The organism is Halobacillus salinus, from assembly GCF_004684905.1.
Classification (GTDB): domain Bacteria; phylum Bacillota; class Bacilli; order Bacillales; family Halobacillaceae; genus Halobacillus; species Halobacillus salinus.
The window spans coordinates 57,672-975,345 of the sequence record NZ_SRJC01000001.1 but is presented as its reverse complement, the minus strand read 5'-3'; the positions used below and the strand labels follow the sequence as shown (position 1 = coordinate 975,345).

Below are 917,674 nucleotides of genomic sequence, written 5' to 3'. Positions count from 1 at the left end.
AGTGCACTACTCGGCGCACTTATGGCGATAGGGTTTGCCTTCTCTGTGTCATACCACCAAAAGACGTATATGTTTGGTGACTGATCATTCTCCCCCTTTCTTTCACAAGAAAGGGGGAGGTTTTATTTTGGCAGTTCTTTCGTATAGTAAGCGGAGACGATAAACAGTATCCCTAGTATAAGGAACCCAAGCCCTCCAATGCCTTCATACGCATAACTGATCAAAGCTACTACCGGAGCAAGGTGAAGGCAAACAGGCGTAACCCAGCTCTTTTTACTATAGTTACGGTCTGATGCTACCCTTTTCCTAATCGTTAGATAAGCAGAAGCCGAGATGATGATAAGTGTAATAATAACTAGCACACTGAATTTCATAGGTAGTTCGGATCCTTTCTAATAAACTCTTCATCCCTCGAAAGCTTATCTCACTTCTACTGGTTGTGCAACGGTACCCCACGCCAGCGCGCGAGCACCTTTTGGAATTTTTCTTTTTCCTCAATAAACGGGTAGTGATTGCTTTCTTCAAACAACTCAAGCTCTGCTGCGGGAATCGATTGTGCCATTTCTATTGAAAAAAGTGGAGGGCACTGCACGTCATGCCTGCCCCCAATCACTAACGTCCTACACGCTACCTGCTCCAGTTTCCTTGTTACATCAAAAATATGTAATTCCCTACTAAAATAGCTTAATCTTCCAGCAGAAACTTGTTTTTCAATTTTTTGGTCAAAGTATTCATCGTATCTTTCTGGTCTATATAGAGAGAGTTTGGTACGAGCTTGCTTTATGGACATTCGCTCCTTATGTGTTAGATCCTTTCTTTTCAGTGTTTCAAGATAGGCCTGCATCGTATGGAAAGATGGATGGTTCGGATGATAAATACATGCATCTGTATCAGACATGTACTCCCTCGCTGCCCCACTAACAAGAATAAGCTCCCGAATCCTATCAGAGAAATGAACGCCATAAACGACGCCAAGCATGGCACCTGTTGAGTGGCCGGCGAAGCCCCACTGTTTATACCCAAGCTCCTCACGAACGGCTTCCACATCAAAGATCGTTTCAAGCAGACTTAGTTGATACGGCTCTTGTACTCGTTCTGATTCCCCACACTGCCTAAGGTTCAGAAGAATCACTTTATAGTTGCCCACCATACTGTTCGCAAAATAATCTCCTGTCTCATTAAATTCAGAGTATAAATGAGTCACCACAAGAGGCGGCCCTTCTCCTTTTTCAAACAATTCAAATACACCTCTATGGGTTTGAACAATCTTCTTCTTCCAATCCATTTGTTCCTCCCCCTTTATTCAATCTTGTTCAAGATAAAAACTAACAAAACTTGATGCTTGAACCTGTGAAATTTGTTTGTGATAATATGGAAAAGACTACTGATTGATGGGAGGACACATTATATGGAACCATTCATCCGTGCAGAACAATTTCACTATATCGAAAACCAAACTGCCACACTTGTCAACAGTCGTTCATCAACAAATGATAAAGCGGTAAGATCCGCAATGATAGCCATCACCCAAGAAAAAGTGATCGATGCCTTCCACACATTGACAGAAGACCAGAAACAAATGATCTCGCAAATCGACCAAATTAAAGACGAAGGTGATGCACTCTTCTTTCTTTCCCGATTAAAGCAGTATATTATTCCTTTTACAAAACTAACCGAGCAGCAAATAAAGAACATGTTTCCGAAAGTCAAAAAGCTGCAGGTACCTGATTTACAAGCGATTCCATGGCACACACTGACCTATTTGGGCTGGACGGACCATGGTTCAAAACGCAAATACATCATCACCTATCTTGATCAGGAATGGACCGCGTTACAAGGGGAATTCACTCCTTCTCATCACCCCGGTATTTGTTCCATCTGTCACGAAACAGAGGAAGTCGGTCTATTCACCGTCTCTAAACACGATAAATCAACCGGCGAAACAATTTCGCGAGGTAATTATATTTGCCAAGATAGTGAGCGTTGCAATTATAATCTAAAAGATAAAACGTCTTTCCTTCAATTTATTGACCGTTTACAAATGTAACCCCTTCCCTCTGTCTTGCAGAGGGAAGTTCAATGATTTCTGCATAACATAATTACGACCTTCTTTCCTGACAGGGTACATACCTGATTTACGATACAGCCTGTAAGCTCGTTCGTTCGAAGTAGCTACCCTTAAGTGATAGGTATAGGTTCCATGATGAAGAAAGAAGTTTTCTGCCCAGTCGATCATCTCCCTGCCATAACCTTGACCGCGAAATTCCGGAAGTATGTAAAATATATTCACATATCCCGCTCCTTCTCTCCATTCGCACCCAATCTGCCCAATAACACGATTCTCTCGGATAATAAAAACTTGCCCCCCATTCGATTGTTCGATTCTCCTCTCCATCCTACCTAAATAAGCAGCGTAATCATAATCATTGACTTTGCTCCCCGTAATTACCTCTTCTATATCTTTCCTAAATTGCAGAATTGTTTCTTTATCTCTCTCAAATTGTATATCTCTCGTCTCCAAAACGGCACCTCCCTTCACCTACATTTCGACAAATTATATCCATCTCCTTCCAACATGGAGTTATTTATACTTTTAGGAGATCACACGCTCTTGAGCGAGGGATGTAGATAAATGAAGGATGCCAGCAATGCAATAATGCCTCCTATCATAATCGTACCCTCTGTACCGATCCACTCTGTAAACAAACCGGAACAAAGTGCTGCTACCGGCATTAGCAGCCAAGTCATCCATCTACTAGTTGCCTGAACACGACCATGCAAGCGACGGGGCGTAAGTTGTTGTCGTATCGTAACGATAGCTGGACTCTTCATCGATGCCATTCCTGCCCCGATTGCATTCATTAAGGAAAGCATCCAAAAGGAGTCATACAAACTGAACAGAATAATCGAAACAGCTCCCGTCACACCAGCCGAGAACAGGAGGGCTCTCGCTGAAACTCTTGGCTTTACAGCATTTACGGACAAGGCCCCCAGCAAAGCACCCGCCCCTCCAATAGAGACGAACCAGCCGATCTCAATCGACGAGAACGCCAGTAATTTGACATGCACGATCATCATGGTGAGGAATAAAGTTGTTCCGAATATAGAAAAGAACATAGCCAAATTTGTGTAGAAAATAGGTTTCTTCTCTAACACGAATGCCGCTCCTTCTTTAACATCCTCCCATACAGTCGACTCTCTATTCTTTGGAGGTGCATCTTGAGGAATCGTGCGTATTAAGATAAAAGCAATTAAGAAAGTAAGACTATTAATTATCAGCCCTACACCGGGGCTCCAAATGCTGATTAGCAGCCCTGCAAGTCCTGGACCGAGCAACATTGCCGTCTGCAGCATTCCGGTATTCATTGAATTAAATAACGGAAGATGATTTTTATGTACAACTCTCGGAAGTGTTGCAAACTGTGCAGTTTGATAAATTTGAGTCATAATACCGATAAGGAGTGCACCGAAATAGAGGAATGCCATATGCAATAAATCGGTGATTGCCAAAACACCTAGTCCCCCCATGAGAACAAAACGACCTATATCACAACTCCATAACAACGTCCTTCTGTTCATTCGGTCCGTCAGCACACCAGCAAGTGGCTGCAATAGAACTGGGAGCCTTTCTAAAGCAGCTATTATCCCCATTTGCAGTGGCGACCCCGTGAGCGCCAAAACGATAAGAGGGAGTGCAATGACATACATTTGATCTCCAAAGAACGAGATAAAATTACTCCCTATCAACCTGAGACCCTGCCGCTCCTCTGTCCAACTCCGTTCGCATTCTTGTAACTCTTCCATATCAAGGTCACCCCCTAGTTTTCTAGATTCAAAAATTCTAAAAGCTCTACGTGCATCTTATCTAAAACTTGGCGGTTGATTGAATAGGAAGCCCCCTCTTGGTGTACAACCCTTGCTGCCTTCATCAACTTCAAGTGATGGTGGATCGTTGTTTTACCCATTTCCATTTCTTCGGTCAGCTCTTTTAATGACTTAGATTGAGGAGCCATTTTCCTTAGCATTTTCAACCTTGTAGCATCCCCAAGCACCTTAAGTGGTCTAAGGAGATGTTCTTTCGGTTCGTCTTTTTTAGCAGGATCCATACTTTCTTCTGAAACTGGATAATAGATAACTTTCGTATCTGGAAGGTCCGCTTCAACATTCCATGGACGATAGGCTACATGTGGAATTAACAAGACGTGATGAACACTCGGTTCCGGCTTGTAATCCCGCCCAAGTGTAGCCCATTCCACAAATGTTTCTGGGTGCATCTTCTCTTTTTCTTTACATTTCGTCTGGTAATCTCTTTCTAATATCTGGGTCAACCTAGACTTATCTGGTTCGATAACATGATTCCACCAACCTTTCATCACGTTTACCAGATGTTCCTTTAACAACTCTGTATCCACTTCTGCAATGTAACGGATATAGCCGGGATAGAAAGGGTGATCGACTACAAGATCTGTTACTGTACGTAAAGCTTCTTCAGATCCTTTCGCCACTTCTTTAACTTTCTCTTCACTGTGCGAATCGATATAGGGAAGACACTTTTCTTTGAGCTGTATATCCGATAATGATTGAACATACCGCTCCCAGTCTGCCAAATTTCCGGATTGTGAAGCGTGGGTAATCTGCAACAACGATTTCCAAGTATTGTATTTCTTTACATGCTCGAGGGCTTCCTGTAATTGTTCGTCAAAGGTAGAACAAAGAGATTCCCAAGGTTCTTCTAACGTACTAAGCAGTGATTCGTTTGTAGCGGCTGCGATTCCGAGTACTGCTTCCCAAACAAGCGACCTTTCCAACATGACAGAGTAAGTTTCTCTTTTTTGAACATTTGTGTTAATCACTTCCATTTCATCACCTCGACTCTTATTCTATACTCATCGAACAAATAATTCAAATTATTTCGAATGTGCCTTTTTAATTGCAAACCTACTTATCTATGATAAAAATAGGGTATAGAGTAATAGTCTAAGGAGGAAACTAAAGATGCTCTTTCTCATCTTTTTCATAGCAGCGATTGTTGTGGTCATCTCTGCAATTTATTTAAACCGGTTCGGAGATGTCATTAGTAAGAAATCATCTTTGAGTGGCGCCGTAGTCGGAACATTCCTCATCGCCGGCGCTACTTCATTGCCTGAACTGACCACCAGTTTAACCGCCGTGTTCATCGACAACCCGGACATCGCTGTCGGTAACATGATTGGTAGTAATGTCTTTAATCTCTTGATTCTCGCAACTGTTGATATCTTCTATCGCAAACGAAGATTATTCCAACGGATTAACCATAAAGAAAACGTCCCATCCGCCGTCATCGGCCTTGTGTTCCTTACCATACTAATCGTTTCGATGCTAATCCCGGGGACGAGAAGTTTATTTAATATCGGCCTTGAAATGTTCCTGATTGTTGCGATTTATATTGTAGCTGTAAAAATGATGCCTAGTGGGGAAGAAGAGGCGGAAGAAGTATTAGAGAAGGATTACTCTTTGAGAACGGGCGTCATCGGGTTCATCATCGCTGCTGTCATCGTTTTTGTATTCGGCAGTGTGTTATCCATTTCAGGTGACCGTCTTGCTCAAGCGACAGGAATGGATTCTAGTTTTGTGGGAAGCTTCTTAATTGCCGCTTCCACCTCCTTGCCAGAGCTTGTCGCCGTCCTCGCTGCTTTCCGACTTGCCAACTACAATATGGCTATCGGATCTATATTAGGGAGCAACCTCTTTAATATGCAGCTTCTCGTCGTAACGGATGTTCTTTACAGAAAGGGTCCGATCATGGCTTCTATCGGTACGTCCCATATCTTCACAGCAATTCTCGGTGTATTAATGACACTGGTCATTATTTATCTACTCGCGAAACCCAGGACAAGTGTTCAAAGCCAGTGGCGATATGCCGTACCTTCGCTTATCATCACTTTTCTCTATTTCATCATCACAATCGCTATTTATTAAAAAAAGCTCAGGAAAAATTCCTGAGCTTTTTTTCATTCGTTATAGATTTGTAAGGAGGATGTGTGACCAGGCTTTGATCGTGGAGCTTGCATAGATTTTAATGCCAATACACTTTGATGGGCTCCCGTTTCGACATAACCAATGATTTGATCAAGAGTAAATACTCGTAGCGTCTCTGACAGCGACTTTGAATCAAATTGAAAATCTTCTCTCGTTTCTACAAGAAACCGCTCGAGAAGATGCGGTTCTACCTCATCCATTGGCAAGACACCGTGAAGCTCCTGAATCTTCGATAGAAGCGTTTCACGTACACCATAATGTTCGATCAGCTTTCCGTTTAGATGTCTGAAATCCGAGTGATACCTTTGATACAAGTTCTCATCATGATTCATACGGTTTTTGAGCCAACTTAAATAAAACCCCTTCAGCCAAAGTTGGTCCGCAATTAAATGAGTGTAATACCCTTTGATGTAGTCCATGTGCTGATCCGTTTCATATTTTCGTATAAAAGCATGGACATCGACCTGCCTTGAATAATCTTCTACTTCCCCTATATAAAAATGGGAAAGCTCCTTATCGAAAGCGGCATCAGGCGCAAGGGACCCTAGTAGAAAAGCAGTTTTGTCTTCGATCCAACACTGTTCGGTTACTCCATGAGCAATTAGAAGGTGCATCATTCTAGACCCCATGTCATTCTCCTTTCCTACACGAAATCAAAAGAAACAGAGGGATTCGTTGACGTCTATTGAACTCCTCTGGATCTTGGAAATTATCCTCTATCGGTTCAGCTTCTCTCAAATCCTCTAATAAGAAACCGGCGTTCCGCACTAACTTCACGTATTGATCGATAGAACGGTGGTACTTCACTACTTCTTCCCCAATCCAAGGTTCCTTTCGCACGCCTTCACGAAAGTAATCATCTACAATCCAATGACTTCTTTTCCCTGCTTCATGGGCGCTTTTCACTGAAGCAGTGATGACAGGATGTTGTACACTGAATATGAATCGTCCACCACGCCCAAGCGATCTATAAACTTTGGATACCAATGGACTTAGGTCGTCGATATAATGAAGCACCATTCTAGAAACGACTAGATCATACGTCTCTATCGGTCTCCATTCTTCCAGTGTTTGATTGAGAATCGATGCGCTCAAGTCCTTTAGAACGCCCCTTGCCTCTTCAACCATCCTCAAAGATCCTTCAATCCCTGTATAATAAGCCCCTCCGTTTTGGAGTAATTCGACCCCAAAACGGCCGTCCCCGCTACCTAAGTCAAGAACTCTATTCTGATGTGCACTGCCTATCATATCCATAATGGCAGGCCCCTCCATCTTGTTATTCGGGCTTTCCGGACGGTTTCTCCTCGCTTGGAATTTCTGGAAAAATTCTTGTTGATCATATGCTTCAGGACCATGGTACCCCATCTCATCTCTCCTTTCCCGTGCAATTGCAGCAAGACAAGTCGATAACCAGATCAGCCTTTAAAGCTGGTTGACTCGTTTCTAAGTAATGCTCTTCCGCCTTCCAATAGCGTCGTTTGAACTTATCGATCTTTTTTTGGGTTTCGATATTCTCTCTCCTGAACCGTTCGATTCGTGGAACATCCAGATAAATAACTTGATCGAAAAAACCCCGCCATGATGGCCTTTGTAGAAAGACACCTTCTACTATTACGATATCTGCCGCCTCGATCACCAACCTTTCTTTGTAGATGGTCGCGTATTGTTGATCGTATCTCGGAAGTTTTAGTACATTTTCCTTACGCATGGGCTTGAACAATTCTTCTCTTAACAGAGACACATCCCACTGCAACTCATAGTATTCCTTCCATTCTGGGAAAGAGGAACCATACCTTATCTCTTCGGGTGTAATATAATCATCAAGGTGAATCGTGGCGACTCGGAGCCCCTCTTGAAACAACAAAGAAGAAAGTCCTTTGGTGAACGTTGTTTTCCCAGATCTGCTCAGTCCATCCACCCCAATGAGAACGCGGTCTTCCCTTTTTTTTAGCAGTTTGATGTGTTCACTTAGTTCCTCCATCATGTAGAAATCCAAAACCTTTTGACAACGTTCCCGTCCTCTTCAATAAAATCATTATCTTCTCTTCCACCGTTATGTATTATCGTTTTCATAGAACCTATATTGGAACGATCGCATACGACCAGAGCCTCCGGAACCCCTAAATCCTTAGCCTTCTGCAATGATTGTTCTAAGAGAGCCGTTGCATACCCTTTCCTTCTTTCGGACGGACGTACCCCATACCCTATATGACCACCAGCGTTGTATAATAATTCTGTTAAATCATGGCGGATGTTGACGGCACCGACCATCCGTTCTTCTTCGTTAAGGAACCAGAATGTAGAATCCGGAACCCAACCTTTTGGCAGTTCTAAGCCTTCTGCACTTTTTTCCAACGATCGAATCATTTCCTCGAAGTGGGTCGGATCTTTTCCAATGACCCAAGGTACCATGGCTTCTCCAGTCTGCAGCCACTCTTCATAGAAATCCATGTATGCATTCTTCCATTGTAATGATGGAGATACTAATCTTCCCTTCATTTTTCTTCCCCCTCGTCTTGTCCTACTTACCTTCTTTTTATGAAGTTACGATTAAAGCTTTCCCCTTGTCGCGACCGCTTCCGCCTTTCGCTTTAAGTAGAGGGATCTATTTTTCAATAGGTTCTTCATGTACCTCTTCAAAAACAAACGATCTGCTAATACACCTATCACACCGCAGGGCGGCGTATAGGAAAATACATCTGTCATGATCGTCCCTCCACTTCGGGACTTATAAAAATAGTGCTTGTGAGTGAACGACTCAAATACACTTCGGACCATCACATCTTCGAAAAAAGAGTACTTCTCCACTTTTGTAACCTTGGCTGTAAGGTGTTGGCGGATACCGAAGTGCTTTGCTTCCCAAGTGATGACATCATCAAGGCCAAGTAAGCCGGATGTCTTTCCAGCTACAGCATTTTCCTTAGACTTGGCCGTTGATTCTGTGTGGGTCGTTACATCTCTGGCTAAATCGAAACAGACCTCTGGCTGTGCTTTAATCACTTGATGCAACGTTATAGTCGGCATGATGTTCCTCCTTGTTCCGAATCACCAATATAAGTAACGCTTCTTGAAAACATGTATGTACAGTTTAATAGATTTTGTATATCTTTTCCAACGACGAATATACTATAAATAATGAATAGGACCGGTAAATAGTAAGGAGATGCGAACATGTTCCCTTGGAAAGACCGACCTTTAAAAAAGAAACTGAAACAAATGTTGGACCATAAGGACATCCCTACTTTCTCGAGCGAAGAACAGAGCTGGATTGCTGAAATAAGATCCGATGTAAAACTTAAGAACCGAAATAATGTATCGAGGACAGAAGCATACTGGGACTTTTACACAAAACATCCGGAGATGCATTGGGCCTTGCTTGCACACTTAGTATCAAGAAACGCCGGCTGGAATATGACTGATTTGAAGGGAGAGCATTTGTCTCAACTTTTGACGGCACGAGAACAGACAGATTTTTTCCTTTTCCTTGAGAGAGGAAATTGGCTGATCTTCCAAGATGCATACCCCCAGCTACTATTGTTAGACAAAAGTATAAAGCTGAATCGTTCCCTTACACATCTACTGCCTGCATTTGGTGTGTCTTCTTTTATGGTTCCATTATGGGACCATTACATACAATCAGACGATTCCTCCCTCATAACTAGAGCACTGATTGTGAACGAACAACATTACATTGAGAATCGCGTAATACAAAACCCGCATTATAAGAACACAGTTACCGATACCGTTCTATTTAAATTGCAAGACTTGCTGAATATGAATCACATCTTAATTCCTTATACGACACCTTCACTTAAGCAAAGGAAACTGTTCGGACACTCTGTTCATCACTTCTCTTCTTTGGAAGAGCGGATCCGCTTCGGGAAAGAGCTCTACGACCTTCTCTATTCAATCCAAAGTCGACTCAGCCAGGTGCTGGAATGGGCAAAGTACCACCCTCATACCGGGTCCCGGAAAGACTACTGGCCGGCTCTTTACAACGATGTACGCGAAAGGGTCCCTCATAAACTAGAAACACCTTTAGAAAAACCGTGTAACATACACGGTAACGAAGCTCGTTTTTTCAGTCCTACACTTGGTAGAGCTTGGGATGACCAGATTGCAGAACCTGCTGAACAAGAGGACTGGTTCACTCACCTCAAGCAGCTTCATTTCTTGAACGACAACATTAAAAGACAAGATGGTGACATCCTCCCACTTTACTGTGAGTCAATCGAAAAGCTTGAATTCGCGCTAGTAGCGAAAAAAGCGTTAAGAAAAAAGGAAGAGGAGAGTGAGTTGAATTAACCCTCCCCTTCTTTTCCTTCGAAGAATATCAACGTATTATAAAAGGGATCCACTACTTTGAACTCGACTGTCCCCCATGGAGTGTCTTCGAGTGACGGGTTAGAAAAGTGATACTCTTTGTTCTTTAAAGTCGTATGAAATGACTTGATATCCTTCATATCTACTCGAACTGTCGATCCAGGAGCTGCATCTCCATGATGTTCTGACAAATGGATGACGTTATCTTGTAAAGATATTTGAATATACTCAGGCATTTCCTCCCCAAACCGATGAGTCCAATCCACTTGGAATCCTAAAAATGCTTCATAAAAATCCAATGCTTTCTCCACATCGAAGATTCTAAAAACAGGTGTAATCACAATAAACCCCTCCATTTCAAAGCAAGCTGTTCAATTTCACGCACAAGACTGCTTTTGCCATTTATATAGGCTTCTATATCATATGGATATTGAGCAGATAGATTCCCTTTGAGACGGCTATACCGATCGCGGGCACCCTCATGATTCCGTAAATAATCACGAAACGCTAGATGGCGCTCTATCTCTTCACTTCCTTGTTGGTAGAAATGGAGATGGTGGGTTCGATCTTCTTCACCTTTTTGAAAGAATCGTCTACCCTTTATTCCATTTTCCCCATTAGGTACATAACCGATTTGTTTCATAAGAGGATCCCAATCATCCACGCTTTCAAGGTGCTTAACTACGGGTATCATGTCTATCACAGGTTTAGCTGCCATCCCTTCGACTGCTGTACTACCGATATGGTGAACATCTACAATGTTCTCACCAAACAAATCAAAAAGCACCCTTCGTTCCTCAAGAAAGGCACCCCTCCAACGCTTTTGATAAGGTTGAACTTTAACTTGTCGCATTACGGACTCAACTCACTCCACACATCGAAAACATTTCCGCACAAGTCATAAAATACGAAATTGTTCCCCATATGCCCGCGGTCCTCTACATCACCTACGATGACATGCCGTTCTTGAAGGTCGTCTCTTAACTCGTTCAGTTCTTCCATACCGTCCACTTCAAACGTGAGGGAAAACTGCCTTCTTCCCTTTCGGTCCTTGAAATTCGCTGTCGCTCCGCCTTCTGCGAGCATCAAGAAGAAGCTTTGACCTGCCATTTCTACAATCGCTTTATCTTCATCCTTATAGTTCACTCTCGCACCAAGTTTCGCTTCATACCATGCTGCTGCTCTCTCGACATCCTGTACAGGAATATAAGTCGTTCCTACTCGACGCAAATGGGCCATGATGCCACCTCCAGTTGTTTAGTCCATTTTCCTTTTAACTCTCTTTAAACCTAGCAAATCCAAGATGATATACTTCGAGTCTTGCCAGTCATTAAAACAGTTTACCCCTTTTTCCTACACTTTCATACTTCTTAGAAAAAAGACGATAACAAACTAAAACGCGACAAGACAGATCTACCGTTCAGAGGCCAAGTCATGTTCATACAAGGGGTTATATCGTAATTTTCACGGCACGTGTAGCAATCATTGTTTTGATGTATCGATCCACTGTACGGCCACCACCAAAATCATCTTCGTAAAAACCAGAGATGACAAACCCAGCCGCCGTCTGCCCTTGGATCTGATCTTCTAAAGTATGACCGAACTCAAGTGTCTGTCCTTCGATCACTTCCTCTTGTTCTAATGCCGAATACGGAATGCTGTGCTTAATTTCGAGTTTCCCTTGCTGCTCTTTCTCATCGTCAAAAAGGTACAGGACAGGATTCATGAAGCCTGAGATGAGTGTACCCTTTTCCTTCAGCACACGACTTGCTTCATACCAGACCGGCCTCACTTCTTCTACAAACACATTAGCAACTGGATGGACAATCATATCAAAGCTTTCATTCGGAAATACCGAAAGATCCGTCATATCCCCTTTGACAATGCTCAACTGTAAGCCTTCTCGTTCGGCAACCAGCCGATCCTGCTCCAATTGTTTCAGAGAGAGATCAAAGACGGTGACATCCGCTCCCGCAGCGGCAAGCACAGGACCTTGTTGGCCACCACCAGAAGCTAAACAGAGAATTTTCTTTCCTTCTAAGGATGATGGGAACCAATCACGCGGAACTTGCCTTTCAGCTGTAACCCCAATCTGCCAGTCCCCCTCCTTAGCCTGCTTAATAACTCCTGTTTCAATGGGGTTCGTGTAAGCAGAACCTTCCTCTACCTTTTGATCCCATGCATACCCATTATGTTCTGTTGATTTCTTCATGTTCTTTCCCCTTTTATGTATTATTGAACAAACAAAAAGCGAGAGGTTCCCCCATCGCTTACTTCCCTTCCTTTTGATCTGGATATGTTTGTTTTAGAAACGCAATGGAAGACCTGATCATTTCTTTCAATACTTCTGTATCTACGTCATCGATTTTATTGATATACACACATGCCTTGCCAGACTTATGCTTTCCTAACCGTGTCAACACTTCTTCCCGGTCTTCGCCTGTTGCGAAATAGAGACTGAAGTTCGCTTTCCTTGGTGAAAAGCCAACTAACGGCGCGTCACCTTCATGACCGGTGGGATACTTGTAATGGTAAGCCCCGAAACCGATGATACTCTTCCCCCACATTTTCGCTGGGTATCCAGAAGTTTCCGTGAACAGATCGAGTAAGCGGTAAGCATCTTCTTTCTTTTTCGGCTTTTCCACACTTTCTATGAACTCTATGACACTGTTGTCATTCTCCTTTGTCTTCAGCTCATACATCCCTAATCACCTCCATCCACCTATGTATTCGACACTTCCCTACAATCCCCTTCCAAATTATGAATCTTTTAGTCGCTGTACCTCTTCCTCAAGAATCTCTACCTTTTTTCAGTTTCTTGTTCGGCTCTGCAATACGCCTTCCCACCACTCCGCCGCCCTCTGATCTGTTTTCTACACGATGGTTGATCGTTGAGTGTCCTATATAAAAAGCCAGCCCTAAAGTTCATCTGACTTTTGAGCTGACTCTTTTTAACAACTATTTATTTCTTGAACGACTTCCAATCAAGGTCGCTTTCCTTTAGCAATTCCTCGAAACTTTTGTTTTCTTCCTGTCGTTTTCGTTCTTTTATTCGCTCCAAGCGCTCTTTCTCCTGACGCTTTTCTTCTTGCTCTTTCAGTTCTGTTTTTTTGGACTGAAGCTTCGAAAGCAGCTCTTCATTCAGCTGTGCTCCGAGCGTACCTTCCTGTTGCTTTTTATTCTTACTCATACAGTGGCTCCCTCTCTCACGTCCCTTACCGGAATGATAGGATTCAGTACACCTTCCGGACTAGAAAGGCGGAATAAGCCTTTTTTAAAATCCAACTTCATTTCTTTTTTGAAAAAGACTGCTTGTTGTTGATCGATAACGACAGTAAAATCATCATTTTCTACCCGCTCATCTGTACTTCGCTCTTCACTTTCCAGACGAATGGTCGGCAGTCCGTTCACGCCACAACCGCACCCTTCTGTATCATAAAACAGGCGGATAAGCGGGCGTTCTTCTTCTTTCATATACATCAACTGATTTTTAGCTTCTTCTGTCAGTATAAGTTTCATGAGGCATACCTCCTATCATTATTGTAAGAAATACAAGGCACCCGAGCAATTGTTTTGTCTTGATTAAGCGCGGTCCTCCAATTGATCCTTTCCACCCATTTCGTACCTTACATAAATTTCATGTATAAGTAAGGAGCGTTTTTGTGTATAATGGGAACAAACGTTCTGTTTGGAGGAATAGCTAATGGACTACTCACATTACCCACGCCACGATGTTCTTTGTATTGACATGCGAAGTTTCTACGCCAGTGTGGAAATGGCACATCGTGGGCTTGATCCGAAAACCGCGCTGCTCGCTGTCGTCGGGGACCCGAGCCGGAATGGCAGTATCGTGCTTGCTGCGTCCCCCGCTTTGAAGAAGAAGCACGGCATCAGCAATGTGAGCCGTTACTTTGAGCTACCGAACGATCCGGAACTGGTCGTCGCCCCGGCACGAATGGGGGAATATGTCCGTGTCTCTGTAGAAATAGCCAAAATGATGAAGCAGATCGTCCCACCTGAGGCGATCCATATCTATTCCGTGGACGAATTATGGGTGACGGTTGATGGAATGGAAAAACTGTACGGTTCGCCGTATAAGATTGCCCGAATGATCCAAGACCGGATCCTGGAACAATTCGGCGTGGAGTGTGCCATTGGAATCGGGGATAATAAGTTTCTTGCTAAAGTCGTGATGGACATTCACGCCAAAAAAGCGGAAGATGGCATTGCCGAGTGCCGTTACGAAGACGTGGAGCGACTCTTGTGGCCGGTACCAATCGAACATATATGGGGGATTGGGTCCCGTATGACGCGCAACTTCAACCGGCTCGGCATCGTACGATTAGGTCAACTTGCTAAGTATCCCCTTAAATATATGAAAAAACATTACGGAATTATCGGGGAACAACTTCATTGGCACGCCTGGGGGATCGACCTCAGCCCAGTCATCGGGGACTTCACTAAAACAGAGCAGAAAGGCTTCGGACATGGTGTGACACTACTACGGAACTATGCCAAAGAAGAGGTGCCGACTGTGATCCTCGACCTCTGTGAAGAAGCGTGCAGGCGAGCCCGGAAAGCCAAGCAAGCTGGCAGGACTGTCCATTTATCGGTCGGTTATGCGAAAGAAACGGGTGGAGGATTCAGTCGCTCCACCTCGGTTGATTTACCCACAAATATTACGATGGATATGTACCACCTATGCTTGCAACTCTTTTACAAGCACTATGATGGGTACAGCATGGTCCGTCGTATCTCCGTAACCTTAACGAACCTGGATGAAGACATCGCCACACAGCTAACCTTGTTCGACGATCGTCCGAAAAATAAAGATGTCGGGAACGTGATGGATCAGATACGCGATAAATACGGTTCAGCTGCTATTTTAAGAGCGAGCAGCTTCACAAAAGCAGGCATTACACCAGAGCGTAGTAAAAAGATTGGTGGTCATTATGCATAACTTAACACGTATTCCTTTCTATAATTCGTCCACCCTTCCACGATCGGTGAACGTCCTAGTTCACAAAGAAGAGACGGACCTTATCGGTTCGTCTCTTCTTTGAATGATTCGATGGAACTATTGCCTTGTATGAGGCAAAATGAATTTTGTGACGAGAAACGCAGTCAGGACACCTAGTCCGATCGGCAGAATAGAACCGCCCATTTCCAGCGACCTACCCTCGGCCATAGAATATTCATTCCTATAATAAAATTGCAGCCATTCGACATCGAATAAGTAACCGATTGCATAGAAGAAGCAAGTAGCTAAAACAATTACTACATGAAATATAGGCTTGTTCACTCGAATCTCCCCTCACCAAGCTTATATACTTCTTTTACGTTTGATACATGGAATAGGTTCCGTGAACTTAAATGTTTTTCCTTAAAATCTTATCCATCGCTTTCCCCTTGGCTAACTCATCAATCAACTTGTCCATATATCGAATTTCCTGCATCGTTGGTTCTTCGATGTCCTCAACCCGAACACCACAGACCACCCCTTTGATTTTCTTACGAGAAGGATTTAACTGCTGCGCCTCAGCGAAGAAAGTTTCTATGTCTGTTCCCTTCTCAAGGTGTTCTTCTACTTCTTCCTGACTATAACCTGTCAACCAACGGATGATTTCATCGACTTCTCTTTTCGTACGATCCTTTTTTTCTGCTTTCTTCACATAATGGGGATAAACACTAGCGAAACTCATAGTATATATCCTATGTTTAGCCATAGTTAACAACGCCTCCTTATTCATGATTCCCTATGCTCATGTTCACTCTTCTTCATTGACCCCTAATGTCATGCCTCCATCTACAACGATTTCCGCACCTGTAATGTAGGAGCTTTTATCTGATGCTAGGAACGCTACGGTTGTTGCAATTTCGACAGGCTGTCCGATGCGCCCTAGAGGAATCGATGAATAAAAATCGGGGACACCACTACCTTGTGTGGCCATTTCTGTTTCGATGCCACCTGGATGAATCATGTTGACACGTATCCCTTTTTGACCGAGTTCGATAGCAGCTGCCTTAGACATTGCAACGACTGCTGCTTTCGTCCCAGCGTAAGCGGAAGACTTCGCAATAGGTGAGAAGGAAGAAATAGAAACATTATTGATGATAGAACCTTTTTGTTGTTTCTCCATCTGAGCCGTAACGGCCTTCATCCCTCTGAAAACTCCGAGCTGATTTACATTGATCATCTCTTGGTAATCTTCAGCAGTCAAATCCGCAAATGGCTTACGGATAAGAACGCCAGCATTATTAACAAGCACATCAATTCTACCGAAACGGTCGAGTATCTCATTCATTACTCCCTGCCAATGAGACTCATTCGTGACATCGAGCAAAACCGGATAGGCGTTTGCCCCAATCGATTCTGCTACTTCACGCGCCTCTTCATAGTTTCTCGCACCAATAATAACAATGGCTCCCAATGAGGCAAGGTGCTCAGCAATAGCTTGTCCCTGACCACGGTTTCCCCCAGTGATCAAAATAACTTGTTCTTTTAATTCCGCCACATGATCTCTCCTTTACTATAAATTATTCCCTATGAAACAAGTGTACCTTAAGTCGTATACATATTCCTCACGTTAAAAGAGAGCAATTTCCTTATTGGAAGTTACTCTTCAAAGTGTCGAGAAAGTACTATAAGTTCTCCCATGTATGGAAAAGTGGTGTTGGAGAAACGGTCCGCTTTCCGCAGGCGTCCGGTGAGCCTCCTCGCTCCCTCCGGTCTCTGTGGGGTCTCACGCTGTACTTTAAGGAACTGCGCCTGCGTCTTCTCGTATCGCTTCGAAGTAGGCTTTCTCGGCGCAAAGGTGCTAAGGAGATTACTCAAGCTGTACCTTTGCAGGAGTCTCCCCGTTTCTCCGACACCTTTTTAAAATAAGTAGGAACCTCTTATGCTTTCGGACCAAGAGTAGCGGTCTATAATGATCCAAACGTAAGGGGATTTCCACAAGCGTAGGTTTTGTTTCGCACGTACTATTGCTGGAAAACGACGAGACTCCTGTGGTAGCACGGTATAGGCGAGATCCCACAGAGAGCGAGGAAGCTCGACACTCGCCCACAGAAAGCGAGTTGTTTTCCAGACCACGTAACAGTAGACTTTCTAACAAAACCATTTCACTTCAACAATCTGAAGAGCAACTTCCAATAAGGAAGTTGCTCTTCGATTATTTCTGTTCGTTATCAAACATTTTGTTGGTTTTGGAGATGGTTGTTCGTTCCTTCCCGTTTGCAGGCTGAACCGCGTCACGGGATTTTTGTAGATTACGCTTTGATTTTGAATTTTTGCTCATGGTACTTCCCTCCAATAAATTTGAGGTACTTTTATAGCATGAGCGGTTTTGTGCTTTTTATGTAGTGACCAATTCTTCCAATTGCCTCACTACTTCTTCAATCGGAGCGGAGGCATCTATTTCCATTGTAGCCGTTTGGCGAAGGAGAGGTTCTATGTCCTTCAAATGTTGGAGTATAAGACCACGCTCCTCTGGATTCTTTCCATAATCATTGTTCGTCCGATTCGCTATTCGTGGTAGGATTACTTCTGCTGGTGCACTCAGTAATACGACTTGGTCAAAGTATGGATAGAATGTCCCTTGATTAGATTTACATCCTGAAAGAAACAGTGGTTCGCTCCTCTCCTCATCGAGCAATTCCTTCATGGCATCTTCCCGCCATATCCAGTCAGTCGAACCGTCAGTAAGAGAGCTCCACTCACTCCAGTAATCACTGTCTGTATCCACCACCCTATAGCCTCTCGATGCCAACTTCTCCAGTACCGTCGACTTTCCCGTTCCTGACATCCCCGTAATAAAGATAGTCTCACCTTTCGACATTTGTATCCCTCCCGTCGGTTATTTTTTATTGAACTGGCCCTGCATCACTTTTTCCATCAAAGCGGGCGCAATGGAGTAAACTTTACTTCCGGAGTTCATCCAGCTCGGGAGGTTGATTTCTCTTTGTTTTACAAATAACGCGTTCACGACCTCCAGAGCGACTTGGTTGGGGTCGAGCATAATCTGGTCCACAGAGCGCTCATAAGCCCCGGAAGGATCAGCCTGCTTGAAGAAATTTGTTCGCACTGGTCCTAAGTTAACAGAAGTAACAAAAATCCCCTTGTCTTCCACTTCCATACGAAGAGCATTCGTAAAGCCCAGCACCGCATGCTTCGTCGCTGAGTAGACGGCTGATTTAGGCGTCGCAATCTTTCCTGCCTGTGAAGCGATGTTGACAATATGTCCGCTGCCCTGTTGCAGGAAATGGGGGAGCAGCTGGTGAGTCGTACGGAACAATGATTTTACATTGACGGAAATCATCCGATCGATGTCTTTCCATTTTGACTCGGACACCAATTCAAAAACCGCCATTCCAGCATTGTTGATCAGCGCATCAATAGAACCGTGGTCATAACAAATTTGATCAATAATGTCCTTCCAGTCTGCATCATTGGAAAGGTCCGCTTCATACCAACAAGCACGAGTTCCAAACGCGTCCTTGATTTTTTCTGCAATGATCTCCAGCCGGTCCCGCGACCGTGCCACCATGATGGGTATCCCGCCTTGACGTGCAACATGGATGGCCAAGTACTGACCAATCCCACTAGAAGCGCCTGTTATTAAGATCTTCTTCCCTTTGACTCGTTCATTCATGAAAATCACCTGTCTGCTCATAATATTTCTTTTTACCTTTGTAAAAAGTTCGAAGTTGGTCTGTTTCTTCTAAGTAATCGAGCTGACCGATGGTTTCTGACATCGTCAAACCGAACTGGGACTCGATATGCTTCGGAAATAGCTTCGTACAAACCTCATATGCCGTCAAGGGGCCCCCAGCAAACATAAGGCGGACTTTTTCTGCACGTTCTTCCTGTTTCCGTAGTCGTTTTCTGATAAGGTCTTGTGCGCCTTCAAACACCTTTCCATGCCCTGGATACACCTTCCCGATCGAATAGTTCAAGAGCTTCTGCATCGACTCCCGATATTGCAGCAGCGGACGTGGCCGCTCTTCTCCCTCTTTAGCTGGCGGCTCAAGCAAAGGGTTCGACGAGATGTGATGCAATAAGTGATCTCCTACAATCATAGCTCCATCCGACGGACGTAGGAAAGATATATGGTTTTGAGCATGACCAGGGGTCTCGATCGTCTGCCACTCTTCATGACCAGGAATAAGAGATCCTTCTGTCAGTGTGTGATGCAACGTACCTTCTGCAGTCCATTTTAAAGGGCGACGTAGCCCTTTCAGCAATGCATAATATTTCTCCGGTACTCCCGATTCTTCATACATTTCACGGAAGAACTCCTCATAACGCTCAAAGTAAGCCTCTTCCCTCTCTAACCATGGACGGAGCTTCGGATGACCTGCAACAAGAGAGACATTGGGAAAATAGTTTACCAGCCCCATATGATCAGGATGGTGGTGCGTCAGTACAACTTGAGAGATGTCTTCCGGTTCATATCCCACCTCTTTCAATTGCTTCCTAACTGCTTCCCAAGCCTCATCTGTTTTTACACCTGCATCAATCAGTGTTATTTCATCACCAATAAGCAAATACATATGAACGTCTCCCACCGCGTAGGGTGTCGGAACGGTAAGTTGATGGATCGTGTCTTTCAAGGTTTGCATCCTTTTCATCCTCCAAACTGAATGTTCATTCATTTATTTCCATTGTATCACGTTTGTCTGCAAGATTCTCATTTAAAAGCCATATATAGAACACTCCCGTGCCATTCACTACACTTCTGATTCCTATACATGGAAAAGAAGTCCCTCACATAAGAGGCACTTCTCTAATTTAATTTAACTTTTATTAAAAAAATGATGGATCGTCTTAGATAAGATCTTAGGCAATTTTTCAAAGCTATAGGTTAACTCCAGCCTTTCTGTCCATTGGTGTGGATCTCTTCCTAATGGACCAATGTTGATAACGGGCATCGTGATCGCTTCCATAGACTCTACTGGAAGTTCATATCCATGCCCTTGGATCGGCATCTGCTTTAATAAGTCGTCGATAGGTGACGTCATAGCCGTTGGACCAATAAAGCTCAAGTCTGACAGACCTGTAAAGTATTCGACTTCTTCCAGCTCAACGTCATAATCTCTTTTCGCCATATCCACAGCAAGTTTTACCCCTTCTTGCACATAAGAGTCATGATGAGACGAAACGGAGGGATAGAATGGCGGACTGTAAAACAGGACGATCATCGGGCTCAAATCCTTGCACAATGCTGCCAGATTCTGAACGAGTAAAGTCGAAAAGTCCCTGTCTCCTTGACTTTGATCGCGCTGATTGATCAAGCGGTTTAATCGGCGGTCAATTTCCCTTTTCCCATGACGTTCCACCGCTTCTTTATGCAACTGTTCATAAGTCAGTATCTGAATATCCGGTGAAAACGAAGAAGTTTGAGTCCCTTCCAGATAAAAGGATGCCTGATGATGGTAGTGATTGATGATTTTGGCACGCGCACGCTGGGCTGCCTGAAGCAGCTTCTCATTCAAGTCTTGAATGGACTGTTTCATATACAGTACGTTATACATCGCTACGGCAGATTGAGGGGTCTGAACGGAATATTCAAACTTCAAGTCCCTCTGCATCAAGCTGATCGGTGGTGGTGTTCGCTCGCCTCCGACTTTTTCTATAAACGATTCGTTCAGTTCCATCTCTTGAGCGAGATAACTGACCATTAAATTGGCGTTCAGTCCAGCGAAAGGTTCCCCAACATGTGTTTCTTTTCCGTAACACAAAAAACCTGGCAACGTCTTTCCGATTGAGCCTGTGTATAGATAATACGAAGAGTCTCCAGGAAACTTGCTGAACATCGGTTCTCCGTTGAACGCGATCATATAATCAAGGTTTTCCTTCTCTTTCATCTCAGCAAGTGCTGGTACCGCCGTCAACATCCCGGCCGAGTTCATCTCTTCATCCGGCACAACGACTAGCAACAAGTTGCCATCGAACTCCCCGTTCATCGCCCTTTCCAGCATGGATAGGTGAACCGCCAACCCTGCCTTCATGTCCATCGTACCGCGCCCGAACAGCCAATCACCTTGAAGAAGGTCTTGTGCTGCGGTTTTAGGCAGGTCTTCTATATTCTTGTGAAGTTCTACTGTTAATTCAATTGGGTAGAACGCAAGGTTTTCGTAAGAACCATAGTCCTCCACTCCGACAACATCCGCATGGGCAATAAGCACGACCGTCTTTGTGGCGTTTTCTTTTTTAACAAGAGCTGTAAGTAGCTGTCGGCCGTCTTTTAGAGGGTGTAAATTCAAATGATCAGGGTGGTTTTGATAATAATCCCGATCCTCTAAAATATAATATAAGTATTCCATGATTGCGATTTCCGCATTACTTTCTGTGATACTCGGGTATTCAACTAATGCACACAATAAATCAGTCAACTCATCTTTCGTCTGCCAATGGTTCATAGAATGGCCCCCTTGAAACGTTTTTTCTGTATAATAGACAACGATCATTCTAACTAGAGAGGTGAAGATCCTTTGAATAAAACATTGATCTATGCTCACCGTGGCGCGAGTAAATTAGCCCCTGAGAACACAATGCCAGCCTTTGAACTGGCAGCTGCTGCCGGAGCGGAAGGTATCGAAACCGACGTACAGCTAACTAAAGACAATGTCCCTGTGCTGATTCATGATGAAAATTTGCGACGGACGACTAATGGCAAAGGGTTTGTTCAAGACTATACATATGACCAACTGCGCCTCCTTGATGCAGGAAGTTGGTTCTCATCTAAATTTTCTAATGTTGGTATTATATCATTAGACGAGTTTCTGCAGTGGTTTCAAAAGCAAGCTATGGTTCTGAATATCGAGCTTAAAACCAATGTCATCGAGTACAAAAATATCGAGCGGATTGTATATGAAGCGCTAAAGCGTCACCAGGTACTCGACCGCACCGTCATCTCGAGCTTCAATTCAAACAGTATCATTCGTATGCACGAGATAAATCCTGCAGTAAGAACGGCTTTTTTAACTTCTACCAAGCGTCGCGACCTTGTTGAATATGCGAAATCACTCGGGGCGAATGACTTACACATCAAACACCGACTGCTTGATAAGAAATTGGTCAAGCAATGTCACCGTGCTAATATGGATCTACGCATTTACACCGTTAACCGTCCGAATATGATGAAAAAATGTTATAAACTTAAAGTGGACGGAATTTTTACAGATGTTCCGTATGAAGCACTTGAATACCGTGGACTCCACGACAAAAGGAAGGGTTAAGCTCTATGTTTTGGCTGTACGTAGTTTTGGCGGTGTTCTGGGCCGTCATTCTTATCGATTACATGATCGGCTTCAGAAGCATCACAAAACTCGAGAAAGTAGAAAGCGAACGAATCGGAGAGAGGATCTCCGTGATCCTTGCTGCCAAAGACGAAGAAAAAGATATTGCAGCTACGATTCAGTCCCTTCTTGCTCAGCGGAACGTCGACTGCGAAATCATCGCCGTTAATGATAGATCCAATGACAAAACAGGAGACATCATTCAAAAACTTGCTGATGAGCACACAAACGTAACAGGAGTGGACATCTCCACTTTACCTGAGGGGTGGCTTGGAAAGAATCATGCGCTCCACCAGGGATTCCAGCATGCAACCGGCCGCTACATCCTTTTTACGGATGCTGATATACAATTCACTCAAGATGCTATCGCCAAAGCATGCACGGTAATGGAACGAGAATCAGTCGACCATATTACGGCAGCCCCTGAACTGCATGCCAAAACGTTCTGGCTCAGCGGTCTGATCTCCTTCTTCTTACTCGGCTTCGGTTATTTGAAGCGGCCATGGGCAGCCAATAAGGACCAAGCAAAAAGCGGGATGGGAATCGGAGCCTTCAACCTGCTTTCGCGCGACTGTTACGAAAAAATCGGAGGACACGAAGCGATTCGCTTAAGACCAGATGATGACTTGGAACTGGGCAATCGAGTCAAGCGATTAGGATTTAAACAACGCCTTGTAACAGCCCTATATGATTTGTCGGTAGAATGGTACCCTTCGCTTCCCTCAGCACTTCGAGGTTTTGAAAAAAATGCATTTGCAGGGCTTAATTATTCGGTCTTGCTAGCCTTCACCGCAGTCCTAGGTGTCTTCCTCTCGCAAGTGGTCCCCTTCTTATTAATATTTATTTCGCCACTCGAAATTCAAATCATTAGCGCACTTAACATCGTTTTGTTATTTTGTTTATATGCCTTAACTATTCACAACCTCACCCGCTTCTCATTATGGTACATCTTTGGACTTCCTTTATTTGCTATGTTATTTATCTATATGCTCATTAGGGCACTGGTACTCACGTGGGTCCGCGGAGGAATTGAATGGAGAGGCAGCCGTTATTCTCTGAAAGAACTGAAGCGGCATTCCAAGAACTCTGAGGAGGACTAATTCGTGAAGCATAAATTGTTTTCACCTTATACAATTAAGAACGTTACACTAAAAAACCGAATCGTCATGTCACCTATGTGTATGTATTCGTCCTATGACCAGGATGGTATGGTACAACCTTTTCACTTGGCTCATTATGAAAGTCGAGCAGCAGGACAAGTCGGACTTGTGATGACGGAAGCTACTAGTGTACTTCCTGAAGGGCGCATTTCGCATGAAGATCTCGGCATTTGGGACGACTCCCACATCGAAGGTCTGAAGAACATAACAGAAGGCATCCATCGCCACGGTGCAAAAGCAGCGATCCAACTTGCACATGCTGGACGGAAGGCAAATTTAAAAGATGAAATCTTCGCCCCTAGCCCCATAGCGTTCAATGATGCATTCAAAGTCCCGACAGAACTATCAGAAATCGACATCAAGCGTACGATTGATGCTTTTAAAGAAGGAGCAGTAAGAGCCAAGCAAGCAGGTTTCGATATTATCGAGCTACATGGTGCTCATGGGTATCTCATTAACCAGTTCCTCTCCCCTCTTACTAATGAACGAAACGATCCATACGGAGGCAGCAAAGAAAACCGTTATCGATTCTTGAAGGAAACGATTAAAGCCGTGCAGGATGTGTGGGACGGTCCATTGTTCGTCCGGATTTCAGGAGAAGAATACAATGAGAATGGAAATACGATGGATGACCTCATCTATTTCTCTAAAGAAATGAAAGAACAGGGCGTAGACCTCATAGACGTGAGTTCTGGAGGAGTTGTTCCTGCTACAATCGAACCTTACCCTGGTTATCAAGTGACCTATGCAGAACAAGTGAAAAAAGGTGCTCATGTCGATACAGGAGCAGTTGGTTTGATTACGTCCGGTAATCAGGCAGAAGAGATTTTACAAAACGAACGAGCGGATTTGATTTTCTTAGCCCGCGCCTTACTTAGAAATCCATATTGGCCGAAACAGGCAGCTGACGAAGTCGGTTATGAACTTGAAGGTCCTCGTCAGTACACGCGTGCTTGGTAAAATAAAAAGCAGGGAAACTATTAAAGTTTCCCTGCTTCTTTTCTTATCTCTTTATATAAACTGGATGGCTTTACTGCTCCTTAAACCTGTTTAGGATTGTGAAGGTTTCTTTGTTGAAAGCTGGGTTATGCCATAGGCAACGATCGCTACAATAAAGGAATACCAAAAGGAACCCGCTGAAATACCAAAGCTAGTGGAAGAAGACATAGCACTTCCAGCTACAGGATCAGCGTCATAGAACAAGGTCATGCCGAACCCTAACAACCATTGCGACAGCATATATAGAATAAAGAAACTTCCTGCAAAAACAACCAGATTTCTCACCTTATCTCTCCTCTCCCTAGTAGATTTCGCTGTTCACTCCTTAGACTTGGTTTATGTAGTTTTATCTCTCCATTGTTTAAAGTCTACTTCTGCGGGTGACTGCATCGTGATGGTCCCTTGATGGAAAGTCAACTGCCATCGTCCATCTTTCCACGTCCAAATCGAACTTCTAAACGTATTCCGGTCCAACGTCTTGTCTTCTATCATATAAGTTGCCAGCACAATACCCTCCGCCAACAATTGGATGCCGTAATGGTGCAGAGTCATCTCCGTTAATACGACCCCTTCCTCTAAACAATGTTGTTTGTCATAGATCACGCCTGAGCTACCAAATTCCCAGAATTCTTCTGCTAATAGTTGGCCGAGACGATCTGTTTGTGACCGGATGGCAATACTGATGTGTGCCTCCTCTAGCTTCTTGAGAGTTTCCAATAAGTCTTTATCCATCTACGTCACCCCTCTGCATTTGGGGAGCGGACTTTACTAGGAACTGTGACAGAATTTGAGAGTATATATCTGGTTGTTGCACATGCACCAAATGCGACGCAAAAGGAAGCACAGCAACTTGAACTCGTTCTGACTGATTCGGATAGAACGTCGCTCCCTGCACTTCATGTTGGTTTCCTTCTCCGACCATAAACAGAACAGGCGACTTGATGTCACTCAAGTCCTCTGTTTCTTCAAAAGGATACCAACTTTCATCTTTCGCCATATGAATGAAGGCTCTCCAATCGGAATCATGCTGTTGGTCGAGAAACGATACAGCCTCCTCATTTTCAAGCAGCATCGCCTGCATGGTTGAGTCTTGTTTATGCATCTCTTTCCAGTTGTCGGGTTTTCCCGGCATTAGCCCTGAGATCGTTAAGCTATTCACGTATTTCTCATGTTTCCTGGCAAAGAACAGAGCGACGAGTGCGCCTAAAGAACAGCCGACAATATGAGCCCTTGTTACATTTAAGGAATCAAGCGTCTCCTTGAGATCATCGGCACTTTTGTGAAAATAGTCTTCAAAATCATTATGAGAGGAACGACCATGCCCGCGAAGGTCTGGTGCAATCACATCATATTTCGCTGCAAAATAGCTCTGTTGCTCTTCAAAATCGGTTGCACCCGTTTCAAGACCAGTATGTAAAAATACAACCGGCTCCCCTTTTCCTTGACGGTGAGTATGTAAAATCACTACCTTCACTCCTATCTACTATTTTCTTCTTGTTTTTCTATACGAAGAAAAGCCTTATTGGTTTCACAATAATTTCCCCCTTACCTATACAATTTCGAGCGAACCTACGTATTCATGCCGTTTCGAGTGTGGAAATTGTCATCAAGTGGTATGATAAAGTCAGTAGGAGGGTATCTACATGGAACTATATTTTTTAGGAACGGGCTCTGGAGTACCGTCGAAAGAACGCAATGTTTCTTCCCTTGTGTTGCGCATGTTGGAAGAGCGAGGAACAACGTGGGTCTTTGACTGCGGAGAAGGAACCCAACAGCAAATATTAAACACGAATATACGTCCAAGACGTATTGAAGTCATATTCATTACACACTTACACGGTGATCATATATACGGACTGCCTGGCCTGCTCAGCAGTCGATCCTTCCAAGGAGGAGAAACCCCTGTTACCGTATATGGCCCGCGTGGCTTGAAAGAATATATAGAAATCAGCCTTCGTCTAAGCGGAACTCACTTGCGCTACCCTCTCTATATAGAAGAAGTCGATGAAGGTATTTTATTTGAGGATGAACAGTTCGTTGTCGAAGCGATCAAATTAGAGCATGGACTCGACAGTTATGGGTACATACTTAAGGAAAAAGACAAGCTGGGTGAATTGCAGCCTAACAAATTGAAAGAACTTGGCGTCTCTCCAGGACCGATCTATCAAACAATTAAATCACAAGAGCAAACCCGCCTAGAGGATGGTCGCATTATAGCAAGGTCAGATGTTATCGGCCCCCCTAAAAAGGGAAGGAAAGTGGTCATTTTAGGAGATACACGCTACCTGCCTGCGTTGAAGGATCCGCTTCATAAAGCAGACGTACTTGTTCATGAAGGGACATTTTCAGGAGAAGATAAAGAGCTTGCTTATGATTACTTCCATTCTACAGTTAAGCAAGCAGCTCATTTAGCAAAGGAAGCACAGGTAGGAGAATTGATTTTGAACCATCTCTCTTCCCGCTATCAAGGTGAATCGATTAAACAACTAGAAGAAGAGGCACGAACGATTTTCCCGAACACTACAATCGCCTATGATTTCTATCAACACGCCATCGAGCGTAATTAATGAAAGGGGATTTCAGATGCACCCTATTGTCGATCAGCAGAAAGCATGGTTTCAAGAAGGCCACACTAGTAACTATGAATTTCGTAAGGATCAGCTGGAGCGCATGCGGAAAATGCTCGACACGTTCGAGAAGCCTATCCTTGATGCATTAAAATTCGATTTGAATAAATCGGAATATGAAGCATATGCGTCAGAGATTGCATTTTTAAAAAGCGAGATTCGCCACCATTTAAAAGATTTGAAAAAGTGGATGCAGCCTCATAAAGTGAAAGCCCCATTAACTCATACAGGCTCTAAAAATTACATTTATAAAGAACCTTACGGGACGGTCCTTGTCATTGCCCCCTGGAATTATCCGGTTCAACTTGCGCTGGCCCCAGTGATTGGTGCGATTGCTGCTGGAAACACGGTGATCATCAAGCCATCAGAACTGACACCGACCGTATCCTGGGTGATCAAGAAGATGGTCGAGCAGTATTTCTCCCCAGAATACATTGCCGTTATTGAAGGGGATAAAGAAGTCACTAAACAGTTAACCGATTCTCCACTCGACTACATTTTCTTTACAGGAAGTGTACCTGTCGGAAAAATCATTATGGAACAAGCAAGTAAGCGGCTGATTCCGGTAACACTCGAGCTTGGTGGCAAGAGTCCTTCGATTGTTCATAAAGATGCGAATTTGGAACTAGCTGCAAAGCGGATTGTATGGGGCAAATTCACGAACGCAGGTCAAACGTGTATTGCTCCGGACTATTTATTTGTCCATCATGAAGTGAAAGAAGAATTATTGCGAAAGATAGATGAGTACATCACCAAATTCTATGGAGAAGAACCATTAGAAAATCCGGACTATGTAAAGGTTGTGAATGACCAACACTTCCAAAGGATTTCCGACTATTTGAAATCCGGTACTATCCTTACGGGTGGCCAAGTCGATGAAGAAAGACGAAAGATCGAACCTACTATTCTTGATTGCGTTGCGTGGGAAGCTCCCGTTATGCAGGATGAAATCTTCGGCCCGATCCTGCCCGTCCTCTCTTACGAGTCTTTGGACGAAGTAATCCATCAAGTGAACAATCGTCCCAAACCGCTCGCTCTCTATTATTTCGGTGAAAAGGAAGCCGATCAAGAACGGATCATTGAATCTATCGGATTCGGTGGTGGATGCATCAATGACACGCTTTATCACATCATTAACCCTCACTTGCCTTTCGGAGGGGTTGGTGAAAGTGGAATTGGTCAATATCACGGAAAATCCAGTTTCGACACATTTACGCATCACAAGAGTATTACTAAACAAACTACAAAGTTTGATCAGAATTTCCGTTATCCCGGTTCAGAGTTAGGATTTAAGATCATCAAACGAATATTTGGATAATAAAAACACCCCGCATGGCGGGGTGTTTTTATTATCTATGAACATGTTGAAGGAAGAAGATCTTTTTTCAAGAAAGTACTCTTCTCTTTCCTCAGTCTTGTTGTTTCTTCAAAGCTTCCTCGAGAGAAACGTTTTTCAGCTTACGCTTTGATAAAGCAAGAGACATCCAGTAGGTCAGTCCGATGACGACAAATCCTATAACCACCATCCACCATGCAACATCTGTTGGAAAAATGAATCCCGTCTGCTGTACCAGGCTGTTCATCGACTGCTCAAGCACGACACTTGCTAGTGGAATGGAGATAAAGTAAGAAACAAATACAATCGGTGTATAAACGCTCAATACTAGTTTAGAAACCTCTTTGTCGTGATACCCCATCACTTTGAAAAGCGAAATAGAAGGTGAGTTTTCTTCCACAATCAAGTTTGTTAAGAGCGTCAACACGATCACACCGATCAGCACCGCAAAAACAGACATGCCGATTACGGAGTTTCTCGTTGCACCAGAAGTCGATTCAAAGCTGTCGATGACTTTCTGTTTGTCCTCGATCAAGAACACGTTATCCGTTTGAGTAGGTTTCTCATCCTGCCAAACGGATGTGTAAGCATCTTCTGGGTAAGACAAAAAAGCGTTGACTTCTTCATGTGGAAGATAAAGGCTGCTACCTATGAATACGTCCGCTACTCCGGCTATTTCTACCTTTTTTTCGTCATCATTGAATGAATTCGTGAGGGTGATGCTGTCGCCATCCTTGACTCCATGAATAGCTGCAAATGGTCGACTTACCACAGCACCATCATTAAGACGTTCATTCAACAACTCCCCGTCAGATATAAGCTTGAGGAAATCCGTATCAGGTTCCACGCCATAAAGAGATACTTTCTCCCCTTCCACCTTCACCTCAGCCATCGTGTATGGGCTGCCTCCACCACTCGTTGGGTCGGTCTGCAAGGAAGAATAGTGAACCGCATAATCATATGTCTGAATATCCTCATACGTCGTCTCTACTAAGCGGTCCATCGAGTTAAACGTTATCAATCCAAATACTAAAAGTACTGTTGAAAACATGACACCTAGAAAGATATAAAAGCTGCGCGCTTTGCTTCGCACCAGAAGCCTTAGTCGGAACCGCCTAATGAAACCTCCTTTATTGAACCAAGGGAGCTTCTCGAACCACGATTTCTTTCCACTCGATATTTCTTTCGGTCTCAATAACGTCAGAGGCTCCGTTTTCAAGCGTCGGTTAATAACAAATGTCGTCAATATTAAGAGAAGAACCAGTGGGATGATGAAGCCGATTACTAAGACCATCGGATCAAAATCGAATCGGGACAAAGCCGGTAGATTAAAGTAATTGGCATAAAGATCAGACAACGGTAAAGAAAGAGCGGCTCCTACTATAATCCCAAGAATCGTACCCGTCAATCCAATAACATAAGCGTACCCCAAATAATTTCTTCTAAGTTCCGACTTACGGTACCCAAGCGCCATAAGTGTTCCTATCTCTTTTCTTTGGAGTTCTAACCGACGTTTCAGAAGCAACAAAACCATAGCGAGCGAGAGAGCTAGAATGATAAGTGGCAGTGTCGTAATTAAAGACCCAGCACCTTCAATCTCAGACTCCACGAATTCAATCCGGGCATTATCATCATGCCCAACAAATTGTAACAACGTACTACGATTATTAACCTCTGAACGCAACTCGTCTGGTACTTCATTGGATGTATTCCAGCCGAGTGTTTGGTGTTGCTCCGTACCTTTGACCGCTTCTAAAGTTTCACTAGTCGTAACTCCAACCCCAAACTGTGACGGATCGCTCAAGAGGTCCGTCTGCTGTTCAATCATGTAAATATAGTCAGGCAGGAATACGTACCCTGTAACCATTACTTCTGTACCGCCAATAGATATCGTATCTCCAATTGAAATGCCATTTTTATCTCCAAAGGTTTTGGCGATTGCCACCTCCCCTAATTGTTGAGGCATTTCCCCCTCAGAAATGTAAGGAATATTCACTTCTTCTGTTTTATTGAATAACCGGAGAGTCGTCGTATCATCTGTGTTTATATCTTGATACGACCGTTCTTCCAATGTTAGATCATATTTCTTTTCCAGTTCTGACATTTCTGCTCCGGAGAGCGGTTGGCTCGACATCCAATGAAATGTCTCTTGTTTGTAATCCTGCTTGAATGCTACGTTACGCTCTTCAAGGGTAGTAATCGCCATCGATAAGGACACATACAGCATTACCGCAAGCATTAACAGGATGATGACGCCTGCATACTGAAACTTTTTCTCCTTGATGGTTCTTGGGATCGTTTTTCGTAAAATCATGCCCACGTCACCTTCTCTGGTGCGATTGGGTTCTCATTTTCATATGCCTCTACGATTTCACCACTGCTCATGCGAATGACTTTATGGGCCATTTCCCCGATACCCTGATTATGTGTAATGATCAGTACGGTCGTTCCATATGTTTTGTTGACGAACTGAAGAAGTTTCAAAATCTTCTTCCCTGTTTCTTCATCCAGCGCACCTGTTGGTTCATCGCACAATAGAAATTCTGGGTTCTTGATCAATGCCCGTGCAATCGCTACCCTCTGTTGTTCTCCTCCACTAAGCTGGGAAGGAAATTTATCTTTTTTATCCCACATTCCAACTTTCATAAGCATTTCTTTCATATCGAGTGGGTTCTGACTTAGCTCACGCCCCACTTCCACATTTTCTTCTACTGTCAGAGTCGGAATGAGATTATACTGTTGAAAAATAAACCCCGCATGCTTTCGTCGAAACTCCGTTAGTTGGGAGTCTTTCAATGCTTCCAACGTTTCTCCTGCGACCGTGATTGAACCTAGATCATAGCGGTCAATACCACCAATGACGTTCAATAATGTCGACTTACCCGAACCAGATGGGCCAAGAATGGCTACTACCTTATGGTCCGGCACTTCTAATGATGCTTTTCTTAAAGCGAGAATTTGCACTTCTCCGCTTTGGTACACTTTACTCACATCTTGAACAAGAATAGACATTTCATCATCTCCAATGAAAGTTTTGAAATGAATCGCATTAATTATTTCATTTTTAGTGTACTACACTTCTTTTCCAACTACAACGATTTTTTGAAATATACATATGCCTATATTTCATTTTTTATCATACAAAAAAGCCGGAACGGAATATATCCGTCCCGGCTTTTTATTAAAAGGATGGCAGTTGATCCAAGTTATTGGACTTCACGCCATCAGGCTGACTGCGTAAATGTTCATCGCCGTCTTTGCCTCGTATCAGTTGAACATGCTCAATCTCACCGCTTCTGGCAAGTTCGTGCGCTTGTTTATAGTCTACAACGCGTCCTGATGAAAGCTGCATTTCGATAATGCTTCCCGCTTCATTCTTTCGAACAGCTACAATGTGTTCCGGCATCCTTTGAGCACCTCCTCTTATTACATATCATGAGATGATTTTTGTTTATCTCTTGAGTGGTTGGCTTGTTTCACTTTGTGTGAACCATCCATTCCCTCGCCATACCCAGCTTGTGGGGATTTTGGCAAGTGGGGAGCTTTCTGTTGTTTTGGTCCCATGCGTCTTCCCATGGTCATCGCCTCCTAACGTCGTTTCCTGGCAGCTTCCGGTCCTTCCATTGCAGTAGCACCGGGATAGCTCAGGCTCTGGTCGCGGTCTGATTGGACTTTTCCAGAACGTTTCAGCTTTTTCTCTTGACGATCTTTACCCACAAACATCGCCTCCCTTCTCTCTTAGTATGGAGAAAAAGGAGGCGTTTATTCTTTCTTATAATCATCGAGAAAATCTTTTTGGAAGCTCGTAGTAACCTGCGATTCCTTCGGCGTTGACAGCTTTTTAAACGGATTGTGACCGTACTTTTCCGTCAAATCGTCGATAGCTTCAAAAAGTTTTTCTTTTTCTGCGTACTGCTCAAAGCTGAATAAGTCGAGCTGCTGGGTAATCTCCGATTTCTCGGCAAAATCAGAAGCTGTTATTCCGAGAAGCCTTACCGGGACTTGGTTCCAATGATCATCGAACAACTGCATGGCAATCGAAAACAAATCATCCGCTTTTTCTATATAATCCTTCAACTGTCGGCTACGCGTAATGGTTTTTCGGTCATGATACCGAATCATCAGTTGTACATGCTTAGCTAGTACTTCCTTGCTTCTCATTCTTGCTTCCACTTTATTCGCTAACTTGCGAAGTACCGTTCTTACTTCTGTATCATCTGTCGTATCTTCTGCTAGCGTCGTGGAAGTGCCGATGCTTTTAAATTCATGAACAGCATCTGGATCAACAGGACGGTCATCCATACCATTGGCCCTGTTTTGCAGACGTTCCCCGTTAATTCCGAGGAGCCGCTTCAAATCCAGCACAGGTTGTTTTGCCAGATCACCTATTGTTTCGATATCGAGTTTTTTTAATTTCTCTGCCGTCTTCTCTCCTACACCGTGCATTTCCGCAATCGGTAAAGGCCACAATTTAACAGGCAGATCGCGCTTCCGTAGAATCGTTATTCCCATCGGCTTTTTCATATCCGATGCCATCTTAGCCAGGAACTTGTTCGGAGCAATACCTATACTACAAGGCAAGTCCAATTCCTCATAAACCCTCTTTTGTATTCTTTCCGCAATCTCCGGTGGTGCTCCTTGTTCTGCACATCCCGTAACATCCATATAGCCTTCATCGATCGAGACAGGTTGGACTAAATCCGTCACTTCCGCTAAGATCTTAAACATCTCTTTTGAAGCGGTTCGATACCGTTCAAAATTCGGCCGCATCACGATCAAGTCGGGACACAGACGGCGTGCTTCAAACAGCGGCATCGTCGTTTTGACTCCGTACTTGCGGGCTTCATAACTGCTTGTCACGACGATCCCCTTCCGCTCTTCAGGGTTCCCAGCGATGGCTAGCGGCTTCCCTTTCAAGGAAGGATCAAACGCCATTTCCACAGAAGCGTAGAAGCTATTCATATCGACGTGAAAAATAACACGTCCTTTTTTCGGATACCATTTTGACACCGTGATCCGTCCTTTACTCGAACTGTTGTTCTTCTATTATAGCAAAAAGCTCGGACTAGTTGAATTCTTTCGTATTCACAGTAATTTGGGCTTTTTCGGATAAAAAAAGAGCCCCGTGAAAAACACAAGGCTCTTATCATTATTTTGCTACTTCTTGAACGATTGCCGTTACAAGTTCTGCAACTTTTTCAAGTTCTGCAACCGGCATACGTTCATTCGTAGTGTGGATCTCTTCATACCCTACCGCTAAATTGACAGTCGGAATACCGTGTCCCGCAATAATGTTTGCGTCACTTCCTCCACCACTGGTCAACAGTTCGCTTTCACGACCGATCGTTTTAGCAGCGGCACGTGCCACTTCTACAACTTGATCGCCTGCTTGCTGTTTGAAACCTGGGTACATGACCTGCACTTCAATCTCAACAGATCCTCCCATTTCTTCGGCTGTTTCTTCGAAGGCTTGTTTCATCAATTGAACTTGCTCTTCCATCTTCTCAGGAACAAGTGAGCGAGCTTCTGCTAAGATTTCTACGTGGTCACAGACGATGTTCGTCTTTTGACCGCCTTCAAAACGACCGATGTTAGCAGTGGTTTCGTCATCGATGCGACCTAGTGGCATCTTCGCAACAGCCTTGGAAGCTAAAGTGATCGCTGAAACACCTTTTTCAGGAGCTACGCCGGCATGCGCTGTTTTACCTTTAACGACGGCGTTCAATTTCGCTTGGGTAGGAGCAGCTACAATAATGTTACCTACTTTCCCATCACTGTCTAAAGCATAGCCGTACTTCGCATGAAGCATCGAGCTGTCAAGTGCTTTGGCACCAACCAGTCCACTTTCCTCGCCTACTGTAATAACGAACTGAAGATCACCGTGCTCGACATTATTCTCTTTCAGTGAACGAATCGCTTCAAGAATAGCCGCAACCCCTGTCTTGTCATCTGCACCAAGGATAGTCGTGCCATCTGTAATCACATATCCATCCTCAATAGATGGATTTACACCATTACCTGGGACAACTGTATCCATATGGGATGTGAAGTAGATGGGATCTGCACTGTCTTTCGTTCCCTTCAGGTTACAAATCAGGTTGTTCGCTCCATGTCCCGTAACCTCTTTTGCATTATCCTCAAGGACCTCTAGCCCTAGAGATTCGAATTTATCTTTTAATATCTTCGCTATATTCGCTTCATTCTTTGTTTCAGAATCAATTTGAACAAGCTCTAAGAATTCTTCAAGCAAACGTTCTTTATTAATTGCTACCATGCTGATGTCCTCCTTTTATGTAAGCCCTACACTAGTACGTTAGCGGAACTAGGCTTCCATGTCAATTAGAGAGGAATATTCCCGTGCTTTTTGTAAGGCCTGTCTTCCCGCTTGTTTGCAAGCATTTCAAGCGACTGAATGAGTTTCTGCCTCGTTTCTCTAGGATCGATGACATCATCCACCATTCCAAGACCAGCTGCTACATAAGGATTAGCAAATCGTTCCCGGTATTCATTGATTTTTTGCTGACGTGTTTCCTCAGGATTTGAACTTTCCTTAATGTCCTTTGCAAAAATGATATTGGCAGCTCCCTCAGGTCCCATGACCGCTATCTCTGCATTCGGCCATGCATACACTAAATCAGCACCGATCGATTTACTGTTTAGTGCAACATAAGCACCACCATAAGCTTTCCTCGTAATGACGGTTAGTTTCGGTACAGTTGCTTCCGAATAAGCATACAGAATCTTCGCTCCATGTCGTATTATACCGCCATGCTCTTGTTTAATACCCGGGAAGAAGCCTGTCACGTCTTCGAAAGTGATGAGCGGAATGTTGAATGAATCACAGAAACGAATGAACCTTGCCGCTTTGTCACTTGAGTCGATATCAAGGCCACCTGCCATATACTTAGGTTGGTTGCACACTAAACCGACGGTTTTCCCCTTCAATCTTGCGAAACCGACTACTATATTTTTTGCGAAGTCTTTGTGTATTTCAAAGAATGACTCTCGATCAACGACCTCATCTATGATGATTCGAACATCATATGGCCTGATGGGATCAAATGGAATACGGTCGGTTATATCAGGGCGATAGTCCTCTTCTTCATAACTTTCTATTTGCATTGGAGCCTCTTCATTATTTGAAGGGAGGTAGCTAATGAGATTTTTGACTGCATCTAGCGCGCTCGCTTCGTCCGGCGTTTTCAGATGAGCATTTCCACTGAGACTATTGTGGACACCGGCTCCTCCAAGGTCCTCTGCCGAAATTTGCTCCCCTGTAACCGTTTCGATCACCTTTGGACCGGTAATGAACATTTGTGATGTCTGTTCAACCATGATGACAAAATCGGTGATTGCAGGAGAATATACGGCACCGCCTGCGCATGGTCCCATGATGACAGAGATTTGAGGAATGACGCCAGAATAGATAGAATTCCGGTAAAATACTTGCCCATACCCATCTAGTGAAGATACTCCTTCTTGAATCCTGGCACCTCCAGAATCATTCAGTCCTATGAAAGGTGTTCCGTTTTTCGCAGCGAGGTCCATAACCGCGGCAATCTTTTTGGCATGCATCTCACCCAGTGCCCCACCATAAACGGTAAAATCTTGGGCGAAGAGATAAATCGGGCGACCACCGACCTTCCCGTAGCCAGTGACGACCCCCTCCCCTGGAGCTTGTTTACCGTCCATACCGAAAGCGTCATGACGATGTTCGATGAAAGGGTTTAATTCTACAAAGCTACCTTCATCTACAAGATAATCAATTCGCTCTCTAGCAGTCCATTTCCCTTTGTCATGTTGTTTATCGATCCTCTCGTCTCCACCCCCGATTTCAACTTGGCGGCGTTTATCATAAAGTTCACTTATTTTATCAAAGATATCCATTTCATCTTCACTCCTTTGGCTGACATACCTCATAAAGCACACCATTTGCCGCTTTCGGATGTAAGAAAGCGATTTGACTTTCATGAGCGCCTGTTTTTGGCTGTTCGTGAATCAGACGAACTCCTTGTTGTTTATATTGTTCTAGCCTTGCTTGTATATCATCTACTTCTAATGCAATGTGATGTACTCCTGGTCCCTTCTTAGATAGGAATGTCTGGATAGGAGAATCCTCACTTAGAGGCTCAAGTAATTCCAACTTCGTCTCACCAAGAGCAAGGAAAGCGACTTTGACCTGCTCGGATTCTACTTCTTCGACTGCCTCAAGGGAAAGCCCTAGCGAATGTTGATAGAACGGTAGCGCATCATCTATCCTTTCAACAGCAATTCCGATATGGGCGATTTTTTTGGGAGGCTGAACGGTTCCCCCTTCAAATAGCTGTTTGATATAGATAGCGATGGCATCAGTTGGAGAACCGCTTGTAAAGATTTTCTTCACCCCTTGCTGTTCAAGAAAAGGAATGTCCTCTGCAGGAATTACACCGCCTCCTATAACTGGTATATCTTCTGCTTGTTCATCTTTCAGCGCTTGTACCACTTTTGGAAACAAAGACTTATGGGCACCAGACAACGATGAAAGCCCAACTACATCGACATCTTCTTGAACAGCTGCTCGTGCAATTTGCAGAGCGGACTGCCTAAGTCCTGTATAAATGACTTCCATACCATGGTCTCTCAGAGCCTGAGCGATAATCAGCGCCCCTCTGTCATGTCCGTCAAGTCCTGGTTTTGCAATCAGTACACGTATTGGCTTCATGGTCAACATCCTCTCCTACATTCCCGTATATTCACCAAACTCTTCTCTTAATATATTGGCGATCTCCCCGACGGTTGCATACTGTTTCACCGCTTGTACGATATGCGGCATAACATTCTCTGTCGTTTTCGCTGCATTTCTCAAGTTGGACAAAGTTTCCTCGACTGCTGCCTCGTTTCGTCCTTCTCTCACTTGCTTCGTTTTTTCAATTTGAGATCTTTCCAGGGCTTCATCGACACGAAGAAGGTCTGCATGAATTTCTTCATCCACTTTAAATTCATTCAAACCAACAACAATATCTTCTTTAGCTTCCATCCGCTTCTGTGCCTCGTATGCTGCTGAATGAATCTCACGTTGCATGAACCCTTCTTCAACCGCTTGAACGGCGCCTCCCAGTTTTTGAATGCGTTCCAGATAAGCATTCGCTTCTTTTTCAATCTCATCTGTCAGCGCTTCCACGTAATACGATCCTGCTAGAGGATCGATTGTATCGGCTACCCCACTCTCATTTGCGATAATTTGTTGGGTGCGAAGCGCGATCCGGGCTGACTCCTCTGTCGGAAGAGCTAAGGCTTCATCACGTGAATTAGTATGAAGACTTTGAGTACCTCCCATCACGGCAGCTAAAGCCTGTAATGTGACTCGGACAATATTATTATCCGGTTGCTGCGCAGTGAGGGTGCTTCCCCCAGTCTGGGTATGAAACCTCAACTTCCAGCTTTTCGGATTCTCGGCACCATAATGCTCTTTCATGATTTTTGCCCACATCCGGCGTGCTGCTCTGAACTTCGCTGCCTCTTCGAAGAATTGATTATGTGCATTGAAGAAGAAGGCGAGTCTAGGAGCAAATTGGTCCACTTCCAACCCAGCCTCTATTGCTGCATCCACATAAGCCATACCATTTGCTATCGTAAAGGCAACCTCTTGTACTGCTGTCGATCCCGCTTCCCTTATGTGATAGCCCGAAATACTAATTGTGTTGAACTTCGGCAAGTTCTCCTGACAATAAGCGAAAATATCGGTGATTAACCTCATAGAAGGCTTTGGAGGATAAATATAAGTACCTCTTGCAATGTATTCCTTTAAGATATCGTTCTGGATGGTTCCCGTTAACTTAGATGGCGCGACTCCCTGCTTTTCCCCAACGGCTATGTACATAGCAAGCAAAATCGACGCGGGTGCATTGATTGTCATAGATGTACTTACTTTGTCTAGAGGGATTTGATCGAATAACTGTTCCATATCCTTCAAGGAATCAATCGCAACTCCTACTTTCCCTACTTCCCCGTCCGCCATGGGATCATCAGAGTCATATCCAATTTGTGTTGGCAGGTCAAAGGCAACGGAAAGCCCTGTTTGGCCTTGTTCTAACAAGTAACGGAATCGTTCATTTGTTTCTTCTGCAGAACCGAACCCTGCATACTGCCGCATAGTCCAGTACCGACTTCTGTACATCGTCGGTTGGATCCCCCTTGTATAAGGATACTGACCTGGAAATCCTATTTTTTCGTTATAAGTGTCGTTCTCTTTATCTGGTGCGTAAAGTCGGTCGATCAGAAGTTCCGAGCTCGTTTGGAACTTTTCCTTTCGTTCAGGGAATCGTTGCGTCGTTTTCTCGACATCAGCTTCCCAAGTTCTCTTCATCTTTTCGTAATCACTCATTCCCCATGCTCCCTTCTCTTTACCCTTCCTCTCTATCATAACAAAAATAAAGCGCTTACTTATCTTAAAATTACTTCAATTCATAATACTATTGTAATTTATTTTGCTCCCTTGTCCAAATCGAGTTTTTTAGGTAGAATGTTGGATAGGAATGACGAGAAGGAGGTTAAATACCTTGGCAACACAGAAGAAACGATCAAAACGCGAACGCCGAATGAAAGTGGTCATCTATCTAATGATTCTTTCTATGGTACTGTCATCCCTACTAATGGGAGCCACTTATTTCTTATAAAAAAATGAACGTACGAAAAAAGCCGAGGGATGCACCCTCGGCTTTTTTAACAACTATAAATTCATTCATTTAGTTAACGTTTCGCCCCAATTTTTTTCAAGCCATTGGTCATAAACTTCCCCGAACGATTTCTCTTGATTTACGATTACGATCTCAGACCCTTTATCTATCAATTCATAGAGCTTATTGACATCATCATTCTTCAGACGAATACATCCTGCAGAAACGGACTTACCGACAGAGGACGGATTGTTCGTTCCATGGACACCATAGATCCTCCCATCAGTCCCTCTGGCATCAAATCCGATCCAACGACTTCCTAAAGGATTTTTCGCATCACCACCAGGGATGTCTTTTTTACGGTAATAAGGGTCTTTAGCCTTCACTACAATATCAAAGGTTCCCTCTGGTGTCAGATCGTCGGTCTTTCCGATTGCGGCAGCAGCTTGAAATCTTTGCTCACCATTTTCAAACAATGCCACCTCGTGCGTTGCTTTATTCACTATAAGAACAGGCTCTTCTTGAAAACTCCCTGGTACGAAATGTAAAACAAACAAAAGAAGTAAAACACTCATAAGTCACACTCCTTTTTGTTTAGTTTCTCTGCCCAGGACCAAGCTATACATCACTCTTTTTGAAAGAACGTTTAATAATGAGATACTCTTCAATCTGATTCAGTAAGTGGAATAAACTTGCCCTTACTTCGAATTCTTCCCTCGTTTCAGGTAGCTTTCCTTCACGGAATGTATCCTTCATACTCTTCAATTTCTTCAAGTAAATGATGGCTGTATTCCCTGAATGCATCGCATCGGCTAGCTCTTCAAAGAATTCACCGATCGGGACCCCTTGCGTGTAGGAGCTAGAGATTTGACTTACTAGCGGCAACATCCGCTCCAGAAGTTCAAATTGTTTTGTACGCATGTGGAAATAGTGATAATACTGATTATGAGTGCGTAACAAGTGGTTTTCGACATCACGAAAAGCAAGAGATTTGGCTTTCTCTAATACGTCGGCCGTGTTCGTCAATTCTCTTCCAGCCCAGTGGTCGTTTCCACCCTTCAGATAGGACGCAAATTCTTTTAATATGACGGAAAAGTTATGCTCGACTTCTTGTTGGTATTTCTCCAATTTATTCTCTAGACTCGGCATATATAAGTTGAGTAATAAAGCCGTTCCGATTCCCACAATGATGAGAATCAACTCATTCCAAATCACACTCCACCCAATGTTACTGGATCCATATAAATGAAGGATGATGACAGAGCTTGTCACGATACCAGGAGTGATTTTGAGCCATACTGTAATGGGAATAAAAGCAAATAGCATTAACCCGATAGCAATAGGTTGGTAACCAATCAGCTCAAAAAATAGGTAAGAAAGGATCATAGCGATCATACAAGCGGCAAACCGATGCCATGCGGAAAGCAATGATCTCTTCCTCGTTATTTGTATGCATAGGATCGTCAATATACCTGCAGAGGCAAAGTTGTCCAGCTGCAATAGTTGGGCAATCCAAATTGCAAAAGGTGTACCGATTGCCGTTTTTATCGTTCTATATCCAATTTTCAAAACCTACGTCACCTCATCTAATCAAAAAGGGGATCTTTGTAAGTAACAAAGATCCCAATTTCCCTTATACTTCTTCACAATATTCTTCAAACTGACGTTGCAGTTTACCAATGACTTCCATTGGTTCGAAGCCTTCGATATCATGACGTTCTACCATCGATTGAATCTTGCCATCTTTCAGAAGTGCAAAAGATGGAGAAGAAGGAGGATACCCTTCAAAGTATTCACGTGCACGGTTCGTTGCTTCACGATCCTGGCCGGCAAATACTGTTACTAAATGATCAGGGCGCTTATCATAGTGAATGGCATGTGAAGCTGCAGGACGAGCGATACCGCCTGCGCAACCGCATACCGAATTAATCATAACGAGCGTCGTTCCTTTTTGTGTAAGGGCTTGGTCTACGTCTTCTGTTGTCGTAAGCTCCTGATAACCAGCTTTCGTGATTTCATCACGAGCTTGTGTTACCACATCGTTCATATAAATATTGAAATCCATATACATGGCTCCTTTGTTAAGTACTATCAATATTCTACCAAGTTCTCTCAAGCCTTTCAATGAAAACAAGGCTTCGCGACAAATCTTACTTACGTTATTCTTTTTCTAAAAAAATACCCTACTGAAAACACCCTCCTTAAGAAAGGAGGGTGTTTGAATTAATTCAATTAATAGACAGATGTTGTTTCTTCGGACATCTTCTCTAGAATCTCTTTGACACGAGCTAGGAAGTTTCCTGCTACAAGACCATCCAATACACGGTGGTCGAGAGATAGACATAGATTGACCATATCACGCGCACCGAACATGCCGTCTTGATACACAGGCTTTTTAACAATGGACTCTACTTGCAAAATAGCAGCTTGAGGATGGTTGATGACACCCATAGACTGTACAGAACCAAAGGAGCCAGTGTTGTTGACTGTAAATGTTCCGCCTTCCATATCTTTCGATGTCAGCTTACCTTGACGTGCTTTATTCGCAAGATCTGTCACATCTTTGGCAATGCCTTTAATGCTTTTCTCATCAGCATCACGTATTACTGGAACAAATAGCTGATCTTCCTTAGCTACGGCAATGTTCAAGTTAATCGCTTTATGTTGAATGATCTTGTCACCAGCCCAGGAGGAGTTCAACTGAGGATACTCTTTCAACGCTTGCGCCACTGCTTTGACGAAGAAAGCAAAATATGTCAGGCTAAACCCTTCTTGCTGTTTGAATTGGTTCTTCTTCGCATTTCTAAGCTGCACTAAGTTGGTAACATCGACTTCGACCATCATCCAAGCATGTGGAATTTCGGTCTTAGATTTCACCATATTAGAGGCAATCGCCTTACGGACACCTGTCACCGGAATTTCGATATCTCCTTCACCAGCTTGAATATTAGGTGCTGATGGTTGAGAAGGAGCAGCCTGTGGTTGCTTCGCTTCTTCTTGCTGAGGTGCTTCGCTTGCCGTCGGAATTTCTCCGCTCTCAATAATTTTCTCGATATCTTTTCTTGTAATTCGACCGCCCCGGCCGGAGCCATCTACTTGATTCAGATCAATGTCATGTTCTTGCGCAAGTGTCATGACGGCTGGAGAATAACGTTTCTTGCTACCCTTCTCCTTTTTAGCCGGCTTCGTTTCCTGCTTGTCTGCTTTTTCTTCTGATGCAGCTGCTTTCTCTTCTTTCGCTGGAGTGCTGTCCTCTTTAGAGACAGATCCTCCGCCCTCGACTTCCACATAGCACATGAGATCGCCGACTTCGATTGTATCTCCTTCTTGTGCGACGAGCTCTTTAATTGTACCTGTGAATGATGATGGCACCTCTGCATTGACTTTATCTGTCATGACCTCTGCAATCGGGTCGTATTTCTTCACTGCGTCACCAGGCTGGACTAGCCACGTACTGATAGTACCTTCCGTGACACTTTCACCAAGCTGGGGCATATTGATTTTTTCTAAACCCACAGGAATTCCTCCTTCTTAAAATTCTGCGAGCTCACGCATCGCTTTTTCGACTTTATCAGGATTCATCATGAAGTACTTCTCCATCGTTGGTGCATATGGCATAGATGGCACATCAGGTCCTGCAAGACGCTGAACAGGTGCATCCAAATCAAACAGGCAATTTTCGCTGATGATGGCAGATACTTCTGAAATAATGCCACCTTCTTTGTTATCCTCTGTAACAAGCAGGACTTTTCCCGTCTTGGATGCTGCTTCGATAATGGACTCTTTGTCCAGTGGGTAGACGGTACGCAAGTCGAGGATGTGCGCATCGATGCCTTCTTCGGCAAGCTTTTCAGCGGCTTGAAGGGCAAAGTTCACACAAAGTCCGTAAGTAATCACCGTGATATCAGAACCCTCACGTTTTACGTCGGCCTTCCCGATCGGAAGTGTATAATCCTCATCTGGAACCTCACCTTTAATCAAGCGGTAGGCACGCTTGTGTTCAAAGAATAGAACCGGGTCGTTATCACGGATGGAAGCTTTAAGTAGTCCTTTCACATCGTAAGGAGTGGAAGGCATGACAATCTTAAGTCCTGGCTGGTTGGCAAATAAAGCCTCTACAGATTGGGAGTGATACAAAGCACCGTGAACTCCCCCACCGTATGGTGCACGAATCGTAATCGGAGCCTGCCAATCGTTATTGGAACGGTAACGGATTTTTGCCGCTTCTGATACAATCTGGTTGACAGCCGGCATAATAAAATCGGCAAACTGCATTTCTGCAACAGGACGCATGCCGTACATGGCAGCGCCGATACCGACACCTGCAATGGCAGATTCAGCTAGAGGTGTGTCTAGGACACGATCTTCACCAAATTCATCATATAAGCCATCGGTCGCACGGAATACACCGCCACGCTTACCTACGTCTTCCCCTAGTACGAACACCTTCTCATCGCGCTGCATTTCTTCTCTTAATGCTTGAGTTACTGCTTGAATATAAGATAAAACTGGCATCTTTATTCCCCCTCCTTACTCTTCATAGACGTATTTCATAGCTGATTCTGCTTCTGCATAAGCGGCATTCTCAGCGTAATCTGTGGCTTCATTGACAAGATCATCGATTTCTTTGTTCATCGATTCTTCTTTTTCCTCAGTCAGAATACCTTGGTCACGCAAATACTGAGCAAATGTCACAATCGAATCTTTCTTCTTCGCTTCTTCCACTTCTTCCTTCTCACGGTAAGTACGATCATCATCGTCACTGGAGTGAGGTGTCAGACGATACGAGACTGTTTCAATGAGCGTAGGACCCTCACCAGCACGACCTCGGTCAGCTGCAGCTTTAACTGCTTCATAAACAGCCAATGGATCATTCCCATCAACTGTATAGCCAGGCATGCCGTATCCAATGGCACGATCTGACACCTTTTCACAGGCAAGCTGCTTGGCAACTGGAACGGAAATAGCATATTTATTGTTCTCTACCATGAAAATAACCGGAAGTTTATGAACACCTGCAAAGTTTGCACCTTCGTGGAAATCTCCTTGGTTAGAAGAACCTTCTCCAAAGGTTACGATAGAAACGAAATCTTTCTTTTCCATTTTTCCAGCAAGCGCAATACCGACAGCGTGGGGCACTTGTGTTGTAACAGGAGAAGAACCCGTTACGATACGGTTTTTCTTCTGACCAAAGTGACCTGGCATCTGACGTCCGCCGGAGTTTGGATCTTCCGCTTTAGCGAAACCTGAAAGCATCAAATCTTTCGCAGTCATTCCGAACGAAAGCACGACTCCCATGTCACGATAGTATGGAAGCGCATAGTCCTTATCTCTATCAAGCGCATAGGAAGCACCGACTTGTGCAGCCTCTTGGCCCTGACATGAGATAACAAACGGGATTTTACCCGCGCGGTTCAACAACCACATGCGTTCGTCGATTTTTCTGGCAAGAAGCATCGTACGGAACATATCTAATACTTGATCATCACTTAAACCTAATGATTTATGGCGGTTTTCAGCCATGGGATTCCCTCCTCTGATCTTTAACCATGAATTTGATTACCATCAACAGCCATTGCTGCTTCCCCGATCGCTTCCGCAAGCGTTGGGTGTGGGTGAACGCTTTCTGCAATTTCCCATGGTGTGGCATCTAATACTTTAGCTAGTCCTGCCTCCGAAATCATGTCTGTCACATGAGGACCAACCATGTGTACCCCTAGCAAGTCGTCCGTTTCTTTGTCTGCGATTACTTTGACGAAACCGTCTGTCTCACCATAAACAAGAGCTTTTCCAATCGCTTGGAATGGAAACTTGCCAACTTTCACATCATAGCCTTGTTCCTCAGCCTGTTTCTCTGTCAAACCTACACTTGCCACCTCTGGATTCGAGTAGATACACGTTGGGACTTGATCAGCATTTATTGGATGCGGATTCTTGTCAGCCATATGTTCTACTGCGACGATACCTTCATGAGAAGCAACGTGAGCAAGCATCATCCCACCAATGACGTCTCCGATTGCATAGATATGACTTTCCTTCGTTTGATACATATCATTGGTTTGTACAAACCCATTCTCGACTACAATATCTGTATTCTCGAGTCCGATGTTCGTCACATTAGCAGAACGGCCAACAGATACTAGCATCTTATCTGCTTTGTATTTTACTGATTCGCCATCTACTTCTGCTTCAATGGTCACACCGTTTGACTTATCTAATGTATCTGGCATGACTTTGGCATCTGTAACCACGGTCACACCTTTCTTCTTCACTTGCTTGAGCATTTCCTTCGATACATCTTGATCTTCTGTTGGTAAAATTCCGGACATGTATTCAAGTACGGTTACCTCTACTCCGAAGTCAGCCAGCATTGACGCCCACTCAATTCCGATGACGCCCCCACCGACAATGATGATCGATTCAGGCAATTCTTCCATGTGGAGCGCTTCATCTGAAGTCATGACAAGCTCTCCGTCAACCTCTAATCCAGGAAGTGATTTCGGACTGGATCCTGTTGCGATCAGAACATTCTTCGGAATGAGCATTTCATTCTCATCCCCATTGTTCATCTCCACAGAAATAGTTCCAGCTGTAGGGGAAAAGATGGAAGGTCCAAGAATACGTCCAAACCCTTCGTAGACATCAATTTTACCTTTTTTCATCAAGCCTTGAACGCCTTTATGTAGCGTGTCCACAATGGACTGCTTACGCTCTTGGACTTTCACAAAATTGAGGGTCGGTTCTTCAGTTGTTACACCATATTCTGCTGCCTCTTTCGTCTGGCGAAATACTTCCGCACTGCGAAGTAAAGCTTTAGATGGGATGCATCCACGGTGCAGACACGTACCCCCAAGCTCTCTCTTTTCGACTAATGCAACTTTTAATCCAAGTTTTGATGCGCGGATGGCAGCTACATAACCACCAGTCCCTCCACCAAGGACGACTAAATCATACTCCTGTGCCATGGTACCTCTCCTTTCTACTCTGCAAAGTTTGGATACTGCTTAGGTACTTCCTCATTATTCAATACACGTAGGGTTCCTTCTGTCAGGGCTTCCAATTCATTCTCTCCCGGATATACAAGGACATCTGCAATCCAGTGGACGTGTTTACGAATCTCTTCCACAAACCGCTTACCGTAAGCAAGACCACCCGTCAAAGCGATTGCATCTACTTTCCCCTCTAATACGGCACTCATACTGCCTATCTCTTTAGCAATTTGGTAGGCCATCGCTTCGTAGACAAGCTTTGCTTTCTGGTCGCCATGTTCGACCATTTGTTCCACTTCGCGGGCATCATTCGTATCAAGGTAAGCCATAAGGCCACCTTGTCCGACAAGCTTCTTCATTACTTCATCCCGGTAGTACTGCCCTGAATAGCAGATGGAAACGAGATCTCCTGCAGGAACCGTACCTGCGCGCTCTGGTGAGAATGGGCCATCTCCATGTAAACCATTGTTCACATCAATGACACGACCATCTGCATGGGCACCAACTGTGATTCCCCCGCCCATATGTGTCACGATAAGGCGAGCGTCACGATAAGATTTCTCCAAATCTTTAGCAGCTCTTCTCGCTACTGCTTTTTGGTTCAAAGCGTGGAAAATACTTTTCCGTGGAATCTCAGGTACGCCGGAGACTCGTGCTATATCCTGAAGTTCATCGACGACTACAGGGTCAACAATATAAGCTCCGATGTTCAAATTACGAGCAATTTCGTGCGCAATAATTCCTCCTAGATTGGAGGCGTGTTCGCCGTTATACCCATTCCTCAAATCCTCAAGCATCGCTTCGTTGACTTCATACGTCCCGCCTTCAATCGGACGCAGTAAGCCGCCGCGACCACACACGGCACTAAGCTCACTGATATTCACCCCTTCTTCATCAAGGGAGTCTACGATTACTTGCTTACGGAATTCATACTGATCAATGATACGTTTGAATTGATGAACTTCCTCCGGTTTATGCCGGATTGTTTTTTCTAAGACTACTTCTTCATTGTCAAAGACGCCGATCTTAGTTGAAGTGGAGCCTGGATTTATGACTAGTATTCGATGGGTTTGCACTGTCTTTGACCTCCGTTACTTATTTTCTAGATAGAATGTGGTGTCCGTTTTGCAGGAATTGGCTGCGGGAGCGGCGCATACGTTCAATTCTTTCCTCTGCCATACGGTCTGCAGCTTCATATGTCGGAATACCATCACGACGAGAGATTTCAAATACACGAGATACATTATCGTAAATGGTCTCTACACGCTTCATGGCACGTTCCTTATTGTAACCATGCAGCTCATCCGCTACGTTTATAACGCCACCTGCATTAATTACATAGTCCGGTGTGTAGACGATGCCTTTCTCATGCAAAATATCACCGTGCTTCGTATCTTTCAGTTGGTTGTTCGCTGCACCAGCGATCACTTTCGCCTTCAATTGCGGAATCGTGTCATCGTTAATGGTCGCGCCTAGAGCACAAGGAGCATAAATATCACAATCTACACTATAAATATCATCAGGGTCGACTGCCTTGGCACCGAATTCTTCAACAGCACGTTGAACAGCTTCTTTGTTAATATCGGTAACCACTAAGTGAGCTCCTTCTTCGTGAAGGTGACGGCACAAATTGAATGCAACGTTTCCTACACCTTGAACAGCTACTGTCTTACCTTCTAACGAATCGGAACCGAACCCTTCTTTCGCTGCCGCTTTCATCCCTCTGTAAACACCATAAGCCGTTACAGGTGATGGGTTTCCTGAAGAACCGAAAGCAGGGGAGATTCCTGTTACATAGTCTGTTTCCTCATGAATCAAGTCCATGTCCTGAACCGTTGTTCCTACGTCCTCAGCCGTAATATAACGACCGTTTAACCCTTGAATATAACGACCAAATGCACGGAACATTTCCTCGTTTTTATGTTTTTTCGGATCTCCGATGATAACTGTTTTTCCTCCGCCAAGGTTCAGACCAGCTGCTGCGTTCTTATATGTCATGCCTTTCGCAAGACGAAGAGCGTCTTCGATTGCATCGCCTTCTGTTTCATATGTCCACATACGCGTTCCACCTAGCGCTGGTCCCAGTGTCGTATCATGAATCGCGATAATCGCCTTCAGTCCTGATTGTTCATCTTGGCAAAGCACCAATTGTTCATAGTCGTATTCCGTCATATACTTGAAGATTTCCATTATAAATTCCTCCTATTACTTACTTGATTGTAATGCAAGAGCTAATGAGTACACTTTGCTTTCTGCTGTATCGGCACGTGAAGTGAGCACGATCGGAGCTTTTGCCCCACTGATCACAGCTGCCACTTTGGCACCTGCAAAGTACATGAATGATTTATATAATGCATTGGCAACTTCAATCGTCGGAACGAGAAGAATGTCAGCATTACCAGCTACCTCTGAATTAATTCCTTTTTGCTCGGCAGCCTTACGGTTCACCGCATTATCAAATGCTAGTGGACCGTCCACAAGACAATTCTTGATTTGTCCCCGTCGATTCATTTGAGTCAACAGAGCAGCATCCTGGGTTGCCGGCATAGAAGGGTTGACCACTTCTACTGCAGCTATTGGGGCTACTTTAGGTTCACTCCAACCCGCCTGTCGAGCAACATCTACTGCGTTATTTAAGATATGGACTTTTTCTTCCAATGATGGCGCAATATTCATTGCTGAGTCTGTCAGGAAGATCAATCGATCCTGACTAGGTACTTCGAACAAGGCGACGTGTGAGAGCACCCCTTTACCTCGCAATCCATATTGCTTATCAAGAACAGCTTTCAGTAAACTCTTCGTATCCAAGTTTCCCTTCATTACGACATGAGCCTTGTTTTCATGTACAGCCTTCACTGCCTCTTGAGCTGATTGAGATGCATCACAGTCTACTACCTCAATTCCTGGATGCTCTAAACTTAATGAGATGTTTTTCGCTATTTCTTCTATCTGATCCCGCTCACCAACGAGAAGAAAATGCGCTAGTTCTTTTTCCAGAGCACGTTGTACTGCTTTCAAGACTTCTTCATCTGCTGCTTGAGCAACGGAAACCGTCTTTACATTTGTTCGATCAACGCCCTGGACGAGTTCATCTAATGTTTTCATGTTGTCACCTCTCTAGCTAACCAGTTGTCATTGTGCCAACTGTCGAATAATTGAAAACCCTATCATTTTGATATTCAAAATCATGCAAGCTCTTGCAACTATGAAGAATCTTGCATGCTATTTTTATCTAAACCGTACTTTTCTAGCTTATAGTACAGATTGCGGACTGAGATCCCTAAAGCCTTAGCTGTTTGGGTTTTATTAAAGTGATGGGAACGAAAAGCATCAGCTAGAAGTTTCCGTTCAAAATCATCGACAGCTTGTTGTAACGTTTCTCCAAGCCACGTAGCTTGTGGCTCGACCGAATCACTTGGGTCGGGGTGTAGCTGTGGAAGATGATCAGCTTGAATCGTCTCATCAAGGTTATCCATGTAGATAATGGCCCTGCCTATGATGTTTTCAAGCTCTCTGACATTTCCCGGCCACTCATATGATTCCAGTTTCTCCAATGCTTGCTCATCGATTGTACGCACATTTCGACCATAGTCTTCATTCAAGCGTTCTACGAGATGATAGGAAAGCATTTCGATATCTTTTTTCCGCTCTCTGAGCGGTGGAATATATATCGGTAAACGGTTCAAACGATAATACAAATCCTCACGAAATGTTTTTTTCATGATCGCTTTTTCTAAATTGACATTCGTCGCAGCAATTACTCGGACATCAACATGCACCGGCTTCGTACCGCCGATACGAAGTATTTCATTCTCTTGCAGGACTCTGAGGAGCTTTGCTTGCATTGGCAAGGTCAGTTCTCCGATCTCATCCAAGAAAATGCTTCCGTAGTTCGCTTCTTCGAAGAATCCTTTTTTTCCGCCACGTTTGGCCCCAGAGAAAGCGCCATCTTCGTAACCGAAAAGTTCACTTTCTAGTATGGATTCTGCAATTGCCGCACAGTTCACACGAATGAACTTATTATGTCGCCGCTCACTTTCATTATGAATGGCATGAGCGAACAATTCTTTACCTGTCCCAGACTCACCCCTGAGTAATACGGTAGCCGGTGTCTTTGCCCCGACCTTCGCTTGTTCCAGGGCGAGTGTCATCTCGGATGATTCTCCAATAATATCATCAAAGGTGTACTTAGCCTCTAAGCTCCGAATGATCTGCCTAGCTCTTTTGAGTTCACTTGTAAGAGATTGGATTTCTGAAACATCATGAAGTACTCCGACACTACCTTTCAATTCACCATCCACTATAACAGGAGCTACATTCACCAGCACTTCCCGTTTAGATGGTCCGACTCGTAATCGAACTCCCCGAACCGGTTTTCGCGTCTTCAATACTTTCATGTGCATACTCTCTCCCTCTGAGATATCCACAGTAGCGGGCTTTCCGACGATGTCCTCCTCTTTCAGTCCAGTAATCCGAGTATAGGCAGGGTTAATTACTAAACCGTTTCCATTTTCGTCTACGACAGATATTGCCTCGTCCGACGAATGGATAATTGCTTCTAACATCGTCTTAACTTCTTTCAAGTCCGTGATCTCTTCAGCTAAATCTACTACCTCCGTAATATCTTTGAAGACTGCATAAGCACCGATTACGCGGCCATCTTCCCCAATCATAGGAATTCTTGTTGTGATCACTTTCTTCCCATTATCAAGCTCAAGCTTCTGATTGACTTCTTTCTGTGGAGATTGTATTAAATGAGGCAGCCTTGAGCTAGGGATGACATCGGTTACCGGCATACCGATAATCTGATGTCGTTCCTTACCTAAAATCCGTTCTGCACTTTTGTTCATAAATGAAACGTGACCGTTCTCGGAAATGACAATCATCCCGTCGTGTATACTATTTAAAATCAAGTGTTGGTTATCAGTCTGCTGCTTCAGCTTCTGAACGAGGGATTCTTTCTCTTCCAATAATTCCGATGTAATGTAAGCTACCGAACCTGGAATCAAAACCGTCGTTCTCTTTCGCTCAGCGCGGATCTCTTCGAACACTTCATTATCTCCTGTTGCTTCAATCACAATATCAATGTCTTTATGTATCCATTCACGCCAGTTATCTCCTGTCGCAATCCCGAGCTTCTCAGCAAGAGAAAAACCATTCGCATCAGGATCAATGTCTGTTATGGCAATCACTTTCATCCGATCTGTTTCACTTAGTAACTGCAACAGGGCTGTACCGCCTTTTCCTGCACCGACAATTAATACACGTTTCATTTCATCACACCCTGCAATTTTTTGCGCATTTTTATCATACATGAGTCTGCATTTTTTAGCAAGTGTTCTGTTATTCCTTTGAAGGTCCTGATTTGATATACTGTGAATGGATTAAATTAAGGAGTTAACACTATGAGATTAATTGCTTTACTCATTTTAGTAATGCCTGGAATCTTAGCGGTTTATGGCATTAAATTGATCAGGGACGCCCTATTCGGCGAATTTCACCCTGTCTACTTACACATAGGCTTACAAGGCCTTGTCGGACTCGTCTTTGTCGTGGGAGGAATTGCTTTTATCGGAGGGTTCATATTACACCGTGACCGGAAACGCAACCTGACGAAAGGACGCTTTAAGAATGAAGATTGATCCTATTTAAGGGGGTTGCTCTATGCAAGAGTTTGAATTATTCAAGACACAATATCCTTTCGATTTGCTCAATGATGAAGAGTTTGAAGAAATTTTCGGAGAAGCAGTCGTAAAGGAATACAGCAAAAATGAGTTCTTGATCCATGAGGACCAGGAGGATGATACCATTGATATCCACTTTTTAGTTTCTGGTCTTGCGAAGAATATTATGCACCGTTCGAATGGGCGTCAGCTCTCTGTGCGTTTCTATTACCCGGGGGACTTAGTCGGGATTATGATTCTTTTGACTAGTGGTGAAATGAGATTCTCGGTCCAAGCACTAGAACCAGTAAAAACACTCTGTTTCAACCGTGAGTCATTCCTACAAGTAATGTCTAACAATACGAAGTTTTCCAAAGTCGTAATGGATGGCATCAGTCATTTAATGAAAAGTCTTTACGACGAAGTAAAGTACAAAAGCTCAACTACGGATGAACAAGATGACAGGGAACTGTATAAGAAGCGTGCAGAAGCTTATATGGAGACACCCACTTTCATCCATCCGGATGCTTCTATTGAAGAAGCCGCCCGAATGCTTCAGCAGCAGAAAATAGAAGCATTAATCGTAAGTGACGATGGGAAGACCATGCTTGGCATGATTGGGTATGGAGAAATATTGAAAGCATATTTCGAAAACGATCACCTGAACCCGGTAAGTGCCTACATGGCTGAGGAATCCTATGAAATAAACCAGCAGGAGTTCATTTACGATGCACTCAGTTACTTAAAACACCATCCAACCGAAATAATCCCTGTTCTTCACAAGGATAAAGTTGTCGGTGTGCTGAGACAATCCTCGTTCTTCACTATAAAGAATTCGGTTTACTTCGATTTGACCTACAGAATATCGAATGCAACAAGTGTCGAAGAGATAAAACCGCTTTCCCCTATTCTCAATGTAAGATTTCAACAATTCATTCGCAGCTTGATCAAAGAGAAAATGTTTGCTTATGATATAGCGGAACTTATGACTAATTACAATGATAGGATCCATAAGCAAATAGTCCAAATCGCTGAAGATGAGATGATTGCAGAAGGGCACGGTGCACCACCGATCAATTATTGTTTCCTTGTGATGGGAAGCGAAGGAAGGAAAGAACAATCCTTCTCCACCGATCAGGATAATGGCATGATTTTGGCGGATTATGAGAATTCCAAGAACTACAAACAAATTGAAGAATACTTCCAGATTTTCGCAGAAAAAATTAACCGAATGCTGAATGAGTGTGGTTTCCCTTACTGCAAGGGAGGTATTATGGCCAAAGAAGACAAGTGGCGCCAACAAATGTCCAACTGGCATAAAAGCATCGACCGATGGATTGAACAAATGGACGCAGAAGAAATCAGAGACTTCACTATTTTCATGGACTTCAGACCTATCTTCGGTGACTACTCGCTCGCCTACGATTTAAAGAAATACGTTACGGACCGCGTGAGCAAATCATTGAACCTTCACCAACTTCTTATGAAAGATACGTTAAGGTTCCGCGTACCCGTCCAACCGTTCGGTAGAATTTCAGGTGTAGGAAAGAAACGCACCTTGAACTTAAAGAAATCAGCAATCATGCAAATTGTTAATGCCGTTCGTATCTATAGTATGAAGCATGGAATTGAAGCAATAAACACCGTGAACCGATTAGAGGCATTGGCTGAACAAGAACGTTTCCACCCACGCGACGTCGAAAATGCCAAAACGGCCCTTCACCGACTCATGTTGTTTCGATTAGAAGAGAATTTAGCACAGCTTGAAGAAGATGAAACGCTCTCGAACGACTTGAAGTTGACCCAACTGAAAAAAGACCAACGCCGTTCGTTGAGAGAAGCACTGATCATTGCAAAACGTCTCCAACAAGTTCTTGAGCTAAGCTACAATAGGAATCGGGTGGTTTAATGCTTCCCGTTGACTTACAAATTTTGAAATATATTCTTTTTGAAAAACCAATTTACCACTTTAAGATAAAACCATATTTACACTGGAGTCACTATCAAAGCTTAGAGCAGCAACTAGTCGATTACAAAAGGGACCCACGTATGAAGTATAAATCGCTCGAGGAATTAGATTATACGATCTTCGATTTGGAGACCACTGGATTCCTCCCGGAGATCGGGCACGAAATCATTTCCATTGGAGCTATCCGTATCAATGGATTGGACGCGTGTCACAGGAAGACGTTTCACCAAGTGATCCGGCCGATCCGACCCGTCAACAACCAGACGTTGCGGTTAACCGGACTAACGAGAGAAGGTCTGAGGAATGCAAGTCCGTTTATCGATGGGTTCCAAAACTTTCTCGATTACAGTGAAGGATCTGTTCTGGTTGCACACCCAGCCAAGTTTGATATGCGCTTCTTACAGTCCATGTTAAAGCGGTGGAAACTTCCAGTTTATTCCCCGCCCGTCATCGATTCCCATTTGCTCGCCCAGTGGCTATTGCCATCAGACAAGCACCAACTGGATCCATTATTAAAATATTTTGGAATAGAGAAAAGGGATCGTCACCATGCTCTGAATGATGCGATCATGACAGCAGAATTATTTCGGCAACTCTTATATATGACATTAAACCTCCACATTGAAACATTCGGAGAGCTGGAGAAGATTTTGCAAAAACAAAAAAAAGCGAAGCAAGAGGAATAACCTCTCTGCTTCGCTTTTTTATTTTTCACCAAAGAACACTTTATATAGGGCCTGAACTGCTGGCCCTAACCCTTCTGATTTCACTCCAAACATCATGGATACTTCGGATGAGCCTTGGTTAATCATTTCAATGTTGACTCCCGCTTCCTGGAACGCAGAGGTCGCACTGCTTGCAATGCCGATCGTCTGGTTCATCCCTTCCCCTACAATCATGATCATTGCCATATCCCGTTCAATCAAGACCATATCAACTTGAAGTTCGTCATTGATACGCTGCAAGACAATTTCTTCTTTATCTTTTGGTAGGTGATGCTCGCGGATAATGACGGACATATCGTCTATCCCAGATGGAGCATGCTCGAATGATACCCCTTCGTCTTCCAAAATTTGAAGTAACCTGCGTCCGAAACCAATTTCCCGGTTCATTAAGTATTTGCTAACATAAAGGTTCAAAAATCCTTCGTCACTTGCTATTCCAACCACGTGCTCTTCTCTTTCAGGTAGCTCAGCTACAATCATTGTACCCGGAGCAGTAGGATTATTTGTGTTCTTTATACAGACTGGAATTTTCTCTTTGAATGCCGGTATAAGTGCTTCATCATGAAAGACCCCAAAACCAGCATAGGAAAGCTCCCTCATTTCTCTATAAGTAAGAGAAGTTAAAGGACGAGGGTTCTCCACATACATCGGGTTCACACAAAAGACCGAATCTACATCCGTGAAGTTCTCATACAAATCAGCCTTGACCCCCGCGGCAACGATACTCCCCGTTATATCTGAACCACCTCTAGAGAAGGTCACCAACTGATCTTCTTCAGTAAATCCAAAGAAACCAGGAATCACCAGGGTACCTTGCCTCTCTCTTAACTTATACAATCGCTCGAAGCTTTCTTCTAATACAAGTGCCCCACCAGGCTGATCCTTTACTAAGATGCCTGCCTCTTTAGGATTCACATAAGTTCCTTCATGCCCTAACGTTTGCAGGTACGCACTTACCACCAACGCAGAACCGTCCTCACCACAGGCTTTCAAGGCATCGATTCCAGTCGGGTCCTCACTTCGGATCAGCGCGATCGAATCATCAATCTTTCTCTGGACCTCTCTTAGTACAGATTCATCTAGATTTAAGTCCAGCACGATCTCTTCAAACCTGGAAATGACCTGTCTGTATGCCTCTTCATGATCCACCCCTATTTGCAGTGAATCCCCTAATTGAATAAGCAGGTCCGTTACTTTCACATCGTCACTAGAACGTTTTCCTGGTGCAGATACGACAATCACTCGCCGTTTTTCATCTGACGTAATGATACCCGTTATTTTCTTGATCTGATTTCCACTTGCTACTGAACTTCCCCCGAACTTAACCACTTTCATACACACAACACCCCATTAACGACCTAAAGTATTTAATAATTAAGAATTGTATCACAATAAACAGATGGAAATGAAGTCTTATTTAAAAAAAGTTGATGAATTTCTCACAAAATTGACATTAGATGACAAATTCCTTTTCTATTCATGTATAATGATTACAGGTTTACATCTAACGGAAGGAGGACTCCCCTTGTTGATACGCCGCAGAAACGGCTTTGGAGGCTACTCGTACTACCCCTCAGAATGCGACTTCAATTTAGTTTGTACATACCAACATAGTGGTCACCGCTTCGTGATCATTCAATATCCCGAATTGCCGTTCTGCTATCGTCTGTTCAACCGTCTAGGGATCTTCTTACTCGAACCTCCTCTGCAGAAGTTACTTCATCCTTATTTGAAAGCCATTGATAAAGGCTTTTATGATGATCCAGAACTGGCACACCATATACATACATGGATGGAATATAAATAAAAAAGGCCCTGGCAACTTGCCAAGGCCTTTTCCTATAATTAGCTAGCTTTATGCTCCAAACGCAAGCGGTCAGCAACCATTGCGATGAATTCGGAATTGGTCGGCTTCGCTTTTGTATTGGAGATTGTATAACCGAATAAGGACGAAATCGCATCGATATTACCTCTGTTCCAAGCGACTTCAATCGCATGACGGATAGCACGCTCTACTCTAGATGCTGTCGTATTGTACTTCGTTGCAATGTCTGGGTAGAGAACTTTCGTAATAGAGCCAAGGAGTTCCAAATCGCGATACACCATCGTTATAGCTTCACGCAAATACTGGTATCCCTTAATGTGAGCAGGTACTCCCACTTCATGGATGATATGAGTGATGCTTGTATCCAAGTCAGGCTTCTTCTTAGCAGACGTGTATGTGCTGCCTAAAGCTCGGTTGATCGGGTCTCCAGCATGCTTCAATTGGCGGATCTGTTCTCCTAGGTGGTCTAAATCAAACGGTTTCATCATGAAATAAGAAGCTCCCAGTTCAACCGCTTTCTTCGTAACCTCTTCTTGACCAAAAGCAGTCAGCATAATGACATCAGGTTGGTTTTCGAACTCCTTCAATTTGGACAATACAGCCAGTCCATCCAAATGAGGCATGATTATATCTAAAATAAGGACGTCCGGCTTCTTCTCCTCTACCATTTGCAAACAGTCTTTACCGTTGTAAGAAGCACCCACCACGTTAATATCCTGCGTGTCCTCGAAATATTCCTCAAGTAGCTTTACGAGCTCACGATTATCATCTGCCAAACAAACTTGAATCTTCTCCATTTATTTTTCCTCCTTACGAGTATGGTTCTCTCATCCCTTGCATAAGGTATTCGACAACAGGTAACTTAACCCTTTTTTATTATAACAAAAAAATTTCATTATTTGAGATTATCTTCAAAATGCTTAAAAATACTTTAGAATTCGCATGTTTTCGACAAAACACCTCTTAGTATTGTCGAAATTTGTCGAATCAATTTTACGTTGTCATGTATGTAAAAAAGAGCTCATCTAAGAGCTCTTTAACTGGCTTTTGCTGACTTCTCGTAAATTTCAATCCCGGCTTCTTGTAGCATCCACTCAATGTGTACTCCATATCCGCTTGTTGGATCGTTTACGAACACATGAGTTACTGCACCTACAATTTTTCCATTCTGTATGATTGGACTTCCACTCATACCTTGAACAATCCCACCTGTTTTCTCTAATAATTCCTTATCGGTGACTTTTACGATCATTCCTTTTGTCACTGGTGTTTTCTTCGGCATGTTGCTTACGATTTCGATATCGAACGCTTGCAGTTTGTCACCATTCAGAACGGTCAAAATTTTAGCAGGACCTTCTTCTACTTGATCAGAATACCCAACAGGAAGTCCCTCAGGATAGCGATCATTGTTGATGGTGTCATCTAATTCGCCAAAAATGCCAAAAGGCGTGTTTTTCGTAATGGTACCAAGCCTGTCGTCATTCATCGAAAAGCGGGCCCTTTTCTCACCAGGTACTCCTTGGCTGCCTCTTTCGATAGATGTGACATGGGATTCGACGATTGTTCCTTCATGGATTTGAATCGGCTTTTTCGTATCCATATCAGAAATGACATGGCCCAAAGCCCCGTATTTTTTACTATCCGGATGGTAAAACGTCATAGTACCAATTCCAGCTGCTGAATCACGGACGTAAAGACCTACTTGGTATTCCTGGTCTTTCTCGCTGAAAGACGGTTGTAGGGACGTTGTCATTTCTTCATTATTTCGTTGTAACGTTAATTCGATGGTTTCTCCCGATTTTCCGGACTCCTTCACTAAAGAAGACAAATCCTCCATACTATTCAACTCTTGGCCATTCCCTTTTAATAAGATATCTCCAACTTGTACATTGGCATCTTCACCAGGGGAGCCTTTCTTGTCTCCTTTACCTGCTACAAGATGATGCCCGACTACGAGAACACCTTTCGTATGCAGTTCAACACCGACCGACTGACCGCCCGGAACGAGACGAATATCCTTCATCTCCTGAATCTGCGTTTTCTTTAAAGGTACTCCCGCAACTTCATAAAACACTTGATGATCACTAGCTGATGAAAAAGCTGTCAGTGTTTCATTCGAGGAATCGTTCCAGACTGGCTGAACTTCCTCAGAAGCCATCACTTTGACTTCATCCGGAATGGACAGGTACTTCTGAACAGGGCTTAATAAAGGTAAAGCAAGCATGAACAGCAGGAGAATAGAACCACATATATATTTAAATGTTCTTTGATGGATCACAGGTTCTCTCACTCCTCATTCATCCAATGCCAACTGAGGTGGCTTACTACTAATGTGGTCTCTTCAGCCCTTTTTTAAACGAGCATAATCTGCGTAATTATAGTACGCATTCCCACCAAAAGAAACATTGACCAAGTATAAAAAACGATTTACACAAAAAAATAAACGCAGGAACATTTCCTACGTTTATCTTAACCAAATATTTGGATTCTATTGTTTATGCTGTTTGGCCATGACAAGTAATTCCCGAGCATGCTCAAGTGTTGTATTGGTAATTTCTGCACCTGTAATCATTCTTGATAATTCATCTGCCTTTTCTTCATCAGGTAATTCTCTTACCTTCGTATAGGTCCGATCATTGTCGACTTGTTTCTCGATGCGTACATGCGTGTCAGCCATCGCTGCTACTTGTGGTAAGTGAGAAATACATAACACTTGAGAGCCTACGGAAATTCCGTAGATCTTCTCCGCTATCGCTTGTGCAACACGACCGCTGACACCAGTATCCACTTCGTCAAAAATTACACTTGTCACACCTTGATGACGAGAGAAGATTCGTTTCAGCGCAAGCATAATTCGGGACATTTCCCCGCCTGATGCCACTTTATGTATTTCTTTAAGAGGTTCGCCAGGGTTTGTTGTTATAAGAAACTTCACAAGATCAAATCCATTTGGTAATAGTTGAACTGGTTTCCCATCAATCTCTGGGTCGCCTTCCCTGCCGTCCTTCATCTGGATATCAACAGCGAATGCAGCTTTCTCTAAATAAAGGTCCTTCAGTTCCTCATGAATGGATTGGGACAATTCTTCAGACGACTGGATTCGTAAATCATGAATATCCTTGGCTTCCAGCACGGCATCCTGACCAATTTCATGGATCTGGTTCTCAAGTTTTGACAGATGAGAATCTTTGTTTTTAATCTCATCTATTTCCTCTTCGATCTTGGATGCATATTCCATGATTTCTTCAACAGATGCCCCATATTTTTTCTTAAGTCTGTTGAGCTCATTAAGACGAGATTCAATTTGATTTAGTCGTTCCGGATCAAATTCAAGATCTGCCATTTGACTACTGAGCTGGAAAGTAAGCTCTTCGAGTATATAGTAGGAGTTGGATAGCTCCTCTGCCACTTTGCCCATTTGATCATCAAAATCAGCAATGGACTCCATGGAGCTCATCGCATGACCGACCCAATCCAAACCTCTTTGCTCACCATATAAAGCATTATAAGCGTCATGAACCCCTTGATATATCTTCTCATAGTTCATGAGCTTCTTTCGCTCGTCGCTAAGGTCGTCATCTTCATTCGGAACCAGCTCGGCTTCTTGGAGCTCATTCAACTGAAATTCGAGAAGATCCAAGCGTTGAGCCATTTCTTGTTCATTTTCACTAAGCTCTTTATAGCGTTTTGTAAGAGCTCGGTATTTTTCATAAGAAGCTTGGTACTCTTGTTGAGACTGCTGCAATTCAGGAGTAGAAAATAAATCTAATAATTCAATATGTCGCTCCGGATCCATTAAAGACTGCGTCTCGTGTTGGCTGTGAATATCAATCAAGGTCTGACCGAATTCCTTCAAAATGCCAAGCGTAACAAGTTTCCCATTCACCCGGCAGATACTCTTCCCTTGATGTGTAATAGTCCGATGAAGCACTACCATTCCATCCTCATCGATTTCCACACCAAATTCCCTACCCTTATTATAAATAGGGTGGTCCGGTTCGATAGTAAATAAACCTTCGATCTCTGCTTTCTTCGTCCCATGACGAACGAACTCTACAGATCCTCTTCCTCCTGAGAGCAATTGAATCGCATCAATTATTATCGACTTACCAGCACCCGTCTCTCCCGTCAGTACCGTCAAGCCCTCTTTAAAGTTCACTGAAACATGTTCAATGATAGCAAAATCACGAATAGATAATTCAGTAAGCATGAAACGATCCACCTCAGTTATAGCATATTTAGCAATTGTTCACTAATGGTCTCTGTTTGCTCTTCGCTTCTGCAAATGATCAAACAGGTATCGTCACCACAGATGGTCCCCATAATTTCTTCCCACTCGAGATTATCGACTAATGCGCCGACCGCATTCGCATTACCTGGTAATGTTTTTAAAATAATGAAGTGACCAGCACGATCGATACTGACGAAAGCATCCATCATCAGACGTTTTAATTTTTCGAACGGATTGAACCTTTGGTCTGCCGGTAGACTGTATTTGTAGCGTCCATCCATCATAGGTACTTTTACAAGGTGGAGCTCTTTGATATCTCGTGATACAGTCGCTTGCGTAACGTTGTAACCCATGCCTTTCAATCGATCGACTAATTCGTCTTGCGTTTCAATGTCATCATTGGTAATGAGTTCTCGAATTTTTATATGTCGTTGTCCTTTATTCATGACTTTCCTCCATTTCCATTACCATAAACCATTCCCCCGTGATTTTTGGTTGTAGAATGTTTTTCTTATATTTCGTCACAACATAAGAAAAGGGCTGTAAAAAGCCCTTGGATGATCAAACATCTTACTCTGTCTTCCGCTTATGAGCCTGATGCGCTTCCTTGACTACAGATTTCACATCGACACATTCAGCTACGAATCCTTCTTTTTCGCCATTTGAACGTAAATGGACAAGGAATTCAATGTTCCCGTCCCCACCCGTAATCGGAGAAAATGTAAGGTCTTCAACAGAGTAACCCTGTTCAACTGCAAAAGCTATAATCGCTTCACAAACCTCTTGATGAATAGAAGGATCCTTGATAATCCCTTTTCTGCCGACTTGTTCACGACCTGCCTCGAATTGTGGTTTGATTAATGCAGCGACGTCACCGCCAGCAACTAACAGCTGCTTCAAAACAGGTAAAATCAACCGCAACGATATGAACGAGACGTCAATGGATGCGAAGGACGGATCTCCTTCCGTTAAGTCTTCCTTCGTCACATAACGGAAGTTTGTACGTTCCATAACAACTACTTGGGGATGGTTTCTCAGTTTCCAATCGAGCTGGTTGTATCCTACATCGATTGCATAACTCAGCTTAGCACCGTTTTTCAAGGCACAATCTGTGAATCCTCCTGTCGAGGAACCGATATCGACCATGATCTTGTCATTCAAATCGATATCAAAAGTTTTCAAAGCTTTCTCAAGCTTCAATCCGCCGCGGCTGACATAAGGAATAGCGCTTCCTTTTACCGTAATCGGTAAATCTTCACTCACCTTCAAACCCGGCTTGTCTAGTCTGTTTTGTTCAGAGAATACCAATCCAGCCATGATCGTACGCTTCGCTTTTTCTCTGGTTTCGATATATCCTTTTTCTACTAATAAAACATCTAACCTTACTTTTCTAACCATATGTCAAGCCCTTTGCTGTTTACTTGGAATCATTTCTTTTAAATTGGAAGCGATTTGATCAGATGTCAAACCGATCTCTTCCCATAGTTTCTTCACACTTCCGTGTTCGATGAAACGATCAGGAACTCCCATACGCTTCACCCACTGAGACGTATAATTGTTATCTTCTTTGAACTCGAGGACACTCGAGCCGAAGCCACCTTGAAGGACACCCTCTTCTACCGTCAGGATTGGAAGTTCTTCCTTCATAATGTCATGAAGCATTGCCTCATCGAGAGGCTTAATGAAGCGGGCATTGACGACACGAACCGAACGACCTTCCTTCTCCAACTCACGACTTGCTTCTAGCGCCATATCAATCGTCGTACCAAAGGTTAGAATGACCGCGTCCGATCCTTCTTTCAAGACTTCCCAACTACCGATCGGAATCGTCTTCGCATCTTCATCTGTTGCTACGCCTTTTGCATTGCCCCGAGGATATCGGATGGCAATCGGTCCATCGTTATATTCAACGGCTGTATGGACAAGGTGTTGTGCCTCATTCTCATCCTTAGGCATCGTAATGACAACGTTTGGAATAGATCTCATAAAGGCGATGTCAAAAACACCTTGGTGCGTTTCTCCATCAGCACCGACAAGTCCAGCTCGATCTATACCGAAAATGACATTCAGGTTTTGACGGGCAACATCATGAATGACCTGATCGTAGCCACGTTGTAAGAAAGTAGAATAAATCGCAAGGAACGGTTTCATACCTTGTGTAGCTAGTCCAGCAGAAACGGTTGTTGCGTGCTGCTCTGCTATACCTACATCATATAACCGATCCGGGAATTCCTCGCCGAACTTATCCAACTTGGACCCGAGAATCATAGCAGGTGTAATGGCAACGATCCGATTATCCGTCCTTGCTTCCTTAGCAAGTGCATCGCTGACAACCTGACTCCAAGCAGGCGGAGCATCGACTGGTTTGATTTTCTCTCCAGACTCGATCTTGTATGGCCCAACTCCATGCCATTTGTCTTTTACATCCGATTCAGCAGGGTGGTATCCTTTCCCTTTTTGGGTGACGACATGAACAATCACCGGACCGTCCGTTTTCTTAGCGTAATTCAAGCTTTCCAATAAATCATTAAAGTCATGACCATCAACTGGTCCGTAGTAAGTAAAGCCTAATTCTTCGAAGAACATACCAGGGACAACGAAGTACTTCATGCTATCTTTCAAGCGTTCCGCTGCTTTAGCCAACTTCCCTCCAACAGCCGGTACTTTCTTCAGTAACCACTCCAGGTCTTCTTTTGCACGGTTGTATTTACCTGCACTGCGCATTCGGCCCAGTGCTCCGTGCAAAGCCCCTACGTTCTTCGCAATAGACATTTCATTATCATTAAGGATAACGGTTACATTTTTTTTCTCATGTCCGATGTGGTTCAAAGCCTCTAGAGCCATGCCTCCAGTAAGAGCACCATCCCCTATAACAGGGACAATCGAATGGTCCTCATTCTTCAAATCTCTTGCGATCGCCATTCCCATCGCACCAGACAAAGAAGTGGAGCTATGTCCTGTTTCCCAGACATCATGCTCACTTTCATTTCGTTTCGGGAAACCGCATAAGCCTTCGTACTGTCTAAGCGTACTGAACTGGCTTGCTCTTCCAGTAAGAATTTTATGGATATAGGATTGGTGTCCGACGTCCCACAAGAAACGGTCTTCCGGACTTTTGTAAACTTTGTGCAGGGCGAGTGTTAATTCCACTACGCCGAGATTTGCTCCCAAGTGACCGCCCGTATCAGCCAGGTTTGTAATGAGAAACTGACGAATTTCTTCGGACAGCTCCTCTAGTTGGTTGATTGTCATCTCCTTCAGAAATGAAGGGTCTTGAATTTTGTTCAGATCCATCAAAGGACCCCCTTATCGTGATCTTTTTATTTTTTATTGGAGGAAGTTGTTTTGGGTAATACCCTGATCTTAAGCTTTGATTCCATCCACGAAATCAACCGGGCAGCGAAGAAGATGATTTTTGTGGATGAATGAATAGCAAAGAATTTGCCTAAGGCTTTTCCTCCTACAGTGAGTGCTGCTACGATACTTGTCAAGATGACCGAGATAGTAATTTGAACAGTGGACCCTTCGGTGTATCCCATCCCATTCGCGAGTTGAAGGACCACCATACCCGATGCTGTACCACTCACTATACCAGATATATCCCCTATAACGTCGTTACAAAAACTAGCGAATCGATCTGCGTTTCTTACAATGACAATCGCTTCTTTGGCACCTGCCACTTTTTCGGAAGCCATGGCGTGAAACGGTGTTTCTTCTGCCGCCGTAGCTGCTATACCTAGCATATCAAAAAACACGCCGGTAAATACGATGACAAACACAAGAACCAGACCTATAAACCAGATGACTCCACTTAAAACAGAGTTTGATATAACTGAAAAAATAGCCGCTAACACAAAAGTGATAACGGCAATACTTATACTGAATTTGATTGATTTTCTTAATTTGTTATCCATTCTATACCTCTATATTCAGTCTTAAACCTTCGTATGTAGCGAAAGGAATGGTCACAACCCAGGTAAAAATTGCGGCTTAGGTCTAGTAGGTTTTCCCAATCGAATACCGAGTGTCACCACTCTGGCGGTTCCCCTTTAAACTCGATTCAGTACCGTTTCCGAATACTGGACTAGATTGCCACTTAGTCCGCACTATAATTCCTGAATCATGTCCTGAATGTGAACAGCCTAGGGGATTTCCCCGACAGCCTTTAACCGTTCCTTAGCCTCTTTTGCAGTTCTGATTTCATATAGTTCACACATCTAACGCTTGGTGGCCATCCGAAGTGTTTGATGCTCGCCATACTATAATCCCCTCAGAACCACTCAAGGCAGGCTACGCTGCGCATAAAGATATTACTCCTTATGCTGCAGGTTCATACCCCATTTCATAAGGAAATCTAGCTTAGACATCCTTACAAAGATGGGCCTCCGCGGAAGCAGGGTCAACGCCCACATGCCTTTGTGGATCGCCCTGCGACCTTAACTCCCAGCATCGACCCAAGGCTGGGCGCCTCAAGCCAACACAAGGAACTTCATCGATGTGCCCTTTGGCGGATTTTTAGGCCCGCCTTCAGGGACGGAGGGCCGACTAGAATACTGCACCATTCCTTTTCTATTCTTAATATACCACAATCAGTGTCTGTGCTCAATCAAAACCATCAGTGGTCTCGACGGCTTAAATAGTCGATCAGTTCTGACAATACTGACTCGTTGACTCCAGCTTTTTCGAGTGATTGTTCGGCCACACGAACATAATACTCTTTTTGTTCTTTAGCACCATCTAAACCAAGGAGTTTAGGGTATGTGCTCTTGTGATTCCCCTCATCGCTTCCTACAGGTTTTCCGATTTTATCTGCATCGCCCGTGATGTCTAGAATATCGTCTTGAATTTGGAAAATCAGACCTAATGCTTCGCCCATTTTCTCCATTTCAACCATATCCTCAAGGGAGGCATCGCCGATATAGGCCCCAGCCATCACTGCAAAGTTTAAGAGACGCCCAGTTTTATTCCTATGGACATATTCTAATTCTTCCAGAGTAATTTCCCTGTTCTCGCTTTGCATATCGAGCATCTGTCCTTCGACCATTCCACGCGCACCACTTGCTTTGGATAATTCCCTGATCAAATGAATCCGTTGCTCTGCTGTCAACTCTGTATCTTCAGCAATCACTTGAGAACTCAAAGTGAGCAGCGCATCGCCTGCAAGAATTGCAGTTGCCTCATCGAATTTCTTATGGCTCGTCGGCATACCACGTCTCATATCGTCATCATCCATTGAAGGCAAGTCATCATGAATGAGCGAATACGTGTGAATCATTTCTAACCCACTTGCCACAGCCAAAGCTTTCTGTTCATTTGCACCAAACGCCTCCGCCGTTGCCAAAAGAAGGATCGGTCGGAGACGTTTTCCCCCGGCCTCAATGGAATAGTGCATGGCATCTTGCAATCTACCAGGAAATGAATAATCACGAACCAAGGATTGCAGCTGGTGATTGATGAGATTACGTTTTTCAAGAAGGTACTGTTGAAGATCCAACTTACTCGTCCTCCTGAATAGTGAAGGGCTCAAATTCTCCATGCTCATTCATGATTTGCTGCATCTGCTTCTCGACGTTACCCAGTTTTTCGTTACAGACTTTGGATAACTTCATTCCTTCTTGATAGTATTGAATGGCTTTCTCAAGAGGAACGTCACCTGATTCAAGCTTTTCAACCAGTTCCTCCAACTGCTTCATTGCCTCTTCAAAACTCATTTCTTCTTTTTGTTCAGCCATGATCTTCCTCCTTTTTATCCAGCACTTCGACTTCCAACGATCCATCTGCAAGTTTTACTTCTAATTGATTTCCTGTATCTACGTCATTGACACTCCGAAGGACTTCTCCTTCTCTTGTAAATGGAATGGAATAGCCTCGCTTCATAACTTCCAAAGGGTTTAGAAGGGAAAGTTTGTCAATGTTGCTGTTGAAACGATCTTGTTTCCGCATGAAGATTTGATTAAATTGAGCAGAAAGCTGCTTCGTTTCGTTCGTTAATTTAACCCGCAGTTCTTTAACTTTGGTTGCAGGCGCTTGTTGACTAAGACGCTTATTCAAATACCCCCATCGGTCATAGGCTTGTCGATTGGCCAACTTGATCTGCTTTGTCATTTGTTCCATCGTACGATCGAGATCCTGCTCTTTCTGTCTCATCAATTGTTCGGGATATTTAAAAGCGTAAGACTTCTGCAGCCGAGATAACTTCTGCTTTTCTTCCGAGTATTGAACAGACATAGCACGTTTTAAACGCTGTCTTAAATTTTTCGCTTGATCACGCAATTCAACAATGGACGGAACCGCTAGCTCTGCAGCTCCGGTTGGGGTCGCAGCTCTTACATCCGCTACGTAGTCACTAATCGTCGTGTCTGTTTCGTGTCCAACTGCAGAAATGATAGGGACGCGAGAGGCGGAAATTGCCCTTGCCACCCTTTCCTCATTGAACCCCCACAGGTCTTCGATAGAACCTCCGCCTCTTCCAACAATCAGCACATCACAATCCATCTTCTCATTTGCATAGTGTATGGCTTTCGAAACAGAGTCAGCCGTTCGCTCACCTTGGACCATGACAGGTAACACTGTAATCGGCACGATAGGATATCTTCGGTTAATGGTCGTTATAATATCCCTGACAGCCGCTCCAGTAGGAGAAGTGATCACTCCGATGTGATTTGGATATGTAGGGATAGGCTTTTTACTTTCTGCTGAGAAAAGCCCTTCCTTTTCCAACTTTTCTTTAAGTTGCTCAAAAGCCATATAAAGGGCCCCAACACCATCTGGTTGCATCTCCTTGATGTATAGTTGATACTGTCCCATCGGCTCGTACACATTGACTTCGCCTCTGACAAGCACATTCATTCCGTTCTCGGGAACAAACTTCAAACTGCGATTCTGACCAGCAAACATCACAGCCTGAATTCTAGCACTCTCATCCTTTAAGGAAAGGTACATATGCCCCCGGCTATGATGCTTGAAATTAGAAATCTCCGCGCGCAGCCAAACAGTTTTCAGGTGTGGATCACCTGAAAGTTTTCGCTTAATATACTTCGTTAAGGCTGTAACCGTTAAATACTGATCGTTCACAGAAAAAACTCCTTATTGGACGTTGTGAATTTGCTTAGCTGCTTTGATTGTATTATGAAGTAGCATCGTAATGGTCATGGGACCTACACCTTTTGGAACAGGTGTAATATAGGAAGCGACTTCCTTGGCAGAATCAAACTCCACATCTCCTGTCAACTTACCATCTACACGGTTTACGCCGACGTCGATTACGACTGCCCCTTCCTTAACATCCTCACCGGAAAGAAGGTCCGCTTTTCCTGCAGCAACAATTAAGATGTCTGCTTTTTTCGTGTGAGAGCGAAGGTCTTTTGTACGGGAATGGCAATGAGTGACTGTTGCGTTTTCGTTCAAGAGCAATTGCCCGACAGGCTTACCTACTAAGTTACTTCTACCTACAATGACGACGTGTGCGCCTTCAAGTTCTATGTTAGCCCGTTTGAGCATGACTAGAATGCCATAAGGTGTGCATGGATAAAATGTATCTTGTCCAGTCAGCATTTTTCCAACGTTACTAGGGTGGAACCCATCCACGTCTTTCTTAGGATCGATTGCTTCAATCACAGCTTGGTCATCAATATGATCTGGTACCGGAAGCTGAACTAGAATTCCGTGAACCGTATCATCTCCGTTAAGCTTCTCAATCAAAGCAAGCAGCTCATCTTGTGACGTGCTTTCTGGTAATTCAATCAAGTCGGAATCCATTCCAACTTTAGCAGATGCCTTTTGCTTTCCTTTAACGTAGGACATCGAAGCAGGGTCTTCTCCGATAATGACTACTACAAGCTTCGGGTACACATTTTGTTTACTTAACTCTTGTACTTCCTGTTTCATTTCAGAACGCAATTCTTCTGCTAACACATTTCCATAAATGACTTCCGCCGACATTCTAAATCCCCCTCAAAAAAATTGTAATCTATTAAAGCATCTTAGATAGTACACCATTTACAAACTTACCGGAGTCTTCCTCACCGAATATCTTCGCTAGTTCAACCGCTTCGTTGATGGCCACCTGATTTGGGACTTCTTCATTGTGCTTCATCTCATAAGCAGCCATGCGGAGGACGGTCTTCTCCACATAAGGTAGGCGGTCGAAGGACCAATTGTCTAAGTGGTCTGAAATCCAACCATCCAGTTCCATACGGTGTTCGATCACCCCGTGTACGAGGTCATGCAAAAAGTGGTCGACTACCGGATCTTCAACGACATGTTGAATTGCCTCATCTGTATCCATTTCGTTGTTATTCATTTGAAAAAGCGCTTGAAAAGCTTTTTCTCTGGCTGTGCGTCGTTTCATGATCATTTCTCCTTTTTCTCATATCCGTTAGAATAATACCATTTTAGCTTAATAAATGCCATTGAACAAAGGAAGTCTCAGGAATCCGACTACAAACTTCCTCTGTAAAAGGGACAAATAGCAACTTAATGACGAAAGAAAAAAGTCAGAAAGGGCTTCCCCCTCTCTGACTTCTTCCCAATTACATTTCGTCGTCTATTTCCAATTCTCCCTCTTTAGACTCCATTTGGATGCCTACTACATGGACATTAATTTCGTTAATTTCGAGGGCTGTCATGTTCTTCAATGCTTGCCTAGTGTTATCTTGAATCTTTTGAGCCGTATCAGGAATGGAGATTCCATAATCCACGACGACAAATGCGTCGATCAAGATGCCATCTTCTGTCAACTCGACTTTTACACCTTTGCCATGGTTTTTCTTCCCAAGTCGCTCTACAACACCTGAGGCAAAATTACCTCGCATCGAAGCGACTCCTGCTACTTCAGAAACAGCAATCCCTGCAATAACTTCGATGACTTCGGGTGCAATTTCGATATTGCCAAGTGTCGAACCAGCTGTTACATTCAACAATTGCTTTTCACTCATCGTGACCACCCCTTATTAGGATTCATCTTTCATTATAGTATATTTATCCAGAAACTTCGTATTAAAGTCTCCTCCAACAAAAACTTCATGTTCCATCATTCTCTGATGGAAAGGAATCGTTGTGTGGACTCCTTCAATGACGAATTCATCAAGGGCACGTTTCATACGACGGATTGCTTCCTCACGATCACGTCCGTAAGTGATCAATTTCGCAACCATAGAATCGTAATATGGCGGAATCATATAACCAGGATATGCTGCGGAGTCAACTCGGACCCCTAGGCCACCTGGTGGCAGGTACATATCAATTCTTCCTGCTGAAGGCATAAAGTTCTTATGCGGATCCTCCGCGTTAATACGGCATTCTATAGCCCAGCCTTCAAACTCAATTTCTTCCTGTGTGAAAGAAAGTTTCTCATTATTTGCTATCAATAACATTTCCTTAATGAGATCTGTTCCAGTCACCATTTCCGTAACAGGATGCTCTACTTGAATACGTGTATTCATTTCCATAAAGTAGAACGTTTCTTCTTTTTTATCGTAGATGAACTCTACCGTTCCTGCGCCAGAATAATTCACTGCAAGTGCAGCTTTCACGGCTGCATCTCCCATTTTCTCACGCATGGCTGGCCCTATAGCGGGTGAAGGTGTCTCTTCAATCAGCTTTTGCAGTCTACGTTGAATCGTACAGTCACGTTCTCCTAAATGAACAGCGTTTCCGTGGTTATCTGCTAACACTTGAATTTCAACGTGACGGAAGTCTTCGATGAATTTCTCAAGATAAACACCCGGGTTACCGAATGCAGTCTCCGCTTCCTGCTGAGTCATACGGATTCCGTTTTTTAAATCGTCCTCATCACGAGCGACACGGATCCCTTTTCCTCCTCCGCCTGCAGTAGCTTTGATAATGACCGGATAACCGATCTCTTCTGCTATGCGTAGCCCTTCAGCTTCATCCTCAATAATTCCTGTAGACCCTGGTACTACTGGCACACCTGCTTCTCGCATCGTTTCGCGAGCTACGTCTTTTGTTCCCATTTTTTGAATAGCATAAGCAGACGGTCCGATGAACGTAATATTGCACTCTTCACACATCTCAGCGAATTCGGCGTTCTCTGATAAGAAGCCGTATCCTGGGTGAATGGCATCCGTTTCAGTCAACGTTGCAACGCTTAGAATGTTCGTATAGTTCAAATAACTATCCTTACTCAATTTAGGTCCTACACAATAAGCTTCATCTGCTAGTTGAACATGCAAAGCTTCTTTATCCGGTTCTGAATAAACCGCAACCGTTTCAATTCCCATTTCTTTGCATGCACGAATGATACGTACAGCAATTTCTCCTCTGTTCGCAATCAATACTTTCTTAATCATTGTATTCAACACCTTCCGTTATTTAGACTTTACGCGGAATAACGGTTGGCCGTACTCTACTAATTCCCCGTCTTCTACAAGGATCTCTACAATCTCTCCCGATACTTCCGCTTCGATTTCGTTGAAGAGTTTCATTGCTTCTACAATACAAACTACGCTGTCTTCTTTCACTTGGTCGCCTTCTTTCACATAAGCAGGCTGATCAGGTGATGGAGACATATAGAAAGTTCCTACCATTGGAGAAGTAATTTCTTTATCATAGTCGGCAGTATCTTTCGGCTGTTCTTGCTTTGGTTCAGGTGATGGAGCTGTTTCTTCTTTCACAGGTTGAGCAGCTGGTTGTGGAGTCTGCTGTTGTTCTTGGACCGGCTGAGGCTGAACCATTTGAACTGGCTCTGTTACAACTTGTCCTTTCTCTTTCTTCATAGAGACTTTCGTTCCTTCTGTTTCATAACAAAATTCGTCAATGGTTGATTCGTCAATTAGCTTAATGATTTCTCTGATTTCTTGTACCTTTAGCATCTCTGGCACTCCTTTATGTAAATGTGGATTTTATAACTGGTACTAATAACTCCTGATAATATTCTACGACAGATGCCACTTGCCTGCAACTTTCCCCTTGTAAGCGCTACTATAATTTGCAAAATCTGTCCATAACAGGATATTCCCGCACAAAACCTGACCCTGATATAATATTTTTATACTATATTCCGTCCACTTAATTCCATTACACATTCCGCGTCTGATCCTCCCTCATATATTCAATGTAACTGTACAAACAAAAAAGTCCCTCTGACTTTTGTCAGAAGGACTCTCGATTAGCTTTCTGGTTGGAATTGAACTTGTACTTCTTTCTTCCCGAATTCGTCAGAAACCATTTGGATGATTTCGTTTGTTTCTGTTTTAGACAATTCATTCGCTTTGACTGTAACAAAAATGGTATCATCCTCTGCACGAACAAGGACATCCTCATAAGATGCACCAGCGCGAATCGTATTTTCTAGGATCGATTCTTTCGACTGGGTCTCTTTTATAGTTTCCATTCTATTTAGGGCTTCATTCTTCTCTTCTGCTGTGAAGTCACTGGACGTGACGATCTCAGACAGTTGCTCCTGAAGTTGGTCCCGCTTGTTTTGTTGTTCTAAACGGATGGTAGCAAATAGTTCTTCCGTGGACACTTGCGAGATGACAGTATCATTGCCACTAGTTTCTACCCCTTCAGCATTTTGAGCATCATCGGTCATTTCGCTCCAGTCTTCATCTTGAATGAACGCCATTTCTCCATTGTCCGGAGATGTCATGTAATAGACACTCAACACAATCAACAAACTCAACATCGTTAGCAGCCAAACTGTCTGTTTCTTTACCATACAAAAAACCTCCTTATTGTTTAGGCAAAACGGATACACGATGACTTGGAACATCCAACACTCTTGATATGGCTTCTACAACCCAGCTTTTCACTTCCATAGAGTCTACACCTTTCGCTGTTACGAACACCCCACTCACGTCTGGTTTTTCTGTTTTTGTCAGGAGTGGTACTTCTCGATCCCCTTGCCTTACAAGCACTAACTGCTGTTCCCTCGAATAGTCTTCAATTTCTCTTTCTCCTCCATTCTTATCTGTTTCCTTTGTTGTCTGCTTACTTATGATTAAATTTTTGTCATACACTTTTTCATGTGTTGCTGCCAGGTTGATCATTATGTCTACCTCGCTTACTCCATCAATGTTTTCCAATAAGGGCTTCAACTGACTTTCGTATTCCTTTTCCAGTTGAGAGATGGAGTCTGTCCTTTCCCCCACATTGCTGTCACTAGTTTGTGATGTTTGTTCCATGTCGCTTGGCGGGACGGCAGGTGCAGGATCTGACTGGAACCAATTGCTAGTTAAAATGATCAAAACACCAATAATGCCGAGTCCGATGAAATATTTAGGCTTGTTTATTTTCCGCCCCTCTTTAGAAGACAGGGGCTGCATGAGTTTATTCCACCATTTAGACATCCTCTTCCTCCCAGCGGATTTCGATTTGTTCACTTGCCACCCCTAAATAATCCGACAACCATGACCTGAGCTTTTCTGTTTGCTGAGTCGTTACTGGTTCCGGGTGGTCGTCGTCAAAGGAGATTTTCACTTCTTTCACATGGTCCTCTACAGGCTGATGACTGAGTGTGACCATCAGCTTGTCCAAGGATTCCATGTCGTATTTGTCGTCCTGGAATGACAACTCTACGTTCAACAAAGTAACATTCTGCTCTTCTTTTAATGGTGCTTCTAATTCTGCCTTCAGGGACTGGGTTACTTGTTCTAATTTATATGCATCTTGTCCCTCGAGTATTTCACTTTTCTTTTTTTCGATATTTTCATCAAGGGCATACGAATTGACCTCTTTGTTCATTTGCTCACTTGCTACTGTCATCACCTGCTCCGGATCGACCTTCAAGACATTCAACAAGGGACCAAGGAATATCAATAAGAGCAGAATGGACATGACAAGCCTTGCATACCGCTTCATCAACCCTGATGGAAGCAAGGTGTCTGCCACCATGGCTAATAGAAGAAACAAAACGATTTGTGTGATCCAATTAATAAACCATTCCATCCCCGCGCTTCCTCCTTACCTGACCATCATCGTAATGTTGCTGGCTGCTACCATAATGACAATCACTAGAAAGAACATCATAGAAACCATCAACAAGGCAGCAAATACGTACATAATGTGACGACTGACAACGTCCATCGCTTGGATTACTGGCCCATCTCCAAGCGGCTGTAACAAAGCAGCTGCAAGCTTATAAATGATTGCGATAGCGAAGACCTTTATAGCAGGAAAGATTGCAATCCCGAGAAGAACGACGACCCCTGCAAGACCAAGCGTGTTTTTCAACACGAGAGAGGCTCCTAGGATCGTGTCTGTAGCGTCGGTAAAAAGCCTTCCCACAACTGGCACGAAATTCCCCGTAACGAAACGGGCAGTTTTCATCGTCACCCCATCCTGTACAGCGGTGACGGTCCCTTGTACAGAAATAACTCCAAGGAAAATCGTTAAAAATATGCCCATGACTGCAATTCCAGTTTTACGCAACAATTCAGCTAGTTGATCTACTTTATACGTTTCGTTCAATGAACCTACTACTAATAACAGCGCAGATGATGCAAAGAGAGGAATCAGCAAGTATTTAACTAACAAGCCACTCGATTGCACCAGCGCTACAATGATCGGGTGGAAAAATGAAATGGACATCAAGTGACTAAAAGATGCCATAATTCCCAGTAATAAAGGTAAGAGCCCGATCATGAAACTACTCATTCGATCGATTGCGTCCAGAGTGTAATCAATGACTTGATGAAAGCTCTCGAGAGCAAGGGATATTAAGACTAAGTACACCACTAAATACGCAATACGACTGACTGCTGTGTTTTCGAAAGATGACTGGACAGACTGCAATAAAGTGCTGAATAGGGTGAGCAATAATAGAGAGGCAAGCAATTTCCCATTCAACATCAGTTCATGGAATAAGAATCGCAGAATTCCATCGAACCAATCGGTCGTCTTCACCTCACTCTCGTTCTGTATGAACTCACGGAAGTTGTTCAAGTCAAAGGAAGGCATGTACTCTCCGTACTCTTCATTCAGTTCCTTCCAACTGGCATCTAACTCCTCCGTTGATACATGATCTAACAAGGAAGGCATGACATCCTGCGAAGGTTCTGCTGCGACGATCATCGGAAAACAAACAATTAGAAACAGCGTACAGCTTATAATCTGTAATAGTTTCATGAATGACCTCGCGATCTTATCCTAACTGTCCAGGTATGAAGTTCAGAATAGTCTCGATGACGGCGGTAACTATAGGAATCGCAAGCATGAGAATAAATAATTTCCCAGCTAACTCCACTTTGGATGCCAGTGAACCAAGACCAGCGTCTCGGATAAGCTGCGCGCCGAACTCCGCAATATAAGCAATTCCTATTATCTTTAAGATTGTCTTAAAGTACACCGGTTCTACTTGTGCCTGTTCAGCCATGTAGGATAACAATGTAAATATGTGTCTTACTTGATCTAGAATGGATAGAAAAATGATGATCACGGTAAACAAAAGCAGCAAGAAGGCGACAGATGCTTTTTGTTCTTTCAATAAAATAATCAGCAATGCCGCCACTAGCCCCAGGGAAACAATTTGGATAATATCCATTGGCCCTACCCTTGATATAGGAACACCGATTTTATTTGCTGAAATAAATCAGCGAGTCGGTACAAGACGATAAACAGAACAATGATGAAGCCTGTCAACGTTACGACTTGTGCGATTTCCTCTTTTCCCATCTGCTTCAAAATACTATGGATCATGGCGACAATTATCCCAATACCGGCAATTTGAAAAAGAACAGTTGCATCCTGCAGCACAATGCTCGCTTCCCCCTTTAGATAATCAAAATGATTACAAGCAGCCCGCTGAGAACTCCCATACCACGAGCCATTTTTTGATATTTATCACCCGCTTCTATCGCCTCATGAAGTTCACGATCCAAGTGGTGAATAGTCAATTGGATCTGCTTTTGTTGTTGCTCCAAATCATGTTGTCCGAGCGTCCGTCCGAATTGATCAAGAATTTCCCATTCACTCTTACCGAGCGAATTCCAAGGCCAATGCTTCTTCAGTTGGGCAGACCATAATGTTGAGAAGTCGTGAACGGGTTCATCAGTGTCTACTACCCCTTGAAAGAACAAATGGATTGGTTTAGGTAAATGTCTGGAGAGACTCTCACAAACTTCCCAAAGTGAAGCCTGTCCATATACCATTTCTGCTTCAATCATCTGTAGTGCATTCTTCCATTGCCTTATGTGACCTGGCCTTTTTTGGAAACGAGAAGCAATATCAAAACCTGCCCACGTAGTTACTGTCAAGACGATTACGGCTCCGATCCATTCCATCTGATCTCCACCTCCCTCGGTGTACCGCCATTTCTTCCCCATCTCCATTAAGAATCACAGCATTCCCAGTACTACCGGGACGGATTCGCTCTAGCACAATAAAACGCTCGAAAATTTTTCTTTCAATCAGTGATTGAACGGAAGGACGCTTCTGGATGCTTTCGAGACTTCCACCATGAATACTGCATATAACTTCCACTCCTGTAAGCATCGCTTCATTTATGGCCTTAGCATCTTGTTCACTACCAATCTCATCAACAATCAATACATCCGGAGACATAGACCTAATCATCATCATCATTCCTTCTGCCTTTGGACATGCATCCATCACATCGGTGCGCTCTCCAACATCAAGTTGAGGTATTCCCCTCAAGCTCGCAGCAAGTTCCGACCGCTCATCCACAACGGAAACTTTTACAGCTTCATGCATCTTATTAGAGGAGCCTATCGACTTTGATAAACCTCTCAGAAGCGTCGTTTTCCCAGAGTGAGGGGGGCCGATCAATAGAGTGCTGCACCATCTTCCCTGTTGATATAAATAAGGAAGCAACTCCTCTGCTTGTCCCACTGTCGCTCTTGCCACACGGATGTTCATAAAGGAAATGTGCTTTAGAGTATCCACTCCTTCATCAATGGTATTCGCCTTTCCTGCAAGACCGACCCGATGTCCACCTTCGACTGTTATAAATCCTTCTCTTAATTCATCCTTAAATCGATAGAGAGAGAATTGACTGATTTGATTCAACATGTAGGAGAGGTCTTCAGGTCGCAGACGATTCATTCCTAGCGAGCGATAACCATGACGGTCTAAGATTTCGATTGGTTTTTGGACACGAATCCTCAGTTCCTGGACGCTGCTCCAATCCACCTGTTGTTTAAGAATAGGTAGAAATGGCTCTGGAAATAACCGAATGATCTCTTTCATCTCTCTAGCTCCTTTGTTCGGTTTACTTCATATGTATGTTCTCTTTCTCTGCTTATGACAGAAGTAACTAGAAAAGGATGATAGAATTCTAATGAATGATAGAGTGGTTATAGAATGATCTATGTTTAATATTTGCTCATAATTAAAGCCCTGCACAAAGGTGTGCAGGGCTTGACTATTTCATTATTCTATTTAAGCACGGGAAACGTATTTACCGTCCGTCGTGCTGATGACAAGAACTTCTCCTTGGTTGATGAAGAAAGGTACTTGTACAATCAATCCTGTTTCAAGAGTAGCAGGCTTCGTTCCACCGCTCGCAGTATCCCCTTTGATTCCAGGTTCCGTTTCCGTAACCTCAAGTTCAACGTTCTTCGGCAGCTCTACTCCGATCGTTTCGCTTTGATAGGACTGGATTTGAACTTCCATATTCTCTTTAAGGTAGTTCAATTGTTCTTGGATAACCGCTGTTGGAATTTCCACTTGGTCATACGTTTCCATATCCATAAATGCGTGCATATCACCGTTTGCATATAAATACTGCATCTTACGGTTTTCAATGTGGGCGCGTTCTACTTTCTCTCCGCCGCGGAATGTTTTCTCCTGGATATTCCCGTTACGAAGGTTACGTAGTTTAGAGCGGACGAAAGCTGCTCCTTTACCTGGTTTAACGTGTTGGAAATCCATCACTTGCCAGATGTCACCATCCACTTCAATTGTCAATCCTGTTTTAAAATCGTTTACTGAAACCATAGGTTTTCCTCCTTTATTTCTTACAGTGTGATAAGTTCTTTAGAAGACTTACTTAAGCACACATTACCGTCTTTTGTAAGTACGGCGTCATCTTCAATGCGGCAGCCTCCAACATTCGGGACATAAATGCCTGGCTCAACTGTCACAACCATGCCTTCTTCAAGAGTTTTCTCGGAACGGAAAGACAGACCCGGCCCTTCATGAACATCAAGACCGATACCATGACCGGTTGAGTGCCCAAAGTATTCGCCGTATCCTTTTTCTTTGATGTAATCACGAGTCAAAGCGTCCGCTTCTACACCTGTAATACCAGCCTTTAGTCCTTCCATACCCTTTAACTGTGCTTGTAAGACAGTATCATAAATTTCTTTCAATTCATCACTAATTTCCCCGACCGCTACTGTTCGCGTAATATCAGAGCAGTATCCTTTGTAAACAGCTCCAAAGTCAAGTGTCACCAGTTCACCTGATTGGATTTCCTTCTCAGATGCTACACCGTGTGGCAAAGCAGAACGATACCCGGATGCTACGATAATCGGAAAACTAGATGAAGTAGCTCCTTTTTTTCTCATGAAGAACTCCAGCTCGTTGGAAACATCGATTTCTTTAACTCCCGGCTTTATGTAACCAAGGATATGTTCGAAGGCGTCATCCGCTATTTTAACGGCGTCTTTTAATATACTAATCTCATCCTCTGTCTTAATCAAGCGTAATTCTTCTATAAGTCCAGCAGTCGGTACTAATTCAGCATCAAGCGCTTTATCGTATTGTTCATACGCTGTATATGTAACATGATCTTTCTCAAAACCGACTTTCGCAAGGTTCAGTCGCTTTGCTTGATTGTTTACTTCTTCTGGCATAGGCACCTTATGAGTTACGACCTCGAAACCGTCTGTTTGGTCATTCGCTTGCTCTGTATAGCGAAAGTCAGTAATCAAAAGCGCATCGCTTTCTGTAATGAGAAGTGCTCCTGCTGATCCAGTAAAACCTGACACGTATCTTCTGTTTTGAGAGCTCATTACTAATAACCCATCTAATCCATTTTCAGAAATCGCTTTTCTTAAGTTTTCTAGTTTATTCATTATTCCTTCTCCCTTCCTTAATCTTCTCTATTAGTCCCAATGTAGCTAAACGATAGCCATCTACCCCAAATCCGACAATCTGCCCGTCGCATACGGGGGCAGAGAGTGACTCATGGCGAAACGGTTCTCGTCTATGGACATTTGAGATATGCACTTCTATAACAGGCAGTTCAATGGCGCTGATCGCATCCCTAATGGCCACACTCGTGTGTGTATAGGCCGCAGGATTAATAACGATGCCCTCCGCCTTATCTTGAGCTTCTTGTATATAGTCGACGAGATCCCCTTCGTGATTAGATTGATAATGAGCGATCTCGTAACCATATTCCTTGGCCGTTTGCTCGACGAGTTGCACAACGTCCTCCAAGCACGTTCGACCATAAGTATCCGGCTCCCTTTTACCTAGTAGGTTCAAGTTAGGCCCGTTCAAAAGAAATATCTGTTTCGCTGCCATTTGTTCATCCCCACCAATCACGGAAAAGTCACACTATGCTAGTTTATCATACTCCCTGCTCTTTTGAATACGAATTCGACGGCTGATTGAATTCCTGAAATTCATAAGAAATTGAATATCCTATAAACACTCCATATAAAATAAATAAACAGCCTGTTGTCACCCACGTATCACTGGTGAGTTCCATGAAGTTTGGGATAGCTGGAAACAAAGGGGTCAATACAACGAATACCAGTCCCCATAGGATGATTCCGAATACCGCTCCAGGCCATATCCCACTCTGGCGCTTTAATGTAAAGTAATAAAGCATAGCTGTTACAAGTGATAGCAATCCTACTCCAATAATGGCGAGGATCTCTGCAAGCCATGTACCACTCCAGTCATTCTGAAGGTAAGATCTAATTAAAAAGGAAGCAGCTGAGACTTCCGAGAAATGAAAGAAGTAGGTTAACGCTCCGATTCCGCTCCATAAGATTCCGCCTGAGAAACCAATCGTCAACGCTTTAGTGAAAACAGTTTGTGGAGACTCTTTTTGATATTGTTCTTTTGGTTTGTCTGTCACTTTAATCACCTCTATTTTATCCTTTACCATTGGCTATGTTTTCATGCCCACTTTAAAAGAAGAGTAACAAGGACTTGCACATTATTGGGTTTATCGACAAACGAGAAGGGCTAAAGATACATAGGATATAAAAATTATAAACAAAGCAGGAATTGATGCTATAGATATCGAAATCTACAAGTCCCCATGCATAAATTGATTAAGTAGGGAAAGAATAGAAGTAGTGATTATTTTCTCTATTGAACTTGCTGGAAAGATGATAGAAAAGGCTCCAATAGTGGTATATACATGGTAAGAACCTTTTATTAAAATGGAAGAAAGGGGGAAGAACAACTATGCGCAACTGGATGACTCCTATCATATACACGCTTATGGCTCTCGCCGCATTCTTCGTTGCTTTCCAATTGATTACAGACACGACCGGATTTCTGGGCTCTATGATTACGATGGTCGGTGTAGCCGTTCTTATTTACGGGGCCATTTACTTCCTATTCCTTCGTAACAGGGGGGTTAGTGGCGGTAGCGGAAACGAAATGAAGAAATACAAGCAAGCAGTTAAGCAATCCAAACAAAAATATAAACAACCGACACCAACTATAAAGAAATCACCATTATCCAAGGTGGCCTCTAAACCTTCAGCTAATCCGAAACGCAATCGCAAGCGTATGAATGCTCCGCACCTTCGTGTCATCGAAGGAAACAAAAACAAAGACAAAAATCGAGCCTCTTTCTAAGGCTCGATTTTTTTCATTTCTTCCACCGTTCTAAAAACAACTTCGCGTGGTCACGGCCGACCGTCATAATTTTTTCTTTCTCCAAAACACTCATTTCAAAATTTGTCGTATCAATACCTTTTACTGGAATGAAGATAATGTCTTTACTCTTTGAAGGAGAAATGTGTCTTGCATCGTGTGCTTGTTGCATTGTTTTGAATAGTGCATGAAACATTTCAATAGCATTGCGTATCTTCCTCTCTGGTAGTTTGTTAGGAGGATCACTTAATTGCATGCCAATGATTGGCCTTGTTCTGCAACCTTGTTTGTCTTCCCATACCCAAATAGGAAAGTTACTCAGGACTCCACCATCTACAATGACACATTTTCCTTTCTTTCCATGAAGCTTTATCGGAATGAAGAAATACGGTAGACTGCAGCTCATCCGAACGGCTTTAGCTACAGAGAAGGTAGCAGGGTCAATACCATAAACCTTTTTCAAATCGTCCGGTATCACTACCATCCGTCCATTGGTCAAGTCTGAGCATATGATTTTCAAGGAATTTGGCGGAAGGTCTGCAAAAGTACGGACCCCTTTTTGTTCTAACCAACTCTCAAGAGTAGACTCAAGGCGATTCCCTTTATACAAACCAAGCCTGTAATAGAGCAACAACCACTTCATAAAAGGCAGCAACCGATCAGCAACTGGTATATCTACAAGTTTCTCAAATGAAAGAGCATTGATCTTCTCGCGTAATTCCTCTGCGTCATACCCAGCCATTTTCAAGCTGGCTAAGACCGCTCCAGCGGAAGTACCGGCAATCCTTCTGAACTCATACCCTTTCTCTTCCAGTTCCTGCATTGCTCCGATGAAGGCAAGTGCTTTGACACCGCCTCCTGAAAAAACGCCATCTACTTTCATCGGATCACCCCACTCTACTTATTTATAAACATGGGGGCACCTGATTAGAACGCAAAGATTCGACACCACCTCTCAATTGTAATGATAATTGGATAAGAAAAAGCGCTCAGAGCAATGTCTGAGCGCTTCCTTGTTAATCTTCATTTTGAGCTTCATTTTTCTTCTGGACATCTCTAAGAGCTGCCACTCTCTCTTTTTCCTCATCAAAGTACTGAACAAGATCACCGATCCGATCGATGGAGTTCCAGCTGAGATGATGTTCAATCCCTTCGACATCATCATAGATCTTGTCTTCGTCCACTCCTATGATTGCCAGGAACTGCTCCAACAGTTCGTGCCGATACACAAGGCGCTTACCAATCTTCTTACCTTTCGGAGTAAGGATCAGTCCACGGTACTTCTCATAGTTCAAGTACTGGTCACGGTCGAGCTTCTGGACCATCTTCGTAACGGAGGATGGGTGTACTTGCAGATTCTCAGCAATGTCCGAAACTCTGGCATACCCTTTATCTTCTATTAATAAATATATTTGTTCAATGTAATCTTCCATACTTGGTGTCGGCATGTCAAACCTCCATGTGACATTATGTAGGTGTTTCATAAAAAGTTTACACTAGTTTCACCTATGTGACAAGGAAATGGAAAAAGGACATAAAGCATCCGCTTCATGTCCTTTCGGTTTCACCTTCTTACAATCCGCACTTCAACTGTGCATTACAGTTTGTACAAGTATTGCATCCACCGATATCCTCAACTGTACCTTTACGGCAAACTGGACAGGTGTCCCCTACTTCTGATCCGATCGTAACTTTTGTCTTGTCTAATTCGTGAACAGTGTCCATTAAGACGACACGAGGCTTCTTGTCCTCATCGAATTCCATCTCCGTCTGTTCTCCATCAAAGTCATTTTCTTCTGCCTTCAACGTAAGAACCTGACTGTCGCGACTTCCATCTACATATACAGTACCGCCTTTCGCACCACCACGGTATAAGCGCTGATACACTTTCTCAACTTGTTCGACTGCATATCCTCTAGGTGCGTTAACAGTCTTCGAAATGGAGCTGTCAACCCAACGTTGAATCACACACTGTGTATCTGCGTGCGCTTCAGGACTCATCGTCATTGCAGTAATGAACCACTCAGGTAGGTTATCTGCATCCTGGTTCGGATTTTGCTCCAGGTATTCTTTTACAATATCTGCTTTAACCTCAATAAACTTGCCAAGACGTCCGCTGCGGTAGTAAGAGAATGAGAAGTATGGTTCAAGACCTGTACTCACTCCCACCATCGTACCTGTACTTCCAGTAGGTGCAACGGTCAACAAATGCGAGTTGCGGATACCGTGCTTCCTAACACCATCTCGAATATCTTCTGGCATTTGTTTCATATAACCAGTATTGACGAAACGTTCGCGTAACGCACTCGTCTCTTCCTCTGTGTCCCCGATAAGGAACGGGAAGCTTCCTTTTTCTTTTGCTAAGTCGATTGATGCTCGGTAAGCAGTCGTTGCGATTGTTTCAAATATCTCATCGACAAGCTTATTGCCTTGTTCTGATCCATATACAGTCTCACAATAGATGAGCAAGTCGTGAAGACCCATCACACCAAGACCGACCCGTCGCTCCCCTAGTGCTTGCTTCTTGTTTTCTTCCAAGAAATAAGGGGTTGCATCGATTACGTTGTCCTGCATGCGGACACCTGTTTCGACAATCCGTTTCAACTTGTCAAAATTGACTACTTTCTCTTGTTTGTCAGCAACAGATGCTAAATTAACAGCTGCCAAATTACACACAGAATATGGAGCTAGTGGTTGCTCGCCACAAGGGTTGGTTGCAACGACTTTCTGGCCGTATGCAGTGGCATTAGTCTTCTCATTGGCATTATCTATAAAGAAGATACCAGGCTCAGCTGAATACGTAGCACAGATATTGATCAAGTTCCAAAGCTCTTTGGCTTTGACGGTGCGATACGTTCTGATACCGAATCCACGCTTCTCCCACTCTCTTACATCACCGTTTTCCTGCCACTCTTTATTGTATGTGGCCATCTCTTCTTCCGTATAATTCTCTACATCCGGGAAGCGGAGTCTATATTCTTCATCGTTCTCCACGGCTTCCATGAAATCGTTCGTTATACAGACAGAGATGTTCGCTCCGGTCAGGAATTCTGGATTGTGGACAGAATAAGTCCCGCCAGTGTTCAGCTTCTCCTCTGCTTCTAACAGGCTTTTCTCTGTAAAACCACCAAGCCCAGGCATACTCTTATAGTTGACTACACTCTGGTAAAGGTCTTTTTCTGTCTCCGTCAGTGGAGTGAATTTAAGCTTGTCCTTCGCCAATTGTTTGATCTGTTCATCTTCTGTGTTTTCAATTAAGAAACGCAATATTCTCGGGTTCTGCATCTTGGAGATAATAAACTCGACGATGTCAGGGTGCCAGTCTGCCAACATGATCATCTGTGCTCCCCGTCTTGAGCCGCCTTGTTCTACAAGGTGAGTCAATTTTGCTATATCATCCAACCACGACACAGAACCTGAAGATTTACCATTAACCCCTCTAGCTAATGTGTTTCTAGGTCGCAGTGTCGAACCGTTCGTTCCAACACCGCCTCCGCGAGACATTATTTCCATCACTTGTTTACGGTGATCAGAAATACCTTCTCGTGAGTCTTCAATATATGGCATGACATAACAGTTGAAATACGTAACGTCTGTATTCGATCCTGCCCCGTAAAGGACACGTCCTGCGGGAATGAAGTTCAGACTGGAGAGCTCTTCATAAAACTCTTCAAAGCTCTGCTGCTTCCGCTCGGGGTCTGTTTCTACCTCGGCAAGCCCAGTAGCATTCCTAAGAGCTATTTGCTCATAGAACACTTCCAGAGGTTTATCTATGGTATCCAGGTTTCTTGTGATACGCCCCGTACTGCGTTCTTCCTCACGTTCCAGTACATTGACAAATTCGTCCTCTACCTGCACAACTGCCTCGTGCTTCTCCCAATCGATAGAGTGGACAAAGCCGAATCCGCGCGCTGGGAACTTGGGGTCGTCTTTTACTGTAAGTACTACAAAATCTCCTTCTGCGAGGGTGATTTTTTCCGTATCCTTAAAAGCATAGCGATCGAGCATGACAAGTCGCGATACACCATGGTGGGTTATATTCATGTCCGGTTTGACTTCGTGGACTTGTGGGAACTGCCTGATATCTTTATTCAGACGCTCCATATTGATTTTTGCATGCGTCTCACTAGATGTTGTGGTCTGCATTCATCATCTCTCCCTTGCTGTTTCCGTTTCGTACTAGTACCATACCACAAATAGAAAAAGTTAATCAATATATTGTGTTTGGTTTAAAAAAGTTTTCTATATATAGTGTTTTTGAACAAGTTCATCTCGGTTTGTCAATCTAAAAAACGAGCGTAATTCGAGGAAAACGGGAGAAAAATGTTGAAAAAAAGGTGCTATTGTAGACAGACCGCCTTTTTCATATGTTGCAAAATTATCCTATTCCAAATCCGCGCCGCCATCGTTTTGATTTTACATCTCTCTGATAAATTCTTTTGAAAACAAAGCCATTCCCTCCTATAATAGATAGAGGAATAGAAAAATGGGGGGATAAAGTATGGAATTATGGATCTTGATCGCAACGATTGTCGTTATTGCTGCAATCGGATTGTATAGATTCTTCAAAGCTAGAAAAATCATGAACACACTATCTGAAGAAGAATTTCGTCAAGGCTATCGTAAAGCACAACTAATTGATGTTAGAGAACCGAAAGAATTTGATGGGGGACATATTCTAGGGGCCCGCAACATTCCTTTGTCTCAACTGCGAACACGTCTGCAAGAATTGAGAAAGGACAAGCCGGTTTACCTGTACTGTCAAAGTGGTGCCCGGTCTACTCGTGCAGCGATGATGCTTCATAAGAAAGGCTATACAGATTTGTATATGCTTGAAGGTGGATTCAAGAAATGGTCTGGCAAAATCAAATCTAAGAAATAGAACGTATCCGCGCCGAAATATGGCGCGGTATTTTTTTATTTTTAAAAATTGTTTGAAATTTACAATAATTACAGGTATTATATGTCTAACTAACAAGGAGGGAAAATATGGCTAAATACATAGGGATGCGTATTGTTTATTTATTTCTCACATTGTTTATGATTGCCTCTGTAACTTTTTTTCTTATGAAGCTGTTACCGGGGACACCTCTTTCAGCAGCAGATAAACTCTCACCAGAACAACAACAGATTGTGCTAGAGAAATACGACTTAGACAAGCCAATTCCAGTACAGTACTTTAATTACATTACGAACTTGGCTCAGGGAGATCTCGGTGTTTCATTTCAGTTTGACAATCGATCGGTAACAGAAATTATCATCGAACGGATCGGCCCTTCGTTTCAAATCGGTGCCCAAGCCATGGTTATAGGAACACTCGCTGGTATCTTGCTTGGGATATTATCTGCCATCTACCATAATGGTGCGGTAGATACTTCATCGACCATATTCGCCGTTTTAGGACAATCTATACCTGGTTTTATCTTTGCGGGGATTCTACAATTCTTTATTGGAGTGAAACTAGGCTGGTTGCCGGTTGCCTTATGGGGGACATTCGAGCACACAATTATGCCGACCATCGCACTTGCCATCTTCCCTATGGCCATTACAGCTCGTTTCATGCGTACAGAAATGCTAGAAGTTCTAGGTTCTGACTTCATCACTACCGCTAGGGCTAAAGGATTGAGCAAGTCAGTGGTAATATTCAAACATTCGTTGAAAAATTCACTTATTCCAGTCGTCACTGTACTCGGGCCACTGGCGATCGGATTGATGACCGGCACATTCGTCATCGAGACGATTTTTGCCATACCAGGGCTAGGTGAACAGTTTGTTAAATCCATTAATACGAATGATTTCCCTATCATTATGGGAACAACCTTATTTTCTTCCTTTGCGTTTGTTGTGATGATTCTAGTAATCGACCTGCTATACGGTTTGATTGATCCCAGAATTCGTTTAAGCTAAACACCCAAAAAAGCCCCAAGCTCCTCTTTAGAGAGCTTGGGGCCTTTTTTAGGCTTGATACCTTAACACAGGTTTACGTGCTGCTTGAGTTTCATCCATACGACTGACTATAGTAGTATGAGGCGCTTCTTGAACTTTCTCTGGGTCATGCTTTGCTTCTTCTGCAATCTGAATCATAGCATCCACAAAGGCATCCAATGTCTCTTTGGATTCTGTCTCCGTCGGCTCGATCATCAATGCTTCTTCCACATTGATCGGGAAGTAGATAGTCGGCGGATGGTACCCGAAATCTAACAGACGCTTCGCTATGTCTAGTGTCCGTACACCCAGTTTCTTTTGTCGTTTCCCTGACAAAATGAACTCGTGTTTACAATGGTGATCAAACGGAAGTTCATACTCTTTTTGCAATCTACGCATCATGTAATTGGCATTGATGACGGCGTATTCACTTACTTTTTTCAGCCCTTCTGGTCCCATAGTGCGAATGTACGTATAAGCACGAACGTTTATACCGAAGTTACCATAGTAAGGCTTCACACGACCAATCGATTGTGGGCGGTCGTTATCGAACATATACATATCGTTTTCTTTCCGGAGGATTGGTTTCGGTAGGTAAGGTTCTAACTCCGCCGTCACTCCGACCGGTCCAGAGCCTGGTCCACCTCCACCATGAGGTCCTGTGAACGTCTTATGCAAGTTCAAGTGGACTACATCGAATCCCATGTCCCCTGGTCTCGCATAACCAAGAATCGCATTCAAATTGGCGCCGTCGTAGTAGAGCTTCCCGCCTGCTTCATGAATAATAGATGCCATTTCTTCGATATCCTGTTCAAACAATCCAAGTGTATTTGGGTTTGTCAGCATAAGAGCAGCCGTTTGCTCATCCACCACCCGCTTCAAGTCTTCCAAGTCTACAAGTCCTCTTTCATCGGACTTCACTGTCACCGCTTCAAAGCCGGCCACTGTAGCGGAAGCTGGGTTCGTTCCATGTGCAGAGTCCGGTACTATAACCTTTGTCCGGTTATAGTCCCCATTCGCTTCGTGATAGGCACGGATCATCATCAGGCCCGTCCATTCTCCGTGAGCACCTGCCGCAGGCTGAAGCGTTACAGTATCAAGCCCCGTAATCTCCTCCAATGAGACTTGAAGATCATACATGAGTTCCAGTGCTCCCTGAACACTTTCTGTCGGCTGGTAAGGGTGAACGTGACTGAAGCCAGTCAATCTTGCTATATCTTCATTGACTTTAGGGTTGTACTTCATTGTACAAGAACCGAGAGGATAGAAGCCTGAGTCTACACCGTGATTACGTTTAGAAAGAGCTGTATAGTGACGCATGATTTGCAGTTCATCTACTTCCGGAAGATCTGGTTCGCTTTTCCGTACATAGGCATTTCCGATTTGTTCATCAACATCGATTTCTGGCACATCCATGGAAGGCAAGCTAAAACCGGTGCGGCTTTCTTGACTGAGTTCAAAGATTAATGGAAAGTCTTGATTAGCCATGCTGTAGATCCCCCAATTCTTTCACAAATTGATCGATTTCTTCTTTTGTTCGAATTTCCGTACAAGCAATGAGCATATGACCAGTCAATCTGTCATCAACTTGGCCGAGGTCATAGCCTCCTATGAATCCTTTATCTAAGAGTCGGCGGTTAACCTCAGATACATCTCCGGGTAGTTGTACTACGATTTCGTTAAAGAACGCACCGTCGTAAGCCACGGATAGACCCGCTTCTTGAACCTTTTGTTTCAAGTATGCAGTCTTTTGGATGTTCATTTTCGCCATTTTCTTGATTCCTTGTTTTCCTAAGGAGGACATGGCAACAGAGGAAGCAAGAGCATTCAAAGCCTGGTTTGAACAAATATTCGACGTAGCTTTGTCACGTCTGATATGCTGTTCCCTCGCTTGAAGGGTTAAAACAAACCCTCTCCGCCCTTCTTCATCTACCGTTTGTCCGACTAGACGTCCAGGAACCTTCCTCATCAGTTTCTTAGTTGTTGCAAAGTAGCCACAGTGCGGCCCTCCAAATTGGGCAGGAATACCGAACACTTGTGCATCACCAACTACTATATCAGCCCCAAATTCCCCAGGAGGAGTCAAATATCCCAAAGAAAGCGGATTACTGGATGCAATTAACATCGTCTTCTTCTGTTTGTCTACGATAGACCGCACCTGGTCTAATGGTTCAATCTGACCAAAGAAGTTCGGGTACTGCATGACAACACTAGCAGTATCCTCATCAAGTTCTCTTTCCAGTTGATCGAGATCGGTCATTCCATCTTTGTGATCGATTTCAACCACTTCGACTCCTGGACCTTTCACATACGTGTAGATGACTGCTAAGGATTCTGGATGGATGGCTTTTGAAACGAGTACCTTCTTCTTACGTGTTTGACCAGCGGACAAATTCACAGCTTCAGCAAGCGCTGTACCTCCGTCATACATAGAAGAGTTCGCAACGTCCATTCCGGTCAACTCACAGATCATCGTTTGGAATTCAAAGATAGCTTGGAGCTCTCCTTGGGAGATCTCCGGCTGATAAGGAGTATAGGCAGTGTAGAATTCGGATCTAGAAATGACATGATCCACTATAGATGGAATGTAGTGATCATATACACCAGCTCCTAGGAAAGAGGAATGAGACTTCAAGCTGACATTTTTTTCAGACATCTTCGTCAGTTCTTTGGTTAACTCAAACTCGCTTGTCGGTTGCTTGATGTTCAATTCCCCTTTGAAGCGGACGCTTTCCGGGATATCAGAGAACAGCTCATCAGAAGACTGAACTCCAATGGTCTTGAGCATTTCTTTCTTATCTGTTTCGGTCATTGGTAGATAGCGAAACTCCATTAGTACTTCCCCCTTGTCAATTTAGCGTTTATAAAAAGGTGTTGGGACAACTTTCGCCTGCAAACGGCGCTTTCGCACTTGAACAGTGACTTCTGTCCCTTCTTCTGTGTAAGCGGCATCTAATAACGCCAAGCCGACGTTTTTTCCTAAGGTTGGAGACTGTGTTCCAGTCGTTACAAAACCAATCACCTGATCTCCATCCAGGACATCATAATGTGTGCGCGGAATCCCTTTATCCATCATTTCGATGCCGACAAGTTTACGGGAAGGACCCTCTTCTTTTTGCTTCTTAAGTACTTCTTTACCGATGAAGTCTGCATCTTTATTGATTTTGACTGCGAACCCGAGTCCGGCTTCAATCGGAGTAATGTCTTTGGATAATTCTTGTCCGTATAGGGCAAGGTTTGCCTCAAATCGTAGTGTATCTCTTGCTCCTAGTCCGATTGGACGCACACCAAAAGTTTCGCCTGCCTTGAGGATGGCTTGCCACAAATCAGGACCCGCAGATGCCGGAAGATAAATTTCGAACCCATCTTCTCCTGTGTACCCTGTACGGGAGACGAGCGCTGTCTCACTCACTCCTTTGAGCTGGACCTCCTGTTCAAATCGGAAAAACTTGATTTGCGAAAGATCTGTGTCCGTAAGGCTCTGTAGCGCTTCTTCCGCCTTAGGACCTTGCAGGGCCAGTTGTACGTAATCATCCGAAACATCCGATATGCTGACTCCCTCTTCTTGGTGATCTTTCATCCATTGCACATCTTTTTCGCGGTTTGCTGCATTGATGACAAGCAAGTATTTGTTCACTTCCAATTGATACACAATCAAATCATCAACGGTCCCGCCATCTTCATAACACATGATGGTGTATTGTGCTTTATTCGGGACTAATTTAGACACATCATTCGTCAATAGCTTTTGCAAGAATTCAAGACTGTGCTCACCCTCGACAAGTACTTCCCCCATATGAGAGACATCGAACAGCCCAGCTTGCTCACGCGTCGCATGGTGTTCTTCTTTAATGCTTGAGAATTGAACTGGTAGATCCCATCCACCGAAATCGATTGTTTTTGCCCCCAACTTCTTATATTCCTCAAACAAAGGGGTACGCTTTAATTCTGACATCCTTCACCACTCCTTTTTGAATCCATCCATAAAAAAAGAGACTTCTCCGCCTTAAGAGAAGTCTCTGTCTGTTCACCAGAAAGTTTCACGATTCGTTTCACGCTTGTAAACCGCTTGCTTCGTGGGTGGTCTGTCAATTAAATCAACAGACGCTCTCCAGAGCTGCGTCCCACAGAGGTCTTTTTGCCTGAGAGATTCACAAAGTTGTTTGCTCCTTCGGCGCTACGGATGTAGTCTCTCCCCCTGCAGTCGTTCGCTATCGTATTTTATTAGATTGGTATGGACATACTAAATGGTACATAAGCTCATAATTCACGTTTATTATAGCACAGGCATTTACGAAGTGCCTATTCAATTTTACAAATCATTCACAATCTTTTCACGAAAATTTATTACCAGTTATGGGGGCGTCACAATGTTTGAGATTCTTCCGGATAAAACATTCATGAAAGACTTTCAAGAACGATTAAAAAACGTTGAGCAACTCTCCGATTGGAACAGCTTCTCCTTAGCCTATGAAGCAGCTATGTTCAACAAGATTGACCATTTCGATGGGTTACTCTCTCTAGATCACTTACCACATGTAGAATTCTTAGATCACCAAGTGGATGCAGCGAAAAGGGTAGTTCATGAAATGCATGGACGTGCGATTCTTGCAGATGAAGTTGGACTTGGGAAAACGCTTGAAGCAGGGCTGGTCTTAAAGGAGCTCATGATCCGCGGAGTGGCTAAGAAAGTATTGATTCTCACACCTGCATCGCTTGTAAACCAATGGGTACAGGAGCTAAATGAAAAGTTCTTCATTCAAGCATATTCTCCGAGAAAGAAGCAAGCCGCCTGGAAAGATTGGGATATTACGGTTACATCAATAGATATGGCTAAACGTCAAGGGCACTCAGAAACCATATTATCCATTCCGTACGACTTCATCATCATCGATGAGGCACATAAGTTGAAGAATCATCAGACCAAGAACTATCAATTTGTTCAGTCCTTGCAGAAAACCTACTGCTTATTGCTGACAGCAACACCTATACAAAACAAATTGAGTGACCTTTTTAACCTCGTCTCCATTCTGAAACCAGGCTACCTCGGAAACTTGACGGACTTTAAGAAGAAATATCGACAAAATAAATCGGAAATCGATGGCGTCGAGCATATCCACTCTTTAGTAAGTCAATTGATGATTCGAAACCGACGGAAAGACACCGGCCTCAATGAATCGAAACGCGTTGTCGTAAATGAGCGTCTATCATTTACAGAAGACGAAAAAGCATGGTATGACCAATTGACTTCCTTTAAAATGAACCACAATTCGTTTACGTGGCTCACGCTAGCAAAAGAATTCTGTTCTTCCCGAGAAGCATGTTTTATGTCCCTGAAAGAAATGGTCAAAAAGATGAGTCAGGAAGATGCACAGCATTACATCAAGCTTTTAGAAAAGCTTGAGCAGCTCCCCCATCATGCTAAAGCAAAACGGATGGTCGAAATTATCGAAAAATCTGGCGGTAAATTTATTGTATTTACAGAATACCGGGCGACCCAATTCTATTTACAATGGTACCTCCAACAACATGGCATTTCCTCCGTACCGTTCAGTGGAAAATTCAATAAAAGCAAACGCGACTGGATGAAACAGTTGTTTAAACAAAAGGCACAAGTGATGGTCGCAACTGAAGCGGGCGGTGAAGGAATCAACTTGCAGTTCTGTCATCAAATGATCAATTACGACCTACCTTGGAACCCGATGCGTCTCGAACAGCGCATAGGACGTATACACCGATTCGGACAAGACCAAGATGTTAAAATCTATAACTTTGCCATCCAAGATACGATCGAAGATCACATTATGAATATGTTGTACGAAAAAATCGAGATGTTCAAAAACGCTGTAGGTGATTTAGATTTAATTCTTGAGAAATTGCCTGGCGGTTCTTTTGATGAACATGTCAAAACCATCATCAGTGAGTCGGAGAGTCAAGGTGAAATGGATATTAAAATGAATAACTTGGTAAGTTATGTGGAGTATTCTGTAAATGAAGAGAGGGAATCCAGTTGAGAACACCGCAGTACACTTTCGTTCGTGAATTCTTTACTTCAAATGGATGCACCATTTCTGAAGAAGGACCTACGCATATGACCATTCAACTTACTAGTGAAATGGACGAAGAGATTATGAATCGCCCATTCTATTGGCACTACATGAAGAAGATGAATCGAATGGGCGAACCAATGGAACTGACCTTTACGGAAAGCAAGGATATAGAGGGTATCTACTTACACCCTGGTACACCTAAGCTACACACCATCTTCCAAACCGCAATGACCAGAGGGAGAACGGCTCGCCTTTACGAAGTCACTCAAGACAAAGGAGGACTTACACCTTGGCTTGTTATAAATCTGTTTCTTCATTTTAGAGGGAAGCAATCAAAGAATGAGCATCTTTCACTAGGGTTGAACCTACTAAACGGAGCGTTTGTTCAAAACACGATGGAGTTTCTCCGTCAGTATGATTTTGATCAACACGTTTCAGACTACACTTTTCCCATCACACCGATTATTCAACTCCCGAGTGCATACCGGCGGATGGAGGGGTTTGTTGAGCAATACGCTGGATCATTAGACCATCAGTGGGCGAAAGATTCCCGCCAACATTGGGAACAGGAACAATCGTTACTTAATTCATTCTATAAATCAGGAGACCTCTCTGAAGATTATTATACAAATGAAAAAGAACAACTTTCCAAAAGATATCACCCGCGAATTGAAATGGAAGTTGTCAATGGAGGCTTATTCTATTTGTCCCAATCGTCAAACCATAAGATACTCCAACAAGACATATAAAAAAAGCCGCCAACTGCGGCTTTTTTTTAATACACTCACGTGACCAAACGACATTGCACTCTCGCGGGTGCAATCGAAGTATTTGAGATAAAAAGGCAGAAAATCTAATGAATTAATCAGTGATTCGCTTTCCAACGTTTTCGAAACATTTTTATGGCAATTGGGAGAACCCCGAACCAATAGAGCGATGATTTTTTGGATGGTTTCTTAGCCTTCCTGTCTTTTTTCTCTTCTTTTGACATTTGCATGTATTTTACCATTTCTTCTGTCAAAAACTTCACATAATCATTTCGATCCATCTAATCCCCTCTTTATATTAGGCTTATGATTAGTATGGTCGAATACTCATCCATTTAATCTACGGATAATCTCATCTGTTATGACTTCTGGGGATTTATCGTCAACATTCACCACTAAATCCGCTGCCCTCTCGTACAATGCAAGGCGTCCCTGGAACTTTTCTTTCTTATCTTGTTCATTTCCTTTCCATAGAGGTCGTGTGGTGTCATTAGATAAGCGAGAATCTATGGTTTCCCATGACGCTTGAAGATAAATCACTTTTCCCATATGGAGCGCTTCTCGATTATCTTCTCTTTCTACAACACCGCCTCCCGTTGATACAACGGAATCTGCTTTGATGGATTGCAGAAGTTCGGTCTCCTTTTGCCTGAAGTAGCCTTCTCCTTTCCTGGAGAAAATATCCTTAATACTTGTACCTTCTTGTCTCTCGATTTCTTCATCCATTTCTAATAATGGAAGTGCCAACTTTTCACTTAATTGCTGTGCAACTGTAGTTTTCCCACTCCCCATAAACCCAATAAGAAAAATCATCTTACACCCTCCTAGATATATTTTCAGGAAAAAGAAGGAATTTCATCCATCTTGTCGAATAATACTTATGTACCAATAATTGAATTGAGGTGATGGTATTATTGAACTCCGTAGCTGACTTCGCTCGTGAATTATTTGCATCTTCTATTCAACACACCGCATCAGATATCCACTTCTCTCCTTACCAAGAAAAGGCAAATATCTATTTCCGCATCCATGGAGAGCGCATTTTTCACTCTTCCCTACCTTTACCTGACTACAAACGTCTCTTGTCCTATTTCAAATTTACATCAGGAATGGATATCGGGGAAATGAAACGACCTCAAAATGGAACACTCGAACACCGAACAGACCACAAATCGTACGACCTCAGGCTTTCCACACTTCCGATAACAGGCACAGAAAGTTTAGCAATACGGATCCTAACCCCGATGGATCACACCCCTCTTGATAAACTCTTCCTTTTTCCATCTCAGTTGAAACAAATCCAATCTTGGCTCACACACACGAGTGGAATGATTTTATTCACTGGCCCAACAGGATCCGGAAAAACTACCACCTTGTACGCATTGTTACAATCTTTAATGAATAGGCGTTCCTTTCAGGCTATCACCCTCGAAGATCCCATTGAAAAAAACTTACACAACATTATACAAGTACAAGTGAATGAGCGCGCGGGCATCACTTATGACACGGGTTTGAAAGCAGCATTGAGACACGACCCGGATTTACTTATGGTAGGGGAAATACGTGATCAGTCCACTGCTCAGTTCGCCTTTCGAGCTGCCTTAAGTGGCCACTTAGTAATTAGTACGATTCATGCCAAAGATGCTTTTGGAACCATTCGAAGATTGAAGGAGATGAATATCCAGCAAGCTGACCTTGAGCAAACACTCGTAGCTATAGCAGCCCAACAGCTTTTACCACTTTACGGTCACATGCACCTTCCTAAGCGAGCTGCTATCCTCGAGCTCCTTGACGGCTCTCTGCTACAACATGCCACTAGGGACACCCCTCCCTACCAAGCTCCATCCTTTCGCTCATTTTCACAATTGAGGAGGAAAGCATATGCGCTCGGCTATCTCAAGAAGGGCTGACTGGATTATACGAAGACGGGAGCGACTTTCCGTCAAAACACAAATTTTATTTTTCCACCGGATAAGTCACATATTATCCAAAGGTTACCCCTTGTTAGAGGCCATGAAGATTGCAGCATGGGACCCAAAGCTCATCCCCATCACTAGTGAGCTTTCTATTCAATTACAAAGAGGTGCTACACTGGATGAGGCATTCGAAAAAGTAAACTTCTCACCCTTTGTTGTTACGTTTTTATACTTCGGCAAACACCACTTAGACCTATCGGGAACATTCCGTCAATGCGAAAAGATGCTCACTCTGCAATCTACATACAAGCAGAAAGTAATACAAGCCCTAAGGTACCCCCTTTTTCTTCTCTTGTTCATTATTATCGCATTCGGAGTCATTCAACGAAATATTCTACCGAACTTTCTTCTATTATTCGAAAGTGAGAGAACTTTATGGTTAATGAAATTGATAAGCCTCTCCCTCAACCTATTCGGGATAGTAGCGATTCTGCTCACCCTTCTTTCCTTCTTATGGTATCTTTTCAGCCCAAAAGTCGAACTTCCTACTTATCTAAAAATGATCGATCGAATCAAGTTGATCCGAGAGGCGTACTCTCTTGTTCTTTCCTACCTCTTCACAAGCCACATGCAAACATTACTTTCCACTGGTCTTTCCTTAAAGCAATCCCTTGATTTAATTACTCATCAAACCCGGCACCGTATATTAGCCCACTATGGCGAGCGTATTCTGCAAGATCTACAAGACGGAAAAACAATCGGGCAGGCCATTCACCCCTGTTCCCTTCTGCTCGAGGAACTGACAAACCTATTCCACCAAACGCATGATGTTCAGGCACTGACCAGCGAGCTGGAACTATTAGAACATTTCTACCTCAACTATATGGAAACCACCCTTTCTAAATGGGTCCAACGTATTCAACCCACATTTTTTATCCTTATTGCCATTTTAGTCGTCACGATTTATGCATCCATTATGCTGCCTTTATACCAATGGATGGATCAAATGTAACTAAAGGAGCTGTTTATTATGTTTAACGAAAAAGGATTTACCTTAATTGAAATGCTGATTGTTCTGTTAGTAATTTCGGTGCTACTGATCATTACGATTCCTAACTTATCTGCCCAGACGGGATCGATTCGGTCAAAGGGCTGCGAAGCTTTGATTGCAACAGCAGAAGCCCAAACAGAAGCCTATATGTTAGACCATGGTTCTCATCCGGCGAGCATAGATACTTTAATTGATGATGGTTATTTGAAGCAAAAAGAATGCCCAAACGGAGAGGTGTTATCGTATGATACATCAGACCCTAAGAAAATTACGGCTGCCGAACCAGTACCAATTCAACAATAAAGGATTCACCCTCCCAGAAGTTCTAGTTATTCTGACAGTGTGGGCCACCCTCATCCTTATCTTCTCCCCACTTCAACACAGAATGATGGATTCTTTAAAGACAAAACAATTCTTCAGCCAAATGGAATCGGATTTGCTACTTACCCAACAGTTGACGATGCAAAAACATGAAGGCTATTACCTCATGTTTCGTAAATCTAAGAATGACTACATTTTGTACGACCCTGTAAACAAAGAATCACTTCTTCAAAGAACGTTACCAAAAGATTGGAGGTACCAGATGAATACAATGTCATCTACCATCCGGTTCAGACGAGATGGAACCATCAGGCAACCCGGAAGCATGCGGTTCTATGCAGGCAATGAGACCTACAAGGTCACTTTCCCATTCGGAACAAGTAGGATGAGACTAGATGAACTATAGAGGGTTCACCTTAGCAGAGACCATTTTTTCTTTCAGTTTGTTTCTTCTCGTGACCTTGATGATCCTCCCCTTATTAATTCAAGTAAAAGTTGAACAGAAAGAGCTTTCGATAAAGAGACAAGCCATTTCTTCGCTTCACGATCAAATCGTATCGTGGAGAGAACCGCATGATGCACTTCCTTATTCAAGAACCGATCCGGAACATCCCGAGGTGCTCTACACGTTTCAATACGAGAATGGATACATCCAAGGATGCGCTGATTTTAACACTACTAATATGAAAGAAGTATGTCTATATGTACCATCGTGAAATGGGATTTACTCTAATAGAAACTTTAGTCGGGCTTCTCGTCACTCTTATTGTCCTTTCTATGACCTCCCCACTCCTACACTTCATGAATACAAACTCCTACCATTCAGAATTAGAAACGAGACAGTTTTTTCTTTATGTTCAACAAGAAATCAACCGTTCTACCGACCTATTCATCGGCACTTCTTATGTAGAGATGACAGACCCGGACAATCGGATTATCCGAATAGAACTTTTCAAAGACAGTGTACGCAGGCGTGTGGATGGAAAAGGTCATGAAATTCTTCTCACAGCTGTAAACGAAATCAACTTTAAATGGAACTCCAACTCCCTCTCTATAGAAGTGAAAAAGGAAGGAGACACCTATGAGAAACAGATCCACGTCTCTCCTAAACAATGACAGAGGGATGCTTTATCCTTGGGTATTTGTACTAGCCTGCTGTCTAATTGCGGTAACCTTTCACACTATTTACCTTTACCAAAATGAGCTGCAGCATACAAAGTCCTATCAGCTATCCATGATTTCTCAAAACCTTTTAGAGGCTTCTGAACATCAGCTTTGGGAGAGATGGGAAACGAACGGCTATACACATCAAGAAGCTCCTTACACCTTTTCATTTGAGGAAGGTGCAATTGAAGCGGACTGCGATGAAATAGAACCAGATAAGATTTCCTGTCGATGGAGTATTACGAATGTCGAAGGGGATCTCTCGTATAAGCAAACAATCTACAAGAATATTTTTCCACATAAATAACCATCGCTTCCAGCTGCTAAATGGAGGCGATGGCTAAAGTGCTCTGCCAATTCCATATGAGAATGTATTAAGAGATTTTTTCTGTGTATTCCATCTTTTTATTTGTAATTCCTCTCAATCCCTCTACATCGTACCCTACAACGATCTTTTCGCCATTGGTAAGGATTGGACGACGCAACAGCTTAGGCTTCTCCGTTACAAGGTTTAGAAATTCATTCATAGTCAAATCTTCTATATCTATATCTAATGCTTTGAATTCCTTACTACGCTTAGCAAGAATCTCATCGATTCCTTGAGTCGTTAACGTGAGAATATTCCTTAACTCATCAATAGATGGAGTTTCACGGAACAGGTGCTGTTCGTTAAATTCCACCCCTTGACTCTTAAGCCATGACTTCGTGCGCCTGCAAGATGTGCAACTTGGGTACGTGTAGAATTTTAACTGTTCCATAATAACTCTCCTCATGTAGTTTAATTGTACTGGTGTACACTTATTGTATAACCTTTGTACAATAAGTTAAACTCTTTTTCACTATAATTTTTTGAAAATTTGTGAACACCGTGTATAACATCCGTAAAAAAAACAAAGACTTATTACCATAATGAATGTTTTACAATTGAATGAGGGTCGTATATAATAGGTTTGATAGTTTAACGAAGAAAAAGGAGGGGGAAAAAGCATGGATCGTATGTTTCGAGTGCTGGCCTTTTGGACGGGTATATTCACTATCATGTTTTATGCTGGTGATATGATGGAAGCAGCATTACTATCTCTAGTTCAAACGGCTTTTTTCCTTACTATTGGTTACCTTAAACTGTCTGAGCGTATGTATGTCTACATATTTTTCTCATACCTGACAGTTTTCATGATTGGGTTTACGTATTATTCATCCTTTATCTTAGTACCGTCTTTCGGTGGCCACTAAAAGAAAAACCTGTTATCTGCTCAGATAACAGGTTTTTTTTGCATTTAATTAAAAAAAGGATTCTCTTGCTTCTCCTCTTCTATCGTTGTAGCAAGCCCGTGTCCAGGATAAATGCGCATGTCATTCCTCAGACTGAACAATTGTTCTCGAATACTTTCTTCAAGTTGCTCTCGATCTCCACCCGGTAAGTCGGTACGCCCCATCCCTCGTTGGAACAATGTATCACCAGCGATGGTGAAACGTTGATTCCTAAATACAAAAGACATACTTCCTGGTGAATGTCCTGGCGTATGACGAGCTTCAAACGTAAATGGTCCGATCTTCATCTGCCCAGGCTCTAAAGTATAATCAGCAGGCTTTGCTTTGACCTCACCAACAGGGAATAATGCAGAGCCGTTTTGAGCTGGGTCCATCAACCATTCCGCTTCTGCCTCGTGCAAGTACACAGGAGCCTCATAAGCCTCTCTGAGCTCATCGACAGCTCCGATATGGTCAAAGTGAGCATGGGTCAGTAAAATTGCTACTACGTCCAGCTCACGCTCTTTCAGGTAGGATTGCAGTTTATCAAAATCTCCTCCCGGATCAACGACTAATGCTTGTTTGTTTTCATGAATAATGTAAGCGTTTGTAGCCATTGGTCCGAGCGGCATCCGAGAAATTTTAATCAATGGGTAGACACCTCTTCTTTCTTTTATTAAAATACATATAGAATAACTCGACAATTTACCTTTTATGCTATAGAATAAGCTTGAGTGAAATTGGGCTACATATAGTATAACATCCCCTTATTCGGGATGATAATAAAGAAAAGTTCTATAGGGGGTGCTGAAATGGTAACAGCTATTATTCTTCTAATCGTTGCAGTTCTTTGTGTGTTTGCCGTTTTCCGTGAGCTTAAGACGAAAAACTTCTTTGCCGTTCTATTTGCAGGAGCATCAGCATTAATGTTCGGTTGGTTCTCCATCATGACTATTTATGCCAACCTTTTCGCAGGATAAAAAAACGAGCTACCATAGGGTAGCTCGTTTTTTTAATGGGATTGCTGCTGACTTTCGATCTCCTCTTCAGAATCCAAGAGTTGTTTATGCTCATTGAAGAAATAACGATACATCGCGATGGTCACAAACATGGCACTAATGGAAACAGACGAGAAAATGCTTAGTGAAATGACCAGTTGGTACTTGATGGCCATGACCGGTTCTACTCCTCCTAGGATCAATCCTGTCATCATGCCGGGCAACTGGACAAGCCCGATGGTCTTAATACGGTCCACATTGGGAATCAAAGCTGCATTAAGTGTCTTTCTAATGATTAGGTGAGAAGCTTGTTTTGGTTCTGCCCCAAGGGATAATGCAGCAAGGAGTCGTCCATTATTTTGTTTGAACTCACTCTTCATCCTCTCCAGCGAAAGCCCCATGGCAACCATACTGTTTCCTATGACCATCCCGCTCATAGGAATGACCTCTGAAGGCGTGAATTTGACCATGTCAAAAGTAAGCCACATGATCAATACACTTGCCTCTACTACGAATAACCCTGCAAATATCACTGGCAAAATGTGAGGGAGTTCTTTCCCCTTCTGTCTTGCATGAAAAGTGGCTACAATTAACATTATTCCGACCATTAGAGGAATGCCGACTTCAGCAGGTAAATCGAACAACCACGTCAGAACATAACCAATGGCGAACAACTGAACAGTCCCTCTAATCGAAGACCACAGCACGTCTTTACTCAAACCAAGTTGATAAAAGTAGGAAAGACTTAACGGGATAATAACAAATACGACTAGAAATAATAATGATTGATTCGAAATTTCAGGCGACATAACGACACATCCTACTCTTCAAGAAAATTAGATAACGCTTTTGTAGATGGATTGTCCAGCATATCAGGAATCTTTCCGTCTTCCTGTAAGGTACCATCCGAAATGAATAGTCCACGATCTCCTAGACGACGAACTTGTCTCAAATTGTGTGTTACCATAAGCATCGTGAGTTTATGATCTTCAATAAGACATTCCAGTACCTCTTCTATGTCCTCAGCCGTCCTATTGTCCAAAGCACTGGTTGGCTCATCCAACAACAGCATTTCGGGCTTGTTTGCAAGTGTCCTGGCTAAAGAGACTCTCTGTTGTTCCCCACCTGATAACTGGTCTACTTCCCTGTCTAGAAAAGAATTAGGGAGCTGAACATATTCAAGTAACTTCTTCGCTTCCCGCTCATCCCATTCATCAAATAATTCCGGTCCATACCTCAAATTATCTTCCACAGTTCCTGGAAAGAGATTTGGTGATTGCAGAACCAGACCTACTTTCTTCCGTAAAGAAGTGATCGAATAGTCTTCAATAGGTTTATCCTTGTAGTAAATCGCGCCTTCTTCTGGGTCGGTCAATCGGTTGAATAAAAATAATAACGTACTTTTCCCCGCTCCTGAAGGACCAAACAATATCACTTTATCCTGTTCCTCTATGGTAAAGTTCACATTCTTCAGTGGAGGCTGTGACACATTCTCAAATCGAAACATAATCTGCCCACTCTCTTTATAGTATGTACAGTTTTATCCTTACCCTTTTTGAGCAGAAATTATGTGATACTAACACTTCCCATCTTCACATCCATTTCTAAAGTTAAAAAAAGCCACTAGACAATTGTCTAGTGGCTGTTGAATTACTTATTTATTATTAGAGTTCCCGAAGTCGTAGAAACGGAACAAGTCACCATAAATCACATTATCTGAGAGTTTCAATTCCTGGTCGACTTGCTTCTTCACTGGAGCACACGCCTCCGATTGTTCCCCTTCTAAAGGATCGCCTGTTTCACGATCATAACAAACGCCGTCTGTATATATATACTCTTCGTTTACGAAACTACCATTACGGAAGGCGACAAAGTCGTCTTCTTGATCCGCAAACATATTTTCACCGAAGGTCAAATCTTTTTCTTCTTCGATACCGAGTAAGTGTAGAAGCGTCGGTTTCACATCAATCTGTCCGACCACTTTTTCCTTAATTTCTCCACCCTCGTATCCAGGGATGTGCACCATGAAAGGTACACGCTGGAGCTGGACGTGTTCATAACCATCAATTTCTTTTCCTAAGAATTGACTCATTGCCTTATTATGGTACTCACTAATACCGTAGTGGTCTCCCATCAAAACAATAATAGAGTCCTCATATATTCCTGATTGTTTCAGCTGCTCAAAGAACTTCTCTAGAGCTTCGTCTGTGTAACGAGCCGTCTGGAAATAATGGTTGAGCGTATTCGAGCCGGAATCATACAAATCAATGTTCGCTTTCTCTTCCGGTAACTCAAACGGGAAGTGGTGAGTCAGTGTAATGAACTTACTATAGAAAGGCTTATCTTGAGACTGCAGATACTTAATGGATTGCTCGAAGAAAGCTTTGTCTTCAAGCCCCCATCCAAAGGAGTTCTCCGGAGTAACTTGGAAAGACTGCTCTCCGTAGAATTGATCATACCCGATATTGTCATACATCACATCACGATTCCAAAACGTCTTATTATTCGCATGGAATACCGATGTTTGATACCCGTTATTATTCAAGATCTCCGGCAGAGCATTGTATTCATTTTGAGCGTGAGTGAAATATACTGCCCCTCTACCTAATGGATAAAGAGAATTCTCTACAATAAATTCAGAGTCCGAGGTCTTTCCTTGAGCCGTCTGATGATAGAAGTTTTCGAACCAAATCGTGTCCTTACTTTCTTTTAAATCGTTAAGGAAAGGAGTCGTCTCGGTACCATTCACTTCTGAATCAAGGAGGAAATTCTGGAAGGACTCCACACTGACAAATATGACATTCTTGTCTTCAGCAATCCCGAATAAGTCCGCTTCCTCTCCTTTTAAATCAGGGGAGTGTTCGTCTAGATAGGTTTCCACTTCACTGATTTCACTTTCATCCGCCATCACTCGTTGTGCTCTAGTTTTCGTCTGCATCGTCATGTCATACAAATGGTAATTATAAATACCGATATTCTTAACCAAATATTCTCTGTCGAAGGCACGGACAAACAACATCGGACGTTCGACTTCCGCTAGAACTACATTACCAGCTAGAAGCAGGAACGTAACAGCCGTTGCTGCAATTTTCCCACTCCTCGGAAGGGAAACAGACAGATCGAACTTCTGTTTACTTAAATACCAAATGATCGCGACATCAAGGAAGATAATAATGTCTTCCCAATGCAGCAATGTTAGAAAACTACCCGTCAAATCCGCCGCATTGTTACCTTGGAATAAAACTGGAATCGTTATGAAATCAGTAAAATTCCGATAAAAAATAAGGTTCGCAAAGAGAACGAGTGATCCAATCAGTGCTGTCCAGCGCAAGTACTTCATCTGACGCTTTGGATTCAACCATACACTGATGGCAAAAATTAAGTAAGCACTAGCAATGGGGTTCATAAACAGGATAAACTCCTGCATCGCATTTTCAATCGAAAGGTCGAACATAAATCGATAGACAATATACGTTTTCAAACCAAACAATAGGGTTGCTATAACAAATAAAGGCATGCGTAGATGTTTTCGTTGCATGTTGGTTCCTCCTCTAATGACAAACGTATAATCTTTATTTACATACGCTTTACCATCATACATAACTATGTTTACAATTGCCATCTATACTAAAAGTTAAACGCATCTTATAATATGACGTTTATAGTATCACAAAAGTTTCATCGAATTTCGATTATACATTAAATGTAATTGAATTGTTAAGTATCTTCATGCAACCTACATATTTTTGATAAAATCTCTCCTAATTCTGCCAAAAGAAACAAAAAAAGTTGGAGCTATCAGCTCCAACTTTTTTATTGGTTTTTCTTCACAAGGTAAGCTCCGCCGATTACCCCAGCATCGTTTCCGAGTTGTGCTAACCCAAAGCTAGTTGCTTCTGCCGTTCGGGCTAAAGCATACTGTTGATATACTTTCTGCAACGGTTGAAGGAGTTGGTCTCCTGCTTGGGAAACCCCTCCCCCAATCACGATTTTCTCTGGATTCAAAGCAATCGCTAAGTTGGCAATCGCTAATCCAAGCACTTCTGTTACATCAGCAAGAACACTTACAGCAAGCTCATCCGCTGCGGATTCTGCTTCAAATACTTCTTTTGCCGTTAGATGATCCGCTTCAATAGAGGATTTTAAAATCGAATCAGGATAGTCGGACAATGCTAGCTTTGCTTTTCGGACAATACCAGTAGCGGAAGTTTCCGTTTCGAGGCAGCCGCTCTTTCCACAGTTACATGGAGCCCCGCCTTCCTTGACGACCGTCATATGTCCGATCTCAGCAGCTGTACCGTTGGCTCCATTAATAATCTGTCCATTAGAAATGATTCCACCACCAACTCCGGTGCCCAATGTAACGGCGATCAAATTCTTCGCTCCTTTACCAGCACCCAACCAATTCTCTCCTAATGCAGCAAGGTTGGCATCATTATCCACCCAAACCGTAAGTCCGGTTAATTCACTTAAGATATTTCCAAAATCAAAGTCTTTCCAACCTATATTTACTGCTTCATGGATATATCCGGTATCCGTATCCACAAAACCAGGCGCCCCGGCCCCGATCCCTATGACACGGTCTTTCGAAATATGTAATTCCTGAAGTGTCTCTTCGATAGTACGGTGTATGTCCTCTGGTATGGACTCTCCCTGATTACTCGTATTCGTCGGAATCTCCCATTTCTTTTGTATCTCCCCTGCATCATTAATGACAGCAAGCTTTACCGTGGTTCCTCCGATATCTGCACCTAGATATACTCTTTCCATTCTATAAACCATCTCCCTCTAAACGGTCTTTCATGCGTGCAATTTCTCCTCGCAGCAACAAAATAGCCATTTGGTAATCTTCCTTTACAATACACTGAGACTTGTAAAGTTCACGCACTTCCTCTTCCATCAACTCTAAATCAGCGAGTCGATCTCCTACATAGATAAAAGTTCCAAATTTCTTAAGTAATTGTTGAATGTCATAGATTGTTTTCACGTTTCATCACCTTCTCCATTATACCAAGAGCCTTGAAGAAATGAAAACCATTCCATAGTTTACGAAATAGAGAAAAACCCTGTACCTTAACGGTCAGGGTCTTTCGGGTGAAGAAATGCTGGTCTTCTGTTTTTCAGTGGTATAGGAGATCGAACTAGTACATCACGCAAAGCCTTCCATGAAAACGGTAAAAACGGCCAGAAGTAAGGAGTCTTGAAAGTCTGCATTCTAGCCAAGTAAATCAGCCAGACACTTACTCCTACTACATATCCTTTAACTCCAAATAACCCTGTCACAATTAACAGAATGAGTCTTGATATCCTATCAGCCAACCCCAGCTCATAGCTCGGGGTGGCAAAGGTGCCGATGGCAGCAAGTGATAAGTATAACACCACTTCACTCGAAAACAGCCCGACGTCTACTGCAACTTGGCCAATCAGGATGGCTGCTACGAGTCCAAGTGCAGTTCCGAGCGAATTCGGTGTGTGGATAGCTGCCATTCGTAATAGATCTATCCCTATTTCGGCGATTAAGAACTGAATCATCAGCGGGATGACACCTTGGTCTGATGGCCCAATAAAAGCGATGGCCTCTGGAAGAAGATCTGGATTCATCGAGAATAAAAAGTAGAGCGGCAAAATAAAGATAGAGGCAATAAAAGCAAAAAACCGCACCCATCTTAAATAAGCTCCTACAAGCGGCTTTTGACGGTATTCTTCTGCATGCTGCAAGTGGTGCCAGAATGTAGCCGGAGTGATCATGACACTTGGAGAGCCGTCGATGATAATAAGAATGTGCCCCTCATATAGATGAGCTGCCGCTGTGTCAGGCCGCTCTGTATAGCGGATGACTGGATACGGATTCCAATGCTGGCCACTGATATATTCTTCAATAGTCTTTTCCGCCATCGGTAAGGCATCGGTGTCAATTTCGTCTAAGACACGTTGCAAGTGCTCGACACGTTCAGGATCTGCAATGTCTTTTAAATAGCAGATACAAACATCCGTCATGGACCTGCGCCCCACCTGAGTATAGACCATCCTTAAGGATCTGTCTCGGACTCTGCGCCTTGTCAAAGCAGTGTTGAAAACGATGGTTTCTACAAACCCGTCACGAGATCCGCGTACTACTCTCTCCAAGTCAGGCTCAGCCGGCCCTCTCACTGGATATGTACGGGCGTCGATCATGATCACATCTTCACAGCCCTCGACAACTAATGCTGTCGGTCCAGCAAGTACGGTATCCGCTGCCTTATTCAGATCTTTCTCTCTATCTAACTCGACGTAAGGAATATGGGTCTTTAACAATTGCGAAAGAGGATCTGGATCTAACTGATCTGGGTCCAGTTTTGATAGTAGTTTCATCAAATAGTGGAGAATGTCATCTTTGACAAATCCATCAACGAGAAATAATGACATCCCACGCCCTGCATAAACAAGGTCTAGATGAATCATATCGAAACTTTCATCGACTCCAAGACGCTCCCTCATGTATGCCACGTTCTTTTCATATTGATCAAATACAGGCTGCTTTTCTTCGCTCACACGACTCCCTCCTTACCTCTATCTTCTTCTTTTAAAGGAAAAACATACATTTTCTTTTGAATACGAGCATGTATCTCGTCATAGCAATAGAAGTAAGAAGAGTGTCAATACAGTAAGGGGATGGAAGCATGAATCGAATACTAATGTACGGGCTTGTATGCTCATTACTGATTTTTGTTGTATTCTTATATTTCTTACAAGAGACAAAAGAGATGGATGTCATTCAATACTTCCCGATCGATTCTAACAGTAAGTTCACTTCTTACGGGACAAGCTTAAGCTTTGCTGAGCAATCTGACGCTGATGAATATGAAGTCACTTGGAAAATGTCCTCTAAAAGTGATCAGACTCAATATTTACGGCAGGACGTCTCCCTCCTTTATGTAAACGGAAGACTGAAGGGGATTATGAACAAATGGGAAGAAAATGCACAGGAAATTGAAAAGGAAGTAAAAATCCACGGAGAAGATAGTCAAAAATATGAATCGATAACTTTCCACCATGGAGAGATTCATGAGGATGATCTTCCTATCAAGAGTGTCCAGGCAGCATCTACAGATGCGCTCTATGTCATCGACTCCCCCCACAGTACACGCTCTTTCTTCCACAAGCCGAAAACGGCGGAAGAAAAAGAATGGAAAGAGAGGTTAGACCACAGTATCCAGCAACAGGTGCAAGTTCAGTGGAAGGAGCTCTTAGACTATTACCAAGTTCCAAAAGGCCAGTACACAGCAGTGCCGCTTACTGAACTGGCAAAATACAATGACCGTCCTCTTCCTGGCGTACCAGAGGGTGAATCAGAACGAATATACGGTCAATTATGGGAAGGCCTATACAAAAATTACATATTAGGCATAACCGATACCCATTCCAACCACCCTATACAAAGTTATATCCCCATCATCCTGTTCGACAAGAACGGAAAGCACTTAATGGTACTGTTCGAAGATGATACAGGAAAGAAACATCAACTCATCCAATACTACTAAGAAGAGGATAACTCATCAGAAAGATTTTTAAATTGTTGATTATCTGGATTTAATTCTGCAGCTGTTCGTGCATGTTCAGCTGCTTTTTCTTTATTACCTTCCTGGTCGTACAGTATAGCAAGGTTATAATGAGCTTCTGCCATGTCAGGTGCTAATTCGACAACTTCTATAAGATCTTCCTTCGCCTTCTCCTCTTCTCCCAATTGGATATAAGCATAGGAACGATTGAACTTTAAAGGTGCTTCATAATTTCCTCCCTGTTCCATCGCCTCCGTTGTCAGAGCAACCACCTTGTCATACTCTCCATCTTGATTCAGTTGCTGTGATTCCTGCACTTGTGAAATCGTCTGTCCTTCATTAAAGTAGCCTTGAACGCCTAAGATACCCATCGCGGCGATTGCACCTACATAGCCGAATAAGGCAAGAGACTGAATAAATGGCGCCTTTTTCCTCGGAAGGTTGACAAGAGCTGAAGCGATAAACCCTCCGACAAGTCCTCCCATGTGTGCACCGTTATCCACTTGTGGTACCGTTATACCAAAAACAATATTCAACCCAATAACAAATAATAAATTCCAGCCCATTGTTCGGAAAAACAGCTGCTTATGATGAACACCAAAGAATAATAGAGCTCCAAACAAACCAAAGATTGCACCTGATGCTCCTGCTGCCACGAAAGGGTTTAGCATAAAGCTCGCAACGCCTCCGAAAACGCCGGCAAGGAAGTAAATCAAAGTGAACCGCATCGTTCCGTAGATCCTCTCTACAGCCGTGCCTAGATAATAGAGAGCTAACATATTCATCAATAAATGAAGCAACCCTATATGAATGAACATAGAAGAAACGATTCTCCACCATTCTCCTTCTATGATTGCAGGGTTATATTTCGCTCCAAACTCAATGAGGGTTTCCACCGCCGTTGAATCCGCCTTCCATTCCATATAAACAAAAAACAGGATATTGATAGCCAAAAGGACATACGTGATCAATGGCTTTCCAAATTGGAAGAGTGATTCCGCTTCTTTCCTTCGTTTATAATGAGAACCTGCAATTTGTTGTTGTAAATACGGAATCATAGCTTCCTTCTCATCTTGTGAAGGTTCTTGTTCAAATTCAGTTGCATCTAAATCAAAATGATGAAGGAACCGTTCCCTCTCTTCTTGTTTCGTATCATCAGACATATAATATAGATTGAACTGGGAGGAATTTTCGGGAAGTTCATCCAGGACATGTTCCCACTCATCGACTGGCTGGTGTTCTGAAATGTAAATGGTATGAACCGTTACTCGACCACCTCGGAACAACTTTCGGTTCTTCTTCAGTTGCTGCTGAACCATAAACAGTTCCCGCTTCAACTCATTACTCCAATTGACTTGCTTTTGTTTGATTCTAACCACGTTCGTTTTCCATTGATGCTCTTTCTCCAGCCACACTTCTTGATCTTTCGTATGAAGATGAAGAACCTGGAATTCGTGAACCACGACTAGTTCATAGACGAATTTCCAAAAATAATAACTTTGCTCCACAAACACGCCTCTTCCTCCTTTATTCCCCTCATCATAGCATGGGTTAAGGGATGAATTACCCTTTCCTGCTCATTATATTAGCTCAAAAGAAAAGCTGTCATTTTTCAATGACAGCTTTTCTTTTGAGACATTCATAGTACAGGGCTTTTATTACCTTTGAAACATATGCCCTAGTAGTTTTTTTCGTACATAAGGAACGTTCATCGTCAAACGGACCATCAGTTTTCGAATCAAAGGATAAGAGGAAGCGAAATTAATGATTCGATAGCGAAATTGATACACTGAGATCACAGCTGTAACGCAAACAACCACCCACCGGATAGCACTAGACATGGTACCCACCCCGTTTTCTTCTTGATTTGGGATTAGGTTTTGCCTATTATGGGAAGCTTATTCACCTTTGTACTGTTTCAAGACTGGCTTCATTGTTTCTTTCAAAATAGATGCAGAGTCCAGAAACTTACGATTTTCTTCTTCTGTTAAGTGAAGAGGAATGATTTCCCGGATCCCACTTCTATTCACAATGGCGGGGACCCCAATATAAATATCCTCAACCCCGTATATACCGTCTAGATGCGAAGAAACGGTAAGAATGGCATTCTCATTATGCAAGATAGCGCGCGTCAACCTTACTAACCCCATCGCTATTCCGTAATGAGTTGCGCCCTTACGCTTTATGATATGATATGCAGCGTCTCGTACTTGTTCAAAAATATCATCTAAATCCGAAATATTATACTTCTCTGGGCTGTCCTGTATCCTGTCAAAAACAGATTGCCCTCCAATAGTAGTATGACTCCAAACCGGCAGTTCTGAGTCCCCATGCTCTCCAATGATATATCCATGCACGTTCTTAGCACTTACATCAAAATATTCACTAAGCTGATAACGAAGACGAGCCGTATCTAGGATGGTCCCAGAACCAATCACACGGTGTGCTGGAAGTTTGGAAAACTCCCTGGTCATATAAGTGAGAATATCTACTGGGTTTGTAGCCACAACGAAAATTCCATCAAATCCACTGGACATGACAGATTCCACGATCGACTGGAAGACGGCCGTGTTTTTCTCCAACAAGTCGAGTCTGGTCTCTCCAGGCTTCTGGTTCGCACCAGCTGTAATCACGACTATGTCCGCCTTCTGACAATCATTATAGTCTCCAAACCAAATCTTTTTGCTAGACGGGGCAAAGGCAAGACCGTGGTTCAAATCCATGGCATCACCTTCTGATTTGTCTATATTCAAATCAATCATGACGAGTTCGTCCGCAACACCTTGATTCAATAAAGCAAAAGCATAACTAGAGCCAACCGCTCCTGTACCGATCAATGCCACTCTATTCACACGTTCCACAATACCCCTCCAATTATTACTTTGACTGTTTCATTCCTTCTTCCGTCAAAACATACTGAACTGGACGATCGAACGCTTCCACAGGGATGGATTCACACTTTTGTTGCTGGGATGCGACCATGATCGTATTACCTTTAAAATTGGCTAAAAACCGGTCATAATACCCTCCACCAAAGCCGAGTCTGTAGCCGTTAGTATTAAATAACAGCCCCGGAACCAACAAAAGGTCAATCTGATCCGGAGAGACAGCTTCCGTAGCCGATGGTTTTGGTTCCTGAAGTCCGAAATACACAGTCTCCAACTGTTGAAAATCATTTAGCCTATAAAACTGCATACTCTTTTCTTCTGGGTTACACTTTGGAACGACCATCTGTTTTCCTTGTTCCCATCCGCTCTCAATAATATGCTTCGTATCCCACTCGAAACCTCGTGAGATTGTCACTCCTATGGTTTGCGCATCAGACCAAAGCGTGCTCTCAAACAAAGCTTTTGCCTGTTTTTTTTCGATGTTGTGCTTCTCTACTCCTGTAAGGGATTGCAACATGTGCTTCGCTTCCGTACGTAATGCTTTCTTCAACAGTCAGCCCCCTCATTGAATATAAAAAAAACAGTAGGAAAGATCCTACTGTTTTACTTCGTTTCGCGGTGAAGCGTATGCTTCCCTAGGCGTGGGCTGAATTTCTTAAGCTCCAAACGTTCAGGGTTCGTACGCTTGTTTTTTGTAGTAATATAATTGCGGTCACCAGTTTCAGTGCAAGCAAGTGTGATATTTACACGCATTGGTTATCCCTCCAAATCTTGTTCAATTGTTTCACGTCTTTGATTCACATTATCAGACTTAACTATAATAACAAAACCACACGTCTCTTTCAAGTATATTATTGATGTAAAAACCATGCAATCCTCATAGTCACAGTAGAATTTCTATGATATAACTAAACATGAGAAATGTTAGGAGTGAGAAAAACTATGCTAACCGTTATCATCACGTTACTATCCATATCCGTGGTATTATTCATCCTCTCCTTCTTCGCAAATGATCGCATGAAAAAGGTAGAAGACCAGGTTGAACAGCTTTCTATGGAGATGATGCAGTCTAATTATCAATTCGGGCAGAAACTTAAAGTATTGGAAGAAGAGCTTCTCGCAGAAGATTTGACTGGGGAAATTATCAAACAGAACGCCTCTTCTTCGCACTCTAAGATGGACACCATTTATTCCATGTATAGTAAAGGCTTTAAACCCCATTACATAGCTAAACAAACCAATGTCGATGAACAGGATGTCCTCCTCTTCATTCAACAGTGGGATAAGAAAGGTGTCCTTTCATGAAGCATCTTCTCCGTTCATTTTCATTAGGACTGTTTGTAGCTACCCTACTGCTCGGTGGAACTCTCTACCTGCAACCTCAAGAAGCAGAAACATCCTTAGCTAAGAAAGGTGGGGGCACAAAGGACATGATAGCCCACGTCGAAAGCAGTGGCTATCATGTCCTCTCAAACGAAGAATTTGAATCCCTTAACCAGAAAAAGAAAGATAAAGAAGCAGCACCTGATGAGAGCAATATCGAGAAGGTATTCGTCTACTCCCTCGATATAGTATCCGGCACTACTACAGAAGACATCAGCAAAAAACTTGAAGAAGCAGGAGTTATTGACCAAGCAAGCGAGCTGGAACAATACATGTCGCTCAATGATTATAGTCGGTTCATTCAAGTTGGGCAAGCGACTGTAAACTCGGATATGAGCCTGAATGAGATAGCAAAAGCGATCACTTCAAAGTAATGCTTTAGAATAATGATTACACAAAAAATGCAGGAGTCTAAATAGACTCCTGCATTTTTTTAATGACCTTATCCTTATGATACAAAAACCGCAGAGGTGCTCTCTCTGCGGTTCTGTGATTTAACTATTCAAGTCGTACGTCTTCCCTTTAACAAGGTAGAATATATTCTCACCGATATTCGTGATGTGGTCTGCAAACCGTTCAATATAGCGAGCTACATAGGCCATCTGCATAATGTGCTGGATTTGTTCAGGGTTAATAGCTGTCAACTCAAGCATTTGCTTAACAACCATCCCATATTTATTATCCACCACGTCATCCATCTCCGCAAGCTTATTCGCCAGAGTGATGTCCTCATACTCGAAGGCTTTCACAGCGAGATCGACCATATCCATCGCAAGGATGGCCATTTCACGAAGTTCCGGATCAATTTCAATATTGTGATGCTCACCTAAATGAATCGTAGCCTTTGCGATGTTAGTAGAGTGATCCGCCATCCGCTCAAGGTCTGATGAGATTTTGATAGCACTTACTAACCTCCGAAGATCACTTGCTACTGGCTGCTGTTTCGCAATCATGAGGACAGCATTGTCATTAATCCGTTCCTCACGAGCATCCAATTCAGCGTCGTCTTCAATCAACTGTCTAGCCTTTTCTACATCACATTCATACAATAGGTGAATGGCGCTATCAAGTGAATATTTCGCTTCTACCGCCAATTCTTTAATTTGTTGCTTAAGTTGGTCTAGTTCTTCTGAGAATTGAGCACGTGTTGACAAGTCAGTTCCTCCTCCCTAATTATCCGAAGCGTCCAGTAATATAATCCTCTGTTCGCTTATCACGTGGGTTTTGGAACAGGTCATCTGTCTCGGCAAACTCAACTAATTCTCCATTCAAGAAGAATGCCGTTTTATCAGAGATACGGGCAGCTTGTTGCATGTTGTGCGTTACGATGATGATACTATACTTCTTCTTAAGTTCTTGTACTAACTCTTCCACTTTCGCCGTAGAGATTGGGTCAAGAGCAGAAGTTGGCTCGTCCATCAAAATGACATCAGGTTCCACGGCAAGTGCACGTGCAATGCAGACACGTTGTTGTTGACCACCGGACAAGCCATACGCATTCTCGTCTAAACGATCTTTCAATTCGTCCCAGATTGCAGCGCCTTTAAGACTTTTCTCAACGATTTGATCAAGTGTTTTCTTATCTTTGATACCGTGAATACGAGGACCGTATGCTACGTTATCATATACTGATTTAGGGAATGGGTTTGGTTTTTGGAATACCATACCTACTTTTGTACGCAGGTATTCTTGTTGGAAGTTATTCCCGAAAATGTTCTGGTTACGATACTTGATGTCACCGGAAGTTTTTACGATCGGCACCATTTCCACCATTCGGTTTAGTGTTTTCAGGAATGTCGATTTCCCGCACCCTGATGGTCCGATAATCGCAGTAACCTGCTGTTCTGGTACGTTCATAGACACTTCATACAAAGCTTGATCGGAACCATACCAAAGGTTTAGATCCTCTACTTCGAAAACGTGACGTCCTTCTGTATTCTTTTGCTTTTTATCTGTAGATTTACTTTCGATTTTTACATTTGCAGTCTTTTTTTGTTGCTCTATAGTTTCGTTCATTACGAAACCCTCCTCATCCAATTTTAAAGGCGTCGTTGATACTTGTTACGAATAATTACGGCAATGGAGTTCATCAGTAGCAAAATTGCAAGTAGTACAATGATTCCTGCGCCAGCAACATATTGCCATTCTTCCTGTGGACGACCAGTCCAGTTGTAGATCTGGATCGGCATAACCGTGTACTTCGCAAGTAGTGAATCCGGAAGCGTGAAAATGGCTGTCGCAGCACCGACAATAATAAGTGGTGCCGTTTCCCCAATGGCACGAGACAAAGCAATAATTGTACCTGTCAAAATTCCTGGAATAGATGCAGGCAAAATTACACGCGCAATGGTCTGCCATTTTGATGCACCCATACCGTAGGATGCTTCTTTAATTTCAGATGGTACCGAACGAATCGCTTCCTGAGCAGAGACAACTATAACTGGTAAAATTAGGAGCGCCATGGTTAAACCGCCCGCTATTAAGGTATACCCGAAATTAAACATATAAACGAAGAATGTTAAACCTAAGAGACCAAAAACAATTGATGGCACTCCAGCAAGGTTTTGAATGTTCACTCGAATAAAGTCTGTAAATTTATTCTGTTTAGCATATTCTTCTAAATAGATGGCTGTCGAAACACCAACGATGACCGCAAATACTGCAACGATCAACATGAGGAAAATCGATCCCATCACACCAGCCCATAACCCTGCTTTTTCAGGGTACGGAGCAGGGAAGCTAGTAATGAAATTCCAATTCAAATAGCCAATTCCTTGAGTCAATACACGATAAAACAGAAGTACGAGAAAGACAAGGCCAACAGTTGTAGCCAAGAAGAACAAAACCATCAAGATTTTGTTCAGAAGGACTCGTCCCTCCATACGTTTTTTTATTCCTTGTTCGTTCTGTCCAAGCATTAATATTCCTCCCTGAACCTACGTGAAATATACTGTGCGATTAAGTTCATGACCAGGGTGAAGACGAATAGCGTCATACCTACAGCATATAGACTATAGTAGATAGTTGATCCGAATGTCGTATCCCCGGTAGCAGCCTGTACAATAAAGGCTGTCATCGTCTGGATAGAATCTGTCGGATTGAATGTTAAGTTTGGTGTCGCACCGGCAGCAATCGTCACAATCATCGTCTCACCGATTGCACGAGAGATCGCCAATACAATCGAAGCTACGATACCAGAGAATGCAGCTGGCAATACAACTTTGAATACTACTTCAAACTTGGTCGCTCCAAGTCCGTAGGCACCCTCACGTAGAGCGTTAGGAACGGAGTTCATCGCGTCTTCTGATAGAGAAGCGACCATAGGAATGATCATAATTCCTACAACAAAACCACCACTCAATGCGTTGAAAATCCCTAGATCGGGAATGAACGTTTGAAACATAGGAGTAATGAACGTAAGAGCGAAGTACCCGTAAACTACCGTCGGAATTCCAGCAAGGACTTCCAAGATCGGTTTGATGACACGTCTCGCTTTGTCATTCGCATACTCACTCAAGAAAATAGCTGACATAAGACCAAGCGGTACAGCTGTTAGTGTTGCAATTAACGTAATCAAGAGCGTTCCACCGATTAACGGTGCCACCCCGTAATGACCTGTCCATGGGGACCAGTCCGTACCTGTATAGAAATCAATAATCGATACATTTGCGAAGAATCCGATAGACTCTCGCAGTAAAGTGAATAAAATTCCAGCTGTCGTTAACACACTAACGATGGCACAAAGCAACAGAAACCATGGAATGATTTTTTCTATAATTTCTCCAAGGCTTTTCGATCGCTTTTTATCTTCAATCATCTGTTGGACATTTACATTTCCCTCTGATTGCAAACCTTTGTCCATGTTAAAACTCCTTTCATCCATAAGGCAAGGTGAGACTAAGTCAGTCTCACCCACCTCTATTAAAACTTGGAATTCCTGTTACTCAGCCCAGCTTTTAACTGTATCAAGCTGTTCTTGATATTTCTCGTCTGGAAGAGCAACGTAGCCTACTTCTTCAGCTGCTTTACCAGCATTATTTAGAGTGTACTCAACGAAGTCACGTACTTGTGCCTTCTCTTTATAAGCATTTACGTTCACATAAGTGAATAGTGGGCGAGAAAGTGGTGTATATTCACCGCTTTGAATTGTATCTCCACTTGGCTTGACTGCTTCTGCATCTTCACCGTCTTGGATTCCTAGAACTTTAAGCGCATCTTTGTTCTCAGCATAATATGCATAACCGAAGAATCCGATTGCGTTAGGGTCGTTCTCGATACCGCGTACTAGTACGTTGTCATCTTCAGAAAGAGTTGTGTTTTCTCCCTCTTTCATTGGATTTTCTTCAAGAATTACTTCGTTGAAGTAGTCGAAAGTACCGGAATCGTGTCCAGGACTGAAGATCTTGATTGTTTCATCTGGCCATTCTGGATTGATATCAGACCATTTAGTTGCCTCAGAAGAATCAAGGAAGATTTGTTTAAGTTGTTCGATAGAAAGTTGATCAACGAAATCGTTCTCGGCACTTACTACAACAGAAAGACCATCGTAAGCAAGAGTTAGTGGCTCTAGCTGTACGTCGTTTTCTTCCGCTTGTGCCATTTCTTCTTCTTTGATTTCACGGGAAGCGTTAGAAAGATCGATTTCACCTTTAGTGGATTTCTTGAATCCTCCACCTGAGCCTGAGCTGTTAACTGTTGCGTTAACTTCTGGCTGCTCTTGGCTGTAAGTGTAAACAAGGTTTTCCATGATTGGGAAAACTGTTGAAGATCCGTCGATTGCTACTGGACCGGAAACTTCTTCGGATCCGCTATCTCCTGATGATTCTCCACCAGAGTTGTCTGTTGCTTCCTCATCGGAGTTAGATCCTCCACATGCTGCAAGTACACCTACAACTAAGATGAATGCAAGCATTAGTGCTAAACTTTTAAAGTTTTTCATTTCTTTCTCCCCCTATAGGTACAAAGTTTTGTGAGCAACGGCTTGACCAACTCACAATTTATATAATAAAGGTGGAGTTTTAATCACATATAAATGAAACGTAAAGGTTTTGTAAATTGACCGATTTTGTTGAAATTCGTCTTGATAATATTGAAATGGCCCCATCTTATAAGGGAAATACAGTTTTTGATAAAAAAAAGTGATGCGAACGAATTCGCATCACTCTTCTTTATCAGAACTTGTATTGTCTTCTTTTGCACGTTGTTCTTTCAGTTCAAAATAGGCTTGTCCTATTCTCGCCCCGATCTTATTACTGACGTTGAATGTTGATACCGCGTCTTCTCCTACGTGTGGAGTCATAACAGAAAAGGCGATCTCCGGGTCATTAAATGGCGCATAGCCAATCAAGGTTTTGTTCAACAAGTTAGGAATCCTGCGATACTCCCCTTCTACTTCAGTAGGTACCCATTTTTCCGTTTGGGCTGTTCCCGTTTTACCAGCCATGTTGTATTGTGCATAAGGCTGTTTGGAGAAAATAGAACTAGCTGTTCCGCGTGATGTTTGAAAAACTTGTCGGAACCCTTCTTGGACCCTGCCAATGTAGGATGGATCCATTTCTATTTGATTTAAGACGTTCGGAGCGTAATCCTTATAAATCGGACCTAGTTCTTCATTTGTATTAGAAGGGTCATGGATCTCCTTCACCAATCGCAATTGCATCCGGTCCCCACCATTGGCGATTGTGGAAACATACTGATTTAGCTGCATAGGTGTGTAAGAACTATACTGCCCAATTGAATAGTCAAGTAAGTTACCAGGGTTTTCAGGATTGTCTCCTTGAACTCCTGTACTTTCATAAGGGAAGTCGACTCCCGTTTCGACACCTAATCCAAACTGGTTGAAGTTGTACAAGAATTTCTCAAATGTATCATTATCTAGGTTCAATGAATCTTTAACATAACTAGGACTGTAGTCTCCGCCGAGCCGCAAAGCAAGGAAGAACATGTACACGTTGGAAGACTGCTGTAGAGCAGAAATATCATTTACATATCCGATGTTCGGAGTATAAGATCCTTTAGTCTTGTTGGGGAGCTTTAAATCCCTATCATTGATTCCGAACCCAGGGTAAATAGCTTCTTCTTGCAACCCTGTCAAAATCGTAGCACCCTTCACCGTCGAACCTGGAGTATAGGCATTATAAACGGCTTGGTGGGAGACATCTGTGAACCGGCTTTCGCCTGGCTCGATATTACGGTTATATTGTTGACCTGAAATAGCAAGAATTTCGCCAGTTTCAGGGTCCGATACTACCGCAATCGAATTCTCTAAATTTCGGTTATCGTAAGGTGCCGCTTGAATAGCAGCCGCTAACTCTTCCCTGACAATCTGATCGACCTTCTGCTGTAATTCCATATCAATCGTCAAAACCAGGTCTTTCCCGCGTTGTCCTTCGCGAATGACTTTAGAATCCACTACATTATTGTCTTTATCCGTAATGTACTGTACTTTCTCTTTCGTGCCACGCAACACTTCTTCATACTCTTGCTCAAGGCCACTGATTCCGACACGATCGTTACGGCTGTAGTCGAGTGACATATAATAATCCAAGTCGTCTTTAGGGACACCTTGGTTTCTTGAGGTAATGTTCCCGAGATAGTTCTTGAACGTCGTTTCAAACGGGTAGCTTCTCTCCCAGTCGGCCGTTACGTTGACACCAGGAAGGACAGCCAAGTGCTCAGCGACGGTAGAGTACTCCTCTTCTGAAATGTCGACGTTTTTAATTATTTGAGGGGACAAGGCATAGGCTTTGTCCAATTCCTTCTTAATGGCAATAACCTCTTTGATGTCATCTCCATAGTCAGCAATATCTTGTTCAGTAACACTGTCTAGTTGCAATTGATACACGTCACCGTTTTCCATTCCTTCCGTGTCTACATCCGCAATTCTCTCCATGATTTCTTCGCGGTTGTTTAAATAGAAGTACTCTTTTAAGTCTCGTGTCGTCAATTTATTTTCATAAGGCATATCCATATAATCTGCTAACTTATGTGCAAGCTCTAAACGATCTCCCGGCTGAACACCTTTTGGAGGGGTGTATGTAATCGAATAGAGAGGCTGATTGTCCACGACTGGTTTGCCGAATCGGTCATATACCTCTCCACGAGGAACCGGTATATTTGTAGTAGTATTTTCCGTACGATTAATTTCTTCTTGCGCTTCCTCACCGTTCAGAATCTGCACTACCCCTAATTGAAGGATGATAGCTGCAAATAACAAAAATACGACAAAGAAGACAACATTTAATCGGAAAGGAAGATGTGATTTTTTCGTTTGCTGCTTTTTCTTTTTCTTCCCCATGAGATCTCCTCTCCCTTGTTCAAATCAAATTCATCCTATATTATACAATGATTCGTCCTAAAAGCATAGACGATACTATGGGGAAGAAAGTTTCAATTATGTGTCGGTTGCATCGTTTTCGTATCAATTCGTCGGATGAAAAAGTACACAACGAAGTGTCCGCCTCCAACTAGGAGTAAGATGTATGGTATTCCCGATTCTGGTTGGATGAAAGAAATAGCGAGAAGAAAGATTATTATCGACAAGACTCTCCCTGTATTCAAAAAGATTTCCCTAACAACTATATATTCTATTCTCATCTCCCCTGCATTCCATGACTTCCCGATGACGTCATAAGTGAGCGAAAGATACGGGACATAAAACAATGGGAAGAACACTCCTCCGATTGCACCGTACAGAAGTAAAAGTGGCATATTGTAGCTTAGGAGCAGCAAGAAAACATTAATATACAGGATGAAACCCGCTATTAGAATCGCTTTCTTTCTTCTTCTTGGCTTCACAACTCGACTGACCAGGAAATAGAACAAAAATGAAAACCCTGAGTAGACTAAGTTGAATAACCCGATTGACAGTTCGTCTTGCGTCATCAAGAAGATCCATATAGAAACCGCAAATAGAAAAGTCCCCTCTCTAAAGCCCTGGGAAATGTGTGCATTCGTTATCCTTTTCCAGTTTACGTTGTGTTTTCTTTCCACCATAATCCGCTTAAAAGAGAAATGCCCCTTAGCTTTCCTTCTGGATAAACCGAAACTGACGAGAACTGCAACGATGAACAATCCAAACGAGACAGCAAAAATAACCGTGTACCCCGTAAAGTTATTCAACCTAGATATGATAAAGCCAGCTAGTAATGGCCCTGTCATGCCACCCAATGACTGCAGGACTCCTAAAAACCCATTAAAAAAGTCACGTGTGTCCGGCTCCGTAATCTCAAAGGTAAGTACATTATAGGCAAGCCAGTAAAATCCATATCCGATTCCAAGTAGAGAACCAAGCATGACATTAAATGTTGCAGCTCGCTCCCCGACTAAAAGTACTGTTAAAAAGAACAGAGAAAGTACTATGACTCCTGCTCTCAAAACAATCACCCGGTCTACACGCTTGGCACATTTCCCAGCTATGATGAACGTGATCGGTTGTAATATATAGATACTCATGTTGTATAGAGCAATATCAGTATAGCTATTGGATTGCTTCCATAAATAGATATTCACGAACGTACTCGATAAGAAAATGCCAAGGGAGTAAAGGCCTCCAATTAATAGTAGCAATAGCAGATCTTTTGATACATTTTCGCGGTCTAACCACGCACGCAGCTTACTCACCATATACATGTCTCCTTTTCGTTCCCTCTTAGTGTAATCAGAACAAAAAGAGATATACGAACGAATACCGAGTAGATGATTAGCTGCTCTATGTAAGTCATGTAAAAATAAAAAAGAGCACGGCAGATGCCGTGCTCACATACGGATTATTTAGCAGCGTCGAAACGCTTTGCAACTTCATCCCAGTTTACTACGTTCCAGAATGCTGAAACGTAATCAGGACGACGGTTTTGGTAGTTAAGGTAATAAGCGTGCTCCCAAACGTCAAGTCCAAGAATTGGAGTCTTACCTTCCATTAGTGGAGAATCTTGGTTCAGCGTATCGATGACTTCAAGCTCGCCATTGTTTACGACTAGCCAAGCCCAACCAGATCCGAAACGACCTTTGGCAGTTGTTTCGAATTTCTCTTTAAATTGATCAAGACTGCCGAATGTGTCGTTAAGCTTCGTAGCTAGATCGCCAGTTGGCTCTCCGCCACCATTTGGAGACATGATAGTCCAGAATAGACTGTGGTTAGCATGACCGCCACCGTTACGACGTACAGCTGTTTTAATGTCTTCTGGTACTACAGCAAGATTGTCTGCAAGTAGTTCCTCAAGAGACTTATCTTGAAGATCTGCATGACCTTCTAGTGCATTATTCAGCTTAGTCACGTATCCATTATGGTGTTTCGTATGGTGGATGTTCATTGTTTCCTTATCGATAGTTGGTTCTAATGCGTCATACGCATATGGTAGTTCTGGTAGTTCAAATTTAGCCATTGTAAAACTCCTCCTTTAATGTAATATGTAAAACAAGAAGCGCCCTTACACGGTTTCTTAATTTTACATTATCAAACCGAAAAATGACTTGCAACTAATTTGCAACAGGAAGGAGAAAATCAAAAAATCTCCCGATAATATGAATTCCCTTATCTTAGGAATTAAAACGTCCTATTGTCCATTTCCTGTTCCTTCCATAAAAAAAGATACAAAAAAAACAAGCATCTGCTTGTTGAAATGGTGGCTCGGGACGGAATCGAACCGCCGACACACGGATTTTCAGTCCGTTGCTCTACCGACTGAGCTACCGAGCCGTATTTTTTTGAAGGAACTATTTTCGATCCGTATTTCTTCCATATAATATGTATGGCGGAGGAGGAGGGATTCGAACCCCCGCGGGGCGTTAACCCCCTGGCGGTTTTCAAGACCGCTCTCTTCAGCCAAACTTGAGTACTCCTCCGAATTACGATATGGTGGACCCTGCAGGACTCGAACCTGCGACCGATCGGTTATGAGCCGATAGCTCTAACCAGCTGAGCTAAGGGTCCAATGGGGCGGCTGATGGGAATCGAACCCACGAATGCCTGAACCACAATCAGGTGCGTTAACCACTTCGCCACAACCGCCATGGCTTATGTCAATATGTATAATGGTAGCGGCGGAGGGAATCGAACCCACGACCTCACGGGTATGAACCGTACGCTCTAGCCAGCTGAGCTACGCCGCCATTAAGTTGTTGCCGCTTGAAGCGACATTTAATAATTTAACACGGGAACAAAGATTCGTCAATACTTTTTTTGAAAGTATTTAAATGAAAACCTTCGATTTTGTGCGACAAAAATAATATAGCACGTGGGAAATCGAGTTTCAAGGTTTTTTTGTATTTTCCTTCGGATTTTCTTTCATGAAGTACACTTCTCCTCTTCCGATTCACTAATAAAAGTAAATGGGACAGTCAAGAATCCTTGACTGCCCCTTACTGTCTACTTATAAACTTTCTTTCTCACCTAAAACTTCTTCTGCAATATTAACAGCATGGTCCCCAATACGTTCAAGGTTGCTGATCATATCTACGAACACAATACCTGCTTGGCCTGTGCAAAGTCCTTCATTAAGGCGGATGATGTGCTTCTTACGGTAGCTTCGTTCCATACGATCCAATTCGTTCTCTTTTTGAACAACAGCAAGCGCTTCTTCACGATCCATATTCTGAAGTGCTTTTGTCGCTTGCTTAACCGTCATTAGGGCTAGGTCGAACATATCATTTAAGTCCTCAACAGCTTGTTCAGTAAGATTCACTTTGTTGGAGTTCTTATAATCAATTAATTCTATGATGTTTTCGAAGTGGTCTCCGATTCTCTCGAGATCCCGGACAGAATCGAGCAAGGCGGAGTGCTTATGGCTTTCTTCGTCCGTTAAGGAAGCGGATGATAATTGAACCAAATAGTCAGTAATTTTTCGATCTAAGTTGTTCAAAGCCTCTTCAATTTGCATTGCAATTTCTGAGTGTTTTTGTTGCCTGTTGTTCAAATATAAGCTTGCTTCTTCGAGTCCCTTGTATGCATATTCACCCATTCTTACTACTTCTTCTTTTGCCTGGTCTAATGCTAACGCAGGAGACTGTTCAATAAAGATTGCATCTAAGTGTTGAGGTTTGGAGTCCACTAAAGATTCCTCACCCGGCACTAGCTTGATGACAATCCATGCAAGTACGGCAATGAACGGGAATTGAACGATTGTGTTTGCAATGTTAAATGACCCGTGGGCAAATGCTATCGTCATCTGCGGTTCAAGATTGAGTGCTCCCTGGAGCCACTCGACATAGGCCGTATAAGGTTTCAATAATATCAAGAATACTACCGCACCTAACACGTTAAAAATAACGTGTACAAATGCTGCTCTTTTGGCACCGATACTAGCACCGATCGCCGCAATAACTGCCGTGATGGTTGTACCGATATTGTCTCCAAATAAGACTGGGAGACCAGCTTCAAGACTGACTAATCCTTCTCCCATCAGTTCTTGCAATATACCTATTGTCGCACTGGAACTTTGTACGATAACGGTGAATAGTGTTCCGATTACTACTCCTAAAATCGGATTATCACTCATGCTTACCGTCAACTCTTGGAATGCCTCTAAAGAACGGAGTGGCTTCATTCCCCCACTCATTGTTTCGAGTCCGAAGAATAAGGAACCGAGACCGAATACGGTCTGTCCAATATTTGTAACTTTTTTGTTTTTAAAGAAGAAAATCATAAAGGCACCTACTGCTAAAATAGGTAAACCGTATTCCTTAACATCAATACCGATAATAAATGCTGTCATCGTTGTACCGATGTTTGCGCCCATAATGACGCCGATTGCTTGTCTAAATGTCATAAACCCGGCATTAACCAGACCTACCGTCAATACAGTTGTTGTCGAACTACTTTGTACAAGTATTGTCACAACTGCACCTGCAATTACACCCATTAACGGGTTACTAGTAAAGCGATCTAACAACTCGCGTAATCGGTCTCCGGCGACTTTTTGCAATCCATCGCCCATGTACTTAAGACCAAATAGGAAAATACCAAGTCCACCGATGAATTCAAATATCATCTGTTGCACATTTATTTCCAATTCATCTCCATCCCTTCTCATCCAAGTTAATCAATAGTGTCTCTCTTTTTTGTAACACCTACACCATTATTAACGATTACTCCAATACATGCAAAGGGATTTCGACAAAATTTACATTAAATTTACGTTTAGTTCATACCCGCGTAAAATGAGTGTGATGCAATGAAAGACTAGAGGAAATTTTCAATATTTTTTTCAAATCAAAAAGACACTTTCACGAAGAAAGTGTCTTTTCTAGGTTCAGTGAATGACACGCTCTGAAATAGCTTTAATTATGAAGCACGCTGTTGGCCTTCTTCCAAATCCACTCCATGCTCTTGAATTCTATTCTCATGCATGTCTGTTAATTGATTGGAAGCAATTAAACTGGACAGTTCTTCGGTTAAACTTATCAGCTCTCGAGAGAACTCGTCGAAGTGATTCATTCTATGCTGTTGATCCTCAATTGCCTCCATTAAACGACCTGTTGAATCCGTTTGCTTCTGGATCACCAGTTTTGTACCGTTTAATGCTTCTTCCATCTGCGGCATCACGTGTTCTCCATTTTGCAGCCTTTCTTTCGATTCATTCAGGTTTTCATTAAACGAATCCATCCCACCTGAGACTTGTGAGAAAGCATCTTTTGAAATGGTCATTTGGGACTGTTGCAATTGAATTTCATCTTGCAGTTTCGAAAATTGCTCTGAGAAATATTTCCCCATCTCTACAACGTCACGCATCCGTTGATCGATATCCTGGGCCGTTTCACGCGAACGGTCTGCAAGGAGGCGAACCTCTGATGCCACAACAGCAAAACCCTTCCCACTCTCCCCTGCTCGTGCAGCCTCAATAGAAGCATTCAAAGCAAGCATTCTAGTCTGTTCCGCAATATCTTGAATCTTTTCTCCTGAATCCTGGATATTTACCACATAATTTTGGAAAGAGGTGACACGTGAAGTCATTTCCTGTAGTTCGACACGAAAACTATTGAAGGAACCTTCTATTGCGTTCACACCATCTAGGCCTGAAGAAACTGCTTTGTTCATTTCGTTCTGGTTACCGTACATGTTCTTCAAGGAATCACGAAGACTCTCAAATACACTGTGAAGCTCTGCGAAAACACTCCCCTGCATTCCCAGCAGTTCATTCGTTCGTTTACTTCCATCTGCAACAGAGTCCACTTCTCTTCTTAGTTGGTATTGTGACGTTTTCAATTCTGAAGAAGAATCTTCTATTTGCTGACCGCCTCGTTCAAGCTTATCCACAGCTCCTTGCAGAGAGCCTAATAGAGAGACGATCGTCTGAATTAAGTCTTTATAGCTTGTTTTCAGGGAATGAATTTCCGGCAAGCTGGTACGAACAGAGGAAACATCTTCCAGTACCCCTTCTCTTGCCTTCGACATGATAGCTTGCATTTCTTTTAAAGGACGAACGACGCGACCGATTAGTATGTAGACTGTCACTACGACAACAATCAGTGTAACCAACCCTAAAACAATCGTATAAGTGGCAAGTTGGTTAGCTCCTGATAAGAAATCATCCTCTGGGATCCCCAACATATAAACACTCTGTAGCTCCTGTACAGGCGCAAAGGAGAAAACGTACCGCTCCCCATTCCAATCACGGGTAATCGTTCCATTTTCTTTTTTAAGAATCTCCTCTAAGAAGGATGGTGAAACACCATCTACTATCTTTTCTTCAGGATACGAATAAATGCCTTCTTCATTAATTATGTATGCTTCGGATGTTAAGCCATCCTGGACAAGCTGGGCCTGTTGGGATGCAGAGTAAGCCTTCAACCTTTCATCGAACTCCTGTTGATCTCCTATAAAAGCATACATCAACTGTTCTGCAACGTCCTGAGCCATAAACAGCTCGCGCTCTAGCCTGTTCTGTACTAAATCCGTTTGACTGTCTTTTGCTTTGGTATATGAAAAAAAGCCGATAAGACCAATAGTACAAGCAACCATTATGCAAATAATGAAGGATAATCTAGCCTTTAGGGACAAAGTTGAAAACTTTCTTAAAGAAGGTCGCTTAATTTTATGGAAAAAGCGCATTTCCTTAAACTTCCTTATCCGGAATTTCATAAACAAACACTCCATTATCATTTATTTTTGTCTTTCGATTCAAATTATGACAACGGAGTGTTAACCGTTCGTTAAGAGAACGTAAATATTCAGTTATCTCACAACTTCTTTACTAAGATTTTAGTCCCATCTACCGAACTCACCGTGATTTGCTCTCCATTCGATATCCACTGACCATTTGAGACGGCACTAAATTCCTCTCCATCCACTTCAATCGTTCCGACCGGCCTCATGTCCGTAACAGCTTTCCCTTCTCGACCTATTAGTGCTTGGTACGATTCTTTCATAGAATTGTACCCCATCTCCGAAGTCAATTGGTCCACCAGTGTGATTTTCGTCCACATCTTCCTTCTTTTGAATACTTTCAAAAATAAAAGAGATGCCGCTGCGCCTAAGATGACCCCAATCACACTATAAAGACCCGCCACCCAGTTGGGCGCGCTTAGTCCTACGGCCAATATCGTGGTTGCTCCTCCTATCATGGCGAGCGTACCGTCGTTCACGAGTTTTCCATCAATAATCATAAGGATGATGCCTAAGAAATAAACCAGCATCATAACAATAAACATGTCCGTGCTTAAGTACGAGGAAAAATAGACTGTAATAAAACCGAATCCGATCAGCCCGAAGAAACCTTTCATATTTACTAATAACTCACCGATTAAGAACATCGTCCCAAGCAGTGTAATGAATAAAGCGATCCAGTCATAAGAGAGCACTGTCTACACTCCTTCCGAATTAACGTGATACTTTTCATACGAATGAGGGACAAAAAGCGTTTCAATTATTTATCAAATGATTTTTCTATACATGATTTCCGTGATATAATTTGACATGTTTCGAACAGCTAGACGGTCATTTACATCGATTTTACATGTACAATCGGCCGTTTCGAGGTAATTGACTTCTCATTTATGAAAGAAGCCCTTATAATGAAGGTTGGAATGATAGTTTACCTTCTTGTAACTATACAAAGGAGCGATATTAAATGGCCATTACGCACAGAAAAGATACACGCCCGGTCAAAGTCGGAGACGTAACGATTGGTGGATCAGATGAAGTCGTCATCCAATCCATGACAACGACTAAGACCCATGACGTGGAAGCAACTGTAGCAGAAATCAAAAGATTAGAAGAAGCTGGATGTCAAATTGTGCGAGTAGCTTGCCCGGATGACCGAGCAGCCGATGCAATCCCTGAAATCAAAAAGCGCATCAATATCCCACTCGTTGTAGATATCCACTTTGATTATAAAAAAGCTTTGAAAGCGATCGAAGGCGGAGCGGACAAAATCCGTATCAACCCAGGTAACATCGGGAAACGCGAAAAAGTAGAAGCAGTCGTCAAAGCAGCTAAGGAAAAGGGCATTCCGATTCGTATCGGAGTAAACGCTGGTTCTCTTGAAAGACATATCCTTGAAAAGTACGGCTACCCTACTGCAGAAGGTATGGTCGAGAGTGCACTGCACCACATCAAAATTCTAGAAGACCTAGACTTCCACGATATTGTCGTTTCTCTTAAAGCATCTGATGTCAAGTTAGCAATTGATGCATATGAGAAGGCAGCAGCGGCATTTAATTACCCGATCCACCTTGGGATTACTGAATCGGGTACTTTGTTTGCAGGTACTGTAAAAAGTGCTGCCGGACTCGGAGCGATTCTCAGCAAAGGAATCGGAAGTACAGTTCGCATAAGTCTGAGTGCAGATCCAGTAGAAGAAGTAAAAGTCGCGAAAGAATTATTAAAATCATTCGGTCTTGCCGCGAACGCTGCTACACTTATTTCATGCCCTACTTGCGGACGAATTGAAATCGACCTGATTTCTATCGCAAATGAGGTCGAGGAATACATCCAAAGTATCAAAGCTCCAATCAAGGTAGCAGTTCTAGGATGCGCCGTAAACGGTCCTGGTGAAGCTCGTGAAGCAGATATCGGAATTGCCGGTGCTAGAGGCGAAGGATTGCTATTCCGACACGGAGAAATCATTCGTAAGGTACCAGAGGATATTATGGTAGACGAATTGAAAAAAGAAGTCGATAAGTTAGCGGAAGAACATTACGAAAAGCAACGAAAAGAAAAAGAAGAACAAGAACAACAAGCTTAACTACAAAGAAAGTGGACTTCCACAAGAGGAAGTCCACTTTTTTTATGGTTTAGAGTAAATTGATTACAGGAGTGAAGAATAGAGAAAACGCGATAGAAACAATACTAACGATGATCGCCATATTGCCGAGTGTATCCGCACCTCGTCGCTTTCCGATGATTCCGAACACAATCCCCACCACACCTAGGATAAGTGGAGCGAAGAAAAAGGATAAGATGGCAGCCGTTAGACCGATCCATCCCATGCCGACTTTTACGTCGTCCTGCATGTTCGTTTCTTTTTCTTTATTTTCAATCGGTTCATGCACAGGAGCAACAGCTGCTTGCTCGGCATACTCTTCTTCATAGCTTTCCCCGTATACAGGTTGCGTTGGTCCTCGACCGTGATCATCGACTTCCTCTGCTACCTGTTCGCGTTCATCACCGTGTTCTGGCGCACGTTGAGTACCTTCTTCTCTAAGTTCCTCATCGGTTGCCTCGTCGGTCAATGTTTCCTGATTCTCAAGCTCAACAGTATCTTTTGGATCATGCATATCAAACACCCTCACTTTCTGTTTGGAGAATCACGTTTAGTGTATGTATTTATTACGTTATTTTGCGAGGGACTTAATGGAAAACCCCCTCACCAAGAGACGAGGGGGTTTTTAATCAATTCGCAAGAGCTACCGTAGTATGGTTCTCTGCTTTGTTCTGAATTTCTTTTGCATACCAACTTCGTGCATGACCATTTTCTTCTTTAAATTGCTCAAGACCGCCCATTCCTCTATGATATGCGGTTAATGCCTCGTCCCAATTTCCGTATTCTTCATGAAGGAAATCTAAATATACTAAGGATAATTGCATGGAATAATATGGGTCGAATAATAACTCATCTTCATAAGGTAAGCCAGCCATGTCAGCAATCCATGGTGCTGTATTCTTCATAAATTGGCTCATGCCATACGCATGTCCATACTTCGTTTCGGGTCCGACTAGGTCAGGGTCGAATGTGCCACCCGTCTCGACCTTGAGTAATTCATAAGCGAGATAAGGGTCGATCTCATAACGCTTCGACTCTCTAACGAGGTACAATGCCCATGATTTTTTAAATTCACCGTTACTTTCTGTAACCAGCTGCTCCGCTTTCTTTTCCATCTTTGGCCATGTATAGAAACCGTTTTTCTTGGAGACATCCTTTGATGATACGTTTTTCATATAATCATTTGTGGATGATAAAGTTTCATTTTTTGTACGAAGTTTCTCGTTCTTATCTTTTAACTGCTGATTCTCCTCAGCTAATGATTGGGTATGCTGTTTCTGTAAAGTATGCACTGTAACAAATGTTACTGCAACTAGGAGGACTGCAACCCCCACTTGCAACAAAGGTTTTACACCTTTCATAAAGCGTTCACTCCTTTAACTGTTCCATCGCTCTAGTCATTTCGACCAGCATGCTGCCTGGACCCATTGGCATATACTAACCGAAGCACTGATCGAATGCAATTCATTTACCCATAGACATAATTTTTTAAAAACACATTATCTTCCCCCAATTCATAAAGTGTATGGAGTACGAATCGGGAGGGAACGTCTATGAAAAATTGGGCACAACAGTTAGTTACCCAAAAATTAAAGGGGTTAACCGTAAAAGAAGTATTAGAGTATAGTAAAAAGTATGATATTCCCGTCTCCAAACGAGAAGCAGAGGCTATTGTGAAGGCCCTTAAAACCAACAAGGAAAACCCATTTGATCCTAATGGAAGAAAGAAAATGTTCAAAAAACTAGCCGCTCTAACGTCCAAAGACACCGCAAGATCCTTAAACAAATTACTTAACCAATTGGCAAAGGAGTACGGGGTTTCCCATTGGTTGGATTAAAAGATAAAAAATCACCCGCAAGGAGAGACCTCCCGGGTGATTTTTTTACTGTTGCATAATTTTCTCTTTCAATTGTTCGTCAAACGTCCCCGCTTTCACCATGTCGATCTCAAAGCGATAAGGCGGCTTTTTGTTCTTCTTATCTTCGCCTACATAAGGCGTTTCAAGGATTTTCGGAAGGTCTTGTAAACTTGGGTGATGAATGACTTTGTGCAAGGCGTCAAAACCGATGTGCCCGAATCCAATATTCTCGTGTCGGTCTTTCTGTGCACCTTGAATGTTTTTGCTGTCATTAACGTGCACCACCTTCAACCTGTCGATGCCTACAATACGGTCGAACTCCTCTAATACACCATCAAAGTCTTCTACCACATTGTAACCAGCATCATGAATGTGACAAGTATCCATGCAAACAGACAACTTTTCATTTAATGTCACACCATCAATGATTTGGGCAAGCTCATCAAAGCTTCTGCCAATCTCAGAGCCTTTCCCAGCCATCGTTTCCAGCGCTATTTGCACATTTTGGTCTTTATGAAGCACTTCATTAAGACCTTCGATGATTTTTGGCAAACCTTTATCGACTCCCTGACCAACGTGGGATCCTGGATGGAGAACGATCTGGCGCGCTCCTAATGCTTCGGTCCGTTCGATTTCACTACGTAAAAAGTCCACGCCTAATTGGAATGTTTCTGGCTTCGTTGTATTCCCGATATTGATAATATACGGAGCATGAACCACGATATCTTTGATACCATGGTCTTTCATGTGTGCTTCTCCTGCTTCTATATTTAGTTCCTCTATCGGGCGACGGCGCGTGTTTTGCGGGGCACCTGTATAAATCATAAAGGTATTGGAACCGTAGGAGGCTGCCTCTTCACTCGCACCTAGTAGCATTTTCTTGCCTTTCATGGAAACATGAGATCCGATTTTTAACATTCTATCCCTACCTTTTTATTTCTTTTTTCGATATTCGTTTTTCTTTAAATCCTTTAGATTTCGCTCTTTTTGCTTTTTCATTTTCTTCTTGTAACCAGGTTTCACCTTCTTGGGCTTGCGCACCATTTGCTTTGCACGCTTCTCCATATCCGATTCGGGACGCTTTCTCGTTTCGCGTTCCTTATAGGATTTCATTTCTTTCCATTCACCATTTTTCACTTCATAGAAATCAAAAGTAAGCCCCTTGTTTTCTAGCTTCTCAATCAGCTTCAAGTCCTCTTCTTTATAGAGGTTGATCGCTGTTCCTTCAAGTCCTGCTCTCGCTGTTCGTCCAACGCGGTGAACATAGAACTCTTCTTCTTTTGGCATCTGGGCATTGATGACGTGACTAACCCCTTCAATATCAATCCCTCTTGAAGCCAAGTCAGTAGCTACGATGTATTGATAGCGAAGACTTTGAAGCTCTTTCAGCATCCGCTTACGCTCTCGTGGAGATAAACCTCCGTGCAGAACCCCGACTTCGAGTCCTCGATTTAAAAGCTCATCTGCAAGTTCATCTGCATGGTTTTTGCCATTTGTAAAGATAATCGCCAGATAAGGCTGGATCGCTTTGGTAATATCCATGATGACGTCTGCCGGATGTTTATGCCTTAACGGCACCAACCGGTGTTCCATTGATTCAGGAGAAGGTTTATCGTCTTGAATCTCGATGTGTTTCGGGTTGGTTAAATATTTTTTCAAGAATGGCTGTAGTCGTTCTGGGATAGTAGCTGAGAAAACAAGCATCTGCACCTCTTCATCCATCCGAACGAGAATTTGGTCTACATCTTCTATGAAACCTAAATCAAGCATTAGATCTGCTTCATCCAGTACGAATGCTTTTGCCTGATAAAGATCAATCGCTTCTTCTTTGACCATGTCTAATATACGGCCAGGCGTCCCTACCACGATGTGAGGAGGACGAGAAGAGAGCTTATCGACCATTTTCTGCTTGTCCGTTCCCCCGATTAGCAGCTTCGACCTCCAGACTTGATCTTTACCGGCTAATTTGACGGCTTTTTTCACTTCTTCATGAATTTGAATCGCTAATTCTCGTGTTGGTGCCGTCACAACGAACTGTACATGATTACTGTCTTCCTCCATCTTAGAGAGAAGAGAGAGTAAGTAGGCGTGTGTCTTTCCTGATCCTGTGTGCGACTGACCGATGAGGCTTTCCCCTCTTAGAGCAGCAGGTAGAACCTGTTGTTGAATCGGTGTCGGCTTATCAAAGCCCAGTCCTTTAACTATTTGTGTTACCTCTGGACTGATGGCGTATTGCTCAAATGTATGTTGACTCATAATTGTACTCCTTTGAATGTATAATGTCCCTTCTACATTATAATAGACAAGCGCTAGAATTGCACGATTCCTTGACAACTACAGGGGATTCTTTGTCATCTTTCGACTTAGGCTTTATAATATAGGTGGAAGTTATTCGATAAAGAGGAGGACGTCTTGTAATGGAAGTCATCAAAATCGCCCCTCGCGGTTATTGTTATGGAGTGGTGGATGCGATGGTCATCGCGCAAAATGCTGCGAAAGACCCTAACTTACCACGCCCTATTCATATATTAGGAATGATTGTACACAACTCCCACGTTACTGATGCTTTCGAAAAGGAAGGCATTATTACAGTGGATGGTAAAAACCGTTTAGACTTACTTGAAGGTATCACAGAAGGAACCGTCATCTTCACTGCACACGGAGTATCTCCAGAAGTGAAGGAGCGCGCTAAGAAAAAAGGATTGATGACCTTAGATGCGACTTGCCCGGACGTTACTAATACCCATAACCTTATCCGTAAGAAGGTAGAAGAAGGCTATGAGATTATTTACGTCGGTAAGAAAGGGCACCCAGAACCAGAAGGTGCTATGGGAGTTGCTCCTGGAAAAGTCCATCTTGTTCAAACAGAAGAAGATGTCGACGCATTGGAGCTCGATCACGACAAATTGATGATTACAAACCAGACTACGATGAGTCAGTGGGATGTTTACGATGTAATGGAAAGAGCGAAAGAAAAATTCCCGCAACTCGAAAAACAACAAGAGATCTGCATGGCTACACAAGTAAGGCAAGAAGCGGTTTCTGAACAAGCGAAAGAAGCAGGCTTAACATTGGTGGTTGGGGACCCGAAAAGTAATAATTCCAATAGATTAGCACAAGTTTCTCAAGAAAAAGCCGGTACAGTGGCTTACAGAATCGCAGACGTTACAGAAATTGAACTTGAATGGTTAGAAGGCGTTGAAAAAGTAGCCGTTACTGCCGGCGCTTCCACACCTACCCCTATAACAAAAGAGGTAATCAAATTCATCGAACAATTTGACCCAGAAGATGAAGATACCTGGATTCGAGAGTCTAAAGTGGAACAAAAGAAAATTCTACCGAAGATTCATGCGAAAAAGAAAGTCAAAAGATAAAAAGGTGAAGGGCATTTGCCCTTCACCTTTTTTTATTAATCAAATATAAATGGCTCAGTGTGAGAATCAGATTGCAATACCGTCAGTTGATGATTGGTATTACAGTGTTCTTCAATATAAGAAGCTATCTTTGGTACAATCACTTTCTCTGTGTAGTGACCAGGATCGATGATGGCTAACCCCATCGCTTCAGCATCCTGTGTGATATGGAACGTCATATCTCCGGTAATATAGACATCCGCTCCACTCTTCTTCGCTTGGTGAATGTAGTCCTCACCACTTCCCCCTAAAATAGCGACTCTTTTCACTTTTTTCGATGGATCTCCAGCAAATCGAAGTGCTGGTACCTGATACTTCTCTTTAACCAACTCGTTTAGTTCTTTTAACGTCATAGCTTCTTCCAAGTCTCCAACACGACCCACCCCGAGGATTTCCCCTTCGTTGATCAGTGGATATAAGTCATAAGCTACTTCTTCATAAGGGTGGGTACTGTGCATTGCTTGGAGAACAGAATCAAGCTTGGACTTAGGTACAATGGTTTCAATCCTCTTCTCATCTACCTTCTCCAGTTTATTCTGTTCCCCTATATGAGGGTCTGTACCTTCTCTCGGCATAAACGTCCCCCTACCGGAAAGTTCGTACGTACAGTGGCTGTAATTTCCGATATAACCGGCACCAGCTTCACTGATAGCATCTCTCAGTGACTCTGCATTTCCTTCCGGTACAAACACGACCAACTTCACGAGCTCATCTTTAGTATGAGGAATAAGAACCTTCGTGTGTCGAAGCCCGAGCAATTCTGCCATCACATCATTTACACCGCCTTTAGCTACATCGAGGTTGGTATGAGCAGCATAGACTGTAATGTCGTGTTGGATCAGCTTTCTGACAATCCGCCCTTTTGGAGTATCAAAGTTGATCTGCTTCAGCTTTACAAATAGCAAAGGATGATGGGCAATGATTAAATCTACGTTTTTTTCAATCGCTTCATCCACAACGTTCTCCAGGACATCAAGAGTAACCATAACGGTCTCAACAGGCTTGTTTAGCGTACCGACTTGAAGACCGACATTATCCCAATCATATGCGAGGGATTTCGGTGACCAGCTCTCGAATGCACGGATGATTTCTTGTCCCGTCAACGTAGCATTCATTACAATACTACCTCCTTAAGCCACTCAATTTCTTTGTGTAATTGATCGACTTTTGCTTGATTTACTTTCTGAGCTTTTTCTAATTCTCCTAAGATATACTTCTTTGTTTCCAGTTCCTCTTGCCATTTCTTTTGAAACACAGAACTACTTTCTCTTAACAAATAAGGACCAAACCACTGCTCTTTCTCCTGATCTTCTGAATACGGCTTCAGGGGATCTCCTGGTTGTGCAACTAATACTTCATATATGTGACCATTTTCTTCTAAAATTTCCTCTGCAATTAGTTCATAACCGTACTCCACAAACCACTTCCTGATCGACCGTGCATCAATATTCGGTTGGACGATGATACGATTTACGGATGAAAGCTTGTCCTTACCTTCATCAAGAATATCTCGAATTAGCGGTCCGCCCATACCTGCAATGGTTATTTGCTGGACTTCCCCTTCCGTTAAAACAGAGAGTCCACTTCCAAGTCTCGTTTGAATCCGGTCCTCTAGATTATGGGAAGCAACTTCTCTCTTTGCACTATCTAAAGGTCCCTGATTCACTTCACCAGCGATTGCCTTTGCCTCTTTGTCTTTAATGCACACATAACAAGGTAGATAGGCATGGTCTGATCCTATATCAGCGAAGTTTGCCCCTTCCGGTAAATAATCTGCAACCAGTTGCAGGCGCTTCGATAATTGATTGACATTCATATTCTATTTGTTCCCTCTCTTCCACTCCATATAAAAAGAAAAGCTTTCTGAATGAGATCCCCAGAAAGCTTTTCCTGTTCATGCATTATTTTTTCTCTGCTAACCAATCCGCTACAGCTTGTGCTTGCTCACCAGTATAAAGTCCTGGCGGCATGGAGCCACGACCATTCTCAATGATGCCTTTGATTTCTTCAGCAGAGTAGCGACTTCCCACTTCTTGAAGGTTCGGTCCTACACCACCGCTCAGGTCACCACCGTGACAACTTGCACATTTGTTTTGGAAAAGTGCTTCTGGATCTCCACTTTCAGCTTCTCCGCCTGCCTCTTCTTGTTGTTCGCCACCATGTTCTTCTTGGTTCTGAATAGCTTCTCGTTGGTTAATACCGGCAGCTGATACAATAATCATTGCAACAATACCTAGTACAGCAATAACTGCAAATGGAATCACAGGGTTTTTTCTCATGAGTTGATCCTCCTTATGTATTCCCTTACAAAGTATTCGAACGTCTTTTCGACTAATTTTATTCTACTCGAAAAGACAAACTTATGAAAGAGATAGATGTGAAAAATTATGAAACAATAATTACAAGCAATACTATTATACCTATACAACTGGAGATAAGTAAATAGGGGAGCTTTAACCGCCTTCCTATTACAGCCCAAATCGCACAATGGATGGTGATTACTACATAGACGCTCCAATTGTTAGGTACCTGCTCATGGACTAACGATACAGATAACAAGAGACTGATCAATAGACTGATGATGAGCGGTATGTGAAACTGATCCGAAGACTTCTTCTTCAATCTCCTACTGTACACAATCGAAAGGGCTACAAAACTCGACAAAAGCCCTGTTTGCATTATCATGTCCATTTCAGTAAAATAAATGACAAGAAATGAAAGGGGTAACAAAAAAAGGGTAAATGTCATCATTAGAATGTTCCAAGGGATCCGCTTGTTCTTTTTGGAAACCGTTTCATTCTCTAAGGTCTCTTCACCCTCTCCCTCCGTATATAGGGCTAGTAAAAAATCACAATATTCTTTAGGTAGTAGCCTGTTCTTTTTCCAATAGCGTATTTCATTCACAATCGTTTGCTTCCGCTCTTCAGCCATAACATCCCCCTCGGTCCTAAGGTACGTGATGGCACCCCGGTCTGCTTTGACACATGGGTATTGCTTCTCCCTCGATTACAATCGAAAGAGCAAATTCATAAAAAAACAGGGACCACCGAACTTGCAGCCGATGGACCCTTTGGTTAATGCGCTTCTATTCCATGAAGTCTTTCAGACGTTTACTTCGGCTTGGGTGTCGTAATTTACGAAGAGCTTTCGCTTCGATCTGGCGGATACGCTCGCGTGTTACTCCGAAGACTTTCCCTACTTCTTCTAGCGTTCTTGTACGGCCATCGTCCAGGCCAAAACGCAGGCGCAACACGTTTTCCTCACGGTCTGTCAATGTGTCCAACACATCTTCCAGTTGTTCCTTTAACAGTTCATAAGCGGCATGATCTGAAGGAGATGTTGCCTCTTGGTCCTCAATGAAGTCTCCCAAATGAGAGTCGTCTTCTTCCCCAATCGGCGTTTCTAAAGAAACAGGCTCTTGAGCGATTTTCAGAATTTCACGGACTTTGTCAGGAGTAAGCTCCATATCTTGAGCAATTTCTTCTGGAGTTGGTTCACGTCCAAGATCCTGAAGTAGTTGACGCTGAACTCTAATTAGTTTGTTGATCGTTTCTACCATGTGAACCGGAATACGGATTGTACGAGCTTGGTCGGCAATCGCACGGGTGATGGCTTGACGAATCCACCATGTTGCGTAGGTACTGAACTTGTACCCTTTACGGTAATCGAACTTCTCTACAGCTTTGATCAATCCCATGTTCCCTTCTTGAATCAAATCAAGGAACAACATGCCTCGACCAACGTACCGTTTGGCGATACTTACAACTAGACGAAGGTTTGCTTCAGCCAAGTCACGCTTCGCTTCTTCATCTCCGCTTTCAATACGCTGTGCCAAACTAATTTCGTCTTTAGCAGATAGAAGGTTCACACGACCGATTTCTTTTAAGTACATGCGAACCGGGTCGTTGATTTTAACACCAGGAGGAACGCTTAGGTCATTCAAGTCGAACTCTTCTTCTTTATCAAGCTGTTTCATGCTTGGGTCGGTATCAGAGTCACCAATTACTTCGATTCCCTGCTCGTTAAGGTGTTCATAGAACTCGTCCATTTGGTCAGAGTCGAGTTCAAAGTTCGAGAGTTTCTCAGCTACCTCTTCGTAAGCGAGAACCCCTCGCTTTTTACCGATTTCCACAACTTGCTCTTTGGCTTGTTCAAGAGTCAAGTCGCTATTAGTGTTTTCATTTTCTTTAGAACGTGATGGCTGTTGTTTCTTATCTGCCATAAGTCCCCCTCCTTCCAACGTATCTATACAAACTATCTAAGGTGTTTTAATTGTCTCTTCTTCTCATTTGTATGAGTTTCATGGCAATTTCCGCAGCTTTGATATGTTCATCTTGCTGCTCCGCCCTCTTCAACTCATCCTCCAAGGCTTTTATATCCGTACGACCAGAACCTTCTGCCCGAATCTTTGATATATAATCATATATTTCCTGATCCGACACTTCTTCATTCACAGAAGTCATCGCTAATTCGATTACCTTGTTTTTTAACTCAGAGTCATCAAGACGTTCGATAAAATCACTTACATCTGAATCATTACCGTCTTCATAATATGCGTAAAGATACGTAACGATGACCTGATGCTCCGCAATATTGAACGCTCCCCCTAATTCATTTTGAACTTTATCAGCAATAAATGGATCTCTCAACATATAAGCAATCAACATTCTCTCTGCATTGTGAAAGGCAGGTAGAAGTCTCTTCTGCCTGGATGCCTGCTGCTTCGGCCCATCGGAATGTGTGGATGCTCTTTGAGGAACTTGTTTAGGTCCGGACTGTCGCTGTATCCCATGTACTTCTTCCCTAAGAGTCTCTATTGACACTTCAAACTCTTTTGCAAGTTCATTAAGGTAGTAATCTCGTTCGACTGCTCGATCTAACGTGGCAATCTCCTGTACTACCGATTCGATATAAGCGATCCGATCTCCTTCAATTTGAAGGTTATAATCCCTTCTTAAATAACTCATCATAAATGTCATATACGTTTCACTAGTAGCAATGACTTCTTTTTGGAATCGGTCCCCTCCATATTTCTGGATGAAATCATCTGGATCGAGACCATCCGGAACCCTTGCTACAAATGCCTGACAGCCAGTATTTTTCATTAGTTTCGCTGCTTTAGCTGCTGCCTCTACTCCAGGTTGATCTCCGTCATAGCAAATGATGACCTGATCTACATACCTTTTAAGCAGGTTCGCTTGTGTTTGTGAGATCGATGTTCCCATCGTTCCCACGGCATGATTGACACCTGACTGGTCGGCGGAAATCACATCCACATACCCTTCAAACAAAACGACTGATTTCTGCTTACGAATTGCCGATCTTGCTTGGTCAAAGTTATACAATAACTTTCCTTTTTGAAATAGTTCCGTCTCCGGACTGTTCAAATATTTCGGCTCCTGGTTTCCCTGCGCCCTGCCTGCAAATGCGACGGTTTTACCTAGATGATTTCGCAGTGGGAAAATGACCCTCCCACGAAACCTGTCTGCGTATTCGCCTTGGTCGTTGACACTGAGTAAGCCTGCTTTGACCATTGTTTGAGGATGGAATCCTTTCTTTTCTAGAAACGTTACAACGAAATCTTTTGAGTTAGGTGAATAACCGATTTGATATTTTTTAATCGTTTCTTCTGTAAATCCACGATTCAGTAGATATTGATAGGCATCCTGTCCCTCTTTGGAATTCCTTAATAGGTGATGATAAAGCTTGGCAAGCCATTGATGAGCTTCTAGAATAGTTTGACTCTCTTCGCTCTGCTCGCTGGGTTGGTGTTCCTCTGTTATTTCTTCAGGAAGATCAACATTCGTTTGATCAGCCAGATGTCTAACAGCTTGTATGAACCCATAGCCTTCCATCTCCATGAGGAAGGTGTACACATTCCCTCCCTTTCCACATCCAAAGCAATGAAAGATCTGCTTGTCGTCAGAAACGGAAAAAGAAGGAGTGCTTTCTCCATGGAAGGGACATAATCCAAAATAGTTTCTACCTTGTTTCTTCAAATCTACATATTCACCGATGACCTCGACGATGTCTGTTGAGCGACGAATTTCATCTACTTTTTCTTCTGGAATATGTCTAGCCATATACAACCACCATACTATTGAAATATTCGTGCTAAATTATGAAATCCCTTCATCTTCTGACATTAATTTTTCCAATTGCCGACTGAAACGGTGACGATCATCGTTTGTAAAAGCAGAAGGTCCTTTCCACTTTTTCTTCTGTTTCATCGTCTGTTGTCTCAAATGCTTGGAATCCATAATCTGTACAGCGTCATCTTCTGTAACTAGTTTACCTCTAGGTGTCAGTACATAAACCCTTTTGGACGTTAACAACACCGCAAGAGAAAGGTCCTGAGTTACAACAATATCCTTAGGTTTCACACGATTTAAGATATATAGATCGACTGTCTGCGAGCCGTGATCGAGAAACGTCCATTCCTGACCTTCAAGATCAGAACTGAAATGGTTGATCGTGGCGATGAACTGAGGCTGCCATCCATAATTCTCACTGACTTGGACAATTTCTTTTTGGACTGGACAACTATCTGCGTCCACCCAAAGTGTCGGGGTATAATTTGACATAATAACTTTTATTCTACGATAAAATAAAAGAATCCTCCTATTTCTACAATGTTTTATTATTCTGAAAAGTATTCACTTCTTTCAGAACAGCATACCAAGAGGATTTTTTCACAAATAGTTATTATAATACAAACCCTAATGAAATGCCATGTTTAATTTTACCTAATTTCAAGTATTCCCAACAAAAGTCGCGCTTAACCACAGCGCGACTTTTGATAATTTATACTATTCTTGGGAATCTTCTCTTAATTTATTCACAATTAAATTTGCTGTCTCTTCGACTGCTTTATTTGAAACATCAATTACCGGACAACCAATCCGTTCGACAATATTATTAAAATGATCGATTTCCTGTTGAATCCGATTCATATTAGCATAACTCGCCTGCGCTCCCAAACCTAACGACTTGAGTCGCTCTTTACGAATACCATTTAACTTATCAGCGTTGATTTTAAGTCCGATGCACTTATTAGGATTCACGCGAAACAGCTCAGAGGGCGGTTGTACTTCGGGCACGATCGGTACATTAGCAACTTTCAGCCTTTTATGTGCTAAATATTGAGACAATGGTGTCTTAGAAGTTCTTGAGACGCCAATCAAAATGATATCTGCTTTCGATATACCCCGCGGGTCGCGTCCATCGTCATACTTAACGGCAAACTCGATCGCTTCAACGCGCTTGAAGTAGTCTTCATCTAACTTATGGACTAATCCCGGTTCAAGCCTTGGTTCGATATTGAAGTGCTTCTCCATCGATTCCATCATCGGCCCCATAATATCCACGCATTCAACCTCATGCTTATGTGCTTGTTCAAGCAAATGCTTCCTAAAACGTGGGATGACAAATGTAAAGCCTATCATCGCACCATGTTCTTTCGCTTGCAAGACCGCTTCATTAATGGTCCCTTTATCTTCTACATAAGGGATTCGCTGAAGATCAAACGGCCCATCATCAAATTGACTAAGTGCTGCTTTCACGACAAGTTCTGCCGTTTCCCCTACTGAATCTGACAAGACATAAATCAAGGGTTTCTCCAAGCTAACCCCTCCTCATTTTCTGAAACTTACAAGTGTTGATCACGACCAAGCTCTACGAGCGCTTTTGTAATATTGGTTTTTGTTAGTCGTCCGATCACTTTCAATCCGTCACTTTCTCTATTTACGACGGGAAGCCCATCAATCTGCTTCTCAATTAATTTTTGGGCAGCATCAAGAAGTAGATCTTCCGGTTCACATATTGTAATGTTTGGCATCCTAGTCATAATGATGTGTACAGGAACCTGGGAAAGATCCTGATTGCCGATGCTGGCTCTTAATAAGTCTTTTCTTGATACCACACCTACTAATTGCGATTTTTGGTTCGTTACAAATAATGTACCTACATCTTCTAGAAACATTGTGCAAATCGCATCATAAGCAGAGACATCCTCTTCCACTACAATAGGAATGGACTGATATTCTTCAACTTTGAACTTCTTCAACTTTTCGGTAAGTAATTCAGACCCTGTCTTGCCCGTAAAGAAATAGCCAACTCTCGGCCTTGCGTCCAAATATCCTGCCATCGTTAAAATGGCAAGATCAGGACGTAGCGTGGCCCGAGTGAGGCTCAAGCGGTCTGCTATATTTTCACCGGTGATCGGCCCATTATCTTTTACAATTTCGATGATTTGTTCCTGCCGGTTGGAAAGTTCCATTCTTTCACCACCCTGCTCACTGACTGTGACATACTATTTAATCATTATAGCTCATTTTTAACATGGGTAAAAGAACGATGCTTAGAATTGTTGCTTCCATTCAATAGCCGTTAAGTCCGCGAACTCTCTGACATTCATAGAGATTACGTTAAGCAGACTCAAGCGGTTTTGTTTTACCTTTTCGTTTTCTGCCATGACCATCGTATGATCGAAGAACTCATGGATCGGCGAAGCTAAACTGGACAAAGCATCTAATGCTTCTGCCGGTTTATCTTGTTCTAGCGCATCACGATAGGCAGGGACTGTGGTTTGATAGACTTCATATAACTTCGATTCTGTTTCATTTTCAAACAAGTTAGGGTCAACGTTTGTATCCTCCGTCTTTTCCGCGAGCTTCATGACCCTTCCAAGGGCTTCTTGCACCGGCTTGAATGTTTCATCTGTACGCTTGGCAACAAGAACTTGAGCCTTATCTTTAGTAGTGGAATAACGACCGATACCGTTTACTAATACCGCTTCTACGACATCTGGATCAATTCCGTCTCCTCGCAATAAGTAAGCTGCTCTCACTCTAAAGAATTCCTGCAGGTCGGAACTGATTTCTTCTTTACTTCTCGTTGGGAGATCCAATTCCTGATAGAAGTGATGGACAAGTTCAATGAGTTTCTCTACTGACAAGTCCCAACCTTTTTCTTCTAGGGTTTGCAGTATGCCAAGCGCCTGTCTTCTGAGACCATAAGGATCTTGTGAACCAGTAGGAATAATGCCGATGGAAATACTACCAACAATAGTATCCAACTTATCTGCAATACTGACAATAGCACCGATTGTAGACTGAGGGAGTTCTCCATTCGCCTGTCTCGGCATATAGTGTTCGTTTATCGCTACTGCAACTGCTTCTTCCTCACCAAACAGTCGAGCATATTTCTCTCCCATCACACCTTGAAGTTCTGTGAATTCATCCACCATTTGAGTAACAAGATCGAATTTGCAAATTTCAGCTGCACGCTTCGTCAATTGCTGTTCTTTTTCGTCGAGTTCAAGCCACTCCGATAACTTCCCTGATATAGCTACGATGCGGTTAACTTTATCTGCTAAAGTACCGAGTTCTTCTTGATACACCATTCGCTCAAGCTTTGTTAACTTCTCATCAATCGTGCCTTTTTGATCTTCTTCATAGAAGAATTGAGCGTCCTTCAAACGAGCTTTTAACACCTTTTCGTTCCCTCTCGCTACGTTCTCTATATGGTGATCGTTTCCGTTTCTGACTCCTACGAAGAAAGGCAGAAGCTCCCCTTCATGGGATCGAACAGGAAAATAGCGCTGATGTTCTTTCATAGAGGTAACTAAAGCTTCTTCCGGAAGATCTAAGAATTCTTCGTTGAATGCACCACTGAAGGCAGTTGGGTACTCGACTAAATGTGTCACTTCATTCAATAGGTCTTCATCGATTATCAGCTTCCATCCCTTATCCTGCTGCATGGTATCAAGCTGTTCACGAATTAGTTGTTTTCTCTTGTTTACAGAACCTATTACCGATTGCTTATTAAGGGCATCCTCGTACTCATCTGCATTTTGAAGTTCTATTTCAGAACCTAAGAAACGGTGTCCTTTTGTTGTTCTGTATGTGGAGACATTCTCAATTTGAAATGGAATGACTTGATTACCATAAAGGGCAACCATCCACCTTATTGGTCGAGCATAACGTAATTCGTAATCTGCCCAGCGCATGTTTTTCGGGAAGTTAAGACTTAAGAATACGGAACGGAACTCTTCAAGAAGCTTCTCCGTTGCCTCTCCTTCAATGAACTTCGTCACGTGTACATACTCTGTACCTTTAATCTCTTTAAAGTAAATGTCTTCGACGTCTTTGCCTTGACCTTTAGAGAAGCCGATCGCCGCTTTTGTCCATTGGCCATCATCATCTAATGCAATTTTCTTTGCAGGTCCCTTTGCCTCTTCCTCTAGATCTGGCTGTTTATCTGCAACATCAGTGATTTGAACAGCTAGACGTCTCGGAGTGGCAAACCCTTTGATCTCTCCAAAAGGAATTCTTGCATCTTTAAACCATGCCTCTGTTTTTGATTCTAATTGGTTGAGAGCATCGTCAATAAACCGCGCTGGTAATTCCTCTACTCCAAGTTCAAATAACACTGTTTTACTCATTTTGACCAGCCTCCTTCTGTAACATTGGGAATCCTAAACGTTCGCGTTCTTCCACGTACGTCTTGGCAATTTGACGGGCAAGATTACGTACTCGACCGATATAACCCGTTCTTTCTGTTACACTAATGACACCCTTAGCATCCAGCAGATTAAACGTGTGAGAACATTTCAAAACGTAGTCATAAGCAGGAAAGACAAGTCCCTTGTCCATTATGCGCTGTGCTTCTTTCTCATAGGTGGAAAACAAGTTGAACAACATATCTTCATCAGACTCTTCAAAAGTGTACACAGAGTGTTCATACTCAGGCTGAGTATAAATGTCCCCTACGGTTACGCCATTTGTCCACTCCAGCTCAAAGACATTTTCTTTGTCCTGAATGTAAGAGGCTAGGCGTTCGATACCATAGGTGATCTCTGCAGAGACCGGGCGCGCTTCTAGTCCGCCAATTTGCTGGAAATAAGTGAACTGAGTAATCTCCATTCCATCTAACCAAACTTCCCATCCTAGACCAGCTGCTCCAAGTGTCGGGTTCTCCCAGTTGTCTTCTACAAACCGGATATCATGCTTATCAGGATCAATGCCCAACGCTCGTAATGAATCCAAGTAGAGTTCTTGAATGTTGTCTGGTGAAGGTTTCATGATGACTTGGAATTGGTGGTGCTGATACAAACGGTTCGGGTTCTCTCCATACCTTCCATCTGCAGGTCGACGGGACGGTTCTACATATGCGACGTTCCAAGGCTCTGGCCCTAGGCTACGTAATAGCGTCATCGGAGACATCGTGCCCGCTCCTTTTTCGGTATCATAAGCTTGCATTAATAGACATCCTTGGTCCGACCAATGTTTCTGTAAGCTCAATATCATGTCTTGAATATTCATTAATTCTTTCCTCCTTTAAGGTTTCAGAAAGTGACTAAAAACAAAAAAAAACGTCCCTATGTCGAATACGACATAGGGACGGGATTTCCGCGGTTCCACCCTAATTGCTTTCTAAGAAAGCCACTTTTACGTCCAGTTGCTCCAGAACGCCTTCACCAGTCCATCAATGCTTGACTCTCACGATCACAAGCTCGCTATAAATGTGGGTTCTGATTACTACTCTCTTTCAACGCAACACTGATTAAGTAATAGCATCATACTGAATACTGTATGAATTGTCAATTGTTTTTTATTACGAAAATAGATCCAACTGGTTTAAAAACTTCTTAGATTTGATGAAATATCCACCATATCGATCATAGTATTCATCCATGATCTGGCGCAACAATTTTTTATTCTGTTCTTTCATAGAAATCTGCCCCAGTCGTTTGGCATCCATATGTAAAAACAATCGCAGTAATTTAGGTAAAGGGTCTGGTAGACCATAAGCCCCTGGGTCCCTCTGTTTACATCTGTAACAGAGAAGCCCACCCTCATCCATTGAGAACGAAAAAGGGCCGTCTGTACCTCCACAATTTACACACTGGTCAACGATAGGTGCAAACCCAGCCTTCTTGAACATCTTCAACTCATACATCATGGTCAAGATATTCGGATCTTTACCTTCGCTCATCCATTGCAATGTCTGCAGAAACTGTTCATACAAGAAAGGGTCCGGCTGTTTTTCTTCTATGAGCTTATCCGTCAATTCGGCAATGTAGGAGGCATAAGCCGTATTTACGATATCTTCTCTTACGCCTCTTAGGGAAGATATCATCTCCCCTTGGCTCATGGACCCAAGCCCGGACCCTATTTGGATCAGATACATACCGTGAATGAAAGGTTGTGTTACAGATGCCGTTCTACTTTTTGGTTTTTTGGCACCTCTTGCCATTACACCGATTTTTCCTTTTTCCCGTGTGAACAAAGTAACAATCTTATGAGTTTCTCCGTAATCTCGTGTACGGATGACAACTCCTTCGATTTTTTCTAACAAAGCACTCACCTGCTAACGTTAGCCTTTGAGGTTTTCAGAATCCTTTGTCTGATAATCAGCCGAGGAAAGCGATAAATCCGGCTGCTGATCTTGAGCTTCGAGTTCTTTCATTAACAAATAGGTTTCAATGTCCCCGGTTTTCCTGAATACATTCCATGAAAGGTCGTTGAGCACAAGAAACACCTTCTTTCGTTTAATGAAAATCAAAAAAGATTTACATGTATTAGAATGCTTCCCAAGCCTGATTATCATGTGACTTAATTTTTTCCAACCTCTTAATAGTCTTCGCCGTGATAGCCGAAGTCATTTAGCTGAATTTGACGATTACGCCAATCCTTTTGCACTTTTACCCAAAGCTCCAAGTACACTTTACTTCCGAGCAGGGCCTCGATATCTTTTCGAGCTCTCATGCCGATTTCTTTCAGCATACTGCCTTGTTTTCCAATAATGATGCCTTTTTGTGATTTTCTTTCCACAATGACAGCTGCTTGAATATAAACAGCATTGGAATCTTCACGTGGTTCGATCCCCTCGATCACAACTGCGATAGAATGAGGGATTTCTTCACGTGTCAAATGCAGAACCTTCTCGCGGATGAATTCACTAATTACAAAACGTTCTGGGTGATCTGTAATTTGATCTTCCGGATAAAACTGCGGACCTTCCGGAAGCTGTTGTTTGATCACACTCACTAGATGATCTACGTTGTTTCCCTCTAATGCAGAAATCGGGATAATCTCTTCGAAATCCAATTTCTCTTTGTATTGTTCAATCAGTGGGAGCAGACCGTCAGGGTGTACTTTGTCGATTTTATTAATGATGAGATAGACAGGCTGGTTTACGCGTTGAAGGCGGTCGATAATAAATTGGTCTCCACGACCATAGCCTTCCTCTGCATTGATCATAAACAGCACTGCATCCACTTCGTTCAGTGAATTCTCAGCCATATTGACCATGTAATCTCCAAGCTTGTGTTTCGGCTTGTGTATACCAGGAGTATCAATAAAGATGATTTGAGAGTCTTTATCCGTCATTACACCTTGAATTTTATTTCTTGTTGTCTGAGCTTTGTCGCTCATAATCGCGATTTTTTCACCTATAACACGATTCATAAATGTTGATTTTCCGACATTCGGACGACCAACTATCGCCACAAAGCCAGATTTAAATTCTTCTGTCATGTTTGTTCCTCCAAAATAACTTCATCTTCCTACATGTTCTATTCTACTACATTTCACGCTGCGTTTCACTCTACGCCAATAAGAATCAACAATTTCGGAAGCAACAGAATGCAGGCAATGACGAAAGCGCCTATACTGGCAACGAGCACAGCACCTGCCGCTATATCTTTGATTTTCCCGGCGAGTGGATTCCATTCGGGTGCTAAATAATCCAAAATCCTTTCAATGGAGGAGTTCACCATCTCCAAGGCAAGTACAATGGAGCAGGTAAGAATAATCACGGACCATTCTATCGCTTGTAGCCCCAGGATTGCACTACTAATAATAACCAATACTGTAGAGAATAGATGAAGCTTAAAGTTACGTTCGCTCCTTGTAACTTCTTTGATTCCGTTCCATGCGTGACGAAAGCCTATTCTCTTCTTTTTACTCTGATCTTTCGAGCCCAAACTCATGAAGAATCTCCTCTTGGCGACCGAACATTTGCTTTTCTTCTTCTTCATTCATATGGTCATATCCTAACAAGTGTAAAAATCCGTGAAGAGCAAGAAACCCAAGCTCCCTCTCAAGAGAATGATTGTATTCCTCTGCTTGCTCTTTGGCCTTATCGATAGAGATGACGATATCACCGAGCATTTCAGGCATGTCCTCATGAAGAATATTCATTTCCCCTTCTCCTTGCTCTTGCATAGCAAAAGAGATGACATCTGTAGCGTAGTCTTTTTGTCGGTAGTTTCGGTTGATTTCTTGAATTTCTTTGTTGTCGACAAAGCTGATGGAAACCTCTGACTCTGTGCTCACTTTTTCTTTTTCTGCTGCAAACTTAATAATGCGTTGAATCAAATCTACAAATGCCTCATCTACAGAATTTGTTTCATCTTGAAAGTCGATGTGTAACATTATTTTGCCTCCTTAACGATCGTGTCGTTTTCTGGATATTGTATTCTAGAATGATATATGCCATGTAGAGTCTCACATATCGAGTGTTCCATTTCGTTTATTTCTTTAAACGTTAAGTCACTTTCATCAAATTGTCCATCCATGAGGCGGTCTTTGATAATCGAGTGTACGATTTTTTTGATTTTTTCTTCTGTGGGATCGTCTAACGACCTGACAGCCGCTTCGACTGAATCACACACACAGACGACGGCCGCTTCTTTTGATTGAGGTTTAGGCCCAGGATAACGGAACTCCTCTTCACGAACGTCCGAATTCTGTTCAGTTGCCTGATGATAAAAATACTTCAAAAGCGTTGTTCCGTGGTGCTGTCTTGCAATATCTACGATTTCCGCCGGCAACTTCCCTTTATCGAGCATTTCCGCTCCATCGTAAGGATGCTCCAGAATGATAGCTGCACTCTGCTCTGGATCTAAGAAATCATGTGGATTACGCATTTTCATTTGGTTCTCAATGAAGTAATGGGGGTCAATCGTCTTACCCAAATCATGATAGTATGCCCCTACCCGCGCCAGTAAACCATTGGCACCGATCGATTCACAGGCGGCTTCACTCAAGTTCGCCACCATAATGCTATGGTGATAAGTGCCTGGTGCTTCGATCAGCAACTTCCTTAGCAGAGGTTGGTTGGGGTTTGCGAGCGACAGCAACTTGTTATCCGATAATATCCCGAACCATGCCTCAATGAATGGCAGAAGCCCAAGGGTAAGAACTCCAGCAATAAAAGCTCCAGCAAGTCCGTACCCACAATATAGAAAGGCATCCACCCACGTGTACTTTTCAAAAGAAATGAATAAAAAGAAAAGTACGGTGCATATATTAATCAAAGCCACGCCTGAACTTGCCCGTATAATAGCTAACCTCTCTTTTGTATGGGAAAGGAAGAATATCGCTGCAATTTGGGAGAGCATCATGTAAACGCCTGCGGTACCATTTAAAGCTCCCGTCAGCTGACCATTCATAAATACCATAGCCATTAGAGAGTAGATCAAGGACATAACAACAGCCAACCGCTCCTGACCAAGCAGTTTCACTAACATAACCCCTGTTGCTGCCGGCATCAAATAATATAGAGGCTGCCCAACAGTTACATAGAAACTGAATACCTTCATGATGACGATCATTACCAAAGTGACGAATGTCAGCGCATAAATATGCTGTCTATTCAAATTCCCTAAATGTATAGCTCTCACACTTTCAGAATAGAAAAGCATTGAAAGGAGGAGTGCGAACAACGTTAGTCCTGCCATCGGAAGGATGTTTTTCTTCTCGTCTAGAAGTCCGGTCAATTGCAATTCTTCGTAAACACCGGTGGTCACCGTCTCCCCTTTTTCAACGATAACCTCCCCTGATCGAATCATGACAGGATCTACATTGGCTATTGCTTCTTTCCTAGCATCATCTGTTTCTCTAGCGTCATATAGTGCGTTCTCTACCAAACCATATGTACCGATAGCAGCCACTGCATCTTTGATCGAATCTGGAATGCTAGAGTATTCGATTTTCAACTCCAGCGTTCTCTCCTCTGTCTCTAGATCTGAGGTTCGGATTCCGTCCTTGAAAACACTCATTAAAGTATTGACTAATATGCGTTCGGCATCTTCTAAATCCTTATCCTCCGCCTCCAATAATGGCCGGAAGACCTCTACTGGCAGAGACGAAGAAATATCTTCAGACAGCAGTGAATCAAGCTCTGATGCTTGATTCACTTGACCATCCTCTCTTCCGGAATTCTCAATCTCTTCGACCACTTCAAAAACTTCTCTAACTTTCTGGAGTCTTTCGTCTGTGATGGTTTCAGAAATGGAATAGTGATCTTCTACTCCTTGAGTTACTTCTCTAATTTTCTGTTCCGTTTCTTTCTTGTTCTCAATCGTAATTGGTGAATAGATGGTTTCTTCGGCCGTGTCAAACTTTTCTAAACGATAGGTCTTCTTATGTACATTCGAAAAAGAGGCGGCGATGAATACAACCGCTACGAGAAGGGCAGGCAGCGCTAGAGAAAGCCAAAATCGATGCCTTTTCCAAAAGGCTCCATTCTTCTTCATAATTACACCCCATTAAGTTATTTTCCTTAACCAGAGAACTTGTACAACTAGGTCCGCATACTAGAGCAAAGCGAAGTACCTATCTGTCCTGCTGAATAGTCAGCATATCAGGTCTTACACCTATCTACGGAACAATCCCTTAACGAAACAAAAAGGCCCAAATTACTGGGCCTTACTCTCCTCCACCTTCATATGCGTCTATTATCCGTTGCACAAGTGGGTGCCTTACAACATCAGATTGTTCTAAGTGAATAAACTCGGAGCCTTTCACTCTACCTAGTTTTTCTTCCGCTACTTTCAAACCGGATTTGACTCCCTTAGGAAGGTCTACTTGAGTAATATCACCGGTGATAATCATCTTAGATCCAAATCCGAGTCGTGTCAGAAACATCTTCATCTGCTCTGGAGTGGTGTTCTGCGCTTCATCTAGTATAGCAAAAGCATCATCCAGAGTGCGCCCCCTCATATAAGCAAGTGGAGCAATTTCAATGGTTCCTCTATCAATTAATCGCGCCGTGTGCTCCGCACCGAACACGTCATGAAGGGAATCATATAGTGGACGAAGATAAGGGTCGACCTTTTCTTTCAAATCTCCCGGGAGGAAGCCGAGACTTTCTCCTGCTTCAACGGCAGGGCGAGTTAATATGATACGCTTCACTTCACCATTCTTAAGTGCATTGACAGCCATAACAACGGCTAAGTACGTCTTACCTGTACCAGCAGGGCCGATACCGAATACTAAATCATTGTTTTTGATGGCAGAAACATAATTTCTCTGACCGAGCGTCTTCACCCGGATGGACTTGCCTTTTGCATTGCGAGTAATTTCATCCTCGAAAAGCGCTTCGAATTGATTGATTTTTCCTTTTTTAGCAAGCTCTACAGCGTACACGATGTCCCGCTCTGTGATGGTCAATCCTTTTCGGATCAAGTTGAGTACGGACATTAGAATACCTTCGACAAGCTTCACATGTTCCGTCGGTCCAGATACGCGTACATGCTCACCTCTTGAAATGATCGTCACTTTCAACTGCTCTTCAATCTGCTTCAAATTTCTATCTTCTGTCCCGAATAATGCTAACGCTTCGGTCGTATTATCTAATTGGATATCAATGGTCTTCAAGTCTTCAGGCATACTCAATCTCCTTGGCTAATATACTTTGTTTCTGCTATATTTTCATGAACTTTAAATAATAGGATTAATTTTACTTTACCATGCTCCTCACCTAGGTGCAAAACTTTTTCATCCTTAATGGCAGCGTCTTCACCCAACTGTTGCAAAAGGCTTCGTCTTGCCGTTTTTGCGCCTATTTCTTGGAGTTCCTTCTTCGATTGGTTGAAAGAAACACGATCGATTTGGAAAGCTGTTTTCTTCTGCCACTGGATTGGTAATGTCCAATCTCTCACATTCCAATCCGTTACAACTTCCTCTTCTCTGACCTTGCCTTCATCAGACTTCCACCATCCCCAAAGCGGAAGTTTGAATGAGCCAATTTTCAACCCATAACTATAATTAGCTTCTCCACTCGTTAAATCAAGTATGTGCTTTAATGGGAGTTGCTGTTCTGCTTTGTACCAGGTCTCCGCAATCACTTCTCCTTCTGTATGGACAAACACATCACCCTCCTCCACTAATTCCCCTGTCGCCAGTGGTTGTCCTTTTTTCACGATGTCATACACAGAAACGAGCGGTCTACCTTTCTTTATGAAGGAGCGGATCACCATTCCTTTTTTGGTCGCAACTAGATAACTCGGACGGTCATTCTCATCAAGATCCTGCCTGGTTTTCTCAACACCGTATAAGTGATAGCTCGTCCCTTGCTTCTTAACGCCTACCCACAATAAATCCGGAATATCATCGAGGAGTTTGGACTGTATTTCAATCGGGTCATCCATGCCAATTGTAAGCTTTCCTGGATAAACACCATAAGACTTGAGCTTCTTCTCAACACTTGCTTCTAACTCTGGACTCAATCCTTTCACTTCAATGGACCATAATGTGTTAGCAAGAACAAAAATAAAGATAACCGCTGCTATAAATGAAAGAAGAAGAGACGTCTTCTTCACCATTCTCTTAACAAGGAAGGGAACGCCTTTCCCATCGATTATCTCAATCTTACACCTATATTTCTTCCTTAGTTTCCTCATGATCGGCCAGTCGCGCAAACGGATCGTCAAGACGACTTCATCATCACCGATCCTTCTTACACGGCTGAGCTGACAACCTTGCCTTGTACACGCATGAAGGAAAGGTTCAATCAGGCTTCCCTTCAACCTAATATTCATTGTGCCTTGATAGAAGTCGTGCTGGTTCCCCATCATTTCACCTCCTATTGTCCGTCCGGGAGAAATTCAACGGACTTCAGTTCCCCTTCTAGTAGCAATTCTTCCTTCAACATCATCTTTATACCAAGTCCCGAACCCAAAATACGGACTTGACCCTTTTTGTATTGAATCCGGATCTCGTTATCTGAGAAATGCAGAAGTCCGGTATGGTTTTCTATGTACACATGAATGGACCCGATCGTCGTTATTCTAGGAAGATCGAGCATCACGTCAGAAGGTAAATCGAAGTAACGACCGATCCACGCCCGTATGTTTTGCTGCCATTTTGCCATTCGACTTCCCCCTCTCTCTGTATTTATACGAAAAAGGCACGAATTGTATCACTACAATTCGTGCCTTTTGTTATCTTTTTCTCGGATTGGAACTGTGAGGCTTGTGAGCACGGGGAGGGCCAAGGATTTCTGCCATGACCACACCTTCTGCTAATCGCTTACGGTCCCAATCTTTAATATTAAGTTGTGAGACAGGCGACACGGGCTGTGTCTTTTTCCGTTCAGCCTGTAGTTGTTCCTCTTGTTCAAAGGGGTTCGTGTAAATGTCTTGATTAGGTGTCTCATAACTAGATCCACCGCCAATTTCTTGCTCATTCTTGGCCTTTGCTAATGTATCTTTCTTTTTTTCGTAATAATCTCTTAATCGATCTTCCCCTGATGAAGATCGAGGTGGTTGTGATTCAACTTTTTGCGGAGGGGTATCTGCCGGCTGCTGCATGGGACCGGATGGCATTCTCGTAGTTTCCCGTTCGTCATCTCCACCCATCACTCTGCTGAACCAACTGATGATACCGCCGACCACAATAGCGATTATGAAAATATTACCGAATATAAACTCAATCAAGCCTTCCATGAGCATTCTCCTTTATCTGCTTATGGATTATTTATCCTCTTCTTCTTCCGTCTGAGGTTTTCCGATCGTGTTTCTCATATCGGTATCTGCATTGATGTTCTGATAGTTCATATAATCCATGACACCCATTTTTCCTGAACGCAATGCTTCAGCAAGAGCCTGCGGAACTTCTGCTTCCGCTTCCACAACTTTCGCCTGCATTTCTTGTACGCGGGCACGCATTTCTTGTTCTTGTGCGATCGCCATAGCTCGACGCTCTTCGGCTTTCGCTTGTGCAATGTTCTTGTCCGCTTCGGCTTGGTCAGTCTGTAGGATTGCCCCGATGTTTTTGCCGATATCGATGTCTGCAATATCAATAGACAGAATTTCGAAGGCTGTCCCTGCATCCAGACCTTTTCCTAATACATTTTGAGAGATCAAATCAGGGTTTTCAAGTACTTTATTATGGTTTTTACTTGAACCAATCGTAGATACGATTCCTTCACCGACACGAGCAATAACCGTATCCTCACCCGCACCACCGACTAGTCGGTCGATATTTGCGCGAACCGTAATCCTAGCTTTCGCTTTTACTTCAATACCATCCATCGCTACACCGGCAATGAACGGCGTTTCAATTACTTTCGGGTTTACACTCATTTGGACAGCTTCTAGTACGTCACGGCCTGCCAAATCGATAGCGGCACATCGTTCGAAACTCAGCTCAATATTTGCCCGCTGAGCTGCAATCAATGCGTTGACCACTCTGTCTACGTTACCCCCGGCTAAATAGTGACTTTCCAATTGGTTGGTATCTACATTCACTCCTGCTTTATGAGCTTTGATTAACGGGTTGATTACACGGGACGGGATGACTCGTCTAAGACGCATTCCCACCAGTGTGAAAATATTTATGCGTACCCCAGCTGCTAAAGCACTGATCCAGAGCATAACTGGAATAAAAGTAAATAGTACGGCGAGCACAATAATGATAATACCGACAATAATGATTGGCATGAGTTGTTCCAATGTCATTCGACTTCCTCCTTGTCATGGTTCGTTTTCATCTGTCTAACTACAATTCTCGTTCCTTCCGTTTTGACTATTTTGACTCTACTGGAAGGTCCGATAAATCCACCTTCTGATACTACGTCCAAACGCTCGTCATCAAATTCAGCAGTTCCAGCAGGACGCAGCGGCGTAATCGTTGTACCTTCTAATCCGATAAGCTCAAGCCTATTCGCCTGGGACACGTACCCTTTTTCTGTAGAGGTAGAGTCATTCAAAATGATGTGGCGGAAGAACCCTCGTTCTAAGCCCATTGTCTTGAATAGAATAACGGAAATTACAATTGTCACAATCAGAGCAATGCCTATGCTCATAGCCATATGTCCCATATCGGCTGATGAAAGCATAAGGGAAGCAACAATTGCTACAATTCCAGCTATTCCAGCTATCCCACCAGGTAAGAACAGTTCAGCAATAACAAGCCCGATCCCTAATATTAATAGGATGATCGCTTCGTAGCCTGCAAGCCCCGCAACGATATGACCATAGAAGAAGAGCACAAGAGCAAGTAATCCCATAATCCCCGGGATACCGAAACCAGGTGAATACAACTCAACCACTAGTCCCAAGCTTGCAATCGAAAGCAAAATAGGGATGACTACTGGATCTGTCAGGAACCTTGCCAAATTCTCCGCAGCGGTAGGGGACTCTTCTACAATAGTCGCATCGGATAGATTCAGCTCATTAAGTAATTCGGTACGATCTTCGACAACTCCTTCTGCATACCCCACTTCCAACGCATCATTGGGGCCGAGGGTCAAGAAAGCGCCTTTTCCCGCACCATACTCTGGCAAATCAACATCAGGGTCAGCCATCGCCCTTGCATAAACAGGATCACGACCACCCGCCTCCGCAGCTGCAACCATGGAAGAAATCCAAGCCGATTGCGCTTTCTTATCGGCAGCTGTGCCATCAGAATTAATAACACCAGATGCTCCCATTGTTGCTTGAGGCTTCATATAGATTTGATCGGTATTTAATGCGATATAAGACCCTGCAGAAAGAGCCTGGCTTGTGACAAACGCAGTATTGGGAACATCAAGATCCTGAAACAACTCTGCAATTTCACTAGCTGCATCTACTCGACCACCAGGAGTATTCACTTCAAAAATGATGTGGTCTGCTCCATTTTCCATCGCTTCGGTTGTGGTCCGCTCCAAGAACGCTGCTAATCCACGCTCTACTGTATTTTCTACGGGAATGACGTACACACTCTCTCCCTCTCCATCTGCCAGAACTTCTGGTAACAGCTGAAAAATAGAGAGAATAAGGGCTGCTGCCATCATAAGCGTAAAGAATCTCACTCTGAACGCTTTTCTCACATTATGCCACCTCCTTCTTGTAGCTTACCCATGGATTAGTACCTATACGTTTCAAAGCCATGTTTTGTTTCAGAAAAAGCTTAATAATTTTTAAAACGGCTGGATTATGTAATATAAAAAGGCCTCTCTTGTTCAAAAGAGAGGCCTTTAGTTTAAGATAATTGCTGAAGTACGAGCTTGTTCACTTGTGAGCCGTCCGCTTTACCTTTCACTTTCGGCATCACAGCCGTCATGACTTTACCCATGTCGGCCTTCGTAGTAGCGCCTACTTCTTCAATAGTTTCTTGAACGACTTGTTCAAGTTCTTCATTTGTCAGCTGTTTCGGCATATATGCTTGTAAAACTTCAAGTTCGAACTGAAGTCCTTCTACAAGATCGTCACGTCCAGCTTCTTTAAATTCTTGGAGGGAATCTTTCCTCTGCTTTACCTCACGAGATAAAACAGTCATTTCTTCTTCTTCAGATAATGAGTCTTTCCCAAGTTTAATCGCTTCGTTTTGAAACGAAGCACGAACCATACGGATCGTGGAAAGCTTTGCTTTATCGCGAGCTTTCATAGCCGTCTTCATATCTTGGGTGAGACGTTCTGTAATCGTCATCTTGATTCACCCTCTTTAATTACTTACGCTTTCTAGCCGCCTCAGACTTTTTCTTACGGCGTACGCTAGGCTTATCGTAATATTCACGCTTACGATATTCTGCTAATGTACCACTTTTGGATACACTACGCTTAAAGCGACGAAGAGCATCTTCAAGAGACTCGTTTTTACGAACGCGAGTTGTATTTGACATGCAATTTCCCTCCCTCCGAAGCACAAAAACTGTTTCTCTCGTATGGGGACGCCCCATACCTTTGACAATTATATTATAACCTTCTGATATGGTCAACTTTTTTTGTCAGGTTTCGGTTCATTGATTGCTAATTTCTCTGTTGTTTCATCCAGCTTCAGATAGGTGGAGCGCCCGAGATACAGTGGAATATTCAATTTCTTAAAGTCTGGTAGTCCGTTTTGAGCGAAAAAATTTTCTTCATAATGAAAAGTACGGATCTCACCAACCACCCATTCGTGATCTCCTGTAGGTACCATCTGCTTCAGATCACATTCATAAGCTAAATAGGCCCCCTTTAAAAGAGGCAGTGTAGAATCACTACTGTACCAATCCATACGCTCGCCTTTATCTATAGTATAGCCTGATGTAGTACCACTGAACTGAATGGAGTCCGCGTGTTCCCAAGGGAGAAAATTGATTGTGAACCTGCCTGCATCCTTCAACTGGTGATAAGTATAACGTTCTCGTCCGACCGCAACACCATACATGGCAGGTTCCATGGACAAATAAGAGTGCCACCCCGCCGCCATAAAGTTCACCCCGTCTTCGGTATGTACACCAACTACAGCCACCATCCCTGGGTAACTATGCATCTTTATATGATCTTGTCTTTCCATAAAGTCCCCCCTCCCTTCCTTCTTCCATCATCATACCATCAAAAAAGCCCGCTCATCATGTAAGATGATGAGCGGGCTTTCCTATCTTAGTAGTCAGATGTTCCTTGTTCCCCTTTAATGATTGCAATTCCTGAGCTAGCTCCGATACGCGTCGCTCCTGCTTCGATCATTGCTTTGGCACCGTCATAGTCACGAACGCCTCCAGAAGCCTTCACACCCATCTCAGGGCCTACTGTCTTACGCATAAGACTGATGTCTTCAACGGTAGCTCCGCCTCCGTTGAAACCTGTAGATGTCTTAACGAAGTCAGCTCCTGCTGCTTTAGCAAGTTCACAAGCTTTCACTTTTTCTTCTTCGGTAAGAAGTGATGTCTCGATGATCACCTTAACAATGGCTTTACCTTCTGCTTCACGGACAACCGCTTCAATATCTTGCTGAACGACGTCTGTATTTCCAGATTTCAATTCACCGACATTGATAACCATGTCCACTTCTTCTGCACCCTGCTCGATTGCTTGGCGAGTCTCGAATGCCTTTGTTTCTTTTGTAGTCGCACCTAGTGCGAAGCCAATTACTGTACAAACTTTCACATCTGTATCTTTAAGAAGTTCATAAGAAGTTTTCACCCAGTGCGGATTCACGCAGACAGAAGCAAAACTATGCTCTTTTGCCTCTTCACAAATTTGAAGAATTTTTTCTTTTGGAGTATCTGGCTTTAGCTGTGTATGGTCAATCATCTTTGCAAGATTTTGTTCCATGTGTAGATCTTCCCTTCTCTTATCTTTTTAGTTGTCCGTACCTCTTAATCAATCATAGCATGAAAGCGTATAAATTGCGAGTACAATTGGAGGACTTCCGATTAGTCTCCCTCATTTTCTTCGAGTTGATAAGATAAGCTCGACAAAAAGTAAAAAGGAGCCGTTTCCATCCTTAGGATTCTCGGTCCTAGTCTTACGGACAGGAAACCGGACGCACGAAACTGTTGTACTTCGTTCTCCGAAAACCCACCTTCCGGGCCAAACACGACAAGCACTTTATCACCTGTCTTCACCTTTGAAAGCCGAGTCTTGAGAGAAGTTGATGAACGTTGACGCGCTTCGTCAGCATAACCGAAAAAGCACCAATCATAACCCTCTATCTCCATCAATTCTTTGAGAGAGTGTAGAGGAGTGACTTCCGGGATGAAAGAACGTTCTGACTGCTCACTTGCTTCCTTCGAGATCTTTTGTAGACGTTCTACTTTTTTCTTCGCTTTCTTATGGTCCCATTTTGCTACGGACCGATCAGCGGCATATGGAATAAACCGAGCTGCTCCGAGCTCCGTGCCTTTTTGAACGACTAGCTCTAACTTATCCCCTTTGCCAAGACTCTGTGCAACGGTAACATCTACCGGTAACTCGCGATCCTCATCGAGCCACTCGACAATGTTGCAGGAAATGGACTCTTCTGTGATGTTCTCGATCTTGGTTAATGCCGGTCCATCGTGAGGGTGAATACATACAATTGATGAGCCTATCTCCATTCGCATGACTCGAGAAATATGATGAACATCTTTCCCCTTTATCGTCACATAATCTTTATTCCAATGTTCCGCCGGTATAAAATATCGCTGCATCCTCTCACCCTTACTCAGGTTTTTTTGCGATGATGCTGATCCAGTCTTCCATCTTATTAGTCTCTACAATTTCAAAACCAGATTGAATCAGGCTTTCTCGTACATCTTCTTTCTTACCTGAAATAATTCCGCAGGTAATAAAGTAACCTCCAGGTTTGACCCGATTGAAAGCATCATCGGTGAATTGAACAATGATTTCAGCTAAGATATTCGAGACGATTAAATCCGCCTCCATCTCAATACCTTCTAGTAAATTGTTCTTCTTAGATGTTACTTGGTCTTGTACGTTGTTTAGTTCCGCATTAAGACCGGTGCTCTTCACTGCTATATCGTCCAAATCGAACGCATAAGCATGGGATGCTCCCAGTAAAACGGACGCTACGCTCAATATTCCGGACCCAGCACCAACATCAAGGACCTTATCCCCTTTTTCTAAGTATTGCTCTAATGCTTGAATGCTAAGCACTGTCGTCGGGTGGGTACCTGTACCGAAAGCCATCCCTGGATCCATTTCGATAATGATCTCATCACTAGAAACTGGCTCGTATTCTTCCCACGTTGGGATAATCGTGATCTTTTCGGAGATTTTGACAGGCTTGTAGTACTTCTTCCACGCTGTTGCCCAGTCTTCCTCATTGATTTCACTCATCGTCACTTCATTACGCCCAATATCAATCTGGAATGTAGTCAAGTTATTGATGGATTCTTTTATTTCATCAACTGTTTCAGCCAAGAAACTATTGACAGGAAGGTAAGCCTTGACCCTTACCCCTTCCTCAGGGTAATCTTCAGGGTTCAATTCATAAATCTCTCCAAGTGGAGCCTGTTCGCGCTCCAAGTCTCTCGGATCCTCGATGACAACCCCACTGGCACCTGCTTCGTGAAGAATATTGGAGATTGGTTCTACTGCTTCGTTCGTCGTCTGGATACAAAACTCCGACCATTTCATCGTTATCAGCTCACTTTATATAAAATTAAAGAAGTGCCTGCTACACACAAAAACAGGTATAGGTAAAACCTAAAGAACCTTGTCGTAGCAGACACTCATTTCTCAAATTGCTTTAGTCGCCTTTGAATGCTCGCTTCATTCGCTCAAAGAAGTTGCCGTGTTGCTCATCAGTAGCTTCATTACCACTGATATCGTTAAATTCTCTCAGCAAATCTTTTTGGCGATCAGTTAGATTTTTCGGCGTGATGACTTTAGTCTTCACGTGCTGATCCCCTTGCCCACGTCCGTGAACATTCGGAGCACCTTTTTCTTTCAAACGGAACGTTTTTCCTGTTTGGGTACCTGCAGGGACTTTCAACTTCACTTTACCGTGAACGGTTGGCACTTCAATTTCGTCACCAAGTGCTGCTTGTGCGAAAGTAAGTGGCATTTCACAGAAGATATGATCTCCTTCACGTTCAAAGAATTCATGTGGCTGCACGCGAATGACAACGAATAGGTCACCTGCCGGGCCGCCGTTTACACCAGATTCGCCTTTGCCTTGGACACGAATCTGCTGACCGTCATCGATACCTGCTGGGATATCCAGATGAATTGTTTTACGCTTCTGAACACGACCATCTCCACCACAAGTTTGGCATTTGTCTTTCACAATCTGACCGCTTCCTTGACAGTGGTGACAAACACGACGATTTACTACACGGCCAAATGGAGTGTTTTGCTCTTGGTTGATTTGGCCACTTCCTTCACAGTGCGGGCAGGTTTCCGGAGAAGTGCCTGGTTTCGCACCAGAACCATCACAAGTGTCACATTCTTCCTCAGTCGGAATTTCAATATCTGTGCTCTTACCAAAAATGGCTTCCTCAAATTGAAGGTTCATCGTGTACTGAAGGTCTGCACCTTTTCTTGGAGCGTTAGGGTCGCGACGACGTCCTCCGCCTCCGAAGAACATATCGAAAATGTCTCCGAAGCCTCCAAAGTCTTGAGCTCCACCGAAGCCTCCGAATCCTTGGTTCGGATCCTGATGACCGAACTGGTCATATTGCGCACGTTTCTGCTGGTCGCTTAATGTCTCATAGGCTTCTTTTGCTTCTTTAAATTTCTCGGATGCATTTTCTTCTTCACTTACATCTGGGTGGTACTTTCGAGCTAATTTACGATAAGCTTTCTTGATTTCGTCTTTCGACGCGTCTTGTGAAACGCCGAGTACCTCATAATAATCGCGTTTACTCACTTGTCCATCACTCTCCCGGGCGCTATTACATAACGTTTATGTTAACACTGACAAATCCGACAGGCAACTGCCTATCTAAAGAATAGAATGATGATCCCACTTTCGTCTAAAGAAACACAAATAGTAAGTTTCCATACAAAAAGTGAATCACCATTTCTTATACTCAAAAAAAGTCAAAGCCAAGAAGAACCTGACTTTGACTTTTCTTTTCTCTCATGAATGACTTACTTCTTGTCGTCTTCGTCTACTTCTTCGTAGTCCGCATCGACAACATCATCAGAACCGCCAGCTTCTTCACCTTGCTGCGCTTCTGCTTGAGCTTGTGCCTGCTCATACATTTTCACAGAAAGCTGTTGAACTTGTTCTTGAAGTGCTTCTTTCTTCTCCTTGATTACTTCAAGGTCTTCGCCTTCAAGAGCTGTCTGAAGTTCTTCTTTAGCAGATTCTGCTTTCTGCTTTTCTTCTTCACTTACTTGCTCGCCAAGGTCTTTGATCGTCTTGTCTGTAGTGAAGATCAGCTGATCTGCTTCGTTACGAAGTTCAATCGCTTCACGCTTCTTCTTGTCTTCTTCGGCATTCTCTTCTGCCTGACGTACCATATCTTCCACTTCTTCGTCAGAAAGACCTGAGGAAGACTTAATTGTAATGGACTGTTCTTTGTTTGTGCCCATGTCTTTCGCACGTACGTTTACGATACCGTTCGCATCAATATCGAAGGAAACTTCGATTTGTGGAACACCACGTGGTGCTGGTGGAATATCTGTCAGTTGGAAACGGCCAAGCGTCTTGTTATCTTGTGCCATTTCACGCTCACCTTGAAGTACGTGGATATCAACGGCCGTCTGATTGTCAGCAGCTGTTGAGAATACTTGAGAGTGGCTTGTCGGAATCGTTGTATTACGTTCGATAAGCTTCGTTGTTACGCCACCCATAGTTTCGATACCTAGGGAAAGTGGAGTTACGTCAAGAAGTACAACGTCTTTGACGTCACCTTGTAGGACTCCACCCTGGATAGATGCACCTAGTGCAACTACTTCGTCAGGGTTAACACCTTTAGAAGGATCTTTACCGATTTCTTTCTTGATCGCTTCTTGAACTGCAGGGATACGAGTAGATCCACCTACTAGGATGACTTTGTCGATATCACTTGCACTCATGTCCGCATCTTTCAATGCTTGACGTGTTGGCTTCATAGAGCGTTCAACAAGGTCAGATGCAAGCTCTTCGAACTTAGCACGAGTCAAATTCATCTCTAGGTGCAATGGACCTGCTTCACCAGCAGTGATGAATGGAAGTGAGATTTGTGTTTGAGCTACACCAGAAAGATCTTTCTTCGCTTTTTCAGCAGCATCTTTCAGGCGCTGTTTAGCCATTTTATCTTGAGAAAGGTCGATGCCATTCTCTTTTTTGAATTCTGCTACCATGTGGTCGATGATAACTTGGTCGAAGTCATCCCCACCAAGACGGTTGTCACCTGCTGTAGAAACAACTTCAAATGCACCGTCGCCGATGTCAAGGATGGATACGTCAAATGTACCGCCACCAAGGTCATACACTAGGATTGTTTGGTCTTGATCTTCTTTGTCGATACCATATGCAAGCGCAGCTGCTGTAGGCTCGTTGATGATACGCTCTACTTGCAGGCCAGCAATTTTACCAGCATCTTTTGTTGCTTGACGCTCAGCATCGTTGAAGTAAGCTGGTACAGTGATTACCGCTTTATCAACCGTATCTCCTAGATAATCTTCTGCATAGCTCTTGATGTACTGTAGGATAACAGCAGAAATTTCCTGTGGAGTGTATTCTTTACCTTCCACTTCCACTTTGTAATCTGTACCCATATGACGCTTAATGGAAAGGATAGTGTTCGGGTTTGTAATAGCTTGACGCTTCGCAACCTCACCTACTTGACGCTCACCATTTTTGAAAGCAACAGCTGATGGAGTCGTACGGTTACCTTCCGGGTTCGGAATAACCTTCGATTCGCCACCTTCCATTACTGCTACACAAGAGTTTGTTGTACCTAAATCAATACCAATGATCTTACCCATGGTTAATGTCCTCCTTTACAATCTCACATTCATCTATTATTGGTTTACTTTTACCATAGCCGGGCGAATAACCCGATCTTTCAAACGATACCCTTTTTGTAGTTCTTCTACCACAATATTGGAATCGTAATTATCATCTTCAACCTGCATGACTGCTTGGTGAAGGTTCGGATCGAACTCTTCTCCTTGAGCAGGAATCTCTTCAAGCCCTTCTTTATCAAGTGCAGTCTTGAACTGGTCATACACCATCTTCATTCCATCTGCTAACTTCTGTGCAGAATCGGAATCGACTTCTACCTGCAGCGCTCGATTGAAATTGTCCAAGACAGGAATCAATTCCTCGAGTAAACTTTGGGAACGATACTTTCGATCCGCCTCTTTCTCTTTCTGTGTACGGCGGCGGAAGTTATCGTAATCAGCCTGAAGTCTGATCAGACGATTGTTCAGCTCTTCTTTCTCTTGCTTTAGCTGATCGTCTTCTGTTTGTTCTTGCTCTTCTTCAATGATTTCAACTTCTTCTTGTTGTTCCTCATTTTCTTCGAGCACTTCTTCTTTTTTGTTCTCTTCCACGACTTACACCTCCTACTTTCCCTATAGCCGTTACTGACTATAACATGAATGAATGGTTAGAAAAAGCAATAGACAAAAAGAAACGATGGGAAGCTATCTCCCACCTATTTGGTTAGCGAGTAGTTTAATACCACCCTCTGAACGTGCTAGTCATATGCTTCGAAAGTACATTCATCAATGAAAACATCCGATTATACTCCATCCGAGTCGGACCTAAAAGGGCAATGGTCCCGATTTGATCGTTACCTAGACGGTAGCTCGCCGTTATCAAACTGCAATTCTGCATGGCATCAAACGGATTCTCGTGCCCAATCCTTACACGGATCCCCTCATCATCAGACCTCAAAAGGTCAGCCATTTCACTCTCTTTTTCAATGGTTGCATAGAGTGATCTGACTTTATCTAAATCCTTGAACTCTGGTTGCATAAGGATATTAGTCTTTCCACCGATATACAACTTTGTAGGCTGCTCTTCTACCAGAGCAGCTCTTAAGTATGCAAAAGCTTTGTCGTACTGTTCGGTGTGAGCTTTTAATAAATCGCCAATTTCCTTATACAGCTTTTCGTGGAGCTGGATCAACGGTACGCCTTGAAGTCGTGAATTTAAGATATTCACCATCTTCTCAAGATCAGAAGATGAAACTTCAGAGGGTACATTGAAAGCCCGGTGTTCAACATGACCTGTGTTCGTCACAAGAATAGCGATTGCTGACTGTTGGTTCAAGGGAACAATCTGCAATTGCTTCAATTTCGTTTCGAACACTTCAGGTCCGAGGATAATCGAGGTGTAATTAGTCAATTCAGACAAAATGCCTGCAGACTTTTGAACAACTTGTTCAAACTCCATCATCTTATCCGTGAAAGCATCTCGAATAGTGCCCACTTCTTGCTGAGACAACCTTAAAGGGGACAGAAGATGATCAACATAGAAGCGATACCCTTTTTCAGAAGGGATTCGTCCTGAAGAAGAGTGGGTTTTTTCAATAAACCCTAGTTCCTCTAAGTCGGCCATCTCGTTCCTTACAGTCGCTGAACTAAAAGTGATTGCATCCTTCTTCGATATAGACCGCGACCCTACGGGTTGGGCGGTCGTGATGAAATCATCAATAATGACTTGCAATATGAGCAGTTGTCTTTCTGTTAACATCGATGATCACCTCTGTTAGCACTCGTTTACTTTGAGTGCTAAATCTAATAATAAATTATCAAATGGGTTTTAGGTTGTCAACGGTTAACCTCTGAAATCTACTCGTCTAATAAAAATTCCTGGAAAACTTCATTACCGAGAATTCTTCCTCTAGGAGTGAGGGAGAGGAATCCTTTCTCTTCTTGGACGAGTTTACGCTCTTTAAGCTTAGGAATTGCCTGACCGAACACATCCACCATCTCTCTATCATACTTGTGCTTGAATGAAGACAGAGATACGCCTTCCGTCTTTCGCAAACCAAGAAACATCTCTTCTTCCATTTGCTCTTTTAGTCCAACGGGCTCTTCGTGAAGAATCGGCTTTCCATCTGCCATTGCCTGTTTCGTATAAGCTGGCAGTGGGCGAATGTTGATTGTGCGTTTGCCAGGGAGATAACCGTGTGCACCTGCTCCGATACCGAAATAATACTCGTTATTCCAGTATGTCAGATTGTGTTTACTTTCAAACCCAGGCTTTGCAAAGTTACTGATCTCGTATTGATCAACACCTGCTCTTGAGAGCTTTCGCTGAAGAAGTTCATACATCTCTGCCTCGTCTTCTTCAGGTGGCTTAATAAGCGTGCCTTTTTTGTAACGTTGATAAAATATGGTCTTCGGTTCGATTTGAAGCGAATAAGAAGAGTAGTGCGGGAGATCAAACTGCATCGCTTCATCAATCGTTTTCTCGAAGTGTTCAACCGTCTGTCCAGGTAGAGCATACATAAGGTCGATGCTCACATTGGTAAGCCCAGCCTGCACAAGGCGATCAACGTTGGTGTACACATCTTTAACGCGATGAACACGACCGATTTCTTCGAGCATTTGATCATCAAACACTTGGACACCTAAGGAAATCCTGTCTACCCCATATTCCTTCAATAACCGAACTTTTTCCTCATCCAAGTCACCAGGGTTTGCCTCGAAGGTGTATTCTTCGCATGATGCCACATCAAAATGCTCGTCAATCATCTTGAGCAATCTCTTTAATTGGGAGTGGTTCACAGCTGTCGGTGTTCCACCTCCTACAAATATGGTTTTCACTTTAGCTTTTTCCAATGGGATATACGTATGGATTTCGTTCTCGAGCGCCTCCAGATACTCATCAGCTAGTCGCTCATTATAGAAAAACTTCGTAAAATCACAGTAGTGGCAGATCTGCTGGCAGAATGGGATGTGGATATATGCGGATGAAATTGTCATGGTTGTTCCACCTTTCATAAGGAAAACCGCAAGAGGGATTCTCCTGCGGCTTTAGATATCTTGTTCCTGTTCAATTAATCTTCATTCAAATCAAGTACGGACATAAAGGCTTCTTGAGGCACTTCGACAGAACCAACCATCTTCATGCGCTTCTTACCTTCTTTTTGTTTTTCAAGAAGCTTCCGTTTACGTGAGATGTCTCCTCCATAACACTTGGATAAGACATTCTTACGCATCGCTTTGATGGTAGTACGAGCAACTATTTTATTTCCGATTGCAGCTTGGATTGGTACTTCGAACTGCTGTCTCGGAATTAGTTCTTTCAGTTTCTCAGCGATCAGCTTACCACGTTCGTATGCAAAGTCTCTGTGGACGATGAACGACAACGCATCAATCGTATCACCGTTCAAGAGAATATCCATCTTCACAAGGTTGGACGAGCGATACCCGATCAATTCATAATCGAAGGAAGCATACCCTTTAGTCTGTGACTTCAAGGAATCGAAGAAGTCATAAACAATCTCGGATAGAGGGATCTCATAGACGATATTCACACGGTTGTCATCAAGGTACTGCATGTCAAGGAAGTTTCCTCGTTTACGTTGACAGATCTCCATAACAGGACCGACGTAATCGTTTGGTACCATAACCGTCGCTTTAACGAAAGGCTCTTGAACTTCCTCAAGCTTCTGGTTATCTGGCATCATAGACGGGTTATCGACGTCCACTTCTGTACCATCTGTTTGGGTAACTTTATAGATTACGCTAGGTGCGGTCGTGATCAGATCGATTTTGTACTCACGTTCAATACGTTCCTGGATAATTTCCATGTGCAACATTCCTAAGAAGCCACAACGGAACCCAAATCCAAGTGCCTGAGACGTCTCCGCTTCAAATTGCAGAGAGGAATCATTCAGTTCCAAGCGCTCAAGCGCATCTCTTAAGTCGTTATATTTATTAGCATCTACCGGGTACATTCCACAGAACACCATCGGATTCATCCGCTTGTAACCTGGCAGTGGTTCTGCTGCAGGGTTATTGGCAAGCGTAATGGTATCTCCGACACGGGAGTCCCCGATATTCTTGATAGATGCCGTCAAATAACCAACATCCCCTACGTTCAATTCTTTAAGTGGGGTTGGGGTTGGGCGGAATACACCAAGTTCGTTGACTTCGAATTCCTTTCCTGTTGCCATCATGCGGATTTTATCCCCGAGTTTGATGGAACCTTCACGAACACAAGTGTAAGCAACGACTCCTCGATAAGAATCGTAAAGGGAATCAAAGATCAAAGCTTTGGTCGGGTCTTTCGCTTCCCCGGCAGGAGCTGGAATATCCGTCACTATGCGCTCAAGAATTTCATCGATACCAATCCCCTGCTTAGCAGAAGCTAGGATTGCATCAGAAGCGTCGATGCCGATTACATCTTCAATCTCTTGTTTAATACGCTCAGGGTCTGCTCCCGGTAAGTCAATTTTATTAATAACTGGGATGATCTCCAAGTCGTTCTCAAGAGCAAGGTAGACGTTCGCTAACGTCTGGGCTTCAATTCCCTGTGCGGCGTCCACGACAAGGATCGCCCCTTCACATGCAGCTAAACTACGGGACACCTCATATGTAAAATCGACGTGTCCAGGTGTATCGATCAAGTGGAACGTGTATTCTTCTCCATCGTTCGCATCGTAACTCAATTGAACAGCATTTAATTTAATCGTGATGCCACGCTCACGTTCAAGATCCATAGCATCTAAGAATTGTTCTTTCATTTCACGTTGTGTGAGAGCTTTCGTTTTTTCTAAGATTCGGTCAGCTAATGTCGATTTGCCGTGGTCGATATGGGCAATAATCGAGAAGTTGCGAACCCTTTGTTGTTTTGATTGACTAGTCAACTTACATCACTCCTACTAATTTCGGCACAATTAACTAGCCTGATTATAGCAATAGCTGCCGCATTATTCAATGTTTACCCGAAATGACTAATCAATCGGCAACACCTTCAAAAAGAAAACATTTCTGAGAAAACAACCACAATTCCGTTAAATGTTACAGCAATCCCTTCTCCAATCCCCCCTGCTAACCGAGATATCCATGGCACGCTTTCATTGCTTTCAGGTGGGAGGCAATCCTGTTCATCCCTTGTATCAGGAGACGTAACTTCTACGGGTACGTCTCCTGTTTCTTTTTGTTGGTTTTTTTCAATTCCGTACAAGGCCCCTGAAAAGAATAAGGCAACCGCCAATACGACAAGCACTATCCCTTTCATCCCCCTCATTCTCCTGACACCTTCTCATCTTCATACATGTAATCAGCAAACACTTCAGCGAAAATATCGGCTGATCGGTACAGTTCGTCCAGGTTGTTATATACTCCACCGAATTCGATTAAGATCGCATTCGGATTCAAGTCCTGATTGTAAACTCCGTCAACTCCAGAACCTTTCTTCGTTATTACTCCTCGGCTGATACCTGGATACTCTTCTTCCAGTCGCTTATGCATTTCCGATGCAAACGCCAAGTTCTCCTCATAATTCGGATGCTCCGCGCCAATGACAAAAGCAAAACGTGCATAGTCTTTGCCATTAATAGTCGTTGTCGTATGCTTTCTGTCGATACTGTCGCGGTGAAGATCAAAGTAATAAGTAAGAGAGTCGTATTTATTCATCGCTTCCTCAACTACCGGGCGTGCTGCATCGTAAGAACGATAATGCTGCCAGCCGTTCGTACGTAATATATCAGCAAAGTTCGTAGTTTCTACCCTAGTTCCGATTCCTTTATCTTCAAGGCTCTTGCCAAGGCGTTCTCCAACTAGCGTGATGTTTACTTTTCCATCGTAAGCTGTCGACTCATCAGGTAAATGCGGATAAAAAGATTCCTCATTATGCGTATGGTACACATACACCTTGTCTTCCCCGATCGTCGGTTTGTCTTCCTGATCCTTCTTCTCCTCCTCTAACTCCCCAGCTTCCCCTCTCTCGTCAACATTCAATGGAGGCTCTGATTCAATCGGCAGAGTTGTATAATCTGTCCCTTTACCTGCAATGATGATATGACTGTTATACGAGGACAGCCCTGGAATCTCGCGCCCGAGTAAGCTCCTAGGGTCGTTCGGTGTTAAACTCGTCAACAACTGGAACGTCAAGTTTGAAAAAGTAGGAAGCTTCTCTCCATCTGGATGGGCGCTCTTGAAAATCCTGTTTTCCATTTCGAACAAATAAATAAACGATTTGCCTTCTAGTTTAGTCGTAATGTGCTGAATGGTACCTGAATATAAACGGTAAGTGCTCTGTGCTCCTGTTAATAGTCCAATGCCTATAAAAAGAACGAGCAATACAGCTACTCCGGCAGTAAGTAATTTCGTCCATGTTTTCAGAGGACTGTACTTCTTCTTTCCCCATCGTTGAAACCGACGCATAAAAAAATCCTCCCCATACGAACTCTATCTAGTAAATCGTATGAGAGAGGGATATTTAATAGAACTCTATTCTATTTTTTTATCTGGAGTAGGATTGAGCTTCTCCATCTTCAATTCCTGGGTGCAAGGCACCGTTGATACCTGTCGCTATGACGTGAGACATGTCCTTCATGAACCCGTCCACTTCTTTCGGTGTGACCATTAGATTATGTCCTAATGGAGTAAGCACTTCCTTAATCAACTGCTTCTTCTCTGCCCCACTAAGCTGGCCGAACATACCGAGGACTGCCTGACTTTGTTCCTCATTAGGCAAGTCTTCTTCAGTCAGCTCTTTTCTCTCAAATGGATTCATAGCTGGAGATAGAGCGTTAGACGGAGCGTCCTTCTCCCTCCATTCTCTACCAAAATGCTTAAGAACGTAATCAACGGTATCGCTCGTAATCGTTACTGCATCGACAACAGTAGGTACACCAATAGAGATGACAGGTATGCCGTACGTTTCCTTACTAATTTCCTTTCTCTTATTCCCGATTCCCGAGCCAGGATGAATGCCCGTGTCAGACAATTGGATGGTTGCATTGATCCGATCAATCGACCTTGAAGCAAGGGCATCAATGACAATTACGAAATCAGGGTTCACTTCTTTGATAATTCCATGCACCATATCACTTGTCTCCACCCCAGTAGTTCCCATCACACCAGGTGTAACAGCAGAGACTGGTCGGTAACCTTCTGATACCGTTTCCGGGTGAAGCCTGAACAAATGACTAGTGACCAGGACTTTATCTGTAACTAACGGGCCTAGAGAATCAGGTGTAATATGATGGTTGCCTAGACCGACTACTAGCCCACTTTGTTCTTCCGTCACCCCTACATCCTGCAGAAGCTTCCTCAACTGTCCTGAAAGCACCTTAGCAAGATTAGCCTGAAGCTGAGTATCTTGCTTCCTGATGGCTTGGGAGTCCAGCGTAATATAATGACCCGCTTTCTTTCCAATTCGCTCTGCTCCTGTTTCATCTACCGTCACATACGTAATCTTAATATCATCTTTTTGGTTTTCATGCACTTTCACTCCGTCTGAATCTGAAGAAGAGGGGTCATCCCTGACGTCCATTTCTTGAGCTTCCACAGCCAAATCTGTTCGAACGGAATATAAATCCTTCTCTTTCATACCCATTCCTCCTTGATTCCATTTTTTCCTTTTGAGAATAAAACTATGCAAATCTATGCAAGGATGAATATATCTATTGAAAAGGTCTCCGTGCTCTGGTAAAATGTCTCTTGTTCGATATGAATCAGTTTTTTGTTTTTACCTAGGAGGTGAAACTATGCCTAACATTAAATCAGCTAAAAAGCGCGTACGTGTAAACAACGATGCTCGTTCTCTAAACGCAGCATTCAAATCTGACATGCGTACAGCCGTGAAACGTGTTGAAACACTAGTTGCTAACAAAGATGCAGACACTGCTAAAGATGCTCTTCAAACTGCAGTTAAGAAAATTGACAAAGCAGTTCAACGTGGTGCTCTTCACAAAAACAACGGCAACCGCAAAAAATCTCGCCTGACTAAACAAGTTAACGCATTATAATAGTCGGTATTTATGACCAACAAGCGATCCGTCACCTTTTGATTGGGTCGTTTTTCATTTAAAAAAACGCCGTCCCTTTTTGGGACCGGCGTTTTTTTATGCGTGCTTTTTGACTTGTATTAATCGGTATAGTAATAGTTCAAATGCTAGCGACTTTTCCATCTTGCCTTGTTTCAGAACATGGTCCGTCTCAGCTAATTGATCCATTATATGATTCAATTCACCTTGGGTAAAGAACCGCTCTCTTTTCAGAGCCATTTTAATTACATACGGGTGTGCCTTGATATAATTGCGCATTTGGTTTTGAGCATAACCTTTTTGTTTAAGCACTTTCGCTTGGCTTATGATTCGGAACTGGGAAGCAAGCAGCGCTGTTAGTGCAATCGGCTCTTCATTCAACTTTTCTAAATCCTTGTATAATCGAATTGCTCGATTCAAGTCGCGCTCCATCACGGCATCCACCAATTTCAATCCAGATGCTTCTGCGCTATGAGAAAGAAGCTGTTCCGCTAACTCACGAGTAACGACGCCACCTCCCCCTACATTCAGAGCCAATTTCTCCATCTCGCTTCTCAATGCCATAAGGTTTGTACCTATTTCACTTGAGAACAATTCATAAATATCTTCTGGAATGACAATATGTAATTCATCAGCGATGGTTTTGATCCATTTGTCAATGTCCCATTCTTTCACCGGTTGGCAGGATATGACTTCGCCCTGCTTCTTTAACTGCTTAAACATTTTCTTCCGCTCATCTAACTTTTCATACTGTGCAATGATAATAAGAACTGTGTGGCCTGCTGGTTCGTTAACATACTGAAGCAAAGAATCCACATCATGTTCAAAGGAAAGTTTATCTGGTTTCGCTTTAAGGAAAACTGGATTATAAGCAATTACGATTTTTTTCTCGCCTAAAAAAGGGAAGGTTTCCGCATCGGTTACGACATCTTCAATAGGGACTTCTTCCAAGTCGTATTGGGAAATATTGAATTCCTGATCCTCTTTGCTAAGCGTTTTTTCAATGATTTTGTTTTTGTTTTCCTGTATTAGATAAGATTCTTCTCCATATAATAAATATACGTGTGATTTCACTGTTTTGACCCTCTCAAAAAAGAATACGGCGCCCCGGATAATCGGGACGTCAGTGTCACTATTTTATGGTGCCTTTTAGTTTCTGTCAAAGAGTGACACCGATTGAACGCCGTATCCACCATCTATATAAACGCCATACGAGAAGCCCCGGACGCTTCTCGAGAGGACGATGTTTTCCCTCTCGTTCTGTTAGTTTGACCGACAAACGGAGAATTATCTGTGACAAGTCTTGCTAGCAGTGGCAACTCGTTGGGCAGAGAGGAAATTCGAATTCCTTCAAGTTGATTGTAGATTTTTACCGTGTAATCATCTATACTTAAAATTGGATATAGGAGGGGTAACAATGAACGAATTCAAGAAGGATATTCAGTCCAAAACTAATGACGTTATCGACTCTGGGTTAGGGTTTGTATTCTCATTCGTTTTCTTCTTCGTCATTTTCTTTATCGGAGTTGTGTTTTCCGTAATTGGACAATAAGAATACTTAACTAAGAAGGCTGCTGCGGCAGTCTTTTTTATTTTTCCTGTATAGTTATCTGTTTGCATTATACGAAAGGAAGGACGAAAACGTTCCAGATTGCCCAGAAAAAGTATATATTACCGCTCCTTCCCGGCTTGTCTGATAAATAAGAATTCCACGGTCCTCCAACCGGTCCACTACGGCCTGATGAGGATGACCATAACGATTGTTACGACCAGCAGAAATTAATGCAACCTCGGGATTTATCCGGCGGATCCATTCTTCTGACGTCGAAGTATCACTTCCGTGGTGGGCAACTTTCAATACGTCTGCCTCCATTACTTTTTGTTGTTCCATCAGGTCCGCTTCTACGTCTACAGATATATCACCTGTAAACATCCACGACTTTCCTCCGATTTCACTTGATAAAACAATCGAATTATCATTCGGGTTTCCGGCATCAACCTTTGGATGAAGAACCTTCCAAATCTGTCCATTAATTTCTAATTCTTCCCCTGCACTCACTCTTGTCACCTCTACATTTAATTCCGTTACGGGATAATAAGGGTGGACAATCAATTTCTTCACGTTGACATCTCTAATCAGTGAAGGAACGCTTCCATTGTGATCACCATCTTCATGTGTCACAATCACCGCGTCTACACTGGTTATACCTTTCGACTTGAGAAAGGGAAGTATGATTTCATCCGCCGTTTTTGACCGGTTTTCTAGGAACGAAGGTGGCCCACCAGCATCAATCAGGATAACGCCTCTTCTGTAAGGTAATTCAACTACAAACGCATCTCCTTGACCGATATCAAGCATCGTGACAGTCCCTTTAGGCGAAAAATAAGGAAGAGAACTTACCGCCATTAGAAGGGCAACAAACAATGCTCCATTCAACGAAGCCCGCTTAAGCTCTTGTCTACTCCAAGAAGCCATCAAATACATAAAGGAAAGAAACAGCAACATAATCCATATAGGAGGTACTTCCCCGACTACCCATGATAATCGAAAAGGTTGTGCAACAATCTCTGCAAACTCCAATACAAATCCGTGAACACTCCCGAACAGATCGGAAAAAAACAAAGAAGCTCTTGGCCAAACAACAGCCATGAGAACAAGAAGAATGCTTATCGGAATCACAATAAAGGAGAAATAAGGCACAAGAATCAAATTCGCAAGCAATGAAATCGGGTTGAATTCATAAAAGTAATGAAGTTGGAGCGGTAAAATGGAAAGTTGACTAATCAGACTGATTTGCGCAGATTGCAGCCAGACGTTATCCGTTTGCCTGAATATAGGGGCAGACAGGATGAGGCTGAAGGTTACTAAGAAGGAGAACTGAAAACCTATCGAAGAGTAACTATACGGTGAAACGAGCAAAAGCGTGAGAGCAGTAATCGAGAGTATATCTACTATAGGGATTTTGATCTTTAGAAAAACGAGGAAAAGAATTAAAGTGGCCATGATTGAAGCACGCAGGACAGATGGTTCACCACCAGCTATAAAGGCATAAAGAGGAATCAACAGCACCAGAAATATACGAGCTTGTTCTACTGTACCAACCCCGGTCCTGATCATCACCAGATACACTCCCGCTATGAACAATCCGACGTGTAGACCAGAGATAGCTAAGATATGGGACAAATTAAAGTCTCGGAACCATTCTACAGTCCCTTGATCAAGCTGTTTTTGGTCGCCGAACACTAATGCAGCGATCCAAACAAAGGTATCCTCAGAAACTGATCTTTCTACTGTTAGAATCAAATTTTGACGTATTTCATACAAGCGGTTAAAAGGCGATTGCCCATGACATCTGATATGATCTACATTCTCAACGACCAGTTGAGAAAACACACCTTGCGATGCCATATATTTACGAAAATCAAATTGACCAGGATTGGGGGCATAAGGAATTTCACTTTTTTCGTCTTCGATGGAACAAGTAGCCCCGAGCTTCCATGAATCAGGAGCATGATCGAGTTCTTCTGGAAAATAACTAACAAGTGTCTTTAATTTTGTTTCAGGCTCTTGTACAATCATTTCGAAATAATCATCTTGAGACTTTATACTTTGAACGGTAACAGAGGATGAGAAAGTGCTGGAGGATGTGGGTGGAGCAGTTGGAGGTGCTAAATAGTTGTAGCCTAATAGTAGGGACGACGTCAAAGTGAGTAGCAATATACGTTGTTGTCGGAACTTGGCGACCCATATGACCCCTATTACGATCAACAGGATTTGTTCTGTGTCGTTTAGGCGAACTATCCCCCCGCCGATAGCAAAAGCTAGGACAGGGAGGTGAAGTTTGCCTTTCATGTGCGTTGTTCAAGCGGAACTTTAAATAATCGGTTCGCCTTGTTTTTCAGCGCTTCAACATCTGCATCACCATGGGACTCCAGTTGATGGATAAGTTCCTGGACAAGTTGTTGTTGTTCATAGTAAACGGGGTCTACTTGAAGAGCGACTTTCTTCGTTCTTACACCAGCCTGTTGAAGGAGTTCAGTTGCATATGGATCATTTTTGTAGTCTTCGCTATAGTACACTGCTTTGATTCCTGCTTGAATAATCGCTTTCGTACAATGGATACAAGGGAAATGGGTGACATAGATCTCCGCCCCCTCCGTTGCAACGCCGAACTTTGCACATTGTAGCAATGCATTCATCTCGGCATGGATGGTTCTGACACAGTGGCCATCTACTACATGGCACCCTTCGTCGATACAGTGTACTCCCCCTGTCACACTTCCATTATAACCACCAGCAATCATCCGCTTCTCTCGGACAACAACTGCTCCGACAGCTAACCGCTCACAAGTGCTTCTAGACTTCAATAAATAACTTTGTGCCATGAAATATTGGTTCCAAGAAATCCTATCCATTATGTAACCCCCTACGATTTTTCATTCAGTTTACCCCTCGACTCAACATTCGTCAAACTTCACTAAGGTATGCGAACCTCTTCGGCCATCCCCTCTAAAGTCTTTTCCCCGATGCCAGAAACGTCTAGTAACTCTTCGACGGATTGAAAAGGCCCGTTTTCCTCACGATAATCAAGAATGGCTTGTGCTTTGGAGGGACCGATTCCCGGGAGTGTTTGTATTTCATCAAGAGACGCCTGGTTTAATCTTATCTGCTCAGATTGAGGAGCTCCTTGATCACTCTCCTCGTTTTTCTTCATTACTAATACGACCATCTCATCCTGCAGAACTTGAGCTAAATTCACACTTTGAGGATCTGCATTTTCTGTCATACCACCAGCTAAAGTCACGACATCGTTAACTCTCATTCCTTCTTCAACGTCATAAACACCAGGATTAATCACTTCCCCTTTTACATCCACTTTCATATTTTCACTTACCGTATCTACCTTCTCTACCGATTCAGATTCTTGCTTTTGATTCGGAGCATCTGAAACAGCTGTACCCTCAGATTGACTAAAAATAAATACACAAACCAGAACTAACCCTGCAATCCATCCGTATCGTTTAACGATATGCATAGCATGACCTCTTCTCATAATTAGTTGCAAATTGGAATAAGAATATGGGAGTAACCTTCAAAGGAGGGATTCCATTGAAATGGGGAATCATTGGGACGGGAAATATGGGGAGTATGTTAACAACTTCCCTGATTAGGAGTGGAGCTGCTCAAGCCGATGAGATTACCATTTACAACCGTTCATCTAAAAAAACGGCGAAGCTTAAAGAGGCTTTCGAAGATCTGGACGTTGCTAAGACACTACCTGCTCTTTGCAAAGCGTGTGACATAGTATTTATTTGTGTAAAGCCTCATGATTACAAATCCATTATCGAACAAGTAGAAGGAGAATTACACGAACACCATTGTGTCGTTTCGATTACAAGTCCGGTCTCTGTAGAAGAACTGGAAGAAAAACTCTCTTGCCAAGTGGCAAGGGTTGTTCCCTCTATCACAAACCATGCCCTCGCTGGGGTAAGCTTGTTTACATTTGGAAGCAGAATATCAACAGACAATCAAAAGCTCTTAAGAGAAGCCTTTCACCATTTCTCTACACCTGTTGAAGTAGAAGAAGCTCATATCAGAGTATCTTCTGACATTGTTTCTTGTGGGCCGGCATTTGTTAGTTTCTTATTAAAAGAATGGATCTCTGCTGCGAATCGTGTAGCGGGAATTTCTGAAGAAAAGGCTACTCAGTTGACGGAACAGATGATTGTAGGGTTAGGGGAGTTATTTTCACAAGAAATTTTCACGTTGGAAGAGTTGATGGAGAAAGTGACGGTAAAAGGCGGAGTTACTGGTGTCGGGTTACAAGCTTTAGAAGATCACACTGGAGAATTATTCGTAGAAATGTTTAAAGCGACTCAAGCAAAGCACAGAGAAGATAAGCAATCCATCGAGCTATAAATGATTATATTCGACAAAACTGTGTAAAATCCTGCTCAGAAAATGGAACATACTAAAGAATCAAGCATAGCATATTCAAGGAAACAGGCAGAGGCTGGGTATGCCCGGTCTCTGTTAAGTATTGAAAAAACCAGGTCACAAGAATACTCCACATAATTATCGCTCCTTTTACATAAAACGGACATGAAAAAGGAACGAAATCATATTAGATTTCGTTCCTTATGGTTTTTGGCAAACGAAGAAGAGACGATCCCCGTCGGAATGAGGGGCAGTTTGAAAATCAGCAGAAACTTGTTTAATGTTGAAACCGGTTTGTTTCAACCACTGCTTTAAATCCTGCAGGTCATAAACTCTTTGCACGTGTTGCTCATCGAAACGTTCGTATGTTGCTCCCTGCTGTACGAAAAACGTTAAGTCATGAACTACTTTGTTCGGTTGGTCTCCCTCATCACAAAACCAGATGAAGGAGACATCATCGTACACCTCAGCAAATGTCTGCCCAAGCAGATGCTGTTCTACATGTTCTACGGAATGGACATCGAATAAGAACAACCCTTGCGGACGTAACGCTTCAAATGCGTTTGCAAATGCTTGTGTCACTTGTTCAGGATCGACAAGATAATTCAACACGTCACAATAACTTACAACGCAGTCATACCCTGTTAACCCTTCTAAATTCGTAATGTCTTGGTGAAGCCACTGTATGGAAGCTGGGGATTTCTGTTGAGCGATAGTAAGCATATCCGAAGAGAGATCAACTCCAGTAACTCGGAATCCATCCTCATGGAGTCGCCTTGTAATCTCCCCCGTGCCGCAGCCTAGATCTAATATAGACGAAGCACCGGGAAGGTACGCATTGATCATCTCTCGAGTGTACGACTGCCAATGGGCATATGGTGCATCTTCCATCAAACGGTCGTACACATGTGCCATTTGATTGTAACTCACAATCAGCTACCTAATCCTTCTATTTGAACCGTATCAGCATCGCCCCAAAGGCGCTCCAAGTTATAATAGTGACGCTCATCTTTGTGGAAAATGTGGCATACGACCCCATTTAAATCGACAAGGATCCAGCGAGCTTGATCAAAGCCCTCCATACGCTTGACATCAATTCCATGCTCATCTGCTTGTTGTTTCAGTTCTCTTGCAATAGCTTGAACTTGTCGTTCATTAGACCCTTCGCAAATTAAGAAATAATCTGCTATTAGAGATACATCACTCATATCTAGAACAACAATATCATTTGCTCTTTTCTCATCGCACGCTTGTGCAGCTAAATTCACTAATTCTTTACTTTCCATAGTCTTCCTCCCTTATTTCTTTCTGCTATCTCTTTCTTTATTATATGAAATCATTGTAAGCATGAAACGTATCTGGATAAACCGTCCGCCCTTTTTCAACTAAAAAGACAATCGTGTTCTTCAAAGCTAGAGCACACGCTTCATCAAGGCTCGTCTCTGCCAAGCTCCGAACGTCATCTACACCTGGAAAATCTCTGCCTGGTTCGATGTAGTCCGCTAAAAACACCACTTTATCAAGCTTGCTCATGTGCTTCTTACCTGTTGTATGAGAAGTTATTGCACTGACAACAGCAGCATCATTAAGACCGATCTCCATCTCAAGCATAAGAGCACCTACAGGCCCATGCCATAATTCATGGTGATAATCGAGCAAGTCCTTTGGAAGTCTACGGTCTGTTAGAATCCATCTCTTCATCTCTTCTAAAGGCTTGTATTTAGCATAATCATGCAGAGCTGCTGCAATTTCTGCTTGATATACATCTACTTCAAATCTATCGGCTAATTCCACCGCTTGATTGACCACGCGTACTGTATGTTCGTATCTTGACGTTTTCAAATGAGGCTTCACGTATGCCAAAGCGCCTTCACGAGTTAGGTTCATACAGTTGATGCTCCTTTATATAATCGATTACAGCGTCTGGAGTAAGATAACGGACGCTTTCTTGTTTAGCCAGCTTCTCTCGAATCACACTGGACGAGATTTCTATTAGGGGAATGTTCACTTCATGAACGGAATCGCTTTGATCCTGTTCCCATTGAAAACCCGGTCTCTGCATCCCTATGAACTCAACATATTCCTTTAATTCCTCAATCCTATTCCATTTAGGCAGGTGTTCGACCATATCCCCTCCAATAATGAAATAAAATTGGTGACCTTGGTATTCCTCTTTCAAAAGCTTCATCGTATCCACGGTATAGGAAGTGCCTTTTCTAGTCAGCTCTACATCGCAAATGGAGAAATGAGGATTGTTTTCAATCGCTTTTTTAACCATGGCCAGCCTATCCTCTGATGAAACCGTAGCTTTCTGCTTATGAGGAGGGATGTGAGACGGCAAGAACCATACTTCATCAAGTTCCATCCCCTCATAAGCACATTCTGCCATAATCAGATGTCCCAAGTGAGGAGGATCAAATGTCCCTCCAAGAATCCCAATTCGTTTCATGAGAGGTCTCCTTTATGGCAATTCGATTTGCTTATTTTCGACGGACTCTTTATACAAGATAATGGTGTTGCCTATTACCTGCACAATATGAGCATCCGTCGCTTCTGTGATTTGACGGGCCACTTCGTTTTTATCGTCGAAATTATTTTGGAGGATGCTCACCTTGATGATTTCCCTTTTCTCAAGAGCTTCTCCAATTTGTTTTGTCATATTCTCATTCACACCAGCTTTTCCTACTTGGAAAATTGGCTGCACGTCATGTGAGATGCTTCTTAGATGCTTCTTCTGTTTACTAGTTAACATTCTATACCCCTTTCAGTTTTCTTTCGAACGTATCCATTAATGCTGATGCGTCAGGGTTCGTATCCGTCCAAATCTGAAACGCATAAACAGCTTGTTGTAACAGCATTTCATGGCCAAAGTGCAGCTTAGCGCCTTTCGCTTTGGCCTCGGTTAGAAATGTCGTCTCCATCGGTCGATAGACAATATCACTTACGATCGTTCCTTCTTGCAATTGTGTTAAGGAAATAATAGTTTGTCCATCATTTGGGCTCATTCCGACAGTTGTCGTTTGTATGACTACATCATATTCCGCTAAGTGACGTTCTGCACTCTCTAGATCAAATGCACGAGATCTCACTTCTGTTTTATTTTCATTTATGATTGCTTCAGCTCGGGCTACCGTACGGTTTGCTATATCCACTTGTTCTACTTCCGAATTCAGAAGTGCGAAATAAATACCTCTCGCAGCACCGCCACTTCCCAGCAACAGGATTCTTGTTCCAGGCTGGATAACTTCAGGATAGCGATTAGATAACGAGTGGACAAATCCAGTTCCATCTGTATTAAACCCAACCCATCCCTCATCGGTTCGCTTCACTGTATTCACGGCACCAAGAGCTACTGCGCTACTATCCAAATGATCTAAGTGTGGAATGATCTTCTCTTTGTAAGGAACCGTCACATTGAATCCATCCATTGGTTGCTTCAATAGCTCTTCAATTGATTCTTCAAATGCTTCAGGAGCTAAATCAAATAACTCGTAGCTTCCCTCAAGCCCCTGCTGCGCCATCAAGGCGTGGTGGATCCATGGCGACATAGAGTGACCGACTGGATGGCCGATGAGTCCTAATTTCAACAACGTAAATCCCCCTTAAATGAGTGAATCCCTAAGTGATACTTTCACACCTCTAGGTGCATATGCCGTCACCGTAATGCCTCCTTCAGGAATGGTAACCCACCCTAATCCTGAAAAGACCAAATCGGTTTTATTCTCCTTGATTTTAAACGTATGACTCTCAAGTGGAGGTAGCAAATCCAACGTCTCTTCCCCTGGTGGGGACAGCATTCCACCGAGGTGGTCCTCATATAATGAATCTGCTTTCTCCAGTTTAGTACGGTGAATTGTCATGTCATTCGACAGGTAACAAATGAAAGAACTCCTCTCACCACCAACAAAATCCAGGCGAGCTAGTCCACCGAAGAATAATGTTTGCTCTTCATTCAACTGATAAACTTTTGGTTTGATTTCCTTGTTCGGAGTAATGGTTTTCAAATCTTTATCCGAAACATAGTGAGCCATCTGATGGCGTTGTATGACTCCAGGAGTATCATATAACGAGCTCTCGTCATCCAAAGGAATATCAATGAAACCGAGCGTAGTCCCTGGGAAGTAAGAAGTCGTAATAGCGTCCTTCACACCGGATGTATTAGCAATCAACGTGTTAATAAACGTTGATTTACCTACATTGGTAGTACCGACAACATAAACATCTTTTCCATTGCGGTATTCATCAATCGCCTGAGATAACTCTGTAATCCCTTGATTTTTCTCAGCGGAGATCAGAAAGACATCTTTAACAGACAACCCTTGCTCTTTAGCTGCTTTCTTAAGCCACAACTTTACCTTGCCAGGGTTGACTGACTTCGGCAATACATCCATTTTATTTCCTACAAGAATAACAGGATTGCTTCCTGTATGACGTTTTAAACCAGAGATAAAGCTTCCATTGAAATCAAATATATCGACCAGTTGAACCACAAGTCCTTCGTTTTTACTGATTTGATTAAGCATTTCAAGGAAGTCATCATCTTGATAAGGTACATCCTGCACCTCATTATAGTGTTTCAGGCGGAAGCACCGCTTACATATTATATCTTCGCGCTCAAGGGCTGATGAAGGAGCATACCCGGGTTGTTCAGGATTGGTAGTCTGTATCTCGACTCCACATCCTTGACAGTATATAGCTTCCATTAATCATTTCTCCTTTCCCAAGTAATCTTTCCTCGTTTTCTCATCCAATTGAAGATTCTTCTTTCGACCCTGCGATTGATACGTGTGAAGAATCCATCTGTTTCTACGATCGGAACGACTAAGATGGTGTGAAACCCAGCTAAATTTCCTCCTAGAACATCCGTCAGGAGCTGGTCCCCTATGACTACCACCTCATCTTTATTCAAACCCATCTGCTTTCTGGCCTTCTTGAAAGCCTTCGACAATGGTTTACGAGCACTATAAATAAACGATGCATCTAAGGGCTCAGAGAATAATTTCACTCGTGCCTCTTTATTATTCGATGCAATCGTCACTTGAATGCCGTGGTCGTTCATCTTTTTAAACCATTCTTGTATCTCTGCTGTCGCATCTTTCACATCCCACGCGACCAGTGTGTTATCCAAATCTGTTATTACACCTTTTACACCTTTGTTTTTGAGATCAACCGGGTTGATCTCAAAAACATCTTCTACGTGCTCATTCGGTAGAAAATGATTAAACATATTTATTCACTCCATCTCATCAGGGCAAAATCTCCTTAACCATCATATACAAAAACAAGGGATGTTTCAAAACCTCTTTTTACACACCATGCACGGGTTAGAGCAGAAGTACATAATGTATGTATAGGAACTGTCCATGTTACTTCCTCATAAAAGACCAAAAATCGTTCGACAATTACCGACACTACCACCCTGTGGATAACTTTATGCACAATTTCCACATGATACGATGCTTCTATAGCGCTCGATTTTACATTATTATCAAATAGTTATCTACAAAAGCATGTAGATAACTGTGTGATTGTAGCGTCGTACTGGTCGTGGTAAGGTAATACTACCATCAAAAAAACGTCGTGTTTAAGTTCTGAATGAATTGGGAGGTGGCTGTCACATGAGTGACAGAGGCATGAAGCAACTATCTGATTCCCTGCTAATACAATCTTACCACAAAGCAATAGAACTCAATCTTTCCAGCGAATTTATCAGTCAAATAAAGGATGAACTGAGAGAGCGATCTTTACTGAAAGGCATCGAAGAGCAGACATCACAAGTAAGTTGAACCAGACATGGGTTTGACAAGCTTTGACAAACAAATACAAAAAAGGACTCGCCGGAGGATTCTTCGACGAGTTTTTTTATGATTTTTTTTCTTAGGTTTTTATGTGTCTCTACCTATTTAATAGAGCATACTAAAAATATTGCTTCAACCGATTACCTCAGTATATGACAGTTGAATAATCATGCTTTTTTTGATTACAATTAAATGAATAGAACGTTGGTACGAGCTTAATCAAATAGATCAATGTTGAAACTTAGTCAAGGGAGGAGCCACAAATATGATATGGGCCGTTTTTCTGCCTTTTATTTTGGCGGTTTTCATTCCATTTTTTGATAAATGGAGGCAGCGCATCCATACAGGCTTTATTGTAACGGTTGCACCTATACTTATTTTTATTTATTTTGCTAGATTTATCGGGACAAACTTTGAACCGATCACGAGGAGTTATTCATGGATTCCTTCGTTAGACATAAACCTGGTCTTTCATTTAGACGGTTTAAGTCTCTTGTTTGTGCTGTTAATAAGCGGGATTGGCGCCCTAGTTGCCTTTTATTCGATCTACTATCTAGATAAATCGGAGCAACTGGGACATTTTTATGTGTACTTTCTATTATTTATGGGATCGATGCTTGGCGTTGTCTTATCTGACAATGTCTTCGTTCTTTATAGCTTCTGGGAGTTCACTTCTTTATCATCTTTCCTGCTGATTGGATTTTGGAACTTTAAGAAAGAGTCGAGGTACGGCGCTCTTAAATCGATGCTGATTACAGTATTCGGAGGGTTAAGTCTCTTAGGAGCACTTGTCTTCATGACTATCCTTACAGATACAACTAGTATTCAAGAAATGATCAGTCAGCATCAATTGATTTTGAACAGCGAATACTTTCCTATCATTTTAACTCTGCTGTTATTGGGAGCTTTTACAAAGTCAGCACAGTTTCCATTCCACATCTGGCTGCCAGATGCTATGGAAGCACCGACTCCTGTAAGTGCTTATTTACACTCAGCTACCATGGTAAAAGCAGGAATATATTTGATTGCTCGCTATTCCCCAATGATGTCATCCAATGACTGGTTCTTTATCATAGTTTCTTCTGTCGGTATTGTCACACTTTGCTGGGGGTCTTATATGGCCGTCAGACAAACAGACTTAAAAGGAATTCTTGCCTTTTCTACCATCAGTCAACTTGGAATGATTATGTCTATGCTTGGATTTGGAACAAAGGTTGCTGTTTTTGCAGCTGTCTTCCACATCTTGAACCACGCCACCTTTAAAGGGAGTCTGTTCATGGTTGCTGGAATTGTGGACCACGAAACAGGCACTCGCGATATCCGCAAGCTTGGTGGGTTGATGACATTCCTACCTATCACAGCAACACTCGCACTGTTCGGTACGTTTTCGATGGCAGGGGTCCCTTTACCATTTTTAAATGGGTTCTATAGTAAAGAGTTGTTCTTTGATGCTACATTGCACCTTGATGAGATTGCCAACATGGGACTTGTCGGGTTCGTTAAAGCTACTCTTCCTTACCTTGCTGTCTTTGGAAGCATATTTACTTTTGTTTATTCCATGTACTTCTTCTTCGGCACGTTCCGAGGAAAAGCTCACTTGGACTCTCTACCGAAAAAACCTCATGAAGCACCAATAGGGATGTTGATCTCCCCTATTGTATTAGTTCTTGGGGTGATTGTTATTGGATTGTTCCCTAATATGGTAAACGAACCTTTCATCGCTCATGCTGCGTCTGCCATAAAAGGGATGGAAGTAGAAAAACATGTTTCTTTCTGGCACGGTCCGTTATATCCACCGTTAATCATGTCGATTACAGTACTCGTATTCGGTACAGTGTTGTATCTTGCTAGAAAACAATGGGCACCAGCGTATCGTTTCATTCCTGGTGTGCTCAGTATGAACAAAGTGTACGACGGAGCGGTAGACCGCTTAGAGACATACTCTACAAGCATTACAAAGGGCTATATGAACGGTTCTTTAGGTCGCTATGTACGTTTAGTCTTATCTGCCATTCTGATTGTCACATTCGCTTTTATGGCTGTTACAGGCGGCTTCACAATGGACTTCAGTAATTTAGCGCCACTCTCTCTTCCTGAGATCCTTGTCGCGATTACAATGGTCATAGCCGCTGTCGCAACCATTCTAACGAACAATCGCATTACTGCGATTCTCATTTTGGGTGTTGTCGGATACGGTCTTTCCATGCTGTTTGTTCTATTCCGAGCACCGGACTTAGCGTTAACGCAGCTAATTATTGAAACCGTAACAGTAGCTTTGTTCCTTCTGGTCTTCTACCACTTACCGAAACTACGGAAGAAAGAAGAAGCTACCAGCACTCGTGTGTTGAACTTGATTATCTCTATCGGTTTCGGGGCGCTTATGACAATGATCGCGATATCGTCCCACAGCAGTAAATGGTTCGACTCCATTTCGAGTTATTTCCTTGAGAAGTCACACTCATTAGGTGGAGGCGATAACGTTGTCAACGTCATCCTCGTCGACTTCCGTGGATTAGATACGTTATTTGAGATCGTCGTACTTGGAATTGCTGCGATGGCAATTTACGGTTTAATTAAACTACCAGGTAAAAAGGAGGATAACTAACCATGGAAATATTAATGGCGGTTCTCGCTGGTATTCTGTTTACCACGGGAATCTATAACCTCCTCCAAAAACAATTGTTGCGCATCATTATCGGAACCGGCCTCATTTCACATGGGGCCCACCTCTTCATTTTGACTATGGGGGAACTGAAGCGTGGAGCCCCTCCGATCCTGACAGAGGGTGTGGAAGGGTACACAGACCCTCTGCCACAAGCCTTGATCTTAACATCCATCGTCATTAGCTTTGGTGTAACAAGTTTATTGTTGGTACTTGCATACCGTGCTGCGCAGGTTAATGGGACGGATAATATGGAACAATTGAGAGGTAATGATTATGAGTAATTTAGTTGCACTACCCATCATACTGCCACTGATTGCTGGCATACTGATGGCATTCATTCACAAAAGAACAAAAGTAGTCCGCACCTTATCTCAAGTCTTCGCCGTTCTTCACTTTCTGATGGTAGGCTTTATATTTCTACAGGTGAAAAATAACGGTTCTATAATACTTGAGACCGGCGATTGGGCTGCTCCTTATGGAATCATTTTAGTTGGTGATTTATTGTCGATGACGCTCGTCCTTACGACTAGTGTGATCGGTGTTGCGAGTGTGTTTTTCGCTCCACAGTCGCTTTCTAAACAGCAAGAGGAGTTCTACTTCTACAGTTTCTTCTTCCTGCTGATTGCAGGAGTAAGTGGAGCATTCCTCACGGGAGACTTGTTCAACTTATTCGTATTCTTCGAAGTCCTTCTCATGGCTTCTTACGGGTTGATTGTTCTTGGTAATGGTAAGGTACAACTTAGAGAGTCCATCAAGTACGTATTGATCAACTTATTCTCCTCTATGTTGTTTGTTACTACTATTTCTTTCTTATATTCAGTAGTAGGAACAGTGAACATGGCTCAAATCGCTGAGCGCGTTCGGGAAGTTGAACAACAAGGAATCCTGACAACGATCGGTATCATGTTCTTTTTCGTATTTGCTACAAAAGCGGCAGTATTTCCACTTTATTACTGGTTGCCAAGACCGTACATTTCACCGAATCCGGTAGTCAGCGCCCTGTTCGGTGCCCTATTGACGAAAGTCGGTGTGTACTCGATCTTACGCACTTTCACATTAATGTTTAATCAAGATGTACAGCTAACACACACTTTATTCATTTACTTGGCTGCTCTCACGATGCTATTCGGTGTTATCGGTGCCCTTTCTACGAACAACGTTAAGCTGGTTATTGCCTACAACATCATTCCAGCTGTTGGTTTTATGTTGATGGGAATCGGTATTTTTACAGAAACCGCAATCAGTGGAACCATTTATTACTTAGTGCATGACATGATCATTAAAGCTGCACTGTTCTTTCTAGTCGGTGCACTAGTATATGTAGCAGGAACATCCGACCTTCGAAAAATGGGGGGACTGATTCACCACCACCCACTTCTCGCTTGGCTGTTCTTCATCGCCTCATTGGTTCTAGCAGGAATTCCACCATTCAGTGGATTCATTGGAAAGTTACTGCTCTTACAAGGTGGTCTTTCCCAAGATGAATTGATGATCGTTATCGTTGCGCTCATCTCCAGTCTACTCATCTTGTTCTCTATGATTCGCATCTTTATTCGTGGATTCTGGGGAGAGAAGCAAGAAGACCCGCATCCAGAGCGTAAATGGAGAGGTCTTAAGATGACTTTCCCTGCCGGAGTTCTTCTTGCCTTGTCGATTTTACTTGGGGTCGGCGCAGAGTGGTTTTATCCGACGATCCAGTCCATTTCAGAGTATCTTATGGACCCACAACTCTACATTGATTCTGTGTTAAAGGAGTAGAAGCAGATGCCATTACAAATTGTTATCAATATCATTATTGCCATCATGTGGATGTTCCTGAGTGAGAGCTACGAGTTCTCCACCTTCTTTGTAGGTTACTTGCTTGGAATTGGGCTATTGTTTATTCTACAACGTTTCATTCCAGATTCTTTCTACATGAAAAGAGTATGGAAGTTCATCAAACTTATCCTGTTATTTGTGCGGGAACTAGTCCTCTCGAACATCGACATTGTAAAACTGGTTTATAAACCAAAACTAGATATTCAACCCGGCATCTTCACCCTGCCGATCGATCTTCGGAGTAACTTCGAAATCACGTTACTCGCGAACCTTATTACACTAACGCCTGGAACGCTATCGATTGCAGTAAGTGATGATCATACGAAGATCTACATTCATGCTATGGATATACCAGACGTAGAACAATCCATTGCAGACATTAAAGACACATTTGAGAAAGCGATTATGGAGGTGACGCGATAATGGAACATATGCTTGATGTCACTCAGTCGCTCATCGAATATACAACCTTGATCTGTATCACCGGGGTTTCGATCTCTTTGATCATTCTCCTTTACCGTGCCATTAAAGGGCCAAGTAACCCTGACAGAGCCGTTGCTCTAGATATCATCGGTATCAACTTAATGGCTTTAGCGGGATTAATCGCCATCCTGCTTGTCACAACCAAATTTAATGATGTAATCCTACTCATAGGAATTTTACTATTTATCGGAACGGTAGCGTTGGCGAAATTCTTAGAAAAGGGTGTTATCATTGAGCGGGACATGGATTAATTTCGTAATTGATATTACCATCTGTCTTTCACTTCTGATCGGTACTTTTTTCATCGTGTCTGGTTCACTAGGCATATTACGATTTCCTGATGTCTATACGCGTCTTCACGCTGCCACAAAAGCTTCAACACTGGGTGTTGCGGGCGTCATGATTGGTGCTTTCTTGTTTCTATTCATTGAGCACGACATCATAAGTGGAAAATTACTGCTCAGTATCTTCTTTGTTCTGTTGACTGCTCCTGTATCTGGACATATGATTTCTCGGGCAGCTCACAGAAGTGGCGTTCCATTATGGGACCAAAGCATTAAAGACGATTATGAAGAAGTTTTGAAAGAAGAACAAAAACAAAATGAAAGTCATACTTAAAAGCATCCCCTCTTCAGGGGATGCTTTTTTCAGTCTGTAAATAATGTATATGTACCGGTTCTGTTTCTCAAAATGTGCACCAGTTGGAAAATAAGTCGCATTCTATTGCGGATGCCGAGCCTGTTCGAGCTAACGTCTTGAGAGATCTCCCTATTTTCCAATCCACTATATGAAGGTTTGTGAGAAAAGATCCTTACTTCAGACGGTCCTCCCTTCTCTTTTCACAAAAACCTAAAAAGTGAGTCGAAGAAGTTCATGCTTCTTATGGAAAAGGTGTTGAAGTCACCTATACGAGCAGTCCTTCTTCAGTGAATGTTGCTATTCTTATAAGTAAAGAAAGCGGATTCTTGGACTTCAAATTCGTACAAGCTTATTTCTAGATGGTCAAGCACAGCGCCCGTTCTCTGCACATATGTATGTGATAGGCTATTGCCTAATCTATGAGGAGGTGCGCTTCGTATGAGCAGCTTGTTAGCTTCCATTTTATATTTCTTTAAAGAATCCCTGTTCTTCATGTCTTACGTCAAGAACCAGGCGTTCCCAAGCCCCTTGTCACCAGAAGAAGAAGCTAAGCAGTTGAAGTTGATGGCTGAAGGAAGTCAGGAAGCAAGAAATACGTTAATTGAACATAATTTACGTTTGGTTGCTCACATAGTTAAGAAGTTCGAAAATACAAAGGAAGACTTCGAGGATCTCATATCGATTGGAACAATTGGACTCATTAAAGGAATCGAAAGCTACTCCACCGGAAAAGGAACAAAGCTTGCAACATATGCAGCGCGTTGTATCGAAAATGAAATTTTGATGCATTTACGATCTACGAAGAAAACCAACAAAGACGTCTCGCTCCAAGACCCTATCGGTCATGATAAAGAAGGTAATGAGTTAAACTTGTTGGATATTCTACAAGCTGACGTCCAAGATATCGTAGAAGAAATTCAGCTTCATATGGAATTAGAAAAGATCAAAGACTTCATTACCGTGTTAGATGAAAGAGAGAAAGAAGTCATTATCTTCCGTTATGGCCTGAATCAAACGGAGGAAAAAACTCAGCGTGAAATTGCAAAAGAACTCGGCATCAGTAGAAGTTATGTATCTAGAATTGAGAAGAGAGCACTGATGAAAATTTTTCATGAATTTTATAAACAAAGTAAGCAAGGTCAAAATGGATCATAAAAAGCCACCCCATGAAATGGAGTGGCCAGCTTCTCGTCACTTATTTCCCATAAGCTTGCGTTGCCATCGTTTTGTCTTAGCTATCATCACAATGGCTGAGGGAAGTGTTAGTGAGAGTATTGCATATAGGTAGTAATGAAAATTTGTTTGATATTCGTAAATACTGATCAATGTACCGATATATAAATAACTAGATAGAATGAGTAGTGTAACAATGAACCGTTTATAGTCTGAGATTTTCTTCTCCATCCATTCGTTTGACCTCATGGATGCGTCACCTCCTGCTATAACTATCATTCTAACATAATGATTAACGCAGGATGGTGGTAATTTTTTACTTGATATCCTTCACCATTGTCATTATCATCGTTGCGGCATTTTCTGCAGCTTTCGGCAAAAACTGATCAAACGAAACGGATGATTCTTTGCCAGCAATATCCGATAATGCGCGGATGACAACGAATGGCGTTCCGTATTTATGACATACTTGCGCAATTGCGGCGGCTTCCATCTCTGCAGCAATCATCTCAGGGAATTTCCCACGAACAAAATCAACACGTGTCTCATCCTGCATGAAAGAATCTCCTGTAGCGATGATCCCACGGGCTGCTTTCGCATCGGTATTCTCCACCGCTTTCATTGCCTGTTTAATTAAAGTTTCATCCGCTGCATACATGGCAGGCATACCAGGGACTTGTCCGTACTCATATTGGAAGGCGGTAACATCTACGTCATGATGTGTAACAAGTGTCGAAATGACTACATCCCCGACTTCCAAATCCTTCGCAAAGCCACCAGCTGAACCTGTGTTAATTACGGCTTCGATGTCGAATCGTTCATGAAGAATAGTTGTAGACATTGCTGCGTTCACTTTTCCGATTCCTGACTTCAGCAACACGACATCTTTTCCATGCAGCTGGCCTTCGATAAACAGGCTGCCTGCAACCTCTTGCTCTTTCGTATTCTTCATCGTCTGTTTTAAAAGTTCTACTTCTTCATCCATTGCTCCGATAATTCCAATTGTCATGTCCTTCGTCCTTTCTACTTCAACGCGCTATTAATCAGGCAGTTGGTTCAACTCTTCCATTTTCTGAACTTGATAGCCTGTACCATCCAACCATTCTAAATACACTCGATAGATCTCATTCTGATTATCGCGGTTATATACCGTAGCGACGGCTTTATTCGGTGATCCGCCATTACCGATATAATTAGTGATCATATTGGATTCTGTTAAGCCTGTTACTTGTCTGATCGCTTGTAGCATCTCAGCCCAATCCTGGCTCCCTTTATCATAGACTACGCGGTGATCGCCTTCGATCTCCTGCTTCGTCTCAACAGGTTCCCAGTCCTTCTTAATGATCCGCTTGACATTTTCATCGTCACTTTTTTCTTCAACAGTCAACTCTTCTTCAGAAGACTTATCTTCTTTTTTCTCTTCTTGCTCTTCCTCATCTGTTACAGTTTCCTTATCTTCATCACTAGTGGATTCGGTTTCTTCTGTACTTTCCGATGTACCACTAGACTCGTCATCTGACGATGTATTTTCGTCTTCTTTTAGCTTAATTTCTTTTTGAGCGCCAGCCTCTTTCGCTGTTGTATTCTCACCATTTCCTCCGAAGATCAACATGGCAATGACACTGATAACCAAAACACTTGCTACGCTCAAAACCAATGTAATTAACTTTGTACTTTTTCTTTTCTTCTCAAAACGGTTAGACCGTGAGTTTTGATTTTTCATGAAAGGTCTCCTCCTTTGAACTCGATGTTCATTATACCTCATCCAACCTTTAAGACCAATACCTAATTCCGTGTCTAAGACTCATTTCCCAGGCAATAGCTTTCGTTGAATCAATTCCACCTATAATACTAAAAAGAGCCCAGAATAAGCATCTGAGCTCTTCTAAAGACTATTCTACTGTAATGATCTTAACATCAATGTCCCCACCAGGTGTGGTAACAGAGACGCGATCTCCTACGCTATGCCCGATGAGGCTTTGAGCCATTGGAGAATCGTTTGAGATTTTACCTTCGAATGGGTCTGCTTCTGCACTTCCGACGATTGTATATGTCTCTTCATCTCCATCAGGAAGTTCTTGGAACGTAACGGATTTACCCATTGTTACTGTATCCGGATTCTCTCCATCATTTTCAATAATGACAGCGTTACGAATCATATTCTCGACTTGCGTGATGCGTGCTTCTACGAAAGCCTGCTCGTCCTTTGCAGCATCATATTCAGAGTTCTCGGAAAGATCCCCGAAACCTCTAGCAATTTTAATACGCTCTACTACTTCTTTACGTCGCTCTGTTTTTAAGTGGTGAAGTTCTTGTTCTAACTTCTCTTTACCTTCTTCAGTCATGTAATAGCTTTTTTCTTCTGCCATCGTTCTCATACACTCCTTTTGTACATCATCAAGATGTTCCCCAAATATAGGAAATGAGCGGTACGTTTGTACGCTCAATTGTTGTCTATACTTTACCCGGAGACATACCTATTTAGAACTACTATTGTGTACTATGCCAGATTTTTGGTAGTATTTCAACTATTTTATTCGTTTTCCAAATGCCCTTTTTCTTGGAGAACCGTCTGAATTTTCGTTGCCATAAGGTCAATTGCAACGTGGTTTTGACCGCCTTCAGGGATGATAATATCTGAATAGCGTTTGGTCGGCTCTACGAATTGCAAGTGCATTGGGCGTACGACATTAATATATTGTTCGATTACAGAGTCCAATGTACGTCCTCGCTCATTAATATCACGCATCATACGGCGGATGATACGAACGTCAGCATCCGTGTCGACGAACACTTTAATGTCCATTAGGTCGCGTAAACGCTCGTCTTCTAAGACCAAAATCCCTTCGACTATAATGACTTCTTTTGGCTCAACGTGGATGGTTTCATCAGAGCGCGTGTGCATCTTATAATCATAGACAGGTTTTTCGACCGCCTCTTGATCGATGAGCTGCTGCAAATGTTCAATCAGCAAGTCATTATCAAAAGCTAATGGATGGTCATAGTTCGTTTGCAATCTTTCTTCAAAAGGTAGATCGGACTGATCTTTGTAATAGTAATCTTGTTCAATCATCAGGATGGACTTATCGGCGAAGCGCTGAATGATGGAACGGGTTACACTCGTCTTCCCTGATCCTGTTCCGCCAGCAACCCCGATTACTACAGGCTTGTCCTTCATCATGGTGGTTTCTCCTTTCATCCGCTCTATTCTCTTTATTTTTTGGTCGTGATGGCTACTCCATCACCTATAGGTATAATCGTTGTGTGATAATCAGGATGACTTGTCAGCCACTCATTAAAATGCCTGATCTTCTTAGCGATTTTCGCCATCCGCTTCGATGCCTCGGAGTCATCAGCCACGTATCCTTTGAACAACACATTGTCAGAAATGATGATTCCTCGTTCAGACAGTAGCGGCGTATATAAATGAAAGAACTCCTCGTACTTCCCTTTCGCTGCATCGATGAACAGCAGGTCATACGGTGCTTTCTCCGCTACTTTGTCTTTCAGTTCGAGTGCATCTCCAAACAAGACATCGATACGGTCACTTGCTTTAGCTGCCTCGATATTGCGAACAGCTTCTTTATATCTGCCTTCGTCTCTTTCAAGCGTGACAATCTGACTATCAGGTGCTGCTTCGAGCATTCGAAGTGCAGAGTAGCCAATGGCTGCTCCTATCTCTAATACCTTCTCAGGCTTATGAAGACGAATCGTCTGCATGAGAAAGTGTATACCAAGCGGTTCCATAATCGGCACATTCTCTCTTTCCGCATACTCTTCGATATTCTTAATATGATCCGAAGTCTTCGGCAGCAATGATTCTAAATACGCTTCTTGCTCCATCGACGAACATCCCTTCACACGTTTCATTTTTACAACCCTATTATTTTAACACATAAAAAAGAAGGAATGCGAGCATTCCTTCTAAAAAGATTAACTACCTGTAATATGTTCTTTCTTAAGCTTGTTGTGTTCCTTTAATGTCTCAGCGTAATAGATGTTTCCATCCGAATCTGCTAAGAAGTAGAGGAAAGGCACATCAGCTGGGTTTGCGGCGGCTTTCATGGAGTTTGCACCGAAATTGGAAATAGGTCCGACTGGAAGGTCTGGGTATTTGTATGTGTTGTACGGTGAGTCCACTTCCAAGTCTTCATATAAAACGCGGTCTTTATGCTCGCCTAGTGCGTATAAGACCGTAGGGTCGGTCTGCAGTGGCATTTTCTCATCTAGACGATTGAAGAATACCCCCGCTATTTTCTTTCTGTTCTCTTCGGTACGTGCTTCATTCTCTACGAGGGATGCCATGGTAATACCGTCATGGATCGATAGGTTAAGCGCGTCGAGATCATTTTTGTACGGTAGCACAACAGATTCTGTCTTGCGCAGCATCTTCGTCACCACTTGATCGATACTCGGGTCATCCACGTAGAAAGGATACGTAGCCGGGAACAGATACCCTTCCAGTGGATATCGGATACCTTCCTTCATTATCTCATCTGTGAGCAATGCGGAATGCTCAGACATCAATTCTTTTATATATTTCTCATCATTGACCTTATCCATGAACTCTTTCTTAGAGAAATCCAGTTCCTCCGCATAAATCTCTGCCACTTGATCCAAGGACTGACCTTCTGGAACCGTGATATTAAAGACAGGTTCTTTCACCAATCGACCGGTCTTCAACGTCTCGATAATCTCACCTAACTTCATGGACTGAGTGAACTGATAGTCTCCCGCCTGGAAGCCGGTTTCGTTATTGAACTTCGTATAAAACCTGAAGATCAGGTCATTTTTAATGATATCATTCTCTTCTAGTATTGAAGCGATCTGAGAGGTAGAGGAACCAAGTGGGATCTCTACATTCTGCTGACTGTTATCATCGGCATCAACGGGTTCAAGTGCAGATTTGACATAAAGGTAGCCTGAGACGCCACCTACAACAAGTACAACGATAATCGTAGTTAGAATGGTTGCGACAATCTTTCGAACTGTACTCGCCTCTTCCGTTCGTTGTTTTAAGCGATTTTTATATTTATCTTTAAATTTTGAATCAGACAACGGTCTTCCCCCTTCCATCCGGTACATTATACTATAAAGTACCAGAATCTTTCTACAAGTACCCTTAATTTTCTACAAATGTACAAAAAACAACCATACTTTTGTCGATTATTATGATAAAGGTATCCAGAGAATTCATTTTAGAAGGGATTATTAATAGAAAGGATAGCCCAATAAAAAAGGAGAGAAACCGACATCGGCTCCTCTCCATTTCTATTATGCTAAATCTTCGTCTGTCAGTGTGTTCAGCATTTCCTCGACCATTTCCCATTCTTCTTCCGATTCGATCTGGAAAAGTGCCAAGTCGTCTTCTTCGTTGCCTTTCTCTTCATAACGGAAAGCGAATACTTCTACTTCGTCTCCGTCCTTCTGGTCGGCCGGTACGACGGCGATGTAAGACTGCTTCGTCTGTTCAACGTCGAACGTAAATAGGACCTCAAATAAATGCTCTTCTCCGTTTTCATCCGGGATAATGATACGCTCTTCTTTTTCTAATGCCATCGTGTTGTGGCCTCCTTCTTATTATTGTTTTGAATCAAGATAACTTTGTAAAATCATAACCGCTGCCATCTTATCGATGACTTTCTTACGCTTCTTACGACTGACATCGGCATCGATTAAAACTCGTTCTGCTGCCATCGTAGTCAACCGTTCATCCCAGAGATGGGAGGTTATGTTAAAGTTCTTCTCAAGCCAAGAGGCGAACGTTTGGCTCGCCTCTCCCCTTGGTCCGATCGTTCCGTTCATGTTTTTAGGAAAGCCGACAACCGCTTCTGTAATCATATGTTCGTCTATGATCGTCTTAAGCTCTTCTTTCGCTGTGGAATAGTCGTTCTCATCCCACTTGATTGTCGTCAAACCCTGGGCAGTCCAACCAAGGGCGTCTGAAATTGCGACGCCAATGGTCTTTTCACCCACATCTAAGCCTATTTTCTTCATTCCATGCCCTCTTTATTCTTTTCTAGATAAAATTTGACCAACTCTTCGATCAGTTCATCTCGTTCAATCTTGCGAATGAGATTTCTTGCGTCTTGATGTCTCGGGATATAAGCAGGATCACCTGATAACAAATATCCTACGATCTGGTTGATGGGGTTGTACCCTTTTTCTTGAAGGGCCCCGTGTACAGATAGTAATACAGAGCGTACATCCTGATCAAACGGCTCTTCTGAGAAATTGAATCTCATCGTTCTGTCCATCGAACTCATTTCAATCACCTCGCACTTAGTGGTCTTTACTATATTATATACCTGTTAGAGGGTCAGCGAAAACTATGCGTTTTGACTGACGTATTCTTTCGCGTACTCCAGTGCTTCTGGAATCTTAGAAGCATCTTTACCGCCTGCTTGTGCCATGTCGGGACGACCTCCGCCGCCTCCGCCGCACCTGGTAGCTGCTTCTTTGATTAATTGACCGGCATGATAACCTTTTTCGACTAAGTCTTCTGATACTCCTGCAATTAACTGTACTTTATTTCCGTTTGGTGTCGCAAGCAGAATGATTCCAGAACCGACTTTCTGCTTCAAGTCGTCGATCATCGTTCTAAGTGCATTCGCATCCTTGACGTCTACTTGCTTGGCAAGTACTTGTACTCCGTTCACTTCTTCGAACTCATCCAAGATGTTGGAAGCTTCCATGTTCGATAGTTTCTGACTTAAGGAGTCGTTATCACGCTGCAAGTCTTTCATCTCTTTATGAAGCACTTCAATTCGTTCTGGTACCTGCTCTGGCTTCGTCTTCAGAAGTTCCCCTGCCTGTTTCAGTAAGGATTCTTTCTGATTCATATACAAGTAGGCATCCTTAGCGGTAACTGCCTCGATTCGGCGTGTACCAGCTCCGATTCCAGATTCAGATACAATCTTGAACAATCCGATCTCCGCTGTGTTGTGCACGTGACAACCACCACAAAGCTCAAGGCTGTAATCTCCTACTTGTACAACGCGGACCGTATCCCCGTATTTTTCTCCGAACAAAGCCATCGCACCTTTTTCTTTCGCTTCTTCGATGGAGTTGTACTCGATTGATACTGGGATGGACTGCCACACCTTCTCATTCACGATAGATTCGATTTTCTCCATTTCTTCGTTGGAAACAGATCCAAAGTGGGAGAAGTCGAACCTTAGACGATCAGGAGCAACGAAAGAGCCTGCTTGATTCACATGATCACCGAGTACGTCTTTCAGTGCTTGGTGAAGCAAGTGAGTCGCCGTGTGGTTCTTCACAATGAAGGAACGAGACCCTGCGTCAACTTGTGCCTTGACCTGATCCCCTTTTGCAATAGAACCCTCACGTACAACCGCTTCGTGCATGTGCTGGCCATTTGGTGCTTTTTGTACATTCGTCACTTCCAGCTTAGCAGCATCCGCGTGCAAAAATCCTTTGTCCGCAATCTGTCCACCGCTTTCTGCATAGAAAGGTGTTTGATCTAAGAAGAGGTAAACCGTGTCTCCTTCTTCTGCCTGTTCGCTGAAGTCTTTGCCTTTAATAAGTTCGACAATAGTACTTGTCGCCTGGAGGTTATCGTATCCAACGAACTCACTTTCTACGTGAACGTCTCCTAATACACCGTCTTGGATCTGCATGGAATCTGTCTTTTGACGGGCATTACGTGCACGTTCGCGTTGTTTCTCCATTTCTAAACGGAAGCCTTCTTCATCAATGGTAAAGCCGGCATCAGCAATATACTCTTCTGTGAGCTCTTTCGGAAATCCATACGTATCATACAAACGGAAAACTTCTGTTCCTGGGAATACGTTGCTGCCTTTTTCCGTTTCCTGTTTCATAATGGACGAAAGAATAGCTAGACCGTCATTCAACGTTTCGTGGAAACGCTCTTCTTCGGTTTTGATTACGTTTTGGATAAACGCTTCTTTCTCTTTGACTTCCGGATAGAAGTCCACCATGATCTTCGATACTTCTGGAACTAGTTTGTACATAAACGGTTGATCGATTCCGATCTGTTTCGCAAAACGCACCGCACGACGCAACAGGCGGCGAAGCACATAACCGCGGCCTTCGTTAGATGGAAGAGCGCCATCACTGACTGCAAATGTTACCGTACGCATATGGTCGGCAATTACCTTGAAAGCAGAGTCTTCATCGGTGCTGTTTCCATATTTACGCCCGGATATTTGTTCGGCCTTTTCAATGATTGGCATGAACAGATCTGTTTCGAAGTTTGTCTTTGTTCCTTGAATGACACAAACGATTCGTTCAAGTCCCATGCCTGTATCAATGTTTTTCTTCGGAAGTGGTGTGTACGTATCATCCGGGTTATGGTTGAACTGGGAGAATACAAGGTTCCAAATCTCCAAATAACGTTCATTTTCTCCACCAGGGTACAATTCAGGATCTTGTGGGTCATTCCCGAACTCCTCCCCGCGATCATAGAAGATTTCTGTGTTCGGGCCACTTGGACCTTCGCCGATATCCCAGAAGTTCTCTTCGATGCGGATGATTCGCTCTTCATCCAACCCGACTTTATCACGCCAGATTTCATAAGCTTCGTCATCCTGTGGGTGGACAGTTACGGAAAGTTTCTCTGGATCAAAACCGATCCATTTCTCACTAGTGAGAAACTCCCATCCCCATTCAATCGCTTCCTCTTTGAAGTAGTCTCCAATAGAGAAGTTACCAAGCATTTCGAAGAATGTATGGTGTCTTGCTGTGAAGCCTACATTTTCGATATCGTTGGTACGAATCGATTTTTGAGCATTCACGATTCTCGGGTTTTCTGGAGTGACACGACCGTCAAAATATTTTTTAAGAGTGGCAACTCCACTGTTAATCCAAAGAAGGGTTGGATCCTCGTGAGGAACTAACGAAGCACTTGGTTCCACACTGTGTCCTTTCTCTTTGAAAAAGTCTAAAAAGAGTTGACGCACGTCTGCTGATGTTAGTGATTTCAAACTTCTCTACCTCCTTAAATGGTCAAGGACCTTGTCCTATGTAGTAAGATCACTTCTAAAACTGTTCTATACAAACGAAAAAACTCCCGTCCCTGCACAATTGGCAGGGACGGGAGTTTACTCCGCGGTACCACCCTGGTTATAGGCTACTGCCTATCATCTCAGTACGCGTATAACGGGCGTTAACCGGCGGAGATTACCCGCACTCAGGAATAGCTTTCCGTAACCTTACCATAGCACCTTTTACAGCCTGAGAAGGCGCCTCTCTAGGATGGAGTATTACGTACTTATTTCCTTCAACGTATTGATTCGCTCATATAGTGTCGATATGCGCTATTATAGTTAAACGATGTTTATCTGTCAATGTTTATGTGTCCCTCTCTCACTTCTGCTACGATGACTTTTAGACAAGTCAGAACAGGGACCGCCAGAATCAAGCCTGGAATGCCAGCAAGTTCTCCCCCTGCCAAAAGGGCGAAGATGATGAATAAAGGGTGGATATGGACACTTTTCCCCATTATATAAGGCGAAAGTAAATTTCCTTCTGCCACTTGAATGATCAGAATGACCACCAAAGTGAACACCACAACTTTCACAGAAACCGTAAACGCAACAATCAGGGCTGGTACAGCACCGAGCAGCGGACCGAAATATGGGATGATGTTTGTCACCCCTGCTAAAATACCAAGCACGAGTGGATAAGGGAGGTCAATCAGCCAAAACCCAAGCGTCGCTAATAAGCCAACGACTAAACTGATTAAAAGCTGTCCCCGAATATAACCACCCAGTGAGAAATTAAGCTGCTTCGTTAACCGGTGTGCCTCCTGGTGCCAATTGGCAGGGAGCCATTGAAGTAACCAGTGACCAATTTTTTTATGATCTTTTAAAAAATAGAACGTCATAACCGGTATGACGGCTAGTAATATAATCATATCTAGAAGATTACGCATCCCTACTAGTATGGCCATCACTTTCATACTTACCCACTCTTCAAAACTAGAAAGACTCCCATCCACTTTCTCATGTATGCCGTCAGGAAGCCTTTCGGTTTGAGCATAGAAATGCTTTGTCCAGTCCTGATATGTCTCTGTTAATTGTGGTGCTTGTTCACTAAGCAGCTTCAATTGGGTGATTAAGTGTGGATAGCCACGATAGATACCGAAACCTACCAAAGTGAAAAAAGCAGTAAAGATGAGTAGAATCGCCAACGACTTATTGATCCCCGCTTCGTTCATCAAATGAACAAGTGGATGTAACAGTAAGGAAAGCACAAGTGCAATCACAAAGGGCAAGAGGATTCTACCTATCATCACTAATACATGATCATAATAAGGAAACAACCAAGCTAGTAACAGCAAGGATAGTAGGATGATAAAACCGATGATCCATCGTTTGACCCATTTTGAAGTCTGGTCACTCATACTCCTCTACCCTTGCTGATAAAAAATGTCGTTCAAAGAACTCAAACTACCATCTTCTTCGATTTGATGGATATTGACTTTTCCATCTTCCACCCAGAGCTCAAGGCAACAATTCCAGCAGTAAAACTGATAGGTTCCGATTTTACCGAGGTTCTTACTCTCACAATTTGGACAGCGCATAGATCAGTAAACTCCTTTTTACGATCCATTATGGGCGCCACCTTCCATTTTTATACATTATGTAATTAATTGATCCACCCAATCTATTCCTTCTATTATAGATTGGTTAGTAGGATCAGTGTGAGGCGTATGTTCAAAAATGAAGTATTTAGCTTCACCATGAGAAAGCATCTCTATCATCGGTCTCATGTCGTATCCTCCTGACTGATCCGGATGTAACACGCTCCAAAAATATTTGTTTTGCTGATACGTCACGTTATGAAGATGAACGACACGAGTATAAGGCAATAAAGGTTCTATAAAAGTATCCCATTGATCTTTTGCAGCCATTCGGTAATCCCCAATATCTATACATATGGAAAGTCCATACCTCTCCCATATAGCTTTCGGGAACTGGTGCAAGTAATCTATGCCGCATGAAGAACGCCCTTTTCCAAGCTTTGGCTCACAAACAATCGGGATGTTGTATTTCTTCTGCAGCCTGGAGAGAAATACTAATCCTTCTTCAATATGAGGCTCAGTCGGACCATTCACTTGCTCCTTGAAGTATGGGAAGTGGACAAGAACATATTCGGCCCCGACAGATGCCAAATATGCCACTTCCTTTTCAAATTGGTCTCGGGCTGTCTCAACCGGCATACTGACTGGCTCGATCAGATCATATTTGCTCCTTCCCCTAATTAGCGGCGAATGAACACCGAATGTCACATTCTTGCTTCTAGCAATGTTCAAAAAATCCAAAAACGCCTGCTCATCTGGAAACTCCCCTATCTCAACATGGGAACACCCAAACCGAAACAGATGTTCAAAGTGTTCAGGGTTTGACAGGATTGTACTTCCTGATAGGCCAATTCGGTGATTATCCACTTGTCTCCACTCCTCTACATAAAGTCGTACGGAGATAGTTCTTCCTCTTCTTCCTCAACAGGAGCTGGCGGTGCATCTTCTTGAAGCTTCTCTTTCAAATAAGTGTATCTAGTATTCTGATCGGTTGTCTGGACCCCATCAAGGAACGCATTCTGATCTCCACAGATAATTAAAGACTGTTTCGATCTAGTTATCGCCGTATAAAGCAAATTCTTTCGCAACATCCGTTTGTAACTTCTCACAACAGGCAGGATTACAATGGAAAACTCACTTCCCTGCGACTTATGAATGGAAGTGCAGTAAGCGTGCATTAAACTGTTCAGGTCTTTCTTAGGATAAACGACTTCTTTTCCATCATAATCGACCACGACCTGCTCCACGCCGTCGACATTCTCTTCTGCCCGAAAAATCGCGACGATTTCTCCGATATCACCGTTATACACTCCGTCTTCTGGTTGGTTAACCAGTTGAATGACTTTATCGCCTTTTCGGTAAGTGACATCGTGGAAAGTAAGGTCACGCTTTTGTTTACTCTTTGGATTGACGATTTTCTGAATCTCTTCATTCAAGCGGTGTATACCTACATCCGTCCTATACATAGGCGCTAGCACTTGAAGTTCTTTCAGCTCAATCCCTTTATCCACTGCTTTTTTGAAAATGTTTGTTACAAGATCCGTCAGCTGGTGTTCCTTAGCAGGTAGAAAGTTGAAGTCATGTTCCTTCGTGAGTGACTGTGTGGTACATTGGTCATTCTTAATCTCGTGAGCAAGCTGGATAATCTTTGACCCTTCTTTTTGACGGTACACTTCTGTCAGTTGTACAGAGGGTAGTTGCTTGGAAGCTAGCAGGTCAGCAAGTACTTGCCCAGGTCCTACGGATGGCAGTTGATCTTCATCTCCGACAAGCAGCACCTGCATGTCCGAGGGAATTGCTCGAAACAGTTGATTTGCAAGCCATATATCAACCATTGAGAATTCGTCGACAATGAGGAACTTCCCTTCGATTGGATTGTTCTGATTCTTCTCAAACTGTTCCTGTCCGTCCCACCCAAGTAAGCGGTGGATGGTACTTGCAGGGAGACCAGTCGACTCATTCATCCGCTTCGCTGCGCGTCCAGTCGGTGCTGCTAGAACAAAAGGAAACGGCTCATCTGAATCATAGGATTCATAGTCGAGCGACAAGTCGTTCAAAGCACCATACGAATGGATGATGCCTTTGATGACCGTTGTTTTTCCTGTGCCCGGCCCCCCTGTTAATATCATCAACTTCGAAGAGAGAGCTTTCTCGATTGCCTGAAACTGATCCTCACCATAGCTCATAGACTCCTCTTCCTCTATTTCGCCAATAATTTTCAGCAAGTCAGCTTGGGTATATTCGTCTTCTATTTCTTCATCCAATAAGCGGCCGATATGGCTTCTAAACCCGTTTTCAGCAAAATATAGCGATGGTAAATATACCCGATCCTCTTCAATGAAGACATAACGTTCATCAGCTAGATGGATTAGCTGTTCTGATAGAGTATCGAAACTAATTTCAGGATCAAGACCAGCGTTCAGTAGCTGCTCCACCTGTACGAGGCAAGTTTTGGTAGGTAGATAGACGTGGCCATCTGACATGTTTTTTTGCAAAATATATAAACAAGCGGCACGAATCCTCGTCGGGTGGTCATGCGCAAGCTCTTGAGCCCGAGCCATTTCATCCGCTCGGTGGAAGCCGAAACCCTCCACTTTAAAGACAAGTTGATAAGGGTCTTCTTCGATAATGGCGAGTGTTTGATCTTTGAAAACTTCGTAGATCTTCTGTGAGAGCTTCAAACCGAATCCATACTGTGACAAGTGAATCATAACGTGCTCGAAACCTTGATGTTCTTTCAGAGCATTATAGAGGTTCTCTGCTTTTTCTTTGGCTAGTTTCGGAACATCATCCAGTACGTCGCGGTCTTCTAATATTTTGGATACAGCCTGCTCCCCCAAATGGTCAATGATCCGCTCTGCTGTCTTTTTACCTATCCCATGAAACAAGTCGCTTGATAAGTAATGAACAAGCCCTTCTTTTGTCTCTGGTAAGACTCGGTTGTACAATTCGACCACATATTGCTCACCGAATTTCTTGTGCTTTTGAAACTGCCCATGAAAAATGTAGGTCTCCCCTTCTTCTAATGGAGAAAAATGACCTTTGATCACTAATGTCTTCTCATGAAAGTCCTCATTTGTTTCTTTGACGCGTATCGAGGCAATCGAAAAGTGCTCGGATTCATTATGGAAGATCATCCGGCTCAACTCACCTTTGACGTATGGGCGTTCTTCATTCGTTTCCTCAAAAAGCGTTTGTTGTTTCATGTTCATCTTTTCCCTTCAGAATCTACTCGTTCAAGGCTTGTTCTACTTGAGCTTTTGCATGAGAAGCAAGCATGTGCTCGGAGTTGATTTCCAAAGCACGATCGAAGTGCTCAAGTGCTTTATGCGCATCTTCCTTATGAAGAGCTACCACGCCTAGATTATAATGGGCGTCACTGTGTTCTTCTTCCAATTGTAGCACATGATTCATCGTTTTTTCCGCCTCGTCGATTTGCCCATTCTGAGCAAGACAAAGACCATATTGGAACTGAATATCAACGTCGTCCTCAGCCAATTCAGCAGCACGCAGCAAGTATGGTAAAGCTAACTTCGGATATTCTTGATGAACGTATGTCATTCCAAGCATGAAGTGTACATCCGCTTCATCCAATCCATGGTGCACAGCCAAAATGAACTGTTCTTGAGCCTTTGTATATTTCTCTTGTTCATAGTACACGTTCCCTAGTCCGTAATAGGCCGTTGCCGCTTCTTCATCCAATTCAATCGCTCGATTGAAGAAGCGCTGGGCACGTTCGAAATCATTCATGTGGAGCAAGAGATTGCCGAAGTTTATGTACCCGACAGGCTCATTAGGGTTCTCATCAATCGCTTCGGTAAACCACTTCGCTGCCTCTTCGTAATTATGATTCTGCATTTCTTCGATCCCTTTTTGTAACTTATCCATGTAAATCCCTCCGATTTATGTTAATGATGAAAAAGGTCATGTCCGACTCGGGACATGACCTTTTCCTTAACCGACATACGTTACGGCTTCTTCTTCTTTCAACACCGTATCGATTGTCGCACCTCCAAGGCAAACTTGGTCATCATAGAAGACTACCGCTTGTCCAGGTGTAATTGCTCGCTCAGGCTCGTCGAAAGTCACTTTGAAACGGCCGTCTGCAAGTGGTTCCACTGTAACGCCACTATCCTGTTGACGGTAACGGAACTTAGCCGTTGCATGGAACGGTTCTGATGGTGCATTGCCTTTCGTCCAGTTAGCTTCTGAAGCGATCAACCCATCAGAATATAGGGCGTCATGATGGAACCCTTGGCCGACATAAAGAATGTTATCTTCCACATTTTTGCCGACTACAAACCAAGGATCTCCTGCACCGCCAATGCCAAGACCTTGACGTTGACCTAGCGTATAATACATCAAACCGTCATGTTTCCCTTTCACTTCGCCATCTAATGTTTCCATATTCCCCGGTTGGGCAGGAAGATATTCACTTAAGAATTCTTTGAAGTTACGCTCCCCAATAAAGCAGATCCCGGTAGAATCTTTCTTCTTGGCTGTTGCCAGATCGTTCTCTTCAGCGATTTGGCGTACTTCTTTTTTCTCAAGATGACCAAGTGGAAACATCACTTTAGCAAGTACGTCTTGGGAGAGCTGATTCAAAAAGTAAGTTTGATCTTTGTTGTTATCGACTCCGCGGAGCATTTCGTGTACACCGTCATTCTCACGAACTTGTGCGTAATGCCCTGTTGCTAGATAATCAGCGCCTAGACTCATTGCATGATCAAGAAATGCTTTGAACTTGATTTCTTTGTTACACATAACGTCAGGGTTCGGTGTGCGCCCTTTCTTGTATTCCTCTAAGAAGTACGTAAACACTTTATCCCAATATTGCTTTTCAAAATTCACGGCGTAATACGGGATATCAAGCTGGTTACATACACGGATGACATCTTCATAATCTTCCGTTGCCGTACAAACACCGTTCTCATCGGTGTCATCCCAGTTTTTCATAAAAATACCGACCACGTCGTACCCTTGCTGTTTTAGTAGAAGGGCAGCGACGGAGGAATCGACGCCACCACTCATCCCTACTACTACGCGTGTGTCTTTTGGTTCTTTCATTTCTTTCACCTTCCTATTCGCTCAGTCTATCAACAATTTGACTGACTTTTCGTGCTGCTTGTTCAACGTTCTCTTCATTGTTCGCCAATCCAAAACTGAAGCGGATAGAGTTCGTTGTCCGCTCGTCTTCTGATCCGTACATTGCAGATAAGACGTGGGAGGGCTCTACTGACCCCGCCGTACAGGCACTTCCACTCGACGCAGCCACGCCAGATAAATCAAAGTTCGTAAGCATCGTTTCGACATTCGTACCTGGAAAACTAATGTTTACAATCGACTCCATCATCTTATCTTCCGCACCATTCACCGTAAATTGAACCTCTTCTTCCTTAAGTGTGTCTAGGAAAAGTTGTTTATAACGATGATAACTTGCTTTATATTCGTTCCGATTGTCTCGGAGAATCTTGATTGCTTCCTCAAAACCTTTGATCGCCGGGACGTTCTCTGTACCTGCACGCCTCTTGCGCTCTTGCTCTCCTCCATGCTGAAGCGAAGTCAGTTTAGTCCCTTCCCGTACGTATAAAAAGCCGACACCTTTTGGTCCATTTATCTTGTGACCAGAAACAGCTAATAAATCAATTGGAAGTTTCTGCACGTCCACTTCCATTAGTCCATAGGCTTGGACAATATCTGAGTGGAAAGAGGCTTGATGATCTTTCAAGATAGCAGCAATCTCTGCAATAGGTTGAATAATCCCCGTCTCATTATTGACCATCATGATCGAAACAAGAATCGTATCTTCACGAAGTGCCGCTTCAACATCTGACACTTTTACAGCGCCCGTTTCATCTACAGGAAGATACGTTATTTCAAATCCTTCAGCTTCCAAAGATTCGACTGCATGTAATGTAGCATGATGTTCAATCTGAGTGGTAATAATATGCTTACCTTTTCCTTGATTGGCCATAGCTGAACCGATTATTGCAAGGTTATCCGCTTCCGTTCCGCCACTTGTAAAGACAATCTCTTTCTCGTTCGCTCCGATACTTGCCGCCGTCGTTCTTCTAGCCTCATCCAAAATCCTTCTTGCCTTTCGTCCAAATTGATGGACACTTGACGGATTTCCGTACACTTCCTGGTAAACAGGGAGCATCGCCTCTATTACTCCGGGGTGTACGGGTGTTGTCGCCGCGTGATCCAAATAGATCGATTCCATGTCTACCCCTTCTTCCTATTAGATATAGAACATATAAGCATCTTGCGTTTGGTCGTCTACATGATCTTTCAAGTCTTCGAGTGTAGTTGTATCAAGTACATCTTTGACTGCATCACGTACCCGTTTCCATAAAGCTTGTTTTGCTGGTTCTTCATTCTCGATTCCTTCAACAGGTGTAATCGGACCCTCCAACACTCGGATCACATCTCCTGCAGTAATTTCGTGTGGGGCTTTGGTAAGCATATATCCCCCGTATGCGCCACGTACGCTCTTCACAAGTGATGCGTTTCTAAGTGGAGCAATCAGCTGCTCGAGATAGTGTTCCGATAAATCATTATCACGAGCGATTTGTTTTAGCGAAATTGGCCCGTCGCCAAACTTTCTTGCCAGTTCAATCATAATGGTTAGACCGTAACGGCCTTTGGTAGATATCTTCATATAATTCACCTTTCGTTTGTAAGAACTCAAGCCACTTCTTCGCATATGGGAGTGTGAACCCCACGAACGTTCCTAAGAACAAAGCGATAAACACGGTGCCAAGTCCAACAGGACCGCCGAGTAAAAAGCCGAAGACAGCAACTGTTATCTCAATACCATTTCGTACTGTGGATACTTTCCAGCCTGTCGCTTTCGTGATCAAGAGCATCAAACCATCTCTTGGTCCTGCTCCAAGGCCAGGCGCTACATAGATACCGATGCCCACAGCGAGTACAAGCGTCCCAAGACCAAATACGAGAAGCTTGGTCACAAGCATTTCAGGCTCAGGTAACAACCAATTGAAAAAGTCAATAAAAATACCAATTAACACCATATTCAGTACAGTTCCCACTTGGGGAATCTGTTTCTCAAAAATAGAATGAAGTAAAACAATCACTAGTCCAGCAATGATGGACCAAGTGCCTACCGTTAAACCGAATTGCACGAAGAGTCCATAATGAAAGACATCCCATGGCCCGATGCCGAAATCCTTTACCTGCATCGTCATAGCAATGCCTAGCCCGAGGATCATCAATCCGATTGAAAAGAAGCTCCAATTGAGCACACTTTTCCAAAGGTTTTTTCGGTTTTCCATCACCTAAAAACCCTCCCCTCTTTATTATACCAAACGCTATTATAGCATGAATGGCAACCCTCTTGCATTTTAATAGAAATCAGACTAGTGTTTAAACAAGTAGCCTACAATTAGAAGGAGTTGGAACCATGAGTCAACAACCACTCGCTTATAAAATGCGACCATCCAATATAGAGGAAATCATTGGGCAATCTCACCTGGTAGGAGAAGGAAAAACCATCCACCGTATGATCAAGGCAGAACGCCTCGCCTCCATGATTCTATTCGGTCCACCCGGCACAGGGAAAACCTCTATGGCTACAGCACTTGCCAAAAGCCTTGGGATCCCCCATAAAACATTGAATGCTGTTACAGATAAGAAAAAAGACATGGAAATAGCAGTAGAAGAAGCAAAAATGCACGGCCAACTCGTACTAATACTAGATGAGGTACACCGCCTCGATAAGGCAAAGCAGGATTTCCTACTTCCTCATTTGGAGAGCAATCGGTTGACCTTGATTGGATGTACAACAAGTAATCCTTATCATTCTATCAACCCCGCTATAAGGAGCCGTTGCCACCTGTTTGAATTATACCGGCTCACGTCTGAGGAAGTAAAAGAGGCGTTACAGAGAGCCATGAAAGATGAAGAAAAGGGATTAGGGAAGCTGCATTTGGACATAGAGGATGATGCACTTGAGCACTTTGCGCAATCGTCTAATGGCGACTTGCGTGCAGCATTGAACGGCTTAGAATTAGCGGCATTTTCCACTCCCGCTGATTCGAACAACACGGTTCATATCGATTTAAACGTCGCCGAAGAATGTATGCAGAAGAAAAGCTTCTCCCATGACAAGGATGGAGATGCGCATTATGACGTTTTGTCCGCTTTTCAGAAATCGATTAGAGGAAGTGACGTAGATGCCTCCCTCCATTACCTTGGCAGACTAATTGAGGCAGGAGACTTAGACAGCATTGCAAGACGCATGGTCGTCATTGCCTATGAAGATATCGGTCTCGCGAACCCTCAAGCAGGTCCTAGAGCTTTGGCGGCTGTCGAGGCAGCAGAGCGAATCGGATTTCCAGAGGCAAGGATCCCCCTTTCTGTCGCTGTAACAGAATTAGCTCTATCACCTAAATCCAATAGCGCCTACAAGGCATTAGATTCTGCACTAAGTGACATCCGTAACGGAAAGAGCGGGGACGTACCAGTCCACTTGAAAGACTCCCACTACAAGGGCGCATCAGAGCTGGGACGAGGAATCGACTATAAATATCCCCACAATTATGACGGATCTTGGGTCGACCAGCAGTATCTACCAGATACGATCAAGAGTCGTACGTACTATGAACCAAAACAGACAGGGAAATTCGAACAAGCCTTAAGTCAAGTTTGGAAGAAGATAAAAAATCAGAAATCCACCTGAGTATAAACCTCACTCCTATTGGCTACACTACAACTAAATCTGAAAAACTACTTTTCTATAGACGAACAAACCCGACTGTAGAAATCAATAGGAGTGATAGAGCTATGCCTAAAGTTAGACAAGATGCCTGGTCTCATGAAGATGATTTATTACTTGCTGAAACAGTATTAAGACACATTCGTGAAGGAAGCACTCAACTCAGAGCTTTCGATGAAGTCGGTGATGTACTCAATCGTACATCGGCAGCTTGTGGATTCCGCTGGAATGCAGAGGTCCGTCAAAAATACGAACAAGCTGTAGGCCTTGCCAAGAAGCAAAGAAAAGAGAAAAAGAGAGAAGAAGCGAAACAACAGCCTGCCTTCTCTGCTGTAACTAGTAAACCAATAGAAAAAGAAGAAACATACCCTTCTTATACCTATCTGGAGAAAGAGCCGGATTACACTAGCAAGCCTGCAAGGAAAGAAACAAACTTCGATTTGAATCAAGTGATTCAGTATTTGAAAGAATTACAGAACCAGACCTATTCCACTCAAGCGAACATGAAGCAAGTGGAGCAACTCGAAAGTGAAAACGCGAGATTAACAGCCGAAAACGAGCAGTTGAATAGACAGTTAGAATCCATGTCAGAAGACTATCAAGCACTCATCCAGATCATGGACCGTGCACGTAAAATGGTAATGTTTGACGATCAGGATTCTTACAAACCACAGTTTAGGATGGAAAAGAACGGCAACCTTGAAAATGTTGCCCGTTAAGAATGAAAAACCCAAGCAAAGCTTGGGTTTTTCAGGTTGTTGAAGAAGTGTATAGTTTAGTTTTGTTAAGAAGCATAGAGTTTCACAGAAAAGCTTGCTCTATAAAAATTCCATATAAAAAAGAAAACCTCAGGAATGCCCTGAGGTTTTCTTTTTTCGCTATTCGTTATGTAATAAAATAAAAGATCAATCCCAATCGTGCCGTTGTTGTGGTAATGAGTTTTGAACCCGCTCTAGGCAGGTGGGTGCCCTGTTCCGGACTTCTTGCGTCCTCCCATCAGTGATGGTTAAGAGGCGTGCATTCCATCCGGAAACGCCAGGCTCCCGTCTCATAAATGTTCGGTCAAAACGTGCATTGAAACAACGTACACATCAGGATTGATCTCTTTTTACTGTAAGGTCATCATAGCATATTAACATGACCTTATCAAGAATCATATACAGATTTAATCTTGTTCTTTTTTCGACACTGTCTTCAAGTGAAGCTCTTCTAATTGTGCCTCGCTCACACTTCCTGGTGCATTCGTCATCAAGTCTGTCGCAGATGCCGTTTTCGGGAACAGGATTGTGTCACGAAGGTTCGTACGTCCTGCAAGTAGCATGACAAGACGATCTAGTCCGAAGGCAATCCCTCCATGTGGTGGTGTACCGTATTCAAGTGCCTCAAGTAAGAAACCGAACTGTTCTTGTGCTTCTTCTTTACTGAACCCGAGCACTTCGAACATTTGGTTTTGCATTTCTTTTTGGTGAATACGAAGGGATCCCCCGCCTAGCTCATAACCGTTAAGCACAATGTCGTAAGCTTCTGCGAGAACATTCTCAGGTTCGGTCTGCATCTTGTCCATGTCTTCCGCTGCTGGCATCGTGAATGGGTGGTGAGCAGCGTAGAAACGTCCGTCCTCTTCATCGTACTCGAACAATGGCCAGTCTGTTACCCATAGGAAATTGAATTGGTTAGGATCGATCATGTTCAATTCACGCGCAAGCTTTTGGCGGAGTGCTCCTAAGCTATCATGGACAACAGAAGTCTTGTCTGCAACAAACAATAACAGGTCTCCATCTTTAGCAGCAAGCTTCGTCATCAAGGAGGAAGCTTCTTCTTCCGAGAAGAACTTAGCGATTGGTCCGTTGAATTCTCCTTCTTTCACTTTCAGCCAGGCAAGTCCCTTGGCACCATAAACCTTCACATCTTCGGTCATTTTATCGATGTCTTTACGAGAGAAGCGATCCGCTTGGCCTTCGACATTGATTGCACTTACCTGACCACCAGATGCTACGGCGCCATTGAAGACTTTGAAGCCAGAGTCTTTCACGTCTTCTGAAATGTTGACAAGTTCCAAACCATAACGTGTATCCGGCTTATCAGAGCCGAATCGCTCCATTGCTTCATGATACGGCATACGAGGGAATGGTGTTTCGATGTCGATTCCTTTCACTTCTTTCATAACACGCTTCATCATCCGCTCTGTCATCTCAAGAATCTCGTCTGTAGATAAGAAGGACGTTTCGATATCCACTTGCGTGAATTCTGGCTGGCGGTCCGCACGCAAGTCTTCGTCACGGAAACAGCGAGCAATCTGATAGTATTTTTCAAAACCAGATACCATTAGTAACTGTTTGAAAAGTTGAGGAGATTGCGGCAAGGCATAGAATTCTCCTTCATGGACACGGCTAGGTACCAAGTAGTCACGAGCACCTTCTGGAGTACTCTTAGTCAGCATCGGTGTCTCCATTTCCAAAAATTCTTCCTCATTCAAGAACTGACGAATCGACTGTGTGGTAGCATGACGCATCTTGAATGTTTCCTGCATCTCTTGCCGTCTCAGGTCAAGGTAACGATACTTCAGTCTTAGATCCTCGGAAGTTTCCGATTGGTCTTCAATCATGAAAGGAGGGGTTTTGGACTTGTTCAGGACACTTACGCTTTCTGCTGCGATTTCCACTTCTCCTGTACCAAGATTGGCATTTACAGTAGCCTCGTCTCTTGCTACTACTTGCCCTTTCACTTCAAGTACATATTCCGTGCGGACATCCTCAGCAATTTGAAGAGCTTCTTTAGATGTTTCTGGATTGAATACGACTTGGACCATCCCTGAGCGGTCTCTCAAATCGATGAAGATCAGCCCGCCAAGGTCACGGCGTTTCTGCACCCAGCCTTTTAACGTCACTTCTTGCTCTAAGTGTTCTCTACGTATTGTTCCACATTTTGTTCGTTCCATCTTATTCGCCTCCGATCAATTGTTTTTTCATAAAGTCTACAATTTCGTCTAGCGCGACTTCCTGTTGATCTCCAGTCGCCATTGTCTTGACATTAATCACATTATTTTCAAGCTCCTGGTCTCCGAGTACCAATACATACTTGGCACCGATGCGATCCGCTGCTTTGAATTGTGCTTTCATCTTCTTACCTAGGTAGTCTTTATCGACTTGGATCCCTGCCTGACGAAGTTGATAGGTCAATCTTACTGCGGCTTTCTCTGCTTCTTCCCCAAGAGCCACCACGTACGTGTCTAACCCTTCATCAATTGGTAGTTCAATGCCTTCCGCTTCAAGAGCCATAAGAAGACGTTCGATACTCATCGCAAAACCGATACCTGAAGTTTCGGGCCCTCCGACCTCTTGGACAAGTCCAGTGTACCGGCCTCCTCCACTTAATGTCGTAATGGCACCGAACCCTTCCGCTTCACTCATAATTTCAAAGGCTGTGTGGTTGTAATAATCCAGCCCGCGCACGAGGTTAGGATCGATTTCATAAGCAATGCCCATTTCATCCAAGTACTTTTTCACTTCTTCAAAATAGTCCTCTGAGTAATCATTTAAGTAATCTAAAATGGAAGGTGCTGTGCTCATTGCCGGGTGTTCACGATCTTTCTTACAATCTAGAACGCGAAGAGGATTCTGATCCAAACGAACTTGGCAGTCAGCACAAAGTTCTTCACGGTGCGGGTCAAAGTGACGGACAAGCGCGTCTCTGTGTGCTTCACGACTTTCTTTGTCCCCTAGACTGTTCAAGACGAGTTTGAGTGATTTCAACCCGAGCTCTTCGTACGACCCAAGCGCTAAGGCTAACACTTCTGCATCGATTGCTGGGTCATCGCTTCCTAAGGCCTCAATTCCGAACTGTACGAATTGACGCTGACGCCCTTGTTGTGGACGCTCATATCGGAACATCGGTCCCATGTAGAAATATTTTGTCGGCTGATTCGGTAAGCCGTAAACTTTATTCTGCACATAAGAACGGACAACAGAAGCTGTTCCTTCCGGTCTCAATGTGACACTTCGTCCACCACGGTCTTCGAAGGTGTACATTTCCTTCTGCACAATGTCTGTGCTGTCTCCTACGCCTCGTTGGAACAGTTCCGTGTGTTCAAAGATTGGCGTGCGAATTTCTTTATAATTATAACGACGGCACAAATCCGCCAGCTGTCTTTCTACATATTGCCACTTTTCAGAAGTACCCGGTAAAATATCCTGGGTCCCACGTGGAGCATTCATACTCATTTGTCATTCCTCCTCATCGTTTCGAAAACCATTTCTTTCCATATAAAAATCCCGTCCCTTTTCTCTTTGACGAGAAAAGGGACGGGATTAACCGCGTTGCCACCCTAATTGAAGCTTATGCTTCCACTTAAAACAGTTAACGCCTGCATACGGCTGCATCTACTATTGTTCGGTGCAGCACCTAAGAAATGTCTTTCACTCATTCATCATGTAAGAATGCTTTCAGCCAGGGGGCACTCTCTCTCTGTTCATCTGGGGACGAGCTACTTTTTTCCTCAATGGTTTTTGTCGATTCTTTATAGAATTGATTATAATCATATAGCCTGCTTCTATGCTGTGTCAAGCTGTTCTATAAAAAAATCAAATTTATCTTTTAATGAAGAAGGTCTACATTTGATGGATATCGAATAATGAAGCGTAGACGTATAGGAGGTATCTTGATGGGAATTCGATTACGGTCTTTGGTTATCCTACTCGGGATTATATTAATGAGCTCCTCTTCATCCGTTTATGCGGATGAGGTGGTTGTCGAAGTGGATGATCTTAACGTTCGATCTGGTGCCGGGCTCCATTTCGATCAAATCATGCAAGTGGAAAAAGGTCAAGAGTTCAGCATTTTAAAGGAACAGGACGAATGGGTACAAATCGAAGCAGACGGCCAGAAAGGCTGGATTGCTAAATGGCTGACAAAAGAAAAAGAGAGTTTAGACACAAACACAGTCATAGTAAACACAAGCACCCTTAATGTCCGGAGCTACGCTGACACGGATAGTGAAATTGTAGGCTCTTTCCACCGCGATGACACCGTCAAGTACATAACCCAAAAGGACGACTGGTACCAAGTTCAAACGACAAGCGGCCAAGAGGGTTGGATTGCCGGTTGGCTTGTGAAGGAAGTAGAAGGTGAATCTCACACTACAGAGAGCGATGTTGTAAAAAGGGCTAGTCCAGACGGAATTACAGCCGAAAGGATCCAGCTCTTGTATAACCATACTAACCTTCGAAGTAGCCCTTCCACCAAGTCTCGGGTTGTCGGTACAGAAAACGAAGGAGAAACACTACAGGTTGTAGAGAAACAAGGAGACTGGTTCAAAGTTAAGTATAAAGGCAGTTACGCATTTGTAGCAGATTGGATTGTTCTAGAGAAAGAGAGCAATTCCGATCAAGCAGATGGAAACCTGAACGGAAAGAACATATTAATCGATGCTGGCCATGGAGGTCGAGACTCCGGCGCCATTGGGGTAAGCGGAGCTTTTGAGAAAGATTATACCCTAAAGACCGCACTGGCATTGAAGGAAGTGCTAGAAAGTAATGGGGCAAATGTTCAGATGACACGGAAAAGTAATATTTATCTGCCACTCTTCCTTCGTAGCTATTTCTCGAATTCCTCCAGCGCAGATGTCTTTTTGAGCCTTCATTACAACAGTACACCACAAAATACTGCAGCGAGGGGGATCAATACTTATTATTTCCACGAACGAGATCAGAACCTTGCAACCTACGTTCAACGGAATATGATCGAAGCTACAAACTTCCAAGACAGAGGTATTAAACATGGAAACTTCCACGTCATCCGGGAAAACCATAAACCCTCTCTCCTATTAGAATTAGGATTCCTCTCCGATCTTGATGAAGAACATATTATAGAGCAAGAAGAATATCATTCAAGGGTCAGTCAAGGAATCGCTGAAGGGCTAATTGCATATTTTCAGAACTAGAAGAAGCATCTCCACGAAGAAATTCTGGAGATGCTTCTTTCATGAACCGTATCGGAGGATATCACAGGTCCATCGCCTATCTAAAAAGTAAAAAAATCCTGTAAACCTAAGGTTTACAGGATTCTATAATTATCGATCTTTACTTTCAAGGATTAAGGTAACAGGACCGGAATTCGTCAATTGAACATTCATCATAGCACCGAATTCTCCTGTTTCAACCTGAACCCCTTCATTCTTCACCATATCATTAAAAGCTTCATATAACTTCTCAGCCTGAGGAGGTTTAGCAGCTCCCATGAAATTTGGGCGCCTCCCTTTACGGGTATCGCCGTAGAGAGTGAATTGTGAGACCGACAATAACTTACCTCCGATATCAAGTAAAGACAAGTTCATCTTCTGCTCTTCATCTTCAAAGATACGCAAATAAGGGATTTTCTTCGCTAGATAGCGGGCGTCCTCTTCTGTGTCGTCGTGGGTCACCCCAAGAAGGACGACCAGTCCGTGTGCTATTTGGCCCGTTGTATCACCAGCTACTTCCACTGATGCATCAACAGCTCTTTGTACCACAGCCTTCATTCGGTCTTCCTCCTTTGTCGATTACTGCATTACACGTCTAACAGTGTACACTTCTTGAATTTGCTTAATTCGTTCAACAATCTTTCGTAGGTGACTAGTATTTTGAATCAAGATCGTAATATTAATGGTTGCCATCTTATTTCGATCTGATTTGCCCGAAACAGCAGTAATATTAGTCTTCGTTTCGTTGACAGCTTGCAATACCTCATTCAACAATCCTCTGCGGTCATATCCCCAAATCTCAAGGTCCACGTGGTATTGCTTAGAATCAGTTACAGAAGTCTCCCATTTTACAGGAAGAAGTCGCGACTGTGCTTCTTCGGTCTTCACATTCGGGCAGTCCGCACGGTGTACCGAGACACCTCTCCCTTTCGTAATATAACCGACGATGTCGTCCCCAGGAACAGGATTACAACATTTCGACAAGCGCACTAGAAGGTTGTCTACCCCTTCTACACGGACACCGGAGTCTTTCTTGCCGGTCTTCGAAGGCGTTTTGATTTCCGTCGTACTGACGTCAGCAAGCGTCTGTTCAAGGTCTTGCTCTTTCTGTTTCTGTTTACGAAGCTTCTCTGTCAGCCTTGTGGCGATTTGCGCGGCTGTAATTCCTTGGTATCCTACCGCAGCAAACATGTCCTCTTCATTGGAAAAGTTGAACTTTTCAGATACACGGCTAAGGTTATCCTGTGTAAGGACATCTTTCGGTTGGATTCCGAAATTGTGAATTTCCCTCTCCACAAGCTCTTTCCCTTTGACGATATTCTCATCTTTTTGCTGCTTCTTGAAGAACTGTCGGATCTTATTCTTCGCTTGGGACGTTTGAGCAAGCTTGATCCAATCTTTAGACGGACCATAGGAGTGCTTCGATGTCATGACATCTACTATGTCACCAGTGTTGAGCTGGTAATCGAGCGGCTCCATTTTTCCGTTCACTTTCGCACCAATGGTTTTGTTCCCTACTTCAGTATGGATCCTGTAAGCAAAATCGATCGGAACAGAGCCTGAAGGTAATTCGATCACATCTCCCTTTGGTGTAAACACGTACACCATATCGGAGAATAAATCCACCTTCAAGGATTCCATGAACTCCTCTGCATCATGCGTTTCACTTTGCCAATCAAGAATTTCGCGGAACCATGTAAGTTTCTCTTCGAAAGATTGCTCTTGTGCTATTTGTTTGCCTTCTTTATAAGCCCAGTGAGCCGCAATTCCAAACTCGGCAATTTCGTGCATTTCATGCGTACGGATTTGAACTTCTAAAGGATCCCCTTTTGGTCCGATCACGGTAGTATGGAGGGACTGATACAAGTTCGGTTTCGGCATAGCTATATAGTCCTTGAATCGACCAGGCATCGGTTTCCAGCACGTATGAATAATTCCTAAAACAGCGTAACAATCTTTTATGCTGTTCACAGTAATTCTGACGGCTAACAAGTCATAGATTTCATTAAATTGTTTGTTCTGAAGTACCATTTTACGGTAGATGCTGTACAAGTGCTTCGGTCTTCCGTTCAATTCGGCATCGATGTTGACATCCTGCAATTGATCCCGGATCTCATCGATGACTTCCTCGATATAATGTTCCCGCTCATTACGCTTCTGTTTCATTAAATGAACAATCCTGTAATACTGTTGAGGATTCAAGTAACGGAGAGCAGTGTCTTCCAACTCCCATTTAATCGTTGAAATTCCCAAACGATGTGCTAATGGAGAGAAAATCTCCAGTGTTTCATTTGAGATTCTCCGTTGCTTCTCGGCAGGCAGATGCTTCAATGTGCGCATGTTATGGAGGCGATCAGCCAATTTGATTAAGATAACACGTATATCCTTAGCCATTGCAACAAACATCTTCCGGTGGTTCTCTGCTTGCTGCGCCTCTTTCGATTTGTATTTAATTTTCCCGAGCTTAGTAACTCCATCTACGAGCATTGCTACTTCAGGATTGAAAGCCTCTTCAATCTCTTTCAGCGTAATCTCCGTATCTTCCACGACATCATGAAGAAACCCACCAGCGATGGTTTCTGGATCCATTTCTAAATTGACAAGGATTCCAGCCACTTGTATGGGGTGGATTATATACGGCTCTCCAGACTTGCGAAACTGCTGGCTGTGCGCATTTTCAGCAAACTGATAAGCTCGACGTATGAATTCTAAGTCAGACTCGTTCAAGTATCGACTCGCCTGCTCTATGACTTCTTCGGCAGTCAGAACTGTATCTTTAGCCATTCAATCACCCTAGTTTCTTTTAACTTACTAAAAAAAGATAGTTAATTCTCATTATCAAAAAAAGTCGAATAAATGTAAAGGAATATGTGGTCAACTTATGGTAAAACAAAGAGCGCCCACATGTCGGGGCACTCTATGAAATCAACTTAGTATTGCATTAATGTTAATACATCGTAACCATCTAGTTTGTCACGACCATTCAAATAAGTGAGCTCAATAAGGAAAGCACATCCTGCTACTTCCCCACCAAGCTGCTCGACTAAATCAATCGTCGCTTCGATTGTTCCGCCAGTAGCTAATAAATCATCAACAATTAATACGCGCTGACCAGGTTTGATCGCGTCTTTATGAATAGTCAAGATGTCGTTACCGTACTCTAGACCGTAATCTACTTTAATCGTCTCTCTAGGTAGTTTACCTTCTTTCCTCACTGGTGCGAAACCAATTTCAAGAGCGTAAGATACAGGGCATCCTACGATGAAGCCTCGGGCCTCGGGTCCGACTACGATGTCGATATCTTGCTTCTTTGCATATTCTACAATTTCGTCTACAGCTGATTTAAACGCTGGACCATTATCCATTAGAGGTGTAATGTCTTTAAACTGTACACCTTCTTTTGGCCAATCTTCTACGATGGCAATATGCTCTTTATAGTCCATGAAATACTTCCTCCTTGACGATCTTTGACTGCTTCTTTAAATGTTGGTTAAACCAATCCTTCAACTCTTTGTATGTGGAATAATACAAGGTTTGTTCTATACGTAGTTGTTCCTCACGTTGTTGATATAAAACTGATTCCTGCAAATCCTTTTTTGATGGTTGGGAATTGATCGTAACAAGTCCATTCTCTATTTTAACAAAATCGAGTTCAAAAAACACCTGTGAAATGAAATCGACCATGGAGCGGTCCCAACCTTTGCGTTTGGCAAGTTTTTCTGTGTCCACTTTCAGGTTGAAAGAACCACGTTTCACAAGCATACCATAGAACCATTTGAAATGATCACGCGTCGGCCATGTCTTCAAGAATGTACTTTCTTCAACCCGGTAGCAAACATACAATTTGCTAACAGAGACCTCACCTAAAAGATTCTTTAAGTCTTCCATCGTTTCAGGCAGATCTAGAAAAATCAGACCATCAAGGTGCTCACCTTTCAGTTCTTCAGGTCGATGTACTGGCAATTGATGAGGTGCTTCGTTTATCCCTTGGAAAGAAACGGCTTTGAATGTTTCGTTTGCTGGAATATCGATGCTTTTCTCCACGTGCCTTGATCCCCTGAGATCGAAAAGTTGCCAATCCTTTACGCATAAATCTTTAATCATGATTTGCAAATTCTTTCGGCCATTCCATTCGTTGATTCCGAGTTCGCCCACTAAATCCAGCGTATCTGCAGGTGCAAGCTGGGCATACACATCCCCCATACCGAACGCAATGCCATCGACTTTGGCATCGTTTTTTTGGAAATTGAATTTCAAATGATTCTTCTTACTTCCGATTAACCGGATTTCTTTTGGTGCATGTTGAATGTGAAAAAGCGGCTTTGGATTTCCCATACCGAATGGGCGCAATTGATTGACTTCATCGATTTGCTGGAGAGAGATTTCATCCAAAGGTACTGTTGTCTCCACTTCCAGTACTTGCTGGTAATCTTCCGGCTCTAACTTCTCTTCAGCAAGCTTAATCAAATCCTGTCTCAATTCGTCGATCTGGTCTACCTCGAGCGTCATACCTGCAGCTTGAGCATGTCCACCAAAATGGACAAAGCGGTGTCTCACTTCCATGCAATTCGCGAATAGATCAAATGCATCGATACTTCTAGCAGAGCCTTTCGCTTTACCAGTTTCTGAATCGATGCCAAGAACGATTGCAGGACGATCAAAAGTCCGGACGAGTTTGGATGCCACAATCCCAAGTACACCAGGATTCCATCCTTCTTTTGCGACGATGATGACATTCTCTTGATCGGGACCTCTTTCTGCCAACATTTCTTCCGCTTCCTTGGCAATCTGAGCGACGATTTTTTGCCGCTCCTGGTTCAACTGGTCAATGAACTTGGCAATCTCAGAAGCTTCCTCAAATGTTTCAGATAGAAGCAACTCTACTGCCGGCGTCGCGTCTTGTAACCTCCCGACAGCATTCAACCTAGGACCTATTGTGAAACCGATCGTTTCTTCATTCATATCTCCTTCAATGCTGCAAATATCTCTAAAGGCAAGAATACCCGGTCGTTTCGAGCGAGAAATCGCTTGAAGCCCGATAGCAGCTAATACACGATTTTCACCGTGTAGAGGTACCAAGTCTGCAATCGTCCCTATTACTGCCAAATCAAGCAGTTCCTTTGGAAAACGGCCAAGCAAAGCTTGGGCGAACTTGAAAGCAACCCCCACTCCTGCAAGCTCCTGAAAAGGGTAGTCTGTTGACGTCTTCGGATGAATGATAGCATAAGCATTCGGCAACACTTCTTGCACTTCGTGGTGATCGGTAATGATCAAATCAAGACCAAGCTGCTTTGCTACCTCAGCCTCATGCATCGCAGCAATACCTGTATCTACGGTGATAATGACAGAGAATCCAGAGTCTTTTGCAAACTGAAAAGCCCCTTCATTAGGTCCATACCCTTCAGTGAAACGGTTCGGGATATAAAAATCGCAATCCGCTCCCGCTTCCCTTAATGCCTCAATCATTAAAGTGGTTGAGCTGACACCGTCAGCGTCATAATCACCGAAAACAAGGATCGATTCTTGATCTGCAATTGCTTGTTTTACTCGATCGATTGCTTTCTTCATCCCGTCCATAAGAAAGGGATCATGTAACTGGTCAATCGATGGATGCAAAAACTGCTCAATTGCTTCCGGGCTGGTAATATTGCGCTTTGATAATAGTTGTTGAGTAAGCGGCGTTAGCCCATTATGCATAACGTCACTGTTCTCATTACTATATGTAAATTTCCATTTCATTTTACTTTGTAACATACGTTCACCCCTGACCTGTCTATTATACTAGAGCAAACCAGGGGTAGCAAACGCAAGTTATGTGGTTTTGTAAGTTGTGTCTTCTTCCTCCTGCTCCTCTTCCTTAGCAGGTTCATTGATCGCTTCGGGTTCCGCCTGACCCTTCTCTTGAAGCTTCCGGGACAGTGAACGATTCTCCCGTTTCAACTTAAAGTAGCGGACCGCTCCAACAGAAGCTGTTACCAGACCTCCAAGTAATACGGATATTAAAATTACTAATATAAGTGGAGCTTCACCAGAACCAAACAGGAAGTTCACTTGTACAGGATCTACATTGATGACAGCGAAGACTGCGATTACAAGCGCAAATAAAAGAGCCAATATAATATAGGTCTGCCCCTTCATATCATCATCTCCTTTCCAAAATGCTAGTAGTATGAATATACCCCATTGCTGTGATTTTCAACCAAGTGGCAATTTAGACAAAAAAAGCATGGAACCCTTCAAGAGTTCCATGCCTAGGCCCACCTTATACTTGTGGTCCACCACTATTTTTCTTCTTCACAAATTGGATCGGATTATCCTTAATGTTTCGCCCACGCCATACTAACCATAGCTGAGAAGCGATAAACAGGGAGGAGTAAGTCCCTGCAATTAAACCAATCACAAGCGCGAATGAGAAGTTCGTAATCGACGAAGCACCGAAAATGAGGAGCATCAACGCTGCAAAGATGACGGTCAGCACCGTATTGATACTCCGGGCTAACGTCTGCATTAAACTTTCGTTTACTACTTGAGCAAGCTCCTTGAAGCTCTTCACTTTCTTCCTCATCTTCAAGTTTTCACGTATCCGGTCGAAGGTTACAATCGTGTCATTGACAGAGTAACCGACAATCGTAAGGATCGCTGCAATGATCGTAATATCAAACTCTACCCTAGTGATACTGAACAATGCAATGATGAAGAACGCATCATGCAATAGAGCGATGATGGCCGTCAAAGCAAAGAAGATTTCAAATCGGATCGTCACATAAATAATGATTCCGATTGATGCATAGAGAACAGCTAGTGCAGCGTTCTTTGCAAGTTCTTTTGCCACGACTGGTGATACAGTACTTACGTTTGGCGCACTGCCGTATTCGTCTTCATAATACGACTGAATGTCAGATATCGTATCTTTATCCAGTTCCTTGTCGAACCTGGCAATAGCGATCTCACCATTTTCACCTGCGGAGACGACCTGCTCTGGAGTTACGCCAAACTCTTCATCGAGTGTCTGTTCCACTTGTTCAAGGTCAATATTCCCTTGATCAGATAGGATGGATACGCGAGAACCATTCGTAAAGTCGATCCCTAGATTCAACCTGAATAGTGCAAGAGCCAGAATCCCTGCTACAACAAGGACAATAGAAATCGTAAAGAATCGTTTACGAAGGCCGACGAAATCAAATTTACGTCCCATCACTTTCGCTTCTACTTCCTCACCTGCTTCGATATCTTTAATATCTTCAGGCTTCACGCCAAACCATTTCGGACGCTTGTTCAAGAATCTGCTCTTCACCCAAAGCCCCATGAACAATCTTGTTCCGTAAACGGCTGTGATGAAGCTTACTAAGATACTGACAATAAGCATGGTCGCAAACCCTTTTACAGAGCTTGTACCGAAAATGAACAGTACGGTCGCTGCAATCAATGTCGTAATATTGGCATCCATAATGGTAGAAAGGGAACGCTTATTACCCGCTTTATAAGCGGACATTACGGATTTACCAGCTTTTAATTCTTCCTTGACGCGTTCATATGTGATGATGTTCGCATCGACAGCCATACCGACACCAAGTATCAAAGCTGCGATTCCTGGTAGGGTTAAGACCCCGTTCATCCATTCAAAGACGACGAGAATTAAATAAATATAAGTAGATAACGTAACGACTGCGATAACACCAGGGAAACGGTAATACGCCATCATGAACAAGAAAATGATTGCGACTCCGATGAATCCTGCAAGAATCGTTTTGTTCATCGCTTGTTCACCGAACTGTGCTCCGACAGACTCGGAGTAAATTTCGTCCAATTCAGCTGGCAAAGAACCAGCATTCAAAATATCTGCAAGATCCTTGGCCGATTCAACGGTGAAGTTACCGCTGATTTCAACGTTCGTACTCCGGATCGGTCCTTCTCTGAATCCTGGAGCAGAAATATAGGCAGGATCCTCTTTTCCGTATTCTTCAGCGAAAGTCGTATCTTTTTCGCTGTAATCCAGCCAAATGACCATGACATTATCCGGATAAGGCGTAGATGGATCGTCGCCTTTATCGACTATGTCAGAAGAGACATCATACATCTTGCTAGCACTCTTCAGTTCAATCGTTACGACAGGCTCATTGGTCCTTGAATCGAACGACTGTTGAGCACTTCCTTCAACTAGATCCGAACCATCTAAGTATTTCTTGCCGTCTGTACCTCTAAAAGTCAACTCAGCCGTTGTGGAAAGCAGATCACGGGCTTGTTGTTGATCTTCGACACCTGCAAGCTGGACACGAATACGTCCACCGTCTTCGATGTTGATATTCGTTTCACTGATTCCAAGTGCGTTGACTCGATCATCCAGTGCAGCAGCGGTTGCTTCTAATACTTGTTGGTTTACTTCTTGATCTTCATCTACTGGTTGAACCTCGTATAGGATTTCAAATCCACCCTGGAGGTCAAGACCTAATCGTATATCTTTTGTAACGCCTGTTACCGTCATACCGATCGTACCAGCTAGTACAACTAGTATGAGTAAAAAGGCGACAATACGCCCCCGTTTGACCATATTGTAATATCCTCCTTTGAATCGTGACACATCTTATCTTTTTCTATTTTTAAAAGAGATGCTTCCTTCTCATTATTGTTTCCGTAACAATTTTACTACTTTTTAGATATTTGACAACCTATAGTTCTGTCTACGTAAATCGTAAAGATATTTTAAGAACCGCTCTCGGGATGCGTGACGGCTTCTATAGAGGCTAATAAGTCCTCGTCCTGATAAGCATCAGCCGTTAAGTAACTGACATATGTATGGCTGCTCAGATGAAACACATCTTGCACGATTTCATAGAGTCGCTTTTCCGGCTCGCCCTTCCATACTTTCTTGACGAGACATTTCCACACTTCTTCTTTCGTAGCGTTGTCATATCCTAGTAGCCGCAATTCTTCCAACTTACTTGTAAGTACTGGATCAATTTGACCTTTCCATTGATGAACTGTTTTCGCTTCGTACATCGTGGCACTCCTTATCACTCTATTTGATGAAATTCGTATTGCCTGTCATGCCTTGTCCACCTTAGCGCATATACTTCATTGTATCGGAATTTAATAACTTTGAGAAGGCGGATTGTCCTTATGTCAAAACAAACCTTTCTTCAAGGGGCTTTGATTCTTGTTGCTGCAGGACTGATCACAAGGGTGCTTGGCTTTATTAACCGTATCGTCGTCGCCCGTGTGATGGGTGCTGAGGGTGTCGGGCTTTACATGATGGCACTGCCGACTTTGATATTGGCCATGACACTGACTCAGTTCGGGTTACCTGTTGCGATCTCGAAGCGAGTCTCTGAAGCAGATGCTGTCGGAGATGAGAAGAAGATCAAGCAGGTCTTACTTGTCTCCCTTGCTATTACAGGAAGTTTGAGCATCCTTTTTACTGTCGGGATGTTTTTGTTATCTCCCGTTGTCGCCAAATATTTCTTAACAGATCCAAGAGCCCTTTATCCATTGCTTGCCGTTACACCTATCATTCCCATTATCGCTGTATCATCCGTCATTCGGGGCTATTTTCAAGGTCGCCAAAATATGAAACCACAAGCCTTTTCCCAAGTAATCGAGCAAGTCGTCCGAATCGGGTCAGTCTTTTTCTTAACGAAAATGTTCATGCCTTATGGAGTACAGTTTGCGGCAGCTGGAGCTATGTCAGCAGTCGTTCTTGGCGAGTTAGTGTCGCTCGTTTACATGTTGAGACAATTCAAATTGCAGAAACGATTCAAGCTAAGAAGAACCTGGCAACACCATATTGCAGAAGGCAAAAAGACACTGAATGAGCTGATGACGATTGCCCTTCCAACTACCGGCAGTCGTTTCATCGGATCGCTGACGTATTTCTTTGAACCGATACTTGTTGCACAAAGTCTTGCGATAGCTGGCCTAGCTGTTGCTGAATCAACGAGACAATACGGTGAACTTACAGGATATGTTCTCCCGCTCTTGTTTCTTCCCACCTTCTTGACTCATGCCCTGTCCGTATCACTCGTGCCTTCTATAAGTGAGGCAGGTGCAAAAGGACATAAGCAGACCATACACTACCGAATCATGCAGTCGATGAGGCTGTCTCTTGCATCAGGTGGTGTGATCACGATTGTTTTCATGATTTTTCCGGTTGTGATTCTGACAACAGTCTACGGGACGAGCAGTGGGGCATTCATGCTTCAGTTTATGGCACCTTTCTTTTTACTACACTATATCCAGACACCATTGCAAGCAAGTCTTCAAGCACTCGACCTAGCACGACCAGCTATGTGGAACACGCTGATCGGTGCGGTCATCAAATTCGTTGTCCTTGTCGCATTAAGTTCAAGACCTGAGTTTGGTATCCGGGGTGTGGCAGTCGCTATTTCCATCGGAGTCGTGGTCGTTACGCTACTTCACTTAGGAGTACTGATGAAACATAAGGTGGTAACTTTCCCGACATTGTTATTTGGAAAATTCGCCATCATCATGGCAATAACAGGCTGGACCGGCTTTACGATGAAACAGTGGATCAACTTGAACAGCGTCGAGCACCTCCTCATGGTCGCTGCCATGCTGAGCGTTATTTATATAACCCTCCTCTTTGCTTTCAAATTGTTAACCAAAGAGGAATGGAACATGATCCCATGGAACCGTTGGCTCCACAAAAAATAACCGCTCTTAAAGCGGTTATTTTGGTTGTTTGAATGAATATTAATATCTGTTCTGCGATACAAGAAGTGACTACGAACGTTGCTGAAATCCCTTCTTAACAGGAAGCTCAGCGGACGCCCGTGGAAAGCGCACACGAAAATAACCGCTCCTAGAAGCGGTTATTTTTTGTATTCATCTTTCTCATCCATCTGCACTTCTCCTTTGTCATTGATCGTACATAGGGAGACGTCTTTGACGGATTCGAACCCTTGCTTCTTCACTTCTTCCAACAACCAATCTTCACTTTTATCGATGTTCCTAAGACCGCTTTTTTCAATATGTCCATCTGAGATAAGCACCACAGCATAATCGGAAGTCCCATCCTCTTTCTTCTCAAATACAGACAACTTCCCAGAAGGTTCTAAAATGGCATATTCTACGTCCTGGACTTGTTGAATTCCCTGCTCTCGCAGCTGTAATAACAAATCATTGAAATTATATCGTTGGCGGCGCATTTCATACTCATCGACTGCCCCGTGTTTAATAATTACGGTGGGCCTCCCATCAAACCAATTACGGAAGGTTTGGTTTTTCAAAGAGAACCACGCACTGAATAATTGAATGAGAAGCAGGACAACCATTGGCAAAATGGCATGCCAGTATGGGGCGTCCGTATTTTCAATAAGGTAGACGGCGATTTCTGCAAGCATGACAAACACGACTAAGTCCATCACGCTCAGTTCTCCTATCTCCCTTTTCCCCATAAACCGGAACACGAGCAAGATGATGAAATAGGTGAGAATCGTACGTAAAATGATCGAGAGTGCCAACACTTCAGCCACGACCTTTCAAAAGAATTCCTCTTTATAATCTCACCTATTTTTATCATTTTATTAAAGGAAAGGTATCAGGTAGCGGAAAAAGATGTAAACCGACGACATAGCGAGCGAAAGGATCAAGATTGGAATACCGTACATAGAGAAGCGGACAAACGAAATTGGTTGATTGTAACTAGCAGCGAGCCCTGCTACTACAACGTTCGCAGAAGCACCGACCAGTGTTCCGTTGCCTCCGAGACATGCACCTAATGCGAGCGACCACCAAACCGGGTCGACGTTCATCATCCCGTACCCTTGAAGTTCTTGAACGACAGGTATCATCGCGGCTACAAATGGTATGTTATCTACAATCCCTGATAAAATCCCCGAACTCCATAGCATTACCATTGATGTGATCGGCATATCCCCTCCTGAGATCCATACCATCCCTCTTGCCATCTCATCAATTACTCCTACTGTCTCGAGACCTCCTACAAGCATGAATAATCCCATAAAGAAGAATAGTGTCACCCACTCTACTTCCTGGAACACATGCTCTACATCCAGTTCTTTATCCGTCAAGAAAAGTAATAAGAGTGCACCACTAACTGCAATTGTCGTAATATCCATATGAACAAAGGGGTGCATCATGAATCCAATGATCGTAAGGGCTAGTACAGTAAGAGACTGAATGAGAAGTTTGGACACTTTCAAATGCTCAAAGGCATCCATTCTCATGAGTTCTTCTGCAAGCTCTTTGTTGTAGGTCATTTTTTTACGAAATAATGCAACGACTATGGAAACCACGGCAAGGAAGATAAGGGCCACAATCGGACCTAGATGATAAAGGAATGAAACGAAGCTGAAATGTTCTACCGCCTGTCCGATCATTATGTTCGGTGGGTCGCCAATCAACGTCGCTGTTCCTCCTATATTGGAACAGAAAATCGTCATTAGCAGATAAGGAAATGCAGGCAGCTTCAAGCGATCGATCAAGGACAGTAATACAGGTACAAAAAGAAGAACGGTCGTCACATTATCAAGAAAGGCAGATCCAACTGCGGTGAAGGTTGCTGTTACGAGAAGCAACGGAACCGGCCTCCCCTTCACAAGTTGCGCGAGACGAATGGCTACGAACGTAAAAACACCTGTCTTTTTTGTAATCGAGACGAGTACCATCATGGAAAACAGCAGCGCGATCGTCTGCCAGTCGATAAATCCGAAAGCCTCTTCCCATTGATAGACATTCGTAATCAAAAGAAGCACGCCGCCTGCGAGTGCTACAAGAGCTCTATTCCACTTTTCGGTCATAATCAAGACGTAACTTACGATAAAGATGAGTAAGGCCAACATAGTAGACATAGATCTTCCCCTTTTACAGCGACTTTTCTTTATATCTATTCAAGTCATTCGGAAAATATCTACTTCTATCTATGTGGACATCTTGCATATAGTGAAACGACAAACTCTTTTAGAAGAGAGAGGAGGAAACACTGTGAAGAAAATGGTTCAAGGGGTACTTGGCTACGGGGTCGGTTCGATTTTTGTTCTCATGATTATGTTCGCCGTATTCTTAGCTCTACTCTTACGATTCACTTCGATGGATTATCAAACACTCAACCAAATTGCACTCATCTCCGGAATCAGTATTCTGGCATTCGGTGGAATGTTAGCGGCGTATAAAAGTGAAGAAAAAGGCTGGTTATCGGGTGGAATGACAGGGCTGATCTTTGTCATGGCTATGGTACTCTTCCAAGTCATTTTTGAGAATCAATGGGTGTCCTTACCACAGCTGAGCTATTTCGGAGGGTTAGTACTTGCCGCCTGGCTTGGCGGTATGATCGGCGTTAACCTGCCTCGTAGGACCGTGAAGAGGTAACACATAAGAAAACAAAGAAATCCCGTTACAATGTGTAACGGGATTTCAGCATCCTATTAATCTTCATTCAGTTTCTCACGAATCGAAGAGCGATCGAATCTCATTTGTGTACCGTCTTGGACAGTAAGTACAAGTGATCCTTCATCAATAGCATGAATTGTACCATGCATGCCTCCGATTGTTATAATTCTATCCCCTTTTTGCAAATCCGCCTGCATTTGTTGAACCTTCTTCTGTTTCTTTTGCTGTGGACGGATCAATAGGAAATAGAAAATGACAAACATTAGGATAATAGGTAATAGTCCTACTAATGTTTCCATTTAACTTCCCCCCTTCTAAAAGTTCTTTGCGTTCGGTTTATTAAAACCATACTGCTCAAAGAATTCTTCTCTAAAGTCACCGAGTCGATCTTCTCTAATAGCGTCACGCACTTGCCCCATTAATTTTAACAGAAAATATAGGTTATGATAAGTCGTAAGCCTAATGCCGAATGTTTCATTCGCTTTTACCAAGTGACGGATGTATGCGCGACTGTAATTTCGGCATGTGTAGCAGTCACAATTCTCATCAAGCGGACGGAAATCACGCGCGAACTTGGCATTACGTACGACAAGACGACCGTTTGATGTCATACACGTTCCATTACGGGCAATACGTGTCGGTAATACACAGTCAAACATGTCGATTCCTCTAATACTTCCGTCGACTAAGGAGTCAGGAGAGCCGACGCCCATGAGATATCTAGGCTTTTCTGATGGTAGTAATGGAGTTGTAAATTCAAGAACACGGTTCATGACATCTTTAGGCTCACCGACAGAAAGCCCTCCAACAGCATACCCTGGAAAGTCCATCGATGTGAGGTCCTTTGCACTCTGGCGACGCAAGTCTTCGTACTCGCCACCTTGGATAATACCAAACAACCCTTGGTCGTGAGGACGTTGATGCGCTTCAAGGCAACGCTCCGCCCAACGACTCGTGCGTTCTACAGAATCTTTCATATACTTATGCTCTGCAGGATAAGGAGGACATTCATCAAATGCCATCATAATATCCGCCCCTAGGTCGTTCTGAATGCGCATCGCCTTCTCAGGAGAAAGAAACAGCTTCTCTCCACTGATGTGGTTTCGGAAGTGGACGCCTTCTTCTTCAATCTTTCTCAGGTCACTCAAACTGAAAACCTGAAACCCTCCAGAATCGGTCAATATAGACCCGTCCCAGTTCATGAAGTTATGAAGCCCACCAGCTTCTTTAACGATGTCTTCTCCAGGGCGTAGCCACAAGTGGTAGGTGTTCGAAAGAATGATCGGTGCACCCATCCGCTCCAGTTCATCCGGGCTCATCGTTTTCACAGTCGCCAGTGTCCCAACCGGCATGAACATCGGTGTTTCGAATGAGCCATGTGGTGTGTGAACTTTACCATACCGGGCGCCTGTTTGTTTACATGTGTGAATTAATTCGTATGTGATCGCCATAATATTGGATCCTTTCTACTGTTCTCTATTATCATAAAATCAACATTGCATCCCCAAAGCTGAAGAATCGATACCTTTCCTCCACTGCACGGTGATAAGCTTCTAAAATGAAGTCTCGGTCTGCAAAAGCACTCACAAGCATAATCAATGTGGACTTAGGCAAGTGGAAGTTCGTAATCAATCCATCGATTGCCTTCAACTTCTGAGGTGGGTAAATGAAAATATCCGTCCAACCGCTCGCCTCCTGGAAGGTTCCATAATCGCGGATAACCGTTTCCAGTGTGCGAGTCGAAGTGGTCCCTACGGAAATGATCCGCCCCCCGTTTTCGCGGACACGATTCAATTGTGCAGCCGTTTCTTCTGATAACTGATAAAACTCTGCATGCATGTCGTGTTCTTCTACGTTATCGACACTAACCGGCCTGAAGGTTCCGAGCCCAACGTGCAATGTCAGATAGGCAAGCTCGACGCCTTCATCCTTCAGTTCCTGCAAAAGTTCATTCGTGAAGTGCAGCCCTGCGGTCGGAGCAGCAGCCGATCCCTCTTCCTTAGCATAGACAGTCTGATACCGATCCCGGTCAGACAACTGTTCTTTTATATAAGGAGGAAGCGGCATCTCTCCTAGGGATTCCAATACTTCTAGAAAAATGCCCTCATATGAGAAGCGGACTCTACGGCCACCGTGTTCCTGAATGTCAGTACATTCAGCTACAAGCTGACCGTCCCCGAACTCTATACGTGTCCCTTCTTTCACTTTCTTCGCAGGTTTCACTAGGACGTCCCATTCATCTTCTTCCGTCTGGTGAAGAAGCAGAACTTCCACCTTACCACCAGTATCTTCTTTAGCACCGTACAGGCGGGCAGGAAGTACTTTCGTGTCATTCAACACAAGGCAGTCTCCTGGCTGAATGAACTGTTTTATATCAGAAAATTGCTGGTGCTTAATGGTTTGATCTTCCCTGTTCAAAACCATCAGTCTAGAAGAGGTGCGGTCCTCTAATGGAACTTGAGCAATCAATTCTTCTGGCAGTTCAAAGTCATACTGCTTGATATCCATAACAATCCCCTATTCTCACTATCGTATTTTTCCTATGATGTAAAAGATCAAGGAAAGGACAATGCTGACTACGATGGAAGTCATGATCGGAAAATAGACCGTCGTATTTCCACGTCTAAACGTCAGGTCACCGGGAAGTTTCCCGATAAATGTCCAAATCACTCCAATCAAAATAAACACAATCCCTATCACAATAAAGATTTTCCCAAAGCCCGTCAAGAGTTCGGCAACTCCTTATTGAAATGTGCGTACGCTTTAGGGGTCACCACACGCCCTCGTGGCGTTCGTTGAATAAAGCCGATTTGCAAGAGGAACGGTTCATAGACATCTTCAATCGTTTGAGATTCCTCACCGATCGTTGCTGATATAGTATCCAGTCCGACTGGTCCACCTTGGAAGCCATCCATGATCCCGAGCAATAACTTGTGATCGATGAAATCAAGCCCTTCAGCATCCACTTGAAGCATCTCTAACGCTTTTTGAGTCGTTTCCTTTGAAATGACAGCTTCCCCTTTCACTTGAGCAATATCACGGACACGCTTCAGCAAGCGGTTCGCGATACGAGGTGTTCCACGTGAGCGTCGTGCGACTTCAACCGCTGCATTAAAATCGATTTCCACATCGAATATGTCAGCTGTCCGTTCTACGATCGAACATAAAGCTTCCGTATCGTAATACTCCAACCGGCTGTGTACACCGAAACGGTCGCGTAATGGAGCCGATAAGAGCCCAGCCCGTGTTGTAGCACCTACAAGAGTGAATGGAGGAAGATCCAAACGTACAGACCTTGCACTTGGGCCGGTCCCCACTACAATGTCCAAGCAGAAGTCTTCCATTGCAGGATAAAGCACTTCCTCAACAGAGCGGGGCAGCCTGTGTATCTCATCGATAAAGAGAACATCCCCAGGCTCTAGCGATGAAAGAATCGCAGCCAAGTCCCCAGCACGCTCGATAGCGGGACCTGCTGTAGAACGGAATTGAACACCCATCTCATTTGCGATGATCGAGGCAAGCGTCGTCTTCCCAAGTCCAGGTGGCCCATACAGCAACGCATGATCCAGCGGTTCATTTCTCATTTTAGCCGCTTCAATAAAGATGCCCAGATTGTTCTTTACTTGGTCTTGACCAATATATTGCTTTAAGGTTTCAGGGCGTAGACTTAGCTCTAAATCCTGTTCTGTCCCTTGTTGTTCTCCAGAAATCATCCGATCTTCCACGGTGACTCCTCCTTACTTTTTCATTAATAACTGAAGGCCTTGTCTGACAAAGTCATCCACCGTACCCTCTTTTGCTTTCTCAAGCTCTGCGCGGACTAGCTTCACTTCTTTCTCTGTGTACCCGAGAGCCTTAAGGGCCTCTGAAGCGTCTTCGATATGTTCACGTTTCTCTTGAGACGTTAACCCGTCCTGATAGAAAATCGTATCTTCATTCTTCTCATCAGGAAGCCATACAATCAGCTTGCCTTTAAGGTCGAGAATCATTTGTCGAGCTGTCTTCTTTCCTACTCCAGGGAATTTCGTGAGATACTTGTCATCTTCCTGTTCAATCGCCGAGACGAACTCAGGTACGCTGACTGTCCCTAAAATAGCAAGCGCTCCCTTAGGACCTATTCCCGATACATTGAGCAGTTGAGCAAACAATTGCTTATCTTCTTTCTTTTTGAAACCGAACAGCGTCTGTTGGTCTTCCCGCACATAGTGATATGTATGAACTTTAACTTCTTTATTTATAGATTCTTGAAAGCGGAATGGATTGGGGCAAAGAATCTCATAACCGAGCCCTCCAGCTTCAATCAGAATCGATGTATCTTCAATCGTAGTCAATTGTCCTTTAATATATGCAATCATGGTTTGAAATCCTCTCTAGCTATATTCCTTAACTTTCTTATTGTAACATAGAAGCACATGTTCGCCTATTGATTCTATCGTTATGTAAGGGCGAAGCTACAATCAAGTTAAGAAGGTGCATTGCATGTATTTAAACATAAAAAAACAGCCCTTAGACTGTTTTTTAGACTACATCTTGATCAGAATATCTTTCAAGAACTTGTTTGAAATGCGTGTAGCTCTTGATCTTTATCCCCTTCTCAAGTTCTAGCTTCCGCTTAGATTCTAGAGGCTGAACAGGAACCGGTTTGAAGGATTCCATGACTTTGCCTTGGCTTGGTAACCCTTGAAAGACAGCGAGCTCCCCCGCTTCAGTCAGTCCGAAGTATCCTTGTTTCTTTGTAAGCGGAGAAATATCTTCAACCTTTCTACTGAAAACTACTCGATCGACTGCCTGGGACTCCAACGTCCATCCTTCATACTCTGCCCAGAAGTCCATCATAGACCATATCGTTTCGTTTACTTCTGTAGTCTCTGTTACACCATCCAAATAGTATTGATTCAAGACTACCGTAAGTTCAAGCGGTTCTGCTTTCACAAGTGTAGGTGCAGCCTCTGGTTCTCTTAAAGGAACCATTACTTTCTCTACCTTTCCTCTTGATGCCAAAGCTAAATCATGCGCTTCCATCCCTTCTTGACATCCCACCGCCGTCATCAACAAAAGAATGGTAACCACTAACCGCATCATCTTAGGATCCCCTCCTAAACAAAATAACTTCTGTTTCTAGTGTGTCCAGAAACAGAAGTTATTATCATAGATAAAGGGATTTAAGATAACTTTTCTAAAACTTCTTCATCCGCATCTAAGTTGTGGTAGACTTCCGACACGTCATCATTATCTTCTAACATATCGATGAGCTTGAGCATTTTCTCTACTCCTTTTTCATCGAGAGGAGTGTATGTTTCAGGAATCATCGTCACTTCACTTGTTGAGAACGTATAACCATCTTGTTCGAGTGTTTGTTTCACCTCAGAGAAGGCTTCCGGTTCCGTGTAAATCTCAAAATGACTATCTGTCGTTTCCATATCTTCTGCACCAGCTTCAATCGCTTCAAGGAGCATCTCCTCTTCATCCGCCTCGTTCGTTGAGCGATCGATCACTAGGAATCCTCTACGATTGAACATGAAGGATACACAGCCGTTTTCCCCGAGGTTTCCATCATTCTTATTAAAGGCATGACGGACATCTGCTGCTGTTCTGTTCTTGTTATCTGTAAGAACTGTAACCATCACTGCTACGCCACCTGGGCCGTATCCTTCATAAGTGAATTCTTCGTAGTTTACTCCTTCAAGGTCACCAGTCGCCTTTTTGATAGCACGGTCGACGTTGTCGTTCGGCATGTTGTTGGACCTTGCTTTGTCTACAGCTTGACGAAGGTTCGGGTTGGTATCAGGGTCCCCTCCACCTTCTTTCGCTGCCATATAAATTTCACGAGCCAGCTTCATGAAAAGCTTCCCACGTTTTTTGTCTTGTGCGCCTTTACGGTGTTTAATATTACTCCATTTTGAATGACCAGCCATGGACATTCTCCTCTCCAAAGCAAATCTTTTCCTTTACCAATATACCATAGGTAAAGGAAAAGATTAAAGGAATGCGTCAGTCCCTGCCTTGTTTAAAGAACTCTTGGATACGTTCTTTGATATCATCTGGAGCTTTCGAGGATTTCAAACGTGAATTCAAATCTTTCATATTGTCCCAATTGTTATTGTTGATCCAAATAACCGCTTGCTTGTCTGTCACTTCTTTCGCTTTTGCTCGAACACGTGAAGACATCGTATGATCACGATTATCATATGGGTTCACCATCACAGCAATGTAAACTTTATCATCCGTAGTGAAGGCTTGAGTCAATGTCACTTCTTTGAGTTCATTGACCTTCTCGACTACTTCCATGGCGTCTTCATTGTTGAAGGCATTATCTCTCGCTCTGCTGGACTCCTTATACTTTGTATCGCGGAATTCCTTCTCCGCTGTACGTTTAAAATAACTGTCTTTTCCGGTCGGGATCTGTCCTCTTCTTTCAATACCTGCATCTCCACGATATTCCATCGGTTCATATTCTTCTGCATTCTTCTCCGGTTCAAGCGCTTCATCTGCATTACATGCCATCAGCGTCAAACTTGAGATTGCGAGCACCGTGAATAACTTCCACATAAAAACATCCTCCTTTTTCCCTTACTATGGGCTTAGGAGGATGTTTGTAGTCTGTTAATATTCGCCAATCTTATTGGGGCGGAGAAGGCGGCATTTGACGCTTGTGAGCAGAGCGCTTATGCATAGCCTCGATCACTTCACGGTCTTTTTCCGGAATCTCTTCCCCTTTCAAGTGCTTGTCGATCATTTCGTAGCTTGTGCCCATCTCATTTTCGTCAGTCTGACCTTCCCAAAGACCGGCACTAGGCTGTTTATGAACGATTTCATCAGGAACACCAAGGTACTCGGCCATCTCACGTACTTCCCCTTTTGTAAGGTTGGAGATCGGTACAAGATCCACTCCGCCATCTCCATACTTCGTGAAGTAGCCTGTGTACCACTCAGCAGCGTTATCTGTTCCTACAACTAAGTAATTGTAGTTGGTCGCAACCGTGTACAAAGTACTCATTCTCAGACGTGCGCGAAGATTCGCATCCGCAAGCTGTTCATTGCTTTCATTGAAATCACCAGACTGCTGCAATTGGTCTTTAATCGTCCCGAACATTACGTTATGAGTTTCCGTCAAGTCGACTACCATCGATTTGATGTCACAGCCATCGATTACCTTTTGAGCATGTTCCTGGTCATCGGATTGGCTTTTACAAGGCATAATCACACCTAATGAGTTATCAGGAAAAGCTCTCTTGATCAAGTTTGCCACTACAGCGGAATCAATTCCACCACTTATCCCTACAAGGAATCCGTTGGCATTTGCTTCTTCTTTTTTATCGCGTAACCACGATACAATTTGTTCTACCTTTTTCTCCACAGGATTGTTCATCCTTTCACAGAATAGTATGCTTAAATCATAGCATAGAATCTGTAGACTGGACAAACAACTTGCGTTTCTGCCACGCCTTTTCCAATTTTTTTACCTGCTTGGAAAGGGAAAGGTCCTCATGTATGCTCTTCCTATGGGAGAATAACCATTCCCTTAGCAAATCAGCTGGAACGCGCACACCTTGAAGCCACAGCTTGCGGTTCTCAACAAAAGTGAACAAAGAGAATAACTGATCTTTATTCTCATAAAAATGAGGCAGAAAACGTTGACCGAGTTGAATATAGTCATACAAGACAGGACCTGTATGCAGTAGATCGAAATCAATCATTTTCGTCGAGCCACCTGGTTCTACGATAAAATTATGGTGTGCTACGTCTCCGTGGAGCCACTCATGACTATCCCACGCCCTCTCCTCTAACTCCCCCCAAGGGTGATTGGAGAAGACATCCAGCTGTTTCAGCATACAATCCCTAAGCTCATCAAACAACTTGATTCTTCTGTAATCTAAAAAGACATCCCGAGTATCTTCAAACTGCTCCAGACGCCTTTCCCATTTAATATATAGCGGATCTTTAGGAATCGCGAGTACAGCTATTCCTTTAGAGGTCCTATGAAACTGCCTTAGAACATGGATCACACTTTGACAATCCTTCTGCTTCTCGAAGGATGAATGGTGGCCTTCTATCCATTCGAAAAGCCCCCACTCACATCCGAGCTTACTTTTAGTATAGGTGTTTTGGTGAAAAGGAAGAGGGCGAGCTGCCAAATTAGATGCATAATTCCAATGCCGAAAAAATTCTATTTGCTGCTCCAAAACATGAGGTCTGCGATAACCTTTCAAAATCATCGGGGTATCCTGGAAGCGAATTTCATACACTTTAGGCTTAATGGTTCTCGTTAACTTTATAGGCAATTCTTCTTCATACTTCAGCCAATGGAAAAGGCGATCCGTGTATGAATCGCCTTTCCGTTGATTACTCCTCATTTACATCATCGTCCCTCCAAGGACTCCATTGACCCGCTGGGTTCCATGGTTGTTGCGGCATTCCGCCTCCTCCATAAGGACCCCACTGTCCTTGACCATAAGGATTCCATCCGCCTCCTTGAGGCATTTGTCCATATGGGTTTTGACCATAATTCTGCATAAACGGCTGTTGCATCTGTGGCTGCTGGCCATATGGCATCATCTGGCCACCTTGAGGCATCATCGGTCCATACTGTGGCTGACCGCCTCCACAACCACAATCACCGCCAGCTTGTGATCCTGGCATCATGTCAGAACTCTCTTCATATTCTTGACCTGCTACCATCGGACCGTAGCCCGGCATTGGTTGCATTGGCATTTGCTGCATTGGCATCTGGTGCATAGGCATTTGCATAGGATGCATAGGATGAGGAGGACAGCAATAAAAATCAGAATTAATAAGCTGTGGTTGCATGCAAGGCTGTTGCATTGGCATTGCCTCTACACCTTTTACTGCTGGTTTTTCCACCGATTCTGATGATTCCTCTTCTGGCATAGGTTGTGGCTGTGCCATCGGCATTTGCGGTAGATGGAATGTCGTGTAGTAATTCTGCATCTGCTGGTCGATACTCGGCATCTGCATATTCATGTTAATCGGTTGAGGTTGCATTGGCATCATCGGTTTCTGCATGACCCCTTTTACTGGTGCTTCTTTTTCATCTTCCTTGATAACCGGGATCGGTTTTGGTGAAGTGTCTTTATAAGGCGTTTGCGCTTTCGGCATCTCTTTCTTCGCCGGAGCTACTTGACCTTCCTTCTTGACGGGTTTCGTTCCTTGAGGCACTTTGATTTTCATACCCGGCATGATCATATCAGGATTGGAAAGCTGGGTATTCATGGCTTTAACCTCTTCAAAGCTTACCCCATACTTTTTGGCGATGTTCCAGAGTGTATCTCCCTTTTGTACAATGTGAATTCTCACAATTGCATCTCCCTTCCTGTGAATCTGTAAAAGCAATAAGACAATAATAGCTTCATAACACTCTATGCGAAGAGAGGCAAAAGATTGATGAAAAAGCCTAAGATTATATGTAAAAAAACAGAAAAAGACCCTGAGAATCCTTATAAACAAAGGATTTTCAGGGTCTATTTATTTTCTGTCCCATAACGCTGGTCAGGTTCTTTTCACAGGCGTCGGGACATCTATTTGATAACTTGGATAAGTTCCGAGCACTTTCACTTCACAGCCAAGAGCGGCGAGTTCCGCTTGTACTCCAGGGAATAAGACTTGATCGTAAGGCTGGTCTACATCAATGAGGAAGAAGTAATTGCCGAGACCTGTTTTCATCGGTCTTGACTCGATCTTGGATAAGTTCATCTTCCTCCAAGCAAACGCCGCCAATACTTGATGCAGCGCTCCTACATAGTCTTTCGGCAAGGTCACCATTACCGTCGTCTTCTGTTTAGATACCGGATGATCTTTCACTTTCAGCGTTTGAGGGTGCTTCTGCACTACGGCGAAACGGGTATGGTTATTGTCATAATCATGGATGTCCGTGTCCTCGATTCTCATACCATTCTCCTCAGCAGCCAAATGGTTACCGATGGCAGCCACCCCTACACCCTTCTCTGCGACTATTTCAGCAGCCTTCCCTGTTGAAGCCGTATATTCAAGCTCCGCCCAAGGATAGTGTTTATGCAAGTATTGATGGCATTGAGCAATAGCATGACTGTGTGAGTAAATACGCTCAATCGGCTGATCCTTTTGTTCTGGATGAACAAGCAAATGCTGTTTGATCGGAACCGTCAGTTCTGCAATGATCGATTGGTTTACTTGATGAACCAAATAATCAATTGTCAGATGAACAGATCCTTCAATAGCATTTTCCAGTGGGACAACGCCGGTCTCCACTTCTCCACTCTCCACTGCGTCTAAGCAGGCCGGAATACTCTCATAGCTGATGTAAGATCCTCCATCAAATAGAGCATCCACTGCCATTTTCGTGAATGTACCTTTAGGTCCTAAATAGCCAATTTTTTGGTCTCCCATGACGTTCTCTCCCTTTTATGCTCCAGAACTTAATATCTCGACACGATCAACAAAGTCGAGTTTATGAAGTTTTTGCAATAATTGTTCAATTGTACCGGATAAACCAGTCGTGTTCAAGGAAAGTGTCACGTTCGCTTTACCCTGGAGAGGAATCGTCTGGTGGATTGTCAGCACATTACAACCTGAATCAGCTACTGTTTGGAGTAGGTTGGACAAAGTACCCGCTCTGTCCTCCAAGTGGAAGAATAACGTAATCATTTGTTCCTTCACCATCGCTTGAAAAGGAAAGACAGCATCCCGGTACTTATAAAAGGCACTACGGGATAGATCGACTTGCTGGACAGCATCGAAAATGGACTCTACTTTACCACGCTCCAGAAGCTCCTTGGCATCAATCGTCTTTTTCATCGCTTCAGGAAGGATGTCACTACGGACTAAATAAAACTTCTCATTATAATCCGCCATTCACATCTCCTCCTTAATCCACAAATTCGAATTCATACTCGAGTAGTCGAACCGTATCGCCGTTTTTCGCTCCTCGTTTGCGCAATTCTTCGTCCACACCCATGCTACGCATCTGACGCGCAAATCGGTTGATGGATTGATCGGTTGAGAAGTCGGTCCGCTTGAAGAGCGATTCGATTTTCTCGCCATACAGAACATAAGCACCATCATCGTCACGAGTAACATGGAATGGAGCTTCCTCTTTCTCGAATTTATAGATGACGCGCTCTTCTTTCTCTTCCATCGGCTCTTCATTCTTAGGCAGTTGATCCAGCTTATCAGCTACCGCAAACAAAAGCTCGTCCAGCCCTTGTCTTGTCGCCGTTGAAATAGGATAGATTTCAACGTCTTCTTCCAGTTGTTCCTTGAACATTTCCAAGTGGTCCTCTGAGTCTGGAAGATCCATCTTATTTGCCACGATAATCTGTGGACGGTCTTTCAATCTTTCATCATAGGAAGACAATTCGTGGTTAATGGTCACGTAATCCTCATAAGGGTCTCTTCCTTCTAGCCCTGACATATCGATCACATGAAGCAACAGCCTAGTACGCTCTACGTGACGCAGGAACTGGTGTCCGAGTCCTACTCCCTCATGCGCCCCTTCAATTAATCCAGGTAAATCCGCCATGACAAAGCTTCGGTGGTCTTGACTTTCCACTACTCCTAAATTCGGCGCTAGTGTGGTGAAATGATAATCAGCCACCTTAGGTTTTGCTGCGGTTACCGTAGAAAGCAATGTCGACTTCCCTACACTCGGAAAACCAACCAATCCGACGTCGGCAAGCAACTTCAGTTCTACAACGACATCCAGCTCTTCACCCGGTTCTCCGTTTTCGGCAATTTCAGGCGCACGGTTTCTCGCTGTAGCAAAACGAGCGTTCCCACGACCTCCCCGGCCACCTTTTGCAATAACAGCTCGCTGTTTATGTTCCGTTAAATCAGCAATCACACGATTCGTGTCCGCATCTCTTACGGTCGTTCCTGGCGGGACGTTTACGACAAGTGCATCTGAATTCTTCCCATGCTGCTTCTGGTTCATACCGTTCTCACCGCGTTTTGCTTTAAAATGGTGCTGATAACGGAAGTCCATTAACGTATTAAGTCCCTCATCCACTTCAAAGACAACGTCTCCTCCGTTTCCGCCGTCTCCACCAGCGGGGCCACCCATTGGAACATATTTTTCACGTCGGTAAGCAACGAGGCCATTACCGCCATCGCCGCCTTTGACAAATACTTTAACCTGATCGACAAACATATGTTTCACCTCTTCATTCTATCGTCATCTCAACAGAAAGCTCTTGATCTTCAAAAATGGTTGAGATGTATCCTACTTCATCAAGCTTCTTTTTTAATTCGTTTCCATTTCGGAAGGTACCTTCCCATTCCCAGCTCATCCCGATTACTGTAGGCTGATCCCCTTTATAAAGGGTTACGGTTCCCTCGTAAAGTTCCCCGTCTGTTTTGTGGTCTTCCATAAGCTCAAACAGCCTTCTCCCATTTGCTAGTAAATCTAGATCATGACGGGATAAATCAATCTCTTCCTTCAATTCATACCTCAATCTAAACTGATCGACATCATGATTGAACGACAACATCCACAGTGTAAAATGAGGTGCACGGCTGTTCAACAGCCGTCTCTCTTGTTCCGCTTCTTCCTTGATTTGACCGATTTGGTCCATCAATCGTTCCTGCTTTCCAAGAGACGCATACCCTTGAATGAGCTGAATTTGATTCATCCAGTCATGACGCTTATGTCTAAGTAATGCGATGATCTCTTTCTCTCCCACTCCACCAGCTCCTTCGCACCATACATGATAAGAAAAGTATAGCAGAAGTGCCTAGCAAACCAAAATGTTGTAGAAGGGACAGAAAGCAAATAAAAAAGCCGCGCTCATGCATGATGCAGAGCGCGGCTTCTCACGTATGAAACCATACAATATTCGTTTACGCTTCCTGTGCTACAGGATAAACGCTAACTTTTTTGCGGTTACGTCCGTAACGTTCGAATTTAACAACACCGTCTACTTTCGCAAACAATGTGTCATCTCCACCACGGCCAACGTTCGCTCCTGGGTAAACCTTTGTACCGCGTTGACGGTAAAGGATTGAACCAGCAGTCGCTTGCTGTCCGTCTGCACGCTTAGCTCCAAGACGTTTAGACTCAGAGTCACGGCCGTTCTTTGTACTACCTACACCCTTCTTCTGGGCGAAAAACTGCAAATCAAGACGTAGCATGAGTCTTCACCTCCTTATCGATGAGAAATTTTAATATATTGATCGTAATCATACTCAATCGTTTCTAAGGACACCTGCATGCCTTCGAGCAGGACTTGGGCTTTAACATGAACATCATCACGTAAGCCTTCCGGTAAGGTGATCTTCAGATACCCACCATCGCCACCTTGTTCGACATCAGGTTCAATTTCACACAGCTTCATTACAGCATTAACGGACCCGAAGGTAACCGCTGAAACGGCTGAACAAACGAGATCGTGACCGTATGGCCCACTTTCAGCATGTCCAGAAACTTCAAAACCAGTAATGGAACCTTGTGATCGAAACATAGTAACCTCAATCATACGTCCGAAACCTTACGCGTTGATGTCTTCAACGACTAGCTTCGTGTACGGTTGACGGTGACCTTGTTTACGCTTGTAGTTCTTTTTCGGCTTGTATTTGAAGACAGTTAGTTTCTTTTGACGACCTTGTTTTTCAACTTTAGCCGTTACAGAAGCACCATCAACGAATGGAGCGCCTACTTTAGCAGACTCACCACCAACGAAAAGAACGTTGTCGAATGTAACTGTTTCACCAGCTTCTACATCAAGTTTTTCAACGTAGATTTCCTGGCCTTTTTCAACTTTGATTTGTTTACCACCAGTTTCAATAATTGCGTACATACCTGCACCTCCTCATTATACTCAGACTCGCCATTCAGGTACCGAAACATCGGTTTAAAAACCTGTTCTGTGCGGTTGTAGCCACGGAGTGCTACTGAATAACAAAACAATGTTACCACATCTCAAAACAAGTTGTCAACACAGTACTCACGATTCATAATCGCTTCCCGTACCATGTCTTCGGACCCTTCAAGCTCAATTTGATAGTCAAGGATTGCTGCATCCTGCCTAACAAACAGCTCCTGTGGAATTTTACTAGATATCGCTTGAGAAAGCAATCGTTTTTTTGCTTCATATAAATCTGGGTGAACCGCAAGGAGGATTGCCTCAGAGGAAGAAGCCTCCAAACCGAGCAGATCCCGCTCCAATCGGTACACCTTCGTGTCTGTAGTGTAGGTGCGAGATTCGGGCTCTGTTAAAAGGTCCATCACGTTGTTTCGATCTCTTCTTCTTGTCACTTCCATCAAGCCAAGTTTCGTTATACCATAAATAGACGTCTTGACGGGATCACTCGCCACTTGCTTCTTCATATGTTGTACAAGCTTTTTCTCTAAAGACACATCCTGCATCGATATAAAATCAACGACGATGATACCGGATAAGTTACGCAAGCGGATTTGACGTGCTATTTCTACCGCTGCCTGCTTGTTGACTTCATAGGTGTGAGATTTACCCGTCTTATTGCTTTGGTATTCGGCACTGTTCACATCAACAACCGTCATCGCCTCCGTCCGGTCAATGATAAGTTCTCCACCACCGTCTAGTGCAACCCTTCGGCTAGTCAGAGCATCCTGCCACTGGGAAATCGGCAAACTGCCCCCTTGTTTCTTCCATTCTATAAGAGAGGAAGCTCCCGGGAATCTTGCTCTCAATTTATTGGCAACTTGTACATCATCAACGCCGATTTGCTTGATCGTGTGAACAGGAAACTTACGTAGCAGCTGGTCCGGGACGAGTCGGTCTTCCCATACACACTGTGGTTTCTTCGGAACAGGGAGTGTCGTCCATAACTTTTTCAAAGTCTCCATCTCTTCCTGGATGACAGAGACCTCTACTTCGGTTGCAGCAGTCCTGATAATCGCTCCCTCCGTGCCCTCAAGGACTTGTGAAAGCATCTCTTTTAATTGCTTCCCTTGCTCAAGGTCTATTTTCCTCGAGACGGATACGCTTGTTCCGAATGGCTGATAAACAGTGTAAAGACCAGGAATGGTTACGTCGGCACTTACCTGTGCTCCTTTATCATCAAAAGGCTCTTTTAATACTTGAACATAAAGAGATTCGCCTTCTGTCAAACTGCTCTCGATTTTATCTTTAGCCCATGGAACCGCGTCTTTCCTGAGAAAAGCATTTTTTTCATAGCCGATATCTACAAAAGCAGCTTGCATACCAGCATGTACCTTGATCACTTTCCCTTTATATATAGAACCTATCCGAGCGGATTCACCCGGACGGTCGAAAACGACCTCTACCACTTGCCCGTTTTCCTCAACGATGCCGATTTGTTCTGTCGATTGTGTATGTAGCGTTATAGTCCTCATCTTATCCCTCATTGTGAGATATTTGGAATATCACGGAGGCGAAGGTTCGCATCTCCCCTTGTAAAAAAGGCATCGAGACATTCCCGTTCGTCTACTATATAGGAACCTTCTGGTCGTTTCAATACATACACGTGCCGGCAATTCGCGCGGAGGTTCTTCAGCACATCCCGTACCAATAGGTCGTCGCGGACTTTAATAAACTTACTGGGAAGATTGTCTTTGATATTAGAAGAACGATAGAGCAAGTAGCGCATCAGTACGTAGGACCGTCTCCGCCACTCCAGAAACTGTTCGATCAAAAGGAAAGCAGCAAGCCAAATACTCGCGAGCGTCCAGTGGTGATATAGAGTCATCCATCCACTTAAAGAAAGAAATGCACATAAAGAAAACGCAAGCGTGAAGAGCTGCGTATTCCTGAATGTTGCCACCTGAGAGAAAAAGTAAAACACAAGCTTTCCACCATCCAGAGGCCATATTGGTAAAAGATTGAAAAGGAGAATAACCCCATTATAATACACCGCTGTTGAAAGGAGCGGATGCGGTCCAACTGCCCACTCCAAGAAAAAAAGCAAGCCAAAGATCCAGACATGCTGGAGAGGTCCAGCCAGGGTCACTTGTACTTGCTCTTTTATCGGTCGGCTCTGGTGCTCATCACTGACAACCGCTCCACCAAATAGCCATATTTCAATTTTAGATACTCTCCAACCATAATATTTCGCCATGTAAAAGTGGCCGCACTCATGGATCACGACTATAGAAAACAAGACGATGAACGGATAGATCTGCCCCGTCAACAACGCAGAGATTGCAAGAAGGAAGAACAATGGATGTATGTGAATCGTGTTCGTGAACCTAAGAGCTTTCATCAACTTTTATAACCTTTACAGGATCCACGAATTGATTATTTTTTTCAATGCCGAAAAATATCTCTGCCGGCTGTCCCTCTTCTGATTGAGCAGAGCCTAAGACCGATTTGGCGGGCACATCTTCATACAAGTGAACTTGAATATCTGTCAGGAATCCATACGTCGTCTTGCTTCCGTCCTTATGTTGTAGCACGACTGTTTTACCAGTTTCCTCATCGTTCCCTACAAATACAACTGTCCCTGGCTGAACGGATTGCACTGGGGAACCAGCTTCTACAGCCATCCGAATACCCTTGCCGTCATTTTGAAAGGATGTGCTCACAGACCCGCTTACAGGTAATGCTGTTTGTTCAGGTGCTGCCGGAGAATTGTCTCCAATGACCTCAAGAGCGTTGCCGAACCTCTCTGTGTACCAGGCTGACACTTTAGCAAAAGGAAACTCCTCTTGCATTTGACTTGTCACCCATTGCTCTGGTGTGTCCAACAAAGTAAATGATGTATTCTTTCCAATTGCAACAGTAGCAAATAACAGAGCGGCAAAGACAACTTGCAAGGCGAGGTTGCTCGCTTTTTTCTCTTCTTGAGGAGCCTTCTTCCTTATACCATTAGGGGTGATAAGCGGCGGAAAACCGTGCATCTCCTCGTCTTGTGGAGGCTTGTACAATTGGGAGGGTGACGGATTATGACCTTGAACACGCTTCTTTTTCCGATCGACTATATTCTTTCTGACACTATGGATATCCTTCTTCACATGAATCCCCTCTCTTGTCCACCTTTTTCTATCATTCTATGGGAAAGAGCAGAGGGTTATGACCAATAGAACTTTGATATAGAAAAAAGCACTTGAGCTATTGCTCAAGTGCTTTTCCTTAGGAGCGGATTCCAAAGAATCGTTTCACTTTCGTAAACACACCTTTTTCTTCGTCCAGGTTCTGTAACGGGACCGCTTCGCCCAATATTCTGCGGGCGATATTCCGGTACGCGAGAGAAGCCTTCGAATCAGGCTTCATGGCAACAGGCTCTCCACTGTTTGCCGCTTTCAGCACAGAATCGTCATCGATGATGATCCCTAATAAATCAATCGATAGAATGGATACAATCTCATCTACGTCGAGCATGTCTCCATTTTTCATCATGTGATTACGAATCCGGTTAATGACTAGCTTTGGGGATTCGATATCCTCTTGTTCCAGCAAACCGATAATCCGGTCCGCATCACGAACACTTGATTTTTCAGGGGTCGTGACGACGATCGCTTTATCAGCGCCCGCCACAGCATTCTTATACCCTTGCTCTATTCCAGCTGGGCAGTCGATTACGACATAATCATAATCTTGCTTCAGCTCTTCTACAATTGCTTGAATCGCTTCAGGGGTCACTTCCGACTTATCAGACGTCTGTGCAGCTGGTAGGACATGCAGACAGTCGAATCGTTTGTCGGTAATAAGCGCCTGCTTGGTCTTGCAACGTTCTTTGACCACATCGACAATGTCATAAATGATGCGATTCTCAAGGCCCATAACGACATCCAGATTACGCAGCCCAATATCCGTATCAATAAGGCATACTTTTTTATCCTGCAGGGCCAGTGCGGTCCCGAGGTTAGCGGTCGTTGTTGTTTTACCGACCCCTCCTTTTCCGGAAGTCACTACAATCGCTTCACCCATTTAACATTCTCCTTTCAAAACTCACCAAATCCGGGCGCTTCTTAGTTACTTGTTGCAATGTGTCCATACGGATCTTTCCTTCTTGCTCATCTACGTATCCACATTCCATATAGACTCCCTCCGAATCGTAATCCGGAGAGCGGCTGACCTGATCGGAAATTCTAAGTTGGCTCGGTTGCATATAGGAAGCAGCAATCACAGTGCCTTCGTCGCCATCCATACCAGAATGAGCAATACCACGAAGCTTTCCGAGTACGAAAATATGACCTGTTGCCGAGACCTGACCACCAGGGTTTACATCTCCTATGAGAAGCATGTCCCCTTTGACATGAACGACTTGACCTGACCGAATCGTTCTGACAATCGGGGTCAAATCCGTGTTTTCCTTCCAGTTCAGGGCTTCTTGCTTCGTAATCACTTCAGAATCGATCCGGTCGACGACAAGTTTCTGTCTATCACGAATCACCTTTGAGATCTGCTCTTTCTGCTCATCCGTTACATAACGTTTCCCTAGTTGCACAGATACTCGTACCATCGGATCGTCTTCTTCGATTCCGTTCATGGAAAGCTTTTCTTCTAGCTCTTGTAACAACTCGTCAAAACCACATTGATCGTCGAGCCTTAACGTCAATCCGTCACGAGTTCCTTTAATCATGATTTTTTGCATATTCGCCACCAACCCAACCTTCAACGTTTCCTACTCTTACGAATTTGTTAATTCTTCCGACCAGCGTGCCAACCTCGCTCTCACTAATGGATAGAGAATGATAAAGAATATCATATTAGCAGCGAGAGTCGGCAACAGCCGTAATACTGCGTAATTCGCCCACGTCATGTCTGTGACTTGCACAAACGAATAAATAATATAAAGACTTGTATCAGCCAGGGCCACACCAACGATCGTGAGTACAGAAGCACCAAAGAACGTGCTGTGAAGCCATCGGTTCATTCCATGTATAATATAGGCTACCAGTGCATAACTCACCATATATACACCTAAAACTCCCGTGTACACGACATCTGTTAGCAAACCGAAGACAAGTCCGAACCAAACCGCTACATACGTATTGTCACGATCGTAAAAGATCGCCATCAAAAAGATAAAAACTAATACCCAGTGCGGCGTAATCAATACATTTGAATATACTAGGCTGGAAGGAAGCCAGCCCATCGCCATACCCTGCATGACCAAAAGAAATAGACAAAAAAGTGCGATGACATACCGTTTCATTACTCTTCGCCCTCCGTTACCGGAGCATTGTCAATCGACTCCGCTGCTCGGTCAACGACGATGACGTGGTTAATGTCAAACAAGTCCGCAAACGGTTCTACGTAAGCAGTTTTGGTCAAACCAAACTGATCGTTGACGACCTCTTCGACCGTTCCGATCCGTAAATCACTCGGGAATACACCACCAAGTCCTGACGAAATTACGGTATCTCCTTTTTCGACTACTTCATCAAGCTTGATTCCTTCTAGAAGGAGACGTCCAGACTCATCATCATATCCTTCGATTAAACCGAACGCCTCATCTTGGTCTTCCCGGACAATCCAAGAAGAGATTTTATTCGAGCGGTCAAATCCACTCAGTAACTGAACTGTCGAATGGAAAGCTCCTGCGGATTTCACCTTCCCGATCAGACCATCACTCGTCATGACTGCCATATCTTTCTCGACGCCTTGCTCTTCTCCTTTATTGATGGTCATCTGTTTGAACCATCTGTCAGAACTTCTAGCAATCACCGTCGCTTGGATAGGTGAATAATCGCTCAAAGCATCACTCTTATCCAGTGTCTCTCTTAGTTCCTGATTTTCACTCTTCAAGCGCTGGTTGCCTTCGATTACTCCTTTGTATTCGGACAAGCGCGCTTTCAACACCTTATTCTGTTCGTAGACAGCGAACATATCTTGTACGTTCTCCACCGTCGTATCTACAAAACTTACAGGCTTTTGAAAAATCGTCTGCATCCAGCCGACCGTGTCCTGTAAGAATTTCTCAGGTGTACTGAGCGCATCCCGATCCCGAATCGAATAACCAATCAAAGCAACTAGCACGATAAATCCTATTAAGACAACCATCAGCCGTTTTCTGCGAAATAAAGAAGGCATTGCCGATCAACCTTAATCCATTTTCGCTCGAGAAGCCACATTCGGCTGTGAACGGAAGTGTTGAATGTATTCTAATGATTTCCCTGTTCCGATCGCCACGCAATCAAGTGGCTCATCGGCTATAAATACCGGCATGTTTGTTTCTTCGCTGATGACTGTGTCTAGGTTTTTAAGTAAGGCGCCTCCGCCCGTGAGAACAATTCCACGCTCCATGATATCTGCAGACAACTCTGGAGGCGTCTTCTCCAACGTATTCTTGACGGTGTCCATAATCGTATCTACCGTATCTTTAAGCGCTCCGATGATTTCTTCTGATTGGATAGTAATTGTCTTAGGCAGTCCAGATAGTAGATCTCGTCCTCTGATATCCATTTCTTCACCGACATTCACTTCTCCTGCACCACCGAGCTCCATCTTAATTTCTTCTGCAGTGCGTTCCCCAATCATTAAATTGTAACGCTTGCGTACATGTTGGATGATCGCATCATCCATTTCGTCTCCTGCAACGCGGATCGATTGACTTGTAACGATTCCACCAAGTGAAATGATGGCAACTTCTGTTGTACCACCACCAATATCAACCACCATGCTCCCCGTCGGTTCCCATACAGGAAGTCCGGCACCGATAGCTGCAGCAAACGGTTCAGCAATCGGATAAGCTTCTTTTGCTCCAGCTTGTTTTGTTGCATCGAGTACAGCACGTTCTTCCACCATCGTAATACCAGATGGGACACATACCATGACATTCGGCTTACTTGCGAATGAAGAACGATTCTTCAAGGCTTTCTTAATGTAATACTTCATCATCTGAGCAGTGGTATCGTAATCCGCGATTACCCCGTCTTTCATAGGACGGATAACAGATATGTAACCAGGGGTACGGCCGATCATGTTTCTTGCATCGTTACCGACTGCCTCTATTTCGTTCGTCTGAGTATTCTTCGCTACAACAGAGGGTTCTCTTACAATGACCCCTTTATTTTTTAAAAACACTAATGTATTCGCTGTTCCAAGATCAATTCCTAAATCTTGGGAAAATCCAAATAGACCCAATAAAATCTTCCTTTCTAATGGCCCGCTTATAATCACTCGGGTCGAACCTAACAATACAATTTGGACTAGAAGAAGCGCCATGTATAGAATTCTATATATGGCGCTCGATTTCCATTTATTTAATTATACGAAAAAACGCGAAAAATAGATAGTGTTACGGCAAGCAAGTCTCTAGTTTTTTTGTACGAGGTTGCATTTCAGGAATATAAGACTACTGCGACACGGTTTCTACCCTAGGAGGAAGTTCACCCATCCTTTACAAGTATCCCTTTTCTTTCAAAGAGACGAACTTCCTATCCCCTATCACGAGATGGTCTAACACTTCTATCCCTATCATTTTCCCGCATTCCTGGAGTCGTCTTGTGACTTGGATATCTTCTTGGGAGGGACTCGGGTCACCGGAGGGATGGTTGTGAGCACAGATGATCGAAGCGGCTGAACGTTTCACAGCTTCTTTGAACACTTCACGAGGATGAACAATAGAGGCATTTAAACTACCGATGAAAACAGTCTGGCGGTGAAGAACTTGATTCTTCGTGTTGAGGAATAGACAGATGAAATGTTCTTGCTTCAAATCACGCATCTCCTCCATGACGAAATCAGCCCCATCTTCCGGGCTTCTGATCATATAGCGCTCTACCGGCTTCATCTGCTGCATCCTTCTCCCCATCTCGATGGCAGCAAGAATCTGAACCGCTTTGGCAGCCCCGATTCCGCGTATCGAGGTGAGCTCTTCGATCGTTGCTCCCTTTAACAGCAACAGTCCTTCAAAATGGATCAATACGCGCTGGGCAAGATCGGTGACAGATTCCTGTCTCGTCCCGCTACCGATCAAGATTGCAAGCAGCTCTTGATTAGAAAGGTGAGAAGGGCCGATTTCAAGGAGCCTTTCACGAGGTCGCTCTTCTTTTGGAACATCTTTCATCATGACGGTTGTGTCTGTCAATATGCACGCATCCTTTCAACTGAAATTACTCACATAGTTCAGGATGGATACACATCAAAATCCCGCAATGCTCGCACAACTCTGGAAAGCGGTAATCCGACAACGCTATAATAATCCCCTTGGATCTCATCGACGAAGATAGCACCTTTTCCTTGGATTCCATATCCCCCTGCCTTGTCCCAGGCTTCTCCACTTTCGATATAGCGGATTATTTCCTTTTCTTCTAGCGAGAAAAATGTCACTCTGGTCCGAACGGCAAAACTCTTCGCTGTATGAGCATCCCGGAGAGTAACAGCAGTCCAAACGTCATGTTGCTTGCCACTCAGCGAATGGAGATAGTCTCTAGCCTCCTCAAAACTAGAGGGTTTACCTAGTATTTCCTGCCCCTTTGCTACCACAGTGTCCGAAGTGAGCAGAACTTCCTCTTCATTTAAAGAGATGGCTTCACTTTTTCTTTTTGAGAGCATCAGCACCGCGTCTTCAGGGGATATCCCCTCTGGTAACGATTCGTCTACATCAGAAGCACGGATACCGAATTCGTAACCAGCCTTAGTTAACAGTTCCTTCCTCCTAGGTGAGTTGGATCCAAGCACAAGTACAGGCATCACGGAACATCCTTTCTATGTGAGTAATCTTAAGTTTACAGGATTCTTTACAAAATATTGATTCACTAAAAATGTTTTTTCCATCTTACCACACTGGAGAAAAAACAAAAAAAGACCCCTGTTTCAGGTCTTTTCTCATTCGCATCTCTTTAAAAAAGGTTATTTCGTAGTTTCTTCCATTGCTTTTGCTGTAAACAGCCAATTCATACTTTGCCGGTCTGACGTTTCCCAACTTTGGAAAGCAGAAAGGAAGGGAGATTCCGGATCTTCTTTCTGTAATGTCGCAATATACTCCTGTTTTCTTTCTTCACTCAACTGATCAAGGGAGTGCTGTTGGATATATTCCCCCATCTCGCCTGCTATCTCCGCTTCTGCTCCTTTAAGTGAGGTCTCTTCTGTTAGAATGGTCCAAGGTTTCACATACGTTTCTATATCTCTCGTATCGAGATCCGCCGCGATTTGTTCTGCGCCGGATTCCGTTGATGCGCTCCCGACAAACAAGTAATACTGACCGTCCCGTTGCCAGATGATCGATGACACAGAGGAAGCCGTCAACTTCATCTTCCACTCATTCGCCTTGTCCTCCGTCGAGAACACGCCTGCTTGAACGACATATCCTTCCAAAGAGGATGTCCCTACCGTAACGGCCTCAGACCCTTGAGTCTGTTCTGTGGCGGGTACTGCAGATTGCCCTTGTCCTTCTGCTGTCTCATCGGTTAAGGAGACAAACATGCGGAGCAGCATAAACCCCAAACCGAAACTAATCAATAAAGCTGTGATACTCGAAATCATAATCGACTTGATCGGAGAACGACCTCTCGCTTTCTTTTTTATAGGAAGAGTGTACACTTTCGGCTTTTTGGGTCTGTCCCAGTCATTTTCTGATTCTGGTTCAGCTGATGCCGCTTGTTCCTCTTTCCCGCGCTTGAAGGGGTCCTCATTCTTTGCTTTGTCTCTGAAAGATATAGAGATCTTGTTTTTGGAATCCATTCTTATCACTCCCGCCAGGTTTGTCCTAACCCTATCACAGCGATATTGAAAAGAACGATGAAATTTGTCACGACCTCTTCGACAAGTTTTTTATAGTGGCAAGAGCAACGTTTCCCCTTCAAAAACTGTGTTAGATTCGCGCTTATTCGCACTCCGAACCCCTTCTGCGAGTTCCTCATTATAAGTTCCATAGAAGTCATAGATGATTTGATAGAAGGTCTCATCTTCTTGAACGACGTGTTCTTCATAGTCTTCGCTTCCTGACGAAGCAGCAGCGCTCTCATCTCGAGCGCTCAAGTCCGTTTCTCCGTCACCATAAGGAAATGGATTTTGCTTATCCGACTGCCCATCATAGTGGTATTCCGGCATCTCATCTTCCAATTCGAAAAGTCCCGGGTAATAGTAAGCCGACAATGTTACAAAATAATAGAAATAGGTAAGCTCGCCTTCTATAATACGATCATCGTTAAAAGAAACAGAGTCAATCGTGACGACTCTTGAACTATTGGTGACCTCATTTAAAAAGGTCATCAAATCCGTGAAGTCTTGGGATGCTACCGACAAATCGAATGTAACCGGAGTCACTCCGCCTGGAAGGGGATACTCCGTTCTACTTTCTTCTTCAATTGAATCTGGTTCATCCAAGTCTATTGGTGCTTCCGTGTTTTGCTCAGGGGATGGTTGGTCTTCTAGAAACGGCTCGGTGCCTGAACTGATGGAAATACTCTCAATGAAACTACCCGAAACGGATTCTGCCCTTTCAAGTGCGAGTAACATTTGATCAGACGATTTCTTCACAGGTAGCTGACTTTGCAATTCTCGTGAAGTTGTAACGGAAATCGTTTCGGCTTTGTCTGCTTGTTGATCTTTCAACGTTTCTAACAACCGCTCTTCTGTTTGTAGGGTTCCTTGCAGTTGGTCGATTTCCTTCTGATCGGGCTTAATGAGAAATTGATAGAAGATAAACGTACTTACCACCACAACAAAAAGCGTCGCAATCAGGACATACAGTTGACTACGGTTCCATTCGATCCGCACCATCAGCCACCCCCTCTCGAAACAGCTGTTTATCGATCGTGACCGTGTAATTCGCAATATATCTTGGACGATACTCAAATTGATTCAAGCTTTCGTCAGTTTGTTCCGTCAAGACACTGCCCATCTCCACACCGGTAGCATAATTTCTCTCTGACAACGCGTTCGTGTAAGCAGCTACTTCTTGTAGGGAGTCAAATCTTACCTCGATATCAATGAAACCACTATCATCATATGTATAGGATTGAAAATACCCTCGCTCAGGGAGTAAAGCAATTAAATTCTCCACCAGTGCAACCGTTGGGAATACGGTTGCTTGCAATTGTTGCGTCGCCTCCTTAAGTTGTTGACGCTGAGCTTGTTCTTCATTTTGATCTATAGTTTGATAAGCTGTTTGTTCGGTTTTTAAAGCTCCCACTTCTTCGCTTAAAAGCTTCTGCTCCTCTTCAAGTGCCTGATGCTGCCAGAAGAATAGAGCTATGATTAAACATAGAACGAATACCCCTGCTCCAATGATGAGCAAGGGGAGACGATTCGGTTGTTCTTTTTCTTCGAGTAGATTTATATCGATGACCACAACCATCACTCCTGCAACAAACGTCCTTACGTTTTATATATTAATCCTACGGCATCCGTATAACGGTCCGGAAGCGAGAGATCCAATAACTCAAGCGATATCGTATCGACCGGAACCCTTACTCTTTCCGCCAGCTGATCATGGAGCGTTCTACCGTAAGCCCAGTCACCTGCCAGCACAATCCTCGTAATAGCAGCGTTTCCTTTCATAACCGAAAATTGATAGAAATCCAATATACGGCTGATTTCGCCTATCTGATCCGTTACGAATCCTTCTAAATCTTGTATATCTCCTGTCCAGTGAAGGTGTCCTTCTCCGTCAGAGGTGAACATTTTCCATTCCTTCTTGTCGAGTGTCGTCTTCATCTGCCTCGAGAACTGAGGGACTCCCTCGTGAAAAGCCGTTACAGAGATACCATCAATATTCCACTCTACAATCAATAGGTGTTCTCCCTCCGTGGTGAACGAAAGCTGTTCATACACGCGATACACAGAGAGAGACGACAAGTCCGCTGCTTTCGGCTTCAAGTTCGCCACCGTCAAACTCTCTTCCATTTGTTCGATTTTATCTTGCGGGTAAGCAACGAGGAAGATCTCCTTTTCCCTTTTATCGTCCGACATTTTGACAAAATCAAATACCGGTTGATCGAACGGTAGATGGAGACTTTCTCCCAGCTGCTGATACAAATACCCTTTGATTGCCTCATCCTCTACCTCACTAGGTACAGATAGGTGTCTCAAAATAACTGAAGAGTCGGGAACACAGAAATAAAGCGGAGCGTTCTTCAATTGATGCTTCGCAACAATATCCTCTAGCACCATCTCAAAACGTCTAAGGTTTTGGATCACACCGTCCTGAAGTATATCTCCTTGCAGAAACTCCTCCCCATACGCTTCAATTCTTGAAGGATTATGAGCAGCCGCTACCACGTACCGGATGGTATGGTCTTTGATTACAATATGTACACGTTTATCCTTTTTCCAACCAAACACTAGAAGCCCTCCGCATTAGAAGAAAGTTTGTAAGTACCAATCTATTATTATTCTATCAGAAAAAAATGCAAAACTCGCACCAACTACGATAAAAGGCCCAAACGGAATCGGCTTCTTACGCTGGATGATGCCAGCCGCTAGAAGCCCGCCGCTCACCACCGCTCCGATAAGCGTTGAAAGAAAGAACGTAACCAACAACAACTTCCATCCGAGCACGAATCCCAGAAGTCCGAACAGTTTCATATCACCGCCACCCATCCCTCCACGACTGACTAGTATAATGACTGCTGTTACAGTTAAACCGCCAAGCCCCCCTATCAACGAAGACCACCATGGGTCCAGGGGATAAAGGATGCGGTATACAATAAATAAACCGAAGAAGAACAGAAGCAGGTGATCTGGAATGACCATGTAACGAAGGTCGGACACCATGATAATATGAAACATCGACATCAATAGAAGGGCCAAAATCAGCTGAGGTCCTAGACCAAATTGATAGAAACATAGTGCGAAGATCACACCTGTAATGGCCTCCATCGCAGGATAAATCGGTGAAATGCTTTCCCTGCAACCACGACAGCGTCCTTTTTGAAGGATATAGGACAGGATGGGAATGAGCTCGTACCATGCTAATGTTTTCTTGCAGTTCGGGCAGTAGGAGCGGTTTTCGTGCATGAGTCCGCCATTCGGAAGGCGAAGGCCGACGACGTTGTAGAAGGAGCCGAGGATGGTGCCGAGTAGGAAGAAATATAGAGTGAGGAATAATGTCATAAGAACTGTCTCCTATTCTATTAAATTTACACAAGAAAACCCCTCGTGAAGAGGGATTTTCAAAGGAATTTAAGAAGCTTAATTGTCTGAACCTTTAACTTTTTTTCTAACAATCTCACTTTCAGAAACAGTAGAACCTTCATCTTCACCCTCGATTTCATATTCAGTTCCCTTTAAATACACAGCATATGAAAGGGCACCGTCAGCACTTTTAGTTACTACAACTTTACTTGCAGTATCGTAATCAGCTCCAGTAGTGTCTTCAAAGGAATTTATATAACCATTGTCTATTAAACCATATCCATCAGTCGTTGCAGTTGCTTTTTTAAGTGGGATAGTCAAACTACCATCTGTAAAGTTGGGACTTTCGGATGTTACTAATAACCTAGATGCCTCTATCATTTGTTCAGCATTCGCAACCGTTGCATCCTTCTTAGAGTTCTCAATCACATTACCAATACTAGGCACCGCAATCGCCGCAATAATCCCCAAGATCACAATAACAGCCAACAATTCCACCAACGTGAAACCTTCTTCATTTTTGAATCGTTTCTTCAACCAAGCCTTCATTTCCTTCTCCCCTTTTCTTTTTTATAAAAAAGGCCAGAGAACGCCTGAAAGCATGCGTTCTCCGGCCGGTTGCACTACTCGCTAACAGCCATTCAAGTGCCCACATACAAACGACTGATCATCACGTCCAGAAACTAATACATAAGTTCTATTCACATAATACTATAGGATACTTTCATACGCTAGTAAAATATTGCTAATTATGTGCCAATTTTTACTATTGAATATTTTCAAAGATAGAGAACATCGGCACTGCAATCGCAAGTACAATTGAGCCGACAATCATCGCCAAGATAACGATCATGACCGGTTCGATCAACGTTTTGATCCGATCTGTTGCGTGGTCGATGTCTTTCTCATAGAAGTCTGCTGCTTTATTCAACATCTGATCGAGCGCGCCTGTCTTCTCGCCGACGCTGATCATTTGGGTTACAAGACTAGGAAACGCCCAGTGGTCCATCATCGGCTTCGCCATAGACTCACCGCTTTCTAGTGCTTCTCTTGCCTGTTGAAGCTGCCGTTCGATCACTTTGTTTTCGACTACTCGCTCGGTTATTTGCACGGACTCTAACACAGGAACTGAGCTATTGAATAAGGAGCTAAGCGTTCGCGTCATTCTAGCGAGCGCTGCTTTTTGGACCAGCTTTCCGAAGTAGGGCACACGCATCTTCGTGTAATCTACATAATAGGCAAACGTTTGGTTGTTAAGCCCGTACTTGTATAAAACAAATAAAAGGACAGGGAAGAAAACGAACAACCACCAAAAAGCGCCAAAGAAACCACCCAGCCCTAAAATGAAGTTTGTAAATGGTGGTATTTCGCTATCGAATGACCGAAACATGTCCGCAAACCGTGGTACAACGAAGCTGAGCATGAAAATAACGATACTGAATGCAATCATACCGACAACAATCGGATAGGATAGTGCCGACATGATTTTTTGCCGGAGTTCGTACTGCTTCTCGTAGTAAGTCGCCATCCGGTCTAAAATCTCGTCCAAATTACCGCCAACTTCACCTGCTCTCATCATATTGATGAACATAAGCGGGAAAACTTTGCGGTGTTTAGCGGCAGCTTCCGAGAAAGAACGCCCTGCCTCCAAGTCGTCTGCCACGTCCGCCAAAGTATGCTTCAAGCCTCTACTGTCCGTTTGTTCCTGAAGGATGTAGGTAGCTTGAATGATGGAGATCCCAGCGTCAATCAAGGTAGAGAACTGGCGTAAATAAATCACGAAATCCCGGTTTTTAACAGGACGACCGAATTGGATTTCTTTGTAAAGGATTCCTTCCATTTGTTGTACTTGGGAAACCGTAACGCCCTGTTCTTGCAATAGCATGTTCGCTTCCCGTTGGTTATCCGCCTTTACTCGACCTTCTTTGAGACGTCCCCTGCGGTCTCTGCCTTTATATTTGAAATAAGCCATTAGACTCCTCGTCCTTGAAGGTAAGGAGCAGCTGCTTCCTCTGTAATAATGTCTTCTTCCAGCAACGTTTTGACAGACATTTCAAGGGTGTGCATCCCTTCAGACTTAGCGGTTTGAATAACATTTTGAATTTGATGGATCTTTTCATTCCGGATCAGGTTCTTCACCGCAGACGTATTTCTCAAGATTTCGGTCGCAGCTCTTCTTCCGTCTCTGTCTTTCGTTTGGAAAAGTCGCTGGGAGATAATCGACTGCAGTACGCTCGCAAGCTGGATTCGCACTTGCGGTTGCTGCTCTGGCGGGAAGACATCAATAATCCTGTCAATTGTCTGAGCAGCACCGGTTGTATGCAGTGTCCCTAGTACCAAGTGCCCTGTCTCTGCTGCAGTGATAGCGGTCGAAATTGTTTCAAGGTCTCGCATTTCCCCGACTAAGATGACATCTGGGTCTTGCCGCAAACAGGACCTTAATCCATTCTGGAAGTTTTGCGTATCGAACCCGACCTCTCTCTGGTCAATAATGCAATACTGATGAGAGTGTAAGTATTCGATCGGATCTTCTAGAGTAATAATGTGCCTTCTCATATGTCGGTTCATATAATCGATCATCGAGGCAAGCGTCGTACTCTTTCCGCTTCCAGTCGGTCCCGTTACGAGCACCAACCCTTGCTCGGTCTCAGCAATCTTAGACAGTACATCCGGCATATGTAACGATTCCAATGTTGGTATCTCGGTCGGAACCACCCGCACTGCAAGCGAGATACAGTTCCGCTGGTGATAGGCGTTCACACGGAACCTCGACACCCCAGGAATTCCATAAGAAAAGTCGAGCTCTCCTTCTTCTTTCAACTGTTTCCATAATGCTTCCGGTACGATAGCTTTGGCCATCTCTTCTGTGTCCTGTGGCTTGATCACATCTTTCCCGTACTGTTTCAATTCTCCATACAACCTGAAAATAGGCGGTACTCCTACGGTTATATGAATGTCTGATGCTTCTAATTTGAATGCTGCTTTCAATAAATGATCCAGACGTTCCTTCATCACAATCCTCCTAATCATCTAACGCTACGCGCATCACTTCTTCCACCGTTGTTAACCCTTTTTTCACTTTAAGCAGTCCATCATCCACTAGAAAAATCATCCCGTTTCGCCATACATACTGACGAATCTCTGAAATGGATGAATTGTTCATCATCATCTTGCGGATCTCATCATCCATGACTAGCACTTCTTGAATAGCCAGACGTCCTCGATATCCAGTATTTTGGCAATTTCCGCATCCTTTGCCGTAATACACCTCGTTAATCGAAAGACCACGCTTCTCAAACTGTTCTCTTTCCATCTCTGTGGGTTCTTTCTTCACTTTACAATCCCGGCAAATTCTTCTCACTAATCGTTGAGCGACGATGCCAGCCAAACTGGACACGACCAGATAAGGTTCAACGTCCATATCAATCAATCTTGGGATTGTTGCAACAGCACCATTCGTATGCAAAGTCGAGAAGACCAAGTGGCCGGTCAAGGATGCACGGACGGCGATTTCTGCCGTTTCAGAATCCCGGATTTCTCCGACCATCACTATATCAGGGTCTTGGCGCAGCACAGACCGGAGTCCCGTTGTAAACGTTAATCCTGTCTTCTGATTCACTTGCACTTGGTTGATCCCTTCAATCTGATATTCTACGGGATCCTCAATCGTAATGATATTTTTGTCATCCGTATTCAAGTGGTTCAAAGATGCATATAACGTGGATGATTTCCCTGATCCGGTCGGTCCGGTAATTAAAACCATGCCAGAAGGTTGTTCAATCATCTTCATATAGCGTTGATAATTCACCTTGTTGAATCCAAGTTCGGATAACCGGTTCAGCACACTTCCAAGATCGAGAATCCTAATGACAATTTTTTCACCGTACACGGTCGGCAATGTCGATATTCGCAAATCGACCGGAACGGAATTGACATTCGCTTTTATTCTTCCATCTTGAGGTAAACGGGTCTCTGTAATATTCAAGTTCGCCATGATTTTCACACGGGCAATCAAAGAGCTCTGCATGCTTTTTGTAACGGTCCGTTCTGTTCGAAGCAACCCGTCTACTCGGTATCGTACCAATACTTTGCTTTCCTGCGGGTCGATATGGATGTCACTTGCCTTCATTTGTACACCGGTTTGTAAGATTTGATTCATCAACTTGATAGCAGGAGCCTGGTCCCCATCATCTATTTCAGGTGCCGCCTCTTCAGACTCTTTCAAGTTGTAATATTTATTAACAGCCTGAATAATTTCGTCTTTCGTCGCAATAACAGGAGCAATTTGAAAACCTGTCGCAATTTGGAGGTCATCAATGGTGTAATAATCCATTGGGTCATTCATCGCAAGCGTCAGTTCGTTTCCTTCCCTTTTTAAAGGCATGACTATATTTCGCATTGCGAAATCTTTGGAAACGATACTAAGTAAAGCCGTGTCTACCGGGTAGCGATAGAGAGATACGTGAGGAAAACCCAGTTGGAACTCAAGCACCTCAATAAGCTGCTGCTCGGTGATCAAACCTCGTTCTAGCAGGGCATCCCCGAGCTTTTGATCCGTTTTTTTCACGTTCAGCGTTTCCGTAATCTGCTCCTCTGAAACAAGGTCCGCTTCTTTTAAAATATCTCCTAAGCGTTTACGTTCTGCCATGATAAGGTCTCCTTATTTTTCTTTATCTGCTTCATCTTGTTCCCAAATCGGATTAGAAGGATCGACTTCTTTTGCATCATCAGGATTTCCTTCCGTTTCTCCATCTGCATCTGTATCCGTATTGGTATCATCACTAGCGGCATCTTGATCCCTGTCATTGTTATTACCCGTTGAGTCGTCAGCGCTCACGTCGCCGCCAGAGCCGGAAGAGTCATTGTTTTCTTCCCCTTCCACACCATAACGGAGTTCTACTCGGTTAACAGGGGGGTAATAATCTTCCGCGATTTTCTCTCTTATTCCACTTTCGCCACGGGATGAACGGTATACAAAGGCACGTTGTCCTGTTTCACCTTCTTGCTCAACTTGCACGTCTGAAGGATTCACAAAAGAGGAGTACCGGACGATGGTACGCGGTTCGATTGCTTGTACGTCTTCAACCGAGCTGAAGTATTGTTCTACAAACGGATACCCCCGTACTTCAACAATTAAATTCGAACCCTCTAAGGAAAGGGAAATTATATAGTCAGATGAATTAGGGTTATATAAAACGAAGTCATCGTTTTGACTAGGTTTCACACTAGCTTCCCGACCAAGCACAGCGTAATCAGGCAGTTTCTGACTAATATGACGTTGTTGGATTGCGAAGTTCGTATCTAATGCCGCACCAAATATAGTCGTGGCAACAATGCTTAAAGTCTCTTCATTTATACTTACAGGAAGTTCCTCGGCTGCTTCTATCAACGAGAACTCCTGCTCTGATTTCAATGTCAAAGTGTCCATGGAAGACACCAGCTCGGAAAGAAGTGAGGTCTCTTTAACCGAAATCTCGTATTCGGCTACCGTTTCAAGAAGAGGAGACACATCACTAGGTACGAAGTTATAGACTGAATAAACAAGAGGTTCTTCCTCTAAATCAGAAGCCTTTTCTAAAACAGCAGCTGTCCAGTCTTCCCATTCAAAGTTCGTTCTCAATGCGGGTTTCCACTGACTCTCCACTTCGCTCTGATAACTCTCATCTGTACGAACGACAAGATCTTGATCGGTTCCTTCTACGACTTCATCAAGCGTTGCTTCCACATCAAATAGGAAAAAGTCGCTCGAGATCCTTACCTTCTCCGTCTCTGATTCGAGTAAAATATCCCTCTGCCTCTCCCAATCTGAAACGTGACCGGACAATTTGGTTGATGCTTCGCTTTCCGTTAAACCTCCGATGCTGATGCCCGCAACAGAGGTGTTCGGTTCATACACTTTTTCTTCACCTGAAACGAGCTGCCACCCCATCGGACCTACATATGTAAAGAGAAGAAGAAATGCAGTCATCCCGATCAGTAATCCAAACCCTTTGGCATGTTCCATTTATTCACCCCCTTGTTTATAGGAGTCCTCTTCTAAGTCGAGCTCTGGAATTTCAAAGTCATCCATATCGAAATCAATCGAGCGTTCTTCAGGGTTGGACTCTTTCTCTTCTTCACTCACTTCTTGTTCATCAAGTTCTCGTAAATCCTCAAAATTACGATTTGGATCCTCTTCGTAAATCTGTCCTGTATCGTTATCGAGTCTTTCTTCTTCCATAATACTTCTTCGATTGGCCAAGAGTTCGTCTTCAAAGTCCAGTTCGCTTTCTTCAAGGGGAATGGATGGCGCAGGCTGAGCTGTCTCACTAATTGGTTCTAGAGCACCATTATCCTCTTCAAAAGTCTCCACTCTCTCTTCTTGAACTTCCATCCTTTCTTCTATTTCATCGTCTATTTGCTCGCTCTCCATTTCCACTGTACGACCTGGATAAGGATTTGCGTTAACCGACGTATTTCTTTCCTTCCACTCTTCTCCCGCAACCCTTGCATTATCCCCTACATTCTTCTCTTCATCGATCGGAGCCACGAAACGAATATCATCGTATTGGTCGTCTCCCACTTTCGAGAGCCTAGGGAATATAAGTATTGAAATTAATCCTATCACTAACATTACTAGTAATAACGAAACGAATAAACCGAAAGTATAACTAGAAAAGATGGTAATGATTGCAATGGAGACCGCACTTCCAAATAGAATCCACTTACTTTTATTATCGTAATCTGTCTTTACGAAATTCATAGCTATAACTAAAATAATTGCTGCTATTAATAAGAAAACAAGTTGTATAACCACTTTTTACCTCCTAAGGGCAATCCTGTCCGCCAATGGAAAGTCCACTCTGGTCTACTAGGTTCGTCTGCCCTTCAATACAAACACCTTCCACACGGCTCCAAACATCTACATTCTCGAAGAAGGCATCCCCTTGAATAATCAAATAAGAAACCTTACTAGGATTGGCACTAATATAAGCATCTCCTCGAACGATGATTTCCGCTTTGCTTCCATTCATCGTTAAATAACCCGAAGTAAGAAGAAGGAACTTGGTAACCTCAACTTGTTTCTTTCCTCGTATGGTTAGACCATCATTCACCCACAAATCTCCTTCGTACATTTCGGACTTATTAGTGTCTAAACCCCTTGGAAAATAGAAACAAGGAGGTGAACTATTGGTATTGCATTCCTTACTACTCAACTCTTCTTTCTTACGTTCAATAGCTGCCACCCAGCTTTCTTCTGAAGAGGAGAGGGTCAGCTCATTCTCAATAGATTTAGTAGTCCCTTCAGAAGTTCCTGTCACCTTATAGGGTAGAACATATTCCCCTGCACTTTTCTCTAGTATTTGTTTCGTTTCAATCAAGTAGGAATGACTGGAATTCATTTGTTTCAAAAGTATATTTTCATCCCACTTATCTCTAATCATCTGGAGTGGTTGATCAAGATCTGTTAGTTTTTCAACATCTTTGATTAGAAGGTTTTCTCCCATTACGGCTAAACTCTCCGCCTGTACTAATTCTTGGGACTTATTCGCTTGCATTCCTGTCGAATTAATTTGCGTTGCCAATACGGTGCCGAAGATCCCCACTAATACAATCACTAATAGTACTAGTACTAATGCTGCTCCTCTTTCGTTAAAGAGTTTCTTCCGCATCTAGTTCACCTCCGATCCGCTTAGGTATCGATAGGTCTCGGTAATGGTTGTGTTCGTTCCACCACTGTTTTTTCGTAGTACCTCGATTTTTATTGGTATTAATTGCAGGTTCTCTTCTTGTGCCGTTCTTCCTGAACATAGCTTTTTTACAACTGGATAGTACCTTTGATTCTCAGGTGAAGTATAATATAATTGGTTTGACGAATCTAGTCCGAAAGATTCATAGTCTTCTAACGCATTCGTAATATCCATTATTTCATCTGAAGGACCGCAAGCAGTCGGTGCTACACCTGAAGATTCTATGTAATAAGCGACTTCTTCCGCTAAATTTATGCTATCGACTTCGTTCTCTACCCTCTTCGTCATAACCATATAATCACTAAACAAGGAAAGAAACAAGGTTACGACAACACTAAATAGGGCAATAGAGACTAGTATCTCTACAAGCGTTATTCCTTTTTCGTTGTGATACACTTTATCAACCCACTTACATCATAAGGAGTTTATCCTATGAAGAAATATTTTAACAACAAAGGTTTGACATTAGTCGAACTACTAGCTGCTATTGCGCTAATCGGGATCATATCCACTATAGCTGGCAGTCTTGTCACCCAAACCTTTCAATCTAATTCCATAGTCCAAAATGAAATAGACCTAAAGCAACAGACTAACTCCATCATAACAACAATCAGAGAGAAAGTTATACAACAAGATACAACAATCTGCCTTGTCGACCGCGAGACATTGTCTATGGAAAACGAAGACTTATTGACTAAGGAACATATGACTATAAGTGAATTATACATTGAAAACATAAAGAATTCACCTAACTCTAACGACACGTTAGATATTACCAGTGATGAGACCCTGAGTGGGAATGATTGCATCATAACAGATGGATCACCTACGAAGGTTATGTTAAAAACCGACGTTAACGCGGAAGAAAACGATCAGAGTTATCAAACGTCGACCATCATTCAAAAACGTAAAACAGAACCTGAGCTTGCATTACCTGAAGAAGAAAACGATGGGGATGAAGGCGATCCGGAACTCAAATTATTTACAACCTGGGAAGAATTCGAAACGATTGAGCAAGATAGAGAATCCGATTTCAAACAAGATCACCCAAATGGGGATAGAAATTACTGTGAGTTCGACGAAAACATTCTACTTAATGCTTCTCAAGTCTTTGCACCTTCCTGGGGATACAAATGTCATATCACAACTTTCCATCAATCTCTATGGAGCAAAACAAGCATGACATTAAACAGGAATTATAACGATAGGACTCCACTTAAAGTGCTGGTGGGGAACCATTTTTACCTGGATCAATCCGCTAAGTTAGAACAAGACTCTATTCTTGATATATCGGGAAATGGTTTGTTCGAGGGCAACGTAGTTCTGAGCAGCAGCTCCCAAGTTAGAACATTTAACGCTTACTATAAACAAGGCCTCACCTTGCAATCTGATTCTAAAGTTGAAACAAACGGAAGCATCAGAATGGATGAATCTTCAACATTACAAAGTAATAGTCAACTTTTTGTTAAGGGATATGCATTCTTGAGAGATACCTTTACGATGCAATCCAATTCAACGATGAATGTTGATCATAACTTAGATGGAGATAGCTTATTCCTTCAATCTAACTCAAAACTAGATGTGAAGGGGAATATCCAGATCAACGGCAACCTGAAAATGCAGTCTGATTCCCGCTTTTCTATAACCGGCGATACTGCCATAGGAAACGTAGACCAACAATCCAATTCCCGATTGGATGTTGCTGGTGATACTTTAGTAAATGAATCTCTGTATGTACAAAATAATGCTGTATTTAGCAGTGGCTCCTTGACTGTAAATGGCCCGCTTTCTATGCAATCCAATGCCATGGTTTATTCAGAAGGGGATATAGTGCTAAATGGAAAAGTATCAACGCAGAACGGTACCGTCATTTCATCACGAGGAGACATCCATATAAATGATCAGGTTGGGCCGGGGTGGAGCAAGGCAATCATATGTGCTGAGGGAGAAGTTTATGGTGCTGAAAATATAAGTAGTAATCACAAAGTTCGATCCAACCACGGTCATTGCCCTACACCATAAAAAAACAGCAGCGAAGTCACAATGACTCCGCTGCTGTTTTTAATTCCTCATAACACGCCACTCTGTTGCGCCCCTTCTGCTTTGCACCAACATACATAGCCCGATCAGCATGACGAATCAGTTCCAGTGGTTCTTCACAGTCGACAGGGTATGTCGCAACCCCGATCGATGCTGTTATAGAGACCTCTTTCGGTTCGTCATCAGACAGAATATACTGATAGGTACTGAAAGGTTGCTCAGCAATCGAGCGACGAATATCCTCTGCTACCTGATAAGCTTCGTAGTCCTTGTACCTCGGCAGCAGGATGGCGAATTCCTCTCCTCCATAGCGAGCGACGACGCCCGCGTTGCCAACTACATCTTCCAATCTTTCCGCAAACTGACATAGGATTTCATTTCCACTTTCATGTCCATACGTATCGTTAATCGATTTGAAGTGATCGATATCAAGCAATATCAAAGCAATGGATTGGTCCTTGTCTGAGAAAAAAGCTTCGTGAAGCTGATCTTGGAAATAGCGGAAATTATAAAGTCCTGTTAATGCACAACGTTCACTCTCTAATTTCGTCTTCTCATAGTGTCGGGCATTATCGATGGCAACAGCCAAATAACTGCCCAAAATGTTGAGAATCATAAATTGAAATTGTAAAAATGCGTATTTCTGATTGGAGTAAATCGTGATCACTCCGACGATTTCCCCCTTGCGCTCAATAGGTACAGATAAGGCGCTTTCCGCTTCCTTCGGTGTATAGCGGTTTCTCAGATGGTCCCAATCACTCTTTTTGTTATATTTAAAGCTATTTCCTTCCTCCCAAGTATGACCACTTATACTCTCTCCGATATGTAGTTTGATAGAGGGGAAATAGGTGACCCCGGACCGATCGAAATATCGGATCAGGTTCATCTCCCGATCTGATTCGACGTCAAAGATATAAATATAATCTACTGGCAGAAGTTGACTTAAACGGTCGACAAACAAGTCTAAAACATCCTTCACGCCTAAATTACCTGTTAGCTCATGACCGATTCTGCTCGTCCGTTTCAAGTATTGGTTGACGATACTGCTCTTGTGATAAAGCATAAGCATCCCTGAAATCAGTATGAAAGGAATTCCAACATAGAATACAGCGCTCACCCCGAACTCTGCATACATCATGTAGAGCAGAAAGCCGACCGGGAACACAAGTAGACCGGATGTCAAATCCCATAACAATCCGATGTCGAACATTTTGACATGTCGCTTATACAAAAACTTGGCAATAAACTTTATGGTGAGTTGATTAAAGAACAGCTGAAAGAATGCATAAGCTACGATCGGAACAGCATTGCTTACAGAAGAGACAGCTTCCCTTCCATGTTGTCCACCGAGCATATGATAGATGAGGGCCGAAGAAATAGAAATCACTAAAAACATGACGAAGTTCAATGGAAACCGATGAACATTCGACCGCGAAACCCTCAGTTTTAAAAGCAAGAAGATGAGTGCCACTTGTGAAACGATTATTTCTACCGCTAGTCCAAAATATAAAAAAACGGCGAATGTGATACCATGTGTAAAAAATACAGGGTTGTCCCCTATTTGTAAGGGAAACAAAGCAACTATAGAGGCTAGGATGACGAATGCCAAGATATCCATTTGGTTATCAATTAAATCAGGGGGGAAGAATTGAAATACACCAAATAAGCCAGCCGGCCAGACAATTAACCAAACAAGCCAAACCGCTATCTTCTCCTTCCGGCCCATTTCCTCAACCCCTCTTTCGTTCTAAAGAACTAATTTAAGACAAAATTCAGATAATTAGTATATTATCACAAGTTCCACTATCATTCAAAAATTTTCCTGATTTCTGACAGGAAATAGAGCGATCCAGTTACTAATAAAAGTTCATCGTCTTCCATCTGCGACAATGACGTTGATACAGCCTCCTGATAGGAATCGATCGCTTCGGTTCTTTTAACCGGCGATAGTTGCTGCAATTGTTCCGCAGACAAAGCTCTTGGGAAATTAAATGACGTCATGAAAGCACAATCCACTACCTCGGATAGCATCGTTAACATCGCTTGCACCGGCTTATCTTCAAGCGCCGAGTATAGTAGTGTCACTCTTTTATTTGAATAATGTTCTTTAACGGTTTCTACAAGTGCTCTGGTTCCTTCTTCGTTGTGCGCTCCATCCAGAATTACAAGAGGCTCTTCTTGTACTTTCTCAAATCTTGCCGGCCAGTGTGTTGCACGAATGGCAGACCGGTAATACTCCCTCTCAAAAGAGTAGCCTAGACCTTGTAATACTTCCATTGCCTGAATAGCGAGCGCTGCATTGTCCACCTGATGCGCTCCCATCATTCGACTCAATAAAGGTTTGGAAATGAAGCGGTCGTTATGGAATTCAAACACTTCCCCTTCGTCAGAACTCTCTAAGTGAACCGTATGAAAATCTTCCCCGTTTATATAGAAATCGCTCTTCTCTTGAGCTGCCTTTTCTCTAATAATTTGAATGGACTCTTCCTGCTTCGCCGCGGTAATCACTGGAATTCCCGGTTTGATGATGCCTGCCTTTTCCCGGGCAATCTGAGCATAGGTCGACCCTAGGATATTCATATGATCCTTTCCTATGTTCGTAATGATTGTCAAGATAGGACTCAGGATATTGGTTGAATCATACAATCCACCTAAACCAGCCTCATAGATCACAACGTCTAATTCCTTCTCCGCAAAATAGACAAGAGACATTGCTGTAATCACTTCAAATTCAGTAGGTGCCCCGAGTGGAGTATCCGCCAATTCTTCCGCTACCGGTTTGATTCTATTCACGAGATCGGCCAGATCCCCGTCCTCGACCGGTTCTCCATTCACACTGATCCGCTCATTAAAACGAACGATATAGGGGGAAGTGAATGTCCCGACACTTAACCCATGTGCTTGGAGGAGTTCGCGTAGAAAAGAAACCGTAGATCCCTTCCCATTCGTTCCGGCAATATGTACTGCCTGGATGCGTTCTTCCGGATGGTTCAACCGTTCCATCATCCATGTCATACGAGCCAACCCGGGCTTTATTTTAAATTTTTCACGTTGATGTATCCACTGCAGGGCGTCCTGATAATTCTTCACCATGTTTCCCTTCTTTCAAAAAGGGAGAGTATTCCCTCCGAATACCCTCCCCATCAATATATTTATGCTTTCAATTCTTTAATTCGTGCTTCTACACTAGCTCGTTTTTCGAGATAGTCTTGTTCCTTCTTACGCTCTTCTTCTACTACCTGTTCAGGAGCTTTGCTTACAAAGTTCTCGTTGGATAGTTTTTTCTGAACGCGATCTACTTCTTTGTCCCACTTCTTCCATTCATCCTCTAGACGCTTGATTTCGTCTTCGATGTTGATCAGACCAGCAAGCGGCAAGTAGAGCTCTGCACCAGTTACAACAGCGGACATCGCTTTTTCAGGTGCCTGCAAATCTGTTGCAATCGTCAGTTCACTCGGATTACAGAAGCGCTCCAAATAGTTGCGATTCTTCTCAAGTTCTTTAACAACATCTTCGTCCTTCGCCTGGATCATAAGTTGAATTTCTTTGGACATCGGTGTATCCACTTCTGCACGTATGTTTCGTACAGAGCGAATGATGGATACTAAACGGTCCATTTCAGCTGCTGCTTGTTCGTTGTGGAACTCTTCACGAACTGTTGGCCACGCAGCCTGAGTGATTGACTCCCCTTCATGAGGAAGATGCTGCCAAATTTCCTCTGTGATGAACGGCATGAACGGATGTAGCATACGCATGATTTGGTCCAGTGTATAAGCTAAGATCGAGCGGGTAGTATGGATACGCGCTTCGTCTTCACCGTATAGTGGCAGCTTCGCCATTTCAATGTACCAATCACAGAAATCATCCCAGATGAAGTTGTAAAGGTGGCGGCCAGCTTCACCGAACTCATACTTGTCAATGTTTTGCGTTACCGTCTCTATTGTTTGATTCAAACGAGTCAAGATCCATTGGTCGGCTACTGATTTTTCACCAGTGAGGTCGATCTCATTAAACTTCAAGTCTCCCATATTCATCAAAGCAAAACGGGAAGCGTTCCAAATCTTATTAGCGAAGTTCCAAGTAGATTCGACTTTCTCCCAGTGGAAACGCAAGTCTTGACCAGGTGATGAGCCAGTAGATAAGAACCAGCGTAAGGAGTCCGCTCCGTATTTGTCGATAACATCCATTGGATCGACACCGTTACCAAGTGATTTACTCATCTTACGTCCATCTGCATCACGTACAAGACCGTGAATGAGAACATCGTTGAACGGACGCTCACCCGTGAACTCTAGAGATTGGAAAATCATTCGGCTTACCCAGAACCCGATGATGTCATAACCTGTCACGAGCACGTTCGTTGGGAAGTAACGCTTGTAATCTTCACTGTTCTCATCCGGCCAGCCCATCGTAGAAAATGGCCATAGCGCAGAAGAGAACCATGTATCAAGAACATCTTCCTCTTGCGTCCAGTTCTCTTTATCTTTCGGTTCCTCTTTCCCTACATACACTTCACCTGTTTCATTGTGGTACCAGGCTGGAATGCGGTGACCCCACCAAAGCTGACGAGAAATACACCAGTCTCTAGTGTTTTCCATCCAGTGCAAGTATGGTTTCTCGAAACGATCTGGAACAAACTGTACAGCTTCTTCCCCTTTTTGCAGCTTAACCGAAGCATCTGCTAACGGCTGCATATCAACAAACCACTGTGTAGAGAGGTACGGCTCTACTACTGCTCCACTTCGTTCGGAGTGGCCAACAGAGTGCATATGCTCTTCAATCTCGAAAAGCACCCCTTGCTCCTGCAAGTCTTTGACAATCTGCTTACGGCATTCGAAACGATCCATGCCTTTGTATTCACCTGCATTTTCGTTCATAGAACCGTCTTCGTTCATCACAAGTACTCGTTCTAAATTATGACGGTTTCCAATCTCGAAGTCATTCGGGTCGTGAGCTGGCGTAATCTTAACCGCTCCAGAACCGAATTCCATATCTACGTAATCGTCCGCTACAATCTCAATCTCACGACCAACAATAGGCAGGACAGCCTTTTTGCCGATCAGATGCTTATAGCGATCGTCTTCTGGATGGACAGCGATGGCTGTATCCCCAAGCATCGTCTCTGGACGGGTTGTCGCAATTTCAATAGAGCCTTCCTCGTCTTTCAACGGGTAGCGCATATGATAGAAGGCACCTTGGACATCTTTATACTCTACTTCTATGTCTGATAGGGCTGTCTTCGTTTGAGGGTCCCAGTTAATGATGTATTCGCCGCGGTAGATCAAGCCTTTCTCATAAAGCTTGACGAACACTTCTTTTACGGCTTCAGAAAGACCTTCATCCAGCGTAAAACGCTCGCGAGAATAATCGAGACCAAGACCTAACTTTTCCCATTGAGCACGGATGAATTTCGCGTACTCGTCTTTCCATTCCCAAGATTTCTCCAAGAATTTTTCACGGCCAAGGTCATGACGGTTGATGCCTTGCTCGCGCAATTTTGCATCCACTTTAGCCTGTGTTGCGATACCAGCGTGGTCCATTCCTGGAAGCCATAAAACATCGTAGCCTTGCATACGCTTAACACGTGTCAGAATGTCTTGAAGCGTTGTATCCCAAGCGTGACCAAGGTGCAGTTTCCCTGTTACGTTCGGGGGTGGAATGACAATCGTGTATGGCTCTTTGTTCTTATCACCTGTTGCTTCAAAAAATTTCCCATCTACCCAATACTGATAACGATCGTTCTCTACAGATTGCGGATCGTACTTTGTGGGCATCGAAAGATCTGTTTGATTCATATCGATCTTCCTCCTTTTCTTTTATAAAAAAATAAAAAATCCCCTTCATCCAAAAAGGACGAAAGGGATTGCTTTCCGTGGTACCACCTTAATTTACAGGAGACACTCCTGTACACTCGATTCTAATAACGGCTTCTAACCGGCTTCTCCTACTGCGATGTTCAAAGAAGCTGCTTCCGGGGCGACCTTCCATCAACAAGATTCCTGGAAAACTCTCACCAACGTGTTTTCCTCTCTGAAGGAGTTGTTCATGTACTCTTCCCCATCCCTGCATTTCACGCATATTCAATATATATCATATTGTATATAGAAATACAGGTTTTAGTCAACTATTTTCAAAAAAACGGGCTTCGTGAACACGAGAGGAGGGATTTCATTGAGTCGCTTTTACCGTTACAAATTGCCTTCCTGGTGCCGTACTTGGCTTATTGTCATTGAAACTTGGCTGCTTCCTATCCTTGTCTTTCAGGTTATCCGCACCATCTTCTGGCCAACTACGTTCGATATTTTCCTGCTTGGCATCATTGTCGGGTGCTTCCTAGCCTTTAGATATAAATGGATTTAGTTAGGGATGTAGACGATCTCTCCTGGAGACACATCTTCTGCATCCGACCGATTCACGCGTTCTAACTGTTTTACAGAGACATCATACTTCTCTGCAATGGATTGAAGCGTTTCTTGTTCCTGGGCAATATACATCTTCATTTGCGTATAGGTGTCTTCCCGGTTCGGGAAAAGATGCTTGAAGATTTGCTTGATCCCATCCATTCCTGAAGGAGCTTCTTTTTCACTCGACTCATGAGAGGATGATTCAACCTTAGATTCTGATGATGATTCAGGTGTCGATTCCTGGGACGACGAGGAGCTTTCCTCGATACTTACACTTTCTTGAGAGGTGACATCAAAAGTCGCCTCTTCCTGCTTTTCATGGCCGAAAAACTCGGAAAAAGATTGGGACTTCTTATATAACCAGCGGCCGCTTTCCTCTTCTGATTCTGTATTAAGCTGGACCACCGGTGCTTCCCGCTCAGGAAACAGCGGTTCTTGCTTCTTAGTTTCTTTCGGCATGTTATATGGTCCGATGGTAGTGGATTGATCAAACGTCTCATCGTTCGTCGCTTGCTGTTGACTGCTCTGAGGTTCAATTCCGTTGATATTCAATTGTGCATGAAGGCGCAATTGATTGTTAGCGGGAATCTCATAGTCGAATGCCTCAATGTCGACGAACACTTCATCCAGACTCGTGACACGGTCTAGAGGTACGGTGACTTCTACCGGGAAAGCATGGATGAATTGATGTTCACCTTCTTCCCCAATCTCTACATGATCGATGACCCGAACAGAAGAATTAAAGGATTCCTCTTTTTCTTGACTGTCCACAGCCAGGTATTCACCGGCCAGTTGGACCGTCCCTTTCAGGCAAACTTCATTCCCTCGTTCTTCAATCGTAATCTCTGGTTCGAGCGAGATCCCGATCAGCTCACGAACGCCCTGTCCTTCCTTAAACCAAACAGATTCATCTAAATAGAATGAAAATACATTTTCTTGATTTTGCAACGTTCATTCCCCTCCCAAAGACTAATGTGGTCTCTATCACCAACTTATGCACGACCACGGTCAATAGAACCCAAAATCTCATATAGAGAGGGAAAGCTACTGAATCTAGTACTTACAAATAAAAAAGCTCAGAGGAAATCCTCTGAGCTTACTTCTTATAACGATGCAAACACCTTTTCAGCAGCCTGAATAGTATTCTCAATATCTTCGTCACTGTGTTTAACAGATAAGAACAAACCTTCAAATTGAGAAGGCGGTAAATAAATACCTTCTTCAATCATACCCTGATAATAGCGAGTGAACATGTCGAGATCGGAATTACTTGCTGTTTCAAAGTTGATTACCGTCTCATTTGTAAAGAAGAAACCAACCATAGAGCCCGCACGGTTTACGGTCAACGGAATATTGTGTTTTTCCGCTGCCTCCGTGTATCCCTCGATCAAGCGATCTACTTTACGGTTAATTTCTGCATAAGCCTTCTCATCCATGGCAGAAATCGTCTCGAGTCCTGCTTTCATCGCAAGAGGATTACCAGACAGCGTACCGGCTTGGTAAATGTCTCCGACAGGTGCAACTCGCTCCATAATTTCACGCTTTCCGCCATAAGCACCGACTGGCAGACCACCACCGATCACTTTTCCAAGACATGTCATGTCCGGTGTCACACCGAAATGGCCTTGAGCACTATGGAAGCCCACACGGAATCCAGTCATAACCTCGTCGAAAATAAGCACCGTTCCGTTCTCTTCTGTCATTTTGCGAAGTTCCTGTAAAAATCCTTCATTCGGAGGAACGACGCCCATGTTACCAGACACCGGCTCCATGATCACTGCAGCTAGGTCATCTCCATATTGTTCAAATACATATCGAACACTTTCCAGATCATTGTAAGGAACTGTTATCGTATTCTGAGCGATCGAAGCAGGAACACCAGGGGAGTCCGGTAGTCCAAGCGTCGCTACACCAGATCCTGCTTTGATCAACAGAGAATCCCCGTGACCATGATAGTTCCCTTCAAACTTCAAGATCTTATCGCGACCAGTATAGCCACGAGCGACACGTAGTGCACTCATCGTAGCTTCTGTACCTGAGTTGACCATGCGCACCATTTCGATGGAAGGGACACGATCAATAACGAGTTCAGCTAAGTCATTCTCTAAGTGTGTAGGCGTACCAAAGCTCGTACCTAGTTCAGTCACTTTTTTAAGAGACTCGACCACATTCTCATCAGCATGGCCTAAAATGAGCGGACCGTAGCTCAATACATAATCGATATACTCATTTCCATCGATATCGTACAGCTTGGAGCCTTTCCCCTTTTCCATGAAAATCGGGTCCATGCCGACTGATTTAAAAGCACGTACCGGAGAGTTGACGCCTCCTGGCATTAGTTCCTTCGCTTTCTGATAAGCTTCCACAGATTGATCCAAGTTTCTCATCACTAAACACCCTTCCTTACTTGTTTAAATATCTCGCCGCATCTTTGGCGAAGTACGTAATAATCAAGTCAGCACCTGCACGCTTCATCGATGTCAATTTCTCAAGCACGATTTCTTCTTCATTGACCCAGCCGTTCTGAGCTGCAGCTTTGATCATGGAATACTCTCCGCTGACATTGTACGCCACTAGCGGAAGGTTAAAGCGATCCTTCACTTCCCGCATAATATCAAGGTAGGCAAGCGCAGGTTTCACAATAAGGAAATCCGCTCCTTCTTCCACATCAGATTCTGCTTCGCGCAAAGCTTCCAAACGGTTGGCAGGATCCATTTGATAGGCACGACGATCTCCGAATTGAGGGGAACTGTGCGCTGCATCACGGAAAGGACCATAGAAGGAAGAAGCATATTTCACAGCGTATGACATGACTGGAATTTGACTGTAACCAGCTTCATCCAAGCCTTGACGGATGGCTGCTACGAACCCGTCCATCATATTGGAAGGTGCGATGATATCCGCACCAGCCTCTGCCTGAGTAATTGCTGTCTGAGTCAAATAGTGAAGGGACTCATCATTGACAATCTCCCCATCACGTACGACTCCGCAATGACCATGGTCCGTGTACTGGCATAAACAAGTATCCGCAACGACGGTCAAGCTAGGGGTATCTTGTTTGATTTGGCGAATCGCACGCTGCACAATCCCCTCTTGTTGATAGGCTTGGGTGCCAACTTCATCTTTCTCTCCAGGTACTCCGAACACGATGACAGAGCGAATACCTAAATCAACAAGTTCGTTCATTTCTTCTGTCAAGTGATCTAATGAGACTTGGTGGACGCCTGGCATAGAAGCTACTTCGTTTTTTACCTTTTCTCCCTCAACGACGAAGATCGGGAAAATCAAATCCTCTGTACGCAAATGGGTTTCTCTTACTAACGCTCTCATCGAATCGGTGCGGCGCAAACGACGGTGGCGCTTGAACTGTAATTCTGACATACTATCGTTCTCCTTCTTGAAAATACTGAGAGAGACTATCTACCATATGATCGATGGTATAACTCTCTGGTATGAATATATGGCGAAAACCTGCTCCTTCCGCTTCGGAAGCCGTTGTGGGACCGATGCAGAAACAAGGAATAGAGCAAACGTCTTCTATCTCTATCATTTCACTAAATGCTTCTACAGTGGACGGGCTCGTAAACGTCAGTGCATCGATTTCTCCGTTTTCTACAAGCTTTTCGATTTTGTGCTTATCATTCTTCACCAATAGCGTATCATAAGCGGTGATCGTTTGGAAAAAGACTTGCTGTTCTTTGAAGTTATCAACGAGATCATCTCTCGAACGATTCCCTCGGACATATAGAATAGACATAGAAGGTTCGAATCGTTCGAAAAACTCCTTGCCCATCTTCGATCCTTTAAAGGAGGATGGGACAAAATCTGCTTGATAACCGTATTTCTCTAGCGTTCTCTCCGTCTTCTCCCCTACCACTGCAAAGCGTAGGTTCACGGGGACTTCTATATTGATATCGTTAAGTATAGTGAAAAAAAACTTCACGCCATTCGAGCTTGTAAAGAAAACCCAATCGTAGTCGTGAAGTTGTATTAATATCCGTTGATTCTCACTGGTGTTATTCACTTGGAACGTCACAAGGGGGGTGTGAATGACATTTCCCCCTTGGCGTTCAATGGCATGAACCATGCTGGCAGCTTGGGTCTTCCCTCTCGTCACGAGAACCGTTCTGCCCGTTAAGGAAGACATTACTGGTCATACTCCTCTTTCGCTTTGTCGACAATCTCTTGAGCTCCCTGCGCTTTCAAAAGATCCGCCACCTCTTTACCGACAGCTAATGGATCGGTACCTCTCGCTGTTTCATGAAGGATCGTACTGCCATCAGGTGTGCCGACAAGTCCTGTCAAAACAATCTCATCACCTTTACGGTAAGCATATCCTCCGATAGGAACTTGGCATCCCCCGTTCAGATCATGAAGAAATTTACGTTCTGCTTTGACCGTTGTTTCCGTGTATTCATGATTCAATTTCAGAAGGAAATCGCGGAGTTCAGAGTCGTTCTCTCTACATTGAATGGCCAGAGCACCTTGTCCTACTGCTGGGACACACACTTCTGGTTCCAAGTATTCTGTGACGACATCGTCATCCCAGCCCATCCGCTTGAGTCCTGCTGCTGCTAATACAATCGCGTCGTAATTCTCTTCTTTTAACTTTCTTAACCTAGTATCGATATTGCCTCGGATCCATTGAATCTCCACATCAGGACGTACGGCCTTGATTTGTGCACTACGACGGAGACTGCTTGTTCCGACGATAGCACCCTCTGGTAAATCTTTCAGGGCTACATGATCATTCGATACAAAGGCATCTCGGTGGTCTTCCCGAATAGGAATAGAAGCAACCGTCAGTCCATCTGCGACAACCGCAGGCATGTCTTTCATACTGTGAACAGCCATATCAATTTCTCCGTCATACATAGCTTGTTCGATTTCCTTAATGAATAGCCCTTTGCCTCCCACTTTTGACAAGGTGACATCGAGGATACGGTCTCCTTTAGTAGAGATCCTCTTAATTTCAAACTCGTAAGAAGGATCAATCTCCTTAAGTTGTTCAATCACCCATTCTGTCTGCGTGATCGCTAGGTTACTCTTTCTTGAACCGATGACGATTTTTCTCACACTACTTCCTCCTCAAAACTAAAAATGAAAGTTCGATAATGACCCGAATAAAAAGAAATTAATGAGCAGAAATAGGAATGCTGCTGCATTGAAAAGGGAAATCGTCCTCCCTTGATACCCTTTGACGACGCGTAAGAACAAATACGTAATATATACAAGTAGGACCAAGAAGGATCCTAACGTCTTCGAATCGTACCAGTAGAACACGTCTGGGGAAACGTAACCCCACGTTACACCAAGGATGATCGCAATCAGCAAGAGGGGTACACCAAGTATTACGGCGATATAGGAGAAGTGATCGAGCTTTGTTAAATCTCCAAGCCGGAACAACTTCGCATTCCACTTTTTCTGCTTTAACAATCGGTACTGCAATAAATACATAATGGAAAAAATGAAGGATAAGGTGAAAAAGCCATATGATAAAATCGCTAGACTTATATGAACGACCAGCATTTCATTGACAAGATTTACCCCTTGGTCCTGCAAATTGTTCTGGGCTCTAGTAGATAGGTGGATCAACATCACCAAAAAGCCTACAACATTCGTGAAAAAGACTAGGAAATCAACCCTGAACAACCGGTTGATCATCAAAGAAAAGGTCACTAGAATCCATGTATAAAAGTATAGCCCATCATAGACAGTCATAACCGGAAGATTGTCTTCGACTAATATTTGTGTCAATAAAAAAAAGGTTTGTAAAACCCAAACCATACTAAGTAACCAGAAGGCTGTCTTGTTAGCCTTCCGGTTTGTCTGCACAAAATCAATGAAGTATCCAATTATACTTAGTCCATAGAGCAGCAGAATGAGTTCATACACCCATTTAATATCCAACATATGGACATCCCATCCTTAAGAATTCACAATCGGAGGAATGACAGAGAGCGACGGTGCGCTCTTATTGTCAGACTGTCCCGCCGGATTATTTTTCTTCTCCTGCTTCATCATTTCATCTTCTACCTGTTCTTCAATCCCGAAGATTTGCGTGAACAGCTGAAGAGTTTCGTCGGCGTCGGGCTGAGCTGCAAGCTCCTTAGCCTGCAGAATAGGATCTTTAAGCATTTGATTGATAATACTCTTCGTATGCTTACTGATCACTTTCTTCTCACGCTCGCTCATGTCCGGCATTTTTCGCTCGATGCTTTTCATCGTTTCCGCTTGAATAGAGAGTGCCTTAGAACGAAGAGCTGAAATGACTGGTACAACACCAATTGTCTGCAACCACTCTTTGAACTGGATGATCTCTGCTTCAATCATCAGTTCTATCTGTTCCGCTGCTTGTTTTCTCATCTCCAAGTTTGCGTCTACAATTCCTTGCAGATCATCGATATCATAAAGGAAAACGCTCTCTAAGTTCTCCATGGCAGGATCAAGATCACGCGGTACTGCTATATCCACAAAGAACAAAGGCTTCCCTTTTCGTTTCTTGTGGATCGGCTCCATTGCCTCTCGGGTGATTACATAATCCGAAGCTCCTGTAGAACTGATAACAATATCTGCATCCGTAAGAACGGTCTCCAAATCTTCCATCGTATGAGCATAGCCATTGAATTGATCGGCTACAACTTGCGCTTTGGCAAAAGTACGATTAATCACAGATACTTTCTTCACACCAGAACCATGCAGGTTCTTCGCTGCTAGTTCTCCCATCTTTCCAGCACCGACAATGACGATGTGCTTGTGTACTAGGTCACCGAAGATCTTCTTGGCAAGTTCGACCGCAGCGTAACTAACTGACACGGCATTCTCCCCGATCTCTGTATCCTTGTGACCTTTCTTAGACATCGTAATAGCCTGCTTGAAAAGTTGGTTGAAGATAGTCCCTGTAGTACCTGATTCTTGCGCACGTAAGAAAGCTTGTTTCATTTGCCCAAGGATTTGTGTCTCCCCTAGCACCATAGAATCAAGCCCGGATGTTACTCGCAGCAAATGCTCGATAGCACCATCTGTTTCGTAGATAGAAAGGTACGAAGTGAATGCCTCTTTATCCACATCGAACCAATCCGATAAAAATTGTTTAATATAGTAACGGCCCGTATGCAGTTGATCGACAACGGCATAGATTTCCGTGCGGTTGCATGTAGAAATAATCACATTTTCCAGGACACTTTTTCTTCCGTTCAATTCGCGCATCGCTGCTTGCAATTGGTCCTCGGAAAATGTAAGCTTTTCTCGTATTTCCACAGGGGCTGTTTTATAATTTAAACCGACAGCTAGAATGTGCATTACATCTACCCCCATTTAAAAACGTTCGAATTCCATATCTCCAATTATAACATGTTTCTACTGATATTTTTTACTGAAATATGAACAGAGTTTGAATCTCATGTGATAGGATAATGTTACATCAGATAGAAAATTATCACTATTTCATTAGAACAACTCTAAATTATAATCCGTTTGTAATATACCAGAACACGAGCGCTTTCGCAAGGAAACGACATTTCTTCACTATAGCAAAAGGACGTGAATTCCATTGAAAAAACAAAACTCACTTGTCGGCTTTTTACTGGTAGGATTCGGAATATACTTCCTACTGAGGCAGCTCGACCTCCCAGGTTTATCCCCTTATTATGCTTGGCCCACTCTACTTATCATCGTGGGAGTCGCCATTCTTTTACACAGCTACATAAGTAACGAATACTCCAATATCTTCATCGGCGTCCTATTACTCGGTTTGGGCATCCATTTCCATGCTGTTAGTCATTTCCCTTTCTGGACCGATCACTGGGGTATCTATGTACTGATTGTCGGCATAGGCTTTCTGTTAAGGTACCAAAAAGTGAAGGCAGGTCTTATTCCAGCACTTATCTTGATCGGAATCGGTGCGTTTGCACTGTTTACACCTTATACACCAGGGTGGTTCCGATTTCTACAGGATACGGTCCTCTTCATTAAACGATTCTGGCCACTCGCCTTGATTGGACTGGGTGTTTATCTAGTTTATAAAAAATAAATCTTTTCTATTCTATGTTTCCCATAAGTATGATTTTCACACAAGGCAATGATGTCTGATCATTGCCTTTCCTTATAAACAAAAAAGACGGAGAGCACAGCTCCCGTCTTTTTGTTTACAGTATAGAACTTAAGAATTCCTGCGTACGTACCTCTTTCGGGTTTTCGAAAATATCCTTTGGAGCTCCGGTCTCTACTATCTTTCCATCGTGCATATACACAACACGATCCGCCACTTCACGAGCAAAGCCCATTTCGTGCGTTACGACCACCATGGTCATTCCTTCTTGGGCAAGGTCCTTCATCGTTTGGAGCACCTCTCCAACAAGTTCAGGGTCCAATGCAGAAGTCGGTTCATCAAATAGCATGATTTCTGGTTTCATAGCTAGAGCACGCGCAATCGCGACACGCTGTTTCTGACCACCAGAAAGCTTAGAAGGATACACATCTGCTTTGTCCCCCAGCCCTACCTTCTCCAGTAATTCATGGCCCTCTTTCTTGGCTTGGCTTTTTGATATTTTCTTCACTTGAATCGGTGCTTCAATCACATTTTGAAGCACTGTTTTATGAGGGAAAAGGTTGAAATGTTGGAATACCATCCCAACCTGCTGCCTAACCCCATTCAAATCATCTGAATTCGGGTCGATGCTTTCTCCTTTAAGCTTGATTTCCCCACTGTTCTTCATCTCTAAAAAGTTCAAGCAACGGAGCATCGTACTTTTCCCGGAACCACTGGCACCTATCAGGCAAACCACTTCACTCTCGTCCACGTTGAAGTCGATACCTTTCAGTACGTGCAAATCTCCGAAGTATTTATTTAGCTCTTTCACTTCTATCATTTTCTTACTCACTCGTAACGTCCCCTTCCATTAATCACTTACCGCCAATTTCTTCTCAACTAATCCCACAACTAGTGTAAGGATGAAGACAAGAATCAAATACCAGACCGCACAGACGAGCAGCCAAGTCATGTAATCAAAGGTGTTGGCTCCTCTTGTCGTAGCAAGTGCGAAGATTTCCTGTACACCTATGAAGGCAGCTAGTGATGAATCCTTCAAACCAATGATAAACTGGTTTCCGAGTGGTGGCAATGCACGCCTGAAGGCTTGTGGAAGAATAATACGACGCATTGTCACCATTTGGCTCATCCCTAATGAGCGACCAGCCTCGGTCTGACCTTTTCCAATCGATTGAATCGATCCACGGAAAATTTCAGCGATATAGGCTCCGTTGTGGAAGGCGAGTCCGAGCGCAACGGACCAGAAACCACTGATCATCCAAATACTCGTGAGTCCGTAGAAGAATACGAAGATTTGTACAATAAGAGGTGTTCCGCGAACGACATATATATAAGCGTTCGCAATCCACTCAAGTGGTTTGACATTGGAGATTTTAAGAAGTGCAAAAAATAATCCAATAAAGAGTGCTATGAAAATGGAAACAGCCGTAAGAGCCAATGTCACCTGGGCTGCTTTAAAAAATACATCTCGGCTTTCAATCAATGATTGAAAAAAGCCTGACCAAAACGTTACAAAACCTAAATACAAATCGATCCACTCCTATCCATTTAAGCATCGAACTTTGTGTAAGTACGATGAAAAAGAGCACGCTCTGAGGCGCACTCTTTTTCAACTATGATTGACTCAGGTGTTTATTCAGGTACGGAAGTAATGTCATCACCAAAGTACTCGTCACTAATATCAGCTAGCGTGCCGTCTTCACGTAATGTTTCTAAAGCAGCGTTGATATCTTCGAGTAACTTCTCATTTCCTTTGGCAACCGCAATAGCTTGCTCACTTCGCTCGATCATGTCTTTCGCTTCGATTTCAAGGTCTTTCTGCATCGCTTCTTTACCTGTTAAGAAGTCTGTGATTACTGCATCATGACGACCCTTTGCCAAAGATTGAAGTGCAACGACATCACTATCATATGTCTTGATGTTATCAGTAACTTCTTCTGCGAATGCACTATATGTCGACCCTTTGGATACTGCGATTTCCATGCCCTCTAAATCTTCGAGGCTTTGGATGTCGCTATCTGGTCTAGTAAATACTTGTGCTCCAGAGTAATAGTAAGGTGTCGAAAAATCCACTTGCTCGGATCGCTCTGGTGTGATCGTGTGACTTGCTACTGCCGCATCAAAACGACCAGTTTTTACACCTTCTACGATGGAAGCGAATTTCTGTTTCTGTTGATTGGCTTCTAAGCCAAGTTCCTCAGCTACAGCTTTTGCTACATCAATATCAAAACCAGTCATTTCACCACTGGCATTTGTCATACTGAATGGACTGAATTCACCGGATGCTGCATATGTAAACATCCCATCCTCTACTAGATCGTAATCGGAACTAGCTTCGGTGCTTTCTCCTCCATTATCACCTGACGTTTCGCCTCCTGAATCGCTCTCTGTTTCTCCCCCATCTTCACTGCTTCCGCAAGCGGCTGCGAAGATCATTAGAAGTCCCAACGTCAGAACTAATAACCATTTCTTCAAAACTAACTCCCCCTAATCTTTATTTTTTAAGAATTACGACAATTAACATTATACCCTATTAACAAAGAATTCCCAAAATTTAAAATTAGGCATTTGCGGGTAAATCCGCAATTTAGCGCTAAAATTTGCATAAACATCCGCTTTATCCTGCTAAATGCATGAATATACTGTTTTCATGCATACAAATGAGTGAATCTATGAAAAAAACCGCTCCGTAATCGGAGCGGTTTCCACTTATAGCTTTAGATGAGAGAGCATGGTTCTCCAAGCGACGTCTTTCCCTTCACCAGTTTCAGATGAAAAAGGAATTAGATCGTCCTCCTCTTCAATCTCCAGAACTTCTCGGATCATCTTCAATTGTTTGTGTCTTTGGCCTTTTTTAATCTTATCCAGCTTTGTGGCTATGACCATCACTGGTAGGCCGAAATGCTTTAAATAATCATACATTGTTACATCATCTTGCGTGGGCTTGTGACGAACGTCTATGATGAGAGCAGTTGCACGCAACTGCTCCCTCTCAGCAAAGTATTCCTCCATCATCTTCCCCCATTTTGCGCGTTCTTTTTTGGATACTTTCGCATATCCATACCCCGGAACGTCTACAAAATGAAACTGATCATTAATGATGTAAAAGTTCAATGTCTGTGTTTTTCCTGGCTTAGAACTAGTTCTTGCCAAGTTCTTCCGTTGGATCATTTTGTTTATAAAAGATGATTTACCAACATTCGAACGTCCCGCAAGTGCTATTTCTGGGATCGGTTGTTTCGGATACTGCTTCTGACTCGCAGCACTGATTACGATATCTGCTGTATTAACCTTCATTTATTTCCTCCGTTAATGCATGCTCAAGCACTTCATCCAAGTGTTTGACGGGCACAAACGTCAAGCCTTCTTTAATGCTGTCTGGAATGTCTTCTAAATCCTTTTCATTCTCTGAAGGGATGATTACCTTCGTAAGTCCCGCTCTATGAGCACTTAATGATTTCTGTTTCAACCCACCGATAGGAAGCACTCGACCACGGAGTGTAATCTCGCCTGTCATGCCAACTTCTTTTCGCACAGGGCGACCAGTAAGTGCTGAGACTAAGGCGGTGGCCATCGTAATGCCTGCAGATGGACCATCTTTTGGTGTAGCACCTTCCGGGACGTGGATGTGAATGTCATTCTTCTCTAAGAAGTCGACTTCAATATCCAGTTCATCTGCACGTGAACGGATATAGCTGAAGGCTGCTTGAGCTGACTCCTTCATCACATCACCTAGTTTCCCTGTCAGGGTCAGGTTGCCTTTTCCAGGATAGACGGAAACCTCAATAGAGAGTGTGTCTCCACCGGCTGTCGTATAAGCGAGACCGGTCGCCGCTCCAATTTGATCTTCTAGTTCTGCTTGACCGTACCGGAACTTAGGACGTCCTAACAACTCCTCTAGCTGTTTTTCTGTCACTACGACGCGTTGTTTCTCTCCGGCAACAAGGATCTTCGCAGCTTTACGACAAATACTGGCAAGCTCCCGTTCAAGTCCGCGCACTCCCGCTTCACGTGTGTACCTGCGGATGAGCTTCAGTAAAGCTTCTTCTCTGATTTGGATTTGGCTTTTCGTCAGACCATTTTCTTTCACTTGCTTAGGTAATAAGTGTTCTTTTGCAATATGAAGTTTCTCCACTTCTGTATATCCAGCAATCGAGATAACTTCCATGCGATCCCTTAGAGGTCCTGGGATGGCACCAATGTTGTTCGCAGTGGCGACAAACATGACCTTGGACAAATCATATGTTTCTTCAATGAAATGATCACTGAAGTTGAAGTTCTGTTCAGGGTCCAGCACCTCCAGCATTGCAGAAGACGGGTCCCCACGGAAATCGCTTGCCATTTTATCGATCTCATCCAATAAAAACACCGGATTGACTGTTTCCGCACGTTTCATACCTTGGATGATACGTCCTGGCATAGCTCCGATATAAGTACGTCTGTGGCCTCTGATTTCCGCCTCGTCACGAACTCCTCCTAGAGATATACGTACAAATTTCCGATTGATTGCACGTGCAATCGACTTAGCCAAGGACGTCTTACCTACCCCTGGTGGGCCGACTAAGCAAAGAATTGGTCCTTTGATCGATTGAGTCAACTGTTGAACAGCGATATACTCAAGCACACGCTCTTTCACTTTCTCAAGACCGTAGTGATCCTCGTCCAAAATCTTCTCCGCGTTCGTAACATCTAAATTGTCTTCTGTCTCTTTCGTCCATGGAATGGACACGAGCCATTCGATGTAATTACGAATGACAGAGCTTTCAGCTGAACTTTGAGGGACTTTTTCATAGCGCCCAAGCTCCTTGTAAGCTACTTTCTCTACACGCTCTGGCATTTGGGCTTCTTCAATCTTTTCTTTTAACTGGGCTACTTCACCAGACTTCCCATCTTTGTCACCAAGTTCGTTCTGAATGGCTTTCATTTGTTCGCGTAGGTAATATTCTTTTTGCGTCTTCTCCATTGATTTCTTAACGCGTTGACCGATCTTCTGCTCAATCTGAAGAACCTCACGTTCGTTTCCGATCAATTCAATCAGCTTTTGAATACGCTTTTTAACATTCTCTGTCTCAAGAACCTTTTGTTTTTCCTTCAGTTTAATCGGTAGATGAGACGTGACCATGTCGGCAAGATGGCTTGGCTCATCGATGTCTGAAACTGTATTAAAGGTCTCCTGACTCACCTTTTTAGACACTTTAACGTATTGTTCGAACTGATTGATTAACGTACGCATCAGCGCCTCTTCTTCGTTCTTATCTTCATGCTCATCTTCAAGCATTGTGATATTCGCTTTATAGAATTCCTCATCATCTGTAAGGTGATCGATTGTAGCTCGATAAAGTCCTTCAACCAATACACGGTTGGTGCCATTCGGAAGCTTCACCATCTGCTTCACACGTGCTACCGTCCCGACACTGTACATATCCTCAGCACCAGGTTCGTCAATGTTCACTTCCTTCTGTGATACCAAAAAGATTTCGTTGTCGTCCATCATGGCCTGCTCTAGGGCCTGGACGGATTTTTCGCGTCCTACATCTAAGTGCAGCACCATGGAAGGATACACCAACAAACCTCTAAGGGGAAGGAGGGGGATTTGAGTTTTGTGTTTTTCTGTCATTTCTAGCACCTCCGTATAATGCCAATTCGTATTCTAATCATATATAAAAGTAATTGGAAAGTAAATGCAAGTACACCGTAGTATGCCAACACGGAAACCCCCTCACACGAAGCGTGAGGGGACCGTAATAGGTATTCGTATTATGAGCAAACCATCAGGCATTCATCCTTAAAAGGGTCTCGATATACAATTAAGCCGCGCTACCTCTTGTGTAGCGCGGCTTATTTCAAAAGGTATTCCCTATACTAAGAAAGATTAAGCACTCTCTTTAGGTGTTTCTTTATTCTGATCTTCTATGGTTCCGTCCGTCAGGATCAATTTAGGGCGACCGCCGTCTTCCTTAACGGTTTCCTGTGTAATGATACATTTCTCAATATCATCACGGGATGGAAGTTCGTACATAACATCGAGCATGATTCCTTCGATGATGGAACGAAGTCCACGTGCACCAGTCTTACGCTCAATTGCAAGACGAGCGATTTCACGTAAAGCCTCTTCCTCAATCTCAAGCTCCACATGGTCGATCTGGAATAACTTCTGGTACTGCTTCACAAGTGCGTTCTTCGGCTTCGTAAGGATTTCTACAAGAGCATCTTCATCAAGCTGCTCTAGGCTTCCGATAACCGGTAGACGTCCGATGAATTCTGGGATTAACCCATAGCTCAATAGGTCTTCCGGTAGAACTCTTGTAAGCAATTCTTTCTTCTCCGCCTCGTCTGTAACTGCTTCAGAGCCAAATCCGATGACTTTCTTACCTAAACGACGTTTGATGATCTGATCGATCCCGTCGAAGGCACCACCAACGATGAACAATACATTCGTTGTATCGATTTGGATGAATTCTTGATGAGGATGCTTACGTCCACCTTGTGGCGGTACGCTGGCTTGCGTTCCTTCCAAGATTTTAAGCAAGGCCTGCTGTACACCTTCACCTGAAACGTCACGAGTGATAGATGGATTCTCTGATTTCCGAGCGACTTTGTCGATCTCATCAATGTAGATAATGCCTTTTTCGGCTTTCTCGACATCATAGTCAGCCGCTTGAATAAGTTTCAGAAGAATGTTCTCCACATCTTCCCCAACGTAACCAGCTTCCGTAAGGGAAGTCGCATCCGCGATGGCGAATGGTACGTTGAGAATACGCGCTAATGTTTGAGCTAGAAGTGTCTTACCACTACCTGTTGGTCCGAGCATCAGAATGTTACTCTTCGCAAGCTCAACATCATCATTCTTAACACCTGCATTGATACGCTTATAGTGGTTGTAAACCGCTACAGACAAGTTCTTCTTCGCTTGGTCCTGACCAATGACATAATCACTCAAGATTTCACGAATCTCCTGTGGTTTCGGAACTTCTTTGAATTCTACTTCTTCTTCGTTGCCAAGTTCCTCTTCTACGATTTCCGTACATAGTTCAATACATTCATCACAAATATATACGCCAGGTCCTGCGACAAGTTTACGAACTTGATCCTGACTTTTACCGCAGAAAGAACATTTCAGTTGTCCTTTTTCATCGTTGAACTTAAACATTAAATTCACCCCTTAATAAAATGACGCAATCGTTGCGACTGAAGTTTTAAGATATGACTTAAACGATTCAGTGTCTTTTGCCCATCATATCAAATAAACTCCAAACAAAAAAGCAATACCTATTACAGAGGTGTGCGAGCTCTTTTGCACCAACCTCATTATGTAGATAAGTCGTGAATAAGTCAAACAAAAGGATAGTATTACTAGTCTATGTAAAATGAGGTGGATATCATACATCGTATCCAGATAAATTGCTCCTTATACAATCATCGGAAAATATATGAGAAGACAAGGTACGCTCATTCGCACCTTGCCTTCTCCAGTCTTATTATTGAACTTTAGCGTTCGCTACTAGTACATCGATTGCTTTGCGGACTTTAAGATCTTCTCTGATCATATCAGTGTTTCCACCAAGCATTGCTGTCAATTGTTGAACATCTGTTTGATACATAGATGCCATGTTCTCAAGTTCAGCATTTACGTCCTCTTCAGAAGCCTCTACTCTCTCTGCATTAGCGATCGCTTCAAGTGTCAAGTTTGTTTTAACGCGTTTTCCAGCGTCTTCTTTCATTTGTTCACGTAGCGCATCTTCGTCTTGACCAGTGAACTGGAAGTACATATCTTTCGTCATACCTTGCATTTGAAGGCGTTGTTCGAACTCTTGAACCATGCGATCTAGTTCAGTGTTAACCATTGCTTCTGGGATTTCAACAGTTGCGTTATCAGAAGCCTGATTTACAAGGATGTCACGCTTGTGGTTGTCTGCGTCCGTTTTCTTCTGCTCTTCAAGACGCTCGCGAGTTTTCTTCTTAAGTTCATCTAGAGATTCAACTTCGTCGTCTACATCTTTAGCAAATTCGTCATCAAGCTCAGGAAGTTCTTTTCCTTTCACTTCATGGATTTTCACTTTGAAAGTAGCTTCTTGACCAGCAAGGTCTTCTGCATGGTATTCTTCTGGGAATGTAACGACAACGTCCGCTTCTTCTCCAGCTTTCTTACCAACAAGCTGCTCTTCGAAACCTGGGATGAATGAGCCAGATCCTACTTCTAGAGAGTAGTTCTCAGCTTGACCACCTTCGAATGCTTCACCGTCAACGAAACCTTCGAAGTCCATAACGACCGTATCGCCGTCTGCAACTTCTCCGTCTTCTTTGACTACAAGCTCAGCTTGCTTTTCTTGCATTTGTTGAAGTTCGTTCTCTACATCTTCATCCGTTACTTCTGTGCTAAGCTCTTCAACTTCAAGGCCTTTGTACTCGCCAAGTTCTACTTCAGGCTTAACTGTAACTTCTGCTGTAAAGACAACACCTTCGCCTTTTTCAATTTCTTTAACGTCTACTTCTGGCTGATCAACAGGCTCGATTCCTGTTTCTTCTACAGCTTCCGTATAAGCTTTTGGAAGTACGATATCAATTGCATCTTGATAAAGTGACTCCACTCCGAAGCGCTGTTCGAAAAGTTTACGAGGTACTTTCCCTTTACGGAATCCAGGTACCTGTACCTGTTTAACTACTTTTTGGAAGGCTTGGTCAAGTGCTTTGTCGAACTCACTTGCGGATACTTCAACCGTTAATGTACCCTGATTGCCTTCATGCTTTTCCCATTTTGCTGACATAAAAAATTCCCTCCAACATCTATTCATTCAATTTTCGCCGTAATAGGCGATTTTTTAAGTTGATTCTATGACTCTGTTTACATACGAATCTCTTTTGCAACCACTACATTATAACATAAACCTGTATGCTTTCAACATATGTAGACATGGAGCAATCAAATTCTTAAGATTCTCCCACTAACAAAGTATAATGTTGCTCGCACAACTCGATTTCTTGCTTGTATTTCTCCACACCGTCAACAGCCTCATCAAATCTGTAAGGAAGCTGCAAATACTCATGACCAAGCTGCTTTAAGGCTTCGACGATAACGGGAACTTCCTCCTCTTGTGGGAAGATCGGATAACGAACGAAACAATAACGGTAAAGAAGCTGGTTTACCATATCATACATGCTGGGGTTGCTCTGCTCCATATCTCCAAGACGCAATTGAATTTGTTTAATCATATAGTCAGACTGGAACTGGTTCAGCTCAGAGGGTACCAATTCGAACGTCTGGCCGAATTTAGATACAGTAATAGGATTATTAACTTCAGAATCCCTAAACCATTGGATGATGGCGGTTTTGATTATAGGATGAATGCTGGAGTCAACCAACAAACCCTTGAAATCTTCCAAGAATCTCTCTGCAGACTGTTCTTTCAATGTGTCTAGAGCACGCCACTGCCCCGGAGAATCATTCTTATCAAGAGCTTCAAAGAAATTCACTTTCCACTTCTCGCCCTGCTCTTGTTGATGGCCCTCTAGCAATTTTCTGCTCACCTCAAACATCTGCCATAACTGAGTTCGACTTTGGTGAGGGATATCTTCTGATTCAAACACTTCTTCTAACAAGTCTACAATTTCTTGATAACGGTTTCTTTGGAACAAGATTGTTATGTACATATGTAAGTAATGATAGTACTGCTCATCCAGGCTTTCTTTCATTTTTTGTTGACACAATTCCTCTGCGCGATCTAATTCCCCTGTTTCGATCCAACTCATCAATAAGCCAGTCACTACATCTTCACTGGCAACACCATACTCTATGAGCGGGAGTAAGGAATCAACGGCATCTTGGTAGCGCTTCTCCTTAAGAGCTTCCAGACCTATCCTCTCTAGTCTAGACTTCCACTTAGGAAACATGACCACATTTTTGTTTTCATTCTCCATAGAGCACCCTTCCTGTTATGTAAATTTCACACACTTTCCTCTATTCTTTCCTAAAACATATGAACTCAAACGTGCGAATATATTTTTCCATTGCAAAATCATGAAAATCATCCTATTGAACAATAATATAATACACTTTTTCATAAAACAACTTAGCCGGTTTTCATTTCCTTCATGCTGACGCTAATTTTTTCAAAAAAATAAAAAGTTAGATAATTATCGCGACAAACAGTACTTTATCCTCATGTGAAGATGTCCGTATCTGTTAGAATAAGTCATTGTGTAGCAACAACTGAGATTAAACATAAATACATTGACATAACTCATTGAAAAAAGGTAAGGAGATGTAAATATTGTCTATTCTTGACGATCACACTTTAGTGAAGACCTACGAAGAATCCATAAAGCTTGGGCTTGATAAAGAGTTTCTACAACTTCTGACAAAAGAGATGAAAAAACGCCGCTTGATTATACCCTTCAAATTCTAAAAGGTTGCCTCTATAGAGGCAACCTTTTTCTTTTGACATTATTGGTGTTGTGTGGACTGTCCAGGCAATTGATTCGTCATCTTTGCAATCCCTGGTAAAGCATTCTGCAATTGACCACCTTGACCTGTCATCAAGCTGTACGTTGCAGCACCTACACCTACAGATGCAAGGATCGGCAGCCATTGGATGTTTTTCTTCATCGTAATCACTCCCAATAAGTTTGGCCTTTTTAGCCTGTCTTATTATGTGAAGTGAATCGGAAACTAACCAATATAAGTTTTACCAATATAAGTTCCCTTCTACATCAACACGAGAGCTCGGTACATAATATGGAAGAAACTCGTCATAAAAACTCATTTTTCGCTTTTCCTTGTCGAAATTCGCTTCTTTTTCTTCAAAGCTTATGTAATAAGGAACAAGGTCGCAAAAGCAAATATTATAAAACCAATCCAACCAATCACTTCATTTTTCTTCTCATTTTGAGCTCGGAAAACAAAGTTCATCATGATGATCACTACTCCCAATAATGTATGTACTGCCCACTGTAGATAATCGCTATCCCCAAATACATTTCCAATGACTTCATTTACAATGAATAAGAAACTAAGTACAAGAAGCAAGTTGCTTTTTGTTAAGAATTCAAACACCCCCAACTTTGAATTTTCTTATAACCCATAGAAAGAGATAAGAAAAAACGTTGAACTTTTTCACACGAAAAAGTTCAACGTTCTAAATTAGCGTCCCAGGAGAGATTCGAACTCCCGACCCACAGCTTAGAAGGCTGTTGCTCTATCCAGCTGAGCTACTGGGACATAGTATTAGGTTGTGAATGACTGCCCATAATTCCAATGAGCTGTCGTCCCGATTTTCTTGGGTGAGACAATGAAGATAGTAAAATCGGTACGTTGATGTCTAGCTTCGCAGTGGATTCGATCATGCTCTATCCAGCTGAGCTACTGGGACATCATATTTGATTGTTAATATGTATGGAGCGGGTGAAGGGAATCGAACCCTCGTCATCAGCTTGGAAGGCTGAGGTTTTACCATTAAACTACACCCGCAATTAGAAGAATCAATCAGCTCACTGCAAGCAAGTGAAAAGTTGTCTTGTGAAGCGGACAAGAATAATAATATAACGAATCACGTTATATGTCAATGGATTGCAGCAAAGAAATTTAATTCTTTGCTGCTAGGGATGTTTCCATTCTTAAATCAGTCATAGGTTCTCCATCGACGTGATAAAATTGGACGCTTACTTCATCCAAGGTACTCCACTCTAAAATAGCATAGGAGGGCTCTTTATGATCACGTGGAAGTCTTATACTTCCAGGGTTAATGAACAGTTTGTCGTTCACTTTTTCCGCTCCTGCTATATGTGAATGGCCAAAACAGGCTACTTTAGCACTTACTTCTTCCGCACGGTAGGAAAGAGGCATAAGTGTGGATTTGATCTGATATAAATGACCGTGTGTGGCATAAATAGTCAATTCTCCCACAGTTACTACTTGATCATCTACCATTTCCGGTTCGAAATCGCAGTTGCCTTTTGCATAGTAGTACCCTTCAAGTTCTGGAGCATCATACGGAAGTTCTGAGTCACCACAATGGATCATCGCTTCCACTTCTCCTCTGTGGCGAGACTTGATCTCTTCCACCTCATCTGTCAGTCCATGACTATCACTTATAATCAATACTTTCGGCATGTTCATTCACCTCGAGATTTAAGCGTTTTTCAGCCACTCTTCTAACTGGATTATCGCATTATGACGATGGCTGATTGCATTCTTTTCTTCGGACGTGTATTCAGCAAGCGTTCTCTGTGAGCCTTGCGGAATAAATACCGGATCATAGCCGAAGCCATGTTCACCTTGTGGTTCCTCAGCAATATGCCCTTCGCAAGTACCGATTTTCACGAAAGTGTCATGGTCCGGTCTAGCTACGGCAACAGCACAGACAAATCGAGCTGTTCGTTGATCAGTCGGGACGTCTTTCATGTTTTCAAGTACTTTATCCAAGTTCTTTTGGTCATTTTTTTCAAGGCCGGCGTAGCGAGCTGAGTAAACACCAGGAGCACCCTCCAAGGCATCTACTTCAAGCCCGGAGTCGTCCGCCAATACAGGAATGTTGTACTGCTTTGAAATGGCCTCTGCTTTGATGGTGGCATTCTCCGTGAATGTAGTTCCGGTTTCTTCAATATCTTCAATCGGTTCGTCAAACTCTAATAGTGACTTTACCTCAATTCCATATTTCGAAAACATTTCACGGAACTCACGTACTTTACCTTCGTTTTTTGTGGCAATGACCAATTCATTCATTGCTTGCTTTCTCCCTAAGGTTGTCGATTACTTCCGCGTAGCTTCCGATCGCTTCTTTTTGCATTTCAACGAGTTCTTCTACACCTTTTTGCGCAAGAGAAAGCATCGTTTGAAGCTGAGGCATTGTGAAAGTGGCTTCTTCACCTGTGCCTTGAAGCTCGACAAACTCCCCGTCTCCTGTCATGACGACGTTCATGTCTACATGCGCTTTACTATCTTCTTCATAGCAAAGGTCCAGAATCTCTTGACCATCAGGCAGCACACCTACAGATATAGCAGTTAAGTAGTCCGTGATTGGGAGCTTTTTGATTTTTCCAGCGTCTACAAGCTTCCCAAGTGCAAGTACAACGGCAACAAACGCGCCTGTAATGGAAGCGGTACGTGTGCCTCCATCGGCTTGGATGACATCACAGTCCACCCACAATGTACGTTCTCCGATCGAGTCCAAGTCAACGACAGCACGAAGCGCACGGCCGATCAGACGTTGGATTTCCATTGTACGTCCTGAGACTTTCCCTTTAGAGGATTCACGAATATTACGTGATTCTGTTGCACGTGGAAGCATCGCATATTCAGCGGTAATCCACCCTTTTCCTTGTCCGCGTAGAAAAGGAGGTACACGATCCTCTACACTAGCATTACAAATGACTTTCGTATCTCCAAAACTGATGAGAACAGAGCCTTCTGGGTGTTTCACATAGTCAGTTTCAATTGTTACATTTCTTAATTGGTTTACTTCTCTTTGATCACTTCTCAACGTAAATGACCTCCTTCATCATCTCTCTTATCCTTGCCCATCTTAACACAATTTCATATGTGTCGGTAGTAAACCTACACGTTTACGAAACAAAAAAAGAACCCCCGCGAGAGGGTCCTTCCGTTACAATCCTATTGCTTGGTTCACTTCTTGACGTGTGACTGGCTCAACAATTGGTTCACCTAATTCATTGATAACCTGTTCTGAACCTTCCACATTCACCTCGACAGACTCCACTTCCTCAAAATCAGTGAGGCTCATAACCAGACTAGCTAACGCTGCATTGGATAATGTCGGTTGGTCTTGTCCAGTGAGAATCGCTTCATTAAATGATAGGGACAGTACTCCGTCATTCAACTCGGTCTTTAATACTTCTGCTTCATCATTGAAGGGCTGCAAGAGGGATGTTTCAAGTGCGGGCCCTTCCAACAATGCTTGGACGACAGTTGTATAAAGGTCGTCTCCCTTTTGGACCCTGGTCGTTACTGGAACTTGATAGATCTGATCCCCTGACTGGGCTGGGAAGTAAACAGTGACAGCCTCCGTATCGAGAACATCTACATGGTCCGCACCTTGTACGTTAATCCCGTCAGAACGGGAAACCCCTTGAGAAACCGGGGTTCCGTCTACAGGCATCACATTTTGTTCATATCCGTTGATCCATAACTTAATTCGTTTAATTCCATCAAACTGCGTTAGTGTGTAGGTCATCGCTTCAAGAATTTTCTGTTCATCTTTTGCATCGTAATTCTTAAATTCCTCTGACAGATCAACTACCATCGTTCCATCCGCTTCTGGATTAAGCCCTAGAACTTCAGTTCCAGCCGGAAGAACCGCTTGGAATCCATTAGGCAATAAGTTCGTAACAGGACCATCTTTCACTAAGTATTCAATTGCTTGAGAAGCAGCTTCTTGGGATGCAGGCAATTCAATCGTCTGTGGAACAATCATCCCGTTTTCATCCATGAGGTACAATTCTCTTTCAACTGTTTGGGAGGTGGGTTGTTCCTCACCTTCCTGCTCCTCTTCCCCTTCACCACTCGGCTCTTCCCCTTCTGGCGCATCCTCTTCCAATGCTGTATCCGTTGTATTCACAGCTTCATCAGGACTATCCATTTTTTCTAACGTCTGTTCTCCTTCAAACAAGCAGCCAGAGAGCAGCCCTGTCGTTAATAAAAGAATAACCGATATGATCATAGGCTTGAAACCGAGGCTCTTCATACTTTTCCCCTCCTGAGATAGATTGTACTACCATATATACGAGCCCCATCATGGTTTAGACCATCGAATTTTCAGGTAGAGCTGTCAGGAAAAGAGTAGAGAAAGAACTATACAAAAAAAGCTCTGCTTCATTAAGCAGAGCTTCTGGTACCTTCAAGTTCAACAAGTTCGAGGATCCGAACAGGATCTTCAAACCAACTGTTTGCGACAACTCGGAATTTTTCGATATCACCCGTTGTATAAAATTCATGAACAGGTTCTTCATTTGAGGTGTTCAAGGCTTTCTGATAAGCAAGAATCAGGCTTGCTTCTCGGGCCGTTTCTTCGCCAGAACTGATCACTTGGATATGGTCTCCCATCTCTTTCTGGACAAGTTGCCGAATTAACGGATAATGGGTACAACCTAGAATGAGTGTGTCGATATGATTCATTTCCTTCAAAGGTTGAAGCGTTCTTGCAACGACCCCTTCAGCCATTGGTCCAGCTAATATCCCATCTTCCACCATTGGAACAAATGGAGGGCATGCCAGGTCATTGATTCGGATCGAAGCATCTATGGAGCGAAGCGCGTTTGGATAAGCTTTGGAGCTGATCGTTCCTTCAGTCCCTATCACACCGATTCGCTTATTCTGACTGACCTTAATCGCAGCTCTTGCCCCTGGTTCTATAACGCCGATCACCGGAATAGAAAGTTGATTTTGCAATTCCTCTAGCGTATAGGCAGTTGCCGTATTACATGCAATGACAAGCATTTTAATATCTTTATCAAGTAAATAATTCACCATTTGCCAAGTGAATTCCCTTACTTCCTCTTCAGGTCGAGGGCCGTATGGGCATCGTTGTGTATCACCTAAATATATAAAGCGTTCTTTCGGGAGCTGCCTCATTAATTCTCGCGCTACCGTTAATCCACCAACACCCGAATCAATAACTCCTATCGGCTTTCTCACACTACATCCCTCTTTTACTTTTCTTCTACTTGTTGTTCAGTCTGCAACATATTTTCGTGAAGCAAATGTAGAAGACGATTTAATGTATTGACGTCCTCATCTGATACGTCTTTCAAAACGTTCAGAAGGTATTCCTGCCGTTTATCTATCACTTCATGAATGATTTGCTTTCCTTTATCAAGTACTTGAATTCGAACAACACGTCGATCTTTCGGATCACGGATGCGCTCAACAAGTTCATTCTTCTCCATACGATCGACCAAGTCTGTTGTCGTACTACAGGCTAAATGAATAGAATTAGAAAGCTCCCCAATAGTCATATTCCCTTTATCAAGCAACCACTGTAAAGCAACAAACTGTGGAGCCGTAATAGGATAATGGTTTAGAATCACACGCCCTTGCTGTTTTATGATCCCAGCTATGTATCGTAATTCTTTCTCAACATCAGCCACTTTGGTCATCTGTTCCGATTTTGGCACAACCAGCACTCCTTAACGGTTTTGTCTTTAATCTTCATTGTCGTGGTTTACTAAGTAAATTTCAAGGTATAACCATCATATTCGACAAAAAACCCTTCCAGGTACCGCTACACATCAGCACCTGAAAGGACCCCTCTCTCCAAGTTACATTTTCTATGGAAAAGTTATAATTCCAGTTCACCCATTCTAAGCAGCTCTACAACTGCCTGCGAGCGTCCTTTCACACCTAACTTCTGCATAGCGTTCGAAATATGGTTTCGAACGGTTTTCTCAGAGATGAAAAGCTCTTTTGCGATCTCCCTTGTCGTCTTATCTTGCACCAGAAGCTCAAATACTTCTCGCTCCCGCTTGGTAAGAATTTGCGTTGGCCGATAGCCGTCCTCCTTCACAAGCGTACCCCTCCTTGTTCTCTTGAGCTTTATAAGGGGAATTATTTAGTCTTTGTATCGTATGAGCGGAAGGGCGGCTCTGTGCTACAGGTTCATGATTTAGACACAAGCCCGAGTTCTTGTGCTTTGTAAAGCGCTTCTGTTCGTGATCTTACATTCAATTTATTGAAGATACCAGTGAGTGTATACTCCACGCTACGCTGTGACATATGAAGCTCTTGAGCGATTTCTCTGTTCGTTAAACCAGAAGCAACTTCCTTCAGTATGGACTGCTCCTTCTCGTTTAAAGAAATCTCTGACCCACTTGGAGTTTCTGTTGTTTGGCTTACGCTCGCTTCTGATCTTCTCAACTGCTTGAACAGATGAAGCGGAATAACTACTTCGTCACGTAATGCACATTCAATAGCCGTCACCAGCTGTTCACTCGTCGCTGTTTTTGAAACGAAACCATTGACGCTCGCTTCAACCAACATGTTGAAATGAGTACTCAAGTCGAACCCGGTGTAGATCAATATAGTGATATCTGGATATTCTTTCCGAATCGTTTTTGCTAATTCGATTCCGTTCATCCCCGGCATATATAAATCGAGAAGAAGTACATCGTAGTCCTTCTCTTTCAGTAAATGCTGCACTTTACCGCTTTGTTCAATCACATCAACGCTCATTCCTGATTGTCCCTCGAGCATGGACCTCGTCCCTGCTCCGACAGCGGGATGATCGTCTACGATTAATACTGTCGTCATACATGTACCTCCTTAGTTGCGGTACAAGGAAATGTTATCACAGCTTCAAAGCCTTGACCCGGGGCTGTTGATATATCCATACTTCCATTCAATCCGTTTACGCGCTGCTCAATACCGGACAAACCAATATGAGAGAACAAATCCCGTTGAAAGGAGAAATCCATTCCTCGTCCATTATCTGAATAGTGTAATTCCACATTGTCTTTATCATTGGATAGAGATAACTTCACCACTTTTGCACCTGAGTGTTTCACGGCATTGGTGAGAAGTTCCTGCACAATCCTGAATATTGCCAGTACGTGCTCCTGGTCCAATTCTGTAGTAAAGTCTTCTTCCGAGAAGTAAACCGTAAAGTTCGACCTTAGTTGATATTGTTGAATAAGGTTATTAAGAGACTGTACAAGCCCCATTTCCTCGATAAAGGCTGGTCTCAACTCGTTACACGTCTCTCTGATTAGATGGATACTGTCGAGCAGTGACTCTTTATACATCACAAGTTCAGAGTGTAAAGTTTTCGGTAGATCCTTTCTCTGGCGTAACAAGTCATCCATTTTTCTATAGAGAAACAGTTGTTCTTGAAGAACTGTATCGTGTAAATCAATAGACAGCTGCTTCCTCTGGTTCTCTGCAATTGTGAACAGCAACCTGGAAAGCCATGTAGGATACTTCTGGGTTTGGTCATTTCTCAGTCTTCTTAGTTCCTTCACGAGATCTTCAATCAAATTCATATTCTCAATTGCAATGTTGGCATTATGGGAGATGGTTTGTAAATAGGTCTTCTCATCACGGTTTAAAGTAGTAAAGTCACGCTTTCCTTTACACCAAAGCATCGTGATTTTATCTAAAGAAAAGCCGACAATCACACCGAACCCCTTCGAAGACTCAATAATCGAACCAACATCATAATTATTCTTATCCAGCTGTTCGCGAATGTTTTCCATAATGTCATCAGGAATCTGATCATAGACACAATACATATTGCGTTTGATGTGCTTGGAGTAAATGTAAATATCACGTACATTCATGACATTATTCACTTCCCCTCGCATCACCTTCATGAGATCGACCGCATTGGATTGGTCTTTCATATCCTTCGCCATCCGGTGCATACTCTCCTGGAAAGAGTATCTTGCAGAGAATAGATGCCGCTGCAGTCTAAAATCCAATATTTCTTTCATAGAGAGAAAAGAAACCAGCGTGATATAAACAAGAAGAAACACCTGAATATATACCACAGGGGACCGATCGACCTCGACAGCCCAGAATGAAATGAAGGTCAAAAGAATACTCGGAATGACCGACAACAGGGCATAATACCTTACACGATTCATGACAAACGTGATATCAACCAGCTGCTCTCTGGTAATCAAATACATGAACGTAATCGGTAATGCCACTAAGAAGAAAGCTCCAATCTCCAAGGAAATGATCTTCACACCAAAGGTGAGGGCTGGAATTAAATATAAGAAAATATACGGAAAGAAAGCGATGGACACACCTACGCTCATATATTTGAAGATAGACCCGACAGGAGTAGACTTATAAACGTATAAACCCCTGTATATGATCGTAAACAATATGATATAGAGAAGCAGTAACAACCAATGCGGAACCGGATTGAACCACGCCGGATAGTTTTTGGTGACTAAATAATATTTCTCAAGCAAAGATACCATTATTGTTACAAAATATAAGAAATAGATGATTTTCTTCGAGAACCAATACACATTAAGTTCTTGAAAATACTTATAAAGAAAATGAATTAAAATGACGGGAGAGGTGAGAAACATAGAAGTATTAAGAAGTACACTATACAAATCGTCCCGCACTGCACCGCTGTTACTCATATAACCTAACGCCACAGCTAAGAAGTACAGAATAAGCGTCCCCATGGAATATCTTGTAGGCACTCGCTTATGAACTAAATATGAAATACCAAGTACACTTACAAAGAATAATATCGGGATTAAGATATAGAACGCCCAGTGCATCGCACTTGAGTCAGTGATATCATCGTAAACCATCCTGCTTCCGTCGAATTGCACCGTGATACTATCTGCCATTTCCACCTCTGAAAACATTGAAACAGAAGTATGTTCCTCTGGGCTCTCGCCATTCACAGATACCACTTCTGCTCCTATCGGTACAAAGTGGCGGTCTGCCCAACCTTCATTATTTATCTCAGAAATGACGTAATTGCCATCTTTCTCTTCCAAATCTATGCCGATGAATGGTTGATTCATAGATAAAAATGCTATATAACATCCTGATATGATAAAAAATAATAATACAAGTATATGAAACCATTTCATTTTTTTCATGAGATCACCCTAATAAAAATTAACAACCACGTCTATTATACTACTCATTGTTAAGACGGCAAACCATTTAAAAATGCTTTGCTATATGATTCTTTACACACAAGAACTTATCTTAACAAAAATCACTTCCAAAATAAATCCATAAAAAAACCACCGCCCCAAAAGAAAGGCGGTGGTTTCTATTATTAGATACGCTGGTCACTTCCGAAGAAGCTTTTGAAAGATTCAATTGCAGTATCACGGTTCAATGCAGCAATTGATGTTGTCAAAGGAATTCCTTTCGGACAGGATTGCACGCAGTTTTGCGAGTTACCGCAACCCATAAGCCCTTCCTCATCCATAATCGTCTGCAGACGTTCACTCTTATTCAGTTCACCTGTCGGGTGTGAATTGAAAAGGCGAACTTGTGATAAAGGAGCAGGTCCAATGAAATCAGATTTGCTGTTCACGTTTGGACAAGCTTCTAAGCAAACACCACAAGTCATGCATTTCGACAACTCATAAGCCCACTGACGCTTACTCTCAGGCATCCGCGGTCCAGGCCCAAGGTCATAAGTACCGTCAATCGGTACCCAAGCCTTCACCTTTTTCAGTGAATCAAACATACGGCTTCGATCAACTGCAAGGTCACGATTGACTGGGAATGTTGTCATTGGCGCCAAGCGGACCGGCTGTTCCAACTGGTCTACAAGTGCCGTACAAGATTGTCTCGGAGTGCCGTTGATTACCATCGAACAAGCACCACAAACTTCTTCTAAACACCCCATGTCCCAATAGACAGGTGTTGTCTTCTCGCCATTTGCATTGACTGGATTACGACGGATCTCCATCAACCCAGAAATGACGTTCATATTTTCACGATAAGGGATCTCAAATGTTTCCTCATAAGGCTGTTCGTCCGGGTGGTCTTGACGCGTAATTATAAACGTTACGGTTTTATTTTCGCTCATCATCAATGACCTCCTTTATTTACTTTTCGAGTAGTCACGTTTCCGTGGCTCGATGAGTGAAGTATCCACATCTTCATAAGTGAAGACAGGCTTATTGTTCTCTGCGTCATATGAGGCAATGGTTGTCTTCAACCACTCTTCATCATTACGGTCCGGGAATTCCGGTTTGTAGTGTGCTCCTCGGCTTTCGTTACGGTTAAGAGCACCTTGTGTAATAACACGAGCAAGCTGCAGCATATTCCATAATTGACGAGTGAACATTGCCCCTTGGTTACTCCAGCGGGATGTATCGTTAATGTTGATGTTCTTATAACGGTCCATCAGCTCAAGGATTTTTTCATCTGTCTTTTTAAGCTTTTCGTTTTCACGTACAACCGTTACGTTATCGGTCATCCACTCACCAAGTTCTTTATGAATCTGGTAGGCATTCTCCTCGCCGTCCATTTTCATAATTTCATCGAATTTGGCTTGTTCCTCTTTGACTTTCTCTTCGAAAAGAGTTGAGGACATGTCATCTGCAATCTCATCTAGCCCTTCTGTATATTTCACTGCGTTCGGCCCGGCGACCATTCCGCCGTAAATAGAAGAAAGAAGAGAGTTAGCACCAAGACGGTTACCACCGTGTTGTGTATAGTCACATTCTCCGGCAGCGAAGATTCCTGGAATATGTGTCATTTGGTCATAATCGACCCACATGCCACCCATGGAATAGTGGACGGCAGGGAAGATTTTCATTGGAACTTTACGAGGGTCATCCCCAACAAACTTCTCATAAATTTCAATGATTCCGCCCAATTTAACGTCCAATTCTTTCGGATCTTTGTGAGAAAGATCCAGGTACACCATGTTCTCTCCGTTAATGCCGAGTTTCTGGTTCACACACACGTCGAAAATTTCACGTGTTGCAATATCACGAGGCACTAGGTTTCCGTAAGCAGGGTATTTCTCCTCAAGGAAGTACCAAGGCTCCCCGTCTTTATAAGTCCAAACTCGTCCACCTTCTCCACGAGCAGATTCACTCATAAGGCGGAGCTTGTCGTCTCCAGGAATTGCTGTCGGGTGAATTTGGATGAATTCACCGTTTGCGTAGCGGACACCTTGTTGATAAAGAGACCCAGCTGCTGAACCTGTATTGATGACAGAGTTCGTTGACTTACCAAAGATAATACCAGGGCCACCAGTTGCCATAATGACCGCATCAGCAGGAAATGCTTTGATTTCGTGACTGCTTAGGTTCTGACCTACAACTCCACGGCCAACACCCTTATCATCAACGATAGCAGACAAGAATTCCCAGTTCTCATATTTAGTTACCAAACCGTTCACTTCATGACGACGAACCTGCTCGTCAAGAGCATACAATAGTTGTTGCCCTGTCGTTGCACCGGCAAACGCTGTACGGTGGTGCTGCGTGCCTCCGAAGCGTCGGAAGTCAAGGAGTCCTTCCGGCGTACGGTTGAACATAACCCCCATACGATCTAGTAAGTGAATGATTCCAGGTGCTGCATCACACATCGCCTTAACCGGAGGTTGGTTCGCAAGGAAATCCCCACCATAAACGGTATCATCGAAGTGTTCCCAAGGAGAGTCTCCCTCCCCTTTTGTATTGACGGCTCCGTTGATTCCACCTTGTGCACATACAGAGTGAGAGCGTTTAACAGGCACAATTGATAGCAGATCCACGTGAATCCCTTGTTCTGCTGCTTTAATGGTTGCCATCAGACCGGCTAGTCCACCGCCGACGATAACAATATTTTTATTAGACATGATTGAAGCTCACTCCCTTAATTACGATATATCTACGTTAGTTATGCTATGACTGAATTTATGCGCCGTAGGCAAACTGGATCAATGTACGGACGCCAACGTAAGAGATTGCGACAAATACAATGATGCTTGCATACGTCATAATTTTTTGTGAGCGAGGTGATACAGTAATTCCCCAGCTTACACAGAATGACCACAGTCCATTGGAGAAGTGGAACGTAGTTGAAACGACTCCAATTAAATAGAACCAGAAAAAGAATGGGTCAGTAAGTATTCCTTCCATCAACTGATAATTCAATTCCGCTCCGAAGAAGCCCACGGCAATACGGGTTTCCCATACGTGCCATGCGATGAAAATAAGTGTAATGATCCCCGTAATACGCTGGAACATGAACATCCAGTTTCTGAAATATGAAAAGTTCCCTAAATTGCTTTTGGCCGTGAATGCAATATACACCCCATAAATGGAGTGGAATAGTAGTGGTAAGAAAATGATAAAGATCTCAAGCACATAACGATACGGTAGACTCTCCATAAAATGAGCTGCCGCGTTAAATGCTTCTGGACCACGTGTTGCAAAATAGTTCACAGTCAAGTGTTGGATCAAGAAGATCCCGATGGGAATTACCCCTAATAATGAATGTAATCTTCTGTTAACATACCCGCGCGTTCCCGCCATATTTACCCCCCTCAAGATATATAACTCTTTAGAATTTGTGCATTTTTCAGACAGTTAAGCGCTTTTATGAAACGCAAAAAAATAAATCGAAAATCCCCTCTTTTTGTAACATCGTCTGATTCGCACACAATTTGTGACATATTTATTGTACTTCTATCCAGTAATAGCGTCAAGAAAGCAAGCGGATAAATTAGACATTTCGACAGATTGTTACCTAGATGCATAAATACGAGAATAAAGATTGCGTGAGGATGGCTTTCGCGAGATAATGGAGGAAGGGAGAAAGGAATGAGGGTATGAAAGAATCAACGAAACTGACAACATCGAATCTATCATCATTAGTGGGGACAGGCGCTGCCTACGATATTATGCGCTACTATACACTTCCGGATTTTCTTGGGAAAGATGCCCCCTACTTACTCTATTTGATGGGTAAGAACATCGCCCGTCAAAGTGATTTGCATCAATTTGAAGAGGTTTATGAATTTTTCCAATATATTGGATGGGGCGACTTGCAATTAGAGAAAGAAAAGAAGAAAGAATTGGTCTTTCGCCTTTCCGGCCATATTGTCGAGAAGCGACTGCACCAGAGTGTATTCAAAGTCGATTTCCGTGTAGAAAGTGGCTTTCTGGCAGAAGTAACCGGCCAGCTGACGGGTGATACATATGAGTGTTTCGAAGAGATCAACACCAAAGGGAACTACGTGGAATTGACGGCGGTTCGCGCCTAATGTAAAGAGCCAGGGGATTACTCATCCTCTGGCTCTTCTTCTTTTTCCTCATTTAAATGGATCAAAATCGTCTGCGCAACAGGTTCCGGAATGCCTAGTTTGGTCATTGCAGATAGATCAGCCTTCTTGATTTCCTGCACAGACTTGAAATGACGCAACAATAGCCGCCTGCGTTTCTCTCCGACTCCTGGGATTTGATCCAGTTCAGACTGGATAGCCCCTTTACCCCTTAACTGCCTGTGGAAGGAAATAGCGAATCGGTGCACTTCATCCTGAATTCGCTGTACGAGGTAGAATTCCTGGGACTGTCTGTTCAGGTCGACTACGGTAGGAGGGTCGCCATATAACAACTCACTCGTCTTATGTTTGTCATCCTTAGCTAGGCCACATAAAGGAACGTCCAACCCAAGTTCATTTTCTAATACATCTTGAGCAGCAGACATTTGCCCTTTCCCTCCATCCACTACAATCAAGTCTGGTAATGGAAGGTCTTCTTTCAGCACCCGTTTATAACGGCGACGAACCACTTCCCGCATCGTTTCATAATCATCTGGTCCTTCTACGTCGCGTATTTTATATTTGCGATATTCTTTCTTGTTCGGCTTTCCGTCGATAAAGACGACCATAGCAGATACAGGGTCTGCGCCTTGGATATTAGAGTTATCGAACGCTTCGATGCGATGAGGCGTTTCAATGTTCAAATGATCCCCAAGTGTCTCAACCGCTTTAATGGTTCGCTCTTCATCCCTCTCAATAAGCGCAAACTTCTCCTCGAGCGCAATTTGAGCATTCTTCATGGATAATTCCACAAGCTCTTTCTTTCGCCCGCGCATAGGAATCATTACTTTCGGATCAATGATTTCCTCAAGCGCCTCTACGTTTGTCGCCACTGGTACGAGTACTTGTTTTGGATAAGGATGATTCTGATGCAAATAAAAACGACCGATATAACTTAAGAACGTCTCTTCCGGATCGTCAAAAAACGGAAACAGTGAGACGTCACGTTCTATCAGCTTCCCTTGTCGCACAAAGAAAACTTGCACACACATCCAGCCCTTGTCATAGGCATAACCGAAAATGTCACGATCCACTTTATCGTTCATCGACATCTTCTGTTGCTCCATGACAGATTCAATGTGTTCGATTTGGTCGCGCAATTCTTTTGCACGCTCAAAATCCAGCTCTTCTGAAGCTTCATACATTTTATTCTTCAGATCTTTCTTGATCTCCGTATGCCCACCATTAAGGAAGGAGGTAATAGATTGAACGATTTCCTGGTTGGTTTCTTTGGTAACTTTGTATTCACAAGGTCCTAAACATTGGTGCATGTGATAATACAAACAAACGCGATCAGGCATCGTGTTACACTTCCTGAGCGGATAAAGGCGGTCTAATAACTTTTTCGTCTCCCTTGCTGCAATGACGTTGGGGTAAGGACCGAAGTATTTTCCTTTATCCTTTTTCACGTTCCTCGTCACAATCAACCTAGGGTGTCTTTCTCCTGTCACTTTGAGATAGGGATACGTTTTGTCATCTTTAAGGAGAACATTGTACTTCGGATCGTATTTCTTAATTAAATTCATCTCTAGTATGAGAGCTTCAATTTCAGAAGTGGTGACAATATATTCAAAGTCAATGATCTCTCTTACCAAACGTTGTGTTTTGCCGTCATGGGCACCGGTAAAGTAGGAACGAACCCGGTTCTTCAAAACCTTGGACTTCCCGACATAGATGACTGTTCCATGCTTGTCCTTCATCAAGTAACAGCCAGGTTGGTCCGGTAAAACGGCTAATTTTTCTTTTATGTTTTCATTCATGATTGGATCAACTCCGTTATATTGAGAAGGTTATTTATTCAAAAATACCATATAGAAGGGAGATAGAACAGCCATTCGCCTTTTTAAATGCTTTTCAACCTGCACTTTCATTCTTTTCTTTTTTGCTTTATTGTGTGATGTAAGGAATTGGTTAGGAGGTATCACGATTGAGCAAAAAAATGTTTCTGTTTGAGATCATATTCCATTCTCTACTTTTGCTGTTAGCATCCTTCGTGGTCACTGCTTATGTACTTAGCGGAGAGCAAGCATTTTATATCATTATCGGTGTGTTGATTGCCGTCAACAGCCTGATACGTATCATTAGAGCAGTCAACAAACGTTCCAAAAACAACCACTATCAGCCAAACTGACAATTGTATCAATTACAAAAAAACCGCACTGCATATGCAGTGCGGTCCTTTAATGGATTAAGAATGTTTTGTGATCAATTCAGCAAGTGCTTCTTTTGGTTGGAAACCAATTACTTGGTCTACGACTTTACCATCTTTGAATAGAAGCAATGTTGGAATACTCATAACTCCGTATTTACCTGCTGTTTCTTGGTTTTCGTCTACATCCAGCTTGACGATTTTAACCTGATCGCTCATTTCTTCATCAAGTTCTTCAAGAACTGGTGCAATCATTTTACAAGGTCCGCACCAAGGTGCCCAGAAATCGGCAAGTACAAGACCGTCATTAGTTTCTTCTGTAAAGTTTTGATCTGTAGCTTTCACAATAGCCATTTATATATTCCTCCTATGAACAAATCTTGATTACAGTTTATCACTAACTATTTTTAGTGACTACCAATTTGTTTATACCTTATTAAAACACGGAAAAAAGCCGAAGCCAAATAATCGGCTCGGCTTTTTTTGGAAATTTTTATGCGTTCACTTTCATTTGTTTGATTTCATCGACCAGTTTTGGTACGACATCAAACAAGTCACCGACAATACCATAATCCGCCACATTAAAAATGTTTGCTTCCGGATCTTTGTTAATGGCTACAATTACTTTGGAGTTGGACATACCGGCTAAGTGTTGAATGGCACCGGAGATACCACATGCAATGTAAAGGTCCGGTGTAACAACCTTACCTGTCTGGCCGATTTGAAGGGAGTAATCACAGTATCCAGCATCACAAGCTCCACGAGATGCCCCTACCGTACCGCCAAGAACCTCCGCCAAATCATTGAGGGGTTCGAAACCTTCTGCACTCTTCACGCCACGACCACCAGCAACAATAACTTTAGCTTCGGATAAGTCGACACCATCAGAAGATTTTCTGATGACATCTTGGATGATGGTGCGGATGTTTGTGATCGACACTTCTTTTTCTGTTACTTGCCCCGTAAGAGCTTCGTCTCTCTCAAGGGATGGAATGTTGTTAGGACGGATCGTTGCAAAGACAAGTCCGTCTGTAATCTCTTTCTTCTCGAAGGCTTTACCAGAATAGATCGGACGCGTAAATACGATATTCCCACCTTCTGCTACCACTTCTGTAGCATCCGAGATGAGTCCGGATTCCAAACGGCTTGCAAGTTTAGGAGTCAAATCTTTCCCTACTGCTGTATGACCCATGATGATTCCTTCAGGTGATTCATCATTAATTACTTCCATTACTGCCTGAGCATAACCATCAGATGTATACGTTTTCAATTCTGGGTTTGATACAGTGATAACTTTCTCCGCTCCGTAATATACCATTTCCTGTCCAAGTGCACTTAAGTCACCGTCTCCGCACAGTACCCCTACAACTTCTCCACCATCGCTAACAATATTTGCAGCTGCGATCGCTTCGAACGTTACATTACGTAGTGATCCTTCTCTTGCTTCCCCAATTACTAATACTTTTTTACTCATACCGATTCTCCTTTCCCCTTATCGAATTACAGAACTTTGGCTTCCGTTTTTAGTAACGAGACGAGTTCCTTAACTTGATCGTCCGTTTCCCCTTCAAGTACTTTACCTGCTTGTTTTTCTGGTGGTAAGAATATTTCTATTGTTTTCGTCTTCGGTTCTACATCGTCTTCATCTAAATCCAAATCATCGATTTCTAGTTCTTCCAGCGGTTTTTTCTTCGCTTTCATAATTCCAGGAAGTGATGGATAGCGTGGTTCATTCAAGCCTTGTTGGCAAGTTACAAGCAGTGGAAGAGAGGTTTCAACTTTCTCTACATCTCCTTCTACATCGCGTTCGATGTTCGCTTTCTCACCATCAACTTTAATGCTTGTAATAGTGGTAACGCAAGACATGCCAAGACGTTCAGCCAGACGAGGGCCAACTTGACCGCTTGCTTCATCAATCGCTACGTTTCCGGCCAACACTATATCTGCTTCTTTGTCTTCAAAGAAGGCTTCCAGTATTTTCACAGTCGTGAACTGATCTCCTTCTTCCAAGTCATCCTCAGTATTAATTAGAACCGCTTTGTCTGCGCCCATAGCAAGGGCTGTGCGCAACTGCTTCTCTGAATCCTCTTCCCCGATTGTCACGACCGTCACTTCACCGCCGTGCTCATCACGAAGATTGATCGCCTCTTCTACTGCGTATTCATCGTATGGGTTGATGATGTATTCGGCACCATCGTCTTCGATTCTTCCATTTGAAATTGCAATTTTCTCTTCTGTGTCAAACGTTCTTTTTAATAGAACATAAATATTCATATCAGTACCCTCCTAAACTATTGATCCGAAAATTGTGGTTTTCTTTTTTCAATGAAGGCTTGAATGCCTTCTTTGGCATCTTCGTTTCCAAACACTTGCCCAAAGGCAGCAGCCTCTTGTTTTACGCCATCTTGGAGCTGTGACGTGTGAGCATATGGAATCAACTTCATTACATGGTGGATAGTAGGTCCACTCTTCGAAGCGATTGTCTTGGCAAGCTTATCTGCTTCCGGGAATAACTCCTCATCTGAGAAGCTTTGGTTCGCAAGTCCAAACTTGGCTGCTTCCTTGCCAGAGATCGGTACGCCTGTAAGTGTCATCTCATAGGCTTTTGCAGAACCTACGTACCTCGGAAGACGCTGCGTACCTGCAAATCCTGGTATGATTCCAAGGTTCAACTCCGGCAACCCAATCTTGGCATCGTGGGTCACATACCGGATATGACAGGACATCGCAAGTTCCAACCCACCACCAAGTGCCGCTCCGTGAATGGCAGCGATCACCGGTATATGAAAATTCTCTATCCGGTTAAATAACTGCTGCCCCTTACTCGCAAGAGCTTCGTAATCAGAAGCTCCTTGCAAAGAGGTGAACTCTTTGATGTCTGCACCTGCTGAGAAGAACTTCCCTTCTCCTTTCAGCAAAATCGCTTTTATAGAAGAATCTTTTTCTATAGCGTCCAGTTCATTCGACAAATCTTGAAGAATAACACTGGACAATGCATTAGCAGGTGGACTCTCAATAGTAATCGTTGCAACATGATTTTCTTTATGAACCGTGAGCGTTGACAAAAGAATCTCTCCTTTACTGACTGGATCGGGCTAATCCATGAACAATCAAGCTATGGACTTCATGAGCCTGGTCTACTATGTTATAACGCTGTTCCTTCATCACCCAATTCGTCACCGTCTCATCCAATGTCCCAAAAATCATTTGACGAACAAGACGGCGATCTAGGTTCGGACGGAACAGCCCTTCTTCCACACCTTCACTAATGATGGCATCAATTACATTTAAATAAGGTTTTAACACACTGTTTATCTTCTGCCTTAAATCCTTATTGGACTGACGCAGTTCCAACTGTGTCACAATTGCCAAGTGATGATCGGCAGACAACTGTTCAAAGTGTGTTTCAACAAGTTTCAACAACTTCTCTTCAGCTGTCTGACGGGAATTGGTTTCTTGCTCGATCTTCTCAATGAATTGCCCCATCTTCTCCTGAAAGAGGGAAACGAGAATATCTTCCTTATTCTTGAAATAAAGATAAATGGTCCCGTCTGCGACGCCTGCTTTCTTGGCGATCTTCGACACTTGGGAACTATGATAGCCATTCTCGGCAATCACTTCTACAGCTGCATCGATGATTTGCTTATATTTAGGTTTATTCTTTTTCATGATATCTCCTACCTTACCGAAAAATGAATGACTGTTCATTCACCTTCATTCTACAGGCAAGAAAATATTCTGTCAACTTTCTTTCAGGAATTTAAATGACACTTTATTGTACACTCTCAGAACCTTCTAATTTCTCTCTTTCTTCATCGACAAGTTTCCGTCGCAGAATCTTACCAACAGCTGTTTTCGGTAGTTCATCACGGAACTCATAGATTCTTGGTACCTTATACGCTGCCATGTTTTTACGGCAGTATTCGTTCAATTCATCTTCCGTAATATCGCTTCCTTGCTTCTTCACAATGAAAGCTTTGACCGTTTCCCCTCGATAAGGATCAGGCACTCCTACTACCACTGCTTCTTGCACTTCAGAATGCTCATAAAGCACTTCTTCCACTTCTCTTGGATAAATGTTATACCCACCAGCAATAATCATGTCCTTCTTGCGGTCTACGATATAGAAATATCCATCTTCCGTCATATATCCCATATCACCAGTACGGAACCAACCATCTTCGCTTAGGACTTGAGCTGTTTCTTCCGGACGGTTCCAATACCCTTTCATCACTTGAGGTCCTTTAACAGCAATTTCACCTATTTCTCCCGCTTCTGCTTCCTCATCCATATCCATTCTAAATATTTTGGCATCTGTGTCCGGCCAAGGGACTCCGATGCTTCCACTGATTCGTTTGCCCCAAACAAAATTAGAGTGGGTGACAGGAGAGGTCTCTGTCAAACCATACCCTTCAACGAGCTTTCCGCCTGTTACTTCCTCAAATTGTTCCTGTACTTCAACCGGTAGAGGAGCAGAACCACTGATACAAGCCTCGATAGACGATAAATCATATTTCTTTAAGTTCGGGTGGTTCAGAAGAGCAATATAAATGGTTGGTGCTCCAGGGAATAACGTTGGCCTCTGTTTATCTATCACCTTCAGTACATCTTCTGCTTCAAATTTCGGCATCAGAATCATTTTATTCCCCATCATCACGGAGAGGTTCATAACAGAAGTCATTCCGTACACGTGGAAGAATGGAAGAATGGCAAGTACTGTTTCCTCCCCGTCTTTACACTTATACAGCCACTTTTTAGACATTTGTGTATTAACAATCAAATTAAAGTGCGTTAGCATAACGCCTTTAGGAAACCCAGTAGTACCACCAGTATATTGCAATAATGCTAAATCCTCTGAAGGGTCTACGTCTACTGGAGCCACTTTTCCATCCGTCGTTTCCATCATATGCGTCCAGAGGTGTGTATCTGTCGACTGTTCTGGCCTGACAAGTACTTGGTACTGACGCTTCTGAATAAATGGATAGATTTTGTTTTTAGGGAATGGTAAGTAATCCTTTATCCCCGTCACAATGATATGCTCAAGTGGTGTGTTCGGTTTTACATTGGCAGCTTTCGGATAGAGGACATCAAGACAAATAATCATCTTGGCACCAGAGTCTGTTAACTGGTACTCAAGTTCTCTTTCCATATAAAGAGGATTGGTCTGTACTACAATCCCACCTGCCATTAAAACGCCGTAGTAAGCGATGACCGACTGAGGACAGTTCGGCAGCATAATGGAGACGCGATCTCCCTTTTCGAGACCGAGGCTCTGCAAATAACTCGCAACACCTTTGGCCTGTTCATGTACTTCTCGATACGTAAGCTCCTTCCCCATAAAATAAAGCGCTTTCTTTTCTCCGTACAACGATGCACTCTCTTCTAAATACTGATGCAATGGCTTGAGGTCATAATGCAACGTTGCTGGTATTTCAGGTGGATAATGTTCGTGCCAAGGACGTTTGAAATTCGACATACACAACTCCCCCTTTAAGTGCTATATATTCATTATAACGATTTTAATGTTGTATTTGAAATAAAATTTAAAAAATTGCGATTAATTACCATATTTAATTTGTAAAATTTAGTAAAATTGGATAGAAGCAGTTATCTCTTTTGGATAGCTGCTTCTATTGCTGAGGTGGGCTTATTACTGATTCCCTTTTAAGAAAAACACTTTAAATTGCATACTTCTTGCTCAAAAAAAATAACCGTCCAGTAGGGACGGTTATTTCTATAGGATGAAGAATAGGACGCCGACAGCTAGGAATACCGCTGCGACAACCAGAAGTACTTTCGCTAAAGTTTCCATTGCTTTTTCCCCTTAGATGATATTCGCACCGATAACATAAGAGAGCCCCACAGAAATGATGAGCGATATGAAACCGACAGCTCGGTTGTCACTTGCAATCTCTTCATCGATCTTAAAGGATGGCGTTAAAAATTCGTAAATAAAATAACCGGACAACAATAGAAGAAAACCGAACAATCCCCATCCCATCGTTTGGAGTAGAGAGTCGTTGTGTTCTATTGAATATCTAAAAATATTCGCAATCCCAAAGATCTTACCTCCCGTAGCCATAGCAACTGCTATGTTTCCCTGCTTGATTTCCTTCCAATTATTGTAGGAGGTAACCAGCTCGAACACGGCCATGAATAACACGAGGCATAGGATGACCACGCTGTATCTTGCCGCTGTTTCAATTAGTGTATATTCCCAAAAACCGCTCATTTCTGTTTGCTCCCCTTTGAAACGTCGTTTACTTTAATTCTAACACGGTTACGCCGCTTCCGCCTTCATTCATTCCACCGGCGCGATAACCTGAAATACTACGATGGTTTTTAGCATAGTTTTGGACACCTGTTCGCAAAGCCCCCGTCCCTTTTCCGTGAATGATGGAAACGGTCGGATAGCCTGCGAGTACCGCGTCATCTATATATTTCTCAAGACGATTCAAAGCATCTTCATACCGTTCCCCTCTAAGGTCCAGTTCCGGTTTTACATGGAAACCTTTACCTTTGACCTTAGCCATCGGTTTTTCCTTGTATGGAGTTTCTGCTTTGATGAACTCTAAATCTTTTTGTTTAGCTTTTACTTTCATCACACCGACCTGTACCTGGTATTCGTTTTTACCCGTTTGCTCAACAATTGTACCGTTTTGGTTTAGTGTGAGCAGTTTCACTTCATCACCAGGCTTAAGTTCTCGTGTTTCATTCTTCGGCTTAGATGCCTGTTTCTGCTCAGGCTTCTTCTTTGCAAGGTTAGGCTGAGCTTCGTCAAACATTTTTCTTGCTTCAATCCACTCATGTTCTTTCATTCCTGCCCGCGACTTCATATTACGGATTTCACCGACGATGGTTTCAGCTTCTTCTCTTGCCTGCTGGATCGCTTTCTCTGCTTTGTCTTCCGCTTTCTTATATAGTTTCTCACGCTTTTCTTCGAATTGATCCCATTTCACTTGAAGCTCTTGACGAAGCGTTCGGGCTTCTTCCAAAATACGTTCTGCCTCTTCGTAGTCTTGCTCTGCTCCGCGCTTCGACTCTTCTAATGATGCAATCATATTTTCTACGCTCTGAGAATCGACACCCACTTTCTCTTTCGATGACTCGATGATCGACTCATCCAAGCCAAGCCTCCTAGAGATTTCAAAAGCGTTACTGCGCCCTGGTACACCAATCAACAAACGATAGGTCGGCTTCAATGTTTGGATATCAAACTCGACAGACGCATTTACGACACCGGGACGATTGTAACCGTAAGCCTTAAGCTCCGGATAATGTGTTGTTGCTATGACGCGCGCATCTCTGTTGACGACTTCGTCCAGAATCGACATCGCAAGCGCCGCCCCTTCTTGAGGATCCGTACCTGCTCCTAGTTCGTCGAACAATACAAGCGAACGATGATCGACATTCTTTAGAATATCAACAATGTTCGTCATGTGAGACGAGAAGGTCGATAAACTTTGCTCAATAGACTGCTCGTCTCCTATATCTGCATATACCTCATCGAATACGGACAGCTCGCAGCCATCAAGTGCTGGCACTTGCAAGCCGGATTGAGCCATCAAAGTGCAAAGACCAACAAGTTTTAACGTAACCGTCTTACCGCCGGTGTTTGGGCCTGTAATGACAATAGATGTATAGTCTTCTCCTATTTCGATGTCATTTGGAACTACTTCACTCGGATCGATGAGTGGGTGTCTTGCCTGCTGCATCTTAATAATGCCTTTATCATTCATACTTGGCATCGATGCCTTCATCGATTGGCCCAGTTTTGCTCTTGCAAACATGAAATCTATTTTTCCGAGGACAGATACATTGTGGTATAACATGCTGCTTTCCTCTGCAATTTGTTCGGAAAGTTCTTTCAAGATACGCTCCACTTCATGCTTCTCCTTGACGCGAGCTTCTTGAAGCTGGTTATTCACTTCGACCACTGCCTGAGGTTCTATGAACAGTGTTGCCCCTGAAGCCGATTGGTCGTGAACGATTCCACCGATAGACCCACGATACTCCTGCTTAACAGGCAGAACATAGCGATCATTACGAATGGTTACAATCGAATCAGATAACATGCTGGATTTGGAGCGCGTAAGCCCATCCATTTTTTCACGAACTCGGCTTTCGTAAGTTCGAATGCTTGACCTGATGGAACGTAGCTTGTCAGAAGCACCGTCCATTACGGTTCCATGGTCATCGATACAATTCCTGATTTCTTGCTCCAGTTCTTTCATCGGAGCAATTTCGTCAACTAGCTCCCTCAAGATTGGCATTTCCGGCTCTTCCATATCTTGAATGAACCGTCGAAGCATTCGTCCTCCATAAATGGTGCTGGCGACATCTAGCACTTCTAAGGCTGATAATATTCCACCGATTGTCGTTCGTTTCAAGCTCGGTTTAATGTCAAAAATGCCACCTAAAGGTACATGCCCTTTCAGACGAAGTACTTGAGCAGCTTCGTCTGTTTCCCGTTGCAAAGCTTGGACTTCTTCCAAGTCAGAAGAAGGCTTCAAAGCAGCAACCTTTTCCTTACCTAAAGAAGATGCTGCCTGCTCGCTCAGTTGCTCCATAATTTTTTTATATTCTAAAACTTTAAGGATTCGTTGGTTCATCTATGTCCGTCTCCTTTATTGCCTATCGTTTATCAAATTTCTTCATTAATTGTTCTTTGGTCCACGTGTTTAGAACAGTATCTTTCCGAAGCCAGCCTTTTCTCGCTGCCCCTACTCCGACCTCCATGTGTTCGAGCATCGGATAACTGTGCGCATCTGTATTAATAGCAACCGTGACGCCCTCTTCCTGTGCTCTCATCAACCATTGCCAGCTCAAGTCTAGGCGATTTGGGTTGGCATTCAATTCTAAAATAGTACCCGTACGTTTCGCTCCCGCAATAAGTTCCTCCAGATTAATCGCATAGCCTTCTCTTCGGCCAATTAAGCGTCCAGTCGGATGAGCAATCATATCTACATACGGATTTTCCAGTGCTTCCTTCATACGCGCCATGATTTGTTCTTCTGACTGTTGGAAGCTGGAGTGGATGGATGCAATGACAAAGTCCATCTCTTTTAGAAACTCACTGTCAAAATCAAGGGACGCATCTGGTAAGATATCCATTTCGACACCGGCGAAGATATGGAAATTATCCATACTCTGATTCACCTTTTCTATTTCTTCCCGCTGCATTCTCAAACGCTTTTCATTCAAGCCATTGGCAACGCGTAAGAATTTGGAGTGATCCGTAATAGCGATGTAGTCGTACCCTTTTGCCTGAGCTCTTTCAGCCATCTCTTTAATGGACTGTGCGCCATCACTCCACGTCGAGTGCATGTGTAGGTCGCCTCTTATGTCCTTTAACTCTACAAGATCAACAGGTTCTTTGAATCTCTCGACTTCTCCGTAATTCTCCCTCACTTCTGGTGGAATGAAGTGAAGATCGAAGTGTTGGAAGAATGCTTCTTCTGATTCAAATGTCTTTATTTCCCCTGTTTCGGAATGCTCAACACCATATTCATTTATTTTCTCGTCTTGCTCTTTGGCAAGTTGTCTCATTGCAACATTATGGTCTTTAGAACCAGTAAAGTGATGGAGAGTGGTTGCGAACTCATCAGGAGCTACAATCCTGAAGTCGATTCCTATGTCATAGGTTTCACGAACAACGATGGAAACTTTCGTCTCTCCAGAAGCGATAACTTCCTGAATCTCTGGGAAAGACAGCAATTCATCTCTCGTAGCGGCAGGATCTTCCGAAGCTATGATGAAATCAAGGTCTTTGATTGTTTCACGCATACGACGCAAACTCCCTGCTCTTGAAAAGCGTTGAAACGTCGTCGCTTCACTCAAGAACTGTTCAATCTTCTCTGCCAGTGGAATCATTAAAGCAATCGGCAGGCGCTCGGGTCTACTATTAGCATCTTCTAATGACTTCAGCATTTTCTCTGCAGATTTTTTTCCGAAGCCGTCTAATGCTTCTACCTTGCCAGATTCAAGCGCCTCTTTCAGTGATTCCGAATCGGTTACACCGAGCTCTTTGTATAGTTTCGCAAGCTTCTTACCACCTAAGCCTTGTAAATCAAGTAGTGGCACAAGACCTTCCGGCACCTCCGCCTGCAATTGTTTCAACGTATCGGACTCACCATTCTCGATATATTCATCAATAACCGAGGCAGTTCCTTTCCCGATTCCCTTCATCTTGGTAAAATCATCTATTTCACTCAGGGAACGATCATCCCGCTCAAGAGCCTGGGATGCCTTCCGGTAAGCAGATATCTTAAAAGGATTTTCTCCCTTAAGCTCCAAATATACAGCAATCTTTTCAAGTAGTTTAATGACTTGCTTTTTATCAATCGTCATAAGTCGAACATCTCCTTCTATCAATGTGACGAAAAAAGCCGCCATGATCGCAATCATAGCGGCTTTCCTTTACAGCGCCTGCTTCCATCAGCCAGCTACATGTTCTATCCATAGTGTTCTCAATTGTTCTGAAAACACCGGTGTTCGTTCAATGATAAGCTGAGCTAGGAAAGACCCATCTAAAGCATTCTGTACCGGCTCTAATGGAACCAATGCCGCCATATAAAGGATGACGAATAGTATTACATAGGTTTCCACGAATCCTAGCACACCACCGAGTAAACTATTGAAAGAATTCAATATAGGAAGCTCAGAAACAAAGTCGAGCATAGAAGCGATAATATGTAGGACGATTTTCACGCCAAAGAATAATATTGCAAAGGCTACTGCCTTATAGAATGCTTGCTCTAAATCGAACGATTCAGCGAACACTGCCCAAGCTGCATCTTCCGGCAAGGCAGGGTACGGAACCCATAGCGTCAGCTTCGGACTTAGATCATCGTAGTACATAGCTGCAACCACAAAGGCTACGACAAAGCCGAGCAAATGGAACAACTGTAAAATAAATCCTCTTTTTAAACCTGTAAAGATACCCATCAGTAATATAAACAATAGCAATAAGTCAATCATGATTCTTTTTGTCCTCTTCCTCTTTCTTTTCGATATAGTTCATTAACTCTGTACATTCTTCTTTCAGTTTTATATATTCGTTCATTGTGTTCACTGCGGTCAGCACAGCGAGCTTCGCCGTATCCAAACTTGGATTCGCCTCATGTATTTCTCGCATCTTCTGATCGACAAGGCTCGAAACCATGCGGATATGATGGGGCTCTTCATGACCAACTATAGTGTAAGAACGTTTATTGATCTCCACTGTAATTCTTTTTTTCTCTTGGTCCGACTGCGACACATTCATACCCCCTAGTTCTTCAATCCTAAACTTAATATTAACATGAAGGTTTACAATTAGGAAACCAATAAGGATGTTTTTCACAAATGTTCTTTTTCATGGCGCGCTCTGATATAATGATGAACACGTTTAAGTTCAGGTAGAAAGGACCGACTCATGTCACATATCGTTATTAAAGTACCAAAAGCCAAATTAGAAAAGATGAAAAATCATTACCAAAATCAGCTGAAACCGACTCCGAACAATGCCTATTTCCAAGCGAAGACTCCATCCTGCGTCATAACGGCTTACCTTTCCGGGAAGGTTCTCTTCCAGGGCAAGAGCCCGGAAGCGGAATCACAGAAATGGGGAACAGCCGAAGAAAAAGCAGCTAAACCAAAGAAACAGGCACACAATTACCATCCACCAGAGTCTCTATTCACAAGCAGTCATATTGGCTCGGATGAAGCTGGTACTGGTGATTTCTTCGGTCCCATTACCGTTGCAGCAGCCTATGTAAGAGAGCATCAAATCGGTCAACTGAAAGCGATCGGCGTCCGGGATTCGAAGCACTTATCTGATCCGCAAATCACAGACTTGGCGAAACAGATTGTCGAGATGAAAATTCCTTACAGTCTCTTACGTCTCCCGAATAAAAAGTACAACCAGTGGCAGCGGAAAGGCTGGACACAAGGTAAAATGAAAACGTTGCTCCATCATCAAGCAATCGCTAAACTTCTTGAGAAGATAGAACCGGAGACACCGGATGGCATTTTGATAGACCAGTTTGCTCAGCCTAGCGTCTATCAAAAGCATCTCAGAAGCGAGAGACTTTCCCTCCAAGATAATGTCTATTTCATGACGAAAGCGGAAAGTTACTCGATTGCCGTTGCTGTGGGTTCCATCCTTGCCCGATCTGCATTCGTCAAAGCGATGAATAAGCTCGAGATGGACACAGGACTTGATGTCCCGAAAGGAGCATCAGGAAAAGTGGATCGTGCAGCTGCGGAAATGATCCGTCATTACGGAGAAGATAAGCTTGAAGAAGTCGCAAAAGTGCATTTTGCAAATACCGAGAAGGCTAAAAAACTCGTTTAACCACAAAAACCGTCCAGGGCTAAATCCCTGGACGGTTTTTTGCTACATTAGCTTCGAAGTTCCGCTTTGTGTTGTTCTTTAACAGCATTCAGAATGTTCTCATGAGCTGCTTCTACTTCTTCGTCCTTAAGCGTACGATTCGGATCCAAGTAGAGTAAGTTATAAGCAAGGGACTTCTTGCCTTCTTCCATATGCTCCCCTTGATACAGGTCGAAAACTTGAACGTCTTTCACAAGCGGGGCTCCTGCTTCTTCAATAGTTGCAGCGATATCACCTGCAGCAACCGTTTCGTCGACAACGAGTGCGATGTCACGGGAAACGGATGGATAACGAGGGATCGTCTGGAACGCTTCCTCTTTCTCATATTGGCTCATTAGTTCTTCGGCATTCAAATCGAATACGTACGTTTCTTTCAAGCCGAATGCTTTCTGAAGTTTCGGATGAACCTGTCCGATGAAGCCGATTTCTTTGCCACCAGCTTTAATGATAGCTGTACGACCTGGGTGCATGTCCGGAAGTTTTCCTTTTTCATATTCAAACGGAATATCCAGCAGTTCACTCAAACCTTCAACAATACCTTTCACAACAAAGAAGTCCACTTCTTTCTTCTCTTGCTGCCAAGGGTGAGCAAGCCATTGTCCTGTCAAAGCTCCGGAGGCACGTAGAACTTCACGAGGCTGTTTCGTTACGTTCTCTTCTTCACTGATGAATACCGTTCCCACTTCGTAATATGCAAGATCGTTCTGCTTACGCGCTACATTATAGGACAGTGATTGAAGCATTTCAGGCAGCTGGCTTAAGCGCAAGTGACTGTGCTCTTCACTCATCGGCATTGCAAGGCCTACAGGTGACACAGCCTCACGCTCTACTTCTGGACTGACTAACTTGGTAGCCCAATCTTCTTTCGTCAAGGAGTAAGTGATGGTCTCATCAAGTCCGGCACCTTCGAAGTAAGCTTTGATTTTGCGCTTCAACTGTTGATTCAAAGATAGACCACCCGCTTGAGATGCTCCTTGAGGAAGCGTAAATGGCAAGTTGTCATACCCGTAGATACGAGCTACTTCCTCTAACATGTCTTCAAAGCGCTCGATATCACCGCGGCGTGTTGGAGCAGAGATATGGAACACTTCTCCGTCTTGTACGAAAGTGAATTGAAGGCGACGTAGAATTTGACCGATTTCTTCTGGTGAAATTTCCGTCCCCAAACGCTTATTGATGACGCTTGTTTCGATGGTCACTTGTTTTTCAGAGCGATCCAGCTCATCAAAACTCACGACACCTTGTAAAACCGTTCCGCCTGCGTATTTCTGAAGCAGTTCTGCTGCACGCTTTCCTGCACGCTCCACGCGGTTTGGGTCTACGCCTTTCTCAAAACGCGTACTGGATTCACTGCGCAGTCCGTGATCACTTGATGATTGACGGACAACAGACGGACTGAAGTAAGCCGCTTCTAGAAGAATTGTCTTCGTATCATCCTGTACTTCAGACTTCGCACCTCCCATTACTCCAGCAATGGCATGTGCTTCTTCTCCGTTGGTGATGACAAGGTGCTCAGGTGTCAATGTACGTTCTTGGTCATCCAATGTCTTGATGACTTCTCCGTCTTTCGCACGACGAGTCACGATTTGATCTGACCCAAAACGATCGAAGTCAAAAGCGTGAAGCGGCTGTCCGTACTCGAGCAAAACATAGTTGGTAATATCGACAACGTTATTGATCGGACGGATCCCTGATGCTGTCAAACGATTTTGGATCCATAACGGAGAAGGTCCGACCTGAACATCCTGAATGACGAAAGCACCATAGTATGGGTTAGCTTCTGCGTCTTCCACTTGTACCGATACATAATTAGAAGCTGGTTCTTCCACCGTATCGAGTTGCTCTTCTTCCAACGTATAGCTGCCATCAATCGCAGCTGCTACCTCATAGGCAACTCCGGCCATACTCATCGCGTCAGCACGGTTCGGTGTTAATCCAAGTTCGATGATTTTGTCATCTAAGTTCAAGAGTTTAATGGCATCCTGTCCAGGCTCTACATTTTCAGGGAATACGAAGATGCCCTCTTTGTATTCTTCTGGAACGTCTTTCTCATCGACGCCAAGCTCTTGAAGGGAGCAGATCATACCGTTTGATTCTTCCCCACGAAGCTTTGTCTTCTTGATTTTGAAGTTGCCAGGTAGGACAGCTCCTGGTGTTGCGACTGCAACTTTCTGACCTTCTGCAATGTTCGGCGCACCACAGACGATTTGCAGCGTTTCCTCACCAACATCCACTTGGCAAAGAGAAAGTTTGTCTGCGTTAGGGTGCTGGCCGCAAGATTTCACATAACCAACAACAACGCCGGTCGCTGCTTCCGCTACAGGATCGACTCCCTCAACCTCGATTCCGGTTTTCGTAATGATTTCTGCTAACTCTTCTGGTGTATAATCACTAACATCTATAAGTTCATTCAACCAATTTAATGATACGAGCATCTATGATCTCCTCCTTTAGGCTTTATGGTATTGCTTTAAGAATCTGGAATCGTTCGTATAGAAGTGGCGAATGTCATCCACACCATACTTCAGCATTGCGATACGCTCAGGCCCCATTCCGAAAGCAAACCCTGAGTATTCTTCTGGGTCATACCCTGCCATTTCAAGAACGTTCGGGTGAACCATACCGGCCCCGAGTATCTCGATCCAGCCTGTTTGTTTACAGACTGAACAACCTTCGCCACCGCACATTTTACAAGAAATATCCATTTCAACAGAAGGCTCTGTGAATGGGAAGAAACTAGGACGTAGGCGGATATCACGATCTTCCCCGAACATTTGCTTCGCGAATGTATTCAAGACCCCTTTCAAATCACTCATGCGGACATCTTTATCGACCAGAAGTCCTTCCATTTGCGTAAACTGGTGAGAGTGTGTCGCATCATCTGTATCACGACGATACACTTTACCTGGACAAATCATTTTAACAGGCTCTTGTCCATTCTTCTGCCCCATTGTACGTGCTTGAACTGGTGACGTGTGGGTACGCATAAGAAGCTCCTCTGTTACGTAGAAAGAATCCTGCATATCACGTGCAGGGTGACCTTTCGGCAGGTTCAATGCCTCGAAGTTATAATAGTCGGTTTCCACTTCTGGTCCTTCTTTGATTTCAAAGCCCATACCGATGAACAAGTCCTCGATTTCTTCGACAATGCTCGTAAGAAGGTGCGGTCCCCCTACTTGTACAGGACGCCCAGGAAGTGTCACATCAATGCTTTCCTCTTCCAATTGTTTCTCAAGTGCTTCGTCTTCTAAACGAGACTGCTTAGAATCGATTGCTTCAGCAATACTTTCCCGTACTTCATTGGCTAACTGTCCGATGACAGGACGCTCTTCTTTGGACAATTTTCCCATGCCTCGAAGAACCTCGGTGATTGGCCCCTTTTTCCCTAAGTACTCAACTCGTACATCTTTCAAGCCCTGGACATCTGTCGCTTGGTCGACTTTTTGCAGCGCTTCTTGCTTCAACTGCTCTAAACGTTCCTTCATCTGTGTTTTCCTCCTTTAAGAAAAATAAAAAAAGCCCCATCCCTGTAAAAAGGGACGAGACTTGTCATTTCGTTTCGCGGTACCACCCTTGTTGACACACGACACGTGTGTCCACTTTGGTTTGAATAACGGCCAGAAGACCGGATCTGTCAGATCAGCTCCAGAGTGAAATTTCAATCATTGCCACGATGGAAGCACTCCCAGTCTATGATGCTTCCTTCCTGGATCGATGCTGCAACGATTTACTTTGCTCTTTCAAAGCATTTACGTATATGTGTTATAACTCGTTATAAATTATAGTCAAGAACGATTGAATTTGCAAGCCTAGCTTCGCAAATGATACATCAATACAGCTGAAGCAATGGCAACATTCAAGGATTCTGCCTGTCCATATATCGGGATGTACACCCGTTCATCTGCAAGGTCTTCCGCCGCTTCGCTAATGCCTTGTCCTTCATTCCCCACAATGAGTGCCACTTGGTCAGGCGACTTCAATTCTTGGAACGGTGTAGCACCTGTGAGCGTAGAAGCCCAAATGCTCGCTCCGGAACTCTTCAACTGCGCAACATATTCATCCATCTCACCTTGGAAAAAGGGGATATGGAATAGAGAACCTTGGGTCGCTCTGATTACCTTATCGTTATATGGATCAACAGTGCCTTTTCCAAGTATGACAGCATCGAACCCTGCTGCGTCAGCTGTACGAATCATCGTCCCTAAGTTTCCAGGATCCTGTACAGCATCAACAATTAGCGTTCTCTTCCCAGGCTCATAGGGAATAGCCATTTGTTCAACGACAGCTGCCATTCCTTGAGGTGTCTCCGTTTCGGCAATCGCTGCAAATACTTGCTCACTCACTTCCGTCGCCGAAATATTTTCAGGTATCTCTAAATCGGTGCCTTCACGGACAATTAACTCTTTTACTGTAAAGTCACTTTTTAATACTTCTTCCACGAGGTGGTGCCCTTCTACAAGAAAGACGTTTTCCTTGTTTCGGTACTTTCGTTTATGTAGTTTTTTCCATTCTTTCACTTTTTGGTTTTGTACGGATGTAATCATCTCTGTCCCTCATTTTTCATTCATTTCTTATACATCATACATACACGCTAACAGTTTGGTCAAACTAATACAGAATGAAAACATGAACGAGAAAGGAGCGTACAACATGAACTTAAACTTAAGACAAGCAATTTTGCAAAATGTAAGTGGCCATGATGCCCAACAACTACAAGCAACGATTGACGACGCTTTGCAAAAAGGGGAAGAAAAAATGCTTCCAGGTTTAGGAGTCTTCTTCGAACTGCTATGGGAAAATTCTGATGACCAGGAGCACCAAGAGATCCTCGACACTCTTGAAAACAGCCTTAAACAAATGTAAAAAAAGCCAACCCGCATCGTCGGGCTGGCTTTTTTCTTATCAATCAATTGAATGTGATTTCATTTACCTTATCTGCATCTAGTCCTTTGATGACTTCAACGATCAATTGAACCGCATTATCAAAATCATCACGGTGAAGCATCGCTGCGTGAGAGTGGATGTAACGAGTCGCAATCGTAATCGAAAGCGCTGGTACACCATCATGGCTCAAGTGGATAGCACCTGAGTCCGTTCCTCCACCAGCAAGAGAATCGAACTGGTATGGAATCTCTTTCTCATCTGCTGTGTCCGTTACAAAGTCACGAAGACCTTTGTGTGACACCATAGACGCATCGTAAAGGATGATTTGAGGGCCTTTACCCATCTTACTGGAAGCGTCTTTGTCAGAAACGCCCGGTGTATCCCCGGCAATCCCTACGTCAACTCCGAAAGCGATATCCGGGTTGATCATGTTTGCTGCCGTACGCGCACCACGAAGACCCACTTCTTCTTGAACCGTACCTACACCATATACAACGTTCGGGTGCTTCTCGCCTTTCAAGCGTTTCAATACTTCGATCGCAATAGCACAGCCGATACGGTTGTCCCAAGCTTTCGCTAGAAGCATTTTCTCGTTCTTCATTTGAGTGAATTCGAAGTACGGTACTACAGAATCACCTGGTTTCACTCCGAATTCTTCCGCTTCCTCACGACTTGACGCACCGATATCAATGAACATGTCTTTGATTTCAACAGCCTTCTTACGCTGTTCTGGTGGCAAAATGTGCGGTGGCTTGGAACCGATGATTCCAGTAAGATCTCCATTGCGCGTCATAATCGTCACGCGCTGTGCAAGCATAACCTGACTCCACCAGCCGCCTACAGGTTGGAAATAAAGATAGCCATTGTCATCAATACGAGTAACCATAAAGCCTACTTCGTCTAAGTGGCCGGCAACCATGACGCTTGGTCCCTTTTTATTTCCGACTTTCTTAGCAATCAAGCTCCCAAGGTTATCAGTGAACACTTCATCCGCATACGGAGAAATGTACTTTTTCATGACATCACGAGCTTCTTTTTCATTACCCGGTACACCTTTAGCGTCCGTTAAGTCTTTCAGCATCGTTAACGTTTCATCTTTTTTGAACATATGTACTCCATCCTCCTTTTGAAATCCATCTTCTATTATAATATGTTTAAAGCGATTTCACAAAGAAAGGGCTCAGTAGCCCTCCTCCTGACGCTGGTAATTCACTTCATTCTTAGCATAGTAGGCATTCATTATACCTTTTTCTTCAAACCCAAGTGTCTGGCCCAAACGTAGAAAGCTTGTGAACATGGTCTGATAACTAGTTAAATCCTGAGATTTCTGGAACGCATCAATTGCTGCATAAGTTGCGAGGAATCCGGTTGTCAATTGCTCGTAGCTCTCCAACGGTTGAGGTTGATAGCGCATCTCTAGGTCTAAACCTATTGACAGCAAGAAATGGAGACCATCTACGTATTCTTCTAATATCGTCTCCCCATCACTCGGCCCTTTCAGACTCCAAAACTTAAAGCAGCGCGTTTCATTCGCAAGTTCCCCAAGTTCCACTAACAGCGCCAAGGTTTTCTCTTTTACATTTGCCGCCTTCGGGAGATTATGAGTTTCTTCTATATAGTGGTCAAGCTGTTGCTGCATCTCATACAACGTACCCCAGTTCACATCCACCACTCCTTTTAATAAATTTCTTCTATAAATGTATCATTTTTTGAAACAAAACGACACGCTGAAACGTATGTATGCTAATAACCCAGATGTAGGGGGACAAACAGATGATTATCGTATTATTTCGGCTATTACTCCTTATCGCCCTGGCCTTCCTGATCTACACTGCTTATCGGTTCATCGTGAATCCAAAGCGCAAATTAGACGTTGCAAGGGAACAAAAGGAATTTTATTTCCATGACAACAAAGAAAATACGAAACAGAACTTCCTCATGACGTATAAAGGGTATGATTTTGTCGGTGAGAAATACTTAGGGACAACCGATCATGCATTTGAGGTTGTTACCGTTTATGTCAGCGCACAGGACCCACAGCAGCTACAAGGACTAGAGCGGGAGGACTTATATTTCATGGAACAAGAAATACTCATGCGCTACCCTTACACATCCATTGAATGGAAATACCCTATCAACCGCTTAATGATCACTCCAGTGAAAGACGATCATTAAACCCTGTTAAGAATCAGAAAGGAGGGCTTCCCATTCTTTCTGATTTTTTTATGTGCTTTTCCATACAAAAAGCTCCCGCAACAATGCAGGAGCACTTGAACTATCCCTTTTAAGAGGAGGTCGTTTGAAAAAAGTCATTCCAAAGCACGACTTCGTATTTTTTGCGGATCAACACACACAATCCGACCAATCCAGCGGAGAACACGACCATCGCCGGTATGGAAAACAGTGAAATCCATTGGCCTACAGATGTATAGATGACGGCAAGCGGGAAGTTCGCAAACAAGGATGACTTCGTATATTGCTTGAAGTCGGCACTGATCTCTAATAAACAATAGGAAAGTAAATGAAAATGTATGAATGGCACTAAACGCAGAATTGCAACTTGCTGGACTGAGAGTCGAGCATGCTTATTCAACCATTTCTCCTTTAACCCTCTCAAACGTTCGAAACCTGACGGAAGTATGCGAATCGTCCGGTAAAAAAGCAGACTCGATAACATCGTTCCGACGACGGAATAAGCGGTTCCTGCGATTGGACCAAACAGAACTCCGCCTGTTATACACACAAGCATGACTGGTAAAAATAATAACGGACGCAATAAGTGGATGGCGATGAATAAGAGTGGTGCCAAGGCTCCCTGATGTTCTAACCATTGAAGGATTGCAGATGATGTCTCGCCCATTACACTCCCCTCCCTATCTACAGCTTATGAGATAGGTCTAAACCCTAGAACATCCCTTCTAACAACAATAACATCGTTAAGTACACAATTGATAAGCCAGGTAATCCGATCGCAAACGCTTTATGTTGGGTTTTATGTCGGAACAGTCGCATCGCAAGCCAGCCTCCTACAGCTCCCCCAAGAAAAGCAACGGTCCACAAAGTTCTTTCTTTGATTCTCCATTTCTCTTCTACAGCTCTTCGCTTGTCAGTCCACATCATTATATACATTGTGACATTCATAACGGAAAAGTACGTGAACAGGATCAGTCCCCATAACGGCATAGTAATTCCCTCCTATATGAAAAAAGCCATTTCCTACCGAACGGAAATGGCTTTAATTCTTTGAAATTATTTAAGAGCAGCTTTTGCTTGCTCTGCTAGGCTTGCGAAACCTTGCGCGTCATTCACAGCAAGATCAGCTAGCATCTTACGGTTCATTTCGATACCTGCAAGCTTAAGACCGTGCATCATACGGCTGTAAGAAATGTCGTTCATACGTGCCGCAGCGTTAATACGTGCGATCCAAAGTTTACGGAAATCACGTTTTTTCTGACGACGGTCACGGTATGCATACTGACCTGATTTCATTACTTGTTGTTTTGCAGTTTTGAATAGTGCGTGCTTAGAACCATAATAACCTTTTGCTAGTTTAAGGACACGGTTACGACGTTGACGTGTCACTGTTCCACCTTTTACTCGTGGCATGGTAATCCCTCCTAAATGTGTTTCTATCTATGATTAGTCGTTTGGAAGCATGTGCTTGATGCGGCGGTAGTCTCCAGCAGAAACTAGTGCATCTTTACGCAATTTACGCTTTTGCTTCGTAGATTTGTTAGCGAACAAGTGGCTAGTGTAAGCGTGAGAACGTTTCACCTTACCTGTTCCAGTCTTTTTGAAGCGTTTTTGAGAACCTTTGTGGGTTTTCATTTTTGGCATGTGAATTTCCTCCTTTTACTGATTCAGTTCTTACTTCTCGGCGAGAGGAGCAAGCATTAGGAACATACTACGACCTTCCATCTTAGGCTTCGTTTCGATTTGGGCAATATCTTTACATTCTTCAGCCATACGCTCAAGAACTTCTTGTCCCAATTCTTTGTGGGTGATTGCACGTCCGCGGAAACGAACAGATGCTTTCACTTTGTCGCCTTTAGATAGGAATTTGCGTGCGTTACGCAATTTCGTGTTGAAGTCGTGTTCTTCGATGTTCGGGCTAAGGCGAACTTCTTTCACCTTAATGACCGTTTGTTTCTTACGAGCTTCTTTTTCTTTCTTCTGTTGCTCGAAACGGTATTTTCCGTAGTCCATGACGCGGCAAACTGGAGGTTTCGCATTTGGAGCGACCATAACTAGATCCAGATTTGCGTTTGCAGCAATATCAAGCGCTTCGTTACGGGATTTGATTCCAAGCTGCTCCCCATTCACGTCGATCAGACGGACTTCACGGGCACGGATTTTTTCATTAACGTTCATGTTATCCTTGCTAATATTGAGCCACCTCCATCGTATTAGAGAAAACGTATAAAAGATCTGTCATCGACAAGGTTTTTGAAACCATAAAAAAAAGCGTCGGTACACATACTGCACCCACACTGATCCTGTCAAAAAAGGAATTCATGACCTGCCAACTGCTTTTCGCGTCGATCAGGTGAGAAGCGGGTGCTTCTACTTGTCTCTAGATCCGTTCATTCATTTACCTAAACTATATTAGCATGCCTTTATCAACATGTCAACAAAAACATGCAGATAATCATGACTACCTTTACTAGAATAAGGGATGGTCCAAGAAAAATCAAGACTTTATCTTGAAAGAGTTTAATAAGATGCTTTTGCATTGAAACTGAAAGCGATTATAAGATAAGCAAGACAGCAGATTTTTGCATATAAAAAAGCCGCGGGATAGTTCCCGCGGCTTTTGCTATTACTTACGTAAAAGCTTCTGATCAATTTCATTTCGTATTTCTGATTTGAATGTCTCAACAGGCTTTGTTTCAGAATCCTGTTCCCCGTAGCGACGGACATTCACAGCATTATCTTCAATTTCCTGATCTCCGACAACCAGTTGGAACGGTACTTTCTGCATCTGAGCTTCACGGATCTTGTAGCCGATTTTCTCGTTACGTTCATCAAGCTCCACACGGATCCCCGCTTCACGAAGTTCATCTTCAAGTTTCTTAGCGTAGTCAAGGTGCGCCTCGACGGATACTGGGATGATCTTCGCTTGAACTGGAGAAAGCCAAGTCGGGAATGCTCCTTTGTATTCTTCAATCAAGAAGGCAACAAAACGCTCCATAGTAGATACGACACCTCGGTGAATGACGACAGGACGATGATCGTTCCCGTCTTCCCCAACGTAAGTGAGGTCAAAACGCTCTGGAAGGTGGAAGTCGAGTTGGACAGTGGATAACGTCTCATCTTTGCCTAAAGCTGTTTTCACCTGTACATCCAGCTTCGGACCGTAGAACGCCGCTTCGCCTTCTGCCTCTACGTATTCAAGTTCCATCTCTTCCATAGTTTCTTTCAGCATTGCCTGAGCTTTATTCCACATCTCGTCGTTATCTACATACTTCTCCTTATCAGCCGGATCGCGATAAGATAAGCGGAAGTAGTAATCGTTCAGACCAAAGTCCTTGTAGACGCGCTGGACAAGGTTCACCACACGTTTGAACTCATCTTTCAATTGGTCAGGACGAGCGAAGATGTGCGCATCATTCAGAGTCATGGCACGTACACGCTGCAGGCCGGCAAGGGCTCCAGACATTTCATGACGGTGCATTGTGCCAAGCTCAGCAATACGTACCGGCAAATTACGATAGCTGTAGAACTGGTTTTTATAAACCATCATGTGGTGCGGACAGTTCATCGGACGAAGCACAAGGTCTTCGTTGTCCATTTCCATAGTCGGGAACATATCGTCTTGATAATGATCCCAGTGTCCACTTGTCTTATACAGTTCCACATTACCTAGTACGGGAGTATAAACGTGATCATAACCTAGGCGTTCTTCCGTATCGACAATATAACGTTCAATTGTACGACGAATTGTTGCGCCTTTCGGAAGCCAGAGCGGAAGGCCTTGTCCGACTTTCTGATTAACTGTGAAGATCTCAAGTTCTTTCCCGAGTTTACGGTGGTCACGTTCTTTCGCTTCTTCTAACAAGTGAAGATACTCTTCAAGATCGGCTTTTTTCTCGAAAGCTGTTCCGTATATGCGTTGCAGCATCTTATTGTCGCTGTCTCCACGCCAGTACGCACCGGAAATGTTCAACAGCTTGAAGATTTTGATCTTACTTGTCTGTGGTACGTGGACACCACGGCAAAGGTCGAAGAATTCTCCTTGCTTATACAGTGTCACCTGTTCTCCTTCCGGAATATCCTCAAGTAGCTCAAGCTTCAAGTCATCTCCGATTTCACGATACTTCTCCTTCGCTTCCTCGCGAGAAACTTCGATACGCTCCACTTCAAGGTTCTCATCAACAATACGCTGCATTTCTTTTTCAATCTTAGGAAGGTCTTCCGGTGTTAAAGAATGCTCCATATCAATATCGTAATAGAACCCGTTTTCGATGACTGGGCCAACTCCGAGTTTGACATCCTCTCCATACAGTCGTTTGATGGCTTGTGCCATTAAGTGTGCTGTCGAGTGACGAAGCACCTCGATACCTTCTGGATTTTTGTAAGTCAGAATCTCGATGTCACCGTCTTGCTCAATCGGACGTCGCAAATCGTATGGTTCGCCGTTCAGCTTAATAGCAAGAGACTGCTTCTTTAAACCTGGAGAAATAGAATGGGCAATCTCTTCTCCTGTCGTACCCCGATCAAATTCCTTTGTATTGCCATCTGGAAAAGTGATTTGAATCGCATTCGCCATGTGTAACACTCCTTTTATATAAAATGAAAATAAAAAACGCCCGCCCCTTAGCTGATCTGCTAAGGGACGAGCGTATCACTCGTGGTTCCACCCAAAATTCCCGTACAAAGGTACGGCTTCATTCATCCTTATCGCGGACCAGACGCTGTTCATTACTAGTTGATCGTTCACAAACAGAGCTCCAAGGTGGTAAACATATGAGACAACATCAAGGAGCTTTCAGCCGGTGACTCCTCTCTCTATTCATGCGTAACTCACTGTTCTTGTCCTTATCTAAGCCATCAATATTTTGGTATGTAGATATTATATCCATATGCAGTCATGAAATCAAGCAATTTCAAAAGGAAATTCTGCTGTATTTCTCCACACCACTTTTTCTTCAAAAATATTTTGCAGCAACTCAAAACTAGAACCTTCCCGATCGTCCGAGTAAATAATAAGTTCATTCGGAGCATGAACAAGCGCAGGCGTAAGACACCAACTCTCCGGAAGGTCGATGATGGAATCATCTGGATACAGGCGCAAGTACAGGTCCGTTTCAGATGGACGAATCCTGTTTCCTTCATCATGAAAATACCTCCACCCATCCTGGTCAAGAAGGTGGATTCTCTGAACACCAGTATCCTTCTGATGAACGCGCTGACGCCAGGAATCAAGTAACAATTGATAGGATTCCTCTTGCTTGTATTCGTCAATAAGAAAACCTGTATATTCCACCAGTTCACTGTGTACAGTTTGCAAACACGAAACAGAAAGATCGTCGAAGTGAAGCCACCACTTGCCGCGCAGTTCGTCTTCCACCGTTGCTCTTATAAGATCCAAGACCGGAGGGAGCACCAGGCCTTTTGGAGCCTCTGCTTCAAATTGTTGACCTATCTCTAAGATTCGCTGTATTTCCTGTTCCTCATTGAAATGGTAGCGATGCCTAAGCACCCCTTCAATCCAACCGAGCCACTTCCTCGCTAAGATAAGCTCCATGCACGCATGCACCATTTCGGTGAACGTCTTTTTACAAACGTCTCCTTCTTCGAGGTACACATCATACGTATCCATCTGCAATCTCCAACGTTTTGATTCCCGGACGACTATATTATAAAAATAACGCGCTTCCTTCTCTTTTGAGAAATGTACACATACCACCAAGATTCCTCCTCATCCCAACATTCCTATCCATGCTTGTCTCTTTCACATGTCCGTTCTTAAATAGGTATAAGGTGATCTATTCCATCTTATATTTATGTGAGGAATGAGGTGTTCATGCCATGATCTCTTCAATATGTGAATTTTATGAGCGACGGTTTTCTCCATTTACCACAACGGTTCTGCTTAATTGTCGAATCCTTTCTGTAATCCGCTGTGCCTTCACCTTCTCAACATCCCCTCGATTACTTGTCATCATGACTTTCTCAAGGTCTTCCATACTATAGTTGGAGCTGAAGAAGACAGGTAGTCTCTCCATCATTCGGTATTGCAAAATCGAACCAAGGATCTCATCACGGAACCAAGCAGACTGGGACTCCGCACCGATATCATCCAGCATCAACACTGGAGTCTCTTTAAAGGCTTGAATCTTTTCGCTCATAGAATCATCTTTTATCGATGCTTTGATCTCCCTTACAAATTCAGGCATATAGATCAACATAGAGGGAATACCTTTAGCACTTAATTCGTTGGCAATCGCACCCAGGAAGAACGTTTTTCCGACTCCGAACGGGCCATGGAAATACAGCCCTTTACTTGGCAATTCGTCTCCCAAATCCTGAATATACTGAATCGTCTGCTTGACGGCATTACTTCTTGAAGGATCATGAGGGTCTATTCTATTGAGCGTCGCTTCTAATATCTCTCTCGGGATATGAAGACTCTTGATAAGGGACTGTTGTTTTTCCTGCTGTTCATGCTGACGTTGTCTTGCGCACTTATCATAGGCGAGCTTAATTTCCTGCCCTTCTAGTTCGATACGTGGCACATAGCCAGGAAGCATATTAATACACTCATCTCTTGATGGACACTTCTCACAATTCTTCGACTGCGTTTTATATTCATAAAGCTTAATTAAGTGTTTTTGAAGACTTTCCTCTGTTACGGATGGGTGCTCTTTCTTCCATGCCTCAATTTCAGGGGATTGCAGCACCTCTTCTTGCATATGATTCATTCTCTTCTGAAATTCTTTATGGTCTTTCATCCAGTTTCTCAAAGATCTCTGAATGGGTTCCAAGGTGGCACCTCCTTATTCTACCTTCCTCGCTCTGTCAACTGTTTCAATTGCTCGGCAAGTTCATTCGTATCAACCGCTGCTTCTTCGGTTGTTTGCTCGTTCCGTTTTTTCTGTTTGTAAAACCAATCTGGAATGACTTCCTCTTTGGAGCCCTTCCGTTGATAAGACTTCTGCTGTTGTCCCCACTGTTGATACTTTTGGTGTTCTGCCGTTGCTAAACTCATAGCCTGATGAACGGTTTGGACATTCTTCCTAGCCCAATGGCTCGCAATCTTTTCGACATATGGTTTAGAAAGTTTTTTATCCGTTCTCAGCATGACGTAATGAATCAGAACGTTCATGACCCCTGGTGCCAACCCTTGCTCCGTCATAATGTCTCTTACGACTTTCAAGTCTTGATCTGCAGCACGGTTTCCTCTAGAGAGGTCTTCTAATAGTTCACGAGGTGAAATTTGTTCAAAGCGCTCTGCCAGTTGGTCACGCTTCGTCTTTGCCGTTTGTTCAGAGCTTTGGACTTTCTCCCGCAAGTCGAGCTTGAAGTCTTGTTTAGCTGCTGGCTTTTCTTTCATGAAATCATGACACGCTGTCTTTAGTTCTTCCACTACAAGTTCATTATTTTCATCTATCGCCCAGGTAACGGCTTTCTCAAGTTCTATAGACGTTAAATTGTAAAGCGTAGCCAATTGCGCAATCAAGCGTTTATTGGACCCCGTCAGGATCTTCTCGCTCATATACATTTTATCCTTCAACGCCTGATTCAACCAATCAAAGTCGACCCGGTTCTCTTGGAGTACCGGTCCTTCTTGTTTACCGTCTGAAGGTTCCGTGTGTACAGGAGCAGGTCCGTTCGTAACGGCATGGTACACTTCATCAAAGTTTGACGTTACTTCTTCATATCCCTCTAAAGAGATCGGCGATTTAACAAGCCTCTCTTTTAATTGCTCATACTTCTCCTTACCAATTTCATGATAAAGAAGCAGCGAAAGCATATCATCACGAAAGAATTCAGCAGGGGAGAACGGCGGATACAATACGTAAACATATTCATCATGTGTATCCATCTTACCCTTCTGATAAGTGCGAAGTAGTCCGATTGCTTCTAAATGCTTCCTCGCTTCGTAAATTTGATCAAGAGGAGCTGATAGATACGACATAAGTGTATGATGAGATTGAACGTGGTCACTATCATTTATTTCATATTCAGAAACAAGCGTCTGGTATAAAGCGATCCCTAACCTTCCGACGATAGGTTGATATAAATGAGTCATCGCTCTTTCAGAACCTTTAGGGAGTTCCCCTCGCTTCATCAGTTTAAAACCGTCAACAGGTAACAATTTTCCTATTGATGAATTCACAGTCGTCACCTCCGACACCTTTCTTGAACGAAGATGTTAAGCAAAACCTCCCTGAACCAAGATCCTGCTTAACATCTTCGTTTCTAATGGATTGAAAAAAGAAAATGAGCCACCTCAAGGCTCACTCCTCATCTTCGTGTTTAATTAATTCTTTCAATTCATCGATGAATACATTAATATCTTTGAATTGACGATACACCGAAGCGAAACGTACATACGCCACTTCATCAATATCAGACAATCTCGCCATCACCATTTCACCGATATCTTTACTCATAACCTCCGAAACCCCGCGGTTCCTAAGTTCTTTTTCCACTTCTAGGGTAACTCTCTCTAATTCCTCTACAGCAACAGGGCGCTTTTCACATGCACGGATTAAGCCCCGCATCAGCTTCTCACGGCTGAATTCTTCCCTTGTTCCTTCTTTCTTCACAACAATAAGAGGCACTTCCTCTATTCGTTCAAACGTCGTAAAACGGAACTCACACTTCTCGCACTCCCGACGTCTTCGAATGGATTGTCCTTCTTCAATCGGCCTGGAGTCAAGGACTTTCGTGCTCTTATAGTGGCAATTAGGACATTTCAAATTTGATCAACTCCACGTCGTCTTCTTAATATTAATCGGGGTCGATGACCGTAAACTTTTGGTCCAATTGATCATAAAAGTTAAGGATCAAATTCCGACTGTAACCAAAGTCAACTGGGCCACCAGAATCGGTTGTTACCGAGAAATCGACAGCTGTACGAAACGGTCGAACCATGATGACTGTTGCCACAACGAATGCTTTTCTTTTCCCTTTATACCTAACAGTGATTTCGCCTCGTTCTCTTGAAGATCCTGCGATTGTAGATGATGAGAACAGCTCTTCCACCGCTTGAAAGACATCGTCTCGTTTGGCTTTGTAATAATGTGTAACTAGTTGTTCATCTTTATGTTGTTCATCTGTTTCTGAATGTTTACTCAGATACTTCGAAATAAATGCCTTCAAATCCCCCAACCCTTTCCTACCATTCGACATATTCTTTCTCCATTTTAACACGTTTCATAGAAAGAGGGAAAGATACCTTGTAGAGATGACAAAAGCCACACAGCGTATCGATTGGCTGCGTGGCTTTCGGTTGGGTTTCATTATTATAAGGCTCGGGACTGTTGTACTTCAACTGGTCCCATACCTCTTGGTACTTCGACCGTTTCGTTTCTTCCAGCTTCCAAAGCTTCCACGATGAAATGCGCGGCAACATTTGGATCAATCCGGTCTCCACAAGTGTATACATCTATACTTGCATATCCATGTTCCGGAAAGCTGTGAATCGTCAAATGTGATTCTGATATAATGACAACTCCGCTGACACCGTGAGGGGCGAATTTATGAAAAGCAACCTCTCTCACTTCTGCACCAGCCTTAAGTGCTGCATCCACAAAAACTTGCTCTATATACGACATATCGTTCAATTTGTCTTCATTACAATCCCAAAGTTCAGCAATTACATGTCTTCCCATTGTATCCATTTCAGGATCCCCCTTTGTACATTAACTTCTATCTGCTTCTAAATGACAGTCATGAACTACCACGGGGGAAAGTTAGTCCTGAGAGGTCCTAACCCTTTGAGTAGACATGATATCCATATAAATCAGAAGTTCAAAAAGAAGTATATACGGTTTATCCCCATATTGCAAGGCTTATTTCGATAAACCTAAAAAACTGGATGGTTTATTTTCCCTGCTCCTCATTATAGGACACAATAGGCGAATTGGCTAGTTAAGAAACGCGAGCCGTCCGTTCTTGCTGCATGAATTGACCGACGTATTTTGCCAGGTCTACTACGCGACAGGAATAGCCCCACTCATTGTCGTACCAAGCAAGCACTTTCACTTTCCTGTCCTCCACTACTTGGGTAGATAGACCATCGATTATCGCGGATGAAGGAGAAGTCGTGTAATCGATCGAAACAAGCGGTTCGTCATTAAACTCTAGTATTCCTTTCATCTCGTTCTCAGCTACATCTTGAAAAGCTTGATTTACTTGTTCAGCCGTTACATCTTGTTTCAAATCGACGACAAGGTCCACCAATGAAACGTTAGGAGTAGGCACTCTCAAAGCCATTCCATTAAGCTTTCCTTTTATACTAGGGATGACCTCCCCAAGGGCTCTCGCCGCTCCTGTAGAGGTAGGAATGATGGATTGCGTGCATCCTCTTGCTCGTCGTAGGTCTTTATGGGGATTGTCGAGGTTTTTCTGGTCATTAGTAAATGCGTGAACTGTTGTCATAAGTCCATTCTCAATGCCGAACCTGTCTTCTAACACCTTCACAACAGGAGCAAGGCAGTTCGTTGTGCAAGAGGCGTTTGAGATAACATCATGTTCTTTCGGTACGTAGGTCTTTTCATTGACACCCATTACCACCGTAGCGTCGACCCCTTTTCCAGGAGCTGTAATGATGACTTTCTTCGCACCTGCTTCTAAATGAAGTTCCGCTTCCTCTTGTGTACGGAACTTTCCAGTTGCTTCGATTACAATATCTACACCTAAGTCTGCCCACGGTAATTCTAATGGGTCACGGGTGGAACAAAGCTTTACCGTCTTCCCGTTCACTTCAATCCCGTCTTCCGTCGAAGAGATCTCCCCATCAAAGCGTCCATGGACACTATCATACTTCAACATATGGGCAATGGTTTCTGCAGGGTAACTAGCATTAACAGCCACCAAATCTAAAGAATTATCTGTTACTGCCTTTCTAAATACCATTCTCCCTATTCTACCCAAGCCATTAATGGCAATCTTTGTCTTCTTCATCACCCTAGCCCCCTATATATGATATACTCTTTAATCGCTTTTTTCAGAAATAGTATAACATATTGTAAGCGCTTTTTCGATTTAGTTTACGAATAAAAAGAAAAAAACACGTCAGGGTCACCCCGACGTGTTATTATACGATATCCCACCGATGAAGTATGTCTTCTAATTGTTTAAAACTATCATTGATTGTTCCTGTGTTGTCAATCACTTCATCCGCTCTTTCCCGCTTTGATGAAATTGGGATCTGGGACTGAATACGTTGCATCGCTTCCTTCTCAGCGGACTGGTCCCTTTCCATCAATCGTTCGAGCTGTGTTTTTTCATCTACGTAGACCACGAGAATACGGTCCACATAGTCCATCAGTTCACTCTCAAATAACAAAGGTATATCTAGAACGACCGCTTTTCTATTTTCTTGTTTGAAACGGTCACGCTGGTCCACCATTTCCTTCCTTACTTCAGGGTGAACAATCGCATTCAGTTGCTTACGCTTCTCTTCTTCTTTAAAAATGATGCTGCCAAGTGCTTTACGATCAATTTCTCCATTATCATGGAGTACGCGTTCTCCAAACGTGCGTACAATTTCTTCATAAGCTTTCTGACCCGGCTCCACCACATCGCGCGAAAGTTGATCTGCGTCGATGACAGGAATATCGAATTCCTGAAACATATTAGATACCGTACTTTTCCCTGTTGCAATACCACCAGTTAAACCGATCACGAGTGTCATGATATTCATCCTTTATGCTAGCTTTATTAGTCCGATAATGATTAATAGTACTCCAGGTAAGATAGAAACACTTGCAGCTTTCTCATTCCATTTCGCCCCGCACGTAACTCCTGTAAAAAGCATCAGACAGGTTGAGATCGTGATGAGAACAGCCGTCAAGAAAGGAGAAATGCCTACGAATGCACCACTCACCCCAGCTCCGACAGTATCCAGCGAAAGGGCCGCTCCGAGCAGCCAGACTTCTTTACCGACGATCCCGCCTGACCGGTCGACATCAGCAGCGAGCGGGTCGTTCAAAATCCGCTCAGGATGCAGCCATGGCTCATCCCCTCCTGCGTCATTCGGCTTTCTGAAATACTGCCACAGAAAATAAGCGCCAATCATGATTAATGCAAGAGCGCCGATACGCTCTGCGGCCTCAGGAGATATGAAACGCAAGAGGAAGTGTCCGCAGTAGGAGGAAATACAGAATACGACTCCAGATAACATGGCTATGAGCAACATGCCACCCAACCGAATTCGGACACCTTGCATACCAAGCACACAACCAATACCGAAACTATCTATGCTTACCGCGAGTACAAATAAAAACGTAAAGATCACCGTGCCCATATACGTCACCTCTGGTCCGATTTAAAGAGATGGAATAGTATATGGGCTCTGGTCTAAGGTGTGATTACTTCTGACAAGTCGGACAGATGTGTGTCCCTCTGCCCCCTACCTTCAATTTCACAATTTCAGATCCACACGTCGCACAGTTTGTATCCTCTTTACCATACACGTTCAACTTCTGTTGGAACATGCCGATCTGCCCTTGACTATTTAGATAAGAGCGAATGGTCGTTCCACCTTGGCGTACAGCTTCTTCAATAATTTCAATACTAGCTTCTCTGAGACTTTCCGCCTCTTCAATCGAGAGGGTGTTGGCCAATCGCTCAGGGTGTACCTTAGCTTTATAGAGTGCTTCATCGACATAGATATTCCCTAGTCCTGCCACGACTGATTGGTCGAGTAATACAGTCTTTATATTCCGCGTGGTTCGTTTCAGCTTGTTATGGAAATATTCGAGCGTGAATGCTTCATCAAACGGGTCAGGTCCAAGCTGATTGAGCGGCTTCTCTTGGAACTCTTCCCCTTTGTTGAAAATATGCATCGTTCCAAATTTCCGAACATCGTCATATCTTAGCTCTGTTCCATCTGTGAAGTGGAAGATGACGTGGGTGTGCTTCGGTTTATCTACTGATGCATCATATACGCCGAATTTTCCTTCCATTCGCAAATGTGAAACGAGAGAGAGGTCGCTCAGCTCAAAAATCATGAACTTCCCCTTTCGCTTAATATCTACTATCGTTTGACCTTGCAGTCGTCGTTTAAACTCCTCAGGATCTAAAGGACGCTTGATAATATTTCCCCAATAAACAGACACCCGCTCGATAGTCTTGTCTTTGACAAGTTGAAGGAGCGTCTGTCTAACTGTTTCGACTTCTGGCAATTCTGGCATGTTTCATTCTCCTCACTTACTTCGCATCGTACCAGGTAGGACCGTAGGAATAATCGACCTCAAGCGGTACATCAAGATCGACCGTTTCCACCATGACGGATGCTACAACCTCTTTCAGCTTTTCTATTTCTTCCTCAGGTGCTTCTAAAATCAATTCATCGTGCACTTGCAAAAGCATGCGCGCTTCGAAATTTTCTTCTTTCAATCGATGGTCAAGGTCAATCATCGCTTTTTTGATAATATCCGCTGCGCTTCCTTGAATTGGTGAGTTCATCGCCGTACGCTCTGCAAAACTACGCTTATTGAAGTTGCGGCTTGTGATATCAGGAAGGTACCTTCTTCGGTTCATAAATGTTGTAACGTAACCGGTACGCTTCGCTTCTCTCACAGTCTCATCCATATATTCTTTGACTCCTGGGTAACTTTCAAAATACTTATCGATAAAAGCTTGTGCTTCTTTCCTTGTGATTCCAAGACTTTGAGACAACCCATAATCACTAATACCATAGACAATGCCGAAGTTTACCGCTTTCGCCTGACGACGCATGTCTCCTGTGACCTCTTCTTGGCTGACCCCGAACACTTCACTTGCTGTTTGAGTGTGGATATCCAACCCTTCCTTAAAGGCCTCCATCAGTTTTTCATCTTGAGCAATGTGAGCGAGCACCCTCAGCTCAATCTGAGAATAGTCACTTGCAAACATGACCCAACCTTCCTTGGAAGGAACAAATGCCTGTCTGATCTTACGGCCTTCTTCCAAGCGAATCGGGATATTCTGTAAGTTCGGGTCGATGGAACTTAATCGCCCGGTCTGAGTTAAGGCTTGGTTGAAGCGGGTATGAATTTTGTGCGAATCTTCGTGCACCACTTTTAGAAGTCCCTCAATGTAGGTAGACTTCAATTTCCCTAACTGCCTGTACAAGAGGATCTTAGGGATAATCTCATGTTGGTCTTGCAATTGTTCCAGCACATCAGCTGATGTAGAATAACCCGTCTTTGTCTTTTTAATAACAGGAAGCTCTAGCCTTTCGAAAAGGACCGGTCCTAACTGCTTCGGAGAGTTTAAATTAAACGATTCTCCGGCAAGCTCGTAAATCTCGGCCTTGACCTTTTCGAGTCTTCCTTCCAATTCTTCTCCCATGCCTCGTAAGCGATCTACATCAAGAAGTACGCCTCGATGTTCCATTTGACCGAGAATGAGGGCAAGAGGCATCTCCAGTTCTTTGTATAAATCGAACTGTTCATTTTGCTTTAATTGATCTTCTGCTACACTCTTCAGCCGGTAGACCATGTCTGCCTTACGCCCTATATGATGATGGAATGTGTCCTCATCATCAGGACGCTTCATCTTGGCCCCTTTACCATACACTTCCTCATCATACTGGACACCTGTTTCTCCCATACGATGACTTATAGCTGGGATATCGTGATTATTTTCTGCGGGATTTATTAAATAAGAGCCAAGTAGTAAATCAAAAGAAATACCCTTTACATGGATATCGTAACGAAGCAAAGCAACTGTCACTGCTTTTGCATCAAACACCCATTTCTCTTGACTTGGATCTTCCGCCCACGCTTTGAACGCCTCCGATTCAGCTGCCTGCTCAATCGTCATGACGTATTTATGATCGTCATTAACAATCGCTATCCCTTCGATTGGGGCTTGATGGTAGTTATCATATAACATCTCGACAACCATAGACTCCTTACCAGTGAATAAATCAGAGGTGATTTCTTCCACCTTCTCCACCTTGATCTCTGGCAAGTCTTGTGTCGTCTCGCCCTCCTCCCCTTGCACTCTGGAAAGCAAGGATTGGAACCCTAATTCCTTAAAGAATTGCGTCACCTTCTGTGATTCATATCCAGGAAAAGCGAGGTCCTCTAATGTAACTTCGATCGGTGAAGTTCGGTTTATCGTAACAAGTTCTTTACTCATGAACGCGTCATCTTTATGAGTTTCTAGCTTCTCTTTCAATTTCTTTCCGCTCACGTCTCCTAGATTATCGTAGACTTGTTCTAATTTATCGAATTGTTTCAGTAGTTTAACAGCCGTTTTTTCTCCGACGCCTGGAACCCCAGGGATGTTATCTGAACTATCTCCCATCAAGGCTTTTAGGTCGATGATTTGATCAGGACGTACTTCCATCTTTTCCATAAGGAAAGCAGGATCATATGTATCGACATTCGTGATCCCTTTTTTCGTTAAGCTAACTGTGATGTTATCACTTACGAGCTGTAACATGTCTTTATCTCCTGAGATAACCTTAACGTCCAACCCTTTATCTCCAGCCTTTGTTGCTAGGGTACCGATGATGTCATCCGCTTCATACTGAGGGAGCTGGTAATATTTCACCCCGAAAGCATCCAGCAATTCTTTCAGAACAGGAAACTGTTCGGAAAGTTCAGAAGGTGTCTTCTGTCTGCCACCTTTATATTCTTTGTACGTTTCGTGTCGGAACGTCGTCTTTCCTGCATCGAATGCAACAAGCAGATGATCAGGCTTGTCCTCTTCAAGTATCTTTAAAAGCATTGTTGTAAAACCGTATACGGCGTTTGTGTAAACACCTTTGTCGTTATTTAACAAAGGTAAGGCGAAAAACGCCCGATAGGCAATACTGTTCCCATCTATTAATACAACTTTTTCAGCCATTCCATCCACTCCTCTAAACATTAAAATACGTCTTTTTTCTTTATTCTACCATGATTGCAGTAGAGAAGAAAAAGACGTACAAGCGTTACTATTCAAAAATCCCGGATTACCTATTTAGTTTTACAAATTATTTCATAAAGATGACGATAAATTAATATGACATAAAAAAAGACAGAAGCGAGGGAAGCTTCTGTCTAAAAGAGAAAACACCTTGGATGAAAGGGTTTCATAGGTAATTTAACAAACAAATATGAACACAAAGTGAACTAACTATTAATTTTCTGTAAACTTCTTGGGAATTTCCACGTGAAATGTCGTTCCGCGATCAATTTCGCTCTCCACATGAATCGTACCATCGTGCCCTTCCACTATATGCTTCACGATAGCTAACCCCAAACCTGTACCACCGGAATTACGACTTCTGGCTTTGTCGACTCTATAGAATCTTTCGAAGATACGGGAGATCTCTTCTTCTGGAATTCCCACGCCATTATCTGAAACGGAAACCCTCGTAAGGTTCTTAGTATCCTCTAGGGTAACGGATACCGTCCCTCCTTCAGGTGTATAATTCACAGCATTCGTCAACAGATTCATAAACACCTGTTTGAGACGGCTCGAGTCTCCCTCTATATAGGATTCACCTTGTAAGTCTGTTTCTAATTTTACCCCTTTTTGTTCGGCATGCTGCTTCACAATTGGAGTCAGGTCTTCCAACAACTTGTGAATGTCTATGGACTCTATATTCAAACGAAAGTCTTCCCTCTCGAGTTTAGACAACTCCAGCAAGTCTTGAATAAGGGATTGTAATCTTCCACTCTCTTTTAGAATGATTTGAAGGAACTGTTCAAGCATAGCCTCATCTTTCATTGCACCATCCAGCAATGTTTCCGAAAAGCCACGAATCGATGTGATCGGGGTCTTCAATTCATGCGAAACATTCGCAACAAAATCTTTACGCATTTGCTCCAATTGTTTCAGTTCTGTAATATCATGAAATACGAGCACGACACCCTTCCACTTTTGATTTTCACTTAAGATAGGAGCACCGGTTACTTCCAAGTGTTTCCGATTAATATTTACCGGAAGAACGAACGTCTCACTAATGGTCTCTTCAAACATAATGATCTTCTGCACAGTATCATGGATGGCAGTATGAGGAATTGCATCGTGATATAAATAACTGATGTATTCATCGCCGTCGCCACCAAAGGTTTCGAGGAAGGCTCGGTTCACGAGCAGAATATAACCTTTCTCATCAATTAATACGAGACCGTTACCCATATTGTTGATGACCGCTTCCAGCTGATTCTCCTGCATTCCTTTAGTACTGGTCATCTCCTGTAAATTGCGCGCAAGAATATTGATCGAACGACTCAGCTGACCAGCTTCTCCGAAGTGTCCCTCATAGGTTCTGGCTTTATAGTTCCCTTCCGCAAGCTCCGTTGCAACCACAGAAGCAGAACGAATCGGCCGAATGTATTTAGAGAAAATATTGAAACCTATGAAGAAAATAGCAAGCAAACCGAGTAGTAAGGTAACTCCGATCAGTAACCAGATATTTTTCGTAATGTTCGTCAACGATTTCACAGGAGATAGCAGAAGTAACGTCCCATCTATCCGCTCGTAATCGATATTCACTGGATAGTAGAATACATTATCCACGATTCTACCTTCTTGATCGACAGAATCACTTTCCATTGCCTGTGCAACAATAGATTGCTTTTCTTCCTCTGTGATGGTCGGGAGGACTTCTAGTGTATTGATCAATTCTTCACCATCATCCGAAATAAGGACCATCCCTGTCTGGAACTGTTCACTGAAGTCCAATAACTCAGCTTCGTTCACGTCATTGTCTTTTGCATATTGTTCAATGTAATTAGCAAAGTATTGACTCTCTACTTCAATACGTTGTTCAAAGATGTTAACGAAGTAGCCTCTAGTTAGTTGTGCCAGAAGGATCCCAAGCCCAATCATAACGATGACAACTAGAACTGTATAAGTTAATAGCGGTCTCGTATTGGAAGACATCTATTTCGGCTCCTCCATTTTATAGCCAAGACCACGAATCGTCTTGATATAGGATGGCTTCTTCGTATCCGGTTCGATTTTTTCACGAAGATGACTGACGTGAACATCCACTATTCGCGTATCCCCGGCAAAATCATAGTTCCATACGGCACTGAGCAACTGATCCCTTGATAACACACGTCCCAGATTCTTTGCTAAGTAGAGAAGAAGTTCAAACTCTTTCGGTGTGAAGGTCAATGGGTCTTCTTTAATGGTGGCTTCATATTGCTCTGGATAGATTGTTAAATCGGCAATCTTGATAAAATCTTCTTCCACTTCTGCTGGTTCCCTTACCATCCTTCTCAAAATAGCCTTTATTCTCGCTACTACTTCACGAGGACTGAAGGGTTTCGTCAGGTAGTCATCCGCACCTAGTTCAAGCCCTAATACTTTATCAAATTCATCATCTTTTGCCGTAAGCATCAAAATTGGTGTATCAACCTGTTTCTGACGGAGCTGCTTACACACTTCCATCCCATCCATTCCTGGAAGCATGACGTCCAAAACGATTAAATCAAACGAAGTCTCGGATGCTTTCTCTAGTGCATCGTTTCCTGCATATGCTACTTCTGTCTCATACCCTGCTTGTTCAATATTATATTTCAGTAACGTTACGATCGATTCTTCATCGTCCACTATAAGTATCTTTTGTTCCATTCCTATCACTCCAAGCTACAAGTTACATTCATCATACAATGAAGTTTACAATTTGAACACGGATGTTAATGATATTTACTGAATCTTAATATAGGGCTTGTATCAAGTATGTGTATTTACAGCATTAATACACCGACTAATGTAATGTCTTAGTCTTTGAATTATTAATAATAAACCATATAAAAAAGGAAGGCTTGTCTCAGCCTTCCTTCTCTTAATAGAAATTCTCCAAAGAATTTGCATTCATGGAACTCGGCTCATATGGAGGCTGAATAGCAAGGTTGCCTCTCACGACTTCATCCCCTTCATTATCGTAACCAGTCACTTGCATTTGAACTAAATGATTATCCATATCGACCTCTTTAATTTCAACATTAAAGCGGACTTCCGCATAATGGTATACCGGCTTCGGATATTCCAACTCTTGTTTGACAATATGACTGCCTGGTCCAGGCAAATGCATGGACACGATAGATGAAACCATACCGAAAACCATCACACTCGGTACAACCGGTCTTTTGAATGGAGTTTGAGATGCATAGTCGTGTTGAATATAAAGAGGGTTTGCATCATCGGTCAACCCTAGATACATCAGTAGATCCCGATCCTCTACAGTAAAGGATGTGGTGAACGTTTCCCCGACTTTGATATCTTTCAACTTTCTACCTAACTTTCTCTTCTTATCTAACATACCCTCACCTCTTTGAAAGCGTTTTCTGTTATCGTTGTAAAAAAGGATCCGAGGACAACCCCGAATCCTTCTACTCTTATTTTAATACATTCAGCACGTTTTTAACAGAGTCAGCTGATTGATCTAATTGCTGCTTCTCATCTTCCGTCAATTCCAGCTCAATCACTTCTTCAATTCCATTACCTCCAAGAATAGTAGGAACACCAAGGTAAATTCCTTCGTATCCGTATTCTCCTTCTAGGTATGCGATGGCTGGCAATATACGACGCTGATCCTTCAAGATCGCCTCTGCCATTTGGACAAGGGAAGCTGCTGGTGCATAGTAAGCACTACCATTACCTAGCAAGCCTACAATCTCTCCTCCACCTTTACGTGTGCGCTCTACGATAGCGTCCAAACGATCTTTTGAAATCAATCTTTCTAAAGGGATTCCTCCAGCAAAGGAGTATCGTGTTAAAGGTACCATGTCATCACCATGGCCTCCAAGAACGAATCCTGTCACATCTTTGATCGATACGTTCAATTCTTCTGCAACAAACGTACGGAATCTTGCCGTATCCAGTACTCCCGATTGCCCAATAACGCGGTTCTTCGGTAATCCCGCCTCTTGGAATACTGTATATGTCATCGCATCAACAGGGTTTGTCAAAACAATGATATAACAATCAGGAGAGTATGTAACAATCTCCTTCGTTATACTTTTCATGATTTTAGCGTTGGTTGCGACTAGGTCGTCTCGACTCATGCCAGGCTTACGCGCAATTCCGGCTGTAATGATGACTAGGTCAGAATCCTTTGTATCTTCATAACTGGAAGTACCTTTCACCTTAGCATCGAAACCTTGGACCGGACTTGCTTCCAGCATGTCCAGCGCCTTGCCTTTCGTTGGATCCTCCATGTCTGGGATGTCCACAAGTACGACGTCTCCCAGCTCTTTCTGGGCGGCCATAAGCGCAGTCGTTGCACCTGTGAAACCCGCTCCTATAACGGATATTTTATTTCTTCGAATAGCCATAGAAATCCCCTTTCCTAATCATACATTTTGTGTAGGAACTTAATCATACAACAAGAGGCTAGAGAGAAGCTACCCCGCTTAACTCTAGCCTCTATTATTCACTGGAGATTAACCCATGTTTTGAATCAATGCATCACCGAATTCAGAACATTTCACTTCCGTAGCACCGTCCATCATACGAGCGAAGTCATATGTGACCGTCTTACTTCCGATCGTTTTGTCCATGGAATTTGAGATAAGCTCAGCTGCTTCTCTCCAACCAAGGTGTTCTAGCATAAGGACACCAGAAAGAATAACAGAAGATGGGTTCACTTTATCCATTCCTGCATACTTCGGTGCTGTTCCGTGTGTAGCTTCGAAAATAGCATGTCCAGTTTCGAAGTTGATGTTAGCTCCCGGTGCAATTCCGATTCCGCCAACTTGAGCTGCAAGTGCGTCAGAAATATAGTCACCATTAAGGTTCATTGTAGCTACTACATCAAATTCTTTCGGACGAGTAAGGATTTGTTGAAGGAAGATATCAGCAATTGCATCTTTCACAATCAATTTACCTTCTGCTTCTGCAGCATCCTGTGCTTTGTTCGCTGCGTCTTTTCCTTCTTTTTCAACAATACGGTCGTATTCTGCCCATGTGAATACTTTATCAGCGTATTCTTCTTCGGCTACTTCATAACCCCAGTTCTTGAAAGAGCCTTCTGTGAATTTCATAATGTTTCCTTTGTGCACGAGCGTCACATTCTTACGACCTTCGTTCAATGCATAGTCGATTGCAGCACGAACTAGTCGCTTCGTACCTTCTTCTGAAACTGGCTTAATACCAATACCGGACGTTTCAGGGAAGCGGATGTTATGTACACCCATCTCATTTTGAAGGAACTCAATGACTTTTTTCACTTCAGGTGTACCCTGTTGCCATTCGATACCTGCATAAATATCTTCAGTGTTTTCACGGAAGATAGCCATATCTGTATCTTCAGGGCGCTTCACTGGAGAAGGCACTCCTTCGAAGTAACGGACAGGGCGCAGGCAAGTGAACAGATCCAGCTCTTGACGAAGTGCTACGTTCAAGGAGCGGATTCCTCCACCGATTGGGGTTGTTAGTGGTCCTTTGATTGCAATTTTATAGTCACGAATCGTATCAAGTGTTGCTTCTGGAAGCCATTCGCCTGTTTTATCGTAAGCTTTTTGGCCAGCGTACACTTCTTTCCACTCGATTGACTTTTCGCCATTATATGCTTTATCAACTGCCGCTTCAATTACTCGGCTCGCTGCTGCCCAAATATCGGGACCGATTCCATCCCCCTCGATGAAAGGAATGACTGGACGATTAGGTACGTTCAATTCTCCGTTTTGTTCTACTGAAATTTTTTCTGCTTGTGACAATGGAAACCCTCCTAAAAATGTTTGCATACTTTTCTGGGATGATACATCCTCTTCTATCATACGTTAAACTATAAAGAATAAAAAGTCTGTCTGATTTCTGTCCGATGTGTTATCAGCGGTCCTCAATTGGCGTGTAGGTCTGCCCTTTAGGTCCTACATATTCCGCTCTAGGACGGATCAGACGGTTGTTTGAGTATTGCTCTAAGATATGTGCCAACCAACCAGAAACTCGGCTCACAGCGAAGATCGGTGTGAAAATATCGTGATCGATTCCAAGGCTATGATAGACAGATGCAGAGTAGAAGTCTACGTTTGCCGGAAGTCCTTTGTTCTCTTTAATATAATCTTCGATCTTAACAGACATATCATAGTACTTAGATTGACCTGTAAGTTCTGTAAGTTCACGAGACATTTCTTTAAGGTGTTTGGCACGTGGATCTCCCGTACGGTATACACGGTGGCCCATACCCATGATTTTCTCTTTATTTGCTAACTTCTCTTCAATCGCAGGAATTGCATTATCAACGCTGCCGATTTCCGTTAGCATTTTCATAACGCGCTCATTTGCCCCACCGTGAAGTGGACCTTTTAGTGCGCCAATTGCAGCCGTAACTCCTGAATACACATCAGAAAGTGTTGCAACACAAACACGGGCTGTGAACGTAGATGCGTTCAATTCATGGTCTGCATGAAGGACAAGCGCTTTGTTGAATGCTTCTATTTCGATGTCTTCTGGATCTTTCCCATTCAACATGTACAAGAAGTTCGCCGCAAAGCTTAATTCTTTCTTCGGAGATACAGGTTCTTCTCCTTTTCGAATACGTGCAAAAGCAGTTACTACTGTAGGGATTTTCGCTTGAAGTCTGAGCGCCTTACGCTTGTTGGCAGCCTCCTCCATTACATCCGATTCCGGGTCGAACAACCCAAGCATAGATACTGCTGTGCGAAGAGCAGCCATCGGGTGTACAGTGGATAGGTCATACGATTTCAAGTGATTGATCACTTCTGAAGGTATATCCATATTTGAAATGAGTTCAGTTTTGAATTCATTCAACTCGCTTAAAGTTGGAAGTTTTTGATTCCATAGTAAATAGACAACTTCTTCAAAACTAGAGTGATTCGCTAAATCATCGATGTCGTAGCCAACATATGTAAGCTTATCATCAATGATTGAACTAATAGATGAATCCGTTGCTGTAATTCCTTCTAAACCTTTAGTAGATGCCATACAATCTCTCCTTTTAAGTAATTCAAAAGTCTTCCTGTCCATTCGACAAGAAAACGCTTTACTTTTTCGGTATGAACGATTAGGAAATGAACCCCAAATTCAATTATAAAGTATTCTGAAGAGAATGTGAATTGAAACCGGTTAATTTCTGGTATTTTATCGAAGGAATCAAGTTTTAAGATGTTCTTGTCTATCTTTGGTACAAAAGGAGGTTTGCCTTGAACAGCCCTCTATACTCACGCGTATTTAGATTCTTGTTATTGCTTGTTTCATTGATTGGATTTCTATATGCCGGCTTTTTCACATGGAGGTATCTTGCTCCTTTCATCATTGCTCTTTTTATCTCCTGGAGTGTACAACCTTTCGTAAACTTACTACATGTCAGGTTTCATCTACCAAGGTCACTTGCCAGCTTGTTTATTTTAGTCCTCTTAGGTTCATTGATTGTCTCTCTTATTCTGTTAGTGATAGTTGAAGCAATTAATGGGATCCAAGTCATCGGTAAAGATATCCCCATAAAAGTCGAAAAACTCGTTTCTCATGTGATCGAACAGCTCGCATCCATTCTAATTCAGGCAACCAGAGGACTAGAGACTTGGCTTAATTCGCTGGAACTATCGAATCACTTTTCTTTAGAGGATACTCTTTCCCTTATCCAAATCAAGATAAGCGAACTTTCTTCTGCATTTATCGACTCACTATTTGGTGCGCTCTCTACTGGACTCGCCAGTCTGCCTATGTCTATGACATCTATCATTGTAGCTGCTCTTGCAACGTTCTTTTTCACTAAGGATTGGGACAAGCTCCATTCAGTATGGAACACTCTGACACCAGATTTCTTCCGTGATACCGCCGGACTAATACCGAAACAGGTTAAGGAGACGATGGCAGGTGTTGTGAAGGCTCAAGCTATCCTTGTCCTGATCTCAAGCTTGTTGATTTGGGTTGGCCTCTCTATATTAGGTATCGAACATACATTGAGTATTACGATGGTAGCAGCAGTCGTCGATGTCATCCCTTATATCGGCACAGGAGTCATTTTTATTCCTTGGGCACTTTTCGAATTTTTCCAAGGAAACTTTCCTTTGACCATCGGGTTATGCATTCTCTATATGATTGTCGTCTTGACGAGGCAAGTACTCGAGCCGAAGCTGCTCGCCTCTCATTTCGGGGTACATCCGGTGTTTCTGCTTATGGGACTTTTCCTCGGGTTTCAATTGCTAGGCGTTTACGGAATGGTATTAAGCCCATTTATCATTGTTTGCATCAAAACCTTGCACTCTTCCGGTGTTTTTCATTTAGCGATCGATTTTATCATGGGAAGGACCCGTATATAAACATGGTATGCTCCCGAGCAAAAAAGGCATTCTCCTATTAAGAGAATGCCTTTCTAATTATCGACGATAAATGGTCACAGAACCCTTGTCCATCATCCGCATTATAACTTTCCTTAGTAAACGTTTAATAGGTGCACGGGTAGCTGGCACGAGCAAAATGAACCCGATGGCATCCGTTATGAATCCAGGTGTCAAAAGCACAGCACCGCCAACAAGGATACAAGCTCCATCAAGCAAAGCATCTTGAGGAGGCTGCCCTCTAGACATGGAATCTTGTACATTCCGAATGGTCTCGAGACCTTGCTGCTTGGCGAGCCAAGCACCGATGATTCCTGTTGCAATGATCAATAAGATCACCCACCATGGACCCATCCAATTACCAGCCCATATGAGCACCCCTATCTCCAATGCTGGTACAATTAATATAAACAGTAATAACCAGCGAAACATACGATCTCCCTTTCCTTGATTCTTTTCTTTATTATACCCTGTACAGTGCTATTCATAAAGTAAAAGGAATATAGGCGACGGGGCATTATAAAGATACAAAAAGCGGAGAAGGATACCCTCTCCGCTTTAGCTTTGAACTTATATTACACTGGAATGACCTTCGTAGATATCACCACGAGAGCTATCCACGGTTAAGTCAGAACCATCTTGAATCACATCAAGAGCATCCTTCACACCTACGACAACCGGGATTCCAAGGCTTAGGCCAACGACAGCTGCGTGAGATGTCAGTCCACCTTCCACAGTAACGAGTGCTGCCGCTTTTTCAATAGCCGGCATCATATCGCGGTCCGTTGCATCAGTGACAAGGATATCTCCGTCTTCTACTCGGTTGTTTGCATCTTCACTGTTCTTGGCAACGATCGCTCTTCCATAAGCGCTTTTCTGACCGACACCTTGACCTTTGATCAGTACATCGCCAATGACGTGAACTTTCATCAGGTTAGTCGTTCCACTTTCACCTACTGGAACACCAGCTGTGATGATGACGCGATCACCGCGTGTCGCCATTCCGGCAGAAAGACTCTTCTCAACAGCAAGATCAAGCATCTCATCTGTAGAATAAGCACGTTCTCCCATTACAGCATATACACCCCAAAGAAGGGACAACTTGCGGTTAACCTTTTCACTTGCCGTAATCGCTACAATAGGAGCTTTCGGGCGATACTTGGAGATCATGCGTGCAGTGTGTCCACTTTCTGTCGGCGTCACGATGACGTTCACATCCAGGTTGATTGCTGTGTGTGTAACAGATTGGCTGATCGCATCTGTAATCGTCATATCACTATGCTTCGAACGATCATCCAAAATACCTTTATGGTTTAGACCAGTTTCTGTTTTGCTTGCAATATTGTGCATCGTTTGAACAGCTTCTACTGGGTAATCCCCTGCTGCCGTTTCACCAGATAGCATAATCGCATCTGTACCATCGAAAATCGCATTCGCAACGTCGGATGCTTCCGCACGAGTCGGACGAGGGTTGCGCTGCATGGAATCAAGCATTTGTGTAGCGGTGATGACTGGCTTACCTGCTTTATTACATTTTCTAATAAGCTCTTTCTGTACAAGCGGTACATCTTCTGCTGGAATTTCAACACCAAGATCTCCACGTGCAACCATAAGACCGTCACTAACTTCAAGAATCTCATCGATGTTATCGACACCTTCTTGGTTCTCGATCTTAGGAATGATTTGGATATCAAGTGCATCGTGTTTCTCTAGCAGTTCTTTGATTTCAAGAACATCAGAAGCACGACGTACGAAAGAAGCAGCGATGAAGTCAACACCTTGCTCAATACCGAATTCGATGTCTTTCGCATCTTTATCCGTGATTCCTGGAAGGTTCACGCTGACATTCGGTACGTTAACACCTTTTTTATTTTTAAGTGGTCCATTGTTTAGAACCGTCGTCTTGATTTCATTATTGTCTTTATCAATTTCTTCTACTTCAAGTTCAACTAGACCGTCGTCCAATAGGATCTTAGATCCAGGGTGTACATCATTGATCAATCCAGGATAAGTGACAGAGAAACGCTCTGCATCTCCTTCGATGTCATCCATGCTTACATAAGCAGTAGACCCTTTTTCAAGATAGACTTCTCCTTCTTTTAGCGTGCCTGTACGAATTTCAGGTCCTTTCGTATCAAGAAGGATCGCAACCGTCTTACCAGTAGCCGCTGCCGCTTCGCGAATGTTCTTAATACGAGCGCCATGCTCGTCAAAGTCACCGTGAGAGAAATTCAGGCGAGCAACGTTCATGCCTGCATTAATGAGATCCGTCAGCTTCTCAACAGATTCTGAAGCTGGACCAATCGTACTTACAATCTTTGTTTTTCTAAACATCTTTATTCTCCTCCTCTAGTACCACTTGCATATTATATAGACAACTCTTTAGAAAGACGATACATATCCAAATCAACTTGATGCTCGGTATTCAAAATATCGATAATATCATGATCGACGAGCAGGTTTTGTTGTATACCTACCATTCGCCCTGCATGTCCATTAAGAAGTAAGTCTACCGCATGAGCACCTAGACGACTCGCCAACACACGGTCAGCTGCTGAAGGAGATCCACCGCGCTGAGTGTGACCTAGAACCGTTACTCGTGTCTCAAGCTCCGTCTCATCTTCAAGTTGCTGCGCTACATCGACACCACTGCCGACGCCTTCTGCAACAATGATAATACTGTGCTTCTTACCACGCTCATGCCCGCGCTTCAAACGGTCTACTACTTCTTGCATCTGATCGGTTGATTCAGGAATTAAGATACTTTCCGCACCGTCTGCAAGACCTGACCATAACGCAAGATCACCAGCGTCTCGTCCCATAACTTCAATGACATAAGTGCGTTCATGGGAAGTAGCTGTATCTCTTATCTTATCGATGGCATCAATAATGGTATTTAATGCTGTATCAAATCCAATAGTGAAATCTGTACCAGGAATATCATTGTCAATAGTGCCCGGTACCCCTATACAAGGATAGCCCTTTTCGGTTATTTTCTTGGCCCCCATAAAAGTACCATCGCCACCAATTGCAATCAAGCCCTCGATACCATGTTTTTTAAGCTGTTCAATACCCTTCATCTGACCTTCTTCGGTTTTGAACTCTTCACATCGCGCAGAGTATAGCTTCGTACCACCGCGCTGAATGATGTCACCGACAGAACCGAGTTCCATCTTTTCGATATTGCCATCAATTAAACCTTGATAGCCATACTTAATTCCGTATACTTCTAAGCCATGATAGATCGCTTTACGGACGACAGCACGTATAGCTGCGTTCATGCCTGGTGCATCGCCGCCACTAGTAAGTACACCGATTCTCTTCATTCTCATCACCTCAAAAGTTTGACTAGTTATTCTGTCCCCACCCAAGGGTTTAGCGAAACCTATTTTCAACTACCACTGTTTTACCTTTAGCATGCGCAACTTACGAAAAAGGAGTATATCATTTGCAAATGATAGCGTTACCAACCCCTCAAGATGCGAAAAGTCGCACTAGGTTTGTGCGACTTTCTTCCACTAAATGGGAACTGTATTCTTTCAACCGTACCTATTATAAATCAAGATGCGTATATTCGCCAATGTTTTTATATTTCTCAAATCGCCCTTCTAATAACTGGGAGTCACCTAGATCTGTAAGTTCATTCAAAGCTTCCTCAATTACCCGATCAATGTTCTCAGACTGAGCAGCGATATCTCGGTGAGCACCGCCTCTGATCTCAGGGATAACAGTGTCTACAATCCCTAAATTCTTCAAGTCATAAGAAGTGATTTTCATGGATTCTGCAGCTTTTTGAGCATAGGCTGCGTCTTTCCAAAGAATAGAAGCCGCACCTTCTGGAGAAATGACGGAGTAGGTTGAATTTTCAAGCATGAAGATACGATCACCAATTCCGAGTCCTAGTGCACCGCCGCTACCCCCTTCTCCGATTACAATACAGATGATCGGGACGGTCAGTCCGGCCATTTCCATCAGGTTCCTTGCGATCGCTTCACTCTGACCTCTCTCTTCTGCTGCTTTCCCTGGGTAAGCGCCCTTCGTATCAATGAAAGTGATAATCGGGCGATGGAATTTCTCCGCCTGCTTCATTAAACGGAGCGCCTTACGATACCCTTCAGGATGAGGCATTCCAAAATTACGGCGAATATTCTCCTTCGTATCTTTACCACGCTGATGGCCGATCACAGTAACAGGCTTGCCTTTATACTTGGCAATTCCTGATATGATCGCTTCATCATCACCATACAACCTGTCCCCATGAAGTTCTAAGAAGTCAGTGAACAGATGCTCGATGTAATCTGCAGTTGTGGGCCTTTCCGGATGGCGGGCCATTTGGACGCGGTCCCAAGGCTGCATGCGGTCATAGACGTCCGTTTCAAGTTTCTCAAGGCGAGCTTCGAGCTTCACAATCTCGTCACTTAAATCCATCTCACTGTTATCCGTCAGTCTCTTCAACTCCGCTATTTTATCTCGAAGTTCGATAACTGGCTTTTCAAATTCCAATACATGTTTCACTCTTCTCCACCTCCCGGAGTATGAACATCCAATACGGTGTTTAGTGTCGAGCGCATCTCATGTCTATGCACTACTTTGTCAAGTTGACCGTGTTCCAAAAGAAACTCGGCTGTTTGGAAGTCATCAGGTAACTTCTCCCGAATGGTTTGTTCAATGATACGACGCCCTGCAAAGCCTATCAGCGCCTTCGGCTCTGCAAAATTATAATCTCCTAGGGATGCAAAGCTTGCAGATACTCCTCCAGTTGTCGGGTGGGTCATTACCGAAATGAACAGGCCACCTTCTGCATGCAGTCGTTGCAAGGCAACGGATGTTTTACCCATCTGCATTAAGCTGAGCACACCTTCTTGCATACGTGCTCCTCCAGAAGCTGTGAAAATGATGAAAGGAATTTTTTGTTTCCTCGCATTTTCGATGGCGTTGGTGATCTTTTCTCCTACAACAGATCCCATACTTCCCATCCTGAATCTAGCATCCATCACTGCAACAGCTGTTTCTTTCCCTTCTAAGGATGCTTTACCAGTTACTACAGCTTCGTTCAAGTCAGATTTCAGTCGGTCTTTCTCTAACTTCTCCTCGTATTCTGGAAATTGAAGAGGATTATTTGAAATCATATGCTTGTCCCATTCTTCAAAGGAACCCTCATCAAATAAGTGCTGCAACCGCTCGTATGCAGTTAGACGGTGGTGATGGTCACAATGTGGGCATACATTCATATTTCGTTGTAATTCTTTTCTGTAAAAAATCTTCTGGCAGTTTGGGCACTTCTGCATAAGCCCTTCTGGTACATCCTTTTTTGCTTCTTGTCTAGGTATGGATGCATAGCGTTTTTTCTTGCTGAAAAAATCTCTTAGCAAGGTGATTTCCTCCTTTGGGACAAAGCTTCCTTTCTTCCAATATACATGAACGACTTCTCAGAATCTCTCTGTTCATGTCGAACTTATTCGACAATCAAGGAGTGGCAAATAAATCGAGCACATCTTCTGGTGTGCCAGATTGCAACAAATGTCGGACAGATTCATACCAATCTGCGTCATATTCTATAATATGAACTGTCTTCGTAAATCCAGATATAAATTGCCACATAGACAACAGCAAGTGTTGTCCACAAACTTCAAATAAATAATGAAAAAGTTTCAGGTGCATCTCTTCTCCATTGAACTCTTCGAAAATATGATCAACGACCTTTATTTGGTCTGTTGAAACCTTGCCTGCCACCCTCATCAATGCTTCTTTCTCAAGCATTCGTTTAGCTGCTACAAGCTCTTCTCGGGTTCTTGACTCATTCAATAAAAAGTTGGAGAGTAACTCGACCATATGATAAGGCCTGTAAGCTCTCATGAATGTTCCTTCTCCACGTTTAGTCTCAATCAGCCCCAACAACTCCATCGCCCGAAAAGCTTCACGGATTGAAGATCTGCCAACTTGAAGTTGCTCGCTCAACTCTCGCTCAGATGGAAGTTTGTCTCCAGGCTTCAAATGATTCGTCTCAATATATGCTTTCAGCTGATGCAGCACACCTTCATATACCTTTCCGTTATGAGAATGAGCCACAAAATGCACCTCTCTTCATTTGGACAACCTTTTCATTATGTAGAAAAAAAGGGGAGGTCCCCTCTTTTCCTTTTATAGATAAGACCATTTATTCTTCATCAATCATGGTGAGCTGCCTAGTCTTCTCAGCCACTTCTTCCGGATCAACGTGATGCCTCGCAACACCTGACTCCATAGCCGCCTTGGCAACGCTAGCTGCCACAGCCGGTGCTACTCGAGAATCAAATGGAGCTGGAATAACATAATCGTCACTCAACTCATCATCACTGACGAGGGAGGCGATAGCTTCCGCAGCTGCAATTTTCATTTTTTCATTGATCCGTGTAGCTCGTACGTCTAACGCACCTCTGAAAATACCAGGGAAGGCAAGAACATTATTCACTTGGTTAGGAAAATCAGAACGACCAGTACCAATGACACGAGCTCCAGCTTCTTTGGCGTCATCAGGCATAATCTCCGGCTCAGGATTGGCCATTGCGAAGATGATAGGATCATCATTCATCTTTTCAACGACTTCCTTAGAAAGTAATCCGCCAACAGATACACCGACGAATACATCGGCTCCTTCCATGACTTCATCCAACTTACCTTCTACACGGTCTTTGTTTGTGATCTTCGCGATTTCATCTTTTACTTCATTCATTCCATAGTCCCGACCTTCGAAGATCGATCCCTTCGAATCACACATGATGATGTCGCGCACGCCGAAATGATACAAGAGTTTGATGATCGCAATCCCTGCAGCACCCGCTCCGTTCGCAACCACTTTAATATCAGACCAGGACTTGCCTGTCAGCTTTAAAGCATTCATTAAACCGGCAACTGTCACGATAGCCGTCCCGTGTTGGTCATCATGGAAAATCGGAATGTTCGTTTCCTTTTTCAAACGATCTTCAATGATGAAGCAGTTAGGTGCTGCGATATCTTCCAGGTTCACACCCCCGAAAGTCGGTTCCATCAGTTTAACCGTTTGGACAATCTGATCGATATCCCGGGTGTTCAAACAAATCGGGAACGCATCTACCCCAGCGAAACTCTTGAAAAGGGCTGCTTTTCCTTCCATGACGGGGAGGGCAGCCTCTGGTCCGATGTTTCCAAGCCCGAGAACAGCAGAACCGTCACTTACAACAGCGACCATGTTTCCCTTCATCGTATAATCATAGACTGTTTCCTTATGATCATAGATTTCTTTACAAGGCTCAGCTACACCTGGAGAATATGCCAGACTCAGGTCTTTTGCATTTCGTACAGGGACCTTAGAAGTGGTTTCTAACTTACCTTTATTTACTCTGTGTATGTGCAGTGCTTCATCTCTCAAATTTGACACGGGCGACACGCTCCTTTTAATCAATAGAAATATCAACCGGACTCTGGTGGTCTGACCACCATGAACTACTTTATTATAACAGATGGTTATTCAGTGTAAAGAAATACAAAAAGGTGGACTGAGTAGTTCTATCCATCAGCGTAGAACTACAGAGTCCTCATCGAAAAACTGGTGGATTTTCCTCATGAATTCTTCACTAGTATTCACTCCATAATCCAGCTGGTACGTACTTCGATCTTCGGCTCGAAAAATGACGACTGGTGTATTTCCCGGGAAATACTGCGTGAGTTTCCGGACGTGTTCGACCGACTCTTTCTCATGTTCCGTCTCTACTTTAATAAATAACCTCTGGTCAGAAGCTGAAACCTCTGTCTCTTGTAAATGTTCGATACCATTAATAATCAGCTGCGGACTACCCCTACGTTCCTCGACCTTTCCACGGATGAGAACCAGGCATTGTTCTTCTAACCACGGTCTAACGTCCCGATACGTATCAGGAAACAGCACACCATCCATCTCAGCCCTTTCATCACTAATCGTAACGAACGCCATGGACTCTCCACGCTTCGTCCGTATTTCCTTTATAGATTCGATAACAGCAGCCGTTTGCACCTTTTTATTTTTCTTCTTGGTTATCGCTTGGATTGTTTCGTAATCTTTTTCTTTCTTGTCACGAAAAGCTTCTAAGGGGTGATCAGACAAGTATGTCCCTAACACATCTTTCTCCATCGAAAGTTTCTTTAACTCTGGGAAAGGTTCTATATCGTGAAACTCCCCCATACCGAAATGGTCTGTGAACAATTCCGGCTGATCTTGGAATTCCTTAAACAACTCTCCTTGTTCAAGTGCCTGGTCCACGCTAGCAAGCAGCCTTGCTCTATTTGTATCGAATTCATCAAAGGCTCCAGCAATGATCAGAGTTTCGATTACGCTCCGGCTCACAGCTTTTGATGTGACCCTTAAACAGAAGTCATTCAAACCCCTGTATGCCCCTTCTGCTCTCTCCTTCAGAATTTCTTGAGCCGCTTGGTACCCAACACCTTTTATAGCTATCAACCCCAAGCGTATCGATTTCTTTTCATCTCTTGTCACAAGACTGCTTCGGTTAATTCCGGGTGGCAATACACGTATATCCATGTCTCTTGCTTCTCTTATATACATAGATATCTTTTCTTTGTCACCAAGATTGGCATTCATTAACTCGGATAAGAAGTACGTCGGAAAGTGGGCTTTTATATATGCAAGTTTATAAGAGATTACACTGTAGGCGACAGCGTGACTACGGTTGAAACCATAGTTCGAAAATTTCACAATCCAGTCGAACAATAGGTTGGCGACATTTTCGTTGTACCCCTTCGATAAGCACCCTTGGATAAATTCCTGTCTCTGCTCCTGAAGGACATCTTCTTGTTTCTTACTTACTGCACGACGTAAGAGGTCCGCTTGACCTAAAGAGTACCCTGCGACCTTCTGTGCTACTTGCATGATTTGCTCTTGATATACAAGTACTCCGAACGTAGACTCGAGGATCGGACGCACCTCAGGATGGGGGTATTCGACTTCCTCCCTACCATGTTTCCGGTTGACATAGGTTTGGATATATTCCATCGGTCCCGGGCGATAGAGCGCATTCACCGCTACGATATCTTCAAAATGAGAAGGTTTGAGCCTTCTCAAAACGTGCTTCATCCCTTGTGACTCTAATTGGAATACCCCGTTCGTCCTTCCTTCTTGCAATAATCGAAAGGTATCGGGATCATTTAAAGGAAGGGATTCTGTTGTAAACTGACTTGACTCATATTTTTGGATCTTCTGTTCCATCCGTTCTAATAACGAAAGGTTTCTGAGGCCTAGAAAATCGACTTTCAACAACCCGATCTGTTCCAGTTCATTCATTGCTAGCTGTGTTAAATAAGCCTCACCTTGTCCACTCATGAGGGCGGTGTAATGGATGAGTGGTTTTTCACTAATGATTACACCTGCTGCGTGCGTAGAAACATGTCGAGGCAGCCCTTCCAGTTTCGCAGCGACCTTAAATAGCCTCTTGAGTTTCTCATCATTTTGAACATATTCCTTCAACGTATCTGATTCCCTGACAATCCGAACTAGGGAATCGTTGGAATTCTTCGGAATTTGTTTGAGGATAAACGAAGCATCGTGATCATTTATACCAAGTGCTTTAAATAAGTCCCTCAGAACACTTCTAGCACCGAAAGTCCCGAACGTACAAATTTGAGCGACATGGTGCCGTCCGTATTTCTGTGCTACGTACTGGATCACTTCGTCCCTTCGATGGTCGGGGAAGTCTATATCGATATCCGGCATATTCACTCGCTCTGGATTCAGAAACCTTTCAAATAATAAATGGTACTTAATCGGATCCACTTGTGTAATGTCCAACAAGTAGGCAACCAGTGATCCCGCCGCAGAACCACGCCCCGGGCCAGCATGAATCCCCTGGCTCCTCGCATAACGGATGAAGTCCCATACAATCAGGAAGTAATCACTGAAATTCATAGATTGAATCACACGAAGCTCATGCTCTAAACGCTCGACCGCTTTACCCTTATCAGACTCTCCATACTTATCCAATGCACTCCAACACAGCTCCCGCAAGTAATCGTCCGCCGATTTGCCTTCAGGCGTCGGGTACGAAGGAAGTAGCTGTTGGTCCAAATCAATTTCCACATGGCACTTCTCTTGAATCTTCTCTGTTGCCTGAAGAGCTTCCGGCCACCACTCTTTAAAATACTTCTCCATTTCCATAGGAGACTTAAGATAATGATGACCATGATCCAAGACTTGATCCGATACGCGATCTCCTCTCTCGATTGCTTGTAAGCAGCGATGAGAATCAGCATCCTCTTTATGTAGATATCTCACGTCACCAATGACAACTACGGGGATTTCTTCTTGTTCACTCCAAGTTTTTAAAGGCTGGTGAAGCTGTCTCTCTTCGTGCAGATCAACGTCCTGTATGGCCAGAAAGACATCCTCTTTGCCGAATACACTCTGCCACTCGGTTACTTCAGTATGCACGCGCTCTTCTTCACCATTTGCAAACCAATCTGCCCAGGGGGTTTGACCTGTCTTAACGATTGTAAGAACCCCTTCTTGATATTTCCTTAACTGCTCAAGGTCCGGCACAATGTTTTGTGTTTGCATCCAGGAACTGATTTTCATTATATTACGGTATCCATTTAAATCCTTTGCAATAAGAATACTTGGAAAGGATAGGCTGTCATGAATAATGTTTAATTGCATACCCATTATCGGCTTGATGCCATGGTTATGGCATGCCTGATAGAAGGCGACGGAACCATGCATCACACTGTCATCTGTGAGGGCTAAGGCTTTATACCCTAACGCTTTTGCCTCTTTAGCTAATTCTTCTACTCTAATGGTACTTTGCATTAAGCTGTATCCACTTTTCACTTGGAAGTGAGTAAACGCCATTAGGTTCACCTTCTTTCTATATAAATTATAGCGGCATCTATTTAGATAGAAAACCCCCTTGCATAACAGGCAATTCTTTAGAATATTTTGTTAACAGAAGAACATTCTCAAGCGAAAAGAGGGACAAGAATGGAAGACCGCATGATCGTATCCATAGTACAATGCTTCTTTATCGCTTTTGGGGTAATCGTAGGTGGTACTATTATCGGGAGTATCGGAAGCTATTTAACAGGTGAGGCTCCTTTGACATCGATGTTTCGGATTGCAAAAGGACTTAGGATTTGGGCCATTGTTGCTGCTATTGGAGGAACATTCGATGCAATCAGTAACTTTGAAAAAGGAATATTGGATGGGTCGACATTTGACATTTTCAAACAAATGGTTATTATCGTATCGGCTATGGGAGGTGTCAAAGCAGCATTGTTGCTATTCGAGTGGCTTCTAGGAGAAGAGGTGACCTGATGCACATCCCTCCCTTGTATAAAAACAAAGAATGGAGGCGTTTCCTGGCAGGTATCGCGCTAGGAGCGATTGTGGGCTACAGTTTTTTCATCCTTATTCATGGACAACAACAAGAAACAATCATCCAAGAGCACATACAGCTCTCAGCCCAACTACACGAAGCAGAGAAGAAATATGAGAACCTGCTCAATAACCCTCCTGAGGAAGAAGACAAGCCATTGAAAGTCCGGGAGTTGCAGGTTCGTTATACTAACGCAAAAAAACTAGAAGTAGACCTTCTCACCCAGCACCAGCTTACTTCCTTGGTGAAAGAATTATTATCTTCCGTTCATGGGCAAAACCTTGAAACTGTTGCAGACCAAGTAGACCTTATGATTTCTACGATAGAAAGTAAAGACTACGTGATCGATCAGCTTACCTATCAACTACAAGTAAAAAAACTGATAGTTACAGAGCAAGTATCCTTCGATTTAGAAATCAAGCTCGCCCCTTAGAGAAAGGAAAGACCTTCCTAGATGAAGGTCTTTTCTTATTGGATATACGCCATACAAGCTTGCTGTAATTCCTTCTCGATCTCTTCCGTTTCTGCCCAATCACTCGCCGTAGCGCCCGCTGCCATTGGATGGCCGCCACCGTTATGTTGAGCAGCGATTTCGTTGATAACCGGTCCTTTAGAGCGAAGTCGTACGCGAATGGAATCCTCCTCTTCTACGAAGAAAACCCATGACATAATTCCCTCAATATCCCCCAGAATCCCGACTAAGGCACTCGTTTCAGACGCCGTCATATCATACTCTTTCAATACATCAGCCGTCAGCTTCACCGTTGCATAGCCCGGTTCTTTCCTCTCTATATTTTGAAGGACATGCCCTTTCAATCTCGCTACATTCAAAGGGGTTTTATACATCTCATTGTATAAACTGCGTCGATCAAAGTCATAATGAACAAGCTCCGCCGCGTAGGACAATGTCTTTGGTGTAGTACTCGGGAATAAGAATCGCCCCGTGTCTCCAACGATACCAGCGTAAATGAGTCGAGCTGATTCTTCATTCATCTGTGCTCCATCTTGTTTCATATGTAGATATAATTCATAAATGAGTTCACATGTTGAACTCGCCGTCGTATCTACCCATTGTAGATCACCATATTGATCCACCTCAGGATGGTGATCTATCTTGATCAACTCAGCCCCTTGATGATACCTTTGGTCATCGATACGCGCTTGATTAGCCGTATCACATACGATAACAAGCGCTCCTTCATACGCTACGTCCGGCACTTCATCCATTGTAACGAGGAAATCCAATGAGGAATCTTCCTTGCCTGTGGTATAGACTTTCTTATCGGGATAATTCAACTCAATCAACTTCGCCAATCCAGCTTGAGAGCCATAAGCATCTGGGTCCGGCCGAACGTGTCGATGAATAATGATGGTTTCGTATTGCTTTATTTTATTAATGATAGCCTGCTTCGTCATAGTCATGCTCCTTTCTTCCTTCCTTTCATTAAACCATAGTTTTTTTCTGACAGGTAGCCATTTGGATGAAAACAAGCTACAATAAGAAGAGAAATTCAATACACTTCAGGAGTCGATCCATTTTGATACTTTTCCCTATACTTATATTACTGTGTCTCGTACTATATATTTATTACAAAGTAATGGTTACTCGTACGAAAGAATCTCTTACACAAGTCTATTTGAACAGCAAGTCGAAAATTTTCCTCGGTGGCTTCATTTTCTTCTGGGGAATCAATCAGTATCTGTTTTATGAAACAAAGCTATCTTTATTGATAGGGATTGTATTCGTATTACTAGGAGCTTTCCAAGCAAGAACGGGATGGAAAGCAACGAAACACTATCGGAACGAGTTCCAAAAACATCAAACAACTTAATGCATACTAAAAGGCGATGACCCACGAGGTTATCGCCTTTTTCATTATCTATCTATCAATTGAGCCATCAGAAGAGCTTTTCCGACAATCGCACCTTCGTGATGCACTTCGATTTCCACTTTCGCAAATTTCCGGCCTACTTCTAATATTTGAGGGTACAAATCAATCTCACTCTCTATTTGCACAGGTTTTATAAAATAGACTGAAATATTCTCAACAACTAAGTCACCCTTCTTATGCTTCTGAAGAAGTCTGCTGGAAGCCTCTGTAACCAATGTTGTGAACACACCGTAAGACATCGTGCCGAGCTGATTGGTCATTTGAGGGGTCACCTTCGACCTAAGGTGCTGAGAGCGCCCAGTTGATTCGAGCACTTCCAATTGTTTAGTCGCTAGGTCGTCTATGGTTTCACCCACTTGAGGTTGGCGCTGTATGTTCTGCAAAGCTTTTAAAACGTCCTGCCTCGAAATGATCCCTTGCAAATGATGCGCTTGATCGACAACCGGCATCAATTCAATCCCTTCCCACACCATCATGTGGGCTGCATTCGCAAGAGAAGTCGTCGTATGCACCGTCATTGGATTCCTAGTCATTACTCTACTGATACTCACTTCAGGTTCTTTAGCGATGACATCTTTAGAAGTCACGATTCCGACTACACGGTTACTGGCATCTACGACTGGATAACGATTATGTTTTGTCTCTGAGTTGTAATCGTACCAGCGCTGTACAGTATCGGTTGTCTTTAAGTATTTAGAATCCTCGAATGGTGTATATATATCGTCTACTAACACGATTTCTTTCTTAATTAGTTGGTCGTATATCGCTCTATTAATCATCGTCGCAACTGTGAAGGTATCATAGCTAGTCGAGATTACAGGGAGCTGCTTCTCGTCGGCAAGCTGTTTGACGGTTTCATTTGTATCAAAACCACCCGTGATCAGTACTGCCGCTCCCTCTTGAACAGCCAATTCATGAGCATTGGTCCGGTTCCCTACAATGAGTAGCGACCCTGCTTCTGTGTATCTCATCATCGCTTCAAGCTTCATCGCCCCTATGACAAATTTGCTCAACGTTTTATATAGGCCCTCTCTACCTCCGAGTACTTGGCCATCTACAATGTTTAAGATTTCAGCAAAAGTCAAACGCTCAATGTTTTCTTTCTTCTTCTTTTCGATGCGAATCGTCCCTACACGTTCCATCGTGCTCACAAGATGTTGATTCTCTGCTTCTTTGATCGCACGATAAGCTGTCCCTTCGCTTACATTCAGCGCTTTAGCGATGCCGCGGACAGATATTTTACTCCCCACCGCCAAGGATTCGATGTGCTCTAAGATTTGCTCATGTTTTGTTGCCATCACGTCCACCAAACTTTCTAACTGTACTAATCGTTTTGTCTTTAATTGTTATTATACAACTGATACAGATTCATCGCAATTAATGGCAGAAATCTCTTTCTATTCACACAAAAAACCTTCCATCTCACGAAAGATGGAAGGTCTGAACTTTGTAAATTACAGCTCTATGGACTCACCAGGCTTAAGCGCTTTTCCTTTACCTGGACTTACTTTAGATGCAAATGCTTCTCCGTCCTGATTGATAAGATCAAAGGTGTTATAGTGAATCGGAACGACCTGTTTTGCATTCAGCCACTCTGCAGCTGTTAATGCATCATCCGGCCCCATAGTGAAATTGTCTCCAATCGGCAGGAAGGCAAGGTCGATGTCGTTTCTTTCACCGATCATCTTCATATCTGTAAACAGCCCTGTATCACCGGCATGATAGATCGTTTTCCCATCAATTGTGAGAAGAATCCCTGTCGGCATGCCCGTGTAAACAATCGTTCCATCTTCTTCTGTAAAGGAAGAGCCATGGAAGGCTTGAGTAAACTTCACCTGTCCAAAATCGAACTCATGCGCACCGCCTATATACATAGGGTGTGCATTCAGCCCCTTGTTTCCCAGATAATCTGCTAGCTCAAAAGGAGCAACGACTTGGGCATCATTTCTCTTGGCAATGTCAAAGGTGTCTCCAACATGATCATTATGTCCGTGCGTAAGTAAGATTACATCCGCTTTCACTTCGTCTGCCTTTAGATCTGTATTACCATTATTCGAGATAAAAGGATCAAACAAGATGGTTTTCCCGTTTGCTTCAACCGTGACTACTGCATGTCCATGAAAAGATACTTTCATACTCACCACTCCTTATGTCATTATTCACCCTCACTTAATAATGAAGCCAAGCACTCTCGTATTTCTGTATCAAGTGAGGATCAATTAAAGTGTTTGGCTTTAACGCCACTGTTTTCCCTTCACTCGTTACGATTTCCCCATCTTCATCTTTCCCAAACACAGTAAGGGCTGGAAGTATTTCTTCTGAGAGGAACTCCGTATCCACCCCAATTTCTAACTCGGAGACATCTATTTTCTCACGGCTCGCCATGACAAACCCCCAGTTACCAAAGCTCGGGATATCGACATGCAAATTTTCGGTGTATAGACCGGTTGATTCCACCGTTTCATTAATTGTCCAGTACACTTCTGTTGCAAATACAGGCGATGTCGCTTGAATCATCGCTGCTCCTGACGGGGAAAGGTGGTTTCGTACCAGCGAATAGAATTCCCGTGTGTACAATTTGTTCAAGCTCTCATTATTCGGGTCTGGTAGGTCTACGATGATCACATCGTAGAACTCTTCTGATTTCTCGAGAAAATTGAAGGCATCCTGATTCAATACTTTCACCCGTTCATCAGACAAGCTGTCTTGATTCACTTGAAGCAAGTGGTAATTTGTTTCCGCGAGTTCTGTTACAGCAGGATCTAAATCGACTAGTGTGATTTCACCTATATCGTCATACTTTAGTAACTCTTTTGTGGCAATGCCGTCTCCCCCTCCAAGTACTAAGATGTTTTGGTGGGATTTTGCATAGGCCATTGGCGGATGCACAAGCGTCTCATGATACCGATATTCATCGGAAGAACTGAATTGAAGTGAGCCATTCAGGTAAAGACGAGTATCGCCTTGTTCTTTCGTGACTACGATTTTTTGGTAGGCACTCTCTTCCATATGGATTATAGGATCCTTGTAGAGTTTCTGTTCAAAGGAGAACGCCATTTCTTCGCCGAAGAACAACCCAGCGATCAGTAACACGGCAATAACGACTCCAGATGAAACATGGAGGGCCATTCGCTTAATGTCTCTTCTGAATAAATAGAGTACAACTAAAGCTACTGCCAAGTTAATACACGCAACGAAGAAGGCACTCTTGACCATTCCCATTTGCGGCCGTAAATAAAAGGCGAACAGCAAGCCGCCTATTAATCCACCTGCATAGTCTGAGAATAGTACCCGAGCCGTACTGCGATTAAGCTCGACACCTATCTCATTCGCTTTCCGAATCAGAATAGGCAACTCCACACCTGTCAGCGCACCAATGGTAAATGTAATCAAATACAATAGGAAGGCGTCTGTTCCAGACGGGGCGAATGCCGTCATTCCGAACATGGCAAAACTCGAAAACCCTCCAATAAGGGCGACCATGAACTCGATCCATACAAAGGTGATAATGAGATTCTTCATGACCCTTTCACTCATGCTTGCACCGATGCCCATTCCAGTAAGGAACAGACTGATTGTCAATGTGTACTGCTTCACTCCATCACCAAGGATATAAGAGCCAAGCGCTCCGAACAGAACCTCGAAAATAATACCACAAATGGAAACAATCCCTGATGCCCAATAAATAAAGTGACTCTTTCTGATGTTACTTGCTTCCAACCTTTTCACTCCTATAACACATACTACAAGTAAGAAAAGCCACTATGGAGACTATCCTAGTGGCTTTTGACATATATGAGGACCGTCAGCGTTATGTAATGGAAGCACCAATTACAAAGGCAAGACCGATCGAGACCCCCATGGAGATAATACCTACAGCTGTATTGTTTTCCTTTAGCTTCGTCTCAACAGAGAAGCTGCGTGTGAACATCTCGAATAGTAAATACGCAATCATTTGAAGTACCATTCCATAAGCACCCCAGATCAATGTATCCCAAACCGTAAAACTGTGATAAATAGCAAAAGACAACACGATACAAATACCGATGATTTTTCCGGCGATTGACATCGCTACCGCCTGGTTTCCACTTTTCACTTCATCCCAGTCTTTATACTGCTTTGTCAAAAATTCAAAAATAACTAATCCGATTAAGACGACCGCAACAGCGATCACAAAATAACCTAGCGTTGCAATAAATGGTCCCATGATTAACAGCCTCCTTTATTTTCCTGTACCTGGTCCGCCCCCGCGGTTAGAAGATCCACGGAAAGATCCAGAATTATTGGATTTCAAACCTCCGAATACGCCATACCCTCCGTAACAGTCATTCGTTTGACGGCATGTATTCCTTCTCTTCTTGAACCAATCGTCTACATCCAGTACTTCGTCCAAAATATAATAAGCAAGCAGTCCGTCGAAAAAGCTCGGAGAATAATTGTTCCGTACAAACTGATCACCAGCAAGTTCAATAGTGACAAGTCCCGGCTCTTCACTACTTTCTTGTATGATAACAAATGTTTCTGGATAGACAAGAACTTGTTTATCACTCTGCCGCTCACTTATTTCCTGAGGCTGCACTTGATCTGATAACTGGTCTGCCACTTCCGGCAGGGTCAATTCTCGTGTCATATAAATCTTTGATACACCATTATCACTTTGAACCGTATCTAGTAAAGGAAAAGCACGTTGAATGAGTTCTTCTATCGATGAGGATGTATTATTCGAATCTCCGTTAAATTGATCAATTGTATTGATAATTTCACTACGATCCGGTTCATCCGGTAATTCATTATATGTATCTTCTACGTTAGAACCAGTCATCCCTCTAAGCGGGTTTTTATCCGGGCCGAAAACGTTGAATAACAGAACAATAGCAATAATTCCGACAACAATTATTCCAGCAAAGTCCTTCATGTAAGATCCTCCTCTCTCAGAAAAATAGTGCGTGCCTAACAGCGTATGTCAGGCACGTCACTCTATTCCTTATTTCGGACAAGTTAGGATTATTCTTTATTCATTTTTTTCTTTAATGCAGCCAGTTCATCGTCTACACTGTCTTTATCATCCAACGCATCGAACTCATCATCAAGAGAACGACTCTCTTGAGACATGTCTTCACTTGTCTCCGCTTCCGCTTCGTAACGCAGAACTTTCTCTTCCATGCGTTCGAACCCTTGGCGTGATTCGTCGCCTCCGATATTAGACATTGTACGGTTCATCTTCGTACGCGTCTTCGCTGATTCAGCACGAGCTTTCAAGGAATCCTTCTTGAGCTTCATCTCCTGATATTCTTTTTTCATATCATCGAGCTTCGAACGAAGGTTATTGGAGTCTTCCTGAGCACGTTCCCAAGAAGCTTTCAACTGCTCAGCCTGCTCTTGTTGGTTCTTCTTGTCTTCAAGTGCACGACGAGCTAAGTCCTCATTACCTGCTTCAATAGCCTTTTCTGCCTGTTGCATACGTTTGTCAACTAATGCTTGAGAATCATCATATTTACGCTTCAACATCTTTTCATTTGCAATTTGCTTGGCAACTGCCGCCTCTGCTTCGCGGATGTCGCTTTCCATGTCGCGCATGAATTGATCTAGCATTTTCACCGGATCTTCTGCCTTGTCTAGCATGGTATTCAACTCAGAACCTACTACTGTCTTAACACGTTTGAAAAACTTGAACATGTAAATGCCTCCTTATTATTTTGAACCAGCGATAATTTTAATCTCATAGGATTCGATATCATAGCCATAACTGACTTCTACCTCACTACCCCATGATTCCAAACTCAAATAACTGCCTTCATCTTCTGCCACATAATCTGCATAACGAGTTGTTCGTCCGTTTATATTCTGACTTCGACCTTCTCCCGTTACTCTAGCTTCCCCTTCTTCATCTTTAAAGTAGGTGGCACCTTCATACTCTAACTTCTTAGGGAATGGCAAGGACACCGGCAGTTTGACTGTTTCATATATGCCTAACTCGAGTTCATCGTCCATTTCAGCAGACAACCATTTTGTTGAATCTCCTTCAAGGAGCTGATAGGCATACCATTCGTAAGAACCATCCCGGTATGTGATTTTCCCCACGACTTCGTAATCCACAAGATCGTAAGTGATAATGTCACCAATTTGAATGTTCAATACAGTTCTTTCTTTCACTTCAGGCGTTTCTTTTTTGTTTGAGAACAACTTTGAAAAGAATCCCAAGTGCTCACCTCTCCTTCCACTTTGACCTCGTGTACCTGTATGTACGGTTGAGTCGGTACAGAGGTTTCACGTTTTTACGATATTTTATTTATTTTCGTTCGTTAACCTGTATTCCCTAAGTATAGTATAACAAGATTCTTTAACCATGATGTAGGATTTTCTTTTTTATCGCTTTGACCATCCTGACACTTAAATACGCTTTGAAAGTTTTCCTTCATAAGAAAAAGCCAGCAGAATGAGCTGCCGGCTTTTCTATTACTTGTTAATTAAATTCTTCGCATCAGCAAATTGCAAATCCTGTGCCTCTGCAACTGCTTTGTACGTTACATACCCTTCTAGCGTGTTGATTCCTTTCAACAAGGCCTCGTTATCTTGGCAGGCTTTGACATATCCCTTATTGGCAAGCTGCAAGGCATATGGCACCGTAACGTTTGTCAATCCGATTGTCGATGTACGTGGGACTGCACCTGGCATGTTGGCAACGGCATAATGCAAGACGCCATGTTTTTCGTAAGTCGGGTTATCATGCGTTGTAATTCGATCTGTTGTTTCAAAGATACCTCCTTGATCGATGGCTACATCTACAATGACAGAGCCTTCTTTCATGGATTTCACAACATCTTCACTTACAAGCTTCGGCGCTTTGGCTCCTGGAATGAGAACTGCTCCTATTACTAAGTCCGATTCTTCCAGAGCTTCTTGAATGTTCAATGGGTTAGACATCAGGGTATTGATATCCGATCCAAAAATGTCATCTAATTGACGGAGGCGTTCCGGGCTCAAGTCGATGATCGTCACATCAGCACCTAGCCCCATCGCGATCTTCGCAGCGTTCGTCCCTACGACTCCTCCACCGATAACCGTCACACGACCACGGCGAACGCCAGGAATACCTCCCAAGAGAACACCCTTTCCTCCATAGGACTTCTCAAGGAACTGAGCACCGATTTGAGAGGCCATTCGTCCTGCCACTTCACTCATTGGCGTTAATAAAGGGAGAGAACCATTCGGTGCCTGAACCGTCTCATAGGCAATTGCTGTTACTCTGTTTTCAACGAGCGCTTTCGTTAATTCCGGTTCCGGAGCTAGGTGCAGATAAGTAAATAAAATAAGTCCATCATAAAAATAATCGAATTCTTCCGGAAGTGGCTCCTTCACTTTCATAACCATTTCTTTGCTCCACGCTTCTTTAGCTGTCGATACAATTGTTGCTCCTGCCTCGACATACTGTTCGTCCGTAAAACTAGAGCCCATTCCTGCCTGTGTTTCAACGAATACTTCATGACCTTCATTCGTCAAACTGACGACTCCTGAAGGCGTCATAGCGACACGATTTTCATTATTTTTGATCTCTCTTGGTATTCCGATTTTCACGGTCGTCTACCTCCCATTCCATTCTTTCTGTATCCCACTGCTTTCGATGTTCGCACGCATGAAAGCCCTTTCATTGTAACAAAATCGACACGGAAAACAACTCTTTTTTCGCTTTGTTCATAAATGTCGATGAATGACGTCAAGACCGCCTGTTACTTCGTAAATAGTACCCGTGATCATATCCGAATCTTCGTGACAAAGAAACTCGATTGTACGGGCAATGTCCTCTCCCGTACCAGGTCTTCCGATCGGAGTTTCCTCGTCTTTCACCCGCTTCCCATCTTCAATCGATGCTTCTTTCCATTCTTCCAATATCTTACCCGGGCAAATCATATTCGAAGTGATACCGAACTCCGCCTCTTCATAAGCAATAGTCTTCGTTAACGATACGAGTCCGACTTTTGCTGCAGCAAATGCGGAACGGTAGATCCAGCCCGATGCCTCACCCGCTCCTTGAAAACCATAGTTGATAATCCGACCAAAACGCTGTTCCCTCATATGAGGTACAGTCTGCTTCATAAGGTGAAACACCGCATCAAGATTACCTCTAACCATAGCTTCCCATTCTTCCGTCGAATAATCCATCAATTTTTTTCGTTCAAAAATATAAGGTCCAGCATTATTAATTAAATAATCCACCCGACCGAACCTGGAAATTGCCTCTTTCACTACACGCTCTAAGTCAGACGTATTGGTAACGTCAGCTTGGAGCAACTGGATCGATTCCTTTTGACTAGGAAACTCCTCCAATAATTCGAGCGCTTTATCGCGGTCACTTCTGTAAGTTGCTGTGACAGAAACACCTTTGGCTAATAAACGTTCCGTCACTTTCTTGCCAAGTCCTTTTGTGCCAGCCGTAATAATAGCGTGCCTCACATTACATTCCTCCTCCGTTACTTCTGTCATTGGTATGTTTTAGTTTCACTTTGTTTACAAGTTTTATAGCCTTCTGTACAATTAATGCGGCAGAAAGGACGTGAAGTCTCATGGGTGCAAACCCCCGCAAGTCGATGATTGAGACAATAGGATTAGAATCGGTCCCTAAGGATCAGCAGAATACTCCCTGGTACCGATTTGCCATTATACAAATCGCTATCGCAGCAAACGCTGGTAACTTTCTCGTTCCAGCTCTTGCTGTGTTGGAAGGCGGACTATCTTTTTGGGCAGGTATCATTTCCACCTGTATTGGAGCGCTATTAGGATTCTTGTTTGTATCTTACTTGTCATTACCTGGTGCAAGACTAGGCATTCCAGCGCAATATGCGATCCGGACAATGCTTGGTGTACAAGGAGCACGGTACTTATCTTCTCCGATACGGAGCATTACTTCTTTGTACTGGTTCAGTGTGCAGACAATTGGTGGTACATATGTCATCCAGCAGTTAATCATTAGAATTTCAGGCAAAGAAATACCGTTTCTACTATTCTCTATCCCACTTTCTATCCTGATGGTTGTGCTTGCCATTATCGGCTTTGACGCCGTTAAAAAGGCAACAAGTTATTTCCTTCCTCTTCTTCTCATAGGTGAAGGAACGATGATCTATCTATACTTTACTACAAATGATATGCAGGGTTCATGGCTTACGCTTGCCAATAGCTCAACATCTATCTCTTGGCCGAGCTTCTTTTTCTTTGCCAGTCTCGCTTTTGTCCAATATGTATCCGGAGTTAGTGCTTCTGCAGATATGACAAGATACGCAAAGACACCGACTCATGGTTTTTGGGGGCTTCTAGTAGGGAATGGAATTGGATTTTTCATTACTGCTTTCATCGGTTGTGCCTCTGCTTTTCTTTACCAGGATATAAACCCTTATGTCTCTTCAAGTGAACAAACGCAATCACCGATTTTCATTGCAATCATCACCTTGACGGCTATCATTTCCATGGTCTCGATCAATATCAGCAATGCTTACACCGGTGGTTACAGCCTCCTGAACACATTCAGTCGTTTAACCCGTGTACAGAGTGCGGTCTTGTTCGGTACTGTGGGGGTCATACTGAGCGGATTTCCGGATCTGGTCAATGAAGCAGAATCCTATATATCTCTTCTAGGGGGCTTGATCATACCGATTTCAGCTGTCATCACGAGTGATTATTTAATCGTCAAACGTCTTTATTTGAACGAACAGGCTCTTGCTCAACTCACTAAGACATCAAGCATCAACCCATGGGCTATGTTCCACATCATTTTTGGAGGAATATTATACTTCCTGCTTCCAGATGCATGGTCCCCTGGGTTCACCACCTTTATAATTGTCGCGTTCCTCTACCCTCTTATCATGAAAGGGAAGACGTGGGGTGCTTAAATATAGAAACCTCCCATCAAATTCGGAAGGGAGGTTTTTTTTAATGTTTTTCTCTTTCCGTGGCAGCACCTGACTGATAACTCTCATTCAAAGCATTCATCAGCTGCTGTTCTTGTTCCATCTCTTGTTCGATAGGATTTTTCAGTTTTTTCTCAGCCATTTTCATCACCCCCTCACTACTTTTCACAAATTAGTTCGAATTATTCGCATTACTCAAAAAATGACGTGGTATAATAATACTAACAAGGAAGGGGGAATCTTAAATGACATTTGAATACAAAGATATTGTGGTGGCTGTGGACGGATCTGAAACGGCAGAGGTTGCCTTTAACAAAGCCATCGATATTGCTAACCGTAACGAAGCTAAGTTGATATTGTCTCATGTTGTTGATACTAGAGCATTTGCAACGGTGGAAGCGTATGACCGTTCTCTCGCTATCCGTGCGGAGAAGTATGCAACGGAGTTACTGAATGATTATCAGAAGAAAGCGGAAGAAGCGGGTATCAAAGATGTTGTGATTGATATCGAGTACGGTTCCCCTAAAGTGAAGATCGCCAAAGAAGTAGCCCCTAAGTATAAAGCGGATTTGATCATTTGCGGAGCAACTGGATTAAGCACGATGGAACGCTTTTTCATCGGTAGTGTTTCCGAGCACATCACCCGCTATGCAACATGCGACGTATTGGTAGTCAGACCTGACCGAGTAGAAGACGAAGCGTAAACAAAACGAGACGGCCGAATGGTCGTCTCGTTTTTGTTTATCAGCTGTCTTTATTCAGTTCCCTTACGACGTGAGCGAGTTCCGGTACAATCAATTTTCCCATTGCCAGTCGAACGGCACCACTTGAGCCTGGCGTGGAGAAGACTGCCTTATTCCCCTTTGCACCTGCCACTGCTCTTGATAGAAGCGCTGTAGAGCCGATATCTTCTGTATAGCTAAGCATCCTGAATAGTTCCCCGAACCCGGGAATTTCTTTGTCAATCAATGACTGAACTGCCTCGATTGTCACATCCCTTTTAGCTATCCCCGTGCCCCCATTTGTCAAAATCACGTCCACATCTTGACTTTGTACTCCACTCTGAACGGCTTCTGTTATCGCTGAAAACTCATCTTTGACGATTCGGTAATCGACAATCTGGTGTCCTTGCGCTTCTGCCAAGTCCATCATGAGTTTGCCGCTCTTATCTGTTTCTTCTGTTCTAGTATCACTAATTGTCACCACCATGCACCGGACTCTTGCAGGAGCATGTTTTTTGTGGTCCTCTACAGCCATCAAGTTTCCCCTTTCGTCCATTGTAAATGTCTATATTGATAAAACCTCAATGCAAAGTCTGTTACTTTTCGTGTCAGGTGGTAGTTGGAATAGGCTCCGATCGCAATACTAATAAAAGGCAGACCTTGAACCAGTTTTTTGCGGAACATCACTATGAAGAGAGACTTAAATGCCTGTTTCATCGGCTGTTCTAACCATTGTTCATTCGTCAGTCGATCGTCCCCACCGTAAATGTACGGATGCTCTTTATCCTGAATTTCTTTAACTAACTCACGCCATGCTTCCGCTTGTAGCCTTTTCGGAAGCGTTGCAGCATGAAATACCTTCAATGAAATCATCATCTCATATGGATGATTCATCTCGTGACCGAATGTCAATCCAATCAACTGGACAGCCCGAATGTTCATCACCATCATTAATGGAAAATCGAGCCCCAGCAGCAACCACCCTCCTGTGCCCGTCAATCCGCCTTGTGTGAAAGAATACAACCTTCCTCTCGCCTTATGCTGTTCTGCTATGTAGGTTAATTGGTCAATTGTCAGAGCATGCTTCATGTCTTCAATATTATGAATGTCCCCTGAAATAGCACGACCTACAGTCAAGATTCTTGCTCTAGCATCATTCTGAAAAGAGGTACCCTGTAAAAAAGCGTGTGTGTGAAAAAACCAATCATCCAGCTTAGAGAACATTTTTTCCCTTATCCCGTGATCCATGCGGTCAAAATTCTGAATCAACCAATCATCATAGATCTTTTCAAAGTCATTCGGTTCATAATAATGATATTGGTCCAACCACTTCTTAACATCCTGGGTGATACGTTCTCGAGACATTGCAATGACCTCCTACCCATTATCCTTTTCTATATTGTATCCCTACTTAAAACAAAAGAGCAAGCCACCTGTTATCTACAAAAAAAGTGGTTCCCTACTATTTTCAGCAGGAAACCACTTTTATAAAAAAGCTCTTATAGTCCTTTTTCGACTGTATCACGTGCAATCATGACTTCTTCGTTAGTTGGAATGATCATAACTTTAACTGGAGAGTGTGGGTAGTTGACAAATGCTTCTTTCCCACGAACTTGGTTAAGAGATGGATCCCAATAAACGCCCATGAACTCAAGGCCTTTCAAGACACGTTCACGGATGGACGTACTGTTTTCCCCAACACCTGCTGTGAAGATGATTCCATCAATTCCGTGCATACGAGATGCATAAGAACCGATATACTTGTGGATTCGTGCGGCAAACACCTCAAGTGCTAGCTCTGCACGCTCATCTCCGTTTTTAGCAGACTCTTCGATGTCACGAAGGTCACTTGAGAATCCAGAAAGGGCAAGCATACCACTCTCTTTGTTCAAGACATTCATCACTTCGTTAGCTGTCTTGCCTGTCTTCTCCATAATGAATGGAATAAGGGCAGGGTCGATGTTACCAGAACGAGTTCCCATTGTTACACCAGCAAGAGGTGTGAAGCCCATGGAAGTATCAATGGATTTGCCACCTTCGATTGCAGCGATACTTGCACCGTTACCTAGGTGGCAAGATAGTAGACGAAGCTGCTCAACAGGACGTCCAAGCATTTCTGCTGCACGTTCTGAAACGTACTTGTGAGAAGTACCATGGAAACCATACTTACGAATTCCGTAGTTTTCGTAGTATTCGTAAGGCAGGCTGTATAGGTAGGACTGTTCAGGCATCGTTTGGTGGAATGCTGTATCAAACACCGCTACGTGAGGGACGTTTGGCAGCACTTCACGGAATGCATTGATTCCCGTTAAGTTAGCCGGGTTGTGAAGAGGCGCAAGATCAGATACTTCTTCGATCTCCTGAATAACTTCATCTGTAATAAGAACAGATTCGCTGAAGCGTTCCCCTCCGTGTACGACACGGTGTCCTACTCCATTGATCTCATCTAAGGATTCGATGATTCCGTTAGCTGTAAGCTTGTCTAACAGCATTGTCACTGCTTTACCGTGATCTGGAATATCTGTAACCGTTTTGTCTTTTTCATCGTTCACTTCGATTGTAAAAACGGCGTCATCTAGACCAATTCGTTCAACGAGGCCTTTTGTAATGACTGTTTCCTCTGGCATTTCGATCAACTGAAACTTCAGTGAGGAACTACCTGCATTTATAGCTAGAATTTTATTACTCAACGTTGCTCATCCCCTTAAAATTAGGTTCGTTTGTTTCTACCACTACTATTTAATCACCCGTTTCATGCGATTTCAAGGCGGAAAGAACATGATAACGTTTACTTCTTATATTCTCTATTTTCACACAATTATCTCGCCTTATACTGATCGAACCATTGGTTCATCTGAGCGAGTATATCTGCCATAGCTTCCGGGTTCTTGAAAGAAGGAAGCTGGACTAAGAGAGCTTGCTTCGGTGGCTTCGTATTTCCGCCTTTCTTCTGCAATATCAAAATGCTCTTACCATGTTTTTCATTTTTGAACAATGAATCAGATAATTGCAGCATGCCAACAATATGAGCGTGTTCTCTTAAGAACGCATTCAACTGCTTGGATTGCTCACTTTCAAACAGGAAGTTAGGCACGATAAACATCAAATACCCACCTTCTTCTGTATAACTTAATCCTTGCTCAATGAACAAGTGGTGAGCATAGGACATGCCCTCTTCTGCTTTCAATTCATACTTAGATGCAGTCGCTTCGTCAGGATAATACCCAACTGGTAAGTCAGCTAGGACGAGATCGACCGGCTCCATTAAGAACGGGCGAAGACTATCCTGATGGAAGAATTCGATATGGTTCTTCTGTAGATTAGCGTTCGTTACAGCTAGCTGGATCAACGTTGGGTCCACCTCACTTGCATATGCTGTAAGCGGCATTTCCAGCTGGTTCATGATAGATGTTAATAAGTTACCCGACCCTGATGCTAAATCAAACAGTTTAAGCTGTTCTCTCCCTTCGAAGAGCTTGGATGCTAAATAGCCCATGAACATGGCCACGGAATCAGGAGTGATCAGGTGTTGTTGCTGAGTGGCACCTTTCATCCCTTTAAGGATGGTCAGCTGCACCGCTTTTCTGATTTCTTCTTTCTGATAATCATCTTTAGAGATTTTGGTCAGCTCGTTGTTCAATTTGGTCTGGAGGTTCTTGTCCATATCGTCAAAAGGATGTCCATTGAACAAGACATCTAATGTTTCAGCAATGGCCTCTAGATAGGTAATATTCATGTCATGAGACACGTCCGTTGCGGTATCATCGATCCATTGGAAGAGTTGTTCGACGTTTTCTTGTTTCATCGTCATTCTCCTTCAAACTTAATTTTTCAAAAGAAATCGACGCATCTGTTCTTCAACAAAATGCGCCTTCAGTGTGTTGCGTTCTTCATTCTTCTATTGTAACCATATCGAATAATCCAATGGGATTCAACAACGACGCAATTGACAAACTTGTATGAATATTGAGTGCGGTTTCATAACGAACGTGATAAAATAGCTACAGCTACTACATAAAGGAGGATTCATAGTGTCCGATCAACGCAGAAACCTTTATTTCTATTACCATCCAAGTCAAGAGCTGGACGAGAAAGTGAAAGAGTTGTTCCAATTAGCACAAGACAATGATTTCCACCTAACAGAAAATCCGGAAGAAGCCAATATCATTTTGGCTATCGGGGGTGACGGAACTTTCTTACAAGCAGTAAGAAAAACGGGATTCAGACAGGATTGTCTATATGTAGGCATCAGAAGCCATAACGAAGCTGGATTATACTGCGACTTCAACATTGATGATCACGAAGAAATGATCTATGCAATGAAGAACGCGGAAGTGGAAGTGCGACGCTTCCCGATCATCGAAGCTACCGTCAACGGAGAATCTACTTTTAAATGTCTGAATGAGTGCAGCGTCCGTTCCACTTTAATCAAATCGATCGTTGTCGATGTTCACATTGATGACTTGCACTTCGAAACATTCAGAGGGGACGGCCTTGTCATTGCAACACCTACGGGAAGTACAGGATACAATAAGTCTACTAAAGGAGCCGTAGTCGACCCGAAGCTACCTTGCTTCCAAGTGAGTGAACTAGCCTCGTTGAACAACAACCGCTACCGTACATTAGGCTCCTCTTTTATCTTGAGCGGGGAACGAACGCTCAAGCTTGATGTTCGCCAAGACGGCAACGATTACCCAGTTATTGGCATGGATAACGAGGCCTTCTCCATCCGTAACATCCAGGACTTGACCATCAAACTAAGTGATGATGTCATCAAAACCGTCAAAATGAAGCACAATACGTATTGGGACCGCGTCAAACGTACATTTTTATAAAAAGAGAGCGTCCTAGCCTTGGGCTAGGACGCTTTTTTTTACCGTTGATACACAACATCTCCGTCCACGACGGTCATTGTTACCGTCGCATCTGCAAGCTCATGTGGTTTGAGAGCAAATAAGTCTCGGTCCAGCACGGTGAAATCTGCGACGTAGTTCTCCTCAATTATCCCTTGGGTGTCCTCTTTCTTAATGGCCTGGGCACTACCTTTTGTATATAAAGAAATGGCTTCATATACAGAAAGACGCTCTTCCGTTTGATAGACCTGATTGTCATAAGTAGCCCTGCGATCTACGGCTGCGCGAATACCAAGAAGCGGATTGATCTCTTCAATCGGAGCATCCGATCCACCTGCACACATAATTCCAGCATCAAGCAACGTCTTCCAGGAATAAGAAGTCTTTAGACGGACGTTCCCGATACGATCCATAACCCACGGGAAGTCAGAAGCCACAAAAGTCGGTTGTAGATCCAAGACGACATCGAGATCTTTCAACTTTTCAATCAGCTCTGGACGTAAAATCTGCGCATGAATGATGCGATCTCGCTCTCCAGTTTCCAGAGGTTGATTCGCTATTTCATCAGCTACCGCTTCCACAGCCGCGTCTCCAATAGCGTGTACGGCAATCGGCATCTGGCGCTTCCTAGCTTCTCCGATCAAAGATGCCAAGCCCTCTTCTGTGTGAATGGCCACTCCCTTATTGCCTGGGTCATCTGTGTAGTCCTCAGAGAGCCAAGCCGTTCTCCCTCCTAAGGCACCGTCAGAGAAGATCTTCAGTGCACCAAGCTCCACATACTTGGTCCCTTTTTTAAATCCAAGCTGATGGGCGTCCACATCTTCTATTACTCCGTGATGAACTAGAAGGTGGGCGCGGAATTTATAACGATCCTCATTAATGATATCCGTAAACGCATCCAACGTTTTCTTGAATCCACCATAGTAGTTCAAATCTTCGCTGTGTCCACCGACCAACCCATAGGTATGCATGTCATTAACAGCTAGTTCAGTCGCTTTACGTAAGTATTGCGGCGTAACTTCAGGCATTGCATCTTTGATCAATTCCTGTCCCTGATCGTGGAAATAGCCTGTCGACTCTCCCTTATCATCCCTCACGATCACTCCACCTTGTGGGTCTGGTGTATCTTTTGTAATACCTGCCATTTCAATCGCTCTCGAATTAGCTAGCAGGGCATGGCGACAGACCCTGGTGAGCATCATTGGATGATCGGTCGATATCTCATCCAATTCATCTTTATGTATAATCCGTTTATCTTCCCACTGATTCTCATTCCAGCCATCCCCGATGATCCATTCTCCAGCAGGTAATTGTTCTGCGTGCTGCTTCAGAGCTTGAATTACTTCTTCCGCCGATTTCATAAAGGAAAGATCAAGACGCATTAAACGCTCTCCGTGACCAATGATATGCAGGTGACTGTCTGTAAAGCCTGGATACATTACAGCACCCTTCAGGTCGTGTTCTTCGTCTATCTGTTCTTTATAAGTTTGGTAAAGTCCCTGAGTATCGCCCGTTGCAGTAATGACACCCTCATTCGTTACAACTGCTTCCACCCAGTCTCCTTCCTTTTTCATTGTATAAATCTTACCACCGTACCAAAGTTCCATATCCCTGCACCCTTTCTAATGTTTAGTATTACATATACCACAATATTGAGAAAATTAAAAAGAAAAGAACCGCTCCACTAAGTGGAACGGCTCCCTTCATTAGAAGAGGTCACTGAATTCATCTTTCTGTTGAATTTGTTCCCCGTCTTCTACTTCAATCACATAACTCTGGTCGATTGCCTGGGCAATATCTTGAGAGAAATCGCTATTTGACTCATAGTAGTTAGCATTCTTTCGAGTAGGTTTCGTCTTAGGCGCTTTCGGAACGAAGACAGTACAGCAGTCTTCATATGGGCGAATGGAGATATCATACGTATCAATCTTTCTTGAGATATCGATGATTTCCAATTTATCCATCGCAACTAGAGGGCGAATGATAGGATAATTCGTCACTTCGTTGATCGTATTCATACTCTCCATCGTTTGGCTGGCCACTTGACCTAGGCTCTCACCAGTTGTAATAGAAAGTACCCCTTCACGTTCCGCTAGCTGTTCACTAATGCGCATCATCATTCGACGCATGATCGTCATGCTATACCCTTCCGGCATTTCACGATGAATCTTCTGCTGAATAGCTGTGAACGGAATGACGTGAATTTTTATTTTCGTTCCATAATTACTCAGCTGAGCTGCTAAGTCAATTACCTTCTGTTTTGCTCTATCACTCGTATAAGGTGGGGAATGGAAGTGGATAGCCTCTAGTTCCACACCGCGCTTCATTGTTAAATATCCAGAAACAGGGCTGTCGATTCCGCCTGAAAGCATCAGCATCGATTTACCTGTCGTACCCACTGGAAGCCCACCAGCACCAGGTAGGTCCTGAGCTGTGACATATGCCGCATCTTGACGGACTTCGATTTTGATTTCAACATCGGGATTATGCACATCAACTGTTACATTTTCCGTGTTCTTAAGAATATACCCACCTACAATCGGGTTGAAATCCTGTGAAGAAATCGGGAAGTTTTTATCTGTCCGTTTAGCGGAAACCTTGAACGTTCTCGCTCCCTTTGCATCTTCAAATGCGAGCAAGGCAGCCTGTTTGATAAGCTCTTCTTCCTTCTCCACCTTGACAGCAAAGCTCAAACTGTGGATACCGAACACTTTCTGACAAATCTGCATCACTGCATGTGGATCTTCACCGTTCAACAATATATACATACGATCACGTGTCTTTTGTATTCTTGTCTCTGGGAAACCCCTCAATTTTCTTATTAAATTACGCTGAAGTTTCTGTTCAAAGGAACGGCGGTTTTTACCCTTCAATGCCATTTCGCCGTACCGAATCATTATACGATCAAAGTTCATGGTTACCTCCCCATTGTCGCGTGTAGTTGTTCTATTGTCTTCCTTAATGTCTTCACAAATACAGCTAATTCTTCTTTGGTATTCTGATAAGACAAGCTTATTCTTAAAGCAGAAGTCGTCCTATCTCTATCAAGATTACATGCGCTCAGGACAGAACTGACATCCGGCTGCTTTGAGGAGCAGGCAGACTTCGTCGAAATGAAAATGTCTTCTTGTCCTAGTGCATGAATCACGACTTCCGGCTTGTAACCAGGAATCGATACGTTCAATATGTGAGGAGCACCTTCTTTTGGAGAATTAATTACCACTTGCTCTATATCCTCCATTCGCTCCCATAGATATTGCCGCATTTCTTCCAAATGGTTACGTTTGGCATCGTTGTCCTGCATCAAGAAACGCAAAGCTTTAACAAAAGCCACATTTCCAGGCAGATTTTCTGTGCCTGCCCTTGTTTCTTGCTCTTGACTTCCTCCGTGAAGAAGAGGGAACAACGAAACATGATTCTGTATGATTAGTGCACCTGTCCCTTTTAATCCATGAATCTTATGGCCAGAAACCGTGCACATATCTATATGACAATCCCGAATTGAGAGATTGATTTTTCCAAGCCCCTGCACGTGATCGACGTGAAAGAATGCTTTCGGATATTGTTCAACAACTTGTCCAATTTCTTGAATAGGCTGTATCGTACCCAATTCATTATTCACTGACATCACACTGACAAGGATAGTATCTTCCCGCATGGCTTGGGCCACATCATCAGGGTTGACCCGGCCACTTGAATCTACCGGAAGATACGTCACATCAAAACCCAAAGACTCCATAGCGCGATACGCCTCTATCACAGACGGATGCTCTACTTGAGAGGTTATCATATGCTTTCCTCTCGATTGGTGCATGAGAGCGATACCTTTAATCGCCATATTATTCCCTTCTGTCCCACCAGATGTGAAAATGACATCCTTTGACTGGACACCAAACCATTCTGCCGCTTGACTTCTGGACTGTTGCAGCAAACGCTCTACTTCACTTCCAAGCCGGTGAACGGAAGAAGGATTGGCATAGTAAAGGTCCGCCACTTTTTTATAACTTTCAAGAACTTCTGGACGAGGGTGTGTCGTAGCACTATTATCTAAATAAATCATGAGCTTTGTGCTCCTTTTCTTTAAATTCCAATCCATAATATTATCATAACATGACAGATAAATAAATATCCTATGCCCCAGGTAGCTAAGCGGACTTGAAACTACACTCCTTCTACAAACCGAAAAGCCACTCACCAAGAAGGTAAGTGGCTTTCATTCTCAAAATGATCAACTGTTATCTGCTGTATCTTCATTCAAGTTCAATGAATCAAGAACAGTATCGATACTGAGCTTTCCATCTTCACTAACGTCATTTACCCAATTCTGAGTAATGACTTGTTCTCCAAAGATGGTTTCGGCTTTGTTTTCATGTATGGCTCCGCCTGTCGTATCATTTAAAAAGTGAGAGGCAATTTGATCGTCCGTGATCGATTTATCGTAATGGGAAGGCTCTAGTGATGAGCTATGCGTTTCAGCTAATTGAGTCGGTTTGGGGGTGTGTACATAAAAACCGATCACCGCTGCCCATAATAGAATCGTGAACGCAGCCAGACTAATGAGTCCCCATTTCTTCATCCTAACACTCCTAAGCGAGTACACGCTCCTTATTTTCCAAACGAGAAACAGCTTGTGGGTCCACTTCATTCAAACCCTCAGTTGCAAGCTCTAACGCTTCCTGGTAATGGCATTCCCTGAATGCTGATTCTGCCTCTAACAACTTCGCTGCTAGCAACGGGTTTTGACTTCTGTAACGATTGGCGTATTGGATAATTCGCTCTGAGCGTTCTGCCAATTCCAACGTCTCGTTAGCCGATTGGTTCAACTCTTCTGTCAATTGCACAGCCTCTTCCAATTTCTCGGCTACATCGTGCATATCAAGCGGTTGTTGATCCAGACATTGGAAGACATAATCAAGCTTCGCCCCAGCGTCCTGCATCGCTTTGTAAAGCTCTTCCGGAATACCCGGGAGATTACTGCGCTTCAATCGTCTATGCGTATCGATCAGAAGCTGCTCCATTTCGCTAAGCTTGTCTTTTGCAGCCCTTTCATCTTTCCTTAGAGCCTGTACATTCTCACTGAAAGATTCTTGTTTCTCTTCAAGTTCCTTCAATTGTTCTTGCGCATCTTCCAGTTCTTTCCTCAGTTCAACGAAAGAAGCGTTGCTGTTCTCTCTCTTTTCATTCAGGTTGAACAATCTACCACTGAGTTGGTTATACCAAGCTTTCAAACTACGATACATCTCAATATCTTCATCATCTAAATGATAAGAATGTTGTATCTCTTCTATTTCCTTCTCAGTCTGTCGCAAAACATAATCCAGCTCATCCAACTGAGCTTTCAAAGGTTCATACTGTTTATCTACGTAATTGTGTGCAACTGCTTCCTTCTCCAACAATACATACATTTCTTGCACGCGTGTTTCCATTTCTTCCAGTTCTCTGGCCACATCGCTCTGGTCCGCTTGTTGAAGTCTTGCAACGATTTCTCTCAAAGAACGCTCGAATTTATGTATCTCAGGTTGGAAGCTGAAGTGGGATACTCGATACCCTTCTTCTTTCATCTCATCCAAACCAGCTGATAACTCTCTGAGCTGTTCCGGGAGTTCCGCGTGGGACTTCTTAAGTAACTCGGGGAATTGCTCGATTTCCGCCTTCAGCTGAGTTACCTTTTCTCTCGTCTCTTGTGCCAGTTCATCAGCTTCAATATAGTCCCCTTGAGCGACAAGGCTTTCGTAGTCATCAAACTTCGTCTCAAGTTCCACAATTTGACGTTCGAATACATGAACTGCCTCGCCGTACAAGTACCTGTCTTCTACCAGAGTCTTCGATAGCTCCTTCAGCTCAGGCCCAATGGCATCCATTTGTTCCCGGCTATGTTGCTCAGAGTTCAACAGCATATCCAGCTCTTCGTACATAGATGCAATATTACCTTCAATTGCTTCCAGCTTTTCTTCCGTGTGACGGATGACTTTCTTCACACGTTTGAATTGATACTTGTCCGCTGCTTCCTCTGCATCGAATAGATCTTCTTCAAGCTCCGGCAGATCTTTCGTCAAAATTTGATCCCATTTCCCTCTCCATGCCTCAAACTTCTCCTGTGTTTCACCGGAAAGGTTCAAATTCTTCACTTTTGACAATTCATCCGTGACCCTTCTGTTCATAATGTCCATCTTCCAGCTTTCGAGGCGATCCACCTCATCGTATATCTTCTTTCTCCAAATCAGACCTACGATGAACAGTACGATAAGTAATAAGATACCCCCAACGACGTACTTCATAATTATCCTCCTAACAAGATACACGCCCAACGGTTGGAACTGCACTGAATTTATTGATTAGTTGCTTATTATGATACCATGTAATTAGCAATTTTGGCTAAATTATTTCAAATTTATCAATCGATTGACAAATACTTGCAATAGAAAGGAATATCCGCTCATGAAAGATGGTCACATCCATACGCCTTACTGCCCTCACGGAAGCAAAGACGTATTTAAATCCTATATTGAACAAGCGATTTCATCTGGTTATAAGAGCATGACCTTCACAGAACACGCACCTTTACCTGAATCGTTTCAAGACCCGGTTCCTGATAAGGATAGCGCCATGGATATACGGGATGTAGATCAATATATATCCGACCTTCAAGAGTTGAAGAAGGAATATAAAAAAGACCTATCCATCTTGATAGGTTTCGAAGTGGATTATATCAGAGGTTATGAGAACGAGACGAAGCACTTTCTCGATGACTATGGACCCTATCTCGATGACGGGATTCTCTCTGTTCATTTTTTAGAAGGGAATAAAGCTTGGTATTGTCTCGATTTCAGCCCTTCCATGTTTCAAGAAGCGACAGAAGATTTCGGTTCTATCGATAGAATATATAATGCTTATTTTGACCACGTCACCTCATCCATTCAGTGTGACCTTGGTCCTTTTAAGCCGAATAGAATTGGGCACATGACGTTAATAAGGAAGTTTCATGAGCTTTATCCGTCACCTCCGAACTGGGAGAGGCTTGCTACACAAGTACTTCAAGCAGCGAAACACCATGGAATGGAACTAGATTATAACGGCGCAGGAACAAAAAAACCCCATTGCAACGAAACATACCCGACAAAATCTATTGCCGAGCACGCGATCGCAATGGAGATTCCTTTAGTATATGGTTCGGATGCACACCATTCCCTGGGTATAAAGCAAGGGTATGATAAGCTATCCTCAAAATTCTTTAAGAGTTAGCACTCAAGTATTGGACCGTTTTCTGCTCCATCATTAACTCGCTGTATACTTCAACGAAGTGGTCGATAGATGCTTCTGTAATGAAGGGGTCCTTACACTCATGAGGCATCATGAAAGGGGCATTCAATAACCCTTTTAATTGCAGTAGGCAAAGCTTTTCTCGGAAGGTTACTTCTACTTTAGACCGTTTATTAAAGAGAATCATATTAAACAAATGGTTTTCTTTCGCAATATATGTGACGAGCATCTCCCGGGCAAAGACCGTATTGAGGGAAAGCTCTCTATAGACCAAACATGATAGTTGATAATGCGTTTGTTTATAATGTAGAATTTTTTTCAATAAGGATTCTACATCCTGCTGGAATTCTGAGACTGCTTCTTGTTCCAGGATTTCTAAATAAGGTTCAAAGTAATTGACAGCTAACGATTCGAATAACCCTTGTTTACTTTTGAAATAGTAATGAATCAAAGACACGTTTACATTGGCTGAATGAGCAATGTCCCGAACGGAGGTCCCGTTGAAACCTTGGCTGTAAAAAAGACGGCACGCTACATCGAGCACCTTATTACGTGTATCATTCTGTCGGTTCATTATTTTTCCCCCTCAAGGGAATAGTTCTTTGTAAAAGGGGAATTTCCTGCAAGTAATCGTTCACCAAATCACGACATGATTTTCAATATGGGGAGGAATGAACATGTTTCAATCAAGTGCTTACACAGGCACGAAGCAAGATAACTATGAACTTCTACTTAAACAATTAAAGGCGTTGATCGAGGACGAACCTGACAATATCGCAAACCTATCCAACGCCTCTTCTCTTCTGAACCAGTTCTTGGACGATGTCAACTGGGTAGGGTTTTATCTATGGAAAGAAGAACAACTTGTGCTCGGACCATTCCAAGGTCTTCCTGCATGTGTACGCATCCCATCTGGTAAAGGGGTTTGCGGCACAGCTGTTTCAGAAGGAAAAACACAGCGAGTTGCGGATGTACATGCATTTCCTGGTCACATCGCCTGTGATGCTGCATCCCGATCAGAGATTGTCGTTCCCATTTATAAAAACGGTGAAATCTATGGTGTACTGGACATCGACAGTCCCTCTACGGATCGCTTTGATGAAGAAGACGAATCTTATTTGGACCGTTTCGTCAAAACAATTGAAAGCTACTTGTAATCGACAAAGCTCTCTACCTAACCATAAGGTAGAGAGCTTTTTTTATGGAGATACGATAATCCGGTTTTTACCGTATTCCTTGGCAATATAGAGAGCTTGATCCGCGTCTTTCACCACTTGTTTGACGTCGGTTCTCGCGAATGCATCCCAAGAAGCCAAACCGCACGAAACTGTAACCGAAGGATTAGTAGAGGCAGAAACATCCGCGCGAATGTTGTCTGCTATTCGGTAAGCGTCTTTTTCTGAAATATTTCTTAAATAGACCGCAAGCTCCTCTCCTCCCCATCTAGCACTAAGCCCGGAAGGAGCAATGGACCGCTTCATGATCTCTGCAACCTGGCAAATGACATCATCCCCGATTTGGTGACCATAAGAGTCATTGACCCTCTTGAAATTATCGATATCAAATAATAAAAAGTGTCCTTTGTTATCTTCGAGCAAATACTCTTCTACTTGCTCATCTAAATAATTTCTGGAATGCAGCTTCGTCAAGTAGTCTGTGATGATTGTCTTCTCCAGTTCCTCATGCAGCATAGAGTTTGCGAAAGCAAGTGTAGAATGATGCACCAGAGATTGAAGTAACTTGAAAGACTCAAAGCTGAAATAGTAGGGATCCCGATGTACAACAATTGCAAGACCATCTAAATACTCATGGTCCGTCATCGGAACAGCCATCAAAGACTTATAAGGACAAGAGTGATCCCAACGTGTAGAAAGGTCACCAATGAAGACAGCTTCATCATTCTTTACAAACAGCTTATCGACACAGGATATAAAAGAATGGCAATCTCCCGAATCAAAAAACAAGGAACTTCCTTCTAAAATATCAAATGATTCGTGTTTCTCGTCTTTAAACAAAATGAACCCTACTTCATCAGCCCCGAACGACTGGTCGATCTGCTCTGCCATATAGGAAATCTTATCTGACAATCTCATTGTGGAATTCAATTGTTTAGAACTGGAGTTGATAAGCTGCAAGTCATTGTTCAAACTTCTTGATTGTTGGTACAGCTGGGCATTTTCCAGAGCATTCCCGGCGTCCTGTGCCAAGAGATCAAAGAAGTCGATATGGGATTTGGGGAAATGAAGAAGCGTTTTCGATACCACTTGGAGCACCCCGTAAACACCCTGCTTTCCTCGCAATGGAGCATATAAAGTTGATTGATTGTTCTCCGTGACGTTCTCTACTTGCAATTCCCCCATCAAATAGGCCTTAGCGCTAGCCTGAGATGCTTTTTCAGGATCATATGATAAGTTCTTGATCGGCAAGTCTGGACGCGTTGTATAATCTTGTGACAGTAATAAGTAATAATCAAATTGAGGATAGATCCTCTGTATTGTCCGAATGACCTCTTGGAGGACATCATCGGTGTGATTGGAAGCGTGGAAATCTGACGTCCCTTGATATAACAATTCGTATTTTTCTTTCTGTTCTATAGATGCAAATACTGTACGGACTTTCTTTATCGCTCTCTTAATTTCTAATCTAATTAGTTCTAATAAGTCTTGATCCCTTTCTTCCATATGATGCAATGGAATGATAAAAAATCCGTGCAAATAAGATTCATTTAATAACGGGATATAGAAGAATTGACCATACTGTTGGTTGCGATCAGCTATTGGATTGACGGCATACCCATTGTAAAGTATGGTTGGACCCTGATGTGAAATTTCATCGCTTCTATAATATCTCGTCCAATGGTCATCTTCTAAGGAGTAGGTATTTCTTAAACGAAAGGCACTTTCCCATTCGTCTAATAAATATACCCCGCAGTGATCGACTTGAAGAAAGTCTCGAATTTCCAGGGAGAGTAAGTCAATGAACTTTTCAAAGGTATACGTTTCATCCTTCATTAGTAATTCAAAAATCCTGGACTGAAGGTGCTGTAAGGTTTGTTTACTATGTAGCTGCATGACCAATCATCTCACCTTTCTATCTTCACTTCTTCATTTGAGTCTATTGTACCACTACTTTCCACCTTGAAACGAGATTAAGCATGTAAATTTTGCATTTTTTCTTCTCCACCCAATAAATGATGAAGAATAGATAAAGGATTTTCGTATCACCCTTGACTTCTGCACCGAAGAAACTATATAATATTCGTTGTGTAAAATAAATGGCAGCCTACGTGAGCCGCCGTTGTCTGTATTTTGTTCCTCTATACGAGGTGCATCGTGTAACTCTCTGCTGCTGGAGCGATGGTGCATGAAAACATAATGCGCAACGGAAGAAGGACACACGGTTTTTATTTTATGCAAAATAAAAATAAAAAGGAGGAAATTCCTATGGCACGTTATACAGGTCCAACCTGGAAAAAATCACGTCGTTATGGTATTTCTTTAAGCGGAACTGGTAAGGAACTAGAAAAACGCCCTTACGCTCCCGGACAACACGGTCCAAACCAACGTAAAAAACTATCTGAATTCGGTCTTCAGCTTCAAGAGAAGCAGAAGCTTCGTTTCATGTATGGATTGACTGAGCGTCAATTCCGTCGTCTATTCGACCAAGCTGGTAACATGAAAGGTATCCACGGTGAGAACTTCATGGTACTTCTTGAGTCTCGTCTAGACAACATCGTGTACCGTCTAGGTCTTGCACGTACTCGTTCACAAGCTCGTCAGCTTGTAACTCACGGTCACGTAACTGTAGATGGTGGTCGCGTTGACATCCCATCTTACCGCGTAGCACCTGGTCAAACGATCAGCCTTCGTGAAAAATCTCAAAAACTTAACGTCGTAGAAGAAGCGATCGAAGTAAACAACTTCGTTCCTGAATACCTTACATTCGACGAAGACAAGCGTGAAGGTACGTATTCTCGTTTCCCTGAGCGTTCTGAGCTTCCTTCTGAAATCAACGAAGCTCTTATCGTTGAATTCTACTCTCGTTAATAATGGATTGGAAAACCGCCGTTTTGTTACGGCGGTTTTTTTGTGAAAAAATCCATAAATAATGCAGTCGAGTTGGATGTTAAGGGATTCGACATGGCAATTAAGGAATTGCATACCAAAAAGCCCCAACCTCGATAGGTTGGGGCTTCACTTTATTGAAAACGAATCAAGAAGTATTTTTTCTTACCACGACGAATGATCGTAAAGCGATCTTCAATCCGATCCTCTTCGTTGAGCGTATGCTTCATATCTTGGTTGCGTTCACCATTAATGTAGATAGCACCATTTGAAATATCTTCGCGCGCTTGACGCTTAGAAGAAGCAATACCTGAGTCAACTAGCAGTTGAAGTAGCTGAGGTTCTTTCTCTTCTGATGTGAAAGCAGGGACATCTTTGAAGCCTTGCTCTATTTCATCACCGGAAAGGGATTTGATATCTCCACTGAACAACGCTTCTGTAATACGCTGTGCCTGATCCAACGCTTTCTCATCATGGACGAGTGTTGTCATCTCCTCTGCCAGGCGACGCTGCGCCACTCGTTTCTCCGGTTGCGTTTCTACTTCTTTCTCGAGCTCTGCAATCTCATCCATAGATAAGAAGGTGAAGTATTTCAAGAAGCGGATCACATCACGGTCGTCTGCATTGATCCAGAACTGGTAGAACTCGTATGGCGTCGTTTTCTTAGGATCAAGCCATACCGCGCCTCCCGCTGTTTTACCGAACTTCGTACCATCCGCTTTCGTAATCAATGGAATCGTAAGTCCGAAAGCGTCCACTTCTTTTTCTCCGGCGGCTGTACGACGTAACAGCTCAAGGCCTGCAGTGATATTCCCCCACTGATCACTTCCACCGATTTGAAGTGTGCAATTCTCTTTCTCGTAAAGCTTTTGGAAGTCTAGTGATTGAAGAATCATGTACGTGAACTCTGTGAAGCTGATCCCATTTTCAATACGGGATTCTACAGAATCTTTTGCGAGCATGTAGTTAATGCCGAAGTGCTTTCCTGTATCACGTAAGAAATCAATAACAGTGATTTCAGAAAGCCATTCATGGTTGTTGCGGGCAACCGCCGCATTCTCCCCTTCGTCAAAGTTCAATACCTTCGCCATTTGTTTCTTGATCGCTTCACTGTAGCCAAGTACGACTTCTTCTGAGTTGAGCTGTCTTTCTGTAGAACGTCCACTCGGGTCACCAATCATACCCGTTCCGCCGCCAACTAGTGCGATTGGACGGTGCCCAGCTTTCTGGAAACGTTTCAGCATCATCAATGGAAGCAAGTGGCCGATATGAAGACTGTCGGCTGTCGGATCGAATCCACAGTACAATGTCACTTGATTCTCACTTAAATGTTTTTCTAAACCTTCCTCATCTGTCACTTGGTTAATTAACCCACGTTGGTGCAGATCTTTTAATAGTTCCATTCTTAACACCCCTTTGTTATGTTAGATACGTTACCGAAAAAGGGATAAAAAAATAGACCTCATCCCTGGAAAGGGACGAGGTCTATTCGCGGTACCACCCTTGTTGCGCATTACACGCCACTTGTATCGATAACGGCTCCAATAAGCCGTCTTCTGATTCATACCAGAAGATCCGCTCCAGATCGTACTTCGAAAATCAAATATGTACTGACTCGCACCACCGTCAGCTCTCTGTAACAGGGATTTGTCTTCTACTGCAATCCTTCAACGCACGCTTATAAATCTGTATATCTATATTTATCACATTTGTTTATAAAAAGCAATAAGATGATTCGATGGAAATATGTCCTAACTCCTTGTCGTATGTTATAATTATGTGTGGATTTTTTAGGGGGTATAATGATGTCTGATAACCAGAAAAATGGTCGAAATAAACTGGATTTCAAGTCCCTTTGGAAAAAAGGGTCGATTCAGAAGAACACACGTATCACGTATGATGTCGTTTGGAATATTATTTTATTTTTTATCATTATCGGTGTGATCGGTCTCTTTTTTGCTGGAGGTGTAGGCGCAGGTTACTTTGCTTCTCTAGTCAAAGACCAGCCGATCGAAAGCAAACAAGAGCTGACTCAAAATATTTACAACTATTCGGAAACGTCCGAGATGTTCTTCTCTAAGGAAGATCAAATGTTAGGAAAAGTTCAATCGGATTTGTACCGTGAAGAAGTTGACCTGGATAACGTCAGTGAATATCTTCGCAATGCTGTCATTGCAACGGAAGATGAGTATTTCAAAGAGCACGAAGGGGTCGTCCCTAAGGCCGTCATGCGTGCCATTGTGCAAGAGGTTACGAACTCCAGTGTGAAGACAGGCGGAAGTACGCTAACGCAGCAACTCGTAAAAAACCAGATCCTCACGAATGAAGTTTCGTTCGAACGTAAAGCAAAAGAGATGCTCCTCGCATTACGAATAGAACGTTTCTTTGAAAAAGATGATATCCTTGAAGCTTACTTAAATATCGTACCGTTCGGTCGTAACGCTAACGGCGAGAACATTGCTGGTGTTCAAGCAGCTGCAGAAGGAATCTTCGGAAAAAAAGTGGAAGAGCTTAATATTGCAGAGTCTGCCTTCATTGCAGGTCTGCCACAGTCTCCATTCGGGTACACACCTTTCACGAACAGTGGTGAAATCAAATCGAAAGATGGGCTCGAACCGGGTATCGACCGGATGCATGAAGTTCTCGAACGAATGCTTAAAGCCGAGTACATCACACAAGCTGAGTATGATGAGGCTATGAAGTTCAAAATCAATAAGAAGACTTTAGCAAAATCCACAGAGTCCGCCTTCGTCAAATATCCTTACTTGACAACTGAAGTACAAGAGGAAGCGAAAAAGGTTCTTAAAGAACAACTTGCCAAAGATGACGGCTACACGATGAAAGACCTTAATGGCGATGAGAAATTGAACGAGCAGTACACTACCCTCGCAGAACGTGAACTGAGCTCTGGTGGTTACAAGATTCATACTACAATAGATAAACAAGTCTATGATGTAATGCAGAATGCCAAAAATGCCTACCAGAACTATGGACGGAATAAAACCATCTATGAAACAGATCCGGAAACAGGAGAGCGTATTGAGGAGAATCTCCCTGTCCAAGTCGGAAGTATGATCATTGAAAATGAGACCGGGAAAATCCTAGGATTCATTGGTGGTCGCGACTTCGATGTAAGTGAAATCAACTATACGCAGCGGAGACGTTCTCCAGGAAGTACGATCAAACCGCTACTTGTGTATGGACCGAGTATGGACATGGGCGCCGCTCAGCCGGGTACGGTTATAGCCGATGTGCCATATAATTACCCAGGCACATCAGATGATGTACAAAACTACTCAGGTGGATATAAAGGATTCGTGTCCGCCAGGTATGCACTAGCTTGGTCTTATAACGTTCCAGCCGTTAAGCAGTTCGTAGAAATTTTGCCGAACAAACCATACGAGAACTACTTGTATAAGATGAACTTTCCAAAAGTTGAATCAGAATATCCTTCTATGGCTTTAGGAACTAAGAATATTACTGTTCAACAAAACACAAATGCTTATGCAACATTCGGAAACATGGGAAGCTTCACCGAAGCTTACATGATTGAAAAGATCGAAACGAAAGACGGAGACACCGTCTATCAGCATGAAGCAGAGAAAAGAGATGTCTATTCCCCTCAAACTGCTTACTTGATGATCGATATGATGAGAGAAGTATTGCGATACGGAACAGCTAGCGGTGTACGCAGTCAGCTCGCCTACCCTGGTGTCGACTGGGCTGGTAAAACCGGAACGTCTCAGAACTATAAAGACTCCTGGTTTGTCGCAACGAACCCTAACGTCACTGTCAGCATGTGGACAGGTTATGATAAGCAAGCAGAACTCGACCGCGGGTACAGTGGCAGAACCCAAGGCATATGGGCTGATGTCGTCAATGCTGTATCAGAAGTCCGCCCTGACTTGATGGTTCCAGACCAAGGATTCCAAAGCCCTGGAGGTCTAGTACGCAGATCTTACTGTGCTACATCAGGATTACTTGCATCCGATTTATGTGCATCCATGGGACTTGCGAAAAGCGACCTTTACAATGCCAAGTATGTTCCGACGAAAGTTGACGACAGCCTGATCAGAGGTGACTTCGTTAAAGTAAACGGAAAACTCGTTGTCGCTGGACCGAACACTCCAAGCGAATTCGTACAAGGTAGTGGCGGCGTGACCTTGAGTCCTTCCTTCCTTAAAGAGAATGGCTACACGTCACCAGCTGTCCTTCGGGAATTACTTCCGAACACACAAGCATTCAGTAACGTGGCATTGCCTTCATCCGGAAGCATCGGCTCTGCTGCGTCTTCGATTTCGAATGACGGGAAGTCACCAAACGCACCAGCTAATATATCCGTTAACGGAAATACAATTAGCTGGCCAGGGTCATCGAGTAATGATGTTGTCGGCTACAGAGTATATCGTGCTTCTGTTCCAGGAGGATCCTTCTCGCTAATTGGAAGCACAGTAAACAGATCCTTTAACTTCTCAGGTAGTGAAGGAATCTATGCCGTTCGTGCAGTCGACTATTTCGGTGCTTCGTCCGGTTTATCCAGTACGGCAAAAGTCGGGAACCCTGGAGCTCCGGATCCAGAACCAGAGCCAGATCCTGAACCGCAGCCGGAACCTGATGAGAACAACGATTCAGGCGAAGAGAACGCTTCTGATGGTAACGGAGAAAACAACGATACCTCAGAGGAACAGAACAACGACACCGATGGTAACAATGACTCTGATACCGAAGAATCGGACACTTCCCAAGATGATGGCTCACAAGACCAAGGAGACTCATCTAGTGATTCAAATGATGGAAGCTCTGATTCTGGTAACGGAGAATAAATTAACTTAGAGCAGTACCTTTCATACAAGGTACTGCTCTTTTTCTTATCATGACATTTTCGAAATTTGCTGTATAATTGGGAATAGCCAATATTTTCTACAAAAAGGCGGTGGATACATGAACCATGAAAAAACGTATCACAAGGAAGCGTTCGATTCCGAGCATGGTCCTGTCGTCATCGAAGGCCCGCTTTCATCAAAGGAATTAGCGGCCTACACATTTGACGAACAACTAACTGCATTCCGGCCAGCGGAAAAACAATTCGAGGCTGTACAAAGTATCGCTGACTTTGAAGAAGGCCGAATCATTATTGCGAGACACAACGAAAACATTGTAGGATATGTAACCTACCTCCATCCTGATCCGCTCGAGAGGTGGTCAGAGGGAAATATGGAGAACCTCATTGAACTAGGTGCCATTGAAGTCATTCCGCAATTCAGAGGGTACCGCATCGGCTCGAGATTACTTCGAATTTCTATGATGGATGAGTTCATGGAGAATTATATTGTCATTTCAACAGAATACCATTGGCATTGGGACTTGAAAGGGACCGGACTGAACATTTGGGACTATCGCAAAGTGATGGAAAAAATGATGGCAGCAGGAGGACTTACTCCCGCTCCTACAGATGACCCTGAAATCATCTCCCATCCAGCTAATTGTTTAATGGTCCGGATCGGCAAGCACGTCTCTGAAGAATCAGTTGAACAATTCGATACGTTGAGATTTTTGACTAGACATCAATATCGCAAGGCCAGGAGGTAACATTATGCTCGTGGAAGAAATTATGAAAACAGAAGTCATTACTTTACAAAGAAATGATTCCGTAGAAATGGCGTTGAAGCTCCTTCACGAGAATCATATACGGCATATTCCTATTGTAGATGAGGAAAACGAAGTGATTGGGATTGTTTCAGACCGCGATGTTCGCGATGCCTCCCCTTCTATTTTTGATGAGGATGTGAACGCTAAGGAGTTGCAGCACCCAATCGAATCAATCATGACTACTCCTGTCATAACCGTACACCCTCTCGACTTTGTCGAAGAGGTAGCTTCGATTTTTTATGACCATGAAATTGCCTGTGTCCCTGTAACAAGAAACGATCAACTTGTCGGTATCATTACAGAGAAGGATATGTTGTACACCTTGATCCAATTGACGGGGACGAATGTTCAAAGTTCTCAAATCGAGGTTAAAGTATTGAACAAGCCAGGGATGCTGCCACAAGTCACGCAAGTATTCGGCAAGCGTAAAGTCAACATAAGTTCTGTGCTCCTCTATCCATACAAGCAAGATGATGCCTATAAAATTATCGTGGTACGGATACAGACCATGAATCCCCTGCCGATCATAGAAGATTTGAAGGCGGCTGGGTATGAAGTGTTGTGGCCAAAAATGCCAGGGATGACACCATGAGTTGTAGATCAGGGTTTGTTTTTTCAGAAGACTTTACGAACTACCGCTTTAGGGATGATCATCCTTTCAACCAAATGAGAGTCGTTCTAGCCAAGGAATTACTGGAAGCTTCAGGAGCTCTTGAAGAAGGCGACTACATCTCACCTAGATATGCCACTGAGGATGAGTTAGCGCTCTCTCATAGCAGAACCTATATAGAAGCTGTCAAAAAGGCAGGGGCCGGGCTTTTGACAGAAGAAGCCGGTATGGAATTCGGCATCGGGACAGAGGACACTCCTATGTTCGACGGTATGCACGAGGCTTCCTCTCTTCTAGTCGGTAGTACGCTCTCTGCTATCGACGCGGTGATGGAGGGAACCTATGATCATGTTCTGAATTTGGGTGGTGGATTGCACCACGGTTTCAAACGGAAAGCATCAGGATTTTGCATTTATAATGATGGTGCAGTTGGCATCCAGTATATCCGAGAGAAGTACGATTGCAAGGTGCTGTATGTTGATACGGATGCGCACCACGGAGATGGCGTACAGTGGGCTTTCTACGATGATCCTAATGTATGCACAGTTTCGATTCACGAAACCGGCCGCTACTTATTCCCTGGTACCGGAAATGTGAATGAGAGAGGCTTGAAAGAAGGCTACGGGTACTCCTTCAACTTCCCTATTGATGCCTTTACTGAGGATGAATCTTTTCTAAGCGTTTATGAAACCGCTCTCAAGGAAATTATGGAATACTTCCAACCTGACGTGATCGTGACACAGAACGGTGCAGATGCTCACCATCTGGATCCTCTCACTCATCTCTGTTCGACAATGAAGATTTATGAGCAGATTCCCAAGGTAGCCCACGAACTTGCTCACCAGTATTGTGATGGCAAGTGGATCGCTTTAGGGGGAGGCGGATATGATATTTGGCGTGTTGTACCAAGAGCATGGGCTCAGTTGTGGAAAGTGATGGTCGATGATACCCCATTTCAAGGAGAGTTACCAAACAGCTGGTTAGAGAAATGGCAACCTCAAGCACCAGTATCTCTACCCGGCCATTGGCACGACCCAGACGGCAGTTATCAGGCAATTCCAAGAAAGAATGAAATTACAGAGAAAAATGAGAAAGTGTTGGAAAAGGCACTGCAACTCATATACAACCAGAAGAAGTTCAATAATTCTGTTTGACTCAAAAGGCAAAATAGCCCATGCAACGATTATTTATCATAGAAAAAGAGGATGCGGTTAAGCATCCTCTTTTTAATTATATTCTGGTTTTAGAATGACAATTTCTACCCGACGGTTCTTACCCCAGTTCTCCGGAGAATCGTTCGGTGCCACCGGTCTTGTTTCCCCGTAAGCTACAGCTGTGAACCGAGCAGGGTTCAGGCCGTCTGTGTTATTGGTTAAGTAGCGGATCACACTACTTGCACGTGCACCTGATAGCTCCCAGTTCGAAGGATAGCGGTACGTTGAGATTTGGCGGTTATCTGTATGCCCCTCGACCTTTACAAAGTTCGGGATGTTCATGAGCAAGGTACCTACCTTATTTAAGAACGGCTTAGCACCGTCTAGTACCTCCGCTTCACTCGTATCAAAAAGCAATTGCTCTTCTAGAACTAAGACAACGCCCCGCTCCGTCTGATTAGCAGAAATGATATCGTTCAGTTGATTGTTTTCTAAGTATTGGTCAACCTCTTGTTTCAGTTCTTCCAAATCCTCCATCGCCTGTTGCCTTGCTTGATCCTCTGCAACGTTATCGGGAGTCTCGGCTGGTTCTTCGAATTCATTATTCTCCTCCCCATCCTCCTGTATTTTGGTGGACTGAGTAGGATAATCATCTTCTACTGGAGAAGGATAGAAGTCGAAAATCATCCGATTCCTGAAAGATTCTGCAATCGTTTCAAACTTCACCAAGTTGATTTGTGACATCGAGAATAGAAGAACGAAGAATACTAGAATCAAAGTAACCATATCAGCATACGTAGTCATCCATTTCGGAACATTCTTTTCCTTCTTCTTGCTACGTCTAAGCTTCATTGGCCGTTTCTCCTAAAGCGTCCTCCTGCTTCTCCTCTTCCACGATCTTCTTATCTTCTTCGGAAAGAAAAGCACTCAACTTCTCTTCTAGAATCTTAGGGTTTTGTCCTGATTGGACACCGATTACTCCTTCGATTATGACTTGCTTCATGAAGAGTTCTTTCTCTGTCTTATTCTCAAGCTTTGAGGCCATCGGTATAAAGACGAGGTTCGCTAGCAGCGTACCATAGAAAGTAGTCAATAGAGCTACCGCCATTTTCGGCCCCAGTGTTTCTGGGCTTGTCAAACTTTGCAGCATAAGCACAAGACCGATCAACGTTCCGATCATTCCCCAAGCAGGAGCATATTCCCCCGCCTTTTCAAAAATTGCTCTACCGCGTTGGTGGCGTTCTTCAACAGCTGCAATCTCTGCATTCATGATGTCATTGATGACTTCAGGCTCAATACCGTCGACAGCTAACAAAATGCCTTTCTTTATAAACGGATCCTCTACTTCTTCTAGTTCCGCTTCCAATGCAAGCAATCCTTCACGTCTTGCCCGCTCCGAAAGTTGAACAAAAAGAGAGATCAACTCTCTCAGGCTCATCTCACTACTCTTAAATGCTTCTTTCGTAACCTTGAAGGTCAGTCTGATTTCGCTCCAATTGAAGTTTACAAATAAAGCTGCGATCAGTCCCCCTAATACAATTACGATCGACGACATTTGGATAAAGGATGCAATGCCGCTGAAGCCTGTATTCACCATGATTCCAAAGATGACCATCATGAATCCAATGGTAATCCCTATGGGAGTTAATAAATCTCTTTTTGTCATATTACTCTCTCCTCAGTTTCGTACAGATAAAGTCTACTCACTATATCGGTACTATTTCTGCTGAGTTGAGTTTCTTTCGATAATTCGGTGAGGTAAAATGACACTTTGGTCTTCTACTTCTTCTTTATTCATGAATTTTGTAAGCAGGCGCATCGCTACTGCCCCAATGTCATACATCGGTTGAACGACTGTCGAAAGTGTCGGACGGACCATAGTGGCCAGGCGTGTGTTATCGAATCCGAATACTTCTAGGTCTTCCGGTACACGCACTCCATTATCTTGTGCTCCATGAATAACGCCAAGCGCCATCTCATCAGCTGATACGAACACAGCAGATGGCTTGTCTTCCATCTCCATAAGCTGTTCAAACGCTTCGATACCAGAGTCATAAGAATAATCACCTGTAACAATCCACTGATCAGGGTTGTGCCCTTGATCTTTCATGGCGCGCTTGTATCCTTCCAGTTTCTGAGTGTTTACTACTGTATCTTCCGGTCCGGAGACAAATGCCACTTTCTCGTTATTATGAGACAGCAGAAGCTCTGTTGCATCATAAGCGGCTTGTTCATAGTTGATGTTTACAGAAGGTGTTTCCCCTGATTCATCTACCGTTGCAGCAAGTGCAATAGGCACAGAGGCTGTCTTGAATTCACGAATGTGGTCGTCTGTTATTTTTCCACCCATGAAGACAAGCCCGTCTACCTGTTTACCTAACATAGCATTGATCAAATGAATTTCTTTATCTTTATTCTGATCAGAGTTACTCAGAATGATGTTGTAGTTGTACATGGTTGCAATATCTTCGATTCCTCGAGCAAGTTCTGCGAAGAAAATGCTTGAAATATCAGGGATAATTACACCGACTGTTGTTGTCTTTTTACTAGCTAGACCTCGAGCCACCGCATTTGGACGATAGCCTAGTCGTTCGATTGCATCGTGGACCTTCTTTCTTGTGGCAGGTTTCACATTCGGGTTCCCGTTCACTACCCTAGAAACTGTTGCCATCGATACATTCGCTTCTCTTGCTACATCATATATTGTTACATTCATCGTACATCCTCCTTCGTCGATTCCCTCTAACGACTTATTTTCAATAAAATAATCATACGATAGATAGGCTTGTTCCGCAATCTTCGAGGTATTTCTCTATTTATAGCATACCCTTATTATTATATCGAATAACGAACCATGAAGAAAACAATCTTCTTCAATAAAGAAGAGTACGAAACATACTGAATGTTTCGTACTCTTGAAGGTTTGAAGAGAATTATACTCTATGGCCTTGTAATTCATGCATGAATGACTGGAATGTCGGAATGTCCATCTGCTGTGCAGAGTCGGAAAGAGCAACCGCTGGGTCAGGGTGGACTTCCGCCATGACACCGTCCGCTCCGATGGCGAGAGCTGCTTTAGCTGCTGGCAGGAGAAGATCACGGCGTCCTGTTGAGTGCGTTACGTCTACCATGACTGGCAGGTGCGTTTCCTGCTTTAAGATAGGGACAGAAGAAATGTCCAGTGTGTTACGTGTCGCTTTTTCGTATGTTCGAATCCCACGCTCGCACAAGATGATATTTTCATTCCCGCGTGAAATGATGTATTCGGCTGCATTAATGAATTCAGAAATAGTAGCTGACATCCCGCGTTTTAATAATACAGGCTTATTGACGGAACCAGCTGCTTTAAGCAATTCAAAGTTCTGCATGTTTCGCGCACCGATTTGAATGACATCTAAGTAATCAAGCGCTTCTTCAATATCAGCTGGGTTGACGATTTCACTTACTACAGCTAAGCCCTGTTCATCGGCAGCCTGTTTCAACATTTTCAAGCCCTCAAGCCCTAGACCTTGGAAATCGTAAGGAGAGGTGCGTGGTTTGAAGGCTCCGCCACGGAGTAAGGTCAAACCTTGTTCTTTCACGGCTCTTGCAACTGTAGAGACTTGCTCGTAGCTTTCTACAGCACATGGTCCCATGATGAAGCTAGGGTCTCCTTCTCCTACTCTCTCCCCTTTGATATCCACAATAGTATCTTCTGGCTTTTTCTTACGGGAAACAAGTAGAGCTTTACGGTGGTCATCTTCTTGTAACTCAAGCCCTGCTTTGAAGATTTCCTTGAACAAATGTGTCACAGTGGAATCTTCGAATGGACCTTGGTTATGGTTAGAAATATGATCGAGCATGGCGCGTTCGCGTACAGGATCGAAGCGGTTTGTACCTTGCTGTTCCTTGATTTGACCGATTCCCTTTACCAGATCACCGCGTTTATTTATTAAATTCAGAAGCTGTAAATTAACATCATCTAACTGGCTACGCAACTGGTCAAGCTTTTGATTACTCATCTTTCTTCCCCCTCGTATTGTTTAATGTTTAGACAAAATATGATACTTTTAAAATAATTAGGGACAATTATAGCTAATATTTCGAATGTTGTCACCCGTTTTAACAAAAAGAAATTGAATAAATTTCCCGCCCCGGAGGTACTGGAGTCATGAATGAAAAAATCTTTGCTTTAGATATAGGAACGAGATCCGTTGTAGGTATCATAATGGAAAAAGCGGATGACTCGTTTCGCGTAGTTGACCTTGTAACACGAGAACACGAGGAACGTTCTATGCTGGATGGACAAATTCACGACGTGTTATCTGTTTCTCGTGTGATCGAAGAAGTGAAGAATGAACTAGAGCACCATCATGGACCATTACATAAAGTATGCGTAGCCGCAGCAGGTCGTGCACTAAGGACCTGCCGCACTTCGATCCAAAAGGATGTATACCATCAACCACTGATGACAGATGAAGACGTTTCACACCTTGAACTCACTGCCGTTCAACAAGCTCAGTACGAAATCGCCCAAGAGTCTTATGATGCAAAGACAACGGATTACTACTGCGTCGGTTACTCCGTATTGCACTATTACTTAGATGACCAAGCAATAGGATCTTTAGTAGACCAACAAGGGAAAGAAGTGAGAGTCGATATCATAGCAACTTTCCTACCAAAAGTGGTTGTGGAATCACTCCTATCTGCTCTCCAGCGAGCTGGTTTAGAAATGGATGCACTAACACTGGAACCGATTGCAGCAATTCAAGTCCTGATCCCACAGTCCATGAGGAGATTAAACGTCGCTCTCGTCGACATAGGTGCAGGTACGAGTGATATTGCATTGACGGATGAAGGAACCGTCACAGCCTACGGAATGGTCCCTGTAGCGGGAGATGAAATCACCGAAGCGATCAGCGATGCCTACTTGCTTGACTTCCCTTTAGCAGAAAAGGCAAAGCGTGAACTCACGTCGATTCAAAGTACGAAAGTGACCGATATCCTCGGGTTCGAAACGACGGTGACATTGGATGAGGTTGTAGAGGAAGTCAAACCAAGTATTGAATCGCTGGCACAGCGCATTGCGGATGAGATTCTTCTCTTAAACGGAAAAGCACCTAAAGCTGTCATGTTGGTAGGTGGCGGAAGTCAAACACCTTCTCTGACAGAGAAACTCTCAGAGAAGCTGCAACTTCCTTTCAACCGAGTGGCCATTCGCGGTATTGATGCGATTCAAAACTTGCAAGAAAAAGAGCAATTACCTCAAGGGCCAGATTTCGTGACACCGATTGGAATCGCTATTGCAGCCAAACAAAGCCCTGTCCATTACATTAGTATTCAAGTCAACAATCGCTATATTCGTCTGTTCGACATGAAAACACTCACCGTCGGAGATGCCTTGTTAGCAGCTGGGATTGACTTCACACAACTATATGGAAAGCCAGGTCAGGCATATATGATCAAGGTGAACGATAAAGCCGTGCCACTAAAAGGATCGTACGGCAAAGGACCAACTCTGAAAGTGAACGGCGATTCCAAGCCAATTGACACACAAGTGCTGCACGGTGACACCATTGAAGTGGAACAAGGACTGGATGGGGAGCCTCCTTCCATTACTACAGAAGACTTAATAGGAGACCTATCCGATATAAAACTTAACTTTAACGGGAAAGACTATTCATTCACTTCACCCCTAGTCTATATCAATAATCTTAAGGCATCCCAAAGCCAGGTGATCAAAGATAGCGATCGTATTGAACATTACCCATTAAACACGATAGCTGACTTGATGCGTGCCTTAAAACGTGAAGATGAGTGGGTAGACCAGTCAGAAGAACCTATAATCTATTTAAACCAGACCAGACTCCCCTTCCATGCAAATGGCCATGGACTCACTAGAAACGGCGAGAAGGCGTCGATGATGAGCTCCATTCAGGACGGGGATACATTGCGATACACTCTTACTCCAGAGTCTACACTTGAAGCGATTCTACATCACAACGGAATTACGCTTTTTGAAAAGGCTGATATTTTCTTCGATGGACAACCCGTTCAATTGAAAAAGCAAAAGATGACCGTAAAACGTGATGGAAGGGTATTGCAACCGGAGGATTCAGTGAAACCAGGAGATTCCTTACAAAGTGAAGACCAGAACACAGCACCGTTTATTTACCAGGATGTATTCCGTTATGTAGACATCGACTTGGAGTCGGTTCCAAGACCATTTCAGCTCTATAGAAATGATGAGGAGGCTTCCTTTTACGAACCGATCCATCCTGGCGATCGTTTAAGTATTGGTATAAAAACAAGAGCCTAAATGAAAGAAGCATCGATTACCAATGCAAGTAATCGATGCTTCTTTCATTCTTTATGGAAGTGCTTTTTGAAGGTTACGTTTTGTAATAGAACCGTGACTATCATTCCACACCACTTTTCGGTTGCTAAACAATAAAGCTTGTGGAGACTCATGCTGAATAGAGAAGTCCTCGGCAATCTGATTGGACAACTCACGTGCCTCCTGTACATGAAGCATGTAACATGGTACCTCTGACTCTTTACTGAAACTGTTGTAACGATTCCTCGCCATCGCACTGATAGGACATGTCAAACTGTTCTTCAGCAGAAAGAAAGTCTTGTTCTCGTCCAAAGTACGCTCAAATTCTTCTTTCGAAGTAATAACAGGAACACTCATGAACGTTTCTCCCCCTTTTAAAAAAAGTGAAGGCAGCTGCCTTCACTTTTTTGTCGTATTATAGGTTGGATGAAGTAGTGGAGTCTTGTTGTCTCTCAAGCTCCTGAGCAGCTTCCTCGATTGCTTCTGCAACCTCCTGAGCTGCTTTCTCTGCCTCATCGTCTTCATTTGTACGGATGTTCTTCACTTTGTCCTGCAAGTTCTTCGTAGAGTCCTTCATCTTACCAGACCACTCTGTAGACTTTTCGGATACGTTCTTAGAAAGCTGTGAAGAAGTTTCAACAGCACGGTCTTTCCACTCTCCGCTTTTTTCGTAAGCTACGTCTTTCCACTCCCCAGCACGCTCTCTCCATCCACTGGATTGCTCGTTGATGTTCTCGCGTAGTTCACGGCCTGACTTCGGAGCGAATAGTAAAGCAACGACAGCTCCTACAAGTCCACCTATTAAAGAACCTAGTACGAAATCTCTTCCATTCGAATTGTTTTGCTGTGCCATGTTAATTCCTCCTCGTAAAATTTAATTATCTTTTTTTGCTTTTTTCCACAAATTAATTGCGACCTGGCCCCACTTCATTGCTTGCGCGGCCGTTTCATTATGGTCATTAGCTGACTGCGAAAAGCTTCTGGACACGGATCTTAGAGATTGATTGAATTCTTGAACGGAATCTCCGATGCCCTTCACACCGTCTACCAGCGTATTCAGCTTTTGAGACTTCTCGCCAACATCTTCTGCTAACTTGTTGGTTTTATTCAAGAGGGCCGTTGTCTCTAAGGTAATACCCTCCATTTGTTTTTCAACACCTTCTAAGGTGTCGGCGACATTATTCATCGTACGCCTAACGGCTGTCAGTGTTCGTGCTAAAAAGATAGCAAGAACGGCAAAAGCCACTGCTGCAATAAGCGCAGCAATGTACAAAATGATGATCATCCCCCTGCACACTCCTTCTCAACTATGTAATTAACATTTTAGTTATTACCCCATTAAGAGCAATTTTAAACGCTTTTAGTTAATATTCGTTACTAAGGATACAATTTCCTTCTCCAAATTACAAATGTTGTTCCATTTTGACTATCCATGTGTAAAAAGAAACGTGTGGGTTCAAAAGGACCCACACGTAATAGATTAGTTTTCTTCATATGCTTTTTGGAATTTTTGAATGTCCCCTGCTCCCATGAACAACAATACTCCGTCTTCATAAGATGTAAGAGAGTCTGTCTCATCCAATTGGAGAATTTCGGACTCAGGAATCAGCTCCTGTAAGTTCTGAATCGTCAACTTCCCTTCGTTTTCTCTGGCAGAACCAAAGATGTCACAAAGGTACACATGATCCGCTTGTTTCAAACTTTCCGCAAATTCGTTCAGGAATGTCTTGGTCCTGGTAAACGTGTGCGGTTGGAAGATAGCTACGACCGGACGATCCTTGTATTTCTTTCTTGCAGAATCGATCGTTGCCGTAATTTCAATCGGGTGGTGAGCATAATCATCTACCAATATTTGATCATTCCACTTCTTCTCTGTAAAGCGTCGCTTCACTCCACGGAAAGTGGCAAGCTTCTGAATTTGTTCAGGCTGCATATTCTCGTAATGGCAGATCGCAATAACGCTCAGAGCGTTCAGAACGGTGTGATTACCATACTGCGGAATCGTAAACGTTTCATAGAAATTGTTTCGTACGAATACATCAAACGTCGTCCCTTCATCCGTCTCTCGGACATTCTGTGCTTGAAAATCATTCGTCTCAGAGAAACCATAGTAAAGAACCGGAACATTCGCTTGAATGTGCTGAAGATGCTCGTCATCCCCACAGGCGATGATTCCTTTCTTCACTTGCTTTGCCATCTCTTGAAACGCATCGAATACGTCATCGATACTTGTGAAGTAATCTGGATGATCGAAATCGATATTTGTCATGATGGCATAGTCAGGATGATAGGCTAAAAAGTGTCTGCGGTATTCACAAGCCTCAAAGGCGAAATACTTACTATCTTCATGCCCTCTGCCAGTTCCATCTCCGATTAAGTAGGAAGTGGGGTAATTCTCTGAAAGCACATGGGCAAGCAAGCCTGTAGTTGAAGTCTTTCCGTGTGCACCTGTAACAGCAATGCTCGTGTATTTGCTCAACCATTCCCCTAAGAACTCATGATACCAATAGAACGGTAGCCCTAAACGTTTGGCTTCTTGTATTTCTTCGTGATCATCACTGAAAGCATTACCTGCAATGATTGTCAGACCTTCACGAATGTTTTCTTTTGCAAACGGCATAATATCAATATTTTTCTCTTCTAATACTTCTTGGGTGAAAAATCGTTTCTCTACGTCAGATCCTTGGACTCTTTCTCCAGAATCATGCAGAATTTGAGCAAGCGAACTCATTCCTGTTCCTTTAATACCAACAAAATGGTAAATTGTCATAAACAAGAACCTCCAAAATAAAGTGGGTCACTTTAAGTATAGTGTATGTAAAAATCATAAAGTTGCGATTTATTCTCAGGAACATCCTTTAAGGAGACCAGGAATAGCTAGAACGCTCTATTAGTTTATCACGTAACAGTGAACAGAGAAAGTGTTCATGCTCCTAGAGTGTTCATGCATAAAAAGGCACCAACGATTGGTTCGTGTGTGCCTTTTGTATGATTTATTCCGATTCATGATATTCTACATACTCAAGCCTTGGGTTGGGGTTGAACTTCCTTCCCTCTTTTGCTTCATGCTCTCCGTTGATAAATACGTTATCACCTGTGAACCCTATTCCGATCTTCAACAGGCTTCCTCCGACACCATACATATCAACAGGAACCTTTTGTTCCTCAAAGGAACGGATCCGTTCTTTAGTAAATCCACCACTGACAACAATCTTCACGTGACGGTACCCTTCTTTATCAAGAGCACGACGCAAAGCGAAGACAAGCTCAGGATTTACTCCTCTTGGGTCGAAAGTACCCATGAGGTGTTGGTTTCTTAGAAAGTACTTATCGACGAGGTTTCGGGAAGTGTCCAGGCGAACCCCTTTCAACTTATCTCCGAACTCCCTGGCTACTTTCAAGGAATCCGTAATCACATCGTTATTATAGTCCACCAATGCCATTAGTTGGTCGTCCGGGAATTGCTCATGATAAGCTTTCGTCGCTTTAACGACATCCCCTTGGAACATCTGGATAAGGGCGTGGGGCATAGTCCCCATACCTTCTTTCCCCCACCATTCGTTCATAGCGTGCGTAGCCTGAGCTGTCGACCCGCCGATAAAGGCAGCATAGCCATCACCTGATTGCTGAGTGAAATGGTCGTCACGATCTCCCATGAAGATGATCGGCTTTTGGCGACCTGATGTCCGTGCTGCTTTTACAACGTTATAGACGTTTGTTGCAACAGATGTACGGCGTGCTAGAATTCCATCGATGATGCCCTCTAAGAACCCGAAGTATTGATAGGGGCCCGTGATGGTTAACACAGTCTCATAAGGACTGATTTTATCTCCGTCCTTCAAAGAATAGATGTCTAGCTCTTCCGGATGTTCACCAAAAGTATGGATCAGAGCGATAGCCTCGTCTGTTCCACACAATACGGCTTCGTCCTTTTGGAAGAACTGCATCGTCACTTCATTGTCCGGCAGATGGTTCTCCACGATATCACGTGTTTTCAAAAAGTAGACCGCAGAGAACCAACCATCTGCGACCCTTTCATCAAATTTAAATGTATTGTTTGTTAAACGGTCGATCTCCCCGTTCAACTTTCGAAAAATTTCCTTCATGACTTTACTCCTTAAACATTCGGTCATAATTAAAATTACTCATGTTCAATCATATAAAATTGCTGCTCTTAGTACAAGCATTTACCACGATTCATCATATCAGGCATTCATCAATTCTTCAATTTGTTGTTCATTCATCAGAATATCCCGAGGTTTGCTACCTTTTTGTTCCGAGATAATGCCATAATCCTCCATTTGATCAATCAGTCGAGCAGCGCGATTATAACCGACTTTGAACCTTCTCTGGATTAATGAAGCACTCGCTCCGTTGTGTTGGAGAACAAATCGAACCGCTTCTTCAAACAACTCGTCTGTTTCTTCTTCAGATGAGATCTGCTTCATCAATTCTTCCTGGTGGAACAAGTATTGCGGCGGCGCTAAACGCTTCACATGATTGGTAATGCGCTCAATTTCATCATCTGAAACGAAAGCCCCCTGGATTCTTCTAGCTTGACCAGACCCATTCTCCACAAACAGCATGTCGCCTCTACCAAGCAACTTCTCTGCACCTGACGTATCGATAATGGTTCTGGAATCGACTTGAGATGACACACTGAAAGCAACTCTTGTCGGGATATTCGCTTTGATCAATCCCGTAATGACGTCCACGGAAGGACGCTGGGTCGCAAGTAATAGGTGAATACCACATGCCCGGGCTTTTTGAGCAATCCTACAAATCGCGTCCTCCACATCCTGAGGAGAAACCATCATCAAGTCAGCCAATTCATCGATAACGATGACAAGATAAGGCAACTTCTCATCTTCCCTGTCCTGCTTGATCATTTTGTCATTATAACGCTCTACGTCTCGAACGCCTTCTTCCACAAACTTCTCATACCGCTCTTCCATTTCTTTCACAGCCCACTTCAGTGCTGTCGTCGCTGCTTTCACATCTGTGATCACAGGGGACACAAGGTGCGGCAAGTCATTGTAAGGCGCAAGCTCGACCATTTTCGGGTCGATCAACAAGAACTTCACATCGTCATAGTGAGCCTTGTACAGAAGACTGACCAGAATCGTGTTGATACATACACTCTTACCTGAACCAGTCGCTCCGGCGATTAGTCCGTGGGGCATCTTCTTCAAATTAGTCACGATTGGGTCTCCTCCGATATCAAGGCCAAGACCTACAGATAGCGGTGACGTATCCTTTCGGAATGAATCCGACTCGAATATTTCCTGCAGACCGACCATTTGAGACTGCTGGTTCGGCACTTCGATTCCAACCGCCTGTTTGCCTGGAATAGGAGCTTCGATCCGGATATCCCGTGCTGCCATGCTCAGTTTGATATCGTCCGAGAGGTTAGTGATTTTACTGACTTTCACCCCTGGTTCTGGCTGTACTTCAAAGCGTGTAACAGAAGGGCCTTTCATAGCATTTACGACTTTAGCCTTCACATGGAAATGACGTAGAGTTGTCTCTAGAAGATTCATTTGTTCTTCGATCCATGTGTCATCTTCATCTGTCGACCTAGTTGCGTCGTCCAGAAGGTGCATCGGAGTTTGGTACGGAATCCGTTCGTACTTCTCTTCTGGCTCGCTTCCTTCCTCCTCTTCAGCTGGAGCCGGGGTTGGTTCCGGCTTGTGGTCATTCTTCACCGGCTTCGCATGTTGATCGCGTGTCCGTTTATCTCTTGGTGTCATGATGACATTGAAAGGAACCGAACGCTTTTTAGGTTTTTCTTCCTTTGGCTCCTCTTGTATCGGCTCTTGTTCAGCTAAGGTATCTTTCGGTTCTTCCGAAACCAGCCTATCCTCATCTGCTGTTTCCTCGAGTAACTCATCAGTATGTGTAACGACCGGTTCTATTCTGTCTGACTCTAGTTCTTCTTCGGATTCTCTTTTTTCAACCTCGTCAATAGGAAATGCAGGTTCAGGCTCAGCTTCCACAGGAGTCTCTTGAACGTGCTCTACCATCTCTACAAAGGGTTCTGAATGAACTTCTGTTTCCTCTAGCACAGGAATACTATCGTCTACATCCTCTTGTTTTTCCTCCGTATAAGTTACTGATTCTAGGTGAGGTGCAGCTTCGTCTGTACCGGAAATCTCAATATTGGATGGTGTGTCTTCCTCTTGATCGTCACTCAATGTATTCACATGTTCCACTGATTCTTCAACACCCTCCTCGTCACTTGCTGACGTTTCAAACTCTGCGGGCTTCTGTTGAGTAGGAATTTCCTCTTCCACAGAAAGGGGATCCCGCCGGGCGCTCATCCGATCACGTAGTCTTGCTCTCAGCATCTCCCATTCCTGATCATCGTTGTTTACAACTGGCTCTTCTTCCTGTTTCTCTTCCACAACCTCTTCTAACTCTTCTACTCTTGTTTTCACCTCTCTTGGGTTGTACCCATAGATAGGTGAGGGCACGTCTGTCGGGGTAAACGGAATCGATGAAATCTCAGGCAGTTCTCTTTCTTCAGGCTGCTCAGGCGAAACCTGCTGTTCTTGCTGAACCTCTTCTGTTCTTTTCTCTCTCCGTTTTCTTGGGGGCTGTTCTTCTTGTTCCGGTTGAAAATCTAAAGATTGTCTTCTCCGCTTTGGAGCTTGGTCAGGAATGACAGGAAAGCGAAACTCTCCTTGCTTAGGATATTTATAGGTCATTTTTGTTTTTGCGTTCGTTTCATGTCTTTCATGCTTTGGTTGGCGTGGAGTAGGTGCTTCGTCTGTTTCGTTCGCTTCGTCTTCTTGAAACCAGTCCATCCACTTCTTTTTAAAATCTTTCCACATTATTTCTCACTCTCTCTTCATATGTAAATCACTCTTGTAGTTATTAATATTTTAACAAATTTAAGACATGAATTGGTTTACAATCCGTTTAAAAATTGCTTTTACCCTATAAAACAGTAGGAAGTAACCATAGTGCGCGAGAAGTGGATACGTTTACTTCAACATTTCCTGAGCAATTGGTACAAATTATTGCAAAAAAAGAAGACCTCCGTTAAAGAGGTCTTTATCAACTGTATATTAAAATTCGAATGGTTGTCCCACTTCATAAGAATCTTCCAGTACAAGAATACCTTTTTCTTGTGGAGCATCCGGAAGATCCAATTCTTTCGCAGAGCAGATCATGCCGCTTGAAGGAACGCCACGTAGTTTAGCATCCTTGATTTTCATTCCACTCGGCATCGTCGCACCGACTTTCGCAACAACAACCTTTTGCCCTGCATCAACATTTGGTGCACCACAGACAATTTGGAGTGATTCCTCACCGACGTCAACTTGGCATACGTTCAATTTATCTGCATTCTCGTGAGGGCTTTTTTCTTTCACGTAGCCTACGACGAATTTAGGGGCGAGGTCAAAATCAAGTACATCGTTTAATTGGTTTTTAGTGAAAAGGTCTTTGATTGGAGAAAGCATATCTTCTGTTAGACGCATCTTCCCTTTTTGATCAATATCAAAGTATTGGGAAGCATTGAAAATATTATACCCAAGCAATGAACCGTCTCGTTGGTCCGTAATTTTCACAACATCACCATAAGTTTCATGTTTGATATGGTTGCGATCCCCCTCCTTGATCGGAAGGATAAGTACATCTCCAATACCTTGCTGGTTATAGAATACATCCATTTCTTAATCGTCCTTTCGGTCTGATTTCGGTTTTTTCTGAGCCAAGATGAAGATAGGCTCCAGTTGTTTATCTTCGTATAGGAAAGATAGGGAAGTGATCGGGACTGTTCCTTCTGCAAAGAATTTCATCGCCATTTGCGCAAGGATGTCATACCCTTCCGGATTCTGAACATCTGCAAAAATGATGACGTCCTGGTGAGGAATACTGATGGCTAATTCCCCTTTAATTTCAGCTTTCAGCTCTTCCAGAAGCGCCTCATTCAAGATGCGGCTGGCATCATATCCATCCTGTGTAGATAAGAAGTAAAAATCGTTTCCGTAAACGTTGTCTTTCTTCATCTCTACTGGAAGGGAGCGCACATTGAATGTTGCTACTTCCTGGATTCGATCCTTCGTCCAGCCTTCTTGCTCAAGCATTTGCTCATCAATAAGCTGAAAGGACTTACCGAGGTCCAGTGCATAATAGATGCGAGTTTCCGCTGTATGTTCTTGGTGGACCAGTTTCTTTCCATCTTTCGTCTCCACAGGGAAAGATCCTGCTCGGATGACAGGGAAGATCTGTTTTTCTTTGCCTTCTAGATCATGGTCCTCATTCATCACCCGAAGGGCCTCTTGCACATGATCTTCAAGCTCGTCCAAGGCAGCTTCTCCACGTGATTCGTACTTTGCTATTACATTAGGCAAGGTAATCGTAATGCCATTTCCACTATCACGCCACTCGATGCGGAACGTGTCTTTATCACGATTGAACGTCGTTTCCCATTCTTCATTCGCAAGACGTTCTTCTAATTTCTTTTTCATTTTGATACTTGTCATTTTCATATTTTTTCCTCCTTACAACATGGAAGAAATCAGTGCCTCGACCATTTTATCATACGTCCATTCCCATTATACACATTTATACTTTCGGAATAAAAAAATCCACGTTCCTTTTTGAACAGACCCCTTCTACTGAAGTCTCGCACCTTTCTCCGCATGAAGCAGAAAATGTAGAGCAAAGTATAGGAAAGGAGGGATTTCATGTACGTTGGACGAAACTTATCTGCTCTCAGTATGGAACCGAAGTCTTCATGGAGAGATAAAGAATTAGGATATTTCCATTATGCACTATCACAATCAGCCCCTTATTTAAATGCGGAAGGCGTTACGATGTTAAGGGAGATCAACGAAGAAATAAAACATCGTGGCGGACTTGAGCATCCAGAGGCTACTTGGACAAGCGGCACGCATACTGTCACAGACTAGTATGCTTGTGTGCCTTCTGGTGTGAAACAGGGAATGGGTAGTCGTTCAATTCCTCTTTGGAAACGAAACGGGCACGCTCATGATCAAGCTCTCCGTTTATGATATGGGCTTTGACGACTTCCATTTCCCAAATAAGATGGGAGAAGACATGTTTGATATTCTCAAGTTTCTGCCCCCACTCCACTTCCAGACCGTACTGATCCTCGAACCATATCTTTGCTGATTCTTGCCCTAAGTCCTTCATCGGGATCATCGGATACTGCCACAAGGAAGCAAGCAACCCTTCATTTGGTCGTTGCTCGATCAGTACCTCTCCTCGATTATTTTCGATGATCACTATTTTATAAGGGATTTTCTTTTGTTTCTTCTTCGATGACTTTACAGGAAGCGTTGTTTCTATTCCCTCGTTAAAGGCTCTGCAGTGCTCCTGAACTGGACATAGCATGCAAGAGGGAGTCTTCGGTGTACAGACAAGCGCCCCTAGCTCCATCATTCCTTGGTTGAAAGAGGACGGATCCTCAGTCGAAATGACGCCTCTTACTAACTCTTCAAAAACCTTTCTAGTTTTCGGTTTTGCGATGTCGTCTTCCACATGTAGAATGCGGGACAGTACTCTCATCACATTCCCATCTACAGCAGGCTCTGGTGTATCGTAGGCAATACTCAAAATAGCACCTTTCGTATAAGGTCCCACACCTTTTAGATCGCCGAGCTCTTTAGGGTCATGCGGAACAACTCCGCCATACTCTTCGACGACTTCACGAACAGCGGTTTGCAAATTGCGTGCACGGGAATAGTATCCTAAACCCTCCCAAGCTTTCAAAACCTCCTGTTCGTCAGCTGTTGCAAGGCTTTCAGGATCAGGAAATTTCTCCATAAAATGATTAAAATAAGGAATGACAGTATCAACCTTCGTCTGTTGGAGCATAATTTCTGATACCCACACTCGATATGGATCTTGGTTTTCACGCCAAGGTAATATACGCTGTTCATCTTTAAACCAGCGAATCAAATCTTGTTGAAATGCTTGTATATCAAAATCATTAAGAATCTGTTTCGTTCTATCTTGATTATTCATGTATTATCATCCTTCGTGGTAAACTTACTTAAGAAACATCGTGTTGGTCAAAGGAGGTATTTCATTGGATACAGGTACACACGTTGTCATGGGGGTTGCGCTTGCCGGTATAGCTACATTGGACCCAGTAGTACAACAAGATCCAGCGCTATTTAATGCCGTGCTCGTAGGAACATTAGTCGGATCACAAGCACCCGATTCTGACACCGTTTTGAAATTAAAAAACAACGCCGTCTACATCCGACATCACAGAGGAATTACACATTCCGTACCAGCTGTTTTATTATGGGGTATCAGTATCCCAAGTCTGATCTACCTCTTCAGTCCTGAGGTCAATTTCTTACATTTATGGCTTTGGACGTTCTTGGCCGTTATTCTTCATGTCTTTGTGGATGTGTTCAATGCCTATGGTACACAGGCCTATCGACCATTCACAAAACGATGGGTGGCTTATGGATTCATCAACACATTCGACCCGTATATCTTCATTCTCCATTTAGCGGGTATCGTCGCTTGGAACTTGGGTGCAGATCCTGGGTTAATGTGGCTGATCATCTATTTTGTCATTGCTCTGTATTATGTGAAGAGATACTTTGATAAGCGAGAGCTGGTCAAACTCATTCACAATCATTTCGATCAAGTTCAACAAATCGCAACCTCTCCGACGATCCAACAAAACATCTGGAGGATTGCCATTACGACACCGACGAATTATTATGTCGGTCGAGCAGAGAATGGACACATTACCATACTTGACTCCTTTGTGAATAAACCGATTGATTATGAAGACCCGGTGGTACAAAAAGCATTGTCCGACCATAACATTAAAGCTTTTCTATCCTTTTCTCCGGTGTATCGCTATGAAATCACTTATTTTGATGAGTACACAGAAGTGCGGTTCATTGATCTGCGTTACCGCTCTCGTGGACGTTATCCCTTTGTAGCAGTTGCTCAAATTGATGATGAACATGGAGAAGACAAGTTAAAAATACTCAATTCCTACACTGGCTGGGTATTTACAGAAGAAAAGCTGCAAGACAAACTAAACATTGTGAAAGCTTAAAAAAACCGTGCTGCTCATCGAGCAACGCGGTTTTTCACTAGTGTAAAGGACCTTTTTTGTCGAAGAGTTCTTTGTACTTAGGGTTTGTGGCTACAAATTCGTGAAGTCGAGAACCATATTGTTCTACCCACCTGCTCACGATTTGTTCTGTCATTTTTCTCCCCTGATATTCATGACCTGCTTTGGCATAGGTTGCTTCAAAGTCTTCCCACAAAAGTTCAACCCATGTCCTTGCTTCTTCGATTGTCAAGTTTCCGTTCAACTCGTATAAACGTTCAGCTAAACGCTGGTAAGTCTCCTGCATATTCATGCTCCTCTTGGCAATGTTTACAGTCGTATTGTACCACATAGAACCCACAAATGAACATAAACTAACCTTGTCTCACTAAGAGACAAAGGAGGCTCATCCATGCGAAACAAAGCGAAGAACTTTCCGAATGTCCATGTATCTCATGCCCCTGCCGATCAGAGTGAATATTTAGCAAAGAGACCGAACGGTCAAATCAATAGCGACCCTCAGGGAAGGGCTGCTCACTCTAGAGAACGAGATGTCAATCAAATCGGGAGGAATAAACGTGGCTAAGTACAAATTTAAGGAAAAGAAAAACGCATTCGCCGAGCATCGTACGAACAAACATTTAAGTGACAGGGTGAATGGCGAGACGGAGCAAACGCTCTCCGAGCAGATTACCCAAGTACAAGCAAGAAAACGCAGTTAATTAACAAAAACGGCGCACATAGTATTGTGCGCCGTTTTATTATTTTTATAGTTTATCTCCAATCATTGCAATCGGCAAGGCCTCGTGCTCTTGTCCTGAAACCCTTTGTCCGTTTTTCGTCTGGCGAAAGCCCCAGGCGAAAATGCCGTTCATGTAATCAATGTAAAAATCATGCTCCAAATCCCCTTCGAGTGCATATACCGCTCCGGGTTCAAAAGTATTTGGGTCAAGTATATAAGACTTCGCCATAATAATTTTTCTTTCATGGACAGCGTACTCGTTCACCATCCCCATCTGCTCCGCTTTCTGCGCTTTTTCTGTAAGGGCTGCGATTTCATTCCGCAATTCTTCTTTTGTATAATCACTATATCTTTTTTCCATGTTAATCCCCCTGTTTCTCTGTTTCTTTACATTTTATCAGGCTTTCTTCACAATAGATATACGTAAGAATAGGAGGAGATCATATGGGAAATGTAATTATTACTGGAGCTGGAACCGGACTCGGACGAGCTCTAGCCCATCGTTACGCCAAAGAAAATCATCAAGTATTCCTTCTTGGCCGAACAGAAAAGAATTTATTACTAGTCCAAAGTGAAATCCAAAAAGAAGGCGGATCCGCTGAAGTTCTGATTTGTGATGTGACAGAGCCTGCATCCGTCATAGAAGCTCTGCGTCAAATCGACCAAGTCGATATTGTTATCAACAATGCTGGAGTCGGAGTGTTCGGAGCACTTGCTGAACTGACAGTTGAAGACATCGACCTTGCATTGAATACGAACATTAAAGGTACCATCCTCATGACCCAGCTAGCCTATCCTAAGTTGAAAGAATCAGGGGGAAGGCTACTGAACATCATTTCAACAGCTGGCCTACGAGGCAAAAACAACGAAAGTGTCTATTGTGCAAGCAAGTTCGCTGTCCGCGGCTTTACAGAGAGCTTACACAAAGAGTGGGAACAAGAAGATGTATCAGCAACCGCTGTCTATATGGGTGGAATGAACACCCCGTTTTGGAACGAGACAGATCACGTCGACAACCCAACCAGTCTGAAAGGACCAGGTGGTGTAGCCGAGCAGATCTTCCAAGAAGACGACGGACGCGAAGCTATATATATCGATAAATAAGAACCTCCAATTGGTGGTTCTTATTTTTTAGCGACATTTACTAATGAAAAGAAAAAAGAGCCGGGCATTTAAGCCCGGCTCTTCGCTTAGAGATTACTCTCCAAGACCTTCTTCTTTTGCTTTAGCTACTACAGCTTCAACAGCTTCCGCTTCATCGGAACCTTCTGCTGAGAATTTCACTTCAGCGCCTTTTGGAATACCAAGAGACATAACGCCCATGATGGACTTCATGTTAACGGATTTTCCGTTATACTCGATATTTACGTCTGATTGATATTGTCCTGCAACTTGTACAAGAGCAGTAGCTGGACGAGCGTGTACGCCGTCTGCAGCTGTGATTGTCATAGTGTGTTCTGCCATGATAATCTCTCCTTTATCCTTTAATTTCTACAACATCCGGCTCGCTGTGCTTCACATGACCAGATGCTTTAACATTTACAGACTGTCCTTCTTCGAGGTTCGTGAAGACAATTGGAGTAACGATTGACGGTGCATTCTCCTTAACAAAGTCAAGGTCCACTTCCATCAATGCTTGTCCCTGCTTCACTTCGTCTCCTTCAGAAATCATAGCTGTAAAGCCTTCGCCTTTCAAGCCAACTGTATCGATACCGATGTGAATCAGAATCTCCATACCGTTCTCCGCTTGAAGACCAATTGCGTGCTTCGTAGGGAAGACGGTCATGACTTTTCCGTTGACTGGCGAAACTATCTTACCATCTTGTGGCTCGATTGCAAAGCCATCACCCATCATTTTACCAGAGAATACTTGGTCTGGAACCTCTGTGATCGACATTACTTTACCTTCAATTGGGCTAACGAATTCAAGTTCACCTTTTGAAACAGGCGCTTCTGCTTGTTTCTTCTCGTTTACTGTTTCCGCTACATCGTCACGGGAACGAGGTGTCTTACCATCGATAATATCCTGCATTTGTCCTCGAAGCGTATCGGATACTGGTCCGAAAATAGCCTGGATGTTGTTACCGACTTCCATTACGCCAGATGCGCCCAGCTTCTTAAGTCGGTTCTTGTTGACATCGTTCTTATCGTTAACGGATACACGAAGACGTGTAATACAAGCGTCTAAGTGGCTGATGTTCTTCTGTCCGCCCATGGCTTCTAGAATTTCGAATGGCAAGTCGCCTACTTCACCATCATCTTCTTCATCTTCTGACTCGTCTTCACGACCTGGTGTAGCCAAGTTGAACTTCAAGATCGCCCAACGGAAACCGAAGTAATAAACGACAGAGAAGATAAGACCGACGATAATGACCCACCACCAGTCGGTACGGTTAGGCAACACACCGAACAAGATGAAGTCAATTAGTCCACCTGAGAAGGTTTGTCCAATTTTGACACCTAGGATCTCCATGATCATGAAGGAGAAACCTGCAAATACTGCGTGAATACCGAATAGTACAGGAGCTACGAATAAGAATGAGAATTCGATAGGCTCTGTGATACCTGTAAGGAATGAAGTCAGTGCGGCAGATGCCATGATACCACCAACGACTTTTTTACGTTCAGGTTTAGCTGTGTGATAAATAGCTAGTGCAGCTGCAGGAAGTCCGAACATCATGAACGGGAACTTACCAACCATGAATGTACCAGCTGTAAAATCAACACCGTCTTTCAACTGTTCGAAGAAGATTGTTTGGTCACCACGGACAATTTCTCCAGCGGCGTTTGTATAAGATCCAAACTCAAACCAGAACGGTGAATAGAAAATGTGGTGCAATCCGAACGGAATAAGGGAACGCTCGATCACTCCGAAGAAGAAAGCAGAGATTGTCTGGTTTCCTTCAAGCATCAAGTGAGAAAGTGCGTTCAAACCGTTCTGTGCAAACGGCCAGATCCACAGCATGATCATACCTAGGAATAAGGATGTGAACGCTGTGATGATTGGAACGAAACGTTTACCAGCAAAGAATCCTAAGAATTGCGGTAATTCTATATTAAAGAACCTGTTATACATCGAAGCGGCTAATATACCAACGATGATACCTCCGAATACACCTGTCTGTAAGGTCGGTATACCGAGGACTTCCGCATAAGCGGGGTCTGACGTCATTTCTGGAGTGACATTTCCAAGTACACCCATAACAACGTTCATAATTAAGTAACCGATGATTGCAGCAAGACCTGCTACCCCATCACCTTTTGCCAAGCCAATCGCGACACCTACAGCGAATAGAAGCGGCAAGTTCGCAAATACAATTCCACCAGCCTCAGCCATTACTTCAAGTAATGTCTGAACCCATGGTGTTCCGAAGAAAGGTACTTTATCTACAAAGTTGTCTTGTGCGAAGCTTGTACCGAATGCCAGCAGAATACCTGCAGCAGGTAGCAAAGCAACCGGCGTCATCAACGCTTTACCGACTTTTTGTAACGTACCAAAAGCATTTTTAAACATGTATTTTCCTCCTTTTTTGATTGTGAACAAAACAGCATCCCCATTATTTTCAGAAAAATAAAACGGTTACATGATACGGGATAAAATAAACGCCTGATGGCGCATTAAAAATGAGAACAAAAAAAGGCATGAGTACAGAAGATAGACTGGTCCTTAAAGAGGATATACCCCTCCCTAAGGTAACCACTTTCTCTTCTAATACTCATGCCTGATCGAATCAGTAACACGTATGTTAAGATTTATGGGTTAACCGTTGTAGGTGAATCGTCAAATAAATGGCTTCTGATTCATCTACTGGTTTATTCAACTGTTTTTGCATCACTTTAATCAATTTCCAAGCTAAATTATAGCATACCGGATATTCTTGTTTCAACATGTTTGCGAGTTTTATTTCATCTCCAACTTTTTCCTCGTGATGAACACGGTCGATCGCACGGTGTAAATGTTGAACAAGCCGGTGGTAATCGACACTATTCTTATCAATATCAATTTCCATCGTTTCTTCTACTAGCGAAACTAGCTTGGTGATCAACTGATTGTGACGGTTAATTTCCCTCAACGTCTTGTCTGTAACAGCACTATGGATATGCAGGGCTATAAAACCTACTTCTCCTTCAGGGAATTGAATGTCCATTTCATCATAAATCATCGTCACGACTTCCATCGCAATTTGATATTCCTTCGGATAGAGAGACTCTATCTCCAGCAGAAATGGATTAGAGAACTTCATCCCTTGTTTTGCACGATTGATGGCAAAAGCCAAGTGATCGGTCAGAGCAACGTGAATGTGTTGATTCAACTCCTGCCCCATCCTGTTCTCTATATGAACGAGAACATCATTCATAAAGTCAATCAGCCTTTCATCAATAAAAGGCAAAAGATTGACGTATTGTTCTTTTTCCTTCTCATTACTTAATAAAAAAGTCTTATCTGCTTTACTGAACGAGATATCATCATCTTTCTTCCGGTTAAAGCCGATTCCTTTTCCGATCAAGACGACTTCTTTGTGCATTGGGTGCTCAGCAATGACGACATTGTTGTTCAGGACTTTTTTAATTTTGACTTGTTGCTCCATCATACGTCCCCCACTTGATTCTTAAAGCGTTTACAGTCTACTCATAAATTCTATCGTATCTCTGATTCGAGATTTTGACAAGTAACAAACTAGAACTTCTTGATTGTTAGAAAGCCTTTACGTGCGGTACAATACTCTTCGTGATTAATTACAGGTTCAACTAAAGAAAGGAGCCTACCAATGATTAAACTGTTTGTCAGTGATCTTGATGGTACATTATTAGGAATGGATCATTTTATAAAGAATGAGGATATTGATGCGATTCGTCGCTTGATTGAGAAAGGGGTTCCCCTTACTGTTGCTTCAGGAAGGATGGACCACGAAATTAAAGAGGTGCTCAAACGTGTCGGCGTGAGCGGCCATAGAGTAAGTCAAAACGGTGCCTTTGTATTCGATGACGAGGAGGAGCATATTCACTCCAAAACATTCGATGAACACCTAGCAAGAAGAATCATGCACACCATTGATGAAGAGCCGATGATTAAGACGGTTTCAACAGCTGAAGAAACCTATACAGAGTCCCATAATAAGTGGATCGATATCATCTCCGAACAACTTTTCCACGACATCATCGTGGAGCCGAACATGAGAGACAAGTTCGGTAAAAGCATCATCCCTTCTAAGATTTCGTTACATGGCCAAGAACCAGATGTGATGGAAGCGTATAAGCGTGTCGATCAAACATTCGGAGAAGAGATCGACAGCTTCATCTCTCACGAAACATGTGTAGACTTAATGCCGAAAGCGATCAATAAGGGGACCGGTCTAAAAGCCTTAATGAAGGAACTTGACATTAAACCTCATGAGATTGCCTGTGTCGGCGATTCCTTCAATGATATCTCTATGTTCGGTCTGACCGAGCACAGCTACGCGATGTCATCAGCACACGAAGAAGTTGCTTCTAACGCTTCTACCATTGTGGATCACGTCCATGAAGCAATTGAAGATTTAGAAAAGAAAGGGCTCCTGTAATGGAACCCAAAAAAAGCTGCTGGCGTTCACTCGTCAGCAGCTTTTTCATTTTCCAGTCTATATATGACTTGATAGGGTTTAACATAATAACTTTCCAAAGATACAGCTTTACTCTGAAGCGCATCCATCAGGCGAACTTTGAAATGCTCCCTCGTCAGTAACGTGCTCATATTATCTTCTGTCACCTTTTCGAAGAAAACTTCTTGCGTCTCTCCTGGTTGGATTGTAGGTATTCCGGATACGTATTCTCCCTTAAAGACGATACAGACGACACCAATCGTCAGGTTCTGATATACACCAGTGATCCCGGTTATGTTTGCTTCGATTCCTGTCTCTTCCAACACTTCCCGCTTCACGGCCTCTTCAAGCGTCTCCCCTTTCTCCATCCTTCCGCCAGGAATTTCGTATGTATCATTACGGTGCTCGTTCTTAACGAGCAGCACTTCGCCATCTTCATTCGTAATACAAGCAGCGACAGACACTATATGTTTAGGGAAGTGGTAATCACCTGTTGCTTCAATGAAGTCGACTTGCTTCTCTACAGCGAAAGGGCACAGCTCCTCTTTTCTCTTCTGGGCTCTTTGGAAAAGGTCGGATTGCCTCACTTTTCTTTCGATTGCTTCATAATGATCATAAGAGTCATATTCCCAAATCGATGTAACCTCATCACGGTTCCTAGTCGTGAACCTTCCAACGATCCGAGCACCATGCCCTAGTTGGCTGGGTAATATAAACTCATGAAAGTATTGTGTGAACTTTTCATATTGCTCAGGCTCTATCTTATAGACCCTTCTTTGATAGATCATGCCTCAGACCTCCGCTTGGTTTAGTTCCTCTGTTCCAGTCCCCAGTATACATTATATTTCTGGAAACATGGGTGATTACACCCTGGAAGATAGAGAACCGTTCTTCTTCTACACAAAAAAATAATCTCGGAACTCGTGATCCCAAGATTATTCTTCCGTGTATTCGTCTAGAAATCGGTCGATCAAATCGAAAGGAAATCCTTTTCGATAAAGAGCTGCTTTTATTTTTTGCTTCCTCTCATACCCTTCTGCTTTCCGTTCATATTTACGGACTAGCTTTTCCCCTTGATAGACCACAGCTTCCCATTCTGAGTTATCTTCTTCTTCCTTTGGCAATTGGGATAATGCCTCTTGAATCACATCACCAGAGAACCCTTTTTGCATCAGTGTCTGTTGAACATTCTGGATTTGCTGGCGTCGGGATTTCTTCACACCACTCTTCATTTTCTTTTCAGCAAATTTTGTCGCTTTCTCTAACTGTTGATCATAAGGGAAATAAGCGAGCGCTTCTTCCGCCTCTGAACCTCTGACACCTTTTTCTATCAATTCTTTCTTAACCAGTAACGGCCCCTTGGATGAGGTCATGACCCTAGTTCTTACTAACGAATTAGCGAACTCTTGGTCATCAATCAGTTTCTCTTCCCTCAATCGCTTCACTATCTCATCTACATGCTCTGGTTCCACTTCTTTATCATCCAGGTATTGCCGGATTTCCTTCTCAGAGCGCATTCGGTAGCTTAAATAGTTGATAGCTTGGGTATAAGATTTGTGTAAGGTATCTGTTTGGATCAAGGCACGAATCGTAGCATCATCGAGCTCCATGCCTTTTTGCAGCCTATATTCCACTAATACATCAGCATCGACACTGAAACCATAGTCTTCTCCATGACCATGATCTAAGTAGATATTATAGCGATTCTTATTTTTCTTTTGCGTCGTGATTCGAGTAAGTGTAGCCAATACCTTCACCCCTTCTAACCTAATTGTATCGTGTAAATCTTACTCGGTCACGGATAAGAATCGCTATTTTTCATTATCTGAAGTAAAATAATGTAAAACCGCCTTGTGAGGAGGAAACTCAATGAATATCGTTGTTACGGGTGGTACCGGCTTCGTCGGACGCCAATTGACTGATCATCTTGTTAAACAAGGACACCATGTGTACATATTGACACGCAGTCCTGAAAAGCATTCTGATACGGAGAGTATCACATATGTGGGATGGCTGCACGAGTCTTATAATCCTGTCGAGAGCCTCCCTTACATCCACGCTATTGTCAATCTAGCAGGAGAGTCTCTCAACAGTGGACGGTGGACAGATGAGAAAAAACAAGCAATCTTAGATAGCCGCGTCCAGGCAACGGAGGGCGTAATCGACTTGATCGATAAGATGCAAGACAAGCCTAATGTACTTGTGAATGCTTCAGCAGTCGGATTTTACGGAAGGTCAAAGACAAAAACGTTTACAGAGGAAACCACAAAAGCAGGAAGGGATTTCTTAGCCAATGTAGTGGAGGAATGGGAAGAGCGAGCTGAAGCTGCGAAAGAATATGATGTCAGGACTGTATTCGTCCGGTTCGGTATCATCTTGGGTGAAGAAGGTGCACTTCCGAAAATGATTATCCCATATAAAATGATGATCGGTGGTAACTTAGGGTCCGGCGAACAATGGATGTCCTGGATACATGTCGATGATGTAGTCGGCTTGATCGACTTTTCTATTCATCACGAGGATGTCAATGGCCCTTTGAACGGTACTGCACCAAACCCTAAGCGGAACAAGGACTTTGGGCGAATCCTCAGCACGGTGTTGAACCGACCTCACTGGATTCCCGCTCCATCGTTCGCATTGAAGCTTGCGCTCGGGGAGATGAGTACCTTACTGTTAGACGGGCAATCGGTCATACCCAAGAAGGCGATAGAACACGGGTACAACTTTCGCTACCCTGAATTAAGACCAGCATTAGCTTCCATTCTGAAATGACCCTGAAAGGAACGGAGTATTCCACTTCGTTCTTTTTGTGCTCCTTTCCCATGATTTCCAGTATAATAGTAGTAATCCCTTTCGAAAGGCTGTATGTACTATGAATACGGTAATTACCAACGTAACGATTCACCCAATAACCTCCTCTGTTATAACTGGGGGAAGTGTCCATATTCTAAACGGGAAGATCCATGATTTCGGTCAGAACATCCCGATGCCCGAACAGGCGGAAGTAATTGACGGCAAAGGAATGGATCTATACCCAGGGTTCGTCGATGTCCATACTCATCTAGGCTTATATGACGAAGGAACCGGTTGGGCCGGAAGTGACGCGAATGAAACAATCGAAGCTATCACTCCTCATCTTCGCGCCATCGATGGAGCTCACCCTCTTGATCCCGCTTTCTTCAATGCAAGAAAAGCAGGTGTAACAACTGCTCATATTATGCCAGGAAGTGCCAATATCATTGGCGGTACGACCAGTGTAATCAAAACAGTCGGCCACACCATTAACGAAATGATCATTCGTGAAAGAGCAGGACTGAAGCTTGCACTAGGCGAGAATCCCAAGCGTGTCCACTCCCAGTCCAAAAACGCCTCCATTACGCGGCTCGGGATAATGGGCACCCTTAGAGAGACCTTTTACGCTGCAATGAAGGATCCAGACCCTGGCCTTCGAGTTAAACCGGTTCTACAAGCGTTGAACAAAGAGATTCCAGTTCGAATCCATGCCCACCGAGCCGATGACATTATTACGGCGCTAAGATTCGCAGATGAGTTCGATCTCGATTTACGAATTGAACATTGTACGGAAGGACACTTGATTGCAGATGAATTATCTAAACGGGACTTACAGGTAAGTGTCGGTCCTACCTTCACTCGTGCTTCCAAGATTGAATTACGCAATAAAACTTGGCAGACTTATCGAATTCTTCACGAATACGGTATCAAGGTTTCGATTACTACCGACCACCCTTATACACCCATTCAATACTTGAACATATGCGCTGCCCTCGCAGCTAGAGAAGGAATGGATGTGGAAGATGCTTTGCGGGGCATCACGATTATTCCCGCTAAGAATTTGGGCGTAGATGATCGGGTAGGCTCGATTGAGAAGGGTAAAGACGCAGACCTTGTCTTATGGTCTGGTCATCCCTTTGAATATCTTTCCAAGCCACTTTGGACGATGATTGATGGTAAACTTGCATACTTTCAGGAATAATGCCGCATTCTAACACCGGAAGGAAAATCTTCTGGTGTTTTTATATGCATTAAAACACACCGGGAGGTTTCGACAATGATTAATGTGGCTATATAGGGTTATACAAAGGTTGAACATAGGTTGTTCAAACCTGTTCATTATCTTTATTCAGATAAATGACTAAATCATGACCGTTGAAGCCTTCTTCAACGTTTCATATAAAAAAACCCTAAGGAGTGGAAAAAAAACATGAAAAAATTGCTGTCGTCGCTAGCTGCTGTAGTATTAATCTTTGGAGTCTTTGCACCTGTCGCATTCGCTGATAACCATTCAGGTGGAGACATGGCTATGGTTCGTGTCCTGCATGCCTCCCCTGACGCCCCGGCGGTTGATGTCTACGTAGATGGGAATGCGGTTGTAGAAGGTGCTGAGTTTAAAGCAGCTACTGATTACATGGAGCTTCCTGCCGGTGAACATACGATTGAAGTTTATGCCGCTGGAACAATGGGTGAACAAGATCCTGTCCTTTCTGCTGATGCTACGGTCGAAGCTGGTATGGCATATACAGCTGCTGCTATCGGAAACTTGGACAGTATCGAATTGAAAATTACACAAGATGAGACTGAAGCAAGCGAAGGAATGGCTAAAGTCCGTGTAGGACACTTCATCCCTGGTGCTCCTGCTGTTGATGTCGGTCCAATTGGTGGAGACGCTCTATTCTCCGGTGCTGAGTTCCCAATGGTTACAGACTACAGTGAGCTTGAAGCTGGAACATATGACCTAGAAGTCCGCACAACAGATGGTACTCAACTTATCGATCTTTCTGGTACAACCATTGAATCAGGTAAAGTGTATAGCGCATTTGCTGTAGGTACAGCAGACAGTCCTGATGTTCTATTACTAGAAGATTCTTCTGCGATGCCGTCTTCCATGCCGGAAACTGGTTTTGGTGGAGCAAGTCAGAACTCTAACACTATGGCTTATGCCGCTATTCTAGGTGTACTAGCTATGGGTGCTGGGCTAGTGTTGTTCCGTAAACGCTCAGAAGCCTAACAAATGAAACAAATTCTATACTCCATAACCCTGGGCCTCCTTGTTTTCATCATCAGCTATTATTGGTTGGATGAACCCGTGAAGGAGGCCAGGGTTCTTTCTTCATCAGATGCAGCGGAATTAAGAGTAGAACAAACACAGACCAGAGGTGCTCCACCACCTGAAAGAGACCTATTAGAAACAGAGCCTATAAACAAGGACTATGAACCAGCAGTCGTTGTAGAACCCGATGACCAACCTGGAATTATACCTGAAAGAATTGAAATACCTGCAATTGGGGTCGATGCACCCGTCGGGAAGGAAGGCTATACAGAGGAAGGTGGCATGGCCGTTCCCGATAGCGTAACAAAGGTAGGTTGGTTTGAGCCTGGTACAAAACCAGGTAGAAAAGGAAATTCCGTCATTGCTGGTCACGTTGATGGGAGAAATGGACCTGCAGTATTCTTTGATTTAAAAGATTTAAACGCAGGAGATGAAATATTCGTTTACGGGGAGAACGGCTCGAAACTGACCTATACCGTTCAGAAAGTAGCAGCCTATCCTGTTAGCGATGCCCCATTACGTGAGATTTTCGGGCCGACAGACCAGAGAGCTTTGAACTTGATTACTTGTACAGGCCCTTACGACCGTGAAGCGAGTGGTTATACCGAGCGCCTGACTGTTTTCACTACACTAAAAGACAGCCGATACGCACCATCGTGAGTTGATCCTTATCTAATTGTTGATAAGGATCTTTTTCTTCAAAAATTTTTCTTTCGACATGACAAAAATTGATTCACTTTTTCAGAAAAATCGATTATGATAAGGGTAGAAATAAATGTCGTATAGTGTAGGGAAGGCAAATGGTGCGCCACCAGTATAACTGGTTCTAGTGGGTTCGATTCCCACCCCGAATTTTTGTGTGCAATTGATAAAAATTCGAGGGTGGTCCGAATGGACTTACGGCTGGCTATTTGTCCATGCCTTTTTTCCGATCACCCTCCAACCATCAAGGAGGGATTTTTTATGCTTAAAAAACGTGATTTGCATGACGCCCCGGTTCTTTTTGATTTGATGAGTCACCCTGACGTGTTTCCTTATGTTCGTCACAAAGCCGCTTCCAGTGACGAGTTTTACTTCTTAACCAAGCAGACCATAGAAGCAGAAGACCGAGGTGAATTGATTTCACGTACCATCCTTGATGAGTGGGAGCAGCCAATTGGTACCATCAATTTGTTCGATATTAATGAGAATAAGGGTTTTTTAGCTACATGGATCGGCCAGCCTTACTTCGGTAAAGGCTACAACCAAACGGCTAAGGAAGCATTTTTCGAAGAACTGTTTTTCCAATTAGGAATTGAAGCTATTTTTATGAAAATCCGAAGAACTAATCTCCGATCGATGAAGGCCGCTTTGAAAATCCCTTACATTAGCGAAGCCAACGAAACATTCCCAGATGTCTACGAATGGATCAATCAACAAAGCGATGTATATGACCTATTCGCTATTACCAAAGAGCAGTACTTGTTCCACTACTACGGCGAACAAACCGAAAGCGAAGAAGCATTGGAAGCTTAGTCAAAAAAAAACGCTTAGAGTCTGCACTCTAAGCGTTTTTTGTTTTATACAGTCGAAGGAATCGGTGCTTTGTATGGGTCTTCCCTTTCCTTCTCTATCCGATCTAGCGGTATTTGAATTTGTGGTGTACCGTGTACACCAGCAGCTATTTCGAATTTATTAAAGACAAGGACAAGATGTTCTTCTTCAATGTAATAGGCTGTATCCTCACGTACTTCTTTAAACTGCTTCGTTAAATAAGTTTCGGGATCTTGAGCGATAATCCTTCTTACCTCTTTATTCAAAACATCCATATGGACCATTTCTTTCAACGGGAGCAAGTCACTCTTCTTACCGTTCTCAAAGTTCACCGATGTTACAGAGGAAGTGTGCTCATTTCCCGTCGTTAAGTGGGATGTCATCACAACCGAATAGAACTCTTCTTCCGCATACACATCAGACTCTTCATAGTACAGGATAGGGGCTCCATTCGTTTCATCAGCCCCCTGTTTCACCATATCGAATTGGTGATCTAATTTACTCGTAATGGAGTTGTTTACCTTATCTTGCAGCTCTTTATTTTGCAACTGATCGAACAGTGGATAATCTACATGAATTTCCCAATCCTGCGTCACTTGATCTTTCCGCTTAATTTGAAACAAACTCTCGGCGTGAACGGTTGGTGCCAATTGAAGAAACATCAAACTTGCGACCATAATGAGTACGTACCGTTTCACTATTCATCCCTCCTGTTCTTTTAGTTTGACCAATTCAGGAAATATTAACGGGGGACGGAGTTTTTTTATCATTTGGTGGAGAATTCTTATGGTACTATGATAGTAGTTCAAACGTTTCAGAAAGGAGCATATCGACGTGACCAATAATCAAGAGGACTTCTCTAGACAACTCCTTGATTCCCTTCGAGGACGTAACCATAAGAACGCTATACATTATTTATTGGAGCAGACGTGCCTATACTTCCAGTGCGACGCTGCAAGTATTTATCTGTTAGAGAAACCAACTACTCAAACCATTCATCCCTACAAAGAGTTTGTTCGGAACACTAATTTGTACCCATTATCCTACTTCAAGCGTGATTTATTACTTCAGTTGTCGAATGACACCCCTACTCAGGTTGACGCAAGTATATATGGGGAAAATGCAGCAAGCTACGGCCTTCTTCTTCATGATGACAACGAAAGACCGCTTGGAGCTCTCGTCCTTATCAACCAGCGACCATTCGAATTGAATAAAGGAGAAGCTCTTCGTACCATCTCCTCTTGTCTCAGTAAGTATGTCTCTCCTATCCAATCTTCAACAGATTGGAACAGTTCCACTTACATAGAAGAAAGGATCAGACGGCAACAATCTGACTTCATGCGATTAATGAAGGATGAACGTCTCACCTCCATCGATTTGGTCCCTGCCTTTCAAATGATTTGCGAATCAACAGTGGAAACCTTACAAGTCGATCGTGTAGGAATCTGGTTCTACCATAACGACCACTCCACCCTTCAATGCCTGGCAATGTATGATCGGCCCGCTAAGAAGACCTTGAACTTAAGTGACTTACAAAAAAATCAATTTCCTACTTATTTCTCAAGCTTGGAGGAAAACCGCTCCATCGTCATTGAAGATACGCAAAACGATTTTCGGGTCAGCGAATTAAGAAAAGAGTACCTTCTCCCTCATGATATCCGAGCTATGATGGACATTCCGATCATCAGCGGTGGAGAAACAATCGGCGTGCTCTGTTGTGAGCAGCATACAAATTCGAGATCCTGGACATTTGATGAAGAAGCATTTGCCACTTCCATCGGTGACTTGATCGCCTTTATTAACGAACACATTAAACGCAGAAAGGCTGAGAAAGAGGCCAAGCACCTTGCTTATACAGATTTGTTAACAAACTTCCCTAACAGGAATGCGTTGGAAGAGAAACTCGATTCGAGGATAGAGCAAGCGGATACTAGTCAGGCATTCGCCCTCCTTTATTTCAATATCGATAACTTCTTAGAAATGAAAGAACGACTAGGTTATCGTATTGGAGATCAATTGATCATGGCTGTTGCAAGAAGACTGAAGTCAGAGCGGCAACCGGAAGAATTCATTTCGAAACTGGAGTATGATGGATTCATACTAATGACAGACTTCTGCGAACGAAAGGCGTCTTTATATGAACGCATCCAGCAATATAAGAAGTTATTCCGTGAACCATTCGTTGTCGATCACCAAGAATTCTTTATCACAGTTAGCATAGGAATCGCAATTTTCCCTGAAGACGGCGACAGTCCCGCTACGTTAATCCGAAATACAAGCAGAGCAAACACGGAAGCAAAACGCTTAGGACGCAGCATGACAGCTTTTTATCAACCGTCTTTGGACGAATCTGAATTTGGACGTCAATGGTTTCACATGGATCTGACAAAGGCGCTTGAAGAAGAACAGTTCCGTCTGTACTTCCAACCCCAAGTCAATACGAAATCGAACGAAGTAACCGGTCTAGAAGCACTGATCCGTTGGGAACACCCTGAGAGAGGAACCATCTCTCCCGCTGATTTTATCCCCTTAGCTGAAGTGACAGGTTTGATTGTGCCTTTAGGACAATGGACCTTAAGAAAAGCCACAGAACAAATACTTGATTTAGAAAAGCTGGGGTTCATGGAGTGTGTAGTATCAGTCAACATTTCAGCTGTTGAGTTTCAACAACCTACATTCGTGGATCAGCTGGAAAACATCTTGCAGGAAGCAGGAGTATCTCCAGGAAAGCTACGCCTTGAAATTACAGAGACTATAGCAATGGACTATGAAGAATTTATGATTGAACAATTGAACCGACTTAACGAATTGGGTGTGTCGGTTGCGTTGGATGATTTCGGGACAGGATACTCTTCCCTGAAGCACCTTAGTTTGTTTCCTATCCATTGTTTGAAAATAGATAGAAGCTTTATTAAAGATGCAACGACCAACGCCAAAAACGAAGGTATCACCAGATCTATCATCGACTTGGCTGAGCACTTACAATTAGAAGTCGTAGCAGAAGGAATTGAAACGGAAGAAGATTTGCTTCATGTGCAATCTATGGGTGGCCAGACAATTCAAGGGTATTATTTCTCAAAACCGCTTCCACCCTATCAACTGAACGAATGGTTAAGCAATTTTTATAAATCCTGAAGACCTTCCTGTTTTTAGAATTTTCTGGTATGATAGGTAGAACTTTCAGATGGGAGGGATTGAATGATTCGTCAGCTGGATTCACAAGACCGAGCGGCGTGTGAAACACTGCTTTTTCAAAAGCCTGCGGAGAACCTTTTTATTATTAGTGATATCGAGAACTTCGGGTTTGAAGAAGATTTCCAAACGTTATGGGGAGATTGGAACGCGGAAGGTGAGCTCTCTGCTGTACTTCTAAAGTATCATTCCAACTACATTTGTTATGGAGACGGTCCATTCGATGGCAAAGGATTTGCTTCTATTATCAACCAAGACCCTGACTTCAGAGAGTTATCAGGACTAGAAGAAATGACGAATGAAATCCTTCCATTTATTGCTCGCCGCAAGAAACACTCTCGCCAACTTTATTATGCTAAGATGGACCAACTTGTACCATCCCCTTCACCAGATGGTGGGGAATGTGTACAATTAGCTACCGTAAAGGATATTCCATCGATAGCACGACTCTTCGATGAAATAGATGATTTCGAGGAATCAGAGAACCGTGAAGGAAGTTTGAAGGTGGGAATGGAAAGCAAATCAGCTCGAACTTACTTTATTAGAAAAGGCGGTAAGCTTGTTTCGTCAGCTTCTACAACAGCGGAAAACTCCGCCTCAGCGATGGTTGTTGGAGTATGCACACATCCTGATCACACAAAGAAAGGCTACGCAAGCCAGTGCATGGAAAGGCTATGCGAAGAACTTATAAATGAGGGTAAAAGTTTATGCTTATTCTACGATAATCCTGACGCCGGTCGCATTTACAAGCGACTTGGGTTCTTGGACATAGGCTTTTGGACAATGCACATATATGAACCACAAGAAGTAGGCATTGTGTAAAAGGGCATATAGTACCTTAAATGTAAGAAAAGGCACGGGAATCATCCCGTGCCTTTTCTAATGGCAATTTATTCGTTTAAGAACGATAGATCGACTAGACCAGTCAGGTCCGGCTTCTCTTCGAGGAAGCCTAGGTCATAAGAAGAGTTAGCGAAGTCTTGAAGGTGTTTTTCATCCACTTCATACGTGAAATCTATACGCTCCCACGCATTATCGATAACTTCTTCAGAAAGTTCCTGGTCAGTGATTTCTTTTATTTTCTTAATGGCAATTTCTTTTGCTTCTTCAGGATTTTCTTGAATGAAGTCTGTCGCATTCTTGTGAGCGTCGACAATGTTCTGAACCATTTCAGGATTGTTTTCTACAAGATCATGAGAAGTGACGAATACAGCAGCAGGTAGTGTTTCACCATATGCAACATCCGGAGTATCGATCAACACATTGCCATTACCTTCTGCTTCAATAGAGGAAGCCCATGGTTCTGGCACAGTCGCTACGTCTACTTTTCCAGCTTCGAAAAGACTTGCGTAAGTCGCGGGTTTTCCTGTAACGTGTTTCATCTCTCCATCTACACGGTCCGATGTAATGCCGTATTCCTGTTTCATCAAGGTTTCGAACTGAACATCATGAGTACAGCCAACACGAGGAGAAATGAATGTCTTTCCTGCCATATCTTCTGGTGATGAAATGTCTGCGCCGTTCCTTGCCATAATGACGGTTCCACCAGTAGATCCCGCTGCAACAACATTAATTTCGGCTCCTGAAGTAAAGTGGTTCATGGCAGGACCAGGTCCCACTAATCCACCTTGTATGTCACCAGTTTCAATAGCCGTCATGAAGGATGAACCATCCGGAAAGTATTGATAATTGACTTTCGTTCCATCTGGTAACGTTTCAGAATACAGATCCTTCTCCTCTGCCACCATGCCGGCAACGTGGTTAATGTTAGGAAAATAACCGATTGTAATTTCATCGCCAGCTTCTTCAGCACCACCTGTGTTACTGCCACACGCCGCAAGCACCGTTACAGCAAGTATCCCAAGTGCCAACCATAATTTTTTCATATAATTCCATCTCCCCTTATTTTAAGATTTAAGTAATCCCCATCGTCTCATCACGTTCCGCTCTAATTTAGAGAAAACGAGTTGGTCGACGACAGCTCCGATAACTCCAATAATGATAATAATACCGATGACTTGATCCATCTTGGCATAATCCTGTGCAAACCTTAATGAGTAGCCAAGCCCTGGACCGTTACTCAGAAACTCCCCAGCCATCAGGGCACGCCAACTGAACGCCCATGCAAGACGCACTCCAGACATGAAGTACGGGACGCTCGATGGGATTTCCACGCGATAGAACAACTGCAGACCGTTCGTCCCCATCGTTCTTGCTGCTCTCACCAATTGAGGAGGAACATTATGAATAGCAGACCTTACGTTTAATGCCATGACGAACGTTCCGCCTAGCGCAACAACAAATACCACAGCAAACTCTGTAAAACCAAAAATCAATATCGATAACGGAACCCAAACAATACTCGGGATACTTTGCAGTGCAATCAAATACATCCCAGCCGTTTCATCCGCCTGCCTCGACTTTCCTAGTAGCACTCCGACCGCTGTTCCAATCAAAAGAGCAAGCGATAATCCAACTAACAGGTGTTTGAAACTTGCTCCGAGGGCTTTGAGCAAATCACCGTCCGCAAATCCGTTATAGAGAGATTGGAAAACCGTTACGAGCGAAGGAAAGGCGATTTCCGGAAACACGTTGGAGACATAAACTAATTGCCAGATTCCCATAACAGCCAGTAGAAATAGGACGCGTTTACTAAACACTTTCATGACTAAGCTCTTCCTTCAACACTTTATTAATTTCTCCCTCAAGAAGATTCATCACTTTCTTCTCTAGTGCGATCACTTCTTCATCATCTCTCTGTCTTGGCCTTGGCAAGTCGATGTTAAAGTCTGCGATAATTCTCCCAGGACGAGTTCCCATCACGACAACGCGGTCGGAAAGTTTAATTGCTTCTTGAATACTGTGCGTGACAAATAGAATCGTTTTCTGGGTCTCCTGCCAAATCTTCATCAGCTCTTCGTGCAGAATATGACGAGTCTGCTCATCTAGTGCACCGAATGGTTCATCCATAAGGAGTACCTTGGGATCCATTGCAAGTGCACGCGCAATGGCGACACGCTGTTGCATTCCGCCGGAAAGCTCATGCGTGTAACTTTCTTGGAAGCGGCTCAAATGAACCATCTTCAAAAAGTGTTCAGCCAACTCCTCTGCACCCTTCTTCTTCTTTAAAGGGAACATGACATTCTCTTTCACGTTCAGCCACGGAAATAAGGAAGGCTGTTGAAAGACCATTCCCCTGTCTGGTCCGGCCTTTGTAATTTGCTGCTGATCGAGTTCAATGGTCCCCTCTGTGACAGACTCAAGGCCAGCCACCATAGATAACAGTGTGGACTTACCACATCCAGAAGGTCCTAACAACGAAACAAATTGGTTTTCTTGTATGGATAAATCAAGATCAGAGAAGACTTCGAAGTCATTATCGAATGCCTTTCCGACACCTTTCACCTGTAAAAACAAATCCGCTCACCCTTATGTTTATAATTCCTATCAAATTAGTATGCTTTATAACTATAGTTTTAGATTATACAGACATACGGAAAGATGTGTCAACAATATTCGAAAAACTTTTCAGTTGCCTATTCTTACAGGGTTAATCGCCTTCTATGATAAAATAATGTCGAAAGGAGTGGAGAGATAATGGAACAATTAATGTTCATTCAGACAGGTATGGGCACAGATGTCCATGGACAAGACATTACGAAAGCGACTGTTCGAGCTATTAAGAATGCCATTCATACGAATTCAATGCCTGGCATAAGAACTGTATTGCCGGAACAGTCTTTAGACAATATGAAAATCAATGTGAAATTGGCCCTGCCTTGTGATAAGGAGAAACTGGACCACGACGAAGTTAGGAAGGCAATTCCTTACGGTGAGGTCCATATAGAAGTGATGGACGGCGGCATGCTAACGTCCAGCGGGATCTTCCTAGAGGAAAAACACGATAAAAACGACCTCATGTACATTGTCAACGCAGCAATAGAAGTCGGTTATTAAAAAGAAGGGGTCCTCGTGTGAGGACCCCTTCTTCAATATGCCGGGAAAACTGTCGGTTCTTGAGCGTGAGAGGCGGTGTTGGAGAAACAATTCGCTTTCCGCGGGCGTCCGCTGAGCCTTCTCACTCCCTTCGGTCGTTGCGGGGTCTCACCCAGTACTATGCTCCCGCAGGAGTCTCATTGTTTCTCCCACACCTTTTTTATAAAAAGCATGAACCTCTTCGACTCATTGCAATACTATGGTGAAACTTGATAGGGTAACATTATTGCTAGGTTCTGTTCCCAACAAACCCTCATGTAGTGTGGTGGAAAATGGGGCGACTCCTGCGGGATGCACGGACAACGGCGAGACCCCACAGGGCTAGCCCGAGGAGGCTCGGCGTCCGCCGCGGAAAGCGCCCCATTTTCCACCATACGGTCCTCTTATTAATGTAACAGAACCGGTCTGCATACTTTATCAACAACAGGAAAAGAGATCCTCATTTGAGGATCTCTTTTTTTAGAATTATAATAGATCGATCGTTATGCGTTTGGATCTTCTTCGTCCATGTATTTATCATAGTGTACATTCCGCTCGAAGTGTACGCTGTCTGGTCCAGTAATCCCTTCCATATCAGTGGAGACAAAGGACTCGTACTCCTCTACATATCCTACTCCGTCCTCACTCTCTATATTCGAGGACCCATCATATGTCATACTCGATTGATTGAATTTCGCTACTTGCTCATATGCGTCTTGTTCATTGTAATCAGGATCCGCACTGCTCTCCCCATATGCACTTTCCATCGAATGGATCACATCTTCTTCGACTGGTCGATCGGTTGAAATATCTTGGTTAGGCGACTGATGTGCGATCGTTCTTGCTGTAGGTAATGCTTCCAAGCGATCTTCGGGAATAGGTTGTCCTGTTTCTTCGCAAACACCGTACGTCCCCTTCTCCATCTGTTTTAGGGAATATTGAATATCAGAGAGCTCTTCCCGTAGGTGTCCTAGAAGTGCAATATCTTTCTCACGATCATATAGTTCTGTACCAGAATCGGCAGGGTGGTTGTCATATTGAGAAAGTTCACCGGATGCCATATCACTGGCAAATCCTCTATTCAGACCGAATTTATCGTTTTCCATCAACCGGGTTTCAATTTCATATTTACGCTCTTCCAACTGCTTTTGGTAATGTTTATAATCCATGCTTTGCCTCCTGTTTTTTCTTAGTCTGCCTTACCAAGGTCGCTCTATACAGGAGGAAACCACAAGAAAAAAACACTCCCGTAAGGAGTGTTTCTTCTCTTATTTACGTAGGGCTTGCAGGAAATCCTCTTTTAGATCTTCGATATCTTCAAGACCGATGGACACTCTGACAAGACCGTCCGTGATTCCAAGTTCCAGGCGGCGTTCTGAAGGAATGGAAGCATGAGTCATCATTGCTGGAACAGAGATTAAACTTTCTACAGCACCCAAACTCTCCGCTAAGGTGAAATAGTTTACGTTCCGCAATACTTGATCTGCTTTCTCTCCACTTCCAACATCAAAGGAAATCATTCCGCCATTTCCTCTTGCTTGTTTCTGATGTACATCGTGACCTTTGTGAGCATCAAGACCAGGATAATAAATGTTAGTTACTTCTGGTAATCCTTCAAGGAATTCGACAAACTGTCTCGTATTGTCTTCAATCTCTTCCATTCTGATTCCAAGCGTCTTGATTCCTCTCATTAACAACCATGAATCCTGAGGTCCTAAGATCCCTCCTGAGGAGTTCAATACAAAGTGTACATCATCGGCTAATTGTTCTGAGTTCACAACGACGAGACCCGCGACAACGTCACTATGTCCTCCAAGGTATTTTGTTGCACTATGCAGGACGATATCAGCACCGAATTCAATTGGGTTTTGCCAATATGGCGTACTGAACGTATTGTCGACAATCAGCTTCAGGTCACGTTGCTTTGCCAACTTAGATACTTCTGTTAAGTCGGTGATTTTCAAAAGCGGGTTCGTAGGTGTTTCCACATATATAGCTTTTGTATTATCCTGAACTGCTTTCTCCACATTAGCCGGATCACTTGTGTCGATAAAACTTGCTTCCAACCCGAAGCGGGTGATTACGTTATTTACTAAACGGTAGGTACCGCCGTAAACATCATCCGTAAAAATAATATGATCCCCTTGATTGAACGTCATTAAAACAGCTGTAATAGCAGCCATTCCTGACCCGAAAGCAAACCCTCGATAGCCACCTTCTAAATCTTTGATCAATTCCTCGAGAGCAAAACGAGTCGGATTACCGGTTCTGGAATATTCGTATCCTCTGTGCTTGCCTACACCGTCTTGTGCATAGGTGCTTACTTGGTAGATCGGGACACTAACGGCACCTGTTTTGTCATCTCCACTGATTCCACCGTGAATTAATTGTGTTTTCTTCCTCATATCTATTTCACTCCTCGTCATAAATCCCTTGGCTTAAATATCGCTCACTACTATCTGGAAATATCGTTACAATTTTCGTTCCAGGCTTCGATTGTTCCGCTTCTCGTAAGGCCGCTTCAAAAGCCGCCCCTGAAGAACTCGCTACTAGCAACCCTTCCGTCAGTGCGAGTTCTCTCACCCGCTGGAAGGCAATTTCATCCGTTATAGTGTGGATCGCATCAAAATATTTCTTATCCATATAGAAAGGCAGAAATTCCATACCGATTCCTTCCGTCTTGTGTGGACCGGACGGACCTCCGTTCAGAACGGACCCTTCTGGCTCAACAATCGAAGTCTTAATAGAAGGGTTCTTCTCTTTCAAATATCGGGCTGTGCCCATGAATGTGCCGCCAGTGCCTGCTCCAGCAAGAAAAACGTCAACATCCCCGTCCATATCTGCATAGATTTCCGGACCAAGCGTTTCATAATAAGTATCTGGGTTTGCCTGATTATGAAACTGCTCCAAACTGAACGTCCCCGGCATTTCCTTACAGTACTCCGCCGCCCGTTCAATGGCCCCTTTCATCCCCTTCTCTGTCGGGGTGTTGATCACCTCTGCTCCTAAAGCACGCATCAACGTCTGCTTTTCTTGACTGAACTTCTCCGGGGTTACGAAAACCACTCGGTACCCTTTTCCGATAGCAGCGAGCGCCACACCGATTCCTGTGTTTCCGGCGGTCGCCTCTACAATTGTCCCACCCGGTTTCAGCTTTCCACGAGTTTCTGCATCATCAATCAGCTTTAAACCCAGGCGGTCTTTTATACTGCCGCCTGGGTTCATAAATTCCAGCTTTGCAAATATGCGTGCTTGATTCGGGATGACGGAATGGGTCAATTCAATCATAGGTGTCTTACCAATTAAAGACTGTACATCCTTAACAAAACCCATCTTCTTCTCACCCTTCTTATTTAGAAGACTTCCGTCCATTCATTACGTTTACTCAATAGTTCACGAGCAAGCTCTTGAGCCCCTTCCAAGCTATGGCTGGCAGCAAATCCGCATTGTACTTCATTGCAAGCAGGCACTTCTTCTGCTTCCAATACATCGTTCAATGTTTTCTCAATCACTTCGAGAATATTATCATAACTATCATCATTGAGGACAGCGATATAGAAGCCCGTTTGGCATCCCATTGGACCAATGTCGATGATGCGGTCGTGGTGATTACGACTGTTTTCTGCCATTAAGTGTTCTAGTGAATGGAGAGCAGGCATTTCCATATGCTCTTTATTCGGTTGCTTGATGCGGAGGTCGTATTTATAAATCTTGTCTCCGTTATCTCCTTCTGTTACTCCAACAAGGCGTACATAGGGAGCTTTGACTTTCGTGTGGTCCAAGTTAAAACTTTCAACGTTCATTTGTGTCATACATCATTCTCCTTTTTTCGCCTGGATGAGCCAAGCGTATTGGTTGAGCTGTTTCACAGATACCTCAAAACCTTGATGTAAAAACGCCTCTTGTATTTCTTCGAGATAAGGGTAGTATTCTTCCTGCAAATCTTTCGCTAAATTGTGGAAACCTTCTTTCTCCGCCTTCTCGATGAGCTGTTGCTTATGTTCTGCATCGCGGAAAAGGGTATCCACAAAGGTCACTTCGCCACCAGGCTCGAGTTGAAGATGAAACTTTTCGATAGCCTGTGCTTTTTCCTGTTTATTTAAATGATGAAAAGCAAAAGAGCTTACAATGGATCGAATAGGTGTCTGCAAGGGAGGATATTTGAGGAAATCCCCTTCGTATATAGCCGCTTCCGGACACTTGACGATCGCAATACGCCTCATTCCATTCGAGGGTTCAATTCCGATTACGACTTTGTTTTGGTCGACCATCTTCCTCGTTAAATTAGCTGTTCCGACACCGAATTCCATAACAGGTGAGATCGATAGGTCAGCTAATTGCTGCAACATTTCCTCGTACCCTTCAAAAACCTCTTTATATTCCGGGTCCTTCCCCGCTACCGTGTCATCGTAAGAGCTCGCCCATTGATCGAACAGGTCGATGAATTCTACTCCCATCTATCTTCCACTCCTTAATATTTATAATCCCTATCAGATAACTAGGGATTATGCTGTTAGAATATCATATTTCATACCGCTCGACAATGTTTCTATTTTGGGTGCCTTTTTTCAAGGAAGCTTAAAATCATAAAGGCCGAGGAGTATGATACTCCTCGGCCTTTTCTCAAATTCTTATTCTTCTCTTTCTTTCTTAGGGGAAAGATGGTCCAAAGAACGGCGGTTAAGGGGCTGGTCGATCGTTTTTTCTATTTCCCTTAACGCCTGGCGATCTTTCGAAGTGGAGAAGGTAATCGCAAGCCCTTTCCCTCCTGCACGTCCGGTCCTACCGATCCGGTGGATATAACTCTCGGGATCCCCGGGAATATCATAATTGAACACATGCGTAACTCCCTCTACATCAAGACCCCTAGCGGCGACATCTGTCGCAACCAAGTATTGGATCTTCGCATCACGGAAGCGCTGCATCACTTTCTCTCGTTTGGACTGGGATAGGTCGCCGTGCAGTTCATCTGATTCGTAACCTTCCCGTTTCAGTATGCCATTCAATTTACTCGCACGACGCTTCGTACGACAGAAGATAACGGCTAAGAACGGTCGGTGCTCTCTCATAATCGAGAGCAATGTCTCTTGCTTGGCGCGGTCCGTCGTTTCATATAAGAGCTGTTTGATGTTTGTCAGCGTCACTTGCTCTGCTTCCACTTTTACACGCTTCGGTTCCTTCAACATCATTTTCGCCAGTGACTGCACCTGTTTGGTTATGGTTGCAGAGAATAGAAGCGTCTGTCTCTCTGACGGCACAGCTTTCATGATTTTTTTGACATCTGGCAAGAAACCGACTTCTAACATTTGATCTGCTTCATCAAGCACGACCGTTTCTACACGTTCTAAAGAAATGGTTTCGCGTGCCATATGATCGAGCAGTCGCCCTGGTGTCGCTACCACGATGTGAGCCTGTCCATCCAACTTCTTCGCTTGTTTCATTACATCTTGGCCGCCATATACCGCCAACGTCTGGACTTGGTCCTCTTTCATCTTCTCGACTTCTTTTGTCACCTGCAACGCGAGTTCTCTTGTTGGTGCCACGATAAGCGCTTGTAAGACTGGCTTGGATGGATCGATCTTTTCTAATATAGGTAACAGAAAAGCATACGTCTTCCCTGTTCCTGTCTGTGCCTCTGCAACTATATCGTTCCCTTCCCTGATCAGCGGAATAGTTTCTTCTTGGATCGGAGTCGGCGAAGTGATGCCTTGATTTTTCAATCGCTTTATTACGTCTTGTGTTATTCCTAGTTGTTCAAATGATGTCATGTTATTCCCTACTTCCTATAATCGTTCTCCTAGTATTGTACATGATTTCCTATCATTGATGTTCCATTCTTTCCATATATATTACTAAGTACAGCAAGGAGGTTTTGCGAGTGGACGTACAAGTAAGAAGCGGCGATTCGATATGGTACTATTCCCAATTGTTCAATGTCCCGCTGAAATTCATTATAGATTCCAACCCCGGAGTGAATCCTTCGCAGTTGCAGATTGGGCAGACAATCCGGATTCCCGCCTATCGCAGCGAACCCTACACTATAGAAGCGGGTGACACCTTTTGGAAAATCGCAAGTGATCGGCGGATTGCTATGGATTCGCTCGCTCTATTAAATCAAACAGTTAACCCACAACAGCTTCCCATCGGAGCCATGATTCAGATTCCCAGCCGAGTCACGGAACGGATTGTTAATGGGAACCAAAACTACGATTCCACGGTTCTCCAATTTGACCTGGATGGTTTACTTCAACTTTATCCTTTTGTACGCACGGAAACAATCGGAAACAGTGTAATGGGAAAAGACTTGATTGAACTACAGATTGGAAAAGGGACGAAAGTCGTCCACTGGAATGGATCTTTCCATGCAAATGAGTGGATTACAACGGCTGTAATCATGCAGTTTTTAAATGATTACTTACTTGCTTTGACGAATAAAGAGACGATACGTGGTCTGGACGTGAATCCTTACTACGACCAGGTGACACTATCCATCGTGCCGATGGTTGACCCGGATGGTGTGGACCTCGTCGTGGATGGGCCTCCTGCTGGACCATTTGGAGACCTTGCCTTAGAAATTAACAAAGGGAACACAGACTTCTCCGGATGGAAAGCGAATATACGCGGAGTTGACTTGAATAATCAGTATCCTGCTAATTGGGAAATTGAACAAGAACGAAAGCCAAAAGAGCCATCTCCTCGTGACTTCCCAGGTTATGAACCACTTACTGAACCAGAGGCCATCGCAATGGCAGAACTTGCACAAGCACGGCAGTTCAATAAAATGCTAGCTTTTCATACACAAGGGGAAGTGATTTACTGGGGTTATGAAGGCTTAGAGCCCCCTGAATCACTGGTCATCGTCAATGAATTCGAGCGAGTCAGTGGGTATCAGCCAATCAAAAACGTCTACAGCTTTGCGGGATACAAAGACTGGTTCATCCAAGTGTATAGAAAACCTGGATTCACGGTAGAACTCGGGCGTGGTGTTAACCCTCTTCCTCTCAGTCAATTTGATGAGATATATCAGGAGACAATTGGCATATTCCTAGCCAGCTTATATATGTAAAAACGGCCTCTAAACGAGGCCGTTTTTTTATAGATGCTTCTCATTCATGTGACCACTGTGCTTCCCGATCTTTTCAATGGCCCGATCAAAATGTTCATCACTCAAGTAAAAGTGTAATACGTGCGTGAGATGCTTCTTGCCCGTGTCATCTTGGCCGGGGTGCACGATATTATCATAACTGATTCCCGCTCCACCTACGTTCGTTGAACCTGCAACAGGAACGATCGGCAGGACATCTGCCTCCTCAGGGATCGGCTCAACCAGTTCCTTTTCAATGCCTAACTCTTGCAAATCGGCTTTTGCGCTTTCTGCATCATTCTCCGTCTCGAAAAAAGCTTCAATGTGTTTCGTCATCATTCTGCCTCCTCAATAGCTTCGTTTTACTTATAATAACCTGCTCAGTATTTTTCAAACGTTTTCAAAAGTATCGGAGTCCTGTGTTGATGAACAGAAATGAAAGAGAGAGATGCTCTTACAGAACAAACGCCCGGAGGTCATCCGAGCGTTTGCTTAGCTAGCTTCAGCTGGTTCTGCACTTGCTCGAATCCCGTACCACCCTCACTATTACGGGCAGCAACGACTTGATCCGGAGCCAACTTCTTGTAAATATCCTTCTCGAATAATGGAGAGAAATCTTGATATTCCTCCAAAGAGAGATCCAGCAAATATTTATTTTGTTGAATGGCATACAAAACGATTCTACCAATGATTTCATGTGCCTGACGGAACGGTAAACCTTTGATGGCTAGATAATCGGCAATGTCTGTCGCGTTCGAATAGTCTTGGTTGACCGCTTCTCTCGTGTTTTCCGATTTGACTTCCATCGTTTCGATCATTGGAGCTAATAGAGATAAAGCTCCATCCAGGGTTTCTGAGGTATCGAACATGCCCTCTTTGTCCTCCTGCATATCTTTGTTATACGCAAGTGGTAAGCCTTTCAGCAACGTAAGAAGCCCCATTAAGTTCCCGTAGATTCTTCCTGTTTTTCCTCTGAGCAATTCAGGAACATCCGGATTCTTCTTCTGTGGCATGATACTCGATCCTGTGCAGAAAGCATCATCCAGTTCAATAAAGTCGAACTCCTGACTGCTCCATAGGATAAGTTCTTCAGACAGTCTCGAGATGTGTGTAATTAATATAGAAGAAATCGATAGAAATTCAAGGATGAAATCCCGGTCGCTTACGGCATCAAGGGAATTTGGATAAGGTTGATCGAATCCGAGAGCATCAGATGTCATTTTGCGGTTAATTGGATAGGGAGTACCAGCTAATGCTGCGGCACCAAGTGGTGACCAATTGATTCGCTTCAAGCTATCCTCGAGACGTTGTTTGTCTCGCTCGAACATCCAAAAGTATGCGAGTAAGTGATGAGCGAACGAAATCGGCTGAGCACGCTGCAGGTGTGTGTAACCCGGAATGATGGTCTCCACATGCTGCTCGGCCTGTTTCATAAGTGCTGTCTGAACGTCCTCTACTTGTTGGATGAACACTTCCGTTTTTTCCTTCATATATAAGTGCATATCTGTTGCCACTTGGTCGTTCCTGCTTCTACCTGTATGAAGTTTCCCTCCGACAGGTCCGATTTCTTCGATCAGCATACGTTCGATATTCATATGGATATCTTCATCGGAAACGTTGAATTCTGCTTCTCCATTCACGATTTTCTTCTCGATTGTGTGAAGTCCATTCGTAATTGTCTTCACTTCGTCGAAGGAAAGGATACCGCACTCGCCCAGCATGCTTACGTGGGCGAGACTCCCCTTGATATCCTGCAAGGCCAGCTTTTGATCGAAACCGATCGAAGCCGTATATTCTTCTACTAATTTATTGGTTGGTTTAGTAAAACGGCCTCCCCATAACTTAGTCATGGACTTTCACCTTTGGCTCGTTCTTGTGGACATCTGCGTGAACCTTCGTTGGAAGCCCCCAAAGCTTGATGAAACCTACTGCCGCATCATGGTCGAACGCGTCCCCTTTGGAATACGTAGACAGTTCTTCATTATAAAGGCTGACTGGTGACTTCTTCCCGATGACATTGTGGTGACCTTTGAACAGTTTCACCTTCACCGTACCTGTTACGACTTGTTGCGTAGAATCAACAAACGCAGATAGTGCGGGCTGCAGTGGAGAATACCATAGACCATCGTAAATGACCTTAGACAACTGTTGATCCACGTTCACTTTATATTGGGAAACTTCTCTTGTAAGAGTCAAAAACTCCAATTCCTTGTGTGCGTTGATCAAAATCATCGCTGCAGGATTCTCATACACTTCTCTTGATTTGATACCGACGAGACGATTCTCTGTATGGTCGATTCTTCCGACACCATGTTTTCCGCCGAGCTCATTTAAGTATTCGATCAGTGGTACAAGCTCCATCTTTTTACCATTGAGCCCGACAGGCTTCCCTTGCTCGAAATCAATCTCGATCGTCTCCGGAGTGTCCGGTGTGTCTTCGATCGGATTCGTCCAAGCATAAGCTGCTTCAGGAGCTTCCTGCCATGGATCCTCTAACACACCCGCTTCACAGGCACGTCCCCAAATATTGGCGTCGATGGAGAAAGGATTCTCTTTGTTAACGGGGACAGGAATCCCTTTTTCCTCTGCATAGATAAGTTGTTCATCACGGTTCATGCCCCATTCCCGTACAGGAGCGATGACTTCAAGGTCCGGATTGAGCGCCTGAATGGACACTTCAAAACGTACTTGGTCGTTTCCTTTTCCTGTGCAGCCGTGCGCAACTGCGACTGCTCCTTCCTGCTCCGCCACCTCAACAAGCAGCTTCGAAATCAGTGGTCTAGATAGAGCAGAAGATAATGGATACTTCCCTTCATATAGAGCGTTCGCTTTCAAGGCAGGCATCAAATACTCCTCTGCCAAAAGCTCTTTCGCATTGATCATGATCGCTTTGATTGCGCCAACGTCGAGCGCTTTCTGACGAATCTTCTCAAGATCCTTCCCTTCTCCTACGTCTAACCCTAATGCGATGACATCATATCCATATTTCTCTTGAATCCATTTCACTGAAATCGATGTATCTAATCCACCTGAATATGCTAGTACTACCTTTGGCTTTGTCATGTTTAACTGCCTCCTTTTTATTGGTACAAAAAAATCCGTCTCTTCCCCTAATTAGGGAGAGACGGATTCGTCATTTAAATATCCGCGGTGCCACTCTCATTGTCTATGAAAATCAAAGACCAACTTGAAACTGATAACGGGTGCTCCCGGTTCAGGCTACTTACTTTCACCGAACATCTCAGAAGTGCGTTTCCGAAGGCTTGATCATCAGGCTCCCACCACCCCTGATTCGCTGAAGGATCAATCGCGATCGTACTCTCTTCGTCTGTGAATGTATATTTATTATTTGATATTTATAATTATACATGCGAGATGCAAGATGTCAACGGATAAATTCAAAAAAGTCTCAAAGCTTTAAACTTAAGAAGAGGAAGGTTGTTCCTCCCTCTTCTCAGGTTACATCACATATAGAAACAATATTCCAATTCCCCCTGTTAGGAGTACGTAGAACAGCATAGGAATCATCGTGATCCGTATAATTTCTCCTTCTTTCCCTACAAGGTTGACGACGGATGCCGCTGCAACGACATTTAGAATACATACCATGTTTCCTGCATTGGAGCCAAGAACCTGAAGGGCGACGACAGATTGTTCTGATATCCCGATTTGGTCTGCTGCACTAAATTGAAACAGAGAGAACATCATGTTACTGAACGTCGCACTGCCGGAAATGAAAGAACCAAGCGCCCCAATGATCGGTGCAACCAAGGGCCAGGCTCCGCCGACTGCATCAGAAACTAGAACAGCAAGTTCCATCGGCATACTTAACAAATCGGCTCCGTTCACACCAGAGTTGATGAAGATGCGCACCATCGGTACAGCTGTACCTAGAGCGACGATACTTCCAAGCATAGAAGAAGCAGAGGTTGAAAGTGTCTTTTTCACTTCTTCTCCATTCATCTTGTGATAAAAGATGGTAATGATAATAGCAACAACAAATAGACTGCCAGGTAAATAGAGCGGTTCAAACGATGTAGATATCCCTGTTCCTAGAATGTCATTCCACTGCACTTTCAAAGAGCGCAACAACTGTTTGAACGGCAGTATCTCTAAACGAGTGACAACAAGCAAAAGAGCAACAAGAATATAGGGAATCCACGCTTTATACAATGGCATACGCTCCACCATCGAAACCGCTTCCTCTGCTCCTTGTTCTTTCTCTCTTTTCGGAAAATCCCAAGCTTTCTCAGGTAAAAGGAATCCTTTCCTTGCAGCTGGTACTACAATCGCCAAGCCCACAAGACCACCGATGATGGAAGGGAACTCCGGTCCGAAGAATGTAGCGACCACGAAGGCGGGTACCGTAAAACTCAGACCCGCAAACAAAGCAAACTTCCAGACTTCGAGCCCTTCTTTAAAAGAACGGTTTTCTCCGAATATCTTGGTCAACATGACGACAAGAATAAGCGGAATCCAAGTACCAATGAATAGATCCATCATCACAGCAGATTGAGCTACCCCTTGAATATAGTCACCCATCGTCTGTCCTTCCAGCGCCTGTTGGACAGGTGCAGCAAGGTCCGCCCCTTGTCTCAATCCTTGATCGACACCGACAATCAGAGGTGTTCCGACTGCCCCGAATGATACAGCACTGCTATCAGCGATCAAAGCTAAAGAAACAGCTGCAAGTGCAGGAAATCCGAGTGTTAATAAGAGCGGAGCTGCAATCGCCGCAGGTGTCCCAAAGCCCGCAGCACCCTCAATGAAAGAACCGAATAACCAGGCAATGATAATGACCTGTACTCGCCGGTCAGTAGAAATCTCTGAAAAACCGGTCCGGATGGTCTCAAGGGCCCCGCTGTTCTTCAAAGTATTCAATAGAAGAATAGCCCCGAATACAATCCATAGAATAGAAACCGCAATCATGAGACCTTCTATAGACGCAGCCACTACTCGTATGACAGGAACCTTCCACACCATTACTGCAAGCAGAGCAACTACAAGTAGACTAATAGGCATCGCCTTCACAGCAGGTAAGCGCAGCATCACTAATAGGATCAATACAGCAAGAACAGGCATCAGCGCCGTCATCGTTTGTACAAAGTTCATACCATCACCCCTCTTACCAATCTATACTTCTATTATAATGGAAAAAGGTGGTGTTAAGACACTTATTTGTGAATTGTTTCACAAAGTTTACTTATTTATCGTTTCCCGCTCCCACCACCTCACTTTTCTATTCCTTTTCCTTTTGTGACGTGTTACACTATGGAATAGTCAAATTAAATAAAAGTCCGCTTTACAGTGCGGGAGAGGTTCTAGCTACACCCTCTATAAAAAACTAAGGATGGAACGATACCTTACCTTAGGTATGGTTTTTTTTATGTTTTTGGGTGAGTAGAATTCTCTTTTTCGATTATGAAAGGAGAATTTTTTTTATGGAAACAAATCAAAAAGCCGTCGTGGTATTCAGCGGCGGTCAAGATAGCACCACTTGTCTATTCTGGGCAATGCAGAAATTCGCTCATGTAGAAGTGGTGACATTCGATTACGATCAGCGCCACAAAGCAGAGGTTGAAGTAGCGAAAGAAATTGCCGAGGATCAACAAGTAACGCACCACGTGCTGGATATGTCACTTTTAAACCAGCTAGCACCAAACGCACTTACACGTGACGATATCGAGGTCAAAGACGGTGAAGACGGAGAGCTCCCTTCCACGTTTGTCCCTGGACGTAATCTATTATTCTTGTCCTTTGCGACGATTCTTGCTCGTCAAATCGGTGCAAAGCACGTCGTTACAGGAGTCTGTGAAACGGACTTTAGTGGATACCCAGATTGTCGCGATGTTTTCGTCAAATCTCTCAATGTCACCTTGAATCTTTCTATGGACGATGAATTCGTCGTACACACTCCATTGATGTGGTTGGACAAAGCAGAAACGTGGGGTATGGCAGATGAGCTGGGTGCCTTCGACTATGTAAGAACGAAGACCTTGACTTGCTACAACGGCGTTCGTGGTGATGGTTGTGGGGAGTGTCCTGCCTGCCACTTGCGTAAAAACGGCTTAGACACTTATCTTGCACAAAAAGGAGAGAGCCAATAATGTTCGGTTTCACTATCGTTGAGAACTTGCAGAAGATCGACCAAGACATCAAACGGGAAGAATTGAAGTACCACCAGAAGCGCGTGATGGTCAGCAAAGAATTCACATTCGACGCAGCCCACCACTTGCACTGTTACGAAGGAAAGTGTAAGAACCTGCACGGCCACACATACAAAGTGATTTTCGGAATCAGTGGCTTCGTAGATGAGATCGGTATTGTCATGGACTTCGGTGACATCAAGGAAATTTGGAAAGAGCAGATTGAAGTCCACCTCGACCATCGCTATTTGAACGACACACTCCCGAATATGAATACGACGGCTGAAAATATGGTCGTTTGGATTTATGAGAAGATGGAAGAAGCACTCAAAGGACATCCTCAAATCTGCCGTGTAGAATTCGTGAAGTTGTATGAAACTCCGACTAGTTTTGCTGAAGTAAGACGGGAGTGGATGACGAATGAATAAATTCCCGGTACTAGAAGTGTTCGGCCCGACCATCCAAGGGGAGGGAATGGTAGTCGGTCGCAAAACGATGTTCGTCCGTACTGCCGGCTGTGATTACAGCTGTGCATGGTGCGACTCCGCCTTCACATGGGATGGTTCTGCCAAAGAAGACATCGAGCGACTGACAGCAGACGAGATTATCGAACGACTTCTCTCTATCGGAGGTCAGCAGTTCGACCACGTTACCATCTCTGGCGGAAATCCTGCTCTACTCAAGAACTTGGGCGAATTGATAGATCCACTCCACCAAAGAGGTATTGAGGTAGCACTAGAAACCCAAGGAAGTCGCTGGCAGGATTGGTTTACGGACATCGATGACTTGACAATTTCCCCGAAACCTCCTAGTTCGAAGATGAACACCAACTGGCTCGTACTGGATGAGATCATTGCTCGTCTTAAAGAGAATGGTAGAGACCGCCACACCAGTTTGAAGGTTGTCATTTTTAACGAGGAAGACCTCGGATATGCAGAAGAAGTACACGAACGATACCCGGATGTGCCCTTCTTCTTGCAAGTCGGAAACGATGATCTAGAGGAAAATCAGCCTGCTAACTTAGCAAGCCACTTACTCGATCAATATGAATGGTTGATCGACCAAGTCGTCGCTTCTGAGAAGCTAAATCGGGTTCGTGTCCTCCCTCAAGTACACGCCCTTGTGTGGGGAAATAAACGAGGTGTATAAAAAAAGCGAGAGGCCGTGATTCAGGCCCCTCGCTTTTTCTCATCATAATGACCTTTTACGACCACCGCAGCGTGAACCGCCCCCGGTACGTAAAACAAGAGTGTCAAAACGAGATTCAGCAATGCTTTGAACGGTTTACCAGTGAACAATACTGCAAGTGGTGGTAGAAAGATTACTAGAATGTATAACATATCATTTTCCTCCTTTTTGCCTGCGACGCTGATTCCAAAGCGTCACTTCTAGCGCTGATATACAAACAAGCAGCCAGGCTAGGCCAAACGTAAAGCCAGCCGCGATATCTGTCAGGTAGTGAACCCCTAGGTAGACCCTGCTGATTCCGATTAGCAGAATAACTAAACCAAGGAAAAGGTTCAGACCCCATTTCCACTGTTTGGACAGCGAACTTGAGACGACAAGATAAATCAGAAAGCCGTAGTACGTGATGGCTCCCGTCGAGTGACCACTAGGAAAACTGAATCCTGTTCCGTCATATTCAGCCAGTACTTCCGGACGACTCCGTTCGAAAGATACCTTCAGCACCTTAGTCAGAGCACTGATTCCAAGCATATTTACTGCAAAATAGACCAACACCCATCGACTGAACAAAGATGATAGTAGCAAATAAATTGCAAGAATGATGGATGCGATGACGATCCACCTTACCGAACCGAGCTCTGTCACCCATCCGAAGAAGGTACCCAGTCCTCCTGTTCGGATAGCCATGACTACATCGGTCGCCCATTTATCGACTGCGAATTTTTCCTCTTCTAATACTTCGCCCGCTAATTCTACGAAAAAATAAAACGCTAATCCAATAGATATGAATCCACCAAGAATGGTGATTACGGAAGCCTTAGAGAGGTCGGATAGTTTAGTTCCTGTAAAAAACAACTCCAACACTCCTCCCCACGATTATATATACTAAACTTCCCTGCTGATAAGCATCTAAAACGATAATCAATAAAAGAAACTCTTCACGCACTCTTGCTTTGCTTCAATTTCTCCCGCTTCTGCTTTTCATCCATTTTCGTCAATATGGATACCACCAAGGCAATCACAAACATCCCAGCAAAATAGATCAAGCTGTTTTCGTAACTGCCGGTTGTATCCTCCATCCAAGCGGAGAAGAGAGGACCAACGAGACCGGCTGCTGCCCATGCTGTCAAAATGTAGCCGTGGATTGCACCGAGCTCTTTCGTACCAAATAAGTCACCAATGAACGCAGGCATCGTCGCGAACCCGCCTCCATAACATGTGTAAATGATAGCGAGTGCAGCTACGAAGATCCATGCTTGTGACGTAAATGGAACGACAACAAACAAAATGATTTGCAAAACGAAGAAGGTTAAGTACGTGTTTCCACGTCCGAGGAAATCGGATGCACTCGCCCATCCTATACGACCGGCACCATTGAAGATCCCCATGATTCCAACTAGTGTTGCAGCCGCTGCGGTGGACATCCCGATACTTCCTTCTGCAAGTGGCTTCGCTGCTGAGATGACCGCAATTCCACACGTAACATTTATAAACAACATGATCCAGAGATAATAGAAACGCCTCGTCTTCAATGATTCTTTAGCAGTCAACTGCGCTAAATCTTGAGATTCACTGTCTTCGCTCTCTTCCGGATTGTAGCCGTCTGGTTTCCAGCCCTCTGGCGGACGGGAAATATACAAGGAAGACAAGATCATGATAATGAAGTAGCTGATGCCAAGGGTATAGAAGGTTGCTGCAATTCCGGCACTACTGATCAAGTAATCCATGACAGGACTCGCAATGGCTGCTGCAAATCCGAACCCCATAATTGCCATTCCTGTCGCCAGTCCACGTTTATCAGGGAACCACTTGACCAACGTGGAAACGGGAGCGATATACCCTACCCCGAGACCGATTCCGCCTAATACTCCATAGAACACATAAAGTAACCAGAGCGAGCCGACATTGACAGCAATGCCAGACCCCGCTACTCCTATTCCGAAGAAAATGGCAGCGGTGATCCCCGCAACCCTTGGTCCGTATTTCTCGACAAACCAACCAAGAAATGCTGCCGATAAACCTAGAAACAAAATAGCCAGGCTGAAGGTCAACTGGACCTGACTTGCTGACCATCCGAATTCATCACTTAATGGTGTTGTGAAATTACTCCATGCGTAAACCGAACCAATGGAAATATGAATGCCGACGGCACATAAAGCAATGAGCCATCTGTTTTTCACTTTTCTTTTCGCCATGATTGAGTACACCTCTCCATTTCAAGTTAATAGACATTCTATTTCCTTATTTTTCTTGTTTCAAACAACAATCAGACGATACTGTCAAAAGAAAAACTCCCTCCAATGTTGGAGGGAGTTCAACTACTTACTTATTCTTCACTTTAATAACAGCAGTTGTTAACGGAGCAAGTGTGACGTGTTCCTTTTCGACAGTCACACCTGACGGATTCTTAATTTTCTTCGTACCGGCCTGTTCTCTGTCAACAAGCACTCTGCCTTTCTTCATAGGTTCTTCTAACGTCATCGTCCGCTCCTGATTGTCTGCGTTGATCAGGACGTAATACGAATACTTCTCATCCTTTGTTACGGCTTTGTATCCGATTAGTAAGTCCGTAGGTTGTATCTCAGGGGCGTCGGTCAGTGTAACGTTCTCGTTCACCAATTCCTCGGACCCTAGAGAAAACGCGTCGGTCGACCTTTTCAAATCGATAAGACCTTTCGTGTATTCCATCGTCTGTTTATGGATTCCGTCTTGCGTCACTTTATCCCAGTCAAACTTATTAATGATGTCTGAGGAATCATAGGAATCATGAATGAAGTAAGGGTGTTCAAACGGTTCACCGTTTTCATCGACCATATAAGTGAACTTAGCTTCTGGTACCCCGTCTCCCTTCCATTGCTTCGTACGACCATACTCCTGTCCGGCATGTAGGAAAGAAACGCCTTGACTGAGCATTACCATCGCATTCCCGATTCGGATACGTCGTTGGATCTCTTCCTCATGATAAGCAGGATCCTTTTGAATCGACTGTGCGATGACGTCGTGAAGCGTCAGGTTATCATGAGCGGCAATATACTGAACGATATCACCCGGATCATTCTCCGAGACGTTGCCAGGCTGGGCTTTAATGTTTGCGAAAATGGTTCCGATGTCTCTCGCTCCACCAGTAATAAAGCGAGGTTCACCTTCACTTCCAAACCCTGATTTCAATTCGTTACGCATTTCGTCTGAGAACACTGCAGCACTATCGGTGTCTCCCATCCAATCTTGATCGGCTGGTGTCACTTCGTTCTCTGGACTGCCATCTCCGACAAATGTCCTCCATCCTTCTCCAAGCATAAGAATATCAGGATTCAATTTCTTCGCCTCATCATAAGCTTTCTGTACGCTCTCAGCGTCTAGATCGCCCATCAAATCGAAGCGGAATCCGTCTACCTTGAATTCATCTACCCAATACTTGATCGAATCCACCATCAGCTTTCTGGACATCTCATGAGTGGTTCCGACTTTCCCACCACCGTAACCGGTTTTAGTCTGTCCTTTCTCATCCATGAAATGATAGTAATCTGGAACTAGGTCTTCGAGAATGCTTACTTTGGCAGTATGGTTGTAGACGACATCAAGAACGACCCCCATCTTCCGTTTATGAATTTCTTTGATCAATTGTTTGAATTCAGCAATGCGAGCTTCCGGATCCTGCGGACGTTCCGAGTACATGCCCGACAAAGCGAAGTAACTGTGCGGATCGTACCCCCAGTTGTAATTGTTGCCTGAGGAGGAATAGTCTAGTTCACGCACGTCATTCTCTAATTCATTTCCGAAATAGTATTTCATTACCGGAAGCAGCTGTACATGAGTAACCCCTAACTCCTTCAAGTAGTCAAGCTTTTCTCCGAATGCATCAAACGTTCCGAACGAAGCATCTGTTTCTATATCAGGGTCTGATGTGATATCCCGTACGTGTGCTTCCCAAATGATTGCATCTTCCCTTTTCTCATACCCTTTAATCTTGGCAAAGTCGAGCTTCGGTCCAATCGAAGAAGGATCCACGATCGCTGCTTTACCGACCGTGTCCTCATCGTTATCACTGGAAGCGGCCATCGACTTCGCATATGGGTCTAGGGCTCTTTTCGTTTCCCCATTATCCCTAATTTCGTATTGATAGTAGTAACCTTTCAAATCTTCTAAACCAGTATTCGATTCATTCAGCGCGACTCTCCAGACCCCGTCTTCTTTGGTCATCGGAATATCTTCTTTAACGACGTTATACTGATCGCCTTTATCAAAAAGAACTACAGATACCTGTTCCGCTGTCGGCGACCAGACTTTCAGTACTGCAGATCCGTCTTCACGAAGGGTGGCACCAAGGTCGTCTCCGTCGTATGCGAACTTGTCATCGAGCAATGACCAGTCGATTTGGACATCCTCCTCTGCTCCTTCAAAAGCAACAGTATAAGATTTCGTGACATCCAGCGTTTGTGCTAAAGTCAGTTTCACTTCCTGACCATCCACATCCACGCTTTCGATTCCGACGACATTTCCAGTCTCATCCCTCACTACGAAGTCGTCTTTAGTCACATTCTCCACCTGACTCAAGTAGGCACTTATAACCTTTTCACTCGAAAGCTCTGCATATGAAATATCTATATTGATCTCCGGCTTTTCCGTGTAGACCTCTTCATCTCCTTGGACAATCCAAAATTCATTAGCACCCGTACTTGGAAAGCTACGGTCATTTGGAGTATCTTTGTTGTCCCCTTTATGAATGATGAAGTTCAAGCCATTCTTGATATCGACGACTGGAACATCAACGTAAGTCCCCCAGTCATTGGTTTCATCAAATACAATAGGCGCACCCCAGTCTACGATGAAATCAATGGCGGGATCGTCTCCGTCCTGATTCCACAAGTGAAGCCCCCACCCTTCATACTGAGCGTCCAATCGTTTGTAATGGATCCGCACATGATCTTCAGGAATCGGATGTTCCACTGACGTTTCCGCATGCACGACTGCCTGTCCCTCCAGTGATATGGATGTCGCTGGTGAAACGGACGATAGCATGACTACACTACTCATAATCGCCACTAGTTTCTTCCTCCTCATATGTACCACTCTCCTTCTTTTATTTCCTTATTTGAGATCCGAGAAACATTGTGCAAACGCTTTCACATTTTTCAACTATTACTTTATCACAAAAAAGTAGAGAAATTACGTTAAATTATCTGATTTTTCAACAATTGGTATATTGGACTAATTATATTAGACTAATAAAAAAAACGACACGGAGGTGTCGTTTTTGGAAAGATATGAGAGTAGCGGGATCCAGCTCTCAACAATAGACTTGTTGCTGCTTTAAGTATTTGTCATTGCCGTGTTGCTTATAAAGAAGCTTTAACCAAAACTTTCACATAAGAAAAACCCTTGATTTACAAGGGTTTTGGGTAGTGGAGCATAGCGGGCTCGAACCGCTGACCTCTACACTGCCAGTGTAGCGCTCTCCCAGCTGAGCTAATGCCCCATGTTTAATTATTCCGACAAAATCTATTATATACGAATCTCACAATCCATTTCAAGTATTTTTCTTCCAAAATAATCACCCCCTCAAAGCTATCGCTAAGAGGGGGAGTTTTAACATTTATGCGTTAGAAGTCGATTCACGTGTTTGGTAGTTATTGTTGCTCGTTAACAATGTACCCACAATCAAGACGATTACCGCAACCGGAACGGCTACGACAACACTATTGACTTCAAATGGTTTCTGTAAAATAACTTCCCATGTCAGCGTCGCTACGACACCAGCGATCATGGAAGATACACCACCGATTGCATTTACGCGTTTCCAGAAGAATACGGCGAGTACGGCTGGTGTTAAGCCTGCTCCATAAACGGTGTAGGCATACATTTGAACACTTAATACTGTTGGGAAATAACTGATAATAACAAAGGCGAATACACCTAGTGCGACGATGAAGATTCGTGTCATTGATAGAAGCTTCTTATCAGAAGCATCTTCGTTGATGTATTTACCATACAAGTCATACGTTAAGTTCGTTGCTGCGGAAAGCAGATACGAGTTCCCTGTCGTGATAATGAATGAGGCAGCAGCGGCTAGCAAGATACCACCGACAGCTACAGGCATTGCAACAGTCGTCGCCATCAACGCCATTCCTGGGTCGATGTCCGGGAATAGGGAACGGGATGCAAACGCGATGACTGAGATAGATGGTGAAATGAATAGCATAGCAATCAACCATCCTAGTTGAGCGCGCTTGGCTGATTTATTACCTTTAGAAGACGCCAGACGCTGGTACATGTTTTGGTCACCTAGCAGTAAGAATAGAGAAGGAAGCAAGTATCCAATCATTTGGATTGTTGTAAGTCCACCCGTTGCACTCATGTGTGATTCCGGGACATTGGCAACAATTTCGCTCCAACCTCCTGCTACGGCAATAATGGTAGGGACAGTGATGATCAAACCACCGACCATAAGGAAACCACTAATTGCATCCGTTTGGGAAACGGAGCGAAGTCCGCCGATCATTGCAAGGAAGATGATCATTCCTGCACCAATCATGGTTCCTGCCTGGACGCTCATACCCGTCGTAAGATTTAAAATGAATCCGAAGCCTTTCATTTGATACGATACAATGCCGACATAGGCAAGGATGATAATAACACTCGCAATGTTTCGGGATGTGCGCCCGTATTTCGCTTCCAAAATACCGGACACCGTGAATTTACCATATTCGCGGATTTTTGGTGCCACGACATAAAGAATGATAATACCGATTAACGTTGGGAGCATCATCATCAAGGAAGGAAGAATTCCGTAGCTGAACGCCATCGATGTTTCTCCGCCTGAAATACTTCCACTACCTGTCCATGTTGCTAATAATGTACCCATCAATACGAATGGGCCAAGACTCTTTCCTGCGAGTACGAAGTCTTCACTACCCGCAACTTTCTTCGACATAAATATACCGATACCGACCATTACAACACCATAGATAGCTATGTACCATAACAGCGTTGGATCCTGTGTCAATTCCATGACTTATCCATCATCTCCTAGATAGTTTGTTTTGTTTCTCTTGGTGAGTATTCTTATCCATCGGCCGATGTGATAAATCGCTCTCATTTGCGACGTGTTCTACCGTAACACAAATTCGAATCTTGTAAAAATGCCTATTCAGCAATGATTATGAAAGGATTTAGGTACTATTTTTGTATAAGTATATTTTTTCCACCCTTGCTCAGGCTTATAATTTCACCTACTCCAGAATTTGATTGTATTTTTAGAAATTTCAACAAAATAACGTTTACAGGGGACAGAATCTGTCCCAAAAACAGGTCTTTATACCTATAAAAATATTCAAAAAAAAGAGCAAATGTCTTGAAAAGACACTTACTCCCTTCCGCCAATCAGAGGTTGGACACGCTTATTCAGTATATTTTGGATTAACTGCTTTCCATCCTTCGTACCGATCGATTCCGGGTGGAACTGCACCCCTTCAATCGGTAATTCAAGGTGGCGGATCCCCATGATTTCCCCATCGACTGTCGCCGCCGTTACTTCAAAACACTCTGGCAGGCCATCCAAATCTACGATGAGAGAATGATAGCGCATGGCTTCGATTGGGTTGGGTAACCCTTTAAAGATTCCCCTCGCATCATGGAACACATTCGACGTTTTCCCATGCATCAGCTGCTCCGCCCGGACGACTTTGCCACCGAACACTTGGGCGATAGCCTGATGGCCGAGACAAACTCCGAATATAGGCTTCTGTTCTTTGTATTCCTCAATGACACGCAACGTATCTCCTGTCTCATCTGGTGAGCATGGTCCTGGTGATAAGAATATCAAATCAGGATCCAGCTCCTCTAACTCTTCAAAATCGATCTTGTCATTCCGTCTGACAATCACGTCTTCCCCCATCTCGCCCAAGTATTGGACGAGATTGTAAGTAAAACTATCGTAATGATCGATCATATATATCAACTCTGCTCAGCTCCTCTCTGCTCGTTAACCGTTCATCAGTTGTTTGATTTCCTTTGAAAAGTCTTGCAATGCCTCTTCTTTCGCATCGTTTTCTACCTTTTCGAGACCGGATTCTATAACTCGGATAATTTTACTTCCTATAATGACACCATCGGCATGATCGTTTACGAGTTTCACATGTTCATAATTCGAAATGCCGAACCCTACAGCTACTGGCACAGGACTGTACGCTTTTACTTCTTTAATAAAGTTCAAGGCTTCCGCATTCATCTCATTACGCTCACCTGTTACGCCAAGGGTAGAAACGCAGTATAAGAAACCTTTCGCTTGTTCTGCAATCTGTTTGATCCGCTCCTCTGAATTTGGCGCGACGAGCGAGATGAACTCGATTGCCTTCTCATCAGCCAAGTTCCGTACTTCTTCGCTTTCTTCAAATGGCAGATCTGGAATGAGCACCCCTTCTACTCCATTTGCTTCTAACAGGTCAAAGAAAGCATCGTGACCAATTTGCAGCACAGGATTGTAATAAGTGAAAATCACAACAGGAATCTCCACTCCTTGCTTACGCATTTCCGGTACTAATTCAATCGCTTTCCGAAGGCTCATTCCTGCTTTCAGCGCACGCTTGGCCGCACGTTGAATGGTTGGTCCGTCTGCGAGCGGATCCGAATAAGGAACGCCTAACTCCAAGATGTCTGCGCCTTGCTCTTGCAGACGGAGAGCGTACTCAATCGTCATTTCAGGACTTGGGTCTCCTGCGACGACAAAAGGAATGAATAATTGGTTCGTCTTCGTTACTTTGCCTTGAAAGGCCGTTTTAGTGAGCATGGTCGACCTCCTCCTTAAAGTGCTCCATAAGAGTGGCCATATCTTTATCTCCTCTTCCAGACACATTGATTAAAATCGTTTCTTCTTCTGACATGTGAGGTACTTCCTTGAAAGCCTGCGCCAGTGCGTGAGCAGACTCGATAGCAGGAATGATCCCTTCTGTTTCGGTCAGAAGTTTTAACGCATCAAGGGCTTCTTGGTCGGTAATAGCCTCATAACGGACCCGTTTCGACTGGAACAGATGCGCATGCTCTGGTCCAATGCCTGGATAATCGAGGCCTGCTGAGATGGAATAAGGTTCCGTGATCTGACCATTCTCATCTTGCATCAGGTAAGTTAAGGAACCGTGAATAACGCCTGGTGTCCCTTTTGATAGTGTAGCGGCATGTTCCGGTGTATCAATACCTTTTCCAGCAGCTTCTACACCGACAAGTTCTACCTCCTTCTCTAAGAAAGGATAGAACATTCCCATCGCATTACTTCCTCCGCCTACGCATGCATAAATGCGAGCAGGTAAAGCAGGTTCTACTTCTTTAAACTGTCTAAGTGACTCGTCTCCGATCACGCGTTGGAAGTTACGTACCATCCGAGGGTAAGGATGCGGACCGACGACAGATCCGATTAAATAGAAATGATCCTCGCAATTTGCGACCCAGTACCGGATCGCTTCGTTCGTTGCGTCTTTCAACGTACCGTTTCCACTCGAAACAGGGATAACTTCTGCACCGAGAAGCTTCATCCGGAACACGTTCAGTTCTTGACGGCGAATGTCCTCTTCCCCCATGAACACCTTACATTCTAATCCGAATTTCGCTGCAACCGTTGCAGAAGCTACACCGTGCTGACCAGCACCAGTTTCGGCAATGATTTTCTGTTTGCCCATCCGCTTAGCCAATAAAGCCTGACCGATTGCGTTATTCAATTTGTGCGCACCTGTGTGATTCAAATCTTCTCGCTTCAAGTATATTTTGGCGCCTCCAAGATGCTTGGTGACTTTATCACCAAAGGTCAGGGCTGTCGGACGACCTGCATATTCTTGGAGTACGTGATGGTACTCTTTCAGAAATGCCTCATCTTCCATCGCTTCGTCCAGTGCACTCTCTAACTCCTGTAGCGGTCCCATCAATGTTTCCGGAACATATTTACCGCCGAAATCTCCAAAACGTCCTTTGATATCAGGAAATACTTGCAACATTTCGTTCCACCTCTTTCATGATTGCTTGAATCTTCGCTAGGTCTTTCTGTTCGTATGTCTCGCTTCCGCTCGATAGGTCGATACCATCCGGCTCATAAGACAATAAGTCCGCCACATTCCCTGGATTGATACCTCCTGCGATCAGACAAGGTACATCCTGTTCATGCGCAATCTTCTTATATTTCGGGACGGCTTCCCAATCAAATTTAACGCCCGTTCCTCCATCTGCACCTTTCACTTTGGAATCAATCACATATCCATCTGCAACCCCTTGGAAGATATCCATCTGTTTCTCCCCGTCTTGTTCGTGATGGATAACCTTCCAAACGGGTAGGCCGGTAGCTTCTTTCACACTCAACAAGGTCCCTACTGTTTCTTTGCCATGGAGTTGGATGACATCAAGCGGCACAAAACGTAGTACCTCTTCTATTTCACTGATGGTAGGATCTACAAATACGCCGACCAGCTTTTGGTTCGGCCTTACGGTTTTCAGCCAGCGACCTACTTGTTCCGGTCTTACATAACGCTTGGTTCGCTTCACAAAAATGAATCCTATGTGCGTCGCACTAGAAGACGCCGTTTTTGTAAGGTCTGACAGGGAACGGTTCCCACATAGCTTTACAATCGGTTCTTTCACGGTACATACACTCCTGTCATTAGTTGTTGGACCGCATCATGCAAGTTCTCCTTTCGCATCAGAGACTCTCCGACCAAGACACCCTTGGCGCCGTACCGACTGACTTTTTCCACATCTTCATATGAGAAGATTCCACTTTCCGAAACAAGCAGCGACTCTTTCGGTGCAAGAGCAGCCATTCGCTCCGTTTGGGAAAGCTTCGTTTCAAAGGTGTGGAGGTTGCGGTTATTTATACCTAAGATCTTCGGCGTGAATTGAGAAAGGACGTTTTCCAATGTTTCTTCACTGTGCACTTCAACTAATACTTCAAGTCCCAGTTCATAAGCCTGCTCATACAGCTCGTGTAGTTTTTCAGGTTCAAGTGCCTCTCCGATCAGTAGGATTGCGTCTGCTCCGATCAGCGCACTTTCCACCACTTGAATGGATTCAATGATAAAGTCTTTCCTCATCACCGGAACACCGACGACTTTCTTAATGTCTGTCAGGAAATCCCGATGCCCTTGGAAAAAGTGCTGATCTGTAAGAACGGATATAGCCTGCACGCCTGCCTTATCGTAATCATGCGCGATCTTAACAGGGTTGAAGTCCTCCCGGATAATTCCTTTAGAAGGGGAAGCTTTCTTCACTTCTGCAATCAAGCCTGCTTTGTATGGTGAATCGGCTAAAGCATGATATAGGGAATGTTTTTTAAAGGTTTGTTCTTCAGGTAAGTATAGTCGTTCTATTTCTTGCTTTTTCACAGCTAAAATCTTATCAAGCATACTGACGATTCTCCTTTTCTTCGACCATCGAATTTACAAATCGCTGCACAACACCTTCACGAATCGCTTCTTGAACTGCGGTTACTCCCTCTTTCAAGGTCGCAACCTTCCCAGCTACGTACAGACCTGCGGCTGCATTCATGATGACGATAGTGCTTGCACTGTCGTTTGCTTCTCCTGCTATGACTTGAGAGATCATTAATGCACTCTCTTCTTTAGTGTTGATTTGGATATCTTCGAGCTTTCCTCGTTTCAAACCAAGTTCTTCCGGCGTAACCGTAAACCTCTCAATGACACCGTCTTTCAGTTCAACCAAGTCAGTAGGTCCTGTCATCGTAATTTCATCAAGTCCATCTCGGCCGGTTGCGAGGAGAACATGCTTCGATCCTAATTGGTGAAGGGTTTCTGCCATCTTCTCTGCGTGGTTTGTATCGTAAATACCGATCAACTGGCGCTTGGCATTTGCCGGATTAGACATTGGACCAAGCAGGTTGAACACGGTACGGAAACCGAGTTCCTGTCTTGCAGGACCAGCGTGTTTCATTGCTTGATGATAAAGGGGAGCATACAAGAATGTCATCCCTTTTTCCTTCAGAGCCTTCGCACCTTGTTCTGGAGTAGTATCGACTGGGATGCCTAATGCTTCTAATACATCAGCACTTCCGCTCGTAGAGGATACTTTGCGATTTCCGTGCTTGGCGACTTTGACGCCCATGCTTGCAAGCACAAGCGAAACGGTTGTCGACACATTGAACGTTGATGCTCCGTCGCCACCCGTTCCACAAGTATCAACAACCTCATCATCTTGAATAGGAAGCTTTGTCATATTGGCACGCATAGCACGGACAAATCCTGTCATTTCATCTACGGTCTCCCCGCGAAATCTGAGAACACTCAACAGACTCATCAACTGCCCTTGTGTCACTTCTCCGTTCATAATTGCATTCATAGCATCGAACGCCTCTTGTTCACTCATCTCGTCTCCTGCTGCCACTCGGCTCAGCACTTGTTTCATTTCGTCTCCACTCCTTCTCGTCTCGTCTCAAAAACCTGCTCTGCTAACTCGATTGTCTGCTTCAAGGCGCTTGCCTTATTGATCGTTTCTTGAAACTCTGCCTCAGGATCAGAATCTGCTACGACTCCTGCACCAGCCTGAACGTATACGTCTTGACCGATTTTTGTCATGGTTCGTATGGTGATGCATGAATCCATGTTGCCATCGAATCCTAGATAAAGGATGCCACCACCGTACAAATGTCTAGGGGTCGGTTCCAACTCTCTTAAAATCTGCATGGCGCGAACTTTCGGTGCGCCTGACAGCGTTCCTGCCGGAAAGGATGAAACTAATGCTTGAATGGGTGAAACATCTTCCTTCAGCCTACCAGTCACTTTGCTGATGATGTGCATCACTTTCGAGAACCTGCCGATCGTCATGTATTCCGGTACATCCACCGTACCGAATTCACTGACTCGACCAATATCGTTTCGCGCTAAGTCTACAAGCATGCGATGTTCGGCTTTCTCCTTTTCGTCTGATAACAGTTCCTCTGCTAAGGCTTCGTCTTCTTCTACGGTCAAACCTCTTTTTCTAGTTCCAGCGATGGGGTGGATCTCAAGGCGCTGGTCCTGGACTTCAAGAAGTCGCTCTGGAGAACTTCCGATCACCTCTAGTTCCCCGAAGGATAAGTAGAACATGTAAGGGGATGGGTTTACATTCCTTAATACTCGGTACAACTCGAACCCACTACGATCCGTAACAGTATGGAACCGTTGGGATAATACCGCTTGGAACACGTCACCAGCCCTAATATATTCTTTAATTGTCTCGACATCTTGCTTGAATGTTTCTTTTTCGTAATTGCTTGTGAAGGAAAGTTTCTGTTCTGTTGTACTATTTCCGGTCAACATCAAATCAGGAAGTTGAGACTTCGTCCTCAAACGGTGTTGGACATGTTCTAGTCTACTGACTGCTTGACGATAAGCTTCCTCTACATTGTCTTCGACTCTTGCAAACTCGATGATGGTAGTCTCTTTCGTTTTATGGTGATAAACGATCAGCGTCCTGCAAAACAGCAAATGATAGTTCGCAAGGTTCAGGTGATCCTCTTTTGCTTTTGGGACCGGTTCGAAATCGGAGATTGCATCATAGCTTATATAGCCTACGCCTCCACCCTTGAACGGTAGTGGGACGTCAGCTTGTTTCACATTCAGCTGAGCTACTACAGATTCGAATGCCGCTTGAAAACTCGAAGCATGACGAGTTGTATGCTCATGAAAATCTTCAATGAGGAACGTTTGTCCTTGCTGCTTGATTTCAAGCATTGGGTCAAGCCCGATAAATGAATAGTTCGACCAAGTCGATTCCGGATCTTGGCTCTCCAGCATATAGACGGCTTCGTCTTTCAAAGCATGGAACATATGAATAGGAGTTAATGTATCTGTGTAAAAGGATTGGATTACAGGAATTGTCCGATGCGCCTCGGCATCGCTTTTAAAAGTTTCAAATGTGGTCATACGCTCACCTCTCCATTTCTAGGATGGAGAATGAGACGTTGAGGGGTATAAAAGGTGTGGATGAAAATATGGGAAATTCGGCCAGGCTATAAGGGTACACGTCTCCCTTATCCCTAAGCTCACTCTGCTCAACTCATCCTTATGCTAACCTCAACTATACTCTTCTCATTCTCTTCTAAACTCAACTAAATACTTTTTAACAGTCTATAAAATTCAGATAATAATGTCAACAACTAATCTTGATAGAATAGCCACCTAAGGGTTAATAGTTGTCCCTTTGTCAGTTAATCTATATTCTAATTGTAGGAAAGAATTTCAAATAATGCAAAGGAGCGTCGATACCTATGAAACCGACCGCGTTAATCACTGGAGCATCGGGTGGGATCGGATATGAATTCTCCCACCTCTTCGCCAAAGCAGGGTACAACCTAATCATTGTCGCCCGTTCAGAGAGTAAATTGACTCAATTGCAAGAGGAGCTTGAAGGAACGACGGTAACCGTCATCCCGCAAGATTTGGCAGAGCCGGGAGCAGCAGAAGTATTGTACCAGAAGGTCAAGGACCTAGACTTAACAGTAGAAGTACTCATTAATAATGCTGGATTCGGACTGAATGGTCAGTTTGGTGAACTGCCATTATTAGACCAACAGAAAATGCTTCAAGTAAACATCAACGCCCTCACCGAATTAACACATCTTTTCCTAGAGGATATTCAAGCTGCTCCACTCTATGACATCCCGAAAGGCGTTCTGAACATCGCAAGTACAGCCGCTTTCCAACCCGGTCCTAAAATGGCCGTCTATTACGCATCAAAAGCTTACGTCCTCTCATTTACAGAAGCTCTAGTGGAAGAGTACAAAGGGACAGGAATCACGTTTACCACTCTATGTCCTGGTGCGACGGACACAAACTTCTTCAAGACAGCAAATGCAGAACATACGAAGCTCGTCAATACAACGATGGCACCTGACAAAGTAGCTAAAGCAGGATTCTTAGGATTTGTAAAAGGGAAACGTGTCGTAGTGCCTGGCGCAGCAAACCAGTCCCTTGCGTACGCATCTAAGTTTATTCCTCGCTCCGTATCCGCTAAGTTAGCTCACTATATTGATCAATGATAAAAGAAACCTCCGGAATCCGGAGGTTTCTTTTATCATGTTTATACCTGAGTAATCGACACAACACATCCATTTTTGCAGGTCTTAAGGTTAAATGTTATATTTTAACAAAGATGTATGGACTAAACCAATGAAAACTCTCCTTTTCCTCTTGGGAAATCATCACCCTTTTTAAACCCTTAAGCCCTCTTTGGACCACACGACTATCACAACTGCAGATTAAAGGAATTTCCTTTCTTTAGGAGAATGTATATTATGTATCCGACTATCACTTGAAATCATCCACTCGCACGATGATTCATATAGAAAGAAGGTATAGCGTGTTCACTTATGATGAGATTTATGAAGAACTTCTCTTCGAATTCGAGCACAAACTTCAGAGACCACTGAAGGAGAGAGAAGAAGAACTGATCGCGTTTATGGCGGAACATCATTTACAAGATCAGTCCAGAGACTATTCATAAAAAAACCCGAAGCTATTGGGAAGCTCCGGGTTCTATCCTTACATTTCTTCTGATGCTTTACGGAAACCATAGAACGCTCGATAACCGCGACTCTCATAATACCCTTGCGATTGCTGCGTCGCTATCATTTCTATTCTTGTGCTCGGGTAACACTCGTGGGCTAAGCGCACGAGACGTTCCGCAATACCTTGTTTACGATAAGACTCTTTCACGAGGAGTTCACATACATAAAGGGTAGTGGCACCGTCTGTCAGCCCTCTTAAATACCCAATTACCTCATTACCATCCAGTGCAATGAGTGCAGGCTCAGAATTCAGCCAAGAACAAAGCGTTTCTTCATTTTTTTCTACGAGGTTATTCCATCCTTCTTCTTCGTTTAACTGTTGAACGGTTTGAAAATCATTTTCCTGAAATGAACGTACTTCGATGGCTTCCATAATTGTACCTTCCTTCTTGTTGATTTTCCCTCAGTCATTTCACCGGTCGATTTATCTATCTATTGTCTCTACAGAATAATACGAGCCAGACGAAAAATAGTTTCACTTTCGACAAAAATTCTTTTATTTTTTTCATTGGCCTTTATCATCTGCTAAACTATGATGAGGACTAAGGCAAGGAGTGGAAGAAAAATATGAAAAAAATCCTCTTTTTTGTTGGATTCTTACTATTAGTTGGTTGTTCCTCTCAAGATCTTGGAATCACTGACTTAAAAGAAACTTATCCAGATACGTTCGCTAGTGGAGTGGAATCTCTTACAGAGGAACAGCAATCGAAGTTAGGTCTTCCTGACGAGACGCCATTTACCGTTTCTTCGGTTTCCGCTGCAACAAATGACAACCAAACTCAAGTCGAATATCAGTCTGATGGCTCTGAAAAGTTGGTAGTGACGACCGTATATGAGCCAGGTAATGTATTGGAAGAATTGGACCTCCAACTTAATTTGAACTCAGGTGCTGTCGCTGGTGCTGAGGAAAGGGAAGATTCCTTCTATATGGAATGGTATAACGGAGAGGAAGACGTCATCTATCAAATCGAATATTTCGGCAATGGGGAAGAGATGGGTCAAAAAACATTAAAGATCGCCAATTCCATCTGAACCGTAAGAAAAAGACAGGCCTTCATAGCCTGTCTTTTTCTTACGACTTATTCCATTGTTCCGTAATAGAAGCATCTACACTGCGCACGTGCAAATCCCGCTGTGGAAATGGAATTTCGACTTGGTTTTCCCGAAAAATTGCATCAATACGGAAATTCAAAGCACTTCGCAGCCGGATGACATGAGTGGGATCTGAAATCCAGACAAAAAGTTCGAAATTCAAAGATGAATCCCCGAATTCTTTAAAATAGACGAACGGTTCCGGCTTGGATTGAACAGTAGGCGAAACTGCCGCTTCGTCTTCCGCTACCTGAAGGAGCAGCTGCCTTACTAGCTCCACATCACTTCCATAAGCAACTCCGACCGGCATCACGAGCCTCATCACTTTATCGCTGTAGGATCTATTGATGACGTGTTCTTCTAAGAAGTATGAGTTCGGTACGATAATATGCTCGTTATCGAGCGTCTTGATTACAGTCGCCCGCATGTTGATGCGCTGCACATCTCCAATAATGTCATTGACAATTACGCGGTCCCCAACCTTGATCGGTCTCTCAAACAGAAGAATGATACCTGAGATGAAATTGGATGCAATGTTCTGCATACCAAAACCGATACCGACACCTACTACTCCAGCAAACACCGTCAATGCACTAAGCTCAAAACCGACGGTCGATAGGCTGACAACAACAGCCAGCACCATGATGATATAATGGAAGGCTTTATCAAAGGTGAACTGCACCCCTTGATCCAGCTCATACCTCTTATACACTCCAGGGAAAATATAACGACGGACTAAACTGGAAATTCGACTCGTAAGTAAGATGATTAATACCGCAATCAGAATTAGAAATACGGAAACGGGCTCAGAACCGATGGTAAAGAGCGGGCTGAGCATCCACACTGCGCTTCGGAAATAGAACAGAATATAAATGAGCGTACCGTAAATGGTCAACCAATTCACAATTGCTTTGCCCATATAGAACACTCTCGTTCTACTGTCACTCCCCTTCGACCAACGCTTCATCGTGCCGATTATAATCCAGCGAACGACCAATATACCTGTAAAGACAATCAAGAACCAAACAAATGGCTCTATATTAAAAGCCATGCCATCCCTCCCCTTCTATTACTCTTCCACTTTTTCGAGTTTCTTGAAATTCCGGCTGATCGGACGTGGAGTTTTCATTTTATCAAAAAACACTCGATACGTATTTTTCTTCTCATCAATGTCTTCAATGGTACCCACACCGAAGACAGGATGAGAGACACGATCACCGATGTTGTACCCCGAAGTTTGCAGAGACTTGCTTTGATGGTGGGAGGCACGAATATATTCTTTCGCTTCCTCAATCAGCGATTGATCGATTTCGCCAATTCTTTCAAATGACTCCTCTTCCACTTCAAAGATGAACCGAGATGGATATTTCCGTTGCCCACCGTTCTGAAATCCTTCTGACTCGGTGACATACAACTCTTTTTCTGCACGTGTAAGGGCAACGTAGGCGAGCCGGCGCTCTTCCTCAAGAGCTCTCTCTTTCCGCTCGCGGAGTGCTCGTACATTCGGCATCACACCCTCTGTCATACCTACAATGAACACATATGGATACTCAAGGCCTTTCGCAGTATGGATGGTCATCAATTTGACAGCGTTCAACTGGTCATCCCGATCATCGTCGGTGTACAAGCTGATCATCTGCAAATATTCTTCTAGTTCCATTTCTTCTCCTAATGTTTGCTCATACTGAACAATGGAATGCAATAGTTCGGTCAAGTTATCCAGGCGCTCCTGATCACCGTCTTCTCTACGATACGCCTCATACCCTGTCCGCTGCATGGCCTCTTGTAGAAGTTCTGAAACCATCAAGGCGTCCTTTTGCTCTTTCAACGTCTCGATAGCATTGATGAAGGAACGTGCTCCCGTACGGCGCAGCCTGTCATGGTCGATGTATTTCTTCAGCGTCTCGTAAAGAGATAATCCATCCTGCTCTGCCATCTTCCGCAGGAACTGCATTCTCTTCTTCCCAATTTGTCGTCTCGGAACATTGATGATACGGGAAAAAGATAGATCATCTTCCATAGCGATCATACGTAAGTGGGCAAGGGCATCCTTAATTTCCATTCGATCGAAAAACTTGAAGCCACCGAAAATCGTGTACTCTATATTCGCACTGATCAGTTCTTGTTCGATAAAACGGGATAAGTAATTCGCGCGGTATAATACAGCGATATCACGATACTCGGCACCATTCTCAACAAGCTGCTGCATCCTCTTAACGATCCACTGCGCTTCTTCTATTTCACTCTTGCCGTGATAATGGACCACTTTCACCCCGCCTGGATTCTCTGTGACCATATCCTTATCCACCCGGAAGTAATTGTTCTTAATTAGTGCATTGCTGAGTGACAAGATCTGAGGCGTCGAGCGATAGTTCTGATTCAAGAAAATCGTCTCGGTCCCCTCGAAAAACTGATCGAAATCTACCATGTATTTCGGATCGGCACCACGCCACTCATAGATCGTCTGGTCAGGGTCACCTACTACGAATAAATTACCGTGTTTCCGAGAAAGCTTCTTCACCAGTTCGAACTGCTTCAGGCTGCTATCCTGAAATTCATCGACTTGGATATAAAATAAACGATCCTGCCATTTCTCCAACACTTCTTTGTACTGTTCGAAGAGTACGAAGACAAAATTAAGTAGATCGTCGAAATCAAGACCATATACTCGCTTCTGCTTCTTCAAGTACCTTTGAATGATCTGTCCATCCAAGTCACCAGCATCGTCCGGAATAGGCATCTCCCCGCGCAAGATCATCTGCTGCACATAATGGGTATTCCCTTTCAGCTTTCCTATCTTATCCAGTATTCGTTTGAACGTTTTATCATTCATCTTTAATTCCATATCTTCGAAAATCTCTCTCAATAAAATCTTCTGATCTTCAACGTCCAATATAATGAAGTTCTTCGGATAGAACAGACGATGTATGTCCTCTCTTAAAACCCGCACACAAAAACCATGATACGTTGTAATAAATCCAGTATCTTGCTCGCCACCGATCAACTTCTTCACACGACGACGCATCTCATGAGATGCTTTATTAGTAAATGTCACAGACAGCACATTTCCAGGATCGATACCCAGTTCATTTACGATGAACGCATAACGGTGTGTCAAAGCACGAGTCTTGCCAGAACCTGCACCTGCGATGACACGGATGTATCCTTCAGTAGATACGACCGCTTGCTGCTGGGCCTCATTTAATCCTTCTAATAGCTCCTCCATACTAACCCTCCAAAAAGAACATCTGTTTGTATGCTATTATACCAAAACTATTATTAAGTCGTAACATACAAAAAGCACCGGAGAGGATCTCCGGTGCTTTTTAGCTCAAGCCTTTTCCATCTTATCTGCTTTGACGACTTCGATGTTCTTTAAGTTTCCTATCGCGTCGAAATCAATGTAAAGCTCATCGCCAGGTTGGGCAATGGCCACTAACCGTTCTTTAAGAACAGAAAGCTCGTTATGGTACGGATGTTCCTGGATTAAAATAGCGTAAGTGCCTTCGAATCGGTCTAGTCGATATTTATTCACGTATCCCGCTCCTTAAGTAGGCAAAGTATAAAAATGAGTACTTTACTAGTACTATTCCCAATTAGCAGAATGACTAAACGTGTCGAATACTGACCGCTGGACAAGTGTACTAAGTGGTGCTAGAATAGAGACTAACAACCGTTAGTTAGTCATTGAATGTGAGGTGTTCCTAATGACAAGACAAAGAATTATAGAAGAAAGCCTCTCGCTATTCGCTAACCATGGTTATGAAAACACGAGTCTTACCATGATTGCAGAACTAGTAGGGATCAAAAAACCGTCTTTGTATAATCATTTCAAAGGAAAAGAAGCGATATTTTCTGCTGTATTGGATGATGTTGCAGCAAGAGAAATGGAAGTCATGCAAACAGAAATCAATGTCCCGACGAGCGACAGTATAGATGATCAGCTATTCGGAATATATAAAAACTACTTGGCTCACTTATCGAATTCGATGGAAGGATTATTTTTCAAACGAGTCACTTTCTTCCCTCCGGATGAGTTCGCTGAGGAGATCAAACGTGTCTTTTTACTCGTAGAAGAATGTTTAACGAACATTATTCGACCTATTTTCGAAGAAGGGAAAAAGACTGGTAAGCTGCGCGCCCTTTCCACTGATACAATGACGAGCGCCTTCTACACGTTGATCGATGGGCTGTTTTTAGAAGAAAACTTTTATCCAAGAGAAGTATTTGAAACGAGAAAACAAGCAAGCTGGAAAGTCTTCTGGCTGGGCATTCAAGCATAGGAGGGGATCTCTATGGCATGGATCTATTTACTGATCGGAGCTTTGTTTGAAGTAGGATGGGCCGTCGGTTTGAAAATGTCGGACGGCTTTACTCGTCCTATTATTTCGATTGTAACGGTCGTTCTGATTATAATCAGCTTCTTCTTTTTCACGAAAGCATTGAAAGAAATCGACGTTGGTACTGGGTATGCCATATTCACTGGAATAGGAGCAGCAGGTACAGCAGTGATCGGTATGACATTTCTTGGCGACAGCGCAAGCGCCGGGAAGGTCTTTTTTATTGGGCTTTTACTTGTGGGGATCATCGGCTTGAAGCTGACGAATTCGCCTGAAGAAACAACGTAAGGAGGGGTGCCACATGGCATGGGTATTTTTATTGTTCGCAGGATTCGGTGAAATGACAGCGATGTTCTTCCTGAAGTTATCAGATGGGTTTCAGAAAAAGGGCGCTGCAATCGGAGCGATTGCAGCTGGTGGTGTCAGTTTCTACTTTCTATCCTTGTCTCTGCTGGACCTTCCAGTAGGAACGGCTTATGGCATTTGGACTGGGATCGGTTCTGTCGGAACCGTCCTACTTGGTATCCTATTCTTTAAAGAAGGGTTTCACGCGAAGCGTCTCCTCTTCATACTGTGCATCATATCTGGTGTCATCGGTCTGAAGCTCGTTTCATAATTCTGATTATTACCTTGAATTAAGAGGAGTTTCCACGTACAATAAGGATTGGATATTGCAAAAAACGACAGATGAACAGTTCATTTGTCGGATTTTGCCTGAGAGTTTTTTCGTTTTAGGTAAAATGGAGGAAAGTAGTAATGAGGAAATTTCTATTCGCTGTTCTATTATTGATAGTCGCGACGTTCGGTTATGTAGGATATTCGGATATGGATGCAAACGATGCGATCCCGCAACAAACGGAACAATATTGACTTACACACAAATCCCCCTCACACGGTATGAGGGGGATTTTTTTATGATGCTTCTTTCTTTGGTAAATCTAATTCCCTATCGGTTCCCCAAGTTCGATCCAAATAGTCATCTCGCCCGGAGTTGCCACGATAGTAGTCATAGCGAAACTTATTCTTCTTATAATAATCCTGATGGTACTCCTCAGCCTTGTAGAAAGCCTCCGCTTCCCTGATCGGGGTTACGATTTCTTGGTCAAAACGCCCGGAGGAAGCCAGTGCTTGCTTCGACTTTTCAGCTATTTCTTTTTGTTGTTCATTATTGTAAAAGATAGCCGTAGTATATTGGTAACCTCTGTCCACAAACTGCCCTTCATCGTCGGTAGGGTTAATCTGTCGCCAAAATACGTCTAATATCTGGTCATAAGAGACTACCTCAGGGTCGTAGTAAACTTGGACGGATTCGATATGTCCGGTACCTCCTGCCGACACTTCTTCATACGAGGGATTTCTAACCTCTCCTCCGGTATATCCAGAAACGACCTCCTTGACGCCTTTCAGCTTTTCAAAAGGGGGCTCCATGCACCAGAAACATCCGCCAGCTAATGTCGCTACTTCATATCCGTCTGGAATCTCTTCCACAGCCTCACTTTCGTAGTTGCGCTTCGTCAAATAGGCATAAGCTTCCGGCACAGCGAAGATTCCGATCAACACGATAAGGCCGATCCATATCCACCACTTCTTCATGATGATCACCTCACAGTAGGATGAATTTGTCTATATCATAGCACGAGGGATCCATTCCTTCGAACAATTACTCTTCGTCATCGAGCGTCAAACCTTCCACATGTTTTTTGTCCAACTGTTTATTAATTTTCCGATATTCTTTCGATTTGAATAGGATATCAAAATCATAGTTCTCTGGATACAGTTCTTCCGCTGGAATGGATAGTGTTAAGCGCTTGTGATTGTAAGTCCTCTTCTCCCCTTTTACTTGAACACGATAATTCCCTTTCGCATCAGGACCAGTGTACACGATTCCGTTTTCCTCTTCTGAAGGTATGTGGACGTTATCTCCCATCTTGAATTTCGGTTTTACCTTTTCTTTCTTAAGAGATGATTTCGGTCTACCGTAACGGTTTATGGACACTTGGCGCTTGTAAGAATCCGCCTGCAGTATCTCAGGGGCTAAATCGAATTTGTTTTCTTCATTATAGGAGATAGCATAGGCTTCCTCTAATATATCCGGGTGCAAACCCAACTTAAGTGCAATGTCGAAAGCCTGACTTTTCCCTGATGTTCCGAGATGCAATTGATAAGTAGGTTGTAATGTTTCCAAATCGAACTCCATCGCACCGTTAATAAAGCCTTCTTTCTGGTCCGCAAATTCCTTCATCTCTCCATAGTGTGTAGTAGCAAGAATCGTCGAACCTTTTTCCGATAGTTGGTCGAGGATCGCTGTCGCTAATCCCATCCCCTCGCGTGGGTCTGTTCCAGAACCTATTTCATCTAACAATAAGAGCGAATGATCGTTAGCCTGGCGTAAGATATCGATTAAGTTGACTAGCCTGGAACTGAACGTGCTCAAGTTCTCATCAAGGCTTTGACCATCACCGATGTCTACAAAAACGTGCTGGAAGATAGGTAGCTGACTCCCTTCGCCTGCCGGAATAGGAATACCAGACTGCGCCATGAGCGCTAGCAGCCCAACGGTTTTCAACGTTACCGTCTTCCCTCCTGTATTCGGGCCTGTAATCAGAAGTGCTTGCTCGCTTTCTCCCATTCTAATCGAAAGCGGAACAGCGTTCTCCCCGAGCAAGGGGTGTCTAGCCTCGATCAAATCGATTGTAAATCCTTCTGAAAAGACTGGTGCTGCGCCATTGATCGAGCGGCTGTATTTTGCCCTGGCAAATAAGAGATCATATTGATGCATCGTCTCCATCGCAATGTGAAGTTCTTGTTCGTGACCAAGAACTTCTCCTGTCAAAGTATAAAGAATCTGTTCCACTTCCTGCTCCTCAGACATCTTCAGCATATGCAGCTCTTCTTGTGCCTCGGTCATCTCAGCAGGCTCGATGAAGAGCGTTGCACCAGATGAAGATTGGTCGACGATGGTACCTTTCACTTTGTTACGATTTTCCCTTTTAATAGGCAGTGTATAGCGCCCGTTCTTCATGACAGGATGCGATTCCTGCATAGACGTACGGTACTTCTTCTTCAAGGACTCCAGTCTTTCTTTGCGCCTCTGTTCTTTAACACCGATTTGTTTACGGATTTTTGTCAGTTCTTTTGACGCGTAATCATCCACTTGCCCATGGCGAATCGTCTCTTGAATGGCTCCCTCAAGGGAAGATAAATCGGAAATAGACTCTGCATACAAGTAAATGGTAGGAGCTACAACCTCTTTATCCGCCATAAACCGTTTCAGTTTCTGGCAATGATCAAGAAAAGAAATCAAAGCGGAAAACTGTGATGGTCGAATATAGAGCCCCTTCTTACCTTGATCCAGTATCTGTGAGACATCTTCGAGGCTATGGATGGGAACATGGCTATTGATGTTGATAATAGCGACTGCCTCCTGCACTTCTTCATGCAAACGTTCCAGATGTCGACGTTCTCTTGTCGGCTCCAACTCCAAAATTGATTGCTTAGCCTCCTGGGTCATCGCAAATTGGCTGACACGCTCCACTATTTGATTGTACTCTAGTGTTTCAAATGTTCGTGTATTCATAATAGACTCCCTTTCACTTTAAAGAATAAAAAAAGCCGCGACAAGCTAAGGAAAGCTCGCCGCGACGTACGTGTTCCGTCACTGGATCAAATAAAAAAAAGCTACGACTGAATAAGCAGTCATAGCTTCATTGATCGTTCTGCTACGCTTATGCTCGTTCTTAACCACTCTTGTTCAACAGGCAAAAGAGAGCGAATATCTATTACAGCTCTACTTTCGACATAACGAAACAGACGTGCCTTGGCACATCGTTTTGAACAAGATGTTATCCAATTGATGGATTAGTTAAGAACGACCACACTCATAAATCATTCTCCTCTTTAGTAAGGAATTCAGTGACGGAACGATTTTTTGTTCCACTCTCACTATAAAAGGAAAATCTGAAAGAGTCAACAATCAAATAGCTTTAAAAATCTCTGGTAGTACGGGATAATGTGTAAGTAGAATTCTTCTAAGGAGTGAGTCCCATGATTAAAGAAGAGAACCATGTACTTGTAATTTTCCCACACCCGGATGATGAAGCCTTCGGAGTGTCTGGAACGATTACTTCTTATATAAAACAAGGAACCCCCGTCACCTATGCTTGTCTGACATTAGGAGAAATGGGCAGAAACTTAGGACAGCCACAATTCGCCAACCGTGAAACTCTTCCAGATATCCGTCGGGCTGAATTAAAAAAAGCTGCCGAAGCAATGGGTATCACGGATCTTCGTATGCTTGGCCTGCGTGATAAAACATTGGAATTCGAAGACGATACGGACATGAAAAACATGGTCCGCGAATTGATTGATGAATTAAACCCATCACTAGTCATCAGCTTCTACCCTGGCTACGCTGTTCATCCTGACCATGAAGCAACCGCTCGAGCCGTCGTTCGTGCTCTTCGAGAAATCAATGAAGTAGATCGCCCTACGTTCCATGCAGTCGCTTTTGCCAATGATACGGAAGAGAACTTAGGGCAACCGGATGTCGAGAATGATATCCGAGCCGTCCAAACTGAAAAACTAAACGCAATGCGCGCCCACATTTCCCAAACGGCACGTATGTTGGAAATGCTTGAAGAAGGAATTAAGACCAATGACCCAGAAGCAATGAAATGGGTTACGTACGAACGTTTCTATACGTACGACTGGAATAATGACCAAGTGACATAATGTCCTTGGTTTTTTTCTAGATGAGGTTTTGTCAATAGATTGTCTTATTTCATTTATTCAAGGGTAGAATGAGCATGATATCCTAATTGTAGATAAAGGAGTGTAAAGATATGAAAATGCTTTTATACAGTTTCTTACTAGCCACTCTCGTGTTGAGTGCCTGCGGTACCGATACCCCACAAGAAGAGAACACCGCACAAGGAACTGAAGACGAGAAAGAAGAAGCCGAAGTGGCTGCAGTTCCAGAAGTAGAAGTCATCACGGATGAGGAGCCACTTCCTGTCAGTGAAGAGACTACTATTCAAGCGAAAGTAACGCAAGACGGTGCACCTGTAGATGACGCTGAGTATGTAGACTTTGAGATTTGGAATGAGAAAGACGGGCAAGATTCATCCAACACAATAGAAAGCGAACACGTCGGAGACGGCGTCTACGAGATCCAATATACATTTGAGAAGAAGGGCACCTATCAGATGTATGCTCACACTCAAGTCGGCGACTTGCATACGATGCCGAAGGTGACCGTACAAGTGGGAGAAATGAAAGAAGACAAAACAACTGCTGAAAGCGGCCACGATCACAAAGAAGGACACGGTGACAGTGAATTTATGGTTCACTTGATGACAGAGCAAACCTTCACAGCAGGAGAGGATAATGAGCTAGTCACCCATATCAACCGAATGGAACAACCCTTCGAAGAAGCGAAAGTTCGCTTTGAGATCAGTTCTGACCAGCTGGAAGCACACAAATACATCGAAACAGAAGAAACGAATCCCGGGGAATATACGAGTACCTTCAGCTTCCCTTCCGCCGGCACATACACCGTCAACGTGCACTATGAAAAACCGGATAAGGAAATTCACGGACATAAAGAAGTGAAAATAGAAGTAAAATAACGATAAAGCCCTGAACTACTTAGTTCAGGGCTTTCATATTGTTGAAAATGGGTGGAGTTTGGTTTTATTATAATCTAGTTTTCCGTGGTCTGGAAAACAACTCGCTTTCCGTGGGAGAGTCTGGATAAAGCTCTGAACTAGTTAGTTCAGAGCTTTTCTTTTAATTGGTTTAGTAAATGAGAAACCGTTATTGGATAAGGAATGATCAAGATACAAAAAAAGTGAGCAAGGTCTCCCCTGCTCACTTCCTGCTATTATTGATCGACGTTCTGCATTTTCTTCTGCTTCGCCGCACGCTTACGTTCGCTCTCGTTCAGATATTTCTTACGAAGACGTACACTTTCTGGTGTCACTTCGCAGTACTCATCGTCATCCAAGTATTCGATTGCTTCTTCAAGCGTCATCTGGCGTGTTTTCTTGATAGTGTTCGTAGTGTCTTTGTTTGCAGAACGGATGTTAGTCAAGTGCTTCTCTTTCGTGATGTTGACTGTTAGGTCGTTCTCACGGTTGTGCTCTCCGACGATCATACCTTCATACACTTCTGTACCAGGTTCGACGAAGATGACACCACGGTCTTCAAGGTTCATGATTCCGTAAGTGGAAGCTTTCCCTTTATCCATAGAAATCAATACACCTTCACGACGTCCGCCGACTTGTCCTTTAGTAAGGGGTGCATAGCCGTCGAACGTGTGGTTAAGAATTCCGTAACCACGTGTCTGTGTCATGAATTCTGTCGCATAACCGATCAAACCACGGGATGGAACGATGAACTCAAGACGTACTTGACCGTTTCCGTCGTTGACCATATCCTGCATTTCACCTTTACGATAACCGATGGATTCCATTACGGCACCTTGGTATTCTTCAGGAGTATCGATTTGAACGCGTTCCACTGGTTCACACGTTTGACCGTCTACTTCCTTCAAAATAACCTGCGGCTTGGACAATTGTAGTTCAAAGCCTTCACGACGCATGTTCTCGACTAAGATGGATAGGTGCAATTCACCACGTCCAGATACAGTAAATGCATCAGGAGAATCCGTTGGCTCAACGCGTAGACTCACGTCTGTTTCAAGTTGTGTCAAAAGACGTTCTTCGATTTGACGCGCTGTGACATATTTACCTTCGCGACCAGCAAATGGACTGTTGTTCACGAGGAATGTCATTTGAAGCGTCGGCTCATCGATTCGTGGAATTTCCATTGCTTCTTGGTTATCTGGAGGACAAACAGTCTCTCCTACGTTGATATCTTCTAATCCGGCAAGCGCAATGATATCCCCGGCTTTTGCTTCTTGGATCTCAATGCGTTTCAGACCGATAAAGCCGAACAGCTTAGAAACACGGAAGTTTTTAACTGATCCGTCTTTCTTCATAAGGGATACTTGTTGTCCCACTTTAATCGATCCGCGGAAGACACGTCCAATTCCGATACGACCAAGATAGTCGTTGTAATCTAGAAGCGTTACTTGGAATTGAAGTGGATCCTCTGTCGTGTCAGCAGGTGCTGGGATGTTTTTCATGATCAAGTTGAAGATCGGGTCCATTGTCTCCTGCTGGTCTTCTGGCTCATCACCAGATGTTCCGTTCAAAGCAGAAGCATAGACAACTGGGAAGTCCAGTTGATCGTCGTCAGCACCAAGTTCGATGAATAGGTCTAGTACCTCATCGACAACTTCTTCCGGACGGGCATTCGGACGGTCAATTTTGTTCAGAACAACAACTGGTGTAAGTTTTTGTTCTAGTGCTTTCTTCAATACGAAGCGTGTTTGTGGCATACACCCTTCATATGCATCAACGACAAGCAGTACGCCATCTACCATTTTCAAGATACGTTCTACTTCGCCACCGAAGTCCGCGTGGCCAGGGGTATCCAAAATGTTGATTCGAGTGTCGTTATAGTTAATCGCAGTATTTTTGGCTAGGATCGTAATACCACGCTCTTTTTCCAAATCATTGGAGTCCATCGCACGGTCATCTACGTGTTCGTTGTCACGGAATGTACCAGAATGGTGAAGCATTTGGTCAACGAGGGTTGTTTTTCCGTGGTCAACGTGCGCGATGATCGCTATATTACGAATATCATTTCTGTGTTGCATAAAAGCACACACCTCTTTCGTCTCACTTAGTTTTCAACTTATCAAGTATAACACAGATCATATGAACGTCGAAACCTAAGGGTTATTAGGATTGCGTAAATCTTTCTGTTAGCCTAAACTACAGATATTATGAAACAATGGTCGAATTAAATGAAAAGACAGGTGCTGAAATATGAAAACAAAACGAATCGGCGAATGGCTCGAAGTAACCGTCCCGGAAAAATGGAAAGGCGTTACCGTCGAGAAAATCATGAAGAAGCGATGGAATGTCCCGAGGAAACTGATCCACCGCTTCCGTACTAATAAAGAAGTGACAGTGAATAACGAGATCGTTCACTGGAAAGACACGACCGTTCAGACCGGCGACGCTCTACGGATACGGTTATTTGCACCGCAACCTTTAGAGGTGACACCAACGTATATGGATGTGGATGTACTTTATGAAGATGATCACCTGCTTGTCGTAAACAAACCGGAAGGCATGTTTACGCACCCAAACAGTGAGGGACAAACCGATACGCTGGTCAACGCTGTCGCCTCCTACTTTCAAATCAACGGGATTGAAGCGACTCCGAAATACGTCCATCGTCTCGACAAGGACACTTCCGGTGCGGTTCTTTTTGCCAAACATGACTTGGCGATTGCTATGCTTGGGGAAGAATTAAAGGAACGAAATATTAAACGGACATACCTTGCTTTGGCACAAGGGAAAGTAAAACCTAAGAAAGGTATCATCAATGAACCGATTGGCAAGGACCGTCATCACCCAACAAGAAGGCGTGTGTCTCCGAATGGACAAACTGCCGAAACCCATTATGAACGGATTGAGTACCTTCCTTCCCTTCAGGCTTCTCTAGTGCGTCTCCAGCTCCAAACCGGTCGTACTCACCAGATCAGAGTGCATATGAGCCACGTCGGTCACCCATTGATCGGGGACGAATTGTATGGAGGAAAAGGAAATTACAACGGTCAGCAGGCTCTACACGCTGCTCAACTCACCTTTATCCACCCATTTACAGAGGAATCCGTCTCAACCTTTGCCATGCCTCCTGTTGATTCTCCGTTTTTCACGGAGGAACATGTCCACAAGTTACAAGAAAATTAAAAGTTTATTATTTCATGTAATGTATTAGATTTCCTTTTTATGGTGTGTTACAGTAAGTACACTATAGGAGACACGTACCCCTATTACTTACACAGAGAAAATTTAAAAAGACGACAACGGTTAACTACTAATAAATCGTTGGAAAAGACGCTGATTCGAAATCAGCGTCTTTTTTCGTATTATGGACGTCTTTCTTCCTATTTAAAATAACAATTTTCAAAAAGTCTTTACTTGAGAATCATTTTCAGTATAATAGAAACAGATATTGATAATCATTTTCAATGAACTGAAGGAGGAGCCTTTACATATGAACAAATTTACAAAAGTCGCATCCATCAGCCTACTTATCCCAGGTTTGCTGCTAGCTGGGTGTAACACGACTGAACAATCTCAAGCCGAAGAGGCTAAAAAGACAGAAGAAAGTAAGACGGCAACTTACTCTGAAGAGCTGGAGAAAGCGGTTGACAGCTATCGCCAATACGGCCTTGAGCAAACGGATCTATTCGTTGAAGGAACCACTGCTTTCGTAGAAGCAGTGAAAGCCGGAAACCTAGAGAAAGCGAAGGAACTATATCCGACAGCGCGTATGCCATTCGAACGTGTAGAACCTATTGCTGAGTCCTTCGGTGACCTTGATCCGAAGATTGACGCACGAGAAGGAGATGTTCCGGAAGAAGAATGGACAGGATATCACCGCCTCGAGAAGATCCATTGGGAAGAGAACACGACAGAGGGAACTGCTGAATATGCAGATCAGCTGCTGAACGATGTTAAATCACTTCGCGCTAAAATTGAGTTAGCGGATGTCGCTCCTCAAACACTAGTAACAGGGGCTGTCGATTTATTGAACGAAGTCTCCGCTTCCAAAATCACAGGAGAAGAAGAACGTTATTCCCACACCGACCTTTACGACTTTGCAGCAAATGTCGACGGCTCGAAGAAGATCGTTGACCTTCTGAGCCCGATTCTGGAAGAAAAGGATCCGGAACTTCTCGATACACTCGAACAACGCTTCGCTGACGTATATACTGCACTAGAAGATTATAAAACAGAGAATGGGTACGTTTCTTATACAGATTTGACAGAGGAAGATACACAGAAGCTGAGTAAAGTCATCGATGCCTTAGCAGAGCCTCTATCACAAATTGGTGTTGTTTTAGAAGGATAAAGACTCACGTGCCACTAGACTAGTAATCTAGTGGCTTTCTCAAGTTTCCCCTTGAAAGGATGTTCCACATGAGTGACGAAAGCAAATCAAACAAAATCACTAGAAGAGAAATGCTTTATAGAACCGGCGCTGGAGGATTAGGACTGCTTGTTGGTGCTAGCGGGTTCGGTACGATCTCAGCACTCGGTAAAACCCTGGACAAAGAGGATAAACAAACAGCAGAAGATGCAATTCCTTTCTATGGGACTCACCAATCTGGAATCATAACAAAGCCTCAGACCTATATTTATCTCATCTCCTTGGACCTTACGACCAACCAGCTTTCAGATGTACGTGATTTGTTCAAAGAATGGACGATGGCCTCTGCCCATATGTCGAAAGCGGAACTAGTTGGACCATACACCGACAACTCTTACGTTCCCCCAGAAGATACTGGAGAAGCGGATGGGTTGAGCGCATCGAAACTGACGATTACGTATGGATTCGGTCCCACCTTCTTCGATAAGAACGGCTCGGATCGCTTCGGTTTAGCTTCCAAAAAACCAAAGCAATTGAAGAGTCTCCCTTCCTTTGCAGGGGATCAAATAGAGGAGCAGTGGACAGGCGGTGACTTATGTGTCCAGGTCTGCGCTGAAGATAAGCAAGTCGCTTTCCATGCGATCCGTAATTTGATCCGTATCGGCCGTGGCATTGTAACCCTTCGATGGATGCAATCAGGCTTCCAACGAACTCCTCAAGCAGACAAAAAGAAAGGGACACCCCGTAACCTGTTCGGTTTCAAAGATGGAACGGTAAACCCGAGCACGGATAAAGAATTCAACGACATCGTTTGGTCCAACGGTTCAGAAGCTCCGTGGATTAAAAACGGAAGCTATATGGTGATGAGACGGATAAGAATGTTGCTTGAGGTATGGGATCGTACGCATTTGAATGAACAAGAAATGACATTCGGACGGGAAAAAAGATCCGGTGCACCCCTTGGTCATCAAGACGAATTCGATGACATCAATTTCGACAAGAAAGATGAAAGTGGGAATCCCCATATACCAGTAGATTCTCATATTAAACTAGCTCGGGGAGATGGTTCAGAGAAAATCCTCCGCCGCTCGTATTCTTACTCAAGCGAAATGGACCCTACCAGAGCTCAGCTTGATGCCGGATTATTATTTATAAGCTACCAAAAAGATCCATTCAAGCAGTTCGTACCTATCCAAAAAAGGATGGCTGGCATGGACCGCATGAACGAATACATCCGCCATATCGGATCTGCCGTGTTCGCATGTCCTGGCGGTGCCTCTAAAGGTGGCTATATTGGAGATTCTCTTTTCTAAGAGAATAGGAAAGGATGACCTGAATGAGTAATCAGAAACTACGAAAAAAAACACTTATATTGCTAACCTTCCTTACCATATGGTCCGCCTTCACCTTTACTGTCCATGCAGCTGACGGGAAAGACCGCCTACTCCCTACCGTCGGCGATGCTCTGGTTGAAGTGCGTGCGGAAGACTATTTGGCGTTGCAAGAATCTCTTCTCACCTATCAGAAACTTTGGGAACAACAAGAAGCAAAAGACCCTAACATAACAGAAGAGCTAACAACTTCCCTCGAGCTCTTAGAGGATGAAGAAATCAAACAGGACGCGCTATATGAGCAAATCGTGCAACTTGCTAGCGCTACTGATGATTATGTGAGCGGGGAATCTAGTTCACCTGACGCCGTTGACCATGAAAGTATAAAGCAATTGGCGGATGACTTAGACCCCATCATTCAAGCTATTAAAACAAAAGAAATAGACAAAGCTCGTATTCTTAACGATTCCTTTGTAGCGAGTTGGACCGCTATAGAAAAACCGATTCGTGAAACAAACCTTCAAGCCTACGGGGAGATTGAAACAAAGATGAGTATGGTCCGCGTTTCTCTGAACAAAGATCCTCTACAACCTGAACAAGCTGTAAAAGCAGTGAAAGTTCTTCAAGAAACCCTCAAAGGCTATGCAGAAGGGAAAACGGAAGGAAATAATGAAGAGAACAGCAACGTTTCGTTAGCTGGATTAATTCAGAATCTGGAACGTGCTGAGGAAGCCGCCAAGAATGATGACTTCACCTCTGCTTCAGAAGAAATGGAGACATTCATTCAACTGTGGCCGATGGTGGAAGGACAAGTATTGACGAAATCACAACAAGTCTACAATCAGACGGAGCAACAGATGACAGAAATATTGACGATGACCAGTTCTTCTAATCCTGATCCACAAGTCGTTGCGAAAGCAGTGCAGGAGATGCGTTACGACCTCGAACCTTTCGCTGAACAAAGCAGTTATTCCGCTATTGATGCGTTCTTCATCCTTTTCCGCGAGGGGTTAGAAGCGATCTTAGTCATTGCAACGCTTCTTGCATACTTAAGACGTACCAATAATGAAGCCCAACGTGTTTGGGTTTGGAGCGGGCTTAGCGCCGGCCTTCTATTAAGTGGCGGAATGGCCGTTCTACTGACTATACTCTTTGCTGGTGTACAATCAGGTACCAGCAGGGAAATGATTGAGGGAATCACAGGGCTAGTTGCAGTAGTCATGATGTTGACTGTCGGGGCTTGGCTTCACAAGCAGTCGAACATTCTGGCGTGGAATCAATTCGTAAACAAGCAGCTGCAAAAAGTGATGAACCGTGGAGCACGTTGGATGCTTGCCCTTGTCACATTCATTGCTATTTTCCGTGAAGGAGCAGAGACAATCATCTTTTATCTAGGAATGGCTCCCTCCATTGAACTTTCCCAACTACTATGGGGCATGGGAAGTGCTCTCCTTGTATTGATTGTCATCGGATTCCTATTAGTCAAACTGAGCGTACGAATCCCAATCCGTCCGTTCTTCCTTGTTGCCAGTGCCTTTATTTACTTTATCGCGTTCAAATTCACAGGTGTCAGCATTCACGCCTTGCAGATTACCGACGTACTGCCGGTACATCCGATCCAGGGATTACCGGTCATAGACTTCTTCGGCTTTTATCCTACATGGGAGACGGCTGTTCCCCAAATTGGACTGCTCGCTTTCATCGGTTATCAATATCTGCAAAAAGAGAAGAAGACACGCGAGATGAAATCAAAACAAGCTTCCTAAACGAAAACCCGCTCTAAATTCTTAGAGCGGGTTTTCGTCATTCGGTTATGGATTTGTATAATTCGTCGTATTTTTTTGCGCAGCTTAGATCGAGTTCGGTAAGTCCTCCAGCTTCCCAAGAAGTCAACTTGAGCGTTACCATCTTATAATCGATACTGATAAATGGATGGTGCTGAATGTCTTCAGAATACTCCGCAACCCGGTTCACGAACTGAATTCCTGTTAAGAATTCCTGGAAACGGTATCGCTTCGTAATGAACTTTTCATCCGCCATTTTCCATCCATCTAGCTCTTCCTTGACCCGTTGTTCTTTTTCACCTTCTGGAATACGTGTTTCATCCGCCATACTTTCACCCCTCTATCAAAGTCTCTTTATTCTTGATACCCTTTTTCAAGAAAGTTAAAGCTTCTCGGCTACTTCCATAAACTCTTCTAGGTCAGCAACACATAATTCAAGTGCATTTTGCCAGAATTCCTTCTGTTCTATATCGACTTCGAGGTGCTTCTTGGCTAAGTCTTCTACATTCATTCGCCCTGTATCTCTGAGTAGAGCAATATATTTATCCTCAAAACTCTCGCCCGCTTCCAGTGCGCGTGCATAGATTCCCATACTGAATAAATAGCCGAATGTATAAGGGAAGTTGTAGAACGGAACGTCTGTAATGTGGAAATGAAGCTTGGATGCCCAAAATGTTGGATCATACTCATCCAGACTATCCATATAAGCTTCCCGCTGAGCGTCCCTCATCAACTGTTTAAGGCGCTCTGCTGATACTGTACCAGACTTTCGCTCTTCATAGAAACGCGTTTCGAATAGAAAACGAGCATGGATATTCATAAAGAAAGCGACACTACGCTGCACTTTATCTTCAAGCAACGTCAGTTTCTCCTCATCGTTCTTAGCTTCTTTAACAGCTGCATCTGCAACAATCATTTCCGCAAAAGTGGAAGCAGTCTCTGCCACGTTCATAGCATAGCCTTGGTTCATCACTTCCATGTCATTCATCACGTGTTGATGGTACGCATGCCCAAGCTCATGGGCAAGCGTCGCCACATTGGATGGTGTACCGGAATATGTCATGAAAATCCTCGTCTCTTCACTGTCAGGAAAGCTAGTACAAAAACCACCTGGTCTTTTCCCTGAACGGTCTTCTGCTTCTATCCACTGTTTCTCGAAAGCCATTTCTGCGAATTCAGCCATTTTCGGGCTGAATTTACGGAACTGTTCCACGATGAATTCCGCCCCTTCCTGGTAACTCATCGTCTGTTCACTCTCTCCAACTGGAGCTTCCACATCGTAAAAGCTGAGTTTTTCAAGTTCAAGCATTTCCGCTTTTTTATTTAAGTAATTCTTGTACTTCGACTTGTAATCAGAAATGGTTTCCCACATGGAATTCAACGTTGTCTCGGTCATGCGGTTATAGTCTAATGGCTCCTTGAGAACATGGTTCCAACCTCGTCGCTTGTACATTTGCAGCCTGAAGCCTGACAAATGATTCAAGGTCTCACTGAAAAGGTCCGATTGCTGATCCCACGCACTTTGGAGCTTGTGGAAAACTTCTGTTCTTACCTCCCTGTCACTAGCGCTAAGTTTGTTCGCAGCCTGCCCAACCGAGAGTTCTTCCCCATCGTATTCGATTGTCATCTTACCGACTAGGGCATCGTACATCTGCCCCCATCCATGATAACCATCAACCGACAGGTCGTTGATCAACGATTCCTGACGAAGCTCTAATAGATCCTTTGCATGTTCTCTCTTTTCATTTAACACGAAAGAAAGTTCTTTCAACTCAGGTTGTTGAATCATAGTTTTAAAGATAGATTCGTCCACTTGTACCAGTTTCTGATCAAAAGCTGTAAGCGCGTTATCAAAGCGTGCTCCCATCTCTGTACGCTTAGACTGCCACTGTCCAGCCTTTTTGTCCTCTACGTTCTGAGCACTGAGACAGCTTACGAATGCCCCGAACTCTGATAACCTTTTCATCACTTCTTGGATATGCGCGACCACTTCCAATAATGGCCCGGTCTGTTCTGTATTCTTAGGAGGTGTGTATAATTCTACTAGCGATTCTAAGTTGGCTAGCTCCTCCTCTGTTTGTTCCACATACTTATGTAACGATTGTGAGTCACTACCACCACTGAATAGCGTATCTAAATCCCATTTCATTGAAAGTTTCTGCATCCGTATTGTCCTCTCTATAAAGGATTTTTTATTTCACCTATTTCATATTAATGGTAACATTTATTATAAGATATAGCATTTTACATTTTCGCGGACGTTAGGGGGGATTCTAAATGATGCGGTACCGTCGCCATGAAACATTGCGCTACCGATTCGATGAGCCTGTTGAAGCCAAGTATCGAATTGTGAAAGTGGGAGGACGAACCATACAATCTTCTTTAGGAAATGCGCATATCATAGACCTTAGCCCTGGTGGAATGAAACTCTCGACAGATATGAACATTTCACTCGAGAAAAAAGTTCAGTTCTTCGTACAAACAACATTAGCCGGCAAGGAAATCGAAGTTACTGCTAATGGTGTATGGTGTAAAAAAGTGCACGGGAATTATCACTATGGTCTGGATTTCTTAGAGGATTACGACCAAGATGTCGTCACCGCCCTCAAAACGTTCCGAAAACACTACAACAATAAGACAAGCTGACTTCTAAAAAGAAACTAATAAAAAAATCCCCTGAGCGGGGATTTTTTTATTGAAGCTGTTCTTGGACGGCTTTTACTAGAAGATGATCTTTTTCTAATTCTGCCACTTCTCGGAAAGCTTCTACAGGTCCTTCTTTTTCCACCAATTCTTGCAACTGAACAGCTTCTTGGTCGGATGTTACGTCATATTGAAGAGCCGCAGCAATCACTTCGACCAAATGACTTGGGGTCTCATTGAACAAAGCAGTGAACTCTGATGCCGGCTTCACCAGGCGATCTTCCTTGCTCAACTTCCTCATCGGAGCCCGACCTACCCGCGTCACTTCATCTAACAGATCCGGGTTCTCAAAACGTGAGATGATCTTTTCAATATACTGATGGTGCTGATCTCTTTCAAAACCGTATTTCTCTATTAAAACAGCCCCGGTTTCAGAAAGCGCGCCTTTCACTTTCTCTTTGATTGCATCGTCTGAGATTGCTTCTTTAACCTGCTTATATCCATATTGGTAACCAAGGTAGGCTGTCGCAGCGTGACCAGTATTCACAGTGAATAGTTTACGCTCTATATAAGGCTCTAGGTCGTCTACATATGTGATTCCTGAAATATCTGGGCGAGTTCCATGGATGTCTTTTGTCTCAACTACCCATTCATAATAGGGTTCCACTTTGACTGTTAACAAATCATCATTCGTCTGGTCCGGCACAATACGGTCCACCGCCGCATTCGGGAACCCGATTTTTTGATTTACCTGGTGCTGCTCTTCTTCCGTTAACGCCTCCCAAACGTGCTTCTTCAGAATGTGACTTCCTCCGATTACGTTTTCACAAGCGATTACGTTAGCTGTACCTTGTTTCTTAAGCAATCCTTTCGCAAGTAGGGGCGCAATCATAGCAAGCACATGTGGCCCGACAGCAGTCGTTATTAAATCTGCCTCCACAATGGCTTGCACTACTTTCTCTTCGTCTGCTTGACTATGAAGGCCGGATACTCCTGTTACAGTTTCCGCTTCTCCGGTGCCCGCAAGTTCAACAGTATAAGAGTTCTTTTCATTCAACTCTTGAATCAATTCCTGATTAACGTCAACGAACACGGTGTCGAACTTGGCATCCGCCAACAAAGCCCCAATAAACCCTCTGCCTATGTTTCCTGCTCCGAAATGGACAGCCTTCATCTTACTCTACCTCACTGAACATATCCATGATTTCTTGTTTGGAAGAAGCATTCAGAATCGCATCAATGTTTTCTTCCTCAGAACATACGATAGCGATTTGAGAAAGGATTTCTAAATGTTCATCCCCTTTACCTGCAATACCGATCATCAACTTCACGATGTTGCCGTCGCCAAAATCGACACCGTCTGGAACCGTTACAATTGCAAGTCCTGTTTCAAGAACTGATTTCTTTGCGTCCTCTGTACCGTGTGGGATCGCTACATAGTTGCCCATAAACGTAGACGTTACTTCTTCTCTTTCCAGCATCTTATCTACGTACTCTTCATTTACATACCCTTGCTCTTGAAGTAGACCACCGACATAGCGGATTGCTTCCTCTTTGGTAGAAAATTGTTGGTTCTGTTCAATCGTTTTTTCCGTTAGGATTTGGTCAGACATGATACATTCTCCTTTATGATGATATTTTTTCTTTCATTAAACGATGTAACTGATTCGATACATACTCTATTATCTCTTCTTTCGTTCCCTGGTGAACAACCTGTACACTCTTTGGTTCTTCAATGAACAGAGTGCTCAAAAAGCTTACCACTTCCAAGCCTTCTTGACTTAGATCGTGAGGAGCCAGCAAAACAACAAATGCATTCACTTCCATCATGCTGCCTTCCATCGACTGTAATGCCAACGGCTCTTTGAGAGGTACGATGCTGAAGGAAGGTTTCTTCGTGTACTCGCTTCTAGTGTGGAAAAGGGCGATTCCCGTTTGAGGAACTCCCAATCCACCAGCTGCCTCTCGTTCCAACAAAGCTTGCCCTACTGATTCCGGATGTTCCAAAGCATGCCTTTTGGCTAGATACTCACACGTCTCTTGAATGATGTCTGATTTAGAATCCGCTTTTGCTTGAAATACATGTAGACCATTCAAAAGATGACTGATCGTCTGAACATACTTTTGAACTGCTGATACCGAATTCCGGATTGATTGGAGTGTCTGATCCTGGACCTTCATCTCCTTGGACGCTGTCCTTTTCAGACTTCCCCTTATTCGTACTTTACGAATTCGATGCTCCACTTGATGAATGTCACCTGTTGATAACATAGGATTGACTAGTACATAATCCTCCAATTGATCGATTGGGATCGTCGAAACAACCAGATCATATTCTTCCACTTGTAAATGCTTCAAGTCGAAAAGAGATTGGTGATCGACCGTTTCAATCTCACTGAATTGACGCTTCAATTTCGCAGCCAGAATCTTCGCTGTCCCTATACCACTTGAACAAACAACAAGCACGTGAAGGCGCTTTGTCTCTTCCAAATTCAATAACGCACTTGCAAAGTGCATCACCAGAAATGCCGCTTCTTCTTTCGGAAAAGTTAAGTCAGGAAAAACATGTCTCACAGCCTGCCCTACAATTTCAGATAGCTCAGGATAGTCTTCTTCTATCTGTTTTGTAAGGGGATTATGAATATCCATTCCCTGTTGAATACGATACAAACTTGGCTTCAGATGAATGACAAGATCGTTTAACAGCTTCTCCGAATGATGCAAGTCCTTCTGCAAGGAATTGGATACGAATTCAATCAGTTGTTTGGCGTGGAACGCTATACTCAAACTACTTTCTTCCATAACCGAATCTTTGTTATATCGTGACTTTGCCCCCATTAGGTGCATCGTGATATATCCGATTTCCGCTTCTGGAATAGACAGTTCAAGCTGTTTCTCTAATTCTTCAATCATTCTACTTGCTACTTGAAACTCTTTCGTTTCACGGAGATCATCCAAATATTCACTTTCAATTTGGATCCTCTCCCCTTGTTTGATTCTTTCCATTGCTAAGGCCAAGTGAATCACGAGTCCAATATAGGCACTATCTGCAAGCGGGTATGTCAACTCTGAACGGAACGTCTCCACCACATGTTCAATCGTGTGGATTCTTTCCTTACTTACCAAGCCGAGTAAATGTTCAGAAACCGCATCCCATTGAGTCTGTACTGGAGATTGACTGATATGTTGCCGCATCAAACGTAGAAAGTCGTAATCATTCATATGCCGCATCATGATATGCTGGATAGCTTCTCGAATGTTCACTTCTTTCCCAGTAACTTCAACCCCGTACCCTCGTCTGCGTACCAGTTGCAAATCAAACGATAACAAATCATTTTCAATTTGATCCAGGTCATGACTTGCAGTCGCTACCGTTACCCCAAGTTCTGCAGCTAATGCTACTATTTTCATTGGTTCTTTTGCTTCTAATAACCACGAAAGGATCAGTACCTTTCTCTCTTCCGGGGTATAGTCGAAAGTACCTTGTTGACGTAGTCCCTCTTTAAGACTGGCTACACTCTTGTCATCCCCCATTAACGCAATCCCTTTACCCGATTGCTTTTTCAAAGCAACCTGGAAGTCTTGGAGCGTAGATTCAAGCCCGTTCAAATCTCTGTGGATAGTTCGCGAACTTACTCCTAGCTCTTCTGCTAAGGTTTTGACAGGTACAGCATCTCGAGCATCTAAGAGGTACTCGATCATTTTTCGTTCTCTAGCCGATACATACAATTCGAGCCCTCCTCCCTCCTAATCGAGTAAAGACAGGAAAGGACCCATTCGGAACCTTTCCTGTTACAAAGACTATTAGCTCTTCAATTGCTCTACAAGTTCATCATACTTCGGACTGTTCAGGAAGTTATCTACTGAAATATGACGAGCATTAGGGACTTTCTGTTTCGCACGCTCCGTCAGATCTTTGTGAGTGATGACGATGTCAACATCTTGCGGAAGGTCGTTGATTGCCATGTTCGTCACATCAATATCAATAGAAGCTTGTTTGAACTTCTTCTTCAATAGGGAAGCACCCATGGCGCTTGATCCCATTCCGGCATCACAAGCAAAAATGATTTTATCTACATTTTCTTCTTTCATACTATCTTCTTGAGACGCTCCGGCATTATCATCGCTCAGCTCTTGTACCAATTCATCGTATTTCGGACTCTTCAAGAAGTTGTCTACAGAAATATGATGGGCGCTTGGAACTTTTTGCATAGCACGCTCTGTTAAGTCTTTATGCGTAATGACAACGTCAACATCTTGAGGTAAGTCGTTGATTGCCATGTTCGTCACTTCGATATCGATGGAAGCTTCTTTAAATTTCTTTTTCAATAGGGAAGCACCCATAGCGCTTGATCCCATTCCGGCGTCGCACGCAAAGATGATTTTATCTACATTAGAACGATTTAGGGCAGGAACTTGGTCTGAATTTGTTTGTGCTGGCTCTTCCTTATTTCCGGACAGTTGACCAGACACACTACTCTTCTTACCTTTCATTCCTTCCATCTTAGCTGTTGCAGCTTCAAGGTCTTCTTCGTCCTCACTGCTTGTTGCTTTCAGGATGACAGAGGATACTGCAAACGATACGATTGTCGCAACAGCAACACCTGCTATAACAGCTCCGTAACTTCCTCTAGCCGTCATTCCTAAAATTGCGATGATACTACCTGGGGAAGCAGCTGCTGTAAGACCTGCACCTAGGAATGCAAAAGTAGCTGTACCAGAAATACCACCAGCAATGGCACCTAGGATAATAATTGGCTTAGATAGGATGTACGGGAAGTAAATCTCGTGAATACCACCAAGGAACTGGATCACTGCAGCACCTGGGGCTGTTTGTCTGGATGTTCCTTTTCCAAAGAACATGAATGCTAATAGAACACCGAATCCTGGTCCAGGGTTTGCTTCAAGTAAGAACAAAATGGATTTACCAGTGTTCACGGACTGCTCTGTACCAAGTGGTGTCAGAATACCGTGGTTGATGGCGTTGTTCAAGAAGACTACTTTAGCAGGCTCAATGAAGATGTTCGCTAGTGGAAGCAGCCCTGCTGAGATCAGAGCATCTACTCCCATGCCTAGCACTTCTGTGATACCTGAGAATAATGGACTTAATGTATATAGTGCTAGAACAGCCAGTACAGCACCTAAGATTCCGGCAGAGAAGTTATTGACAAGCATTTCGAAACCTTGGCGGACCTTTCCTTCAAGGAATTGGTCGACCTTTTTCATCAAGTAACCAGCAATCGGACCTGCTACCATCGCACCCAAGAACATCGGAGTGTCAGGTGAACCTACAATTACACCCATTGCAGCGGTTGCGGCTACTACTCCTCCACGCAAACCATGAATCAATCGGCCACCGGTAAAAGCAATTAATAATGGCAGTAAATACGTAATCATCGGACCGACCATAGCGGCTAACGTCTCATTCGGGAACCAACCGTCTGGGATGAACAATGCCGTGATGATACCCCACGCTATAAAAGCGGCAATGTTCGGCATGATCATACTACTCAGGAAGCTACCGAATTTCTGGACTCTAGCTCTCATTCCTGTTTTTTGTTGATCGCTCATATCAACAAATCCTCCTTCATTACTTTTGATTTTCTTAATATCTTTATTTTAATGGCATGAGGTAAGCGTATTCAACAAAAGGTAAACCCATCTTTGTCACTCTTCTTGTTGACATTATTAAACTGTGTCAAATTTTGTTGAAATAAAAATGAAATATTTATGTAATAAATCTGAAACTTTAGACAGGCCTCATCCGTCTATATTAGTACAAGCAAAAAAAGGAAGGGGCTTTTATCTATGAAAAAACGTATTGAATATGATGTAACCGAAATTGCAAGTGTTGCTGGTGGTTCTGCCATTTTAACTGGAGTCCTTTACTTCGCTATCTACTTTATGTAATCTCAATTCTCTTTGAATACCGTTCCCTATCGTTCACACAATTATGCCTCCTCTAACTAGGAGGCTTTTTCATTTGAGACTCCTTATTCGCACTTTCTATTGCCTGTCTTTATAATAGAAACACGACGAAATGTAGGAGGCAAGACGATGAATTCTTATCTATCTGCTTTGAAGAAAGACCAATTGACCTTAGGGTTGTCTGTACCGATGGAGAACTACGAGGTGAATGCCCCAACTATGGAAGATCAGGTCGAACGAGCTCAACAAGCTGAAGACCTCGGTTTTTCGGCATTGTGGTTACAGGACGTCTTACTTGAAGACCCTACCTTCGAAGACCCAGCAACCGGTCAGATTTTTGACAGTCTCATCTATTTAACCTATTTGGCTTCGCATACTAAAACCATAGCTCTTGGGACAGCTGCTCTAGTTGCTCCGTTACGTCATCCTCTCCGCATGGCGAAAGAGATTGCAAGTATAGACAAACTATTTCCGGACCGACTAATGCTAGGAATCTCTTCAGGAGATCGAAGGAAAGACTTTGAAGGTTTAAACATCCCAATCATGGAGCGCGGAGAGTGGTTCCGTGAAGCTTATCATGTATTTCAAGAAGTTCTTTATAACGAATTTCCTGACAGTGAATCGAGGTTCGGTAAGATCCACAAGTCCAACCTTGTACCAAAGCCGTCCGAGCAAATTCCAGTATTTCTTACAGGGTATTGCCAACAGACATTAGATTGGGTGGCAGAACACGGAGACGGCTGGATGTTTTATCCACAGAGGCCTGAACAGCAGAAAGAAACGATAAAAGCATACAGAGAAAAGGTAGCGCACTACCACGGGGACGTTTTCCGCCCCTTTTTCATGCCGCTTCCTATTGAACTAACAGAAGATCCAAACTACCAGCCTGAGAAGATCCCTGCCGGTTACCGGACCGGACGTCACGGTTTAAGAGATCTACTGGATGAGTATCAATCCATTGGGGTGAACCACATCATGTTGGGGCTATCCAAAAATAAGCGACCTGTAGAGGATGTCATGCAGGAACTTGGAGAAGAAGTGGTACCTTTCTTTACGAATGGAGGGAAGAAAGATGAGTAAAGCTGAAGTATTACTTGTAGGAATGATCCATATGGCAGTTGAGCCTTCTCATGTAAATGAGGAGAAAGATGAAATAGTGAAAGCTCAACAATTATTAGAACGATTCGAACCCACCAAAGTGGCAGTGGAGAAATCGTACTATGTAGAAGAAGAGATGAACCGACGATTCAAAGCCTACCGGAGCGGGGAGATCGCCCCGGCTTATGATGAGGTGGAGCAACTTGGCTTCCCTGTGGCTAAGACTCTTGATCACCAACAATTATACGCTGTGGATGAAGTCATAGATATGTCTTCCCCGACTATAGATGGTGTCTTCGAGTGGGCCAAACAGTATCAGCCTACTCTGTTTCAAGACATCATGAAGCTCTACCAGTTGTTACTGGAAGAACGCCAGAAAGAAGCCAGTCTGCTAGGGAAAATTAAAGCAATTAATGATGCGAAATACCTTCAAACACTCCGGAAAGTGTATATGAAGATAGCTCAAGTGGGAGACCGTCAGCAACGTGTCGGGGTGAACTGGCTGAAACAGTGGCACCACCGCGATCTTGCTATCGCCGCAAATATTCTAAAAATCGCACAGCCCGGCGAGCAAATCCTAATCATCATTGGTGGAGATCACCTTCCGCTCCTGCAACAATTTCTATCAGAAAGTGATGAAGTCGAGCTGACTTCCTTGTCACATTACATATAGAAAGTTAGGAAGTAGGACGGTCTCCACCCTCTCCTTCTACTTGAATCCATTCTGTGTCGTCGTGGAATTCCCGATCTGAATGACCAGTGATGTAATCAAAAGGCGTATACGAATTCGAGGTGTCGATGGGTTGCTTTTTAATCCATACCTTGTAAGCGACTAGCAGCATCAATCCCAACATTCCGATACCGAGAATTGTCATCGCGACTACGTTCAATAACATGCTACTCCCTCCTTTATTCATTTATATTCCCTACTTACTTGAGGAATCTACCCTAACCATTGATAAAAACATAAAAAAACAACCTCACATCGTTGTGAGGTTGTTTTTTATTACTTGTCGTCATTATCTGGTTTGTCTTCTAGCATCTCTAATGCAGAACGCTTCTTCTTGCGTTTCTTCTTCTTCCAACGCTCAATGTGAATTGTGCTGGATTGGTAATCATCCGAGGCTCGAATGTCTGTGTTCGAAGCTTTCATGAATGACCACGCTAGTAAGAACATGATGATGATCAACGGGAACCCGCCGACGATACTTGCTGTCTGTAACGTACCAAGTCCTCCGAGGAACATAAGCACAAGCGGCATTAAGCATAGAGCGAATGCCCAGAATAATCTGTTCCAACGCAACGGTTCGCCTTCTACGTTCTTCTGTACAACAGAAGCAAGAATGTAAGAAGAGGAATCAAATGTAGTTGCTAGGAAGATGATGGCAAGAATCGTAAAGAGAAGCACCATAAACTTCGCCAGTGGCAACTGGTTAATGATTTCAACGATGGTTGCCGGAGCACCATTTTCATTCATAAACCCGATAACATCGAAGCTTCCTGTCAACTGCATGTACAATCCGAAGTTACCCATAATTCCGAAGAAGAGGATACAGCCAAGAGTACCATACACCATTGTTCCAAGTACCATCTGACGAATGGTACGCCCTCTTGAAATACGCGCAACAAATAATCCAACAAATGGTGCATATACAAGCCACCATGCCCAGTAGAAGACTGTCCAACTTTCCGGGAAGCCTGTTTGTTCAAACTGACCCAAGTTTCCGAACGGTTCCACCCAAGTAGCCATCTTGAAGAAGTTATCCGTTAAGATTCCGAGTGCGTTAAATGTTGTTTCACTAATAAATCGAGTTGGACCCACTACGAAAATGAAACCAAGAATGAAAATTGCTAGCCAAAGGTTAATATCACTTAACACCTTGATTCCGCGCTTCAGCCCCGAATAAGCACTGACCGCAAAGATCAGTGTACATAGAAGCATGATAGCAGACTTCATCCCTAGATTCGCAGGTATTCCAGTTAAGGAATGAACCCCTTCTGCAATCATTGGTGTACCAAGTGCTAGCGTAGTACCTGCACCTCCAAGTAAACCGAACATGAATAAAATATCAATGACGTTTCCAAGTGGACCGTCTACACGATCGCCTAGTACCGGACGCACTGCCTCACTTACTTTAAGTACGGGTTTCTTTCGAACATAATAGAAATAGGCAATTGGTAAGGCAGGTAACGTGTATATTGCCCACGCAATCGGCCCCCAGTGGAATATTCCGTATGCAGTAGCCCATTGAATGGCTTCTTTAGATTCCGGCTCAACTCCGAATGGAGGTCCTTGGTAATAATACGCCCATTCGATTACTGCCCAATATAAGATACTAGAACCGATTCCGGCAGCGAACAACATAGCCGCCCAGGAGAACGTGTTGAATTCAGGCTTTTCCCCTTCATCACCAAGTTTTATCGATCCGTTTTTACTAAATGCTACGTAGATAAGGAATGCAAATATGACAAGTCCCATGACCATATAGAGAACACCGAAGTTCCCTGTCATAAATGTATTAGCTTGATCTACAAGTTCTTTCCCTGCTTCAGGGAAAAGTACGAGTGGCACGGTAACACCTATGAGTAGAATGAATGCGCCAATAAACGTAGGCCAATCAATCAACTTTGTTTTCATCGTTTCCATCCTTTCCTACAATCCATGTGTTCATTAGTTTGTTCGATTTGTAACTGTTCATGCAGCGATAGCGAGGTTTAAATAAGAGGCAGCACCTTGCACAGAGCAGTGAGGGGGGTACTAATGATAACAATACCCTATAAAGAGAGAAAATAACGATATTCATGAATAAAGTGAAAATATAGAGGACTTCTAAGTAAGGTTTCGCTGCGTGTATAATGAGCATAGAACGAAACAATCGATATTTCTTTCTAAGGTTAGTTCTGGCTCTTTAAGGTTCATTCGAATGGAATCCACCAGTTGCAAATGCACCTCTTCCCCCAACCGGTTATACAGTATAAACTGTACAAAAAAATTATTCAAGATTGAATTTATAAACTGCTATTTGTTAAAACGCTTACCAAAGGAGAATACCACCATTCATGAAGAAAATTAAAAAGTTTTTTAACCCATTGTATGTACCACTATATACGGCAATCCCAGTAGGAACTTGGTCACTTTCAAAATCTTCGCTTACATCAAGCACTGATGTCTCCTTAGTATTGGCACCGATCGTATTTCTGTTATTTGCTGGGTTCACAGAAGCGAACAGCGAAGAAACAAAGCACCGGCTATTTGGAATGATCTATCTTGTTTCGGCACTTCTGTTTCTTGCTGTTGGAATTATAAGATGGCTTTATTAGATGGTCATATGAAGAAAAGCCACGGAAGGATCATAGGAATCATGATAATAATAGTGACTATCAACCATGCACTAGAGTTCTCGCTCGTGAGTTGTTTCCTGTAAGACATTCCCCAAGCAAGGAGCAGGATCATTGTCATGATAATGCTTCTTAAATGAAGCTCCCCATCCTTGTTATTCCAAAAAATGTACACAGCACCTTCTACTACAATCAATACGCCTACTATTGTGTTGAATATATGTGTAAACCATTTACTCATAGATCTACCTCTCCTTTTTGTAAGGGTTCAACGTATAGTATAAAATACTTTCCCCTAAGAACGTAGAGAAGATTCTCATAAGAGGTTTACATCATCTATAATTTGGTAATTTCTTATGTGTAGGAATTTCAGAAAGGAGTTAAAGATGAATTCAAAGTTTGAAAGTTACTTTTTCGAAGATGACGGTTACTTTCCAAACCACCGTTTCTTACCGACTTTAGTTTATCCGAATGCAATAGAACATTTTCATGAAGTGCCTGATACACTCAAGGAAAACCAATGGGGAAATCAATGGACTGGCGGGATTTTTGATTATCATCATTACCACAGTAAGACCCATGAAGTCCTGGTCGTCTTAGAAGGCGCAGCTACCGTTACACTAGGTGGGCCGCACGGAAACGTCCTTGATATAGAGAAAGGTGATGTCCTTATCCTCCCTGCAGGAGTTTCTCATAAAAATCAAGGATCGACAGACGACTTCAAAGTGTTAGGCGCATATCCTTTTGGAGAACCTTTTGACTTGAAAACCGGTGACAAGCATGAGTATGAACAAGCGATCCAAGAGATTCCGGAAGCTCCCTTCCCCTCTTCTGACCCGTTACTCGGTGAAAAAGGACCGCTTATGGAACTGTGGCATAAATAGAACAAAGCTGCCCCGATATATTCGGGGCAGCTTTGTTTGTTATACAATCCTCTGTTAGTCTGTTTAATTCCCTTTTTACTGAAACAGAGCAGTTGACCTCTACTGGTCTACTGTTTCGCTTTTTCGTTTTGACGTAATTCGATACGACGGATTTTACCGGAAGTGGTCTTAGGTAACTCTTCTATAAATTGGATTTTTCTCGGGTATTTATACGGAGCCGTTAGTTCTTTTACATGGTTTTGTAATTCTTGGACTAACTGGTCACTAGGTTCATGTCCTCCCTGGAGTACAATAAAAGCTTTTACCACGCTTCCTCTTACTTCATCTGGACTTGCCACTACCGCACACTCTTGTACAGCAGGGTGTTTCACAAGAGCATCCTCCACTTCGAATGGCCCAATCGTGTATCCAGAACTGATGATGATATCATCACTTCTTCCCTCAAACCACAAATATCCATCTTCGTCTTTTTTCGCTTGATCTCCTGTAACGTAATATTGTCCTCGTCTTGACATCTGAGTACGTTCAGGATCTTTGTAATATTCTTTAAATAACGCAGGCGTATCTAAGTGAACAGCAATATCTCCGACTTCTCCTGCCTCTACCGGTTCTCCCATCTCATCAATGATCTCCACTTGATTTCCTGGTGTCGGTCTCCCCATCGAACCGGGTCGGACTTCCATATCCTTTGTAATACCTACGAGTAAGGTATTTTCCGTTTGACCGTATCCATCACGTACAGTGACTTGGAAGTGCTTTCTGAATGTATCAATGACTTCCCGGTTCAGCGGCTCCCCAGCCGAGACAGCACTGTGAAGATTAGAAAGTTGATAATCATCTAAATTATCCACTTTAGCCATCAGCCGGTATTCTGTAGGAGTACAACACAGCACATTGACTTCGTGTTTGTCTAATAATTGGAGATACGTAGTCGGATCAAACTTGCCCTTATACACTAAACCCTTAGCGCCTGTCCCCAGTACAGATAAGAACGGACTCCAAATCCATTTCTGCCACCCTGGTCCAGCAGTCGCCCATACGGTATCCCCGTCTTTGATTGCCAACCACTGCTCGGCTGCCGTCTTCAAGTGGGCATACCCCCATCCATGAGTATGAACAACCCCTTTAGGATTTCCGGTCGTCCCTGACGTGTAGGATAAGAATGCAAGATCATCTCGCGAGGTGTCTGCTAACTCCATCGTGTCTGGATAATCATCCATAAGCGAATCCAAGTCGAGCCATCCTTCCTCTGGACCTCCAACTACGAAGGAAGTTAACTGGTCTATTTGGGAAACGCTTCTAAACTGTTCTGTGAAGGGCTGATAGCTGATAACAGCACTTACTTCTCCATGAGTGATTCTATACTGAAGGTCTTTCGTGCGAAGCATTTCTGAACTTGGGATGACGACAAGACCTGCCTTTAACGCAGCTATGTACACTTCATATGCTTTGATTAGTCTTGGAATCATCACTAATACTTTGTCGCCTTTCTTCAACCCGCTGTCCAAGAAAGCGTTTCCAATTCTGTTCGCTTTTTTCATCAGATCTTGGTAAGTAATTTCTTCATTGTTGCCATCATCATCAAGCCATAGTAGGGCTTTTCGTTCTGCGTCAGCAGCATATCTTTCCATTTCAGCAACGACGTTGTACTTTTCAGGAGCTATCAATTCTTCACGATTCATCGCATTTCCCCCTTTGTAAGTGAGCGACTGTTCAGTCTGCAAAATAATTATATCAAATTTTCTAAATTATTCAAATACTCATTTTTAGCTTAAGGCAAATCTATTGAGTGCGCGAAATTGACAGAAAACTTCATTTGGAGTAAACTCTTAATCATATAAAGTCGGAGGAGTGTTGAAAGATGAGAGGAAATGAGTATGTATTCCTAATTGCCGTTTTTGCATGCCTAATAAGTATATTCCTACTTATTTCCTTTGTTACGAGCAACTTCACCTATGTGGCCGCCTCCATTCTTTCTGTTCTGCTCGGGACTTCGAGCATATTATTTAAAACCATACAGATTAAGAACTCCAATAAAAAAAGCCTTTAGACATCCCTAAATGTCTAAAGGCTTTTTTGGTCGTCTTTTAAAGTGGACGGAATGGATGGTAAAGACAAGTCAATCCCCATGTAGGTTAAACTTTCTTCCATGTGCTGATCAACTAATTGCTGCAACCTTGCTAAATCACGATTGCGTAGCCCTTCCACAATCCATTCATGTTCTTTAAAACGTTTCTTTTCATCCAAGTTCTCGTCATAAAATACGTCATATAACATTAAATATACATTGATTTGGTCTAGCATCCGCTCTGTAAATTCTATCAGAAATGGATGATTGGTCTGATAAGCCAAGGTCATGTGAAATTGCTTATTGACCTCAATGTACGTCAAAATATCCCTCGTGTTGTACGTTTCTTTCTCGTGCTCTATCCAGGATTCCAGTTTTTCTATTTCTTCCTCAGGAAGCGTGTAACAAACCATTTCTACCGTCATTCTTTCCAACTGTCGCCTCATGTGGAAAGCTTGCTTGATTTCTTCGGTGGTAGGTTCCACAACAAACGCTCCCCGATTCGGTATGATTTGCACAAGCCCTTCTTCTTTGAGTTTGTTCATAGCGTTCCGAATCGGCGTTCTTGAAACCTTCATATCTTTCCCAATCGTTTGTTCCACTAACTGAGTCCCTGGTGCAACTTCCCGAAGCAAAATAGTTCTTTTCAATTTTTGATAAACGGTTTCCGTCATTGAAGGACGATCTTTTACCGGTGTTGGCATAAATAACTGCTCCCACCTTTTTCACAGGTCATGCTAGTCTCTTGAAGTTCTCTCCAAGAATTTCATTCATAGAGTGTACAGTAATGAAAGCATTATTGTCGATACTCGTCATATATTTCTTCAGTCGAGTGTAATCCTTGCGGTTCAGAATAGTCGTAATAACTTCCTTATCTTCTTGATTGAAAGCACCCTTCGCATTGTGAATGGTAGCTCCTCGTCCTAACTGGTTGACTATGAAGTAGCGTACCAATTCGCTTTCACGGCTAATGATGACTATTTCTTTATTATTATCAAACTGCTGTAACGTATAGTCGATCACAAGACCATTAAGGATTACACCGAAGAAGGCATACATTCCTACAGTCGGACCGAAGATGAAGATGGAAGAGGTTGCGATCGCTATGTCTGAGAATAGGACTCCTTTTCCAACTTCAATAGAGAAATACTTATTTAATATCATCGCTAGAATGTCTGTACCACCAGTAGAAGCCCCCTGATGAAAGACTATAGCCATTCCAGATGCTGCGATGATCTGGCCGATAATTAACTGAATGAGAATGTCATTACTCCATGCTTGCTGCATTGGGAAGAATACTTCTAGCCCCCAAACCATAAAGGAAAGGGCAAAGCTTGCATAGATTGTCTTTGCTCCAAATTGGAACCCTAAGAATATGAATCCCACAATAAATAGTAAGATGTTAAGAATAATCATGATAAGTCCAAGAGATAATCCTGGGAATACTTTCTCCAGTACAATCGATAGACCACTTACACCACCAGTGGCTAAGTCGTTAGGAGATAGGAAAAAGTGAACGTTTGTGGCAACCCCTAGCGCACCGATATTCATAAGTAGAAATGACCATAATTTCTTGAGCATCAGAAAGCCTCCTTTTATATAGAAATATGAAAGATTTTGTCGAAAAAAAATTGTAGTACAATCGGGATTATAGAGCCCTACAATACGTTTGTAAACAGCTTTTTATGTAAAAATGTAATTTTATTTTTGTAAGCGATTGATGAGGAAATTTTCCTAAAATTCGGTTCGTTCTTCATTTCTTAATGTAACTGTATCGGTTAGGTTAATGATGTCGAATGAAAGCAAAAAAAAACGACAGTCCATGGACTGTCGTTTTTTTAATAGCGTGGGAGACGGACGGTAACTTTCGTCCCCTCTCCTTTTTTACTTTTATAAGAAATAGTCCCATTCAGATCACCGACGATTTTCTTCGTCACCATCACTCCGAGTCCGGTACCTTTCTCTTTTGTCGTAAAGAACGGCTCTCCTATCTTCGCAAGTTCTTGGGCACTCAATCCAGGACCATTATCACTAACGGAAAGCGTTAGGTCATTGCTCGATAATTCAGCCACGATCGAGACAATCCCTCCGTGGTCTACAGCATCAATTGCGTTTTTGACCAGGTTGATCAATATCTGATTCAATCGCTTCGGTTCCGTAGAAATCGTATCGTTCAAGCTCTTAGGATTATAAATTAGTTGAACATTCTTTTCGTCCGCTTCTGGTTCTAACAGACGCGTGACATAAGTTACAACACTACCTGGCTCGACCTCTTCCTTCTGCAAAGAAGATTTCGGCTTGGATAGCATCATGAAGTCCTGAACTATGGCTTCAATTCTGTTCACTTCATCTAAAATGATATTCTGATAATGGTCTCTCAAATCAGGGTTAGCGGCACCTATTTGCAAAAATCCTTTAATGGCGGTCAGTGGATTCTTGATTTCGTGGGCAATTCCAGCCGACATCTGAGTGATTGTCGAAAGCTGCTGCGACTTTTCTTTTAGCTTCAACATTTCATTCTTTTCTGTAACGTCTTCATGAATCCCGATGACATATACCGTCCCATTGTTCTGAACAGGGAACCCTTTGGTCATCATACACTTCTCTTCTCCATTAGGACCCACCAGACGATATTCTACTTGGTGTTTCTTAGATCGCATAAGAGCTAAACCTGACTTGACTCTGTTCAAATCATCAGGATGGACGACATTCAAGACATTCTCTGGTTTGGATAATGCTTCCCTTCTCGACATCCCAAATACACTTTGGAAAGAGGGACTCAAGTAATGAATTTGTGTAAAGCTGTCATTAGAGATCCAAAATACGTCTTTCATGTTGTTTGCAAGTATAGCAAATCTTTCTTCAGACTCCTTCAGTGCCTGCAGCTGTTGCTTATAGTGTGTAATGTCTTGTAAAAAGATGGACAGTCCCGCATCTGTCGGGTGCACCGTAACATGAACGGTAATTCCTCTATTATACAAATGACCTTCGAACTCTACCTCTTCCTGCTTTTCCATTGCTCTTAAATAGTGCTGGAAGAAGTGATAATGCTCTTCGATAGAGTAAAGGTCCCACAGCTTACGAGCTTTATTACGATCGAAGGTATAGCCCGTGATCTCTTCCATCTTTTTGTTTGCATATTGAATCTCCCAATTGTGTCCGATAATCGCCATACCTTGTGGGAACTTGTCCAACAAATCAGACAGATGTTTCTCATTCGTTTTTGATTGCTCTGTACCGGAACGACACTTCGTTTATATGGCAACTGGAATGAGGTGAACATGGGCTGTTGTTCAGGTTTAGGCTCAATACTTTGACGTTCAACTGATTTCTCTTGGATAGCATCCTTGATCGTCAGTGCAATTTGTCCATTTGTTAAATGGATCAGTTGGCCTTGTCGGTTCCATTCAGAAATATGAAATGTCTTATCTTTTAATCCTTCCGTCATCAGCCTATGCATCAAGCGTTGCAACTTTTGCTGAGCGGATCTTGGTAATAGAAGCATCCATTTAGAAACTGACATTTCTGTTTTCTCTAAATGCAGCATATCCTGCATCTCTTTATTAACAATGACATGCTGTTCTCGTAGGTCGAGTAAACACGCAGGTGTTGCATTCAAACTAAGAACTTCCAAAATCTCATTGCTATGAACTTGGTCAGAATACCTCTCTCTAATCACCAATATTAAGACCTCTTTCCTTTACCGCTCATTTTTCAAACATGTTTACATTATAACGCAGGATTGAAAAATTTTGAATATCACCTTTGAACTTTTCCACCAATATTTTCTATTCATTATATGTCGTTTTTACCTATTATATGACTAAATCTGCCTTTATCCTTCTATACTGCGCCAAAGAGTCAATGAAGCGTAACTCATAAATGGTTCCCAGGATTCACTCCAAGCTTCCATCTGCTCCTTATTAGGCTTTTGGTCCAAATTAAAATAGTACTTCAACGCATTTTGAATGCCGATGTCCGCTTTTGGAAACATGTTTTCCCTTCCAACTCCGAACATGAGCCAATTCTCAACCGTCCAAGGTCCAATCCCTCTGATCTTAAGCAATTGTTTCATGACATCTTCATTTGATAATGCGGCTACTTCGTCTAAATCAATCTCACCTTCAACAATTTTCTTAGAGGTATCTATGACATACTCAGATTTCCGCTGGCTGAATTGTAGCTCTCTTAATTGCTCATAAGAAAGTTCCGCCACGACGTCTGGGGTAGGATAGAACCATACGCCGTCCTTTTCACTGCCGAAATGCTGAACGAACCTTGTACTAAGTGTATAGGCAAATTTCATGTTGAGCTGCTGATGGATAATCACTTTCATTAGACAATCATACAAGTGAAAATCTTTTACAATAGGTGTGCCAGGGTGTTGGACAAAAAGCGTCTCCAAATTCGTATTAAGGAAATGTTCGTGAACCTCTTCTAAGTCTCTGTCCCATTGAAAAAGGTTGTATATATGTTGAAGGAGCTCTGTTTTCACTTGATCGCTTTCACTTGAAACTTCAAATAATGGCTCTTCTGTCGTTCCTAACCCTTGCACACGAACTATATGCCTTTCCTTGTTTAAACGAACAGGAACATCCACCCATCTTTCTTCACGGTTCAGCTTCGTCAGCGGATCGAACTGCCATCTAAGCAACGTATAGTCAAAGTCATAAAAACTTTTCGCATGAACTCTTTCCTTCCACATTCCAAAACGTCCTCCCAGCGACAAAAAATCTAGTCTGTCTTCATCATAACTTGTTCTCCATAACTCGCAAAGTATCCTTCAAAAAAATGGGCTTTTGTTTATTTATTTCCCAAATATTCACTGAAACTAACGTCCTGTATGGCGGAAAATGAATTATGCTTCAGATGTCCTATAAAAAAATCACTGTGCACAAGTGCACAGTGATTGCTTCTACAAGTTCCAAAGTGGAGCAGGAATATACTGTTTGATCATTAGATCATTCAGTGTCCCGAATTTGTAACCCCGCTTACGGAGTTCATCAATTAATTCAGACAGTGCATCTGCGTTATCTTGTGAAACAGAATGCAATAATATAACGGCACCGGGATGAATTTGATTCAACACGCTGTTGTATGCATATTCCCATCCTTTTTGGTTATCGGTTTCCCAATCTTTGAATGCTACAGACCAAAACGCATGTGTGTACCCGAATTCTTCAGCCCATTTCAATGTCTGATCATTGAATGTGCCCCGAGGTGGCCTGACAAATGACATCGTTTCTTGATCGGTCAGCTCACGAACCGCCTCATTAACTCGCTTCAACTCTTCTTCCATTTTGTCTTTCGATACTTTCGTGAAGTCTGGGTGGCTCCAAGAGTGGTTTCCAATCAGATGACCTTCTTTTGCCATCCTCTTTACCAATTCAGGTGCACTCTCAATGTAATGCCCTGTAATGAAAAATGCTGCAGGGACATCTTTCTCTCTCAGCACATCCAACACTTGTCCGGTATATCCTTGTTCATAGCCATTATCAAAAGTAAAGTAAACGGTTTTGTCTCCTGAAGGGTCGACATAGAAACCATCATACTCCTCAACCATCGGGCCGTACCTTCCGACATCCGGTACCTCGCCTTCCTGGCTCTTCTTGTAACCCCAACCTTCTGCGAAAGTAGCTTGAGGAATAAACAGCATCAGTAGAACGAATCCTATAAGTGTACGCTTTAACATGGAAATCACTCGCTTTTTTCTTAGTATGCGTGACAACTGATGACTCATTAATAAAAGCGGTTGGCAATAATCTCCACAAAAAAAACGGATGGAGATCAGCTCCACCCGCTTTCTTTTATAACATGATTGCTGCAATCCATCCGAAGATGAACAGTGGGATATTGTAGTGTAAGAAGGTCGGTACACAAGTATCCCAAATATGATTGTGTCTTCCGTCTGCATTCAAACCAGAAGTAGGTCCAAGCGTACTATCTGAAGCAGGTGACCCCGCATCTCCAAGTGCTCCTGCAGTACCTACTAAAGCTGCAATCGCCATCGGAGAGAATCCTGCTTCTAAACAAATCGGAACAAACAATGCGGCAAGAATCGGTACAGTTGCAAAGGAAGAGCCGATTCCCATTGTGACCACAAGACCGACAAGGAGTAGTACAAAGGCAATCAGCGCCTGTTGATCTCCGATAAAGCCAGAGCTCTTCTCCACAAGGTCGGATACAGAGTTTGTTGCCGTCAGTACATTCGCATACCCTGAAGCTGATAACAACACGAATGCAATGAATCCCATCATCGCAATGCCGTCATTGACGACTTTATCCCCGTTCTTGTAAGGAACCACGCGGAAAACAAACATAAGAATAAGTCCTGCTAAAGCCGCTAGGATCAAGTTAGACAGGAAGACTTGAATAAGCAATGTAACAACAATCGCTACAAGAGTGAAGAAGTGCTTAATGGTGAAGCGATCCACCTTTTGTTCAGGCTGTAAGGCGTCTAATTCATTTTCTTGAGTGACTGCTTTTGGCTCTCTTGGTTTTCTATATGAAATAAAGATAGCAACAAGTAAGCCGAGTATCATTCCTGCCCCTGGAAGAAGCAAGGACTGCGCGATCGAATAAACTCCAAGTTCTACGCCTTGATCTGCCAAAGCATCCCGGATCGTCTTGTGGAAAATCAGCCCGAATCCTAACGGAATCATGACATACGGTGCTTTCAACCCAAAGGTTAGTGCTGCCGCTACGGCACGACGGTCCAATTTCATACGATCAAACAAGCGTAATAACGGCGGAATTAATATAGGAATAAATGCGATGTGAACCGGTATTGCATTCTGTGAAAGACTTGCTATTAGTGCAATGACTATTACGAGCAGCGTCTTCATATCTTTAAGCACATTCAATAATCCATTTACCAATAGAGACGTAATCCCGGAGTAGCTGATTGCTACTGCAAAAGCCCCTAATAATATATAACTTAATGCCACATTTGCTTGGCCACCCATGCCACCTACAAATAACTCTATCGAAGAAATCAATGTTTCCCCGTTCATTAGTCCAGCAGTAAGACCAGCAGCAAGAATGGCAATAATGACGTTTACCCTGAGCAGGCTCAAGATTGTCATAACAAGGACAGAAACAACTACCGCCCAAGCCATAAGGCAATCCCCTCTCTTTCGTTCTATCATTCACCTCATTAACGATTTACCATGATAAAGCATAGAATTAAAAAAATCAACCCTCCTGAGAAGAGAGTCAATTTTCACACAACATTGACGTACAAAAGAATCAGCACCAGCGCGATGAAAGAGCCACCCCAAAGCTGTTTGAGATTCCTAGGAACAGCTCGACCTGATGCCATACGTACGAACGACATGATCATAGTCAACATGAAGACAAATCCGACAATCGGTGAAATCATATAAAGAATGGCATCCATCCTCTAAATCCCCTTCTATTCCTTCATTTTATTTTCAAGTTCCTCCAACATAGAAATGAGGCGATCGATGTCCTCTACCGATGTCTCTTCCGGATCAAGAGCTTCGATACGATCTACAAACTGAGATAGACGCACCTTCAAATCCTGAATCTGTTCTTGTTGTGCCATCATTACATACCCCTTTTCGTACATTTTACTGTACTTAATGATAATACAAGTGTCGATGTATGTCTAACAGGGGATAAGAATGGTAAAAATGCTATAATACAAACAAATGTCGACAGGAGGTATCTTATGGATTGGATAAAAAGTGATTGGTGGAATAACGTTGAGGAATATCCTCCCTTAGCCATCCTAATTTATGCTATCGTTTTAATCATTATTGTCATCACTTCAAGAAGGGTGATTCACTCCTTCTTCAAACGGACGGACTTCATCGAAGAAAAAAAAGAGCGCACTCTGGAGTCGATGTTCAATTCAATCATCAGCTATACAGCTGTCATCGCTTTCATCCTTCTTGTGCTTGGTGAATTTACCGAGATCAATAAACTGCTTGCCGGTGCAGGAGTTATCGGAATAGTAATCGGTTTTGGTGCTCAAAACCTGATTAAAGACTTCTTCGCAGGACTATTTCTACTATATGAAAAGCAATTACATAAGGGGGACTTCATCACCTTAAATAACACCTTCCACGGTACAGTCGAGGATATCGGACTGAGGTTTTTGAAGATCCGTGAATGGAGTGGTCGATTGTTAACAGTCAGCAATGGCCAAATTACGACAATTGAGAACTACAACTTTCAATACATGCGTGTGATTGAAAAAGTAACAACAAATTTCAGGCAAGACCCTAGAGAGGTGTTCACAGCACTTGAGGCTGCTTGTAAGAGGCTGAACGAAGAGTGTAGTGATTACTTGAAGAAAGACTTGAAGGACGAGCCGATCGAGCCTTTCCAAGTTTATGGTATGAACTCTTTGAACGATCAGTATCGTGGATATCAGTACACGGTGACAGGAGTAGTGCACGATCTTATCTATTGGACAGCAGCAAAAGAAACGCGCCGGATCATTGCCGAAACGATGTACGATCATAACATCGCTATGGCTGAGCAGCGCGTCGAAATGTCTGATTACTCTCCTGCTAAGGAGAAATAACGATTTATTTCAGTTCAAAAGAGAAGCTTACGTGATCTTGAACAGGAATCCAAGCTCCAATACCTTGTCTTGTCACGTTTTTGACGGAAAGCATCTTTTTGGATCCTTTCAACTTGATATACACATCACCGAAAGCGACCTCACCTTTCTCATTTACAGCTGGTGCAAAAGCATGCAGGCGACCAACCTTGTTCATCGGAACGGCATAGGTATTGTTCTGTTTTGTTCCTTTGCCAATGACGGTTGTAAAGGATAGCGGAAGCTTCGTATTCTGCTGCGCTTCCAGCAATATCAGTTTCATCATTTGGTCACTATGACTGATCCTTGACGTGAGCCCACCTTTCACCTGCTTCTCTTCCTTCTGGACGTAGCTGATCTTCTCGGTCAGCTCCCCTCCATGGTTATTAAGTTCATTCGTGTTGATCTCCTGGTACTCCCAGTTGATATTAGTTTCTTTCGAATCATAAGCAAGCGGCCAACGTCCAAGAAACACTTCTCCTCTATAACCAATTGCAAGAGGAGACGGCTTTAAAGAGGTTTCGTTTAACATCTCAATCAACTGCGGATTCGTAATGCGGACATCCGAATCCTCCAGCAACTCTTTAGTCAACTCTTCTGACTCCAACAGTTCTTGGTCATCTGTCGAGTTTGGGTACGTGTTATCTTTGGAAATATTCAATACGTGATTAGGGATTGCGTTTTTCTCTTCTGACTTTTTATCCTCAGCCGAAGTGGGCAAAGCATTCACAACGGTTAGAAGTGCAATAAGAGCGATGAGGACTACCCATCTTTTGTTCACATCTTCAACCACCTTTCTTTTTACTTATCATGTGAAAGGTGGCGGTTGTCTATACCCTATGAAATCATTTTGTCCATTGCGTTTTTAGCTTTCGGCTCAAAAAATTGTATGACTGGCCCGATTCCAAATAGGATCACCAGTGTACCAAGGCCAATCGGACCTCCTATCAACAAAGCCATCACGAGTGCGAACGCTTCTGTCAACGTTTTTGCGAGTCCTATTTTAAATCCGAATCGCTTCTGTAAGGCAACCATGAATCCATCGACCGGATTTAATGAGAACTTAGGTTGCAAGTAAAGCGCAGCTCCGAAAGCAATAATGACGATTCCGAGGATTAGCGTCAACAGTTGATATAGGAACGTTTGAACCATGAAAGAATCCAGTACAATAAGCATCCAGAAATCAATCACCTGTCCAAGAACAAGGATTGTGACGACCGCCAATATGTCCGGCTTTTCCTTGGCAATAAAAGCATTGACGAGAATCAATATTGCCCCTACTATCATTACCCAGTTCCCCACCGTCAATCCGATGGTTTCCGTCAAACCTACGTTCATGGCATCCCATGCACCAGCTCCGAGGTCCGCTTTAATCGTAAGCGTAATTCCAAGAGCGATAGTAATTAGACCGATTATGTAGAACAGCACTTTCACAGCAACTTGTTTCATGGTGTATCCCCCGTCCTTCTAAAATGACAAAAAAAAAGAGCTGTACATCCAAATTTTCGGATATACGCTCTTTCTATTTTATCTGCTGAGCTCGATACACTCAAGCGTTTCTTCTACTTCAATACTATCTTTTACAGATTGGACCATAGAACAGTTCTTACTCGATACCTGCAAATTCTTCAATAGCTTATCCTGATTTAAGTGGTACCCCTTGATAACGAAATGAAGCTTAATGCTTTCAATCCGATTCGCTTCATCAGAATTTCTTGTGATGTCTGCTGTCACTTTAATGTCTTCATATTCTGTACGCTGCTTATCGAGAATTTTGCGGAACACTCCAATGCTGCATCCAGCAATGGAAGCGACCATCAATTGATAAGGTCGGTATCCAAATGTTTCGTCTCCTGAGATATCTAGCTGTCCATACTCAAATGACGTGCGGACACCACTCTCTTTAATGTAAAAATCCATTTTCACTCACTCCTTTTGATCATCTGCGCCTTTACACCTATAATAACCGTTTTACGCTTGAAAATAACCTAATCCTGAGAAGAAACAGTTGCCCCGCTTCATCCGCTTCGTTTACGATAAGTGGGTAAGGAGGCACCCTGATGGTATCAAAACAAACACGATTCTGGATTCTAATTGGACTAGTCACCATATCAGGTTTCTCGCAAGGGATGTTACTCCCTTTGCTTGCGGTGATTCTAGAACAAAACGGGACATCTTCATCCGTCAACGGTTTGCATGCAACCGGGTTATACATAGGTATCTTAATTTCTTCTCCCTTTATGGAGAGGCCTTTGCAAAGACTAGGATACAAGCCGATGATTATGCTCGGCGGTGCGCTTGTCTTTGTTTCTTTAGCTTTGTTCCCATTCTGGCAGGCGCTTTGGTTCTGGTTCATGCTGCGTGTCACGATAGGGATAGGGGACCAAATTCTACACTTCGGAACCCAGACGTGGATAACAGCAACGTCTGCCAAAGAATCGCGCGGCAAAAGCATCGCCTATTACGGTCTGTTTTTCAGTCTCGGGTTCACAATTGGACCGTTAATGACCAACCTGCTGGACATTAGTCTTTTTGCACCGTTCCTGATCTCTGCTGCATTGAGCTTAGTTGTGTGGTTAGGCATGCTGCGTGTCCGTAATGAAATGCCTGAAAAAGACCATACCACAGCCTATGGAACCAGTTCAATCAAAAGGTTCTCTAGGGCCATTAAACTGAGCTGGGTAGCCTTTCTACCTCCACTCACCTACGGCTTTATGGAAGCTACTCTGCACGGTATCTTTCCTGTTTACGGAATGAGAATCGGCCATGAGGTCAAGATTTTATCTCTTATCATTCCATGTTTTGCTGCCGCTAGTCTTTTCTCACAAATTCCGCTAGGAGCTTTAAGTGATCGAATCGGCAGAAGAAAAGTCATCTTGACTGTCGTTGGCGGAGGAACACTCGCCTTCCTGTTAGCCGCATTCTTCGAGCATTCTATCGTTTGGTTGTTTGTCACTTTTGCTTTAGCTGGTTTGTGTGTGGGTTCCTTATTCTCCTTAGGTATTTCGTATATGACAGATTTGCTACCGAAGGAACTTCTCCCAGCAGGGAATATTTTGTGCGGAATGGCATTCAGTGTTGGCAGTATTCTAGGACCGTTTCTCTCAGGTACTTTTCTCGATCTCTTTCCTGGCTTGTCCTTCTTCTACATCATCGTAGGGCTATTAGTAATTGTCGGTGTTGCGACCGCATTCAGCCGAGAAGAACGAGCAACCAATGCCCCTCAGACCACTTAAAAAAGCAGCAGTCATTTAGACTGCTGCTTTTACTATTCGGATAGAGCTTCTTTCAGTTTGGCAAGGTTCTCTCTCATTAGAGTGAAATAATCATCCTCATTCTCGATATCTTCTTCCGTCAGAACCGACAAATTATGAATACGGAGCGACTCTGCACCGATTTCATTTTTAACGACATTAGCTACTTTCGGCGTAATGTTCTGCTCAAATAAAATGTGGTTCAGCTCATGTTTTTCAGCCGTTTCAATGATGGATTCTACTTCTTTCTGGGAAGGTTCATTGGATGGACTCACGCCAGAAATAGGTATCTGATTCAGGCCGTATGCTTTTTCCCAGTAGCTGTAAGCGGCATGAGAGACGATGATGTCATCTTTCGGGAGTGTCTCCAACGTTTTATGATAATCGTGATCTAAATCCTCCAACTTTTGCTTCAACCGTTCGAAATTATGGTTGAAGGTTTCCGCCTCTTCAGGTTCTATTTCAACTAATAATTCACGGATGTTATCTGCCATTTGAATGGATCGCAAAGGATCCAGCCATAGATGCGGATCGTTCTCTCCGTGTTGGTGGCCATCATGTCCCTTTTCTTCATCGTGATTGTGATTTTCCTGTTCCCCTTCGTCGACTTGTCCCTCATCGGCTTCGAAGGAATGGATATCTTCTTCAAGAGGGACTCCAGCAGAAGCTTCTAATATATCGACTCCTTCTGTTTCAATCGTATCTGAAATCGTCTTGGCATATCCCTCAAGTCCTTCCCCGTTGTAAATGAAGGCATCCGCACCTGCGAACTCAATCATCTCTTTCGTCGTCGGTTCATAACTGTGAGGGTCTGTACCGGGTGGCAGAATTGACTCGACTTGCGCCATATCACCAGCAATTTGGTCTGTGAAATATTGAATAGGATAAACAGTTGTATAAATATGAATATCATCTTCGTTTGATTTATCAGTCGCCGCTTCATTACCTTGACTACATGCTGTTACGATCATCAAGGTGAATAAAAGAACAATTACGCGTTTCATTAGTTGTCTCCTCTCGCACCAATCGGATTATACCGTAATGGTTACCCTTTGTAAAAATGTAATGATTACAGTTTGTGAAATACCAAGAAGAAAAGCCTGCATCAGATGCAGACTTAGGAACAAGCAGGGCATTTTCCGTATATTTCAAATTTATGATTTTCAATATCATAGCCTTGAAGATTATCCTGTACCTTATCCATCGGACAGAACTCAATGGATTTCGTTTTCCCACATGCTGTGCAAATAAAGTGATGATGGTGGCCATGAGTGTCACAGCTAAGCCGGAAATGCTTCTCTCCACCAAGCTCCGTAGCCTCCAAAATCTCTTCATCTGTCAGCAAATATAAGTTTCTGTAAATCGTATCGTAACTTACACCAGGAAAATCTTCTTGAAATGTTTTCAAAATATCTTTTGCCGCAATATATTGGTCTTGATTCGTAAATATTTCAAGCATTCTCTCTCGTTGCTTCGTACGCTTATAGCCTTTTTCCCGCAATCTTTCTAGCGCCGTTTCCATTTTCATGTCGCTTCACCCTTTACCAGTAGTTGCTTTTGAACACGCTTATACATAATGGTCATAACAAGAATCAGTACAGCAGTCATCACAATCGTTCCTCCTGGTGGAACACTTAAGTGATACGAAGAAAACAATCCAATAATGACCGAGGTTTCCCCGAACAAAATCGAAAGGCCAATCGTCTGCTTGAAACTTCTAGACAAACGAAGGGCAGATGCGACCGGTAAAGTCATCAATGCCGAGACTAGTAAAATCCCAACAACTTGCATCGAGGAGGCAATTACGAGTGCAACCATGACAATAAACAGAAGATGAATGAAACGTCCACTCACACCAGATATTGATGCATGCTCCTCATCAAAGGATAGAACAAAGAGTTCCTTATAGAATAGTATAACAATCGCAATGACGCCGAGTGTAATGAAAAGAACCGTCCACATACTGGAGCGATCAACGGCTGTAACACTTCCGAACAAGTAGCTGAATAAGTCGGTGTTAAAACCGTCTGCAAGCGAAATCAGAATGACGCCGAGACCAATTCCTCCAGACAGAATAATTGGTATGGCAAGTTCTTCATAGTGTTTGTACACTTTGCGAAGTCGCTCGATCAGAATGGCGCCAGCAACCGAAAACACCATCCCCATATAAACCGGGTTCCAATCGTTGATAGCGGATACTCGTTTTTCTAGTAATAAACTCGCAGCAATTCCTGTCAGTGTTATATGAGACAAAGCATCTGCAATTAAAGATAAACGACGAACAACGATAAAGACTCCTAACAAAGGAGCCACAACCCCGATCAGTAAACCTGTGATGACGGCATTTTGTAAAAACTGATACTGCATTAGACTTTCTATCATGATCGATTCACCTCATCGTGGCTGTGGTTATGCGTCAGTTGATGGACAGAATGACCGTAAAGCTCATTCAAATCATCATCGTCGAACTCCTTGTAGTCTTCAGATGCCCCGTGGAAATGGATAGACTTATTCATACAGACAACGTGTGTAGCGTGATTGGTGATCGTCCCGATGTCATGTGTCACCATTAACAGCGTAATCCCCTGCTCTTTGTTCAACTTACCCAGTAAGTCATAAAAAGCCGTTACGTGTTTCGCGTCTACTCCGACTGTCGGTTCGTCAAGTATCACTAAGGACGGGTCGCTAACTAAAGCCCTTGCTATGAAAACACGTTGTTGCTGACCACCTGAGAGCTCTCCTATATTCGAACCCGCGAACTCTTCCATTTCCACTGTCTTCAGTGCTTCTAAGGCTTTCTCTTTGTGCTTTCTCTTAAAAAAGGAAAAAGCGCCCATTCTTGAAACCAATCCACTCTTAACTACTTCAAGAACGGTTGCAGGAAACCCTGAATTGAAGCTATTTGCTTTTTGCGAGACGAAGCCGACCTCTTCCCATTGATCGAACTTCTTAATGGGTTCACCAAACAGACGGATGCTGCCTCTATCTGGGCGTGCTAAGCCAAGCATCAATTTGATCAGTGTGGATTTCCCGGATCCATTGGGACCGACCAACCCGAGAAACTGCCCTTCATATATAGACAAATCTACGTCTTTTACAACCCATTCTTTTTCATATTTGAAGGAGACTTGTTCCATCTCCACCATTGGTTTTTGTTTCATCACGTTACCTCTTTTGTAAATAATAATGATTACGAATTAATTCTTTCCTTATGATAAACCACACACTTGTAAGAATCAAATGATTTTCATCAACACTTATTATGTACGAAAAAACCAGAGTTCAGAGACTCTGGTTTTTGGTTATAGATATTTGTTATAGCGCTTTTCCAAGTAATCCTGTAAAGCTGAGAAAACCATAGTGAGCGGCCAGTATATCAAAGCTGCTGTAATGTACATAGTCATTGAATCTACTGTACGTCCAGCTGCGATTTGAGCTTTGTTCAAGATTTCTGGTACAGAAATCATAGCTGCTAAAGATGTAGCCTTCAGTAAATCAAGAAATACGTTCCCAAGCGGTGGAATCGCAATTCTTGTTGCTTGTGGCATAATAATTCTCCGGATTGTCTGCCAGTACGTGAACCCAAGTGCACGCGCTGACTCCCATTGCCCGTAGGACACACTATTCAAGGAAGCTCGATTAATCTCTGCAATATAGGCTGCACTGTTTGTACCGAACCCGATGATAGCAGCAACAGTCGCCGGAAACTCAATGCCAACCACAGGCAAACCGAAATAGAGAACAAATAAATAAACTAATATAGGTGTTCCTCGCATGAAAGATATATACAACCTCGCCGGCCACCGTAATAAGATACGATCCGAACCTCTGGCGAGTGCGAGGAAAAAGCCTAGAACAAGACCAATCACCATTCCGATCACAGCAACTAAAAGAGTGAGCGGAACCCCCTCCAAAATGAAGGGGAGATTCGACCAAGCATTCTCAAATCTGAACAGCTTCTCTATTTGGATAGAATCGATTTCGATACCTAGCATAGGATACCTCTTACAACTCTAATCCTTCAATCTCGCGAATATCTTCTTCTGGTTTCTTGGAAGCGTCTTTCCCACCGAAGAATTCTTCAGACAGTTCCGTAAGCGTACCGTCTTCTCTCATTTCCTGCAATGTTGCATCAATTTCTTCTTTCAGTTTGTCTGCATCTTTCGGCATGACAATTGCTGAGTTAGTTGGGTGGAATTGAAGGTCAGGATGTAGTTGAACTTCGATATCCGGAAGTGCTTTCAATGCAAGAGACTGCAAGTAATAGTCATTGATGATAAAGTCTGTGCGTCCATTCTCTACGTCAAGCAAATATACATCATTTGTTACGTTTCCATAAGTTTTCGTAGTAGCGCCGAAGTGTTCTGCAATTTCAGAGAAAACTGTCGTAGCACCACCACCGTGTTTTTTCCCTTCCAGGTCTTCCAACGTTTCGATTCCAGACAGATCAGATTCACGGACGATCATCGTGGAATAAGAATATTTGTATGGTTCACTGAACGTGAACTGTTCTTTCCGATCCTCTGTAACTTCCATATCATTAATTACAGCATCGATACGACCACTGTTAATAGCGGAAAGTAAACCGTCGACTCCGTACTCTTCAAATTTCAGATCAAGGTCAAGACGTTTAGCAACCTCTTTCATGATTTCCACATCGTAGCCAGTCATCTCATCCGATTCCTCTGGATAGTAAGATGCCGGGAAAAGCGTACCTGAAGTACCGACTACAATTTCACCATTTTCCTGTATTTCATTCCACTTTTCAGCAGAAGCTTCCTCTTCATTATCCTGTTTATCACTCTCTTCATTGTTGCTTGAGCCACAAGCGGCAAGAAGAACTGTGAAAGAAACTATAAGTATAAATAATAACCCTTTACGCATAGGTATTTCCACCTTTCAAAAATTTTTTACACCTTATTCAATATAGCAAGTTTACAGTTGTAATATCAACTGTACGACTCGGTTTTTTAAAGTCCGAATTTTGCAACAATATCTTTTTCACCTTGACTACGAACTTTTTTAGGTTAAAATAATAACATATACTAAATTAAAATCATTCTAATCTAAACGATGTTCATTCTCAATTAGAACATATCGAAAAGGAGATGACCGGAATCATGGCGGATGAATTACGTACATTAACCAATAAATCATGGCGCCCTTCCTCTTTGTTTGAAGTACCTTGGAGGGAACACGCTGAACTAATTGCAGCTCTTTTCAGTGGAGCGCTTGTCTTATTCGCTTGGATTTTTGAAAGTTCTTTATCACCAGCTACTTATATAACGCTTCATATCATAGCTTTTATCATTGGTGGGTTTGCAAAGGCCAAGGAGGGTATCGAGGATACAATCCAGGAGAAAGAGTTAAATGTAGAACTTCTCATGATACTTGCAGCTATCGGTTCAGCAGCGATTGGTTACTGGACGGAAGGTGCTATTCTTATTTTCATCTTCGCACTTAGTGGTGCCCTTGAAACGTACACAATGAACCGTAGTCAAAAGGAAATCTCTTCTCTGATGGACCTTCAGCCCGAGGAGGCAACTCTTCTTACAGAAGGGCGTCATGAAGTAGTGAACGTATCGTCGCTTCGTGTAGGGGATCACATCCTGATTAAACCAGGGGAGCGCGTACCAGCTGATGGAGCTATCTTGAAAGGTGAATCTTCTATTGATGAAAGTACCATTACAGGGGAGTCTGTTCCGTTGACAAAAGGTAAGCATGAAGATGTTTTTGCGGGGACAGTCAATATGAGCGGCAGTTTGACGGTTGAAGTGAATAAGCCTTCCAACGAGACGGTGTTTCAAAAGATCATTCAGATGGTGCAGTCCGCTCAAAGTGAGAAGTCACCTTCTCAGTTATTTATTGAACGTTTTGAGAGCACTTATGTGAAGGTCGTTTTAGCCGTGGTAGCCATCATGATGGTCCTTCCCCACTTTGTATTCGGTTGGTCATGGATGGATACGATTTACCGCGCGATGATTCTTCTCGTTGTTGCTTCCCCATGTGCCTTAGTTGCATCCATTATGCCCGCGACGCTGTCTGCAATCTCGAACGGCGCACGGAAGGGGTTATTGTTTAAAGGCGGCGTCCATGTGGAGAACTTATCTCACATAGAAGCCATTGCCTTTGACAAAACTGGTACTCTTACAAAAGGAAGACCCGAAGTGACCGATGCAATTTTTTCAGAAGACATCGATCAGCGGTACGCAATCCAAATGACCGCATCTATTGAGAACGAATCCAATCACCCGTTGGCTAAAGCGATCGTCGCCTACTCAAATGACATGGATATCCCTCTCACTGGTGTAGAACAAATGAATGATGTAAGTGGAAATGGAGTCACTGCCACCATAGATAAAACCGAATGGAAAATCGGAAAACCAGAGTTCGTAGGTAAAAACGAGGCGTACCAATTCGAGTCAGGCATTGCCGAAACTTTAGCCTCTCAAGGAAAAACCGTCATCTTCATCAAAAAGTCAGACCGTATCATTGGTCTATTCGCTTTGAAGGATACGGTGCGTGAGGATACGAGGAAGGCAATCGAAGGACTTCGTAAACGAGGCGTTTATACAGTCATGCTGACCGGTGATAACCCGATGACAGCCGCTGCCATAGCAGAAGAGGTAGGTATTGATCAATTCATAGCCGAGTGTATGCCAGAACAGAAAGTAGACGAATTGAAAAAAATGAAAAACCACTTTAATCATGTAGCCATGGTTGGAGACGGAATCAATGACGCCCCTGCCCTTGCAACTGCAGACCTAGGGATTGCTATGGGAGAAGGAACGGACGTAGCACTTGAAACAGCTGACGTTGTATTGATGAAGAACAACCTACCGAAGATTGTTCAAGCAATGAAACTTTCTGAGAAAATGAACAGGATCGTCAAACAGAATGTCGTCTTTTCCATTGCGATCATCACCCTTCTCATCATCAGTAACTTCTTGCAAGTACTCGATCTGCCACTAGGCGTAATCGGACACGAAGGAAGTACGATATTAGTCATATTAAACGGTCTGAGATTGTTAAAGTGATAAACGATACAAGCGCACAGTCTTGAGAGACTGTGCGCTTGTTATTGTTTCAAATGGTATCGATTATTACGCTTTCGTCGATTGTATATCATGTTCCCTACGGAACATGATGGCATTGATTTCTCCACCTAAAATGATAATGATACCTGTGAGGTAAAACCAAATCATTAGGACGATTACACTTCCCAGGCTGCCATAGGTCCCCGAATAATTCCCTAAGTTGCTTACATAAAAAGAAAAAAGCAGCGAAGTTCCTTGCCAGCCGACTGTACTGAAGAGCGCACCGATCGATGTATTCTTATATCTTATCTTTTTGTTTGGTGCCATGGCGAATAAGAACGACAAGACAATGAAGAATATAACCGTCGAAATCACCCATCTCAATGCCTCCCACATCGCAATAAAACTATCCGAAAGGCCAATATAGGAAAAGATATAAAGACCGATACTATGGCCGAGTACAGGAAGCAATAGTGCGATGCCGATCACGACAACCATGGCTATAGTGAGGACGATGGCAATCAACCTAGCTACAATGAAATGCCGATCTTCTTCGACATCATAAGCTCGATTAAAAGCACGCATAATGGCATTCACACCGTTTGATGCAGCCCACAACGTACCTATAATCCCAATAGAAAGAATTCCTCCATTTTCATTTTTCAATAAAGAAGAAACGTTTTCCGTGATCATATCGAACGTCTCGGGTGGTGCGTATGTACTGATGAAGGCTAGAACACGCTCTTCATCGATACTTATAAACCCAAGAAGTGTAACTAGGAAAATCATAAAAGGAAACAATGAAAGCAAAAAGAAATAAGCGAGTTGAGCTGCCATTCCGCTAACATCGTCTTTTCCGAATCGATTGATTAGTTCTTTTCCTATGGATATGAGATCTTTCATGACTTTCCATCACCTCGAGTTACATTAAGAGGCTTCTTTAGAGTCAACAGACTTCAGTTGATTTTCCACCTCTTTATTAATTTCTCCTACTTTGTTGAGCATATCCTCAAGCTTGCTCAACAATTCAAGAAGCTCTTCTACACCTTTATTCAATTGCTTGGACACATATTCATAATTCAAACGCAATGAATGAATAGCCTGAGAAGGTTGTTTAATGTACCCCTTGCATGTCGAACCTGCCGAACGTCCTCTTTGCCCTACATAACTTCTAGTATCCTTATCGAGCAACATGAGTCCTCCTCCGACCGCTGCACCAATCAACATGCCTTTCCATAACTTTTGCTGTCCCATTATTATTCCTCCTTCAAAGAATGTTCATTTTTTATTCTTTCAAGCAAGCGTGAGCAGCCTGCACTCACAAGATTATACACATAATCGAAATTACCTGTGAAATATGGGTCCGGCACATCCGTCTCAACAGCATCAGGAACGCCATTCAATAATTTGTCGACGACTACACCATTCTTTTCACGAATCGCCTTCAAATCTCCCATGTTTTTCTCATCCATTGCAATGATGTAATCAAAGTCGTCCCAATCAGAAGCTTTGACTTGCCTTGCTCTCATACCTTCATATGAAATCCCTTGCTCATCCAGGATTTTTCTTGTCCCTTCATGAGGTTCTGAACCTTCATGCCAATGTCCAATTCCAGCAGAATCAATTCGAATCTGTGATTCCAACCCCTCTTTTGACACCAAATCGCGCAAGATCGCCTCCGCCATCGGTGATCTACATATGTTCCCTAAGCAGACAAATAGAACTCGAATCATATTTCTTTCCCCCAAACATAGTATTTCATTTTTCCTTATTTCTATAAATAGACCAAGAAGGCATTCCATCCTCCTTCTCTTATAGCATATTTCCTCCAAACCTGTCTCCTAAACGCATCTTAATATGAAGAAATAGGAATTGTCCTTGACTTTTGGTTGAAATTTTCTGAATATTGTATATAGAAACCATTTTATCACAAATTGTAGGGGGTTGGAGAACGATGTTAGAAGACGTATTAGGGAATATAAGTTCCATTGTCTGGGGCCCGGTCCTGCTTATTTTGCTTGTCGGGACAGGGGTTTACTTGACGCTCAGGCTCGGATTCTTACAGTTCAAGACACTGCCGTATGCATTACGGCTTGCGTTCGTCCCGAAAAAAGATAAGAAAAAGAAGAAAGAGAAAGGGGATATCTCCCATTACGAAGCGTTGACGACTGCACTTGCCGCCACGATCGGGACTGGTAACATTGCAGGGGTAGCAACGGCCGTGTTCCTTGGAGGACCAGGAGCCGTCTTTTGGATGTGGATCACCGCTGTATTCGGGATGGCTACCAAGTATGCGGAAGCTGTACTTGCCGTCAAATACCGTATCGAAGGACCGAATGGAGAGATGTCCGGCGGGCCGATGTATTACCTTTCTAGAGGATTGAAAACGAAGTGGCTCGGAAAATTGCTTGGTGTTCTATTTGCAATATTCGGTGCTGTTGCTGCATTCGGAATCGGAAACATGGTACAGTCCAACTCTGTCTCTGACGTCATGGAAACAACGTTCAGCGTCCCTACGTGGGTGACTGGTCTTATACTTACTGTTTGTGCAGGGTTAGTGTTACTAGGCGGTATTAAGAGCATCGGGAAAGTGACTGCTTTCTTTGTCCCGATCATGGCCGTCTTTTATATCATAGGAGCACTTATCATTATTTTCACGAACTTAGGAATGGTCCTTCCCGCTCTCCAAACGATCTTCACAGATGCGTTCACAGCAAGTGCTGTCGGAGGTGGAGTGCTAGGTACTGTCATTCGATTCGGTGTGGCTCGAGGAGTATTCTCCAACGAAGCAGGGCTCGGATCCGCTCCGATTGCCGCTGCTGCTGCAAGAACTGATTATGCTGGTCGTCAAGCACTTGTATCGATGACACAAGTGTTCATTGATACGATTCTTGTATGTACGATGACGGGTCTTACCATCGTAATGGCAGGTCAGTACCAAGGCGATTTGGACGGTGCAGACTTGACGACTGCTTCATTCGAGATTTTCCTTGGAGATGCAGGTGCTTATATTGTCACAATCGGTTTAATCTTCTTTGCCTTCTCGACTATTGTAGGTTGGTCTTACTATGGGGAGAAATGTTTCGGGTTCTTAACGGGACAAAAGGGTATTGGAATCTACAAGATCGTGTTCGTCTTATTTGTATTCATTGGAGCCGTTGCCCAACTCGATATCGTTTGGAGCCTCGCTGATATCATGAACGGACTTATGGCCTTCCCGAACTTGATTGGTCTACTCATCCTTTCTGGTGTAGTAGCCGCCGAGACGAACAAGTTCCTGAAAGTTGCTAAGAAGGAAAGACAAGAAGAGAAGGAAGCTCGTTATTCAAACGGATAAAGAAAAACGCCACATTCATTGTGGCGTTTTTTTGTTTCTGAAAAGATCCTATATTTAAATTGCACAAGGAGAAATACTGTTATGAGTAAGATTGCTTCTTTACGAGCGATTTCTCCATCTCTTCTGGTGGAAGTGGCTTGCTGAAGTAGTATCCTTGATAATAATCGCATCCGTTTTCTATTAAAAAATGAAGAACTTCTTCATTTTCCACTCCTTCTGCAATCACTTCCAACTTGAATGCCTCCGCTAATTGGATCATGACCTTTACGATCTCTGAGTCACTCGGGTCATGGAGTACCCCTTTAATGAAAGCTTGGTCGATTTTCAAATAGTGAATAGGGAATTTTCGTAGGTAACTTAAGGAGGAGTATCCCGTCCCAAAGTCATCAATGGATAAGGAGACACCTAAGGCTTTTAAGTCTTGCATGGTCCTTATGCATTGATCGGTATTTTGCATTACGCTGTTCTCGGTCACTTCGATCTCTAGGAACTGCGGCGCTAATCCTGTTTCATCCAGAATACGACGGACTTTGTCCGCGAAGTCTGTACGCTGTATTTCATTTGCAGAGACGTTTACGGCGACACGCTCCGGCGCATATCCATCCTCTATCCACTCTTGATTTTGCCGGCAGGCTTCTTTTAGCACCCATTCATCTACTTGAGTAATCAGCCCTGTCTCTTCTGCCAGCGGAATGAATTCACCCGGAGAAATAAATCCCTTCTCTGGATGATTCCAACGTACAAGGGCCTCCATTCCACTAATGAACCCCGTTTTCACGTTAACTTTCGGCTGATAATTCAAGTGAAGTTCATTCCGGCTGATCGCTTCCCGAAGGTCCCCTTCAATGGTTATACGATAATCATGATACTGATTCATATCTGGGGTATAGAAAAGGAAATTGTGCCTCCCGTTTTGTTTACAATAGTGCATCGCGACATTGGCGCATCCGATTAATTCATCTGCTCTTGAGCAATCTGTAGGGTGACGGGCCACTCCGATACGAGCAGTTATGAAAATTTGTTTTCCCATGATACGGATTGGGTTAGAAATCTCTCTCAAAACAGACTGACCGAGCTTGGCGATATCTTCACTGGAGTGGTCATTCAGTAGACAGACCATGAATTCATCTCCGCCTAAACGGTAAAGCATATCTCCCTTTGGTAGAATGCTCTCGATTCGCTTCGCCATTAGTTTGATGACTTGATCCCCAGCGATATATCCCATTGCATCATTTATATACTTAAAACGATCCAGGTTACAGAACATCAAGGTAACTTTTTCATGCTTTTTGAGAAGAGTTGGCAGGTCCGCTTGCAGTTTCCCGCGGTTTGGCAAGTCTGTCAATGGATCGTGGGAAGCCATATGTTCAATCCTGTGCTCCGCTTCTTCATACGAAGTAATTTCAATCGAACTTCCAATCACCTCGGCAATTTTGCTTCCCTGCATGACCGGAGACAATGTAGTGTAGAAATAGCGGTCTTGATAGCAGTGCTTATACGATAGCACTTCTCCTTGAAACCCACGTTCGTATTTCGTCTGGTAGAACAGTGCTTTGGACTTTCCGAATATGTCCTCTAAAGAACGGTTCTGAACAGTGTCAGTTGTCAGTCCAATATCTTCGGCTAGTTTCCCTTCAAAAAGGGTATAGCCAAAATCATCAGAACCTCTCCGCTCTACCTTAAACACCAGATTTACTAATGACTGCACTGTACGGGAGTAATCTCTGTGAGCTCGCTCGAGCTGCTTCGCTTCCTCCTGCTTCTGGGATGTAATATCCATTCCGAACATCATATATGAAGCCTCATCAGATAACGGAACCATTATAGTCCTCATCCAGAAAGGGACTTGTTTTTTCCCGATGAAGCTGAGATCCCCGTCAAAGACCTCATCCTCATTCTTCTCCCGCCAATAATTGCGGAATATATCATTGTCATCAGCATTAGTAAGAAACTGTTCGAAGTTGTTGTTCTGTACTTGACTAGATTCATAGCTTGCTAAGTTGGCAAAATAGTCATCACTATATAGAATTGTACCATCCTCATCTAGCATCAAGACGCACATTACATGACTCAAAGAGCGAAGCAAATGCTGTTGGGTATGTATGTAAGGTACAAGAATCCGCCCCAGGTCTTCTACCAACTTTCTCGATGTGTCATCTAAGGGGTGACTTTTCAGGGTGTGATAGAGTTGAAATATGTTATCCATGTCTATTTCTGTAGATTTGATAAGTTTATTCATAGGATTCCTCTCATGCTTTTTTTCTGAATAAGGAGCATTTGTCAGATGATAATGTTCAGCAGTGTTTATTCTTCAACCAGCGGTTCGATACAAGCTGGCCCTTCATTTTTTGCTGCATTCACATACGTACTTACAGAGTAGGCATCCAAGTCTTCCATCGTCAATTGTTCCACAAATTGATGAGCATGATCACTACTCCACTTTACAGGTTCAATCCATTGTTCCTGCTGTTCTTTCGGGAGGATGACGGGCATCCGGTGGTGAACTTGTTGCATGAACTCGTTTGCCTCTTGAGTCAAAATTGTACAAGTGAACCGCTCTTCGTCTTCTGTCTTCCAATGATCCCAAAGCCCAGCGAAAGCAAACAAACTCCGATTTTCAGGAAAAATGCGTACAGGCTGTTTTCCACTCTCCGTTTTCTTCCATTCATAAAAACTGTCGGCTATAATCAAACATCGCTTCTCTGCCATTAGTCTCTTGAAACTCGGTTTTTCATGAGCAGTTTCGCTGCGAGCGTTAATCATTTTATAACCGATTTGAGGATCTTTTGCCCAGGATGGCACCAGTCCCCAATACATCATTCCAGCGCGCTTCCCCTCTCTAGTCTGAATGACTGCCAGAACTTTCTGACCGGGTGCTATATTATAACGAGGCTCATACTCATGAACGAGTTTCTCAATACCGAACTCTTCCATTATTGCTTGTTCGTCCGCTGTTAACGTGTATCTTCCACACATATACCCTGCCTCCCTTTGTCACTTGAGAATATATCCTGAAATAAATCTTTACTATAATTCTTCTATTTGTAAAAAGGAGGAAGTCTACGAGACATCATCCTTAGTACTATCGGCACATTTACGTCTACTTTTATCTCATCAAGATATTTTCCGGCCATTAATAAACCTTACACCATGGTTCAAAGCTACACCGCCAGTTACAAGCAACCGTTTTCATCATTATTCACAGAAAAAGGCGCTTTTAACCTCTATCCTAAAAGCACCCTTTTCAAACGTATTGTAAATTTATATACCGAAGCGACGATTTATTTTCCCTCCGTATTGTCTGAACGCGCTGGACTGGGATATCTTCCTTTTTTCCATCAGCATGTCGAAGCGAATTTTCTTCTCAGTCAATTGCCTTCTGTATGCTTCTTTTTGTTCAGGGTCTTGAATCGTGTGAACTAGTTCCTCTATCTCTACGATTTCTTTTTTAAGCTGCATCTCTTCTGGTAACATATTCGCATTCTTCAAAATCCGATAGCTGTTACGCAATTCATCAGGTACATATCCGAGTTCATCTTTGGGTAACGGTCTTCCTTTGCCAGGCAAATGATCGAAATCACCGTCTCTGATAGACTGTTTGATCTTCTCTTCAATAATATGTTCGAAACTCATAAGCTTCGCTCCCTATCCCAGAATAACCCATGCTCTTCAGGGTTCAAGACGTTTACTCAACGATTGGCGCAGACTACTTGCAAGGGGCTCTAACGCAAGTACCTTTTCTAACCTCGCTTGGTTCTTCCTGTCGTGATAGCGGATTTCATTTACTTCCGCTACGGTCACCTCAGCCGGATGACGTTCAACTAGATGCATCTCGTCTCCGGGAGCTACGTACCCCTCACGAACTACTCTCAAATAGAAGCCAGTGTATCCTTCTTTTGTCACTCGGGCAGGAAAGTCATCGATCCCGTGAGTTCTAGCTATAATGTAGCACGGCTTCCTAGGTTCTGAGATTTGCAGGAGCGCTTCCCCTAATTGAAAGATATCCCCTATGCAAACATCCTCTTCTTCTATCCCTTCCACTGTTAAGTTCTCACCAAAAGATGGGAAAGAAAATGACTGGTCATACTCCTTTTCCCAGTGGCGATAATGTTGAGCAGGATAAAGACAAACAGCCTTATCCTGCCCGCCGTGGTTCTTTTTGTCTGCCTGCTCATCCCCTTGGAAATTCGTCTTGGTCAAAAACGTGGGCTCATTTACTGGGGTCTTTCGGTAAGCGCTGTTCAATTCTCCTTTATCAGTCTGATAAACTTCAGGTCTGCCGACATTAAGTGACAGAAGCTTATACTTCATGAAGGGTCCCCTCTCTCCATTGGTTGATCCATGCAGGCAAATAGTCATAACTCCACGCATCACTAGGATAATCCACCATAACTTCTTCTCCATTTTCGTAGAGAACTTGAATCAGCTCATTAATAGCACCAAAGTAAAAGGTGTAAAGAAATTCGTAACTAAAGGGTTCTTTAGGCATATGCTGTTCTGCACAAACGCTGGGATTGCTGTAGTTCAAGTAAGTCCGACAAGGAATCGGTCGAACTTCATAAGCCATGCATAACTGTGTTTCCGGGTCCAGCATCGGACAAGGCAAATTCAACTTCTTATATTCCAGCTTGGTTTCTGGATCTTCAGAATCCATTGCCATCCCTTTGGCAAGCTTCTCTTTATGTTGTAGGAAATAATTCTCCCAATGAGCGAAAATCGATTCTTTCCTGCCCTCATCAAACTGCTCGATGGAACGGAACATCATCTTAGCTTCCATACGGCTGATAATGATCGGGAAATAGCAGCAAAAAGCACACCCCATGAAACAATTCGGCCGCATATCTGCAAAAGATTCCATTCTTTCGATTTCATGGTCCACTTCGCTTAAAAGGCGCTGAAACCCTGCCAGGACGATATCCTCTGCCGGCTCTTCCCTGTCGAGTAGTTCGTCGACAATCCCGTCAAAGAACGATGGGTCGATGTCATAGTCTTGATTTATTTTTTCACATTTATCTAGAATTTCCTGATGCTTCAAAAAGCGATCCATTGAAAAGCTCCTTTGTCCTATCTTATCCTCTATTATACATACCCTTAGGTCTTCTTTCATAGTCTGTCTAAAAACCACTAATTTCCTATTGTGAAACCCCCAGAAACCTTCTATCATAGGAGAAGTTCTATAAAAGAATATAGCATCTATGGAGGTACGTCTCATGTTTTCAAGTGCAGAAATTGGTATCGACCTTGGTACTGCCAATATATTAATCTATTCTAAATCAAAAGGTATTTTATTAAATGAACCATCTGTTGTCGCTTATAACACAGAAACCAAAAGTGTCGTTGCTGTAGGTAAAGAAGCTAAAGAAATGGTCGGTAAGACCCCGAGAAATGTCATTCCAGTCCGCCCATTGAGAGATGGGGTTATTGCAGATTATGATATGACCGCTCAATTGCTGAAGGAATTGATGAAGAAAGTTGCCAAGAAGTCCGGAATTTCGATGCGCAAGCCAAGTGTTGTCGTGTGTATCCCGTCAGGTTCCACTTCCGTAGAACAGCGTGCTATTCACAATGCCGTCAAAAGTTATGGTGCAAAAGATGTCCAATTGATTGAAGAGCCTATTGCTGCTGCGATCGGAGCTGATCTTCCTGTTGACGAACCAGTCGCTAACGTAATCGTGGATATCGGTGGCGGTACGAGTGAAGTGGCAATCATTTCATTCGGTGGCGTCGTTTCCTGTAAATCAATTCGAGCTGGCGGGGATGTAATGGATGAGGAAATCGTCAAGTATGTCCGAAAAGCTTATAACGTATTGATCGGAGAACGGACAGCGGAACAAATCAAGATGGAAATCGGGTACGCTCTGATTGATCACCCTGAAGAACGAATGGAAGTAAGAGGACGCGATATGGTTAACGGTCTTCCGAAAACGATTGAACTGACGTCTACAGAGATTCAATCTGCGTTACGAGAAACACTTGAACAGTTATTAGAAACCGTTCGTGCGACACTCGAAGATTGTCCACCAGAATTGAGCGGAGATATCGTCGATCATGGTGTCATCTTAACAGGGGGCGGCTCTCTGCTTAAGGGAATGCAAGACTGGCTGTCTAAAGAAATCTACGTTCCTGTACATATGGCACCGAATCCACTCGAATCGGTTGCTATTGGAACAGGACGATCCCTATCTATGATGAAAAAGCTTCAAAAGGCAATGAAGTAAAGACAAACAGTACAAAAGGACGCTCTCACGTGTAGAGCGTCTTTTTTTTGTCTCTTTCTTTTCGTTCCAACAGTCGAAGTTTCCCGCCTAGCTTGAAGATAAGGACCCCAGCGACTAACAGACCAAGACCGATTCCTTTTTGAATAGTAAAGTCCATTTCTTCAAAACCGAAGAGACCGAATGTGTTGACGCTAGACGCCATCGCTAACTGGGAGACCATGACAATACTGACAGCATAAGCAGGACCTAATTCCTGCATACCGCGCATTAGCCCATACACGATTCCGACACCGAATACTCCTCCCAACAGATAAATGGGATTTATTCCTCCTAAATCTAAAAGGTTAGCATCATCCATGATAAAGAATACTGGAATAGACACCATTAACCCTATACCGAGTACTATGGTTGTTGTAGCCCATGATCCTCCTTTTTCACTGATACGGGTGTTGAACACATTCTGCATGCTGATCAAAACGCCAGCCACAATAGCTAATGTTATGCCGAACATATAACTTGCCCCCTCATTCGTAAATATTTCCTTTCGCTTTTTCACGCAATAATTGTAAATCGATGATCTTGATCGAGCCCCTCTTCCGCTCGATGATCCCTTGTCGATGGAAGCTTTGAAGGATGCGATTCAAGTGCCGGTAACTCGTTCCCATCACATCGGCGAATTCCTGTAAATTGGATGTTCTCATTTCTTCATGGAACATCGACCCTTTACCGTCATCTGAAATGGACAAGAGATAACTCGCTAAACGGACGTCCACGGGATACAACATGTTCAAAGTGGAAGCATGGGATTCTGTATAGAACTTATGGCTGATCACATCTAGAAGAAAATGAAGGAACTTCGTATTTTCATGCTCTAGCTTATACAAGTCATCAAAAGAAACGCCAACCATGTATCCGTCCGTAACAGCCTCTACTGTATGGAAAACTTCTGTGTTTTGGATGTACTCGACATCTCCGATGATCGCCATCGGTGTTTTGAACCTCATAATCAAACCCTTTCCTTCTTGGGAAACAGTATGGATCTTGATTTTACCGCTCAGCAGGAAATACATGTGATCGAGTTCATCGCCTTTGACACAAAGTATATCGTCCTTCTCGATTTCATAATATTTCATTCGATTCAAAGTGTCCGTAGTGAACACGTCACTTAGACCATAAGATTCAATCCCTACTGGACTGTTCTGTATTTCTTTCATTTGTTTTCCTTCCTTACCATTTAAAAATAATGACCCCCGCTACAATCATGACAAGGCCAAAGATTTGATGGGGTTCGATCCTGTTCTTTCTCTCACCGAACCATCCCCTCCATTCTACTAGAAAAGCAGCGCCTAACTGTGCTACTAATAATATGGAGATGGCTGGAGCTGGTCCGAGTTGCTGTATGGCAGTCAGTTCTGAGAAAACGACAGGAACGCCGAAAGCTCCTCCTACAAAATAGAATGGCGGGACGCGCTTGATTCCGAGTATATCCCCGTCTCTCTTCTTCCAATAGACAAGGGCAGATAGAGTGAAAGCGACGGCATGAACAACAACAGTAGTATGCCACCCACTCAACTCAGCTCCCATTTTCGAGTTGAATATCCCCTGCAGCGTTATGCATAGCCCTGCAAGGATTGAAAAAAGTACACCTTTCATTGATAAGTTCTCCTTTGAAATTTCTCTCCTCATTAAACCTCATATCTATATAGGAGAAAAGGACAAATGTCCGAAACAAGCAAGGAATTCCCAAAAGGAATTAAGCCGATTATGTCGAATGAAATCTATTAAGTAGGGAATACCCCTTACTAGGTAGCATTTTGTTAAAATGTAAGAAGACGCTGGATCCGAAACGTGTGGAAGACCGTTGCAGCGAACTCAAGGAATAACAAGGAGTATCTAATATGAAGTTTTCAACGATTTTGAAGTGGATCACAGGAATATGTGAAGCTTTACTAGCCATCCCTTTCGCGGGCGGCTTGTTCGTGCTCACCAGTGGTTGGGGACCACTCTTATTCATGTTTATCATTCATGCTGTCACCTTGGTATTGTCTATTCGGGATAACCGAACGTTCGGGGGCAGTATCCTCGGATTGATTACCAGTGTATTAGCAGTCATCCCTGTCATCGGATGGGCACTACACACGGTAACCGCGATTGTACTTCTCATAGACGGCGGAAGATCCACCCGCGCTGATAAAGCGGTGTAAATTATTCAACACAGGGGGAAGGAATTATGTTTACTGTCGTTTGTTTCTTTCGAGTCAAAGATAACAAACTGGATTCATTCTTGAAAATGGCGAGACAGTCCGGTGAGATCCTAGAGTCTCACGGGACACTCCACCACCATATGTTTTTCTCACACGAAACAACTGGCCGCCAAGGGTCGATGGGAATGTTAAATCTCATTGAACTGGACGACAATGAAGAACTTCTTATGGGACAGACGATATTCAAGAGTGAAGAACATTATCATGAGGTAATGGCTTCTATCGGTTTCAACGATATTATCCACTATCTGAACGATCATATTAAAGATATTGTCGAAATGAATAAAGTCGTCACCTCGACTTTCAATACAGAAGGTCCAAGAAAATCCAAATCGACCGGACAAATCAATTAAGGAGGCATCATCAATGAAAATTGTAGTCTTAGGTGCAGGAGCACTCGGAGCATATTTCGGAGCACGTTGGCAACAGGCGGGACATGACGTAGTCAACTTGGTACGAGACGGCCGTGCAGAGCAATTGGAAAAAAACGGCCTCAAGCTACATAGTACAAATGGTGACTATACGATCGAGCAGCCCTCCATTGCGACAAGCCCGGAGCAGATTGAGGCTCCCGACCTAGTGTTTCTTGCAGTCAAGGGGTACCACCTCCACGGGACACTAGATTGGCTGAAAGCCCTTGTCCAAAAAGGGGCTAAGGTATTCCCAGTCTTGAACGGCATGGAGCACATTCCCATTCTCCAAAAAGAACTAGGAGAAGAAGCAGTACTCGGAGGGTTATCTTACATTATCGCAACACTGGATCGTGAAGGACACGTTGTGCACACTAGTGAATTTCATGACCTTGTCTTCGGTCCCCTTCATCCATCTCAGCAAGGGATCTGCGAAGAATTAGCCCTCGCTTGCAACCAAGCGAATGTAAACGGAACATTAAGCCCGAACATTCTACAAGACATGTGGAAAAAGTATATGTTCATCACAGCATTCTCCGGTATTACAACAGCTGTTAATCAGCCGATCGGTGTTGTAAAGAGCTACCCGCAAACTTTCCGAATTGCCGAGCGTGTTCTTGAGGAGATGAAATCCCTTGCTGCTGCCCATAAGATAGATCTGACAGATGATCACGTCCAGCAAGGTTTCGAGCGTTTGCGAGGATTCGATCACGACATGACATCGTCGATGCACCAAGACCGCAGGAAAGGACTCCCCCTCGAAGTGGAACACCTTCACGGTGGTGCGCTACGGCTTGGAAGCGAAGTGAACCTCTCCATGCCATATACAGAAGCAATCTACGGCATGATCAAACCATACGAAGCCTACGAAAATTAATTGATTCTAAAAGGAGAAGCATATGCTTCTCCTTTTTTTAGGTTGTTAAACAAGAATTTCGCACTTTGAGAGTGCGGTTTATTCAACCTGTTGAGAAAGTATTATCGGTTATCCCATATGTAGAAAAACGGCGTTGGAGATACTGTCCGTTTTCCGGCTCAACAGGGTACCTTAGTCATTCGATGTCGCCACGTAATGTGGTGGTGATTTTAACTTGAACCACTCCTACTCTAATACCATGAATAGGAGGTAATATGGTTCGCATTTGAGATATTAGCAACGAATGAAAGGTTTTGTTCGCAGAGACTTTGGAAAAGTGGTCTGGAAAACATCGAGACTCCTGTGGGATGAACGGGATAGTCGAGATCCCACAGAGAGCGAAGCGAGCGAGGAAGCTCGACACACGCCCACGGAAAGCGAGTTGTTTTCCAGACCACGACACACACTATATTTGTAACAAAACCAAACTCTACACTTATTCAAAAACCTGAATAAACCGCACTCCATCGAGTACGGTTTATTCTTCAGCATATTCATCTATTTCCGGTCGTTCGCCACGTTTCAAATCACGTATAGTCAAGCCGAAATCCATTTGAAGGTGGGGGTAATCTTTGAAACTGACCCAATCTCCACCCCATTCAAACCCCATGTCCTTTGCGATCGCTACAACTTCCATCCAATCGGATTTACCATTGCCATTACCGTCTCGCTCTGTGTCCCAGACGACGTCTCCTTTAGATGTACGCAAGGCAAAATCGATCGCCAACCCGTAATTATGGTAAGACTCTCCCGCCTTTGCGTTTGTAACAACCCTGCCATCGGTCGAGCGGCCACGCTCATAAAGCTCATTCTGCCGTTCTTCTGTCCGATGTCCTTCTGTAATCACGACATCGATTCCTTTCTTCTCTGCACGCGTAACAAGGTCATCTCTATACTTTTCTACAAGCGGATGTAGCATAGTCGGTAATGGTTCTTCTTTTCCGCTTTGTGAATTGGATTGAAGTAGAAACGATGGGTTTGGATCGGCTTTCGGAAACATAAACAATACAAGCATTGCAACAAAAATGAAAAACAAGGCAAATGCAACAATATTGGAGAGAATCCTCACTTGCACAATCCTTTCTCTGAAGTAGTCATCTTACTTACTAGAATACCATATGAGAAGATTGATAGAAATTGTTGTGATGCAAACACGAGTACTATAAAATGTAAAATATAGTCTATCGACAAAATTCACGTTTAATAGAGGTGTAAGTATGAAATCCGTTTATATCCTACTATCCAACACTGGCTCGTTGCCAACCCGCGCCATTAAAGCGGTCACCTCAGCCCCGTACAATCACTCCTCTATATCGTTAGACAAAGATATGAAACGGATTTACAGTTTCGGGCGCAGAAAGCCGACTAATCCGTTTTGGGGTGGGTTTGTCGAAGAGGATTTTGTTCAGGGTACATTCAGCTGGTACCCTTACAGTACATGTGCGGTTTACGAATTAAAGGTATCTCGCCGCACTTATCAAAAGCTTGAGAGAATCATTCAAGCTTTTATCCGCAATCATAAAACGTATTTCTACAACTACATCGGCTTGCTCGGGGTACCCGTGAACCAGCCGATAGATGTACCGGCCAGCTACTTCTGTTCGCAGTTTGTATCAGAGACACTCCGTCGTGCCGGCGTCACGTTATTTGAGAAATCCAGCGCTCTCGTTACCCCTGATGACTATAGAATGCACGAAGATTTGACCCTGATCTATGAAGGCCCATTATATGAATATCCTTTCCTACACTCATACGCTTGGTACCACCCGAAGAAATATCGTTCCTTTCCATTCCGGAAATACATGAAGCAACAGGTCAAATCGGAAGTATTAGGTATTTATGAAGAAGAAGGACGCACGTATCAATTCCGGGACGGTTTCATAAAGCCTAAGAAGATCCTCATTTCCCGAAAATGGAACAACTTGAAGCGTCTCTTATCGATACATAGCTAAGCAAGACCAGTGATAATTACAGCACAAATCTACTAACTGGTTAACGGACCCCTTTCATTCACATTTCTCCCTAATGGTATAATAGAACAAGTTTACGAGAATAGGAGTGCACAATGTGAAACGCTTTAGAAAGAAACCTACTCAAACAACATATGAAATCTTCATGATTGTGCTTGCCGGACTGTCTGTTGCAACAATTTGGAAAAAGACGGGTTATGACAGCTACATCGTTTGGGGCACTTGGTCGATCTTCTTTATCGACTTTATATATCGATTAATGAAAAGCGAAAGCAAGTGGGAATTCATTAAAAAGAACCCCTTCATTGTCATAGCTGCCATCCCTCTAGATGCTGTCTTTCAATTTGCCAGATTCGCACGTGTCCTTCACCTGCTAAGGCTGAAGTCGATGACGAAGTATTACACGATGCCGTTCATCAGGTTCTTGAAACGCCAGCACTTGCTTCTCGTTGCTGGTATAACATTCGGTCTCGTCTTTCTATTAATTATTCCGTTGCATATGCTTGAGGAAGGATTGCCTACTTACTCAGACGCTTGGATGAGCGCTCTTCTCTCCCTCACCTTCTTCGGTCGAACAGGTTTTGAGCCTGAAACAGCTGGAGGGCAAGTAATCATAGTCGTCTTTACTATCCTCGGCGTTATCCTCCACGGCTTGGTAATCAGTACAGCCGTAGACTACTTTCTACACACTCCCATCGCCAAAAAGATGAAACAACTCTTCGGTCGCTGACCTCTTTTTTTACGAAAAGGATCAGCGACTTTTCTATTTCGAGATAAAATAGCTTCACTATCTTAAACCTTAAATGTCCTCCACTTTATATGGACATTTTTTTATTTAAGGAAAGCATTCCACAAGTTTAAAAATGGATAATAAAAGGAATAACCACCTTGTAAGTCATTCGAATGGAGGTGCTGATGTGAGCGGAGAGTCCAAAAGAAGACACGATGAAGATTTTGAGAAGAAGCGCGAGGAAGATTCGTTGACGGACCGCATTCCTGATGAAGAGATGAGGAAAGAAAAGAAAGAAGAAAAAGAAGGCACCCACTCCAAGAACGACTCCATGACCGAACAGAAATACGACGAAGATCTACGTCCATAACGAGGTGTTAAGATGACAACCTTTCAAGCTTATCGAATCCATAAGAATGAAGATGGTGTGGAAGGTCAGATTGAAGAGCTATCTTTGAAAGACCTTCCCAAAAGCGATGTCTTAATAGAAGTGCATTATTCAAGCGTCAATTATAAAGACGGCATTATTGGTCAGCCCGATAACAATATGGTAAGGGAATACCCGATCATACCGGGTATCGATCTTGCAGGCGTCGTCGTTAAGTCCCAGGACAAAAGGTTTCAAAAAGGCGATCGTGTCATTGCCACCAGTTACGAAATCGGCGTCAATCACTATGGTGGGTTCAGTCAATATGCGAGTATTCCAGCAGATTGGGTGGTACCGTTGCCCGATGGCCTGACATTGGAAGAGTCCATGATATACGGAACAGCTGGCTTCACTGCAGGATTATCTATTCATCGCTTGGAGCAAAACGGTCTCACTGCAGATCAAGGTCCCGTCCTAGTAACAGGGGCTTCAGGAGGTGTCGGAAGTATGGCAGTTGCCATGCTTGCGAAACGTGGATACAACGTAGAAGCTAGCACAGGCAGTAAAGAACACACCGAATACCTGAAGCGTCTTGGCGCAGAAAAGGTCATTTCGAGAGAAGAAGTCTCAGGAGAACAACTCAAACCTCTCCGTTCTGAACGTTGGGCCGCTGCAGTAGACCCTGTAGGCGGAGAACAGCTCGCCTCGGTTTTAAGTCAACTGGAATACAACGGCGGGGCTGCAGTGAGTGGTTTGACTGGAGGAACTAATATTCCGACACAAGTTTATCCTTTCATTCTTAGAGGAATCAGCCTGATCGGAATAGATTCCGTGAACTTACCGATGGAAACACGCAAGAAAGTATGGCACCGACTAGCAAATGATTTGAAGACAAAAGAGTTTTTCGACGATATGAAAGTCGTCATATCCTTAGAAGACGTTCCCCATCGTCTGGAACAAATTCTTGCCGGGGAGACACGCGGAAGAACGATTGTTAAATTTGATAGGTAGTTTTAGACCAAGACAAGCACTTGACTTCTGAATGTGTATGATGTATTATAATCAATTAGTGCCTTTGATAAGGTAATCGGAAAAAGAAAAGAGTGATTGTATGAGACTGGCATTCTGCTACGTTTTGATACAACTTAATCACACTGGATCAGCTTCGGAGCTGTAAGGATGCAATAGAGGTAGGGATTGCGTCGTTTAAGTTGATAAAACTACCATGTAGAATCTTATGAACCGCGGCAAAACCGGGAAACAACCCCGTACTTGGAAACAAGTGATTTCCGAATAATAAACACATTCTTCTGCCTAGGGCTGCGCAAGAGAAGTAGTGGATCAGAAGGCACGTTTAGTGACCCACAATAGAAAAAAAGACAGCCCTTCATAAAAAGCGAGTTGGACCAACGTCCGACTCGCTTTTTCAATGATTAGACGTTTACAATCCTCCCATCATGGTAATATAAGTCATAGAAGAAATAGAGGAGGAACGAGTCATGTCCCGTTACTTACATCAAATCGAACCAGAAGAGGTACGATTTTTATTAGATTTCAACGAGTTGAAAGAGTTAGTCATTGACATGTTAGGTGATGCAAAAGATCTCGTTACGGTGGAGATCAGCTTCGACCAAATGGAGGACTTTACAGGTGCCAGTATTATCCGTCCTATGGTTAAACTGAGAGAGATCAGCAAGTTAAATGAAGAACAGCGCCACCTTATCCTAGATACCGGCCTATCCATTGACCGCGAGCCTTTTGATAACGGGGATTATATAATGGAAGAGATCTTCGGTCCGGAATACACCGTTGCGAGTGCGACAAATGATGCGGACGGTCCATTCTTTACCATCGAAATGCCGTATCGCTTCTATCTTGAACAAAAAGAAAAAAAATAATTACAAGCTCAGACTTCTGTCTGAGCTTTTTTTATGTCTGACATCCTCCTGACACATTCCGTTTGTAATATACAGATGTATCATTATTAAACAGGAGGTTTTTAACATGAAAACTTGGTCAAAGAAAACAGTTGTGGGAGCTGTCGCTCTGGCTTTAGCAGTCCCAACGATCTCGTACGCCGCTTCTTCTGATTCTTCAACAGAGGAAAGTACAGTACAAGATAAAATGCAAGAAATACAGGACAAGCGTTATGAATTGCTGGATCAATTCAAAAATGGAGATATCACAGCAGATGAGTTATTAGAGGAATTCCGACACATGCGTCCAGGACACGGGCCTCATCATCACTTAGGCGATCTTGATGAAGAAACGCGCACCAAACTGGAAGAAATAAAACAAAAAGTAGAAGCTGGAGAGCTGTCAGAGGAAGAAGCGAAAACGCAGATTGAAGATCTCGGAATCACTCCCCCTCCTTTCCTCGAAGACCTAACTGACGAACAAAAGCAGCAACTGGAAGATATTCGCTCCCAAGTCGAAGCTGAAGAAATCACAAAAGATGAAGCGAGACAACAATTGCAAGAACTGGGCATCGACTTTAAAGAACTGCACCATCATAAGCGCCCTTTTACTAGCCCTTCTAAGCTGGAAGATACAGACCTAGAAACAGATCTATAAGATCAGAAGAACCGCTATCAGCTATAGCGGTTCTTCTCTATTTTCCGATATAATGAACAGAGACTAACGGAAGGAGCCTCGAAATGGAAAAGATACTTATTGTAGAAGATGAAATCACCATTATGCGAGTCCTGAAAGCCTATTTATCTAAAAATGGCTATGAGGTCATCATAGCCGAAACGGGCGAGCAGGCTCTTTCTCTGTTTGAACGGAACCCTCCCCACCTCGTACTTCTTGATATTATGCTACCTGATCTTGACGGGTGGTCGGTACTAACTAGAATTCGAACACAAAGTACCTGCCCAGTCATCATGCTCACGGCTCTCGGCGAAGTGAATGATCGACTAAAGGGCTTTCAGAACGGCGCCGACGATTACATCACTAAACCCTTTGTCGGTGAAGAAGTCGTAGCCAGAGTGAAGGCGATATTAAGAAGACCGCAGACGATGTACCAAGACGAAGGCATACTGCGCTATGGTTCTCTTACCCTTCATCCTAATTCCCATTCAGTGATGCTGAACGGACAAGAAATAGACCTTACGCCAAAAGACAAAACCCTCCTTCTATTTTTAGGACGTCACCCTAATCGTAACTTTACGCGGGATCAGTTACTAGATCAGGTATGGGGCATGGATTATGAGGGAAGTGATCGTGCTGTCGATTTATCAGTCAAGCGGATTCGGAAGACGCTCAGAGCAAACGGCATTACTAACGGGGCTATCAAGACGATCAGAGGATTGGGGTATCAATTCCGTGTTGAATAAGAAGGAACGTAAGTCCATCTTGGGATACTGGTCTCTGCGCTATCTATTCACCCTTATTGTAGGGTTAGTGATAATCGGAGCTATATCAACTCTTTGGATTCGGCATACGACAATCGAAAACCGATTGAATGTAACACATTTAGTAGCGCAAGAAATAGCGGACCGGATTGTCAGCAGTAATGGGCGAATCCTTGAGGGACCCTTATTTGAGAACATTTTGAAAGACCGCAGCCAGGCACTTAATTTCCCGGAAGCTCCGACTGCTGTTGTTCTGGATGGAGACGGAAGGGTCCTCACTAGCAACAGAAGACCAGGGAAAGGCGTACGCTTAGGAGAGCAAGTTCCTTCCTCCCTCTACGAAGAAAGAGAATCGACCATAAAGCTTGATCAGAAAACAGCATATATCATCAGCGAACCTATTCAAAATAATGAAGAGACCATTGGTTATGTCCTTCTTGCCCAGTACAAGTCTATCCTTGCGAAAAGCAACCAAGAATACGGACTTCTCTTCATACTCTTATTTACACTTGGTCTTCTAGGTTGGCTAGTCATTTACTATTTAACTAAACAACTAACAAAGCCCATACAAGAAACGATTGATGCAGCAAAGGTAGTTAGTGAAGGTAATTACGAAGTAACAATCACCCAGCAGCCCAAAGAAAAAGAACTAGCGGAATTAACAGAAACGTTCCAAGACATGGCGGGTAAACTTCAGAAACTAGAGCTGGTTCGCTCTGAATTGCTGGCAGGGGTCACACACGATTTGAAAACGCCTGTCACATCGATCAGCGGATTATTACAAGCTATTCGAGATGAAGTAGTGTCAGAGGAAGAAGCAAGAGAATTCCTCGATCTATCATTGAAAGAGACAGACCGATTAAAAGTGATGATTCAAGATTTACTGACATTTAATACATTTGTTGCGGGTTCTTTACCCGTTTATCCAAAACGACAATCAATGAATGATCTATTGAACGAACTGAAAAGACAGTGGCAAACGACGGAAGAAATCCCCTTCCTCCACCTGGACCTTCCGGAGGACCCCGTTATGGTTTTTGTGGATGAGAATCGTGTCAAACAGATTCTGATGAATCTATTACTGAATGCGAAACAAGCTATGACCGTTAGCAGCGGACAGATTAAGATTTTGCTAGAAACCGAAGCCAATACAGCTCTCATTCATGTACAAGATGAAGGCGGGGGTATTCCGGAACAAGATCAGCCTTATATATTCGAACGATTTTATAGAGGATCTAACAAAAAGTTAGTTGTAAGAGGATTGGGGCTCGGCCTCTCGATAAGCTCCCTCCTTGCAAAAGCGCAAAATGGGGAATTGCACCTGATGGAGAGTTCAATAAATGGTACAACGTTTACGTTACGTCTCCCTCTTGCCGAATAAAAAATGCCTGACGGAAATCCCGTCAGGCTAACTATCATTCGATAATATGTTTTACTCTGCCTACCTGTCCATCCTCAAGTCTCACTTTGATTCCGTGAGGATGAGAAGGAGACTTGGTCAGAATGTCTTTAACCGTTCCGCGGGTTAACGTGCCCGTTCGTTGGTCCTTCTTCAATACAATATCGACTTCTTGACCAGATTGGATGTTCTTTCTACTTTGTCCATTCATTCTACGTCCACCTCAATTCTTCTCACATCATACCATAAGTGGAGAAGAAGTGCGTGACGACTTACTTTTCATACGAGAACTGGTTCTGAATACTTCCGTCTTTCTTATGAATGACGGCTATTGTCCCTTTATTCTCCGCAATTTCCTTTGCGCGATCAATGGCGTCTTGCTTGTTTTCAAAAACCTTCGTCGGCTGTTCTGCGCCTTCTGCTTTCACTGCCCAACCTTCCTCATGAGCTACAACGTGTTCAGACTGATTACGAGTTTCTGCCATGGTGAATATGCCTCCTTGATTTTTGATTCATAGTTAACATTCCACTTGGGAAATATTTCAAACTACTTTTTATGCATTTTAGTAAGATTTTTTTTCTTGAATCGAACCATCTTTCTTATGGATGATTACTTGCGTCCCTTTGTTTCTGGCAATCTCTTTCGCTCGGTCAACGGCATCCTGTTTCTTTTCAAAAACGTCAGATGCCTGCTTCGCGTCTTCTGCTTTCACTGCCCAACCATCTTCGTGCGAAACGACATGTTCCCCTTTTTCTAATAATTCCGGGCGACTCTCATACTCGTCCTCATCGTGATCCTTGAGTTCGTGATCACTTGCTTGTTTCATCTGTTGCACTTCCTTCTCACTTGCATTCTCATACCACTCTTTCGCTTGCTCTGTCGCAATCGGAATTGCTCTACCTTCATCGTACCCTTCATCTATCATGGCATTAGCTATATCGATCGCTTTTTTCCTGACGGCTGTATCTAGATTCTTAAACGAGCTCGGATAATCACTTGTATCCCACGGCATAAGTGCCACTCCTTTATTTCAATATTCTGGTTATTCAATTCCCGAAATCTTCTTCTAAGTAAACACAAATTTACGAACGTTTTTCTAAACAATAAAACAGAACGGAGAAAAGAGTCCCCTCTCTTATCTCCGTTCTTAATCATTTGATGACCTATTTTAATTTTTCCATCCCAATGCTGATCGAATACTCTTGCTTCTTCTATGTAATCTTAATTCCTATCATCTCATCATGCTTTTCTTCACACGCACTGAAGCAAGCTGAGGAAGACTACTAACACACAGCCCCCATATACTAAGTCCTTTTTCTATTTTTCTCACCTAAACGATCCAATACTCCATAAACCGATCACTTGCAAAAAGGATTGGCTGAAAATTATTAGTAAAGTCCCTGCACTTATATAGAGTAGAAATCGACGCTTGTTTTCACCACTTCTCAATTCCCACGCTCCAAGAGCAGATAGAATAACCCCTGCGAATAAGATCATCCATTTCAATAACATTAAATAGGCCCCAGTAATCATACTCCCACCTCCTCGTAACTAGCTAGCAATCTCTTCCCGCTCCCTTTCTAGAAGAAGGATTTCCCTCTTCTTCTGTATAATTAGTATTAAAGAAGGAATGAAAGGGAGGTAGAATACATGAATTCACCGAAAACGTGGCATGAGTTTGATCAATACACGACAGATAAACTGATTTCATATGATCCGGTTTTAGAAAATGTGTTGCAAACCAATGCAGAGGAAGGGTTGCCTTCCATTAATGTTTCTCCTGTTGAAGGGAAAATGCTTCATATGATCGCATCTCTATCCAAAGCGAAAAATATTCTTGAGGTCGGTACGCTCGGAGGCTATAGTACGATATGGCTTGCACGCGCCCTTCCTGATGATGGTCAGTTGGTTTCACTTGAATATTCAGCTAAGCATGCAGAAGTAGCAAAGCGAAATCTTAAAAAAGCCAGATTAGACGATAAGGTCGAGATTCTCATCGGGGCTGCCATAGAGACCTTCCCTCAGTTGCCTGAAAAAGGGTTTCATGATTTCGACTTCGTCTTTATTGATGCCGATAAACAAAACAATTCTCGCTATGTGGAAGAAGCACTGAAACTATCACACCCAGGAACATGTATCGTCGTGGACAACGTCGTCCGAAACGGGGCAGTTTTAGATTCTGATCATGAAGATGAAAGCGTCCAAGGTATCCGCCAAATGTTCGATTACCTTTCAGACCATCCGAGTATCGAATCGACCGCCATACAAACCGTAGGTAGCAAAGGATATGACGGCTTCCTTATTGCCATCGTAAAATAAGAAGAACGCTTGATGGATCCCCCTCATCTATCAAGCGCTCCCCATTGTATTCTTATGGCTGTTCGATCGTCTATATGAGCATTTTGTTCTCCTAGCAATTCGGTTAACTGCTCTACATAGTCATTTAATCCACTTTGTTGGATTTCGTTGAATACTCTATCTAAAGACCAGTCTGGGTGGAACAATCCATCCGATAGTATAAGAATCTCTCTCACTTTCTCCATTGATACATTACCCGCCTGTAAAGCGTCAATAGCGGCCGGCATTCCATCCGCAACTGTATATCCACCCTCCATATTAGCTAGGGTCCGGTTATATTTCAAAGCTTCTATTCTATCTTTGAAATAAGACTCTTCTGGTACTGGAACTCCTCGCTTACGATCGTCGTCTCGTTTCTTCCTCGCACGCTCACTTATTCCTTCCACGGTATCTTCCGTTAAGATTACCTTCTCGCCATCCTTATCTTCAAAGATGATCATACAATCTCCCAAATGAGCATACTCAAAGTGGGAGTCTTCTATTTTGACTGCAGCAACACAAGTGGTCCAGCGCTCATACCCTTTCGACAAATCAATGTTTGCGGAAATCATTTGCTGCCGGAGATCTCGATTTGCTTCTTTTATAACACCTTTCAGTGAATCGCCTTCCTCCATCTGGTCGAAGTGCCTCTTAAAGGTATTAGAAGCCAAGTAAGCGCCATTGTGGTCGTCGCTATCTCGAAAGGGGACTAATGGAGTCGCCCCGTCGAACACGGCATAGACACCCGCTCCCTTGTTCATCGTCAGAGCATCTTCACACTCTTCCTTAGCTGGTGAGGTTCGTTGGATCGATTCAATCTTTATCATCATGCCACTCACCCGCTAACATCCCGTACACCACATGGTCTGAAGGCTCATCATAAAGCATAGCCGCCGCACGAATCGTTCCTTCGTTCACAAAACCTAATCGCTCTGGTACAGCACGACTCTTCGTATTTCTAACATCTGCCCTAATTTCTATTCGGTTAAGATTCAACTCACGAAATGCATAGGTGAATAGAGCTTTACACGAACGAGTAAGAAGCCCTTGCCCTTTGAACCGCTCCCCCATCCAGTAACCAATGCTCGTCTTCTTATTATTCCAATCCAATTCATGCAGATCGATTGTTCCTGCAATCTCCCCTTTGAAAACGATACACACGACCATCCCATTTGCTTCGCCGTATCTCTTCATAGCGGACTTTATAAAGTCTTTAGTATCCGCTTCGGACTTCGTATGTTCGATCCACGGAAGCCATGTCCCCAAGTGATCTCTTGAACGATCCGCTAATTCATATAGTTCTTCCACATCCTCTAAACCAATCAGTTTCAATTCCAATTCTTCATCTATTTTATGTACAAACATGTCGATTCTCCTCTTATTTTAGGGTGCAACATATCTTTTTCCATAAACATCCTGCATATTCCTGCAAGAAGCAAAACAACATTGTAGAAAAAAAGACTTCCCATCATCAGGGAAGTCTTTGGATCCATTAAGGTGTAAGCACAAGCTTTCCTTTTGTTTTTCTTGCCTGCATGATCTCATGGACATGAGCCGCTTCCTCTAACCCGAACACGCCTCCGACTGTCAGTTTCAAATCTCCATATTTCACTAGAAGGAGTAACTCTTGTAAGCTCTTCTCAAACAAGACCGGCTTTTTCATAATTTGAGGTAGGAAGAATCCGATCACAGATAGATTCCGGTTCATCAAGCCCGCTGCGTTAAGTTGAGGCATCTCGCCACTGGCAACTCCGTATGTGACGACCCGGCCAAACGGCCGCATGCATTTGATCGTCTCATGAAATACCTCTCCGCCTGCCATTTCCAAAGCTACATCGACACCTCTACCATCACTCGCCTCGAGAACAGCTTCACGCCAGTTCGGTTCTGTATAGTTAACAACATGATCAGCACCTAATTCTTTCGCCAGAGCAAGCTTCGCGTCAGAACTTGCAGTAGCAATTACATTACCAGCTCCATAGTGTTTCGCCAGCTGAACAGCAAGAGAACCGACACCTCCTGCTGCAGCATGAACCAGGACTGTTTCCCCTTTTTCCATCCGACCCATCGTAAGCAAAATGTGATAGGCCGTTAATCCTTGTAAAGGAAGCGCAACTGCCATTTGGTCGTCTACGTTGTCCGGTATCGGGATAAGCGTTTGTTCTTTCGCTGCTACATACTCCGCATAACCGCCTGACCCAATCAAAGTAACCACACGATCTCCTTTTTTGAAACGGGAATCGGGGTTTCCTACATCCTCTACAACACCAGCCACTTCCGCACCTGGTATGAAAGGAAGCGGAGTCGGAACAACATAAGCGCCCTCTCTTCTGGCCGTATCTGCATAATTCACACCGATCGCCTTCACTTTGATGAGCACTTGGTCACTCTCAAGAATTGGTTCATCCACATCGACCGGTTCTAAAACATCCGGACCTCCAAATTGCTTAAATTGTATGGCACGCATCATTATCCTCCTTATTTCCCTGCAAAGACAGGTTTTCGTTTTTCTTTAAAGGCTTGAACGCCTTCTTTATGATCATCCGTTGAAACCATCATCGTCTGCGTTACTCGTTCTTGCTCGAGGATCGATGCTAAGTCTGCATGGTCCGCTTCATCGACTAACCGCTTCATCATCGCCATCGCACGCCCAGGTCCTTTAGACAACGCTACAGCATAGTTCATGGCTTCCTCTTCCAGTTGATCCAGGGGAAACACTCGATTGACAAGACCCCATTCGACTGCCGTTTCCACAGGAACCGGCTCCGCTCGGAACAACAGCTCCTTCGCACGGTAAGGTCCAAGTATTCGACTAAGGAAATAATGGCCGCCTCCATCAGCAACGAGTCCCACTTGAGCAAAGCTCAACACGAACTTACTTTCTTCACCTGCTAAGATTTGATCACAGGCAAGTGCAAGGTTGAAACCTGCCCCGGCTGCATACCCATGAACGACTGCAATGACCGGTTTCGGTAATTCTTTGATTTGCAGAATCAACTCATTTAAGATTCCAACATGATCATAGATGTGCTGAGCTGTCGCATCCCCCATATTCTTCACATCTCCTCCAGCAGAGAAGGCACGCCCCGCTCCCGATAAGACGACTGTTTTAATATCTTCGTTCTCTTTCGCTTCCCGTAATGCTTGTTGTAGTCCGATAATCATCTGATCGGAGAAAGCATTAAGGGCATCGGGTCTATTCAACACACAAGACATTACCGGACCATTCACCTGTACTGCTACATGCTCATTTCCTAAACTCATTTTCTCCAGCTCCTTTAAGATTAATAGTTTTTTTGGTCATAATAGTAGTCTGCAAGTTCTCTTCTGCGCTCGATCGAATCCGGCCAAGAGTAGGCAGCGAGAAGCATAGACACTTGCCCTACCGTTTTCGTTCTTTCCTCTCCCGTCAGTAACGTGGACAACATCGGGATAACGGATTGCTGCACTTGTAAGCTGGTATTCTCAAGGAAAGTGTATGCAAGCTTCTCTTTCCATTCAGAGTCTTGTACTTTTTCCGTTCTTAAAATCACGGACTCACATGCATAAATAGCAATAGCAAGATCCGCTAATTTCATCAAAGTCTCCTGCTCAGACTTCATGGAATCACCATATTTGAAGAATGCTAGACCAGCACAAATTAAGTACAAGTCTTTGAATAAGGCAAGTGGCTGCTTCAATTCATGCAGAGGGCCTTCTTGGTTTTTAAATGCCCCTGTTCGAAGCGAGCGCTGTGCTTTTTCAAGAAGGGACTGTGAATCAAAAGAACCTTTGGCCATCTTCTTGTAGAAGTTCCCTGGAATTAGAAGACGGTTGATTTCATTCGTCCCTTCGAAAATACGGTTGATTCGCGAATCGCGGTAAGCCTGTTCAATTGGATACCCTTTAATGTAACCTGCCCCACCGTGAAGTTGGAGCGCTTCATCCACTACTTCATCAAGCGTCTCAGAGCCGACAATTTTGCAAATAGCAGACTCTAAGGCATGTTCATTCATCGCTTTCGCCGTCCCTTTGAAGTCATCAGAGTCTTCATATGGAGCAAGTGCCGATTCAACATGCCCTGCAGTACGGTATAAAAGGGATTCTGTCGCGTAAAGTTCCGCGGCCATGTTTGCTATTTTTTCTTTGGTTGCGGGGAACTCTCCGATCGGCTGTTTAAACTGCTTCCGTTCTGTAACGTGTTCAAGTGCAAGCTTGAAGCTATGCTTCGCTGCACCTAAAGTGGCGAAACCGAGATTGAACCTACCAAGATTCAATACGTTCAAGGCAATCAAGTGCCCCTTTCCAACCTCTCCTATCACGTTTTCCACAGGAACCTGACAATCCTCCATATGAACTGAACACGTTGAGGATCCTTTGATACCTAGTTTATCTTCCTCCGGTCCGATTGAGAGGCCAGGAAAGTTCTTCTCCACGATAAATGCAGTGAAATGTTTGCTGTCGACTTTAGCATAAACAATGAAAGTATCAGCAAATGACGCATTTGTAATATAGATCTTCGTTCCATTCAATAGATAATGCGTGCCGGTTGCATTCAATACTGCTGTTGTTTTCGCTGCCAGGGCATCAGATCCAGCTTCCGGCTCGGTAAGGCAATAAGCTCCTAAGTATTCTCCCGACGCAAGCTTCGGTAGGTACTTTTCTTTTTGCTCCTTTGTACCAAAATACGTGATTGGAAGGGTAGCAATACAGGTGTGATTGGAGTGAGCTACGCTATATCCACTTGCATTTCCAAGCGCCTCCCCAACAATACCTTTACTGATTTTATCCAAGCCGAGCCCTTCATATTTTTCGGGAATGCTATGAGCGAGTAACCCCAATTCACCTGCCTGCTTCATTTTCTCTGCGACAAACGGAAAGTCCCCTTGTTCCAACCGTTTGATGTACGGATGGATTTCCCGGGAAATAAATTGTCGAGCTGTGTCTGCAATCATTCTGTGTTCGTCACTTCGATCTTCGGGGGTGAAAATTGCTTCTTTCGCGATATCTTCAATTAAGAAGTCTCCCCCTTCAACGAGATGCTTCACTGGATTCATAACTCCACTCCTTTATTTTTCCTTCCACTCTGTCATATACAGGAATAGTGTTCCAAAGCCCTTCCTGTGCCACAAAGTCAATTTCCTTTTGCTCCATTCCGGCCCCAAGCAGTAAGCTTCCGATTTTCGATTGACTTAACAGTTCAGCTGCATGATCTTCATTACCGTTATAAAAGAGAAGGGCCGTCTTTGCTCCATCGGAAAGAGACCACTGTTTCTTTTTAACAAGATGGTGAATCAAGCTTCCCGCACCGAAGAAATCCTCCAACGTATAGTGACCACTCGAACCAGAACAGACCATAACTAAGTCCTGATCATTGTGATGCTTATTCAAATGATCTGCCATCGCCTCGTTGTTCAGAAGAGAACATGCATACAGCACATCTGCCTCACTCGAATTTTGCAAAGCCACCGTTCCATTCGTCGTCGATAAAATGAGGGTTTGGTCTCTCACTACATCTTTTAAGTGGGGTCGAATTGGTGGATGAAACCCTTCAATCAGACGACCTTTGTCTTCCCCCGCTAACAAGTAGCTCTCCCTCATCTCTTTCGCTTTTTCTCTGCCATGGGTTTGGTCTAAAACCGGAATAACGGACCTAGCCCCGTCGGCAAGAGCAGCAGTGATTGTAGAGGTTGCGAATAACACATCAAACACAATGGCTACTTTCCCTACCATCTTGTCTCGCTTGATGTCTTCCTTTTTAAAGATAAGGTGAATATTAGCCATCTACGAGTCCTGCCGTTTTCTCTGCGTGTTCAATTAGATTGTTAACAAAATGGTTCATATGAGCGAAGCGTGGGTCGTTCGTTTGACCCTTTTTATAACGGGAATAGATTTGCTGAACGATACCGGCTAATTTGAAGTAAGCGAATGTAAGATAGATATGAATACCGGATACGTCCCTTCCACTCTTCTCCGCATACCGCTGAATAAATTCTGCTCTTGTATAAAAACCTTCTCGGACGGTTACCGGCGGCTCTCCGAGTCCGGTACGCAGCATGTCAGGGTCGTCTGGTTGAATCCAATAGCTCATCGCCGCTCCAAGGTCAGCAAGCGGGTCTCCGACCGTTGTCATCTCCCAGTCGAATAACCCGATCATCTTATCAGGGTCTTCTAGGTCGAACATGGCATTATTCAACTTGTAGTCATAGTGGATGATCGATGCCTCATCGGAATGCGGAACGTGATCAATCAACCACTGCTTCAACTTTACTGCTGAAACTACATCATCAGTACGCGCCCGTTCGAAGCGCTTGATCCAGCCGTTCACCTGTCTCTGCATGAACCCTTCTGGCTTCACCATATTGTTCAAATCCGTTTTTCGATAGTCGATAGCGTGAAGTTCAACAAGTCGGTCCACCATCTCCTCAGACAGCCTCCTCCCAAGAGAAGCAGTATAAACAACTTCATCTGGGAAACTGGTATCATACACGTGTCCATATCTTCTCTCCATGATGAAAAACGGAACGCCGATCAAATCCCCCGCGTTAACATGTAAGGGTTTCGGAGCAACCGGAAAAACTGGATGAAGGGCTTTTAATACTTTGAACTCCCGCTCCATATCATGCGCTTTCGGTGCCACTGGTCCGAGCGGTGGTCGCCTCAGCACTGCACTCCATTCCCCTACAGATAATTCGTAGGTGAGGTTGGAGTGTCCAGCTCCGAACTGGCGAACCTCCAGCTTTCCTTCAGGGATATCCAACCTATCCCTCAGGTAAGGCTCTATCGTTTCAAGATCCAGCTCCTCTCCTTGACGAACGGTTCTTGTATCCGTGTTAAGAGACAAACCTATCCCTCCTTAACTGTCTGGCGATGTGACTCAAGCTGCTGTTTCATTTCATCGGTCAATGCTTTGCTTTTCTGTGCATCAAAATCGAACTGGACGATAACGGACTGCCCCTTTGCCACTAAGTCCCCCGACTCTTTCTCATACATGTCCTGCTCCAGATGAAAACTGGAGTTCCCTATTTTCACGACATGACTCTTGATGATCAAGGTCTGGTTGAAATAGACCTGCTTGAGAAAATCACACTTAGTGGAGGCGAGAATAAAGTTCCAATCGTTCCCCACCATTCCAAGGTCATTGAAAAAACGGATCCTCGAGTCCTCCATGTAAACGAAATAATTGTTGTTATTGACGTGCCCTAACAAATCGGTCTCACAAAAGCGCACATTGACTTCTATCTCATGCATGCTACTTCCTCCTCAACTTCTCACTTTTTTGTCATAAGAATAAAAACCTTTACCAGTCTTGCGGCCTAGCTCACCTGCTTCTACTTTCTCTACAAGAGTCTTAGAAGGTCTGTCATTCGGATCATTCGTTTCTTGGTATTGTTGCTGCATGACATAATAACCGACATCAAGACCGGATAGATCCATCAACTCGAACGGGCCAATCGGATGGTTCAGTGCGTGACGCACAATTTTGTCGATATCTTCAAAGTCAGCATAGCCACCTTCGTATAAATGCATGGCTTCTTTCTGTATCGCGAACAAAATCCTATTGGCTACAAAACCTGAGATTTCTTTTTTCAAGAGAATCGCTGTTCTACCCATTCGTTCACAAACTTCCATCGCTGTTCCCGCTGTTTCATCCGATGTGTGTTCACCTTTGACGACTTCTACACAATCCATCACCAATGCCGGGAAGAAGAAGTGCATGTTGCACACCTTATCCGGTCGTGAAGTTGCATCTACTATAAGAGAACTAACGATGGTGGAAGAGTTAGTTGCTAGAATGGCATGAGCTGGGGCAACTTCATCGAGCTGAGCAAAGACTTGACGCTTCACCTCTAGTTTTTCTACCACCGCTTCAATGACGAGATCCGCTTTGCCTGCTGCTTCCTCAAGGCTCGTTGTCATATGCAGACGGCTGAAAGCAGCCTCATAGTCTTCAGCTGATAGCTTTTCTTTTTCTACCCACCGTTTCATAATTCCCCGCAACTTCTGATCTGCCGCTTCTAGTGAATCTTTGCTTATATCCTGGAGGTACGTCTCGTAACCCGCAAGAGCGCCTAGCATTGCAATTTGATGACCCATAGCACCTGCTCCGACAACGGTTAATTGATTAATGGTCATGTTTTCTCCTCCTCGATTCCTTTAAAGATCATTTCCATGAAGATGTGCGTCAGTTCCTTTTCTGAAACTTCTCCCTCCGGGTCGTACCAGAAATAACTCCAATTCGCGATCCCTAAGACGCCGAAGGAAAGCATGTCCGCACGTAGATCAGATCGGAATTCTCCCGACAGCATCCCAGTTTCGATAACAGAAGCAATATTCCTCTGAAATTGGTGTCGCTTAGGCAAGATGTCTCTCGTCTTTTCATTACTTAAATGCCGCATTTCCCTAAAGAACACCATGGCACTGTTAGCGTTGGTTCGAATGTTCTCTATTAACATCTGGACCATCGCTTCGAGCTTGTCATGAGCTGATAAGTCCGCTTGGATAATTTCTTGTTGCTGCATCAGTAATGATTCAATGAACTGTTCATGAATCTGAACCAGTACATCCTCTTTATTCTTGAAATAATAATAAAAGGTTCCCTTCGTCAGATCGTTCATGGACACGATGTCTTGAATCGATGTCTCTGGAAACCCTCTCTTCCCAAAAAGTTCTGTACTCGTTGCTAGAATCTTTTCTTTCATCGTTTTCTTCTCCTTAACAAGATGCGTGCATGCCTCCATCCACTACAATCACATCGCCTGTTATATAATTAGATGCACCAGAGGCTAAGAACAGCGCCGCCCCTTTCAAATCTTCCTCGCTTCCGAACCTTCCGAGAGGTGTACGATCGAGGATGAAATCTCCTCCCTGTTCCAGAACCACTTTGGACATTTTTGTAGGGAAGAACCCTGGGGCGAGCGCATTGACCTGGATGTTATGCTGCCCCCACTTCACAGCTAAATCTTTCGTCATCGTTATGACGGCTCCTTTGCTTGCATTATAGCCGATCGTCTCCATAAAACGTGGGTCTGCTCCACCAAGTCCAGCTACAGAGGAGATATTGATGATTTTTCCTGACTTCTGCTTGACCATTTGTGCGCCTACTTTCTGCGACATCAGGAACGTACCGGTGACATTGACATTCATCACTTTTTGAAAGGCTTCAACTGGCATTTCCAATGTCTGGGCTCCCCAAGTCGCTCCGCTGTTATTAATGAGGATGTCTATTTGGCCAAATTGATCGATTGTTTCCTCGACAACCGCCTCTACGTCTTCCGCATTGGTAACGTCGCAACTGAACGCCACGGCTTTTATGCCGTGTTCCTCCCGCAGACGGTTTGCTACTTGCTCACATGCATCGATTTTCCTCGAACAAAGCACAAGGTTCGCTCCTGCCTCAGCTAAGCCCTCCGCCATCTGCTCCCCTAATCCACGACCGCCACCTGTTATGATTGCGGTCTTTCCCGTCAAATCAAATAATTGATGTATGTGCACCCCGAGTCACTCCTTATATTTGGATAATTCCAGCTTTGCCACTTGTCTTCTATGGACTTCATCCGGCCCGTCCGCTAGTCGCAATGTCCGACTGTTTGCCCACTGTGCGGCCAAAGTGAAGTCCTCACTCACTCCTGCAGCACCGTGAGCTTGGATCGCTCTGTCTATTACACGAAGCGCCATATTCGGAGCAACCACTTTGATCATCGCAATCTCTGTTTTAGCTTGCTTGTTGCCTACCGTGTCCATCATATAGGCAGCTTTCAATGTTAATAGCCTGGCTTGTTCTATCTCAATTCTTGAATCTGCAATCCATTCCCGTATGACTCCTTGCTCTCCCAACGATTTATGAAAAGCAGTTCGACTTTGAACACGCTTACATAATTCTTCAAGCGCACGCTCCGCTGCTCCAATTAACCGCATGCAGTGGTGTATTCGCCCAGGACCTAGTCTCCCCTGCGCAATAGCGAACCCTTTCCCTTCTCCCCAAATGATATTTTCCTTTGGAACCCGGACGTTGTCGAAATCAATCTCGGCATGCCCATGGGGAGCATGGTCGTAGCCGAATACAGGCAGCATACGTCGTATATGTACGCCAGGTGTATCCATAGGGACGAGTATCATCGACTGCTGATCGTACTTCGGCGCATCGGGATCCGTTTTCCCCATAAAGATGGCGATTTTACACCGGGGATCGCCGGCACCCGAAGACCACCATTTACGACCATTGATTACATAGCTATCTCCATCTCTCTTGATACTCGACTCGATATTCGTTGCATCAGAAGAAGCGACGTCCGGCTCTGTCATAGAAAAGCAGGAACGAATGTCGCCGTTCAATAAAGGAGTCAGCCATTCTTTTTTTTGCTCTTCTGATCCATACCTGGACAGCACCTCCATATTCCCTGTGTCAGGAGCGTTACAGTTAAAAACTTCCGGTCCAATCATGGATCTTCCCATAATTTCACATAGGGGCGCATATTCTAAGTTCGTTAGCCCTTGACCGTTCTCCTCATCAGGCATGAATAAATTCCAGAGCCCTTCTTGTTTCGCTTTTGCCTTTAATTCTTCCATAATCTCAGGAACGACAGTCCATCGTGTCTCCTGTTCATTGAGCTGCTCTTCAAATGTTCGTTCGTTCGGATAAACATATTCGTACATAAATTCTCTCAAACGTTGCTCGTAGCGTTTCACTTTCTCACTCTTATCAAAATGCAAAGGAATTCCCCTTCCCTTCTGGTAACATACCAACCGGTTAGTATGTATTTTCCATTTTACCCCTATAATTCTGAAAATTCAATTAAAAATGAACTACTATTCATTACTCATATTTTCCCATTTTGCTCATAGCATGGAATGTATAAAGATTTTAAGGAGGAGATCAACGATGAGCAAAAATAACAACAATGAGTCCTCTAAGCGCGATGACCAAGGCTTGGTCAAAGGGGTTTCGGAAGAGGCGAATAATATCATCCACAACACAGTGGATGCTTCAGGAAAAATCATCAAATCCGTCTCTGGTGAAGGAGGACTAGTCGGAAAGACCGTCGATTCTTCAGGCAACATTGTGAAGAAAGTTTCCGACAAAGGGAACGAAGCCATCGGAAAAACAGTGGATGCTTCTCAGAAGACTTTCCAGAATATTAAAGATCGAGCCTTCAATAGGAAGAAATAAAAAAAGCTGCTCGTTCATGTAACGGGCAGCTTTACATATGGACGTCTTCACGTCACCGTTTGGGAAAATTCCATGGTGTGGCAAACCATGATTCTATAACTCTACAGCTATAGATAGTTTACTATATGTCAGAATCCTTTTAGACGGAATGGCTAATGCACTAGTGCAACCCATTTATAGAAAGATAGACTAATATACAAGCATCTCTCTCCTACTTCCATAGAATGATATGGAAAGACCTATTAAAAAAAGGAGATGGATATTCATGGGTTCATGTCATTCTAAAGGAAGCCATTGTGTGAAAGATATTCTGAAAGAGATTGTTCGCGTTCAAAACGAGGTGGCTGCTCTAGATCACTGTTGCGATACAAGCTGTGAACGCTCGATTCGTGACTTGCTCTCTCCAGCTTCAGAAAACGGGAATACTACAATTCCGTTCCTGCTATACTGCAAAGACTGCAAACCGTTCTTTGCTAGCGGGTTGAAAAAGAAAGCAATGGAAGCTGGCTACTACTGCATCGAAACACCAGTGTTCAAAGCGAAGAAATTCGTAGACGACAACTGTGTAAAACTAGAGCTTCTTAAGCCGGTTTCTGCTCACGCTCACTGGCATAAGTGCGACAAGAAGAGTGTATGCGACGCGCTTCACCACGTAGAAGAATTCGAGTCAACTGGAATTTGTACTACAGTCGATGTAAACTGCTTCTGCGGCATCACTTGCCTAGATCCTATTACACCAGCAGCATTCACCGCTCCTACTTCCCATCCAGCATTAGACTCCGAATAAGCTATGTAACAAAAATGAGCCTGTGTCATATGACGCAGGCTTTATTTTTTTACCCTTTCAATAAAGTTCTTTTATTCCAGGCTCCGAATTCTTTTCGGATGTGGACAATTTGGCCGATATGATAGGCGTTGTGCAGCCAGAGCCTGCTTAATTCACTCGACCACATTACCATTTTTTCATCACTGGAGAAGCGGATCGCTTTTCTAAAATCTCGATACGTCTTATCAGCTTCCCCTACTAAACGATTTAATGTTGTGTTTCGATCTACCAGAAATGTATTATAAGAACTAGGCAACAATGTGACTTCTTCGCCTCGAAACCGGGATAAAAAACGATCATTGTAAAAATCGAGATGATGGATGATCTCAGCAATTGTGTTGACTTGACCAGCCTCTGCCCTATAAAATGCTTCATAATCATTTAGCTCATCTACCGCTGTCACAAAGCTTGCAAAATACAGATCATGGTCATAGATAGCAGCGAGTTGTTCTAATGCCCATTGCTTCATTTTCTTCACCTCTCTATTTTATTACCCCCTTCTGAGCCCCATAACACCAAGACTTTGAAAAAATATGTTTAACCCTTACAAAAATCGGATATAGAGGAAGTTTGAGAGGAGTTTTGATATGCTGAAAAATGAACAGCTGCACGATTTTTTATTAAATAGAGCAGAACAACTAACCGAAGATTGGTATGAAAGCCTGGACAAATCAGGAACCGGTGTTTACGCCTCCACCGATCCGAGAGTAATTAATAATTTGAAGTCCCAGAATTTTGAATTCCACAGGCGGCTATGCAAACTTTTCACTTTGAACGAAGGTGCATTTTATGACCAATTTGAAGGTTGGATCAACGATGTAGGCAGCGATCCACAGCACTTAGAAACCCCTACCCACTTAATCATGAGAGAATTCTTCCGGACACGGGAACAATACTTAACCTTTTTAAATGAGTACGTGGAAGCTCAATCACCAATTCCAGACTTAGAGAAAGTCAGAGAATGGAGAAAGGCCCTAGTTGCTGCCATTGATACCATAACGATGAGGGTCGTAGAAGAGAAATCCAATGAACTGAACGAACAGATTGAACATCAGCAACAGACAATCAACGAGCTAAGCTCACCTCTCATTCAACTCTCAGAAGGGCGTGCCTTACTTCCTTTAGTAGGTGATATCAGCTCTGAACGTGCGCAAGCTATTTTGGAAAATACATTAAGAGGGTGTACAGACAAATCCATCGATCACCTTTTCATCGATTTGTCCGGTGTTTACCTTGTAGACACACTAGTCGCTCAACAAATATTCGAATTGTTAAAAGGGCTTGAGCTCATCGGTGTGACAAGCACCTTGTCCGGCATCCGTCCTGAAATCGCTCAGATGGCAACACAGCTAGGGGTCACATTCGGTCGTGTCTCGATTACGAATACACTAGCTACCGCCTTTTCTCTTGATCCGATTTATAACAAATAACCCCTCACTTTTGAGGGGTTATTTCTTTTACCATTCTTTCTATAAAAGGATAAGTGTACGCACTAGTTGGCAGCTCTTGTTCAAGCCAATCCAAGTGCTCACGAACAATAGCAGATAGTAAACGAGCCGCTTCAGCATGCGTGTCTCCGTTCAAACGATTGGAAATCATCTCGATCTGACTGAACACTTCGTCAGGTAACTGAGTCGAGGCAGCTTTTAGACCAAGCTGAGCACGGTTCGGCTGATACTTCTGCAGAAGCACTCGTCCAAGCTCATTGAGGCAGTCTTCTAAAACCTTGACTGCCCAAATCTCATTCCCTCTTCCAGCAGCTTTTTTATATTGGAGAAGATAAAAAGCGACATCATCCGCTGCGTCTTGAAATTCCTTATCAGATAATACAAGGGTCTGGTGCCTTCTGTACTTTTCCATCCTATTCTCCGGGTCATAAAGCACTCTGAAATAATCCTTATGAACGAGGCTACCCTCCGTTACAGTGAAGAGATCCACATGAAGCAGGTTCTCATAGATAGCAATGATTTGTGGGGCAATGATGAATATATCATCGTAAAAAAGTAAAGATTGATAACTTTCTAGATGCTCTTTGCGATGAGTCAGAAAAGCATCACGATCCTCTTCTTCTACTAAACAATACAAATCCACATCAGAATGCTCATCTTCCTCCCCACGCCCCATCGATCCTTTAAGAAACACTGCCTTCACAAGTGGATCATTTTCTAAGCTTGCCGTAATTGTCTGAACGGCGTCCCACTGCCTCATGCCGAATCCCTCCTTTTTCCAAAAATGATATACTATTATGAAAAAGGTTTCAAATAGGAGCGTGATACACTTTGCAGCGAATGAAAACTAGTGAACTGGTGCAATTGGACTGGAGTCCAACTCCACTTTCTATCATAGTTTGCAAGAAGAACTATTGAAGATTGCATCAGGCCACCACGGAGAGAAAAACACCGATTACTACCTTCAATATACTCCAGACCACATGACCCACCTCAAAGATATACGTCTTTTTGACGGAATCCAGCACTTCCAGGTCGATTCCCTTCTCACTTCAGACAGCCACCTGACGATCATCGATGTCAAAAATCATAAAGGGAAGCTGATCTTCGACTTTGATAACCAGCAGCTTATCCGAGATTACAAGGGGCAGAAAGATTACTACACCGATCCCTTCATTCAAGTAGAGCATCATAAGCTTCAACTGACACGATGGCTTCACCACCACAACTTCCCCCAAGTTCCCATCGAACCATACATCATCATTTCTAACCCTCAAACGGTTCTGAAGACTCATGGACGTGATGCCCATGGCTATAAGAATCGCATTATCCGCGCGAAACGCCTCCCTCATCTCTTAAACAAACTTCCTTATCGGCAGAAACCAGTGCCATGGAACTCCGAAGAACGAGAGAGATTCCATCAGTTTGTACAGAAGAAAAACACACCTTTTACGGTTTCAGTTGTAAAAAACACGGATTAAAAATGAGTGACTTTGTGTGGGGAGTGGAATGTCCAAGTTGCGGAACTATCGGAATGGAACGACGAAGAGACCATTGGCGATGCCGGTGTGGTAGGAAGTCGAGCGATGCGCATCTGAAGTTGCTGCAGGAATATGCGGTGTTGTTTGGGAGTGAGATTACGAATGCAGTTTTTAGAAAGATTGCTAGGTTGAATTCTGCGAAAGTTGCAAGAACACTACTTGTTCAGTGTTGTGAGCACAATACCAAGCATTCTAAAGCGAGAACTTACTGCATTTCTAAATAGTTTTATGGTGGTTTTGGGGTTAGGGCACTTTCACTTGGAGTTAGGGCACTTTGTTCTGGCGTTAGGGCACTTTACCGTCTAGTTAAGTCACATTTCCCCTCAGACAGGGAACTTTCTACCAGAGTTGCGGCACAATCCCCCACCATCCCAACCACACAAAAAAGGGAAACTCTTAAAAGAGTTTCCCTTCCATCCGATTTATCGGATTTGGCCAGTACCTTTCATAAGGAACTTAACCGTTGTAAGCGCCGGTAGACCCATTGGGCCACGAGCGTGTAGTTTTTGTGTGGAAATACCGATCTCAGCACCAAACCCTAGTGCACCACCGTCTGTGAAACGTGTGGAAGCATTGTGGTAAAGAGCTGCAGCGTCGACAAGTGCTAAGAATTTCTGAGCAGCTTCGCCGTCTTCTGTGATGATTGCTTCAGAGTGCTTGGTACCGTACATTTCGATGTGTTCGATTGCTTCGACTACATCATCTACGGATTTCACAGCGATGTCTGTGCTCAAGTATTCGTTAGACCAGTCCTCTTCGCCAGCAGCAACGGATCCTGGAATCAGTTCAAGCACGTGGTCATCTCCGTGTACTTGGATATCATTCTCCTGAAGCGCGCTTACCAAAGCGTCGCGGTTAGCAGCGAGCCACTCTTTGTGGACAATCAGAGTCTCTGCTGCGTTACATACTGCAGGACGATCCGTCTTCGCATTCACAAGAATGTTGATTGCTTTTTCAACGTCTGCTGCTTTGTCGATATAGATGTGGCAGTTACCGACACCAGTTTCAAGAACTGGTACTGTCGCATTTTCTACTACAGCTTGGATGAGTTTGCCGCCTCCGCGTGGGATTAGGACGTCGATGTGTTCTTTCATCGTGAATAGTTCATTCGTTGCTGCACGGTCTGTAGAAGCGATGAATTGCACGGCTTCTTTTGGAATCTTCGTTTCTTCCAGACCTTTGTGCATCACTTCAACGATTGCAGCGTTAGAGTTGATTGCGTTGGATCCGCCTTTTAGTACAATCGCGTTACCTGATTTCAAGGCAAGACCAGTTGCGTCTACTGTAACGTTAGGGCGTGCTTCGTAAATCATGCCGATAACACCTAGTGGTACAGTTACTTTCTCGACCTGGAGACCATTTTCAAGTGTCCAGTCAGATAGCACTTGACCAGTCGGATCATCCAGCTTCGCAACATCGCGTAGTCCTTGAGCGAAATCTGCGATACGTTCTTTGGATAGAGATAGACGATCCATGAACGCGTCTGTGAATCCCTTCTCGCGGCCTGCCGCCAAGTCTTTTTCGTTCGCTGCTAGAATCGTTTCGTATTCGCGTTCTAGTACATCAGCAAGATGTAGAAGGGCATCGTTTTTCTCAACCTCAGAAAGTACCATCAATTTCTTGGATGCTTTCTTCGCTTCAATCGCTTGCGCTTCAACGTTCACTTTATTTAATACAGTCATCAAAGACCTCCTATGAGTATTTTAAACACCTACGGGCATGGAAACTTCTAAATGACAAACAAAATCTTTACGTTCGATTGCTGGTTTTTCATATGATTCAAGCTCTGGTTCTGTCAGTCCGATCATTTCTTTCATCTCTTCAGAAGAATAATTAACGACACCAAGTCCGATTTCTTCGCCTTGAAGGTCGTGGATGCGAACCACTGCCCCTTTACCGAAACGTCCGTTCACGTGGTGGACGTTCATCGGAAGAAGACTCTTCTTCATTTCGACGATCGACTCTTTGGCACGATGATCGATAATGACTTCTCCTTCTGGTCCGGAGTTGAAGGCGATCCATTGTTTCTTCTGATCCAGGTTCTCGGAATCTTCTCCTGTTTCGAAGTACGTGCCTCTTGCATTACCGTATACGGCATCATAAACGATGTCGTCGACTCCTGCTTTTCCTAAGAAAGAGGCAATACCGGATGCCATAGTAATCTTGAAGGCATCGATTTTCGACTTCATACCGCCGGTACCGACGTCACTTCCTGGCTCTCCTGCTACAGCTTCGATCTCTGGAGTAATATCGGTGACGGTCTCAAGAAGTTCTGCATTTTCATTTTTTCTAGGGTCGTCATCGTATAACCCATCGATATCAGATAAGATGATCAATTGGTCAGCATCGACAAGACCTGCTACCTTAGCAGATAAGGTGTCGTTGTCTCCGAATTTCAAGCGATCGATCGTGATCGTATCATTTTCGTTTACAATCGGGATGATTCCACGCTCAAGCAATACATTGATGGTATTACGAGCGTTGTTATACCGATTTTCATCGGAAAAGTCACTTCGTGTAATTAAGATTTGAGATCCATTATAACCGTGGGACAAGAACAGGTCGGAATAGGATTCCATCAATAGTCCTTGACCAATGGATGCAGCGGCTTGTTTTTCTGGAAGAGAGCTTGGGCGCTCCAGGCAACCGAGTTTGCGGTACCCAGCGGCTACAGCTCCTGAGGATACTAGTAGAACTTCGTGGCCGTCGTCTTTCAAGCGGACGACTTCATCAACCAATTTTTCTAGCTTACGGCGGCTGATTTCACCGTGCAAGCTTGTAAGGGAACTACTCCCGATTTTAATAACGACTCTTTTCTTCTGTTTCGTCAACATATCACTCCTGCGGTATACATATTTGCTACGTGTTATAGGATTTATTTATTTGGTACGTGTTGTAAAACTTATTTTGCTCCGACTAATAGTCCTTCGATTTCTTTACTCAGTTCTTTTGAACGACTTGCTGCTCCTTTGACCGCTTCTGAGATCGCACGGCCTCCGCCATTTGCGTTCAAAGCATCAAGTCCTGCTGCGGTTGTTCCATTTGGAGATGTTACATTTTCTCTTAGTTCTGTTGGACTTTCATCACGCTCGAGCATCATCTTGGCTGCTCCGAGCAGTGTCTGAGCTCCGATTTCGCGTAGTGTCTCACTGTCCATTCCTTCTGCACGTCCTGTTTCTTCGATGTGTTCCATCAAATAGTAGAAATAAGCAGGTCCGCTTCCGGCAATACCAGTGAAGACGTCCATTTTATCTTCTTCGATGACGAATACTTCACCAATGGCACGAAGCAGCTCTTTTGCTACCTGTACTTGTTCCATATCCGTATACTTACCAGGGCACAGCGCTGTCGCTGACTCTCTCAGCATACTGGACGTATTCGGCATCACTCGAATGACTTGTTGGTTTTCGTTCAAGCGTTCTTCCATATAGGACGTGGAAATACCAGCCAATACGGACACAAGAACTTGATTTGGTTGGATTTTATCTTTGAGATCGGCTAGTACTGCATCAATATCTTTCGGTTTCATTGCCAAAATGAATTGATCGACTTCTGAGAAATCGAGTTCATCTTTTAATACTGTGCGTACGCCATATTTTTCGTGGATTGAATTGAGGCGATCTTGATTACTTCTATTGGTGACGATGATGTTTTCTTTTGCTATGGTTCCTGATTCTGCCATACCGGAAATCATCGCTTCTGCCATTGAGCCGGCACCTAGAAAAGCAATCTTTTTATTGATCATGTGGGTTCATCTCTCCCGTTTTTCATTTTTTTGGTTTCTCTCTTCAAGACGTTTTTCATCATAACACTTGGAAAATCTTTATCAACCGGTTTTTGGCAAGTCATGCCTATAAGAGCCAATTAGTGAGTGTAAACGGTTTCATGGAGAGATATTTCCACTTTATCGTCTCTCATCAAGAATATTTCCGTCTCAGGATAATATTTGCGGGTTGAATTTTCCGAAAAACAAAATTGACTGAATAATCAAACTTCAAATAGAGTAAAAAAACCACCTTTAGAAAAGGTGGTTCTCACTCATTAATGAAATGATTCAGTTTAGCTAATTGCTGGTTCAGCTCGCCCATCGGTACGAAGCGCGCTTTGCGGAACATCTCTTTCCCTTCTACAAAAACCAATACAGCCGGAACGGTCATCACCGATAGACGGCCTGCTATCTCCGGAACCTCCGAAGCATCCATATGTCTCGCTTGAATATCTGGATACTCCTCCAGCAGTTCTTCTACTTGGGGTAGAAGCGCGTGGCAGACGGAACAGTTCGGTTGGGAGATGTATAAGAGTGTTATGGTTTCCGTTTGAAGAAAAGAATCCATTTCTTCTATTGCATGTAATGATTGCATATCTTTCACCTCTGCTATCTATTTTATCAGTAACATGGTCTCTTTATCTCGATATATGCTTATTGCAGATTGTCCTTGTGTGGATAGCTATGATGCTTTGTTTCGACTTCTTTGAAAATATTATCATTCTTTGCCTTACTGACATGCTGGCTACTCAGATGAAGCAATTCGTTTTTCAGTTGTTCGAGATCCTGCTTTGTTGCGGGTTTGCTCATTTCCTTCAGCTCGATGCCCACCTGACCATTAGGGCTCAAGCGTGGCCGATTGGATATCCCGAAGCGAAGTGACGTTCTGTTGACGACATTTCATCTCTAATTGGTCCACTGTCAGCCTCAACTTCTTCATCTCTTTCTCTTGTAGTCGCCCATCTTTAATAATAGAGACCGACCTGCCCGTCAAATACTTCTCGAAAAAGTCCACCTTCACCTGCAGGAATTCCATAACTACGAGGGTCAGAACTAAAACTCCACCTACCCCGAACGTCACCCATATGTTTTTACCAGATACAGGTTGAATCAATAAAGATCCGATTGCAATCATGATCACCGTCTGCGAAAGAGTCATCTGGGATATCGACTTTCTTCCTGCAATGCGCAAAATGAACGTGCCGACTAGAATAATAAGAATGGCTTTCCAAATCCAATCCATCGTCATCCCTCCTCTTCCTATCTTGTGAAAAGCTCTTGCAATTCATCCGGTGGTTCGCTATAATCTTTTCAAATCATATGAAATTCGTGGAAAAAGAGAGTAATGGACAGATTACTTCAGCGAGTCAGGGTTGGTGGAAGCCTGATAGTCAGTCTGTCTGTGAACCGGACTTTGGAGAAGCCTTTTCTGAACGACTAGTAGGAAAAGGCCGGGGATGTTTCCCCGTTATCAACGTAGAGTGGCTGACATCAGCTATAAGAGTGGTACCGCGAGTAGACCTCGTCTCTTTTTAGGAGACGAGGTTTTTTGTATATAAAGGAGGAATGATGGAATGGAAAAACACATGTTGGCCTTACAACTCTCTCATATACTAGGTGAGCCTTACTCACGAGAGTGGGTCTATGAGCAACTCGAACTCCCTAAGAAAGAATCTTTCGGTGATCTTGCATTTCCTTGTTTCCCTTTAGCTAAGGAGTTCAAAAAGAATCCTAAGCTGATTGCCGATGAGTTAGCTGAAAAGCTGAAGCACCCTCATATCACGAAAGCAGAATCTGCTGGCGGGTACGTAAATGTGTTCCTGGATCAATCTTTTTTTACAGAAGAAACCCTTAAAGAAGTGCTTGCAAACGACCGCGACTACGGATCTCATAATTTCGGTGCAGAGAAGACTGTCGTTTTGGATATGTCTTCCCCTAATATAGCAAAGCCTTTTTCCATGGGGCACTTACGTTCAACAATTATCGGGAATGCCATCAGCAACCTGGCAGAGAAGTGTGGGTTTGAAACGGTAAAAGTCAATTACATCGGAGACTATGGCACTCAATTCGGGAAGCTCGTTGCAGCGTATCATCGTTGGGGGGACGACGACGCTATCCAGGCTGATCCCCTAACAGAATTAACTCGTATATACGTCAAGTTCCATGAAGAAGCTAAAACAGACCCAACTCTAATCGATGAAGGTAGAACATGTTTCAAAAAACTTGAAGATGCCGACCCTGAAGTGCTGGAGCTTTGGCGTTGGTTTAAAGATGTATCCTTGCAAGAATTCGACCGCATTTACGACTTGCTCGGAGTGACGTTCGATTTGACCCGCGGCGAAGCGTATTACAACGATAAGATGGAGGGTGTAATAAAACGTATTGCGGGAGCTGGGCTTCTAGAAGAATCTGATGGAGCTCAAGTCGTCCGATTAGATGAACAAGAGCTTCCCCCATGCTTAATTCGTAAGAGTAACGGTACAACGACCTATGCGACGCGTGATTTGGCTGCTGCTATCGATCGATACGAGTCGTTTCATTTTGCAGAGTCTCTCTACCTCGTAGGCCATGAGCAGACTCTCCACTTCCAACAGGTGAAATACGTACTGGACAAAATGGATTTACCATGGGCGAACGACATGCACCATGTACCATTCGGGATGATATTGAAGGATGGAAAGAAGATGTCGACACGTGCGGGCAAAACTGTCTTACTTGAACAGGTCTTGCAGGAAGCGATCGACCGTGCCAGAGAGAACATCGCCGATAAAAATCCTGACCTCAAGAACCAAGAGCAGGTTGCCCGTCAAGTCGGCGTCGGTTCGGTCATTTTCCATGACCTGAAGCACGACCGTACACACGACGTAGAATTTTCTTTGGATGACATGCTCTCCTTTGAAGGAAATACCGGTCCTTACGTCCAGTACACTCACGTCCGCACGAAGTCTCTATTGAAGAAAGCTGGATACGAGAAAGAAGACGCGGAAGTAAAACTTGTGGATGAGAAAGCATGGCCTTTAATCAAGTTAGTCCGCGCCTTTCCGAAGGTAGTTAAAGAGTCATACGAACAGTATGATCCCTCTCGAATCGCCAAATACCTGTTGGATGTCTCAAGATCCTTCAATCACTATTATGCCCACAATCAAATTTTGGATAGTGACCAAGAAGCGGGCCGCCTTACGCTGATCTATTCTGTAAATCTCATTTTGCAAAACGGGCTTGAGATACTAGGTATTGAAGCACCAGATCAAATGTAAAAAAGTATATAAATTCATTGCGTATTGCTTACATCCAACTCCTTTCATCTATATAATGGATACTTGTGAACGTTATAAGTAAAGGAGAGTTGCACATGAGTGAGTCTAAATATGAATTTCTTGCTGACGACCCAAACTTCAAAGTGAAACCGATCATGTTTTCACTGATCATTGGAGCTTTTTTTGCCATATTAAATGAAACATTGTTGAATATTGCATTAACGACATTAATGGGTGTGTTCGATATACCCGCGCCTGTCGTACAGTGGATGGTGACTGGCTTTATGCTTGTCATGGGAATCTTGATTCCGATATCCGCCTTGCTTTTACAGACCTTCACGACAAGACAGATGTTCATTGGTACGATGACCGTATTCACCATCGGTACCACGATATCAGCTCTTGCCCCGAACTTTGGGGTATTGCTTGCAGGAAGATTATTGCAAGCAGTAGGAACAGGTCTTCTGATCCCGATTATCTTTAATACCTTCCTACTCATTTTCCCTCCGGAAAGACGTGGAGGTGTAATGGGAATGGTTGGTTTGGTGATCATGTTCGCACCAGCTATCGGTCCGACGTTGTCCGGAATCATTGTAGAAAACCTTGGTTGGAGATATTTATTCATCTCTGTTATTCCATTCGCTCTATTCTCAATCGCTTTCGGGTGGAAATACTTACGCAACGTAGGAGAAGTCACAAAGCCGAAAGTCGATATTCTTTCGATCGCCTTGTCTACAATCGGCTTCGGAGGTATCGTTCTCGGCTTCAGTCTTGCTGGCGAAGGGGAGTCGAGCTTTCTTGATCCCGGTGTTCTAACACTCATTATCGCTGGAGTTCTTTCCTTGATCGCTTTTACTATCAGGCAGTTACGATTGGATGAACCACTTCTAGATGTAAGAGTATTCAAGTTCCCGATGTACTCGATTGCCGTTGTACTCTTCATTATCCTGATGATTGCGATGTTCTCATCTGAAATCATTCTACCGATGTTCATGCAAGGCCCTTTGGAGCTCACTCCGGAAACAGCCGGCTTAATTTTACTTCCTGGTGCTCTGCTGAATGGACTTCTTTCTCCGGTAATGGGAAAATTGTTCGATAAATTCGGTCCCCGTGTGATGATTATTCCTGCAGCTGGAATTTTGACGACGACAATGTTCACCTTGAGCCAAGCAAGCGCAGAAACACCGATCTGGCAGATTATTGTAAGTTACATGTGCATCATGCTTTCGATTTCTGCCATTATGATGCCAGCTCAGACGAACGGTTTGAACGAGCTACCGAAGAAGTTGTATCCGCACGGAACGGCCATCATGAATACCCTTCAGCCAGTAGCCGGTGCTGTCGGCGTAGCTGTCTTCATCAGTCTGTTGACCAATAGACAGCAAACCTACTTGAGTCAAGCAAGCAATCCAGAGAGTGCCTCTGCGATGTCGCAAGCTACAGTCGCTGGAGTGGAATTCGTCTACTTCGTGGCGTTCGGTATTACAGCAATCGGATTCCTCGTATCTCTATTCATTAAACGGGCAACACCTGTGAAAGAAGAAGGCCAAGAGGTATCAGATTCTGTTCAAACTCAAAGCTAACCCCAAGCGGGTTAGCTTTTCCTATTATATGGTTTTGCTCTTATTTTTCTGTTTCCACGTGATCTTTTAAGGTAAAAGAATAGATACCCCATTCTATTAGGAGGAGATCAATATGGGTGCCATCTATTTTTCCATCATAGCGCTTGTCAGTTTGTTCGCCTTAGTAAGTACTGTCTTGATCGCCATGAACCAGACGAAGTTGCAAAGTATCGCTACTGTCCAAGATGATGTGAAGCAGTTGATGGTCGAAAATAAATCCAACAGCATCCCCCTATTGTTCGCAATCTATTCCGTTTTCTTCGCTTTCCTACTTCTTATGATCACTTGGTTTTTCTGGCTATAGAAAAAAGCTTAGTTCCTGAATAATAGGAACTAAGCTTTTTTTATGGGCACATCTCTACTGAATCATAAAACAATACAATAGTAATGGGAACAGATTCTTCCTCAACACTCTTCTTTCAGTCATTAATCTTCAATTCTTACATAAAATGTACCAGCCCCCTTGAATAGGAAGATCTGGTACCGGGAAAAGTAAAACAACATAGAGATGGAGAGTGGACAACGTGAGGTATCTCGGATTGAAGCTGTTCAACTTAGCGAGTTATGTGTATCTTTTAGTTACTTCGTTATTCTTGGCAGGAGACTTTTACAGCCCAGGAGACATGGTTTATGTCATGCCGTCCCCTTTCGCTTTTTCCATCTGGGGACTCATTTACCTACTACTCTTCCTTTATATTATGAAGTCGTTCTTTGCGGATGAAGCTTTAAATGAGCAAATTAGAAAAATCGGACTCTGGTTTCCGATCACGATGATTCTATCTGGTACTTCCGTCATTCTCGGAACGACGCCATCCATATTGTTTCTTTCTCTTTCTCTAGTAACGCTATGTGTCGTGTACACAAACCAGACTCTGGCTGGGGCGACGAAATTCGAACGGGCTCCGTTCTCGCTTTATCTTGGGTGGACATCCATTGCCACAATCGTCGATGCGTTCGTCGTTTTAAAGGCGAACGGCATTACCGAGCTATTCGGATTAGGCGAGCTTGGATGGTCGGTCATCCTTCTTACCGTCGGCGGTCTAATTGCAATAGCTTTCGGTTTCCTTCAAAAGGATATACTTTACCCACTTGCCTTCGTTTGGGGGTATGGTGCGATTTTTGCTTATCAGGAGAACTCGTTAATTCGTTTCGTTACGGGTGGATTCGTTATCGTTTTATTATTTCTTACTATTTTCCGTTTACTAAGAGTTAAGACTTATAGAATGACAGCCTAAGGAGGGTGGAAGCAGATGGATGCTATTAAGTTCCAAAACCTTTCTCATAAGGACATGGACTTTGAGCAAGTGTTTCAACATATCAAAACATTTATTCAGCAAGAACCGATCAGCGAGTATAAGTTGATGCTTGGAACAGATTCACAGGTTCACCCTACCTATACACGCTTCATTACTGGAATTGTCATTCAACGAGTGGGAAAAGGGGCATGGGCTTGTTACCGGAAGCAGCTTGTAAACAGACAGATGACAACGCTCCACGAGAGGATTTCATATGAAACCTCGCTTACGGAAGAGGTCGCTTCCCTTTTCACCGAGCCTCACAAGAATGAATTGATCGAGATCATTCTTCCGCATATCTATAAAGGAGCAACATTCACCATTGAAGGCCACATCGATATTGGTTCCGGTGAACGGAATAGGACGCGCTTATATGTAAATGAAATGGTCGCCAGAATCGAATCGCTCGGAATGGAACCAAAAATCAAGCCCGATTCGATTGTGGCGAGCAGCTACGCAAACCGTTATACGAAATGATTAACTGACCTTCTCTGCCTTCCGCATATGCGAGAAGGTTTTTTTCTTGCGTGTGGCAAGATAAACTCCTCCAAAGATACAGATGAGCCCTAATACCAGGTTATGGGATACAGGTTCATTTAGAAGGACGTATCCCCAAAACATAGCGGTTAGGGGAATCAAATACGTCACAGATGTTGCAAATTCAGCGCTAGCTTCTTTCACCATAAAGAAGAAAAGCAGGTGCGCAATTCCAGATCCCAAGCACCCAAGTCCAACAATCGCAATCAGAGCGTATGAATCTGTAAACAAATCAAACGGTACCGCGCTCCCCGTCACCAACATACCTGTTGCTCCAACGATCGCTCCGACTACTAATGTACACACTGCCACGACCAGTATCCCCATATGCTGCAGATGACGCTTCGTATATTGGGATGAGAAACCATAACAAATCGTCGCCAACACCATCGTACCTATTCCGACCAGACTATCCGTGAATAAGGTCCCCACCTGAAATTCCATGATGACAAGAACACCAACGAATCCAAGCAAGACGCCGATCCATTGCTGTTTTTTCAACACGATGGAGAAAAATACAAAGCCGATCACCGCTGTACAAATCGGAGTCATGGCATTAAGAACTGCCGCCGTATTACTGTTGATTTGTGTTTCACTAAGTGCAATCAATCCCCAAGGAACCCCCGCATTAAAGACACCGACTATCGCTAGAGCCTTCCAAGGAATCTGCTTCTTGAAATCGTCACGCTTCGACCAAAGAAACGGAAGAAGCACAAGTACACCAGCTGAACACCTGAGAAATACCGTCCCCCATACGCCAGCTGAGCCTACTAAATATTTGATAAAAACAAAAGATAAGCCCCAAATCAGACTTAGCCCCACTAAAGCTATGTATTTCTTCATCGCGCAACCTTCTTTCGTAAAAAGTGAATCCTTTTCCCATTATAAATCGTATAGACAGAGAAAGGTATCTTAATTTGGAACGACCTGGATTTAAGGAGGCGTACGGAATGAACAGCAAAGCGATGACATCTTTCATTGTCGGTATTATGTCTATCTTTATTCCTCTAGTTGGTATAGTGCTCGGCATCATGGGCATATTCTATGCTAACCGCAGTCTGAAAGAAATCGATCGCACCAAAGAGGAAGGAAGGACGTATGCCATAGCTGGGAAGACATGCAGCTCAATCGGCCTCGCCATTCAAGGAGTGATTCTTTTCATCGTGCTCATCAGCTACTTCTTTTTCTCCTCTTTCCATCAAATCTTCCCGTAACTTGTGATCCTGTATAATAAAAAACAACAGGATCTGTTTCTACATAATGCACCCTAGGAGGAATATTTATGTCTAAGGTATTGTCTGAAGCACAAAGAGAAGAGTTGCTCCATTCATTGCAGAAGCGTTTTGAAAAAAATAGCAGCCGGCACCCGCATACAGAATGGAGTCAGGTTAAAGAAAAGCTGGAGGCTCAACCTGAGAAGCTCTGGTCTCTTCACCAAATGGAAGAGTCAGGCGGAGAGCCGGATGTAGTGGGGGATAATCAAGGGACAAGCACTTACCTCTTTATGGATTGTTCCAAAGAAAGCCCTAAAGGACGAAGAAGTGTTTGTTACGACAGGGAAGCTTTAGAGTCTAGGAAGAAGTACAAACCAGAGAACAGCGCGATGGATATGGCAAAATCTTTGGGCATTGACATGCTGACAGAGGATCAGTACCGGATGCTGCAGGAATTCGGAGAGTTTGATAAGAAGTCTTCTAGTTGGATCGAAACACCAGCAGACATACGAGAGCGCGGAGGAGCTCTATTCTGTGATTATAGATACGGCCATGTTTTCGTCTATCATAATGGTGCAGAATCTTATTACGCTGCAAGAGGCTTCCGTGGGTGTCTACAAATTTAGTGAATAGAAAAAAAGCAAGGAATGGCTATCACTGTTCCTTGCTTTTTCATTCTGAACAATCCTCTGGTTTTTGAATCCATAAAACAAGAACCACCGCTAAAACCCCAGCCGTCAGTTTCCCTATAATAACCGGCAAGATCATGCTCTTTTCCACCCCGGCTACAAATGCGAAGTGACTACCGACTACGAAAGCTCCACTAACAGCAAACGCTGCATTCATGACCTTCCCCCGATTATTCATATCTTTCATCGTCGCAAACATCGGCAAGTGATGAGCCATAGAAGCGACTATCCCAGTGACAGCAGTTGTGTTCACCCCTAGTTTCTTACCAGCTCGTAGTAACGGCTTCTCTGTCTTTCTGTTCAAGAAGGCTACAAGAGGATACGCACCAGCAAGGGTGATGGTGATCCTGCCGACAATAACTATCCCTTCAGATATCGGTGCCATTCCAGGGATGACTGTCAATCCAGTCAACGTTTCGATAATGATTGCCATCAAACCTGTAATGATGAGCAACTCTACTCCTTTTCCAAACTTTGAAAACAACCAAATGGTAAATTGAGAAAAGAACATTAGTCCAAAAGCGATAAGAAGAGATAGCAAGAAAGTGGGAAGCAGGTTTCTCACCATCCATAACCATTCATAACCTGCAAGCGCTCCTCCTACCAGACACCCAAATGGGATTGTCATCAATCCGATCAGAATCCCTTTAGCAAAATATGGCTGATCTTTTTTAGAGATGATCGACAATGCGACAGGAATGGTGAATACGAGCGTCGGGCCCATCATGGTACCTAGAAAAGCCCATGAAAAAACCGCCGCTTCTTCTGTTGAAGCAAGCGATTGGGACAAGGAGTATGCCCCCATATCAATAGCGAGGATCGTGGATGCGAACATAGATGGATCGGCCCCAAACCAGTCATACACCGGGGTTATGACCGGAGCAAGCCAAGTGGATAAGACGGGAGCAAGCGAAATGATTCCTACCATCGATAACGTGAGCGGCCCCATCATCATGAACGCTTCATAGAATCGCCAGCCTAGTTCAAGGCGATGATTCAACACATAGTAATCCAATGCTCCTAAAACCATAAATCCACACATAATCACTAATAAGGTATCATTCACCCACATGCCAATCATCCTCTATCTCTTGTTTAGAACAATATAGCCGCGCTCCTCCCACCCAAGTATCTAAACCGATGATGTCGATGCGGCTCCTTTTGCCTTCCAACACTTCCTTCCCTTTGCTGCTAAGTGTCAAATTAGGATTTACCCGATCAGCTGTAAAATCAGGTAATGCACCTTCAACTTCCACGAGAGTACCTAACTGTTTCAATAGGTAAGATAGGTAGAAATCACTTATTCCATCGTTCCTACGTGACTGGATTTCTCTCAATAAGTCATGGAACGTACGGATATGACCGTCGAGATACAATAAGATCCATTCTTCGACTATACTCAAGCCTTTGTCTCCACAAGGTATATAGTCTAGATGAGACACCATAGCCTCTTTCAGATAGGGAAGTGTATGTACAGATTCCAGAATCCACTGCTCGAGTTTCGAAAGCTGCGGGGATGCGTATGCCCTCCACCCCTCGACCGCTTCTTCTACTTGTTCCGGCGTCACCGGCTGTTTTGTTTTTTCTAATGCCAGCAGTTGCTCCTCTGAGAGTTGTCCCATACCGTAAAAACGGTCTACTTCTGGATGCGAATCGAGAGTAACCATGGATAGGCGGTGCCCACTGTTGCGAAGTTCATGTAATAAATACATGAGCATAGTCTGGTCGTAGCGGTCGTGTTCAAACCAAAGCACTACTTCTTCATGCTTTTCCATTCGATGAAGTGCCTTCCATTGCTCCTGGCTGGTCTTGATAAAAAGAGATGCAGGGAGTTCAAGTTGTTCTTCGAAAAAAGCGGCTCTACGGCCGATGAGGTCCGCTGCATCCCATTCGTAATGCAACGGTCCCCAGTCATACATTTCACGCCATATGATAACTTCTCCCTCTACATTCAAACGACTTCCAACTGCATCTCCATTGACGATATGGATCAAAGTGGATCCCCCCTCTATTAGTAAGGTAGTATGGCTTTCTTCGATATTTTCACAGATAATTCCTTCTTTTATCGTGTATTTTTGATAGAGTTAGGGAGGAGGTGACAACGTATGGCAACTGTAGGCATTTTAGGTATGACACACGACCCCGACATGCAGAAGAAATATGGCTATCCGCTCGATCTGGTTGAAGAGCTGATCACAGAATTCAACCCTGATGTCATTTGCGGAGAAGTCGAGCCACGGAGCTTTGAACATTACATACAAACCGGCGACCCATATGACATCCTTGGAGAAACTCAGGAAGAGTACCCGTCTTTGATTTTTCCCTACTGTGAAAAGAACAGTGTTGAATTTGTTCCTGTGAACTGGTTCGAGGAAGATGTGTTTCAAGAAGAACCGTTCGACCGTTACTCAGATAGTAAAAAGAGAGAGTTAGAGATTGAACTCTCTGAATGGAACAAAAAGCAGCTTTCCACATGGAACAGTGGAAAGATCCCTTTGAACTCCCAAGATTATGATTTAGTTACAAAAAGGATGTACGACTGGTTGTATGTAGTGAATCCAGAAGTCCAACAGATTACCTGGAATGCTAGACATGCCATCATGGTCAAACGCGTCAAACAAACTGTAGCAGACTATTCAGGTAAACGGATTCTCTGCATTCATGGTGCCGATCACAATTACTGGTACTATGATGCTTTAGCTAAAGCCGGTCTTGATGTTGTGTATCCACTTCGTTGAATAAATAGGTATCAAAAAAAGCAAAGCCGGGTTTCCTCCCAGCTTTGCTTCTTTTAACCGATTCCGCATGCGACGGAACCATTCTTATGAATATATTTCTGGTGGTATTCTTCTGCCTCATAGAATACACCTGCTTCTACGACTTCTGTCACAATCGGGCGCTTGAAAATGCCCTTCTCATCCCACTCTTTGATTTTTTGCTCGGCAATATACTTCTGGCTATCCCCTGCATAGAAAATAGCTGATCGATACTGATGGCCTTCGTCAATTCCCTGCTTGTTTCTTGAAGTAGGATCGTGAGCCTCAAAGAAGATATTCACAAGTTCTGCATAGGTAATCACCGTTGGGTCGTACTGTAAACGGATCGCTTCCGCATGACCAGTCTTCCCTGTTTTCACCTGCTCGTAGGATGGATTCTCTACATTTCCGCCCGTGTATCCGACACGTGTCGCTGTAATTCCTTCAAATCTTTCAAAGAATGCTTCCACTCCCCAGAAACATCCTGCTCCAAAAATAGCTGTTGCCATTTGTCATCTTTCCTTTCCCTTAACGCAACTTCTACCGAGAGCCTTACGGAGCATTGCTGCATCCAAAAAGACCCCTTTTCTTATCCAAGTAAGAAAAGGGGTCGTAAAGGTTATATCCGTACGATCCTCTCATCTCTTAGAATGCTTGCACATTCTACAGGAATTGGCACCGTTCTCGTCAATCCGTGGATTGATTCGATGGTTGCCGGGCATCAAAGGGCCAGTCCCTCCGCCTCTCTGGATAAGAAGTTTCCGTTATTATTTTTTGTATGTTTCATACTATACATTGTTTTTGTAGTGAAGTAAAGGAGTGTGCTTACATTTTTTCGTACATTAGAACATCCAGCTCTCTTTCTTCCATTGTATTCAGGTTTCCCCTACTCATGCCTGGACGTTTCATGCTTTTTCAAACCATTGATTCTTCATTGCGAAAATGGCTGCCTGGGTCCGGTCGTGGACATCAAGTTTACTTAATACGTTGCTTACGTGGGTTTTCACCGTTTTCTCTGTAATGAATAAATGACTCGAAATCTCTTTGTTACTTTTTCCTAAGGTGATCTGTTCGAGAACTTCCTTCTCACGCTTCGTCAAAGTATAAAGAGGGGTAGTTGTTTTCTGCGCTCCAGTCATTTCTGATAAAAGCAGGTCTGTAGCCTTCGGATGCAAATACTTCTCCCCTTCTGCCGCCTTCCGGATGGTATCTACGAGCAGGTCGGGTTCTACATCTTTCAGTTGATAGCCGATTGCTCCAGCCTGCAACGCCGGAATCACATGGTCCTGATCGGAGAAGCTTGTGAGAACGACCACTTTGACCTCTGGATACTCCTCTTTCAGTTTCCTTGTCGCCTCGACACCGTCCATGACCGGCATCATCAAGTCCATCAACACCACATCAGGTTGAAGGTCCTCCACTACCTTAAGTGCCTCTTCCCCATTTTCCGCTTCGCCTACAATCTCGATGTTCTCCTGTGTATTTAAGAAGAACTTCAATCCTCTTAAGACGACTAAATGATCATCAACGAGCAATACTCGAGTAGCCATCGCATTTATCCCTCCTTCACCCAGGGTATGAATACTTGAATGGTAGTCCCTTGACCGATCTCGCTCTTCCATTCCAGTGTTCCTCCTAGAAGTTGAGCGCGTTCCCTCATACTAGTAAGGCCGAGAGTACGGCAGGATTTATTCGGTGAACGGAAACCTTTCCCCAGGTCTTGAACTTTCAGCTCAACACCTGTCTCCACAGCCTTTAATTTAACCCAAGCTTTGCTTACCCCCGAATGTTTATGTACATTATTCAATGCCTCTTGACTGATACGCCAGAGAGCTTCTTGAGTAGAATGAGATAAGTGCGGGATATCCTCCACATCAAAGTCGATCTCGATCCGCAAATGACTTCCGTATTTCTTAAGTGCCGATAACAAACCTTCCTCAATTCCAATCGGCCGAAGCTGCCAAATCAAGGATCGCATCTCCCGCATGGACTCCTGTGAGAGTGACTGCATTTCGGATAACAATTCTTTCAAGCTCTCGTCTTCTTTCACTACTTCCTTTGCTCCCCTCGCTGTAAGAGACAAAGAGAAAAGCTTCTGATTCACAGAATCATGCAGATCACGCGCCAAGCGGTTACGCTCTTCATAAAGCAAGACCTCTGCTCTTTTTTCCTGTACAGAGATACTCTCGTAAGCTAATGCGACGTGACCAGCTAGTGCATCCATCACTTCTTTATCAGCAGAAGTGAAACTCTCCTCGGACTGGGCATACAGGACACCAAGTGGTTGTTTTTTAACAGTAAGTGGGACAGAGATCATGGACGAAGAAGAGATCGTTTTCCCTTGTTGGAAAGCTTCCGTAACTTGTGCAGAGGAGTCGTTAGTAAAATCACCTTCCATCGACCTAAGTACTAACTCCCCTCCCTGATATGTAAAGAACGCAGCTGTTTCAAAACCATATCCACTTCTTAACCTATCGACGGTTTCCTTTATCAGCTGTTGATGATCCGAAGCTTCCCAGAGCGTTCGGACAAGCTCATTCAAAGTTGCCAGATGTTCGGCACGTTGTTGCTGGGCATCATAGAGTTTGGTCCGTTTGATGGCTGTGCCGATTTGAAAAGCTACCGATTGCAGAAGCGTCAGTTCTTCTTGAGTAAAATGGGTCTTTCCTGGTGAAGCGACATTTAGTACCCCGAACCTTTCTGCTCCTGCAACGAGCGGAATGGTAGCATGGTGCGTAATCCCTTCTGTATCTCCGGTGTTATGTTGCACTGCTTCATCTAAGCGTTTGCATTCGATGATGTTGATGGGACCTGTCAATTCTCCATTCCAATATTTATTCAAGCAATAACAAGAGCCTTGGCACATAGGTTGCTTCCGGTGACGAGAGAGCGCCTCCGGTAATCGGTGATCGGCAACGAGGCTATAGTCGCCACGCTGGTTTGTAAAAAACATCCATCCAGCCTGCAATTGAGTCAGGTTCAGCAGCTTCTCAAGCACTGTCTGCATCATATGTTCTACATTATTCGACTGATTCAACGTTTCTGCAATGAGTCTGAGCGTCTGCAACTCACTCTGCTTTGTAAACATCCTGACCCTCTCCTTTCTTTCATCATAAAGCAATCAGCCTTTCCCACCTTCGTGAGAAGGGCTGATTACAGAATACGACTTTAGACTGAATTTATTCGGAACTGGTTGCATACCCCTCTTCAAAAGGCTGCACAATCACGAATCCATCGCCATCGAATTCCATTTGAATGGATTCGCCGCTTCCTCTTCCTAAGAAGGTTTTTAAACTGATATCTGTTCGGAGTTCGGGTGCAAGGTGTCCCGACCACGCCACTGTCGCATGAGGATCGGTAATGACTGGTTCCCCTGGTTTCACAAGGAGAGTCAGCGGTTCATAATGCGATGTTACAGCAACTCGCCCACTACCACTAAGCGTTACATTGAAAAATCCTCCTGACACCATCCCTGCCGCTTTTTTCATGAATTTGATATCCCAGTTCACACTAGGTTCAAACGCTAATAAGTCATTACCATTCACCGTAATTGTCTCATTATCGAGGTCGAAAATCGTGATTTTCTTCCCCTGATCCGCTAAGTACAATCGACCTCGCCCCATCGCTTTCATAAGCGCTCCGCCTTCACCGGTCATCGCCTTTTTGAATAACCGTCCGACTCCATGTTCTAGCAGTCCTTCCCGCTCGAATTTGATATCTCCATTATAAGAAATCATTGATCCAGCTTTTGCCCAGACTTGATCCATCAGGTTCACTTCCAGAATACGAGGTGTTTCCAGCTCGAAGTAATCATTTTCAGATTCATCTTGTTTTGTTTGTTGAATGAACTGCTTAATAGAATAATGACTCATCAGTTCGCTCCTCACCTTTTTCTATTATTCTAATCGTTACTTCCGAGAATGAAAACCTCCAAGATGGAAAAATGTTTCACTTTACTTCTGTTGTGATAGACTCGAATTATACTTATGAAGGAAGGGTGTAAGAAAAGATGTATGGATTAGATGAAAAACGGAAGCAAGTCCTCGATTTTGTAAATACGATCTCAGATGAGGAAGCGAAGAAGAAGCCTGCTGAAGATAGATGGTCGATCCTTGAGGTGTTGGAACACTTATACCTGATGGAGCAATTGGTAGTCTATCAAATTAACCGTGCAATCAAAGAGGGAGACATCCAACAAACTCCTGAGAAACCAATCGAGAATACGACAGATCGCGGCTACAAAGTCGAAGCACCTGAAGCTGTCCAACCAAAAGGGGAATTCACATCGATTCAAGATGCAAAAGACGGACTTGAGAAAACAAGGGAAGCCACCCTATTCCTCGTTCACAACAAAGACAAGGAGACCCTTGAAAACCGCGCCTTCCCACACCCTGCCTTCGGTGACATGAACTTAGAGCAATGGGTTGAGTTTATCGGATGGCATGAACTCAGACATTTAGATCAAATGAAAGAAGTGAAACAAGCAATATAAAAAAATCCCGCGTGCTGTGGCACGCGGGATTTTGTTCAGATTAAGATTGTTTATATTCTTCTGGTTTCAACTCTTCTCCATTTTTCCCGGAATAGCGAAGTCCCCATCCTGTCCATGCAGCGATGAACATGACGATCAGTAAACCCCATCCTTGGAAGACGAATGGAAAGACTTCGATCGGACTGACAACAGGCACGAAATCATACTGCTCTGCCGCACCCTGAATCGTTGTCCAAGCGATCAAGACACCAGCACTCCAAGGGAAAATATACCCAAGTGAAGAAGTGACCGTATCTAAGAAGTTCGCACGTCTGTAAGGGTGAATATTCATCTCTTTCCCAAGTTTGCGCACGAATGGAGCTGCAGCGATTTCGGCTGCTGTGTTAATCGTGATGAACATGTTCAAGAAAGCTACGATTCCGAACATAGAGAATTCGGCACGACGCGTTACATTGTTGATGATTCTAAGGAAGAAGTTTTTGATTACTTCCATGGTCCCGGCTACTTCCAACAAGTATGCCGAAGCCATAATGAACAGAATCAGAATCGCCATATTGAAGTACCCTGCAATTCCGCTCATAAGCGCTCCTTCTACGACTGGGTCCCCTGCTTCGTTCATATAAATGTGGATCACTTCTGTAAACGGCGTCCCTGTCATCAGAATGAAGACAATCGATGCGACAATGCCCCACGATAAGGAAGTGAGAAGATGTTGCCCGCTTAACGCCAAATATAGGACGAGCACAAACGGAATCAGCATCAAGAGACCATTAGGCGTAACTTGTGATTGAAGCTGATTGATCACTTCCTGGCTTCCTTCCTGTCCACCACTGCCGGTAATAAAGAATAAAAGAATAGCTGGAATAGCAGCAGCAAGCGAATACTTGAACCTGGAGCGAACCACTCCTGGTACATCCGCATCTTGCGTTGTGGCAGAAACGATGGTCGTATCGGATACCGGAGCTAAGTTATCACCGAATACCGCACCACTCAGAATCGCCGCTAACAAAATAACAGGATCAGCACCTAAGATGATACCTGCTGGATACATTAACAGACCGAATGTTGCAACGGTACCGTATCCTGTTCCCACTGCTGTCGCAAATAAAGCAGACAGGAGGAACGTAATCACGACAAATGCTCCACCTTCTAGTCCTGTCTGGAATCCGAGCCAGATCAACCCATCGACAAGCCCCCCAGCAGAAAGCAACTGAGCGAACATCCCTGCCCAGAACCAGGCGATAATCGCTACAATCCCGACTGGTTGAGCCATTCCTGAAATTAAACTCTGTGCATAATCCGCCCATTTAGATTTCACGAAAAACAAGCCAAGTACGATACCTATGACCATACCTAAGACTAGTGCCTGTTCCGTTACAAGTTTTGTAACACTAAGTGTAATCGCCCAAACGATGAAGAACACTAAAGGGATCGTCGCAGTAAAGACACCTCCGCGGAACTGAAGCGTGCCGACGGACTTCTCCCCAACGGCTTCACTGATTTCTTCGTTGTTTTGTTGATCTGCCACCTTAATCCCTCCTCTACATTTTCAGACTATGGCATACCCTATACTCTATCACGTGAAACAAGCCAAATAAACAGAAAATCTTTAATTCTTTAAAGTAAATAAGTGGAAGTGTCACAAGTGCGTCACAATAGGGTTTTCCTCTATAATCGGAAGACCAATTCAGAGATTTTTCACTCATTTAAGCCTACCATTACCTCCTTGGAATAACCCCCTCCCTCCTTATTCATTACACGAATAACAGAAAGACAATATTCGACAAGTTTCCCATTTTGTATTTTACCAGATGAAACTTCTTTAAGGGACCGCAATGCTTATGCAAATTTAACTTCGATTTGATTAGAGATATTAGATACAACCCACATCCGGGACACGGTTTTGGCAATAAAATTCAAGGGTATTATCAACGATAGAAAGGTAGCGCTTACATCTTTGCAGTGACTTCGTTTCCGAGAGATTTGAGAAGGTCTGAAACCTGCACATTACGCGCCGTTACTGGGTTTAAACGTTTGACTATACTAATTATTCTGATAATATTATGAAAACATAGGGCTATTTTTTCATTCGACAAAAATAGAATTATAGGAAGGTGACATTGTGACAACACAATCGAAAACAAATGACCATACAACTCCCTTAAGAAGGGATATCCGAGTGCTCGGTGAGATGCTCGGTAATATTCTTATCCATCATGGTGGAGAAGAATTATTAAACAAAGTAGAGAGTATCCGTACATTGACCAAACAACTGCGTAACCAACCGGATGCATCGACATATAACCAATTAAAAGAAGAAATCAACAACCTGAAGCCCCCGATGCGCTCTCAAGTGATTCGCGCATTCTCAATCTATTTCCACCTCGTTAATATTGCAGAACAAAACCACCGTATCCGTCGCCGACGCGAGTATCAACTTCGTGAAGATCATGGAGCACAGCCCTTCTCGCTTGAAAGTGCCGTACTTAACCTGAAAGAGAACGATTTCTCAAGAGACGTGATTCAAAGTGTTCTGGATCACTTATCCTTAGAACTGATCATCACTGCACACCCGACGGAAGCAACGAAACGGACCGTTCTTGAAATACAGAAACGAATCGCTACAATCTTGAAGCGTCTCGATCATCCACAGTTGACGAAACGCGAAAGAGAAAGTCTACAGGATAGTCTACAGAACGAAGTAACCGTTCTATGGCAGACGGACGAACTGCGCGAACGTAAGCCGACGGTTATGGATGAAGTACGCAACGGATTATATTATTTCGATCAAACGCTATTTGACGTACTGCCTGACATCCACGAAGAACTCGAATTCCGCCTGGAAGAAAATTATCCAGGAGAAGAGTGGGCTGTTCCGAACTTCCTACGTTTCGGTTCTTGGATCGGTGGAGACCGGGATGGTAACCCGAACGTAACACCAGATATCACATGGAATACTCTGGAGAAACAACGAGAACTGATCCTACAGAAATATGAAGGCGTTCTTATCGAATTGATGAAACGCTTCAGCCATTCTACCACTCAAATCAACGTTTCGGACGAGCTCGTTCAATCCGTTGAAAGTGGCGAACAACTTATTGGAAAAGATAAGAAATGGCGTGTCGAGAAAGAGATTTACCGACGCAAGTTTGCCGTGATACTAGGCCGTCTTCGTAGCGTCGGCCATTCAGCGATAGGGTATAACAACTCAGAAGAGCTTCTGGATGATCTGAAGCAAATTCGCGACAGCGCATCTACCCATCAACCGAACAAACGCGAGCTGAAGAAACTGCGTAAACTAATTCGACAAGTAGAACTCTTCGGTTTCCACTTAGCAACATTAGACATCCGGAATCATAGCGGAGAACACGAATCTGCTGTTGCTGAACTCTTGAAAAAGGTCGGCATCGAGTCCGACTATCGTGAGCGCTCCGAACGCGAGAAGCTGCATATCTTGCAACAGATCCTTAAAGATCCACGTCCGATTTCCTTGCTGAACGAAGACTATTCGGAATCGACACAGGAAATGCTGAACGTCTTCCACATGATCCGTGATGCACACCTTGAGTTCGGTCCTCGTTCGATTGAAGTTTACTTGATCAGTATGGCGGAATCTGCAAGTGACGTACTGGAAGTATTGGTCCTAGCTAAAGAAGCCGGTATTTATCGTCTCCATGCCGATGGATCCGTTGAGAGTACAATCAATGTCGCACCGTTACTAGAAACAGTCGATGACCTAATTGCTGGACCGGAAATCTTGAAAACGTTATTCGAAATGGATGTGTACAGCAAACACCTCGACAAGCGCGGAAATCATCAGGAAATCATGCTCGGCTATTCCGACGGAAGTAAAGACGGTGGAACGCTTACAGCGAACTGGCGCCTTTACAAAGCCCAGCAAGAGATCCACGAGATGGCTCGCAATTACGATGTAACCTTGAAATTCTTCCACGGTCGTGGTGGATCACTCGGACGTGGTGGCGGAACGTTGAACCGAAGCTTACTCTCCCAGCCTGCTGAAACATTGGGAGATGGTGTTAAAATCACGGAGCAAGGGGAAGTTCTTTCATCCCGTTACCTGCTACGTGACATTGCCTACCGAAGCCTGGAACAAGGTGCTTCGACGCTGCTTGAAGGAGCTGCGAAGATCTCCCAAGAGTCGGAACAGGCTCACAGCCGCGAACAGGCATGGGTGAAAGCAATGGAAGACATCTCTGATGTTTCGCTTGAGAAGTATCAATCTCTAGTCTTCGGCGATGAAGACTTCTTGACTTACTTCAACGAAGCGACACCGCTTAAAGAACTCGGAGAATTAAATATCGGTTCCCGCCCGATGAAGCGTAAAGACAGCTCGAAGTTTGAAAACCTCCGTGCTATACCTTGGGTATTCGCTTGGACACAAAGTCGTCAGCTAATCCCAGCCTGGTTCGCTTCTGGCTCAGGGCTTTCAAGCTACGCCGAACAAGGCGATGAGAACTTAGAACAGCTTCAGAATATGTATGAAAACTGGCCGTTCTTCCGCACAACAATCAACAACCTGCAGATGGCACTGACCAAAGCAGATATTCAAACGGCCAAAGAATATACGCAACTCGTAAACGACCAAGCGATTGGAGAGCGCATTTTCCAAACAATCGTTGAGGAGTATAATCGTACGAAAGATATCCTGCTTAAAATCACAGGTGATGAAGAACTGCTGGATCACCAGCCGACCATCAAAGAATCCGTACGCCTGCGTAACCCTTATGTCGATCCAATGAACTTCCTGCAAGTCGAACTCATCAAAGAACTTCGCAAAACAGAAGACGTCGATGAGGAATTGTTGACAGAAGTTCTACTGACGATTAGTGGTGTGGCAGCTGGATTGCGTAATACAGGTTGATATGTAGTAGACCGTCCCATTGTGGGACGGTCTTTTTTCGTGTGTGGGGTGGAGGGTTGGAGCGCGAGCTCTTCTTCTCTTCCCTTTTTCTCTTGTATTTGTGGTAAAAGGGCAAAGAGTCTATCTATCTTCCATTTCTACCGACTATATAGGGCAAAAGGTCAGAGAGCATCTCTTTCTCTGACCTTTTCTACAACTTCCAACGTCAAAAGGACAAAGAGCGCCTTCCTCTCTTCCCTTTCTCTCTCCTTTTCACAGCAAAAGGGAAGAGAGCGTCCTCCAAACACGTCCCATCCACCTACAGTCTAACCTCCGCTAGTTGCCGTTTGACGGAACGGATCTGGCCCCGGTGGTTCATCTCATCCTCCATAACATGAAACCATAAATAATGATTGTTGTAAGAGGTACCGTTGTCCCACTTTGCTTCCTCCTTCAACCAATTATCTTCCTTAGACTGCAAGGATTTCAGAGTTTCTTGTCGTACAGACGATAGAATATCGAGGTGGTAAGATAGTGGTTGACCTTTGATAATAGACCTTGCTTCCTCTCCGAGCTGTAGAGCTGCTTTCCACTCCTCCCACTCGCTAGGACTCAAGTCTCTCTTATCAAAAGAGATGACTCTATGTACAAATTCTATTGCGGCGATATGTACAAGCAACGCACCTATGGAGTTGCCATGGTGATCTGGTACATAATCCAGTTCTTCTATAGACAGCCCATCCAGTTCCTCCAGAGTCACCGCTCGAGTGTGCTCAAGCATAGAAACGAGTTCTCCTATTTTAGAATCATAGCCCTCTAGCGAAACGATCCGATAATCAATCATGTAACATCCTCCTCTTTTTCTTTGCACTGCTCATCTTACCAGTTATTAACAACAATAACAGACTCAAATTCCTATAAATGGTATGCTATACTATAGATGAACATACAAAAAGAGCAACGTCATATGGCGTTGCTCTTTTTGTGAATAGGTAACATGTAACTGTTGTATGCAAAGACAGTGGTGCATCCTAAGTACTCAGCAATCGCCACGGATGGATGGTTCTCTTCTCTGAAATCCAAGTAAGGAACAAATAGATTAGTAAAACAATTCCTGACGTATGTGTGCGCTAATTTCTGGGCTAAGTTCTTACTTCTATATTGTTCGACCGTTTCCACATACACCGCATGCCCTTCTTTATGCATATTGGCAGAAAAACATATGCTTGTAACTTCTGAATGGTTAACCGCTACAAAACCGATCCCCTTAGCAAAAAATTCATCAATAGTTGGCCAAAACGAAAGTAGTTTCTTTTGAACAAAGTCCCCATTATTGAAAACATCACCTCAAAGTTGTTCCTTCACTACAAAAACAGGGTATTAAGTAACATGTAGTTAAGGAGGACATTATATGTTTTTAGAATTCTTTTCCATCATAGTCCTTATTCCTTTTGTTGGCGGATTGCTAGCTATAGCAAACGACCGACTGGAATGGCAAAAGGATCACACTTATCCTAAACATCTCAGAATTGTCATAGATAATACCAAGAATATAGAAGAAAAAAATAGACGGCTGCCGTGAGCAGCCGTCTATTTTTTCTTTAATATAGTTTACCTTGACGATACATGATGGTCGACAGTTTTTTCACAGAGTGAATGTAACTGTTCTGACGTAGTGGGAATGGGTCGCCGAAGAATTGTGGAAGAATCGTATCCATAGTCGTTTTCATTTTATCGAAAAGACGTTTGTACACTTCATCCTCCGTCATGAACTGAGCTTCACGGCCTTGTACCCATTCATAGTAAGATACGATAACACCACCGGCGTTGGCTAGAATATCTGGAACGATCAGCACCCCTTTATCAGCAAGGTATTTGTCTGCTCCTTCGGTGATCGGTCCATTCGCACCCTCTATGATGATACGGGCTTGAATATCTTCCATGTTATCTTCATGAATTTGATCTTCGAGTGCTGCTAATAAAAGAACGTCTACGTCCAGTTCCAAGAGATCGTCCCGTTCTTTGATTTCCGCTTTTATCTCATGCTCTTCCAACTGACTTTTATCCGTTGGAAGGTCCCCATCATTGTCTTTTGTGAACTTGACAAGTCCTTGGATGTCCAACCCGTCATCATTATATAACATGACATTATGGTCACTGACGGCTACGATTTTATTTTGTAGATAATTACATTGAAAGGCTTCGAGTGCTGCGACAGATCCCAGGTTCCCGAAACCTTGGACTGCCATTTTCAGCTTTTTATCCGCATGATCGAGAGCGGTATGAGCGAAGCGGTTATCTGAGTCCCTCAACCACTTCTTGTTCTCTTGGACAAAATTGTGCATCATATAGCGGAAGGTGTAATAAACCCCTTTACCGGTGGCTTCACGACGCCCTAGAGAACCTCCGTTCAGAATACTCTTACCAGTGAAGCTGTTTCGATACGGCTTTCCTGGATGAGTGCTCTTATACTCTCCCATCATCCAGTCCATTTCCCTTTCCCCTGTACCGACATCAGGAGCTGGGATATCCTTGTCCGGCCCCAGAATATCATTAAAATATTGCACGTATTGCTTACAAATTAAATTGAGTTCTTTCACGCTGTATTCTTTCGGATTGATGACCACGCCACCTTTTCCCCCTCCAAAAGGAAGTTCATGAAGCGCATTCTTCAATGTCATCAATTTCGCTAGATTAGCGACCTCTTCTTCGTTAACAGATTCGTGAAAACGAATACCACCTTTGTAAGGTCCGACCGTATCACTATGTTGGATACGGAATGACGGAATCCGAACAATACGACCGTTCTCTAATGTAATCCTGAGGAACGATTTATGTATGTGGTTCGGCGTCGACAACAGGGCGACCAGCGATTTGAAAGCCTGTTCTCTCGTTTGTGCTTGTAGATCTGGTAGAAATGTATCATCTTCCATTAGGGCTTTGAGTGATTCTTCGATGATAGTTTGTTGTTTTTGCATAGTCGATTCCTCCGTTCGTGTAATATCGCGCTCTTTTTTTAAGGTTCCCTAATTCGAAAGTATGAAACGTTTTCAATACAGAATCTGGGTACTAAAAAAAGCCCAGGGTTCAACCTGGGCTTCGCAGTTCACTTATATAGTGGTGTACATCTTTGTCACTATGAAGCTTATATACTTTGTCCTCATACGCCTGTAACTCTTGGTGAAACCTGTGCCGCTCCTCGTTTTGATACGTAAAGCTCCAACGAATCATATCTCTCAACATGCGGAGCGAAGGTCGGTAATTGGAGGACTCTCTTCCAAGGAGCTGTCTGAGATATCGGCGGATCACTCTGTAAATCCGAAAGGCTAGCGGTGGCTCTAACCATACAATGTGGTCTGCCCTTTCCAAACTCCCTTTCATCCAATCGTTTAAGTGGACACCTTCGACAATCCACGAAGGATATTGTTGGAACGTCTGGATGAGGTATTCAACCCTCTCTGACTCTGACCGTCTCCGGTCGCCGTCCTTCCGCCTTTCCCACATCACATTATCAAGCTCAATGTGACAACACTTGCTTCTCTTAGAAAGTGTTCTTCCAAGCGTTGTTTTACCACTCCCTACAGGTCCTAGGATGTGGATTTTCATTACCCAAGGATGTTATAGCCTGAATCGACATAGACGATTTCACCTGTGACACCTCTAGACAGGTGACTCATCATCGCAAGCGTCATGTCGCCGACTTCTTCTTTGGTTACATTGCGGCGAAGAGGTGACGTCTCTTCAATCTTACGCAAAATCTCGTTAAAGGAAGGTACACCTTTGGCAGCAAGCGTCCGGATAGCACCAGCAGAGATAGCATTAACGCGGATGTCATGCTTACCAAGGTCTGCTGCCAAGTAACGGACGGATGCTTCTAGCGATGCTTTTGCAACTCCCATCACGTTGTACCCTTCTACAACGCGCTCTGCTCCGAGGTAACTCATCGCAATAAACGATCCACCTTCTGTCATAAAAGGTTTTGCAGCTTTCGCAACTGCTACCAAGGAGTAGGCACTCGTGTCTTGAGCAAAGGAGAAACCACTTCTAGACGTGTCCAAGAAGTCCCCTTTCAGATCTTCTGCATGAGCAAATGCAATTGAGTGGACAACTCCATGGATCACCGGGTTTGCCTCGCCGATTTGCTGGAATGCCTGCTGAATGCTTTCGTCTTCATTCACGTCACATTGGACCACTTCCTTCGCTTCGATTTGGAACTCTTCAAGAAGCTGCTCCAATTTTTTCAGTGAGCGATCCTTTCGATATGTAAAGATGAGATTAGCTCCTGCTTGGTGAAGGGACTGTGCCACACCCCACGCCAGGCTCCGTTTGTTCGCGACCCCCATCACCACGATATTTTTATCTTTCATTTGTAATAAATCTTCCATGATTGACCTCCCAAAAATCTGAATCTACTCCGTAGTGTACCACAAATTACTTTTTGCCAGACCAATAAGCTTGATCGCTCATATGAGCGAATGGAATCTCGGTATCCACTTCCCCATTTATCCGTGCTTCTGTGAGATCTTCCCCTGCCAGCCACTTGCTGAAGTCGAATTCGACAGGCTCTTGGTCACCACCTAGTGCAAACAAGGCTTTCATTTCTTTTGGCAGATAACCTGCTGTGTGGATGGTGCCGGCCCAGTTGCTATATAGTTTAGAGAAAACACCCTTGTCCGTATCGTTCATCATGCGAAATGCATCATATGCGCTTTCGATAGACGGTCGATTACTCTTAATGGCATCCATTCGTTTCATTGAATCGACTAAGTGATGACGGTTCTCTTTTGTCAAAATTTCAAAATGGTTTGTGCAAACGTCGGATTCCCGGACTTCTACTCCACGTGGGGACGCTTCTACGACATACGTCTTGCCACTGTTATCAAAGACCGTATAACTGAAGGAGTGGCGATGTGGAATATCCTTCAACATTTCGACTGCTTCCTCGACGTTTGCGCAGGCCTCTAATATCATTCTTCCGATCATACAACAGATGAAACCGTCGCCGGGGCGTTTGCGGTGCATGAAGTTATAGCCCATCACGAGCCCCTTTTCATTCATGCCGTCCATTCGTCCGGTGATTCGCTGTGTCGGTCCGATGATGGCGTACCCTTGATCAGTCGGTTGAAATAGGCTGTATCGCCCTTCGTAAGTCTTCGGCATATAATCATAATTTCGGATCATATAGCCTTCTCCCGTCATGATTGAACACCCCGACCGCTTATAATCGATACGGTATCCACCAAACTCCATCATTACCCGTTCCATCGGCCAGTCGAGTGCGTCTCTTAGACCTAGCAGTTCGTCCCATACACCTGGGGCGAAACGAGTTATAGAATCCTTCACTTCCTGTTCCTCTACAGTAAAACGGGGCTTACGGACGCGCCATTGCTTCTCCCGGTTCTTGACTGTTAGAGAATCACGTAGCTCTTCTCCCTGCATATATCCAAAATCATAGTGAGTTCCTCTAAACTGTAGGATGTTGCTATGGATTTGTTGCATTGTTTTTCCTTCTTTCCGCTTATGGAGTCTCTTTACCATTTTCTAACCAGATTCCAAAGAATTCAAGCCTCTTTCATCTCATTTTCAACTTCCTCAATGAGTTCAGGAGATTGTTGAATCACCTTACCGATATAAAAGAATCCTCCAATAATCGGGATTGTCAGCCCCCAGTTCAATATTTGTCTAAGGATCAGTCCTTCATCAAACGCTTCGACTCCATACTTTTGAATCAACCAAACCTTCACACTCGCTAATAGGATATCCTGCAGGGCAAATCCGACAACAATCCAATTGAATAGATGTAGCAGCTTCTTTTTGTAAAAAAGGCGTTTGGAAAACTTCCGGTCATATCCTTGCATCTCACTGAAATCAAGCGCAAAATAAAGCGCGATTGGACGCTTGATGATAATAGTCAGCAAAAAGAACGCCCCTAATATATAGGCATAGATGACATTGTTCCATAACAACCTGATAGCAGACCCGGACAGCACATCGACGAGCGTACCGACCACTAAGGTTGTAATCATATAAATCCCGAATAGATTAACTTTCTTCAATGCTAAGAAGCGGTAAATCGTATAAATGATTCCTGGCACAGATGATAGAAGCATCGCATAATAATCCCCTATCGGATCACGCAACAGATGCCATAAAGCAATAGGGAACACTAAATAAAAGATCACATCATATAAGACGAAGTTCTTCTCTTTCAACACGTCACCTCCATTTATCCATACGAATTCTACTCAATAATGTTTCATCAAGAGAAAACTTCTGTGAAGAAATGCTCAGTTCTTGTAGTTTTTAAGTGTATTTTTTGGTAATCTAAACTTGAGAGAATCCGTAAGCGTTTACGATGAATTGCAACTAGATTGGAATTTGAAGAAGGTGGTGTGCAGGGATGAGGAAGCTAGTGATTTTAGGTGGTGGATACGGCGGCATCAACATCTTGAACGGTTTGCTTGAAGAGGTGCCGGATGATGTACAAATTACTGTCGTTGATCGAAATCCGTACCATTCCTTAAAGACAGAATTTTATACCATTGCTGCAGGAACGGAGTCAGACAGACATTCACGTGTTGACTTCCCGACTCATGAGCAGGTCGAATATGTATTTGATGAAATCGAAAAGATCGATACGGACAGCGAAAGCATTGTGTTAAGAGGGAAAGAGGACAGCCTTTCCTATGACTATTTGGTCATTGGACTTGGATGCGAAGACAACTATCATGGGATTGAAGGAGCATCTCAATTTACAGAGAGCGTCCAAACCTTCTCCGCTGCCAGACGTGCAGGGTATCGCATTGGAAACCTGGGAGCGTACAAAAATGTTACGGTTGTCGGCGCAGGCCTTAGTGGAATCGAGGTTGCATCGGAAGTACGTGAAAGCAGAGCTGACTTGAACATCCGCTTGCTTGACCGAGGCGAGACCGTATTGAAAGCTTTCGACTCCAAGATTCAGAACTATGTCGAGAAATGGTTTCATAAAAACGGTGTCGAAGTCATCCACGGAGCAAACGTCGAGTACGTGGAAAAAGACGGCGTTTGTAACAATGGGATTTGTTACATGAATGACGTAACGGTCTGGACTGCAGGCGTACGCCCGAACTATTTAGTACGTGAACTCCCTTTCGAAAAAGATTCCCAAGAAAAAGTGATGGTCAACGACTTTTATCAAGTCCCGAGTCAGCAAAATGTGTATGTCGTCGGAGACTGCGCATCTTCTGAACATTCCCCAAGTGCCCAACTCGCTGGCCAGCAAGGTGAAAAAATTGCAGACATATTAGCTGCAGTGCTGAACGACCGAGTACCAGAAGCACCAGGAGAAGTGAAGTTAAAAGGTGCACTTGGATCACTCGGAAAGAACGATGGGTTCGGCAACATGCTTCAAAAGCCGATGACTGGTGTACTACCGAGACTTGCGAAATCCGGTGTGCTTTGGCTTAGTAAACGACATTAATGGAGAGATCCTGGATGCACAAACACGTGCCAGGATCTTTTTTATATTGACTTACTTGGGCTTGATAAATCTATTAAACTGTGTCAAAGTATGGATAAAGATTCGTTTATACAATGGAATAGGTTATATGTAGGGGGACCAGTGTAGCTGGTTGAGATTGTATCCTTTGATTGATACTGACCCTTAGAACCTGATCTGGTTTAGACCAGCGTAGGGAACATCTGATACGACTATAATTTCGTTCATGATATTCAAGCACCCTAGGTATGGTACCCGGGGTGCTTTTTTGTATTTCAGGTACCCCTCCCGCCTCCATCACATAAACGAAAAATCTATTCTGGAGGGACTCACATGAAGAAAGCTCTACTATTTTTACTTACGGCGGTGGTTTTGACAGCGTGCGCAAACTCTGAAGGTGCTGCCACAGAAACAGAGAAAGTGAAGCTTGTTCTTGACTGGACGCCGAACACGAACCACACCGGGTTATATGTCGCTCAGGCGGAAGATTACTTCAAAGATCAAGGACTCGATGTAGAAATCATGCTTCCTGGTGAGGCAGGTGCCGATCAGCTTGTAGCGTCTGGCCAAGCGGATTTTGGAATCAGCGCCCAAGAAACGCTGACAGAAGCGCGGATTCAGGACATCCCTGTTGTCAGCATCGGAGCGATCATCCAACATAACACTTCCGGATTCGCCTCACCGGTTGAAAAGGACATCACTTCCCCTGCCGATTTTGAAGGAAAAACGTACGGCGGCTGGGGAGCACCAGTTGAAAAAGCGGTATTAGATTCCTTAATGAAGAAAGAAGATGCTGACGTAGAGAAAGTTGAGATCGTCAACATGGGGAACTCTGATTTCTTCACGGCAGTCGAACGCGATATCGATTTCGCTTGGATCTATTACGGTTGGACAGGAGTCGAAGCGGAACTTCGCGGACAAGAGCTGAACATGCAATATTTGACGGATTACTCTGAGAATCTTGATTACTACACGCCGGTATTAACAACAAATGAAGCGATGATCAAGGAAAACCCGGACACCGTCGAAGCATTCATGGCTGCTGCAACAAAAGGGTACCAATTTGCCATCGACAAACCGGAAGAAGCGGCGGATATATTAATCGATGCGGTTCCGGATCTCGACCCAGAGTTGGTACGCGCAAGTCAGAAATGGCTCTCCCCGAAATATAAAGACGATGCAGAACGCTGGGGACAGCAAGAACTTGATGTGTGGAACAACTATGCGGAATGGATGCTTGAGAACAATCTACTAGAACAAGAACTAGATGCAGAAGAAGCATTTACGAATGAATTCTTACCAGAATAAGGAGGAACAAAAACATGAGTAACGCATTAGTAAGTATTCAAATCATCCCGAAAACGAAAGATGGAGAAGATGTAATTCCATATGTCGATGAAGCCATTGCCCTCATCGACCAATCCGGACTACGTTATGAAGTGCACCCGTTAGAAACGACCATCGAAGGGGACCTCTCAGACATCTTCTCTTTGATTGAACGAATGAATGAAGCGATGATCGAACGCGGAAGCACAAACGTCATCTCTCAAATCAAAGTGCTCTATCAGCCAACAGGCGCATCAATGGATCAGCTGACGGAGAAATACCGCTCATGAATAATGTGATTCAAAAAGGATGGAGACCAACTTCGGTCCTCATCCTTTTACTCCTTTTCTGGGAATTATCAAGCAGATGGATGGGGATACCTGAATGGCTCCTCCCTGCTCCGACAGCGATTGTACAAGAGGGTATTTCGGGTTGGAGTGCCTATGCGCCGCACTTGTTCTCCACCATCCGACTCACGCTGACCGGATTCACGATCGGCTCTGCCGTCGGACTGGCTGTAGCGACTCTACTCCACTTGATTCCGAAAGTAAGAGAAGCTGTCTATCCATTATTGATATTGTCCCAAAATATTCCGATCATCGTACTCGCTCCCCTTCTCGTCATCTGGTTTGGTTTCGGTGTTCTTCCTAAGCTGATCATCATCGTACTGGTCTGCTTCTTCCCAATTGCGGTAGCGACGATGGATGGGTTCCGTCAAACGAAGAACGAATACATCCACTACATGAAAATGGCTGGAGCTACCCAAAGCCAGATCTTCCGCAAAGTCGAATGGCCTTATGCACTGCCTTCGATCTTCTCCGGCTTGAAGATTTCCGCTACGTACAGTGTGATGGGAGCGGTCATTTCCGAGTGGCTCGGTGCAAATAAAGGAATCGGTGTCTACATGACGCTCGCTTCTTCTTCGTTCCGGACCGATCGGGTTTTTGTTGCGATATTCTTTATCATGATGCTGAGCTTGCTCTTCTTCTTGTTGATTACACAGTTGGAGAAGTGGGCAACACGATGGAAAGGAGAGAATGCACGTGGCTAAACTGAACATTGATCACGTCAATAAATCTTTCGGGGATAACCTTGTCTTGAAGGACTTAGCCTTTGACGTCAAAGAAGAAGAATTCGTCTCCATCATCGGTCCCTCCGGCAGTGGGAAGAGTACCCTTTTCCACTTAATCGGTGGTTTGTATGAGCCGGATGACGGCATGATTCAACTAGATGGTAAGCGTATCAACGGGCAAAAAGGGGCGATAAGTTATATGCCGCAAAGCCCCTCTCTCCTTCCATGGAGGACCTTGCTAGAGAATGTCGTACTAGGAGCTGAAATTCATGGAAAAATGGAAGAAAAGACGGCAAAGTCCATGATCCAAAAAGCCGGACTCAGCGGATTCGAACATTCCTATCCTCATGAATTGTCAGGGGGTATGCAGCAGCGTGCTTCGTTCATCCGCAGTCTGCTAAGTCCGCAATCTCTTATCTGTTTGGACGAACCTTTTTCAGCGCTGGACGAGTTTACGAGACTCGAAATGCAGAAATGGTTACTAGATACATGGGAGCAACACCAACGTTCCATTCTATTTATCACTCACAACATTGAAGAAGCCCTATACCTCTCAGACCGGATTATTCTGTTAAGTGACCGCCCTGCCACTGTGCAGCGGGAATTCAAGGTCCCTTTCACCAGACCTCGAGACCCTTCTATTGTATTGACGGAAGAGTTTTTAAAGATGAAACAGACGATTCACTCTGAATTGAAGGTGCTCCTATGAGGTCCGTTATCGATGCGCATATTCATCTGGATTGGTATGAAGAGAGAGACCGAAAACGTATTGTAGAGGATCTATCTTCCTCCAACATCGAGAAGTTGATTTCGGTATCTTATGATTTCGATTCTTGCAAGAAGAATCTATCATTTGATCACCCAAAGGTGGTTACTGCTCTTGGATTCCACCCTGAACAAGCACTCCCTTCTCCTGAGGAGGTACAAAATATAACAGAACTGATCTACCAAAACAGGTCAAGCATTGCTGCAATCGGTGAAGTCGGTTTGCCTTACTATACACAACACGGTGATTTTCAAGATTACGTGAATTTGTTGGAGCACTTCATTATATTAGGGAAAGAACTTCAACTCCCCGTTAACTTGCATGCAATTTATGAAGGTGCAGACATTGCTTGCGACCTGCTGGAGAAACATGAAATGACTCGTGCGCACTTTCACTGGTTCAAAGGTTCTGAGACAACACAGACACGTATGAAGGAAAAAGGATACATGGTTTCTGTAACTCCAGACTGTGTCTATGAAGAAGAGATTCGAAAAGTGATTGAGTCCTTTCCTCTTGAACAGTTAATGGTGGAAACAGACGGACCGTGGCCTTTCGAAAACAAGTTTGAAGGTAGACTTACTCACCCCATGATGATCCATGATTCAGTGAAGCGAATTTCTGAGTTAAAGGACGAGCCACTTGATTACGTCTACAAGAAACTACAAGAAAACACCTGTCACTTTTATAAGTTATAGAACGTCCAAACAGGGAATAGATAATCATTACAAGCATGGGGGTTGGATATGAAATCTTTCAATTGGGCGTTACCTACCGGAATTTTCATCGGGTTATTAGCTGGTGGGACTTTGATCGATGGTGTAATAAGTGGATTAGTTGCTGGTGTTACAGGATTTACAGCGGCTTTAATTCTGTCCTTTGCAATGTACAAAAAAGCCTAAGTCCAATCACTTTTCTTTATTCCTAGTAATACACTATGTATAATAAGGAATGAAGGATGGTGATGTTGTTGGGTATTCCAAAACCTCTCGTACAATTAAATCAGGCTTTTATCGTCTTAACGGTCGTCGTCGGTCTGTTCATACCGGCAGTGTTGATTCTTCCGTTTGCGATTGGAGTCATCACACTAATAACGCGCAAAAACCCTGTCATTTCATTCGGTAAAAGATTTTTACGAAAACCGTTAAACAGCTATATACCAGAAGATCCCGAGCAACAACGCTTCAACCAATGGATTGCTACAATCTGTCTAGGAGCAGCTCTTTTCTTCTTCACAGTTAATATCCCAGCCCTCGGCTATGCATTCAGCCTGATGGTCATGGCAGCAGCCGGAACCGCCTTGATGGGTTATTGCATCGGGTGCACAATTCGCTATCGCTATATGATGTGGAAACACAAGCGCTTGAATACTAATCACTAAAACGCCCCTATGATGAGGGCGTTTTTTTGAATGAAGATCAAAGTCTCTCCATTCTCTTACTTGTTAAACTGTCGGGATTCTCCAAAGTTTGTGAATCGTTCTGGGATCCACGGATCACACCTGATGATGCACGGTGACCGCCGCCCCACAGAACGGCGACCTATTTTCCAACTCACGATACACGATTTACAGTGGCAGAATTAGTATTCATACACGTTCAACAGCATAAAAAAAGCCGCTCAATCTCCTGAGCGGCTTTGGTATTATCCGACTTTTCGTTGTGCCAAGACTTCTTCGTTTCGTTTCGTCTTCTTCGCTTGTTTGAGCCTTCCAACAAACCAGGCTACTACCAACAACCAAACACCAGCTCCAAGTCCCATAGAAAGGTTATAAGAAAGTCCCAAACCTTCTGGTGCGTAGAAAATGTATGTGCTGACAACAGCAGTCATGAAGAGTGCTGGGACACTACAAATCCAGTGGAATTTCTTATTTTCAAGCAAATACATCGCGCCAGTCCAAAGCATTACAGTTGCTACGACTTGGTTGGACCAGCCAACATACCTCCACAAGAAGCTGTAATCGATCTGTGTTAAGAAGAAAGCAGGGACAGCTACTGGAATGGCTAGAAGCATCGGCGCCCACTTGCTCTCGAATTTCTTCTTCCGTACATCTTCAAACAAGTCCGCAAGCATCATCCGAGAAGAACGCAACGCGGTATCACCAGTGGTAATCGGTAGAATGATGACACCTAGTATGGCAAGGACTCCTCCAAATGCTCCAAGTGTCGTGCTGCTGATTTCATTCACGACTCCTGCCGGTCCTCCTGCAGCGAGCGCTTCACTCAAGCCACCAGTTCCACCAAAGAACGCCATACCTGCAGCTGCCCAGATCAGAGCGATAATACCTTCTGCAATCATAGCTCCGTAAAATACCTTACGTCCTTCACTTTCCTTTTTCAACGTACGAGCGAGTATCGGGCTCTGGGTACTATGGAATCCAGAAATGGCACCACATGAAATAGTTACCATCATCATTGGCCAAACAGGCAAGTTATCTGGATGAAGGTTGCTGAACGTCAGGTTCGGAATAGGATTATCGAAAAAGAACAGTCCGATTCCGATCGATACTGCCATAAAGATTAGGATCGCACCGAACAAAGGATATATTTTTCCGATAATCTTATTTACCGGCAGCAATGTGGCCGTTAAGAAATAAGCAAAGATAATAACGATAGATGTAAAGAACCCAAGTGGCGTCACTTCCGCCATCAACTGAGCGGGTCCTGCCGTAAAGGCTGCAGCGACGAGCACCATCAGTGCGATAGATAGCACGTTGATGACAGACTGTGCAGACTTCCCTAAGTATCGACCGACAAGGGATGGATATTGTGCTCCGTTATGACGAAGGGAAAGCATACCAGAGAAATAATCGTGGACTGCACCAGCAAAGATGCTACCGATCACGATCCATACGAAGGCGATTGGTCCATAAAGGGCACCGAGCACGGCACCGAAAATGGGTCCAAGACCGGCAATATTCAGAAGCTGGATGAGGGATGCTTTCCACCAACTCATAGGCATGAAATCGAAGCCGTCTTTTTTCGCATAAGCGGGAGTTTTCTGTTGATCATTTATACCGAAAATTCGTTCGACCACCTTTGCGTATACTAGATAGCCGACAATTAATAATAAAATGGATGCGATAAATGTGATCATCGCTGAGCCTCCTCTCAAAATAGAATGTAAGGAGTATTCTAGCGACAACCAACCATTAGCGCAACCCATTTTCAGAATATTTATATTTTTATCATTTTTTTCTCTATTATTAAGCGATTACATCATCAGGAGAAATAATCAGACATTGCTCGCTGCAAAAACTTGCGGTCATAGCCAGTCCGAATATGCACCCTCTCGCCCCACTCCTCTAATGTGTGCAAAGAGGGTTCATGAATGATTCCCTTTGAAGTACTGATCTGACTCTGCCAACCTTCCAACTCCCAGTGCGCCACTTCACCACGGAAAGGGAGACGACATTCTATTAGCGGAGAAGAACGGAAGGTACGTTGAGATAGCTCGGCAGCTCGGAGGAATTCTTTGTAGTCGACTGGAGACAAATCATAGCTCTGGGAAGACCGCTTTCCGTTCGGTCGATGGTAAAAGATATTCACGTGATGTTCGAAAGGCAGGACTTCTATATCTGCAGCAGGAAAAAAGCCTCCATGTCTTCCTGCACGAAAGTCTCTGGATTCCGAATCAATCAGGATCGGCTGGAGCCATTGGTCTCCTAAGTCACATAAATATGCGAAACCTTCCTTACTACTTGCAACAACAGCTACATGTGCCTCTTCCGTGTGAAGGTCATGGCCGATCAAAGATGCTTCCACTCCATTCTCCTGGAACTCCTGCCATAACCAGAGGGCTAAATCGAAGCAATTACCTGTGATTCCGTACTTCGCTCGATGCTTCCTCATTTCTTCTACAGTGCGTTGCTGAAGTTCACGTTGTGGGTCGTAATTCCATACTTTTACAAGCGTATCCATAGGGAAAGAATCAAATCGATTCCATATCTTCAAAATCGACTCTGGTGCTTGCATATAACCGCTACATTGCTTATCGATCATTTATGTTGTCGGACCTTTTTTCGAGAATTCATTAAGTAGAACGTCTAGATCTTGAGACACCTGAAGCAGGCGATCATCCTCAGGGTTTTCTTCATAAATCTGATACATTCGAAGCCTTAGTTGTTCGATTTGTTCTTCTAATTGCTTTTTATCACTCATTACGTCACAGCCTTTCAAGCGTGTAAGTCTTCTATTGTCGATTGACGGTTCATTTCCCCGGGAATAAACTTTTCATTTATTCGTAAAACAAGTCATGGTAGGATAATGGAAAACCTACATAGGAGGAATACCCATGTTCAAACCTGTTTCCACCGACGATGCACCAGCAGCCATCGGCCCTTATTCTCAAGCAGTAGACTTAGGGAACCTTGTCTTCGTTTCCGGACAAATCCCTCTTGATCCAACTACTATGCAATTCGTTTCTGATGATGTAGAAGAGCAGACACATCAAGTGATGAAAAATCTTGGTGCTATTTTACAAGAAGCTGGACTGAGCTATCAAAATATAGTTAAAGCCTCCATTTTCCTCGATTCCATGGAGGACTTTGCAAAAGTGAACGATATCTATGCTAGTTATTTAAGTGAACCTTATCCTGCCAGAGCAGCGGTCGAAGTCAGCAAGCTTCCAAAAGGAGCGAAGGTTGAAGTAGAGGCCATCGCAGTCAGGAACTAGAAAGTAAGCAGCACTCTTTATGGAGTGTTGCTTTTTTAATCTTCGTCTTTAACGTCAGGGTCCTCAGGAATCGGTTCATTCAAGTACTCTTGGATCATGGCGCGGTATTTTTCCATTTGCTCGAAGTACCGTTGGAACTGGTCCTTGTTCACGAGATACTGTTCCCCATCGTGCAGGACACGGATTCGGTTCTGCCGGATCAATTGTTCGATATATTCTTCTGGAAGTTCTAAATACTCTGCTGTTTCACGTACTGTAAGATACATATCATGACTCCTTCTCCCCTCTATAATAGCATATTAAGCCCTTGATGTACGCATCTATCTTGCAACCTGAAGCCTCCATTTTCACCAAAAGAATTGTTTCCTCATAGGCTCAAAAGGGAAACACTTACTATCATTTAGAAAAAAGGAGACGAAACTGATGGATTCTTCACTCAATGCGCAACAAACAACAGAGAAAGCTAAAGAAGAGATCAAGCCCTGGATCAGGAGGATGGGGCGATTCGGTTACATGTGTAAAGGGCTGGTTTACGCTCTTGTAGGTATCTTAACCTTCATGGCAGCAATCGGGGTAGGAGGAAAAACGACCGGTACAAGTGGAGTGTTCCAGTCCGTCGTAAGCGTTCCTTTCGGCGAAGCCATATTATGGGTAATCAGCGTCGGGGTCTTTGGATACATCATTTGGTCATTCATCAAGGCTATTAAAAACCCTCACCATAAGGGAGCGATTACCCGTATCTCCTATGCTATAAGTGGGTTGATTTACACAGCACTAGCGATTAATGCGATTCAGATTGCTTCTCACTCGAAGTCTGGAGGCGGAAACACGAATCAGACAATCTCCGCTATGCTGCTCGGCCAGCCATTTGGACGCTACCTGATCGGTATTCTCGGAGCTATTATCATTGGATATGGGATCAAAGAATTTTATGAAGGATTCACAGAGAAGTTCATGTCCAAATTCCAGTTAGGTGAAATGGAGAAGCATGAGAAGAAAGTAGCAAGAAACTCAGGTAAAATCGGCTTGATGGCACGAGGAGTCGTACTTGGAATGATCGGCTTTTTCTTCATCCAAACGGCGTGGACGACAGATCCATCTAAATCGAAAGGTATGGACGGGGCTTTATCAGAAATTGTTCAAAAGCCGTTCGGACAATGGCTGCTCGGTATTGTCGCCCTCGGTTTTATCCTCTATGGTATTTATCAGATGGCAAGAGGAAGATACCAGCATATGAGTTTTGGAAAGTAGGTCCTGCTGTGGTACACTTTTTTGGTACCGAAAAGTGATGAGGAGGATCGTATGTTATCTTTCGATGAAAAGTTAGCTATTATAGAAGAGTTTGAAGAACTCACAAGAAATGATATATCAATGGGAAGAGTCAACTTCCACTTTGAAGACAGTTTATACGACAAACAAATTGTCGTGTACCGTCTCCACCCTAATGGAAACGGCTTTGTCTATGCTGGGGGCATCGAGGACTACCCTACAGATGATAAAGGAATGGTGAACATCCGTGCTTTCAACGCACAGGCTTTACGTTCCATCATTCAACAGTCCATCGACTCCCTCGGCCTTTCTCCAGCTGAGAAAGATCCAGTCATGGAAGAGTGGCTGAACGAAAACGATCAAGCGCTTGTTCTTATGAGAGAAGATGACGGGTACGCCGTTTATGCTGATGACCAGCTTGAGGGCACGTTCAACTCTTATGAGGAAGCTGCTGAATTCTTGAAACAAGAAGGATTCAGTCGACTATAAGTCCGATACTAACCCGAAAAAAAAGAGCCGTACCCCGGCTCTTTTTTCATATTGTTGAAAGGGTGCTAATCTGTTTGGAATACATAGTTTCTTGCCAAGGAGCACAAGAGGTTCACATTTATTTTAGAAAGGTGTTGGAGAAAAGGGTAGACGCCTGCAGGACCGAAGTACAGCGGGAGATCCCACAGAGACCAACGGGAACGAGGAGGCTCACCGAACGCCTGCGGAAAGCGGACCGTTTTTCTACACATGGAAGAACCGAAAGAACTATCTCGACACATATATGGAAAGAGCCGTATCCCGGCTCTTTTTTTGTGCCTGATTCTCCCCTTTTAACATATAGTACAGCGGGAGGTTTTTTATGTATCCATATGGGAATTACAGACAAGACGAAACGTCGATTCTTTCTTTTCGTGAAGGGGATGTGAACGGAGATCATATCCAGGATTACGTGTACCTGACCGGTGCGAAAACTTCTGACAGTCCCTATACAAAAGCTATAACTCTCGTCATCCAAGACGGGAAGAACAATCAATTTTACACGGTCCCACTAAAGACGGACCAAGGTTACAACCCCAGCCTTTTTCTAGGGGACTTCACCGGAAATGGTGTCGACGATATTTTTATCCGGATCGATTCTGGTGGGAGTGGCGGGTATGGTTATTTCTATATCTATTCTTTCCTAGACAATAAACCGGTGCTGTTGTTTGATTACGAGGTATTCAATGAAATGTTCGACTACCAAGTCCTTTACAAAGACCAATACAAAGTAGAAGTCATCAACCAGACGTTGAACCTCTCCTTTCTTATCGACCTAAGCAACCGGGACTCACAGTATTTAGCGGACATCTACCAAAAAGACGGCACTCTGATCAAGCCTTTGGAAGGTTCTGTATCAGGGTTGAATCAACTTTATCCGATAGATTTTGATGGTGATGGTGTGTATGAATTAGACGCTTATCAACGGATTATTGGACAGTACAACGCAGACCAGCTCGGAGTCGTCCAAACACCACTGAGCTGGACGAGAAGCGGTTTCGGATTATTCATGGATAATCAATATGTATCGGTCATAGGTCAATCTTATCGCTAACCCCTCCTGAGGGGTCTTTTTTTATCCCACGTGATACAATTAATGGTATAAAGAAGAAAAGAGGTGCTGATGATGATTAACGTAGCATTACTTAGTAAATGGCACGTGCATGCTGTAGATTATGAACGGGAAGCACGAGAGAATCCAATGCTCTCTATCAAGAAGGTATGGGACGAAGAACCAGAACGCGGTCAAGGTTGGGCTGAAGAGCTCGGCGTTCCTTTCGAAAGTGATTTAGATACACTACTAGACAGCCCTGAGATCGATGCCGTAATTGTTTCCACCCCTACGAATTTACATACGGAAGTCATAAAGAAAGCAGCTAAGAAAGGCAAACATATCTTCACCGAGAAAGTACTCGCCTTTACGACAAGAGAATGTGAGGAATTATTGGAAATGATGGAGAAGACAGACCTTTCCTTCATGATCTCCCTTCCTCGTCTGACAAAGGATTATTACCTTTATGCGCAGCAAGTTGTAGATGAAGGAGTGTTGGGCACAATCACGATGATGCGGTGCCGCGTGGCCCATAATGGAGCGGTTCCAACAGAAACACATCCAAACGGCTGGTTACCTGAAACCTTTTTCAATGCTGAACAGTGCGGTGGAGGTGCACTGATCGACCTCGGAGCACACCCGATCTACCTCGCTAACCGATTGATGGGCAAACCGAAATCAGTCAGCAGCCGGCTTCCTCAAATGAGAGAACTCGGTGTAGACGATCACGCTGTAGCCATGCTTGATTATGATTCAGGAGCTCTGTCTATTCTAGAAACAAGCTTTCTCTCAGCAGGCAGCCCTTTTCAGCTTGAGCTATACGGCACAGAAGGCACACTGATGATTGAAGATGACCAGATTCGTATCAGACAAGGAACGAAAGAATGGAAAACGCCAGACAATGTGCCTGAACATTTGCCAATGCCGATGGAACAGTGGGCGAATGCCATGGAAAGCGGCGAGACCATGTCCGTAACACGAGAGGATGCTTACTTGCTAACTGCAGTAAACGAAGCGGCCTCTCTTTCGAACAAAGAAGGCAGACGCATAGATTTAAAAGAACTCTAATAAAAAAGGAACTCCAAAGTTTGGAGTTCCTTCTTTTGTCTATAATTAAAATGTTTGAGCTAGATCGCGCGCTCTGCCCTTTGCATCTTCTTTAATCTCTTCTGCTTTATCAGGGTTCAAGGCATGGCCTTCCACAAATAGTCCTTCGAATGATGGTACACCGAAGAATTGCATGATGGTGCCAAGGTAGCGGTGTCCCATTTCCATTTGAGCGGCAGGACCTTCTGAATAAATACCTCCACTTGCTTGGATATGAAGTGCTTTTTTATCAGTCAGTAGACCTACAGGGCCTTCTGCTGTATATTTGAATGCCTTACCCGCTACTGCTACGGAGTCGATATACGCCTTCATCACTGGTGGGAAGGAGAAGTTCCAGAATGGCGTCACGAAGATATATTTATCCGCATTAATAAACTCTTCGCATAGCTCATTCAAACGCTCTACTTTTTTCTTCTCGCCTGCGGAAAGCTCGTCTCCAGACTGAAGTTTCCCCCAACCGCTGAATACGTCAGCATCGATCTGAGGTATATCCTCACGGTACAAGTCGATATGAACTACGTTATGAGACGGATTCACTTCTTTATACTGATCGATAAACTCCTTACCAACAGCCATACTATAAGATGCTTTGTCGTCGTGTGGGTGTGCTGTGATATACAATACTTTTGTCATTACTTCATCAATCCTTTCCTCTTCATTCATTGGATATAGTTTTTGTAATAAACATTAGTTCATGTTTTATCTCAAAATCATTTATTGTGAATCCGAGATATATTATGAGGAATGCTTGAGGAAATTTCAATGATTATGCTCAAAAAAAAAAAGCACCTTCCGAAGAAGACGCCTCATTTTGAGTAAAAAGGATTACCGCTTATGCTTGTGCGCATCTCGTCTGTTACCAATAGCGGTTTTTCATGATCAGTATCCGATTCTGTCATGGTGCTGTGCAGTGACCCATCATAAAACACTGGCTTTTCTTCCATCAGTGACACCACCTCCACAACTTTAGGGTTACCTCTATCATACTAATTATTTAAGACAAAAGATACCGCTAAATGGAAAAAAGTAAGCCTCCAATTATGGAGGCTTCACAAGGTTCGTTCTAAAATGATCAATTTTCTTTCTCTTCCTCGGAACCGTTCGACTTTCACGTTCCCCGTTTTTCGGAAGGAATTTTTCTCAAAGAAGTTTATGCTGTCTAGATTATCTTCATAGACTTCTGCTGATAGATGGTTTAATTCCTTTTGACTTTTTATTTTCTCTATAAACTTCGCTAAAGCTTGTGCCCCATAACCTTCTCCTCTATGGAAACCTAGTACGATCCCGATATACGTTTTGTAGAGTTCGATTTTACCTATTGGTTCACCATCCAACTCTATTACGTTGATCCACAGATGGGGCTTTTCACCGCGACTATAGGAATGGTAAGAGTCTAGAAACTGTTCATACGTCCTAGGTACCTCGATTCCCGTTTTGACTTGCAATGTTTCGTCCATCTCCCACCTGTGCATAGCTTCAAGGTGATGGGACTGGACTTCTACTACTTCAATCACAAGCTCATCCCCTATTCATGTATTACAACGTAAACTTTGGAAAACGGAAGACAATCGCCAAAATTCCGCTCAACGCAAGTAAAATCGGATAGATACAAAACGGCACAATCGCAACTGGCGAAATGCTTGCAACACCGGCAACAGATAGAACCTGAGCGCCATACGGCAGAAGCCCCTGCACGGAACTTGAGAAAATATCCAGAATACTTGCCGAACGTTTGGCATCGATCCCATATTCGTCTGATATCTGCTTTGCAAGTGGCCCAGCTGTAATAATCGAAATCGTATTATTTGCAGTCGACAAGTTAACAGCACTTACAAGACCTGCGATACCGAATTCTCCTCCCCTGTTCGAATTCGCCCTTCTACTGATCGCTTCAAGCAAGAACTGAATACCACCGTTTTGGCGTATCAGCTCTACGAGTCCTCCTAGCAGGATGACAAGCAAGGAGAGGTTCTGCATACTTTGGAAACCATCACCAAGCAGGGTTACGAAATTGGATAAGCCTATATCGCCTGTCGCTACGCCGACAATACCTGCGAACAGAATACCTCCCATTAGGACGTAAATGACATTGACACCGATAATAGCGAAGATGAGCACTCCCAAATAAGGAAGGACTTTCACTAGTTCATATGGTGTATCACCTTGTACCGCATTCGCTGGATCTGATGTTATGAATGCGAATATCACAGCTGTTACGATAGCAGCTGGTAACACGATGAAGAAGTTCGCTCGGAACTTGTCTTTCATCTTTGTGCCTTGGGTCCTGACAGCAGCAATCGTTGTATCGGAGATTATTGATAAGTTGTCACCGAACATCGCACCACTTACAATCGATCCCATCGTGATGGCAACGTTGATACCAGTTTGGTCTGCTACACCCATCCCAATCGGGGCAAGCGCGACAATGGTACCGACCGAGGTACCCATCGAAATGGAAATAAAACACGCGATGATGAACAGGCCTACGACTAGTAAGTTACTAGGTAAAACAGATAGCCCCAGGTTGACGGTGGAATCCACCGCCCCCATGCCTTCTGCCACCGATGAAAACGCCCCGGCCAACAAGAAGATAATCACCATCAGAATAATATCCGGATGCCCGCCTCCTCGTGTAAGCTGCTGCATTTTCGTCTGGAAATCCGTCTCGCGATTCATGAACAACGCGACTAAGATGGCAGCGAATAAGGCAACGAGAACCGGCATTTGATAGAAATCCCCTGTCGCTATTCCTGATCCTATGAACAGAAGAATGAATACGCCAAATGGAATCAGCGCCAGTGGGTTACTTTTTGGTTGATCTGTCATGCTTTGTTTCCTCCCTCCAATGATCCTTTTATTCTTTTCCCTAATAAAGCACGTTTACACTCTACAATATTCGTCATGTTTCGTTCAAGTTTTGAGTAGTTGATGAAAGAATTTAGCCCAAGTAAAAGAACGCAGCACTAACACTGCGTTCTCCCCCTTTAGGACATTTCAAAATATATCGGATAATGATTCGCACAACCCGGATTCAACGCATGCTCACAATGGGGGCACACATTGGTTTGCATGTAGACATTGATCGACATCGTGTTCTGGCAGTGACCGCAGAGTATGGCGTGATGATCCCGATCTGATTTCGACCATTTCTTCAGAGGGTGTCCCGCAATTTCCTCGTGACAGTGGTAGCAAGCATAAAATTCTCCACAGCAAGGAGATTTTAATGCTATAACATCTACTTCTCCGTGATAGTGAGCGCAGCGCGATTCTTGATCGACTTGCACTCCTTTCACTCTTATATGCGTCATCTAGACTCTCCTTTATTTAAAAGAATGTCCAACACTCCGGCTCTAACGGATTATCGAATAACTCGAGTGATTTCTCAAAAGCATCCGCTTCATCATACTTTACAGCTCCCCTGTAAAGTATGTCCTTCAATGACGTACACCCTAGCAGCAAGGAAGAAAACTCACCGATTCCTAATTCCAGCGTGACTTCTGCGGGTTGATCAGTCAAGCTGGGCTTCCCACCCTCGAACTGCCAGACCGCTTCATAGTGCTCGTCTAGTAAAGTATCTTCGATTTTCCAACCGATGCGAATTGTTTCGTCTCCAAACGAATGATCTTGAATCGATTCTAAGAATGACGGAATGTCTACGATTCGATACATCAAGCCCTGGCCCGCTTCGCTCGTTTTATGGTAGATCGAGAAAATCAACGTTTCATCTATGTGACATGAATTATCCAGGATCATGGAAAAACGATCATCGAACGTCGGGAAGAGAATCGAACGCACTTGGTCCTTTTGGTTATGTAGAAACTGCAGCAAAGATTGATACGCTTTGATCGAGTTATAGAAGAAGTTCGATACGATCAAGTCATTCTGCAAAAAGTGCCCTTCTTCTAATTGTTGAAATTCAAAGGTCACATAACCAGTTAACTCCCCATCCTCGAACACCCCAACAGTATGGCGATCGTCTTTTTTCAAAAAGGAGAATGCATACGCTTCTTTATCGCAAGAGACACCATGGGTCGTGTGCGCCCACTCGTTATAGCACTTACTCACAGCGCTTATGTCTTCCTCTCCAAGCTCTACAGTTCCTAAGGTATCTTGAAAAGCAGGGAGTTGGGACGGATGAAACCGATATGTATGAAGCCTAGGTCCCAAACCGAAGCCCATTCGTTTGTAAAAGGACGGTTGGAACGGATACAGCATAGCAAGCGGACGTCGGTTCTGACGGGCATCGTGCAAGAATTTCCGTATGATCCGTTTGGCGTTTCCTTGCTTTTTGTTCATCAGGTCGACCGCTACTGTCCCGATTCCAGCCGAGTTCACTTTAGAGCCATACAAATTAGAGATGAAATCATATTCTATGTATCCGCCAACGAGCTTCTCTTGGTCATATAACCCTATTGTACGAATAGTTTCTTCTTTGTTCATCTTCTCCCGGTGTTCCGTATAGCGTTCCTTTTCTTCTTTCGAGTTCAATTTCATTCCTGGATAGCAGCGCTGCGATAGTTCTGTAAAAGCACTGAAGTCTTTCATTTGTTCAAAGTTCATAGCAGATTCCTCCCTCACCCACTATTATACACTTCTCCAATAGGAAAACCGCACCCTGAACCAAGGTGCGGCATCAATATTATTTGTATTCACCCAAAATGTCTACGGCTTTTTGAGTAAGGGACGTGTCGACAGACTTTTCAAAGTCGAAGTCACCACGTGTTGCGCCGTTTTTCTTATACATCTTATACTGGGATTTAATATCCTCAACGAACATAGCACCATCTGGGTCCAGTCCTGTTACAGCTACTTTCTCCCATAGCGCCGGATCTTTAAGGGCTGTGTATTCCGTCATTATATCGATGATTTCCTCTTTTCCTTCATCTTTTAAGAATGCGTCATTGTAGTCACGGACACCTTTCAAGTAGGCGGTCATGAATCGCAATGAAACGTCTTTGTCTTTCTTGACAAAATCAGGAGATCCGAGCACCATCGCGATCTGAGCTTTCGGTGCGAAGTCGGTCGCATCTTTAAATCGTACGTGAAGTCCTTCCTTCTCGCCTTGCGTGATGAGAGGTTCGATTTGCAAGGCTGCATCAATCGAGCCGCTTCCCATCGCAGCCAACATGTTACCGAAGTCAGACATGATAACCGTTTCCACATCATCTTCCGTTAATCCAGCGTGTTCGAGCATCTTATGATAAATGTAGTCATCAACAGAGTTACGGGATGAGATGGCAATCTTTTTCCCTTTCAAGTCGGAGTAGTCTTTTATTTTATCCTTCAAATCTTCGCGGACGACAAAGGAGAAGTAAGAAGCTCCATCAAAGTAATGTCCTTTATCGGCAATGATTTTGACATCAATGCCTTGTGCAATGGCATTGAAGAAAGAAGCAGTGGAAATTCCCCCGGCAATATCTACTTCCCCAGCTGCTAAAGCGGGAAGCATATCATCGCTGTTAGCGAATTTCGTGAATTTCACATCAATATTGTAAGCGTCGAAATACCCTTTCTCCTCTGCGATATAAAAACCTGCACCAGAAGCAGCACCATCTTCTGCAATCAAGACGGTCGTTTTTTTATCAAGTGGTGAAAGATCTCCGTCTTCTGTCCCTACGGTGCCACCATCATCAGACTGACCTCCACATCCAACTAGCGCCAACAAAAAGAGCGGAACAATCATCCAACTTTTTTTCATGATGTTGCCTCCTACGTTCTTGATCCTTGTACTTCACGGTCCAAATGATTCCGGATTCGGACAAAGTGGTCTGTCATCGTCGCATCTGAGCGGACGTCCTCCATGGTGCGTGGCCTTGGCATATCGATACGGATCTCTTCATTGATCCGCCCAGGCTGTGACGTCATCAGCAAGATACGATCACTCAATAATAGCGCCTCATCAATACTGTGGGTGATAAACAATACGGTTTTCTTCGTTTCCGACCAGATGCTTAGCAGTTCCTCCTGTAAGATGAACTTATTTTGTTCATCTAGTGCTGCAAATGGTTCATCCATAAGCAAAATCTCAGGATCATTGGCAAAAGCGCGCGCAATACTTACACGCTGCTTCATTCCACCTGACAACTCTTTCGGATAAAGATGTGCAAATTTATCAAGGCCGACTTTTTCTAAATAATAGGCGGTTCGTTCCTTTACGATTGCTTTCGGTACATGACGCATCTTCAGACCGAATGACACGTTCTCTTTCACGGTCAGCCAAGGAATAACCCCTCGCTCTTGAAACACCATCGACTGCAAAGGGCGGTCCTGGCCGCTTGAAGCGATGGCAAACTCCCCGGTGCTCGGTTTCTCGAGTCCTGCCAGAATACGGAGCAGCGTCGTCTTCCCACAGCCACTAGGTCCGATCAAGCAGACGAATTCCCCATCTTCGATACCGAGATTTATTCCCTCTAGTGCGGTGACGCTCTGCCCTTTTTTATAAAATACTTTCGTCAGTGCATCCATTGAGATTTTCATCATAACCCTCCTATCTCCACGGAAGAAGCTTACTCTGCAAACCTCTTAACAAGAGTGAGAACAAATAGCCGAAAAATGAAATCAGCACAAGCCCCACAAACATCTCTGGTAAAAGGAAAGCTTTGTATGATGTCCAGATTAAGTACCCTATTCCTGAATTTGCGCCCATCATTTCAGCAGCGACAATAGTGAGTAGTGCAATCGCCTGCCCCATTTGGATTCCTTCCAACATGACCGGCAACGCCCCTGGTAGCGCAATTTTAAAGAAAAAATTCTTAGAGTCTGCGCCATAGTTTGTAGCTACATCCAAGTAAATACGATCAATATTGACGACACCGGCGACCGTATTAATGACAACTGGAAAAAAGACACTGCCTGCTATGGTTACAATTTTCGATACTTCCCCTACTCCGAAGATGATCAAAATTATCGGTAGGAGTGCAAGCGTCGGAATCGGCATTAGTGCCATAATGAGCGGTGAAAAGAAATGACGAATAGGAGAATAAAGACCCATGAATAGTCCGATGACAATCGCAGGAATGACACCCAGCAAAAAACCTGCGAATATTCGTACCAGCGAGATGCCGATATGATGGAACAACTCTCCGCTTGCACTCATAGAAACAAACGTTCCGACGATTTCCGTCGGAGGCGGGAAGAAGCGTGCATCCACTATTCCGGTGCGGGATACAACTTCCCATAACAACAATATGAATACCGGAGAGGCTATGGTTAATAATTGTTTCCCTCGTTCTTTCCACTGCCGCTTCTTCCACTCTTCCTGTTCGACGGCATGTGGGTCGTGTTTCAGCTCTTTCATTGTCACCACCTCTTACCGCCCATATTATGTCGGGAGGTATGATTGTGTGATTGCGACCATTTTGTTTGGTGAATCATGGCAGAACCCAGTATAATCAGGTATATAGTATTAGTTCATAGGGAGGTTTTCTTATTGGGGAGTCAACTCGTCTATATATTGATCGGAACCTTCTCTTGCATGAGCCTTTTATACATTACATTCCATGCATTGAAAAGTGAAGTCAGTACGAAGAATCGTGAGTTCCTTCTTTCCGCTTTTATCGCATGTTTTGCCGGCATAATCCTCAGTGCTCTGCCATTTCTCAGCTTATCTTCTCAGGGGGCATTCACACTCTCTGCTGAACAAATTCCTTCATTTGGATGGGTTACCTTCGCCAATATATCAATTTTATTCGCCTTTTTATTCGGAGCAAGCTTCGCTGGTGTACACAAAATGGAAGTCACGTCCCTCCAAAGGAACAGTGCCTTGTATCATTTCTTCTTCAGCGCTTTGGTTTCTGCCTTCTTCTTAGCTTCTACATACATTACGGCAGGGCTCTACCTTACATCTGCAAGTATCGACCTAGAAAATTCGCTGCTTTCCCTTACATTCGTGACGGGTGGTATCTATTGTACGACACGGATCTTTGAACATTTATACGCAGAAGAAATCATCATGAACCGCTCCGTTCCGATGAAGAAATATATCGGGCTGCTCGGACTTGTTGGACTATCTTTCTCCTCTACGATCTACTCTTTCATTGAACGTCTCTATGCGGAGCAAAGTGTGTTGATGACTTCATTCGAATGGAAAAGTGCAGTCGTCCTATATTTCGTAACCCTTGTTTATATAGAAACTCAATTCAAGGAGCAACAGGAATTGTTAGAACACAAGAACAGGCAAATGGAGGACCAAGAACAACATTACAGGTCCTTGTTCGAATACAATCCGAACGCCGTCTTCACTCTGGATACAAAGGGGAACTTTACAGCCAGCAACCAGTCTGCCATCGATTTGACCGGTTACACACACAAAGAGATGTTGAAGCTGAAAGTTAAAGATCTTGTAGCACCGGACTATGCAGAAAAGACGATGCAAGAATACCAACATGTCATTAATGGTGGAACGGCTCACTTTGAAACGACCCTCATTACAAAGAGTGGTCAGCATGCATACCTGAAAGTGACGGGCTTTACGATTAAGGTCGATGAAAAGATTACAGGAGTCCACGCTATTGCCCAGGATATAACGAAAGAGAAACTGGCGAACGAACAGATCGAATATTTGGCTTATCGAGACGAATTGACTGGTTTGTTAAACCGTAGAGGTATGAACCGCGCCTTTCAAGGGTTGAATCAAGATCATCAGAAACAATTAGCCGTTGTATTATTCGATGTGGATTTATTCAAGAACATCAACGATCACTTAGGTCATTACATTGGGGATCAATTGCTTAAGGAGGTAGGAGATCGGCTGCTTGAGACTTTTAAAGGGAAAGGGTTTACGGCAAGAATGGGAGGGGATGAATTTCTCTTATGTTTGGATCATACGAACATGGAACAAACGATGGATAACATCCGCTTACTTCAAAAGGAAATGAATAAGTTATTCACCCTCGAAGGATACCATAAACAAATCACCTTAAGTATCGGCGTTTCCTATTTCCCTGGAGACGGCACGGACTTCAATACTTTAGTCAAAAGGGCAGACATGGCGATGTACGAAGTGAAATCCAATGGACGAAACGGCTTTCAAGAGTTTTCCGATACAGTCGAGAAAGAAAACATCGCCAACATTCTTATTGAAGAAGAAATGAGAAAAGCGTTGGATGAGGACCAATATGTTCTTCATTTCCAGCCTAAAATGGACTTAAGAAACCAAGCCGTAGCAGGAGTGGAAGCGTTGATTCGATGGGAGCACCCGGACCGTGGACTGATCATGCCTGGTGAATTCATACCGATCGCCGAACAGTCTGAACTCATCGTAGACATTGGTCGGTGGACGATCAGGGAATGCTGCAGGCAATATCAAGAATGGGTGAGGACAACAGGAATGGAGCTTCCGATTTCTGTTAATATATCATCGAAGCAGTTTCTACACCATGACTTCATCGAACAAATTCTAACTGAGCTGGAGCGAAACAGCATGCCACCTCACCATTTGGATATCGAAATTACAGAGACCCTTGCGATTGAGAATAAAGAAGTCACGCAAACCAAGATCGAGTCTCTGAAAGACTACGGAATAACTATATCCATGGACGATTTCGGTACCGGATATACCTCGCTCAGTTATTTATCCATGTTCTCGATCGACCGACTTAAAATCGATCGCACTTTCATTCAAGGCATGGTCCACGACTCGAGTCATGCAGTCATCGTGGATTCAATCGTTTCCGTTGCAAGACACCTGGATATGGTCGTGACAGCAGAAGGTGTAGAAACGAATCAACAGTTAGAGTTTGTGAAGAATTGTGACTGTGATGAAGCACAAGGATATCTATTTGGAGCTGCGATACCAGCTGATCACGTCGCTGACCATCTACTCGATCGACTGTACCAATAGCACGGAACTAAAGGTTCTGTGCTATTTTTTTTGAAAATGTAAACAATACCTTTGACGAATCGTGCAAGAGACTGTATCATTTCTTTATGCATAATTCCTATCTACTTTGTCAGGATTAAAAACATAGAGGAGGTCATTCGAATGAAAAAAGTATTAGGAGCGCTATTATTTGGCGTATTAATCGTTGTTCTAGCTGCTTGCGGAACAGCAGATGAAGACACAAACCAAGAGGAAACAAACGGTGATGGAGGTTCTTCCGAAGAAGAACAAAGCCTTTACGACCAAGTGATGGACAAAGGTGTCCTTACGATCGGAACAGAGGGTACTTATGCCCCTTACACCTTCCACAACGATGCAGATGAACTGACAGGATATGATGTCGAAGTCGCTCGTGAAATTGCAAAGCGCATGGGCGTGGAAGCAGAGTTCAAGGAAACGAAGTGGGATTCCATGTTCGCTGGACTGAACACAAAGCGTTTTGACATGATTGCAAACCAAGTCGGTATCCGCCCGGACCGTGAAGAGAAATATGATTTCTCAAAACCTTATACGTACACAACAGCTGTTCTTGTTGCACCTAAAGGTGGAGACGTTCAAACGTTTGAAGACCTAGAAGGAGCGAAAGCCGCTCAGTCTCTTACAAGTAACTACGGAGACATTGCCCGTGATCATGGTGCAGAAATCGTAAGTGTCGAAGGGTTCAACCCAGCGATGCAACTTCTATCCAATGGACGCGCGGATGCTACGGTCAACGACCGCCTATCCGTTCTTGATTTCTTAAAACAACGTGAAGATGCAAAAGTTGAAATCGTCGACCGCCAAGAAGACGCAGCGGAAACAGCTATGATGTTCCGCCAAGATAATCCGGAATTGATTGAGGCCGTGAACGAAGCACTCGCTGCTATGCGTGAAGACGGTACTCTGAAAGAAATCTCCGAGAAATGGTTTGGCGAAGATGTATCTACTCAATAACATCTTCTTGAATGCAGCAGACCTGCAAACCTTACAGGACTCCTTTCTTCCTTTGATGAGAGGAGTTCTTTACTATACAGTGCCTTTAACTCTGATTTCCTTTTTCATCGGACTTCTATTGGCGGTCATTACGGCACTGTTCCGGATCTCCGGAGTTAAACTACTCAGCGGAATCGCCCGTGTATATGTATCGATCATTCGTGGTACACCGCTACTTGTTCAATTGTTCATCGTTTTCTACGGACTCGGGAACTTGGGAATCGAATTTCTGAAGTTCGATCCGTTTGTCGGAGCACTGATTGCCCTATCGTTAAATACAGGGGCTTATGCATCTGAAATCATCCGTGCTTCGATCCTATCGATTGATAAAGGACAGTGGGAAGCAGCCGAATCAATCGGCATGTCCTACTTGCAGTCATTGAAGCGTGTCATCCTCCCACAGGCCACACGCGTTTCGATTCCACCTTTATCAAACTCCTTTATCGGACTTGTTAAAGAAACGTCACTCGCGTCTACGATCCTCGTAGCCGAGATGTTCCGTAAAGCACAAGAGATTGTTGCGACAACTTACCAGCCGCTCCTCATTTACATGGAGGTAGCTGCTATCTACTGGGTGATCTGTTTCATCCTTTCACTCATTCAAGATCAAATTGAAGCACGCCTGAACAGGTACGTGAAATAAGAAAGGAGGGCCAGCATGCTTTCCATGACAAACATCTCCAAGAAATTCGGAGACCTTGAAGTGTTAAAAGATATCAGTATTAACGTCGACCAAGGAAAAGTAATCGTCGTGATCGGACCATCCGGCTCCGGTAAAACCACCCTGCTCCGCTGTCTAAATGTACTCGAACAGCCAGAGCGTGGGGAAGTGTCGATTGATGATCAGACGATTGATTTTTCTCAAAAAGTCACGAAACCTGAGATTCGTGAACTGCGCAAACAGACCGGCATGGTTTTCCAAAACTATAACCTCTTCCCCCATTTGACGGTTATTCAGAATATCATGGAAGGACCAGTTACGGTACAGAAAGTCGACAAGGCAGAGGCACGCGAGGTCGCTATTCGTCTGTTAGAAAAAGTCGGACTAGGTGACAAGGCGGATGTTTATCCGTACCAACTGTCCGGTGGTCAACAGCAACGTGTCGGCATCGCTCGCGCAATGGCCATCGATCCGAAAGTTATGCTCTTCGACGAACCGACCTCAGCCCTCGACCCTGAGCTGATCGGGGAAGTTCTTCAAGTTATGAAGGACCTCGCTCAAGAAGGCATGACCATGGTAGTCGTCACTCACGAAATGAGTTTCGCTAAAGACGTTGCGGACGAAGTCGTCTTCATGGACGGCGGCTATATAGTGGAACGTGGCTCGCCGACTGAAGTGTTTGAAAACCCGCAACAAGATCGTACGAAACGATTTCTTAATTTGCTACAACACTAATAAAAACCTCCAAGCTCATTGTCTTGTCGCGAGCTTGGAGGTTTTTATTATCTTCCCTTCTGAGTAAATGAATGTTTTGATACGTCACCTATAGGCGTCTTCTCTTACATGTTGAGTGTGAATAACGGACGAAACGTCACTGATAGAGGCTCTCTCTTCCCTTTCAGGATTTTTCACATCGAGAAACGGCACAGAAGGAGTTTCTATCTTCCATTTCGACCTTCCTTTCCTTCCAAAACGTCACTTAGGCAATTAGTAAATACACCGTTACCATCACCAACAACAATACAGCAACAGATGTCATGAAAGCGATGATTCTGTGTGAGGACTGGAAGCGTTCTTCGTTGATGTTACGTCTCGTTTGATAATAATTGATGGTCGCCCCGATGATCGTCATGAAGCCTAAGAACAAAGCAGAAAAGCTGACAATGATGGACAACTTGTCACCGAATCCTCCCATGTCAGGCAAGGCATTGATGTGCAGTGTTGTCGCTAAAAAACCTACCCCGATCAGCGCAATCGCTGTCCGGATCCAAGCTAAGTAAGTCCGCTCGTTCGCTAGATGCTGCTGAATGAGTTTCTGTTCGTCCATGGACGACCACCTCCTTTTATCTTTATCGTACCCTTATTGGTATTCAAATGCACGAATATCGATCAGTCTCCACTAAATATCTTATCAACTCATTTCACCGTTTTGTTGGCAAACACCGTCGGCTTCGTACGGGCTTGAGCAACAAGCACCGGCCACCAAAACGGCGTACCGCGCCAGCCGTGCTCTTTCTTCCCTTCCTGACGCAGCAAGATAAGCGCAGGATAGTCTTCCGCTACACGACGGGCGACGCTGAGCTCGCCTTGCCCACGACCAGGCGTGTCAGGGGAATTTTCAAATTGTCCGGAGCCGTTCAGCCGCTGGATCTGACGTTTGGCGCGGATGACAAGCCACACATAGGCGCCACGCTCGTTTTCTCTCGTTAAATAATCGAGGACACTTTCGTATTCCTCAAGGTGGAATTCACGTCCTTCTTCCATTTCAAGCGTCGAATGGATCAGGCTGAAGATTTCTCGGACGGCTTTCGCTGGAACGAGGTATGCGGCTTCCCGCTTAGCTTTCGCTTGTTGCTTGACCACCGATTTAATGGTGTCGTCGATCTCTCGGACTGTTTTTTGTATATGGGTTTTGTAGCCGGTCTGGAATCCGACGGGCAGCATTCGTTTATGCGGTTGAATCATCGTTAAGCTGGAGAGCATGATCTTGTTCGGACTGCACGGCAGGATTTCGCTGTTTTCTTCCCGCTGGACAAATACCACGCCTTGATCATGACCGCCACGCTCGAATGCTCGTCTGAGTTCCGTATCGAATTCGTGGATCTGCTTCATGACCGAGTAAATGCGCTGGCTTGTATAAAAGCGCGTCACTGCCATGTCTTCGAGTGGACGGGCTCCGTACATACGCGAATGCTGAAGTACTGTGTCCTGCTGGAAGGACTTCGGATTTCGTCCGTAGAAAAAGCCGATCATGTTGCGGATGGTTACCCCGCGGTCGAGGAGCTGCCCTCCGATGAAGATGTTCATCGGTGCACGTAACTGTAATTCTCCCCGCTTATCAAGCAAGTCATGTACATCCTTCTCAGAATTGACGACCGTGCTGATCAAGTACTCCTCCTTCAGCGCTTCCAACACCCCTTCCCACACCGATTCAAAATCAGGCTGTGGTAATTCTTCAAACGTAGCAACGGATTGCATCAAATCGGCATAAGAGCTTTCCGTTAATTCACGTAATAACGCGGACGCTTGATGGGCTTCTGCGAAAAGTTGGTCCTCCATATTGCGAATCAATTCTTTCTGCCAGGCATGCGCCTGTTTGCCACGCTCTGTATGGATGATCATCGCATACTTCTCCGGTCGCTGCCCCGTCTTCATTTGCTGCATGCGCCTGATGACGCTTCCCACCACGAAGTTCATGACAGCACTACGGATATTGGCAATCGATTTCTGCGTGAGCAACTGATCCATCTTTATCTTGCGCCGGTCCATTTTCTTCATTGCGTCCAATTCTTTCTCCGACACTTCATGATATAGATAAGAGGCGAAATGGCCAGCATTCTCTGCCTGATCAAAGTACGTCTCCCCTCCGACATATCGGTCGTGCACAGGCACTAGTTCTGTGAATGCCGGTCGTACCGGTTGATAGACTTTGTTTTCGTGAATCGTCATGTCATCCGGCTGCAGGTATAAAGAGTAAGGAGTTGCAGTCACTTGTAAAAAGGACGAAGCAGTCAGGTTCTCACGAAGCTCATTGATCTTCGTCGCAAGCACCCGGAGATGTGTGACGTTCTGGTCCTTCTTATGTTCGTAGGCAACACTCGCATAGTCCGCCTCATCATCGATGAAGAGTACTTTTCTGTGAGCAAGGTCCGGATACGTCTCGAAGAACGTTTCCTTGATCCGGTCGAGGTTCTTCGTTTCTTTTTTGACAATAAACGCGAGCTTCTGCGACAGCTCGTACTTCCTCAGCGCCTCCGGCATCGCCATAATGTCGTAAACACGCAGATCATCCTCGTCGATCCGTTCTTCAAATTCACTCGTCAGCCTGGCATATGTCTGCCGGACGAGCGCGTTCGTTCCTTTTGTCAAAAGAATGACGGCGTCAAAGCCGTGATCGTAGGCAAGCCCCATCACACCGATGAACGTGCGTGTCTTACCGGATTGGATCTTCCCGAGCAGCATTCCAGGATGATCGATATCCGTATCCTGCTCTACTAATTTCCGTACTGTATTCACCATGCACGTGCGACTAGCTTCGTCATAGCTGTTCTTATTTTGTAAAGACGTAAAAAAGCGTCCATTCGTGTTTATATTCATCCCGTTCTCTCTCCCGTATCATTTCATGCAAGAAATAGTTTATCACATCCCATCTACGACCTTCGACCGAGGGACCTCCCATGCCAATGAATGACAGAACTTTCCTTCCATCCCCCGATTCATAGAAACCCTCTTCTTTATAAAATGAAAGCATCACATTAACAAGAAAGAGGTTTTGTTAGATGAATAGAAGAGTAGCAATCATTACAGGAGCTTCCAAAGGACTAGGAAGAGCACTTGCTCTCTCTTTTGCCAAAGAGGGATATGCACTCGGCATTTGCGCTCGAGGGGAAGAAAAGTTAGAAGATGCAGCTTCTGAATTAGAAGAGCTCGGTGGAGAGGTCGTAGCTGTTCGCGCAGACGTGACAGAATCATCGGATGTCGAACGGTTTGTTTCGATTGTAGAAGATCGCTTCGGGGGAATCGATGTACTGATCAATAATGCATCCAAGTTCGGTCCTGGACCGACGTTACTTGCTGATTATCCAACTGATGCGTTCCGTGATGTCATAGAGACCAACATCATGAATCCATTCCTTGTCACCAAACGGGTGTTGCCAGGAATGCTCGCTCAAAAGCAAGGATCTATCATCAACGTCACTTCAGAGGTTGGAAAGTATGGTGTAGCTGAGTGGGGCGCCTACAGTGTGTCTAAGTTCGGTGTAGAAGGCCTGTCCGCGATCTGGGCAGATGAACTCGAAGGCTCAGGCGTGCGTGTCAATGTCGTCGACCCTGGAGAAATGGACACAGTCATGCACGAGACGGCACTTCCAGACTGTGACTATGAACTTGCAGATCCAGCTGACGTCGTTGATGTCTTCCTCCACCTTGCTACAAGCAAGGACAACGGTGAGCGCTTCGAAGCACAATCCTTTGATGCGAAAGGAGCGTCCGTCTGATGCATGCTTTTTCCATACCAGAGAATCTGAATGCCCAAACACCAGCTGAGATTGTCCGCGGCAGGCGGGACCAGGTTCGTTTGCTGTCAATCGATAAGGACCAGCAGCTCTTTCACAACAACTTTAACGAAATAGATCAATTCCTGAACCCTGGGGACCTGCTCGTCTTGAACAACAGTCGTACGATCCCTCCAGTGCTGGAGGCATCTCAAGGAAATCACACCTTCGAGATTCGCCTTTCTAGAAAACGATCATCCACAAGCTGGGAAGCACTTGTGGTAGGGGATTTCTTGGCAATTGATAGACCGATTCAACTTGAAGAAAAGGTGGAAGCAATGATCACTGGTCATGGTAGTGAACACCCACTTGTTACGCTTGAGTTTTCGATTAGCGGTAGTAACTTGCTCGATTTCATCTATCGTAATGGTGAGCCGGTTCGCTATGAATATATCCATCGCCCCTTCTCGCTCGATACCTATCAAACAGTTTATGGATCGGTTCCTGGCTCTGTAGAGATGCCGTCTGCTGGGAGGGCTTTCACCTGGGGGTTGCTAGAGAAGCTCAAACGAAAAGGAGTCAGGCTTGCGTTCATTCAGCTACACGCTGGGCTAAGCTATTATGAAAAAGACCGTTGGCCGAATCCTAACAATCATCCGGAGGCGTTTTGTGTGCCTGAAGCAACTGCCGAACTCATCCAGGACACTAGAAGAACTGGGAACCGTGTAATTGCGGTCGGCACAACCGTAGTGCGGGCACTGGAATCTGCCGTCACCTCACATGGGGAGGTCGAGCCAATAGAAGGTACGACTAGGCTTTATGTGGATGAGGGTTATACGATCGCGGCAGTAGACGGACTGCTGACTGGCTTTCATGAGCCGGAAGCGAGTCACCTGCATATGCTGACGGCTTTTTTACCAAAGAAGAAGTTGATGAGTGCGTACCATCAAGCGCTTGAGAAAGGTTATTTGTGGCATGAGTTCGGGGACATGAATCTGATTCTCAAATGAAGGTGCATCATCTCGGAGTACCAGTAGAGGAATTGACCAGTTCCGTCGATATATACGAGCGTCTTGGGTTCCAAGTTGTAAAACGGTTTACGCTCGGAGAAGAAAAAATTGCGTTTATGGAGAAAAATGAATGGTTGGTGGAGCTGATCGAGTCGCCTGATTCTCTACAAGGACACATCTGCTTGGAGGTGAAAGATGCTTCCGAGATTCCTGCTGAAGCAGTCTGGATCGAAGGGCCGTTCCGAATGGATGATTGGTCAAGTTCTTTTTACCAACTAGGAGAAGAGGTTATTGAATGGTTGATTGTCGAGGAAACAAAAAGGGGATGAGAAGCTTGATGCTTCTTATCCCTTTTGCTCAACTTGCTTTTTGACGGTTCAGCAACTGCCCGGTCCTGGTGAAGAACGTTCTCGGTTTCTTGACTCTCGTTTCATTCGGCTGGCAGAAAGCGTGATAGTCTACTTTCTCAATAAACGTAATCAAACGGATGACTGCGAACAAGAACGCTATCGTGGAACCGATCGAGAAACTCAATCCATACCCATCAAACCCGAGCGGCAGTAAGGCGATCGATAAGACAAGGTTCGCCGTGAAGAAACAAATGCTCGTGTACATTGCACCTCTCCGGTCTTCAAAGTACAGTAAAATCAACGTAATGACGAGCACCATCGCATTGGCAAAGGCACCTATTGTGGTGAACCGGAAAATCGAAATCAGAATCGGTTGGAGGTTGAAGAACTCTCCGACAAAACCAATCGATAAGATGACCAGCAAGCTGAAGACCCCTTGGCTTCGGACTAGACGCTCCATCTCTTGTTTCAATACGCGCTGCATCTTAGACTTCGATCTTTTGATCTGGTCCAGCGTCCCACCGTAGTTCACGTTGCCGTAAAATACTCGGTAGCGATCATAGAAGCGTGTTTCAACGGATACGACGAATATAATCAGAGCAGGTACAATCGTTAAATAAGACCAGAAGATTGCTGTATCATATATTCGATGGTACACGAAGGTGTCGATCAAAATGGACCGACCTTCTCCAAACCAAATCGTCCAGTTACAAACCCAGACACCAGTATTATAGAGAAACCCCGTCCAGAACAGGGATGGGAAGCGGTCAAAGTAGTGAAAATAACTGAACTGACCACTTGTCTTCCGTTCACCGAACGTAATCAACATCGACAGCAGAAGCCCGAACATGGTCACGACCATACCGAACGTGAAGCCGAGCAGAAGCATGAAACTACTTGTGTGAGGCGGTATGACGAACCGTTCGATATTCATTCCCAAACCAACTACCGCAACGACAGCAATCACTCCACCAACGAGAAAGCTGTAGGCGACTGCCTGATAGTTCTTTGCCGCACTCAAAAACAGAAACAGCACCCAAATCATATTAATCGTTACATAGAGAGCTAGTATCAATACTTCATATAGAAAAGGAAGCGCAGAAAAAGATACGAAACCCCCCCACGTTACGAGAGCTAATAGAAGGGTTACTTTGCTCATCCCGATGAAGGCCGGAAACACGTCCGAAAGTTTTCGTTCATAAATCAAATCGGCAATATATCGAGTGACGACCAGCTGCTGCAAGCCGAATATAACTTGCGAGAAAATGAAACAGTAAGCAACGGAAATGTTGAACAGCTCACGTTCTTCCTGGCCAAGCGCCGTGAATTGAGCAGTCAACCACTGAATCAAAGCGATCGTAGCGATGACAATCAACCACGGTCCAGCCGTCACAAGCCCCGCAAAGGCATATGCTTTGATCCTGGATGAAAAATAATCCTCTTGGAAAAGTTTCTGCAGCCTAAACCCGATGCCCGCCATGCACAACTCTCCTTTCCTCATACAAGTCGACATATTGATCGATGAACTGATGGACTTGGTAATACTTCTCCACCCGTCTCTTACCGTTCATCCCAAACTTTTCCGCTTCTTCCGGATGGTTATAAAACCACTCACAATACTGAGCAACCTCTTCCGGATGGACAGGAGGTACCGTAAAGCCAGCCGGCCCAAACGGGTCTCCTTCTCTTCCGAAGACCAGTTCGGCACAAGCTCCAACATCGGATACGATCCACGGAATACCGGCAGCCATCCCTTCCAATACGGCGAGGGGCTGTCCCTCTGAGATACTTGTCAGCAAGCAGACATCGAACATAGGCAAGTACTCCATAATATTGACTTTCCCAACAAGGAAAACCCTGGAAGATAAATTCAATTGTTCAATCAAGCGATAGCATTCGTCCGCGTACTCCTCGTCTTCATCTAACGGTCCCATAATATGCATTTCAAACGGTATCCCTCGCTCATCCAACAATTTGGCTGCCTGGATCATCGTTTTAATATCTTTGATCGGCACAATTCGGACGATAGCGCCGATGACCAGTTTATTCTCTTGTTTTGGAAGTTTTTGAACAGTCGACAAGCGGTCATATTGGATACCATTCGGAATGATCATCAATTTATCTGCCGAGGCCCCAATCTCCAGCTGAAGTTCACTATTACGCTGGAAAAGGGTAATGATGTGATCGGCGTCTTCATAGGCCTGCTTGGACAGATGATGAAAGAACTGGACCCATCTCTTCTTATAGTAGCTCGCAATCCAACTCGCTTGAAGAATTTCCTCTTCCCTCTCACGAGAATAAATACCGTGTTCTGTCAGCAGAAACGGTATATCCTGCTGACGCTTGATCAATGAAGCTACTAATCCTGCATAACCCGTTGATGCAGAGTGGATGACATCCACTTTCGGAAAATCGAACTGAAGCAGCTCGAGGATTGGTGTGAACATCCCTTGCCACATATAGAAGTAGTCAATAAACGACCCAGTTTGCTGCTCTTCCTGATAACTCTTTTGTACAATCTCCCAAAATAGCGGACTAGAGAAGAACACAGATGAACTGCCAAGCTTACGTCCTAAGGCATCCAATGCCGCTGAGCTTGTACTATTGAAGATCATCCAATCTGTGATCGCCTGTTCATCTTCAGGTGTGAGCGGTTGTTGACGCCTCCGTTGAAACTGTTTCAAATTCAATGGTAGGTTCGTAATACCAGAAATATTGTCCGGGAGCTGATAACGGAAATCCTTCTCCGTCATCGACTCCGGAGTGATCGTGATGATTTCGAATTCATGTTGCGGCATCTTCTGGACCACCATCTGCACCCAGCTCGCAACTCCTCCGCTTACGTAAGGATAACTTCCTTCGACAACCATTCCGATTTTCATTCTGTAACCTCCTTGACTTGCAGTTTGGCCTCAGGCTCCGTCATCGTCACCAAGTACAAGTGGTGACCGTATTCCTCCACCTCACCAAAATCGAAAGTACCAGTTTCTAAGGCTTTTCCTTCTTCCACACGGACGAAAATGGTTGATGGATTCACAACACCAGTGCCATCGATGACGATTTGATCTTTCTGATAGTCGACTTCGATTTCCGATTCTTGATACTGGATCATCTTTTTCGTAGCGTTTGATTGAGTCAATGGTTCCAAGTAGGAATAGTTTGTCTGAATATGTTCTCCCATGTCCACTAAGTGAGATTTCATCGTTTCCCACGTTTGCCCATTGGACCGATACGTATCGAGAACGTCATCCGGGTGAAGGAAGTGTGCGAACACTCCGAGATGGGCAATGGCGTCAGTTTGCGAGAATTTATCGAACTTCGTCTCTAAGTAGCCACTTGTTATTCTTGGGAAATGGTAGATATCCTCATATTCCTCATCAAATTCATATTCTTGCTCGAAGCTAGCTTCATCTCCGGTAATATACAATGATGCTATAGTTTGAAGATTTGGAAGCGACTCCGCCAGAGCAGAGATTCCTGTACGGTTTATGATATTGGATGGTGGGACATAGGATGTCAGTTCTTCGTCAGGAAAATAGTACGAGAACATACTGGAAGCTTCTTCAATTGCATCTTCCATAGCCTCTTGGCTTTCCCATTCACGATAACCAAGATCTGGATTGGTCGGTTCATCCGCGGTTACCATGGACTGATGGTTATAACCGTGAAGACCTATTTCACCATCATAACGAAGTATGCTCCTACCAAAATACAACATAGGAAACTTGCTTCTCTCAATTAATTCTTCACCTTTAACTTTCATGTCATCCCGGTACGTACCGATCATGTATCCAGTCAACGCAAAATCGTAATCGTCTGCTATATCCAGCATATCCTGCCACCAGATTTCTTTATAGAAGTCCTTTATAGAAAGGTCATACTGTTCTAATATGCTTTCTGACGTTTCATATGGGACTGGTGATGGAAAGTCGTCAATATGCAACACTTTGATTGCCGCTTGGGAACTCACGAATTCCGGTGGTAGAAGTGACATGGATTGAAGCAATAGTCCTCGTACAACTTTACTCACTACTGCAGTCGTATTCCAATACAGCACTTTGCCTTCACCGTAAGGATAGGTCCATACCATTGGTTGATCCTCTGCAGTAAGATAAAGCTCTGATTCCGCTTTTAATTCTACCTCTCCCATACTATGGTCCAGTAGTACATCATCAGGTACTAGATCGACATAGCCCGGGAAAAGTTCCTGTTCGAATTCTATTCCATAGATATCTCCTATAAAATCTTTTGATTCTTCAATTCCAACGAGTTCGTTCCAAGCAGGATCTACAAAGCGTCCTGCAATCATCAACCGTCCGCCTTCTTCCACAAACTTCGTGATTGCTGGTTTCGGCCACTTATTCGTATGTTCACCCGAGAGCACTAAAATCGAATAAGGAGACGGTTCTAGCTGTTTGATTTCCTCGATGGAAATCGATTGATGCGGAACTTTTGCATAGTCTAAGGTTTTCTCTACGTTTTCAATGGCAAGACTCGAGAGTTCACTGTCATCTTTATGAAGGTACACCATCAACGATTGCCCTTCTTGTTGGGCTCCGCTTGCCGTCATTGTCTTCACCTGCACTTGTGGTGATGTTTTGGGCGCCAGCCATAAATGCATCTTTTCCATGCGAATCAATTGGAAAAGCGTGATCATGCCAAGTAATAGGAAAACGAGAAACACACTGAGGATGATCGTTTGCTTTTTCACTGCGCAGTCCCCCACATCTGATCCAGAACAAACTGCTGATTATGCGGGATGCGCTCTTTCGGCACACGTTCCCTCAGTTCAGCTAGAGTGGACTGAATCCCTTTCCAATCTTTTTCTTGGTAATAAAAACGAATCTTACTCAAATACCCTTCTGGTTCAGAAGGGAAATGTTCAGTCAACATAGTGAGGGTTGTCATACCCTGCTCTTTCTGACTTCTAGATAGATAAGCTTCTCCTAGCATGTGGAATAACACTTTTGCTTCCACTCCATTGCTTACTTCTTCTTCCATCAAGTCGATATACGATTGCTCCAGCCGCTTATAGGCAGCTTCTTGGAGCAGGCCGCTATTCAAATAACTATCATACGTTAACAGTAATGGTTCAAGCGTCGATGCATTTCCTGTTTCATGTTCCTGCTTACGTAGATGCAGTTCTTTTACGTAGTTGTCTATCAAATGATTCATCGTCGTTGCAGCATAGTGAACGGTCTCTGAATCATTATTGTTCAACCCTAAATTCAAGTATTTCCCTTTATCTACAATACGTGAATTGATCAAACGGAGGATCAGGTCTTTCCGCTGCTTGTTGCCTTCATCAGAGAATGCTTCTGTAAAAGGAAGCAGTTCATCACTCATCTTCGCTTCCGTACGCAGCTGCTCGAGCATAAGTGGTTTATAGTTCACGTATTGATCATAATCATCCAACATATCGTTAGTCCCCCATTTACCAGCGACGAACCAAACAACGAGACCAAACAGCTCGCCGATTACTGGAAGGAACAGACTGACAGCCGTGATCCACTGCCATGTTGCCTTATTTTCTTCTTTCATTCTTCTACTGATCAGCCCATAAATAAGAAGAACAACGATAGCATGTATGACATAAAATAATAATATCGGAAAAGGATTCATCCACTCATTCTGCATAGCGAACACCCTTTTCATGTAGATATTTCGAAATTCGATCTTCTACTATGGAAGACTTCGAGCTTTCTGTACCAGGAAGCAAGAAAAGAAGTTGACGATTGTCCTCGTCATATCCGATGATATCCATCTCTCTTAAATAGGCCCGTAGGATAACTTCTACTTCCAAGAGAGACCTGTCTTCCGTTTCATTGAAGTCCATTCTGAGAGTACTGAAAGGAACCCCGTAGGTCTGACTACGTTTTTCCTGGACATGTACTTTCTCATCAAATGCTTCTTTATAATAAATCCCGGTACCTGGATACATCCACTTCTCTTCTTCTTTCATAATCGCCTTGTGGGATTTCTCTAAACGGTCGGCGAGCCAGTCTAGAAGGATGGATAGAATCTGAATTTCATAGTTTGTCAATCTGGCAAAGTCCAAGTCGCGGATGATGAGGACTTCTTTGATCGTTCCGTTCGACAGGACAGGTCCTGCGAGCACGGGAGCATCTTCCTCGTCTTGCACGGTGCGGATGGTAATCGTCTTCTCCGCAAATAAGCGTTGGTACATCATCGAACCGCGGTCAATGAAAATAGTCTGTGGGAACGAATCGCCGCTCCCTTTTCGGACAAACAGACGCATCGCATGCTGGGAAGAATCTACATGATAAAGTGCGACTTCTTCCGATTGGAACAGGTCTGCAATCAAACGGATCGCTTCGTTTCTCACCAAGTCTGGAGAAGGCTGATCCAGAGCCTTAGCGACATCATAGAGCCTCTTCAGGGAGTACTCACTTTCAAGGACCCGTTCTTGCATCGAGCGCTGTGACTGTTCCAATAACTCAATGACTTCTTTCATTTCGATATTTTCATCATTCGTTTCTTCATATGTGTAATGGAGAGACTCGTAGCGTTCTTTCCAAGAGGTGGAAAACAAACCTCCCAAGACCGCAACTACTAATATATATAATAATTCCACGTAATTGTCGGGGTCGTAAAACAGGAGGAAGACATCTCCTCCTGAGAGGGACATCTCGATCATGTAGTAGCCGAGAGTGAGTAGAAAACTGGCAAGCCCCATTACCAATCCATAACGAAGAGCAAAAAGAAGGACAATGATGAAGAATGGATTGAACACCCACTCGACCATATTCAAGCTGAAGACTTGGTCCACAAAACCTGCGATCAGCAGAATAACTAGCAATTCTATTACCTTTCTCACAGTACTGGTTTGTTTATAAAACATCTTGAACACCCCTCTAACGATTCTTCACCTTCAAATCATGGTATAGTAATAGTAAACAAATAATCAGGAGGACCTTGCATGAAATCAAGAATACATGTTTGGCTTGTATCTTCTGTTCTGTTGATCAGTTCTGTTGTCTTATCATCGAGTAAACACAATGCCTCAGCCCAAAATCCACTGTACCCCGTTTACGATTACAAGATCTACTATGACGAACCTACCCCAGCAATCATTGATGAAATGGGAAACTACGACTTGGTCATCATTGAACCGATCTACTATAGTCAAAGACAGATCACAGAAATCCAAAAAGGTGGAACACTCGTCTACGGCTACATTAATACGATGGAAGCTGATAAGTGGAACACGGATTTGTTTGGAAAGCTTAACGAAGAAGATTTCTTTCATCGTGATGGAGAACGTATCTACTATTCCGAATGGGACTCTTACCTAACGGACATCACCTCCCCTCATTATCAAAAGGTGCTCCGAACCGAAGTCACGAAGCAGATCGTCGATAAAGGCCTGGATGGTGCTTTTCTTGATACTGTAGGTGATATTGACAATGAACACCAAGGTAATCCGGACGTTCTTTACAAGCAAAGGGAGGGGATGGTTACGTGGATGGAAAGTGTGAGGGAAGAACACCCTGATTTGTCTATGATCCAAAACTGGGGGTTCGACACGCTTGCCACCGCTACGTATCCTTATGTAGACGGCATCATGTGGGAAAGCTTCCATTTCTCCTCCATTGCATACGATGAATGGACTTATGACCAAATCTACAAGCTGCGGAAACTACGTGAAAACCATGGAATTCAAGTTCTTACGGTTTCTATGGAAGAAGAGAACAAGAGTAAAAAACTCTCAAGAGCTAATCGCTTCAAACACTTTCATACGGACAAAAGTTATAATGATTGGTAAAAGGAGGATGATTCCTCCTCTTTTTTCTTTGAGGACTTATTCCTATAATACCAAAATTTCGTTGTAAATTGCTGAAATTTATCACAAAATTTCTCTATATACACTTTCATGGCGCCTTTGTACCTCTCTCAACCAATACCCCCAAGGGATTCTAGCATTTCACAAAAAAGGGAGTCCCTCTTCTGTAGAGGGACTCCCTTTTATTCTGGCAACTCTATTTCGTCCGCTGATTCCCCAAACCACCGCTCTAGATGAGCGTTCGCTTTCTCTTTCACACTATCATCAATCTGACTGAGTATTTGATAGACTGCATAGATGATCACAGCACTATCATCCGTGAATCCGATGACTGGAATGAAATCGGGTACTACATCAGTTGGTAAAATCAAATACCCGAGCGCGCCTGCAATGGTGAGCTTAGCTTTCTTTGGCGTATCAGGATGTTGGAACGCATAATAGAGCACTAAACTATAATAGACGATCTTCGTTCCGATACGGCCACTTTGGTGACGTAGCTTCTGGAAATACGCTTTTTCAGAGAAATGTTTACGTCCTATCCGCACAGCTTTCGCTGGATTCAGTTGTTTTAACTTGTCCATATAAGAAGTTTGCTTCATTTCATCCACCGTCCTCTTGTCATACTTTTCACAAATCATGAATGTACTAAACCTGGTACAGCGTTTGATATATATAGTACACAATCGTCTGGACTTAGTACAACTATCACCATGTTTGGAAAAAATAAAAAAACACAGGCTAGGATAGCCTGTGTTTTTAAGGTTGTAGGAAGAGCGCTTCAAGTGGCGGTTGTTCCCCTGCCAATCCGACGGCAACTGCCGTGTAGGCTTGGTTAGGCTCAAGCTTCACGCCAGGAATGGTCTTCACGACCTGATTAGTTCCTGCCACCCTTACTTCTAAGTCTGCGGTGGTCGGAGGAAGTGTTAAGTAGCGTGTCGCTTTTCCGAATGGCACATTCCGGAATAATACATCTCCGCCTTTTACTGCGATATCTACAGCTGGTGCATTCGGGGACAGATGCCAGAAACGGACTTTCGCTTTTCCAGATGAAACAGATTGATTATCGATTGCGGCAATCAAGCGAATGGAATCCAATTTACCTGCCGCTGCAACCGTATAAAGGTTCCCCGCTTCGACTCCGATATTTTGTGAAATCACGGGCTTATCCGTTTTTCCAGCAGGGTAAACGTCAATCTGATACTGGCCTGATGCTACAGTCAGATAATCGCTTGATTGTTTATAAGACACATTGGAGAGTACTTTCTGACCGTTGACATAAACATCAACCGCTGGTGCATCAGGCGACGCATGCAGTACTCGTACCATAGCATTGCCGCTCATCCCCATCTGTTCCCCGCGTTGCTGCATCAACCTGCACCAATACTGCATGCATTCAAAGTGTCTCTGATAGTAATAGATGTGCATCCGTGGATCCAGGTACTTATAGTAGTCTGCAAGCATCCCATACTTCGCAGCTTGCCATGCTACTTGGTCGACATTTTCATTATGACTCATGATCCTTCCCCCTTATATAAAATCTCCCATCCTAATCCTATGCATGCGCACTAGAAAGAGAACTTGTTTTGACGATGTGAGATAATAGAAATCGGAGGTGATCATATGGAAACAATTAAATACGGACACAACGAAAATCAATTCGGTGAGCTTAGAATACCTGAGGGAAATGGGCCACATCCTGTGGCAATCGTCATTCACGGAGGATTTTGGCGCGCAGGGTTCGGACTGGACTTAATGGAAGACGTCGCAGTAGACCTGACGAAAAGTGGATGGGCCACCTGGACGATTGAATATCGCCGTACAGGGCAGGAAGGCGGTGGCTGGCCAGGCACGTTGCTGGATGTTGCTCAAGCCTCGGATTATGTAAGGACGCTTGCACATACGTACCCCCTAAATCTAGATAATGTCGTCACCATCGGTCATTCAGCAGGAGGGCATCTCGCTTTGTGGACAGCTGCTCGCCATAAATTGCAGGAAGGCAGTGAACTACATACAGAGAACCCACTTCCCATCGCAACGGCTGTCAGCCTTGCGGGGGTCAATGACCTTAAGAAAATGCATGATGTTCATGCATTTAGAGACAATACGCTTTCTCAAGAACCGAACAATCCAGTCGCAGACTTGCTCAGAGGAGAACCAGAAGCACACTATCAAGAAGCGTCACCGTTCGAAATGCTTCCACTGAATGTCACACAAGTTCTTGTACATGGGGCACTCGACGTCCACGTCCCAATCGGTATAAGCGACCACTACTTCCAATGGGCCGAGAACATGGGCGACTTCATCAAATACATCGAATTACCAGAAGCCGAACACTTCATGCTAACCGACACCAACACCAAAGCCTGGTCCCGCATCCGAGAAGAAATGGACCTGCTGAAATGAGACAAGGGGACAGGGAGTCTGTCCCCCTTTTCCAAAAAGAGAAGGGAAGCTGTTGCCTCCCTTCTCTTTCCTACTATTATGGGGCAAATTGAAATCCATATTGCGCAAACATCGCAACTCCGAACACCAGCAAAGTAACGAAAATGTTCACAACCGGCAACGTCTTTTTTGCCCCTGTTTCCTTTACAGTCGCTACAACGGATACGATAAGCGAAGGCACCACCAAAAACCACCCGGCAACAATCGATACACCGAATATTATGAGAATCCCTCCGCCGGATAGAAAGAACAGAGAAACAAGGAATAACAGCAAATAGATCCCCAATAGAACAACAGATATTTTCCCTGTCACCGTACTAGGAAAGTCCATCAACCTCTCCTCCTTCACATAAACAACTGAAACAATTGTAAAACTGCCGTCACATTCGTAAAAATCAGACTCTTCCGTATTCTTGTCAATACATATTTAGTGGATTTTCCTGGTCTATTAATATACATTTTTCCAGATGTGCTTTTCATTGTACTATATAAAGAAATGCAGATGTTGTCGTATTTTTATGACCAATTTTCTTCTGACATAAGTCTATCACTCTACCACTGTAAAATTCATCCTGAAATATTACAAGAAAACCGATGCTAGAATGAGAGTGTGAACAAAACAACAAGAACAAGGAGGATGTTTCATGAAGAAAAAATCATTACTGCTTACAGGCGCCCTAGCGGTATCTTTGTTAGCTGCGCCAACGACATCTCTCGCATCAAGTGGGGAAGGATCGTCTTATAAAGTCGAAACACATAAGGTACAAGCCAATCAACTAGTTGACTGGTTTGCAGATAATAAAGAAGCTCTGAGAAGTGGGGATATTGACATCCAATCCCTATTCGATGAGTTCAAAATAGAACCGAAACATGCACCGAAAGAGCTTGAAAAAGAAGTACCTGAAAAGCAGAAACAGCCTGAAGCTGCCCCTGCCCCAAAAGAAGAGCAGCCTGAAGTAGAACAACCGAAGCAGGAAGAAACAGAACAAGCAAACTCTGAAGTATCGGCTTTCGAGCAGCAAGTCGTAGAGTTGACCAATAAAGAGCGTACAGAGCGCGGCCTTGAACCCCTTCAACTGGATACAGAGTTAAGTGCCGTCGCGAAGGACAAATCGCTTGATATGAAGAATAAGGGTTACTTCTCACACAATAGCCCGACATACGGGTCCCCTTTTGACATGATGAAAGCTTATGGGATCGACTATCGTGCAGCTGGTGAGAACATTGCGATGGGACAACCTTCTCCTGACGAAGTAGTAGATGCTTGGATGAACAGTGAAGGCCACCGTAAGAACATCTTGAACCCAGACTTCACACACATCGGTGTCGGTCATGTGGAAAATGGTGACTATTGGACGCAAATGTTCATTGGCAAATAAGGATATCTGCACAGCCTCCTTCAAGAGGCTGTGTTTTTTTACGTCCGGATGTCCTTTTCCATATAAATAAAGCAGGCCAGAATAATCTGGCCTGCTTTATTTATTCTCAAGTTTAGCAGATAGTACACCAAGCGCTGTACCGAGCAGCGACCCTCCAAGGACTTCAACCGGTTGATGGCCGAGCAGCTCTTTCAGTTCCTTTTCCCGCTCGACGAATTCGAAGCTTGGGAAATCGACGGCAAGGTCCGCGATGCTGTCTTCTAATTCATTCACCAGCTGCGCGATCTCACCAGTATGACGACGGATCCCTTGAGCATCGTACATTACAATTACGCCGAATACGACGGCAAGGGCAGTCTCTGTATGGCGGCTTCCTTTATTAGTCGCAATGTAAGAAGCAAGGGCTGATACTCCAGCTGAATGGGAACTCGGCATACTTCCCGTCGTCGTTATCTGCTTCCAGTCCCACTTACCTGTCAAGCGCTTGTGAGTAAAAATTTTCATCCCCTGTGCAATACCGATGGATGCAAGGGCTGTTAGAATTCCTCTGTTCATTCTCCTCATCTTCATCACCTCTCGTTGTTTTTACCCTTATTTCTTAGTAAATATCCTCATAATTCACTTGTGAATTAATGAACAAGCAGATAAACTAGTGGTAAAAGGTGGGATAGGAATGAATCGGATCATCTTGTTTGATGGAGAATGTAATTTTTGTGATTGGAGCGTACAATTCGTGATGAAGCGGGACCCATACGGTTACTTCCATTTCGCTGCTCTTCAAAGCGTTACTGGACAACGTTTGTTAGCTAAACACGATATACCAGTGGGTTTGGATAGCTTTGTCCTGATAGAGGGAGATCGATATTTTATGGAGTCCACAGCTGCACTCCGTGTATGTAAAAAGTTAAACGGGATTTGGCCTATCCTATATATATTTCGTTTGCTTCCAAACTCTATCCGCAACCCCGTATATCAGTTCATTGCCAGAAATCGCTACAAATGGTTCGGTAAAAAGAATCAATGTATGTTACCTACACCGGATCAACGAGACCGGTTCCTATGAATGAAAAGGGACAAAACTTGCTGTCCCTATCTTTTTTTATAGCTCATTGTTTTCTAATACATGTTGCACGTTCTCCATAGACTGCTGATGGGCGGATTGAATGGCTTCTCCCGCACGGTGCAGCTTACCTTGTTGCTTCATTCTCGAAACACCGTACATAGCCGCCGCACCAACTGCTCCTGCAGTTCCTAATGCTACCCAGTTTCTTTTTCTTCTCGCCATCACGTTTCCCTCCCGACGGTTCCTTTATATTAGCGGAACAAAGATAGTTTGGGCGACTGGCTCATTCCATATTCCTGAAGGTATTCCCTTGCCTAGAAAATATTTCATACGCTCTTTTTTCATGAAACGCCCTCTCCTTGCAAATAGTAAAAGCGATTCTATATAGAATGGAGGGTGCCGTATGAAAAAGAAAATAACCATGCTCGCTACGACAGCAGTCCTTGCTTCAGGACTATTAGTAGGGTGTGCAGGAAATCAGAATATGAACGAACAACCGGAAGACGTCACGTACGAACCAACTCGTTATGATAACAACATGAATGATGAATACAGACGTGACATGAATGATAATATGGACAAGCGTGATGTCATCGATCGTCCTGACGCTTTAGAAAATGACAAACGCGATATCGAAGATCGTGCGAAAGAAGATATGAATCGTGCGAAAGACGACATGGACCGCGCCAAAAATGACGTGGAACGCAAAGTTCGCGGAGAATAAGGAAAAGCCTGTCTCTAAAAGGAGACAGGCTTTTATCATTTTTGCTTTTGGGATTCAGCTAATTTCTGTTTCACTTGATTGTACGAGAGGCCGGACGCGGCATTCCGTTTTTTAACATCCTCAATATCTGTGCCTGATTTCGAGTATTTCTTCATCGTGAGCACCTCCGTAGTTATACTCTTCTCCTGACGATATCTCTTCATACATCAAAGTTCTGCAATCGCACGACCAGCCTGTCTTCCAGTGAACAGACACCCACCGAGGAACGTCCCTTCTAGTGCACGGTAACCGTGCAATCCACCGCCACCAAAACCGGCAGCTTCCCCTGCTGCATATAAGCCTGGTACAGGTCCACCTTCCTCATCCAATACACGTCCAGACAAATCCGTCTGCAGCCCGCCTAATGTCTTGCGACTAAGGATGTTGAGTTTGACAGCTATCAACGGTCCTTGCTTCGGATCCAAAATCTTATGCGGAGCTGCAACACGAATCAGCTTATCCCCTACATAGTTCCTGGCTCCTCTTATCGCTGTAATTTGCAAGTCCTTGGTAAACGGATTTTCAATTTCATTATCTCGAGCCTGAATCAACTGTTTTACTTTCTCTACACTAAGGCGGGGCTGATCTGTTCTTTCATTCATCTTAGAGACGAGTTCTTCTATATTATCTGCTACGACAAAGTCTTCTCCTTGATCCAAGAATTTCTGAACAGGACCTGGTGCTCCAGGTAGTGCACGCTTCATGACTTTCTTAATACTTTTTTCTGTTAGGTCCGGGTTTTGTTCCGAGCCTGATAGGGCGAACTCTTTTTCAATGATCGACTGAGTCAGGATGAACCATGAGTAGTCATACCCGGTATCCCCGATCGCTTTTAAAGTACCTAATGTATCAAATCCCGGGAAATTCGGTGCGTGAAACCTATTCCCCTCTGCGTCGAGCCAGATAGAAGAAGGACCAGGCAATATTCTGATACCGTGCTTGCTCCAAACTGGCGCGTAGTTGGTTATCCCTTCTGTGTAGTGCCACATTCTGTCGGGGTTGATGATACGTCCTCCCGCTTCTTCTGTAATGGATAACATTCTGCCGTCCACATGAGCAGGCACTCCAGAAATCATATGTGTAGGAGCCTTGCCCAAGCTTTCCGGCCAAAACTCTCTAACTTTCTCCAAGTTGGCACCAATTCCTCCGCTTGAAACTAATACGGATGCAGCAAGCACGCGAAACTCTTTGAGGACCGTCCGATTGCTGTCCTCCCCGCGCTTGGCATCACTTGGAGCAAGAACAGACCCTTCGACACCAATCACAGCTCCCCCCTCTTTTACCAGCCGATCTACACGGTGCCTTGGTAAATAATGAACGCGTCCCTGTTTAATGTGTGCTCTTACTTTCTTCTCAAAAGGAGCGACGATTCCTGGCCCAGTTCCCCATACAATGTGAAAGCGGGGTACGGAGTTTCCATGCCCATCCGCTAAATGACCGCCTCTTTCCGCCCAGCCCACTACAGGAAAGAAACGGACTCCCATATTATGAAGCCAGTCCCTCTTCTCATAGGTGGCGAACTCAAGATATGCTTCTGCCCACCTCTTGCCCCATTCATCTTCCTCACGATCGAACCCTGCAGTCCCATTCCAGTCCTGCTTAGCAAGGTCTATTGAATCTTTGATTCCAAGCCTCCGCTGTTCAGGTGAATCCACGAGAAAAAGTCCCCCGAAAGACCACCATGCTTGTCCTCCTAGTGAGGACTCTGGTTCTTGATCGACAAGAACGACTTTCTTGCCGGCATCTGCCATCTCGGTTGTTGCCACCAAGCCTGCAAGTCCTGCCCCTACAACAATGACGTCTGCTCCCATACGACTTCCTCCTTTAATTCTCCTCACCTGTTATAATCGAGGAAAGGAGTGTTATGACCATGCGTTTCCTGCCAATTAATGAACACAATTTACATATTGCCCACGAGATTTACAATTCGAATCCCTCTTACAACCGTTTGGAGAACGGAAAACCCACTCGGACCATGCAGGAAATGAGAGATGAATTCCTACAGGATAAGACCGAAAGCTACCTCATTTACTCAGCCTCTACTCCAGTAGCTGTCCTTGATTTCTTACCTCATAATCCTAAAGACGGCTTCCCTTGGATCGGTTTGATGATGGTCAACGGACAATTTCATTCCAAAGGGTTTGGTGCGAAAGCTTATCAATTATTTGAAAGAAAATTAGTCGAGAGAGGCTTCACAAGCATCCGACTCGCTGTCTTAAAAAACAATGTATCCGGCAAAATGTTTTGGAACAAAATGGGCTTTTCTTTCTATCAGATGAGTACTGTGGGAGAAAACGATGTCGAGTGTCTTGAAAGGACTGTGTCTCCCTAGACCTCCCTGAGCGCTTCTGCTTTTCCTGTCGTTTCCTGAATTGCTGAAGCGATGGTTTTGCTGTCTTCGGTCAGTGTTTCTACTGTTGCACTCATTTCTTCAAGACTGGCGCTTGCCGCTTCCATGATATGGGCAAGTTCAGCCGTCGATGCGTCGACCTCTTCGCTGTTTTGCATGACAACGGCTGCAACTTTCTCTGTTCCCGGAATCGCATAGAAATTTGTGTGATGGTTGTGAAGCATCATTCCTTTGAATATGTATCTTTTTTACTATATTCGCTTTTCTTCCCCTTTTTCCTGCAAAAAATATCCAAGTGCCCTCTCTGCAACTTACCCTCCCAATACGACCAGTGACTTCTCTATAATGACGTCTAACCTGAATGTTGCTGACACCCCTGCCGACAAGCACTATACTAACCTTAAGAAAGACGCACCAAAGGGGGAGAAACATGAAGGTCTTACTCGACGTCGACCGTAAGCATGAAGAAACAAGTGTCACCATTCACTGCAGAGCAATGGATGACTCCATTAAAGGGATCTTAGATTTTCTAAAAGAGAAAGAAACGGAATTCATCATAGGGAAGAAAGGAGAGGAACAGCACATTTTGAAGCCGAACGAAGTACATTTTTTCCATTCTGAAAGCGATGAGGTGCATGCAACGACCTCAGAAGGCTCTTACAAAGTGAAAGAGAAACTGTATGAATTGGAGGAGAAACTGTCGTCCACCACTTTTATCAGGTTGTCCAAATCCGTAATTGCAAACCTTTATGAAATACATCATTTTGAACCGTCATTCCATGGGACACTTGTTGTCCACTTCAAATCCGGACAAAAAGAATATGCGTCCAGACATTACGTAGGAAAGATAAAAGAAGTGTTGAAACTAAACAGGAGGGATTCTTGATGAAAACATTTGTAACAAGAAGTGTGATCGGGATAATTTTTGGGGGCTTTATCGGCTTATTGATGACCTATGCAGCGATATACTTTGGGGAGCTCACAGTACTCAATTCAGGTTTGTTCGTCCAAAATTCACTGGGAGCTATCTTCTCAGGTTGGTTGTTCACCGTCACGCCACTGTTCTTTGAAATCGATTCACTGAAATTGTCTCAACAGACTGCACTTCACTTCTTTACCGTGATGATTGCATATGGCGTGCTCGCTTATGGTATCGGATGGGTGCCTCAAGGGACATCAAGCGCACTGATCTTCTTCGCTATTGCCCTAGTGATGTATGCGTTGATTTGGCTAGGGTTCTACCTATACTTCCGAAACGAATCCAAAAAAATGAATGACGACCTGCAACACATCCAATAAACGAGCGGCGCTGCCGTTCGTTTTTTCTTTGGAATGCTTATGTGAAGCAATGAACCATTAATTGTTAGTTTCTTGTTACTACAATTGGAGAGCATAGGTATGTAGGAGGTGTTAAACCATGAGCCATATCAAATTATTCGCACTGAAATTCATCGTTTCCCTCGTTATTTTGGGAATCATTCTAGGCGCAGGCTTCGACGTATCGTTCGGGAACGTCTTCTTGATTTCCCTTACCTTTGCCGTTGTATCCTATGTTGTAGGTGATTTACTGATTCTCAAAAATACAGGGAATTCTGGTGCGACTGTATCTGATTTCGTATTGTCATTCGTGGTCATCTATTTCATGACCGATGCATTGACAGTCGGCGATGACGTCTTTACTGCAACATTGATATCAACGATTTCCCTGACCATATTCGAATACTTCTTCCACCAATCTGTTGCACGCAGCTTGGACCAAGAGAAGGAAGAAAACCATCGGGAACAGAAAAATGTACGACCTACTCCGGAACTTCAAACAGAAGCTTCGGAAGAATTGTACCCATATGATGAGGACAAATAGACAGCTAAACCAGGACTATGTTTATCCTTAGTCCTGGTTTTCATATAAGGTTATTTATAACTTCCTGTAGTATTCTGTTTAGTTATGGAAATAAAAGGGTATCCCCCTATATATTATATTGGGGGGTGCAAATATGTTGGAGAATAAATGGATTCAAAGTGGGTCAAGTTGGTCTGCTCTTGCCTTGAATATCATTCCTGTACTTATCTTTTTTTCTGTTGTCAGCGGTGAGGGAGGATCCATGCCGATTGTCTTCACACTTCTTAGCCTAACTATCGTACTATCTGTTTTCGCTATCTATGTGAACCGCGGAAAAAACATACTTAACACAAGAGTGGCTGTACTTGGTTTATCCTTTTCTATTGGAATCACCATGTTCATGTTGGCAGTTGCTTCCGTTACTGATCTGAGTCAGATAACATAAGTAAAAGAAAAACCAGCTCATAATCCTGAGCTGGTTTTTTAGTGGAATCATTCTCCTCCTCTAATTCGTCCCCTTACGCCTTACTTCATAGAATCTCATCGCTCGAGGAACACCGCGTATCTCCAAAATACCGTCATAAATCAACGTTCTGATTCGGAACTCGAGGAAAGAATCATTGACAACATGGTCCAGTGTACCCATGACTTCTCCTATCAGACGAGCAGATTTGATAAAGTCATAAGAACCGCTCTGTCTTTGAATATTATCCAGCGTTCTAAGTATAAAAGTATCGAGTGCATCCTCTGGAACAGGTACAATGTCTCCGTCTTTCCAAAACCTAAGTATACCCTTGGTTTGAGAGAGGGCTTTCCAATCTACACTCCATCTTTCCCCGAGTCGTTGTCTCTTTGCATCATTCAATATCCTCTCTAAATGGCGAGGGTGGATCTCTCCTGTATGGAGACTCTTTCTATCAGGCGACATGTTATGAAGCGCTTGTGTGGCATTAATGGCATCTACACTAGGGTGATGCTCCAATATGTAATGTACAAAGCGTAATCCCGTCTGCTCAAAAGCATTGTCTCCATACCAGACTGTAACAGGCCGGTCGTTCGGTATATTTCGAATTCGGTTCAACTTCTTTATAAAAAGATCTTCATAGTTGAACAACTCTTCCTCGTCCATGTTGATATTATTAAACAGCCACTGTTTACGCTTCTTCACGCCCTCGCTCACATGCAAATCCCAAATCGGACCGAAATCGAGCCGATTGTCAATGCTGATGACCTCATGTTTAGGAGGAAGCACTTGCTTAAGAGCCCCGGCTATCGAATCGCCAAAAACAATATGGCTATGTATAAGTTCAATTGAGGAGTCTTGATGCTTCAGCATTTCCCAGTAATCGTCTCTACATTTCTGTACATGTTGCTGAAATGCTTCTGGCTGATCCTCTGACTGATCGAGCATGAGGAAAATTATCTTCAACATGGATTTGGCGTCTTTATCGCCCATCTTTTTCATAATTTCTATTGTTTTTTTCATCCTTGCGATGCCTCCTCCTTGTCTCCATCATTCTATCACATCAACATCCATAACTTTCCTAATAAAAAACGAAGAGGCTTGAGCCCCTTCGTCCGTATATACTCCTTGTTATGTTCCACAGAACGTTTGGTATGGTTCGTCGCCTGCTGGCGGATGGTTATACTCCTCTTGTTCATCCGTATAGGCAAATGGATGTTGCAGCACTTCAATCAAGCGTTCCATCACAGAATAGTCTTCTCTTGAAACGGCTGCTTCGATCGCTTCATCGACACGGTGGTTTCGCGGGATAACCGATGGATTCGCGCGCTTCATAAGAGCTTGTACCTCTTCCCAACTAGCGTCCTGACGCTCAAGCCGCACCTGCCACTGCTTGTACCACTGGTCGAAAGCGACTTGTCCGCTAAGTCCTGTCGATTCAGGGTCTCCTAAAGTCAGTCCGCGGAATACATTCGTGAAGTCGGCTTCTTTCTTCTTCATGATATCGAAAAGGTCGTCGATGATATGCTGGTCTTGCGCCTCTTCTGAGATCAACCCAAGCTTAGCCCTGACACCCTCTTGCCAATGTGACTGATAGGTAGCTGCAAACCCACTCAAGACTTGCTCCGCTTTCTTGATTGCTTCATTTTGGTCTTCGTCTAACAAAGGAATAAGCGCTTCAGCAAACCGGACCAGATTCCACTCAGCGATGCCAGGTTGGTTGCTATATCGATAGCGTCCTTGTGTATCAATCGAACTGAAGACAGTATCAGGATCATACGTGTTCATAAACGCACAAGGCCCATAATCAATCGTTTCCCCGCTGATCGTCATATTATCCGTGTTCATGACACCATGAATGAATCCGACTAGCTGCCATTTGGCAATCAATGATGCTTGACGACGAGTGACCTGCTCTAATAAAGAAAGGTAGGGATTGTCGTCACCTGTATTTCCCGGGAAATGTCGATTCAACGCATAGTCAGCGAGCTCCTTCAAATTATCTTCTGAACCTTGGTAAGCCGCATATTGAAAAGTTCCGACACGTAGGTGGCTCGAAGCGATACGTGCGAGCACCCCGCCTTTATGTTCTGTTTCCCGCTGTACCGACTCGCCCGTTTTGACTACAGACAGACTTCTCGATGTCGGAACCCCTAGACCATGCATCGCTTCGCTAATGATATATTCCCTGATCATCGCGCCGAGCGGTGCTCTACCATCTCCACTCCGGGAAAAAGGCGTACGTCCAGATCCTTTCAACTGGACGTCATATCGGGTACCGCTACGTGTGATATGTTCCCCCAACAATACCGCACGACCATCTCCGAGCATCGTGAAGTTCCCGAATTGGTGACCTGCATAGGCCTGCGCAATCGGCATCGAACCTTCCAGACGTTTATTGCCTGCAAGTTCGCGTACTCCCTCTTCGCTCTTCAAAGCGTCTGGATCGAGGTCAAGTGCTTTTGCTAGTGATTCATTCAGTATGACGAGATCCGGACTCTCGACAGCTTCAGGTTGAACGCGCGAATAAAACACTCCGGGCAATTCAGAATAGGTCGCCTCTAAGTTCCAGTTTGGTGTTCTCTGTTGGTTGGTCATCCCATCACCTTTCCCTTTCTTGTCTTTCTACATCCTAACGTTTCTATTCTTAAACCACAAACAAGTAAAAAGACCTCTGCTAAAAAACAGAGGTCTAGATAATTACTCGATTAGGCTTTCTTTGATGTCATCCAGCATTTGTGTATTGGCAACCGGACCAGTGTACAACCAACTGGAATCATTGGAGTCGTACTCATAAACATTGCCGTTCTCTACCGCCGGGATGTTCTGCCAGATATCATCTTGCAGCATATCCGCGCCTTCTCCGTCACCGTTCAGTAAGAAGATATGGTCGGCATCCAGTTGTGCCAATTTCTCCAAGGAAATCTCAGACCAGTTCGCTTCTGAGTTGTTGGCGATCTCTTTCACGACGTTCGGTGCTGTTACCTCCAAGTCGTTATATAAAACGTCTCCGCTTGAGAGCTGATCGTTTACCACATAGAACGTACCACCTGTAAGCCAAACTGCCGCAATCGATTCATCACCGATCGACTCTTTTAGTGCAGACTTCGTTTCCTCTACCTTTTGTTCGTAGTCTTCAAGTACCTGTTCTGCCTCATCCTGTTTCCCCAGTACTTCTGCTACACGGTTGAATTCGTCTCTCCAGTCATTGTTCTGTGCTTCCCCTACAACATACGTAGGAGCAATACGGGAATACTGTTCGTATTTATTTCCTTCTACCATGCCGGCAGAGTCCATTAGAAGTAAGTCCGGCTCAAAGCTCGCAACAGATTCTAAAGGCAGATCGTAAGGAACCGTCGGAACGTCTCCTAGTGAATCCTGCAAGTAGCCTTGTACTGTTTCTCCGTTCTGTACAGACCACTGTGCAGCTGGCGTTACGTCAAGAGCTACAAGGTAGTCTTCTAGATAGGAGGCAATGATGTTTTGTGGATCGGCTGGGATCGTCACTTCATTACCGGCTGCATCCGTAACAGTACGTTCACCGGAAGCTTCTTCTGTTTCCTCTGTCGTATCATCTGATGATGTATCTTCTTGTTCGTCTGTTGATTCGTCACCGCTGCATGCAGAAGCGAACAAAATCAGTCCGAACAATGCGATGGCTATGTAAAACCATTTTGTTATTCTCATCTTCGTCATCCTTCCTTAACAAGCTGTTTTTCAATAATCAAATGATAACAATTATCAATTTCATTTACAAGTGATTTCCCCAACCGTTATGCTAATAGAAGAATGTCGTTCATTGTAGAAATAATCTGCTTATTATATAATAGTCGTGTTTATTTTTTGAAAAAACTAGATTACAAGGAGGTCGAGGTCAAAGCTATGAAACAACCCATGCGCTATCAAAACGTGACCGCCTCACTGATTTTGACACTCGGCTTTGTTTTATTGATAGGGTCGATGATTCTGTCGATTTTATATGGTGCAGCAGATATCAAGCTCGCCACGATATGGAGAAGCATAATGGATTTCAATGGATCCGAGTCGTCCCATCAGATCATCCGTAACTTGAGAATTCCACGGGCTCTTGCTGCAGCCTTGATTGGTGCTGCCCTCGCTATGTCGGGAGCGATCATGCAGGGGATGACGAGGAACGCACTCGCTTCCCCATCCATCATGGGGGTAACGGCCGGTGCGATGTTTTCGATTGCGATTCTGTTCGCCATCACTTCTTCCCCATCCCAATGGATGATGATGATTTGGGGATTCGCAGGAGCGGGACTCGGAACGGCGATGGTCTTTCTCGTCGGTTCTATTTCGAAGTCAGGATTGACACCAGTGAAGCTCGCGCTTGCAGGAACCGCTGTAACGGCTGTCTTCCAATCGATTTCTACGGCTCTTACGATTCATTTTAATGTAGCGAAGGACATCAGCTTCTGGTACGCCGGTGGTTTATCGAGTATCCAATGGATCCACGTGCAGCTGCTGGCACCCGTTTTTGTGATCGGTCTTATCATTGCAGTGATTCTAGGAAAATCGATCTCAGCTCTTAACCTAGGCGAAGATGTTGCAAGAGGGCTCGGCCAGCAGACGAGACTGACGAAGTTCATTGGAACATTAGTCGTACTGATGTTGACGGGGGCAGCCGTCTCCGTCTCTGGCACGATCGGGTTTATCGGGCTCGTCATTCCACACATCACCCGCTTTCTCGTTGGAGCGGATTATCGGACGATCATTCCGTGTGCTGCCATTCTCGGTGGCCTTCTGCTCGTCATTGCAGACACCGTATCGCGGATGATCAACCCACCGTTTGAAACGCCAGTCGGAACAGTGACGGCATTGATCGGTGTCCCTTTCTTCCTCTATCTCGCGCGTAATGACGGGGGGAGTACATCATGACAGCGGTTAAGAAAAATTGGCTGATTGCAACCGGACTGGTGGTTGCAATCTTAGCAACCCTTATCGTCAGCTTGAACTTAGGCGTCATCCGCATTTCCCCGATAGAGATTCTCAATACATTTACGGGAAACGGTGACGGGCAAAATGAGATGGTCCTTTTCCATTTCCGTCTGCCACGCATGGTCATCGCCATCCTGATCGGTGCAGCGATGGCGGTATCAGGATCTATTTTGCAAAGTGTTACTCAAAATGATTTGGCTGACCCTGGCATCATCGGCATTAATGCAGGTGCTGGATTCTCAGTCATTCTTTATCTGTTTTTCTTCCAAGGGAATGCGTTTGAAGGGACGGATTTGTCCGTCTTCCTTATGCCGATTGCATCCCTTGTCGGTTCTACTGTTGCGGCAGTGCTCATTTATGCTATCTCGTGGAAAAATGGGGTATCGCCGATGCGGCTTGTACTTGTCGGAATCGGGATCAACAGTGCATTCGCTGCGCTGATCATCATTTTCCAATTGAAAATGGATCCAAAAGACTTCACGCGTGCAACGGTATGGCTTTCGGGGAACATCTCAGGAACGGACTGGGTGTATGTGCTGACGCTCCTGCCTTGGGTGCTCGTGCTGATCCCGCTTGTCATCATGAAAGCCGGGACTCTTAATACGCTGCACTTCGGCGATGAAGTGGCGGCTGGACTCGGTGCGGCTGTAGAGCGTGAACGAAGGATCCTTTTATTAATTGCTGTTGCGCTTGCCGGAGCAAGTGTTTCAGTCGGTGGCGGGATCGCCTTCATCGGACTCGTCGTTCCTCACCTAGCAAGAAAGCTGGTCGGATCGATGCACGGTGCCCTCATTCCAATTGCTGCACTGATGGGTGCTTTGCTCCTACTCGTTGCCGATACCGTCGGCCGGAATATTCTCGCTCCATCAGAAATTCCAGTCGGACTCGTCGTATCGGCAGTCGGTGGTATCTACTTCGTTTATCTATTGATGAAATCATAAAAGGTGAGGACTCTTTCCTCGCCTTTTTGTATGGTTATTTTTATTTATGCAAAATTGTGCATTTTCACACTTTGTGAAAATCTATTGTCACTCCCTTTTCCTTTTGCTAGAATGCTACTCATCATCAATTTCATAGGTTCCTTATATAAACGTGGAAATAGGGTCCACACGTCTCTACCTGGCTACCGTAAATAGCCGGACTATAAGGAAAGAACGAATGGATCATCGTGTATTCTATCCCTCTTTCCTTTTTGTACCTGGAAAGAGGGATTTTTTTATTCGGTTAAGTGGTCTGACGTCTTACTTTATAAGGAACCTCACTGTTTTATTAGGAGGATCATCATCATGAATGTACTAACTGGAATTATTTCTTTACTCGTAATTGTCGGATTTGCCTGGCTGCTCTCAAGCAACCGAAAAATGATCAAATGGCATACGGTCCTGGTCGGACTGTTGCTAGAAGGAGTATTCGTCTTCACAATGCTCAACGTCCCAGCCGGGCAGTTCGTATTGGAAAAAGTATCGCTCTTTATCCAAGGCGTCATCGACTACAGCACAGAAGGAATCAACTTCGTATTCGGGAACCTGTACTCGCAGACAGACATTAATTTCCTGTTCGCTCTGAACGTATTAGGAGCCTTAATTTTCATTTCTGCACTTATATCAGCCCTTTATTACCTTCGTATTCTACCTTTTATCGTCAAAATCTTGGGCACGGTTGTAGGCAAGTTGCTGAAGACGTCCAAAGTTGAATCATTCAGCGCGGTCGGGAACACGTTCCTCGGTGTAGCGGAAGCGCCGCTTCTTGTGAAACCTTACTTGGCACGGATGACACGCTCTGAGACGTTCGCCATCATGGTCGGCGGAACGGCTTCTGCCAGTGGTGCGATCCTAGTCGGTTATGTACAAATGGGCATCGACTTGAACTATCTATTGATCTCCATTTTCAGCGTTCCGTTCGTCTCCCTTGTCATTGCAAAACTATTGGAGCCGGAAACGGAAGAAAGTGAACTAGAAGTGAACGAAGAAGTGACGATGGCTAAGTCGGAAGAAGCGAATGTGTTCGAAGCGATTTCCAACGGAGCGGTCAACGGTGTGAAGCTTGCCTTGAACATCGGTGGACTCTTAATTGCTTTCATCAGTATGATTGCACTCGTCAACGGTATGCTCGGATGGATCAATACGGACTTGTCCACCATCTTTGGATTCCTATTCTATCCCTTTGCCGTCTTGATCGGAATTCCTGTCGCTGACGCTTTCCAAGCCGCTTCCATTATCGGAACGAAGCTTGCCGCCAACGAATTCATTGCATATATGAATTTGACGGAAATAATGCAGGATCTCTCTCCGAAGACAGTAGCCATTTTGTCGGTGGCCTTGTGTAACTTCGCCAACCTCTCTTCCATCGGCCAGCTGATCGTCGGGCTCGGTTCCCTTGCTCCGAGCAAACAGTCGCAGGTGGCGAAGCTTGGCTTGAAGGCGATTGTCGGTGGGACGTTAGCTAGTTTTATTACGGCTATTTTTGTTTCGATGTTTATTTAATTGGATTCGTGCACGCTCCTTGTGTTGGGGGCGTGCTTTTTTTGTTTGGGTAAGTGTGGTCTACCGGTTGTTCTCTTCCCTTTTGACTTTGTTTTCTTTTCAAAAGGGCACTGATAAACTCTCTACTTTCCCTTTTGCTTTCCTATTTGTTTGAAAAGGGCAGTGAGAAGCTGTCTAGCTTCCCTTTCCGACTTCTCAAACTTGGAAAAGGGCATGTACAAGCTATCTAGCTTTCATTTCTGCTTTCTTTATCTTTCAAAAAGGCAGTTAGAGGTTTGGGGTCAGGGCATCTGTCCCACTTGCTGGGACAAATGCCCTGACCCCAAGCCTCAACCCCCTAACAAGCAGATTATTTTGTGGCTCGAAATAAATTTGGTACGATGTAAAATGCCATTTATTGAAAAAAGGAGCATCAGTATGTCTCTACAAAATACAAAGTATTCTGTGTTGGATTTAGTTCCCGTGCTGGAAGGTAAGACGCCGGCGGATTCGTTCGAACGGACGAAGGAGCTTGCCCAGCATGCGGAAGAGTTAGGTTATACACGTTATTGGATGGCCGAGCACCATAATATGCCGGCAATTGCGAGTTCGGCGACAGCCGTTGCGATCAGCCACGTTGCGCATCACACGTCTACCATTCGTGTAGGCTCCGGGGGCGTCATGTTGCCGAACCATGCCCCACTTGTTATTGCAGAACAGTTCGGCACGCTTGCTACCCTTTTCCCGGATCGAATTGACCTTGGACTTGGTCGTGCGCCGGGGACGGATCAGATGACAGCTCAGGCGCTGCGTCGTGATTTGAACAGTCGGGCGGAGGACTTTCCGAATCAGTTGGAAGAGTTGCAGAACTATTTTGAAGGAAAAAATGTGATTCGTGCGGTGCCGGGCGAAGGGTTGGATATTCCAATTTGGCTGCTTGGTTCGAGTGGTTTCAGTGCGCAGCTATCGGCTCAGCTAGGTATGCCGTTTGCGTTTGCGAGTCACTTCTCCCCGGATAATACGCACGGTGCGCTGAACTTGTACCGCAGCCGCTTCACGCCTTCTGATAAGCTTTCTGAACCTTATGCGATGGTCGGGGTGAATGTTGTCGCTGCTGATACGGACGAGGAAGCGGAAAAACTAGCGACGTCCCAGCAGCAAGCATTCTTGAATCTTGTTCGCAACACGAAGAACCTGCTTCAGCCTCCTGTCGATGATATGGATGAAGTTTGGACGCCTGGTGAAAAAGCGGCGCTTCAGCAGCAGTTAGGTGCATCGATTGTTGGTAGTAAGGAGACGGTCCGCAAGAAGCTCGAGAAGTTCCAAGCAGAAACGGAAGCAGATGAGCTGATGGTCGTATCCCAGATTTACGATCAAGAAGCGCGTCTACACTCCTATAAAATCGTTGCTGACATTATGAATGAACAATAATCTGAAATCCCGGTGGGCTCGGAAGCCTGCCGGGATTTTCCTTTTTTATGAAACCGATTAGACACTTTGCACGTAAATAGGAAAAAGGAGGGAAAGCGTGCAAATTCTAATCTATATTCTGATCCTTCTTCCTTTCGCACTTGTCTTCTATTTCGCCTTTAAATACTCAGGGTACAGAAAAGGCAATATCGTCCTGCACTTAGATGAGTGGTATAAAGACCACGGTAAATATGTAAACGCAATTGAGCATGAGCTTAAGCGGCAAGGAAAAGAAGCGCGTTACCTGGGAAGGTTCCAGTTTTACATAGACGGCAAACATTATATGTTGAACCCGGTTATGGAAAGGGTCGGCGGTGTACCAGTCCAGCGGACAATTCTCCAGCCTGTGAAGGAAGGCTGAGCTTGTTCATTTCATTAAATGATTAATTTCAAAGGAGGAAGGATTCATGTCCTTACCTAAAACCATCCTATTCACTAGTGCGATATTACTCATGCTAGTTGGGTGCCAGGAGGAAGAAACTATGTCAAAAGAAAATGTGCCCTTTGAACGCGACCAGCTCGGAAATCACTTGGTGAATGGCGACTACACCAGTGTTTACAACAATACGAGTGAAGCGTTCCAGGATCAAGTTTCATTCGATCAATTTAAAAAACTTGGGGAAGGATTCATCCCGGGTGACGCGAACCTTACCTTGCAGACCAGCTTTTCGTTGAATGGTCAGGACCGAGATACGTGGGTCGACGACAGCGGTGAACTTGGTGCATTAGCTGCCTATGATAAAACCGAGACGATCATCGGGCTGCAGCTCTTACCGCTGGAATCCTATCCTGAAACGGATCAAACGTTTACGAAAACAAGTTTCGAGCTTCCATTTCAAGACGAGTGGCTAGTATTCTGGGGTGGCACGAACGAACTAGCAAACTACCATTACGCTCATGACAACCAACGCTACGCCTACGATTTCGTCGTCTCCGAAGACGGGCAAAGTTTTGTCGGGGACGGTTCTCGCAATGAAAATTACCACACCTTCGGAAAAAAAGTTGTAGCCCCTGCAGATGGGGAAGTGGTCCGAGTCGTGGACGGAATAAAGGACAATGAACCAGTCGGAACGATGAACGCAGACTCCCCTGCTGGTAATTATGTCGTGATCGACCACGGCAACGAGGAATACAGTTTCCTCGCCCACTTCCAAAAGGGATCCATTCAAGTCGAGGAAGGCGATCAAATCCGTCAAGGAGACGTACTCGGTGCTGCTGGTAATTCGGGTAACTCAAGCGAGCCTCATATTCACTTCCATGTCTCTGATTCTCCTGATCTAGATAAAGGAAGCTCGATCCGCATTCAGTGGGAGAGTGGGAAAGAATATCTTCAAGGTCAGATTATTTCGAACGACTAATTCTCCATAAAAAGAACGATTGGACCTCGAATCCAATCGTTCTTTTTTAGTTCATATTATAGTACCGATCTACTTCTTCAAAAGCTTTAGACCTATTTTCATTTGCAAACTCAATTTGTTCCTCGATTTGTTTCGAATTCGGATTGCGGTCGATCACAATCGCAGTTGTGAGAACGACCCCCATGAAACCTAGTATAATCCACCCAACCATTTTCTCTCTCCCTTACCATCCGCCTTGATTCATATCATTGTAACGAGACGCTTCGGCTATTGCATTCGATCTTTTGTCATTGTACTCGACCTGTTCTTCTATTTTCTTAACACGGCGATTACGGTCGATCCATAACGAGGTTGTAAATAAGGCTACCAGGGCACCAAGGATAATCCAGACAAACATAGGAAACCGCTCCTTTTATTGGTTGTTACTTATCTATACGATTGAACTATAAATCGGTTTCAAATTAAATGGAAATTCGAAGGTGACTTGAAAAGGATTCCGCCCATTCCCGGCAAGTAACGACCTCCGCTTCCGTATCAGGATTCATCTCGATTTTAAGGCCATTGCAGACAACAGCTGCTCCGCTCTCCTTCAATCGTGTTTCCAACAAGTGAACCGCCTCGCAGAACATAGGGTATATAGTGTCTCCGGAACCGAATACAGCGACCGGGAGCTCTGCCAAATCGACTTCTTCCAATTCATCGTAAAAGTCTTCGACCTCATAAGGCAGATCTCCGTCATTCCAAGTGTACGAACCAAGGAGGACGGCATCATAGTCTGTGAGGGTACACGGATCGATGTCATCGATTTCCTCTAACGTCACTTCATGCTTGCTAGACAAATGAGATGCGAGAATATCTGCCATATCTTCTGTATTCCCGGACATGCTGGCAAAACCAATCAGAATATGTGCCATCGATCATAGCTCCCGCGCGACAGAACCGGTAAGCAAGGATTCAATCGACTGATACGAATGCGAATGGTGAATGAATGCCGCTTCTTGTTTCTCCTCCAATGATTGGTCGATCTTGTATTGATGGTAATTCAACGCGAGTGACAAATCCCAAGACGTCCGAAGCACTCCTGTTCCGTACAATTCATCTATGAAATCCGCTCCCATCGGAAACGGTTCTTCCTCATTCTTTTGTGCTGGTACGTACCAACCGTGATGATCTAGGTGAACAGGCGCGCCGACGATATGTAGCTGGTCCCCTTTCTCGAATGCGACCATGCCGTGGCAGCAGCAACCTCTCTTCCCTTTTTCATAACGGAATGATTTAGAAACATATAGACAGTTCTCCATCAACTTGTCTCCTCTCTGTTCATGTTAGATACATCTTAATTGATAATGATTATCAATGTCAACAGCTGTACAATCGAATCATTTGAGCGTAGACTCATAGGTGAATGGAGATGATACATATGAACGAGGGACAGATATTGAACATAGCCCAATCCTTATTTTTTGAAAAAGGGTACGAAGAGACGAGTTTGGACGACATCGCTGCGGAAGCAAAAGTTGATAGCAACCAATTGAAGGAGCGCTACTCTACGAAGGCAGACCTTCTGTTGGACGTCCTTTCAGAAGATTTTATCGATGAGTTGGAGGAGCAGGATAACCAGCTGACGGAAAAAGACCTCGATCGCAAGCCTGCTGAAATCGTGTATGACTACCTATACAAAAGATTGCACCCCTACCTCCAACTGAGCAAAGCCATGTATCGTGACCTGACAAGTCTGGCGCTACGTGCCTATGAGTCGGACCCGGAGCAGTTGAAAAAATTCGTCGGACTGGACTTTATGCTTGTGGATGAACTGATCGGCTTTTTGAATCAAATGAAGGAAATGGGCGTCTTGAGTGCGGATTTCGATTCGAATGAGGCGGCAGAAATTATATATAGTGTTCTTGCGTTTGAGTTTGTTGTGTTTCTTTCTCAAGGGGAGCGTTCGGTCGAGGATTGTATGGCAGGAGTTCAGCGGAAGGTTCGGTTTCTTTTTTAATGAAGAAAATCACTGTCGTTGCAGCAATCCTTGAAAATGAACAGGAAGAAGTACTGTGCGCCTTGCGCTCCAATGAGATGTCGCTTCCTAACATGTGGGAGTTCCCTGGTGGCAAGGTCGAAGAAGGAGAAGACATGCGAACTGCATTAGAGCGTGAAATACAGGAAGAACTCTCCTGTCAAATTAAGGCGGGAACCATTTTCCATGACCACACCCATGAATATGAGTCGTTTGCCGTTCGTTTGATTGCTCTCAAAGTGGACTTGGTACGCGGGGTGCCGACAGCAAAGGAACACGCGAAGTTGCTTTGGCTGCCGAAAGACTACTTGCTCTCCCTACAATGGGCGCCGGCCGATCTTCCGGCGGTGGAACGATTGATGGATGCTCCTTCTTGATGAAGGAGCATATTTTTTATCTGCCTTTTTGATGCTTATTTTATTGAAAAAGGTTAGAGAAGAGCAGTCTCTGTTCCCTTTCACGCTCTATTATTCACCTAAATGGCAGAGAGAGGCGCTCTATCTGCCATTTCTCTTCTGTTTAGCTTTATAAATGTCAACTAGAGCCGTTCTCTTTGCCCTTTTCAAGAAAGCAAACAGCTTAAAGGGAAGTAAAAAAACGCAAAGGAGGCTAGCTCCGTGCGGTTTTCTTAATTACAAACCTTCACTCAAAAACCCTACTCATCCACACCTGCTCAATCACCTTCTGCGCTTCCCTGCTACGATACGTTTCATAAACAGGATGACGGTGCGGCACATTGAAGAAGACAACTTTGTACCCTTCAAAATGACGCTCCACACTCGAGAGCAGTTGTTCATATGTAGCTTCGTCATCGACTGCCTGCAATTGGAACACGGTCAGGATCTGGTTCGGCTGCTGGGACAGTACTAAATAGCCTCGTGTTTTCGCCGCGTCCTTAATGGCGTAAATTTCAGGGTTGTCGACGAATGAAATTTTGTTCTGCCACGGGACAGGTTCTTCGGTTACATCTAGTGCCTTCCAATCGTTCAGGGAAATGAGTTCGACTGTGTAAGGTGCTTCGCTACCTGCTGGGAACATCATCCGCATCGTCGACAGATTATCATCCACTTTGTATCCATAGGATTCATACAATCGAATCGCTCCATCGTTATCAGAGATCGCCTCAAGCACCGAGACCTCGACTTCTTTTTCTTCAAAAAGGTCGACCGACTTCTGTACGAGTTGGCGTCCTACACCTTTGCCACGGTAATTGGGGTGAACGGCGGTGCCACCATTATAGGATGTTTTCTTCCCGTCTACCATATAGATACTATTTAATACGATTCCGACAGGCTTTTCTCCGTCAAAGGCGACGAAAGAATACTCAGGGGATAATTTTTTGGAAGCCATCGTTTCGATGAACGTTTCCGTCGTCATCTGGATATCAACGGAATAATCTTGAAATCCTTCATTCATAGCGGTCAACGCATCTTGAATCGAGCAATCGATCATTGTTTTGATGTGCATAGGCGTTCCTCCTTTTGTTCCTATCTTACCATTTTTCCTGCTTCAAGTTTGCAGGATTCCCCCGCTGGGTACATGTTGGTAATATCTACATAAGAGGAGCTGACGAAATGAGCAAACCGATTCCTAAAGCCGAAGGAGCAGACAATACACGATCCCTCATCCAAGAAGGCTTCCCCTTCTTCATCAAGCGCCACAAAGAGCTAGGCACTAATATTTTCGAAACCCGTTTAATCGGGAGAAAAGCGATCTGTATCGTCGGCGAAGAGGCATCAAAGATTTTTTATGATACAGAAAAATTCAAGCGTGAAGGCGCAATGCCAAAGCCGCTCAAGATGTCGCTGTTCGGTGAAGGAAGCCTCCATGGTATGGACGGGGAGAAGCACTTGCATCGCAAGCGTACATTCCTGTCGATGTTCACTCCGGACCGAGTCGAAGATCTGAAACAGAATGCTTTAGAAGAACTCGACCGGAAAGTGGAGCAATGGCAGGAGCGTGACAAGGTAGTTTTATATGAGGAGTTCCCTGAGATCTTGACGCGTGCAGTATGTAAGTGGGCTGGTGTACCACTTGAGGAGCATGAAGTCAGGCAACGAACAGATGAAATGATGTCGATGGTGGAGTCGTTCGGCGGTTCGCTTTCCCGCTTCCAAGAGGGGAAAAAGTCGCGCGACAGTCATGAAGCTTGGTTGAAGCAGATTATCAAGGATGTGCGCAAAGGAAAGTTGCAGCCGGAACCGAACACGGCCGCTTACATCATGGCGCATCACCGGGAAACGGACGGGAAGCTTTGGGACGTGCAGACAGCTGCAGTAGAACTCAGCAACTCCTTCCGACCACTGCTCGCGACCGTGCACCTGCTCGTTCTCGGAGCAGTTGCCATGCACGAACACCCTGAAACGAGAACGCGTTTGGAAAAAGGAGAGCCCCTCTACAGTCACTGGTTCGCACAAGAAACGCGCCGCTTCTATCCGTTTGTGCCCGCGATGATTGCCAAAGTGAAGACGCCTTTCCTCTGGGAAGGTTATGAATTCAAAAAGAATACACGCGTCGTGCTCGACTTGTACGGTACGAACCACCACGCAGACAGCTGGGTGCATCCAGATGCGTTCATTCCGGAACGGTTCGAAAATTGGCAAGGTAGCCCGTTTTCGTTTGTACCACAAGGCGGAGGCGATCACCATACAGGACACCGCTGTGCCGGGGAATGGCTGACGGTAATCGTGATGAGCTCGTTCTTTGAGTTTCTAGCGAAAAATGTGTCTTACGATGTGTCGGAACAGAATTTGTCGTTTTCCCTTGAACGGATGCCGACACGTCCTGAGAGTGGCTTTGTGATAGAGAATGTTCGGAAAAAGGATGCTTATGAGGAAACGTTCGATGAATTGAATCAGGGGTTTGCTGCAAGGAGATAAGCTGATAACTGGATTGAGAAATAGGAGAGGACAATTGCTGATATCTATCAAACTACTCTCAGAACTATTTTTATCCATCAAACGAATAAAAACCCGGCACATCCGTGTGCCGGGTTTCCTATTCTCGTTTATGGAATCAACGTTGCATCAAACGCACTACTGACTGTCTGGTATTCAGGGGAGCCTGCTCCATACAAGTCGATTGCAACCGTCTCGACCGCATTACGCAAGTCTTCGAACGTTGCGTCTGCTGTCAGAAGGTCAACGTTCGCATAGTAGAAGACATCGAACATCTTCTCTTCGCCCATGCCACTGACGGATACGCCGTTGTGGCTGCCGCCTGCAGCCATCAAGAACGCTGCTTTGTTCAAGATGCTGGAGTTGAAGTGAACGCCGCCGTTGTCATAGGAAAGAGTTTGATAGTCACTGTAGTCATCCGGATAGACGAGATCCGCTGAGAACTGGATGGAAGAAGGATCGGACATGCTGCGGAATACTTGTCCAGATTGCTCACCAATCGTCCAGTTGTAGGAACCTGTCACATACTTCTCGATGGCTACACCGAATACGTCGGAGATACCTTCGTTGAGTGCACCAGACTCCCCACTATAAATGAGGTCGGACTCACTGGATGTGACGGCGTGCGCAAATTCGTGTCCTGCTACATCGTAGGCTCCAGCCAATGGATCACCGTAAATGAGCATTGCCCCGTCATTGACACTGGCTGCGTTGAACCAGTTTTGAGGATCATTCGTCGAGCTTGAGTCCCAAGCGTGAACAACGGATTTAACCTGCTGCCCGTTATCGTCGAAACTGTTACGATTGTATTCATCTTGGTAATAGTCATAAACGGAAGTCGCTAGATAATGGGCACTGACGCCTTCATCGTCCGAGAACGTGGTCGACGTGCTGGATAGTAGCTCACCTGGATACAGTCGATACTCACGGTTCAAGTCTGCGTAGTCCGCATCATATGTCAGCACGCCTTGTCCGCGGGTATAGTCTGCCATTTCGTATGTGCCATCAGACATTTCGCTCGCTGTGAACGTGCGGGTATTTCCGTTTTTATCAACACCTGATGCAGAAACGGGACCAACAACTGTCGAACCAGATCCTGGCTTACCGCCACCGCCTTTACCACCTCCACCGTTGCCGCCTTTAGCATACTGGATAGCATCATCGGATAACGCTTGATCGAGCTCCTTCACTGCATTCAGCAGAACGTCGCCTTTTTTCGTATCCAAAATGACGAAGCCTTCAGCGAACGTTGGTGCAGCTACGGAGAAATCGACTTTCCAGCCGTAGGATGCCTTGTCTTTATCGTTCACGTAGACGACTTTTTGGACTGCTGTATCCTGTAGGAACTCCACTTCTTCGCCGTATGTATCCTTCACATAGCTACGTGCTTCGTCTTTAGATATCCGCTGCTTCTCTTTTAATCCTTTTTGACCGTTCAGGTTCTTCGCTACATCACCGAGCGTATTCTTGACCACGCCGTCTTTCAATTGAGTGACGATTACTTTTCCAAATACATCATAGCCTTTGTAAGTCTGTTGCACTTTGACGAGATCCTGGCCTTTGTAATCGACGGATTCTTCGATGACACGATAATCTACGAATTCCTCACTATTCTTTTGGGATGAACCTAATCCACTGTTGATATCACCTTTAACCGCTGCTTTTACGATTTCAGATGCATTGGATTCTGAAGGTTGGGTGAGTGTACCCATCGATTGCTTCGATTCTTGAATCTTCGCTTCCACATTCGCGGTGGCTTCTACGTTCATTGCCCCGAGTCCTGAGCTCACGAGTAATCCGACAGACAACGCCATGGCCGACAGCACTTTTCTTTTCTTCAAACAAGTTCCTCCTGACAAAATATTTAGAATTTTCTCTCTTTTATAGATTATCAAAACTGGTATACATTGTCTTTAGGTAGATAGTTTGCTAGATTTGGTATACTTTTGAAACGGTTGTGATATGGCGTTAATTTAGGTTATTTGAAGGATGCGTTCACAGCACAACACACCCCTTTGATGAATCAATAGTATATGGGGTTCATTAAAAATGGGTTGATAATCCTAAACTTAATATGAGGACAGCCAATGATGATCTGCCTCTTTTCAGTTAAAAATGACATTTTTCTTTATGGGGCATAGGATGACTATGGTCTTTTAGGAGGGAGAAAAATGTACGAGATGTTGATCGGAGTCATCGATCCTTGGTACGGGGCTGGCATCTTTATTTGGCATGGTTCGATTTTTACGGTCTTTTTGTTGGCGTTCAAGTGGACGTATCAGAAAAAGAAGATACATGGCTATATCATGCTGTTGCTATTAGCCTTATGGTGTCTCACCGCGCTTATCAATGCTTACCTGTTTTCACTGTTCCTTTCCTTCAGCTTTTTGCTGACTTATATCGTTCTTGGGGTTATCCTGTTACGAGGAATAAAAGAAGAGGCTGTGTAAAAACACAGCCTCAGGCTTTCTGCAGTAATCCATTATCTATACATACATCGACAAGCAGTTCTTTGAACCCTGCCTCTTCGAATTGAATCCCCATCGAATCGCCGCCATATTCCGTAATGACACCTGGACCGAACTTGCGGTGAACGATTTCTTTACCAAGCTCGATATCATCAGCGGACAGGCCTTCTCCCGTCAAAGCACCGGATGCTGCAGGCTTTAGAATCCGCCTCATATTTGTGACAAAAATCGATTCAGTCAGCCTTTCGTCTGCTTTGTACTGATACGTGAGCAGCTCGAGGTTCGTACGGGCGCGGGTCATGCCGACGTAGAACAGACGCACCGCTTCTTCCATTGGCGCCGTGTCCTTGTTCCGGAAACGCTCCATGTCATCATCTGATGGAATCACACCGTTGACGAGATCGATCATGAAGACACGGTCGTACTCAAGTCCTTTTGCACTGTGGAAGGTCGATAACGTCAGTCGGCTCGTGCTTTTGTTGAACTTCGATGTTTGGATGATCTGTTCAAGTTTTTTCAAGCGGTCGGCGAACTCTTTCAGTGTACCAAGCCCTTCAGCGATGTTCTCTAAGATGCTGAGCGTGCTGAATAGCTGATCCTGGTTGAAGCCGAACTTCTCTGCCATTTTCTTGATCGACACGTCGTAGCCGAGTTTTTCTCGGATGGTGCGAATAGCTCGGTCTGGCGCCATGTCGTTCATGTCGCGGATCGTTTTCTTCACGCGCGGCAGCGTCTTCTCCTGGTACGAAGGAATATCCGAGTCGAGCAGGCGGTCGAACACGGACTTCTCGCTGTTCTTTTTCTTGAGAAAAGCGATCTGCGCCTTCGAAATGTAGGCATTGCACTTCGTATGAATCCGCTCCAGGATATCGACGCGCTTGTCGTTGTAAGACAGGCGCATAAAGTTAAGAATATCCTCGACGACCCAATGCTTGAAGAATTTCGGGTCGATATCTTTCATATAAAAATCGATGCCTGCTTTCTCAAGCTTATCCGCAAGCGGGACAGCAGATGTGTTGTTGCGATACAGAACGGCGATGTCCTCGTCGCCACTTGCCTGGATGGCGTTCATGACACGTTGCAACTGCTCATCGTAAGTGCGGGTGGATTTGATCTCGATCGCCTCGGCACTGTCATTGTGGGTGAACATGTCTTTCGGATACCGCTTCTCGTTGCGCTTGATGAATTGATTGGAGGCGTCCACAATCTCAGGCGTCGAGCGGTAGTTCTGGGACATCGTCAGCACGGTTGCGCCGGGGTAACTTTTTTCAAATTGTAGAAGCTTGGTCACGTCGGAACCGCGCCAGGCGAAAATGGACTGGTCGTCATCGGCAACGACACAGATGTTAGCCTGTGGTCCAGCTAGCAGCTCGACGATTTCGTGCTGGACGAGCGAGTTGTCCTGGCTTTCGTCGGTGAGTAAGTACTCGAACTGGCGCTGGTACTTGGCGAGCATGCCCGCGTCCTCATCGAGTATCTTATGGCAGTAGGTCAGCATGTCGTCGAAGTCTAAGAGTACTGGCTCATGGTTTTGCTTGAACCGTTCGTAGGCTTGGTAGATGGTGCCGGCCTGGCTGACGTTGCACTCGATGGAGTCGAGGTCCTTGTGCTGGACCATCCTGTTCTTGACGAGGCTGATATAGGTCATCAGTTCGTCCATATCTTCTTCTGAAATCTGTTTGCCGTTCGTGTCCCAGTAGAGTTTTTTCAAGATAAATTTCTTATGAAGCGGGACGTTCGGTCCATCCCAGCCTTTCTTCAATTCTTCATCGCTGATGCTGCCTTCAATCAATTGATATGGCATGCCGCTTCCCCGCAACGATTCGCGCACGACTTGGTAGGCGAAGCTGTGGATGGTGGAAAAGTGGACTTTCTCGTTTGTCACCGTGGAGAAGAATTGATCGAAGCGCTCGGACATGTCATTCGCTGCTGCTTTACTGAACGTGACTGCCATGATTTGATCAGCTGGCACCTGTTCCTCAAGAAGCAAATAGCCGATTTTCATATTGAGCGTGGTCGTTTTGCCGGACCCAGGTGACGCCAGTAAAAGCAACGGGCCATCCGTATGTGTGACGGCTTGCTTCTGCACATCGTTTAGTTTTACTCCCGTCACCTGCTCCATCTTATTGAAAAACTGCTCGCTCATCGTGTCCCTCTCCCCTATATCTAAGTCTGGAAATATTTTATATACTAAACTTAAAAACTACTAACGCATCATATCATTTTTTCGCATGCGAAGGAACACCGTTATTGGGGACAGGGACTTTGTCCCAGTGGTGGGACAAGGTCCCTGTCCCCAATTAAAAGCAAGAACGGTTAAGAAGGCTGTTTGGATTGTTGATAGAGTGTAGATAAGGTAGGTGATGACGAGATGGAGTATACGGATTCTGTACAGAGGACGCTGGATTATATCGAAGAAAATATGGATCGAACGTTGTGTTTGGAGGAACTGGCTGGTGTGGCGTGCTTTTCGCCGTTTCATTTTCACCGCGTCTTTCAGGCAATGGTAGGAGAACCTGTGATGGACTATACAAGGAAACGACGGATGACGCGGGCAGCGGAGCGGTTATTTTATTCGCATGATAAAGTGATTGATATAGCGATGGAAGTCGGGTTCGACTATCAGGTCTCTTTCACCCGTGCGTTCAAGAGAAGTTTCGGTGTTTCTCCGCGGGAGTATCGTGAGCTCCTTCGTCCATCTGGTCCCTTACGCGGGAAAGCCTACCTTACTCAAATAGCCATAACGGGAGGTCATAACATGGAACCGAAAATTGTTAAAAAGCCAGCGTATCATGTGATTGGCTACGAATTAGACACGACAGATGCGGACGGCCAGAACAATAGAGATATCCCTGAATTCTGGCAGCAATACATCCAACAAAATCTGAGAGTCAACATTCCTGCCCCACTCCACCCGAATGAGGAGCTCGGCATTTGTACCGATTTTTGTCCGGAGACCAGTGAGTTCGTCTACTTGATTGGGATGGAAGTGGATGATGAGACGGAACCACCTGAAGGGCTTGTGAAGCGGAGTTTCCCGGAGCTTGATTACGTCGTGTTCACGACACCAGAAGCAGAAGAAGACTCTTTTCCTTCAACGATTCAATCAACGTGGAACTATATTTTCACGGAATGGTTTCCGAAGTCAGAGTATGAACATAGCGGGGATGCTGACTTCGAATTGTATGATGAAAGATGTCACGGAACGCGGAAGAAGATTGATATCTACATTCCGGTAAAGAAACGCTAGAGTTAAGCACAAACAACCACCCCTTTGATGTTAAAAGGGGTGGTTGATATGTCTGGCTGGGACAGAGTGCCTGTCCCCTAGCTTTTAACTATGTAGTTTATCGGTGATATCCCAAAGCAAGCCGGCAATGATTCCGAGCAAGATCGACACGCCAAAGAAACTCCGCATATCAACTTCCAATAAAGCCATCAGGCCTGCATTGAGCACAAAACCTGCAATGCCTCCGCACAATACGTGCAATAGCGTCTTGCCTTGGCTTTGTTGTGACATAGTACCCCTCCCTTTTCCGATCGATCACATAACTAATTAGTTCAGCGAGCATGCGATGTATCGGAGTGTAAGTGTCATGATCGTCATCATAAACACTTTGCAATATCCAATCGTGAAAGTGGGACAAGGTCCCTGTCCCCATTAAACAAGCTCGTAGCCTTTGCCGCGGATGTTTTGGATTTGGAGGATGGGGGCGACTTTTTTCCTTAGGCGGTAAATGACGGCGTTCAGCTCTTCTGAACTGACAGAAAGCGCTCCTTGTTGCTCCGTTCGTTCCGGCCACACTTCGGCAATGAGCTGCTGTTTGGAGACGTATCCTGCTTCGCTTAATAAGAGAGACTGGAGACAGGCGAATTCTTTTGGCGTCAGTTTGATGCACTCCCCGTTGATTATCCACTCATTTTTCACGGAATCGAGCGTACCTCGGCCATCGAATGTGTTGTTTTCAACAGGAATAGCAGGCAGCTCCAACGTCTCCTCCAGCACAGATTCAACATATCGGAGACGAACGATCCCATTGGATAACGAAATTTCATCCTGATGCTTGAGTTCGTGCTTTTTAAACGACGTAAGGGGACTCCCGTTTACGAAAGTCCCGTGCCTGCTGCCTGTATCCTCTATGTAATACCCGCTCTCCATTTTCGTTAGCACGGCGTGTTTTCGTGAAATGAAGGCATTGTCAAAAGCGAGAGATGGTATTCCTTCCTTGGAACTTCTACCGATGATGACCGAATCTTCTTGAAGGGAGAGCACGGTCCCTTTTTCAAAAGGGTCTCCCACCAAAATGACCAAATGACTCATGTGTCTTGCTCCTTTATCATGGTTCTATCATTTTCCTACTATTGTACGAGTTGTTTCGTTTCCGTATCCTGAACATGATGCTTCAAGTGTAACCGAAGACGAAGCATCGGACAATCCACATAGAAAAGGTGAGATTATGAAAAAAATACTTATCCGAATTGCTGTGGTCTTGGTGACGCTTGTCATCCTTATGTATGGAACGTACAAATGGATGAACGCGCGGAGCTTTCAAGCATTCGGGGAACTGACTAGAAAAGTAGAGACCGAAGAAAAAGTCGTCGCCCTTACGTTTGACGACGGTCCGACTGAGAATGTCGAAGAACTATTGCCTATATTAGAAAAATACGATGCGAAAGCGACGTTTTTTTTGATAGGAAAGGATATGGAAGAACATATGGAGGAAGCAAAAGCGATTGTCGAAGCCGGGCATCAGGTCGGCAACCACACGTACAATCATAACCCGATGGTCTTCAAGCGCTATTCGTTCTACCAATCGGAAGTCGACCGCACAAACGAGTTGATCAGGGAAGCAGGCTATGAAAGAGACATCGATTTCCGGCCGCCTTATGGGAAGAAGCTGATCGGCCTTCCCTACTATTTGCAAAAACAGGACATGGAAACCATCATGTGGAACCTCGAACCCGATACGTACTATTCGAAGCCAGAAGAAAAAGTCGCCTACGTCGAGGACAACGTCACCCCGGGGTCGATCATCCTCACCCACCCTATGTATGACGACACAGGCCAAGCCTTAAAAGCCGTCGAAGGCATCCTCCAATCCCTCACCCAACAAGGCTACACCTTCGTTACGGTGGATGAGTTATAGGGGACAGGCACTCCGTCCCGGTGGGACGAGGTGCCTGTCCCCATCATTATTCTTTGACGAGAATGATGGTTAGTATGGCTAGCAGGCCTCCGAGCACTCCGCTTGCGATGAAGGTGATGTTCAAGTGGTTCTTCATCAGGATGGAGATGATCGGCGGTCCGAAGGCGACACCGATGAACCGGCACGAACTATAGAAAGAAGTGATCGTGCCTCTCTCTTCTTTTTCAATACCTTCTGTGATCAAGGCATCCAGGCAAGGCAGCATGGCTCCGATTCCAAGTCCGAGCAAGCTCGTGATCAACAGCCAGAGCCACAGCGATTCTTTGAAGAAGCCGACGAACACGACCATTGCAGATGCAAGCACCAAGGCGAAGACGATTATTTTTTTCATTTTAGCCTTATCGCCTTTGATGAAGCGTCCAGTCAGAAAGGAGAAGGAACATAGGACAAAGAGAGGGATTGCGAGCACAAATCCTTTTTTCACACCTTTAATGTCATGGAACTTCTCCAGGAAATCCGACATAAAAAAGAGCACAGCGAATAGAAGGAGCATCGCAAATAACCCAAGTAGAAATACTGGCAGCAGCCACTTTCCTTCCTTCTTCATCAATTCTTTCGTTTTTTTCAAAAACGCCCGAAATGGAACGGGATCCTGTTTACTTCCTTTTGGTACTTTTATAAAGAAAAAGACGAGAGCGATCGAAATCAAACTGAAGAATGAAATCGAAAAGAAAGGAAGAAACCATAAAATAGCAGCGAATCCGGCTCCTAAGATCGGGCTCAACACTTTACCGAACGTATTCGATGTCTCGATGATGCCGAGGCATGAACTTGCCTTCTGGTCATCATCTTTATAAAGGTCTCCGACGAGCGGCAATAGAATCGGCATCGCCCCTGCTGCGCCAACCCCTTGCAACACTCTGCCGATGATAACCCACATATACGGATCATCGATCTTCCAGGAAGCCCAGCCTGCAATAGCTCCTCCAATTAAAGCTAGGATCAGACTCGGCAGTATGACAATTTTCCTTCCGATCCGGTCTGACAGATAACCGGCAATGGGAATAAGAAGGATCGCCGCCAGGGAATAGCTCGTAATGATCATACTGGATTGAAACGAGGTAATACCGATTTTCTTTTCAAAGATGGGTAGAACAGGAATGAGCATGGAATTCCCTAGGGTCATCACCAACGGGACAGATGCCATGCTGACAATACACCAGCGACTGACTTTGTTCTCCATAATAATCTCCTTTAAACGTTTTCAACAAACTCCTCTACCATAGGTATTGTCTCTTATTTCTCATCCGCTTATGCCTATTTTCACGTTGCGCCTTTCCATATTCGCATCGGCTACATATAGTACTATCATGTCAAGAAAAAAAAGGAGGTCGATTCCATGAGTGGAGGATACGGTGGATACGGCGCAGGTTCAGGATTTGCGTTGCTTGTTGTTCTTTTCATCCTTTTGATCATCATTGGAGCTTCTTATGTTGGTGGAGGATTCGGTGGATACGGAGGGTACTAAGCCTTCCTTTGTTGGCTGGAGCATTTAAGCTCCAGCCACTTTTATGTCTTCTGTCTTTCTAACTCGTGTTAAAATAAAAGAACCGAAACGACAATTAGGAGTGACATTATGGAAAAGAAAGACATAGCCGATGTTCGGAAACAATTCAAAGTCGATAACGACCTTTTGAAAATTGAAGATATATTCAACGTCTACATCATGAAAGATTCGACCGATATTTACCATTACGAACACCAGCCTTTCGACCTGCTGGACCGTGACCAACAAGAACTGTTCATGAACAATTTCAAAAAAGTGCTCACAGGCCAGCTGGATGAGAAGCTGTTCGAATTGAAATTCAGCCGTGATGTGGAAGACCCTGCGCAACTCACGCTACATAAAGCACTGCTCAGTAATGACTCAGAAGAATGGAGAGCGTATATGCTGAAGCTCGTCCAGCGCATGATCGACGACCATCCTTATGAAAAGGATATCGTCGTCACCTTCATCACTGCGGAGTACCGCAAACCGATGAAGAAATCCAATGCTGACACGGAAGAGAGCGATCGTGATGCGGTTTATTCCAATCCGTTCATCCTTTGCAGCGTCAACCAAACCGAAGAACCGAAGAAAGAAATCCAGTTCGACTATATAGAAAAAGAGTTCAAGTACAACATCCAAGTTGACCCAGTGATTGATTTAAAAAGGCCGCTGACCGGCTTTTTATTCCCTGCCATCACTCAAGGCGCAGCGGATGTGAACCATGTCCTGTACTCTACCGGCAAAGCGAACGAACCGGATCCTCATTTTATTGAAGAAGTACTGAACGCAGAAGAAGCGATGACAGCCCAGACAGATAAGGCTGTCTTCGAAGAAGTTGTACGGGAAGTAGTCGGCGGTCAAATCAATCCGTCTACCCTATCTAAAGTTTACGGTGAGATCCACCGATCCGTGGAAGAAAATGAGGACGATGAACCGCCGAGACTAGATTATAAGGACGTCGAGCGCGTTCTTACTGACAGCGGCCAGGAAGTCGAACAGGAGAAAGTGAAAGTCGCCTTCCAACGTTTTGCTCAAGACGATCGCTACGAATTGAAAGCAAGCAATATCGTACCCAAGTACAATTCCAAATCGATTAAAATCCAGACCAAAGTGGCAAACGTCTCCATCAGCCCTCAGGACTTGGAGTTCGTGCGTCAAGTCAATTACAAAGGCAAACGCTGCATTATGATCGAAATCGACGAAGATGCAGAAATCGACGGATTCAAAATGCTCCCAGAAGCCGCCTTCGACCAAGAACCAAATACAGAAGAATAGAGACATTGGGGACAGGCACCCCGTCCCAGAGCGGGACGAGGTGCCTGTCCCCTTTTCTGTTTTTTTAACCAAAACAGGAATAATTTATCAAAAACAGCACAAATTAAGCTTGGAAAGGAGATGATCATCAATGGCTAAGAAAACCCAGAAGCATGATGCTGAACAGAAGAACAAAAAAGGGTTCAAACCGGATAAGAACGATACCGAATTCGGACAAGAGTTCGGTAGTGCTGCAGCTAATGAACAGCACAAAGAAGAAGCTAAAAAAGCTCGTAAAGCAAATAAATAAAGCTCTCTGACCGAACTGGGACGATCACCCTGTCCCTCCATGTTCTTCCGAGAATTAACTGAAAAATATGTTCCATAATAAGTGATGTAAGGCGAAAGGAGATGAGACACGATGGCGAAACGTAACAAACAACAACAACGCGAAAACCAAAAACAACAAGAGCCGAAGAAACACCAGGCTGAATTCGCACAAGAATTCGGTGCGGAAGAGGCTAAGAAAGCTCGTAAAGCTGAAAAACGCGAACAATAACCACAACGAGAACACCTCTTATATGGGGTGTTCTTTTTTGGGGACAGGGACTTTGTCCCTCTTAAGGAGCTGAGAACAAATGACACAATATACGAAGAAAAACGAAGCCGGCAAAACGGAAAAGACGATTGTCGACTCCAAGAAGCAGCATGCTGAATTCGCTAAAGAGTTCGGAAGCGCAAAAGCTAACGAGAAACGTAAAGAGGAAATCAAAAAGATCCGCAAGGCAGATAAGCCGCAACAATAATGCAATGGCCGGGGCTTCCCCGGTCTTTTTTTGAGATGATGTGGGACGATGCCCCTGTCCCCAATCAACCGAAGGAGGGATTACGATGGAGAGAGATGACTCGCTTGCATATGCAACGATTGCGTTGAAGGAGCTCGGCTATGGTCAGCGCGAAATCGAGGCGATTACGAACAAGATGCTCGAGGTCGTGGATAAGATGCCTGAGAACAAGGCAGAGTCGGAAGCGGACAAAATCCTGTTTGACCATCCCCCTAAAAAGGGAATGTGATACATGGACTTTTACTTAAGGAGGAGTGATCCAAATGAACCAAGAACAATTTGACAAAGTCAAAAATGGTAATGGATTTATCGCAGCACTCGACCAAAGTGGTGGCAGTACACCGAAGGCTTTAGCTGCCTATGGTATTCCTGAAGATTCTTACACTGGTGAAGACGAGATGTTCGACTTAGTACACAAAATGCGTACACGCATCATCACATCGCCAGCGTTCAACCCGGACCAGATCCTCGGCGCTATTTTGTTCGAAGCGACGATGGACCGTGAAATTCATGGTAAATATACGGCTGACTACTTGGCTGACCAAGGTATTGTCCCGTTCTTGAAAGTGGACAAGGGACTGGATGAGCAAGCGAATGGTGTTCAATTGATGAAGCCGATCCACGACTTGGACGAAACACTCCGTCGTGCGAACGACCGCAACATTTTCGGAACTAAAATGCGCTCCGTTATTCACGAAGCGAATGACAATGGCATTAAAGCAGTTGTCGATCAGCAGTTTGATATCGGCAAGCGCATCATCGAAGCAGGCTTAGTACCAATCATTGAACCAGAAGTGAACATTCATAGTGAGGAAAAAGAGAAGTCTGAAGATATCCTGAAAGAGGAAATTCAGAAGCATTTGGATGAGCTTTCAGAAGATCAGAACGTGATGTTGAAACTGACCATCCCGACAAATGCAGATCAGTATAAGCAACTGATCGATCACCCTCGTGTCGTTCGTGTTGTTGCGCTTTCTGGTGGCTATCCGCGTGATAAAGCGAACTCTAAACTGAAAGAGAACGATGGTTTGATCGCCAGCTTCTCTCGTGCTTTGGTAGATGACTTGAATGTGGATCAATCCGATGAAGAATTCAACCAAACGCTGCAAAATGCGGTGGATTCGATCTATAATGCGTCTGTGAATAAGAAATAATGTAAAAAGGTTGCTTCTGCCTTGGTGCAGGAGCAACCTTTTTTGGTTTGTTGGGGTCAGGGACTCTGTCCCATTATGGTGGGACGGGGTCCCTGACCCCAACCTGTCGCTATGTGACTTTTTGAACGGTTTTCTCTTTCAAAAGGGCACAGAACTCAGCTATAAGTGACCTTTTGACTCGCGACAAGTATCAATATGTAAGAGAGAGCGGCTCTCTCTGCCCTTTTGCTCAGAAAACACACCGAAAAAGTCCAAGAGCGGGTCTATCTCTGCCTTTTCCAGCAAAAGCACCTATGAAAATGGCAGGTAGACTTACTGAACCGGGCAGACGAGACAATACGGAAGCTCTTTTTCCTTCTGCAACTTATGATAATAACAGCACGTCTTCCTCATCACTTGCGTCGTCAACGCCTCACAGGGCGCTAGATACTCCGCCAGCGGGTTACGTTCCAAACCAAACACATCCCCCTCCCTTTCGCGTAGTTCTGCAGCCACTTCTTGCACCATCCATGCCTGATCAGGATTCTTCTGGACTGCTTTTCGCAAGTAGGAATTCATCCGAACGGCGATGTTTTCCCACAAAATAATCAACGGCAGACGCGTCGCCTTGTGCAGCGAATCGACAACGGGAGTCAGATGTTCGGAAAATACACCTCTCCACGCTTCTCTCCTAGAATCAACAGTCCTCACCTGCGCCTCGTCGACAATGAGGTTCAGCTCCTCGGTAAAACGACAAGCTTCAAGCGAAACTACCGGAAACTCACTAGCAAACACCAGTCCATCCATCACCTCATCCAAATACACCTTCGCATACCGTTTCACGATCATGGATGCCGCAATTTTCGTATTCGGTGCTTTGATCCGCTCTTGTTGACGATGAAGAAAATCGTTCGGATCTGCTAACAATTCAGTCATTGCCGTCATTCGCTCATCCCCTCTCGATTCCGGTACAGTAAGAATATGAAAAATGGTGCTCCGATGCCCGCTGTGAATACACCGACCGGCACGTCCGATGGTAAAAAGGCGGTCCGAGCTATTATGTCTGCTAGCAACACGATCAGCGCTCCGATCAAGGACGACCCTAATACAAGAATTCCGAATGAGCGTTCTAGCACTTGTCTTGCGATATGCGGGGCAATCAGTCCGACGAACGCAATGCCACCAGCGAATGCGACCGCAGCACCAGCGAGACCGACACTCAACGCAAGTAAAATCACCCGGAAGAATTGAACGCGCACGCCCATCCCCCGCGCGACATCATCGCCAAGTTGCTTTACATTGACGACGCCGGTGAAAAACAAGGACACGATCACGAGCGCGACCACGACGGGAGCGACGATCTTCACTTCCTGCCAGTTCGCACCGTATAGACTACCGGTCATCCATAAGTAGACTTTCGAAGCAACGGCAGACTCACTTGATACCATGAACATCGTCACGACGGCGTTCGCCAAAGCAGAGACACCGATACCGACGAGGATCAGCCGCATTGGCGTCACGCCATTTTTCCAAGATAGCAGGTAGATCAGCACCGTAATCAGACCGGCGCCCGTTACAGATGCGACCGGCAGCCACTGGATGCTCACTTCCCCCATCAAGTAGACGATGAACAACACCGTCCCGACCGACGCACCTCCAGTGACGCCGACGATGTCTGGTGAACCGAGTGGGTTTCGGATCATCCCTTGCAAAATGAGCCCCGATACACCGAGCCCTGCTCCGACAAAGACCGCAAGCCAGACGCGCGGCATTCGCAGTTCGTTCAATACAAATGCATGCTCACTTTCTCCGAACACTTCCTGGACGACGGTACCCAGTGGAATGTAGCTGCTCCCGGCAGACAAACTGACAAGGAACGCTGCGACCACAGCTAACGCAAGTCCTGTCAAAATAAAAAGCGAGCGCTTATGAATTTGCATCGAGACGGCGTTCGATTTGTTACGTATCGTAAAATGATCAGTCACTTTTTTTCACCCCTTTGCGTGCGACATAGATGAAGAATGGCGTTCCGAACAAGGCGGTCATGACCCCGATCGGCATTTCCTGCGGGGCGATGATCAGACGGGCCGCCACATCGGATAGTAGAAGCAGCGTTGCTCCTAAAAGCCCGGAAAGTGGCAGGACCCATTGATAATTCGGGCCTGCGATACCTCGGGCGATGTGAGGCACGACGAGTCCTAAGAATCCGATCGAGCCAGCGATGGCGACGGACCCTCCTGCGAGCAGGACGATGACGGCGCCTGCTAGAAGTTTCAACAACAGTGTGTTCTGCCCTAAGTTTTTTGCCACATCTTCTCCTGACATGAGAATGTTTAGCGGCTTGCCCATCAGAAAGGCTATGATCAGACTGATGACGACAAACGGCAGGACTGGCAGCAGCATATCCATGTTACGCCCGGCAACAGAACCGGACAGCCAGAAGAGAACGCTCTGCATCCGCTGCTCATCAAGGACGAGCATCCCTTGCGTAAATGAGATGAACAAAGCACTGATTGCCGCTCCAGCGAGTACTAACCGTATCGGAGACAAGCCGTCCTCCCCGATCGAGCCGAGGAAGTAGACGAATACCGAAGCGACGAATGCACCGGCGAATCCGATCCACATGTAGTTCGTTAGCGATTCGACAGAGAAAAAGGTCGCTGAGAACACGATGAAAAAGAGTGCCCCCGCATTGACACCGAACAGGTCCGGTGCAGCCATCGGATTGCGCGTCAATGCCTGCATCAATGTTCCGGCGACAGCGAGACTTGCGCCAATCGTGATCGCGACCAATGTCCTCGTCAAACGAGAAGTGCGCACAATGATATGCTCCGTACTTTCCGGATCAAAGTGGACAAGTGCTCCCCACACTTCCGCAAGCGAGATCGATGCTTTTCCAAAAGCGAGACTTGCGAGGGCAGCCAGCAGGAAGACGGCAAGCGATATAGCGAGGACGGTCCATCTTATGTAGGCTTTCGTTGTGAATGACATCATAAAATCTCTCTCCATAGAAACAAAGATAGGAGAAGCTCTCCTATCTTTGGTCCAATCTTATTGTTCAAGCTCCAGGCGGTCATACAGATCATCAAGCATCAGGTTGGCAGCGCGGATTCCTCCGGCCATGTTCCATGTCACTTGATCGACTTGATAGACTTGGTCGTTCTTCACTGCGTCCAGGTTCTTCCATAGTGGGTGATTCGTCCACTCTTCGTATGTCTTCTTAACCGCTACGTCCTCTTGGTCCATGAAAATGTAGAAGACGTCCGCGTTCATTTCTGTGATGCTCTCTTTGTCTGTCAGCTTGATGCCCCAGACATCTTCCTGTTGACTATCTGGTCTAGTGAACCCAGCGTCGCTAAGCACTTGGCCTGCAAATCCTTGGAAATATATGCGGGCGTGGTCGCTACGGAAGTTGATAACTGATACGTTCATCGGCCAGTCTTCGCCTAGTTTTTCCTTCGCTTTCGTCTGGAAATCTTCGACGCGGTCGTTCCAGTCGGAGAGGATTTGGTCGGCCTTATCCTGCTGGTTCAATGTCTCTCCCATCACTTCGACCGTGTTTTTGAAATCGAACAATGGATCGATCATGATGGTCGGCGCAATCTGGTTCAACTTTTCATAGATTTCTTCGTGACGTGTTTTGGAAGCGATGATTACATCCGGCTCCAGTGCCGCGATCTCCTCCAAGTTCGGCTGCGTTTCCTCACCGACTAGCGGTGTTCCTTCTAAGTCATCGCGTAAGTATTCGTAGATCGGTTTCTCTACCCAGGACTCGACGATACCAGCAGGCTCGATTCCGAATTCGGTCGCTGCGTCGGTCGCTCCTTGGAAAAGCGTTACAACTTTCTCAGGCGTCCCTTCCACTGTCGTCGTGCCCATCGAATGTTCGACTTCACGAGCATCACTCGCCGTTTCTTCCCCGTTAGAATCGTCCGAAGCCCCTTCTGAATCAGCAGGTTCCTCCGAACCACTATTACCACAAGCAGCAAGCAGCATAGCCACCCCTAAGACCAGTGCTGCCAACCACCACTTATTTGATTTGCTAAACATTATGTATTCCTCCCTTAATGATAGTGAGAATCATTTTCATCTTCAATCCATAGACTACTGTAGTTGAGAATGAATGTCAATATCAAATGAGTGAATGGGGACAGGGACTTTGTCCCAGAATACTAGGGTGACAGTAATTCCAGGGAAGTTTCCTAAAGTGGTGATGAAACTGGGACAAGGTCCCTGTCCCCAAAACAGAACTGGTATAGACAACTATATGTATTGATGTTATGATAGCTTCAGTAAACGTTTTCACTATGTATTTCAACTTTAGAAGGGAGCCAAATTGTATGCTTAACTTTTTGCAACGTATTGGTAAGTCATTGATGTTTCCGATTGCGACTCTGCCCGCTGCGGCATTGCTCGTACGCCTCGGAATGGAAGACATGCTCAACATTCCATTCATGACGGCAGCCGGAAACGGTATATTAGGAAATCTTGCTCTCATTTTTGCCATCGGGATTGCGATGGGCTTTGCGAAAGATGGAAGCGGAGCCGCCGCCCTATCCGGTGCGATCGGTTACTTAGTTTTGAATGAAGGAATCAGTGCCATCAACGAAGATGTCAACATGGGCGTGTTCGCTGGTGTAATCGCCGGTGTCATCGCTGGTGTCCTATACAACCGCTACAACGACGTGAAGTTCCCAGACTTCCTATCGTTCTTCGGAGGAAAGCGTTTTGTTCCGATTATCACGTCTGCAGCAATGGTCGTCCTTGCTTTTATTCTTGGTTATATTTGGGTATATCCACAATATGTATTAAACGCTACGGCAGATTGGATTCTAAACGCTGGGGAGCTCGGCGTCGGCGTTTACGGCGTATTGAACCGCCTGCTGATTCCAGTCGGTCTTCACCACGTCATCAACACGCTGATCTGGTTCGACTTCGGTACGTTTGAAACCGGGTCTGGCGAGATCGTCAAAGGGGAAATCAACCGCTTCTTGAACGGAGACCCTGCAGCCGGACACTTCCTGGCAGGATTCTTCCCGATCATGATGTTCGGACTGCCTGCCGCGTGTCTTGCTATGTATGCCGCTGCTAAAAAAGAACGAAAAGCCGCAGTCGGCGGTATGTTCTTGAGTATCGGACTTACATCGTTCATCACAGGTGTCACCGAGCCGATCGAATTCTCGTTCATGTTCCTGTCTCCGCTTCTTTACGCGGTACACGCTGTACTGACAGGTGTCGCAATGGTACTTGCCTTCATGTTCGATGTCAGACATGGATTCGGATTCTCAGCAGGTCTGATTGACTATCTGCTCAATTTCAACATTTCTGAAAATCCGCTCATGCTCATCGTCATCGGTCTAATTATGGCAGCCCTTTACTTCGTCATTTTCTACTTCCTGATCGTCAAGCTCAACTTGAAGACGCCGGGACGCGAAGATGAAGACGAACTAGAATCAGAAGACAACACGACACTAGATGGAGACTACGACGCACAAGCCTACCATTACTTGAAAGCGCTCGGCGGTCCAGACAACATCAAGTCACTCGATTACTGCACGACCCGCCTTCGTATGCAAATGGAAGATCGTGACGACATCGATGAGAAGGCGATCAAACAGAACGGCGCCCGCGGTGTCATGAGAGTCGGCAAGAGCAACCTGCAGGTCATCGTCGGTACATCTGTCGAGTTCGTCGCAGAAGCGATGCGCAAACGAATCGACCAAAACAACATGACCGCACCAGACGCAGAACCGACAACAAACGAAACCACAACAACGGAAAAGAGAACCGTATCAAAAGATGGACTCGTCCTTCCTGTGACCGGAAACGTGATGCCACTCTCTGAAGTGCCGGATCAAGTTTTCGCACAAGGTATGATGGGACAAGGATTCGCCATCGACCCGACAGACGGCATTATTCATTCACCAGTCGACGGCAAAGTACTGAACGTCTTCCCGACGAAGCACGCCGTAGGACTGCAAATGGAAAACGGGCTCGAAGTACTCATTCACATCGGACTCGACACAGTGAAACTCGAAGGAAAAGGATTCGAATCCCTCGTTGAAGACGGTCAATCTGTAGAAAAAGGCACACCGCTCATCCAAGTCGACCTCGACTACGTGAAAGACAACGCACCGTCCGTCGTCACACCAGTCATTTTCACCAACTTGGAAAGTGAACAAGTCCACCTGCACAAAGAAGGCAAGTACGATCACGGGACCACCGGCATCGTCACCGTCGAATAAAAGGAGGACACACATATGCTGATTTCAAATATACGAATCGTCACGGAACAACAAGTCATCGAGAACGGCACCGTCGAAATCCAGGACGGGCGAATTAAACGAATCTCTGATCAAATTATCAAGGAGCCGACGATCGACGGAGGAGGAGCAACCCTCCTCCCCGGCTTCATCGACGTCCACATCCACGGTGCAGACGGCCATGACATGATGGACGCAACGAAAGAAGCGCTCGACGGCATCACCGCGAAGCTTCCGGAAGAAGGGACAACAAGCTTCCTTGCAACAACGATGACCCAATCGGTAGAAAATATTACTCGAGCTGTCACCAACGCCGGAGCCTACGAATCAACCAAGGGAGCCGAGCTGCTCGGCATCCACTTGGAAGGGCCTTTCATCTCTGATAAGAAAGCTGGCGCTCAGCCGCTAGAACACATCCTCCCTCCTTCCTTGGAACAGTTCCAAGCTTGGCAGGATGCGGCGAACGGACAGATCAAGCTCGTCACCTTAGCACCAGAAACCGAAGGCGCCCTCCCTTTTATTGAAAAAGTGAGCAGCACCGGAGTCGTTTGTTCCCTCGGTCACTCGGATGCCTCTTTCGCCACGGCTAGTGCGGCGGCAGAACACGGAGCCCGCCACGTCACGCACCTGTTCAACCAGATGAGTGGGCTCCACCACAGGGAGCCTGGACTCGTCGGGGCGGCCTTTATGAACCCAGCGCTGATGGTCGAGATGATTGTCGACCACATCCACGTCCACCCGGATGCAGTAAGACTCGCCTATCAGAACATCGGACCAGAGCGTACGATGCTGATTACGGACGCGATGCGCGCCAAATGCCTGCCGTCCGGCACGTACGACCTTGGTGGTCAGGACGTGACGGTTGAAAACGGGGAAGCAAGACTAGAAGACGGCACACTCGCAGGCAGTATTCTGAAGCTGAACGAGGCAGCCCGCAATATGCGTGAGCACGCCTCTTGGCAGGAACTGGCCCGCATCACCTCTGGAAACGCCGCACGCCAGCTAGATGCGTTCGACCGAAAAGGAAGCATCGAGGAAGGCAAGGATGCTGACCTTGTACTATTGAACGACGAAGGCGACGTACTTCTCACCATTTGCCGCGGTGAGGTCGCTTTTAGGAGAGGAGAATCATCATGAACATCATCGTCACAGAGAATAAGAAAGAACTCAGCCAGAAAGCCTGCTCTATTTTCGAAAGTCAGGTCCGCGATAATCCGAAATCCGTGCTGGGACTTGCTACAGGAAGCACGCCAACGGGTACGTACGAAGAGCTGATCGAAGGTTATAGCCATGGTAACGCCGACTACGAGAACGTAAAGACAATTAATCTTGATGAATATGTCGGACTTGGTGGAGATCACCCTCAAAGCTACCGCACGTTCATGGAAGAGAATTTGTTCCGACACGTCAACATTCAACAGGAGAACACGTTTATACCTGATGGAACAGCATCCGAACTTCAGAAAGAATGCCTCAGGTACGAAGAAGTGATTGAGAACATCGGTCCACCTGACATACAATTGTTAGGGATAGGCGAAAACGGTCACATCGGTTTCAATGAACCGGGCAGCTCGTTCGACACCGAGACCCACGTCGTCGAACTGGCCGCTTCGACGCGAGAAGCAAACGCCCGCTTTTTCGACTCCATTGAAGACGTGCCGAAGCAGGCCGTGACGATGGGAATCCGGTCTATTTTAAAAAGTAAACGGATTGTGCTGCTCGCTTCTGGCGAGAGAAAAGCACGGGCGATCGAACAGCTGTTGACGGGAGAGATCACAGAAGACTTCCCGGCCTCTGCGCTGAAACGCCACGATGACGTGACGCTGATCGTCGATAAAGAAGCTTACCAGTACGCGGCGCTGCGCCGTTAGGAAAGGGTGAAGCATTTGTGCTAGATAAACGTTCTCCCATGCCGATGTATTATCAAATCCAAGAGGATCTGAAGCAGCGCATGGATTCAGGGGAGTTCGTGCCTGGGACGATGATTCCGTCCGAGCGCGAGCTTTCTGAGCATTATGATGTCAGTCGGATGACTGTTCGTCAGGCGATGACGAACATGGTCAACGACGGCTACTTATATCGTGAAAAAGGTAAAGGAACTTTCATCGCGGAGCAGAAAATTGAACAACCGCTTCAAGGGATGACGAGTTTCACGGAAGACATGAAGCAACGCGGCATGGAAGCGAGCAGCCGCTTGATCAGTTTTGAGACGATTCCGGCTACAGTCGAGATTGCGAAGAAGTTGAATCTTGATGAGAGCGAGGATGTCTTCCGTGTCCAACGGATCCGCTCCGCCGACCAGAAACCGATGGCGGTGGAAACGACGTTCTTGCCGGTGACGTTGCTTCCGGAATTGACGGAAGAGATTGTACAAGGGTCGCTCTACCAATACGTAGAAGACAAGCTCGGCCTCTCGATTGAAAAAGCGACGCAAATGATCGAAGCGACGGTAGCCGATGATCATCAAGCGACTCTGCTTGAGGTTCCGAGGAATTCTGCCGTCCTGATGATCGAGCGGAACAGTATCCTCACAGATGGTACTCCGTTCGAAGTCGTCAAATCCGCCTACCGCGCCGACCGCTACAAATTCATCAGCGACATCTATAGATCCTAGGGGGACAGGCACTTTGTCCCACCTTTATGCAGCAGGCGAGATAGACCCTCGAAACCTCCTGTCTATCATCGAACCATCTGATAACGAAATAAGCGGGACAAAGTGCCTGTCCCCAATAAGAGGTGACGAACGAGGATGAGTTATTTATCGAAGGCAGTGGAGAAACTGAAGGAAATCGAAGCGAGTGAGCAGAAGAACTTGGAGACGGTGAGCGAGAGGTTGGCTCAGTGCATTCGGAATGGTGGAATACTCCACACGTTCGGTTGCGGTCACTCGAGCTTGCTTGCTCAAGATGCCTACTACCGTGCAGGAGGACTCGTCCCTGTCCGACCTATTGCGATTGAGCCGCTGATGCTGCACGAAGGGGCACGCCGCTCCAGTGATCTCGAACGTACGCCAGGGTTCGTCGATTCCTATATAGAGGAGGAACCGGTTGAAGCAGGAGACATGGTCCTAGTGATTTCCGTCTCCGGCCGTAATCCTGCGCCGATCGATGTCGCCCGCTATTACAAGGCAAAAGGCGTTCAAGTCATTGCTCTCACAGCTCTGGCTTATTCCGAATCCGTTGCTTCCAGGCACCCGAGTGGCGAGCGATTGGAGGACGTCGCCGATTTCGTCCTCGACCTTCATATTCCAGTAGGTGACGCAGTGATGGATCTCGAGGGACTGGATCAATCCTTCTCCCCTCTTTCCTCTGTCGCCGGTACCGCCCTTCTGCACGACATGTTCTCCCGCACCGTCGAAAGGCTGCATGAAGACGGCTACGAAGTCCCGATCTTCAAAAGCGGAAACATCGACGGTTCCGATGAACACAACCAACGCATGATGGAGCGATTCAAACGGATCGGGTTTTAGGGGACAGGGACCTTGTCCCACCTTCCACATAAAAAGAGACTTGAGCATTTTAGCTCAAGTCTCTTTTTTCGTTTGACTGCCTCCCTTTGGAGTGGGACGAGGTCCCTGTCCCCAATTAAATCAACTGCATGGACTTGTGGAAGGCGTTCATTTGTTTTTCTAGGAAATCGATGTATTCGGGCACTCGATCGACCGTGGTGTACGGGGAGATCGAGAAGAACTTTTGGACGTACACAGACTCCAGCTCTTCCCGGTCGGTCACCGCTACATAACGCTGTCTGGATGTGTTGCCAAAATAGATTTCATCACGCGCCTCTCCCAGAACTTCGGCGAAGCGGCTGTTGTATTCATTGATATCAGTTACTTCCTCGCTCGACATCCGCCCTTCTTTCTCCGCTTCCCACATCGGCCGTCCCGGATAGAACCGGAACGTCGTAATCGGAGATACCTCGTTCGTTACAGCAACGTTAGAAAAACGCTCCTTCAGTGCCTCTCGGAAAGCGATATTCACATCGAGATACTGAGCAAGAATCGTTTGGTAGCCTTCTACTCCCATACCGATCAGCGAAGCGTAGATTGGCAAGGAACTCCCCATCCGTGAGCACTCCAACGTGTAGCTCGTATGGTAATTCCCATAGCCACGATTGCCGACATATGGTGTCTCCTCTTCGTTCAGGTCGACGTAGCCGAACATCGACCGGTCCTTTACGAGGAACAGACTGGAGATGTACGGCGTCTGTCCCAATTTGTGAAAATCAAAGACGAGACTGTCCGCTAGACGTAAGTGCCGGAACTTCTTCTGCAACCTTTTTATCTCATCTATCACTTGATTACGGAACCCGAGTGGATTCTCTTCGGTCTCATAGTCATTGAAAAAGGTGTACATCCCGCCCATAGCAGAGTCGGCATGCAAATAAATCGGAGCGAGTTGATGCGCTGCTTCGATATTTGTGCAAACCTTTTTCACTTGCTTGACGTCATCTACTCCGAATGTATCGGTTGTGCCTGTGCTGGCGAGCACATACAGCGGGATGCCCCCTTTTTCAGCAACCGCTTCCATTTTTTCTTGCAAGTCTTCTATGTTCATTGAGTGATCATCGTTCGTCTTGATCCGAATCAGATGATTCGTTCCGATTCCGGTCGCCTGCATCGCTTTGAAAAGACTGTAATGCGACAGCTCTGATGCAAAGCAGTAAAGATTCGGAGGAACCCCTTCCTCATTTGAATCAGGAAATTGGCGTGCAATCGCAAGGCGCAGTGACTGAAAAACAGCTCCCTGTCCACCCCACGTAGTGAAACCGCCACTTTTCTCCGGATTATAGCCGATAACTTCAGAAAGCATGCGAGTAAGCTTCACTTCCGCTCGAGCTGCAGCCGATCCTTCTACATCCCATAGATTATTCCCGTTGACGAGCGTCATCATCACTTGTCCAAGTAAACTCGGTATGTTCGGCAGCGTAGAGGCGTTGGCCACATAACGATGGTTCACAAACCGATGTCCTTGCGCCAGCTCCTTCAGCTCCTGGATCACTTTTTTCATAGTCCCGGGTTGTTGAGGTATGTCGCGATTTGCGTATGGATCATCAGGAAGCTTCCCTAATGTCATCTTGTCCGGGTCTTTCATTTCATCAACTGTAGTCAAAAGTTCTTCTAGTAACCCCACAAACTGTTCTCTCTCTTCTCTCGAACCGTCTATGCTGGGATATAAAGCCTGTTCCATTCACCTTCTCCTCTCTTTTCTTTCCCTTCACGTTTATAGTAAACGATTTGGCGCTACTTTCCTAGAGAGGAAACTTTCCCCTATGAAACTAGAAAACAACTTGAATGTTGTCTTATTTTGTCGATAGAGAACATGTATACCAAAAAAGCGAGGTGGAAAAATGCAAGGATTAGTAGTCGATAAGAAAAAATACAAGATGGCAATCCAGGAACGCGAACAAGCGGTACGAGTTCAGGTTCACGGATTGATCCGCGAACACGATGTACCGAATTACATGGCGGACTTCGAAGAGACGATCAACAAAGTAAACAGACAAAGCTATACGCTTATTGTCGATGGACGTTACCAGACGACCGTCCCATCATCTGTCCTCGAGCAGCTGGATCAGACGGTCCAATTCTATACAACACTCGGATTTCGAGAGGTACAAATCATTAATCCAGAGTCAAAAATCGCCCAAGTACAACTGAGAAACGCCCTTGAGCGTATTCAATTCACCGGAACCGTTATTTAACAAGGAGGACTCACTATGCAGACCGAAACGACGTACACCTACCAATTACTAAGCAGCGATAACACACAACTGATTGAACAATCAGCGGCATGCCTTGCCAAGTCCTTTATTGGGATCGATATCAACGGCCGCTGGGTCCAAGAGCCGATGGTCGGCATGCTCGACCTGCCGTATGAAGACTTTTACGAGTTTACCAAAGAATACTTAGAAGGCGTCGTGGACCAAGGATACTGCATGGCAGCTGTCAACGGAGAACAAGACGTGGTCGGCGTATTAGCTGGGGACACCAGTGCACCCGAAATCATCGGAGAAGATGTATTCGAAGGGGATTTCAAGGACATGAATGTCATTCTTCACGTACTCGAAGATGTCGACAAACGGTTTTTAGCCGATTTCCATAAAAGACATGGAAGAGAGATTGAAGACGGGGAAGCCTTGCACTTGTTCATGCTTGGTGTGACTGCGCTTGAAGACCGGAAAGAGGTCATCCATGAACTGCTCGGACAACTGATTGCGAAAGCAGAAAACGATGGACTTTCTTTCATCTACTCTGAAGCCACCAATAATAAATCGACCCACATATCAAAGAAATACCACCAGTTCGAGCACTATCAAACGGTCGACGGCTCCTCAGTCATCCACTACTACAAAGACAACGACCGACTTCATGATATTCCAGAATCTGTCGCAGAAGGCACCGCCCTTTTGTACAAAAAACTATAAGGAGGCGCCATTATGTTTCTATACATTTCACTCGCATTGAATGTGCTGTTTCTCGCGACAACTATCGGCTTTTTCATCCGTACGAGCAAACTTAAAAAAGAGTTGGTAACGAAAGAGGCGTTGCTTCAGGAAACTGCGCATGCTGAAACAGCAGCTGCTGTCGTGACCGAACACAATGAAGTGACGGACAGCGAAATCCACTCGCTCGTCCAAAAAGGAGAGGACGCCGTCGAACAAGCGGACATCGTACGTGCTGCGATCGATGAGGTTGGACGTGGCATCCGCAAGCAGTTGGCATCCACAGAGGAAAGCTCGGCTGCATTGGAAGAAATGAACGCATCAGTCGCAGACCTTTCCCACCAGTCCTCCGATATTTCTGATCAGTCCAAGCGTGCCCTTGAGCTGACGGAGAACGGAAATGAGAAAATCAAGAGCTCGATTACGAAAATGGAAGGCCTGAATCAGACGGTGAACGATACATATCACGTCGTCAAAGAACTCGGCACGAAGTCGAAAGAAATCGGCTCAATTGCACGAGTGATCACCGATATTTCCGAACAGATCAACTTGCTTTCCTTGAATGCCGCAATCGAAGCAGCCCGCGCCGGAGAACACGGCAAAGGGTTCGCTGTCGTAGCAGACGAAGTACGGAAGCTTGCCGAACAGACGCGGAAGTCTTCCGATCAAGTTTCGGATATCGTTCGCGGAACACAAGAAGAAACCGACACAGCGGTTGCTTCGATGGAAAAAGGTTTGCAGGAGTCTGAAGAGACGAACGCTTCCATCGAAGAGCTCGGCGAACTGTTCCAGGACATGCTTGATTCCAATGAGATTATCGCAAAAAACAACGAAGACATTTCCGCATCAACCCATGAAATGTCTGCAGGTCTTGAGCAGATTGTCTCCTCTGTTGAACAAGTCACCTACATTTCGCAGGAATCCGTTGAAATGTTCGACGAACTAGCAGAAATCAGCGACGAAGAAATCGCCACAATCGCCTCACTTATCCAAGACATCTCCTCTATCACATCCGAAGAGGACCATGGGGACAGGCACCTCGTCCCAGTCAGTTAATTTAGTGCCCATACGAAATAAGACGCAAGCCCCGGTGGCTTGCGTCTTTTCTTCGGTTGGGAGATGTGGGACAAGGTCCCTGTCCCCTGAAACCTTTTTATGGTAAATTCGTATACTTAGACAGATACATAATGGGAGTGATGGGTTTGGAAAACACGGAATTGAAACGTTTAAGAAAGAGGCAGTACCGTAACATGAACCTGATGATGGTCCTTGTCGGGATCGTGGGGATTTTAATGGGCAATTATGTGAGTTCCAAGACCGGCTATATGATGCTGGAAATCTTTATCGCCATAGCTCTCTGCTTCGAAGCATACGGTTTCTTTACAGGCCGTTATATCGCCACAAGTGATACAAAGAAACTGATGGCTTATGAAAAGGAACGACTCGGAGAAAGGGAATTTCGACGAGAAAAACGCATGTCACTCGTTGCTCAAGCTTTCGTCATGATAATCATTGGATTCCAATACGTTATGACACCGCCGGATACATCGTTTATCCCGATGGATTTCGCCTGGGTAGTCTTGGTGCTTCTGCTTGTCATGGCGATCATGATGAACTTCAGCATGCGTTCCCGCGCAAAACGAATCGACAGCGATCAGCCAGTCCAAGGAAAAGCTGTACGTAAAAACACCTTTAAGATCGCCCTTCTCACAGGCGCCGTCTTTTTCATCACCTCCCTCGTACTCGTATTCATCATGATTTCAATGATTTAGGGACAGGGACTTTGTCCCGCATACGGGAATCACCTTTACCCTTGCCACTTAATTAAGGAGACTAAGCTTGCAGACAGAAGAAATTCTCAAACTACGAAGAAAACAATTATTATACATCTACCTGCTCGTAACCGTTCTGCTCACTGCATTTGTCGTTCTCATCACCAAGGTTACGTTTCAGACGTTATTGCTCACTATCAGTATCTTCTTCGTAAGCTTCGCGGTGTTCAGATGGGTCCTTCTTAAAACAAGAAGACTGGCTTTGACGAAAGACATGAGAAAACTAGCACTATACGAAAAAGACTTATTGGGAGACGATAAATTCGAAGATGAATTAAAACAATCGTCAGTTTCTAATATATTCTCCGCTATAGGTGCCATTATTCCAACGATTGTCCACCATGTCCTTTTCAATCCATTGCATGTTACAGTGCCCGAACGAGGCTGGTGGCAAATGTTAGCTTACTTCGCTATCGGAATGCTGCTGTTCACGGGAGCCATATCATGGAGGATGTACACTATTCACAAGAAACGAGATGAGGCGAAGGGCATCCAACTCACTACGTGGGCATTCAGCTTAGGCTACACCGCGTTCATTGTTAGCCTTTCATCGCTTCTGATTAACTATCTCTAGCCATTAAGGTAGGGAAAAACGAGTGTTTATACCTGAGACCTGATTGACAAGGTTGAAGATTGGTAGAACAGGAGATACTTGCTAACAGCTAGAGTCTCTGACCCGCAAAAGTGGGACAGAGTCCCTGTCCCCAAAGGAGTGTCCCCAAAGGAGTGTTGCAAATGGAAATAGAAGAACGGAATAGATTAAGGAAGAAGCAGTTGCTTTATTTGAACTTGCTGATGCTTGGGGTGGCTTTGATCAGTTTGGTTCTGTTCAGCCTGGCATTGGACAGAATATTCTATTACTCGCTTACTGCCCTCTTGCTAATCTCAGGATTACTGGAACAAAGGAAATACAAAACAGGGACATATGCGTGGACGGCTGATATGAGGAAACTAGCACTCTATGAAAAAGACGTAATGGACGATCATTCTTTTGAAAAGGAGCGTCGGTCCCAGTACACATCGAAATTCTTTCTCGCAGTGCTAGTCCTCATTCAATCTTTTCCTGCGAGGCAAGCAGAACCAATCATGGAACCCGGATTCCTCTGGTTCCTTGTAGGTGTGTTCGTTCTCCTTGTCCCGTTCCTCAACGTCAGCATTGTAATGAGAGCGAAAAAAGTAGACGCGGGAAACGGTTATTACCAAGAGATCCAACGGGTAAATTGGATGATCTTCTTCCTCTTTTTTGTCGTATTTGTCTTCTATGCATTAGCTGTAGCTTTCATCTTCAACCTATAAGACTTTCATGCATAAAAAAAAGGGACAGAGTGCCTGTCCCCTAGCTTGCTTTTTGTTCGCTTTCTGACTGGTCGTTTTTGTTGCGTGTGCGGATGAGTGGTACGAGGAAGGAGATCAGGCTTACGATATACAGTCCGATCGATACGGGATCGGAGATGAGTGCAAGCATGTTTCCTCCGGATGCTGTCAGTGTCTGCCTTAAGGACTGCTCCATCATTCCGCCGAGGATGAAGGCCAGGATGAACGGCGGTGCCGGTACGCTGAACAGCCGCATTAAGTAGCCGAGCACTCCGAAAGCAAGCAGCACGTACAAATCGAAGGTACTGAAGCTGATCGCATAGACCCCGATCAGACTGAATATAGCAACGAGCGAGATCAACAGTGGACGGGATATTTTCAGGATCTTCGCGATGTACGGAATCAATGGGAGGTTCAGAATCAATAGGAACACATTCCCGATATACATACTTGCAATGATTCCCCAAAATACGTCCGGATGATCCTGTACGAGCAGTGGTCCCGGTTGGATGCCGAGTACTAAGAAAGCTCCAAGCATGACAGCCGTCGTACCAGAGCCTGGTATGCCGAGGCTCAATAATGGAACGAATGCACCACTTGTCGCAGCGTTGTTGGCGGTTTCCGGTGCGCTCAGTCCTTTGACAGAGCCTTTACCGAATTCCTCCGGTCGCTTGGCAATCCTTTTTTCAGAGATATAGCCGATGAATGATGCGATCGTCGCTCCCGCTCCAGGAAGCACTCCGAGGATGAACCCTAAGAACGACTGCCTGCTCATTGGTCCTCTCATTTCTTTGAAGTCCGACTTGCCTAGCTTCAAACTTCCGATATCGCCTTGTTTACTCAACGAATCGTCTTTCCGGTTTTTGATCAAGAAACAGATCTCCGCCAATGCAAACAATCCGAGAGCGATGACGAGAAAATCAATGCCTTCCATCAGGTTCGGATTACCGAACGTGAACCTCGTCGTACCGGTCTGTCCATCGATTCCGATGGTCGCCATCATGAATCCGACCGTCGCTGCGATCAGTGCTTTTACCGTCGAGCCATCGGACAAACTCGCAATCGCCGTCAGTCCGAGGAACATCAACGCAAAATACTGAGCAGGACCGAACGAAACGGCTACCTGTGCGAGAGCCGGAGCAAACAGCATCAGCAAAACAACAGAAACCGTCCCACCTACGAACGACGAAATTGCCGCAATCGCCAATGCCTTTCCGGCCTCTCCCCTTTGCGCCATCGGATACCCGTCAAACGAGGTCGCCACCGTCCCGGAAATACCAGGAGCATTGAGCAAAATCGAGGACGTCGAGCCTCCGAACACCGCTCCGTAATAGACACCTGCCATCATCATCAAAGCCGTAGACGGATTCATTCCATATGTGATTGGAATCATGATTGCGATCGCACTGATCGGACCGAGACCAGGCATCATACCGATCAACGTTCCGGCGATGACTCCGATCAGAACGAACAAGATACCCTGAAAACTGAACGCGACTTCTAACCCTTGCATAAAACCTTCCATTGCACCCATACGTTTTCACACCTTTTTAAAAGGGCAATATCCCTTGAGGTAATTTGATTTGAAGTAAGTAATTGAAAGAAAGATACATTACTAGTGGAAAAATGACCGAAACGATTACGTTCACCTTATGATTCCGATAACCCAAAAACAGTGAACAACCAAAGACGAACAGCATGGAACTCAGGACGAATCCGAGAAGTTCAAGCAGAAAAATGTAGAGGAAGATCATTGCCCCTACTGCAAGCAAGACCAAGATCTCTTTCTTCGGTATCGTGCGCTTCTCTTTTTCTTCCTTCGTCTCAGATGATTTATCAAAATAGAGAAAAACAGCAAGAACAATCAGGACGTACCCCAATACTTTCGGGACAAAGTCGGAATCGACCGGTACGTACGGATACTCCTTCAAGTTGTACGTCAAATAGAGATAACCACTGGCGAATAAAATTAAAAATAAGCTCAGCTTTTGATTCAAAGTTTTCAACATGCTTCTCACCCTTATGAAAAGGGAAGGGCCTGAAAACTCAGGACCCTTCGCCGTTTTAGTTAGAGACTAATCCCAGCTCTTCCATTAAGCCGCTCAATTCTTCTTTCTGCTCATCCAGGAACTTGGCGTATTCTTCCGAGTTCATGTACATTTCGTTCCATCCGTAGTTTTTACGAATTTCTGCGAAAGCGTCCGAGTCGCTGACCTCTTTCAACTTTTCTTCGTAATAAGCAACTTGTCCTTCCGTCATGTCACCAGGGCCGAAGAACCCACGCCAGTTGACGAACGTCGCATCGATCCCCTGCTCTTTGGCAGTCGGGAATGTAGAAAGGACATCTCCTTCGATACGCTCTTCTGCTGTTATACCCAAGACGCGAACCTTACCGGCTTTCACTTGTTCCACGGTTTCCGCGATACCTGTAGAGTACACATCGGCACTACCGTTCAGAATCTGCGTCATGCCACCGCCATCTTGGGCAGACACGTAACGGATTTTCTTAATGTCGACACCAGCTTTCTTCGCGATGGAGACAAACTGCATGTGGTCCATCGATCCCGGAGAAGACGTTCCGACTACGGTCACACTGGAAGGATCATCTTTCATGTCATCGAACAATTCACTCAAGTTTTCCCATTTTGCATCTTCTGCTACTGCGAAAGCTCCGTAGTCTGCAATCATGTTCGCAAGCGGTGTGAAGTCTTTATGCGACAGATCAGATTGTCCGTTCAGTGGTACGAAGATCAGTGGCGGTGAAGAGACGAAGATGTTGTGAGGGTTGTTCTGACTGTTGATGTAAGACCAGCCTACAGCTCCTCCGCCACCTTCTTTGTTTACGACACCGATGTTCTGTTCCATGATCCCCTCTTCTTCGAGAACCTTACCTACGCTTCTAGCCGTGGTATCCCAACCACCGCCTGCTCCGGCCGGCGCTACGATTTCAACTGGCTTCTCAGGAGACCATTCTCCGTCCCCCTCGCCACTCGCTTGATTCGAATCTCCACTACAAGCTGCCAACATCATACCCATCATCAATAAAAAACTTAAACCTAATAAATGCTTCTTCATGATTGCTCCCCTTTCAGAAATAGTAATGACTGTTGAGACTAAGTGTAAGGGAAGAAATCAGAAATGTAACCGTTTTCAAAATATTCTATATTAATTCAAATAAGCGGAATTAAATTCATAAAATTCACAGGAAGACAACAAAAAAACAGCCCCTTCAAAGAGACTGCTCAGTGACTTGCATAGTATTTACGTTCCGGCCGTCCGACCCGGCCATATTTCATTTCCGCTTTCCCTTTCCGAATCGAAATCAAATATTCGAGATACCGGCGGGCCGTCGTCTTGGAGGCTCCCATCTGCTTACTTGCTTCTTCAGCGGTCAGCCCATTCTCTGCTTCCTTCAGCATCTCTTCCACTTTTGATAACGTCAGTCCATCGATCCCCTTCGGCACTGGTTCTTCGTCCTTAACAGAGGCACTCTTCAAAAGCTCATCGACGGCTCCTTGGTCAAATGTTTCGGTCTGTCTGATCAAGTCATGGCGTTTCATGTAATCGCTGAGTGTTTGCTGGAACCGCTCGAGCGTAATCGGTTTGATGATATAGTCTACAACCCCGTACTTGAGCGACTTCTCCACCGCTTCCTTTTCTTTTGCCGCCGTGATCATGATGATGTCGACATTGGGACAGCGATCGCGGATTTCATGTAAAATATCTATGCCAAGTCGGTCAGGCATATAGACGTCGAGCAGCAGCAAGTCCGGCTGGTTCGCTTGGACCATCACGAGCGTCTCTTTCGCATTCATCGCTTTTCCGACCACTTCCACCCCGTCCATCATCTCCAAAAAACGAGCATGCAGATCCGCGACTCGAAAGTCATCTTCACTGATCATCACCTTCATCATTTCGACCTCCTTTCGGTAAAAAGATAGAAAATACAGTACCTTCTTCATTCGATATTTCCATCGTGCCTCCAAGCCTTTCGACAACTTCTTTCACGTTCGCGAGTCCGTAGCCTCTCATCTCACCTGCTTTTGTCGAAAAACCTCTCGTGAATACGTACTGGACCAATTCATCCGGTATCCCCGGGCCATTGTCACTGATTTCAAAGACGATCGAATCGCCGACGTCCGTTGCAAAAAAGGAGACCCGCTTCTCCTCTTGTTCCTCCAGTGCTTCGAACGCATTGTCGATGCAATTACCGAGAATCGTCACTAAATCCGTCCGGTTGATCGATGGCGGCAGTACGTCAAGATCGGTCGCTTCATCGAGGACAAATTCGACCTTCAGTTCAGACGCACGACTCATTTTTCCGGTCAAAATCGCTTGCACGGTCTCGTCCTTGATGTGGTCGACCATAAGACGTTGCTGCTGCTGAGTCGTTTCGTATTCCTCTTCGATGAAAGCAGCCGCTTCGTCATATCTTCCAAGCTGCAGAAGTCCTAAGAGCAGATACATCTGATTGGCATGCTCATGTGTCTGAGCTCGGAGCCCTTCGGAATAACGCTTGACCTCAGACAGCGTCTGGACCATCTCCCTGACCTCGGTCGTATCTTTGAAACTGGAGACGACTCCTGTGACTTTCCCTTCCGCAACAATCGGCGTCCGCGTCACAATGAACAGTTTATCGTTCAGCAGCATCTCTTCATTTGTAGAAGGTTTTCCAGACTTCAATACTTCCAGCATTTTCGTATGGGGAAAAATGTCCTTGATGTTCCGTCCGACGGTTCCCCCAGTCAGGTGCAGCATCTCGAGGGCAGAATGGTTCGTAAGCGTCACTCGTCCCATATCATCAATCGCAATGATCCCCTCTCTAATAGAGGATAAAATCGCTTCCCGGTTCTGATAGAAAGCCGTAATCTCGTAAGGTTCCAAACCGAGCGTATCTTTCCTGATGCTGCGCGCAAGTAGATAGCTGCCCGCAACTCCGAGAATCAAAACGATGAACGCAACGCCACCGATCGTCCTCAATTTATCCCAAACGCGCAGACGAATATCCTCCATCAGAAAACCTACCGATACGAGTCCGATGACGTCTTCATCATCGTTCAAAACCGGCGCTTTCCCGCGGAGGGAAGGACCGAGTGTCCCTTCCGCTTGCGATATGTAATACTCTCCATCTACAAGCGCACGATCATTGTCCCCGCCTACCATCTTCTCCCCGATTTTCCACTCATCAGGGTGGGCATAACGGACGCTCTCACTATTTCCTACTACCACAAATTCTGCGCCTGTCTCCTCTTGGACACGGAGCGCAATCGGCTGGATAGTTGCCGAAGGATTCTCCGATTCGAACGCTTCTTTCACGGAAGGCATGAACGATACCGTACTCGCCGTCTGCAGCGCGAGCTGGCCAATCTGTTCTTCGACTTCCTCTTTTTCTATGTAAGCAAATACGCCGGAAAGTATACTGATGACGAAGATTAAGAGAAACAGCACCAATCCTATGATTTTAGTCTGCAGCGACACCCGCACCGATCTCACCCTTTATGAAAACGCTATTTTATATAGCTTAACATAAGGAAGAAGTCAGGTGTTTAGTCGATTGAGCCTAATCTATGTAACTCTTAAAGGATAAAAAAGAAATCCGCAAAAAATATAATGGATGTAATTAAAGCCAGGGTCCCCCAGATTCTTTTCCTATCTTCCAGCAGCAGAAAGAGCCCCCATACTAGGAACAACCCAGCTCCCAAAAATGTAATCAGCGATTCCGGCAGTTCCTGGACGAAGAAATGATATCCCATCACGACCATTCCTAAAACACCGAATATCCCTACGGTTTTGCGCAACAAACTCATAGACTTCTCCTTTCCTTAAAGTGTTGAAATGAACATAAACAAAGAAAGGGGAATGAATACATATCCCACTTTCCGCTCAGCATCCCGGTCCAACAGATTCTCTAGCCCAATACAGAAAAACACTACCGCATTCATCAACATGATTCCGTCCGTCGTAAGAAGCGAGCCACCTGAAAACCAATGGACAAGCAACCCCACCAGCATTAACCCAGCTAACACAACATTAAATACACGAAACACTTTCATACAAACACCTCTTCGGGGACAGGCACCTTGTCCCATTTTTCTATAGTCATTTACCTCATTCAGCGGGACAAGGTGCCTGTCCCCATCAAGCCCTTGGACGAGCCCATACAAGGTGGAAGATGCCGGACCAGTGGCTTTCTGCTTTGGTCACAGTCAGGTTGGATTCTTTGATCAAGTCGAGTGTCATGTGGTCGCTATGGCAGCCCGCGATTTGATGGAAGACGGGATCGACCCACTTTTGGATGGTACCGATTGATGGCTTCGTACTCCTGCCGTGCTCTAAGAGCAGGACTTCCCCGTCGTCTTTGCACCACTCTGCGAACCGGTTCAACACCTCAACAGGATTCGGATAACTGCACAATGTAAGTGTCGACACGACATAATCGAACTGGTTCGGCTCAAGCTCCACTTCCTCGATATCCTCAACAAAGAGATTCGCTTCGATACCAAGCCCTTCCGCCTCCTCCCTTGCCCGTTCGATCATTTTTGGGCTGAAGTCCACACCTGTCAGTCGGATGTCCCTTTCGTAATAGGGAAAGTTCGCCCCTGTCCCTACGCCGGATTCTAAGACGTTCCCCTGCACACCATCCAGCAACCGCTCCCTCCACTGTTCAATAGTCGGATGCTGCTTCGAATGCAACTCGACATGAGAATCGTATTTTTTAATCAACTTTTCCTTCTTCACGATACCAACTCCCTTCCCCACTTCTTCCACAAAACGACAACAAATCCTTCTATTCTCTTGAGTTCTTCTTCAATGAAGCTACGATCACGGTGACCAACACTACCAAACTATTCGCCAACACCGCGTAGAAGAGATAACCCCAGACAAACCCCGACCGCTGAACTCCAGAATGTAAGGCAACGTTCATCCCAACTAATAGAAATATAAACGGAACGACGATCGCGATAAGAACGGGAATAGCACTCGACAGTCCTTCTTTTCCAGCATAAAAGGACCAGAACCAACTCCCACCAATCAAAAGAAAGGCAAGAAAATACAACACGTTATCCACTCCCTCCCTTTCCCTTTTCCCTTATTAAAGTTAGTCATACCTCCACAACCTAAAAAGGACAGGTGTCTCCTATCCCCTAAGGATACGACTCCCTGCCCTAACTCTCTCGTTACAATTCACTTTCCCTATTACTAGAGAAGAAGGTATATCCCATATACCCGAAAACGATGACAACACCAATCACTTTGAAGGTCCGATAACCGACATCCCCCGTCATGAAATCATGAACGAGAAAACCTATCATCACTAATGCAGATACTACTAAGAGTGCCAGTTTGACTTTCGGTTTCATCTGTCTCCTCCTTGATGGTTTTAGTTGTGAATACCCTCAGGAAATGCCGACAAACATATTTTGGAAAAAGAACACTTCCTACATCCTTACTCAGCAAGTAGAGCGGACATGAACCGCTCACCAATTTCATTATTTTTACAAGTTAACCTTGTAATACGATGTACCTCGTTATACAATGTCCGTAACTTCCATAAAATTGATTTAATTCCATAAATATTAAAGGAGTAGGATAAGCGATGGACCGGGAAATCATGAAAGGCAGTATCGATATTCTTATGCTCGGATTGCTCTCGAAGCAGGACATGTACGGGTATGAGATCGTCAAACGGCTTAAAGAACAGAGCGATGACTTGTACAACATGAGCGAAGGAACACTATACCCCGCCCTCAAACGGCTGGAAAAGAAAGAATGGCTCACTTCCTATTGGTCGGATACGTCTAGCGGACGCCGCAAGTACTACCGGATCACAGAAGAAGGGAACGTCAGGCTTGTTCAGAAATTAGGCGAATGGAAAAGCGTCCATGATCTCATTATGAAAACATCGGAGGAAGGCTCATGAATCGATTGGAAAAGCACGTCGATAAAATCCTGAACCAGGTGCAAAGTGATCCAGCAGAACGGGAGGAAATGAAAGAAGAATTCCTCGCACACTTGTCTGCTTTGAAGCAGCAGCACGAGGAAGACGGTCATTCTCCCAAGAACGCTGAGAAAAAAGCGATTGAAGAGTTCGGCGATGCCGGCTTAGTCGGCAATGGATTGCAGGAGACGATGTATCCGTATCAACGCGGACTATTGTATGTCATCGGCCTCGCATCGATTGCACTCGGTATCTTCATGCACTTCCTTTTTCTAAACACATTCAATGAACCATCGCTTGGCTGGCTCGCGATCCAGTTCGCATTCGGTACACTTGTCACTTTGGTCGCGATGAACATTTCCCTGCTTGGAAGATTTTATTGGTCGGTCAACGCGCTCGTTTTCCTGACTGGCGGATGGATTGGAATCAGCTATTTCGCCGTCATCCAGTTTCCAGAGCCTCAGACATACATCTTTAGCACGTATCTAGCGATTCTCATCCTTACTTGTCTCGTATTTATCATCCGTAATTCCTACTACCACACCATAGAGGAGACGAGTGATCGGAAAACCCGCCGTTTGAAAAAGGTGAGCAACGTCGTCAACCTTCTCGCAGGAGTAATGATTTGTGGTACCGCCATCTTTTTCATCTATGGATTCATGGCAATGATCGGACTCAACTGGCTCGTCTTGATTCCGGTCGGTGTCGTCGTCATCTGGCTTCTTTTCTACAAGTATCAAATGAAGTGGACCGCACGGAAACCGGTCGCTGCAATGATCCCCGGGCTGATCGTGATCGTTCTGTTTACAGCGATTACGTTGACACCTTGGCTGCTTCAGTAACTATTCGGGAGGTGGACGTATGAAACGAATCAATAAGAAAAGTCTCTGGTTTGTCGGAGGCGTGATCTTGGTTTATATACTGCTTGCAAGCACAGGGCAAATGGCTGCTGGACCGACAGGCTATTCCGGTCTCGGCTTTTCCCCTACGCTGTCTGATGATGATCAAACTCTGATTTTCCCATATACGAAGCATGAACAGTCTTCGCTCTATATGAAGGCAATGGACGGTGGCGAAGCGGAGTTGCTATTAGAACCAGAAGAAGGTTACTCCTATGAAGAACCCGTATTTGCACCCAACGGGACGTCGTTCACATTTTTGAAAAAGGAATTAGTGGAAGACGTCCAAGAAACTGCCCGTGTTCAACTGATGGTATTCGAGAATGGATCAGCACGAGCTCTGACTGGAGCCCAGCATACCGTGTTGGAAGCAGATTTTTCTCCTGACGGGGAGTGGATTTACTACACGATGTACCGGGACGGTATCGTGAAGCAGTTCGAATTCCACAAAGTGAACCTCGCTACTGGTAAGGGTGAGCGCATCGATCATGAGGTGGACTTCTCCTTCGGTTCCTTCGAGGTACTTTCCGGTCAGAAAATCTTCTATAAAAATAACAGTGAACCTTTTGCTTTCGATGATCAACTGATGTTTGCGGACTTGGAGACGAACGAACAGACGCCGGTGGTACTCGAAGACAGTTACGAGTCGGAAGCAGAGCACGGCCCCGCCTTATCGCAGCCTGCCCTGTCACCGGATCAGGAACGAATTGCTTTTTCAGACGTTGGCTCGATGAACAACAGCACGTATCTATACAACATTTTCGTCATGAACCGCGATGGTTCGGATGTCGAACAAGTGACAGATGTTTCCGATTTCGCCGGAGACCCGACGTTCTTCCATAAGAGTAACCGGATTTTGTTCACACGAGATTCTCAGTTCGGAAAAAGTCGCGAGCAAGACCTCGAATACTGGATCGTCGACCTTGAAACCGAGAATATGGAGAAGGTTTATATCGATATGCCGGACTGAGTGACGTGCTAATCGACTAAAATTATCGGATATCCATCAATTCATAAAAACAGACCGCCAAAACGGCGGTCTGTATTCTATTCCGATACGATTTTACCGTCCACCATCCGAACGACTTGATCAGCGCGCTCCGCCAAGGTCTCGTCATGGGTGACGAAGAGGACGCCGCACCCTTTCTCGCGGTGGATTTCCTGGAGAAGTTGGAAGACCATCTCTCCTGTTTCAGAATCGAGGTTACCGGTCGGTTCATCCGCAAGCAGCCAGTCCGGCTCTTGGATGAGCGCTCTTGCGATGGCAACGCGCTGTTGCTGGCCACCGGAAAGCTGAGAAGGAAGCGATCCTGCTTTTTCGGCTAAGCCGACGCGGTCGAGGAGCTCTTTGGCCCTCGCTGTCTTGTCATAGTCCACTTTTCTCGTCATGACCGGGGAAAGGACATTTTCCAAGGCGGTCAGTGTCGGGAGCAAGTGGTACTGTTGGAAAATGAACCCGATATGTTCGAAACGGAAGTTGGCTACGGCATTCGATTTCCTTGGAGAATGTTCTCCCCCGTAAAGCACCTTCCCGTTCGACGGTTCATCGAGGGTGCCGATGATGCTGAGCAGCGTCGACTTCCCGCTTCCAGAAGGACCGATCATGGCCGTGAAATCGGATTGCTGAAAGGTCACGTGAATATTTTGCAATGCGAAGGTTTCGACGCCATCGCCTTTGAAGCTTTTCGTCAGGTTCTCACATGTTATGGATTGCATGGAACTCCCCCTTTATTTCATTCCGTTCAATTTCATTCTTACCGCGATTTCGCCCGGGATCAACGACCCGATGATGCCCATCAGGACAGGAATCAGTCCTGTTAGCGTGATGGTTCCGATATAGTCGACAGGGAATTGCTGATATAGCCCCCAGATCAGAGCGAAAGCGCCGCCGAGACCGATTATGGCAGCCAGCAAACCGACAAATGCTCCTTCCCAATACACCATCAGCCTCGTATATCTATTTTTCCATCCAAGCGACCGTAGTAAGGTGATCTCCTCCTTACGGTCGGTGACGTTCTGCCAGATCAATTCCATCGTTGTAAGGATCGACAACACTGCAGCGACGCCCATTGAGATGTAGTGAATCGACGATATTTCCACGGAAATGTATTGTCCGAGCATCGTCGTGTACAACACGCCTTGCATGCGGAACGTAACGAAGATGAAGAAGCTGAGCAGCACGGTCGGTATCGCGATTGCAAGAACCGAGAGCAAGTTCCGTTTAATTTTGCTGAAAAAGTGTCCGAATGCCATCGTGATTAGTCCTTTGACTTGGACGATGCGACTCGATTTCGTTGCGATTTCTCCGATTCGTATCGCTTCGTATGGCTTGATCTTCCTAATGAAATAAGCCGGCCACAATGCGCCGATCAGGTAAATGACGATAGCAAAGACCGCAATCTGGATAAAGGAGGCGGCATCAAACGCTACACCGTCCCGGACGAAAAAGAGAAACAATGTCAGAAAAGAGATACCGATTACAGCAAGGCTCATCAAGGCGGCTTCCACCACGACCATCTTCAATAGGTCCTTTACCCTCCAGCCAAGCGAGAGCAGAATAGCGAACTCTTTCCTTCTTCTGAGGCTGAGGATCAGGTTGGTCGAGAGCACATATATAATGCCCACCGCTACCAAGCCGATGACGACGCCTGAGAAGCCGAGCTTCGTTTCGTTGAAAATATTAATCGCGGTTCCGAGCTTGATCCAAGGCTGTTCGACCCAACCCAGCTCTTCCATTTCGCCTGCACCTGGTACATGGACGACAGTCGGTTGAGGAGAAGAACCAAGCGTGATATCAGTAATAAGGCCAGTCTCAGATTCGATGTCAGATGCGACTTGGTCCAGTACTTCCTGACTCTCCGTACTGAGCGTTTCGATTCCTTCCACTTTGACTCTGATGGCGGAGATCGGGGCGCCATCAGACAATTGAGCAGCCGCTTCGAGCGTCGTCAATACAGTCGGGGCTGGAGTCAGAAACGAGTCCGGTTCCCCTGTCGTCTTCACCTCCGGCACAGGGTTAAGCGGTTCACCGTCTTCTCCCAACACGAGGTCCGCCGTTGGAAGGCGATACGTTTCGAGCGGCAGATTGTTCAGCGGATCTTTCGACACCTGCAGCAGGGCAGGGTCATAGGTACCGACAGATTGATAGGCAAGACGCTTGATCCGTTCACTGCCAAGGTACTCGATATCACGAAGAGCGTTCGTAGATTCGCCGTCGAACGTCGTTGCCTCCGTAGGCTCTATACCATACGCAAAAGGCCACCTTTCTGGATAAGGACTCTCCACTTTTTCATAGCTTAAGGAGGCAGGGAAATAGTTGATGAATCCTCCACCGACCGCCATCGGAAGCGACTCCGGATCGGTCTGGTCCTGCTCAAAATAGCGGTCGTTCACAATGCTTTCTTTCAACGCCTGGTACAAGTCACGAGACTCTGCATCCCACCTCTCTACGGTGTTACCCTTCGTCTCTGCAAGAAGCTCCTGCTTGCCATTCTCTTCAAGTTGCTTCAACGTCTCCTCGATTTCCGCGTCTGATTCAAACGGTAAGTCCAGCTTCTCGAGTTTGTGCGTGAAGGTGTTCTGTTCACTCGTATCATTCCGTAACAAGACTGGCAAAACGGCATCCACATCTTGCCTGCTTCCTTCATATTCCGAAAGGGCATCCAGATAGTCCCCTTCAACAATCGCCTCATCTAAGCCGACAAGACGCGCCTCTTGCTCCGGATCAATGCCGACGATCAAAGGTTCGATGCTCTGCCGGACATACGTCGACGGCGTATTATAAAAGCCGTACTTCTCATTTGACTCGAGGTTCGACATACCGCCGGTCCACCCTACCGAAAAATAATGCTCATAGGAATTGATCCCGATCGATTGGTCCCCCTGCTCGGTCGATTCCTTTGAAGAAATCTTATAGATTCCGGGTTCCTCCAGTTCAAACTCATCGAGCATGATATTCATATTCGAGTACCCAATAACAGCAACCGGAGCCGCCGTCTCGACGTCTGCCACGGATTTGATTTGTTCGTATTGATCCAGTGTGATCCCGCCATGGATACCGTTCAAAAAGTTCGGCTCGAGCAACTCGTCCTCTTCGGTCATCGACTGACTGCCGGGCGGCCGGACGACGATATCATAGCTCGACTTCCAACGCTTCTGAAGCTCTTCAGTGACGGTCAGATCCTGCGCTTTCGACAATCCGAAAAGGTAACTTAGTCCACCACTGATAACTAGCATGCCGATCAGCATCAGGATGAGACGCTCTTTGTGCTGCTTCCAGCTCTTCCATAAATAGTGGAACATGACTACACCTCTCACGTTATGTATTTGGATAGTGATTATGTTGTGTTAGGCAATGGAGATGCAGTCTGAACCACTCTTTCGGGATTTATTCCCCGGACTTCATTAATTAATGGATAATTTTAACATAATATTCTTTTTATTTAAATAATGGAATTGATAATTATTGGGGGACAGGGACACTGTCCCCTTTCCTTTCTACAAAACCCGCCTATTGACATGAATCATATGTATGGCTAAAATAAAGAAAACGTTTACAAAATAATAATCAGACGGATTGTTACTGTTCGGCAGGCAAAACCTGAATTTATAGGAGAATGACAACTCTTGCGGTGTGTTATTCTTATATAAATTCGGGTTTTTTTCTTTTCATATAGGGACTTTAGGAGGGAGCGCAAATTGGAGATCTGTAAAATACTCAATAACAATGTTGTCATCACGCACAATTCCGATAATCAGGAGATGGTGGTGATGGGGCGAGGACTTGCGTTTAAGAAAAAAGTCGGAGAAGAAGTGGATTCATCCAAAATAGAGAAAACGTTCGTATTAGAGAAACACGGCGTCTCAGAGAAATTAGCCCAGCTTTTGAGGGATACTCCTGAGCAATACTTGAATATTTCATCTATGATTATCGAATATGCTCAATCCCATCTTCCCTACAAACTGGACGAACACCTCTATGTTGCGTTGACCGACCACTTGAGTTTTGCCATCAGTCGTCACAAACAAGGACTAGATTTGAAGAATCCGTTGACTTGGGAAATACGCAAATACTATAAGAATGAATTCCAGATTGCTTTGAAAGCATTAGAACTAATAGAAGAGGAGACAGATATTGCTCTAGGTGAAGATGAAGCAGCATCGATTGCCCTTCACTTCGTCAACAGTCAGCTATCGAGCGAAAATATGGCTGATGCTGTCAAAGTGACAGAAATGGTGAATACAATATTGAATATCGTGAAATACCACTTCCAGATGGAGTTGGATGAGAGTTCGTTAAACTACGAAAGATTTCTCACCCACCTGCGCTTTTTCGCAATCCGGTTCATTCGTGGGGAAAAGCTCGAGGACTCGACAGATGAGTTCCTCTTTAATCAAATCAAAGAGAAGTATGCGGGGGCGTTCCAAGCTTCAGAGAAGATCGCGACTTACTTGGATCGAAGTTACAAATGGAAGATATCGAAGGATGAGCAAGTCTATTTGACGGTCCACATTCATCGTGTCACTAACCGTCATCAACTCACTTGAAATTATTTATAAAATTCTGAATGTAAGCGTTGACAAAGAAATAAGACCATGGTAATTTTAAATTAACTTAATAAACCTTCGAAGGAATGTTACCAAATTTGGGCATAACCTGAGCTGATTGAAAGCGCCATCTGTGCGCGTTCACATTAGTTCAGGTTTTTTATTTGCAAAAAATCCAATTCGAAAGCAGGGGTTCACTATGAAATATGAGCAATTAGCCAAAGACACCATAGCCCATGTCGGTGGAAAAGAAAATGTCTCAAGTGTTGTTCATTGTATCACCCGCCTACGTTTCAAATTGAAAGACAAAACAAAAGCCAATACAGAAGCATTGAAAGAGATGGACGAGGTTGTCACAGTCATGGAAAGTGGCGGTCAATATCAGGTAGTCATCGGGAATCATGTCCCGGATGTCTATCAAGCGGTGGTCGAAGTTGGGGGATTCCAGAACCACTCACAGGTCGAAGAGACGGAAGAAAAAGGGAGTCTCTTCAACCGATTCATCGATATCATTTCAAGCATTTTCACTCCTGTACTTGGAGTTTTAGCTGCAACCGGGATGATCAAAGGTTTCAATGCACTCTTTCTCTCCCTTGGACTACTAGAAGAAACGTCCGGTACTTATCAGATTCTAAACGCTACAGGGGACTCGCTGTTTTACTTCTTCCCGATTTTCTTAGGCTATACAGCCAGTAAGAAATTCGGAGGCACCCCGTTCATCGGGATGGCCATCGGGGCTGCGCTTGTCTATCCGACTTTGTCAGATGTGACAGCAACAGAGCCACTCTATACATTATTCTCAGGGACATTGTTTGAATCACCGATCCATATTACATTCCTCGGGATTCCAATCATCTTGATGACGTATTCGACTTCGGTCATTCCGATTATCTTGGCTGCTTTTTTCAGCTCTAAAGTTGAAGCGGTAATGAAGCGAATCATTCCGGATGTCGTGAAGATGTTTCTTGTCCCATTCTGTACCTTGTTAATCGTCGTGCCACTCACGTTCCTGATCATCGGTCCGATTGCGACATGGGCCGGTCAAATTATCGGCGCAGCTTCTGTTGGTATCTTCAGTCTTAGCCCAATCATTGCAGGAATCTTCTTAGGAGCTTTATGGCAAGTCTTCGTTATATTCGGCCTTCACTGGGGTCTTGTCCCTGTCGCCATCAACAATATAACCGTTAATGGATCAGATCCGATTCTCGCAATGATGTTCGCAGCATCCTTCGCACAAACCGGAGCCGTTCTAGGTGTTTGGTTGAAAACAAGAAAGCAAAAGCTGAAAACCTTGAGCATTCCTGCATTTATATCTGGTGTATTCGGGGTAACAGAACCTGCCATTTACGGGGTCACGTTACCACTTAAACGACCTTTCATCATCAGTTGTATCGCTGCAGGAATCGGTGGAGCAATCCTTGGAGCGTTCGGTACCGAAGGCTTTATTATCGGAGGACTAGGCATATTTGGAATCCCATCATATATCAGCCCTACAGAAGGGTTGAACTTCGCCTTTTGGGGATCGATCGTATCCATCGTCGTTGCCTTCATTCTCGGATTCGTGCTGACCTACCTGTTCGGTGGGGTCAATCGTGAAGAGAAGAAAGACGAAACGACAGAAAGAAAACCTGTCGATGCTGGAAAGACAAATGTGAAAGTTGAAGAAAACCTTGTCATCGCAAGCCCTCTTAAAGGGGAGGTCATTCCGCTCGAAGAGATCAGTGACGGAGCATTCGCCTCCGGAGCGCTCGGAAGCGGTGTTGCCATCGAACCAACAGAAGGAAAGCTTTACGCTCCCGTATCCGGAAAAGTTTCTGCGTTATTTCCTACAAATCACGCCATCGGCCTACTGACCGATGATGGGGCTGAGCTTCTGATTCATATCGGAATGGATACGGTTCAATTGAATGGAAAACATTTCACCAACCATGTCCACCAAGGAGATGTGGTCGAACAAGGTCAGCTGCTCATCGAGTTCGATATTGATGCCATCAAGAACGATGGGTATGCCGTCACTACTCCCGTTGTCGTCACCAATCAAGTACCGTTAGAACTGATGACGACGAACCAAACGAAGCTGCAAGCTGGAGATATGTTGATGCAAGCCTGAATAATCGGAGCGGGGCTCTACCCCCGCTCTTAAAATCAAATCTATTGGAGGACGACACTATGACAACCAAAACAAAAACAAGATTCCCACAAAACTTCTTATGGGGCGGCGCAACCGCAGCCAACCAGATGGAAGGTGGATTCCACGAAGGAAATAAAGGACTGAATATTGCGGACGTTCTTCCGGGAGGAAAGCAAAGGTTGAACATCTTATCTGAGCCTGGCTTCGATTTCGAAATCGACAAAGATCAATACTCGTACCCGAACCACGAAGGAATCGACTTCTATCATAAATATAAGGAAGATATCGCACTATTTGCGGAAATGGGTTTCAAATCCTTCCGCCTGTCGATCGCTTGGACGCGCATTTTTCCAAACGGCGATGAAGAAGAGCCGAACGAGGAGGGCCTCGCCTTCTATGACCGAGTGTTTGATGAGCTGAACAAACATGGGATTGAACCTGTCGTAACCATCTCCCACTACGAGATGCCGCTTAATCTTGTAAAACATTACGGTGGTTGGAGAAGTCGCGAGGTTATCACCTTTTTTGAACGGTATGTTCACGCGATCTTCAACCGCTATAAAGACAAAGTAAAGTACTGGATGACCTTCAATGAAATCAATAGCGGACTGATGATGCCGATCATGGGTCTCGGCTTCTCCATTCAAAAGGAAGAAGACAAGTATCAACCGACTTTCCAAGCGTTCCATCACCAGTTCGTAGCAAGCAGCCTTGCCGTCAAGGCGTGTCATGAAATCATTCCTGATGCAAAGATTGGCTGCATGATCATCTTCGCACCGGTCTATGCTTACGACAGCAATCCCGAAAACCAGTTGCATGCATTGCAGGAAGAGCGACTATTCAACTACTACTGTGCGGATGTCCAAGTGAGAGGTGAATACTCTCCTTTCATGAAACGTTACTTTGAGAAACATGATATAGAGCTCGACATCCAAGACGGAGACCTGGAACTGTTGAAAGAGAATACCGTCGACTACATCGCTTTCAGCTACTATATGTCCCGCACAGAGAAAAAACAGAAAACGGCAGACGACCAAGTAAAAGGCAATATCATGTCTGGAGTAAAGAATCCCTTCCTAGAGGCTAGTGACTGGGGATGGGAAATTGATCCGACCGGACTCCGCATATCGCTGAATAAGCTTTACGAGCGCTACCAAGTCCCTCTCTTCGTCGTAGAAAATGGACTCGGTGCTTATGATGAAATGGAAGAAGACGGATCCATCAACGATGACTATCGTATTGACTATTTACGCGAACACATCAAAGCAATGCGAAGTGCAATCGATGAAGACGGTGTCGAGATGATGGGTTACACAAGCTGGGGATGCATCGATTTGGTCAGTGCTTCTACTGGTGAAATGTCGAAACGATATGGCTACATTTATGTTGATAAGCATGATGACGGAAGCGGCTCATTAGAGCGAAGTAGAAAAAAATCTTTCTATTGGTACAAGAATGTAATTGAATCTAATGGAGAAGAACTCTAAGAAAAATTCTTTATGACAGGCTGCCATTCTGGTGGCCTGTCTTTAGTTAAATCACCTTACCACCTCTCCTTTATCTCCCTGATTACAACCTCCGGATCATCCCCGTGCAACATATGCGACACGCCGGGCACGACCTTCACCTCCACACCCGTCCTCCGCTCAAAAATACGTGCATTCAAACTTCTATCCGCTTCCCTGGATTCAGGCAACGTAGCTCGTAGAAGCACCATATCCAAAGACCGAGGAAGCTCTTCATAGATATCATCCGTTTCATCCTTGTGCATCGCCCTTATGATGTTGCCACCTGTCACTCCTCTCGCATGCCAGTAGTATTTCCCGTTCTTAATTAATGCTAGATCCCTTGCGGCAGTCAGAAGCGATGGGGTTCTTCTCGATTCACCGAAAACAGCGACATCGAGGAACTCGTCCCAAGTGTCCACGTGCTCTTCAAAGTCCTTTTCCTGAAAGGCCGCTTCCTCTTCCATCGACACTCCAGACCGTCGCTTCGTTTGGTATCCTCCGTCGATCAGGATAGCGCCGAGCACTTTTTCTGCATATCGGTTTAGATAAAAAAGCGATACGAAGCTCCCCCACGAATGCGATAAGAAATAGAAGTTATCGATTTCCAACACCTTTATCAAGCGATCCAACCAATCTGCCAGAATCGGCATTTCGTATTTTTCTGAGTGAGGAAAAGCAGCTGTCTTCCCATGGCCGGGCGCATCGATGCTGATAATCCGATAATCATTCTCCAGTGCTTCCGCTATTTCAATGAAACTGAGACTCGTACTGCCCAATCCGTGCAAACAAAAAATGATCGGCTTATCCACTCTTCCCCAATCCGTTACATGCACATCGATCTCGCCAACTTGAAGAAAATACCTTTTCACAACCATCATCTCCTTATTAAAATGGAACACAAAAAACCGCAGAGAGTTACCCTGCGGTTCCAAAGAGAAAATAGCCCGTAGAGTAAAAATCAATCGGCATACGAAATAAGCATACTAAGATGCTCTTATTCGAAATGCTGGAATTGATTCTTCACTCGTTCCCAATCATAGAAAAGTTCATGTACAGCAAACTTCTTCTATGTCGGACTACTTCACCTATCCTTTTATTGTGTTGCTATTACTATATCATACGTTCTGTTCGCTTGCCTGTTTATAGTTCGCTACGAATGGTGTGAGCATAAGCCCTAGCACATAAATCAATAGACCAACCGCAATCGTAAGACCGTTGCTTTTGAAAGGGGTCAAGAAGAGCCCAAATACCATGAACGGAACCACTGTCATTGAAGTTACTGCTATTCTAGACGGAAAAGTGATTTTATGTTCACAACCACACGATTTGCAATGGGTCGATCCATAAGAAAGGATATTATTAAATAACTCTCCCCAGTGGAACGATCTATGGCAGCAGTCGCATTTCGTCATTCCTTCACCACCTCTCCCTTTTTATCGACTAGTTTCCCCCATAGATAATCTATGAATAATGCGCCACCTAGCAGAAGCGGAAACCCGACAATAATGTACGTCATATTTCTAGGTATCTCCCACACACTGCTTAGATAGCTAAATAGAAACATCCATAGAAAGATAAACACATACTTCCCCCAACGCTTCATGGTTTACCATCCGTCAGGAAGTTGACGAGATATCCAGCGAACATGAATAGGAAAAAGCTGAACAACATTATGACGTTCGATACGACCAACCAGTACTTTTTGATCAAGATAGAAAAAGTTATGCCGATCGGTGCTATGATGAAAGTTGCCATCCAAAGTGGACTGGCGACTTGAAAAATGATATTCGGAATCCACACCGCCAGACAGACGACTAAACTCGTAATCGCAATCGTTTTAAATAATTTTTCTTTATCCATAGTATCCTCCTCCCACTACCATACAGCCTGTCTAATCTGATGAATGTCTGCCTTGAATGATGAAATAGAGGAAAGGAAAGACGAAAATAGATACAAGCAGGAATTCAAACAAACCCGTCCAAGCCACGTGGTCCCTGAATAGGGAAGAAGCTATAAAATAAAGCAAGACTCCCAACAAGTAACCGCCTACTAGTTTCATTGCTATACCCCTTTCCACACCATCTCATTACCCGACAATCGGAATCTGTTTTTTTGATAAAAGGTCCTTCACCAGCATTTCGTGATCATCGAAGATCGGTACCGGAAGCTCATCTAACGGGAAGAATGCGTTCTGAACCGATTCTTCGTTGCTTTCCACCAGTTCCCCTTTGTATCGCTTGCAGATAAACGATACAAGGACCAGCGCCGCTTCATCGCCGTTCGGAAACGTTTTGTCGTACTCGGGACCTGAGTATATGCCGAACAACTCCAGCTCTTGCATTTCAATCCCCGTCTCCTCTAACACCTCTCTCTTAGCGGTATCTTCAAGGCTCTCTCCCAGTTCCATGAATCCACCGGGAAATCCCCACTGGCCGTTGTCGGAGCGCTTTTGCATAAGGACATGGTTGGCTTCATCGAAAATGAATGCTCCTGAAACGACCATGATCACTTTCTCTTTGCCTACCATTGAGCGTAACTTTTGTATGTAATCCATTGAAATCCTCTCTTCTCTGCTAAACTTGCTTGACCGCGTCGACAATCAGGGAAACAAAGCCTAATTCTCCATTTGCATTGCGATGATCAAACCGCTTTGAACGATAAATATATCCTTGCTCTTCGTCCCAGTCGTTATAGACGAACTCGCCATCTTCTGTGCAATACTCGAGCAAATGCACGTCGAATCCGGCCGCTTCGAACATGGAACAGAGCGTCTTATAGTTATGTACAATCTTATGACTCGCAGCAGGGTGACAGGCTGGACCTGGACCTCCGACTTGGACTCCCGCCTGGTAGTCTTCATCCGGGAAGTAGCCATCCGGAACCGCACAGCGGATATAGCCGCCTGGTTTCAAATAGGTAAAGCAGTTTGAAGCTGCCTCCACCCCTTCATCATAAGTCAGGTGCTCCCATACATGTTCTGCTAGCAAAGCATCGATGGAGTTCTCATCAAACTTCCGCTTCCAGTCATCTGCTTTCAATAAATCCAACTCGGACTCCTGTGTTTCCAACCATCCTGGATTATTCGAATGTTCTCCAGCTCCAATCACTACTTTTATAAAATCGCCCTCCCTTCCTGTTCAACGTGTCTATTACGGTTTAAGCTTCCAATATGTTTTCGTTCCATTATTCTTCAAAACAGCCGCCTTCGGTACTTGAGTCAGTAACAGAATCAGGTTCAAGATATCAACGGATGATGCCATAGCATTGATGAGGATCAAAACTTTTAACAGAGGGGTCAGAATCCCCAACAGCCCTAATGTGATAGGCAACAAAATCGAAAGAATGACAAACGGAGCGACCGTTACGAGAAGGTACCTTGATTTAGCAATCGACTCTTCCGTCAGTACATAACCCCCGAAATACGTAAGACCGATATACGTCTTATCCGACTTGATAAAATTCGGCACGAACACCAGGTGCAGCAATTCATGTATTACGATAAGCAACAGCACTCATAGGAATACCAGCAAGTTGAGGGTGATTTGGATTGAATCATTAGAAAATCCGAACTCCTCAAGCGTGAAGGGGGAAAAAGCCTGGATCACGCCTATGGTTATGATCAGGTTCAATAACATAAGCGGAATGGAGAAGAAGGTAGCGGTCATCACACTCTTTGGCTCTCTCATCGGGGACCACCCATCTTCCAAAAGACTTCTATCCAGTCGTTCATCCGTTTCCGGTATTCTGTTCTGTACTTTCATCAGGCTCCTCCTCTAAGGGTACTGGCACCATCACTTTTCACGTGGTAGATAATACCGCGCATTCGCAAAAAATATAGAACCGAAGAAAAACAACATGACGACAGCCCAACTGGCAATCGCTGAATACTCGCCGTCAAAGATGAACTCACTTGTCAATGTAACCACGACCATCATCGCCATCAAGATAAACATTCCCCACACATATTTCATTCCTCATCCCTCCTTTTAGCGTCCATGGAACGCCTACGCATAGCAACATTACCGCATCTGGGTACCAGAGTGATTGTTGATGACCATAGCAATCGTCCAGGGATTCGCCCCTTGATACATCACAATACGTTTCCCCATTCCGAACGTTTCATAGGTTCAAAGTATTTTTAAATCCTTTAAAGGTGTTCGCCGTGCGAAGTGTTTCTCGATCGAGCGGAGCACGTCATCGTTCCCCGGCAGCGAAACCGTTTCGACCGCTTCATCAAACGTCGTCCATATGTATTCCGAATGTTCGTCATTCAGCTCGACTTCCTGATTTTCGCTAACGAATCCGACAAAGACAGGAGCCATATAAATATAGTTCTGCCCAGGCGAATAGATGCGGTCGAATTGATTCGACGCGTAGAGGGAGAGGTCTGTGATCCCCGTCTCTTCTTCTATTTCGCGGATTGCCGCCTGCCACGCCGTTTCTCCTTCCTCGATTGCTCCTCCAATGTAACACCATACGTCGTGCAAGACTTTTGCATTACGTTTCAGAAGAAGAACGTTGTACGATTCCGCTTCTTTTTTCAACAAGATGACTGCGATGCCTGTGCACCGGACCGGTACTTCTACATTCCCCATCAAGACCACTCTCCTTTTTTTAACATCAGAAATTCTATGCCGGGAGCATGAAACCGAAGTAATACAACATGAACCCAGCGACATATAACGTTTCCGCGACCAGTACATACCAATCCAGCTTCGAATCCTGTATTTCATTCAAACTATGAAACAGGATATAGACCCGCAGCGTCACTAAGATCAGCGATAAGATAATCAGGAGGAAACTCCCTGTGATCACGGCTGCCAGCAGATAGATGAGCCACTTGAAGATGAAGGCACCCACAAGTTTGGCGCCGAGCAGCTGCCATTTACTCAATTGCATAAGTTGGTTTTCGTTCACGCTTCTGAGATTCTCTTTATTTTTCTTGTACTCAAACAGAGACCCCAGATTATTCATTAATAAAAAAAGACTGAATACGAACAAGTAAATGTCTTCTGTCGTCCATTCTAGGATTGCGGTGAAGCTCAACACCTCCGACTTTTAGCACATATGTAATTACCATATTCTATCATTTTTGTTAATCTAGTGAAATATGACTGGGAGTTGTTCTTTGCGAGTACAGACATTTTTTCCAATTTAAAGAAACCTGGTTAAGTGGTCCATCTTTGTGGAATCAGAATCAAATAACGATTTCACACTTAGGAGGGAAACCATGCAAAAACCGGCAATATCAAAATACTTTCATATGACAAAAAGAGAACGCCGTATCGAACTTAACCAGACTTTGTGGCTCATGCCGCTCCGTTACATTCTAGTTGCCATCCTTCTTTCAGGCTTAAGTGTTATGATGGATGTCTTTTGGGATGTACATAGATATTTACCTGACTCGATGGTATTCACAGGGGAAGCGACAAGACTCCTGGTAACGACGTTGATAGGCGGAGTGTTGACGCTGAGTGCCTTCACTATCAACTCCTTGCTGGTTGCGCTAACGACGTTGAGCGGCCAGTTCTCCTCGAGGATGCTGTTGAACTTCATCAGCGTTCCCCCTACACAACACGTGATGGGGATCTTCAACGGTACCTTCATTTATGTCTTACTCAACATCCTGTTTCTTAGTAATAACGGGAATGAAGCTTACTTCATCATCCCTGTCGGTTCCGTCGTCGTCACTTTCGTCGCCGCTATTACGTTCGTTTACTTTGTGAACCATGTGTCCACTTGGCTACAGGTGCATAACATCTCTTCTAATATGAAGAGCACGACCTCCCGCACCATTCGGACGTCGCTTGTGGAGGAGATCGGGAAGCACCGGGCTGAGGGGGAATACATCGATAAAATCACCGAACGGAAAGGACCGAAAACGATCTACTCCGGTGTCTCGGGGCATTTGCAATCTGTTAACTTTTCCAAAATAGTTGAAGAAGCATGTAAGGATAACATTGTCATCAAACTGAGGGCGTCGATCGGACAGTACATACTCGAAGACACGCCTCTATTCGATTATTGGGAAGACGGGAACAACTTCCGGGAGAAAAAATATAAGCAACTCGTACGTGTGGACGAGAAGAAAACGGAGATTCAAGATCTGGAGTATGGGTTGGAGAAACTGGTTGAAGTCTCCGTTAAAGCGCTCGGAAACAATGACCCGCTCACGGTCAACAATACGCTCTATCAGATCACCGATCTACTGAAGGAAATCAGCCGCGCTACCAGTTTCTCACCGATATTAGTGGACAGCCAAAACCACGTGCGCCTGAAGCTGATGCACGAAGACTTCGACTACTTCCTGTTCAAAAGCTACGGCTACATCCGGGAATATGCTGGAGAGAACTCTACGGTAATTATCACCATTCTCGAAATGCTCGGTCTGCTTGCACAGGCCACGGACAATCACGAGAAGATCTGGGAGTTTGCCGAAGAGACGGTGAAAGGGTTCAGGGAACACACGATGTACCGTTCGAACGGTGATTATGTGCTGGAACACCTCTATGAAGTGGCTCGGCATACAGGTCAAATGGAAGCATACTCCGACTCACAAGAGCTCCTGACACCAAGCATTCAATACTGATGGATAAGTTTTGTCGAATAGATAGGAAATTCTTTTCCAGTTGTTGAAATAGTTAAGATAACCCGTCACTACCGAAAAAGGAGATGATGCAAATGACAGCAGGAGAAATGATGCCGATTTTCATTCTCGTATCGATTTTTGTACTAGTAACTTTACTAGTCGTCACATCGATTATCGTCGTGAAATATTTCAAATCGAAAAATGACTCTTCGACGGAACAGGAGATCACGGAGGGGAATGGACAAAAATAAGAAGCCGACACTAGATGTCGGCTTCTCTTTTTCTATTCCACAACATAAGGGGAAAAGCGGGTAATCAATAAATAGATCCCTAAATCCACAGCAGTCAACCATTTGTGACCTTCTAACAGATTATTCACAAGCCCGTACAATGACCTTACCACCCAGAAAAGAATGAACAGCCACCAGCCAACGGAATCATTGGTATAGTCTTCATCCAAAAAGAATTTAAAGATACCGATGATGAGGGCGACGAGGATGATATTGGTTGCTATTCTTAAAGGTTTATTCGTTCTGTTCTCTTTTTCCTCGGAAACACTCAACATTACTAATCAATCACTACCTTGCTGTGGCTAAGGTACACATTCCTTAGCGCGATGTATGTTGCGAGCCAAACGAGTAGATAGCAAGCGAGATAAACCAAGTTGAACGTACTCAGGTCGCCTGATTGCATGATGTCGATGGAAAACAAGCCGAATGGGATAGCGAGGACTGGGATCATGATCCGGCCGACTTGCTTAAGTATATCTCCCCTTCTAGTAGTCAGCCTGTCTTTGTAATAACCGAATAACGCACTAGCCGCAACGATGAATTGCAGCAAGAACGGTACGAACAATCCGATATCGATGTCATCAAAGATGAAAGGGAGAGCGAGTGCACCGAACGGAGCGACGACTGACGTCACGGTGATGCCGAACCAGTAATCGGGATTTTCGAATGACGTTTTCTGTACACGGTTTTGCTCTTCTTTCAGAATGTCCTGACTGAGCTGTTCTGGAGAAAGGAAAGAATTGACGATCTCTTGTTCAGACTTCCCTTCTTCTGCAGCTGCTTCCATCAGGTGATCTCTGATTTCGTTCAGATGCACCCGCCTTTCATTAGCAGGTAACTCCCTTAACTTATCTTCCAGCTGACTCAAGTAATCTTCTATGGTATTATGCATTCCCTTTTCCTCCTTCCGCTTTCAGATGTTCCAGAAACGAGTAGACGCTTTGAAACTCCTGCCAGCGAGCTTCTAAGATCTCCTGCCCCGTTTCCGTGACATAATAATACTTCCTGTTCCTTCCCTCATACTCTTCCTTATAAGAATCGATCCACTTGTTGGCACTCATCCTTCTCAATATAGGATAGATGGAGCCGTCCGCTATCGGAAAACTGCTGTCTTCCTGAAGCCGTTTCGTGATTTGATATCCGTACATAGCGTCCTTATTAAGAAGTAGTAAAATCGCTAATTCGAATGTTCCTTTTCTTAACTGTGTATACCATTTGTCATTTTTTGTATCCATACCCACATATTATATTACTGATACATATGTGTCAATGACACATATGAAGATAGTAAAAATCCCTGCACCTTTGTTCGGTGCATGGATTTAATAAATGCTAACTTACACAAAGGATATTTTCTTTTTGATTACGATTATTCATTAAGGTGACGTCAGAAGCTTACCTAGCTACAGAACTATCTGCAAAATGAATTTTTTGGTAAAATGGATTAAGATAAGTTATACCTAACGAGATCGGAGGGGAAAAGATGAATTGGGTTGTTATTAAAGACCTCAAAGTGGCTTTAGGATTTTCACTAGCTTTCATCGCAGGTATAGCTGCCATACTTTTGGCAATTGGCGACAATGACTTTTTTGTAGTCCTTCTGCTCTTTGCACAAGCTTTCACTATACTTAGTGTAGGTAGAGCTAGTAAACTTACAACGATTGATAAAAGCAATACTAGATGATGCAAGGAACTCAGAACGATTAAAATGTTTTTAGAGTTCCATCTTCATCTCTATCTCCTTATCATCTTCTACTATACTAGTGAATCCAACCTTCTCATAGACACGGATGGCAGCTTTGTTGCTCGCGTCTACGACCAATTCTACAACATCTATGTTCGAGTCGTAGTACTGCACTCCGAATGCAATTCCTTGCCTGACATAGTCAGCTCCTGATCCTTTCCCCACTAAATCAGGTCTCAGAGCCAACCCTATTTCCAACCTATTTCCTTTCAAGTTGAACTCGAATAAACCGACTGGCTCACCGTCCCTCATAGCAACGAAACCGTCACAACCAGCAGGACCCTTCAAACTCTTGTCTTTCTCATATGACTCGATATATGGAGTCATCATCACTTCTTCTGCAAAGCCACTGAAATCCCAATCATCGATTTCTTTAACATACTCCATCGTGATCGGTGTAAATTCAAAATGCATGTAATCCCTCCTTCTCCCTTCTTACTTTCTTCAAGTATGATTTACCTTTTCATAAACTTCTCATCCAATTTGGATTGGACCTTTTCAAACAATTTCCATTCAGATACCGTCCTCAGAAGTAGGGCCTTAAGATCATTCACTCTATTTTCTCCACAAGTTTCTCTATTCAACAAGTCGCACAAGGCAATTAAATCGAGCAACTTCGCCTTCTTCAACCACTCAGGAGGCAATTGCCCACCTTGCTTACGGTACCCTACAATAAAAGGACGCATCAGCTTTGGATCCGTCACCTCTTCATATCGCAGCATGTTCCCAATATCCATCAATGGCGATCCGCTCATCGCGTATTCCCAGTCAAGCACGCCACTTATCGCGGTCTTTCCATCCTTTTCTCCCACCAGCACGTTCAGCGGATTGAAGTCACTGTGTACCAGCGTGTTCTGATTCTCGAGATGATTGAGCAAATGTCCTTGCGTCTTGGCAAAGTCCCAGACCCTATGACACAGTGCTGCGCCGATATGTTTCTCAGCATATCCGCTGAAGAGAAGTTCTTCTATGAACGCTAGAAACGATGACTCTTCGGTCTCGAAAGCCTGTTTGACTTGTAGCTTTCCGTTCAGGAGGCCTGCCCCCGGAAATTTAAAGGCATGAATGTTTGCAAGGGTTCTTCCTACCGTCTCAGCAGCCTCCTCAATTTGTGAGGATTGGTCCTTGTATATGACTTCGGACAATTGTTCTCCTTCTACCCAGCTCAACAGTAAGAAGGCGTGCTCTAAAACGGATTCTGATGTTCCGTAATAAAGCACACGTGGCACTGGCACTTTCCCTTTAAGAAACTTAAGGATTCCCCGCTCCTTTTCCATCGTTTCGTCCTGGGCATTATAAATACGCAGAACGTACCTCTCCCGAGCAGTCGTGATTTTGATATTGGTATTATTCAATCCTCCGCTTAAGACTTGCTGACTGAGGAGCTCCTCGTTTTTCAAGAAAGGATTCAGAACCTGCTGCACTGTCTCTAGATTAGGGGTAATCCATGCATTCGATCGTTCCCATCCCGCTTTCATGCGGACACCTCCTCAAGACTTCACTTTCTAACGAACATCTCTATCGTACTGTGGTAATGTGGTTCTCCGTGACTCACATCCAACAAGTAAGTCTCCGAAGCCTTGATGGTTTGATAGCCTTCGAAGTGACTTTCCAATTCATTCTTCGTAAAAAAGTGGACATACGAATCCGATCTCGGGCGATAGAAGGTAGATTCCGTCACCTGTTGGGACTTCTGCCTATTCACCTCGAAACCAGGGTCGTTCCGGTCGAAAGCTTGGATGTATAAAAGACCGCCTTCGATCAACCCTTTCTTCGCTTTGTCTAAGATATGTTCAATTTCATCATCCCTAAAAAAGTTCAGCACGTTCGCCAGAATGATCAAGGAATACGCATTCTCCTCTACTTCATAGCTGATGAGGTCACTCACTTCCGCTTTGATGGCAAGCCCATATTCTTCTGCATAAACCAACGACCTATCCACAGCTGTCTCTGAGATATCGATTCCTTCTGCCTCAAACCCTTTGGCCGCAAAATAAAGCGCATTCCTTCCTTCTCCCATTCCGAGGTCCAATACCCTCCCGTTACTGTCGACTAAGCTTTCATAGTCGACCAAAGTACCAACCGGCTTCAACCCCCATAACGTGTCGTCTTCCTTCGCATAGCGTTGTTCCCACAACCCTTTATTCCCTTGCATAATTCATACTCCTCTATGTACTTATATTGGACTGCCTGTTCCGAACTATGGAAAAAGCCAGCATGGAAGGCTGGCTTTATTTCGTTCTATTATTCGCCTTGGTCCATGACAGCAAAATAGTTGTTTTCGTTGTCCGCAAAATTGAACACTCTGCCAGACGGCATTCCAACGATTTCCCCAACTGTAATCTCCTTGTTCTTCAAATCACTATGAAGCTGATCGAAATCCTTCGTATAGAACATCAAGGATGGTGTATCGAGGTTCACCCCTGGAGACATTTTGGAAACAACTTCTTTATCATGAAGCACAATCGTCGTCTCGGCCCCTTCTTGTGGAGCAACCTCGATCCACTTCATTCCTTCCATCTCTTCTCTCGCTGTCACCACGAACCCCAATTTCTCTGTCCAAAATAGCTTCGCTTCGTCTTGGTTTTCGACATATAACATGATTTGACCAACTTTAGTGAACAAGTTTCTCCACTCCTTTTAAGGTATCTTCTATACCTTCTCCAGGTTGCTCGAGAAACCCTTTTTCTTTATTAGGTAAGGATGAATGCTCTCACAGCCATCCCTCTATGCACTGAACCGTTTTCGCTGTCGTGTCTATCCTTACTTTCTTTCCAATCGCAAAAGGGTGCATGGGGTGAGTATGGCATGTATCGAACTCTGCTAAAATAGGTATGTCTTTACCGTCTAACTGCTCTAACAGCAGATCGACTGGTTTCTTACCTGTGCCTAGATCATCATAAGCTTCATGCTTGCCGAGAATGATACCCGAAACTTTCTCAAAAATGCCGTGCACGTTAAGCATCGCGAAATTCTTTTCCACTACAGATGCATTCTTCGCACAATCTTCTAATAGAAGAACATCCCCCTCTTCAATGTCCGGAAAGAAATCACTTCCGATGAATCCATACATGGCATTCACATTTCCGCCGATCAGCCTACCCTCCGCTGTTCCATTGTTCCTCGAAATCCACTCGTTGTTATACAGCGTTTTTTCTTTCGTTTTGTCCAGCCAATTGACCGGCTCATCAGACCAATATGTCGGCATCGGAACTCCATAAGGTACTTCCACATCCCGCACGAAGTAGTTTTCGAAATATCGATAGGTATCGTTAACGAGTGGCTCGAACTCTCCAAAGGAAGGGATGAGAGCTGGACCATAATAAGTAGTCACATTCGTCTTTTGATAAAGTGCAAGAAGAATTGCTGTTGCGTCAGAGTAGCCTACCACAATCTTCGGGTTTTTCTTAAATGTCTCGTAATCTATGTAAGGCAACAAGCTGTTGGAGTTCGTCCCGCCTATCGTAGACATGACCATCTTTATATCTGGGTCTTGAAGCAATTCATTCAGTTCATCAGCACGTTTTCTTGGCGTACCCGACCGATAAGCGTCTTCTTTTCCTGTCAGCTTTCCTTCTACTAGAACGAATCCTTTACTCTCTAGAAAGGATTTCGCTCGTTCAAATCTTTGTTTTGCTGTAACCGTTGCTGGTGTCGATGGAGTGAAAATACCGATTTTATCCCCTTGTTTCAACCGTAGCATAAATGAACCAACTACCTTTCCTCTTCTATATTGACATACCGATACTCAGATGGTTTTACTTTCCTATCATTAATAAAATAGAAGATAAAATAACTCAGAAACAATATCACCAAATAAAACAGCTCAGGATATTGGGTTGTAAAACCTTCCAAACGCGGGTCACCCACATGAAAAATGTCAAAAAGGAAATTCGTCAACATGAATAGGATGACCGTCGCCCAGCTCTGGATAACGGCCTTCTGTTTGATCCATTCTTTCCTAGCATTCTCTTTCGGTTTGAAAATGAATCCTTCACTACCAGATAACCAACCGACAACAACCAGCCAGATGATCGGCACTGCTATGTATGTCAAAAATAAACTCATTTCTATCGCTCCTTCCGATATGTAATTATGAAAAAAACGTCAATTACTGGGATAGATAAACTCCCCATCATGGCCGAACACCTTTAACCCATCCCATTTTTCAACCCAATTCTTCTTGCCAACTCGGTTCTTATAAACTCCTATTCTCTTTTCCGAAGCATAAACAGGAGTCGGTCTCACTTCCAATCGGATGACATCCTCGACTCCCCAAGGCGCTGCCAATTCGAGGTCATCCTTCTCATTCAGCTTAACTCCTAAAGCCGTTACGGTTTCCGGGAAATGAGCGATTCCGTCGATGGAAGAAAAGTAGGGTGGCATATCACTAATTACATGCATCCTCGCTTGGTTTTTGACGGACCAAGGAGTTTCCGGCACAAGAGACCGCAGCTTCGCTTCCAGCTTTTTCTCCTCCGATTCACGTATGTCTCCTGAGTCAAAGTAGATGACATCAATATCCGGCAAAGGAGTCCGAGCACGAAAACCATGCATAACGTCCCAGATTTTCGATCGGACGAACCCGGCACTTATCCACCAATCCGGCAGGTCCAAGGTTTTCACAGCTTCCAGTTTGTCCATCATCCATCTGTCTTGCCTAATTGCTTCTAAAATGTCTCTCTCATTCTTCATTTTCTATCACCCTTGCAATCAACTCATCCATCAAACCTGTACACGGCTCTATTTCCGTCACGTGATAAAACGTGGTCGTCGATTCAAAGTCATCCATTTGGCCATCCGGTGCATGGAGAAAAATCTTCTTTCCTAGCCCGAGTGCTATGCCGAATTCGATATGGCTCCCTTTCCCCGCTGGTAATAACACGATGAGGAAGTCCGCATCTGTGACCGCTTCTTTTTCCAAATTTCCAATTGCCCGCAGATCGTCTGAAGTAGAAGCCCGCTCATTCCGTGTCCAATCGTAAGTTTGTGCAAACCCTTGTCGCTTTAATTCCTCTTGGACGTAGCGGACCTTGTCTTTGTTTTGAAAACTTGAGGCTACATAGAATTTCTTCATTTCCGCTCCTTCTCACTCCGTAATTTTTCTTTATTCGGTTTGCTGTCATCTAATAAAAACCTAGCCCAGTCCCAGCCCTGATTATCGGTATTCTCTTGCCAGTACAGCAACCGATCATAGTAATCATCTATCTTGGCACGGACCGGCACTTCAAACTCATCTTTGCCATATTCATGGACGAGAGACGTGAGCTCATACGTCGGTAATCCCAGGGCATGTGTTTCCACATGGACCGTAGCTCCTGCATGGCCAATGGCTTGACTCAAGAGCCCGTACTCGATGTCGTCCAGTTCCTTCGCCACGGCATGAGCATCCAGTATTGCCCGTTTTGCTTTTGGCATTTTCACTTGCCCTCTCGCCCATTTCTCGCAAAGCTCTAGACAAATCCGAGGCCGCTGTTCATCTGGATACTTCGCTTCGAATTTATCCAAGGATGCCTGCGCAGAGTCTAGTGCCCACAAGACGAGCGTCCGATGCTTCTGCTCTTGGATCAATTTCTTCAACTCTTGCAAGCATAGACTGTCTCGTGTGAAGAGCAGTTTATTCTTCTTTTTCATTTTCATTTCAACGTCTGCAAACATTCGTCATTCCTCCTTAGTCGATGGTTTTGACACCTTCCATAACGTTGGGTAGAATAAGGTACTCTGACAACAAACGAAAAGGTGGTGGTTGAAAGTGGATAAGAGTATATCTGATTTAATGGAAGCGAAGCGGCAAATAGATTCCACGCTTCATAAATTGAGAGAGACGATCAAAACATTCGAGGCAAAAGAGAACCCCGACCGATATAAGTCTCAGATCACCTTGGCGAAAAGGCGGATCAAAGCATTCGAGATTTCCGTCGATTTGATCGAGCGGGAGATACGGACCCTTGGTGCAGACAACTGAAGAAGGGCACTCCCTTTCTAGAGGTTCGTGGGCGGTTCACGGAAGAGGTCCCTTTTCTTCATGTACTCGACCGCCTTCTTCACCGCACAACCAGGCTCTTTCGTATGAGAGCAATCCGAAAACTTGCAGCTCTTGGACAAATCAATTACATCCTGAAATCCTTCTTCTGACGATGCATCAAAACCTACTATGTCCTTCAGCTTCTTTTGGAACGTTATGGCGTTTCCCCTATCCATAATCTCTGGACATCGATCAATTTCTTCTCATGGAACTCCATCCGGTAAATATCCGGTTTTGTCGTGCTGTACAGGAATTCCAGATCATACTTCTCATCAAAATTTCCCATAATTAATGTCATTACAGCCCCGTGGGTTCCGACGACCACCTTTTCACCTTGGAAAGTGTCCAGTAATTCCCTCAACACATCGACGGCTCTCCTCTGACACTCCGCGTTCGATTCTCCTCCATCTACAAAGAAATCAGGATCTTCGAATGACTTTTCCAAGATGGGAGCTAGTTCCCGGTCCGGTATCCTTGTCTCATCAGAAACAAACTTTCTTTCTCTCAAATCCTCCCGAACCAGCACTTCCAGATGGAACTGCTGAGCTGTTTTCTCGACTGTAATCACTGAACGTTTATAAGGGCTCGAAACTACTACGTCGATTGCCTCTGTTTTTAATGTAGCGGCGACCAGATCGGTATCTTTGGAACCTTGTTCCGTTAATCCTCTCGTTCTTTCATTGCCTTCTTTCGGAGATTCTCCGTGCCTCACCATATAAATGAACGTACTCATCCTCATCCCTCTTTTCCTCTTCAGCGAACTAAAAAAATGAACCCCCATCGTTCGGGGATTCCATCCTTAGTATTTACTTATCTCTCCACCTAAAGAAACGATGCCGACAACGGACATTCCGATAAGGAAAATACCAAGTGCCAAGAAACTCATTTGTATAAATTTCCTGACCAAGCTGCGTTGTTTGAATCCTTTGATGGTCAATAAACTAGCCAGAACAAGCAGAATTCCAGTTAACAGAACGTGTCCGATCTTAACCACCTCTTTATTATGGAATGATTGATTCAGTTGGAAAATCTTGTTGATACGAGCATATCATAAGTAGACTATTTGTGATCGTTCAACAATTGAATAAGTCCGATCACTTCTTGATCATCGCCCGTATCAATCGGAACGAGCTTCGTCTGGTCGATAATTTCCTTATAAAAATCTTCCCCCGCAGGATATTTCCCATCCCATCGCAACGGAACATTGTACACGTTGATCGTGCCGTCTCCATTACCACTGTACGTCACAGACCCATCCACCAAACGGGACCCTGCCAGTTGGATGACATCCTCAGGGTAGCTGGCACTCGTCTCATCATCCGGATTCAACTTTTCTCCTGCTGGGATGTGCCATACATTCAATTCGTCAATGTCCTGGTTTGCGCCTAACTGCAACCAGACGCGCGCGTATTCAATCTGTTCAGTCGTATATTCAGACAAAGACTCTTTCGCTTGTTTCTCGCTATTTTCGAAATCCTGAATCAGCGTAACGGTTGCATCCCCATTGTAAGAAACCCAGCTGACAGAATCGACGCGACTCTGTTCCTGCCTTTCTGGCAACTCCTCCATGATCCGCTCCGCCGTGTCAAACAGAGCTTCAACTTCCTCGTTGAGCTCCCCATTTGCGTATTGAAGTTGCTTTTCCATTTCAAGACTGTACGCTTCTGTATCCGGTAAAAGCTTTACAGTATAGTTCAGCACACCGGACTCGCTTTCCCATTCGTCGGTTTCATAATGCATCTGGTCGATCTTGTATTGCTCGTTCAAGTATGTATCGATATCCTTTTCTTGTTCTGCTACGTCTTTCTCTTCCTCTCCAGTTTCTGAAGATTGATCTTCTGCCGGCTCGGTAATATCTGTTTGTTCAACTTCTTCGTTTTGCGTTGCTTCCCCTTCCGCCTGCTGGCAGCCGGTCACCATCATCTGCAAGGCGAATATGGACGCTATCAATGTAAGTTTTTTCATCCTCTTCCCATCCTTTATACACTATGTAGAGTTACAACCTTATCTTACCATAAAATGGTTATGGGAGAACTCAACAAAAAAAGCTGACTAATCTGGTTAGTCAGCTTCTTCCTTTTACACTTCCGTATTAGATTTCAGCGCTTTGATGGTACCAGTATGTACCCCTTCATGGTACATTGTGAAATTGAGGATTTCTCCAACCGTCGGCAAGGATAGGAACGCTTTCGCCGCTTCCTCCTCCAACTGCCCTTCCAGCGTTTCCTTCAGTTTCGCGGGCTGTGCTTCAAGCTCCTGCTTCAACTCAGCAAGAGTAGGAATATCCCCCTGCCAATCAGCGGGTTCGGTTCCTGGTGCGAATAATTCAATATAGTGGGATGGTGTTTCGACTGGCTTGCCACCGAACCTCGCCATCAAGGAGTTTTGTACGACGATAATGTGACCTAAGTTCCAGCGGATTGTGTTGCTGAACCCTTCCGGTTGTTGGTCCGCCTGCTCTTCTGTGACGCCTTCGATCGTTTTCAATGTTGCTTGTCTGACCATGTTGATCTGCTTAAAAATCTGTTCTTCGTTCATATTTTCCTCTCCCTTCCTATCTAATATTCTAGCTTTCAGGCTCTATACGCTCAACTATACGGCTTGAACTAAGACCACAGGGTTACCAATCTACTATTTCAATAACGATCAGAAAAAAATTTCTCTTTTTCAAGAATCCGGAGACCACCGGATCCACTAAAAGGGTGAATGAATTCGAACATCTAATCATTGCCTTGCAACAAGACTATTTATGGGTATTCCTTACATTTTTGGGGTATACTTATTTATTCATATGGTAGATTCTTTTTTATTCAGATTCAGAAGAGAATGGTAACTAGAGATTGTTATAGCTTCAAATATTGCATTCTTTTAAGTGAACATAGCAGAATATAGAAAAGTGTGCGGGAGGGAATAGTCATCCAAGATAAACTAAAGTATATCTTTTATTACGTAGTGTGTATTTTCATCATTCAGTGGGGTGTAGGCCTATGGACAGGAAACGGACTGAATTGGTCGACTTTCATTGGCTTGTGCGTAGGAACGATCATTGGGATCCTTCTACTAGAACTTCTTAAGAAAGCCTTCAGAAAAAGTCAAAAGTAGAATGTTAATACATAAAAAAAGACCGATTGCTCGGTCCTTTTTTTATCTATAACCTCAACTTTAGTATGACACTACTTCCTACGTGTAAGCCTGTCTATTATAAACCTAGTCACCGTATACGCGGAGAGAACGATCACTGCCCATATAAGAAAGGACGACAAACGACCGTCAAAAAACAGAAAATAGGCAAGCACTAACAAACCTAAGATGATCGCAATCTGAATGACACGTTTAAAAAGACTGTTATTCAAAGAAATCCCCCTATTTCATTTCTCCACTCAGTAGTTCCTTCACCTTTTCCTCATCTCCCGTTGACTCCTCGATAAGCTCATTCAATTCTTCTTCGTTATCGATGTCGTTCCATCCGACTCCGTACCAAGCCTGTAATTCTTCCCTTGTCAGTTCATACGTTTCTTCTTCGCCCATCGCTTCGAATTCAAACCGGACCCACTCTGCGTTCTGTAGCAAGGTGAATAAATAAGAAGCATTGTGAATGGCTACTTCTTCTGCATCGCCTGCCGCTTCTGTCCAATCATACGTTGCAATAACGCCGTAAGGTTCTTCTTTCGTTTGAAGTTCGACTCCAGTGAAGTTCTCTGCTCCTTTTCCATTCATAATCGCACGGACCACGGCGCTATTGTCTCCTACATACGAGCCCTGATAATCGAACAGATCCTCGCTCACTTCACTTGCATTCGCCTGACACCCAGTCAATAAAAGTCCTGAAATCACAATACCAATCACCCATCGTCTCACTTTCGTCTGCCCCCTTCTTGGTCATAGGAAGAATAAATATGTACTTCGATACCATCCATGTCTACTTCACGGTCGAAATCCATTCCGATTTTTTCCGCGACTCGTATGGATGCTTTGTTACCAGGCTGAATTAATGAAATCAGCCGCTCCTTACCTAGTATTCTATGTCCATACTCTCTCAAAGTTTGCGCCGCTTCTGTTGCATACCCATTTCCCCAGTGGTCCCTGGAAATCCAGTAACCCACCTCGAGCTCCTCGACTCCATCAATAGTCTGCGGTACCAATCCGGCGTGCCCGATCAAGGTAAGGTCCTGCTTGTTTTCTAATACCATCAATCCCATATCAGGCCCACGACCGTACGTGCTATTAATCCAATTCCAAAAGTCACGGGCATCCTGCTCGTCTTTTGTCTGTCCTTTACCTATGTATCGGACCATTTCTTGATCCGACAGCAAAGACCATAGGAATCCGAAATCATCGTCGTTATACTTCCGGAACGTCAATCTTCTCGACTCGATCGTCATTTCAAGCACCTCTCATCATAAATTTCTATAGAGGATTTCCGCAGGTAGTCCGTCCATTTCACACACTTTTTCGGAAGCGAACTTCTGATTCACCAGAATCTTTCTGGAGGCGCGATTGGCAGGGTCGATGATGGCCATAAGTTTCTGAAGCTCCGTTTGCTCCGCCAGCTCGATCAACATCCTCGCTACTTCCGTCCCGTACTTCTTCCCCCAATGTTCGGGCAATATCATATATCCAATCTCCGCTTCCTCTTTACTCTCCTCGCTCCTAGTTAGGTGACCAAGTCCCACAAAATCGTTCGTATCCGCTTCATATATCTTATAAGAGCCTAAACGTTCATAAAGGCCGTTACGTACTAACAACTTCTCGAAGTTCGCCTGCGCCTCTTCCAATGGAATCGCCCTCTCCGTAATTTGAGCCATTACGGCTTGATTGGATACGAGACGGTAGTAATCGTTGAAGTCTTGTTCTCGGAATTTCACAGCGTGTAACTTTTCCATGTAACCCCTCCCGGCTAAGGTATTTACGGTTCTATTGCACTCACTGTCTCACCAAGCTCTATATAACTGTTCTTCAACCGCTCTGGGTCACCGACTCCAGTTCCGCCTATATTATTTTCATTCACAGCGTAAAATTTTCTCCATGCTTCTTCTAATTCTTTTAGGCCGCCTTCTTCTTTGTTAAGCAAAAACATTGGAGTAGTGTTGTACCAATCCAGTTCCTCTATATCAATGGATTTGTTCGCAGACATTACTCCCATAATCAAGGCGCTGGCATTGCTCAGTTCAAAATAAAGGTGTTCTCTAGACTGCTTATCCTCTACACCTTCGAAAGCTTCTAAAACCGCGGAAGGGTAAAATTCATCGAGAATCCTCGCTTCTGTCTGACGAAGCTGATTTTCCAAGCCCTCCTTTTGGTGTTCTTGATAAAGAATGATGCCAAGCAATCCTATGATCAACAAATAAGTCATGACTCTATGAAACAAACACACATCCCCTTTCCAGTAATAAATTACCTTTCATACAAAGTCTACCATAATACCGAATAGCACTTTGCAGCTATTGAAATCTTTAACGGTGGTACAGGTAAACCAATAGAAAATAAATAACAAACGCAACATGCAGCGTGATCATCGCTTCGACTATTTCACTTGAGGAATACTCACTGGACCGCCAGATGAAGTAAAGCGGCCAAGATAAGTAAGAAAGCCCTCCCACTAGATTCATAAACCGTTGGTCACTCATGTTCTCTCCCCCTCTGCTACTAATACGAATTCTCCTTCCTTACGTTTCATCCTAGAGAATATAAAAAAGCCAGCACGATTGCTGACTTTTTAGTACTACATATGTATTCGTTTCTTCCTAATCTACGAAGAGCTACTGATCCCATTTCCGCTCTTCACGGAGTTTCTTTATTTCTTCAGTCTGGTCGAGGATGTTGTTATTGATTTTTCTCAATGCGTCGTAGACGGCGAAAATGCCGAAGAAAATCATTATCAGAAAAAGAAAATCCATCGTTCCCCTCTTTTCTTCTATTCTAGTTTTCATTCCGAATATCAGCTTACCATAAGTCGCCGACCAAAAAATGTGTTTTTTTCTCAGGTGTTTTTCACTTCATTCCTTCCCGGGGTCAAACACTGTCAGGAGTGCGTTTGGCGGGGATTAAACAATCAGGGAAATCTCACGGAACAAAAAAAGAGCACATTATTTTTCAAAAATAATGATCCAATCCTTCCTTCCAATACGATAGCTATGTGAAATCCGATGATAAGGATTCAATAATAAAAAGGGAGTGGATGAGAAACATGAAGATCAAACGAATTTTTGCAGTACTTATGGCGATGATGCTATTGGTGCCATCCTTGGCATTTGCAGACAGTAACGAAAGTGGAAAAACTCCGGTTCAATCTCCGGCTGCGGACTTAAGAGCAGACTTCGGGGAACTGTTGGCAGCTCACTATGAGTACCAAATCCTTACCGCAATCAAGAAGTACCAGGATGCTCCTGATGCCGATGTAGCACAGGAAATGCTCGAGAAAAATGCGGGTCAAATGAAAGCAGCAATCAAGTCGATTTATGGTCAAGAAGGTGCCGATCAATTCGCTGAAATCTTCGCTTCTCAATATGAAGACAGTGCGAGCTTAGGTACTGCGATGATGAACGATGATAAAGAGATGACAGACCAAGCGAAACAAGCACTTACACAAGACTTCCCGAAAGAACTAGGAACGTTCCTTGAAACGGCAACAGAAGGTAATCTTCCTGCTGAGACAGCTGAGAAAGTATTGATGGCTCACGAACAAGATGTCATCGACGTTACTTCTCATTACATTAATGGTGATTACGAGAAAGCATATGATCGTTTCGACGAAGGGTACAAGCGTATGTATGAAATCGGTACAGCCCTTTCTCAAGCGATCGTGAAACAAATGCCTGAGAAATTCAACAACACTAAAGTTGTAACTCCTGCTTCTGACCTTCGCGTGACATTCAACCAACTGCTTGGCGTCCACTACAGCTACCAGACGCTGACAAGCTTGAAGCAGACACAAGGTGCGGATGATGCAGATGTTGTAACAGAAAAGCTTGAAGAGAACGCAATGGATATGAAAGCAGCAATCAAGTCGATTTATGGTCAAGAAGGTGCCGATCAGTTCGCTGAAATCTTCGCTTCTCAATACGAAGATAGTGCCAACCTAGGTATGGCTATGATGAACGAGGACACAGACCAAACGGAGCAAGCGAAACAATCGTTGACTCAAGACTTCCCGAAAGAACTAGGTGCATTCCTTGAAACAGCAACAGAAGGAAACCTTCCAGCGGAAACGGCTGAAAAAGTATTGATGGCTCACGAACAAGATGTCATCGATGTCGTGAATGCTTATATGAATGAAGATTACGAAACGGCTTATATGACATATGATGAAGGGTTCAAACGCATGTCTACAATCGGAACTGCCGTATCTGGTGCAATCGCAACACAAATGCCAGACAAATTCAGTTCTGAAATGATGCCTGAATCTATGCCGGACACAGGCATGGGTGGAACGGCTGATCAGCAATCCCTTAGCACTTGGGCTTGGGTAAGCTTCATCATCCTTGCAGCAGGTGGAGGATTCTACCTTTATCGTAAGAACTCTGTTCAGTAATTCGAAAACTCTTTCCTTTGTTTATTCTATATAAATCGAGAAGGGCATCTCGCCCTTCTCTTTTTTTTACTTTTTACATTCTCTTAGAAGCTCTTGCCTTGGTACACAACCTCCCCTTCATTTTATCTGCACAAATTAAAGCAAATCCGTTTGGAAAATGATTAAAATTGCTCCAAGTATGTTTGTACCTCATTATGCTTCATCGGCTTGCAAAAGTAAGCCCCCTGCATATCGTAACAATGCTGATTCATCAACATCGTCTGATGTCCCGCTTCCTTCACTCCTTCCACCATGATATGGATCCCAAGATCTTGACTCAAAGAAATGATGGACTTGAGAACTTGCTCTTTTTTATCTGTCAGGTGCTCGAGAAAGCACGGATCGACTTTGAGAGCATCCACTTCCAGGCTGTCTAGAACACTCAAATCTGTTGGTCCGGAACCGAATTTATCTACACAGACCGAGCATCCGAGTCGTCTCATCCTCTCGATTACTAAATCTGTGTAGGCACGGTCTTTCATCAAGGAAGTTTCCGTGATTTCCATGACAAAACATTCCGGGTTCACCTGTTCATGTACCATCATCCTGTTCAATTGCTCCACCCATTCCATCGATAATTGGGAAGCAAGGACGTTGAGATGGATTTTGACCCGATCATACCCTGAACTCTTCCAACCTTTGACGTGCCTGCAAATTTCACGGAAGGCATCATACCCTACTTTGACCATTAAGCCTTCTTCCTCAAGCTCTGTAGCGAACTCCTCCTGAGGAATCATGCCGAAAACGGGATGATCCCAATACAAAGATGCTTCCATCCCCACTACCGCATCGGCCATGGCATCATAGATCGGTTCGTAATAGATGTTGATCTGTTGTTGCACCAGTATATTATTAGTATCTCTATCCAAGTTGAATAAGGGAGGCCTTTCTTTATGAAAGTGAAGCAAACTTCCTTTACGTTCGGCCTGTTCCAAGGATTGCCGGGCATGGTGAAGCAATGAGAAAGGATGGTCCTTCCCACTCACAATCCCACCGTACAAGGTTATTCGCTGATTGTCGCACTGAAGTGCAATCTCCTTGTTGATGTAATGAATGAAAGCATTCCACTTCCTGTCATTGCTTTGCTTGCCTATTATCAACAAGGCGAATGTCCCCTCGGCAACTTGATACAATTGCTGATTTCCTTGGAAGTAATCCAGAATACTCCTTGTCATGATTGAAGATAGGTACTCCCTTTCTTCAAACGGGATATTCTCGAATGTTTCACCAGAGACATTAGCCTTCAGCAATGCCAGCGTGAAAGGAACCAGCTGACCTGATAGGGTCTGCATCGTCCGGATAAGCATCCCGATATCTTGCCAGATCACCTGTTCATCCATCCGTTTCTCCAAACCGCTTTTGACCGGTTTGATTAGTACAATCAGTGCCTCTTCACTTTCAACCGGCAAGGTAGGGAACACCTCTGCCAAATAAAGTTCGTCCGCTTGTTCATGGAAACTGAAAAAGAAATGGAGCTTCTCTTGCGCTGTCATGGCTCTGTCAAGAGAGCGCTGTACCTCTTCACGATACGTGTCTAGAACCATTGCTGAAAAGGCGTCTCCGACTTGTAACCACGGCAATCCATTCAGGGAAGTGTTGCATCCTGTAATCCTTTGTCCTTGATCGATCATGACGACAACCGGATGATTGTCATCGGATCGGAATGTACTCTGACTTGTCCGTTCGTGGTCTGTATTTCGATCATCCACTGTTACCGGCCTCCTAAGATTCAACTAATCTACCATATGGTTATCTAGTATCAGTTTAGGTAAGAAAATGCATTCCGTCTAAATCATAGCGACGAATCGAACTAAAGAAACGCTTCCATGGCAGTCGTTATCTCCATATTCATGTACATCAAGCCACCTTTTGGGATACTTTCCCTTTTTACGGAAAAGACGAAAAAAGACCTCTCGAATCGTTTGAGAGGCCCTGCAATGGGGTAGATAAATGAACGGAAGGTATTTCTCATGTCAGTGAGGATTATGCTTACGCTCGAAGTTGAAATGGAAGGTGTACAAACTCATCTCCTCATCTTGCCAGAAACGGACAAGGCAGTCTTCGCCTTCAAGGTCCAGCCAGAAACTGTGCTCTTCACGGACCTTAGTGAAATAAGGTAGATAACCGTCTTTTACTACCTTGGTCATCGGCATTCCGACTCCCGACTTATCACCGAATTGATTAGACAAAATCAAACTCGCCTCTTCCGTCACAGCCACGATTTTTCTTTCCGAGTCCAGAATCAAATATCCGTCAATGTACGGAGAAATGATTCTCTGCTTAATCATGAGGTTATCCCAAGGTTTGCTCATCATACCACTCACTATCTCACATAGATTGTTTCACCTTACGCTTCAACTCTTCAATCCGTTGTTTCGAAATCGGTGCTGGCTTATCGTACCCTGAAAAATAACCGAGATATGACTTTCCAGATATTTTGATGCTCGTCAAATGATGAACATTCACAAAGCATGAACGATGGGATTTGAAGAAATCATCGTTCAGTTGTTTTTCAAAATGCTCCAGTGTATCGATCGTCTCGTACACCTCATGATGGGTATGGATATAGAGCTTTCTCGCAATCTTTTCAACAAATAGGATGTGGTCCAAGTCGATGAAATATATCTCTCGACCGAACTTGACTTCGACCTTCTGATTCCAGCGATGGCGCTGCTGCTTTATAGACAGTTTCGCTTTTTCCAGTGCTGAGAATACCCGCTTCTTATGAACCGGCTTGACCACATAATCTACCGCCTGTAAATTAAACGCTTCCACCGCATAGTCATCATAAGCCGTCACAAATATGAAGCTTAAGTCTTTGTATACCTCTAGACACTCTTTGACAGCATCTACACCGTTCATCCTTGGCATATTGATATCGACCATGAGTAAATCTGGCTCCAACTCATTGACAGCCTGCAGCAATTCGCTACCGCTTTCCACTTCTCCGACAACAGTAAAATCACTATGTAAGTTTACAAATTCTCGTAGTATTTCTCGTGCATCATTATGGTCTTCTGCAATCACGACCGTTGCCCCTATCATCACTCTCACCTCCGCATTGTCATTGTTGTGTCGTTCAATCTATCAATGAGAATGTAAAATGAACCATTTGGAGAAAATTTTTCATGCAGTCTATTCAATAGTTTACAAAATTCTTTTCCACTATAGGGAATAATGTCTCAGAAAGTCGAGTTCACCTACATGAACAGTTGCTTTTATTTATCTATCCGAAGCAGTCAGCTCTATGCTCACAAAAAGTTCTCCAATGAGAATCCTCCCCTCATCGCAGAACTAGTCTTCAGCTTATGGTCAAATTATTATCTCCATAAAGCCTTTTCCTCTTTTCGCTCCCCTTCAAACTATTTTGAGCTAATCTATAATAACGGAATATTTTGTAATAAAAAAACTTTGTCGCTTCGGAACGACAAAGTCTGTTTTCACAGTCTTAGTATTAATCCTCAGGTATCCAACAAAGGAAGTGGCTCTACATCCTCACACGATAAATTGAGTGAACCACGCGATATAGGAAGCCCCCGGTATGAACAGAAGCTGAGCGAGCAACGTCCCGAGCAATCTAGAGGAAACCATCATCAACGAAACATTCCTTAGTGTCATATAATCCCCGCGCTTCTGAATGACATCGTCCGCCATGACGGAGATCTTCGGATCGACGAATACTACTAACAAGATGGTGGCGATTCCGTTGATCAGACCGGAAGCCATAATCGCAGTCGAAGCCCGGTCCGGCTCAAGCAGCGCAGCGTATAGAGCGGACAATACGCCGATTGTATAAACGGAAGTCACCAGCATATTGACGACGAACAACCTTTTCGGGACATGGGCGAGCGTAAAACCTTTCAAGTATTTCTTACTCGGTATGTGCATCAAGTTCAGCCCACGTTTGATATAATCCACCGAGAAAAGGGTACGGAATAAGGATGGGATTGATCCACCTTGTTTCGATAAATGGACGATCGACCTCGAGAATAACGCGACGAACGTAGGCAGCAAGATGATGCCTAACAGCGTCCCGATCGTCGAGGCACCGATGATGATTCTGTACTGACTCTCCACGAAAGCCAAAGTATTTGTAGTAGGCGCTGTATCGACAAGACTCCCCGTGAAAGGCTGCTGCATCATATTGGCCATCCGCGACACGATGACCATCAGATTGAACAGAGACAAGGCGGAGGCGATCAATCCGACCCGTGCTCCCGATAAGCGGACGGCATATGCCAGCGTTTCAATCGTATGTATGATTAAGATAAATAAAGCTATATAGATTACCTTTTCTGTCAGGAACTCCATTGCAAAACTCCTCTTCCGATGACTCACGAAATTTCATATTTCGAAACTCAAGATACAATATTTCCTAATTGTAACACAAATAGGATAGGAAAATGGAGCGGCCCCATAAGGTGCCGCTCCTATTCCACGAACCATTCATTCCACTTATTCGGGTAGAACGCAAGACCAGCTTTTTCAAAACGATAGAACGGATCATGTCCATCCCAATCCGCTCCCATATCTACAGGCAGACTGTTCCCTTCGTCTGTCTCGACCATGCAACGATAAAAATAACGGTCAAGCAAGGTGTAAACGAGTGAATACGTAAGCTTCCCGTCCCTCGCGGCATCTGTCAAGATAGGCAAGTAGGCTTCTTCCGGGACCATCGCCACACATTCCAATCCTTCCAGCGCCTCTTTTTCTTTAAGAAAAACGCCTTCCTCTGTCATGAAGTCCGCCCTGTGATGCTCTTCTGCTGCCAACCCTTTTTCCTTATAAAAAAGTTCCAGCCAACGATCCAAAGCTTCCGGTAATCCCTCTGTCATGCCTTCTATGAGTGCCGTGTAGAGGTGTTCGGTAAGAAATCGTATGACCTCCGCTCTCTGTTCCTCCACTCCTGGGTCGACGATGCAAGTCGACTCTCTCAGTGCCTGTCTTATGATATCGGGATCCTGCAAGTCATACCAACTCTTCTCTTCGGAGCATACCACTTCCCGAATTGCCTCCACTTCTGATAAGGCTCGCATTCTATCGATTTCCTCTTCTGAAAACCCTATCCACTGATCGAACTGCTCTTCGTTTATGATGTCCATCGTATACTGCTCCTTCCGTGTATTTCCTTGTCTGTAAATCAAGCATACAAAAAAGGATGGACAAAAATATGCGCTCCCTACATACGTTCGCCTACCCACGACTACCAGGGAGACTCGCAATCTAGTAAGATGGAGAGAACAGACAAGACTTTGAGGGAGGCACCTATGAGAAGAATAACCCATTACCTATACATCACGATGTTCGCCGCCATCGTCCTCGCGCTTGCCGGATGCTCCGTTTCCGCCCCGGCGGATAAAGAAGGAGAACAAGCGACGATCGCAGGGGTCGTCGACGGAGATACGGTCAAAGTCGATTACAAAGGGACAGAGGAATCCGTCCGGCTGCTGCTCGTCGATACACCAGAGACGAAACACCCGTCCCTGCCCGTTCAACCGTTCGGACCGGAAGCTTCCGCTTTTGCAAAAGAGACCTTGACCGTGGGGAAAGAAGTACGGCTCGAGTTCGACGGGCCGAAGCGCGACAAATACGACCGCTTGCTCGCCTACTTGTGGGTGGACGGGGAAAACTTCAACTGCATGCTGTTGGAAGAAGGGCTGGCGCGCTACGCCTATATCTACGACCCGCCTTACACCTACCAGGACTCATTTGAAAAAGCCGAGGCGCAGGCTGAAGAAAAGGGAATCGGTATCTGGAGTATTCCTGGATACGTGACAGAAGATGGTTTCGAGAGCGAAGCAGCTGCCAGCAGCTCACCGGAAGAGCCGTCTGACGAACCAGACCGTGACTGCAGCGATTTTGACAGCCATGAACAAGCACAAGCCTTCTTCGAATCAGAAGGCGGCCCGGAAACGGACCCGCACGACCTCGACCGCAACAACGACGGACTCGCCTGTGAATCGATCTGAATCTAAGCAAAAAAAGAGGAACCTCCGCTAAAATGGAAGTTCCTCTTTTTATGTGAATTAGGCAGGAGATGGTCTCTTAACAAGATGATAGACTCCCAAACTTACTAGCAGAACAGGAATTAAGTAGAAAACAGAAACCGAACCAAACAGGAATCCTATTAGAAAAGGTATCAGAAAAGCGGTGAGGTAACCTAAGCTTTTCTTAAAATGGAAGGCAGCGATACTGCCCCATAAGCCGAATCCATAGATTGCCAGGAATACTACTATTACAAGAACCTTTCCCATGCACTCGCCCCTTATCTAAATTGAAATCTTTTCAAGCTACTTTATTCTTCGTACTACCATCTCCATTTCGAAGGTACAAAACTCAAGACGTGCTCTCAAGCGCCCTCTCCTCTTCAAAATATCCGGACTTGCTCGGCATAAGGACCAATTTGATCTGCCAAACACTCAGGACAAGCATTAATACGGAAGCCGCAATGATACTGTAGCGAACCGGGACGACATCTCCCGTAAACCCTATCAACAGAATGAAGACCACTTGAATCAGACTCTGAAAGATTCCGTATATACTAGAGATTCTCCCCATTATATGGACCGGCACATTGTTTTGATAGAACGTCATGAACCCCGTACCGGAGAAGGAGTTGAAGAAGCCAAGCACCATGAAGCCGGCCGCTACGGACCAGAAAGAAAACGAGAAAGCGTAAATGAGATAGCCGACTGCTACAAGGAAATATCCACTGGCCATCAACGCTTTGATCGACAACTTTTCGGAGACTAGCGAGACCGTGGACGCTCCGATAATCGAACCGAAGCCTGTCAGACTGATGAGTAAACCGTATTGTGTCTCCGACAAGTTCAACACCTTCTGCGTGAAGACCACTTCCTGTGCGTCCATCCCGAGCGCGATAATCATGAACAATTGAGCGATGAAGTACACTTTTACGATAAAAAAGTTCCCCTGGCTGAACCGGAACACTTCTTTCCAGTCCTTTTTCCATGAGTTCCAGTCAAACCGGTCTCCGGCATCTGCGTTGATGTTCGGTAACAGGTAGATCATGATTGCAGAGACGACGAACGATATCGCATTGATCCATATCGATATCGACACCGTGGTAAGGAGCAACAGCGCGCCAGAAACAGCAGGGCCGATCAGGAAGGCGCCCGATGTGATCAGACTCCTATATGAGTTAAATTGTTTGCGCCCTTTTTCAGGGACGATGTTCGTTATGTAGGTGACGGAGGCTGGTTCAAAGAATGCTTTTGCCATGGATAGGAAAAAGAGACAGACGTAAATCGGCCATATCGCATCGAAAAACGGGATGACCGCGACGATACCAGCACGGATCAAGTCCGTCCCGATCATGATTTTTCGTAGGTTCAAGCGATCGATGATACTTCCCGACCAGAATTTAGTCAGTACGGAAGCAATTGGACTTATAATCCACAATCCAGCCACTGCGGCTGCCGAGCCCGTCAGTTTCAATACGAGCACGTTGATAGCGACGAGATAAATGAAATCTCCTAATGAAGATATACCTAAACCGAATAACAACAGATACGATTGTTTCGTTTGTGGTGAATTTCCTAGGATAGGACCACCTCCCTCTCGAACGTTTTCTACAATAAATGGAAATACCCTTTTCATCTGCTGTCGCGTCACAAAATCTTCATAAAAAAAGAACCCTCTATCGAGAAGGTTCCGACACTTGATCTAGACTCAAAGTACAGTTATATAGGCGAAAAGCAACATCAACACAACATACTTGTTCTTTATCGATGAAGGTCGCTTCTCCTTCGCATGTCTCTTCATATCTGCTGTTAAGAAAGAAAGTAATACAACAATCAATGCATACGTAATCGTTTCTTTTATGGTTGCAAGACCAGCGAACAGCGTTAGAACGAGTATGGAGCATACTACTACCAGTAAAGCGTTTGTTATATACTCAGGTTTAAATCTTGATACGTTTTGCAAGTCTTTCAACCTCCTAGCTCTGTAACCGTTCCTTGGTGGAAGGTCATCTGCCACCTGTCTTCCTGGAACGTCCAGACAGAACTTCTTAAGGAATGCTTCTGTTTGCTTTCTATGTAGACCTTGAACGTAGTCAATGCTGATGTCGCTGATAAGTACTTCATCTCGAAGTCACGCAAGGTGATCCCAGGGTCATCCTCGCTCGGCAAACGGTTCAAGATGTTTTGTTTATCGTAGATTCCCCCTGTACTGGAATACTCGATGAAGTCATCCGCCAGTAATGCATCCAAGCGGTCAGCGGACTTACGGACGTCTGCTTCGAGTAACGTCGCTTCTAATGTGTACAAATGTTCCCGCAGTTCTTTTTGATCGACCATTACACTCCTCCTCACTGTTCTTTGACGCTTCCACCCCTGTAATTACAAACATATGTATGCTCTTATCCTACCATAGTACAGGAACATCTTTTCAGCGAATCAGGAAAAATATTGAATCTACTGAAACTCAACACAACCTTCTATCGTAAAAAGAATATAAGAAGCGAATTCTTCATATTGATAAGGAGGTATAAAATGAGTAACAGTTATGAATCGACGGAAGAGAGAATGAAGAACCAGAGACGGTCGAGGGAGAGGGAAAAGCAGTACAATATATTGACTAGTTTGGGTTGGAAAAGTGCTGGAGCCCTATTCCTTCTATTGGTAGCTGCCATTGTAGTGTATGCCTTCTTCATCCGCTAATCCTACATGAAACAGAAAAGACTTCCGTATAACCGGAAGTCTTTTCTGTTTCAGTCCAATCGTATCTCCATCTTCCTACTCTTGTAGCCATCCCCATCAATTCATAAAACCGGATTGCGGACGCATTCTCTTCCGATACACCGAGTTCGACACTTTCCACTCCGAGCTCCTTCGCAATATCGAAAGCGTACTTCGTCAGTTCTTTTCCGATCCCCATTTTCCTGTGCGTTTCTGCAACGCAAAGGCTGTTGATGAATAATACTTTACGGGCTTTAACAAAAGAATTCTCCGGAATTTCTTCTTCCTTCGTAACGATGACTCCAACTATGTCCGCTTCTATAATAGCGACAAATATATGCTGCTCTCTATCTGCAAGCTGGCTTTCGAAGAATTCCCGTTCGACCGGCGTATCATTTTCTTTGTAAAGGTCCGGCCTTACTTCAACGTGGAACTCATGTACCTGCCTGAACAGCGGCAGTAGTGACTCATAATTAGTCAGACTTGCGTTCCGGATTTCTAACCCCATATGTACCCCCCCCCTGAATGGACAAAAAAGGACCAGAATCGGCCCTTTCCTTGAATTATTTAGTGATATATTTGATAACTGCCATTTCTCTTCCGAACCGGTCCCCTTCATCCACGAACCCCAAGCTGGCGTACAGACGGTGGGCGCCTTCATTTCCCGGGTGATAGCCGACGACGATCTTCTTCACATCCGTAAGCTCTGCCATCTCGGCGACCATTAGCTCGGTAGCAGCCTTGCCGATTCCTTTACCTTGGTAAGCCTGATCGATCATTATCCGGTACACCCAGTAACCATCCAGTTCTTCCGGCACAGCATTGTACATCAGAAAACCGACGACCTTCTCTTTCCAGTAAATAGCGTATGGTCTCAATGTCGGTTCGAACTTGGATTGGGCGATCGATACAGCGTTCGATTCTATGAACTCCGCTTGTTCGGAGGTGATCTCCAACTCACAGCATTCATACCAGTTTTCTTCATTCACTTCTACTAATTTCACGTTTTCTTTCATCACGATTGTTTCCCCTCTCAGATTTCGGGAAAACGCAGAACAACTTTGTTATTTCGGCGCAATCCCCTTGAATTGTTCTAGCAAATCACCTTGGTTGTTTAGCATAATGAACGCCTCCTATAACAAGTATTGTCCAGAAAAATAGAACCAATTTTCAGACTTCCTGATTATAACACACTTATTGGAAATTCGGATTGATTTTTCTTCAACAAAAAAACCCCCTGATGAACGAGGGGGTTACACTGCTTTCGAAATGTACTGTACGAACAACTCTTTATACTTCGTCCTATGTAGGTCTCTATAGAAAATCTGTTCTCCATTGATTACATAGATTTCGCCTACATCCGTAATGCCTACTACAACTTCATAGCCTAGTTGCTTTAAAAAATCAGCAAACGTCATCTGATCCGCTCCTTTGTTAAGTCTAGTATCAGTATGACCATTTTCATATTCGCTCATTCCATTTTCATCCTAGAAAAAAAGAGACACCTGGACGGGCCAGGTGTCAATTCTGGGTGATGAGCATGCTTCCTTCCAAAGCGTTTCCTAACAACGGACTTGGTTCTCCGACGCTGTACAGATGCAGCTGGTGCATCGCTCTCGTACACGCTGTGTAGAACAATCTGCGCAAATGTTCTTCACCGTACACTTCCGCCGAGGCGTTGTAGATGATAACGGAATCGAATTCGATTCCTTTTGCGAGATAGGCTGGAATCACCACTACTCCTTGTTGGTACTCTTCCGTATTCTTCTTGACGAGTGTCAGATCGATTTTCCCTTGCAGGGCTTCGTATGCAGCAGCACTCTCGGCAGCGGACTTACAGATGATCGCGACCGTCTCCGCTCCGCTACGTTGAAAGTCCTCCACTTTGGCACGGATATTCTCATGCAATTCCGCTTCATCATCGAGCACTTCCAACACGGGCTGATCGCCTTCGCGTTCGAAAGCTTTGATCTGCTCGCCTTCAGGAACGAGCTCGCGTGTGAACTCGATGATCTGTCTCGTTGAGCGATAACTGCGCTCCAACCGGATAAGCTCTGTTTCATCCGGTCCATATAAGCCGGTAAGGGCATCGAAGTCTGTCAGCGCATCAGAGTGCGCGAATATCGCTTGGTTGAAGTCGCCGAGCACCGTCATTCTCGCCATCGGGAACAATCGCTTGATGAACTCGAATTGGAAAATCGAATAATCCTGCGCCTCATCGATGAGCACATATTTGATGGAAGAGTTGGACTGGAACCCTTGGATCAGTTCCTTCAACAGTAAGAAAGGCGTCGCATCTTCTTGATACAGTTCCTCGCGCTCCAGCATCTCTCTTGTCAAAACGCGGATGGATTCCCACTCCGCAGGTACCTCGCCACGGCTCCATAGCTTGTCGTCCATCGAAGAATCGAACAGCTGCTTATACAGTTTCTTCACATGTATGAACGCGAGGTCCTCTACCTTCTTCCGTAAAGACTTCATTCTCCGTCGCACGACGAAGCGGGCGAGCATTTGGTTTTCCTTATCGTAATACTGGAACGAATCTTCTTCCAGTTTGTTGAAGACCTTCTGCAGTTCGTCCTTACTGAGAAGCTGGATCTCATCCTGCACCCACCGCTTCTCCCGTTCCGCCTTCTCCACTTGATCGATTTTCTTTAATAACCACTCTTTCAGCTTGTCGATCCGGTTAAGGAAGCGCAGGGAGGTGTCCTCACTGTAAAATTGCTCAGTGATTTCCTTGGCAGATACGATCGTCTTACCGCGGAACTTGATTCCTCTGAACAGCATGCCGGATGACTCCAACGTCTCCCGGTACCTTCTGATTCCATCGAAAAAGCTGGAAGAAGCTTTGAACCGGATGCTCGCTTTCCGAGTTGCATACTCCTGGTCTCTTTCCGCTTCCAGCAAGTATTCCAGCTGATCATATGGATCCTCTACCTGGAAGGAATCCCTCAAGCGGTAGTCTAAATAATCCTGGAAGGTCTCCTGCTGCATGTTCTCTTCCCCGAGCTCCGGCAACACGTGGGATACGTAGTTGCTGAACATGTTGTTCGGGGAGAATAAAATGATCTGGTCCGCTTTCAACGTGTCCCGATATTTATAAAGGAAATAGGCGATCCGTTGCAAGGCAGCCGATGTCTTGCCGCTACCGGCAGCTCCTTGCACGACCAACAACTTGCCGTGGACGTTCCTTATGATATAGTTCTGATCGCGCTGGATGGTCGCGACGATACTTTGCATATGCTTATTGGTACCTTGCCCCAATACTTCCTGGAGGATCTCATCTCCGATCGTCAAACTCGTATCGAACATCGACTCGATGACACCGTTCCGGATCGTGTACTGCCACTTCTTCTCCAACTCCCCTTCAATGGTTCCAACTGGAGTCGTGTATGTTGCCGGACCAGGGGGATAATCATAGTAGACACTCGAGATCGGTGCCCTCCAGTCGTAGATGAGGATGTTCTCATTCGTTTCATCTGTAACCGTCGCCACTCCGATATGAACCCGTTCTGCATCGTCTGTCCCTTCTTCGCGGAAGTCGATACGCCCGAAGTATGGGGATTTCTCTATACGTTTCAGTCTTTCAAGCCTGTCATAGGCGTGTTTGTGTGTACTTTCGATGACGGACAGGTCCTGTGCCTGCTGCCTCATCCCGATGATCGTCTCCAAGTAATCATCGAAGGTATCCATGTTCACTTTCAGGTCATCCCAGAAGTGCTTACGGATGTGAATCACTTCATCTTTACGCTTGGCCGAATCTGCTTCAACATCATGGATCTGCTTTTTGATCGTCTCCATAACCTTGTCCAAATACTGCTGCTCATTCCGAATCTGTTCGTCCAGATCGACCACTCCTTTAAGATACTAAAATCGCGCTTGTGAGTGTGAAATCAAAGTCTCTCATCTTAGAATCATTGATATCATTTGACAAATAAGATGCTACGTGGTATATTATTAGTGCAAGATGGTGACATCTATTCTATTTTTGAAATCACACAGGCGTGATATGAGTTTATCACGTTGGCTTATTATATGCAATACATTTAATCCTGGAGGGCTCTCCAGGATTTTTTTATGCTCTTACCTCAGCAAGATCACACCTAGCAAAGCAAGAAGCACATACACCACAACTTCGAGGAATACCCAACGTTTGCTTTGTTTGGACACCAGCATCCTCCTCCATCACTCTATTAATTGCCAAGAGCCGCTACCACTATTGCGATTACCACCAATGGCAGAAACACGAATATCACAATGAGAAGCTTTGCATTCTTTTCATCTCCAAATAACTGCTTACGATTCAAGACGACGAGAAGGATCAATAAGACAAGGGCTATGACCGTTATCGCTAAATACATAATGATTCCCTCCTTTTACCGGAAAGGCTATGATACGATGAAACCAACGTATTATCAGAGTAAACTTTTTTATATGGAGGATTCGTACCAATGGAAAACAGATTCGTATTATCAGTGGTATTGTTTTGCGTCTTAGGTTCTGCCATGGTCAGTAGTATGCATTCCCTCAGTCAGACCTTTAAATCAACCTTTTTCGGTGTGGCCATTGGCGTCCTGGTGACCATAGGAATCGTTCGTTTATATACCTATTTCACCAGACCCAAACAGTAAGCGGGCGCTACTGTCATTTGACCATACGGAACTTCTCTTTATCCAGCGTTACAACGGCAGGCTCTTGACTCTTCTTCGGTACTTTGGCAAACTTCGGTCTCCTCTTCGCTTCGAGTCCGTACACAATGAAGTTGATCGCCAAGATCGTCAAAGCGAATGCCGTAACTGGAGCAAGGACCATCCACGGAAAAGAACGTATATACTGAAAGTTTTCGCTGATCATTCCCGCCCATTCGTTGGACATGGAGAATGTCCTTGTGATTTCCTCCCCCGTCTTGATATTGATATCCATCGCCCTCGTCTCCGAACCCCCGATGAAGATGTTCAAGAGACCGAGATGCGCAAAGACGATCAGCGTCTGCCCTATTTGCTGAACGAACGTGACGACCATCTTAGGGGTGAGAAATGGAACGATATGCTTTTTGAAAATATGGGACCTGCCCGCTCCCATTGTTCTGGCGCTATCAATGAATTCATTGTCAGAAGCGAGATCGATCTCTTCTTGTACATAAAGGGACAACACCGGGACACTCACAGCAATCAGCACGAGACAGGGATAAATGATTTTCGTCGGAGTGCCATAACTCCAGCTGAAGGTTAAGATCACAGGTGTAATCAATATGTAGGTGAACACGGTGATAGGCGCATAGTGAAGAGCATCTGCGAGACCTTTGAACATCGACTTCACTGAAACTGGAAGCAAGGATAGCAGATACCCTCCGACTAGTGATAGGAGAATTCTTCCGAATGCAATAATGACCGATAGACCGATGGTGTACTTCGCTCCTTCGATGATCTTGGTCAGATAACTGTTCCCATCGATATCACTTCCCAATGGATAGGTAATAGAGGGCGGAAACGGAGCCATCGCTATCAGACTGCCGTCATCCGCTATCAACAACTTTTCAGGCTTCCCAAGTTCAGGTTCTATGAAATGACTGAATCCTAAACTCGCTACCATCAAACCGATTAGGTAAACAGAACCGATCACCACTATTAGTTTGCTAGTTTTAGTCAAGCATCCCCTCTCCCCTCCAAAACTTCCTTTCAAGCCCCCATTTCAAAATGGTAAAACCGATAAAAAATGGGATGAACACCAGAAACAAACTGATAGTCAAAACCTCTGGGTTCAGCACGCTGTTTTTATAAAGAAAGGTCATGAATCCATCTATATCGAAAATGATCTCCAACATCAGTAGATTCGCAAGAGCAAACGTGAAGATACTCTTGAAGTGATTGAATAACGTCAGAACCGAGTTCCGGAACATATGGATGAACAGAATCCTCCATTTGCTCAAGCCCTTACTCAAAGCAAGCTTCACATAAGGCTGCTCTTCTTCATACTCGAATGCGAGCAGCAGATACTTTGTTACATAGATCCCGGGTAGAAGCGATAACACGAGGACCGGAAGCAGTACAGGTTCGCCTTCGAACGTGCTCGTGATATTGAAGACAAGCAGACCAGTCTTTTGGTAGATCCAAATGATGAGTAGTTGAACAATCAAGATGATGAAGATGTCAGGCAATGACTCCAGCACGAATAGAATCATTTTCGGCAGTGCCCGCACTTTGCCAGATATAGACATGATGACAATCGTCGACACCACTGCCACTACGAGACCTATCACGAGCCCTAGAACCAGATAGACCATCGACTTCGTGAATAGCTCGAACAACTCAGGAAAGAGGGAATAGTACTTCCCGTTCTGATAGTACTCCACCACCCCTCCACTGGTCATGAGCTTCAACGTATTCCACATATGCATTCCGTACTCTTGAATATTGAAAACGATCGTATCATGTAAGAAAAGGGTATTATTCAACTCATTTCTCTCGATCATCATCAGTACGTCTAACTGCGATTTCATATTGAAAAGTAAATAAGGTAGCGATCCGATCAAGACGATACTGATCGAGGTAAGGATAAATTGAAGCATCGATTTGCGAAAGAATGATAGCGTCACTACTGCTCCTCTTTCCTATTATGTAATGGTTGTGTACCTAAACTTTGAATCTAGTGTTTCCCTTCTTCCACTCTATAGGAAATTTGTGTAAAATGGAAGAACGATACCGCTATTCGGAAAAGGATGGGATGAATGAAGGCATTATTCTTTTTGTATGATGGATACATGGAATGGGAAATCAGTCCGCTTTCGTATATTTTTAACTTAACGGATGTCGAGGTAGAGACGACAGGATTAAAAAAAGAGGTTACTCACAGCGGAAACTTCAGAGTGAAAGTAGACAAACTTATTGAAGAATGTGAAGCGAGTACATACGATATCTTGGTCATTCCTGGTGGAGATCCCGAACCGCTACTGGAGGAAGAATCATTAATCAAGCTGATTCAAGCATTCGATAGTGAAGGCAAATGGATTGCGCCGATTTGCGGAGCACCTACATTACTGGGGAAGAGTTCTGTCTTAAGGGACCGGAACTATTCAACTTCCATCGATATCAGCGAGTTTCCGACCTGCTTCGATCCGGACTATAAGAGCGAGGCGGATACAACCGTATGTGAAAACCTGATCACCGCGGAAGGGAATGCATACGTCGAGTTCGCTGTTGCCGTTGCTAAGCAGTTGGGTCTTTTCGAAGACCGGGAAGACGAGTTAGAAACCGTACTGTTCTTCAAGAACCAGCTAAGAGGATAAAAATAAAAGCATGAGGACTGACTCATGCTTTTTCTTTGCTTCCCTTTAATTATTGTGCATTTTTATAGAAAACGAGGTGGTCGGTCCACTCTTCAAACTCGTTAATGAACCCTTTCCTCGTACATTCATACTCCATACCTACACTCTCCGCCAAACGAACCGAAGCATCATTATCGGTATTGATATGGGCTTCGATCCGGTGGAATCCAAGATCCGTGAAGGCGATTTGAAGGGCAGCACCCACGGCCTCTTTCCCGTACCCCTGTCTCCAAAACTGGTTATGGATGGTATAACCCAGACGTCCCCACTGAAAATTGTCTCTCGCCAATGTAGAGAAGTCGACCATACCGATATGTTTTCCATCTTCGATTCGGAAGACACCGAAGACGTGGGCTGTATCATTCGACGCTAACTCCTGATGCTTATCTACCAATCCCCCGAACCATTCTTCGGTGCATTCGCTCATATCTATTTGGCCGGCATCGTGCCTGTACTGAGAAGGGTAGCGGTTTGTGAAGCCCTGTAACCACGTTTCATAGTCTGACTTTTGTAATGGTCTTATCTGTAATCGGTCCGTTTTCGAACTTGCGTCAAATCTCTCTCTTGTCTCTTGCAATCTGTCATCTCCTATTCTTATGTTCCTTAACATTCACTCGACGAATCGCTGGACCCCCAACTTAAATCCGGTTTCTTTCCGAAGAGGCGATCCAATCCCCAATACGCTTCAGTTCCACTTCTTTGAACCGTTTCATTCAAAGGGAACTCGGTATTATTCCAAGCAATATCCGTAATTGCCATGACCATCACGGCGGACAGCCAGTCTGTCCCTTGCCTGAATTCCGCGCTGTATTCATGCGCTCCCCATTTGACCTTCTTACGCTTCGTGACCATCCCTACCTGTCGATCCGATTCAAAAACCGATACCTTATCTTCTTTTCTACCCCCGGTATGATAGTAGGCGAGTAGATGATGGTCATCGGACTGTAAGCTCAGCTTGTCTTGGATCAGGCTGTTCTTCACCCGAATCGCTCCTATCCTTTCCCCTTGCGACCGGCACGTATAGGTTGTTTTCAAGAACCATTGGACGACCGGGATTTTTTCGAGGAATGCTGTAGATTTACTCGTTTCTGCTATAGTTGCCACGGTGTCTCCGTGTGCATCGTACAAGTCGATCTTCCTTTGCCCAAAACCGATTCTCCGGTCGGCTTTTATGTAATACGTTTCCGCTTCGTTCACCGTCACCGTATAAGTATGTCTCCATTTACCTGGTGTCTGTTTCATATGTATATAAATTTCAACGTCTTCCCTTCTACGACTATGTCCAGAAACCATTATATTATAAGCATCCTATAGAAGGCTATCTGACAGCAATTCCCTTCCTAAAAAAAACTTTATAGAAAAAGGCAGACGCCCTCCGTAGAGCGTCTGCCTGCCATATTAACTCTCTACATTTTTCACAAACAACGCGTTGTTCCGGTACAGGATCATACTAGCAAGCCCAAGCAAGATTCCTGATAACAGAAAAACCGTACGGACCCCGAACAGGTCTGCCATCGCCCCTACCAATAATGATGATACCCCGAACACGCCCGTGCCGATTGCACCTAACGACGTGTAGACGGTCGAGAGCTTCTCTTTAGGTACGCTCGTCTGGATGACGGTCTGCTGCGGGATGTTCTTGATTTGACCGGAAACACCGATCAATAGGGAAAGCGCCAGTGCCAGCCATGGATGACTGGTGAAGCTGAACGCCACCGTTACGATAAAACCGGCCACAGAACCGATGAGCATCATGGTCCCCATGTTTCTATCCATCAAAGAAGAGTACCTCACGCAGAAGACACTGCCGATGATCAGCCCGACAAAGAAGGACCCGTTCAAAAAGCCCCACCATGCTTCTCCTACATGCAACGCTTCGCTGACGAACACATATAAGATCGCCGCAATCCACACCGTCCCAGCCATTGTCTCAAGCGTCTCGACTGCCGCCAACTTTCTCAAGACTGGTGTCCGGTACAAGGTCCACCACCCATCCTGCACCTGACCGAGTACGTCTTTATCTTCACTCGCCCCTTTCTCGACTGGCTCTAAGAAGCAAAGAAGAATACTCGATATGGAAAAGATCAGGACGACAAGCCACACCAACGGCACAGCACCCATGATGGTCAGCAGCAGACTGCCTACGAACCACATGACTGTCTGAATCGTCTGGGTCACCGTTTCGGCAAACCCGTTCGCCCGGACCAATTGCTCCGATTCCACGTAGTGCGGAATCAGCGTTTGCCTGATCGGATTCGCGCATCCGTCCAGTAAGGCGATTGCCGCTATGACAAGAAACAGCAGCATATAATTCGACTCGGATACTTCCGCTACCAGAAAAGCCAAGAACACCATCAAACAAGTCTTCGCCATTTGCGATCCTGCGAGCAGCCATTTCAAGTTGACCTTCCCGATCAACAGCGGCGTCAGGATGCTGGACAAAAACATCGATGAAGTAATCGTGAACGGCACGAACGAAGCAGCGGTCGCAGAGCCCGTCGTAACAAAGATGGCACTGATGATACTCACGATGTACAGGACATCGCCGATATTGGCAAGCGACTGCCCCGATAGCAAATAAACGTAGTTTCTATTGAATTTCATTTCTTATCCCCCATATTTCGCAATCAAACGATGAATCTTTTGTTTGCTTTATATGGCAGGTTTAAATCGGACGAATCATTATGTGTATGCTCCTTTACTATGGACAATCAATCCTGGGGGATAAGATTGAAACAGATTTTATTTCATTAATACTCATAAAATTCTAACATTAACACCCTGATTATGGTAGCTAATGAATAAAAAAGCGTCTATCCCAATTGGGACAGACGCTTCTCTCATTATTCAAAAGACTCTGCAATGGTAATCATTTTCTCTTTCGTCAGACCATCTAATTTTCCTTTCAAGCTGTACGTGATCGAACCGTCCGTCCAGACCAATCGGTGAACACCGCCTTCAACTCCATCGTAACGCGCTGTCTGATCCCCAATCGAAACCTCTACTGCATCTCCCAAATCCATAGGGGAATCCCCATCTTTAACAGTCGTGAGTTCCATCGATTGACTCTCTTCTCCATGAATCATGAACGTTAACAGAGCACCTTCCTGTCCCGTCTCTCCAGCATCAATAGAGACACCATCCACTTCGAAAGGCATGACCGTCGGATACTTTGGCTGATAGGCTTCATCGCTCGCCCGCGTTTCCAGCTTGGAATGGTCGTATTCGAACAACCCATTATCCGTCTTCACAGCCGTATCGAAAGCGTTCATCAGTGGATCGATTTTAATAAAATGGATGCGGGTGATGTTGCCATTTTCATCCGTATTCACCCTCCCGCTTACGTCCGCTGTTTCCCCTGTACTTACATCGACTTTCGCTTTAAAATCATAGGCGTTTTCCGCGTCGTCGCTTCCTTCCACACTCAACTCGACACCATCCATGGTCTCCTTATTCCGATACGCTTCATAGTGGAAAACATTGAGCATGTTGGTATTGAGCATCTTCTCCATATACTCAGGTGTGAAGTAAGGACCGAATTGTTCCTCGTAGTAATCGGTGGTCGCTTGAACGTCATTTCCATCGTACAATTCCATCAATTCTTCGTCAGGACCTGTAAGCATCTGCTCAAGCACCGTCGTCACACCCTCTTTCGGCGTGCTTTCCGCTGCTGCATCATCCCCTGACGACTGGTTCGATGAGCAGCCGACAACCAACAAGAGTATAAGTGCACTGAATAGTATCTTCTTAATCATTAGAACCCCTCCGTAAATTTTCTCTACCTACAAGTACGAGGTGGCCCTGCTATCCGTTTCAAAAATTGGAAAATAAATTGTAATGGATGGTACAAAAAAACCCACTCACGAAAGAGTGAGTGGGCTATCTATCCGTTATTCTTTGTTTTCTTGTTGTTCACTATCCATGAATCTCAGCAAGTCGCCGTAAACGACTTTATCGGAATAACCGAGTTCCGTCTCTGCTTTCTCTTTCAGCGGAGTACATGCCTTCGAATCGATTTCTTCCCCAGTCGCTTTGTCATAGCAGTGTTCACCCTCTGCAGCATATACATACTCATCAGTTACGACACTACCGTCACGCAGGATGGTGAAGTCTTCGCGATCCTCTTTGAATAAGTCGGTACCGAATTGAACGTCATTCTGCTCTTCGATTCCAAGCAGGTGAAGGATTGTCGGTTTCAAGTCGATCTGTCCTCCGACTGTATCCATCTTCTTGCCTTCCATTCCTGGAATGTGGACGATCAATGGTACTTTCTGCAACTGTACGTGTTCGAACGGGCGGATCTCTTTATCAAGAATCTCGCTCATTGCGCGGTTGTGGTTTTCTGAAATACCGTAGTGGTCTCCGTAAAGGACGAAGATGGTATCTTCATACTCGCCTTGTTCCTTCATCATCTGGAAGAACTTCTTGATGGATTCATCTTCATAACGAACCGTTTGGAAGTAGCGGTCAACAGATCCATCTCCCGTCTCAGCGGGTTCAATCATTTCCATATTTTCATTGTTCGTAATATATGGGTAGTGGTTCGTCATAGTCAGGAACTTCGCATAATACGGCTTGTCCAATCCCTTGATCATCGGCATGGACTGCTCGAAGAACGGAATGTCCTTCAGCCCGTAGTTGACGGAGTTCTCTTCGGTCACATCATACTCCTGCTTCGAGAAGTAGTGATCGTAACCAAGGCTTTGATACATCACATCACGGTTCCAGAAACTTGCGTGGTTCCCGTGCAAGCTGACTGGTGTGTACCCTTCCCCTTTCAGGATCTCAGGCGTCGCGTTGAACTCGTTGTTGGCATTCGTCGTGAAGACAGCTCCACGCGGCAGCCCGTACATCGAATTATCAATGATGAACTCAGAGTCGGACGTCTTCCCTTGTCCTGTGTTGTGATAGAAATTGTTGAAGTAGAAACTGTCTTCTTTCAGATCGTTCAAGAATGGCGTTACTTCCTGACCATGCAGTTTGCGGTCGATGACGAAGTTCTGAGTCGACTCAAGCGAAACGAGTACGACGTTCTTCCCTTTCGCCTTACCGAAGTACTCTCCGTGTGCTCCCATTTTTCCTTGCTGGGAGTTTACGTAGTTCAGCACCTCACTCAACTCGTCACTGTCCGCCATTACACGGTGGGACGATGTTTTGGCCGTCATGACCGTATCATAGATATGATAGTTATAGATTCCTAGCAGCTTCACAAGCTTCGCACGGTCGAATGTGCGGACTAGCAGCTGTGGACGTTCCATTTCCGCAAGGCTCAAGTTGACGGCTCCGAACCCTAATGAAGCTGCGAAAATCATCGCAACCGTACGCTTACGGAATTCAAGAGTCGGCTTCGTTTTCTTAACGACCAGCCATGTGATCAATACAACGATATCGATCCAGTAAAGGACATCCATCGGGTGAGTAAGCGCTTTGGCACTGCCACCGAGATCTCCGAAGTTCTTATATTGCATCAAGACAGGTAATGTAATGAAGTCATTGAAGAATCGGTAATACACAACGTTCGCATATAGCGCGAAAGATAATAAGAAATAAATAGTCATGAATGCTTTGTTACGTCTTTTCGGTTTGAAGAACAGGGACAGTCCTAAGAAGAACAGTAATGAACTGATCGGCGTAATGATCAGGATGAATTGCTGGACCCCATTTTCAATATCTAAAGTAAAGGCAGTCTGAAGGGCGAAATACGATTTGGCCCAAAGAAAGAGAGCAGCGATTGCAAAGAAAAACCAGCCCTTGTTCAATAGATTTCGTTCTTGGTTAAACATGATTAACCTCCTGATGTATCGAAATGATAGGTAAATAATTATATAATTTAACAGGGAATTAACAAAAAGTAAACTACATAACCATTCCAAATTGTTAACAGTTTGTTACAATGTTAGTTTAGTAGCTTTTTGGACAACAGATACAGTTATAACCGAATAATCGGTCGCTCAAACTTCAAATTCCCCGCTCCTCTTACAGCATTATAGTCCTCGAATAAAGAATTGCAAGCACTAACCCCTAGTGTATGCAGCGGGCTCGCCGGATAGACTTGTCCGATCAGGCACGGCGAAACCAAGGGTGCCAGTGCTTTCGTCAATATTCAGGGACGGTGATGTAAGAATCACTAATTGGAATAAATAACCAAATAATTGAATCACATCCTCTAGGATAAACAAAATTGCCTCTTTTGTAAATATATCCAGAGTCATAGCCAACCTGAAAAAGCCTCAACATAAGCCATAAACACTTTATAAAAATATAGACACATCCCGAACCGGAATGCGTCTATATCTCTCCCATTTCATAACCGATTCTAAAAACCTTTAATGCATTCTACCCTTCATAATTTGTATTATTTGGTAGAATAAGATTATGATAGGTTTTCTTTGTGCGTAACAGGTAACTTTAAAACACTCCTTATAAGTAGGTGAATTACATTGAATTTGTTCAGAAGAAAAATGCTTTCTGCGTTCCTTACGGCATTGTTCGCATCCGTCGCCGTGACGCTGATTACGCCGCCAGACATATTACTTGGTGAACACTATAGTTACGTTGATAATTTGCTTGTAGTAACGGGATATGTTTTTGTCGGAGTTTTTGTATATGGTGTTCCCTTTTCCGTATTAATGGATCTGATTACGAAAAGCTGGGGACCGGCCCGTTTCTTTTTTTCTTTCGCCTTTCATATCATAGGCGGCTTGCTACCCTTCTTCGTCCTTTGGTTTTTCACTTTGCATTCGCTAGTCATAGCTGTATTATTTTTCTTGATTGATGAAGGATTGAGGCAGAGAAGAAAACATGATGTAGGAGACGTGAGTCTTAGCGGACAAGTTTGATGGGAGGCTCATCGCTCTGAATGTAAAAAAGAGTCATAGAACTATGACTCCTTCCCTTGTTTCATTTTTATCAGCTTGTGTAATTTTATGGTATTCACAACCGACAACTCTTTCAAATCAAGTGGATTGCTACCTTTTCATCAGCAGAACGGATTTATAAAAATCAAGAAACTTTTCCAAATCTAACTGCGTCTTAGTTATTAAAGGGGAGGAGGTTTTCTTGTGAATAAAAAGTCCAGAGGTTTCATTCTATATACTCTACTTGCAGCTATGATCATGGCTGGCTTTTCTGTCGGATCAGATGACTTGCCATATGTCGGTGCTGACATCCCGTTCTTCTATTCTGTATATGTCTACCTTGCTGTTACCATTAATTCGCTTGCTTTTTGGTTCATTCTATCAATGGTTCCAGGTTTGATTCATGCAGCAAACTTAAAGGAATCCATCCTATTTGGAGGTATATTCGCTGTGGCTGCTATAACGTTTTACTTTATGTTTGGTGGATTCCCTAACAACGCAATTATTTGGTACGGCATTTCCTCTTTAGGCGGAACCATTGGCGGTGCTACTGGTTACCTAGCTAAACGGAACAAATACATATTACTACTGTTGATTCCTGGTTTCTTTCTTCAATTGTTGAGAAATGGTACCAATAGCTGGAATCATGCCATTGGAATAGCTCACAACCTGACGATTTGTGTAGCGATACTCTTCATTAGCATTTATATCATTCTGGTTAGAGAAAAGTAGCGTAATGTGACAGAAAGCTAACGCTAAACAACTCAAAAATGGGTCCCACTCTCGGAACCCATTTTTGCTATCAACATTAAAGTTCAATATAGCCAATAAAGCTATGACTCCTTCCCTTGTTTCATTTTTATCAACTTCTGCAATTGGATGGTATTCACAATCAACAACCCCATAATCAGCCCGAGCAATAACCCGACCGGACCCGTGATGACAAAACCGATCACACCTCCAACAATCAGTAACATCAGCAGCAAAAGTAATGTATCGTCCATCTTATCCCCTTCTTCTGATAAAAAAGTGTGTATGTGAAAAAATGCCTCACCTATGTTTGTCTTGTTTTTCTAGCAGCTCGATAATCCTGTCCAGCTTCTCATTCAATTCCTTTGAATCCCTAGATTTCTGCATATTGAGCAGTAAACGGAACACGAGATAAAATACGGATAGAATAATCAGGAACAACACAATTTGAAACAATAAATCTCCTACAGCAAACAATCATATACCTCCTTTCTTCCTTAACATCCATGTTAAGCATCCCTCCGACTCATTGCGTTTCTTCTCCCATGCTTTCGAAATCGCCATTGCGACCAATCCAAGCGCTCCGCCACCAGCCATTATGTACTGACCCACTGTGATATTTGGCGGGGGTTCGTTTGGAAGCAGCGTGATGGCAGGTGCAATCACCAGCAGGCTGCAACTGATTACCGAAATTTTATCGGCATGCTTTTTTCCATGGTAAACCTCCTACAAATAGCAAGCTGATTCATATGGTAACAGATGGGAACTTGCGTTGACAGTCCACACATCCGAAACTCTTAACGTACCGGACATGATAAATAGGAATCGAAGAAGGAGTGTCCTTCACTGAAGCGAATATAACCATGGATAGATTCTGAAAATAACACTGCTAGGGAGGAAGTCATGTATGTTGTTTATGGTGATTGTCAAAGCCTCGGCGAATTCTGAACTAGGGAACCTGCCGAGCACAGAGCTCATGGAAGCGATGAAGAAGTATAACGAGGAGTTAGTGGAAGCAGGAGTGCGGGTTATGGCGAAAGGGCTGCACCCTAGCTCCAACGGGGTACGCATTTCTTACCCCGAACCTGGAGGCAGACCGGTAGTTACGGATGGTCCGTTCCACGATACAGAAAACGTGATCGCGGGATTCATTCTGATCGATGTGAAGTCGAGGGAAGAAGCAGTCGAATGGGCGATGCGGATGCCCGACCCGCAAGGTCATGGTGAAGGTCAGATTGAGCTGCGCCGAATATTTGAAACCGCAGAAGAAACAGGTAGTTAAAAAACAAAGGGAAGCCCATTTTCCATGGGCTTCCCTTCTTTATATCCTGATTCATGCTTCCTTCAAAATTCTACGGAGTAAGGGCGGAGCGAGCAATGAGAATAGAAAGGCACTCAATATGATCCACCATCCAAATGCTTTGAAAGCATCCTCCGGGATGATGAACGTATAGCCTAAATAGGATAAGAACAGAATGCCTTGGAGGGCTTTCAACGTTTTCGCATCGGCTTCATTCTTCTCGGCTACCAGTCTCTCGTCCGTCTCGGATAGCATCCGCTTCGGATTCTTTTGTATTTTCGTAAGTTTAACAAAGGATGCAAGTGCTGCGCTGAGAGGAATGAGGGATAGAGCTAAGAAGGCTTTGTTCTCCGTAAAGGCAACCCCCATCGTTTCCATAACAAACCACGTGACAAGAAGGGCCAAGCTGACAACTAACGATAAACCAATGGTCCATTTCGTTTCCTTCACTACTTTTTCAGCACTCATTGATCATTCCTCCCAGAATAAGTCATCCAATGTTTTATTCAACGCTTTGCATATGGCCGTACACAACTTGAGGGTCGGGTTATAGTTGCCGGCTTCGATCAAGTTGATAGTCTGCCTGGTGACACCAACGAGATCCGCCAGTTTTTCCTGAGAAACATCTGCTTCTACACGGGCAATCTTCATCTTTTTGTTTTTCAAAAATATTCCTCTCCTCCTCTTACATCTATACTATTCCTCTCCTTACAAAATGTCAATTATATATTACATTTTGTACAATATTTAAGATAAATGCCTAGCCCAATCGAGTAGTTAGCATTTTTTTCAGAAAAGTCACACAATTAATGGTACACTTCTTCTATACATACCTTTCATGAAAGGGAGTGGTGGACGGTGGACAATAATGTACTGATTGCGATCTTGGTTCCTTTTCTAGGAGCGATGACCGCCTGGATTGTCGTATTATCGAAGAGGAGAAGATAATGAAAAGGCACCACTCGGAATCGAAGGATCCGTGTGGTGCCTTTTTCTTGTTACTGCCCCTCTGAAAAAGTTCCGAAGAAAATCACACATCCTGCACATACTAACAAGAGGAAAACGGGGGTGTGTATCATTCTTTTCAATTTTATTGTTGGCTTCATCATTCCTTGGTCGATTGCTATTATATTGTGTCGTCGCGCTCCGGTTTTATTTTTGACCGTTGCTCCGTTGATCTCCCTGATATCGGTCACCTGCAATCAAATCGGTATGGCGCTCGGATGGTGGACGCTCGATCCACAGACAGATTTATTGATCTTCAACTCCATCAATATCGATTTCGGTTTCAATCCGGCTTCGGCTGTGATTTTCACTTACTTGATCCACTTCCGGAAATGGAAACGATGGAGTGTGTATCTTTTATTCATTCTCCTATTGAACGGAGCCGAAATGATAGCTCTTTTTTTCGATAAGGTAGCGTACGGGCCGGGATGGAATATCCCTTTTACCTTCATCACATATGCTGCTGGTCTGGTAGTTCTGGATGGTTATTTCTCTTTATTCAAAAAGTCGATAAGAAGATTCCCCTTATAATTATTCGTGAAAAAGAAGCGGCACCACATCACGTGGTGCCGCTGTATGTCTTAGCTATGAAAGTCCAGTCCAGACGTGACCGCGTCGATCACGCCGTCCCGGATTACGAAATCACCGAAATGTTCATTCTCTTCCCGCTCCTTCGCATAACGGAACAGCATCGGTTTCAGTTCAGCCAAGATTTCCTCTTCGCCTACATTCTCACGGTACAGTTTGTTCAACCTGTTTCCTGTGAATCCGCCACCGAGGTACATGTTGTACTTGCCTGGCCCTTTGCCGATGAACCCGATTTCACTGAGCGGCGCCCTGGAGCAACCGTTCGGGCAGCCGGACATGCGGATGACAATCTCTTCATCCCGCAGTCCCGCTTCGTCGAGGATCTCTTCGACCTTATCGATCAAGGATGGCAAGTAGCGTTCCGATTCCGCCATGGCGAGTCCGCAAGTCGGGAACGCGACGCAGGCGATCGAATTCTGCCTCAGACCGGAGTTGTACTTTCCGTCGGTCAGACCGTACTGTTCGACAAGCGACTCGATCTCCGCTTTGTCCTCTTCCGCCACATTCGAGACGATGACGTTCTGGTTCGGCGTCATTCGGAAGTCTCCGTTGTGCACCTTCGCAATTTCTCGAAGACCCGTCATCAACGGATAGTCCTCCGTATCCTTGATCCGGCCGTTCTGGATGAACAGAGTCAGGTGCCATTTGTCCTTCCCTTTCACCCAGCCGTAGCGGTCGCCGTTATGGTCGAAGTGATACGAGCGCGCTTCCTCTAGATCCCAGCCAAGACGTTCGTTCAGCTCTTTCGTGACGGCTTCTACACCCAGGCGATCGACCGTGTACTTGAAGCGTGCATTCTTCCGGTTCTCCCGGTTTCCGTAGTCCCGCTGGATAGTCAAAATCTTCTCCGCCACATCGACGATTTTTTCTTTCGGGAAATAGCCGATGATGCGGCCGACTTGCGGGTATGTGTTCGTATCCCCGTGCGTCATGCCCATACCGCCACCTACCGCGACATTGAACCCTTTGACTTCCCCATCTTCGAGAACAGCGATGAAGCCGATGTCTTGCGAGAACACGTCGACATCGTTTGACGGCGGCACCGCGATGCCGATTTTGAACTTCCTAGGCAGATAGTGTTTGCCATAGATCGGCTCGACTTCTTCCTCTTTGCCTTGCCCTGCCACCTTCTCGCCATCGAGCCATATTTCGTGGTAGGCGTTCGTCCTCGGCAACAGATGCTCGCTCACCTTCTTCGACCATTCATATACTTCCGAATGGACGTCGGATTGGTAAGGGTTCGCGTTACACATCACATTCCGGTTCACGTCACCACAGGCCGCAATCGAATCCATCAGTACGTCATCCATCGCTTGAATCGTCTTCTTCATGTTCCATTTCAGAATCCCGTGCATTTGGAAGGTTTGACGTGTCGTCAATTTCAAGGTGCCGTTCCCGTACTGATGGGAGAGGGAATCCATCGCAAGCCACTGTTCCGGTGTGGCGACGCCGCCCGGTGCCCGGACACGGATCATGAATTGGTAAGCAGGCTCGAGCTTCTGCTTCTTCCTTTCCTGCCTAAGGTCGCGGTCATCCTGCATGTAGCTGCCGTGGAACTTCAGGATTTTCGTCTGGTCCTCCGGGATACTCGCACTAATCGGTTCCTCGAAGCTCTCGACCAGTTTCCCCCGCAAATAATTACTGTCTTCTTTCAGCTGTTCCGCTTCACTGAGCGTCTTTGTATCTTTCGCCATGTCACTGCTCCTTTCCGGTTCAATAAACGTCCCGCTGGTATCGTTTCTCTCTTCTCAACTCTGCTAAGTAATCGACAGCCGCTTCCTCTGTCAACTTCCCTTCTGTCTGCAAAATGTCGAGTAACGTCTGTTCGACATCCTTGGCCATGTATTTTTCATCGCCGCACACATAGATGTGGGCGCCTTTCTCTATCCATTGATACAGCTCTGGTCCTTTTTCCTGCATCTTATGCTGGACGTAGACCTTCTCCTCTGTGTCGCGGGAAAAAGCGACATCCATCTTCGAGAGGACGCCTTCTTTCAGCCAGCCTTGCCAGTCCGTCTGATAAAGGAAGTCGGTGACGAAATGCTGGTCTCCGAAGAACAACCAAGAATCACCCTCCGCTTCCGTCTCCTCCCGCTCCTCGAGGAAAGAGCGGTACGGCGCAACGCCGGTCCCCGCTCCGACCATGATGATCGGGGCCGATGGATCGGCCGGCAAGCGGAAGTTGTCATTCTTCTGCACATACACCGGCAAGCTTTGACCCGGCTCCGAACGCTCCGCGCATTGGACCGAGCAGACACCTTTCCGGTTGCGACCGTATGCTTCATAGCGTACCGCGCTGATCGTCAAGTGGACTTCATCCGGGTTGGCGCTTGAGCTGCTGGCAATAGAGTAGAGCCGTGCTGGAATCTTCCTTAAAATGCCGACAAAATCCTGGGCTGAGCCTTTCCATGGACCGTAATCCTGGACTAGATCGAGCAGATCGCGGCCTTCGATATATGCTTTCCATAGAGAAGCATCTTCCGATTGGACCAACTTCTCGAGCTCGTCATTCTCTGACAAGGCCGCCGCCTTCTCAAGAAGGGGCTTCGTCAAGTTCGTAATCTCGAACGTCGTCAAAAGCGCTTCGCTTAAACGGCGCGTTTCTCCTTTGCCGATCTGTACTGACTCTCCTGGGTCCCAGCCCATCGTTTCGATCAGTTCATCTACAAGAACCTGATCGTTTTCTGGAACGATGCCGAGGCTGTCCCCTGGTTGGTACACTAGACCGGAGCCTTCGAGGTCGAGCTCGATATGGCGCGTCTCTTTGTTCGAACCTCTTCCGTTCAGATTGATGTTCTCAATGATCTCCGCTTGGAACGGATTTTTCTTCGAGAAGGAAGTGGCTGTCTGTGTGGCAGGCTCCGCGCTACTCGCTTGGGCACTCGCCGGCTGGCCTTGCTCTAGTTCTTGCAGGACGCCTTGCTCCCACTCTTCTGCCGGTTCCTCGAAATCGAGGTCACAATCGACACGCGGGTAGAGTCGCTCCGCACCGAGTTCTTCCAACCGCTGATCGATTTCTTTACCAGTATGGCAGAACAGTTCATACGAGCTGTCTCCTAAGGATAGAACAGAGAAACGGACACCATCGAGCTTCGGCGCCCGCTTGCTATGAAGGAAATCATAGAAAGATAAAGCATTATCAGGAGGATCTCCTTCTCCGTGGGTACTGGTGAGTACCAGTAGGTCTTCGACTTTCTTGAGTGCTTTCGGCTTGAAATCATCCATCGCAGAAAGCGTTACGTCATGGTCCTTCGCTTTCAATTTTTCCGCCAGCTCTTCTGATAGTGCTTGGCAGTTTCCGGTATGAGAACCGTACAGAATCGTGATGCTTCTTTTCTCTGCGGTCGCGACGGCCTGAGCAGGCTCAGCTGCTACGTCCTGTTCTGCGCCTTGTGCGACAGAAGGGCCTGCTAAATATCCACTCAACCAAATCCGCTGCTCCTTCGAGAGCGTCGGGACGAGTTTATTCAAAAGGTCCGCCTGCTCGGGACCGAAGGGGCTATTGCTAACTTCAAACGACACCTACATCCACCTCCATTAAGGGTTATCTACAAGGGATTTCTGACGATAATGACGGTCGAGCGTCACAATCATCGCCCCCATTTTCTGTTTTTCTGGCTGTAGGACTTCGGTGATCCCTTCGTCCTCCAACGCTTTCGCCGTCACTTTGCCGACAGCTACAGCCAGCACGCGATCATTGAATGAACCGACCAGTTCAGCCTTCCTGTCTCCACCGAAGACATTGAGCACTTGCGTCTTGCTCGTAAACACGACGGCATCTACCGTTGAACCGATCACTTCGTCTTTCAGTCCATCTACGACCGAGGGATCCGGTTGTTCAAAAGAATACGGTTGCGACAAATAGACGCTGTACCCCTTGTCTTCAATTGCCTTCTTCCATTTCGCGTCATCCTGGTTGTACGCTTGGAGAAAAATGTCCCCACCAAGTCCTTCCGGCAGCAACGGCAGCAGCTTCGCCATCGTTCCGTCTTCCGAGAGTACGGTAGGCGACAAGTCTTGCTCCTTCAACCAATCGACGGTCTTCTGTCCACGTATTGCGAGCCTGCTTTTTGCCAACTTGTTGATATACGATTCTTGGATTCCCGCTTTTTCCGCCGAGTTCGAGAGCGTCCTCGCACCGATCCCCGTCGTCAAAATCACCCAATCGAACGACCGTGACAGGAACGTTTCGACGTCTGAGCGACTCGTTTCTTCACTGAGATTATGTGTCCCTTGGGCAGAGTACACGACAGGAGTCCCGTCGAAATTCCGTATCAGTTTCGAGATCTCCTCAGACCTGCGATCCGCTGCCAACGCCACTCGTTTTTCTCTCAATCCACTCAAGCATATCCCCTCCTTCCTCACTTCTTTCTATATGAATCCTTAATTCCTGTTGCTTTTCGGTATCGAAAAACGCTTCATCCAAGAGTGCTTGGAGGATCAACCGCTTTTCGTCCGACGCAAAAGGCTTCCGCTTGATAAGTTGCCGACACTCGAATAAGAAGTCGACATACGCACCATAATCCTCGTCGTATTTTTGCTCCAATTCTTCTTTGATCCTTGAAGTGAGCATCGGGCTCGCCCCATTCGTCGAAACGGCAACCGACAACTTCCCTCTTGAAAAATGTCCCGGGAAATGAAGGTTCCCACATTCCGCCTTGCTTGCGACATTGACGAGCGGGACGTGTTCACACGCTGCGAGGATCTGTTCATTCGTCCCCTCATCATCCGTTGCAATGACCACCAGATAAGTATGCTGTACATCACTGGAATCAAAATCTTTCTGCTTCCATTCGATCGTGTTATGTCCGATTTTACTTTGTAATGCTTGCGTGATGGTCGGACTGATGATCGTCACCAACGCTCCGCTCTCCACTAAAACGCGGGCTCGCTTCTCTGCCACTTTCCCGCCTCCGACTATGACCGCGTTCTTCCCAGTCAGATCGACCATCAATGGCGTCGGCTTCATACCTTGAGCTCCTCAGCTGTATCGAGTGCTTCATCGACCCGGTCGGCGAGCGCGTGGACCATGGTCGGATGGTCATACAAGTGAGGGGCAAGCGTCAGGGTCGGATGATCTTCTTGCAACTCCTCGACTTTCTTCTGCATCGATTGCAGCAGTATCCCCGTGAACCACAAGTAAGGGACAACGATCGTTTCCGGTTTATCTCGCCCTAAAGCGGTCTCGAGTCCTTCTTCAAAAGTAGGTTCGCATGCCGCCAAGTAACAGACATCGGCCACCACACCCGCTTTTTTCTGTTCGATACGACGAGCCATCGACTCGATCGCTTCTTTCGTTTCCGGGTTGCGGCTGCCACGTCCGACGAGGAGGACACTTTTTTCCTGCCCTGAATGCGTACTTGCCGATTCGATCCGCTCCACTAGGACGTCAATGATTCGTTCCTGCACACCGAGCGGTTCTCCGTATTTGAAGGCCACATTCGGAAAACGGCGCATCGCTTTTTCCAATTCATCTGGGACGTCTTTGTAGTAATGACCGGCCTTCAGCAAAAGCACGGGGATGATGACGACCTTCGTCGCTCCCGCTTCGACCAGCGATTCGATTCCTTCACCGATCGTCGGAGAAGCGAGTTCCAGAAAACAGATTCTCCACAACGGAACGTCCACCTTGTCATGGACTTGATGGAGGAAATGTTCAGCTTGGTCACGCGCTTCCTTCACCCTGCTGCCATGACTGACGTATAGTACTGCTTCCATGCTTTCCCTCCTTACCCGACCACTTGCTTGACTCGTGGATCTTCTTCGAGCGCGATCTGTTCGAACCACTGCAATTGGTCTCTGAGTTTCACAACTTCTCCTACGACGATCATGGCAGGATTCTCAATATCCTTCGCCTTCTCTACGATATTCTCAAGCGTCCCTGCCACCGTCTGCTGCTGCTCTGTCGTTCCCCACTGGACGAGGGCGATCGGTTTATCCGGAGCGCAGCCGTTCCCGATCAGCTGTGCACAGATATCCGGCAGCTTCTTGACCCCCATATAGATGCATAGTGTGTCCATGCTACGGACGACGCTCTTCCAGTAGTCCGCTTGATCTTCGCCCAGTTTGCTGACACCGGAAATGAAGGCGACGGAGGAGCTGAAATCACGGTGGGTGACCGGAATCCCCGCATAAGCGGGAGCCGCAACCCCGGAGGAGATGCCGGGAACGATCTCATATTGGATATTGCGCTTCGCCAATGCTTCCGCTTCCTCTCCGCCTCTTCCGAAAATGAAAGGATCTCCCCCTTTCAGACGGGTGACCGTCTTCCCTTGCAAGGCGTACTTGCAGAGAAGGCCGTTAATCGTCGGCTGGGTCAGGGCGTGATGGTCCGGACGCTTGCCGCAATAGATCAGTTCCGCTTCTTCCTTCGCTTCGTCTAATAACTCTTGATTGATGAGCCGGTCATACAGAATTACGTCCGACTGCTGGATCGCTTTCAAACCTTTCACCGTAATCAGATCCAGATCCCCTGGACCCGCACCGACGATATACACTTTGGTCATGTATCGCTTCACCCTTTCTGATTTAGGAAAAATCACTCATGCATTAGAATCGCCCGTTGAATGAAGGCCGCACTCCGTCTTGTTGAAGCCTTGCCATCTGCCGGAACGTCCGTCTCCATCTGCTTTGAACGTGCACGGCATGCATCCGATACTCGGATAGCCTTGGTCATGCAAGACGTTGTAGTCCAAGTCGTTTACTCGGATATATTCCCATACGTCGTCCCACGTCCAGTGGATCAGGGGACATACTTTGATCGCTTCGAACCTTCCGTCCTTGTTCACGAAGTTCGTTTTGCTACGGCTCACCGACTGTTCGCGTCTCAGTCCAGATAGCCACGCCGTCACACCACTGAGAGCATCTTCAAGCGGTTTGATCTTCCGGATATAGCAGCACTGGTCGGGATTCTTCTTCCAAAGGGCCTGCCCGTGCTTCTCTGCCTGTTCATCTAGCGTCAGGTCCGGCTTCTTCATATTGATCTTCAGCTTCGGATACCGGCGCTTCACTTTCTCGATCAATTCATACGTTTCTTGGAAATGCACGTCCGTGTCCAGAAATACAACTTCCGCATCCTCTTTCACCTTCGAAATAAGGTCGATCAACACAATCCCTTCCGCACCGAAACTGCAAGCATAGACAAGCGAAGTATCGTACGTATCATACGCCCACTTAAGTACCTCTTGGGCACCTTTTGTCGGGTCATCCTCAGCTGGTTGGAAATGCGGAATGAGATCCTCAGAGAAATGGTTATAAGTAAGTTTCCCGTGATCCATATGCTCCTCCTTTTAAAAATATATTCAAAAAAACCCCTCTTCTTGAACAAAGAAGAGAGGTGTACGCTTTAAGTCCCTCTTCTTATCTTTCCAAGTGAATCACTTGCTGGAGTTGGCACAGTTTCTGATGCATATACACCAGATCCGTTGCCGAGGCTTCAAAGGGCCAGTCCCTCCACCTCTCTAGATAAGAATTCCGATAAGTTTTATAGGAATTAACCAAATTCTATGCTTCACCCCACTAAAAGTCAACAGGTTTTAGAAAGATTCTGTGAATTTATTTTGGGGACAGGGACTTTGTCCCACTTCCAAAAACCGGATAAAGGGGGATTCGGAACTAGTTGCATCTCCATCCGATTCGAACCCTTAATTCAGTTCCTCATGAGAGGTGAATTAACTTGGCTGCCGGTAATGGAGTCGATGATAACGACAACGGAAGCAGTAGTCTATGCCGTCCACTGGATGACAATCCACCCTAAATAAACATATGTTTTCGAGAAGGCATAACATGCTACTCTTTTTCTACAATTACTAACGTGCTGAGTAGGAAAGAGTCCTATACTTTGAAACTTTCCGCCTCTCAAATCAGTATATATAGAAATGAAGGGAGTGGCCGAAATGGCTAATCGAATCGATGCATTACGCAAGAAAGTGGACTCGAAAGAAGCGAAGAAGCTGGAGCTGGATAAACTCGAGCGGATCAAGAAGCGTCTTGAGGAATTTTCTCCTGAATGTGAGACGTGCACGAACCACCTGAATGACCTCGAAGAGCACTTGGATCGTCTACTCGCCAAAGAGGAAATCACATATGATAATTTCGCAGAACTCAAAAAAATGAAAAACGAACTCGCCTCCCATCTACAAAAAACACATCACCTCGTCCTAGAGGGCCATAATTTAGCGTTGTATATGGCAATCGGGATCAGCATCGGTACAGCTTTAGGAATGACAGTGTTCGATAACGCAGCTATCGGTACATCGCTCGGCCTTGCCATGGGGATAGCAATCGGAGCAGGAAAAGATGAAGAAGCCAAGAAGAAAGGGCTTATGCTCTAGGGGACAGGGACCTTGTCCCGCTTCCAGATGAAGCATCATCAGGAGTCCCCCTTTCGAATAAGAACTTGTTCTATATCAGAGAAGGAAACGGCATGTTATCATACTAATTAGGAATTTAATTCCATGTAATATGTTCTGAGTGACCAGGAGGTTATACATGCCTATAATCAACGGAAACAGATTAGTTTTATACTTCTTACTTCTATCGATGACCATCATCATATCGGCTTGTGCCCATGCCCCCGATAAACCAGACTTCGAAACGTATGAAGGTCATTCTTTAAAGATCGCGGTCGTGGGTGAAGCTCCAGACGTAGCTGAAGAACAAGTCGAGTTCAGGGAAGTTCCCTTTGAAGAATTACCTAATATAGATTCTAATTCTTACGATGCCGTCTTTATCACGGAAGAAAATCTGACCGAAGCAAGTGAAAGCCAGTACGCCGATCTCTACTCCGATTCCCCTATTCCATTCTTCTTTATAGGGGCGAAAAGCCACATCCCTTTCACTGCCGAGGATGCGGTTTATGACGACTCCTGGAGATGGGAACCTGGTAACAGCTATGCTGTCGGGATAAAGAGGAACCAAGAGGATGGTTCATCAAAGAACTGGGGTTTCGGTTTAAGTAATGAAGAAAAAACAAATGAACACATAGCAGACGTATATTCACGGATCTTCAAAATAATAGAAGAAACAGAGACTTAAGCTACAAAGGAGGGGACCGATGTGCAGGGGATCAAAATCATGTATTGGGCGAATATCGTCATCAGCGGATTATGCATCGGGTATATGTCCACTTGGTTTGCGGCGGGTTTCATCGCAGAGTATCCGGAAGGTTCGGGAATCGTAGCGCCTGAATATCTTGTTTGCATTCCAGGATGGCTGATCGCGGCAGTACTGTCCGGTTATCTGCTCTTGAAAAAAGCAGAAGATAGAAAGGAAGCCTTACAGTACCTCTACCTATCATTTTTCATGACTTGGCTATTCCCCTACTTTTCGCTACTATTTCTCCATATCATTGGACTCGCATAAATAGAGGGAAGATTACTAGTTTCTAAGGGGGGTGGAATATTGGAGTTTGCGTTCAACTTTTTCATTTATATGCTGCTTCTATTTCCGATTGTTTCTATCATTCATGAATTTGGACATGCATCGTTCGCCAAGCTGTATTCCCAAGACATACAGGAAGTATCGATAGGGATGGGGAATGTCATTTTTCAAAAGGGCGTGTTTCGGATCAGATCCGCTTATTTTGCATTCGGTTGGGTGAAGCTCAATCACTCCAATGGAAAGAAGATGACAAAAGCACAAACTTGTCTGTACCTACTAGGTGGCATCATTTCGAATCTACTTATTGCGATTCTATTAGATATACTTACAGGGTACGAGTTCTTCACATTCAGAAATTATATGGATAGCTTTATATTTTTATCTTACCTTCAAGTCATCATTAATTTGATTCCACTGACAGCAACACACGGAGAATCAGACGGTAAAAAGGTTCTTCAGGAATTACAAAGTTGACTCCTAATAATCATTGCTTCACATCCAAAATTTTGCAATAATCGATTCGGTAAGGAGGTACATAATATGAAAGAATCACTGATCCAAATCGCAACAAGTCTATTGGCTGCCTTCCTTGTAAGCCTGTACTTCTATTCACGAGGCAGCGCAGAATATACGCTCGCCGTGTTCGCCGTCGCTTTTGTCGTCTTCATCGGGGGTGGAATGATTGTGAAGATATTACATAAATTGTTCGACTGGAGAAACAGCTATCTGACGAACGTTATCGCCTACGGTTTAAGTGGCGGCATCCTACTACTCTCCATGGTTTACGGACCTGTTATTTATTCGAGGATGTTCGAAGACTACACCGTTGTCCAAAATGAGTTCGTATTAGCTGAGTTTCTACTGGAACTACTTCAATACATGGCGTTCGGGGCCATTTGCGGCCTGGTTTTCTATCATATTTATATAGGGGTACAAAAACTATTCAATAGTTGGGGAGCAAATCAAAGTGCGGAAGATTAATTGGGTACAGTGGGTTATTGCCGTAGTATTGTCCGTCCTCCCTTTCCTTGTCATCAGTAATTTGAATTTGCCGTGGTATGTAATCTTGATTGTCCTGGGATCGGGCATGCTCTTTAACTTCAGTTGGGCGTTCTTTTTGGACAGAAAAAAGCGGCAGGAATACTAGGTTAAGGAGGGCTTCGCTATAAAAACGATCATCGATCTATTCTCAAGCTTCTCCTTCGTAATCGGCTGGTTCATCGTGGTAGTAGCCACCTGCTACCTCATCCCGGCCTTGTTTCTAGGAGGGCTATTCCTGATAGCTGCCATCTTGGCGATCCTGTTCGGAGTGCTCCTTGTCTGGGTATCGAAACTAGTTTAGTTCTCTCAAACGGTAAAAAAAGAAAGGCTGGCAAGCACCAGCCTGATGGAACGCTATTCTATTTCTTCCCATTCCGGATTCCAGACCACTTCCCACAAGTGACCATCAGGATCTTGGAAATGACCAGAATATCCACCCCAGAATGTATCATGTGCGGGGTCGGTGACATGTGCGCCGGCATCTGTGGCTTTTGCCATCACCTCATCTACCTCCGCTTTACTGTTCACATTGTGACCGAGAGTGAATTCGGTAGCACTGGGACCGCCCATTAGCACCTTGGTCTCATGTGCGATACTTTTACGCGGCCAAACAGCAAGTTTCAAACCAGGCTGCAGGTCGAAGAATGCAACAGCACCATTTTCAAATTCTTCACCGACTATGCCATCTGTCGGGAAGCCTAGTCCATCACGGTAAAATTTCACCGATTGTTCGAGATTGTCTACTCCGATTGTTATTACAGAAACTCTGGGCTTCATTACGAGCCACCTCCTGGTGTATATGAGACAAGCATAGCACATAGCAGCAGTCCACGTGACCTTCAGCCAATTCCAGAGGAGAGGATGTGTAAGATGTTCGATTATATAAGGTTCTTCTTATTCATGGTTGTTGGCCTTTCCCTATGGCAGTTAGTATTCACATCCTTCCATCCATTAGAAATCATCAGCCTCTCTATTCTCATGACCTTTTTCAAATGGGTGTATGAGATCACGTGGGAAAGAAAATTAGAGAATGACGATTGACCTTGCAGTTCTTATTAAAAATAGAAAAGAGGAATTAAATGACCGATATCAAACCTATAGGATCCCTGTGTCCTGTAGACGATCAAGGCTATATCATCAACCAATCCGATTCATCCAAAATCAATGACAGGTTCCAAGAAGTCATCCGACTCGTAACTGAAAGCTGCCTTTCCGCTCTGTCCGAAGAGATCCACAGCATTTATCTCAGAGGCTCTGTTCCAAGAGGGATGGACATCGACGGGGTATCGGATCTCGACGTCGTCATCATCACCTATTCCGAGCCCCAAAACCTCAACCTAGATTGGACGGAAGAAACCGAACAGCTGATCAATGAAAGATTCCGCTTCATAAACGGTGTAGAACTAGGATTCTCCCCTCTAAGTGAGTTCGAACAAACAACTCATTGCTCGATGATCCCGTTCATTCTGAAAACTTACGGCATCTGTATTTATGGGGAAAGCTTGATACATAAACTCCCGGACTATAAGCCCGACAGCTCCTTAGCGAATGAACATCTGATTCACCTCGCACCCCTGATTGAAAGAGCCAAGCAGGAACTGACGGGGAATGAGGACACAGAAGACATCGAAGACTGCTGTTCCTGGATCATGAGAATCATCGTCAGGGCGGGACTTGCGCTAGTCATCGTGCAAGAGCAGTCGTACACAAGGGACTTGTACCCAGCCTATGAGCTGTTTACGAAGCATTATCCGGAAAAAGAACAAGACATGAGAACAGCACTTTGGTACGCCATCAACCCTCTATCAAATGCAGAAGACATCTTAGATTTCTTGAATGGCTTCGGAAGTTGGATGAAGGCGGAAACGGAAAATTGGCTGAATGTTCTTAACCCGTATAGGGAACCGCACTTACCGCTTTGACCTTATAACCTATGTTTACAACCCCAAGGAGGCATGCACGAGCATGGACGTATGGCAAACCGATTACAAAGATGACCCATACCAGTTAAAAGGTATCACCAGGCAGGATTTCGACGCTTTTGAAAGCAAACACAACCTTGAATTGCCACCAAGCTATAGAAAAATAGTGCAAAAGCAGAATGGTGGGATGCTCCAGTACAATTCTGTCATTGGGGAAGGAGACATCCTCTTCCCTATCGATCACCTATACGGTATCGGTCAACCTGGCTTAGAAGACAGTCCCTATTTAATTAAGGAGTGGAATCTTCCTCAAGATATTCTCATCTTCAGTGGGGACGGCAATGCCTGGTTTGCTCTGGATTATTCAGCAGGTGCACCAAGTGTAATCTACATCGAAGCAGATACAGAAGAGGTAATCAAGGTAGCTCCTAGCTTTGAAGCATTCTTAGCCAATCTAACTTATCAAGATCCCGGGACGGAGATGGATGGTGGGAATTGGACAAAGGAAGAAGCAGAAGCCATCTTTTCAGGTCAAGACGAATACTTGATTGAGGAAGTGATCCTCGATTTTGCTTACACGGATGATTCACAGTGGTATTTGGGTGAGTTATTAAACCTTACAGAGCATTCGAGTCCACTAGTCAGAGAAGCCATCGATGGTGTAATCGGGAATGAAATAGAACATTACCTTCATGAATCTCAAGAGGAGACGGTAAAGCTTCTCAAAAAGATAATAAACAATCTATCTCGTGATAGTAACGGAGATATCAGGAGGCATATGAAGGAATTGAAAGAGAGATACACATTATAGAATGGAAGCGGCAGCCCCCCTCACCATCTTGGTCAAGGGGTTCATCTACATAAAATCGAATGTCTCTAGAGATAAATTTTCTTGCTTCATCACATCCAAAGCCTGTTGATCGAGATGCAAGATACATACGTGGAAGTCAGAAATACTCATAACCGGATTCATCTCGTTGAACAGATCGAAATGCCACAATAACGCACCTTCATTTGAAAACGATGGAGTCATATACTTGCGAAATGTGTTCAACGCCTCGTTACACAACCTTCCCGATACTATGATCGAATCCGCCATTCCATCCCAAGTGTTTACCGTCACCTCCTCCAAACGTAAAAAATCACTCTTCCCGGTCAACAACGGGTTCTCATCATCCGGTTCGCCTTCAGGAAATACGATGCTGAAACTTGTGGAGTGATCAATTGCATACTCAAAAACCCTCTTCCAATTCGTCAGACTGGTTATGTCAGAACAGACCATCTTCACCTTTATTCCCCCTTTTTTTCCCTATGTTCACTTACACGAAAAGAACCACAATGCGAAAGAATGTTATCATGTAACCAAAGAGGAGTGATGGAATGGCAACCTATGAAGAAGCGATAACAAGCGTTTATGAACAATTGATTTCCTCCTGGAACGACCGCGATGCGAAAGGGATGGCGAGTTTGTTCACTGAATCTGGTGAGAGTATCGGGTTTGATGGAAGCATATCGAAAGGATCCGAAGACATATATGCTCATTTAGAGCCTATTTTCAGAGATCACCCCACTCCCCCATTTATAACGAAGGTTAAAGAAGTTATTTTCCTCGGTGAGAAGGCAGCTATTCTCCGAGCTATCGCCGGAATGGTCCCACCAGGAGGTTCTGACATAAACCCTGACTTGAATACGCATCACACTTTAACTTTAGAATATATAAATGGCGATTGGAAAATTGTCTTATTCCAAAATACCCCTGCCCAGTTCCACGGGAGACCCGAACTAGTAGAACAAATGACAGATGAGTTAAGAGAGCAGATCAAAACAGATTAAAGCACCGATTTGAGGTGCTTTTTTCTATCTGCCAATAAGTATATTAATCTTCTGTAGTCCGTTTTCTGTGCATGAGCAGAGCTACAGATAAAACCAAGGCAACCGTAAGTACATAAATAACTCCCGTAAAAAAAGAGTTGGTGTTGAATACATTTTGGATAAAAGCAGTGATGACATCGTCGAATAGGATTGCTGGAACAAGCACAATCAAGAAAAGTATGGTTCTCATTACTCGCCTCCCTCTCCTCTACTTCGAGTTGCAGTTAATAGATTCGGAGTATAGCAACTGTCAGAAACACACCTAAAACAGTCCCCATAATGACGCCACCCCATATTTTCCTACCTTCTTCTGCATAAAGACTATATCCGACCGTAAACGAATGAAGGATGACTCCAGTTGACCAGAAAACCCAGAGATCCGCTCCGATAAAAAAATCCGCTACAAACAAAACCGTAGATAAGATGATCGTGAACTTCCCAAGTAAATCCATGAATCTCTTCAAACTGTGACCACCTCCATTCACACAATCTTTAGGGTAACAAAAATCTTCGATATCTCTTTGGTCCATAATAACTGAAAATTACAATTAATACCAAAAAAAGACGATTATCCTATATAGAATAATCGTCCCAGTTATCCGATATACCAAGCAGAAATTCTCAAGCTTGTAATGTATACGGAGCCGTTGATTCAAGCAGCGTTTCCACCCCACCTGGATGGTAAGGCATCCGTCTGTTTGCGGTCTTTATATCCACCCACTGGATTTCTTCAATCTCATCTTTATGTAGAATCTGCAAACTACCTTCTACGATCCTCGCTTTATACGTAAAGAACAAGGCATGGTGTCCCTTCTCTTCGAAAAACGCTTCATTGACAGCTACGATGTCCCCAACCTCTATTGTCAGATTCGTTTCTTCTTTGGCTTCCCTGATCGCAGCTTGTTCCAAGGTTTCCCCTACTTCCACAGCACCTCCAGGCAAAGACCAGCGCCCGCCTCTATTCTTCACCATCAACACTTTCTCTTCTTCCTCATCAAAGAGGAACGCGTAAGCTACATCCACTCGATTCATTTTCTTCACTCCTATCTAAAATGTGACCGGAAGAAAATATTCTCCCTACTCAAGCAGTGGCTCCAATAAGGACTGTCCATTTAATCCCCACACATAAAGGAAAACCACTTCCATAACAATAATGATCAAGAATTTCCCGATAGAATTATATTTAATCTGAAGATAATAGAAAGCCCCTAAGAGCACATAAAAACTACCTAAAAAAGTATATTCCGCCGTATAAGGCTCTGTTGGTACTGTGAAATTCATACCCAGATAAGCAAACGCATTGAAAATAAAATATAAAACAAGAGCCACGATATTCAGTATATGAATGTATAACTTCTTCAAACTATCCTTCCTTTTTTATATGAATCCTTTAAACTATTTATATAATAAACAGCAAATATATCATATCAAAACTACACTTCATTGGAAATAATAACCACTGAAACGTAGATGTCATTTAAAAAGCCAGCATTCTCTACTGGCCTTCTACATACTACAATTCATTCGTACAGTGCCATACAAAGTATTTCCTGAAGTTTGGGACCTTCCCACCCTCCCCGACGTCTAATCATTGAAGAAAGGAGAGAGCCCGGTGACCGGACATACACAAGCAGACTTCTCACGTGACGAAGCAATCGAATACATTATGCACCATTATGGTGAGGTGATGAAACGCACTATCTACACTTATGTGAAGAATCACCACACGACAGACGACCTTTTCCAAGAGGTGCTGATCCTCATTTATCGGAAATGGGACCAATTCAACGGCCAATCCCAATTGAAGACTTGGGCGATGAGGATAGCCATCAACCGATGTAAAGACTATTTACGCTCTCCTCTTCACCGGATCAAGCTCGTAAAGGATCAATGGTTAGATAAAAAAGACCCCGAGCAGCCGGAAGATACGATTATACAAAATGAACAATGGCAGCAAGTCGCAAAAGCCATCCTGAACCTTCCCGTCAAATACCGGGAAGTGATGATTCTCACCTTTCAACAGAACATGACGCAGAAAGAAATCGCGGACGTAACCGATACACCATTATCGACCGTGAAAACGCGCATGCAGCGAGCACGCCATATGTTACGGGAACACGTCAACGAGGAGGGACTGACTCTTGAGTAACAAGAATTTAAAAAAGGCGATCGATGATCAAATCAGCAAAGGTCCTCTCTTCACAGAGGAAGACCGCCGACGATTTTACAGCCATACACAGAAGAAACGCTCATCTTGGTGGAATCAGGGCTTTCCAAGGTTGTTGACCGTCATGACCACATTACTCGTCTTAGCTGGATCCTTTTACTTCTTCACTTCAGGAAATCCATTCCAAGCTCCTGCCTCCCCTGATCAGGAGACAGTGATAGATAAACCGATGCCAGAAGAAGAGGAAAAAGAAAAGGAAGAACCACCGACGCTTGAGGAGAAAATAGAACAGATCAAAGGAATGATTCATACCGAGGAACCCGCCAACAAAGAACAGATGACAGAAATCGTTCAAGCTCTAAACGGAAAACAAGTGAGCGTTACGGAAGATGAGCAAGGGGAAAGAATCTCCTTCGTTTTCTCACCGAATGAGAAGATGCTGGAGACTTCCTACACAGAAGCCCCTTCCCTTGAAGCTTTCCAAAATGGCGACCTCGACTTGTTTGCCGTGCTTCAATTGGCTGAAGAATACGATATGGTCTATTCAGCTGAGCTGACTTATCTGTCAGAGGACGGGGAATCTCTGACGAAAGAGAAATCCGGAAGCGGCGCTTCTCAAAGACAATTCGAAAAGGTTGTCGGAGCAGAAGAACCGGTTTCTATGAAGGACCTAACATTACGGTCGATTGCGCGTTCCTTGGATAAAGAACCAGAAGCTCTTACTAAAGGCGACTTATTGGATCTCGAAGAATTAACCATTAACGCCTCCCACTTGAACGGGATTTACGATGTGGAAGCGGCCCCCGAGTATTTCAAAGCGATGAAGTCACTGAAAGTACTCAAACTGAACCAGGCTATGATTCCGGTGGAACTGTTGAAAGAAGTTCCGACTATTGAACAAGTCAAGTTCATCGGTCCGACTGTTAAAGACTTGAGCAGTGTTGCGGATGGATTGCAGAATGTCCAGTACCTGAACCTGATCAACTCTTCCTTCGACGGTACCGCTGAAGACCTCTTGAAGTTGAAATCTCTGACGATCGTCAGGGTCTCTCCCTCAGTGGTTCCAGATTATGAGAAACTTCAATTTGAAGGCATCGATGTGCGTTGGTAAGAAATATTTGAGGTGTTGCATCAAAAGTAATGGCTGACCCTAGCATGGGGTCAGCCATTTTTTCATTTTAAAAATGCGTTATAAAAAGTTGCGCCTCCACCAGACATCCAATAGAACACGACCCCTATCGAGATGACGAACCAAATCACCCGCCATGCCGTCTCTTTTCTTGAAAACTGAATCCAGTAAAAAGCACCCCACCATACGTACGTGGTCATAATTGCAAAATTTATCGACGTGTACGTCACCTGGCTCATCGCATTTCCGAACCAAGCGAGCAAGCATACTGCTGACATAAGGATCAGCACGATAATATTAAGTATGTGAAACAGTTTGCCCTTCACCCTTATCCTCCAATCCATCAGCCTGAGTTTAGGTACCAGCACAAAATCTAACATACATTTATTCCCACAACAATCTTAGGAAACAGTGAAGTTTATGTATGACTTACACAATCAGCTTGATGAGAAAGTGTTCCACAGCGCCTCATCCACCATAAAATAACCCTCGTGAGAGCATCCAGCCAGCATACATGTATCCTGATGATAGAACATCAAGTCTTCAGGCAGTTCTGGGCTGACCCAGTCAAAAAGCGTACGGCTCTGTTCTTTCAAGAATCGCTTTGTACGGTTATTGAAATGGTAGTAAAACACGTATGCAGTAGCCCCAAAAAGTGTTGTCGTCACCCATCGTTTCTGAATTTTCCTCTCGATTAAGTCCTCTTGAATATCGCCTGTCCAATCCTCGATATAAGCAAGTCGTGTTTCTTCGTTCTCCATCATGTCTCTTCGTTCAACAAATGCAAAACGATCGCAATGCTTCACTAGTAATTCCAATAATTGATGATAACGTTCCCCCTCGATATTCTCCCTGACCATCAGCATATTAACGCCCCCTTTTATTAAATGGACTATTGCGGAAAGAAAATGGAAGGTCATCCTCATGACCTTCCATTCATCTCAAAACTACTGATTAATGACATCTACAAATTGCTCCGCTTCTTCTTTCGTGAAATCACCGGCAATTTGAATGGAGTCACTAGTGATGACCGTTTGAACAGTCGGAGATGCTATTTCCTTATCTCCTAGATAAACATAGATCTTCTCATTCAAGTGCTGCTCGGTAACCTCTTCGGCAGTATCGCTGCCCTTGAAGTTCGCCGTCACTAGGACGCGGCCTTGATTCTCATCAATACTCGCTCCTTTGAAGTCAGATGAAGTCACCAGAACTTGACCATCCTGATCTTGAATGGAGACCTCACTATACCCATTGTTGATATCCTGTTGACATCCAACGAGTAGAAACATCGCTGCCAATGCTGAGACGATTAATCGCATTCTATCCCTCCCTTCTTCGTGTAATCTCTATGTATTAATAGTTCCATACGAATAGATATGGGAAAAGTTTCAAATAACTATTTGATTTTTTTATTTATTCACTTTGTAAGATTTCAGACGTACTAGTGAAGCTGGTAGACCTAGAATCACTAAGACGATTCCGATTGCCTGTGCTGGATACATGATGTAGACAGGCAAATTATATTGAGGAACAATGGTTAAGCACGGGACCCCTATTGTAAGCATTAAGATAATGTATGTATCGAGTTTATTAAAATCCACTTCTGATCTCTCCCCCTAACTATGCTATAAAACTTATGTGAAGCATACTATCATTCTCTAGTTTCCAACAGCTTGTAATAGGAAAAAGTAACGACAGCCAGAGCAATACCAAAAAGGATACTGCCAGAAACTAAAAAATTTTCAATATACCCTTCGACAGCAATCAAATAGATCGAAGTTTCAACTCCTCCTCGTTGTGCTAGCCAATTTCCAGCGAGTGATGTCCCAAAATCGACACTGAAAAACATCAATATAAAGCCAATCACAGCTAATATGGAAGCTAAAGCGATCAAACCTTTTAAATCTTTCCTAGTCATGATAGTCCTCCTTCCTAGCTCAATTTCTCTTTTCCCTACCTATCCCTGCCCCTAATAAATTTAGCAGCAATAAATAAAAAGGATAAGCCATTATAGTAAAAACAATGACAATCCCAGCTCCTGGACCCGGGTCGTATCCTGGATTCTTGATAGGAAATAATAAAACAAATATGTATGTGAAAAGAACGAAATAAGGCGCCCAAAGAATGATAGACCAGAGATAGGTCTTTTTCTGTTCCATCCATTTTTTAGCTACCTGAAAGAATAAGAAGCTAAAGAGAATAAAGCCGATTATATAAAGATAGGTAATCCCTCTCATCACCACGTCTAAATCCAAACGAAGCAAAGCCCCAATTCTATGCACATTCACTCCGATTTCCACAGCTAGAAACAATACAAAGGCATACAATATACTAAATATATTTATTTTGATGAATTGTTTCATTCTATCCCCCTTACATAATTAAATTCTTTAATCCAATCAAATCACTCCCCCATCTGCAACAAATACCTCTTAGAAATCCCGTCGTATTCCAGTATGAGCACAGGAGACTCATCTTTAGTTTGATAGATTACAGCGCCAACAGGAGCTTCCGTCGCCATCCCCTCTTTGACTTCTCCTATCTTCTCTCCTTTTTCATATTCCTTTTCCTCTATCCAGATCACGCCATGCTTATATACGGAGCCATCCTCTAATTCTATTAAGTCGGCATCAGGATTCATCTCCAACACCTGGCTCCTTGATAACAGCCCGCCTTCATCGGCGCCAGGGGAACAACCAGATACGATTAAGATGAAAAATGCGAAACTTACCATTATGACCCTCACCGTTCCACCCCTCCAGCCTTCAGTCCAGGCTTCTGAAGAATGAATCCTAGACTGTTATTACAGTGCATAAACTACACCTTTTGATAGTTGAACATATAATATTTTCGAGACTAATTACTAAGCTGGTTATACCCCGCCAATACCTGCAGCGATCCATAATAAGTAAGCAAAAACTAATACAACACCATTCCCCATTACACCTGCAGCAAGCCATCCCCATTTTCTTGCTATACCGGCAAGCACGGCAAATATTACCCCTAAGACCCCGAGAGTAGTTAAGACTGTAATTCCTAGGGAAATGTTTGCATCAGGCCCTCTTTCAACAAGAAAGAAAATAAATGAAATCACGACTGTGAGAACAGATAATGAACCTAATATATGACCATTCTGTTTGACTTTCATGTTATCCTCTCCACCTTAATAGAATTCGATTAAGAAATATAAACCTGATCAAATTTCGAAATAACAGTGATGAATTAACAACCTTTTTGTAAAACCTTGTATAACTTTCTTTGGCATTTCTTTTGATAAGAAGATTTATGAAGTTGATCTCTATTGAATTTCCCTATACATTGCCGCACTTCTTTATGATGAATAATTATTTCCCTGTACTTTTCATCTTCAAGATAACTTCGAAACCAATGATGTTTCTTTAGATACTTCATATTTCTACCTATATCTTCTTCATCCACGTTTAGAAAAGGTGTGTACACAGCTAAATTTAGTAAGTCTAGTAAGATACTCAATACATCCCCTCCAAATTACTTCAAATGAATCTATTTAAGTAATCGCCAAATATCTTGTTCATAACCTTAGGAGTGTTTTCTATGTAAATATTCATTTGTTCTACATTCGATTTAGATGGATCAGAGCCACTTTCAACCGTTGGAAAATCAGATATTCCCTTTATAATAATGCACTCCACATCATTCTTCCTACAGATATAAGCAATGGCACCCGCTTCTGTATCCGCTATGGTTATTCCGTTTTCTTTCAGTTCTAAATAGTCCTTCCACATCACAACTGCTCTATCAGCGGTGCCGATTGTTCCTGTATAAGAATCAGCATCATATTTTGATAGATCGATATCGACTATGAAGGATTCTTTGATAAGTGGCTCGGTCTCTTTTACCGTGCAATCATATTGTACGGCTTTATCAGGAACAAAAATATCCAAATTACTGTACTCATCATCTATTCCTGCACAAGTTCCAGCAACGATCACTTTCGTCAAATTAAATTTAGAAATCATATACTGATTCCCACCAACACCATTCACTTTTCTTACACCGGTACTATAAAAAACAAGCTCCCTATCTTTAAGGGTCCTCATGAAATACTCGCCATAAGGATAATGGAAGCGTTCATCATCTTTTACGCTGTAGTATTCCAATGTCGCTTTGTATTCCCACTTCGTCGCTATACTTACTCCTATCATTGGTTTATCACCACTCTTTATGAACTAGTTCTTCCTGCGCTCCTTCTCATGAAAAAATATAAAGCAAAACCAAAATACTTATTGCCGTAATCTTCATTGTTTTGTACCGTTTATTTCTTCTATATATGTCGATAGCTAAAATGACCAATAGAGGTATAACGCCATATTTAGCTTCGACATTAAATTTCCCAGATAGCAACGAAATAATTAGAATTATAGATACATAAAACAGCTCTCGGTTGCTTCCCTGAAAGGACGACTCTTCAATGCCCTTATCAGCCATACAAAATCACCTTTCTTGAGCTATAGTAAGGATAATGATCTAAGTCGGATCTACATCTTTCTCAAAAGGTTTATACCAGAACAACGCCTTGTCAATATGCTGGTTGTGTAAATGCCTGTAGACATCCACCCCGCCTAATCGGAATCCGTGCTTCATATAAAACCGGCATGCGGCCAGATTATCATCTTGGGATTCCAGCGACAGGCCGATCAGTTTTTGCACGCGCGCCCATTCCTCTGCTTCATCCAGGAGTATAGCCCCCACACCATGCTTTCTATATTCTTTTCTCACCGCAATGTTTTCAATGTAGCAGAACCGTGTAACGTCCTTGATGATTCTAACCTGGCCGATACACTCGTTCTCCAAATAGGCGAGGAAGACGGCTTTATCTTTTCGATCGATATAAGACTCCCAGTCCAGATGATCGTCAGGAAAACGGGTCTCTTTCGATTCATCAAACAGCTCTTCTTCGATGGACCAGGAGCCATGATGAAAGCTAGGTACAATTCTTCCGAAAATCGAAAAAGGGTCATTCGCTTTGTTAACATCTTTTAACAAGTCTAATGTTAAAGGTACAACCTTCATCTGTTTCTGCATGGATAATCTACTCCCCCGTTTTGAAATAAAAGCTAAATCAACTTTGTTCCTCCAGGATGATATTCCCCACATATTGAGCACTTCCATTATCCGATAGAAGGTCTACCACAATTAGATACTCCCCTTCTTCATCAGGGAAAGAGAACTCTTGATCCTTCACCTGTAATTCCGTCTTGCTACCGTTCTGCCATAGATAAGCACTTAGATCCTCAATCAGAAAATCTTGATTATCAAAATCTATTCGTACTTGCTCACCAGAACTGTAGTATTTTTGTTCTTGTTCTTCGGCAAGCGCATAAATATCTTCTGTTTCTTTTGAGTACTCTTTATCGGAATCCCAATTAATATTGGCTTCTTCCAATTCAATTTGGTCTGCATACGGATGCGTAAGGGAAACGGTAGGAGGGGTGAAATCATACTCTTCCGCAATACACCCAGATAATAAAAAGAGAACAAGAATTATTACTATTCTTTTCATATTTTACCCCTGCCTTTATCCACCTTAGATACTATAAGTTTATCATACTTGGAATTTTCATCCTTTTATTACTCTTCCTTACGCCAAACGGATCAACAACATTAAGAAAGCGCTGAGGACCTTTTCTTCTTTCTTGAATGTATGTACTTTTGTGTGACCAACCCTGCATTAAAAACCGATGAAATCATGATGAAATAGAAGAGTATCCGAACAGGTAAAAACTTTTCCTCACCAATAAACTCAATATAAGAGAATGAATGAATCACAAAACAGGTGGCAGCGAACAGGATCAAGGCGAACTGTATTTTTATAGACTTAACCACAATGACCACTCCTTTTCTATTTCATGAGAATGCCAAATTCCAACCTATATTAATACCAGCGGGGATCGCTATCCAAGTAATCAGGATCGAAATCGTTAAAAATAAGCCAGGGATTTTGCTGAAGTAAAGGAACAAACCTACTATTACACCTAACCCCCAAACTGCCATCGTCATATAAAATTCTGGGTAGTAAACTTCTTCCCCACTAAAGTTCTCTGCAATGGTCCCACCAGCAAAAAAGCTAGCGGCAAGGTACGCCAGAAGCCCTGTGACAATAGAATTCAAGATGTAACACACTTTTATTTTTTTCATATAGGCCATCCTTTCCAGGGACTATAAATCTCGTTTTCGCCAAGTTAGAATAGTCTTCACATAAAAAAGACCTCCAATATCTTACCGTTTAACAGTAGTATATATGGAAGGAACTTTTGTTTAGATAGATCTTATTTTGTATCTTCGTCATTTATTTTTTTATTCCTTATAAAGCTATACAGAACAAGTCCAAATAGAAATAAAAATAATACTGTAAATACTATTCCATTGCCTATTTCCTGATTCGCATAGTTTCGGTAAGCATATAGCGCCATTGAAATCGAACTCATTAGTAAAGCCACTATTATTAACGGCTGCGTTTTAACTTTTCCCACAAGAATCCCTCCCTTTTGTCACCCTTCCTGTACCTAAATGAGTGATAGCCGTTTTGAAAATTAATCCTTCAGTGTTGGATTAGGTACAATGAAGCCAAACTGTACATCCGCTGTCTTGTCACCTTTCCTCATCCATTCCGCGTGAACAATGTACCTGATCTCCCTATTTTCTTCCCCCATGATTTCGATAACGTTGCCCTGTAAAGATTCCTGCCTTCCTGTCGCACCCTGTTGTTTGTGAATAGAAAGTCGTTTAGGTGCTGGAACACCTTTCGGAAAGTCGATTTTCACTTCATCTCCAATATCGGCATCCATTTCCGCTAGATTCACCTCATCTTCCCATTCACTGTAAGGATCAACATCATTAGTAGGAGGTGCTTCACAAGCAGTCTCATTTATGCAGTTTACATGGAATTCTGCTGGATAGGACTCTCCGTTATGTATAAACGTTGTATCCCTTAGTTCTACTTCCTTCACTTCTTCACCTTTTTCTTTCTCCACGTCTAACACAAATCCTATCGTCTTTAAGCCTTGAAACTTTCCTTGTTCCGTTCGCCACTCGGCTGATAATAAATATTGCTTCTTACCTTCGCCATAGACTTCGATCACTGGATCTTCTAGTGATTCACTTATCACCCTATTGTCTTCTTTCATTCTATAACTTAAACGATCTGGCTTGCTTCCTTCTATCTTGACTTTAATCTCCGTACCACTCCGAACGGGATTAGAAGAGATTTCTTCCGTTGCATTGTCGATCGATCTGATTTCCGTGGATGTTGCTGTCTCTTCACTGCAATTCTCCACCCAGCATTCTAAGACTGTCTCAGCAGCCAGGTTGTCAGAGTTCGTTTGAAGAATAATTGTCGGTTCTTCTTCCAGTGCCACCCCATCTTGAGATATATCATCATTAGTTGGTGTAGATGTGTCTTTATCATCCGTTTGACATGCGGATATAACAAGAACGATGACAACTATTCCAAATAACACCTTAAGAGTTTTCATCCTACTCACTTCCTTGCCTCTGGTTGTTTATTGGGCGTCTACATGAATTGTTCCAATTATTTCAAAATGTAAATGAAATCTCAATTATTAACCATAAAAAAAGAGGCCTATCCCTTTAAGGATAAGCACCATTAGTAAAACATGATATTAGCAGATTTTAAGCTTCTTTGGATTTTGATATTAAATAATTTAATGGCCCCGCAAACACTAATCCCGCAGCAGCGATACCTAAGAAAACCGCTGAATAGGATAGCAATTCAACCTCTCTGCCTAAAAAAAAGTCTAACGCAATACGAAGGATCGTAATGATGGTGGGAACGATGAGCGTCCAAAATATTAATACTTTTAAAATCTTCGGCATATGTTCTCCTCCCCCCTAATTCCAATTATTTCAAAAAAACTCAAGAACTCAATACTTTTTCCGAAAAAAGGACTTATCTACTCCCCTTAGTTTTATATAGTAAAGAAGGGGTAACTGTTTATGTAAAAGGAGTAATCATTATGGAAGTATTAGCTGTCGTATTAGTTATGATCGGTATAATAGCTGTCCGCGTAATCAGCTTTTTCTTACCGGATTGGAAAGCTATTAAAGGGGAGTACTTGTCGGAACGCAAGCATTTAGGGTATAGCGTGTTGGGAATTGGTATATTACTTGTCCTGTTTATCCTAAGTCAATTAATACTGAGATTATAGGAGTACTGCTACTAAAGGGGTCCTTCTGTTAGCTGAAGACAAGCTTAAGAGAATGGCTTCAAGCGTTACATATAACCATAAGATGTAAGAACATCAACTAATAATAAATATCCCCAAGGCAATAAGAGCTCCAGCAATAGCTACCACGTAGATGGCAGTAAGGGAGGATAAATGCTTTTTCGTGGAGCTTGAATAGTTGTCATCACTTTTCCCTGCAACGAGCAAAGTCAACACTAAAGCAATCAGTGATACAATGGCGATAATAATGATTGAAACTTTTATAGTTCTCACCTCTTTCTTAGTTATTATATCTGAGCGACTCACAAGGGGGCTAATACACCTATCAACGTACCGAGGACAATACCTATAATTCCTACCAAAATTAAGCTAGTACCTTGTTTATCAACATCATAATCCCTTCTCAAGACAACTCCCATACTTATGGCAACTGCTCCAAGGAAAAATGGGAAAAAGCCGAAAGCTAATACAGCAGATAACCAACCTATGGTTAATAATATTACTTTACCATCCTTCTCTTTTTCGATAGCGCATCCCCCTTTCTTTACTCTTGTTCAGTTAGGTTTAGCTAAGAGCAGCAATGATTCCGATAACCCCTACCACCACAAAGAGTGCCCCCGTAATTCTTGTACACCAAATAAAAAATGTGGAAGGTCCATCTGCACGCTTTGATTTCCAACTCTCTCCGATCAACCACCAGGAATGTGGTGAGGATACTCCCCAAATACCAATCAATAAGAAGAAAGTGCTGATAAATATAGAAAATCACCTCTTCTCTACAGCCTTATCCAAGTACTACAAAACTTAAGAAGAACAATATTTTTATTGAATTATCGCTCTCATTAATTAAAGACTCAATTTAAAGGTGACATTATATTTTTTCTTTTGAAAACGGAGGATGCTTGGTAAATATGAATAACCCAAAAGCAGAAAAAATAGCTGAGTTCATATACACCCTGTCTGCCTTTTAATTTGTGTCGCACTTAACCAATGATGCTCTAAGATTGACCCCATACTCCATATATCCCTTCAAACATGTAAGCATATACACCCAGCCTTCTTTGTTATCTAATAACTGAGGAATTAGGTCATCACTGTTTTCATCAAATCCTTCTTCCTTAACTTCTACAATTGTGCTGCCTTCTTCTTGGACAAATTTAATCGTGACTTTATGATCTCCTGGCAACTCAAAAACAATCTTCTTATTTTCTTGAATTTCTGTTATGTCTATATCGCCTTGTGCATCATATTCTTCATATCTTAAAGTAATTGTCTTTCCTTCCTCCCATCTTTCAGAGCTTGAGGAAAACCAGAAGTTGCCTATTTCTTCGGGATTAACAAACGCTTCAAAAATATCATTTGCTGGTTTTTGAATTCTCATTTGAGAAAGATTATTCATACCTATTCCACTCACTTTCTTGAATTATTTAACTAAAGACAGGAACCTTAAACAAACCCTTTTGAACCAATGATAGATATTTTGATAGGGACTTTAATTTTACAATACCTTTAAACTCATTCTTCAATATTCCCGAAAGCAGTGTAATACATTGTAAGCGACTTACCCCTCCCCTTATATTGAATGACTTGATAATCTATTCTAATAAAGCTTTTGAATAAATGGGGGATTTAAACTTTCATTTATCATCTTCTGCTATGCGCTTTATCCATGCTAGCTTTCTATCCCAATCCGCAGCTAAATCTGCCATCCACTCTACTGTTGAAGAGAGTTGCTGTGGACACACTTTATATCTAACTTCCCGTCCAACACGATCACTGGTAACAAGCTTAGAGTTTTTTAATATTGTTAAATGTTTAACAACCGCCTGACGAGATACAGTTACCGTAGTTGCTAATGTTGTTGCTGTAGCTTGTCCTCTTAAGGCCAGTAGGTCAAGTAACTCTCGACGGGTGGGATCTGCTAAAGCAATTAAGACATTTTCGAATATCTTACTTTCCGTACTTTCCATTTTAGTAATCAGCACGCTTCCGCAGTACTTCCATTTGCATTTCCCAGCCTTGGACATTTCCTTTAAAGTACTTTCTTTTCTCTTCTTCGGTTGCTGCAAGATTTGAAAAGCCACTCTCAACTACTCTAAGTACAGTTCCCTCAACTTTTGAAGTTAACTTGAACTCGACCAACGTAGAATTTCCCCTTTTAGGCTCCTCACCAGGAAATGAACTTGCCCACCGACATGCAAGGTAGTTTGGTGGTTCTGATTGTTCAATCAACACAGGGAACTTCCCATACTTTGTGTCCGCCACCACGCGCGATCCATCTACCTGAACCTTATCCGGACCAGGTTTATCCCCCACCCACCATGCCGGTTGGCTAATTAACTCCCATACCTTTTGGATAGGTGCGTTAATAAAAATTTCCCTCGTAATTTGATCACTAGCCATTACTACGCCTCCTTCTTCATAAGTGCAACCAAAGTATAGCACATAACCCCCATTTATGTGCAACCAATATATTGCACATAAACGGGAGTATGAGATATCTTTACTCCACACACGTTGTGCCTGCCTCTTCATACAGGCACGACGTGTTTTAGTAAATAAGTAGCCCCACACTTTAATAAAGTATGGGGCGGAAACTAAACTCTCATCATGGACAGGTTTCTAAAACTAGCTTTGATCTCGAAACTAAGTCCTCTATAACCTCGTTATTCATAAAAAGGTAATGTTAAACTTTAATATTGTTTTTTTTACTCCAAAAGAAAACCGCCTTCTGAAAAGGCGGTCATTTGAACTTTCTCCCTTTTCTTCAACGAGTTCTGAAGATTTGCTCTCTAATCTTTCTCCAAAATAACGAGGGAAGATACCATTGGCACCAACCCAACTGGACTCTGAGATACAACCTTCCATCCCTCTTGAAGAAGTTGATTTAACTCACTTAAGTTGTTCTTTTTATCGGATTGGTAATGAACCGTGAGTGCCTTTTGCATAATACACCTCCCGAACACATCGAGTCTTTCATATAACTGTATTATTCTTTAATGCCCAATAATTCAACTGGAGATTGAATACGCATCAGTTCCATAAAGTACCTAAGGTATTTCTATATCACTCATTTCCCCCGAGACCAAGAAAGATTTCACTAGGCACTCATGTTCTTTAAATTAAATCACTATTTAAATAGTAAATTGAATTAATTCACGCCTAGAAACATTTTCATATTCTAGAATTCTACAAAAAAAGTCCCAACCCTCTTAAAAAGTATTAATTGTAAATAAATTTTTATAAATCCAGAAACACAATCCCTATTTAATTTTTAGAAGGTTCTTTATAGATAAGCACACTAAATTTGAAAACTCAAACCCCTTTATTTTGGAATTGCTTCAGTTTACGTAAAAATCAGTTTTAAGATTCATTTTACTTTTTTAGCACCAGTTAGTTGTCGTTTATAAACATTGGCTTTATCCATCTTCTTTTGAAATGCTAGGTTTGGTGGTCTTATTGACTTGGGGTTATTGCAATGATGTTGTTTCGGTAATTTTGGAACATAAAACCTATTTATAATAGCCAACTAAATCAGAGAGGTTGCTTGCATGGAGAGTGCTTTCAGACGACTGTTTCTTCTTCCCTTTCAATAATCCTCAACCCGGTTTTTGACTCCAGCTCGTTTCTTAATAGGTTGAAGTCTGCTTCCGTCAGCCGATCAGGATAAATTTCCTCATTATCATCGCCTTTTATACTTATGGAAAAAACACCTTCCACTTTTGACAACTTAGCTATATCCTCATACGCAACTTTCTTACGTGGATCCATGATTCCTCTATGAATCATCATATATCTCTCATACATCCGTACATAATCCCTTTGAGGCATGTTCATGTAATACATAACGCGGAAAATTGAAATTCCTATGGTGAAAATCGCGGCATACACGAGCACTGCGCCGACCTCTTGATTGATATACAACAAGAGACTGATGACAATGATCTGACTCACCACTTCGAGGAGCGAACGCGTCACATGCTTTCTCCACCGGTCAATCGGTGCATATTTAAAGATCACACTACTCCCTCCATTTACAGCATCTATTCACCTATACGAACAACTCCCCTGAAACGTTCCAAGAATATACAAGTTACCTTTCGTTCAGCGGGGCACATATGAATGCGCTTTAGTAATAAAGTACCTTTCGCTTCGCTTTAATGGAATCTAAAGGACTATTCGCTTTAAGTAAATGGAATTATTTTTCTCTCAATATAGTAAATGGCATTCTCTGAATGATAGAGTTCCATTACAATTAATGTATAATACTGATTTTCAAAGGGGGAAAGTGTCCAGCTTTAGGGAAACATCTCGTTTTATGCAGAAAATTATTAGGAGGTTCCAAATGTTTTTATTAAAGAGAATTGTTCCTGTATTGTTTTTGATGATGACCCTCTTCACTTCCACTGTAGCTGCTGCGCCGCCCGATCATTCTCAGTATAAGAACCGCTACATACCCGCTCAGCTTCTAGGTATTAATGATTTCCACGGTCAACTGGATGTCTATCGGACGATTGGAGACAGAAAGGCTGGAGGAGCTGAATACTTAGCTGCTTATCTTAAGAAATATGAAGCACAAAACAAAAATACGCTTCTCGTTCATGCAGGAGATGCGGTTGGAGCAAGTCCACCCGTCTCTTCTCTATTACAAGATGAACCGACAATAGAGATATTGAATGACATCGGCTTTGATGTCGGAACGGTCGGTAATCATGAATTCGATGAAGGCGTTGCGGAGATGAAACGCTTGATTAATGGGGGAGAACACGAGGTCACGGGTGATTTCGAAGGGGCATCCTTCCCTTACACCGTTGCCAATGTGAAGGACGAGGAAACAGGTGAACCGATCCTTCCTCCTTATGTAATCAAGAAAGTGAATGGCATGCCGATCGGTTTCGTCGGAGTAGTCACAACCGAGACAGAGAACATTGTTCTTCCTAGTGGCATTGAAGGAGTCGAGTTTACAGATGAAAAGACAGCGATCAATGATGCTGTCAGCCAGTTGAAAGATAAGGGCGTAGAGTCCATCGTCGTACTCGCTCACGTCCCGGCCTCCTCTGATCGGGATGGTTCGAACGCTTCCAACGAAGTCGCTGAGCTTGCTCCTGAAATCGACGATGAAGTCGATGTCATTTTTGGAGGTCATAATCACGAGTATGCGAACACGGTCGTTGATGGAAAATTGATCGTCCAGTCCTATTCTTATGGAACAGCTTTCTCTGAAGTGGATCTTATGATTGATCCGAAAACGAAGGATATCGTGGAGAAAGAGGCTTCTATCATAACGACATTCCATGATGGGATTGAACCAGATCAAGCTGTGAAAAATAAGGTAGATAGCTATAAGAAGGAAATAGAAGACTTGGTGGAAGAAGTCATCGCTGAGTCAGCTGAGCCAATTACGACGGAACAAGAGGAAAGCGGCGAATCAGCACTCGGAAACCTGGTAGCTGACTCACAACGAGCAGCCATGGGTACGGACTTCGCCTTTATGAACCCAGGAGGGATCCGGGCAAACTTAGATGAAGGACCGATTACCTGGGGAGAGCTATACACCATGCTTCCATTCGGGAATAACCTCGTTGAAATGACGCTGACAGGAGATCAAATCAAGGCTGTCCTTGAACAACAATGGTCAGGCAGCTATCCTAAGATCCTGCAGATTTCAGGCCTTGCGTACACATGGGATCGTAACGCTCCCGTCGGGGAAAAAGTAATCTCTATGACGGATAGTCAAGGAAATCCGGTTGACCCAGAGCAGTCCTATACGGTAACCGTCAATAACTTCATTGCGACTGGTGGGGACGGCTTCACTGTCTTTAAGGAAGGGACCAACCAGGAGACAGGTCCACTTGCTTTGGATGCTATGATTGATTATCTTCAAAGCCAGGATGAGGCTATTGAAGCGCCTGCATTAGACAGAATTGAAGTGAAGTAATTTATTTAATAGCCAATGCTCCTTTTTAGGAGGCATTGGCTTATTTCTTGCTGGAATTTGGTGTTGATAGCTCTAACTCCGTCTTAAGGAAAAATTTCTAATAGATATAATAGTTGCATTATGCTATACTGTTCTAGCGATGAGCTGAATTGCATAAGACGAGATTGACGCGCCTTTATGGCAAGGCACTAATGTGGAGTGCTGTCTCTCGCCGCAATACGCAAAGACGTCCTTCATAGGACGTCTTTTTATTTTGGGAAAATGTGCTCCTCGATAGGTTAAGCCTTCCTCTAATACTTCTTCCTCGCGCTTACGTTAAAAAGGGCTACTGCTCTATTGAACAATAGCCCTAGATAAAATCACTTCCATATAGCCATATATTTCTTTTGATACTTTTTATCTTCCACAGTATCTATCAATTCCATTGCGGTTTGTTTTACTGCTTCATCATTATCGAAGTCATAAATATTCTTCATATTTTGAATGATGTCATTACGAATGAGAGTGAAATTCTTTTCATCTGTCCCATTTTCAAACCGTTGAACCATGTATTCCATGACCATTTCCTTTTGCGGTTTACCAGCAATCGCCACTTTCCATATAGATTGCAGGCTATGCCTCGCTGTAACAAACTTTTTATCTTTTGTTACCTCCCATAGCTTTGGAAAGTCATTCATGATTCTCATCTCTGGATCACTTATAGCTAGATTGGCTAAATATTGTGCTGCACGAGAGCGCTGGTGGTTATCTTTATCAGTTAGGTCTTCTATTAATTGATCCCAGACTTCATAAGCCCATTCCACCCTTTGCTCCGTCTCACTCAGAATGTATTGATAGGCTTCGTAACGCTCATCTTTATCACCTGTTTTGGATTTTTCAAATGCCAATTTCACTTGATCATCCACTTTTCCACCACCCAATCTTAAACAAAAATATTTATTGCTGGGCTATTTGAATTAGGTTGCCACATGTATCATCGAAGACAGCCATTGTAATGTCGCCCATTTCTGTGGGTTCCATTGTAAACTTCACGCCGCTTTCCAACAATCGTTCGTATTCTTTATGAATGTCTGTAACACCAAACATTGTCGCAGGTATCCCATCTGCAAATATCTTTTGTTGAAACTCTTTGGCAGCAGGGTGTTCATTTGGTTCTAGTAAGAGCTCCGTACCATCTTGTTCATCGGGAGATACAAGTGTTAACCATCTATGCTCCCCTACCGGAACGTCATGCTTTTTAACAAACTTCAAAGTATTCGTATAAAATTCCAGTGCTTTCTCTTGATCTTCAACAAATATACTATTCACGATAATCTTCATCATATTCTCCTCCATTTTCTAGTTAAGGTTGATGTGTTCTTTATTAAGTCACATCTCACTATTCTATCCATCTATTCAACAGGTTTTTCAGTGGTTCGCTGTTGAATATAAGTACTTTATACTTCCCCTTTCGTTCCGTTTCTACGAGTCCAGCTGCTTCCAATAATGAAAGGTGCTTCGCAATCGCTTGTCGAGAAATGGATAGATTGTGCTTCATAATGAGGCGTGCAGTAAGTTCATACAGTGTGAGCTCGTTTCGTTCAGATAGCTCATCTAGTATCAGCCGCCGAGTCGAGTCACTTAATGCTTTGAATATAGCGTCTTTATCCTGATTCATATCTTAACTATATACAACCATTTGGTTGCATGTCAATAAAGGTAACTTTTTTGTTGTTTGTTGAAAATGCTCTGGCAAACTTATACCTCGAAGTTAAGTCTGCCTTAAAGATAAAAAGGGACAATTCTTTTATCGAAGAATTGTCCCTTTTTGCTGAAAACTTGATCTTGGATATTTTTCTGTAAATGCATCCACCATACTCTTTGGTGCTATTTAATAAGAACTGTCTACCAGTCATTCCCCACTACTTTCATTCTTTATTTTGAAGTATTTTATTTAGTTTGGTTTCTATTTTCTCTGTTCGTTTTTTTACGTTTACCAATATTGATATGACAATCAGAAACAAAAGCGGAATAACTACAAATAAAAAGAGCGATACCAACTGTCCCGCAACAATACTATTGATAATTAACCTCCTAAATACATCTCATCCTATGTTAACTACCTCTCGAGTGATGATATCAGCAACCTCAAATGTAGGTAGTGTTCCGTCTACAATTAGGTCAGAATTTGGTTTAGTTGTATCTAACATATTTAGATAACCACGCCTCCCTTTAGCTACGTAGTTATCTAAATCCAGTATTATATCTTGAGCAGATCCACTTTTGAAATCTCTATTTATTCTACGTGCTAATGCAATATCCAATGGAGTATCAATAAACACCGCAAAATCAATAAAATTACTTGTATTACTATGTAAATATGCGAATGGAAAATCTAATATTATGTAATCCCGAGATTCAGCAAATAGCTGTTTTATATCTCTAATAAGTGGTGATAAATCCCAATCATCAGGATTACAGCCGTTATCAATCCATTTAATTATGTCTTTAGGACCATCAATATCATAATCGTCAAAATAGATCGTTTTACTATTTGGTAACTTCCCTTTTAAGCAAGAAGCAATTGTCGTTTTTCCTCCGCCTGAAACCGAAGCAATAGCAATTACCATTGTTGACTTTCTTGTCATATACTCCTCCAATATTTTCGTTTGTTATACCATTCACCTAAACTAGATCGTCGCATCCAATTTTTGAATTTCCGACTGAGAAATTAAATATACATCCCCAACAATGTCAATTTTGTCGCCCTTTTTACGAACAGCGCAATCTTTGTTCGACGCATAAATATTTATTTCTTCTGACAAGGGAGAGAGTTCTCTAAGCACTAGCCCCATGTTATTTTCAAGATCAAAATGAGATAAGACAGAAAACTTGTCAAGGCCGATTCCATCGTAAACAGAGCTTCCTACAACTTGATCTCCTAAGATTTCTGAGCATACCCATTTAGCAGACATGTTAATTGCACCAGCACTTGCCCCAACGACAACTGCTCTGCTTTCTTTAATACAATCCGACAATTCATATTCCATCAAAAAAGCATTTTGTTTGAGAATATCTCCACCCAGCAAGAAAATAACGGAAGCATTGTGAATTAACGTTTGAGCATCTTCCTTTTGAACCCGGTAATTAATTAAATGATATTCATCAAACTTAATACCTGCCTGATCAAGCCAGGACCGTTCAGTGGCACCATTATCTTCTTCAAGAGACGGATTCGAGCTAATCATAACAATTGACTTTCTATCAGTGATATCTTCCTCTAAAACCTTTCTTAGATTCTCAGGAAAAAAGTTTTCAAACCAACCTAAATAATAATGAGTTTTCATACGTATCTCCCTTAGAGAAATATAAATATCATATATTCCCAGCGTTATTGGAACACTATCATTGATTCTATTTAAAAGACTCTGCTACCTCAATTAATTCATCTTTTGCAACTTTAGTGTCCGACTGTTCAGCAAAATATTCTAATATATAATGAATACCTCCTTCTTCCCACCTCAACGTTTTATTTCCTGAACCATCAACAAAATATTTTCCAGATTTATCGCTTACCAGTACCTCTTGATATTCTTCTTGAGAAGTAGAAGAAACTTTGCCTCCATTTACAGCTAAAACAGTAAGATGCTCCTTATCTTCTCCATAGAAATCAAAGGTTAAAGTTTTATATGGCTGCTGTACCTTAGGAGGATGACTAAATTCAGCTTGTTCTACTTCAAATGGGAGTTCTGTTGGAAGTTGAGGGTTAAAAGCCAAACCTTCCGTTTTATTACTCAGTTCATCATTGTTAAATTTGTGTAAGCCACTTGCCGAACTGCACCCCACTATTATCATAAGTAAAGGTATCATTAGTATTAATTTCTTCATATATCTCCCCTTCTAATAAAGTATTATGAATTGCATAAACGAAGGTGACCTACTATGTACAATCCAAACGTCTTATATATCACTTACGATTCAGACAAATTCAGGTTTCAAAAATCTATTATCGAAACTAGATCTTCAAGTGTGATGCTCTCCTCAATTAAAAGGGGGCGATTATTCTTATATCGAATAATCACCCCCTTTTCTTAAATATTCTAAATTAAGTTAATTAGACAGTTTTCTCTTGGCTTTCTTTAATCCTCTTTTTCTAACTGGAGCCATTCCCTTAAACCCGATTCATCCTTTATAGATACATATTCTTTTAAGAACCTAACAAATTCTTCACTATTTACCTCTTTATACTTATATAGCTGATAATATTTGTGTAAAAAGTGCTCTGCTTCCTTCTTACCACCGTTTTCAACAAATAACTTCCCTAGCATTTCGCGAGGTTTTTGATAAGTATAGTAGCTACGATCCTTAACTGGAATTTGGTCCAAAGATAGATTCACAGGTAATGTGAGCTGCTCATGATCTTTTACAGTTTGTTCGAAAGTAAAGTCTTGATCTTTAAAGTCTGTATAAAACAACTTTATAGCGAATTCAGTAATGCCTTCGTCAAGCCATGCATCGTGGTAAGGGTCATTATTTATCATTCCATAAAACCATTGGTGAGCGATTTCATGGGCCACCATCCTTTTAACCGAATCCGGCCTCACTGGTCCTCCAGTGTTATAAATGGACCATGCTGTAACGATTCCAGGGTACTCCATACCCATACCATCTAATACAATATCAAATTCCTTATACGGATAAGGACCAATTCGGTCTTGGAAGTAATCAAAAGCTTCTACTGCAAAATCAGCGACCTCTTCATTGAGCTGCGATTTATCTTGCATCCCAAATACTCTAATTTTCAAATCGCCTACTTGTCTTTCAGCGATGTAAGGGTTTTTAAGTATAGCTACAAAAACCTCTTTCACTTGGTCGATTTTAAGCTCATTCTTACTGGAAGTTTCATCTTTGTCACTTGTGGTTGCCACGGTGTATTTAGCGGGAACGTTATACTTTATTCTAAAATCACTATAAGTCGTATGATAGGTCTCCCCTTTAAAACGATACTCTTCCATGTTCCATCCTTCTCTATAAGTTGGAACCATCGGATACCATTGAGCTAAATAGAAGTTTTCTCCTTCTCTTGTAAACCTTAACCCTTCCTCAGGAAGAGTAAAATGATATAAAAAGCTAACATTTACTGAATCGTTCGGGTTTACCTCTTGATCTAAAGGAATAGTTAACTTATCTTTTTTTAAGGAATAGGTTACTTCATTGTTATTTAGAGAGACCTTGTCGATTTCTATCTCAGCAGGTTTCTCAAGCAATGGGGAGTTTTGTGCTGTGAACATATTCGGAATAAAGTAAAAGGGAATTTCTTTCCACGCATTCTTAGATTTATTCTTAATTTCAATAGATGCATCCACAGTGAACTGCTCTTTATCATCCATTTTCAGATTGATATCATATGAACTTTCAGTGCCAGGTGGAATTCCTACAGGTTTAAATCCTTCTAAAGTTTTGACTTCCTCATATGGTTTCACATCACTCGATACACATCCAGTTAGTCCAGTAACCACAGCAAAAATAAAAAACAAGAAAATAAAGTACCTCAAATTACTCCCCCTCAAAATAGCGGTCAACATGGTATTAATTTTAAGTTTATCAATGCCTATCTTCACCTACTATATAATCTCCAAAGATACTGATTTATCAACAAATCTTCTAATTATCTTCCACTTTCTTTCAGGGGATCATTGATCAAAAAAAGTCACTTGATTATTCAAGTGACCGTAACTATTAATGCAGATATTTTTATATTATCTCTACCTGAGTCTTCCACAATCACTGTCTTAAAAAGAGGGCAATCCCTCTATTGCAGAATTGCCCCCTATTCCAAAAGACTTGAAATAAAGATAATCCTCAATATCTCCGAATAAATGCCTCAGGATATTCAATGATTAATCCATCCTGATCCACAGTGACCACAGTTTCATAATTTCTACACTTGTATTGAAATTTTCTAGATCCGTCCTCTGTACTTCCTTTAAACTTGTATATTTGTTCTAACTTCATAAGCTCTAAAGATGGGACATCAATGTATAGCATATTAAAGTTTCTTTCTTGCCCTTGCTCCCATTTAAAACGGTTAATTGGAAGCGTGTTTGAAAATGGGGTCACAGATATGTCTATATCAATCATTCCATCCATATCACTTAATTCATTGTTATTTACATACCACTTCCCTTTAAGATTTGAATGCAAGCAAAATTTTTCATTAAGCTCTAAATTAATTATTTCAATACTCTTAGTAAACCACCTACTGTCTGTAACAACCTTATATGCAAATTTATACGCATCTACTTCGGTTGTAAAAAGGACTACTCCTTCTGCTATTATGTTTGAATCATTTTGGGTAATACTTAAGAATTCAGCCCCCGTATGCTCTTTACGTTCCCAGAAGACTTTCTTATTCAATAAATCACTCCTAACTATTTAACAATTGCCCCCTATAACAGGAAACTCGAATTCAAGATAAATTGTCGATGAAGTCAGTTAAAGGCTTATATGCTCGGTATAAAAGATTGATCTCTCACCACTACTGTTTCTGGTACAAATTTTATAAGGATATTGCTATTACCTAAACCTTGGAACCTTGCATCCCAACTCTTTTCATCTGGTCCCAGATAACGCTCAAGTAATCGAGATGCAATTTTTTTATCAAACGGCTCAACTGTAGCATGACCTCTGAATCCAGCGTGCAATACTTTTCCGGTTGTATTATCTAGATCTACAATACCAATAGCACACGCTGGATTTTCTTCAATTCTCCCCGGAAAACTGTCTGAAGAAGGCGTTCCAATGATATAAATATGTTCTTCTTCCCAATGAAACCAAACCGGTGACTCTCTAGGTCCTTCCTTTGATAATGTGGAAAGGTGAGCAAATAATGGTTTTTGCATAAATTCATCTAGATCAAAGCCTTTATTACCTGTGATAATTTCCATTCCAATCATTCCTTTCAATAAATATAAAATTCCACAACAATTATTTCAAAAGACTACTATTTATTTAACGATAAATACAATCGATTCTCATCTTGACCTAACGACAGTATTCAAATGCAGAAAAGCCACGAGATGCGCAACAGTTAACCATGTTCACATTTCAATAAACCAAATAAATCCAAATCTTTATATTCACCCTGGGCAAACCTGTCTTGCTTAAAATGGCCCTCTTTTTGTAAGCCTACCTTTTTTAGAACAGCACCCGACGCTTTATTTTCAGATAGAACCGCAGCCCAAATTTTATTTAATTCCAGTTGTGAGAATCCAAATTCGATCATTCTTTGTATTGCCTCTGTCGCTATACCACTACCCCAATATTCTCTACCAACCCAATATCCTAGCTCTCCCTTATCATTACTCTTATCAATCCTTAAAGTGATGGTCCCTACAATAATACCTTCTCTCTTACTAACAATTGTTAACGGATATTCTTCCCCTTTTTGAATCTGTTCGGGTTGGATTGCAATCCATTCTTGAGCATGTTCTAGTCTATATGGATAGGGTAGTCCAAGAATTGTAGCTAGTTCTTTGTCGTTTGCCAATTCTGTTATCCTCATTGAATCTTCTTTGTTAAATGGCTTCAATATTAACCTTTTAGTCTCTAACTCCAACAACATAAATAAATCAACTCTTTTCTCAAACATTCATTAACTTACATTATGGATAGTGTCCACAACACAACAAGAAGTCCGCAAAAGATACAGGCTATTATAAGTATTTATGCAGACTTTTGAGTTACTTCCTTAAATTTAGGTTGCTTTGCTTGAATAATTGAATAAATAGCAGCTATTATCACAGGGAATGTTAATGCTAAGAAAACAGTATTAGCTTTATTAGCTGAAGCAATCCAACCAAAAATTGGTCCACTTACCACGACAGAACCCTGATTGCATAACATCCTATAGCTAGCCATTCTCCCGTGGTACTGTTTCTCTGTAAGAATTTGTTGAACCGATTGTAGTAAAACTCTGAGCCACGTAGTTCCTAGTCCAACCAAAAATACTCCCATAAACACGAGAGGTAAAAATGAGGAAAATGCCATGACAAATAACCCCAGTATTACTACTAACAAAGATCGCGTTGAGAGATAGTTACCGTTTTTATTCCACCACCATGTCCCCATAAGCCCTGCTAGCACCCCACCTATAGATAAACAGGCGTCTAAGAGACCGTACACAGTTGCTGTCTGGTTTAAGTACTCTTTGGTATAGACGGACAGAAACCCGATTGTCGTATGGAAGGTAAGTTGACCAACGAGCATAATTCCAAACAGGCTTAAGAGAATTTTGTTCCCCTTCAAATAGGAAAAACCTTCTATGAGGTCGTGTATTATTGTGGTTTCATTGGTATTACAGGTTGAATTGGCGGGATTATGTCTTAAACGGGTCAATAATAATGTTGCCAAGGAGAAACAAAGAGCAACAATTAATAAAGCTACCTCTTCTGACGATACGCCAGTTATTATTCCACCAAAAGCAGCCCCTAAAAGCCCACCTACAATTGCAGCAGACCCAGTACGGGAATATATTTTAGGTAGTTCCTCGTCACGGAAAACCTCTGCAATGAAAGCTTGAATAGATGGGCGAAAGAGGGATCCCATTAGTTGTAAGATCATATGGACAATTAATATAGTCCAAGGATCTAATGCACTACTAATGATGCTTACTACCAAAAAAGCTACGGCAAGTGTATTAATCAAAGTTGCTGTAACAGAAAGAACTTTTCGGTTAAGCCTATCAACAACGACCCCGAAGAAAAGATTGAACACTAGACCAGGTACAAAGCCTATGCTCACTAATAGTCCTGTAAAAAAAGGATCTTCCGTCATAGTGTATAAAAGCCAAGTTATCACAACGAAGTACATTGTACGGCCGAATTCAGCTAAGAAGAATGCACATATAATGAATTTCAATCTACTAAACATCACTAAATTCCCACTTATCTCTTCTATTTAAGATTAATTATTCTGAATTCAATCTTACCATAAGTTACTAATAACCCTAAATTAAGTAATCCATATATCTTCGAAACACATAAAAATGGAGACGATTCTTTAATTTAGAATCGCCCCCGTTTGTTGAAGAAGCCAAAGGAGGAATTACTTTTGTAATTGATTTAAAATCTGTTTCAATACATCATTTTGCGACATATCATTAGTAAATAGTGTTTCTCCCTGCACTCCAAGGTAATCGTTTGAATTCCACCAGGCACGCAAAGCGTTTTCTCCAAATTCCATCTTTTGGGCACGAGTATTATGACGTATGAGTGTTTCTTCAAAGGATAAATCAAAATAATAAATATATGCCTCTTGGTTATAGAACTGGATTAAGTCCTTCAACATTTCACCATAACGACCTTTATTTAAGATTCCTTCCACAATAACAACTTCACACTCACCTTTTCCATATTGTGCAATTTGGCGAATTAAATCAATTGAAGGATTTCCATCTCTATCGTGAACCTTCAACATATCACGACGAACGACATCCTGAGAAACCAGAAGCGTTCCGTGACCTAAATTATTTTGAAGGCTTTTCGCAGTCGTAGTTTTTCCACTTCCCGAATTGCCTCGTAAGATAATTAGTTTAGATTCCATAAACTTCCCCTAACTACTATCCTATTTTTAAAAAGATCTTACTTTTAATACTTCAATCTATATAATCGATTAATTGAACATAACTGCTAGTGACTTGAAGAATTAAAAGGCTTCGCTCCTTGTTAAAGTAAAGCCCCCGTTAGTTTAAAACTCAGTACTGAGATAAGTATGCTTATCCTAACAAAATTGACCCGAAATATAAGAAACTCATACTTAGAAATACAATAGAAAAAGTAGTTATTGGTTTTGGTAATTTCTCTTTGAAATAAATCACCGCTAAGCCGATCAATATATGTACAGCTATAAATAGAAAAATATTCATCTTATTTTGTCACTCCTGTTATGATACAAAGATATTGGAGAAAAGCCCCCTATAATTGAACTAGAAGAACTACTACTCATATAGTGGGTTTTACTTCCAAATCACTAAAATGGTATTATCTCTATTCGGTTTGTCGCAACCTGTTAAATCGTAATCAGTTCTTCTATCCTTTTCTTTAATATCTATTGATTTGCAAGTTGCAGTGCTGATACTACCAGAGCCAAATTTATCTCTTCTTGTATCGGTTGTTGATTGAATTACTTCCCCATTATAATCAAGCTCGTGTAGCATTGGGTCTCCTTCTGTTGTGTACGTTACAACCCTAATTTTATCTTTCATACCTTGGTTCACATTTTCAATAAATGTGAAAAAACTATCTAAGTTTGTAATGTCACCGTGCATATCTACAATGTCATCTGGTGATTGAACGTATTCAGGGATGTTGTTTTGTTTTGTATTAGCAGGTGGTTCACTCACTTGATTTATCTGGTTTGATTGGCAACCTGAAAGAATGAATAATATTATCCCGATAAAAACTAAAGTCCTTTTCACCTAATGCCCCCCGAAAATACAATCTTTGTTAAACAACCCTGCACTGTTTCATAAGGAACAAACCATTGTTTTGAATTGCCCCTATAACTGAATGACTCGAAAGTGAGTTAATTCTTGTCTTTGAGACTTTTCACTTCGTTTTCAAGACTCTCAAATTTTTGCTGTAATTCTTTATTAGGTTCATTAATTCGCCTCCCTATAATGACCAAAAAACCAATTAGAGCAACTACTCCCCCTCCAAAAGCAACCACACCAAATATCACAAGGTCTAAAATAACTACCACTCCTAAAAAGCATTTTAATTCATATACGAATGAGTACAGATATCGTTTCAAAACTAGCTATTATCTCGAAACAGAGTCTTACATAAACCTGCCCTTATCCCGAAGACTTAATTTCGAGATAAAGGTATAACACCTAAACACCCCGCCGATTCATTTTGAGGATAATGGTAGAATGAATAGAAGATACTTTTCCACGACGAATCAATTACCATGCACAACCTTTCTGAAAGATTTAAGCGAGAACCTAAGGAGGAAAACTTTTGACGCAAAATCATGTAGAAGATTCCAACTCACCAAAATTATCTAAATTGAAACTTTTATTAACATCGGCCGGCGTCACGAACCCGACCATCCATAAGGAGCTCACAGACATGCTGGACAAGCCGATTGCCGAGTCTAATGCTCTGTGCATCCCTACTGCGATGTATGGACACCCCTGGGTCGGTCCGGGAGAAAAGGCCTGGCAGTTCATTAGCGGAAAATCCGAAAACCCGATGGTCGACCTCGGCTGGAAGTCGGTTGGCGTTCTTGAGCTATCGGCATTACCAAGTATCGACAAAGAACGCTGGATGCCGCTTGTCCAGGGAACGGACGTCTTATTGGTTTCAGGGGGCGATGCTCTCTTTCTATACCACTGGATGAAGAAATCTGGGTTTGCAGATCTCTTACCATCATTGGATGCCGTCTATGTTGGAATGAGTGCGGGGAGCATGGTGATGGCACCGAATATCGGGGAGGAATTCGTAGGCTGGAGTCCGCCCACTGGGGGAGACAAGGCTCTAGGGCTAGTCGACTTTGCAATGTTTCCTCATCTAGAGAATGAGATGTTACCGGATAATACCTTGGCCAATGCAGAAAAGTGGGCTTCCAACTTCTCATCTCCAGGGTACGCTATTGATGATGAAACAGCCATTAAAGTAACGGATGGTGAAGTTAAAGTTGTTTCTGAGGGACAGTGGAAGCTTCTCACTCCTTAACGATCATCCCTCCTTTCTTAAATATAAGACTGCCTTTGCTAGATTCATGATTTTTGAACACCCCCCTTCTTGGCCTCAGCGTAATATTGCGCATTTCGTCCTTTACGCTTGGCCAAGTTGCGGTACAACATGCATGGTTACCTGATTGGAATGGTTGCTTTACCACCAGTCACAAAACGCAACATCCGCCCCTTCTCTTATACTCCTTTTCTACCTCCAAATTATTTCACTTCTCCTTCGTAAGCGAGTCTTGCAGGGCCCAACCAGATTTTTCTTTTTCACGTGAACCTTTACTGTCAGTTATTGGTATAGTTAGTAAAGAACCGCTGGAGGTGCATGACATGGATACTGGTTGGGTTGTTTCTTTGGTTGTCGTAGGCATTTGGATGATTGTGATTTTGGCCATTATGATTCCGTTGGAACGGAAACACGTCGTGAGGAAAAACGGGAAAATCGATTATCATAAGACGGACATTTACTTGAGGTGGAATGTATTTGATACGTTGACCCTTTGCTTAGTGATCTACACGATCATTTGTGTGCAGGCGCTGAACTTACTGATATCATCCGGACAAACGGTTGAGAATGTTTACGTCCAATTTTTCACGAACCAATCTCAGGCTTGGACGATTGTGGCGTTCCTTTACTTGTTCTTCCGTCTCTCCAACACTTTGAAAACGATCCGCGCCCGCTTCGGAGAGAGCATTGAATAGAACGGCTGAACAGTGGATGACGGCGTATCAGGATGGAGAAGAAGAAGCGCTGGAGCACATTTATACCTTGTACCGAGAGCCGTTGTACTCTTTCCTATACCGTTATACCAGAGATGAGAATTTCAGTGTCGATGTCGTTCAAGATACGTTTGTAAAACTTCAGATTCATAAGCTCCAGTATTCGGCTGAACGAGGAACTGTCAAAACGTATCTCTTTCAGATCGCCTACAGGATTATGATCAATAAGTTGAATCGTCGCAAGAAGTGGCGGTCCCTTCTGCCTTTTCTCGCACCTTATCAGCCTGAGACTTTTTCAGCAGAGGATAAGATGACGATTCAGGAGGCTGTAGCTAAGCTGCCTGAGCTTCACCGGGCTGTTGTTCTCTTATACTACTACCACGACCTTCCACAAACAGAGATCTCTACGATACTAGATATTCCCTTGGGAACCGTGAAATCACGATTGCACAAAGCCATTCAAAAGCTGAAAGAAGAAGTGGAGGTGTCGATGGATGAAGAAAAATCCCTTTGACCAAAATGAATACCTTAGATCGAGATTGGATCGATACGAGGTGGACGTTCCTGAATTCGGAATGAAACGCAACCGCACAGACCGGTGGGTTCACTATTTGGCTTCCCCGACGAAGAATCCGTTCGACCCACTGGTAAACACTATGCGCATGTGGACGCTTGCTAAAGTGATTGCTGTCGTGCTTTCTGCAGGAGGTGCATGTTTGCAGGCGCTTCTCATGTTGTGAAAATGACCGACTCTCCACACTACTAAGGTATTATTTATTCACCAAATACAAAAAAGTGCCTGACCACATTCGAGGTCAGGCACTTTTTCTAGGCTGGGACGATCGCAAGCATGATCGTCATGAATAAAGAAAGCACAATCGAACAGACGACCAGCGCATACAGGAGGGCTGATTTGTTCTCTCTCAGTACGAGGAATTGGCAGATGGCTAGCACGACGGTGATGCCGAGCCAGAAGAGGGACGAGGTCGTAAGCTCTACCTGCACCGACATGGCAGGTTGCCAGATGCCTTCGTAAAGGGCTGAGAACAAGGGTGATACGCCTTGGGATTGGACGGTCTTGCTGACATCAAGAGGCGGTGAGGACTGCCCCATGAACCCTGTGACGAGAAAGACGAGTCCGATGACGATACTCTCCGCACGCAGCCAGCTTGGGGACATCCCCTTTTTCAAAAGAAAGGCGTTGACTGCGGCGATGGTCAGTACTCCGGCATATAGTAAATGCTTGAGCAGCAGCGCCTCTCCATACGGAAGCAGCCAGGAATTCCAATATTCGGGGACGGTGTATTGCATCAAGATCAGTCCCGCTGCTGTGATGAGGATCATGCTGGCGATGGAAAAAGGGGTGTACCAGGCGAGAAATGCGCCCCAGTTCGATTTACTGCGGGCGAACCACGCCATGATGAACAAGATCCCGGCCCATGATGCCATGGCGATGACGTGCACGGACTGGGCGGTGACGCCGATCACAGGGGCGAGGGTCGCCACGTGTCCGGAGAAGCTCGTCATCACAATGAGGATGACGACACCTGTCAGCGACAGGACCCCTGTGCGTTTCGACGAATCTCTCTCGCTCATCGCGAGGAACACGACGTATAAGAGCGAGGCGACAAAGGTGATCAGCCAGATGATACCGGGTCTTGAGTCGAGGACGACGCTCGCAAACGGAAAGCTTCCACTTTGAGAAAAGAAAAGCAGTATCCTGAGCACGGGACCGAAGCTCAAGATCCCGATTCCGAACGCACTTGCGAGAAGCAGCCCGTTCGGGACACGAAATGCCGGTCGCTTGTCCGCTGGCACGAGAGATAGAATACTGTGCCCCATCAGTAAGGCGAAACAAAGATAAAGCAGGGCCTCCGTCACCATGAGGAGCGGAATCATTCGTTACGCTTCGGCTTTCTTACGAAGAATACGACCACTCCGACAATGAGAATCAGTGCGGCAATTCCGGCGATAAGAAGCGAGTTCCTCAGTTGATTCGAATCATCGACAGCCTCATCCGATGCCGACTCTGTGGCACTTTCGCTCTCACTTTCTGGTGCATCTTCCGTATCTACAGACTCCTCCGCTTGTCCTTCTTCATCAGAAGATGGTGCTTCCTCGATTGGGGCGTCCACCTCGAACGAATAGCCCTCCTCAATCGGGTGACCATCCTCCCCGACAATCTTCCAATCGACGTTGATCGTTCCATTCGGGAGAGGTTCGACCGTTTTCACCATCATCGTATTTTCATCTATCACAACGTCTTGCAGCGCAAGTTCCGTACCATCCGCTGCCGTCAAGGCCACCGTACTGCCTTCTGAAATAGGCGTCGTGAAGGTGACCGTCACTTCATAAATCGATTCTGTCACAACAGAACCTTCAGAAGGATCGGCCTCCTCCATTCCTGTATGGGCAAAAGCATGAATTGGCACGAGTAATGTCAGGACCAGCATCCATGCTGTAATCATTTTCTTCATCTGAAACACTCCTTGTTTTCTACTATATTACGAGATTGGGTTATACAAATAAGTATTGCTTTTCTTATTATAAGCGATACCAGCCTACCTCTACAGTGAAAACTCTGTTACAAAATAAGAGGGACAGACTTATCGCTTCTAAGTCTGTCCCTCCGGCTTTCACAAAAAAAGCTGCCGAGGGATTCTCGGGCAGCTAAAGAAGAATTACGGGAAAACTTTCAACTTCTTCAATAGGTGGCTAATCCACCCGATGAACAAGAAACCTCCGACATACATCAGTATGGTATAAAAGAAACTCCATGTATCATCATAATCTACAGTTCCTACTAGCACAGCCAATCCTTCTAAGCTGGACATGCCACCAATGAATAGGATATATACCAACAGAGTATTCACGCTTTTGTACACCAGCATATAGGTGAACCAGGCTCCGGCGAGCGTGAAAACCCCTAAATCCAAAAATAAAGAATCCAATAAAATGATCCTCGGCATAGGATTCACTTCCCAAAGACCCATGTGAATGCCTGCCTGATTCAGAACAACTGCAATCAATGCGGTAATAGGCGCTGTTGTGTAAAAGATTTTCGGTGCTTGTTTATAGAGATAAATGCCTGTAATCCATGGAATGACAAAACCGACTATGATAATAAATGCCATTTACACCACCTCTTGTTAGTACTGTGTCTTTTTTCATTTTTTATACTAGGTGATGTAGAGAAGCGTATAAAAAGAAGGGAACCTCCTCATCGGAAGTTCCCTTTCACAATCTCTCTAAATTAATGGAATAGACCAGATTCCCTTGATTTCTTCATCAGTTTCCTTGAATTCTCATGCAGTGGTCCTTTCAAGAAGACACCGATGGAAAGGAATAGTGCGGCAAATGCGACTAAACGGATCACGTCGGTTTGTACACGTGCCTCCACGATTCCTCCGGTCGCTTCCCTCAACAAATCTACCGCATACGAGAACGGCAGGAATGGGTGGATGTTCTGGAAGAATTCCGGTAGTAGAGCGACCGGATACGTTCCACCTGAGCCTGCAATCTGCAGGACGAGGAAGACGATGGCTCCCGCTTTCCCGACATCTCCGAGCACGGATACCAGCGTGAACACGATTGTCATGAAGACCATGCTGATTCCCATGCCGAACAGAACGAAGTACAAGGATTCCGCTATACCGATTTTCAAGATGAACAAGTTACCCAGCGTTACGACCAATGTCTGCAGCACACCGATACTCAGGAATGTCGCAAGTTTGCCGAGATATTGTTCGTAGGATCGATACTCAGACGTATGGATGGGTTCCGTCGATAGAAGGGAAACCAGTAGAAGAGCTCCTACCCATAGCGAGAGTACCGTATAGAACGGTGTCATGCCCGTTCCGTAGTTTTCGATCGGGAACATGGTGTTCTTACTCAAGTTCACCGGCTCTTCGAAGAAGCTCTGCTCCGCTTCCGGGTCGTTCTTCAGCAGCTCAATGATATCATTGATATCCGTCTCTCCCTGGATATCGCGGATCCGGTCGGCCATCTGATTGACTTTCTCATTCACGTAAGGATATTCATTCAGCATATACTCCAGGATATCCTGCCCTTCCGCCAGGTTGCCTTCCGTACTCCCGAGGACCTGTTGGATACGCGGAATGGTCGATTGCGCTTCTGTCAAAATACTGCGCGCTTCGGATAACGTCTGCTGCGCCTGATCGATCTCCTCGAGGACTCTCGGCTCGATGTTTTCATTGTACTCTTTCAGGAATGCATCGATCCGATCCGCTGTCTCTCCGGATTTCTGTTCCAGCGTACTCAGCGTATCATCGATTTCCTTCTGACTTTCATTGAGTCGTCCCTCGATTTGTCCGGCGTCATTCTGGACCGTCTGCAGCCTTTCACGTATGGTACTGACGCTTGTCAGTGCTTGGTTGATGGCTTGTTGGGACGCTTCCGAATTAGGCTGTGTATTCTGAGTTCCCTCCCCATTTTCTGGATTCTCTGCATCCGGTTGCTGCTGCTGCTGTTGAACCTGCTTCAACAAATTCTCTACCGTATTCAACTGCTCCAATGCCTGGTTGGTCCGTTGATTGATGCCGTCTTTCAACTGTGTGACCCCTTCTAAATCAAGGTCCAAGGATTGGACGTCTTTAATGAAGCTGTTGACGTCTTCTGCAGTCTGTTGGGCTTTCTTCAAGTCCGATTCGACTTGAGGCGCAATCTCCTTCAATCGCTTCTCTGCATCATTCAAGAAGGTCGTCGTCTCATTGATTGTACCTAGCCCCTGGTCGGTCACTTTCTCTGCGCGAGGCAGCAGCCCCTGCACATCGTTGATGATGGATGCCGCACTTTGTGAATCGTCATAGGCACCCGTAATCAGGTCGTGAATTTCCGGTAGGTTCTCTTCCAGCTTGAAGACGTATTCTTCAAAACGCTTGATGTCTGGCAGATCGTTCTCGAGTTCGATCCCTAGATCGTTGAACAATTCAGCGACCGTCCCGTTCACTTCGGATACGAACTCATTGGTAATCTGATCGACGAGGACGCTGGCACCTTTTTCTGTAATCTTCGGTGCGATGGCGTTGATTTTTTCATTCACATAGTACTCGACGTTGGACTTCTGCGGTTCATCACTGATCACAGTGCCCAAGTTCTCCGAGAACTCCTCTGGAATGACGATGGCGGCGTAATAATCGCCGTACTCGACTTTGTCCATCGCCGTTTCCCGATCGGTGAACTTCCAGTCGAAGCTGTCATTGTCTTTCAACTTCTCTACTAAATCGTTCCCGACATCGATATCCTTATCTCTTACCGTCGCCCCAGCGTCTTCGTTGACGACAGCGACAGGCAGCTGATCCGTCTGACTGTACGGATCCCACGATGCCTTGATATTGAACCAGGCGTATAAGGAAGGCAGAACGATCAGTCCACCTATCAAGATCATGGCCACCCAGTTCGTCGAAATGCTCTTCCAATCCCTTGCGAATATGTTCCATATATTTTTCATACGTGATGCTCCTGTATTTGAATTTTTCATGATTGACTCTTAGGTTGTGGAAAATCCTTCTTATGATTCAATGGACTTCCCCCTTGTCCGGAATGAATATTCATTCCGAAACAATTAGAAAAGAAAGCTGAACCCCATCACGCATGATGACGCACAGCATCCCAGCAACTTTCTTCGACTCCTACTAACAATTGATCCGTCGCTTCGATCTCGCCTGCACGGATCAGTTTGAACAACTCCAGAAATCCACCAAAGATGATCGCAATCAAAGCGTTCGATGGCAGGTCCCTGATCTGCTCCTTTTTCTTCCCTTCGTCGATGAAGTCTTCGAGAATCATCAACAGTCGATCGAATCTGCTCCGGCTCGTGTCATCCAGGAAGTAGGCTGCATTATGCGTCTTGATGAAATGAAGCGCATGCTCGCGCTCATTCGTGAACCGCACCATCCCTTGGAAAAGATGATGGAACTGATCCCGGATCTCTGCGTCCTTCGGATAATCTTCTTCTAGTGTCTTCGTGAACAAATCGACATAGTGTTGGAACAGCGTATTGACCAGCACTTCCTTGTTCTCGAAATATCTATAAATCGTACCCGCTCCGACATTCGCATCACTGGCGATCATCGGAATCGTCGTGGCATCGAACCCGCGCTCTGCGAATAGCGACAGCGCACTGTCGAGTATCTGGTCCCGTTTGGTTGTGGATGTCGACATATTTAATTCCTCCCTTTGATACGGAATGAACGTTCATTCCTATATGATAGTATATATTATGAGTTCCTTCAATCATTAAATTACAAAGAGCAACTATTCTAAGAATAGCTGCTCTTCTTCCTAAAAGATCACATTATTAATTCCCTTATTGATCAAATCCGCATAACGGATCCATTGAACCAACAGCAGTCCCGCAACCGCCACATTGGCAACAATCGTCAGAGAAAGATACCTTTTCTTCTTCTGGTGGTTGCCAAGCGCCTTCTCACTCACCAACACATAATATGTCGCAATGAAAAAGGCAGCGACGACCAAGGTGGCCATCACCCACTGGTTGAAGGTTGCCATGTGCTCCCCGAGCTTAGCCAATCCTTCCTGTTCACCGCGGACATCCGTATTGAGGATCGGTGCCGGCTCATTGAATCCCTCATGCAAGACGAACTGGCCTTTGTCATTCACGCCGTAACTCAGATACTCCATGTCCATGGCGACATAGTACGTTCCGACAAACAAAAGCAAACCGATGATAAACACGCTTCCCCATCTTACCATTACCGATTTCATAGGCCCCTCCCGTTTTCCGTAATGACGTTTCCAGTACCATCATTTCAAAATATTGGATATAAATCAATATTATTTGTATAGAACCTGATCAATAGATCTCAAAGAGCAGATCAAGATCCTCCGCTCATCTGATGGTATCTCTTTTCGTTCAGCTTCCACCTGAGATTAGCGGTGAAGCTGCCAAGGAAAAAGGCCATGATCAGATACCAGGTACCTGTAACGAGCCATTCACCAATAGGAGTCCCTGCTTCCAGGTAATGATCGAATAAGAGAAGGAACGCTGCCAAATACAGCACCGTGAAGGTCAGGCTTCGCTTGATCATATAAGATTGTTTGCCTTTTTCTTTACGTATAGTCCATTTAATTAGAAAGGATTTTTCTTCGCGTTTCACTAGAGTCCCCCCTTTTATTTCCAACATCATTGTATCACCTTTTTCCATAAAAAAAGCGATTGCCCTTATCGGAACAATCACTCGGAGCAGGGAAATGCGAAGATTTCCCTCTAGTATGTTTTATAAATGGTTTCTTGGAAGTTACACGTTCACCTTTTGAAACTTAGGCTGAATAAGAGCACTTCCGCTATGGATCTTCATTCTCCCAGCAACGCTATACGGGTTGTTTGGGGATCTGAAATATTCCCTCGCCCCATGATACGTCGTGTACCATAGGTTATTGATAATGCGAAATTCTCCCTGTGCTTCGTCGTAAGCGATCGGATGATACAGAAAGCCGAAAATAGAGTCAGGTACCTTAATGATTCCATGTGACCACTGGTGGTCAAGCCAAATGGTATGCACATTTTCCATTTTTAATCCCCCTATCCCATAATGCGCCACTATAGTCTTACACTAATTTAACACAGTAAAGGGTAAAAATAAATGAATTTTTCTTCTTTTCTAACATCGATTTTCTAGGATGAGAAAATGGTCCTAACCCTTTGGATTTAGACACTTCTGAAGAGACAGGAGACGAAAAGAATCTATTACATCATGCCAGCTACCCAGACAATGATATACATCGGAACAGCTACGAGGAGCATACCTGCTAATACATAGCTGATGCACCTAAATAAGATTTTGCCAACGTCATAGATTGCGCCTGCCAGGTCATGAATCAGCTTCATCGCTTTCCTCCTCGATACCTGAAACTTATTCTATACAAAAATGGAACTATTTGGATTATCACAGAAAATCGTCGAAAATACAACTGTGTATAATGGGACCGACTCACACTAGAAGTTTCCGAAATTCGATAGATTCTAATAGAAGAGAGCCATGCTGATGCGTGGCTCTCTTTTCCATTTATTCGAACCTCTCCTCATAACGACTCTTCTCCAGCACCTCTTCCGCCGGCATCACCGTCCAATCCTCTATCGGAACTTCCGGATTGTTCTCAACGAAATCCTTCATGATCTGCCTGCCGATCCGGTAGTCGGACTCAGATGGCCAGCTTCTTTCCCGGTCACCGTCCATGAGGGGTTCCTTGTAGCGCGGCAACGTCTCGGAACGGTTCTCGCTCAAGTACGTCCATATCTCCTCTTCCAACTGCTTTGAAGAAAATGGAGGCGAAATGTTGCTCTTCACATCGGGGTAGACTGTACGCGCGAACATCTCCGCTTTCCCTTCTATCAGCACCTCGTGCAGCAAGCTATTCGATTCTTCTATGTATCCTTTTTCAAAGGCAACCGTATGGTGGTATTCGTGGGCGACGATATTCAAGAGCGCCTCCTTCTCAATGGAAGGGGCGAGCCTGAGCACGAAGGCATCCTCATTGTATGCTCTGCCTGTTGCACCACCGATCACTTGATAAAAACGCTCGAAACCGGCAATCCCCATATCGACGGGGAATATGTGGATATCCGTGCCATTTGAAGGGAGCTTATCCACTGATTTCTCCAGCGATTGTTCAATCCACTTGTGGATATCGTCCTCCCGCTCCTTGAGGGTGTGGATACCTTCGCGCAGTTTCTCCAAGTCTTCCGGCGGTTTGAAGGATGGGTCGCGGAGGATGGCCGCACTTCCCGCCTCCTCTTCAAAGGCACGTTTCCGGAATGGATCGGTCACCGACTCTTTGTAATACTTGTCCAACTGATTGGGATGCTCCTCTGCCTGCTCTGCATACTCCATAAGCGCGTCAAAATATGTATAGACCGTGTATTCCTGTCCCTCTAATTCTACTGTGACCGGGGCATCAGGGTCGGGCTTCGATTCCGCTTCCTGATCGGCACATCCCACAAGTAAGAGGATTGCCGCCACCATCAAGCTTTTCCTCATAAAAAACTCCTTCCAGAAATAGATTCCCATAATTTTCTTATAGGTATCTATACGGTTCTGGAAGGATTCCGTTTCACTTTTGTAAAAAACTTCTATTTTCAGTCATCACATAAACTCCCGAGCGATCCACACAATCAGAATGAAACAGATGATGCTCGCTACCACGTGCACCCATTTGCCTTTCATCTGACCTTTGGCAATCTCAAAGTCTCTCATGATGACCGCACCCCAACCTACTACCACTAATAGGACCATGGCTATTGATAGTACTATATCCTTCATCAGGAATCTCCCTTTTCTTAAATGGCTTCTATACACCAATACCCGGAGATTCCTTTTACAAACTATTCCAATTGCATTTCCGGTCAGATTCGGAATGTCTGCACATACAGGCCATTGTGATGGCGCTCCATGAAGTTGCCTCCTGTCAATTCGTCGACTAACCCAAGCCAGAACGCATGAGCAGGTGTGTTGTTTTCGATTTGAGTGATTTCCCACTCCCCAGGGAACCGTCTGAACAACTTCCTTGCAGCCTCTTTCCCGTAGCCGTTGCCTTTGTGTTTTGCTAGAATGAAGAATTCTTGAATGGTGTTAGGTTCTGTGGAAGTGGCACTCTCTACAAGCGCGAATCCGATCAGTTCATCGTCAAGCTCTATGAAAAAGGCGTGGTGATGATCATCTGAGAAATACTTTTCTAAATTGAATGGTTTGTAGGAGCCGTTGTCTTCTAGTTTTATTTCAGGGATGTATGTACTGAATTCGTAGATATAGAATTGCATGATGTTGTGTAATATATCTTCTTCTTCTTGCTTTACTTTTCTTATGGAAACGATGAAATCACCTCCTTGGATATAAAACACATACTGCTATCCAACCTTAGCGATTATCTTGCTTGGTCAGAAATTCTTCTAAATCGGGAGATTGATGATATTTAATCGCAGCTTGTTTATCTTTATTGATGACTGCCTCTGTCAGATTAATGTCATTTATGCTCGCAATCGCAACTGCATAGTGTATGACATCAACTAGTTCTTTCTCTAAGGAGGCTTCCTCTGAACCTTCTTTTCGACCTTCTACCTGGTTCAGGACCTCTGCTACTTCGCCGACTTCCTCTACTAGTTTCATGAATAATGCAGATGATGTAGCCTCTTCTTTGTACTTAAGTTCTAGATACCTTTGTAGGTCTTGGAATGATAACTGATTCATTTAATCCTCCTGTTTCATAGTTTTATTGTCTGAAACAACCTCCAAAATATCCTTCTTCCTATAAACACTGAGCGCCAGACCAAACACCACTGCATGCAGCACCATCGGATGAAATCCATAGCTCAAGAACGGCAGATAGAATGACATGAACGGAAGCAGACCGAACGACATGAATAAATGGTAGAGTAATGGCACCGAATAGAAAGCCACTCCGCCCATCACCAGCATCTTTCCGAACCTGTCACTTGTCTTCAGATTCACCGTGAAGAGCCGCACCATCAAGGACAGCAGTACTAGGACGGTGAGGAGGGAAACGATCCAGCCATAATTATACGTCAGGGTGACCCACACATAATCCGCATGCCCTGATGGGATTCCATGAAGGTCGCCACCTTTGCCAATCCACTTCGCTTCAGATAGCATTTCCTGCATCCGGAGATACACGTAACCATGTGAATCAGGATAGTCTTCTGGAAGGAAGAAGGCAAACAACCGTGCTAGTTGATATTCTTTGAGAGGCGCAAACCACAACAAGATAGCCGTAACCAAAACTGTTCCCCCAGAAAGCCAAACCAATGCTTTCCGGTTCAGGTGGAGAGACCATGCCATAGTAAGAAACGCCATCAATAGAATACCCGCCGATATATAATCTGACAGATTCAAGTATAGATAAAGAGGGACTGCTAACAGGCACAACCCTTGCCATAACTTCGCACCCGGTCGAGACAAGAAGGAAGAAAAACCCAGAATGAACAGAGGGGTCATGTAAATCATTTTGATGAATCCCGGACCGACTTTCAATACCGGTTGACCGATTATGTACGAGACGGGGCCATAGAGGAATGCTAACAGTCCAAGAATTCCTATTGCATAAAAGATTGCTCCCCAAGTCTTCAACTTCCGATAATCGATGAAAAAGAGAGCTGCAGCTACACCAATCCCCATGAGTGTGTAGACAACTTGACTTTCTAGCAGGTTACCGATTTCCTGATTGTAAAGAAGTACAGGGAGAAAACTGAATCCTGCACTCATTATTAATAGGACAATCATCCACCAATCCGTTTTGTTACGATAAAGCTTGTTGAAATGCTTGCCCACTTCATCCGGGTTCCCCATCCGTTTTACCGCTTCGGATTCTGCTTCCTCGTCAGATAATGAGGCGCTCTCCATGAGTCTTCGCTTCTCCTGTTCGATGTGGTAGAGCAATTCTTTGGACACCGCATACTTGGCATCTTTATTCTTTATGAACCGCTTCACGTGCTCTATATACAGCTTCTTGTCCAACCTCATGGTTCCAGCACCTCGACCAAAGCGCTTATAGCAGATGGACGGTCAGAAGAACGCTCATAATTCTTCAAGAGCTTGTTCCCCTTCTTCGTAAGACCATAATACTTGCCACCGTCCTCTCTCCAACCAGACTTGATGTACCGCTTTTGCTCCAGGCGATGAAGGATTGTGTAAAGACGTCCTTCGTAATCTTCAAACTTCACAAGCCCCCTTGCCCTTAGACTCTTGGATAACGTGTAGCCCGTTTTTTCCTGAGTCAACAACTGGAATATGGAGACCAGAACTTCCTCCTCTCCCTCTTCCTCCTGGTCGAGCTTCTTCTCGATTTCCTCTCGGAGGTTTCCGCTGAATTGAAGGGTACGAAATTCGAGCTTGTCCATCGACCTCTTCAGATTCTTCAACCTTTCTTCCATTACTGATCCCCTCCTAATCGTTCTTTCAAGATCACTTTCGCCCTCTTCAAGCGAGTCTTTATTGTGTTCTCATTCTTCTTCAATACTTTGACAATCTCCCTTGTCGTCGAATCTTCATAATAATAAAGGTAGATCACCTCACGATATTTCTCAGGAAGTTTCATGATAGCTGCCACCAGCTCCCGGTCCACGGAATCTTGGATGACTTTCTCCTCTGTATCCAACTGACCGTTCTGAACCCGCTTCAGCTTATCTTCTGACAAAACCACTTTGCGGTTGTACCAGCTCTTCAGATAATCTTTGCTATGATTGATCGCAATGGACCATAACCATGTCTTGACCTTCGACTTACCATTATATTTATGTAGATTACGATAGCACTTCAAGAAGATTTCCTGTGTCAGATCCTCTGCGACCGCTTGGTTCTTCACATAGGAATAGACCAGTTGGAGAACGGACTGGCCGTAGGCATCCATAATCTCTTGAATGGCTCCTTCTTTATCTTCGACATCCATAAACTTCTCGATCGACTCTTCCATTTTCACCCCTCCTGTTCTATTAAACGATTCTGCACTGGAATTCGTTTTAGAAAATATAAAAAAAGGCGATCACTCTTATCGAATAATCGCCGTGCAGCTTAAAAGTAACCATCAGGTATCAGTTCTTTCCTCCTACCATCTTTGAATTCATATGCTACTTTCCTGATTACCTCGCATTGTCTTTCGGTAACATGAACAGCCCCTCCATCCGGAAGCGCAAGAAAAGGATCTCCTTCGCCTTTAGAGTATTTACGTAATAACCCTTCATCATGGACATCATAATGGCACCATAGCCGATTGTTATGTACAAGATTAAGAGGCTCATAGCGGCTTACTTCTTCCTCTGTTGTCGTATGCGTGACATCACTTCCAAAAATGATCGCACCTGCACTCTGGCCGAAAATTGTTCCTCCACCATGGAAATACTGTCTTAAAACCTTATCGAAGTTCGTTTCCTTTATAATCCTCAATAAAGTCAAAGTACTTCCTCCACTGAAATAAACAGCTGAAAATCGTTCCAAGTCACCCAGCGTCCTATGGTGGAGGTCTGTCCACATCGTAACCTCCTTGACACCCAAAGGTAAGAATATGCTTTTAATGTAAGCAAGACTTTCCTGAAAGGGTCTGTATTCCTCATTTCCTGCTAAAGGGATATAGAGTATCGGTTTGTCTTTATCGATAAACTTCATAAGGAACTCATACACTTCAGCGTTTCCGCCACCTGACAAAATTAAATTCCCCATCCATTCCCTCCTAACCGAACTTAAAGCTACTATAGAAAAAGTACCTGACCCTGTTCATAAACACTGAAAGGGGCAGGTACTAAGTCTTTGCGGATTACACTTTTATGCTCTGATCCACTTCCATATCTCTTTCGGCGTCGCATTCTTACCATACATAAGAATACCGACCTCGAATATCTTCCCTGCCAGTTTGATCATCAGCCATACACTGATCATGAGTACGACAATGGCTAAGACAATCTCCACCCACGGCAGTTCGCCGAGCATAGCCATCCTCATGATCAACACTGCTGGCGATGTGAACGGGATGAACGAGCCGACGGTCGCTACGATGCCGCTCGGGTCACTCAAGATAGGTCCGATGAAGATGAAAGGAAGAAACGGCAGCATCATGATGACACCCTGGAAATTACCTGCTGAGCTTATGTCTTCGACGGTTGCGCCGAAGCCAACGAACATCGAGGCAAACAGAAGGTATCCGAGGATGGCGATGAGCACCATGATCAGCAGTTCAGGGACGAACAGCGATTCCAGTACTGGGACGTCCTCCAGTCGCCACGCTGCGAGCGGTACTCCGAACCCTAACCAGACGATGACCTGACTCAACCCGAGACCGAAATAGCCGATGATCTTTCCTTGCATCAATTCTCCAGGTGTCATCGAGGACAAGACGATTTCCGAGACCTTCTCTTTCTTTTCCTGGGAGGCACTTTGGAAAATCATCATCCCTGTGAATACGATCGCAAACAGAACAATCAGCGAAAAGATTCCCGGGATAATCAACTCTCCCTCCGTTACGCTTGATTGAGCCGATCCTTCCTCTTCTGATGACGGGGCATTTGCTTCCGATTTTTCAAACATGATGCCGGACGTGATTTGCTGAAGCTCGGATTCTGAAAGCCCCAATTGTTCGAATTGATAGGCTTGAATCGGTTGACTCAAAATTTGAAGCTGGGTAAAGAAAGAATCGGTTACTTCTTCACTCGTTTTCACTTCGACGACGCCAGTTTCTATCGCATCCTCCGTCAAAGTTAGTAGCGCTTGATTGTCCTGATCTTCTATCGAATTCAAGACAGCTTCCTCATTATCTTGTACCACTTCGATATCCCAATTAAGGGATTCCTGGTTATCCACAAACTCTTCGATTTGCGGCGCAATCCCCACCTCGTCTTGAAGATACACTTGCATCGCTTCTGCATCATTCGTGCTGTCCGAACCTGACAACAGAGTCGGCAGAAACGTAAATATCAGAATAAAGACCGGCGTCAGCAAAGTGGAAATGATGAACGACTTGTTCGTCGCATTCCGCTTGTATTCCCATTTGGCTACTTTCCACGTATTACGCATGATTCGCTCCCCCTCCGCTCTTCATCAGATCTTTCTCTGTCGCGATGCCTACGAAAATCTCATGCAAGGAAATTCTGTCAATCGTCATCTCTTGGATGATGGATGCTTGAGGCATATGCGTGACCCATGTCGGGAGGTGGACATCCTTCTCCAAATAAAGCACCGTTCTATTCCCGTCCTGTTCCACACTCTGGACCGATGGTAGGTTTTCAAAAAGGGAAGCTTCATTTTCTCCAACAATGGTACATTTGTAATTGGAATACTGTTCCTTGACCTCTTCCATGCTCCCTTGAATGACGGTTTTCCCTTTATGTATGAGCAGCAGGTCATCCGCGATCTCTTCGATGAGGTTCATCTGGTGCGAGGAAAGCAGGATGGCCGTTCCATTGTCGGCAAGCTCCCTTATCTCCCGTTTGAACACGTCTTGGCTGACAGGATCGAGTCCTGAGAATGGTTCATCAAGGATCAATAATTCCGGTTCATGGATGATCGACGCGATGAACTGGGCCTTCTGCGCCATCCCTTTGGATAGTTCCTCGACAGACACTTTGTCTTTCCCTTCCAAGCCGAACTTCTTCAAGTACTCTAGCGCACGTGCTTTCGCCTTTTTCTTCGGGTAATCCTTCAAATCCGCAAAGTAAAGGATGATATCCATGATCTTCACGTTCTTGTACAAGCCCCGCTCCTCCGGTAGATAGCCGACCTTCTGGTGAGGGACCCCTTGTTTCGGATGGCCTTGATACTGCACATCCCCTTCATCCGGCTGCATGATGCCCATCATGCTCCTGATCGTCGTCGATTTACCGGCACCGTTCGGACCGAGAATCGCCGTGATCATCCCTTTTTTCACACTGAAGGAGATATCTTTCACGATCTGTTTATCTTTATAGGACTTGCCGAGGTTGTCTACGGTAAGTAATGTCTGATTCATTCTGCTCTCCCTTTCTTGTTTTCTCTAACTCTATTTACGGACAAAAGAGGGGAATGTTTCAACTAATTTCCAAACTTCTGTGATAAATCTATCTTTTGTCCAAGAGTTTCTCTTAGTCTATAATACAACTAACTTACATAAAATGGAGGCTATTCATGGAATCGAATGCTAAGAACCAAACCGTGTCCTTGATCGAGTATAAGGACACCTACGAACACCTCTTATCCGGCTACCATCTACCAGAAGAACAACAGACGTTCACGAGCCTTCCCTTACAAAAAATCCACAACCCAGACGTTTCGGAGACGTCCACCCACGTTCTGATCTTGGAGGGCGACAGACCTGTTGGCTACTTTGCGCTCGAGGACGGCGAGAAAGCGAGAAGATACAGCGACAACCCGAATGCAAGAGTCCTGACCTCCTTCTCCATCGATTCTAATTTTCAAGGCAGAGGGATGGCGAAGGAAGGATTGAAGCTGCTTCCTTCTTTTGTCGAAGCGTATATTCCTGATTCTGATGAGGTCGTACTCGGGGTGAATAAAAGGAATACGGCAGCAATCGGATTATATTTGAAGACTGGCTTTGTGGATGAAGATGAAGTGTATGAAGGGAGAAAAGGGCCTCAGCATGTGTTTCATTTGTACATGTAGAGAACAGATGGATTTTTCATAAATATAAAATTGATCGCTATCTCCCCTCAGACACCAGATCAGTCATTGACGACGAGCGAGAAGAACAAACTTTCTTATCAAGTCGTCAGTGATTCTACACAAGAGGTCATCAAGAAATACAACCTCTTGTTCGAAATGTCCGTGCGAATGTCGATTATATGTACCGGGCGGAACCGAGAGAAATGCTCATGCATCTGAAAAAATAATATGGAATAATGAAAACAGAAAAAGGGGAAGCACCGTCCCCTTCTTCTGTTTTTATCTATTTAAAGAAGGAGTATAGCCATGAACAGATTCGTATTCGGAATCCTGGTGGTCATTACCACTGCATTGATGGGTTCGTCGTTTGCCGTAGGAAAAATCGCGATTGCCTACATATCCCCATTATTGTTGAGTGCATTCCGATTCATCCTAGCAGGCAGCATCATGGTAATCAGCGTCTTGTACTTAAGAAGACCACAGCCTGAAGGAAGGAAAGATTGGTTGTTGATCGGATTGATCGGACTCTTCCAAACGGCAGGCGTGATGGGATTCATATTCATCAGTTTAAGGTCGATTCCCGCCAGCGAATCCTCTATCTTGACGTTCACAAACCCACTGATCGTGATTGTACTCAGTACCATTTTCCTGAAAAAACGGTATAACACGAGGCATTGGTTCGGCGTAAGTTTAGGATTCTTAGGCGTCTTCATCACATTAGGAGGACAATTGAACTTAGAGACCGGCACCATACTCAGCTTGCTCGCTGCCGTATCGTGGGCTATTGCTACCATCCTCATCAACGTATATGGAAAGAGATTTGATGTGTGGGTTTTATCAGGCTATCAAATGTTATTCGGCGGCCTCTTCTTGTTAGCTTCGAGTTTCCTGTTCGAGCAACAAGAAATGGTCATCAATGCTGCATCCGTCAGCCTTACTCTGTGGTTAGCCATCATGGCTTCTGTCGTCCAATTCACCATCTGGTTCTTTCTTCTTCAGAAAGGCGATCCTGGAAAGACGAGTGCCTTCTTATTCCTTGCGCCATTCTTTGGTGTGCTGTTCGGATGGTTGTTGTTAGGCGAAGAGTTGAAGATTGGTACACTTGGTGGAGGACTTCTTATTCTTGTAGGAATCTTTCTCGTCAATTGGACTAGGAAGAGTCCTGTACCTCAAGTGGAAGATAAAGCCTTTGAATACGGCCATCAAAAAATAAAATAGGGAGCTGACCGCTCCCTATTTGATAAAATCACTTTCCTCTTTACCCATCACATCTCAAAAAGGATAATTCCTATCTTCTGCCGTGGCCACCCTAACCCATTGTTCTATTGAACCGGGTTCTTCTTTTTGCTGTTGGTCGGAGCTTCTAATAATCCCATACCGGAAAATGAGATAATGCTCTTCGCCAATCTAATAAAAGAGGAATATGGTTGTTGAAATCGAATCTAGTAATCTATGCGACATTCCACAAGTAGAGTACAGGTGAGAATCTGAGCACATGGATTTATTAAAGTCCCAAGGAGGAAATGGCAATGAGCCGAAACGAGCTACTATTAAATGTATTGGATTCAACATTCGACAAAGAGCATTGGTATGCCCCTTTTAAAAATGCCACGGAAGGACTTACTGCAGAACAGGCAACCTGGACTCCGTCTGGGGAGTCCACCAAGAGCATCTGGGAGAATGTGAACCACCTCCTTTATTACAAAGAGAGACTGGCTGTCACCATGGAAGGCGGCGAGTGGAAGAACGATCTTGACGGAGATGAAACCTTCCACCTTACGGACCAACCACAAAGCGACGAGGAATGGAACCAAGTTGTAGAACGCGCCAAGGAGGCTCACCACCGTTTACGACAGGTATTGAGTGAAACCTCCGACAGCGAGCTGGAATCTCTTGAACAGAAGTTACTGGATATCATGCTCCATGATGCTTATCACACCGGCCAAATCATTCAACTGAGGAAAATGCAGGGTTCTTGGCCATCGAACCGATAGAAAAGAAACGAAAGGGATTTATATCCCTTTCGTATTCATCAGCACGATCCTCCACCCATCAGGATCCTCTATAGTGACACCTTTTTCTTTCCAATACGGGTTTTCAGCCTCCACTTCTTCATAGCCCATTTGCGAGAGTCTCCCAGAAACAGTGGAAAGCTGCTTTTCGTCTTCGATATAAAATACCAATAGGTTATCTGTAGAAGGCGCTGGGCATGGACTTCCACTTTCATGGCTAGTGAATTCCAGTTGGTAGGTAAGGTCCGGCAGTCCGAAAACCACTCCGTCGTATCCACTGTGTCCATAGAATTCCGCTACTCTCTCCAAGCGAAGTCCCTTCTCGTAAAATTCGATCACTGACTCCATTTTATCTGTCGGTCTTGCGATTCTTATTTGATTTGCCTGAAACGAATGGAAATTCATGCTTTGCCTCCTACGTTATAAACCATTGACCGTTCAATGCCTTGATATATCGATCCGCAGACCTTTGCACGGCACGGGCTGCCTCTTTTTCTACCACATTGTGAAAAGCGTTATATAACTTACTGAACTCCAACGGCTCCACTTTTTCCGCCATCTGTTGCACCTTGTTTGCTGGAAGTGGAATCAAATTCGGGTAGCTGTACATGAAGCTGACCCAATCCGTATCTTGAACCACTTGAATGATATCTCCTGTCAAAAGGACACCGCTTCCGTGGTCCCCATTTTTCCAATGAAGTACCGCTCCGCCTTTGAAATGTCCACCCAGTCGATGTAAGGTGATGCCTCCTGGAAGCTCCTTCTCTTCTCCGTTCCAAAATTGGATATGTTCACTCGGTTCCATGACCCATTCTTGATCATCCTGATGAATATATACAGGGGCATCGAATGTCTCCGCCCAGTCGACCTGGCGGGAGTAGTAATGGGGATGAGAAAGGGCGATCGCATCAATCCCACCCTTGGACTGGATGAATTCGACCGTTTCCTGATCCAGATACGTCAGGCAGTCCCATAAGATCGTGAACCCGTTCTGCACAATCAGATAAGCGGTCTGTCCGATTCCGAACTTCGGCGTCGTCGTTATACTGTACAGCCCTTCTTCTTCCTTCGTAATGACGTTTCGATAGTTCCCGCTCTCTACCAACGCTTCGTGTGTTGTCCAAGCCTGGCCTTCTACAGGAACGTACTGTCTTTCTTCCTCACAAATCGGACATTGGGACGGAGCAGTTGAACTTTCGGGATACTGAACGCCGCATGTACTGCAAATATATTTCTGCATGTTTCTTCCTCCTAGTCGTTACCTTCTATAATTAAGAGTACCGAAACGGTTGAGTGGATACATCGGGCATATAAACGAGGTTGTCTACAACTTTGGATGTAGATGAGACTCACTATTAAGAAAAGATTTTATTGCCCTCTTTATTACTTCAGGCTTTTCCAGGTGAACACTATGCCCGGATCCTTCCGCTAACAAATAGCTCGTCCGAGCGTTCATCTTGGTTTGATCATGAATCAGCTCTTGCCATATGTTTTCTATTTCCTCGGCTTCTGACTTTCGTAATCCTTCCCTTTCTACCATTTGACTGATGGATGTCTTCGGATCCCGGCCTATAACTATCGTGGGAGTAGCGGGAAATGACATAGGCATATCCTCTCCTCTACACAGGAGGTCATATTCAATCTCTTCCCTTAGAGCTTCGAACATAGAAGGATTGCTCAAGAATGCTTCTACTTCTGTATGCCTGCTGCTTGGTAAGGATGTTTGGAGCTCGTCAATCCAATCTTTCAACTCTTCTTTCAGATCTTCTTTGGTAAGACCAGCATATGTTTCACATGTCTCCATCCAAGCTTCCGTACTACCTCCGTCTTCTCCTTCGACCTCGACTTCATCCAGTTTATAAGCGTCATTTGAGGTGGAATCTACTAAGACGAACCCACCAGCCACTTCCGGATTCTCCTGAGCAAACTGCTGAAGAATGAGTCCTCCATAGGAATGCCCTACTAGAATAGGAGAATGGATATCGAGTTTCGTGATCAGAGCCTTGAGATCCTTTGCGCTCTCCCGGGTGTTTCTCGATGCTGTCCCTTTATCACTTCGACCACAGCCAGCCCTATTGTAAACGATGACCCTTGCGTATCTGGATAACTTCTCACAGAGGGGTTCCCATTCGGATAAAGGGCTGACCATGCCGGGTTGAATGATGATCGTTCTACCTGTCCCGTTCATCCAAACCTCTAGATTTTTGTCACCAATATCGACGAGAGCCTTCATATAATCACCTCCGGATATTCATTCAAATGCCTCGACAATATCTAAAGGAGATGTAACCTTCCTCCTCTGAGTTCCCATATCCTCTCTTCTCCTTTTGAAAAACGAACCCCTTTGCCTCGTAAAAAGGAATCCCTTTCTGGTTGCCCTTCGCCACCGACACCCATTGTTCCGTGGCACGGAATTCCTCTTTCTGCTGTTTGGTGAGAGCTTCTAATAACAGCGTGCCGATTCCTTCATTCCGTCTGTTCGGATCTAGATAAAGAACGAACACTTCTCCTGCATGTTCCTCGATCATTCCTCCACCGATTGCTCCGATTACGTCGCCTTCTTCTACTGCGACAAAATAACCTCCCCACTCCCTGCTCGTGTGGGTTACTTCACTTTCTACTCTTTCATGATTATAGAATTCCTCTATTATTCTCTTTATGTATGCTTCGCTTCGTATTTCATGGTAGGTTGCCCAGTAGCCGGCACTGCACACTTTTGAGATTCCGGCGACGTGACTTGGGGCTGCTTTTAAAATCTGTATCATTATTCATCTATACCGCCTTGTTTCTTAAAGTCCTCCAAGATGGTTCTGTTATTCGAAGTCATGGGAGGTAATGACTCCAAGTCAAAAAACTGAACGTCCTTCGTCTCGAGCTCATCCGCTGCAGGCGTGCCTTCATAATTGGTGCATATGTAAATGACATTCACAAAATAGACCTCGTCACCGTTAGGATAAATGTAATGCTGAGAGTCGCCAGAATAGATGTGGAACAGCTGTAGCTCTATTACTCGTAGACCGGTCTCCTCGAATACTTCCCGTCTGACCGTATCTTCCACCGACTCTCCGACTTCCACTGCCCCGCCTGGGTGAGACCAGTACTGGTTATCCGTCCTATGCTGCAGGAGAACCCGGTTCTGATCATCTAGAATCAGACAACCTGCGACGCTCACGACCAGTGGCATCGATCCGACCTTTTCACGTACTTCTTTGATATAGTCAGCCACATAGACACTCCTTCCTAAGCAAAAATCCCAACTATTCATACCATGCTTTTAAGGGTCTATCTTCTGGGAATCCATACTTCTCACGATACACCTTTCTTTCCTCCGTGAAACCAAACCATTGCCTGTCGCTATCAGGGTCGTTCGCATGATGAACAACACAACGGATTTGGTCTTCCACACAGCTATCCGTCCAGACACCCAACTTCTGTTCTAATTCATCGAAAAGGGCAGCAGGATCCTCATCCTTTATTTCCGACAAAGAGAAGACTTCCAACTGGAAAACGAGCTTCTCCGCCAGTTTGTATCCAATCGAAGGTACAGTTTGGAAATCAGCCAACCCCTTAATGATTTTCGCCCTTTCATGTGGAATGTCCAGCATGTGGGCTATATCTTCTTCGTTGAACGCATGTACCTCGCCTAGCTTCACTTTCGCTTTTCTGAGTTTTGACTTTTCAACATCTGTTAAAGGCAGTTTCGTGTTTTTACTCAACGATAACTCTCCTTTTCCATGGATTCATTGCTTTCGCGTGACAGAACAGTATTGTACTCCTACCAAACCCATATGAACCCAACTACCAAAGCAAGAATGATGCCATAGAAAGCTATGTTTCTTGCAAGCTGATGTTCTTTAGATGAGTTGTTCTGATTTTCTGGTAGACTCTGAGGAAATAACAATGCCCATCCCCACCAGAAGACGAAGAACCCTATGGTCAATCCGATTGAGCGTGTGATGGACTCCACCCAATCCATAGTCAGGAGGAATGTTAAAAGGAAAGCTAACACACCGGCGGCAAGAGGGTAATAAATCAGATACTTTAACTTCTGTTTCTTGGTTAGCCTTTTCAAAATAACCACCCCTCTCCAGCACTCATCGGAATACATTTTTCCATTGATCCACTTCCCCGTCCGGCACGTTGAAAAAGGTTCCTGCATTTTTCCTGACGACAGCCGTCCGGTCGCCATAGTACACGAACCATTTGTCTCCATCCATTTTGAAAATCACGTCGGGATTCCCTTCATAGCCATTCCTTTTGGCATCTTCGATCGGGATACGTTCGAGGTTCATCGTCAGCGTTTCAATCTGCTCCACAACCTCGTGCTCTTCTATCACTTGAGTGGGTTTTGTATCATTCCCCACTTCGTATATTTCCACCTTCTGTCCGCTCTCTTCTGAACAGCCAAGCAGGAGGAGGAATAACGCAAGGAGGCCAAGCATCTTGGAGAATTTCATCCACTCCTTCCCCCTTTTCTATCAGATCAAGTTACTTAATCATTTACTCTATTTTTTCTTTGATCGACACACTGCTCGTGAACAGGATATAATCTTCCTTCGTCGTCTTCACTACGAACCTTTCTGTCGAGGCATATGGGAAGCCGATCCTGATTGCCGCCCGCTCTTGACCGGAGTACGTCTCATCACTGATGACTTCGATGATTTCAGACTTCGGAATTTCTATTTTGCTGAACTGCCATTTGATCATGACATTGTCGCCCTTTTCTTTTACTTTCACATCGAGCATCCCGATTCCTCCATTTCTTTCAAAAGTATGTATTCATCATCTCAACTGCTGCGGCTCATCCGCGTACCGACCCAGCCGCAATCCGTGCAGACATTGGGATTAATATTCGTGTTTTTTTTATTTGTAAAAAGCTTATCTCCATCTGGATTCTTCACCAACAGACCTTTCAGACCGTCTGCCACATAGCACTCCACCATATTCCCTTCGCACTTCGAACAGATTTTATCAGACATTGTTCATGCACCTCTTTCGACAATTATGGACTGTACTATACTCTACGACCAGGAAATGAATTGGTTTCATTTACCAGTTACTTTCATAAAAAAAGACGACCGTCCCGATTCAGACAGTCGCCTTTCCTTATAGTTCTTCTTTCCCTATTGAGAACCCGTCAAACAATCGGCCACCATATGGAGCCAGCACCTTATCGACCAATTGGACGACTTTCCCCTTTTCGCCTGAAACGTAAAAAGTATCGAAGGCGTCTATGAATTCCTCCGCGAATGACTCGTCAAACCGCTTCAGCTCACGGACGACCCACTTCGAGGTACCGATCCAGTGACAATTCGTCCTCAGTACGAATTCCTGGACCAGTTCAGCCAGAGAGTTGGCTATGAACAGATCCTCAGCACGACTCTCGCTTCCGAGGAAATCATCAAGGGCATCGGTCAGGAAATAGCGCTTCGTCCGGATGAACTCTTCCGACCATTCTTCCGGTCCCCGGTCCACTATGGTCTGGGACTCTTTTTTCAGAGAATCCAGAATCCCTTCATCTTTCAGAACGATCCCTTCTGCAATCATCCTCGGCATTGTCGGTGTGCCGGATTCACAGTCCATCGCGATGAACTGTTTGTAAGATGTCAGGTTATGGGCGAATAACTCCACAGGCCACCCCGACTCCACTAAGGACTCTCGGAACGACCATGGAAGGTTCTTATCAAAAATCACGATGTCGAGGTCCGACGTTTCGGTCGCCTCCCCGCGAACGACACTCCCAGCAAGCAGTGCCCCTTGGCAATCCGGAAAACGTTCTGCAATCAACCGCTTTGCTGCCTCCAACGGCTCAAGCCTCTCCATTCGACTCCTCCTCCTCTAGATACCCTTTTTTCACACCATATCGAATCAGCTCTTCGTACGGGTCACCGGAAATACCCAGCGCTTCACAGAACGCAGGCTCCGTTTTGTACCCGAGCTCTCTCCGCTTCATTATTTCACTTTGGAGTGCCGGATTACCTTCCAAGACTTTATGCTCCACCATCATATGTACATAAGCGTTCTGCCGTTCGACTGGTTGGTCTTGGCCGAACAGCTCCAGCTCGAAACCACCTGCAGAGAAATTCGCCTTCACTACTTCACGACCTCTTATCTTCTTTCTTTTCAACTTGAAACCAGAGAGGCGCCCGTATAGCGCTTCAAGCTTCTTTTCAAACTGCGCAAGGTCATGGACTTCCATGATGATATCGAGGTCCGACTCCTCTACGTCGACGCCAATGGGGATCGTGCCGCATAGGACTGGATGGTAGGCGTGTAGATCCTCGAATATATTAAGGTCCTTAATCGTTTGATAAGCAGCTTGTTGCTTCGGATTACCATCTTTCATTTTCTCGAAAAGATCCATGGCGCCTCTCCTCTTTGCTATTTCGATTCATAGCTTTTAATTAATCTGATAACCCAGTATAGAACGATCCAAGGAAGGATGAATTGGGTCGCCCATTCCACTGCACCTAGCAGGGCAATGAATACGTAAGTGGTGTTAATTCCGATAATGTTTAGTGTTATGTAGACAACGGCTACGAACAGTAGTGTGAGCAGGATATCGACCCGGGGCAACTTTTTCAAGATCATTTGCATGCTATTCACCTCCCGAACATCTCAAGGTTAATTAAGTATCTCCCATAGTTTATTGTTCTCCATCTCTATCCATTGACCGAAGATCCCGACCGTTCTCGTGATCATCTCTTCACCTTCAGCCTGTTCGAAGGTTTGTTCCAGAGTAGCGAATAGCCCGGCGTTCCGGAAATGAGAGGATTGGAACCTGATTGGATCGTCCCCGTTCCAACATGTTCCGTCGGTTTCACAAACGATGTTGTGTTCTTCTGAAATCCATTCGTGGAAGGCTGCTTCGGATGGCGTTGTCGCCACCATTGCTAAAATCAGTCCGACCATTACTGTAAAAACTAATAGTGCCACTTTCTTCAATCATCAAAACCCTTTCGTATGTACAACTTTCTATTTTATATATCGCGTCTGAACCACCAAATCAAGAACAAGACTACGGCAGTGAGGAACCATATAAGCGCAACCCAGTACTTTCTTTCCGTCTGCTTCTTTCCAGTTCCAGCAACAGCTATTGCTACGACTATTGGAATAGCGAGCGCCATCCACATCCAAAAGCTCACAAAACCCTCTCCGTTTACTTTTATTTAGGATTTCTTCTATAAATGGCATGACCTTTCTTCGCTTAGTGATGCCTTCCTTGGAAGATTATAGATGAAATCTGTTGAAATTTTTTATGAATTTGTCGTGAGCCTTAAATGCTTATCCCCTAAGACCGTGATGACTATATTCCACCTCGGATGAATCACGAGGTGATTGTCGCCATCAAACTCCAAGACAATGTGGATTTCATCATCTACATTGGTGAGAACGGCCATTCTTTTGTTTTCCTTATCGATATAAGGCTTCAGACTTCCTACCATTTCTACTTTCCAATCGAAAAAGTCCAACATTCCACCTCCTCTTTTTCATAACTAGACTAATCCCAAGACATCCGTCTGCATTAGTGTAAAGAACAATACAAGGACAAATACTAGGTCACTAACCGTCACTTTGAAGGCATTCGGATTCTGCGCATACTTCCGTTCCATAACCGCACGACCTATTAGAGAGGCAACAATATAAATGGATAGAATAGCCCAAGGCTCAAAAAACCAATACGGATCTGTCGAAGAATTTATAGCGAACCCGATCATGATACTGATTATCGCAGCAACACGGATAATCCAATCCACCTTTTTATGTTTTTCATTAACGTAGTTATTGGAGAAGAAGTTCCCCCGCTCCACTTTCAACCATTTACTCATGATGGCATGAAACGAATACAACAACAGTAATACTACTGCAATCACGATGGCTAATCTCAGCCAGAAAGCAGGCTCTAACCAATACCAAAACATTGACATTCCACCTCACCTTTACATTCTCGCTATGGAATGGTCCCCAAGGAAGGGGCACCATTCTTAAACAGTGCTCAATGTTGTCCCGACAGGATCTACAGTATGCAAGTCATCTTGCGAAAAGTGGACCGAGCGCAGGCGCGTCGATTCTTCATCAATGAAATGCAGTTTCCATTCCTCGTTCCCAATCCGAACCTCTGAGTTACTCTCGGAATACAGGTCAAGATCCAGTAAGTCCGCTATTATTCGCGGTTTTCCATCTTGGAAGGGCAATCCGATGTCCATCGCATTGACGAGCGTCCCTTTGTCGTGGACTACGCCCTGTCTTCTTTGCAATTCGATTCTGAATTTCCACGGCGTCGAAACAAACGTCCGCCGTTCTCCTTCATTAATCTTCAAGTTCAGGTCCTTAGCCTTATCGATGATACGTTCGTACTCGTCTTCCCCCACAAGTAGACCTATATGATCGAACCTATCTGCTTTTCCATACCCGAATGTGATATTCGTCTGTCCCTTCACCATTTCGATGATTTGGAACGAAATTCCTTTATTCCTGAAATCGTCCCATTCCAGAGGCGGGTTGAACGTTTGCATCTCCCCCTCATGCCGTCCGACTCGCAATACCGTTTCGAAACCTTGCTCTCTATAGAAATCTTCCATCTGTTCGACAAGTTCAGTCCACCAATGGTAGTGAAACAACTTCATGCTATACCTCCTTACTGAATGGCCATTCTTCATCGCAATACCTCCTCGCCATCAGAATACATGGCGGAGGGCAGGATGGAATCGGATATTGGATGGATGCTGCCTACTTCTTTTGATGGATAATTCCATGCTCTCTTCCTTCCATTATGAACCATTTCATCTAAGTAGAAAAGAAGATGAAAACCAGTATGCAGTGGTATCAATCAAGCTGACGGTTTTATCGATCAATACAGCCCCATTATCAATCAGCCGCTTCGGCCTATCGCACGCTATTATCGCCTTATCGACAATCGTCCCATTTTATCGATCAAAGGCGCCCGTTTATCAATCACCACCCTCCCACGCAGCAAGCGCCCTTCTTCTCCTCCCCCCTCCCTATATGGTATTCTTAAGATAACTAACTTCAATTTTCCACCAATTTCAATAAGGGGCTGAGCGATGATGGAAGACTTCTACTCTTCTACTTTGAAGAACCTTGAAAAGACATTCATGCCTCACCTTTCCGAGTATCAGCAGTTCATCGATTTCGAGACCATGAGAAAAATGAAGCAGGTCGCGAAGGATAAACGCCCTGTCTATTTCGACCTTCATATAGAAGAGATCGTAGAGTTGAAGACGCGGACGATCATCGATTTGTATTGGGACGGTATTCTGATGTCGGCGACGATCCCTTCGAAGAAGCCATTCCACACGACGATTGAGATTTTGAGCAAACCGCCGGAGAAGTTTATAGCGAGGCTCGACTGGTTCGAGAAGCGTAAAGCGTTCCTCCCTTCGTATTTGAAAGAGGAATTCGCCCGCCGTAAAGGACTCGAGGATACGTTATGTCAGTTTTCGATGAAACTTTTCACCTACCTCAATACGTATATAGACTACGAGGAGCGTCCGCTTAAAAAGGAAGGGACAGCTGATGTTCCGGATAAGGCGGTTCTCCCCGAGCGGTTCCAAGACTGGGACTTCACGTTTTTGGAAAAGCACCCAGGTCTCAAAAAGCGGTGGCTGGACTTGGTGCAGCGTACGGCGAGACAGTACGAGCGTATTGAAGAACTCGAGATCGAGGAGAAATTCGCACTGGAAACGATGGTCGACAAAGACGTCCCTTCCTTCATCGAATCGTTCCAGAAACTATCAGATAAGAACAAGGAACTCAAGAAGGACGACCTACTTGAAACGATCCGTCACTTGAGGTTGTTTATCGAAGACCTCGAGAGGAAAGAAGAGGAGAATCATTCGTACAGCTTCGATAAGAAGAGAGTGTTCATCTCCTCGAAATACAACAAAACGGACTAGGCCCTCGCATGTAAACTATGTGTCTCACACAATAGAAAGGGAGAATGACGATGGACCCGAAATCTGTAGATAACGAACGTGTCATCACTACGGAAGATGTGGATACGACGCTGATCGAAAAGGAAGATATCGAACGTTTGAATCAGGAGGCGGAAACCTATGCCGAGCGATTCGAATCCTCTGAAGACGCTTCGCTCTCGAATGTACTGAAGGAGCTTTCCGACCTCGGGGAAAAAGAGCAGCGCGTTGCCGGTGAAGCGATGGAGACGATGAAGCGTCCTGTGAACGACCTGATGAAGAAGAGCAACAATGACATTCCCCAAACGTTGAATGAGCTGGAGAAGGTCGTGTCAGACCTTGACCCGAAACGGACGGAAGGCAACGGCGTACAGAAGTTCTTTTTCAAATTGAGTAAAGCGAAACCGATTGATCGCTATATGAAGAAATATGAAACCATCGACGGCAAGATCGATGTCATCGTCCGTAGCCTCTTGGCAGGAAAGGACAAGCTCGAAGAAGATAGTGCGGAATTGCAGCTGATCAAGGAGAATGCAAGGAAGCGGATTTACGATTTAGAGAAGCAGATCTATTTCGGAAAACGGCTATTCGAGCTTTTACAAGAGAAAGAAGGAAACGGCGAGCATGACCCTGCCCTTCTCACCGAAGCAAAAGAAAAAATCATCACGCGGACGAGGAACATGACGCAGATGAAGGTCGTCCTGAACCAGAGTATGTCTTCTGTGGATATCATCAAGAACAACAATGAGAAATTGAAAGAATCGATTCGTAACGCGGTCACGTTGACGAAGAACATCATCACGATCTCCGCCGCGATCCAACTGGCGTTGAACAACCAGAGACAAGTGATTGATACAGTAAACGGCGTCAACAAAGCGACAGAAGAACTGCTGCTGTCGAACTCGCGTAGTCTGAAGGAAAACACGGAGAACACGACCCAGCTGATGGAGAATCCGGCGATTTCGATGGAAGCTCTACAAGAGTCCTTCGACAACGTATTCGAAGCGTTGAAGACGACGGAACAATCGTCCGAGCGTATCATCGCTTCGAGTCAGAAGTTCATCGAAGAGATGGATGATTTGAACCATCATGTACGGAGACGGATTTCGGAATCCAGCAAACTGACAGACTCGAGAATAGAGCAATAGTTTGAACCCTATATATAAACGTCCAGATACAGTTACTCTGGACGTTTTTTTGTATGGTATGTTTCCTGAAGGGCTCTTTTGTTTGACTTCGAGATAATATCGTGCGATAAACAAGTTAGCACATTATTCCAAGTTGAAAAGAGGGATTTCCTATGTCTGAAAAACCAAATGAGATCAGTCAAGATGGATCGTTCAAACGCCAGACGAATCGTTTCACAACCCCTTTCGGTCAAAAAAAAGAGCATCTGCCGGTTGAAGCTGACCGTTATCGTCTTCTGTGGTCCCCCGCTTGCCCTTGGGCACACAGAGCTGTGATTGTACGCAGCTTGCTGGGACTGGAAGATGCAATAAGTCTAGGGACGACGAGTCCGATGCGTCCTAATATTGGCCGCGTCGACTGGGAATTTTCTTTAGATGAACAGAATCAAGATCCTGTACTCGGCATCCAGTACGTCAGTGAAGTCTATTTGAACGCGGACCCTGAATACACTGGTCGCCCTACCGTGCCTGTCATGGTGGATACGGAAACGAACAAGGCGGTCAACAATGATTATTTCAACTTGACCAACTATTTCGAGGTGGAGTGGCTCGATCATCATGCAGAAGGGGCTCCGAACCTTTATCCAGAAGACCTCCGCGAGGAAATCGACGAGTGGAGCGATGTCATTTTCCAAGACATCAATAATGGAGTGTATAAATGCGGGTTCGCTCACTCACAGAAAGCGTATGAGCAAGCTTATGATCAGTTGTTCGCCCGGTTGGATGAGCTGGAGGAGCGACTTGCCACCAATCGTTTCGTCCATGGAGATTATATAACGGATACGGACGTGCGCCTGTACACCACCCTAGCTCGGTTCGACGCCGCTTACTACAACGGGTTCAACACGAACCGCAACTTGATCCGTGAGATGCCGAACCTTTGGGGTTATGCGCGCGACCTTTACCAGACACCTGGTTTCGGAGACACGACCGATTTTGACTCGATCAAACGGCATTACCACCTGTCGATCACCATCGACCCTGATAAAAAGGATACACAGATCCTGCCAAAAGGACCGGATCTCACAGCTTGGGACGTCCCGCATGACCGGGAGCGTCTGAGCTCCCAAACCGATAAGTTCCGCAGATAAGGAGAGGAAGACATAATGCAGATCCGAGAAGCGAAGAAAGACGAACTTCCCTTGATCCGAAAGCAGCGAGTCGAGGCGTATCATGACCACGCCCGCTCCCTTCCGGATGAACACTGGCAAGCTTTGAAAAAGGCAATCTCGTCAGAAGCCGACCAACAACCCGGGGTGGAGTTGTACATTGCGGAAATCGATGGAGACATCGTAGGGAGCGTGGCTCTTTTCCCAGCCAAGACAGATGCCTACGAGGGCTATGTAGATGAACTGGATTATCCAGAGCTCCGCGTGCTCGCCGTAGATGGAAGTGCGCGCGGCAAAGGAGTAGGCTCTGCCTTAGTCCAAAAATGCATTGACCGCGCCAAAGCACAAGGTTATCATGCCATCGGACTCCATACGGGAGAATTCATGGATGAAGCGATGGCCCTCTATAAGAGGCACGGTTTCGAACGGCTCCCTGCCCACGATTTCGAGCCGGCGAATGACGGAATAATCGTGAAAGCATTCAAGAAAGACATTTAGAAGAAATAAGGTGCCTGCCCCGCTATTACAAGTGTGGCAGGCACTTTTTTTTTTGGAAGTGGAGCCTTTAATAAAAAAAACCGCGCCTCATGAATGAGACGCGGCGTGTCCTTTTGAGAGAAGTTTTCTTTTGCTTGAGAGACATATGAAATTAACTCAAGGACGATCATATTCTACCACATTTAGTTATTCTAATATACCTTTCGGAAAAGATGATCCAAAACGAAGTGGAATACGATAGCTTTTCACAGGATTGTCACCTTTTATGGAAGGATAGACATTTTGATGTACATAAAAAGACGGAATTCACTATTTTTTTCGATGAACTCTAATTTTCTACTTCCTTCCTGAGAGAAAGTATACTACTATAAATACACAAGCTTGAATCAAAGCTTTTTGATTACCGAAATACTTTCCGACAACAAACGGAAGAGATTTCCTTTGAGAGTTCACAGCTCGAATACAGGGGGATATTGTATGCCTACAATCAATTGCTTAAATGAAAAGATAGAAAAAGTCCGTCTCAAGATGTATGAAGCGTACGCAAATTCTGTCGAGTACTCGGAATTGGTGAAGATTTCCCAAGAGCTTGATGATTTGCTGAACCAGTTAGACAGACTCAACGCCTCTAATAACTAATAGCCTAAGAAATAGAAGCAAAACAGCACTTCCATATTAATGGGAGTGCTGTTTTCTTGTAAGCTGACTTATGTAAGGGGACTTAAGATTATGGCTTCTCTTTTTGTTCTAAAAGGATCGGGGCTATATTCAGTGCGATGGAGACAATAACCAAAAACCATAACACCCGTTCCATGCCAGGCACTACATCCATTAAAGCTGCCCAATCTTCCGCTTTCACCCATCGGTTTACGAGGCTGTATTCTGCGCACATTGTTAATGCTGTAAAGGATAACCCCAGTGCCATAGCAAGCTTGTAGTCCTTCCCTGCTTTATACATGTATAAGTTTATAACTGTCGCTACAATAGCGATAACACCTAAAATGATCCACATATCTACAATCCCCCTTTCCTTATACATTCATTCGAATGCGCTTCGATTAGGTAGTGAATCTTATTATCTACTTCTTCCAGACTATTTAGGAAAATTTAATACATTCGACAAAATGCAGTAATATCTGCTCATTTTTATGGAGTATGGTGGAGACATAAGTGAAACCATAACCATCAGGAGGAGAACAATGCCTTATAACAAGTTAAGCGATAAAAACCTGATCTGCCTGCATAACTTCTTTTTGACGCATATTCACCAAGGTACTCTATCAGCTATTATGTTCAATGAAGTTAAATTACTGGAAGCAATCGCTAGAAAAAGAGGGATATTACTTTTCAGCTTCTGGTACCGCCCGAGATACAAATGAAGAAACTATAAATGTAATCTCTACTTGTCGAGCCGGATGACTGGATCGATGTTACTTCATTCGTTTCTATTCGCTAGCCATGCAGCTAAGGCGAGCATATCGCCACCAGTTATCCGGTCCATATTCATTTTCAACCTTCCACTTAGTCAGACTTCCAACTGCCCTCCCACTGCTGCACCTCCATCCGACCAAACGAATTCAACCACTTCCCAAATAAGGTTATAGAAGAAATTCGAATAAGACTGCAACTATCACAATTGGTGCAACAAACTTCAAGAATCCTCTATCTTTCTTTATCAATGCTATCAAACTGAATATTATGCTGAGCACAGCTGCGAGGATCGAAGTGAAGAATAATAGTTGAATAACGATGACGATCGAGCCTTCCGGATTCACAGGTGCAATGAAATAGGACATATAGAAAAACACAGCCGCTATTATACTTAAGACTGCGGACCACTTGCTGAATGGTTGCTTCATTCGTCAACCTCCTTTTGTTCAAAAATGAATCTCCTCCTATTACTCCTTCAGCTTATCGATCCACTTTTTCACTATTTGTTTGAGGGAAATCGTCCTATTCCGGAAATGGATATAACAGAAGAAACTTATCATACTGATGATAAGATAAATGGTCGAGAGATTTATATCGTCCTTGATCAACCGTTTCAATAAACGCCCTTCTTCATCGATCGCAAGTATTCCTTCTACATTGTCGATACCAGAAATATTGGTGAAGATAGCCGAGCATCCAAAGTAAAACACAAACACAGCCGGGAATATAGAGCGGGTAGGTAGGGACTGCTTCCGAATGAAATCCTTGATGACAAGAAGAGCCGTTATGGCAACGATCAGACCGACTAAGCCTATATATATGTAAAAGGCGATGACATAAGGAATGACAAAACCTCCCTTTTCAAAATATATGATAGATTCTACTACCCATGGAAATAAATGTACATTAAATTCTATAAATGGATTCTAACGGGCATCTTCCCTTCTGCATCTGAATGCAAGGTGATCACGCGAGTGAAATTCCGATCATTAACTATATAAATATATTATAATGAGAAGACCCCCTTATCTATGTTTGAGTGATTTTTAAGCGGGAAATCATTTTATTGAGGGGAATATATATGGAATTGCTTACATTCCTAGTGGAGGAGAAGTATTCTAGAATAAGTTTTAAGAATGCACATAACCAGGATGTTGTGGGTGAGTTACTCCATTTCAAAACCAATGGAGATCTGATCGAATTCATCGGATTGAAGCCTACCGGGATCGCTTATTTCCCTATGGAACTGAGACCGCACATAATCTGTTCTGACAAGTTACAGTCTTTGACTTGCTATCTCTCTAGATGACTTAAATGGCGCTAGCCGACCAGGGGGCATCACCTGGCTCCCCCTCAAAAAAATTTCTTCAAGTTACATAGTACTGAGCTCGCCACTCATTATACTAATCATCCATTAAAGAATCCTTCTTAGCCTCTTCATTCCTATGCGAAAGTACTAAGTACCAATAATAGAGTAAGTATATAAATATCGATAAGCAAACCCATGCCCACAGTTCCAATTCTCCTAAACTACTCATAAAGTACTCCAGCTCATTTTGTTGACCTCTCCCTATACTTGAAAGAACCATCAATACTGTAGATACGGGAATTAAAATGATGGAAATAATAGAAGGTATGAGTGATTGCTTCTTAATAATTCCTTTTATAGCTAAAACAGCAGACACAGCTATGAATATGTAAAAAATCGCAACCACCCAAAAAGGTACTGTCGGAGACATATCATCCACCACCTTTCTATGACTAAATGACATACTGCATCCGTTCATTCAAAGCACACTTAGTTTAATGTACGTATTTTCACTTCTCTGCTTCCACCCTCCGCAGAGTAAAGTCTCTGCCTATTCATCTTCATTTTCCATATGTAAATGAGCAAGCCATAAAAGAAATCCCATTTCCTCTTCCGTTAATTCACGACCTAAGTTTTCCGTGAATTCTTGAACTAGATGCTCTAAATAAGAATTAGACTTCACTCACTATTCCCCCCGTTGATCAAAGTTCCCTACTCTTACATACTATTTTACTTAATTAACCTGCACTATGGAAGGTGCAGTATAGATTAAACCGACTGAACGAAATGGAAAGCTAACTTGACATTAACTCCAGCAAGACATATGATGAACGTATGGAAAGCTAACTTTCCATCAGGAGGACTTATCATGAAAAACCGTTTAGAAGAAATCCGCAAACAACAGGGGATTAGTCAAGGCGAGTTAGCTGCAGCGCTTGAAGTCTCAAGGCAAACGATCGGTTCACTGGAGAATGGAAGGTATAATCCATCGATCCTTTTAGCTTTCAAGATTGCCCGTTATTTCGGAATGAATATTGAAGAAGTTTTCATTTATGAGGAGGATGAAAAAGCATGAAAAGGATGATATATCTGCTTCCATTTGTGGGTGTAGCCTTACTCGCTGTTGGCGTGTACTTCATCAAAACTTTGGAAAATCCACAAGGTATTTTACAGGTGTTGCCGTATCTATTTGTTGGAGTCGGGTGTGTTATTTTCGGTTACGGGATGGGAGAAGTCATCCTCCGGCAGGCGATGAAGAGAGCTCCAGATGCCGCGAAGCAGCTTGAGATCGACCGGAAGGATGAACGTAATCTGGCTGTCTCTAGTCAGGCGAAAGCAAAGGCATACGATATGATGGTTTATGTGTTTCTGGCCTTGATTATATCGGTATCCATGATGGGGACAGATTTATCCGTGTTGTTGCTGATGGTTTTTGCGTATCTGTCTATCCTTGTGTATAACTCCTATCACCGGATCAAGTTCTTTAGAGAGATGTAATGATAGCTATACTTCATAATTCCAGGACCAGCACTATTTTGCTGGTCCTTTTGATTCCGATAAAGATGCAGCTAATACAAAGAACGCATTAAAAAAGGTCAACCTTGTTAACAGGGTTGATCTTTTCTCTTCCCTTTTGGGAGGAAAACCAGCACGATAGGTAAGATAAACGCTTCTTATCTGACGTTTCCGAACCATGCTCGATCTAAAACGTCCATGATCGGCTCGCTCTCTGCCCTTTCCGAGGATTCCGATACTCGAAATGGCAGAGAAGTGCTTTCTCTCTTACCTTTTCAGTAAAAATCTCCCATTAAAAGGCAGAGAGAAACTTCTGTGACTACTGTTCCTTCACAGACTAAGAAAATAGCCGTAAGCAGGCGTGTGCTATAATTCAGAAAAGGCTTTCATCTTAACCTTCTACTGTTAGACAAATTTGCCGGAGGTGGCAGTTATGAATATTGAATACTTAACAGAAGCTAGATATAAAGACTTTATCGATTTCTGTAAAAAGCATCGAAACGAGCTTGATGATTCGTTTCTATATGATGAAGACCTGGCAGACTTTCAGGCTGATGAGGAGAATCCGACATACATAGTTCTGGATGAAAACTCTCGCATTATTGCTGCTGTTTCCCTTCTCCAAGATTCGTATTATAAGAGAGGAAAGAAAGGCCGCTTCCGGATCTTCCATTCTGTAGAACCGAACATCGAAATCTACGAACAGATGCTCCACAGTATCAAGTCGCATACGAAAGATATTGAAGATATCTTCGTATTTATACATGAAGATAATATTGTCGTCCGAGATATTTTTCATTCCATGCAGTTTGATATAGAGCGTTACAGCTATTTCCTAGCAAGAGAAGCCTTGGACGTGACAGTACCGGACTTACCAGATGATTTCTATTTCGGAACCTTCACATTCAACAAGGATGAGGAAGACTATCTCTATGTGCGTAACGCTGGTTTCGCAACACTCAAAGGTTCAGAGACGCCTCGAACGTTGGAAGAAATCAAAGGTATGGAAAACGACGAAGAATATTTAGAAGGTGGTATTTTCCTTCTTTATCACGGGGAAAAACCGGTCGGAATCGTACGTTCATCGAAGGATGTTCACAACAACGAAGACGTATTGGACATCGGTCCTCTAGCGCTCATCCCTGAATATCAAGGAAAAGGACTAGGACGCCAGCTGTTAAGAAAAGCTCTTGAGTTCGGAAAAAGTAAGGGACTCCCTAAAGCAGTGTTATGCGTGAACGCGGATAACGAACAGGCAGTTCATCTTTACACGAAAGAAGGATTCGAAAAGGAAGAGTCTCTGGTTTGTTACCATTACACCCTCTAAACGAAAAAGAGTGCGACTATCCTAAGTGGATGGTCGCACTCTTTTTCAGGAGTAATCCCTCTCATCGTAACGATCCGATTTACTGCGGGAAGAGGCGATTCCAAGAAGTACACGTCCGACTCCTATCACAAGAAAGAAGATCACCACCATTAATGCGACTCCCATTCCATTACCTCCAGTTATCATTCAGCATTCTTATCATCTTAATAAACCCCTTCCCCTCCCACTCTATTCCAAACTTCGGGTATACTTTTGCAAGATTTGTATTCTCCTTACGTGCTAGATGATGTTTTATCTAATGGAGTACTGGGAACATTACTTTCCATGACCCTCCAGTAAATGGTAGGGGAATTATTTTCACGAAAAAAATCAAACAAGCCAACTTAAGGAGGCTATTATCAGTATGAGTCGTTTTACAATCCCACGCGATATTTATTTCGAAGAGAATGCACTTGAAGTGTTGGAGTCCTTTGAAGGGAAGAAGGCGGCACTTGTTATTGGAGGAGGTTCTGTCAAACGGAACGGCAACCTCAGTAAAGTTCAGGAACACCTGGCTAAAGCCAATATCGAAACAGAAGTACTGGAAGGTTTCAATACAGAGCCTACCTTTGAAATGGTCAAAAAAGGCGCGAAAGACTTGGAAGAGTTCCAGCCGGATTGGATCATCGGCATCGGCGGAGGTTCCGCGATGGATTCTGCCAAAGCGATCTGGCTCTATTACGAGCACCCGGACCTTGCTTTTGAAGATGCCATCAAGCCATTCGAACTGCCGCGCCTTCGCAATAAAGCAAAATTCGCCGGTATCCCGACGACAAGCGGAAGTGGTTCGGAAGTATCCAACCTGTCTGTTGTCGCGGATGAAACAACGAACGTGAAATATCCAGTAGCGGACTTCGAATTGACACCGGATGTCGCCATCATCGACCCGGTCATGATCGAAGAACTGCCGAAGCACATTGCTGCTTATACCGGTATGGACGCATTCACGCACACGATCGAAGCTTATGTAGCGAAACCGCGTACGATGTATACGGATATCCTGTCACTCGGCGGAGCGGAAGTTATCAAAGATAACCTGCTCGCTTCTTACCAAGGCGATCAGGAAGCAGCGAAGAAGATGCACTCCATCCAAGCCGTAGCAGGTATGGCCTTCGCCAACGCTGTACTCGGTAACGTGCACAGCCTTGCCCACAAGAGTGGTCCGACATTCGGCATCCCGCATGGCTATGCCAACGCGATTTACCTGCCTTACGTGATTCAGTTCAACCGTAAGGTCGTCGAAGACCGTTTTGCAGAAATCGCCCGTCGTCTTAACCTTGAAGGGAACAACGATGCCGAATTGACTGATTCTCTTGTCGAGTACATCTATCAACTGAACAAGGATCTTGGTCTTGCGACTACCCTTCAGGACTACGGTGTATCAGAAGAAGAGTTCAACAAGCATGTCGATACAATGGCTGAAAATGCTATGGACGATCCATGCACAGGCACCAACCCACGCGAAACAAGTGTGGAGCAAATGAAAGAGCTGTTCAAAGCCGCTTACTATGGCAAGGAAGCTCTAGTGAAAGCGTAAAGATTTATCGAAAAAAGTAAAGAGAGTCCAGGGGCACCCTGGACTCTCTTTTCTATTAGATCATCCCTATTCGCAAGATAATCCTATCTTCTCTTCTTTTTATACACCAATAGAACCAAAACAATTACTAGCAAGATAAGAAATATGTAGATGATGTTTGCGTAGATTTCCATGTAGCTTACTACGTCCTCCCACGATTCTCCGACAGAAGCGCCCAGGTTTACCAAGACGATATTCCAAATTGACGTACCCAGAAGTGTCAAAAGTACAAATACACCGAAATTCATATTGGACATCCCAGCAGGAACGGATACTAAGCTTCTGATCAGTGGGACAAACCTACAAAAGAAAACGGTCCAAGGACCATACTTATCAAACCATTGATCGGCTTTATGTATGTCGGATTTCGATAGTCTTAATACATGCCCCCACTTATCGACGATTTTTTCTAATCGTTCTACATCCAACTGTAAACCGATCGAGTATAATACCATTGCCCCAATCACCGAACCGATTGTAGAAGATACGACAACTCCAACTATACTCATGTCAGATGAAGTGGTCATAAACCCACCAAACGTCAGTATGACTTCAGAAGGGATCGGAGGAAATATATTTTCTAATGCAATTAAAAGCAAGATACCTATGTATCCATATTGATTCATCACTTCCATTAACCAATGTTCCATCTAATCCCCCCTCACCTTTTCAAAATTCAATCAATCCCAATTATTTCAAAATGGAGACAGGAACTCAAGATACAGAAATTATGGTTCCATCTCAGAAATATAGAAAATAGATCAGACCAGCTAAGAGAATCCGGTAAATCGCAAAAGGAACCAGTTTGATTCGGTTGATTAATTTTAAAAAGAAGCGAATGGAAACTAAGGCAAAGAAAAATGCACTTATAAACCCTACTACTACAAACGGCAACTCATCCAACGTGAAGTATTGCCAATTTTTCAGTAAAGAAAGGCCACTCGCTCCCAACATGATCGGAACGGCCATAATGAAAGTGAAATCAGAGGATGCCCGGTGACTCATACCAAGCAGCACACCGCCTGAGATCGTTGAACCGGACCTTGAGAATCCCGGCCACAACCCTATACATTGAAATAACCCCATCCCAAACGCTTGCTTATAGGAGATCTGGTCCACACTACTTGTAGTAAAGGATTTATTCTTTTGAAAGTAATCTGCGAAAATCATCAGAAACGCCCCAGCTGCAAGTCCAAAGATGACGGTTTGGACGGAAAACAGGTGTGTATCAATAAAGTCTTCGAAGGCAAAACCTAAAACACTAGCTGGAATGATTCCTACTATTACTTGAGATAGTTTTAATTTTCTCCCTTGCTGTTCCCTTTGTCCTTTCGTCAGATGGAGCATTTGGGTGAACTTATCCCTGAATATCACAACAACAGCAAGTATCGACCCTAGTTGGATGACTACTTTGAACGTATTGGCTACAGGTTCGCTATATAACTCTTTAGAATGTAGCCATAATTCATCTACGATAATCATATGACCTGTAGAAGAGACTGGCGCAAATTCAGTCAGTCCCTCGACCAAACCCAATAGAATGGACACGATCATTTCCCATAATCCCATAGCTCACTTCTCCCTGTATCAATCGGATTTCGGACATTAGTCTAATAGAGCACCTATAAAAAAGTCCCCCTTAAAAAGGAAGACTTAAAACCAGAGTTGCATTTTCCTTACTGCAGCAACGGAACCCTCGATGAATCTATACGATTCCAGTTGTCCATATAAGCATATGATGAAATGTATTAATCCATTACTCACTGCAGTAAAGTCGTAATCTATGTATTATTCGCCTCGAATGAGTTAGTTCCTTCTATGAAAACCATTGTTGTATTCACAGATTGTGCGCTCCCATGCTTCCCCTCATATCAAACAATAATTCGATCAATGCTTCCCGATATGGAATGAAAGAACCATCAGAAATCATATGCAAAACCTCATCCTTATCGGCCCACTTCACCTGTTTCACTTCTTCTGTCGGCAGGGAAAGCTCCGAGATGTCAAGATCGGTCTCGATAAGATAATAGTCATCAAACCCGTATTCGAAGTTGACCGTCAGAGACGGACGACTGTCCTGAAGGCCCAGTGTATAACCGATTTCTTCGTGAACTTCCCTTTCTGCTGCTTGCTGACTGGTTTCACCAGCTATAGCACTACCTCCTACGGTAATGTCCCACATGTTCTTCCAATCTTCCTTGTCCGGCTGACGTTGCTGGATCAGCATTTCACCAGACTCGTTGAATAAGCACACGTGAATCACCAAATGGTAGGCATCCTTTTCAAATGCATTCCCGCGATTCATTTGCTTGCCTGTCCGGTTTCTATCCTTGTCGTAAATATCCCACTTCTCCATGCTCCCACTCCCAACAAAATCTCTATTCCAGCAATCATTTATCGAAGGCAGACTTTTATCCTCTCGCACGCTTCTTACGGTTGATGAGGTCTAAGTATTTTGTCTTGCTCCAATAAACGCCCCTTATCATCTAAAGAAAAAATTCCAGGTGACCAATTCTTCAATGTCCCGTAACCCCCAATTATTTCCCCTTTTATTTCATAAATAGTGGCAGTCAGGTTATCACCGTTTTGTTGTTCTTCTTTCAGAATATATGTAGTTATTTTTGCCTCTGTCCCCTTTTTGTTGTACGGTTTTAAATTCAAACCACCGCTTTGTAAAGTTTCTATAGACTCAGGATAGTAATCTATCACTTCTGTGCTTGTTCTGCATTTCGATGCAATGTGCCAACCGTGTTGCTTTAAATAATTTAGGTGGCCTTTAGGGAATGACTCCTCAACCCTCGTACAATCACTTAAAGTTGATTGTTCATCAGAAGCACTATTATCTATCGTTGCCCATACAAGAGAGAACAAAGTGACACCAAAAAGAGCAAGCACAATAAAAGTTCGCAACTACTGAACTCCTCTCCTGATATTGCAAGGCTACCTCAAACTCTATTGCCCTGTTCAACTCTTCCGTCCTTATCCATCAATGAATAGTGATAAGGTTGCGATCCCAAACATGACTGAAGCAACACTGATGTAAACAAAGGAGTACACTCTTCTTTTTCCTTTTGGAGGCAACTGTGTGTACTCTTGAATGACGAGGGATGGAGCTAAGAACAGCCAAATGTTCATCCAAGTGAAAGGAACATCTATAAATAAAACTAACAGAATCATAATTATTGAGATTAATAACAAACTATTGCTAAGGTATTTCGATACTTTTTTCATACGCCCTCCCGGCTTTAACTCCCACTCCCACCTGAATCATTAATCAAGCAACCTCTTATTAATAAAAATATACACTATTAAAAGCAACACTAGCATAACCACCGCAAGCACAGTACCTTCATTGGCATAATCGAAGACACCATTGAAAATCACTAATAGACCCAACGGAAGAAAGAATCCCGCTCCAGTTATTACACCTAGCAAAGACTTGTTTTTTATATTCTTCTCATTGAATCCAGCTAACAGCCATGTCTGTTTTTTCACCCCGACCAAATAGGAAATCACTAATAGAGAGATACCGATTATCAGTAATCCATATTCCATTACCTAATCCCCTTCCAACTTAATCCCACTTAAAACAGAACTTCAAGTCGAAGTTCTGTTTTAAGTCATATGCTCACTTGGAAAAAGTGTCATCCACCTTCTTCTCAAAATCCTCGGTTTCTTTGTCAGACATTATGAAAGAAGAAAGGAAAACGTAACCTAACACGCAAGAAACCGCTCCTCAAATCGCCATTTCAACAAGGTCATCCGTTGAATTAAGAAAAAACAGGGAAAAGAATATGAGAGCCCCAACTATGACACTTATAGTCCCTTTTATCATCGCTTTGCTCATGATCTTTATCCCCCTGCTTTCTGTTAGTTAAATGAATGTCCCTATCTATAACAGCAACATTGACTGGCACAATAGCAGATGGTTTATTCGAAAGACTCCGCAATTTGAATCAATTCCTCTTTGGAAACTCCACCATTTTCCTGATCATCAGCCGATGACATATTGTACACGACACCGTCTTCTTTCCAAACCAGTCGTCTGACAGTGGTTCCCTGATCATTCACTTCCTGCTCGGCATACTGACCCTCGATCGACCCGATCTGCACTGCTTCTGTTTCGACATCCAGATTGATGGATTCCCCGTTGAACGTCATAAGCTCTACGGCTTCCCCTTCACCGATAAAAGTGAAGTCGAACACCTTTTCTTCATTCTCAGTCGGTGCTGCTGAGAATTTCGCATCGCTTATTTCAAACGGAAATTGCGTCGGTAACTTCAGTTGATAAGACTGCTCTTCTAATTGGGTTTGGAGGCTTTCGTTATCATAAGGAACGCCTTCACTTGCATTGGAATTGGCGCACCCGGCTAAAACAACTAAGACGATCATTACCGCAGCTGCTAAGTATTTCATATTTCCTCTCCTTTTCAATCGTTCCCATATATTACATATACGAATGCCTTGAGTAAACGTTTCACCTGAGGTTAATTGGTCAGCACGAGCTGTTCTGTTTCCCCGTTCCATTCCACCTAATTATGTACGTTTCATATGAAAACAGAATAAGTAGAAGGATGTGCAAAGCCTACCTTCTCCGCCAATTTTATTGAAGCGCTATTCGAGACATCACAGTCCCACCTCGGAACCAGTCCTTGCTCCAAGCAATGATGGATGAATGCCTCGGATACTACAGTGGCGAGTCCCTTCCCTCTGTGCCTGTCATTCGTAGCGATATCTATTTCTGCAACATCCCTTGAACAGAATATCGATGTCCCTTCACTGACGACCTCTCCATTATGAAGCATGCAAAATCCGAACCCTTTCATAAGAAAATCCGTTTCAGAACCCCAGTACTTCCTGTAATAAGATTCGTCAAACTCAGCGGATTGTTCGATGTGGGTGGAGTTGATCGGCTTCAATTCATAACCTCTTGGTGGCTCAAGTGAAAAAGGTGATGTACTTTCCATAAGGTATTCGAAACTATATCTTTTTAATTGCTTCGCTTCCTCGTCAAGGTAGTCATTTAGCAATGCATCCCACAGTTCTGAAGCTGTAAATAAGGTGAACCTTTTTCCAGCGGTTTTGCTTTTTCTGAATTGGTGGATCAGCCATTGATTGGACTTATCATTAGCTACGTCCCCGTAAATAAAGTACAGACCATTAGTTGTCTTGACTAGCACGGTTTCCAAGTCTTCAGACTCACTGTACACCGTTCCATCGATAGAACCATCCAGTACTGCATAAGCAAAAACAGGTACAAAAGAGGCATCCCTTTGGAGGCGGTTCTTGATGATATGATATTTCTCTGGTTTCACTGCTTCCATGTCTTAGCTCCTTATCCATACATTTAGAATGGTCATTTTTTTCTAGCTATACATATCAGTTCTGAAAAATCATTCGTGACTTTCCTTTCAGGGGATTCTTCTAAATCCTGCTTCATCCTGTAGAGGCCCCGGTTATATTCCACGTCATCAATCAGGGTAAGCACCGATATATCCCTGTTTTCTGCGAGCTCTATATAATCAGCTACTTTGATCTTTTCCATTTGATAGCTGCAGTCCATTCTGACGTCAAAGCCTCTTCGGGATAGCTCGCTGAACAGAACTTCTTTACTCCAGAACCTCTTATAATCCTCTACCAAAGCCGACGGAAAGTAATGATATACCCACCAATTCTTCATTCCATAGATATCGATGTTATGCAATTTGAGCATTCCACCTCTTTTTAGGACTCGATGGATTTCATCTAGAGCTTTCTCTTTCCCTTCAAAGTGGTGGAAAGCATAGTTATTCGTAATAACATCAAAGCCCCCATCTTCATAAGGCAAGCTCTCCGCAAACCCTTTCTCGAGTGTTACATCCTCAACTTTGTCTTTCGCTTTAGTCAGCATCTCCTGTGAGGCATCAAGACCGTGCCAGTTAATGTTGGATTCCTTGAATGAATTGTACTGATGACTTAAGTAAATACCTGTGCCACATGCTAGGTCTAGGAAATGATAGGATGATTTGCGGTTATTTTGTATGTATTTTTCTAGATCCGTGTCCACTTTTATTTCTTCAAAGCGGAATGGATTACTGTCATAAACTTCCGCTACTTTCGAATAATCGGTAACCTTCATAGAATCCCTCTTCCCTAAATAATTTTGAGTTATCTATAGTCCCTGATTCCATTTTCAAATGCCTCTACATCACTATTCTTCCATCCATGAAGGGCTTCTTGTAAAGCGAATGTACTCTTATAAAAGGTTATCCTATCAAGAACCTTTTCTCCTTCAGGACACAAGCTCAGACACCTCTCCACAAAAGGTTGACCATAACTCGCTAATAGTCCTGCAAAATCATAAGCTGGATCTCCAATCTCCGCTTCTCCAAAGTCGATGACGCCAGATATTCTATTAGTTGTTGGATCCCACAAAATATTAGATGCACCGAAATCGCCATGGATCAGAACTGTATCGAAATCGAAAAGTTCATCTCTTGATAAAAAGCCTTCAAAGTTATGGGAGACCTCTGACTTTGATATTTCCTTCATATATGGGAACAACTTTTCTTGAAAATCATTGTATAGCTCCACCACAGATTGGCGTATATCTTTAGCGGTTTGTTTCTTTATATCTAAGCTGGCGACAGGTTGAGAGTGAAGTTCAGAAAGGAATGCAACTAATTGGGAGGAAAGGACCTGTATATGTTCTTCATTCTTTATTTCTTTCATTGTTTGGGACCATAAAGGAGAACCTTGAATAAATGGATAGCCAGTAAAGACTTTGCCTACTTCATAAGGCTCGAAAGCTCTGTATTGAGGGCGGGGGATGGATAGACTGACGTTTCCCTTTATCTGATCCAATATCTTCGTTTCTTTTTCTAATTTATATATACCTTCTATGTACTTCGGGAATCTGAAAACAAGCGAATTATTTACGATGATCACATCATTGTTTTGGCCGATTTCATTCCATTCAATTTGGTCTATCTTCAAATCCGGATACAGTTCTTTAATTCTCCGTTCATAGTTATCCATTACTGTACGACCTCCAGCCGATTTAAACAAAGCCCTAGACGAAGTTACTTACGTCAGGGCTTTGTTAATACTTATTCTGCTACATTTCCATTCATCCGTTGGACCCATTGCTTTAGAAGATCATAATATCTGGACAAGTTCTTGTGAATTTTAATGGCTACTTCTTCATTATACGTATGCACGGTCAAATTCCGATCATTTACCATTTCCAATGCTAAAACGGTCTCGTCATCTCCAAATAATTTGACCTCTCTGCAACTACGTATGACTGCCTTCGGAGAGCCGGCATCTACTCCTTCTACGTCATATAAATATTGCTTAGCCGCTTTCCAGCTGGCTTCAAAAGAAAATTCAAACCTTTGTATCGCTGCATCCCGTTCTATGTCGTCAGGGCTTTTAATGGTAGCCAACTTTTCAAATGCATTCAACGCTTTTTCTGCTGCTTCTAATCGTTGTTGTAATCTTTCCACAAAATCCCCTCACCTTTCACTTGTTGGACTAAGGCTTCATTCGCATCATGTAAATTGACGACGTCTACCTTGTAAGGAATGGTAGACTCTTCAATTTGCTCAATCAGATTATTCCATTTAAAAGAAGGGATTGGATTCTGGGATTCAATCGCAATATCGATGTCCGAACTATGTTTTTCTTCCTGTCTCGCCCAAGAACCAAATAAGTAAATGCGTACTTCTTCCATGCCGAGTTGATTATTCAGAATCGTTTTTAGTTGCACTAATATTTGCTCTCGCATACCTGCAGGACACCCCATAAGATCCCTCCTCTTTTTTGTCCCATTATAGCATATGTTTATCGTTCCAAAGGATTTATAATAGGGAATCGAGTCCTTTCATTAGTAGGACTTCCGCTCTGTCTTCTTCCATACTCTTTTCTTTCCTTTCTCCACAGCAGCTATATGTCTTAAAGCACTCTAATCATATCTACTACCATAATGATTAATCTCCATCATAATGGTCGAGTGCTCTTCTGTGCCTTTTAAGATTTTCCCTATAAGAGTCGAGTTTGTCCCCGAATACTTTTTGAAGGCTGTGACGAAAAAGTCGTAAAACGATCCAGACGATCACAAACAAGGCCAATTGCCAGTACTGCAAATCTAAAAGTCCTTTGAAAATGAAAAACAGGATGGGTACGTAAACAATGGAATAGGACAATAGGACATCAAAGAGGCCGACCACCACATTGAGGAGGAAGAAAAGGATCATCTCGATTAGGACCGATAAGTATAACAGGATGGTTTTAAGGAATTTCATTCACTCGCCTCTCCTTTATCTACTCTTTTCTTTTAAATGAGTCAGCTACAGTTCCAATTGTGATTCCAAAAACCAAACCTATACCGGCTCCGGTTGCTATGTCATCAAATAGCAATAACCCAAGCGCCGCACCCAAAGGTAATCCGACACCAATTCCAACTGCTAGATAAGTATGTTCTATTGATTTGTCCTTTTCGTCGCTCATTTTCATTCTCCTTATGAGTTCACTGTTTGATTTTACAGTTATGAAATTAAAACTGGAAATCCCCATCTTCCATCAGCAATACTTCCGTTCCATCTTCTTTCCTTCCATTTACTTTCATATCTCTACTACCAAAGGTCGCATTGACGGACAAGATGGAAGCATTCAAACCCTCTTCCTTCGACTCTTCCTCTGATCGGTCTTTGCCATTTTGAAGATTGGACGGCGATGCATTTCCGATTCCGATGTGGCAGGACGTATTTTCATCAAACAAGGTATTGTAGAAGAGAGTATCAGCCTGAGCAAGAGGGGAGTTATCAGAGACCAAAGCGATCTCACCGAGATAATGGGATCCTTCGTCCGTTTCAATCAGGTTACGTAACGCTTCCTGTCCCTTCGCGGCATAATAATCAGTGATTCGCCCATCTTGGAATAGGAGATAAAAGTCATCGATGACACTCCCCCCATAGATCAGAGGTTTCGTACCTACCAATTTACCGTTCACCATATTTTTGTGAGGAGCCGTAAAGATTTCTTCCGTAGGGATATTCGGAAAGAATGGAATGCCGTTTTTATCCATGACACCCCCACCGATGTAGAGATGATCTTCTGGTAGTCCAACGAATAAATCCGTTCCGAGGGTATTGGTGAAATGCAGGGCTTCGAACTGCCTCTCATTCAGGAATTCTTTCCGGGATTCGAAGGCTTTATGGTGACGTTCCCAATCTTTGATAGGATCCTCTCCATCTGCCCGCGCTCCTGTCATTATGAGTTCCCATAATGATCTCAAAGCTTCTTCTTCACGTAAGTCGGGGAATACTTTCGTTGCCCATTCAACGCTCGGCACAGCCAGAAGACACCAGCGTACCTCGTGGGATCGTATTTTCGAATGATGACTCCTCAATTTGGTGCGGGAAGCTTTCTGGAAACGATCGATCCTTTCTGAAGGAACCTCTTTAAACACTTCAAAGTTCTCAGAGATGATATGGATGAAAGCAGCATCCGCCTGTTCCCATTCCTTGAAACGTGCAGCCTGCCAATCTGGATAGTGATCGATCACACAATCGTCTGCGTTCAGGTAAAATGCTTTGGTAGATTGTTCATCGGTCCAGTCGATGAAAACGTTAGCTGCTCCTGCTTCGTAAGCTGCCGTTTGGATCTGTCGTGCAAACGGAGCATGTTGTATATCACTGTGAATGATCAACAGTTGGTTTTTCTGTAGGTTCACACCGGCTCGCACGGCAAGTTCTGCATATTTCTTCAGTTGTGCTTCTGTCATAAGTTCAAATATTCCTTTAGTCATCCACTACCTCCCTTCTACGATTAGGAATGATATAAAATACACCAAGACAAAGCGTTAGCCATGGTAACCATGGAACTATACTGTGGGAATATGTAAAATTCACTTCAGGAAACGCTTGAGCAATCCCTATTGCTGTAAACATAAGCATGGATACAGATATGTAAATGGCGGAAACCACTTTATTCAAATTAATACTCCTTTCTGCATAAAAAGGTCTTCTAAAACACTGCTAGCCTGGAATACCTCAGACCAGACTATAATTCAAGAAAATCAAGAGCCCTAAATTCAATAGTATCAAGGGATATTTTTTCCATCCAGGAGCCAAAATTCCCGTAAGCAAGCCAAGGATTGGCGATAGATACATACCGGCAAACATGCCCAAAGCAACCACCCCGGAGATAGAAAGGAAATACATCACATATAGTCGGATCCCAATCCACAACAACACGAAGACAGATGCAAAGAAGAGTGACATCTTCATGAAAGCTGTCCAGTTCTTTCTCACCAATGAAACGGCTACGTACTCGTAAAATTCTTCTTCTGAATAGGATCGGTTTACCACAAAGGCATGCAGCAGTCGTTCCATTGTTTTATTTCTAGGTCTGACTGTCCCCGGCTCGTAGTTCTCGTTCATTACACCAGAGGCTACTAGTGTTTTTTCTACGCGTTTTACCACCTTTCGTACATTCTCTTTACTTCTGAACAGGAGGTTCATTCTCAGATAATAGAGGAGTAGAACCAGATAAAACCCTGCGAATCGTTTGTTATTAATATCTAAAACCCTTTCTAGTCTTTCAGTCTTTCCATTCCTGCTCATTGTCTCTATTTAGAATTGATAAGACAAGAAATTATTGAAATTCCTATTTATATTTTATATCTATTGAAACAGAATGGTTTAAAGATATACTCTCATGTGAGAAAATCATAATAATATGTAGAATCATACATAAATAGATAGAAAAATCGGAGGTACATCATGAATCCCTACCGCAAACTGAATATCAAGCGAATTTTTCAACTGTACTCCTTTTTCCATGAAAAAATTCATACAGAAGAGTTATCAACAAAGATGAATCACGAAACGTCCCTTTTAGAAAAAGCAGCATTGGATAAAGGGTTCAAAATCTATCATTCTAAGAAATATAAATCATTATCCTTAGTGTTTTATCATCAACAGCAGCCCTCTTCACGCCAGTATTGGTACTTATCTAGTTATGCGTAATGTGCCCTGCCAGCTCTAAATAGTGAGATATTAAAATATTTTCTATTTGATATATGCTAAATCCAAAGCCTCCTATAACCCTCTACTAAAGCAGACGACCACCAGTTCTTCATTCTGAAACTATCGCTATTATGCAAGGTAAGACTCAATAGACTTCGTCCAGTCCTCTCCACTTCAATGAACTACTCCGCCACTCGCTCTGCCGACACACTTTTTCATCTTTGTCTTTCGCCTTTTCAAAAGGTCTTGTGAAAGTTGAATTTCCTATTCATTGTTTTTCTCATTGAATACTCCCTATTCTGATGCATATTTATTACACTTAGGGAGGGGAATTTTTTGAAAAACAGAGCAGATGTTTATAGTTATGGAGACCTAGAATATCCTAAAGATATGAAGTCCATCATTCGTAATGGATTAAGTCCAACCACGACTCCACATAAAGTAATTGTCATTGGCGCTGGTATGGCTGGTTTGGTTTCTGCCTCCTTATTGAAAAAAGCAGGTCATGACGTCATCATACTCGAGGGGAACGACCGGATTGGTGGAAGGGTCTACACAATGCGTGAGCCTTTTTCTGAAGGGCTGTATTTGGATGCAGGAGCTATGCGTTTCCCTGATACCCATAGTTTGGTGTTCGAGTACATCCGTAAATTCGATTTACCTACCAATGTCTTCGTTAATGAAAATGATTTCTATCTCATAAACGGAATCTTGGCGACCGATACTCTCTATGAAGCCGATCCTAATATATTCAACTATCCCTTACCACCTCAAGAACGAGGCAAGTCTGCTGTAGAATTATTGTCCTCTGCGGTCAAACCATTCCTTGATCTTTACGAAAATTCCAGCCCAGAAGAGCAGGATCAATTAAGAAAGAAATTCGACAGCTATTCGTTTGATGATTATTTACGGTTCAACCCACTAGGTAACTCTTTATCACCTGAAGCGATTCGTATGGTTAAAGTCATTCTCGGAATCGAAGGGTTCCCCGAGTTATCCTTTGTAGACATATTGTTAGATATTGTGCGAACGATTTTTAATGAGGATTTGAAATTCTATGAAATTACAGGTGGAAATGACCGGCTTCCCTATGCTTTCTTACCTGAGCTCGAGCAAAACATCTACTATTACCAAAAAGTCCACCAAATCATTCAAGATGATGACGGAGTTACGGTAACCGTTCGAGATCGCAATACGAACGAATATCGCAGTTTTCAGGGAGATTATACGATTGCCACTGTTCCATACAGCGTATTTCAATTCATTGATATATATCCGTATGATTCTATTTCCTTTCAAAAATGGAAAGCGATCAGGGAACTGAACTATGTATCTTCCGTGAAAATCGGACTTGAATTCAAGACAAAGTTTTGGGAACTCGGCAATGCAGGGAATATCATTACAGACTTTCCACTGCGTTACACGTATAGCCCTAGTCACAAAATCGGTGAACCTGGTCCTGGAGTGATGCTCGGAAGTTATAGCTGGGCACAAAACGCCGACCTATGGAATAGTTTACCATCAGATGAACGCATCCGTGAAGCCTTGCAAGGGCTCTCTAGAATCTATGGAGATCAGGTATATCGTGAATTTTCAAAAGGGGCTTCCTATAGCTGGAGTCAGAATCAGTTCTCCGCAGGTTGCTTTACCCTATTTGCACCTAACCAGGCTTCGGATTTTGCAGACGACATTTATTTACCTGAAGGCAGAATCCATTTCGCCGGCGAACACACGTCACCTTTTCATGGCTGGGTGGAAGGAGCCCTTGAATCTGCGATACGAGCTGCTTATGAGATCAATAATCGGAATGACTGAAACAAATGTTAAGTAATCATGCAAAGAATAATGCTGATTCAATCAGATGCCTGGCATTCTATCCATCTATCAATGAGATCGCCCCTATGTTATGGTTGGATTAAGTTGAGAGCATAGTTTAGTGGCATCTTGAAAAGTATTTCCTCTGTGGTGACCTATAGCCAGGAGGCTAATCTATGTGCCCTGTTACTCCGCATGAATCACTTAATAACGAAAAGATCGTCAACCTTTACTATTTCTTGCTGACGAACATCTATTTAAGGAAGTTGTCCGAATCGATGTTCCACGAAACTTCATTGTTAGAGGCAACTGCTAAAAAACGTGGATTTCATCTGAATTATTATAAAAAGACAGTCCATCCAAGAAATCCTATTCAAATTCTAATCCTTGTTCAAAAATCGGATTAGATTCAGTGACACTTCTCTTTTTTCTCAACTGACATACAGGATATTTCAGAGCACAACCCCTTAGTCGGTATTGTGCTTGTTTTGCTTTTTTTATGTGCTTCAAATAATGATTGACTTCATCAGAATATTTCTATAAATTATAGAGTATCATTAATTTAATTACCAATTTAATCCTTATAGAGAGTCGGGGAAGGAATCTGGTCTTATGATCCCGCAGCAACCACACTGTTTGGTGGAGGTGCTCATTCCAGCAGACGATAAGTCTGAAAGATAAGGAGAGGCAAATGGATGTTTACACCTCTTCTTACATAATAAGAAGAGGTTTTTTATATCAAATACTGGCCTATCCTTATGGCCATTGCCATATATTTTTTTATACTTAAATCCAACTAAGATAATAGGAATAATCAAGTTAAGAGGGTGCATGATATTGAGAAAACTTATTATATTTGCCTTGATAGGGTTTTTCGCACAATTGATTGATGGTGCTCTTGGAATGGCATTCGGTTTAACTTCGTCTTCGTTGTTACTCGCCTATGGAGTGGCACCAGCAATCGCCTCTGCATCCATTCATATGGCTGAGATCGCTACAACTGCTGCGTCAGGCGTTTCTCATTACAAATTCGGAAATGTTGATAAAAAACTGATGTTGACACTGGTTATTCCTGGATCCATAAGTGCTTTTTTCGGAGCAGCTTTTTTAAGTAGCTTGCCTGGTTACTTAATGAAACCATTCATCTCGGGCTTTCTTCTTTTATTAGGAATATATATTCTATTCCGTTTTCTACTGCAAAAAGCAGAGGAAAGGCCGCCCTCAGGAAATATACATTTGAAGAAGCGTTTTCTCTACCCTCTGGGAGCTGTTGCCGGTTTTTTGGATGCTGTAGGTGGCGGTGGTTGGGGACCTGTAAACACTCCAGTCCTATTATCCCAAAAAGGAGCCACACCACGGAAAGTCATCGGAACGGTAGATACAAGCGAGTTCGCTGTTACCATTTCCGCTACATTAGGATTCGTACTTTTTTTGGGATGGGAGCAATTCAATTGGTTATGGGTGGGTGCCTTTGTGATTGGCGGAGTAATTGCTGCTCCTATTGCTGCATGGCTTGTACGGGTGATGCCCACCTATATTCTGGGAGTTCTTGTGGGAGGATTCATTATTCTTACAAACACTAATACGATTCTAAATACTTTATCCATAAGTCAAACTGCTATTTCGATGATTTATGTCATCCTAATCATTGGATGGGTAGCAGCTATTGCCCAAACTGTCCGCAATACAACAAAGCTTAAGAAAGCATCTTGATTCCTGTATAGGAAAGAGCACTAATGAATTCAATTAGTGCTCTCTACTTTCTATCTTAATCCTCATTCAGGTGGGAAGACGCTAAGCTTTCTGTTTCTTCCCCGCACTATAACCCACGATGATACCCATAACCATAGCGATGAGGAACCGATCGTCAAAGTCATCGAAAATGATTCCGTACGCTATCCAAACCGTCAAAACACCTGATATCGCACCAAGCAAATCTTTCATCACACCTACTCCTCATTCCGATCGAACGGAAAAATATACACAAGGTAATCCAGATGATGCTCAAGGCCTACCTTCTTGGCAACCGCATTCGAAGGTCCATTCGCCTCCTCACAATCCCAGTAAGGAATATTCCCTTTGCTCACACATTCCTTCACCACAGCGTTAGCTGCCTGCTGTCCGAGCCCTTTCCCTTGGTGCTCCTCCAATGTTTCGATATCAAGGCCGTGGACGTTCTCCGCTACGAACCCGGAAAAGCAGGAACTCACGATTTTGTTCCCTTTGATGACACAGTACCCGATCCCTTTTTTGAAAGAATGCTCAGGGGATGTCCAGAATTCCTGTAATTTAGAGCGTAGAAAGTCCGTGTTCTGAATAGACTCCTCTTCCATCAGACTTTCCGTTATCTTATGTATTTCATAACCATGTTCCATAGAAGGTTGCTCACCACTTGGATTGTGTCCCTGCTTCAACTTGTACACCTTCTGATCCGATATCTGCATCGGCCGATGTGCGAAAACGTTCTCGATGACTGGCTCCCATTCCAGATGGTTGCCGATGGCTATGAAGCTCCTCACACCGAGCCTCTCCGCTTCGGGATGGATGACATCATCAATGAATGCATCGATACCGTCCGTGAAGGTTTCATTTTCCTCATCACCGATAAAGAAGAATCCGTCATGGTTCCCGAGCCAGATCAGCCCCGTCTTCGGATCATCGATATCATCGACAAAAATACGCCCCGGGTTGTTTCCGGCTATGACCGCCTGTACTTCGATGTGCCCCGCTTTGTTCATCAGCTTCTCGCATTTATAGAATTCCGACTGGTCCAGTTCGCGTATCATTGTCCACACTCCTGCTAGAATTTTCTGTCAGTTATACATTGATACTATCATAAAAAAGACGGTCCCCTCTATGGAAGGGCCGCCTATGTTAGTATGTTCTGATTTGTCTCAGATAGAATAGTAGGGTCACGATGCAGAATGCCAACATGCCGAAAGACATCAGTCCAATCGTCTGGACGAGATAAGGATCGTTGAGGAATTGAAGTGTTCCGCCTCCGATTCCATACCCGAAGGCTAACGCGGATGCGATGACGTTGACGATCAACAGCTTCGAGAAGTCGACTTTCTTCCCCCTTACCTTGTAGAGCGCGATTCCGGCAAGCAATACGACGGCGTTCAGGAGAAATCCGTAAAACAAGATCAAATAAAACATCCCCACACCCCTTTTTCCAATTTATTCAATTTTACCACAAAGCACTTTATAACGATAACGGAGCGCCTAACCCTAGAACTCCGTATCTTCTCTAAAAATAAATCGAAAGTAGTAGAGTATTTCAGGTACATAGGAAGGTCTTATGCAACTTCTCTCACAAATCCAACTTTATCAACTGTTGGAAATAAATAGAATGGCATGTTGTATACGCTACCACGGTAGGACTAGAATGGTAGATAAGCTCGATACAAATCATATTTAGGAGGTTTATAATGTTAAAAAAATTGGCGAAGAGTAAGCTTGTCACATTTGCTGCGATCAGTTCACTGGTGATTGGTGGCGCGGCGACCACCACAGCATCCACAGCAGACGCAAAGGGTCATGGGAAGCACCATTCAGAAGTGAAAAATGTGATCTTCATGGTCGGGGATGGCATGGGACCAGCCTACACCACTATGCTCCGCTACATGAACGATGACCCGTCTACGAAAGAGATGGAGTCTACGGCATTCGATCCGTATCAAGTCGGAATGCAGCGTACATATTCCTGGGACCCCTATTTCGACGGGGGAGAAGGTGACGTGAAGGAAAACATCGCGGATTCAGCTGCAACGGCAACGTCCATGGCATCCGGTATCAAAACGTATAACGGTGCTATCGGCGTCGATTTAGACCAAGAAGAAACGAAAACAGTCCTCGAAGAAGCAAAAGCACAAGGAAAAGCCACTGGTCTTGTGTCAACCTCTCAGATCAACCACGCTACCCCAGCAGCCTTTGGCGCACACGACGTATCCCGAAACAACTACAATGACATTGCGGATGACTACTATGATGAGATGGTCGATGGCAAACACAAAGTCGACGTCATGCTTGGCGGAGGTACGAGCTATTTTGAACGGGACGACCGTAATCTAGTTGAAGCATTCAAGCAGGACGGTTATGACTACGCCACCACTAAAGAAGAGATGCTAGCTAGTGATAACGAGCAGCTACTCGGTCTTTTCGCACCAAAAGGAATGGACAAAGCGATCGACCGTAGTGAAGAGTCGCCTTCGCTTAGCGAAATGACGACAACGGCACTGGATAAACTTCGCGATGACAAGGACGGATTCTTCCTTATGGTGGAAGGCAGTCAGATTGATTGGGCCGGTCACGACAATGACGTCGTTGCCGCTATGAGTGAAATGCGAGACTTCGAGGAAGCGTTCAAAGAAGCGATCGAATTTGCGAAAAAAGATAAGAACACGATTGTCGTAACGACGGCTGACCACTCTACAGGTGGAATGTCTATCGGACGAGACGGAGACTATATTTTCAACCCAGAAGTAGTAGATGCAGCTGAACGTACGCCTGACTACATGGCAGCAGAAATCGCAGACGGGGAAGCTGTAGAAGACGTACTGAATTCTTATAGCGGTCTTGAATTGACAGAGGAAGAAATCCAATCTGTCAAAGACGCAGCACAGCCTGTAGATGGGGAAATCAATACAACAGAAGTGGATAATGCCATCGAGCATATCTATGATATCCGCTCCGGTACAGGTTGGACGACAAGCGGTCATACCGGTGTGGACGTGAACATCTATGCGTACGGTCCGCAAAGAATGGAGTTCAGCGGATCCATCGAAAATAGCTCAACAGGACAGAAGTTGTTTGAATTGGTGAACTCGGACCGTAAAGGTAAAGGACATGATCATGGTAAAGGCAAAGGACATGACAAAGGTCATGGCCATGGCCACGGTCACGACAAGCACTAATGCAAGTAAAGGAGCCTCTGAATACTTAGAGGCTCCTTGTTTACATACGGAGGGATAGACATGAAAAGAATCGGATGGCTTGTTATATTGGTGATCCTGATGACGGGATGCACAAGTGAGAGCGTTGCAAACCAAAAGGCGGATGAACATGCAGAAAAGGTCGAGGCTACAGCTGAGAAGAAACAGGCTTCTGAAGAGCAGACAGAAACCGGTGAAGATAAGGCCGATACGACAAAAGAGAAAGAAGAGACGACTGGTGACACTACGGAAGATACATTTATGGAAAGCCCCCAAGCACCCGATGACAGTAAGCTGGTTGAAGTAGGCGCGACTCATAGTGACCAGGACGGAAAGATCAAGCTGCTCGCCTATGCACCAGAAGAACAACAGATTGATGTCGGGCCAATGAACGTCACCATCCATGAAGCGAAATTCATGCACTACAAGCCATCACCAGACATGATCGATTTCTTCCACGGTTTCAGCCATAACGAGAGCAACTTCGATTACGTCAAACTGAGAGTTACCGTTGAAAACACCTCCGATCAGCAGACGAACTTCGCCCCTGTCTCTCATTTAGAAACGAATACAGGGGAGAAAAAAGGGTTTCAGGATGACTTTTACTTGGAAGAATTGCACGGAGACTATGCCGCGGGTGAAACCCGCAAAGGGCAGCTCGGGTTTATTTTAGAAGATGCCGAGAAGGAAACGCTGGAGAAGATTACGGTCCATTCGAGTGATGCTTTTCAAAACGAGGAGTCTGTGGAGAAGGGGAAATCGTACACGATCTCGTTTGAATAATCTATTGTTATTGGAGGGTGAGCTGGTGTCAGCTTTCCCTCCTTTTTTCTTTAGCCAATGCTTGCCGCTGCTCCTTTTGTGCTTTCAAAGGTATAGTTTCAATATATTTAGGGCGATTACTTTTTTAAGCAATCGCCCCCATACATTAAGGCTTTAATTTAAGATATGTCTGAGTAAATCTTTTAACTAACGTATCCGTTCTTTCAATAATAATGGTGGTCTTACTTATTTTTAATTTCTTCTAATAAAGAAATCACCTTTTCATTTTGTTCTATGATCGTATCATTTTGCTTTCTAATTCTTGTAAAATCGAATAAAAACACTATTAAAATTACTGTGATAAAGATAAGCATCCGGTTCCCTCCATATGTATAAGAACTGATATTGAGATAAAACGATATAAAATGACTCCTAGTAACTTATGTAGTTCAGCCCACTTCTTTTCTTCCATTCGACTTAATTGTACGACGTTGACAATCAGCAACTTCGAGAAGTCTACCTTCTTTCCCCTCATCTTGTAGAGCGCGATTCCGGGAAGCAATCGACGGCGTTCAGATGATAACCGTAAAACAAGATTCAGTAGAACATTCCCATACCCAATTTCCAATTTATTCAACTTTACTGCATGTCGCTTGGATGTGGTGCCTTGAGGATATTGGGTTTGCTTTGTTAACAGCTGGTTTCAGGTTGCTAATAGTATACTAGAATAATGATCACTGATATGTTACGTTGTCCTAGTGATTCAGATAGAAGGACTATTTAGTCGGGAAGGAATTAAAATGTTCACATTTAGCGATATACCAATGTTCTTTGTAAACTTTTTCTTAATATTACCATTGGTCACCCTCATCCACGAGGCGGGACATGTGCTGACTGCTCGCTTGTTTGGAGGAAAAATCAAATTCTGTATAGGTACGGGCGAAACCCTTTTTAATATTGGTTCTCTTGAAGTGAAGAAAAAATACTTTATGGAAGGTTGGTGCCAATACGATTCTTTAACCTACAATAAAACTTGGGCACACATTTCCATTTATTTAGCAGGTAGTGGTTTTAACTTATTCGTTATACTTCTGTTAAACTATTTAATTACAACACAATTCTTACCTGCTACCTTATTTTTCTACCAGTTCGCTTATTTTTCAATATATTTCATATTTTTCTCCTTATTTCCTTACAGAAACGATGAAGGGAAACCTAGTGACGGAATGGCTGTTTACGATGTACTTCGATACGGGAAAGCCAAAGATCCAATTGATTAAACCGACTTGCAGAATGCTTTAGAGGGCACCTTTTTTGTCGTAAATGTCTTATCAATCTCATGGAAAAATTGATCTGTTACTTTGAAATGTGAATCCATAGCAACAGAAGATTTTCCTGAGAAACACTGGAGAGTAGAGAGAAGTGAGTATGGTGAAGTAAGCAGGGGTTTCTGCTTACTTTTTTATGTGGGCTGTACCTCACCAGATAGATAAAAATAAATTCCACACTATTAATGATCTGTAACTATTTTATAAACTTGCTTCGCTGAATCCTTTTGTAAAGTATATATGGTATGAGTGTCGGTGGCTTCCATTATAGAACCTGAACCAGGACCTACCCAAAGGTAATAACTCTTCTGGTCATATAATAATTTGTAACCAGGGTCTAATGTATCAACAGCCCCTGGTTCTTTTTTAGCGCTTCTAACCGCTTTACTGAATGTTTTAATTTCCTCTTCGTTTTTTATTTCAAGTGAAGTATCTTCTTTAGTTGCTTTTCGGCTTCTTAATTGATGATTTCTTTAATATGTTCCTTCCAGCTAACAACGCAAAATATAAAGAAATAGCTACTAGTAATATGAGATAAAAGTCTCGTCCTGCAAGGTAAGTGGCAGAGTGAAGACCTTTTATCAGGAAGTGAGCAAACAAGTAAGAGATAGGGAATAGAATAATCTTTTCTAGTATATTTCGTATTTTTTCGTTCTTACGGGAAATGACCAATCCAATTCCAAAAACAAGTGAAAATCCTACAGCGAACAATAAATAGTAGCTTAAAACAAGCCGAGGTAACGTCATGACAGAGCCATCTGTTATCGGATCTCCATAAATCAAAGTATTTTCACTTCCATCGGTATTGTAATAGTAGATGGAAGCAACCGTTTCCCCATTCGGGTTTAGGACCGTATTTTCCAGGTTGTTACTACTTATTTTCTGGTGCCAAATCGTTTCCCACGTCGTTATATCATAGACATATCCTGAATTGTCTTCTGATGGATATTTGGTTACATCGAATCCAGAGACTTCTTCACTAAAATTCAACAGTACAGTTCCGTCATCCTTCTCAATGACTGAAACCGCATCTTCATTATAAGAAATGTATGCTGGCGTTGTGAGATAAGCGATTGTAACCACTGCAAAAACCAATGTTGCCATTACTGAAAGTATAATCGTTTGCAGCTTTTTCCTTCGCAATGTATTTTGTATGTTTCTTAAAGGAGCTATATCGGTATCTACTGGCGGTTCTTCAACAGTCCTCATTTCTTCAAGTCGTTTCTTACAGTTTTCACAAGAAGCTATATGTTCTTCAACTAGATCTATAGTATCTTGACTTGCCATATCCTCGGCATATAACGGCAGTACATCCCTAATCACATTACAGCTGATTTTCATTGATAATCCTCCAATCGCGCTTTAATCTTTTCTCTAGCGCGGTGATAAGTAACACAAGCCCAGTTGTCACTTTTTGCATACAATTTGCCGATTTGTTTAAAGGACAGTTCTCCAAATACACGGAGCGTAAAGACCTTTTTGTATGGCTCTTTTAAATTCTGGATCATTTCATGTACCTTTATAGAAGCTTCTGAAGTGGCTATTTCTTGTTCTACATTGTCTCCACTAGCTGGTTCTGGAACCGACTCAAGATCTATAAAACTTTTTTTCTTACGCAAATAAGAGTAATAACTGTTCTTGGCAATTTGGCATAGCCAAACACGGATATCACTATCTCCTTTGAAATTTTCTAACGACCTTAATGCCTTCATAAAAGTTTCCGAAGTGATATCTTCAGAGATATTTTTATCACCGGATAAACTATACACATATAAAAATACATCTTTAAAGTATGTATGATAAATCTCCTCAAGCTGTGTCACCATCTCACCTCCTTACATATAAGACGCGATAAACGTAGATATCTTACATAAATTTTCAAAAAATCGAACAAAGTACGTCCGGTTATTTTTTCTACTACGTAATTATCGGGTACTGTAGTCGATACTTCTCCCCAAATATCCCTTCCTTCTCATGATCTTTCAGTTCCTCATTAATCCGTCCCAAAACATATGGAAGGGAGCAATTCTTTGGTTAAAGAATTGCTCCCTTTTATTGAACTCTCAAATTCAGAATACGTTATTCTTCGGAATACGTCTTACCCCACTTGTAATGACACATCATTCGTCTTATCCCTGATAGCCCCTTTTCAGGCAGATTGGATATCGAAATTCAGCTTAATAGCTAATGTACTTCAGGTTACTTCTTTTCTCCTTGAGAAAGCTTGTCTACCTTTTCTTCCATTCGACTTAATTGATTATTTCTCTTTCTAGCGTTAATAACTAATGTAATCACACCTACGATTACAGCAGCCAAAATAAGCAAGAAAACCAATTGAACAATTACATCACTCACATTTAAACCACCGGTTGTTGAGAATAAGAACATAATCAGCCCTCCTTACCTTGAATCTTTTTCTTTAAAAGCTCTCTTTATATCAAAAAAACCAAACGCTCCACAAACAATTGTACTGAATACTAAAAAACTCGTAAGAATCCAATTCTGCCCCCAACTGCTAATTGCACTGTAAAGACAAGCTAAAGCAACTACTAATGCTCCATATTTGTCGCGCCATCTATCTAATTTTGATAACCTGTAATTGCCCATATGTAGTCAGCCCCAAGACGCTATTTTTATTTCTTAACCAATACATATTGCCTATCTTCCAAAAAGAATGTTTGGCCTAAATGGTTTAAGTCTCTCATTCTTATATGGTTTCCGAATTGTAACGTACTAAGGTTAATATATGTCCCCATACTGTCATCTTTCTCTTTACCTTCATGTCCATGCCTGCAAGAATATACCTCAATGAAATCCCCTTTTAATAAATGTTCATCAATATAACTAAAGAGGGATTTGATCGATTTACGTTGAGCTAATGTGTTGTTTGCCTCTAAGGCTCCTTGCACTTCATATACATAAGGTGTGGTGAATTGTGTCCTTATTAATTCATATCCAGAAACTATATTAAAAACATCAATCCCGCTTGCATCTTCTTCTGTTTCATAGACCTCAACGAACTTAGATGCTTCTTCATTCTTCAAATATTTATCTAAACTAGTTCCATTTAAATTCAATTCGGAAAGTCGCTTATATGTTGGATTCCTACCAAAAGTACCGATAGGCAGTTCTATATTTGCCCCTACGAAGTGACGGGAAGTCATCTTAGTCCCCCCCTTTTATCATCTAAACTTTATTTCACACTAAATAGTTAACCAAAGAAAAAACACCCTATTTTTAGGGTTATTAATGCTCATCTTACTCTTATATTAAGAGTATTAATCTAGATCACAAGCCTTGCACAATATTAAATAAGTAAAGAAAGGGCGAGATAATTCTATTGAGTACTCGCACCCGTTTTTATAATATTCAACTTCGTAATGTTTTCATATGTCTTAAAAAATTTCTACTAACTAGTTGAGGAAACAGTTCCTATTAAACCATTACTTCCAGCCAAGTAGCTTTGCATTAATACGATATACAAATCTAAATAAAACAACGAACATAAGAGAAGTAACTATACCAATTAAAAACATACCAATATCTCTATATAGCAGTAATTGAACAAATAACATTACATTAGATACTATCCAAATTAAAATGGAAAAATCATAACAAATTCTTGCTAATGTACTTTCATATTTTTCGCCAAATAATTTTCTAGTAAATTCTTTCATTTGATCCCTCTCATTTTCACCCTATCGTAAGATATGTATTGTGAAACCACGTTAAAAGTGTTTTAAGGTACTTATATCACCTAAATGAGTCATAAAAATACCCTCCTATTGCTTCGATTATTTCTTAAACAAGTAAGCCCCCGTTTGTTTAAGACTTGAGTTCGAGATATTTGGACCAGATCCTAAACTAACGCACCCGTTCCTTCAACAAGCATTGAGGTTATATGTTTTCTAATTTACTATTGGAGAAACATCGACTGCATCAGTAGGCATTTTATGAAAAGCGTAAAAGAATCCAGTATCGCCGTGTACCTTTAGTTTTCTCTCAGTTCCATCCCCAAAAAGCTTCATATCTTGAATCGAAGAATCAAAAGTTTTCCCAACTAAAACTGAGACATCTAATCCTGTTTCCGTTTCAATATCAAAACCAGATGTAGAATAAGCTAGTTCTCCTCCAACCTCAAAATCAGTATAAGGTAGGCTTCTTTTCCAACCATAACCTTTTTCACTTTCAACTACGTTTGCTACACCTAAACCACCCATATACTCGTAAACCACAAAAGTCTCATTTTCAAATTCTTCGATTGATAAAAAGGATTCACTTTCTGTCCCTTCGTGTTTAAGTCCCGATTCAATGGCTGCTTCTTTTGAATCGTACCACTCTGTTGCTGAATCTTTGTTGCATCCTACAATTAGAAATATTAGGACAAGGCTGATGATAAGATAAATAAATTTCTTCAAACACATACACTCTTTCTTCTTAAAGATAACTGTCCGTTAGCACAATAAGTTGATATCTACTATGTAGCCATTGCCCCCTTAAGTTGAAAACATGGAACTTATATATAGGATCAGCGCTGGTAGAAATTAGATATTCAATTCTTCTTCCATTCTTTATATATCTTTTTAAAGCCGTAATACATCATTAGTACCGACAGCCCCAAAATAGCAAAAATAACAAGGAAAGCTAGTATATATTCCACAAAGAAATCCATGTAATCCTCCATAATTCAATAATATCTTTTCAGACTAACCTAGTGTACGTTATAGCACAGCCATGGTTCCGTTTAATTACCACTACCATTAAAATGAGAGCAATACATTAGTTGGAGAATTGCCCCCAAATGTTTATAAACTCAAATTTCTTCTTTCTTAAAATAAAAAACTGTTCCATTGACTCCAGCTAGTTCCCAACCATCCTCCCCTAGGGAATTCAACTTTTCTTCCATCATTTCACTAAATTCGTTGTTTGCTTTTAACTGTACTTTAATATCTTCTACTCTATACACAAATTGCTTCATTCTTTATCCTCCTAATAATAAAACTACTAAACAGTACTCATTTAAATATCTAAACGTTTCTGTTTATTAGAAGTTTCAATAAAACACAACAAAACTATCTAGGAACTGAGCCGTACACCAGCCTAAGCAACCAACTAAATCTGCAAGGTTGATTCCGTCGCCACTACGGGAAGTCTTACTTCAAACTGCCATATGAGAGTATTTTGTTAGATTGAGCACAATACCTATTAAACCCAGTAAAATTCCAATATAAAATGGCCAAGGGTTATCATGCTCTTTTTTGTCAAATGTTCTTAAAGATATGGTCCCAAAAGTTACTGATATTATCGCAATCCATAGGTGGTTATTACCGAACATAAACCCTGCCCCACCTAATAACAAAGTAATAATTCCCAGAGAATTTTGGGATGGAATGGAGTTTATGTAGTCCTTTTCTGCTTGGGTTAGATCATCTTCTGAAAACATTTTATTCAATTTACTATTAACCAATAGCCGCCAAAGAGTTTTCATTTTATCATTCCTTGTAATATGCACTCCCAATTATCGCATAAGTATTATCCATAAATAGAGCAAGCACTCTAATTAAGCAATTGCCCCACTTCTCTAAATCTAGAAAGCAAGATGAATTTTATTTTTCTCTTTCTGAAAGCTAGGTATGAGATCCCTCCGATAATAAAAAGAAATAGTAAAATAAAGAAAACTAAACTTATTTGAGATCCATACATTAAAGAGTTCACAAGAAACCCCGCCTAAACTTATCCAATAAAATGCAACATAATAATACCAATTATTTCAAAAAAGAAGTAATACCTCAATATATAATTATCAGAAAAGAGGACATACCTTTTATAAGATATGCCCCCTTTTATGAAAAACTTGAATTCAAGATACATTAAAATAAAACTTAAACTAACGCATCCTTTAGTTTAAGAATAATGTTTCACAAACTTGCTTTTAAAGTGAATTAGACACAAAATCATTTTATAAGAATTATACACAATAGTTACACTACTAATTGGAATTTTTCAAGCTATTTGGATTTATTAGCTTCGGCTACTTCATCTCTGATCTTCTCTACTAACATTTCAATATTATCTTTATAATTTTGAATCCGATCTTCTAATGACTCATATTCCGAACGAAGGACAGCTTTCCGTCCATAATAAATTGTAGCAAGATCCCATTCTAATTCACCAATCTTTTTATGAAGAAATTCAAATTCATCTTTGTATGATTTTAATTTAGGAGTAAGTTTTTTTCCCATAGTATTCACCTGTCTTTCATATAAATTCATCCTATTTATCAGTATAATAAACAATTACTAATCCTGACGTGCAGCTATCGCCCCCATTTGTATAAGACTTGATATTAGGAAGATCACAATCAAAACTTCCTTTTTGTGAGTGAATCCTTAAACATATATTACCAGTAAATATAATCCTCGTCTTTAAGATTGAAAAAATCAATGAAAATATCTAGGATTTCTTGGGCAGTCTCAAAACCTCCACAGTGCTCTGGAGATATACAGACAGTTATTAAATCCCAGATACCTTCATCATCATATTGTTTAAAAGCTTCTAATTGTTTTCGTATATATTCAGAGCTATATCGAAAAGGATTATTATCAAAATTTTTCTCTATATTATGATACGCATGTAGGTTAAAAAAATCTAAATCCAAATCAAGAATATAGCTTTGATCTTCAGCCTGAAAAAAGTTCTTACGGTGTTCGTTTTCAAACTGATTGTATGTATAAGAATGAATAACATCACCTGGTGGCATTTTATAATCACCTATCATGTACACATCTTTGATAGTTCCAGTTTCTTTACCTGCTTTAATAAATTCAAAAATCTCTAATTCCTCACCGACTTTAAGTGCTTCTTCTTTTGTTTTTATATCCTCTATTTTCTCATTGGGATCACAATAATCATCGTGAAAATCAACATGCAACACCTTAGCACCCATGTCTATTTCATGGGTGATTCTGCTAATCTCCCATGCTGAAAATGCCCAGTTGTGATCACGCATAATACATATATTACGCTTAGGGTACTTTATTTTCCATGCTCGCTCCATTTCTTCAACCTTTTCCATAATTCACCCTCCATAATAAAGGAATTTCAAGCTTATTTAGACTATTTATTATATATTTTATCACTATTCCATTTATAAGTAAGGCAACTTTATCTCGAAATCAAGTCTTCCACAATCCTGCCCTAAAAATGAAGACTAAGTTTCGAGGTATCTCAGCATAAGGCATGTTATTATCCTCAGTTTAGTAATTGGGGAATAACCAGAGATTCCTTAACCATAAGAAAATCCGCACTGACTCCAGTGCGGATTTTTTAAAACATATTCGCTATCTATTATTTTGTAAGAGCTACACGCAAAGCATCATCAGCAGATACATACTCATAGCCAAGATCTCTCGCTACAGCTTCATATGTGACCATGCCGTTTGCCGTGTTCAAACCTTTCTTGAGCGCCGGGTTGTCTTCCATCGCTTTAGATACGCCTTTGTTGGCGATTTGAAGCGCGTAAGGGATTGTGACGTTTGTCAGAGCGATCGTCGATGTTCGCGGCACGGCACCAGGCATGTTGGCTACAGCATAGTGCACCACGTCATGCTTCACATAAGTAGGGTTGTCGTGCGTCGTGATGCGGTCGACGGTTTCGATGATTCCGCCTTGGTCGATGGCTACGTCGACAAGGACAGAACCCGGTTTCATCGTTTTCACCATGTCCTCTGTGACGAGTTTCGGTGCTTTCGCTCCTGGAATCAGTACAGCGCCGATGACAAGGTCGGATTCTTTCACCGCTTGGGCGATGTTCAACGGATTGGACATCAGCGTGTTGATCTCTGTCCCGAAGATGTCGTCCAATTGGCGTAGACGCGCAGGGCTCAGGTCGATGATCGTCACGTCAGCACCGAGTCCCATGGCGATTTTGGCAGCGTTCGTTCCGACGATACCGCCGCCGATGATCGTCACTTTGCCTCGTTTCACGCCTGGTACGCCGCCGAGCAGAATACCGAGGCCGCCTTTGGATTTCTCTAGGAACTGCGCACCGATCTGGGAAGACATGCGGCCAGCCACTTCACTCATCGGTGTCAGAAGCGGCAACGTACGATCCGCTTCGACGGTTTCGTAGGCAAGCGAAATGACGCCTTTTTCGACGAGTGCTTGCGCTAGTTCCGGTTCTGCGGCGAGGTGAAGGTATGTGAATAAGATGAGTCCTTCACGGAAGTATCCGTATTCTGATGGAAGGGGTTCTTTGACCTTCATGACCATTTCTTTATCCCATGCTTCGGCTGCCGTCGGGACAATCGTCGCCCCCGCTTCCTGATAGTCCACATCTTCGAAACCACTACCGACACCCGCTGTCGTTTCGACGAATACACGATGGCCGGATTCGACCAAGTTCAGTACCCCTGCTGGTGTGATAGCGACACGATTCTCATTGTTTTTGATTTCTTTCGGAATTCCGATGAACAATACCTTCAACCCCTTTTCGTAATAATCATTTTGTATCTCCGATTATAGTCGGGCAGTGGAGGGATTGCATTGTTGAAAAATGAGAAAGTCCAGACCTCGGTTTGTGTATTCGAACAACGTCACCTTTTCAGTCGCTCCATCATCAAATCGATGTACAAGGTCACCTTCTGATTGGGGTCTTTGAAGTTGAATCCCGTAAGATCGGCGATCCGTTTCAACCGGTAATTCAATGTGTTCGCATGGACGTGCAACGCTTTCGATGCTTCGTTCACATTACTGTCCGAGCGCAGGTAAACGCTTATCGTCCTCAACAGATCGGAGCGGTGTTTCTTGTCATAGGCTCTCAGCGTTTCAATGTATTGGTTCGTATAATGATCGCGCACCCGCTTTTCATAGAGGTAATCAATGAACTGGAAGATGCCGAGATCTTGATAACTGTTGATATCGCTCACTTCTTCTGCAAAACGTTCTTTCACCGATAAGGTGTGCAAGGCTTCTTTATAGCTAGCATGAATATGGAGAGGGCTATGATACAGCTTCCCTGCCGCCCCTTGCAGCGCTTCTACGTTGACGCGCTCACTGATTTTTTCCATGAAGGTCTGGACGAAGTCGCTCACTTCTTTACCAGGCGCATCGGTCGGATGGGGTCTGACGAGCAAGATCAGCTGATTGCCGTCGATCGCACTGCAGACGATTCCGATTTGGCGAGATGCTTCGATATAGTAATGGATATGCCGCTCCAAGGACTGGTGGATTTCCTCATCGAATCCGAAGACGACCACAGCGAGCTGCCCGTCCAAACGGATGTGGTATTTCTCCGATTGAGCTTTTATGGCATCGGCGTCTTTCAAGTGGTTCGTGAGCAGCTGCCAGAAGAATTCGCGATGGTCCTCTTCCGATTTCCGCTGCTTGATCTGCATTTGCAGCATCTGATTCTTCACGACTTTGGCGGCTTTCTTGAACAATTCCAGTTCCTCTTCTGACACTTCTCCGTTCAGCTGAGCCCAAATGAATCCTAGGATCTCATTGTTCTTCCGTACAGAAACCGCCACGCGCCTCCCGAGACCGACGGATTCGATTGCGGGAATCACGACGGGCTCCTCGCTTTCGAACAACTTCGGGATCACTCCGTTCTTCCAGAGGGTCTTGATCACGTTCTCAGGCACTTTCCTGCGCATGATGGTCGCAATCCTCGCAGGATCCACATCCTCATCATGCGTACTGTACGCCAGAATGCGATGGTTCGCATCTTCTATGGTGACGGGGCAGTGCAACCGCTCCCGTATCCGATCCGCCACTTCCTCCAAGGACCGGAACGTCCCTTGAAAAGGATCTTGGCTATCGTGTTTCATTTCCATGGCATTCTCACCCGCTTCCTATTTGTTCCCTGTGACTCATTTTAAAGCAGAAGCAGGATGAAAAGCTACAGGAATCGGGGAGATTCGACCGAGAACCTTCTGGCAACTTTTCCAGTCGATTTGCATTCATATCCGGCAATCTGGATAAAACCATGTCTTATCATATTCAAGACCCAGCAAATCCCCGACACGGAACGCGAACTCTATGAAGGCAGACCCTCTCGCTGTCACGAGGTAATCGTCCACCACAACAGGGGCGTCTACGTAGTTCTCCTCTTCAAAAGTACCCAGGAACGTTCTCTGCTGCGTCGTGAGTCCCGTTGTATATGTCTTGCCCGCCAGCACATCGCCCATAGACAGCAGGTAAGGAGCACTGGAAATGGCAGCGATAACCCGCTTCTGATCGTCTACTTTATGTAGGTACTCCGCCAATTCCTGATGGCCGACTAGATGTTCGAAATCATCGACGCCTGGGAGGACGATGCTGTCGAGCAGGTTGATATCGAAGTCATGGATGGTGGCTTCCGGTTTGGACGGAAGGCCTGCTTCCCCTCGGATCGGTTGGTCGTCCAGTCCGAGAAAAATGGTCCGTTTTCCGCCTTGCTTCAGAACGGATAACAGTACGGAAAGTTCGTATTCACTGAATCTCGGGTATAGCAGTACCCCTGTATAACGGGAATCTCCCATTTCTTTGCACCTCCCCTGATGAGCAATTATAGCTGCTTTTTTTCATTGGATAATTCCGTTACGAACGGTGCGGTGACAAGCAGTACGGTGATACTGACGATGATCAACACTAGCAGAGAAACCCACGATTCTTCTATATTGGTGAAAACGAATATAAAAGCGAGACTGGTGAGGAGTGTGAGCACAGCCTGCATGAACTGGGACTTCTCGGACAAATGCTGTCTTTGTCCGCAGTAGGGACAGATATATTTCGACTTCAATTGTTGCTTCACCGTCTCGGACCACGACCATTTGTGCTTGCAGTTTTGACAAGTCGGCACCTCTTCCCCTCCTTATCGAAGCGACGGTTAATGTCGATTTTCCTTCTTTTCCAACAGTTCGATGATTCTTTCGTTCTGTTCCACCTGTTTGTCACTATTGATTTTGATCAAGCGTACCCATCTGATCAGAAAGGCAACTACTATGATAGGGAAAAACATCAATAGTGTCGGCATGAGTATGTCCATCAACTAATCCTCCTGTGTTCGGTAAACCCTCTAACTGAAATTATGTACAACCATGATATCTACGATGACCAGAATCGGTACTGCGAGGGCACTAGCGTATATATAGCGTTTCTTCCCTCTACTCCACCATAGAGCGAGGGTCAAGAGTGCAGCGATTACGACTCCTACTTGAATCTTTTGGACTCTGTCTTGCTTTTGAAACAGGCTAAGTGCTTCTTTGGGGTCTCCTTTAAAAGGCTGCTCCTTTACTTCTTTTCCGTACCAGTTGTAACTGATTACTTGGTGGGTCGAGGTTTCCTGTTGGAACTCTAGTTTCTTGAAGCCTAATACAGGTAGTTCGATAGAGAAGGTGAACAGCAAAGCACTTATAATCAACAATAATATCTGTGCGACGGTTTTCCTTTTCACAGCACGCCTCCCTTGTTTCAAGTATTTACTCTAATCGATTCTATCTATCTCAGAACCGAGTGGATATGGAGGTTCAAAATCTCCCGTTCATCTTCAAATTGAAAGTCCAGACGTGCCAATTCCGAAACGGGATGCCACCTTATATCGTGGATTTCATCATCTGGGTCCTGGAATGACTTTTCACCACCGATGAGTTCCACATGGTAATACCTTATATGTACATCGGTACCATACATGACCGTTTCGTGTTGACGGACTTCCGCTTCCACGCGGACTTGATATCCTGTTTCCTCTGCTACTTCTCGGATACAGCAAGCTTCATAGGTTTCGGTTGTCTCTTTGCCACCTGACGGAACGGACCATCTCTTATAACCATGATCGTCTTCCTGTAATACCATAAGGACTTCTTCTTGTTCATTCAGGCATATGGCAGCTGCGCCTTCCCACATAGACTTTCCTCCTTTTGATGGAATCAATTGATAATGGTCTTATCTAACGGAACCGTCGTCTTCATGAAATCTTGATCGATATGCAAAAAGACTTCTTTCAGTTTGTCACGACCGCCAAGCTTCTGAAACCATTTCTCGACACGCTCAATGTGAGCGTCATCCCCTCTCACTTTCCCTTCAATGACTTGATAGTCCTCCTGACTTTCATATTGCCAGATTGCTAGAATCTCTATCACACCGTCCTTCTCTTCCGTCATCCATCTGCCCACTAGACGGGCACCGTACTTCAGTTGGGTCGGCAGAAGCGTTTCGTTGAAATGTTTGTTGAAGTCTTCCAAGATGCTCGGGGCGACTTTGTACATTTTTCTTCGGAAAATCACGGTTATCTCTCCTTTTTCAATTATGTTAACAATGGTACGACATGGATGACTGGTTCCTCATACGGATGGATACGTTTTATCAGACCCTTCACCTCTTCTATTCTTTCAAAAGGGGACTGGAATTCCAGCTTGCACTCTGATCCGTAGGCCACTTCATTCTTTTTCCCAGCATAAGGGTCTGAAGATTCCAGTGGTCTCCAGTATCCTTTGGTCTCCGTGTAAGAAACCACGTGGTCGTACTCCCCGACGGTCAGTACATGGTTTTCATTCAATAGATTGCGTAAAGGTACGATGTATTCTTCCGGTACTAACACTTCAAACTTCACATGACTCAAATTCATTCCAGACCCTCTTTTCATGATTCGTTCTACTTATCCACATGCCAATTATTTCAAATCTCCGTATTTTGCGCAAACTCATCCCCCCGTTTCACAGCACTCTTTTATTCGATTAAAAACCCTTCTCTTTAAACAAGATTGACAGGGTCAGTGAGTCAGGATACAATACACCTACAATTACTATGCATTGTAATACTATGCATCTGGAGGCAAGGTATCTATGAAAGTTAGTAAAGAGCTGCTTAAAGGCAGTACCACCACGCTGATCTTAAGCCTGCTGGACACGAAGCCAAGGTATGGCTATGAAATCATCAAGGAACTGGAAGTGAAGTCTGACGGTATTTTCAGTTTCAAGGAAGGGACGATCTACCCTATCCTTCACACGCTCGAGAAAAAAGGGCTGATCGTCTCCTTCTGGGGGGAAGGCACCGGTAAGAGAAAGAGGAAATATTACAAGTTGAATGATGCAGGCAGAGAGCACATCCAAGAGAAAAAAGAGGAATGGTCCGTGTTCAAAGATGCAGTGGATCAAGTGCTCCATGGAGAGAAAAGCGTATGGGAATAGATAAGAAGTTCGAGGTATATGTGGATAAGTTGTGCAAGCGGATCAAGAATAAGGATGTGCATGATAACATCAAGCTCGAGATAGGCGATCATCTTCAGGAACTGAAAGAGGACGCCATGCGCAGGGGGCTGTCTGAAGAAGAGGCTGTCCATGAAGCTTTGGCGCATATAGGTGATGAGAAGGTATTAGGGAAGCAGTTGAACAAGACGCATAAAGCGCCGTTGGATGTACAAACCATCCTCCCGGTTCTCGCGGTTTCTCTCGTCGGCCTTCTCGTTATGTACTACTTGCAATTCCATTCGTCCATCACAGCGCTTCATGAGATGAAGTTATTTCATAAGAGTCTAGTATTCTACTTAGCCGGCCTTCTGCTCATGCTGGTCGTGTTCCAATTGGATTATAGAAAACTGGCAAAGTACTCGACGCCCATTTATGCAGGTATATTACTCGTTCTTTCCTTGACCGTCTTGCTCGGGGTCCGGGTCGATGGCATCCCGTATTTGAATATCGGCTTTGCCTTCATTAATTTCACGGAAATCACTCCATACCTCTTGGTCGTAGCCTTTGCGGGAATCTTCCATTCATGGAATTGGAGAGATACCAGAAAGTCCTGGCTTGGAGCAGGTCTTCTTGCTGTACCGATCCTTTTACTATCTACGACCGGGGCAGTGGCTGCCACATTCATCAGCTTGATTGTATCCGTTGCCATGATGTCCGTCTCCAGCGCCAGCATCAAGCAGGTCTTAGCTGTTACTGTACCCCTATCCATTTTGCCGATGGTACGTCTTTTCGTCCAAGCAGATCCGTCTGCCCTACCTAGCACGTATGCTGGTTTGACTTTGGGAGATGCGAACTTCATAGGAAGTGCTATAAAGTCCACTCCCGGACTCATGTCGGAAGTCCATACCGATTTCATCTTTTCGTACACCCTTTACACATTCGGTTGGATGTCCGCCATCATCGTGTTCGCGTTGATTGCCTCGTTCATTTGGAGGGTCATCAGTACGGGTAGGAACATGACCTACTCATATGGTCGACTTCTCACGATCGGTCTGGCAGCGACGTTCTCTGTTCAGTTCATCCTGAACATCCTCATGAACTTCGGTGTATCAGCGGTGCCTGGCGCAGCCATGCCTTTCATGAGTTACGGCGGCTCCCATATACTACTCGAAATGATTGCTGTCGGGTTATTGTTGAGCATCTACAGAAGACGCGATACAGTCGAACAGTCTGTGGCATACAGTTGAACAGCCTATATTATATGTACAAAAGAACAAAGACACGCTACCGATTTTTTGGGCAGCGTGTCTTTAAATTTTCCGGACCCATTATCCCTCTATTATGCCATTCATTCTCTGAACGGCTATATCCTTCCCACCAACCCATTCTTTGAAATCGACCTCTAAATCCTGACCGCTTTGTGCTATGGTGGTCAGAATCTTTGCATCCCGATAGGAATAAGAAAAGGTGTGGAGCGTCCCGAATAGATCATTATAGTCGGTGAAAAACATAGGAGACTCCTTGCTCTTGAAGTTGTTGAATGCCTCTGTTTGAGTGAGATGTTCGTCCTTCAGCTTATGTAAATAGTCATTGCGTTTTAACGAGCCATGGATGGACTCCCTATTTTTATCTTTGAGCTGTTCCTCTTGGAAGTGGTTCACACAGGTTAAAGTGCCATCACGCCTAACCACGACTTGATCTGGAGAAGCTTCCACCACAGCCATATTTCCCTGACTGTCTCCCAGCGAGAAGTTATAGCATGCAGAGTGAGGGATTTCTTTCAACATAGATACCGCATCGTCCACTGTGGCACATGTGTCCAGCACCATGCGAATAGAGGTCCATGGGGATAATCCTTTCCTGTACCCTTCATTGCTCACAAAATGCAATCCCATCACCAAACCATGTTCGTTCACTCCGTCATGTCTGCCGATGATCTGCAGGTTATATCCTACTGAAGCGAATGCCTTTTCAGGTTGTACCAAACTGAAAAGTCCGTCATATAAGGCTGGGGAGAAATCGTAGTTCCTGACGTAGTAATCTTCTGTTAGAAGAGCGGAGCACCCCATAGCTTCTGTTCTCGGCACATCATATCCACTAAACATGGCTGCCGCTTTGTGAGAAGGTATATCCAGACTATGCGCCAAGCCGTCCAACTCTTCCAACAGATGTGGAGCGAACGAAGAATAAATAGACTTCATTTCATCATGATCGATTTCAGGTTTCGTTATCGCTTCGAACGTTTTCAGTATCGATTGGTTCTCTATTTCCTTTCCTGTCTTGAAGCCAACTTCAAAAGCGGTGTCCCTCAACTGAAGGACGTTCACATAAATATCCGTCATCGTAACCCTCCCAGGTAAGAAAAAAATGTACGTTCATCTAAAACATGTCACCCCGTCGTCCTCAGTTCTTCTCTTCAGAAATGGATTCATAAAAATCATGGACTTCTTCATATAAACCAGCATCCCCATTTTGGATTTCATAGACATCCTGAGATGCCCCACCATCCTCAAAACTGACAACCAGACCTCCACCGTCTCCTGCCAAATCCATCACTAGATCATCATCCTTATTCTCTTCATCATCGATGAAAATCTTCAACAAACTACCTTCCTTCGCGTATTCCTTACCCACTTCGCTAATATCGGACTTCTTTACCCTCTTCAGTTCGATGTCAGCAATCATCGACTTGAATTCGTCTATTTTTCCTTGTTTGCTTGTCTTGGCTTCTTCATTCATATTAATAACCTGTTGATCGTCCCTTATCTCTACACTACCTATCGGATTCTCCTCTTCCATCATGGATGATAGAGAGATAGAATCGTCGCCTGGGTTTGCACAGCCTGATATGGTAACTAGAAAGAGAGACAGCAATAAGAACCGGATAACCATACGGACAACCTTTCAATGAATTTCTTTATTATAAGTAAAAGTGCAATTATCTAATAATCGACAGATACTGTTTCCCGTCACAAGATATAGGGTAGTAGGTATTCAAGAAAACCGTTACCATCTAATTAGTACTCTGGTCTTTAGAATTACTAGATTAGTGTCGATATTTCCTATAGTAATTGTTTTTAGATGAGAGGAGAATTCATCTGCCTACAGTAGACTGCCTACAAAAACAGATAGAAACGGTTAGAACAGAAATGTACACAGCTTACAATAACGCCGTGGAATACGGTGAGTTAGTGAAAATTTCCCAAGAGTTGGATGAGCTATTGAATCAACTAGACAAATTAATCTATTGAATAAGTTCTGTATGACTCCATAAAGATCTGGGGTCATTTTTTGTTTGGGTATGTTTCCTAACTACTTAATCAGAAGCGTTTGAAATAAATGTAAACAAGGTATTCCGTACATACAGGAGGTGATTCCGTGAGAGACAATGTCGTTTTCAAAATCATCTATGTACCGGTCATGGTCTGTTTGATATATTGGCTCTTGAGTTTCTTCATCCCTTCCGAACCGGAATGGAGAATCCCTATCCTCTCATCCGTCACGCTGGTCGGGTATTGGCAAGTGTTTTTCAGGAAAGAAAAGGATCCAGAATAGATTCATAGCTTTTCTTGAAAAAAAGCGATTGCCCCGAGCAGACAACCGCTTCCTTACTTAAGACCGATGCAGTACACCTTTGCCGCCGATAGCCTGCAAGGTGTTGAGCCGCTCCATTCCCGTTATGATCGGTTTGGCGCGTCGGATCAACGTCTGCGTAGCTTCGATTGATAAGGAGGCTTGATGGGCATCCTCACTGCTCCACACTTCATAGACATAGACCGCATCCGGCTCCTGTTCCGATACATTCACGAGATAAACCTCGCATTCTTCGACCTTCTCCATCGATTCTGCCGCTTCCAACAGGATATCCACCAATGTTCCGCGTTCGCCTTCTTGTACCGTGAACTTGCCGAACAGACTGAATTTGCTCATTCAGACACTCCTCCATTTTTTCCCACCATTCCCTATCTTCGACACCCATGCTGATTCGACCTGCTTACTCCTCAGTCGACCGAGTTCTTAAGCATCATATCCTCTTTATGACGATCCATCGCAAGACCGATCAACTTCTCGATCAGTTTCGGATACGGGATGCCGCTCACTTCCCACAGCTTCGGATACATACTGATCTTCGTGAAGCCGGGCAGCGTGTTGACCTCGTTGATGACGAGGCTGCCGTCTTCCTTCATGAAAAAGTCCACCCGCGCCAAGCCTTGGCATTCCAGAACCTCGAACGCTTTTATCGACTGTTCCTGGACGTTCTTCTCCCATTCGTCACTCAGGTCGGCCGGGATCTTCAGCACCGCACCGTTTTCATCGATGTACTTCGTTTCATAGGAATAGAAGTCCCCGTTCGGCAGGATCTCCCCTGGCAGGGATGCTTCCGGATTATCGTTGCCGAGCACAGCACATTCTACCTCTCTGCCGACGACCGTCTCCTCAAGCAGCACTTTGTGGTCATACAAAAGCGCCTGCTTGAGTCCTTCCACATATTCCTGTTCCGTCTTCACTTTGCTGACGCCGACCGAAGAACCTTGGTTGGCAGGCTTGATGAAGAATGGTGTCCCGAGCTTCTCACTGACCTCATCGAAAGAAGGATGCTTCTTCGCTTTTTTCACCGTAATCCAGTTCGCCACTTCGAATCCGGATGCCTGCAGGAGCTTCTTCGTGATGTCTTTATCCATGCAGACGGCAGAACTCAATACGTTCGGACCGACGTACGGGATGTTCGCCATCCGGAGCATACCCTGGACACTTCCGTCCTCTCCGAGCGGACCGTGCAGGATCGGGAAGATGACGTCCAACTGATCCAATGCTTCCGAGCTGTTGATGTTCAGGATCTGGTCCTTCTCCCGCCCCGGCACTACCGCGATGTTCTGATCCGTCTTGTTGAGTTCGACGAGCTTCGGGTCGTCTTCGTTGATCAGGTAACCGGTATTGTTGTTGAGGTGCCAGTTCCCCTGTTTATCGATACCGACCAGCGTGACATCGTATGTATCGTGGTCGATGGCTTCCATGATGTTCTTGGCTGATTGCAAGGATACTTCGTGCTCGGACGACTTGCCTCCGAACAATAGACCGACTTTGATTTTACTCATGTAGCTTCCCCCTCCATCATTTTCCTTCTTACAATGTATGTTCATCTTAACAAATAAGGCTTTTCCACGACACTAAATTTGTCCTCAGAAAAAAGAAGAGCCGCCGCAGCAGCTCTTCTTAAAAAGTTCACTTTTTCAAAACAGGTATCCAGATTTCGCTGCGGAAATCTTGTGCGCTCGTGTCTTTCTGTTCGTTCCAAAGGATCTCCGGGCCATTCACCTGTTCATAGGTGGAAGACGGGAACCATTCGGAATAGATCCGTCCCCATACGTCCTGGAGCGTTTCCGGGAACGGGCCGACCGCTTCGAACACCGCCCATGTCGATGCTTCCACGTCCAACTTGCTGAAGGACTCCGGACACTCCTTCGTCGACGCGACGCCGATATAGTGATCCAGCTCCCCTTCTTCCTGGAACCTGCCTTCTGAGAAGTTCGTCGATGCACTGATCAAGCCGGACGGCTCGATGTCGGATAGACTCTTCAAGTCGTTGATCTTCTGTTCGTCCAAGGACTTCCACATCGCCGCGATCTCCGGGTTCACCCCGTTGAAGATGATCGGCACCCTTTTCTTCAAGCCGATGATGGAAAAGGCCTCTTTCTCTACGATTCGATAGTTCATTTCATTGCCTCCTTCGATAGATAACCGGAAGGACATCTTCGGATAGGCTTTCAGCGAATGAACGCCACGCTTCACTTCGGAAGGGGTGATGCCGTGCAGTTGCTGGAACGCCCTTGCAAAGGCGTCGGGGGAGTTGTATCCGTACTTCATCGCGACATCGATAACCTTCTCCTCCCCCTTCAGCTCGAACGCAGCGAGCGTCAGCCGCCTCCTGCGGATATACTCCGACAGCGTGATGCCGGCGAGGAAGGAGAACATCCTCCTGAAGTGGTATTCCGAACACTGTGCGATCCGCATCACGTCATCCGTGTCGATATCGCCTGACAAGTTCTCCTCGATATAGTCGATGGCGTCGTTCATATTTTTCAAATTATCCATTGTGATGACCTCCCTATGTCTATAGAATAGCAAGCTTGGAAGTAGTGTCCCCGACTTTTCGTGCACGTATGGGCAGGGTCCGCTTTGTTCGAATGTAGCATACAGGTGCATGAAAAGTCAGATAAAGCTACTTCAAATGAGTCACGCACACAGGCATTCAATAGATTGGTCACATCTACTAATAGCAAGTCCTTTCTAATTCAAACATTCTGACTTCAAGGTATACAAGCTATACCTCTCCTTGAAAGGGCTGAATTATAAAAAAAGGAAAGGAAATCACTATGCCGAAATTGATTGCTTTAGATGATGGTCATGGTCTGAACACGTCTGGTAACCGTACGCCTAATATCCCCGAGATTGGCAGATCGATCAGAGAGAACGAGTTCAACCGGGCCGTCGTACGCTTTCTGAAACAGGAGCTCGAGAGAAGCGGATTCGATACGTTGCTGGTCGCACCGACGGATGAGGATATCTCGTTGAAGAAAAGAGTGGACCTCGCCAATGCGCGGAAGGCCGACATCTACGTCGCTATCCATTACAATGCCTTGGACGGCTCGTTCTCCGGAAGCAACCCGAGCGGAATCGAAGTCTACGTCTACCCAGGAACTCTGAACAAAGCAGCAGGGAAACTCGCAACCGCCGTCGGAAAATACTTGAGACAAGGGACAAAGCAGAACTGGCGTGGGATCAAAGAAGCGAACTTCTATGTATTGCGGGAAACGACGATGCCTGCCATCCTGACAGAGAACGGCTATATGGACAACAAGACCGAAGCATTGCTGATGATCGATGAGAAATTCCAACGCGAAGTCGCCGTCGAACACGCCAAAGGGATCTGCGAATACTTCAATGTCCCTTACGTAGCAGCATCCGACAACAGAAACGAAACCGGATTCCGTGACGTCTCCCCGGACGCCTACTATGCCGACGCGGTCAAGAGAGCCAAGGACCTCGGCCTCTTGAAAGGGTACCCGGATGGAAGGTACCTTCCTGACAACAGCCTGACCAGAAAAGAATTCGCCGAAGCTCTTATCCGACTGTACGACAAGCTGAAGTAACTGGCCGTACTAAATTGGTTGTGGGCTTGAATGTGCAAGTGTGCCAAAGTCGAGACTTTGGCACACTATTTCATTGACCTTATGTATATTTCTCTACATACTCTTCATACTTTACAACCTCGATCACATCCGACCAGCTGAGTACCGTACCGACGAAATCCTTTATATCAAGGCCAGCCATTTCATATGTATCCCCGGAATTCACGGTCGCCGTCGCATCCTCGACGAACGTCACTTCATAGCCACGATCGTAGGCAGCAATCGCCGTGAACATACAGCAGAACTCCGTATTGAACCCCGTGATGAACAAGTGATCGACTCCCCTACGCTCCAGCTCCTCTGATAGATCCGTGTTGAAAAAGGAACTCGGAGTCTGTTTCTCGATCACTAGATCCGCGTAACCTTCGATGGAAGGATGCAACCGAGTCCCATCTGAGCCTTTGAGGAGCGGACTATCCTCGTCTTCATCGGAATGCTTCATGAAAAGGACCGGACTCCCATCTTGGTTGAAATCGGTAATCATCTTATCCATCAAAGAAATCTCTTCACGGAAATCCCCTTGATCTACCAAGCCGTTCTGAACATCGATGACCAATAATGCTTTCACGTTCCCACCCCTTTCTTCAAAAGCTCGTCACATCGCCTTTATTGCCCTTCTTTCCTTCCCACATCGATCACATTTAAAGATGGCTGCTGGAGACTGATCCTCCCAGCCGATCTGCTTGAATTTATGGAGCCCTATCCTGCATAATAAGTGCTTTTTCTTCTCTTCACTCATATGGAATGCCCCTTTCAATGATCCAATCGTTTTCTATTGAAGAAGTTCGATGCGAGCATCATCACGACTCCTACAGCAATCAAGGGAATAGAGGCAGCCTCTAACACGTCCGGCGTGTCTTCGAGTCCGATGCTATCACTGAAGGCGAATCCGAAAGCGAACAGCCATAACCCTATAAAAGCGAGCCATTTCCCTGTTGTGGTTTTTCGTTTAGTAAACATTCCTATCCCCTTTCTGAATTTGAAGCATCCACTACGATATCAGGATTCTCCGTGACTAATAGACGGATGAATTCCTTCTCGTTTTCCGGTGAAATGTTGATGACCTTGCCGGTGCTATGAAGGATTTCCAAGCGGTTCATCGAGAGAGCAGGTGCCATCACCGGACTTCTACCCTTATCGATCCGAGTTATCCCGTCAATATCGACTCTGCTAGTGAAAGGACCGAACCTTACCGTGATCCTTCCATCATGGACCTTATACCCTGTACTGAACCATAACCACATCAAGAGCCCGATTATCAGACCGCTCATGACATAACCTAATACGCTCTTGTAGGTTACGAGTTGCCATCCGACGGGTTCTGAACCGAAGATGTATATCAGTATTATGGAGAGGATTATTCCCCAGATTATTAGGAACTGCCAGATATCTTTTTTTGATGGAAAATACACGATGAGTCCCCCCTTCTACTAATTTACGTTGCAAAGGAGAGAATAGTTTCAGGATAATACCTTTTTTTGTAAAAAATGCTTTATGGCTTGGTGCAACCCTATAAAAAAAGCGCTCATGGCTTTATCAACCACAGAGCGCTTTTTATATCGTTGATAAATCAATAACAGTGAATGAAATGTCCTAGTAAATGAACGATTGATACCTCCGCCAACACGCTCACTGTTTCATAACAAGCATCCACATCCAGACACTCATCTTCCGTATGCTCCATCTGATAACCGACAGATAGATTCACAGTCTGGATCCCGTCTTTGAAACCTAAAGCAACTCCATCAACCGACCAAACATCACATTCGGCCGCTTCGCAAATTCCTCTCGCTCTAGCACAACATTATCTTCACCAGCCACAATCACAACGTTATTCCCCTTTAACTCAAACATCAATCTCCCATCGTCAGATCGCATCGAAGTTACCCCCGACGCAAGACCCACATCTCGCTGATCCAGCGATATCTCAATGTTCTTGGAAAACCTACGAAGCAATTTCCACATCTGCTGCTCCACACTAGATTTCATAAACAACTGAGGAAGTTCTTCAGCTTCTCTCAGAAGGTCAAGCGTGGTCATAGCGGAAAACCCAATTCCATATCCTACAGGTTGAATCAAGTGGTCCGTCATCTTCCACGCGTCCACATAAAGTTTCACCTCGGAACTTTCAGACGATACACGCTCAATCCGCGCATAGCGGTGGATACCGCCCTTTTCTCCGAATTCTTGCTTTGGGTGGTACAACGCGACATAGGCTGCTTCGTTCCAGCTTTTCGTAACCTGATCTGGAGGGAAAGGCACGAATCCTTGCCTCAGCACGTTCCGTAATTCGTCTTCCGTTGACACGTTCAGGATGAGCACTTTTTCAACAAACGTTGATTCCCATTCCTCCAATGTGCCTTTGGGCAGAATTCCCTCTGCCTGCAGTTGTTCCGGTGAGCGTTCGATCAGCCGATCTAAGAACCGCTCCACAAGAGACGTCGAGTTGGGTAAAAAAGGGAAGCCGCCAATGTTCACCTGGCGGATGCTTTGGTAGAACTGATGCCGCTCATACGCGTGCTCTTCTCCCCAAGGGAATAACACATACGCCCCGAACGCGTATCGTTCGTACGTTGCATTCCTCCCCTCGACTAGGGCATCTCGATAACGGTGCATCGTGTTGATATCTTCCTCGAGCGGGCCTGGACTCTTGTAAGTGCGGTTGTAATACCCACCTTCCACTGCAAAATCAACCCGATATTTCGCGTCGAACACGTATTCATAGGTCCTCTCTTTTCCAGCCTTCTCGATACTCAACATCGAATCCGGCTTCTGCTTCACAGTTGGCACATTCCCTGAATGCTTTTGGAAAAAGAGTGTAATCTTCTCCTGCGTCTCGGGATGACGGAATACACGCTTCGCCGTTGCGGACTGATCCAATGTAACAAACAGCCCCTGACGATTCACTTTGATCACATCCTGACTTACCATCGGGTACTTCGTTGCCAGGATCTGCCCGAGTTTCAGAAAGGTCCAGTATTCATACAACGTCGCGACATCTTTGACGGACATCCTCGATAGCTGTCCCTGAAGAACCAAACCTCTGGACAACGTCAAGTACGCCTGATACGCCTCGCGGTAGCCAGGTGCCATTTGCAACACAAGACTCATAACCGAACGATCTAGTCTGCTGATCGGCCTCCAAAAAGCAGACTGAAGTTTCGTTTCCAGATTCCGCTTCATCCGTTCTATCTCCTGGTCTTTTTCAGTCAAACTTTGAACCTCATAATAAGAGCGTCGTAGAACGCTTTGCAGCGATTCCATCTTATGAATTATCCGTTCCATCATCCACTTAACGAACCGGTTTTCTAATGTGTCATATGATAGTCGCTTTTCCACATTCAAGCCTTTTATCGGCATCCTCGATGTACCTCGAACCTCAATCCCCTTCTTTGTTTCTACAAATAGGTGAGGCCGTTTGCGCAGAAACTTCCTGCCTCTTGCGTCCTGCTTCTTCAACTGATCTCCCCGGACGAGGCGGTGCTCTCTCAGCATCTGATGATGCGGTTGGCGTTCAATCTGAGTAATGGCCCGCATAAACTGCTCATAATACTCAGAGAGCAGTCGGTAGAACTCAGACCACGACGGTTCAACTGTCAGCGACGTTGAAGCCGCCATATACGTTTTCTTCACAAAATGATACGCCAGATTGTAGACCTCTTCGTTCACTTCTTCTAATAAACGCTTATAGTCCTCTTTATAGGAAAGCTTAGAAGGAAAGACTTCGATCGTGAGGCTCAGAACTTCCTCTTGGTCGTTTCCAATTTGAAAAGTGGAATACCCCACTTCATTCGTAAACGTTAAGTTCCCCATTAACAGCTCATGGGGAGGCTTGCCCACACGAGAGACAGCATATCGAAAGGACGGATGCTCATGGTAAAAATGAAGCCGAGACCCGTTCTTCGGCGTCACCACTACTTGGTACGTTCCATTTTCAAAAAACAACGGCGGAACTTGTACCACCTCTGTCATCTGCTCTGATTGAACATCGAATACACGAACCGATTCAATATGCTTCCCATTATAAGAAAAGTGCATCTGTTCCGTACCCCGCACCTTTTTGTATTGCTTCAAACTCTCATAACGATGGTGATAGGGCTTCCCTTTGATATAAAGCGAACACTCGGCTGTCTCAATCTCGATAAGCTCCACTTCTTCATTAACTGCTCCAGAAGGATGTAAACCCATCACGATCCCCCTGCTTCAGCATGTCATAGACTTTCTCTGCACTCCGAGGAAAGCGCGACCCGTCCATTATTCCTTCCGCTTGCTCCTTCGTCCAGCCTCCTTCGTAGTCATGATTCGTGAAATAAAAAAACAGATCCTTAAGAACCTGGAAAGACTGGCCGTGGCTTGCCGTGAGTCTCGGCAGGATCTTCTGGTGAAACTGGAAGTCGAGCGCGTCATCAACAGACAAAAGAAAGCGGCTGTAAATCGCATAAAAACAGATCTCATCTCTCACACGATACCCGACATGTGCCTGAATCGGCTCAAGCAACTGGTTCACCTTCACCAACTCCGCCGTCACCTCTTTGATCAGCTCTTTATGAGCAGGATACGCATCCTTCAACTTCAAGTAAGACGCCCTCATCCTCGAATTCGACAAGGTCACCGGCACTGTTGCTAATCCCTCTTCTTCCATGAAATCCAACCAATTCAAATGCACCTGATTAAACTCAATCGTATTCGCCCGGTCCAGAACCTTCTTACTAAATGGGTGCGTTGTCTCATCCATATTAACCGTGCCGATTATATAGAGGTTTTCAGGAATTGTTAACGTATAATCCCCTTCATTCAACAACAGTGAAGTCTCGATCGTATCCCCCTGCCACTTCCGGCTCTCAATTACGCTGAGAAAATCGCTGAAGTAATACTCCACCCGCGCCAAATTCATCTCATCCAACACCACAAAATAAGGAATATTCGGATTCTCATTCGCCTTTAAAATTGCTTTTGTTATTGGCCCTTCCTGAAATACCCCTTGAATATCTGTGTAGCCAAGAAGATCCGATCCATCACTCCAATCCGGCCTCACCGGAATCAGCGTGTACTGCCCATTATCCTCACTTGCCCCCACACTCTCCGCAAAAAGCTCAACCATCCTCGTCTTCCCAGTTCCGGATATGCCAGATAGAATCACAAACGGCTTCGTACGCAGCGACACGTACACATTCTTCACGTCATCAACTTCGTAATAGAAGCCCTTGTTTTTGATGTAAGAGTGAATGTGTTCAAGTACCTTCTTCTCCGACATCTCATCGATGCCATCGCTACTATCTTCTGCAACTTCACCGCTTTCTTTTTGGATGTAGGTTTCATAGATGTCGGTCATGGCTTTCAAGTCTTGTTGGAGCTGTTGTTCGGTTGGGAGGTTGTTGCTGTTGTATGGGATGTAAAGGGCTGATGCATTTTTATAACCTTTTGCCTTTTTACTGTTTCCAAGGTCAAGATCGTTGTTTTTCTGGATAGGCGCAGAAGTATTATATTTCCTCTCATTAATAGTAGCCCGTATGTCCTCTTTTTGATCTTCCATTTCTTGCTTAGAAGTTTCTGCTACTCCTTGCATGAAAGAAAGATATACCCGTTGCATATCATCACTAAATACGTAAACGAGATAATAGCCTCTCTGGGTGCTCGTTGTGATTTGACTATGTAGGATTGCGATCCAAGGAACTTGCGCCCAGTCACCTCTTCCAACTGACCCTTTCACTTGATACCTTTCATCAATAAAGTCCAGGGATTCTAGCGCGCTCGGGAATTGAGACCTGACGTAAATGCCAAACTCACTGCCAGCAAATGATGATTGCTTTTCTTCAATATATTCTGTTGTCATCTTTATAAGGACTGATCGTAATGTTTCTTGATTGACCGCGTTATGCTGTTCTTCCATCTAATTCACACCTTTTTGGGACGAATTATCATACCAATGTTTTTTTATATAGTTGAGACGGTTATATCGTTTCTGCTTTGTATAACAAACTCGAGTACCGCTTCAATATATTGGTGATCCATTTCCGATTCCTCTTTAAATCCTATAAACCATTATCCCATCTCATCCTACTTATATATAGCATCACGAGACTCTATCAGACCACTTTCATTATGACCCGCTCTGCCCCTGGATCCTTCATAACGATAAATCATCAGCACTTTTGATTTCTGCCCTTCATTCTTTTCCAGAACAAGATTATTCAATACCTCAATACGTTCTACACCCTCGATATTTTGGATGCCGTTTACATGTTGCGGAATATAAACAACCTCAGTTATGGAGAATAATTTCTCAATCGTCTCCTCATATTTGTCCCAGACATTTCCCCTCTTTAAGTGCAGAACCAATTCTATATATTGCCCCTCATCAATTCTAGCATCATACTTCCACCATGAAAGGTCCATCGGCCTGGAACGTCCTTTTTTAAGTTCAGGTTTTGCATCTTCTACATAAGCATTGAACCCCGCATCTCTCCAAAGTTCGCGAAATAATCGATTTCACGCTTCGTGAACATTGTGCAGTTGTGTGAGGATGACAGGTTGATTTTTCGATAGTTACGCACATATCCTTCAAAGATCTGCATTAAATCAATATGAGTGCGCGGAAGCACGCGACTTCCCTACCTACACTGTCTGTACCTTCGAATTGTTGTATCAACTGCAGACATTGATCTGCCTGAACGTTTGTTACACGTCCCTTTCCATACATTAGTGTGATACCCTGCTTCAAAGAACCTTCGCATTGGAAGATTTACCATCTAGGAACTGTCTAAAGTGTCTTCATCAAACGACCTCCCATTACTTGGAATATGACTTTTCATTCATTTTATCATACAAGCTGTGTTGCCTAGCAGTATTTGAAGGACAACAGATGGAGGTGTCGAACGTTGTATAGTAACCCATTTAGCGGAGGAATGCATTATCCATAAAGACGAACTACTTACGTTTCATAAAAACCACTTCAGCCCAAAGACTCTGAGAGAGCGCGACGTTCATGGAGGTTTCAAAGAAGAAGCCTCTTTTATACTAGAAGAAAACCCAATGACAATTTCTGAAATTGCCGGCACTCTTTTAGAAGAGCATTTTCCAGAGACCTATCACAATGAATTACTTGACAAAGTCGGATTGAATGTAGGAATTAGAACATATCGAAAACGAGACTTCGCTTTCCGGAAAAAATACTTGAGGCTTATGAAGAACGCTGTGCAGTGTGTGTTCAAATCCAAAATCAATGATTCGTTAGTAGGCGTGGAAGCGGCGCACATAAAGTGGCATCAGGCCTACGGTCCAGACACAGAAGAAAACGGCCTGGCTTTATGTTCTCTGCATCATAAGCTTTTTGATAAAGGGATTTTCACTGTCAGGGCTGATCGAATGATTGAGGTTAGCGAGAAGGCTTCGAGGATGGGGCCTTATAAGGAGTTGATGACGGACTTCAATCAGGATTATATTCGGAGACCGTCTCTGGACCTTTTTCTGCCTGATGCTGGGTTCACTGAGTGGCACGTTCGAGAGGTTTACAAGGGGTATTGAATATAACGTGTCTGGATTGGGAAGAAACAAGCGATCATCCATTGGTTTATGTCCCCCAATAATCGGCAAAGTTATAAACAGTAATGTAATTTACTGGAGGGTGTATGGGTGGACAACTTAACCAAAGAGCAGCGACGCAGAAACATGAAAAACATCAAGAGTCGTTCAAAAGTGGAGGACAGAGTATCTAAGGAACTTTGGAGAAGAGGTTACAGATTTCGTAAGAACAATAAAGAACTTTTTGGTAAACCAGACATATCTATACAAAAGTATAAAATCGTGATCTTCATCGACTCCTGTTTCTTTCATGGATGCCCAGAGCACGGTAACACTCCAAACACAAATCGTGATTTCTGGGTGAAAAAGCTGAAGAGAAATAAAGAGCGGGACGCCGAAGTGAATGACTATTACAAATCTATAGGCTGGCACGTTTTGAGAATTTGGGAGCATTCTCTAAAGAAGAAATACTTTGAGCAAACGATAGACGAAATAGAACAGTTCATAATAGAAGCCAAAAATAAAGAGAGTAACGAATAGTTACTCCCTTTATATACTGATGTCCTCGTGGTCCATTCCAGTCAAATCTATTTTGTATTGAATTTGCAGAATGTGTGAAGCGGCATCGCCCAGCGACTCCTTCAAGCCCTCAGTGGAAAACAAGCCTGTTGTATTATATATTCTTCCTTCAAGCACTACAAACTTCTTATCTCTAGCAGATGCATTCTCTGGAAGTCCCAGCCTTAAGAGACCTTCCTCTAATTCTTCACCTGAATAACCAAGCTCAGTCAGTTCCCGAACCACATCGCTAATGGAAAAACCACTCGAACTTTCTTCAACTCTTATAAATAGTAAATCCGCATTAAAGATTGAACTTAATTGAAATTGACTGTTAACCGTTATGATATTCTCATATTTGTTCGTTGTTGTTTTAACTTCATAGTTTTTACGGTCCTGCTCTATATCAATAGAATTCCCTTTAGGCCCTGTCCAACGGGGAAGGTTGTCGCTGTTGCTTTTGGAAGCAAGGTATTTTAAGGAGACCAGTTCTCCCAGGACACCATGAACTGACTTTTCCACTGATGCGTTTCCTAATAGATCCTTCCATTTTTCCCACCAAGAAATAGGCTCCGTTTTCAAGTTCCCTCTGTCTATTCCATCCTTACCAGGGTCGAGGAAGATCGCTGCTATACTGGCAAATTCGTACCTTCTCTCATCACTCTCACATGTGAGCAGCAGCAGATTCTTTTTCTCCCCCTCTATTACCAGGTGCTTGTTGTATAAGTTTACGTTGGTAAATTTCTCATTCACTTTCACTTCAAAGTCGGTAACAATTCCAACACCGACCTCACCATTCAGTTTCACTACCCACCCTGGGTAATCTTCCCCTAGAAGGTTATCGGGTAGTTTTCGAATATTCTCCGGCTGTAAAGAAGCAAAGTACTGTCTTAATTTATAAACAAGTTCCATCTATTACCCTCCAATACTAAGACTCTTTATAACGGCTTTCGATATCGCTTCGCTTAACAAGGGAGGTACAGCATTACCTATTTGTTTAAATGAGTCCCCCATGCCCCCCTGAAAAAGAAAGTCATCAGGAAATGACTGCAGTCTTGCAGCTTCCCTGATTGAGATGCCTCTTGGCTCATATGGATGTATATGGCTATACGTATCTGTACCCAAGTGGGCGACCAATGTGTGGGATGGTTTGTAGGGAGACAGCCTTTTCCATTTAGTAAAGAATTTATCTTTATTATAGGGAGGTACTATCTTTTGATAAAGTTCATGGTACGCTTTTGGATGACCTGACTTCGTGAGTTTCAACCTCTTAGCTTCTTTTCTAAAAATCTCTTGAGAGATTTCATGAGCGTGTCGATAATCATCTCCCCAATTCATTTCCTCGAAGATCTTGAAGTCTCTTCCTGTATTCCTGTATGAATTACCGGATACAAAGGAAGCATTCCAAGTATTTCTTCTCATCTTTTTCTGGTACGCATTCCGCGCCTCAGTAAGATAGGGAAGACGGATATTGGGTTTAAAATACTGATATGTTGAACCAGAATCAATCAAAAGTTCCGGCAGGTCGGATAAGGCTTCATGTGTTGTCACCCATTCTGGTAGGTCTTTCACAGGTGTTCTCGGTTCACGGAAGTAGCAGTCTTCCTTAAAACGTTTGAACCTTCTTTCATTTGGTGTGTTAAATGTATGATCAGGCCTTTGATGTGTAGGCTCAGGAAGAACAATCTTTCCTCCCAATTCATTCTTCATCGCAAAAACAAAAAGCCTTTCCCTGATCTGAGGCACACCGTAATCAGCAGCGTTTAATATCGTCCACAAAACCTGATAGCCCTGTTTCTCCAGTTCCCTGCAGACTTCTTGAGCAATATTCACCCCCAGAAAGTTCACGGCCTCTGGGACATTCTCCATAACAATAAAGTCAGATGACGCTTCTAAAGCCACACGCAGGAATTCTTCATAGAGGAACGCCCTGTCATCATTTATGCCGAAGCGATCCTCCCCAAGGGACCTGATCTTTGCCTTACCGATATTCGAGTAGGCCTGACATGGGGGGCCTCCGATTGTAACGACTTTCCCCCCTGTAAGTTCAGGCTTGTAAAAGTAATCAAGCACACTTAGATTTGCTGCATGAGTATTATTATTTTCTTTAACATGCAGGTTATAAGAAGCTGTTTTGGATGCGGCTTCATCTAGCTCTACACTTTCGTAAATGCTGAAACCACTTTGATTAAAGCCTAGAGCGAGACCTCCGCATCCAGAGAACAAATCAAGAACATGGTAGTTCCCGAGAGAACTTTCACCTTTATTGTCGTTGTAATTCTTTAGTAAAGTTTTCAAAAAGATCCCTCACATAAGCTTCAATTCCACCGTCTATCAGTTCCGGCTCCAGCGTACTGGTTTTAGCAGTGTTCAGTTTCATAACCTTCCTGAACAAATTTCTCGATCTAAGGTCACTATCCGAGGGAATCTGACCATAATACTTCATAATTTCACGTGATAAACTTACTCGGTAACCGTTCGCTCCTGCACGCTCTACTAATTGAACAAGGTCATCAGTTGTGTTGCTTCTAAGAATACTCTCTGTTTCACGAACACTACCCTGCCATGATAGGAAGATGTACCACCAGAGAGTTTTCACCCATATTCTTCTGGGCTGCTTATAAAATCTGTTGTCATTACTTCCCCATCTTGTATGAACAATATCTGGAATGATATTGAGGGAAATATACCGCCACACGCCATCTGAAGAAGCACTCTGAACGCTCATTTGAAAGTCATCAGATATTAACAGATTATATAATCTTAGTGCAAATTGAAGATCATACAAATAGGTTTTTTTATTGAGACTTTCCTCATTCAACGAGAATTCCTCAAGGATTTCATTGTGCATAGCTATCAAGTGATCCCGGAGGGGAGCGTCAAATTGGTTTTTACGCAGTTTAGGCTCAAATCCGTTATTTACCATTTCTTCAAATCTCTTATCCGCTTCTTTTCTGGACATTTCCTTCCACATGATCAACCCTCAAACCTTTCCGTAACAGACTTCAATATTCCCTTAGAAAGCAGCTCAGGTGAAGATACACTACCTTCCACATTCTCCGTAAAATAAGAAATGGCACTGGCAATTGATCCTTCATCAAAGTCCTCAATTTTTAACTGCTCTGAATTGTACTCGTGGAGTACTTTGAGCGAAATAGTAAACAGTGCAGAAGAAATAACTTGTTTCATCATTGGAGAAACCTCAGGCATCTTATTCAGCTTAAGATCTTTTGCATCCGGGTGTTTCCTATTAATGTTGAGCGAAACGTAGTCTTCGTGGAAAGGATCAATTGCCGCGTCTTCCCAATTACACTCCACCCACCATAGAGGCTTACCAGGATCATCATGGTATAGGATGGGGAAGCTTCCACCTTCTCCTTCAATTACACATCGTACACTGTCCAGTGAGCCGAAAATGGTTCCCCTTGAACCAGGTAGTTCTTTCACAATTGGAGATACGGCGAATAAAAGAACTTCTATGGTCAGGTTTTTTCTAAAGAAACTTGGAGGAATCTCAATTTCTACAAGTTGGTCTACTATGGGGCCGCTGTCAGATGTGAATTTCCTTACGGGCTTGGTGTATTGCTGTTGGGACTCCTTGGAATAATACTTCACGGCAAGTCCAACCTCTCCATCTTCAGATACCAGACCGTTCATTCCGAATAGACGCTGATGGTTTTGGATGGTTATATATTTTGAGTATTTCAGACAATCTTTAGAGAAATCAAAGCTGTAGGAATCTTCCTGAAGAAGCACTTCCTTGATGTGCCCTTCACCCAGGTTAGACGTATCGAAGAACCTTTCCATCCCGTCTCTAGTGAAAGAAAGGCTGAGAGGTGTTTCCTGATACCCAATATCCAACAGCATGTCCTCATCGAGTGTTTTGAAAAACGAAATTGTATTATTCATTTACCTTACTCTCCGCTTCAGTTAAGTCATTCATGAGAATTTTCATTTGTATAAGTGGGTCGCTGCTCTTTACAACGACGCTGCCTGTCACGTCTTTTGTCTGCTCAGGAACGTAGAGCTTCGCCGCGTATAACCGCTCAGAATAATCGGTTGTAATGTGTTCAGTGCCGACTTCATTATCTACGGATATCTCATTGATAAGAAACGGGAAAGTTGTCCCAATTCCATCATCTGATTCCCACTTATCAGCCTTTATAGTTTCACGCTCCGCAAGAGCAGCAATTTCAATTTGAGCCGTGCAGGCTTTATCTCCAGCATCAATAGAGAATTGAATCTCTGTTTCATAGATATTAATTGGGTTCACACGGTCAATCTTATAGGAGAAGTTTTTTGTTTTAGTGCTGGTACTTCCTTTACCACCATTACCACCTTTACCCGGTTTCCTGTTACTGGTCTTTCCATAGCCGCGCGGAGGAAGAAGAGCTTTTCCTACAACACTGCTTAACTGGTTGGCTTTTACGTTCTTCTCATTTTTTTCTTCTCTGTCAATCTTTTGATTGACCCTTCTAGGCATGGTGGTTTGAATCCTTTTAATTAAATTCAGGTACTTCCCATTTTCATTATAATCTGACCAAGATCTGTGGTCCGCTTTTTCACTCTTCCGTAAATAACCTTCCAATGTAGGTGCCTTATCTTTAAAATCAGGATGGGTTACAGGGTTTTCTGAATTTGGAACAAAAATTCCAATTAAAAATTCATCTTCGCTTTGAGTCTGTATTTTTTCAACCCATCCTCCAGTCGTGTTGTAACTGACAATCATCCCCGGTTTTCTGGTATATGAAATGATAGGTGTATTATCCATATCTGATTGATTAGGAATATCGAAATAATCGTATGGTGATGCTAGATTATCAGGAACCGTCATCTTCAAGGTATCACGCTTCACAAGAGCGAAGGAAATCTTACCAGCTTCACCGTTATCCAGTGTATTTCTCGTAATGATAGGTTCCACGTATGATTCTGAATCACTCACTATATCCTTCTTGTTGTAGTTCTTGAGCGTTCTGTTGTAAAGGGATTGAAGAACCTGAAAACTTGGCTCCATCCGGTTATAATCAATCTGCTTGCTATTTATAGAACAACGGAGCCATCCTCCATATGGATAATATTCATTGGCCAGACGGGGTGCATACCAACGTTGAACCGAAACATTCAAATATCTTTCAACAGATGAATGCCAAGGTAGAGGTTTATTGTTCTCACCAATGTTCTCAGTAAGCAGATTTTCTTCTTTTATGAAGGGAATGATAACAGTTGTACCTGTTTCTTCACCTTCAAACTTCTCAATGTTAAAGGATTCGAGGATGCGGTTGATTTCAACCTCATCAGTTAAAGGTACAGTCTTATCCCCTCTGGGAACACCCCACCATGCAATGCCTCGCTTTAGTTTACTTTCTGACTCATATGGGATAAAGGTAGACTTCTTGTCTTTCTCCTCATCCTCAATTAAACATGCTGCAAGTCTTGATTCGAAACTTCCATTCTCTTTTTTAATGCGGGAATAATAGATAACCAGTCCCACACCAGCCCTGAAATACACGGTCTTCCCAAGGCCCCAGGAGCCACCTGCCCCTTCTTTCTGTTGAGGTCTTCCAATTTCATACACTAGATTTAGCATATTCCCCTGTTCATCTCTTGATTCCATCTCTTCATAGCTCAACGGACCTGTTAATCCGACCGTATTAGAGTCTTTAATGACGAGAGATTTCTGTTCAGGGGATGGAAATTCATGTGCAAATGTATCAGCCAGGCCCTCGAAATGCTCCAACGCAGTGTTCTTGTTAAAGCTTTTTATAGAAAGGTCCACATTAACATTAGGGCATTCCGACCGCTTTGCGTCCAGACTATTCTGGAGGGACTCCCTGACTAATAAGTCTAATATAGGAAGTTCATCGTTTTGGATAAGGCGCAGAAGCGAACTGCCTGTCTGCGCCATTCTATCTACTTTTGCTATGTCTACCGATAAAGCTGTCACGTTCATCATTCCTCCGGCTCATAGAATTGATCTGTGTTTAATTTGATCTGCAGTGCTTTCGCTTTTGAACCAGTTTTTCTGTCTCCAGGTACAAATAAGCAGATCCCAACCGGATCTGTATCCAGGTTAAGTGGTGCTCTTTGCTTGGCTTTCTCAGAAGGAGTGGAATCTTTGTTTATCCGGTAAATCAGAAGTTGCGGTGTGGATCCAAGATTATACTTCTCTCTGAGATTTGTGATGTGTTTAATACCTATATCTTTCATACCTTTGTCGTCTTCAAATTGTTCGAAGAACTGTTGTGGGACATCCGCAATGAGGTCGCTTGGCGCTCTGAGTACACCAATATTTACATAGTCCAGTTTCTCACGAATGCTGTCATCGCCTTGTTTCTTTTTCGCCGTACGATTTACTTTACCTACATGGAAGTCATGAATATCCCAATTAGAGTCTTTCTGCTCATCCACGTTGCCCGCACCTGATACAACAACATTCCATCGAGTAAAGTTCAGTTCACTCTCTGCTTGTTCGTACCATTCGCAGAATTGATCGATCTGATTGAAGATAGTCGAACGTTCGTGGAAAGTCATTTTCTTAAGAATAGATTCCTTAATCGACTTGAAGTCGACTCCTTCAAACACGATTGATGTTCCAAACACAGATTTATATGGCTTGGAGCGCTTTTCTAGGAAAGACTGGACAACCTCCAGATTATGGTTCAGGATCTCAGCGTCCTTATGATAATGAATCAACTGATTAGACGTTCCAGAGAAATCAAGATCAACAGCCTGTGCACTCTGCATTCTGTTAGGAGACGTGATTCTCATCCAGCTTACTTTTGGAGAATTCTTGACTCTTGGACCGTATTCTGATGGATTTTTCCTGGAAGCACTGAAGTCTTCCAATTCTCTCCTCAGTTCCCATTCTAAGTTGGACAAGAAATTGAATTTTTCCTGCGTTTCATCTGTCATCCAGATTCGAGGAAACACCTCATATTTCTTTCTGTACCCAAACCATCTTCCCATCTGCATTAATGTATCCGAAGCATTAGGACCTCTAAGGAAGTAAGTGCTGACAAGGCCTTCAATCGTTAAACCTCTGGAAAGCGTACTCCCTCCTATAATGATAAAGGCTGGAGCTTTTTCCGGATAGTTCGGGTCCTTAGAATCTGGATAGGACAGCCTCATATGGAAATCGTCAACAATTCCGTTTTTGGAACAGTTGTCGATGCAGAGATGCATACCCGTGTGGTATTTCAGTCTGCCTTCATCTCCCATCATAATATAGGATACTTCATGTTCAATAAGAGACTTCACTTCACTGCTGATCTCATCAAATGGAGGGTAATCATTTAATTCCTCCACTTTCTTCGGATACTTTGAAACACTTCTTTTCAAATCCTCTGGAGTGAATGCATTCACTTCTTCCTCATACACTTCTCTACAGAACGCTGCCAGTTCATCTGTAGAGTGTTTATGGAACCACTGCTCTATCTGTTCGGCCATTTGATCATGATGAGCCTGACGCTGACTGGTGTGAATCAGCATACTGATGGGTTTTCTATATGAAATTGATGAATGCCGCATACCAGCGACAGCACAAACAAACCATGCTAGCGATCTCTTAAGAGAACCAGGAAGCTGGTTGCCCATTCCTTCCTGCATATTCTTGACCTGCTCTATCTCATCATCTTCTATTGTCCTTACAATGTTCATACCGTCGTACCCTTCTTCCTCCAACCCGAATATTTCCTTAGGACCAAAGTATTCGCGTGCAGTAGGAAGAGCTCCGATAAAATGCTTCGGATACAATGATTTCGGTGTAGATTCGTTAAGAAAATTTGAGTAAGGGGTTGCGGTATAACTGATGAAGTTTGTCGATTTTGGCTGGACTTTACGGTTTTTCCCCTCAACCAATTCGACAACCAACTTGTTGATCGCTGCCCTCTCATCGTCTTCATTGTTTACGTTCTTTGTGTTAATACTTGCTTGGTCTGCCTCATCATCGATGATGATCATATTCATGTCTTTTATTTTGGCCTCATCATCTTTTAACCAACGGTTGAGTCCTTCCAGTCTTCCTTTGTTCTTCAGTGCAACCGTTAAATATCTTTGCGAGCTCTCTTTAAGGTGCAGGTGCTGAAGTTTATCGTCATTCTCTGACTGTACAGAGGGATTCTTAATAATCTTCCAATGAAGATTTCCCCCGTTGTTCAGATCACTCCACAATCTTGTTTCTGTCTGAGCACGGAGGTTCTCAATCATTCCTGACAGCACGACGAAATAATTCCATCCCCAGTCAGCAGCCATAGCCATTAGAGCCGCCATACTTGCTGTCTTACCGGACTGAACATGACCAACCATCAACCCTTTTTTAGGTTCCATACCAGAAGTATCTTTGTTAAGGTTTCTAAGTATCTGCAGCGTAGACTGTTCTAAATTATAGATGGATTCTTCAGTAAAGCCGCTGTTGATTAGACGTTTTTTATACAACTGCCATGAAGAGTCCGGGTGCGAAGGAACGGATACATTGTTCTCTTCTGAGTCAGAAAGCATAACCGTATCTTCATCAGGAACTTTAATACTCTCAGCTTCCCTCTCATTTTCCTTTTGTTCTTCAACTATTTTCAGAAAGGTATCTTTTGTGACTTCATCTGGAAAATCACCGGAAATCTTTTTGATATCTATAAAGGAGTCAAGATTATAAGCTCCTTTATCTTCAAATAAAATCGATTCCCAGGTCGCGTTATCACGTCTGCGGTTCACAATATAGGACCTTACTACATCGTGGGCAGTTGAATAAATATCCCTCATTCTTTTTTCCCCTTTTCTGCTAATCTCTTACATTAATTTTATAGGTAAAAGTACATGAAAACAACCAATGGATTAAATTGAAAGTATCAGTTTATTATTTGAATATAATTCATAACTAAGCATATATATTAAACTCTTAAAAAAAGCTTGAAAGGAATCGCTCCCTCACAAGCTTTTAGACGCTGAACAACATTTTTTTTGAAAATGGACAAATTATTGTTGTAATGAACAGTCAGTGACATTGTCCGTTCATTTGTGACGCCAATTCATATGTCACCCCCCAAAATCATTCCTTCATGTGGGACAGGTAGAGCAGAAAAGTTATTTAGAATGTTGCAGATTTTTCAGTTGGACCTTTGGATCGGGCTCTATTTGATCATATGCAACACCTGCAAATGTTTTTAAAATTGCCGCAAATATAATCCTAGCTCCTTCTACAGGAACAGCCATACCAATTTGTTTCCTCACAGATTCTCTTCTGCCACAGAACTCAAAATCATCTTGAAACGTTTGCAGGCGCGCTCTCTCCCGGTTTGTTAGTGCTCGATTCTCCTGCCAATGATACATATGTGTCCCGCCGCCCCCACTTCCAGTAACGGTATAAGCTGGTCGGTTTCGATCAAGCCTCTTATATATTGAACTTAACCGTGCTCCTTTTACTTTTAATCTAAGATGTTCAGGTAAATTAGGGCTCCAGGCATTTCCACCTTCTTCTATATGATCAAGCATTTGAATTACCTTTTCAGAGTGCCTTGGGAGTTCGTGATTTAAGACATCGTCTTCATATGGAACAGTCAGGGCCTCACCTGCCGTAACATAGTTGTGTTTCGTTGTAGGAGCAGGCACTTTAAATTGGTACCCCTTTTCATAGTAGTCATTTCGAATTCCCACTATTATGATTCTATGGCGTGCTTGAGGAACTCCATATTCTTCAAATTTATATAAGTGTGGCGTTAAATAATATCCGCATTCTTCCAAATCGGTTAAGATCTGAACAAATGCTTTACCTTCATTGGCACTTTTGAGGCCACCTACGTTTTCGGCTACAAAGAATATAGGTTTGTATGCTTTTATAGCTTTTATTCCATAAGTATATAATGGACCATAATCCCCTTCCAGCCCCTTCTTCTTCCCTACTTGGCTATAATCATTACAGGGAAATCCGAATGTAAGACAATCAATAGGCGGCAATTCATCCTTATTCCCTAACGGAAGTTCCTGAACCGGTCCAGGATGTACAGTGGAATCAAAATCCCTTCCACAAATATTTCTTGCAAAAGTCTGACAAGTATCTAAATCAAGGTCATTTGACCAACGGTGTTCAATGTGAAACAACTCTCCTGTTTCAGGTTGTGTAACTTTAGCCTCTTGAGCCCCCTTCGCGATACCACCTGGACCACTAAATAATTCTCCTTTATAAAATCTCATTTTAAGACATTCCTTCTTTCATTGTTCTTGTAGAGTATGTACCAGTCTCCCCCCCTATTATTTTACATGTTATGGATTCTAAATGCAGCACTATTTGGATTTAAAATGCCATGAAAAATCTAACATAGGTGCATTTTTTCAAAGTTACATAGTTTTACTCATCTTATATCAGTTTCTACATTGGTTTACTTATTTTCAGCTACAGACTCATGTGGAACGCAGACTTATGTTGACTAGAATATTCAAACAAAATAAGACCGTTATGCAATTGCATAACGGCCGCTGAATCAGGTCAGAATTCACTTTATGACGAATGTTCTTTATTTATATAGAGAAACTGTTTTCCATACTCATTTGTTCAGTGAATTCATCTGCATTAAACCTGCTGAATACGAGATCAAGAATCGCCTGCGCTAGTTTGTATGAAAACTTGGGTGGGACGGCATTCCCTATCATCTTATATTGATCTGAGGAAGTACCTGTAAATTCGTAGTCATCAGGAAATGTTTGAAGTCTCGCTGCCTCACGCACTGTAATGGATCTTGCCTGAGCAGGATCAGGATGGATATGCCGCAATCCATCTTTATAAAGGTGGGCAGGAATCGTATTGCCGGCTTCGTTCCACCTTAGGACATAGTATTTGTGGACATTTGACGTTTTACCGGTTTTCTCCGTATAGAGATTCTTTAAAGCTTCAGAAGAGGTAAATCGATTTGTCCCCTCCTGCAAATCCTCAGCGAGCTCCTTAAATATACTAATGTCTCTTTGGTTGTGAAACCTTGGAGTATGATTAAGAACGTTGTACTCCTTTGGATTATGCGACATTTTTCTTCCACCTTGCTTTTCCTCTTCAGACAATGGAACTAAAGGTGGCAGGTCTGCTATTGCATCTTCCACTGTAGAGAGTTCCTCTTTATACTTCGGCAGAATTTCATTATAAAAAGTGCTGAGAACCTTCTGAGTGTCACTATAGGTATTTTTGTTAACAGCTACCAATATGACCCTTTTTCTCTTCTGGGGCACACCATATTCACTCATATCAATAAGAGCATTGGACTTAATGTCACCTATCAACTCATATCCGATATCTTCAAACCCCTGAGTAATGAGCTGGCTGATGGGTGTTCCTCCCGGCTTAGCACTCAACATACCTTGCACATTTTCAAAAATCAGTACCTTAGGCTTGTACCTTTCCACTACTTTAAGGTAACTTTCGAAAAGATAGTTTCTATAGTCATTCTTCATCCCGTCTTTATCTCTTACACGACCTGCCAGAGAGTAGGCCTGACATGGTGGACCACCGATAATCACATCGACTCCACCAGATTCTGCGACCAGTGAATCCAATCCTTCTCCATCCCCAAAGTCAGGATCGTTATTCCAACCACGGAACAGCTCATCGGTTCTCTGGATGTCAAAGTGAATGGTTCTTCTTTGAGCGTCAGTAATACCCCACTTATTTTTCAATCTATAATTTAAGTTCTCAAGCGGAGTCTTTTCCCACTCCACTGCTGCTATTGTGTTAAATGCATTAGTCTGCTTAAACCCTTCTGTAAGCCCTCCACATCCAGCAAATAAATCGATCACGTTCAAGTTTTGTTCTCCCGCAGGAATACCAACAGGAGATTCCACGTAATGTAACAATGCCTTCGCGATATGAAACCCTAAAATAGGAGGAACAGCATTGCCGACCTGCCTATTCTGTTGGGTTTTATTTCCGATAAAACGGAAATGATCAGGGAAAGATTGTAAACGGGCATTTTCCCTCACTGTAGGTACTCGGTCATGCTTATAGTGAAAATGATTTCTGTGTCCGGTATCAATTGTTTTGGAAGGTTTATTACTGTTATACCGAGTCCATGCTTCATTAAACCTTCTGCTTTCACCTACACCGGGCGGTAAATCTTTATGGTTTCCCCCATCTGGAACTTGTTTGATTACACTCTTTACTTCCTCCGTGTGCTTGGTACCTACATGATTGTGTAAGATATTAGAATGAGTACGCATTTTAACTTGGTAGGGAGTTTTTGGTTTGGATATATACTCAGCTACATCTTTACCTAAGTCATCTTCCAAAGATGGAAGGTCGCTTATAGCCTCTTTCGTTGAAATAAAATTCCCTTCGGAATAAATTGGTTCCGGAAACTTAAAGTTCTCTTTTAAGGTCCCTACGAAAATTACCCTTTTTCTCATTTGAGGAACTCCGTACTCAGCTGCAGTCATTATTTTATCTTCAACGTTATAACCTAGTCTTTCAAAGTCATTAATAATTTTTTCTCTGGCCTTACCTTTAAATAAAGTAACAAGTCCAGGAACATTCTCAAGTACAAAAGCTTCAGGCTTAAATGCCTCAACGGCTCTCACCATACCTAAATACAATTTGTTTCTTTCATCATCCACCTTCCGTGAGCCTGTAAGTGAAAATCCCTGACAGGGAGGACCGCCCACTATAACATCTACTTTTCTATTATTTATACTACTTCTAATCTGCTCTATTGAATCCTCGCTTGACAAATCTGCATTCAATGACTTCCCGTCTGGATGATTATACTCAAAGGTTTCAAGAGCTGCATCGTCATTATCAACACCAAGGAGAACCTCATAACCAGCTTGAATGAAACCGTACGATAAACCGCCGCAACCTGAAAACAAATCAATTACTGTCGGTTTATATTTATTTGTTTTTAGCATTTCCATACTCCTTAACGAGAATATACGTTCGCTATTTTAATCTTATTATAGCTTATAATCAAAACAAAGAAAAGATAACACATCTCCAGAATAAGTTCAATATACAAATCACAGTTGGGAAACTTCGTATTAGGTAACATCCTAAATCATTACATAATGATGTTCTTAATGTTAAAGTGTGGTGGATTACACTTTTTTAGGAGGGGAATGAACATGCTTTTTACAGAAGACTTAGAACAAGAAGTATTAAACAAACACATGGATATTGATTCCGATGAATTAATTATTCTATCCAGTTACATAAGCCCTAAACCTGTTCAGGATCTGAAGGACTTGAACATTCACACTAAAGTTATCTACGGGATGTACAGCACTAAATCCATACATAAAATCCTACACGATACTCTGGTAAAATTACATGAGCCACAACATGAAATCCTCTACTCACACGTACCCGTGCATTCGAACTGCTATATATGGAGAAAAAACGGAGAAATTATGTACGCGCTGATAGGTTCTGCCAACTTCAGTACCAGCGGACTCTCTGTTAATTTTCGCGAGACACTCGCGGAGACAAAAGAGCAAGCTTTTAAAGACCTAAACAAATACCTCAGCCAAATAGAACCTCAATCTTATCTCTGTGATGAGATTACCGAGCCTCCACCAACAGCAAAACTGAAGAATAGTCCTTTAAACTCTGGTTCGACTACTTCATGTGATATGAAGCTTTATAATCCAAAAAAGAATGAAGTTCCCCAGAAAAGTGGTTTGAACTGGGGGTTCAGTAAAGGAAACACTGTTAAAGGCGATGCTTATATCGCTGTTAGAATAGAAGATTTAAAAAAGCACCCTTATCTATTCCCTCCTAAAAGAATGCTGGCAGCCGCTACTGATGATGGCAGGACTGGTAGAAAAAATGAAGCTGTAGATATCATATGGGATGACGGTACCTTAATGAAGGGAGTGTTAGAGGGCACTCAGGCCTTTAATCAATTTCATTATCCAAAACAGTTATGTTCCTCGACAAACAAAAACATACTGGGGTCTTACATTAGAAGTAGGTTAGGTTTAAATGATGATGATCTGGTTACAAAACAGCACTTGGATCAATATGGTAGAAACAGTATTGCTTTAACACTGCTTCAAGAAGGAACGTATCATGCAGATTTCTCGGTGTAAATCTTCAAATGATGTCAGAGGCGGGCTCAGGAACAAACCTAATGATTCAAACAGAATCTAGATGTTTGGAAAAAGCTGAAAACTGTAAAAAAGACCATCCAGGTCCTCCTTTGATGGTCGTTTTTCTTCAACTCAGCCTTCAAAGTTTAATATTTTAATAAGCATTCAATTTTCGGCGTCCTGAATCATCGAGAACAGGGTGATTATAGCTCCCTTCTTCTCTTCACCCTCTGATTTGTAATACAACCCATCAACCTCTGAACTCTCAAAAATCGATCCACTTCATAAATCTCAAGAACCAACGTAGATTTGCCACAGTTTAGATAAACCCACTCCTTCTTAATCGATCTCACCTCCATCGGGTAGATCAGGAGACTCTTCCACCTCTACCAAAAGGGAACCTGGTGAACTTCAAGAACGTGCGCAATTCGATAAAGTAAGTAAAGACTGAAACTTCTGACCTCTTTCTATAAAGCTCATATGTGTACGGTCGATGTCTGCTTGGAAGGCTAGTTATTCCTGAGTTAGATTTTTCTCTTTATGCATGTGGCGTATTCGGTTACCAACAGCTTCTTAAATTAATTGATCATATGATTTTTTCATACTAAAATCTTCTAATTGAAGCTATGACCCGCCCACGTACTGAGAGTCACATTCGGCTTTGTTTGTGAATTTTGTAAATACACTCTACAGGGTGAGCACAAAACATAGCGGCTGAGAAGCGTATCAACAGATCAATCTACCTGTACTGTTTTTTAAAGTTCGCCCATTATTGGGATAAAAAGAAATCCCTCGATACTATAATCGAAGGGAGTGACCCATTAGGTGTCATAAAAAAAGATACTTTTTTATTTTTTTGGAATTATTTCGTTATGAGGAGCCTTTTGTAGAAAAATGCGACTCAATTCTATTTCTTCATACGAATAGATATTCTCGTAGAAAATGACTATGAATCTGCATTTGTATAAGAAAATGGGGAACCGGAATCTAATAACTTCACGGTCTTTCATTTTCCACCTTGGTTTTCCATAGGACCCCTCACTCCCTGACACTTCATTCACTAGTCAGAGGACTCTTTCTCCAGACGATTCAATAATTCTTTAGCTCTCTGTATGGCCTTACGATTTCTGGAATTCATCTACTCCCCTTGTAATCTTTACAACTCATCAACGCTCCCACTTTCAATCTCATGATTCAGTGTTTGCTTTTCCTCCACGTTGTCAGGAGAGTATTGCTCATACATGGCTCGCGTTTCTCTTCTGACCCATTCAACAAGAGATTCAGGAGACACCACCTTCGCCTTACTCCCCCACTGCATAATCCAAACCACAAGCCCAGTACTCATCTTCGCATTCGTTGAAAGCTCAAAATGATCTTCATCAATCTGTTTGATCGAGGCATCAATTCCGAATCGGTCTATGACGACGTTGAGCAGGGATTTGTGGAACTGGACTTTGATGCGTGTGTCTTCGCCTGAGAACATGTGGAAGCTCTGGTCGACGTAGTTCTGCAGGTCGAACTGGTCTTTCTTGAACGTCTCTTCTGTGACGGAGATGTTGCGCATGCGGTCGAGGCGGTAGTGGCGCATTTCGCCTGTGCCGCGGAAGTAGCCGATCAGGTAGTAGTAGTCCTGCTGCCAGATCAGGGCGTACGGTTCGACTTCATAGGTTTCGCCGTTGCGGTGGAGTTCGAACTCCTTGTTCACGTTGTAGCTTCCGTATTGGTAGTGCAGCACTTTCCGTTCCGATATTGCGGTATGTACGTGATCAATGTTGATTTTGACCTGCTCGTAAGGGTCGCTTGACGTCTGGTGGAACAGGACCGGATCAGGAAGTGTTTTGGCGATGTGCTTGCTCGTCAGCTGGCGCAGGCGCTTGATAAGTTCCTTCTTGTCCTTTTCCGGTATGAATCGTGCCGATAAGACGGCGTCGTTCAGGAACCGAAGTTGGTATGTCTCGAAGACGCGGTCTTGGTAGCTGTAGAGCGTTTTGTTGAATTCGCCGGGGTTTTCGATGACTTCAAATCCGACGTCACCCAGGGTGTTCATGTCGCGTTTCAATGTACGGCTGTCGAATTTCGCTTCGGGGCCGAAGATGAAGCGCAGTTTCTCGGCGATTTCTTTCATGCTGAGCTGGTTCCATTCGTCCGTCTCCTGGGAGAGGAGTTCCTGTAGTTTCAGGATGCGTGTACTGTTGTTGAGTTCCATTTCTAAATCCTCCTGTGGTCGTTTTAACTTTACCTTCACTATAAAATAAGCGGGATACAAAAATTTGCACATCTGCAATCAACAATGAATGCAAACTATTTCTTCTTACTTCATGATATAGTTATATCGTTTAATATTTGATCTGTATCCAAGTCTTTACTGGGTACAATAATATTTTCCGCTAAAGCTTTCTTTTCTTCTAACAACCTATTTACTACAACCTCCACCGTGTTTCCTTTTCCGCTGGTGACCATGGGATAGTAAACATGAACATCTTTATCTTGACCAATGCGATACGCTCGATCAGTTGCTTGGTTCTCAACAGCCGGATTCCACCATCTTGTATAGTGAATGACATGATTTGCCCCTGTTATTGTTAATCCAGTTCCCGCAGCTCTCGGTGAAAGAATGAGGACGTTAAAACCCTCCAATTCATTAAAGTTATCAACCAAATACTGACGTGATTCAGTTGCTCCATTTATGATCTTTGGATTTATAGAAAACTCATCAGCTATAGCTTGCTTAAGAATAATTTGCATCAGTCGATATTCAGTGAAGATAAGTACCTTCTCTTTTGTTGTTTGAATTTCTTTCAATAACTTAATAGTTTCATAAAGCTTAGGTACTTCTTTTACTTTCAAAGTTTTCATTTCAGCATCCACTAAGCCTGGGTGAGAACATAACTTTTTCAATTCCTGTATACCACTAATGGCTGGAATTTGTTTTGCTTGAATGCTATAGAGGATTTGTCCATATAAATGATGTTGTTGTTTTCCAAGAGGCGCAAGCCATTCACCATGATGTTCAATTTTAGCGGGTAGTTCTTTTTTAAGTTGGTTTTGTTTAGTACGTCTTTTGTAAATAAACCTAACTTGGCTTTCAATGTCTGATTGAATGGAAGCAAAGTCGGCATTCTCATTTTGTAGTGGTTTTTCGTATCTGACCTTGAATGATTTCAAACTGCCTAACACACCAGGCTGGACATAGTCTACAATGGACCAAAGTTCCGATAAATTGTTCTCTACAGGTGTTCCGGTCAAAGCTATTCGCCCTTTATTTTTCAATGCCTTAAGCACAACGGAAGCACCGGTTGATGGGTTTTTGATGTGTTGAGCCTCATCCGCTATTACCATCTGCCAATCTACTTGACCTAAAGTGATCTGATCCCTCACCAGAGTTTGATAGGTAGTGAATACTAAATCGTACTGACTGATCAAATCAGGGTCCTTCAAGCGATCAGCCCCAATATGACATATGCAGTTCTCTGCTAAAAGCGGAGCAAATTTTTTTATCTCTTTCAGCCAATTCTCCATCAACGTTTTCGGAACTACTAGCAGGGTGGGAGTCAATTGTCTTTGTTCTTTTAAATAGGTTAAATATGCAATAACCTGAATAGTTTTCCCAAGACCCATGTCATCTGCCAGAAGACCTCCATGCCCTGAGAGACGAAGGGACTTCATCCATACATACCCTTCTTCTTGGAAAGGACGCAGAGTTGCAGTAAAAATAGAAGGTGGGGTCTTATCAATTATCTTATTATCATGAAGGGCCTCTCTCATTTCCTGCAAAGGTTGATTGTATTCAACATTCTGCAAGTTCTCGAAGATTTCCAAGACGTATGCTTTAGCATTTGATTCTTGTTGACTGAACTCTTTCAATCTTCTAGAACGATCCTGGAACTCCTGCACCTGATCAGGAATCGTGACGAATATATCCTCATCCACTTGTTTAAATGATTGACTGCCATCTTCGGAAAAGAAGTCCTCCCCTTCAGAAAAAATGGTCTCTCCTCCGTCATCTTTGAATTGAAATCCTGTCTCAAAATCAAACCATCCATTGTTGGACTCTTTTGCATGTATATAAGGAGAAGCTTTGTAAACACGTATGCCAAGGTTTTTCACTCTATCTCCAAAAAGATCACGCGAATACGCAATATCCTCAGGGAGAAAACCTTCAGGGTTTTGAACAAACCTCGGAATATCATCTCCTTTTATCTTATCTAGTTGTTGAATGGATTGGGCTTTTTTTTTCGTCTCATTAGCCACAAATACTCTCTTCCCATCCAACTGACCATACCCTGCTCTTGTAAGATCAGGATTCGATAGGGTACTGTCACTAAGTTTGTCATGCTTATAGAGTGAAGTGACTGAGATACCGGCTGAGTCCCTATGAACATCCAACTCCATCTCTTCGATGAACTCATACTGCTCCCTTTTTAGATGTTCACTCACAGGAATTTCCAGCTGATCAGCAAGCTTTTTGACTTCAGCAATATGGTAAAACAAAGACTGGCTGCTACGGTCCGGAAGAGGAAGTTCTACTAACGACATAAAATCGTGTTGTTCTTTCGGGATAAGAATGGCATCTTTCCCCGGAGATAAGATAAATGGACCGTGTTTCCCGCTTACCTTATAAAGGTTCGGCTGGTCTTCAGTTCCATACTTTGCTTCCAATCGGAAGTTTGACGAACTGACAAAGCCTTTCGAATCAAGCTTTATAAAAAGCGGGACTGTTCTAACTGGTAACCCCAGAAGGGCGCGACTTTCTTCTGTCAGGTTATAAACCTGTTCGTAAGGAAGGAGATAACCTTCCGCCTCCTCCTTCAACATTCCTTCATAAAAGAGCTCTTCTAATTCCAACACAGTTCCTAAGTTATTTAAGGAAGCAATTTCATCTGATCTTAAATTCAATGGTAGAGGAAGAAGTTCTCCCTTCTTCATTACTGAGATATGGAGACCTTCATTTCCAAACCGTTTATGAATTTCAATACCATGCTTCTTTTTTCTATTAAAAAAGTTCATCGTCTCCACCCCCCACTTGAAGATTTCCTGTATTTAAAATCCCCCTTCATAAAGTGTTCCATATAATCGTCAAAGGTGTTATACCAGGTCGGTCTCCCTCTGTTAGATATATGGGACAATTTATGAATATAAAAATGAGCTTCTTTATCTTTAAGGTCTCCCTCCACATTCGTAATGCTGAATTTAGGGAGGATATAAGTATTGAACCCTTCCACTTCATAGAAGTAGGCAGCATTTCCAGTGTTACCGAACTCCAAAACAACAAAACGATCAAATTCCATCGCTGCCATTGGAGGATTCTGTTCAAAATTCAGCGCTTTGATATTTGGGACATATTTCTCCCAGTACTTAAACCGCTCGCTGTCTAGGAACTGAAACAAGTCGTACTTGTAAAGCCAACTTTTAACTTTTTTTACTGCATTTCCAGGGACACTTCTCCACTTTTTAGTCGTCTCCCTGGGATCCCCCAGTCGACCAATAAGTTGTTTCATTAATTCAGACTTGAAGTTTTGAAAATCGTTTGACTGTAAATAAGGAATAATCAGCTTTTTATATGTGTCTGGGTTGAAAGTGTCCAGAACTTCAGTAATACGCTTCAAATTTTGATGCTCCAGAAATCCCTTACGACTCATAAATTTGCCGAGAATTAGAATCCAAAGCATTCTTTCAAGACGACTGCCCTCTTGAACCATCCACTTCTCAAAATTCTCTTCCAAAGGTTGAGGTAAACTTCCAAGTCTTTCAGCAATAAGCCTAAGGACATCTCCTGCGGGTTTAGAAAAGATTTGATTGTACTCCTTACGAATGTCTGATCTTAAGGAAAGAAAATGTGGATCTTCCTCTTTAAAAACGACGGACAACATCTGATGGACATGCTTATCTTCAGGAATGACATGTAAATGCCCCCAAAAGCGGCTGCCTACAATACGGTTGTATGAGTGAGTAAGAACTATTACAACCTTATCGAGAAAGTGCTCCTCATTGCTCAACTCATAAGGGTATTCTGATGAAAGAATACTTATTTCCAAGCTGATTAACTTTTCAGCATACTCTTTCAATACTGGCTCTTGGTATGGGAGTTTACGAATTTCCTCAATTAGCTTCGGTAATTCTTTTCTTTTCATGAAATTTGATGCTTCTCCGGCGTTTTTGTACAAATTGTAAATACGTTTCGTCTCTTCTGTTACTTTCTTTGGATAAAAGTAAAATGATGGGAAGGACCTACTCATCTTCTCTCACCAATTCTTCAATCTTCTGAATAACTTCATCATCTTTCAACCTGAACTTAAATTCCACCCTTCTGGATTTCTCAGGGTCTACATTCCCGTTATTATTCAAGATTGGTTCGCTGAATGACCTGCCATTGGAAGTAATAATGTCACGAAGTTCGGATCTGTACTCAAATTCCGGGAAATCGTCTTCCATAATTTCATTCACTACAGCAAACGAACGATTCTGTGATAAATTTAAATTGTATAAATAGTCCCCACTGTCATCTGTATGTCCCTCAATGATAATTTGCGAAATGTGTGGGCGAAACTCTTCGGAAAGAAGAATTCCAATGTATGCAGGAACAAATGATTCTAGATTTTTCCGTCCCTCTTTTGATATGTCCGAACTGTTGTATTCGAAGAATACTCCATTTGAAAAACGAATAGCTCCTGTTTGAGGGTCAATTTCCATCTGAAGGTTTGAATCCTGAAATGTCTGCCTCAGCTCTTCTATTAGTTTGGTTTTAACCCCAATAACATCTTCAATCACTTTGTCTTTTGCTTCGATCTCTTTTTGATTTCCATACATGTTTACCATAAGCAGCAGAGCAAAAATAAGCAGTAGAGCACTCATCAAATCAGAGTAGGACATCCAGTAGTGATTTCCCTCTTCCTGATAATGTTTTATATCCTTAGAACGTTCTGTTCTCTTCCTCGCCATTGCTTTTCACCTCTTACTGTTTTGTTGCTGCTATTTGGCTTATGGACTCATTAAAGTTAGAAATATTTCCATTCACGCTATGGATGTCTCTTTCCATTAGTTCTACAACCTGCTGAATACCATTAACTCCTTTACTTAAGTGCTTCAAAGCATTCTCCAGTTCATTGTCAAACTGCTTAAATGTTCTCTGTACACCCTTTTGCATGTGATCAGCAAATTCATCCATGGATTGACTCAACGTATCATTTACAGCAGCAAACTGTTCTTTGTTTTCAGAAAGTAGATATTCGTTTTCCTTCCAGTATTCCTTTAGGTCTGTTATACTCTGCCTCATTAAATTTAGCTGCTCCTCTTTCATTGACTCTACTTTTTCTCTTTCAGACGTTATCCTGTCAAACATATCATTCATCTGATGCTGTACCTGCTCATTGACTTGCATATTTTCTACAACATCTTCAAGAAGCTGCTGTGTCTTTTCACTCCATTCATTTGATTTCTCGTGCTGGTCAATAAGAGAATTATTCAATAGTCGATTTGTTTCAGCGTGTTCTTCTAATTGTGTATAAGATCTTGTAAGTGCTTCCGCTGTCTTATTCGTTTCTGATTGTAGATCTGTAAATGTACTCCCATGAGCTGTGATATTGGACATCAAAATCGTTAACTGCTCCATTTGACCTTGAAGCCTATCTTCAGAATCTTGGTGTTGATTGTTCACAGACTCGGACAACTGCTTCATCTCGCCTAATAATTCTGTATTATTCTCTGTAATTTCATTTAACTCTTTAGTGAGATCTACCATGCCGTCCTGGTATTCAGACAAGGTAGAAGTGTAAGCATTCATTTGTTCACTCAAATCCATTGTGTTTCGCGCCATTTCAGACTGCTTTTCTGCCACATCTTTCATTTCATCTACAAGTGTTCCCATTTCTTTATGAACTTTCTCTTGCCACTCTACTGTTTTATGAAGTGCTTCTCCTAGATTCTTCATATGATCTCCGCTCACTTCATGAAGTGATTGAATAAATGAATCTACCATCTCACTCATTTTCTCATTTTGTCTCTCAGTAGTGTTCTTGACGACTTCTTCCATGATTTCATTACTTCTTTCTAAGTGTGGGTTTAATGTTTCCTTCATGATAGTGGACATACCTTCAGAAATTCCTGATGTTAACTGAGGGATCAATACATCTGAGAAAAAAGTCTTAAAATCATTCATTTGTTCTTCTTGAGACTGCGCTAAATCATAAAGTATATTTCCTTCTGTTTTTACTGGTAGTGCCTCATCGAATGCTTTTCTTAAATTCAACAAGCTTCCCGTTAATAAATTATATAGAATGGTACGATCTATTAACTGAAATACAATAGAAAATATGATACCAGCAATTGATGAATAAAAGGCAAAGCTCATGCCACCCAAAAGAGTTTGAACACCTTCCATCATGCCAGAGGCGTCACCAGTATTATCAATGTCTTTCATTCCATCAATCAAACCAAGGAATGTCCCGAGAATCCCTATTGAAACAAAAATAGCAGGAATTACTTCGACAAATTTCCTCCAACCGTATTTATGTACAAATTTCTCTTCTCTATAATAATCATAAGGATCCAGCGTAAACCCGTCTGTCGTTTGTTGGAAGTCTGTGTAATAACTATTCCAACTCGTTCTTAATGAGGAATGGATGTAATTCGAATCTCTCAACTTTTCTTCTATGAAAGCAGTTTTAGAATCAATGTTTCCAACATATTCTTTTGACTGTTCTAAGATATTTATAAATTTGCTAGTACTTTGAACCATGAATAGATATCTACTTAAAACTACTAATCCTATACTTATAAAACTAACGGTCATCCACACACGATACGAATCACCCAAGAAGACTTCTATTATCCAATCCATAACATTTATTTCTCCTTTTGTTGAATGGTTTAATTACATATATCTACTATTTTACTAGATTCATACCAGGACCTCTACACTAGGACTATTTAAAAGCATAAAAAAAGCGGAACTCCTAAGAACTCCACTCTTTTTATGAATCAGTTAGAAAGGAACTTCCTCTAGTTTTCCTTGAACGAATTTAATCAACCTAACCTGTGCCTCGAATTCCTGACCTGGTATGAGAGTCACGTCTTCATCTTGATTTAAGTTAACAAGATCATGCCATAACTCAGTGATAAGGAATGTCATCCCTGCATCTGCTTCCTTCTCCATCATCTCAAATAGTTCATTGGGCTCCAGTATCCTTTGACTCTTTTTATAACCCAATGACGACAAGGCAGTTAATTGATAATCCGTGAAAGAGTTTGCCTGGCAGAGTTCAGTTATGTTGCCCATGTCTACTCGTTCAGAAGGCCCTGGAAGAAAGCAGCACGTTGTGAAGAATTCACTGTGCTGACGGATTTGGCGACTCTTCAACAATTGTTTATATAACGGTAAGTAGGTTGGACGCACCCTCACACGTAATGATCCAGTATCTTTAATCATGGTTCAGCACCTCCCCCGCTTCGATGGTCGTGACACCAGGTTCCGTACTCTCCAGCCGATAGAAACGGCCGACGACTCCGGAAGATTCGAACTTACGCTTCACCGTTTCATCGTATTCTCGATCGGTCACGAGCAGGATCCATTGGGAAGCGATCTGCGGGATGAAGTTCATCAGGTTCTCCTGGTGGTCGGTGGATAGCCTGCCGAACGGCGTATCCATGAACAACGGCATTTCGAGCGCTTTGTTCCCTCCGGCTACCTGTGCCAGTGCCGTGATGAAACTCAGCGAGAGCACTTGGCGTTGGCCTTGTGAGATGTTCGCAAGGAACGGCTGGTTGAATGCGTTGTAGACCTCCAGGGAGTAGTCCTGTTCCACTTTGACGTCCTGAAGGTTCTGTCTCCCGCTATCATCAAGCAGATAGGCCAAGTTCTCGGATGTCGCGAGTTCAAGGTCCTGGATGACGTCCTGTTCGAAACCGTTGATGGCGCGGTCCATGACATCCACGGATTCTTTCAGCTTCTCTTCTTTGGTGAGGAGCTGCTGGTGCAGGCCGCTTTTGACTTTCAAGTCTTTCAATTGCAGGTCTACTTTAGCCAATTCGTTCTCGAGTTCCGTCCATTCTTCTTCGAGACGGCGGAATTCGACTTCATGCTGGGCTTTGCGGGTGACAACCGCTTCACGCTCTTCTCCAAGTTCCTGAATGGATTGTTCACTCGAGCCCGTCACCTGCTGGTTCAGCTGTTCGATCTGATAGTTCAATGATTCCAGTCGTGTTTCGTAGGACTTCAAATCCGACAGTCTCTCAGAAAGTTCGGATTCCTTCCCTTCCAGGTAGCCGATCAGTTGCATGACTTCGGCTTTCATCTCGTAGTAGGCTTGGTTGGATTCCTGTGACTTCACGGAACGGTACAGGGATTGGAGGCGTCGGTACTCTTCGGAATCCTCATCGAATGCCCGTCCGCAGATGCAGGTGAGGTCATGGATCAATTCTTGCAGTCCTGATGCCGTCATCGTCTCTTCCAACCGGTTTTCGCCCAAGTAGAAGTCCAGCTGTTTCTTCACTTCATAAAGGACGTCCCGTGCCATCAGCAGGCCGATGGTCGAGTGGAGAGCTGTCAACGCCTGTTGGGCTTCGGCGTATCCTTTGCTTACGCCCTCTTTCTCCTTCTCCAACTCGCGCCTCTGTCGGATGGCGACGCTGACTTGGGACAGTTCTTCCAGTCGATTGTCGATTTCCTGTATACGGACGGCCAACGCAGTCTGCTCCTTGTTGATGCGTGCCTGTTCGTTTTTCGCTTCTTCGATCTGTTCCTGCAGACTGTTGCGCTTTTGGAGGGCTTTCTTGTAGTCGCCGGTCGAATGTTTCTCCAGTTGCTTCGACGTCGCCTTCAGCATATGCCCGAGCACGTCCCTCGATTTCAGCACCTGGTCGATTTTCAGAAGGTTCCGGATGCCTGTCGCGACTTCCTCTTTCTGGTCCTCATCGACACGCGTCAAGCGCTCGATACGTTCTCCGTCGAAGAAGAAGTAGTGTTTGACGCGCTCGTCCAGCAGGTCATGGATGAAACGTTCCACTTCTTCCTTCTTGGTGATGCGCGAACCGTCCGTGTGATCGATCAGGATCAACTCGGAAGCTTCTTCGTGGACTTTCCCGTTCGCTTGCTGTCTGGACAGCTGACTGCGATGGAGCTCATAATCCTTGTCCGCATGACGGAACCGGATCCGTACAGACGATTCGATTCCTCTGTGCTGACCGGCTTCATCTTCCTTCAACGCTCTGGAATTGGCGAGGAGGACGCCTTTGCCTTTCGCATCCTGTTCGAGCGTACGGTCGCCGAACAGGGCGTACATGACGGCGCGGTACAGACCTGTCTTTCCACGTCCGTTCTCTCCGAGGATGACCGTCACCATCTCGTCCCCATCATGGGCGAACTCGATGGTCTGTGTTCCATAGAATTGCCTGAAATGGTGCATCGTAAGTTGTGTGATGATCATGACCGTCCCTCCTCTTCTTCACGCATCCACTGGTCCAGCCGACGGCTCATCTTCTTGCTGATGGCGTCGACGGACAGGGATTTGCGGCTCACTTCATCCAATGTATGTGTAATCATCTTCTGGACGAGCGGGTCCTCCCCTTCGATGAAAGGTCGCAACCGCTCGGACAGATTCGCTTCGTCACTCATATCGTTCCTCCTTCAAGTGTTTCATGATGACTTCGTCGCCTTCCACCGAGAACGCGGTCTGGCCATCTTCGATGAGTAACCAGACTTCATGGAGGAAGTCGCCTTCTTTAGAATAGGATATGCTTTCCAGGTACCTCATCAGTTCCCGTCGCTTCACACTTCCTCCGAACTCGTTGTCGAGGACGTAGGCGACGAACCCTTTGTTGTCATCGAACGGGAAATCGAGATGCGGAGTACTGATGATCCAGTGGAAGGAACCGATGGTCTTCCATCTGTCATCCCGTCTGATGCAGTCCGTCAGCAAGTCTTCCGTCCAAGGGATTCCATTATCCAACTCCGGCAATCCGGAAGGGGAAAAGATGTCTTCGATAGTCACGACTGCGTTTCCGTTCTTGTGGAGTACCTTCTGGGTCTCTTCCAGCAAGTACTCATGCAGCTGTTCCTTCTTGGTTTCGTCCCAGCCGATGACGTCACGGTGGACGTACTCGCCGTTACGACCTCTCGTGTAAAAGAACATGTCTTCACTCTGCTGTAGGACGTGGTCCACGATGCGGTCATGCCCCCCGATCTCCGTCGTCACCCATTCATGGAGTTCCTCTCTCGGCACCTCGGCTCCTGCACTTCTCAGGTATTCCTCGACGAGAGAGCGTACAGAAACTTCGTCATCCTCGATATCCTCCCTCGTCACGTAAGGGTATCTAGGGAAAAGGTGAGGTCCGTCATAAACGTTCTTCAAGGTCGCATACAGCAAATACGTACTTTCCACTCCCAGGCCGGACAGATACACTTTCTTTTCATCGAAGATATTACCGATCTGGACGACAGGTTGCTCTTCCAGCATCTCGTCGAGCTGATCTATGATATTGCGGTAATCCTCCGCCGTGATGTGATGGTAGTTGGATAACAGCGTATATTGGGCATGCTTGTATTGGATGATTTCATCGTCACTGGACAAGTTGTGCTGAAGGGTGAAATCTTTCCACCCATGCTTCACGATGAATTCTTCCTTCAATTCCGCAGTCGAAACGACCCCGCCGTTCTCTGCGATGAAATCACGGATCCACTCTTTGTTCCGTTTCCACTCCACCCCTTCATGTGCAACTTTCGGGAACTTCGGATACGACAATCCTTGGATAGGGTTGCGGCGCATAAGGGTATAGAGGGCGTATTCATTCGGTATGCCCCGCTCGATCGCTTCTTTTTCATGGGCATTGAATAGTTTCTGGATGTTGACCATCGGAACTCCTTCCAGTTCTTTCAATGCTTCCTGCTGGATACGTGCTATCCAATCATGGGGAATATCCACGAACTGTTCATGGATATAAGCCCCTCTCCCCCACAAGTAGAAGATATGAGCCTGGTCATCACGCGAGGCGATGGCAGCGAAGCTACGTTCCCCGCCGAATTTGCCGGGCATCAATCTATTCGCTCTTCTTATCAATTCTTCCTCATCCTTGTACACTTCGACGCCGTCTGGGAGCTGCTTCATGACCATTTCGACGATATCCCGTTTGTTATGGGACGACAGGACACCCGTATTGCCGTCGGCCCACCGAACCAGTCCCTTCGTGCACGTGACATACAAGGAAGCTGGACGGCGCCAGGATTCCGACTGTTTCTGTACCCACTCGTCTATTTCCGGTTGTCCGAAAGTCCTCAATGAAAAATGGGATTCGAACTCCTTTCTGATAGAATGTTCCAAGTCATCGAAAGCCTCAGACGAAAGGGTCGTCATGACGCTGTCGTCCTTCTCCATCGAAACACCTTGGCTCTGGAGGATTTCCCCGATGATATAGTGGTCGGTCCGTTTGCGGTCGAGCCAGCTGTTATCGATTACCACTTCCGTCTCCAGCCTCTTGGTTAGTTCATCGAGCCAACCTCCTGTCAACGGAAGCAGCCTTTCATGGCCGACTTTCAATATCTGGCGGACCCTTTCCCTCGTCACACCCATCATGTCGCCCATCATCTGGAGCGTCACGTTATTACCTTGGAGGAATTCCTCATGCTTGTGCTTGATGATTTCTAGATAACGGTCGTTTATTTTATATCGCTTGCGGAAGGATTCCGACTGGATGACGGAGTCTATGTTCGTTTCGACGTTACGGAAGCGATGCTCCCGCAGTTCTTCAGGCGTCATGCTCTCAATCAGTTCCTGATGCTCGATCTCATCGCCTTTTGCTTCTATGACGGTTTTGAGTTGCTCTAAGAAAGCCCTCACTTTCCGTTTCCCGACGCCTTTCCAACTCGGAATGGCGTCGAACTTATCCAGCAGGTCCCCGAACACTCCGATACCCTGCTCATCGAACTGACGGACGATCGGATTCACGGCCGTGAATTCTGTAGTGCCGATAGGGAGTTCACGCACTTCTTCCGGGATATACACCTGCTCACCTTCGAATGCGATGACCCCTTCCGGCAAGGTCTCTTCCTCTTCTTGAGTTGGAGCCTGCGAATAATCGACCAGCTGCCCCCAAAGCTTCTTGATGATGCCGGGGCCCACGCTGTTATACTTCTTCAGCGTTTCCAAGTCTGAAGGCAGGTCCCTTACGGTCGTACACCCATCCGCGTTCAGCTGTTGGATCAGGTTGTTCATACCGTGGAAATGGTCGGTATCGAGACTCATCGATTGCAAAGGAACCGACAGAAACAACTGCTCGGAACCGAACGTTATCGTACGCTCACTGTCGTGAGGAACTGAATTAGGTTCCGGCTTCATTTCGGTTTCCTCACGCCTTTGAAAAAAAGTCAACACTTCCGGATACAAATCTTTGAACAGCCATTCCAACGAGCTGAGCGGCGTTCCGGACAAGGTTCTCCCTGTGTCGATTCCGACTTCGTCCAGGCGTGCAGCATACGTTTTCGGCATCCACTCGGCTATCCGTCGTGCTCCGTCCCCTTCGACGAACAGATACTGATCTTCGGATAATGCTGACACCGGTTGGAACTGTGCCAACGCTCCATTGAAACGGACACCGAGTGCATAGAAAAGTTGGATCGTGTGGTGGAACATTTCCTTATCCTCTTTGTAGAGGGAACGCAGGACTTCTTCCGATAAATCCGAGAACGTCCGTACGGAATAGCGTTCAGCCAAATGTTCCATCGTCTCGTGTCCGAACGCTGCGAGTTCCATATCATCGCGATGAGAAGGGATACGGATCTGCCCGTGATCGATGTGGTCGATTTCAGCAACCGGTCGGAACGTCACGGTCGTCCATGGCGTTTCCGGTATATCCTTCACAGGTGCTTCCGCTTCCGTCGTGTCCACTTTTTCCTCTGCTGTGACAGGTTGCGGTGTTTCCTGTGGTGCCTTGTCAGCGGATGGTTCTGCTTTCGCCGCATTTTTAAGACGTTCCTGCTCTTGTTCTTTCGTTTCCTTCCATTTGTTCATCATGAACCAGGCAGGTCGCTTTTTGGTAGACTTCGAACCTTTTTTGGCGAACCGGAAATAGAATTTGTGTTCTTTCAAAGCGAACAGGGCGTCTTTGATAGCCCAGTCGCCGACCACCCATATCGTCCCTCCGTAGGGGCGTTTGTCCAGGACCTCGAGCCCGTGCTCGTCTTCCAAGTAGCGGAAGAGGCCGAACGGTTCTTCTTCGGGTTCTTCCGGTTCCGGCTGTTTCTTTTCAGGCTGTGGTTCAGGAGCTGGTGATGGTGCTTCCTGTAAAGGGGTCTGCACCTTTTTCAGTTCTTCGATCTCTTTCTTCATTTCCTGCCACTGCTTTCCTACTACCGATTGCAGCGACTCGTCCAGGAGCGGCTGCAGCATGCCTGCGAGACTCTCCTGATCGATGGCCGGATCCGCTTTCGGTTTCGGCACTTCGTAAGCGGGCACATCGAAGTCGAAACTGACATAGAGCTGGACGTACCAGACGGAGAGGTCGTATATCGTCCGGTGGGCCCTGATGGCGCTCTCGACATCGCCTGACCCCGCTTCGTGGGCTGATTTGTTCCCTTTTTTCCGGATCCAGTCGAATTTTTGATGGATTTCGTCTTCGATAACGCCGCTCCTCCATAATTTATGTAAACGGTCGACATGCTTGATTTCGTATGCCTGCTCGAGCTTCTCCTGTTTCGACACGAGTTTCCCGAGGTGTTCGCCGTACAGACGCGCCTGGATGAGCGCACTGTCGGGTTGTTCATATAATGATTTGTCTATCTGTTGCCCGATTTCTACAAAATCTGGAGCTACTTCATTCATGAATGAAAATATAGTCCCCATCTATTAAACCCCTTTTATTAATAATCTTTTGAAATATCATCTCATTTTATCATATTACCCTATGAAACTTTAAGGGCTCTTCCTATCCTTCATAGTACAGAAGAAGGTATGCAAAAATATGAACAACGAACGCTCGTTCTGTAGTATTGACCAACTGGATTCCCAATTCTTTATGGAAATTAATTGACATTACTCTTTTCTCTGCTAGTCATCTATTCCAAAATTCCAATTTACTTTGGAATAAATTGCAACAGAATTGTAATCGTTCTACTATAGAACCGGACAGGGACGGACCTTCCGATATGGTGAAAGAGCAGGACCCGGAAGCCCTGCTCTTCTCCTTTCTATGCTGCCGCTTCCGTCTGCTTCTTTTCTTTCCGGATGATGCCCATCAGTCCTGCTGCGATTAGGAACAGGGCCGGGACGACGCCGAACAGGCTGATCGAGATCAGGATGGCGACGCCTGAGACGAGCATGAGCCAGCCGCCTGCTTTCGGTTTGAATTTGACGAGGATGCCGCCGATGATGGCGAGGATGCTGAAGACGAAGGCGCTCGTGCCGAGTCCTGATATTTCGCTTGTGCCGTTGAACGATTCGTCGACCGCTCCCATGAAGAGGGCGAAGAACGCGCCCCCGAATCCGAATAATCCACCTAATATGCCGAGTACCATTTCCGTTGTTCTGCTCATTGTGTATTCCTCCGATCTATTTTGATTAAAAGGTCCAGTTGTAGGCTTTCACTTTGACTTCTGCCGCTTTGCCGCGGACTTCTTTCGGTAGTTCCGGGTAGTTCAGTTCGAAGCCTGCTTTGCCGTCTTTGTTCAGGCTGACCATGATGCTGCCGGTGAGGGTCGCCAGGAAGTTGCCGTCTGCGTCATAGAGGCCGGCGGCGAGGCGGATGTCGTCGGCCATCTCTTCGTTCGGGTTGATGACGGTGCCGGTGACGCTGTAGGCGTTGGAGTACTCGTCTTTTCCTTCGTTGAGCTTGACGTTCTCGGTCTTCAGCATGATCGGTTCTTCGTCGGTCGAGCTGAAGTCGATGTTGGTGCTGACGCCTGCGACTTCTCCTGCGTCCTTGACGCTCTCAAGTCCGGTATTCTCTCCGATGTAGGCGGTCTCGCCCGGCATGACGATGTCCGGTACGGCGAGGACCATCGGCATCGTACCGAGGATGCTGCCGTCTTCCGCTTCGAAGTTGATCTGGATGTCGCCGATCATCGCGGGCTTGTCGCCGGTGTTCGTGATGACGGCGGAGTAGCTGCCGTAGACGTTGTCGATGCTGTCCTTCCAGGCGCCGAATTTTTCCGTCTTGATTTCGATGGCGGCTTCCGCTTTTTCCTGCTGCTCCTGCTGTTCCGTCTGCTCGGTGTTCTCCTCCGTAGTCTTTCCTTCCGCTTCGCTGCTGCTCATGGTCGATTCCTCTGCGCATGCCGTAAGCAGGCTCAATCCGATGATCGCTGTCCCCAGTCCTTTTACCCATGTCGTTTTCATTGTGCATCTCTCCTTTTTTCTTGTTGACTACATCATAAGAGAAAGGGTGGGCATTTTTTTGTGCTCCCAACAGGCGTTCCCTTTTTTGTAAATGAAAAGGAAGATGGGTGATGCTTTTTTCCTTGCGTGGGGGCTGGTGGTTCTGATAGGTTATGAAGCGAAGTGACTACATAACGGATAGGAGTTGTGCGGATGCTGCAACGGACTGCTGGAACCTCTCTAAATATCAGCCTGTAGGGAACGAAATGATTCTCCTTGCTTCCTTATAGGTTGATATGAATATCAAGGAGAGGTTGTGTTCATCATCAACCGGAATCGTGCATACTATCGACATCATCGGAAACGGGCCATCAATCGGAAGCTCGACATCGTGCGGAATGCCTGGCACTCTGGGGAGTCGCATCCCTGGGTGAAGGAGCCTGGTCGTCTCGACAAGGAGCGGATGTGTTGTTCTTGTTACATGTGTAAGTATGAGAAGAACTTTGACGTTACGAAGACGAGTTATAGGAAGAGGCTTGAGGCGATGGATCGGGAGATTGTGGATTATTTGAATGGTGATTATTGATTAGTTGAAACATAAGGAAGCACCTCCGCTTATGGCAAGTGGAGGTGCTTCTTCTCATTTGTTTACATGAAGGTATCTATTACCCTCGCTATCTCTTTCAGCTCCCTTTCCATTTCTGTTTTCAATTGCCCCATAGGAGTATCTGACAATCCTTTCCTATGAGCTATCTGCAGATATTGATTGTTTTCTTTCCAATGCCCCACTTGGTGATTCTTTAATTCCTCCTTGATTGCATCCCGAGACGCCATGTAGCTCTCTCTATCTTCTCCTTTCAATTTCTTCAATGGCTTGTAACGATAAGGGGCTGTTTTAAGAATCAGAGAGAACTTGCGTGTGTCCCACTTGAAGTAGATATGTACAGAGATATTACGCTCCTTGCTTTTCCACGTTGCTCTGCTCAGGGCGTAATGCCAATCGACATGCCCTTTTCCCTGGAACCTGAACGGTTTCGTCAAGAAGTGGTCATGCAGGTTCTCGAACAAGTAGTCTGTCAGAACTTTGAATACTATCTGCTCCGGATATGCCTCATCCTTAATTTCCTCCCTGAAGCAATTCAATGAAGTATAATTTTCTATCGGAAGTTCCTTCGCCTTTTCAATCGGGTCGTAATATCGTTCACAAAAATAAGACCACCAACTTTTTAAAATGACATCCTCCATGAATTCTTGCTCATACGGAGAAAATAGGTCATAGATATCTTCATATCCGATGAATACAAGATTTCGATTTTCAAAATCGTCCTTCTCTTTTTCTGATGCATAACCTGTCTTGAAGAGGACGGGGATGATGGTACCTGTCGACTTTTCTTTCAACTTATCCGTATAGTATTCGAGTTGTTTTTTACGACTTTCTCCACTGTTCACTTTATCTTCCAGGATAATATGTATATTCTCCGATCCGACATTGGAAGAAAAGGTGATCAACAGGTCGATATTTTTCCACTGCTGTTTTATTTTTTTCATAGAATAATCGGATAGTCGAGGGTATTCGAAGGTTAGATCGATGCTTTGATACTTTTCCAATATCAAATGGAGCAACCTTTCCGCCATCCTATGAGGTGCGCCTGAGGTATTAAGTCGGATATGTTCGAACAACCAACTTAAGAAAGCATCCTGTGTCAGCTCACTCGTAGCATATTCAAATAGATTCGGTGCTTTCGTTTGTTTATCAAGATCTTGAGAGGTGTTCAATTTTTTGCAACTCCTAACTGTTAGTATTGATAACTCAGATGAACTTGAATTGAAAACTACTCATCTACCTATGATTTTTGATAAAAGTATATATTTTCCTGCAAAAAATCAAAAATCGGCCAAATCATGGGGACAGGCACTTTGTCCCACACTCCTTCATAGGAGAAAATCAGACTGAAGCGACAGCGACGGACGGTATGCAGTGCACTGAAGCCAAGCGGGACAAGGTGCCTGTCCCCTTTAATTTCTGAATTGTCGAACGATGTCAAGTCTAGTATTCTGGTAATATTTTCACTATTATTTTACATAAGGAAGCATCTTTCGGAGGGAGAATATCTGACTATGAATGAAGATTGGTTGGCGATCCAACAACAGGTGAAGCAAGATTTTTTCGACTCTATATCGAAGTATGAGCTGGCAAGGATAGCTCAATTGTTCCAATTGAAAATACCGGGGTTCTCAAACCGCAAATTCCCGCAGGCACCGGAGCCTATACTCAAGAAGAAAGTGGTGAAGATGATCGATACCGTGACGGATCTCGAGATTTTTTTCAAAGAGTTCACGGGAGATAGTTATGACGAGTTGGAAGATGCGGATTATGCGACATTCCTGCTCGAGACGAACTTGAAAGAGGACATTTCCCCTACCAGGAAACTGATGCTCTTGGCGGTCCTTTTCCCCGATCATTACATGGGGGTCCGCGAGCAGGTGCTCGAGAACATACATAAGGAAGTGGAAGCCTTCCATGGCTTACAGGAGTATTCGTTGGAAGATTTGCTCGATGTCCATGTCGAGAAGCAGTCGGAAGCGTTCGACACATCACTCGAGGCGTTCCTCGAAGGTGTGGAGGATACGGTAGAGACGGAGCCAGGTACTCTCGAAGGGATTTTCGAAAGCGCATACGAGGATGTGCGGGAAGGGCGTGTCCTTCAGTTGCTGCAGCAGTATGACTTCGAGGATGAAGTCATTTCCGAGACGGCACGGGCGCGGCTTTATCAACTGGCGGTGACCGAGAGCCTCGCTATCGCACATGATCAGAAAGAACAGCAGTATGCCGAACTAAAGCAGGCGATGGACGAACAGGCGGCTGCTGTCACCAAGGAGAAGAAAGAATCGAAGCGCAAGGAAGCATTGAACGAGAAGCTGAAAGAGAAGGAAGAAGAAGCCGAGCGGTTGAAGCTGGAGCACGAAGCGGCGTATCAAGAAGTGACAGACGAGCTCTCCCGTCTCGACGGACAACTGGAAGAAGCGCGGGAGACGGTTCAGAAGCTGGAGTCGGAGCGTGATGACAGTTCATTCTCCGTCATCGACGAGGAGGACCCTTTCTTTTTCATCACGACGGGGGATCCAAAGGCGTTCGAGGCCTTCCTCCCCGCTTCCAAGTTGTCGAGCTACAACACGGACCTCACGTTCGCGGAGCAGTTCAAGTCGCTGCCGCAGTCGAAGCTCGCGATCATCGACTCGAACGGGCTTTCGTCGAAACACATATTGAAGATCCAATCCTTTTTGAACCGGAAAAAAGTGAGCTACAAGTTCGTCAGCGGCTCACCGGAGAGAATATTCCGTTCGATCATCTATTACCTGGAGGGCGATGCAAGCGATGAACAATAAATGGACACACCACGTGAAGAAACAGTTGAAAGACGGTGTATTCGTCGGCAGGCTGGCGACGAATACCGAAATTTGGAGTCATACTCCCCTGGGTTCGCCGGTCGAACTGAGCGAGCACAGCGACAAGCTCACCTTCTACATCAAATGCCTCTCCCCTCTGCCGGATGAGATCACGAGTCCGCTCGGGAGGATCCATCATTACCTGGCCGGGAACACCGTCAGTTTCCAGAACCGTCGCGTCTTGAATGACGCACTGGATTTCGACCGGATCCCGTATCCGGAACTGCAGGAGAAGGTCGAAGCGTTCCTCGAGGACAAGCTGGTCATCTTCAGTCTCGTCCTGAAAAACGACCGTCTGTATGTCGAGCTTCTGAAAATCGAGGACTCCGCCCCGGCCGATGGGTATTACGTCATTCCGGCGCCGGACCTCCGTTCGAGTGAAACGCATGCGGATCTCGAAGCGAAAATGACGACCGACAGACGTCCGATTTCACTGAAAAAGTATCCGAACCTGTTCGAGGCGCCGTCGATGATGGTATTCCAGGACCGGCTCTACAACGTCGATTTGAGCAGCAAGAGCAATTCGACGACATACTTCCAGGCAGAAGGCAAGGAGCCGGATTACGTCGACCTCGACCCGGACGACTTCATCGAGCTCGTCGATGTCGTGTACGACCACCACTTGTTCTTTTTCTCCAAAGAGAATTACCGGAAGATGCAGGAGAAACTCGAGAAAGGCAATGGACGCATCGAACCGGAACCCGCGGGGCAAAAAGCGGAGCCTGTGATGACGATGAAGCTCGAGCGCGAACCGGTACGGCAGGAGACGAAGGAACCCCTCCCCCTTTCCGATGAAGAGGAGACGGCGTTTCTCGGACGTTTGAAACAGATGGCGCGGCACGAGGAGAACATGATGTACCGGGATGAGGACCTGTATGCGTTCCATATGAGCGTGAAGACGAACCCGCTCACGATCCTCGGCGGAATGTCCGGGACGGGTAAATCGAGGCTCGCGCGGATCTACGGCAAGGCGCTCGGACTCGAGGAAGACAAGAACCTGTTGTTCCTCCCGATCTCCCCCGCTTATCAGGAGCCGCATGACCTGCTCGGATACTTCAACCCGGGGACGGAGCGGTTCCACGAGAGCGAGACGGGGCTCGTCAGCTTGTTGCAGCACGCCGAAGACCACCCGGAACAGCTCCATATGGTCATTTTCGATGAGATGAACCTCGCACAGGTCGAGCACTGGTTCAGCCCGTTCCTGTCGCTGCTCGAGGTCAAAGAGGAAAAAGGCCGGAAGTTGACGATCTTCAACAGCGAAGAGAAGACAGCATCCGGCGCATACCGTGCCGAGGTGAAGATCGGCGACAACCTGATCTTCATCGGAACCGTCAACTTCGACGAGACGACCAAGGCGTTCTCGGACCGGCTGCTCGACCGGACGAATATCATCAGTCCGAAGAAGCCGAGCTTCAAAGAGGCGGCCTCCTTTTACAAAAACCTCCGTACCGAACAGGTCGAGAGCCTCGCTTCGAAGCAGGTGTCGACAGCTTCTTTCCGTACCGAGTGGAAAGTGCCGGCCGAAGAGACCGGGCTCGATGCGCTGACCGAGTCGGAGCTGCATATCCTCGATGAGCTGCACCGCCTGATCAGCGGCAACGATCCGCAAAAAGGGGTCTCGTTCCGTGTAGCGCTCGCCATCAGCGAGTTCCTGCAGAACGTGCCGAAGGATGAAGACGGAAGCGACGTGATCGATCGCAGACGGTTGTTCGACTTGCAGATCGACCAGCGGATCCTGACGAAGATCAAAGGCATGGATACGTTCGCCCGCCCGCTCGTCGGCGAGATGATGAGTGCCGGCGGCGTGTCGGAATACGAAGACGGTGCGCTTGCGGATCTGTTCCGGTCGGATGAAGCCCAGCTCGCCTCCTCATTCGAGGCGTCGCTTCAGACCTTGGAGAATAAAGCAAAAGAGCTGATGATGTATGGCTTTACGAACTGAGCCAGTCGAGGTACGCGACCTCGGCGTGGAGATGACGCTCACTTCGGGGGAAGAGATCGTTCCGGTCACGAAGCTCGCCCGGACGAAAGAGGCGGGTGTGCTAGGCGAAACGACGGTTCCGATCTATGAGTATCAGCGTCTGAGCGTCCAAGTGCTCGGAGCGGACGCGGAGCTGCGTTTTCCGACAGTCGATGAGGAGGCGATATCTTTCTCGTTTTCCTACTCGGCACCTTACCAGAAAATCTATCCGACAGACGAGCTGAGTGCTTATCCTTGGTCGAACGGAGATTTCATCTATGAAGTGGAGATCGGTGGCGCCGTCTATTACGGAGCGATCCGCGTCATCCCCCACCATTTGAGTGAAGCACAGTTCTCCCAGATTGCGGACTTGATCGAAGGCGAACTGCCGGGGCTTACGGTCCATCACCACCGGCAGATGGCGCAACTCGGTGGCCCGCTGTCCGGCTTGAACCGGAGCCAGCAGGGCCTGCTCGAGTGGTTGGATGCGTCCCATTCGGAATTGGCGTCAGCGCTCGATTCGATCGAACGGGAAACGGATGCGAGCGTGAAGCGGCATTACCGGATCGAGCAGACGCCGAAGCGGCTCGACCGGCGCAGTCTCGAGTGGCAGCACTCCTCGAAAGGCGCGAGGCACGCCGGCAAATTCCTGAACAGGAAACACCATACCGACGTCGACACACCGGAGAACCAGTATGTAAAGTATCGGGTCAAGTCGCTGCTCACCTCCCTCGACCGGCTGATGCGCGACCTTTTTCAAGAGAAGGATCGGTTGGATGCGTTGGCGGGGCAGTATGCGGAGGAGATCCGGACCATTCAAGGCGATAACCTTGCACCTGCGAAATCGGTGACGACCCGTAATGATGTGATGACGCGGAACAGCGTGATCGGGAAAAAGGAGAACCGCAAAGTGCTACTCGAAAAGCGCGATGGTCTCCGGGAAGTGCTCGACCGGGTAGCGGTTTATCAGCGTCTGATCGAATCGAAGTTGAGGCGACCGTTCTGGCGCCAAGTGGACGAGGTGCATCCGCGGGTGCCGGCGCAGATGTCCGGCCGCGGGTATCTGTCGTTCCTGAAGTTGTGGAAGAATGTGGGGTCACGCGTGGAGCGTGGGCACTCGCGGGACAAGGTACCAGTGCTCCATCCGACGTCGAAGTTGTATGAGTATTATACGTTGTTGAAAATGATCCGATCATTCGCAGATCGCGGCTACGCGTTCAAGCAGGATTCGCTAGCCCGTCAGCTGAAGGACGGGCTCCTGTTCTCCGAGCTCCATGAAGGGACGGCGGTCGTGCTCGAGAAAGACGGGGCAGAGGTCCATCTCGTCTACGACCAGGAAGTCGAATACCGGTCGAAGGAAGCGATCGCGAATGGGAGCTACTTTTTCTCTAAATTCGCGAAACGCAAACCCGATATCCGGATCGATCATTACGATACGACCAGTGGCGAGCCGCTCTACCGGTCTTCTGTGATTATCGAGGTGAAGTACAGCCCGCTCCGCAACATCCATTCTGCGAGCGGGAGTACGAAGGCGGCCGAACAGATGAACGAATACATCGGCATCAAGTATTATTGCCCGTACCGGAACGATTACTTCAGCAGGATCCGGGAAGTGATCTGCGTCTATCCGGGCAAGGCGAACGAATCGGTCGTGCTGAATACGGAAGCGGGCAAGTTCGTCCAATTTTATCCGACGGATGACGATGTCGTCGGACAGAAGGAAATTGAAACGATTCTGGACCGGTGGTTGAAGGATCCGGTGTGAAGGAGGAAGCAAATATGAATATGGATACGTATCAAACCGTCTTCTCTGACTATGAACTGGAGGTCACGGAAAGCATCTCGGTGCACTTCTCTTTTATGAAGGGGCACCGGCTCGATGTGGGAGGCGATCCTAGAATGAGCGAGGCGGAATTGATGAAGTTGAACGAATATATCGCTGAGTACAAGGAGCGCAGACAGCACCGCGACCAGCTCGTGGAGGAAGTGCTCGACTATGCGCTCACTCTCGGCACATTGGACGAGGTCCGTGATCTGTTCGAGGGGATCGAGCGGATGGAAGGCGTTTCGCTCGATGACTTCTGCTTGAAGCTCGGGAAGATGGTTCCGCAGTTTGTGAAGCCGCAGCTGGAGCAGTTGAAGGCGGATGTGTGGGATAAATTGATGGTTGCGTATGAGGAGTAAAATGAGAAAAGACCGCTTGGATGGCGGTCTTTTTTTGTTGGCTCCGTCGACGTTTACTGTCGGTATTTAAATATTTAGGAAGGATTGCTATATTGGAGTTATCAATGCTGCCTAATGGGAGGAAATTCAGTTTGAACTTAGAAAAAATCGAAAGAATGATTTCCATACTTCTTTCTATTTGCATAGGAGCAATTCTCCTAGTAAATCTCATATACACTTTTTCAACACCGACGTTCATTTATTACCTCGGTGGAATGATGATCTTATTGTGCTTCAGTGAAGTTTTAGTCGCATATATGTTAAGAAAAGAGATAAAGTATTTTTTCGATTTTAATCGCTGTACTATTTTTATTAACCACAATAATATATTTCTAAAAAAAGAGACGCTGTGAGAGCGTCTCTTTTTTAGATTGAATCAACACTTAATTTTAACAGAGCCTCTTTGTTAAAGTTCGCGTCAGGCGACCCTGTTCACTTGTGTAGCTTCTTTCCGGACGATACCCATAAGACCCGCAGCAATCAAGAACAAAGCAGGCAGCACGCCGAACAGGCTGATGGCGATGACGAGGCCGACGCCCGATACGAGCATGAGCCAGCCGGCGAGTTTCGGCTTGAATTGGACGAGGATGCCGCCTGCGATTGCGATCATGCTGAAGAAGAAGGCGGTCTTGCCGAGTGCGCTGATTTCGGTTGCGCCGTTGAGCGATTCGTCGACGGCTCCGATGAAAAGGGCGAACGAGGCGGCTCCGAATCCGAATAGGCCTCCGAGGATGCCGAGTACCATTTCTGTTGTTCTGCTCATGTTGTTTCCACCTTTCGTTTGTTGTGACAAGCTCTACTTAAGCTTATGGTCGTAGGTGTACGTGCATTACATAAATTTGTCTTTAGGGGTGTGATGGTCATGAAAAATACGGATGTTGCGATCCGCAGTTCGGTGGTCGGGGCAGCTATAATGGTGCTCGTCTTCCTTTTCCAAACATGGGGTGCTCTCGAGGGGAATGTGGTGTCTGTCGGATTGATTTATGTGCTGACGTTCATCATGTACTTCATGTTGTACGCGCTGTTCTTTTTTGTTGTGGTCGTACCTTTGGACAGATGGTTGGCTGGACGGCTTGGGGTTTGGGCGCGGTTTGCGGTCTTACTTGGGATCGGGCTCGGGATTTGTGTAGTGAATTTGGTTGTCGGGATGCCTTATTTTGAGTGGATGGGGTTGGTTGAGAATGTCGGATTGTTGGTTTCGACGTGCGTGGCTGTGGTGAGTTATTACTTTTTTCTGTCGTGAAAAATGAAAAAAGCAACTCATTTGAGCTGCTTTTCTAGGAACCGTTCCGTGGCTCCAATGTGAGTTCTTCCTTCTTACCATCCCACTCCACGGTGACCGTGATCTCATCACCTTTTGACGTCGTCGAACATCCAGAACAAGAATCCTCTCCACCTTCCATCACGCCGTCATCGAGGGAAGCGTTGGTCCCACCTCCCGAACCTGACCCTGTGTCGTACTCGTAATCGATGGTTTCGGGTGGATCGCCTTCTCCGATGTAGGCGATGCGGAGGTTCGTTGATTCCGCGTTCTCGCCGTTCGGTTTCGCTTCGTATTCCACGGACCAGTTTTCACTTTTGTCCTGGAAGATGAGGATGTCTTCACTGGAGCAGGCGGCGAGCGTCAGCAGAAACAGGGCTAAACCGATGACCCATTTAATCTTCAAAGTACCCCTCCTATCGGTGAAAATGCCATTACTACATCATACCCTCTCTTCGGTCGGATGATGCTTCTGTGGGGACCGGGCCCTCGTCCCACTTTTAGGGACAGAGGCCCGGGCCCCATGAAGAGCCCTAGTTGTGCTCGATGACTTTTTCAAATGGGAAGCCGAAGTATGTATAGGTGATGTCGATGGTTTTGATCGGTTGGTCGTTTTCAATGCCGATTCCATAATAGGTTCCCGATTCTTCATCGGTGGGTGGAATCGTTTGAGCTTGCGTATCTTGGAACTGGTAATCTTGTGAACCTTGTGCGCGTTCATCCCAATCAGCGGGTCTCGGCATGCCTTTGGTGGTGCTTGTGACGAGACGTACTTCCTTCGGTATCTCTCCCCCGTTCACGGTGACGTCACGGATCGTGAAGCCGGCGAAGCCTTCATTCTCAATCGTTGCGATCATGATGGTCGGGTTCTCCCCATTGAAGATACGGCTATGGCTTTCGAGCGGCTTGTTGATGCTTAGGTAACTGTAGAAGATGAAGGCGACGGCTGCGACGGTGAGTGTGATCTTCATGAATGGATGTTTCAAGAACTTGATGTTGATCCGTTTGATGAGCAGTACCATGATAGCGATGGTGCCCAGCAGGATCAAAAAGCCTGTTATCGAGAACGTAGTTAACATGCGCTCCCTCCTTTTCTTCCTATATTACGGACGAGAGGGGCATGTGGTTTCATGGGGACAGGGAGTTTGTCCCCATATACAAGGAGGGCGTGCTTTCGCGCTTGCTTTTCTTGTTCATCTCTGGGACGAGGGCCCGGACCCTGTGAGTATCTCCTGCAGGTACAAGGCTGTGTCACGGGCTCCATTCTCTTGTTGAAGTCGGCTTCCGAGCTGGTCCGCTTTTTGTTGGATGGCGGGTGTGAGCATTTGCCTAATGCCGTGTTCGAGCTTGTCTGTGGTCAACTTTTCTTTCGGTATCGGGGACGGTCCGACGCCGAGTTCTTCAGTGCGCTTGCCCCATGCGAATTGGTCGTTGCCGTGGGGGATGACGAGACCTGGTACGCCGGACCGGAATGTTGCAGCTGTAGTGCCGGCGCCACCGTGATGTACGACTCCTGCGAGTTTCGGAAACAGCCAGGTGTGGGGGATGCTATCAGTGAAGAAGATATCATCTGAATGGGACACGCTCTCCCTCTCCTCATTCCATCCTGTCGCAAGGATGCCGCGCTGTCCCGTGCGGCGCAGGGCTTCGATCATCATTTCAGTGGTCTCAATGGCTTGGTCATCGTACGTACTTCCGAAACCAATGTAGACAGGCTGCTTCCCATTTTCCAAGAATGCCTGTAACGGTTGCGGTGGCTGCCAGTTCGTAAGGTCTTCATCGAGGAACCAGTACCCGAAGCTCGCGGACTCATCATCCGCTTGCGGAAATACGTGTTGACTGACCGACGTGACCATCGGATAGTCGCGCTTCGAATAGGGGCTCTTGAAACCGGCGGGCTCTTGTCCGAACCGTTGCTTCCAATATGTGCGGATTGGCGTCTTGACCGTCATCCAGAACCCTTTTTCAAACCATTTGTTTGTCAGTCGGTTGAGGGTTTTCCCGAATTGCATCTTGTAGAAAATGAGGGACGGATACTCTTCGGTTTCTCCCATTGGGAACGGAGACGCGAGGATCGCCGGAATGCCCTTCTCTTTTCCGATGAAATGACCGATTGCTGCACCAGGATGGTACAGGATGGCGTCGGCACGCTCGCATGCCGCAAACAGATCCGCTTGCATCGTCACTTGTTTCTCAGCAAGCAACGGCTTCATCTTCCGGAAACTCGTGAAAAATTGGACCGGGTTCTTGGACTTGATGGACAGCTTCGCCATCTCCTTCGTGATCGCTGAGATGTCCCCTTGAATCGGTGAAAAGCCCAATCCATGCTGGTCGACCAGTTCCCGGTAGTTCTCGAAGGCGGTGATAGTCACTTCATGACCGAGCGTCTTCAATTCTTTTCCCAA

At 43.9% G+C, this 917,674-nt stretch carries 1026 protein-coding genes, 8 tRNA genes, 1 other RNA gene, 2 pseudogenes, 9 riboswitches and 9 other annotated features (2 of these 1055 only partly in view); of the genes and pseudogenes, 274 read left to right on the top strand and 763 right to left on the bottom strand.

Going from position 1 to position 917,674, the window contains the following annotated elements; translation table 11 throughout:
- A protein-coding gene (locus E4663_RS05315; protein WP_135326879.1) for an FtsW/RodA/SpoVE family cell cycle protein crosses the window boundary here: on the top strand, positions 1–84 show its final stretch. 1,065 nt of this gene lie to the left of the window's left edge; 84 of the gene's 1,149 nt are visible here — the last part of the coding sequence; its start codon lies off the left edge, out of view; its stop codon occupies positions 82–84.
- Positions 85–122: 38 nt separating this feature from the next.
- Here the strand turns inward: E4663_RS05315 and E4663_RS05310 are convergent, their stop codons facing one another.
- Both E4663_RS05310 and E4663_RS05305 read right to left on the bottom strand, forming a co-directional pair.
- The gene (locus tag E4663_RS05310; protein WP_135326878.1) at positions 123–362 is read right to left on the bottom strand and encodes a hypothetical protein; all 240 of its coding nucleotides are present in this window, start codon (positions 360–362) and stop codon (positions 123–125) included.
- A 68-nt stretch (positions 363–430) separates the two neighbouring features.
- Entirely contained in the window at positions 431–1,285 is an 855-nt protein-coding gene (locus E4663_RS05305; RefSeq protein WP_135326877.1) for an alpha/beta fold hydrolase, read from the bottom strand.
- A gap of 123 nt (positions 1,286–1,408) precedes the next feature.
- Here E4663_RS05305 and E4663_RS05300 point away from each other — a divergent pair, with 123 nt between their 5' ends.
- Positions 1,409–2,047 (top strand): FusB/FusC family EF-G-binding protein, encoded by a 639-nt coding sequence (locus E4663_RS05300; RefSeq protein WP_135326876.1) that lies wholly within the window; start codon positions 1,409–1,411, stop codon positions 2,045–2,047.
- Here the strand turns inward: E4663_RS05300 and E4663_RS05295 are convergent.
- The 3 genes from E4663_RS05295 to E4663_RS05285 all read right to left on the bottom strand — a co-directional run bounded on the left by E4663_RS05295 (position 2,036) and on the right by E4663_RS05285 (position 4,859).
- Positions 2,036–2,521 carry a GNAT family N-acetyltransferase gene (locus E4663_RS05295; protein WP_158290425.1) on the bottom strand — a complete coding sequence of 162 codons (486 nt, stop codon included), beginning with the start codon at positions 2,519–2,521 and terminating at the stop codon, positions 2,036–2,038. The two genes, E4663_RS05300 and E4663_RS05295, sit on opposite strands and share 12 nt — an antisense overlap.
- An 80-nt stretch (positions 2,522–2,601) precedes the next feature.
- Complete coding sequence (locus tag E4663_RS05290; protein ID WP_135326874.1) at positions 2,602–3,804, bottom strand: MFS transporter; 1,203 nt, start codon at positions 3,802–3,804, stop codon at positions 2,602–2,604.
- A 14-nt stretch (positions 3,805–3,818) separates the two neighbouring features.
- Positions 3,819–4,859 carry an ArsR/SmtB family transcription factor gene (locus E4663_RS05285; RefSeq protein WP_135326873.1) on the bottom strand — a complete coding sequence of 347 codons (1,041 nt, stop codon included), beginning with the start codon at positions 4,857–4,859 and terminating at the stop codon, positions 3,819–3,821.
- Positions 4,860–4,995: 136 nt separating this feature from the next.
- Here E4663_RS05285 and E4663_RS05280 point away from each other — a divergent pair, with 136 nt between their 5' ends.
- Positions 4,996–5,958, top strand: a complete 963-nt coding sequence (locus tag E4663_RS05280) for a sodium:calcium antiporter (protein WP_135326872.1) — start codon at positions 4,996–4,998, stop codon at positions 5,956–5,958.
- Positions 5,959–5,990: 32 nt separating this feature from the next.
- Here the strand turns inward: E4663_RS05280 and E4663_RS05275 are convergent, their stop codons facing one another.
- The 5 genes from E4663_RS05275 to E4663_RS05255 are packed head-to-tail and all read right to left on the bottom strand — an operon-like array spanning position 5,991 to position 9,042.
- Positions 5,991–6,635: a hydrolase gene (locus E4663_RS05275; protein ID WP_193554836.1), complete on the bottom strand. Its 645-nt coding sequence runs from the start codon at positions 6,633–6,635 to the stop codon at positions 5,991–5,993.
- 13 nt (positions 6,636–6,648) lie between these two features.
- Positions 6,649–7,383, bottom strand: a complete 735-nt coding sequence (locus tag E4663_RS05270) for a class I SAM-dependent DNA methyltransferase (RefSeq protein ID WP_135326871.1) — start codon at positions 7,381–7,383, stop codon at positions 6,649–6,651.
- A gap of 1 nt (position 7,384) precedes the next feature.
- The gene (locus E4663_RS05265) at positions 7,385–8,002 is read right to left on the bottom strand and encodes a kinase (RefSeq protein ID WP_135326870.1); all 618 of its coding nucleotides are present in this window, start codon (positions 8,000–8,002) and stop codon (positions 7,385–7,387) included.
- Positions 7,999–8,517 carry a GNAT family N-acetyltransferase gene (locus E4663_RS05260; RefSeq protein ID WP_135326869.1) on the bottom strand — a complete coding sequence of 173 codons (519 nt, stop codon included), beginning with the start codon at positions 8,515–8,517 and terminating at the stop codon, positions 7,999–8,001. Before E4663_RS05260 ends, E4663_RS05265 begins: the two co-directional genes overlap by 4 nt.
- 51 nt (positions 8,518–8,568) lie before the next feature.
- Complete coding sequence (locus E4663_RS05255) at positions 8,569–9,042, bottom strand: SRPBCC family protein (protein ID WP_135326868.1); 474 nt, start codon at positions 9,040–9,042, stop codon at positions 8,569–8,571.
- 147 nt (positions 9,043–9,189) lie between these two features.
- Here E4663_RS05255 and E4663_RS05250 point away from each other — a divergent pair, with 147 nt between their 5' ends.
- Positions 9,190–10,323 carry a DUF2515 family protein gene (locus E4663_RS05250; protein WP_135326867.1) on the top strand — a complete coding sequence of 378 codons (1,134 nt, stop codon included), beginning with the start codon at positions 9,190–9,192 and terminating at the stop codon, positions 10,321–10,323.
- Here E4663_RS05250 and E4663_RS05245 read toward each other — a convergent pair.
- The 7 genes from E4663_RS05245 to E4663_RS05215 form a co-directional block, all read right to left on the bottom strand.
- Positions 10,320–10,682, bottom strand: a complete 363-nt coding sequence (locus E4663_RS05245; RefSeq protein ID WP_079479823.1) for a glyoxalase superfamily protein — start codon at positions 10,680–10,682, stop codon at positions 10,320–10,322. The two genes, E4663_RS05250 and E4663_RS05245, sit on opposite strands and share 4 nt — an antisense overlap.
- A complete protein-coding gene (locus E4663_RS05240) occupies positions 10,679–11,194 on the bottom strand; it encodes a GrpB family protein (protein WP_135326866.1) in 516 nt (171 codons plus the stop codon). The genes E4663_RS05245 and E4663_RS05240 overlap by 4 nt, the downstream gene beginning before the upstream one ends.
- The gene (locus tag E4663_RS05235) at positions 11,194–11,580 is read right to left on the bottom strand and encodes a VOC family protein (RefSeq protein WP_079479821.1); all 387 of its coding nucleotides are present in this window, start codon (positions 11,578–11,580) and stop codon (positions 11,194–11,196) included. Before E4663_RS05235 ends, E4663_RS05240 begins: the two co-directional genes overlap by 1 nt.
- Before the next feature lie 211 nt (positions 11,581–11,791).
- Positions 11,792–12,553, bottom strand: a complete 762-nt coding sequence (locus E4663_RS05230; protein ID WP_135326864.1) for a class I SAM-dependent methyltransferase — start codon at positions 12,551–12,553, stop codon at positions 11,792–11,794.
- 58 nt (positions 12,554–12,611) lie between these two features.
- Positions 12,612–13,043: a DUF1801 domain-containing protein gene (locus E4663_RS05225; RefSeq protein ID WP_135326863.1), complete on the bottom strand. Its 432-nt coding sequence runs from the start codon at positions 13,041–13,043 to the stop codon at positions 12,612–12,614.
- Between the two features lie 260 nt (positions 13,044–13,303).
- The gene (locus tag E4663_RS05220) at positions 13,304–13,531 is read right to left on the bottom strand and encodes a YqkE family protein (RefSeq protein ID WP_079479818.1); all 228 of its coding nucleotides are present in this window, start codon (positions 13,529–13,531) and stop codon (positions 13,304–13,306) included.
- A complete protein-coding gene (locus E4663_RS05215; RefSeq protein WP_135326862.1) occupies positions 13,528–13,860 on the bottom strand; it encodes an iron-sulfur cluster biosynthesis family protein in 333 nt (110 codons plus the stop codon). The genes E4663_RS05220 and E4663_RS05215 overlap by 4 nt, the downstream gene beginning before the upstream one ends.
- A gap of 184 nt (positions 13,861–14,044) precedes the next feature.
- Here E4663_RS05215 and E4663_RS05210 point away from each other — a divergent pair, with 184 nt between their 5' ends.
- A complete protein-coding gene (locus tag E4663_RS05210; RefSeq protein WP_079479816.1) occupies positions 14,045–15,301 on the top strand; it encodes a DNA polymerase IV in 1,257 nt (418 codons plus the stop codon).
- Between the two features lie 117 nt (positions 15,302–15,418).
- On the opposite strand, the gene E4663_RS05205 is transcribed toward E4663_RS05210, so the two are convergent.
- The 8 genes from E4663_RS05205 to E4663_RS05175 form a co-directional block, all read right to left on the bottom strand.
- Positions 15,419–15,643, bottom strand: coding sequence for a hypothetical protein (locus E4663_RS05205; RefSeq protein ID WP_135326861.1), 225 nt, complete (start codon positions 15,641–15,643; stop codon positions 15,419–15,421).
- A 67-nt stretch (positions 15,644–15,710) separates the two neighbouring features.
- Positions 15,711–16,067 carry a DUF2200 domain-containing protein gene (locus E4663_RS05200; protein WP_079479814.1) on the bottom strand — a complete coding sequence of 119 codons (357 nt, stop codon included), beginning with the start codon at positions 16,065–16,067 and terminating at the stop codon, positions 15,711–15,713.
- Between the two features lie 42 nt (positions 16,068–16,109).
- A complete protein-coding gene (locus tag E4663_RS05195; protein WP_135326860.1) occupies positions 16,110–16,856 on the bottom strand; it encodes an SDR family NAD(P)-dependent oxidoreductase in 747 nt (248 codons plus the stop codon).
- Positions 16,857–17,513: 657 nt separating this feature from the next.
- On the bottom strand, positions 17,514–17,639 hold the full coding sequence (locus E4663_RS20225) for a hypothetical protein (RefSeq protein ID WP_277752099.1): 126 nt from the start codon (positions 17,637–17,639) through the stop codon (positions 17,514–17,516).
- Between the two features lie 57 nt (positions 17,640–17,696).
- The gene (locus tag E4663_RS05190; RefSeq protein ID WP_206663474.1) at positions 17,697–18,179 is read right to left on the bottom strand and encodes an AAA family ATPase; all 483 of its coding nucleotides are present in this window, start codon (positions 18,177–18,179) and stop codon (positions 17,697–17,699) included.
- An 18-nt stretch (positions 18,180–18,197) separates the two neighbouring features.
- Positions 18,198–18,992 (bottom strand): SDR family NAD(P)-dependent oxidoreductase, encoded by a 795-nt coding sequence (locus E4663_RS05185; RefSeq protein ID WP_135326859.1) that lies wholly within the window; start codon positions 18,990–18,992, stop codon positions 18,198–18,200.
- The gene (locus E4663_RS05180; RefSeq protein ID WP_135326858.1) at positions 18,985–19,962 is read right to left on the bottom strand and encodes an MBL fold metallo-hydrolase; all 978 of its coding nucleotides are present in this window, start codon (positions 19,960–19,962) and stop codon (positions 18,985–18,987) included. The genes E4663_RS05185 and E4663_RS05180 overlap by 8 nt, the downstream gene beginning before the upstream one ends.
- Before the next feature lie 174 nt (positions 19,963–20,136).
- Positions 20,137–21,762: a M20/M25/M40 family metallo-hydrolase gene (locus E4663_RS05175; protein ID WP_135326857.1), complete on the bottom strand. Its 1,626-nt coding sequence runs from the start codon at positions 21,760–21,762 to the stop codon at positions 20,137–20,139.
- 72 nt (positions 21,763–21,834) lie between these two features.
- Here E4663_RS05175 and E4663_RS05170 point away from each other — a divergent pair, with 72 nt between their 5' ends.
- The 3 genes from E4663_RS05170 to namA are packed head-to-tail and all read left to right on the top strand — an operon-like array spanning position 21,835 to position 24,761.
- A complete protein-coding gene (locus tag E4663_RS05170) occupies positions 21,835–22,581 on the top strand; it encodes a glycerophosphodiester phosphodiesterase (RefSeq protein WP_135326856.1) in 747 nt (248 codons plus the stop codon).
- Positions 22,582–22,613: 32 nt separating this feature from the next.
- The gene (locus tag E4663_RS05165; protein WP_241657163.1) at positions 22,614–23,741 is read left to right on the top strand and encodes a glycosyltransferase family 2 protein; all 1,128 of its coding nucleotides are present in this window, start codon (positions 22,614–22,616) and stop codon (positions 23,739–23,741) included.
- Between the two features lie 3 nt (positions 23,742–23,744).
- Positions 23,745–24,761, top strand: a complete 1,017-nt coding sequence (gene namA, locus E4663_RS05160) for an NADPH dehydrogenase NamA (protein WP_079479807.1) — start codon at positions 23,745–23,747, stop codon at positions 24,759–24,761.
- Between the two features lie 90 nt (positions 24,762–24,851).
- Here namA and E4663_RS05155 read toward each other — a convergent pair whose 3' ends face one another.
- From E4663_RS05155 to E4663_RS05145, 3 genes are read right to left on the bottom strand one after another with little or no spacing between them, the layout of a single operon-like run.
- Positions 24,852–25,085, bottom strand: a complete 234-nt coding sequence (locus tag E4663_RS05155; protein ID WP_079479806.1) for a hypothetical protein — start codon at positions 25,083–25,085, stop codon at positions 24,852–24,854.
- Between the two features lie 51 nt (positions 25,086–25,136).
- Positions 25,137–25,532 (bottom strand): nuclear transport factor 2 family protein, encoded by a 396-nt coding sequence (locus tag E4663_RS05150; RefSeq protein ID WP_135326854.1) that lies wholly within the window; start codon positions 25,530–25,532, stop codon positions 25,137–25,139.
- Entirely contained in the window at positions 25,525–26,265 is a 741-nt protein-coding gene (locus E4663_RS05145) for an alpha/beta fold hydrolase (RefSeq protein ID WP_135326853.1), read from the bottom strand. The genes E4663_RS05150 and E4663_RS05145 overlap by 8 nt, the downstream gene beginning before the upstream one ends.
- Positions 26,266–26,443: 178 nt before the next feature.
- On the opposite strand from E4663_RS05145, the gene rnz reads away from it, so the two are divergent.
- A complete protein-coding gene (gene rnz / locus E4663_RS05140) occupies positions 26,444–27,367 on the top strand; it encodes a ribonuclease Z (RefSeq protein WP_135326852.1) in 924 nt (307 codons plus the stop codon).
- 16 nt (positions 27,368–27,383) lie between these two features.
- Positions 27,384–28,745 carry an aldehyde dehydrogenase gene (locus E4663_RS05135; protein WP_135326851.1) on the top strand — a complete coding sequence of 454 codons (1,362 nt, stop codon included), beginning with the start codon at positions 27,384–27,386 and terminating at the stop codon, positions 28,743–28,745.
- Between the two features lie 91 nt (positions 28,746–28,836).
- Here the strand turns inward: E4663_RS05135 and E4663_RS05130 are convergent, their stop codons facing one another.
- The 10 genes from E4663_RS05130 to E4663_RS05085 form a co-directional block, all read right to left on the bottom strand.
- Positions 28,837–31,077, bottom strand: coding sequence for an ABC transporter permease (locus tag E4663_RS05130; protein ID WP_135326850.1), 2,241 nt, complete (start codon positions 31,075–31,077; stop codon positions 28,837–28,839).
- Complete coding sequence (locus E4663_RS05125) at positions 31,074–31,775, bottom strand: ABC transporter ATP-binding protein (RefSeq protein ID WP_135326849.1); 702 nt, start codon at positions 31,773–31,775, stop codon at positions 31,074–31,076. The genes E4663_RS05130 and E4663_RS05125 overlap by 4 nt, the downstream gene beginning before the upstream one ends.
- 169 nt (positions 31,776–31,944) lie before the next feature.
- On the bottom strand, positions 31,945–32,169 hold the full coding sequence (locus E4663_RS05120; protein WP_079479799.1) for a DUF3892 domain-containing protein: 225 nt from the start codon (positions 32,167–32,169) through the stop codon (positions 31,945–31,947).
- A 20-nt stretch (positions 32,170–32,189) separates the two neighbouring features.
- A complete protein-coding gene (locus tag E4663_RS05115; protein ID WP_241657111.1) occupies positions 32,190–32,339 on the bottom strand; it encodes a small acid-soluble spore protein P in 150 nt (49 codons plus the stop codon).
- Positions 32,340–32,351: 12 nt separating this feature from the next.
- Positions 32,352–32,480 carry a YpzI family protein gene (locus tag E4663_RS05110; protein ID WP_079479797.1) on the bottom strand — a complete coding sequence of 43 codons (129 nt, stop codon included), beginning with the start codon at positions 32,478–32,480 and terminating at the stop codon, positions 32,352–32,354.
- A gap of 45 nt (positions 32,481–32,525) precedes the next feature.
- A complete protein-coding gene (locus E4663_RS05105; protein WP_135326847.1) occupies positions 32,526–33,773 on the bottom strand; it encodes a DNA polymerase IV in 1,248 nt (415 codons plus the stop codon).
- 139 nt (positions 33,774–33,912) lie between these two features.
- The gene (locus tag E4663_RS05100; protein WP_135326846.1) at positions 33,913–35,037 is read right to left on the bottom strand and encodes a M20/M25/M40 family metallo-hydrolase; all 1,125 of its coding nucleotides are present in this window, start codon (positions 35,035–35,037) and stop codon (positions 33,913–33,915) included.
- Positions 35,038–35,102: 65 nt separating this feature from the next.
- Positions 35,103–36,650 (bottom strand): acyl-CoA carboxylase subunit beta, encoded by a 1,548-nt coding sequence (locus tag E4663_RS05095; protein WP_079479794.1) that lies wholly within the window; start codon positions 36,648–36,650, stop codon positions 35,103–35,105.
- A 7-nt stretch (positions 36,651–36,657) separates the two neighbouring features.
- Positions 36,658–37,464, bottom strand: a complete 807-nt coding sequence (gene mce, locus E4663_RS05090; protein ID WP_135326845.1) for a methylmalonyl-CoA epimerase — start codon at positions 37,462–37,464, stop codon at positions 36,658–36,660.
- 15 nt (positions 37,465–37,479) lie between these two features.
- Positions 37,480–39,126: an acyl-CoA mutase large subunit family protein gene (locus E4663_RS05085; protein WP_176140670.1), complete on the bottom strand. Its 1,647-nt coding sequence runs from the start codon at positions 39,124–39,126 to the stop codon at positions 37,480–37,482.
- A gap of 175 nt (positions 39,127–39,301) precedes the next feature.
- Here E4663_RS05085 and prli42 point away from each other — a divergent pair, with 175 nt between their 5' ends.
- Positions 39,302–39,418 carry a stressosome-associated protein Prli42 gene (gene prli42, locus E4663_RS05080; protein ID WP_241657110.1) on the top strand — a complete coding sequence of 39 codons (117 nt, stop codon included), beginning with the start codon at positions 39,302–39,304 and terminating at the stop codon, positions 39,416–39,418.
- Between the two features lie 65 nt (positions 39,419–39,483).
- Here prli42 and E4663_RS05075 read toward each other — a convergent pair whose 3' ends face one another.
- From E4663_RS05075 to E4663_RS05025, 11 genes are all read right to left on the bottom strand, one after another.
- Positions 39,484–39,993, bottom strand: a complete 510-nt coding sequence (locus E4663_RS05075) for a L,D-transpeptidase (protein ID WP_135326843.1) — start codon at positions 39,991–39,993, stop codon at positions 39,484–39,486.
- Positions 39,994–40,036: 43 nt separating this feature from the next.
- Positions 40,037–40,987 (bottom strand): aromatic acid exporter family protein, encoded by a 951-nt coding sequence (locus tag E4663_RS05070; protein WP_135326842.1) that lies wholly within the window; start codon positions 40,985–40,987, stop codon positions 40,037–40,039.
- 64 nt (positions 40,988–41,051) lie between these two features.
- On the bottom strand, positions 41,052–41,489 hold the full coding sequence (locus E4663_RS05065; RefSeq protein ID WP_079479789.1) for a BrxA/BrxB family bacilliredoxin: 438 nt from the start codon (positions 41,487–41,489) through the stop codon (positions 41,052–41,054).
- 161 nt (positions 41,490–41,650) lie between these two features.
- The gene (locus E4663_RS05060) at positions 41,651–42,934 is read right to left on the bottom strand and encodes a dihydrolipoamide acetyltransferase family protein (protein ID WP_135326841.1); all 1,284 of its coding nucleotides are present in this window, start codon (positions 42,932–42,934) and stop codon (positions 41,651–41,653) included.
- 15 nt (positions 42,935–42,949) lie between these two features.
- Complete coding sequence (locus E4663_RS05055; RefSeq protein WP_079479787.1) at positions 42,950–43,933, bottom strand: alpha-ketoacid dehydrogenase subunit beta; 984 nt, start codon at positions 43,931–43,933, stop codon at positions 42,950–42,952.
- Positions 43,934–43,948: 15 nt separating this feature from the next.
- Positions 43,949–44,941, bottom strand: coding sequence for a thiamine pyrophosphate-dependent dehydrogenase E1 component subunit alpha (locus tag E4663_RS05050; protein WP_079479786.1), 993 nt, complete (start codon positions 44,939–44,941; stop codon positions 43,949–43,951).
- Between the two features lie 20 nt (positions 44,942–44,961).
- A complete protein-coding gene (gene lpdA, locus E4663_RS05045; protein ID WP_135326840.1) occupies positions 44,962–46,383 on the bottom strand; it encodes a dihydrolipoyl dehydrogenase in 1,422 nt (473 codons plus the stop codon).
- A gap of 14 nt (positions 46,384–46,397) precedes the next feature.
- Positions 46,398–47,483 (bottom strand): butyrate kinase, encoded by a 1,086-nt coding sequence (buk, locus tag E4663_RS05040; RefSeq protein ID WP_135326839.1) that lies wholly within the window; start codon positions 47,481–47,483, stop codon positions 46,398–46,400.
- 19 nt (positions 47,484–47,502) lie between these two features.
- On the bottom strand, positions 47,503–48,597 hold the full coding sequence (bcd, locus tag E4663_RS05035; RefSeq protein ID WP_079479783.1) for a branched-chain amino acid dehydrogenase: 1,095 nt from the start codon (positions 48,595–48,597) through the stop codon (positions 47,503–47,505).
- Positions 48,598–48,612: 15 nt separating this feature from the next.
- Positions 48,613–49,512, bottom strand: a complete 900-nt coding sequence (gene yqiS / locus E4663_RS05030) for a phosphate butyryltransferase (protein WP_135326838.1) — start codon at positions 49,510–49,512, stop codon at positions 48,613–48,615.
- 98 nt (positions 49,513–49,610) lie between these two features.
- Entirely contained in the window at positions 49,611–51,680 is a 2,070-nt protein-coding gene (locus E4663_RS05025) for a sigma 54-interacting transcriptional regulator (RefSeq protein WP_135326837.1), read from the bottom strand.
- Between the two features lie 132 nt (positions 51,681–51,812).
- Between E4663_RS05025 and E4663_RS05020 the strand changes: the two genes are divergently transcribed.
- The 3 genes from E4663_RS05020 (at position 51,813) to E4663_RS05010 (ending at position 54,725) form a co-directional block, all read left to right on the top strand.
- The gene (locus E4663_RS05020) at positions 51,813–52,049 is read left to right on the top strand and encodes a DUF2627 domain-containing protein (RefSeq protein ID WP_079479780.1); all 237 of its coding nucleotides are present in this window, start codon (positions 51,813–51,815) and stop codon (positions 52,047–52,049) included.
- Positions 52,050–52,071: 22 nt separating this feature from the next.
- The gene (locus E4663_RS05015) at positions 52,072–53,979 is read left to right on the top strand and encodes a DUF294 nucleotidyltransferase-like domain-containing protein (protein ID WP_135326836.1); all 1,908 of its coding nucleotides are present in this window, start codon (positions 52,072–52,074) and stop codon (positions 53,977–53,979) included.
- A 140-nt stretch (positions 53,980–54,119) separates the two neighbouring features.
- Positions 54,120–54,725, top strand: a complete 606-nt coding sequence (locus E4663_RS05010) for a 3'-5' exonuclease (protein WP_241657109.1) — start codon at positions 54,120–54,122, stop codon at positions 54,723–54,725.
- Positions 54,726–54,743: 18 nt separating this feature from the next.
- Here E4663_RS05010 and E4663_RS05005 read toward each other — a convergent pair whose 3' ends face one another.
- Positions 54,744–56,099 carry an aspartate kinase gene (locus tag E4663_RS05005; RefSeq protein ID WP_135326835.1) on the bottom strand — a complete coding sequence of 452 codons (1,356 nt, stop codon included), beginning with the start codon at positions 56,097–56,099 and terminating at the stop codon, positions 54,744–54,746.
- 190 nt (positions 56,100–56,289) lie between these two features.
- On the opposite strand from E4663_RS05005, the gene E4663_RS05000 reads away from it, so the two are divergent.
- Positions 56,290–56,571 carry a hypothetical protein gene (locus E4663_RS05000; RefSeq protein ID WP_135326834.1) on the top strand — a complete coding sequence of 94 codons (282 nt, stop codon included), beginning with the start codon at positions 56,290–56,292 and terminating at the stop codon, positions 56,569–56,571.
- Positions 56,572–56,609: 38 nt separating this feature from the next.
- On the opposite strand, the gene spo0A is transcribed toward E4663_RS05000, so the two are convergent.
- From spo0A to E4663_RS04865, 27 genes are all read right to left on the bottom strand, one after another.
- On the bottom strand, positions 56,610–57,386 hold the full coding sequence (gene spo0A / locus E4663_RS04995; RefSeq protein WP_079479775.1) for a sporulation transcription factor Spo0A: 777 nt from the start codon (positions 57,384–57,386) through the stop codon (positions 56,610–56,612).
- A 239-nt stretch (positions 57,387–57,625) separates the two neighbouring features.
- Positions 57,626–58,864 (bottom strand): SpoIVB peptidase, encoded by a 1,239-nt coding sequence (gene spoIVB / locus E4663_RS04990; RefSeq protein WP_168927344.1) that lies wholly within the window; start codon positions 58,862–58,864, stop codon positions 57,626–57,628.
- Positions 58,865–59,077: 213 nt separating this feature from the next.
- On the bottom strand, positions 59,078–60,799 hold the full coding sequence (gene recN / locus E4663_RS04985; protein ID WP_079479773.1) for a DNA repair protein RecN: 1,722 nt from the start codon (positions 60,797–60,799) through the stop codon (positions 59,078–59,080).
- Positions 60,800–60,816: 17 nt separating this feature from the next.
- The gene (gene ahrC / locus E4663_RS04980) at positions 60,817–61,266 is read right to left on the bottom strand and encodes a transcriptional regulator AhrC/ArgR (RefSeq protein ID WP_079479772.1); all 450 of its coding nucleotides are present in this window, start codon (positions 61,264–61,266) and stop codon (positions 60,817–60,819) included.
- A 124-nt stretch (positions 61,267–61,390) separates the two neighbouring features.
- Positions 61,391–62,218, bottom strand: coding sequence for a TlyA family RNA methyltransferase (locus E4663_RS04975; protein WP_135326833.1), 828 nt, complete (start codon positions 62,216–62,218; stop codon positions 61,391–61,393).
- Positions 62,219–62,221: 3 nt separating this feature from the next.
- On the bottom strand, positions 62,222–64,114 hold the full coding sequence (gene dxs / locus E4663_RS04970; RefSeq protein ID WP_135326832.1) for a 1-deoxy-D-xylulose-5-phosphate synthase: 1,893 nt from the start codon (positions 64,112–64,114) through the stop codon (positions 62,222–62,224).
- 26 nt (positions 64,115–64,140) lie between these two features.
- Positions 64,141–64,734 (bottom strand): hypothetical protein, encoded by a 594-nt coding sequence (locus tag E4663_RS04965; RefSeq protein WP_079479769.1) that lies wholly within the window; start codon positions 64,732–64,734, stop codon positions 64,141–64,143.
- 701 nt (positions 64,735–65,435) lie between these two features.
- The gene (locus E4663_RS04960; protein ID WP_135326831.1) at positions 65,436–66,356 is read right to left on the bottom strand and encodes a polyprenyl synthetase family protein; all 921 of its coding nucleotides are present in this window, start codon (positions 66,354–66,356) and stop codon (positions 65,436–65,438) included.
- Positions 66,316–66,552 carry an exodeoxyribonuclease VII small subunit gene (locus tag E4663_RS04955; protein ID WP_079479767.1) on the bottom strand — a complete coding sequence of 79 codons (237 nt, stop codon included), beginning with the start codon at positions 66,550–66,552 and terminating at the stop codon, positions 66,316–66,318. The genes E4663_RS04960 and E4663_RS04955 overlap by 41 nt, the downstream gene beginning before the upstream one ends.
- Entirely contained in the window at positions 66,545–67,894 is a 1,350-nt protein-coding gene (gene xseA / locus E4663_RS04950; RefSeq protein WP_135326830.1) for an exodeoxyribonuclease VII large subunit, read from the bottom strand. Before xseA ends, E4663_RS04955 begins: the two co-directional genes overlap by 8 nt.
- 12 nt (positions 67,895–67,906) lie before the next feature.
- Positions 67,907–68,761 carry a bifunctional methylenetetrahydrofolate dehydrogenase/methenyltetrahydrofolate cyclohydrolase FolD gene (gene folD, locus E4663_RS04945; RefSeq protein ID WP_079479765.1) on the bottom strand — a complete coding sequence of 285 codons (855 nt, stop codon included), beginning with the start codon at positions 68,759–68,761 and terminating at the stop codon, positions 67,907–67,909.
- Positions 68,762–68,792: 31 nt separating this feature from the next.
- Positions 68,793–69,170: a transcription antitermination factor NusB gene (nusB, locus tag E4663_RS04940; RefSeq protein ID WP_079479764.1), complete on the bottom strand. Its 378-nt coding sequence runs from the start codon at positions 69,168–69,170 to the stop codon at positions 68,793–68,795.
- 181 nt (positions 69,171–69,351) lie between these two features.
- A complete protein-coding gene (locus E4663_RS04935; protein ID WP_079479763.1) occupies positions 69,352–69,756 on the bottom strand; it encodes an Asp23/Gls24 family envelope stress response protein in 405 nt (134 codons plus the stop codon).
- Between the two features lie 15 nt (positions 69,757–69,771).
- Positions 69,772–71,130: an acetyl-CoA carboxylase biotin carboxylase subunit gene (gene accC / locus E4663_RS04930; RefSeq protein ID WP_079479762.1), complete on the bottom strand. Its 1,359-nt coding sequence runs from the start codon at positions 71,128–71,130 to the stop codon at positions 69,772–69,774.
- Positions 71,131–71,148: 18 nt separating this feature from the next.
- Positions 71,149–71,652 (bottom strand): acetyl-CoA carboxylase biotin carboxyl carrier protein, encoded by a 504-nt coding sequence (gene accB / locus E4663_RS04925; protein ID WP_079479761.1) that lies wholly within the window; start codon positions 71,650–71,652, stop codon positions 71,149–71,151.
- A 296-nt stretch (positions 71,653–71,948) separates the two neighbouring features.
- Complete coding sequence (locus E4663_RS04920; RefSeq protein WP_079479760.1) at positions 71,949–72,500, bottom strand: SpoIIIAH-like family protein; 552 nt, start codon at positions 72,498–72,500, stop codon at positions 71,949–71,951.
- 13 nt (positions 72,501–72,513) lie between these two features.
- Positions 72,514–73,131, bottom strand: a complete 618-nt coding sequence (gene spoIIIAG, locus E4663_RS04915; protein WP_079479759.1) for a stage III sporulation protein AG — start codon at positions 73,129–73,131, stop codon at positions 72,514–72,516.
- The gene (spoIIIAF, locus tag E4663_RS04910; protein ID WP_135326829.1) at positions 73,124–73,729 is read right to left on the bottom strand and encodes a stage III sporulation protein AF; all 606 of its coding nucleotides are present in this window, start codon (positions 73,727–73,729) and stop codon (positions 73,124–73,126) included. The genes spoIIIAG and spoIIIAF overlap by 8 nt, the downstream gene beginning before the upstream one ends.
- Before the next feature lie 15 nt (positions 73,730–73,744).
- Entirely contained in the window at positions 73,745–74,908 is a 1,164-nt protein-coding gene (spoIIIAE, locus tag E4663_RS04905) for a stage III sporulation protein AE (protein ID WP_079479757.1), read from the bottom strand.
- A gap of 16 nt (positions 74,909–74,924) precedes the next feature.
- Complete coding sequence (gene spoIIIAD / locus E4663_RS04900; RefSeq protein WP_079479756.1) at positions 74,925–75,323, bottom strand: stage III sporulation protein AD; 399 nt, start codon at positions 75,321–75,323, stop codon at positions 74,925–74,927.
- 5 nt (positions 75,324–75,328) lie between these two features.
- Positions 75,329–75,535 (bottom strand): stage III sporulation protein AC, encoded by a 207-nt coding sequence (gene spoIIIAC, locus E4663_RS04895; RefSeq protein ID WP_079479755.1) that lies wholly within the window; start codon positions 75,533–75,535, stop codon positions 75,329–75,331.
- Positions 75,536–75,552: 17 nt separating this feature from the next.
- Positions 75,553–76,062 (bottom strand): stage III sporulation protein SpoIIIAB, encoded by a 510-nt coding sequence (gene spoIIIAB / locus E4663_RS04890; RefSeq protein WP_135326828.1) that lies wholly within the window; start codon positions 76,060–76,062, stop codon positions 75,553–75,555.
- Positions 76,007–76,987, bottom strand: coding sequence for a stage III sporulation protein AA (spoIIIAA, locus tag E4663_RS04885; protein ID WP_135326827.1), 981 nt, complete (start codon positions 76,985–76,987; stop codon positions 76,007–76,009). Before spoIIIAA ends, spoIIIAB begins: the two co-directional genes overlap by 56 nt.
- A 192-nt stretch (positions 76,988–77,179) precedes the next feature.
- Positions 77,180–77,737, bottom strand: coding sequence for an elongation factor P (efp, locus tag E4663_RS04880; protein ID WP_079479752.1), 558 nt, complete (start codon positions 77,735–77,737; stop codon positions 77,180–77,182).
- Between the two features lie 20 nt (positions 77,738–77,757).
- The gene (locus E4663_RS04875; protein ID WP_079479751.1) at positions 77,758–78,819 is read right to left on the bottom strand and encodes a M24 family metallopeptidase; all 1,062 of its coding nucleotides are present in this window, start codon (positions 78,817–78,819) and stop codon (positions 77,758–77,760) included.
- Positions 78,812–79,273 carry a type II 3-dehydroquinate dehydratase gene (aroQ, locus tag E4663_RS04870; protein ID WP_079479750.1) on the bottom strand — a complete coding sequence of 154 codons (462 nt, stop codon included), beginning with the start codon at positions 79,271–79,273 and terminating at the stop codon, positions 78,812–78,814. Before aroQ ends, E4663_RS04875 begins: the two co-directional genes overlap by 8 nt.
- Before the next feature lie 46 nt (positions 79,274–79,319).
- Positions 79,320–79,844, bottom strand: a complete 525-nt coding sequence (locus tag E4663_RS04865; protein ID WP_241657107.1) for a YqhR family membrane protein — start codon at positions 79,842–79,844, stop codon at positions 79,320–79,322.
- 338 nt (positions 79,845–80,182) lie between these two features.
- Here E4663_RS04865 and E4663_RS04860 point away from each other — a divergent pair, with 338 nt between their 5' ends.
- Positions 80,183–80,569 (top strand): SA1362 family protein, encoded by a 387-nt coding sequence (locus E4663_RS04860; protein WP_241657106.1) that lies wholly within the window; start codon positions 80,183–80,185, stop codon positions 80,567–80,569.
- 13 nt (positions 80,570–80,582) lie between these two features.
- Here the strand turns inward: E4663_RS04860 and E4663_RS04855 are convergent, their stop codons facing one another.
- From E4663_RS04855 to E4663_RS04845, 3 genes are all read right to left on the bottom strand, one after another.
- Positions 80,583–81,470 (bottom strand): patatin-like phospholipase family protein, encoded by an 888-nt coding sequence (locus E4663_RS04855; RefSeq protein ID WP_079479748.1) that lies wholly within the window; start codon positions 81,468–81,470, stop codon positions 80,583–80,585.
- Positions 81,471–81,603: 133 nt separating this feature from the next.
- Entirely contained in the window at positions 81,604–82,035 is a 432-nt protein-coding gene (gene mntR, locus E4663_RS04850; protein WP_079479747.1) for a transcriptional regulator MntR, read from the bottom strand.
- A 124-nt stretch (positions 82,036–82,159) separates the two neighbouring features.
- On the bottom strand, positions 82,160–84,733 hold the full coding sequence (locus E4663_RS04845; protein WP_135326826.1) for a vitamin B12-dependent ribonucleotide reductase: 2,574 nt from the start codon (positions 84,731–84,733) through the stop codon (positions 82,160–82,162).
- A gap of 355 nt (positions 84,734–85,088) precedes the next feature.
- On the opposite strand from E4663_RS04845, the gene E4663_RS04840 reads away from it, so the two are divergent.
- Together E4663_RS04840 and opp3b are read left to right on the top strand one after the other, a co-directional pair.
- On the top strand, positions 85,089–85,469 hold the full coding sequence (locus E4663_RS04840; RefSeq protein ID WP_079479745.1) for a rhodanese-like domain-containing protein: 381 nt from the start codon (positions 85,089–85,091) through the stop codon (positions 85,467–85,469).
- A gap of 107 nt (positions 85,470–85,576) precedes the next feature.
- On the top strand, positions 85,577–86,494 hold the full coding sequence (gene opp3b, locus E4663_RS04835; RefSeq protein ID WP_079479744.1) for an oligopeptide ABC transporter permease: 918 nt from the start codon (positions 85,577–85,579) through the stop codon (positions 86,492–86,494).
- 48 nt (positions 86,495–86,542) lie between these two features.
- Here the strand turns inward: opp3b and gcvPB are convergent, their stop codons facing one another.
- The 3 genes from gcvPB to gcvT are packed head-to-tail and all read right to left on the bottom strand — an operon-like array spanning position 86,543 to position 90,467.
- On the bottom strand, positions 86,543–88,000 hold the full coding sequence (gene gcvPB, locus E4663_RS04830) for an aminomethyl-transferring glycine dehydrogenase subunit GcvPB (RefSeq protein ID WP_135326825.1): 1,458 nt from the start codon (positions 87,998–88,000) through the stop codon (positions 86,543–86,545).
- On the bottom strand, positions 87,993–89,345 hold the full coding sequence (gcvPA, locus tag E4663_RS04825; protein WP_079479742.1) for an aminomethyl-transferring glycine dehydrogenase subunit GcvPA: 1,353 nt from the start codon (positions 89,343–89,345) through the stop codon (positions 87,993–87,995). Before gcvPA ends, gcvPB begins: the two co-directional genes overlap by 8 nt.
- Before the next feature lie 21 nt (positions 89,346–89,366).
- Positions 89,367–90,467 carry a glycine cleavage system aminomethyltransferase GcvT gene (gene gcvT, locus E4663_RS04820; protein WP_079479741.1) on the bottom strand — a complete coding sequence of 367 codons (1,101 nt, stop codon included), beginning with the start codon at positions 90,465–90,467 and terminating at the stop codon, positions 89,367–89,369.
- 62 nt (positions 90,468–90,529) lie between these two features.
- A riboswitch (glycine riboswitch) is annotated at positions 90,530–90,629 on the bottom strand.
- A 3-nt stretch (positions 90,630–90,632) separates the two neighbouring features.
- Positions 90,633–90,720: riboswitch (glycine riboswitch) on the bottom strand.
- Between the two features lie 162 nt (positions 90,721–90,882).
- On the opposite strand from gcvT, the gene E4663_RS04815 reads away from it, so the two are divergent.
- Together E4663_RS04815 and E4663_RS04810 are read left to right on the top strand one after the other, a co-directional pair.
- Entirely contained in the window at positions 90,883–92,526 is a 1,644-nt protein-coding gene (locus E4663_RS04815) for a DEAD/DEAH box helicase (protein ID WP_135326824.1), read from the top strand.
- The gene (locus tag E4663_RS04810; protein WP_135326823.1) at positions 92,523–93,311 is read left to right on the top strand and encodes a YqhG family protein; all 789 of its coding nucleotides are present in this window, start codon (positions 92,523–92,525) and stop codon (positions 93,309–93,311) included. Before E4663_RS04815 ends, E4663_RS04810 begins: the two co-directional genes overlap by 4 nt.
- 116 nt (positions 93,312–93,427) lie before the next feature.
- Here E4663_RS04810 and E4663_RS04805 read toward each other — a convergent pair whose 3' ends face one another.
- Both E4663_RS04805 and E4663_RS04800 read right to left on the bottom strand, forming a co-directional pair.
- On the bottom strand, positions 93,428–93,610 hold the full coding sequence (locus E4663_RS04805; RefSeq protein ID WP_079479738.1) for a YqzE family protein: 183 nt from the start codon (positions 93,608–93,610) through the stop codon (positions 93,428–93,430).
- 46 nt (positions 93,611–93,656) lie between these two features.
- Positions 93,657–94,142, bottom strand: a complete 486-nt coding sequence (locus E4663_RS04800; RefSeq protein WP_135326822.1) for a shikimate kinase — start codon at positions 94,140–94,142, stop codon at positions 93,657–93,659.
- Between the two features lie 92 nt (positions 94,143–94,234).
- Between E4663_RS04800 and comGA the strand changes: the two genes are divergently transcribed.
- Genes comGA through E4663_RS04765 form a run of 7 tightly spaced genes read left to right on the top strand, consistent with a single transcriptional unit; the run spans position 94,235 to position 98,088 of the window.
- Positions 94,235–95,239: a competence type IV pilus ATPase ComGA gene (gene comGA / locus E4663_RS04795; protein ID WP_421803488.1), complete on the top strand. Its 1,005-nt coding sequence runs from the start codon at positions 94,235–94,237 to the stop codon at positions 95,237–95,239.
- Positions 95,211–96,257, top strand: coding sequence for a type II secretion system F family protein (locus tag E4663_RS04790; protein ID WP_135326820.1), 1,047 nt, complete (start codon positions 95,211–95,213; stop codon positions 96,255–96,257). The genes comGA and E4663_RS04790 overlap by 29 nt, the downstream gene beginning before the upstream one ends.
- Positions 96,258–96,275: 18 nt before the next feature.
- Positions 96,276–96,599, top strand: a complete 324-nt coding sequence (comGC, locus tag E4663_RS04785) for a competence type IV pilus major pilin ComGC (protein ID WP_135326819.1) — start codon at positions 96,276–96,278, stop codon at positions 96,597–96,599.
- Positions 96,541–97,023 carry a competence type IV pilus minor pilin ComGD gene (gene comGD, locus E4663_RS04780; RefSeq protein ID WP_158290422.1) on the top strand — a complete coding sequence of 161 codons (483 nt, stop codon included), beginning with the start codon at positions 96,541–96,543 and terminating at the stop codon, positions 97,021–97,023. The genes comGC and comGD overlap by 59 nt, the downstream gene beginning before the upstream one ends.
- Positions 97,013–97,333, top strand: coding sequence for a type II secretion system protein (locus E4663_RS04775; RefSeq protein ID WP_135326817.1), 321 nt, complete (start codon positions 97,013–97,015; stop codon positions 97,331–97,333). Before comGD ends, E4663_RS04775 begins: the two co-directional genes overlap by 11 nt.
- Before the next feature lies 1 nt (position 97,334).
- The gene (locus E4663_RS04770) at positions 97,335–97,733 is read left to right on the top strand and encodes a ComGF family competence protein (RefSeq protein WP_158290421.1); all 399 of its coding nucleotides are present in this window, start codon (positions 97,335–97,337) and stop codon (positions 97,731–97,733) included.
- Positions 97,734–97,740: 7 nt separating this feature from the next.
- Positions 97,741–98,088 (top strand): hypothetical protein, encoded by a 348-nt coding sequence (locus E4663_RS04765; protein WP_135326815.1) that lies wholly within the window; start codon positions 97,741–97,743, stop codon positions 98,086–98,088.
- A 67-nt stretch (positions 98,089–98,155) separates the two neighbouring features.
- Here the strand turns inward: E4663_RS04765 and E4663_RS04760 are convergent, their stop codons facing one another.
- Positions 98,156–98,539 (bottom strand): Spx/MgsR family RNA polymerase-binding regulatory protein, encoded by a 384-nt coding sequence (locus E4663_RS04760; RefSeq protein WP_079479676.1) that lies wholly within the window; start codon positions 98,537–98,539, stop codon positions 98,156–98,158.
- A gap of 229 nt (positions 98,540–98,768) precedes the next feature.
- Between E4663_RS04760 and E4663_RS04755 the strand changes: the two genes are divergently transcribed.
- Positions 98,769–99,014 carry a DUF2626 domain-containing protein gene (locus E4663_RS04755; protein WP_079479675.1) on the top strand — a complete coding sequence of 82 codons (246 nt, stop codon included), beginning with the start codon at positions 98,769–98,771 and terminating at the stop codon, positions 99,012–99,014.
- A gap of 44 nt (positions 99,015–99,058) precedes the next feature.
- On the opposite strand, the gene E4663_RS04750 is transcribed toward E4663_RS04755, so the two are convergent.
- Positions 99,059–99,682: an MBL fold metallo-hydrolase gene (locus E4663_RS04750; protein WP_135326814.1), complete on the bottom strand. Its 624-nt coding sequence runs from the start codon at positions 99,680–99,682 to the stop codon at positions 99,059–99,061.
- 162 nt (positions 99,683–99,844) lie between these two features.
- Between E4663_RS04750 and E4663_RS04745 the strand changes: the two genes are divergently transcribed.
- Positions 99,845–100,012: a DUF2759 family protein gene (locus tag E4663_RS04745; RefSeq protein WP_079479674.1), complete on the top strand. Its 168-nt coding sequence runs from the start codon at positions 99,845–99,847 to the stop codon at positions 100,010–100,012.
- 32 nt (positions 100,013–100,044) lie between these two features.
- Here the strand turns inward: E4663_RS04745 and E4663_RS04740 are convergent, their stop codons facing one another.
- From E4663_RS04740 to E4663_RS04715, 6 genes are all read right to left on the bottom strand, one after another.
- Complete coding sequence (locus E4663_RS04740; RefSeq protein WP_079479673.1) at positions 100,045–100,839, bottom strand: ABC transporter permease; 795 nt, start codon at positions 100,837–100,839, stop codon at positions 100,045–100,047.
- Positions 100,840–100,850: 11 nt separating this feature from the next.
- Positions 100,851–101,537, bottom strand: coding sequence for an ABC transporter ATP-binding protein (locus tag E4663_RS04735; protein ID WP_135326813.1), 687 nt, complete (start codon positions 101,535–101,537; stop codon positions 100,851–100,853).
- Between the two features lie 147 nt (positions 101,538–101,684).
- Entirely contained in the window at positions 101,685–103,568 is a 1,884-nt protein-coding gene (locus tag E4663_RS04730; RefSeq protein ID WP_135326812.1) for an LTA synthase family protein, read from the bottom strand.
- Between the two features lie 275 nt (positions 103,569–103,843).
- Positions 103,844–104,800, bottom strand: coding sequence for an ROK family glucokinase (locus E4663_RS04725; RefSeq protein WP_079479667.1), 957 nt, complete (start codon positions 104,798–104,800; stop codon positions 103,844–103,846).
- Between the two features lies 1 nt (position 104,801).
- Positions 104,802–105,017: a YqgQ family protein gene (locus E4663_RS04720; RefSeq protein WP_079479666.1), complete on the bottom strand. Its 216-nt coding sequence runs from the start codon at positions 105,015–105,017 to the stop codon at positions 104,802–104,804.
- An 86-nt stretch (positions 105,018–105,103) separates the two neighbouring features.
- Positions 105,104–106,507, bottom strand: a complete 1,404-nt coding sequence (locus tag E4663_RS04715) for a spore germination protein (RefSeq protein WP_079480879.1) — start codon at positions 106,505–106,507, stop codon at positions 105,104–105,106.
- 182 nt (positions 106,508–106,689) lie between these two features.
- Here E4663_RS04715 and E4663_RS04710 point away from each other — a divergent pair, with 182 nt between their 5' ends.
- A complete protein-coding gene (locus E4663_RS04710) occupies positions 106,690–107,550 on the top strand; it encodes a hypothetical protein (RefSeq protein ID WP_135326811.1) in 861 nt (286 codons plus the stop codon).
- Here E4663_RS04710 and E4663_RS04705 read toward each other — a convergent pair.
- From E4663_RS04705 to rpmG, 5 genes are all read right to left on the bottom strand, one after another.
- Positions 107,547–109,082 (bottom strand): rhomboid family protein, encoded by a 1,536-nt coding sequence (locus E4663_RS04705; protein WP_135326810.1) that lies wholly within the window; start codon positions 109,080–109,082, stop codon positions 107,547–107,549. The two genes, E4663_RS04710 and E4663_RS04705, sit on opposite strands and share 4 nt — an antisense overlap.
- Before the next feature lie 144 nt (positions 109,083–109,226).
- On the bottom strand, positions 109,227–109,409 hold the full coding sequence (locus E4663_RS19725; RefSeq protein ID WP_158290419.1) for a hypothetical protein: 183 nt from the start codon (positions 109,407–109,409) through the stop codon (positions 109,227–109,229).
- 57 nt (positions 109,410–109,466) lie between these two features.
- Entirely contained in the window at positions 109,467–110,432 is a 966-nt protein-coding gene (locus E4663_RS04700; RefSeq protein ID WP_079479663.1) for an L-lactate dehydrogenase, read from the bottom strand.
- A gap of 13 nt (positions 110,433–110,445) precedes the next feature.
- On the bottom strand, positions 110,446–111,006 hold the full coding sequence (locus E4663_RS04695; RefSeq protein WP_241657105.1) for a 5-formyltetrahydrofolate cyclo-ligase: 561 nt from the start codon (positions 111,004–111,006) through the stop codon (positions 110,446–110,448).
- 53 nt (positions 111,007–111,059) lie between these two features.
- Positions 111,060–111,209, bottom strand: a complete 150-nt coding sequence (rpmG, locus tag E4663_RS04690) for a 50S ribosomal protein L33 (RefSeq protein WP_079479661.1) — start codon at positions 111,207–111,209, stop codon at positions 111,060–111,062.
- Positions 111,210–111,398: 189 nt separating this feature from the next.
- On the opposite strand from rpmG, the gene E4663_RS20030 reads away from it, so the two are divergent.
- Together E4663_RS20030 and E4663_RS04680 are read left to right on the top strand one after the other, a co-directional pair.
- Positions 111,399–111,761 (top strand): hypothetical protein, encoded by a 363-nt coding sequence (locus E4663_RS20030; RefSeq protein ID WP_176140656.1) that lies wholly within the window; start codon positions 111,399–111,401, stop codon positions 111,759–111,761.
- Positions 111,758–112,213 carry an MltG/YceG/YrrL family protein gene (locus E4663_RS04680; RefSeq protein WP_135326809.1) on the top strand — a complete coding sequence of 152 codons (456 nt, stop codon included), beginning with the start codon at positions 111,758–111,760 and terminating at the stop codon, positions 112,211–112,213. Before E4663_RS20030 ends, E4663_RS04680 begins: the two co-directional genes overlap by 4 nt.
- A gap of 120 nt (positions 112,214–112,333) precedes the next feature.
- On the opposite strand, the gene phoU is transcribed toward E4663_RS04680, so the two are convergent.
- The 16 genes from phoU to E4663_RS04600 form a co-directional block, all read right to left on the bottom strand.
- A complete protein-coding gene (gene phoU, locus E4663_RS04675) occupies positions 112,334–112,993 on the bottom strand; it encodes a phosphate signaling complex protein PhoU (RefSeq protein ID WP_079479659.1) in 660 nt (219 codons plus the stop codon).
- 19 nt (positions 112,994–113,012) lie between these two features.
- Positions 113,013–113,876 (bottom strand): phosphate ABC transporter ATP-binding protein PstB, encoded by an 864-nt coding sequence (gene pstB, locus E4663_RS04670; protein WP_421803487.1) that lies wholly within the window; start codon positions 113,874–113,876, stop codon positions 113,013–113,015.
- A gap of 2 nt (positions 113,877–113,878) precedes the next feature.
- Positions 113,879–114,757 (bottom strand): phosphate ABC transporter permease PstA, encoded by an 879-nt coding sequence (pstA, locus tag E4663_RS04665; RefSeq protein WP_135326807.1) that lies wholly within the window; start codon positions 114,755–114,757, stop codon positions 113,879–113,881.
- Positions 114,757–115,701 (bottom strand): phosphate ABC transporter permease subunit PstC, encoded by a 945-nt coding sequence (pstC, locus tag E4663_RS04660; RefSeq protein ID WP_079479656.1) that lies wholly within the window; start codon positions 115,699–115,701, stop codon positions 114,757–114,759. Before pstC ends, pstA begins: the two co-directional genes overlap by 1 nt.
- Before the next feature lie 78 nt (positions 115,702–115,779).
- Positions 115,780–116,778 carry a PstS family phosphate ABC transporter substrate-binding protein gene (locus E4663_RS04655; RefSeq protein WP_135326806.1) on the bottom strand — a complete coding sequence of 333 codons (999 nt, stop codon included), beginning with the start codon at positions 116,776–116,778 and terminating at the stop codon, positions 115,780–115,782.
- Between the two features lie 219 nt (positions 116,779–116,997).
- The gene (locus E4663_RS04650; protein ID WP_135326805.1) at positions 116,998–119,136 is read right to left on the bottom strand and encodes a peptidoglycan D,D-transpeptidase FtsI family protein; all 2,139 of its coding nucleotides are present in this window, start codon (positions 119,134–119,136) and stop codon (positions 116,998–117,000) included.
- A gap of 92 nt (positions 119,137–119,228) precedes the next feature.
- Positions 119,229–120,464: an MFS transporter gene (locus tag E4663_RS04645; protein WP_079479653.1), complete on the bottom strand. Its 1,236-nt coding sequence runs from the start codon at positions 120,462–120,464 to the stop codon at positions 119,229–119,231.
- A gap of 143 nt (positions 120,465–120,607) precedes the next feature.
- The gene (locus E4663_RS04640) at positions 120,608–121,222 is read right to left on the bottom strand and encodes a superoxide dismutase (RefSeq protein ID WP_079479652.1); all 615 of its coding nucleotides are present in this window, start codon (positions 121,220–121,222) and stop codon (positions 120,608–120,610) included.
- 238 nt (positions 121,223–121,460) lie between these two features.
- Positions 121,461–121,536, bottom strand: a tRNA-Phe gene (locus E4663_RS04635).
- A gap of 53 nt (positions 121,537–121,589) precedes the next feature.
- Positions 121,590–121,682 (bottom strand) — tRNA-Ser (locus tag E4663_RS04630).
- Between the two features lie 11 nt (positions 121,683–121,693).
- Positions 121,694–121,770, bottom strand: a tRNA-Ile gene (locus E4663_RS04625).
- 2 nt (positions 121,771–121,772) lie between these two features.
- Positions 121,773–121,848 (bottom strand) — tRNA-His (locus E4663_RS04620).
- Between the two features lie 24 nt (positions 121,849–121,872).
- A tRNA-Met gene (locus E4663_RS04615) sits at positions 121,873–121,949 on the bottom strand.
- Between the two features lie 260 nt (positions 121,950–122,209).
- Positions 122,210–123,847, bottom strand: a complete 1,638-nt coding sequence (locus E4663_RS04610) for a Na/Pi cotransporter family protein (RefSeq protein WP_079480878.1) — start codon at positions 123,845–123,847, stop codon at positions 122,210–122,212.
- Between the two features lie 272 nt (positions 123,848–124,119).
- Positions 124,120–125,796, bottom strand: coding sequence for a methyl-accepting chemotaxis protein (locus tag E4663_RS04605; RefSeq protein ID WP_158290418.1), 1,677 nt, complete (start codon positions 125,794–125,796; stop codon positions 124,120–124,122).
- Between the two features lie 218 nt (positions 125,797–126,014).
- Complete coding sequence (locus E4663_RS04600; RefSeq protein WP_079479650.1) at positions 126,015–126,635, bottom strand: NfeD family protein; 621 nt, start codon at positions 126,633–126,635, stop codon at positions 126,015–126,017.
- A gap of 269 nt (positions 126,636–126,904) precedes the next feature.
- Between E4663_RS04600 and ispG the strand changes: the two genes are divergently transcribed.
- Entirely contained in the window at positions 126,905–128,020 is a 1,116-nt protein-coding gene (gene ispG, locus E4663_RS04595; protein WP_079479649.1) for a flavodoxin-dependent (E)-4-hydroxy-3-methylbut-2-enyl-diphosphate synthase, read from the top strand.
- A gap of 49 nt (positions 128,021–128,069) precedes the next feature.
- On the opposite strand, the gene E4663_RS04590 is transcribed toward ispG, so the two are convergent.
- Together E4663_RS04590 and E4663_RS04585 are read right to left on the bottom strand one after the other, a co-directional pair.
- Positions 128,070–128,552 carry an MATE family efflux transporter gene (locus tag E4663_RS04590; RefSeq protein ID WP_079479648.1) on the bottom strand — a complete coding sequence of 161 codons (483 nt, stop codon included), beginning with the start codon at positions 128,550–128,552 and terminating at the stop codon, positions 128,070–128,072.
- Between the two features lie 115 nt (positions 128,553–128,667).
- A complete protein-coding gene (locus E4663_RS04585; RefSeq protein ID WP_241657104.1) occupies positions 128,668–129,399 on the bottom strand; it encodes a lytic transglycosylase domain-containing protein in 732 nt (243 codons plus the stop codon).
- A 192-nt stretch (positions 129,400–129,591) separates the two neighbouring features.
- Here E4663_RS04585 and E4663_RS04580 point away from each other — a divergent pair, with 192 nt between their 5' ends.
- Entirely contained in the window at positions 129,592–129,876 is a 285-nt protein-coding gene (locus E4663_RS04580; protein WP_079479646.1) for a DUF2624 domain-containing protein, read from the top strand.
- A 45-nt stretch (positions 129,877–129,921) separates the two neighbouring features.
- Here the strand turns inward: E4663_RS04580 and E4663_RS04575 are convergent, their stop codons facing one another.
- Complete coding sequence (locus E4663_RS04575) at positions 129,922–130,815, bottom strand: deoxyribonuclease IV (protein WP_135326803.1); 894 nt, start codon at positions 130,813–130,815, stop codon at positions 129,922–129,924.
- A 15-nt stretch (positions 130,816–130,830) separates the two neighbouring features.
- Entirely contained in the window at positions 130,831–132,153 is a 1,323-nt protein-coding gene (locus E4663_RS04570; RefSeq protein WP_135326802.1) for a DEAD/DEAH box helicase, read from the bottom strand.
- Positions 132,154–132,314: 161 nt separating this feature from the next.
- Here E4663_RS04570 and E4663_RS04565 point away from each other — a divergent pair, with 161 nt between their 5' ends.
- Entirely contained in the window at positions 132,315–133,271 is a 957-nt protein-coding gene (locus tag E4663_RS04565) for a 4-hydroxy-3-methylbut-2-enyl diphosphate reductase (protein WP_079479643.1), read from the top strand.
- A gap of 35 nt (positions 133,272–133,306) precedes the next feature.
- On the opposite strand, the gene E4663_RS04560 is transcribed toward E4663_RS04565, so the two are convergent.
- The 38 genes and pseudogenes from E4663_RS04560 to gpr form a co-directional block, all read right to left on the bottom strand.
- The gene (locus tag E4663_RS04560; RefSeq protein WP_135326801.1) at positions 133,307–134,425 is read right to left on the bottom strand and encodes a Nif3-like dinuclear metal center hexameric protein; all 1,119 of its coding nucleotides are present in this window, start codon (positions 134,423–134,425) and stop codon (positions 133,307–133,309) included.
- Entirely contained in the window at positions 134,425–135,126 is a 702-nt protein-coding gene (locus E4663_RS04555; RefSeq protein ID WP_135326800.1) for a tRNA (adenine(22)-N(1))-methyltransferase, read from the bottom strand. The genes E4663_RS04560 and E4663_RS04555 overlap by 1 nt, the downstream gene beginning before the upstream one ends.
- 85 nt (positions 135,127–135,211) lie before the next feature.
- On the bottom strand, positions 135,212–135,589 hold the full coding sequence (gene cccA / locus E4663_RS04550; RefSeq protein WP_079479640.1) for a cytochrome c550: 378 nt from the start codon (positions 135,587–135,589) through the stop codon (positions 135,212–135,214).
- Between the two features lie 106 nt (positions 135,590–135,695).
- Positions 135,696–136,241, bottom strand: coding sequence for a hypothetical protein (locus tag E4663_RS04545; protein WP_135326799.1), 546 nt, complete (start codon positions 136,239–136,241; stop codon positions 135,696–135,698).
- A gap of 154 nt (positions 136,242–136,395) precedes the next feature.
- Positions 136,396–137,532, bottom strand: coding sequence for an RNA polymerase sigma factor RpoD (gene rpoD, locus E4663_RS04540; protein ID WP_079479638.1), 1,137 nt, complete (start codon positions 137,530–137,532; stop codon positions 136,396–136,398).
- 46 nt (positions 137,533–137,578) lie between these two features.
- Positions 137,579–139,393: a DNA primase gene (gene dnaG, locus E4663_RS04535; RefSeq protein ID WP_079479637.1), complete on the bottom strand. Its 1,815-nt coding sequence runs from the start codon at positions 139,391–139,393 to the stop codon at positions 137,579–137,581.
- A 36-nt stretch (positions 139,394–139,429) separates the two neighbouring features.
- The gene (locus E4663_RS04530; RefSeq protein ID WP_135326798.1) at positions 139,430–139,894 is read right to left on the bottom strand and encodes a YaiI/YqxD family protein; all 465 of its coding nucleotides are present in this window, start codon (positions 139,892–139,894) and stop codon (positions 139,430–139,432) included.
- A gap of 225 nt (positions 139,895–140,119) precedes the next feature.
- Positions 140,120–140,932 (bottom strand): pyruvate, water dikinase regulatory protein, encoded by an 813-nt coding sequence (locus tag E4663_RS04525; protein ID WP_135326797.1) that lies wholly within the window; start codon positions 140,930–140,932, stop codon positions 140,120–140,122.
- 26 nt (positions 140,933–140,958) lie between these two features.
- Complete coding sequence (ccpN, locus tag E4663_RS04520) at positions 140,959–141,588, bottom strand: transcriptional regulator CcpN (protein WP_079479634.1); 630 nt, start codon at positions 141,586–141,588, stop codon at positions 140,959–140,961.
- Between the two features lie 81 nt (positions 141,589–141,669).
- Complete coding sequence (glyS, locus tag E4663_RS04515; protein WP_135326796.1) at positions 141,670–143,754, bottom strand: glycine--tRNA ligase subunit beta; 2,085 nt, start codon at positions 143,752–143,754, stop codon at positions 141,670–141,672.
- Entirely contained in the window at positions 143,747–144,634 is an 888-nt protein-coding gene (gene glyQ, locus E4663_RS04510) for a glycine--tRNA ligase subunit alpha (RefSeq protein WP_135326795.1), read from the bottom strand. The genes glyS and glyQ overlap by 8 nt, the downstream gene beginning before the upstream one ends.
- A gap of 292 nt (positions 144,635–144,926) precedes the next feature.
- Positions 144,927–145,670, bottom strand: a complete 744-nt coding sequence (gene recO / locus E4663_RS04505; protein WP_135326794.1) for a DNA repair protein RecO — start codon at positions 145,668–145,670, stop codon at positions 144,927–144,929.
- Positions 145,671–145,787: 117 nt separating this feature from the next.
- Positions 145,788–145,922 (bottom strand): annotated as a pseudogene (locus E4663_RS20355) (YqzL family protein); the annotation flags it as partial.
- A 23-nt stretch (positions 145,923–145,945) separates the two neighbouring features.
- Positions 145,946–146,851, bottom strand: a complete 906-nt coding sequence (gene era, locus E4663_RS04495; RefSeq protein ID WP_079479629.1) for a GTPase Era — start codon at positions 146,849–146,851, stop codon at positions 145,946–145,948.
- Positions 146,852–146,916: 65 nt separating this feature from the next.
- Complete coding sequence (locus tag E4663_RS04490) at positions 146,917–147,306, bottom strand: diacylglycerol kinase family protein (RefSeq protein WP_135326793.1); 390 nt, start codon at positions 147,304–147,306, stop codon at positions 146,917–146,919.
- A complete protein-coding gene (gene ybeY / locus E4663_RS04485; RefSeq protein ID WP_168927341.1) occupies positions 147,278–147,754 on the bottom strand; it encodes an rRNA maturation RNase YbeY in 477 nt (158 codons plus the stop codon). The genes E4663_RS04490 and ybeY overlap by 29 nt, the downstream gene beginning before the upstream one ends.
- Positions 147,751–149,856 carry an HD family phosphohydrolase gene (locus tag E4663_RS04480; protein WP_135326792.1) on the bottom strand — a complete coding sequence of 702 codons (2,106 nt, stop codon included), beginning with the start codon at positions 149,854–149,856 and terminating at the stop codon, positions 147,751–147,753. Before E4663_RS04480 ends, ybeY begins: the two co-directional genes overlap by 4 nt.
- A gap of 172 nt (positions 149,857–150,028) precedes the next feature.
- Positions 150,029–150,991 (bottom strand): PhoH family protein, encoded by a 963-nt coding sequence (locus tag E4663_RS04475; RefSeq protein ID WP_079479625.1) that lies wholly within the window; start codon positions 150,989–150,991, stop codon positions 150,029–150,031.
- A gap of 2 nt (positions 150,992–150,993) precedes the next feature.
- A complete protein-coding gene (gene yqfD / locus E4663_RS04470) occupies positions 150,994–152,175 on the bottom strand; it encodes a sporulation protein YqfD (RefSeq protein WP_135326791.1) in 1,182 nt (393 codons plus the stop codon).
- 11 nt (positions 152,176–152,186) lie between these two features.
- Entirely contained in the window at positions 152,187–152,474 is a 288-nt protein-coding gene (yqfC, locus tag E4663_RS04465) for a sporulation protein YqfC (RefSeq protein WP_079479623.1), read from the bottom strand.
- A gap of 70 nt (positions 152,475–152,544) precedes the next feature.
- Positions 152,545–153,048 (bottom strand): hypothetical protein, encoded by a 504-nt coding sequence (locus tag E4663_RS04460; protein WP_079479622.1) that lies wholly within the window; start codon positions 153,046–153,048, stop codon positions 152,545–152,547.
- 27 nt (positions 153,049–153,075) lie between these two features.
- Positions 153,076–154,062 (bottom strand): flotillin-like protein FloA, encoded by a 987-nt coding sequence (gene floA / locus E4663_RS04455; protein WP_079479621.1) that lies wholly within the window; start codon positions 154,060–154,062, stop codon positions 153,076–153,078.
- The gene (locus E4663_RS04450) at positions 154,059–155,381 is read right to left on the bottom strand and encodes an NfeD family protein (protein ID WP_135327565.1); all 1,323 of its coding nucleotides are present in this window, start codon (positions 155,379–155,381) and stop codon (positions 154,059–154,061) included. The genes floA and E4663_RS04450 overlap by 4 nt, the downstream gene beginning before the upstream one ends.
- A gap of 188 nt (positions 155,382–155,569) precedes the next feature.
- The gene (locus tag E4663_RS04445) at positions 155,570–156,016 is read right to left on the bottom strand and encodes a GatB/YqeY domain-containing protein (RefSeq protein WP_079479620.1); all 447 of its coding nucleotides are present in this window, start codon (positions 156,014–156,016) and stop codon (positions 155,570–155,572) included.
- Positions 156,017–156,035: 19 nt separating this feature from the next.
- Positions 156,036–156,209 carry a 30S ribosomal protein S21 gene (gene rpsU, locus E4663_RS04440; protein WP_027955353.1) on the bottom strand — a complete coding sequence of 58 codons (174 nt, stop codon included), beginning with the start codon at positions 156,207–156,209 and terminating at the stop codon, positions 156,036–156,038.
- Positions 156,210–156,301: 92 nt separating this feature from the next.
- On the bottom strand, positions 156,302–156,865 hold the full coding sequence (locus E4663_RS04435) for a flavin reductase family protein (RefSeq protein WP_135326790.1): 564 nt from the start codon (positions 156,863–156,865) through the stop codon (positions 156,302–156,304).
- 86 nt (positions 156,866–156,951) lie between these two features.
- Positions 156,952–157,623 carry a deoxyribose-phosphate aldolase gene (deoC, locus tag E4663_RS04430; RefSeq protein ID WP_079479618.1) on the bottom strand — a complete coding sequence of 224 codons (672 nt, stop codon included), beginning with the start codon at positions 157,621–157,623 and terminating at the stop codon, positions 156,952–156,954.
- A 101-nt stretch (positions 157,624–157,724) separates the two neighbouring features.
- Positions 157,725–158,480, bottom strand: a complete 756-nt coding sequence (locus E4663_RS04425; protein WP_135326789.1) for a 16S rRNA (uracil(1498)-N(3))-methyltransferase — start codon at positions 158,478–158,480, stop codon at positions 157,725–157,727.
- Between the two features lie 10 nt (positions 158,481–158,490).
- Positions 158,491–159,429: a 50S ribosomal protein L11 methyltransferase gene (gene prmA, locus E4663_RS04420; protein ID WP_079479616.1), complete on the bottom strand. Its 939-nt coding sequence runs from the start codon at positions 159,427–159,429 to the stop codon at positions 158,491–158,493.
- Positions 159,430–159,541: 112 nt separating this feature from the next.
- Positions 159,542–160,663, bottom strand: coding sequence for a molecular chaperone DnaJ (gene dnaJ / locus E4663_RS04415; protein WP_079479615.1), 1,122 nt, complete (start codon positions 160,661–160,663; stop codon positions 159,542–159,544).
- A gap of 224 nt (positions 160,664–160,887) precedes the next feature.
- On the bottom strand, positions 160,888–162,714 hold the full coding sequence (dnaK, locus tag E4663_RS04410; protein ID WP_135326788.1) for a molecular chaperone DnaK: 1,827 nt from the start codon (positions 162,712–162,714) through the stop codon (positions 160,888–160,890).
- 36 nt (positions 162,715–162,750) lie between these two features.
- Positions 162,751–163,284, bottom strand: coding sequence for a nucleotide exchange factor GrpE (gene grpE, locus E4663_RS04405; protein ID WP_079479613.1), 534 nt, complete (start codon positions 163,282–163,284; stop codon positions 162,751–162,753).
- Between the two features lie 124 nt (positions 163,285–163,408).
- Entirely contained in the window at positions 163,409–164,431 is a 1,023-nt protein-coding gene (hrcA, locus tag E4663_RS04400) for a heat-inducible transcriptional repressor HrcA (RefSeq protein WP_079479612.1), read from the bottom strand.
- A gap of 98 nt (positions 164,432–164,529) precedes the next feature.
- On the bottom strand, positions 164,530–165,669 hold the full coding sequence (hemW, locus tag E4663_RS04395) for a radical SAM family heme chaperone HemW (RefSeq protein ID WP_079479611.1): 1,140 nt from the start codon (positions 165,667–165,669) through the stop codon (positions 164,530–164,532).
- Between the two features lie 74 nt (positions 165,670–165,743).
- The gene (gene lepA, locus E4663_RS04390) at positions 165,744–167,558 is read right to left on the bottom strand and encodes a translation elongation factor 4 (protein WP_079479610.1); all 1,815 of its coding nucleotides are present in this window, start codon (positions 167,556–167,558) and stop codon (positions 165,744–165,746) included.
- Positions 167,559–167,665: 107 nt separating this feature from the next.
- Positions 167,666–167,932: a hypothetical protein gene (locus E4663_RS04385; RefSeq protein ID WP_135326787.1), complete on the bottom strand. Its 267-nt coding sequence runs from the start codon at positions 167,930–167,932 to the stop codon at positions 167,666–167,668.
- Positions 167,933–167,937: 5 nt separating this feature from the next.
- Positions 167,938–169,080 (bottom strand): stage II sporulation protein P, encoded by a 1,143-nt coding sequence (spoIIP, locus tag E4663_RS04380; protein WP_079479608.1) that lies wholly within the window; start codon positions 169,078–169,080, stop codon positions 167,938–167,940.
- A gap of 79 nt (positions 169,081–169,159) precedes the next feature.
- Entirely contained in the window at positions 169,160–170,251 is a 1,092-nt protein-coding gene (gpr, locus tag E4663_RS04375) for a GPR endopeptidase (protein WP_135326786.1), read from the bottom strand.
- A 157-nt stretch (positions 170,252–170,408) separates the two neighbouring features.
- On the opposite strand from gpr, the gene rpsT reads away from it, so the two are divergent.
- Positions 170,409–170,669, top strand: a complete 261-nt coding sequence (rpsT, locus tag E4663_RS04370) for a 30S ribosomal protein S20 (protein WP_079479606.1) — start codon at positions 170,409–170,411, stop codon at positions 170,667–170,669.
- Positions 170,670–170,765: 96 nt separating this feature from the next.
- On the opposite strand, the gene holA is transcribed toward rpsT, so the two are convergent.
- A complete protein-coding gene (holA, locus tag E4663_RS04365; protein WP_135326785.1) occupies positions 170,766–171,761 on the bottom strand; it encodes a DNA polymerase III subunit delta in 996 nt (331 codons plus the stop codon).
- Positions 171,762–172,104: 343 nt separating this feature from the next.
- On the opposite strand from holA, the gene E4663_RS04360 reads away from it, so the two are divergent.
- The gene (locus E4663_RS04360; protein ID WP_079479604.1) at positions 172,105–172,239 is read left to right on the top strand and encodes a YqzM family protein; all 135 of its coding nucleotides are present in this window, start codon (positions 172,105–172,107) and stop codon (positions 172,237–172,239) included.
- A 54-nt stretch (positions 172,240–172,293) separates the two neighbouring features.
- Here the strand turns inward: E4663_RS04360 and E4663_RS04355 are convergent, their stop codons facing one another.
- The 3 genes from E4663_RS04355 to E4663_RS04345 form a co-directional block, all read right to left on the bottom strand.
- The gene (locus tag E4663_RS04355; RefSeq protein ID WP_135326784.1) at positions 172,294–174,540 is read right to left on the bottom strand and encodes a DNA internalization-related competence protein ComEC/Rec2; all 2,247 of its coding nucleotides are present in this window, start codon (positions 174,538–174,540) and stop codon (positions 172,294–172,296) included.
- Positions 174,537–175,103 carry a ComE operon protein 2 gene (locus E4663_RS04350; RefSeq protein ID WP_079479602.1) on the bottom strand — a complete coding sequence of 189 codons (567 nt, stop codon included), beginning with the start codon at positions 175,101–175,103 and terminating at the stop codon, positions 174,537–174,539. The genes E4663_RS04355 and E4663_RS04350 overlap by 4 nt, the downstream gene beginning before the upstream one ends.
- A 62-nt stretch (positions 175,104–175,165) precedes the next feature.
- Positions 175,166–175,723, bottom strand: coding sequence for a helix-hairpin-helix domain-containing protein (locus tag E4663_RS04345; RefSeq protein ID WP_135326783.1), 558 nt, complete (start codon positions 175,721–175,723; stop codon positions 175,166–175,168).
- 74 nt (positions 175,724–175,797) lie between these two features.
- On the opposite strand from E4663_RS04345, the gene comER reads away from it, so the two are divergent.
- The gene (comER, locus tag E4663_RS04340) at positions 175,798–176,607 is read left to right on the top strand and encodes a late competence protein ComER (RefSeq protein ID WP_135326782.1); all 810 of its coding nucleotides are present in this window, start codon (positions 175,798–175,800) and stop codon (positions 176,605–176,607) included.
- 219 nt (positions 176,608–176,826) lie between these two features.
- Here comER and E4663_RS04335 read toward each other — a convergent pair whose 3' ends face one another.
- The 8 genes from E4663_RS04335 to E4663_RS04300 are packed head-to-tail and all read right to left on the bottom strand — an operon-like array spanning position 176,827 to position 181,852.
- Entirely contained in the window at positions 176,827–177,555 is a 729-nt protein-coding gene (locus E4663_RS04335; protein ID WP_241657103.1) for a class I SAM-dependent DNA methyltransferase, read from the bottom strand.
- A 2-nt stretch (positions 177,556–177,557) separates the two neighbouring features.
- Positions 177,558–177,911 carry a ribosome silencing factor gene (gene rsfS / locus E4663_RS04330; protein ID WP_079479598.1) on the bottom strand — a complete coding sequence of 118 codons (354 nt, stop codon included), beginning with the start codon at positions 177,909–177,911 and terminating at the stop codon, positions 177,558–177,560.
- 40 nt (positions 177,912–177,951) lie between these two features.
- Entirely contained in the window at positions 177,952–178,512 is a 561-nt protein-coding gene (gene yqeK, locus E4663_RS04325) for a bis(5'-nucleosyl)-tetraphosphatase (symmetrical) YqeK (protein ID WP_135326781.1), read from the bottom strand.
- On the bottom strand, positions 178,496–179,074 hold the full coding sequence (locus E4663_RS04320) for a nicotinate-nucleotide adenylyltransferase (protein ID WP_135326780.1): 579 nt from the start codon (positions 179,072–179,074) through the stop codon (positions 178,496–178,498). The genes yqeK and E4663_RS04320 overlap by 17 nt, the downstream gene beginning before the upstream one ends.
- Positions 179,075–179,086: 12 nt before the next feature.
- On the bottom strand, positions 179,087–179,377 hold the full coding sequence (gene yhbY / locus E4663_RS04315) for a ribosome assembly RNA-binding protein YhbY (protein WP_079479595.1): 291 nt from the start codon (positions 179,375–179,377) through the stop codon (positions 179,087–179,089).
- 1 nt (position 179,378) lies between these two features.
- Positions 179,379–180,215, bottom strand: coding sequence for a shikimate dehydrogenase (aroE, locus tag E4663_RS04310; protein ID WP_135326779.1), 837 nt, complete (start codon positions 180,213–180,215; stop codon positions 179,379–179,381).
- 12 nt (positions 180,216–180,227) lie between these two features.
- A complete protein-coding gene (gene yqeH / locus E4663_RS04305; protein WP_135326778.1) occupies positions 180,228–181,328 on the bottom strand; it encodes a ribosome biogenesis GTPase YqeH in 1,101 nt (366 codons plus the stop codon).
- Positions 181,328–181,852 (bottom strand): YqeG family HAD IIIA-type phosphatase, encoded by a 525-nt coding sequence (locus E4663_RS04300; RefSeq protein ID WP_079479592.1) that lies wholly within the window; start codon positions 181,850–181,852, stop codon positions 181,328–181,330. The genes yqeH and E4663_RS04300 overlap by 1 nt, the downstream gene beginning before the upstream one ends.
- 391 nt (positions 181,853–182,243) lie before the next feature.
- Here E4663_RS04300 and sda (E4663_RS04295) point away from each other — a divergent pair, with 391 nt between their 5' ends.
- From sda (E4663_RS04295) to sigK, 8 genes are all read left to right on the top strand, one after another.
- Entirely contained in the window at positions 182,244–182,411 is a 168-nt protein-coding gene (gene sda / locus E4663_RS04295; RefSeq protein WP_079479591.1) for a sporulation histidine kinase inhibitor Sda, read from the top strand.
- Between the two features lie 277 nt (positions 182,412–182,688).
- Positions 182,689–185,028, top strand: a complete 2,340-nt coding sequence (locus tag E4663_RS04290) for a Na+/H+ antiporter subunit A (RefSeq protein WP_079479590.1) — start codon at positions 182,689–182,691, stop codon at positions 185,026–185,028.
- 2 nt (positions 185,029–185,030) lie between these two features.
- Entirely contained in the window at positions 185,031–185,369 is a 339-nt protein-coding gene (locus E4663_RS04285; RefSeq protein WP_079479589.1) for a Na(+)/H(+) antiporter subunit C, read from the top strand.
- The gene (locus tag E4663_RS04280; protein ID WP_079479588.1) at positions 185,362–186,846 is read left to right on the top strand and encodes a Na+/H+ antiporter subunit D; all 1,485 of its coding nucleotides are present in this window, start codon (positions 185,362–185,364) and stop codon (positions 186,844–186,846) included. Before E4663_RS04285 ends, E4663_RS04280 begins: the two co-directional genes overlap by 8 nt.
- 6 nt (positions 186,847–186,852) lie before the next feature.
- A complete protein-coding gene (locus tag E4663_RS04275) occupies positions 186,853–187,329 on the top strand; it encodes a Na+/H+ antiporter subunit E (RefSeq protein WP_135326777.1) in 477 nt (158 codons plus the stop codon).
- Entirely contained in the window at positions 187,329–187,640 is a 312-nt protein-coding gene (locus tag E4663_RS04270; protein WP_079479586.1) for a Na(+)/H(+) antiporter subunit F1, read from the top strand. The genes E4663_RS04275 and E4663_RS04270 overlap by 1 nt, the downstream gene beginning before the upstream one ends.
- Positions 187,621–188,007 carry a monovalent cation/H(+) antiporter subunit G gene (mnhG, locus tag E4663_RS04265; RefSeq protein ID WP_079479585.1) on the top strand — a complete coding sequence of 129 codons (387 nt, stop codon included), beginning with the start codon at positions 187,621–187,623 and terminating at the stop codon, positions 188,005–188,007. Before E4663_RS04270 ends, mnhG begins: the two co-directional genes overlap by 20 nt.
- A gap of 459 nt (positions 188,008–188,466) precedes the next feature.
- A complete protein-coding gene (gene sigK, locus E4663_RS04260; RefSeq protein WP_079479584.1) occupies positions 188,467–189,183 on the top strand; it encodes an RNA polymerase sporulation sigma factor SigK in 717 nt (238 codons plus the stop codon).
- Positions 189,184–189,219: 36 nt separating this feature from the next.
- On the opposite strand, the gene E4663_RS04255 is transcribed toward sigK, so the two are convergent.
- From E4663_RS04255 to E4663_RS04165, 20 genes are all read right to left on the bottom strand, one after another.
- Positions 189,220–189,450 (bottom strand): YrhC family protein, encoded by a 231-nt coding sequence (locus E4663_RS04255; RefSeq protein ID WP_135326776.1) that lies wholly within the window; start codon positions 189,448–189,450, stop codon positions 189,220–189,222.
- A 67-nt stretch (positions 189,451–189,517) separates the two neighbouring features.
- Entirely contained in the window at positions 189,518–190,210 is a 693-nt protein-coding gene (gene mtnN / locus E4663_RS04250) for a 5'-methylthioadenosine/S-adenosylhomocysteine nucleosidase (protein ID WP_135326775.1), read from the bottom strand.
- A gap of 30 nt (positions 190,211–190,240) precedes the next feature.
- Positions 190,241–190,924 (bottom strand): YrrS family protein, encoded by a 684-nt coding sequence (locus E4663_RS04245; RefSeq protein ID WP_158290417.1) that lies wholly within the window; start codon positions 190,922–190,924, stop codon positions 190,241–190,243.
- A gap of 169 nt (positions 190,925–191,093) precedes the next feature.
- Positions 191,094–191,570, bottom strand: coding sequence for a transcription elongation factor GreA (gene greA / locus E4663_RS04240; RefSeq protein WP_079479580.1), 477 nt, complete (start codon positions 191,568–191,570; stop codon positions 191,094–191,096).
- A 164-nt stretch (positions 191,571–191,734) separates the two neighbouring features.
- Positions 191,735–192,379 (bottom strand): uridine kinase, encoded by a 645-nt coding sequence (udk, locus tag E4663_RS04235; RefSeq protein WP_135327562.1) that lies wholly within the window; start codon positions 192,377–192,379, stop codon positions 191,735–191,737.
- A 35-nt stretch (positions 192,380–192,414) separates the two neighbouring features.
- A complete protein-coding gene (locus E4663_RS04230; RefSeq protein ID WP_241657102.1) occupies positions 192,415–193,071 on the bottom strand; it encodes an O-methyltransferase in 657 nt (218 codons plus the stop codon).
- Positions 193,072–193,134: 63 nt separating this feature from the next.
- Complete coding sequence (mltG, locus tag E4663_RS04225; protein ID WP_193554835.1) at positions 193,135–194,259, bottom strand: endolytic transglycosylase MltG; 1,125 nt, start codon at positions 194,257–194,259, stop codon at positions 193,135–193,137.
- A 216-nt stretch (positions 194,260–194,475) separates the two neighbouring features.
- Positions 194,476–194,760: a DUF1292 domain-containing protein gene (locus E4663_RS04220; RefSeq protein WP_079479576.1), complete on the bottom strand. Its 285-nt coding sequence runs from the start codon at positions 194,758–194,760 to the stop codon at positions 194,476–194,478.
- A 21-nt stretch (positions 194,761–194,781) separates the two neighbouring features.
- On the bottom strand, positions 194,782–195,198 hold the full coding sequence (gene ruvX, locus E4663_RS04215; protein WP_079479575.1) for a Holliday junction resolvase RuvX: 417 nt from the start codon (positions 195,196–195,198) through the stop codon (positions 194,782–194,784).
- Positions 195,195–195,467 carry an IreB family regulatory phosphoprotein gene (locus E4663_RS04210; RefSeq protein WP_079479574.1) on the bottom strand — a complete coding sequence of 91 codons (273 nt, stop codon included), beginning with the start codon at positions 195,465–195,467 and terminating at the stop codon, positions 195,195–195,197. Before E4663_RS04210 ends, ruvX begins: the two co-directional genes overlap by 4 nt.
- Positions 195,468–195,530: 63 nt before the next feature.
- On the bottom strand, positions 195,531–198,167 hold the full coding sequence (gene alaS, locus E4663_RS04205) for an alanine--tRNA ligase (RefSeq protein ID WP_135326771.1): 2,637 nt from the start codon (positions 198,165–198,167) through the stop codon (positions 195,531–195,533).
- 102 nt (positions 198,168–198,269) lie between these two features.
- Positions 198,270–198,476 (bottom strand) — a binding site (T-box leader).
- Positions 198,477–198,520: 44 nt separating this feature from the next.
- Positions 198,521–199,588, bottom strand: coding sequence for an AI-2E family transporter (locus E4663_RS04200; RefSeq protein ID WP_079479572.1), 1,068 nt, complete (start codon positions 199,586–199,588; stop codon positions 198,521–198,523).
- 6 nt (positions 199,589–199,594) lie between these two features.
- Complete coding sequence (locus E4663_RS19940) at positions 199,595–199,768, bottom strand: hypothetical protein (protein WP_168927328.1); 174 nt, start codon at positions 199,766–199,768, stop codon at positions 199,595–199,597.
- 57 nt (positions 199,769–199,825) lie between these two features.
- Positions 199,826–200,635, bottom strand: a complete 810-nt coding sequence (locus tag E4663_RS04195; protein ID WP_241657101.1) for a TIM barrel protein — start codon at positions 200,633–200,635, stop codon at positions 199,826–199,828.
- Positions 200,636–200,649: 14 nt separating this feature from the next.
- The gene (recD2, locus tag E4663_RS04190) at positions 200,650–202,974 is read right to left on the bottom strand and encodes an SF1B family DNA helicase RecD2 (RefSeq protein WP_135326770.1); all 2,325 of its coding nucleotides are present in this window, start codon (positions 202,972–202,974) and stop codon (positions 200,650–200,652) included.
- A gap of 22 nt (positions 202,975–202,996) precedes the next feature.
- Positions 202,997–203,656, bottom strand: coding sequence for a tetratricopeptide repeat protein (locus E4663_RS04185; RefSeq protein WP_135326769.1), 660 nt, complete (start codon positions 203,654–203,656; stop codon positions 202,997–202,999).
- 66 nt (positions 203,657–203,722) lie between these two features.
- A complete protein-coding gene (gene mnmA, locus E4663_RS04180; protein WP_079479570.1) occupies positions 203,723–204,835 on the bottom strand; it encodes a tRNA 2-thiouridine(34) synthase MnmA in 1,113 nt (370 codons plus the stop codon).
- Between the two features lie 13 nt (positions 204,836–204,848).
- Positions 204,849–205,991, bottom strand: a complete 1,143-nt coding sequence (locus E4663_RS04175) for a cysteine desulfurase family protein (protein ID WP_135326768.1) — start codon at positions 205,989–205,991, stop codon at positions 204,849–204,851.
- 18 nt (positions 205,992–206,009) lie between these two features.
- On the bottom strand, positions 206,010–206,429 hold the full coding sequence (cymR, locus tag E4663_RS04170) for a cysteine metabolism transcriptional regulator CymR (RefSeq protein ID WP_027955302.1): 420 nt from the start codon (positions 206,427–206,429) through the stop codon (positions 206,010–206,012).
- A complete protein-coding gene (locus tag E4663_RS04165; RefSeq protein ID WP_079480874.1) occupies positions 206,383–207,063 on the bottom strand; it encodes a YczE/YyaS/YitT family protein in 681 nt (226 codons plus the stop codon). Before E4663_RS04165 ends, cymR begins: the two co-directional genes overlap by 47 nt.
- A 128-nt stretch (positions 207,064–207,191) precedes the next feature.
- On the opposite strand from E4663_RS04165, the gene E4663_RS04160 reads away from it, so the two are divergent.
- Both E4663_RS04160 and E4663_RS04155 read left to right on the top strand, forming a co-directional pair.
- Positions 207,192–208,469: a replication-associated recombination protein A gene (locus E4663_RS04160; protein ID WP_135326767.1), complete on the top strand. Its 1,278-nt coding sequence runs from the start codon at positions 207,192–207,194 to the stop codon at positions 208,467–208,469.
- A 104-nt stretch (positions 208,470–208,573) separates the two neighbouring features.
- Entirely contained in the window at positions 208,574–209,224 is a 651-nt protein-coding gene (locus E4663_RS04155) for an RsfA family transcriptional regulator (RefSeq protein ID WP_135326766.1), read from the top strand.
- A gap of 185 nt (positions 209,225–209,409) precedes the next feature.
- On the opposite strand, the gene ssrS is transcribed toward E4663_RS04155, so the two are convergent.
- The 3 genes from ssrS to hisS form a co-directional block, all read right to left on the bottom strand.
- Positions 209,410–209,606, bottom strand: a non-coding RNA gene (ssrS, locus tag E4663_RS04145) — 6S RNA.
- A 64-nt stretch (positions 209,607–209,670) separates the two neighbouring features.
- Positions 209,671–211,443, bottom strand: a complete 1,773-nt coding sequence (aspS, locus tag E4663_RS04140) for an aspartate--tRNA ligase (protein WP_135326764.1) — start codon at positions 211,441–211,443, stop codon at positions 209,671–209,673.
- Between the two features lies 1 nt (position 211,444).
- The gene (gene hisS / locus E4663_RS04135) at positions 211,445–212,725 is read right to left on the bottom strand and encodes a histidine--tRNA ligase (RefSeq protein WP_135326763.1); all 1,281 of its coding nucleotides are present in this window, start codon (positions 212,723–212,725) and stop codon (positions 211,445–211,447) included.
- A 74-nt stretch (positions 212,726–212,799) separates the two neighbouring features.
- Positions 212,800–213,013: a binding site (T-box leader), on the bottom strand.
- 152 nt (positions 213,014–213,165) lie between these two features.
- Between hisS and E4663_RS04130 the strand changes: the two genes are divergently transcribed.
- On the top strand, positions 213,166–214,443 hold the full coding sequence (locus tag E4663_RS04130) for an N-acetylmuramoyl-L-alanine amidase family protein (protein WP_158290416.1): 1,278 nt from the start codon (positions 213,166–213,168) through the stop codon (positions 214,441–214,443).
- Between the two features lie 129 nt (positions 214,444–214,572).
- Here E4663_RS04130 and dtd read toward each other — a convergent pair whose 3' ends face one another.
- The 7 genes from dtd to E4663_RS04095 all read right to left on the bottom strand — a co-directional run bounded on the left by dtd (position 214,573) and on the right by E4663_RS04095 (position 223,458).
- Positions 214,573–215,019 carry a D-aminoacyl-tRNA deacylase gene (gene dtd, locus E4663_RS04125; protein ID WP_135326761.1) on the bottom strand — a complete coding sequence of 149 codons (447 nt, stop codon included), beginning with the start codon at positions 215,017–215,019 and terminating at the stop codon, positions 214,573–214,575.
- Positions 215,020–215,040: 21 nt separating this feature from the next.
- Complete coding sequence (locus E4663_RS04120; protein WP_079479562.1) at positions 215,041–217,245, bottom strand: RelA/SpoT family protein; 2,205 nt, start codon at positions 217,243–217,245, stop codon at positions 215,041–215,043.
- A 146-nt stretch (positions 217,246–217,391) separates the two neighbouring features.
- Positions 217,392–217,904, bottom strand: coding sequence for an adenine phosphoribosyltransferase (locus tag E4663_RS04115; RefSeq protein ID WP_079479561.1), 513 nt, complete (start codon positions 217,902–217,904; stop codon positions 217,392–217,394).
- Positions 217,894–220,215, bottom strand: a complete 2,322-nt coding sequence (gene recJ / locus E4663_RS04110) for a single-stranded-DNA-specific exonuclease RecJ (RefSeq protein ID WP_079479560.1) — start codon at positions 220,213–220,215, stop codon at positions 217,894–217,896. The genes E4663_RS04115 and recJ overlap by 11 nt, the downstream gene beginning before the upstream one ends.
- Positions 220,216–220,272: 57 nt before the next feature.
- Positions 220,273–220,599 (bottom strand): LapA family protein, encoded by a 327-nt coding sequence (locus tag E4663_RS04105; RefSeq protein ID WP_135326760.1) that lies wholly within the window; start codon positions 220,597–220,599, stop codon positions 220,273–220,275.
- A 124-nt stretch (positions 220,600–220,723) separates the two neighbouring features.
- The gene (secDF, locus tag E4663_RS04100) at positions 220,724–223,009 is read right to left on the bottom strand and encodes a protein translocase subunit SecDF (protein ID WP_079479558.1); all 2,286 of its coding nucleotides are present in this window, start codon (positions 223,007–223,009) and stop codon (positions 220,724–220,726) included.
- A 152-nt stretch (positions 223,010–223,161) separates the two neighbouring features.
- Positions 223,162–223,458 (bottom strand): post-transcriptional regulator, encoded by a 297-nt coding sequence (locus E4663_RS04095; protein WP_079479557.1) that lies wholly within the window; start codon positions 223,456–223,458, stop codon positions 223,162–223,164.
- 120 nt (positions 223,459–223,578) lie between these two features.
- Between E4663_RS04095 and spoVB the strand changes: the two genes are divergently transcribed.
- Positions 223,579–225,129, top strand: a complete 1,551-nt coding sequence (gene spoVB / locus E4663_RS04090; protein ID WP_135326759.1) for a stage V sporulation protein B — start codon at positions 223,579–223,581, stop codon at positions 225,127–225,129.
- 158 nt (positions 225,130–225,287) lie between these two features.
- On the opposite strand, the gene E4663_RS04085 is transcribed toward spoVB, so the two are convergent.
- Together E4663_RS04085 and E4663_RS04080 are read right to left on the bottom strand one after the other, a co-directional pair.
- Positions 225,288–225,941, bottom strand: coding sequence for a DUF421 domain-containing protein (locus E4663_RS04085; protein WP_241657161.1), 654 nt, complete (start codon positions 225,939–225,941; stop codon positions 225,288–225,290).
- 60 nt (positions 225,942–226,001) lie between these two features.
- A complete protein-coding gene (locus tag E4663_RS04080) occupies positions 226,002–227,288 on the bottom strand; it encodes an ArsB/NhaD family transporter (RefSeq protein WP_079479555.1) in 1,287 nt (428 codons plus the stop codon).
- A gap of 142 nt (positions 227,289–227,430) precedes the next feature.
- Here E4663_RS04080 and E4663_RS04075 point away from each other — a divergent pair, with 142 nt between their 5' ends.
- Positions 227,431–227,805: a TIGR04086 family membrane protein gene (locus E4663_RS04075; protein WP_241657160.1), complete on the top strand. Its 375-nt coding sequence runs from the start codon at positions 227,431–227,433 to the stop codon at positions 227,803–227,805.
- 56 nt (positions 227,806–227,861) lie between these two features.
- On the opposite strand, the gene yajC is transcribed toward E4663_RS04075, so the two are convergent.
- From yajC to E4663_RS03865, 42 genes are all read right to left on the bottom strand, one after another.
- Complete coding sequence (gene yajC / locus E4663_RS04070) at positions 227,862–228,125, bottom strand: preprotein translocase subunit YajC (protein WP_079479553.1); 264 nt, start codon at positions 228,123–228,125, stop codon at positions 227,862–227,864.
- Positions 228,126–228,140: 15 nt separating this feature from the next.
- Positions 228,141–229,277, bottom strand: a complete 1,137-nt coding sequence (gene tgt, locus E4663_RS04065) for a tRNA guanosine(34) transglycosylase Tgt (protein WP_079479552.1) — start codon at positions 229,275–229,277, stop codon at positions 228,141–228,143.
- A 31-nt stretch (positions 229,278–229,308) separates the two neighbouring features.
- Positions 229,309–230,334 (bottom strand): tRNA preQ1(34) S-adenosylmethionine ribosyltransferase-isomerase QueA, encoded by a 1,026-nt coding sequence (gene queA, locus E4663_RS04060; protein WP_079479551.1) that lies wholly within the window; start codon positions 230,332–230,334, stop codon positions 229,309–229,311.
- A gap of 18 nt (positions 230,335–230,352) precedes the next feature.
- On the bottom strand, positions 230,353–230,553 hold the full coding sequence (locus E4663_RS04055; RefSeq protein ID WP_079479550.1) for a DUF2905 domain-containing protein: 201 nt from the start codon (positions 230,551–230,553) through the stop codon (positions 230,353–230,355).
- Positions 230,550–231,551 carry a Holliday junction branch migration DNA helicase RuvB gene (ruvB, locus tag E4663_RS04050; RefSeq protein ID WP_079479549.1) on the bottom strand — a complete coding sequence of 334 codons (1,002 nt, stop codon included), beginning with the start codon at positions 231,549–231,551 and terminating at the stop codon, positions 230,550–230,552. The genes E4663_RS04055 and ruvB overlap by 4 nt, the downstream gene beginning before the upstream one ends.
- 12 nt (positions 231,552–231,563) lie before the next feature.
- A complete protein-coding gene (gene ruvA / locus E4663_RS04045) occupies positions 231,564–232,181 on the bottom strand; it encodes a Holliday junction branch migration protein RuvA (protein ID WP_079479548.1) in 618 nt (205 codons plus the stop codon).
- A gap of 163 nt (positions 232,182–232,344) precedes the next feature.
- Positions 232,345–232,908: a BofC C-terminal domain-containing protein gene (locus E4663_RS04040; protein ID WP_135326758.1), complete on the bottom strand. Its 564-nt coding sequence runs from the start codon at positions 232,906–232,908 to the stop codon at positions 232,345–232,347.
- An 80-nt stretch (positions 232,909–232,988) separates the two neighbouring features.
- Positions 232,989–233,741, bottom strand: coding sequence for a YebC/PmpR family DNA-binding transcriptional regulator (locus E4663_RS04035; protein WP_135326757.1), 753 nt, complete (start codon positions 233,739–233,741; stop codon positions 232,989–232,991).
- A gap of 76 nt (positions 233,742–233,817) precedes the next feature.
- The gene (locus E4663_RS04030) at positions 233,818–234,375 is read right to left on the bottom strand and encodes a YhcN/YlaJ family sporulation lipoprotein (protein WP_079479545.1); all 558 of its coding nucleotides are present in this window, start codon (positions 234,373–234,375) and stop codon (positions 233,818–233,820) included.
- Positions 234,376–234,445: 70 nt separating this feature from the next.
- Positions 234,446–235,183, bottom strand: a complete 738-nt coding sequence (nadE, locus tag E4663_RS04025; protein WP_079479544.1) for an NAD(+) synthase — start codon at positions 235,181–235,183, stop codon at positions 234,446–234,448.
- Positions 235,184–235,220: 37 nt separating this feature from the next.
- Complete coding sequence (locus tag E4663_RS04020) at positions 235,221–236,180, bottom strand: aminoglycoside phosphotransferase family protein (protein ID WP_079479543.1); 960 nt, start codon at positions 236,178–236,180, stop codon at positions 235,221–235,223.
- Positions 236,170–237,141: a SafA/ExsA family spore coat assembly protein gene (safA, locus tag E4663_RS04015; RefSeq protein WP_079479542.1), complete on the bottom strand. Its 972-nt coding sequence runs from the start codon at positions 237,139–237,141 to the stop codon at positions 236,170–236,172. Before safA ends, E4663_RS04020 begins: the two co-directional genes overlap by 11 nt.
- 192 nt (positions 237,142–237,333) lie before the next feature.
- Complete coding sequence (pheA, locus tag E4663_RS04010) at positions 237,334–238,209, bottom strand: prephenate dehydratase (protein WP_135326756.1); 876 nt, start codon at positions 238,207–238,209, stop codon at positions 237,334–237,336.
- 15 nt (positions 238,210–238,224) lie between these two features.
- A complete protein-coding gene (locus E4663_RS04005) occupies positions 238,225–238,674 on the bottom strand; it encodes an ACT domain-containing protein (protein WP_079479540.1) in 450 nt (149 codons plus the stop codon).
- Positions 238,675–238,687: 13 nt separating this feature from the next.
- Complete coding sequence (gene obgE, locus E4663_RS04000; RefSeq protein ID WP_079479539.1) at positions 238,688–239,968, bottom strand: GTPase ObgE; 1,281 nt, start codon at positions 239,966–239,968, stop codon at positions 238,688–238,690.
- Between the two features lie 13 nt (positions 239,969–239,981).
- Complete coding sequence (locus E4663_RS03995) at positions 239,982–240,500, bottom strand: Spo0B domain-containing protein (protein ID WP_135326755.1); 519 nt, start codon at positions 240,498–240,500, stop codon at positions 239,982–239,984.
- Positions 240,501–240,657: 157 nt separating this feature from the next.
- Complete coding sequence (gene rpmA, locus E4663_RS03990) at positions 240,658–240,948, bottom strand: 50S ribosomal protein L27 (protein ID WP_035509352.1); 291 nt, start codon at positions 240,946–240,948, stop codon at positions 240,658–240,660.
- 14 nt (positions 240,949–240,962) lie between these two features.
- A complete protein-coding gene (locus tag E4663_RS03985; RefSeq protein WP_135326754.1) occupies positions 240,963–241,292 on the bottom strand; it encodes a ribosomal-processing cysteine protease Prp in 330 nt (109 codons plus the stop codon).
- A gap of 12 nt (positions 241,293–241,304) precedes the next feature.
- Positions 241,305–241,613 carry a 50S ribosomal protein L21 gene (gene rplU / locus E4663_RS03980; protein WP_079479536.1) on the bottom strand — a complete coding sequence of 103 codons (309 nt, stop codon included), beginning with the start codon at positions 241,611–241,613 and terminating at the stop codon, positions 241,305–241,307.
- 13 nt (positions 241,614–241,626) lie between these two features.
- Positions 241,627–241,700: a sequence feature (ribosomal protein L21 leader region), on the bottom strand.
- A 35-nt stretch (positions 241,701–241,735) separates the two neighbouring features.
- Entirely contained in the window at positions 241,736–243,151 is a 1,416-nt protein-coding gene (locus E4663_RS03975) for a ribonuclease E/G (RefSeq protein ID WP_158290415.1), read from the bottom strand.
- A gap of 8 nt (positions 243,152–243,159) precedes the next feature.
- Complete coding sequence (locus tag E4663_RS03970; RefSeq protein WP_135326752.1) at positions 243,160–244,017, bottom strand: site-2 protease family protein; 858 nt, start codon at positions 244,015–244,017, stop codon at positions 243,160–243,162.
- The gene (locus tag E4663_RS03965) at positions 244,004–244,768 is read right to left on the bottom strand and encodes a M23 family metallopeptidase (RefSeq protein WP_135326751.1); all 765 of its coding nucleotides are present in this window, start codon (positions 244,766–244,768) and stop codon (positions 244,004–244,006) included. The genes E4663_RS03970 and E4663_RS03965 overlap by 14 nt, the downstream gene beginning before the upstream one ends.
- Before the next feature lie 118 nt (positions 244,769–244,886).
- The gene (gene minD, locus E4663_RS03960; RefSeq protein ID WP_079479532.1) at positions 244,887–245,684 is read right to left on the bottom strand and encodes a septum site-determining protein MinD; all 798 of its coding nucleotides are present in this window, start codon (positions 245,682–245,684) and stop codon (positions 244,887–244,889) included.
- Complete coding sequence (gene minC / locus E4663_RS03955; protein ID WP_079480872.1) at positions 245,677–246,351, bottom strand: septum site-determining protein MinC; 675 nt, start codon at positions 246,349–246,351, stop codon at positions 245,677–245,679. The genes minD and minC overlap by 8 nt, the downstream gene beginning before the upstream one ends.
- A gap of 36 nt (positions 246,352–246,387) precedes the next feature.
- The gene (gene mreD / locus E4663_RS03950) at positions 246,388–246,915 is read right to left on the bottom strand and encodes a rod shape-determining protein MreD (RefSeq protein ID WP_079479531.1); all 528 of its coding nucleotides are present in this window, start codon (positions 246,913–246,915) and stop codon (positions 246,388–246,390) included.
- Positions 246,915–247,793 carry a rod shape-determining protein MreC gene (gene mreC / locus E4663_RS03945; RefSeq protein WP_079479530.1) on the bottom strand — a complete coding sequence of 293 codons (879 nt, stop codon included), beginning with the start codon at positions 247,791–247,793 and terminating at the stop codon, positions 246,915–246,917. Before mreC ends, mreD begins: the two co-directional genes overlap by 1 nt.
- Before the next feature lie 12 nt (positions 247,794–247,805).
- Entirely contained in the window at positions 247,806–248,846 is a 1,041-nt protein-coding gene (locus tag E4663_RS03940) for a rod shape-determining protein (protein ID WP_079479529.1), read from the bottom strand.
- 256 nt (positions 248,847–249,102) lie between these two features.
- A complete protein-coding gene (gene radC, locus E4663_RS03935) occupies positions 249,103–249,774 on the bottom strand; it encodes a RadC family protein (RefSeq protein WP_135327560.1) in 672 nt (223 codons plus the stop codon).
- Between the two features lie 56 nt (positions 249,775–249,830).
- Positions 249,831–250,397: a Maf family protein gene (locus E4663_RS03930; protein WP_193554834.1), complete on the bottom strand. Its 567-nt coding sequence runs from the start codon at positions 250,395–250,397 to the stop codon at positions 249,831–249,833.
- Positions 250,398–250,556: 159 nt separating this feature from the next.
- Entirely contained in the window at positions 250,557–251,387 is an 831-nt protein-coding gene (locus E4663_RS03925) for an SPOR domain-containing protein (RefSeq protein WP_135326749.1), read from the bottom strand.
- Between the two features lie 90 nt (positions 251,388–251,477).
- Positions 251,478–252,428, bottom strand: coding sequence for a hypothetical protein (locus tag E4663_RS03920; RefSeq protein ID WP_135326748.1), 951 nt, complete (start codon positions 252,426–252,428; stop codon positions 251,478–251,480).
- Positions 252,403–252,999, bottom strand: a complete 597-nt coding sequence (locus E4663_RS03915; RefSeq protein WP_135326747.1) for a PilN domain-containing protein — start codon at positions 252,997–252,999, stop codon at positions 252,403–252,405. Before E4663_RS03915 ends, E4663_RS03920 begins: the two co-directional genes overlap by 26 nt.
- Before the next feature lie 26 nt (positions 253,000–253,025).
- Positions 253,026–253,991, bottom strand: coding sequence for a type IV pilus biogenesis protein PilM (gene pilM / locus E4663_RS03910; RefSeq protein ID WP_135326746.1), 966 nt, complete (start codon positions 253,989–253,991; stop codon positions 253,026–253,028).
- Between the two features lie 15 nt (positions 253,992–254,006).
- Entirely contained in the window at positions 254,007–254,762 is a 756-nt protein-coding gene (locus tag E4663_RS03905; protein ID WP_135326745.1) for a prepilin peptidase, read from the bottom strand.
- Positions 254,763–254,840: 78 nt separating this feature from the next.
- On the bottom strand, positions 254,841–255,332 hold the full coding sequence (locus E4663_RS03900; RefSeq protein ID WP_135326744.1) for a type II secretion system protein: 492 nt from the start codon (positions 255,330–255,332) through the stop codon (positions 254,841–254,843).
- 54 nt (positions 255,333–255,386) lie between these two features.
- Positions 255,387–255,470, bottom strand: a riboswitch (cyclic di-GMP riboswitch).
- 79 nt (positions 255,471–255,549) lie between these two features.
- On the bottom strand, positions 255,550–256,755 hold the full coding sequence (locus tag E4663_RS03895; protein ID WP_135326743.1) for a type II secretion system F family protein: 1,206 nt from the start codon (positions 256,753–256,755) through the stop codon (positions 255,550–255,552).
- Positions 256,755–257,795, bottom strand: coding sequence for a type IV pilus twitching motility protein PilT (locus E4663_RS03890; protein ID WP_079479520.1), 1,041 nt, complete (start codon positions 257,793–257,795; stop codon positions 256,755–256,757). The genes E4663_RS03895 and E4663_RS03890 overlap by 1 nt, the downstream gene beginning before the upstream one ends.
- A gap of 10 nt (positions 257,796–257,805) precedes the next feature.
- A complete protein-coding gene (locus E4663_RS03885; protein ID WP_135326742.1) occupies positions 257,806–259,431 on the bottom strand; it encodes a GspE/PulE family protein in 1,626 nt (541 codons plus the stop codon).
- A 12-nt stretch (positions 259,432–259,443) separates the two neighbouring features.
- Positions 259,444–260,787, bottom strand: coding sequence for a VanW family protein (locus tag E4663_RS03880; RefSeq protein WP_135326741.1), 1,344 nt, complete (start codon positions 260,785–260,787; stop codon positions 259,444–259,446).
- Complete coding sequence (locus E4663_RS03875; protein WP_135326740.1) at positions 260,788–261,579, bottom strand: UbiA prenyltransferase family protein; 792 nt, start codon at positions 261,577–261,579, stop codon at positions 260,788–260,790.
- A 10-nt stretch (positions 261,580–261,589) separates the two neighbouring features.
- Positions 261,590–262,435 (bottom strand): hypothetical protein, encoded by an 846-nt coding sequence (locus E4663_RS03870; RefSeq protein ID WP_135326739.1) that lies wholly within the window; start codon positions 262,433–262,435, stop codon positions 261,590–261,592.
- Positions 262,436–262,909 (bottom strand): type II secretion system protein, encoded by a 474-nt coding sequence (locus E4663_RS03865; protein WP_135326738.1) that lies wholly within the window; start codon positions 262,907–262,909, stop codon positions 262,436–262,438.
- A gap of 36 nt (positions 262,910–262,945) precedes the next feature.
- On the opposite strand from E4663_RS03865, the gene E4663_RS03860 reads away from it, so the two are divergent.
- Complete coding sequence (locus E4663_RS03860; RefSeq protein WP_135326737.1) at positions 262,946–264,535, top strand: pilus assembly FimT family protein; 1,590 nt, start codon at positions 262,946–262,948, stop codon at positions 264,533–264,535.
- Between the two features lie 16 nt (positions 264,536–264,551).
- Here E4663_RS03860 and E4663_RS03855 read toward each other — a convergent pair whose 3' ends face one another.
- The 3 genes from E4663_RS03855 to E4663_RS03845 all read right to left on the bottom strand — a co-directional run bounded on the left by E4663_RS03855 (position 264,552) and on the right by E4663_RS03845 (position 270,348).
- On the bottom strand, positions 264,552–266,279 hold the full coding sequence (locus tag E4663_RS03855) for a sensor domain-containing diguanylate cyclase (RefSeq protein WP_135326736.1): 1,728 nt from the start codon (positions 266,277–266,279) through the stop codon (positions 264,552–264,554).
- Between the two features lie 80 nt (positions 266,280–266,359).
- Complete coding sequence (locus tag E4663_RS03850) at positions 266,360–267,646, bottom strand: bifunctional folylpolyglutamate synthase/dihydrofolate synthase (RefSeq protein WP_135326735.1); 1,287 nt, start codon at positions 267,644–267,646, stop codon at positions 266,360–266,362.
- 59 nt (positions 267,647–267,705) lie between these two features.
- Complete coding sequence (locus tag E4663_RS03845; protein ID WP_135326734.1) at positions 267,706–270,348, bottom strand: valine--tRNA ligase; 2,643 nt, start codon at positions 270,346–270,348, stop codon at positions 267,706–267,708.
- A gap of 51 nt (positions 270,349–270,399) precedes the next feature.
- Positions 270,400–270,626, bottom strand: a binding site (T-box leader).
- A gap of 98 nt (positions 270,627–270,724) precedes the next feature.
- Here E4663_RS03845 and E4663_RS03840 point away from each other — a divergent pair.
- The gene (locus tag E4663_RS03840; RefSeq protein ID WP_079479510.1) at positions 270,725–270,913 is read left to right on the top strand and encodes a hypothetical protein; all 189 of its coding nucleotides are present in this window, start codon (positions 270,725–270,727) and stop codon (positions 270,911–270,913) included.
- Here the strand turns inward: E4663_RS03840 and spoVID are convergent.
- From spoVID to hemA, 7 genes are all read right to left on the bottom strand, one after another.
- A complete protein-coding gene (gene spoVID / locus E4663_RS03835) occupies positions 270,910–271,905 on the bottom strand; it encodes a stage VI sporulation protein D (protein ID WP_135326733.1) in 996 nt (331 codons plus the stop codon). The genes E4663_RS03840 and spoVID overlap by 4 nt on opposite strands.
- A gap of 155 nt (positions 271,906–272,060) precedes the next feature.
- Positions 272,061–273,344, bottom strand: a complete 1,284-nt coding sequence (gene hemL / locus E4663_RS03830) for a glutamate-1-semialdehyde 2,1-aminomutase (RefSeq protein ID WP_079480870.1) — start codon at positions 273,342–273,344, stop codon at positions 272,061–272,063.
- A 16-nt stretch (positions 273,345–273,360) separates the two neighbouring features.
- Positions 273,361–274,338, bottom strand: a complete 978-nt coding sequence (gene hemB / locus E4663_RS03825) for a porphobilinogen synthase (RefSeq protein WP_079479508.1) — start codon at positions 274,336–274,338, stop codon at positions 273,361–273,363.
- 1 nt (position 274,339) lies between these two features.
- Positions 274,340–275,104, bottom strand: a complete 765-nt coding sequence (locus E4663_RS03820; protein WP_135326732.1) for a uroporphyrinogen-III synthase — start codon at positions 275,102–275,104, stop codon at positions 274,340–274,342.
- Complete coding sequence (gene hemC / locus E4663_RS03815) at positions 275,104–276,033, bottom strand: hydroxymethylbilane synthase (RefSeq protein WP_079479506.1); 930 nt, start codon at positions 276,031–276,033, stop codon at positions 275,104–275,106. The genes E4663_RS03820 and hemC overlap by 1 nt, the downstream gene beginning before the upstream one ends.
- A gap of 18 nt (positions 276,034–276,051) precedes the next feature.
- Positions 276,052–276,870 carry a cytochrome C assembly family protein gene (locus E4663_RS03810; RefSeq protein WP_079479505.1) on the bottom strand — a complete coding sequence of 273 codons (819 nt, stop codon included), beginning with the start codon at positions 276,868–276,870 and terminating at the stop codon, positions 276,052–276,054.
- Between the two features lie 15 nt (positions 276,871–276,885).
- Complete coding sequence (gene hemA, locus E4663_RS03805) at positions 276,886–278,259, bottom strand: glutamyl-tRNA reductase (RefSeq protein ID WP_135326731.1); 1,374 nt, start codon at positions 278,257–278,259, stop codon at positions 276,886–276,888.
- A gap of 250 nt (positions 278,260–278,509) precedes the next feature.
- Between hemA and E4663_RS03800 the strand changes: the two genes are divergently transcribed.
- Positions 278,510–278,989, top strand: coding sequence for a LiaI-LiaF-like domain-containing protein (locus tag E4663_RS03800; RefSeq protein ID WP_135326730.1), 480 nt, complete (start codon positions 278,510–278,512; stop codon positions 278,987–278,989).
- Positions 278,990–279,104: 115 nt separating this feature from the next.
- Here the strand turns inward: E4663_RS03800 and E4663_RS03795 are convergent, their stop codons facing one another.
- From E4663_RS03795 to E4663_RS03760, 8 genes are all read right to left on the bottom strand, one after another.
- Entirely contained in the window at positions 279,105–279,827 is a 723-nt protein-coding gene (locus E4663_RS03795; RefSeq protein WP_079480869.1) for an amino acid ABC transporter ATP-binding protein, read from the bottom strand.
- 30 nt (positions 279,828–279,857) lie between these two features.
- Positions 279,858–280,535, bottom strand: a complete 678-nt coding sequence (locus tag E4663_RS03790; protein ID WP_079479502.1) for an amino acid ABC transporter permease — start codon at positions 280,533–280,535, stop codon at positions 279,858–279,860.
- A gap of 104 nt (positions 280,536–280,639) precedes the next feature.
- Positions 280,640–281,482, bottom strand: coding sequence for a transporter substrate-binding domain-containing protein (locus E4663_RS03785; RefSeq protein ID WP_241657100.1), 843 nt, complete (start codon positions 281,480–281,482; stop codon positions 280,640–280,642).
- 234 nt (positions 281,483–281,716) lie between these two features.
- A complete protein-coding gene (yihA, locus tag E4663_RS03780) occupies positions 281,717–282,304 on the bottom strand; it encodes a ribosome biogenesis GTP-binding protein YihA/YsxC (protein ID WP_079479501.1) in 588 nt (195 codons plus the stop codon).
- A complete protein-coding gene (gene lon / locus E4663_RS03775; protein ID WP_135326729.1) occupies positions 282,294–284,624 on the bottom strand; it encodes an endopeptidase La in 2,331 nt (776 codons plus the stop codon). Before lon ends, yihA begins: the two co-directional genes overlap by 11 nt.
- A gap of 255 nt (positions 284,625–284,879) precedes the next feature.
- A complete protein-coding gene (gene clpX, locus E4663_RS03770) occupies positions 284,880–286,157 on the bottom strand; it encodes an ATP-dependent protease ATP-binding subunit ClpX (protein ID WP_135326728.1) in 1,278 nt (425 codons plus the stop codon).
- A 328-nt stretch (positions 286,158–286,485) separates the two neighbouring features.
- Entirely contained in the window at positions 286,486–287,772 is a 1,287-nt protein-coding gene (tig, locus tag E4663_RS03765) for a trigger factor (protein WP_135326727.1), read from the bottom strand.
- A gap of 163 nt (positions 287,773–287,935) precedes the next feature.
- Positions 287,936–288,922, bottom strand: a complete 987-nt coding sequence (locus E4663_RS03760) for a DUF3196 family protein (protein WP_135326726.1) — start codon at positions 288,920–288,922, stop codon at positions 287,936–287,938.
- A gap of 353 nt (positions 288,923–289,275) precedes the next feature.
- Between E4663_RS03760 and sda (E4663_RS03755) the strand changes: the two genes are divergently transcribed.
- Positions 289,276–289,410: a sporulation histidine kinase inhibitor Sda gene (gene sda / locus E4663_RS03755; RefSeq protein ID WP_135326725.1), complete on the top strand. Its 135-nt coding sequence runs from the start codon at positions 289,276–289,278 to the stop codon at positions 289,408–289,410.
- A 38-nt stretch (positions 289,411–289,448) separates the two neighbouring features.
- Here the strand turns inward: sda (E4663_RS03755) and E4663_RS19935 are convergent, their stop codons facing one another.
- From E4663_RS19935 to E4663_RS03680, 16 genes are all read right to left on the bottom strand, one after another.
- The gene (locus E4663_RS19935) at positions 289,449–289,610 is read right to left on the bottom strand and encodes a hypothetical protein (protein WP_168927327.1); all 162 of its coding nucleotides are present in this window, start codon (positions 289,608–289,610) and stop codon (positions 289,449–289,451) included.
- A gap of 201 nt (positions 289,611–289,811) precedes the next feature.
- Positions 289,812–290,057 carry a hypothetical protein gene (locus E4663_RS03750; RefSeq protein ID WP_206663473.1) on the bottom strand — a complete coding sequence of 82 codons (246 nt, stop codon included), beginning with the start codon at positions 290,055–290,057 and terminating at the stop codon, positions 289,812–289,814.
- Positions 290,058–290,148: 91 nt separating this feature from the next.
- A tRNA-Arg gene (locus E4663_RS03745) sits at positions 290,149–290,222 on the bottom strand.
- A gap of 175 nt (positions 290,223–290,397) precedes the next feature.
- A tRNA-Gly gene (locus E4663_RS03740) sits at positions 290,398–290,471 on the bottom strand.
- Between the two features lie 114 nt (positions 290,472–290,585).
- Positions 290,586–291,113 carry a metallophosphoesterase gene (locus E4663_RS03735; protein ID WP_135326723.1) on the bottom strand — a complete coding sequence of 176 codons (528 nt, stop codon included), beginning with the start codon at positions 291,111–291,113 and terminating at the stop codon, positions 290,586–290,588.
- 18 nt (positions 291,114–291,131) lie between these two features.
- The gene (locus E4663_RS03730; protein WP_135326722.1) at positions 291,132–291,725 is read right to left on the bottom strand and encodes an XTP/dITP diphosphatase; all 594 of its coding nucleotides are present in this window, start codon (positions 291,723–291,725) and stop codon (positions 291,132–291,134) included.
- The gene (gene rph / locus E4663_RS03725) at positions 291,718–292,482 is read right to left on the bottom strand and encodes a ribonuclease PH (RefSeq protein ID WP_079479492.1); all 765 of its coding nucleotides are present in this window, start codon (positions 292,480–292,482) and stop codon (positions 291,718–291,720) included. Before rph ends, E4663_RS03730 begins: the two co-directional genes overlap by 8 nt.
- Positions 292,483–292,605: 123 nt before the next feature.
- Positions 292,606–293,703, bottom strand: coding sequence for a GerMN domain-containing protein (locus E4663_RS03720; RefSeq protein WP_079479491.1), 1,098 nt, complete (start codon positions 293,701–293,703; stop codon positions 292,606–292,608).
- 131 nt (positions 293,704–293,834) lie between these two features.
- Positions 293,835–294,653, bottom strand: coding sequence for a glutamate racemase (racE, locus tag E4663_RS03715; protein WP_135326721.1), 819 nt, complete (start codon positions 294,651–294,653; stop codon positions 293,835–293,837).
- Positions 294,654–294,667: 14 nt separating this feature from the next.
- Positions 294,668–295,114 (bottom strand): MarR family winged helix-turn-helix transcriptional regulator, encoded by a 447-nt coding sequence (locus tag E4663_RS03710; protein ID WP_135327558.1) that lies wholly within the window; start codon positions 295,112–295,114, stop codon positions 294,668–294,670.
- A 182-nt stretch (positions 295,115–295,296) separates the two neighbouring features.
- Positions 295,297–295,521, bottom strand: a complete 225-nt coding sequence (locus tag E4663_RS03705) for a helix-turn-helix domain-containing protein (RefSeq protein WP_008635211.1) — start codon at positions 295,519–295,521, stop codon at positions 295,297–295,299.
- A gap of 92 nt (positions 295,522–295,613) precedes the next feature.
- A complete protein-coding gene (locus E4663_RS03700; protein ID WP_135326720.1) occupies positions 295,614–296,264 on the bottom strand; it encodes a response regulator transcription factor in 651 nt (216 codons plus the stop codon).
- Positions 296,261–298,507, bottom strand: coding sequence for a sensor histidine kinase (locus tag E4663_RS03695; protein ID WP_158290414.1), 2,247 nt, complete (start codon positions 298,505–298,507; stop codon positions 296,261–296,263). Before E4663_RS03695 ends, E4663_RS03700 begins: the two co-directional genes overlap by 4 nt.
- A 263-nt stretch (positions 298,508–298,770) precedes the next feature.
- Positions 298,771–299,535 (bottom strand): succinate dehydrogenase iron-sulfur subunit, encoded by a 765-nt coding sequence (gene sdhB, locus E4663_RS03690; protein WP_135326719.1) that lies wholly within the window; start codon positions 299,533–299,535, stop codon positions 298,771–298,773.
- Positions 299,536–299,550: 15 nt separating this feature from the next.
- Positions 299,551–301,302, bottom strand: a complete 1,752-nt coding sequence (sdhA, locus tag E4663_RS03685) for a succinate dehydrogenase flavoprotein subunit (RefSeq protein ID WP_079479486.1) — start codon at positions 301,300–301,302, stop codon at positions 299,551–299,553.
- 58 nt (positions 301,303–301,360) lie between these two features.
- Complete coding sequence (locus E4663_RS03680; RefSeq protein ID WP_079479485.1) at positions 301,361–301,981, bottom strand: succinate dehydrogenase cytochrome b558 subunit; 621 nt, start codon at positions 301,979–301,981, stop codon at positions 301,361–301,363.
- A 296-nt stretch (positions 301,982–302,277) separates the two neighbouring features.
- On the opposite strand from E4663_RS03680, the gene E4663_RS03675 reads away from it, so the two are divergent.
- Positions 302,278–302,712 carry a YslB family protein gene (locus E4663_RS03675; RefSeq protein ID WP_079479484.1) on the top strand — a complete coding sequence of 145 codons (435 nt, stop codon included), beginning with the start codon at positions 302,278–302,280 and terminating at the stop codon, positions 302,710–302,712.
- Between the two features lie 17 nt (positions 302,713–302,729).
- On the opposite strand, the gene uvrC is transcribed toward E4663_RS03675, so the two are convergent.
- Positions 302,730–304,529 (bottom strand): excinuclease ABC subunit UvrC, encoded by a 1,800-nt coding sequence (gene uvrC, locus E4663_RS03670; protein ID WP_079479483.1) that lies wholly within the window; start codon positions 304,527–304,529, stop codon positions 302,730–302,732.
- Positions 304,530–304,696: 167 nt separating this feature from the next.
- Between uvrC and E4663_RS03665 the strand changes: the two genes are divergently transcribed.
- Positions 304,697–304,900, top strand: coding sequence for a hypothetical protein (locus tag E4663_RS03665; RefSeq protein ID WP_135326718.1), 204 nt, complete (start codon positions 304,697–304,699; stop codon positions 304,898–304,900).
- Between the two features lie 57 nt (positions 304,901–304,957).
- Here E4663_RS03665 and trxA read toward each other — a convergent pair whose 3' ends face one another.
- The 11 genes from trxA to zapA form a co-directional block, all read right to left on the bottom strand.
- The gene (trxA, locus tag E4663_RS03660) at positions 304,958–305,272 is read right to left on the bottom strand and encodes a thioredoxin (protein ID WP_079479481.1); all 315 of its coding nucleotides are present in this window, start codon (positions 305,270–305,272) and stop codon (positions 304,958–304,960) included.
- Positions 305,273–305,411: 139 nt separating this feature from the next.
- Positions 305,412–306,392 (bottom strand): electron transfer flavoprotein subunit alpha/FixB family protein, encoded by a 981-nt coding sequence (locus E4663_RS03655; RefSeq protein ID WP_135326717.1) that lies wholly within the window; start codon positions 306,390–306,392, stop codon positions 305,412–305,414.
- 26 nt (positions 306,393–306,418) lie between these two features.
- Complete coding sequence (locus tag E4663_RS03650) at positions 306,419–307,192, bottom strand: electron transfer flavoprotein subunit beta/FixA family protein (protein WP_135326716.1); 774 nt, start codon at positions 307,190–307,192, stop codon at positions 306,419–306,421.
- 17 nt (positions 307,193–307,209) lie between these two features.
- Complete coding sequence (locus E4663_RS03645; protein ID WP_135326715.1) at positions 307,210–307,983, bottom strand: enoyl-CoA hydratase; 774 nt, start codon at positions 307,981–307,983, stop codon at positions 307,210–307,212.
- Between the two features lie 13 nt (positions 307,984–307,996).
- Positions 307,997–308,587 carry a TetR/AcrR family transcriptional regulator gene (locus tag E4663_RS03640; protein WP_079479477.1) on the bottom strand — a complete coding sequence of 197 codons (591 nt, stop codon included), beginning with the start codon at positions 308,585–308,587 and terminating at the stop codon, positions 307,997–307,999.
- Positions 308,588–308,690: 103 nt separating this feature from the next.
- Positions 308,691–310,394: a long-chain-fatty-acid--CoA ligase gene (locus E4663_RS03635; RefSeq protein ID WP_079479476.1), complete on the bottom strand. Its 1,704-nt coding sequence runs from the start codon at positions 310,392–310,394 to the stop codon at positions 308,691–308,693.
- A 348-nt stretch (positions 310,395–310,742) separates the two neighbouring features.
- Positions 310,743–311,150: a DUF350 domain-containing protein gene (locus E4663_RS03630; RefSeq protein ID WP_079479475.1), complete on the bottom strand. Its 408-nt coding sequence runs from the start codon at positions 311,148–311,150 to the stop codon at positions 310,743–310,745.
- Between the two features lie 28 nt (positions 311,151–311,178).
- Positions 311,179–313,530 (bottom strand): endonuclease MutS2, encoded by a 2,352-nt coding sequence (locus E4663_RS03625; RefSeq protein WP_135326714.1) that lies wholly within the window; start codon positions 313,528–313,530, stop codon positions 311,179–311,181.
- Positions 313,531–313,552: 22 nt separating this feature from the next.
- Positions 313,553–315,268, bottom strand: coding sequence for a DNA polymerase/3'-5' exonuclease PolX (gene polX, locus E4663_RS03620; protein ID WP_135327557.1), 1,716 nt, complete (start codon positions 315,266–315,268; stop codon positions 313,553–313,555).
- Between the two features lie 87 nt (positions 315,269–315,355).
- Positions 315,356–315,898, bottom strand: coding sequence for a CvpA family protein (locus E4663_RS03615; RefSeq protein WP_135326713.1), 543 nt, complete (start codon positions 315,896–315,898; stop codon positions 315,356–315,358).
- On the bottom strand, positions 315,891–316,184 hold the full coding sequence (zapA, locus tag E4663_RS03610) for a cell division protein ZapA (RefSeq protein WP_135326712.1): 294 nt from the start codon (positions 316,182–316,184) through the stop codon (positions 315,891–315,893). The genes E4663_RS03615 and zapA overlap by 8 nt, the downstream gene beginning before the upstream one ends.
- 150 nt (positions 316,185–316,334) lie before the next feature.
- On the opposite strand from zapA, the gene rnhC reads away from it, so the two are divergent.
- Complete coding sequence (gene rnhC, locus E4663_RS03605) at positions 316,335–317,255, top strand: ribonuclease HIII (RefSeq protein ID WP_135326711.1); 921 nt, start codon at positions 316,335–316,337, stop codon at positions 317,253–317,255.
- Between the two features lie 47 nt (positions 317,256–317,302).
- On the opposite strand, the gene pheT is transcribed toward rnhC, so the two are convergent.
- The 3 genes from pheT to E4663_RS03590 all read right to left on the bottom strand — a co-directional run bounded on the left by pheT (position 317,303) and on the right by E4663_RS03590 (position 321,838).
- Positions 317,303–319,729 (bottom strand): phenylalanine--tRNA ligase subunit beta, encoded by a 2,427-nt coding sequence (gene pheT / locus E4663_RS03600; RefSeq protein WP_135326710.1) that lies wholly within the window; start codon positions 319,727–319,729, stop codon positions 317,303–317,305.
- Positions 319,730–319,744: 15 nt separating this feature from the next.
- Complete coding sequence (pheS, locus tag E4663_RS03595; protein WP_135326709.1) at positions 319,745–320,779, bottom strand: phenylalanine--tRNA ligase subunit alpha; 1,035 nt, start codon at positions 320,777–320,779, stop codon at positions 319,745–319,747.
- A gap of 47 nt (positions 320,780–320,826) precedes the next feature.
- Positions 320,827–321,047, bottom strand: a binding site (T-box leader).
- 56 nt (positions 321,048–321,103) lie between these two features.
- Positions 321,104–321,838 carry a TrmH family RNA methyltransferase gene (locus E4663_RS03590; protein ID WP_135326708.1) on the bottom strand — a complete coding sequence of 245 codons (735 nt, stop codon included), beginning with the start codon at positions 321,836–321,838 and terminating at the stop codon, positions 321,104–321,106.
- A 106-nt stretch (positions 321,839–321,944) separates the two neighbouring features.
- Here E4663_RS03590 and sspI point away from each other — a divergent pair, with 106 nt between their 5' ends.
- Positions 321,945–322,157: a small acid-soluble spore protein SspI gene (gene sspI, locus E4663_RS03585; protein WP_079479467.1), complete on the top strand. Its 213-nt coding sequence runs from the start codon at positions 321,945–321,947 to the stop codon at positions 322,155–322,157.
- Positions 322,158–322,200: 43 nt separating this feature from the next.
- Here sspI and E4663_RS03580 read toward each other — a convergent pair whose 3' ends face one another.
- Entirely contained in the window at positions 322,201–323,286 is a 1,086-nt protein-coding gene (locus E4663_RS03580; RefSeq protein WP_079479466.1) for a M42 family metallopeptidase, read from the bottom strand.
- Between the two features lie 72 nt (positions 323,287–323,358).
- Positions 323,359–323,841 carry a dUTP diphosphatase gene (locus E4663_RS03575; RefSeq protein ID WP_135326707.1) on the bottom strand — a complete coding sequence of 161 codons (483 nt, stop codon included), beginning with the start codon at positions 323,839–323,841 and terminating at the stop codon, positions 323,359–323,361.
- Between the two features lie 110 nt (positions 323,842–323,951).
- On the opposite strand from E4663_RS03575, the gene E4663_RS03570 reads away from it, so the two are divergent.
- Positions 323,952–324,353 (top strand): sigma-w pathway protein ysdB, encoded by a 402-nt coding sequence (locus E4663_RS03570; RefSeq protein ID WP_079479464.1) that lies wholly within the window; start codon positions 323,952–323,954, stop codon positions 324,351–324,353.
- Between the two features lie 109 nt (positions 324,354–324,462).
- Here the strand turns inward: E4663_RS03570 and E4663_RS03565 are convergent, their stop codons facing one another.
- The 23 genes from E4663_RS03565 to citZ all read right to left on the bottom strand — a co-directional run bounded on the left by E4663_RS03565 (position 324,463) and on the right by citZ (position 347,240).
- Positions 324,463–325,038, bottom strand: coding sequence for a TVP38/TMEM64 family protein (locus E4663_RS03565; protein ID WP_079479463.1), 576 nt, complete (start codon positions 325,036–325,038; stop codon positions 324,463–324,465).
- A gap of 44 nt (positions 325,039–325,082) precedes the next feature.
- Complete coding sequence (locus tag E4663_RS03560) at positions 325,083–325,361, bottom strand: DUF1294 domain-containing protein (RefSeq protein WP_135326706.1); 279 nt, start codon at positions 325,359–325,361, stop codon at positions 325,083–325,085.
- A gap of 66 nt (positions 325,362–325,427) precedes the next feature.
- The gene (gene rplT / locus E4663_RS03555) at positions 325,428–325,784 is read right to left on the bottom strand and encodes a 50S ribosomal protein L20 (protein WP_079479461.1); all 357 of its coding nucleotides are present in this window, start codon (positions 325,782–325,784) and stop codon (positions 325,428–325,430) included.
- Between the two features lie 33 nt (positions 325,785–325,817).
- Positions 325,818–326,015 carry a 50S ribosomal protein L35 gene (gene rpmI / locus E4663_RS03550; RefSeq protein ID WP_079479460.1) on the bottom strand — a complete coding sequence of 66 codons (198 nt, stop codon included), beginning with the start codon at positions 326,013–326,015 and terminating at the stop codon, positions 325,818–325,820.
- A gap of 30 nt (positions 326,016–326,045) precedes the next feature.
- Entirely contained in the window at positions 326,046–326,549 is a 504-nt protein-coding gene (infC, locus tag E4663_RS03545; RefSeq protein WP_079479459.1) for a translation initiation factor IF-3, read from the bottom strand.
- 81 nt (positions 326,550–326,630) lie between these two features.
- Positions 326,631–326,753 (bottom strand) — a sequence feature (ribosomal protein L20 leader region).
- Between the two features lie 244 nt (positions 326,754–326,997).
- Entirely contained in the window at positions 326,998–328,947 is a 1,950-nt protein-coding gene (gene thrS, locus E4663_RS03540) for a threonine--tRNA ligase (protein WP_135326705.1), read from the bottom strand.
- Positions 328,948–329,274: 327 nt separating this feature from the next.
- Entirely contained in the window at positions 329,275–330,087 is an 813-nt protein-coding gene (gene ytxC, locus E4663_RS03535; RefSeq protein ID WP_079479457.1) for a sporulation protein YtxC, read from the bottom strand.
- 145 nt (positions 330,088–330,232) lie between these two features.
- Positions 330,233–331,165 carry a primosomal protein DnaI gene (gene dnaI / locus E4663_RS03530; RefSeq protein ID WP_135326704.1) on the bottom strand — a complete coding sequence of 311 codons (933 nt, stop codon included), beginning with the start codon at positions 331,163–331,165 and terminating at the stop codon, positions 330,233–330,235.
- Positions 331,166–331,182: 17 nt separating this feature from the next.
- A complete protein-coding gene (locus E4663_RS03525) occupies positions 331,183–332,520 on the bottom strand; it encodes a replication initiation and membrane attachment family protein (protein ID WP_135326703.1) in 1,338 nt (445 codons plus the stop codon).
- Between the two features lie 121 nt (positions 332,521–332,641).
- Positions 332,642–333,106 (bottom strand): transcriptional regulator NrdR, encoded by a 465-nt coding sequence (gene nrdR, locus E4663_RS03520; protein ID WP_079479454.1) that lies wholly within the window; start codon positions 333,104–333,106, stop codon positions 332,642–332,644.
- A gap of 31 nt (positions 333,107–333,137) precedes the next feature.
- Positions 333,138–333,509, bottom strand: a complete 372-nt coding sequence (locus E4663_RS03515; RefSeq protein ID WP_079480865.1) for a cytosolic protein — start codon at positions 333,507–333,509, stop codon at positions 333,138–333,140.
- A gap of 143 nt (positions 333,510–333,652) precedes the next feature.
- Positions 333,653–334,030 (bottom strand): adenosylmethionine decarboxylase, encoded by a 378-nt coding sequence (gene speD / locus E4663_RS03510; protein WP_079479453.1) that lies wholly within the window; start codon positions 334,028–334,030, stop codon positions 333,653–333,655.
- Positions 334,031–334,280: 250 nt separating this feature from the next.
- A complete protein-coding gene (locus E4663_RS03505) occupies positions 334,281–335,315 on the bottom strand; it encodes a glyceraldehyde-3-phosphate dehydrogenase (RefSeq protein WP_135326702.1) in 1,035 nt (344 codons plus the stop codon).
- 133 nt (positions 335,316–335,448) lie between these two features.
- Complete coding sequence (gene coaE / locus E4663_RS03500) at positions 335,449–336,048, bottom strand: dephospho-CoA kinase (RefSeq protein WP_135326701.1); 600 nt, start codon at positions 336,046–336,048, stop codon at positions 335,449–335,451.
- Between the two features lie 12 nt (positions 336,049–336,060).
- On the bottom strand, positions 336,061–336,660 hold the full coding sequence (locus E4663_RS03495; protein ID WP_079479450.1) for a manganese efflux pump: 600 nt from the start codon (positions 336,658–336,660) through the stop codon (positions 336,061–336,063).
- A 64-nt stretch (positions 336,661–336,724) separates the two neighbouring features.
- Positions 336,725–337,549, bottom strand: coding sequence for a DNA-formamidopyrimidine glycosylase (gene mutM / locus E4663_RS03490; RefSeq protein ID WP_135326700.1), 825 nt, complete (start codon positions 337,547–337,549; stop codon positions 336,725–336,727).
- Positions 337,550–337,565: 16 nt separating this feature from the next.
- The gene (gene polA / locus E4663_RS03485; RefSeq protein ID WP_135326699.1) at positions 337,566–340,199 is read right to left on the bottom strand and encodes a DNA polymerase I; all 2,634 of its coding nucleotides are present in this window, start codon (positions 340,197–340,199) and stop codon (positions 337,566–337,568) included.
- Between the two features lie 273 nt (positions 340,200–340,472).
- On the bottom strand, positions 340,473–342,227 hold the full coding sequence (gene pnpS, locus E4663_RS03480) for a two-component system histidine kinase PnpS (protein WP_135326698.1): 1,755 nt from the start codon (positions 342,225–342,227) through the stop codon (positions 340,473–340,475).
- Positions 342,228–342,923: a response regulator transcription factor gene (locus E4663_RS03475; RefSeq protein WP_079479446.1), complete on the bottom strand. Its 696-nt coding sequence runs from the start codon at positions 342,921–342,923 to the stop codon at positions 342,228–342,230.
- Between the two features lie 214 nt (positions 342,924–343,137).
- Positions 343,138–343,614, bottom strand: a complete 477-nt coding sequence (locus E4663_RS03470) for a MaoC/PaaZ C-terminal domain-containing protein (protein ID WP_135326697.1) — start codon at positions 343,612–343,614, stop codon at positions 343,138–343,140.
- A 76-nt stretch (positions 343,615–343,690) separates the two neighbouring features.
- The gene (mdh, locus tag E4663_RS03465; protein WP_135326696.1) at positions 343,691–344,629 is read right to left on the bottom strand and encodes a malate dehydrogenase; all 939 of its coding nucleotides are present in this window, start codon (positions 344,627–344,629) and stop codon (positions 343,691–343,693) included.
- A gap of 108 nt (positions 344,630–344,737) precedes the next feature.
- Complete coding sequence (gene icd / locus E4663_RS03460; protein ID WP_135326695.1) at positions 344,738–346,012, bottom strand: NADP-dependent isocitrate dehydrogenase; 1,275 nt, start codon at positions 346,010–346,012, stop codon at positions 344,738–344,740.
- A 112-nt stretch (positions 346,013–346,124) separates the two neighbouring features.
- Positions 346,125–347,240, bottom strand: coding sequence for a citrate synthase (gene citZ / locus E4663_RS03455; protein ID WP_079479442.1), 1,116 nt, complete (start codon positions 347,238–347,240; stop codon positions 346,125–346,127).
- Positions 347,241–347,458: 218 nt separating this feature from the next.
- Between citZ and ytvI the strand changes: the two genes are divergently transcribed.
- Positions 347,459–348,577 (top strand): sporulation integral membrane protein YtvI, encoded by a 1,119-nt coding sequence (gene ytvI, locus E4663_RS03450; protein ID WP_135326694.1) that lies wholly within the window; start codon positions 347,459–347,461, stop codon positions 348,575–348,577.
- A gap of 57 nt (positions 348,578–348,634) precedes the next feature.
- Here ytvI and E4663_RS03445 read toward each other — a convergent pair whose 3' ends face one another.
- The 8 genes from E4663_RS03445 to dnaE form a co-directional block, all read right to left on the bottom strand.
- The gene (locus tag E4663_RS03445) at positions 348,635–349,027 is read right to left on the bottom strand and encodes an FxsA family protein (RefSeq protein ID WP_079479440.1); all 393 of its coding nucleotides are present in this window, start codon (positions 349,025–349,027) and stop codon (positions 348,635–348,637) included.
- 138 nt (positions 349,028–349,165) lie between these two features.
- Positions 349,166–350,929: a pyruvate kinase gene (pyk, locus tag E4663_RS03440; protein ID WP_135326693.1), complete on the bottom strand. Its 1,764-nt coding sequence runs from the start codon at positions 350,927–350,929 to the stop codon at positions 349,166–349,168.
- Positions 350,930–350,961: 32 nt separating this feature from the next.
- On the bottom strand, positions 350,962–351,921 hold the full coding sequence (gene pfkA / locus E4663_RS03435; RefSeq protein ID WP_079479438.1) for a 6-phosphofructokinase: 960 nt from the start codon (positions 351,919–351,921) through the stop codon (positions 350,962–350,964).
- 226 nt (positions 351,922–352,147) lie between these two features.
- The gene (locus E4663_RS03430) at positions 352,148–353,110 is read right to left on the bottom strand and encodes an acetyl-CoA carboxylase carboxyltransferase subunit alpha (RefSeq protein WP_079479437.1); all 963 of its coding nucleotides are present in this window, start codon (positions 353,108–353,110) and stop codon (positions 352,148–352,150) included.
- On the bottom strand, positions 353,107–353,967 hold the full coding sequence (accD, locus tag E4663_RS03425) for an acetyl-CoA carboxylase, carboxyltransferase subunit beta (RefSeq protein WP_135326692.1): 861 nt from the start codon (positions 353,965–353,967) through the stop codon (positions 353,107–353,109). The genes E4663_RS03430 and accD overlap by 4 nt, the downstream gene beginning before the upstream one ends.
- A gap of 94 nt (positions 353,968–354,061) precedes the next feature.
- The gene (locus E4663_RS03420; protein ID WP_135326691.1) at positions 354,062–354,664 is read right to left on the bottom strand and encodes a FadR/GntR family transcriptional regulator; all 603 of its coding nucleotides are present in this window, start codon (positions 354,662–354,664) and stop codon (positions 354,062–354,064) included.
- Positions 354,665–354,752: 88 nt separating this feature from the next.
- A complete protein-coding gene (gene ystJ, locus E4663_RS03415; RefSeq protein WP_079479434.1) occupies positions 354,753–355,991 on the bottom strand; it encodes an NADP-dependent malic enzyme in 1,239 nt (412 codons plus the stop codon).
- A gap of 135 nt (positions 355,992–356,126) precedes the next feature.
- Positions 356,127–359,447: a DNA polymerase III subunit alpha gene (dnaE, locus tag E4663_RS03410; protein ID WP_135326690.1), complete on the bottom strand. Its 3,321-nt coding sequence runs from the start codon at positions 359,445–359,447 to the stop codon at positions 356,127–356,129.
- Between the two features lie 129 nt (positions 359,448–359,576).
- Between dnaE and ytrH the strand changes: the two genes are divergently transcribed.
- Both ytrH and ytrI read left to right on the top strand, forming a co-directional pair.
- The gene (gene ytrH, locus E4663_RS03405) at positions 359,577–359,909 is read left to right on the top strand and encodes a sporulation membrane protein YtrH (protein ID WP_079479432.1); all 333 of its coding nucleotides are present in this window, start codon (positions 359,577–359,579) and stop codon (positions 359,907–359,909) included.
- Positions 359,909–360,403, top strand: a complete 495-nt coding sequence (gene ytrI, locus E4663_RS03400; protein WP_135326689.1) for a sporulation membrane protein YtrI — start codon at positions 359,909–359,911, stop codon at positions 360,401–360,403. Before ytrH ends, ytrI begins: the two co-directional genes overlap by 1 nt.
- A 35-nt stretch (positions 360,404–360,438) precedes the next feature.
- On the opposite strand, the gene E4663_RS03395 is transcribed toward ytrI, so the two are convergent.
- Complete coding sequence (locus E4663_RS03395) at positions 360,439–361,386, bottom strand: DHH family phosphoesterase (RefSeq protein ID WP_135327556.1); 948 nt, start codon at positions 361,384–361,386, stop codon at positions 360,439–360,441.
- Between the two features lie 65 nt (positions 361,387–361,451).
- Here E4663_RS03395 and E4663_RS03390 point away from each other — a divergent pair, with 65 nt between their 5' ends.
- Positions 361,452–361,802, top strand: a complete 351-nt coding sequence (locus E4663_RS03390) for a YtpI family protein (RefSeq protein WP_338323611.1) — start codon at positions 361,452–361,454, stop codon at positions 361,800–361,802.
- A 44-nt stretch (positions 361,803–361,846) separates the two neighbouring features.
- Here the strand turns inward: E4663_RS03390 and E4663_RS03385 are convergent, their stop codons facing one another.
- From E4663_RS03385 to E4663_RS03345, 9 genes are all read right to left on the bottom strand, one after another.
- Complete coding sequence (locus E4663_RS03385; RefSeq protein WP_079479429.1) at positions 361,847–363,160, bottom strand: DRTGG domain-containing protein; 1,314 nt, start codon at positions 363,158–363,160, stop codon at positions 361,847–361,849.
- Between the two features lie 156 nt (positions 363,161–363,316).
- Positions 363,317–363,997, bottom strand: coding sequence for a metal-dependent hydrolase (locus tag E4663_RS03380; RefSeq protein ID WP_079479428.1), 681 nt, complete (start codon positions 363,995–363,997; stop codon positions 363,317–363,319).
- Between the two features lie 34 nt (positions 363,998–364,031).
- On the bottom strand, positions 364,032–365,582 hold the full coding sequence (locus E4663_RS03375; RefSeq protein WP_079479427.1) for a polyamine aminopropyltransferase: 1,551 nt from the start codon (positions 365,580–365,582) through the stop codon (positions 364,032–364,034).
- 91 nt (positions 365,583–365,673) lie between these two features.
- Positions 365,674–366,069, bottom strand: coding sequence for a DUF350 domain-containing protein (locus tag E4663_RS03370; protein WP_079479426.1), 396 nt, complete (start codon positions 366,067–366,069; stop codon positions 365,674–365,676).
- Between the two features lie 15 nt (positions 366,070–366,084).
- Complete coding sequence (locus E4663_RS03365) at positions 366,085–366,777, bottom strand: DUF4247 domain-containing protein (protein WP_135326688.1); 693 nt, start codon at positions 366,775–366,777, stop codon at positions 366,085–366,087.
- Between the two features lie 89 nt (positions 366,778–366,866).
- Positions 366,867–367,538: a PspA/IM30 family protein gene (locus E4663_RS03360; protein ID WP_079479424.1), complete on the bottom strand. Its 672-nt coding sequence runs from the start codon at positions 367,536–367,538 to the stop codon at positions 366,867–366,869.
- A gap of 15 nt (positions 367,539–367,553) precedes the next feature.
- Complete coding sequence (locus tag E4663_RS03355) at positions 367,554–368,063, bottom strand: DUF4178 domain-containing protein (protein ID WP_079479423.1); 510 nt, start codon at positions 368,061–368,063, stop codon at positions 367,554–367,556.
- A 255-nt stretch (positions 368,064–368,318) separates the two neighbouring features.
- Positions 368,319–369,437 carry an alanine dehydrogenase gene (ald, locus tag E4663_RS03350; protein WP_135326687.1) on the bottom strand — a complete coding sequence of 373 codons (1,119 nt, stop codon included), beginning with the start codon at positions 369,435–369,437 and terminating at the stop codon, positions 368,319–368,321.
- Positions 369,438–369,554: 117 nt separating this feature from the next.
- On the bottom strand, positions 369,555–370,313 hold the full coding sequence (locus E4663_RS03345) for an SDR family oxidoreductase (protein ID WP_241657098.1): 759 nt from the start codon (positions 370,311–370,313) through the stop codon (positions 369,555–369,557).
- 110 nt (positions 370,314–370,423) lie between these two features.
- Here E4663_RS03345 and E4663_RS03340 point away from each other — a divergent pair, with 110 nt between their 5' ends.
- Together E4663_RS03340 and E4663_RS03335 are read left to right on the top strand one after the other, a co-directional pair.
- The gene (locus E4663_RS03340; RefSeq protein WP_135326685.1) at positions 370,424–371,743 is read left to right on the top strand and encodes a purine-cytosine permease family protein; all 1,320 of its coding nucleotides are present in this window, start codon (positions 370,424–370,426) and stop codon (positions 371,741–371,743) included.
- 263 nt (positions 371,744–372,006) lie between these two features.
- Complete coding sequence (locus E4663_RS03335; protein WP_079479419.1) at positions 372,007–372,465, top strand: universal stress protein; 459 nt, start codon at positions 372,007–372,009, stop codon at positions 372,463–372,465.
- 40 nt (positions 372,466–372,505) lie between these two features.
- Here E4663_RS03335 and E4663_RS03330 read toward each other — a convergent pair whose 3' ends face one another.
- The 4 genes from E4663_RS03330 to E4663_RS03315 form a co-directional block, all read right to left on the bottom strand.
- Positions 372,506–373,018, bottom strand: coding sequence for a MogA/MoaB family molybdenum cofactor biosynthesis protein (locus E4663_RS03330; protein WP_135326684.1), 513 nt, complete (start codon positions 373,016–373,018; stop codon positions 372,506–372,508).
- Positions 373,018–373,848 carry an EcsC family protein gene (locus E4663_RS03325; protein WP_079479417.1) on the bottom strand — a complete coding sequence of 277 codons (831 nt, stop codon included), beginning with the start codon at positions 373,846–373,848 and terminating at the stop codon, positions 373,018–373,020. The genes E4663_RS03330 and E4663_RS03325 overlap by 1 nt, the downstream gene beginning before the upstream one ends.
- A 134-nt stretch (positions 373,849–373,982) precedes the next feature.
- A complete protein-coding gene (locus E4663_RS03320; RefSeq protein WP_079479416.1) occupies positions 373,983–375,173 on the bottom strand; it encodes an acetate kinase in 1,191 nt (396 codons plus the stop codon).
- A gap of 128 nt (positions 375,174–375,301) precedes the next feature.
- The gene (locus E4663_RS03315; RefSeq protein ID WP_079479415.1) at positions 375,302–376,288 is read right to left on the bottom strand and encodes a class I SAM-dependent methyltransferase; all 987 of its coding nucleotides are present in this window, start codon (positions 376,286–376,288) and stop codon (positions 375,302–375,304) included.
- A 226-nt stretch (positions 376,289–376,514) separates the two neighbouring features.
- On the opposite strand from E4663_RS03315, the gene E4663_RS03310 reads away from it, so the two are divergent.
- Positions 376,515–377,318: an NAD kinase gene (locus E4663_RS03310; protein WP_135326683.1), complete on the top strand. Its 804-nt coding sequence runs from the start codon at positions 376,515–376,517 to the stop codon at positions 377,316–377,318.
- A 38-nt stretch (positions 377,319–377,356) separates the two neighbouring features.
- On the opposite strand, the gene E4663_RS03305 is transcribed toward E4663_RS03310, so the two are convergent.
- The 5 genes from E4663_RS03305 to ezrA form a co-directional block, all read right to left on the bottom strand.
- Positions 377,357–378,943: an amidohydrolase gene (locus E4663_RS03305; RefSeq protein ID WP_135326682.1), complete on the bottom strand. Its 1,587-nt coding sequence runs from the start codon at positions 378,941–378,943 to the stop codon at positions 377,357–377,359.
- Between the two features lie 99 nt (positions 378,944–379,042).
- Positions 379,043–380,251: a tRNA uracil 4-sulfurtransferase ThiI gene (gene thiI, locus E4663_RS03300; RefSeq protein ID WP_135326681.1), complete on the bottom strand. Its 1,209-nt coding sequence runs from the start codon at positions 380,249–380,251 to the stop codon at positions 379,043–379,045.
- 2 nt (positions 380,252–380,253) lie between these two features.
- Entirely contained in the window at positions 380,254–381,396 is a 1,143-nt protein-coding gene (locus E4663_RS03295) for a cysteine desulfurase family protein (RefSeq protein ID WP_135326680.1), read from the bottom strand.
- Between the two features lie 168 nt (positions 381,397–381,564).
- A complete protein-coding gene (locus tag E4663_RS03290; RefSeq protein ID WP_079479410.1) occupies positions 381,565–381,912 on the bottom strand; it encodes a hypothetical protein in 348 nt (115 codons plus the stop codon).
- Between the two features lie 10 nt (positions 381,913–381,922).
- On the bottom strand, positions 381,923–383,614 hold the full coding sequence (gene ezrA / locus E4663_RS03285; RefSeq protein WP_135326679.1) for a septation ring formation regulator EzrA: 1,692 nt from the start codon (positions 383,612–383,614) through the stop codon (positions 381,923–381,925).
- Between the two features lie 160 nt (positions 383,615–383,774).
- On the opposite strand from ezrA, the gene hisJ reads away from it, so the two are divergent.
- On the top strand, positions 383,775–384,578 hold the full coding sequence (hisJ, locus tag E4663_RS03280) for a histidinol-phosphatase HisJ (RefSeq protein WP_135326678.1): 804 nt from the start codon (positions 383,775–383,777) through the stop codon (positions 384,576–384,578).
- Here hisJ and refZ read toward each other — a convergent pair.
- Positions 384,568–385,170: a forespore capture DNA-binding protein RefZ gene (refZ, locus tag E4663_RS03275; RefSeq protein WP_079479407.1), complete on the bottom strand. Its 603-nt coding sequence runs from the start codon at positions 385,168–385,170 to the stop codon at positions 384,568–384,570. The genes hisJ and refZ overlap by 11 nt on opposite strands.
- Before the next feature lie 103 nt (positions 385,171–385,273).
- Between refZ and E4663_RS03270 the strand changes: the two genes are divergently transcribed.
- Entirely contained in the window at positions 385,274–385,753 is a 480-nt protein-coding gene (locus E4663_RS03270; RefSeq protein WP_135326677.1) for a GAF domain-containing protein, read from the top strand.
- A 42-nt stretch (positions 385,754–385,795) separates the two neighbouring features.
- On the opposite strand, the gene E4663_RS03265 is transcribed toward E4663_RS03270, so the two are convergent.
- Entirely contained in the window at positions 385,796–387,667 is a 1,872-nt protein-coding gene (locus E4663_RS03265) for a sensor domain-containing diguanylate cyclase (protein WP_135326676.1), read from the bottom strand.
- 372 nt (positions 387,668–388,039) lie between these two features.
- Between E4663_RS03265 and rpsD the strand changes: the two genes are divergently transcribed.
- Entirely contained in the window at positions 388,040–388,642 is a 603-nt protein-coding gene (rpsD, locus tag E4663_RS03260) for a 30S ribosomal protein S4 (RefSeq protein WP_079479404.1), read from the top strand.
- 152 nt (positions 388,643–388,794) lie between these two features.
- Here the strand turns inward: rpsD and tyrS are convergent, their stop codons facing one another.
- On the bottom strand, positions 388,795–390,063 hold the full coding sequence (gene tyrS, locus E4663_RS03255) for a tyrosine--tRNA ligase (protein ID WP_135326675.1): 1,269 nt from the start codon (positions 390,061–390,063) through the stop codon (positions 388,795–388,797).
- A gap of 68 nt (positions 390,064–390,131) precedes the next feature.
- Positions 390,132–390,340, bottom strand: a binding site (T-box leader).
- A 125-nt stretch (positions 390,341–390,465) separates the two neighbouring features.
- On the opposite strand from tyrS, the gene E4663_RS03250 reads away from it, so the two are divergent.
- The 4 genes from E4663_RS03250 to E4663_RS03235 all read left to right on the top strand — a co-directional run bounded on the left by E4663_RS03250 (position 390,466) and on the right by E4663_RS03235 (position 396,073).
- A complete protein-coding gene (locus E4663_RS03250) occupies positions 390,466–393,483 on the top strand; it encodes a transglycosylase domain-containing protein (protein ID WP_135326674.1) in 3,018 nt (1,005 codons plus the stop codon).
- Positions 393,484–393,601: 118 nt separating this feature from the next.
- Positions 393,602–394,249 carry a GNAT family N-acetyltransferase gene (locus tag E4663_RS03245; protein WP_135326673.1) on the top strand — a complete coding sequence of 216 codons (648 nt, stop codon included), beginning with the start codon at positions 393,602–393,604 and terminating at the stop codon, positions 394,247–394,249.
- 4 nt (positions 394,250–394,253) lie between these two features.
- Positions 394,254–394,901, top strand: coding sequence for an acetoin utilization AcuB family protein (locus tag E4663_RS03240; protein WP_079479400.1), 648 nt, complete (start codon positions 394,254–394,256; stop codon positions 394,899–394,901).
- Entirely contained in the window at positions 394,898–396,073 is a 1,176-nt protein-coding gene (locus E4663_RS03235) for an acetoin utilization protein AcuC (RefSeq protein WP_135326672.1), read from the top strand. The genes E4663_RS03240 and E4663_RS03235 overlap by 4 nt, the downstream gene beginning before the upstream one ends.
- A 72-nt stretch (positions 396,074–396,145) precedes the next feature.
- On the opposite strand, the gene motS is transcribed toward E4663_RS03235, so the two are convergent.
- The 4 genes from motS to E4663_RS03215 form a co-directional block, all read right to left on the bottom strand.
- The gene (gene motS / locus E4663_RS03230) at positions 396,146–396,925 is read right to left on the bottom strand and encodes a flagellar motor protein MotS (protein ID WP_079479398.1); all 780 of its coding nucleotides are present in this window, start codon (positions 396,923–396,925) and stop codon (positions 396,146–396,148) included.
- A complete protein-coding gene (gene motP / locus E4663_RS03225) occupies positions 396,915–397,739 on the bottom strand; it encodes a flagellar motor protein MotP (RefSeq protein WP_079479397.1) in 825 nt (274 codons plus the stop codon). The genes motS and motP overlap by 11 nt, the downstream gene beginning before the upstream one ends.
- A gap of 51 nt (positions 397,740–397,790) precedes the next feature.
- Entirely contained in the window at positions 397,791–398,789 is a 999-nt protein-coding gene (ccpA, locus tag E4663_RS03220) for a catabolite control protein A (protein WP_079479396.1), read from the bottom strand.
- Positions 398,790–399,006: 217 nt separating this feature from the next.
- Complete coding sequence (locus tag E4663_RS03215) at positions 399,007–400,074, bottom strand: bifunctional 3-deoxy-7-phosphoheptulonate synthase/chorismate mutase (protein WP_135326671.1); 1,068 nt, start codon at positions 400,072–400,074, stop codon at positions 399,007–399,009.
- 149 nt (positions 400,075–400,223) lie between these two features.
- Between E4663_RS03215 and E4663_RS03210 the strand changes: the two genes are divergently transcribed.
- A complete protein-coding gene (locus E4663_RS03210) occupies positions 400,224–402,371 on the top strand; it encodes a cell division protein FtsA (RefSeq protein WP_135326670.1) in 2,148 nt (715 codons plus the stop codon).
- A 51-nt stretch (positions 402,372–402,422) separates the two neighbouring features.
- Here E4663_RS03210 and ytxJ read toward each other — a convergent pair whose 3' ends face one another.
- The 8 genes from ytxJ to E4663_RS03170 form a co-directional block, all read right to left on the bottom strand.
- On the bottom strand, positions 402,423–402,746 hold the full coding sequence (ytxJ, locus tag E4663_RS03205; RefSeq protein WP_079479394.1) for a bacillithiol system redox-active protein YtxJ: 324 nt from the start codon (positions 402,744–402,746) through the stop codon (positions 402,423–402,425).
- Between the two features lie 58 nt (positions 402,747–402,804).
- Complete coding sequence (locus E4663_RS03200) at positions 402,805–403,242, bottom strand: YtxH domain-containing protein (protein WP_168927325.1); 438 nt, start codon at positions 403,240–403,242, stop codon at positions 402,805–402,807.
- Positions 403,243–403,263: 21 nt separating this feature from the next.
- Positions 403,264–403,674, bottom strand: a complete 411-nt coding sequence (locus tag E4663_RS03195; protein WP_079479392.1) for a DUF948 domain-containing protein — start codon at positions 403,672–403,674, stop codon at positions 403,264–403,266.
- A 195-nt stretch (positions 403,675–403,869) separates the two neighbouring features.
- A complete protein-coding gene (gene murC / locus E4663_RS03190) occupies positions 403,870–405,159 on the bottom strand; it encodes a UDP-N-acetylmuramate--L-alanine ligase (protein WP_135326668.1) in 1,290 nt (429 codons plus the stop codon).
- 223 nt (positions 405,160–405,382) lie between these two features.
- On the bottom strand, positions 405,383–406,495 hold the full coding sequence (locus E4663_RS03185) for a nicotinate phosphoribosyltransferase (RefSeq protein ID WP_079479390.1): 1,113 nt from the start codon (positions 406,493–406,495) through the stop codon (positions 405,383–405,385).
- Positions 406,496–406,594: 99 nt separating this feature from the next.
- A complete protein-coding gene (locus tag E4663_RS03180) occupies positions 406,595–409,222 on the bottom strand; it encodes a DNA translocase FtsK (RefSeq protein WP_135326667.1) in 2,628 nt (875 codons plus the stop codon).
- Positions 409,223–409,459: 237 nt separating this feature from the next.
- On the bottom strand, positions 409,460–410,065 hold the full coding sequence (ytpR, locus tag E4663_RS03175) for a YtpR family tRNA-binding protein (RefSeq protein WP_135326666.1): 606 nt from the start codon (positions 410,063–410,065) through the stop codon (positions 409,460–409,462).
- Positions 410,066–410,068: 3 nt separating this feature from the next.
- Positions 410,069–410,887 (bottom strand): DUF1444 domain-containing protein, encoded by an 819-nt coding sequence (locus E4663_RS03170; protein ID WP_079479387.1) that lies wholly within the window; start codon positions 410,885–410,887, stop codon positions 410,069–410,071.
- A 198-nt stretch (positions 410,888–411,085) separates the two neighbouring features.
- Between E4663_RS03170 and E4663_RS03165 the strand changes: the two genes are divergently transcribed.
- Positions 411,086–411,310 (top strand): cytosolic protein, encoded by a 225-nt coding sequence (locus E4663_RS03165; RefSeq protein WP_135326665.1) that lies wholly within the window; start codon positions 411,086–411,088, stop codon positions 411,308–411,310.
- Here the strand turns inward: E4663_RS03165 and mutY are convergent.
- Complete coding sequence (mutY, locus tag E4663_RS03160; protein ID WP_135326664.1) at positions 411,300–412,388, bottom strand: A/G-specific adenine glycosylase; 1,089 nt, start codon at positions 412,386–412,388, stop codon at positions 411,300–411,302. The genes E4663_RS03165 and mutY overlap by 11 nt on opposite strands.
- A gap of 64 nt (positions 412,389–412,452) precedes the next feature.
- On the opposite strand from mutY, the gene E4663_RS03155 reads away from it, so the two are divergent.
- On the top strand, positions 412,453–413,451 hold the full coding sequence (locus E4663_RS03155; RefSeq protein WP_079479384.1) for a metal-dependent hydrolase: 999 nt from the start codon (positions 412,453–412,455) through the stop codon (positions 413,449–413,451).
- 37 nt (positions 413,452–413,488) lie between these two features.
- On the opposite strand, the gene E4663_RS03150 is transcribed toward E4663_RS03155, so the two are convergent.
- The gene (locus E4663_RS03150) at positions 413,489–413,755 is read right to left on the bottom strand and encodes a YfhJ family protein (RefSeq protein ID WP_135326663.1); all 267 of its coding nucleotides are present in this window, start codon (positions 413,753–413,755) and stop codon (positions 413,489–413,491) included.
- A gap of 105 nt (positions 413,756–413,860) precedes the next feature.
- Here E4663_RS03150 and sspK point away from each other — a divergent pair, with 105 nt between their 5' ends.
- Together sspK and E4663_RS03140 are read left to right on the top strand one after the other, a co-directional pair.
- Complete coding sequence (gene sspK, locus E4663_RS03145) at positions 413,861–414,034, top strand: small acid-soluble spore protein K (protein ID WP_079479382.1); 174 nt, start codon at positions 413,861–413,863, stop codon at positions 414,032–414,034.
- Positions 414,027–414,170, top strand: a complete 144-nt coding sequence (locus tag E4663_RS03140; protein ID WP_158290413.1) for a YpzG family protein — start codon at positions 414,027–414,029, stop codon at positions 414,168–414,170. The genes sspK and E4663_RS03140 overlap by 8 nt, the downstream gene beginning before the upstream one ends.
- 45 nt (positions 414,171–414,215) lie before the next feature.
- Here E4663_RS03140 and E4663_RS03135 read toward each other — a convergent pair whose 3' ends face one another.
- Positions 414,216–414,551, bottom strand: a complete 336-nt coding sequence (locus E4663_RS03135; RefSeq protein ID WP_079479381.1) for a YfhH family protein — start codon at positions 414,549–414,551, stop codon at positions 414,216–414,218.
- An 83-nt stretch (positions 414,552–414,634) separates the two neighbouring features.
- Between E4663_RS03135 and E4663_RS03130 the strand changes: the two genes are divergently transcribed.
- Positions 414,635–415,294 (top strand): SDR family NAD(P)-dependent oxidoreductase, encoded by a 660-nt coding sequence (locus E4663_RS03130; RefSeq protein ID WP_135326661.1) that lies wholly within the window; start codon positions 414,635–414,637, stop codon positions 415,292–415,294.
- 93 nt (positions 415,295–415,387) lie between these two features.
- Here E4663_RS03130 and E4663_RS03125 read toward each other — a convergent pair whose 3' ends face one another.
- The 3 genes from E4663_RS03125 to glcT form a co-directional block, all read right to left on the bottom strand.
- On the bottom strand, positions 415,388–415,654 hold the full coding sequence (locus tag E4663_RS03125; RefSeq protein ID WP_079479379.1) for a phosphocarrier protein HPr: 267 nt from the start codon (positions 415,652–415,654) through the stop codon (positions 415,388–415,390).
- Positions 415,655–415,667: 13 nt separating this feature from the next.
- Positions 415,668–417,704, bottom strand: a complete 2,037-nt coding sequence (gene ptsG / locus E4663_RS03120) for a glucose-specific PTS transporter subunit IIBC (RefSeq protein WP_135326660.1) — start codon at positions 417,702–417,704, stop codon at positions 415,668–415,670.
- Between the two features lie 232 nt (positions 417,705–417,936).
- On the bottom strand, positions 417,937–418,779 hold the full coding sequence (glcT, locus tag E4663_RS03115) for a glucose PTS transporter transcription antiterminator GlcT (protein ID WP_079479377.1): 843 nt from the start codon (positions 418,777–418,779) through the stop codon (positions 417,937–417,939).
- Between the two features lie 180 nt (positions 418,780–418,959).
- On the opposite strand from glcT, the gene E4663_RS03110 reads away from it, so the two are divergent.
- Positions 418,960–419,751 carry an HAD family hydrolase gene (locus E4663_RS03110; RefSeq protein ID WP_135326659.1) on the top strand — a complete coding sequence of 264 codons (792 nt, stop codon included), beginning with the start codon at positions 418,960–418,962 and terminating at the stop codon, positions 419,749–419,751.
- A gap of 26 nt (positions 419,752–419,777) precedes the next feature.
- Here the strand turns inward: E4663_RS03110 and E4663_RS03105 are convergent, their stop codons facing one another.
- Both E4663_RS03105 and recX read right to left on the bottom strand, forming a co-directional pair.
- Positions 419,778–420,557: an NUDIX domain-containing protein gene (locus tag E4663_RS03105; RefSeq protein WP_135326658.1), complete on the bottom strand. Its 780-nt coding sequence runs from the start codon at positions 420,555–420,557 to the stop codon at positions 419,778–419,780.
- 147 nt (positions 420,558–420,704) lie between these two features.
- On the bottom strand, positions 420,705–421,517 hold the full coding sequence (recX, locus tag E4663_RS03100) for a recombination regulator RecX (protein ID WP_135326657.1): 813 nt from the start codon (positions 421,515–421,517) through the stop codon (positions 420,705–420,707).
- Positions 421,518–421,638: 121 nt separating this feature from the next.
- On the opposite strand from recX, the gene E4663_RS03095 reads away from it, so the two are divergent.
- From E4663_RS03095 to E4663_RS03075, 5 genes are all read left to right on the top strand, one after another.
- Complete coding sequence (locus E4663_RS03095) at positions 421,639–422,541, top strand: TIGR01777 family oxidoreductase (protein WP_135326656.1); 903 nt, start codon at positions 421,639–421,641, stop codon at positions 422,539–422,541.
- A 100-nt stretch (positions 422,542–422,641) separates the two neighbouring features.
- Complete coding sequence (locus E4663_RS03090) at positions 422,642–423,763, top strand: amidohydrolase (protein ID WP_079479372.1); 1,122 nt, start codon at positions 422,642–422,644, stop codon at positions 423,761–423,763.
- A gap of 228 nt (positions 423,764–423,991) precedes the next feature.
- Positions 423,992–424,795, top strand: a complete 804-nt coding sequence (locus tag E4663_RS03085; protein ID WP_079479371.1) for a DUF4397 domain-containing protein — start codon at positions 423,992–423,994, stop codon at positions 424,793–424,795.
- 3 nt (positions 424,796–424,798) lie between these two features.
- A complete protein-coding gene (locus E4663_RS03080; protein WP_135326655.1) occupies positions 424,799–425,497 on the top strand; it encodes a class F sortase in 699 nt (232 codons plus the stop codon).
- Between the two features lie 303 nt (positions 425,498–425,800).
- The gene (locus E4663_RS03075; RefSeq protein WP_135326654.1) at positions 425,801–426,352 is read left to right on the top strand and encodes a GNAT family N-acetyltransferase; all 552 of its coding nucleotides are present in this window, start codon (positions 425,801–425,803) and stop codon (positions 426,350–426,352) included.
- Positions 426,353–426,396: 44 nt separating this feature from the next.
- On the opposite strand, the gene E4663_RS03070 is transcribed toward E4663_RS03075, so the two are convergent.
- Positions 426,397–427,068, bottom strand: coding sequence for a DUF3298 and DUF4163 domain-containing protein (locus E4663_RS03070; protein ID WP_135326653.1), 672 nt, complete (start codon positions 427,066–427,068; stop codon positions 426,397–426,399).
- 136 nt (positions 427,069–427,204) lie between these two features.
- Here E4663_RS03070 and E4663_RS03065 point away from each other — a divergent pair, with 136 nt between their 5' ends.
- Both E4663_RS03065 and E4663_RS03060 read left to right on the top strand, forming a co-directional pair.
- The gene (locus tag E4663_RS03065; protein WP_135326652.1) at positions 427,205–429,505 is read left to right on the top strand and encodes a sensor domain-containing phosphodiesterase; all 2,301 of its coding nucleotides are present in this window, start codon (positions 427,205–427,207) and stop codon (positions 429,503–429,505) included.
- Positions 429,506–429,568: 63 nt separating this feature from the next.
- A complete protein-coding gene (locus E4663_RS03060; RefSeq protein WP_135326651.1) occupies positions 429,569–430,384 on the top strand; it encodes a GNAT family N-acetyltransferase in 816 nt (271 codons plus the stop codon).
- A gap of 68 nt (positions 430,385–430,452) precedes the next feature.
- Here E4663_RS03060 and E4663_RS03055 read toward each other — a convergent pair whose 3' ends face one another.
- The 3 genes from E4663_RS03055 to E4663_RS03045 are packed head-to-tail and all read right to left on the bottom strand — an operon-like array spanning position 430,453 to position 432,979.
- Positions 430,453–431,448 (bottom strand): ABC transporter substrate-binding protein, encoded by a 996-nt coding sequence (locus tag E4663_RS03055; protein WP_135326650.1) that lies wholly within the window; start codon positions 431,446–431,448, stop codon positions 430,453–430,455.
- Between the two features lie 21 nt (positions 431,449–431,469).
- The gene (locus E4663_RS03050) at positions 431,470–432,228 is read right to left on the bottom strand and encodes an ABC transporter permease (RefSeq protein WP_079479364.1); all 759 of its coding nucleotides are present in this window, start codon (positions 432,226–432,228) and stop codon (positions 431,470–431,472) included.
- Positions 432,215–432,979 carry an ABC transporter ATP-binding protein gene (locus tag E4663_RS03045; protein WP_135326649.1) on the bottom strand — a complete coding sequence of 255 codons (765 nt, stop codon included), beginning with the start codon at positions 432,977–432,979 and terminating at the stop codon, positions 432,215–432,217. The genes E4663_RS03050 and E4663_RS03045 overlap by 14 nt, the downstream gene beginning before the upstream one ends.
- 180 nt (positions 432,980–433,159) lie before the next feature.
- On the opposite strand from E4663_RS03045, the gene E4663_RS03040 reads away from it, so the two are divergent.
- Positions 433,160–433,519 (top strand): Lin0512 family protein, encoded by a 360-nt coding sequence (locus E4663_RS03040; RefSeq protein ID WP_079479362.1) that lies wholly within the window; start codon positions 433,160–433,162, stop codon positions 433,517–433,519.
- Positions 433,520–434,040: 521 nt separating this feature from the next.
- Here E4663_RS03040 and E4663_RS03035 read toward each other — a convergent pair.
- From E4663_RS03035 to E4663_RS03010, 6 genes are all read right to left on the bottom strand, one after another.
- On the bottom strand, positions 434,041–434,706 hold the full coding sequence (locus E4663_RS03035; protein WP_135326648.1) for a TraR/DksA C4-type zinc finger protein: 666 nt from the start codon (positions 434,704–434,706) through the stop codon (positions 434,041–434,043).
- 99 nt (positions 434,707–434,805) lie between these two features.
- Positions 434,806–435,942 carry a bifunctional cystathionine gamma-lyase/homocysteine desulfhydrase gene (locus tag E4663_RS03030; protein ID WP_135326647.1) on the bottom strand — a complete coding sequence of 379 codons (1,137 nt, stop codon included), beginning with the start codon at positions 435,940–435,942 and terminating at the stop codon, positions 434,806–434,808.
- Positions 435,943–435,949: 7 nt separating this feature from the next.
- On the bottom strand, positions 435,950–436,870 hold the full coding sequence (locus E4663_RS03025; RefSeq protein ID WP_079479359.1) for a PLP-dependent cysteine synthase family protein: 921 nt from the start codon (positions 436,868–436,870) through the stop codon (positions 435,950–435,952).
- 20 nt (positions 436,871–436,890) lie between these two features.
- On the bottom strand, positions 436,891–437,349 hold the full coding sequence (locus E4663_RS03020) for an S-ribosylhomocysteine lyase (protein ID WP_135326646.1): 459 nt from the start codon (positions 437,347–437,349) through the stop codon (positions 436,891–436,893).
- Positions 437,350–437,352: 3 nt separating this feature from the next.
- A complete protein-coding gene (locus E4663_RS03015; protein ID WP_079479357.1) occupies positions 437,353–437,994 on the bottom strand; it encodes a class I SAM-dependent DNA methyltransferase in 642 nt (213 codons plus the stop codon).
- A 174-nt stretch (positions 437,995–438,168) separates the two neighbouring features.
- Entirely contained in the window at positions 438,169–439,305 is a 1,137-nt protein-coding gene (locus tag E4663_RS03010; RefSeq protein WP_135326645.1) for a DEAD/DEAH box helicase, read from the bottom strand.
- Between the two features lie 110 nt (positions 439,306–439,415).
- Here E4663_RS03010 and E4663_RS03005 point away from each other — a divergent pair, with 110 nt between their 5' ends.
- Positions 439,416–440,603: a M14 family metallopeptidase gene (locus E4663_RS03005; protein ID WP_135326644.1), complete on the top strand. Its 1,188-nt coding sequence runs from the start codon at positions 439,416–439,418 to the stop codon at positions 440,601–440,603.
- Between the two features lie 27 nt (positions 440,604–440,630).
- Here E4663_RS03005 and E4663_RS03000 read toward each other — a convergent pair whose 3' ends face one another.
- The 4 genes from E4663_RS03000 to E4663_RS02985 all read right to left on the bottom strand — a co-directional run bounded on the left by E4663_RS03000 (position 440,631) and on the right by E4663_RS02985 (position 445,733).
- Positions 440,631–440,957: a hypothetical protein gene (locus E4663_RS03000; protein ID WP_135326643.1), complete on the bottom strand. Its 327-nt coding sequence runs from the start codon at positions 440,955–440,957 to the stop codon at positions 440,631–440,633.
- Positions 440,958–441,097: 140 nt separating this feature from the next.
- Complete coding sequence (gene argH / locus E4663_RS02995; protein ID WP_135326642.1) at positions 441,098–442,471, bottom strand: argininosuccinate lyase; 1,374 nt, start codon at positions 442,469–442,471, stop codon at positions 441,098–441,100.
- Positions 442,464–443,684, bottom strand: a complete 1,221-nt coding sequence (locus E4663_RS02990; protein WP_135326641.1) for an argininosuccinate synthase — start codon at positions 443,682–443,684, stop codon at positions 442,464–442,466. The genes argH and E4663_RS02990 overlap by 8 nt, the downstream gene beginning before the upstream one ends.
- A 54-nt stretch (positions 443,685–443,738) precedes the next feature.
- Positions 443,739–443,961: a binding site (T-box leader), on the bottom strand.
- 119 nt (positions 443,962–444,080) lie between these two features.
- Positions 444,081–445,733 (bottom strand): L-lactate permease, encoded by a 1,653-nt coding sequence (locus E4663_RS02985; protein WP_135326640.1) that lies wholly within the window; start codon positions 445,731–445,733, stop codon positions 444,081–444,083.
- A 197-nt stretch (positions 445,734–445,930) separates the two neighbouring features.
- A riboswitch (PreQ1 riboswitch) is annotated at positions 445,931–445,975 on the top strand.
- A gap of 87 nt (positions 445,976–446,062) precedes the next feature.
- Between E4663_RS02985 and queC the strand changes: the two genes are divergently transcribed.
- The 3 genes from queC to queE are packed head-to-tail and all read left to right on the top strand — an operon-like array spanning position 446,063 to position 447,916.
- Positions 446,063–446,728, top strand: a complete 666-nt coding sequence (gene queC / locus E4663_RS02980; RefSeq protein ID WP_135326639.1) for a 7-cyano-7-deazaguanine synthase QueC — start codon at positions 446,063–446,065, stop codon at positions 446,726–446,728.
- Positions 446,728–447,195, top strand: a complete 468-nt coding sequence (gene queD / locus E4663_RS02975; RefSeq protein ID WP_079479349.1) for a 6-carboxytetrahydropterin synthase QueD — start codon at positions 446,728–446,730, stop codon at positions 447,193–447,195. Before queC ends, queD begins: the two co-directional genes overlap by 1 nt.
- Positions 447,188–447,916: a 7-carboxy-7-deazaguanine synthase QueE gene (gene queE / locus E4663_RS02970; RefSeq protein ID WP_079479348.1), complete on the top strand. Its 729-nt coding sequence runs from the start codon at positions 447,188–447,190 to the stop codon at positions 447,914–447,916. The genes queD and queE overlap by 8 nt, the downstream gene beginning before the upstream one ends.
- A 20-nt stretch (positions 447,917–447,936) precedes the next feature.
- Here the strand turns inward: queE and E4663_RS02965 are convergent, their stop codons facing one another.
- From E4663_RS02965 to trpE, 13 genes are all read right to left on the bottom strand, one after another.
- Complete coding sequence (locus E4663_RS02965; RefSeq protein ID WP_079479347.1) at positions 447,937–448,107, bottom strand: YqaE/Pmp3 family membrane protein; 171 nt, start codon at positions 448,105–448,107, stop codon at positions 447,937–447,939.
- Position 448,108: 1 nt separating this feature from the next.
- The gene (locus E4663_RS02960) at positions 448,109–448,807 is read right to left on the bottom strand and encodes a phosphatase PAP2 family protein (RefSeq protein WP_135326638.1); all 699 of its coding nucleotides are present in this window, start codon (positions 448,805–448,807) and stop codon (positions 448,109–448,111) included.
- A gap of 83 nt (positions 448,808–448,890) precedes the next feature.
- Positions 448,891–450,147: an L-lactate MFS transporter gene (locus E4663_RS02955; protein WP_135326637.1), complete on the bottom strand. Its 1,257-nt coding sequence runs from the start codon at positions 450,145–450,147 to the stop codon at positions 448,891–448,893.
- Positions 450,148–450,274: 127 nt separating this feature from the next.
- On the bottom strand, positions 450,275–453,013 hold the full coding sequence (locus E4663_RS02950) for a pullulanase (RefSeq protein ID WP_241657097.1): 2,739 nt from the start codon (positions 453,011–453,013) through the stop codon (positions 450,275–450,277).
- Between the two features lie 342 nt (positions 453,014–453,355).
- Positions 453,356–453,428: transfer RNA gene (locus tag E4663_RS02945), tRNA-Ala, on the bottom strand.
- Between the two features lie 117 nt (positions 453,429–453,545).
- On the bottom strand, positions 453,546–454,961 hold the full coding sequence (locus tag E4663_RS02940; protein WP_079479339.1) for a sodium:solute symporter family protein: 1,416 nt from the start codon (positions 454,959–454,961) through the stop codon (positions 453,546–453,548).
- Positions 454,962–455,315: 354 nt separating this feature from the next.
- On the bottom strand, positions 455,316–455,909 hold the full coding sequence (locus E4663_RS02935; protein ID WP_135326636.1) for an anthranilate synthase component II: 594 nt from the start codon (positions 455,907–455,909) through the stop codon (positions 455,316–455,318).
- Between the two features lie 24 nt (positions 455,910–455,933).
- A complete protein-coding gene (trpA, locus tag E4663_RS02930) occupies positions 455,934–456,737 on the bottom strand; it encodes a tryptophan synthase subunit alpha (RefSeq protein WP_135326635.1) in 804 nt (267 codons plus the stop codon).
- The gene (trpB, locus tag E4663_RS02925) at positions 456,727–457,929 is read right to left on the bottom strand and encodes a tryptophan synthase subunit beta (RefSeq protein WP_135327554.1); all 1,203 of its coding nucleotides are present in this window, start codon (positions 457,927–457,929) and stop codon (positions 456,727–456,729) included. The genes trpA and trpB overlap by 11 nt, the downstream gene beginning before the upstream one ends.
- Positions 457,913–458,569, bottom strand: coding sequence for a phosphoribosylanthranilate isomerase (locus tag E4663_RS02920; RefSeq protein ID WP_135326634.1), 657 nt, complete (start codon positions 458,567–458,569; stop codon positions 457,913–457,915). Before E4663_RS02920 ends, trpB begins: the two co-directional genes overlap by 17 nt.
- Entirely contained in the window at positions 458,566–459,330 is a 765-nt protein-coding gene (gene trpC / locus E4663_RS02915; RefSeq protein WP_135326633.1) for an indole-3-glycerol phosphate synthase TrpC, read from the bottom strand. The genes E4663_RS02920 and trpC overlap by 4 nt, the downstream gene beginning before the upstream one ends.
- Complete coding sequence (gene trpD / locus E4663_RS02910) at positions 459,323–460,345, bottom strand: anthranilate phosphoribosyltransferase (protein WP_135326632.1); 1,023 nt, start codon at positions 460,343–460,345, stop codon at positions 459,323–459,325. Before trpD ends, trpC begins: the two co-directional genes overlap by 8 nt.
- On the bottom strand, positions 460,342–461,844 hold the full coding sequence (trpE, locus tag E4663_RS02905) for an anthranilate synthase component I (protein ID WP_135326631.1): 1,503 nt from the start codon (positions 461,842–461,844) through the stop codon (positions 460,342–460,344). The genes trpD and trpE overlap by 4 nt, the downstream gene beginning before the upstream one ends.
- Positions 461,845–462,188: 344 nt before the next feature.
- Here trpE and E4663_RS02900 point away from each other — a divergent pair, with 344 nt between their 5' ends.
- Positions 462,189–462,959, top strand: a complete 771-nt coding sequence (locus E4663_RS02900; protein WP_135326630.1) for an SDR family NAD(P)-dependent oxidoreductase — start codon at positions 462,189–462,191, stop codon at positions 462,957–462,959.
- 272 nt (positions 462,960–463,231) lie between these two features.
- Complete coding sequence (locus tag E4663_RS02895) at positions 463,232–463,423, top strand: hypothetical protein (RefSeq protein ID WP_135326629.1); 192 nt, start codon at positions 463,232–463,234, stop codon at positions 463,421–463,423.
- Positions 463,424–463,461: 38 nt separating this feature from the next.
- On the opposite strand, the gene E4663_RS02890 is transcribed toward E4663_RS02895, so the two are convergent.
- Positions 463,462–463,860, bottom strand: a complete 399-nt coding sequence (locus E4663_RS02890) for a GNAT family N-acetyltransferase (RefSeq protein WP_135326628.1) — start codon at positions 463,858–463,860, stop codon at positions 463,462–463,464.
- Between the two features lie 194 nt (positions 463,861–464,054).
- On the opposite strand from E4663_RS02890, the gene E4663_RS02885 reads away from it, so the two are divergent.
- Positions 464,055–464,519, top strand: coding sequence for a hypothetical protein (locus tag E4663_RS02885; protein WP_079479329.1), 465 nt, complete (start codon positions 464,055–464,057; stop codon positions 464,517–464,519).
- A 40-nt stretch (positions 464,520–464,559) separates the two neighbouring features.
- Here E4663_RS02885 and E4663_RS02880 read toward each other — a convergent pair whose 3' ends face one another.
- The 3 genes from E4663_RS02880 to E4663_RS02870 form a co-directional block, all read right to left on the bottom strand.
- Positions 464,560–465,630 (bottom strand): mechanosensitive ion channel family protein, encoded by a 1,071-nt coding sequence (locus E4663_RS02880; protein ID WP_079479328.1) that lies wholly within the window; start codon positions 465,628–465,630, stop codon positions 464,560–464,562.
- An 18-nt stretch (positions 465,631–465,648) separates the two neighbouring features.
- Positions 465,649–467,805, bottom strand: a complete 2,157-nt coding sequence (locus E4663_RS02875; protein ID WP_135326627.1) for an ATP-dependent helicase — start codon at positions 467,803–467,805, stop codon at positions 465,649–465,651.
- A gap of 105 nt (positions 467,806–467,910) precedes the next feature.
- A complete protein-coding gene (locus E4663_RS02870) occupies positions 467,911–468,114 on the bottom strand; it encodes a hypothetical protein (protein WP_079479326.1) in 204 nt (67 codons plus the stop codon).
- Between the two features lie 172 nt (positions 468,115–468,286).
- On the opposite strand from E4663_RS02870, the gene E4663_RS02865 reads away from it, so the two are divergent.
- The 3 genes from E4663_RS02865 to E4663_RS02855 are packed head-to-tail and all read left to right on the top strand — an operon-like array spanning position 468,287 to position 469,535.
- Positions 468,287–468,862 (top strand): TetR/AcrR family transcriptional regulator, encoded by a 576-nt coding sequence (locus E4663_RS02865; protein WP_079479325.1) that lies wholly within the window; start codon positions 468,287–468,289, stop codon positions 468,860–468,862.
- A 12-nt stretch (positions 468,863–468,874) separates the two neighbouring features.
- Positions 468,875–469,207: a DMT family transporter gene (locus E4663_RS02860; RefSeq protein WP_079479324.1), complete on the top strand. Its 333-nt coding sequence runs from the start codon at positions 468,875–468,877 to the stop codon at positions 469,205–469,207.
- Positions 469,208–469,220: 13 nt separating this feature from the next.
- Positions 469,221–469,535: a DMT family transporter gene (locus tag E4663_RS02855; RefSeq protein ID WP_135326626.1), complete on the top strand. Its 315-nt coding sequence runs from the start codon at positions 469,221–469,223 to the stop codon at positions 469,533–469,535.
- 296 nt (positions 469,536–469,831) lie between these two features.
- On the opposite strand, the gene msrA (E4663_RS02850) is transcribed toward E4663_RS02855, so the two are convergent.
- Positions 469,832–470,512 (bottom strand): peptide-methionine (S)-S-oxide reductase MsrA, encoded by a 681-nt coding sequence (gene msrA, locus E4663_RS02850; protein WP_135326625.1) that lies wholly within the window; start codon positions 470,510–470,512, stop codon positions 469,832–469,834.
- A gap of 67 nt (positions 470,513–470,579) precedes the next feature.
- Positions 470,580–472,496: an endonuclease MutS2 gene (locus tag E4663_RS02845; protein WP_135326624.1), complete on the bottom strand. Its 1,917-nt coding sequence runs from the start codon at positions 472,494–472,496 to the stop codon at positions 470,580–470,582.
- 467 nt (positions 472,497–472,963) lie between these two features.
- Here E4663_RS02845 and bshB2 point away from each other — a divergent pair, with 467 nt between their 5' ends.
- Together bshB2 and E4663_RS02835 are read left to right on the top strand one after the other, a co-directional pair.
- Complete coding sequence (gene bshB2 / locus E4663_RS02840; protein ID WP_135326623.1) at positions 472,964–473,650, top strand: bacillithiol biosynthesis deacetylase BshB2; 687 nt, start codon at positions 472,964–472,966, stop codon at positions 473,648–473,650.
- 110 nt (positions 473,651–473,760) lie between these two features.
- Entirely contained in the window at positions 473,761–474,546 is a 786-nt protein-coding gene (locus tag E4663_RS02835; protein WP_135326622.1) for a FixH family protein, read from the top strand.
- 254 nt (positions 474,547–474,800) lie between these two features.
- Here the strand turns inward: E4663_RS02835 and typA are convergent, their stop codons facing one another.
- The gene (gene typA, locus E4663_RS02830; RefSeq protein ID WP_079479318.1) at positions 474,801–476,642 is read right to left on the bottom strand and encodes a translational GTPase TypA; all 1,842 of its coding nucleotides are present in this window, start codon (positions 476,640–476,642) and stop codon (positions 474,801–474,803) included.
- A gap of 172 nt (positions 476,643–476,814) precedes the next feature.
- On the opposite strand from typA, the gene E4663_RS02825 reads away from it, so the two are divergent.
- The 4 genes from E4663_RS02825 to E4663_RS02810 all read left to right on the top strand — a co-directional run bounded on the left by E4663_RS02825 (position 476,815) and on the right by E4663_RS02810 (position 482,030).
- Entirely contained in the window at positions 476,815–477,747 is a 933-nt protein-coding gene (locus tag E4663_RS02825) for an RluA family pseudouridine synthase (RefSeq protein ID WP_079479317.1), read from the top strand.
- A 307-nt stretch (positions 477,748–478,054) separates the two neighbouring features.
- Positions 478,055–478,915, top strand: coding sequence for an iron uptake system protein EfeO (gene efeO, locus E4663_RS02820; protein ID WP_135326621.1), 861 nt, complete (start codon positions 478,055–478,057; stop codon positions 478,913–478,915).
- Positions 478,916–478,983: 68 nt separating this feature from the next.
- A complete protein-coding gene (gene efeB / locus E4663_RS02815; protein ID WP_135326620.1) occupies positions 478,984–480,246 on the top strand; it encodes an iron uptake transporter deferrochelatase/peroxidase subunit in 1,263 nt (420 codons plus the stop codon).
- 23 nt (positions 480,247–480,269) lie between these two features.
- The gene (locus E4663_RS02810) at positions 480,270–482,030 is read left to right on the top strand and encodes an FTR1 family iron permease (protein WP_135326619.1); all 1,761 of its coding nucleotides are present in this window, start codon (positions 480,270–480,272) and stop codon (positions 482,028–482,030) included.
- A 37-nt stretch (positions 482,031–482,067) separates the two neighbouring features.
- Here E4663_RS02810 and E4663_RS02805 read toward each other — a convergent pair whose 3' ends face one another.
- A complete protein-coding gene (locus tag E4663_RS02805) occupies positions 482,068–482,376 on the bottom strand; it encodes a 4a-hydroxytetrahydrobiopterin dehydratase (RefSeq protein ID WP_079479313.1) in 309 nt (102 codons plus the stop codon).
- Between the two features lie 54 nt (positions 482,377–482,430).
- Positions 482,431–484,197 carry a M3 family oligoendopeptidase gene (locus E4663_RS02800; protein ID WP_241657096.1) on the bottom strand — a complete coding sequence of 589 codons (1,767 nt, stop codon included), beginning with the start codon at positions 484,195–484,197 and terminating at the stop codon, positions 482,431–482,433.
- 128 nt (positions 484,198–484,325) lie between these two features.
- Between E4663_RS02800 and E4663_RS02795 the strand changes: the two genes are divergently transcribed.
- Complete coding sequence (locus E4663_RS02795; RefSeq protein WP_135326617.1) at positions 484,326–484,694, top strand: PilZ domain-containing protein; 369 nt, start codon at positions 484,326–484,328, stop codon at positions 484,692–484,694.
- A gap of 46 nt (positions 484,695–484,740) precedes the next feature.
- Here E4663_RS02795 and E4663_RS02790 read toward each other — a convergent pair whose 3' ends face one another.
- From E4663_RS02790 to E4663_RS02775, 4 genes are all read right to left on the bottom strand, one after another.
- A complete protein-coding gene (locus E4663_RS02790) occupies positions 484,741–485,865 on the bottom strand; it encodes a mannitol-1-phosphate 5-dehydrogenase (protein ID WP_135326616.1) in 1,125 nt (374 codons plus the stop codon).
- A gap of 1 nt (position 485,866) precedes the next feature.
- Positions 485,867–486,304, bottom strand: coding sequence for a PTS mannitol transporter subunit IIA (locus tag E4663_RS02785; protein WP_079479309.1), 438 nt, complete (start codon positions 486,302–486,304; stop codon positions 485,867–485,869).
- Positions 486,305–486,317: 13 nt separating this feature from the next.
- The gene (locus E4663_RS02780; RefSeq protein WP_135326615.1) at positions 486,318–488,420 is read right to left on the bottom strand and encodes a BglG family transcription antiterminator; all 2,103 of its coding nucleotides are present in this window, start codon (positions 488,418–488,420) and stop codon (positions 486,318–486,320) included.
- 75 nt (positions 488,421–488,495) lie between these two features.
- Positions 488,496–490,262 carry a PTS mannitol transporter subunit IIBC gene (locus E4663_RS02775; RefSeq protein ID WP_079479307.1) on the bottom strand — a complete coding sequence of 589 codons (1,767 nt, stop codon included), beginning with the start codon at positions 490,260–490,262 and terminating at the stop codon, positions 488,496–488,498.
- 486 nt (positions 490,263–490,748) lie between these two features.
- On the opposite strand from E4663_RS02775, the gene E4663_RS02770 reads away from it, so the two are divergent.
- The gene (locus E4663_RS02770) at positions 490,749–491,699 is read left to right on the top strand and encodes an LLM class oxidoreductase (RefSeq protein ID WP_135326614.1); all 951 of its coding nucleotides are present in this window, start codon (positions 490,749–490,751) and stop codon (positions 491,697–491,699) included.
- Positions 491,692–492,390 carry a DUF5694 domain-containing protein gene (locus tag E4663_RS02765; RefSeq protein WP_135326613.1) on the top strand — a complete coding sequence of 233 codons (699 nt, stop codon included), beginning with the start codon at positions 491,692–491,694 and terminating at the stop codon, positions 492,388–492,390. The genes E4663_RS02770 and E4663_RS02765 overlap by 8 nt, the downstream gene beginning before the upstream one ends.
- 4 nt (positions 492,391–492,394) lie before the next feature.
- Here the strand turns inward: E4663_RS02765 and E4663_RS02760 are convergent, their stop codons facing one another.
- The 3 genes from E4663_RS02760 to E4663_RS02750 form a co-directional block, all read right to left on the bottom strand.
- A complete protein-coding gene (locus E4663_RS02760) occupies positions 492,395–492,613 on the bottom strand; it encodes a DUF3951 domain-containing protein (protein WP_158290412.1) in 219 nt (72 codons plus the stop codon).
- A gap of 110 nt (positions 492,614–492,723) precedes the next feature.
- On the bottom strand, positions 492,724–494,355 hold the full coding sequence (locus E4663_RS02755; RefSeq protein WP_135326611.1) for a BCCT family transporter: 1,632 nt from the start codon (positions 494,353–494,355) through the stop codon (positions 492,724–492,726).
- A gap of 687 nt (positions 494,356–495,042) precedes the next feature.
- Positions 495,043–495,297: a hypothetical protein gene (locus tag E4663_RS02750; RefSeq protein ID WP_135326610.1), complete on the bottom strand. Its 255-nt coding sequence runs from the start codon at positions 495,295–495,297 to the stop codon at positions 495,043–495,045.
- Between the two features lie 145 nt (positions 495,298–495,442).
- On the opposite strand from E4663_RS02750, the gene E4663_RS02745 reads away from it, so the two are divergent.
- Positions 495,443–495,940 carry a cupin domain-containing protein gene (locus E4663_RS02745; RefSeq protein WP_135326609.1) on the top strand — a complete coding sequence of 166 codons (498 nt, stop codon included), beginning with the start codon at positions 495,443–495,445 and terminating at the stop codon, positions 495,938–495,940.
- Positions 495,941–496,047: 107 nt separating this feature from the next.
- On the opposite strand, the gene mbcS is transcribed toward E4663_RS02745, so the two are convergent.
- The 9 genes from mbcS to E4663_RS19930 all read right to left on the bottom strand — a co-directional run bounded on the left by mbcS (position 496,048) and on the right by E4663_RS19930 (position 505,575).
- On the bottom strand, positions 496,048–497,622 hold the full coding sequence (gene mbcS / locus E4663_RS02740) for an acyl-CoA synthetase MbcS (protein ID WP_135326608.1): 1,575 nt from the start codon (positions 497,620–497,622) through the stop codon (positions 496,048–496,050).
- A gap of 382 nt (positions 497,623–498,004) precedes the next feature.
- Entirely contained in the window at positions 498,005–498,712 is a 708-nt protein-coding gene (locus E4663_RS02735; RefSeq protein WP_079479297.1) for a GntR family transcriptional regulator, read from the bottom strand.
- Positions 498,713–498,740: 28 nt separating this feature from the next.
- Positions 498,741–499,589, bottom strand: a complete 849-nt coding sequence (locus tag E4663_RS02730) for a YitT family protein (protein WP_079479296.1) — start codon at positions 499,587–499,589, stop codon at positions 498,741–498,743.
- Positions 499,590–499,846: 257 nt separating this feature from the next.
- The gene (locus E4663_RS02725) at positions 499,847–501,202 is read right to left on the bottom strand and encodes a PAS domain-containing sensor histidine kinase (RefSeq protein ID WP_241657095.1); all 1,356 of its coding nucleotides are present in this window, start codon (positions 501,200–501,202) and stop codon (positions 499,847–499,849) included.
- Positions 501,203–501,843: 641 nt separating this feature from the next.
- Positions 501,844–502,713 carry a DNA-3-methyladenine glycosylase family protein gene (locus E4663_RS02720; protein WP_135326607.1) on the bottom strand — a complete coding sequence of 290 codons (870 nt, stop codon included), beginning with the start codon at positions 502,711–502,713 and terminating at the stop codon, positions 501,844–501,846.
- 210 nt (positions 502,714–502,923) lie between these two features.
- Positions 502,924–503,700: a delta-lactam-biosynthetic de-N-acetylase gene (pdaA, locus tag E4663_RS02715; RefSeq protein WP_135326606.1), complete on the bottom strand. Its 777-nt coding sequence runs from the start codon at positions 503,698–503,700 to the stop codon at positions 502,924–502,926.
- Positions 503,701–503,815: 115 nt separating this feature from the next.
- Entirely contained in the window at positions 503,816–505,126 is a 1,311-nt protein-coding gene (locus E4663_RS02710; RefSeq protein WP_079479294.1) for a Na+/H+ antiporter family protein, read from the bottom strand.
- Between the two features lie 104 nt (positions 505,127–505,230).
- On the bottom strand, positions 505,231–505,407 hold the full coding sequence (locus E4663_RS19720) for a hypothetical protein (protein ID WP_158290411.1): 177 nt from the start codon (positions 505,405–505,407) through the stop codon (positions 505,231–505,233).
- 15 nt (positions 505,408–505,422) lie between these two features.
- Positions 505,423–505,575 (bottom strand): SE1561 family protein, encoded by a 153-nt coding sequence (locus tag E4663_RS19930; protein WP_168927324.1) that lies wholly within the window; start codon positions 505,573–505,575, stop codon positions 505,423–505,425.
- Positions 505,576–505,701: 126 nt separating this feature from the next.
- Here E4663_RS19930 and E4663_RS02705 point away from each other — a divergent pair, with 126 nt between their 5' ends.
- Positions 505,702–506,562 carry a mechanosensitive ion channel family protein gene (locus tag E4663_RS02705; RefSeq protein WP_079479293.1) on the top strand — a complete coding sequence of 287 codons (861 nt, stop codon included), beginning with the start codon at positions 505,702–505,704 and terminating at the stop codon, positions 506,560–506,562.
- Between the two features lie 4 nt (positions 506,563–506,566).
- Here the strand turns inward: E4663_RS02705 and E4663_RS02700 are convergent, their stop codons facing one another.
- The 3 genes from E4663_RS02700 to E4663_RS02690 all read right to left on the bottom strand — a co-directional run bounded on the left by E4663_RS02700 (position 506,567) and on the right by E4663_RS02690 (position 508,500).
- Positions 506,567–507,361 carry a YfkD famly protein gene (locus E4663_RS02700; protein WP_135326605.1) on the bottom strand — a complete coding sequence of 265 codons (795 nt, stop codon included), beginning with the start codon at positions 507,359–507,361 and terminating at the stop codon, positions 506,567–506,569.
- Between the two features lie 56 nt (positions 507,362–507,417).
- Positions 507,418–508,029, bottom strand: coding sequence for a YczE/YyaS/YitT family protein (locus tag E4663_RS02695; protein WP_079479291.1), 612 nt, complete (start codon positions 508,027–508,029; stop codon positions 507,418–507,420).
- A gap of 78 nt (positions 508,030–508,107) precedes the next feature.
- Entirely contained in the window at positions 508,108–508,500 is a 393-nt protein-coding gene (locus tag E4663_RS02690) for an OsmC family protein (RefSeq protein WP_135326604.1), read from the bottom strand.
- 140 nt (positions 508,501–508,640) lie between these two features.
- Here E4663_RS02690 and E4663_RS02685 point away from each other — a divergent pair, with 140 nt between their 5' ends.
- Positions 508,641–509,816, top strand: a complete 1,176-nt coding sequence (locus E4663_RS02685) for an MFS transporter (protein ID WP_135326603.1) — start codon at positions 508,641–508,643, stop codon at positions 509,814–509,816.
- Positions 509,817–509,848: 32 nt separating this feature from the next.
- On the opposite strand, the gene E4663_RS02680 is transcribed toward E4663_RS02685, so the two are convergent.
- From E4663_RS02680 to E4663_RS02655, 6 genes are all read right to left on the bottom strand, one after another.
- Positions 509,849–510,838, bottom strand: coding sequence for a metal ABC transporter solute-binding protein, Zn/Mn family (locus E4663_RS02680; protein ID WP_135326602.1), 990 nt, complete (start codon positions 510,836–510,838; stop codon positions 509,849–509,851).
- Between the two features lie 113 nt (positions 510,839–510,951).
- Positions 510,952–511,362, bottom strand: a complete 411-nt coding sequence (locus E4663_RS02675; RefSeq protein WP_079479287.1) for a Fur family transcriptional regulator — start codon at positions 511,360–511,362, stop codon at positions 510,952–510,954.
- On the bottom strand, positions 511,359–512,216 hold the full coding sequence (locus E4663_RS02670) for a metal ABC transporter permease (RefSeq protein ID WP_079479286.1): 858 nt from the start codon (positions 512,214–512,216) through the stop codon (positions 511,359–511,361). Before E4663_RS02670 ends, E4663_RS02675 begins: the two co-directional genes overlap by 4 nt.
- Positions 512,213–512,995: a metal ABC transporter ATP-binding protein gene (locus tag E4663_RS02665; protein WP_079479285.1), complete on the bottom strand. Its 783-nt coding sequence runs from the start codon at positions 512,993–512,995 to the stop codon at positions 512,213–512,215. Before E4663_RS02665 ends, E4663_RS02670 begins: the two co-directional genes overlap by 4 nt.
- A 141-nt stretch (positions 512,996–513,136) precedes the next feature.
- The gene (locus E4663_RS02660; protein ID WP_079479284.1) at positions 513,137–513,829 is read right to left on the bottom strand and encodes an amino acid ABC transporter permease; all 693 of its coding nucleotides are present in this window, start codon (positions 513,827–513,829) and stop codon (positions 513,137–513,139) included.
- A 10-nt stretch (positions 513,830–513,839) separates the two neighbouring features.
- Complete coding sequence (locus E4663_RS02655; protein WP_079479283.1) at positions 513,840–514,718, bottom strand: transporter substrate-binding domain-containing protein; 879 nt, start codon at positions 514,716–514,718, stop codon at positions 513,840–513,842.
- Between the two features lie 236 nt (positions 514,719–514,954).
- Here E4663_RS02655 and E4663_RS02650 point away from each other — a divergent pair, with 236 nt between their 5' ends.
- Positions 514,955–516,871 carry a heavy metal translocating P-type ATPase gene (locus E4663_RS02650; RefSeq protein WP_135326601.1) on the top strand — a complete coding sequence of 639 codons (1,917 nt, stop codon included), beginning with the start codon at positions 514,955–514,957 and terminating at the stop codon, positions 516,869–516,871.
- Positions 516,872–516,937: 66 nt separating this feature from the next.
- Here the strand turns inward: E4663_RS02650 and E4663_RS02645 are convergent, their stop codons facing one another.
- The 3 genes from E4663_RS02645 to E4663_RS02635 are packed head-to-tail and all read right to left on the bottom strand — an operon-like array spanning position 516,938 to position 518,604.
- Positions 516,938–517,774 carry a YihY/virulence factor BrkB family protein gene (locus E4663_RS02645; protein WP_135326600.1) on the bottom strand — a complete coding sequence of 279 codons (837 nt, stop codon included), beginning with the start codon at positions 517,772–517,774 and terminating at the stop codon, positions 516,938–516,940.
- 24 nt (positions 517,775–517,798) lie between these two features.
- Positions 517,799–518,125, bottom strand: coding sequence for a YtxH domain-containing protein (locus E4663_RS02640; protein WP_135326599.1), 327 nt, complete (start codon positions 518,123–518,125; stop codon positions 517,799–517,801).
- A gap of 2 nt (positions 518,126–518,127) precedes the next feature.
- Positions 518,128–518,604 (bottom strand): low molecular weight protein-tyrosine-phosphatase, encoded by a 477-nt coding sequence (locus E4663_RS02635; RefSeq protein ID WP_135326598.1) that lies wholly within the window; start codon positions 518,602–518,604, stop codon positions 518,128–518,130.
- A 221-nt stretch (positions 518,605–518,825) separates the two neighbouring features.
- Here E4663_RS02635 and E4663_RS02630 point away from each other — a divergent pair, with 221 nt between their 5' ends.
- A complete protein-coding gene (locus E4663_RS02630; protein WP_135326597.1) occupies positions 518,826–520,208 on the top strand; it encodes an alanine/glycine:cation symporter family protein in 1,383 nt (460 codons plus the stop codon).
- A gap of 79 nt (positions 520,209–520,287) precedes the next feature.
- On the opposite strand, the gene E4663_RS02625 is transcribed toward E4663_RS02630, so the two are convergent.
- The 5 genes from E4663_RS02625 to E4663_RS02605 all read right to left on the bottom strand — a co-directional run bounded on the left by E4663_RS02625 (position 520,288) and on the right by E4663_RS02605 (position 525,255).
- On the bottom strand, positions 520,288–522,447 hold the full coding sequence (locus E4663_RS02625) for an EAL domain-containing protein (RefSeq protein WP_135326596.1): 2,160 nt from the start codon (positions 522,445–522,447) through the stop codon (positions 520,288–520,290).
- A 65-nt stretch (positions 522,448–522,512) separates the two neighbouring features.
- Positions 522,513–523,184 (bottom strand): SOS response-associated peptidase, encoded by a 672-nt coding sequence (locus E4663_RS02620; protein ID WP_079479276.1) that lies wholly within the window; start codon positions 523,182–523,184, stop codon positions 522,513–522,515.
- Between the two features lie 285 nt (positions 523,185–523,469).
- The gene (locus E4663_RS02615) at positions 523,470–523,841 is read right to left on the bottom strand and encodes a DnaJ family domain-containing protein (RefSeq protein WP_079479275.1); all 372 of its coding nucleotides are present in this window, start codon (positions 523,839–523,841) and stop codon (positions 523,470–523,472) included.
- A 36-nt stretch (positions 523,842–523,877) separates the two neighbouring features.
- Positions 523,878–524,519 carry an MOSC domain-containing protein gene (locus E4663_RS02610; RefSeq protein WP_135326595.1) on the bottom strand — a complete coding sequence of 214 codons (642 nt, stop codon included), beginning with the start codon at positions 524,517–524,519 and terminating at the stop codon, positions 523,878–523,880.
- Positions 524,509–525,255: a YkgJ family cysteine cluster protein gene (locus E4663_RS02605; RefSeq protein ID WP_135326594.1), complete on the bottom strand. Its 747-nt coding sequence runs from the start codon at positions 525,253–525,255 to the stop codon at positions 524,509–524,511. The genes E4663_RS02610 and E4663_RS02605 overlap by 11 nt, the downstream gene beginning before the upstream one ends.
- A 163-nt stretch (positions 525,256–525,418) precedes the next feature.
- Between E4663_RS02605 and mreBH the strand changes: the two genes are divergently transcribed.
- Complete coding sequence (gene mreBH, locus E4663_RS02600; RefSeq protein ID WP_079479272.1) at positions 525,419–526,426, top strand: rod-share determining protein MreBH; 1,008 nt, start codon at positions 525,419–525,421, stop codon at positions 526,424–526,426.
- Between the two features lie 25 nt (positions 526,427–526,451).
- On the opposite strand, the gene E4663_RS02595 is transcribed toward mreBH, so the two are convergent.
- The 3 genes from E4663_RS02595 to E4663_RS02585 are packed head-to-tail and all read right to left on the bottom strand — an operon-like array spanning position 526,452 to position 528,079.
- A complete protein-coding gene (locus E4663_RS02595) occupies positions 526,452–526,937 on the bottom strand; it encodes a DMT family transporter (protein ID WP_135326593.1) in 486 nt (161 codons plus the stop codon).
- Between the two features lie 13 nt (positions 526,938–526,950).
- Complete coding sequence (locus E4663_RS02590) at positions 526,951–527,640, bottom strand: Crp/Fnr family transcriptional regulator (protein ID WP_079479270.1); 690 nt, start codon at positions 527,638–527,640, stop codon at positions 526,951–526,953.
- 13 nt (positions 527,641–527,653) lie between these two features.
- Positions 527,654–528,079 carry a DMT family transporter gene (locus tag E4663_RS02585; RefSeq protein WP_135326592.1) on the bottom strand — a complete coding sequence of 142 codons (426 nt, stop codon included), beginning with the start codon at positions 528,077–528,079 and terminating at the stop codon, positions 527,654–527,656.
- A gap of 245 nt (positions 528,080–528,324) precedes the next feature.
- Between E4663_RS02585 and E4663_RS02580 the strand changes: the two genes are divergently transcribed.
- The 3 genes from E4663_RS02580 to E4663_RS02570 are packed head-to-tail and all read left to right on the top strand — an operon-like array spanning position 528,325 to position 529,977.
- Complete coding sequence (locus E4663_RS02580) at positions 528,325–528,630, top strand: hypothetical protein (RefSeq protein WP_079479268.1); 306 nt, start codon at positions 528,325–528,327, stop codon at positions 528,628–528,630.
- Positions 528,631–528,656: 26 nt separating this feature from the next.
- Complete coding sequence (locus E4663_RS02575) at positions 528,657–529,043, top strand: DUF1428 family protein (RefSeq protein ID WP_079479267.1); 387 nt, start codon at positions 528,657–528,659, stop codon at positions 529,041–529,043.
- 13 nt (positions 529,044–529,056) lie between these two features.
- Positions 529,057–529,977, top strand: a complete 921-nt coding sequence (locus tag E4663_RS02570) for a ketopantoate reductase family protein (protein WP_079479266.1) — start codon at positions 529,057–529,059, stop codon at positions 529,975–529,977.
- A gap of 517 nt (positions 529,978–530,494) precedes the next feature.
- Here E4663_RS02570 and E4663_RS02565 read toward each other — a convergent pair.
- Positions 530,495–531,085, bottom strand: coding sequence for a M15 family metallopeptidase (locus E4663_RS02565; RefSeq protein WP_421803608.1), 591 nt, complete (start codon positions 531,083–531,085; stop codon positions 530,495–530,497).
- Between the two features lie 148 nt (positions 531,086–531,233).
- Between E4663_RS02565 and E4663_RS02560 the strand changes: the two genes are divergently transcribed.
- The 8 genes from E4663_RS02560 (at position 531,234) to E4663_RS02525 (ending at position 537,820) form a co-directional block, all read left to right on the top strand.
- Positions 531,234–531,968 carry a hypothetical protein gene (locus E4663_RS02560; protein ID WP_338323609.1) on the top strand — a complete coding sequence of 245 codons (735 nt, stop codon included), beginning with the start codon at positions 531,234–531,236 and terminating at the stop codon, positions 531,966–531,968.
- Between the two features lie 115 nt (positions 531,969–532,083).
- Positions 532,084–532,716, top strand: coding sequence for a hypothetical protein (locus E4663_RS02555; protein ID WP_135326591.1), 633 nt, complete (start codon positions 532,084–532,086; stop codon positions 532,714–532,716).
- Between the two features lie 187 nt (positions 532,717–532,903).
- Entirely contained in the window at positions 532,904–533,086 is a 183-nt protein-coding gene (locus tag E4663_RS02550; RefSeq protein WP_079479264.1) for a hypothetical protein, read from the top strand.
- A gap of 12 nt (positions 533,087–533,098) precedes the next feature.
- Positions 533,099–534,094 carry an acrylyl-CoA reductase family protein gene (locus E4663_RS02545; RefSeq protein WP_135326590.1) on the top strand — a complete coding sequence of 332 codons (996 nt, stop codon included), beginning with the start codon at positions 533,099–533,101 and terminating at the stop codon, positions 534,092–534,094.
- A gap of 488 nt (positions 534,095–534,582) precedes the next feature.
- On the top strand, positions 534,583–534,981 hold the full coding sequence (locus E4663_RS02540) for a hypothetical protein (protein WP_135326589.1): 399 nt from the start codon (positions 534,583–534,585) through the stop codon (positions 534,979–534,981).
- A 106-nt stretch (positions 534,982–535,087) separates the two neighbouring features.
- Entirely contained in the window at positions 535,088–535,657 is a 570-nt protein-coding gene (locus E4663_RS02535) for a hypothetical protein (protein WP_135326588.1), read from the top strand.
- A gap of 83 nt (positions 535,658–535,740) precedes the next feature.
- Entirely contained in the window at positions 535,741–536,421 is a 681-nt protein-coding gene (locus E4663_RS20115; protein ID WP_135326587.1) for a response regulator transcription factor, read from the top strand.
- Positions 536,303–537,820: a sensor histidine kinase gene (locus E4663_RS02525; protein WP_241657157.1), complete on the top strand. Its 1,518-nt coding sequence runs from the start codon at positions 536,303–536,305 to the stop codon at positions 537,818–537,820. The genes E4663_RS20115 and E4663_RS02525 overlap by 119 nt, the downstream gene beginning before the upstream one ends.
- A gap of 34 nt (positions 537,821–537,854) precedes the next feature.
- On the opposite strand, the gene E4663_RS02520 is transcribed toward E4663_RS02525, so the two are convergent.
- From E4663_RS02520 to E4663_RS02505, 4 genes are all read right to left on the bottom strand, one after another.
- Positions 537,855–538,049, bottom strand: a complete 195-nt coding sequence (locus tag E4663_RS02520) for a YwbE family protein (protein ID WP_135326585.1) — start codon at positions 538,047–538,049, stop codon at positions 537,855–537,857.
- 61 nt (positions 538,050–538,110) lie between these two features.
- The gene (locus tag E4663_RS02515; protein ID WP_079479257.1) at positions 538,111–538,323 is read right to left on the bottom strand and encodes a DUF2188 domain-containing protein; all 213 of its coding nucleotides are present in this window, start codon (positions 538,321–538,323) and stop codon (positions 538,111–538,113) included.
- A gap of 78 nt (positions 538,324–538,401) precedes the next feature.
- Positions 538,402–538,851 carry a DUF2188 domain-containing protein gene (locus E4663_RS02510; RefSeq protein ID WP_135326584.1) on the bottom strand — a complete coding sequence of 150 codons (450 nt, stop codon included), beginning with the start codon at positions 538,849–538,851 and terminating at the stop codon, positions 538,402–538,404.
- Between the two features lie 314 nt (positions 538,852–539,165).
- Entirely contained in the window at positions 539,166–539,372 is a 207-nt protein-coding gene (locus tag E4663_RS02505; protein WP_079479255.1) for a hypothetical protein, read from the bottom strand.
- Between the two features lie 117 nt (positions 539,373–539,489).
- Between E4663_RS02505 and E4663_RS02500 the strand changes: the two genes are divergently transcribed.
- The gene (locus tag E4663_RS02500; protein ID WP_135326583.1) at positions 539,490–540,158 is read left to right on the top strand and encodes an O-methyltransferase; all 669 of its coding nucleotides are present in this window, start codon (positions 539,490–539,492) and stop codon (positions 540,156–540,158) included.
- Between the two features lie 23 nt (positions 540,159–540,181).
- On the opposite strand, the gene E4663_RS02495 is transcribed toward E4663_RS02500, so the two are convergent.
- The 12 genes from E4663_RS02495 to E4663_RS02440 all read right to left on the bottom strand — a co-directional run bounded on the left by E4663_RS02495 (position 540,182) and on the right by E4663_RS02440 (position 550,811).
- Positions 540,182–541,003, bottom strand: a complete 822-nt coding sequence (locus E4663_RS02495; RefSeq protein WP_158290410.1) for a protein phosphatase 2C domain-containing protein — start codon at positions 541,001–541,003, stop codon at positions 540,182–540,184.
- Positions 540,990–541,541, bottom strand: coding sequence for a GNAT family N-acetyltransferase (locus E4663_RS02490; protein ID WP_135326581.1), 552 nt, complete (start codon positions 541,539–541,541; stop codon positions 540,990–540,992). Before E4663_RS02490 ends, E4663_RS02495 begins: the two co-directional genes overlap by 14 nt.
- A gap of 127 nt (positions 541,542–541,668) precedes the next feature.
- Positions 541,669–542,643, bottom strand: a complete 975-nt coding sequence (locus E4663_RS02485) for a quinone oxidoreductase family protein (protein WP_135326580.1) — start codon at positions 542,641–542,643, stop codon at positions 541,669–541,671.
- 11 nt (positions 542,644–542,654) lie between these two features.
- Positions 542,655–543,440 (bottom strand): enoyl-CoA hydratase/isomerase family protein, encoded by a 786-nt coding sequence (locus E4663_RS02480; RefSeq protein WP_135326579.1) that lies wholly within the window; start codon positions 543,438–543,440, stop codon positions 542,655–542,657.
- A gap of 20 nt (positions 543,441–543,460) precedes the next feature.
- A complete protein-coding gene (locus E4663_RS02475) occupies positions 543,461–545,212 on the bottom strand; it encodes an acyl-CoA dehydrogenase family protein (RefSeq protein WP_135326578.1) in 1,752 nt (583 codons plus the stop codon).
- The gene (locus tag E4663_RS02470) at positions 545,187–545,939 is read right to left on the bottom strand and encodes a 2-phosphosulfolactate phosphatase (protein WP_135326577.1); all 753 of its coding nucleotides are present in this window, start codon (positions 545,937–545,939) and stop codon (positions 545,187–545,189) included. Before E4663_RS02470 ends, E4663_RS02475 begins: the two co-directional genes overlap by 26 nt.
- Positions 545,932–547,005: a phosphotransferase family protein gene (locus tag E4663_RS02465; protein ID WP_135326576.1), complete on the bottom strand. Its 1,074-nt coding sequence runs from the start codon at positions 547,003–547,005 to the stop codon at positions 545,932–545,934. Before E4663_RS02465 ends, E4663_RS02470 begins: the two co-directional genes overlap by 8 nt.
- Entirely contained in the window at positions 547,002–547,406 is a 405-nt protein-coding gene (locus tag E4663_RS02460) for an acyl-CoA thioesterase (protein ID WP_079479246.1), read from the bottom strand. Before E4663_RS02460 ends, E4663_RS02465 begins: the two co-directional genes overlap by 4 nt.
- A gap of 12 nt (positions 547,407–547,418) precedes the next feature.
- A complete protein-coding gene (locus E4663_RS02455) occupies positions 547,419–548,291 on the bottom strand; it encodes a 3-hydroxyacyl-CoA dehydrogenase family protein (protein WP_079479245.1) in 873 nt (290 codons plus the stop codon).
- A complete protein-coding gene (locus tag E4663_RS02450) occupies positions 548,288–548,857 on the bottom strand; it encodes a TetR/AcrR family transcriptional regulator (RefSeq protein ID WP_135326575.1) in 570 nt (189 codons plus the stop codon). Before E4663_RS02450 ends, E4663_RS02455 begins: the two co-directional genes overlap by 4 nt.
- A 13-nt stretch (positions 548,858–548,870) precedes the next feature.
- Entirely contained in the window at positions 548,871–549,650 is a 780-nt protein-coding gene (locus E4663_RS02445) for an SDR family oxidoreductase (RefSeq protein ID WP_135326574.1), read from the bottom strand.
- A gap of 6 nt (positions 549,651–549,656) precedes the next feature.
- Complete coding sequence (locus E4663_RS02440; RefSeq protein WP_421803605.1) at positions 549,657–550,811, bottom strand: acyl-CoA dehydrogenase family protein; 1,155 nt, start codon at positions 550,809–550,811, stop codon at positions 549,657–549,659.
- Positions 550,812–551,037: 226 nt separating this feature from the next.
- Here E4663_RS02440 and E4663_RS02435 point away from each other — a divergent pair, with 226 nt between their 5' ends.
- Positions 551,038–551,325: a hypothetical protein gene (locus E4663_RS02435; protein WP_079479241.1), complete on the top strand. Its 288-nt coding sequence runs from the start codon at positions 551,038–551,040 to the stop codon at positions 551,323–551,325.
- Positions 551,326–551,554: 229 nt separating this feature from the next.
- Entirely contained in the window at positions 551,555–552,112 is a 558-nt protein-coding gene (locus E4663_RS02430) for a CotY/CotZ family spore coat protein (protein ID WP_338323608.1), read from the top strand.
- A gap of 49 nt (positions 552,113–552,161) precedes the next feature.
- Here the strand turns inward: E4663_RS02430 and E4663_RS02425 are convergent, their stop codons facing one another.
- The gene (locus tag E4663_RS02425; protein ID WP_135326572.1) at positions 552,162–552,620 is read right to left on the bottom strand and encodes a DinB family protein; all 459 of its coding nucleotides are present in this window, start codon (positions 552,618–552,620) and stop codon (positions 552,162–552,164) included.
- A 118-nt stretch (positions 552,621–552,738) separates the two neighbouring features.
- Here E4663_RS02425 and E4663_RS02420 point away from each other — a divergent pair, with 118 nt between their 5' ends.
- Complete coding sequence (locus E4663_RS02420) at positions 552,739–553,581, top strand: STAS domain-containing protein (protein WP_135326571.1); 843 nt, start codon at positions 552,739–552,741, stop codon at positions 553,579–553,581.
- 4 nt (positions 553,582–553,585) lie between these two features.
- On the opposite strand, the gene E4663_RS02415 is transcribed toward E4663_RS02420, so the two are convergent.
- A complete protein-coding gene (locus E4663_RS02415; protein ID WP_135326570.1) occupies positions 553,586–554,359 on the bottom strand; it encodes a nucleotidyltransferase domain-containing protein in 774 nt (257 codons plus the stop codon).
- A 139-nt stretch (positions 554,360–554,498) separates the two neighbouring features.
- On the opposite strand from E4663_RS02415, the gene E4663_RS02410 reads away from it, so the two are divergent.
- The gene (locus E4663_RS02410) at positions 554,499–555,080 is read left to right on the top strand and encodes a nuclease-related domain-containing protein (RefSeq protein ID WP_158290409.1); all 582 of its coding nucleotides are present in this window, start codon (positions 554,499–554,501) and stop codon (positions 555,078–555,080) included.
- A gap of 482 nt (positions 555,081–555,562) precedes the next feature.
- On the opposite strand, the gene E4663_RS02405 is transcribed toward E4663_RS02410, so the two are convergent.
- From E4663_RS02405 to E4663_RS02385, 6 genes are all read right to left on the bottom strand, one after another.
- Positions 555,563–556,822 carry a glutamate-5-semialdehyde dehydrogenase gene (locus tag E4663_RS02405; RefSeq protein ID WP_135326568.1) on the bottom strand — a complete coding sequence of 420 codons (1,260 nt, stop codon included), beginning with the start codon at positions 556,820–556,822 and terminating at the stop codon, positions 555,563–555,565.
- Positions 556,823–556,843: 21 nt separating this feature from the next.
- Entirely contained in the window at positions 556,844–557,974 is a 1,131-nt protein-coding gene (gene proB, locus E4663_RS02400; RefSeq protein WP_079479234.1) for a glutamate 5-kinase, read from the bottom strand.
- Between the two features lie 68 nt (positions 557,975–558,042).
- Positions 558,043–558,885: a pyrroline-5-carboxylate reductase gene (gene proC / locus E4663_RS02395; RefSeq protein WP_079479233.1), complete on the bottom strand. Its 843-nt coding sequence runs from the start codon at positions 558,883–558,885 to the stop codon at positions 558,043–558,045.
- Positions 558,886–559,174: 289 nt separating this feature from the next.
- A complete protein-coding gene (locus tag E4663_RS02390; protein WP_079479232.1) occupies positions 559,175–559,501 on the bottom strand; it encodes a thioredoxin family protein in 327 nt (108 codons plus the stop codon).
- A 59-nt stretch (positions 559,502–559,560) separates the two neighbouring features.
- The gene (locus E4663_RS20350) at positions 559,561–559,716 is read right to left on the bottom strand and encodes a hypothetical protein (RefSeq protein ID WP_421803476.1); all 156 of its coding nucleotides are present in this window, start codon (positions 559,714–559,716) and stop codon (positions 559,561–559,563) included.
- Positions 559,717–559,744: 28 nt separating this feature from the next.
- Positions 559,745–560,149, bottom strand: coding sequence for a DUF421 domain-containing protein (locus tag E4663_RS02385; RefSeq protein WP_421803474.1), 405 nt, complete (start codon positions 560,147–560,149; stop codon positions 559,745–559,747).
- Positions 560,150–560,227: 78 nt separating this feature from the next.
- Positions 560,228–560,439: a binding site (T-box leader), on the top strand.
- Positions 560,440–560,480: 41 nt separating this feature from the next.
- Between E4663_RS02385 and argS the strand changes: the two genes are divergently transcribed.
- The 5 genes from argS to E4663_RS02355 all read left to right on the top strand — a co-directional run bounded on the left by argS (position 560,481) and on the right by E4663_RS02355 (position 565,557).
- Positions 560,481–562,163 (top strand): arginine--tRNA ligase, encoded by a 1,683-nt coding sequence (argS, locus tag E4663_RS02375; RefSeq protein WP_135326566.1) that lies wholly within the window; start codon positions 560,481–560,483, stop codon positions 562,161–562,163.
- A gap of 95 nt (positions 562,164–562,258) precedes the next feature.
- Positions 562,259–563,746, top strand: a complete 1,488-nt coding sequence (locus E4663_RS02370) for an MDR family MFS transporter (protein ID WP_135326565.1) — start codon at positions 562,259–562,261, stop codon at positions 563,744–563,746.
- A 112-nt stretch (positions 563,747–563,858) separates the two neighbouring features.
- Positions 563,859–564,089 carry a hypothetical protein gene (locus tag E4663_RS02365; RefSeq protein ID WP_079479228.1) on the top strand — a complete coding sequence of 77 codons (231 nt, stop codon included), beginning with the start codon at positions 563,859–563,861 and terminating at the stop codon, positions 564,087–564,089.
- 220 nt (positions 564,090–564,309) lie between these two features.
- On the top strand, positions 564,310–565,020 hold the full coding sequence (locus E4663_RS02360) for a tryptophan-rich sensory protein (protein WP_158290408.1): 711 nt from the start codon (positions 564,310–564,312) through the stop codon (positions 565,018–565,020).
- Positions 565,021–565,035: 15 nt separating this feature from the next.
- Complete coding sequence (locus E4663_RS02355) at positions 565,036–565,557, top strand: ribonuclease H-like YkuK family protein (protein WP_079479226.1); 522 nt, start codon at positions 565,036–565,038, stop codon at positions 565,555–565,557.
- Here E4663_RS02355 and E4663_RS02350 read toward each other — a convergent pair whose 3' ends face one another.
- Positions 565,558–566,460: a DMT family transporter gene (locus E4663_RS02350; RefSeq protein ID WP_135326563.1), complete on the bottom strand. Its 903-nt coding sequence runs from the start codon at positions 566,458–566,460 to the stop codon at positions 565,558–565,560. It lies immediately after the preceding gene.
- 107 nt (positions 566,461–566,567) lie between these two features.
- On the opposite strand from E4663_RS02350, the gene E4663_RS02345 reads away from it, so the two are divergent.
- Positions 566,568–566,831, top strand: coding sequence for a DUF4190 domain-containing protein (locus E4663_RS02345; protein ID WP_079479224.1), 264 nt, complete (start codon positions 566,568–566,570; stop codon positions 566,829–566,831).
- A 68-nt stretch (positions 566,832–566,899) separates the two neighbouring features.
- Positions 566,900–567,457 (top strand): DUF4256 domain-containing protein, encoded by a 558-nt coding sequence (locus E4663_RS02340; RefSeq protein WP_079479223.1) that lies wholly within the window; start codon positions 566,900–566,902, stop codon positions 567,455–567,457.
- A 46-nt stretch (positions 567,458–567,503) separates the two neighbouring features.
- On the opposite strand, the gene eutH is transcribed toward E4663_RS02340, so the two are convergent.
- Together eutH and E4663_RS02330 are read right to left on the bottom strand one after the other, a co-directional pair.
- On the bottom strand, positions 567,504–568,592 hold the full coding sequence (gene eutH / locus E4663_RS02335) for an ethanolamine utilization protein EutH (protein ID WP_135327553.1): 1,089 nt from the start codon (positions 568,590–568,592) through the stop codon (positions 567,504–567,506).
- Complete coding sequence (locus E4663_RS02330; protein ID WP_158290407.1) at positions 568,579–569,514, bottom strand: DUF1835 domain-containing protein; 936 nt, start codon at positions 569,512–569,514, stop codon at positions 568,579–568,581. Before E4663_RS02330 ends, eutH begins: the two co-directional genes overlap by 14 nt.
- Before the next feature lie 111 nt (positions 569,515–569,625).
- Here E4663_RS02330 and E4663_RS20110 point away from each other — a divergent pair, with 111 nt between their 5' ends.
- A complete protein-coding gene (locus E4663_RS20110; RefSeq protein ID WP_241657093.1) occupies positions 569,626–570,258 on the top strand; it encodes a hypothetical protein in 633 nt (210 codons plus the stop codon).
- A 53-nt stretch (positions 570,259–570,311) separates the two neighbouring features.
- Here the strand turns inward: E4663_RS20110 and msrA (E4663_RS02320) are convergent, their stop codons facing one another.
- From msrA (E4663_RS02320) to E4663_RS02305, 4 genes are all read right to left on the bottom strand, one after another.
- On the bottom strand, positions 570,312–570,785 hold the full coding sequence (msrA, locus tag E4663_RS02320) for a peptide-methionine (S)-S-oxide reductase MsrA (RefSeq protein WP_079479220.1): 474 nt from the start codon (positions 570,783–570,785) through the stop codon (positions 570,312–570,314).
- Positions 570,786–570,911: 126 nt separating this feature from the next.
- A riboswitch (SAM riboswitch) is annotated at positions 570,912–571,033 on the bottom strand.
- A 148-nt stretch (positions 571,034–571,181) separates the two neighbouring features.
- Positions 571,182–571,826 carry a response regulator gene (locus E4663_RS02315; protein ID WP_135326561.1) on the bottom strand — a complete coding sequence of 215 codons (645 nt, stop codon included), beginning with the start codon at positions 571,824–571,826 and terminating at the stop codon, positions 571,182–571,184.
- 5 nt (positions 571,827–571,831) lie between these two features.
- Entirely contained in the window at positions 571,832–573,364 is a 1,533-nt protein-coding gene (locus E4663_RS02310) for a GAF domain-containing sensor histidine kinase (protein ID WP_135326560.1), read from the bottom strand.
- 91 nt (positions 573,365–573,455) lie between these two features.
- On the bottom strand, positions 573,456–574,148 hold the full coding sequence (locus tag E4663_RS02305; protein WP_135326559.1) for an AIM24 family protein: 693 nt from the start codon (positions 574,146–574,148) through the stop codon (positions 573,456–573,458).
- Between the two features lie 137 nt (positions 574,149–574,285).
- On the opposite strand from E4663_RS02305, the gene E4663_RS02300 reads away from it, so the two are divergent.
- Positions 574,286–574,768 carry a DinB family protein gene (locus E4663_RS02300; RefSeq protein WP_079479216.1) on the top strand — a complete coding sequence of 161 codons (483 nt, stop codon included), beginning with the start codon at positions 574,286–574,288 and terminating at the stop codon, positions 574,766–574,768.
- A 40-nt stretch (positions 574,769–574,808) separates the two neighbouring features.
- On the opposite strand, the gene E4663_RS02295 is transcribed toward E4663_RS02300, so the two are convergent.
- The gene (locus E4663_RS02295) at positions 574,809–576,296 is read right to left on the bottom strand and encodes a Na+/H+ antiporter NhaC family protein (protein WP_079479215.1); all 1,488 of its coding nucleotides are present in this window, start codon (positions 576,294–576,296) and stop codon (positions 574,809–574,811) included.
- Between the two features lie 591 nt (positions 576,297–576,887).
- Here E4663_RS02295 and ppc point away from each other — a divergent pair.
- The gene (gene ppc / locus E4663_RS02290) at positions 576,888–579,650 is read left to right on the top strand and encodes a phosphoenolpyruvate carboxylase (protein WP_135326558.1); all 2,763 of its coding nucleotides are present in this window, start codon (positions 576,888–576,890) and stop codon (positions 579,648–579,650) included.
- A 298-nt stretch (positions 579,651–579,948) separates the two neighbouring features.
- Here ppc and E4663_RS02285 read toward each other — a convergent pair whose 3' ends face one another.
- Both E4663_RS02285 and E4663_RS20345 read right to left on the bottom strand, forming a co-directional pair.
- On the bottom strand, positions 579,949–580,473 hold the full coding sequence (locus E4663_RS02285) for a DinB family protein (RefSeq protein WP_135326557.1): 525 nt from the start codon (positions 580,471–580,473) through the stop codon (positions 579,949–579,951).
- Positions 580,474–580,592: 119 nt separating this feature from the next.
- Positions 580,593–580,940: pseudogene (locus tag E4663_RS20345) on the bottom strand (GNAT family N-acetyltransferase); the annotation flags it as partial.
- 100 nt (positions 580,941–581,040) lie between these two features.
- On the opposite strand from E4663_RS20345, the gene E4663_RS19715 reads away from it, so the two are divergent.
- The gene (locus E4663_RS19715; protein WP_158290406.1) at positions 581,041–581,211 is read left to right on the top strand and encodes a hypothetical protein; all 171 of its coding nucleotides are present in this window, start codon (positions 581,041–581,043) and stop codon (positions 581,209–581,211) included.
- A gap of 19 nt (positions 581,212–581,230) precedes the next feature.
- Here the strand turns inward: E4663_RS19715 and E4663_RS02275 are convergent, their stop codons facing one another.
- The 5 genes from E4663_RS02275 to E4663_RS02255 all read right to left on the bottom strand — a co-directional run bounded on the left by E4663_RS02275 (position 581,231) and on the right by E4663_RS02255 (position 585,841).
- The gene (locus E4663_RS02275; protein ID WP_135326556.1) at positions 581,231–582,607 is read right to left on the bottom strand and encodes a Glu/Leu/Phe/Val family dehydrogenase; all 1,377 of its coding nucleotides are present in this window, start codon (positions 582,605–582,607) and stop codon (positions 581,231–581,233) included.
- A gap of 109 nt (positions 582,608–582,716) precedes the next feature.
- Positions 582,717–583,235: an ATP-binding cassette domain-containing protein gene (locus E4663_RS02270; RefSeq protein WP_135326555.1), complete on the bottom strand. Its 519-nt coding sequence runs from the start codon at positions 583,233–583,235 to the stop codon at positions 582,717–582,719.
- Positions 583,235–584,014, bottom strand: a complete 780-nt coding sequence (fabI, locus tag E4663_RS02265; protein ID WP_135326554.1) for an enoyl-ACP reductase FabI — start codon at positions 584,012–584,014, stop codon at positions 583,235–583,237. The genes E4663_RS02270 and fabI overlap by 1 nt, the downstream gene beginning before the upstream one ends.
- Before the next feature lie 46 nt (positions 584,015–584,060).
- On the bottom strand, positions 584,061–585,128 hold the full coding sequence (locus E4663_RS02260; protein WP_135326553.1) for a C45 family autoproteolytic acyltransferase/hydrolase: 1,068 nt from the start codon (positions 585,126–585,128) through the stop codon (positions 584,061–584,063).
- Between the two features lie 62 nt (positions 585,129–585,190).
- Entirely contained in the window at positions 585,191–585,841 is a 651-nt protein-coding gene (locus tag E4663_RS02255; protein ID WP_135326552.1) for a VC0807 family protein, read from the bottom strand.
- A gap of 188 nt (positions 585,842–586,029) precedes the next feature.
- Between E4663_RS02255 and E4663_RS02250 the strand changes: the two genes are divergently transcribed.
- From E4663_RS02250 to E4663_RS02220, 8 genes are all read left to right on the top strand, one after another.
- Positions 586,030–587,088 (top strand): NAD(P)/FAD-dependent oxidoreductase, encoded by a 1,059-nt coding sequence (locus E4663_RS02250; RefSeq protein WP_135326551.1) that lies wholly within the window; start codon positions 586,030–586,032, stop codon positions 587,086–587,088.
- Positions 587,089–587,209: 121 nt separating this feature from the next.
- Positions 587,210–587,322, top strand: a riboswitch (TPP riboswitch).
- Positions 587,323–587,439: 117 nt separating this feature from the next.
- Complete coding sequence (locus tag E4663_RS02245; RefSeq protein WP_135326550.1) at positions 587,440–588,414, top strand: ABC transporter substrate-binding protein; 975 nt, start codon at positions 587,440–587,442, stop codon at positions 588,412–588,414.
- A gap of 14 nt (positions 588,415–588,428) precedes the next feature.
- Positions 588,429–588,722 carry a thiamine-binding protein gene (locus tag E4663_RS02240; RefSeq protein ID WP_135326549.1) on the top strand — a complete coding sequence of 98 codons (294 nt, stop codon included), beginning with the start codon at positions 588,429–588,431 and terminating at the stop codon, positions 588,720–588,722.
- Complete coding sequence (locus tag E4663_RS02235) at positions 588,719–589,483, top strand: ABC transporter permease (protein WP_135326548.1); 765 nt, start codon at positions 588,719–588,721, stop codon at positions 589,481–589,483. Before E4663_RS02240 ends, E4663_RS02235 begins: the two co-directional genes overlap by 4 nt.
- Positions 589,476–590,213 (top strand): ABC transporter ATP-binding protein, encoded by a 738-nt coding sequence (locus E4663_RS02230; RefSeq protein ID WP_135326547.1) that lies wholly within the window; start codon positions 589,476–589,478, stop codon positions 590,211–590,213. The genes E4663_RS02235 and E4663_RS02230 overlap by 8 nt, the downstream gene beginning before the upstream one ends.
- Positions 590,210–590,965: a TatD family hydrolase gene (locus E4663_RS02225; protein WP_135326546.1), complete on the top strand. Its 756-nt coding sequence runs from the start codon at positions 590,210–590,212 to the stop codon at positions 590,963–590,965. Before E4663_RS02230 ends, E4663_RS02225 begins: the two co-directional genes overlap by 4 nt.
- 48 nt (positions 590,966–591,013) lie before the next feature.
- On the top strand, positions 591,014–591,169 hold the full coding sequence (locus E4663_RS19710; protein ID WP_158290405.1) for a hypothetical protein: 156 nt from the start codon (positions 591,014–591,016) through the stop codon (positions 591,167–591,169).
- Between the two features lie 68 nt (positions 591,170–591,237).
- Complete coding sequence (locus E4663_RS02220; protein WP_135326545.1) at positions 591,238–591,648, top strand: DUF4395 domain-containing protein; 411 nt, start codon at positions 591,238–591,240, stop codon at positions 591,646–591,648.
- A gap of 263 nt (positions 591,649–591,911) precedes the next feature.
- Here the strand turns inward: E4663_RS02220 and E4663_RS02215 are convergent, their stop codons facing one another.
- The 3 genes from E4663_RS02215 to E4663_RS02205 all read right to left on the bottom strand — a co-directional run bounded on the left by E4663_RS02215 (position 591,912) and on the right by E4663_RS02205 (position 594,427).
- On the bottom strand, positions 591,912–593,363 hold the full coding sequence (locus tag E4663_RS02215) for a carbon starvation CstA family protein (protein ID WP_135326544.1): 1,452 nt from the start codon (positions 593,361–593,363) through the stop codon (positions 591,912–591,914).
- Positions 593,364–593,488: 125 nt separating this feature from the next.
- The gene (locus E4663_RS02210) at positions 593,489–594,268 is read right to left on the bottom strand and encodes a hypothetical protein (protein ID WP_241657092.1); all 780 of its coding nucleotides are present in this window, start codon (positions 594,266–594,268) and stop codon (positions 593,489–593,491) included.
- On the bottom strand, positions 594,269–594,427 hold the full coding sequence (locus tag E4663_RS02205; protein ID WP_079480856.1) for an aspartyl-phosphate phosphatase Spo0E family protein: 159 nt from the start codon (positions 594,425–594,427) through the stop codon (positions 594,269–594,271).
- Between the two features lie 133 nt (positions 594,428–594,560).
- Between E4663_RS02205 and E4663_RS02200 the strand changes: the two genes are divergently transcribed.
- On the top strand, positions 594,561–594,941 hold the full coding sequence (locus tag E4663_RS02200) for a RidA family protein (RefSeq protein ID WP_079479199.1): 381 nt from the start codon (positions 594,561–594,563) through the stop codon (positions 594,939–594,941).
- Positions 594,942–594,976: 35 nt separating this feature from the next.
- Here the strand turns inward: E4663_RS02200 and E4663_RS02195 are convergent, their stop codons facing one another.
- Positions 594,977–595,207 (bottom strand): excisionase family DNA-binding protein, encoded by a 231-nt coding sequence (locus tag E4663_RS02195; RefSeq protein ID WP_079479198.1) that lies wholly within the window; start codon positions 595,205–595,207, stop codon positions 594,977–594,979.
- Positions 595,208–595,364: 157 nt separating this feature from the next.
- Between E4663_RS02195 and E4663_RS02190 the strand changes: the two genes are divergently transcribed.
- From E4663_RS02190 to E4663_RS02175, 4 genes are all read left to right on the top strand, one after another.
- Positions 595,365–596,192 carry a DUF1206 domain-containing protein gene (locus E4663_RS02190; RefSeq protein WP_135326543.1) on the top strand — a complete coding sequence of 276 codons (828 nt, stop codon included), beginning with the start codon at positions 595,365–595,367 and terminating at the stop codon, positions 596,190–596,192.
- A 51-nt stretch (positions 596,193–596,243) separates the two neighbouring features.
- The gene (locus E4663_RS02185; protein WP_135326542.1) at positions 596,244–596,699 is read left to right on the top strand and encodes a hypothetical protein; all 456 of its coding nucleotides are present in this window, start codon (positions 596,244–596,246) and stop codon (positions 596,697–596,699) included.
- A 361-nt stretch (positions 596,700–597,060) separates the two neighbouring features.
- On the top strand, positions 597,061–597,792 hold the full coding sequence (locus E4663_RS02180; protein WP_135326541.1) for a VCBS repeat-containing protein: 732 nt from the start codon (positions 597,061–597,063) through the stop codon (positions 597,790–597,792).
- A gap of 72 nt (positions 597,793–597,864) precedes the next feature.
- Complete coding sequence (locus tag E4663_RS02175; RefSeq protein ID WP_135327549.1) at positions 597,865–598,857, top strand: Gfo/Idh/MocA family protein; 993 nt, start codon at positions 597,865–597,867, stop codon at positions 598,855–598,857.
- A 45-nt stretch (positions 598,858–598,902) separates the two neighbouring features.
- On the opposite strand, the gene E4663_RS02170 is transcribed toward E4663_RS02175, so the two are convergent.
- The 9 genes from E4663_RS02170 to E4663_RS02135 all read right to left on the bottom strand — a co-directional run bounded on the left by E4663_RS02170 (position 598,903) and on the right by E4663_RS02135 (position 606,193).
- Positions 598,903–599,529 carry an FMN-dependent NADH-azoreductase gene (locus tag E4663_RS02170; RefSeq protein ID WP_079479193.1) on the bottom strand — a complete coding sequence of 209 codons (627 nt, stop codon included), beginning with the start codon at positions 599,527–599,529 and terminating at the stop codon, positions 598,903–598,905.
- Positions 599,530–599,702: 173 nt separating this feature from the next.
- Positions 599,703–599,840 carry a hypothetical protein gene (locus E4663_RS19925; protein WP_168927323.1) on the bottom strand — a complete coding sequence of 46 codons (138 nt, stop codon included), beginning with the start codon at positions 599,838–599,840 and terminating at the stop codon, positions 599,703–599,705.
- Between the two features lie 105 nt (positions 599,841–599,945).
- Complete coding sequence (locus tag E4663_RS02165) at positions 599,946–600,410, bottom strand: GNAT family N-acetyltransferase (protein WP_135326540.1); 465 nt, start codon at positions 600,408–600,410, stop codon at positions 599,946–599,948.
- 22 nt (positions 600,411–600,432) lie between these two features.
- A complete protein-coding gene (locus E4663_RS02160) occupies positions 600,433–601,722 on the bottom strand; it encodes a Na+/H+ antiporter NhaC family protein (protein ID WP_135326539.1) in 1,290 nt (429 codons plus the stop codon).
- A 158-nt stretch (positions 601,723–601,880) separates the two neighbouring features.
- The gene (locus E4663_RS02155; RefSeq protein ID WP_135326538.1) at positions 601,881–602,204 is read right to left on the bottom strand and encodes a CHY zinc finger protein; all 324 of its coding nucleotides are present in this window, start codon (positions 602,202–602,204) and stop codon (positions 601,881–601,883) included.
- Between the two features lie 16 nt (positions 602,205–602,220).
- Positions 602,221–603,456 carry a GNAT family N-acetyltransferase gene (locus E4663_RS02150; protein WP_135326537.1) on the bottom strand — a complete coding sequence of 412 codons (1,236 nt, stop codon included), beginning with the start codon at positions 603,454–603,456 and terminating at the stop codon, positions 602,221–602,223.
- A 79-nt stretch (positions 603,457–603,535) separates the two neighbouring features.
- Positions 603,536–604,594: an ABC transporter substrate-binding protein gene (locus E4663_RS02145; protein ID WP_135326536.1), complete on the bottom strand. Its 1,059-nt coding sequence runs from the start codon at positions 604,592–604,594 to the stop codon at positions 603,536–603,538.
- A gap of 11 nt (positions 604,595–604,605) precedes the next feature.
- A complete protein-coding gene (locus E4663_RS02140; RefSeq protein ID WP_079479182.1) occupies positions 604,606–605,376 on the bottom strand; it encodes an ABC transporter ATP-binding protein in 771 nt (256 codons plus the stop codon).
- A gap of 7 nt (positions 605,377–605,383) precedes the next feature.
- Positions 605,384–606,193: an ABC transporter permease gene (locus E4663_RS02135; RefSeq protein ID WP_079479181.1), complete on the bottom strand. Its 810-nt coding sequence runs from the start codon at positions 606,191–606,193 to the stop codon at positions 605,384–605,386.
- A 132-nt stretch (positions 606,194–606,325) separates the two neighbouring features.
- On the opposite strand from E4663_RS02135, the gene E4663_RS02130 reads away from it, so the two are divergent.
- The 4 genes from E4663_RS02130 to E4663_RS02115 all read left to right on the top strand — a co-directional run bounded on the left by E4663_RS02130 (position 606,326) and on the right by E4663_RS02115 (position 611,144).
- A complete protein-coding gene (locus tag E4663_RS02130) occupies positions 606,326–608,737 on the top strand; it encodes a sensor domain-containing protein (RefSeq protein ID WP_158290404.1) in 2,412 nt (803 codons plus the stop codon).
- Positions 608,738–608,878: 141 nt separating this feature from the next.
- Entirely contained in the window at positions 608,879–609,709 is an 831-nt protein-coding gene (locus E4663_RS02125) for an amino acid ABC transporter substrate-binding protein (RefSeq protein ID WP_135326534.1), read from the top strand.
- Positions 609,693–610,391 (top strand): amino acid ABC transporter permease, encoded by a 699-nt coding sequence (locus E4663_RS02120; RefSeq protein ID WP_135327548.1) that lies wholly within the window; start codon positions 609,693–609,695, stop codon positions 610,389–610,391. The genes E4663_RS02125 and E4663_RS02120 overlap by 17 nt, the downstream gene beginning before the upstream one ends.
- 15 nt (positions 610,392–610,406) lie before the next feature.
- Entirely contained in the window at positions 610,407–611,144 is a 738-nt protein-coding gene (locus tag E4663_RS02115; protein WP_135326533.1) for an amino acid ABC transporter ATP-binding protein, read from the top strand.
- 244 nt (positions 611,145–611,388) lie between these two features.
- Here the strand turns inward: E4663_RS02115 and E4663_RS02110 are convergent, their stop codons facing one another.
- Both E4663_RS02110 and E4663_RS02105 read right to left on the bottom strand, forming a co-directional pair.
- Positions 611,389–611,736 carry a YidH family protein gene (locus tag E4663_RS02110; protein ID WP_079479176.1) on the bottom strand — a complete coding sequence of 116 codons (348 nt, stop codon included), beginning with the start codon at positions 611,734–611,736 and terminating at the stop codon, positions 611,389–611,391.
- A gap of 89 nt (positions 611,737–611,825) precedes the next feature.
- Entirely contained in the window at positions 611,826–614,006 is a 2,181-nt protein-coding gene (locus E4663_RS02105; RefSeq protein WP_135326532.1) for a Z1 domain-containing protein, read from the bottom strand.
- A gap of 182 nt (positions 614,007–614,188) precedes the next feature.
- On the opposite strand from E4663_RS02105, the gene E4663_RS02100 reads away from it, so the two are divergent.
- The 3 genes from E4663_RS02100 to E4663_RS02090 are packed head-to-tail and all read left to right on the top strand — an operon-like array spanning position 614,189 to position 616,241.
- A complete protein-coding gene (locus tag E4663_RS02100) occupies positions 614,189–614,905 on the top strand; it encodes an SDR family NAD(P)-dependent oxidoreductase (RefSeq protein ID WP_135326531.1) in 717 nt (238 codons plus the stop codon).
- Positions 614,905–615,912: an S-adenosylmethionine:tRNA ribosyltransferase-isomerase gene (locus E4663_RS02095; RefSeq protein WP_135326530.1), complete on the top strand. Its 1,008-nt coding sequence runs from the start codon at positions 614,905–614,907 to the stop codon at positions 615,910–615,912. The genes E4663_RS02100 and E4663_RS02095 overlap by 1 nt, the downstream gene beginning before the upstream one ends.
- Entirely contained in the window at positions 615,909–616,241 is a 333-nt protein-coding gene (locus tag E4663_RS02090) for a VOC family protein (RefSeq protein ID WP_135326529.1), read from the top strand. Before E4663_RS02095 ends, E4663_RS02090 begins: the two co-directional genes overlap by 4 nt.
- Before the next feature lie 28 nt (positions 616,242–616,269).
- Here the strand turns inward: E4663_RS02090 and pelG are convergent, their stop codons facing one another.
- Genes pelG through E4663_RS02065 form a run of 5 tightly spaced genes read right to left on the bottom strand, consistent with a single transcriptional unit; the run spans position 616,270 to position 623,124 of the window.
- A complete protein-coding gene (gene pelG, locus E4663_RS02085; RefSeq protein WP_135326528.1) occupies positions 616,270–617,742 on the bottom strand; it encodes an exopolysaccharide Pel transporter PelG in 1,473 nt (490 codons plus the stop codon).
- Positions 617,723–619,144: a GT4 family glycosyltransferase PelF gene (pelF, locus tag E4663_RS02080; RefSeq protein WP_135326527.1), complete on the bottom strand. Its 1,422-nt coding sequence runs from the start codon at positions 619,142–619,144 to the stop codon at positions 617,723–617,725. Before pelF ends, pelG begins: the two co-directional genes overlap by 20 nt.
- On the bottom strand, positions 619,141–620,973 hold the full coding sequence (locus tag E4663_RS02075; protein ID WP_135326526.1) for a DUF2194 domain-containing protein: 1,833 nt from the start codon (positions 620,971–620,973) through the stop codon (positions 619,141–619,143). The genes pelF and E4663_RS02075 overlap by 4 nt, the downstream gene beginning before the upstream one ends.
- The gene (locus E4663_RS02070) at positions 620,970–621,899 is read right to left on the bottom strand and encodes a PLD nuclease N-terminal domain-containing protein (protein ID WP_135326525.1); all 930 of its coding nucleotides are present in this window, start codon (positions 621,897–621,899) and stop codon (positions 620,970–620,972) included. Before E4663_RS02070 ends, E4663_RS02075 begins: the two co-directional genes overlap by 4 nt.
- Positions 621,889–623,124: a histidine kinase gene (locus E4663_RS02065; RefSeq protein ID WP_135326524.1), complete on the bottom strand. Its 1,236-nt coding sequence runs from the start codon at positions 623,122–623,124 to the stop codon at positions 621,889–621,891. Before E4663_RS02065 ends, E4663_RS02070 begins: the two co-directional genes overlap by 11 nt.
- A 78-nt stretch (positions 623,125–623,202) precedes the next feature.
- Between E4663_RS02065 and E4663_RS02060 the strand changes: the two genes are divergently transcribed.
- Positions 623,203–624,048, top strand: coding sequence for a glycoside hydrolase family 191 protein (locus tag E4663_RS02060; RefSeq protein ID WP_135326523.1), 846 nt, complete (start codon positions 623,203–623,205; stop codon positions 624,046–624,048).
- 200 nt (positions 624,049–624,248) lie between these two features.
- Here E4663_RS02060 and E4663_RS02055 read toward each other — a convergent pair whose 3' ends face one another.
- Together E4663_RS02055 and E4663_RS02050 are read right to left on the bottom strand one after the other, a co-directional pair.
- Positions 624,249–624,647: a YkvA family protein gene (locus E4663_RS02055; protein ID WP_241657091.1), complete on the bottom strand. Its 399-nt coding sequence runs from the start codon at positions 624,645–624,647 to the stop codon at positions 624,249–624,251.
- Between the two features lie 175 nt (positions 624,648–624,822).
- Positions 624,823–625,581, bottom strand: a complete 759-nt coding sequence (locus tag E4663_RS02050) for a DUF4397 domain-containing protein (RefSeq protein ID WP_079479164.1) — start codon at positions 625,579–625,581, stop codon at positions 624,823–624,825.
- Between the two features lie 105 nt (positions 625,582–625,686).
- Between E4663_RS02050 and E4663_RS02045 the strand changes: the two genes are divergently transcribed.
- On the top strand, positions 625,687–626,469 hold the full coding sequence (locus E4663_RS02045; RefSeq protein ID WP_135326521.1) for an alpha/beta hydrolase family protein: 783 nt from the start codon (positions 625,687–625,689) through the stop codon (positions 626,467–626,469).
- 76 nt (positions 626,470–626,545) lie between these two features.
- Here the strand turns inward: E4663_RS02045 and E4663_RS02040 are convergent, their stop codons facing one another.
- Positions 626,546–626,839 (bottom strand): hypothetical protein, encoded by a 294-nt coding sequence (locus E4663_RS02040; RefSeq protein ID WP_135326520.1) that lies wholly within the window; start codon positions 626,837–626,839, stop codon positions 626,546–626,548.
- Positions 626,840–627,152: 313 nt separating this feature from the next.
- On the opposite strand from E4663_RS02040, the gene E4663_RS02035 reads away from it, so the two are divergent.
- Complete coding sequence (locus E4663_RS02035; protein ID WP_135326519.1) at positions 627,153–627,887, top strand: CAP domain-containing protein; 735 nt, start codon at positions 627,153–627,155, stop codon at positions 627,885–627,887.
- Between the two features lie 96 nt (positions 627,888–627,983).
- Here the strand turns inward: E4663_RS02035 and E4663_RS02030 are convergent, their stop codons facing one another.
- Entirely contained in the window at positions 627,984–628,451 is a 468-nt protein-coding gene (locus E4663_RS02030) for a divergent PAP2 family protein (RefSeq protein ID WP_079479161.1), read from the bottom strand.
- Positions 628,452–628,560: 109 nt separating this feature from the next.
- On the opposite strand from E4663_RS02030, the gene E4663_RS02025 reads away from it, so the two are divergent.
- The gene (locus E4663_RS02025; RefSeq protein ID WP_135326518.1) at positions 628,561–628,950 is read left to right on the top strand and encodes a thiol-disulfide oxidoreductase DCC family protein; all 390 of its coding nucleotides are present in this window, start codon (positions 628,561–628,563) and stop codon (positions 628,948–628,950) included.
- Between the two features lie 36 nt (positions 628,951–628,986).
- Here the strand turns inward: E4663_RS02025 and E4663_RS02020 are convergent, their stop codons facing one another.
- Complete coding sequence (locus tag E4663_RS02020; RefSeq protein ID WP_135326517.1) at positions 628,987–629,172, bottom strand: hypothetical protein; 186 nt, start codon at positions 629,170–629,172, stop codon at positions 628,987–628,989.
- Between the two features lie 181 nt (positions 629,173–629,353).
- On the opposite strand from E4663_RS02020, the gene E4663_RS02015 reads away from it, so the two are divergent.
- Complete coding sequence (locus tag E4663_RS02015; RefSeq protein WP_135326516.1) at positions 629,354–629,674, top strand: hypothetical protein; 321 nt, start codon at positions 629,354–629,356, stop codon at positions 629,672–629,674.
- Between the two features lie 35 nt (positions 629,675–629,709).
- Here the strand turns inward: E4663_RS02015 and E4663_RS19705 are convergent, their stop codons facing one another.
- Positions 629,710–629,877: a hypothetical protein gene (locus E4663_RS19705; protein WP_158290403.1), complete on the bottom strand. Its 168-nt coding sequence runs from the start codon at positions 629,875–629,877 to the stop codon at positions 629,710–629,712.
- A gap of 3 nt (positions 629,878–629,880) precedes the next feature.
- The gene (locus E4663_RS02010; protein ID WP_135326515.1) at positions 629,881–631,524 is read right to left on the bottom strand and encodes an FAD-binding dehydrogenase; all 1,644 of its coding nucleotides are present in this window, start codon (positions 631,522–631,524) and stop codon (positions 629,881–629,883) included.
- A gap of 53 nt (positions 631,525–631,577) precedes the next feature.
- Between E4663_RS02010 and E4663_RS02005 the strand changes: the two genes are divergently transcribed.
- Positions 631,578–632,045 (top strand): GNAT family N-acetyltransferase, encoded by a 468-nt coding sequence (locus tag E4663_RS02005; RefSeq protein ID WP_079479156.1) that lies wholly within the window; start codon positions 631,578–631,580, stop codon positions 632,043–632,045.
- Here E4663_RS02005 and E4663_RS02000 read toward each other — a convergent pair.
- Positions 632,042–632,290, bottom strand: coding sequence for a hypothetical protein (locus E4663_RS02000; RefSeq protein ID WP_135326514.1), 249 nt, complete (start codon positions 632,288–632,290; stop codon positions 632,042–632,044). The genes E4663_RS02005 and E4663_RS02000 overlap by 4 nt on opposite strands.
- A 203-nt stretch (positions 632,291–632,493) precedes the next feature.
- On the opposite strand from E4663_RS02000, the gene E4663_RS01995 reads away from it, so the two are divergent.
- The 4 genes from E4663_RS01995 (at position 632,494) to E4663_RS01980 (ending at position 634,348) form a co-directional block, all read left to right on the top strand.
- Positions 632,494–632,949 (top strand): LytTR family DNA-binding domain-containing protein, encoded by a 456-nt coding sequence (locus E4663_RS01995; RefSeq protein ID WP_135326513.1) that lies wholly within the window; start codon positions 632,494–632,496, stop codon positions 632,947–632,949.
- Positions 632,949–633,362, top strand: coding sequence for a DUF3021 domain-containing protein (locus tag E4663_RS01990; RefSeq protein WP_135326512.1), 414 nt, complete (start codon positions 632,949–632,951; stop codon positions 633,360–633,362). The genes E4663_RS01995 and E4663_RS01990 overlap by 1 nt, the downstream gene beginning before the upstream one ends.
- A 118-nt stretch (positions 633,363–633,480) precedes the next feature.
- Positions 633,481–633,924: a YndM family protein gene (locus tag E4663_RS01985; protein WP_135326511.1), complete on the top strand. Its 444-nt coding sequence runs from the start codon at positions 633,481–633,483 to the stop codon at positions 633,922–633,924.
- Positions 633,925–634,057: 133 nt separating this feature from the next.
- Positions 634,058–634,348 (top strand): hypothetical protein, encoded by a 291-nt coding sequence (locus tag E4663_RS01980; RefSeq protein ID WP_135326510.1) that lies wholly within the window; start codon positions 634,058–634,060, stop codon positions 634,346–634,348.
- A gap of 60 nt (positions 634,349–634,408) precedes the next feature.
- On the opposite strand, the gene E4663_RS01975 is transcribed toward E4663_RS01980, so the two are convergent.
- From E4663_RS01975 to E4663_RS01965, 3 genes are all read right to left on the bottom strand, one after another.
- A complete protein-coding gene (locus E4663_RS01975) occupies positions 634,409–635,389 on the bottom strand; it encodes a DUF1835 domain-containing protein (RefSeq protein WP_135326509.1) in 981 nt (326 codons plus the stop codon).
- Between the two features lie 108 nt (positions 635,390–635,497).
- Complete coding sequence (locus E4663_RS01970) at positions 635,498–636,964, bottom strand: protein adenylyltransferase SelO (protein WP_135326508.1); 1,467 nt, start codon at positions 636,962–636,964, stop codon at positions 635,498–635,500.
- 102 nt (positions 636,965–637,066) lie between these two features.
- Positions 637,067–638,053: an ABC transporter substrate-binding protein gene (locus E4663_RS01965; RefSeq protein WP_241657090.1), complete on the bottom strand. Its 987-nt coding sequence runs from the start codon at positions 638,051–638,053 to the stop codon at positions 637,067–637,069.
- A 195-nt stretch (positions 638,054–638,248) separates the two neighbouring features.
- Here E4663_RS01965 and E4663_RS01960 point away from each other — a divergent pair, with 195 nt between their 5' ends.
- The 6 genes from E4663_RS01960 to E4663_RS01935 all read left to right on the top strand — a co-directional run bounded on the left by E4663_RS01960 (position 638,249) and on the right by E4663_RS01935 (position 644,615).
- Positions 638,249–639,265, top strand: coding sequence for a FecCD family ABC transporter permease (locus tag E4663_RS01960; RefSeq protein ID WP_241657089.1), 1,017 nt, complete (start codon positions 638,249–638,251; stop codon positions 639,263–639,265).
- Positions 639,262–640,266 (top strand): FecCD family ABC transporter permease, encoded by a 1,005-nt coding sequence (locus E4663_RS01955; RefSeq protein WP_135326505.1) that lies wholly within the window; start codon positions 639,262–639,264, stop codon positions 640,264–640,266. The genes E4663_RS01960 and E4663_RS01955 overlap by 4 nt, the downstream gene beginning before the upstream one ends.
- 121 nt (positions 640,267–640,387) lie before the next feature.
- Positions 640,388–640,489: riboswitch (purine riboswitch) on the top strand.
- A 122-nt stretch (positions 640,490–640,611) separates the two neighbouring features.
- Positions 640,612–641,808 carry a NupC/NupG family nucleoside CNT transporter gene (locus E4663_RS01950; RefSeq protein WP_135326504.1) on the top strand — a complete coding sequence of 399 codons (1,197 nt, stop codon included), beginning with the start codon at positions 640,612–640,614 and terminating at the stop codon, positions 641,806–641,808.
- Positions 641,809–642,225: 417 nt separating this feature from the next.
- A complete protein-coding gene (locus E4663_RS01945; RefSeq protein WP_135326503.1) occupies positions 642,226–643,218 on the top strand; it encodes an LLM class flavin-dependent oxidoreductase in 993 nt (330 codons plus the stop codon).
- 97 nt (positions 643,219–643,315) lie between these two features.
- A complete protein-coding gene (locus E4663_RS01940; RefSeq protein WP_135326502.1) occupies positions 643,316–643,618 on the top strand; it encodes a hypothetical protein in 303 nt (100 codons plus the stop codon).
- Between the two features lie 121 nt (positions 643,619–643,739).
- Positions 643,740–644,615, top strand: a complete 876-nt coding sequence (locus tag E4663_RS01935) for a M23 family metallopeptidase (protein ID WP_135326501.1) — start codon at positions 643,740–643,742, stop codon at positions 644,613–644,615.
- Between the two features lie 46 nt (positions 644,616–644,661).
- Here the strand turns inward: E4663_RS01935 and E4663_RS19700 are convergent, their stop codons facing one another.
- The 4 genes from E4663_RS19700 to E4663_RS01925 all read right to left on the bottom strand — a co-directional run bounded on the left by E4663_RS19700 (position 644,662) and on the right by E4663_RS01925 (position 645,916).
- Entirely contained in the window at positions 644,662–644,826 is a 165-nt protein-coding gene (locus E4663_RS19700; protein ID WP_206663472.1) for a hypothetical protein, read from the bottom strand.
- A 12-nt stretch (positions 644,827–644,838) separates the two neighbouring features.
- Positions 644,839–645,012, bottom strand: coding sequence for a hypothetical protein (locus E4663_RS19695; protein WP_158290401.1), 174 nt, complete (start codon positions 645,010–645,012; stop codon positions 644,839–644,841).
- A gap of 64 nt (positions 645,013–645,076) precedes the next feature.
- Positions 645,077–645,529, bottom strand: coding sequence for a flavodoxin (locus tag E4663_RS01930; protein ID WP_135326500.1), 453 nt, complete (start codon positions 645,527–645,529; stop codon positions 645,077–645,079).
- Between the two features lie 3 nt (positions 645,530–645,532).
- On the bottom strand, positions 645,533–645,916 hold the full coding sequence (locus tag E4663_RS01925; protein ID WP_135326499.1) for a hypothetical protein: 384 nt from the start codon (positions 645,914–645,916) through the stop codon (positions 645,533–645,535).
- 119 nt (positions 645,917–646,035) lie between these two features.
- On the opposite strand from E4663_RS01925, the gene E4663_RS01920 reads away from it, so the two are divergent.
- Both E4663_RS01920 and E4663_RS01915 read left to right on the top strand, forming a co-directional pair.
- On the top strand, positions 646,036–646,614 hold the full coding sequence (locus E4663_RS01920; RefSeq protein ID WP_158290400.1) for a TetR/AcrR family transcriptional regulator: 579 nt from the start codon (positions 646,036–646,038) through the stop codon (positions 646,612–646,614).
- Positions 646,614–647,009 (top strand): (deoxy)nucleoside triphosphate pyrophosphohydrolase, encoded by a 396-nt coding sequence (locus tag E4663_RS01915; protein WP_135326497.1) that lies wholly within the window; start codon positions 646,614–646,616, stop codon positions 647,007–647,009. Before E4663_RS01920 ends, E4663_RS01915 begins: the two co-directional genes overlap by 1 nt.
- 265 nt (positions 647,010–647,274) lie before the next feature.
- Here E4663_RS01915 and E4663_RS01910 read toward each other — a convergent pair whose 3' ends face one another.
- Complete coding sequence (locus E4663_RS01910; protein ID WP_135326496.1) at positions 647,275–648,099, bottom strand: GNAT family N-acetyltransferase; 825 nt, start codon at positions 648,097–648,099, stop codon at positions 647,275–647,277.
- 107 nt (positions 648,100–648,206) lie between these two features.
- Here E4663_RS01910 and E4663_RS01905 point away from each other — a divergent pair, with 107 nt between their 5' ends.
- The gene (locus tag E4663_RS01905) at positions 648,207–649,511 is read left to right on the top strand and encodes a cytochrome P450 (RefSeq protein WP_135326495.1); all 1,305 of its coding nucleotides are present in this window, start codon (positions 648,207–648,209) and stop codon (positions 649,509–649,511) included.
- Between the two features lie 128 nt (positions 649,512–649,639).
- Here E4663_RS01905 and E4663_RS01900 read toward each other — a convergent pair whose 3' ends face one another.
- Positions 649,640–651,370 (bottom strand): M4 family metallopeptidase, encoded by a 1,731-nt coding sequence (locus tag E4663_RS01900; RefSeq protein WP_135326494.1) that lies wholly within the window; start codon positions 651,368–651,370, stop codon positions 649,640–649,642.
- A gap of 330 nt (positions 651,371–651,700) precedes the next feature.
- On the opposite strand from E4663_RS01900, the gene E4663_RS01895 reads away from it, so the two are divergent.
- Positions 651,701–651,979 (top strand): hypothetical protein, encoded by a 279-nt coding sequence (locus tag E4663_RS01895; RefSeq protein WP_135326493.1) that lies wholly within the window; start codon positions 651,701–651,703, stop codon positions 651,977–651,979.
- A gap of 10 nt (positions 651,980–651,989) precedes the next feature.
- Here E4663_RS01895 and E4663_RS01890 read toward each other — a convergent pair whose 3' ends face one another.
- Complete coding sequence (locus E4663_RS01890; RefSeq protein WP_135326492.1) at positions 651,990–654,143, bottom strand: ATP-dependent helicase; 2,154 nt, start codon at positions 654,141–654,143, stop codon at positions 651,990–651,992.
- Between the two features lie 225 nt (positions 654,144–654,368).
- On the opposite strand from E4663_RS01890, the gene E4663_RS01885 reads away from it, so the two are divergent.
- Positions 654,369–655,247 (top strand): AraC family transcriptional regulator, encoded by an 879-nt coding sequence (locus tag E4663_RS01885; protein WP_135326491.1) that lies wholly within the window; start codon positions 654,369–654,371, stop codon positions 655,245–655,247.
- A gap of 84 nt (positions 655,248–655,331) precedes the next feature.
- On the opposite strand, the gene E4663_RS01880 is transcribed toward E4663_RS01885, so the two are convergent.
- Together E4663_RS01880 and E4663_RS01875 are read right to left on the bottom strand one after the other, a co-directional pair.
- The gene (locus E4663_RS01880; RefSeq protein WP_135326490.1) at positions 655,332–655,517 is read right to left on the bottom strand and encodes a hypothetical protein; all 186 of its coding nucleotides are present in this window, start codon (positions 655,515–655,517) and stop codon (positions 655,332–655,334) included.
- A gap of 141 nt (positions 655,518–655,658) precedes the next feature.
- Positions 655,659–656,318, bottom strand: coding sequence for an FHA domain-containing protein (locus tag E4663_RS01875; RefSeq protein WP_135326489.1), 660 nt, complete (start codon positions 656,316–656,318; stop codon positions 655,659–655,661).
- Between the two features lie 136 nt (positions 656,319–656,454).
- Here E4663_RS01875 and E4663_RS01870 point away from each other — a divergent pair, with 136 nt between their 5' ends.
- Entirely contained in the window at positions 656,455–657,144 is a 690-nt protein-coding gene (locus E4663_RS01870) for a polysaccharide deacetylase family protein (RefSeq protein ID WP_135326488.1), read from the top strand.
- A 46-nt stretch (positions 657,145–657,190) separates the two neighbouring features.
- Here E4663_RS01870 and E4663_RS01865 read toward each other — a convergent pair whose 3' ends face one another.
- A complete protein-coding gene (locus E4663_RS01865; protein ID WP_135326487.1) occupies positions 657,191–658,387 on the bottom strand; it encodes an MFS transporter in 1,197 nt (398 codons plus the stop codon).
- Between the two features lie 156 nt (positions 658,388–658,543).
- Here E4663_RS01865 and E4663_RS01860 point away from each other — a divergent pair, with 156 nt between their 5' ends.
- The 7 genes from E4663_RS01860 to E4663_RS01845 all read left to right on the top strand — a co-directional run bounded on the left by E4663_RS01860 (position 658,544) and on the right by E4663_RS01845 (position 661,946).
- Positions 658,544–658,672 carry a YjcZ family sporulation protein gene (locus E4663_RS01860; protein WP_079479123.1) on the top strand — a complete coding sequence of 43 codons (129 nt, stop codon included), beginning with the start codon at positions 658,544–658,546 and terminating at the stop codon, positions 658,670–658,672.
- 108 nt (positions 658,673–658,780) lie between these two features.
- Positions 658,781–659,968: a DUF4317 domain-containing protein gene (locus E4663_RS01855; protein WP_135326486.1), complete on the top strand. Its 1,188-nt coding sequence runs from the start codon at positions 658,781–658,783 to the stop codon at positions 659,966–659,968.
- Between the two features lie 130 nt (positions 659,969–660,098).
- Positions 660,099–660,257 carry a hypothetical protein gene (locus E4663_RS19920; RefSeq protein ID WP_168927322.1) on the top strand — a complete coding sequence of 53 codons (159 nt, stop codon included), beginning with the start codon at positions 660,099–660,101 and terminating at the stop codon, positions 660,255–660,257.
- A 111-nt stretch (positions 660,258–660,368) separates the two neighbouring features.
- Entirely contained in the window at positions 660,369–660,506 is a 138-nt protein-coding gene (locus tag E4663_RS19690) for a hypothetical protein (protein ID WP_158290399.1), read from the top strand.
- A 79-nt stretch (positions 660,507–660,585) separates the two neighbouring features.
- Positions 660,586–660,753 carry a hypothetical protein gene (locus E4663_RS19915; protein ID WP_168927321.1) on the top strand — a complete coding sequence of 56 codons (168 nt, stop codon included), beginning with the start codon at positions 660,586–660,588 and terminating at the stop codon, positions 660,751–660,753.
- Between the two features lie 85 nt (positions 660,754–660,838).
- On the top strand, positions 660,839–661,021 hold the full coding sequence (locus E4663_RS01850; protein ID WP_135326485.1) for a hypothetical protein: 183 nt from the start codon (positions 660,839–660,841) through the stop codon (positions 661,019–661,021).
- 34 nt (positions 661,022–661,055) lie between these two features.
- The gene (locus E4663_RS01845; protein WP_135326484.1) at positions 661,056–661,946 is read left to right on the top strand and encodes a fructose bisphosphate aldolase; all 891 of its coding nucleotides are present in this window, start codon (positions 661,056–661,058) and stop codon (positions 661,944–661,946) included.
- A 312-nt stretch (positions 661,947–662,258) separates the two neighbouring features.
- Here the strand turns inward: E4663_RS01845 and E4663_RS01840 are convergent, their stop codons facing one another.
- The 4 genes from E4663_RS01840 to E4663_RS01825 are packed head-to-tail and all read right to left on the bottom strand — an operon-like array spanning position 662,259 to position 665,975.
- Positions 662,259–662,870, bottom strand: a complete 612-nt coding sequence (locus E4663_RS01840; RefSeq protein WP_135326483.1) for an IucA/IucC family C-terminal-domain containing protein — start codon at positions 662,868–662,870, stop codon at positions 662,259–662,261.
- Entirely contained in the window at positions 662,867–663,910 is a 1,044-nt protein-coding gene (locus tag E4663_RS01835) for a FecCD family ABC transporter permease (protein WP_135326482.1), read from the bottom strand. Before E4663_RS01835 ends, E4663_RS01840 begins: the two co-directional genes overlap by 4 nt.
- Positions 663,903–664,919 carry a FecCD family ABC transporter permease gene (locus tag E4663_RS01830; RefSeq protein WP_135326481.1) on the bottom strand — a complete coding sequence of 339 codons (1,017 nt, stop codon included), beginning with the start codon at positions 664,917–664,919 and terminating at the stop codon, positions 663,903–663,905. The genes E4663_RS01835 and E4663_RS01830 overlap by 8 nt, the downstream gene beginning before the upstream one ends.
- 57 nt (positions 664,920–664,976) lie before the next feature.
- Complete coding sequence (locus E4663_RS01825) at positions 664,977–665,975, bottom strand: ABC transporter substrate-binding protein (protein WP_135326480.1); 999 nt, start codon at positions 665,973–665,975, stop codon at positions 664,977–664,979.
- Positions 665,976–666,265: 290 nt separating this feature from the next.
- On the opposite strand from E4663_RS01825, the gene nagE reads away from it, so the two are divergent.
- The 5 genes from nagE to E4663_RS01800 all read left to right on the top strand — a co-directional run bounded on the left by nagE (position 666,266) and on the right by E4663_RS01800 (position 671,657).
- Positions 666,266–668,170: an N-acetylglucosamine-specific PTS transporter subunit IIBC gene (gene nagE / locus E4663_RS01820; RefSeq protein WP_135326479.1), complete on the top strand. Its 1,905-nt coding sequence runs from the start codon at positions 666,266–666,268 to the stop codon at positions 668,168–668,170.
- 15 nt (positions 668,171–668,185) lie between these two features.
- The gene (nagA, locus tag E4663_RS01815; RefSeq protein ID WP_135326478.1) at positions 668,186–669,325 is read left to right on the top strand and encodes an N-acetylglucosamine-6-phosphate deacetylase; all 1,140 of its coding nucleotides are present in this window, start codon (positions 668,186–668,188) and stop codon (positions 669,323–669,325) included.
- Positions 669,322–670,059, top strand: a complete 738-nt coding sequence (gene nagB / locus E4663_RS01810; RefSeq protein WP_135326477.1) for a glucosamine-6-phosphate deaminase — start codon at positions 669,322–669,324, stop codon at positions 670,057–670,059. Before nagA ends, nagB begins: the two co-directional genes overlap by 4 nt.
- 17 nt (positions 670,060–670,076) lie before the next feature.
- Complete coding sequence (phnF, locus tag E4663_RS01805) at positions 670,077–670,802, top strand: phosphonate metabolism transcriptional regulator PhnF (protein ID WP_135326476.1); 726 nt, start codon at positions 670,077–670,079, stop codon at positions 670,800–670,802.
- A 135-nt stretch (positions 670,803–670,937) separates the two neighbouring features.
- Positions 670,938–671,657: a sugar isomerase domain-containing protein gene (locus E4663_RS01800; RefSeq protein ID WP_135326475.1), complete on the top strand. Its 720-nt coding sequence runs from the start codon at positions 670,938–670,940 to the stop codon at positions 671,655–671,657.
- A gap of 115 nt (positions 671,658–671,772) precedes the next feature.
- Here E4663_RS01800 and E4663_RS01795 read toward each other — a convergent pair whose 3' ends face one another.
- Positions 671,773–673,377: a pyridoxal phosphate-dependent decarboxylase family protein gene (locus E4663_RS01795; protein WP_135326474.1), complete on the bottom strand. Its 1,605-nt coding sequence runs from the start codon at positions 673,375–673,377 to the stop codon at positions 671,773–671,775.
- 160 nt (positions 673,378–673,537) lie between these two features.
- Here E4663_RS01795 and E4663_RS01790 point away from each other — a divergent pair, with 160 nt between their 5' ends.
- From E4663_RS01790 to E4663_RS01765, 6 genes are all read left to right on the top strand, one after another.
- Positions 673,538–673,891, top strand: coding sequence for a hypothetical protein (locus E4663_RS01790; protein ID WP_079479109.1), 354 nt, complete (start codon positions 673,538–673,540; stop codon positions 673,889–673,891).
- 15 nt (positions 673,892–673,906) lie between these two features.
- Entirely contained in the window at positions 673,907–674,614 is a 708-nt protein-coding gene (locus tag E4663_RS01785; protein ID WP_135326473.1) for a hypothetical protein, read from the top strand.
- 12 nt (positions 674,615–674,626) lie between these two features.
- Positions 674,627–675,688, top strand: coding sequence for a methyl-accepting chemotaxis protein (locus E4663_RS01780; protein WP_135326472.1), 1,062 nt, complete (start codon positions 674,627–674,629; stop codon positions 675,686–675,688).
- Between the two features lie 146 nt (positions 675,689–675,834).
- The gene (locus E4663_RS01775) at positions 675,835–676,404 is read left to right on the top strand and encodes a hypothetical protein (RefSeq protein WP_135326471.1); all 570 of its coding nucleotides are present in this window, start codon (positions 675,835–675,837) and stop codon (positions 676,402–676,404) included.
- Positions 676,405–676,471: 67 nt separating this feature from the next.
- Positions 676,472–677,038, top strand: coding sequence for a hypothetical protein (locus E4663_RS01770; protein WP_135326470.1), 567 nt, complete (start codon positions 676,472–676,474; stop codon positions 677,036–677,038).
- Between the two features lie 161 nt (positions 677,039–677,199).
- Positions 677,200–677,760, top strand: coding sequence for a hypothetical protein (locus E4663_RS01765; RefSeq protein WP_135326469.1), 561 nt, complete (start codon positions 677,200–677,202; stop codon positions 677,758–677,760).
- A gap of 40 nt (positions 677,761–677,800) precedes the next feature.
- On the opposite strand, the gene E4663_RS01760 is transcribed toward E4663_RS01765, so the two are convergent.
- From E4663_RS01760 to E4663_RS01715, 10 genes are all read right to left on the bottom strand, one after another.
- Positions 677,801–679,312 (bottom strand): tripartite tricarboxylate transporter permease, encoded by a 1,512-nt coding sequence (locus E4663_RS01760; protein ID WP_135326468.1) that lies wholly within the window; start codon positions 679,310–679,312, stop codon positions 677,801–677,803.
- Between the two features lie 16 nt (positions 679,313–679,328).
- On the bottom strand, positions 679,329–679,787 hold the full coding sequence (locus tag E4663_RS01755; protein ID WP_135326467.1) for a tripartite tricarboxylate transporter TctB family protein: 459 nt from the start codon (positions 679,785–679,787) through the stop codon (positions 679,329–679,331).
- 55 nt (positions 679,788–679,842) lie between these two features.
- Entirely contained in the window at positions 679,843–680,853 is a 1,011-nt protein-coding gene (locus E4663_RS01750; RefSeq protein WP_135326466.1) for a tripartite tricarboxylate transporter substrate binding protein, read from the bottom strand.
- A 167-nt stretch (positions 680,854–681,020) separates the two neighbouring features.
- Complete coding sequence (locus E4663_RS01745) at positions 681,021–681,689, bottom strand: response regulator (RefSeq protein WP_079479100.1); 669 nt, start codon at positions 681,687–681,689, stop codon at positions 681,021–681,023.
- Positions 681,670–683,256, bottom strand: coding sequence for an ATP-binding protein (locus E4663_RS01740; protein WP_338323606.1), 1,587 nt, complete (start codon positions 683,254–683,256; stop codon positions 681,670–681,672). Before E4663_RS01740 ends, E4663_RS01745 begins: the two co-directional genes overlap by 20 nt.
- A 98-nt stretch (positions 683,257–683,354) precedes the next feature.
- A complete protein-coding gene (locus tag E4663_RS01735; RefSeq protein ID WP_135326464.1) occupies positions 683,355–683,585 on the bottom strand; it encodes a hypothetical protein in 231 nt (76 codons plus the stop codon).
- A gap of 15 nt (positions 683,586–683,600) precedes the next feature.
- Positions 683,601–683,831 carry a hypothetical protein gene (locus E4663_RS01730; protein WP_079479097.1) on the bottom strand — a complete coding sequence of 77 codons (231 nt, stop codon included), beginning with the start codon at positions 683,829–683,831 and terminating at the stop codon, positions 683,601–683,603.
- Between the two features lie 85 nt (positions 683,832–683,916).
- The gene (locus tag E4663_RS01725) at positions 683,917–684,516 is read right to left on the bottom strand and encodes a class I SAM-dependent methyltransferase (protein WP_135326463.1); all 600 of its coding nucleotides are present in this window, start codon (positions 684,514–684,516) and stop codon (positions 683,917–683,919) included.
- Between the two features lie 49 nt (positions 684,517–684,565).
- Entirely contained in the window at positions 684,566–684,847 is a 282-nt protein-coding gene (locus E4663_RS01720; protein WP_135326462.1) for a hypothetical protein, read from the bottom strand.
- A gap of 109 nt (positions 684,848–684,956) precedes the next feature.
- Positions 684,957–685,139 carry a hypothetical protein gene (locus E4663_RS01715; protein ID WP_135326461.1) on the bottom strand — a complete coding sequence of 61 codons (183 nt, stop codon included), beginning with the start codon at positions 685,137–685,139 and terminating at the stop codon, positions 684,957–684,959.
- Between the two features lie 236 nt (positions 685,140–685,375).
- On the opposite strand from E4663_RS01715, the gene E4663_RS01710 reads away from it, so the two are divergent.
- From E4663_RS01710 to E4663_RS01700, 3 genes are read left to right on the top strand one after another with little or no spacing between them, the layout of a single operon-like run.
- The gene (locus tag E4663_RS01710) at positions 685,376–685,699 is read left to right on the top strand and encodes a PadR family transcriptional regulator (protein ID WP_135326460.1); all 324 of its coding nucleotides are present in this window, start codon (positions 685,376–685,378) and stop codon (positions 685,697–685,699) included.
- Entirely contained in the window at positions 685,696–686,559 is an 864-nt protein-coding gene (locus E4663_RS01705; protein ID WP_135326459.1) for a permease prefix domain 1-containing protein, read from the top strand. The genes E4663_RS01710 and E4663_RS01705 overlap by 4 nt, the downstream gene beginning before the upstream one ends.
- 19 nt (positions 686,560–686,578) lie before the next feature.
- The gene (locus E4663_RS01700) at positions 686,579–687,586 is read left to right on the top strand and encodes a TolB family protein (RefSeq protein ID WP_135326458.1); all 1,008 of its coding nucleotides are present in this window, start codon (positions 686,579–686,581) and stop codon (positions 687,584–687,586) included.
- Between the two features lie 77 nt (positions 687,587–687,663).
- On the opposite strand, the gene E4663_RS01695 is transcribed toward E4663_RS01700, so the two are convergent.
- Together E4663_RS01695 and E4663_RS01690 are read right to left on the bottom strand one after the other, a co-directional pair.
- On the bottom strand, positions 687,664–688,332 hold the full coding sequence (locus tag E4663_RS01695; RefSeq protein ID WP_135326457.1) for an ABC transporter ATP-binding protein: 669 nt from the start codon (positions 688,330–688,332) through the stop codon (positions 687,664–687,666).
- A 12-nt stretch (positions 688,333–688,344) separates the two neighbouring features.
- Positions 688,345–690,918: an ABC transporter permease gene (locus E4663_RS01690; protein WP_135326456.1), complete on the bottom strand. Its 2,574-nt coding sequence runs from the start codon at positions 690,916–690,918 to the stop codon at positions 688,345–688,347.
- Between the two features lie 396 nt (positions 690,919–691,314).
- Here E4663_RS01690 and licT point away from each other — a divergent pair, with 396 nt between their 5' ends.
- The 3 genes from licT to E4663_RS01675 all read left to right on the top strand — a co-directional run bounded on the left by licT (position 691,315) and on the right by E4663_RS01675 (position 695,781).
- On the top strand, positions 691,315–692,163 hold the full coding sequence (gene licT / locus E4663_RS01685; RefSeq protein ID WP_135326455.1) for a BglG family transcription antiterminator LicT: 849 nt from the start codon (positions 691,315–691,317) through the stop codon (positions 692,161–692,163).
- 199 nt (positions 692,164–692,362) lie between these two features.
- Positions 692,363–694,273, top strand: coding sequence for a beta-glucoside-specific PTS transporter subunit IIABC (locus E4663_RS01680; RefSeq protein WP_135326454.1), 1,911 nt, complete (start codon positions 692,363–692,365; stop codon positions 694,271–694,273).
- A gap of 59 nt (positions 694,274–694,332) precedes the next feature.
- Complete coding sequence (locus tag E4663_RS01675) at positions 694,333–695,781, top strand: glycoside hydrolase family 1 protein (protein ID WP_135326453.1); 1,449 nt, start codon at positions 694,333–694,335, stop codon at positions 695,779–695,781.
- Between the two features lie 56 nt (positions 695,782–695,837).
- On the opposite strand, the gene E4663_RS01670 is transcribed toward E4663_RS01675, so the two are convergent.
- From E4663_RS01670 to E4663_RS01630, 11 genes are all read right to left on the bottom strand, one after another.
- A complete protein-coding gene (locus tag E4663_RS01670; RefSeq protein WP_135326452.1) occupies positions 695,838–696,671 on the bottom strand; it encodes an alpha/beta fold hydrolase in 834 nt (277 codons plus the stop codon).
- Between the two features lie 246 nt (positions 696,672–696,917).
- On the bottom strand, positions 696,918–697,214 hold the full coding sequence (locus tag E4663_RS01665) for a TIGR04104 family putative zinc finger protein (protein ID WP_135326451.1): 297 nt from the start codon (positions 697,212–697,214) through the stop codon (positions 696,918–696,920).
- Positions 697,215–697,401: 187 nt separating this feature from the next.
- Positions 697,402–697,662, bottom strand: a complete 261-nt coding sequence (locus E4663_RS01660; RefSeq protein WP_135326450.1) for a hypothetical protein — start codon at positions 697,660–697,662, stop codon at positions 697,402–697,404.
- Between the two features lie 31 nt (positions 697,663–697,693).
- Positions 697,694–697,861 carry a hypothetical protein gene (locus E4663_RS19680; RefSeq protein WP_158290397.1) on the bottom strand — a complete coding sequence of 56 codons (168 nt, stop codon included), beginning with the start codon at positions 697,859–697,861 and terminating at the stop codon, positions 697,694–697,696.
- Positions 697,862–697,888: 27 nt separating this feature from the next.
- Positions 697,889–698,356, bottom strand: coding sequence for an NUDIX hydrolase (locus E4663_RS01655; RefSeq protein WP_135326449.1), 468 nt, complete (start codon positions 698,354–698,356; stop codon positions 697,889–697,891).
- Positions 698,357–698,375: 19 nt separating this feature from the next.
- Entirely contained in the window at positions 698,376–698,918 is a 543-nt protein-coding gene (locus E4663_RS01650; protein ID WP_135326448.1) for a class I SAM-dependent methyltransferase, read from the bottom strand.
- 33 nt (positions 698,919–698,951) lie between these two features.
- Complete coding sequence (locus E4663_RS20310; RefSeq protein WP_338323605.1) at positions 698,952–699,308, bottom strand: DUF3267 domain-containing protein; 357 nt, start codon at positions 699,306–699,308, stop codon at positions 698,952–698,954.
- 6 nt (positions 699,309–699,314) lie between these two features.
- The gene (locus tag E4663_RS20305) at positions 699,315–699,563 is read right to left on the bottom strand and encodes a hypothetical protein (RefSeq protein WP_338323604.1); all 249 of its coding nucleotides are present in this window, start codon (positions 699,561–699,563) and stop codon (positions 699,315–699,317) included.
- A gap of 30 nt (positions 699,564–699,593) precedes the next feature.
- A complete protein-coding gene (locus tag E4663_RS01640) occupies positions 699,594–699,773 on the bottom strand; it encodes a hypothetical protein (RefSeq protein ID WP_135326447.1) in 180 nt (59 codons plus the stop codon).
- Positions 699,774–699,929: 156 nt separating this feature from the next.
- Positions 699,930–700,397, bottom strand: coding sequence for an NUDIX hydrolase (locus E4663_RS01635; RefSeq protein ID WP_135326446.1), 468 nt, complete (start codon positions 700,395–700,397; stop codon positions 699,930–699,932).
- Between the two features lie 34 nt (positions 700,398–700,431).
- Positions 700,432–700,851 (bottom strand): hypothetical protein, encoded by a 420-nt coding sequence (locus E4663_RS01630; protein WP_135326445.1) that lies wholly within the window; start codon positions 700,849–700,851, stop codon positions 700,432–700,434.
- A 181-nt stretch (positions 700,852–701,032) separates the two neighbouring features.
- On the opposite strand from E4663_RS01630, the gene E4663_RS01625 reads away from it, so the two are divergent.
- Both E4663_RS01625 and E4663_RS19675 read left to right on the top strand, forming a co-directional pair.
- Positions 701,033–702,391 (top strand): DUF2254 domain-containing protein, encoded by a 1,359-nt coding sequence (locus E4663_RS01625; RefSeq protein WP_135326444.1) that lies wholly within the window; start codon positions 701,033–701,035, stop codon positions 702,389–702,391.
- An 86-nt stretch (positions 702,392–702,477) separates the two neighbouring features.
- Entirely contained in the window at positions 702,478–702,642 is a 165-nt protein-coding gene (locus E4663_RS19675) for a hypothetical protein (RefSeq protein ID WP_206663471.1), read from the top strand.
- A 32-nt stretch (positions 702,643–702,674) separates the two neighbouring features.
- Here E4663_RS19675 and E4663_RS01620 read toward each other — a convergent pair whose 3' ends face one another.
- Genes E4663_RS01620 through E4663_RS01610 form a run of 3 tightly spaced genes read right to left on the bottom strand, consistent with a single transcriptional unit; the run spans position 702,675 to position 703,916 of the window.
- Positions 702,675–702,956 (bottom strand): hypothetical protein, encoded by a 282-nt coding sequence (locus E4663_RS01620; protein WP_135326443.1) that lies wholly within the window; start codon positions 702,954–702,956, stop codon positions 702,675–702,677.
- 2 nt (positions 702,957–702,958) lie between these two features.
- Entirely contained in the window at positions 702,959–703,573 is a 615-nt protein-coding gene (locus E4663_RS01615; protein WP_135326442.1) for a DUF1700 domain-containing protein, read from the bottom strand.
- Positions 703,566–703,916, bottom strand: a complete 351-nt coding sequence (locus E4663_RS01610) for a PadR family transcriptional regulator (RefSeq protein ID WP_135326441.1) — start codon at positions 703,914–703,916, stop codon at positions 703,566–703,568. Before E4663_RS01610 ends, E4663_RS01615 begins: the two co-directional genes overlap by 8 nt.
- 248 nt (positions 703,917–704,164) lie before the next feature.
- Between E4663_RS01610 and E4663_RS01605 the strand changes: the two genes are divergently transcribed.
- Positions 704,165–704,365 (top strand): hypothetical protein, encoded by a 201-nt coding sequence (locus tag E4663_RS01605; RefSeq protein ID WP_135326440.1) that lies wholly within the window; start codon positions 704,165–704,167, stop codon positions 704,363–704,365.
- Positions 704,366–704,395: 30 nt separating this feature from the next.
- Here E4663_RS01605 and E4663_RS01600 read toward each other — a convergent pair whose 3' ends face one another.
- The 9 genes from E4663_RS01600 to E4663_RS01560 form a co-directional block, all read right to left on the bottom strand.
- Entirely contained in the window at positions 704,396–704,839 is a 444-nt protein-coding gene (locus tag E4663_RS01600) for a GNAT family N-acetyltransferase (RefSeq protein ID WP_135326439.1), read from the bottom strand.
- Positions 704,840–704,880: 41 nt separating this feature from the next.
- Positions 704,881–705,903, bottom strand: coding sequence for a phosphotransferase family protein (locus tag E4663_RS01595; protein ID WP_135326438.1), 1,023 nt, complete (start codon positions 705,901–705,903; stop codon positions 704,881–704,883).
- Between the two features lie 20 nt (positions 705,904–705,923).
- On the bottom strand, positions 705,924–706,580 hold the full coding sequence (locus tag E4663_RS01590) for a class I SAM-dependent methyltransferase (RefSeq protein WP_135326437.1): 657 nt from the start codon (positions 706,578–706,580) through the stop codon (positions 705,924–705,926).
- Positions 706,581–706,669: 89 nt separating this feature from the next.
- Complete coding sequence (locus tag E4663_RS01585) at positions 706,670–707,050, bottom strand: VOC family protein (protein ID WP_135326436.1); 381 nt, start codon at positions 707,048–707,050, stop codon at positions 706,670–706,672.
- Positions 707,051–707,138: 88 nt separating this feature from the next.
- A complete protein-coding gene (locus tag E4663_RS01580) occupies positions 707,139–708,128 on the bottom strand; it encodes a S66 family peptidase (protein WP_135326435.1) in 990 nt (329 codons plus the stop codon).
- Between the two features lie 11 nt (positions 708,129–708,139).
- Complete coding sequence (locus tag E4663_RS01575; RefSeq protein ID WP_135326434.1) at positions 708,140–708,493, bottom strand: hypothetical protein; 354 nt, start codon at positions 708,491–708,493, stop codon at positions 708,140–708,142.
- 39 nt (positions 708,494–708,532) lie between these two features.
- Positions 708,533–709,120: a nucleotidyltransferase family protein gene (locus tag E4663_RS01570; protein WP_135326433.1), complete on the bottom strand. Its 588-nt coding sequence runs from the start codon at positions 709,118–709,120 to the stop codon at positions 708,533–708,535.
- Positions 709,110–709,502: a group-specific protein gene (locus E4663_RS01565; RefSeq protein ID WP_135326432.1), complete on the bottom strand. Its 393-nt coding sequence runs from the start codon at positions 709,500–709,502 to the stop codon at positions 709,110–709,112. Before E4663_RS01565 ends, E4663_RS01570 begins: the two co-directional genes overlap by 11 nt.
- Complete coding sequence (locus tag E4663_RS01560) at positions 709,499–710,083, bottom strand: putative immunity protein (protein WP_135326431.1); 585 nt, start codon at positions 710,081–710,083, stop codon at positions 709,499–709,501. Before E4663_RS01560 ends, E4663_RS01565 begins: the two co-directional genes overlap by 4 nt.
- A gap of 94 nt (positions 710,084–710,177) precedes the next feature.
- Between E4663_RS01560 and E4663_RS01555 the strand changes: the two genes are divergently transcribed.
- Entirely contained in the window at positions 710,178–710,390 is a 213-nt protein-coding gene (locus E4663_RS01555; protein WP_135326430.1) for a hypothetical protein, read from the top strand.
- A gap of 17 nt (positions 710,391–710,407) precedes the next feature.
- On the opposite strand, the gene E4663_RS01550 is transcribed toward E4663_RS01555, so the two are convergent.
- The 11 genes from E4663_RS01550 to E4663_RS19910 all read right to left on the bottom strand — a co-directional run bounded on the left by E4663_RS01550 (position 710,408) and on the right by E4663_RS19910 (position 716,347).
- Entirely contained in the window at positions 710,408–710,626 is a 219-nt protein-coding gene (locus tag E4663_RS01550; protein ID WP_135326429.1) for a hypothetical protein, read from the bottom strand.
- Entirely contained in the window at positions 710,605–711,183 is a 579-nt protein-coding gene (locus E4663_RS01545) for a histidine phosphatase family protein (RefSeq protein ID WP_135326428.1), read from the bottom strand. The genes E4663_RS01550 and E4663_RS01545 overlap by 22 nt, the downstream gene beginning before the upstream one ends.
- 66 nt (positions 711,184–711,249) lie before the next feature.
- The gene (locus E4663_RS01540; RefSeq protein WP_135326427.1) at positions 711,250–711,444 is read right to left on the bottom strand and encodes a hypothetical protein; all 195 of its coding nucleotides are present in this window, start codon (positions 711,442–711,444) and stop codon (positions 711,250–711,252) included.
- Positions 711,445–711,509: 65 nt separating this feature from the next.
- Complete coding sequence (locus tag E4663_RS20340; RefSeq protein ID WP_421803411.1) at positions 711,510–712,415, bottom strand: hypothetical protein; 906 nt, start codon at positions 712,413–712,415, stop codon at positions 711,510–711,512.
- 114 nt (positions 712,416–712,529) lie between these two features.
- Complete coding sequence (locus tag E4663_RS01530; protein WP_135326426.1) at positions 712,530–712,988, bottom strand: DinB family protein; 459 nt, start codon at positions 712,986–712,988, stop codon at positions 712,530–712,532.
- An 825-nt stretch (positions 712,989–713,813) separates the two neighbouring features.
- Complete coding sequence (locus E4663_RS01525; protein WP_135326425.1) at positions 713,814–714,308, bottom strand: DUF4825 domain-containing protein; 495 nt, start codon at positions 714,306–714,308, stop codon at positions 713,814–713,816.
- Positions 714,305–714,832, bottom strand: coding sequence for a GNAT family N-acetyltransferase (locus E4663_RS01520; protein ID WP_135326424.1), 528 nt, complete (start codon positions 714,830–714,832; stop codon positions 714,305–714,307). Before E4663_RS01520 ends, E4663_RS01525 begins: the two co-directional genes overlap by 4 nt.
- A gap of 15 nt (positions 714,833–714,847) precedes the next feature.
- A complete protein-coding gene (locus E4663_RS01515) occupies positions 714,848–715,333 on the bottom strand; it encodes a GNAT family N-acetyltransferase (protein ID WP_135326423.1) in 486 nt (161 codons plus the stop codon).
- Positions 715,334–715,356: 23 nt separating this feature from the next.
- Positions 715,357–715,803, bottom strand: coding sequence for a hypothetical protein (locus E4663_RS01510; RefSeq protein ID WP_135326422.1), 447 nt, complete (start codon positions 715,801–715,803; stop codon positions 715,357–715,359).
- 100 nt (positions 715,804–715,903) lie between these two features.
- Complete coding sequence (locus tag E4663_RS19670) at positions 715,904–716,077, bottom strand: hypothetical protein (RefSeq protein WP_158290394.1); 174 nt, start codon at positions 716,075–716,077, stop codon at positions 715,904–715,906.
- 132 nt (positions 716,078–716,209) lie between these two features.
- Entirely contained in the window at positions 716,210–716,347 is a 138-nt protein-coding gene (locus E4663_RS19910) for a hypothetical protein (RefSeq protein ID WP_168927320.1), read from the bottom strand.
- 290 nt (positions 716,348–716,637) lie between these two features.
- Between E4663_RS19910 and E4663_RS01505 the strand changes: the two genes are divergently transcribed.
- Entirely contained in the window at positions 716,638–717,981 is a 1,344-nt protein-coding gene (locus E4663_RS01505) for a hypothetical protein (protein WP_135326421.1), read from the top strand.
- Positions 717,982–718,142: 161 nt separating this feature from the next.
- On the opposite strand, the gene E4663_RS01500 is transcribed toward E4663_RS01505, so the two are convergent.
- The 5 genes from E4663_RS01500 to E4663_RS01480 all read right to left on the bottom strand — a co-directional run bounded on the left by E4663_RS01500 (position 718,143) and on the right by E4663_RS01480 (position 723,122).
- A complete protein-coding gene (locus tag E4663_RS01500) occupies positions 718,143–719,729 on the bottom strand; it encodes an EAL domain-containing protein (protein ID WP_135326420.1) in 1,587 nt (528 codons plus the stop codon).
- A gap of 264 nt (positions 719,730–719,993) precedes the next feature.
- The gene (locus E4663_RS01495; RefSeq protein WP_135326419.1) at positions 719,994–720,332 is read right to left on the bottom strand and encodes a hypothetical protein; all 339 of its coding nucleotides are present in this window, start codon (positions 720,330–720,332) and stop codon (positions 719,994–719,996) included.
- Positions 720,333–720,348: 16 nt separating this feature from the next.
- Positions 720,349–721,065, bottom strand: a complete 717-nt coding sequence (locus tag E4663_RS01490) for a LytR/AlgR family response regulator transcription factor (protein WP_135326418.1) — start codon at positions 721,063–721,065, stop codon at positions 720,349–720,351.
- Between the two features lie 450 nt (positions 721,066–721,515).
- Entirely contained in the window at positions 721,516–722,331 is an 816-nt protein-coding gene (locus E4663_RS01485; RefSeq protein ID WP_079479060.1) for a lipid II flippase Amj family protein, read from the bottom strand.
- 119 nt (positions 722,332–722,450) lie between these two features.
- Positions 722,451–723,122 (bottom strand): hypothetical protein, encoded by a 672-nt coding sequence (locus E4663_RS01480; RefSeq protein WP_135326417.1) that lies wholly within the window; start codon positions 723,120–723,122, stop codon positions 722,451–722,453.
- 165 nt (positions 723,123–723,287) lie between these two features.
- On the opposite strand from E4663_RS01480, the gene E4663_RS01475 reads away from it, so the two are divergent.
- Positions 723,288–723,989, top strand: a complete 702-nt coding sequence (locus E4663_RS01475) for a thermonuclease family protein (RefSeq protein WP_241657088.1) — start codon at positions 723,288–723,290, stop codon at positions 723,987–723,989.
- Between the two features lie 57 nt (positions 723,990–724,046).
- On the opposite strand, the gene E4663_RS01470 is transcribed toward E4663_RS01475, so the two are convergent.
- The 4 genes from E4663_RS01470 to E4663_RS01455 all read right to left on the bottom strand — a co-directional run bounded on the left by E4663_RS01470 (position 724,047) and on the right by E4663_RS01455 (position 726,341).
- Positions 724,047–724,274, bottom strand: coding sequence for a hypothetical protein (locus E4663_RS01470; RefSeq protein ID WP_079479057.1), 228 nt, complete (start codon positions 724,272–724,274; stop codon positions 724,047–724,049).
- 82 nt (positions 724,275–724,356) lie between these two features.
- The gene (locus tag E4663_RS01465; protein WP_135326415.1) at positions 724,357–725,640 is read right to left on the bottom strand and encodes an MFS transporter; all 1,284 of its coding nucleotides are present in this window, start codon (positions 725,638–725,640) and stop codon (positions 724,357–724,359) included.
- Between the two features lie 72 nt (positions 725,641–725,712).
- Positions 725,713–725,967 (bottom strand): hypothetical protein, encoded by a 255-nt coding sequence (locus E4663_RS01460; RefSeq protein ID WP_079479056.1) that lies wholly within the window; start codon positions 725,965–725,967, stop codon positions 725,713–725,715.
- Positions 725,968–725,972: 5 nt separating this feature from the next.
- Positions 725,973–726,341 carry a nuclear transport factor 2 family protein gene (locus E4663_RS01455; protein ID WP_135326414.1) on the bottom strand — a complete coding sequence of 123 codons (369 nt, stop codon included), beginning with the start codon at positions 726,339–726,341 and terminating at the stop codon, positions 725,973–725,975.
- Positions 726,342–726,536: 195 nt separating this feature from the next.
- Between E4663_RS01455 and E4663_RS19665 the strand changes: the two genes are divergently transcribed.
- Positions 726,537–726,704, top strand: a complete 168-nt coding sequence (locus E4663_RS19665; protein WP_158290393.1) for a hypothetical protein — start codon at positions 726,537–726,539, stop codon at positions 726,702–726,704.
- Here E4663_RS19665 and E4663_RS01450 read toward each other — a convergent pair.
- From E4663_RS01450 to E4663_RS01420, 7 genes are all read right to left on the bottom strand, one after another.
- Positions 726,694–727,230, bottom strand: a complete 537-nt coding sequence (locus tag E4663_RS01450; protein WP_135326413.1) for a GNAT family N-acetyltransferase — start codon at positions 727,228–727,230, stop codon at positions 726,694–726,696. The genes E4663_RS19665 and E4663_RS01450 overlap by 11 nt on opposite strands.
- Before the next feature lie 55 nt (positions 727,231–727,285).
- Positions 727,286–727,738, bottom strand: coding sequence for a GNAT family N-acetyltransferase (locus tag E4663_RS01445; RefSeq protein ID WP_135327547.1), 453 nt, complete (start codon positions 727,736–727,738; stop codon positions 727,286–727,288).
- A 237-nt stretch (positions 727,739–727,975) separates the two neighbouring features.
- Positions 727,976–728,197: a hypothetical protein gene (locus E4663_RS01440; protein WP_135326412.1), complete on the bottom strand. Its 222-nt coding sequence runs from the start codon at positions 728,195–728,197 to the stop codon at positions 727,976–727,978.
- A gap of 46 nt (positions 728,198–728,243) precedes the next feature.
- Positions 728,244–730,568: an RNA polymerase recycling motor HelD gene (gene helD, locus E4663_RS01435; RefSeq protein ID WP_135327546.1), complete on the bottom strand. Its 2,325-nt coding sequence runs from the start codon at positions 730,566–730,568 to the stop codon at positions 728,244–728,246.
- A 347-nt stretch (positions 730,569–730,915) separates the two neighbouring features.
- On the bottom strand, positions 730,916–731,083 hold the full coding sequence (locus E4663_RS19660; protein WP_158290392.1) for a hypothetical protein: 168 nt from the start codon (positions 731,081–731,083) through the stop codon (positions 730,916–730,918).
- A 283-nt stretch (positions 731,084–731,366) separates the two neighbouring features.
- A complete protein-coding gene (locus tag E4663_RS01425; protein WP_135326411.1) occupies positions 731,367–732,344 on the bottom strand; it encodes an ABC transporter permease subunit in 978 nt (325 codons plus the stop codon).
- A gap of 19 nt (positions 732,345–732,363) precedes the next feature.
- Complete coding sequence (locus E4663_RS01420; RefSeq protein ID WP_135326410.1) at positions 732,364–733,290, bottom strand: ABC transporter permease subunit; 927 nt, start codon at positions 733,288–733,290, stop codon at positions 732,364–732,366.
- Between the two features lie 159 nt (positions 733,291–733,449).
- Here E4663_RS01420 and E4663_RS01415 point away from each other — a divergent pair, with 159 nt between their 5' ends.
- Positions 733,450–734,007, top strand: a complete 558-nt coding sequence (locus tag E4663_RS01415; protein ID WP_135326409.1) for a DJ-1/PfpI family protein — start codon at positions 733,450–733,452, stop codon at positions 734,005–734,007.
- A gap of 49 nt (positions 734,008–734,056) precedes the next feature.
- Here E4663_RS01415 and E4663_RS01410 read toward each other — a convergent pair whose 3' ends face one another.
- The 5 genes from E4663_RS01410 to E4663_RS01390 form a co-directional block, all read right to left on the bottom strand.
- A complete protein-coding gene (locus E4663_RS01410; protein ID WP_241657087.1) occupies positions 734,057–734,623 on the bottom strand; it encodes a GNAT family N-acetyltransferase in 567 nt (188 codons plus the stop codon).
- A 26-nt stretch (positions 734,624–734,649) separates the two neighbouring features.
- A complete protein-coding gene (locus E4663_RS01405; protein WP_135326407.1) occupies positions 734,650–735,288 on the bottom strand; it encodes an LURP-one-related family protein in 639 nt (212 codons plus the stop codon).
- Between the two features lie 156 nt (positions 735,289–735,444).
- Positions 735,445–736,650, bottom strand: a complete 1,206-nt coding sequence (locus tag E4663_RS01400; protein WP_135326406.1) for an MFS transporter — start codon at positions 736,648–736,650, stop codon at positions 735,445–735,447.
- Positions 736,651–736,889: 239 nt separating this feature from the next.
- Positions 736,890–737,801, bottom strand: a complete 912-nt coding sequence (locus E4663_RS01395) for a DUF4367 domain-containing protein (protein WP_135326405.1) — start codon at positions 737,799–737,801, stop codon at positions 736,890–736,892.
- Between the two features lie 135 nt (positions 737,802–737,936).
- Positions 737,937–739,829 (bottom strand): LTA synthase family protein, encoded by a 1,893-nt coding sequence (locus E4663_RS01390; protein WP_079479043.1) that lies wholly within the window; start codon positions 739,827–739,829, stop codon positions 737,937–737,939.
- Positions 739,830–740,486: 657 nt separating this feature from the next.
- Here E4663_RS01390 and E4663_RS01385 point away from each other — a divergent pair.
- On the top strand, positions 740,487–740,885 hold the full coding sequence (locus tag E4663_RS01385; protein ID WP_135326404.1) for a hypothetical protein: 399 nt from the start codon (positions 740,487–740,489) through the stop codon (positions 740,883–740,885).
- Positions 740,886–741,107: 222 nt separating this feature from the next.
- Positions 741,108–741,635 (top strand): hypothetical protein, encoded by a 528-nt coding sequence (locus tag E4663_RS01380; RefSeq protein ID WP_135326403.1) that lies wholly within the window; start codon positions 741,108–741,110, stop codon positions 741,633–741,635.
- Positions 741,636–741,736: 101 nt separating this feature from the next.
- Here the strand turns inward: E4663_RS01380 and E4663_RS19655 are convergent, their stop codons facing one another.
- The 3 genes from E4663_RS19655 to E4663_RS01370 are packed head-to-tail and all read right to left on the bottom strand — an operon-like array spanning position 741,737 to position 742,319.
- Positions 741,737–741,907 (bottom strand): hypothetical protein, encoded by a 171-nt coding sequence (locus E4663_RS19655; RefSeq protein WP_158290391.1) that lies wholly within the window; start codon positions 741,905–741,907, stop codon positions 741,737–741,739.
- Between the two features lie 46 nt (positions 741,908–741,953).
- The gene (locus tag E4663_RS01375; RefSeq protein ID WP_135326402.1) at positions 741,954–742,130 is read right to left on the bottom strand and encodes a DUF4083 family protein; all 177 of its coding nucleotides are present in this window, start codon (positions 742,128–742,130) and stop codon (positions 741,954–741,956) included.
- Positions 742,131–742,319 carry a hypothetical protein gene (locus tag E4663_RS01370; protein WP_135326401.1) on the bottom strand — a complete coding sequence of 63 codons (189 nt, stop codon included), beginning with the start codon at positions 742,317–742,319 and terminating at the stop codon, positions 742,131–742,133.
- Positions 742,320–742,560: 241 nt separating this feature from the next.
- Here E4663_RS01370 and E4663_RS01365 point away from each other — a divergent pair, with 241 nt between their 5' ends.
- The gene (locus E4663_RS01365; RefSeq protein WP_135326400.1) at positions 742,561–742,935 is read left to right on the top strand and encodes a YciI family protein; all 375 of its coding nucleotides are present in this window, start codon (positions 742,561–742,563) and stop codon (positions 742,933–742,935) included.
- A 51-nt stretch (positions 742,936–742,986) separates the two neighbouring features.
- Here E4663_RS01365 and E4663_RS01360 read toward each other — a convergent pair whose 3' ends face one another.
- Both E4663_RS01360 and E4663_RS01355 read right to left on the bottom strand, forming a co-directional pair.
- Positions 742,987–743,421 (bottom strand): hypothetical protein, encoded by a 435-nt coding sequence (locus E4663_RS01360; RefSeq protein WP_135326399.1) that lies wholly within the window; start codon positions 743,419–743,421, stop codon positions 742,987–742,989.
- Positions 743,422–743,424: 3 nt separating this feature from the next.
- Complete coding sequence (locus tag E4663_RS01355) at positions 743,425–743,619, bottom strand: helix-turn-helix transcriptional regulator (protein WP_079479032.1); 195 nt, start codon at positions 743,617–743,619, stop codon at positions 743,425–743,427.
- A gap of 402 nt (positions 743,620–744,021) precedes the next feature.
- Here E4663_RS01355 and E4663_RS01350 point away from each other — a divergent pair, with 402 nt between their 5' ends.
- Entirely contained in the window at positions 744,022–744,489 is a 468-nt protein-coding gene (locus E4663_RS01350; protein WP_135326398.1) for a hypothetical protein, read from the top strand.
- A 50-nt stretch (positions 744,490–744,539) separates the two neighbouring features.
- On the opposite strand, the gene cysI is transcribed toward E4663_RS01350, so the two are convergent.
- Genes cysI through E4663_RS01315 form a run of 7 tightly spaced genes read right to left on the bottom strand, consistent with a single transcriptional unit; the run spans position 744,540 to position 751,823 of the window.
- A complete protein-coding gene (gene cysI, locus E4663_RS01345) occupies positions 744,540–746,240 on the bottom strand; it encodes an assimilatory sulfite reductase (NADPH) hemoprotein subunit (protein WP_135326397.1) in 1,701 nt (566 codons plus the stop codon).
- 19 nt (positions 746,241–746,259) lie between these two features.
- Entirely contained in the window at positions 746,260–748,068 is a 1,809-nt protein-coding gene (locus tag E4663_RS01340) for an assimilatory sulfite reductase (NADPH) flavoprotein subunit (protein WP_135326396.1), read from the bottom strand.
- Positions 748,069–748,083: 15 nt separating this feature from the next.
- Complete coding sequence (locus tag E4663_RS01335; RefSeq protein ID WP_135326395.1) at positions 748,084–748,890, bottom strand: uroporphyrinogen-III synthase; 807 nt, start codon at positions 748,888–748,890, stop codon at positions 748,084–748,086.
- On the bottom strand, positions 748,838–749,515 hold the full coding sequence (locus E4663_RS01330) for an NAD(P)-binding protein (RefSeq protein WP_135326394.1): 678 nt from the start codon (positions 749,513–749,515) through the stop codon (positions 748,838–748,840). Before E4663_RS01330 ends, E4663_RS01335 begins: the two co-directional genes overlap by 53 nt.
- Entirely contained in the window at positions 749,512–750,264 is a 753-nt protein-coding gene (locus tag E4663_RS01325) for a sirohydrochlorin chelatase (RefSeq protein ID WP_135326393.1), read from the bottom strand. Before E4663_RS01325 ends, E4663_RS01330 begins: the two co-directional genes overlap by 4 nt.
- Positions 750,265–750,275: 11 nt before the next feature.
- On the bottom strand, positions 750,276–751,052 hold the full coding sequence (cobA, locus tag E4663_RS01320) for a uroporphyrinogen-III C-methyltransferase (protein WP_079479025.1): 777 nt from the start codon (positions 751,050–751,052) through the stop codon (positions 750,276–750,278).
- A gap of 36 nt (positions 751,053–751,088) precedes the next feature.
- A complete protein-coding gene (locus tag E4663_RS01315; protein ID WP_079479024.1) occupies positions 751,089–751,823 on the bottom strand; it encodes a phosphoadenylyl-sulfate reductase in 735 nt (244 codons plus the stop codon).
- A gap of 79 nt (positions 751,824–751,902) precedes the next feature.
- Positions 751,903–752,017: riboswitch (SAM riboswitch) on the bottom strand.
- Between the two features lie 103 nt (positions 752,018–752,120).
- Here E4663_RS01315 and E4663_RS01310 point away from each other — a divergent pair.
- The 6 genes from E4663_RS01310 to E4663_RS01285 all read left to right on the top strand — a co-directional run bounded on the left by E4663_RS01310 (position 752,121) and on the right by E4663_RS01285 (position 754,908).
- A complete protein-coding gene (locus tag E4663_RS01310) occupies positions 752,121–752,306 on the top strand; it encodes a hypothetical protein (RefSeq protein ID WP_135326392.1) in 186 nt (61 codons plus the stop codon).
- 135 nt (positions 752,307–752,441) lie between these two features.
- Positions 752,442–752,879 (top strand): glycine zipper domain-containing protein, encoded by a 438-nt coding sequence (locus E4663_RS20065; protein WP_241657086.1) that lies wholly within the window; start codon positions 752,442–752,444, stop codon positions 752,877–752,879.
- Between the two features lie 157 nt (positions 752,880–753,036).
- The gene (locus E4663_RS01300; RefSeq protein WP_135326391.1) at positions 753,037–753,582 is read left to right on the top strand and encodes a hypothetical protein; all 546 of its coding nucleotides are present in this window, start codon (positions 753,037–753,039) and stop codon (positions 753,580–753,582) included.
- Between the two features lie 21 nt (positions 753,583–753,603).
- A complete protein-coding gene (locus E4663_RS01295; RefSeq protein WP_135326390.1) occupies positions 753,604–753,909 on the top strand; it encodes a hypothetical protein in 306 nt (101 codons plus the stop codon).
- A gap of 39 nt (positions 753,910–753,948) precedes the next feature.
- Positions 753,949–754,401 (top strand): site-2 protease family protein, encoded by a 453-nt coding sequence (locus E4663_RS01290; protein WP_135326389.1) that lies wholly within the window; start codon positions 753,949–753,951, stop codon positions 754,399–754,401.
- 66 nt (positions 754,402–754,467) lie between these two features.
- On the top strand, positions 754,468–754,908 hold the full coding sequence (locus E4663_RS01285; RefSeq protein WP_135326388.1) for a hypothetical protein: 441 nt from the start codon (positions 754,468–754,470) through the stop codon (positions 754,906–754,908).
- 414 nt (positions 754,909–755,322) lie between these two features.
- On the opposite strand, the gene E4663_RS01280 is transcribed toward E4663_RS01285, so the two are convergent.
- The gene (locus tag E4663_RS01280; protein ID WP_135326387.1) at positions 755,323–755,745 is read right to left on the bottom strand and encodes a VOC family protein; all 423 of its coding nucleotides are present in this window, start codon (positions 755,743–755,745) and stop codon (positions 755,323–755,325) included.
- A gap of 93 nt (positions 755,746–755,838) precedes the next feature.
- Here E4663_RS01280 and E4663_RS19650 point away from each other — a divergent pair, with 93 nt between their 5' ends.
- From E4663_RS19650 to E4663_RS01270, 3 genes are read left to right on the top strand one after another with little or no spacing between them, the layout of a single operon-like run.
- Positions 755,839–756,009 (top strand): hypothetical protein, encoded by a 171-nt coding sequence (locus E4663_RS19650; RefSeq protein WP_158290390.1) that lies wholly within the window; start codon positions 755,839–755,841, stop codon positions 756,007–756,009.
- A 38-nt stretch (positions 756,010–756,047) separates the two neighbouring features.
- Positions 756,048–756,890: a nucleotidyltransferase gene (locus tag E4663_RS01275; RefSeq protein WP_135326386.1), complete on the top strand. Its 843-nt coding sequence runs from the start codon at positions 756,048–756,050 to the stop codon at positions 756,888–756,890.
- A 43-nt stretch (positions 756,891–756,933) separates the two neighbouring features.
- Entirely contained in the window at positions 756,934–757,701 is a 768-nt protein-coding gene (locus E4663_RS01270; protein WP_158290389.1) for an SMI1/KNR4 family protein, read from the top strand.
- 45 nt (positions 757,702–757,746) lie between these two features.
- On the opposite strand, the gene E4663_RS01265 is transcribed toward E4663_RS01270, so the two are convergent.
- Complete coding sequence (locus E4663_RS01265; protein ID WP_135326384.1) at positions 757,747–758,178, bottom strand: hypothetical protein; 432 nt, start codon at positions 758,176–758,178, stop codon at positions 757,747–757,749.
- Positions 758,179–758,270: 92 nt separating this feature from the next.
- Here E4663_RS01265 and E4663_RS01260 point away from each other — a divergent pair, with 92 nt between their 5' ends.
- On the top strand, positions 758,271–758,723 hold the full coding sequence (locus E4663_RS01260; protein ID WP_135326383.1) for an SgcJ/EcaC family oxidoreductase: 453 nt from the start codon (positions 758,271–758,273) through the stop codon (positions 758,721–758,723).
- 43 nt (positions 758,724–758,766) lie between these two features.
- Here E4663_RS01260 and E4663_RS01255 read toward each other — a convergent pair whose 3' ends face one another.
- From E4663_RS01255 to E4663_RS01240, 4 genes are all read right to left on the bottom strand, one after another.
- A complete protein-coding gene (locus tag E4663_RS01255) occupies positions 758,767–758,952 on the bottom strand; it encodes a hypothetical protein (protein ID WP_135326382.1) in 186 nt (61 codons plus the stop codon).
- Between the two features lie 34 nt (positions 758,953–758,986).
- Positions 758,987–759,226: a hypothetical protein gene (locus tag E4663_RS01250; RefSeq protein ID WP_135326381.1), complete on the bottom strand. Its 240-nt coding sequence runs from the start codon at positions 759,224–759,226 to the stop codon at positions 758,987–758,989.
- Positions 759,227–759,383: 157 nt separating this feature from the next.
- The gene (locus tag E4663_RS01245; protein WP_135326380.1) at positions 759,384–759,794 is read right to left on the bottom strand and encodes an NUDIX hydrolase; all 411 of its coding nucleotides are present in this window, start codon (positions 759,792–759,794) and stop codon (positions 759,384–759,386) included.
- 45 nt (positions 759,795–759,839) lie between these two features.
- Positions 759,840–760,124 (bottom strand): hypothetical protein, encoded by a 285-nt coding sequence (locus tag E4663_RS01240; RefSeq protein WP_135326379.1) that lies wholly within the window; start codon positions 760,122–760,124, stop codon positions 759,840–759,842.
- A 250-nt stretch (positions 760,125–760,374) separates the two neighbouring features.
- On the opposite strand from E4663_RS01240, the gene E4663_RS01235 reads away from it, so the two are divergent.
- Entirely contained in the window at positions 760,375–760,911 is a 537-nt protein-coding gene (locus E4663_RS01235) for a sigma-70 family RNA polymerase sigma factor (RefSeq protein WP_135326378.1), read from the top strand.
- Entirely contained in the window at positions 760,904–762,040 is a 1,137-nt protein-coding gene (locus tag E4663_RS01230; protein ID WP_135326377.1) for a hypothetical protein, read from the top strand. Before E4663_RS01235 ends, E4663_RS01230 begins: the two co-directional genes overlap by 8 nt.
- 62 nt (positions 762,041–762,102) lie before the next feature.
- On the opposite strand, the gene E4663_RS01225 is transcribed toward E4663_RS01230, so the two are convergent.
- The 16 genes from E4663_RS01225 to E4663_RS01150 all read right to left on the bottom strand — a co-directional run bounded on the left by E4663_RS01225 (position 762,103) and on the right by E4663_RS01150 (position 769,933).
- Positions 762,103–762,384, bottom strand: coding sequence for a hypothetical protein (locus tag E4663_RS01225; protein ID WP_079479007.1), 282 nt, complete (start codon positions 762,382–762,384; stop codon positions 762,103–762,105).
- A 111-nt stretch (positions 762,385–762,495) separates the two neighbouring features.
- A complete protein-coding gene (locus tag E4663_RS01220) occupies positions 762,496–762,924 on the bottom strand; it encodes a stage III sporulation protein AH (protein WP_241657085.1) in 429 nt (142 codons plus the stop codon).
- Positions 762,925–763,005: 81 nt separating this feature from the next.
- Positions 763,006–763,377: a SecDF P1 head subdomain-containing protein gene (locus E4663_RS01215; RefSeq protein WP_135326376.1), complete on the bottom strand. Its 372-nt coding sequence runs from the start codon at positions 763,375–763,377 to the stop codon at positions 763,006–763,008.
- Positions 763,378–763,467: 90 nt separating this feature from the next.
- Positions 763,468–763,659: a hypothetical protein gene (locus tag E4663_RS01210; protein ID WP_079479005.1), complete on the bottom strand. Its 192-nt coding sequence runs from the start codon at positions 763,657–763,659 to the stop codon at positions 763,468–763,470.
- 50 nt (positions 763,660–763,709) lie between these two features.
- Entirely contained in the window at positions 763,710–763,976 is a 267-nt protein-coding gene (locus tag E4663_RS01205; RefSeq protein WP_135326375.1) for a hypothetical protein, read from the bottom strand.
- Between the two features lie 19 nt (positions 763,977–763,995).
- The gene (locus E4663_RS01200) at positions 763,996–764,421 is read right to left on the bottom strand and encodes a hypothetical protein (RefSeq protein WP_135326374.1); all 426 of its coding nucleotides are present in this window, start codon (positions 764,419–764,421) and stop codon (positions 763,996–763,998) included.
- A gap of 41 nt (positions 764,422–764,462) precedes the next feature.
- Positions 764,463–764,804: a hypothetical protein gene (locus E4663_RS01195; protein WP_079479002.1), complete on the bottom strand. Its 342-nt coding sequence runs from the start codon at positions 764,802–764,804 to the stop codon at positions 764,463–764,465.
- Between the two features lie 126 nt (positions 764,805–764,930).
- A complete protein-coding gene (locus E4663_RS01190; RefSeq protein ID WP_135326373.1) occupies positions 764,931–765,206 on the bottom strand; it encodes a hypothetical protein in 276 nt (91 codons plus the stop codon).
- A gap of 74 nt (positions 765,207–765,280) precedes the next feature.
- A complete protein-coding gene (locus tag E4663_RS01185) occupies positions 765,281–765,550 on the bottom strand; it encodes a hypothetical protein (protein ID WP_135326372.1) in 270 nt (89 codons plus the stop codon).
- A 20-nt stretch (positions 765,551–765,570) separates the two neighbouring features.
- Complete coding sequence (locus E4663_RS01180) at positions 765,571–766,242, bottom strand: 5'-methylthioadenosine/S-adenosylhomocysteine nucleosidase family protein (RefSeq protein ID WP_135326371.1); 672 nt, start codon at positions 766,240–766,242, stop codon at positions 765,571–765,573.
- Between the two features lie 322 nt (positions 766,243–766,564).
- Entirely contained in the window at positions 766,565–767,122 is a 558-nt protein-coding gene (locus tag E4663_RS01175; protein ID WP_193554832.1) for a GNAT family N-acetyltransferase, read from the bottom strand.
- Positions 767,123–767,159: 37 nt separating this feature from the next.
- Positions 767,160–767,600, bottom strand: coding sequence for a hypothetical protein (locus tag E4663_RS01170; RefSeq protein WP_135326370.1), 441 nt, complete (start codon positions 767,598–767,600; stop codon positions 767,160–767,162).
- Between the two features lie 344 nt (positions 767,601–767,944).
- The gene (locus E4663_RS01165; RefSeq protein ID WP_158290388.1) at positions 767,945–768,208 is read right to left on the bottom strand and encodes a hypothetical protein; all 264 of its coding nucleotides are present in this window, start codon (positions 768,206–768,208) and stop codon (positions 767,945–767,947) included.
- A 158-nt stretch (positions 768,209–768,366) separates the two neighbouring features.
- Positions 768,367–768,570 (bottom strand): hypothetical protein, encoded by a 204-nt coding sequence (locus tag E4663_RS01160; protein WP_079478993.1) that lies wholly within the window; start codon positions 768,568–768,570, stop codon positions 768,367–768,369.
- A gap of 60 nt (positions 768,571–768,630) precedes the next feature.
- Positions 768,631–769,572 carry a hypothetical protein gene (locus E4663_RS01155; protein WP_135326368.1) on the bottom strand — a complete coding sequence of 314 codons (942 nt, stop codon included), beginning with the start codon at positions 769,570–769,572 and terminating at the stop codon, positions 768,631–768,633.
- Positions 769,573–769,729: 157 nt separating this feature from the next.
- Positions 769,730–769,933 carry a hypothetical protein gene (locus E4663_RS01150; protein WP_079478991.1) on the bottom strand — a complete coding sequence of 68 codons (204 nt, stop codon included), beginning with the start codon at positions 769,931–769,933 and terminating at the stop codon, positions 769,730–769,732.
- A gap of 140 nt (positions 769,934–770,073) precedes the next feature.
- Here E4663_RS01150 and E4663_RS01145 point away from each other — a divergent pair, with 140 nt between their 5' ends.
- Positions 770,074–770,265: a hypothetical protein gene (locus E4663_RS01145; protein ID WP_135326367.1), complete on the top strand. Its 192-nt coding sequence runs from the start codon at positions 770,074–770,076 to the stop codon at positions 770,263–770,265.
- A 582-nt stretch (positions 770,266–770,847) separates the two neighbouring features.
- Here the strand turns inward: E4663_RS01145 and E4663_RS20335 are convergent.
- The 6 genes from E4663_RS20335 to E4663_RS01120 form a co-directional block, all read right to left on the bottom strand.
- Positions 770,848–771,018 carry a DUF6199 family natural product biosynthesis protein gene (locus tag E4663_RS20335; RefSeq protein ID WP_479680732.1) on the bottom strand — a complete coding sequence of 57 codons (171 nt, stop codon included), beginning with the start codon at positions 771,016–771,018 and terminating at the stop codon, positions 770,848–770,850.
- A 232-nt stretch (positions 771,019–771,250) separates the two neighbouring features.
- On the bottom strand, positions 771,251–771,682 hold the full coding sequence (locus E4663_RS01135; RefSeq protein WP_135326366.1) for an SRPBCC family protein: 432 nt from the start codon (positions 771,680–771,682) through the stop codon (positions 771,251–771,253).
- A 238-nt stretch (positions 771,683–771,920) separates the two neighbouring features.
- On the bottom strand, positions 771,921–772,253 hold the full coding sequence (locus E4663_RS01130) for an ArsR/SmtB family transcription factor (RefSeq protein WP_135326365.1): 333 nt from the start codon (positions 772,251–772,253) through the stop codon (positions 771,921–771,923).
- Between the two features lies 1 nt (position 772,254).
- Entirely contained in the window at positions 772,255–772,686 is a 432-nt protein-coding gene (locus tag E4663_RS01125; RefSeq protein WP_135326364.1) for an SRPBCC domain-containing protein, read from the bottom strand.
- A gap of 389 nt (positions 772,687–773,075) precedes the next feature.
- Positions 773,076–773,231 carry a hypothetical protein gene (locus tag E4663_RS19645; protein WP_158290387.1) on the bottom strand — a complete coding sequence of 52 codons (156 nt, stop codon included), beginning with the start codon at positions 773,229–773,231 and terminating at the stop codon, positions 773,076–773,078.
- Between the two features lie 616 nt (positions 773,232–773,847).
- Positions 773,848–774,303, bottom strand: a complete 456-nt coding sequence (locus E4663_RS01120) for a hypothetical protein (RefSeq protein ID WP_135326363.1) — start codon at positions 774,301–774,303, stop codon at positions 773,848–773,850.
- 325 nt (positions 774,304–774,628) lie between these two features.
- On the opposite strand from E4663_RS01120, the gene E4663_RS01115 reads away from it, so the two are divergent.
- Positions 774,629–776,221: a bifunctional metallophosphatase/5'-nucleotidase gene (locus E4663_RS01115; protein ID WP_135326362.1), complete on the top strand. Its 1,593-nt coding sequence runs from the start codon at positions 774,629–774,631 to the stop codon at positions 776,219–776,221.
- A gap of 359 nt (positions 776,222–776,580) precedes the next feature.
- Here E4663_RS01115 and E4663_RS01110 read toward each other — a convergent pair whose 3' ends face one another.
- The 14 genes from E4663_RS01110 to E4663_RS01045 form a co-directional block, all read right to left on the bottom strand.
- Positions 776,581–777,126 carry a hypothetical protein gene (locus tag E4663_RS01110; protein ID WP_135326361.1) on the bottom strand — a complete coding sequence of 182 codons (546 nt, stop codon included), beginning with the start codon at positions 777,124–777,126 and terminating at the stop codon, positions 776,581–776,583.
- 31 nt (positions 777,127–777,157) lie between these two features.
- Complete coding sequence (locus E4663_RS01105; RefSeq protein ID WP_135326360.1) at positions 777,158–777,541, bottom strand: VOC family protein; 384 nt, start codon at positions 777,539–777,541, stop codon at positions 777,158–777,160.
- 58 nt (positions 777,542–777,599) lie between these two features.
- Positions 777,600–777,878, bottom strand: a complete 279-nt coding sequence (locus E4663_RS01100; RefSeq protein WP_135326359.1) for an ArsR/SmtB family transcription factor — start codon at positions 777,876–777,878, stop codon at positions 777,600–777,602.
- Between the two features lie 427 nt (positions 777,879–778,305).
- Positions 778,306–778,848: a nucleoside/nucleotide kinase family protein gene (locus tag E4663_RS01095; RefSeq protein ID WP_135326358.1), complete on the bottom strand. Its 543-nt coding sequence runs from the start codon at positions 778,846–778,848 to the stop codon at positions 778,306–778,308.
- Between the two features lie 42 nt (positions 778,849–778,890).
- Positions 778,891–779,547, bottom strand: a complete 657-nt coding sequence (locus E4663_RS01090) for a Type 1 glutamine amidotransferase-like domain-containing protein (protein WP_135326357.1) — start codon at positions 779,545–779,547, stop codon at positions 778,891–778,893.
- 67 nt (positions 779,548–779,614) lie between these two features.
- Positions 779,615–780,088 carry a DUF4367 domain-containing protein gene (locus tag E4663_RS01085; RefSeq protein WP_135326356.1) on the bottom strand — a complete coding sequence of 158 codons (474 nt, stop codon included), beginning with the start codon at positions 780,086–780,088 and terminating at the stop codon, positions 779,615–779,617.
- Positions 780,089–780,339: 251 nt separating this feature from the next.
- Positions 780,340–781,755 carry a M1 family metallopeptidase gene (locus E4663_RS01080; protein ID WP_158290386.1) on the bottom strand — a complete coding sequence of 472 codons (1,416 nt, stop codon included), beginning with the start codon at positions 781,753–781,755 and terminating at the stop codon, positions 780,340–780,342.
- A gap of 307 nt (positions 781,756–782,062) precedes the next feature.
- Positions 782,063–782,617 (bottom strand): putative glycolipid-binding domain-containing protein, encoded by a 555-nt coding sequence (locus tag E4663_RS01075; protein ID WP_158290385.1) that lies wholly within the window; start codon positions 782,615–782,617, stop codon positions 782,063–782,065.
- Positions 782,618–782,703: 86 nt separating this feature from the next.
- Complete coding sequence (locus E4663_RS01070) at positions 782,704–783,147, bottom strand: pyridoxamine 5'-phosphate oxidase family protein (protein WP_135326353.1); 444 nt, start codon at positions 783,145–783,147, stop codon at positions 782,704–782,706.
- A gap of 143 nt (positions 783,148–783,290) precedes the next feature.
- Positions 783,291–783,824 carry a GNAT family N-acetyltransferase gene (locus tag E4663_RS01065; protein WP_135326352.1) on the bottom strand — a complete coding sequence of 178 codons (534 nt, stop codon included), beginning with the start codon at positions 783,822–783,824 and terminating at the stop codon, positions 783,291–783,293.
- 101 nt (positions 783,825–783,925) lie between these two features.
- Positions 783,926–785,131, bottom strand: a complete 1,206-nt coding sequence (locus tag E4663_RS01060) for an MFS transporter (protein WP_135326351.1) — start codon at positions 785,129–785,131, stop codon at positions 783,926–783,928.
- Between the two features lie 174 nt (positions 785,132–785,305).
- A complete protein-coding gene (locus E4663_RS01055) occupies positions 785,306–785,803 on the bottom strand; it encodes a kinase (RefSeq protein WP_135326350.1) in 498 nt (165 codons plus the stop codon).
- A gap of 412 nt (positions 785,804–786,215) precedes the next feature.
- Complete coding sequence (locus tag E4663_RS01050) at positions 786,216–786,677, bottom strand: DUF4362 domain-containing protein (RefSeq protein ID WP_135326349.1); 462 nt, start codon at positions 786,675–786,677, stop codon at positions 786,216–786,218.
- A gap of 107 nt (positions 786,678–786,784) precedes the next feature.
- Positions 786,785–787,012, bottom strand: a complete 228-nt coding sequence (locus E4663_RS01045; RefSeq protein ID WP_135326348.1) for a hypothetical protein — start codon at positions 787,010–787,012, stop codon at positions 786,785–786,787.
- A gap of 257 nt (positions 787,013–787,269) precedes the next feature.
- Here E4663_RS01045 and E4663_RS01040 point away from each other — a divergent pair, with 257 nt between their 5' ends.
- The 4 genes from E4663_RS01040 (at position 787,270) to E4663_RS01025 (ending at position 789,409) form a co-directional block, all read left to right on the top strand.
- Positions 787,270–787,938, top strand: a complete 669-nt coding sequence (locus E4663_RS01040; RefSeq protein WP_135327541.1) for a Type 1 glutamine amidotransferase-like domain-containing protein — start codon at positions 787,270–787,272, stop codon at positions 787,936–787,938.
- A gap of 341 nt (positions 787,939–788,279) precedes the next feature.
- Positions 788,280–788,651 carry a group-specific protein gene (locus E4663_RS01035; protein ID WP_139376864.1) on the top strand — a complete coding sequence of 124 codons (372 nt, stop codon included), beginning with the start codon at positions 788,280–788,282 and terminating at the stop codon, positions 788,649–788,651.
- Between the two features lie 16 nt (positions 788,652–788,667).
- Positions 788,668–789,183 (top strand): RNA polymerase sigma factor, encoded by a 516-nt coding sequence (locus tag E4663_RS01030; RefSeq protein WP_135327539.1) that lies wholly within the window; start codon positions 788,668–788,670, stop codon positions 789,181–789,183.
- Complete coding sequence (locus E4663_RS01025; RefSeq protein ID WP_135326347.1) at positions 789,164–789,409, top strand: hypothetical protein; 246 nt, start codon at positions 789,164–789,166, stop codon at positions 789,407–789,409. The genes E4663_RS01030 and E4663_RS01025 overlap by 20 nt, the downstream gene beginning before the upstream one ends.
- An 88-nt stretch (positions 789,410–789,497) precedes the next feature.
- Here the strand turns inward: E4663_RS01025 and E4663_RS01020 are convergent, their stop codons facing one another.
- Positions 789,498–789,980 (bottom strand): hypothetical protein, encoded by a 483-nt coding sequence (locus tag E4663_RS01020; protein WP_135326346.1) that lies wholly within the window; start codon positions 789,978–789,980, stop codon positions 789,498–789,500.
- A 22-nt stretch (positions 789,981–790,002) separates the two neighbouring features.
- Between E4663_RS01020 and E4663_RS01015 the strand changes: the two genes are divergently transcribed.
- Positions 790,003–790,371 carry a hypothetical protein gene (locus tag E4663_RS01015; RefSeq protein WP_135326345.1) on the top strand — a complete coding sequence of 123 codons (369 nt, stop codon included), beginning with the start codon at positions 790,003–790,005 and terminating at the stop codon, positions 790,369–790,371.
- Between the two features lie 193 nt (positions 790,372–790,564).
- On the opposite strand, the gene E4663_RS01010 is transcribed toward E4663_RS01015, so the two are convergent.
- The 18 genes from E4663_RS01010 to E4663_RS00935 form a co-directional block, all read right to left on the bottom strand.
- A complete protein-coding gene (locus E4663_RS01010; protein ID WP_135326344.1) occupies positions 790,565–791,146 on the bottom strand; it encodes a copper resistance CopC family protein in 582 nt (193 codons plus the stop codon).
- 204 nt (positions 791,147–791,350) lie between these two features.
- Positions 791,351–791,803: a hypothetical protein gene (locus tag E4663_RS01005; protein ID WP_135326343.1), complete on the bottom strand. Its 453-nt coding sequence runs from the start codon at positions 791,801–791,803 to the stop codon at positions 791,351–791,353.
- A gap of 119 nt (positions 791,804–791,922) precedes the next feature.
- Positions 791,923–794,139, bottom strand: a complete 2,217-nt coding sequence (locus E4663_RS01000; protein ID WP_193554831.1) for a YhgE/Pip domain-containing protein — start codon at positions 794,137–794,139, stop codon at positions 791,923–791,925.
- Between the two features lie 137 nt (positions 794,140–794,276).
- On the bottom strand, positions 794,277–794,852 hold the full coding sequence (locus E4663_RS00995) for a TetR/AcrR family transcriptional regulator (protein ID WP_135326342.1): 576 nt from the start codon (positions 794,850–794,852) through the stop codon (positions 794,277–794,279).
- Between the two features lie 120 nt (positions 794,853–794,972).
- Positions 794,973–795,416: a hypothetical protein gene (locus E4663_RS00990; RefSeq protein ID WP_135326341.1), complete on the bottom strand. Its 444-nt coding sequence runs from the start codon at positions 795,414–795,416 to the stop codon at positions 794,973–794,975.
- A gap of 110 nt (positions 795,417–795,526) precedes the next feature.
- A complete protein-coding gene (locus tag E4663_RS00985; protein ID WP_135326340.1) occupies positions 795,527–795,808 on the bottom strand; it encodes a hypothetical protein in 282 nt (93 codons plus the stop codon).
- 141 nt (positions 795,809–795,949) lie between these two features.
- Positions 795,950–796,222 carry a hypothetical protein gene (locus E4663_RS00980; RefSeq protein ID WP_079478959.1) on the bottom strand — a complete coding sequence of 91 codons (273 nt, stop codon included), beginning with the start codon at positions 796,220–796,222 and terminating at the stop codon, positions 795,950–795,952.
- Positions 796,223–796,398: 176 nt separating this feature from the next.
- Positions 796,399–796,539, bottom strand: coding sequence for a hypothetical protein (locus tag E4663_RS19905; protein ID WP_168927319.1), 141 nt, complete (start codon positions 796,537–796,539; stop codon positions 796,399–796,401).
- Between the two features lie 178 nt (positions 796,540–796,717).
- Entirely contained in the window at positions 796,718–797,689 is a 972-nt protein-coding gene (locus tag E4663_RS00975; RefSeq protein WP_158290383.1) for a DUF2268 domain-containing putative Zn-dependent protease, read from the bottom strand.
- Positions 797,690–797,794: 105 nt separating this feature from the next.
- A complete protein-coding gene (locus E4663_RS19640) occupies positions 797,795–797,971 on the bottom strand; it encodes a hypothetical protein (RefSeq protein ID WP_158290382.1) in 177 nt (58 codons plus the stop codon).
- 83 nt (positions 797,972–798,054) lie between these two features.
- Positions 798,055–798,468 carry a GNAT family N-acetyltransferase gene (locus E4663_RS00970; protein WP_135326338.1) on the bottom strand — a complete coding sequence of 138 codons (414 nt, stop codon included), beginning with the start codon at positions 798,466–798,468 and terminating at the stop codon, positions 798,055–798,057.
- Between the two features lie 97 nt (positions 798,469–798,565).
- Positions 798,566–798,895, bottom strand: coding sequence for a MazG nucleotide pyrophosphohydrolase domain-containing protein (locus E4663_RS00965; protein WP_135326337.1), 330 nt, complete (start codon positions 798,893–798,895; stop codon positions 798,566–798,568).
- Positions 798,896–800,185: an FtsW/RodA/SpoVE family cell cycle protein gene (locus E4663_RS00960; protein WP_135326336.1), complete on the bottom strand. Its 1,290-nt coding sequence runs from the start codon at positions 800,183–800,185 to the stop codon at positions 798,896–798,898.
- Positions 800,182–800,595 carry a PadR family transcriptional regulator gene (locus E4663_RS00955; RefSeq protein WP_135326335.1) on the bottom strand — a complete coding sequence of 138 codons (414 nt, stop codon included), beginning with the start codon at positions 800,593–800,595 and terminating at the stop codon, positions 800,182–800,184. The genes E4663_RS00960 and E4663_RS00955 overlap by 4 nt, the downstream gene beginning before the upstream one ends.
- Complete coding sequence (locus E4663_RS00950; RefSeq protein WP_135326334.1) at positions 800,595–801,134, bottom strand: sigma-70 family RNA polymerase sigma factor; 540 nt, start codon at positions 801,132–801,134, stop codon at positions 800,595–800,597. The genes E4663_RS00955 and E4663_RS00950 overlap by 1 nt, the downstream gene beginning before the upstream one ends.
- A gap of 98 nt (positions 801,135–801,232) precedes the next feature.
- Positions 801,233–801,877, bottom strand: a complete 645-nt coding sequence (locus E4663_RS00945) for a Type 1 glutamine amidotransferase-like domain-containing protein (RefSeq protein ID WP_135326333.1) — start codon at positions 801,875–801,877, stop codon at positions 801,233–801,235.
- 102 nt (positions 801,878–801,979) lie between these two features.
- Positions 801,980–803,224: an ABC transporter permease gene (locus E4663_RS00940; protein ID WP_135326332.1), complete on the bottom strand. Its 1,245-nt coding sequence runs from the start codon at positions 803,222–803,224 to the stop codon at positions 801,980–801,982.
- Positions 803,217–804,155, bottom strand: a complete 939-nt coding sequence (locus E4663_RS00935) for an ABC transporter ATP-binding protein (RefSeq protein ID WP_135326331.1) — start codon at positions 804,153–804,155, stop codon at positions 803,217–803,219. The genes E4663_RS00940 and E4663_RS00935 overlap by 8 nt, the downstream gene beginning before the upstream one ends.
- Before the next feature lie 155 nt (positions 804,156–804,310).
- Between E4663_RS00935 and E4663_RS00930 the strand changes: the two genes are divergently transcribed.
- The 4 genes from E4663_RS00930 (at position 804,311) to E4663_RS00915 (ending at position 806,799) form a co-directional block, all read left to right on the top strand.
- Positions 804,311–804,805 carry a GNAT family N-acetyltransferase gene (locus E4663_RS00930; RefSeq protein WP_135326330.1) on the top strand — a complete coding sequence of 165 codons (495 nt, stop codon included), beginning with the start codon at positions 804,311–804,313 and terminating at the stop codon, positions 804,803–804,805.
- Positions 804,806–804,835: 30 nt separating this feature from the next.
- Positions 804,836–805,024 (top strand): redoxin domain-containing protein, encoded by a 189-nt coding sequence (locus E4663_RS00925; protein ID WP_241657084.1) that lies wholly within the window; start codon positions 804,836–804,838, stop codon positions 805,022–805,024.
- Between the two features lie 87 nt (positions 805,025–805,111).
- Complete coding sequence (locus E4663_RS00920) at positions 805,112–806,023, top strand: DMT family transporter (protein ID WP_135326328.1); 912 nt, start codon at positions 805,112–805,114, stop codon at positions 806,021–806,023.
- Positions 806,024–806,334: 311 nt separating this feature from the next.
- Positions 806,335–806,799 carry a DinB family protein gene (locus E4663_RS00915; RefSeq protein ID WP_135326327.1) on the top strand — a complete coding sequence of 155 codons (465 nt, stop codon included), beginning with the start codon at positions 806,335–806,337 and terminating at the stop codon, positions 806,797–806,799.
- Positions 806,800–806,817: 18 nt separating this feature from the next.
- Here the strand turns inward: E4663_RS00915 and E4663_RS00910 are convergent, their stop codons facing one another.
- The 18 genes from E4663_RS00910 to E4663_RS00830 form a co-directional block, all read right to left on the bottom strand.
- Complete coding sequence (locus E4663_RS00910) at positions 806,818–807,222, bottom strand: VOC family protein (protein WP_135326326.1); 405 nt, start codon at positions 807,220–807,222, stop codon at positions 806,818–806,820.
- A gap of 10 nt (positions 807,223–807,232) precedes the next feature.
- The gene (locus E4663_RS00905; RefSeq protein WP_135326325.1) at positions 807,233–808,057 is read right to left on the bottom strand and encodes an MBL fold metallo-hydrolase; all 825 of its coding nucleotides are present in this window, start codon (positions 808,055–808,057) and stop codon (positions 807,233–807,235) included.
- Between the two features lie 84 nt (positions 808,058–808,141).
- The gene (locus tag E4663_RS00900; protein WP_135326324.1) at positions 808,142–809,050 is read right to left on the bottom strand and encodes an alpha/beta fold hydrolase; all 909 of its coding nucleotides are present in this window, start codon (positions 809,048–809,050) and stop codon (positions 808,142–808,144) included.
- A gap of 22 nt (positions 809,051–809,072) precedes the next feature.
- On the bottom strand, positions 809,073–809,582 hold the full coding sequence (locus E4663_RS00895) for a GNAT family N-acetyltransferase (protein WP_135326323.1): 510 nt from the start codon (positions 809,580–809,582) through the stop codon (positions 809,073–809,075).
- Positions 809,582–810,043: an NUDIX hydrolase gene (locus tag E4663_RS00890; protein ID WP_158290381.1), complete on the bottom strand. Its 462-nt coding sequence runs from the start codon at positions 810,041–810,043 to the stop codon at positions 809,582–809,584. The genes E4663_RS00895 and E4663_RS00890 overlap by 1 nt, the downstream gene beginning before the upstream one ends.
- A 31-nt stretch (positions 810,044–810,074) precedes the next feature.
- The gene (locus tag E4663_RS00885; protein WP_135326321.1) at positions 810,075–810,533 is read right to left on the bottom strand and encodes a helix-hairpin-helix domain-containing protein; all 459 of its coding nucleotides are present in this window, start codon (positions 810,531–810,533) and stop codon (positions 810,075–810,077) included.
- Positions 810,534–810,592: 59 nt separating this feature from the next.
- Entirely contained in the window at positions 810,593–810,889 is a 297-nt protein-coding gene (locus tag E4663_RS00880; RefSeq protein ID WP_135326320.1) for a hypothetical protein, read from the bottom strand.
- A gap of 22 nt (positions 810,890–810,911) precedes the next feature.
- Positions 810,912–811,274 (bottom strand): hypothetical protein, encoded by a 363-nt coding sequence (locus tag E4663_RS00875; protein WP_135326319.1) that lies wholly within the window; start codon positions 811,272–811,274, stop codon positions 810,912–810,914.
- A 43-nt stretch (positions 811,275–811,317) separates the two neighbouring features.
- Complete coding sequence (locus E4663_RS00870; protein ID WP_135326318.1) at positions 811,318–811,563, bottom strand: SunI/YnzG family protein; 246 nt, start codon at positions 811,561–811,563, stop codon at positions 811,318–811,320.
- Positions 811,564–811,604: 41 nt separating this feature from the next.
- On the bottom strand, positions 811,605–811,796 hold the full coding sequence (locus E4663_RS00865; protein WP_135326317.1) for a hypothetical protein: 192 nt from the start codon (positions 811,794–811,796) through the stop codon (positions 811,605–811,607).
- Between the two features lie 127 nt (positions 811,797–811,923).
- Positions 811,924–812,640 carry a nucleotidyltransferase domain-containing protein gene (locus tag E4663_RS00860; protein ID WP_135326316.1) on the bottom strand — a complete coding sequence of 239 codons (717 nt, stop codon included), beginning with the start codon at positions 812,638–812,640 and terminating at the stop codon, positions 811,924–811,926.
- Complete coding sequence (locus E4663_RS00855; protein ID WP_135327537.1) at positions 812,627–813,163, bottom strand: DUF4269 domain-containing protein; 537 nt, start codon at positions 813,161–813,163, stop codon at positions 812,627–812,629. The genes E4663_RS00860 and E4663_RS00855 overlap by 14 nt, the downstream gene beginning before the upstream one ends.
- Positions 813,164–813,198: 35 nt before the next feature.
- Positions 813,199–813,414 (bottom strand): hypothetical protein, encoded by a 216-nt coding sequence (locus tag E4663_RS00850; RefSeq protein ID WP_135326315.1) that lies wholly within the window; start codon positions 813,412–813,414, stop codon positions 813,199–813,201.
- 27 nt (positions 813,415–813,441) lie between these two features.
- The gene (locus E4663_RS00845) at positions 813,442–813,762 is read right to left on the bottom strand and encodes a hypothetical protein (protein WP_206663470.1); all 321 of its coding nucleotides are present in this window, start codon (positions 813,760–813,762) and stop codon (positions 813,442–813,444) included.
- Positions 813,763–813,797: 35 nt separating this feature from the next.
- On the bottom strand, positions 813,798–813,962 hold the full coding sequence (locus E4663_RS19635; protein WP_158290380.1) for a hypothetical protein: 165 nt from the start codon (positions 813,960–813,962) through the stop codon (positions 813,798–813,800).
- 111 nt (positions 813,963–814,073) lie between these two features.
- Entirely contained in the window at positions 814,074–814,292 is a 219-nt protein-coding gene (locus tag E4663_RS00840) for a hypothetical protein (protein WP_241657083.1), read from the bottom strand.
- Between the two features lie 21 nt (positions 814,293–814,313).
- Positions 814,314–814,739, bottom strand: coding sequence for a DUF4181 domain-containing protein (locus E4663_RS00835; RefSeq protein ID WP_079478931.1), 426 nt, complete (start codon positions 814,737–814,739; stop codon positions 814,314–814,316).
- Between the two features lie 63 nt (positions 814,740–814,802).
- Positions 814,803–815,444, bottom strand: coding sequence for a hypothetical protein (locus E4663_RS00830; RefSeq protein WP_135326313.1), 642 nt, complete (start codon positions 815,442–815,444; stop codon positions 814,803–814,805).
- A gap of 115 nt (positions 815,445–815,559) precedes the next feature.
- Here E4663_RS00830 and E4663_RS00825 point away from each other — a divergent pair, with 115 nt between their 5' ends.
- The 6 genes from E4663_RS00825 to E4663_RS00800 all read left to right on the top strand — a co-directional run bounded on the left by E4663_RS00825 (position 815,560) and on the right by E4663_RS00800 (position 820,185).
- Complete coding sequence (locus tag E4663_RS00825) at positions 815,560–815,841, top strand: hypothetical protein (protein ID WP_135326312.1); 282 nt, start codon at positions 815,560–815,562, stop codon at positions 815,839–815,841.
- 44 nt (positions 815,842–815,885) lie between these two features.
- Complete coding sequence (locus tag E4663_RS00820; RefSeq protein WP_135326311.1) at positions 815,886–816,734, top strand: hypothetical protein; 849 nt, start codon at positions 815,886–815,888, stop codon at positions 816,732–816,734.
- A 50-nt stretch (positions 816,735–816,784) separates the two neighbouring features.
- Positions 816,785–817,900 (top strand): toxic anion resistance protein, encoded by a 1,116-nt coding sequence (locus E4663_RS00815; RefSeq protein ID WP_168927318.1) that lies wholly within the window; start codon positions 816,785–816,787, stop codon positions 817,898–817,900.
- Between the two features lie 152 nt (positions 817,901–818,052).
- Positions 818,053–819,030: a glutathione S-transferase family protein gene (locus E4663_RS00810; protein WP_135326309.1), complete on the top strand. Its 978-nt coding sequence runs from the start codon at positions 818,053–818,055 to the stop codon at positions 819,028–819,030.
- Positions 819,031–819,045: 15 nt separating this feature from the next.
- Complete coding sequence (locus E4663_RS00805; protein WP_135326308.1) at positions 819,046–819,546, top strand: GNAT family N-acetyltransferase; 501 nt, start codon at positions 819,046–819,048, stop codon at positions 819,544–819,546.
- A gap of 477 nt (positions 819,547–820,023) precedes the next feature.
- Positions 820,024–820,185 carry an aspartyl-phosphate phosphatase Spo0E family protein gene (locus tag E4663_RS00800; RefSeq protein ID WP_135326307.1) on the top strand — a complete coding sequence of 54 codons (162 nt, stop codon included), beginning with the start codon at positions 820,024–820,026 and terminating at the stop codon, positions 820,183–820,185.
- Between the two features lie 88 nt (positions 820,186–820,273).
- Here the strand turns inward: E4663_RS00800 and E4663_RS00795 are convergent, their stop codons facing one another.
- Positions 820,274–820,558: a hypothetical protein gene (locus tag E4663_RS00795; protein WP_135326306.1), complete on the bottom strand. Its 285-nt coding sequence runs from the start codon at positions 820,556–820,558 to the stop codon at positions 820,274–820,276.
- A 187-nt stretch (positions 820,559–820,745) separates the two neighbouring features.
- Here E4663_RS00795 and E4663_RS00790 point away from each other — a divergent pair, with 187 nt between their 5' ends.
- Positions 820,746–820,925 carry a hypothetical protein gene (locus tag E4663_RS00790; RefSeq protein WP_135326305.1) on the top strand — a complete coding sequence of 60 codons (180 nt, stop codon included), beginning with the start codon at positions 820,746–820,748 and terminating at the stop codon, positions 820,923–820,925.
- A gap of 219 nt (positions 820,926–821,144) precedes the next feature.
- Here the strand turns inward: E4663_RS00790 and E4663_RS00785 are convergent, their stop codons facing one another.
- The 4 genes from E4663_RS00785 to E4663_RS20220 all read right to left on the bottom strand — a co-directional run bounded on the left by E4663_RS00785 (position 821,145) and on the right by E4663_RS20220 (position 822,968).
- The gene (locus tag E4663_RS00785; protein WP_135326304.1) at positions 821,145–821,405 is read right to left on the bottom strand and encodes a hypothetical protein; all 261 of its coding nucleotides are present in this window, start codon (positions 821,403–821,405) and stop codon (positions 821,145–821,147) included.
- Positions 821,406–821,444: 39 nt separating this feature from the next.
- Entirely contained in the window at positions 821,445–821,693 is a 249-nt protein-coding gene (locus tag E4663_RS00780) for a hypothetical protein (protein ID WP_135326303.1), read from the bottom strand.
- Positions 821,694–822,380: 687 nt separating this feature from the next.
- Complete coding sequence (locus tag E4663_RS00775) at positions 822,381–822,716, bottom strand: hypothetical protein (RefSeq protein WP_135326302.1); 336 nt, start codon at positions 822,714–822,716, stop codon at positions 822,381–822,383.
- Positions 822,717–822,836: 120 nt separating this feature from the next.
- Entirely contained in the window at positions 822,837–822,968 is a 132-nt protein-coding gene (locus E4663_RS20220; protein WP_277752097.1) for a hypothetical protein, read from the bottom strand.
- 186 nt (positions 822,969–823,154) lie between these two features.
- Between E4663_RS20220 and E4663_RS00770 the strand changes: the two genes are divergently transcribed.
- The 3 genes from E4663_RS00770 to E4663_RS00760 all read left to right on the top strand — a co-directional run bounded on the left by E4663_RS00770 (position 823,155) and on the right by E4663_RS00760 (position 825,128).
- Positions 823,155–823,361, top strand: a complete 207-nt coding sequence (locus E4663_RS00770; protein ID WP_135326301.1) for a helix-turn-helix transcriptional regulator — start codon at positions 823,155–823,157, stop codon at positions 823,359–823,361.
- Positions 823,358–823,783 (top strand): DUF6442 family protein, encoded by a 426-nt coding sequence (locus tag E4663_RS00765; RefSeq protein ID WP_135326300.1) that lies wholly within the window; start codon positions 823,358–823,360, stop codon positions 823,781–823,783. The genes E4663_RS00770 and E4663_RS00765 overlap by 4 nt, the downstream gene beginning before the upstream one ends.
- Positions 823,784–824,234: 451 nt before the next feature.
- Positions 824,235–825,128, top strand: a complete 894-nt coding sequence (locus tag E4663_RS00760) for a GNAT family N-acetyltransferase (RefSeq protein WP_135326299.1) — start codon at positions 824,235–824,237, stop codon at positions 825,126–825,128.
- 45 nt (positions 825,129–825,173) lie between these two features.
- Here E4663_RS00760 and E4663_RS19630 read toward each other — a convergent pair whose 3' ends face one another.
- Complete coding sequence (locus tag E4663_RS19630; protein ID WP_158290379.1) at positions 825,174–825,314, bottom strand: hypothetical protein; 141 nt, start codon at positions 825,312–825,314, stop codon at positions 825,174–825,176.
- Between the two features lie 217 nt (positions 825,315–825,531).
- Here E4663_RS19630 and E4663_RS00755 point away from each other — a divergent pair, with 217 nt between their 5' ends.
- Positions 825,532–826,704 carry an iron-containing alcohol dehydrogenase gene (locus tag E4663_RS00755; protein ID WP_135326298.1) on the top strand — a complete coding sequence of 391 codons (1,173 nt, stop codon included), beginning with the start codon at positions 825,532–825,534 and terminating at the stop codon, positions 826,702–826,704.
- An 83-nt stretch (positions 826,705–826,787) separates the two neighbouring features.
- Here E4663_RS00755 and E4663_RS00750 read toward each other — a convergent pair whose 3' ends face one another.
- The 16 genes from E4663_RS00750 to E4663_RS00675 all read right to left on the bottom strand — a co-directional run bounded on the left by E4663_RS00750 (position 826,788) and on the right by E4663_RS00675 (position 837,209).
- Positions 826,788–827,393 (bottom strand): DedA family protein, encoded by a 606-nt coding sequence (locus tag E4663_RS00750; RefSeq protein ID WP_135326297.1) that lies wholly within the window; start codon positions 827,391–827,393, stop codon positions 826,788–826,790.
- Between the two features lie 91 nt (positions 827,394–827,484).
- Positions 827,485–828,312: an undecaprenyl-diphosphate phosphatase gene (locus tag E4663_RS00745; protein ID WP_135326296.1), complete on the bottom strand. Its 828-nt coding sequence runs from the start codon at positions 828,310–828,312 to the stop codon at positions 827,485–827,487.
- A 268-nt stretch (positions 828,313–828,580) separates the two neighbouring features.
- Positions 828,581–829,099, bottom strand: coding sequence for an NUDIX hydrolase (locus tag E4663_RS00740; RefSeq protein WP_135326295.1), 519 nt, complete (start codon positions 829,097–829,099; stop codon positions 828,581–828,583).
- 74 nt (positions 829,100–829,173) lie between these two features.
- Positions 829,174–829,653: a DUF4830 domain-containing protein gene (locus E4663_RS00735; protein WP_135326294.1), complete on the bottom strand. Its 480-nt coding sequence runs from the start codon at positions 829,651–829,653 to the stop codon at positions 829,174–829,176.
- A gap of 69 nt (positions 829,654–829,722) precedes the next feature.
- The gene (locus tag E4663_RS00730) at positions 829,723–829,974 is read right to left on the bottom strand and encodes a hypothetical protein (protein ID WP_135326293.1); all 252 of its coding nucleotides are present in this window, start codon (positions 829,972–829,974) and stop codon (positions 829,723–829,725) included.
- Positions 829,975–830,013: 39 nt separating this feature from the next.
- Complete coding sequence (locus E4663_RS00725; RefSeq protein ID WP_135326292.1) at positions 830,014–830,298, bottom strand: DUF3784 domain-containing protein; 285 nt, start codon at positions 830,296–830,298, stop codon at positions 830,014–830,016.
- A gap of 375 nt (positions 830,299–830,673) precedes the next feature.
- The gene (locus E4663_RS00720) at positions 830,674–831,159 is read right to left on the bottom strand and encodes a DUF4367 domain-containing protein (RefSeq protein WP_158290378.1); all 486 of its coding nucleotides are present in this window, start codon (positions 831,157–831,159) and stop codon (positions 830,674–830,676) included.
- Positions 831,160–831,290: 131 nt separating this feature from the next.
- A complete protein-coding gene (locus E4663_RS00715) occupies positions 831,291–832,067 on the bottom strand; it encodes a GNAT family N-acetyltransferase (protein WP_135326290.1) in 777 nt (258 codons plus the stop codon).
- 32 nt (positions 832,068–832,099) lie between these two features.
- Positions 832,100–832,861 carry a class I SAM-dependent methyltransferase gene (locus E4663_RS00710; protein WP_135326289.1) on the bottom strand — a complete coding sequence of 254 codons (762 nt, stop codon included), beginning with the start codon at positions 832,859–832,861 and terminating at the stop codon, positions 832,100–832,102.
- A 29-nt stretch (positions 832,862–832,890) separates the two neighbouring features.
- Entirely contained in the window at positions 832,891–833,760 is an 870-nt protein-coding gene (locus tag E4663_RS00705; protein ID WP_135326288.1) for a phosphotransferase family protein, read from the bottom strand.
- A gap of 71 nt (positions 833,761–833,831) precedes the next feature.
- Entirely contained in the window at positions 833,832–834,230 is a 399-nt protein-coding gene (locus E4663_RS00700; protein WP_135326287.1) for an HI0074 family nucleotidyltransferase substrate-binding subunit, read from the bottom strand.
- The gene (locus E4663_RS00695) at positions 834,206–834,529 is read right to left on the bottom strand and encodes a nucleotidyltransferase family protein (protein ID WP_135326286.1); all 324 of its coding nucleotides are present in this window, start codon (positions 834,527–834,529) and stop codon (positions 834,206–834,208) included. The genes E4663_RS00700 and E4663_RS00695 overlap by 25 nt, the downstream gene beginning before the upstream one ends.
- A 184-nt stretch (positions 834,530–834,713) precedes the next feature.
- Positions 834,714–835,028, bottom strand: coding sequence for a hypothetical protein (locus E4663_RS00690; protein ID WP_135326285.1), 315 nt, complete (start codon positions 835,026–835,028; stop codon positions 834,714–834,716).
- 19 nt (positions 835,029–835,047) lie between these two features.
- Positions 835,048–835,299, bottom strand: a complete 252-nt coding sequence (locus E4663_RS00685) for a glycine zipper domain-containing protein (protein ID WP_241657082.1) — start codon at positions 835,297–835,299, stop codon at positions 835,048–835,050.
- A complete protein-coding gene (locus tag E4663_RS00680) occupies positions 835,280–836,533 on the bottom strand; it encodes an aminopeptidase (protein WP_135326283.1) in 1,254 nt (417 codons plus the stop codon). The genes E4663_RS00685 and E4663_RS00680 overlap by 20 nt, the downstream gene beginning before the upstream one ends.
- A 244-nt stretch (positions 836,534–836,777) precedes the next feature.
- Complete coding sequence (locus tag E4663_RS00675) at positions 836,778–837,209, bottom strand: hypothetical protein (RefSeq protein ID WP_135326282.1); 432 nt, start codon at positions 837,207–837,209, stop codon at positions 836,778–836,780.
- Between the two features lie 300 nt (positions 837,210–837,509).
- Between E4663_RS00675 and E4663_RS00670 the strand changes: the two genes are divergently transcribed.
- The 4 genes from E4663_RS00670 to E4663_RS00655 all read left to right on the top strand — a co-directional run bounded on the left by E4663_RS00670 (position 837,510) and on the right by E4663_RS00655 (position 841,283).
- Positions 837,510–837,755 carry a hypothetical protein gene (locus tag E4663_RS00670; RefSeq protein WP_135326281.1) on the top strand — a complete coding sequence of 82 codons (246 nt, stop codon included), beginning with the start codon at positions 837,510–837,512 and terminating at the stop codon, positions 837,753–837,755.
- A gap of 336 nt (positions 837,756–838,091) precedes the next feature.
- On the top strand, positions 838,092–839,570 hold the full coding sequence (locus E4663_RS00665) for a flavin monoamine oxidase family protein (RefSeq protein ID WP_338323603.1): 1,479 nt from the start codon (positions 838,092–838,094) through the stop codon (positions 839,568–839,570).
- Positions 839,571–839,746: 176 nt separating this feature from the next.
- Positions 839,747–839,977: a hypothetical protein gene (locus E4663_RS00660; RefSeq protein WP_135326280.1), complete on the top strand. Its 231-nt coding sequence runs from the start codon at positions 839,747–839,749 to the stop codon at positions 839,975–839,977.
- Positions 839,978–840,148: 171 nt separating this feature from the next.
- Positions 840,149–840,254, top strand: a riboswitch (SAM riboswitch).
- A gap of 153 nt (positions 840,255–840,407) precedes the next feature.
- Positions 840,408–841,283, top strand: coding sequence for a sulfite exporter TauE/SafE family protein (locus tag E4663_RS00655; RefSeq protein ID WP_135326279.1), 876 nt, complete (start codon positions 840,408–840,410; stop codon positions 841,281–841,283).
- Between the two features lie 81 nt (positions 841,284–841,364).
- On the opposite strand, the gene E4663_RS19625 is transcribed toward E4663_RS00655, so the two are convergent.
- The 3 genes from E4663_RS19625 to E4663_RS00645 form a co-directional block, all read right to left on the bottom strand.
- Positions 841,365–841,514 (bottom strand): hypothetical protein, encoded by a 150-nt coding sequence (locus tag E4663_RS19625; protein ID WP_158290377.1) that lies wholly within the window; start codon positions 841,512–841,514, stop codon positions 841,365–841,367.
- 5 nt (positions 841,515–841,519) lie between these two features.
- Positions 841,520–842,356, bottom strand: coding sequence for a GNAT family N-acetyltransferase (locus E4663_RS00650; protein WP_135326278.1), 837 nt, complete (start codon positions 842,354–842,356; stop codon positions 841,520–841,522).
- Between the two features lie 88 nt (positions 842,357–842,444).
- Positions 842,445–842,714 (bottom strand): hypothetical protein, encoded by a 270-nt coding sequence (locus E4663_RS00645; RefSeq protein ID WP_135326277.1) that lies wholly within the window; start codon positions 842,712–842,714, stop codon positions 842,445–842,447.
- A gap of 287 nt (positions 842,715–843,001) precedes the next feature.
- Between E4663_RS00645 and E4663_RS00640 the strand changes: the two genes are divergently transcribed.
- The 3 genes from E4663_RS00640 (at position 843,002) to E4663_RS00630 (ending at position 846,546) form a co-directional block, all read left to right on the top strand.
- Entirely contained in the window at positions 843,002–844,486 is a 1,485-nt protein-coding gene (locus E4663_RS00640; RefSeq protein WP_135326276.1) for an alkaline phosphatase, read from the top strand.
- A 60-nt stretch (positions 844,487–844,546) separates the two neighbouring features.
- Positions 844,547–845,287 (top strand): DUF4352 domain-containing protein, encoded by a 741-nt coding sequence (locus E4663_RS00635; RefSeq protein ID WP_135326275.1) that lies wholly within the window; start codon positions 844,547–844,549, stop codon positions 845,285–845,287.
- 779 nt (positions 845,288–846,066) lie between these two features.
- Positions 846,067–846,546, top strand: a complete 480-nt coding sequence (locus E4663_RS00630) for a site-2 protease family protein (protein ID WP_168927317.1) — start codon at positions 846,067–846,069, stop codon at positions 846,544–846,546.
- A 230-nt stretch (positions 846,547–846,776) separates the two neighbouring features.
- Here the strand turns inward: E4663_RS00630 and E4663_RS20385 are convergent, their stop codons facing one another.
- From E4663_RS20385 to E4663_RS00540, 20 genes are all read right to left on the bottom strand, one after another.
- Positions 846,777–846,995: a YhfM domain-containing protein gene (locus E4663_RS20385; protein ID WP_479680735.1), complete on the bottom strand. Its 219-nt coding sequence runs from the start codon at positions 846,993–846,995 to the stop codon at positions 846,777–846,779.
- A 37-nt stretch (positions 846,996–847,032) separates the two neighbouring features.
- Positions 847,033–847,935, bottom strand: coding sequence for a zf-HC2 domain-containing protein (locus tag E4663_RS00625; RefSeq protein ID WP_135326274.1), 903 nt, complete (start codon positions 847,933–847,935; stop codon positions 847,033–847,035).
- Entirely contained in the window at positions 847,932–848,420 is a 489-nt protein-coding gene (locus E4663_RS00620; RefSeq protein WP_135326273.1) for an RNA polymerase sigma factor, read from the bottom strand. Before E4663_RS00620 ends, E4663_RS00625 begins: the two co-directional genes overlap by 4 nt.
- Before the next feature lie 373 nt (positions 848,421–848,793).
- Positions 848,794–848,982 (bottom strand): cell wall metabolism sensor histidine kinase WalK, encoded by a 189-nt coding sequence (locus E4663_RS00615; RefSeq protein WP_135326272.1) that lies wholly within the window; start codon positions 848,980–848,982, stop codon positions 848,794–848,796.
- 245 nt (positions 848,983–849,227) lie between these two features.
- On the bottom strand, positions 849,228–849,758 hold the full coding sequence (locus E4663_RS00605; RefSeq protein ID WP_135326270.1) for a hypothetical protein: 531 nt from the start codon (positions 849,756–849,758) through the stop codon (positions 849,228–849,230).
- Between the two features lie 279 nt (positions 849,759–850,037).
- Positions 850,038–850,271, bottom strand: coding sequence for a hypothetical protein (locus tag E4663_RS00600; protein ID WP_135326269.1), 234 nt, complete (start codon positions 850,269–850,271; stop codon positions 850,038–850,040).
- Between the two features lie 231 nt (positions 850,272–850,502).
- The gene (locus E4663_RS00595; protein ID WP_135326268.1) at positions 850,503–851,012 is read right to left on the bottom strand and encodes a hypothetical protein; all 510 of its coding nucleotides are present in this window, start codon (positions 851,010–851,012) and stop codon (positions 850,503–850,505) included.
- Between the two features lie 395 nt (positions 851,013–851,407).
- Positions 851,408–851,572, bottom strand: coding sequence for a hypothetical protein (locus E4663_RS19900; RefSeq protein ID WP_168927315.1), 165 nt, complete (start codon positions 851,570–851,572; stop codon positions 851,408–851,410).
- A 180-nt stretch (positions 851,573–851,752) separates the two neighbouring features.
- Entirely contained in the window at positions 851,753–852,082 is a 330-nt protein-coding gene (locus E4663_RS00590) for a cell division protein FtsK (protein WP_135326267.1), read from the bottom strand.
- A gap of 520 nt (positions 852,083–852,602) precedes the next feature.
- The gene (locus E4663_RS00585) at positions 852,603–852,836 is read right to left on the bottom strand and encodes a hypothetical protein (RefSeq protein ID WP_135326266.1); all 234 of its coding nucleotides are present in this window, start codon (positions 852,834–852,836) and stop codon (positions 852,603–852,605) included.
- A gap of 158 nt (positions 852,837–852,994) precedes the next feature.
- On the bottom strand, positions 852,995–853,669 hold the full coding sequence (locus E4663_RS00580; RefSeq protein ID WP_135326265.1) for a hypothetical protein: 675 nt from the start codon (positions 853,667–853,669) through the stop codon (positions 852,995–852,997).
- A gap of 272 nt (positions 853,670–853,941) precedes the next feature.
- Positions 853,942–855,069 (bottom strand): alanine dehydrogenase, encoded by a 1,128-nt coding sequence (gene ald / locus E4663_RS00575; RefSeq protein ID WP_135326264.1) that lies wholly within the window; start codon positions 855,067–855,069, stop codon positions 853,942–853,944.
- Positions 855,070–855,188: 119 nt separating this feature from the next.
- Positions 855,189–856,427: a PucR family transcriptional regulator gene (locus tag E4663_RS00570; protein ID WP_135326263.1), complete on the bottom strand. Its 1,239-nt coding sequence runs from the start codon at positions 856,425–856,427 to the stop codon at positions 855,189–855,191.
- Between the two features lie 126 nt (positions 856,428–856,553).
- A complete protein-coding gene (locus tag E4663_RS00565) occupies positions 856,554–857,114 on the bottom strand; it encodes a DJ-1/PfpI family protein (RefSeq protein WP_135326262.1) in 561 nt (186 codons plus the stop codon).
- 26 nt (positions 857,115–857,140) lie between these two features.
- The gene (locus E4663_RS00560; protein WP_135326261.1) at positions 857,141–857,434 is read right to left on the bottom strand and encodes a TIGR04104 family putative zinc finger protein; all 294 of its coding nucleotides are present in this window, start codon (positions 857,432–857,434) and stop codon (positions 857,141–857,143) included.
- A gap of 27 nt (positions 857,435–857,461) precedes the next feature.
- On the bottom strand, positions 857,462–857,620 hold the full coding sequence (locus tag E4663_RS19895; RefSeq protein WP_168927314.1) for a hypothetical protein: 159 nt from the start codon (positions 857,618–857,620) through the stop codon (positions 857,462–857,464).
- 30 nt (positions 857,621–857,650) lie between these two features.
- A complete protein-coding gene (locus E4663_RS00555; protein WP_135326260.1) occupies positions 857,651–858,028 on the bottom strand; it encodes a hypothetical protein in 378 nt (125 codons plus the stop codon).
- 44 nt (positions 858,029–858,072) lie between these two features.
- Complete coding sequence (locus E4663_RS00550) at positions 858,073–858,477, bottom strand: NUDIX hydrolase (RefSeq protein WP_135326259.1); 405 nt, start codon at positions 858,475–858,477, stop codon at positions 858,073–858,075.
- A gap of 23 nt (positions 858,478–858,500) precedes the next feature.
- Complete coding sequence (locus tag E4663_RS00545) at positions 858,501–858,857, bottom strand: NIPSNAP family protein (protein WP_135326258.1); 357 nt, start codon at positions 858,855–858,857, stop codon at positions 858,501–858,503.
- A gap of 20 nt (positions 858,858–858,877) precedes the next feature.
- Entirely contained in the window at positions 858,878–859,198 is a 321-nt protein-coding gene (locus E4663_RS00540; RefSeq protein WP_135326257.1) for a YqfO family protein, read from the bottom strand.
- Between the two features lie 217 nt (positions 859,199–859,415).
- Here E4663_RS00540 and E4663_RS00535 point away from each other — a divergent pair, with 217 nt between their 5' ends.
- Positions 859,416–859,760: a PadR family transcriptional regulator gene (locus tag E4663_RS00535; protein ID WP_135326256.1), complete on the top strand. Its 345-nt coding sequence runs from the start codon at positions 859,416–859,418 to the stop codon at positions 859,758–859,760.
- Between the two features lie 20 nt (positions 859,761–859,780).
- Entirely contained in the window at positions 859,781–861,007 is a 1,227-nt protein-coding gene (locus tag E4663_RS00530; RefSeq protein WP_241657081.1) for an FtsW/RodA/SpoVE family cell cycle protein, read from the top strand.
- An 81-nt stretch (positions 861,008–861,088) separates the two neighbouring features.
- Here the strand turns inward: E4663_RS00530 and E4663_RS00525 are convergent, their stop codons facing one another.
- Both E4663_RS00525 and E4663_RS00520 read right to left on the bottom strand, forming a co-directional pair.
- Positions 861,089–862,102 (bottom strand): C45 family autoproteolytic acyltransferase/hydrolase, encoded by a 1,014-nt coding sequence (locus E4663_RS00525; protein WP_135326254.1) that lies wholly within the window; start codon positions 862,100–862,102, stop codon positions 861,089–861,091.
- Positions 862,103–862,163: 61 nt separating this feature from the next.
- Positions 862,164–862,652, bottom strand: coding sequence for a hypothetical protein (locus E4663_RS00520; RefSeq protein ID WP_135326253.1), 489 nt, complete (start codon positions 862,650–862,652; stop codon positions 862,164–862,166).
- 179 nt (positions 862,653–862,831) lie between these two features.
- Here E4663_RS00520 and E4663_RS20215 point away from each other — a divergent pair, with 179 nt between their 5' ends.
- Positions 862,832–863,011, top strand: coding sequence for an aspartyl-phosphate phosphatase Spo0E family protein (locus E4663_RS20215; protein WP_277752096.1), 180 nt, complete (start codon positions 862,832–862,834; stop codon positions 863,009–863,011).
- Between the two features lie 127 nt (positions 863,012–863,138).
- Entirely contained in the window at positions 863,139–863,315 is a 177-nt protein-coding gene (locus E4663_RS19615; protein WP_158290374.1) for a hypothetical protein, read from the top strand.
- Between the two features lie 57 nt (positions 863,316–863,372).
- Here E4663_RS19615 and E4663_RS00510 read toward each other — a convergent pair whose 3' ends face one another.
- The 3 genes from E4663_RS00510 to E4663_RS00500 all read right to left on the bottom strand — a co-directional run bounded on the left by E4663_RS00510 (position 863,373) and on the right by E4663_RS00500 (position 865,853).
- The gene (locus E4663_RS00510) at positions 863,373–863,690 is read right to left on the bottom strand and encodes a putative quinol monooxygenase (RefSeq protein ID WP_135326251.1); all 318 of its coding nucleotides are present in this window, start codon (positions 863,688–863,690) and stop codon (positions 863,373–863,375) included.
- 71 nt (positions 863,691–863,761) lie between these two features.
- Entirely contained in the window at positions 863,762–864,856 is a 1,095-nt protein-coding gene (gene ddlA / locus E4663_RS00505) for a D-alanine--D-alanine ligase (RefSeq protein ID WP_135326250.1), read from the bottom strand.
- Positions 864,857–864,983: 127 nt separating this feature from the next.
- Positions 864,984–865,853 (bottom strand): AraC family transcriptional regulator, encoded by an 870-nt coding sequence (locus tag E4663_RS00500; protein WP_135326249.1) that lies wholly within the window; start codon positions 865,851–865,853, stop codon positions 864,984–864,986.
- A gap of 281 nt (positions 865,854–866,134) precedes the next feature.
- Here E4663_RS00500 and E4663_RS00495 point away from each other — a divergent pair, with 281 nt between their 5' ends.
- A complete protein-coding gene (locus tag E4663_RS00495; RefSeq protein ID WP_135326248.1) occupies positions 866,135–866,911 on the top strand; it encodes an N-acetylmuramoyl-L-alanine amidase in 777 nt (258 codons plus the stop codon).
- A gap of 79 nt (positions 866,912–866,990) precedes the next feature.
- Here the strand turns inward: E4663_RS00495 and E4663_RS00490 are convergent, their stop codons facing one another.
- The 7 genes from E4663_RS00490 to E4663_RS00465 form a co-directional block, all read right to left on the bottom strand.
- Positions 866,991–867,518, bottom strand: coding sequence for an isochorismatase family protein (locus E4663_RS00490; RefSeq protein ID WP_135326247.1), 528 nt, complete (start codon positions 867,516–867,518; stop codon positions 866,991–866,993).
- A 27-nt stretch (positions 867,519–867,545) separates the two neighbouring features.
- Positions 867,546–867,689, bottom strand: coding sequence for a hypothetical protein (locus E4663_RS19610; protein ID WP_158290373.1), 144 nt, complete (start codon positions 867,687–867,689; stop codon positions 867,546–867,548).
- Positions 867,690–867,703: 14 nt separating this feature from the next.
- Positions 867,704–867,910, bottom strand: a complete 207-nt coding sequence (locus E4663_RS00485; RefSeq protein WP_135326246.1) for a hypothetical protein — start codon at positions 867,908–867,910, stop codon at positions 867,704–867,706.
- Between the two features lie 2 nt (positions 867,911–867,912).
- A complete protein-coding gene (locus E4663_RS00480) occupies positions 867,913–868,221 on the bottom strand; it encodes a PH domain-containing protein (RefSeq protein WP_135326245.1) in 309 nt (102 codons plus the stop codon).
- Positions 868,222–868,681: 460 nt separating this feature from the next.
- On the bottom strand, positions 868,682–871,138 hold the full coding sequence (locus E4663_RS00475) for a restriction endonuclease-like protein (RefSeq protein WP_135326244.1): 2,457 nt from the start codon (positions 871,136–871,138) through the stop codon (positions 868,682–868,684).
- Positions 871,110–872,840: an McrB family protein gene (locus tag E4663_RS00470; protein WP_135326243.1), complete on the bottom strand. Its 1,731-nt coding sequence runs from the start codon at positions 872,838–872,840 to the stop codon at positions 871,110–871,112. The genes E4663_RS00475 and E4663_RS00470 overlap by 29 nt, the downstream gene beginning before the upstream one ends.
- 167 nt (positions 872,841–873,007) lie before the next feature.
- Positions 873,008–873,346, bottom strand: a complete 339-nt coding sequence (locus E4663_RS00465; protein WP_135326242.1) for a hypothetical protein — start codon at positions 873,344–873,346, stop codon at positions 873,008–873,010.
- A 486-nt stretch (positions 873,347–873,832) separates the two neighbouring features.
- Here E4663_RS00465 and E4663_RS00460 point away from each other — a divergent pair, with 486 nt between their 5' ends.
- On the top strand, positions 873,833–874,474 hold the full coding sequence (locus E4663_RS00460) for an HNH endonuclease (protein ID WP_479680734.1): 642 nt from the start codon (positions 873,833–873,835) through the stop codon (positions 874,472–874,474).
- A 108-nt stretch (positions 874,475–874,582) separates the two neighbouring features.
- The gene (locus E4663_RS00455) at positions 874,583–875,011 is read left to right on the top strand and encodes a very short patch repair endonuclease (RefSeq protein WP_277752095.1); all 429 of its coding nucleotides are present in this window, start codon (positions 874,583–874,585) and stop codon (positions 875,009–875,011) included.
- Positions 875,012–875,020: 9 nt separating this feature from the next.
- On the opposite strand, the gene E4663_RS00450 is transcribed toward E4663_RS00455, so the two are convergent.
- From E4663_RS00450 to E4663_RS20105, 8 genes are all read right to left on the bottom strand, one after another.
- Positions 875,021–875,941, bottom strand: a complete 921-nt coding sequence (locus tag E4663_RS00450) for a PD-(D/E)XK motif protein (protein ID WP_135326240.1) — start codon at positions 875,939–875,941, stop codon at positions 875,021–875,023.
- A 3-nt stretch (positions 875,942–875,944) separates the two neighbouring features.
- Complete coding sequence (locus E4663_RS00445; protein ID WP_135326239.1) at positions 875,945–877,327, bottom strand: DNA cytosine methyltransferase; 1,383 nt, start codon at positions 877,325–877,327, stop codon at positions 875,945–875,947.
- Positions 877,293–878,003, bottom strand: coding sequence for a DUF6339 family protein (locus E4663_RS00440; protein ID WP_135326238.1), 711 nt, complete (start codon positions 878,001–878,003; stop codon positions 877,293–877,295). Before E4663_RS00440 ends, E4663_RS00445 begins: the two co-directional genes overlap by 35 nt.
- A gap of 2 nt (positions 878,004–878,005) precedes the next feature.
- Positions 878,006–878,938, bottom strand: coding sequence for a hypothetical protein (locus E4663_RS00435; protein WP_135326237.1), 933 nt, complete (start codon positions 878,936–878,938; stop codon positions 878,006–878,008).
- Positions 878,931–880,982, bottom strand: a complete 2,052-nt coding sequence (locus E4663_RS00430) for a hypothetical protein (RefSeq protein WP_135326236.1) — start codon at positions 880,980–880,982, stop codon at positions 878,931–878,933. Before E4663_RS00430 ends, E4663_RS00435 begins: the two co-directional genes overlap by 8 nt.
- On the bottom strand, positions 880,979–883,783 hold the full coding sequence (locus tag E4663_RS00425; protein ID WP_135326235.1) for a Z1 domain-containing protein: 2,805 nt from the start codon (positions 883,781–883,783) through the stop codon (positions 880,979–880,981). Before E4663_RS00425 ends, E4663_RS00430 begins: the two co-directional genes overlap by 4 nt.
- Positions 883,784–884,104: 321 nt before the next feature.
- The gene (locus E4663_RS00420; RefSeq protein ID WP_135326234.1) at positions 884,105–885,211 is read right to left on the bottom strand and encodes a DNA cytosine methyltransferase; all 1,107 of its coding nucleotides are present in this window, start codon (positions 885,209–885,211) and stop codon (positions 884,105–884,107) included.
- Between the two features lie 324 nt (positions 885,212–885,535).
- A complete protein-coding gene (locus E4663_RS20105; RefSeq protein ID WP_241657080.1) occupies positions 885,536–887,902 on the bottom strand; it encodes a DNA cytosine methyltransferase in 2,367 nt (788 codons plus the stop codon).
- Between the two features lie 213 nt (positions 887,903–888,115).
- On the opposite strand from E4663_RS20105, the gene E4663_RS00405 reads away from it, so the two are divergent.
- Positions 888,116–889,081 carry a restriction endonuclease PLD domain-containing protein gene (locus tag E4663_RS00405; protein WP_135326233.1) on the top strand — a complete coding sequence of 322 codons (966 nt, stop codon included), beginning with the start codon at positions 888,116–888,118 and terminating at the stop codon, positions 889,079–889,081.
- 1,156 nt (positions 889,082–890,237) lie between these two features.
- On the opposite strand, the gene E4663_RS00400 is transcribed toward E4663_RS00405, so the two are convergent.
- The 11 genes from E4663_RS00400 to E4663_RS00350 all read right to left on the bottom strand — a co-directional run bounded on the left by E4663_RS00400 (position 890,238) and on the right by E4663_RS00350 (position 906,399).
- Positions 890,238–891,326 carry a helix-turn-helix transcriptional regulator gene (locus E4663_RS00400; RefSeq protein ID WP_241657079.1) on the bottom strand — a complete coding sequence of 363 codons (1,089 nt, stop codon included), beginning with the start codon at positions 891,324–891,326 and terminating at the stop codon, positions 890,238–890,240.
- Positions 891,327–891,397: 71 nt separating this feature from the next.
- The gene (locus tag E4663_RS00395; protein ID WP_135326232.1) at positions 891,398–894,088 is read right to left on the bottom strand and encodes a DEAD/DEAH box helicase; all 2,691 of its coding nucleotides are present in this window, start codon (positions 894,086–894,088) and stop codon (positions 891,398–891,400) included.
- Positions 894,085–895,212, bottom strand: a complete 1,128-nt coding sequence (locus E4663_RS00390; protein WP_206663469.1) for an EH signature domain-containing protein — start codon at positions 895,210–895,212, stop codon at positions 894,085–894,087. Before E4663_RS00390 ends, E4663_RS00395 begins: the two co-directional genes overlap by 4 nt.
- Before the next feature lie 97 nt (positions 895,213–895,309).
- The gene (locus tag E4663_RS00385; protein WP_241657078.1) at positions 895,310–896,020 is read right to left on the bottom strand and encodes an OmpA family protein; all 711 of its coding nucleotides are present in this window, start codon (positions 896,018–896,020) and stop codon (positions 895,310–895,312) included.
- A gap of 13 nt (positions 896,021–896,033) precedes the next feature.
- On the bottom strand, positions 896,034–897,917 hold the full coding sequence (locus E4663_RS00380; RefSeq protein ID WP_135326230.1) for a MotA/TolQ/ExbB proton channel family protein: 1,884 nt from the start codon (positions 897,915–897,917) through the stop codon (positions 896,034–896,036).
- 144 nt (positions 897,918–898,061) lie between these two features.
- Positions 898,062–898,505 (bottom strand): hypothetical protein, encoded by a 444-nt coding sequence (locus E4663_RS00375; RefSeq protein WP_135326229.1) that lies wholly within the window; start codon positions 898,503–898,505, stop codon positions 898,062–898,064.
- A complete protein-coding gene (locus E4663_RS00370) occupies positions 898,498–900,501 on the bottom strand; it encodes an AAA family ATPase (protein ID WP_135326228.1) in 2,004 nt (667 codons plus the stop codon). Before E4663_RS00370 ends, E4663_RS00375 begins: the two co-directional genes overlap by 8 nt.
- Positions 900,498–900,689, bottom strand: a complete 192-nt coding sequence (locus E4663_RS00365) for a hypothetical protein (protein ID WP_135326227.1) — start codon at positions 900,687–900,689, stop codon at positions 900,498–900,500. The genes E4663_RS00370 and E4663_RS00365 overlap by 4 nt, the downstream gene beginning before the upstream one ends.
- Complete coding sequence (locus tag E4663_RS00360) at positions 900,682–904,887, bottom strand: hypothetical protein (protein WP_135326226.1); 4,206 nt, start codon at positions 904,885–904,887, stop codon at positions 900,682–900,684. Before E4663_RS00360 ends, E4663_RS00365 begins: the two co-directional genes overlap by 8 nt.
- Before the next feature lie 365 nt (positions 904,888–905,252).
- The gene (locus E4663_RS00355; protein WP_135326225.1) at positions 905,253–905,597 is read right to left on the bottom strand and encodes a DUF4064 domain-containing protein; all 345 of its coding nucleotides are present in this window, start codon (positions 905,595–905,597) and stop codon (positions 905,253–905,255) included.
- 25 nt (positions 905,598–905,622) lie between these two features.
- Positions 905,623–906,399 (bottom strand): FxLYD domain-containing protein, encoded by a 777-nt coding sequence (locus tag E4663_RS00350; protein WP_135326224.1) that lies wholly within the window; start codon positions 906,397–906,399, stop codon positions 905,623–905,625.
- 295 nt (positions 906,400–906,694) lie between these two features.
- On the opposite strand from E4663_RS00350, the gene E4663_RS20060 reads away from it, so the two are divergent.
- Positions 906,695–906,964, top strand: a complete 270-nt coding sequence (locus E4663_RS20060) for a hypothetical protein (RefSeq protein ID WP_206663468.1) — start codon at positions 906,695–906,697, stop codon at positions 906,962–906,964.
- A 62-nt stretch (positions 906,965–907,026) separates the two neighbouring features.
- Here the strand turns inward: E4663_RS20060 and E4663_RS00345 are convergent, their stop codons facing one another.
- Positions 907,027–908,154 (bottom strand): PD-(D/E)XK nuclease family protein, encoded by a 1,128-nt coding sequence (locus E4663_RS00345; protein ID WP_158290369.1) that lies wholly within the window; start codon positions 908,152–908,154, stop codon positions 907,027–907,029.
- Between the two features lie 342 nt (positions 908,155–908,496).
- Between E4663_RS00345 and E4663_RS00335 the strand changes: the two genes are divergently transcribed.
- From E4663_RS00335 to E4663_RS00320, 4 genes are read left to right on the top strand one after another with little or no spacing between them, the layout of a single operon-like run.
- Positions 908,497–909,765, top strand: coding sequence for a hypothetical protein (locus E4663_RS00335; protein WP_135326221.1), 1,269 nt, complete (start codon positions 908,497–908,499; stop codon positions 909,763–909,765).
- A complete protein-coding gene (locus E4663_RS00330; RefSeq protein WP_158290368.1) occupies positions 909,755–911,767 on the top strand; it encodes an McrB family protein in 2,013 nt (670 codons plus the stop codon). The genes E4663_RS00335 and E4663_RS00330 overlap by 11 nt, the downstream gene beginning before the upstream one ends.
- Positions 911,751–913,550 (top strand): DUF2357 domain-containing protein, encoded by a 1,800-nt coding sequence (locus tag E4663_RS00325; RefSeq protein ID WP_135326219.1) that lies wholly within the window; start codon positions 911,751–911,753, stop codon positions 913,548–913,550. The genes E4663_RS00330 and E4663_RS00325 overlap by 17 nt, the downstream gene beginning before the upstream one ends.
- A 14-nt stretch (positions 913,551–913,564) precedes the next feature.
- Positions 913,565–913,969, top strand: a complete 405-nt coding sequence (locus E4663_RS00320; protein WP_135326218.1) for a hypothetical protein — start codon at positions 913,565–913,567, stop codon at positions 913,967–913,969.
- Positions 913,970–914,426: 457 nt separating this feature from the next.
- Here E4663_RS00320 and E4663_RS00315 read toward each other — a convergent pair whose 3' ends face one another.
- Entirely contained in the window at positions 914,427–914,771 is a 345-nt protein-coding gene (locus tag E4663_RS00315; RefSeq protein ID WP_135326217.1) for a hypothetical protein, read from the bottom strand.
- Between the two features lie 99 nt (positions 914,772–914,870).
- On the opposite strand from E4663_RS00315, the gene E4663_RS00310 reads away from it, so the two are divergent.
- Entirely contained in the window at positions 914,871–915,251 is a 381-nt protein-coding gene (locus E4663_RS00310) for a hypothetical protein (protein WP_135326216.1), read from the top strand.
- A 34-nt stretch (positions 915,252–915,285) separates the two neighbouring features.
- Here the strand turns inward: E4663_RS00310 and E4663_RS00305 are convergent, their stop codons facing one another.
- The 3 genes from E4663_RS00305 to E4663_RS00295 form a co-directional block, all read right to left on the bottom strand.
- Positions 915,286–915,675, bottom strand: a complete 390-nt coding sequence (locus E4663_RS00305) for a hypothetical protein (RefSeq protein ID WP_135326215.1) — start codon at positions 915,673–915,675, stop codon at positions 915,286–915,288.
- Positions 915,676–915,802: 127 nt separating this feature from the next.
- Positions 915,803–916,348: a hypothetical protein gene (locus tag E4663_RS00300; RefSeq protein ID WP_135326214.1), complete on the bottom strand. Its 546-nt coding sequence runs from the start codon at positions 916,346–916,348 to the stop codon at positions 915,803–915,805.
- Positions 916,349–916,462: 114 nt separating this feature from the next.
- Positions 916,463–917,674, bottom strand: the 3' portion of a protein-coding gene (locus E4663_RS00295; protein WP_158290367.1) for a glycosyltransferase. The gene runs 57 nt beyond the window's last position; only the last 1,212 of its 1,269 coding nucleotides appear in the window; its start codon lies off the right edge, out of view; it ends in the stop codon at positions 916,463–916,465.

What these genes read in the sequence shown, in the direction of transcription:
- E4663_RS03925 (WP_135326749.1), bottom strand. Translation starts at nt 251,387, where the DNA reads ATGGATTCCAAAAACAAGATCTCTATATCTTTCAGAGACAAAGCAAAG.
- efp (WP_079479752.1), bottom strand. Translation starts at nt 77,737, where the DNA reads ATGGTTTCAGTAAACGATTTTAAAACAGGATTGACAATTGAAGTGGAT.
- E4663_RS00500 (WP_135326249.1), bottom strand. Translation starts at nt 865,853, where the DNA reads ATGGATAATTTGAAAAATATGAACGACGCCATCGACTATATCGAGGAG.
- E4663_RS00360 (WP_135326226.1), bottom strand. Translation starts at nt 904,887, where the DNA reads ATGAATGAAGTAGCTCCAGATTTTGTAGAAATCGGGCAACAGATAGAC.
- E4663_RS04855 (WP_079479748.1), bottom strand. Translation starts at nt 81,470, where the DNA reads ATGAAAGTAGATGGCGTTTTTTCAGGAGGCGGTGTCAAAGCACTTGCC.
- motP (WP_079479397.1), bottom strand. Translation starts at nt 397,739, where the DNA reads ATGACAAAAAGAGATTTATTAACTCCCATAGGGATTACCATTGGATTC.
- comGA (WP_421803488.1), top strand. Translation starts at nt 94,235, where the DNA reads ATGGTATTATTGAACTCCGTAGCTGACTTCGCTCGTGAATTATTTGCA.
- E4663_RS00590 (WP_135326267.1), bottom strand. Translation starts at nt 852,082, where the DNA reads ATGAAAACTCTTTGGCGGCTATTGGTTAATAGTAAATTGAATAAAATG.
- E4663_RS05015 (WP_135326836.1), top strand. Translation starts at nt 52,072, where the DNA reads ATGCAAGAGTTTGAATTATTCAAGACACAATATCCTTTCGATTTGCTC.
- E4663_RS03035 (WP_135326648.1), bottom strand. Translation starts at nt 434,706, where the DNA reads ATGGATTATAAACATTACCAAAAGCAGTTGGAAGAGCGTAAATATGAA.
- E4663_RS04575 (WP_135326803.1), bottom strand. Translation starts at nt 130,815, where the DNA reads ATGTTAAAAATCGGATCTCATGTTTCCATGAAAGGCAAGAAAATGCTA.
- E4663_RS00390 (WP_206663469.1), bottom strand. Translation starts at nt 895,212, where the DNA reads ATGAAAAGAAAAGAATTACCGAAGCTAATTGAGGAAATTCGTAAACTC.
- hrcA (WP_079479612.1), bottom strand. Translation starts at nt 164,431, where the DNA reads ATGTTAACAGAAAGACAACTGCTCATATTGCAAGTCATTATTGATGAT.
- E4663_RS05265 (WP_135326870.1), bottom strand. Translation starts at nt 8,002, where the DNA reads ATGATGGAGGAACTAAGTGAACACATCAAACTGCTAAAAAAAAGGGAA.
- E4663_RS03735 (WP_135326723.1), bottom strand. Translation starts at nt 291,113, where the DNA reads ATGCCGAAAGTATTGATTATAAGTGATAGTCATGGACTGACAGATGAG.
- E4663_RS01640 (WP_135326447.1), bottom strand. Translation starts at nt 699,773, where the DNA reads ATGAAATATGTGTGGGGAATGTTTATCTTGATGGCGATGATGGTCGTG.
- aroQ (WP_079479750.1), bottom strand. Translation starts at nt 79,273, where the DNA reads ATGGCAGCGAAACAGATATTTCTTTTGAACGGGCCTAACTTGAACCTA.
- E4663_RS03700 (WP_135326720.1), bottom strand. Translation starts at nt 296,264, where the DNA reads ATGACGACAGTATTAATCGTAGACGATCATCCCGCTGTCGGAGCAGGG.
- E4663_RS00685 (WP_241657082.1), bottom strand. Translation starts at nt 835,299, where the DNA reads ATGGGGATTTCCAGTTTTAATTTCATAACTGTAAAATCAAACAGTGAA.
- E4663_RS03380 (WP_079479428.1), bottom strand. Translation starts at nt 363,997, where the DNA reads ATGAAAGTATCTTTTCATGGACATGCAGTAGTCACGGTTGAAGCAAAC.
- E4663_RS02350 (WP_135326563.1), bottom strand. Translation starts at nt 566,460, where the DNA reads ATGAAGAAATACATAGCTTTAGTGGGGCTAAGTCTGATTTGGGGCTTA.
- E4663_RS02645 (WP_135326600.1), bottom strand. Translation starts at nt 517,774, where the DNA reads ATGAAAGATCTCATATCCATAGGAAAAGAACTAATCAATCGATTCGGA.
- pdaA (WP_135326606.1), bottom strand. Translation starts at nt 503,700, where the DNA reads ATGTTAAAGCGTACACTTATAGGATTCGTTCTACTGATGCTGTTTATT.
- E4663_RS01895 (WP_135326493.1), top strand. Translation starts at nt 651,701, where the DNA reads ATGTACGAGATGTTGATCGGAGTCATCGATCCTTGGTACGGGGCTGGC.
- E4663_RS00840 (WP_241657083.1), bottom strand. Translation starts at nt 814,292, where the DNA reads ATGTTGGACTTTTTCGATTGGAAAGTAGAAATGGTAGGAAGTCTGAAG.
- E4663_RS01420 (WP_135326410.1), bottom strand. Translation starts at nt 733,290, where the DNA reads ATGCTTCAATTTATCCTTACCTCGATCAGTATCGTCTTGATCGGATCG.
- E4663_RS01315 (WP_079479024.1), bottom strand. Translation starts at nt 751,823, where the DNA reads ATGGATCACGGGAAACTTACTTATAACCATTTCTCTGAGGATCTCATT.
- E4663_RS00540 (WP_135326257.1), bottom strand. Translation starts at nt 859,198, where the DNA reads ATGAATTTGAGTCATGTGAAGTTTGAAGTGTTAGTACCGGAAGAATAC.
- E4663_RS04105 (WP_135326760.1), bottom strand. Translation starts at nt 220,599, where the DNA reads ATGAAGGGGCAGACCTATATTATATTGGCTCTTTTATTTGCGCTTGTA.
- E4663_RS03270 (WP_135326677.1), top strand. Translation starts at nt 385,274, where the DNA reads ATGTTTCAATCAAGTGCTTACACAGGCACGAAGCAAGATAACTATGAA.
- E4663_RS05220 (WP_079479818.1), bottom strand. Translation starts at nt 13,531, where the DNA reads ATGAGTAAGAATAAAAAGCAACAGGAAGGTACGCTCGGAGCACAGCTG.
- E4663_RS00320 (WP_135326218.1), top strand. Translation starts at nt 913,565, where the DNA reads ATGAATATGGATACGTATCAAACCGTCTTCTCTGACTATGAACTGGAG.
- udk (WP_135327562.1), bottom strand. Translation starts at nt 192,379, where the DNA reads ATGAAGGACAAGCCTGTAGTAATCGGGGTTGCTGGCGGAACAGGATCA.
- E4663_RS01970 (WP_135326508.1), bottom strand. Translation starts at nt 636,964, where the DNA reads ATGACCAACCAACAGAGAACACCAAACTGGAACTTAGAGGCGACCTAT.
- E4663_RS19895 (WP_168927314.1), bottom strand. Translation starts at nt 857,620, where the DNA reads ATGGACATACTCATGCCGACACTATTGATGTTTTTCCCTATCATAGTA.
- E4663_RS00425 (WP_135326235.1), bottom strand. Translation starts at nt 883,783, where the DNA reads ATGAGGGATATTTATTCAACTGCCCACGATGTAGTAAGGTCCTATATT.
- E4663_RS03975 (WP_158290415.1), bottom strand. Translation starts at nt 243,151, where the DNA reads ATGAGGACTATAACGCTACATACACAATCGACAGAACAAATCGGCATC.
- E4663_RS01130 (WP_135326365.1), bottom strand. Translation starts at nt 772,253, where the DNA reads ATGGAAAGTACGGAAAGTAAGATATTCGAAAATGTCTTAATTGCTTTA.
- E4663_RS19690 (WP_158290399.1), top strand. Translation starts at nt 660,369, where the DNA reads ATGGCGAAACGTAACAAACAACAACAACGCGAAAACCAAAAACAACAA.
- yqeK (WP_135326781.1), bottom strand. Translation starts at nt 178,512, where the DNA reads ATGAACCTAACTCGTGAAGGCGCTTTGGCATACGTGAAGCCTCATTTG.
- fabI (WP_135326554.1), bottom strand. Translation starts at nt 584,014, where the DNA reads ATGGAAGATTTATTACAAATGAAAGATAAAAATATCGTGGTGATGGGG.
- E4663_RS03010 (WP_135326645.1), bottom strand. Translation starts at nt 439,305, where the DNA reads ATGACATCATTTGAACAACTAGGAATAACACAAGACGTAATAAAGCGA.
- E4663_RS01865 (WP_135326487.1), bottom strand. Translation starts at nt 658,387, where the DNA reads ATGGAGAACAAAGTCAGTCGCTGGTGTATTGTCAGCATGGCATCTGTC.
- yqfD (WP_135326791.1), bottom strand. Translation starts at nt 152,175, where the DNA reads ATGGGGAACCAGCACGACTTCTATCAAGGCACAATGAATATTAGGTTG.
- E4663_RS02865 (WP_079479325.1), top strand. Translation starts at nt 468,287, where the DNA reads ATGACAAGACAAAGAATTATAGAAGAAAGCCTCTCGCTATTCGCTAAC.
- trpE (WP_135326631.1), bottom strand. Translation starts at nt 461,844, where the DNA reads ATGACCACATTTGAAACTTTTAAAAGCGATGCCGAGGCGCATCGGACA.
- E4663_RS20065 (WP_241657086.1), top strand. Translation starts at nt 752,442, where the DNA reads ATGGCTAATCGAATCGATGCATTACGCAAGAAAGTGGACTCGAAAGAA.
- E4663_RS02800 (WP_241657096.1), bottom strand. Translation starts at nt 484,197, where the DNA reads ATGAAATGGGATTTAGATACGCTATTCAGTGGTGGTAGTGACTCACAA.
- E4663_RS02225 (WP_135326546.1), top strand. Translation starts at nt 590,210, where the DNA reads ATGAGGTCCGTTATCGATGCGCATATTCATCTGGATTGGTATGAAGAG.
- E4663_RS01325 (WP_135326393.1), bottom strand. Translation starts at nt 750,264, where the DNA reads ATGGAAGCAGTACTATACGTCAGTCATGGCAGCAGGGTGAAGGAAGCG.
- E4663_RS02205 (WP_079480856.1), bottom strand. Translation starts at nt 594,427, where the DNA reads ATGAGTGATAAAAAGCAATTAGAAGAACAAATCGAACAACTAAGGCTT.
- E4663_RS01490 (WP_135326418.1), bottom strand. Translation starts at nt 721,065, where the DNA reads ATGATAGGGGCAACGGTCGTGATTGCAGAAGACCATAATGATGCACGA.
- E4663_RS03475 (WP_079479446.1), bottom strand. Translation starts at nt 342,923, where the DNA reads ATGGAACAAAAGATACTTATAGTGGACGATGAAGAATCGATCGTAACG.
- E4663_RS03195 (WP_079479392.1), bottom strand. Translation starts at nt 403,674, where the DNA reads ATGATCATCATTTTGTACATTGCTGCGCTTATTGCAGCAGTGGCTTTT.
- E4663_RS03235 (WP_135326672.1), top strand. Translation starts at nt 394,898, where the DNA reads ATGAGTTGTAGATCAGGGTTTGTTTTTTCAGAAGACTTTACGAACTAC.
- E4663_RS02215 (WP_135326544.1), bottom strand. Translation starts at nt 593,363, where the DNA reads ATGATCACATTTATCGCATCCATTTTATTATTAATTGTCGGCTATCTA.
- E4663_RS02065 (WP_135326524.1), bottom strand. Translation starts at nt 623,124, where the DNA reads ATGTTTTATAAACAAACCAGTACTGTGAGAAAGGTAATAGAATTGCTA.
- E4663_RS04845 (WP_135326826.1), bottom strand. Translation starts at nt 84,733, where the DNA reads ATGCAGACCACAACATCTAGTGAGACGCATGCAAAAATCAATATGGAG.
- E4663_RS01745 (WP_079479100.1), bottom strand. Translation starts at nt 681,689, where the DNA reads ATGAAGGTGATGATCAGTGAAGATGACTTTCGAGTCGCGGATCTGCAT.
- E4663_RS04745 (WP_079479674.1), top strand. Translation starts at nt 99,845, where the DNA reads ATGGTAACAGCTATTATTCTTCTAATCGTTGCAGTTCTTTGTGTGTTT.
- E4663_RS03720 (WP_079479491.1), bottom strand. Translation starts at nt 293,703, where the DNA reads ATGAAGAGCCTCGGTTTCAAGCCTATGATCATATCGGTTATTCTTTTA.
- cccA (WP_079479640.1), bottom strand. Translation starts at nt 135,589, where the DNA reads ATGAGAAAAAACCCTGTGATTCCATTTGCAGTTATTGCTGTACTAGGT.
- opp3b (WP_079479744.1), top strand. Translation starts at nt 85,577, where the DNA reads ATGGCTAAATACATAGGGATGCGTATTGTTTATTTATTTCTCACATTG.
- E4663_RS19625 (WP_158290377.1), bottom strand. Translation starts at nt 841,514, where the DNA reads ATGAAAGATTTGCTTGGTGCGATATCAGGTGTTTTGACGGTTTGGATA.
- E4663_RS01610 (WP_135326441.1), bottom strand. Translation starts at nt 703,916, where the DNA reads ATGGATACAAAAAATGACAAATGGTATACACAGTTAAGAAAAGGAACA.
- E4663_RS05085 (WP_176140670.1), bottom strand. Translation starts at nt 39,126, where the DNA reads ATGAGTGATTACGAAAAGATGAAGAGAACTTGGGAAGCTGATGTCGAG.
- E4663_RS03655 (WP_135326717.1), bottom strand. Translation starts at nt 306,392, where the DNA reads ATGAGTAAAAAAGTATTAGTAATTGGGGAAGCAAGAGAAGGATCACTA.
- E4663_RS02000 (WP_135326514.1), bottom strand. Translation starts at nt 632,290, where the DNA reads ATGATGCTTCACAACCATCACACAAATTTCTATGCGATTCCGGGAACA.
- E4663_RS03855 (WP_135326736.1), bottom strand. Translation starts at nt 266,279, where the DNA reads ATGGGCCGGAAGGAGAAGATAGCGGTTTGGCTTGTTTGGTTAATTGTC.
- hemA (WP_135326731.1), bottom strand. Translation starts at nt 278,259, where the DNA reads ATGCACATTCTAGCTGTCGGTTTAAATTATAAAACAGCCCCTGTGGAA.
- E4663_RS01785 (WP_135326473.1), top strand. Translation starts at nt 673,907, where the DNA reads ATGCAGACCGAAACGACGTACACCTACCAATTACTAAGCAGCGATAAC.
- E4663_RS19940 (WP_168927328.1), bottom strand. Translation starts at nt 199,768, where the DNA reads ATGCGCTGTCCAAATTGTGAGAGTAAGAACCTCGGTAAAATCGGAACC.
- E4663_RS02040 (WP_135326520.1), bottom strand. Translation starts at nt 626,839, where the DNA reads ATGGACTTTCCTAGTACGGTGACAGGGAAAATATCTGTTGTTCTATTG.
- E4663_RS02200 (WP_079479199.1), top strand. Translation starts at nt 594,561, where the DNA reads ATGTTCAAACCTGTTTCCACCGACGATGCACCAGCAGCCATCGGCCCT.
- E4663_RS04710 (WP_135326811.1), top strand. Translation starts at nt 106,690, where the DNA reads ATGAATCGAATACTAATGTACGGGCTTGTATGCTCATTACTGATTTTT.
- thiI (WP_135326681.1), bottom strand. Translation starts at nt 380,251, where the DNA reads ATGAACTTTGATCGTATAATGATTCGGTACGGCGAAATGGCATTGAAG.
- E4663_RS02795 (WP_135326617.1), top strand. Translation starts at nt 484,326, where the DNA reads ATGATGCGGTACCGTCGCCATGAAACATTGCGCTACCGATTCGATGAG.
- E4663_RS03075 (WP_135326654.1), top strand. Translation starts at nt 425,801, where the DNA reads ATGCTTAAAAAACGTGATTTGCATGACGCCCCGGTTCTTTTTGATTTG.
- gcvPA (WP_079479742.1), bottom strand. Translation starts at nt 89,345, where the DNA reads ATGGAGTTTCGCTATCTACCAATGACCGAAACAGATAAGAAAGAAATG.
- rnz (WP_135326852.1), top strand. Translation starts at nt 26,444, where the DNA reads ATGGAACTATATTTTTTAGGAACGGGCTCTGGAGTACCGTCGAAAGAA.
- comGC (WP_135326819.1), top strand. Translation starts at nt 96,276, where the DNA reads ATGTTTAACGAAAAAGGATTTACCTTAATTGAAATGCTGATTGTTCTG.
- E4663_RS02510 (WP_135326584.1), bottom strand. Translation starts at nt 538,851, where the DNA reads ATGCCGTGGGATACAAGTGATTATCCGAGCTCGTTTAAGAATCTAGAT.
- ahrC (WP_079479772.1), bottom strand. Translation starts at nt 61,266, where the DNA reads ATGAATAAAGGACAACGACATATAAAAATTCGAGAACTCATTACCAAT.
- argS (WP_135326566.1), top strand. Translation starts at nt 560,481, where the DNA reads ATGGAAAAACACATGTTGGCCTTACAACTCTCTCATATACTAGGTGAG.
- E4663_RS05285 (WP_135326873.1), bottom strand. Translation starts at nt 4,859, where the DNA reads ATGGAAGTGATTAACACAAATGTTCAAAAAAGAGAAACTTACTCTGTC.
- E4663_RS03050 (WP_079479364.1), bottom strand. Translation starts at nt 432,228, where the DNA reads ATGAAAGTGTTTAGTAAACGCGTCCTATTTCTACTGGCTGTTATGGGA.
- E4663_RS05125 (WP_135326849.1), bottom strand. Translation starts at nt 31,775, where the DNA reads ATGTCTATTCTTGTTCAAGATGTGAGTAAAGTGTACCAAAGCGGAGAA.
- E4663_RS00705 (WP_135326288.1), bottom strand. Translation starts at nt 833,760, where the DNA reads ATGGATAACTATGAACGGAGAATTAAAGAACTGTATCCGGATTTGAAG.
- E4663_RS02370 (WP_135326565.1), top strand. Translation starts at nt 562,259, where the DNA reads ATGAGTGAGTCTAAATATGAATTTCTTGCTGACGACCCAAACTTCAAA.
- motS (WP_079479398.1), bottom strand. Translation starts at nt 396,925, where the DNA reads ATGAAGCTTAGACGTAGCAAGAAGAAGGAAAAGAATGTTCCGAAATGG.
- E4663_RS03930 (WP_193554834.1), bottom strand. Translation starts at nt 250,397, where the DNA reads ATGCCTGTACTTGTGCTTGGATCCAACTCACCTAGGAGGAAGGAACTG.
- yqiS (WP_135326838.1), bottom strand. Translation starts at nt 49,512, where the DNA reads ATGAAAACATTAGATGAACTCGTCCAGGGCGTTGATCGAACAAATGTA.
- E4663_RS03850 (WP_135326735.1), bottom strand. Translation starts at nt 267,646, where the DNA reads ATGGTGAAGAATTATCAGGACGCCCTGCAGTGGATACATCAACGTGAA.
- E4663_RS03615 (WP_135326713.1), bottom strand. Translation starts at nt 315,898, where the DNA reads ATGATTGACTTATTGCTATTGTTTATATTACTGATGGGTATCTTTACA.
- E4663_RS00585 (WP_135326266.1), bottom strand. Translation starts at nt 852,836, where the DNA reads ATGGGAAAAAAACTTACTCCTAAATTAAAATCATACAAAGATGAATTT.
- E4663_RS00715 (WP_135326290.1), bottom strand. Translation starts at nt 832,067, where the DNA reads ATGGAAGCAGTGAAACCAGAGAAATATCATATCATCAAGAACCGCCTC.
- E4663_RS00950 (WP_135326334.1), bottom strand. Translation starts at nt 801,134, where the DNA reads ATGGAAGAGTCGATCGAGAAGTTTATGGATGTCGAAGATAAAGAAGGA.
- E4663_RS01930 (WP_135326500.1), bottom strand. Translation starts at nt 645,529, where the DNA reads ATGGCACATATTCTGATTGGTTTTGCCAGCATGTCCGGGAATACAGAA.
- E4663_RS03695 (WP_158290414.1), bottom strand. Translation starts at nt 298,507, where the DNA reads ATGAATCAACCATTCATCGGCATAGATTTGGAAGAGAAAGATGGCAAT.
- E4663_RS03040 (WP_079479362.1), top strand. Translation starts at nt 433,160, where the DNA reads ATGGAACAATTAATGTTCATTCAGACAGGTATGGGCACAGATGTCCAT.
- ytrI (WP_135326689.1), top strand. Translation starts at nt 359,909, where the DNA reads ATGCACATCCCTCCCTTGTATAAAAACAAAGAATGGAGGCGTTTCCTG.
- trpD (WP_135326632.1), bottom strand. Translation starts at nt 460,345, where the DNA reads ATGAAACAAGTGCTGAGCCGAGTGGCAGCAGGAGACGAGATGAGTGAA.
- E4663_RS02655 (WP_079479283.1), bottom strand. Translation starts at nt 514,718, where the DNA reads ATGCGTAAAGGGTTATTATTTATACTTATAGTTTCTTTCACAGTTCTT.
- E4663_RS02620 (WP_079479276.1), bottom strand. Translation starts at nt 523,184, where the DNA reads ATGTGTGGAAGATACACGTTAACAGCGGACGAACAAGCAATAATGGAA.
- spoVB (WP_135326759.1), top strand. Translation starts at nt 223,579, where the DNA reads ATGTCAAAACAAACCTTTCTTCAAGGGGCTTTGATTCTTGTTGCTGCA.
- E4663_RS02760 (WP_158290412.1), bottom strand. Translation starts at nt 492,613, where the DNA reads ATGTTATTGAACGTAGTCGCGATGACAATTCTCGGTATCGGAATGTTG.
- E4663_RS04255 (WP_135326776.1), bottom strand. Translation starts at nt 189,450, where the DNA reads ATGAGGTCAAACGAATGGATGGAGAAGAAAATCTCAGACTATAAACGG.
- queE (WP_079479348.1), top strand. Translation starts at nt 447,188, where the DNA reads ATGAATAAATTCCCGGTACTAGAAGTGTTCGGCCCGACCATCCAAGGG.
- gpr (WP_135326786.1), bottom strand. Translation starts at nt 170,251, where the DNA reads ATGAAAGAGAAGGATTTATATTCCGTTCGAACAGATTTGGCTGTGGAA.
- E4663_RS05180 (WP_135326858.1), bottom strand. Translation starts at nt 19,962, where the DNA reads ATGCAAACCTTGAAAGACACGATCCATCAACTTACCGTTCCGACACCC.
- E4663_RS03290 (WP_079479410.1), bottom strand. Translation starts at nt 381,912, where the DNA reads ATGAAGAAATGGGGACTCATTAGTCTGGCTGCGTTCACGATTCTATTA.
- E4663_RS03130 (WP_135326661.1), top strand. Translation starts at nt 414,635, where the DNA reads ATGGGAAATGTAATTATTACTGGAGCTGGAACCGGACTCGGACGAGCT.
- E4663_RS19610 (WP_158290373.1), bottom strand. Translation starts at nt 867,689, where the DNA reads ATGAGTGAAGAGAAGAAAAAGCACTTATTATGCAGGATAGGGCTCCAT.
- E4663_RS04960 (WP_135326831.1), bottom strand. Translation starts at nt 66,356, where the DNA reads ATGGAGAATTTGAGCCCTTCACTATTCAGGAGGACGAGTAAGTTGGAT.
- E4663_RS04655 (WP_135326806.1), bottom strand. Translation starts at nt 116,778, where the DNA reads ATGAAAAACTTTAAAAGTTTAGCACTAATGCTTGCATTCATCTTAGTT.
- E4663_RS01860 (WP_079479123.1), top strand. Translation starts at nt 658,544, where the DNA reads ATGAGTGGAGGATACGGTGGATACGGCGCAGGTTCAGGATTTGCGTTG.
- E4663_RS01485 (WP_079479060.1), bottom strand. Translation starts at nt 722,331, where the DNA reads ATGGAGTTCCTGACAGAAAAGGTAATCTATATAGCTTTATTTATCTTA.
- secDF (WP_079479558.1), bottom strand. Translation starts at nt 223,009, where the DNA reads ATGGTCAAACGGGGGCGTATTGTCGCCTTTTTACTCATACTAGTTGTA.
- E4663_RS19645 (WP_158290387.1), bottom strand. Translation starts at nt 773,231, where the DNA reads ATGCAAAAGGCACTCACGGTTCATTACCAATCCGATAAAAAGAACAAC.
- E4663_RS05225 (WP_135326863.1), bottom strand. Translation starts at nt 13,043, where the DNA reads ATGTATGAGCTGAAGACAAAGGAGAATGACAACAGTGTCATAGAGTTC.
- E4663_RS02180 (WP_135326541.1), top strand. Translation starts at nt 597,061, where the DNA reads ATGTATCCATATGGGAATTACAGACAAGACGAAACGTCGATTCTTTCT.
- E4663_RS05230 (WP_135326864.1), bottom strand. Translation starts at nt 12,553, where the DNA reads ATGAAGAAATCAACAGAACATAATGGGTATGCATGGGATCAAAAGGTA.
- rsfS (WP_079479598.1), bottom strand. Translation starts at nt 177,911, where the DNA reads ATGGAAAGTAAAGAATTAGTGAATTTAGCTGCACAAGCGTGCGATGAG.
- E4663_RS00300 (WP_135326214.1), bottom strand. Translation starts at nt 916,348, where the DNA reads ATGTTAACTACGTTCTCGATAACAGGCTTTTTGATCCTGCTGGGCACC.
- rnhC (WP_135326711.1), top strand. Translation starts at nt 316,335, where the DNA reads ATGTCACATATCGTTATTAAAGTACCAAAAGCCAAATTAGAAAAGATG.
- E4663_RS04935 (WP_079479763.1), bottom strand. Translation starts at nt 69,756, where the DNA reads ATGAGTGAAAAGCAATTGTTGAATGTAACAGCTGGTTCGACACTTGGC.
- E4663_RS04230 (WP_241657102.1), bottom strand. Translation starts at nt 193,071, where the DNA reads ATGAAACGTGTGAAGGGATGTTCGTCGATGGAGCAAGAAGCGTATTTA.
- E4663_RS01300 (WP_135326391.1), top strand. Translation starts at nt 753,037, where the DNA reads ATGCCTATAATCAACGGAAACAGATTAGTTTTATACTTCTTACTTCTA.
- E4663_RS03445 (WP_079479440.1), bottom strand. Translation starts at nt 349,027, where the DNA reads ATGTTTCGCTGGTTATTACTGTTTATATTAATTGTACCAGCATTGGAG.
- mbcS (WP_135326608.1), bottom strand. Translation starts at nt 497,622, where the DNA reads ATGAATCGTGAAGAATTGATAGCTCCTGAAAAGTACAACGTCGTTGCT.
- E4663_RS04975 (WP_135326833.1), bottom strand. Translation starts at nt 62,218, where the DNA reads ATGGTTAGAAAAGTAAGGTTAGATGTTTTATTAGTAGAAAAAGGATAT.
- E4663_RS00660 (WP_135326280.1), top strand. Translation starts at nt 839,747, where the DNA reads ATGTGCCCTGTTACTCCGCATGAATCACTTAATAACGAAAAGATCGTC.
- pheT (WP_135326710.1), bottom strand. Translation starts at nt 319,729, where the DNA reads ATGCTCGTATCATTAAATTGGTTGAATGAACTTATAGATGTTAGTGAT.
- E4663_RS03295 (WP_135326680.1), bottom strand. Translation starts at nt 381,396, where the DNA reads ATGATTTATTTAGATAATAGTGCTACGACACACCCTCGTCCAGAAGTT.
- comGD (WP_158290422.1), top strand. Translation starts at nt 96,541, where the DNA reads ATGATACATCAGACCCTAAGAAAATTACGGCTGCCGAACCAGTACCAA.
- E4663_RS02835 (WP_135326622.1), top strand. Translation starts at nt 473,761, where the DNA reads ATGAAAATGCTTTTATACAGTTTCTTACTAGCCACTCTCGTGTTGAGT.
- E4663_RS04725 (WP_079479667.1), bottom strand. Translation starts at nt 104,800, where the DNA reads ATGGAAAGAGTATATCTAGGTGCAGATATCGGAGGAACCACGGTAAAG.
- E4663_RS04715 (WP_079480879.1), bottom strand. Translation starts at nt 106,507, where the DNA reads ATGAGGGAGCGTCTTGGAGTCGATGAAAGTTTCGATATGATTCATCTA.
- hisS (WP_135326763.1), bottom strand. Translation starts at nt 212,725, where the DNA reads ATGAGTATGAATGCTCCACGTGGGACCCAGGATATTTTACCGGGTACT.
- E4663_RS03365 (WP_135326688.1), bottom strand. Translation starts at nt 366,777, where the DNA reads ATGAAGGACTTTGCTGGAATAATTGTTGTCGGAATTATTGCTATTGTT.
- E4663_RS01215 (WP_135326376.1), bottom strand. Translation starts at nt 763,377, where the DNA reads ATGCGATTAATCGTCTCAGCATTGGCAGCGATGTTTCTACTCGTTGGA.
- E4663_RS03215 (WP_135326671.1), bottom strand. Translation starts at nt 400,074, where the DNA reads ATGAGTAATCAAAAGCTTGACCAGTTGCGTAGCCAGTTAGATGATGTT.
- E4663_RS01850 (WP_135326485.1), top strand. Translation starts at nt 660,839, where the DNA reads ATGGAGAGAGATGACTCGCTTGCATATGCAACGATTGCGTTGAAGGAG.
- E4663_RS02435 (WP_079479241.1), top strand. Translation starts at nt 551,038, where the DNA reads ATGAGCAAAAATAACAACAATGAGTCCTCTAAGCGCGATGACCAAGGC.
- E4663_RS00750 (WP_135326297.1), bottom strand. Translation starts at nt 827,393, where the DNA reads ATGGAACATTGGTTAATGGAAGTGATGAATCAATATGGATACATAGGT.
- E4663_RS00550 (WP_135326259.1), bottom strand. Translation starts at nt 858,477, where the DNA reads ATGTGGGAAGGCGCAGCTGCCATATGCCTGAATGAACAAGAAGAAGTC.
- ccpN (WP_079479634.1), bottom strand. Translation starts at nt 141,588, where the DNA reads ATGGAACTTTCCAACCGGCAGGAACAAATCATCGAAATTGTAAAAGAT.
- E4663_RS01550 (WP_135326429.1), bottom strand. Translation starts at nt 710,626, where the DNA reads ATGGATAGGGGAAACGCCATAACGTTCCAAAAGAAGCTGAAGGACATA.
- E4663_RS01480 (WP_135326417.1), bottom strand. Translation starts at nt 723,122, where the DNA reads ATGGACATCATAAACGAAGAGCAGTTCGATCAGTGGATAGGGTTTTCA.
- E4663_RS00930 (WP_135326330.1), top strand. Translation starts at nt 804,311, where the DNA reads ATGGAATCGAATGCTAAGAACCAAACCGTGTCCTTGATCGAGTATAAG.
- ccpA (WP_079479396.1), bottom strand. Translation starts at nt 398,789, where the DNA reads ATGAATGTAACAATATATGATGTAGCAAGAGAAGCGAATGTATCGATG.
- E4663_RS19700 (WP_206663472.1), bottom strand. Translation starts at nt 644,826, where the DNA reads ATGGTTGGGTGGATTATACTAGGTTTCATGGGGGTCGTTCTCACAACT.
- nusB (WP_079479764.1), bottom strand. Translation starts at nt 69,170, where the DNA reads ATGAAACGACGCACAGCCAGAGAAAAAGCTTTTCAAGCGCTTTTTCAA.
- E4663_RS00825 (WP_135326312.1), top strand. Translation starts at nt 815,560, where the DNA reads ATGGATAATTCCATGCTCTCTTCCTTCCATTATGAACCATTTCATCTA.
- E4663_RS04580 (WP_079479646.1), top strand. Translation starts at nt 129,592, where the DNA reads ATGAAAAATTGGGCACAACAGTTAGTTACCCAAAAATTAAAGGGGTTA.
- E4663_RS00350 (WP_135326224.1), bottom strand. Translation starts at nt 906,399, where the DNA reads ATGAAAACGACATGGGTAAAAGGACTGGGGACAGCGATCATCGGATTG.
- E4663_RS03845 (WP_135326734.1), bottom strand. Translation starts at nt 270,348, where the DNA reads ATGAATCAAACAGATCTTTCGATGCCCACAAAGTACGATCCGCAATCT.
- mreC (WP_079479530.1), bottom strand. Translation starts at nt 247,793, where the DNA reads ATGCCTTCTTTATTTCGCAGAAAACGGCTGATGGTTGTCTTAATAGGA.
- E4663_RS01825 (WP_135326480.1), bottom strand. Translation starts at nt 665,975, where the DNA reads ATGTTTAGCAAATCAAATAAGTGGTGGTTGGCAGCACTGGTCTTAGGG.
- nagA (WP_135326478.1), top strand. Translation starts at nt 668,186, where the DNA reads ATGCTGATTTCAAATATACGAATCGTCACGGAACAACAAGTCATCGAG.
- E4663_RS02640 (WP_135326599.1), bottom strand. Translation starts at nt 518,125, where the DNA reads ATGGGACAGCAAAAGTTATGGAAAGGCATGTTGATTGGTGCAGCGGTC.
- E4663_RS19715 (WP_158290406.1), top strand. Translation starts at nt 581,041, where the DNA reads ATGTTTTTAGAATTCTTTTCCATCATAGTCCTTATTCCTTTTGTTGGC.
- E4663_RS02195 (WP_079479198.1), bottom strand. Translation starts at nt 595,207, where the DNA reads ATGTATCTTACAGTACGTGAAACAGCAGAGTATTTAGAACTTCCAGAA.
- E4663_RS00935 (WP_135326331.1), bottom strand. Translation starts at nt 804,155, where the DNA reads ATGAATCAGACATTACTTACCGTAGACAACCTCGGCAAGTCCTATAAA.
- E4663_RS01180 (WP_135326371.1), bottom strand. Translation starts at nt 766,242, where the DNA reads ATGATAGGAGTAAGTATAGCGACGAAGTGGGAATACAAAGCGACATTG.
- E4663_RS05020 (WP_079479780.1), top strand. Translation starts at nt 51,813, where the DNA reads ATGAGATTAATTGCTTTACTCATTTTAGTAATGCCTGGAATCTTAGCG.
- E4663_RS00810 (WP_135326309.1), top strand. Translation starts at nt 818,053, where the DNA reads ATGTCTGAAAAACCAAATGAGATCAGTCAAGATGGATCGTTCAAACGC.
- E4663_RS00860 (WP_135326316.1), bottom strand. Translation starts at nt 812,640, where the DNA reads ATGGAGAGGCTTGAGCCGTTGGAGGCAGCAAAGCGGTTGATTGCAGAA.
- rpmI (WP_079479460.1), bottom strand. Translation starts at nt 326,015, where the DNA reads ATGCCAAAAATGAAAACCCACAAAGGTTCTCAAAAACGCTTCAAAAAG.
- rplU (WP_079479536.1), bottom strand. Translation starts at nt 241,613, where the DNA reads ATGTACGCAATTATTGAAACTGGTGGTAAACAAATCAAAGTTGAAAAA.
- E4663_RS01885 (WP_135326491.1), top strand. Translation starts at nt 654,369, where the DNA reads ATGGAGTATACGGATTCTGTACAGAGGACGCTGGATTATATCGAAGAA.
- pheA (WP_135326756.1), bottom strand. Translation starts at nt 238,209, where the DNA reads ATGGGAGACCAAAAAATTGGCTATTTAGGACCTAAAGGTACATTCACG.
- E4663_RS01285 (WP_135326388.1), top strand. Translation starts at nt 754,468, where the DNA reads ATGAAAGAATCACTGATCCAAATCGCAACAAGTCTATTGGCTGCCTTC.
- E4663_RS05120 (WP_079479799.1), bottom strand. Translation starts at nt 32,169, where the DNA reads ATGCCGGAACACATTGTAGCTGTTCGAAAGAATGAAGCGGGAAGCATT.
- rpmG (WP_079479661.1), bottom strand. Translation starts at nt 111,209, where the DNA reads ATGCGTGTAAATATCACACTTGCTTGCACTGAAACTGGTGACCGCAAT.
- E4663_RS00710 (WP_135326289.1), bottom strand. Translation starts at nt 832,861, where the DNA reads ATGAAGGTTACCGATTATTCGAAAGTAGCGGAAGTTTATGACAGTAAT.
- E4663_RS02635 (WP_135326598.1), bottom strand. Translation starts at nt 518,604, where the DNA reads ATGATTCGAGTTCTATTTGTCTGCTTAGGGAACATATGTAGATCACCG.
- E4663_RS01055 (WP_135326350.1), bottom strand. Translation starts at nt 785,803, where the DNA reads ATGGAATCTAAACTAATTATCTTACGAGGCAATTCGGGAAGTGGAAAA.
- typA (WP_079479318.1), bottom strand. Translation starts at nt 476,642, where the DNA reads ATGCAACACAGAAATGATATTCGTAATATAGCGATCATCGCGCACGTT.
- E4663_RS01360 (WP_135326399.1), bottom strand. Translation starts at nt 743,421, where the DNA reads ATGAGTGCTGAAAAAGTAGTGAAGGAAACGAAATGGACCATTGGTTTA.
- sspI (WP_079479467.1), top strand. Translation starts at nt 321,945, where the DNA reads ATGAACTTAAACTTAAGACAAGCAATTTTGCAAAATGTAAGTGGCCAT.
- E4663_RS00625 (WP_135326274.1), bottom strand. Translation starts at nt 847,935, where the DNA reads ATGAAAATCAGCTGTAATGTGATTAGGGATGTACTGCCGTTATATGCC.
- argH (WP_135326642.1), bottom strand. Translation starts at nt 442,471, where the DNA reads ATGACTAAGTTATGGGGAGGCCGTTTTACTAAACCAACCAATAAATTA.
- E4663_RS05005 (WP_135326835.1), bottom strand. Translation starts at nt 56,099, where the DNA reads ATGAAAGTGGTTAAGTTCGGGGGAAGTTCAGTAGCAAGTGGAAATCAG.
- E4663_RS01260 (WP_135326383.1), top strand. Translation starts at nt 758,271, where the DNA reads ATGGCAACCTATGAAGAAGCGATAACAAGCGTTTATGAACAATTGATT.
- E4663_RS02885 (WP_079479329.1), top strand. Translation starts at nt 464,055, where the DNA reads ATGAAAAAAATCCTCTTTTTTGTTGGATTCTTACTATTAGTTGGTTGT.
- E4663_RS00380 (WP_135326230.1), bottom strand. Translation starts at nt 897,917, where the DNA reads ATGGATTGGATAATAGAAGTCTTCTTGGGTGATTCGTATCGTGTGTGG.
- E4663_RS01920 (WP_158290400.1), top strand. Translation starts at nt 646,036, where the DNA reads ATGAACGAGGGACAGATATTGAACATAGCCCAATCCTTATTTTTTGAA.
- E4663_RS01025 (WP_135326347.1), top strand. Translation starts at nt 789,164, where the DNA reads ATGAAGAAAAATCCCTTTGACCAAAATGAATACCTTAGATCGAGATTG.
- E4663_RS02860 (WP_079479324.1), top strand. Translation starts at nt 468,875, where the DNA reads ATGGCATGGATCTATTTACTGATCGGAGCTTTGTTTGAAGTAGGATGG.
- E4663_RS01755 (WP_135326467.1), bottom strand. Translation starts at nt 679,787, where the DNA reads ATGTTGAAAACTTTGAATCAAAAGCTGAGCTTATTTTTAATTTTATTC.
- E4663_RS00855 (WP_135327537.1), bottom strand. Translation starts at nt 813,163, where the DNA reads ATGAAAGATGGTAATCCGAAGCAACAAGCTGCTTATCAAACGATTAAG.
- E4663_RS01875 (WP_135326489.1), bottom strand. Translation starts at nt 656,318, where the DNA reads ATGAGTCATTTGGTCATTTTGGTGGGAGACCCTTTTGAAAAAGGGACC.
- E4663_RS01395 (WP_135326405.1), bottom strand. Translation starts at nt 737,801, where the DNA reads ATGATTAAGAAGATACTATTCAGTGCACTTATACTCTTGTTGGTTGTC.
- E4663_RS00900 (WP_135326324.1), bottom strand. Translation starts at nt 809,050, where the DNA reads ATGAAGGCTCTCGTCGATATTGGTGACAAAAATCTAGAGGTTTGGATG.
- E4663_RS02540 (WP_135326589.1), top strand. Translation starts at nt 534,583, where the DNA reads ATGTCCCGTTACTTACATCAAATCGAACCAGAAGAGGTACGATTTTTA.
- E4663_RS02125 (WP_135326534.1), top strand. Translation starts at nt 608,879, where the DNA reads ATGAAAAAAGTATTAGGAGCGCTATTATTTGGCGTATTAATCGTTGTT.
- E4663_RS04245 (WP_158290417.1), bottom strand. Translation starts at nt 190,924, where the DNA reads ATGAAAAATCAAAACTCACGGTCTAACCGTTTTGAGAAGAAAAGAAAA.
- E4663_RS01995 (WP_135326513.1), top strand. Translation starts at nt 632,494, where the DNA reads ATGAAGGTCTTACTCGACGTCGACCGTAAGCATGAAGAAACAAGTGTC.
- E4663_RS00775 (WP_135326302.1), bottom strand. Translation starts at nt 822,716, where the DNA reads ATGTCTCCGACAGTACCTTTTTGGGTGGTTGCGATTTTTTACATATTC.
- E4663_RS01655 (WP_135326449.1), bottom strand. Translation starts at nt 698,356, where the DNA reads ATGGATTACATACAAAAGTTACGCTCAATGGTAGGCAAAGAGAAAGTG.
- E4663_RS01980 (WP_135326510.1), top strand. Translation starts at nt 634,058, where the DNA reads ATGTTGGAGAATAAATGGATTCAAAGTGGGTCAAGTTGGTCTGCTCTT.
- E4663_RS19680 (WP_158290397.1), bottom strand. Translation starts at nt 697,861, where the DNA reads ATGAAACTAGTAGGCGGTTACTTGTTGGGAGTCTTGCTTTATTTTATA.
- E4663_RS04755 (WP_079479675.1), top strand. Translation starts at nt 98,769, where the DNA reads ATGGATCGTATGTTTCGAGTGCTGGCCTTTTGGACGGGTATATTCACT.
- E4663_RS03340 (WP_135326685.1), top strand. Translation starts at nt 370,424, where the DNA reads ATGGGTGCAAACCCCCGCAAGTCGATGATTGAGACAATAGGATTAGAA.
- E4663_RS03385 (WP_079479429.1), bottom strand. Translation starts at nt 363,160, where the DNA reads ATGGCAACAAAACATGAGCAAATCTTAGAGCACATCGAATCCTTGGCG.
- E4663_RS02580 (WP_079479268.1), top strand. Translation starts at nt 528,325, where the DNA reads ATGAAGTTTTCAACGATTTTGAAGTGGATCACAGGAATATGTGAAGCT.
- polX (WP_135327557.1), bottom strand. Translation starts at nt 315,268, where the DNA reads ATGACGATTGATAAAAAGCAAGTCATTAAACTACTTGAAAAGATTGCT.
- E4663_RS05290 (WP_135326874.1), bottom strand. Translation starts at nt 3,804, where the DNA reads ATGGAAGAGTTACAAGAATGCGAACGGAGTTGGACAGAGGAGCGGCAG.
- E4663_RS03165 (WP_135326665.1), top strand. Translation starts at nt 411,086, where the DNA reads ATGTACGTTGGACGAAACTTATCTGCTCTCAGTATGGAACCGAAGTCT.
- E4663_RS03560 (WP_135326706.1), bottom strand. Translation starts at nt 325,361, where the DNA reads ATGCCGTTATGGGGACTGATCCTGTTCACGTACTTTTCCGTTATGAAT.
- E4663_RS02005 (WP_079479156.1), top strand. Translation starts at nt 631,578, where the DNA reads ATGACCATGCGTTTCCTGCCAATTAATGAACACAATTTACATATTGCC.
- E4663_RS01125 (WP_135326364.1), bottom strand. Translation starts at nt 772,686, where the DNA reads ATGGCTAGTGATCAAATTACGAGGGAAATTTTTATTAACGCACCTATC.
- E4663_RS04220 (WP_079479576.1), bottom strand. Translation starts at nt 194,760, where the DNA reads ATGGCATTAGAAAAAGAAGAGCGTATCATTATCCCGGATGAAAACGGA.
- E4663_RS01275 (WP_135326386.1), top strand. Translation starts at nt 756,048, where the DNA reads ATGACCGATATCAAACCTATAGGATCCCTGTGTCCTGTAGACGATCAA.
- E4663_RS00920 (WP_135326328.1), top strand. Translation starts at nt 805,112, where the DNA reads ATGAACAGATTCGTATTCGGAATCCTGGTGGTCATTACCACTGCATTG.
- coaE (WP_135326701.1), bottom strand. Translation starts at nt 336,048, where the DNA reads ATGACACTCGTGATCGGTTTAACTGGTGGTATTGCAACAGGGAAAAGT.
- E4663_RS02575 (WP_079479267.1), top strand. Translation starts at nt 528,657, where the DNA reads ATGTTTACTGTCGTTTGTTTCTTTCGAGTCAAAGATAACAAACTGGAT.
- E4663_RS01270 (WP_158290389.1), top strand. Translation starts at nt 756,934, where the DNA reads ATGGACGTATGGCAAACCGATTACAAAGATGACCCATACCAGTTAAAA.
- E4663_RS03650 (WP_135326716.1), bottom strand. Translation starts at nt 307,192, where the DNA reads ATGAATATTTATGTTCTATTAAAAAGAACGTTTGACACAGAAGAGAAA.
- E4663_RS00405 (WP_135326233.1), top strand. Translation starts at nt 888,116, where the DNA reads ATGCTTTTTACAGAAGACTTAGAACAAGAAGTATTAAACAAACACATG.
- E4663_RS02050 (WP_079479164.1), bottom strand. Translation starts at nt 625,581, where the DNA reads ATGAGTCATAATGAAAATGTCGACCAAGTAGCATGGCAAGCTGCGAAG.
- E4663_RS02285 (WP_135326557.1), bottom strand. Translation starts at nt 580,473, where the DNA reads ATGATTGATTATCGGATCGTTTCGCTAGAGGGCTATGATTCTAAAATA.
- E4663_RS00395 (WP_135326232.1), bottom strand. Translation starts at nt 894,088, where the DNA reads ATGAACTTTTTTAATAGAAAAAAGAAGCATGGTATTGAAATTCATAAA.
- E4663_RS03625 (WP_135326714.1), bottom strand. Translation starts at nt 313,530, where the DNA reads ATGAACCAACGAATCCTTAAAGTTTTAGAATATAAAAAAATTATGGAG.
- minD (WP_079479532.1), bottom strand. Translation starts at nt 245,684, where the DNA reads ATGGGTGAAGCGATTGTAGTGACTTCCGGAAAAGGAGGGGTCGGTAAA.
- E4663_RS05065 (WP_079479789.1), bottom strand. Translation starts at nt 41,489, where the DNA reads ATGTATATGGATTTCAATATTTATATGAACGATGTGGTAACACAAGCT.
- E4663_RS02710 (WP_079479294.1), bottom strand. Translation starts at nt 505,126, where the DNA reads ATGGCTTGGGCGGTAGTTGTTTCTGTCCTTGTTATGACAATCTTGAGC.
- sigK (WP_079479584.1), top strand. Translation starts at nt 188,467, where the DNA reads ATGAGCAGCTTGTTAGCTTCCATTTTATATTTCTTTAAAGAATCCCTG.
- E4663_RS03360 (WP_079479424.1), bottom strand. Translation starts at nt 367,538, where the DNA reads ATGTTCAAGTTTTTCAAACGTGTTAAGACAGTAGTAGGTTCTGAGTTG.
- E4663_RS01330 (WP_135326394.1), bottom strand. Translation starts at nt 749,515, where the DNA reads ATGAAGCCGACGCCATTGATGGTCGATCTGACTGGGAAGAACGCGGTC.
- E4663_RS04590 (WP_079479648.1), bottom strand. Translation starts at nt 128,552, where the DNA reads ATGCATGATCCAAAAGATACTGTTGAGCTTGAGAATCAGGAAACATTG.
- E4663_RS02775 (WP_079479307.1), bottom strand. Translation starts at nt 490,262, where the DNA reads ATGAGCGATCAACAAAAAACAGGAATGAGAGCTAGAGTCCAGAAATTC.
- E4663_RS01405 (WP_135326407.1), bottom strand. Translation starts at nt 735,288, where the DNA reads ATGAAACAGACACCAGGTAAATGGAGACATACTTATACGGTGACGGTG.
- E4663_RS05115 (WP_241657111.1), bottom strand. Translation starts at nt 32,339, where the DNA reads ATGGGAAGACGCATGGGACCAAAACAACAGAAAGCTCCCCACTTGCCA.
- E4663_RS02100 (WP_135326531.1), top strand. Translation starts at nt 614,189, where the DNA reads ATGAATAGAAGAGTAGCAATCATTACAGGAGCTTCCAAAGGACTAGGA.
- E4663_RS03085 (WP_079479371.1), top strand. Translation starts at nt 423,992, where the DNA reads ATGAAAAAATTGCTGTCGTCGCTAGCTGCTGTAGTATTAATCTTTGGA.
- E4663_RS03055 (WP_135326650.1), bottom strand. Translation starts at nt 431,448, where the DNA reads ATGAAAAAATTATGGTTGGCACTTGGGATACTTGCTGTAACGGTGCTT.
- E4663_RS02520 (WP_135326585.1), bottom strand. Translation starts at nt 538,049, where the DNA reads ATGAATGGACAAAGTAGAAAGAACATCCAATCTGGTCAAGAAGTCGAT.
- E4663_RS01955 (WP_135326505.1), top strand. Translation starts at nt 639,262, where the DNA reads ATGACAGCGGTTAAGAAAAATTGGCTGATTGCAACCGGACTGGTGGTT.
- E4663_RS00730 (WP_135326293.1), bottom strand. Translation starts at nt 829,974, where the DNA reads ATGAAAAAAGTATCGAAATACCTTAGCAATAGTTTGTTATTAATCTCA.
- E4663_RS01570 (WP_135326433.1), bottom strand. Translation starts at nt 709,120, where the DNA reads ATGAAGAATGAGAGAGACATTTTAGAAGCAATTAGGCAAGACAGATGG.
- E4663_RS00910 (WP_135326326.1), bottom strand. Translation starts at nt 807,222, where the DNA reads ATGAATTTCCATTCGTTTCAGGCAAATCAAATAAGAATCGCAAGACCG.
- E4663_RS05210 (WP_079479816.1), top strand. Translation starts at nt 14,045, where the DNA reads ATGGACTACTCACATTACCCACGCCACGATGTTCTTTGTATTGACATG.
- E4663_RS05255 (WP_135326868.1), bottom strand. Translation starts at nt 9,042, where the DNA reads ATGCCGACTATAACGTTGCATCAAGTGATTAAAGCACAGCCAGAGGTC.
- E4663_RS00850 (WP_135326315.1), bottom strand. Translation starts at nt 813,414, where the DNA reads ATGCAAATGATCTTGAAAAAGTTGCCCCGGGTCGATATCCTGCTCACA.
- E4663_RS04210 (WP_079479574.1), bottom strand. Translation starts at nt 195,467, where the DNA reads ATGAGTTCGATGGACAGAACGATGAGATTCAATTTCTCAGAAGAGCCG.
- E4663_RS03210 (WP_135326670.1), top strand. Translation starts at nt 400,224, where the DNA reads ATGAATGAAAAAATCTTTGCTTTAGATATAGGAACGAGATCCGTTGTA.
- tyrS (WP_135326675.1), bottom strand. Translation starts at nt 390,063, where the DNA reads ATGGAACTATTAAAAGATCTGCACCAACGTGGGTTAATTAACCAAGTG.
- pfkA (WP_079479438.1), bottom strand. Translation starts at nt 351,921, where the DNA reads ATGAAGAGAATCGGTGTACTTACTAGTGGCGGCGATGCACCAGGCATG.
- E4663_RS05235 (WP_079479821.1), bottom strand. Translation starts at nt 11,580, where the DNA reads ATGGCCCATTTGCGTCGAGTAGGAACGACTTATATTCCTGTACAGGAT.
- E4663_RS02615 (WP_079479275.1), bottom strand. Translation starts at nt 523,841, where the DNA reads ATGAGTTTCGAACATATTATTGAAGAGAAGATCAAACAGTCTATCAGA.
- speD (WP_079479453.1), bottom strand. Translation starts at nt 334,030, where the DNA reads ATGGATACAATGGGAAGACATGTAATTGCTGAACTTTGGGATTGTAAT.
- E4663_RS00690 (WP_135326285.1), bottom strand. Translation starts at nt 835,028, where the DNA reads ATGAAATTCCTTAAAACCATCCTGTTATACTTATCGGTCCTAATCGAG.
- E4663_RS02120 (WP_135327548.1), top strand. Translation starts at nt 609,693, where the DNA reads ATGTATCTACTCAATAACATCTTCTTGAATGCAGCAGACCTGCAAACC.
- tig (WP_135326727.1), bottom strand. Translation starts at nt 287,772, where the DNA reads ATGTCAGCAAAATGGGAAAAGCATGAAGGCAATCAGGGTACATTAACG.
- E4663_RS01680 (WP_135326454.1), top strand. Translation starts at nt 692,363, where the DNA reads ATGAAATATGAGCAATTAGCCAAAGACACCATAGCCCATGTCGGTGGA.
- E4663_RS02900 (WP_135326630.1), top strand. Translation starts at nt 462,189, where the DNA reads ATGAAACCGACCGCGTTAATCACTGGAGCATCGGGTGGGATCGGATAT.
- E4663_RS19660 (WP_158290392.1), bottom strand. Translation starts at nt 731,083, where the DNA reads ATGTATTTAGCGATAACGGTCATAGCCCTTGTCTTATTGATCCTTCTC.
- E4663_RS02515 (WP_079479257.1), bottom strand. Translation starts at nt 538,323, where the DNA reads ATGGCAGAAACTCGTAATCAGTCTGAACACGTTGTAGCTCATGAGGAA.
- E4663_RS00975 (WP_158290383.1), bottom strand. Translation starts at nt 797,689, where the DNA reads ATGAGGAAAAGCTTGATGGTGGCGGCAATCCTCTTACTTGTGGGATGT.
- spoIIIAD (WP_079479756.1), bottom strand. Translation starts at nt 75,323, where the DNA reads ATGGATATTATCCAAATTGTTTCCCTGGGGCTAGTGGCGGCATTGCTG.
- E4663_RS02730 (WP_079479296.1), bottom strand. Translation starts at nt 499,589, where the DNA reads ATGCTCAAGAAATTATGGTCATTTCTACTTATGAATATCGGTGCGCTA.
- E4663_RS00335 (WP_135326221.1), top strand. Translation starts at nt 908,497, where the DNA reads ATGAATGAAGATTGGTTGGCGATCCAACAACAGGTGAAGCAAGATTTT.
- E4663_RS00480 (WP_135326245.1), bottom strand. Translation starts at nt 868,221, where the DNA reads ATGAGCGGTCTGATAATCGGGCTCTTGATGTGGTTATGGTTCAGTACA.
- E4663_RS01750 (WP_135326466.1), bottom strand. Translation starts at nt 680,853, where the DNA reads ATGAAGAAGCATTTATTAGGTTTAAGTTTTTTATTGATGATGGGTATG.
- E4663_RS00670 (WP_135326281.1), top strand. Translation starts at nt 837,510, where the DNA reads ATGAATCCCTACCGCAAACTGAATATCAAGCGAATTTTTCAACTGTAC.
- E4663_RS03335 (WP_079479419.1), top strand. Translation starts at nt 372,007, where the DNA reads ATGACATTTGAATACAAAGATATTGTGGTGGCTGTGGACGGATCTGAA.
- E4663_RS05260 (WP_135326869.1), bottom strand. Translation starts at nt 8,517, where the DNA reads ATGAAGGGAAGATTAGTATCTCCATCATTACAATGGAAGAATGCATAC.
- E4663_RS01390 (WP_079479043.1), bottom strand. Translation starts at nt 739,829, where the DNA reads ATGTTTAACCAAGAACGAAATCTATTGAACAAGGGCTGGTTTTTCTTT.
- E4663_RS01495 (WP_135326419.1), bottom strand. Translation starts at nt 720,332, where the DNA reads ATGAGCAAACCTTGGGATAACCTCATGATTAAGCAGAGAATCATTTCT.
- E4663_RS19930 (WP_168927324.1), bottom strand. Translation starts at nt 505,575, where the DNA reads ATGGCACAACAAGAACAGATTCAGGATTTGAAGGTGCGTCTATCTCAG.
- E4663_RS02875 (WP_135326627.1), bottom strand. Translation starts at nt 467,805, where the DNA reads ATGGAGGAGCTATTAGAAGGATTAAATGAGGCCCAGCAGCAAGCGGTC.
- E4663_RS20225 (WP_277752099.1), bottom strand. Translation starts at nt 17,639, where the DNA reads ATGAGCAAAAATTCAAAATCAAAGCGTAATCTACAAAAATCCCGTGAC.
- E4663_RS04965 (WP_079479769.1), bottom strand. Translation starts at nt 64,734, where the DNA reads ATGGATAACAAATTAAGAAAATCAATCAAATTCAGTATAAGTATTGCC.
- E4663_RS01445 (WP_135327547.1), bottom strand. Translation starts at nt 727,738, where the DNA reads ATGAAAGAAAACGTGAAATTAGTAGAAGTGAATGAAGAAAACTGGTAT.
- E4663_RS01095 (WP_135326358.1), bottom strand. Translation starts at nt 778,848, where the DNA reads ATGACAAGAAAGTCAACAATGGTAATTGCTATTGCTTCGGTTTCAGGC.
- E4663_RS01520 (WP_135326424.1), bottom strand. Translation starts at nt 714,832, where the DNA reads ATGACGATCGAGTCGAGAAGATTGACGTTCCGGAAGTATAACGACGAT.
- radC (WP_135327560.1), bottom strand. Translation starts at nt 249,774, where the DNA reads ATGATGAAAGATGTTCCAAAAGAAGAGCGACCTCGTGAAAGGCTCCTT.
- E4663_RS01615 (WP_135326442.1), bottom strand. Translation starts at nt 703,573, where the DNA reads ATGCATAATACCATAGAAGATTACTTGAGTCAGCTGGAAGATAAGTTA.
- E4663_RS03030 (WP_135326647.1), bottom strand. Translation starts at nt 435,942, where the DNA reads ATGAGGAAGAAAACACAATTAATTCACGGTGGAATCAGTGGAGATGAC.
- E4663_RS01365 (WP_135326400.1), top strand. Translation starts at nt 742,561, where the DNA reads ATGTTGTTTATGGTGATTGTCAAAGCCTCGGCGAATTCTGAACTAGGG.
- E4663_RS02190 (WP_135326543.1), top strand. Translation starts at nt 595,365, where the DNA reads ATGGATTCTTCACTCAATGCGCAACAAACAACAGAGAAAGCTAAAGAA.
- E4663_RS01735 (WP_135326464.1), bottom strand. Translation starts at nt 683,585, where the DNA reads ATGAGTTTGTTGCGCAAAACCGTAGGGATATTCGGTGTTTTAGGAATG.
- E4663_RS02545 (WP_135326590.1), top strand. Translation starts at nt 533,099, where the DNA reads ATGACAACCTTTCAAGCTTATCGAATCCATAAGAATGAAGATGGTGTG.
- E4663_RS02030 (WP_079479161.1), bottom strand. Translation starts at nt 628,451, where the DNA reads ATGAGGAGAATGAACAGAGGAATTCTAACAGCCCTTGCATCCATCGGT.
- glyQ (WP_135326795.1), bottom strand. Translation starts at nt 144,634, where the DNA reads ATGAATATTCAAGACATGATATTGAGCTTACAGAAACATTGGTCGGAC.
- E4663_RS05050 (WP_079479786.1), bottom strand. Translation starts at nt 44,941, where the DNA reads ATGGCTGAAAACCGCCATAAATCATTAGGTTTAAGTGATGATCAAGTA.
- E4663_RS01950 (WP_135326504.1), top strand. Translation starts at nt 640,612, where the DNA reads ATGAATGTACTAACTGGAATTATTTCTTTACTCGTAATTGTCGGATTT.
- E4663_RS02095 (WP_135326530.1), top strand. Translation starts at nt 614,905, where the DNA reads ATGCATGCTTTTTCCATACCAGAGAATCTGAATGCCCAAACACCAGCT.
- E4663_RS04435 (WP_135326790.1), bottom strand. Translation starts at nt 156,865, where the DNA reads ATGGAAAGACAAGATCATATAAAGATGCATAGTTACCCAGGGATGGTG.
- E4663_RS02890 (WP_135326628.1), bottom strand. Translation starts at nt 463,860, where the DNA reads ATGGAAGCCATCGAAGTACGTTCATTTCAGGAAAATGATTTTCAAACC.
- msrA (WP_135326625.1), bottom strand. Translation starts at nt 470,512, where the DNA reads ATGAAGAAGTGGTGGATATGGATCGGCCTTATCGTGTTGATCGGAATC.
- E4663_RS02965 (WP_079479347.1), bottom strand. Translation starts at nt 448,107, where the DNA reads ATGTTATACATTCTAGTAATCTTTCTACCACCACTTGCAGTATTGTTC.
- msrA (WP_079479220.1), bottom strand. Translation starts at nt 570,785, where the DNA reads ATGGCAACAGCTATTTTTGGAGCAGGATGTTTCTGGGGAGTGGAAGCA.
- E4663_RS04585 (WP_241657104.1), bottom strand. Translation starts at nt 129,399, where the DNA reads ATGAAAGGTGTAAAACCTTTGTTGCAAGTGGGGGTTGCAGTCCTCCTA.
- E4663_RS01010 (WP_135326344.1), bottom strand. Translation starts at nt 791,146, where the DNA reads ATGAAGAAAATGATTACAGCATGGATGCTGGTCCTGACATTACTCGTG.
- E4663_RS02145 (WP_135326536.1), bottom strand. Translation starts at nt 604,594, where the DNA reads ATGAAAAAAAGTTGGATGATTGTTCCGCTCTTTTTGTTGGCGCTAGTT.
- E4663_RS04765 (WP_135326815.1), top strand. Translation starts at nt 97,741, where the DNA reads ATGCTTTATCCTTGGGTATTTGTACTAGCCTGCTGTCTAATTGCGGTA.
- mntR (WP_079479747.1), bottom strand. Translation starts at nt 82,035, where the DNA reads ATGCCGACACCAAGTATGGAAGATTACATTGAACAAATATATTTATTA.
- E4663_RS00435 (WP_135326237.1), bottom strand. Translation starts at nt 878,938, where the DNA reads ATGAATAATACAATTTCGTTTTTCAAAACACTCGATGAGGACATGCTG.
- E4663_RS04130 (WP_158290416.1), top strand. Translation starts at nt 213,166, where the DNA reads ATGGGAATTCGATTACGGTCTTTGGTTATCCTACTCGGGATTATATTA.
- E4663_RS01545 (WP_135326428.1), bottom strand. Translation starts at nt 711,183, where the DNA reads ATGAGTACGTTCATTTATATGGTGAGGCACGGAGAATCTCCGAAAGAA.
- zapA (WP_135326712.1), bottom strand. Translation starts at nt 316,184, where the DNA reads ATGAATGTGTCGCAGTCGGACCAAGAGAAAAAAAGAATTACAGTGGAG.
- E4663_RS01085 (WP_135326356.1), bottom strand. Translation starts at nt 780,088, where the DNA reads ATGAAGAAATTAATACTAATGATACCTTTACTTATGATAATAGTGGGG.
- hemB (WP_079479508.1), bottom strand. Translation starts at nt 274,338, where the DNA reads ATGTCAGAATTACAGTTCAAGCGCCACCGTCGTTTGCGCCGCACCGAT.
- E4663_RS02595 (WP_135326593.1), bottom strand. Translation starts at nt 526,937, where the DNA reads ATGTTCGGCATAACATTAGCTATTGTGGCTGGCGTTTTGATCAGCATG.
- E4663_RS01910 (WP_135326496.1), bottom strand. Translation starts at nt 648,099, where the DNA reads ATGCACATCAAAACAATGATCGATTGCTCGATTCAAGATGCGTTGACC.
- E4663_RS04640 (WP_079479652.1), bottom strand. Translation starts at nt 121,222, where the DNA reads ATGGCTAAATTTGAACTACCAGAACTACCATATGCGTATGACGCATTA.
- spoIIP (WP_079479608.1), bottom strand. Translation starts at nt 169,080, where the DNA reads ATGCGTCGGTTTCAACGATGGGGAAAGAAGAAGTACAGTCCTCTGAAA.
- glcT (WP_079479377.1), bottom strand. Translation starts at nt 418,779, where the DNA reads ATGGAGCAACAAGTCAAAATTAAAAAAGTCCTGAACAACAATGTCGTC.
- E4663_RS00940 (WP_135326332.1), bottom strand. Translation starts at nt 803,224, where the DNA reads ATGCGTAATACGTGGAAAGTAGCCAAATGGGAATACAAGCGGAATGCG.
- E4663_RS19640 (WP_158290382.1), bottom strand. Translation starts at nt 797,971, where the DNA reads ATGAAGGATATAGTACTATCAATAGCCATGGTCCTATTAGTGGTAGTA.
- E4663_RS03110 (WP_135326659.1), top strand. Translation starts at nt 418,960, where the DNA reads ATGATTAAACTGTTTGTCAGTGATCTTGATGGTACATTATTAGGAATG.
- pnpS (WP_135326698.1), bottom strand. Translation starts at nt 342,227, where the DNA reads ATGTCTTCCAATACGAGACCGCTATTAACTTATACAGTTCTAGTTGTC.
- E4663_RS02610 (WP_135326595.1), bottom strand. Translation starts at nt 524,519, where the DNA reads ATGAAGTATAAGCTTCTGTCACTTAATGTCGGCAGACCTGAAGTTTAT.
- E4663_RS01070 (WP_135326353.1), bottom strand. Translation starts at nt 783,147, where the DNA reads ATGGAAATTATCACAGGTAATAAAGGCTTTGATCTAGATGAATTTATG.
- E4663_RS05280 (WP_135326872.1), top strand. Translation starts at nt 4,996, where the DNA reads ATGCTCTTTCTCATCTTTTTCATAGCAGCGATTGTTGTGGTCATCTCT.
- E4663_RS02690 (WP_135326604.1), bottom strand. Translation starts at nt 508,500, where the DNA reads ATGGATTTTTACATTAAAGAGAGTGGTGTCCGCACGTCATTTGAGTAT.
- mreBH (WP_079479272.1), top strand. Translation starts at nt 525,419, where the DNA reads ATGTTTTCAAGTGCAGAAATTGGTATCGACCTTGGTACTGCCAATATA.
- E4663_RS02355 (WP_079479226.1), top strand. Translation starts at nt 565,036, where the DNA reads ATGGATGCTATTAAGTTCCAAAACCTTTCTCATAAGGACATGGACTTT.
- E4663_RS05130 (WP_135326850.1), bottom strand. Translation starts at nt 31,077, where the DNA reads ATGATTTTACGAAAAACGATCCCAAGAACCATCAAGGAGAAAAAGTTT.
- E4663_RS02535 (WP_135326588.1), top strand. Translation starts at nt 535,088, where the DNA reads ATGAAAACTTGGTCAAAGAAAACAGTTGTGGGAGCTGTCGCTCTGGCT.
- E4663_RS04040 (WP_135326758.1), bottom strand. Translation starts at nt 232,908, where the DNA reads ATGATGCGGTTAGTGGTTACCATTCTTTTGTTGATGACGGCGGTGGGA.
- pelG (WP_135326528.1), bottom strand. Translation starts at nt 617,742, where the DNA reads ATGGCGGGCATCGGGTTTAGGCTGCAGAAACTTTTCCAAGAGGATTAT.
- E4663_RS02185 (WP_135326542.1), top strand. Translation starts at nt 596,244, where the DNA reads ATGTTATCTTTCGATGAAAAGTTAGCTATTATAGAAGAGTTTGAAGAA.
- E4663_RS02490 (WP_135326581.1), bottom strand. Translation starts at nt 541,541, where the DNA reads ATGTTTGTACATAAAATAGATGAAGAATTGGAATTGAAACTGATTGGT.
- E4663_RS02950 (WP_241657097.1), bottom strand. Translation starts at nt 453,013, where the DNA reads ATGAGGAGGAAGAAACTAGTGGCGATTATGAGTAGTGTAGTCATGCTA.
- greA (WP_079479580.1), bottom strand. Translation starts at nt 191,570, where the DNA reads ATGGCAGAAGAAAAAAGCTATTACATGACTGAAGAAGGTAAAGAGAAG.
- E4663_RS01840 (WP_135326483.1), bottom strand. Translation starts at nt 662,870, where the DNA reads ATGACGGCAATGACTGAATTGTTAGCAGATCCGAACGATTTTCTTCAT.
- ddlA (WP_135326250.1), bottom strand. Translation starts at nt 864,856, where the DNA reads ATGAGTAAAATCAAAGTCGGTCTATTGTTCGGAGGCAAGTCGTCCGAG.
- E4663_RS03905 (WP_135326745.1), bottom strand. Translation starts at nt 254,762, where the DNA reads ATGACATTATTCCTCACTCTATATTTCTTCCTACTCGGCACCATCCTC.
- E4663_RS05240 (WP_135326866.1), bottom strand. Translation starts at nt 11,194, where the DNA reads ATGCGACAAGTTAAAGTTCAACCTTATCAAAAGCGTTGGAGGGGTGCC.
- E4663_RS02990 (WP_135326641.1), bottom strand. Translation starts at nt 443,684, where the DNA reads ATGACAAAGCCAAAGGTAGTACTAGCATATTCAGGTGGATTAGATACA.
- E4663_RS19675 (WP_206663471.1), top strand. Translation starts at nt 702,478, where the DNA reads ATGCAAATGACAGCAGGAGAAATGATGCCGATTTTCATTCTCGTATCG.
- E4663_RS02340 (WP_079479223.1), top strand. Translation starts at nt 566,900, where the DNA reads ATGTCTAAGGTATTGTCTGAAGCACAAAGAGAAGAGTTGCTCCATTCA.
- E4663_RS03265 (WP_135326676.1), bottom strand. Translation starts at nt 387,667, where the DNA reads ATGCAGCTACATAGTAAACAAACCTTACAGCACCTTCAGTCCAGGATT.
- E4663_RS05270 (WP_135326871.1), bottom strand. Translation starts at nt 7,383, where the DNA reads ATGGGGTACCATGGTCCTGAAGCATATGATCAACAAGAATTTTTCCAG.
- E4663_RS05275 (WP_193554836.1), bottom strand. Translation starts at nt 6,635, where the DNA reads ATGATGCACCTTCTAATTGCTCATGGAGTAACCGAACAGTGTTGGATC.
- prmA (WP_079479616.1), bottom strand. Translation starts at nt 159,429, where the DNA reads ATGAAATGGTCGGAGTTTTGTATCCAGACGACGAACGAAGCAGTAGAA.
- E4663_RS03325 (WP_079479417.1), bottom strand. Translation starts at nt 373,848, where the DNA reads ATGTCTCGAGAACGTATCACCCAGGATGTTAAGAAGTGGTTGGACCAA.
- E4663_RS01510 (WP_135326422.1), bottom strand. Translation starts at nt 715,803, where the DNA reads ATGACTTATTTGTTGATCATAGGATTGCTTGGCATCATTCTTTATCAA.
- E4663_RS02745 (WP_135326609.1), top strand. Translation starts at nt 495,443, where the DNA reads ATGAATTCAAAGTTTGAAAGTTACTTTTTCGAAGATGACGGTTACTTT.
- E4663_RS03185 (WP_079479390.1), bottom strand. Translation starts at nt 406,495, where the DNA reads ATGAAGGAAATTTTTCGAAAGTTGAACGGGGAGATCGACCGTTTAACA.
- E4663_RS03395 (WP_135327556.1), bottom strand. Translation starts at nt 361,386, where the DNA reads ATGACGAAGCAGGCTATCATTAATAAAATAAAGCAATACGAAACCATC.
- E4663_RS04285 (WP_079479589.1), top strand. Translation starts at nt 185,031, where the DNA reads ATGGAAATATTAATGGCGGTTCTCGCTGGTATTCTGTTTACCACGGGA.
- E4663_RS04185 (WP_135326769.1), bottom strand. Translation starts at nt 203,656, where the DNA reads ATGGATAAGTTACAAAAAGGGATCGAAGAAATGCAGAATCATAATTAC.
- E4663_RS00960 (WP_135326336.1), bottom strand. Translation starts at nt 800,185, where the DNA reads ATGAGGTTGGACAAGAAGCTGTATATAGAGCACGTGAAGCGGTTCATA.
- E4663_RS01175 (WP_193554832.1), bottom strand. Translation starts at nt 767,122, where the DNA reads ATGCAGAAACAGATGAAGGTTGTACCTTTAACATTAGACTTGTTAAAA.
- E4663_RS04560 (WP_135326801.1), bottom strand. Translation starts at nt 134,425, where the DNA reads ATGAATGCTACGTTGACGGGACAAGAAATCATCCGTGCATTCGAGAGC.
- E4663_RS00615 (WP_135326272.1), bottom strand. Translation starts at nt 848,982, where the DNA reads ATGTTCTTATTCTCAACAACCGGTGGTTTAAATGTGAGTGATGTAATT.
- E4663_RS01440 (WP_135326412.1), bottom strand. Translation starts at nt 728,197, where the DNA reads ATGAGCGAATATGAAAATGGTCATACTGATACTAGACTTAACAAAGGA.
- E4663_RS03470 (WP_135326697.1), bottom strand. Translation starts at nt 343,614, where the DNA reads ATGTTAGATAAGAAGAGAAAGTTAGGTAGAAAGTTGAAAGATATCAAA.
- E4663_RS03250 (WP_135326674.1), top strand. Translation starts at nt 390,466, where the DNA reads ATGTCTGATAACCAGAAAAATGGTCGAAATAAACTGGATTTCAAGTCC.
- E4663_RS04760 (WP_079479676.1), bottom strand. Translation starts at nt 98,539, where the DNA reads ATGGAACAGTTAAAATTCTACACGTACCCAAGTTGCACATCTTGCAGG.
- rplT (WP_079479461.1), bottom strand. Translation starts at nt 325,784, where the DNA reads ATGCCACGAGTAAAAGGTGGAACAGTGACACGTCAACGTCGTAACCGT.
- E4663_RS19670 (WP_158290394.1), bottom strand. Translation starts at nt 716,077, where the DNA reads ATGAGTGACCAACGGTTTATGAATCTAGTGGGAGGGCTTTCTTACTTA.
- E4663_RS00520 (WP_135326253.1), bottom strand. Translation starts at nt 862,652, where the DNA reads ATGGTTATCCGGTTCTTATTGCTGTCTCTCTTTCTAGTTACCATATCA.
- E4663_RS02425 (WP_135326572.1), bottom strand. Translation starts at nt 552,620, where the DNA reads ATGAAGCAATGGGCATTAGAACAACTCGCTGCTATCTATGACCATGAT.
- E4663_RS02460 (WP_079479246.1), bottom strand. Translation starts at nt 547,406, where the DNA reads ATGCATGAGATAGAAGTCAATGTGCGCTTTTGTGAGACCGATTTGTTA.
- E4663_RS05250 (WP_135326867.1), top strand. Translation starts at nt 9,190, where the DNA reads ATGTTCCCTTGGAAAGACCGACCTTTAAAAAAGAAACTGAAACAAATG.
- E4663_RS03015 (WP_079479357.1), bottom strand. Translation starts at nt 437,994, where the DNA reads ATGGGAGTAGAATTCATCGACCTGTTCGATCAATGGGCGAGCTCTTAC.
- E4663_RS01565 (WP_135326432.1), bottom strand. Translation starts at nt 709,502, where the DNA reads ATGAAGAAATTCTATGTAGCCTCAAGTTTTCAAAACAAAGACAAGGTC.
- E4663_RS02455 (WP_079479245.1), bottom strand. Translation starts at nt 548,291, where the DNA reads ATGACCATTAATCAATTAACCGTTGTCGGAGCAGGTGCTATGGGTCAT.
- E4663_RS04860 (WP_241657106.1), top strand. Translation starts at nt 80,183, where the DNA reads ATGACTCCTATCATATACACGCTTATGGCTCTCGCCGCATTCTTCGTT.
- E4663_RS02160 (WP_135326539.1), bottom strand. Translation starts at nt 601,722, where the DNA reads ATGACAGATCAACCAAAAAGTAACCCACTGGCGCTGATTCCATTTGGC.
- citZ (WP_079479442.1), bottom strand. Translation starts at nt 347,240, where the DNA reads ATGGCATCTACTAAAGGTTTAGAAGGAATTACAGCAACGGATTCATCT.
- E4663_RS02665 (WP_079479285.1), bottom strand. Translation starts at nt 512,995, where the DNA reads ATGAAACAAAAACCAATGGTGGAGATGGAACAAGTCTCCTTCAAATAT.
- E4663_RS00915 (WP_135326327.1), top strand. Translation starts at nt 806,335, where the DNA reads ATGAGCCGAAACGAGCTACTATTAAATGTATTGGATTCAACATTCGAC.
- ytpR (WP_135326666.1), bottom strand. Translation starts at nt 410,065, where the DNA reads ATGGATGTATTCTATAACCAGCAAGGTATTGGAGATGTACTTATCCTT.
- E4663_RS02720 (WP_135326607.1), bottom strand. Translation starts at nt 502,713, where the DNA reads ATGTGGAAGGAAAGAGTTCATGCGAAAAGTTTTTATGACTTTGACTAT.
- E4663_RS00770 (WP_135326301.1), top strand. Translation starts at nt 823,155, where the DNA reads ATGAAAAACCGTTTAGAAGAAATCCGCAAACAACAGGGGATTAGTCAA.
- E4663_RS04475 (WP_079479625.1), bottom strand. Translation starts at nt 150,991, where the DNA reads ATGCCTGAAGACTTGAAGACCATTGATATCCAATTAGATAATACGACC.
- E4663_RS19705 (WP_158290403.1), bottom strand. Translation starts at nt 629,877, where the DNA reads ATGAAGAGATATCGTCAGGAGAAGAGTATAACTACGGAGGTGCTCACG.
- spo0A (WP_079479775.1), bottom strand. Translation starts at nt 57,386, where the DNA reads ATGGAGAAGATTCAAGTTTGTTTGGCAGATGATAATCGTGAGCTCGTA.
- E4663_RS02170 (WP_079479193.1), bottom strand. Translation starts at nt 599,529, where the DNA reads ATGACAAAAGTATTGTATATCACAGCACACCCACACGACGACAAAGCA.
- E4663_RS20305 (WP_338323604.1), bottom strand. Translation starts at nt 699,563, where the DNA reads ATGAAAGTACAGAACAGAATACCGGAAACGGATGAACGACTGGATAGA.
- E4663_RS03895 (WP_135326743.1), bottom strand. Translation starts at nt 256,755, where the DNA reads ATGGCTTATTTCAAATATAAAGGCAGAGACCGCAGGGGACGTCTCAAA.
- E4663_RS04020 (WP_079479543.1), bottom strand. Translation starts at nt 236,180, where the DNA reads ATGAGGAGTAATCAACGGAAAGGCGATTCATACACGGATCGCCTTTTC.
- E4663_RS01780 (WP_135326472.1), top strand. Translation starts at nt 674,627, where the DNA reads ATGTTTCTATACATTTCACTCGCATTGAATGTGCTGTTTCTCGCGACA.
- E4663_RS01145 (WP_135326367.1), top strand. Translation starts at nt 770,074, where the DNA reads ATGGAAGTATTAGCTGTCGTATTAGTTATGATCGGTATAATAGCTGTC.
- E4663_RS05300 (WP_135326876.1), top strand. Translation starts at nt 1,409, where the DNA reads ATGGAACCATTCATCCGTGCAGAACAATTTCACTATATCGAAAACCAA.
- E4663_RS02315 (WP_135326561.1), bottom strand. Translation starts at nt 571,826, where the DNA reads ATGGCTACTCGAGTATTGCTCGTTGATGATCATTTAGTCGTCTTAAGA.
- E4663_RS01135 (WP_135326366.1), bottom strand. Translation starts at nt 771,682, where the DNA reads ATGAATAATCTTTCTCAAATGAGAATTCAAAAACCAGCAAATGATATT.
- E4663_RS01415 (WP_135326409.1), top strand. Translation starts at nt 733,450, where the DNA reads ATGAAGGCATTATTCTTTTTGTATGATGGATACATGGAATGGGAAATC.
- E4663_RS01695 (WP_135326457.1), bottom strand. Translation starts at nt 688,332, where the DNA reads ATGCAATCCATAACATGTGAGAACCTGACGAAAAGCTTCAAAGGCGAT.
- E4663_RS02305 (WP_135326559.1), bottom strand. Translation starts at nt 574,148, where the DNA reads ATGAGTCATTATTCTATTAAGCAGTTCATTCAACAAACAAAACAAGAT.
- E4663_RS04800 (WP_135326822.1), bottom strand. Translation starts at nt 94,142, where the DNA reads ATGATTTTTCTTATTGGGTTTATGGGGAGTGGGAAAACTACAGTTGCA.
- E4663_RS01600 (WP_135326439.1), bottom strand. Translation starts at nt 704,839, where the DNA reads ATGCATTTTGAATTTACACCGATCACGATGGAGTATGTTAAAGAAATC.
- hemW (WP_079479611.1), bottom strand. Translation starts at nt 165,669, where the DNA reads ATGACAATTTCATCCGCATATATCCACATCCCATTCTGCCAGCAGATC.
- sdhA (WP_079479486.1), bottom strand. Translation starts at nt 301,302, where the DNA reads ATGTCTAATAAAAATATTGTTATCGTCGGCGGTGGACTAGCCGGTCTG.
- E4663_RS00310 (WP_135326216.1), top strand. Translation starts at nt 914,871, where the DNA reads ATGAAAAATACGGATGTTGCGATCCGCAGTTCGGTGGTCGGGGCAGCT.
- yqeH (WP_135326778.1), bottom strand. Translation starts at nt 181,328, where the DNA reads ATGGAAGCTATATACTGTCAAGGATGTGGAGTCGAGATACAGACTACC.
- E4663_RS01975 (WP_135326509.1), bottom strand. Translation starts at nt 635,389, where the DNA reads ATGAAAAAAACAATAGAAATTATGAAAAAGATGGGCGATAAAGACGCC.
- E4663_RS02940 (WP_079479339.1), bottom strand. Translation starts at nt 454,961, where the DNA reads ATGGAATTGACACAGGATCCAACGCTGTTATGGTACATAGCTATCTAT.
- E4663_RS19650 (WP_158290390.1), top strand. Translation starts at nt 755,839, where the DNA reads ATGTTCGATTATATAAGGTTCTTCTTATTCATGGTTGTTGGCCTTTCC.
- E4663_RS03025 (WP_079479359.1), bottom strand. Translation starts at nt 436,870, where the DNA reads ATGGGTTTTGTTAAGGATGTACAGTCTTTAATTGGTAAGACACCTATG.
- E4663_RS00465 (WP_135326242.1), bottom strand. Translation starts at nt 873,346, where the DNA reads ATGGACCTTTCATGGTGGAAGTATGATGCTAGAATTGATGAGGGGCAA.
- E4663_RS01635 (WP_135326446.1), bottom strand. Translation starts at nt 700,397, where the DNA reads ATGGGGAATGTAGAAGTACCGGTCCGGTGCACAGGCATCGCAGTCATC.
- E4663_RS04075 (WP_241657160.1), top strand. Translation starts at nt 227,431, where the DNA reads ATGGTTCAAGGGGTACTTGGCTACGGGGTCGGTTCGATTTTTGTTCTC.
- E4663_RS00995 (WP_135326342.1), bottom strand. Translation starts at nt 794,852, where the DNA reads ATGTCGACATCCACAACCAAACGGGACCAGATACTCGACAGTGCGCTG.
- E4663_RS03580 (WP_079479466.1), bottom strand. Translation starts at nt 323,286, where the DNA reads ATGTTCAAAAAAGATGAAACGTTAACGATGCTGAAAGACTTAACGGAC.
- E4663_RS01205 (WP_135326375.1), bottom strand. Translation starts at nt 763,976, where the DNA reads ATGACTAGGAAAGATTTAAAAGGTTTGATCGCTTTAGCTTCCATATTA.
- E4663_RS03640 (WP_079479477.1), bottom strand. Translation starts at nt 308,587, where the DNA reads ATGAAAAAGAATAAACCTAAATATAAGCAAATCATCGATGCAGCTGTA.
- E4663_RS03495 (WP_079479450.1), bottom strand. Translation starts at nt 336,660, where the DNA reads ATGGGCACGGTGATCTTTACGTTTTTATTTGTACTCGCGGTAAGCATA.
- E4663_RS03680 (WP_079479485.1), bottom strand. Translation starts at nt 301,981, where the DNA reads ATGGCGGGAACGCGCGGGTATGTTAACAGAAGATTACATTCATTATTA.
- E4663_RS05215 (WP_135326862.1), bottom strand. Translation starts at nt 13,860, where the DNA reads ATGAAACTTATACTGACAGAAGAAGCTAAAAATCAGTTGATGTATATG.
- E4663_RS03795 (WP_079480869.1), bottom strand. Translation starts at nt 279,827, where the DNA reads ATGATAGAAGTGAAAGAGCTAAATAAATACTTCGGAGATTTGCACGTA.
- E4663_RS01035 (WP_139376864.1), top strand. Translation starts at nt 788,280, where the DNA reads ATGGATACTGGTTGGGTTGTTTCTTTGGTTGTCGTAGGCATTTGGATG.
- E4663_RS04030 (WP_079479545.1), bottom strand. Translation starts at nt 234,375, where the DNA reads ATGTGGAAGTTATTCACGGTGCTCGCAATCTCAAGTTTGACGCTGATG.
- E4663_RS01530 (WP_135326426.1), bottom strand. Translation starts at nt 712,988, where the DNA reads ATGAACGAAGAACAGATTTTTAAGCAGATCAACATGGTCAGACAAGCA.
- E4663_RS03150 (WP_135326663.1), bottom strand. Translation starts at nt 413,755, where the DNA reads ATGCAGGAGACTTACCAGCGTTTAGCTGAACGTTTATACGAGTTGAAC.
- E4663_RS20105 (WP_241657080.1), bottom strand. Translation starts at nt 887,902, where the DNA reads ATGCTAAAAACAAATAAATATAAACCGACAGTAATTGATTTGTTTTCA.
- E4663_RS02015 (WP_135326516.1), top strand. Translation starts at nt 629,354, where the DNA reads ATGAAAAAGAAAATAACCATGCTCGCTACGACAGCAGTCCTTGCTTCA.
- E4663_RS19915 (WP_168927321.1), top strand. Translation starts at nt 660,586, where the DNA reads ATGACACAATATACGAAGAAAAACGAAGCCGGCAAAACGGAAAAGACG.
- E4663_RS04770 (WP_158290421.1), top strand. Translation starts at nt 97,335, where the DNA reads ATGGGATTTACTCTAATAGAAACTTTAGTCGGGCTTCTCGTCACTCTT.
- E4663_RS00970 (WP_135326338.1), bottom strand. Translation starts at nt 798,468, where the DNA reads ATGCAATTCTATATCTACGAATTCAGTACATACATCCCTGAAATAAAA.
- E4663_RS01595 (WP_135326438.1), bottom strand. Translation starts at nt 705,903, where the DNA reads ATGAAAGCGGGATGGGAACGATCGAATGCATGGATTACCCCTAATCTA.
- ytrH (WP_079479432.1), top strand. Translation starts at nt 359,577, where the DNA reads ATGGAAGACCGCATGATCGTATCCATAGTACAATGCTTCTTTATCGCT.
- E4663_RS01690 (WP_135326456.1), bottom strand. Translation starts at nt 690,918, where the DNA reads ATGTTCCACTATTTATGGAAGAGCTGGAAGCAGCACAAAGAGCGTCTC.
- E4663_RS01470 (WP_079479057.1), bottom strand. Translation starts at nt 724,274, where the DNA reads ATGGGAAAGGTTCTTGTAATAGTAGTATTCCTGGCAATCTATGGATTC.
- E4663_RS02010 (WP_135326515.1), bottom strand. Translation starts at nt 631,524, where the DNA reads ATGGGAGCAGACGTCATTGTTGTAGGGGCAGGACTTGCAGGCTTGGTG.
- E4663_RS01795 (WP_135326474.1), bottom strand. Translation starts at nt 673,377, where the DNA reads ATGGAACAGGCTTTATATCCCAGCATAGACGGTTCGAGAGAAGAGAGA.
- E4663_RS01890 (WP_135326492.1), bottom strand. Translation starts at nt 654,143, where the DNA reads ATGAGCGAGCAGTTTTTCAATAAGATGGAGCAGGTGACGGGAGTAAAA.
- cymR (WP_027955302.1), bottom strand. Translation starts at nt 206,429, where the DNA reads ATGAAGATATCTACCAAAGGCCGTTACGGTCTAACCATTATGATTGAA.
- gcvPB (WP_135326825.1), bottom strand. Translation starts at nt 88,000, where the DNA reads ATGGCTAATCAAGACTTTCCATTAATCTTTGAACTCAGTCAAGAAAGC.
- E4663_RS00795 (WP_135326306.1), bottom strand. Translation starts at nt 820,558, where the DNA reads ATGTGGATCATTTTAGGTGTTATCGCTATTGTAGCGACAGTTATAAAC.
- E4663_RS01960 (WP_241657089.1), top strand. Translation starts at nt 638,249, where the DNA reads ATGAAACAACCCATGCGCTATCAAAACGTGACCGCCTCACTGATTTTG.
- E4663_RS04450 (WP_135327565.1), bottom strand. Translation starts at nt 155,381, where the DNA reads ATGATGGCAGCAGCCCTTATTCTCTCTATTTTTCAGCTGTTACCAGAA.
- E4663_RS04790 (WP_135326820.1), top strand. Translation starts at nt 95,211, where the DNA reads ATGCGCTCGGCTATCTCAAGAAGGGCTGACTGGATTATACGAAGACGG.
- E4663_RS04840 (WP_079479745.1), top strand. Translation starts at nt 85,089, where the DNA reads ATGGAATTATGGATCTTGATCGCAACGATTGTCGTTATTGCTGCAATC.
- E4663_RS00470 (WP_135326243.1), bottom strand. Translation starts at nt 872,840, where the DNA reads ATGGAAGAACAGCATAACGCGGTCAATCAAGAAACATTACGATCAGTC.
- E4663_RS00475 (WP_135326244.1), bottom strand. Translation starts at nt 871,138, where the DNA reads ATGGGTTTACATCCTTCTGGAGCAGTTAATGAAGAAGTGGAGCTTATC.
- sspK (WP_079479382.1), top strand. Translation starts at nt 413,861, where the DNA reads ATGCGAAACAAAGCGAAGAACTTTCCGAATGTCCATGTATCTCATGCC.
- E4663_RS02470 (WP_135326577.1), bottom strand. Translation starts at nt 545,939, where the DNA reads ATGGCTAATATTCACCTTATCTTTAAAAAGGAAGACATCAAGCGAGAC.
- E4663_RS04875 (WP_079479751.1), bottom strand. Translation starts at nt 78,819, where the DNA reads ATGAATAAACTAGAAAACTTAAGAAAAGCGATTTCTGAAAATGGATTA.
- aspS (WP_135326764.1), bottom strand. Translation starts at nt 211,443, where the DNA reads ATGGAACGAACAAAATGTGGAACAATACGTAGAGAACACTTAGAGCAA.
- gcvT (WP_079479741.1), bottom strand. Translation starts at nt 90,467, where the DNA reads ATGTCAGAATTAAAGCGTACCCCTTTGTTTGAGGAATATAAGAAGTTG.
- E4663_RS04425 (WP_135326789.1), bottom strand. Translation starts at nt 158,480, where the DNA reads ATGCAGCGATATTTTATACCGGCGGAACATTGGAATAAAGATTATGTG.
- E4663_RS00760 (WP_135326299.1), top strand. Translation starts at nt 824,235, where the DNA reads ATGAATATTGAATACTTAACAGAAGCTAGATATAAAGACTTTATCGAT.
- E4663_RS01620 (WP_135326443.1), bottom strand. Translation starts at nt 702,956, where the DNA reads ATGTTGAGTGTTTCCGAGGAAAAAGAGAACAGAACGAATAAACCTTTA.
- E4663_RS03635 (WP_079479476.1), bottom strand. Translation starts at nt 310,394, where the DNA reads ATGTCGAATTTCAAACGTCCTTGGCACGAACATTATCCACCTGAAATA.
- E4663_RS05025 (WP_135326837.1), bottom strand. Translation starts at nt 51,680, where the DNA reads ATGAAACGTGTATTAATTGTCGGTGCAGGAAAAGGCGGTACAGCCCTG.
- obgE (WP_079479539.1), bottom strand. Translation starts at nt 239,968, where the DNA reads ATGTTTGTCGATCAGGTTAAAGTATTTGTCAAAGGCGGCGATGGCGGT.
- E4663_RS00820 (WP_135326311.1), top strand. Translation starts at nt 815,886, where the DNA reads ATGGAAGACTTCTACTCTTCTACTTTGAAGAACCTTGAAAAGACATTC.
- queD (WP_079479349.1), top strand. Translation starts at nt 446,728, where the DNA reads ATGTTCGGTTTCACTATCGTTGAGAACTTGCAGAAGATCGACCAAGAC.
- E4663_RS20350 (WP_421803476.1), bottom strand. Translation starts at nt 559,716, where the DNA reads ATGAGCAAACCCGCAACAAAGCAGGATCTCGAACAACTGAAAAACGAA.
- E4663_RS02365 (WP_079479228.1), top strand. Translation starts at nt 563,859, where the DNA reads ATGGGTGCCATCTATTTTTCCATCATAGCGCTTGTCAGTTTGTTCGCC.
- E4663_RS02310 (WP_135326560.1), bottom strand. Translation starts at nt 573,364, where the DNA reads ATGTTTACAAAGCAGAGTGAGTTGCAGACGCTCAGACTCATTGCAGAA.
- E4663_RS03240 (WP_079479400.1), top strand. Translation starts at nt 394,254, where the DNA reads ATGCTCGTGGAAGAAATTATGAAAACAGAAGTCATTACTTTACAAAGA.
- E4663_RS19935 (WP_168927327.1), bottom strand. Translation starts at nt 289,610, where the DNA reads ATGAAGAAAAACATCCAATGGCTGCCGATCCTTGCATCTGTAGGTGTA.
- E4663_RS02440 (WP_421803605.1), bottom strand. Translation starts at nt 550,811, where the DNA reads ATGTACGAATATGTTTATCCGAACGAACGAACATTTGAAGAGCAGCTC.
- E4663_RS04490 (WP_135326793.1), bottom strand. Translation starts at nt 147,306, where the DNA reads ATGAGTTTGGGCTCGAAAGATCAGAGTAAAAAGAAGAGAATAGGCTTT.
- eutH (WP_135327553.1), bottom strand. Translation starts at nt 568,592, where the DNA reads ATGTGGGTGAATGATACCTTATTAGTGATTATGTGTGGATTTATGGTT.
- E4663_RS05055 (WP_079479787.1), bottom strand. Translation starts at nt 43,933, where the DNA reads ATGCCAGTTTTATCTTATATTCAAGCAGTAACTCAAGCATTAAGAGAA.
- E4663_RS01475 (WP_241657088.1), top strand. Translation starts at nt 723,288, where the DNA reads ATGAGAAGAATAACCCATTACCTATACATCACGATGTTCGCCGCCATC.
- E4663_RS01880 (WP_135326490.1), bottom strand. Translation starts at nt 655,517, where the DNA reads ATGTCACAACAAAGCCAAGGCAAGACGCTATTGCACGTATTGTGCGGA.
- E4663_RS00835 (WP_079478931.1), bottom strand. Translation starts at nt 814,739, where the DNA reads ATGTTTTGGTATTGGTTAGAGCCTGCTTTCTGGCTGAGATTAGCCATC.
- E4663_RS00765 (WP_135326300.1), top strand. Translation starts at nt 823,358, where the DNA reads ATGAAAAGGATGATATATCTGCTTCCATTTGTGGGTGTAGCCTTACTC.
- dxs (WP_135326832.1), bottom strand. Translation starts at nt 64,114, where the DNA reads ATGGATCTGAACAAAATTCAAGACCCTTCATTTCTGAAGGAGATGACA.
- E4663_RS04570 (WP_135326802.1), bottom strand. Translation starts at nt 132,153, where the DNA reads ATGAGTCAACATACATTTGAGCAATACGCCATCAGTCCAGAGGTAACA.
- E4663_RS02420 (WP_135326571.1), top strand. Translation starts at nt 552,739, where the DNA reads ATGCTGAAAAATGAACAGCTGCACGATTTTTTATTAAATAGAGCAGAA.
- ezrA (WP_135326679.1), bottom strand. Translation starts at nt 383,614, where the DNA reads ATGAAGTACGTCGTTGGGGGTATCTTATTACTTATCGTACTGTTCATC.
- E4663_RS00440 (WP_135326238.1), bottom strand. Translation starts at nt 878,003, where the DNA reads ATGTGGAAGGAAATGTCCAGAAAAGAAGCGGATAAGAGATTTGAAGAA.
- E4663_RS01580 (WP_135326435.1), bottom strand. Translation starts at nt 708,128, where the DNA reads ATGCTACGGTTGAAACAAGGGGATAAAATCGGTATTTTCACTCCATCG.
- E4663_RS00430 (WP_135326236.1), bottom strand. Translation starts at nt 880,982, where the DNA reads ATGATGAACGTGACAGCTTTATCGGTAGACATAGCAAAAGTAGATAGA.
- E4663_RS00815 (WP_168927318.1), top strand. Translation starts at nt 816,785, where the DNA reads ATGGACCCGAAATCTGTAGATAACGAACGTGTCATCACTACGGAAGAT.
- E4663_RS00680 (WP_135326283.1), bottom strand. Translation starts at nt 836,533, where the DNA reads ATGACTAAAGGAATATTTGAACTTATGACAGAAGCACAACTGAAGAAA.
- E4663_RS03590 (WP_135326708.1), bottom strand. Translation starts at nt 321,838, where the DNA reads ATGATTACATCCGTACAAAACCAAAAAGTGAAAGAATGGAAAAAACTA.
- E4663_RS03710 (WP_135327558.1), bottom strand. Translation starts at nt 295,114, where the DNA reads ATGACCAAAGTGGCTGATGTTGAGAAAGAATTACGATACATAGCTGGG.
- E4663_RS05010 (WP_241657109.1), top strand. Translation starts at nt 54,120, where the DNA reads ATGAAGTATAAATCGCTCGAGGAATTAGATTATACGATCTTCGATTTG.
- dnaE (WP_135326690.1), bottom strand. Translation starts at nt 359,447, where the DNA reads ATGGCGTTTACTCACTTCCAAGTGAAAAGTGGATACAGCTTAATGCAA.
- E4663_RS00355 (WP_135326225.1), bottom strand. Translation starts at nt 905,597, where the DNA reads ATGAGCAGAACAACGGAAATGGTACTCGGCATATTAGGTGGATTATTC.
- E4663_RS01560 (WP_135326431.1), bottom strand. Translation starts at nt 710,083, where the DNA reads ATGTTTGCAGACGTTGAAATGAAAATGAAAAAGAAGAATAAACTGCTC.
- E4663_RS01000 (WP_193554831.1), bottom strand. Translation starts at nt 794,139, where the DNA reads ATGAAAAATATATGGAACATATTCGCAAGGGATTGGAAGAGCATTTCG.
- E4663_RS01465 (WP_135326415.1), bottom strand. Translation starts at nt 725,640, where the DNA reads ATGAAAAGGGTATTTCCATTTATTGTAGAAAACGTTCGAGAGGGAGGT.
- efeO (WP_135326621.1), top strand. Translation starts at nt 478,055, where the DNA reads ATGAACAAATTTACAAAAGTCGCATCCATCAGCCTACTTATCCCAGGT.
- E4663_RS02480 (WP_135326579.1), bottom strand. Translation starts at nt 543,440, where the DNA reads ATGAGTTTAGGAAATGAGCATGTAGCAGTACAGGTGAATGGTCCGGTA.
- E4663_RS03305 (WP_135326682.1), bottom strand. Translation starts at nt 378,943, where the DNA reads ATGGAACTTTGGTACGGTGGTAAGATTTATACAATGAAAAAGGAAGGA.
- thrS (WP_135326705.1), bottom strand. Translation starts at nt 328,947, where the DNA reads ATGGCGAATGCGATTCAAATCACTTTTCCAGATGGCAATACAAAGGAA.
- E4663_RS00600 (WP_135326269.1), bottom strand. Translation starts at nt 850,271, where the DNA reads ATGAAAGAATTTACTAGAAAATTATTTGGCGAAAAATATGAAAGTACA.
- spoIIIAE (WP_079479757.1), bottom strand. Translation starts at nt 74,908, where the DNA reads ATGAAACTATTACAGATTATAAGCTGTACGCTGTTTCTAATTGTTTGT.
- E4663_RS01855 (WP_135326486.1), top strand. Translation starts at nt 658,781, where the DNA reads ATGGAAAAGAAAGACATAGCCGATGTTCGGAAACAATTCAAAGTCGAT.
- E4663_RS02590 (WP_079479270.1), bottom strand. Translation starts at nt 527,640, where the DNA reads ATGAAAGAAATACAGAACAGTCCAGTAGGGATTGAATCTTATGGTCTA.
- E4663_RS01155 (WP_135326368.1), bottom strand. Translation starts at nt 769,572, where the DNA reads ATGAAAACTCTTAAGGTGTTATTTGGAATAGTTGTCATCGTTCTTGTT.
- E4663_RS03125 (WP_079479379.1), bottom strand. Translation starts at nt 415,654, where the DNA reads ATGGCAGAACACACTATGACAATCACAGCTGCAGACGGCGTACACGCT.
- rpsT (WP_079479606.1), top strand. Translation starts at nt 170,409, where the DNA reads ATGCCTAACATTAAATCAGCTAAAAAGCGCGTACGTGTAAACAACGAT.
- mtnN (WP_135326775.1), bottom strand. Translation starts at nt 190,210, where the DNA reads ATGACAATTGGAATTATCGGAGCAATGGATGAAGAAGTAGAACTTTTA.
- E4663_RS03870 (WP_135326739.1), bottom strand. Translation starts at nt 262,435, where the DNA reads ATGCGGAAGAAACTCTTTAACGAAAGAGGAGCAGCATTAGTACTAGTA.
- E4663_RS05185 (WP_135326859.1), bottom strand. Translation starts at nt 18,992, where the DNA reads ATGAATGAACGAGTCAAAGGGAAGAAGATCTTAATAACAGGCGCTTCT.
- E4663_RS03180 (WP_135326667.1), bottom strand. Translation starts at nt 409,222, where the DNA reads ATGTGGAAAGATTTTAAAAAGAAGTGGATGGACTGGTTTCAAGAAGAC.
- E4663_RS19710 (WP_158290405.1), top strand. Translation starts at nt 591,014, where the DNA reads ATGAAATCTTTCAATTGGGCGTTACCTACCGGAATTTTCATCGGGTTA.
- E4663_RS19665 (WP_158290393.1), top strand. Translation starts at nt 726,537, where the DNA reads ATGAGTAACAGTTATGAATCGACGGAAGAGAGAATGAAGAACCAGAGA.
- E4663_RS02485 (WP_135326580.1), bottom strand. Translation starts at nt 542,643, where the DNA reads ATGCGTGCCATACAATTTAAGCAATTTGGAGGTCCGGATGTTTTAGAA.
- E4663_RS01245 (WP_135326380.1), bottom strand. Translation starts at nt 759,794, where the DNA reads ATGAATCGAGTGGATGTAGCTTACGCGTTCCTCTTTGATGAGGAAGAA.
- ptsG (WP_135326660.1), bottom strand. Translation starts at nt 417,704, where the DNA reads ATGTTTAAAAATGCTTTTGGTACGTTACAAAAAGTCGGTAAAGCGTTG.
- E4663_RS00805 (WP_135326308.1), top strand. Translation starts at nt 819,046, where the DNA reads ATGCAGATCCGAGAAGCGAAGAAAGACGAACTTCCCTTGATCCGAAAG.
- E4663_RS01590 (WP_135326437.1), bottom strand. Translation starts at nt 706,580, where the DNA reads ATGCAAGGGAATAAAGGGTTGTGGGAACAACGCTATGCGAAGGAAGAC.
- E4663_RS02650 (WP_135326601.1), top strand. Translation starts at nt 514,955, where the DNA reads ATGGCGGATGAATTACGTACATTAACCAATAAATCATGGCGCCCTTCC.
- folD (WP_079479765.1), bottom strand. Translation starts at nt 68,761, where the DNA reads ATGTCGGCGGAAGTCATTTATGGAAATGTGTTAGCAGAAGAATTGCGT.
- E4663_RS02450 (WP_135326575.1), bottom strand. Translation starts at nt 548,857, where the DNA reads ATGAAAGAAAAGATTCTAGCAACGAGTACAGAACTTTTTGGGAAGAGA.
- E4663_RS01450 (WP_135326413.1), bottom strand. Translation starts at nt 727,230, where the DNA reads ATGGGGTTAGAAATCCGGAACGCAAGTCTGACTAATTATGAGTCACTA.
- E4663_RS02630 (WP_135326597.1), top strand. Translation starts at nt 518,826, where the DNA reads ATGTTAGAAGACGTATTAGGGAATATAAGTTCCATTGTCTGGGGCCCG.
- E4663_RS20110 (WP_241657093.1), top strand. Translation starts at nt 569,626, where the DNA reads ATGGCAACTGTAGGCATTTTAGGTATGACACACGACCCCGACATGCAG.
- E4663_RS05100 (WP_135326846.1), bottom strand. Translation starts at nt 35,037, where the DNA reads ATGGTAGCAATTAATAAAGAACGTTTGCTTGAAGAATTCTTAGAGCTT.
- bcd (WP_079479783.1), bottom strand. Translation starts at nt 48,597, where the DNA reads ATGGAAATCTTCAAGTATATGACGGAATACGACTATGAACAATTGGTG.
- E4663_RS03890 (WP_079479520.1), bottom strand. Translation starts at nt 257,795, where the DNA reads ATGAAGGAACGTCTGGATCATTTATTGAAAGCAGCATTCAAATTAGAA.
- E4663_RS01760 (WP_135326468.1), bottom strand. Translation starts at nt 679,312, where the DNA reads ATGGGTGCAATGGAAGGTTTTATGCAAGGGTTAGAAGTCGCGTTCAGT.
- proC (WP_079479233.1), bottom strand. Translation starts at nt 558,885, where the DNA reads ATGATCAATAAAAAGATTGCTTTTCTAGGTGCCGGCTCAATGGCAGAA.
- E4663_RS00740 (WP_135326295.1), bottom strand. Translation starts at nt 829,099, where the DNA reads ATGGAGAAGTGGGATATTTACGACAAGGATAGAAACCGGACAGGCAAG.
- E4663_RS02385 (WP_421803474.1), bottom strand. Translation starts at nt 560,149, where the DNA reads ATGGATTGGATTTGGAAAGCCATTCTTATTATTCTAGTCGGCACGTTC.
- E4663_RS00535 (WP_135326256.1), top strand. Translation starts at nt 859,416, where the DNA reads ATGAAAGTTAGTAAAGAGCTGCTTAAAGGCAGTACCACCACGCTGATC.
- E4663_RS02035 (WP_135326519.1), top strand. Translation starts at nt 627,153, where the DNA reads ATGAAGAAAAAATCATTACTGCTTACAGGCGCCCTAGCGGTATCTTTG.
- E4663_RS03135 (WP_079479381.1), bottom strand. Translation starts at nt 414,551, where the DNA reads ATGGAAAAAAGATATAGTGATTATACAAAAGAAGAATTGCGGAATGAA.
- E4663_RS02695 (WP_079479291.1), bottom strand. Translation starts at nt 508,029, where the DNA reads ATGAAACAAGTTGCTGTGAAAGTGCTGTTCTACATAATCGGTCTAATT.
- E4663_RS05190 (WP_206663474.1), bottom strand. Translation starts at nt 18,179, where the DNA reads ATGTCGAAAGGTGAGACTATCTTTATTACGGGGATGTCAGGAACGGGA.
- E4663_RS00580 (WP_135326265.1), bottom strand. Translation starts at nt 853,669, where the DNA reads ATGGAAAAGGTTGAAGAAATGGAGCGAGCATGGAAAATAAAGTACCCT.
- pelF (WP_135326527.1), bottom strand. Translation starts at nt 619,144, where the DNA reads ATGAAAATCGGAATGGTTGTCGAAGGAAGTTATCCTTACGTAAGCGGA.
- E4663_RS04460 (WP_079479622.1), bottom strand. Translation starts at nt 153,048, where the DNA reads ATGGAAGGCTTGATTGAGTTTATATTCGGTAATATTTTCATAATCGCT.
- E4663_RS01790 (WP_079479109.1), top strand. Translation starts at nt 673,538, where the DNA reads ATGCAAGGATTAGTAGTCGATAAGAAAAAATACAAGATGGCAATCCAG.
- E4663_RS04320 (WP_135326780.1), bottom strand. Translation starts at nt 179,074, where the DNA reads ATGAAACGAATTGGGATTCTTGGAGGGACATTTGATCCTCCTCACTTG.
- E4663_RS02755 (WP_135326611.1), bottom strand. Translation starts at nt 494,355, where the DNA reads ATGAAAACAAAGTTGATTGATTGGCCTACGTTTATTGGCGCATTCATT.
- polA (WP_135326699.1), bottom strand. Translation starts at nt 340,199, where the DNA reads ATGGCTGAAAAAGTTGTATTAATAGATGGGAACAGTATTGCCTATCGG.
- cysI (WP_135326397.1), bottom strand. Translation starts at nt 746,240, where the DNA reads ATGGCGAAAGATACAAAGACGCTCAGTGAAGCGGAACAGCTGAAAGAA.
- E4663_RS03880 (WP_135326741.1), bottom strand. Translation starts at nt 260,787, where the DNA reads ATGGAACATGCCAAAGGGTTTGGATTACTGATCGGGATGACTGCATTT.
- E4663_RS02570 (WP_079479266.1), top strand. Translation starts at nt 529,057, where the DNA reads ATGAAAATTGTAGTCTTAGGTGCAGGAGCACTCGGAGCATATTTCGGA.
- E4663_RS02115 (WP_135326533.1), top strand. Translation starts at nt 610,407, where the DNA reads ATGCTTTCCATGACAAACATCTCCAAGAAATTCGGAGACCTTGAAGTG.
- murC (WP_135326668.1), bottom strand. Translation starts at nt 405,159, where the DNA reads ATGACAATTTACCATTTTGTTGGTATTAAAGGAACAGGAATGAGTTCG.
- ytxJ (WP_079479394.1), bottom strand. Translation starts at nt 402,746, where the DNA reads ATGAGTGTTCCTGTTATTACTTCGAAAGAAGAATTTGAGCGTACTTTG.
- E4663_RS01005 (WP_135326343.1), bottom strand. Translation starts at nt 791,803, where the DNA reads ATGGCATTTATTATCATAGTCGGTTTTGTCATTCCATGGATTACAGGC.
- E4663_RS00785 (WP_135326304.1), bottom strand. Translation starts at nt 821,405, where the DNA reads ATGAAGCAACCATTCAGCAAGTGGTCCGCAGTCTTAAGTATAATAGCG.
- deoC (WP_079479618.1), bottom strand. Translation starts at nt 157,623, where the DNA reads ATGGAACAAAATCTTGCAAAGATGATTGACCATACACAGCTAAAGCCA.
- E4663_RS00800 (WP_135326307.1), top strand. Translation starts at nt 820,024, where the DNA reads ATGCCTACAATCAATTGCTTAAATGAAAAGATAGAAAAAGTCCGTCTC.
- E4663_RS02025 (WP_135326518.1), top strand. Translation starts at nt 628,561, where the DNA reads ATGAATCGGATCATCTTGTTTGATGGAGAATGTAATTTTTGTGATTGG.
- rpsU (WP_027955353.1), bottom strand. Translation starts at nt 156,209, where the DNA reads ATGTCAAATACAACTCGCGTTCGTAAAAACGAGTCTCTTGAAGATGCT.
- E4663_RS00495 (WP_135326248.1), top strand. Translation starts at nt 866,135, where the DNA reads ATGCCGAAATTGATTGCTTTAGATGATGGTCATGGTCTGAACACGTCT.
- era (WP_079479629.1), bottom strand. Translation starts at nt 146,851, where the DNA reads ATGACAGAAGAATTTAAATCTGGCTTTGTGGCGATAGTTGGTCGTCCG.
- E4663_RS03095 (WP_135326656.1), top strand. Translation starts at nt 421,639, where the DNA reads ATGAATATCGTTGTTACGGGTGGTACCGGCTTCGTCGGACGCCAATTG.
- E4663_RS04160 (WP_135326767.1), top strand. Translation starts at nt 207,192, where the DNA reads ATGAGTCAACAACCACTCGCTTATAAAATGCGACCATCCAATATAGAG.
- E4663_RS02985 (WP_135326640.1), bottom strand. Translation starts at nt 445,733, where the DNA reads ATGAACTTTGTACAAACGATGACGGCGCTGATGCCTGTTCTTGCTGTA.
- E4663_RS02770 (WP_135326614.1), top strand. Translation starts at nt 490,749, where the DNA reads ATGAATTCTTATCTATCTGCTTTGAAGAAAGACCAATTGACCTTAGGG.
- yajC (WP_079479553.1), bottom strand. Translation starts at nt 228,125, where the DNA reads ATGGAAACATTAGTAGGACTATTACCTATTATCCTAATGTTTGTCATT.
- E4663_RS02880 (WP_079479328.1), bottom strand. Translation starts at nt 465,630, where the DNA reads ATGGCTTTTAATATAGAGCCATTTGTTTGGTTCTTGATTGTCTTTACA.
- E4663_RS19920 (WP_168927322.1), top strand. Translation starts at nt 660,099, where the DNA reads ATGGCTAAGAAAACCCAGAAGCATGATGCTGAACAGAAGAACAAAAAA.
- E4663_RS04350 (WP_079479602.1), bottom strand. Translation starts at nt 175,103, where the DNA reads ATGGATAGGATTTCTTGGAACCAATATTTCATGGCACAAAGTTATTTA.
- trpC (WP_135326633.1), bottom strand. Translation starts at nt 459,330, where the DNA reads ATGCTTGATAAGATTTTAGCTGTGAAAAAGCAAGAAATAGAACGACTA.
- minC (WP_079480872.1), bottom strand. Translation starts at nt 246,351, where the DNA reads ATGCAAAAAATCATGATTAAAGGAACTCGTGACGGATTGACGTTAAGG.
- E4663_RS03920 (WP_135326748.1), bottom strand. Translation starts at nt 252,428, where the DNA reads ATGGTGCGGATCGAATGGAACCGTAGTCAACTGTATGTCCTGATTGCG.
- E4663_RS01905 (WP_135326495.1), top strand. Translation starts at nt 648,207, where the DNA reads ATGAGCAAACCGATTCCTAAAGCCGAAGGAGCAGACAATACACGATCC.
- E4663_RS03370 (WP_079479426.1), bottom strand. Translation starts at nt 366,069, where the DNA reads ATGGGACCATTTATTGCAACGCTAGGTTATTTTGTGATCGCTGTTGCG.
- E4663_RS04445 (WP_079479620.1), bottom strand. Translation starts at nt 156,016, where the DNA reads ATGACGATTACAGAACGTCTCACCCAAGATATGAAGACGGCTATGAAA.
- E4663_RS04920 (WP_079479760.1), bottom strand. Translation starts at nt 72,500, where the DNA reads ATGGTAAAGAAACAGACAGTTTGGCTGCTAACGATGTTGAGTTTGTTG.
- E4663_RS01830 (WP_135326481.1), bottom strand. Translation starts at nt 664,919, where the DNA reads ATGATGTCATTCACAACGAAAGCCTACATAAGATGGACCGTCCTCGCT.
- E4663_RS01115 (WP_135326362.1), top strand. Translation starts at nt 774,629, where the DNA reads ATGTTTTTATTAAAGAGAATTGTTCCTGTATTGTTTTTGATGATGACC.
- E4663_RS02790 (WP_135326616.1), bottom strand. Translation starts at nt 485,865, where the DNA reads ATGAAGGCTGTCCATTTCGGAGCAGGAAACATAGGCAGAGGGTTTATT.
- E4663_RS04545 (WP_135326799.1), bottom strand. Translation starts at nt 136,241, where the DNA reads ATGGCTGAAGAGCGGAAGCAAACGATTGTGAATGAAATACGCTATTGG.
- E4663_RS01605 (WP_135326440.1), top strand. Translation starts at nt 704,165, where the DNA reads ATGAATTGGGTTGTTATTAAAGACCTCAAAGTGGCTTTAGGATTTTCA.
- E4663_RS00895 (WP_135326323.1), bottom strand. Translation starts at nt 809,582, where the DNA reads ATGATACAGATTTTAAAAGCAGCCCCAAGTCACGTCGCCGGAATCTCA.
- E4663_RS04775 (WP_135326817.1), top strand. Translation starts at nt 97,013, where the DNA reads ATGAACTATAGAGGGTTCACCTTAGCAGAGACCATTTTTTCTTTCAGT.
- E4663_RS00365 (WP_135326227.1), bottom strand. Translation starts at nt 900,689, where the DNA reads ATGAGTGACGAAGCGAATCTGTCCGAGCGGTTGCGACCTTTCATCGAA.
- mreD (WP_079479531.1), bottom strand. Translation starts at nt 246,915, where the DNA reads ATGAAACGGTATGTCATCGCACTTTTTTGTCTATTTCTTTTGGTCATG.
- E4663_RS02175 (WP_135327549.1), top strand. Translation starts at nt 597,865, where the DNA reads ATGATTAACGTAGCATTACTTAGTAAATGGCACGTGCATGCTGTAGAT.
- E4663_RS00865 (WP_135326317.1), bottom strand. Translation starts at nt 811,796, where the DNA reads ATGTCTGATAAAATCTGTTCGAAGTGCGAAGGGAATATGGTGGAGTGC.
- E4663_RS04200 (WP_079479572.1), bottom strand. Translation starts at nt 199,588, where the DNA reads ATGAGTGACCAGACTTCAAAATGGGTCAAACGATGGATCATCGGTTTT.
- E4663_RS04530 (WP_135326798.1), bottom strand. Translation starts at nt 139,894, where the DNA reads ATGTCAAATTATACCCCGACACTTTGGGTGGACGCAGATAGTTGTCCA.
- yqfC (WP_079479623.1), bottom strand. Translation starts at nt 152,474, where the DNA reads ATGGCAAAATGGCAGCAAAACATACGGGCGTGGATCGGTCGTTACTTC.
- E4663_RS02810 (WP_135326619.1), top strand. Translation starts at nt 480,270, where the DNA reads ATGAGTAATCAGAAACTACGAAAAAAAACACTTATATTGCTAACCTTC.
- E4663_RS02240 (WP_135326549.1), top strand. Translation starts at nt 588,429, where the DNA reads ATGAGTAACGCATTAGTAAGTATTCAAATCATCCCGAAAACGAAAGAT.
- E4663_RS01665 (WP_135326451.1), bottom strand. Translation starts at nt 697,214, where the DNA reads ATGACGAAATGCGACTGCTGCCATAGATCGTTCCACTGGGGAGAGTTA.
- E4663_RS03900 (WP_135326744.1), bottom strand. Translation starts at nt 255,332, where the DNA reads ATGAAGGCTTGGTTGAAGAAACGATTCAAAAATGAAGAAGGTTTCACG.
- rpoD (WP_079479638.1), bottom strand. Translation starts at nt 137,532, where the DNA reads ATGGCAGATAAGAAACAACAGCCATCACGTTCTAAAGAAAATGAAAAC.
- E4663_RS01150 (WP_079478991.1), bottom strand. Translation starts at nt 769,933, where the DNA reads ATGCCGAAGATTTTAAAAGTATTAATATTTTGGACGCTCATCGTTCCC.
- E4663_RS02275 (WP_135326556.1), bottom strand. Translation starts at nt 582,607, where the DNA reads ATGCAAAAACAACAAACTATCATCGAAGAATCACTCAAAGCCCTAATG.
- E4663_RS03170 (WP_079479387.1), bottom strand. Translation starts at nt 410,887, where the DNA reads ATGAAAATGACAAGTATCAAAATGAAAAAGAAATTAGAAGAACGTCTT.
- E4663_RS01675 (WP_135326453.1), top strand. Translation starts at nt 694,333, where the DNA reads ATGACAACCAAAACAAAAACAAGATTCCCACAAAACTTCTTATGGGGC.
- E4663_RS01985 (WP_135326511.1), top strand. Translation starts at nt 633,481, where the DNA reads ATGAGCCATATCAAATTATTCGCACTGAAATTCATCGTTTCCCTCGTT.
- mdh (WP_135326696.1), bottom strand. Translation starts at nt 344,629, where the DNA reads ATGGCTATTCGAAGAAATAAAATATCCGTTATAGGAGCGGGTTTCACA.
- trxA (WP_079479481.1), bottom strand. Translation starts at nt 305,272, where the DNA reads ATGGCTATTGTGAAAGCTACAGATCAAAACTTTACAGAAGAAACTAAT.
- E4663_RS04035 (WP_135326757.1), bottom strand. Translation starts at nt 233,741, where the DNA reads ATGGCTGGTCATTCAAAATGGAGTAATATTAAACACCGTAAAGGCGCA.
- queA (WP_079479551.1), bottom strand. Translation starts at nt 230,334, where the DNA reads ATGGATATCAAGCAGTATGACTTTGAACTGCCAGAAGAATTGATTGCT.
- E4663_RS03105 (WP_135326658.1), bottom strand. Translation starts at nt 420,557, where the DNA reads ATGATCTATCAAAGAAGGGTCTATAAGATAGAGCCTGAGCAATATGAA.
- E4663_RS04650 (WP_135326805.1), bottom strand. Translation starts at nt 119,136, where the DNA reads ATGGGGAAGAAAAAGAAAAAGCAGCAAACGAAAAAATCACATCTTCCT.
- E4663_RS02345 (WP_079479224.1), top strand. Translation starts at nt 566,568, where the DNA reads ATGAACAGCAAAGCGATGACATCTTTCATTGTCGGTATTATGTCTATC.
- E4663_RS01715 (WP_135326461.1), bottom strand. Translation starts at nt 685,139, where the DNA reads ATGAAACCGAAAGTCAAACTGGCACTCTTAGTAGTATCTGCATTAGTG.
- E4663_RS02495 (WP_158290410.1), bottom strand. Translation starts at nt 541,003, where the DNA reads ATGATAAAGATTGAATCGATCCAACGAACCTCACCAGCTAAGGAAGAG.
- E4663_RS02250 (WP_135326551.1), top strand. Translation starts at nt 586,030, where the DNA reads ATGAGGAAGCTAGTGATTTTAGGTGGTGGATACGGCGGCATCAACATC.
- E4663_RS04345 (WP_135326783.1), bottom strand. Translation starts at nt 175,723, where the DNA reads ATGCATATCGTTAAACGATACGGATGGATTGCAGGGTTAGTTCTGGTT.
- E4663_RS00980 (WP_079478959.1), bottom strand. Translation starts at nt 796,222, where the DNA reads ATGGAAAATGTGCATACCATTTGGCTTGACCACCAGTGGTCACATGGA.
- E4663_RS02845 (WP_135326624.1), bottom strand. Translation starts at nt 472,496, where the DNA reads ATGAATACACGAACATTTGAAACACTAGAGTACAATCAAATAGTGGAG.
- E4663_RS02060 (WP_135326523.1), top strand. Translation starts at nt 623,203, where the DNA reads ATGAAATCAAGAATACATGTTTGGCTTGTATCTTCTGTTCTGTTGATC.
- E4663_RS00565 (WP_135326262.1), bottom strand. Translation starts at nt 857,114, where the DNA reads ATGGGAGATTCCCGTTATACAGGGGTACTGCTATACCCGAGATTCAGT.
- dnaG (WP_079479637.1), bottom strand. Translation starts at nt 139,393, where the DNA reads ATGGCTAGACATATTCCAGAAGAAAAAGTAGATGAAATTCGTCGCTCA.
- E4663_RS03200 (WP_168927325.1), bottom strand. Translation starts at nt 403,242, where the DNA reads ATGGCACAGCAAAACAATTCGAATGGAAGAGATTTCGTACTAGGTTCT.
- E4663_RS00720 (WP_158290378.1), bottom strand. Translation starts at nt 831,159, where the DNA reads ATGAAATACTTAGCAGCTGCGGTAATGATCGTCTTAGTTGTTTTAGCC.
- E4663_RS00630 (WP_168927317.1), top strand. Translation starts at nt 846,067, where the DNA reads ATGTTCACATTTAGCGATATACCAATGTTCTTTGTAAACTTTTTCTTA.
- E4663_RS04730 (WP_135326812.1), bottom strand. Translation starts at nt 103,568, where the DNA reads ATGCAACGAAAACATCTACGCATGCCTTTATTTGTTATAGCAACCCTA.
- E4663_RS01020 (WP_135326346.1), bottom strand. Translation starts at nt 789,980, where the DNA reads ATGCAATACACCGTCCCCGAATATTGGAATTCCTGGCTGCTTCCGTAT.
- E4663_RS01060 (WP_135326351.1), bottom strand. Translation starts at nt 785,131, where the DNA reads ATGTTTAGTAGATTGAAATTCATTATATGTGCATTCTTCTTAGCTGAA.
- E4663_RS00965 (WP_135326337.1), bottom strand. Translation starts at nt 798,895, where the DNA reads ATGAATCAGTTATCATTCCAAGACCTACAAAGGTATCTAGAACTTAAG.
- E4663_RS04565 (WP_079479643.1), top strand. Translation starts at nt 132,315, where the DNA reads ATGGAAGTCATCAAAATCGCCCCTCGCGGTTATTGTTATGGAGTGGTG.
- E4663_RS02235 (WP_135326548.1), top strand. Translation starts at nt 588,719, where the DNA reads ATGAATAATGTGATTCAAAAAGGATGGAGACCAACTTCGGTCCTCATC.
- E4663_RS02605 (WP_135326594.1), bottom strand. Translation starts at nt 525,255, where the DNA reads ATGGATCGCTTTTTGAAGCATCAGGAAATTCTAGATAAATGTGAAAAA.
- E4663_RS01065 (WP_135326352.1), bottom strand. Translation starts at nt 783,824, where the DNA reads ATGTTGTTGGAGTTAGAGACTAAAAGGTTAATATTGAAGCCATTTAAC.
- mnmA (WP_079479570.1), bottom strand. Translation starts at nt 204,835, where the DNA reads ATGAAAGAACCAAAAGACACACGCGTAGTAGTAGGGATGAGTGGTGGC.
- E4663_RS03970 (WP_135326752.1), bottom strand. Translation starts at nt 244,017, where the DNA reads ATGAAAGCTCTTAGGTTCACGAACACGATTCACATACATCCATTGTTC.
- E4663_RS03630 (WP_079479475.1), bottom strand. Translation starts at nt 311,150, where the DNA reads ATGAGCGGTTTTTGGGAATATACACTAATTGAAACAGCGGCAAGATAC.
- E4663_RS02675 (WP_079479287.1), bottom strand. Translation starts at nt 511,362, where the DNA reads ATGAAAATGGAAACGGCGCTAGAAAGATTGCGGGAAAAAGGCTATAAG.
- E4663_RS03675 (WP_079479484.1), top strand. Translation starts at nt 302,278, where the DNA reads ATGAAAGAATCAACGAAACTGACAACATCGAATCTATCATCATTAGTG.
- E4663_RS01170 (WP_135326370.1), bottom strand. Translation starts at nt 767,600, where the DNA reads ATGAAAAGAATAGTAATAATTCTTGTTCTCTTTTTATTATCTGGGTGT.
- spoIIIAA (WP_135326827.1), bottom strand. Translation starts at nt 76,987, where the DNA reads ATGAAAGAGATCATTCGGTTATTTCCAGAGCCATTTCTACCTATTCTT.
- E4663_RS01255 (WP_135326382.1), bottom strand. Translation starts at nt 758,952, where the DNA reads ATGAGAACCATACTTTTCTTGATTGTGCTTGTTCCAGCAATCCTATTC.
- E4663_RS02210 (WP_241657092.1), bottom strand. Translation starts at nt 594,268, where the DNA reads ATGATCGATAAGCAATGTAGCGGTTATATGCAAGCACCAGAGTCGATT.
- E4663_RS01700 (WP_135326458.1), top strand. Translation starts at nt 686,579, where the DNA reads ATGAAACGAATCAATAAGAAAAGTCTCTGGTTTGTCGGAGGCGTGATC.
- yihA (WP_079479501.1), bottom strand. Translation starts at nt 282,304, where the DNA reads ATGAAGGTTAATACAGCAGATATCGTAATCAGTGCTGCGAGTCAGAAG.
- E4663_RS05150 (WP_135326854.1), bottom strand. Translation starts at nt 25,532, where the DNA reads ATGGATAAAGACTTATTGGAAACTCTCAAGAAGCTAGAGGAGGCACAC.
- E4663_RS05135 (WP_135326851.1), top strand. Translation starts at nt 27,384, where the DNA reads ATGCACCCTATTGTCGATCAGCAGAAAGCATGGTTTCAAGAAGGCCAC.
- ispG (WP_079479649.1), top strand. Translation starts at nt 126,905, where the DNA reads ATGGCCATTACGCACAGAAAAGATACACGCCCGGTCAAAGTCGGAGAC.
- E4663_RS19630 (WP_158290379.1), bottom strand. Translation starts at nt 825,314, where the DNA reads ATGATAACTGGAGGTAATGGAATGGGAGTCGCATTAATGGTGGTGATC.
- E4663_RS00375 (WP_135326229.1), bottom strand. Translation starts at nt 898,505, where the DNA reads ATGATTAAAGATACTGGATCATTACGTGTGAGGGTGCGTCCAACCTAC.
- E4663_RS01730 (WP_079479097.1), bottom strand. Translation starts at nt 683,831, where the DNA reads ATGAAAGTGTTTCGTGTATTTAATGTTGTGTTAGCTGGGTTAATGCTG.
- E4663_RS03570 (WP_079479464.1), top strand. Translation starts at nt 323,952, where the DNA reads ATGATTATCGTATTATTTCGGCTATTACTCCTTATCGCCCTGGCCTTC.
- E4663_RS04290 (WP_079479590.1), top strand. Translation starts at nt 182,689, where the DNA reads ATGATATGGGCCGTTTTTCTGCCTTTTATTTTGGCGGTTTTCATTCCA.
- pheS (WP_135326709.1), bottom strand. Translation starts at nt 320,779, where the DNA reads ATGAAGGAACGTTTAGAGCAGTTGAAGCAAGAAGCGCTGCAAAAAGTC.
- E4663_RS02735 (WP_079479297.1), bottom strand. Translation starts at nt 498,712, where the DNA reads ATGCCAACACCGGTAAAAGATCGTCCTTCAATGACGGAAACCGTTTAT.
- E4663_RS02270 (WP_135326555.1), bottom strand. Translation starts at nt 583,235, where the DNA reads ATGAAAATCCACATCCTAGGACCTGTAGGGAGTGGTAAAACAACGCTT.
- E4663_RS04155 (WP_135326766.1), top strand. Translation starts at nt 208,574, where the DNA reads ATGCCTAAAGTTAGACAAGATGCCTGGTCTCATGAAGATGATTTATTA.
- E4663_RS02135 (WP_079479181.1), bottom strand. Translation starts at nt 606,193, where the DNA reads ATGAAAGAGCTGAAACACGACCCACATGCCGTCGAACAGGAAGAGTGG.
- ruvX (WP_079479575.1), bottom strand. Translation starts at nt 195,198, where the DNA reads ATGAAGAAAATAGGCTTAGATGTGGGTGAAAAGACCATTGGCGTCGCA.
- recN (WP_079479773.1), bottom strand. Translation starts at nt 60,799, where the DNA reads ATGCTTACTGAATTATCTATTCGTGATTTTGCTATCATTGAACATGTT.
- E4663_RS00605 (WP_135326270.1), bottom strand. Translation starts at nt 849,758, where the DNA reads ATGACTTCCCGTCACTTCGTAGGGGCAAATATAGAACTGCCTATCGGT.
- E4663_RS00695 (WP_135326286.1), bottom strand. Translation starts at nt 834,529, where the DNA reads ATGGGGTGTCCTGCAGGTATGCGAGAGCAAATATTAGTGCAACTAAAA.
- E4663_RS02670 (WP_079479286.1), bottom strand. Translation starts at nt 512,216, where the DNA reads ATGATAGAAAGTCTAATGCAGTATCAGTTTTTACAAAATGCCGTCATC.
- E4663_RS02155 (WP_135326538.1), bottom strand. Translation starts at nt 602,204, where the DNA reads ATGACGCATATAAGAGTGAAAGGAGTGCAAGTCGATCAAGAATCGCGC.
- nagB (WP_135326477.1), top strand. Translation starts at nt 669,322, where the DNA reads ATGAACATCATCGTCACAGAGAATAAGAAAGAACTCAGCCAGAAAGCC.
- E4663_RS00640 (WP_135326276.1), top strand. Translation starts at nt 843,002, where the DNA reads ATGTTAAAAAAATTGGCGAAGAGTAAGCTTGTCACATTTGCTGCGATC.
- E4663_RS00370 (WP_135326228.1), bottom strand. Translation starts at nt 900,501, where the DNA reads ATGATCATCACACAACTTACGATGCACCATTTCAGGCAATTCTATGGA.
- E4663_RS19695 (WP_158290401.1), bottom strand. Translation starts at nt 645,012, where the DNA reads ATGTTTGTCTGGATTATCCTTGGTGCCCTGGTAGCCTTATTTACAACC.
- E4663_RS19910 (WP_168927320.1), bottom strand. Translation starts at nt 716,347, where the DNA reads ATGGATTTTCTTTTTCTGATAATGATTTTCTTCGGCATTTTCGCCGTC.
- E4663_RS04385 (WP_135326787.1), bottom strand. Translation starts at nt 167,932, where the DNA reads ATGAAAGGGATAGTGCTTGTCGTATTGGCGGTTGCCTTATTCTTTTCA.
- E4663_RS03985 (WP_135326754.1), bottom strand. Translation starts at nt 241,292, where the DNA reads ATGATTGAGGTTACTATGTTTCGATCACAAGGTTCCATTACTGGTTTT.
- E4663_RS02150 (WP_135326537.1), bottom strand. Translation starts at nt 603,456, where the DNA reads ATGAACTTTGAACAAATGAAAGACTTCAGTGCTTTTACAGAACTATCG.
- uvrC (WP_079479483.1), bottom strand. Translation starts at nt 304,529, where the DNA reads ATGAATGAAAACATAAAAGAAAAATTAGCCGTTTTACCGGACCAACCT.
- E4663_RS01965 (WP_241657090.1), bottom strand. Translation starts at nt 638,053, where the DNA reads ATGAGAATAACAAAATGGTTTTACATAGCCATCGCATTGTTCGGACTG.
- glyS (WP_135326796.1), bottom strand. Translation starts at nt 143,754, where the DNA reads ATGAGTAAAACAGTGTTATTTGAACTTGGAGTAGAGGAATTACCAGCG.
- queC (WP_135326639.1), top strand. Translation starts at nt 446,063, where the DNA reads ATGGAAACAAATCAAAAAGCCGTCGTGGTATTCAGCGGCGGTCAAGAT.
- E4663_RS02105 (WP_135326532.1), bottom strand. Translation starts at nt 614,006, where the DNA reads ATGAATATAAACACGAATGGACGCTTTTTTACGTCTTTACAAAATAAG.
- E4663_RS05175 (WP_135326857.1), bottom strand. Translation starts at nt 21,762, where the DNA reads ATGAACCATTGGCAGACGAAAGATGAGTTGACTGATTTATTGTGTGCA.
- E4663_RS01945 (WP_135326503.1), top strand. Translation starts at nt 642,226, where the DNA reads ATGTCTCTACAAAATACAAAGTATTCTGTGTTGGATTTAGTTCCCGTG.
- E4663_RS05095 (WP_079479794.1), bottom strand. Translation starts at nt 36,650, where the DNA reads ATGGATATCTTTGATAAAATAAGTGAACTTTATGATAAACGCCGCCAA.
- spoIIIAB (WP_135326828.1), bottom strand. Translation starts at nt 76,062, where the DNA reads ATGGAATGGATCGGAGCCGTAATCGTCTTGACAGTAACTACGTGGGCA.
- E4663_RS01090 (WP_135326357.1), bottom strand. Translation starts at nt 779,547, where the DNA reads ATGAAAACTCATTATTATTTAGGTTGGTTTGAAAACTTTTTTCCTGAG.
- sda (WP_079479591.1), top strand. Translation starts at nt 182,244, where the DNA reads ATGAGTGACAGAGGCATGAAGCAACTATCTGATTCCCTGCTAATACAA.
- E4663_RS02245 (WP_135326550.1), top strand. Translation starts at nt 587,440, where the DNA reads ATGAAGAAAGCTCTACTATTTTTACTTACGGCGGTGGTTTTGACAGCG.
- E4663_RS02765 (WP_135326613.1), top strand. Translation starts at nt 491,692, where the DNA reads ATGAGTAAAGCTGAAGTATTACTTGTAGGAATGATCCATATGGCAGTT.
- E4663_RS02020 (WP_135326517.1), bottom strand. Translation starts at nt 629,172, where the DNA reads ATGGCGAGAAGAAAAAGAAACTGGGTAGCATTAGGAACTGCAGGAGCA.
- E4663_RS00620 (WP_135326273.1), bottom strand. Translation starts at nt 848,420, where the DNA reads ATGGTGACACAGCTTGAGGAGATTTATCATACATACTTTAAAGATGTA.
- E4663_RS00330 (WP_158290368.1), top strand. Translation starts at nt 909,755, where the DNA reads ATGAACAATAAATGGACACACCACGTGAAGAAACAGTTGAAAGACGGT.
- E4663_RS04175 (WP_135326768.1), bottom strand. Translation starts at nt 205,991, where the DNA reads ATGGAATCGATCTATTTGGATCACGCGGCGACAACACCCGTACACCCC.
- E4663_RS05075 (WP_135326843.1), bottom strand. Translation starts at nt 39,993, where the DNA reads ATGAGTGTTTTACTTCTTTTGTTTGTTTTACATTTCGTACCAGGGAGT.
- E4663_RS00570 (WP_135326263.1), bottom strand. Translation starts at nt 856,427, where the DNA reads ATGGAAATGAAACACGATAGCCAAGATCCTTTTCAAGGGACGTTCCGG.
- E4663_RS02855 (WP_135326626.1), top strand. Translation starts at nt 469,221, where the DNA reads ATGGCATGGGTATTTTTATTGTTCGCAGGATTCGGTGAAATGACAGCG.
- E4663_RS03245 (WP_135326673.1), top strand. Translation starts at nt 393,602, where the DNA reads ATGAACCATGAAAAAACGTATCACAAGGAAGCGTTCGATTCCGAGCAT.
- E4663_RS02680 (WP_135326602.1), bottom strand. Translation starts at nt 510,838, where the DNA reads ATGAAACGCGTAATTGTTCTTTTATTCACCTTGATGATCGTAACAGCA.
- mce (WP_135326845.1), bottom strand. Translation starts at nt 37,464, where the DNA reads ATGAAGCCAATACGTGTACTGATTGCAAAACCAGGACTTGACGGACAT.
- E4663_RS04120 (WP_079479562.1), bottom strand. Translation starts at nt 217,245, where the DNA reads ATGGCTAAAGATACAGTTCTGACTGCCGAAGAAGTCATAGAGCAGGCG.
- recJ (WP_079479560.1), bottom strand. Translation starts at nt 220,215, where the DNA reads ATGTTACAAAGTAAAATGAAATGGAAATTTACATATAGTAATGAGAAC.
- E4663_RS02090 (WP_135326529.1), top strand. Translation starts at nt 615,909, where the DNA reads ATGAAGGTGCATCATCTCGGAGTACCAGTAGAGGAATTGACCAGTTCC.
- pstC (WP_079479656.1), bottom strand. Translation starts at nt 115,701, where the DNA reads ATGGACAAAGGTTTGCAATCAGAGGGAAATGTAAATGTCCAACAGATG.
- E4663_RS02415 (WP_135326570.1), bottom strand. Translation starts at nt 554,359, where the DNA reads ATGAGGCAGTGGGACGCCGTTCAGACAATTACGGCAAGCTTAGAAAAT.
- E4663_RS00315 (WP_135326217.1), bottom strand. Translation starts at nt 914,771, where the DNA reads ATGAGCAGAACAACAGAAATGGTACTCGGCATCCTCGGAGGCCTATTC.
- E4663_RS00635 (WP_135326275.1), top strand. Translation starts at nt 844,547, where the DNA reads ATGAAAAGAATCGGATGGCTTGTTATATTGGTGATCCTGATGACGGGA.
- E4663_RS03565 (WP_079479463.1), bottom strand. Translation starts at nt 325,038, where the DNA reads ATGGGCGAGACATCATCTGCAATCCTTCAATGGTTAGAACATCAGGGA.
- E4663_RS00650 (WP_135326278.1), bottom strand. Translation starts at nt 842,356, where the DNA reads ATGATACGCGAACTGGACCAGTCGGAATTCTATAAATGCGAGAAGCTG.
- E4663_RS03090 (WP_079479372.1), top strand. Translation starts at nt 422,642, where the DNA reads ATGAATACGGTAATTACCAACGTAACGATTCACCCAATAACCTCCTCT.
- E4663_RS02705 (WP_079479293.1), top strand. Translation starts at nt 505,702, where the DNA reads ATGGATTGGATAAAAAGTGATTGGTGGAATAACGTTGAGGAATATCCT.
- E4663_RS02805 (WP_079479313.1), bottom strand. Translation starts at nt 482,376, where the DNA reads ATGGCGGATGAAACACGTATTCCAGAAGGTGAAAAAGAACAACGGGTC.
- E4663_RS04605 (WP_158290418.1), bottom strand. Translation starts at nt 125,796, where the DNA reads ATGGTTGCTTGTACTATTGGTCTTATCGGCTTTTTTTCATATACCAAA.
- E4663_RS03000 (WP_135326643.1), bottom strand. Translation starts at nt 440,957, where the DNA reads ATGACGAAACACATTGAAGCTTTTTTCGAGACGGAGAATGATGCAGAA.
- E4663_RS01200 (WP_135326374.1), bottom strand. Translation starts at nt 764,421, where the DNA reads ATGAAACAATTCATCAAAATAAATATATTTAGTATATTGTATGCCTTT.
- sdhB (WP_135326719.1), bottom strand. Translation starts at nt 299,535, where the DNA reads ATGAGCGAAAATAAAACCGTAACGTTTATAATTACGCGTCAAGACCAC.
- E4663_RS19925 (WP_168927323.1), bottom strand. Translation starts at nt 599,840, where the DNA reads ATGGAAGAAAAGCCAGTGTTTTATGATGGGTCACTGCACAGCACCATG.
- E4663_RS03020 (WP_135326646.1), bottom strand. Translation starts at nt 437,349, where the DNA reads ATGACACAAATGAACGTTGAAAGTTTTAACTTGGACCACACGAAAGTC.
- E4663_RS03820 (WP_135326732.1), bottom strand. Translation starts at nt 275,104, where the DNA reads ATGTCTTCCTTAACGGGCAGAACGGTTCTCGTGACGAGAGGGAAGACC.
- mutY (WP_135326664.1), bottom strand. Translation starts at nt 412,388, where the DNA reads ATGAATAATCAAGATAGAACGAAACAGATTCTTAATGATTTTGATATA.
- E4663_RS01455 (WP_135326414.1), bottom strand. Translation starts at nt 726,341, where the DNA reads ATGGTCGATCAAAAAGAACTGCGGGAACATTTGTACACATTAGAAGCG.
- E4663_RS00790 (WP_135326305.1), top strand. Translation starts at nt 820,746, where the DNA reads ATGCCTTATAACAAGTTAAGCGATAAAAACCTGATCTGCCTGCATAAC.
- E4663_RS03760 (WP_135326726.1), bottom strand. Translation starts at nt 288,922, where the DNA reads ATGGAGAATGAAAACAAAAATGTGGTCATGTTTCCTAAGTGGAAGTCT.
- recD2 (WP_135326770.1), bottom strand. Translation starts at nt 202,974, where the DNA reads ATGAAACAACAAACGCTTTTTGAGGAAACGAATGAAGAACGCCCATAC.
- E4663_RS02955 (WP_135326637.1), bottom strand. Translation starts at nt 450,147, where the DNA reads ATGGCGAAAAGAAAAGTGAAAAACAGATGGCTCATTGCTTTATGTGCC.
- E4663_RS02785 (WP_079479309.1), bottom strand. Translation starts at nt 486,304, where the DNA reads ATGTCTGACCAAATCCTAACGGAAAAAACGATTGAACAGAACCAACAA.
- E4663_RS01190 (WP_135326373.1), bottom strand. Translation starts at nt 765,206, where the DNA reads ATGAAAGTCAAACAGAATGGTCATATATTAGGTTCATTATCTGTTCTC.
- E4663_RS02825 (WP_079479317.1), top strand. Translation starts at nt 476,815, where the DNA reads ATGAAAACAAAACGAATCGGCGAATGGCTCGAAGTAACCGTCCCGGAA.
- E4663_RS01765 (WP_135326469.1), top strand. Translation starts at nt 677,200, where the DNA reads ATGGAAATAGAAGAACGGAATAGATTAAGGAAGAAGCAGTTGCTTTAT.
- lon (WP_135326729.1), bottom strand. Translation starts at nt 284,624, where the DNA reads ATGACAGAAAAACACAAAACTCAAATCCCCCTCCTTCCCCTTAGAGGT.
- E4663_RS20030 (WP_176140656.1), top strand. Translation starts at nt 111,399, where the DNA reads ATGCTAACCGTTATCATCACGTTACTATCCATATCCGTGGTATTATTC.
- E4663_RS04165 (WP_079480874.1), bottom strand. Translation starts at nt 207,063, where the DNA reads ATGGAAAACCGAAAAAACCTTTGGAAAAGTGTGCTCAATTGGAGCTTC.
- E4663_RS02405 (WP_135326568.1), bottom strand. Translation starts at nt 556,822, where the DNA reads ATGACTGTATTAAATAAAGTGAACGTTGAAGCGCAAGCGATTGAAGCG.
- E4663_RS02260 (WP_135326553.1), bottom strand. Translation starts at nt 585,128, where the DNA reads ATGCAACAAATCCATAGCAACATCCTACAGTTTAGAGGAACTCACTAT.
- E4663_RS03080 (WP_135326655.1), top strand. Translation starts at nt 424,799, where the DNA reads ATGAAACAAATTCTATACTCCATAACCCTGGGCCTCCTTGTTTTCATC.
- E4663_RS03730 (WP_135326722.1), bottom strand. Translation starts at nt 291,725, where the DNA reads ATGAATGAATTGGTCATTGCCACAAAAAACGAAGGTAAAGTACGTGAG.
- E4663_RS02140 (WP_079479182.1), bottom strand. Translation starts at nt 605,376, where the DNA reads ATGATGAAAATCTCAATGGATGCACTGACGAAAGTATTTTATAAAAAA.
- E4663_RS03315 (WP_079479415.1), bottom strand. Translation starts at nt 376,288, where the DNA reads ATGAAACAAGAAAACGTCGAACAACTCTTCCAATGGATCGATGATACC.
- E4663_RS02045 (WP_135326521.1), top strand. Translation starts at nt 625,687, where the DNA reads ATGGAAACAATTAAATACGGACACAACGAAAATCAATTCGGTGAGCTT.
- E4663_RS02300 (WP_079479216.1), top strand. Translation starts at nt 574,286, where the DNA reads ATGTATGGATTAGATGAAAAACGGAAGCAAGTCCTCGATTTTGTAAAT.
- spoIIIAF (WP_135326829.1), bottom strand. Translation starts at nt 73,729, where the DNA reads ATGGAATGGTTTATTAATTGGATCACACAAATCGTTTTGTTTCTTCTA.
- E4663_RS01800 (WP_135326475.1), top strand. Translation starts at nt 670,938, where the DNA reads ATGAGTTATTTATCGAAGGCAGTGGAGAAACTGAAGGAAATCGAAGCG.
- spoIIIAG (WP_079479759.1), bottom strand. Translation starts at nt 73,131, where the DNA reads ATGTCTAAATGGTGGAATAAACTCATGCAGCCCCTGTCTTCTAAAGAG.
- E4663_RS04005 (WP_079479540.1), bottom strand. Translation starts at nt 238,674, where the DNA reads ATGGCGGATTATAATGAGAAGTTTTATTTAGTCCGTAGTGACATCCTT.
- E4663_RS00325 (WP_135326219.1), top strand. Translation starts at nt 911,751, where the DNA reads ATGGCTTTACGAACTGAGCCAGTCGAGGTACGCGACCTCGGCGTGGAG.
- E4663_RS02110 (WP_079479176.1), bottom strand. Translation starts at nt 611,736, where the DNA reads ATGGACGAACAGAAACTCATTCAGCAGCATCTAGCGAACGAGCGGACT.
- E4663_RS03505 (WP_135326702.1), bottom strand. Translation starts at nt 335,315, where the DNA reads ATGAAGAAGACAAAGATTGCCATTAATGGCTTGGGTAGAATAGGGAGA.
- E4663_RS01935 (WP_135326501.1), top strand. Translation starts at nt 643,740, where the DNA reads ATGTCAAAAGAAAATGTGCCCTTTGAACGCGACCAGCTCGGAAATCAC.
- E4663_RS20115 (WP_135326587.1), top strand. Translation starts at nt 535,741, where the DNA reads ATGGAAAAGATACTTATTGTAGAAGATGAAATCACCATTATGCGAGTC.
- E4663_RS02585 (WP_135326592.1), bottom strand. Translation starts at nt 528,079, where the DNA reads ATGAAAGGTGTACTTTTTTCAATCCTTGCAGGGCTATGCATAACGCTG.
- trpA (WP_135326635.1), bottom strand. Translation starts at nt 456,737, where the DNA reads ATGCTCACTAAAACGGCCTTTCAAGGCAAAGTAACGAAGACGAACCAA.
- accB (WP_079479761.1), bottom strand. Translation starts at nt 71,652, where the DNA reads ATGCTAAAGGTACAAGAAATCAGAGAAATCATTAAGCTAATTGACGAA.
- E4663_RS02475 (WP_135326578.1), bottom strand. Translation starts at nt 545,212, where the DNA reads ATGAATCCAGTGAAGCATCTCGTTGAAGGGGGAGACTTCTTAATTGAA.
- E4663_RS04360 (WP_079479604.1), top strand. Translation starts at nt 172,105, where the DNA reads ATGAACGAATTCAAGAAGGATATTCAGTCCAAAACTAATGACGTTATC.
- E4663_RS04280 (WP_079479588.1), top strand. Translation starts at nt 185,362, where the DNA reads ATGAGTAATTTAGTTGCACTACCCATCATACTGCCACTGATTGCTGGC.
- E4663_RS04555 (WP_135326800.1), bottom strand. Translation starts at nt 135,126, where the DNA reads ATGAATGTCAATCAATTATCGAAGCGCCTGCAACTGGTTGCAGATTAT.
- E4663_RS04275 (WP_135326777.1), top strand. Translation starts at nt 186,853, where the DNA reads ATGCCATTACAAATTGTTATCAATATCATTATTGCCATCATGTGGATG.
- E4663_RS19720 (WP_158290411.1), bottom strand. Translation starts at nt 505,407, where the DNA reads ATGGATGCCATTCTTTATATGATTTCACCGATTGTCGGATTTGTCTTC.
- dtd (WP_135326761.1), bottom strand. Translation starts at nt 215,019, where the DNA reads ATGAAGGCTGTGGTACAAAGAGCTGTTGATGCATCAGTGGAAGTAGCT.
- E4663_RS02685 (WP_135326603.1), top strand. Translation starts at nt 508,641, where the DNA reads ATGGTATCAAAACAAACACGATTCTGGATTCTAATTGGACTAGTCACC.
- E4663_RS03885 (WP_135326742.1), bottom strand. Translation starts at nt 259,431, where the DNA reads ATGGCAGAACGTAAACGCTTAGGAGATATTTTAAAAGAAGCGGACCTT.
- E4663_RS20340 (WP_421803411.1), bottom strand. Translation starts at nt 712,415, where the DNA reads ATGAAAAAACTTACATTGATAGCGTCCATATTCGCCTTGCAGATGATG.
- E4663_RS00725 (WP_135326292.1), bottom strand. Translation starts at nt 830,298, where the DNA reads ATGGAATATGGATTACTGATAATCGGTATCTCTCTATTAGTGATTTCC.
- cobA (WP_079479025.1), bottom strand. Translation starts at nt 751,052, where the DNA reads ATGACCAAAGTGTATATCGTCGGTGCGGGTCCAGGGGATCTGGATCTG.
- infC (WP_079479459.1), bottom strand. Translation starts at nt 326,549, where the DNA reads ATGAACGTTAATGAAAAAATCCGTGCCCGTGAAGTCCGTCTGATCGAC.
- E4663_RS00755 (WP_135326298.1), top strand. Translation starts at nt 825,532, where the DNA reads ATGAGTCGTTTTACAATCCCACGCGATATTTATTTCGAAGAGAATGCA.
- E4663_RS01400 (WP_135326406.1), bottom strand. Translation starts at nt 736,650, where the DNA reads ATGAAATTCAATAGAAACTACGTTTATTTGCTATCGGGGCAGTCGCTT.
- E4663_RS02750 (WP_135326610.1), bottom strand. Translation starts at nt 495,297, where the DNA reads ATGAGTAAATGGTTTACACATATATTCAACACAATAGTAGGCGTATTG.
- E4663_RS00385 (WP_241657078.1), bottom strand. Translation starts at nt 896,020, where the DNA reads ATGGCGAGGAAGAGAACAGAACGTTCTAAGGATATAAAACATTATCAG.
- proB (WP_079479234.1), bottom strand. Translation starts at nt 557,974, where the DNA reads ATGTTGACGAAACAGAAGAAAAGAGTCGTTATTAAAATCGGGAGTAGT.
- E4663_RS04095 (WP_079479557.1), bottom strand. Translation starts at nt 223,458, where the DNA reads ATGTACGAAGCGAAAACAGTTCATCAATGGAAAGGTCAAATTGATCCA.
- E4663_RS04740 (WP_079479673.1), bottom strand. Translation starts at nt 100,839, where the DNA reads ATGTCGCCTGAAATTTCGAATCAATCATTATTATTTCTAGTCGTATTT.
- E4663_RS02390 (WP_079479232.1), bottom strand. Translation starts at nt 559,501, where the DNA reads ATGCAATCATTACATGCAATAGAAGAAATGGATTCTTTTCTTCAAACG.
- E4663_RS01710 (WP_135326460.1), top strand. Translation starts at nt 685,376, where the DNA reads ATGGACCGGGAAATCATGAAAGGCAGTATCGATATTCTTATGCTCGGA.
- pyk (WP_135326693.1), bottom strand. Translation starts at nt 350,929, where the DNA reads ATGTTTAGAAAAACAAAGATTGTAAGTACGATTGGTCCAGCTTCAGAA.
- hisJ (WP_135326678.1), top strand. Translation starts at nt 383,775, where the DNA reads ATGAAAGATGGTCACATCCATACGCCTTACTGCCCTCACGGAAGCAAA.
- E4663_RS00905 (WP_135326325.1), bottom strand. Translation starts at nt 808,057, where the DNA reads ATGCAGAAATATATTTGCAGTACATGCGGCGTTCAGTATCCCGAAAGT.
- E4663_RS00945 (WP_135326333.1), bottom strand. Translation starts at nt 801,877, where the DNA reads ATGGGGAATTTAATTTTGTCAGGTGGCGGAAACGCTGAAGTGTATGAG.
- accC (WP_079479762.1), bottom strand. Translation starts at nt 71,130, where the DNA reads ATGATTAAGAAAGTATTGATTGCGAACAGAGGAGAAATTGCTGTACGT.
- E4663_RS04645 (WP_079479653.1), bottom strand. Translation starts at nt 120,464, where the DNA reads ATGGTGAGTAAGCTGCGTGCGTGGTTAGACCGCGAAAATGTATCAAAA.
- nagE (WP_135326479.1), top strand. Translation starts at nt 666,266, where the DNA reads ATGCTTAACTTTTTGCAACGTATTGGTAAGTCATTGATGTTTCCGATT.
- dnaK (WP_135326788.1), bottom strand. Translation starts at nt 162,714, where the DNA reads ATGGGTAAGATCATTGGTATTGATTTAGGTACAACAAACTCTTGTGTA.
- rpsD (WP_079479404.1), top strand. Translation starts at nt 388,040, where the DNA reads ATGGCACGTTATACAGGTCCAACCTGGAAAAAATCACGTCGTTATGGT.
- E4663_RS01870 (WP_135326488.1), top strand. Translation starts at nt 656,455, where the DNA reads ATGAAAAAAATACTTATCCGAATTGCTGTGGTCTTGGTGACGCTTGTC.
- E4663_RS00990 (WP_135326341.1), bottom strand. Translation starts at nt 795,416, where the DNA reads ATGAAATCGGTAATGGTAAGATGGGGAAGCGTGTTTATCATCGGTTTG.
- E4663_RS04270 (WP_079479586.1), top strand. Translation starts at nt 187,329, where the DNA reads ATGGAACATATGCTTGATGTCACTCAGTCGCTCATCGAATATACAACC.
- tgt (WP_079479552.1), bottom strand. Translation starts at nt 229,277, where the DNA reads ATGGCGATCACATACGAATTAATTCACACATGTAAACAAACAGGCGCC.
- E4663_RS02430 (WP_338323608.1), top strand. Translation starts at nt 551,555, where the DNA reads ATGGAAAGACCTATTAAAAAAAGGAGATGGATATTCATGGGTTCATGT.
- E4663_RS01660 (WP_135326450.1), bottom strand. Translation starts at nt 697,662, where the DNA reads ATGGATAAAGAAAAATTATTTAAAACGATTGCGATTACGAGTTTAGTC.
- E4663_RS01705 (WP_135326459.1), top strand. Translation starts at nt 685,696, where the DNA reads ATGAATCGATTGGAAAAGCACGTCGATAAAATCCTGAACCAGGTGCAA.
- E4663_RS03330 (WP_135326684.1), bottom strand. Translation starts at nt 373,018, where the DNA reads ATGGCTGTAGAGGACCACAAAAAACATGCTCCTGCAAGAGTCCGGTGC.
- E4663_RS00485 (WP_135326246.1), bottom strand. Translation starts at nt 867,910, where the DNA reads ATGTTTACTAAACGAAAAACCACAACAGGGAAATGGCTCGCTTTTATA.
- E4663_RS01505 (WP_135326421.1), top strand. Translation starts at nt 716,638, where the DNA reads ATGAAGATCAAACGAATTTTTGCAGTACTTATGGCGATGATGCTATTG.
- E4663_RS01105 (WP_135326360.1), bottom strand. Translation starts at nt 777,541, where the DNA reads ATGAAGATTATCGTGAATAGTATATTTGTTGAAGATCAAGAGAAAGCA.
- E4663_RS04355 (WP_135326784.1), bottom strand. Translation starts at nt 174,540, where the DNA reads ATGAAAGGCAAACTTCACCTCCCTGTCCTAGCTTTTGCTATCGGCGGG.
- E4663_RS19725 (WP_158290419.1), bottom strand. Translation starts at nt 109,409, where the DNA reads ATGTCTAGTGCTATCCGGTGGGTGGTTGTTTGCGTTACAGCTGTGATC.
- E4663_RS02660 (WP_079479284.1), bottom strand. Translation starts at nt 513,829, where the DNA reads ATGCTAGGTATCGAAATCGATTCTATCCAAATAGAGAAGCTGTTCAGA.
- E4663_RS04115 (WP_079479561.1), bottom strand. Translation starts at nt 217,904, where the DNA reads ATGGACTATAAAGAGCATATTGCCATCGTAGAAGATTGGCCAAAAGAA.
- E4663_RS02070 (WP_135326525.1), bottom strand. Translation starts at nt 621,899, where the DNA reads ATGCAGAATGAGTGGATGAATCCTTTTCCGATATTATTATTTTATGTC.
- E4663_RS01015 (WP_135326345.1), top strand. Translation starts at nt 790,003, where the DNA reads ATGAGGATCATGCTGGCGATGGAAAAAGGGGTGTACCAGGCGAGAAAT.
- E4663_RS00450 (WP_135326240.1), bottom strand. Translation starts at nt 875,941, where the DNA reads ATGGAACTTGTTTATAAATTAAGACAGTACTTTGCTTCTTTACAGCCG.
- E4663_RS04080 (WP_079479555.1), bottom strand. Translation starts at nt 227,288, where the DNA reads ATGTCTACTATGTTGGCCTTACTCATCTTTATCGTAAGTTACGTCTTG.
- E4663_RS19900 (WP_168927315.1), bottom strand. Translation starts at nt 851,572, where the DNA reads ATGAAGCAATTTGTGTATAGAGTAGAAGATATTAAAGTACAGTTAAAA.
- E4663_RS04680 (WP_135326809.1), top strand. Translation starts at nt 111,758, where the DNA reads ATGAAGCATCTTCTCCGTTCATTTTCATTAGGACTGTTTGTAGCTACC.
- E4663_RS04805 (WP_079479738.1), bottom strand. Translation starts at nt 93,610, where the DNA reads ATGGATCGAAATGATTATGTGAAGTTTTTGACAGAAGAAATGGTAAAA.
- E4663_RS00420 (WP_135326234.1), bottom strand. Translation starts at nt 885,211, where the DNA reads ATGAGATTTTATAAAGGAGAATTATTTAGTGGTCCAGGTGGTATCGCG.
- ruvA (WP_079479548.1), bottom strand. Translation starts at nt 232,181, where the DNA reads ATGATTGCATATATTAAAGGACAATTGACTACGATTGAAGATACATCG.
- E4663_RS04300 (WP_079479592.1), bottom strand. Translation starts at nt 181,852, where the DNA reads ATGTTTAATCATTTTCTACCGAATGAGCACGTAGAAGATGTTTTTGAG.
- E4663_RS02500 (WP_135326583.1), top strand. Translation starts at nt 539,490, where the DNA reads ATGAATTCACCGAAAACGTGGCATGAGTTTGATCAATACACGACAGAT.
- E4663_RS04815 (WP_135326824.1), top strand. Translation starts at nt 90,883, where the DNA reads ATGTTTGAGATTCTTCCGGATAAAACATTCATGAAAGACTTTCAAGAA.
- E4663_RS01990 (WP_135326512.1), top strand. Translation starts at nt 632,949, where the DNA reads ATGAAAACATTTGTAACAAGAAGTGTGATCGGGATAATTTTTGGGGGC.
- clpX (WP_135326728.1), bottom strand. Translation starts at nt 286,157, where the DNA reads ATGTTTAAGTTCAACGATGAAAAAGGACAACTGAAATGTTCTTTCTGC.
- yhbY (WP_079479595.1), bottom strand. Translation starts at nt 179,377, where the DNA reads ATGTTAACTAGTAAACAGAAGAAGCATCTAAGAAGCATCTCACATGAC.
- E4663_RS01030 (WP_135327539.1), top strand. Translation starts at nt 788,668, where the DNA reads ATGACGGCGTATCAGGATGGAGAAGAAGAAGCGCTGGAGCACATTTAT.
- E4663_RS01280 (WP_135326387.1), bottom strand. Translation starts at nt 755,745, where the DNA reads ATGAAGCCCAGAGTTTCTGTAATAACAATCGGAGTAGACAATCTCGAA.
- hemL (WP_079480870.1), bottom strand. Translation starts at nt 273,344, where the DNA reads ATGAGAAACTTGGATCAATCTGTGGAAGCTTATCAGAAAGCGAAGGAA.
- E4663_RS19905 (WP_168927319.1), bottom strand. Translation starts at nt 796,539, where the DNA reads ATGAAGCTGATTCATGACCTGGCAGGCGCAATCTATGACGTTGGCAAA.
- E4663_RS02625 (WP_135326596.1), bottom strand. Translation starts at nt 522,447, where the DNA reads ATGAATAAACTTATCAAATCTACAGAAATAGACATGGATAACATATTT.
- E4663_RS01220 (WP_241657085.1), bottom strand. Translation starts at nt 762,924, where the DNA reads ATGCTGATGGTCAGGGAGAATATCGAGGGGGAACGTTATCATCAATTA.
- E4663_RS03390 (WP_338323611.1), top strand. Translation starts at nt 361,452, where the DNA reads ATGAAAACAAGCTACAATAAGAAGAGAAATTCAATACACTTCAGGAGT.
- E4663_RS04735 (WP_135326813.1), bottom strand. Translation starts at nt 101,537, where the DNA reads ATGTTTCGATTTGAGAATGTGTCACAGCCTCCACTGAAGAATGTGAAC.
- E4663_RS03860 (WP_135326737.1), top strand. Translation starts at nt 262,946, where the DNA reads ATGAAGAAATATTTTAACAACAAAGGTTTGACATTAGTCGAACTACTA.
- E4663_RS02560 (WP_338323609.1), top strand. Translation starts at nt 531,234, where the DNA reads ATGAAATCCGTTTATATCCTACTATCCAACACTGGCTCGTTGCCAACC.
- E4663_RS00875 (WP_135326319.1), bottom strand. Translation starts at nt 811,274, where the DNA reads ATGAAATTCTCCAAGATGCTTGGCCTCCTTGCGTTATTCCTCCTCCTG.
- mutM (WP_135326700.1), bottom strand. Translation starts at nt 337,549, where the DNA reads ATGCCAGAATTGCCAGAAGTCGAAACAGTTAGACAGACGCTCCTTCAA.
- E4663_RS01575 (WP_135326434.1), bottom strand. Translation starts at nt 708,493, where the DNA reads ATGAGTTTATTTTTGACATACATAGCAGTGCCGATCATCTGGCTGGTT.
- E4663_RS05305 (WP_135326877.1), bottom strand. Translation starts at nt 1,285, where the DNA reads ATGGATTGGAAGAAGAAGATTGTTCAAACCCATAGAGGTGTATTTGAA.
- E4663_RS01845 (WP_135326484.1), top strand. Translation starts at nt 661,056, where the DNA reads ATGAACCAAGAACAATTTGACAAAGTCAAAAATGGTAATGGATTTATC.
- E4663_RS01100 (WP_135326359.1), bottom strand. Translation starts at nt 777,878, where the DNA reads ATGAATCAGGATAAAGACGCTATATTCAAAGCATTAAGTGACTCGACT.
- E4663_RS04955 (WP_079479767.1), bottom strand. Translation starts at nt 66,552, where the DNA reads ATGGCTGAACAAAAAGAAGAAATGAGTTTTGAAGAGGCAATGAAGCAG.
- E4663_RS00525 (WP_135326254.1), bottom strand. Translation starts at nt 862,102, where the DNA reads ATGACGGATATTTATGTGAACGTCCTTCAGTTGAGGGACACCGCTTTT.
- E4663_RS19655 (WP_158290391.1), bottom strand. Translation starts at nt 741,907, where the DNA reads ATGGACGATACATTACTTTTGCTGCTGATGTTACTGATTGTTGGAGGT.
- refZ (WP_079479407.1), bottom strand. Translation starts at nt 385,170, where the DNA reads ATGAACCGACAGAATGATACACGTAATAAGGTGCTCGATGTAGCGTGC.
- E4663_RS05200 (WP_079479814.1), bottom strand. Translation starts at nt 16,067, where the DNA reads ATGGCTAAACATAGGATATATACTATGAGTTTCGCTAGTGTTTATCCC.
- E4663_RS04480 (WP_135326792.1), bottom strand. Translation starts at nt 149,856, where the DNA reads ATGAAGAAGAATGGAGCCTTTTGGAAAAGGCATCGATTTTGGCTTTCT.
- efeB (WP_135326620.1), top strand. Translation starts at nt 478,984, where the DNA reads ATGAGTGACGAAAGCAAATCAAACAAAATCACTAGAAGAGAAATGCTT.
- E4663_RS00510 (WP_135326251.1), bottom strand. Translation starts at nt 863,690, where the DNA reads ATGAGCAAATTCAGTCTGTTCGGCAAGTTCACGGTACAAGAAGGCGAA.
- E4663_RS03060 (WP_135326651.1), top strand. Translation starts at nt 429,569, where the DNA reads ATGATTCGTCAGCTGGATTCACAAGACCGAGCGGCGTGTGAAACACTG.
- E4663_RS01625 (WP_135326444.1), top strand. Translation starts at nt 701,033, where the DNA reads ATGCAAAAACCGGCAATATCAAAATACTTTCATATGACAAAAAGAGAA.
- lpdA (WP_135326840.1), bottom strand. Translation starts at nt 46,383, where the DNA reads ATGGCACAGGAGTATGATTTAGTCGTCCTTGGTGGAGGGACTGGTGGT.
- pstA (WP_135326807.1), bottom strand. Translation starts at nt 114,757, where the DNA reads ATGCTTGGACAGAACGAACAAGGAATAAAAAAACGTATGGAGGGACGA.
- E4663_RS03810 (WP_079479505.1), bottom strand. Translation starts at nt 276,870, where the DNA reads ATGTTGGATATTAAATGGGTGTATGAACTCATTCTGCTGCTCTATGGA.
- bshB2 (WP_135326623.1), top strand. Translation starts at nt 472,964, where the DNA reads ATGATTAAAGAAGAGAACCATGTACTTGTAATTTTCCCACACCCGGAT.
- E4663_RS01515 (WP_135326423.1), bottom strand. Translation starts at nt 715,333, where the DNA reads ATGGAAAAGTTACACGCTGTGAAATTCCGAGAACAAGACTTCAACGAT.
- E4663_RS01925 (WP_135326499.1), bottom strand. Translation starts at nt 645,916, where the DNA reads ATGGAGAACTGTCTATATGTTTCTAAATCATTCCGTTATGAAAAAGGG.
- E4663_RS01915 (WP_135326497.1), top strand. Translation starts at nt 646,614, where the DNA reads ATGAAGAAAATCACTGTCGTTGCAGCAATCCTTGAAAATGAACAGGAA.
- floA (WP_079479621.1), bottom strand. Translation starts at nt 154,062, where the DNA reads ATGACATTGGAACAACTCATGCCAATCATTATTGTCGGTATTATCATT.
- E4663_RS00745 (WP_135326296.1), bottom strand. Translation starts at nt 828,312, where the DNA reads ATGGGATTATGGGAAATGATCGTGTCCATTCTATTGGGTTTGGTCGAG.
- E4663_RS00830 (WP_135326313.1), bottom strand. Translation starts at nt 815,444, where the DNA reads ATGAAGTTGTTTCACTACCATTGGTGGACTGAACTTGTCGAACAGATG.
- rpmA (WP_035509352.1), bottom strand. Translation starts at nt 240,948, where the DNA reads ATGCTACGTCTTGATTTGCAGTTTTTCGCCCAGAAGAAGGGTGTAGGT.
- E4663_RS02055 (WP_241657091.1), bottom strand. Translation starts at nt 624,647, where the DNA reads ATGGACAAGTTAAAACAACTGAATCCAGCGAAAGCTGTGCGGATAGGA.
- E4663_RS00955 (WP_135326335.1), bottom strand. Translation starts at nt 800,595, where the DNA reads ATGGAAGAAAGGTTGAAGAATCTGAAGAGGTCGATGGACAAGCTCGAA.
- E4663_RS02505 (WP_079479255.1), bottom strand. Translation starts at nt 539,372, where the DNA reads ATGATTACTGGGGCCTATTTAATGTTATTGAAATGGATGATCTTATTC.
- E4663_RS00870 (WP_135326318.1), bottom strand. Translation starts at nt 811,563, where the DNA reads ATGCTCGATGTGAAAGTAAAAGAAAAGGGCGACAATGTCATGATCAAA.